Source organism: Bacillus sp. FSL R5-0397 (assembly GCF_038593395.1).
Classification (GTDB): domain Bacteria; phylum Bacillota; class Bacilli; order Bacillales; family Bacillaceae; genus Bacillus; species Bacillus altitudinis.
Map to the genome: position 1 here is coordinate 2174429 of NZ_CP151992.1, position 922746 is coordinate 3097174.

At 41.6% G+C, this 922746-nt stretch carries 954 protein-coding genes, 25 tRNA genes, 3 rRNA genes, 2 other RNA genes, 5 pseudogenes, 7 riboswitches and 9 other annotated features (2 of these 1005 only partly in view); of the genes and pseudogenes, 221 read left to right on the forward strand and 768 right to left on the reverse strand.

The features are described 5' to 3' along the window. From NSQ70_RS11040 to NSQ70_RS11180, 29 genes are all read right to left on the reverse strand, one after another. Nucleotides 1–259, reverse strand: the start of a protein-coding gene (locus NSQ70_RS11040) for a glycerophosphodiester phosphodiesterase (protein ID WP_024718886.1). The gene continues 479 nt to the left of window position 1, outside the view; 259 of the gene's 738 nt are visible here — the first part of the coding sequence; the start codon lies at nucleotides 257–259; its stop codon lies beyond the left edge, outside the window. Between the two features lie 226 nt (nucleotides 260–485). Then, on the reverse strand, nucleotides 486–1586 hold the full coding sequence (locus tag NSQ70_RS11045; protein ID WP_019743381.1) for a Rap family tetratricopeptide repeat protein: 1101 nt from the start codon (nucleotides 1584–1586) through the stop codon (nucleotides 486–488). A gap of 449 nt (nucleotides 1587–2035) precedes the next feature. Then, nucleotides 2036–2839, reverse strand: a complete 804-nt coding sequence (gene spo0A / locus NSQ70_RS11050) for a sporulation transcription factor Spo0A (RefSeq protein ID WP_008342226.1) — start codon at nucleotides 2837–2839, stop codon at nucleotides 2036–2038. Between the two features lie 282 nt (nucleotides 2840–3121). Beyond that, on the reverse strand, nucleotides 3122–4399 hold the full coding sequence (gene spoIVB / locus NSQ70_RS11055; RefSeq protein WP_342502159.1) for a SpoIVB peptidase: 1278 nt from the start codon (nucleotides 4397–4399) through the stop codon (nucleotides 3122–3124). 198 nt (nucleotides 4400–4597) lie between these two features. Beyond that, entirely contained in the window at nucleotides 4598–6331 is a 1734-nt protein-coding gene (recN, locus tag NSQ70_RS11060) for a DNA repair protein RecN (RefSeq protein ID WP_342473342.1), read from the reverse strand. Nucleotides 6332–6365: 34 nt separating this feature from the next. Then, entirely contained in the window at nucleotides 6366–6815 is a 450-nt protein-coding gene (gene argR / locus NSQ70_RS11065; RefSeq protein ID WP_007501163.1) for a transcriptional regulator ArgR, read from the reverse strand. Nucleotides 6816–7182: 367 nt separating this feature from the next. Further along, a complete protein-coding gene (locus tag NSQ70_RS11070; RefSeq protein ID WP_007501164.1) occupies nucleotides 7183–8037 on the reverse strand; it encodes a TlyA family RNA methyltransferase in 855 nt (284 codons plus the stop codon). Continuing rightward, nucleotides 8034–9935: a 1-deoxy-D-xylulose-5-phosphate synthase gene (gene dxs / locus NSQ70_RS11075; protein ID WP_007501165.1), complete on the reverse strand. Its 1902-nt coding sequence runs from the start codon at nucleotides 9933–9935 to the stop codon at nucleotides 8034–8036. The genes NSQ70_RS11070 and dxs overlap by 4 nt, the downstream gene beginning before the upstream one ends. A gap of 151 nt (nucleotides 9936–10086) precedes the next feature. Then, nucleotides 10087–10977 (reverse strand): polyprenyl synthetase family protein, encoded by an 891-nt coding sequence (locus NSQ70_RS11080; RefSeq protein WP_024718865.1) that lies wholly within the window; start codon nucleotides 10975–10977, stop codon nucleotides 10087–10089. Next, nucleotides 10967–11227, reverse strand: coding sequence for an exodeoxyribonuclease VII small subunit (locus tag NSQ70_RS11085; RefSeq protein ID WP_003215880.1), 261 nt, complete (start codon nucleotides 11225–11227; stop codon nucleotides 10967–10969). Before NSQ70_RS11085 ends, NSQ70_RS11080 begins: the two co-directional genes overlap by 11 nt. After that, nucleotides 11211–12569, reverse strand: a complete 1359-nt coding sequence (gene xseA, locus NSQ70_RS11090) for an exodeoxyribonuclease VII large subunit (RefSeq protein WP_024718864.1) — start codon at nucleotides 12567–12569, stop codon at nucleotides 11211–11213. The genes NSQ70_RS11085 and xseA overlap by 17 nt, the downstream gene beginning before the upstream one ends. Before the next feature lie 70 nt (nucleotides 12570–12639). Next, nucleotides 12640–13491 carry a bifunctional methylenetetrahydrofolate dehydrogenase/methenyltetrahydrofolate cyclohydrolase FolD gene (gene folD, locus NSQ70_RS11095; RefSeq protein WP_007501171.1) on the reverse strand — a complete coding sequence of 284 codons (852 nt, stop codon included), beginning with the start codon at nucleotides 13489–13491 and terminating at the stop codon, nucleotides 12640–12642. An 11-nt stretch (nucleotides 13492–13502) separates the two neighbouring features. After that, a complete protein-coding gene (gene nusB, locus NSQ70_RS11100; RefSeq protein WP_012010530.1) occupies nucleotides 13503–13898 on the reverse strand; it encodes a transcription antitermination factor NusB in 396 nt (131 codons plus the stop codon). A gap of 209 nt (nucleotides 13899–14107) precedes the next feature. Then, nucleotides 14108–14515: an Asp23/Gls24 family envelope stress response protein gene (locus NSQ70_RS11105; RefSeq protein WP_017357965.1), complete on the reverse strand. Its 408-nt coding sequence runs from the start codon at nucleotides 14513–14515 to the stop codon at nucleotides 14108–14110. 25 nt (nucleotides 14516–14540) lie between these two features. After that, entirely contained in the window at nucleotides 14541–15890 is a 1350-nt protein-coding gene (accC, locus tag NSQ70_RS11110) for an acetyl-CoA carboxylase biotin carboxylase subunit (RefSeq protein WP_024718863.1), read from the reverse strand. A gap of 11 nt (nucleotides 15891–15901) precedes the next feature. Next, complete coding sequence (gene accB, locus NSQ70_RS11115) at nucleotides 15902–16384, reverse strand: acetyl-CoA carboxylase biotin carboxyl carrier protein (RefSeq protein WP_024718862.1); 483 nt, start codon at nucleotides 16382–16384, stop codon at nucleotides 15902–15904. Nucleotides 16385–16578: 194 nt separating this feature from the next. Beyond that, nucleotides 16579–17211: a SpoIIIAH-like family protein gene (locus NSQ70_RS11120; RefSeq protein ID WP_024718861.1), complete on the reverse strand. Its 633-nt coding sequence runs from the start codon at nucleotides 17209–17211 to the stop codon at nucleotides 16579–16581. Next, entirely contained in the window at nucleotides 17211–17882 is a 672-nt protein-coding gene (spoIIIAG, locus tag NSQ70_RS11125; RefSeq protein ID WP_008342214.1) for a stage III sporulation protein AG, read from the reverse strand. Before spoIIIAG ends, NSQ70_RS11120 begins: the two co-directional genes overlap by 1 nt. Next, complete coding sequence (gene spoIIIAF, locus NSQ70_RS11130; protein WP_024718859.1) at nucleotides 17875–18507, reverse strand: stage III sporulation protein AF; 633 nt, start codon at nucleotides 18505–18507, stop codon at nucleotides 17875–17877. Before spoIIIAF ends, spoIIIAG begins: the two co-directional genes overlap by 8 nt. Nucleotides 18508–18521: 14 nt before the next feature. Continuing rightward, a complete protein-coding gene (spoIIIAE, locus tag NSQ70_RS11135; RefSeq protein WP_017357967.1) occupies nucleotides 18522–19715 on the reverse strand; it encodes a stage III sporulation protein AE in 1194 nt (397 codons plus the stop codon). Nucleotides 19716–19734: 19 nt separating this feature from the next. Next, the gene (spoIIIAD, locus tag NSQ70_RS11140) at nucleotides 19735–20148 is read right to left on the reverse strand and encodes a stage III sporulation protein AD (protein ID WP_087978339.1); all 414 of its coding nucleotides are present in this window, start codon (nucleotides 20146–20148) and stop codon (nucleotides 19735–19737) included. Further along, the gene (gene spoIIIAC, locus NSQ70_RS11145) at nucleotides 20145–20351 is read right to left on the reverse strand and encodes a stage III sporulation protein AC (protein WP_003153142.1); all 207 of its coding nucleotides are present in this window, start codon (nucleotides 20349–20351) and stop codon (nucleotides 20145–20147) included. Before spoIIIAC ends, spoIIIAD begins: the two co-directional genes overlap by 4 nt. A 19-nt stretch (nucleotides 20352–20370) precedes the next feature. Continuing rightward, complete coding sequence (spoIIIAB, locus tag NSQ70_RS11150; protein ID WP_007501189.1) at nucleotides 20371–20886, reverse strand: stage III sporulation protein SpoIIIAB; 516 nt, start codon at nucleotides 20884–20886, stop codon at nucleotides 20371–20373. Then, nucleotides 20880–21803, reverse strand: a complete 924-nt coding sequence (gene spoIIIAA, locus NSQ70_RS11155) for a stage III sporulation protein AA (protein WP_024718857.1) — start codon at nucleotides 21801–21803, stop codon at nucleotides 20880–20882. Before spoIIIAA ends, spoIIIAB begins: the two co-directional genes overlap by 7 nt. Nucleotides 21804–21869: 66 nt before the next feature. Continuing rightward, nucleotides 21870–22151 (reverse strand): YqhV family protein, encoded by a 282-nt coding sequence (locus tag NSQ70_RS11160; RefSeq protein ID WP_017367580.1) that lies wholly within the window; start codon nucleotides 22149–22151, stop codon nucleotides 21870–21872. A gap of 174 nt (nucleotides 22152–22325) precedes the next feature. Further along, the gene (efp, locus tag NSQ70_RS11165) at nucleotides 22326–22883 is read right to left on the reverse strand and encodes an elongation factor P (protein WP_007501192.1); all 558 of its coding nucleotides are present in this window, start codon (nucleotides 22881–22883) and stop codon (nucleotides 22326–22328) included. Between the two features lie 25 nt (nucleotides 22884–22908). Next, a complete protein-coding gene (locus tag NSQ70_RS11170) occupies nucleotides 22909–23970 on the reverse strand; it encodes a Xaa-Pro peptidase family protein (RefSeq protein WP_007501193.1) in 1062 nt (353 codons plus the stop codon). Next, nucleotides 23967–24410 carry a type II 3-dehydroquinate dehydratase gene (aroQ, locus tag NSQ70_RS11175; protein WP_007501195.1) on the reverse strand — a complete coding sequence of 148 codons (444 nt, stop codon included), beginning with the start codon at nucleotides 24408–24410 and terminating at the stop codon, nucleotides 23967–23969. The genes NSQ70_RS11170 and aroQ overlap by 4 nt, the downstream gene beginning before the upstream one ends. A gap of 109 nt (nucleotides 24411–24519) precedes the next feature. Then, nucleotides 24520–25047, reverse strand: coding sequence for a YqhR family membrane protein (locus tag NSQ70_RS11180; RefSeq protein WP_035390792.1), 528 nt, complete (start codon nucleotides 25045–25047; stop codon nucleotides 24520–24522). Nucleotides 25048–25268: 221 nt separating this feature from the next. Between NSQ70_RS11180 and NSQ70_RS11185 the strand changes: the two genes are divergently transcribed. Both NSQ70_RS11185 and NSQ70_RS11190 read left to right on the forward strand, forming a co-directional pair. Then, nucleotides 25269–26225 carry a DUF1385 domain-containing protein gene (locus NSQ70_RS11185; RefSeq protein WP_007501199.1) on the forward strand — a complete coding sequence of 319 codons (957 nt, stop codon included), beginning with the start codon at nucleotides 25269–25271 and terminating at the stop codon, nucleotides 26223–26225. Nucleotides 26226–26263: 38 nt separating this feature from the next. Next, nucleotides 26264–26659 carry an SA1362 family protein gene (locus tag NSQ70_RS11190; RefSeq protein WP_096881615.1) on the forward strand — a complete coding sequence of 132 codons (396 nt, stop codon included), beginning with the start codon at nucleotides 26264–26266 and terminating at the stop codon, nucleotides 26657–26659. Here the strand turns inward: NSQ70_RS11190 and NSQ70_RS11195 are convergent. The 3 genes from NSQ70_RS11195 to NSQ70_RS11205 all read right to left on the reverse strand — a co-directional run bounded on the left by NSQ70_RS11195 (nucleotide 26656) and on the right by NSQ70_RS11205 (nucleotide 29178). Next, a complete protein-coding gene (locus NSQ70_RS11195) occupies nucleotides 26656–27531 on the reverse strand; it encodes a patatin-like phospholipase family protein (RefSeq protein WP_041091753.1) in 876 nt (291 codons plus the stop codon). The two genes, NSQ70_RS11190 and NSQ70_RS11195, sit on opposite strands and share 4 nt — an antisense overlap. Before the next feature lie 290 nt (nucleotides 27532–27821). After that, nucleotides 27822–28256, reverse strand: a complete 435-nt coding sequence (gene mntR, locus NSQ70_RS11200) for a transcriptional regulator MntR (protein WP_003215946.1) — start codon at nucleotides 28254–28256, stop codon at nucleotides 27822–27824. Nucleotides 28257–28341: 85 nt separating this feature from the next. Beyond that, the gene (locus NSQ70_RS11205) at nucleotides 28342–29178 is read right to left on the reverse strand and encodes a biotin/lipoate A/B protein ligase family protein (RefSeq protein ID WP_017357972.1); all 837 of its coding nucleotides are present in this window, start codon (nucleotides 29176–29178) and stop codon (nucleotides 28342–28344) included. 219 nt (nucleotides 29179–29397) lie between these two features. Here NSQ70_RS11205 and NSQ70_RS11210 point away from each other — a divergent pair, with 219 nt between their 5' ends. After that, a complete protein-coding gene (locus NSQ70_RS11210; protein ID WP_024718853.1) occupies nucleotides 29398–29778 on the forward strand; it encodes a rhodanese-like domain-containing protein in 381 nt (126 codons plus the stop codon). A gap of 39 nt (nucleotides 29779–29817) precedes the next feature. Here the strand turns inward: NSQ70_RS11210 and gcvPB are convergent, their stop codons facing one another. Genes gcvPB through gcvT form a run of 3 tightly spaced genes read right to left on the reverse strand, consistent with a single transcriptional unit; the run spans nucleotide 29818 to nucleotide 33731 of the window. Next, nucleotides 29818–31278, reverse strand: coding sequence for an aminomethyl-transferring glycine dehydrogenase subunit GcvPB (gene gcvPB, locus NSQ70_RS11215; RefSeq protein ID WP_256688506.1), 1461 nt, complete (start codon nucleotides 31276–31278; stop codon nucleotides 29818–29820). Continuing rightward, nucleotides 31271–32617, reverse strand: a complete 1347-nt coding sequence (gene gcvPA / locus NSQ70_RS11220) for an aminomethyl-transferring glycine dehydrogenase subunit GcvPA (RefSeq protein ID WP_035702787.1) — start codon at nucleotides 32615–32617, stop codon at nucleotides 31271–31273. The genes gcvPB and gcvPA overlap by 8 nt, the downstream gene beginning before the upstream one ends. 16 nt (nucleotides 32618–32633) lie before the next feature. Further along, nucleotides 32634–33731: a glycine cleavage system aminomethyltransferase GcvT gene (gene gcvT, locus NSQ70_RS11225; protein ID WP_159159767.1), complete on the reverse strand. Its 1098-nt coding sequence runs from the start codon at nucleotides 33729–33731 to the stop codon at nucleotides 32634–32636. Between the two features lie 203 nt (nucleotides 33732–33934). Beyond that, nucleotides 33935–34042, reverse strand: a riboswitch (glycine riboswitch). Between the two features lie 250 nt (nucleotides 34043–34292). On the opposite strand from gcvT, the gene NSQ70_RS11230 reads away from it, so the two are divergent. From NSQ70_RS11230 to NSQ70_RS11245, 4 genes are all read left to right on the forward strand, one after another. Then, nucleotides 34293–35963: an SNF2-related protein gene (locus NSQ70_RS11230; RefSeq protein WP_326111036.1), complete on the forward strand. Its 1671-nt coding sequence runs from the start codon at nucleotides 34293–34295 to the stop codon at nucleotides 35961–35963. A gap of 14 nt (nucleotides 35964–35977) precedes the next feature. Next, nucleotides 35978–36775 (forward strand): YqhG family protein, encoded by a 798-nt coding sequence (locus NSQ70_RS11235; RefSeq protein WP_017367588.1) that lies wholly within the window; start codon nucleotides 35978–35980, stop codon nucleotides 36773–36775. 184 nt (nucleotides 36776–36959) lie between these two features. Further along, the gene (locus tag NSQ70_RS11240; protein ID WP_008342197.1) at nucleotides 36960–37124 is read left to right on the forward strand and encodes an anti-repressor SinI family protein; all 165 of its coding nucleotides are present in this window, start codon (nucleotides 36960–36962) and stop codon (nucleotides 37122–37124) included. Nucleotides 37125–37157: 33 nt separating this feature from the next. Then, nucleotides 37158–37493, forward strand: a complete 336-nt coding sequence (locus NSQ70_RS11245; protein ID WP_017357978.1) for a helix-turn-helix domain-containing protein — start codon at nucleotides 37158–37160, stop codon at nucleotides 37491–37493. A 67-nt stretch (nucleotides 37494–37560) separates the two neighbouring features. On the opposite strand, the gene NSQ70_RS11250 is transcribed toward NSQ70_RS11245, so the two are convergent. Genes NSQ70_RS11250 through tapA form a run of 3 tightly spaced genes read right to left on the reverse strand, consistent with a single transcriptional unit; the run spans nucleotide 37561 to nucleotide 39569 of the window. Beyond that, nucleotides 37561–38361, reverse strand: coding sequence for a TasA family protein (locus NSQ70_RS11250; protein WP_326111034.1), 801 nt, complete (start codon nucleotides 38359–38361; stop codon nucleotides 37561–37563). A 58-nt stretch (nucleotides 38362–38419) separates the two neighbouring features. Then, nucleotides 38420–38992: a signal peptidase I gene (locus NSQ70_RS11255; RefSeq protein WP_017357979.1), complete on the reverse strand. Its 573-nt coding sequence runs from the start codon at nucleotides 38990–38992 to the stop codon at nucleotides 38420–38422. A 49-nt stretch (nucleotides 38993–39041) separates the two neighbouring features. Beyond that, nucleotides 39042–39569 carry an amyloid fiber anchoring/assembly protein TapA gene (gene tapA, locus NSQ70_RS11260; protein ID WP_326111031.1) on the reverse strand — a complete coding sequence of 176 codons (528 nt, stop codon included), beginning with the start codon at nucleotides 39567–39569 and terminating at the stop codon, nucleotides 39042–39044. A gap of 252 nt (nucleotides 39570–39821) precedes the next feature. Between tapA and NSQ70_RS11265 the strand changes: the two genes are divergently transcribed. Next, on the forward strand, nucleotides 39822–40148 hold the full coding sequence (locus NSQ70_RS11265) for a DUF3889 domain-containing protein (RefSeq protein WP_039166025.1): 327 nt from the start codon (nucleotides 39822–39824) through the stop codon (nucleotides 40146–40148). 34 nt (nucleotides 40149–40182) lie between these two features. On the opposite strand, the gene NSQ70_RS11270 is transcribed toward NSQ70_RS11265, so the two are convergent. The 9 genes from NSQ70_RS11270 to NSQ70_RS11310 all read right to left on the reverse strand — a co-directional run bounded on the left by NSQ70_RS11270 (nucleotide 40183) and on the right by NSQ70_RS11310 (nucleotide 45726). Continuing rightward, a complete protein-coding gene (locus tag NSQ70_RS11270) occupies nucleotides 40183–40377 on the reverse strand; it encodes a YqzE family protein (protein ID WP_342502160.1) in 195 nt (64 codons plus the stop codon). A gap of 60 nt (nucleotides 40378–40437) precedes the next feature. Next, complete coding sequence (comGG, locus tag NSQ70_RS11275) at nucleotides 40438–40821, reverse strand: competence type IV pilus minor pilin ComGG (protein WP_024718845.1); 384 nt, start codon at nucleotides 40819–40821, stop codon at nucleotides 40438–40440. Continuing rightward, complete coding sequence (gene comGF, locus NSQ70_RS11280) at nucleotides 40818–41315, reverse strand: competence type IV pilus minor pilin ComGF (protein ID WP_039166031.1); 498 nt, start codon at nucleotides 41313–41315, stop codon at nucleotides 40818–40820. Before comGF ends, comGG begins: the two co-directional genes overlap by 4 nt. Continuing rightward, entirely contained in the window at nucleotides 41257–41571 is a 315-nt protein-coding gene (comGE, locus tag NSQ70_RS11285) for a competence type IV pilus minor pilin ComGE (protein WP_039166034.1), read from the reverse strand. The genes comGF and comGE overlap by 59 nt, the downstream gene beginning before the upstream one ends. Next, complete coding sequence (gene comGD, locus NSQ70_RS11290) at nucleotides 41555–42001, reverse strand: competence type IV pilus minor pilin ComGD (RefSeq protein WP_039166035.1); 447 nt, start codon at nucleotides 41999–42001, stop codon at nucleotides 41555–41557. The genes comGE and comGD overlap by 17 nt, the downstream gene beginning before the upstream one ends. After that, nucleotides 41994–42287, reverse strand: a complete 294-nt coding sequence (gene comGC / locus NSQ70_RS11295) for a competence type IV pilus major pilin ComGC (protein WP_024718841.1) — start codon at nucleotides 42285–42287, stop codon at nucleotides 41994–41996. The genes comGD and comGC overlap by 8 nt, the downstream gene beginning before the upstream one ends. 16 nt (nucleotides 42288–42303) lie before the next feature. Beyond that, nucleotides 42304–43344, reverse strand: a complete 1041-nt coding sequence (comGB, locus tag NSQ70_RS11300; RefSeq protein WP_041506954.1) for a competence type IV pilus assembly protein ComGB — start codon at nucleotides 43342–43344, stop codon at nucleotides 42304–42306. Further along, the gene (gene comGA / locus NSQ70_RS11305) at nucleotides 43325–44395 is read right to left on the reverse strand and encodes a competence type IV pilus ATPase ComGA (RefSeq protein ID WP_327871870.1); all 1071 of its coding nucleotides are present in this window, start codon (nucleotides 44393–44395) and stop codon (nucleotides 43325–43327) included. The genes comGB and comGA overlap by 20 nt, the downstream gene beginning before the upstream one ends. A gap of 458 nt (nucleotides 44396–44853) precedes the next feature. After that, nucleotides 44854–45726, reverse strand: a complete 873-nt coding sequence (locus NSQ70_RS11310) for an STAS domain-containing protein (protein ID WP_035390819.1) — start codon at nucleotides 45724–45726, stop codon at nucleotides 44854–44856. Between the two features lie 99 nt (nucleotides 45727–45825). On the opposite strand from NSQ70_RS11310, the gene NSQ70_RS11315 reads away from it, so the two are divergent. Further along, nucleotides 45826–45896: transfer RNA gene (locus NSQ70_RS11315), tRNA-Gln, on the forward strand. A 55-nt stretch (nucleotides 45897–45951) separates the two neighbouring features. Here NSQ70_RS11315 and NSQ70_RS11320 read toward each other — a convergent pair. Then, a complete protein-coding gene (locus NSQ70_RS11320) occupies nucleotides 45952–46332 on the reverse strand; it encodes a Spx/MgsR family RNA polymerase-binding regulatory protein (protein WP_007501232.1) in 381 nt (126 codons plus the stop codon). 212 nt (nucleotides 46333–46544) lie between these two features. Here NSQ70_RS11320 and NSQ70_RS11325 point away from each other — a divergent pair, with 212 nt between their 5' ends. Then, entirely contained in the window at nucleotides 46545–46787 is a 243-nt protein-coding gene (locus tag NSQ70_RS11325; RefSeq protein ID WP_003217440.1) for a DUF2626 domain-containing protein, read from the forward strand. A 48-nt stretch (nucleotides 46788–46835) separates the two neighbouring features. Here the strand turns inward: NSQ70_RS11325 and NSQ70_RS11330 are convergent, their stop codons facing one another. Then, complete coding sequence (locus NSQ70_RS11330; RefSeq protein WP_017357989.1) at nucleotides 46836–47474, reverse strand: MBL fold metallo-hydrolase; 639 nt, start codon at nucleotides 47472–47474, stop codon at nucleotides 46836–46838. A gap of 160 nt (nucleotides 47475–47634) precedes the next feature. On the opposite strand from NSQ70_RS11330, the gene NSQ70_RS11335 reads away from it, so the two are divergent. Continuing rightward, nucleotides 47635–47808, forward strand: a complete 174-nt coding sequence (locus NSQ70_RS11335; protein WP_003217333.1) for a DUF2759 domain-containing protein — start codon at nucleotides 47635–47637, stop codon at nucleotides 47806–47808. Nucleotides 47809–47832: 24 nt separating this feature from the next. On the opposite strand, the gene NSQ70_RS11340 is transcribed toward NSQ70_RS11335, so the two are convergent. The 11 genes and pseudogenes from NSQ70_RS11340 to rpmG form a co-directional block, all read right to left on the reverse strand. Further along, nucleotides 47833–48147, reverse strand: coding sequence for an MTH1187 family thiamine-binding protein (locus NSQ70_RS11340; protein ID WP_017367597.1), 315 nt, complete (start codon nucleotides 48145–48147; stop codon nucleotides 47833–47835). Nucleotides 48148–48224: 77 nt separating this feature from the next. Then, the gene (locus NSQ70_RS11345; RefSeq protein ID WP_048001385.1) at nucleotides 48225–49478 is read right to left on the reverse strand and encodes an MFS transporter; all 1254 of its coding nucleotides are present in this window, start codon (nucleotides 49476–49478) and stop codon (nucleotides 48225–48227) included. Nucleotides 49479–49808: 330 nt separating this feature from the next. After that, the gene (locus tag NSQ70_RS11350; RefSeq protein WP_327861778.1) at nucleotides 49809–50930 is read right to left on the reverse strand and encodes a M14 family metallocarboxypeptidase; all 1122 of its coding nucleotides are present in this window, start codon (nucleotides 50928–50930) and stop codon (nucleotides 49809–49811) included. 84 nt (nucleotides 50931–51014) lie between these two features. Next, on the reverse strand, nucleotides 51015–52934 hold the full coding sequence (locus NSQ70_RS11355; protein WP_268430308.1) for an LTA synthase family protein: 1920 nt from the start codon (nucleotides 52932–52934) through the stop codon (nucleotides 51015–51017). A gap of 212 nt (nucleotides 52935–53146) precedes the next feature. Continuing rightward, nucleotides 53147–54100: an ROK family glucokinase gene (locus NSQ70_RS11360; RefSeq protein ID WP_008342319.1), complete on the reverse strand. Its 954-nt coding sequence runs from the start codon at nucleotides 54098–54100 to the stop codon at nucleotides 53147–53149. Between the two features lie 13 nt (nucleotides 54101–54113). Then, nucleotides 54114–54317 (reverse strand): YqgQ family protein, encoded by a 204-nt coding sequence (locus tag NSQ70_RS11365; protein WP_008342322.1) that lies wholly within the window; start codon nucleotides 54315–54317, stop codon nucleotides 54114–54116. A gap of 69 nt (nucleotides 54318–54386) precedes the next feature. Continuing rightward, a complete protein-coding gene (locus NSQ70_RS11370) occupies nucleotides 54387–55925 on the reverse strand; it encodes a rhomboid family intramembrane serine protease (RefSeq protein WP_045034375.1) in 1539 nt (512 codons plus the stop codon). Nucleotides 55926–56011: 86 nt separating this feature from the next. Then, the gene (locus NSQ70_RS11375; protein ID WP_017367602.1) at nucleotides 56012–56185 is read right to left on the reverse strand and encodes a hypothetical protein; all 174 of its coding nucleotides are present in this window, start codon (nucleotides 56183–56185) and stop codon (nucleotides 56012–56014) included. Nucleotides 56186–56274: 89 nt separating this feature from the next. Further along, a pseudogene (locus NSQ70_RS11380) lies at nucleotides 56275–56539 on the reverse strand (hypothetical protein). A gap of 84 nt (nucleotides 56540–56623) precedes the next feature. Next, complete coding sequence (locus tag NSQ70_RS11385; RefSeq protein ID WP_327861776.1) at nucleotides 56624–57184, reverse strand: 5-formyltetrahydrofolate cyclo-ligase; 561 nt, start codon at nucleotides 57182–57184, stop codon at nucleotides 56624–56626. 49 nt (nucleotides 57185–57233) lie between these two features. Continuing rightward, nucleotides 57234–57383 carry a 50S ribosomal protein L33 gene (rpmG, locus tag NSQ70_RS11390; protein WP_008360061.1) on the reverse strand — a complete coding sequence of 50 codons (150 nt, stop codon included), beginning with the start codon at nucleotides 57381–57383 and terminating at the stop codon, nucleotides 57234–57236. A 451-nt stretch (nucleotides 57384–57834) separates the two neighbouring features. On the opposite strand from rpmG, the gene NSQ70_RS11395 reads away from it, so the two are divergent. Beyond that, nucleotides 57835–58182: a hypothetical protein gene (locus NSQ70_RS11395; RefSeq protein ID WP_144462707.1), complete on the forward strand. Its 348-nt coding sequence runs from the start codon at nucleotides 57835–57837 to the stop codon at nucleotides 58180–58182. Beyond that, nucleotides 58179–58679: an endolytic transglycosylase MltG gene (locus NSQ70_RS11400; RefSeq protein ID WP_008342335.1), complete on the forward strand. Its 501-nt coding sequence runs from the start codon at nucleotides 58179–58181 to the stop codon at nucleotides 58677–58679. The genes NSQ70_RS11395 and NSQ70_RS11400 overlap by 4 nt, the downstream gene beginning before the upstream one ends. 44 nt (nucleotides 58680–58723) lie before the next feature. On the opposite strand, the gene pstB (NSQ70_RS11405) is transcribed toward NSQ70_RS11400, so the two are convergent. The 9 genes from pstB (NSQ70_RS11405) to NSQ70_RS11445 form a co-directional block, all read right to left on the reverse strand. Beyond that, complete coding sequence (pstB, locus tag NSQ70_RS11405; protein WP_327861775.1) at nucleotides 58724–59506, reverse strand: phosphate ABC transporter ATP-binding protein PstB; 783 nt, start codon at nucleotides 59504–59506, stop codon at nucleotides 58724–58726. Nucleotides 59507–59521: 15 nt separating this feature from the next. Beyond that, nucleotides 59522–60325: a phosphate ABC transporter ATP-binding protein PstB gene (gene pstB / locus NSQ70_RS11410; RefSeq protein ID WP_008342339.1), complete on the reverse strand. Its 804-nt coding sequence runs from the start codon at nucleotides 60323–60325 to the stop codon at nucleotides 59522–59524. A gap of 32 nt (nucleotides 60326–60357) precedes the next feature. Next, entirely contained in the window at nucleotides 60358–61242 is an 885-nt protein-coding gene (gene pstA, locus NSQ70_RS11415; RefSeq protein WP_007501259.1) for a phosphate ABC transporter permease PstA, read from the reverse strand. Next, nucleotides 61242–62168, reverse strand: a complete 927-nt coding sequence (gene pstC / locus NSQ70_RS11420; RefSeq protein WP_017357999.1) for a phosphate ABC transporter permease subunit PstC — start codon at nucleotides 62166–62168, stop codon at nucleotides 61242–61244. The genes pstA and pstC overlap by 1 nt, the downstream gene beginning before the upstream one ends. A 79-nt stretch (nucleotides 62169–62247) precedes the next feature. After that, nucleotides 62248–63165, reverse strand: a complete 918-nt coding sequence (locus NSQ70_RS11425; protein ID WP_017367609.1) for a phosphate ABC transporter substrate-binding protein — start codon at nucleotides 63163–63165, stop codon at nucleotides 62248–62250. 214 nt (nucleotides 63166–63379) lie between these two features. Beyond that, complete coding sequence (locus tag NSQ70_RS11430) at nucleotides 63380–65515, reverse strand: penicillin-binding protein 2 (protein WP_035702956.1); 2136 nt, start codon at nucleotides 65513–65515, stop codon at nucleotides 63380–63382. A 122-nt stretch (nucleotides 65516–65637) separates the two neighbouring features. After that, on the reverse strand, nucleotides 65638–66924 hold the full coding sequence (locus NSQ70_RS11435; protein WP_008342348.1) for an MFS transporter: 1287 nt from the start codon (nucleotides 66922–66924) through the stop codon (nucleotides 65638–65640). Between the two features lie 123 nt (nucleotides 66925–67047). Further along, nucleotides 67048–67656 carry a superoxide dismutase SodA gene (gene sodA, locus NSQ70_RS11440; RefSeq protein WP_007501264.1) on the reverse strand — a complete coding sequence of 203 codons (609 nt, stop codon included), beginning with the start codon at nucleotides 67654–67656 and terminating at the stop codon, nucleotides 67048–67050. Between the two features lie 183 nt (nucleotides 67657–67839). After that, on the reverse strand, nucleotides 67840–68325 hold the full coding sequence (locus NSQ70_RS11445) for a DUF456 domain-containing protein (protein ID WP_007501265.1): 486 nt from the start codon (nucleotides 68323–68325) through the stop codon (nucleotides 67840–67842). A gap of 143 nt (nucleotides 68326–68468) precedes the next feature. Between NSQ70_RS11445 and NSQ70_RS11450 the strand changes: the two genes are divergently transcribed. Beyond that, complete coding sequence (locus NSQ70_RS11450) at nucleotides 68469–69221, forward strand: DUF1189 domain-containing protein (RefSeq protein ID WP_327861774.1); 753 nt, start codon at nucleotides 68469–68471, stop codon at nucleotides 69219–69221. A gap of 240 nt (nucleotides 69222–69461) precedes the next feature. Here NSQ70_RS11450 and NSQ70_RS11455 read toward each other — a convergent pair whose 3' ends face one another. After that, nucleotides 69462–70007: a GNAT family protein gene (locus NSQ70_RS11455; protein ID WP_045034379.1), complete on the reverse strand. Its 546-nt coding sequence runs from the start codon at nucleotides 70005–70007 to the stop codon at nucleotides 69462–69464. 190 nt (nucleotides 70008–70197) lie between these two features. Here NSQ70_RS11455 and NSQ70_RS11460 point away from each other — a divergent pair, with 190 nt between their 5' ends. Together NSQ70_RS11460 and ispG are read left to right on the forward strand one after the other, a co-directional pair. Next, nucleotides 70198–70500, forward strand: a complete 303-nt coding sequence (locus NSQ70_RS11460; RefSeq protein WP_327861773.1) for a hypothetical protein — start codon at nucleotides 70198–70200, stop codon at nucleotides 70498–70500. 106 nt (nucleotides 70501–70606) lie between these two features. Further along, nucleotides 70607–71722 carry a flavodoxin-dependent (E)-4-hydroxy-3-methylbut-2-enyl-diphosphate synthase gene (ispG, locus tag NSQ70_RS11465; RefSeq protein ID WP_008342357.1) on the forward strand — a complete coding sequence of 372 codons (1116 nt, stop codon included), beginning with the start codon at nucleotides 70607–70609 and terminating at the stop codon, nucleotides 71720–71722. 47 nt (nucleotides 71723–71769) lie between these two features. Here ispG and NSQ70_RS11470 read toward each other — a convergent pair whose 3' ends face one another. Next, nucleotides 71770–72132, reverse strand: coding sequence for a DUF308 domain-containing protein (locus NSQ70_RS11470; RefSeq protein ID WP_008342359.1), 363 nt, complete (start codon nucleotides 72130–72132; stop codon nucleotides 71770–71772). Nucleotides 72133–72271: 139 nt separating this feature from the next. Here NSQ70_RS11470 and NSQ70_RS11475 point away from each other — a divergent pair, with 139 nt between their 5' ends. Beyond that, nucleotides 72272–72850, forward strand: a complete 579-nt coding sequence (locus NSQ70_RS11475; RefSeq protein WP_008342361.1) for a nucleotidase — start codon at nucleotides 72272–72274, stop codon at nucleotides 72848–72850. 24 nt (nucleotides 72851–72874) lie between these two features. On the opposite strand, the gene NSQ70_RS11480 is transcribed toward NSQ70_RS11475, so the two are convergent. From NSQ70_RS11480 to NSQ70_RS11500, 5 genes are all read right to left on the reverse strand, one after another. Then, nucleotides 72875–73792: an ROK family protein gene (locus tag NSQ70_RS11480; protein WP_327861772.1), complete on the reverse strand. Its 918-nt coding sequence runs from the start codon at nucleotides 73790–73792 to the stop codon at nucleotides 72875–72877. A gap of 140 nt (nucleotides 73793–73932) precedes the next feature. Continuing rightward, on the reverse strand, nucleotides 73933–74361 hold the full coding sequence (locus tag NSQ70_RS11485; RefSeq protein WP_003217433.1) for a Fur family transcriptional regulator: 429 nt from the start codon (nucleotides 74359–74361) through the stop codon (nucleotides 73933–73935). Further along, on the reverse strand, nucleotides 74339–75199 hold the full coding sequence (locus tag NSQ70_RS11490; RefSeq protein WP_007501274.1) for a metal ABC transporter permease: 861 nt from the start codon (nucleotides 75197–75199) through the stop codon (nucleotides 74339–74341). The genes NSQ70_RS11485 and NSQ70_RS11490 overlap by 23 nt, the downstream gene beginning before the upstream one ends. After that, entirely contained in the window at nucleotides 75199–75975 is a 777-nt protein-coding gene (locus NSQ70_RS11495; RefSeq protein WP_327861771.1) for an ABC transporter ATP-binding protein, read from the reverse strand. The genes NSQ70_RS11490 and NSQ70_RS11495 overlap by 1 nt, the downstream gene beginning before the upstream one ends. A 136-nt stretch (nucleotides 75976–76111) precedes the next feature. Beyond that, nucleotides 76112–76993, reverse strand: coding sequence for a YitT family protein (locus NSQ70_RS11500; RefSeq protein ID WP_017367617.1), 882 nt, complete (start codon nucleotides 76991–76993; stop codon nucleotides 76112–76114). Between the two features lie 140 nt (nucleotides 76994–77133). Between NSQ70_RS11500 and NSQ70_RS11505 the strand changes: the two genes are divergently transcribed. Further along, complete coding sequence (locus NSQ70_RS11505; protein WP_008342377.1) at nucleotides 77134–77388, forward strand: DUF2624 domain-containing protein; 255 nt, start codon at nucleotides 77134–77136, stop codon at nucleotides 77386–77388. Between the two features lie 49 nt (nucleotides 77389–77437). On the opposite strand, the gene NSQ70_RS11510 is transcribed toward NSQ70_RS11505, so the two are convergent. Further along, nucleotides 77438–78331 carry a deoxyribonuclease IV gene (locus tag NSQ70_RS11510; RefSeq protein ID WP_017358005.1) on the reverse strand — a complete coding sequence of 298 codons (894 nt, stop codon included), beginning with the start codon at nucleotides 78329–78331 and terminating at the stop codon, nucleotides 77438–77440. A 9-nt stretch (nucleotides 78332–78340) separates the two neighbouring features. Continuing rightward, a complete protein-coding gene (locus NSQ70_RS11515; RefSeq protein ID WP_024718822.1) occupies nucleotides 78341–79660 on the reverse strand; it encodes a DEAD/DEAH box helicase in 1320 nt (439 codons plus the stop codon). 155 nt (nucleotides 79661–79815) lie between these two features. Between NSQ70_RS11515 and vrrA the strand changes: the two genes are divergently transcribed. Further along, the gene (gene vrrA / locus NSQ70_RS11520; RefSeq protein ID WP_268418703.1) at nucleotides 79816–80529 is read left to right on the forward strand and encodes a VrrA/YqfQ family protein; all 714 of its coding nucleotides are present in this window, start codon (nucleotides 79816–79818) and stop codon (nucleotides 80527–80529) included. Between the two features lie 156 nt (nucleotides 80530–80685). Further along, nucleotides 80686–81630 (forward strand): 4-hydroxy-3-methylbut-2-enyl diphosphate reductase, encoded by a 945-nt coding sequence (locus tag NSQ70_RS11525; RefSeq protein ID WP_338705561.1) that lies wholly within the window; start codon nucleotides 80686–80688, stop codon nucleotides 81628–81630. Between the two features lie 36 nt (nucleotides 81631–81666). Here NSQ70_RS11525 and NSQ70_RS11530 read toward each other — a convergent pair whose 3' ends face one another. The 25 genes from NSQ70_RS11530 to rpsU form a co-directional block, all read right to left on the reverse strand. Continuing rightward, nucleotides 81667–82788 (reverse strand): Nif3-like dinuclear metal center hexameric protein, encoded by a 1122-nt coding sequence (locus tag NSQ70_RS11530; RefSeq protein WP_017367619.1) that lies wholly within the window; start codon nucleotides 82786–82788, stop codon nucleotides 81667–81669. Next, complete coding sequence (locus NSQ70_RS11535; protein ID WP_024718820.1) at nucleotides 82781–83497, reverse strand: tRNA (adenine(22)-N(1))-methyltransferase TrmK; 717 nt, start codon at nucleotides 83495–83497, stop codon at nucleotides 82781–82783. Before NSQ70_RS11535 ends, NSQ70_RS11530 begins: the two co-directional genes overlap by 8 nt. Before the next feature lie 120 nt (nucleotides 83498–83617). Continuing rightward, a complete protein-coding gene (gene cccA, locus NSQ70_RS11540; RefSeq protein ID WP_008342390.1) occupies nucleotides 83618–83977 on the reverse strand; it encodes a cytochrome c550 in 360 nt (119 codons plus the stop codon). A gap of 301 nt (nucleotides 83978–84278) precedes the next feature. After that, the gene (gene rpoD, locus NSQ70_RS11545) at nucleotides 84279–85400 is read right to left on the reverse strand and encodes an RNA polymerase sigma factor RpoD (RefSeq protein WP_008342392.1); all 1122 of its coding nucleotides are present in this window, start codon (nucleotides 85398–85400) and stop codon (nucleotides 84279–84281) included. A gap of 203 nt (nucleotides 85401–85603) precedes the next feature. Beyond that, nucleotides 85604–87433, reverse strand: coding sequence for a DNA primase (gene dnaG / locus NSQ70_RS11550; RefSeq protein ID WP_008342393.1), 1830 nt, complete (start codon nucleotides 87431–87433; stop codon nucleotides 85604–85606). Between the two features lie 33 nt (nucleotides 87434–87466). Then, entirely contained in the window at nucleotides 87467–87967 is a 501-nt protein-coding gene (locus tag NSQ70_RS11555; RefSeq protein WP_268373600.1) for a YaiI/YqxD family protein, read from the reverse strand. 261 nt (nucleotides 87968–88228) lie between these two features. Next, nucleotides 88229–89050, reverse strand: coding sequence for a pyruvate, water dikinase regulatory protein (locus NSQ70_RS11560; protein ID WP_008342399.1), 822 nt, complete (start codon nucleotides 89048–89050; stop codon nucleotides 88229–88231). A 25-nt stretch (nucleotides 89051–89075) separates the two neighbouring features. Beyond that, nucleotides 89076–89714, reverse strand: coding sequence for a helix-turn-helix transcriptional regulator (locus tag NSQ70_RS11565; RefSeq protein ID WP_024423017.1), 639 nt, complete (start codon nucleotides 89712–89714; stop codon nucleotides 89076–89078). 166 nt (nucleotides 89715–89880) lie between these two features. Next, a complete protein-coding gene (glyS, locus tag NSQ70_RS11570) occupies nucleotides 89881–91926 on the reverse strand; it encodes a glycine--tRNA ligase subunit beta (protein ID WP_274660610.1) in 2046 nt (681 codons plus the stop codon). Then, a complete protein-coding gene (gene glyQ, locus NSQ70_RS11575; RefSeq protein ID WP_003217487.1) occupies nucleotides 91919–92806 on the reverse strand; it encodes a glycine--tRNA ligase subunit alpha in 888 nt (295 codons plus the stop codon). Before glyQ ends, glyS begins: the two co-directional genes overlap by 8 nt. 329 nt (nucleotides 92807–93135) lie before the next feature. Next, on the reverse strand, nucleotides 93136–93906 hold the full coding sequence (recO, locus tag NSQ70_RS11580) for a DNA repair protein RecO (protein ID WP_008342406.1): 771 nt from the start codon (nucleotides 93904–93906) through the stop codon (nucleotides 93136–93138). 35 nt (nucleotides 93907–93941) lie between these two features. After that, nucleotides 93942–94085, reverse strand: coding sequence for a YqzL family protein (locus tag NSQ70_RS11585; RefSeq protein ID WP_008342408.1), 144 nt, complete (start codon nucleotides 94083–94085; stop codon nucleotides 93942–93944). 147 nt (nucleotides 94086–94232) lie between these two features. Next, nucleotides 94233–95138: a GTPase Era gene (era, locus tag NSQ70_RS11590; RefSeq protein WP_007501305.1), complete on the reverse strand. Its 906-nt coding sequence runs from the start codon at nucleotides 95136–95138 to the stop codon at nucleotides 94233–94235. Next, entirely contained in the window at nucleotides 95131–95529 is a 399-nt protein-coding gene (locus NSQ70_RS11595; protein ID WP_008342410.1) for a cytidine deaminase, read from the reverse strand. Before NSQ70_RS11595 ends, era begins: the two co-directional genes overlap by 8 nt. Nucleotides 95530–95641: 112 nt before the next feature. Further along, entirely contained in the window at nucleotides 95642–96028 is a 387-nt protein-coding gene (locus NSQ70_RS11600) for a diacylglycerol kinase family protein (RefSeq protein WP_024718818.1), read from the reverse strand. Continuing rightward, entirely contained in the window at nucleotides 96006–96485 is a 480-nt protein-coding gene (gene ybeY, locus NSQ70_RS11605) for an rRNA maturation RNase YbeY (RefSeq protein ID WP_007501310.1), read from the reverse strand. The genes NSQ70_RS11600 and ybeY overlap by 23 nt, the downstream gene beginning before the upstream one ends. Then, entirely contained in the window at nucleotides 96486–98576 is a 2091-nt protein-coding gene (locus NSQ70_RS11610; RefSeq protein WP_173408463.1) for an HD family phosphohydrolase, read from the reverse strand. Nucleotides 98577–98714: 138 nt separating this feature from the next. Next, on the reverse strand, nucleotides 98715–99674 hold the full coding sequence (locus NSQ70_RS11615; protein ID WP_008342419.1) for a PhoH family protein: 960 nt from the start codon (nucleotides 99672–99674) through the stop codon (nucleotides 98715–98717). Nucleotides 99675–99677: 3 nt separating this feature from the next. Then, the gene (gene yqfD, locus NSQ70_RS11620) at nucleotides 99678–100868 is read right to left on the reverse strand and encodes a sporulation protein YqfD (RefSeq protein ID WP_041506935.1); all 1191 of its coding nucleotides are present in this window, start codon (nucleotides 100866–100868) and stop codon (nucleotides 99678–99680) included. 18 nt (nucleotides 100869–100886) lie between these two features. Further along, nucleotides 100887–101168 carry a sporulation protein YqfC gene (yqfC, locus tag NSQ70_RS11625; RefSeq protein WP_012010618.1) on the reverse strand — a complete coding sequence of 94 codons (282 nt, stop codon included), beginning with the start codon at nucleotides 101166–101168 and terminating at the stop codon, nucleotides 100887–100889. Between the two features lie 207 nt (nucleotides 101169–101375). Next, the gene (locus NSQ70_RS11630) at nucleotides 101376–101873 is read right to left on the reverse strand and encodes a hypothetical protein (RefSeq protein WP_058336633.1); all 498 of its coding nucleotides are present in this window, start codon (nucleotides 101871–101873) and stop codon (nucleotides 101376–101378) included. A 31-nt stretch (nucleotides 101874–101904) separates the two neighbouring features. Further along, on the reverse strand, nucleotides 101905–102897 hold the full coding sequence (floA, locus tag NSQ70_RS11635; protein ID WP_008356247.1) for a flotillin-like protein FloA: 993 nt from the start codon (nucleotides 102895–102897) through the stop codon (nucleotides 101905–101907). A gap of 27 nt (nucleotides 102898–102924) precedes the next feature. Then, nucleotides 102925–104238, reverse strand: coding sequence for a nodulation protein NfeD (locus NSQ70_RS11640; protein WP_342502161.1), 1314 nt, complete (start codon nucleotides 104236–104238; stop codon nucleotides 102925–102927). A 141-nt stretch (nucleotides 104239–104379) separates the two neighbouring features. After that, complete coding sequence (locus NSQ70_RS11645) at nucleotides 104380–104829, reverse strand: GatB/YqeY domain-containing protein (protein WP_007501319.1); 450 nt, start codon at nucleotides 104827–104829, stop codon at nucleotides 104380–104382. 14 nt (nucleotides 104830–104843) lie between these two features. Further along, complete coding sequence (gene rpsU, locus NSQ70_RS11650; protein ID WP_003152957.1) at nucleotides 104844–105017, reverse strand: 30S ribosomal protein S21; 174 nt, start codon at nucleotides 105015–105017, stop codon at nucleotides 104844–104846. Nucleotides 105018–105201: 184 nt separating this feature from the next. On the opposite strand from rpsU, the gene NSQ70_RS11655 reads away from it, so the two are divergent. Further along, complete coding sequence (locus tag NSQ70_RS11655; protein WP_217966987.1) at nucleotides 105202–106131, forward strand: Na/Pi symporter; 930 nt, start codon at nucleotides 105202–105204, stop codon at nucleotides 106129–106131. Nucleotides 106132–106171: 40 nt separating this feature from the next. Here NSQ70_RS11655 and mtaB read toward each other — a convergent pair whose 3' ends face one another. From mtaB to gpr, 12 genes are all read right to left on the reverse strand, one after another. Beyond that, a complete protein-coding gene (mtaB, locus tag NSQ70_RS11660) occupies nucleotides 106172–107530 on the reverse strand; it encodes a tRNA (N(6)-L-threonylcarbamoyladenosine(37)-C(2))-methylthiotransferase MtaB (RefSeq protein ID WP_100325288.1) in 1359 nt (452 codons plus the stop codon). Beyond that, nucleotides 107530–108300, reverse strand: a complete 771-nt coding sequence (locus NSQ70_RS11665; protein WP_035390848.1) for a 16S rRNA (uracil(1498)-N(3))-methyltransferase — start codon at nucleotides 108298–108300, stop codon at nucleotides 107530–107532. The genes mtaB and NSQ70_RS11665 overlap by 1 nt, the downstream gene beginning before the upstream one ends. A gap of 23 nt (nucleotides 108301–108323) precedes the next feature. Then, the gene (gene prmA, locus NSQ70_RS11670) at nucleotides 108324–109259 is read right to left on the reverse strand and encodes a 50S ribosomal protein L11 methyltransferase (RefSeq protein WP_017358022.1); all 936 of its coding nucleotides are present in this window, start codon (nucleotides 109257–109259) and stop codon (nucleotides 108324–108326) included. A 22-nt stretch (nucleotides 109260–109281) separates the two neighbouring features. Beyond that, nucleotides 109282–110415, reverse strand: a complete 1134-nt coding sequence (dnaJ, locus tag NSQ70_RS11675; RefSeq protein WP_017367628.1) for a molecular chaperone DnaJ — start codon at nucleotides 110413–110415, stop codon at nucleotides 109282–109284. Between the two features lie 165 nt (nucleotides 110416–110580). Further along, nucleotides 110581–112419: a molecular chaperone DnaK gene (gene dnaK, locus NSQ70_RS11680; protein ID WP_008342469.1), complete on the reverse strand. Its 1839-nt coding sequence runs from the start codon at nucleotides 112417–112419 to the stop codon at nucleotides 110581–110583. Nucleotides 112420–112443: 24 nt separating this feature from the next. Next, a complete protein-coding gene (gene grpE / locus NSQ70_RS11685) occupies nucleotides 112444–113001 on the reverse strand; it encodes a nucleotide exchange factor GrpE (RefSeq protein ID WP_096881636.1) in 558 nt (185 codons plus the stop codon). A 64-nt stretch (nucleotides 113002–113065) separates the two neighbouring features. Further along, nucleotides 113066–114097 (reverse strand): heat-inducible transcriptional repressor HrcA, encoded by a 1032-nt coding sequence (gene hrcA / locus NSQ70_RS11690; protein ID WP_008342473.1) that lies wholly within the window; start codon nucleotides 114095–114097, stop codon nucleotides 113066–113068. A gap of 81 nt (nucleotides 114098–114178) precedes the next feature. Continuing rightward, nucleotides 114179–115318 carry a radical SAM family heme chaperone HemW gene (gene hemW, locus NSQ70_RS11695; protein WP_341016913.1) on the reverse strand — a complete coding sequence of 380 codons (1140 nt, stop codon included), beginning with the start codon at nucleotides 115316–115318 and terminating at the stop codon, nucleotides 114179–114181. A 114-nt stretch (nucleotides 115319–115432) separates the two neighbouring features. Next, a complete protein-coding gene (gene lepA, locus NSQ70_RS11700; protein ID WP_008342476.1) occupies nucleotides 115433–117271 on the reverse strand; it encodes a translation elongation factor 4 in 1839 nt (612 codons plus the stop codon). Nucleotides 117272–117436: 165 nt separating this feature from the next. Next, nucleotides 117437–117769, reverse strand: a complete 333-nt coding sequence (locus NSQ70_RS11705) for a YqxA family protein (RefSeq protein ID WP_017358024.1) — start codon at nucleotides 117767–117769, stop codon at nucleotides 117437–117439. A gap of 13 nt (nucleotides 117770–117782) precedes the next feature. Next, entirely contained in the window at nucleotides 117783–118991 is a 1209-nt protein-coding gene (locus NSQ70_RS11710) for a stage II sporulation protein P (protein WP_251185231.1), read from the reverse strand. Nucleotides 118992–119057: 66 nt separating this feature from the next. Further along, complete coding sequence (gene gpr, locus NSQ70_RS11715; protein WP_008342483.1) at nucleotides 119058–120173, reverse strand: GPR endopeptidase; 1116 nt, start codon at nucleotides 120171–120173, stop codon at nucleotides 119058–119060. 198 nt (nucleotides 120174–120371) lie between these two features. Between gpr and rpsT the strand changes: the two genes are divergently transcribed. Further along, nucleotides 120372–120638, forward strand: coding sequence for a 30S ribosomal protein S20 (rpsT, locus tag NSQ70_RS11720; RefSeq protein WP_008342485.1), 267 nt, complete (start codon nucleotides 120372–120374; stop codon nucleotides 120636–120638). A 134-nt stretch (nucleotides 120639–120772) separates the two neighbouring features. Here the strand turns inward: rpsT and holA are convergent, their stop codons facing one another. Next, nucleotides 120773–121792, reverse strand: a complete 1020-nt coding sequence (gene holA, locus NSQ70_RS11725) for a DNA polymerase III subunit delta (protein WP_017358025.1) — start codon at nucleotides 121790–121792, stop codon at nucleotides 120773–120775. Between the two features lie 238 nt (nucleotides 121793–122030). On the opposite strand from holA, the gene NSQ70_RS11730 reads away from it, so the two are divergent. Beyond that, nucleotides 122031–122165, forward strand: a complete 135-nt coding sequence (locus NSQ70_RS11730; protein ID WP_008342491.1) for a YqzM family protein — start codon at nucleotides 122031–122033, stop codon at nucleotides 122163–122165. A 39-nt stretch (nucleotides 122166–122204) separates the two neighbouring features. On the opposite strand, the gene NSQ70_RS11735 is transcribed toward NSQ70_RS11730, so the two are convergent. The 3 genes from NSQ70_RS11735 to NSQ70_RS11745 form a co-directional block, all read right to left on the reverse strand. Further along, nucleotides 122205–124532, reverse strand: a complete 2328-nt coding sequence (locus NSQ70_RS11735; protein ID WP_342502593.1) for a DNA internalization-related competence protein ComEC/Rec2 — start codon at nucleotides 124530–124532, stop codon at nucleotides 122205–122207. Next, complete coding sequence (locus NSQ70_RS11740) at nucleotides 124525–125094, reverse strand: ComE operon protein 2 (RefSeq protein WP_008342495.1); 570 nt, start codon at nucleotides 125092–125094, stop codon at nucleotides 124525–124527. The genes NSQ70_RS11735 and NSQ70_RS11740 overlap by 8 nt, the downstream gene beginning before the upstream one ends. Before the next feature lie 65 nt (nucleotides 125095–125159). Next, on the reverse strand, nucleotides 125160–125789 hold the full coding sequence (locus tag NSQ70_RS11745; protein WP_251185228.1) for a ComEA family DNA-binding protein: 630 nt from the start codon (nucleotides 125787–125789) through the stop codon (nucleotides 125160–125162). Nucleotides 125790–125879: 90 nt separating this feature from the next. On the opposite strand from NSQ70_RS11745, the gene comER reads away from it, so the two are divergent. After that, nucleotides 125880–126728 (forward strand): late competence protein ComER, encoded by an 849-nt coding sequence (gene comER, locus NSQ70_RS11750; protein WP_251185227.1) that lies wholly within the window; start codon nucleotides 125880–125882, stop codon nucleotides 126726–126728. Between the two features lie 48 nt (nucleotides 126729–126776). Here the strand turns inward: comER and NSQ70_RS11755 are convergent, their stop codons facing one another. Genes NSQ70_RS11755 through NSQ70_RS11790 form a run of 8 tightly spaced genes read right to left on the reverse strand, consistent with a single transcriptional unit; the run spans nucleotide 126777 to nucleotide 131794 of the window. Next, nucleotides 126777–127520: a class I SAM-dependent methyltransferase gene (locus NSQ70_RS11755; protein WP_342502162.1), complete on the reverse strand. Its 744-nt coding sequence runs from the start codon at nucleotides 127518–127520 to the stop codon at nucleotides 126777–126779. Next, entirely contained in the window at nucleotides 127517–127873 is a 357-nt protein-coding gene (gene rsfS, locus NSQ70_RS11760) for a ribosome silencing factor (RefSeq protein WP_008342502.1), read from the reverse strand. Before rsfS ends, NSQ70_RS11755 begins: the two co-directional genes overlap by 4 nt. 12 nt (nucleotides 127874–127885) lie before the next feature. Further along, nucleotides 127886–128449 carry a bis(5'-nucleosyl)-tetraphosphatase (symmetrical) YqeK gene (gene yqeK / locus NSQ70_RS11765; protein WP_017358029.1) on the reverse strand — a complete coding sequence of 188 codons (564 nt, stop codon included), beginning with the start codon at nucleotides 128447–128449 and terminating at the stop codon, nucleotides 127886–127888. Next, nucleotides 128439–129008: a nicotinate-nucleotide adenylyltransferase gene (locus tag NSQ70_RS11770; protein ID WP_135009261.1), complete on the reverse strand. Its 570-nt coding sequence runs from the start codon at nucleotides 129006–129008 to the stop codon at nucleotides 128439–128441. Before NSQ70_RS11770 ends, yqeK begins: the two co-directional genes overlap by 11 nt. Nucleotides 129009–129021: 13 nt before the next feature. After that, nucleotides 129022–129312: a ribosome assembly RNA-binding protein YhbY gene (gene yhbY / locus NSQ70_RS11775; protein ID WP_008342507.1), complete on the reverse strand. Its 291-nt coding sequence runs from the start codon at nucleotides 129310–129312 to the stop codon at nucleotides 129022–129024. After that, nucleotides 129306–130148, reverse strand: a complete 843-nt coding sequence (gene aroE / locus NSQ70_RS11780) for a shikimate dehydrogenase (protein ID WP_342502163.1) — start codon at nucleotides 130146–130148, stop codon at nucleotides 129306–129308. Before aroE ends, yhbY begins: the two co-directional genes overlap by 7 nt. A gap of 21 nt (nucleotides 130149–130169) precedes the next feature. Beyond that, complete coding sequence (yqeH, locus tag NSQ70_RS11785) at nucleotides 130170–131270, reverse strand: ribosome biogenesis GTPase YqeH (protein ID WP_007501357.1); 1101 nt, start codon at nucleotides 131268–131270, stop codon at nucleotides 130170–130172. Between the two features lie 2 nt (nucleotides 131271–131272). Further along, nucleotides 131273–131794 (reverse strand): YqeG family HAD IIIA-type phosphatase, encoded by a 522-nt coding sequence (locus tag NSQ70_RS11790; protein WP_008356191.1) that lies wholly within the window; start codon nucleotides 131792–131794, stop codon nucleotides 131273–131275. A gap of 362 nt (nucleotides 131795–132156) precedes the next feature. Here NSQ70_RS11790 and NSQ70_RS11795 point away from each other — a divergent pair, with 362 nt between their 5' ends. Further along, complete coding sequence (locus NSQ70_RS11795) at nucleotides 132157–132297, forward strand: sporulation histidine kinase inhibitor Sda (protein WP_003217327.1); 141 nt, start codon at nucleotides 132157–132159, stop codon at nucleotides 132295–132297. A gap of 136 nt (nucleotides 132298–132433) precedes the next feature. Here NSQ70_RS11795 and NSQ70_RS11800 read toward each other — a convergent pair whose 3' ends face one another. From NSQ70_RS11800 to NSQ70_RS11815, 4 genes are all read right to left on the reverse strand, one after another. After that, on the reverse strand, nucleotides 132434–132583 hold the full coding sequence (locus NSQ70_RS11800; protein WP_003217499.1) for a hypothetical protein: 150 nt from the start codon (nucleotides 132581–132583) through the stop codon (nucleotides 132434–132436). A 78-nt stretch (nucleotides 132584–132661) separates the two neighbouring features. After that, complete coding sequence (locus NSQ70_RS11805; protein ID WP_169476094.1) at nucleotides 132662–133390, reverse strand: GDSL-type esterase/lipase family protein; 729 nt, start codon at nucleotides 133388–133390, stop codon at nucleotides 132662–132664. A 71-nt stretch (nucleotides 133391–133461) separates the two neighbouring features. Further along, the gene (locus NSQ70_RS11810) at nucleotides 133462–134202 is read right to left on the reverse strand and encodes a polysaccharide deacetylase family protein (RefSeq protein ID WP_017358034.1); all 741 of its coding nucleotides are present in this window, start codon (nucleotides 134200–134202) and stop codon (nucleotides 133462–133464) included. A gap of 166 nt (nucleotides 134203–134368) precedes the next feature. Beyond that, on the reverse strand, nucleotides 134369–135490 hold the full coding sequence (locus tag NSQ70_RS11815) for a tetratricopeptide repeat protein (RefSeq protein WP_007501361.1): 1122 nt from the start codon (nucleotides 135488–135490) through the stop codon (nucleotides 134369–134371). Between the two features lie 229 nt (nucleotides 135491–135719). On the opposite strand from NSQ70_RS11815, the gene sigK reads away from it, so the two are divergent. Further along, a complete protein-coding gene (gene sigK / locus NSQ70_RS11820) occupies nucleotides 135720–136448 on the forward strand; it encodes an RNA polymerase sporulation sigma factor SigK (RefSeq protein ID WP_058014952.1) in 729 nt (242 codons plus the stop codon). Nucleotides 136449–136593: 145 nt separating this feature from the next. Here sigK and NSQ70_RS11825 read toward each other — a convergent pair whose 3' ends face one another. From NSQ70_RS11825 to NSQ70_RS11835, 3 genes are all read right to left on the reverse strand, one after another. Beyond that, nucleotides 136594–137949 (reverse strand): IS1182 family transposase, encoded by a 1356-nt coding sequence (locus tag NSQ70_RS11825; RefSeq protein ID WP_342502164.1) that lies wholly within the window; start codon nucleotides 137947–137949, stop codon nucleotides 136594–136596. A 179-nt stretch (nucleotides 137950–138128) separates the two neighbouring features. Further along, on the reverse strand, nucleotides 138129–138410 hold the full coding sequence (locus NSQ70_RS11830) for a DUF3986 family protein (protein ID WP_178897028.1): 282 nt from the start codon (nucleotides 138408–138410) through the stop codon (nucleotides 138129–138131). A gap of 30 nt (nucleotides 138411–138440) precedes the next feature. Then, complete coding sequence (locus NSQ70_RS11835; RefSeq protein ID WP_144668553.1) at nucleotides 138441–138851, reverse strand: Imm1 family immunity protein; 411 nt, start codon at nucleotides 138849–138851, stop codon at nucleotides 138441–138443. Between the two features lie 345 nt (nucleotides 138852–139196). Between NSQ70_RS11835 and NSQ70_RS11840 the strand changes: the two genes are divergently transcribed. Beyond that, nucleotides 139197–139703, forward strand: coding sequence for a restriction endonuclease (locus NSQ70_RS11840; RefSeq protein ID WP_048003091.1), 507 nt, complete (start codon nucleotides 139197–139199; stop codon nucleotides 139701–139703). A 109-nt stretch (nucleotides 139704–139812) separates the two neighbouring features. Here NSQ70_RS11840 and NSQ70_RS11845 read toward each other — a convergent pair whose 3' ends face one another. The 3 genes from NSQ70_RS11845 to NSQ70_RS11855 form a co-directional block, all read right to left on the reverse strand. Further along, nucleotides 139813–141207, reverse strand: a complete 1395-nt coding sequence (locus NSQ70_RS11845; RefSeq protein WP_342502166.1) for a polysaccharide deacetylase family protein — start codon at nucleotides 141205–141207, stop codon at nucleotides 139813–139815. Between the two features lie 155 nt (nucleotides 141208–141362). Continuing rightward, nucleotides 141363–141917 (reverse strand): delta-aminolevulinic acid dehydratase, encoded by a 555-nt coding sequence (locus tag NSQ70_RS11850; protein WP_159144931.1) that lies wholly within the window; start codon nucleotides 141915–141917, stop codon nucleotides 141363–141365. Then, nucleotides 141871–142473 (reverse strand): GNAT family N-acetyltransferase, encoded by a 603-nt coding sequence (locus NSQ70_RS11855; protein WP_319078268.1) that lies wholly within the window; start codon nucleotides 142471–142473, stop codon nucleotides 141871–141873. Before NSQ70_RS11855 ends, NSQ70_RS11850 begins: the two co-directional genes overlap by 47 nt. Before the next feature lie 287 nt (nucleotides 142474–142760). On the opposite strand from NSQ70_RS11855, the gene NSQ70_RS11860 reads away from it, so the two are divergent. The 5 genes from NSQ70_RS11860 (at nucleotide 142761) to NSQ70_RS11880 (ending at nucleotide 146655) form a co-directional block, all read left to right on the forward strand. Beyond that, a complete protein-coding gene (locus NSQ70_RS11860; RefSeq protein ID WP_017358050.1) occupies nucleotides 142761–143087 on the forward strand; it encodes an uberolysin/carnocyclin family circular bacteriocin in 327 nt (108 codons plus the stop codon). A gap of 299 nt (nucleotides 143088–143386) precedes the next feature. Beyond that, nucleotides 143387–144925, forward strand: a complete 1539-nt coding sequence (locus tag NSQ70_RS11865) for a hypothetical protein (RefSeq protein WP_342502167.1) — start codon at nucleotides 143387–143389, stop codon at nucleotides 144923–144925. A 1-nt stretch (nucleotide 144926) separates the two neighbouring features. Then, nucleotides 144927–145427 (forward strand): stage II sporulation protein M, encoded by a 501-nt coding sequence (locus NSQ70_RS11870; protein WP_342502168.1) that lies wholly within the window; start codon nucleotides 144927–144929, stop codon nucleotides 145425–145427. 21 nt (nucleotides 145428–145448) lie between these two features. After that, nucleotides 145449–145994: a hypothetical protein gene (locus tag NSQ70_RS11875; protein ID WP_045034088.1), complete on the forward strand. Its 546-nt coding sequence runs from the start codon at nucleotides 145449–145451 to the stop codon at nucleotides 145992–145994. Beyond that, entirely contained in the window at nucleotides 145987–146655 is a 669-nt protein-coding gene (locus NSQ70_RS11880; RefSeq protein ID WP_144668578.1) for an ABC transporter ATP-binding protein, read from the forward strand. Before NSQ70_RS11875 ends, NSQ70_RS11880 begins: the two co-directional genes overlap by 8 nt. Nucleotides 146656–146707: 52 nt before the next feature. On the opposite strand, the gene NSQ70_RS11885 is transcribed toward NSQ70_RS11880, so the two are convergent. After that, entirely contained in the window at nucleotides 146708–147001 is a 294-nt protein-coding gene (locus NSQ70_RS11885) for a CotD family spore coat protein (RefSeq protein WP_256688534.1), read from the reverse strand. Between the two features lie 184 nt (nucleotides 147002–147185). On the opposite strand from NSQ70_RS11885, the gene NSQ70_RS11890 reads away from it, so the two are divergent. Then, nucleotides 147186–147503: a hypothetical protein gene (locus tag NSQ70_RS11890; RefSeq protein ID WP_024718781.1), complete on the forward strand. Its 318-nt coding sequence runs from the start codon at nucleotides 147186–147188 to the stop codon at nucleotides 147501–147503. A 27-nt stretch (nucleotides 147504–147530) separates the two neighbouring features. After that, nucleotides 147531–147752, forward strand: coding sequence for a hypothetical protein (locus tag NSQ70_RS11895; protein ID WP_224558471.1), 222 nt, complete (start codon nucleotides 147531–147533; stop codon nucleotides 147750–147752). Between the two features lie 36 nt (nucleotides 147753–147788). Here NSQ70_RS11895 and NSQ70_RS11900 read toward each other — a convergent pair whose 3' ends face one another. From NSQ70_RS11900 to NSQ70_RS11915, 4 genes are all read right to left on the reverse strand, one after another. After that, nucleotides 147789–149129 carry a sugar porter family MFS transporter gene (locus NSQ70_RS11900; protein WP_007501378.1) on the reverse strand — a complete coding sequence of 447 codons (1341 nt, stop codon included), beginning with the start codon at nucleotides 149127–149129 and terminating at the stop codon, nucleotides 147789–147791. Nucleotides 149130–149213: 84 nt separating this feature from the next. Beyond that, nucleotides 149214–150635 carry an L-arabinose isomerase gene (gene araA, locus NSQ70_RS11905; RefSeq protein WP_342502169.1) on the reverse strand — a complete coding sequence of 474 codons (1422 nt, stop codon included), beginning with the start codon at nucleotides 150633–150635 and terminating at the stop codon, nucleotides 149214–149216. A gap of 17 nt (nucleotides 150636–150652) precedes the next feature. Beyond that, a complete protein-coding gene (locus NSQ70_RS11910; protein WP_007501382.1) occupies nucleotides 150653–151357 on the reverse strand; it encodes an L-ribulose-5-phosphate 4-epimerase in 705 nt (234 codons plus the stop codon). Beyond that, the gene (locus tag NSQ70_RS11915) at nucleotides 151351–152976 is read right to left on the reverse strand and encodes an FGGY-family carbohydrate kinase (protein WP_342502170.1); all 1626 of its coding nucleotides are present in this window, start codon (nucleotides 152974–152976) and stop codon (nucleotides 151351–151353) included. The genes NSQ70_RS11910 and NSQ70_RS11915 overlap by 7 nt, the downstream gene beginning before the upstream one ends. Nucleotides 152977–153248: 272 nt before the next feature. On the opposite strand from NSQ70_RS11915, the gene NSQ70_RS11920 reads away from it, so the two are divergent. Beyond that, on the forward strand, nucleotides 153249–154361 hold the full coding sequence (locus NSQ70_RS11920) for a GntR family transcriptional regulator (protein WP_039167175.1): 1113 nt from the start codon (nucleotides 153249–153251) through the stop codon (nucleotides 154359–154361). Nucleotides 154362–154366: 5 nt separating this feature from the next. On the opposite strand, the gene NSQ70_RS11925 is transcribed toward NSQ70_RS11920, so the two are convergent. The 14 genes from NSQ70_RS11925 to NSQ70_RS11990 form a co-directional block, all read right to left on the reverse strand. Beyond that, complete coding sequence (locus NSQ70_RS11925) at nucleotides 154367–155380, reverse strand: serine hydrolase (RefSeq protein WP_342502171.1); 1014 nt, start codon at nucleotides 155378–155380, stop codon at nucleotides 154367–154369. 10 nt (nucleotides 155381–155390) lie between these two features. Continuing rightward, entirely contained in the window at nucleotides 155391–155846 is a 456-nt protein-coding gene (locus NSQ70_RS11930) for a MarR family transcriptional regulator (protein WP_231101392.1), read from the reverse strand. A 94-nt stretch (nucleotides 155847–155940) separates the two neighbouring features. Continuing rightward, nucleotides 155941–156666, reverse strand: a complete 726-nt coding sequence (locus tag NSQ70_RS11935) for a DsbA family oxidoreductase (protein ID WP_342502172.1) — start codon at nucleotides 156664–156666, stop codon at nucleotides 155941–155943. 148 nt (nucleotides 156667–156814) lie between these two features. Continuing rightward, complete coding sequence (gene hxlB / locus NSQ70_RS11940; RefSeq protein ID WP_041506847.1) at nucleotides 156815–157372, reverse strand: 6-phospho-3-hexuloisomerase; 558 nt, start codon at nucleotides 157370–157372, stop codon at nucleotides 156815–156817. After that, nucleotides 157369–158001 carry a 3-hexulose-6-phosphate synthase gene (hxlA, locus tag NSQ70_RS11945; protein WP_024718772.1) on the reverse strand — a complete coding sequence of 211 codons (633 nt, stop codon included), beginning with the start codon at nucleotides 157999–158001 and terminating at the stop codon, nucleotides 157369–157371. The genes hxlB and hxlA overlap by 4 nt, the downstream gene beginning before the upstream one ends. Nucleotides 158002–158392: 391 nt before the next feature. Further along, entirely contained in the window at nucleotides 158393–158749 is a 357-nt protein-coding gene (locus NSQ70_RS11950; protein WP_029708013.1) for a winged helix-turn-helix transcriptional regulator, read from the reverse strand. Between the two features lie 71 nt (nucleotides 158750–158820). After that, nucleotides 158821–159687 (reverse strand): alpha/beta hydrolase, encoded by an 867-nt coding sequence (locus tag NSQ70_RS11955; RefSeq protein ID WP_342502173.1) that lies wholly within the window; start codon nucleotides 159685–159687, stop codon nucleotides 158821–158823. Nucleotides 159688–159740: 53 nt separating this feature from the next. Further along, a complete protein-coding gene (locus tag NSQ70_RS11960; RefSeq protein ID WP_251210965.1) occupies nucleotides 159741–160100 on the reverse strand; it encodes a hypothetical protein in 360 nt (119 codons plus the stop codon). Nucleotides 160101–160135: 35 nt separating this feature from the next. Continuing rightward, complete coding sequence (locus tag NSQ70_RS11965; RefSeq protein WP_212361350.1) at nucleotides 160136–160483, reverse strand: YxiJ family protein; 348 nt, start codon at nucleotides 160481–160483, stop codon at nucleotides 160136–160138. Between the two features lie 58 nt (nucleotides 160484–160541). Further along, nucleotides 160542–160940, reverse strand: a complete 399-nt coding sequence (locus NSQ70_RS11970; protein WP_342502174.1) for a hypothetical protein — start codon at nucleotides 160938–160940, stop codon at nucleotides 160542–160544. Between the two features lie 209 nt (nucleotides 160941–161149). Continuing rightward, complete coding sequence (locus NSQ70_RS11975) at nucleotides 161150–161749, reverse strand: hypothetical protein (RefSeq protein ID WP_039167157.1); 600 nt, start codon at nucleotides 161747–161749, stop codon at nucleotides 161150–161152. After that, nucleotides 161746–162366 carry a hypothetical protein gene (locus NSQ70_RS11980; protein ID WP_342502175.1) on the reverse strand — a complete coding sequence of 207 codons (621 nt, stop codon included), beginning with the start codon at nucleotides 162364–162366 and terminating at the stop codon, nucleotides 161746–161748. The genes NSQ70_RS11975 and NSQ70_RS11980 overlap by 4 nt, the downstream gene beginning before the upstream one ends. 217 nt (nucleotides 162367–162583) lie before the next feature. Next, the gene (gene blaBPU / locus NSQ70_RS11985) at nucleotides 162584–163372 is read right to left on the reverse strand and encodes a BPU family class D beta-lactamase (RefSeq protein WP_342502176.1); all 789 of its coding nucleotides are present in this window, start codon (nucleotides 163370–163372) and stop codon (nucleotides 162584–162586) included. A gap of 115 nt (nucleotides 163373–163487) precedes the next feature. Continuing rightward, nucleotides 163488–164657 carry an acyl-CoA dehydrogenase family protein gene (locus NSQ70_RS11990; RefSeq protein ID WP_047946479.1) on the reverse strand — a complete coding sequence of 390 codons (1170 nt, stop codon included), beginning with the start codon at nucleotides 164655–164657 and terminating at the stop codon, nucleotides 163488–163490. 120 nt (nucleotides 164658–164777) lie between these two features. On the opposite strand from NSQ70_RS11990, the gene NSQ70_RS11995 reads away from it, so the two are divergent. The 4 genes from NSQ70_RS11995 to NSQ70_RS12010 are packed head-to-tail and all read left to right on the forward strand — an operon-like array spanning nucleotide 164778 to nucleotide 167844. Beyond that, nucleotides 164778–165566 (forward strand): amino acid ABC transporter ATP-binding protein, encoded by a 789-nt coding sequence (locus NSQ70_RS11995; protein WP_277687658.1) that lies wholly within the window; start codon nucleotides 164778–164780, stop codon nucleotides 165564–165566. After that, nucleotides 165563–166423 (forward strand): amino acid ABC transporter substrate-binding protein, encoded by an 861-nt coding sequence (locus NSQ70_RS12000; protein ID WP_342502177.1) that lies wholly within the window; start codon nucleotides 165563–165565, stop codon nucleotides 166421–166423. The genes NSQ70_RS11995 and NSQ70_RS12000 overlap by 4 nt, the downstream gene beginning before the upstream one ends. Next, complete coding sequence (locus NSQ70_RS12005; RefSeq protein ID WP_342502178.1) at nucleotides 166420–167118, forward strand: amino acid ABC transporter permease; 699 nt, start codon at nucleotides 166420–166422, stop codon at nucleotides 167116–167118. The genes NSQ70_RS12000 and NSQ70_RS12005 overlap by 4 nt, the downstream gene beginning before the upstream one ends. Before the next feature lie 12 nt (nucleotides 167119–167130). After that, entirely contained in the window at nucleotides 167131–167844 is a 714-nt protein-coding gene (locus NSQ70_RS12010; protein WP_008342619.1) for an amino acid ABC transporter permease, read from the forward strand. A 40-nt stretch (nucleotides 167845–167884) separates the two neighbouring features. Here NSQ70_RS12010 and NSQ70_RS12015 read toward each other — a convergent pair whose 3' ends face one another. From NSQ70_RS12015 to NSQ70_RS12035, 5 genes are all read right to left on the reverse strand, one after another. Then, complete coding sequence (locus tag NSQ70_RS12015; RefSeq protein ID WP_058336599.1) at nucleotides 167885–168925, reverse strand: 2,3-butanediol dehydrogenase; 1041 nt, start codon at nucleotides 168923–168925, stop codon at nucleotides 167885–167887. 70 nt (nucleotides 168926–168995) lie between these two features. Continuing rightward, the gene (locus tag NSQ70_RS12020; RefSeq protein WP_342502179.1) at nucleotides 168996–170216 is read right to left on the reverse strand and encodes an MFS transporter; all 1221 of its coding nucleotides are present in this window, start codon (nucleotides 170214–170216) and stop codon (nucleotides 168996–168998) included. A gap of 371 nt (nucleotides 170217–170587) precedes the next feature. After that, a complete protein-coding gene (locus NSQ70_RS12025) occupies nucleotides 170588–171337 on the reverse strand; it encodes a glucose 1-dehydrogenase (protein ID WP_025207689.1) in 750 nt (249 codons plus the stop codon). Between the two features lie 277 nt (nucleotides 171338–171614). After that, nucleotides 171615–172829 carry a formaldehyde dehydrogenase, glutathione-independent gene (gene fdhA / locus NSQ70_RS12030; RefSeq protein WP_017367682.1) on the reverse strand — a complete coding sequence of 405 codons (1215 nt, stop codon included), beginning with the start codon at nucleotides 172827–172829 and terminating at the stop codon, nucleotides 171615–171617. Between the two features lie 425 nt (nucleotides 172830–173254). Beyond that, entirely contained in the window at nucleotides 173255–173857 is a 603-nt protein-coding gene (locus NSQ70_RS12035) for a methyltransferase domain-containing protein (protein WP_081114971.1), read from the reverse strand. A 318-nt stretch (nucleotides 173858–174175) separates the two neighbouring features. Between NSQ70_RS12035 and NSQ70_RS12040 the strand changes: the two are divergent. Beyond that, a pseudogene (locus NSQ70_RS12040) lies at nucleotides 174176–174250 on the forward strand (YjcZ family sporulation protein); the annotation flags it as partial. A gap of 43 nt (nucleotides 174251–174293) precedes the next feature. Here NSQ70_RS12040 and NSQ70_RS12045 read toward each other — a convergent pair. The 7 genes from NSQ70_RS12045 to NSQ70_RS12075 form a co-directional block, all read right to left on the reverse strand. Further along, nucleotides 174294–174449 (reverse strand): hypothetical protein, encoded by a 156-nt coding sequence (locus NSQ70_RS12045; RefSeq protein WP_223255651.1) that lies wholly within the window; start codon nucleotides 174447–174449, stop codon nucleotides 174294–174296. 165 nt (nucleotides 174450–174614) lie between these two features. Further along, nucleotides 174615–174749 (reverse strand): YrzI family small protein, encoded by a 135-nt coding sequence (locus tag NSQ70_RS12050; protein WP_008342648.1) that lies wholly within the window; start codon nucleotides 174747–174749, stop codon nucleotides 174615–174617. Between the two features lie 647 nt (nucleotides 174750–175396). Continuing rightward, nucleotides 175397–175627 (reverse strand): YrhC family protein, encoded by a 231-nt coding sequence (locus tag NSQ70_RS12055; RefSeq protein ID WP_061420905.1) that lies wholly within the window; start codon nucleotides 175625–175627, stop codon nucleotides 175397–175399. Between the two features lie 72 nt (nucleotides 175628–175699). Next, nucleotides 175700–176848 (reverse strand): bifunctional cystathionine gamma-lyase/homocysteine desulfhydrase, encoded by a 1149-nt coding sequence (locus tag NSQ70_RS12060; protein ID WP_039167115.1) that lies wholly within the window; start codon nucleotides 176846–176848, stop codon nucleotides 175700–175702. A 1-nt stretch (nucleotide 176849) separates the two neighbouring features. Further along, entirely contained in the window at nucleotides 176850–177773 is a 924-nt protein-coding gene (locus NSQ70_RS12065) for a cysteine synthase family protein (protein ID WP_007501427.1), read from the reverse strand. Nucleotides 177774–177819: 46 nt separating this feature from the next. Continuing rightward, on the reverse strand, nucleotides 177820–178515 hold the full coding sequence (gene mtnN / locus NSQ70_RS12070) for a 5'-methylthioadenosine/S-adenosylhomocysteine nucleosidase (RefSeq protein WP_039167112.1): 696 nt from the start codon (nucleotides 178513–178515) through the stop codon (nucleotides 177820–177822). 15 nt (nucleotides 178516–178530) lie between these two features. Continuing rightward, nucleotides 178531–179172: a class I SAM-dependent methyltransferase gene (locus NSQ70_RS12075; protein WP_041506826.1), complete on the reverse strand. Its 642-nt coding sequence runs from the start codon at nucleotides 179170–179172 to the stop codon at nucleotides 178531–178533. A gap of 187 nt (nucleotides 179173–179359) precedes the next feature. On the opposite strand from NSQ70_RS12075, the gene NSQ70_RS12080 reads away from it, so the two are divergent. After that, entirely contained in the window at nucleotides 179360–179566 is a 207-nt protein-coding gene (locus NSQ70_RS12080; RefSeq protein ID WP_024718362.1) for a YrzA family protein, read from the forward strand. Nucleotides 179567–179707: 141 nt separating this feature from the next. On the opposite strand, the gene NSQ70_RS12085 is transcribed toward NSQ70_RS12080, so the two are convergent. The 16 genes from NSQ70_RS12085 to NSQ70_RS12160 form a co-directional block, all read right to left on the reverse strand. Then, nucleotides 179708–180373, reverse strand: coding sequence for a YrrS family protein (locus NSQ70_RS12085; protein WP_017367687.1), 666 nt, complete (start codon nucleotides 180371–180373; stop codon nucleotides 179708–179710). A 67-nt stretch (nucleotides 180374–180440) separates the two neighbouring features. After that, entirely contained in the window at nucleotides 180441–182183 is a 1743-nt protein-coding gene (locus NSQ70_RS12090) for a penicillin-binding protein 2 (RefSeq protein ID WP_342502180.1), read from the reverse strand. A 50-nt stretch (nucleotides 182184–182233) separates the two neighbouring features. Beyond that, on the reverse strand, nucleotides 182234–182707 hold the full coding sequence (gene greA / locus NSQ70_RS12095; protein WP_007501433.1) for a transcription elongation factor GreA: 474 nt from the start codon (nucleotides 182705–182707) through the stop codon (nucleotides 182234–182236). Between the two features lie 648 nt (nucleotides 182708–183355). Further along, nucleotides 183356–183988 (reverse strand): uridine kinase, encoded by a 633-nt coding sequence (udk, locus tag NSQ70_RS12100; protein WP_007501435.1) that lies wholly within the window; start codon nucleotides 183986–183988, stop codon nucleotides 183356–183358. A 7-nt stretch (nucleotides 183989–183995) separates the two neighbouring features. Next, a complete protein-coding gene (locus NSQ70_RS12105; protein ID WP_017358097.1) occupies nucleotides 183996–185264 on the reverse strand; it encodes a U32 family peptidase in 1269 nt (422 codons plus the stop codon). 20 nt (nucleotides 185265–185284) lie between these two features. Continuing rightward, entirely contained in the window at nucleotides 185285–186214 is a 930-nt protein-coding gene (locus NSQ70_RS12110; RefSeq protein WP_039167102.1) for a peptidase U32 family protein, read from the reverse strand. Further along, entirely contained in the window at nucleotides 186211–186876 is a 666-nt protein-coding gene (locus NSQ70_RS12115; protein WP_008342672.1) for an O-methyltransferase, read from the reverse strand. The genes NSQ70_RS12110 and NSQ70_RS12115 overlap by 4 nt, the downstream gene beginning before the upstream one ends. A gap of 212 nt (nucleotides 186877–187088) precedes the next feature. Continuing rightward, the gene (mltG, locus tag NSQ70_RS12120; protein WP_024718365.1) at nucleotides 187089–188171 is read right to left on the reverse strand and encodes an endolytic transglycosylase MltG; all 1083 of its coding nucleotides are present in this window, start codon (nucleotides 188169–188171) and stop codon (nucleotides 187089–187091) included. A gap of 73 nt (nucleotides 188172–188244) precedes the next feature. After that, nucleotides 188245–189333, reverse strand: coding sequence for an acetyl-CoA C-acyltransferase (locus NSQ70_RS12125; RefSeq protein ID WP_342502181.1), 1089 nt, complete (start codon nucleotides 189331–189333; stop codon nucleotides 188245–188247). Continuing rightward, nucleotides 189321–190778, reverse strand: a complete 1458-nt coding sequence (locus tag NSQ70_RS12130; RefSeq protein WP_342502182.1) for an acyl-CoA synthetase — start codon at nucleotides 190776–190778, stop codon at nucleotides 189321–189323. The genes NSQ70_RS12125 and NSQ70_RS12130 overlap by 13 nt, the downstream gene beginning before the upstream one ends. Continuing rightward, entirely contained in the window at nucleotides 190778–191344 is a 567-nt protein-coding gene (locus tag NSQ70_RS12135) for a biotin transporter BioY (RefSeq protein ID WP_342502183.1), read from the reverse strand. Before NSQ70_RS12135 ends, NSQ70_RS12130 begins: the two co-directional genes overlap by 1 nt. A gap of 156 nt (nucleotides 191345–191500) precedes the next feature. Beyond that, nucleotides 191501–191785, reverse strand: coding sequence for a DUF1292 domain-containing protein (locus tag NSQ70_RS12140; RefSeq protein WP_017358102.1), 285 nt, complete (start codon nucleotides 191783–191785; stop codon nucleotides 191501–191503). 15 nt (nucleotides 191786–191800) lie between these two features. Further along, nucleotides 191801–192217, reverse strand: a complete 417-nt coding sequence (gene ruvX / locus NSQ70_RS12145; RefSeq protein WP_024718369.1) for a Holliday junction resolvase RuvX — start codon at nucleotides 192215–192217, stop codon at nucleotides 191801–191803. A gap of 3 nt (nucleotides 192218–192220) precedes the next feature. Continuing rightward, nucleotides 192221–192487: an IreB family regulatory phosphoprotein gene (locus NSQ70_RS12150; protein ID WP_024718370.1), complete on the reverse strand. Its 267-nt coding sequence runs from the start codon at nucleotides 192485–192487 to the stop codon at nucleotides 192221–192223. Nucleotides 192488–192576: 89 nt separating this feature from the next. Then, nucleotides 192577–195213 carry an alanine--tRNA ligase gene (gene alaS / locus NSQ70_RS12155; RefSeq protein WP_342502184.1) on the reverse strand — a complete coding sequence of 879 codons (2637 nt, stop codon included), beginning with the start codon at nucleotides 195211–195213 and terminating at the stop codon, nucleotides 192577–192579. Between the two features lie 80 nt (nucleotides 195214–195293). Further along, nucleotides 195294–195501 (reverse strand) — a binding site (T-box leader). Between the two features lie 43 nt (nucleotides 195502–195544). Beyond that, nucleotides 195545–196609 carry an AI-2E family transporter gene (locus NSQ70_RS12160; RefSeq protein WP_058336594.1) on the reverse strand — a complete coding sequence of 355 codons (1065 nt, stop codon included), beginning with the start codon at nucleotides 196607–196609 and terminating at the stop codon, nucleotides 195545–195547. 224 nt (nucleotides 196610–196833) lie between these two features. Here NSQ70_RS12160 and NSQ70_RS12165 point away from each other — a divergent pair, with 224 nt between their 5' ends. The 4 genes from NSQ70_RS12165 (at nucleotide 196834) to NSQ70_RS12180 (ending at nucleotide 199786) form a co-directional block, all read left to right on the forward strand. Beyond that, nucleotides 196834–197562 carry an amino acid ABC transporter ATP-binding protein gene (locus NSQ70_RS12165; protein ID WP_007501456.1) on the forward strand — a complete coding sequence of 243 codons (729 nt, stop codon included), beginning with the start codon at nucleotides 196834–196836 and terminating at the stop codon, nucleotides 197560–197562. Between the two features lie 14 nt (nucleotides 197563–197576). Next, a complete protein-coding gene (locus NSQ70_RS12170; RefSeq protein ID WP_008342689.1) occupies nucleotides 197577–198386 on the forward strand; it encodes a transporter substrate-binding domain-containing protein in 810 nt (269 codons plus the stop codon). A gap of 80 nt (nucleotides 198387–198466) precedes the next feature. Next, entirely contained in the window at nucleotides 198467–199120 is a 654-nt protein-coding gene (locus NSQ70_RS12175; protein WP_007501460.1) for an amino acid ABC transporter permease, read from the forward strand. 15 nt (nucleotides 199121–199135) lie between these two features. Then, nucleotides 199136–199786 (forward strand): amino acid ABC transporter permease, encoded by a 651-nt coding sequence (locus NSQ70_RS12180; RefSeq protein ID WP_008342693.1) that lies wholly within the window; start codon nucleotides 199136–199138, stop codon nucleotides 199784–199786. Between the two features lie 38 nt (nucleotides 199787–199824). Here the strand turns inward: NSQ70_RS12180 and NSQ70_RS12185 are convergent, their stop codons facing one another. The 8 genes from NSQ70_RS12185 to NSQ70_RS12220 form a co-directional block, all read right to left on the reverse strand. Next, nucleotides 199825–199956: a YrzQ family protein gene (locus NSQ70_RS12185; protein ID WP_008342695.1), complete on the reverse strand. Its 132-nt coding sequence runs from the start codon at nucleotides 199954–199956 to the stop codon at nucleotides 199825–199827. A 20-nt stretch (nucleotides 199957–199976) separates the two neighbouring features. Further along, on the reverse strand, nucleotides 199977–200168 hold the full coding sequence (locus NSQ70_RS12190) for a hypothetical protein (RefSeq protein WP_003216308.1): 192 nt from the start codon (nucleotides 200166–200168) through the stop codon (nucleotides 199977–199979). A 13-nt stretch (nucleotides 200169–200181) separates the two neighbouring features. Beyond that, a complete protein-coding gene (locus tag NSQ70_RS12195) occupies nucleotides 200182–200640 on the reverse strand; it encodes a PRC-barrel domain-containing protein (RefSeq protein WP_039167084.1) in 459 nt (152 codons plus the stop codon). 90 nt (nucleotides 200641–200730) lie between these two features. Then, on the reverse strand, nucleotides 200731–203115 hold the full coding sequence (locus NSQ70_RS12200) for an ATP-dependent RecD-like DNA helicase (RefSeq protein WP_024718374.1): 2385 nt from the start codon (nucleotides 203113–203115) through the stop codon (nucleotides 200731–200733). A 19-nt stretch (nucleotides 203116–203134) separates the two neighbouring features. After that, nucleotides 203135–203788 carry a tetratricopeptide repeat protein gene (locus NSQ70_RS12205; protein WP_008342707.1) on the reverse strand — a complete coding sequence of 218 codons (654 nt, stop codon included), beginning with the start codon at nucleotides 203786–203788 and terminating at the stop codon, nucleotides 203135–203137. Nucleotides 203789–203849: 61 nt separating this feature from the next. Further along, a complete protein-coding gene (mnmA, locus tag NSQ70_RS12210) occupies nucleotides 203850–204968 on the reverse strand; it encodes a tRNA 2-thiouridine(34) synthase MnmA (protein WP_041506814.1) in 1119 nt (372 codons plus the stop codon). Between the two features lie 94 nt (nucleotides 204969–205062). Continuing rightward, the gene (locus NSQ70_RS12215; RefSeq protein ID WP_058336590.1) at nucleotides 205063–206205 is read right to left on the reverse strand and encodes a cysteine desulfurase family protein; all 1143 of its coding nucleotides are present in this window, start codon (nucleotides 206203–206205) and stop codon (nucleotides 205063–205065) included. An 18-nt stretch (nucleotides 206206–206223) separates the two neighbouring features. Next, on the reverse strand, nucleotides 206224–206643 hold the full coding sequence (locus NSQ70_RS12220; protein ID WP_008342713.1) for an Rrf2 family transcriptional regulator: 420 nt from the start codon (nucleotides 206641–206643) through the stop codon (nucleotides 206224–206226). A 207-nt stretch (nucleotides 206644–206850) separates the two neighbouring features. On the opposite strand from NSQ70_RS12220, the gene NSQ70_RS12225 reads away from it, so the two are divergent. Continuing rightward, nucleotides 206851–208116 (forward strand): replication-associated recombination protein A, encoded by a 1266-nt coding sequence (locus NSQ70_RS12225; RefSeq protein ID WP_008342715.1) that lies wholly within the window; start codon nucleotides 206851–206853, stop codon nucleotides 208114–208116. Between the two features lie 32 nt (nucleotides 208117–208148). Here NSQ70_RS12225 and NSQ70_RS12230 read toward each other — a convergent pair whose 3' ends face one another. The 5 genes from NSQ70_RS12230 to NSQ70_RS12250 form a co-directional block, all read right to left on the reverse strand. Beyond that, nucleotides 208149–208913: a tRNA threonylcarbamoyladenosine dehydratase gene (locus tag NSQ70_RS12230; protein WP_008342718.1), complete on the reverse strand. Its 765-nt coding sequence runs from the start codon at nucleotides 208911–208913 to the stop codon at nucleotides 208149–208151. 92 nt (nucleotides 208914–209005) lie between these two features. Further along, nucleotides 209006–209186: non-coding RNA, 6S RNA (gene ssrS, locus NSQ70_RS12235), on the reverse strand. 77 nt (nucleotides 209187–209263) lie between these two features. Continuing rightward, on the reverse strand, nucleotides 209264–211042 hold the full coding sequence (gene aspS, locus NSQ70_RS12240) for an aspartate--tRNA ligase (protein ID WP_026050119.1): 1779 nt from the start codon (nucleotides 211040–211042) through the stop codon (nucleotides 209264–209266). A gap of 18 nt (nucleotides 211043–211060) precedes the next feature. Then, nucleotides 211061–212335 carry a histidine--tRNA ligase gene (gene hisS, locus NSQ70_RS12245; RefSeq protein ID WP_024718378.1) on the reverse strand — a complete coding sequence of 425 codons (1275 nt, stop codon included), beginning with the start codon at nucleotides 212333–212335 and terminating at the stop codon, nucleotides 211061–211063. 73 nt (nucleotides 212336–212408) lie between these two features. Continuing rightward, nucleotides 212409–212648, reverse strand: a binding site (T-box leader). 58 nt (nucleotides 212649–212706) lie between these two features. After that, the gene (locus tag NSQ70_RS12250) at nucleotides 212707–212877 is read right to left on the reverse strand and encodes a YrzK family protein (protein ID WP_003216250.1); all 171 of its coding nucleotides are present in this window, start codon (nucleotides 212875–212877) and stop codon (nucleotides 212707–212709) included. A 137-nt stretch (nucleotides 212878–213014) separates the two neighbouring features. Here NSQ70_RS12250 and NSQ70_RS12255 point away from each other — a divergent pair, with 137 nt between their 5' ends. Further along, complete coding sequence (locus NSQ70_RS12255) at nucleotides 213015–214595, forward strand: SH3 domain-containing protein (protein ID WP_007501478.1); 1581 nt, start codon at nucleotides 213015–213017, stop codon at nucleotides 214593–214595. Between the two features lie 97 nt (nucleotides 214596–214692). Here the strand turns inward: NSQ70_RS12255 and dtd are convergent, their stop codons facing one another. From dtd to NSQ70_RS12295, 8 genes are all read right to left on the reverse strand, one after another. Further along, the gene (dtd, locus tag NSQ70_RS12260; RefSeq protein WP_017358114.1) at nucleotides 214693–215136 is read right to left on the reverse strand and encodes a D-aminoacyl-tRNA deacylase; all 444 of its coding nucleotides are present in this window, start codon (nucleotides 215134–215136) and stop codon (nucleotides 214693–214695) included. An 18-nt stretch (nucleotides 215137–215154) separates the two neighbouring features. Then, entirely contained in the window at nucleotides 215155–217365 is a 2211-nt protein-coding gene (locus NSQ70_RS12265; RefSeq protein WP_008342726.1) for a bifunctional (p)ppGpp synthetase/guanosine-3',5'-bis(diphosphate) 3'-pyrophosphohydrolase, read from the reverse strand. Nucleotides 217366–217507: 142 nt separating this feature from the next. Beyond that, a complete protein-coding gene (locus tag NSQ70_RS12270) occupies nucleotides 217508–218020 on the reverse strand; it encodes an adenine phosphoribosyltransferase (protein WP_008342729.1) in 513 nt (170 codons plus the stop codon). A gap of 23 nt (nucleotides 218021–218043) precedes the next feature. Beyond that, nucleotides 218044–220377: a single-stranded-DNA-specific exonuclease RecJ gene (gene recJ, locus NSQ70_RS12275; RefSeq protein WP_039167070.1), complete on the reverse strand. Its 2334-nt coding sequence runs from the start codon at nucleotides 220375–220377 to the stop codon at nucleotides 218044–218046. An 81-nt stretch (nucleotides 220378–220458) separates the two neighbouring features. Then, complete coding sequence (locus tag NSQ70_RS12280) at nucleotides 220459–220815, reverse strand: lipopolysaccharide assembly protein LapA domain-containing protein (RefSeq protein ID WP_025207709.1); 357 nt, start codon at nucleotides 220813–220815, stop codon at nucleotides 220459–220461. Between the two features lie 99 nt (nucleotides 220816–220914). Next, complete coding sequence (locus NSQ70_RS12285; protein WP_008342734.1) at nucleotides 220915–221403, reverse strand: cation:proton antiporter regulatory subunit; 489 nt, start codon at nucleotides 221401–221403, stop codon at nucleotides 220915–220917. A 200-nt stretch (nucleotides 221404–221603) separates the two neighbouring features. Continuing rightward, on the reverse strand, nucleotides 221604–223832 hold the full coding sequence (secDF, locus tag NSQ70_RS12290; protein WP_081114279.1) for a protein translocase subunit SecDF: 2229 nt from the start codon (nucleotides 223830–223832) through the stop codon (nucleotides 221604–221606). Nucleotides 223833–223873: 41 nt separating this feature from the next. Further along, entirely contained in the window at nucleotides 223874–224170 is a 297-nt protein-coding gene (locus tag NSQ70_RS12295; protein ID WP_003216788.1) for a post-transcriptional regulator, read from the reverse strand. 116 nt (nucleotides 224171–224286) lie between these two features. Between NSQ70_RS12295 and spoVB the strand changes: the two genes are divergently transcribed. Then, the gene (spoVB, locus tag NSQ70_RS12300) at nucleotides 224287–225837 is read left to right on the forward strand and encodes a stage V sporulation protein B (protein WP_019743030.1); all 1551 of its coding nucleotides are present in this window, start codon (nucleotides 224287–224289) and stop codon (nucleotides 225835–225837) included. A 1-nt stretch (nucleotide 225838) separates the two neighbouring features. On the opposite strand, the gene NSQ70_RS12305 is transcribed toward spoVB, so the two are convergent. After that, nucleotides 225839–226501, reverse strand: a complete 663-nt coding sequence (locus NSQ70_RS12305; RefSeq protein WP_024718383.1) for a DUF421 domain-containing protein — start codon at nucleotides 226499–226501, stop codon at nucleotides 225839–225841. A 165-nt stretch (nucleotides 226502–226666) separates the two neighbouring features. On the opposite strand from NSQ70_RS12305, the gene NSQ70_RS12310 reads away from it, so the two are divergent. Beyond that, nucleotides 226667–227044: a TIGR04086 family membrane protein gene (locus NSQ70_RS12310; RefSeq protein WP_007501492.1), complete on the forward strand. Its 378-nt coding sequence runs from the start codon at nucleotides 226667–226669 to the stop codon at nucleotides 227042–227044. A 49-nt stretch (nucleotides 227045–227093) separates the two neighbouring features. Here NSQ70_RS12310 and yajC read toward each other — a convergent pair whose 3' ends face one another. The 7 genes from yajC to NSQ70_RS12345 all read right to left on the reverse strand — a co-directional run bounded on the left by yajC (nucleotide 227094) and on the right by NSQ70_RS12345 (nucleotide 232122). After that, complete coding sequence (gene yajC, locus NSQ70_RS12315; protein WP_003216659.1) at nucleotides 227094–227360, reverse strand: preprotein translocase subunit YajC; 267 nt, start codon at nucleotides 227358–227360, stop codon at nucleotides 227094–227096. Nucleotides 227361–227407: 47 nt separating this feature from the next. Beyond that, nucleotides 227408–228553, reverse strand: a complete 1146-nt coding sequence (gene tgt / locus NSQ70_RS12320; protein ID WP_008342748.1) for a tRNA guanosine(34) transglycosylase Tgt — start codon at nucleotides 228551–228553, stop codon at nucleotides 227408–227410. A 31-nt stretch (nucleotides 228554–228584) separates the two neighbouring features. After that, nucleotides 228585–229613, reverse strand: a complete 1029-nt coding sequence (gene queA, locus NSQ70_RS12325) for a tRNA preQ1(34) S-adenosylmethionine ribosyltransferase-isomerase QueA (RefSeq protein WP_039167059.1) — start codon at nucleotides 229611–229613, stop codon at nucleotides 228585–228587. Nucleotides 229614–229647: 34 nt separating this feature from the next. Next, nucleotides 229648–229848, reverse strand: coding sequence for a DUF2905 domain-containing protein (locus NSQ70_RS12330; RefSeq protein WP_008342752.1), 201 nt, complete (start codon nucleotides 229846–229848; stop codon nucleotides 229648–229650). Beyond that, nucleotides 229841–230845 (reverse strand): Holliday junction branch migration DNA helicase RuvB, encoded by a 1005-nt coding sequence (gene ruvB, locus NSQ70_RS12335; protein WP_007501501.1) that lies wholly within the window; start codon nucleotides 230843–230845, stop codon nucleotides 229841–229843. Before ruvB ends, NSQ70_RS12330 begins: the two co-directional genes overlap by 8 nt. Nucleotides 230846–230856: 11 nt before the next feature. Beyond that, nucleotides 230857–231462, reverse strand: coding sequence for a Holliday junction branch migration protein RuvA (gene ruvA / locus NSQ70_RS12340; protein ID WP_047947106.1), 606 nt, complete (start codon nucleotides 231460–231462; stop codon nucleotides 230857–230859). Nucleotides 231463–231609: 147 nt separating this feature from the next. Beyond that, nucleotides 231610–232122, reverse strand: a complete 513-nt coding sequence (locus NSQ70_RS12345; RefSeq protein WP_008342756.1) for an intercompartmental signaling factor BofC — start codon at nucleotides 232120–232122, stop codon at nucleotides 231610–231612. Between the two features lie 226 nt (nucleotides 232123–232348). Between NSQ70_RS12345 and NSQ70_RS12350 the strand changes: the two genes are divergently transcribed. Continuing rightward, nucleotides 232349–232993 (forward strand): protein kinase family protein, encoded by a 645-nt coding sequence (locus NSQ70_RS12350; RefSeq protein WP_342502185.1) that lies wholly within the window; start codon nucleotides 232349–232351, stop codon nucleotides 232991–232993. Nucleotides 232994–233225: 232 nt separating this feature from the next. Here NSQ70_RS12350 and NSQ70_RS12355 read toward each other — a convergent pair whose 3' ends face one another. Continuing rightward, nucleotides 233226–233408, reverse strand: a complete 183-nt coding sequence (locus NSQ70_RS12355; RefSeq protein WP_008342761.1) for a hypothetical protein — start codon at nucleotides 233406–233408, stop codon at nucleotides 233226–233228. A gap of 192 nt (nucleotides 233409–233600) precedes the next feature. Between NSQ70_RS12355 and NSQ70_RS12360 the strand changes: the two genes are divergently transcribed. Next, nucleotides 233601–233750 carry a hypothetical protein gene (locus NSQ70_RS12360; RefSeq protein ID WP_017367715.1) on the forward strand — a complete coding sequence of 50 codons (150 nt, stop codon included), beginning with the start codon at nucleotides 233601–233603 and terminating at the stop codon, nucleotides 233748–233750. 31 nt (nucleotides 233751–233781) lie between these two features. Here NSQ70_RS12360 and thiC read toward each other — a convergent pair whose 3' ends face one another. After that, on the reverse strand, nucleotides 233782–235542 hold the full coding sequence (gene thiC, locus NSQ70_RS12365; protein ID WP_138278791.1) for a phosphomethylpyrimidine synthase ThiC: 1761 nt from the start codon (nucleotides 235540–235542) through the stop codon (nucleotides 233782–233784). Nucleotides 235543–235668: 126 nt separating this feature from the next. Next, a riboswitch (TPP riboswitch) is annotated at nucleotides 235669–235778 on the reverse strand. A gap of 238 nt (nucleotides 235779–236016) precedes the next feature. Here thiC and NSQ70_RS12370 point away from each other — a divergent pair. Further along, a complete protein-coding gene (locus NSQ70_RS12370; protein WP_024718389.1) occupies nucleotides 236017–236649 on the forward strand; it encodes a LysE family transporter in 633 nt (210 codons plus the stop codon). 46 nt (nucleotides 236650–236695) lie between these two features. Here the strand turns inward: NSQ70_RS12370 and NSQ70_RS12375 are convergent, their stop codons facing one another. The 5 genes from NSQ70_RS12375 to nadB all read right to left on the reverse strand — a co-directional run bounded on the left by NSQ70_RS12375 (nucleotide 236696) and on the right by nadB (nucleotide 242284). Next, entirely contained in the window at nucleotides 236696–237316 is a 621-nt protein-coding gene (locus NSQ70_RS12375; RefSeq protein WP_017367717.1) for a YhcN/YlaJ family sporulation lipoprotein, read from the reverse strand. A gap of 133 nt (nucleotides 237317–237449) precedes the next feature. Then, nucleotides 237450–238640, reverse strand: coding sequence for a SafA/ExsA family spore coat assembly protein (gene safA, locus NSQ70_RS12380; RefSeq protein WP_178897000.1), 1191 nt, complete (start codon nucleotides 238638–238640; stop codon nucleotides 237450–237452). 131 nt (nucleotides 238641–238771) lie between these two features. Then, complete coding sequence (gene nadA / locus NSQ70_RS12385) at nucleotides 238772–239881, reverse strand: quinolinate synthase NadA (RefSeq protein WP_047947110.1); 1110 nt, start codon at nucleotides 239879–239881, stop codon at nucleotides 238772–238774. After that, complete coding sequence (nadC, locus tag NSQ70_RS12390) at nucleotides 239868–240731, reverse strand: carboxylating nicotinate-nucleotide diphosphorylase (RefSeq protein ID WP_039167041.1); 864 nt, start codon at nucleotides 240729–240731, stop codon at nucleotides 239868–239870. The genes nadA and nadC overlap by 14 nt, the downstream gene beginning before the upstream one ends. After that, on the reverse strand, nucleotides 240713–242284 hold the full coding sequence (gene nadB / locus NSQ70_RS12395) for an L-aspartate oxidase (RefSeq protein ID WP_342502186.1): 1572 nt from the start codon (nucleotides 242282–242284) through the stop codon (nucleotides 240713–240715). Before nadB ends, nadC begins: the two co-directional genes overlap by 19 nt. A gap of 92 nt (nucleotides 242285–242376) precedes the next feature. Between nadB and NSQ70_RS12400 the strand changes: the two genes are divergently transcribed. Both NSQ70_RS12400 and NSQ70_RS12405 read left to right on the forward strand, forming a co-directional pair. After that, nucleotides 242377–243525 (forward strand): IscS subfamily cysteine desulfurase, encoded by a 1149-nt coding sequence (locus tag NSQ70_RS12400; RefSeq protein WP_342502187.1) that lies wholly within the window; start codon nucleotides 242377–242379, stop codon nucleotides 243523–243525. A 3-nt stretch (nucleotides 243526–243528) separates the two neighbouring features. Next, complete coding sequence (locus tag NSQ70_RS12405) at nucleotides 243529–244068, forward strand: transcription repressor NadR (RefSeq protein ID WP_024718395.1); 540 nt, start codon at nucleotides 243529–243531, stop codon at nucleotides 244066–244068. 24 nt (nucleotides 244069–244092) lie between these two features. Here the strand turns inward: NSQ70_RS12405 and pheA are convergent, their stop codons facing one another. From pheA to NSQ70_RS12505, 20 genes are all read right to left on the reverse strand, one after another. Next, complete coding sequence (gene pheA / locus NSQ70_RS12410; RefSeq protein WP_274660645.1) at nucleotides 244093–244971, reverse strand: prephenate dehydratase; 879 nt, start codon at nucleotides 244969–244971, stop codon at nucleotides 244093–244095. A gap of 18 nt (nucleotides 244972–244989) precedes the next feature. Beyond that, nucleotides 244990–245433, reverse strand: coding sequence for an ACT domain-containing protein (locus NSQ70_RS12415; RefSeq protein ID WP_008342790.1), 444 nt, complete (start codon nucleotides 245431–245433; stop codon nucleotides 244990–244992). A 55-nt stretch (nucleotides 245434–245488) separates the two neighbouring features. Then, nucleotides 245489–246775 carry a GTPase ObgE gene (gene obgE / locus NSQ70_RS12420; protein WP_007501521.1) on the reverse strand — a complete coding sequence of 429 codons (1287 nt, stop codon included), beginning with the start codon at nucleotides 246773–246775 and terminating at the stop codon, nucleotides 245489–245491. Between the two features lie 21 nt (nucleotides 246776–246796). Beyond that, on the reverse strand, nucleotides 246797–247390 hold the full coding sequence (locus NSQ70_RS12425) for a sporulation initiation phosphotransferase B (protein WP_007501522.1): 594 nt from the start codon (nucleotides 247388–247390) through the stop codon (nucleotides 246797–246799). A 277-nt stretch (nucleotides 247391–247667) separates the two neighbouring features. Further along, on the reverse strand, nucleotides 247668–247952 hold the full coding sequence (gene rpmA / locus NSQ70_RS12430) for a 50S ribosomal protein L27 (protein ID WP_003216586.1): 285 nt from the start codon (nucleotides 247950–247952) through the stop codon (nucleotides 247668–247670). A 12-nt stretch (nucleotides 247953–247964) separates the two neighbouring features. Continuing rightward, entirely contained in the window at nucleotides 247965–248303 is a 339-nt protein-coding gene (locus NSQ70_RS12435; protein ID WP_007501524.1) for a ribosomal-processing cysteine protease Prp, read from the reverse strand. A 14-nt stretch (nucleotides 248304–248317) separates the two neighbouring features. Beyond that, nucleotides 248318–248626, reverse strand: coding sequence for a 50S ribosomal protein L21 (rplU, locus tag NSQ70_RS12440; RefSeq protein ID WP_003216781.1), 309 nt, complete (start codon nucleotides 248624–248626; stop codon nucleotides 248318–248320). A 12-nt stretch (nucleotides 248627–248638) separates the two neighbouring features. Next, nucleotides 248639–248712, reverse strand: a sequence feature (ribosomal protein L21 leader region). A 66-nt stretch (nucleotides 248713–248778) separates the two neighbouring features. After that, entirely contained in the window at nucleotides 248779–249648 is an 870-nt protein-coding gene (locus tag NSQ70_RS12445; RefSeq protein WP_041506793.1) for a M50 family metallopeptidase, read from the reverse strand. Continuing rightward, the gene (locus tag NSQ70_RS12450) at nucleotides 249641–250432 is read right to left on the reverse strand and encodes a M23 family metallopeptidase (RefSeq protein ID WP_024718399.1); all 792 of its coding nucleotides are present in this window, start codon (nucleotides 250430–250432) and stop codon (nucleotides 249641–249643) included. The genes NSQ70_RS12445 and NSQ70_RS12450 overlap by 8 nt, the downstream gene beginning before the upstream one ends. A 109-nt stretch (nucleotides 250433–250541) precedes the next feature. Then, nucleotides 250542–251345 (reverse strand): septum site-determining protein MinD, encoded by an 804-nt coding sequence (gene minD / locus NSQ70_RS12455; RefSeq protein WP_017358134.1) that lies wholly within the window; start codon nucleotides 251343–251345, stop codon nucleotides 250542–250544. Nucleotides 251346–251347: 2 nt separating this feature from the next. Then, nucleotides 251348–252031 carry a septum site-determining protein MinC gene (gene minC / locus NSQ70_RS12460; protein WP_007501533.1) on the reverse strand — a complete coding sequence of 228 codons (684 nt, stop codon included), beginning with the start codon at nucleotides 252029–252031 and terminating at the stop codon, nucleotides 251348–251350. A gap of 54 nt (nucleotides 252032–252085) precedes the next feature. Beyond that, complete coding sequence (mreD, locus tag NSQ70_RS12465) at nucleotides 252086–252604, reverse strand: rod shape-determining protein MreD (RefSeq protein WP_008342803.1); 519 nt, start codon at nucleotides 252602–252604, stop codon at nucleotides 252086–252088. Next, nucleotides 252601–253500: a rod shape-determining protein MreC gene (gene mreC / locus NSQ70_RS12470; protein ID WP_007501536.1), complete on the reverse strand. Its 900-nt coding sequence runs from the start codon at nucleotides 253498–253500 to the stop codon at nucleotides 252601–252603. Before mreC ends, mreD begins: the two co-directional genes overlap by 4 nt. Nucleotides 253501–253527: 27 nt before the next feature. After that, nucleotides 253528–254547 (reverse strand): rod shape-determining protein, encoded by a 1020-nt coding sequence (locus tag NSQ70_RS12475; RefSeq protein WP_007501538.1) that lies wholly within the window; start codon nucleotides 254545–254547, stop codon nucleotides 253528–253530. A 90-nt stretch (nucleotides 254548–254637) separates the two neighbouring features. Beyond that, a complete protein-coding gene (gene radC, locus NSQ70_RS12480) occupies nucleotides 254638–255312 on the reverse strand; it encodes a DNA repair protein RadC (protein ID WP_026050121.1) in 675 nt (224 codons plus the stop codon). 48 nt (nucleotides 255313–255360) lie between these two features. Next, entirely contained in the window at nucleotides 255361–255930 is a 570-nt protein-coding gene (locus NSQ70_RS12485) for a Maf family protein (RefSeq protein ID WP_007501543.1), read from the reverse strand. 177 nt (nucleotides 255931–256107) lie between these two features. Next, nucleotides 256108–257301: an SPOR domain-containing protein gene (locus NSQ70_RS12490; RefSeq protein WP_341017061.1), complete on the reverse strand. Its 1194-nt coding sequence runs from the start codon at nucleotides 257299–257301 to the stop codon at nucleotides 256108–256110. After that, complete coding sequence (locus NSQ70_RS12495; RefSeq protein ID WP_024718403.1) at nucleotides 257282–258013, reverse strand: A24 family peptidase; 732 nt, start codon at nucleotides 258011–258013, stop codon at nucleotides 257282–257284. Before NSQ70_RS12495 ends, NSQ70_RS12490 begins: the two co-directional genes overlap by 20 nt. 149 nt (nucleotides 258014–258162) lie before the next feature. After that, nucleotides 258163–259467, reverse strand: coding sequence for a folylpolyglutamate synthase/dihydrofolate synthase family protein (locus NSQ70_RS12500; protein WP_285851006.1), 1305 nt, complete (start codon nucleotides 259465–259467; stop codon nucleotides 258163–258165). Nucleotides 259468–259532: 65 nt separating this feature from the next. Continuing rightward, entirely contained in the window at nucleotides 259533–262175 is a 2643-nt protein-coding gene (locus tag NSQ70_RS12505) for a valine--tRNA ligase (protein ID WP_047946288.1), read from the reverse strand. A 59-nt stretch (nucleotides 262176–262234) separates the two neighbouring features. Next, nucleotides 262235–262464, reverse strand: a binding site (T-box leader). 166 nt (nucleotides 262465–262630) lie between these two features. Here NSQ70_RS12505 and NSQ70_RS12510 point away from each other — a divergent pair. Next, nucleotides 262631–262822: a hypothetical protein gene (locus tag NSQ70_RS12510; protein WP_024718406.1), complete on the forward strand. Its 192-nt coding sequence runs from the start codon at nucleotides 262631–262633 to the stop codon at nucleotides 262820–262822. Between the two features lie 79 nt (nucleotides 262823–262901). Here the strand turns inward: NSQ70_RS12510 and ysxE are convergent, their stop codons facing one another. From ysxE to hemA, 8 genes are all read right to left on the reverse strand, one after another. Further along, the gene (gene ysxE / locus NSQ70_RS12515) at nucleotides 262902–263933 is read right to left on the reverse strand and encodes a spore coat protein YsxE (RefSeq protein WP_035391224.1); all 1032 of its coding nucleotides are present in this window, start codon (nucleotides 263931–263933) and stop codon (nucleotides 262902–262904) included. A gap of 37 nt (nucleotides 263934–263970) precedes the next feature. Next, on the reverse strand, nucleotides 263971–265221 hold the full coding sequence (locus NSQ70_RS12520; protein ID WP_024718407.1) for a LysM peptidoglycan-binding domain-containing protein: 1251 nt from the start codon (nucleotides 265219–265221) through the stop codon (nucleotides 263971–263973). Nucleotides 265222–265553: 332 nt separating this feature from the next. Continuing rightward, nucleotides 265554–266846, reverse strand: coding sequence for a glutamate-1-semialdehyde 2,1-aminomutase (gene hemL / locus NSQ70_RS12525; protein WP_249855670.1), 1293 nt, complete (start codon nucleotides 266844–266846; stop codon nucleotides 265554–265556). A gap of 27 nt (nucleotides 266847–266873) precedes the next feature. After that, complete coding sequence (gene hemB, locus NSQ70_RS12530; protein WP_007501555.1) at nucleotides 266874–267845, reverse strand: porphobilinogen synthase; 972 nt, start codon at nucleotides 267843–267845, stop codon at nucleotides 266874–266876. Continuing rightward, complete coding sequence (locus NSQ70_RS12535) at nucleotides 267842–268633, reverse strand: uroporphyrinogen-III synthase (RefSeq protein WP_342502188.1); 792 nt, start codon at nucleotides 268631–268633, stop codon at nucleotides 267842–267844. The genes hemB and NSQ70_RS12535 overlap by 4 nt, the downstream gene beginning before the upstream one ends. Then, nucleotides 268630–269565: a hydroxymethylbilane synthase gene (gene hemC / locus NSQ70_RS12540; protein ID WP_024718409.1), complete on the reverse strand. Its 936-nt coding sequence runs from the start codon at nucleotides 269563–269565 to the stop codon at nucleotides 268630–268632. The genes NSQ70_RS12535 and hemC overlap by 4 nt, the downstream gene beginning before the upstream one ends. A 37-nt stretch (nucleotides 269566–269602) precedes the next feature. Then, nucleotides 269603–270433, reverse strand: a complete 831-nt coding sequence (locus tag NSQ70_RS12545; protein ID WP_007501558.1) for a cytochrome c biogenesis protein — start codon at nucleotides 270431–270433, stop codon at nucleotides 269603–269605. Nucleotides 270434–270440: 7 nt separating this feature from the next. After that, nucleotides 270441–271808 carry a glutamyl-tRNA reductase gene (gene hemA / locus NSQ70_RS12550; RefSeq protein WP_342502594.1) on the reverse strand — a complete coding sequence of 456 codons (1368 nt, stop codon included), beginning with the start codon at nucleotides 271806–271808 and terminating at the stop codon, nucleotides 270441–270443. 240 nt (nucleotides 271809–272048) lie between these two features. On the opposite strand from hemA, the gene NSQ70_RS12555 reads away from it, so the two are divergent. After that, nucleotides 272049–272534: a hypothetical protein gene (locus NSQ70_RS12555; protein ID WP_024718411.1), complete on the forward strand. Its 486-nt coding sequence runs from the start codon at nucleotides 272049–272051 to the stop codon at nucleotides 272532–272534. A gap of 244 nt (nucleotides 272535–272778) precedes the next feature. Here NSQ70_RS12555 and yihA read toward each other — a convergent pair whose 3' ends face one another. From yihA to ilvE, 14 genes are all read right to left on the reverse strand, one after another. Then, nucleotides 272779–273366, reverse strand: a complete 588-nt coding sequence (yihA, locus tag NSQ70_RS12560; RefSeq protein WP_007501562.1) for a ribosome biogenesis GTP-binding protein YihA/YsxC — start codon at nucleotides 273364–273366, stop codon at nucleotides 272779–272781. Then, nucleotides 273363–275687 carry an endopeptidase La gene (lon, locus tag NSQ70_RS12565; RefSeq protein WP_096881697.1) on the reverse strand — a complete coding sequence of 775 codons (2325 nt, stop codon included), beginning with the start codon at nucleotides 275685–275687 and terminating at the stop codon, nucleotides 273363–273365. The genes yihA and lon overlap by 4 nt, the downstream gene beginning before the upstream one ends. A 171-nt stretch (nucleotides 275688–275858) precedes the next feature. Next, nucleotides 275859–277520, reverse strand: coding sequence for an ATP-dependent protease LonB (gene lonB / locus NSQ70_RS12570; protein ID WP_007501566.1), 1662 nt, complete (start codon nucleotides 277518–277520; stop codon nucleotides 275859–275861). Nucleotides 277521–277659: 139 nt separating this feature from the next. After that, nucleotides 277660–278925 (reverse strand): ATP-dependent protease ATP-binding subunit ClpX, encoded by a 1266-nt coding sequence (gene clpX, locus NSQ70_RS12575; protein WP_017358145.1) that lies wholly within the window; start codon nucleotides 278923–278925, stop codon nucleotides 277660–277662. A gap of 251 nt (nucleotides 278926–279176) precedes the next feature. Continuing rightward, nucleotides 279177–280451, reverse strand: a complete 1275-nt coding sequence (tig, locus tag NSQ70_RS12580) for a trigger factor (RefSeq protein ID WP_144679865.1) — start codon at nucleotides 280449–280451, stop codon at nucleotides 279177–279179. A 240-nt stretch (nucleotides 280452–280691) separates the two neighbouring features. Beyond that, nucleotides 280692–281699 carry a DNA damage checkpoint antagonist DdcA gene (gene ddcA, locus NSQ70_RS12585; RefSeq protein WP_008342841.1) on the reverse strand — a complete coding sequence of 336 codons (1008 nt, stop codon included), beginning with the start codon at nucleotides 281697–281699 and terminating at the stop codon, nucleotides 280692–280694. Between the two features lie 123 nt (nucleotides 281700–281822). After that, complete coding sequence (gene leuD, locus NSQ70_RS12590) at nucleotides 281823–282422, reverse strand: 3-isopropylmalate dehydratase small subunit (protein WP_008342843.1); 600 nt, start codon at nucleotides 282420–282422, stop codon at nucleotides 281823–281825. A gap of 15 nt (nucleotides 282423–282437) precedes the next feature. After that, on the reverse strand, nucleotides 282438–283853 hold the full coding sequence (gene leuC / locus NSQ70_RS12595; RefSeq protein WP_041090960.1) for a 3-isopropylmalate dehydratase large subunit: 1416 nt from the start codon (nucleotides 283851–283853) through the stop codon (nucleotides 282438–282440). A gap of 42 nt (nucleotides 283854–283895) precedes the next feature. Beyond that, nucleotides 283896–284993 carry a 3-isopropylmalate dehydrogenase gene (leuB, locus tag NSQ70_RS12600; protein ID WP_144667270.1) on the reverse strand — a complete coding sequence of 366 codons (1098 nt, stop codon included), beginning with the start codon at nucleotides 284991–284993 and terminating at the stop codon, nucleotides 283896–283898. Nucleotides 284994–285011: 18 nt separating this feature from the next. Next, a complete protein-coding gene (locus NSQ70_RS12605) occupies nucleotides 285012–286565 on the reverse strand; it encodes a 2-isopropylmalate synthase (protein WP_008342850.1) in 1554 nt (517 codons plus the stop codon). Then, nucleotides 286552–287580 (reverse strand): ketol-acid reductoisomerase, encoded by a 1029-nt coding sequence (ilvC, locus tag NSQ70_RS12610; protein ID WP_007501581.1) that lies wholly within the window; start codon nucleotides 287578–287580, stop codon nucleotides 286552–286554. Before ilvC ends, NSQ70_RS12605 begins: the two co-directional genes overlap by 14 nt. An 18-nt stretch (nucleotides 287581–287598) precedes the next feature. After that, nucleotides 287599–288117 (reverse strand): acetolactate synthase small subunit, encoded by a 519-nt coding sequence (gene ilvN / locus NSQ70_RS12615; RefSeq protein WP_007501584.1) that lies wholly within the window; start codon nucleotides 288115–288117, stop codon nucleotides 287599–287601. Continuing rightward, nucleotides 288114–289838, reverse strand: coding sequence for an acetolactate synthase large subunit (gene ilvB / locus NSQ70_RS12620; RefSeq protein ID WP_008342854.1), 1725 nt, complete (start codon nucleotides 289836–289838; stop codon nucleotides 288114–288116). Before ilvB ends, ilvN begins: the two co-directional genes overlap by 4 nt. A gap of 122 nt (nucleotides 289839–289960) precedes the next feature. Beyond that, nucleotides 289961–290208: a binding site (T-box leader), on the reverse strand. Between the two features lie 8 nt (nucleotides 290209–290216). Continuing rightward, complete coding sequence (ilvE, locus tag NSQ70_RS12625; protein ID WP_008342856.1) at nucleotides 290217–291131, reverse strand: branched-chain-amino-acid transaminase; 915 nt, start codon at nucleotides 291129–291131, stop codon at nucleotides 290217–290219. A gap of 432 nt (nucleotides 291132–291563) precedes the next feature. Here ilvE and NSQ70_RS12630 point away from each other — a divergent pair, with 432 nt between their 5' ends. Continuing rightward, on the forward strand, nucleotides 291564–292607 hold the full coding sequence (locus tag NSQ70_RS12630; RefSeq protein ID WP_342502189.1) for a lactonase family protein: 1044 nt from the start codon (nucleotides 291564–291566) through the stop codon (nucleotides 292605–292607). Nucleotides 292608–292802: 195 nt separating this feature from the next. Here the strand turns inward: NSQ70_RS12630 and NSQ70_RS12635 are convergent, their stop codons facing one another. The 7 genes and pseudogenes from NSQ70_RS12635 to NSQ70_RS12665 all read right to left on the reverse strand — a co-directional run. Further along, entirely contained in the window at nucleotides 292803–293222 is a 420-nt protein-coding gene (locus NSQ70_RS12635) for a YkvA family protein (protein WP_008342863.1), read from the reverse strand. A gap of 95 nt (nucleotides 293223–293317) precedes the next feature. Further along, the gene (gene dltD, locus NSQ70_RS12640; RefSeq protein WP_017358151.1) at nucleotides 293318–294484 is read right to left on the reverse strand and encodes a D-alanyl-lipoteichoic acid biosynthesis protein DltD; all 1167 of its coding nucleotides are present in this window, start codon (nucleotides 294482–294484) and stop codon (nucleotides 293318–293320) included. Continuing rightward, nucleotides 294484–294720 (reverse strand): D-alanine--poly(phosphoribitol) ligase subunit 2, encoded by a 237-nt coding sequence (dltC, locus tag NSQ70_RS12645; RefSeq protein WP_003216498.1) that lies wholly within the window; start codon nucleotides 294718–294720, stop codon nucleotides 294484–294486. Before dltC ends, dltD begins: the two co-directional genes overlap by 1 nt. A gap of 21 nt (nucleotides 294721–294741) precedes the next feature. Beyond that, nucleotides 294742–295926: a D-alanyl-lipoteichoic acid biosynthesis protein DltB gene (gene dltB, locus NSQ70_RS12650; RefSeq protein ID WP_041506773.1), complete on the reverse strand. Its 1185-nt coding sequence runs from the start codon at nucleotides 295924–295926 to the stop codon at nucleotides 294742–294744. After that, nucleotides 295923–297428 carry a D-alanine--poly(phosphoribitol) ligase subunit DltA gene (gene dltA, locus NSQ70_RS12655; protein ID WP_342502190.1) on the reverse strand — a complete coding sequence of 502 codons (1506 nt, stop codon included), beginning with the start codon at nucleotides 297426–297428 and terminating at the stop codon, nucleotides 295923–295925. Before dltA ends, dltB begins: the two co-directional genes overlap by 4 nt. Nucleotides 297429–297442: 14 nt before the next feature. Continuing rightward, a complete protein-coding gene (locus NSQ70_RS12660) occupies nucleotides 297443–297592 on the reverse strand; it encodes a teichoic acid D-Ala incorporation-associated protein DltX (protein WP_024427820.1) in 150 nt (49 codons plus the stop codon). 254 nt (nucleotides 297593–297846) lie between these two features. Next, nucleotides 297847–297987, reverse strand: a pseudogene (locus tag NSQ70_RS12665) (DUF1668 domain-containing protein); the annotation flags it as partial. 146 nt (nucleotides 297988–298133) lie between these two features. Between NSQ70_RS12665 and NSQ70_RS12670 the strand changes: the two are divergent. The 3 genes from NSQ70_RS12670 (at nucleotide 298134) to NSQ70_RS12680 (ending at nucleotide 300808) form a co-directional block, all read left to right on the forward strand. Further along, nucleotides 298134–299657, forward strand: coding sequence for a T7SS effector LXG polymorphic toxin (locus tag NSQ70_RS12670; RefSeq protein ID WP_342502595.1), 1524 nt, complete (start codon nucleotides 298134–298136; stop codon nucleotides 299655–299657). A gap of 16 nt (nucleotides 299658–299673) precedes the next feature. Then, nucleotides 299674–300111, forward strand: coding sequence for a hypothetical protein (locus NSQ70_RS12675; protein ID WP_270112083.1), 438 nt, complete (start codon nucleotides 299674–299676; stop codon nucleotides 300109–300111). 307 nt (nucleotides 300112–300418) lie between these two features. Beyond that, nucleotides 300419–300808 carry an immunity 50 family protein gene (locus tag NSQ70_RS12680; protein WP_342502191.1) on the forward strand — a complete coding sequence of 130 codons (390 nt, stop codon included), beginning with the start codon at nucleotides 300419–300421 and terminating at the stop codon, nucleotides 300806–300808. Nucleotides 300809–301125: 317 nt separating this feature from the next. Here NSQ70_RS12680 and NSQ70_RS12685 read toward each other — a convergent pair whose 3' ends face one another. The 3 genes from NSQ70_RS12685 to hsdR all read right to left on the reverse strand — a co-directional run bounded on the left by NSQ70_RS12685 (nucleotide 301126) and on the right by hsdR (nucleotide 307292). Next, nucleotides 301126–302544 carry a restriction endonuclease subunit S gene (locus NSQ70_RS12685; protein ID WP_342502192.1) on the reverse strand — a complete coding sequence of 473 codons (1419 nt, stop codon included), beginning with the start codon at nucleotides 302542–302544 and terminating at the stop codon, nucleotides 301126–301128. Then, a complete protein-coding gene (locus tag NSQ70_RS12690) occupies nucleotides 302541–303971 on the reverse strand; it encodes an N-6 DNA methylase (protein ID WP_342502193.1) in 1431 nt (476 codons plus the stop codon). The genes NSQ70_RS12685 and NSQ70_RS12690 overlap by 4 nt, the downstream gene beginning before the upstream one ends. A 114-nt stretch (nucleotides 303972–304085) precedes the next feature. After that, nucleotides 304086–307292 carry a type I restriction-modification system endonuclease gene (gene hsdR / locus NSQ70_RS12695; RefSeq protein WP_342502596.1) on the reverse strand — a complete coding sequence of 1069 codons (3207 nt, stop codon included), beginning with the start codon at nucleotides 307290–307292 and terminating at the stop codon, nucleotides 304086–304088. Nucleotides 307293–307855: 563 nt separating this feature from the next. Here hsdR and NSQ70_RS12700 point away from each other — a divergent pair. Together NSQ70_RS12700 and NSQ70_RS12705 are read left to right on the forward strand one after the other, a co-directional pair. Further along, nucleotides 307856–309412, forward strand: coding sequence for a T7SS effector LXG polymorphic toxin (locus tag NSQ70_RS12700; protein ID WP_342502194.1), 1557 nt, complete (start codon nucleotides 307856–307858; stop codon nucleotides 309410–309412). A gap of 16 nt (nucleotides 309413–309428) precedes the next feature. Next, the gene (locus NSQ70_RS12705) at nucleotides 309429–309767 is read left to right on the forward strand and encodes a hypothetical protein (protein WP_017367747.1); all 339 of its coding nucleotides are present in this window, start codon (nucleotides 309429–309431) and stop codon (nucleotides 309765–309767) included. Between the two features lie 336 nt (nucleotides 309768–310103). On the opposite strand, the gene NSQ70_RS12710 is transcribed toward NSQ70_RS12705, so the two are convergent. The 10 genes from NSQ70_RS12710 to NSQ70_RS12755 all read right to left on the reverse strand — a co-directional run bounded on the left by NSQ70_RS12710 (nucleotide 310104) and on the right by NSQ70_RS12755 (nucleotide 317672). Further along, nucleotides 310104–310177: transfer RNA gene (locus NSQ70_RS12710), tRNA-Arg, on the reverse strand. A 120-nt stretch (nucleotides 310178–310297) separates the two neighbouring features. Beyond that, on the reverse strand, nucleotides 310298–310822 hold the full coding sequence (locus NSQ70_RS12715; RefSeq protein ID WP_008345914.1) for a metallophosphoesterase: 525 nt from the start codon (nucleotides 310820–310822) through the stop codon (nucleotides 310298–310300). Between the two features lie 14 nt (nucleotides 310823–310836). Beyond that, entirely contained in the window at nucleotides 310837–311439 is a 603-nt protein-coding gene (locus NSQ70_RS12720; RefSeq protein WP_007501598.1) for an XTP/dITP diphosphatase, read from the reverse strand. A 10-nt stretch (nucleotides 311440–311449) separates the two neighbouring features. Further along, a complete protein-coding gene (rph, locus tag NSQ70_RS12725; protein ID WP_024718627.1) occupies nucleotides 311450–312178 on the reverse strand; it encodes a ribonuclease PH in 729 nt (242 codons plus the stop codon). 151 nt (nucleotides 312179–312329) lie between these two features. Continuing rightward, complete coding sequence (locus tag NSQ70_RS12730; protein ID WP_017358166.1) at nucleotides 312330–313391, reverse strand: GerMN domain-containing protein; 1062 nt, start codon at nucleotides 313389–313391, stop codon at nucleotides 312330–312332. A 101-nt stretch (nucleotides 313392–313492) separates the two neighbouring features. Further along, entirely contained in the window at nucleotides 313493–314311 is an 819-nt protein-coding gene (racE, locus tag NSQ70_RS12735) for a glutamate racemase (RefSeq protein ID WP_089374140.1), read from the reverse strand. A 7-nt stretch (nucleotides 314312–314318) separates the two neighbouring features. Continuing rightward, nucleotides 314319–314759: a MarR family transcriptional regulator gene (locus NSQ70_RS12740; RefSeq protein WP_007501606.1), complete on the reverse strand. Its 441-nt coding sequence runs from the start codon at nucleotides 314757–314759 to the stop codon at nucleotides 314319–314321. 149 nt (nucleotides 314760–314908) lie between these two features. Further along, nucleotides 314909–315133: a spore germination transcription factor GerE gene (gerE, locus tag NSQ70_RS12745; RefSeq protein ID WP_003184172.1), complete on the reverse strand. Its 225-nt coding sequence runs from the start codon at nucleotides 315131–315133 to the stop codon at nucleotides 314909–314911. Between the two features lie 206 nt (nucleotides 315134–315339). Beyond that, complete coding sequence (locus NSQ70_RS12750) at nucleotides 315340–316656, reverse strand: citrate:proton symporter (protein ID WP_017358236.1); 1317 nt, start codon at nucleotides 316654–316656, stop codon at nucleotides 315340–315342. Between the two features lie 155 nt (nucleotides 316657–316811). Next, on the reverse strand, nucleotides 316812–317672 hold the full coding sequence (locus NSQ70_RS12755; protein ID WP_007501609.1) for a LysR family transcriptional regulator: 861 nt from the start codon (nucleotides 317670–317672) through the stop codon (nucleotides 316812–316814). Nucleotides 317673–317807: 135 nt separating this feature from the next. Between NSQ70_RS12755 and NSQ70_RS12760 the strand changes: the two genes are divergently transcribed. After that, nucleotides 317808–318938: a PrpF domain-containing protein gene (locus NSQ70_RS12760; RefSeq protein ID WP_017367811.1), complete on the forward strand. Its 1131-nt coding sequence runs from the start codon at nucleotides 317808–317810 to the stop codon at nucleotides 318936–318938. A gap of 143 nt (nucleotides 318939–319081) precedes the next feature. Here NSQ70_RS12760 and NSQ70_RS12765 read toward each other — a convergent pair whose 3' ends face one another. The 5 genes from NSQ70_RS12765 to NSQ70_RS12785 all read right to left on the reverse strand — a co-directional run bounded on the left by NSQ70_RS12765 (nucleotide 319082) and on the right by NSQ70_RS12785 (nucleotide 323623). Further along, nucleotides 319082–319798 carry a biotin--[acetyl-CoA-carboxylase] ligase gene (locus tag NSQ70_RS12765; protein ID WP_039166900.1) on the reverse strand — a complete coding sequence of 239 codons (717 nt, stop codon included), beginning with the start codon at nucleotides 319796–319798 and terminating at the stop codon, nucleotides 319082–319084. 71 nt (nucleotides 319799–319869) lie between these two features. Beyond that, on the reverse strand, nucleotides 319870–320328 hold the full coding sequence (locus tag NSQ70_RS12770; RefSeq protein WP_007501614.1) for a thioesterase family protein: 459 nt from the start codon (nucleotides 320326–320328) through the stop codon (nucleotides 319870–319872). 122 nt (nucleotides 320329–320450) lie between these two features. Beyond that, nucleotides 320451–321215 carry a succinate dehydrogenase iron-sulfur subunit gene (gene sdhB / locus NSQ70_RS12775; protein ID WP_008345969.1) on the reverse strand — a complete coding sequence of 255 codons (765 nt, stop codon included), beginning with the start codon at nucleotides 321213–321215 and terminating at the stop codon, nucleotides 320451–320453. Between the two features lies 1 nt (nucleotide 321216). Continuing rightward, nucleotides 321217–322977, reverse strand: coding sequence for a succinate dehydrogenase flavoprotein subunit (sdhA, locus tag NSQ70_RS12780; protein WP_007501620.1), 1761 nt, complete (start codon nucleotides 322975–322977; stop codon nucleotides 321217–321219). A 37-nt stretch (nucleotides 322978–323014) separates the two neighbouring features. Further along, nucleotides 323015–323623, reverse strand: coding sequence for a succinate dehydrogenase cytochrome b558 subunit (locus NSQ70_RS12785; RefSeq protein WP_007501622.1), 609 nt, complete (start codon nucleotides 323621–323623; stop codon nucleotides 323015–323017). 283 nt (nucleotides 323624–323906) lie between these two features. On the opposite strand from NSQ70_RS12785, the gene NSQ70_RS12790 reads away from it, so the two are divergent. Then, on the forward strand, nucleotides 323907–324350 hold the full coding sequence (locus NSQ70_RS12790; protein ID WP_008345974.1) for a YslB family protein: 444 nt from the start codon (nucleotides 323907–323909) through the stop codon (nucleotides 324348–324350). A gap of 168 nt (nucleotides 324351–324518) precedes the next feature. Here the strand turns inward: NSQ70_RS12790 and NSQ70_RS12795 are convergent, their stop codons facing one another. The 15 genes from NSQ70_RS12795 to zapA all read right to left on the reverse strand — a co-directional run bounded on the left by NSQ70_RS12795 (nucleotide 324519) and on the right by zapA (nucleotide 341391). Next, nucleotides 324519–325754 carry an aspartate kinase gene (locus NSQ70_RS12795; protein ID WP_159144983.1) on the reverse strand — a complete coding sequence of 412 codons (1236 nt, stop codon included), beginning with the start codon at nucleotides 325752–325754 and terminating at the stop codon, nucleotides 324519–324521. A 131-nt stretch (nucleotides 325755–325885) separates the two neighbouring features. Continuing rightward, a riboswitch (Lysine riboswitch) is annotated at nucleotides 325886–326063 on the reverse strand. Nucleotides 326064–326124: 61 nt separating this feature from the next. Next, the gene (gene uvrC / locus NSQ70_RS12800; protein WP_041506756.1) at nucleotides 326125–327897 is read right to left on the reverse strand and encodes an excinuclease ABC subunit UvrC; all 1773 of its coding nucleotides are present in this window, start codon (nucleotides 327895–327897) and stop codon (nucleotides 326125–326127) included. Nucleotides 327898–328033: 136 nt separating this feature from the next. After that, nucleotides 328034–328348 (reverse strand): thioredoxin, encoded by a 315-nt coding sequence (gene trxA, locus NSQ70_RS12805; protein WP_007501629.1) that lies wholly within the window; start codon nucleotides 328346–328348, stop codon nucleotides 328034–328036. Nucleotides 328349–328594: 246 nt separating this feature from the next. Further along, nucleotides 328595–330073, reverse strand: coding sequence for an alpha-N-arabinofuranosidase (locus tag NSQ70_RS12810; RefSeq protein WP_342502195.1), 1479 nt, complete (start codon nucleotides 330071–330073; stop codon nucleotides 328595–328597). Nucleotides 330074–330148: 75 nt separating this feature from the next. After that, nucleotides 330149–331126, reverse strand: a complete 978-nt coding sequence (locus tag NSQ70_RS12815; protein ID WP_017358243.1) for an electron transfer flavoprotein subunit alpha/FixB family protein — start codon at nucleotides 331124–331126, stop codon at nucleotides 330149–330151. 44 nt (nucleotides 331127–331170) lie between these two features. Next, nucleotides 331171–331944, reverse strand: a complete 774-nt coding sequence (locus tag NSQ70_RS12820) for an electron transfer flavoprotein subunit beta/FixA family protein (protein WP_035391188.1) — start codon at nucleotides 331942–331944, stop codon at nucleotides 331171–331173. 31 nt (nucleotides 331945–331975) lie between these two features. Beyond that, nucleotides 331976–332755, reverse strand: a complete 780-nt coding sequence (locus NSQ70_RS12825) for an enoyl-CoA hydratase (protein WP_017358245.1) — start codon at nucleotides 332753–332755, stop codon at nucleotides 331976–331978. A 25-nt stretch (nucleotides 332756–332780) separates the two neighbouring features. Next, a complete protein-coding gene (locus tag NSQ70_RS12830) occupies nucleotides 332781–333365 on the reverse strand; it encodes a TetR/AcrR family transcriptional regulator (protein WP_024718637.1) in 585 nt (194 codons plus the stop codon). 174 nt (nucleotides 333366–333539) lie between these two features. Then, complete coding sequence (locus NSQ70_RS12835; protein ID WP_342502196.1) at nucleotides 333540–335249, reverse strand: AMP-binding protein; 1710 nt, start codon at nucleotides 335247–335249, stop codon at nucleotides 333540–333542. A gap of 100 nt (nucleotides 335250–335349) precedes the next feature. Further along, on the reverse strand, nucleotides 335350–335805 hold the full coding sequence (locus tag NSQ70_RS12840; protein ID WP_046344177.1) for an Imm63 family immunity protein: 456 nt from the start codon (nucleotides 335803–335805) through the stop codon (nucleotides 335350–335352). A 162-nt stretch (nucleotides 335806–335967) separates the two neighbouring features. Further along, entirely contained in the window at nucleotides 335968–336372 is a 405-nt protein-coding gene (locus NSQ70_RS12845) for a DUF350 domain-containing protein (protein ID WP_007501637.1), read from the reverse strand. Nucleotides 336373–336386: 14 nt separating this feature from the next. Continuing rightward, nucleotides 336387–338744 carry an endonuclease MutS2 gene (locus tag NSQ70_RS12850; protein ID WP_024718639.1) on the reverse strand — a complete coding sequence of 786 codons (2358 nt, stop codon included), beginning with the start codon at nucleotides 338742–338744 and terminating at the stop codon, nucleotides 336387–336389. A 21-nt stretch (nucleotides 338745–338765) separates the two neighbouring features. Next, nucleotides 338766–340478, reverse strand: coding sequence for a DNA polymerase/3'-5' exonuclease PolX (gene polX, locus NSQ70_RS12855; RefSeq protein WP_178930442.1), 1713 nt, complete (start codon nucleotides 340476–340478; stop codon nucleotides 338766–338768). 114 nt (nucleotides 340479–340592) lie between these two features. Beyond that, complete coding sequence (locus tag NSQ70_RS12860) at nucleotides 340593–341126, reverse strand: CvpA family protein (protein ID WP_008345997.1); 534 nt, start codon at nucleotides 341124–341126, stop codon at nucleotides 340593–340595. 7 nt (nucleotides 341127–341133) lie between these two features. Further along, on the reverse strand, nucleotides 341134–341391 hold the full coding sequence (gene zapA / locus NSQ70_RS12865; RefSeq protein ID WP_008345998.1) for a cell division protein ZapA: 258 nt from the start codon (nucleotides 341389–341391) through the stop codon (nucleotides 341134–341136). A gap of 134 nt (nucleotides 341392–341525) precedes the next feature. Here zapA and rnhC point away from each other — a divergent pair, with 134 nt between their 5' ends. After that, nucleotides 341526–342449 (forward strand): ribonuclease HIII, encoded by a 924-nt coding sequence (rnhC, locus tag NSQ70_RS12870; RefSeq protein WP_138278842.1) that lies wholly within the window; start codon nucleotides 341526–341528, stop codon nucleotides 342447–342449. Between the two features lie 41 nt (nucleotides 342450–342490). Here rnhC and pheT read toward each other — a convergent pair whose 3' ends face one another. The 3 genes from pheT to NSQ70_RS12885 form a co-directional block, all read right to left on the reverse strand. Beyond that, nucleotides 342491–344905: a phenylalanine--tRNA ligase subunit beta gene (gene pheT / locus NSQ70_RS12875; protein ID WP_039168856.1), complete on the reverse strand. Its 2415-nt coding sequence runs from the start codon at nucleotides 344903–344905 to the stop codon at nucleotides 342491–342493. A 15-nt stretch (nucleotides 344906–344920) separates the two neighbouring features. Then, nucleotides 344921–345955: a phenylalanine--tRNA ligase subunit alpha gene (gene pheS / locus NSQ70_RS12880; RefSeq protein ID WP_008346004.1), complete on the reverse strand. Its 1035-nt coding sequence runs from the start codon at nucleotides 345953–345955 to the stop codon at nucleotides 344921–344923. A 376-nt stretch (nucleotides 345956–346331) separates the two neighbouring features. Further along, complete coding sequence (locus NSQ70_RS12885; protein WP_041506747.1) at nucleotides 346332–347075, reverse strand: RNA methyltransferase; 744 nt, start codon at nucleotides 347073–347075, stop codon at nucleotides 346332–346334. A gap of 113 nt (nucleotides 347076–347188) precedes the next feature. Between NSQ70_RS12885 and sspI the strand changes: the two genes are divergently transcribed. Beyond that, nucleotides 347189–347410 (forward strand): small acid-soluble spore protein SspI, encoded by a 222-nt coding sequence (sspI, locus tag NSQ70_RS12890; protein WP_008346010.1) that lies wholly within the window; start codon nucleotides 347189–347191, stop codon nucleotides 347408–347410. Nucleotides 347411–347455: 45 nt separating this feature from the next. Here sspI and cstA read toward each other — a convergent pair whose 3' ends face one another. Further along, nucleotides 347456–349252 (reverse strand): carbon starvation protein CstA, encoded by a 1797-nt coding sequence (cstA, locus tag NSQ70_RS12895; RefSeq protein WP_041092520.1) that lies wholly within the window; start codon nucleotides 349250–349252, stop codon nucleotides 347456–347458. Nucleotides 349253–349601: 349 nt separating this feature from the next. Continuing rightward, the gene (locus NSQ70_RS12900; protein WP_326241333.1) at nucleotides 349602–350690 is read right to left on the reverse strand and encodes a M42 family metallopeptidase; all 1089 of its coding nucleotides are present in this window, start codon (nucleotides 350688–350690) and stop codon (nucleotides 349602–349604) included. A gap of 179 nt (nucleotides 350691–350869) precedes the next feature. On the opposite strand from NSQ70_RS12900, the gene NSQ70_RS12905 reads away from it, so the two are divergent. Continuing rightward, complete coding sequence (locus NSQ70_RS12905) at nucleotides 350870–351274, forward strand: hypothetical protein (protein WP_008346017.1); 405 nt, start codon at nucleotides 350870–350872, stop codon at nucleotides 351272–351274. Nucleotides 351275–351291: 17 nt separating this feature from the next. On the opposite strand, the gene NSQ70_RS12910 is transcribed toward NSQ70_RS12905, so the two are convergent. The 4 genes from NSQ70_RS12910 to infC all read right to left on the reverse strand — a co-directional run bounded on the left by NSQ70_RS12910 (nucleotide 351292) and on the right by infC (nucleotide 352754). After that, nucleotides 351292–351558: a DUF1294 domain-containing protein gene (locus NSQ70_RS12910; RefSeq protein WP_138278846.1), complete on the reverse strand. Its 267-nt coding sequence runs from the start codon at nucleotides 351556–351558 to the stop codon at nucleotides 351292–351294. Between the two features lie 63 nt (nucleotides 351559–351621). Continuing rightward, complete coding sequence (gene rplT, locus NSQ70_RS12915; RefSeq protein ID WP_007501659.1) at nucleotides 351622–351981, reverse strand: 50S ribosomal protein L20; 360 nt, start codon at nucleotides 351979–351981, stop codon at nucleotides 351622–351624. A gap of 31 nt (nucleotides 351982–352012) precedes the next feature. After that, nucleotides 352013–352213 (reverse strand): 50S ribosomal protein L35, encoded by a 201-nt coding sequence (rpmI, locus tag NSQ70_RS12920; protein ID WP_003216324.1) that lies wholly within the window; start codon nucleotides 352211–352213, stop codon nucleotides 352013–352015. A gap of 25 nt (nucleotides 352214–352238) precedes the next feature. Continuing rightward, nucleotides 352239–352754 carry a translation initiation factor IF-3 gene (gene infC, locus NSQ70_RS12925; RefSeq protein WP_024718649.1) on the reverse strand — a complete coding sequence of 172 codons (516 nt, stop codon included), beginning with the start codon at nucleotides 352752–352754 and terminating at the stop codon, nucleotides 352239–352241. A gap of 71 nt (nucleotides 352755–352825) precedes the next feature. Next, nucleotides 352826–352957, reverse strand: a sequence feature (ribosomal protein L20 leader region). Nucleotides 352958–353295: 338 nt separating this feature from the next. On the opposite strand from infC, the gene NSQ70_RS12930 reads away from it, so the two are divergent. Then, nucleotides 353296–353871 (forward strand): DUF4352 domain-containing protein, encoded by a 576-nt coding sequence (locus tag NSQ70_RS12930; RefSeq protein WP_039168866.1) that lies wholly within the window; start codon nucleotides 353296–353298, stop codon nucleotides 353869–353871. A 136-nt stretch (nucleotides 353872–354007) separates the two neighbouring features. Further along, complete coding sequence (locus NSQ70_RS12935; RefSeq protein ID WP_024718651.1) at nucleotides 354008–354787, forward strand: HAD family hydrolase; 780 nt, start codon at nucleotides 354008–354010, stop codon at nucleotides 354785–354787. A gap of 52 nt (nucleotides 354788–354839) precedes the next feature. On the opposite strand, the gene NSQ70_RS12940 is transcribed toward NSQ70_RS12935, so the two are convergent. From NSQ70_RS12940 to NSQ70_RS13035, 20 genes are all read right to left on the reverse strand, one after another. Continuing rightward, the gene (locus NSQ70_RS12940) at nucleotides 354840–355760 is read right to left on the reverse strand and encodes a methyl-accepting chemotaxis protein (protein WP_342502197.1); all 921 of its coding nucleotides are present in this window, start codon (nucleotides 355758–355760) and stop codon (nucleotides 354840–354842) included. A gap of 171 nt (nucleotides 355761–355931) precedes the next feature. Continuing rightward, nucleotides 355932–357872 carry a threonine--tRNA ligase gene (gene thrS, locus NSQ70_RS12945; RefSeq protein ID WP_007501674.1) on the reverse strand — a complete coding sequence of 647 codons (1941 nt, stop codon included), beginning with the start codon at nucleotides 357870–357872 and terminating at the stop codon, nucleotides 355932–355934. 45 nt (nucleotides 357873–357917) lie between these two features. Further along, nucleotides 357918–358165: a binding site (T-box leader), on the reverse strand. 43 nt (nucleotides 358166–358208) lie between these two features. Continuing rightward, nucleotides 358209–359078, reverse strand: a complete 870-nt coding sequence (gene ytxC / locus NSQ70_RS12950) for a putative sporulation protein YtxC (RefSeq protein WP_039168873.1) — start codon at nucleotides 359076–359078, stop codon at nucleotides 358209–358211. A gap of 60 nt (nucleotides 359079–359138) precedes the next feature. Next, complete coding sequence (locus NSQ70_RS12955; protein WP_342502198.1) at nucleotides 359139–359777, reverse strand: TVP38/TMEM64 family protein; 639 nt, start codon at nucleotides 359775–359777, stop codon at nucleotides 359139–359141. A 32-nt stretch (nucleotides 359778–359809) separates the two neighbouring features. Continuing rightward, nucleotides 359810–360739, reverse strand: coding sequence for a primosomal protein DnaI (gene dnaI / locus NSQ70_RS12960; protein ID WP_008346034.1), 930 nt, complete (start codon nucleotides 360737–360739; stop codon nucleotides 359810–359812). A gap of 17 nt (nucleotides 360740–360756) precedes the next feature. Further along, nucleotides 360757–362178, reverse strand: a complete 1422-nt coding sequence (locus NSQ70_RS12965; RefSeq protein ID WP_017367826.1) for a replication initiation and membrane attachment family protein — start codon at nucleotides 362176–362178, stop codon at nucleotides 360757–360759. A gap of 99 nt (nucleotides 362179–362277) precedes the next feature. Further along, a complete protein-coding gene (gene nrdR / locus NSQ70_RS12970; protein ID WP_003216720.1) occupies nucleotides 362278–362736 on the reverse strand; it encodes a transcriptional regulator NrdR in 459 nt (152 codons plus the stop codon). Between the two features lie 4 nt (nucleotides 362737–362740). Beyond that, the gene (locus NSQ70_RS12975; protein ID WP_096881727.1) at nucleotides 362741–363127 is read right to left on the reverse strand and encodes a cytosolic protein; all 387 of its coding nucleotides are present in this window, start codon (nucleotides 363125–363127) and stop codon (nucleotides 362741–362743) included. 184 nt (nucleotides 363128–363311) lie between these two features. After that, a complete protein-coding gene (speD, locus tag NSQ70_RS12980; RefSeq protein ID WP_003216492.1) occupies nucleotides 363312–363692 on the reverse strand; it encodes an adenosylmethionine decarboxylase in 381 nt (126 codons plus the stop codon). Nucleotides 363693–363927: 235 nt separating this feature from the next. Further along, nucleotides 363928–364950: a glyceraldehyde-3-phosphate dehydrogenase gene (locus NSQ70_RS12985; protein WP_342502199.1), complete on the reverse strand. Its 1023-nt coding sequence runs from the start codon at nucleotides 364948–364950 to the stop codon at nucleotides 363928–363930. 172 nt (nucleotides 364951–365122) lie between these two features. After that, nucleotides 365123–365728, reverse strand: a complete 606-nt coding sequence (coaE, locus tag NSQ70_RS12990; RefSeq protein WP_160757460.1) for a dephospho-CoA kinase — start codon at nucleotides 365726–365728, stop codon at nucleotides 365123–365125. Between the two features lie 13 nt (nucleotides 365729–365741). After that, the gene (gene ytaF, locus NSQ70_RS12995; RefSeq protein ID WP_007501684.1) at nucleotides 365742–366374 is read right to left on the reverse strand and encodes a sporulation membrane protein YtaF; all 633 of its coding nucleotides are present in this window, start codon (nucleotides 366372–366374) and stop codon (nucleotides 365742–365744) included. Between the two features lie 174 nt (nucleotides 366375–366548). Continuing rightward, the gene (gene mutM / locus NSQ70_RS13000; RefSeq protein ID WP_017358266.1) at nucleotides 366549–367382 is read right to left on the reverse strand and encodes a DNA-formamidopyrimidine glycosylase; all 834 of its coding nucleotides are present in this window, start codon (nucleotides 367380–367382) and stop codon (nucleotides 366549–366551) included. 25 nt (nucleotides 367383–367407) lie between these two features. Beyond that, nucleotides 367408–370047 (reverse strand): DNA polymerase I, encoded by a 2640-nt coding sequence (gene polA / locus NSQ70_RS13005; protein ID WP_342502200.1) that lies wholly within the window; start codon nucleotides 370045–370047, stop codon nucleotides 367408–367410. Between the two features lie 254 nt (nucleotides 370048–370301). Continuing rightward, on the reverse strand, nucleotides 370302–372044 hold the full coding sequence (locus tag NSQ70_RS13010; RefSeq protein WP_017358268.1) for an ATP-binding protein: 1743 nt from the start codon (nucleotides 372042–372044) through the stop codon (nucleotides 370302–370304). Then, complete coding sequence (locus NSQ70_RS13015) at nucleotides 372037–372765, reverse strand: response regulator transcription factor (protein WP_007501691.1); 729 nt, start codon at nucleotides 372763–372765, stop codon at nucleotides 372037–372039. Before NSQ70_RS13015 ends, NSQ70_RS13010 begins: the two co-directional genes overlap by 8 nt. A gap of 187 nt (nucleotides 372766–372952) precedes the next feature. Beyond that, nucleotides 372953–373891 carry a malate dehydrogenase gene (gene mdh, locus NSQ70_RS13020; RefSeq protein ID WP_007501693.1) on the reverse strand — a complete coding sequence of 313 codons (939 nt, stop codon included), beginning with the start codon at nucleotides 373889–373891 and terminating at the stop codon, nucleotides 372953–372955. A gap of 34 nt (nucleotides 373892–373925) precedes the next feature. Next, nucleotides 373926–375197 carry an NADP-dependent isocitrate dehydrogenase gene (gene icd, locus NSQ70_RS13025; RefSeq protein ID WP_024424789.1) on the reverse strand — a complete coding sequence of 424 codons (1272 nt, stop codon included), beginning with the start codon at nucleotides 375195–375197 and terminating at the stop codon, nucleotides 373926–373928. Nucleotides 375198–375343: 146 nt separating this feature from the next. Further along, nucleotides 375344–376462 carry a citrate synthase gene (gene citZ, locus NSQ70_RS13030; protein WP_160757459.1) on the reverse strand — a complete coding sequence of 373 codons (1119 nt, stop codon included), beginning with the start codon at nucleotides 376460–376462 and terminating at the stop codon, nucleotides 375344–375346. Between the two features lie 375 nt (nucleotides 376463–376837). Further along, nucleotides 376838–377302 (reverse strand): DUF441 domain-containing protein, encoded by a 465-nt coding sequence (locus tag NSQ70_RS13035; RefSeq protein ID WP_007501699.1) that lies wholly within the window; start codon nucleotides 377300–377302, stop codon nucleotides 376838–376840. A gap of 100 nt (nucleotides 377303–377402) precedes the next feature. On the opposite strand from NSQ70_RS13035, the gene ytvI reads away from it, so the two are divergent. Then, on the forward strand, nucleotides 377403–378521 hold the full coding sequence (ytvI, locus tag NSQ70_RS13040; RefSeq protein ID WP_342502201.1) for a sporulation integral membrane protein YtvI: 1119 nt from the start codon (nucleotides 377403–377405) through the stop codon (nucleotides 378519–378521). A gap of 24 nt (nucleotides 378522–378545) precedes the next feature. Here the strand turns inward: ytvI and NSQ70_RS13045 are convergent, their stop codons facing one another. The 7 genes from NSQ70_RS13045 to dnaE form a co-directional block, all read right to left on the reverse strand. Next, nucleotides 378546–378935 carry an FxsA family protein gene (locus NSQ70_RS13045; RefSeq protein WP_007501703.1) on the reverse strand — a complete coding sequence of 130 codons (390 nt, stop codon included), beginning with the start codon at nucleotides 378933–378935 and terminating at the stop codon, nucleotides 378546–378548. Between the two features lie 99 nt (nucleotides 378936–379034). Beyond that, a complete protein-coding gene (gene pyk / locus NSQ70_RS13050) occupies nucleotides 379035–380795 on the reverse strand; it encodes a pyruvate kinase (RefSeq protein WP_024718661.1) in 1761 nt (586 codons plus the stop codon). Nucleotides 380796–380822: 27 nt separating this feature from the next. Then, nucleotides 380823–381782, reverse strand: coding sequence for a 6-phosphofructokinase (gene pfkA, locus NSQ70_RS13055; protein ID WP_017358271.1), 960 nt, complete (start codon nucleotides 381780–381782; stop codon nucleotides 380823–380825). A gap of 339 nt (nucleotides 381783–382121) precedes the next feature. Continuing rightward, the gene (gene accA, locus NSQ70_RS13060) at nucleotides 382122–383099 is read right to left on the reverse strand and encodes an acetyl-CoA carboxylase carboxyl transferase subunit alpha (RefSeq protein ID WP_008346075.1); all 978 of its coding nucleotides are present in this window, start codon (nucleotides 383097–383099) and stop codon (nucleotides 382122–382124) included. Then, on the reverse strand, nucleotides 383084–383959 hold the full coding sequence (gene accD, locus NSQ70_RS13065; protein WP_342502202.1) for an acetyl-CoA carboxylase, carboxyltransferase subunit beta: 876 nt from the start codon (nucleotides 383957–383959) through the stop codon (nucleotides 383084–383086). The genes accA and accD overlap by 16 nt, the downstream gene beginning before the upstream one ends. Nucleotides 383960–384264: 305 nt before the next feature. Next, entirely contained in the window at nucleotides 384265–385497 is a 1233-nt protein-coding gene (locus NSQ70_RS13070; protein ID WP_007501712.1) for a malic enzyme-like NAD(P)-binding protein, read from the reverse strand. Between the two features lie 141 nt (nucleotides 385498–385638). Beyond that, a complete protein-coding gene (dnaE, locus tag NSQ70_RS13075; protein WP_144667183.1) occupies nucleotides 385639–388974 on the reverse strand; it encodes a DNA polymerase III subunit alpha in 3336 nt (1111 codons plus the stop codon). A gap of 137 nt (nucleotides 388975–389111) precedes the next feature. Between dnaE and NSQ70_RS13080 the strand changes: the two genes are divergently transcribed. The 3 genes from NSQ70_RS13080 to NSQ70_RS13090 all read left to right on the forward strand — a co-directional run bounded on the left by NSQ70_RS13080 (nucleotide 389112) and on the right by NSQ70_RS13090 (nucleotide 390248). After that, entirely contained in the window at nucleotides 389112–389453 is a 342-nt protein-coding gene (locus NSQ70_RS13080) for a YtrH family sporulation protein (protein WP_007501717.1), read from the forward strand. Then, nucleotides 389450–389953 carry a sporulation membrane protein YtrI gene (gene ytrI / locus NSQ70_RS13085; protein ID WP_007501718.1) on the forward strand — a complete coding sequence of 168 codons (504 nt, stop codon included), beginning with the start codon at nucleotides 389450–389452 and terminating at the stop codon, nucleotides 389951–389953. Before NSQ70_RS13080 ends, ytrI begins: the two co-directional genes overlap by 4 nt. Nucleotides 389954–390062: 109 nt before the next feature. After that, a complete protein-coding gene (locus NSQ70_RS13090; protein ID WP_008346082.1) occupies nucleotides 390063–390248 on the forward strand; it encodes a hypothetical protein in 186 nt (61 codons plus the stop codon). Nucleotides 390249–390297: 49 nt separating this feature from the next. Here NSQ70_RS13090 and NSQ70_RS13095 read toward each other — a convergent pair whose 3' ends face one another. After that, entirely contained in the window at nucleotides 390298–391239 is a 942-nt protein-coding gene (locus NSQ70_RS13095; RefSeq protein WP_025207776.1) for a bifunctional oligoribonuclease/PAP phosphatase NrnA, read from the reverse strand. 147 nt (nucleotides 391240–391386) lie between these two features. Between NSQ70_RS13095 and NSQ70_RS13100 the strand changes: the two genes are divergently transcribed. Beyond that, on the forward strand, nucleotides 391387–391689 hold the full coding sequence (locus tag NSQ70_RS13100; protein ID WP_003216665.1) for a YtpI family protein: 303 nt from the start codon (nucleotides 391387–391389) through the stop codon (nucleotides 391687–391689). A gap of 202 nt (nucleotides 391690–391891) precedes the next feature. Here the strand turns inward: NSQ70_RS13100 and NSQ70_RS13105 are convergent, their stop codons facing one another. From NSQ70_RS13105 to sppA, 14 genes are all read right to left on the reverse strand, one after another. Then, complete coding sequence (locus NSQ70_RS13105; protein WP_017358275.1) at nucleotides 391892–393214, reverse strand: CBS domain-containing protein; 1323 nt, start codon at nucleotides 393212–393214, stop codon at nucleotides 391892–391894. A 144-nt stretch (nucleotides 393215–393358) separates the two neighbouring features. Next, complete coding sequence (locus NSQ70_RS13110) at nucleotides 393359–394042, reverse strand: metal-dependent hydrolase (RefSeq protein WP_024718665.1); 684 nt, start codon at nucleotides 394040–394042, stop codon at nucleotides 393359–393361. A 66-nt stretch (nucleotides 394043–394108) separates the two neighbouring features. Then, on the reverse strand, nucleotides 394109–394864 hold the full coding sequence (locus tag NSQ70_RS13115; protein WP_008343153.1) for an SDR family oxidoreductase: 756 nt from the start codon (nucleotides 394862–394864) through the stop codon (nucleotides 394109–394111). A gap of 95 nt (nucleotides 394865–394959) precedes the next feature. Continuing rightward, nucleotides 394960–395865, reverse strand: a complete 906-nt coding sequence (locus NSQ70_RS13120; RefSeq protein WP_342502203.1) for a phosphotransferase — start codon at nucleotides 395863–395865, stop codon at nucleotides 394960–394962. A 118-nt stretch (nucleotides 395866–395983) separates the two neighbouring features. Further along, a complete protein-coding gene (argH, locus tag NSQ70_RS13125; RefSeq protein ID WP_008343150.1) occupies nucleotides 395984–397357 on the reverse strand; it encodes an argininosuccinate lyase in 1374 nt (457 codons plus the stop codon). Then, a complete protein-coding gene (locus tag NSQ70_RS13130) occupies nucleotides 397354–398565 on the reverse strand; it encodes an argininosuccinate synthase (RefSeq protein ID WP_017358278.1) in 1212 nt (403 codons plus the stop codon). Before NSQ70_RS13130 ends, argH begins: the two co-directional genes overlap by 4 nt. Before the next feature lie 173 nt (nucleotides 398566–398738). Then, complete coding sequence (locus NSQ70_RS13135) at nucleotides 398739–399254, reverse strand: molybdenum cofactor biosynthesis protein B (protein ID WP_024718668.1); 516 nt, start codon at nucleotides 399252–399254, stop codon at nucleotides 398739–398741. A gap of 99 nt (nucleotides 399255–399353) precedes the next feature. Beyond that, nucleotides 399354–400538, reverse strand: coding sequence for an acetate kinase (locus tag NSQ70_RS13140; RefSeq protein ID WP_024718669.1), 1185 nt, complete (start codon nucleotides 400536–400538; stop codon nucleotides 399354–399356). Nucleotides 400539–400767: 229 nt separating this feature from the next. Further along, nucleotides 400768–401742 carry a class I SAM-dependent methyltransferase gene (locus NSQ70_RS13145; protein WP_160757456.1) on the reverse strand — a complete coding sequence of 325 codons (975 nt, stop codon included), beginning with the start codon at nucleotides 401740–401742 and terminating at the stop codon, nucleotides 400768–400770. Between the two features lie 88 nt (nucleotides 401743–401830). Then, nucleotides 401831–402331 (reverse strand): thiol peroxidase, encoded by a 501-nt coding sequence (gene tpx, locus NSQ70_RS13150; protein ID WP_007501731.1) that lies wholly within the window; start codon nucleotides 402329–402331, stop codon nucleotides 401831–401833. Between the two features lie 112 nt (nucleotides 402332–402443). Then, entirely contained in the window at nucleotides 402444–402899 is a 456-nt protein-coding gene (ytfJ, locus tag NSQ70_RS13155; protein ID WP_047945295.1) for a GerW family sporulation protein, read from the reverse strand. Between the two features lie 14 nt (nucleotides 402900–402913). Next, nucleotides 402914–403621 carry a DUF2953 domain-containing protein gene (locus tag NSQ70_RS13160; RefSeq protein WP_034647385.1) on the reverse strand — a complete coding sequence of 236 codons (708 nt, stop codon included), beginning with the start codon at nucleotides 403619–403621 and terminating at the stop codon, nucleotides 402914–402916. Nucleotides 403622–403722: 101 nt separating this feature from the next. After that, entirely contained in the window at nucleotides 403723–404247 is a 525-nt protein-coding gene (locus tag NSQ70_RS13165) for an RDD family protein (RefSeq protein ID WP_268372984.1), read from the reverse strand. A 14-nt stretch (nucleotides 404248–404261) separates the two neighbouring features. Continuing rightward, nucleotides 404262–405263 (reverse strand): signal peptide peptidase SppA, encoded by a 1002-nt coding sequence (sppA, locus tag NSQ70_RS13170; RefSeq protein ID WP_024718673.1) that lies wholly within the window; start codon nucleotides 405261–405263, stop codon nucleotides 404262–404264. Between the two features lie 446 nt (nucleotides 405264–405709). On the opposite strand from sppA, the gene NSQ70_RS13175 reads away from it, so the two are divergent. The 8 genes from NSQ70_RS13175 to NSQ70_RS13210 all read left to right on the forward strand — a co-directional run bounded on the left by NSQ70_RS13175 (nucleotide 405710) and on the right by NSQ70_RS13210 (nucleotide 414229). Then, nucleotides 405710–406513 carry an NAD kinase gene (locus NSQ70_RS13175; RefSeq protein WP_008343132.1) on the forward strand — a complete coding sequence of 268 codons (804 nt, stop codon included), beginning with the start codon at nucleotides 405710–405712 and terminating at the stop codon, nucleotides 406511–406513. 264 nt (nucleotides 406514–406777) lie between these two features. Further along, nucleotides 406778–408220: a DEAD/DEAH box helicase gene (locus tag NSQ70_RS13180; protein ID WP_342502204.1), complete on the forward strand. Its 1443-nt coding sequence runs from the start codon at nucleotides 406778–406780 to the stop codon at nucleotides 408218–408220. A 189-nt stretch (nucleotides 408221–408409) separates the two neighbouring features. After that, nucleotides 408410–409465, forward strand: coding sequence for a fatty acid desaturase (locus NSQ70_RS13185; RefSeq protein ID WP_024718675.1), 1056 nt, complete (start codon nucleotides 408410–408412; stop codon nucleotides 409463–409465). A 114-nt stretch (nucleotides 409466–409579) separates the two neighbouring features. Continuing rightward, nucleotides 409580–410716: a sensor histidine kinase gene (locus tag NSQ70_RS13190; protein WP_039168897.1), complete on the forward strand. Its 1137-nt coding sequence runs from the start codon at nucleotides 409580–409582 to the stop codon at nucleotides 410714–410716. Further along, entirely contained in the window at nucleotides 410713–411312 is a 600-nt protein-coding gene (locus tag NSQ70_RS13195) for a response regulator transcription factor (RefSeq protein WP_007501749.1), read from the forward strand. The genes NSQ70_RS13190 and NSQ70_RS13195 overlap by 4 nt, the downstream gene beginning before the upstream one ends. 190 nt (nucleotides 411313–411502) lie before the next feature. Continuing rightward, entirely contained in the window at nucleotides 411503–412426 is a 924-nt protein-coding gene (locus NSQ70_RS13200; RefSeq protein WP_058337291.1) for an iron-hydroxamate ABC transporter substrate-binding protein, read from the forward strand. A 109-nt stretch (nucleotides 412427–412535) separates the two neighbouring features. Beyond that, on the forward strand, nucleotides 412536–413225 hold the full coding sequence (locus NSQ70_RS13205; RefSeq protein ID WP_047945292.1) for a response regulator transcription factor: 690 nt from the start codon (nucleotides 412536–412538) through the stop codon (nucleotides 413223–413225). Then, entirely contained in the window at nucleotides 413225–414229 is a 1005-nt protein-coding gene (locus tag NSQ70_RS13210; RefSeq protein ID WP_342502205.1) for a sensor histidine kinase, read from the forward strand. The genes NSQ70_RS13205 and NSQ70_RS13210 overlap by 1 nt, the downstream gene beginning before the upstream one ends. Before the next feature lie 74 nt (nucleotides 414230–414303). On the opposite strand, the gene NSQ70_RS13215 is transcribed toward NSQ70_RS13210, so the two are convergent. Beyond that, entirely contained in the window at nucleotides 414304–415548 is a 1245-nt protein-coding gene (locus NSQ70_RS13215) for an FtsW/RodA/SpoVE family cell cycle protein (protein ID WP_268431039.1), read from the reverse strand. Beyond that, nucleotides 415539–415883 carry a PadR family transcriptional regulator gene (locus tag NSQ70_RS13220; protein WP_045034159.1) on the reverse strand — a complete coding sequence of 115 codons (345 nt, stop codon included), beginning with the start codon at nucleotides 415881–415883 and terminating at the stop codon, nucleotides 415539–415541. The genes NSQ70_RS13215 and NSQ70_RS13220 overlap by 10 nt, the downstream gene beginning before the upstream one ends. Nucleotides 415884–416181: 298 nt before the next feature. Between NSQ70_RS13220 and NSQ70_RS13225 the strand changes: the two genes are divergently transcribed. Further along, nucleotides 416182–416943 (forward strand): ABC transporter ATP-binding protein, encoded by a 762-nt coding sequence (locus NSQ70_RS13225; protein ID WP_007501759.1) that lies wholly within the window; start codon nucleotides 416182–416184, stop codon nucleotides 416941–416943. After that, on the forward strand, nucleotides 416933–418870 hold the full coding sequence (locus NSQ70_RS13230) for an ABC transporter permease (RefSeq protein ID WP_342502206.1): 1938 nt from the start codon (nucleotides 416933–416935) through the stop codon (nucleotides 418868–418870). Before NSQ70_RS13225 ends, NSQ70_RS13230 begins: the two co-directional genes overlap by 11 nt. 40 nt (nucleotides 418871–418910) lie before the next feature. Here NSQ70_RS13230 and NSQ70_RS13235 read toward each other — a convergent pair whose 3' ends face one another. Together NSQ70_RS13235 and NSQ70_RS13240 are read right to left on the reverse strand one after the other, a co-directional pair. After that, on the reverse strand, nucleotides 418911–420260 hold the full coding sequence (locus tag NSQ70_RS13235) for an amidohydrolase family protein (RefSeq protein ID WP_342502207.1): 1350 nt from the start codon (nucleotides 420258–420260) through the stop codon (nucleotides 418911–418913). Between the two features lie 105 nt (nucleotides 420261–420365). Next, complete coding sequence (locus NSQ70_RS13240; protein WP_017358293.1) at nucleotides 420366–420953, reverse strand: NAD(P)H-dependent oxidoreductase; 588 nt, start codon at nucleotides 420951–420953, stop codon at nucleotides 420366–420368. Between the two features lie 118 nt (nucleotides 420954–421071). Here NSQ70_RS13240 and NSQ70_RS13245 point away from each other — a divergent pair, with 118 nt between their 5' ends. Further along, nucleotides 421072–421503, forward strand: coding sequence for a MarR family transcriptional regulator (locus NSQ70_RS13245; protein WP_144667388.1), 432 nt, complete (start codon nucleotides 421072–421074; stop codon nucleotides 421501–421503). A 52-nt stretch (nucleotides 421504–421555) separates the two neighbouring features. Here NSQ70_RS13245 and NSQ70_RS13250 read toward each other — a convergent pair whose 3' ends face one another. The 7 genes from NSQ70_RS13250 to NSQ70_RS13280 all read right to left on the reverse strand — a co-directional run bounded on the left by NSQ70_RS13250 (nucleotide 421556) and on the right by NSQ70_RS13280 (nucleotide 427993). Beyond that, nucleotides 421556–421732, reverse strand: a complete 177-nt coding sequence (locus NSQ70_RS13250) for a hypothetical protein (protein WP_008356320.1) — start codon at nucleotides 421730–421732, stop codon at nucleotides 421556–421558. 15 nt (nucleotides 421733–421747) lie between these two features. Then, a complete protein-coding gene (locus tag NSQ70_RS13255; RefSeq protein WP_024718683.1) occupies nucleotides 421748–422500 on the reverse strand; it encodes a hypothetical protein in 753 nt (250 codons plus the stop codon). A 286-nt stretch (nucleotides 422501–422786) separates the two neighbouring features. Continuing rightward, nucleotides 422787–423401: a LysE/ArgO family amino acid transporter gene (locus tag NSQ70_RS13260; protein WP_268431024.1), complete on the reverse strand. Its 615-nt coding sequence runs from the start codon at nucleotides 423399–423401 to the stop codon at nucleotides 422787–422789. Between the two features lie 135 nt (nucleotides 423402–423536). Then, nucleotides 423537–425117, reverse strand: coding sequence for an acyl--CoA ligase (locus NSQ70_RS13265; RefSeq protein WP_072367434.1), 1581 nt, complete (start codon nucleotides 425115–425117; stop codon nucleotides 423537–423539). 221 nt (nucleotides 425118–425338) lie between these two features. Further along, entirely contained in the window at nucleotides 425339–425551 is a 213-nt protein-coding gene (locus NSQ70_RS13270) for an alpha/beta-type small acid-soluble spore protein (protein WP_003216385.1), read from the reverse strand. 89 nt (nucleotides 425552–425640) lie between these two features. Further along, complete coding sequence (gene thiI / locus NSQ70_RS13275; protein WP_342502208.1) at nucleotides 425641–426846, reverse strand: tRNA uracil 4-sulfurtransferase ThiI; 1206 nt, start codon at nucleotides 426844–426846, stop codon at nucleotides 425641–425643. A 4-nt stretch (nucleotides 426847–426850) separates the two neighbouring features. Then, nucleotides 426851–427993, reverse strand: coding sequence for a cysteine desulfurase family protein (locus NSQ70_RS13280; protein WP_251210886.1), 1143 nt, complete (start codon nucleotides 427991–427993; stop codon nucleotides 426851–426853). A gap of 202 nt (nucleotides 427994–428195) precedes the next feature. On the opposite strand from NSQ70_RS13280, the gene brnQ (NSQ70_RS13285) reads away from it, so the two are divergent. Together brnQ (NSQ70_RS13285) and brnQ (NSQ70_RS13290) are read left to right on the forward strand one after the other, a co-directional pair. Then, complete coding sequence (gene brnQ / locus NSQ70_RS13285) at nucleotides 428196–429539, forward strand: branched-chain amino acid transport system II carrier protein (RefSeq protein WP_251210885.1); 1344 nt, start codon at nucleotides 428196–428198, stop codon at nucleotides 429537–429539. Between the two features lie 214 nt (nucleotides 429540–429753). Continuing rightward, complete coding sequence (gene brnQ / locus NSQ70_RS13290; protein WP_039170261.1) at nucleotides 429754–431097, forward strand: branched-chain amino acid transport system II carrier protein; 1344 nt, start codon at nucleotides 429754–429756, stop codon at nucleotides 431095–431097. Between the two features lie 40 nt (nucleotides 431098–431137). Here brnQ (NSQ70_RS13290) and ezrA read toward each other — a convergent pair whose 3' ends face one another. After that, nucleotides 431138–432841, reverse strand: coding sequence for a septation ring formation regulator EzrA (ezrA, locus tag NSQ70_RS13295; RefSeq protein ID WP_342502209.1), 1704 nt, complete (start codon nucleotides 432839–432841; stop codon nucleotides 431138–431140). A 338-nt stretch (nucleotides 432842–433179) separates the two neighbouring features. Between ezrA and hisJ the strand changes: the two genes are divergently transcribed. After that, entirely contained in the window at nucleotides 433180–433995 is an 816-nt protein-coding gene (hisJ, locus tag NSQ70_RS13300) for a histidinol-phosphatase HisJ (protein WP_047945281.1), read from the forward strand. Here the strand turns inward: hisJ and refZ are convergent. Further along, on the reverse strand, nucleotides 433965–434630 hold the full coding sequence (refZ, locus tag NSQ70_RS13305; protein ID WP_008343081.1) for a forespore capture DNA-binding protein RefZ: 666 nt from the start codon (nucleotides 434628–434630) through the stop codon (nucleotides 433965–433967). The genes hisJ and refZ overlap by 31 nt on opposite strands. 127 nt (nucleotides 434631–434757) lie before the next feature. Between refZ and NSQ70_RS13310 the strand changes: the two genes are divergently transcribed. From NSQ70_RS13310 to NSQ70_RS13320, 3 genes are all read left to right on the forward strand, one after another. After that, the gene (locus NSQ70_RS13310; protein WP_178930458.1) at nucleotides 434758–435258 is read left to right on the forward strand and encodes a GAF domain-containing protein; all 501 of its coding nucleotides are present in this window, start codon (nucleotides 434758–434760) and stop codon (nucleotides 435256–435258) included. Between the two features lie 310 nt (nucleotides 435259–435568). Beyond that, the gene (gene rpsD, locus NSQ70_RS13315) at nucleotides 435569–436171 is read left to right on the forward strand and encodes a 30S ribosomal protein S4 (protein ID WP_007501777.1); all 603 of its coding nucleotides are present in this window, start codon (nucleotides 435569–435571) and stop codon (nucleotides 436169–436171) included. Between the two features lie 243 nt (nucleotides 436172–436414). Beyond that, the gene (locus NSQ70_RS13320) at nucleotides 436415–436975 is read left to right on the forward strand and encodes a hypothetical protein (RefSeq protein WP_144667140.1); all 561 of its coding nucleotides are present in this window, start codon (nucleotides 436415–436417) and stop codon (nucleotides 436973–436975) included. 8 nt (nucleotides 436976–436983) lie between these two features. Here the strand turns inward: NSQ70_RS13320 and NSQ70_RS13325 are convergent, their stop codons facing one another. From NSQ70_RS13325 to NSQ70_RS13335, 3 genes are all read right to left on the reverse strand, one after another. Beyond that, nucleotides 436984–437583 carry a cysteine hydrolase family protein gene (locus NSQ70_RS13325; protein WP_144667137.1) on the reverse strand — a complete coding sequence of 200 codons (600 nt, stop codon included), beginning with the start codon at nucleotides 437581–437583 and terminating at the stop codon, nucleotides 436984–436986. A gap of 49 nt (nucleotides 437584–437632) precedes the next feature. Further along, the gene (locus NSQ70_RS13330; protein WP_039170275.1) at nucleotides 437633–437845 is read right to left on the reverse strand and encodes a hypothetical protein; all 213 of its coding nucleotides are present in this window, start codon (nucleotides 437843–437845) and stop codon (nucleotides 437633–437635) included. A gap of 95 nt (nucleotides 437846–437940) precedes the next feature. After that, the gene (locus NSQ70_RS13335; RefSeq protein WP_072367428.1) at nucleotides 437941–438588 is read right to left on the reverse strand and encodes a triacylglycerol lipase; all 648 of its coding nucleotides are present in this window, start codon (nucleotides 438586–438588) and stop codon (nucleotides 437941–437943) included. A 202-nt stretch (nucleotides 438589–438790) separates the two neighbouring features. Between NSQ70_RS13335 and NSQ70_RS13340 the strand changes: the two genes are divergently transcribed. Beyond that, complete coding sequence (locus NSQ70_RS13340; RefSeq protein WP_039170277.1) at nucleotides 438791–439132, forward strand: antibiotic biosynthesis monooxygenase; 342 nt, start codon at nucleotides 438791–438793, stop codon at nucleotides 439130–439132. A 126-nt stretch (nucleotides 439133–439258) separates the two neighbouring features. On the opposite strand, the gene tyrS is transcribed toward NSQ70_RS13340, so the two are convergent. After that, nucleotides 439259–440527, reverse strand: coding sequence for a tyrosine--tRNA ligase (gene tyrS, locus NSQ70_RS13345; RefSeq protein ID WP_008343066.1), 1269 nt, complete (start codon nucleotides 440525–440527; stop codon nucleotides 439259–439261). Between the two features lie 53 nt (nucleotides 440528–440580). After that, nucleotides 440581–440818: a binding site (T-box leader), on the reverse strand. A gap of 59 nt (nucleotides 440819–440877) precedes the next feature. After that, a complete protein-coding gene (gene acsA, locus NSQ70_RS13350) occupies nucleotides 440878–442602 on the reverse strand; it encodes an acetate--CoA ligase (protein WP_342502210.1) in 1725 nt (574 codons plus the stop codon). A gap of 155 nt (nucleotides 442603–442757) precedes the next feature. Between acsA and NSQ70_RS13355 the strand changes: the two genes are divergently transcribed. The 3 genes from NSQ70_RS13355 to NSQ70_RS13365 are packed head-to-tail and all read left to right on the forward strand — an operon-like array spanning nucleotide 442758 to nucleotide 445227. Then, nucleotides 442758–443390 carry a GNAT family N-acetyltransferase gene (locus tag NSQ70_RS13355; RefSeq protein ID WP_144667128.1) on the forward strand — a complete coding sequence of 211 codons (633 nt, stop codon included), beginning with the start codon at nucleotides 442758–442760 and terminating at the stop codon, nucleotides 443388–443390. A 38-nt stretch (nucleotides 443391–443428) separates the two neighbouring features. Further along, nucleotides 443429–444070: a CBS and ACT domain-containing protein gene (locus NSQ70_RS13360; protein ID WP_017358312.1), complete on the forward strand. Its 642-nt coding sequence runs from the start codon at nucleotides 443429–443431 to the stop codon at nucleotides 444068–444070. Next, nucleotides 444067–445227 (forward strand): acetoin utilization protein AcuC, encoded by a 1161-nt coding sequence (locus NSQ70_RS13365; RefSeq protein WP_342502211.1) that lies wholly within the window; start codon nucleotides 444067–444069, stop codon nucleotides 445225–445227. The genes NSQ70_RS13360 and NSQ70_RS13365 overlap by 4 nt, the downstream gene beginning before the upstream one ends. 43 nt (nucleotides 445228–445270) lie before the next feature. Here NSQ70_RS13365 and ccpA read toward each other — a convergent pair whose 3' ends face one another. From ccpA to NSQ70_RS13420, 11 genes are all read right to left on the reverse strand, one after another. After that, on the reverse strand, nucleotides 445271–446272 hold the full coding sequence (gene ccpA, locus NSQ70_RS13370; protein WP_342502212.1) for a catabolite control protein A: 1002 nt from the start codon (nucleotides 446270–446272) through the stop codon (nucleotides 445271–445273). A 450-nt stretch (nucleotides 446273–446722) separates the two neighbouring features. Next, nucleotides 446723–447799 (reverse strand): bifunctional 3-deoxy-7-phosphoheptulonate synthase/chorismate mutase, encoded by a 1077-nt coding sequence (locus NSQ70_RS13375; protein WP_017358315.1) that lies wholly within the window; start codon nucleotides 447797–447799, stop codon nucleotides 446723–446725. Nucleotides 447800–448013: 214 nt separating this feature from the next. Further along, on the reverse strand, nucleotides 448014–448337 hold the full coding sequence (gene ytxJ / locus NSQ70_RS13380; RefSeq protein WP_007501805.1) for a bacillithiol system redox-active protein YtxJ: 324 nt from the start codon (nucleotides 448335–448337) through the stop codon (nucleotides 448014–448016). A gap of 30 nt (nucleotides 448338–448367) precedes the next feature. Continuing rightward, the gene (locus NSQ70_RS13385) at nucleotides 448368–448838 is read right to left on the reverse strand and encodes a YtxH domain-containing protein (protein WP_007501807.1); all 471 of its coding nucleotides are present in this window, start codon (nucleotides 448836–448838) and stop codon (nucleotides 448368–448370) included. A gap of 29 nt (nucleotides 448839–448867) precedes the next feature. Beyond that, the gene (locus tag NSQ70_RS13390; RefSeq protein WP_017367864.1) at nucleotides 448868–449284 is read right to left on the reverse strand and encodes a DUF948 domain-containing protein; all 417 of its coding nucleotides are present in this window, start codon (nucleotides 449282–449284) and stop codon (nucleotides 448868–448870) included. Between the two features lie 223 nt (nucleotides 449285–449507). Then, nucleotides 449508–450806 (reverse strand): UDP-N-acetylmuramate--L-alanine ligase, encoded by a 1299-nt coding sequence (murC, locus tag NSQ70_RS13395; RefSeq protein WP_008343047.1) that lies wholly within the window; start codon nucleotides 450804–450806, stop codon nucleotides 449508–449510. A 302-nt stretch (nucleotides 450807–451108) separates the two neighbouring features. After that, nucleotides 451109–453862, reverse strand: a complete 2754-nt coding sequence (locus tag NSQ70_RS13400) for a DNA translocase FtsK (protein WP_342502213.1) — start codon at nucleotides 453860–453862, stop codon at nucleotides 451109–451111. 196 nt (nucleotides 453863–454058) lie between these two features. Next, nucleotides 454059–454664 carry a YtpR family tRNA-binding protein gene (ytpR, locus tag NSQ70_RS13405; RefSeq protein WP_007501813.1) on the reverse strand — a complete coding sequence of 202 codons (606 nt, stop codon included), beginning with the start codon at nucleotides 454662–454664 and terminating at the stop codon, nucleotides 454059–454061. A gap of 16 nt (nucleotides 454665–454680) precedes the next feature. Beyond that, nucleotides 454681–455493 (reverse strand): DUF1444 domain-containing protein, encoded by an 813-nt coding sequence (locus NSQ70_RS13410; protein WP_096881746.1) that lies wholly within the window; start codon nucleotides 455491–455493, stop codon nucleotides 454681–454683. A gap of 18 nt (nucleotides 455494–455511) precedes the next feature. Then, entirely contained in the window at nucleotides 455512–455832 is a 321-nt protein-coding gene (locus NSQ70_RS13415; RefSeq protein ID WP_003217665.1) for a thioredoxin family protein, read from the reverse strand. Then, a complete protein-coding gene (locus tag NSQ70_RS13420; protein ID WP_019743715.1) occupies nucleotides 455819–456847 on the reverse strand; it encodes a PTS sugar transporter subunit IIC in 1029 nt (342 codons plus the stop codon). The genes NSQ70_RS13415 and NSQ70_RS13420 overlap by 14 nt, the downstream gene beginning before the upstream one ends. Nucleotides 456848–457047: 200 nt before the next feature. Here NSQ70_RS13420 and NSQ70_RS13425 point away from each other — a divergent pair, with 200 nt between their 5' ends. Further along, nucleotides 457048–457494: a YtoQ family protein gene (locus NSQ70_RS13425; protein WP_007501817.1), complete on the forward strand. Its 447-nt coding sequence runs from the start codon at nucleotides 457048–457050 to the stop codon at nucleotides 457492–457494. Between the two features lie 207 nt (nucleotides 457495–457701). Here the strand turns inward: NSQ70_RS13425 and NSQ70_RS13430 are convergent, their stop codons facing one another. Continuing rightward, nucleotides 457702–458775: a M42 family metallopeptidase gene (locus tag NSQ70_RS13430; RefSeq protein WP_017358321.1), complete on the reverse strand. Its 1074-nt coding sequence runs from the start codon at nucleotides 458773–458775 to the stop codon at nucleotides 457702–457704. A gap of 200 nt (nucleotides 458776–458975) precedes the next feature. Between NSQ70_RS13430 and NSQ70_RS13435 the strand changes: the two genes are divergently transcribed. Continuing rightward, the gene (locus NSQ70_RS13435) at nucleotides 458976–459290 is read left to right on the forward strand and encodes a PepSY domain-containing protein (RefSeq protein ID WP_003217759.1); all 315 of its coding nucleotides are present in this window, start codon (nucleotides 458976–458978) and stop codon (nucleotides 459288–459290) included. A gap of 40 nt (nucleotides 459291–459330) precedes the next feature. Here NSQ70_RS13435 and NSQ70_RS13440 read toward each other — a convergent pair whose 3' ends face one another. From NSQ70_RS13440 to trmB, 3 genes are all read right to left on the reverse strand, one after another. Beyond that, on the reverse strand, nucleotides 459331–461028 hold the full coding sequence (locus tag NSQ70_RS13440; protein WP_342502214.1) for an NAD-dependent malic enzyme: 1698 nt from the start codon (nucleotides 461026–461028) through the stop codon (nucleotides 459331–459333). Between the two features lie 73 nt (nucleotides 461029–461101). After that, nucleotides 461102–461950: an MBL fold metallo-hydrolase gene (locus NSQ70_RS13445; protein ID WP_035391091.1), complete on the reverse strand. Its 849-nt coding sequence runs from the start codon at nucleotides 461948–461950 to the stop codon at nucleotides 461102–461104. Between the two features lie 116 nt (nucleotides 461951–462066). Next, complete coding sequence (gene trmB, locus NSQ70_RS13450) at nucleotides 462067–462708, reverse strand: tRNA (guanosine(46)-N7)-methyltransferase TrmB (protein ID WP_039168409.1); 642 nt, start codon at nucleotides 462706–462708, stop codon at nucleotides 462067–462069. A gap of 189 nt (nucleotides 462709–462897) precedes the next feature. Between trmB and NSQ70_RS13455 the strand changes: the two genes are divergently transcribed. Beyond that, nucleotides 462898–463173, forward strand: coding sequence for a YtzH-like family protein (locus NSQ70_RS13455; RefSeq protein WP_024719286.1), 276 nt, complete (start codon nucleotides 462898–462900; stop codon nucleotides 463171–463173). On the opposite strand, the gene NSQ70_RS13460 is transcribed toward NSQ70_RS13455, so the two are convergent. The 4 genes from NSQ70_RS13460 to thpR all read right to left on the reverse strand — a co-directional run bounded on the left by NSQ70_RS13460 (nucleotide 463170) and on the right by thpR (nucleotide 466744). After that, nucleotides 463170–463970 (reverse strand): phosphotransferase family protein, encoded by an 801-nt coding sequence (locus NSQ70_RS13460; protein WP_025207816.1) that lies wholly within the window; start codon nucleotides 463968–463970, stop codon nucleotides 463170–463172. The genes NSQ70_RS13455 and NSQ70_RS13460 overlap by 4 nt on opposite strands. A gap of 284 nt (nucleotides 463971–464254) precedes the next feature. Next, complete coding sequence (locus NSQ70_RS13465) at nucleotides 464255–465184, reverse strand: YegS/Rv2252/BmrU family lipid kinase (RefSeq protein ID WP_007501831.1); 930 nt, start codon at nucleotides 465182–465184, stop codon at nucleotides 464255–464257. 47 nt (nucleotides 465185–465231) lie between these two features. Beyond that, entirely contained in the window at nucleotides 465232–466167 is a 936-nt protein-coding gene (locus NSQ70_RS13470; protein ID WP_144680017.1) for a hypothetical protein, read from the reverse strand. Nucleotides 466168–466192: 25 nt separating this feature from the next. Beyond that, a complete protein-coding gene (thpR, locus tag NSQ70_RS13475) occupies nucleotides 466193–466744 on the reverse strand; it encodes an RNA 2',3'-cyclic phosphodiesterase (RefSeq protein ID WP_024719290.1) in 552 nt (183 codons plus the stop codon). A 90-nt stretch (nucleotides 466745–466834) separates the two neighbouring features. On the opposite strand from thpR, the gene cysK reads away from it, so the two are divergent. Beyond that, entirely contained in the window at nucleotides 466835–467767 is a 933-nt protein-coding gene (gene cysK, locus NSQ70_RS13480) for a cysteine synthase A (protein ID WP_161630746.1), read from the forward strand. A gap of 219 nt (nucleotides 467768–467986) precedes the next feature. Here the strand turns inward: cysK and NSQ70_RS13485 are convergent, their stop codons facing one another. Both NSQ70_RS13485 and pepV read right to left on the reverse strand, forming a co-directional pair. Further along, a complete protein-coding gene (locus tag NSQ70_RS13485; protein WP_024719292.1) occupies nucleotides 467987–468604 on the reverse strand; it encodes a Type 1 glutamine amidotransferase-like domain-containing protein in 618 nt (205 codons plus the stop codon). Nucleotides 468605–468632: 28 nt separating this feature from the next. Next, entirely contained in the window at nucleotides 468633–470033 is a 1401-nt protein-coding gene (gene pepV / locus NSQ70_RS13490; RefSeq protein ID WP_138278891.1) for a dipeptidase PepV, read from the reverse strand. A gap of 94 nt (nucleotides 470034–470127) precedes the next feature. Here pepV and NSQ70_RS13495 point away from each other — a divergent pair, with 94 nt between their 5' ends. Both NSQ70_RS13495 and NSQ70_RS13500 read left to right on the forward strand, forming a co-directional pair. Next, nucleotides 470128–471426, forward strand: coding sequence for an NCS2 family permease (locus NSQ70_RS13495; RefSeq protein ID WP_017358329.1), 1299 nt, complete (start codon nucleotides 470128–470130; stop codon nucleotides 471424–471426). 369 nt (nucleotides 471427–471795) lie between these two features. Next, nucleotides 471796–472017, forward strand: coding sequence for a DeoR family transcriptional regulator (locus NSQ70_RS13500; protein WP_008356419.1), 222 nt, complete (start codon nucleotides 471796–471798; stop codon nucleotides 472015–472017). 270 nt (nucleotides 472018–472287) lie between these two features. Here NSQ70_RS13500 and NSQ70_RS13505 read toward each other — a convergent pair whose 3' ends face one another. Continuing rightward, nucleotides 472288–473004: a pseudouridine synthase gene (locus tag NSQ70_RS13505; protein ID WP_138278893.1), complete on the reverse strand. Its 717-nt coding sequence runs from the start codon at nucleotides 473002–473004 to the stop codon at nucleotides 472288–472290. A 16-nt stretch (nucleotides 473005–473020) separates the two neighbouring features. Next, nucleotides 473021–474643 carry a polysaccharide biosynthesis protein gene (locus NSQ70_RS13510; RefSeq protein WP_017358331.1) on the reverse strand — a complete coding sequence of 541 codons (1623 nt, stop codon included), beginning with the start codon at nucleotides 474641–474643 and terminating at the stop codon, nucleotides 473021–473023. 175 nt (nucleotides 474644–474818) lie between these two features. Here NSQ70_RS13510 and NSQ70_RS13515 point away from each other — a divergent pair, with 175 nt between their 5' ends. The 4 genes from NSQ70_RS13515 to NSQ70_RS13530 all read left to right on the forward strand — a co-directional run bounded on the left by NSQ70_RS13515 (nucleotide 474819) and on the right by NSQ70_RS13530 (nucleotide 478615). Beyond that, nucleotides 474819–476090 carry an NAD(P)/FAD-dependent oxidoreductase gene (locus NSQ70_RS13515; RefSeq protein WP_073415770.1) on the forward strand — a complete coding sequence of 424 codons (1272 nt, stop codon included), beginning with the start codon at nucleotides 474819–474821 and terminating at the stop codon, nucleotides 476088–476090. After that, nucleotides 476087–476284, forward strand: a complete 198-nt coding sequence (locus NSQ70_RS13520; RefSeq protein ID WP_056705471.1) for a hypothetical protein — start codon at nucleotides 476087–476089, stop codon at nucleotides 476282–476284. The genes NSQ70_RS13515 and NSQ70_RS13520 overlap by 4 nt, the downstream gene beginning before the upstream one ends. A gap of 140 nt (nucleotides 476285–476424) precedes the next feature. Further along, nucleotides 476425–477957, forward strand: coding sequence for a BCCT family transporter (locus NSQ70_RS13525; protein ID WP_041093413.1), 1533 nt, complete (start codon nucleotides 476425–476427; stop codon nucleotides 477955–477957). A gap of 133 nt (nucleotides 477958–478090) precedes the next feature. Then, nucleotides 478091–478615, forward strand: a complete 525-nt coding sequence (locus tag NSQ70_RS13530; RefSeq protein ID WP_017358334.1) for a CbrC family protein — start codon at nucleotides 478091–478093, stop codon at nucleotides 478613–478615. Nucleotides 478616–478646: 31 nt separating this feature from the next. Here NSQ70_RS13530 and NSQ70_RS13535 read toward each other — a convergent pair whose 3' ends face one another. From NSQ70_RS13535 to NSQ70_RS13565, 7 genes are all read right to left on the reverse strand, one after another. Continuing rightward, a complete protein-coding gene (locus NSQ70_RS13535) occupies nucleotides 478647–478829 on the reverse strand; it encodes a sporulation protein Cse60 (protein WP_003217582.1) in 183 nt (60 codons plus the stop codon). Nucleotides 478830–478931: 102 nt separating this feature from the next. Next, complete coding sequence (locus NSQ70_RS13540; RefSeq protein WP_017358336.1) at nucleotides 478932–479243, reverse strand: rhodanese-like domain-containing protein; 312 nt, start codon at nucleotides 479241–479243, stop codon at nucleotides 478932–478934. A 54-nt stretch (nucleotides 479244–479297) separates the two neighbouring features. Next, a complete protein-coding gene (locus tag NSQ70_RS13545) occupies nucleotides 479298–479981 on the reverse strand; it encodes a YesL family protein (protein ID WP_035391076.1) in 684 nt (227 codons plus the stop codon). A 24-nt stretch (nucleotides 479982–480005) separates the two neighbouring features. After that, nucleotides 480006–481295: a Gfo/Idh/MocA family oxidoreductase gene (locus tag NSQ70_RS13550; RefSeq protein ID WP_268355858.1), complete on the reverse strand. Its 1290-nt coding sequence runs from the start codon at nucleotides 481293–481295 to the stop codon at nucleotides 480006–480008. Nucleotides 481296–481313: 18 nt separating this feature from the next. Further along, complete coding sequence (locus NSQ70_RS13555; RefSeq protein WP_047945265.1) at nucleotides 481314–481838, reverse strand: hypothetical protein; 525 nt, start codon at nucleotides 481836–481838, stop codon at nucleotides 481314–481316. Further along, nucleotides 481835–482947: a glycoside hydrolase family 105 protein gene (locus tag NSQ70_RS13560; RefSeq protein WP_039168377.1), complete on the reverse strand. Its 1113-nt coding sequence runs from the start codon at nucleotides 482945–482947 to the stop codon at nucleotides 481835–481837. The genes NSQ70_RS13555 and NSQ70_RS13560 overlap by 4 nt, the downstream gene beginning before the upstream one ends. Nucleotides 482948–482965: 18 nt before the next feature. Next, nucleotides 482966–483931: a sugar ABC transporter permease gene (locus NSQ70_RS13565; RefSeq protein WP_008343019.1), complete on the reverse strand. Its 966-nt coding sequence runs from the start codon at nucleotides 483929–483931 to the stop codon at nucleotides 482966–482968. Nucleotides 483932–484162: 231 nt separating this feature from the next. On the opposite strand from NSQ70_RS13565, the gene NSQ70_RS13570 reads away from it, so the two are divergent. Beyond that, on the forward strand, nucleotides 484163–486463 hold the full coding sequence (locus tag NSQ70_RS13570; RefSeq protein ID WP_335364553.1) for a helix-turn-helix domain-containing protein: 2301 nt from the start codon (nucleotides 484163–484165) through the stop codon (nucleotides 486461–486463). A 35-nt stretch (nucleotides 486464–486498) separates the two neighbouring features. Here the strand turns inward: NSQ70_RS13570 and NSQ70_RS13575 are convergent, their stop codons facing one another. Further along, on the reverse strand, nucleotides 486499–486870 hold the full coding sequence (locus NSQ70_RS13575; protein WP_008343017.1) for a helix-turn-helix domain-containing protein: 372 nt from the start codon (nucleotides 486868–486870) through the stop codon (nucleotides 486499–486501). Nucleotides 486871–487024: 154 nt separating this feature from the next. Between NSQ70_RS13575 and NSQ70_RS13580 the strand changes: the two genes are divergently transcribed. Both NSQ70_RS13580 and NSQ70_RS13585 read left to right on the forward strand, forming a co-directional pair. Next, complete coding sequence (locus NSQ70_RS13580) at nucleotides 487025–488212, forward strand: MFS transporter (protein WP_024719303.1); 1188 nt, start codon at nucleotides 487025–487027, stop codon at nucleotides 488210–488212. A gap of 13 nt (nucleotides 488213–488225) precedes the next feature. Next, nucleotides 488226–489065, forward strand: a complete 840-nt coding sequence (locus tag NSQ70_RS13585) for an aldo/keto reductase (protein ID WP_039168372.1) — start codon at nucleotides 488226–488228, stop codon at nucleotides 489063–489065. Nucleotides 489066–489109: 44 nt separating this feature from the next. Here the strand turns inward: NSQ70_RS13585 and NSQ70_RS13590 are convergent, their stop codons facing one another. The 6 genes from NSQ70_RS13590 to NSQ70_RS13615 form a co-directional block, all read right to left on the reverse strand. Continuing rightward, nucleotides 489110–490609, reverse strand: coding sequence for an extracellular solute-binding protein (locus NSQ70_RS13590; RefSeq protein ID WP_008343015.1), 1500 nt, complete (start codon nucleotides 490607–490609; stop codon nucleotides 489110–489112). 25 nt (nucleotides 490610–490634) lie between these two features. After that, complete coding sequence (locus NSQ70_RS13595; RefSeq protein ID WP_098680761.1) at nucleotides 490635–491495, reverse strand: carbohydrate ABC transporter permease; 861 nt, start codon at nucleotides 491493–491495, stop codon at nucleotides 490635–490637. 218 nt (nucleotides 491496–491713) lie between these two features. Next, nucleotides 491714–492466 carry an NAD(P)-dependent oxidoreductase gene (locus NSQ70_RS13600; RefSeq protein WP_342502215.1) on the reverse strand — a complete coding sequence of 251 codons (753 nt, stop codon included), beginning with the start codon at nucleotides 492464–492466 and terminating at the stop codon, nucleotides 491714–491716. Nucleotides 492467–492518: 52 nt separating this feature from the next. Then, the gene (locus NSQ70_RS13605) at nucleotides 492519–493421 is read right to left on the reverse strand and encodes an alpha/beta fold hydrolase (RefSeq protein WP_160757435.1); all 903 of its coding nucleotides are present in this window, start codon (nucleotides 493419–493421) and stop codon (nucleotides 492519–492521) included. A 130-nt stretch (nucleotides 493422–493551) separates the two neighbouring features. Continuing rightward, nucleotides 493552–495966 carry a leucine--tRNA ligase gene (leuS, locus tag NSQ70_RS13610; protein WP_342502216.1) on the reverse strand — a complete coding sequence of 805 codons (2415 nt, stop codon included), beginning with the start codon at nucleotides 495964–495966 and terminating at the stop codon, nucleotides 493552–493554. A gap of 97 nt (nucleotides 495967–496063) precedes the next feature. Continuing rightward, nucleotides 496064–496285 (reverse strand) — a binding site (T-box leader). Between the two features lie 102 nt (nucleotides 496286–496387). After that, the gene (locus NSQ70_RS13615; RefSeq protein WP_008343006.1) at nucleotides 496388–496717 is read right to left on the reverse strand and encodes a DUF4257 domain-containing protein; all 330 of its coding nucleotides are present in this window, start codon (nucleotides 496715–496717) and stop codon (nucleotides 496388–496390) included. A 425-nt stretch (nucleotides 496718–497142) separates the two neighbouring features. On the opposite strand from NSQ70_RS13615, the gene NSQ70_RS13620 reads away from it, so the two are divergent. Both NSQ70_RS13620 and NSQ70_RS13625 read left to right on the forward strand, forming a co-directional pair. Beyond that, nucleotides 497143–497946 carry an STAS domain-containing protein gene (locus NSQ70_RS13620; protein WP_007501884.1) on the forward strand — a complete coding sequence of 268 codons (804 nt, stop codon included), beginning with the start codon at nucleotides 497143–497145 and terminating at the stop codon, nucleotides 497944–497946. 84 nt (nucleotides 497947–498030) lie between these two features. Continuing rightward, on the forward strand, nucleotides 498031–498729 hold the full coding sequence (locus NSQ70_RS13625) for a hypothetical protein (protein WP_008343000.1): 699 nt from the start codon (nucleotides 498031–498033) through the stop codon (nucleotides 498727–498729). Between the two features lie 60 nt (nucleotides 498730–498789). Here NSQ70_RS13625 and NSQ70_RS13630 read toward each other — a convergent pair whose 3' ends face one another. From NSQ70_RS13630 to NSQ70_RS13665, 8 genes are all read right to left on the reverse strand, one after another. Continuing rightward, nucleotides 498790–500100: an ABC transporter permease gene (locus tag NSQ70_RS13630; RefSeq protein WP_047945256.1), complete on the reverse strand. Its 1311-nt coding sequence runs from the start codon at nucleotides 500098–500100 to the stop codon at nucleotides 498790–498792. Beyond that, on the reverse strand, nucleotides 500090–500788 hold the full coding sequence (locus tag NSQ70_RS13635; protein ID WP_007501890.1) for an ABC transporter ATP-binding protein: 699 nt from the start codon (nucleotides 500786–500788) through the stop codon (nucleotides 500090–500092). The genes NSQ70_RS13630 and NSQ70_RS13635 overlap by 11 nt, the downstream gene beginning before the upstream one ends. A gap of 21 nt (nucleotides 500789–500809) precedes the next feature. Next, entirely contained in the window at nucleotides 500810–501793 is a 984-nt protein-coding gene (locus NSQ70_RS13640) for an ABC transporter ATP-binding protein (RefSeq protein WP_041093384.1), read from the reverse strand. Next, nucleotides 501787–502665 (reverse strand): ABC transporter ATP-binding protein, encoded by an 879-nt coding sequence (locus tag NSQ70_RS13645; RefSeq protein ID WP_007501894.1) that lies wholly within the window; start codon nucleotides 502663–502665, stop codon nucleotides 501787–501789. The genes NSQ70_RS13640 and NSQ70_RS13645 overlap by 7 nt, the downstream gene beginning before the upstream one ends. After that, entirely contained in the window at nucleotides 502658–503050 is a 393-nt protein-coding gene (locus NSQ70_RS13650; protein WP_024719312.1) for a GntR family transcriptional regulator, read from the reverse strand. Before NSQ70_RS13650 ends, NSQ70_RS13645 begins: the two co-directional genes overlap by 8 nt. 17 nt (nucleotides 503051–503067) lie before the next feature. Then, nucleotides 503068–503247: a hypothetical protein gene (locus NSQ70_RS13655; RefSeq protein WP_008342991.1), complete on the reverse strand. Its 180-nt coding sequence runs from the start codon at nucleotides 503245–503247 to the stop codon at nucleotides 503068–503070. A 265-nt stretch (nucleotides 503248–503512) separates the two neighbouring features. After that, nucleotides 503513–503845, reverse strand: a complete 333-nt coding sequence (locus NSQ70_RS13660) for a hypothetical protein (RefSeq protein WP_061419967.1) — start codon at nucleotides 503843–503845, stop codon at nucleotides 503513–503515. 150 nt (nucleotides 503846–503995) lie between these two features. After that, entirely contained in the window at nucleotides 503996–504271 is a 276-nt protein-coding gene (locus NSQ70_RS13665) for a YtzC family protein (protein WP_017367895.1), read from the reverse strand. Nucleotides 504272–504423: 152 nt separating this feature from the next. Here NSQ70_RS13665 and NSQ70_RS13670 point away from each other — a divergent pair, with 152 nt between their 5' ends. Both NSQ70_RS13670 and NSQ70_RS13675 read left to right on the forward strand, forming a co-directional pair. Continuing rightward, the gene (locus NSQ70_RS13670; RefSeq protein ID WP_017358356.1) at nucleotides 504424–505389 is read left to right on the forward strand and encodes a TIGR01212 family radical SAM protein; all 966 of its coding nucleotides are present in this window, start codon (nucleotides 504424–504426) and stop codon (nucleotides 505387–505389) included. Continuing rightward, nucleotides 505386–505964, forward strand: coding sequence for a class I SAM-dependent methyltransferase (locus NSQ70_RS13675; protein WP_017367896.1), 579 nt, complete (start codon nucleotides 505386–505388; stop codon nucleotides 505962–505964). Before NSQ70_RS13670 ends, NSQ70_RS13675 begins: the two co-directional genes overlap by 4 nt. Nucleotides 505965–505983: 19 nt before the next feature. Here NSQ70_RS13675 and NSQ70_RS13680 read toward each other — a convergent pair whose 3' ends face one another. From NSQ70_RS13680 to NSQ70_RS13690, 3 genes are all read right to left on the reverse strand, one after another. Beyond that, nucleotides 505984–506760, reverse strand: a complete 777-nt coding sequence (locus tag NSQ70_RS13680; protein WP_025207838.1) for a sporulation protein — start codon at nucleotides 506758–506760, stop codon at nucleotides 505984–505986. Nucleotides 506761–506991: 231 nt separating this feature from the next. Further along, on the reverse strand, nucleotides 506992–508071 hold the full coding sequence (locus NSQ70_RS13685) for a tetraprenyl-beta-curcumene synthase family protein (protein ID WP_017358359.1): 1080 nt from the start codon (nucleotides 508069–508071) through the stop codon (nucleotides 506992–506994). Nucleotides 508072–508100: 29 nt separating this feature from the next. Next, a complete protein-coding gene (locus NSQ70_RS13690) occupies nucleotides 508101–508880 on the reverse strand; it encodes an alpha/beta hydrolase (protein ID WP_019743683.1) in 780 nt (259 codons plus the stop codon). A 45-nt stretch (nucleotides 508881–508925) separates the two neighbouring features. Between NSQ70_RS13690 and NSQ70_RS13695 the strand changes: the two genes are divergently transcribed. Then, a complete protein-coding gene (locus NSQ70_RS13695) occupies nucleotides 508926–509441 on the forward strand; it encodes a gamma carbonic anhydrase family protein (protein ID WP_008342977.1) in 516 nt (171 codons plus the stop codon). Nucleotides 509442–509582: 141 nt separating this feature from the next. Here NSQ70_RS13695 and asnB read toward each other — a convergent pair whose 3' ends face one another. Together asnB and metK are read right to left on the reverse strand one after the other, a co-directional pair. After that, nucleotides 509583–511481, reverse strand: a complete 1899-nt coding sequence (gene asnB, locus NSQ70_RS13700) for an asparagine synthase (glutamine-hydrolyzing) (protein ID WP_008342976.1) — start codon at nucleotides 511479–511481, stop codon at nucleotides 509583–509585. 148 nt (nucleotides 511482–511629) lie between these two features. Then, a complete protein-coding gene (gene metK, locus NSQ70_RS13705; RefSeq protein WP_008342973.1) occupies nucleotides 511630–512832 on the reverse strand; it encodes a methionine adenosyltransferase in 1203 nt (400 codons plus the stop codon). A 195-nt stretch (nucleotides 512833–513027) separates the two neighbouring features. Beyond that, nucleotides 513028–513162, reverse strand: a riboswitch (SAM riboswitch). Nucleotides 513163–513388: 226 nt separating this feature from the next. Here metK and pckA point away from each other — a divergent pair. Next, nucleotides 513389–514975, forward strand: coding sequence for a phosphoenolpyruvate carboxykinase (ATP) (pckA, locus tag NSQ70_RS13710; RefSeq protein ID WP_007501908.1), 1587 nt, complete (start codon nucleotides 513389–513391; stop codon nucleotides 514973–514975). 39 nt (nucleotides 514976–515014) lie between these two features. On the opposite strand, the gene NSQ70_RS13715 is transcribed toward pckA, so the two are convergent. The 6 genes from NSQ70_RS13715 to NSQ70_RS13740 are packed head-to-tail and all read right to left on the reverse strand — an operon-like array spanning nucleotide 515015 to nucleotide 520151. After that, a complete protein-coding gene (locus NSQ70_RS13715) occupies nucleotides 515015–515257 on the reverse strand; it encodes a DUF2584 domain-containing protein (protein WP_003217584.1) in 243 nt (80 codons plus the stop codon). 39 nt (nucleotides 515258–515296) lie between these two features. Beyond that, complete coding sequence (locus NSQ70_RS13720) at nucleotides 515297–516091, reverse strand: prolyl oligopeptidase family serine peptidase (RefSeq protein WP_017367901.1); 795 nt, start codon at nucleotides 516089–516091, stop codon at nucleotides 515297–515299. A 26-nt stretch (nucleotides 516092–516117) separates the two neighbouring features. Then, entirely contained in the window at nucleotides 516118–517599 is a 1482-nt protein-coding gene (gene crtI / locus NSQ70_RS13725; protein WP_138278909.1) for a phytoene desaturase family protein, read from the reverse strand. Beyond that, complete coding sequence (locus NSQ70_RS13730; RefSeq protein WP_056408576.1) at nucleotides 517596–518723, reverse strand: glycosyltransferase; 1128 nt, start codon at nucleotides 518721–518723, stop codon at nucleotides 517596–517598. Before NSQ70_RS13730 ends, crtI begins: the two co-directional genes overlap by 4 nt. Next, complete coding sequence (locus tag NSQ70_RS13735; protein WP_342502217.1) at nucleotides 518708–519454, reverse strand: lysophospholipid acyltransferase family protein; 747 nt, start codon at nucleotides 519452–519454, stop codon at nucleotides 518708–518710. Before NSQ70_RS13735 ends, NSQ70_RS13730 begins: the two co-directional genes overlap by 16 nt. Next, entirely contained in the window at nucleotides 519423–520151 is a 729-nt protein-coding gene (locus NSQ70_RS13740) for a carotenoid biosynthesis protein (RefSeq protein WP_017358367.1), read from the reverse strand. Before NSQ70_RS13740 ends, NSQ70_RS13735 begins: the two co-directional genes overlap by 32 nt. Nucleotides 520152–520324: 173 nt before the next feature. Here NSQ70_RS13740 and NSQ70_RS13745 point away from each other — a divergent pair, with 173 nt between their 5' ends. From NSQ70_RS13745 to NSQ70_RS13755, 3 genes are read left to right on the forward strand one after another with little or no spacing between them, the layout of a single operon-like run. Continuing rightward, the gene (locus tag NSQ70_RS13745) at nucleotides 520325–521326 is read left to right on the forward strand and encodes an ABC transporter substrate-binding protein (protein ID WP_024719321.1); all 1002 of its coding nucleotides are present in this window, start codon (nucleotides 520325–520327) and stop codon (nucleotides 521324–521326) included. Between the two features lie 15 nt (nucleotides 521327–521341). Next, on the forward strand, nucleotides 521342–522112 hold the full coding sequence (locus tag NSQ70_RS13750; RefSeq protein WP_008342956.1) for an ABC transporter ATP-binding protein: 771 nt from the start codon (nucleotides 521342–521344) through the stop codon (nucleotides 522110–522112). Beyond that, a complete protein-coding gene (locus tag NSQ70_RS13755) occupies nucleotides 522099–522893 on the forward strand; it encodes an ABC transporter permease (protein ID WP_007501924.1) in 795 nt (264 codons plus the stop codon). Before NSQ70_RS13750 ends, NSQ70_RS13755 begins: the two co-directional genes overlap by 14 nt. 30 nt (nucleotides 522894–522923) lie before the next feature. Here NSQ70_RS13755 and ytkD read toward each other — a convergent pair whose 3' ends face one another. Further along, nucleotides 522924–523400 (reverse strand): RNA deprotection pyrophosphohydrolase, encoded by a 477-nt coding sequence (ytkD, locus tag NSQ70_RS13760; protein WP_008342951.1) that lies wholly within the window; start codon nucleotides 523398–523400, stop codon nucleotides 522924–522926. A 246-nt stretch (nucleotides 523401–523646) separates the two neighbouring features. On the opposite strand from ytkD, the gene NSQ70_RS13765 reads away from it, so the two are divergent. Both NSQ70_RS13765 and NSQ70_RS13770 read left to right on the forward strand, forming a co-directional pair. Further along, nucleotides 523647–524300: a TerD family protein gene (locus NSQ70_RS13765; RefSeq protein WP_039168327.1), complete on the forward strand. Its 654-nt coding sequence runs from the start codon at nucleotides 523647–523649 to the stop codon at nucleotides 524298–524300. Nucleotides 524301–524322: 22 nt separating this feature from the next. Continuing rightward, complete coding sequence (locus NSQ70_RS13770) at nucleotides 524323–525105, forward strand: AIM24 family protein (RefSeq protein ID WP_008342947.1); 783 nt, start codon at nucleotides 524323–524325, stop codon at nucleotides 525103–525105. 193 nt (nucleotides 525106–525298) lie between these two features. Here NSQ70_RS13770 and NSQ70_RS13775 read toward each other — a convergent pair whose 3' ends face one another. The 4 genes from NSQ70_RS13775 to NSQ70_RS13790 all read right to left on the reverse strand — a co-directional run bounded on the left by NSQ70_RS13775 (nucleotide 525299) and on the right by NSQ70_RS13790 (nucleotide 526966). Next, nucleotides 525299–525607 (reverse strand): hypothetical protein, encoded by a 309-nt coding sequence (locus tag NSQ70_RS13775; RefSeq protein WP_017358369.1) that lies wholly within the window; start codon nucleotides 525605–525607, stop codon nucleotides 525299–525301. A gap of 43 nt (nucleotides 525608–525650) precedes the next feature. Further along, nucleotides 525651–526055, reverse strand: a complete 405-nt coding sequence (locus tag NSQ70_RS13780; RefSeq protein WP_008342944.1) for a phage holin family protein — start codon at nucleotides 526053–526055, stop codon at nucleotides 525651–525653. A 157-nt stretch (nucleotides 526056–526212) separates the two neighbouring features. After that, nucleotides 526213–526404 (reverse strand): hypothetical protein, encoded by a 192-nt coding sequence (locus NSQ70_RS13785; protein WP_008342942.1) that lies wholly within the window; start codon nucleotides 526402–526404, stop codon nucleotides 526213–526215. Nucleotides 526405–526528: 124 nt separating this feature from the next. Then, the gene (locus NSQ70_RS13790; protein ID WP_327861891.1) at nucleotides 526529–526966 is read right to left on the reverse strand and encodes a Dps family protein; all 438 of its coding nucleotides are present in this window, start codon (nucleotides 526964–526966) and stop codon (nucleotides 526529–526531) included. A gap of 131 nt (nucleotides 526967–527097) precedes the next feature. Here NSQ70_RS13790 and ytzI point away from each other — a divergent pair, with 131 nt between their 5' ends. After that, nucleotides 527098–527244, forward strand: coding sequence for a YtzI protein (gene ytzI, locus NSQ70_RS13795; protein ID WP_017358370.1), 147 nt, complete (start codon nucleotides 527098–527100; stop codon nucleotides 527242–527244). Nucleotides 527245–527252: 8 nt separating this feature from the next. Here the strand turns inward: ytzI and NSQ70_RS13800 are convergent, their stop codons facing one another. Together NSQ70_RS13800 and NSQ70_RS13805 are read right to left on the reverse strand one after the other, a co-directional pair. Then, nucleotides 527253–527690 carry a FixH family protein gene (locus NSQ70_RS13800; protein WP_008342936.1) on the reverse strand — a complete coding sequence of 146 codons (438 nt, stop codon included), beginning with the start codon at nucleotides 527688–527690 and terminating at the stop codon, nucleotides 527253–527255. A 123-nt stretch (nucleotides 527691–527813) separates the two neighbouring features. Next, complete coding sequence (locus tag NSQ70_RS13805) at nucleotides 527814–528287, reverse strand: S-ribosylhomocysteine lyase (protein WP_008342935.1); 474 nt, start codon at nucleotides 528285–528287, stop codon at nucleotides 527814–527816. A gap of 128 nt (nucleotides 528288–528415) precedes the next feature. Between NSQ70_RS13805 and yidD the strand changes: the two genes are divergently transcribed. Further along, nucleotides 528416–528640 carry a membrane protein insertion efficiency factor YidD gene (gene yidD / locus NSQ70_RS13810; protein WP_008342933.1) on the forward strand — a complete coding sequence of 75 codons (225 nt, stop codon included), beginning with the start codon at nucleotides 528416–528418 and terminating at the stop codon, nucleotides 528638–528640. A gap of 1 nt (nucleotide 528641) precedes the next feature. On the opposite strand, the gene NSQ70_RS13815 is transcribed toward yidD, so the two are convergent. Further along, nucleotides 528642–529208 carry a carbonic anhydrase gene (locus NSQ70_RS13815; RefSeq protein WP_017358372.1) on the reverse strand — a complete coding sequence of 189 codons (567 nt, stop codon included), beginning with the start codon at nucleotides 529206–529208 and terminating at the stop codon, nucleotides 528642–528644. A gap of 213 nt (nucleotides 529209–529421) precedes the next feature. Here NSQ70_RS13815 and NSQ70_RS13820 point away from each other — a divergent pair, with 213 nt between their 5' ends. After that, complete coding sequence (locus NSQ70_RS13820) at nucleotides 529422–530414, forward strand: zinc ABC transporter substrate-binding protein (protein WP_024719324.1); 993 nt, start codon at nucleotides 529422–529424, stop codon at nucleotides 530412–530414. Nucleotides 530415–530491: 77 nt separating this feature from the next. Here the strand turns inward: NSQ70_RS13820 and NSQ70_RS13825 are convergent, their stop codons facing one another. After that, the gene (locus NSQ70_RS13825) at nucleotides 530492–530734 is read right to left on the reverse strand and encodes a type B 50S ribosomal protein L31 (protein WP_017358374.1); all 243 of its coding nucleotides are present in this window, start codon (nucleotides 530732–530734) and stop codon (nucleotides 530492–530494) included. Between the two features lie 175 nt (nucleotides 530735–530909). Between NSQ70_RS13825 and NSQ70_RS13830 the strand changes: the two genes are divergently transcribed. The 4 genes from NSQ70_RS13830 (at nucleotide 530910) to NSQ70_RS13845 (ending at nucleotide 533754) form a co-directional block, all read left to right on the forward strand. Continuing rightward, nucleotides 530910–532241: a cytochrome ubiquinol oxidase subunit I gene (locus NSQ70_RS13830; RefSeq protein ID WP_035391038.1), complete on the forward strand. Its 1332-nt coding sequence runs from the start codon at nucleotides 530910–530912 to the stop codon at nucleotides 532239–532241. Between the two features lie 22 nt (nucleotides 532242–532263). Then, nucleotides 532264–533310 carry a cytochrome d ubiquinol oxidase subunit II gene (locus tag NSQ70_RS13835; RefSeq protein WP_169476099.1) on the forward strand — a complete coding sequence of 349 codons (1047 nt, stop codon included), beginning with the start codon at nucleotides 532264–532266 and terminating at the stop codon, nucleotides 533308–533310. 68 nt (nucleotides 533311–533378) lie between these two features. Then, nucleotides 533379–533537, forward strand: a complete 159-nt coding sequence (locus tag NSQ70_RS13840) for a DUF1540 domain-containing protein (protein WP_008360682.1) — start codon at nucleotides 533379–533381, stop codon at nucleotides 533535–533537. A gap of 25 nt (nucleotides 533538–533562) precedes the next feature. Further along, nucleotides 533563–533754 (forward strand): hypothetical protein, encoded by a 192-nt coding sequence (locus NSQ70_RS13845; protein ID WP_342502218.1) that lies wholly within the window; start codon nucleotides 533563–533565, stop codon nucleotides 533752–533754. 105 nt (nucleotides 533755–533859) lie between these two features. Here the strand turns inward: NSQ70_RS13845 and menC are convergent, their stop codons facing one another. The 6 genes from menC to NSQ70_RS13875 all read right to left on the reverse strand — a co-directional run bounded on the left by menC (nucleotide 533860) and on the right by NSQ70_RS13875 (nucleotide 541303). After that, nucleotides 533860–534984 carry an o-succinylbenzoate synthase gene (gene menC, locus NSQ70_RS13850; RefSeq protein ID WP_342502219.1) on the reverse strand — a complete coding sequence of 375 codons (1125 nt, stop codon included), beginning with the start codon at nucleotides 534982–534984 and terminating at the stop codon, nucleotides 533860–533862. Beyond that, the gene (locus NSQ70_RS13855) at nucleotides 534971–536431 is read right to left on the reverse strand and encodes an o-succinylbenzoate--CoA ligase (RefSeq protein ID WP_326110835.1); all 1461 of its coding nucleotides are present in this window, start codon (nucleotides 536429–536431) and stop codon (nucleotides 534971–534973) included. Before NSQ70_RS13855 ends, menC begins: the two co-directional genes overlap by 14 nt. Before the next feature lie 70 nt (nucleotides 536432–536501). Then, nucleotides 536502–537320 (reverse strand): 1,4-dihydroxy-2-naphthoyl-CoA synthase, encoded by an 819-nt coding sequence (gene menB / locus NSQ70_RS13860; protein WP_039168312.1) that lies wholly within the window; start codon nucleotides 537318–537320, stop codon nucleotides 536502–536504. Between the two features lie 14 nt (nucleotides 537321–537334). Further along, complete coding sequence (gene menH, locus NSQ70_RS13865) at nucleotides 537335–538165, reverse strand: 2-succinyl-6-hydroxy-2,4-cyclohexadiene-1-carboxylate synthase (RefSeq protein ID WP_047945221.1); 831 nt, start codon at nucleotides 538163–538165, stop codon at nucleotides 537335–537337. Beyond that, nucleotides 538150–539892 carry a 2-succinyl-5-enolpyruvyl-6-hydroxy-3-cyclohexene-1-carboxylic-acid synthase gene (menD, locus tag NSQ70_RS13870; protein WP_342502220.1) on the reverse strand — a complete coding sequence of 581 codons (1743 nt, stop codon included), beginning with the start codon at nucleotides 539890–539892 and terminating at the stop codon, nucleotides 538150–538152. Before menD ends, menH begins: the two co-directional genes overlap by 16 nt. Then, a complete protein-coding gene (locus NSQ70_RS13875; RefSeq protein WP_008342907.1) occupies nucleotides 539885–541303 on the reverse strand; it encodes an isochorismate synthase in 1419 nt (472 codons plus the stop codon). Before NSQ70_RS13875 ends, menD begins: the two co-directional genes overlap by 8 nt. 383 nt (nucleotides 541304–541686) lie before the next feature. Here NSQ70_RS13875 and NSQ70_RS13880 point away from each other — a divergent pair, with 383 nt between their 5' ends. The 3 genes from NSQ70_RS13880 (at nucleotide 541687) to NSQ70_RS13890 (ending at nucleotide 544041) form a co-directional block, all read left to right on the forward strand. Further along, on the forward strand, nucleotides 541687–542625 hold the full coding sequence (locus NSQ70_RS13880; RefSeq protein WP_017358382.1) for a 1,4-dihydroxy-2-naphthoate polyprenyltransferase: 939 nt from the start codon (nucleotides 541687–541689) through the stop codon (nucleotides 542623–542625). 117 nt (nucleotides 542626–542742) lie between these two features. Next, a complete protein-coding gene (locus NSQ70_RS13885) occupies nucleotides 542743–543477 on the forward strand; it encodes a TraR/DksA C4-type zinc finger protein (RefSeq protein WP_096881770.1) in 735 nt (244 codons plus the stop codon). An 87-nt stretch (nucleotides 543478–543564) separates the two neighbouring features. After that, nucleotides 543565–544041 carry a tryptophan-rich sensory protein gene (locus NSQ70_RS13890; RefSeq protein WP_041506519.1) on the forward strand — a complete coding sequence of 159 codons (477 nt, stop codon included), beginning with the start codon at nucleotides 543565–543567 and terminating at the stop codon, nucleotides 544039–544041. A 76-nt stretch (nucleotides 544042–544117) separates the two neighbouring features. Here the strand turns inward: NSQ70_RS13890 and NSQ70_RS13895 are convergent. The 24 genes from NSQ70_RS13895 to NSQ70_RS14010 form a co-directional block, all read right to left on the reverse strand. Then, nucleotides 544118–544189: transfer RNA gene (locus tag NSQ70_RS13895), tRNA-Glu, on the reverse strand. A 7-nt stretch (nucleotides 544190–544196) separates the two neighbouring features. Next, a tRNA-Ser gene (locus NSQ70_RS13900) sits at nucleotides 544197–544287 on the reverse strand. 3 nt (nucleotides 544288–544290) lie between these two features. Next, a tRNA-Asn gene (locus NSQ70_RS13905) sits at nucleotides 544291–544365 on the reverse strand. A 6-nt stretch (nucleotides 544366–544371) separates the two neighbouring features. Continuing rightward, nucleotides 544372–544448 (reverse strand) — tRNA-Ile (locus NSQ70_RS13910). A 16-nt stretch (nucleotides 544449–544464) separates the two neighbouring features. Further along, nucleotides 544465–544538, reverse strand: a tRNA-Gly gene (locus NSQ70_RS13915). Between the two features lie 11 nt (nucleotides 544539–544549). Next, a tRNA-His gene (locus NSQ70_RS13920) sits at nucleotides 544550–544625 on the reverse strand. Between the two features lie 24 nt (nucleotides 544626–544649). Further along, nucleotides 544650–544722 (reverse strand) — tRNA-Phe (locus tag NSQ70_RS13925). A 17-nt stretch (nucleotides 544723–544739) separates the two neighbouring features. Beyond that, nucleotides 544740–544816: transfer RNA gene (locus NSQ70_RS13930), tRNA-Asp, on the reverse strand. A 15-nt stretch (nucleotides 544817–544831) separates the two neighbouring features. Continuing rightward, a tRNA-Met gene (locus tag NSQ70_RS13935) sits at nucleotides 544832–544908 on the reverse strand. A gap of 22 nt (nucleotides 544909–544930) precedes the next feature. Next, nucleotides 544931–545023: transfer RNA gene (locus NSQ70_RS13940), tRNA-Ser, on the reverse strand. 7 nt (nucleotides 545024–545030) lie between these two features. Then, nucleotides 545031–545107: transfer RNA gene (locus NSQ70_RS13945), tRNA-Ile, on the reverse strand. Between the two features lie 4 nt (nucleotides 545108–545111). After that, a tRNA-Met gene (locus NSQ70_RS13950) sits at nucleotides 545112–545185 on the reverse strand. Between the two features lie 26 nt (nucleotides 545186–545211). Continuing rightward, nucleotides 545212–545284: transfer RNA gene (locus tag NSQ70_RS13955), tRNA-Ala, on the reverse strand. A gap of 8 nt (nucleotides 545285–545292) precedes the next feature. Continuing rightward, nucleotides 545293–545369, reverse strand: a tRNA-Pro gene (locus NSQ70_RS13960). A 7-nt stretch (nucleotides 545370–545376) separates the two neighbouring features. Further along, nucleotides 545377–545453 (reverse strand) — tRNA-Arg (locus tag NSQ70_RS13965). A gap of 11 nt (nucleotides 545454–545464) precedes the next feature. Then, a tRNA-Leu gene (locus NSQ70_RS13970) sits at nucleotides 545465–545550 on the reverse strand. 12 nt (nucleotides 545551–545562) lie between these two features. After that, a tRNA-Gly gene (locus NSQ70_RS13975) sits at nucleotides 545563–545634 on the reverse strand. A gap of 30 nt (nucleotides 545635–545664) precedes the next feature. Beyond that, nucleotides 545665–545747: transfer RNA gene (locus tag NSQ70_RS13980), tRNA-Leu, on the reverse strand. 7 nt (nucleotides 545748–545754) lie between these two features. Further along, nucleotides 545755–545830 (reverse strand) — tRNA-Lys (locus NSQ70_RS13985). A 37-nt stretch (nucleotides 545831–545867) separates the two neighbouring features. Next, nucleotides 545868–545943, reverse strand: a tRNA-Thr gene (locus NSQ70_RS13990). A 33-nt stretch (nucleotides 545944–545976) separates the two neighbouring features. Then, a tRNA-Val gene (locus NSQ70_RS13995) sits at nucleotides 545977–546052 on the reverse strand. 546 nt (nucleotides 546053–546598) lie between these two features. Continuing rightward, nucleotides 546599–546714, reverse strand: a 5S ribosomal RNA gene (rrf, locus tag NSQ70_RS14000). A 61-nt stretch (nucleotides 546715–546775) separates the two neighbouring features. Next, nucleotides 546776–549706: ribosomal RNA gene (locus tag NSQ70_RS14005) — 23S ribosomal RNA — on the reverse strand. Between the two features lie 182 nt (nucleotides 549707–549888). Continuing rightward, a 16S ribosomal RNA gene (locus tag NSQ70_RS14010) occupies nucleotides 549889–551437 on the reverse strand. Together the 16S, 23S and 5S rRNA genes form the textbook arrangement of a ribosomal RNA operon. 435 nt (nucleotides 551438–551872) lie before the next feature. After that, nucleotides 551873–551975, forward strand: a riboswitch (TPP riboswitch). A gap of 97 nt (nucleotides 551976–552072) precedes the next feature. Here NSQ70_RS14010 and thiT point away from each other — a divergent pair. Beyond that, a complete protein-coding gene (thiT, locus tag NSQ70_RS14015; protein ID WP_007500615.1) occupies nucleotides 552073–552648 on the forward strand; it encodes an energy-coupled thiamine transporter ThiT in 576 nt (191 codons plus the stop codon). A gap of 239 nt (nucleotides 552649–552887) precedes the next feature. On the opposite strand, the gene NSQ70_RS14020 is transcribed toward thiT, so the two are convergent. After that, on the reverse strand, nucleotides 552888–553442 hold the full coding sequence (locus tag NSQ70_RS14020; protein WP_138278929.1) for a GNAT family N-acetyltransferase: 555 nt from the start codon (nucleotides 553440–553442) through the stop codon (nucleotides 552888–552890). A gap of 149 nt (nucleotides 553443–553591) precedes the next feature. Between NSQ70_RS14020 and NSQ70_RS14025 the strand changes: the two genes are divergently transcribed. The 3 genes from NSQ70_RS14025 to ftsW are packed head-to-tail and all read left to right on the forward strand — an operon-like array spanning nucleotide 553592 to nucleotide 556559. Beyond that, entirely contained in the window at nucleotides 553592–554251 is a 660-nt protein-coding gene (locus tag NSQ70_RS14025; protein WP_056702377.1) for a DUF1232 domain-containing protein, read from the forward strand. 14 nt (nucleotides 554252–554265) lie between these two features. Then, on the forward strand, nucleotides 554266–555420 hold the full coding sequence (gene rodA / locus NSQ70_RS14030; protein WP_008344041.1) for a rod shape-determining protein RodA: 1155 nt from the start codon (nucleotides 554266–554268) through the stop codon (nucleotides 555418–555420). Next, a complete protein-coding gene (gene ftsW, locus NSQ70_RS14035; RefSeq protein WP_342502221.1) occupies nucleotides 555417–556559 on the forward strand; it encodes a putative lipid II flippase FtsW in 1143 nt (380 codons plus the stop codon). Before rodA ends, ftsW begins: the two co-directional genes overlap by 4 nt. 31 nt (nucleotides 556560–556590) lie before the next feature. Here the strand turns inward: ftsW and NSQ70_RS14040 are convergent, their stop codons facing one another. Together NSQ70_RS14040 and NSQ70_RS14045 are read right to left on the reverse strand one after the other, a co-directional pair. Further along, a complete protein-coding gene (locus NSQ70_RS14040) occupies nucleotides 556591–558138 on the reverse strand; it encodes a flotillin family protein (protein ID WP_008344044.1) in 1548 nt (515 codons plus the stop codon). 11 nt (nucleotides 558139–558149) lie between these two features. Next, complete coding sequence (locus NSQ70_RS14045; protein WP_017367919.1) at nucleotides 558150–558680, reverse strand: hypothetical protein; 531 nt, start codon at nucleotides 558678–558680, stop codon at nucleotides 558150–558152. Between the two features lie 205 nt (nucleotides 558681–558885). Between NSQ70_RS14045 and NSQ70_RS14050 the strand changes: the two genes are divergently transcribed. Continuing rightward, nucleotides 558886–559365 carry a DinB family protein gene (locus tag NSQ70_RS14050; RefSeq protein ID WP_186316908.1) on the forward strand — a complete coding sequence of 160 codons (480 nt, stop codon included), beginning with the start codon at nucleotides 558886–558888 and terminating at the stop codon, nucleotides 559363–559365. A gap of 40 nt (nucleotides 559366–559405) precedes the next feature. Here the strand turns inward: NSQ70_RS14050 and NSQ70_RS14055 are convergent, their stop codons facing one another. Continuing rightward, complete coding sequence (locus tag NSQ70_RS14055) at nucleotides 559406–560614, reverse strand: iron-containing alcohol dehydrogenase (protein ID WP_035701121.1); 1209 nt, start codon at nucleotides 560612–560614, stop codon at nucleotides 559406–559408. Nucleotides 560615–560641: 27 nt separating this feature from the next. Further along, nucleotides 560642–562111: a betaine-aldehyde dehydrogenase gene (gene betB / locus NSQ70_RS14060; protein ID WP_159145033.1), complete on the reverse strand. Its 1470-nt coding sequence runs from the start codon at nucleotides 562109–562111 to the stop codon at nucleotides 560642–560644. 207 nt (nucleotides 562112–562318) lie between these two features. Between betB and NSQ70_RS14065 the strand changes: the two genes are divergently transcribed. Then, nucleotides 562319–562876 carry a GbsR/MarR family transcriptional regulator gene (locus tag NSQ70_RS14065; protein ID WP_024719673.1) on the forward strand — a complete coding sequence of 186 codons (558 nt, stop codon included), beginning with the start codon at nucleotides 562319–562321 and terminating at the stop codon, nucleotides 562874–562876. Nucleotides 562877–562948: 72 nt separating this feature from the next. Continuing rightward, nucleotides 562949–563021 (forward strand) — tRNA-Ala (locus NSQ70_RS14070). Between the two features lie 285 nt (nucleotides 563022–563306). On the opposite strand, the gene NSQ70_RS14075 is transcribed toward NSQ70_RS14070, so the two are convergent. Beyond that, complete coding sequence (locus tag NSQ70_RS14075; RefSeq protein ID WP_024719674.1) at nucleotides 563307–563771, reverse strand: hypothetical protein; 465 nt, start codon at nucleotides 563769–563771, stop codon at nucleotides 563307–563309. 232 nt (nucleotides 563772–564003) lie between these two features. Next, nucleotides 564004–564825 (reverse strand): GyrI-like domain-containing protein, encoded by an 822-nt coding sequence (locus tag NSQ70_RS14080; protein WP_024719675.1) that lies wholly within the window; start codon nucleotides 564823–564825, stop codon nucleotides 564004–564006. Nucleotides 564826–564943: 118 nt separating this feature from the next. Here NSQ70_RS14080 and NSQ70_RS14085 point away from each other — a divergent pair, with 118 nt between their 5' ends. Next, complete coding sequence (locus NSQ70_RS14085; RefSeq protein WP_081124222.1) at nucleotides 564944–565402, forward strand: GNAT family N-acetyltransferase; 459 nt, start codon at nucleotides 564944–564946, stop codon at nucleotides 565400–565402. Between the two features lie 39 nt (nucleotides 565403–565441). Here NSQ70_RS14085 and NSQ70_RS14090 read toward each other — a convergent pair whose 3' ends face one another. The 20 genes from NSQ70_RS14090 to NSQ70_RS14185 are packed head-to-tail and all read right to left on the reverse strand — an operon-like array spanning nucleotide 565442 to nucleotide 580589. Then, nucleotides 565442–566257 carry an N-acetylmuramoyl-L-alanine amidase gene (locus tag NSQ70_RS14090; protein WP_251210402.1) on the reverse strand — a complete coding sequence of 272 codons (816 nt, stop codon included), beginning with the start codon at nucleotides 566255–566257 and terminating at the stop codon, nucleotides 565442–565444. Between the two features lie 19 nt (nucleotides 566258–566276). Beyond that, nucleotides 566277–566540 (reverse strand): phage holin, encoded by a 264-nt coding sequence (locus NSQ70_RS14095; protein ID WP_342502222.1) that lies wholly within the window; start codon nucleotides 566538–566540, stop codon nucleotides 566277–566279. Nucleotides 566541–566552: 12 nt separating this feature from the next. After that, nucleotides 566553–566765 carry a BhlA/UviB family holin-like peptide gene (locus NSQ70_RS14100; RefSeq protein WP_017367922.1) on the reverse strand — a complete coding sequence of 71 codons (213 nt, stop codon included), beginning with the start codon at nucleotides 566763–566765 and terminating at the stop codon, nucleotides 566553–566555. 36 nt (nucleotides 566766–566801) lie between these two features. Beyond that, on the reverse strand, nucleotides 566802–566945 hold the full coding sequence (locus tag NSQ70_RS14105; RefSeq protein WP_203143585.1) for an XkdX family protein: 144 nt from the start codon (nucleotides 566943–566945) through the stop codon (nucleotides 566802–566804). Then, nucleotides 566942–567262 carry a hypothetical protein gene (locus NSQ70_RS14110; protein ID WP_098680566.1) on the reverse strand — a complete coding sequence of 107 codons (321 nt, stop codon included), beginning with the start codon at nucleotides 567260–567262 and terminating at the stop codon, nucleotides 566942–566944. Before NSQ70_RS14110 ends, NSQ70_RS14105 begins: the two co-directional genes overlap by 4 nt. 13 nt (nucleotides 567263–567275) lie before the next feature. Next, a complete protein-coding gene (locus tag NSQ70_RS14115) occupies nucleotides 567276–568661 on the reverse strand; it encodes a hypothetical protein (RefSeq protein ID WP_144665806.1) in 1386 nt (461 codons plus the stop codon). 33 nt (nucleotides 568662–568694) lie between these two features. Beyond that, nucleotides 568695–569825: a pyocin knob domain-containing protein gene (locus NSQ70_RS14120; protein ID WP_096881777.1), complete on the reverse strand. Its 1131-nt coding sequence runs from the start codon at nucleotides 569823–569825 to the stop codon at nucleotides 568695–568697. Nucleotides 569826–569832: 7 nt separating this feature from the next. After that, nucleotides 569833–570006: an XkdX family protein gene (locus tag NSQ70_RS14125; RefSeq protein ID WP_096881778.1), complete on the reverse strand. Its 174-nt coding sequence runs from the start codon at nucleotides 570004–570006 to the stop codon at nucleotides 569833–569835. After that, nucleotides 570003–570332 carry an XkdW family protein gene (locus NSQ70_RS14130; protein ID WP_096881779.1) on the reverse strand — a complete coding sequence of 110 codons (330 nt, stop codon included), beginning with the start codon at nucleotides 570330–570332 and terminating at the stop codon, nucleotides 570003–570005. Before NSQ70_RS14130 ends, NSQ70_RS14125 begins: the two co-directional genes overlap by 4 nt. 10 nt (nucleotides 570333–570342) lie before the next feature. Next, complete coding sequence (locus NSQ70_RS14135; protein WP_060811935.1) at nucleotides 570343–571221, reverse strand: hypothetical protein; 879 nt, start codon at nucleotides 571219–571221, stop codon at nucleotides 570343–570345. A gap of 15 nt (nucleotides 571222–571236) precedes the next feature. After that, nucleotides 571237–571620 carry a phage tail protein gene (locus tag NSQ70_RS14140; RefSeq protein ID WP_017359000.1) on the reverse strand — a complete coding sequence of 128 codons (384 nt, stop codon included), beginning with the start codon at nucleotides 571618–571620 and terminating at the stop codon, nucleotides 571237–571239. An 11-nt stretch (nucleotides 571621–571631) separates the two neighbouring features. Continuing rightward, the gene (locus NSQ70_RS14145) at nucleotides 571632–572555 is read right to left on the reverse strand and encodes a YmfQ family protein (protein WP_039169970.1); all 924 of its coding nucleotides are present in this window, start codon (nucleotides 572553–572555) and stop codon (nucleotides 571632–571634) included. After that, nucleotides 572542–573588, reverse strand: coding sequence for a baseplate J/gp47 family protein (locus NSQ70_RS14150; protein ID WP_039169972.1), 1047 nt, complete (start codon nucleotides 573586–573588; stop codon nucleotides 572542–572544). The genes NSQ70_RS14145 and NSQ70_RS14150 overlap by 14 nt, the downstream gene beginning before the upstream one ends. After that, nucleotides 573581–574003: a DUF2634 domain-containing protein gene (locus NSQ70_RS14155; protein ID WP_024719684.1), complete on the reverse strand. Its 423-nt coding sequence runs from the start codon at nucleotides 574001–574003 to the stop codon at nucleotides 573581–573583. Before NSQ70_RS14155 ends, NSQ70_RS14150 begins: the two co-directional genes overlap by 8 nt. A gap of 14 nt (nucleotides 574004–574017) precedes the next feature. Further along, complete coding sequence (locus NSQ70_RS14160) at nucleotides 574018–574284, reverse strand: DUF2577 family protein (RefSeq protein ID WP_039169977.1); 267 nt, start codon at nucleotides 574282–574284, stop codon at nucleotides 574018–574020. Beyond that, entirely contained in the window at nucleotides 574281–575291 is a 1011-nt protein-coding gene (locus NSQ70_RS14165) for a phage portal protein (protein WP_342502223.1), read from the reverse strand. The genes NSQ70_RS14160 and NSQ70_RS14165 overlap by 4 nt, the downstream gene beginning before the upstream one ends. Nucleotides 575292–575302: 11 nt before the next feature. Beyond that, nucleotides 575303–575971: a LysM peptidoglycan-binding domain-containing protein gene (locus NSQ70_RS14170; RefSeq protein WP_007500584.1), complete on the reverse strand. Its 669-nt coding sequence runs from the start codon at nucleotides 575969–575971 to the stop codon at nucleotides 575303–575305. After that, nucleotides 575964–579914, reverse strand: a complete 3951-nt coding sequence (locus NSQ70_RS14175) for a transglycosylase SLT domain-containing protein (RefSeq protein WP_342502224.1) — start codon at nucleotides 579912–579914, stop codon at nucleotides 575964–575966. The genes NSQ70_RS14170 and NSQ70_RS14175 overlap by 8 nt, the downstream gene beginning before the upstream one ends. Before the next feature lie 55 nt (nucleotides 579915–579969). Continuing rightward, nucleotides 579970–580107, reverse strand: coding sequence for a hypothetical protein (locus NSQ70_RS14180; protein ID WP_008344097.1), 138 nt, complete (start codon nucleotides 580105–580107; stop codon nucleotides 579970–579972). A 41-nt stretch (nucleotides 580108–580148) separates the two neighbouring features. Then, nucleotides 580149–580589: a phage portal protein gene (locus NSQ70_RS14185; RefSeq protein ID WP_008344099.1), complete on the reverse strand. Its 441-nt coding sequence runs from the start codon at nucleotides 580587–580589 to the stop codon at nucleotides 580149–580151. Between the two features lie 185 nt (nucleotides 580590–580774). On the opposite strand from NSQ70_RS14185, the gene NSQ70_RS14190 reads away from it, so the two are divergent. Continuing rightward, complete coding sequence (locus tag NSQ70_RS14190; RefSeq protein ID WP_229200408.1) at nucleotides 580775–580831, forward strand: putative holin-like toxin; 57 nt, start codon at nucleotides 580775–580777, stop codon at nucleotides 580829–580831. A gap of 276 nt (nucleotides 580832–581107) precedes the next feature. Here NSQ70_RS14190 and NSQ70_RS14195 read toward each other — a convergent pair whose 3' ends face one another. From NSQ70_RS14195 to NSQ70_RS14280, 18 genes are all read right to left on the reverse strand, one after another. After that, complete coding sequence (locus NSQ70_RS14195) at nucleotides 581108–581551, reverse strand: phage tail tube protein (RefSeq protein ID WP_003213309.1); 444 nt, start codon at nucleotides 581549–581551, stop codon at nucleotides 581108–581110. 1 nt (nucleotide 581552) lies between these two features. Next, entirely contained in the window at nucleotides 581553–582899 is a 1347-nt protein-coding gene (locus NSQ70_RS14200) for a phage tail sheath family protein (protein ID WP_024719687.1), read from the reverse strand. A gap of 3 nt (nucleotides 582900–582902) precedes the next feature. Further along, nucleotides 582903–583115, reverse strand: a complete 213-nt coding sequence (locus NSQ70_RS14205) for a hypothetical protein (RefSeq protein WP_056702583.1) — start codon at nucleotides 583113–583115, stop codon at nucleotides 582903–582905. After that, entirely contained in the window at nucleotides 583102–583557 is a 456-nt protein-coding gene (locus NSQ70_RS14210; RefSeq protein WP_024719688.1) for a hypothetical protein, read from the reverse strand. Before NSQ70_RS14210 ends, NSQ70_RS14205 begins: the two co-directional genes overlap by 14 nt. A 4-nt stretch (nucleotides 583558–583561) precedes the next feature. Continuing rightward, nucleotides 583562–584059: an HK97 gp10 family phage protein gene (locus NSQ70_RS14215; RefSeq protein WP_342502225.1), complete on the reverse strand. Its 498-nt coding sequence runs from the start codon at nucleotides 584057–584059 to the stop codon at nucleotides 583562–583564. Next, entirely contained in the window at nucleotides 584056–584412 is a 357-nt protein-coding gene (locus NSQ70_RS14220) for a YqbH/XkdH family protein (RefSeq protein ID WP_057079151.1), read from the reverse strand. Before NSQ70_RS14220 ends, NSQ70_RS14215 begins: the two co-directional genes overlap by 4 nt. Further along, complete coding sequence (locus tag NSQ70_RS14225; protein WP_056702591.1) at nucleotides 584409–584792, reverse strand: DUF3199 family protein; 384 nt, start codon at nucleotides 584790–584792, stop codon at nucleotides 584409–584411. The genes NSQ70_RS14220 and NSQ70_RS14225 overlap by 4 nt, the downstream gene beginning before the upstream one ends. A gap of 13 nt (nucleotides 584793–584805) precedes the next feature. Beyond that, nucleotides 584806–585729, reverse strand: coding sequence for a phage major capsid protein (locus NSQ70_RS14230; RefSeq protein ID WP_144665816.1), 924 nt, complete (start codon nucleotides 585727–585729; stop codon nucleotides 584806–584808). 22 nt (nucleotides 585730–585751) lie between these two features. Further along, a complete protein-coding gene (locus NSQ70_RS14235; protein WP_144665819.1) occupies nucleotides 585752–586840 on the reverse strand; it encodes an XkdF-like putative serine protease domain-containing protein in 1089 nt (362 codons plus the stop codon). 34 nt (nucleotides 586841–586874) lie between these two features. After that, nucleotides 586875–588332: a phage portal protein gene (locus NSQ70_RS14240; protein ID WP_268372799.1), complete on the reverse strand. Its 1458-nt coding sequence runs from the start codon at nucleotides 588330–588332 to the stop codon at nucleotides 586875–586877. Further along, the gene (locus NSQ70_RS14245) at nucleotides 588329–589630 is read right to left on the reverse strand and encodes a PBSX family phage terminase large subunit (RefSeq protein WP_256689362.1); all 1302 of its coding nucleotides are present in this window, start codon (nucleotides 589628–589630) and stop codon (nucleotides 588329–588331) included. The genes NSQ70_RS14240 and NSQ70_RS14245 overlap by 4 nt, the downstream gene beginning before the upstream one ends. Nucleotides 589631–589638: 8 nt before the next feature. Next, complete coding sequence (terS, locus tag NSQ70_RS14250; protein WP_342502226.1) at nucleotides 589639–590286, reverse strand: phage terminase small subunit; 648 nt, start codon at nucleotides 590284–590286, stop codon at nucleotides 589639–589641. 152 nt (nucleotides 590287–590438) lie between these two features. Continuing rightward, complete coding sequence (locus tag NSQ70_RS14255) at nucleotides 590439–590957, reverse strand: sigma-70 family RNA polymerase sigma factor (RefSeq protein ID WP_096881788.1); 519 nt, start codon at nucleotides 590955–590957, stop codon at nucleotides 590439–590441. 124 nt (nucleotides 590958–591081) lie between these two features. Next, nucleotides 591082–591288, reverse strand: a complete 207-nt coding sequence (locus NSQ70_RS14260; protein WP_008344129.1) for an XtrA/YqaO family protein — start codon at nucleotides 591286–591288, stop codon at nucleotides 591082–591084. Further along, nucleotides 591285–591689, reverse strand: a complete 405-nt coding sequence (locus tag NSQ70_RS14265; protein ID WP_041507685.1) for a Holliday junction DNA helicase — start codon at nucleotides 591687–591689, stop codon at nucleotides 591285–591287. The genes NSQ70_RS14260 and NSQ70_RS14265 overlap by 4 nt, the downstream gene beginning before the upstream one ends. Nucleotides 591690–591791: 102 nt before the next feature. Then, a complete protein-coding gene (locus NSQ70_RS14270) occupies nucleotides 591792–591986 on the reverse strand; it encodes a hypothetical protein (RefSeq protein ID WP_226650593.1) in 195 nt (64 codons plus the stop codon). Further along, nucleotides 591964–592116: a hypothetical protein gene (locus NSQ70_RS14275; protein ID WP_162835675.1), complete on the reverse strand. Its 153-nt coding sequence runs from the start codon at nucleotides 592114–592116 to the stop codon at nucleotides 591964–591966. The genes NSQ70_RS14270 and NSQ70_RS14275 overlap by 23 nt, the downstream gene beginning before the upstream one ends. Nucleotides 592117–592134: 18 nt before the next feature. Continuing rightward, nucleotides 592135–592374, reverse strand: coding sequence for a helix-turn-helix transcriptional regulator (locus NSQ70_RS14280; RefSeq protein ID WP_017358976.1), 240 nt, complete (start codon nucleotides 592372–592374; stop codon nucleotides 592135–592137). Between the two features lie 159 nt (nucleotides 592375–592533). Here NSQ70_RS14280 and NSQ70_RS14285 point away from each other — a divergent pair, with 159 nt between their 5' ends. The 3 genes from NSQ70_RS14285 (at nucleotide 592534) to bioB (ending at nucleotide 594647) form a co-directional block, all read left to right on the forward strand. Further along, nucleotides 592534–592911 carry a helix-turn-helix transcriptional regulator gene (locus NSQ70_RS14285; RefSeq protein ID WP_256688675.1) on the forward strand — a complete coding sequence of 126 codons (378 nt, stop codon included), beginning with the start codon at nucleotides 592534–592536 and terminating at the stop codon, nucleotides 592909–592911. A 243-nt stretch (nucleotides 592912–593154) separates the two neighbouring features. Continuing rightward, complete coding sequence (locus NSQ70_RS14290; RefSeq protein ID WP_003213146.1) at nucleotides 593155–593505, forward strand: hypothetical protein; 351 nt, start codon at nucleotides 593155–593157, stop codon at nucleotides 593503–593505. A 146-nt stretch (nucleotides 593506–593651) separates the two neighbouring features. After that, nucleotides 593652–594647: a biotin synthase BioB gene (bioB, locus tag NSQ70_RS14295; protein ID WP_256689363.1), complete on the forward strand. Its 996-nt coding sequence runs from the start codon at nucleotides 593652–593654 to the stop codon at nucleotides 594645–594647. Nucleotides 594648–594687: 40 nt separating this feature from the next. Here the strand turns inward: bioB and NSQ70_RS14300 are convergent, their stop codons facing one another. The 5 genes from NSQ70_RS14300 to NSQ70_RS14320 all read right to left on the reverse strand — a co-directional run bounded on the left by NSQ70_RS14300 (nucleotide 594688) and on the right by NSQ70_RS14320 (nucleotide 599422). Then, nucleotides 594688–595161: a hypothetical protein gene (locus NSQ70_RS14300; RefSeq protein WP_007500557.1), complete on the reverse strand. Its 474-nt coding sequence runs from the start codon at nucleotides 595159–595161 to the stop codon at nucleotides 594688–594690. Between the two features lie 242 nt (nucleotides 595162–595403). Beyond that, entirely contained in the window at nucleotides 595404–596759 is a 1356-nt protein-coding gene (locus NSQ70_RS14305) for an IS1182 family transposase (RefSeq protein WP_342502164.1), read from the reverse strand. A 104-nt stretch (nucleotides 596760–596863) separates the two neighbouring features. Continuing rightward, entirely contained in the window at nucleotides 596864–597697 is an 834-nt protein-coding gene (locus NSQ70_RS14310; RefSeq protein WP_024719699.1) for an undecaprenyl-diphosphate phosphatase, read from the reverse strand. Nucleotides 597698–597821: 124 nt separating this feature from the next. Continuing rightward, a complete protein-coding gene (locus NSQ70_RS14315) occupies nucleotides 597822–598964 on the reverse strand; it encodes an AI-2E family transporter (RefSeq protein WP_024719700.1) in 1143 nt (380 codons plus the stop codon). Nucleotides 598965–599029: 65 nt separating this feature from the next. After that, nucleotides 599030–599422 (reverse strand): DoxX family protein, encoded by a 393-nt coding sequence (locus NSQ70_RS14320; RefSeq protein ID WP_256688676.1) that lies wholly within the window; start codon nucleotides 599420–599422, stop codon nucleotides 599030–599032. A 200-nt stretch (nucleotides 599423–599622) separates the two neighbouring features. On the opposite strand from NSQ70_RS14320, the gene NSQ70_RS14325 reads away from it, so the two are divergent. Further along, nucleotides 599623–600612 carry a Gfo/Idh/MocA family oxidoreductase gene (locus NSQ70_RS14325; RefSeq protein ID WP_047946724.1) on the forward strand — a complete coding sequence of 330 codons (990 nt, stop codon included), beginning with the start codon at nucleotides 599623–599625 and terminating at the stop codon, nucleotides 600610–600612. A gap of 55 nt (nucleotides 600613–600667) precedes the next feature. Here the strand turns inward: NSQ70_RS14325 and NSQ70_RS14330 are convergent, their stop codons facing one another. The 5 genes from NSQ70_RS14330 to NSQ70_RS14350 all read right to left on the reverse strand — a co-directional run bounded on the left by NSQ70_RS14330 (nucleotide 600668) and on the right by NSQ70_RS14350 (nucleotide 609698). Then, entirely contained in the window at nucleotides 600668–601192 is a 525-nt protein-coding gene (locus NSQ70_RS14330) for a type 1 glutamine amidotransferase domain-containing protein (RefSeq protein ID WP_008344162.1), read from the reverse strand. Nucleotides 601193–601282: 90 nt separating this feature from the next. Beyond that, complete coding sequence (locus NSQ70_RS14335; RefSeq protein ID WP_039169704.1) at nucleotides 601283–603271, reverse strand: methyl-accepting chemotaxis protein; 1989 nt, start codon at nucleotides 603269–603271, stop codon at nucleotides 601283–601285. 165 nt (nucleotides 603272–603436) lie between these two features. Continuing rightward, entirely contained in the window at nucleotides 603437–605413 is a 1977-nt protein-coding gene (locus NSQ70_RS14340) for a methyl-accepting chemotaxis protein (RefSeq protein ID WP_342502227.1), read from the reverse strand. Between the two features lie 178 nt (nucleotides 605414–605591). Next, nucleotides 605592–607580: a methyl-accepting chemotaxis protein gene (locus NSQ70_RS14345; protein WP_335350721.1), complete on the reverse strand. Its 1989-nt coding sequence runs from the start codon at nucleotides 607578–607580 to the stop codon at nucleotides 605592–605594. A 126-nt stretch (nucleotides 607581–607706) separates the two neighbouring features. Beyond that, nucleotides 607707–609698, reverse strand: coding sequence for a methyl-accepting chemotaxis protein (locus NSQ70_RS14350; protein WP_327872261.1), 1992 nt, complete (start codon nucleotides 609696–609698; stop codon nucleotides 607707–607709). Between the two features lie 156 nt (nucleotides 609699–609854). On the opposite strand from NSQ70_RS14350, the gene NSQ70_RS14355 reads away from it, so the two are divergent. Continuing rightward, on the forward strand, nucleotides 609855–610595 hold the full coding sequence (locus NSQ70_RS14355; protein WP_008345763.1) for a protein-glutamine gamma-glutamyltransferase: 741 nt from the start codon (nucleotides 609855–609857) through the stop codon (nucleotides 610593–610595). Between the two features lie 21 nt (nucleotides 610596–610616). Here the strand turns inward: NSQ70_RS14355 and NSQ70_RS14360 are convergent, their stop codons facing one another. The 6 genes from NSQ70_RS14360 to NSQ70_RS14385 all read right to left on the reverse strand — a co-directional run bounded on the left by NSQ70_RS14360 (nucleotide 610617) and on the right by NSQ70_RS14385 (nucleotide 614795). Further along, nucleotides 610617–610865 carry a hypothetical protein gene (locus NSQ70_RS14360; protein WP_041091815.1) on the reverse strand — a complete coding sequence of 83 codons (249 nt, stop codon included), beginning with the start codon at nucleotides 610863–610865 and terminating at the stop codon, nucleotides 610617–610619. Between the two features lie 24 nt (nucleotides 610866–610889). Then, complete coding sequence (locus tag NSQ70_RS14365; protein WP_256688680.1) at nucleotides 610890–611921, reverse strand: nitronate monooxygenase; 1032 nt, start codon at nucleotides 611919–611921, stop codon at nucleotides 610890–610892. 14 nt (nucleotides 611922–611935) lie between these two features. Then, nucleotides 611936–612337, reverse strand: a complete 402-nt coding sequence (locus NSQ70_RS14370) for a secondary thiamine-phosphate synthase enzyme YjbQ (protein WP_047945337.1) — start codon at nucleotides 612335–612337, stop codon at nucleotides 611936–611938. Nucleotides 612338–612473: 136 nt separating this feature from the next. Next, a complete protein-coding gene (locus NSQ70_RS14375; RefSeq protein WP_024719710.1) occupies nucleotides 612474–613766 on the reverse strand; it encodes a hemolysin family protein in 1293 nt (430 codons plus the stop codon). A gap of 48 nt (nucleotides 613767–613814) precedes the next feature. Continuing rightward, a complete protein-coding gene (locus tag NSQ70_RS14380) occupies nucleotides 613815–614489 on the reverse strand; it encodes a zinc metallopeptidase (protein ID WP_024719711.1) in 675 nt (224 codons plus the stop codon). Between the two features lie 81 nt (nucleotides 614490–614570). Then, nucleotides 614571–614795: a hypothetical protein gene (locus NSQ70_RS14385; RefSeq protein WP_008345775.1), complete on the reverse strand. Its 225-nt coding sequence runs from the start codon at nucleotides 614793–614795 to the stop codon at nucleotides 614571–614573. A gap of 126 nt (nucleotides 614796–614921) precedes the next feature. Here NSQ70_RS14385 and NSQ70_RS14390 point away from each other — a divergent pair, with 126 nt between their 5' ends. Further along, nucleotides 614922–615908, forward strand: a complete 987-nt coding sequence (locus tag NSQ70_RS14390; protein ID WP_041507696.1) for a potassium channel family protein — start codon at nucleotides 614922–614924, stop codon at nucleotides 615906–615908. Here the strand turns inward: NSQ70_RS14390 and NSQ70_RS14395 are convergent. From NSQ70_RS14395 to NSQ70_RS14415, 5 genes are all read right to left on the reverse strand, one after another. After that, nucleotides 615905–616306: a YugN-like family protein gene (locus tag NSQ70_RS14395; protein WP_024719713.1), complete on the reverse strand. Its 402-nt coding sequence runs from the start codon at nucleotides 616304–616306 to the stop codon at nucleotides 615905–615907. The two genes, NSQ70_RS14390 and NSQ70_RS14395, sit on opposite strands and share 4 nt — an antisense overlap. 29 nt (nucleotides 616307–616335) lie before the next feature. Then, a complete protein-coding gene (locus tag NSQ70_RS14400) occupies nucleotides 616336–616554 on the reverse strand; it encodes a spore germination protein (protein WP_327872260.1) in 219 nt (72 codons plus the stop codon). A 317-nt stretch (nucleotides 616555–616871) separates the two neighbouring features. Further along, the gene (locus NSQ70_RS14405) at nucleotides 616872–618227 is read right to left on the reverse strand and encodes a glucose-6-phosphate isomerase (RefSeq protein ID WP_024719715.1); all 1356 of its coding nucleotides are present in this window, start codon (nucleotides 618225–618227) and stop codon (nucleotides 616872–616874) included. Between the two features lie 126 nt (nucleotides 618228–618353). Continuing rightward, nucleotides 618354–619526, reverse strand: coding sequence for an iron-containing alcohol dehydrogenase (locus NSQ70_RS14410; protein ID WP_039169723.1), 1173 nt, complete (start codon nucleotides 619524–619526; stop codon nucleotides 618354–618356). 119 nt (nucleotides 619527–619645) lie between these two features. Further along, a complete protein-coding gene (locus NSQ70_RS14415; RefSeq protein WP_008345790.1) occupies nucleotides 619646–620809 on the reverse strand; it encodes an iron-containing alcohol dehydrogenase in 1164 nt (387 codons plus the stop codon). A 144-nt stretch (nucleotides 620810–620953) separates the two neighbouring features. On the opposite strand from NSQ70_RS14415, the gene NSQ70_RS14420 reads away from it, so the two are divergent. Then, entirely contained in the window at nucleotides 620954–621190 is a 237-nt protein-coding gene (locus tag NSQ70_RS14420; protein ID WP_008345792.1) for a DUF378 domain-containing protein, read from the forward strand. A gap of 67 nt (nucleotides 621191–621257) precedes the next feature. Here the strand turns inward: NSQ70_RS14420 and yugI are convergent, their stop codons facing one another. The 3 genes from yugI to NSQ70_RS14435 all read right to left on the reverse strand — a co-directional run bounded on the left by yugI (nucleotide 621258) and on the right by NSQ70_RS14435 (nucleotide 623543). Continuing rightward, nucleotides 621258–621650: a S1 domain-containing post-transcriptional regulator GSP13 gene (gene yugI / locus NSQ70_RS14425; protein ID WP_024719717.1), complete on the reverse strand. Its 393-nt coding sequence runs from the start codon at nucleotides 621648–621650 to the stop codon at nucleotides 621258–621260. 198 nt (nucleotides 621651–621848) lie between these two features. Further along, nucleotides 621849–623042 carry an aminotransferase gene (locus NSQ70_RS14430; RefSeq protein WP_039169726.1) on the reverse strand — a complete coding sequence of 398 codons (1194 nt, stop codon included), beginning with the start codon at nucleotides 623040–623042 and terminating at the stop codon, nucleotides 621849–621851. Then, a complete protein-coding gene (locus NSQ70_RS14435; RefSeq protein WP_007500517.1) occupies nucleotides 623043–623543 on the reverse strand; it encodes an Lrp/AsnC family transcriptional regulator in 501 nt (166 codons plus the stop codon). It abuts the gene before it with no gap. Between the two features lie 178 nt (nucleotides 623544–623721). Between NSQ70_RS14435 and NSQ70_RS14440 the strand changes: the two genes are divergently transcribed. Next, nucleotides 623722–624546, forward strand: coding sequence for an alpha/beta hydrolase (locus NSQ70_RS14440; RefSeq protein ID WP_017358960.1), 825 nt, complete (start codon nucleotides 623722–623724; stop codon nucleotides 624544–624546). Here the strand turns inward: NSQ70_RS14440 and NSQ70_RS14445 are convergent. After that, on the reverse strand, nucleotides 624543–624803 hold the full coding sequence (locus NSQ70_RS14445; RefSeq protein ID WP_045034535.1) for a YugE family protein: 261 nt from the start codon (nucleotides 624801–624803) through the stop codon (nucleotides 624543–624545). The genes NSQ70_RS14440 and NSQ70_RS14445 overlap by 4 nt on opposite strands. Before the next feature lie 83 nt (nucleotides 624804–624886). Here NSQ70_RS14445 and NSQ70_RS14450 point away from each other — a divergent pair, with 83 nt between their 5' ends. Both NSQ70_RS14450 and NSQ70_RS14455 read left to right on the forward strand, forming a co-directional pair. Continuing rightward, on the forward strand, nucleotides 624887–626062 hold the full coding sequence (locus NSQ70_RS14450; protein ID WP_327872259.1) for a MalY/PatB family protein: 1176 nt from the start codon (nucleotides 624887–624889) through the stop codon (nucleotides 626060–626062). 133 nt (nucleotides 626063–626195) lie between these two features. Further along, entirely contained in the window at nucleotides 626196–627488 is a 1293-nt protein-coding gene (locus NSQ70_RS14455) for a HAMP domain-containing sensor histidine kinase (protein WP_008345807.1), read from the forward strand. Here NSQ70_RS14455 and NSQ70_RS14460 read toward each other — a convergent pair whose 3' ends face one another. Further along, a complete protein-coding gene (locus tag NSQ70_RS14460) occupies nucleotides 627489–627665 on the reverse strand; it encodes a hypothetical protein (protein WP_008345810.1) in 177 nt (58 codons plus the stop codon). Nucleotides 627666–627758: 93 nt separating this feature from the next. Between NSQ70_RS14460 and NSQ70_RS14465 the strand changes: the two genes are divergently transcribed. Further along, complete coding sequence (locus tag NSQ70_RS14465) at nucleotides 627759–628151, forward strand: kinase-associated lipoprotein B (RefSeq protein WP_047945340.1); 393 nt, start codon at nucleotides 627759–627761, stop codon at nucleotides 628149–628151. On the opposite strand, the gene kapD is transcribed toward NSQ70_RS14465, so the two are convergent. Further along, nucleotides 628148–628765, reverse strand: coding sequence for a 3'-5' exonuclease KapD (gene kapD / locus NSQ70_RS14470; protein WP_025207898.1), 618 nt, complete (start codon nucleotides 628763–628765; stop codon nucleotides 628148–628150). The genes NSQ70_RS14465 and kapD overlap by 4 nt on opposite strands. Before the next feature lie 218 nt (nucleotides 628766–628983). On the opposite strand from kapD, the gene NSQ70_RS14475 reads away from it, so the two are divergent. From NSQ70_RS14475 to NSQ70_RS14485, 3 genes are all read left to right on the forward strand, one after another. After that, on the forward strand, nucleotides 628984–630162 hold the full coding sequence (locus NSQ70_RS14475) for an MFS transporter (protein ID WP_327872280.1): 1179 nt from the start codon (nucleotides 628984–628986) through the stop codon (nucleotides 630160–630162). A gap of 108 nt (nucleotides 630163–630270) precedes the next feature. Beyond that, nucleotides 630271–632172, forward strand: a complete 1902-nt coding sequence (locus NSQ70_RS14480) for a transglycosylase domain-containing protein (RefSeq protein WP_249855610.1) — start codon at nucleotides 630271–630273, stop codon at nucleotides 632170–632172. An 18-nt stretch (nucleotides 632173–632190) separates the two neighbouring features. After that, nucleotides 632191–632601, forward strand: coding sequence for a thiol-disulfide oxidoreductase DCC family protein (locus tag NSQ70_RS14485; protein WP_017358953.1), 411 nt, complete (start codon nucleotides 632191–632193; stop codon nucleotides 632599–632601). A gap of 43 nt (nucleotides 632602–632644) precedes the next feature. Here NSQ70_RS14485 and NSQ70_RS14490 read toward each other — a convergent pair whose 3' ends face one another. Continuing rightward, on the reverse strand, nucleotides 632645–633202 hold the full coding sequence (locus tag NSQ70_RS14490) for a YufK family protein (protein WP_017367952.1): 558 nt from the start codon (nucleotides 633200–633202) through the stop codon (nucleotides 632645–632647). A gap of 185 nt (nucleotides 633203–633387) precedes the next feature. On the opposite strand from NSQ70_RS14490, the gene malK reads away from it, so the two are divergent. The 7 genes from malK to NSQ70_RS14525 all read left to right on the forward strand — a co-directional run bounded on the left by malK (nucleotide 633388) and on the right by NSQ70_RS14525 (nucleotide 642378). Beyond that, nucleotides 633388–634989, forward strand: a complete 1602-nt coding sequence (gene malK / locus NSQ70_RS14495) for a malate sensor histidine kinase MalK (RefSeq protein ID WP_058336863.1) — start codon at nucleotides 633388–633390, stop codon at nucleotides 634987–634989. Continuing rightward, a complete protein-coding gene (locus NSQ70_RS14500; RefSeq protein WP_327872258.1) occupies nucleotides 634982–635689 on the forward strand; it encodes a response regulator in 708 nt (235 codons plus the stop codon). Before malK ends, NSQ70_RS14500 begins: the two co-directional genes overlap by 8 nt. 395 nt (nucleotides 635690–636084) lie before the next feature. Further along, nucleotides 636085–637167, forward strand: coding sequence for a BMP family protein (locus tag NSQ70_RS14505; RefSeq protein ID WP_035701194.1), 1083 nt, complete (start codon nucleotides 636085–636087; stop codon nucleotides 637165–637167). Between the two features lie 159 nt (nucleotides 637168–637326). Continuing rightward, complete coding sequence (locus NSQ70_RS14510; protein ID WP_024719725.1) at nucleotides 637327–638862, forward strand: ABC transporter ATP-binding protein; 1536 nt, start codon at nucleotides 637327–637329, stop codon at nucleotides 638860–638862. Beyond that, a complete protein-coding gene (locus NSQ70_RS14515) occupies nucleotides 638855–639901 on the forward strand; it encodes an ABC transporter permease (RefSeq protein WP_024719726.1) in 1047 nt (348 codons plus the stop codon). Before NSQ70_RS14510 ends, NSQ70_RS14515 begins: the two co-directional genes overlap by 8 nt. Then, nucleotides 639902–640861 carry an ABC transporter permease gene (locus NSQ70_RS14520; protein WP_008345835.1) on the forward strand — a complete coding sequence of 320 codons (960 nt, stop codon included), beginning with the start codon at nucleotides 639902–639904 and terminating at the stop codon, nucleotides 640859–640861. A gap of 179 nt (nucleotides 640862–641040) precedes the next feature. After that, the gene (locus tag NSQ70_RS14525; protein WP_017367956.1) at nucleotides 641041–642378 is read left to right on the forward strand and encodes a 2-hydroxycarboxylate transporter family protein; all 1338 of its coding nucleotides are present in this window, start codon (nucleotides 641041–641043) and stop codon (nucleotides 642376–642378) included. A 274-nt stretch (nucleotides 642379–642652) separates the two neighbouring features. Here NSQ70_RS14525 and NSQ70_RS14530 read toward each other — a convergent pair whose 3' ends face one another. Then, nucleotides 642653–642862 (reverse strand): hypothetical protein, encoded by a 210-nt coding sequence (locus NSQ70_RS14530; protein WP_019744044.1) that lies wholly within the window; start codon nucleotides 642860–642862, stop codon nucleotides 642653–642655. 219 nt (nucleotides 642863–643081) lie between these two features. Here NSQ70_RS14530 and NSQ70_RS14535 point away from each other — a divergent pair, with 219 nt between their 5' ends. From NSQ70_RS14535 to mnhG, 7 genes are read left to right on the forward strand one after another with little or no spacing between them, the layout of a single operon-like run. Beyond that, nucleotides 643082–645493, forward strand: coding sequence for a Na+/H+ antiporter subunit A (locus NSQ70_RS14535; protein ID WP_342502228.1), 2412 nt, complete (start codon nucleotides 643082–643084; stop codon nucleotides 645491–645493). After that, nucleotides 645490–645921: a Na(+)/H(+) antiporter subunit B gene (locus NSQ70_RS14540; RefSeq protein ID WP_008345843.1), complete on the forward strand. Its 432-nt coding sequence runs from the start codon at nucleotides 645490–645492 to the stop codon at nucleotides 645919–645921. The genes NSQ70_RS14535 and NSQ70_RS14540 overlap by 4 nt, the downstream gene beginning before the upstream one ends. Further along, the gene (locus tag NSQ70_RS14545) at nucleotides 645921–646262 is read left to right on the forward strand and encodes a Na(+)/H(+) antiporter subunit C (RefSeq protein WP_003213576.1); all 342 of its coding nucleotides are present in this window, start codon (nucleotides 645921–645923) and stop codon (nucleotides 646260–646262) included. The genes NSQ70_RS14540 and NSQ70_RS14545 overlap by 1 nt, the downstream gene beginning before the upstream one ends. Next, entirely contained in the window at nucleotides 646255–647733 is a 1479-nt protein-coding gene (locus NSQ70_RS14550; RefSeq protein WP_079920595.1) for a Na+/H+ antiporter subunit D, read from the forward strand. The genes NSQ70_RS14545 and NSQ70_RS14550 overlap by 8 nt, the downstream gene beginning before the upstream one ends. 6 nt (nucleotides 647734–647739) lie before the next feature. Next, nucleotides 647740–648219, forward strand: a complete 480-nt coding sequence (locus tag NSQ70_RS14555; protein WP_008345848.1) for a Na+/H+ antiporter subunit E — start codon at nucleotides 647740–647742, stop codon at nucleotides 648217–648219. After that, nucleotides 648219–648500, forward strand: coding sequence for a Na(+)/H(+) antiporter subunit F1 (locus NSQ70_RS14560; protein WP_008345849.1), 282 nt, complete (start codon nucleotides 648219–648221; stop codon nucleotides 648498–648500). Before NSQ70_RS14555 ends, NSQ70_RS14560 begins: the two co-directional genes overlap by 1 nt. Further along, the gene (gene mnhG / locus NSQ70_RS14565) at nucleotides 648484–648858 is read left to right on the forward strand and encodes a monovalent cation/H(+) antiporter subunit G (protein WP_003213369.1); all 375 of its coding nucleotides are present in this window, start codon (nucleotides 648484–648486) and stop codon (nucleotides 648856–648858) included. The genes NSQ70_RS14560 and mnhG overlap by 17 nt, the downstream gene beginning before the upstream one ends. A 90-nt stretch (nucleotides 648859–648948) precedes the next feature. Here mnhG and NSQ70_RS14570 read toward each other — a convergent pair whose 3' ends face one another. The 6 genes from NSQ70_RS14570 to degQ all read right to left on the reverse strand — a co-directional run bounded on the left by NSQ70_RS14570 (nucleotide 648949) and on the right by degQ (nucleotide 653767). Further along, nucleotides 648949–649338 (reverse strand): hotdog fold thioesterase, encoded by a 390-nt coding sequence (locus NSQ70_RS14570; RefSeq protein WP_017358943.1) that lies wholly within the window; start codon nucleotides 649336–649338, stop codon nucleotides 648949–648951. A 23-nt stretch (nucleotides 649339–649361) separates the two neighbouring features. Next, a complete protein-coding gene (locus tag NSQ70_RS14575; RefSeq protein WP_007500477.1) occupies nucleotides 649362–650003 on the reverse strand; it encodes a response regulator transcription factor in 642 nt (213 codons plus the stop codon). Between the two features lie 80 nt (nucleotides 650004–650083). Beyond that, nucleotides 650084–652390, reverse strand: a complete 2307-nt coding sequence (locus tag NSQ70_RS14580) for an ATP-binding protein (RefSeq protein ID WP_342502229.1) — start codon at nucleotides 652388–652390, stop codon at nucleotides 650084–650086. A gap of 13 nt (nucleotides 652391–652403) precedes the next feature. After that, a complete protein-coding gene (comX, locus tag NSQ70_RS14585; protein ID WP_017358941.1) occupies nucleotides 652404–652574 on the reverse strand; it encodes a competence pheromone ComX in 171 nt (56 codons plus the stop codon). Next, nucleotides 652552–653475: a polyprenyl synthetase family protein gene (locus NSQ70_RS14590; protein WP_008345863.1), complete on the reverse strand. Its 924-nt coding sequence runs from the start codon at nucleotides 653473–653475 to the stop codon at nucleotides 652552–652554. The genes comX and NSQ70_RS14590 overlap by 23 nt, the downstream gene beginning before the upstream one ends. A 151-nt stretch (nucleotides 653476–653626) precedes the next feature. After that, nucleotides 653627–653767: a degradation enzyme regulation protein DegQ gene (gene degQ, locus NSQ70_RS14595; RefSeq protein WP_003213123.1), complete on the reverse strand. Its 141-nt coding sequence runs from the start codon at nucleotides 653765–653767 to the stop codon at nucleotides 653627–653629. A 505-nt stretch (nucleotides 653768–654272) separates the two neighbouring features. Here degQ and NSQ70_RS14600 point away from each other — a divergent pair. Next, the gene (locus NSQ70_RS14600; protein WP_017367963.1) at nucleotides 654273–654626 is read left to right on the forward strand and encodes a hypothetical protein; all 354 of its coding nucleotides are present in this window, start codon (nucleotides 654273–654275) and stop codon (nucleotides 654624–654626) included. 36 nt (nucleotides 654627–654662) lie between these two features. Here the strand turns inward: NSQ70_RS14600 and NSQ70_RS14605 are convergent, their stop codons facing one another. The 9 genes from NSQ70_RS14605 to NSQ70_RS14645 all read right to left on the reverse strand — a co-directional run bounded on the left by NSQ70_RS14605 (nucleotide 654663) and on the right by NSQ70_RS14645 (nucleotide 661045). Beyond that, nucleotides 654663–655889, reverse strand: coding sequence for an HDOD domain-containing protein (locus tag NSQ70_RS14605; protein WP_035701209.1), 1227 nt, complete (start codon nucleotides 655887–655889; stop codon nucleotides 654663–654665). 140 nt (nucleotides 655890–656029) lie between these two features. Beyond that, the gene (locus NSQ70_RS14610; protein WP_007500472.1) at nucleotides 656030–657499 is read right to left on the reverse strand and encodes a nicotinate phosphoribosyltransferase; all 1470 of its coding nucleotides are present in this window, start codon (nucleotides 657497–657499) and stop codon (nucleotides 656030–656032) included. 17 nt (nucleotides 657500–657516) lie between these two features. After that, on the reverse strand, nucleotides 657517–658068 hold the full coding sequence (locus tag NSQ70_RS14615) for an isochorismatase family cysteine hydrolase (protein ID WP_046526549.1): 552 nt from the start codon (nucleotides 658066–658068) through the stop codon (nucleotides 657517–657519). A 60-nt stretch (nucleotides 658069–658128) separates the two neighbouring features. After that, nucleotides 658129–658536 (reverse strand): YueI family protein, encoded by a 408-nt coding sequence (locus NSQ70_RS14620; protein WP_342502230.1) that lies wholly within the window; start codon nucleotides 658534–658536, stop codon nucleotides 658129–658131. A gap of 27 nt (nucleotides 658537–658563) precedes the next feature. Continuing rightward, nucleotides 658564–658812 (reverse strand): YueH family protein, encoded by a 249-nt coding sequence (locus NSQ70_RS14625; protein WP_008345876.1) that lies wholly within the window; start codon nucleotides 658810–658812, stop codon nucleotides 658564–658566. A gap of 95 nt (nucleotides 658813–658907) precedes the next feature. Next, the gene (locus NSQ70_RS14630) at nucleotides 658908–659129 is read right to left on the reverse strand and encodes a spore germination protein (protein WP_008345878.1); all 222 of its coding nucleotides are present in this window, start codon (nucleotides 659127–659129) and stop codon (nucleotides 658908–658910) included. Between the two features lie 101 nt (nucleotides 659130–659230). Beyond that, on the reverse strand, nucleotides 659231–659452 hold the full coding sequence (locus tag NSQ70_RS14635) for a spore germination protein (protein WP_008345880.1): 222 nt from the start codon (nucleotides 659450–659452) through the stop codon (nucleotides 659231–659233). A 68-nt stretch (nucleotides 659453–659520) separates the two neighbouring features. Further along, entirely contained in the window at nucleotides 659521–660624 is a 1104-nt protein-coding gene (locus tag NSQ70_RS14640; protein ID WP_008345881.1) for an AI-2E family transporter, read from the reverse strand. Nucleotides 660625–660808: 184 nt separating this feature from the next. Then, nucleotides 660809–661045: a YuzF family protein gene (locus NSQ70_RS14645; RefSeq protein ID WP_003213721.1), complete on the reverse strand. Its 237-nt coding sequence runs from the start codon at nucleotides 661043–661045 to the stop codon at nucleotides 660809–660811. A gap of 180 nt (nucleotides 661046–661225) precedes the next feature. Here NSQ70_RS14645 and NSQ70_RS14650 point away from each other — a divergent pair, with 180 nt between their 5' ends. Continuing rightward, the gene (locus NSQ70_RS14650; RefSeq protein ID WP_144665886.1) at nucleotides 661226–662710 is read left to right on the forward strand and encodes an alpha/beta hydrolase; all 1485 of its coding nucleotides are present in this window, start codon (nucleotides 661226–661228) and stop codon (nucleotides 662708–662710) included. Here the strand turns inward: NSQ70_RS14650 and NSQ70_RS14655 are convergent. From NSQ70_RS14655 to NSQ70_RS14690, 8 genes are all read right to left on the reverse strand, one after another. After that, nucleotides 662707–663240 carry an HD domain-containing protein gene (locus tag NSQ70_RS14655; RefSeq protein ID WP_007500462.1) on the reverse strand — a complete coding sequence of 178 codons (534 nt, stop codon included), beginning with the start codon at nucleotides 663238–663240 and terminating at the stop codon, nucleotides 662707–662709. The genes NSQ70_RS14650 and NSQ70_RS14655 overlap by 4 nt on opposite strands. A gap of 144 nt (nucleotides 663241–663384) precedes the next feature. Then, nucleotides 663385–664128, reverse strand: a complete 744-nt coding sequence (locus NSQ70_RS14660; protein WP_039963912.1) for a (S)-benzoin forming benzil reductase — start codon at nucleotides 664126–664128, stop codon at nucleotides 663385–663387. Between the two features lie 103 nt (nucleotides 664129–664231). After that, entirely contained in the window at nucleotides 664232–664729 is a 498-nt protein-coding gene (gene essA, locus NSQ70_RS14665) for a type VII secretion protein EssA (protein WP_144665892.1), read from the reverse strand. Beyond that, nucleotides 664710–667607 carry a type VII secretion protein EsaA gene (gene esaA, locus NSQ70_RS14670; protein ID WP_342502231.1) on the reverse strand — a complete coding sequence of 966 codons (2898 nt, stop codon included), beginning with the start codon at nucleotides 667605–667607 and terminating at the stop codon, nucleotides 664710–664712. The genes essA and esaA overlap by 20 nt, the downstream gene beginning before the upstream one ends. Then, the gene (gene essC / locus NSQ70_RS14675) at nucleotides 667604–672079 is read right to left on the reverse strand and encodes a type VII secretion protein EssC (RefSeq protein WP_342502232.1); all 4476 of its coding nucleotides are present in this window, start codon (nucleotides 672077–672079) and stop codon (nucleotides 667604–667606) included. Before essC ends, esaA begins: the two co-directional genes overlap by 4 nt. Before the next feature lie 51 nt (nucleotides 672080–672130). Further along, the gene (gene essB, locus NSQ70_RS14680) at nucleotides 672131–673444 is read right to left on the reverse strand and encodes a type VII secretion protein EssB (protein WP_061420092.1); all 1314 of its coding nucleotides are present in this window, start codon (nucleotides 673442–673444) and stop codon (nucleotides 672131–672133) included. 14 nt (nucleotides 673445–673458) lie between these two features. Further along, nucleotides 673459–673698 (reverse strand): EsaB/YukD family protein, encoded by a 240-nt coding sequence (locus NSQ70_RS14685; RefSeq protein ID WP_008345897.1) that lies wholly within the window; start codon nucleotides 673696–673698, stop codon nucleotides 673459–673461. Nucleotides 673699–673793: 95 nt separating this feature from the next. Continuing rightward, the gene (locus NSQ70_RS14690) at nucleotides 673794–674087 is read right to left on the reverse strand and encodes a WXG100 family type VII secretion target (protein ID WP_003213769.1); all 294 of its coding nucleotides are present in this window, start codon (nucleotides 674085–674087) and stop codon (nucleotides 673794–673796) included. Between the two features lie 407 nt (nucleotides 674088–674494). Here NSQ70_RS14690 and NSQ70_RS14695 point away from each other — a divergent pair, with 407 nt between their 5' ends. The 3 genes from NSQ70_RS14695 (at nucleotide 674495) to NSQ70_RS14705 (ending at nucleotide 677684) form a co-directional block, all read left to right on the forward strand. Further along, nucleotides 674495–675724, forward strand: coding sequence for a PucR family transcriptional regulator (locus NSQ70_RS14695; protein WP_008345900.1), 1230 nt, complete (start codon nucleotides 674495–674497; stop codon nucleotides 675722–675724). A 110-nt stretch (nucleotides 675725–675834) separates the two neighbouring features. Then, complete coding sequence (gene ald, locus NSQ70_RS14700; protein WP_342467570.1) at nucleotides 675835–676971, forward strand: alanine dehydrogenase; 1137 nt, start codon at nucleotides 675835–675837, stop codon at nucleotides 676969–676971. 116 nt (nucleotides 676972–677087) lie between these two features. Continuing rightward, nucleotides 677088–677684, forward strand: a complete 597-nt coding sequence (locus NSQ70_RS14705; RefSeq protein ID WP_041091835.1) for a biotin transporter BioY — start codon at nucleotides 677088–677090, stop codon at nucleotides 677682–677684. Nucleotides 677685–677731: 47 nt separating this feature from the next. On the opposite strand, the gene NSQ70_RS14710 is transcribed toward NSQ70_RS14705, so the two are convergent. Both NSQ70_RS14710 and NSQ70_RS14715 read right to left on the reverse strand, forming a co-directional pair. Then, nucleotides 677732–679060 carry a Na+/H+ antiporter family protein gene (locus NSQ70_RS14710; RefSeq protein ID WP_024719743.1) on the reverse strand — a complete coding sequence of 443 codons (1329 nt, stop codon included), beginning with the start codon at nucleotides 679058–679060 and terminating at the stop codon, nucleotides 677732–677734. A 139-nt stretch (nucleotides 679061–679199) separates the two neighbouring features. Continuing rightward, nucleotides 679200–680690, reverse strand: coding sequence for a leucyl aminopeptidase (locus NSQ70_RS14715; RefSeq protein WP_008346787.1), 1491 nt, complete (start codon nucleotides 680688–680690; stop codon nucleotides 679200–679202). A gap of 326 nt (nucleotides 680691–681016) precedes the next feature. Here NSQ70_RS14715 and NSQ70_RS14720 point away from each other — a divergent pair, with 326 nt between their 5' ends. Then, the gene (locus NSQ70_RS14720; RefSeq protein WP_024719744.1) at nucleotides 681017–681493 is read left to right on the forward strand and encodes a divergent PAP2 family protein; all 477 of its coding nucleotides are present in this window, start codon (nucleotides 681017–681019) and stop codon (nucleotides 681491–681493) included. 40 nt (nucleotides 681494–681533) lie between these two features. On the opposite strand, the gene NSQ70_RS14725 is transcribed toward NSQ70_RS14720, so the two are convergent. From NSQ70_RS14725 to NSQ70_RS14740, 4 genes are all read right to left on the reverse strand, one after another. Continuing rightward, nucleotides 681534–682178, reverse strand: a complete 645-nt coding sequence (locus NSQ70_RS14725) for a 3D domain-containing protein (protein ID WP_024719745.1) — start codon at nucleotides 682176–682178, stop codon at nucleotides 681534–681536. Between the two features lie 99 nt (nucleotides 682179–682277). Continuing rightward, on the reverse strand, nucleotides 682278–682598 hold the full coding sequence (locus NSQ70_RS14730) for a YuiB family protein (RefSeq protein ID WP_003212933.1): 321 nt from the start codon (nucleotides 682596–682598) through the stop codon (nucleotides 682278–682280). Between the two features lie 81 nt (nucleotides 682599–682679). Next, nucleotides 682680–682805 (reverse strand): YuiA family protein, encoded by a 126-nt coding sequence (locus tag NSQ70_RS14735; protein ID WP_008346797.1) that lies wholly within the window; start codon nucleotides 682803–682805, stop codon nucleotides 682680–682682. A 135-nt stretch (nucleotides 682806–682940) separates the two neighbouring features. Continuing rightward, nucleotides 682941–684158, reverse strand: a complete 1218-nt coding sequence (locus NSQ70_RS14740; RefSeq protein ID WP_160758061.1) for an NAD(P)/FAD-dependent oxidoreductase — start codon at nucleotides 684156–684158, stop codon at nucleotides 682941–682943. Between the two features lie 390 nt (nucleotides 684159–684548). Between NSQ70_RS14740 and yumC the strand changes: the two genes are divergently transcribed. After that, entirely contained in the window at nucleotides 684549–685547 is a 999-nt protein-coding gene (gene yumC, locus NSQ70_RS14745) for a ferredoxin--NADP reductase 2 (protein ID WP_035389290.1), read from the forward strand. Nucleotides 685548–685593: 46 nt separating this feature from the next. Here the strand turns inward: yumC and NSQ70_RS14750 are convergent, their stop codons facing one another. Further along, nucleotides 685594–685800, reverse strand: a complete 207-nt coding sequence (locus tag NSQ70_RS14750) for a hypothetical protein (RefSeq protein WP_008346803.1) — start codon at nucleotides 685798–685800, stop codon at nucleotides 685594–685596. Between the two features lie 207 nt (nucleotides 685801–686007). Between NSQ70_RS14750 and NSQ70_RS14755 the strand changes: the two genes are divergently transcribed. Further along, a complete protein-coding gene (locus NSQ70_RS14755; protein WP_285528244.1) occupies nucleotides 686008–686424 on the forward strand; it encodes a hypothetical protein in 417 nt (138 codons plus the stop codon). A 122-nt stretch (nucleotides 686425–686546) separates the two neighbouring features. Here NSQ70_RS14755 and erpA read toward each other — a convergent pair whose 3' ends face one another. The 3 genes from erpA to NSQ70_RS14770 form a co-directional block, all read right to left on the reverse strand. After that, nucleotides 686547–686909: an iron-sulfur cluster insertion protein ErpA gene (gene erpA / locus NSQ70_RS14760; RefSeq protein ID WP_017358921.1), complete on the reverse strand. Its 363-nt coding sequence runs from the start codon at nucleotides 686907–686909 to the stop codon at nucleotides 686547–686549. Nucleotides 686910–686982: 73 nt separating this feature from the next. Further along, a complete protein-coding gene (dapF, locus tag NSQ70_RS14765) occupies nucleotides 686983–687837 on the reverse strand; it encodes a diaminopimelate epimerase (RefSeq protein ID WP_342502233.1) in 855 nt (284 codons plus the stop codon). A 270-nt stretch (nucleotides 687838–688107) separates the two neighbouring features. Beyond that, nucleotides 688108–688344 (reverse strand): YuzB family protein, encoded by a 237-nt coding sequence (locus tag NSQ70_RS14770; RefSeq protein WP_008346813.1) that lies wholly within the window; start codon nucleotides 688342–688344, stop codon nucleotides 688108–688110. 255 nt (nucleotides 688345–688599) lie between these two features. On the opposite strand from NSQ70_RS14770, the gene NSQ70_RS14775 reads away from it, so the two are divergent. Next, the gene (locus tag NSQ70_RS14775; RefSeq protein ID WP_047945358.1) at nucleotides 688600–689667 is read left to right on the forward strand and encodes an NAD(P)/FAD-dependent oxidoreductase; all 1068 of its coding nucleotides are present in this window, start codon (nucleotides 688600–688602) and stop codon (nucleotides 689665–689667) included. Nucleotides 689668–689715: 48 nt separating this feature from the next. Here NSQ70_RS14775 and NSQ70_RS14780 read toward each other — a convergent pair whose 3' ends face one another. Beyond that, nucleotides 689716–689946 carry a hypothetical protein gene (locus tag NSQ70_RS14780; RefSeq protein WP_008346816.1) on the reverse strand — a complete coding sequence of 77 codons (231 nt, stop codon included), beginning with the start codon at nucleotides 689944–689946 and terminating at the stop codon, nucleotides 689716–689718. A 100-nt stretch (nucleotides 689947–690046) separates the two neighbouring features. Continuing rightward, nucleotides 690047–690376: a YuzD family protein gene (locus NSQ70_RS14785; protein WP_008346819.1), complete on the reverse strand. Its 330-nt coding sequence runs from the start codon at nucleotides 690374–690376 to the stop codon at nucleotides 690047–690049. Between the two features lie 121 nt (nucleotides 690377–690497). Between NSQ70_RS14785 and NSQ70_RS14790 the strand changes: the two are divergent. Further along, nucleotides 690498–690797, forward strand: a pseudogene (locus NSQ70_RS14790) (NifU family protein). Nucleotides 690798–690841: 44 nt separating this feature from the next. On the opposite strand, the gene NSQ70_RS14795 reads toward NSQ70_RS14790, so the two are convergent. From NSQ70_RS14795 to yutH, 6 genes are all read right to left on the reverse strand, one after another. Next, nucleotides 690842–692812 (reverse strand): S9 family peptidase, encoded by a 1971-nt coding sequence (locus NSQ70_RS14795; protein ID WP_342467572.1) that lies wholly within the window; start codon nucleotides 692810–692812, stop codon nucleotides 690842–690844. A gap of 102 nt (nucleotides 692813–692914) precedes the next feature. After that, complete coding sequence (thrB, locus tag NSQ70_RS14800; RefSeq protein WP_041507720.1) at nucleotides 692915–693847, reverse strand: homoserine kinase; 933 nt, start codon at nucleotides 693845–693847, stop codon at nucleotides 692915–692917. Next, nucleotides 693844–694905, reverse strand: coding sequence for a threonine synthase (thrC, locus tag NSQ70_RS14805; protein WP_342502234.1), 1062 nt, complete (start codon nucleotides 694903–694905; stop codon nucleotides 693844–693846). Before thrC ends, thrB begins: the two co-directional genes overlap by 4 nt. Then, complete coding sequence (locus NSQ70_RS14810; protein WP_024719752.1) at nucleotides 694905–696206, reverse strand: homoserine dehydrogenase; 1302 nt, start codon at nucleotides 696204–696206, stop codon at nucleotides 694905–694907. The genes thrC and NSQ70_RS14810 overlap by 1 nt, the downstream gene beginning before the upstream one ends. Nucleotides 696207–696428: 222 nt before the next feature. After that, a complete protein-coding gene (locus NSQ70_RS14815) occupies nucleotides 696429–697397 on the reverse strand; it encodes a D-glycerate dehydrogenase (protein WP_058336882.1) in 969 nt (322 codons plus the stop codon). A gap of 74 nt (nucleotides 697398–697471) precedes the next feature. Beyond that, nucleotides 697472–698512: a spore coat putative kinase YutH gene (gene yutH / locus NSQ70_RS14820; protein WP_035389301.1), complete on the reverse strand. Its 1041-nt coding sequence runs from the start codon at nucleotides 698510–698512 to the stop codon at nucleotides 697472–697474. A gap of 113 nt (nucleotides 698513–698625) precedes the next feature. Here yutH and NSQ70_RS14825 point away from each other — a divergent pair, with 113 nt between their 5' ends. Next, nucleotides 698626–699126: a phosphatidylglycerophosphatase A gene (locus tag NSQ70_RS14825; RefSeq protein ID WP_024719755.1), complete on the forward strand. Its 501-nt coding sequence runs from the start codon at nucleotides 698626–698628 to the stop codon at nucleotides 699124–699126. A 42-nt stretch (nucleotides 699127–699168) separates the two neighbouring features. On the opposite strand, the gene NSQ70_RS14830 is transcribed toward NSQ70_RS14825, so the two are convergent. Genes NSQ70_RS14830 through NSQ70_RS14840 form a run of 3 tightly spaced genes read right to left on the reverse strand, consistent with a single transcriptional unit; the run spans nucleotide 699169 to nucleotide 700690 of the window. After that, entirely contained in the window at nucleotides 699169–699939 is a 771-nt protein-coding gene (locus NSQ70_RS14830; protein WP_050826574.1) for a TIGR01457 family HAD-type hydrolase, read from the reverse strand. Nucleotides 699940–699960: 21 nt separating this feature from the next. Next, entirely contained in the window at nucleotides 699961–700395 is a 435-nt protein-coding gene (locus NSQ70_RS14835; protein ID WP_024719757.1) for a DUF86 domain-containing protein, read from the reverse strand. Nucleotides 700396–700414: 19 nt separating this feature from the next. Continuing rightward, a complete protein-coding gene (locus NSQ70_RS14840; RefSeq protein WP_008346837.1) occupies nucleotides 700415–700690 on the reverse strand; it encodes a YutD-like domain-containing protein in 276 nt (91 codons plus the stop codon). Between the two features lie 120 nt (nucleotides 700691–700810). Between NSQ70_RS14840 and NSQ70_RS14845 the strand changes: the two genes are divergently transcribed. Then, entirely contained in the window at nucleotides 700811–701446 is a 636-nt protein-coding gene (locus NSQ70_RS14845; protein ID WP_007500413.1) for a YhcN/YlaJ family sporulation lipoprotein, read from the forward strand. A gap of 39 nt (nucleotides 701447–701485) precedes the next feature. Here the strand turns inward: NSQ70_RS14845 and lipA are convergent, their stop codons facing one another. Further along, nucleotides 701486–702382, reverse strand: coding sequence for a lipoyl synthase (gene lipA / locus NSQ70_RS14850; RefSeq protein ID WP_008360456.1), 897 nt, complete (start codon nucleotides 702380–702382; stop codon nucleotides 701486–701488). Between the two features lie 323 nt (nucleotides 702383–702705). Here lipA and NSQ70_RS14855 point away from each other — a divergent pair, with 323 nt between their 5' ends. Then, entirely contained in the window at nucleotides 702706–703650 is a 945-nt protein-coding gene (locus tag NSQ70_RS14855) for a M23 family metallopeptidase (protein ID WP_226650614.1), read from the forward strand. 81 nt (nucleotides 703651–703731) lie between these two features. On the opposite strand, the gene NSQ70_RS14860 is transcribed toward NSQ70_RS14855, so the two are convergent. Beyond that, entirely contained in the window at nucleotides 703732–703962 is a 231-nt protein-coding gene (locus tag NSQ70_RS14860; protein WP_008346846.1) for a hypothetical protein, read from the reverse strand. A 223-nt stretch (nucleotides 703963–704185) separates the two neighbouring features. On the opposite strand from NSQ70_RS14860, the gene NSQ70_RS14865 reads away from it, so the two are divergent. Next, nucleotides 704186–704650 (forward strand): DUF2691 family protein, encoded by a 465-nt coding sequence (locus tag NSQ70_RS14865; protein WP_342502235.1) that lies wholly within the window; start codon nucleotides 704186–704188, stop codon nucleotides 704648–704650. A gap of 77 nt (nucleotides 704651–704727) precedes the next feature. On the opposite strand, the gene yunB is transcribed toward NSQ70_RS14865, so the two are convergent. From yunB to NSQ70_RS14885, 4 genes are all read right to left on the reverse strand, one after another. Then, nucleotides 704728–705498 (reverse strand): sporulation protein YunB, encoded by a 771-nt coding sequence (yunB, locus tag NSQ70_RS14870; RefSeq protein ID WP_007500406.1) that lies wholly within the window; start codon nucleotides 705496–705498, stop codon nucleotides 704728–704730. A gap of 69 nt (nucleotides 705499–705567) precedes the next feature. After that, on the reverse strand, nucleotides 705568–705873 hold the full coding sequence (locus NSQ70_RS14875) for a DUF1805 domain-containing protein (protein ID WP_007500404.1): 306 nt from the start codon (nucleotides 705871–705873) through the stop codon (nucleotides 705568–705570). 67 nt (nucleotides 705874–705940) lie between these two features. Then, entirely contained in the window at nucleotides 705941–707314 is a 1374-nt protein-coding gene (locus NSQ70_RS14880; protein ID WP_096881814.1) for a bifunctional UDP-sugar hydrolase/5'-nucleotidase, read from the reverse strand. A 63-nt stretch (nucleotides 707315–707377) separates the two neighbouring features. After that, nucleotides 707378–708229: a DUF72 domain-containing protein gene (locus NSQ70_RS14885; RefSeq protein ID WP_212360870.1), complete on the reverse strand. Its 852-nt coding sequence runs from the start codon at nucleotides 708227–708229 to the stop codon at nucleotides 707378–707380. Between the two features lie 317 nt (nucleotides 708230–708546). On the opposite strand from NSQ70_RS14885, the gene NSQ70_RS14890 reads away from it, so the two are divergent. Then, the gene (locus tag NSQ70_RS14890) at nucleotides 708547–709719 is read left to right on the forward strand and encodes a helix-turn-helix domain-containing protein (protein WP_342502236.1); all 1173 of its coding nucleotides are present in this window, start codon (nucleotides 708547–708549) and stop codon (nucleotides 709717–709719) included. A gap of 64 nt (nucleotides 709720–709783) precedes the next feature. Further along, nucleotides 709784–710941: an oxalate decarboxylase family bicupin gene (locus tag NSQ70_RS14895; protein WP_342502237.1), complete on the forward strand. Its 1158-nt coding sequence runs from the start codon at nucleotides 709784–709786 to the stop codon at nucleotides 710939–710941. A 48-nt stretch (nucleotides 710942–710989) separates the two neighbouring features. On the opposite strand, the gene NSQ70_RS14900 is transcribed toward NSQ70_RS14895, so the two are convergent. Both NSQ70_RS14900 and NSQ70_RS14905 read right to left on the reverse strand, forming a co-directional pair. Beyond that, on the reverse strand, nucleotides 710990–712183 hold the full coding sequence (locus NSQ70_RS14900; RefSeq protein WP_008346860.1) for a tetracycline resistance MFS efflux pump: 1194 nt from the start codon (nucleotides 712181–712183) through the stop codon (nucleotides 710990–710992). Between the two features lie 163 nt (nucleotides 712184–712346). Beyond that, nucleotides 712347–713582: an alanine--glyoxylate aminotransferase family protein gene (locus NSQ70_RS14905; RefSeq protein ID WP_342502238.1), complete on the reverse strand. Its 1236-nt coding sequence runs from the start codon at nucleotides 713580–713582 to the stop codon at nucleotides 712347–712349. Between the two features lie 173 nt (nucleotides 713583–713755). Here NSQ70_RS14905 and NSQ70_RS14910 point away from each other — a divergent pair, with 173 nt between their 5' ends. Beyond that, nucleotides 713756–714634, forward strand: coding sequence for an endonuclease (locus NSQ70_RS14910; protein WP_017367997.1), 879 nt, complete (start codon nucleotides 713756–713758; stop codon nucleotides 714632–714634). Nucleotides 714635–714649: 15 nt separating this feature from the next. Here the strand turns inward: NSQ70_RS14910 and NSQ70_RS14915 are convergent, their stop codons facing one another. The 9 genes from NSQ70_RS14915 to NSQ70_RS14955 form a co-directional block, all read right to left on the reverse strand. Then, nucleotides 714650–715393, reverse strand: coding sequence for an IucA/IucC family C-terminal-domain containing protein (locus NSQ70_RS14915; RefSeq protein ID WP_024719765.1), 744 nt, complete (start codon nucleotides 715391–715393; stop codon nucleotides 714650–714652). A 21-nt stretch (nucleotides 715394–715414) separates the two neighbouring features. Continuing rightward, a complete protein-coding gene (locus tag NSQ70_RS14920; RefSeq protein ID WP_039168968.1) occupies nucleotides 715415–716452 on the reverse strand; it encodes an iron ABC transporter permease in 1038 nt (345 codons plus the stop codon). After that, entirely contained in the window at nucleotides 716445–717461 is a 1017-nt protein-coding gene (locus tag NSQ70_RS14925) for an iron ABC transporter permease (RefSeq protein WP_008346988.1), read from the reverse strand. Before NSQ70_RS14925 ends, NSQ70_RS14920 begins: the two co-directional genes overlap by 8 nt. Nucleotides 717462–717531: 70 nt before the next feature. After that, nucleotides 717532–718485: an iron-siderophore ABC transporter substrate-binding protein gene (locus tag NSQ70_RS14930; protein WP_268431641.1), complete on the reverse strand. Its 954-nt coding sequence runs from the start codon at nucleotides 718483–718485 to the stop codon at nucleotides 717532–717534. A gap of 139 nt (nucleotides 718486–718624) precedes the next feature. Continuing rightward, nucleotides 718625–719527, reverse strand: coding sequence for an alpha/beta fold hydrolase (locus NSQ70_RS14935; RefSeq protein WP_342502239.1), 903 nt, complete (start codon nucleotides 719525–719527; stop codon nucleotides 718625–718627). A gap of 71 nt (nucleotides 719528–719598) precedes the next feature. Continuing rightward, nucleotides 719599–720510 carry an alpha/beta hydrolase gene (locus tag NSQ70_RS14940; protein WP_017359300.1) on the reverse strand — a complete coding sequence of 304 codons (912 nt, stop codon included), beginning with the start codon at nucleotides 720508–720510 and terminating at the stop codon, nucleotides 719599–719601. A 291-nt stretch (nucleotides 720511–720801) separates the two neighbouring features. Further along, entirely contained in the window at nucleotides 720802–721230 is a 429-nt protein-coding gene (gene psiE, locus NSQ70_RS14945) for a phosphate-starvation-inducible protein PsiE (protein WP_274660938.1), read from the reverse strand. A 38-nt stretch (nucleotides 721231–721268) separates the two neighbouring features. Further along, nucleotides 721269–722576, reverse strand: a complete 1308-nt coding sequence (locus NSQ70_RS14950) for a HAMP domain-containing sensor histidine kinase (RefSeq protein ID WP_342502240.1) — start codon at nucleotides 722574–722576, stop codon at nucleotides 721269–721271. Beyond that, nucleotides 722563–723258, reverse strand: a complete 696-nt coding sequence (locus NSQ70_RS14955) for a response regulator transcription factor (protein ID WP_041507734.1) — start codon at nucleotides 723256–723258, stop codon at nucleotides 722563–722565. The genes NSQ70_RS14950 and NSQ70_RS14955 overlap by 14 nt, the downstream gene beginning before the upstream one ends. Nucleotides 723259–723495: 237 nt before the next feature. Here NSQ70_RS14955 and NSQ70_RS14960 point away from each other — a divergent pair, with 237 nt between their 5' ends. After that, nucleotides 723496–724701: a DUF418 domain-containing protein gene (locus NSQ70_RS14960; RefSeq protein WP_024719772.1), complete on the forward strand. Its 1206-nt coding sequence runs from the start codon at nucleotides 723496–723498 to the stop codon at nucleotides 724699–724701. Between the two features lie 78 nt (nucleotides 724702–724779). Here the strand turns inward: NSQ70_RS14960 and NSQ70_RS14965 are convergent, their stop codons facing one another. After that, on the reverse strand, nucleotides 724780–725718 hold the full coding sequence (locus tag NSQ70_RS14965) for a WYL domain-containing protein (RefSeq protein WP_342502241.1): 939 nt from the start codon (nucleotides 725716–725718) through the stop codon (nucleotides 724780–724782). An 83-nt stretch (nucleotides 725719–725801) separates the two neighbouring features. On the opposite strand from NSQ70_RS14965, the gene NSQ70_RS14970 reads away from it, so the two are divergent. Then, a complete protein-coding gene (locus NSQ70_RS14970; RefSeq protein ID WP_342502242.1) occupies nucleotides 725802–726446 on the forward strand; it encodes an NAD(P)H-dependent oxidoreductase in 645 nt (214 codons plus the stop codon). Nucleotides 726447–726524: 78 nt separating this feature from the next. Here the strand turns inward: NSQ70_RS14970 and NSQ70_RS14975 are convergent, their stop codons facing one another. The 23 genes from NSQ70_RS14975 to NSQ70_RS15085 form a co-directional block, all read right to left on the reverse strand. Then, nucleotides 726525–728381, reverse strand: coding sequence for an alpha/beta fold hydrolase (locus NSQ70_RS14975; protein ID WP_342502243.1), 1857 nt, complete (start codon nucleotides 728379–728381; stop codon nucleotides 726525–726527). A 57-nt stretch (nucleotides 728382–728438) separates the two neighbouring features. Further along, nucleotides 728439–729005, reverse strand: coding sequence for a TetR/AcrR family transcriptional regulator (locus tag NSQ70_RS14980; protein ID WP_338705726.1), 567 nt, complete (start codon nucleotides 729003–729005; stop codon nucleotides 728439–728441). Nucleotides 729006–729281: 276 nt separating this feature from the next. Beyond that, nucleotides 729282–729590, reverse strand: a complete 309-nt coding sequence (locus NSQ70_RS14985; RefSeq protein ID WP_073412669.1) for a hypothetical protein — start codon at nucleotides 729588–729590, stop codon at nucleotides 729282–729284. A gap of 165 nt (nucleotides 729591–729755) precedes the next feature. Beyond that, entirely contained in the window at nucleotides 729756–730358 is a 603-nt protein-coding gene (locus NSQ70_RS14990; protein WP_096881824.1) for a hypothetical protein, read from the reverse strand. Nucleotides 730359–730755: 397 nt separating this feature from the next. After that, nucleotides 730756–732153, reverse strand: coding sequence for a Fe-S cluster assembly protein SufB (gene sufB / locus NSQ70_RS14995; protein WP_007500362.1), 1398 nt, complete (start codon nucleotides 732151–732153; stop codon nucleotides 730756–730758). A 17-nt stretch (nucleotides 732154–732170) separates the two neighbouring features. After that, nucleotides 732171–732617, reverse strand: coding sequence for a Fe-S cluster assembly sulfur transfer protein SufU (gene sufU / locus NSQ70_RS15000; protein ID WP_003212941.1), 447 nt, complete (start codon nucleotides 732615–732617; stop codon nucleotides 732171–732173). Beyond that, a complete protein-coding gene (locus NSQ70_RS15005; RefSeq protein WP_058336897.1) occupies nucleotides 732607–733827 on the reverse strand; it encodes a cysteine desulfurase in 1221 nt (406 codons plus the stop codon). The genes sufU and NSQ70_RS15005 overlap by 11 nt, the downstream gene beginning before the upstream one ends. Continuing rightward, nucleotides 733827–735140, reverse strand: a complete 1314-nt coding sequence (gene sufD / locus NSQ70_RS15010; protein ID WP_058336898.1) for a Fe-S cluster assembly protein SufD — start codon at nucleotides 735138–735140, stop codon at nucleotides 733827–733829. Before sufD ends, NSQ70_RS15005 begins: the two co-directional genes overlap by 1 nt. Before the next feature lie 18 nt (nucleotides 735141–735158). Next, complete coding sequence (sufC, locus tag NSQ70_RS15015) at nucleotides 735159–735944, reverse strand: Fe-S cluster assembly ATPase SufC (RefSeq protein ID WP_007500355.1); 786 nt, start codon at nucleotides 735942–735944, stop codon at nucleotides 735159–735161. A 211-nt stretch (nucleotides 735945–736155) separates the two neighbouring features. After that, nucleotides 736156–736293: a hypothetical protein gene (locus NSQ70_RS15020; RefSeq protein ID WP_162835676.1), complete on the reverse strand. Its 138-nt coding sequence runs from the start codon at nucleotides 736291–736293 to the stop codon at nucleotides 736156–736158. 215 nt (nucleotides 736294–736508) lie between these two features. Beyond that, nucleotides 736509–736877, reverse strand: a complete 369-nt coding sequence (locus NSQ70_RS15025; RefSeq protein WP_024719777.1) for a carboxymuconolactone decarboxylase family protein — start codon at nucleotides 736875–736877, stop codon at nucleotides 736509–736511. A gap of 309 nt (nucleotides 736878–737186) precedes the next feature. Further along, entirely contained in the window at nucleotides 737187–738008 is an 822-nt protein-coding gene (gene metQ / locus NSQ70_RS15030; protein WP_007500351.1) for a methionine ABC transporter substrate-binding lipoprotein MetQ, read from the reverse strand. A gap of 14 nt (nucleotides 738009–738022) precedes the next feature. Beyond that, on the reverse strand, nucleotides 738023–738691 hold the full coding sequence (locus NSQ70_RS15035) for a methionine ABC transporter permease (protein WP_058336900.1): 669 nt from the start codon (nucleotides 738689–738691) through the stop codon (nucleotides 738023–738025). Next, nucleotides 738684–739709, reverse strand: coding sequence for a methionine ABC transporter ATP-binding protein (locus NSQ70_RS15040; protein ID WP_024719778.1), 1026 nt, complete (start codon nucleotides 739707–739709; stop codon nucleotides 738684–738686). Before NSQ70_RS15040 ends, NSQ70_RS15035 begins: the two co-directional genes overlap by 8 nt. 155 nt (nucleotides 739710–739864) lie before the next feature. After that, a riboswitch (SAM riboswitch) is annotated at nucleotides 739865–739973 on the reverse strand. 102 nt (nucleotides 739974–740075) lie between these two features. Continuing rightward, nucleotides 740076–740417: an SCP2 sterol-binding domain-containing protein gene (locus NSQ70_RS15045; RefSeq protein ID WP_008347033.1), complete on the reverse strand. Its 342-nt coding sequence runs from the start codon at nucleotides 740415–740417 to the stop codon at nucleotides 740076–740078. A 120-nt stretch (nucleotides 740418–740537) separates the two neighbouring features. Beyond that, nucleotides 740538–740840: a thioredoxin family protein gene (locus NSQ70_RS15050; protein ID WP_007500346.1), complete on the reverse strand. Its 303-nt coding sequence runs from the start codon at nucleotides 740838–740840 to the stop codon at nucleotides 740538–740540. An 11-nt stretch (nucleotides 740841–740851) separates the two neighbouring features. After that, a complete protein-coding gene (locus NSQ70_RS15055; RefSeq protein ID WP_008347035.1) occupies nucleotides 740852–741196 on the reverse strand; it encodes a toprim domain-containing protein in 345 nt (114 codons plus the stop codon). A gap of 127 nt (nucleotides 741197–741323) precedes the next feature. Beyond that, nucleotides 741324–741560, reverse strand: a complete 237-nt coding sequence (locus NSQ70_RS15060; protein WP_008347037.1) for a YusG family protein — start codon at nucleotides 741558–741560, stop codon at nucleotides 741324–741326. Between the two features lie 44 nt (nucleotides 741561–741604). Next, on the reverse strand, nucleotides 741605–741988 hold the full coding sequence (gene gcvH, locus NSQ70_RS15065) for a glycine cleavage system protein GcvH (RefSeq protein WP_008347039.1): 384 nt from the start codon (nucleotides 741986–741988) through the stop codon (nucleotides 741605–741607). Nucleotides 741989–742054: 66 nt separating this feature from the next. Further along, nucleotides 742055–742411, reverse strand: a complete 357-nt coding sequence (locus NSQ70_RS15070; protein WP_008356673.1) for an arsenate reductase family protein — start codon at nucleotides 742409–742411, stop codon at nucleotides 742055–742057. Between the two features lie 110 nt (nucleotides 742412–742521). Further along, nucleotides 742522–744303 carry an acyl-CoA dehydrogenase family protein gene (locus tag NSQ70_RS15075; RefSeq protein WP_251210442.1) on the reverse strand — a complete coding sequence of 594 codons (1782 nt, stop codon included), beginning with the start codon at nucleotides 744301–744303 and terminating at the stop codon, nucleotides 742522–742524. A gap of 14 nt (nucleotides 744304–744317) precedes the next feature. Then, nucleotides 744318–745493, reverse strand: a complete 1176-nt coding sequence (locus tag NSQ70_RS15080; RefSeq protein WP_007500336.1) for an acetyl-CoA C-acetyltransferase — start codon at nucleotides 745491–745493, stop codon at nucleotides 744318–744320. A gap of 12 nt (nucleotides 745494–745505) precedes the next feature. Continuing rightward, nucleotides 745506–747893: a 3-hydroxyacyl-CoA dehydrogenase/enoyl-CoA hydratase family protein gene (locus NSQ70_RS15085; RefSeq protein WP_268432153.1), complete on the reverse strand. Its 2388-nt coding sequence runs from the start codon at nucleotides 747891–747893 to the stop codon at nucleotides 745506–745508. Between the two features lie 199 nt (nucleotides 747894–748092). On the opposite strand from NSQ70_RS15085, the gene NSQ70_RS15090 reads away from it, so the two are divergent. The 3 genes from NSQ70_RS15090 to NSQ70_RS15100 are packed head-to-tail and all read left to right on the forward strand — an operon-like array spanning nucleotide 748093 to nucleotide 748840. After that, nucleotides 748093–748230 (forward strand): YuzL family protein, encoded by a 138-nt coding sequence (locus tag NSQ70_RS15090; protein ID WP_008347049.1) that lies wholly within the window; start codon nucleotides 748093–748095, stop codon nucleotides 748228–748230. Nucleotides 748231–748240: 10 nt separating this feature from the next. Beyond that, complete coding sequence (locus tag NSQ70_RS15095) at nucleotides 748241–748492, forward strand: hypothetical protein (RefSeq protein ID WP_060698253.1); 252 nt, start codon at nucleotides 748241–748243, stop codon at nucleotides 748490–748492. Between the two features lie 12 nt (nucleotides 748493–748504). After that, on the forward strand, nucleotides 748505–748840 hold the full coding sequence (locus tag NSQ70_RS15100) for a spore coat protein (RefSeq protein WP_047945381.1): 336 nt from the start codon (nucleotides 748505–748507) through the stop codon (nucleotides 748838–748840). 31 nt (nucleotides 748841–748871) lie between these two features. On the opposite strand, the gene NSQ70_RS15105 is transcribed toward NSQ70_RS15100, so the two are convergent. From NSQ70_RS15105 to NSQ70_RS15115, 3 genes are all read right to left on the reverse strand, one after another. After that, nucleotides 748872–749123 (reverse strand): YusU family protein, encoded by a 252-nt coding sequence (locus NSQ70_RS15105; protein WP_017359282.1) that lies wholly within the window; start codon nucleotides 749121–749123, stop codon nucleotides 748872–748874. A gap of 72 nt (nucleotides 749124–749195) precedes the next feature. Beyond that, entirely contained in the window at nucleotides 749196–750026 is an 831-nt protein-coding gene (locus NSQ70_RS15110) for an ABC transporter ATP-binding protein (RefSeq protein ID WP_008347057.1), read from the reverse strand. 145 nt (nucleotides 750027–750171) lie between these two features. Further along, a complete protein-coding gene (locus tag NSQ70_RS15115) occupies nucleotides 750172–750618 on the reverse strand; it encodes a YusW family protein (RefSeq protein ID WP_251210444.1) in 447 nt (148 codons plus the stop codon). Between the two features lie 113 nt (nucleotides 750619–750731). Here NSQ70_RS15115 and NSQ70_RS15120 point away from each other — a divergent pair, with 113 nt between their 5' ends. Beyond that, on the forward strand, nucleotides 750732–751574 hold the full coding sequence (locus NSQ70_RS15120) for an oxidoreductase (protein WP_342502244.1): 843 nt from the start codon (nucleotides 750732–750734) through the stop codon (nucleotides 751572–751574). A 244-nt stretch (nucleotides 751575–751818) separates the two neighbouring features. Here the strand turns inward: NSQ70_RS15120 and NSQ70_RS15125 are convergent, their stop codons facing one another. Further along, a complete protein-coding gene (locus tag NSQ70_RS15125) occupies nucleotides 751819–753189 on the reverse strand; it encodes a trypsin-like peptidase domain-containing protein (protein ID WP_342502245.1) in 1371 nt (456 codons plus the stop codon). A gap of 337 nt (nucleotides 753190–753526) precedes the next feature. On the opposite strand from NSQ70_RS15125, the gene NSQ70_RS15130 reads away from it, so the two are divergent. Then, on the forward strand, nucleotides 753527–754201 hold the full coding sequence (locus NSQ70_RS15130; RefSeq protein ID WP_017359278.1) for a response regulator transcription factor: 675 nt from the start codon (nucleotides 753527–753529) through the stop codon (nucleotides 754199–754201). Further along, nucleotides 754198–755529: a HAMP domain-containing sensor histidine kinase gene (locus tag NSQ70_RS15135; protein WP_135226258.1), complete on the forward strand. Its 1332-nt coding sequence runs from the start codon at nucleotides 754198–754200 to the stop codon at nucleotides 755527–755529. The genes NSQ70_RS15130 and NSQ70_RS15135 overlap by 4 nt, the downstream gene beginning before the upstream one ends. 20 nt (nucleotides 755530–755549) lie before the next feature. On the opposite strand, the gene spxO is transcribed toward NSQ70_RS15135, so the two are convergent. Continuing rightward, entirely contained in the window at nucleotides 755550–755714 is a 165-nt protein-coding gene (spxO, locus tag NSQ70_RS15140; protein ID WP_096881830.1) for an anti-adapter protein SpxO, read from the reverse strand. 192 nt (nucleotides 755715–755906) lie between these two features. Between spxO and NSQ70_RS15145 the strand changes: the two genes are divergently transcribed. Continuing rightward, entirely contained in the window at nucleotides 755907–756785 is an 879-nt protein-coding gene (locus tag NSQ70_RS15145; RefSeq protein ID WP_017359276.1) for a TetR/AcrR family transcriptional regulator, read from the forward strand. Between the two features lie 113 nt (nucleotides 756786–756898). On the opposite strand, the gene fumC is transcribed toward NSQ70_RS15145, so the two are convergent. After that, nucleotides 756899–758293 (reverse strand): class II fumarate hydratase, encoded by a 1395-nt coding sequence (fumC, locus tag NSQ70_RS15150; RefSeq protein ID WP_017359275.1) that lies wholly within the window; start codon nucleotides 758291–758293, stop codon nucleotides 756899–756901. An 87-nt stretch (nucleotides 758294–758380) separates the two neighbouring features. Further along, complete coding sequence (locus tag NSQ70_RS15155; protein WP_017359274.1) at nucleotides 758381–758548, reverse strand: YvzF family protein; 168 nt, start codon at nucleotides 758546–758548, stop codon at nucleotides 758381–758383. Nucleotides 758549–758661: 113 nt separating this feature from the next. Between NSQ70_RS15155 and NSQ70_RS15160 the strand changes: the two genes are divergently transcribed. The 4 genes from NSQ70_RS15160 to NSQ70_RS15175 are packed head-to-tail and all read left to right on the forward strand — an operon-like array spanning nucleotide 758662 to nucleotide 762691. Then, entirely contained in the window at nucleotides 758662–760086 is a 1425-nt protein-coding gene (locus NSQ70_RS15160; protein ID WP_072367964.1) for a spore germination protein, read from the forward strand. Continuing rightward, nucleotides 760073–761167: an endospore germination permease gene (locus NSQ70_RS15165; protein WP_286067711.1), complete on the forward strand. Its 1095-nt coding sequence runs from the start codon at nucleotides 760073–760075 to the stop codon at nucleotides 761165–761167. The genes NSQ70_RS15160 and NSQ70_RS15165 overlap by 14 nt, the downstream gene beginning before the upstream one ends. Next, nucleotides 761164–762285, forward strand: coding sequence for a Ger(x)C family spore germination protein (locus tag NSQ70_RS15170; RefSeq protein WP_342502246.1), 1122 nt, complete (start codon nucleotides 761164–761166; stop codon nucleotides 762283–762285). Before NSQ70_RS15165 ends, NSQ70_RS15170 begins: the two co-directional genes overlap by 4 nt. A gap of 37 nt (nucleotides 762286–762322) precedes the next feature. Then, a complete protein-coding gene (locus NSQ70_RS15175; protein WP_007500307.1) occupies nucleotides 762323–762691 on the forward strand; it encodes a hypothetical protein in 369 nt (122 codons plus the stop codon). 42 nt (nucleotides 762692–762733) lie between these two features. Here the strand turns inward: NSQ70_RS15175 and NSQ70_RS15180 are convergent, their stop codons facing one another. The 7 genes from NSQ70_RS15180 to NSQ70_RS15210 all read right to left on the reverse strand — a co-directional run bounded on the left by NSQ70_RS15180 (nucleotide 762734) and on the right by NSQ70_RS15210 (nucleotide 768106). Next, nucleotides 762734–763369, reverse strand: coding sequence for a response regulator transcription factor (locus tag NSQ70_RS15180; protein ID WP_007500305.1), 636 nt, complete (start codon nucleotides 763367–763369; stop codon nucleotides 762734–762736). Next, on the reverse strand, nucleotides 763366–764430 hold the full coding sequence (gene liaS, locus NSQ70_RS15185) for a two-component system sensor histidine kinase LiaS (protein WP_007500303.1): 1065 nt from the start codon (nucleotides 764428–764430) through the stop codon (nucleotides 763366–763368). The genes NSQ70_RS15180 and liaS overlap by 4 nt, the downstream gene beginning before the upstream one ends. Continuing rightward, a complete protein-coding gene (gene liaF, locus NSQ70_RS15190) occupies nucleotides 764427–765191 on the reverse strand; it encodes a cell wall-active antibiotics response protein LiaF (RefSeq protein ID WP_007500301.1) in 765 nt (254 codons plus the stop codon). Before liaF ends, liaS begins: the two co-directional genes overlap by 4 nt. A 30-nt stretch (nucleotides 765192–765221) precedes the next feature. After that, a complete protein-coding gene (locus NSQ70_RS15195; protein ID WP_342499203.1) occupies nucleotides 765222–766091 on the reverse strand; it encodes a DUF4097 domain-containing protein in 870 nt (289 codons plus the stop codon). A gap of 111 nt (nucleotides 766092–766202) precedes the next feature. Next, nucleotides 766203–766868 (reverse strand): PspA/IM30 family protein, encoded by a 666-nt coding sequence (locus NSQ70_RS15200; RefSeq protein ID WP_096881837.1) that lies wholly within the window; start codon nucleotides 766866–766868, stop codon nucleotides 766203–766205. Nucleotides 766869–766883: 15 nt separating this feature from the next. Then, nucleotides 766884–767279: a hypothetical protein gene (locus tag NSQ70_RS15205; protein ID WP_047945391.1), complete on the reverse strand. Its 396-nt coding sequence runs from the start codon at nucleotides 767277–767279 to the stop codon at nucleotides 766884–766886. Nucleotides 767280–767536: 257 nt separating this feature from the next. Further along, nucleotides 767537–768106, reverse strand: coding sequence for a cob(I)yrinic acid a,c-diamide adenosyltransferase (locus NSQ70_RS15210; RefSeq protein WP_160758012.1), 570 nt, complete (start codon nucleotides 768104–768106; stop codon nucleotides 767537–767539). Nucleotides 768107–768295: 189 nt separating this feature from the next. On the opposite strand from NSQ70_RS15210, the gene NSQ70_RS15215 reads away from it, so the two are divergent. Then, nucleotides 768296–769042 carry a 3-oxoacyl-ACP reductase family protein gene (locus NSQ70_RS15215; RefSeq protein WP_144679193.1) on the forward strand — a complete coding sequence of 249 codons (747 nt, stop codon included), beginning with the start codon at nucleotides 768296–768298 and terminating at the stop codon, nucleotides 769040–769042. 232 nt (nucleotides 769043–769274) lie between these two features. On the opposite strand, the gene pdxA is transcribed toward NSQ70_RS15215, so the two are convergent. The 20 genes from pdxA to NSQ70_RS15315 all read right to left on the reverse strand — a co-directional run bounded on the left by pdxA (nucleotide 769275) and on the right by NSQ70_RS15315 (nucleotide 794531). Next, the gene (gene pdxA, locus NSQ70_RS15220; protein WP_138826415.1) at nucleotides 769275–770279 is read right to left on the reverse strand and encodes a 4-hydroxythreonine-4-phosphate dehydrogenase PdxA; all 1005 of its coding nucleotides are present in this window, start codon (nucleotides 770277–770279) and stop codon (nucleotides 769275–769277) included. After that, entirely contained in the window at nucleotides 770255–771601 is a 1347-nt protein-coding gene (locus NSQ70_RS15225) for a four-carbon acid sugar kinase family protein (protein ID WP_138278990.1), read from the reverse strand. Before NSQ70_RS15225 ends, pdxA begins: the two co-directional genes overlap by 25 nt. Nucleotides 771602–771626: 25 nt before the next feature. Further along, nucleotides 771627–773411, reverse strand: coding sequence for a PrpR N-terminal domain-containing protein (locus NSQ70_RS15230; protein ID WP_342502247.1), 1785 nt, complete (start codon nucleotides 773409–773411; stop codon nucleotides 771627–771629). A 147-nt stretch (nucleotides 773412–773558) separates the two neighbouring features. Further along, nucleotides 773559–774734, reverse strand: coding sequence for an exo-alpha-sialidase (locus NSQ70_RS15235; protein WP_160758009.1), 1176 nt, complete (start codon nucleotides 774732–774734; stop codon nucleotides 773559–773561). Further along, nucleotides 774734–776137: a sodium:solute symporter family protein gene (locus NSQ70_RS15240; protein ID WP_025207958.1), complete on the reverse strand. Its 1404-nt coding sequence runs from the start codon at nucleotides 776135–776137 to the stop codon at nucleotides 774734–774736. The genes NSQ70_RS15235 and NSQ70_RS15240 overlap by 1 nt, the downstream gene beginning before the upstream one ends. A gap of 71 nt (nucleotides 776138–776208) precedes the next feature. Next, a complete protein-coding gene (locus tag NSQ70_RS15245) occupies nucleotides 776209–777381 on the reverse strand; it encodes an iron-containing alcohol dehydrogenase (protein ID WP_342502248.1) in 1173 nt (390 codons plus the stop codon). Nucleotides 777382–777385: 4 nt separating this feature from the next. Beyond that, nucleotides 777386–778288 carry a 4-hydroxy-tetrahydrodipicolinate synthase gene (gene dapA, locus NSQ70_RS15250; protein WP_082181658.1) on the reverse strand — a complete coding sequence of 301 codons (903 nt, stop codon included), beginning with the start codon at nucleotides 778286–778288 and terminating at the stop codon, nucleotides 777386–777388. A gap of 179 nt (nucleotides 778289–778467) precedes the next feature. Further along, on the reverse strand, nucleotides 778468–779754 hold the full coding sequence (locus NSQ70_RS15255; RefSeq protein ID WP_342502249.1) for a heme ABC transporter ATP-binding protein: 1287 nt from the start codon (nucleotides 779752–779754) through the stop codon (nucleotides 778468–778470). Then, nucleotides 779751–780809 (reverse strand): iron ABC transporter permease, encoded by a 1059-nt coding sequence (locus NSQ70_RS15260; RefSeq protein WP_342501600.1) that lies wholly within the window; start codon nucleotides 780807–780809, stop codon nucleotides 779751–779753. Before NSQ70_RS15260 ends, NSQ70_RS15255 begins: the two co-directional genes overlap by 4 nt. Next, nucleotides 780775–781725, reverse strand: a complete 951-nt coding sequence (locus tag NSQ70_RS15265) for an ABC transporter substrate-binding protein (RefSeq protein WP_342501601.1) — start codon at nucleotides 781723–781725, stop codon at nucleotides 780775–780777. Before NSQ70_RS15265 ends, NSQ70_RS15260 begins: the two co-directional genes overlap by 35 nt. Nucleotides 781726–781896: 171 nt before the next feature. After that, nucleotides 781897–783288: a glycoside hydrolase family 28 protein gene (locus NSQ70_RS15270; protein ID WP_039168216.1), complete on the reverse strand. Its 1392-nt coding sequence runs from the start codon at nucleotides 783286–783288 to the stop codon at nucleotides 781897–781899. 20 nt (nucleotides 783289–783308) lie between these two features. Then, nucleotides 783309–784802: an altronate dehydratase family protein gene (locus NSQ70_RS15275; RefSeq protein WP_017359255.1), complete on the reverse strand. Its 1494-nt coding sequence runs from the start codon at nucleotides 784800–784802 to the stop codon at nucleotides 783309–783311. Further along, entirely contained in the window at nucleotides 784799–786250 is a 1452-nt protein-coding gene (locus tag NSQ70_RS15280; RefSeq protein WP_342502250.1) for a tagaturonate reductase, read from the reverse strand. Before NSQ70_RS15280 ends, NSQ70_RS15275 begins: the two co-directional genes overlap by 4 nt. A 58-nt stretch (nucleotides 786251–786308) precedes the next feature. Continuing rightward, the gene (locus tag NSQ70_RS15285; protein ID WP_217967838.1) at nucleotides 786309–787319 is read right to left on the reverse strand and encodes a LacI family DNA-binding transcriptional regulator; all 1011 of its coding nucleotides are present in this window, start codon (nucleotides 787317–787319) and stop codon (nucleotides 786309–786311) included. A gap of 67 nt (nucleotides 787320–787386) precedes the next feature. Beyond that, complete coding sequence (gene uxaC, locus NSQ70_RS15290) at nucleotides 787387–788823, reverse strand: glucuronate isomerase (protein ID WP_342502251.1); 1437 nt, start codon at nucleotides 788821–788823, stop codon at nucleotides 787387–787389. Between the two features lie 136 nt (nucleotides 788824–788959). Continuing rightward, on the reverse strand, nucleotides 788960–790714 hold the full coding sequence (locus NSQ70_RS15295; protein ID WP_058336921.1) for a HAMP domain-containing sensor histidine kinase: 1755 nt from the start codon (nucleotides 790712–790714) through the stop codon (nucleotides 788960–788962). A gap of 3 nt (nucleotides 790715–790717) precedes the next feature. After that, nucleotides 790718–791440 (reverse strand): response regulator transcription factor, encoded by a 723-nt coding sequence (locus NSQ70_RS15300; RefSeq protein ID WP_024719803.1) that lies wholly within the window; start codon nucleotides 791438–791440, stop codon nucleotides 790718–790720. Between the two features lie 178 nt (nucleotides 791441–791618). Then, entirely contained in the window at nucleotides 791619–792434 is an 816-nt protein-coding gene (locus tag NSQ70_RS15305) for an ABC transporter ATP-binding protein (RefSeq protein WP_017368048.1), read from the reverse strand. A gap of 21 nt (nucleotides 792435–792455) precedes the next feature. Continuing rightward, complete coding sequence (locus NSQ70_RS15310) at nucleotides 792456–793478, reverse strand: iron ABC transporter permease (protein ID WP_048003212.1); 1023 nt, start codon at nucleotides 793476–793478, stop codon at nucleotides 792456–792458. After that, on the reverse strand, nucleotides 793479–794531 hold the full coding sequence (locus NSQ70_RS15315) for an iron ABC transporter permease (protein WP_008347113.1): 1053 nt from the start codon (nucleotides 794529–794531) through the stop codon (nucleotides 793479–793481). 259 nt (nucleotides 794532–794790) lie between these two features. Here NSQ70_RS15315 and NSQ70_RS15320 point away from each other — a divergent pair, with 259 nt between their 5' ends. Further along, on the forward strand, nucleotides 794791–795729 hold the full coding sequence (locus NSQ70_RS15320) for an iron-hydroxamate ABC transporter substrate-binding protein (RefSeq protein WP_047945408.1): 939 nt from the start codon (nucleotides 794791–794793) through the stop codon (nucleotides 795727–795729). Nucleotides 795730–795766: 37 nt separating this feature from the next. Here the strand turns inward: NSQ70_RS15320 and NSQ70_RS15325 are convergent, their stop codons facing one another. The 3 genes from NSQ70_RS15325 to NSQ70_RS15335 all read right to left on the reverse strand — a co-directional run bounded on the left by NSQ70_RS15325 (nucleotide 795767) and on the right by NSQ70_RS15335 (nucleotide 798324). Continuing rightward, the gene (locus tag NSQ70_RS15325; protein WP_035701368.1) at nucleotides 795767–797176 is read right to left on the reverse strand and encodes an amino acid permease; all 1410 of its coding nucleotides are present in this window, start codon (nucleotides 797174–797176) and stop codon (nucleotides 795767–795769) included. 192 nt (nucleotides 797177–797368) lie between these two features. Further along, a riboswitch (Lysine riboswitch) is annotated at nucleotides 797369–797547 on the reverse strand. A gap of 122 nt (nucleotides 797548–797669) precedes the next feature. Continuing rightward, nucleotides 797670–797813 carry a small acid-soluble spore protein SspJ gene (gene sspJ / locus NSQ70_RS15330; RefSeq protein WP_008347117.1) on the reverse strand — a complete coding sequence of 48 codons (144 nt, stop codon included), beginning with the start codon at nucleotides 797811–797813 and terminating at the stop codon, nucleotides 797670–797672. 82 nt (nucleotides 797814–797895) lie between these two features. Beyond that, nucleotides 797896–798324 carry a MarR family transcriptional regulator gene (locus tag NSQ70_RS15335; RefSeq protein WP_007500254.1) on the reverse strand — a complete coding sequence of 143 codons (429 nt, stop codon included), beginning with the start codon at nucleotides 798322–798324 and terminating at the stop codon, nucleotides 797896–797898. Between the two features lie 170 nt (nucleotides 798325–798494). On the opposite strand from NSQ70_RS15335, the gene NSQ70_RS15340 reads away from it, so the two are divergent. The 4 genes from NSQ70_RS15340 (at nucleotide 798495) to modB (ending at nucleotide 802517) form a co-directional block, all read left to right on the forward strand. Next, nucleotides 798495–798986 carry a metal-dependent hydrolase gene (locus tag NSQ70_RS15340; RefSeq protein ID WP_039168236.1) on the forward strand — a complete coding sequence of 164 codons (492 nt, stop codon included), beginning with the start codon at nucleotides 798495–798497 and terminating at the stop codon, nucleotides 798984–798986. A gap of 123 nt (nucleotides 798987–799109) precedes the next feature. Then, nucleotides 799110–800960 (forward strand): LTA synthase family protein, encoded by a 1851-nt coding sequence (locus NSQ70_RS15345; RefSeq protein ID WP_058336922.1) that lies wholly within the window; start codon nucleotides 799110–799112, stop codon nucleotides 800958–800960. A 115-nt stretch (nucleotides 800961–801075) separates the two neighbouring features. Continuing rightward, a complete protein-coding gene (modA, locus tag NSQ70_RS15350) occupies nucleotides 801076–801852 on the forward strand; it encodes a molybdate ABC transporter substrate-binding protein (RefSeq protein ID WP_342502252.1) in 777 nt (258 codons plus the stop codon). Further along, the gene (modB, locus tag NSQ70_RS15355; protein ID WP_342502253.1) at nucleotides 801852–802517 is read left to right on the forward strand and encodes a molybdate ABC transporter permease subunit; all 666 of its coding nucleotides are present in this window, start codon (nucleotides 801852–801854) and stop codon (nucleotides 802515–802517) included. The genes modA and modB overlap by 1 nt, the downstream gene beginning before the upstream one ends. Before the next feature lie 195 nt (nucleotides 802518–802712). Here the strand turns inward: modB and NSQ70_RS15360 are convergent, their stop codons facing one another. From NSQ70_RS15360 to NSQ70_RS15390, 7 genes are all read right to left on the reverse strand, one after another. Continuing rightward, nucleotides 802713–803558: an aldo/keto reductase gene (locus NSQ70_RS15360; RefSeq protein WP_041507765.1), complete on the reverse strand. Its 846-nt coding sequence runs from the start codon at nucleotides 803556–803558 to the stop codon at nucleotides 802713–802715. 68 nt (nucleotides 803559–803626) lie between these two features. Next, a complete protein-coding gene (locus NSQ70_RS15365) occupies nucleotides 803627–804496 on the reverse strand; it encodes an ROK family protein (RefSeq protein WP_342502254.1) in 870 nt (289 codons plus the stop codon). A gap of 63 nt (nucleotides 804497–804559) precedes the next feature. Then, the gene (locus NSQ70_RS15370; protein ID WP_047945413.1) at nucleotides 804560–806575 is read right to left on the reverse strand and encodes a Na+/H+ antiporter; all 2016 of its coding nucleotides are present in this window, start codon (nucleotides 806573–806575) and stop codon (nucleotides 804560–804562) included. Nucleotides 806576–806892: 317 nt separating this feature from the next. Next, a complete protein-coding gene (locus NSQ70_RS15375) occupies nucleotides 806893–807504 on the reverse strand; it encodes a trimeric intracellular cation channel family protein (RefSeq protein ID WP_007500242.1) in 612 nt (203 codons plus the stop codon). 344 nt (nucleotides 807505–807848) lie between these two features. Further along, on the reverse strand, nucleotides 807849–808262 hold the full coding sequence (locus tag NSQ70_RS15380; protein WP_007500241.1) for a disulfide oxidoreductase: 414 nt from the start codon (nucleotides 808260–808262) through the stop codon (nucleotides 807849–807851). Then, a complete protein-coding gene (locus tag NSQ70_RS15385) occupies nucleotides 808259–808975 on the reverse strand; it encodes a DsbA family protein (protein WP_342502255.1) in 717 nt (238 codons plus the stop codon). The genes NSQ70_RS15380 and NSQ70_RS15385 overlap by 4 nt, the downstream gene beginning before the upstream one ends. Nucleotides 808976–809091: 116 nt before the next feature. Beyond that, entirely contained in the window at nucleotides 809092–811191 is a 2100-nt protein-coding gene (locus NSQ70_RS15390) for a heavy metal translocating P-type ATPase (RefSeq protein WP_342502256.1), read from the reverse strand. Between the two features lie 422 nt (nucleotides 811192–811613). On the opposite strand from NSQ70_RS15390, the gene NSQ70_RS15395 reads away from it, so the two are divergent. The 3 genes from NSQ70_RS15395 to NSQ70_RS15405 are packed head-to-tail and all read left to right on the forward strand — an operon-like array spanning nucleotide 811614 to nucleotide 814181. Beyond that, the gene (locus NSQ70_RS15395; protein ID WP_019743627.1) at nucleotides 811614–812357 is read left to right on the forward strand and encodes a metal ABC transporter ATP-binding protein; all 744 of its coding nucleotides are present in this window, start codon (nucleotides 811614–811616) and stop codon (nucleotides 812355–812357) included. After that, nucleotides 812357–813229, forward strand: coding sequence for a metal ABC transporter permease (locus NSQ70_RS15400; RefSeq protein WP_007500236.1), 873 nt, complete (start codon nucleotides 812357–812359; stop codon nucleotides 813227–813229). The genes NSQ70_RS15395 and NSQ70_RS15400 overlap by 1 nt, the downstream gene beginning before the upstream one ends. A 13-nt stretch (nucleotides 813230–813242) precedes the next feature. After that, nucleotides 813243–814181 carry a metal ABC transporter substrate-binding protein gene (locus NSQ70_RS15405; RefSeq protein ID WP_024719816.1) on the forward strand — a complete coding sequence of 313 codons (939 nt, stop codon included), beginning with the start codon at nucleotides 813243–813245 and terminating at the stop codon, nucleotides 814179–814181. A 37-nt stretch (nucleotides 814182–814218) separates the two neighbouring features. Here NSQ70_RS15405 and NSQ70_RS15410 read toward each other — a convergent pair whose 3' ends face one another. Continuing rightward, on the reverse strand, nucleotides 814219–814767 hold the full coding sequence (locus tag NSQ70_RS15410; RefSeq protein WP_342502257.1) for a hypothetical protein: 549 nt from the start codon (nucleotides 814765–814767) through the stop codon (nucleotides 814219–814221). 89 nt (nucleotides 814768–814856) lie between these two features. Between NSQ70_RS15410 and NSQ70_RS15415 the strand changes: the two genes are divergently transcribed. Continuing rightward, nucleotides 814857–815465, forward strand: a complete 609-nt coding sequence (locus NSQ70_RS15415) for a TetR/AcrR family transcriptional regulator (RefSeq protein ID WP_024719818.1) — start codon at nucleotides 814857–814859, stop codon at nucleotides 815463–815465. A 13-nt stretch (nucleotides 815466–815478) separates the two neighbouring features. Here the strand turns inward: NSQ70_RS15415 and NSQ70_RS15420 are convergent, their stop codons facing one another. The 19 genes from NSQ70_RS15420 to NSQ70_RS15510 all read right to left on the reverse strand — a co-directional run bounded on the left by NSQ70_RS15420 (nucleotide 815479) and on the right by NSQ70_RS15510 (nucleotide 833735). Then, nucleotides 815479–816411, reverse strand: a complete 933-nt coding sequence (locus tag NSQ70_RS15420) for a response regulator (protein WP_045034051.1) — start codon at nucleotides 816409–816411, stop codon at nucleotides 815479–815481. Further along, nucleotides 816408–817724, reverse strand: coding sequence for a sensor histidine kinase (locus NSQ70_RS15425; protein WP_025207978.1), 1317 nt, complete (start codon nucleotides 817722–817724; stop codon nucleotides 816408–816410). Before NSQ70_RS15425 ends, NSQ70_RS15420 begins: the two co-directional genes overlap by 4 nt. A gap of 117 nt (nucleotides 817725–817841) precedes the next feature. Next, complete coding sequence (aspA, locus tag NSQ70_RS15430) at nucleotides 817842–819287, reverse strand: aspartate ammonia-lyase (RefSeq protein WP_035701391.1); 1446 nt, start codon at nucleotides 819285–819287, stop codon at nucleotides 817842–817844. A gap of 16 nt (nucleotides 819288–819303) precedes the next feature. Continuing rightward, nucleotides 819304–820581 (reverse strand): cation:dicarboxylase symporter family transporter, encoded by a 1278-nt coding sequence (locus NSQ70_RS15435; RefSeq protein ID WP_007500222.1) that lies wholly within the window; start codon nucleotides 820579–820581, stop codon nucleotides 819304–819306. 241 nt (nucleotides 820582–820822) lie between these two features. Then, nucleotides 820823–821020, reverse strand: a complete 198-nt coding sequence (locus tag NSQ70_RS15440; RefSeq protein ID WP_017359236.1) for a hypothetical protein — start codon at nucleotides 821018–821020, stop codon at nucleotides 820823–820825. Continuing rightward, nucleotides 821017–823452: a heavy metal translocating P-type ATPase gene (locus NSQ70_RS15445; protein ID WP_342502258.1), complete on the reverse strand. Its 2436-nt coding sequence runs from the start codon at nucleotides 823450–823452 to the stop codon at nucleotides 821017–821019. Before NSQ70_RS15445 ends, NSQ70_RS15440 begins: the two co-directional genes overlap by 4 nt. 84 nt (nucleotides 823453–823536) lie before the next feature. Then, nucleotides 823537–823743 carry a copper chaperone CopZ gene (copZ, locus tag NSQ70_RS15450; protein WP_096881859.1) on the reverse strand — a complete coding sequence of 69 codons (207 nt, stop codon included), beginning with the start codon at nucleotides 823741–823743 and terminating at the stop codon, nucleotides 823537–823539. A gap of 83 nt (nucleotides 823744–823826) precedes the next feature. Then, nucleotides 823827–824132, reverse strand: a complete 306-nt coding sequence (locus NSQ70_RS15455) for a metal-sensing transcriptional repressor (protein ID WP_017359234.1) — start codon at nucleotides 824130–824132, stop codon at nucleotides 823827–823829. A 97-nt stretch (nucleotides 824133–824229) separates the two neighbouring features. Then, nucleotides 824230–824685 (reverse strand): DUF6376 family protein, encoded by a 456-nt coding sequence (locus NSQ70_RS15460; RefSeq protein ID WP_342502259.1) that lies wholly within the window; start codon nucleotides 824683–824685, stop codon nucleotides 824230–824232. Nucleotides 824686–824939: 254 nt separating this feature from the next. Beyond that, nucleotides 824940–826538 (reverse strand): histidine kinase N-terminal 7TM domain-containing protein, encoded by a 1599-nt coding sequence (locus tag NSQ70_RS15465; protein WP_058336929.1) that lies wholly within the window; start codon nucleotides 826536–826538, stop codon nucleotides 824940–824942. Between the two features lie 377 nt (nucleotides 826539–826915). Further along, nucleotides 826916–827461 carry a hypothetical protein gene (locus NSQ70_RS15470; RefSeq protein ID WP_024719826.1) on the reverse strand — a complete coding sequence of 182 codons (546 nt, stop codon included), beginning with the start codon at nucleotides 827459–827461 and terminating at the stop codon, nucleotides 826916–826918. An 11-nt stretch (nucleotides 827462–827472) separates the two neighbouring features. Continuing rightward, a complete protein-coding gene (locus NSQ70_RS15475) occupies nucleotides 827473–827970 on the reverse strand; it encodes a hypothetical protein (RefSeq protein ID WP_256688717.1) in 498 nt (165 codons plus the stop codon). Between the two features lie 400 nt (nucleotides 827971–828370). After that, nucleotides 828371–828734, reverse strand: a transfer-messenger RNA (tmRNA) gene (gene ssrA, locus NSQ70_RS15480). Nucleotides 828735–828914: 180 nt separating this feature from the next. Next, nucleotides 828915–829385, reverse strand: a complete 471-nt coding sequence (smpB, locus tag NSQ70_RS15485) for an SsrA-binding protein SmpB (protein ID WP_008347658.1) — start codon at nucleotides 829383–829385, stop codon at nucleotides 828915–828917. 139 nt (nucleotides 829386–829524) lie between these two features. Continuing rightward, nucleotides 829525–831864, reverse strand: a complete 2340-nt coding sequence (gene rnr / locus NSQ70_RS15490) for a ribonuclease R (RefSeq protein WP_047945683.1) — start codon at nucleotides 831862–831864, stop codon at nucleotides 829525–829527. Between the two features lie 19 nt (nucleotides 831865–831883). Beyond that, the gene (locus NSQ70_RS15495; RefSeq protein ID WP_008347663.1) at nucleotides 831884–832630 is read right to left on the reverse strand and encodes a carboxylesterase; all 747 of its coding nucleotides are present in this window, start codon (nucleotides 832628–832630) and stop codon (nucleotides 831884–831886) included. 123 nt (nucleotides 832631–832753) lie between these two features. After that, nucleotides 832754–832987: a preprotein translocase subunit SecG gene (gene secG / locus NSQ70_RS15500; RefSeq protein ID WP_003212746.1), complete on the reverse strand. Its 234-nt coding sequence runs from the start codon at nucleotides 832985–832987 to the stop codon at nucleotides 832754–832756. A 186-nt stretch (nucleotides 832988–833173) separates the two neighbouring features. Continuing rightward, entirely contained in the window at nucleotides 833174–833464 is a 291-nt protein-coding gene (locus NSQ70_RS15505; protein WP_008347666.1) for an AbrB/MazE/SpoVT family DNA-binding domain-containing protein, read from the reverse strand. 37 nt (nucleotides 833465–833501) lie between these two features. Further along, nucleotides 833502–833735 carry a helix-turn-helix transcriptional regulator gene (locus NSQ70_RS15510; RefSeq protein ID WP_008347669.1) on the reverse strand — a complete coding sequence of 78 codons (234 nt, stop codon included), beginning with the start codon at nucleotides 833733–833735 and terminating at the stop codon, nucleotides 833502–833504. A gap of 154 nt (nucleotides 833736–833889) precedes the next feature. Here NSQ70_RS15510 and NSQ70_RS15515 point away from each other — a divergent pair, with 154 nt between their 5' ends. The 3 genes from NSQ70_RS15515 (at nucleotide 833890) to NSQ70_RS15525 (ending at nucleotide 835229) form a co-directional block, all read left to right on the forward strand. Then, complete coding sequence (locus tag NSQ70_RS15515; protein ID WP_007500204.1) at nucleotides 833890–834294, forward strand: helix-turn-helix transcriptional regulator; 405 nt, start codon at nucleotides 833890–833892, stop codon at nucleotides 834292–834294. 130 nt (nucleotides 834295–834424) lie between these two features. Further along, nucleotides 834425–834826, forward strand: coding sequence for a transcriptional regulator (locus NSQ70_RS15520; protein WP_024719831.1), 402 nt, complete (start codon nucleotides 834425–834427; stop codon nucleotides 834824–834826). Nucleotides 834827–834908: 82 nt separating this feature from the next. Next, nucleotides 834909–835229, forward strand: coding sequence for a helix-turn-helix domain-containing protein (locus NSQ70_RS15525; RefSeq protein WP_007500199.1), 321 nt, complete (start codon nucleotides 834909–834911; stop codon nucleotides 835227–835229). 81 nt (nucleotides 835230–835310) lie between these two features. Here the strand turns inward: NSQ70_RS15525 and NSQ70_RS15530 are convergent, their stop codons facing one another. Genes NSQ70_RS15530 through NSQ70_RS15545 form a run of 4 tightly spaced genes read right to left on the reverse strand, consistent with a single transcriptional unit; the run spans nucleotide 835311 to nucleotide 838768 of the window. Next, complete coding sequence (locus NSQ70_RS15530) at nucleotides 835311–836000, reverse strand: ABC transporter permease (RefSeq protein WP_008347676.1); 690 nt, start codon at nucleotides 835998–836000, stop codon at nucleotides 835311–835313. 21 nt (nucleotides 836001–836021) lie between these two features. Further along, a complete protein-coding gene (locus tag NSQ70_RS15535) occupies nucleotides 836022–836939 on the reverse strand; it encodes an osmoprotectant ABC transporter substrate-binding protein (RefSeq protein WP_058336933.1) in 918 nt (305 codons plus the stop codon). Nucleotides 836940–836952: 13 nt separating this feature from the next. Then, a complete protein-coding gene (locus tag NSQ70_RS15540; protein WP_024719832.1) occupies nucleotides 836953–837606 on the reverse strand; it encodes an ABC transporter permease in 654 nt (217 codons plus the stop codon). 13 nt (nucleotides 837607–837619) lie between these two features. Then, nucleotides 837620–838768: a betaine/proline/choline family ABC transporter ATP-binding protein gene (locus NSQ70_RS15545; RefSeq protein WP_056702777.1), complete on the reverse strand. Its 1149-nt coding sequence runs from the start codon at nucleotides 838766–838768 to the stop codon at nucleotides 837620–837622. A gap of 269 nt (nucleotides 838769–839037) precedes the next feature. On the opposite strand from NSQ70_RS15545, the gene NSQ70_RS15550 reads away from it, so the two are divergent. Further along, nucleotides 839038–839574, forward strand: a complete 537-nt coding sequence (locus tag NSQ70_RS15550) for a GbsR/MarR family transcriptional regulator (RefSeq protein WP_017359221.1) — start codon at nucleotides 839038–839040, stop codon at nucleotides 839572–839574. 54 nt (nucleotides 839575–839628) lie between these two features. On the opposite strand, the gene NSQ70_RS15555 is transcribed toward NSQ70_RS15550, so the two are convergent. Next, on the reverse strand, nucleotides 839629–840264 hold the full coding sequence (locus tag NSQ70_RS15555) for an NAAT family transporter (RefSeq protein WP_024719834.1): 636 nt from the start codon (nucleotides 840262–840264) through the stop codon (nucleotides 839629–839631). Between the two features lie 118 nt (nucleotides 840265–840382). Between NSQ70_RS15555 and NSQ70_RS15560 the strand changes: the two genes are divergently transcribed. Next, nucleotides 840383–840847: a hypothetical protein gene (locus NSQ70_RS15560; RefSeq protein ID WP_327854948.1), complete on the forward strand. Its 465-nt coding sequence runs from the start codon at nucleotides 840383–840385 to the stop codon at nucleotides 840845–840847. Nucleotides 840848–840862: 15 nt separating this feature from the next. Next, nucleotides 840863–841327 (forward strand): GNAT family N-acetyltransferase, encoded by a 465-nt coding sequence (locus NSQ70_RS15565; protein WP_327854949.1) that lies wholly within the window; start codon nucleotides 840863–840865, stop codon nucleotides 841325–841327. A 20-nt stretch (nucleotides 841328–841347) separates the two neighbouring features. On the opposite strand, the gene NSQ70_RS15570 is transcribed toward NSQ70_RS15565, so the two are convergent. The 13 genes from NSQ70_RS15570 to NSQ70_RS15630 all read right to left on the reverse strand — a co-directional run bounded on the left by NSQ70_RS15570 (nucleotide 841348) and on the right by NSQ70_RS15630 (nucleotide 854859). Continuing rightward, a complete protein-coding gene (locus NSQ70_RS15570; protein ID WP_008347692.1) occupies nucleotides 841348–841629 on the reverse strand; it encodes a hypothetical protein in 282 nt (93 codons plus the stop codon). Continuing rightward, nucleotides 841630–841995: a hypothetical protein gene (locus NSQ70_RS15575; RefSeq protein ID WP_342502260.1), complete on the reverse strand. Its 366-nt coding sequence runs from the start codon at nucleotides 841993–841995 to the stop codon at nucleotides 841630–841632. Continuing rightward, nucleotides 841992–843389, reverse strand: coding sequence for a hypothetical protein (locus NSQ70_RS15580; protein ID WP_342502261.1), 1398 nt, complete (start codon nucleotides 843387–843389; stop codon nucleotides 841992–841994). The genes NSQ70_RS15575 and NSQ70_RS15580 overlap by 4 nt, the downstream gene beginning before the upstream one ends. Beyond that, entirely contained in the window at nucleotides 843361–844128 is a 768-nt protein-coding gene (locus NSQ70_RS15585) for an ABC transporter ATP-binding protein (protein ID WP_024719839.1), read from the reverse strand. The genes NSQ70_RS15580 and NSQ70_RS15585 overlap by 29 nt, the downstream gene beginning before the upstream one ends. Before the next feature lie 59 nt (nucleotides 844129–844187). Further along, nucleotides 844188–844457: a hypothetical protein gene (locus NSQ70_RS15590; RefSeq protein WP_039169204.1), complete on the reverse strand. Its 270-nt coding sequence runs from the start codon at nucleotides 844455–844457 to the stop codon at nucleotides 844188–844190. 280 nt (nucleotides 844458–844737) lie between these two features. Next, nucleotides 844738–846030, reverse strand: a complete 1293-nt coding sequence (gene eno, locus NSQ70_RS15595) for a phosphopyruvate hydratase (protein WP_003212752.1) — start codon at nucleotides 846028–846030, stop codon at nucleotides 844738–844740. A 29-nt stretch (nucleotides 846031–846059) separates the two neighbouring features. Next, the gene (gpmI, locus tag NSQ70_RS15600; RefSeq protein ID WP_017359214.1) at nucleotides 846060–847595 is read right to left on the reverse strand and encodes a 2,3-bisphosphoglycerate-independent phosphoglycerate mutase; all 1536 of its coding nucleotides are present in this window, start codon (nucleotides 847593–847595) and stop codon (nucleotides 846060–846062) included. Then, nucleotides 847588–848349, reverse strand: coding sequence for a triose-phosphate isomerase (gene tpiA / locus NSQ70_RS15605; RefSeq protein ID WP_017359213.1), 762 nt, complete (start codon nucleotides 848347–848349; stop codon nucleotides 847588–847590). The genes gpmI and tpiA overlap by 8 nt, the downstream gene beginning before the upstream one ends. A 30-nt stretch (nucleotides 848350–848379) precedes the next feature. Beyond that, on the reverse strand, nucleotides 848380–849564 hold the full coding sequence (locus NSQ70_RS15610) for a phosphoglycerate kinase (protein WP_024719840.1): 1185 nt from the start codon (nucleotides 849562–849564) through the stop codon (nucleotides 848380–848382). A gap of 213 nt (nucleotides 849565–849777) precedes the next feature. Next, nucleotides 849778–850785 carry a type I glyceraldehyde-3-phosphate dehydrogenase gene (gene gap, locus NSQ70_RS15615; protein ID WP_007500174.1) on the reverse strand — a complete coding sequence of 336 codons (1008 nt, stop codon included), beginning with the start codon at nucleotides 850783–850785 and terminating at the stop codon, nucleotides 849778–849780. A 31-nt stretch (nucleotides 850786–850816) separates the two neighbouring features. After that, nucleotides 850817–851854: a sugar-binding transcriptional regulator gene (locus NSQ70_RS15620; protein WP_138279016.1), complete on the reverse strand. Its 1038-nt coding sequence runs from the start codon at nucleotides 851852–851854 to the stop codon at nucleotides 850817–850819. Between the two features lie 288 nt (nucleotides 851855–852142). Next, a complete protein-coding gene (locus tag NSQ70_RS15625; RefSeq protein WP_024719841.1) occupies nucleotides 852143–853564 on the reverse strand; it encodes an amino acid permease in 1422 nt (473 codons plus the stop codon). Nucleotides 853565–853665: 101 nt separating this feature from the next. Beyond that, nucleotides 853666–854859, reverse strand: coding sequence for an ornithine--oxo-acid transaminase (locus tag NSQ70_RS15630; protein WP_256688721.1), 1194 nt, complete (start codon nucleotides 854857–854859; stop codon nucleotides 853666–853668). Between the two features lie 209 nt (nucleotides 854860–855068). Here NSQ70_RS15630 and NSQ70_RS15635 point away from each other — a divergent pair, with 209 nt between their 5' ends. Next, nucleotides 855069–856511, forward strand: a complete 1443-nt coding sequence (locus NSQ70_RS15635) for a sigma 54-interacting transcriptional regulator (RefSeq protein WP_306161000.1) — start codon at nucleotides 855069–855071, stop codon at nucleotides 856509–856511. A gap of 27 nt (nucleotides 856512–856538) precedes the next feature. Here NSQ70_RS15635 and NSQ70_RS15640 read toward each other — a convergent pair whose 3' ends face one another. Together NSQ70_RS15640 and rpoN are read right to left on the reverse strand one after the other, a co-directional pair. Continuing rightward, nucleotides 856539–857276 (reverse strand): FadR/GntR family transcriptional regulator, encoded by a 738-nt coding sequence (locus NSQ70_RS15640; RefSeq protein WP_041507789.1) that lies wholly within the window; start codon nucleotides 857274–857276, stop codon nucleotides 856539–856541. A gap of 173 nt (nucleotides 857277–857449) precedes the next feature. After that, nucleotides 857450–858748 (reverse strand): RNA polymerase factor sigma-54, encoded by a 1299-nt coding sequence (rpoN, locus tag NSQ70_RS15645; RefSeq protein ID WP_039169194.1) that lies wholly within the window; start codon nucleotides 858746–858748, stop codon nucleotides 857450–857452. A gap of 70 nt (nucleotides 858749–858818) precedes the next feature. On the opposite strand from rpoN, the gene yvfG reads away from it, so the two are divergent. After that, nucleotides 858819–859034, forward strand: coding sequence for a protein YvfG (gene yvfG / locus NSQ70_RS15650; protein ID WP_017359206.1), 216 nt, complete (start codon nucleotides 858819–858821; stop codon nucleotides 859032–859034). 24 nt (nucleotides 859035–859058) lie between these two features. Here the strand turns inward: yvfG and NSQ70_RS15655 are convergent, their stop codons facing one another. The 19 genes from NSQ70_RS15655 to NSQ70_RS15745 form a co-directional block, all read right to left on the reverse strand. After that, on the reverse strand, nucleotides 859059–860384 hold the full coding sequence (locus tag NSQ70_RS15655; protein WP_039169192.1) for an MATE family efflux transporter: 1326 nt from the start codon (nucleotides 860382–860384) through the stop codon (nucleotides 859059–859061). A gap of 63 nt (nucleotides 860385–860447) precedes the next feature. Beyond that, nucleotides 860448–861263: a dipeptide/oligopeptide/nickel ABC transporter ATP-binding protein gene (locus NSQ70_RS15660; protein ID WP_159159993.1), complete on the reverse strand. Its 816-nt coding sequence runs from the start codon at nucleotides 861261–861263 to the stop codon at nucleotides 860448–860450. 13 nt (nucleotides 861264–861276) lie between these two features. After that, nucleotides 861277–862092, reverse strand: a complete 816-nt coding sequence (gene nikD, locus NSQ70_RS15665; RefSeq protein ID WP_342502262.1) for a nickel import ATP-binding protein NikD — start codon at nucleotides 862090–862092, stop codon at nucleotides 861277–861279. A gap of 4 nt (nucleotides 862093–862096) precedes the next feature. Further along, nucleotides 862097–862930 (reverse strand): nickel ABC transporter permease subunit NikC, encoded by an 834-nt coding sequence (nikC, locus tag NSQ70_RS15670; protein ID WP_039169186.1) that lies wholly within the window; start codon nucleotides 862928–862930, stop codon nucleotides 862097–862099. Further along, on the reverse strand, nucleotides 862927–863871 hold the full coding sequence (gene nikB / locus NSQ70_RS15675; RefSeq protein WP_041507793.1) for a nickel ABC transporter permease subunit NikB: 945 nt from the start codon (nucleotides 863869–863871) through the stop codon (nucleotides 862927–862929). The genes nikC and nikB overlap by 4 nt, the downstream gene beginning before the upstream one ends. An 18-nt stretch (nucleotides 863872–863889) precedes the next feature. Continuing rightward, complete coding sequence (gene nikA / locus NSQ70_RS15680) at nucleotides 863890–865509, reverse strand: nickel ABC transporter substrate-binding protein (protein WP_342502263.1); 1620 nt, start codon at nucleotides 865507–865509, stop codon at nucleotides 863890–863892. Between the two features lie 164 nt (nucleotides 865510–865673). Next, nucleotides 865674–866837 (reverse strand): DegT/DnrJ/EryC1/StrS family aminotransferase, encoded by a 1164-nt coding sequence (locus NSQ70_RS15685; RefSeq protein WP_342502264.1) that lies wholly within the window; start codon nucleotides 866835–866837, stop codon nucleotides 865674–865676. Further along, a complete protein-coding gene (locus NSQ70_RS15690) occupies nucleotides 866834–867523 on the reverse strand; it encodes an acetyltransferase (protein ID WP_096881875.1) in 690 nt (229 codons plus the stop codon). Before NSQ70_RS15690 ends, NSQ70_RS15685 begins: the two co-directional genes overlap by 4 nt. Next, complete coding sequence (locus NSQ70_RS15695) at nucleotides 867486–868079, reverse strand: sugar transferase (RefSeq protein WP_017359198.1); 594 nt, start codon at nucleotides 868077–868079, stop codon at nucleotides 867486–867488. The genes NSQ70_RS15690 and NSQ70_RS15695 overlap by 38 nt, the downstream gene beginning before the upstream one ends. A 20-nt stretch (nucleotides 868080–868099) precedes the next feature. Beyond that, on the reverse strand, nucleotides 868100–869629 hold the full coding sequence (locus tag NSQ70_RS15700) for an MATE family efflux transporter (RefSeq protein ID WP_096881876.1): 1530 nt from the start codon (nucleotides 869627–869629) through the stop codon (nucleotides 868100–868102). A 28-nt stretch (nucleotides 869630–869657) separates the two neighbouring features. Continuing rightward, on the reverse strand, nucleotides 869658–870686 hold the full coding sequence (locus tag NSQ70_RS15705; RefSeq protein WP_327871920.1) for a polysaccharide pyruvyl transferase family protein: 1029 nt from the start codon (nucleotides 870684–870686) through the stop codon (nucleotides 869658–869660). After that, the gene (locus NSQ70_RS15710; protein ID WP_045034024.1) at nucleotides 870686–871714 is read right to left on the reverse strand and encodes a glycosyltransferase; all 1029 of its coding nucleotides are present in this window, start codon (nucleotides 871712–871714) and stop codon (nucleotides 870686–870688) included. The genes NSQ70_RS15705 and NSQ70_RS15710 overlap by 1 nt, the downstream gene beginning before the upstream one ends. Nucleotides 871715–871741: 27 nt before the next feature. Beyond that, entirely contained in the window at nucleotides 871742–872845 is a 1104-nt protein-coding gene (locus tag NSQ70_RS15715; protein WP_100324763.1) for an EpsG family protein, read from the reverse strand. A 14-nt stretch (nucleotides 872846–872859) separates the two neighbouring features. After that, nucleotides 872860–873990 (reverse strand): glycosyltransferase family 1 protein, encoded by a 1131-nt coding sequence (locus tag NSQ70_RS15720; RefSeq protein WP_326377673.1) that lies wholly within the window; start codon nucleotides 873988–873990, stop codon nucleotides 872860–872862. Continuing rightward, the gene (locus NSQ70_RS15725) at nucleotides 873983–874822 is read right to left on the reverse strand and encodes a glycosyltransferase (protein ID WP_178897340.1); all 840 of its coding nucleotides are present in this window, start codon (nucleotides 874820–874822) and stop codon (nucleotides 873983–873985) included. Before NSQ70_RS15725 ends, NSQ70_RS15720 begins: the two co-directional genes overlap by 8 nt. 2 nt (nucleotides 874823–874824) lie before the next feature. Beyond that, nucleotides 874825–875964 carry a glycosyltransferase family 4 protein gene (locus tag NSQ70_RS15730; RefSeq protein ID WP_113766929.1) on the reverse strand — a complete coding sequence of 380 codons (1140 nt, stop codon included), beginning with the start codon at nucleotides 875962–875964 and terminating at the stop codon, nucleotides 874825–874827. Then, complete coding sequence (locus NSQ70_RS15735) at nucleotides 875930–877804, reverse strand: nucleoside-diphosphate sugar epimerase/dehydratase (protein ID WP_024719856.1); 1875 nt, start codon at nucleotides 877802–877804, stop codon at nucleotides 875930–875932. Before NSQ70_RS15735 ends, NSQ70_RS15730 begins: the two co-directional genes overlap by 35 nt. 165 nt (nucleotides 877805–877969) lie before the next feature. Then, nucleotides 877970–878653, reverse strand: coding sequence for a CpsD/CapB family tyrosine-protein kinase (locus NSQ70_RS15740; protein ID WP_008347761.1), 684 nt, complete (start codon nucleotides 878651–878653; stop codon nucleotides 877970–877972). Further along, complete coding sequence (locus NSQ70_RS15745) at nucleotides 878643–879374, reverse strand: Wzz/FepE/Etk N-terminal domain-containing protein (protein ID WP_342502265.1); 732 nt, start codon at nucleotides 879372–879374, stop codon at nucleotides 878643–878645. Before NSQ70_RS15745 ends, NSQ70_RS15740 begins: the two co-directional genes overlap by 11 nt. Nucleotides 879375–879631: 257 nt before the next feature. Between NSQ70_RS15745 and NSQ70_RS15750 the strand changes: the two genes are divergently transcribed. Then, a complete protein-coding gene (locus NSQ70_RS15750; protein WP_007500131.1) occupies nucleotides 879632–880102 on the forward strand; it encodes a helix-turn-helix domain-containing protein in 471 nt (156 codons plus the stop codon). 258 nt (nucleotides 880103–880360) lie between these two features. On the opposite strand, the gene NSQ70_RS15755 is transcribed toward NSQ70_RS15750, so the two are convergent. The 4 genes from NSQ70_RS15755 to NSQ70_RS15770 form a co-directional block, all read right to left on the reverse strand. Beyond that, nucleotides 880361–880585, reverse strand: coding sequence for a phage holin (locus NSQ70_RS15755; RefSeq protein WP_008347764.1), 225 nt, complete (start codon nucleotides 880583–880585; stop codon nucleotides 880361–880363). A gap of 145 nt (nucleotides 880586–880730) precedes the next feature. Continuing rightward, complete coding sequence (locus NSQ70_RS15760) at nucleotides 880731–881627, reverse strand: iron-hydroxamate ABC transporter substrate-binding protein (protein ID WP_007500130.1); 897 nt, start codon at nucleotides 881625–881627, stop codon at nucleotides 880731–880733. A 16-nt stretch (nucleotides 881628–881643) separates the two neighbouring features. After that, nucleotides 881644–882645: an iron ABC transporter permease gene (locus NSQ70_RS15765; protein WP_025208010.1), complete on the reverse strand. Its 1002-nt coding sequence runs from the start codon at nucleotides 882643–882645 to the stop codon at nucleotides 881644–881646. Then, nucleotides 882642–883670, reverse strand: coding sequence for an iron ABC transporter permease (locus NSQ70_RS15770; protein ID WP_025208011.1), 1029 nt, complete (start codon nucleotides 883668–883670; stop codon nucleotides 882642–882644). The genes NSQ70_RS15765 and NSQ70_RS15770 overlap by 4 nt, the downstream gene beginning before the upstream one ends. Nucleotides 883671–884004: 334 nt before the next feature. Between NSQ70_RS15770 and NSQ70_RS15775 the strand changes: the two genes are divergently transcribed. Beyond that, nucleotides 884005–885414 (forward strand): polysaccharide deacetylase family protein, encoded by a 1410-nt coding sequence (locus NSQ70_RS15775; RefSeq protein WP_041091297.1) that lies wholly within the window; start codon nucleotides 884005–884007, stop codon nucleotides 885412–885414. A 16-nt stretch (nucleotides 885415–885430) separates the two neighbouring features. On the opposite strand, the gene abc-f is transcribed toward NSQ70_RS15775, so the two are convergent. From abc-f to NSQ70_RS15825, 10 genes are all read right to left on the reverse strand, one after another. After that, nucleotides 885431–886990 carry an ABC-F type ribosomal protection protein gene (abc-f, locus tag NSQ70_RS15780; RefSeq protein ID WP_342502266.1) on the reverse strand — a complete coding sequence of 520 codons (1560 nt, stop codon included), beginning with the start codon at nucleotides 886988–886990 and terminating at the stop codon, nucleotides 885431–885433. A 334-nt stretch (nucleotides 886991–887324) separates the two neighbouring features. After that, nucleotides 887325–888095, reverse strand: coding sequence for a dipeptide/oligopeptide/nickel ABC transporter ATP-binding protein (locus NSQ70_RS15785; RefSeq protein WP_096881883.1), 771 nt, complete (start codon nucleotides 888093–888095; stop codon nucleotides 887325–887327). Then, a complete protein-coding gene (locus NSQ70_RS15790) occupies nucleotides 888089–888907 on the reverse strand; it encodes an ABC transporter ATP-binding protein (RefSeq protein ID WP_342502267.1) in 819 nt (272 codons plus the stop codon). Before NSQ70_RS15790 ends, NSQ70_RS15785 begins: the two co-directional genes overlap by 7 nt. Next, nucleotides 888870–889757 (reverse strand): nickel/cobalt ABC transporter permease, encoded by an 888-nt coding sequence (gene opp1C / locus NSQ70_RS15795; protein WP_024719866.1) that lies wholly within the window; start codon nucleotides 889755–889757, stop codon nucleotides 888870–888872. The genes NSQ70_RS15790 and opp1C overlap by 38 nt, the downstream gene beginning before the upstream one ends. 5 nt (nucleotides 889758–889762) lie before the next feature. After that, nucleotides 889763–890692, reverse strand: a complete 930-nt coding sequence (gene opp1B, locus NSQ70_RS15800) for a nickel/cobalt ABC transporter permease (protein WP_024719867.1) — start codon at nucleotides 890690–890692, stop codon at nucleotides 889763–889765. A gap of 14 nt (nucleotides 890693–890706) precedes the next feature. Continuing rightward, a complete protein-coding gene (gene nikA, locus NSQ70_RS15805) occupies nucleotides 890707–892350 on the reverse strand; it encodes a nickel ABC transporter substrate-binding protein (RefSeq protein ID WP_039169217.1) in 1644 nt (547 codons plus the stop codon). A gap of 124 nt (nucleotides 892351–892474) precedes the next feature. Beyond that, entirely contained in the window at nucleotides 892475–893644 is a 1170-nt protein-coding gene (locus NSQ70_RS15810) for a macrolide family glycosyltransferase (RefSeq protein ID WP_144666138.1), read from the reverse strand. A 167-nt stretch (nucleotides 893645–893811) separates the two neighbouring features. Continuing rightward, nucleotides 893812–894702 carry an ABC transporter substrate-binding protein gene (locus tag NSQ70_RS15815; RefSeq protein ID WP_342502597.1) on the reverse strand — a complete coding sequence of 297 codons (891 nt, stop codon included), beginning with the start codon at nucleotides 894700–894702 and terminating at the stop codon, nucleotides 893812–893814. Between the two features lie 251 nt (nucleotides 894703–894953). After that, nucleotides 894954–895418 carry a DinB family protein gene (locus tag NSQ70_RS15820; protein WP_249855578.1) on the reverse strand — a complete coding sequence of 155 codons (465 nt, stop codon included), beginning with the start codon at nucleotides 895416–895418 and terminating at the stop codon, nucleotides 894954–894956. A 293-nt stretch (nucleotides 895419–895711) separates the two neighbouring features. Then, nucleotides 895712–895787 (reverse strand) — tRNA-Arg (locus tag NSQ70_RS15825). 253 nt (nucleotides 895788–896040) lie between these two features. On the opposite strand from NSQ70_RS15825, the gene clpP reads away from it, so the two are divergent. Beyond that, nucleotides 896041–896637, forward strand: a complete 597-nt coding sequence (gene clpP, locus NSQ70_RS15830; protein WP_024719872.1) for an ATP-dependent Clp endopeptidase proteolytic subunit ClpP — start codon at nucleotides 896041–896043, stop codon at nucleotides 896635–896637. Nucleotides 896638–896692: 55 nt separating this feature from the next. Here the strand turns inward: clpP and NSQ70_RS15835 are convergent, their stop codons facing one another. Continuing rightward, nucleotides 896693–897271: a TIGR00730 family Rossman fold protein gene (locus tag NSQ70_RS15835; protein ID WP_024719873.1), complete on the reverse strand. Its 579-nt coding sequence runs from the start codon at nucleotides 897269–897271 to the stop codon at nucleotides 896693–896695. Nucleotides 897272–897407: 136 nt separating this feature from the next. Here NSQ70_RS15835 and NSQ70_RS15840 point away from each other — a divergent pair, with 136 nt between their 5' ends. Next, nucleotides 897408–897749 (forward strand): MazG-like family protein, encoded by a 342-nt coding sequence (locus NSQ70_RS15840; protein ID WP_039169100.1) that lies wholly within the window; start codon nucleotides 897408–897410, stop codon nucleotides 897747–897749. A gap of 29 nt (nucleotides 897750–897778) precedes the next feature. On the opposite strand, the gene NSQ70_RS15845 is transcribed toward NSQ70_RS15840, so the two are convergent. Then, complete coding sequence (locus NSQ70_RS15845; RefSeq protein ID WP_041507806.1) at nucleotides 897779–899401, reverse strand: SulP family inorganic anion transporter; 1623 nt, start codon at nucleotides 899399–899401, stop codon at nucleotides 897779–897781. A gap of 37 nt (nucleotides 899402–899438) precedes the next feature. Further along, a complete protein-coding gene (locus tag NSQ70_RS15850) occupies nucleotides 899439–900020 on the reverse strand; it encodes a carbonic anhydrase (protein ID WP_096881889.1) in 582 nt (193 codons plus the stop codon). 553 nt (nucleotides 900021–900573) lie between these two features. Here NSQ70_RS15850 and NSQ70_RS15855 point away from each other — a divergent pair. After that, on the forward strand, nucleotides 900574–901551 hold the full coding sequence (locus NSQ70_RS15855) for a D-glycerate dehydrogenase (RefSeq protein WP_041508114.1): 978 nt from the start codon (nucleotides 900574–900576) through the stop codon (nucleotides 901549–901551). A gap of 342 nt (nucleotides 901552–901893) precedes the next feature. Beyond that, nucleotides 901894–902220: pseudogene (locus NSQ70_RS15860) on the forward strand (ribonuclease); the annotation flags it as partial. Nucleotides 902221–902272: 52 nt separating this feature from the next. Here the strand turns inward: NSQ70_RS15860 and NSQ70_RS15865 are convergent. The 17 genes from NSQ70_RS15865 to NSQ70_RS15945 all read right to left on the reverse strand — a co-directional run bounded on the left by NSQ70_RS15865 (nucleotide 902273) and on the right by NSQ70_RS15945 (nucleotide 917967). Next, a complete protein-coding gene (locus NSQ70_RS15865; protein ID WP_342502268.1) occupies nucleotides 902273–903016 on the reverse strand; it encodes an arylamine N-acetyltransferase in 744 nt (247 codons plus the stop codon). Between the two features lie 39 nt (nucleotides 903017–903055). Beyond that, complete coding sequence (locus tag NSQ70_RS15870) at nucleotides 903056–903313, reverse strand: HPr family phosphocarrier protein (protein WP_008348124.1); 258 nt, start codon at nucleotides 903311–903313, stop codon at nucleotides 903056–903058. Between the two features lie 26 nt (nucleotides 903314–903339). Continuing rightward, nucleotides 903340–904290: a DNA-binding protein WhiA gene (gene whiA / locus NSQ70_RS15875; protein ID WP_008348125.1), complete on the reverse strand. Its 951-nt coding sequence runs from the start codon at nucleotides 904288–904290 to the stop codon at nucleotides 903340–903342. 17 nt (nucleotides 904291–904307) lie between these two features. Further along, complete coding sequence (locus NSQ70_RS15880) at nucleotides 904308–905267, reverse strand: YvcK family protein (RefSeq protein ID WP_008348128.1); 960 nt, start codon at nucleotides 905265–905267, stop codon at nucleotides 904308–904310. Further along, entirely contained in the window at nucleotides 905268–906155 is an 888-nt protein-coding gene (gene rapZ, locus NSQ70_RS15885; protein ID WP_024719879.1) for an RNase adapter RapZ, read from the reverse strand. A gap of 39 nt (nucleotides 906156–906194) precedes the next feature. After that, the gene (locus NSQ70_RS15890) at nucleotides 906195–906659 is read right to left on the reverse strand and encodes an 8-oxo-dGTP diphosphatase (protein ID WP_008348133.1); all 465 of its coding nucleotides are present in this window, start codon (nucleotides 906657–906659) and stop codon (nucleotides 906195–906197) included. 358 nt (nucleotides 906660–907017) lie between these two features. Then, entirely contained in the window at nucleotides 907018–907968 is a 951-nt protein-coding gene (gene trxB / locus NSQ70_RS15895) for a thioredoxin-disulfide reductase (RefSeq protein WP_024719880.1), read from the reverse strand. Between the two features lie 234 nt (nucleotides 907969–908202). After that, a complete protein-coding gene (locus NSQ70_RS15900) occupies nucleotides 908203–909576 on the reverse strand; it encodes a C40 family peptidase (RefSeq protein WP_024719881.1) in 1374 nt (457 codons plus the stop codon). Between the two features lie 364 nt (nucleotides 909577–909940). Beyond that, nucleotides 909941–911401 (reverse strand): tetratricopeptide repeat protein, encoded by a 1461-nt coding sequence (locus tag NSQ70_RS15905; RefSeq protein WP_342502269.1) that lies wholly within the window; start codon nucleotides 911399–911401, stop codon nucleotides 909941–909943. Nucleotides 911402–911531: 130 nt separating this feature from the next. After that, nucleotides 911532–912161 carry a bifunctional phosphoribosyl-AMP cyclohydrolase/phosphoribosyl-ATP diphosphatase HisIE gene (hisIE, locus tag NSQ70_RS15910; RefSeq protein ID WP_259253529.1) on the reverse strand — a complete coding sequence of 210 codons (630 nt, stop codon included), beginning with the start codon at nucleotides 912159–912161 and terminating at the stop codon, nucleotides 911532–911534. Then, a complete protein-coding gene (gene hisF, locus NSQ70_RS15915; protein ID WP_041507812.1) occupies nucleotides 912158–912916 on the reverse strand; it encodes an imidazole glycerol phosphate synthase subunit HisF in 759 nt (252 codons plus the stop codon). Before hisF ends, hisIE begins: the two co-directional genes overlap by 4 nt. Then, complete coding sequence (gene hisA / locus NSQ70_RS15920; RefSeq protein ID WP_039169085.1) at nucleotides 912913–913650, reverse strand: 1-(5-phosphoribosyl)-5-[(5-phosphoribosylamino)methylideneamino]imidazole-4-carboxamide isomerase; 738 nt, start codon at nucleotides 913648–913650, stop codon at nucleotides 912913–912915. The genes hisF and hisA overlap by 4 nt, the downstream gene beginning before the upstream one ends. Further along, nucleotides 913647–914285, reverse strand: coding sequence for an imidazole glycerol phosphate synthase subunit HisH (gene hisH, locus NSQ70_RS15925; RefSeq protein ID WP_100324745.1), 639 nt, complete (start codon nucleotides 914283–914285; stop codon nucleotides 913647–913649). The genes hisA and hisH overlap by 4 nt, the downstream gene beginning before the upstream one ends. Next, nucleotides 914285–914869, reverse strand: coding sequence for an imidazoleglycerol-phosphate dehydratase HisB (gene hisB / locus NSQ70_RS15930; protein WP_007500075.1), 585 nt, complete (start codon nucleotides 914867–914869; stop codon nucleotides 914285–914287). Before hisB ends, hisH begins: the two co-directional genes overlap by 1 nt. After that, entirely contained in the window at nucleotides 914866–916155 is a 1290-nt protein-coding gene (gene hisD / locus NSQ70_RS15935) for a histidinol dehydrogenase (protein WP_342502270.1), read from the reverse strand. The genes hisB and hisD overlap by 4 nt, the downstream gene beginning before the upstream one ends. After that, the gene (hisG, locus tag NSQ70_RS15940) at nucleotides 916152–916799 is read right to left on the reverse strand and encodes an ATP phosphoribosyltransferase (RefSeq protein ID WP_259253531.1); all 648 of its coding nucleotides are present in this window, start codon (nucleotides 916797–916799) and stop codon (nucleotides 916152–916154) included. The genes hisD and hisG overlap by 4 nt, the downstream gene beginning before the upstream one ends. Continuing rightward, nucleotides 916792–917967 (reverse strand): ATP phosphoribosyltransferase regulatory subunit, encoded by a 1176-nt coding sequence (locus NSQ70_RS15945; RefSeq protein WP_017368113.1) that lies wholly within the window; start codon nucleotides 917965–917967, stop codon nucleotides 916792–916794. The genes hisG and NSQ70_RS15945 overlap by 8 nt, the downstream gene beginning before the upstream one ends. A 230-nt stretch (nucleotides 917968–918197) precedes the next feature. On the opposite strand from NSQ70_RS15945, the gene NSQ70_RS15950 reads away from it, so the two are divergent. Then, entirely contained in the window at nucleotides 918198–918989 is a 792-nt protein-coding gene (locus tag NSQ70_RS15950) for a C39 family peptidase (protein WP_024719888.1), read from the forward strand. Nucleotides 918990–919066: 77 nt separating this feature from the next. Here the strand turns inward: NSQ70_RS15950 and NSQ70_RS15955 are convergent, their stop codons facing one another. The 6 genes from NSQ70_RS15955 to NSQ70_RS15980 form a co-directional block, all read right to left on the reverse strand. After that, nucleotides 919067–919699 (reverse strand): DsbA family protein, encoded by a 633-nt coding sequence (locus tag NSQ70_RS15955; RefSeq protein WP_326242374.1) that lies wholly within the window; start codon nucleotides 919697–919699, stop codon nucleotides 919067–919069. Nucleotides 919700–919755: 56 nt separating this feature from the next. Beyond that, nucleotides 919756–920397 carry an NAD(P)-dependent oxidoreductase gene (locus NSQ70_RS15960; RefSeq protein ID WP_327862214.1) on the reverse strand — a complete coding sequence of 214 codons (642 nt, stop codon included), beginning with the start codon at nucleotides 920395–920397 and terminating at the stop codon, nucleotides 919756–919758. 87 nt (nucleotides 920398–920484) lie between these two features. Then, nucleotides 920485–920913, reverse strand: coding sequence for an Rrf2 family transcriptional regulator (locus NSQ70_RS15965; RefSeq protein ID WP_024719891.1), 429 nt, complete (start codon nucleotides 920911–920913; stop codon nucleotides 920485–920487). A gap of 69 nt (nucleotides 920914–920982) precedes the next feature. Continuing rightward, nucleotides 920983–921501, reverse strand: a complete 519-nt coding sequence (locus NSQ70_RS15970; RefSeq protein ID WP_035701530.1) for an acyltransferase — start codon at nucleotides 921499–921501, stop codon at nucleotides 920983–920985. Nucleotide 921502: 1 nt separating this feature from the next. Then, complete coding sequence (gene ppaX / locus NSQ70_RS15975) at nucleotides 921503–922153, reverse strand: pyrophosphatase PpaX (protein WP_007500058.1); 651 nt, start codon at nucleotides 922151–922153, stop codon at nucleotides 921503–921505. After that, nucleotides 922150–922746 carry the 3' portion of a nucleoside recognition domain-containing protein gene (locus tag NSQ70_RS15980; protein WP_342502271.1) on the reverse strand. Its footprint extends 348 nt past the window's final position, so 597 of the gene's 945 nt are visible here — the last part of the coding sequence; the start codon falls outside the window, past its right edge — the gene reads right to left on this strand; the stop codon is at nucleotides 922150–922152. The genes ppaX and NSQ70_RS15980 overlap by 4 nt, the downstream gene beginning before the upstream one ends.

The following is a 922746-nucleotide window of genomic DNA, read 5'->3' on the forward strand; positions in this document are numbered from 1 at the left end:
CCGCACCCGTTTCTTCATAGAAAGAATGACTGGCATCTCCTCTTTTTAACTCTTCATATGTATAGTCTTTCACTAACCCTTTCATATTGGTCGTTCGGTTCAGCTTTTCATCGTGAATGACAGCTAGTCTGCCGTCTTTGGTGAGCTGAACATCAAGCTCAATCCCATCCGCTCCAGAATGGAGTGCGTGCTCAAAGGCAATCATGGTGTTCTCTGGATAGTTTCCTTTAAAGCCTCTATGTGCAAAAATTTTCGTCATATGCCACCTCTAAATATGATGATTACCTATATTATGACGTGTCTTTTTTCGTTTTTCCAGTTTGAGCACATAAAAAAACCTCTTCTAATAAGAGAGAAGAGGTTGACAGGTAAATTCGATCACGTAATCGCTCTGATGGCTTGCTCTGTCGTCTCTGCGTCAAGAGCAAAAAGGGAAGAAACAACTGCGACTGCTGTAACGATTGTTACACCTAACAACAACTTTTTCATAAGATAACCTCCACTTTCTTTTGAAGTATTTGTGCATCGAATTTCTTTTCAAGAAAACGAATGGCATTTTGATAATCATTTCGTTCCTTGAAGTATTTCGATATTTGTTCAGACAAATCCTCAAGCTCCACATATAATCTATTTTTTTCTATGTAGTCTAATTTTTCAGAGAATACGTCTGCTGCTCCACTATTTTCGCACATCAAATCCAAAATTTCAAATTTTACTATATATTCATTATTTTGGATATCACAGCTATATTGAATCCCCTCTTTAATATATTCTTTCGCCTCATGATCTCCTAAATGAACTAAGGCATTTGCGAGAACATATAAAGATTGGATGAAATAATGGCTATTGTCGCGATGAATTTGAATGCTCATCCCTTTTTTGGCGTATTGCGCACTTTTTTCATAATCAGGTTTTGCGTAATAAAGAACCGCTAAATTGTGATAGCACTTCCCAATCAGCACTTCATTGTTAATGCGCTTACTTTTCTCAAGTGCCTCTTGGTACTTTTCCTCAGCTTCATCAAACTGTAGTAAATCAATACAGTTGCTCGCATGTAAAATTAAGCTGTCAATCGCCTGTGCGGTATATTCCTCATGCGCTTTAAACGTATCAATGGCTTTTTTAATATGATTAATGGAAATGAAATTTTGCTTCAGTTCGTAATAAATGGAAGCGACTTTATGATGAAAAGTTCCTACTTCAAGATCTTCATTCACACGTTTTAGCCGCTGCTCAGCAATCTTATAAAAACTAATCGCCTCATCATATTTTTTGACATAGGCAGCATATTGGCCTTTATAAAAGTAAAAATAAAAATTAATAATGTCATCTGCTTTTTCATCCAGCGTTCCGACACTTTTCATAATCTGATTGGCTTTTTCAATATTTCCAAGTAACATTTCATGTCTGCCGTCGACTAGCTGATAATAAAGAAGAACTTCTCGATCCTCATCTGTATTTTTTAGCAAATTCTGAATTTTCTCTTTATAGACAGCAGATTTTTCTAGGTCATTCTGAGAAATGACCCTCGTCCACTTGCTAATTTCGTTCGCAACCTCAGCAGAGTGGATTTTCAGCTTTCCCATAACCTCACCCTCTTCTTTTCATTATTATAGCATAGTAAAAGAATGTGAAAATTATTAAATTCGACAATGGGAATATTCAGTTCAAATGGCACAATCTCTAAGAAGCCAGTGACTTTAAAACGCCAACCAATCAGGTCAATAGAAATAGAACTTTCGATCTCATTTACTTTATTTACTAATTACATAAGACCTTTTCCTCTCATCCTTTTTCTTACGAATGAGCGTTTTCTTCTTCTATAAGCCAATTGATTAGCGTAGCTGATTACCACTATTTTATGTCCTATTCATTTCTTTCATGCTTTATTTTTCATTTTATTCTGAAAATAAAGCGACCCGTTTGTCCAATTTAAACATTAAAGATGATTTTATCAACATAACCATTTTTTAGCAATATTTTACAAAAATAAAAAAACGCCTCATTGAAGAAACGTTTTTTTATGGAAGGTGACTTAGCTTGCTCTATGCTCTAAACGCAGACGATCAGCCACCATGGCAATAAATTCGGAATTGGTCGGTTTGGCTTTTGACATGCTGACTGTGTAACCAAAGAGTGACGAAATGGAGTCAATATTCCCTCTGCTCCAAGCCACTTCAATGGCATGACGAATCGCTCGTTCTACCCTGCTGGCTGTCGTGTTAAATTTCTTTGCAATGTCTGGGTACAACACTTTTGTAATACTGCCGAGTAGTTCAATATCATTGTACACCATCGAAATGGCTTCTCTTAAGTATAAATAGCCTTTAATATGAGCTGGCACGCCAATCTCATGAATAATCGTCGTAATGCTCGCATCTAAGTTCTTACGTTTCGGTTCAGGTTTGCTGCGAAGGACACTGTTTTGGATAGATGAAGATCGATGGCTGACTTGTGTGCCGTTTCCACTGACTTGACGAATATGACCTACGAGGTTTTCCATATCGAATGGTTTCAAAATGAAATAGGATGCGCCCAAATCGACTGCTTTTTTCGTTACGTCTTCTTGTCCGAAAGCCGTCAGCATAATGACACTTGGCTGTTTGGTCATTTCATTGTTTTCACGGAGGCGTTCCAGTACAGCAAGACCGTCTAAATGAGGCATGATAATATCTAAGAGGAGAACGTCGGGCTCTTTATCTTTAAATAATGTCAGACATTCCTGACCATTATACGCCACGCCAAGTACTTCCATATCTTCCTGTCCCTCAATATACTCTGTCAAAAGGCCAACAAGTTCTCGATTGTCATCAGCTACACACACTTTAATTTTCTCCACGTTCTTTCCTCCCCAATGTCGATTCCTTAGTCTTTTGCATTTCTCTTCTGAGTGTTCAATTCGACAAAACCATGCTATCCCCTTTAAAAAAGTTTAATTTTCCGAATAATAGAGCATTATCTAGCTTTTTCTACGTTTTTCTAAATGAATCGACGATTATTGCAATTTGACAACACACTGTTTTTTATTTTGTCGAAAAATCTCTTTTTCCTTATTTTATAACATGATGGAAGAGAAAGAAAGGGTAGAAAAAAACTGCCGGAAGATTCGCGGCAGTTTTCATCAGCTTGCTTTTTTGTTTTTTTGATAAAGATCAATTCCTGCTTCTGACAGCATCCATTCAATGTGTACGCCGTATCCGCTTGTCGGGTCATTGACGAACACGTGAGTGACCGCTCCAATGACTTTGCCATTTTGGATGATCGGACTTCCGCTCATTCCTTGAACGATCCCGCCCGTTTTGCTTAATAAGCGTTCATCTGTTACTTTAAGCACCATTCCTTTTGTTGCCGGGAATTTTTGCGGTGTTGTGCTGACGATTTTAATATCAAATTTCTCTACTTTATCATGGTCCACAACCGTTAATATTTCGGCTGGACCTTCTTTTACTTCATTTGATAATGCGACGGGAAGTGGTTTGTCTGCTACATGATTTTCAAGTTTTTCGGTTAACGTACCAAATATACCGAATGGACTGTTACGTGAAATATCACCTATCGTTTTTCTTTCGGAAGAAAACCTGGCCAATTTTTCTCCAGGGTTGCCTCCTGTCCCTTTTTCAATGGATGTGACAGTTGATCTGACAATTTCACCATTGTCGACCACGATTGGTTTTTTTGTATCCATGTCAGAAATCACATGCCCAAGGGCGCCATATTTTTTAGAAGATGGTTCAAAGAAGGTCATCGTCCCGATTCCTGCTGCGGAATCACGAATATAAAGACCGATTCGATAAGTACCTTCACTTGCATCTTTCGCGGGTGTTAATGTCGTTTGAAAGGTTTTATGGTCTCTTTTTATGAGTAAATGAAGGGTTTCCCCCGTTTTTCCGGCTTTCTGAATAAATGGGGTGAGGTCATTCATCTTCTCCATTTTCTGACCATTGATCTCAATGATCATATCCCCTGATTGAATGCCTGCAGCTTCACCTGGTGATTTTTTGCCGTCTGCTGTTGTGATTTGATGAAAACCGACAACGAGAACTCCGACAGAATGGAGTTTGACGCCAATGGATTGTCCTCCAGGAATGACTTTTAATTCGGGAAGAACATCGACTTTTGTTTTCTTAATAGGAAATCCTTTAAAATCATAAACAATTTCGGCTTTTCCCGCCTTTTGTCCCGTTACTTCAAGTTGATTCTTTTTCTCTGAAAGACTAAAGGCTGGTGAAGAAGCATTGGCTGACGCTTCAATGGACGTATCAATCGAATGCTTCTCGTGTTCAAATACTGCGACAGTTGTTGGAATGCTCATATATTCCTTCACTATGCTCATAAACCCTGTACTTATTAAAGAAACAAGGAGAATCACACCAATGGCTTTTCTCATCTTTTCGGGCATTCATTTTTCACTCTCCTCGCTCCTTACCCACACCAGAACATTAATGTTTTGGCTACATCTTTACTTTTGCCTTCTTAGCGAGGATTTATAACCGACACCTTTAGAAAATGATTGGATAAATTGATAAAAGAAAAAGACGATTTCATGCGTATATACGGCGAATATGAGACAATATAAAAAAGGCAGCTGTTGTTTCAGCTACCCTGTCGTTTTGACATCATTTGCTTGGTGCAGTAATTCTTTTGCATGCTGTTTTGTGAGCTCAGTGACTTCTACACCAGCAATCATTCGGCCAATTTCACTCACTTTTTCATCATCACTGAGTGGTTTGACGTTCGTCATTGTTCTACCAGCTTTAGCGCGTTTTGAAATAAAAAGATGTGTATCAGCCATTGCTGCAACTTGCGGCAGATGGGTAATACAGAGTACTTGTGAGCCTGCTGCTACTTTATAAATTTTTTCAGCAATGGCTTGTGCGACTCTGCCGCTAACACCCGTATCCACTTCATCAAATATAATGGACGTCACTTCTTGTTTCGCTGAGAAAATACTTTTCACTGCCAGCATGACACGTGAAATTTCTCCTCCAGATGCTACTTTTGACAAAGATTTCATCGGTTCACCCGGATTTGTAGAAATGACAAATTGCGCTTGATCTATGCCATTTTTCCCAAGCTGTACGGGTTTTCCATCTAAAAGCGGGTAGTCCGTACTGCCAAAAGGTGCATATCGAATCGTAAAAGCGGTATCAAAAGAAGACTTCTCCATATATAAATCCTTCAATTCAGTTTGAATGTGCTTCGCCAGTTTTTTCGCCCATTTTTTACGGAGCTCTGACACGTTAAGCGCTTCAAGCAATGCATCCCGGCTTATCGCATCAAGTTTGTTTTTAAGTGTCTGCAAATGGCTGTCCCGATTTTGGATTTGGTCTATCTCCTCTTCAATCTTAGCCGCATATTCTAAAATTTCCTCAACGGTTGTGCCGTACTTTCGCTTCAGCTGCTTCATCTCATTTAGCCTAGACTCAATAAAATCAAGACGGGCTGGGTCAAATTCTAATTGGTCAAGCATGCTGCGCATTTGAAAAGTAGAATCTTCTAATAAATAATAGGAGTTTGACACTTGCTCAGAGAGCTTTTTCAGATCGTCGTTGATCTCAGAAACTTGCTCAAGCTCGCTTGAAGCCATTCCAACCCAATCAAGTCCTCCCTGCTCATTACGCAGAGCATTATATGCGTTTTGAAGCGAGGAAAAGATTTTTTCAAAATTGCTGATTTGATGACGTTCCTCTTGAAGCTTCTCATCTTCCCCAGGCTCTAATTGTGCCGCTTCAATCTCTTCCAGCTGAAATTGCAATAAGTCTAACCGATGAACCATTTCCTGTTCATTTTCAGACAGCTGTTTGAGTTTTTGCGCCGTCTTCATATATTGATCATACGCTTCTTGATACTGCGAGAGAGCAGGTGCAATTTCTTCTGCTCCAAATTGATCAAGCAAATGCAAATGATTTTCATCCTCCATTAACAGCTGATTATCGTGCTGGCCATGTATATCAAGCAAAAGCCGGCCAACTTCTCTTAAAAGCGAGATGGTGACAAGCTTCCCATTAATGCGGCAAATGCTTTTCCCGCTTTGATTGATATCACGGCGAAGAATCATCATTTCATCAGATGCATCAATTCCTTGTTCCTCACAAAGGGCAAATACAGGATGATCTGCTGGTACAAGAAAAAGGCCTTCCAGCTCTGCTTTTTTTTCGCCATAACGGACAAATTCGGATGATCCTCTTCCCCCTACGAGAAGTGAGACAGCGTCAATCATGATTGATTTTCCGGCACCTGTTTCCCCTGTTAGAACTGTGAGTCCTTTTTCAAACGAAACCGTTAACTCCTCAATGATTGCAAAGTTTTTAATGGTTAGTTCTGCTAACACTCATTTGACACCTCTTTTTGTAAACCTGATCTCTTTATAGAAGCTCTAAAATTTTGGACGAAACGGTATCCGTATCGTCTGGCGTGCGGCAAATGATTAAGATGGTATCATCCCCACAAATGGTTCCCATAATTTCTTCCCAATCTAAATTATCCATTAAAGCACCGATGGCTTGAGCGTTCCCAGGCATTGTTTTTAGAACGATTAAATGACTGGCAGCATCCATTTTAATAAATGCGTCCATTAAGGAACGCTTTAATTTCGATAGCGGGTTAAACCGCTGATCTGCAGGAAGGCTGTATTTATATGTTCCATTATTTGTTGGCACTTTGACTAAATGTAGTTCTTTGATATCTCTTGATACGGTCGCCTGTGTGATGTTATATCCATCCGCTTTCAAAATATCGACTAATTCGTCTTGTGTTTCGATTTCTTGGCTTGCGATAATTTCTCTAATCTTAATATGTCTTTGACCTTTGTTCATTTTGACCCCCCTAGGCGTTAGAATCTCAGTTTGTCTTTACGTTCTATGTTATATGATGCACACTTCAAAAAACAAGCATTACGTGAGAAACGGTCAATTCTGATCTTTTGACCATGTAAAAAGGAATAATAGCGAGCGATTATTCCTTTCAGCATGTAGACAAACCCTCGCATTCTTTGTCAGTCCTGCGCTCTAGTGCTCACGAATGCCAAATTCGCTCCGCGCCAGTACTCGCCCTTCCTAGGGCTGCAAAGGTTTTCTATCACGCTGAAAAGAAGACAAAGGGCTAAAATCAAGTTCATTTTAGCCCTTTGTCAACAATCTAAAAGGAATAATAGCGAGCTATTATTCCTTTTGTTTCAATAATTCATGTGTCAGCCGGCTCAGGACTGTTTTTCTTTTCTTTCAATACGGCATGGGCTTCTTTGACGACTTTTTCAAGTTCAGATACTGGAAGTGCCGTATTCTCTTCTTGATCGGGATGCAGGACCAAGTGGAGGAGAAATTCGATATTTCCATCTCCGCCTGTAATCGGTGAAAACGAAACATCCTTTACATCATAGCCTTCTTTTGCAGCAAATTGATTCATTTCTTCTAGCACACCAAGATGTACAGAAGGTTCTCGCACAATGCCTTTTTTTCCAACAAGCTCTCTGCCCGCTTCAAACTGCGGCTTCACTAGCGCAATACAGTCGCCGCCTGGGATAAGAATATGCTTTAGTGCAGGAAGAATGAGTTTGAGCGAGATAAATGATACATCAATAGATGCAACCTCTGGTAATCCTTCGGTGAAATCTGCCGGAACAGAATGGCGGAAGTTGGTGCGTTCCATGACAATCACCCGATCATCCTGTCGTAATTTCCACGCAAGCTGATTGTAACCAACATCCACAGCATAGGATTTGACTGCTCCATTTTGGAGTGCGCAATCTGTAAATCCCCCTGTTGATGAGCCGATATCAATTAAAAGCTTTCCTTCAACGGTTAAATCAAATTCTTGAAGTGCCTTTTCGAGCTTTAGCCCACCTCGGCTGACATATTTCAGCGGATTCCCCTTCACAGTCAGCGGGGTATCACGAGCGATTTTTTCTCCTGGCTTATCCAAACGGTTTTCATTTGAGTAAACGATCCCTGCCATAATGGCGCGTTTTGCTTTCTCTCTCGTTTCCATTAGTCCTTGTTCGACTAATAAAACGTCAAGTCGTTCTTTCTTCGATGTCATGATCCAATTCCTTTTCTTGGTGCTGCGGGAAGCAGGTCACGTAATGTTTCAGCAACCTGTGTTTTCGTCAGTCCAATTTCCTCAAGTAGCGCATCGACACTTCCATGCTCAATAAATTCATCTGGAATGCCCATACGTTCTACTTTTATATGAGACGCTTTTTTGTCGTGAATATATTCTAATACGCTGCTGCCAAATCCACCCTGAAGCACCGCTTCTTCTATTGTTAAAATTGGCAAACCTTCAGACAGTATCTCATTTAACATGCCTTCATCAAGAGGCTTAATGAAACGTGCATTGACAACACGGATTGATTTTCCTTCTTTTTGCAGTTCTTCTGCTGCCTGCAGCGCCATTTTAATGGTTGTACCGAATGTTAAAATGACAGCATCTTTCCCGGGACGAAGAACTTCCCAAGAACCAATTGGGATGGTTTTCAGCTGTTCATCCATTTTGACGCCTAGTCCATTTCCACGCGGGAAGCGCATGGCGATTGGACCATCATCATATTGAATGGCTGTGTTGACCATATGCTGTCCTTCATTTTCATCCTTTGGCATCATGAGAACCATATTCGGCATATGACGCATAAAAGCAATGTCAAACACACCTTGATGTGTTTCTCCATCTGCACCGACAAGACCTGCACGGTCAATTCCAATGAACACATTGAGATTTTGACGGCAAATATCATGCAACACTTGGTCATAGGCTCTTTGGAGGAACGTTGAATAAATCGCTAAAAATGGCTTCATGTCCTGTGTAGCAAGTCCGGCTGCCATTGTTGCAGCGTGCTGCTCTGCAATTCCAACATCAAACATTCGCTCAGGGAATTCTTTTGCAAATCCTTCAAGCTTTGAGCCAACGGGCATTGCAGGTGTAATCGCGACAATCCGCTCATCTTCCCGTGCAAGCTTTCTGACGGTTTCACTGACGAGACCACTCCATGACGGTGCAGCTGCTGTCGGTTTTACAAAGTCACCTGTGTCGATTTTGTATGGGCCTGTTCCGTGCCATGTGCCGATCTTATCAGATTCGGCCGGCTTATAGCCTTTTCCTTTTTTCGTGATGACATGAAGGAGAACCGGGCCTTTTGTTTTCTTTGCGTATTCAAGATTCTCAAACAAATCTTCATAGGAATGTCCATCTACTGGTCCTAAGTAAGTAAAGCCCATTTCCTCAAAGAACATACCAGAGACAAGCAAATATTTCAGACTGTCCTTGATACGTTCTGCTGTTGCAGCAAGCTTCCCGCCTACTGCTGGGATACGCTTGAATAAATATTCAAGCTCGTCCTTTACCCATTGGTATTTACCAGCTGTACGTAGTCTGCCAAGCATTGTATGGATCGCACCAACGTTTGGCGCAATACTCATTTCATTGTCGTTTAAGATCACAATCATGTCTTTTTTTTCATCCCCGATATGGTTCAGTGCTTCTAACGCCATACCGCCGGTTAGTGCACCATCGCCGATAATCGGGAGAATGTATTCATCTGTTCCTTTAATGTCACGCGCTGCCGCCATTCCCATTGCACCAGATAATGAGGTTGAACTGTGTCCAGTCTCCCAAACATCATGTTCACTTTCATTTCGTTTGGGGAAACCGCAGAGCCCTTTATATTGACGAAGTGTATCAAACTCGGCGCCTCTTCCAGTTAACAGCTTGTGAACGTAAGACTGATGTCCAACATCCCAAAGAAATTTGTCTTTCGGGCTGTCAAATACTTTGTGAAGTGCAACAGTAAGTTCAACGACACCAAGGTTTGGACCAATGTGCCCACCAGAGTTCGCTAACGACTCAATTAAAAACGTGCGAATGTCCGCACTCAGCTCCTCTAATTCTGCATTTGACATTCCTTTTAAAAACGTTGGATTTTTTATTGATAAAAGATCCAATCAGGATCAACTCGCTTTCAACAAAATTTCTATCTACATATATAATGCCTTATTCCTATGAAAACCAATTCAGGAATAAGAGTTGTCTCATCATGATAAACTGTTTACAGTTTACCACAATTGCTCGAGGACCCTCAAATCTAGGCTGTTTTTAGTGATCTCGTGAGGCAATCAGATCGCATAAATCATGCAGCAAGTTTTGCTCCAACTCAAGATTTGAGACAATTTCTTTCGCACGAGTGATATGTTCATCCAACTTTTCTTTTGCTCCTGAAAGCGTTAATAAAGAAGGATATGTCGACTTTTCATTTGCTGTATCGGAGCCGATCCGCTTTCCTATTTTCTCTTCGCTGCCTTCAAGATCTAAAATATCATCACGGATTTGAAAAGCAATGCCAATATGATAGCTGAATTCTCTCAGCTTTTCGATCTCATCATCAGATGCACCTGCCAGTATCGCACCAGCAACCACACTAAAGGTGAGTAGCTTTCCTGTTTTGCGGGCATGAATCGATTCTAATTCAGAAAGAGAGATTTGTTTCTGTTCTGCTTCCATATCATCAAATTGCCCGCCAACCATTCCGAGTGCACCTGCTGATGTAACAAGTTCATCGATGATTCGAAGCTTTTGATCAGCAGGTACATCGTCAGATAATTGCGATGTAATGAGACGGAAGCTTTCAGTGAGCAGCGCATCACCTGCAAGAACAGCTGTTGCCTCGCCGTATACTTTATGGTTGGTCGGCTTTCCTCTGCGCAGATCATCATCGTCCATACAAGGAAGATCATCATGTATCAAGGAATACGTATGAATCATTTCCACTGCACAACCTACTGGTATACCCTCTTCTTCCCTTTTTCCATACGCATTTAAAAGAGCAAGAACAAGCACAGGACGCAGTCTTTTTCCGCCAGCTTTCAGAGAATAAAGCATAGAAGATTTCAGGTCTTCTGGAATAGACAATTCCTGCACATATGTAAATAAATAGTCTTCAATTGCTTGTTTTCGTGTTGTTAAAAATTCGTTTAAGTTACTTGTCACCAGCATCTGCCTCCTTCACAGAAAAAGGAGCCAGTTCACCGTCCTCTTTTAAAATGAAATCCATTTGCTTTTCAACATGCTGTAATTTTTCATGGCAAAGTTTTGAGAGCGTCATACCCTCTTGGAAATAGTGGATAGCTTGTTCTAGCGGTACATCGCCTTCTTCGAGCTTTCCCACAATCTCTTCAAGTCCTTTCATGGCCTCTTCAAATGTCATTTGTTCTTCTTTTTGTTTATTTGATTCTGTCATGATGATTGCCCTCCTTCTCAATAACCTCACAAATCAGACGTCCATCCTTCATTGTAATCGTCAGTTGATCCTTCGTTTCTACTTGATTCACACTTTTAATGAGCTCATCTTCTTTATAAGCTAAACTATAGCCTCTTTCCATGACTTGAAGCGGATTTAATGCATTTAGTTTACCAAGAACCGATTGGAACTGCGAATGAATTGTTTTCATTTGCACATTCATGCTCCGAACGAGCTGTTCGGTTTCATTGGCATGGCGTTTTTTCGCCTGAAGCAGCTGCTCTTTTGGATGAAGCGGCTTCAGTCTATATGTTTGGCGGTCAAGTTGACTGCGTTTTTGTTCCATTTGTCTTGTCAGCTGTTTTTGAAAACGATCAAATACCATATCGAATTGTTGCTCTTTTTGCTCTTGTAATCGTTTTGGAAATCGGAAAGCATAAGAGGATTGAAGTGCCACAAGACGGTCTTTTGCTTGTGACGTTCGATTTTTTACTGCTCTTGTTAACCGAATGTCGATTGATTTGATTCGTTCAATTAAATCAGCGGTGCTTGGAACAGCTAGTTCTGCTGCTCCTGTTGGTGTGGGTGCTCTCATGTCTGCAGTGAAATCACTAATGGTAAAGTCTGTTTCGTGCCCAACGGCAGAAATGATTGGAATGTCTGATGCGAAGATCGCTCTTGCGACTGCTTCTTCATTAAAGGCCCAAAGTTCTTCAATCGATCCTCCGCCTCTCCCGACAATCAAGACATCACAAAGCTGTTTTTCATTGGCTTCTTTAATCCGTTCCACAATCGAACGCGGAGCATTTTCTCCTTGGACTAATGCCGGAAGCACAATGATCTTGGCCTGCTGATAGCGCCGATTGATCGTGGTAATGACATCTCGAACAGCTGCTCCTGTTGGGGATGTAATGACACCAACAACCTCTGGATATTCAGGAATTGTTTTTTTATAGCGCTCATCAAATAAGCCTTCACTTGCTAGTTTCTTCTTCAGCTCTTCATAGGCAAGATGAAGAGCACCAACACCATCAGGCTGCATTTCTTTTGCATATAATTGATAGCTTCCGCTCGGTTCGTAGACTTGAATTCCGCCACGTACGAACACTTTCATTCCGCTCTTTGGTGAAAAAGGTAGCTTGGACGCGGAGCGCTGGAACATAACAGCTTGCATACGTGCATTTTCGTCCTTTAAGGTGAAATAAACATGACCTCTTGAATGAATCTTCACATTTGATAACTCACCTTTGATCCAAATATCTTCTAAATGAGGGTCAACATCAAATTTTCTTTTTATGTATTTTGTAAGGGCTGTGACCGTCACAAAGGCTTTTTCACTCATGACGTATTCCTCCTCTTCAAAAACGCACATTCATCCACCGGCAGCACGCAGGTGGATGAATGGATCAAGCTTATGATAATGTACGTTTTGCTGATTTAACCGTATTGTGTGCAAGCATCGTAATTGTCATTGGACCCACTCCGCCAGGGACTGGTGTGATGTAAGAAGCTTTTTCTTTTGCTGCTTCAAAGTCAACGTCCCCTACAAGTTTCCCTGTTTCTAGACGATTGACTCCTACATCAATGACAATAGCGCCTTCTTTAATTTGGTCAGCTTTAATAAAGTTTGCTCGACCGACGGCAACAACTAAAATGTCCGCTTTTAACGTATGTTCTGAAATGTTCGCCGTTCTTGAATGACAGTAGGTGACGGTTGCATTTTCGTTTAATAGCAATTGTCCAACTGGTTTGCCGACAATATTGCTTCGTCCTACAACGACCACTTCTTTGCCAGAGAGATCCACACCTGTTTTGTTCAATAATTCAACAATACCTGCTGGTGTGCAAGGGAGGAATGTGTCTTCCCCAAGTAGCATTTTCCCGATATTCAGCGGATGAAAACCATCTACGTCTTTCTCTGGTGAAATGCGTTCAATGACGGCTTTTTCAGAAATATGTTTTGGCAGTGGAAGCTGAACAAGAATTCCGTGGAATTGATCATTCGCATTGTACTGATCAATCATCTTTAGCAATTCCTCTTCTGTTAAAGAAGCATCTAAATGATCAAGCTGGAAATGCATGCCCATGGCTTCTGCTGCTTTTTTCTTCCCGCGTACGTAAGAAAGTGAAGCCGGATCATCACCGATTAGAATAACGGCAAGACCAGGTGTGACTCCTTTTTGTTTTAGCTCTTCTACTTCTTTTGCTAATTGTTCACGCTTTTCTTTTGCTGTTTCTTTCCCATCGATGATTGTTGCTGTCATGTCGAATCCTCCTATTGCTGCTTTAGGTCGTTTTTAATGTTTGAAAGTACACCATTTACAAATTTCGGCGCCTTATCGTCACCGAACAATTTAGCCAGTTCAATGGCTTCATTCATTGAAACACTCACCGGGATATCTTCTTGATATACCATTTCGTACACAGACAGCCTTAAAATGGCTCTGTCTACGTTCGCAATACGATCAAGTTTCCAATTCACAAGATGCTGTGAAATCATGTCATCGAGCTTGTCCTTTTGTTCGAGCACACCGAAAACCAGTTCCTCGAAAAAAGGATCTGATTCTTGTTCATCCAGCGCATGTGTAATGGCCTCTTTCGGATCAATATTGCTGACATCAATTTGAAATAATGTTTGTAGCGCCTTTTCTCTTGCAGTTCTTCTTTTCATTATTTACTCCTTTAACCACTTTATCCGCTTGTCGTTAAGCCATACAGAGATCATAACATATTTTGACCGCAGTCGCACCAAGATCCATGCGAGCTGTGACGAAAAACGAATCACTCCATGCGTGACGTAATCATCATGTGGAATTTTCCCAAAAATGGGCTTTAAAAAACCAAAGAGGCAATGCCTCCTTGGTTTCACTTCAACCCTTTTTACATTTCTTGATCAACTTCAGCTTCAGCTGTTTTTGTATCAAATTGAATGCCAACGACATGAATGTTAATTTCATTAATCGTTAAGGCCGTCATGTTTAAAAGGGTTTGACGGATATTTTCTTGAACAGCAGTGGATACCTTTGGAATGGATAGGCCAAATTCAACCACACAATACACATCAATTGTGATGCCTTCATCAGAGACATCTACTTTCACACCTTTACGGTGATTTTTCTTCCCAAAGCGTTCTGCCACATCAGCAGCGAAGTTGCCGCGCATTTCCGCAATTCCTTCGACCTCTGATGCAGCGATCCCAGCAATGACTTCAATCACTTCTGGCGCAATTTGCACTTTTCCCAATTGATCTTCATCAAGGTTCATTTCAAGCAAATTGTTTTCTGACACGATCATTCACCTCCGAAAGCTGTTATTATTTCATAATTTGATACGTTTCTAAAAACTTCGTATTAAAATTACCGCTCACAAATGTTTCGTGCTCTAGTAATCTGAGGTGGAATGGAATCGTTGTGTAGACTCCTTCAATGACGAATTCTTGAAGCGCACGTTTCATTCTTGCAATTGCTTCTTCTCTCGTTTTACCATATGTGATCACTTTCGCAATCATACTATCGTAATATGGCGGAATCACATAACCAGGGTAAGCGGCAGAATCAATACGTACTCCTAAACCGCCTGGCGGAAGGTACATTTTAATTTCACCAGCAGAAGGCATGAAATTTTTCTCAGGGTTCTCTGCGTTAATACGACATTCAATCGCCCAGCCTTCGTATACGACATCCTCTTGCGTAAGGGAAAGCTTTTCACCTGAAGCTACTTTGATCTGTTCTTTGATCAAATCAACACCAGTAACCATTTCCGTTACAGGATGCTCTACTTGGATACGTGTATTCATTTCCATGAAGTAAAACTTCTCTTCATTATAATCGTAAATGAATTCAACCGTTCCGGCACCTGTGTATTCAACAGCTTCGGCTGCTTTTACGGCAGCTTCACCCATTTGCTCACGAATATCTGCATTTAGTGCAGGTGATGGCGTTTCTTCCAGAAGCTTTTGCATTCTTCTTTGGATAGAACAATCACGTTCACCTAAGTGAATGGTATTCCCATGCTGATCAGCAAGGACTTGAATTTCAACGTGTCTAAAGTCTTCAATGAATTTCTCCAAATAGACACCTGGGTTCCCGAAGTTTTGTGCTGCTTCCTGCTGCGTAATGGTGACACCGTTAATGAGCTCTTCTTCTGTGCGAGCCACACGGATACCTTTACCACCACCGCCTGCAGTTGCTTTAATAATGACAGGATACCCAATACTAGCTGCTGTTGAAACAGCATCATCAAGATCTTTTACAATTCCTTGAGAACCAGGGACAATTGGAACTCCAGCTTGCTTCATTGTTTCTCTTGCCACATCTTTCGTTCCCATTTTGGAAATTGCTGACGCAGTTGGTCCAACAAAGATGACATTACATTCCTCGCAAAGCTCTGCAAAGTCTGCATTTTCAGCAAGGAAACCATATCCTGGATGGATGGCATCTGTACCTGTTAGTTTTGCGACACTGACAATATTTGTCACATTTAAATAACTATCTTTTGAAGCAGTCGGTCCGATGCAATATGCTTCATCAGCCATTTGAACATGCAGCGCATCACGATCCGCTTCAGAAAATACCGCAACTGTTTCAATTCCAAGCTCTTTACAAGCACGGATGATTCTAACTGCGATTTCTCCTCTGTTTGCAATTAATAGCTTTTTAATCATGATCGTACTCCTTACTCTGCTTTCACTAGAAAGAGGGGTTGTCCGAATTCTACAAGCTGACCGTTTTCAGCTAATACTTCGACGATTTCGCCTTTTACTTCTGCTTCTATTTCATTAAACAGTTTCATCGCTTCAACGATACATACAACTGAGTTTTCCTTCACTTTAGAACCTGTTGTCACATATGGATCTGCTTCTGGTGAAGAAGAAGCGTAAAATGTGCCAACCATTGGGGATGTGATTTTATGCAGGTTTTCAGACGCGGCTCCCTCTTGTGCAGGGGCTTCGGTCTGAGCTGGAGCTTGTGCTTTAGGAGCTTGTTGAGCTGGAGCTGCTTGGACAGGAGCCACTGGTGCTTGTGCCGCAACTTGCTGAACGACTTCTTTATTTTTCTTTAACTTGATTTTTGCACCTTCATTTTCGTACGTAAATTCATCAATTGTTGATTCGTCAATTAATTTAATCAGTTCATGAATCTCTTCAATTTTTAACATGGATTTGCACCCCTATGTATGGATTTATCTTTTTTTATAGGCTAGTACTAAAAGTACATACTATAACCATCTTACAGGAGGATTTCGTTGAATTCAACTATTAATGTGATGAGACACCTCGCGCAAGCACCTGAAAAAGGGCGTCAACCCGCATGAAAAAACGCCCTTTTCAGAAAAGGGCGCTTGTGCATTTTTTATTGATTCGATGGCTCAAAAGTGACGGCTACGTTATCAAGCCCTCTCATTTCTTTTGTGACCAAATCAATAATATCTGCTGCTTGGGACTTTGATTTTTTATCAGAACGAACCGTGATGTTCACTTTATCTCCTTCTGCACTGACGAGCGCATCTTTATACCCTTTTGTTTTGATTAATGTCTCCAGCTGACGCTCTGTTCCTTCGGCCTCACTAAGCGCTGTCATTTGATCATAAGCTTCACTTTTTTCTTGCGCTGTTGCATCATCGCTAGACACGATTTCGTTATACTCTTCACGCTGCTTGCTGCGCTTATCTTCAAGTTCAAGTCTGTAGGTTGTGAAAAGTTCATCGTCGGTCTGCTCTGAAACAGCCTTTCCTTCTTCTCCACTTGTTTCAACATCTTCTTGTTTCGCATTGGTTTCTTTGTCAGTTGATTTCTCTTCTGCGTTCTTTTCGGTTCCTTTATCAGTCCCTTTTTCTGGCTCAGCCTTTTTCTCTTCCATTCCTTTTGATTTTGTATCTTCTACTGTCACAGCATTCTCACCTTGTGGGGACATGATATAGTACACACTTAATACGACAACTAAACTTAGCATCGTTAATAGCCAAACCGTTTGTTTTTTTAACATCATTCCGAATCCTCCTTGATTTTTTTAGGGGCAACAGCCACTCTATGGCTCGGTACATCAAGCACTCGTGTAACCGCTTCAATGATGGTTTTCTTTATTTGAACGTTGTCTACTCCTTGAGCAACAACGAGGACACCTCGAATGTCTGGCTTTTTCGTTTGGACAACAACAGGTGTTTCTTCATTGCCATTTTTAATAATGACAACCTCTTCTTCTTTTGTTTGATCCGTGACACTTCGCACGCCGCCTTCTTTGTCTGTTTCCTCGGTCGTAGTGCTTTTATTGGATTTGTTTTTTTCAAACACTTTTAAAGAAGTTGCGTCTACATTTACCACGATGGAAACATCCTCAACACCAATGATCGTTTCTAAAATCTCTTTCAGCTGATTTTCGTATTCTTGTTCAACATCCTCTATCGAGTTGTTTGACTTACCTGAAGAGGATGGTTTGAACACCGCCTGCTCTTCTGAGGATGTTTTTTTAGACGCAGGAACAGCAGCCTCTTGTTTGCTTGATGGCGGTGACAGAATTTGACTGACTAACATGAATGACACGCCGATGATGAAGACAAGCAGTAAGTAATGGTGCTTCGTTAATTTTGGTTTCCCTTCACCTTTTTCAGGTGCTTGGAACATTGATTTCAGTTTTTGTCTCCAGTCCTTGTTATTCATGATCTGCTGCGTCACCTCCCTCAATGTTGAGCGCAATGTGTTCAGGCCGTGTATTCCATACATCTGCAAGCGTCTCTTTCACCCTCGCCATCTCTTTTGCTGACGTCTCGGCGCTTTCCTCCTTTTGCCTGGAGAGATCAATGTCGACCTTTGCCACCGTTTCTACAGCATCACCTGTGAGCGGGACAAGGACTGCTTTGATGCGAAATTGATCTGCCTCCATATTTTGATCAAGGTGCTCCTCATCTGCCAACACTTCTACGTGTTTCATTTCATAGCTCTCCTTCTCCAGTGGCTCCTTTGCGCTTTTTTCTAGTTGGACAGCCATTTGCTTTAAAATATATGCACGCTGTGAAGCTTGTATTTCTTTTTTTTCTAAATTCATCTGATTTTTTATTTCTTCTGATTGCGCTTGGTCCTTCCCTTTCATGATTTCTGAGAAAATTTGGTCCGGATCTGCCCGGAATAACGCAAAGATCGGATTGAGCATCACGACAATTAACAATAAGCTGACGACCATTTTTGCATACTTCTGCATGCTTGAATTGGGAAGCAAAAGATCAATCACAATCGCAAATAAAATAAATAGGATAATACTTGTGATCCATTCTGTGAGAAAACTCAAATGGTGTCCCCTCCTTACTTCATCATCATGGTGAGGTTGCCAGCTGTGATGATAACGGTAATGCTTAAAAAGAACATAAGCGATACAACAGCTAATGCAGCAAATATATAAAGAACACTTTTTGAAATGACATCAAGGCAGCTAATAATTGGCCCGCCCCCTAAAGGCTGAAGAATCGCAGCGGCCAGTTTATAAATCAGAGCAAGCGACAGCACTTTAATCGCTGGGAAAGCCGCAATTGAAATCAAAATGGCAACGCCTACAAGGCCAACCGTATTTTTCAGCAGCACAGAGGCGCTGATAACGGTATCTGTCGCATCAGTAAACATTCTGCCAAGGACAGGGATGAAATTTCCGGTAATAAACTTGGCTGTGCGAAGAGCGATTCCATCAGTGATAGCAGCAGATGCCCCCTGTACAGAAATGACGCCGAGGAATACAGTTAAAAAAACAGCGAGCCCGCCAATGGCGACATTTCTTAACAGCTGGGCAAGCTGGGTCACTTTGTATTGTTCGGTCAATGTACTGACTATGCTCAAGATCGCTGATAAAAAGATGAGCGGAAGAACGACATATTGAATAAAAACACCGCTCGTGTTCATTAAAAACAAAATCACAGGATGAAAGAATCCGGCTGAGACAAGCCCGCCTGATGAGGCAATAAGTGCTAATAAAAGAGGAATAAGAGCAAGAATAAAACTAGTCATCGTTTGAATGGCTTCTGTTGCATAAGAGATCGCAACATGAAAACTGTTTAATGCAATAATGATAAGCACCATATAAACAAGAGCGTATGCAACTTTACTAACAGTGCTTTGTTCAAACGCATTTTGCAAAAGCTGCAAAAGCGAACAAAAGATGGTAAGTAATATAAGTGTGCCTAAGAGCTTTCCATTGGCAATCAGCTCATGAAACAGATAATGAACAAAAGCCTTCAGCCACGTTTGGGGAGACAGCTCTTTATCGCCATCGATCATTTCCTTCACAGTACCTTTTTGGCTTTCAGGCAGAAAGCCGCCATACTCGTCCAATATCGTTTCCCAAAAGTCACTGATAGAATGAAGCTCTAAGGCATCAGCCTGTCCACCCGCAACTTCTTCTGCGACCGGTTCTTCACTTGATAAAGGCACACTTTCTTCTGCACCTGCATACGGAACGATCATCCAAAAGAACATCATAAACCCCAGCACAGCTGTCACCCGTTTCATCATCATCACCTCTTTTCCATCAAGTCATGGACGGGATCATACCTAGGATCGTCTCAATGATGACCGTTAAAATCGGTACCGCCATGACCAAAATAAGAATCTTGCCGCCAAGCTCTATTTTTGAAGCGATGGCGCCTTGCCCCGCATCCTTTGTGAGCTGGGCACCAAATTCTGCAATATAGGCAATGCCAATGATTTTCAAAATGGTTTCAACGTATTTCATATTGACGCCTGCACTTGCTGCAATTTTTTCAATCATGGAGATAATGGCATAGATTTGATCGATTAAATAAAGGAAAATGACACACCCAGTAAACACAACAAGCATAAAGGCGAAGGTTGGCTTTTGTTCTTTGACGATTAATGCTAGAAAAGTAGCGATTAAACCAAGTCCAACAATTTGAATAATTTCGATTTGTAAGCCCTCCCCTATCCTTGAAATAGAAATACGGCTTTAATCTTCTTAAACAAATCATCCACAATGGTAGCAACCATAAATAAAATGTAGATAAATCCAAGCAGTGTCACCCACTGTGCGTACTCTTTTTTCCCCATTTGATCTAAAATCGTATGGAGAAAAGCCACGACGATACCCACTCCCGCAATTTGGAAAATGACGTTTACATCAACGCCCATGCTCTCGACTCCCTTCCTCTCACATCAATAACAGAATCAGTAGTAACCCACTTAGAAAACCAAGACTTCTCACCATTTTTTCATTTTTCGCTTGGGCAACTTCAGCTTCTTTCTCCTCTGATTCCAAATGGCCTAAAGCTAGCTTGATATATTTTTGCTGAGCCGTCACATCATGCTGACCAAGGGTTTCTCCAAAGTGCTTCAGCGCCTCATATTCGCCTTTTTTTAATACGGTTTTTTTCCATACATCCTCTAGACTTTCATTCCATGCATGCCTCGCAGAAAAGGTTCCGACGTTGAGTTTTTCTGCAAATTGTTCAAATAGCCGATTCACAGGCGGTCCTACTTGGGACGCAATTTGGTCAGCAGCTCTAGCTAAAGGTGTTTGACCATACATAATTTCAGCTTCAAGAGATTGGAGTGCAAACCGGAGCTGGCGGATTTGCTTTGGCCGATCACTGTACCGCTTCGCAAACTCGAATCCTCCCCATGTCGTAGCCGCAACAATGAAAATAGCACCAATAAGCTTTAACATACGTCCACTCCCCGCCTCCGCTTCAGCTCTTGTCCCTCTTGGTCAAATATCCGTCCGATCGTGCCAGGCCCTTTTTCTCTATTTAATTCCACATATCGATCAAACACACGAAGCTGCCATAACGGTTCAAATGATGGCCGTTTAGATAAGTCTTCAAGAGAATACCCATGAGCTGAGACGATAATGGTGACTCCAGCATGGATTGCTTCTAACAGTGCCTGTACATCTTCACTTTTTCCGATTTCATCGACAATGATGACTTCTGGGCTCATGGATCTGATCATCATCATTAACCCTTCAGCCTTTGGGCACGCATCAAGTACATCAATCCGGTGCCCAAAAGAATGCTGCGGCACTCCTCTTATACAACCTGCGATTTCAGAGCGTTCATCTACAATCCCTGTTTTTCTAGGAGAAATGGCTGTTGTTCCTGTACTGACAAGACGTGCTAGATCACGCAGCAATGTCGTTTTCCCGGTTTGCGGCGGACCTATAATCAGTGTGTTACACCAATGTTTTTCATATAAATAAGGGAGAAACGGCAGAGCAATTCCGATCTTCTCTTTTGCGATGCGAATATTAAATGAAGAAATATCTCTTAAACCTTTGACGAATCCATTTTCGACGATGACCTTTCCAGCAAGCCCAACCCGATGTCCGCCAGATATGGTGATATAGCCCTGTTTTAACTCTTCCTCAAGTGTGTACATACTGTAATTACTGAGCCTGCCTAATAACTGAGCCGCATCTTCACCTGTTGTATAATAGGAAAGAAAGCGGGGTTTTCCTCCTTGCATCAGCTCAATTGGGCGATCGGTGCGAATGCGGATTTCTTCTATTTGCGCCCACTCTGCTTCTTTTAACATGCTGAGTTCTTGTCCAATTGAGTGCGGGAGAATATCCAACAAACTCCGCAACGAATTCCCCTCCTTTTTTTCTTCTCTAAAATGTATGATGCATGCCGTTAATTATGCCAAGCCATTTCACTTATAAATTCCAACAAGAATAAATACGACACCAATGAAAATAAACACAAGCTTCGCATAGGATAACTGCCCTGCAATTTGGTAGATTCCAATCGTCATCGTAATAATAAAAATGAGCGGCCCGATGATCGCTAATATACTATTGATGACAACCGCTTTACGCACATCATTTGTCACTAAAATGAGGATGGCGGCCGTCAGTTCAATCGCGGCAGATAAAAACCTCATCCCTGCCATGGCAGCGACTGATGGGTGTATACCCGGGAGAAATTGTTTCATATAGAACCTCCAGCTTTTTTTACACTATATGCTTCACTAGCTAGAAGTAGTCTTGTTTTTCAAAAGGAAGAGAGATGGATGAGAGAATAGAGTAAGGGGTGTCATAACGAGGCGTCCTATTTTTCCAAATAAAAAAAGACTGTAAACACGAGGTTTACAGTCTCTCTCCGTTCATTACGCTCTTGAAACGTATGAACCGTCAGATGTATTGATCACTAGTTTATCACCTTGGTTCACAAAGAAAGGAACGTTCACGATTAAACCAGTTTCTGTTTTTGCAGGTTTTGATCCACCTGATGTCGTATCACCTTTAATACCAGGCTCTGTTTCTACTACTTCTAGTTCTACAGTGTTTGGAAGTTCTACTCCAAGTGTTTCATCACCGTACATGACGATTTGAACCGACATATTTTCAAGCAAATATTTCAGCTCATCTTTGATTTGCGCTTCGCTTAGTTCAAGTTGTTCGTATGAACTTGTATCCATGAATACATGCTGATCGCCATTTGCATATAAATACTGCATTGTTTTTGTTTCAATTTGAGCTTTCGCTACTTTTTCACCTGCACGGAATGTTTTCTCTTGAATCGCACCTGTACGCAGGTTACGCAGTTTCGAACGGACAAACGCTGCGCCTTTTCCTGGTTTTACATGTTGGAAATCCACTACACGCCAAATACCGCCGTCCACTTCAATTGTCAGGCCTGTACGAAAATCGTTTACTGAAATCATTTTGTCATCCTCCTACATTTCACCATCATAATATGATAAGTTCTTTCGGTGAGTGGGTCAATCGTTTATTGCCGTCAGCTGTCAGGACAATATCATCCTCAATTCTCACGCCGCCGACATCCGGCAAGTAAATGCCTGGTTCAACTGTCACAACCATTCCCTCTTCTAACACGACATCTGAGCGTGAGGAAAGGCCAGGTGCTTCATGTACTTCCATACCAAGACCATGTCCAGTCGAATGCCCGAAGTATTGACCGTAGCCATACTTTTCAATGATGTCTCGTGTGATGCGATCAGCTTCTTTTCCTGTTAAGCCTGGCTTGATTTTATCCACACCAGCGTTTTCTGCTTCTAATACGATATGATAAATTTCCTTTAATTTGTCGCTTGGTGTTCCTACAGCAATGGTTCTTGTCATGTCTGAACAATAGCCTTTATAATAGGCACCGAAATCCAGTGTCACCAAGTCGCCAGATTCAATCACCTTTTCGCTCGCTCTCCCGTGTGGCAGGCTTGAACGAACGCCAGAGGCAACAATCATATCGAATGAAGATCCTTCTGCCCCTTCTTTTCTCATGAAAAATTCAAGCTCGTTCATGACCGCAATTTCTGTCAGGCCCGGCTTGATGTACGTGAGAATATGATCAAAGGCATGATCTGCAATCTTCGCAGCTTCCTCTAATATCTTAATCTCTTCATTAGACTTAATCAAGCGCAACTTTTCAACTGATTCCGAGACTGGAACAAGCTCGATACCGCTTGCTTTCCCCGAGTACTGCTGGTAGGTGGCAAATGTCATATGGTTTTGTTCAAAACCAAGACGTTTCACCCCAAATTCGTTTGCCGTTTGGACAGCAGTTTCCACAATGTTTCCTTTATGTTCAATGATGTCATAGCCCTTTACTTGATCCTTGGCTTGCTCCGTGTAACGGAAATCCGTAATAAAGGCGGCTCGATCCTTTGAAACGATGGCAAGACCGGCTGATCCAGTAAAACTCGTCATATAATGTAAATTAAAGCTGCTCGTAATCACTAAACCATCTATGTCTAATTCGGCTAAAAGTTTTCTTAGTTTTTCAAGTTTCATGATACTGCTCCCCCTTCACTGACTAAATAACGAATCGCCAATTTATATCCTTCTAAACCAAGTCCAACGATTTGACCTTGGCATACTGGAGCAAGAACCGAATGATGGCGGAATTCCTCTCTCTTATGAACATTTGTGATATGTACTTCGATGACAGGTAACGTAATACTTGCAATGGCATCTCTCAGTGCATAGCTATAGTGGGTAAAAGCACCCGGGTTAAACACGACGCCATCGTACTGATCTTCTGCTTCATGAAGCGCATCAACCAGATCTCCTTCGTGATTCGATTGAAAGAACGTTAATTGAATATTTGCTCTTTCTGCAAACTGAAACAAATCCGTTTCTAAATCTGTTAATGTTTTACTTCCATAAACTCCTGGCTCTCTCTTGCCGAGCCTATTTAAGTTGGGCCCATTCAGCACTAGAAAATGAGGCATATGACCACTCCTTCACCCTAATTCACTCTATATCGATGTCTGTTTCTTTTTCCTTAGAAACCTTTCGTTTCCAAAAATAATTTTATCATATGAATGGTGGATTTACACTTTATTCTGTCTTTTTCCCGAGTGCCCTTGCAAGCTTCTGACTCGTTAATTCATTGTATTCAAATGAAATACTGTATCCGACAAACATGCCATATAAAATATATAGGCAAAATGTCGTCACAATGGTGCTTTGCTGCAAATCTTGTACTTGCTTCACATCGGGGAATATAGGATTAAATACATAAAAAACAAGCAGCCACAAAATTGCGCCATAAATCAGTCCCATCCAAAAACCTTTGATCCGTTTGAGCAGTCCATAATAAATAAAGGCTGCTCCAATAGATAAAATCCCTAAAAGTACAATACTCATAAATGTACCAAGTCCGCCTTTTTTCCATTCACCAAGCACAAATGGCTGCAACAGCATATTTGGACTCACCTCTGAAAAATGAAACATATGGGTCAGAAATCCGATAAAGCCCCAAAAAACTCCGCCGACAAAACCTGTAGCTGCTGCCCTTGCCACCATTGAAGACGTTTGTACTGATTGATTTTTTTCTTCTTGGTTTTTCTTTTCATCACGTTTCATATGAACACCTCCAGCAAGTAGTATGTCCAAAATGTCATGAAAAAAAAGGATTTCCGTGTGAGAGTGTAAAATTTTTATAACAGGGTATACTGGCTAAAAAGAGGTAGATAGAATTCTAGTAGATAATCGACCTGTGAGCTAGTGATTTCCCCTCTTTTCCTGTACAATAAAGGTATAAGGAAATGCATGTAAATTACAGGAAACAGGCAGGTTGATGAAATATGTCCAATCAAACAAAACCTCCAGCATATGGAGGGCAGGCAGTTGTGGAAGGTGTGATGTTCGGAGGTAAAAAGAACTATGTGACAGCGATCCGGCGTAAGGATCAGTCCATTGAGTTTTTAAAGCTTCCCCGGACCTCCAATAAACGAACCGCCTTTCTTAAGAAAATCCCTTTTGTCAGAGGTGTTGCTGCACTTGTTGAAGCAAGCGCAAACGGCAGTAAGCACTTAAACTTCTCCAGCGAGCGCTATGACTTAGATCCTTCTGAAGATCATTCTCTTGAAAAAGAACAAAAAAGCTCGAAATTATCAATGATCTTTGGCATTGCTGTGATCGGAGTTCTCTCTCTTCTTTTTAGTAAATTTGTCTTTACTTTAGTGCCTGTCTTTTTAGCCGAACTTGTGCGTCCGGTGTTTTCTGGAAACTTCGCACAGATTGCAGTGGAAACATTCTTTAAATTGATCCTGTTATTAGGCTATATTTACTTTATTTCCATGACCCCTTTAATTAAAAGGGTATTTCAATATCATGGGGCAGAACATAAAGTCATAAACTGCTATGAACAGAATCTTGACATCACAGTGGAAAATGTCCAAAGCCAATCTCGCCTGCATTATCGATGCGGCAGCAGCTTTATTTTATTCACTGTCATTGTCGGCATGTTCGTCTATTTACTCGTACCGACAGATCCTTTATGGGTGAGAGTTCTGAATCGCTTGGCGCTTATTCCGGTTGTTCTGGGCATTTCATTTGAAGTGCTTCAGCTCACAAACAAACTCCGTGACGTGCCAGTGCTTAAAGTGCTTGGCTATCCTGGCCTTTGGCTGCAATTGCTCACAACAAAAGAACCCTCTGATGATCAAGTCGAGGTAGCCATTGCAAGTTTTAATGAACTTCTTCGTTTAGAGGAAGCATCTGCGAAACAAGCATCAGATTCTGCTCATCAAGTGATCTAGTTTATAAATCCGGTAAATTCTTTCGGAGGTGGACAGTTATGAATCGCCGAGTACATCCTGCTTTTACCATTATTTTCGCTTTAGGTGTTTTGGGATTTGTGTATTTACTCACAACGAATCCAAGCAGACTCTTTACAATGCTGCTATCAGTTGTGATCATTGGAGCGGTTCTATTTTTCTTATTTAGATGGCTGATGAATCGAAGAACTGGAACAGAAGGAAATCTTTATCGTAAAGCAGTCAAACAATCAAAACGTCGCTACCAGCAGCCTAAACCAAAAACGAAAAGCCAGATGAAAAACCGGGTCACTCATTTGCGAAGCGTGCCGACTGACCACAAGTCTAAGCCCGTCCTTCTCAAAAAGAAAAGCCAAACACATTTGACAGTCATTGAAGGCAAGAAAAACAAAAAGAAAAATCGCGCCTTATTTTAAAATGTCCAGCTCTTTAAAAATTGCTCGGCCTTCTGTCTGCCTAGATCGACGAGCGCCTTTTTCTTTTCTGTCATGAGATGAAAATCAGTGGCAATGACGTGTTCTACAGGGATAAAAATAATATGACGTTCGTGTTTTGTGGCAATATGTCTTTCGTCATGAGCACCACGCATCGTTTCAAATAGAGCGCCAAACAGTTCAAACGCATTGCGGATGGAATGTTGAGGGCGTTCTTTTTCGTTTGGCGTTAATGTGACACCGACAAACGGCCTTTTTTTCTCTTCAGCAAAAAGCCAAATCGGAAAGTTGCTGAGCACGCCGCCATCCACTATGGTACAAATTCCTTTTGAAGACCTCAGTTTGACAGGTTCGAAAAAATACGGCAGACTGCAGCTCATCCGAATGGCTCTGGCGACAGAAAACCGTTCTGGATTTAACCCATAGGAAGGAAGGTCATCTGGAAGGACAAGGATTTTGCCATTTGTTAAATCAGAAGCGACGATTTTGAGCGTATCTTTTTTCAGATCACCGAATACGGTGACGCCTTTTCGTTTTAACACGTCCGTCAGCCATTTTTCTAGACGATCACCTTTGTAAAGGCCAAGACGCCAATAAATAGACACCCATCTGAGCATTTTAAACGGGATGAATTGACACCTTCGGTCAAGCAATTGATGCTCATCCATTTCGTCTAACAGCTCCCGAATCTCCTGACTCGTAAAACCCGCTGCGATGAGTGAAGCAATGATCGCTCCCGCACTCGTTCCAGCGAGACGGACAAATTGAAATCCTCTTGCTTCAAGCGCTTCATAGGCGCCTGCAAGTGCTGCACCCTTAATGCCTCCACCTGAGAACACACCATCTATCTTCATCAAGGAGCCCCCTTTTCTGTCACACTATTAATAGTGTAGGAGCATTTGCCTTTCATTAGAACTATATTCAAAAAGGACACCCTTCGCCATGTAGACAAACCCTCGCATTCGGTGTCAGTCCTGCGCTCCGGTGCTCACGAATGTCAAATTCGCTCCGCTCCGATGCTCGTCCTTCCTAGACTGCAAAGGTTTTCTTTCACGCTGAAAAGAAGACAAAGAGCTAAAATAAAGTACATTTTACCCCTTTGTCAACAATTTAAAAGGACACCCTTCGCCAGGTGTCCTTTTTCTTAAGATTCTTGATTTGTTTGTTCGTTTTTCTTTTGAATCGCTTTCAGCTGAACGGATCGCTCATCGTTTTCTTCAAAGAATTGGACGAGGTCGCCGATGCGGTCAATGCTGTTCCAGCTGAGATGATGCTCAATACCTTCTACATCATCATAAATTTTCTCTTCATCTACACCAATGATTCTTAAAAATTGCTCTAGCAGTTCATGTCTGTATACGAGACGTTTTCCAATTTTTTTGCCTTTCGGGGTTAAAATTAGACCACGATATTTCTCATAAATGAGGTATTCATCTTTATCTAGCTTCTGAACCATTTTTGTTACAGAGGAGGGATGGACAGCGAGGGCTTCTGCAATATCAGATACTCTTGCATATCCTTTTTCTTCTATCAGCATATAAATTTGTTCAATATAATCTTCCATACTAGGTGTAGTCATAAAACCCCTCCAAAATGCACCTTTACTTAATAATCATAACAATTCTACACCATCGCCCATTAAAAAACAAGAAGAGTCCTTCGTCTTAACGCTTGTAATTCCAATCATCTGTGGCGTATTTCGTTTTGGCGAGGTGATGAACAAATGCCAACTCTTCATCTGTCAGCTCATAAGGCACAAGCTCGATATTTAATCCTTTTTCAAACCCTCGTTTAAATGCAACACGCGCATCGTCTATCGTACATGTTCGATCTGAAATTTCATTGATCGCCACCGCTTTGTTTTTAAAGCTGCGCTGCATCCGCTCTCTCACCCGGTCGTTTGGATACAGAAATAAATCAAACAATTTGTCCTCATCAAGATCAATTAAGATCGAGCCATGCTGGAGGATCACACCTTTTTGTCTTGTTTGCGCACTGCCTGCTACTTTTCTGCCTTCTACAACAAGCTCGTACCATGAAGGCGCATCAAAACATACAGACGATCTTGGATTTTTTAAGCTTTCTTTTTCTTTTTCTGTACGAGGAATGGCAAAATACGCATCGAGTCCCAGTTCTTTAAAGCCCTCTAAAATCCCTTCTGAAATGACGCGGTATGCCTCTGTCACCGTCGCTGGCATCTCTGGGTGCTCTTCTGACACGATCACACTGTAGGTCAATTCCTGATCATGAAGAACACCGCGACCTCCTGTAGGCCTGCGAACAAATCCAAGACCATAGCGCTCAACCGCTTCCATGTTGATTTCTTTTTCAACATGTTGAAAATATCCAACAGATAATGTCGCTGGATTCCAACCATAAAAACGGATCACAGGCGGGATCAGCTTCTCGCTATGCCAATAAAGCAAGGCTTCGTCCATGGCCATGTTAAAGGCTGGGTCTTGGTTTCCTGTATCAATGAAACACCATTTCTCTTTTTGCATATAAAATCCCTTCTCTTTTACGTAGTCAATGTTAGATAATGGTGGTGACCACCGATTTTCTCTCTTCATCAGTCTATCAAATAGGGAAGGAATTGAAAATAATTCTTACCATTTATGATGACAAGTTTCTTTTGCTTTACTATAATAGTATTTGTCTAAAACGTACCATCAGACAGGTGACTGTGCTGATGCTCAAGAAGGAGTCGAGTCGTATTGCCAATATTCAACTATATCGTCCTCTCACTTTGTGGACTTTTCGTTCTTTATTCCATCGGCAGTTACATTTATCAGCAGCGCATAATGAAAACGCTGACGGAAGCAGAATTTATCAAAGGTTACCGCAAAGCCCAACTCATTGATGTGAGAGAACCAAATGAGTTTGAAGGTGGACATATTTTAGGCGCAAGAAACATTCCCCTTTCACAATTAAAGCAGCGCAAAAATGAAATACGCCCTGACAAGCCTGTTTATCTCTATTGCCAAAATAATTTGAGAAGCGGAAAAGCTGCTCAAACGTTACGTAAAAATGGCTGTCGTGAGATTTATAATTTAAAGGGCGGCTTTAAAAAATGGGGCGGCCGCATTAAAACAAAGAACTAACAAAAAAGACTCTGGGAGCTAATGCCCCCATGAGTCTTTTTATTTTCTTTCAAAAACCAGCACTGGATTCCGTGCAGCCTTTGTTTCATCCATTCGTTTCACAACGGTTGTATGTGGTGCTTCCTGTACGATTTCTGGGTTCTCTTCCGCTTCTTTTGCAATTTGAATCATCGCTTCAATAAATGCATCAAGGGTTTCTTTTGATTCTGTTTCAGTTGGTTCAATCATGATACATTCCTCTACATTTAGCGGGAAGTAAATCGTTGGCGGATGATAGCCAAAATCAAGTAATCGTTTGGCAATATCAAGTGTCCGCACACCTAGTTTCTTTTGACGTTTACCTGAAAGGACAAATTCATGCTTACAGTGGCGGTCAAATGGCAAATCATAATGAGCACATAAGCGGCGCATCATATAGTTTGCATTCAACACCGCATGATCCGTTACAGCCTTTAAGCCGTCTGGTCCCATAGAGCGGATATACGCATACGCTCTGACATTGATACCAAAGTTCCCATAGAACGGTTTCACACGACCGATGGATTCTGGACGATCGTAATCAAAGAAATAACGACCTTCTTTCTTCACAAGCACTGGCTTTGGCAAATATGGAATCAAATCCTTTTTCACGCCAACTGGACCTGAACCAGGGCCTCCTCCTCCGTGTGGACCTGTAAAGGTTTTATGAAGATTTAAGTGAACCACATCAAATCCCATATCCCCCGGTCTTGCTCTGCTTAATACAGCATTTAAGTTCGCTCCATCATAATAAAGCTTCCCGCCTGCTCCGTGGACGATTTCAGCCATTTCTAAAATATTTTCTTCAAAAAGGCCGAGTGTATTTGGATTTGTGAGCATGAGAGCCGCCGTTTCTTCATTGACAACACGGCGCAGGTCGTCTAAATCGACAAGCCCATGTTCATTAGATGCCACCGTAATCGTTTCAAATCCAGCTACTGTTGCAGATGCGGGATTTGTTCCATGAGCAGAATCAGGCACGATGACTTTTGTTCGTTTAAGATCTCCTCTTGCTTCATGGTATGCACGAATCATCATGAGCCCCGTCCATTCGCCATGTGCTCCTGCCGCAGGCTGTAATGTCACGGCGTCCATTCCTGTAATTTCTTCTAAATGGTCACCTAAATCATAAAGTAACTCTAATGCACCTTGCACAGTGTCTGCCTCTTGAAGTGGATGCACGTTCGAGAAACCTGCAAGACGTGCCACCTTTTCGTTAATCTTTGGATTATATTTCATCGTACAAGAGCCTAGAGGATAAAAGCCAGAATCGACCCCGTGATTACGCCTAGATAATGCTGTGTAGTGACGCATAATATCCAGTTCAGAAACCTCTGGCAGCTCCGCATCTTCATGGCGGATATACGTTTCATCAAATAAATTTGGGAGCTTCTCCTCAGGTACGTCTAAATCAGGCAGGCTGTAACCAATTCTTCCTTCTTTGGATAATTCAAAAATAAGCGGCTGATCTTGTTTATTCATGACGATCCCCCAATTCCTTGATGAACGTATCAATTTCTTCTTTTGTTCTTAGTTCTGTCACAGCGACGAGCATATGCTGCTGAAGCTCTGGATAATCCCGTCCCAAGTCATATCCACCGATGATTCCTTTTTCAAGCAATCGCTCATTCGCTTCTTTCACAGGTTCATTCAGTTTCAGCACAAATTCATTAAAATGAGCGCCCTCTATTTCAGCCTGTAACCCATGTTTTTCTGCCTGCGTCTTGGCATAATGGGCCTTTTGTACGTTTTGATAGGCAATGTCTTTGATACCTGTTTTCCCAAGCGCCGTCATCGCAACAGAAGCGGCTAACGCATTTAATGCTTGGTTTGAACAAATATTTGAAGTCGCTTTGTCTCTTCGGATATGCTGCTCGCGCGCTTGAAGGGTCAGCACAAATCCTCGCACACCGTTCTCGTCTTCTGTTTGCCCGACTAAACGCCCCGGCACTTTCCGCATTAATTTTTTCGTCACAGCGAAATATCCACAATGAGGTCCGCCAAATGCAGCTGGAATGCCAAATGGCTGCGCATCACCAACGACAATATCTGCCCCAAGCTTTCCTGGTGGTGTCAGTAAACCAAGTGCAAGCGGGTTACTTGAGACGATGAATAAACTTTTCCCTTTATGCGCAATCGGTTCAATGTCCTTTAATGGTTCAACAACACCGAAGAAGTTTGGGTATTGTACAAGGACCGCTGCTGTTTCGTCGCAGACGGCTTCTTCTAATGCGGCTAGATCGGTCTGACCTTTTCGCGCAGGTACCTCGACGACTTCAATATGCTGTCCTTTCGCATATGTTTTCAGCACCGCTCTTGATTCAGGATGAACCGTTTCAGAGACCACAATCTTTTTCTTTTTTGTATGTCCTGCTGCCAGCATCGCCGCTTCAGCTAATGCCGTTCCGCCATCATACATCGAGGAATTGGCAAGATCCATACCGGTCAGCTCAGCAATCATTGTTTGAAATTCAAAGATTGCCTGCAATTCACCTTGAGAAATTTCAGGCTGATAAGGTGTGTACGCTGTATAAAATTCAGAACGTGAAATCACATGGTCGACAATCACAGGCTGGTAATGATCATACACACCAGCACCTAAAAACGAGGCATAGGCCACTGTATCTTTATTTTTTGCAGCAAGACGAGACAATTCCCGCACTAGCTCTGTTTCAGATGCGGCTTCTTTGATGTTGTACGCACCTTTGAATCTGACTTTCTCTGGGATATCTGAGAAAAGCTCATCAATTGACTGAACACCGATGACATCCAGCATTTCTTTTTGATCTTGCTCTGTTTGCGGCAAATACCTGTGCTTCATCCTCTATTCCTCCTCGTTATTTGGCTCTTTTATAAAATGGTGTAGCGACGATTTTGGCTTTTAGACGTTTTTTACGAACTTGCACTTCCACTTCTGTCCCAAGCTGCGCCTCTGATGTTTCAATCAAGGCAAGCCCAATATTTTTCTTTAATGTTGGAGATTGTGTACCGGTTGTGACTACACCAATCTGCTTATCTCCTGAGAAGACCGGATAGTCTGTCCGCGGTATCCCCTTATCTATCATTTCAATCCCGACAAGCTTTCGCTTCGGTCCTTCTTCTTTTTGTTTTTTAAGTGCATCTTTTCCGATAAAATCTGCTTCTTTATCCGTTTTAACAGCAAAACCAATGCCGACTTCTAAAGGAGAAATATCCTTCGTGAGCTCTTGGCCATAAAGCGGGAGTCTTGCTTCAAATCTTAAGGTGTCACGTGCACCGAGTCCACATGGGATCAGTCCTTTCGGCTGTCCAGCTTCTAATAAAGCGGTCCAAAGGTGAACAGCATCTTCTGACTGGCAGTAGATTTCAAAGCCATCTTCTCCTGTGTAGCCAGTTCTTGAGACAAGCACCTCTTTTTGCGCAATTATTGCTTTTGATAAAAACGTAAATGGCTTCAGTGATGTTACTTCTTCATCCGCAACATCTTTGATGATGTCAGCAGCAAGAGGTCCTTGAAGGGCTAACAAGGCGGTTTGATCAGAGACATTTTTAATGAAAACATCTTCCTCACCTTGATGTTTCAGCAGCCAATCCACATCTTTTTCAATATTTGAAGCATTGATCACAAGTAAATAGTTGTTCTTTTCTTTTTGGTAGACAAGCAGATCATCCACCGTTCCGCCATCTTCATAACACATGGCTGTATATAGTGCCTTACCGTCTGTCAGCTTTGACAGATCATTGGTTAATAACCTTTGTAAAAAAGGAAGAGCTCCCTGACCTGTGACTTCCACCTCACCCATGTGAGACACGTCAAACAGCCCTGCTTTTGTTCGAACAGCTTCATGTTCTTCTTTAATGGAAGAAAATTGGACAGGTAATTCCCAGCCCCCGAAGTCAATGGTTTTTGCGCCAAACGTTTCATACGCATGAAAAAGCGGTGTTCGTTTCAACATCAATCGTTTCCCCCTTTTTTCTTACAGTGCACATCACAAGCTGAATTTTCAGAAAAAAATCACAGCAAAAAAGGACAGAGCGCTCCCTTTTATCAAAAAGAAGTCTCTGTCCTTGCACCTGAAAGTTTACAGCACAACATCATTGTGCGTTTTCCCCTTTGGTGGTTTGCTAAAAATCGCTGCGCAAACACTCTCCAGAGTTGCGTCCGGTAAGAGTACTTTTGCCTGAGAGATTCACTGAACCAATTCAGCTTGCTCCTTCGGCGCCTGTCAGTGCAAAATAACCGCTAGGTCTCTCCCCATACCATCATCCGCTCATATTCTTCACCTTTATTGGACATACTATCAAAATGGGTGACTTATTCTCTAGATCACTTACCAACATCCTACCATTAGAAATGGATGAAGAGCAACAGAAAAATCATTAACATTTTTAAAATAATCATTCATTATCGTTCGCTTTTATTGATATATAACATCTTTTAAATCGCTATAAAAAAATGAAGCGTTTAAAAACAGAACGATTTTATCATCACTCTACCAGAAAGGCAGGCGGTCACATTGAATATTCAAACGATCTTTGATCAAAAATGGGCAAGTGAATTTCAAAAGCGTCTTACAGCAGACGGTCCCTGGGCGAATTGGGATATGTACCGTTTAGCAGCACAAGTACAAAAAGTGACAGCCATTGATTCATTTGAAGGACTGCAAGCACCTGCGCACCTGCCTGCATTTACTCCTTTAAAACACCAGCTCGAAGTCGCTAGAAGAGTCGTAGAAGAGATGAATGGGAAAGCCATTTTAGCAGATGAAGTGGGTCTTGGAAAAACCGTTGAAGCAGGACTGATTATCAAAGAATACATGATTCGCGGACTTGCCAAGAAGATTCTCATTCTCGTACCCGCCTCCCTTGTGTCCCAATGGGTACAAGAACTGCGGACGAAATTTTACATAGATGCTGTCGAGCAAAAGAAGAGCTATGTGTGGGAGCAGTGCGATGTTGTGGTTTCCTCAATTGATACAGCCAAAAGACAGCCACATCGAGACACGATCTTATCCATCTCCTACGATATGGTCATTATTGATGAAGCACACAAACTGAAAAACAATAAAACGAAAAACTATGAGTTTGTAAGAAATTTGAATAAAAAGTTCTGCCTTCTGCTCACAGCCACACCTATCCAAAATCGAATAGGAGAAATTTTTAATCTCGTTTCTCTGTTGAAGCCAGGCCATTTAGGTAATGAAACACAGTTTAAAGACCTATTTGCCAAAAAAGACCTTCAACTTGAGGACCATGACCGGCTAAAACAGTTAGTCAATAAAGTGATGATTCGGAATCGGCGACAAGACACTGGCATCGAATGGTCAAAGCGTCATGTAAAGACGATTTCTATTGATTTCTCCCCGACAGAACAAGCACTATATGATGAAATTTGCAAGTTAAAAGAAAACCCTTCCTATACGAAGCACATGTTTTCAATTATGACCTTAGAACGAGAATGCTGTTCGAGTCGTGAGGCCGTCTATATGACCATTAAAAAAATGCAAGAAGAGGAAAAACACATTCTAGGTGCTTCTGCGATGATGCACATCATGGAGAAAATCAACCAGGTAGAACAAAATTCTAAAGCACTTGAAGTCGTTAAACTCATTCAGCAATTAAATGAAAAAGTCATTATCTTCACTGAATACCGTGCGACACAAATTTATTTGCAATGGTTTCTCCAGCAAAACGGCATCAGTTCGGTTCCTTTTCGAGGCGGGTTTAAACGGAGTAAAAAAGACTGGATGAAAGATTTATTTAGAGAGCGGTCGCAAGTGCTCATTGCGACAGAAGCAGGCGGCGAAGGGATCAACCTTCAGTTTTGCAACCAAATCATCAACTACGACCTTCCGTGGAACCCAATGCGCTTGGAACAAAGAATTGGACGTATTCACCGGCTCGGTCAAGAGCGGGATGTCCACATTTACAATATGGCAACTAGCGGAACAGTTGAAGAACATATTTTAAAACTTTTATATGAAAAAATTCAGCTGTTTGAAAACGTCATTGGCGATCTAGATGATATTTTAACCCGAATTGATATCCAAGATGCTGAAACAGAATTGCATCAAATTCTCTTCCAGCACGAGTCTGACGTAGACATGAAAAAGAAATTAACCCAATTTGCTTCCTATTTAACAGAAGCACAAACACCGCTTTTAGAAGAAAGACAGCAAGGTTCATAAAGGAGAGTTGACCAATGGAGCAGCGCGAGATTCACACATTTCTTCTCCGTTTCTTTCAGGCAAATCAATGCGACATACTTGAAGAAAGTGCAGGACACATGACCGTACAGCTGACAATCGAAATGGATAAATTGATCATGAACCGTCCTTTTTATTGGCATTGGCTCGAAAAAACGGGAGGCGTACCTGAGCCGCGGCAATTGACTTTGATCACCGATCAAAAAAAAGCTGATGACTCGGTCGAAGGAGAATTTGTCCACTTCGGCTCCCCTCGTTTATTCCAAATATTCGAGGTTGTGAAACAGCAAGGCCGTTTTATTCGGCTGTACGAAAAAGTCAGACCGCTCACAAACAGCCAGATCGCACTGGAGCCGTGGCTTGGTCTCAATGTCAAAATATCCTATCTGGCAGACCGTAAAAAAGACAAACTGCTGTCTCTTGGACTTCATCTAATACGCGGAGAAGTCATCGAACAATTTCAAGAGAAGCTGGAAGCGCGTGAGCTATCGTCTCAAATTCCTGATTATTGCTTCACAATGAGTACGATGATTAAGCCAGAGAGCGGCGTCAAACGGCTGTACAGCCTGATGGAACGTTATGCCAATGAAGAGCCGGATGATTGGGCGGTAAGAGCTGTTCAAAAGTGGAAAGAAGACTCGGAACTTTTAAACCAATTTTATGAAGGGACTTCAGACACATCTGTAGAATATGAAATAGAAAGACAAGCACTTAAAACTTTATACGAACCAAAAATCAGTCTTACGATTGAAAATGGCGGACTTTTTTACTTACAGCAAAAAAGAGGAGGCTGACTTAGCGAGTCTCCCTCCCTTTCATGTGATATCAAATTTTCGATCAATCAAAAGCAACGTTTGTCTGTTTGTATTGGGCGGAAACATGACGCAAGCAATCTATGAGGTCTTATCACCTGTGTTTTTCCATTTCATGCGTTAAGTGCCTGAAATACACGATTCAGTATTTTAGGAGGGTATTTGTATGGAAAAGAAAACGAAGTTATTAGACAGTGAATGGGTTCAATTATTACGCGAAGCGCGCAAAGCAGGACTAACAGTTGAAGAAGTCCGTCATTTTCTCAAATCACGCGAAAAGTCCTCTGAGTCTCCCCCTATGGCAAGAAGTCATTCTATCAAACCTTTCTGAATGTGCTATAATATCGAAAGGAAGGTGATGACATTGATTGGCCAGCGTATTAAACAATACCGCAATGAAAAAGGCTACTCACTATCAGAACTGGCCGAAAAGGCTGGGGTAGCGAAGTCTTATTTAAGTTCAATAGAAAGAAACTTGCAAACAAACCCCTCCATTCAATTTCTTGAAAAAGTCTCCGCTGTTCTGGACGTCTCGGTTCATACACTGTTAAACGAAAATGATGAAACCGAATACGATGGTCAATTAGATAGTGAATGGGAAAAACTAGTTCGAGATGCAATGACATCAGGGGTTTCGAAAAAGCAATTTCGTGAATTTTTAGATTATCAAATCTGGAAAAAAAAGCAAGAAGAGGAGTAATGCGCATATTTTAGCGCATACTCCTCCAATTGCTATGCAGATCTTGTTATCAGTCTAAAGACTGACTTTATTTTTTATCTTCGCTGTGTGCTTTTTCGTTTTCTTTCACGTAGCCTTTTTCATCCGTATGCTTTTTTGGATTGATCGTTAAACCATTCCACTGAGTCGCTTCGAAGGAAAGATCAACTTGAATCGCATCGCCTTGGTATTTATTTTGGATATAGTTACCCGCTTTATCCTTCGTCTGGTCATTGACAAATTCAATGATCATTTCCATTTTATCGTAATCAAACGGATTCTTTGGAATGCCGTCATACTCTGGAGCTGTTGATCCATCAACGGTGGCAACATTAATTTTACCACTTTCATGTAAAAACTTCTCATCGACGGCATGATGAAGCTTTTCAAATGCGGTCTGATCCTGCTTTGACGTTAATAGATGCAGGTCAAGCAGGTTTGCATGGTCTAAAATAATATTTTTCGGGTATCCATTCCCACCTTCGGCTCCAACCGTTAGAACACTCACCTGAAATTGGCTGAGGAATTCTTCAGCTGTATTCTTCCCGCCATTTTTCGCTGATGTTCCATCTTGAAACTGGCTATAATCAAGACTCATCAGCACTTGATTAATTGCAAGAGACCCTTTATTTTCAAAATTAAATTCCTTCTTTATACGGTCACCAGGTTTTATGTTCGCAAGGTTGATGGCGCCGGAATTCTCTTTTGCAGATAGATTCAGTTCTCCTGTAGAGTAGACCGCGTTTGCCGTCTCAACATCATTAAATGCAGCCCACGTTCCCCCGCCAATTAAAGCAAGACCTAACGCTCCCGATAAAACACCTAAACGAATTGATTTTTTCATTGCCATGATTGAACCCCCTAATAAATTGTTTTATTGAAACCTGATTTAGGTTACAAACGAAAATTTATGCTTGTTCCTCTGACATGTGTAACTCAGCCGTATGTCTTCGATGTTTGGCAGCACCAACAAAATGAATGGTTGAATAAACAAGCAGCATCACCCCTGGAATAATGAGCAAAAGAGCGGTCCCAGCAGAAGTTCCTGCATACGAAAGAAGCTTTCCTGCATAAGGAATGTTCACGCCCGTATACTGCGCAGTCACTTGATTCGCTTTGACGAGCGTGCCATCTTGATACATATTGTGGTCTCCTTTTGTCTCAAAGGCTTTATTTACTCCTTTTCCTTTCACCCCAACAATGCGGTGAGTCACAAAGGATTGGTCTTGCTTCGTTTGAAACGTAATAATATCCCCTTTTTTGAGTGTTTCAGGTGAGGTGACATGTTTCACAACAATCAATGAACCAGTCGAAAATTCCGGTTCCATTGATCCAGATAATACTTGCTTGAACTCATAACCAAAAATCTGAGGATCTCCGCCTGTTGTCCTTGATGACAACACGACAATAATACACACAATCATCATCGTGAAGACCAGCGCGTAAAGAATACTCCCAGACATTTTCATCCACTTTTTCATACCTTTCTCCCCTTTGCATATCATGTTTCATTCAGCAGGCAAACCCTACTTAGGACGCCTTTTCTTGACAATTCGAAAGCTGCATATGTTGAGACGTAAAGAATGGCTTTTCAGAACCACCAAACCCTTTAGGATAATAGATTTTAAACAAATAAATTCCATTTACTTTTGCTTTAACTGCCGTGACAGTCGTCGTTTCTTCTGATGAGAGGGACTGTATAGCACCTTTTTCAATAACATGGCCATCTTGTAATGGCACCTGAACACTCTCTACTTTATGTAGTTCCCACTTCCATTCAGAGTGCGCGATGGGTTGTCCAATATTTTTTAGTGACATGCTCAGCTTTTGAGGCGCACAGACTGTCCCCTCAATGATCGTTTGATCGATCAGTTTCAAATGACTTCTATCCCATTTCTTTGGCTGGCAATGCTGATCTGTCTCTTCGAAATTTTCACATGTTTTCATGACAAAATTCGAATGCTCAACATCGTTAAAAGAAGCATTAGTAGACGTAATAAAAAAAGAAGTGAAAATCAAACAAATAGCACAAAATAGTACAAAGAGCAGCTGTTTCATTGAATCTTTCAACTCCTTGAACAATTGTTCTTTAAAAAGAACGATTACACTCAGTATAAGGAATTACCTATAAAATCCAAAACGTCAAATTAGTCCATTTTGTTCTTAAACAAGAACATTACCGAGAAAATTCTTCCATTTTCTCATTCTTTCGCCATATTCAATATTTTTTTCTGTGACATTTGTACTTCTTAAAAATTTACATAAAAGTGCAGGATTTGGTCAGGATAATAATTGGTGAGGTGATGTTAGTTGAAATATGGAAGAATCATGATCATGCTCAGTTTACTGTTAAGCCCTTTGATCCAAAGCGCCCATCTAGCTGAGGCAAAAGGAATCACTGCTGCCGCAGATCAATGGGAAACAAGGGCAGTCAAAGAAGCAAAAAAACGGTATCCGTTAGCACATGTTTTATTCAAACAAAAAGTGTGGGATCGGCACCGGGAGAAAGAATCCGTGAAGCAATATCATATTACGTTGAAAGATCAGGCCAAAGAATTTGGGGTATATGTCACCATTTCCTATAACCCTTACTCAAACAAGGTCAATAAAGTCATTGTTGTGGAAGAATACAGCTAAAATGGCATGAAAAAAACCGCCTGCTGGCGGCTTTTTACTTTTGTCGATGACGTTGACGTTTTTTTAGCATCATTGAGAAGCCAAAAGGCAGAACACCGAATAAACGCCGAGAAAATGGTGGTTTTGTCTCCATTTTTTCCTGTTTATGTTCTTTCCGCTCGTCACGTGGTGTATTCATATATTTAATGATTTCCTGCGTCATATATTTTACATAATCATTTGTCTTCATCGAACACTCACCTCTTCTTCCTTAAAGTGTTACCAAGAAGAGTATCGTTTTATACACTCGCTAATAAGTGCTGATCCATTGATTGATTTCTCCTGTCTCCTTATTCATCTCTAGTTCCCGCTCGTCAGTTACACCACCCTTTGTCTCGATGTTAACCAAGAGGCGGACTAGCTTTTTTCTGTCATCGCACCCAATTCGCTTCAACGTCACTCGACCTTCTTCTGTGACAATTGGGCTCAATGGCTGATCACAAATACGATTTAATTTGTTTGCAGCTTCATTTAGTCCCATTCGAAATAACTGCTGTTTTTGATAAAAAGAAATCGTGAGCTCTGCACTTTTCAACTCTTTTTGAAACCCAATGGTCATCGAGCCTAGAATCAATAAAAACAAAAGAATGACAGCAAGTACGTGAGGATAAATAAACCCGTCTTCTCTTTTCACGTTTTAGGAATCACTCCTTTGTAAGTGAAAAAAACAGCTTCATGTACTTGACCAAATACATCTGTGACTTGGAGAGTGGTGGTTTGCTCTTTTGTTCTTACATGGAATTGTTTCACCTTTTGTAATAAAGGGAGATGACCTGCCTGATCCGTTCGTTTACGAAGCATCTCTTGATACGGCTCAATCGTCACCACTCGCCCTTGATTTGAAATATACTCCAGTGCTGTTCCATTTTTCACCGCTCTTACAGCGACAGCACAATTTAGCTCCTCCTCTAATTGCAGGGCCGTTTGTTTCCACTCCATTTGCGAAAATTTGTTGATTTCTGCAAACGGATGAGCTTTTTCAGCAATTGATAAAAGCAGCATGCAGCCAAAAGAAAGCAGCAAAAATAGCTGCAATTGCCATATTGCTTGAGCGAGTGTAAAGCCTTGTTCATCGCTCCAAATGTCGAAAGCAAATCGTCTTCTTTTTTTGTACTTTGTATGAAACACATCCCTTCTCCTGACCCCAAATGAATTCATATGTGATCTCGCCTCGTTTCTTTGTACTTGATTCATTTTGACCTTCTATAAAAGCTGTATTCATATACTCATGTAAGATTTGATAAGCTTCCAGTTTAGCCCTTAATTCTTCTTTCCCAATTGTCAGTTTTTCAAAGGATGGCACGAGCACAAGAGCAGCAAATAGAAAGAGGTGGCAAGAAAAGAGCATCTCAAACGTACTAAATCCTTTATTGTTGCTGAACATGAATCCGCCCGCTCCCTAAGTAAATCGTGAGTTTATATATTTCACTGCCAAATTGAACAATGAGAGAACCGCCGCTATTTGGATGTCCGTTTTTATTAAAGTGAAGGCCTTTTTGAAATGTGGATTGCTTGATGGTGCCTTTTTTGTGTGGATTAGAAGCAATGATCTGCTCACTATTCTGTTCGATGACTTGATAAGATACATTGGGCGGGTGAAACTCAACAGTTACTCGTGTTTTTTTAATAAATGCAGTATAAGATGCCAATTGAAGATCTTGTTTTAGCAAGTTCACTTGCTTTTTTGCTTCAGCACTTTCTAATATATTGGGCACTTTTCCACCTATTATCGATAATAAGATAGAGAAAATCATGACGATCAAAAGCTGTTCAATGAGTGTAAATCCTTTCTCCTGGAAAAGCGATTTATTCATTTTTCACATCGCCGTTTTGAATGAAAATTGCCTTTCCATTTGGACAAGATAATCCTTTTTTGACATAGCCTTCTTTTTCTAATTCAGCTAAAGATGGCGTCTTGCCGTCATGCTCTAATTCATATGCCATTACCTGTGTACTCACCATTGATTTCAGCCCTTCACAGCCCTTTGCTTGAATGCTTTGATGATGCCGAGTGATATTTGGAATGGTGATCAATAAAAGAATGGAGATCACAAGCATGACAATTAACATTTCTAACAGTGTAAATCCTTTATCATTCATGCCTTAGTCCTCCTTTTCACACTTGTTCCATTAGTTGATACATTGGTAAAAGAATAGATAAATACACAATGAGTATAAGAAATGCTGTTAAGCCATAGATGACAGGCTGCAGCCATGAAACCCATTTTTCAATTTTCAATTCTGCATTCTCTAAAAGAAATTGACTATATGTGTACATCTCTCTTGCTAGCATCCCACTTGCTTCCCCATGCTTAATGACAGCCGCAAAATGCCTTTCGAAAAAAGGAGACCGGCTTATTTGATGTTCCATACTCTCACCTTTTCTTAACTCCCCTATCATTTGTTCAGACATTTCTTGAAGGAAGGGTAAATAGGTCTGCTGTTTAAAAGCTTGCAAACTTTCGTAAATCGATAACCCAGCTTGAAGAAGTCCGCTTAGCTGAAGGGAAAAAAGATACGTATGCATCAGCTGCACCCCTTTAAATACCACCGGCAGCCTGCTGATGACTTTCAGTTTCTCAAGGGTCGATTTTTTCTTAAAAAAGAGCTCATAATATCCAAAAAGACAGATACATATACAACCGATCATAAGCAACAAAGCGTGTAGGAATTGGAAGAGGCCAAACATCCCTTGAATCAGCCATGTCATGCTTGTATTCATAGATGAATATAATAAAGAAAATTGAGGGACGATCATTTGCTGAACAATGATGAGTACAACAAAAACCGTAAACATAAGAAAAATCGGATATCGCAACATACGCTTGAATGTGTCTACCTGCATGATTTTTTTCTCTAGAAAACGGGCGCTTTGTTCAAGAGCTCGCGCTAGGCTGCCATGTTTCTCTGAAAAACAAAGAATAGCGACGGCTTCCCGCTGAAAATGAAGTCGCTCAAGCACAACGTAAAAAGGCTCTCCTTCAAGCAGCCACTGAATGCCTGGCGTTAATCGCTGTTGCTGTTTTTTTGATAACTGAATATTCACCATTGTTAATGCCTCAACCAATGTATATCCAGCTTGAATCAATTGAGCCAGTTTCGATAAGAATTCAGCTTGTTCTTTTTTAGACCAGGCTTTAGAGGTTCGCTTCTTCATAAACCCAGCGATGATATGTGCTTTTTGATAAATAGCCGAGTGCCACTCCTTTCCGAATTAACCTTTGCAGTGTTTCGTATGACGAATGAGCGTATTCTCCTTTTGCCTCGTTGATACACTCACCAAGCTCCTTTCCGTAAAGCAATTCAAATACATTTGTTCGTCTGACTGGCCGATTTAGTTTGCAATAAAGCTCACACGTTTCGCCGCAAAATGGACATGCGAGTTCGATTAACCGCTGAGCAGCAATAGCAACCATTGTTTGTTCGAGTTCATTCATCGTCACACCAAATTCGAGCATTCGATAAAGAGCTCCTTTTGCATTCTTTGCGTGCAATGTGCTCATGACTAAATGACCTGTCAAAGCTGCTCTAATAGCTGTTCTGGCTGTTTCCGCATCTCTTATTTCTCCAAGCACAATCATATCTGGATCATGTCTTAAAATAGCGCGTAAACCTGCCGCATACGTGATACCAGCTTTTTCATTTACTTGAACCTGCAGCACTTCTTCATTTCTTGTTTCCACAGGATCTTCAAGGGTAATAATATTCCGATTAAAATGTTTTTTGGCAAACTGAATCAATGAATAAAGTGTTGTCGTTTTCCCTGAATTTGTTGGTCCTGTAAATAAAATGAGCCCATGCGAATGATTCAGAAACGATAATAATCTCGCTGAAGCCTTCGGGAACAGTGACAAATACTTTGTTTTCGGCACATGATCCTGCGGTAAAATCCGAATCACTAGACTTTCATCATTGACAGTTGGTAGTGTAGAGAGCCGAACAAACACTTGACCGCGTCTTAACATCACAGCCAATGATCCATTTTGTGGTCTCCTTCTTTCACCAATATCCATAGAAGATAAAAATTTGAAATGAGCAATGAGCCGCTCTCCGCTCTTTTTGTCAATGATCCGCTGCTGAATGAGGTCAGCGTCTACACGAAAAGAGACTGAAGCTTCCTTTTCTCTCGGAACAATATGCACATCAGATGCTCTCATGCGGCACGCCTCTTCTAGCAGCTCTTGCCCCAAATATTCAATACCATACAAGTGGTTCACTCCTTTCAGTGACCATATTGTATGATGGCGGAACGTGCCTGACAAAAACGCATTTCATGATTTTCATGACTGAAAAGGTGTGAAAATATTCAATTTGAGGTGTATGTCATCTATAAATAACAGAAGGACATATCAAAAAATTTGACTTTTACAACAACGGGTTCTGTTCAGAGGAGAAAATAAAAAAGAAGTGCTATTGGCACCTCTTTTTTGATGATCATTTCATTTGGTTCTTTCATTATGGATGATCGGTTACAAGGAGGTGTCTCCAAATTTAATCCTCCTTAATAGATTACTGATTTGAAGATAAAGAATATCCTTTCGTGTCTGATTTATGGATAAAAAAAGAGACCAAATCTGTATGCGAATTGGTCATCTCATTCATATGCTCATTATATTGTTTCTCCTTGTCAACGGACCCGTTACTTTTACTAGTAACATTTTTTGGTTCACGTTGCTTCTTGCTGCTGCTCTTCAAAGATACGAAAGCCTCTTTTTTCTAAAGCTTTTGCAAGGCTGTGTTCAGTATTTACTTTTGAGAAATCAATGCCGAGTTTCACTACAGTTTGAGCGATTTCTGGTCGAATGCCTGATATAATCGTCTCAATTCCTAGCAACTTCGCACTATCAACCACTTTAAACAGCTGATATGCAACCATCGTATCAACAACGGGAACGCCAGATATATCAATAAATAAATGGGTTAGACGCAGTCTAGATGCCTGTTCTAGTACTGATTCCAAAATGATTTTCGCCCTGTACGTATCAATTTCACCAATCAGCGGCAAAATACCGATCTCTTTTGAAACTGGAATAACAGGCGCACTAAGCTCTTGAATCATTTCTCTTTGTGCATTAAGCTGATTGATTGTCACGCGGTCATACTCTTCTGATAAACGCGCAATCATGTCATCAAATGTGGCGTGAAAATGCTGATTCCAATCGCACACATCTTTGAGTGTCACTTCAAGCTCCGTTTGTTGTGTAAAGGTCTCAATTCTGGAACAAAAAATGTGGCGGAACACCTTAAATTGTCCGATGATTTCATATAAAGGTACTTCATGAACAGCTCGATCGCGGGCAATATCAACTGACCACTTTTTTAGATGATCTTCTACTTTATCTGATAGCGTGACTAACGTTGCTGCAATGGTTTGGATAAATGCTGTGTTTTGTTCTTTCAGCTTCTTTTCTGTCTCCTCTGAAGCATGTTTGGAATATAATGAGCCTTCTTCTGTTCTTGTTTTCAGCCATTCTTCGGTCATGACAGGGGCTTCTTTAAGAATAAATTCATATAATTGCTCAGATTTTTCATTTTTCATTTCTGTCGTTCGCTCCTTTTTCACTTACAACTAGTGACAACCAACTTTTTATGTATAAATGACCGCAGATGGTGAACAATAGCATTACACGTTTCATATTGGGCTATAGCCAAGTGGTAAGGCAATGGACTTTGACTCCGTGATCGTTGGTTCGAACCCAGCTAGCCCAGTTCAGCACAAAAACGAAGACGGCTGAAACATCATTCAGCTGATCTTCGTTTTTGATTAGGAAACCGATTGATGAATCGCTTTCTTTTTTGAAATTTTCATGAGTTCCCCTGGATTATAGCCGACCACTAATTTATTTCCATCAATGATAATAGGTCTCCGGAGCAGCTTTGGTTTTTCAATGAGAAGCTGAAGTACCTCATTTACTTTTAGATCATTAATATTTAAATTTAAGCTTTTAAAAGCTTGGCTTCGAGTAGCTAAAATTTCATCCATTCCTTCTGTTGTTAAGGAAAGGATTTTTTTCAATTCGTCTAGTGTTGGCGTTTCTCTGAAAAGGTGACGCTCTTTAAAATCAATTTGATTCGCCTTTAACCAATGTTTTGTTTTGCGGCAAGACGTGCAGCTTGGGTATGAATAAAAAGTAATGTCACTCATTAGTCTTCCTCCTTAGGTCGTTAACCTTTTCTCTTATGGACTAAGTACCCTCATGCATTTAGGCATAAACACTTTTTCATCACTTTTTCAAAAAAATTTTTTCTAACGAAAGAACGAATGTTCACACGTTGTCAAAAATGTAAATGTTTACATAACAAGTGATCATCAGCTATAATATGAACCAAAGGGGTTTTTTAAGGGGAGGGAAAGAAATGAATCGCATGTTCCGCGTTCTTGGGTTTTGGACGGGTATTTTTGCTGTCATGTTCTATTTAGGACATATGAAAGATGCATCCTTGCTGTTCTTCGGTCAAACCGTTCTTTTTGTATTTTTATCCTACTTGAATTTATCCGAAAGAATGTATATTTACATTTTCGGAGCGTACTTGACGATTTTCTTTGCCGGATTTACATATTATTCGATTTTCATCATGGTTCCCGGTACCGGACATTAATAGAAAAAAGCATCTCCTTTGAAAGAGATGCTTTTTTCGTGCGTGCTATTATAAAGAAAACCCATTGATAAACGGATTTTGCTCCTGTTCTGTAAGCACAGTTGTTTCCTCGCCATGTCCACTTAACACAAGAGTTGATTCGGGCAATGACAACAATTTGTCATGTATCGATTGAAGCAGCACGTCTTGATTACCGCCCGTTAAATCAGTTCTCCCGATACCGCCTTGGAATAAAGTATCACCAGAAATGACAAATCCCTCTTCCGCTGAATAGTAAGACACACTGCCAGGTGAATGACCTGGTGTGTGGAACATTTCTAATGTAAACGATCCAATTTGAAGAGGTCCTTCTGACGTAATCAATTGTTCAGCTTCTTTGACCGTAATTCCGTTACCAATTAGTCGAGCTGAACCGTTTAACTGAGCATTTGTCAGCCATTCTTTTTCCTTTTCATGGACATAAAGCGGAATTCCCCATTCTTGACGCACCTCATCTGCTGCACCAATATGATCAAAATGGGCATGTGTCAATAAGACAGCAAGTGGTTTCAGCTGTTTTTCTTTCACATAAGAAATTAGCTTTTGCGCTTCGCCGCCTGGATCAAAAATTAAACATTCTCCCTGTTCATTTTTCCAAATATATGCGTTCGCTTGCACATAGCCTAGCGGCATTCTTCTCCAATTCATTTTCATCACCTACTACTTTTTTCATTCTTTTTTATTATGAAGGCTATTCAATAAAAATTCAAACAATCGTCAACTTGAATGTACTCGACAAGCTTTATGAAAACGGTTAAAATGAAAAGAAAGGAAATCAAGGGGATTGATGACAAAGGGGGACTTTCATATGATGCTCGTCATTATTTTTGGTCTAGTCACGATTTTAGCCGCTCTCGGCATCTATCGCTCACTCAAAAAAGTGAACGTACTGGCCATTGCTTTCGCTGGCGCCACATTTTTGGTTTTTGGATGGTTTACCGTCATGACCATCATCTATAGCGGTTATCCAACTGCACATTAAAAGCCTGCAATTAGCAGGCTTTTTCTATTGATTCAAATGTTTATTCACGCTTTCTAATTTGCTTGAAAGGGTGGTCGTTTGATCTCTTCTGTCATCTATGCGGATATTGGTTGCTACTCGGTGTAAACCCTTTTCAAACGGAGCTTCATGAATACGCTGAATGACCTCAAATAAAACGGATAGCTCCCCTTCAATTAATGTATTCATTGGTGTGAGCTGATATTTGATTTTCCCTTCTTGTTGAAAGCCCTCTAACAATCTTTGTACGTCTGCTACATATGCACTCACGCTTGGTGTCTCAGTGCCTATTGGAATGATGGTGACATCTGCTATTGCCATGGTTCTTGCTCCTTTCAATGACATCCTATTTCTTTCTCGTTCTCATTGTAACCCATCGTGATTCAAAAATGCCATGATCATGTGGCGTTTAAGCTTGGTTTGTCCCGTTCTATCGTCAAATCTGCTCTCTCTACCTTCCCTATCTTTGTGAAAAGGAGTAAGCATATACCTGAAATAGCCTCTATCAGTCCTCCTGCTGCAATGACATAACCTGAACCGAATAACGTCGCCATATAACCACCAATGAGAGCGCCTAACGGTATCATTAAATACGAGATCATGTTAATAATCGCATACACTTGTGGCTGATCCTCCGCTTTTACTGACAATTGAATCATCGTATGTTCAGGCACATTGACTGCACTGATGGCTGCACCTAAGGCAAATGCAGATATAAACACAAGTGGTAATAAAGCATTCATCCCTGTAATGAAAAATGCAATTCCATCAACGATCCCTGCCCCGATAAACAACAGACCGTATCGATTCACTTTCACCTTTGTTAAAACGAATCCCATCAAAAATGCACCTAATGCCGTGGTCACTTTGATGAATGAATATACTACTGGTCCACTATGTAAATCTTCTGTTAAATAAATAACCGACAATGCCTCCCACGGTGCCGCAGCAAAATTGGAGCAGACACAAAAAATGGCTAATGGAAACAAAATATGATGACTTTTCACAAGTGAAAATCCTCTTATTAATCGTTTTCCGTATGATAATCCTTTTTTTCCTTTATCCATGATCGCTTCCGTTTTATATGTAATCAGCAAAACCAGCAAAGCGGACATGAGGTAAAGAGGAATAATCACAAGCATTGTATATCCTACCCCTACAAATGCAATCATGACACCACAAATCGTCACAGTCACAAGCCTGACCACATGACTGGCTGATTGAATGGTTGCATTCGCCTTTTGTATCACATCTTCATGCACAAGCTTTGGAATAATGGACACCGAAGCTGGTTCATAGGAACCACCAGTCGCTGAATGCAGCAACATACCGCCAATGATGAGTGCCAAAGGAGAAAAATCATAAAAGTAACTGACCACAATCACAAGTATAATCGCCGCCCGAGTTAAATCAGCAAAGCACATCCAAAATTTCAATTGATGCGGCTTCATCATTGGGGTAATAAACGGCCCAATAATGGCTTGAGGGACAAAACTAACGGCAATAAAAAATGCTGTTCCAATTGCTCCTTTTCCCCCTAGCACTAAAAGCCACAAAATGGTGTTAAAAGATAAACTATCAGCAGTAATTTTACACATTTTAGAAACAAATAGATAAGTAAAATTCCGTTTCCACAGGCTTTGAGCATTCAATCATCGACATCTCCCTAATTCATATCCTTTTTTTTACATCCACTCTTTCACAATAGCTTACAGGAATGCTCTCGTCAATCACATCAGCACGGTTTTTATTGACCATAAGAAATTGATTGGTTTGAACGTATTAAATGATTGTTGACAAAGGGCGAAAATGAACTTGATTTTAGCCCTTTGTCTTCTTTTCAGCGTGATAGAAAACCTTTGCAGCCCTAGGAAGGACGAGTACTGACGCGGAGTGAATTTCACATTCGTGAGCACCGGCACGCAGGACTAACAAAGAATGCGAGGGTTTGTCTACACGCTGAAAGCACCGATTAGGTGCTTTTAATACTTACATGCTTCCCACAATAACCGCTTTGTTTTTTCATAGATCGAATCAAATTGACTCATAGAAAGCGGGTTCTTTCCTCGCCCAAGTTCCACCGTATATCCCTCACTTTTACATTGATAAATAAACCAATCACGATAACCTGCATAGCTATCAAGATATTGAATCGCTTTGTAACCGCTCACCCGTTCTAACCGTCCGACCGTCTCTTTTGAAATGGCCGGTTCGTGGCCAAGAAAACCCCAGTATATCTCTTCTCCTTGTGTATGAAGGGCAATCAGCCGGTCAAAGCGTTTTCGTAAGGCGAGATGTGCCATTGCTTTCGCTTCTGGTTCTGTTAACGGCTGATGCCCTGGGAAATCCCTATAAGACGGTGCCTTCGGCTTATTACGATAATATTCGATTTCCCAATAAGCAGGAAATTGATTGTTTAAATCAATTCCTCGAATATTCGCCTTCCATTCTCGATAATCGGAAAATCCACCATTTAGCGGCGCGAACTCCTCACGGCACAACCCTAAAGATTCTGGACCATTGCGAACCAAATCAACACCGTCTGGATTTACCATCGGGACAATAGACAAAGCAGTGGTCTGCAATATACGAACCGCTTCATGATGTCTTGCTTGCACTGGGTCTGAGGCCGCTAAACAAAGTGATTTAAGCCATTTTAATAAAACAGAGGTCGTGATCCATTCATTTGCATGAAAAGAGGCATTAACATGTATGGAATGTAAATGTTGTACAGGCTCCGTACGGATTTCATAAATGGGCGTATCAAGCACTGATTGACCAATCACACTCATCTGAAGAAAAGGAAAAACAGCTTTCAAATATTGAAGCTCTCGTTCTAAGTGAGCGCTATCATATTCAAATGTGCCGCTGATCCAATCATCTGATTGCTGGAGCCGGTAAGGCGCAATGAAGCTTTGCACATCACCTACCGATTGAAAAGAATGGGTCCCTTCTGGAAGTCTATACCCCGGTAAAAGGAGGTGCTCCGTATTTGACTGATTGGACAAACGGAAAGCTTCTTTCCCTATACCAAGCTGCTTTGCCACATCCTCCTTCCTTGCCTCATCCAGATGCCATTCAATTGTGCCAAACGACTTTTTCATTTACATCCCTCCTCTTACACTATATGAATCAGTAAGTAAAAAAAGAAAACCTCTGCATGTAAATAGCAGAGGTTTTCTTTTAAATTAAGACGCCTTTTTTAGCTCAGTGTCATCTTCTTTTTTAGATGGTGAATGGTCCGAGTTGTTTCGGTCATAAAATCTAAGGAGATCTCCATAGATAATTTGATCAGAGAATTGAAGCTCTTGTTTTGCCTTTTCTTCATAAGACTGACAAACAGACTCATCTTCTCTCGGCTCACCCGTTTTTTTGTTGTAGCACACACCAGCTGTAAAAACACTGTCCTTCGTAATAAAACTTCCATCTCGAAGCACTGTGAAGTCATTTGTATCTTTTGATAATAGGTCATGACCAAATTGAATTTGCTTGCTTGTATCGATTCCTAGAAGGTTCATGACTGTTGGACGGATATCTACTTGCCCGCCAACTGTATCAATCTCTTTTGGATGTTTATCCGTGATACCAGGAATGTGTACAACAAATGGTACTTTTTGAAGCTGAACTTCTTCAAAAGGTGTAATGTCTTTGTTTAAGAATTGTCCCATTGCTTCGTTATGGTTTTCAGAAATCCCGTAGTGATCCCCATATAACACAAAAATGGAGTTATCGTATAACCCTGCTTCTTTCATTTTTTTAAAGAAAAGCTTTAGTGCCTCATCTTGATAACGCACTGTAGGGAAGTATTTGTTCAACGTTTTGCTCTTTGAGTCATATTCATCAATGAGCTTATCTTCTTCATCTAAGTCAAATGGAAAATGGTTCGTTAATGTAATCAATCTCGTATAGAACGGCTGCGGGATCGTTTTCATTAAATCTACTGACTGCTCAAAAAACGGACCATCTTTTAGTCCCCAGCCAACTGAATTTTCTTCATTTACATCGAATGATTTAATATCAAAAAATTTGTCGTAGCCAAAGCTGTCATAGATCAGGTCACGGTTCCAGAAACTTTTGTTATTCGCATGAATAACAGAAGAATGATAACCTTCCTCTTTTAACAACTCAGGTGCGGCTTTGAACTCGTTGCTTGGATTTGTGAAAAATACAGCTCCTCTTCCAAGCGGATAGAGTGAATTATCAACAATAAACTCGGAGTCGGATGTTTTCCCTTGACCCGTTTGATGATAGAAATTACTGAAATTGTAGCTTTTCTTGATCAATTTGTTTAAGAACGGCGTGATCTCTTTCCCATTCAATTTTTCATTGATCACAAAGCTCTGAGTAGACTCAAGCGATACTAAAATGACATTTCGTCCTTTTGCTTGACCAAACGTCTTTTCATTACGGTCTGTTTGATTTGCGCTTACATAGTTTTCAATTTCAGTTAAGCTATTGCTGTCGGCAAGTGCTCGCTGAGCGGATTGCTTCGATTGCAGAACCCCATCATAAATATGGAAGTTATATAAGCTGATGTTTTTCACTAGCATCTCACGGTCAAATGAACGAGTTAACAGCTCTGGTCTTTCTGTTTCAGCCAAACCAAGGTTAAAAAAGAAAGTGGCTGCCACAAATAAATAATAAGCTGCACGTCCCTTACGTGAAATCGTTACATCTGTTCTAAAGGAAGGCTGTTTTTTATAGAGCCAAATTAAAATGATGATATCAACAAACATCAGAAAATCAACTGGTTCAATTAAAGAGGTAATACTTGACCCGAGGTCACCCATATTGTTTGTTTGAAATAGGACGGGGATGGTTAGAAAATCACTGTAGAATCGATAAAATACAATGTTAGCTAACAAAATAAATGTCAGAACAAAACTCGTCACGATGATATATCGATTGCGATTTTTTTCTTTAAAGAATAAACCGATACCGAAGATAAACAAGAGAAAGCTAAGCGGATTAATAAACAGGATAAATTCCTGCATGAAATTTTCAATTTTGATATTAAAACTAGATTTATAGATAACATAGGTTTTCACCCACATTAACAAAGTCGCAATCAGTAAAAATGAAATCGCCTTTAATCTTTTCTTTCGCATTGTAACCTCCTTATGCTAAAAACGCACTCAGGTTAGGGACATCCCCAATTATTGGTGCTTCTTCAAAAATAACTAAAGTATATCTTATCCTGTCTATGATGGAAAATCAATGTCTTTTTCCCCATGACAAACTTATGAATATGCTAAACATTCAATTTCATGCCTATCTATCGCTGATTTTAATAAAAATGACATCATTATGACATTTTTGTTCAAGACAGCCACTTGTTTTTTGCCATCCATGCACCGCCGATCACGCCTGCATCGTTTCCTAGTGAGGCAATCACCACTTCAACATCCTCAGCACATGGAGGAAAGGCATGATGCTTGACGACACGCTCTACTTTACTGCGAAGAAGCTCGCCCGCTTTAGATACACCGCCGCCAATGACGATTTTTGTTGGGTTTAAGGCACTGGCTAGATTCGCAAGGACAAGACCAAGATGGGTTGTTACTTCATCTACGACATGCATCCCAAGTTCGTCTCCGTTTTCTGCTGCCTCAAATACATCCTTTGCAGACAGCGAAGTAAGTGAGCCAAGTGATGATGTATGGCTCTTTGTTTGTAATGTATCTTTTGCGATTCGGACGATACCTGTGGCAGACGCAATGGTTTCAATACAGCCTGTTCTCCCGCAGTTACATGGTGCTCCTTGAAATGGAACGGCACAAATATGACCAATTTCTCCACCAGCACCTGTTTCGCCTTGAACCACTTCTCCATTGACAATAATACCGCCGCCAACCCCTGTGCCCAGTGTAACCATCAGGATGTTTTTGGCGCCATCACCTGCACCCTTCCACATTTCACCGAGTGCAGCAATGTTCGCATCATTTTCGATGACAGATGGAAGTCCTGTCTCTGCCTCTAAATGGTCTTTCAAGGGATAGTTTGTCCAGCCCAGATTCGTTGTTTTATAGACAATTCCGGATACTTTATCCACTGGTCCAGGTGCCCCCATACCGATCCCAATTAGGGCTGATTTCGGCATGCTGATCTCAACTAGTTTATGGTCAATTGACTTGGCAATGTCGACTGTAATTGTCTGCCCAGATTTATCCGTAGGAATCTCCCACTTATGCTGAATTTCACCATAAAGATTAATAAACGCAAGCTTAATTGTCGTACCGCCAAGATCAACTCCTACAAACCAATCCCCTGTCATATGTCCTCCACCTTCACATTGTTTTTCGATTTAATTTGGCTAGTTCCATTTGAAGGATGGTCATTGCGTTTGACCATTCAGTTCGATCGATAATGCCCGATGTGTACATTTCCTTCAATTCATCTGCCATAAATTCTAATTCCACTTCACGATCTCCGAAATACACGTAATTTCCAAATCTCATGAGCAGCTGCTGTACATCATATAACGTTTTCATTATTTTCACCATTTCTCTAAATCACAGATAGGATAAGCGTATTCATAAATACGCTTTCAGTCAAGTCATTCAACGTGTTTGAGTGTTTTCAATATATTGTTTCAACTTTAAAAATTGGTCATTTTGCGGATCTTGTTTTAATGCTTTTTCGATGAAGTCGTCTGCTTCCGCTGTCTCGCCTTTTTCTACATACAACAACGATAAGTGATACAATTTATTCGGCTCATTTGGATCTTTTTCAAGCGACTTTTGCAAATACTCAATGGCCTTGTCAAGATGTCCAAGCTGCGCTTCGGAAAGCGCATATATATGAAGTGCTTCAGCTGAGGCATCCTTTTGCTTTACATATTCCTCTAGACGCTGACTTGCTTCGCTATAGTTCTTTTCATCAAATAAACTCGCTGCCTCGCTAGTTGCCGCCGCTTCTTTTTGATCGTCTGAATGAAACCCTGTATACAATCCAAAGCCGCCAATAAGGAGGAGAAGAAGACTAGCAAGAAGCATTTTGACAGGCTGAAACTGTTTAGGAAGACGGACCGCTAAAGCGGCTAAAAATCCCCCAGCGAGCCCCCCAAGATGCCCTGCATTATCAATCCCTGATACAGTGAAACCTATCCCTAAGTTGATGAGGATAATCACGATAATATTTGTCCCCATCGTACGAAAGAAGAGCTTCCGGTTAGAGATCGCTAAATATAACAATGCGCCTAAACAGCCAAAGATCGCACCTGATGCTCCTGCTGCGATGGCTGTATTAAACACAAAGCTCGCTATGGAGCCAAAGATGCCGGAAACTAAATAAATCAGCAAAAATCTTCCTGAACCATAAATTCTCTCAACAGCTGCTCCAACGGACCAAAGAGCAAATGTATTAAAGAGTAAATGCGTCAAACCAATGTGTAAAAACATAGGTGTCACAAAACGCCACCATTCACCCTCTAGTATCAGCACATTATTCTTCGCACCAAATGCTGTTAAAGTGGCTGTATTGGTACTTCCACCAGATAATTCGAGTAAAAGAAACATCACCACTTGAACTGCGATTAACAAGTAGGTAAAAATCGGTCTGCCATTTTGAAAAACGGCCCGTTCTCGTTCACGTTGCTTTTCCTGATCTTGAAATGCCTGAAGCACGTTCATTTTAAGCTGCATTACATCTTCGGCTGTATCTGCCTTCGCCTCTTCTACATCAATCGAGAGTGATGTATTCAGCCATTTTTGCAGCTCGTGTCCATCGTTTTGAAGGGTTTCTTCATTCAGTAAAACAGGTGTCACCGTCACCTTTTGTTGTTTTTGCGGTTGACCGTTTATGTCTTCCCAATCATCTACTGGATGATCAGCTGTAAATTGTAGCTGCAGGAGATGGAGAGAACGTTTACGCATGGCTTCTCTCAACTGATTCATCCGAAAGGCCTGCTCTTCCATATCTCGAACGATCTCCTGTCTAAAATTCACATCTCTTCTATAGAGACGGATGAGATCATATCCTGAGTTTCGTGGTGCTTCAAAAAAGATTTCATCTTCTGGGTACGGACTTTGAATCATCTCGTATCCTTTTTGTCTGAGTTCATCAATCACTCGCCAAAATAGACTATCTATGACATTCATTCATTCGCGCTCCATTTTTTACATTATTATAGCAAGAATTACTCTTATACGCATTTCTCAACAAAAAAATCCCGGCTTTTGCGGGATTAGAATGCTTGGCGAATAAATTTCGTCCGAAAATATGGGATTTTCATCAGCCATTTAATAAAAAAGTGACGCACTTGGTTTTGACCTAAGATCAAATTCATGAGCCGATAACGATTTTGCACAAGAACGAATGCAAACAGTGTGAACACAATGCTCCAAATCATTTTATTCATCATATTCCCTCCTATGTTCGTATCGTGGCTTAAATAGGATTTGTTTATGCATGAACCGTCATTTTTATCGCTTAACATGCGATCTGCTTTCACACTCTAATCCCTTGTTCTTTTGATTGAATATAATAGAACTCTTCACACTCTGATTGATCATAAGAAACGTCAAATTGATGCAGGGCGATTAAATCTTTGAACGCTTTGATATGCTCTCTTCTTATTTTTCCGACTCCAAAAAAATCAAGGTGTGTATGCCAAAAATAAACCCATGAATCATGTTCGAGTTGTAAGTCAAAAGTATTCACTTCCTCCCACAAAATTTCGGAAGTATCTTTTCTTTCCTCGAAATTTTTTCATATATGACTCCTACTAGCTAAAATGCCATGAGCTAATGAAACGATCTCAACACAAAAAGCCCGTTTTTGGACAATGAGCGGGCTTTCACTTTTGATATAACGTACCTTTTTCACTGACAATCATAGACACCGGTATGTCGTGCGCTTCAGCCGGAATATGCCTCGTCTGCTGTAAAGACAAACAAAGGGCAATGGTTACGCCGTGGTAGTCCGCTAAGTAGCGATCATAATAGCCCCCACCAAACCCAATCCGGTAACCACGTTGATCGAAGCACACCCCAGGGACAATGATCAAATCAATGGCTTCTTTATGTACAGCTGTAGACTCAAGAGGGTCTGGCTCCAATAGCCCAAAGTAGCTGGATGTCATCTTTGTTTCAGGTGTATATTCATAAAACATCATCTCTTTTGTTTTCGGAAAACAGGTGGGAATACAAACTGTTTTTCCTTCTTCCCACGCTTTTTCAATCAGAGGCATTGTCGGTATTTCTTTTCCCCTAGACATAGTCAAAGCAATCGTTTTCGCCTGTTTCCATTCTGACAGCTGTAGCACGTGTTCATGAATTAGAGCGGCGTAGCGATTGAACTCTTCAGCGCTTATCTGATCAAGCATGGCCAATGTTTGAAGGCGGAGCTCCTTTTTCATACAGGTTCATCTCCCATCATAAAAAAACAGCAGGAAAATTCCCTGCTGCTTACTTTGTTTCACGATGTAAAGTTTGTTTTTTATCACGTGAGCAATACTTTTTGAATTCAACGCGATCTGGATTGTTTCGCTTATTCTTTTTAGTAATATAGTTACGCTCACCGCATTCAGTGCAAGCTAGAGTAATATTTACGCGCATGTTTTTCCCTCCAAACTAAAATCAATTCACATTCAGACCTAACTATAATACCACTTCTAGCTGAGTAATGCTAGAATGTTTTTTCACCAATTTCATTTTTCAATGCATTCCACCTGCATCCTGATCCATATTGTCTGGTCATGTGATGAAAAATCGCCTTCTCCCCTATAAAAACACGTTCTTTGTCGTACTGTATACATGAGAACCCCCTCTTTGTTCCACAGCTTTTTTTCATCTGATCCGTCTTCTTTTATTTTAACAGCGGGCAAGGTTTTCATACTTGGTTTCCCTATAAAAAGAAAAATGATGAAAAAAAGGTGATTTTTTCAGCAATTCCTTTTGAAACTAGCTTTTTTATGGTATAAAAAAGAAGGGTCGAAAACTGTCTGAAACAATCATGAGAGCCTTTTTTGGCTTTCAGCATTAAAATATGAATAAAAGGTGATGAAACATGGAAATTGCAATTATCGGATTGCTTGTTGTCAGTATTGTACTGATCGCATTCTCATATTTTCAAAGAGAGCCGATTAAAGAAGTCGAACAGGAACTTGAAACACTTCAACTATCTGCAATGCAAGAAATCTATAAACTGAAAAAGAAAATGAAGGTTCTTGAAGAAGAATTGCTTGAAACAAACATCGTTGTCCGCAGGCATTCAGAAATTGATCCATCTATTGCAAGACAAATCATTTCAAAGCATCAAAATGGCATGTCTCCTGAGGCGATTGCGCGCGCTGAGCATGTATCTGTAGAAGATGTGAACATGATCATTAAAGACAACGAGAGGGTGCTTGTATGACGAAAAAAAGCATCCAAACGTTTGCAGCAGGTATGATTCTTGCAACTGGTGTTCTGGCGATCGTCTTTTTCCTTACTGGAAAAGATGAAGCGGCGGCTGATTCTACAACAAAAGAAACCCTCGCAGCGAAAGTGACAGACACTGACGTGAAAAATTACTTAGACTCTAAAAAAGAAGTCTCCGTCAGCCGTGAAACATATCAACAACTTCTTGATTATAAAGAAAAAGCGCTGAAAGCAAATGAAGACGGCGATTCTCAGAACGATAAACAAACAACGGACAAGCCAAAAGGCAAAACGGTTAAATTCGTGATTAAAAATGGTATGAGCACAAGTGATGTTTCAGACATGCTTGAAAAGGACGGAATCATCAACTCGTCTAAAGATTTTAATGATTACGTGATAGACGCAGGCTACCATAAAGAAATTCGTGCCGGCAAATTCAATTTAAAAACAGGTATGACATTCAAACAAATCGTCAAAGCCTTAACAAAATAACATCAAAAACCCCCTGGCGGCATTGACCTCCAGGGGGTTTTTGATTATCCAAATCGTCCTGATATATAATCATTTGTTCTTTGATCATTTGGCTCTGAGAACATCACATTCGTATCATTGACCTCAACAAGCTCGCCCATCAAAAAGAACGCTGTTCGGTCTGATACCCTTGCCGCTTGCTGCATATTATGCGTCACAATGGCAATCGTATATTTCTCTTTCAGTTTCATGATTAATTCTTCAATCTTTAATGTTGAAACAGGATCAAGCGCAGATGTTGGTTCATCCATTAATAGAATATCCGGGCTTGTGGCAATGGCTCTTGCGATACAAAGACGCTGCTGCTGACCGCCGGAAAGACCTAATGCAGGCGCATTTAATCGATCTTTCACTTCATCCCAAAGGGCAACATCACGAAGCGCTTTTTCAGCGATTTCTTTCAATTGCTGCTTGCTCTTCACCCCGTGAATTCTTGGCCCGTAGACGACATTATCAAAGATAGATTGAGGGAATGGGTTTCCTTTTTGAAAGACCATCCCGACGTTTTTACGCAGTTCCACTAGATCGACACGGCCTTTTAACATATTGTCACCGTTATACATCATATCCCCGGTGATTTTCACACCTGGCACTGTTTTGACCATGAGATTTAAGGTCTTTATAAATGTTGACTTTCCGCAGCCGGACGGACCGATAATCGCTGTGACCTCATGCTCTTTAATGTCTAAATCAATATGCTTCAGTGCGTGATGCTGTCCGTACCAAAGGTTCATATCATTCACACGAAACACTTCTTTTTTGGCTGTTTCAGTTGCTACTGCATTCATCAAAATCCACCCGCCTTATCCGAATCGACCATTAATATAGTCTTCTGTTTTTTGCTGCGCAGGACGTGTAAAGATACGTTCAGTCGCATCGTATTCCACTAGATCACCGTTCAGGAAAAAGGCTGTATGATCAGATACACGTAACGCTTGCTGCATATTGTGTGTGACAATGACAATCGAATAATCATGTTTTAATTCCGATAATAGTTCTTCAATTTTTGCATTTGAGATCGGGTCTAAGGCAGAAGCCGGTTCATCTAATAAAAGCACGCTAGGTTTCATCGCAAGGGTACGTGCAATACAGAGGCGCTGCTGCTGGCCTCCTGATAATGATAAGGCAGAGCGGTGCAAGCGATCTTTGACCTCATCCCATAGCGCTGCCTTTGTTAAGCTTTCTTCTACCGCATCATCAAGCACTGATTTCCTTTTTTCACCCGCATATTTTAGCGCATGCGTAATGTTGTTGTAGATGGATTTAGGAAATGGATTTGGCTTTTGGAAGACCATCCCGATTTCTCTTCTTAAATTCACCACATTAATACGGTCATCCAAAATATTTAACCCTTCGTACATGATCGCCCCTTCACTTCGTGCACCTGGAATTAGGTCGTTCATGCGGTTAATGCTGCGTAAAAAAGTCGATTTTCCGCACCCTGATGGGCCGATTAATGCCGTAATTGCATTTTTTTCAATTTCAAATGAAATTTGATTGACTGCTCTTTTTTCACCATAATAAATACTTAAATCCTGCACCTGTAGAATCTGTTCCGCTTGAAGTGGAGCCTTTTTTGCTGCAATCTCTTTTTTTTCTGCTAGCATTTGAACCATATCCCCTTCACACCTCTCACTATTTATTTTGACGTAAGCTTCTTATGAATAAATGAACCAAGCCATCTAGCTGCTAAGTTGAATACTAATACAGAGAGCACAAGTACGGCTGATGCACCATTTGCAATGGCCTCTGCATCTGGAATAATCCCCTGTGTATTGACGTTCCATATATGAACGGCTAATGTTTCTGCCGGTCTAAAAATATTTAGTGGTGACGTATCGGAGAAAGGACTCCAGTTTGTAAAATCAAGACGCGGTGTTGAAAGACCTGCTGTGAAAAGAAGAGCAGCCGCCTCACCGAAAACTCTTCCCGATGCTAAAATCGCTCCGGTAATAATGGATGGAATCGCACCTGGGATCAGAACCGTCTTTACTGTATGCCACTTTGTCACACCGAGCGCAAGCGATGCTTCCTTTTGATCCTTCGGTACAGATCGAAGTGCATCTTCTGTCACCCTGACCATCACTGGCAGATTAAAGACAGTCAGCGCAAGGGCTCCTCCGATGATCGTATAGCCCCATCCTGTTAAATTAACAAACATCAGCAAACCAAACATACCGATGACGATCGATGGCAGAGAAGATAACACTTCAATACATGTACGAATAAAATCAGTCACTTTGTTTTGAGGTGCATATTCTGCCATGTACACCCCGCCGCCCACGCCAAGAGGCACGGTAAACAGCATCGTAATAAATAGAATGTAAAACGAGTTAAACAGCTGATCCCTAATACCGCCACCAGAGCCAATCGCACTTGAGCGGGTAGTCAAAAAGTCAAAATTTAATTCTTTGGCACCGTTGAAGATGATATAAGAAAACAAGCCAACAAGTATCGCCGTAATAATGGCGGCACATAATCCAAAAACGATTGTGGCAAAACGATCGGTCATTTTGCTATTCATTAAATCTTCCTCCTAGATGACAAGTATCTAATAATGAGTATGAACATAAATGATACAACTAGAAGGACAAGTCCCATTGACCAAAGTGTATTGTTTTCAACACTTCCATACGTTGTATGTCCCATGTTTAACGTAATAATGGTTGTTAATGTACCAGCTGTGTCCATAATACTCTCTGGTAGATTACGCGTGTTTCCAATGACCATCTGAACGGCAAGGGCTTCTCCAAATGCTCTTGCCATTCCAAGCACGACCGCTGTCATTAATGTCGGCAGCGCTGCCGGTACAAGAACACGTCTGATCGTTTGCCATCTTGTTGCGCCTAATGCATACGATCCCTCACGTAAACTTTTTGGAAGTGAAGCCATTGCATCAGTTGCAATGGATGTAACAGTTGGCAGAATCATAATAGACAGGACAATCGTTCCTGCTAAAACACTGTGCCCTGAACCGCTTGACTTAAAGTGTCCAATAAACGGCACCAATACTGTAAGACCTATGAATCCGTAAACAACGGATGGAATCCCTACAAGCAGTTCAATCACTGGCTGGAGAATTTTCCGTCCCCATGCAGGTGCAATTTCTGTCATGAAGATTGCTCCTGCGATGCCTAGCGGTGCTGCTATGAGTGCTGATAGAAGCGTGACAGCAATTGATCCAAAGATAAATGGAAATGCGCCGTATTGCGGATTTTCCGCTGTAGGGTTCCAATTGATACTGGTTAAGAACTCAATTGGGCTTACACCATTTACGATGAAAGATTGTAAACCCTTAATGCCAAGGAAGATTGTGATGGCAATTGATACAGCAATCATTAAGAATGCGCAAAATTTCACCAAAATACTTCCTCTTACTTCATCCATTTGCCTATTTTTTTTCGAGCTGATCAGTCGATCGCTCGCTTCTGTATGTTCTATCTGTTTCATCTTTTTCTACACTCCTATGAATGTCATAAAAGGAAAAGTGAAAAGCTCCACTTTTCCTTCATCATCAATTCAAGACCTTTTACTTATCTGTTTGTTTGCCTGTTGCGTCTCTTTCTACTTTCATATTAGAGACTGAGATGTAGCCTTGGTCTTTAACGATTTCTTTTTGTACTTCGTCACTCATCAAGTAATCTAAAAATTGTTTTGCTAAACCTTCTGGCTCACCTTTTGTATAAGAGTGCTCGTATGCCCAAATTGTATATTTACCGCTTTCTACATTGCTTTCTTCTGGTTTCACACCATCAATGCTAAGCGGTGTAATTTTGTCATCTGTTAAATAAGAGAATGCTAGGTACCCAATCGCACCTGGTGTTTCTGCAATCAACTTTTTCACTGTGTTTGAAGAATCCTCTGTGATTCCTTCTGCAGGAGTCGCGCCGTCAAGTGCATATTTCACAAATGTTGCACGAGTTCCTGATGAGTCAGGTCTGTTCACAAGTGTGATTTTTTGGTCTTTCCCGCCAAGCTCTTTCCAGTTTTTGATTTTACCAGTGAAGATTTTTTTCAATTCGTCCTTTGTGATGTCTTTGACACCAACTTCAGGGTTAACAGCTGCCGCCATTCCAACAACTGCTACTTTGTGGTCTTTTAAAGCTTTTGCGTCGATTCCGTCTTTCTCTTCTGCGAATACATCTGAGTTCCCAATTTGTACAGATCCTTCTGATACTTGAGAAAGTCCTGTTCCTGAACCGCCGGCTTGTACTTGAATATCGGCTTTTGGATGTTTATCCATGAATTTTTCTGCTGCCGCAAGAACTAAAGGCTGCATCGCAGATGATCCTGAGATGGTAATGGAACCTGATGCCTCATCTTTGTTTGAAGCATTTCCTTTACTGTCTTTTGAATCTCCGCTTGAGCTGCTGTTTCCGCATGCTGTGACGAATGCTAACAATGCGATAGTAAGGAAAGTAAGCAGCCATAATTTGTTCTTTTTCATTTCAAGAATACCCCCTGAATAATTTGTCCTACGAGTAATACATTAAAGGTTCTTTATTAATTTCGTTTAAATGGAATGTTAAGGTTTTGTAAATGTCGAAGATTTGTAGAGAAATTGCGGGGTTTTTTATGATTTTTGTCAATTTATATCGAAAAGTTTGAAGAAAATATAAAAAAACGCCCACAAAAAGTGAGCGTTTTTACCTAGAAAAGGTCTAGTTATTTGTTTCTGCTTCATTTTCAATTTTGTTTTTGTTCTTCGCTTGTGTATCATTGCTTTCCTGTTTTGATTTCAGTTCAAAGTACTTGTCTAATACTTGTTCACCAATATCATTTGTAATCGGATAGCGCTGGTTGTAATCTTGATACACCCAAGGCACGACAACTGAAATCGCTACTTCTGGATTATCAGCAGGCGCATACGCAACAAGTGTTGTGTTATACGTTGGTGTGCCGCGTTTGCTTTTAATCGGGCCGTCATAGAATGATTGAGCGGTCCCTGTTTTGCCAGCTGGATTGTATTTTTTGTTGCCAAAGTTCGAATATGCTGTCCCTCTTGGGTTCTGCATCACAAGCTTGAATCCTTGCTGTACGCGTTTGATCTCATCACTTGTCATATCGAGCTTATTCAGTACATCCGGCTTGACGGACTCCGTTACAGCCCCAATGCCTCTTTGCGGATCTGGCTCTCTCACTTCTTTTACGAGCTGAGGACGTAACCGATAGCCGCCATTGGCAATCGTAGAAACGTATTGCGCCATTTGCAGCGGTGTAAACGTGTCATATTGTCCAATCGCATAGTCAAGTAAAAGACCGGATTGTGTAGACGTTCCACGATAGCCAGTTGCTTCGTTTGGCAGGTCAATACCTGTCTCCACTCCAAGACCAAATTTACTAAAATTGTAACGGAACGTATCAAACGCCTTTGTATCAATTGGGAGCGGCTGATTCTTACGATATTCCCCTTTCCCAATTGCAATCGCTGTTTTAAACATATACACGTTTGATGAACGTTCTAGTGCGGTTAAATCATTAATGAGTCCCATATTTTGATAGGATTTTTTCGGCGGTGACTGAGCGATATAGAGCGGTTCATCGTATTGGGTGCTTCCAATATGAAGGACGCCTGTTTTATAACCTGTCAGCACAGTTGCTCCTTTTACTGCTGATCCCATCGCATATGATGATGTCATCGTTCCTAGTGCATAGTCATCAAATTTGTATGTCCCATTCTTATTGGTAATCTGTTTACCCGCAATCGAGAGCACTTCCCCATTTCTCGGGTCCATCATGACAACAAACGCACGATCAAGAAGTTCTGTGCCGCCTCTTTGCTTCGCACTTTTCAAGTTCTTTTCGATGATTTTTTCCACCGCTTTTTGCAGCTGAATATCAATCGTCAGCACAAGGTCTTTCCCGCTCTTTCCTTCTGTTAACACTTTAGAGCTTGTGACATTGCCTTCTTTATCTGTTGTACTTTGTTCTTTTTCTTTTTGACCTTGCAGGACATCTTCATATTGATATTCAAGATAGCTTTTTCCTACACGATCATTTCGGCTGTAGCCGAGTGATAGATAATGTTCAAGCAGTGACGACGGAAGACCTTCATCACTTGAAGACACACTGCCGAGCATACTGCGGAGCAGTCCTTTATAAGGATAGCTGCGTGACCAGTCTGTTGTGACATCTACACCTGGCAGCTCGTCCAAATGCTCAGAGACGTAAGCAATTTCACTTGGTTTTACATCTTCATTTTTAATAAATTGAGGCGTAAGTGCATAGCCTGCATCCATTTGTCTTTTAATCGCAAGCACTTGCAAATCTTTTTTCGTCAGTTGATTTAATTCCTTGTCTGTGATGCGTTTCAGCTGGAGCTCGTATAGTTTATCATCAGAGACCTTTTCGTCACCCTTTAAATCGGCTTCTTTTTGAACAAGCTTTTTCGCTTCATTCGGATGGGTTAAGATCCAGAAATCTTTTTTATCACGATCTGTGATTTTCTTTGTACTTACGTGAATCATATCTGCTAATTTTGTTGCCACTTTGAGCCGCTCTTCTTGTGAAGTCGTCGAGGTTCTCGTATATGTAATGGCATTTAGCGCTTTATTGCTGACAATCGTGTTATAGTTTCGATCATAAATTTTTCCGCGCGGAGCAGATGAGCTGACATTCACGTCTTCTTGTTTTTCTGCCTGCTTTTTATAATCTTCTCCATTCACAATCTGCACAAAACCGAGTCTGACCACAACACCGGTAAAAATAATGAACGCAGCTAAAAATAATAAATTCAGCCGAATCGGAAGTGTTTTGCGCCCTTCCTTCGCGTCTTTTTTGTTTTTCTTGTTTCTCATCACATCACCTTTTCTATCAAGAAAGAAATGGCACCCCTTTTTGTGTATAAAAGGTGCCATCATCATTTTAGCGGTTTTTCTATCATTTATCTAGAAATTTGATGTTCCATTGGTAAGAAATTTTACCTTTCTCCCTTCATAAGGTTCGTTTGAGAAACAGGCTTTTGACCGTCAGCCTCTTCTATATCAGCTGTTTTCTCTTTTAAATGAATGTCCTTTACAAAATAATAAATAAGGGTGTGCCCCGCTCCAAGTACGACAAGTGAAGCAGGAATCCCAAGCCGATCGCCCAGTAAGGTGACAGATAAAAGAAAAAAGACAATCGAACAAATACGCCCTGCATTTAAAAATAGTTCTCTGACGACAATATATTCAATTCGGGCTTTTCTTGCATATCTGGCATGACCGATGACATCGTAAGTTAAAGAGACATACGGAACAAGCAGAAGCGGGTAGCCGATCGCAATGGCTACAGCGTACATAAGCAGTGATACATAGGACAAGTGAAAGACGATTAAAAATAAAGCGCCGTATAAAATAAGCCCGCCAAACATAATCGCTTTTTTGCGCCATTTTTTCTTAATCAAACGGGTAGCAAAAAAATAGGCGAAAAAGGCAACACCTGAATTGACTAGACCAAATGTGCCTAAAGCAAGCTCACTGTTTGTTGCAATAAACACAAAGACACTGATTAAAAAGACAAACACGCCTTCACGGAGCCCCTGAAAAAAGTGAGCAGTTGTGATTTTACGCCAATTCTCGTCCGCATGGCGCTCTTTCCAAATTTGCTTAATGATAAATTTTCCTTTTGATTGTCTCCTCTTGAGGAAAAAACTCATCACAACCGCTAATGAAAACAAAAAAAGCGATAAAGTGAAAATCACTGTATAGCCTGTATCATCCGTTAATTGAGAAATCACAATTCCTGCAATGAGCGGCCCAATCATACCAGCTGTAGAGGTAAGCACTCCTAAAAATCCATTAAAGAAATCCCTTGTTTCAGGTTCAGTAATTTCAAAAGTAAGCACGTTAAAGGCAAGCCAGTAAAAACCATAGCCGATTCCAAGCACACTGCCTAATAACACGAGCCGAGCTGCCGCTTGCTCTCCTGCCATGAGAACAATTAAGTAAAAAGCGGCTAAGAAGATGACACCGAAACGAAGGACAAATGCACGATCTATTTTTTTAGCGAGCCGACCAGCAAATAAAAAGGTAATGGGCTGAAGGACAACTATCGCCAAGTTATAAATCGCAAGGTCTGTAAATCGCCCAGACTGTTTCCATAAATACACGTTCACAAACGTATTCGAAAGCGCAATCGCAAGTGCGTATAATCCGCCAATCGTGAGGAGGAGCAATAAATCTCTTGTGACATCCATATCCCCGAACATTTTCTTTAATCTGCTCATATCATTCATTCTCCTTTTCTACACAATAGTCTGTCTCATCAAAAGGCAGATATGTAAAAAAAGGAGGGAAAATATAAAAAGACCCGCTCTCAGAGAGAAGCAGGTCTTTTCAAATCAAATCATTTATTTAGCTTCGCTGTAAAGGCGAGCCACTTCATCCCAGTTCACAACATTCCAGAATGCTGAAATGTAATCAGGACGACGGTTTTGGTAGTTTAGGTAGTAAGCATGCTCCCAAACGTCTAGTCCTAGGATTGGTGTTTTTCCTTCAGTTAAAGGAGAATCTTGGTTTGGTGTGCTTGTGATTTCAAGTTTGCCATTGTTCACAACAAGCCATGCCCAACCAGAACCAAAGCGTCCTGCAGCTGCTGCAGCGAAATCAGATTTGAATTTTTCAAATCCGCCTAATTCTTTTTCGATCGCATCTGCAAGTTCACCAGTTGGTGCGCCGCCACCGTTTGGTGAAAGAAGCGTCCAGAATAATGAGTGGTTCGCATGTCCTCCGCCATTGTTACGTACAGCTGTACGAATGTTTTCAGGCACAGAGTTCAAGTTAGCCACTAGCTCTTCAATTGATTGATCTTCAAGAGCTGATACACCTTCGATTGCTTTGTTTAAGTTTGTTACATAAGTGTTATGGTGTTTTGTGTGGTGAATCGTCATTGTTTCCTTGTCAATATGTGGTTCTAATGCATCGTAAGCATATGGTAATTCTGGAAGTTTAAAAGCCATGGTTAAATTCCTCCTTAGAAATGTATGTACTGAAATGCTTCCTTAGTAAGCAAGCAATTCACCCTAATCAAAGAGTATCAAAAGAAACGGCTTGTTTCAACGTTATTGCTCATGATCTGAAACATTTCAGTGTTTATTTTGTATTTAACCCTTCAGAAAGAGTGTTAAACACCGATTTTCCATTTAGCGAAGCACATAAAACAAAAAGATTCCCAGCATCAGTGCTTGAATCAACCCTTTTGCAAATACGCCTGACACAAAACCAATTAATGAGCCAAGCCCAACTTTCACACTTGTCTTCAGATCTTTTTGATGAACGAGCAGCTCTGCGATGACACTGCCGATAAATGGACCAATGATAATTCCAGCAATCGGAATCACAAAAGGACCGGCTAAAAGCCCAATGGTACTTCCCCAAATGGCCGCCCGGCTGCCGCCAAAGCGTTTCACCCCAATCAGATTGGAGACATAATCCGCGGCAAATAACACAGCTGTAAACATGGCTTGAATGAGCCAAAAGGTGAGCGTCAATTTCTCAAAGCTAAAAAAGAGCCCATATAAAATAAACCCAAGAACCATGAAAACCACACTAGGAATGATTGGATAGACAAGTCCCACAAACGCAATGATAAATGCACAGCCGATCAAAATCCAATACAGCACGTCCAATCCGCTGCCGCCTCCTTTTTATATGCTGTATACATTATGCCTCATTCCTTCTATCTTAACCAGTAATGAAGGCCGTACTTGTACTGGATGGATAGACATTGATACAATGTGAGAAATAGAAAAGAATGTAGGAAGTGAATCGGTTGAACGTATTTAGTTTATTGTTAAAAGGAATTTATTCACCAAAAGATATTGCCAGAGCACGTTTTACTGGGATTGGAAAGGCCATTTTATTCATCTTTATCCTTTCGATCATCGCAGCTGTCCCCCAGGGCTATCATATGAGCCAAGAGATTTCAAATGCGATGTCAGGATTTCAACATGTGATTAAAAAAGATTTACCCGACTTTTCCATTGAAAAAGGAACGCTTCAAGCGGATCAAAGCACACCGATCGAAAAAGAAGAAAATGGCATCACGATTATCTTTGATCCCAATGAAAAAATAAAATCAAGTGAGCTTGAATCAAAACAAACAGCCATTGCGTTATTGAAAGAAAAAGCAGTGATTGCCATTGACGGACAAATGACAGATATTCCATACCAGCTGCTTGGCGGAACACTCACAAAAGATGAACTTGCCAGCGTCACAAACCAGAATCAAGCGATCATTATCCCTGTCATTTGTGTCTTCCTGTACCTATCTACTGCTGCTCTCATGTTCATCAGCGCAACATTCCTAGCCATGCTTGGCACATTTATTAAACGAATGCAGCAAAAAGAGCTGTCCTTTCAAATGCTTTGGAAGCTCTCTGCCTATTCACTCACATTAACAACCGTCTTTTTCGCCATCATGAGTGCATTAAACACGCCGGTTGCAAACTCATTTTTATTAAATTGGGTGATTAACTTTATTTTCTTATATCTTGTCGTTAAAGAAATACCTGCAAAAAAATAAGCTCCCTCATTTTGAGGAGCTTTCAGATTGTTGACAAAGGGCTAAAATGTTGTTGATTTTAGCCCTTTGTCTTCTTTTCAGCGTGATAGAAAACCTTTGCAGTCTAGGAAGGACAGCTACTTTTACGGAGCGAATTTGTCATTCGTGAGTACCAGCGCGCAGGACTGACAAAGAATGCGAGGGTTTGTCTACACGCTGTAAGCTCCCTCATTTTGGGGAGCTTTTTTATTTGTTTTGACCCTATGACTCATCTGGATGGATGATCGCAAACAAATAGTGATCCTCCCACTTATCATTGATCTTTACTTTTTTACGATGAAGTCCCTCATTTTCAAACCCTGTCTTCTCAAGCACACGAATGGAACCAATGTTAGATGGTTTTACGCCAGCCTCAATGCGGTGAAGGTACAGTTCATAAAAGGCATAATCGATAATCAAACGAATCGCCTCTGTCATATACCCCTTCCCGCCTTGCTTTTCATCAAGTACATATCCAAGCAAAGCCCCTTGAATTGGTCCTCTTTCAACAGAATTGAGTGAGATCGTTCCAATTAATGCATCTGTTTCATTTAAGAAAATACCGTGCATATAGGCTTCATCTTTTGCACGCCTTTGCATACTGCGGTTAATCCGTTCCTTTTGACGAGGTACAGTAAAAAAATCATCCTGAACCAAAGGTGTAAATTGCTGAAAATAGGTGCGGTTTTCTCGTTCAAGTGTTAATAGTGCTTCTGCATCACTTTCTGTTAGTGTTCTTACATATATATGCTGACTGATTTTCTTCATATACTCTCCCCCTGTTTTGATTTTATCATAATAAAGAAAGGGCTTAGGATTGCTTTTTCCAAACTTTTTTCACTTACAAGTCATACTAGAACTCACTAGAACCACCCTTCCTAGCTTTTTCACTCTTTTTTGTTCTATCAACTCAGGGACATGCATAATCTGAAGTAAACTCTTAAAAGCGGTGAGTAAAATGCGGCGAATTATTTTTTTACTAGTCAGTTTGTTTGTCCTCTTTATTATCTTTTTTGATTTAAAAAATGGAACGATCCCCGTTCAGGAAGGCCCTGCTGTTCCCGCCAGCGCCTTTCAAACAGCTGAAAAACAGGCATATAAAACTGTCACTGTTAAACAAGGACAAACCGTCGTCTCTATCGTGCATACAAGTAAGCCATTAGAGGAAGTGATCGAAGACTTTGAAGCACTGAATCAAGGCGTCAAAGCGAACGAAATTCGGGCAGGCAGCACATACAAGTTTCCGGTCTATAAGAGATAAAACGTTAATTCCTTGTCATTCATACAAAGAGACTGTTACAATATGAGATGTAAAACACGTCGTACACTGCAAACGAATTGCATGTACACTAAGGAGCGATTGACAAGTGAGTGAAGTCACACATCGTACAAAAACGCGTCCCGTCAAAGTGGGACCTTTAACTATAGGTGGAAACAATGAAGTCGTCATTCAAAGTATGGCGACAACCAAAACACATGATGTCGAAGCGACAGTAGCTGAAATTAAACGTTTAGAAGAAGCTGGCTGTCAAATTGTGCGTGTCGCATGCCCAGATGAGCGTGCAGCAAATGCGATTGCGGACATTAAAAAACAAATCAACATCCCCCTTGTTGTCGACATTCATTTTGACTACAAGCTTGCACTGAAAGCGATTGAAGCAGGTGCAGACAAAATTCGTATCAACCCAGGAAACATCGGAAGACGAGAAAAAGTCGAAGCTGTTGTGAAAGCTGCAAAAGAAAAAGGCATTCCAATTCGTATTGGGGTAAACGCTGGTTCGCTCGAGAAAAAGATTCTTGATAAATACGGCTATCCAACAGCAGATGGTATGGTTGAAAGTGCACTGCATCACATTAAAATTTTAGAAGACCTAGACTTTCATGACATCATTGTCAGTATGAAAGCATCTGATGTAAACCTTGCGATTGAGGCATACGAAAAAGCAGCAAAGGCCTTTGATTATCCTCTTCATCTTGGGATTACAGAATCAGGTACGTTATTTGCAGGTACGGTCAAAAGTGCAGCTGGTCTTGGCGCAATCTTGAATATGGGGATTGGTAACACACTCCGTATTTCATTAAGTGCTGACCCGGTCGAAGAGGTCAAAGTGGCACGTGAATTATTAAAATCATTTGGCCTTGCATCAAATGCAGCAACACTCATCTCATGTCCAACTTGTGGACGAATTGAAATTGACCTCATTAGCATTGCAAATGAAGTCGAAGAATATATTTCTAAAATTAAAGCACCGATCAAAGTAGCTGTTCTCGGATGTGCTGTAAACGGTCCAGGTGAAGCGCGTGAAGCTGATATCGGCATCGCTGGCGCTAGAGGTGAAGGCCTCTTATTCCGCAAAGGTGAAATCGTTCGGAAAGTGCCAGAAGAAACAATGGTCGAAGAACTGAAAAAAGAAATCGATAAAATCGCTGAAGAACATTATGCAAAAATGGAAGCTGAAAAAGCAAAACAAGCGAACGCATAAAAAAGAACGCCTGACATCACTGTCAGGCGTTTTCTGTTCCTGTCCTGTTAAAAGAACGGGGTGATAAAGATGCCGAGGATGACGGAAACGATTCCGATCCCGATTGACCACGCGCCAAGCGCATGTGCTCCTTTTCTTCTTGCAATATAACCAACGACGATTGCCGCTACCCCTAATAGCACCGGCAAGACAAATAATGAGATAATCGCAATTGCGAGTGCTGTATAGCCTATCCCCTTACTGCCTGAATCGTCACCTACATGGTCACGTTCTCTTCTGTCTTCACGATCTCTTGATGCTTGATATGGCTCTGCAATTTCAGCAGCTGTTTCCTCTAAATAGCCATCATCATTACTAAAGTGTGTGTCGATTTCACGATCATTTCTTCTGAAATCTTCGTCTCTTTCCATGATCAATTCCCCCTTTTGGTTAATAGAAAGGAGCTTTTTTAGTATGAGCAAAAATGTCTGTTTCATGTTTGCTAAAACTTGCTGGAATTGTGAATTGATTATGTTACACTTTAAGAGGATAAATATGAGGAGTGTGGGCATGTTACGTTTAGGAATTGATATCGATGGCACAGTCACGGCGCAGGACACCTTTGTCCCCTACTTAAATGAGTCGTTTCAATGTGACATCACACTAGATGATATGACGGAATATGATTTGACGAAGCTTTTAAAGATTTCAAATGAAGAATTTTGGGGCTGGATGAATGAGTATGAGCCTCTTATTTATAAACAGGCAAAGCCTGCCGAGGGTGCAAAAGAAATCCTCAATCAAATGAAACATCATCATCAATTGATTTATATCACAGCCAGAAGGCAGCATCACTCAGACATCACCTACAAATGGTTTGAGGAGAATCATGTCCATTACGACGATATCGAGCTTGTTGGCGGACATCATAAGGTGGAAGCTGTTCAAAAACATAAGATCGATGTGTTTTTTGAAGATCACCATGGCAATGCCACAATGATTGCAAAAGAAGCTGACATTCCAGTGATTCTGTTTAACTCACCGTATAATCAAATGCCAATTGATGAACGGATCATTCGCGTTAATAACTGGCAAGAAGCATCCCAATGGATCAAACAATATGAAAAGCGTCTGCAAACTGCTTACTAAAACAGATCAAAAGCCGATACGTTTTTAATGTATCGGCTTTTTGATTGTACGATAATGTCCTTCTTTTATTAAAAAATGATAAAGTGCACCCATCATACCTGCCTGATTGAAGTAATAGCACGTTTCCAGTGTCACCTGTATGTTTTTCCATGCATGCAAAGTATGTAAATGTTTCTCAATGTTTGGAATCAAATCGGGCCTTGCACTCACGCCCCCGCCAATGAGGATTTTCTCTGGATTGAGAACTGTTGCCACATTGTAAATACCAATTGCGATTCGTTTGTACCACTGATCGATCATCTTCTCAATGGCCGGATCATGCTTGGCTTTTTCAAAGATTTCTTGACCGTCGATTTGCTGACTTTGTGGAATGCCCTGCTGCTCTTTGTAGCTTCGTATCAATCCAGCTGTCGAAGCACTGCTGTTGAGTGTGGTAAACTGACCATTTTCTGTTTCTGTCAGCATCATACCAAATTCACCGCCGCGAAAAGAGGCACCGCGCACAAGCTCGCCACCAGCAAAAATACCACCGCCGACACCAGTCCCAAGCGTCATACATATAAAGCTGTCACACTCTTTCGCATGACCACTAAATTTTTCAGCCAGAGCTGCACAGTTCGCATCATTTTCTACTTCTACACGAAGTGATGTTTTTTCTTCCAAAAGCGTTTTGACATTTTGGCCATTTAAAGCAATAATCGCTCCTGCAAATTCCGTATAACCCGTTTGACTGTCAACAAAACCCGGAAGACTCATCGCAATCCCTTTGATATCCCAAGTCCTTTGATACTCTTTCACCACGTTCTCCATGTCCTCTAAAAATGGCTCAAGCTGTCGGCAGTTTGTTTCGTAGTCGCCGCTCGTGATCAGCTCACCATTTCGATCCATGACCCCATGCTTTGTTTTTGTTCCGCCTACATCGAAAACAACATAATATGCCACCTTTGACCACTCCCCCTATTTCTAAAGACTCAAATCTGCTTCTATAGATGATCTGTTGTTCTCATTTTAATGAAACAGTTATCCTTTGTAAAACGATTCAACATGACAAAACAAAAAGCCAGCCCATCGGCTGGCTTCTTTCATGAATGAACTTCTTTCGGTTCGCAAGAAGGACACGTTCCGTAAATTTCAAATTTATGTCCGCTAATGTGATAATCCTCTAGATCAGCATCAAGCTTGTCCATAGGGCAAGCGTCAATTTCCTTTGTTTTACCACACGTCAAACAAATAAAGTGATGATGATGGTGGGAAAACGAACATTTAAAACGGAACAGTTTCTCCCCTGATAATTCCGTTGTCTCTAATATCCCAAGATCTTCATATAAAGACAGGTTTCGATAAATCGTATCAAAACTAAGCCCTGGGTAATCTTCACTTAAAGCTGTTAATACATTTTTAGCGGTCAAGTATTTATCAGAATCAGAAAACAATTGAAGCATATCTTCACGTTTGCTTGTATATTTATAGCCTTTTTCCTTTAATAAATCAAGCGCTTCTTGTACGTTCATGATGATTCCCCCTTCTGAATTTCCCAATACTAATACAGCCGATTAAAATCAAGATAGACAGCATCACAATGGTTCCACCCGGCGCTAAATCAAGATAATAACTTAAAATCAAGCCGACCATAACAGACAATTCCCCAAATAAGATGGAAAGGAAAATTGCCTGTTTAAACCCTTTGGCAATCCGAATACTTGCCGCAACAGGCAGTGTCATGAGTGCGGACACTAGGAGTGTACCGACAATACGCATCGATGCTGCGATGACAAGTGCAACGACTAAAATAAAAATAAAATGAATCCACTTAGCTGAAATACCAGAAGCCTTCGCATGTTCTTCATCAAAAGAAAGCAAAAACAATTCTTTATACAAGAGCACAACGACTAATACAACGACAAGTGAGATCCCAACAATAATCCAAAGATCGAGTCTTGAAACCGCACTGACACTTCCGAACAAATAACTGAACAAATCTGTATTAAAACCATTTGCAAGTGAAATGAAAATAACAGAGATCCCAATACCACCTGATAAAATAATGGGAATCGCCAGCTCCTGATAATGTTTATACACAGAGCGTAGACGTTCAATAAACAACGAGCCAGCCACAGAAAAAGCCATTCCTAAGTAAAGCGGGCTAACCCCTGTCAAAAGTCCAAACTTTTTATCAAGGAATAAACTTGCCGCTATCCCAGCAAGTGACACGTGACTAAGCGCATCTGCGATGAGAGAGAGCCTTCTCACGACAATAAATACACCAAGTAAGGGCGCAATAAAGCCTATCAGCATACCTGCGATAAACGCATTTTGTAAAAATTCATAATGAAAAAATGGAAATAGCATTATTCATGTCCCCCATGATGGTGATGATCGTGATGAATCACTTGAATGTCATGCCCGTAAAACTGAGAAAGCGCCTGCTCATCCATCGAATCAAACGTTTCCGCATCTCCATGAAAATGAAGTGTCTGATTTAAACAAGCCACATGCGTGACTTTGTCAGAAACGGTTCCTACATCATGTGTAACGAGAATTAAAGACATTCCTTTTTCTTTGTTCAATGTTTCTAACAGCTGATAAAAGCCCTCTACTGTTCTTTGGTCTACACCCACAGTCGGTTCATCTAAAATAAGCAGCTTTGGCTGACTGACGAGTGCACGGGCAATAAATGTACGCTGCTGCTGACCGCCTGAAAGCTCACCAATGTTTTGATGTTTTAAGTCTTGTATACCAACTGAGCGTATGGCCTCATCTACTTGAAGCTTATCCTGCTTACTCATGCGTTTGAATAAACCAATCTTCGCCGTTAAACCACTTGCCACGACCTCGTATACAGAAGCAGGAAACCCTGTATTAAAGCTATTCGCCTTTTGAGAAACAAATCCAATTTGATCCCAGTCTTTAAATTTTTGAGCTGGTGTGCCAAAGAGCTTCAATTCTCCCTGCTGGGGTTTAATCAAGCCAAGCAGGCATTTTAATAAGGTTGTTTTACCAGATCCATTCGGTCCAACAAGTGCTAGAAAGTTTCCTTCCTCTACTGTTAAATGAATGTGATCGATGACATTTCGCTGTCCATATGAATACGAAATGTCCTTCATTTCAATAATTGGCTTTGCCATAAATCTTTCCACCTTTAATCCAATATAAAAAGAATGATTACGATTTATACAACAAAAAGAAAATGGCAAAAGCCATTTTCTTTGTCCATACATACATTTCATTATATAAAAGAAAGATAAAAAAGTAAAATAAAAGCTAATGAATGGCTGTTTTGAATTTACCGCCTTTTGTTTCATGCGTATCCATAATCGTAATAAAGGCTTGACCATCAATTTCAAACACGATAGATTTCAGCTTCGTAATTTCAAGTCTTGTCACGACGGCGTAAATGACATCTTTTTCTTCATCGGTATAGCCGCCTTTTCCTCTAAGCTTGGTGGTTCCCCTGCCGAGACGATGAAGGATCGCATCTGAAATTTCATCATAATAATCCGAAACGATAATGACCGCTTTTGTTTCATCTAGTCCTTGAATGACAGCATCAATTGTTTTCATTGCCAAATAATATGTCATGACAGAATACATAGCTTGCTCCGGTCCGAAGACAAAGCCCGCCCAAATAAAAATGAACACATTGACGATCATGACAAACTCACCGACGGAGAAAGGAATTTTTTTCGTCAGAAGAATTCCTAAGATTTCCGTTCCGTCCATTGAGCCTCCATTCCGTATCACAAGCCCAACGCCAAACCCGAGTAACAGCCCTCCAAATACAGTAGCTAAAATCGGCTGCGTCGTAAATGCTTCTACATGATGAAGTGAAGATTCAATCACGGCCAAGCTGACAATCCCAATCACAGTGGAAACCAAAAAGGTTTTCCCAATATGTTTGTATCCTGATATCATAAATGGAATATTTAAAATGACAACAATCGTCGCGAAATTAATGAATGGGTTATCCGTAAAAAGATAATCCAAAATAAGCGAAATACCGATGATGCCTCCATCAATAATATTGTTTGGCACTAAAAATAATTCAATGCTGACTGCTGCACATGCAGCTCCTACTAGAATCAGAAAAATTCTCAAAATAAAATGAGGCACTGATTCCTTTTTATGCTGTTTACTATTTGCCATACGTTCTCCCTTCTACACATGTTTAGTTTTCAATGAACATTTTATTCACTTTACTATTTTATCATTTCACAGAGTAAAATAAAATTTTTTGCACATTTTCCGTTTTCGCCCATACATTGTTACAGAGGGGAGGAATGGAATTGATTTTAATTCAAAAAATTGTGTTGCAGCGTCTGAATCAGATCACAGCAAATGACTTGTTAAGGTATGCAAAACAGTATGGGGTCAGCTTAACATCCAATCAGGCTGCAGAGGTCGCCAAACTTATGAATGGGAAAAACGTCAATATTTTTAACGATGCAGAGCGCAACCGGCTGCTTAAGCAAGTGGAAGCGATTACGTCTAAACAGACAGCACAGACCGTCAATGATCTGTTTAATCAATTCACAAATTAGGCAAAAAAGGGCCGCATTTAGCGGCACCTCATCACATTGCATGCACTTTTTATTGACCCGTAATCTTATCTAGTAAACCTTCATCAAATTGCTTTTCTTTCAGCATCGCAATTTCAAATTTGTAAGGTGGTTTCTTGTTCTTTTTATCTTCACCTACATAAGGCGTTTCTAGAATCTTCGGCACATCTTGAAGCTGTGGATGATGAACGATATAGCTCAGGGCATCAAAACCAATTTCTCCAAAACCGATATTTTCATGTCGGTCTTTTCTTGCGCCTTGTACATTTTTACTATCATTAATATGAAGAACTTTGATTCGGTCGATCCCGACAATTCGATCAAATTCTTCTAATACTCCATCAAAATCACTCACAATGGGATAACCTGCATCGTGCGTGTGACACGTATCAAAGCAAACAGAAAGTGCTTCGTTATGTGTCACACCGTCAATAATTTGGGCAAGCTCTTCAAAGCTTCTTCCGCACTCTGATCCTTTTCCTGCCATTGTTTCCAGCGCAATTTGAACCTCCTGCCCCTTCACAATGACTTCATTGAGACCTTCAATGATTTTTTGAATTCCAGCATCTGCACCTGCTCCAACATGCGCACCCGGATGAAGAACAATTTGTCTTGCACCTAGCGCTTCTGTACGCTCTATCTCAGAGCGAAGGAAGTCCACTCCAAGCTCAAATGTCGCTGGATTCACTGTGTTCCCAATATTGATAATATACGGTGCATGAACGACGATATCTGTCATACCATGCTCTTTCATATGCGCTTGTCCAGCTTCAATATTGAGATCTTCAATTTTTTTACGGCGCGTATTTTGCGGTGCACCTGTATAAATCATAAAAGTATTTGAACCATAAGAGGCAGCTTCCTCACTCGCTGCAAGTAGCATATGTTTTCCGCTCATGGATACATGTGATCCAATCTTCAACAATGTGTCCCCCTACTTTCCGTTACGCTTTGACTTTCTACGTTCTTGTCTTTTGATCTTATCCATCTCACGTGTCATTTTCTTTTTATATCCAGGTTTGACGGCTTTCGGTTTTCTGACAAGACGTTTTGCTTTTTCTTCAATTTCATTTGGTGCTTTTTTACGTCTTTGACGCTTCAAACGATCATCTGCATCTCGCCATTCGCCATGAACAATCGTTTTGTTTTCAAACACAACACCCATTTTTTCAATTTGAACGAGTGCATCCTCATCAGCAAGATCATAAATGGTCATCGCAATGCCAGATGAACCAGCGCGAGCCGTTCTTCCCACACGGTGAACATAAAAATCAAGATCGGATGGGAGCTCATAGTTAATCACGTGGCTGACACCCTTAATATCAATCCCACGGGCAGCAAGATCAGATGCCACAATATATGTGAACTCCAAATCTTCAATTTGTTTCATCACTTTTTTACGTTCACGAGGCGTTAAACCACCATGAAGTACCCCAATTTTCATTCCTTTTTCCTGTAGGAATGAGGCAATTTCATCAACAGTTGATTTTGTATTGGCAAAGATGATCCCTAAATAAGGCTGTACATTCGTCACCATTTCATGAAGTAATTTTAATTTATCACGTTGTTTAGATGGAACTAAAATATGCTGAATGTTTTCAGCCGTAATGCGTTTCGGTTCAACATGTGCATATTTCGGATTATCCATATATTTTTTGAGGAAAGGTTTTAATTTTTCTGGAATAGTTGCTGAGAACACGAGCATTTGCAACTGTTCTGGCATTTGTGAGCCAATACGATCCACATCTTCTAAAAAGCCCATATCCAGCATAAGGTCTGCTTCATCAATGACAAGAGATGTTGCTTTGTACACATTCAGCGCTTGCTCATGAATAAGATCAGCAATACGTCCAGGAGTGCCGACCACTAAGTGCGGCTGATTCTTTAGCTTTTGAATGGATTTCTGCTTGTCCGTTCCGCCAATGTAAAGCTTTGCCTTGATTTCTTCTTCTGGAGGCGTATTTTTTAAGATCGTTTGTGCTTCTTTAAAAATTTGATTCGCTAATTCTCGTGTTGGTGCAGTAATGACCACTTGTACTTGCTCTTTGCTTGGATCAATTGAATGAATAAGCGGCAATAAATACGCATGGGTTTTCCCTGTCCCTGTTTGAGACTGTCCAATCACGCTTTCACCTTTTAAAACAGCAGGGATGATTCTTTTTTGAATATCAGTCGGCTCATAAAAGCCCAGTTCATGAATAGCATCTATAATAAAAGACTTTAATTCATATGTCGTAAATTTCGTTTCTTTCATGTTTTCACTCCTTAAGGCAATGCCTTTTTGCTCATCTCCTCATTATAGCTGATTTTCCGCAAAAAAACCATGTCCGCTTTTCTCACAGGAAACCAAATGATACTTCCCTGCATAACCTATGAAGAGAAAGAGAATGCAGTAAGGGAGGTACAAGTATGTTAGGGCAAAGGCCTATGGGCGATTTTCAGCCGCATCGCCCCTCACGCCGGCACCTTGGAAATGGCGGACAGCCCGGAATTTTTCAACGGAGACAGCAGGCTCCGATCGAACAGCCTTTTCAAGGGCAAGGCAACCAATTTCAACAAATGATGCCTCGCTCTCCGTCTGTACAAGGCGGCGGTCTACGCGGGATGGGTGGCATTCCTGGAGGCGAAAGCCGTGCACTAGGCGGCGGAGCCGGAATTAAGGGCATGCTGGCAAAATTTCTTCCTGGAGCTGGAGGAGCAGGGATCTCCGGCGCTGGAGGTGGTGCGGGATTACAAGGAATCCAGAGCTTCGCAAACCCTGCGAACCTTTCAAGCATGTTAGGAAATGTTCAAAAAGTACTCGGAATGGCGCAGCAATTCACGCCTATGATTCAGCAATACGGTCCTTTAGTCAGAAATTTGCCTGCCATGATTAAACTCTATAGCCAGCTTGGCAGTGCGGATGACGATGAAACAAATACGAATGATGCAGACGAAGAACCAAAAGAAATCACTGCAGAAACAGACGTTCCGCACGAACCAGTTGATGATGAAATAGAAGAAGGAAATGAAGAAGAACCAGAGGACATCCTTGTCAAAAAAACCACTGTACACACATCAGCTGCTCCTGAAGCAAAACCGAAAAAAAGATCGGGCAGTTCCATTCCGAAACTATATGTCTAGTGATCTTTTAAAGGCGAAGTGTTTCCCATGTATAACAATCTTTGATATATGCGCTTACTTTGGCTATAATGAAGGAAGAGAATGATCAAAAGCCGTTTTTCACGGCTTTTTATATTGTTCTTCTCTAGCAGCACTTCCCTACAGGAGGACGAATAAATGAATGTAATTAAAATTTCGCCGCGTGGCTATTGCTATGGCGTTGTAGATGCAATGGTCATTGCTAAAAATGCCGCACTTGATAAAAACTTGCCACGCCCAATTTATATATTAGGTATGATTGTGCACAACAAACATGTCACAGATGCCTTCGAAGAAGATGGAATATACACACTGGACGGACCAAACCGTCTGGATATTTTAAAACAGGTTGAAAGTGGCACAGTGATTTTCACCGCTCACGGCGTATCTCCTGAAGTCCGTCAAATTGCAGAAGAAAAAGGCCTTGTCGCCATTGATGCGACCTGTCCAGATGTCATGAAAACACATGAACTCATTTCAGAAAAAACAGCTGATGGATATGACATTATTTATATCGGGAAAAAGGGTCACCCTGAGCCAGAAGGAGCCGTCGGTGTTGCACCTGACAAAGTGCACCTTGTCGAAACAGAAGCTGATATTAAAGCGCTCGATTTAACGTCAGATAAACTGCTCATCACCAATCAGACGACAATGTCTCAGTGGGATGTTCATGATCTGATGGAGCTCATTAAAGAAAAATATCCTCACGTCGAGTACCATCAAGAGATCTGCCTTGCGACACAGGTACGTCAGGAAGCTGTGTCACAGCAAGCAGGCCAAGCCGATCTGACCATTGTGGTCGGCGATCCAAAAAGCAATAACTCAAATCGTCTGGCGCAAGTGTCAATGGAGATTGCAGGAACGCAGGCTTACCGAATTGGTGATCTCAGTGAGTTAAAGCTTGAATGGCTCCAAGGGGTAAAAACAGTTGCGGTTACTGCAGGTGCTTCCACACCAACACCTATTACAAAAGAAGTCATTCGTTTCTTAGAAAACTACGAACCTGATGATGAATCGACATGGAAAATTGAACGGACGGTTCCTCTTTCTAAGATATTACCTCGTGTGAAAACAAAGAAATAAAAAAACGTCAGAGCTGCTATGCTCTGACGTTTTTGCTTACACAAATTGAAACGGGTTTGTGTTTGATTCTGATACAAAGAATTGCACATCATATTTTTTATCTGTACATAGCGATTCTAGCTTTGTCTTCACGCCCTCTTTCATGATCTTTTCTGCGTAATGACCTGGGTCCACTACATTCAGTCCGAGCATCATAGCATCGTGAGCGACATGGAAATAAAGGTCGCCAGTCACGTACACATCTGCACCCATTCTTTTCGCTTGATGGATATATTTATTTCCGTCTCCTCCAAGCACAGCTACTTTTTTCACGACCGCTTCCTGATCTCCTACAAAACGCGCTCCATTCACATCTAACTTCGTTTTCACAAATTGAGTGAAGTCTTTAAGTGTCATAGGTTCTTTTAATTCTCCAATACGGCCAAGGCCTTTTTGAATAGGAGGAAGATCTGTCGTGTGTACACTGTAAGCCACTTCTTCATAAGGGTGTGCTTTGATCATTTCACGAATCACTTGTTTTTCAATACTTGCTGGGAAAATGGTTTCGATTCGTACTTCTTTCACAAATTCCAATTTACCCGTCTCACCAATAAATGGCACAGCTTCTTCTGATGGCAGAAAACTGCCTGTCCCTTCATTTGAAAAAGCGCAATGACTGTAGTTGCCAATATGGCCAGCTCCCGCATTTCCTAAAGCCGTCCTGATGGCCTCTTCAAATTCCACTGGGACATACAAGGCTAGCTGCTTAATTGGATCTTCGTATGTTGGAACTAGCACTTTTGTTTCCCCGAGCTCTAAAGCGTCTGCAAGCAAGTCATTGACTCCTCCATCAGCCACATCCAGGTTTGTATGTGCTACATACACCGCAATATCATGTTTGATGCATTTCTCAATGATCCGTCCTGCCGGCTGATCTGTCGCCACATGTTTTAATGGACGGAAAATTGGCGGATGGTGGGCAATAATGAGATCCACCTTCCGCTCAATTGCCTCATCTACCACATTTTCTAATACATCTAAGGTGATCATGACATTGGTCACTTTTTTATTCAGCGTTCCAATCTGGAGCCCGATTTTATCACCTTCCACCGCATATGCCTTTGGTGAAAATTGCTCAAATAATTGGATGATTTCATGCCCGTTCACTGTTTTAGCCAACAGTCAAAACCTCCTTTAGAATTTTTATTTTCGCATTCAGCTCTTTCAGACGTTCTTTGTTCTCTTCCGTCGGCGCTGCTTGTTGAATCTGGCCTTCTATATGCTCCATGTGCTGAAGCTCATTCATCCATTTGCGCCGGAAGACATCATTTTGCTCTTTGGCAAGAAACGGACCAACGAGCATACCTTTTTCAATCGACATGCCTTCATAGGCTTTATCTTTGTCGCCAGTTTCGGCAATGATGATTTCGTATATTTTGCCATCCTCTTCTAAAATCACTTCATCCATCAGTTCATACCCCTCTTGATAGAGCCATAAACGAATATGGTGAGCATGAATATTAGGCTGAAGAATAAGCCGCTCCTGCCCTGTGAGCTTGTGTTTACCTTCATTTAGAATGCTTGCAATGAGTGCTCCGCCCATCCCTGCAATCGTGACAGCATTTACCTCGCCTTTTTCAATCACTTCAAGGCCATTGCCTTTTCTGACTGAAATCTGCTCATCTAATTCGAGCCTATGTACTTGCTGCTTCGCAGATTGAAGCGGTCCATCAGTAATTTCACCAGCAATGGCTTTCAATGCTTTATGATGTAATATCGCATAACATGGCAAATAGGCATGATCTGAGCCAATATCAGCAAAGACCGCCTCTTTTGGTAAAAAGTCTGCGACTCTTTTTAATCGTTTTGACAAATTCATTTCATTCATCCATATCACTACTTTTCTTTAATGTTCATACTTGTCTATCTTATATAAATTATGGACTTTTTAAAAGTCGTTTTCAAATGAAAAAAGCTCTTCTGATGAAAAAGAGCTTTTTGCGCTTTATTATTTAATTTTGGATACCCATTCTGACATTTCATCGAGCTTTTCATTCGGAATTAGCCCGCCCGGCATCCCATTTCCGCCTTCTTGAATTTTCTTCTTGATGTCTGCTACTTCAAGCTTGTCGCCAACACCTTTTAATGCAGGACCAGCGCCACCTTCGTAGTTTTCCCCATGACAGCTAATACAGTTCTGCTTATACAATTCTTCCGGCGTCGCATTTGCGGTCTCTTCTTGCTTTTGCTCTTTGCCCCCAGAGGCAATTTTGTCTTCATCTTTCAGCCCCTTCATTGATAAGAAAAAAGTGAGTCCAATACCTAAAATGGCAATCAATAAGAATGGTATAAGTGGATTCCGTTTCATTTCTTTCATCCTCCCCTTTGTGAAAAACCCCTTTGAGACTATGCAAACAATTCTAATTCTACTTTAATTTTACAAAAAGTAAACGAATTATGATACAAAACTTTGGTCAAGTTCACAGATTAGACAAAAATGATTCAAAATGAGAAAAGAAGCCTTCAGCACATTTAGATGTATTTTTTATACATCTTTTCTCTAAGAACGTTGCAAATTCATTTGTTATTCAGTAAAATATAATCAGATCAAAAAAGCGTTTTCATTTTGATGAAGAAAGAACGGATCTCTCTCAAGATCCGTCCGGTTTCTATTCTAAGAAGTCTTTTAATCGTTTACTTCTGCTTGGGTGTCTTAATTTACGAAGAGCTTTCGCTTCAATTTGGCGAATACGCTCTCTTGTTACGCCAAACACCTTTCCTACCTCTTCTAATGTGCGTGTTCTTCCGTCATCTAGTCCGAAACGCAGTCTCAGCACATTTTCTTCACGGTCCGTTAGCGTATCTAATACATCTTCAAGCTGCTCTTTTAAGAGCTCATAGGCAGCATGGTCTGATGGAGAAGTCGCCTCTTGGTCTTCGATAAAATCACCAAGATGCGAGTCATCTTCCTCACCAATAGGTGTTTCTAAAGATACTGGCTCTTGCGCAATTTTAAGAATTTCTCTTACTTTCTCTGGTGTTAAATCCATGTCTTCCGCAATTTCTTCTGGCGTTGGTTCTCTACCTAGATCTTGTAGAAGCTGTCTTTGAACACGGATTAATTTATTAATGGTTTCCACCATATGAACCGGGATCCGGATTGTTCTTGCCTGATCGGCAATCGCACGTGTGATCGCCTGTCTAATCCACCAAGTCGCATATGTTGAGAATTTGTATCCTTTGCGGTAATCAAACTTCTCAACCGCCTTCATGAGCCCCATGTTTCCTTCTTGAATCAAGTCAAGGAACAGCATACCACGACCAACATAACGTTTCGCAATGCTGACAACGAGACGAAGGTTCGCTTCCGCTAATCTTCTTTTTGATTCCTCATCGCCTTCTTCAATCTTTTGAGCATACGTAATCTCTTCTTTAGCAGATAGCAAATTGACGCGCCCGATCTCTTTTAAGTACATACGAACAGGATCATTAATTTTGACACCTGGTGGTACGCTTAAATCATTCAGGTCAAATTCCTCTTCTGCCTTAGCCAGCTGCTGAACATTTGGGTCTTCAGTCTCTTCATTTTCACTGATGAGTTCTACACCCTGTTCGCCTAAGTATTCATAGTATTCATCCATCTGGTCTGATTCAATTTCAAAGCTAGACATACGCTCTGCAATTTCTTCGTATGTTAAAACGCCCCGTTTTTTACCCGTTTCAGTGAGCTTATCTCTCACCTGTTCAAAGGTTAATTCAGTTTCAGTTTCGTGGGCTTGTTTATCAGCCATTATGGATCCCTCCTTCCAAAGCTTGCAACGAATTCTAAAGTAACTTGCGATTTGCTTCTGCTCTGCCTTTCTCTCTCTATCAAACAGAATGAGCAAATAGGAATAAAATAAATAATGATGAAGGCAAGATGCTTGCGGTCTTATGCTCCTCCCATTAAAGGATTCATTGCCAGCCGTAAGTCTTGTCATAAATAGTAGACGTATTACTTCAGCGAACGGTTCAACTGAATAATTTCTTTTGCAAGTGTTGCCGCTTTGAAGAAATCTTTTTGCCTCTCCGCCTCTGCACGTTCTAGTTCTTTTTCCTTTATCATTGACAAATTCCGATGATTCAACACTTTTTTTACATAATCACTTAATTCAGCTTCACTTAGTTCGTCTCCAACTTGAATCATGAATATATCCGTCAGGAGCTGATTAATCACATCATCTTCTATACGGTTCATCAGATGCTGCGGGGTCGGCTCCTTGCCTTCTTCATACAATGCATAAATGTATGTTGCCAGCGCTCTGTGCGAATCTATATTAAATTCAAACCCTATCCTATCAAGCACTTTTCGGATCACGTCATCATTTTTCAACATATGTGCAAGGAGCATTCGCTCTGCGTTTTCATATGCCGGCCTTAGACGTTTTCGTCTTACCTGTGTTGACAGATGTGCACGCCGCTTTTCAAGTCCATTTTCTTCTTGCGAGCTCTTGGCCTCTTGTCTCTGCTGCTTTTCAAAAAGCTCCAATTGCTCCTTTAATGAGTCAAGTGAAATGGAGAACTCCCCAGCCAGCTGCTTCATGTAAATCTCTTGTTCCAAGGAACCGTTTAATCGGCTAATTTCTCGGAGAACCTGCTTCATGTAAGTCAGGCGGTCTCCTTCGTCAGACAAATTCTTTCCTCTTCGGAAAAAATTCATCTTAAATGTCATTAATGTCACACTTGCATCTATGATGTCATTCCTAAATTTCTCGCCGCCATATTTACGAATGTAATCATCTGGATCAAGTCCATCTGGTATCATGGCAACGCGAACTTTACATCCTCTTTTTCCAAGCAAATCTGATGCTTTCATGGTCGCTTCATACCCGGCCGTGTCAGAGTCATAACATAAAATGATCTCTTCAACGTTCCGCCTAAGAAGCTTTACGTGCTCTTCTGTTAAAGACGTACCCATTGTTGCAACACTTTCGCCAACACCACTTGTGACAGCCGAGATGACGTCAGCAAATCCTTCGAAAAGGACTGCACGTTCGCGTTTTCTAATATGCATACGCGCGTCATGAAAGTGATAAAGCAGCTTACTTTTATGAAAAAGTGGCGTTTCAGGACTATTCATATACTTTGGCTGCTGATCACCAAGTGATCTTCCAGAAAAAGCGACGACCGTCCCGTGATGATCATGAATTGGAAACATGACACGATCTCTAAAGCGGTCAAAAAAACCTGTGCCGTTTTCTCGTTGAATCAAAAGACCAGCCTTCTCCATCATCGCAGGATCAAACCCTCGTTTTTCTAAAAACTTGGTCACGAAATCCCACGAGTCGAGAGCATACCCGATCTCAAACTTGGCAATTGTTTCATCCGTAAAGCCCCTGGACCTTAAATAATCGAGTGCGTTTTGACCTTCCTTTGTATTTACCAGCAAATGGTGGTAAAATTTCTTAAGAAGCTCATGCGCCTCAATCATTTTATGATCTGCTGTATCCTCTTGCTGTGAGGAACTGATCTGCGCATTCGCTACATGATCCGGCAAATCAATATGGTACTTATCAGCAACATGTGAAACGGCTTCAATAAATGAGTAGCCTTCCATTTGTCTGAGGAACGAAAATACATTGCCTCCTGCACCACAGCCAAAACAATGGAAGATTTGCTTATCTGCTGAAACAGAGAATGAAGGAGTATTTTCACCATGGAATGGACAAAGACCGAAGTAATTCCGACCTTGTTTTCTAAGCTGTACGTATTCTCCAATCACTTCGACAATGTCTGCGTTTTTTTGGATTTGCTCCAAAAGTTCATCTGGTATACGTTTGCTCATCCTAATAACACTCCGTCGTACATTATTCGCCTTTTAATTCAAAAATCCTTCATGATTCGACAGGATTTTTTGTAGTTGGGCAATAAATCGCTTTTTATCCTCTTCTAAAAGCTTTTTGGGACCTTTTCCGTATACACCTTTTCTTCGCTGTTTACTGGAAACATGCCTGCGTTCCAAATCAAAATCAATTGTTTCGTTTGTGTACATTCGTCCTCTTTCAGACAGAACAATGACTTGTCTTGGAAGCAGTAAGGAGGCCAGACCAATATCCTGGGTGACAACAATATCGTGCTTGACAGCTAAGTTCGCAATGACTAAATCTGCTGCTTCCTTATGTGTATCAACAAACCGCCAATCTTCAAGTGGTGATCGTTTGGTTTGAAAATGCTCATATGAAGCAATGAAAGTCACAGGTACTTGAATTTGAGATGCGACAGAAAGGATTTCATCTTTTACAGGACAAGCATCTGCATCGACATAAATCGTCCTTTCTTTTTTACGTTCATTCAGGTGACTAATTCTCCATCCCTCCACCTTATTCCTGCTTTAGAGAAGCAAAAAGACCATACTTTTCCCCCATAAAGCAATCAACAGTAAAACTCATTTTGTCGAAAAGTTATGTTCAGAATCACTTGACTTCTGCCAATATTAGTTTATTCGTTCTTGACTTAACTTAAACCTAAAATCAATCATTTTATCACAATTTTTTATTATAATACAAATGCAGCAAATATGCTATTGTTTTTGTTTACCCGTTTCCCACCATAGGAAAAACCCAGGAGGAGCATCCTGAGTTTATTCGGAACCTCTTTTGGTCAGCATTTGATGAATGACATTTGCTGTCTCCTCAACTGCTTTATTCGATACATCAACAACTTGACAGTTAATGCGGTCAACCACTTTTTCAAAATATTCTAGTTCCTCTTTAATCCGCTCGATATTCGCATAAATGGCACGGTCATTTAAACCGAGTGATTTTAAACGTTCTTTACGGATATGATTTAGTTTGTCTGGACTAATTTTCAGGCCGATGCATTTTTTTGGATCAACTGAGAATAACTCCTCTGGCGGATCAACTTCAGGAACAATCGGAACGTTTGCTACCTTCAAGCGTTTATGTGCTAAGTATTGAGAAAGTGGTGTCTTAGACGTACGTGATACACCAATCAGCACAATATCAGCCTTTAGAATACCTCTTGGGTCCCGGCCATCATCATATTTCACAGCGAACTCAATGGCTTCTACCTTTTTAAAATAGTCCTCATCTAATTGACGTACACGACCTGGCTCATGTTTCGCTTCATTTCCATATGCCGTCTCCATTTTATCAATAAGTGGACCGATAATGTCATAGTACACGACGCCATTCGCTTCTGCTTCTTCTATTAAGAATTGGCGCATTTCTGGCACAACAAGAGTAAAGCAAACGATCCCATTATCTGCTTTCGCCAATGAAATCACTTCTTTAATCGTACCGACATCCTCTACATATGGGATTCTTCTAATATTTGAATGGTCGGATGAGCCGCCATCAAATTGGCTAAGTGCCGCTTTGACCACGAGCTCTGCCGTTTCTCCTACTGAATCTGATACAACAAAAATTACGCGATTACTCATAACATCCCCTCGCAGTCTTCTGTAATTAGATAATTTCGTTCTCTGATAAGCTAACAAGTATTTTCGTCATGTTTGTTTTCGTAATTCTGCCGACCACTTCAAAGCCTTTATCCGTATCTTTTATAACAGGAAGTGCATCTATTTGCTTTTCAATCAAGTGCTTGGCCACATCCATAATAAAATCTTCTTTGCGGCAAACGGTAATGTTCGGCATTCTTGTCATAATAATATGGACAGGTATAGATGGAAGCTCTTGTTTCCCAATACTTGCTCGAAGGAGGTCTTTTCTTGATAACACGCCTGTTAAAATAGAGTGATCGTCCACAACGAATAATGTGCCCACATCCTCTAAAAACATCGTACAAATCGCATCATAAACCGAAACATTCTCGTGTATCACGACCGGAATGGACTGAAAATCTTTCACTTGAAGTTTTTTCAGCTTATCTGCCAGAAGCTGCGTGCCTGTTTTGCCTGTAAAAAAGTAGCCGACCCTTGGTCTTGCTTCTAAAAAGCCAGACATCGTTAAAATGGCTAAATCCGGTCTGAGGGTAGCCCTTGTTAAGTTCAGCCGATCGGCGATATGCTCTCCAGTGATCGGACCATTCTCTTTGACAATCTGTAAAATCTGCTCTTGCCGTTTATTTAACTCGATTGTACTCACCACCTTTAAATAGAGAGAGCGAATCCTTACTTTATGTATATCAATTTCATAACTCATCATATTATAGCGCATCTTCGTCCGAATGAAACAAAAATCCACTCAAAAACCGTGAATTAAATGAGTAAAAAACGATTGCCCTTCGAAAAAGGCAACCGTTCTTAGGTATTTATTTTACAATTAAATTGTTCATATTCGCAAATGATTGAATGACTTTTGCAAGTTTGACCATTTGTGCCAAACGATTTTGTTTCAGTTTTTCATCATCCGCATGAACCATGGTATGGTCGAAATAATGAACAATTGGTGCTTTTAATGTATCTAGCGCTTCAAGTGCTGATTGGTACTGACCTTTTGCCATATACTCGTTGACGGCTTTTTCCGCTTGCTGATACGCTTCAAATAGCTTTTGTTCGTGTTCATTTTCAAACAGTTCAGGCTGAATCTGTGCGTCTTCCCCTTTTTTACTGATTGAAATGACGCGGCCTAGTGCCTCAGCCGTTTCTTTGAAACTCTCCTGTTTCACGCTCTCTTCAAGAACAGCCGCTTTTTTCACAACCGCATATGGTTCAATATTTTCAACATCAAGGACTGCTTCCACCACGTCATGACGGATATGTTCTGCTTGGAGGACATATTTCAAACGGTGTGTTAAAAATTCAATGAGAGCCGCTTCATGTTTTGCATCTACTTGAGCTAGTGCTAAAAGCTCTTTAAATGAAAGATTCCATTGGCGGTCGAGCAGGATTTGAACGATACCGCTCGCTTGTCTTCTTAATCCATAAGGATCTTGAGAGCCCGTTGGAATGACATCAATTGAGAAGAATGAACAAATAGAATCTAGCTTATCCGCCACTGCAACAATCGCCCCAATAAGTGTTGACGGCGCATCGTCACCGGCAAAACGCGGCATATAGTGCTCGTTGATACTCTTTGCGACTTCTTCATGCTCGCCAAGTGCTCTAGCATATTTTTCACCCATGATTCCTTGCAGTTCTGGGAATTCATAGACCATCTGAGTCACAAGGTCAAATTTAGAAATACTGGCTGCTCTTGCAGCGCGTTTAGACGTTTCTTCATCTGCACCCACATGACTAGCAAGGCGGACAGCAATGTCTGTTACTCTTTTCAGCTTGTCGCCAATCGTGCCAAGTTTCTCATGGAATACGACTTTATCAAGCTTTTGAATGTTGTCTTCAATGACGAGTTTTTCGTCTTCTTTATAGAAAAATGCCGCATCTGATAAACGTGCACGAAGGACCTTTTCGTTCCCTCTTGCCACATTTTCAAGTGCCTCACTGTTCCCGTTTCTGACCGTAATAAAGTGCGGCAGTAATTCCCCTTGTTCATTTTTCACTGGGAAATAACGCTGATGCTCTTTCATTGTCGTGACAAGCACTTCTTCTGGCAGCGCAAGAAATTCTTCTTCAAAAGAACCAAATAGAACGGTTGGATATTCAACGAGATCGTTCACTTCTTCTAGAAGCTCAGGATCAACTGGAATGACCCAGCCTTTTTCGGAAGAAAGGGCATGTAATTGCTCAGTAATTAATTGTTTTCTTTTATCTGAATCTACAATGACAAATTGATCTCTTAATGTTTGCTCATAAGAAGCTGGTGTGTCAATGCTGGCTGTCGTCCCTAGGAAACGATGTCCTCTAGTCTCCCGTCCGCTTTTCACTCCTGCAATTTCGACAGGAATGATCTCTTGACCAAATAAACAAACAATCCATTTAATTGGACGGATATAGCGTAAATCCTCGCTTCCCCATCTCATGTTCTTTGGAAAACTCAATGAAGCGGCAATGTCTCCCAATGCTGGAAGAAGGTCTTTGACTTGCTTACCTTCTTGAAACTTTTGGACATGGACATAATCTACACCTTTGATGTCTTTGAAATACAGATCATCAGTTGATGCGCCTTGTCCGCGGGCAAAACCTTCGGCAGCTTTTGTCCAATTGCCTTCAGCATCTTGAGCAATCTTTTTAGCCGGTCCTTTTGCTTCTTCTTTGATGTCCTCTTGTTTTTCTGCAACACCTTTGACAAGTACAGCCAGACGTCTTGGTGAATTAAATAAAGCAACGTCTTCGAATGAAATATTTTGCGCTACGAACCAAGCTTTTACTTTGTCACCTAGCTGCTTTGTGCTTTCTGGCATGAAACGAGCCGGCATCTCTTCTAAGCCGATTTCAAGTAATACATCTTGTTTATTCATGAGAAGCCGCCTCCTCTTTTAGCATAGGGAATCCTAGTTTTTCTCGTTCTTCGTAATATGTTTTGGCTACTTTTCTCGCTAACTGACGTACTCTTCCGATATAACCTGTTCGCTCAGTCACAGAAATCGCGCCTTTGGCATCAAGCAGGTTAAATGTGTGAGAACATTTGAGTACATAATCATATGCCGGGTGAACAAGCCCTTTGTCCATTTGGCTATGTGCTTCTTTTTCATATGTTGTAAATAAATCGAACAGCATATCCGTATTAGATGTTTCAAACGTATACACAGAATGCTCGTATTCAGCCATTAAGAATAAATCTCTTACAGTAAAGCCATCTGTCCATTCAAGGTCAAATACATTTTCTTTGTCCTGGATGTAAGAAGCAAGACGCTCAATTCCGTATGTGATTTCAACAGAAACTGGCTTACATTCTAAACCGCCGACTTGCTGGAAATACGTAAATTGCGTAATTTCCATTCCATCAAGCCAAACTTCCCAGCCAAGTCCTGCGCAGCCAAGAGATGGGTTTTCCCAGTTGTCTTCAACAAAACGAATATCATGTTTCAGCGGGTCAATGCCAAGCGCCTTCAATGATTCTAGATACAGTTCTTGAATATTGTCAGGTGATGGCTTAATGATCACTTGAAATTGATGATGTTGATACAATCTGTTTGGGTTTTCTCCATATCTGCCGTCAGCCGGGCGTCTTGAAGGTTCTACATAGGCTACCTTCCATGGCTCTGGCCCAATGCTTCTGAGGAACGTGTATGGACTCATCGTTCCAGCACCTTTTTCTGTGTCATATGCCTGCATTAATACGCAGCCTTCATTTGACCAATGCTTTTGCAGTGTCAAAATCATGTCTTGAATATTCAATGATCGCACCTCCATCTTTTTTACACCATCCGCTATGTATGGCGGTGGGGCCTAGAACCTTTTTGCAAAACACAAAAACTCCCGTCTCTATGCTCACAAGGTTCCTTGCAAACATAGGGACGAGAGTTTTTCCCGCGGTTCCACCCTATTTGCTGGTGTCGTAGCACCCAGCCGCTTTGTTTTACGTTGCTCAAGAATGCCTTTCGTTACGTGTCCATCCTTAGCTCACACCGCCCTAAGGTCGCTTTTATGGCTGATACGTAAGTACTTCTTTCTGTCAATGCAACATATTTGATCTTAGATGATCTTACAAAAAGTCACGAGAGATGTCAACTTTTGTTTTCACCGTCCATTAGCTTTTTCATGGATTCCATTTGATTCATGAATTTTTTTGATTTTAAATAAAGACCTGAATACTCTTCATAATAATGATCGAGCACTTGACGAATTTCTTGTTTCGTTTGTGGTTTCACGTCAACCTGACCAAGCCTTGATAAATCAAAATAATGAAACAAACGGAGCAGTCTTGCTGCTGCTGGGGATAAGGGCAGTTTATATGGATCTTTAGAAAAGCATTGCTTACAGATGAATCCGTTATCTCTAATTGAGAAGTGGAACTGCCCTTCTTTTTGACCGCAGTGTACACATTGGTCCAGTTCAGGCTTCAACCCCATCACTGACAGCATTTTAACCTCTACGATAAATAAAATAATATCAGCATCTGTGCCTTCATTGAGATGGCGTAAAGATTGAAGAAGAAGTTCAAACAAGTAAGGGTTTGGCTTCTTTTCTTCTGTTCCTTTATCAAGTAATTCTGTCATATATGCGGCATATGCGGTCAGAAATAAATCTTCCCGAATGGTTCGCATGCTTTCCATCATTTCACCTTGCTGGAGCGTTCCAAGTCCTGTTGATGATTGGATCAGGAAGGTTCCGTATAAAAACGGCTGGCTTATGGCTGACAGGCGGCTGTTTGATTTCTTAGCGCCCCTTGCCATCACACCAATTTTCCCATGTTCTCTAGTGAGCAGCGTGACAATTTTGTTTGTTTCGCCATAATCTGTTGTTCTAAGGACGATTCCTTCACTTTTAATGAGCATTTGTCTACACTCCGAGCGTTGGAGGGGGTCAAGAATTATAAGATTGGAAAATCAAGTCGTGCTATTTCTTCTTCAAGTACATCGGGTCTTTCCAGGTTCTCCTTTTCTAACTCTTTGAAAAGCAGATACGTGTCAACGCTTCCTGTTTGTGAAAATACGTTCCATGTAAAATTCAACATAAAAACCCCACCTTTCTTTATTAGAAGCAGCAACGCTACATCCAACATATTAACTTTATCTTGACCAGGCTACCTCCATTTCATGATAAACAATTTTTACTAATCGAACCGCACCATTGTCAGATCTACTAACAACTGTATCGGTTTTTAATATTCGTCTTCTCTAAATCCGAAATCACGAAGATGTGTGGATTTATTACGCCAATCCTTCTGCACTTTTACCCAAAGCTCTAAATACACCTTTGAGCCTAAAAGTGCTTCAATGTCTCTGCGCGCTTTTTGTCCCACTTCTTTTAATAAGCTGCCGCGCTTACCAATCACAATCCCTTTTTGTGAATCACGTTCTACGACGATGGTCGCTGCAACATGAATCTTGCCGTTTTCATCTGGCTTGATCGATTCAATCGCAACCGCAATACTGTGAGGGATCTCTTCTCTCGTTAAATGCAGCACTTTTTCACGAATTAACTCAGAAATAATAAATCGCTCTGGGTGATCTGTTACTTGATCTGCCGGATAAAATTGAGGGCCTTCTGGAAGATAACCTTCAATTTGCTGAAGAAGCGTATCAATGTTGTTGCCTTCAAGTGCTGAAATTGGCACAATTTCCTTAAATGGGTAACGTGTGCGGTATTCATCAATTAAAAGGAACAGTTCATCCGGATGAATTTGGTCAATTTTATTGACGACAAGGAACACCGGTGTCGATGTTTGCTTTAGTCGTTCAATGATGAATTCATCACCTTTTCCATAGCCTTCCTGTGCGTTGATCATAAACAAGATCAGGTCGACTTCCTTGAGTGTATTTTGAGCCACCCTCATCATAAAATCGCCAAGTTTGTGCTTCGGTTTATGAATTCCTGGTGTATCGATAAAAATCGTTTGTGACGTGTTCGTTGTCAGAACACCTTGCACTTTGTTTCGAGTCGTTTGGGGCTTATCACTCATAATCGCAATCTTTTGCCCAATCACACGATTAAGAAAGGTCGATTTCCCTACATTTGGTCTTCCAATAATTGATACAAATCCTGATTTGAAGCTTTCGTTAGTCATTTAAATCCTCCGGTGAAAATGCGCCTGGCAATAGTTCGTTTACTGTCGTTTCGTATATATGTCCTTTTAAGTTCGTTAGAATCACTGGCATATCAGGTGCACATAGCTCTGAAATGACCTGTCTGCATGCGCCGCATGGTGAAACAGGTCGATCTGTATCAGCCACTACTGCAAGCATTTGAAAAGATGTGATGCCCTCTGAGTAAGCTTTAAAAAGTGCTGTTCTTTCCGCACAATTACACATACCGTATGCTGCATTTTCAATATTGCAGCCGCCATACACTTTTCCGTCATGCGATAATAATGCTGCACCGACTTTGAATTTAGAATAGGGTACATATGCAAAATCTCTTGCTTTGACTGCTTCTGAAATCAACTCTTGTTTGTTCATTCTAGTTCCCACTTTCAGAAGAAATGGTACCACTGTCACATTTATATTTTACATAATTCACGTGACATTTTCACGCCCATTTCTAAAAATGTTAATAAATAGTAATATTGTTCTATTGCATGATCTTCGGTAAGAAGATCATCAACCCAATCATAACCGAAATGGCGGCGTAAACGCAAACAGCGCCTGCTGCCGCGTCCTTCGCTCTCTCAGCAAGAGGATGCTTCTCTTCTGTGAAAAGATCTACTGTATGTTCAATCGCTGTATTCACAAGTTCTAACGCAAACATCCCGCCGCATAAAAGCAGAATGATCATCCATTCAACCGGATGAATGTGAAACCAAAAGCCGCAAATCACCACGATGATGGCTGCGACTGTGTGAAACCGAAAATTCCGTTCATTCAAGAATGTTCGCCATATTCCTCTAAATGCATAATAAAAACTCCGAAAAAAACGGACAAGCGGCGTTCGCTTCTTACGATGATCTCGAAAGGCCATAATCATCCAAGATTTTTGTCTGTTTGGCGAACATTTCTTTTTCATCTTCTTCTGTCATATGATCATAACCAAGCAAATGAAGAAAACCATGAATCGTTAAAAATCCTAGCTCTCTCATAAAGGAATGTCCATATTCCTCTGCTTGCTCTTTCGTACGATCAACACTAATGATAATGTCACCAAGTACAGGCGGAATGTCATCAGCTCCAATGATTTCAATTTCCCCTTCGCCTTCTTCCTCAAGGGCAAATGAAATTACATCTGTTGGTGCATCTTTTCCTCGGTATTCTTTATTAATTTGATGAATTTCTTCATTTGAAACGATCGATACTGATACTTCTGCTTGATCTTTTACTTCAAGAGCATCCGCAGCAAATTGAAGAAGTTTTTCCACTTCTTCAAGCTGCTCTTTCGATACTTGTCCTGTTTCATCTATTAAATCGATTAACAATGTCATTTACTTCACCTTCTGCTTCGGGGCATCTGGATATTCAATCCGAGAATGGAAAATCCCCTTTAATGTTGTACAAATTGTTTGGCTAATAATATTTAATTCTTTAAATGTCAGATCACATTCACTAAATTGTCCATCCTGCATCTTATCTGAAATAATGCCCTTCACAAGCTTTTCAATCCGCTCAGGGTTTGGATTATGCATCGAACGAACCGCCGCTTCCACGCTGTCAGCTACAGAAATAATGGCCGCTTCTTTCGATTGCGGTTTTGGACCAGGATAACGAAATTCTTCTTCTGTCACCTGATCATCCCGTTCTTTTGCCTTATAGTAAAAGAACTTCAGCAGGGACTTTCCGTGATGCTGTTCTGCAATGTCCACAAGTTCCTCTGGAAACTTCTTTTCTCTCAGCATTTCAGCACCATCTGTCGTATGGGCAATAATAATATTCTTGCTCAGCTGAGGAGAAAGCTTGTCGTGCGGATTATCAATGTTCATTTGGTTTTCAATAAAGTATTGGGGTCTTTTCGTTTTTCCAATGTCATGATAATAAGCCCCAACCCTTGCTAACAATCCATTTGCACCGACTGCTTCACATGCAGCATCCGCTAAATTCGCCACCATGACACTATGATGATATGTACCTGGCGTCTCTGTTAAAATCTTTTTCAGCAGCGGATGATTCGGGTTCGATAATTCAATAAGCTTCATGGTCGAAAGAATGCCAAACATGCTCTCAAAGACTGGCATTAACCCAATAACCAAAATAGCCGATGCAAACCCTGACACAATCGCCATGATGAGGTTCACACCTATTTCAAGCCCTGATGGAGAAGAATTTTGAATCAGCGTAATGGACAGCACGACAAGTACATTCACCAAAGCTACCCAAAGCCCCGCCTGCAAAATTTTCGATCTCGCATTATGTTTTCTCAAAAATAAAATTCCTGCCATCCCGCTTATTAGATAATAAGCACAGATGACATAGTTAAAGACACCTGTTACTCCTTGATTAAACATCATACTGCCGCAAAGGGCAAATACAAGACCGGAGAAGATCGCCAGCCGCTCATTGATCAGCAGCTTAATCAGCATCGTACCAAGTGCAACAGGCACGACGTAGCCGATGGTTGTATATTTGGTTTCCTGGAAGAGACTGAATACTTCCATGATGATTAAAATAATGGTGAAAATGAGCGAGTACAGCAGTAACGATTTATTCTTATGGACGAGCGACTTTTTCCTCGATTCCAGTGAGTGGACAATCGCCGCTAAGAAGAGACCGATTAAGATGATAAGACCGCTTACAGGCTTAAACAAATTGGAACTGTTTAAAAGACCCGTCAGTTCTAATTTACGATACACTTCACGGTCAATGAGCTCGCCTTCTTCTACTAAAATTTGCCCTTGCTTGATTTGAACCGGCTGGATATTATCAGCTGCTTCTTGTCTTTTCTTCTCTGTTGCGACCGGGTCAAATACATAGTTTGGAATAATCGCAAATTCACCAATTTCTTTCGCTGCATTTAAATATTTTGATGGAATCGAATTGTTTTCAAGCTCTGCTTTCACTTGTTTCTTTTCATCTTGCAGCTTAGAAGCTGTGATTTCTTTACCCATGAGAGAATTGACCACTGTGATGATGGAATCCTTTGTAAAAGAAAGGTTTTCGTCACTTGCTTGGAGCAGTGCTTTAATCGATTGATCCGAAACAGCTTCCTGCATATCCGTTGTGAGTTTTTCTTTTACACGCTTCACCATCTCTTGATCTGTTGGCGGGTTCTCTTTATCATCAGCTGCTGCTTTCTTCTCTTCTTTAATGGCTTCAAAGAGGGATGAAATGAGGTCAACACGATTATCAGAATACGCTTTTTTGAGTGTATATTGGTCTTCTACTTGATCCGTTGCTTCTTGTTTCTTTTCTTCTGTTGCTTCTTGATCATCAACGGTAGACGGAGAATAGATGGTCTGCTCGCTCACTGAAAACAAATCTAGGTCGAGCGATTCAGGCTTTACATGGAAGAAGAGCACCACAAACAGAATGGCTGCTAAACCAGCGTATAGCAGTACGTTTAAATAGCGTGAGCGCTCCATTTTTTGAGGTTCTTTTTTAGACAGCAGTCTTTTTCGCTTACTGCCTTTCTGATTCTTTCTCAAGGAAAGTACCTCCTTTTTTACTTTAAACCACGATCGAAACAAAATGACCCGATTAAGACGATCGGGTCACTCAGTTCATTTTTGCTTTTCGTATGCTCCAATGATCTTCGCCACAAGCGGGTGTCTGACCACATCTGTCTGATCTAATTCAATGAATGAGATACCCTTGATCTCAGCAAGCATGTCCTTTGCAGCTGCAAGGCCTGACTGCATACCTTTAGGCAGATCAATTTGTGTAATATCTCCTGTAATGACCATTTTAGAACCAAAGCCCAGTCTCGTCAAAAACATTTTCATTTGAGCTGGCGTTGTATTCTGCGCTTCATCTAAAATCACAAATGCATCATCAAGCGTCCGCCCTCTCATATAGGCAAGAGGGGCAATTTCAATCACTCCGCGCTCAATTAAACGTTCCGTATGATCACTACCAAGCACATCGTGCAAAGCATCATATAGCGGTCTTAAATAAGGATCGACTTTTTCTTTTAAATCTCCTGGCAAAAAGCCAAGACTTTCTCCTGCTTCAACAGCTGGCCTTGTCAGGATAATCCGTTTGACATGTCCATTTTTCAGGGCATGTACGGCGTTGACCACTGCCAAATACGTTTTACCTGTACCAGCAGGTCCAATCCCAAAGACCAGATCATCTTTTTTCATTGCCGCAGCATATTCACGCTGGCCGATCGTTTTGACTCTGATCGACTTTCCTTTGGCATTTTTCGTAATTTCATCTTCATACATATTTTCAAAATAATTGAGCTTGTCTTTTTGCGCCATTTTAATGGCATAGACGACATCCCGTTCAGAAATCTCAATTCCTTTACGAATGAGATGTAAGAGAGATGTAATTAAACGGCTCACAGTATCTCTTGATGCTTCCTGACCAGAAACATACACTTTCTCTCCACGTGTGATAATGGAGACATTCAGCTCGTTTTCCATCAGTTTCAGATAAGCATCTTGATTGCCAAATAAAGCAATGGCTTCGTTTGGGCTATCCAATTTTTGTTGAATCTCAAGTAAATGTTCTGTCATTCTCTAGTCTCCCTGAACAATAGGTGTTGGTTGAACAATATCTTCTATTACTTGGTAAAGGATGATTAACTTAACTTTACCATTCCCTGTTGTCTCGTGCAAAACTTTTTCACTTTTCACCTCACCTGTTTGACCTAGCTTTTCTTCTAATTCTTTTTTACCCATTTTAATCCCTGCTTGAACCGCTTCTTTATTTGTGTATTCTCGATTTATTTTTTCACTTTCTCGTGTGATTTCCTTTTCATAGGAGAACGGTAGTTGCATATTCAAAAAATGAAGCGGGTGAACTTCTTTTTCTGTTTTCGGCTGCTGAAAATCATCTTTTTTAAAGGAAAATCCCCAAAATGGGATGGAGCCTCCAAACAAGGATAGCTTGTGCTTTGTCTTCATTTTACCCGTAAAGACATCAAAAGATGTTCGGAGAGGGACAGAAACTTCAGATCGGTACCATGTTTCACCATATATTTTCGCTTTGGCTCCGACCGTTTTTTTCTGATCTTCACTCCCAATTAAACCTGAGACGAGCATCTGCCCTTTTTTCACATGTTCATCGACCTGGGCAAGCGGTTCCCCCTTTTCTACATACATTCTCGTGATGACCGCCTTTTTCTTGGCAACGATGTGCTGAGGACTCGTATATTTCTCCTTTTCAGGTTCATTTTTTTCGACCACTTTCATTTGAAACGTCGTTCCGTTCAGTTCAACTCCGACCCATGTAATGCTCTGAATATTGGTCGTCAATGACTTTTGTATTTTTTCAGGGGTCCCCATGAGAAACTGAAAACGCCCTTTTTGTACCCCAATTTCATCTAAATGCTTTCTCATTTGGTGTTCTGTTTCTGGATTCGCACCTTTAATCTCAATTTTCCACACCATATTTGAAAGAGCCAATATCGTCACTAGGAAAAAAGCCATCCCGAGGGTGAATCCAATATTTCTTCTCGACCATAGAAGAAGAAACGGGAACCCTTTCTTTTGATGAAATGAACATTTCACCTCATGATGTCTGCGCACTTTTCTAAAGGCATGTACATCTGAGAGGCGAATAAATAAGCGCACGCTGTCTTGACGGCGGCTCACTTGAAAAATTGTGATCCCCTGTCTCGTGCACTCATTGATCAGCCGCTCAATACCGCTTCCTCTTATCTCCACTTCCACTCTGCCAATAAAATAGGCAAACCATTTGTTCTTCACGTTTCTCCCCTCCGTCAGTTAAGAATCAATATAACGGACCTCATCGATTTTCCCCTCTAATAAGATCTCTTCTGGCAAAATCGTTTTAATCACAAAGTCTTTTCCTGAAATAATGCACTGTCCTTGCTTGAGCATCAGCCTTACCTCTTGATCACTGAAAAGTAAAAGCCCTTTATGGTTCTCTATGTAAATATGGAGTCTGCCAACCATCGTAATACGGGGAAGATCCATCATCACGTCCGGAGGGATTTCAAGTGTTCTTGTCAGCCATGCTTTAAGTCGATTTTTTCTTTTTCCCATTCAATAAGAACCCCTTCCCACCTCATGTGTATGAGATCAAACTGAAAGATGGTGAGACTGATGAGAAAGCCTCTATATCATCCTATTCCTCAGCGGTTCATATCATGCTAATGAATCCCGTAAAACAGCCGTTTCATCATTTTGACTAAGAAAAGTCTCCATTACACAACAAAAAAGCCCCCCTTAAGGATGAGGGGGCTTACTTCTTTATCTTTTATATGGTCGTTTCATCGTTCGATGCGGCTTTTTCGCACGGGGCTCTCCAAATACTTCACCAAGGATCATCCCTTGAACGACCGTATCTTGGTTGAGTTTCTCAATCATTTTCGGCTTCATTCCAGCAGATGCTGCTTTTGGCCTTGTAAGTTCTCTTTCAAGCGATTGAAACTCTTTATTCAGCTCGCTTTTTCTTTCTTCCATTTCGGCAAGTGTAGCTGTATAACGATCCTGTAAGGATTGTGAACCTTGTTTCTTCATCCCGCCATGATCATGTACATCGCCAAAATCGTCAAGCTGGTCCGTTACGACCGGATCTGGACTTGTTTGTTTTGTTTGCTTTTGCGGCACTGGTTTACGCTGAGGAGCCGGTTTGTTTTGCTGGTTCTTTTGTTCGTTCTCCTCTTGTTTACCGATTTTCCCAAAGATTGCAGAGATAATACCGATGATAATCGCTATTAGTAACGGATTTTCAAATAGAATGTCCAATGGGCTCCCTCCTTAAAGCGTGAGAGGATGCTTATTTGTTTTCATTATCAGATGGACCTTTTGTCATTTTGCCAAATGAATCTCTCATATCCGTATCAGCATCGATATTCTTAATGTTCATGTAGTCCATAACTCCAATATTACCTTCACGTAGTGCTTCGGCCATTGCAAGTGGTACTTCCGCCTCAGCTTCTACTACTTTCGCGCGCATTTCTTCAACTCTCGCACGCATTTCTTGTTCTTGTGCAACAGCCATCGCACGGCGTTCTTCTGCTTTCGCCTGTGCAATGTTTTTGTCGGCTTCTGCTTGGTCTGTCTGCAGAATTGCCCCGATGTTCTTACCGATATCAACATCTGCGATATCAATCGAGAGAATTTCAAATGCTGTACCTGAATCTAATCCTTTACCAAGAACCGTTTGAGAAATCATATCAGGATTTTCAAGAACCTTTTTATGATTATCTGATGAACCGATTGTCGAGACAATCCCTTCACCTACACGAGCAATGATGGTTTCTTCTCCTGCACCACCGACAAGTCGGTCAATGTTTGCACGAACTGTAATACGTGCTTTTGCTTTGACTTCAATCCCGTCCATCGCAACACCTGAGATAAATGGTGTTTCAATGACTTTAGGGTTTACACTCATTTGGACAGCTTCAAGTACGTCACGGCCTGCTAGGTCGATTGCCGCACAGCGAGCAAAGTTCAATTCGATATTCGCACGCTGAGCTGCGATCAATGCGTTGATCACGCGGTCAACGTTACCACCTGCAAGATAGTGGCTTTCTAATTGGTTAATCGTCGCATCAAGACCTGCTTTATGCGCTTTGATGAGCGGGTTGACCACTCGGTTTGGAATCACTCGGCGAAGTCTCATTCCTACAAGTGTAAAAATGCTCACTCTTACGCCAGCCGCTAGGGCAGAAATCCACAGCATCACCGGTACAAAGGTGAAGAAGATCGATAGAACGATCAAACCTGCTGCGATAATCACGAATAATAGTAAAGTAGATGGATCCATTTTATTCCTCCTATAAAATCAGTATATCTATACTTTCCTCACGACAATGCGTGAGCCTTCCGCTTTCACAATTTTTACTTGTTCATCCTTATCGATAAAAGCACCTTCTGACAAAACATCAATGCGCTCGTCTCCGAATACAATCGTACCAGATGGACGAAGTGCTGTTGCTGTCACTGCGATTTGTCCTACAAGATCATCTCTTGTTTCATTTGACACATAACCACTTTCTTTATTGGTTGAATCGGTTAAAATGAACTTTTTAAAAAATTTCATACGTTTCCCCAACACCTTTGTCAATAAAATAACTGCTATGATTGAAACAGCAGTGGCAATCAAGATGGAAATCGCCATTTCTGTAAAGCTCCCAGCTGCTAAAAATAAGCTGACAACGACACAGATTAGTCCAATGACACCCACGATTCCCCCTGGCAAAAATAATTCCAGAATGATCAACACAATCCCTGCCAAAAACAGGAACAATGTCTCATATCCTGCAAAACCTGCCACGAGATGACCATAAAAGAATAGAAGAAGCGCTGTGACTCCCATGGTGCCTGGAACCCCAAAGCCGGGAGAATATAATTCAACAATTAATCCTAAGCTCGCAATGGATAAAAGGATAGGAATGACGATCGGATGCGTGAGAAAACGCGCAACCTTTTCAGCAAAGCTCACTTCATCGTATTGAACAGAGGCATCTGCTAAGTTCAGCTTCTGAACCAAGTCATCCATATTTTTCGCTTCTCCTTCTGCATAACCGAACTGAAGCGCCCGATCTGTGTTAAAGGTCAACAATTCTCCTTTTGGTGCACCAGCTTCTTTTGCGTCTATATCTACATCTGCCATCGCAAGAGCATATTTTGGATCACGCCCCTGCTTTTCAGCAGCGTCACTCATTTCAGCAAGCCATACAGATTCAGATTTTTGATCGGCAGCGTTGCCTTCACCGTCAATGATCGCAGCAGCCCCCATCTTTCCGTTTGGGGTCATATAAATTTGATCGGCATTTAGGGCAATGAATGCCCCGGCTGAAAGCGCTCTATGATTCACAAACGCTGTCACTGGGATGTCGGATGCACGAATGGTATCGGCTATTTCAAGTGCCGCATCGACTGCACCACCTGGTGTATTGATGTCGAGAATGATGTGCTTCGCCCGTTCCGACTTTGCCTGCTCAAATGATCGTTCAATGAATTTAGAAAGTCCTTTTTCTACTGTATCTTCAATTGGGATTACATGAACTTTCTGGTCTGCTGATTTCGCGGTCAATTGAACCCCTAATAACAAGCATATTATAAAACAACTGAAGAGAGCAATAGAAATTTTCATTTTTTTCATCTATTTGGTGATCCCCCCTCTCTTTCTTTCATTTTACCGTTCCTTTACATACGTTACAAATGTATCATAGGTTTCATTTTTATATGACAGGTTTATGGAGGCATAAAAAAAGTACCCTTCTAACATGAGAAGGATACTTTTTTATTGAGACAGTTGCTCGCTGACAAGTCTGTTAATCACAGCACCATCAGCTTTACCTTTTACTTTTGGCATAATAGCGCTCATCACTTTACCCATATCAGCTTTCGATGAAGCACCGGTTTCGGCGATTGTTTCTTTCACAACCGCCTGCAGTTCTTCTTCAGAAAGCTGTTCAGGTAAATAAACGTCTAAAATGTCAATCTCTTTTTGAACTTTATCTACTAAATCTAAGCGATTAGCTTTCGAAAATTCATGGAGGGAGTCTTTACGTTGCTTAATCTCGCGGGAAAGGACGGTTAGTTCCTCATCTCCGGTCAAACTGTCTTTCTTAAGCTTTATTGCTTCATTTTGCAGTGAAGCCTTTACCATACGAATGACAATAAGCTTGTCTTTCTCTCGGTTTTTCATAAAAAGCTTCATATCAGAATTTAATTGCTCAAGAAGACTCATAAAATCCACCCTCTTTAGAATTTACGTTTTCTAGCAGCTTCAGACTTTTTCTTACGCTTTACGCTAGGCTTTTCATAAAATTCACGCTTTCTTGCTTCTTGCAATGTTCCAGTTTTGGATACACTGCGTTTAAAGCGACGAAGAGCATCTTCAAGCGATTCGTTTTTTCTAACGACCGTTTTTGACATTCTCTTTCCCTCCCTCCGAATACACCAATCGACTGCATTAAAAAAAGATATACATATGCAAAACATGTACCTAGACATTATAATATAAGCCTAGGTTGAGGTCAACTAAGTGATTTGGAAATATATTTTCGTCATGAGCAGGTAGACAAGTCCATATATTCATTGGTAAGAGGAGGACTTTTCTATGATGGCGATCATTTATTTTTGTGCACTTATTTTCATTTTTTTATGGGCAATGGGTTTGCTTAGGAAAGGATTAATGGCACTCACGTCGTCTCGTATTGAGAAATCACTTCTTCTCTTTACAGATCATCCAGTCAAAGCATTCTTGGTCAGTATTGTGTTTACAGGGGTTCTTCAAAGCAGTTCGGCGTTTATGGTCATCGTTATCGGCTTTGTGAGTACAGGCATTCTCACGTTTAAAAAATCCATACCCATGATTCTTGGAACGAATATCGGCTCAACATTTACGACAGAATTTATTGCCATTAAGATGGACGTGTTTATGTGGGTTCTGATTGCAGCTGGTCTTTTATGTATCATTTTGGGCAGGAAGTCTTTTCGATATGCAGGAAAAAGTTTATTTGGGCTTGGCATGATCTTTTTTTGTATTCAAGGTTTTTCAAAAATTGCAGGTATGATGACCAGTCAGCCAGAGACACTGCGTTTCCTTGAAATGATGCAGCATTCCGATTGGACAGCTCTTCTCTCTGGTACAGTGTTCACGGCCATTGTTCATTCAAGTTCTGTATGTATCGGTATTTTGATGGGATTTATGAATGAAGGGACTGTCGCTCTAAAAGAAGGCATCAGCTTTGTTTTAGGGTCCAATATCGGAACATGTATTACTGCCGTGATGGCTGCTATCTCTGGCGGTTATGCAGCCCGCCAAACCGCGTATGCACACGTCGTGTTTAATGTTCTAGGTGTACTTTTATGTCTTCCTTTTCTCACCTTTATTACAGATTTTGTTGCGCTTTTAGCAAGCTCTCCTGCCCAGCAGATTGCGCACTTTAGTCTGCTGTTTAATGTTGCAAGTTCTCTCCTCTTTTTCCCGTTCATCCGCCCTTTTCACGCCTTGATTTTGTTCCTTCTTCCAAATCGGTCAACATAAAAGAAACCGGCTTGCCTAATGGCTGCCGGTTTTTCATTCATTATGAGGTCATTTTCACTTGATCCGTCTGCACGTCATCACTTATACGGACGAATTGTCCTTCGTTATAAGGATAGCCTGCTTTCGTAATCTTCACTTTTACCAAACGGCCAATCATGTCCTCTGTTCCTTCAAATACGACCTTCATGTAGTTATCAGTATAACCTACATACAGATTGTGCGTTCCGTCTTGTTCTTTGAAGGATTCTTCTGGAATAATCTCTAAGACGTCGCCTTCATATGCCGATGCATATTCTTTTGCAAGCTGATCAGAAAGAGCAATGAGGCGGTGAACGCGTTCGTTTTTCACATTCTCATCTACTTGATCTTCCATTCTTGCAGCAGGCGTACCTGTCCGTTTGCTGTAAGGGAACACATGGAGCTCAGAGAATTGATGGTCTTTGACAAAATTGTATGTTTCCATAAATTCTTCTTCTGTTTCTCCTGGGAATCCAACGATCACATCTGAAGTGACAGCAAGACCTGGCAATGCTTTTTTGAGCTTCGTTAAACGCTCTGCAAAGAATTCCATTGTGTATTTACGGCGCATTCTTTTCAGTACAGTATTAGAGCCAGATTGAAGCGGAATATGCAAGTGTCTCACAATTTTATCTGACTGATCGAGCACTTCAATCACTTCGTCTGTAATTTGACTTGCTTCAATGGATGAAATGCGGATTCGTTTTAATCCCGCCACACGTTCATCTAATTCTTTCAGAAGCTTAGCAAAGTTATAATCCTTTAAATCTTCACCGTATCCACCTGTATGAATACCTGTTAATACAATTTCTTTGTAGCCAGCATCGACAAGCTGCTGCGCTTGATTGATGACTTCTTCTGGATCGCGAGAACGCAGTAATCCGCGAGCCCAAGGGATAATGCAGAATGTACAGAAATTGTTACAGCCTTCTTGGATTTTTAATGAAGCACGTGTTCTGTCAGTAAACGCAGGAACATCTAGTTCTTCAAAGACCCGTGCTTTCATGATATTGCCAACTCCGTTGATCGGCTGTCTTTCTCTTCTGTATTCTTCAATATAACCAAGCAGTTTATGTCTGTCTTGTGTGCCAACCACAATATCAACACCAGGAATCGCCATGATTTCTGCCGGAGACGTTTGTGCGTAACAGCCTGTTACACAAATGACACCATCCGGATTATGACGAATGGCTCTTCTAATGACTTGGCGGCTTTTTTTATCGCCTGTATTGGTGACGGTACATGTATTAATGACATATACGTCTGCTTTTGATTCATAATCTTTTCTTTCATAGCCAGCTTCTTTAAACAGCTGCCAGATGGCTTCTGTTTCGTAGTGATTGACCTTACAGCCAAGTGTATGGAACGCTACTGTTCCCATCATGATTCACCTCTTAATAACTCTGTTTGATAAGATATAGCAGAAAGCGCGTAAAGAGGAGCTGTTTCTGTTCTTAAAATGCGTGGTCCAAGCCCGCAAATGACTGCACCATGCGCTTCAAGTTCTTCAATCTCCTTTTCTGCTAAACCGCCTTCTGGACCAAAAACCACTAATAAGGTTTGTCCGCCCTTCATCTGTTGGAGCACCGTTTGAAACCGGCTTTGCTCGCCTTCTTTCGATGATTCTTCGTATGCAACGACACATTTATCGAATTCACCGGCCAGTTGAATCAGCTCTTTAAATGTTGATACTGGATGAACGCGCGGAATGATATTCCGGTAAGACTGCTCGGCAGCTTCTTTCGCAATTTTTTCCCAGCGATCTCGTTTTTTTAATGACTTTTTTTGGTCAAGTTTTGTAATCGAACGAGTCGCTTGAAACGGAATAAAAGCACTTGCGCCAAGCTCGGTGCCTTTTTGGATAATCCATTCAAGCTTATCCCCTTTTGGCAGACCGCTTGCAATCGTCACCTTGATCGGAAGTTCTCGATTCTGATTCGTCCAGCCTTCCAAGTGACAAATCACTTCTTCCTTTGTTATTGTATCAATTTTACTGAGCGCTTCAAAGCCGTCTGTCGTTAAGCAAAGGATGTCCTCCCCTGCTTTCATCCGCATGACGTTTGCAAGGTGATGAACATCTTCACCCTTTATGACGATGTTTCCCTTTTCCGTCACTTCTTCTTTTGTGAGGTCGATAAAATATCGTTGCATACGTGTCCTGACACCTACTCGCTTTATTTTTTCGCTATGATGCTGACCCAATCTTCCATTGACAGCACTTCAACAATCTCAAAACCGGCTTCTTCTAAAGCAGTTTTGACTTGTAATTTCTTTTGTCCGATAATGCCTGATGTAATAAAGTAACCGTCTTTCTTCAATAGATCATACGCTTGATCTGTAAAGCGCATGATGACCTCTGCAAGGATGTTGGCCACAATCACATCGCGTTCACCTGAAATCCCATCAAGTAAATTATTTTGTTTTACCGTTACTTGCTCGCTCACACCATTTAATTCGATGTTCTGCTTTGCACTTTCCACTGCAACGGTGTCGAGATCAAATGCATGAATGTCTTTTGCACCGAGCATTGCAGCGGCAACACTTAAAATGCCAGATCCTGTTCCAACGTCAATCACCGTGTCGTTTTCCTTCACATAGCGCTCAAGCGCCTGAATGCAAAGAACCGTTGTTGGATGTGTACCGGTTCCAAATGCCATTCCAGGGTCCATTTCGATGATCAATTCATCAGAATGAACGGGTGTGTACTCTTCCCATGTTGGGACGATGGTAAATTTCTCAGAGATTTTCACAGGATGATAGTATTTCTTCCATGCAGTCGCCCATTCTTCTTCGTTTACTTCACAAATTGACAGTGTATTTCGTCCAAGGTCAATATCGTATAGAAGAAGATTGTTGATGGCTTCTTTGATCTCATCTACCGTTTCCATCAAAAAGCTATTCATCGGAAGGTAGGCTTTGACGATAACCCCTTCCTCAGGATAATCATTCGGATCGAGCTGGTAGATCTCACCGTATACATTTTCACGTTCCTTGACTAAATCAAGCGGGTCCTCAATCACGACACCACTTGCACCTGCTTCATGCAAAATATTGGTGATCGGTTCCACCGCTTCATTTGTTGTATGGACGCTAATTTCTGACCACTTCAATACTACCAACTCCTTATCCGTCTTACTCGCCTTTAAATGCGCGTTTCACCTTATCGAAAAAGCTCATTTCTTGTTCGTCCGGTTTATTTCCGCTCACTTCAGCAAATTTTCTAATGATATCTTTTTGATTTTCGGTTAAATTCGTCGGTGTTACGACGCGTACAACGATATGCTGATCGCCTTGACCATAACCGCGTACATTTTTTACACCTTTTCCTTTGAGTCTAAACTTCGTACCCGTTTGTGTGCCCGCAGGAACTTTTAATTTGACTTTCCCATGTAATGTCGGCACTTCAATTTCATCACCTAGTGCAGCCTGCGCAAAGGTAAGCGGCATTTCGCAGTAGATGTCATCTCCATCTCGTTCGAAGAATTCATGCGCCCTCACATGGAAAACAACAAATAGATCGCCTGGAGGTCCTCCATTTACACCTGGTTCACCTTGACCAGATACTCTAAGCTGCTGACCATCGTCCACACCTGCTGGGATCGTCACATTGATTTTCTTACGCTTACGCACTTTACCAGATCCACCACATGTTGAACACTTATGTTCAATTTGTTTACCAGTTCCGCTACAGTAGTTACATACTCTGCGGTTGACTACTTTACCAAATGGCGTGGATTGCTCGACATTTAGTTGACCTGATCCGCCGCAATGTGAGCATGTCTTCGCCTGTGTTCCAGGTTTTGCACCTGATCCATGACACGTTTCACATGATTCCTCGCGGGGAATCTCGATCGTTGCTTCTTTCCCAAATGCCGCTTCTTCAAATGAAAGGGTCATTGTATATTGAAGGTCCGCTCCTTGACGCGGTGCATTTGGATCTCTTCTTCTGGCTCCGCCGCCAAAAATACTAGAGAAGATGTCATCAAAGCCGCCGAAGCCGCCAAAGTCTCCTCCACCGCCAAAGCCGCCGCCACCAAATCCTTGGTTTGGATCGGTGTGACCGAACTGGTCATAATGTGAACGTTTTTGATCGTCAGAAAGGGTTTCATAGGCTTCTTTTACTTCTTTGAATTTCTCATCTGAGCCAGCTTCTTTATTAATATCAGGGTGATACTTTTTTGAAAGCTTGCGGTATGCCTTTTTGATTTCGTCCTTTGAGGCGCTCTTACTCACGCCAAGCACTTCATAGTAATCACGCTTACTCATCTCTTCACACTCCCGATTTTCTCACATAAATACGATTGTATCATTTTAAATTGATCTTTTTCAATTCCTTTTCATCGTTGAAAAGAAAAAAGTCAAAGCCAAGAGATCCTGACTTTGACTTTCTGACGAGTACGTTTCAGCAGTCTTTTTCAAAAGTAAAGGTGATTATTTTTTCTCTTGATCGTCGTTTACTTCTTCGTATTCTGCATCCACTACATTGTCATCTGCTTTTTGAGCACCTTCAGCGCCTTCTTGCTGAGCTTGTGCTTGTTTTGCAGCTTCTTCATAGAGCTTTGTCGTTAGTTCTTGAACGATTGTTTGCAGCTCATCTTTTTTCGCTTTGATGTCTTCAAGCTCGCCTTTTTCGATCGCAGCTTTTAGTGCATCTTTCGCGTCGTTTGCTTTTTTCACTTGCTCTTCATCGATTTTGCCTTCAAGATCTTTTAATGTTTTTTCTGTTGTAAACACTAATTGATCTGCTTCATTGCGCACTTCGATTTCTTCTTTTTTCTTTGCATCTGCTTCAGCATTTTCTTCTGCTTCTTTGACCATTTTTTCGATCTCATCATCAGAAAGACCTGAAGAAGATTTGATTGTGATGTTTTGTTCTTTTCCAGTACCCATATCTTTCGCACGTACGTTGACGATACCGTTTTTATCGATATCAAAAGATACTTCGATTTGTGGTACGCCGCGTGGTGCTGGTGGAATGTCAGTCAATTGGAAACGACCTAATGTCTTGTTGTCTGCTGCCATTGGACGCTCACCTTGTAAGACGTGAATGTCTACAGCAGTTTGGTTGTCAGCAGCCGTTGAGAATACTTGAGATTTACTTGTTGGAATGGTTGTATTACGTTCAATCAGCTTTGTGAATACGCCGCCCATTGTTTCAATTCCTAAAGAAAGTGGTGTGACGTCAAGAAGAACAACGTCTTTGACATCTCCTGTGATAACTCCACCTTGAATTGCCGCACCAAGTGCAACCACTTCATCAGGGTTTACGCCTTTATGAGGCTCTTTACCTGTTTCTTTTTTGATTGCTTCTTGTACTGCAGGAATACGAGTTGATCCACCAACAAGGATAACTTTATCAATCTCGCTAGCAGATAGACCAGCATCTTTCAGTGATTGACGTACAGGTGTCATTGTACGCTCTACAAGGTCCGCAGAAAGCTCTTCGAATTTAGCACGCGTTAGCGTTAATTCTAGGTGAAGAGGACCTGCATCTCCAGCTGTGATAAATGGCAGTGAGATTTGTGTAGAAGATACACCAGAAAGATCTTTTTTCGCTTTTTCAGCAGCATCTTTTAAACGCTGAAGCGCCATTTTATCTTTAGAAAGATCAATGCCGTTTTCTTTTTTGAACTCAGCCACTAGATGATCGATGATGACTTGGTCAAAATCGTCTCCACCTAGACGGTTGTCCCCAGCAGTTGAGCGTACTTCAAAAACGCCGTCTCCAAGCTCAAGGACTGATACGTCAAATGTACCGCCACCAAGGTCATATACAAGGATCGTTTGATCTTCATCTGTTTTATCTAAACCATAAGCAAGTGCAGCTGCTGTTGGTTCGTTGATGATACGTTCTACTTCAAGACCAGCAATTTTACCAGCATCTTTTGTTGCTTGGCGCTCTGCATCGTTGAAGTAAGCAGGAACTGTAATAACCGCTTTTGTTACTTCTTCGCCAAGATAAGCTTCAGCGTAAGATTTAAGGTGTTGAAGGATGATTGCAGAGATTTCCTGCGGCGTGTAGTTCTTGCCCTCAACTTCTACTTTATAATCTGTACCCATATGTCTTTTAACAGACATGATGGTGTTTGGGTTTGTAATTGATTGACGTTTCGCTACTTCACCTACTTGGCGCTCTCCATTTTTAAAAGCGACAACAGATGGTGTTGTACGTGCTCCTTCAGCGTTTGCAATAACTTTTGGCTCGCCGCCTTCGAGTACTGCAACACATGAGTTTGTTGTTCCTAAGTCAATACCAATGATTTTACTCATATTCGATGACCTCCCATTATGTAGTTATTGATTTACTTTTACCATTGATGGACGAATAACTCGGTCTTTGAGTTTATAGCCCTTTTGCAATTCTTCTACAACGATGTTTGAATCGTAGCTTTCATCTTCAACTTGCATGACGGCTTGATGAAGGTTTGGATCGAACTCTTTGCCGACAGCTTCAATTGGTTCAACGCCTTCATTTTTCAACGCTTCTACCAGCTGGCGGTAAACCATTTGCATCCCTTCTAACAAACTTTTCGTCTGCTCATTGTCTGGATCGATTCCAAGCGCTCTTTCAAAGTTGTCGAGAGCTGGGAGAAGGTCGCTGACAACATGTTGAGAACGATATTTTTGCACGGTCTCCACTTCAGTTCGAGCACGGCGTTTATAGTTTTCAAAATCTGCTTGAACACGCAGAATTTTGTTTTCTTTTTCATCTAGAAGCTGCTGCAATTCATCAATCTTCTCTTGGAAGGCAGACTGTTCATCGTGCTTTACTTCCTCAGTTTCTGCTTGAACTGCTTCTTCTTGTGCTTCAACCTCTGCTGCTTGCTCAGGTGTCTGTTTTTCTTCTGACATTGTGTTCACCTCCCTCAAAAAGATTCAATTATACGAAGGGGCTGTGCCCCCACCTTTTATCACCCTACTCATCATACAAATTGGAAAGTGCGTTTGACAAGTCTTTTGATACATGATGCAAAAGACTAACGACTCGCCCGTAATCCATACGGGTTGGACCAATGACAGCGATGGAGCCGAGTGATTTTTGATCAATCGCATAAGTTGCTGTGATTAAACTGCAGTTCTCCATTGCTTCCAAATTGTTTTCTGAACCGATTTTAATGGTGATTCCTTGCTGATTTGGATGAAACAGCTGCATGACATCGTTCTTTTGTTCAATCAGCATCATGAGTGAACGAATGCGGTCAATGTCATGAAACTCTGGCTGGTTCAACATATTAATCTTCCCGCCAAAGAAAAGTTTTGATTCATTTTGTGTTGAAGTGAATGTGTTACCAAGCGCATCTAAAATATGATCATAGTCTTTTAAATGCGTGCGAAGGAGCATCACTACTTCTTTATACATCCTGTCCTTCAGCTGATCCATCGGGACTCCAGCTAAGCGGCTGTTTAAAATATTCATCAGCTTCTCAATATCGGAGACATCAAGATGCTCAGAGAAGGTAATGGTTTTGTTTTCAACATGCCCGCTGTCTGTAATCATAATCGCTACTGCTTTATTAGGCTGGACAGGGACAAGCTGAATTTGCTTCAATCGATTTTCACTTAGCTTTGGACCAAGGACAATCGATGTGTAGTTTGTGAGATCTGATAAAATTTCCGCCGATTTTTGAACTGTTTTTTCCAGCTCAAAAATTTTCTCCTGAAATACTGACTGGATGAGCACAAGCTCTTTAGATGACAGTTTTCGCGGAGAGAGCAAATGATCTACATAATAACGATATCCTTTTTCGGAAGGAATTCTTCCTGATGAAGAATGGGTCTTTTCAATAAAACCGAGTTCCTCCAAATCAGCCATTTCGTTTCTAATCGTCGCAGAGCTGAATGTAATGTCTTCTTTTTTGGAAAGAGTCCTTGATCCAACTGGCTGCGCCGAACGAATAAAGTCATTAATAATGACTTGTAGAATCAAAAGCTGACGATTTGTTAACATCATCATCACCCCTGTTAGCACTCTCTTTCAACGAGTGCTAATTGTATAAACAAAATTACCAAACTCAAATTAAAATGTCAATTATAACTCACCGAGAAACGCTTGAAATACTTCATTCCCTAACAATTTTCCTTTTCTTGTTAAACGAATGCCAATCTCATCCTGTTCAATGAGACCTTTTTCTGCTAATTCTTCAAGAACGGCGGGAAAGAGTGCTTCTGGTGATGCTCCAAATTTCGTTTGAAAGTGAGCACTTTTCACGCCTTCAATTTTCCGCAAACCTAAGAACATTTCTTCTTCGATCTGTTCTGCTTTTGTCACCTGATGCGTTTCCTTATATGGAAACCCTGTTTGTTCAATGAGCTCTAAGTAATGCCTCACTGGTCCAGCGTTCACATTGCGGACGCCATCTACATACCCGTGCGCTCCTGCGCCAAAACCAAAGTAATCTTCGTTGCTCCAATAGGTGAGGTTATGCTGGCTTTCAAAACCTGGTTTGGCGTAATTGCTAATCTCATATTGTTTGAGTCCGTGCCGCTTCATTTCATCCATGACGAGCTCATACATTTCAGCCTCACGTTCTTGCGGTGGTAAATGCAGTTTCCCTTTTTGCATCAAATTGTAAAAGACCGTCTTTGGCTCGACAATCAGCGAATAAACCGAATAATGTTCTGCACCTAATGAAAAAGCGGTCTCTAGTGAATGCATGACATGATGCTTCTCTTGATGAGGCAAACCAAACATAAGATCAAGACTAATGTTGTCAAACCCAACTGCTCTTGCTCGCTCGAAAGATGTGAGAACATCTTTCTTTTGATGAACCCGTCCGATTTTTTTGAGCAGGTCATCTTCAAATGTTTGAACACCAAAGCTCAGCCGATTAACGCCTGCTGATTTTAAGACATTCAATTTCTCAAGCGATAGTTCGTCTGGGTTTGCTTCTACTGCAAACTCGATTAAGTTTTTGGTTGGTTTTAATACGCGGTGAATGCTGTCCATAAGCTGATCTAACTGGCTGGTTGTCAGTGATGTCGGGGTTCCTCCGCCAATAAAGATCGTCTTTAGTTCTTGCTCCCCTTTTTGATCGATCGTGTGCTGCATTTCTTTTTCAAGAGCGACTAAGTATTCATCGACCGGCTGGGTTTTAATGAAAAATTTATTAAAATCACAATAGTGACAAATGTGCTCACAAAATGGAATGTGAATGTATGCTGCTTTCATTTGTTGACACCTTCTTTACAGGTAAAGAGCCGCAGTTTATCGCTGCGGCCTCTTCGTTTGTTTTCGACTATAAACGTCAAGGCGAGCATTGTAAAGCAGGTTGCCTTGAGGATGTTATTTTTTCGGTGTGCTGTCGTCCATTTTCAGCACGGCCATAAATGCTTCTTGTGGGACTTCTACAGAACCCACTTGCTTCATGCGCTTTTTCCCTTCTTTTTGCTTCTCAAGAAGCTTTCTTTTCCGGGAAATATCTCCACCATAACACTTCGCTAGTACGTTCTTGCGCATTGCTTTAATGGTAGACCGAGCAACAATTTTTTGACCGATCGCTGCCTGAACTGGTACTTCAAAGTGCTGGCGCGGAATCAGTTCTTTCAGCTTTTCTACAATGATCTTTCCGCGTTCATATGCATAGTCGCGGTGAACAATAAAGGATAGCGCATCGATTTTTTCGCCATTAAGCATGATATCCATTTTCACTAGAGTGGATGGGCGATAGCCGATCAGCTCGTAATCAAAGGATGCATACCCTTTTGTATTGGACTTTAATTGATCAAAGAATTCGTATACGATCTCTGCCAGAGGAATTTCGTACACAATGCTCACGCGGTTTGCATCAAGATATTGCATATCAATGAAATTGCCGCGCTTTCCTTGGCAAAGCTCCATCACAGAACCAACATAATCATTTGGCACCATCATTGTTGCCTTCACGTATGGCTCTTCAATTCGCTCAATCTTTTGCGGATCAGGCAAATTGGACGGGTTATCTACGACGATTTTTTCTCCGTCTGTCATATACACATCGTAAATAACACTTGGCGCTGTCGTAATAAGGTCGATTTTAAATTCACGTTCAATCCGTTCTTGGATGATTTCCATATGAAGCATGCCAAGGAAGCCGCAGCGGAAACCGAAGCCCAGTGCTTGGGATGTCTCTGCCTCATATTGAAGTGAAGAATCGTTTAATTCAAGCTTTTCTAACGCTTCACGCAAGTCGTTATATTTCGCTGTGTCAATTGGATAAAGGCCGCAGTACACCATTGGGTTCAGCTTTCTATATCCAGGTAGAGCTTCTTTCGCAGGGTTTACCGCACTTGTGATCGTATCCCCTACACGTGTATCGCCAACATTTTTAATAGCAGCTGTTAAATAGCCAACATCTCCAACAGTGAGTTCGTCTGTTGGCATTGCTTTCGGTGTAAATACGCCGACTTCAAGCACTTCAAATTCTTTGCCTGTCGCCATCATCTTGATTTTTTGACCCGGTTTGACGGTTCCTTCGACAATTCGTATGTAAGCAATGACGCCACGATACGCATCGTAGAGAGAATCAAAAATGAGGGCTTGAAGTGGTGCTTCTGGATCTCCAGCTGGTGCCGGCACCTTTTCGACGATTTGTTCTAAAATATCCTCGATCCCGATGCCCGCCTTAGCAGAGGTAAGAACAGCTTCAGATGCATCCAACCCGATGACATCTTCAATTTCTTGTCTTACACGTTCAGGTTCTGCACTCGGCAGATCAATTTTGTTAATGATCGGCAGGATTTCTAAGTTGTTATCAAGAGCTAAATAAACGTTCGCTAGTGTCTGTGCTTCAATGCCTTGTGCTGCATCCACCACAAGAATTGCACCTTCACAGGCAGCTAGGCTTCGAGATACCTCATAGGTGAAGTCGACATGCCCTGGTGTATCAATCAGGTGCATAATATATTCTTCTCCATCCTTCGCCTGATATTTCAGCTGGACAGAGTTTAATTTGATCGTAATGCCGCGTTCACGCTCTAAGTCCATGGAATCAAGTAATTGTTCTTTCATTTCTCGTTGCGTAATCGCCGCTGTTTTTTCCAAAATACGGTCAGCCAATGTGGATTTCCCATGGTCAATATGGGCGATAATGGAGAAATTTCGAATTCTTGATTGCCGTTCTAATCGTTTTTCTTTATCTGTCACAATCTATCACTCCTACTATAAAACGCGGGTTGCGCTAGGTTAGATTATATCAATAGGGCTGTAAAGATTCAATCGAAATCAAGAAAAGCCGCTCATCGGTTAGCGGCTTTTGCGAAAAGGTGTGATATCTTATGAAATAACATCCAACATGATGCTTACAACAGTTTATTTACCATTCACCCAATCATAAAGTGTACGGGCTGCATGCGTCATACCATCTGATAATGCTTTTCCGGCCTTAGAGAAGGCGTTAAAGCTCTCCATTTCTTCTAGCTGCTTTTGTTTTTCTGCTAAGTCTTTTTGTGTCACAGCTGTTCCGAGGATAGAAGCTTCTTTTTCTTGATCATCATTCGTTTGCACAGTGAAGGCCCCTTTTAATTGCGGATCATGATACCCTTTCATTTGCAGCATGCCATTATTGGCTTGCTGCATTCCTAAAAAGACACCGAATAGCAATACGAGCGATAAAATAATGGTTTTTCCGATAAATGAGCCCATGTCCTCCACCACCTTAAGACCGTTTTTTCTCATCCTTTGTTTTGCCGTCTACCTTTTCTGCGTCCCAGAAAATTTCACTGAACACATCAGCTGCTGCATTGGATGCGTTTTTCAGTTCTTCCATATTATTATCCACACCGCCAAATTCTAATAGGAGGGCTTTGTCAGATAAATCTTGATTATAGATTCCATTATCACCAATTTCTCCTTTGGCAAACACACCGACACTAAGGCCTTTATATTTTTTCTCCATCAAATGGTGGAACTCTGTCGCCAGCTTTAAGTTTTTCTCATAGCTTTGATTCTTCTTCCCAACAACAAACGCGATTCTCGCATATTTCTTGCCTTTGATTTCTACTGTCGTATCTTTCTTTCTTCTTGAATCCCGGTGAATATCGATTAAGTAATCTAAGTCATCATTTTTAGCGAGAGCTTCTTTTACAACCAATCTGGATTCATTATACGATTGTGGGTACTTCAACCCTTTTTTCAGCAGTCTTTTTTCAATTTCTGTTTTATCCACTGTGTTGCCGATTCCTTGCTGATCGAGCGCTTTACCAAACATCTCCCCGACAAGGGTGACGTTCACTTTTGAGTGGCGCGCATTGTTTGGGTTTGTTTCTCCTTTTAAAAATGGTAAATATGATTCCGTATTATGTGTGTGATAAATGTACACAGCTTTTCGTTTTCCTGTCGACTGGTCCGGCTCTTTTGCAGGCGTTTTCGGTTCATCTTCATCAAGCTTGTCCAGCTCAGCTAGATTTGCTTCTTTTTCATCTTTGATGACTTCACTTGGAGGCGGCGATTCCATTGGCATATTCGTATAGTCTGTACCTTCACCTGCTAGGATGATTTTTGTATCAAAATGTTCAAAGCCTGGCAGCTCTCTTCCTAGAAAACTGCGGGGGTCTTCTAAATTGATACTTGTGGCAAGTTTGAGTGACAGCCCAGAGAAATGAAATCCTTTTTGATCTTCAGGGACTGCTGAGGCAAAATATTGATTTTCCATCCCCATTAGAGTTGCAAAGAATGCCCCTGACAGCTCATCTGCTACACCATATAATGATGCTTGAGGCCTAAGCTCAGGCTTTAAAGACGTCAAAGCCCCTGACATGACAAACACAACCACCAGAGAGACAATAAACAAAAAAATACTCTTCACTACCTTTGTTCCATTAATCGCAACGACCAACTGTCGAGGACGGCGAGGTCTTTTTTTCATGATTTACTCCCTCCAGCACGCTTTCTAGTAATTACACTATGAGCGAGCTAGAGAAAGTAGAACTGATTAATGATTATAGGAACCCATGTTGTCTTGAGAGATTTTTTGATGAAGTGCTGTATTTAACCCATTGGCGAGTACGTTCGCCATGTCATCAATGAATGTATCCACTTCCTTCGGTGTGACCATTAGATTTTGTCCAAGCGGCGCAAGCACTTCATGGATCAACTGTCTTTTTTCTTCTTCAGGAAGCGTTCCGACGATTCCTAAAAAGGATTGACGCGTTTCATCATCTGGCAAATCTTCTTCATTCAGCACTTTTTTCTTCCCAAATGTCAGACCCGCTGGTACTAAAGATCGGGAAGGTCTATCATCTTTCAGTTCTCTACCAAAATGCTTTAACACGTAATCAATCGTGTCACTTGCGATCGTCACTGCATCGACCACTGTCGGTACACCAATGGCAATGACTGGAATCCCCAAGGTCTCTTTGCTTAATTCTTTTCGTTTATTTCCGACACCCGATCCTGGATGTATACCTGTATCAGAAATTTGAATCGTTGTATTCACCCGTTCTACTGCACGTGCAGCCAGTGCATCGATGGCGATCACAAAATCTGGTTTAGATCGTTCAATGACACCTTGTATAATGTCACTTGTTTCTATACCAGTCAGTCCCATGACTCCAGGCGATAGTGAAGACACCGGGCGATAGCCTTCCTGCACATTCTCAGGCTGTAATTCAAATAAATGGCGTGTCACCAGCAAATTTTCAACTGTGAGCGGCCCTAAAGCATCCGGCGTGACATTCCAGTTTCCGAGTCCTACGACAAGACAGCTCGCATCTGCCTGAATGCCGTGATCTTTTAAAAACTGAGCAAAATGATGAGCAAAAACTTCAACCACTTTTTCTTGCATCTCAGAGTCTTTCTCCCGAATTCCTTGCGCCTCAAGCGTCAAGTATGTCCCTGCCTTTTTTCCGGTCAACTCTTCTCCTTCTGTCGTAATCTCCACAGTGCGGATGCGGATGCCGTGCTCTTCCTTCTCCTTCTCAACAATTCCTTGAATACCGTCCTTTTTGACCACATTCGGATCGTTCTCTTGTTCTAGTATCTCTTTTGTTTCAACGGCCAAATCGGTCCGGATTTGATAAGCGCTTAAATCGAGTTTCTGTTTCTTCATGAAAAGGCTCCTTCCATCAAGTAATTAACAGTAGTCTTTCCATCTCTTTCAAGAAACATTCGAGCGCTTCATCAATGAAAAATACTTTACATTTATATTGCATTCTAAAGGTGTGTTTGATAGAATACAATTTGTTCTATTGTGAAGATTTAACCTTAAGACAATTGTGTTTAGGTTGTATCTTAGGAGGTGAAACACATGCCAAATATTAAATCAGCGATCAAACGTACAAAAACGAATAACGAACGCCGTGCACACAACGCAACAATCAAGTCTGCGATGCGTACTGCGATTAAACAAGTTGAAGTTTCTGTAGCTAACAACGATGCTGAGCAAGCAAAAGCTGCTCTTTCTTCTGCTGCAAAACGCATTGACAAAGCCGTTAAAACTGGTCTTGTACACAAAAACGCAGCTGCGCGTTACAAATCAAGACTTGCGAAACAAGTAAACGGACTTTCTGCATAATGTTTGCAACGCCTCAGTGATGAGGCACCTGTTTAACTGTACGTCCGTCCTGAACGGCTCAGCCATAAGGACAGACTGGCAATTATACATCTAAACAAAAACGACCCTCTTTTGAGAAGGTCGTTTTTTTATGTTCAAGCCCCTAATAACCGAAGCAGGAACAATTCTAATAATAGCTGCTTGTCCTTTTTACCCGTTTTCATTTCATAATCAATCGTGGAGAGCTCTTTGACGATGTACTTTAGCTCTTCTTCTGAAAACAGTCTTGCCTGATCCATCGCGAGTTTGACCCGAAATGGGTGGACTTTCAAGTTTGACGCAATTTGTTTTTGCCCGTATCCCTGTTGAGCAAAGTACTTTGTCTGCAATATCAACCGAAATTGATTTGAAATGAGTGCCAATATTTTAATGGGCTCCTCATTTTGCTTTAGGAGATCATAAAACATTTGCATCGCTTCAGACCGGCGCCTGTTCACAATTTGGTTAATCAGTTCGAAAATATTCTGCTCCAAACTTCGTGCAACGAGCTGATTCACATCCGCCAGCTCAATTTCCTCTCGCTGCCCAATATATGTACTTAGCTTTCGAACCTCTTGAAAAAGTGAGGACAGGCTCCCGCCACATAACATGACAAGCTGTTCTGCCGCTTCAGCCGAGATTGTTTTTCCTTCTGTTTTCACCAGCGTGATGGTGAAATCTGTTGTTTCTTTCGGATTTAACTCTTTCGCCTCAACCACAGCCGCTTTCTTTTTTAACAATTTGGTGATTTTCTTACGTTCGTCCAGTTTTTCATATGGTGCTAATAACACGAGAATCGTGTAGGGTGCTGGCTTTTCTAAATAAGCTTCTAACACAGAAAGCTGATGCTCGATCTTTTCTTTTTTCTTTTCTGCAGTGAGGAAATAAGGGTTCTTGATCACAACGAGACGCCGCTCTCCCATAAACGGAAATGTTTCTGCGTCCGTCACAGCCTGCTCAAGCGGCACCTCTTCCATATCGAAGACAGAGTAATTAAAATCCTTTGTTTCTTCGTCGACGACAGCTTGTCTCAATTTTGCAGCTGTCTCTTGAAGTAAATACGTTTCTTTTCCATATAAGCAATAAACGGGATGGATATCCCCTTTTTTTAAATTGTTCCATACTTCAAAGACCATTCGCTTAAATCCCTCTCTTTCACTTCCTCCTCTATCCTAAAGTGTGTAGAGACATTAGTAAAGAGGAAGCTGAAAGTGCCGCCTCCTCATTTATAGTAAACGTCTCACGTAAGCTCCCGGGTCAGCTTACAGTCAGACGATATTCACAAAATGATCATGAAAATGGAAAACGGTTACTTTACCTTCTAGCAATTCCAAATGAGTTCAAGTATACTAAAAATAGCCAGGAGGGATGAAAATGAATGAATTTGAAAAGAATGTTCAAAGCAAGCGGAATGATGTGACCGACTCAGCTGTTGGTTTTATCGTCACATTCGGATTTTTCGCCTCAATGTTTATTTTGGCAACAGTGATACACCTCGTTGGATCTTAACTACATGAATGCAAGATGACTGCCGTTTTGGCAGTTTTTTTATTGATTTTGTAAGATATCATATGGAGGATGAGCGTAAAATGTTCCATCCTCTTCAAGAAATTCATAGGTCACACTTCCATCGATATCTGTACGATACACCTTTGTTTGATGATCATTTAATTTTTTCAAAACTTCTTGATGAGGATGGTGATACCGATTTCGTTCACCTGCTGAAATCAGTGCATATGACGGGTTCAAATGCTGAAGCCATTCTTCGCTTGTTGATCCTTTACTCCCATGATGCCCAACCTTCAAGACATCCGCTCGTAGCTTGGGGTAAGCTTGAATGATGTCTCGCTCCCCTTCTTGTTCAAGATCCCCAGTCAGCATAAAACGCTTGCCGCCAAGCGTAAAGGTGAGGACCAGTGAATCGTTATTTTTACTCGTCACATGGTCACGTGCGGGATGCAGAACGTCAAATTTTTGTCCTCCAATTCTCAGCTGATCCCCTCTTTCCAACTCATCTACAGGAATCCTTTGATCAACCGCTTCCTTTAAAAGCTGCGCATCCTCTGGATTTCGAGCAAAGCCTTTTGGGATTGCAAGGCGCTTGACTTTATTTCGCTTTATTAACCGCATCGCTTCTCCCATATGATCTTGATCTGCATGGGTAAGGATGAGGACATCAAGTTTTGCTATGCCTTTAGAATGTAGAAATGGAATAAGCGTTTGATCCCCAATTGTAGATACTTTACGTCTTTTTTTCCATGGCTCTTCTTCAAAAGAAAGTCTGCCTCCTGTATCGACTAATATATGCCCGGTTCGATAAGGTAGCTGAATAAACAAACTATCCCCTTGTCCTACATCTAACATCGTGACCTCTCCTTTTTGAAGAAAATTCGGCGTGAAATAGTGTATAGCCAGCACACAAACGAGAATCAAAATCGGCACAAGATAAGATTTGATAGAAGTTTTACATTCCATCACAACGAATAGAAAAACAATGGAGGAAACCTCTAGGAGCACATGCCACCATGTCGATTTCATAAAAATGAGAGTAAGACCATCGTAAGCAGCCATATGTGCTGACAATTGATGACTAAACTGGATCACCCAATCAAGCAGCTGAAACAGTGTTTGTCCAAGCGGAAGATAAATGATAGATAAAAGAAAAGAGAATAAGGACAGAGGCATGACAACCATTGTATAAAAAGGAACAAACATCATATTTAAAGGAACACTCAGCAAGGAAAATTGTTGAAAATAATATAAAAGAATAGGAAGCGAAGCAAGCTGTGCAATCAAGGAAATGAGCAATAACTGCATCACCGAACTTTTGGCTTTTGATAAAATACTAGTGGATAGCAAAATAAATAAGGTCACCACAAATGACAGTTGAAAACCGACATCAAATATATAAAGTGGTTGAATGGCTAATAAAAGCAAGAACGCTGCACTTAACACGACCGCAGAAGGCTGTTTCATTTCTTTTGGCAGGCTTGTGATGACTAAATAAATTCCAGCCATGAGACAGGCTCTTAACACAGACGGTGCAGCACCTGTTAAACAAGCATAAACCGGCAAAAAGGATAATAAAAGAATACGCGCTGTCTCTCTTGTCACGCCAGCGCGGAGTAGACACCAAAATAGACAAGCGAGCAATGTTTGAACATGAAGTCCTGAAATGGCTAATAAATGAATGATGCCAAGCATTTGATAATCTCTTAATGTATCAGGGTCTATTAAATCACGATCGCCAAAAATAAGTGCCTGCACAATCCCAACAGAACTCTTCGGAACGTGATCTTCTAGAAATTTCAACCCCTTCTGCCTAATAGATGAAAGGTAATGTGAAGGGCTGTCATGTTTCGTGCAGCTTTTCATAGACTGCGTTAAGAAAATAGCATGGATGCCTTTTGTTTTAAGAAATTGATCATATTGAAAGCCATTCGGTATGGTTGCATGTTTAGGCAACCGCATCTCACCTGTCATATGACAGCTCATACCTGGTCCAACATCTTTTAGCGCTTCTTTTTCACGCTCCGTTTGAATCGTATAAAACGCCGCTAGTCGATGATTCTCTGATGAAACAGTCGCTGAAAAGCGATTGCCATCTATTTTCGGAATCGTTTCAATCACAACCGAATGAGAAAATGATTTTTCTTGTACGGGATGATCCGTTTCAAAAGATTGATGCACCATAAAAATGAGCATATAGATCGTTCCACACAAACTGACCATTAGAAAGAGCTGAGGTGTTTTTTTCAGCAGACTGAAAAGAAGACATACAAGAAGAAAAAGGAGAAAATACAGATGAAGATGATATGCGGCCAGAGCAATTCCAACAGCTGCTGAAATCGCCCCGAACGGCAAATACTTAAACATAGGAAGTAAATAATTGATTCGCCTTTTCATGCATTTGACGAATTTCTGTTTCGCTACGTCCTGATTCACTTAGTTTGCCTATTAAATCCGCAACAAAGGCTAATTTTTCTTGGTTTTTTAAGTCAATAATCATCTCATCTAGTTCAACCTGTTCTGTTTGAACTCCGGCCTGTTCAAATAAATCAACAGCATATGGATGATTTTTATAATCCTTCGCATAATACACTGTTCGAATACCTGCTTGAATAATCGCTTTACAGCACTGCAAGCAAGGAAAGTGCGTCACATATATTTCAGCATCAGCCGTTGGTGCACCAAATTTGGCACATTGTAAAATAGCGTTCATCTCCGCATGGATTGTACGAACGCAGTGATGATCTATCACATAGCATCCTACATCTGCACAATGTACGTCGCCGGCAATGGATCCATTATATCCACCTGCAATGATGCGCTTGTCTCTTACGATCGTTGCCCCAACAGCTAGCCGCTCACAGGTGCTTCGCAAAGCAAGCAAATGGCTTTGAGCCATAAAATATTGATTCCATGAAATTCTCTCCACGAGCTGATCCCTCCAGAATGATGTATGGTATTAAGTGTACATGCCTTTCTTCTATACCGTCAATTCTACTTAACCGTCAGTTGATTTTTTAGCCGTTCAATGGTCTTCTCTCCAAAACCCGAAATATTCCGCAAATCTTCAATTAGCTGAAATTCTCCATGTTCTTCTCTATACGCAATGATGGCTTCCGCTTTGGCTGGGCCTATTCCGTTAATGGTCTGCAATTCCGCTGCATCAGCTTGATTGACATTCACCCCTTGACTCTGTTCATTTCCCGGCGGCGTATTAGCCGCTGCTGTTTGTCCCTGCTTGTCACCTTCCCCCTTCTTTCGTACATAAATCATCATACTGTCCTCTAATTTTGCTGCTTGATTGATGTCAACTGTATCTGCCTTGCTCGTAAAACCACCTGCTCTTTTAATGGCTTCTTCAACTCTATCCTCAGCCATAAATGCATAAACGCCCGGCTTCCGTACAGCTCCTTTGACCTCTACTACGATGGATGTTGGCTCTTTTTCTGCACTCTCTTGTTTTTCTTCTAATGTAACCCGCGTTTCATGTTGTTCTTTCAATACACTTGGCTCGGCGCTGCCTTTCTCTTTTCCTACTAAAAAGAAGAAACAGATGATGATGAGGATGATGATTCCCGCTATCAGATAAAGTCTGTATTTTTTCAACGAAATGAGCTGCTTCACTTGTTCACGCTTCTTTCAATCATATTTTCACGCTGCTTCACATACTGTTTAGAAGATAACAGATCCTATGCGTCTAAGGAGGGAGAACGTTTGAATATAGGGTTAATCGGTACAGGAAACATGGGTACCATACTTACTGAGGCATTTATTGAATCAAAAGCAGTCAATCCCTCATCCATCACCATTACAAATCGGACCATCGAAAAAGCGTTCAATATAAAAAAGAATCACCCAGAGGTCGAAGTGACGAAACAGCTTTCAGGAGCTGTAACAGATAAAGATTTCATCTTTGTTTGTGTCAAACCACTTGATATTTATCCGCTTTTAAAAGAGCTGAGCCCACTTTTAAAAGAACAGCAAACCATTGTCATCATTACAAGTCCGGTTCATCCTGAACAGCTTCAAGACATTGTTCCTTGTCAAACAGCCAGACTGATCCCAAGCATCACCAACCGCGCATTATCAGGCGCATCACTTTTAACATTTGGTTCATCATGCAATGTCACGACAAAAGCAACGCTCAGACAACTCGCTTCCCGCATTTCAACACCAATAGAAATTCATCATTCAATCACACGGGCAGCCTCAGATATTGTCAGCTGCGGTCCTGCCTTTATTAGCTTTCTTGTTCAGAAAATGATTGAAGCCGCTGTTGAAGAAACGGATATTTCAAAAGAAGAAGCCACCACCTTATCAGAAGATATGCTTGTAGGACTTGGCCGTTTGATTGAAAAAAGGGTATATACCCTGCCTACACTGCAAGAGAAGGTGTGTGTAAAAGGCGGCGTCACCGGCGAGGGCATTAAAGCACTTGAAGCAGGTGTTCAAGATATGTTCCATCAGCTTTTCCAGAACACTCATGACAAGTTCGATGAGGATGTAGAAGCGGTTGCGCATCAATACCCACCGAGTGTGTTTACTGATGATCTCAGAAATTAAACATGTTCGCAACAAGCGAAAAAAGGGTTTTAAAAAAACCATCGTCCTTTAAACGATGGTTTTTGGTTTCTTCGCTGAAATAAAATATCTTTCTGCACATTCTTGAGGTGCTTCATTTGTAAAATCAGCGGTCACTTCAATCTGTTCAAAGCCAGCGGACTCAAGGAACGCTGCATATGTCTCAAAAGGAAATGTACGTTGTTCGTGCGTTTCATCATAACGCTCATACACGTCTCCGTCTTTTACAAAAAAGCTTAAATCATGAATGACTGAAAATGGATGATCTCCTTTATCACTCTGCCAAATGTAGCTGATCTCTTCATCTTGATCGGCATAAGTAGAGCCAGGAAATACCTCTTCCATTTTATAAGGGGTATGAACATCAAACAATAAAACCCCACCTGCCTCTAAAAGCTGAAACATGTTTTTAAAGGTTTTTTTGACGTCATTTTCGTTTTTTAGATAATTCAAAGAATCACAGCAAATAACCGCTGCTTGAAAAGTTTGTTCAAACCCCTCAAGCTCTCTCATATCTTGATGTAAAAATTGAATAGACTGCTTATGAGCCTGTGCTTTTTGCTGCGCAAATGCCAGCATCTCTTCACTTAGGTCAATTCCTGTGACCATGTGACCTTTTGCAGCTAACCGAAGAGAGATTTCTCCAGTTCCACAACCTACATCGATAATCGCACTATTCGGCTTGATATATCGCTGTATCCACTGAACCCATTCATCATAAGGGGCATGTGTCATGAGCTCATCATACACACCTGCAAACCCTTGATAAATCATGAGTTAATGCCAAGCGAAAGCGTTTCTCTCGGCGCATCTCCCCAAAGCTTCTCTAAGTTATAATATCCTCTTTCCTCTTTGTGGAACACATGAGCAATGACATCTCCTAAATCAATCAAGACCCATCTTGCTTCGTCAAAGCCCTCCATCTTTTTAACTTCGATGCCGCCTTCTTCTGCAAGGTGTTTCACTTCTCTTGCAATGGCCTGTACTTGTTTGTCAGAATTCCCGTGACAAATGAGAAAATAATCTGCAACAAGTGAGATCCCTTGCATATTCAGGGCGATAATGTCCTCTGCCCGTTTATCATCGCACGCTCCTGCTGCGATGTTTAAAATTGATGATGCATCCATCAAAATTCCTCCTTAGTTGTTCTTTTGCACAAGTGAGTTATAAGTAGCAAGTGTATCTGGGAAAACTGGCTGATTCTTTTTCATTAAAAAGCTGACGGTGTTTTTTAAAGATTGAATCAAGGCAAGGTCCAAATCCTGCTCTGCTAACTCTCTTACTTCCTCTACACCAGGAAAATGGCGTCCTGGCTCTATATAGTCGGCGACATAAATCACTTTTTCAAGCAATGTCATGTTCGGTCTGCCGGATGTATGGAATTCAATGGCTGTTAAAATATCTTGGTCGTCAATTCCAACTTCTTTTTTGACCAAATAGGCACCAACTGGGGCATGCCAAAGCTCAGGTGAATATTTAAGCAATAGAGGGTTCATCTGTTCTTGCTGGATGATGCCCTTCATTTCTTCTTTCGGTCTAAATTTAGCATAATCGTGGAAAATAGCCGCGACCTCTGCTTTTTTCACATCTGCACCAAAACGTTCAGCTAATGAAATGGCCGTCTCCATTACCCCAATTGTATGTGTATATCTATGCTCTGTTAACTGCTGTTTGACACAGTTTAAAGCTTCTTCACGATTCATATAAATGATGCTCCTTTATATAACACTCAACCGCTTTCGGAATCAAATAATCAACAGGTTGCCCCTGCTTCATTCGCTGCCTAATCAATGTCGATGATACATCAAAAGCCGGAACATCTGCAAACAAAAGAGGATACGCCGTATTTCCTTCATAACCTGGTCTTTTCATCCCAATAAAGGTGATCATCTGAAGCAAATCATCGATTCTGTGCCATTTCGGCAAATACTCGACCATGTCCGCTCCAATCATAAAAAAGAACTCATCTTCAGGATGGCGCTTCTTTAACAGCTCAACCGTATCTACTGTATAAGATGGGCCCTCCCGCTCCATTTCAATAAGCTCAACTCGAAAATGAGGATTTGTCTGAATCGCTTTTTCCACCATTTTTACGCGGTGATGACTCTCTGCTCGTTTTCGGCCCGTTTTATGAGGGGGCTGGTGATTTGGGATAAACCAAATTTCATCAAGCCCTACTTGGAAACGCACCTCACTTGCCATCAGCAAATGCCCATTATGCGGGGGATCAAACGTACCGCCGAACAATCCTATTTTTTTCATATCATATCCACCTTTACGGCAGCTTAATTTGTTTATTTTCCTTTGATTCCTTATAAAGGACAATCACATTTCCGATCGTTTGAACGAGTTCAGCTTTTGCACCTTTTACAAGTGCTTTTGCAACCTCTGTTTTGTCCTCGTCGCAGTTTTGCAATACGCTGACTTTCAAAAGTTCTCTTGCTTCAAGCGCCTCGGAAATTTGCTTGACCATATTGTCATTTACCCCGCCTTTTCCAACTTGAAAAATAGGTGATAAATGATGTGCTTGCGCACGTAAAAAACGTTTTTGCTTACCTTTTAACATGGTGTTCCTCCTAATTTCTCTATGACAATTGACTTCATTTTTCGGGCGTCAGGTGTAATGCCCGTCCACAGTTCAAAGGCTCTTACCGCCTGACCAACAAACATGCCGACGCCATCGACTGTTTTCAAACCTAACCCGGCTGCTTCGCTTAGCAGCTTTGTTTCTATTGGATTATACACAATATCACAAACGACCGCTGTTTTTTTTGCATTCGCTAAAGAAATGGGGGTTTCTTCAACATTCGGATACATACCAATCGAGGTCGTATGGATGATGACATCATATTCCCCAAGCCGCTCTTCTGCTGTATTTAATGCAATGGCATGAGATGTGATTTTCCCATCGGCACTTTCAATTAAAGCCTCAGCTTTTTCAATGGTGCGGTTGGCGATATCAAATTGTTTCGGTGCATACTCAGCAATTGTCGTGTAAATCGCTCTTGCTGCTCCACCAGCACCAAGCAGGAGAAATGACAGCTCTGATAACGGCTGATCCAACGCTTCAAGCAATGAATGAAGAAAGCCTTCTCCATCTGTATTGTACCCAACGAGCTGATCTCCTTCGAGCCGCACCGTATTGACGGCACCAAGGCGTTCAGCTGTCACATCAATTTTGTCGAGGTACTTCATGATGTCTACCTTGTGCGGAACAGTGACGTTAATGCCGCTGATTCCTAACGCTTTCATGCCGCTAATCGCATCTTTCAGGTCATCATTTTCTACTTGAAAGCCATGATAATGTCCATCAATTCCAGCATCCTTTAGTGCTGCATTATGAATATCCGGAGACATTGAGTGGCCAACAGGGTTACCGATTACTCCGTATAAAGGTTTCAAGGTCTCTCCCCCTCTGAACATTTAAATTAACGAACGTCTCATAAACACGTGCACACCTTTTGGCGCATACACTTTGATTTGTTTCCCAGCATCATTTGCCGTCACCCAGCCTAATCCTGAAAAGACAATGTCCATTTTTGGCTGATCGATGGTGAAAGTGTGCGGAACGAGCGGCGGGAAATCTTCCATTCCCTCTTTTGATGGCGGTGAAAGCAGTTCACCTGCATGCTTTTCATATAAGTCATCTGCATTCTCCATCTTCGTTCTATGAATGTTGAGTTCATTTGGCATGTAGCAAACAAAGGATGTTCTGCCGCCTTTTACATAATCAAATCGAGCCAGTCCGCCAAAGTAAAGCGTTTGAGCTTCATTTAACTGGAACGTTCTCGGTTTCAATTCTTTTTTCGGCGTTAAAATCTTTAAGTCATTTTTGCCGACATAGTGCGCCATTTGATGGCGGTTGATGATCCCCGGTGTATCGAATAAAGCAGACCCGTCATCAAGCGGGATTTCAATCGCATCAAGTGTTGTCCCTGGGTATTGGGATGTGGTGATCACATTCTCTTCTCCAGACACCTCTTTGATAATGCGGTTAATAAATGTTGATTTCCCAACATTTGTACAGCCGACAACATAGACATTTCTGCCCTCACGGTAATGATCAATGGCCTCCATAACCTCAGGCACACCTTGTCCTCTGCTCGCACTGATTAAAAACACATCAATCGGATTGAGCCCATTTTCTTTTGCTTCCCGCTTCATCCATTGAACAAGACGGTCTTTTTTCACGGATTTCGGTAAAATATCTACCTTGTTGCCGACCAGTAAAATGGGATTACCACCAACAATACGGCTCAGTCCATTAATCCAGCTTCCGTTAAAGTCAAAAATATCAACGACCTTGACGATCAAAGAATCAGTCTCGCCAATACTGTGTAAAATATTTAAAAAGTCGTCTTCTGTTAAAGATACATCCTGAATTTCATTGTAGTTCTTTAACCTAAAACAGCGCTGACAGATCACATCTTCTTTCAATAGAGATGCTGCCGGCGCATATCCTAATTGATCTTTATCTTCCGTCTGAATGGCTACACCGCAGCCAATACAAACAACCTTTTCCATTATTACTCTTCCTCCCACTGAATGTGGCCCTTACGCTTTAAGGCTCCTAAAATTCTGCGTTCAATCTGCCTGTTAAACTTCGTGAAAAATCCGTCCGATGCCGCAACAGGTACAACCAAAATGGTATGGAAGCCATGCCTGTTTCCGCCAAGCACATCTGTCATAAGCTGATCGCCAATGACAACCACATCTTCTTTCTTCAATTGCATATCAGCGACGGCCTTATTAAAGGCTCTTCCCATCGGTTTTCTCGCTTTATAAATAAACGGGATATGAACAGGCTCAGAAAAAAGCTTGACCCTTTTTTCATTATTGTTCGATACAATCGTCACCTGTATCCCGTGATCTTTCATCTCTTGAAACCATTCAATTAAACGCGGGGTCGCACTAGGACGATCCCATTCTACTAGTGTGTTATCTAAATCCGTAATAATTCCTTTTACATTTCGTTCTTTTAGTTTTTGCGGCGAAATGTGGAAAATACTTTTCACAAATTCATCCGGTAAGAAATACTTCTTTAGCACAATTTGCACCCTTTCTTCCATTGGTTTTTCAGCGATTGTGTCGAATCAAATCACAATTTGTCTGTCTATCGAATACAATGAAAAAGTTTTCGACATATGATGAGGACCTTCAACAGGTGTGGATAATTTTACACACATTATCCACCTATATTTCATCACGCTTTCATTCAATTATAAACACTCTACCCACAAGTTATCCACTTAACCATGTGGATAACAGAACGATTGTTCTTGTTTCCCATTCATGGTAGATTAAAGGTACTTCAAAGACATTCGATCAACCTATGATGATATGTCTTTTCCTCAAGTTTTATGCCAACTTTTTCAGGGGAGGTGTTTTTCCCATCATATGGGTTTCTAGTATGAAAAAGCTGTCAGATGATTTACTTATAGAATCGTATTATAAAGCAAATGAAATGAACTTAAATCGCGACTTCATTGAATTAATTGAGACAGAAATGAAAAGACGTTCGCTCGGGCATATGCTCTCTGTTTCCTCTTAATTCCATATATCCAGGAACCATGCCTCCCGAGCACTCTCCTTTTTTAAACTCAGGTGACTGATATTATATCACTTGCGCTATAGGCTTACTACTATTTTCCGTAAAAAACACCCCTTCTGATCAAAGAAGAGGTGTCTTATTTGCAAGGCTGTTCATTCCAAAACCATAACCCTCCACCTACGACCAAAATGACGACAAGGAACACAACAAGAAAAGCGTAACCGATTCCTGCTCCTTGAGCTGGATAAGGCGAACACGCAGGGTAAGGATAAGGACATCCCCACATATCAGTTACCTCCTTCTAAGAAGATATACTGTTAGACTATGCTGGATGGATCGTCTTGTTTAGGCAGATGGCCTGCATTTAAAAATGTTTAATGACATCACGCTCTTTGATTTCGTTATAAATGATTCTTGCCCCTTTTGGTGTCATATGATTGCCAGAAGGGTCAATGAGGCCAGACTGAATCAAGGCGTTGTCACTATCTTCACCCGCTTCTCGGATGAACGCTTTCCAATTGTCGACAAGCGGCACTTGCTGTTTTTCAGCTACTTGTCTTGTGATGTCATTGTATGAGTTTTGCCAAGCTCTCGCCCCGCCTCTCTCAGCAAAATAAGATGACTTATATCTAGAATAATAATACAAGCCCTTTTTGCCTCCTTCCACCACAGGCACGCACGTCATGAGGATCGGGGTAATTCCCTCTTTCCTACTTTCAGAAATGAAGTAGGATAAGTTTTCTTTAAATCGTTTTTTGGTCACACGGGGATGTTTCCCGTCTAGAATCGCCGCATCATTTGTACCGAACATGATGAGGACGTAAGTTGGTTTTTGTTTTAAAATATCCTGCTCAAAGCGCAGCTTCGCATCTTCTGTTGTCTGCCCGCCAATCCCGGCATTCTGTACCTTGATTTGGCCGCGCTCGACGTTTTTCATGAGATTCACCCATTTTTCAGATGTGGGATAATCTCGAAAATCCCAGTTCGATCCTCTTGTGTTACTGTCACCAAATGCAATCACGCTTTCCTGCACTGGTTTTGAGCACCCAGCAGCAACACATAACAGGATGAAAAGGAAAACAAATTTCTTCACAACATTCACCTCCAAAAGCCCTCTTCATATAGTAAACGACAAGACTTTTGGTTTCAATGAATGACTGTTTCTTATTGTAATTGAACCGGCAGATAATCTCTGTCATGGTGCAGTAGTTCGCTTACTTTCACAAACTCATAGCCCCTTTTCTTTAGTTCAGGTACGACTTGCTTCAGCGCTTCTACTGTCTGCTTACGATTTCCTCCGCCATCATGTAGAAGGATGATATCACCGCCCTGAATATTCTCAATAATACGGCTGGCAATTTTGTGTGCACCTGGCCTAGACCAGTCCTTCGGATCTTGCGTAAAGGACCACATCACGACATCGTATCCTTGCTTTGAAAGAATGCGGAATGACTTCATCGTCAAGCGCCCGCCCGGGGGACGAAATAATAAGGGTCCGCCAGGCTGGAGAGAAGCGATATGAGCCGCTGATTCTTTTAATTCTTGCTTGATTTCTTTCGATGACAAAAGGTCAAAATACGTATGGTTCATCGTGTGATTGCCAAGCTCATTTCCTTCGCTCACAATCCGCTCTGCGAGCAGGGGATATGCATGAATACGGCTTCCGATGACAAAAAAGCTGGCATTCACTTCATGCTCTCTCAGTACATCTAGTATTTGATTTGTGTATACCGGATGAGGCCCATCATCAAAGGTTAACGCAATCTTTTTCCGTTCCTCTCTCATGTCCCAAAAGGCTCGTCCCGTTTTTTCTAGGTCGATTCTTTTTAATGTACGCGCCTCTATGTTACCAGGAACAAAAGCGCATATTACCAATATACATAACAAGATATGCAACCCTTTCATCAGACCGCCTCCACAGAACATCATTACACATTAAATTGCCCGCTTTCTGATGAATTCATTCAAGTTTCGTGATCGTCTACGCTTCTTTTTCACATAAAAAAAGCCGGCCCATCAGGCCCGCTTTTTGTCTCACGTTTGGTTTCTCTCTTCAACTGTCGAACGTTGCTTAGAATTCATACAGACACTCTCCTTCTTGGATTTGATTTTGAGCCCATAACAATTTTTGATAATACTGGTTGGACTTCTGGTATTGTTGAGAGGTTTCTAAGGCTGTCGCAATTTCTAGTGAGATATCCTCTATATAAGAGTATAGGCTAAGTTTTTCCAAATAATCAATGGTTTTTTGCAGTTGTTCTTCATTGATTTCCTGAACATATAAAGCATCCAGATACTCAAACATATGACAGAACAGCTGGTCTTCATGCTTCTTTGCGGCCAATTTCCCATCCTCTAATATGCGCCTTGCTTCAGTCTGCTCATTTTGTCTAAAAAGTAGCTTGGCCAGTGTATAAAGTGTATGAGGCAGCGTGGGAAGCAGCTCTTTTTTGGCGAGGTCAGCCGATTCGGTTAAATATCGTTCTGCTTCTTCTCGATAACCTAACTCCCCATAACATTTCCCTAAATTATAGAGTGCTGAGCTATAAATGCGCGGGTGATCAATTTCGGATGCGAGTTGTTTCGCCTTTTTCAAGTGAGGTAGTGCTCGATCTTTACGTTTTAAATCTTGATAATTTCCCGAGATGACAAAGAGGCACTGAATAATGCGAATGGAATATGCATCATGCTGATCGTATATTTCAAGCGCTTTTAAAATATGGTGCATGGAGACATGCGTTTGTTTCATTATATAGTAGGCTTCTGCTACTTTAAAATGAAACTCGGCCTGCTCAATATCATCAAATACCATAGACAGCTGTTTTTCTGCCATGCGATAATATTTGACGGCCTCCAAATATTCTTTTTGACTAAACTCATGCATGCCACGAAAAAATGCATGGTAATAATGCAGCATATCAGATAACTCATGATTGGAATTTTCGATTTTATCGACAAGGTTAGATACTGAGAAAGGTTGATATTTTGAAGGGTGTATATAGTCGAGCATAATTTGGTGCCGAAAACACATGAGCTGATAATAAATCAGTAAATGCTGGTCCTCTTCCATACGTTCAATTTCCGCTTCTACTTCCGCTTTCAAGATTTCCGCATCTGGAACACTGAACTGCCGTATCATTCGATACCATTCATTAATTTTCATACCGACATGTGAAGAAAGAACCTTCCCCATGTTCCGAAAAAACCCCTTCCTTTTCGGTCTAATATTACATATTTTAGCACGCTTCTAGACCGCCAAGCACCGCAAAGAAACCGCAAACATATGAGAGGTGCAGCAAAAACATACGCATAAGCACGTTTCTTTCGAAAAAGATGATTTTTTCATCGTACAGACACAGACAATCCTTCCTTCACATACATTTGAGGATATAGGCAGTGGCCTAAACATGGTGGAGGTGAAAATCGTGGCAGGAGTATTTACAGCGATGGGATTGATGGTCAAAGAATTGGTGTTTTTAGTGTCCTATGTCAAAAACAATGCCTTTCCACAGCCCCTTTCGGGAGATGATGAGAAAAAATACTTAGCCCTTATGGCAGAGGGCGATGAACACGCAAGAAACATGCTGATTGAACATAACCTTCGGCTCGTCGCCCATATTGTCAAGAAATTTGAAAATACCGGGGAAGACGCTGAAGACCTCATCTCCATCGGGACGATCGGACTCATTAAAGCCATCGAAAGCTATTCCTCTGGAAAAGGAACAAAGCTGGCAACATATGCGGCGCGGTGTATTGAGAACGAAATCCTCATGCATTTACGCGCACTCAAAAAAACAAAAAAGGACGTCTCTCTGCATGACCCCATCGGTCAGGATAAAGAAGGCAACGAAATTTCATTAATTGACGTCTTAAAATCAGAAAATGAGGACGTGATTGATACCATTCAGCTCAACATGGAGCTTGAAAAAGTAAAAGAATATATCGACATTCTCGACGGCCGGGAAAAAGAAGTCATCGTCGGCCGGTTCGGTTTGGACTTAAAGAAAGAGAAAACGCAGCGGGAAATAGCCAAAGAGCTCGGCATATCAAGGAGTTATGTGTCCCGGATTGAGAAACGTGCGCTGATGAAGATGTTTCATGAGTTTTACCGGGCAGAGAAGGAGAAACGGAAACGGGAGAAGGGGAAATGATTTGAAAGATGTAAAAAAATCCATTCATTTTGGGTTGATAAAAAAACAGACCACATTAGGTCTGTTTCAGACCGTAGACAAACCCCACCTTTACTTCAAGTAAAAGTGGGGTTTTCACTTATTTTGATAAAATTGATCAGTTGCTTTACGCTGGACATGGCTCTTTCCATGTCCAGTTTGCTAATTTCTTAAGATTCATGGCAGCAAAAGTAAGCATCGCCTGCATCGAAACTTTTTTCAATCCTCGAAGTTTCGTCCATCGCATTCCATGCTTTTCTTTTGCATCCGCAAAAACGCGTTCAATCGTTTCTTTCCGTTTTGCATAGATGTTCTTATTCATTTCAGTGAGTCTCAGATGGTCTGCTTCGTCTAGGTAGTCCTGCCAAATATGTCGGTGAATCTGTTTGGTGTGATTTTGACTTTGTGTACAGTTATCTAGAAACGAGCAGGATTTACATACCTCTGAATCGGACGCATATTGCTTATATCCCTCTCTAGTCGTTGTACGATAAGAAAGAATTTGCCCGTTTGGGCAAATGTAACAATCAAAATGTGCGTCATATACGTATTCATTCTTTTTCAAGTAACCAGCTTTTGTTCTCGGGCGGGTGTAAGGCATGACAGGTCTTATCTCTTGATCCATTAAAAACTTGGCGATATATGGTGTTTTATATCCAGCATCTACTGCGACTACATTGGGTTTTCCGACTTTCTTTGTCACCTTTGATACGAGTGAATCTAACATACGACTATCATGAACATTTCCACCAGTGACCAGTGATCCTAAAATAAATCCTTTTGAATCACAAGCCGTATGAAATGAATAAGCAAATAACTTTTCACGTTCATCCTTTACATAGTAGCCACTCTCTGGGTCAGTTGTACTGACCTTGATTTCTTTTTTCTCTTCTTTATTCTGTAGGGGTAACGGCTTTTTTCCATGTTCCTCACGATCAACATTGATCTCCTCATGAAGCTGATTTTGATAACTTCTCGTTTCTACTCGAACAATTTTCTTTTCAAGTTTTTTCTTATTGGCGTTCGCTTTTACATGAGTTGAGTCAATGAAAGCGATAGATGGATCAACGAGACCTTTTTTCATCGCTTCTCTTAAGATTCGATAAAAAATTTGTTCGAATAAATCTGTATCATGAAAGCGTCTCACGTAGTTCTTACCGAAGGTAGAAAAGTGCGGAATTTTCTCCGAAAATCCATATCCAATAAACCAACGATAAGCCACATTAGTTTCAATTTCTTTAATGGTTTGACGCATAGAGCGAATGCCAAATAGGTATTGGATCAAAACCATTTTAATAAGAACAACGGGATCCACACTTGGTCTGCCGTTATCAGAACTATAATGATCTTTGACAAGATCATAAATGAAATCAAAATCGATCGCTTGATCAATTTTCCGTACAAGATGATCTTCAGGCACTAATTCATCTAAGGCCACTACTTCTAATTGATTTCTTCTTTCTTCTTCACGTTTCGATAACATGTTCATCCCCCACAGAAATGTGTTATTGCCCTTATTATACAAAAAAGCGTGTAGACTTTGTCTACACGCTGAAACAGACCACATTAGGTCTGTTTTTTTATTTTGACCATTCTTTGTTTCTTATATAAGACTGACCCTTATTAGATTTAAAAATACTCTAAAGGCTAAGAGATATCTGTTCACTCCATTGACTTCAATATCCCGTTTTCTTTTAAAAAACGCTCAAACAGCTGATTTCCTTCACCTTCAATTTTGTCATCTTCAATAGAATACTCGCCAATCAACAGCCCTAAATCTTCATATTTTTCATAATGCTTTAAAAGCGTGATCCCATACCATGTATGGTCAAAGAATAATTGCCACTTTCCTGTTTCTAAACTCTTAAAAAACACCCCTTCAACATCAAGACCATGTTCGTAATAGCCAACATGTACATGCATGGTATCATCTAAACGACACATTTTATTCTCCTTCTTGTTCCCCGTAAAACTTTATAGATCTTGCTGAAAATCAATCGTCCTCAACTCCACCCATTCAACACTATCAGGTACCGATTTTGTTTTTAGAAAATGTTGAACGATTTCATAAGCTTGATGTCGATCGACGTAGCTGCATGAAGGTACATACAATGGTGCGCCTGCAACGACATGCTTGATCGTTTCTATCTTCTCTACTTTTTTAAAAGGAACCAAAAAATCTGGATATCTCATAAGAAAAAAGCCATAAGGTTCATGATAAAAGAAAACAAGACTTTCCGTTTCCCAATCTTCATCCACTTCAATAGAAGATTCTCCATTCCCTTGTTTCCAATAGTCTTCACCCTTATGGAAGAAGATTTCTTTCATCCATTCTTCTCCCGGATTTTCCACTGGAGCACCGGTTGGTCCATAATACAAAAACATTCCATTCTCTCCTTCGACAACTATTGATTTCTCGTTCTCTTTCCTTCAAATTTGTAAAATGGATAAGTAAATGATGATTTATTCTGAAAGAATGCTTCTTAAATTCAATATTTTTTAATAGACCATTCATATTCAATTACTAAACTCCATTAATTTAAATTCTCCTTATTATGTTTCAACTCTTTATAAATAAATTAAATAAGTTTAAAGTTTTCATTTAACCAACTATAAAAATCTTAAACTACTATGAAATAACTTTAAATCTTTACTTTCAGACCGATTATAAAATTAAAGATACATTATCAATATTAAACAATATTTTTATTCTGAACAAAGGGGAATGACATGTACGATTTTTTCTTATTTATATTTTTTGTTAGCCTTATTTCCATAATAATTATTATTATATTGACTCTCATTGAAAGGACCAAAGAAAAAAATGAATTTGAAAAATTAAGCAAATCAGGAATCGATCAAATAGATGCTATGACAGGAAGAGAATTTGAAATCTATTTAAGCGTTCTATTTAGGAACCTAGGTTATAAAGTAAAATTAACTAAAGCTTCTGGTGACTACGGTGCTGATCTAATCTTGAAAAAATCTGGTTTGAGTATTGTAGTTCAAGCTAAAAGGTATAAAAAAAAAGTGGGGGTGAAATCTGTACAAGAAATCACTTCAGCAAGGTTTTATTATTCATCTGAATCATCATGGGTAGTTACTAATAATTATTTTACATCTCCAGCAATCGAATTAGCTGAAAAAACAGATGTTAAATTATTTGATAGAGATGATCTTGTTAACTTAATTTTAAAGTCAAAAGAATCAAACGAAAAAATAATTATTACCTATTGAATATTAACTAGATTAACTCTAAGAGGTATATATAATGGATCTAATTACTTCTTAAACAGAAAACAATTTCTATGTTCCGAAATTGTTTTCTCAATTAATTATCAATAAATTATTTTTTCTGTTCTTCCTTCCACTGCTCAAGCTCAGACACCGTCAATAATTGATATCCTTGTTTGGTGAGTTCTTTGATAATCGTGACGGCTGCGTTGGCTGAGGTGTCATAGATGTCGTGCATTAAGACCGTTTCACCGCTAGATGCATGAGTTAGAATGTAGTTCGCGACGTATTGGCTGTTTCGATATTTCCAGTCTTCAGGATCCACATCCCAAAGGGTCACTTTCATGTGAAGAGCTTCGTTGATTTGCCCGTTTGTCCCGCCATATGGTGGTCTAAAATGAGTCGGTGTGAACCCGCTCGCTTTTTCAATGATTTGCTGCGTGTCTTCTACTTGTTTGATGGCTTGTTTTAAAGGGAGTCTTGTGAGCAAAGGGTGGTTATAAGTATGATTTCCGATTTCATTTCCACCTTTTCTAATTTCACCTAGCATATCGGGATAATATTGAACCCTGCTTCCTAATACGAAAAATGTTGCATGTCCTTTGTTTTCTTTTAAAGCTGTTAAGATCTTTGAGGTCGTTGATGGATTTGGTCCATCATCAAATGTAAGGGCAATGGCTTTTTGATTTGGGTTGAATACTCCCTGTTTTGGAGGTTTTACGATCTTTCTTTTGGCGATCGGTTCTTTTTTCTCGTTTTTGTTCTTTTCTTTATTGATGTATTCTGGCTTTAACATTCCTTTAAGCAGTGTTTTCTTAATCGCCAGCACTTGAGGGCCTTTATTGTCTGGTGCAATTTGCCCTGCTAGAAAGTAGAATTCAATAAAACGATCTTTGATGGCAAAATACTGATAGTTCTTCGCCTCAGGAGACGTTCCCTGTTTGAGCAGCGACTGATTTTCAGCTAGCGTTCGATCTTTTTTTAATTCCTCAAAAGTCATATGAGATAATTTTTGAAGATTGTCCTTCTTTGATAGAAAGATATCGTTGATTGATAAAAATGTCTGTTTCTTGAAATCAAAGTTCATCACCTTCGTTTGATTGACGCCTTGCTTTCCGCCCTTCACTTCATATGTATTGAATTTGATTGCGACTGTTTGCTTGGCATAATGAATGATCTCATAATCGATGTTTAGTTCGTATCGTTTCTCTTCATTGACATCACTCGCTTGACTAAACGATGTTTTAAACTTTTCTAACGCTGTCTCTGCAAATCTTTTGATCTCCTGATCTAGTTTTTCTTGATGAAACAGCGGATAGTTGACAGCATATCTCATGAATTTCCCGTCATTCACAAGTGTGACAATTTCAACTTGTTTGTAGCTCGCATCTTGTTCTACTTTTTTTCTCTCTGTCCCGCTTGCTTGCTGATTATGATAAAATCCAGCGATTCCGATGACAATCGCAAGTCCGCATAGAACAAGAATGACTTTCCCTTTGATTGACACAATGATTCTCCTCTCGTGATGCCGTCCTGTCTGGATGACGTGTGTTTGTAGGATAGACTTTTCGCAGCCCCTTTTTAGTTTGCAAAAAAACACATTTGTCACATTTTCGACATATTTTACGAGAGACATATAAAAAGGGCTTGATCGCTCAGCCCTTATTTTTGCATATACAGTTGGAATAACTTTGTTTCTTCATCAATAGAGCGTGCCTGGTCAAAAGCTGCTCTGACTGTTTTTGAGTTGTTCACCAGCTCATACAGCATGGTGAGAACAAAAATAAATGACGCATTTCCATCAATGTAGTCATCGGGCGCTGTATAGGATATCGCCCCTGTTTCTAAAAAAGCTTCTGCCACCTTTTTTTCACCTAGTGTACAGCCTGTACATATAATGTGGACTCCATTTAACGAAGCATACCGCTTTATGTCATCCGCACCAAAAGCAGCACCTCTCGGCTCACCCTCTTCGTATACATCTTCTCCTAACTCCGGCATGAGAAACGCTCCTTCTTCTCCGTGAAAGGATAAAATAATGAAATCCGTCTCGCCTCTATTCCTCCCGGATAATACATCAATCAGGTCATTCGGTCTGCCTATCCAATGCATATCGACTTTTGCGCCAAAGTTTTCAAGTGCTGCACGAAGCGCAAAGGATTCCAGCTCACTATTTGGTCCGGCTGCCAATGTGATGCGCATGACTGGCTGGCTCATTTATATCCCCTCCAAACGATGATAAACATAGCACCATTTTTTCCTCATCTACATAAGCACCATTTATTTTTAGTGCTTTTTCTTCTACCGCATACGACTTAAATCCAACAGACCTGTAAAGATGTTTGGCTGGGTCATTTGTTGTGACCACTGTTAAATATATTTGTTCGATGTCTTTTTTTTCGCGTGCAAAAGAAAGAACTTTTGTCAGGAGTGCCTTCCCCATTCCTTTTCCGCGTCCATTAGCCGTTACATACATCGCTGCCACATTGGCACGGTGCTTTAATTTCTGCAAGGTTTCTTGTATGAGTGTAACCGAGCCGAGCAGCTGACCTTGATGAAAGGCACCGAATGTCCACATAGATTGTGTAGAGGCAAAACGAGCCTTATATTTATTCTTCGTATCTAGCTTCTCTTCCTCGTAACTCATAGCAAAACTCTCTGGATTTAATCGGAGTGCTTCTAATCTCAAGTTCGCATATTCTTGAGCATCTTCTGGTGTTAACAATCGAATATTCAGAAAATCGCCTCCATCAGAATGAATTGATACTTCCAATTTTATCTTGAAAAGAGATTTTGATCAAAGAATATTGGTTCATTTACATATAGCACATTTCTTATAGACTTTTAGGCTCTCTTTCGTTTTTGTGAAAACAAGGTCATTTTGATCATGTTCACTCGATATTTCCTATCCAAAACGATTCTTTTCTCACTTATCTTTTCACTTTTTTTATATTAACCTATAACTAATTCATAAAAAAAAGAAAAAAAAGGATTGATATGAACAAAAACATATCATAAGATAGAATAGTAATAAAAAGACAAAAAAGGGAGGAATTTGATATGACAGAAACAAGAAATGAAATCAAACTACATGTTCTTTTTGGTGCTTTAGCAGTAGGATTCCTTATGCTAGCTCTTTTTTCCTTCTCGCTACAAGTACTGCCAGTTGCTGATCTAGCAAAAGAATTTGGTATTCCAGGCAGTGTTGCCGCTGTAGTTCTTAATGTGGTTGAAGCGGGTGGAGCTGTCACTACAATTGTCTCCATTTTAACTGCTGTAGGTTCAGGCGGTCTTTCTCTTATTGCTGCGGCTGGTAAAGAGACAATTCGTCAATACCTTAAAAACGAAATTAAGAAAAAAGGCCGTAAAGCCGTTATCGCTTGGTAATTTATTTAACGACTCAATAGAAGGAGACTCTGTTCTCCTTCTATTTAAATTTTAGTGCAGGTGAGAAGATGTTATATCCATTATTATCACTACTTCTATCCATTAGACTGGAGCAACAGTATTCTAATATCGCTCAGTTCGTTATACGAAAAATTCCATTTCTCAAGTCGTTTTCTTCAAAACAGTACATATTTTTTTCTTGTATTCTTGATATCATATTCGGATGCATGATTGTATTCGTGATTTCTTCATTTCTTTACTCCCCCGTCTATCAAATAGAATGGGAAAGTGCTTTTGTGATGTTTTTATTTTTATTTTCTATCGTCAAAGGAATTGAATCTTATAGAAGAACTCATCTTCTTCCTTTTAAAGAATTGATACAGCTAGCACCTGTTTCCTCCAGACAACTTTTTCAAACGCTTCTGTTTTCAGAATTGATTTGGCTTGTGTTTACGAGTTTGAGCACTTATTTGATCTATTTTTTATTCCAATATGATATTGTTCAAACACACGATCTGGCATTCTGGTTAAAACATGTCAATGTGATGCTGACAAGTATCTTCCTATTTATCATCAGCAATAAGATATTCGGTGCTTATATCTATAACATCGTCGTGAAAAAAATCGGGGCTATTCGTGTCCTCTTTTTTGCAAGCATCGCTTTGCTTTTTTTCTTATTCGGAAGGGTTCTCATATTAAACATCATTTTCCCTTTTTATCACACCTTCCAAAAACTATTTCAATCGATCTCATCGCTTGCAGAGGATTCGTTTTGGATCACTCTTTCCAACAAGCTGATCTCTTTATATCAACATGATCTTCAGCAAATGCATCATACTTTATTTTCAGATGGCTCGATTTTTCTACAATTTCAAGCTCTGTTCCATTCACCTATTACATTGATTGTTGTGCTATTAGGTAGTGCGCTTGTCATGAGAAGTCCTGTTCGATGGATTCCAACGGAAAAAGATCAAGACCAAAGCTCAAAGCATTTTCGGGATTTATTTTATTGGTACTTTCAAGTACTGCATAAAATTCAGGGTTCGCTGTTTAGACAAAATGTGTTGATTCAAAAAGACATCAAGCTGCTGAAAGAAAAAAGGTGGCTCTTATCTAAAGAATTTTTTAATTATATGTTCATGTCATATGAAGCCTTCTTTTATATTGGTGTTTTTACCGGATTGATCTCGATCATCGATCATCAAGCCTTGCAAATTCAGCTGCTATTCACACTCAATATTATGATACTAGCGAATCAATCTTATGAGATGAGAATGCTGACACCTTCTATTTTTGCTTTAAGTGCTGAAAAAAAGAACATTTGGCTTTACGAGCTTTCTCAAATATCTCTTTTGCAATTTTTCTTATCAAAAATCCAGTTATTTTATTGTTTATTTTCCATACCAGCGCTCTTTTTACTATTCATTAATCTATCTATTATGACTGTGTATCAACTGTTTCATGTTCAGATGCTCATTCAACTGGTGGTATTAGGGGTTGGCTTTTTCATTTTTCCTTTGATTCAGCTTTACTTGTTTCCATTCACAACGAAATTCAATTTTATTCATGAGCATGAAATAGGGACAACAAATGAGGAACTAGAGATCATCGATAAAGGTCAGGCATTTGCAAGAAACTTTCTTGTTCTGCCTTTTATGTACTATTTGATTTTGACCTCTTTTCTCCCTATATTGCAGCAATCCTCAGGGCTCGTAAACGTGCTGTTCGCTATATATTTTATGATCGTTTCAGTGATTTGCTGGATATTATGCCGCAAGACCATCTATAAAGGAATTGAGTATGTTGAAAAAAATAAGATATTTTCTATCGGAGAATAGATTGATTCTACGCCTCGGCTATCTTTACGCCGGTGTATTTATTGTAGCTTTGCTCATTGGAAGTCTCCTTCCTTATGATCAGATTCCTTATTTAAAAAAGGATGAAGACATGTTTTTTCTCTCTATTTTTTCAAACAATTTACAGGTTGGGCTTGCCATTCTAGGTATCGGGGCTTTTACTGGCGGCATTATGTCTGCTGGCATTCTTTTTTATAATGGCTATATCATTGGAAAACTCATTCAGTTTTTGATAGCTCAGCATGAAGTGCAGCAGTTATTCACTGGCCTCGTGCCACATGCTTTTGTTGAGGTTCTTGGTTTGATCCTCTTTTCAATCGTCAGTGCTTTTCCATTTATTTATCTTTACCGGTTTATGAAAGGTAAGGCCATTGATGTAAGAAAGCTGACTCGGACTGTGATTCAGTTAATCTTTGCCGCTGTAGTGCTCTTGTTGATTGCCTCTCTTTTAGAGGAATATGTCAGCCATGTACATCTATCTTAGAAGAAAGGAGAATGTGGTTCTATGGAGCTACTTCTACGCCCTAAGCAATTTTTCAACCAACATCAATCGACCAAAACTGTTATAGGCTTAGTCTTACTATCTTTATTTGTTTCAACTGTTTTTTTAACATTTTTCATTATTGATTTGTTAGTAGAGGAACCATTATCTGCGGGAAAACAATTAGCCAGCATTGTGTTTATCTTTTTACTGACAATCCCACTTTATTTCATATTGAATTTTCTCGGTACTGTCGTGACTTCAATTTATATGTACTTTTTTCATAAAACGTTTATTTTGCGCAAAATGTATTTTGTCATCTTGCTTTATAATGCGTTTCTTCTATTAGTGAATAGCGCAGCAATCTATTGTGTGATGGTACTCGATTTAGATCATTATTTTATCTTCATCCAAGCGGTTTCGTTTTTGATCAACTTGTACCTTTTACGCATCCTTTATGATGGGATCATTTATTATGCTAAAGGATCAAAAAAAGCCGCCCTTGCGACCGTCATCTTGTATATGCTGGTGACCACCGTTTTTGTTATTGGAGGATTTATCAATGGCTAGTTTGCAAGTGTCTCAGCTATCTTTTCGTTATGAAACAACTGAAGAAAGCTCTCCCCTCCTTGATCAAGTATCCTTTCATCTGAAAGAAGGTGATCGTGCTTGTATTATCGGAAAAAACGGCAGCGGTAAATCGACACTTTTAAAGATCATCGCAGGTCTGCTTCCTTCAGTATCCGAAACGGTATTACTCAACGAACAGCATCATCCTGGGTCAGCTCTTTATAAAGGGTTGGTCGCGTACATCCCAGATAAGCCTTTGGTTTATGATGCGCTGACTGGTATGGAGCATATGACTCTTATACAGTCGCTATGGAAAATGAATCAGTCAGAAAAAGAGGTATACAAAAAGACCTTTCTCTCGCTTTGTGATGCATTTGATTTAACTCATGCACTTAAGATGCCTGTCAAACAATATTCACTAGGTATGAGATATAAGCTTTTCTTTAATTGTATGGCGGCCAGATCACCAGAGCTAATCATTCTTGATGAACCTTTTACATCTCTTGATGAGGCATCTCAAATGCAGTCTATTTCTTTATTAAAAGAAGAATTCTCTGATCAATGTGTTTTATTTACAAGCCATCAGCGCTACCTTTATTCAGAATTAGGAAATCGTTTTTTCGAGCTTGATCACGGACAACTAAATGAAATAGAGCGTTAAACATACAAAAGACATCCCATCACAGGATGCCTCACTTCTTTTCACCATTAAACTACCACTTACAGCGTTTGACCGGGCGGCAGCAAGGATTCTTGATATCACTACCACAGTCATATTCTTCCACAATATACTCATTTCGAGTAGATTGCGTCACAGGGTAGTAGTTTTCAATTCTTTTGATGTTTTTATTGACGTTTGTGATATGAGTTGGATGAATTTTTCTAATCGTTTGTTCATTTGTTGTCGTGTTGACAATTTGACGTGTAGGGGATACAACCGTTTCAACTTCTCCATGATTCCCTCTGCGAGACCCAAAGAAAAAATTGTCTAATCGATTCCGGCTCATTCTCAACACCCCTTCAAGTTGTCTTTCACTTACACTCTATCGTATGTCAGAGGCACGATTAGTGATTAGATGCTTGTCTATTTTTGAAAAAATCCGCTTGTGATCTAGTAGTCTCTTTCTTTACAATAGGACAATTTTAACATATTATACAAATGATCTCTTGTGAAGGAAAGGACATTCATTGATGAAGACAAGACATAAACTTTTTTCATTTTTCATCCTGCTCGTCGTAGTTATCACCCTTCCCTTGCTGTCGCCTATGGTTTTTACAAATGCGACTGAAAGAGGAGCGATACGGCATGCCATTTATCAAGAAGGCTACCCTTACCAAAGCTATTTTGCTATTTTGCAAAAAAAGGACGATGTAGACCCTCAATATGGTCAGCTGTATGATGTGTATTGGCAGGCTTGGAAAAGCGAGACAGGAATGACACCTTCCGTCTGTTATTCAAAAAAGATAGAAGACCATGAATATAAGGTCAGCTGCGGAACTGCACCATAACATTTTTCAATAACTTTAAAATTAGAGGTGAACGATTTGATCAACACAACACAAACCATCGAACGAAACAAACTGGACATTGCACTTGAACTGACGCAATTGCATTTGAATCGATATGAAGCAAATCATCCTGATCAGCTGAGTGAAATTTATGCGAAATATTATGCGCTTCTTGAAGTGCTGGACGTATCCTCATCTGATCAATTAATGGATTTACTGCCAGATGAACTGAAACAAATACTTGATTAAAAAAGCCATCTATCCACACAGGATAGATGGTTTCCTTTAGACACGTGCAGCCATATCGGTTTCGATTTGCTCTAAGCTTCTTCCTTTTGTTTCGACTAATACAAAGCGCGTGAACAACAGGCCAATTAAGCAGATGACCCCAAATGAAGAGAAAATGACGCCAAAGCTGAATTGGTCAGCCAAGATAGGAAACACAAGGCCAACTGCTAATGATCCCGTCCAGTTAAAGGCAGAGGAAATGCCCGCTCCAATACCCCTGACAGAAAGTGGGAAAATTTCACCGATGATAATCCATGTGATCGGTGCCCATGAGAAGGCATAGCACAAAATAAAGCAGCAAAGTGAAATCAATGTGACCCAGTTTAATATGCCTTCACTCACTCCGAGCGCACCTAATGCCGCTGGTGCAAAGAAAGACAGGGCCATCCCCGTTCCCCCAACTGTGAGAATCGTTCGGCGGTCAAACCGGTCGACGAATTGTAAAAAAATCACGGTCGTCACAACAAATATGACACCAACAATGACGGTAAAACCTGCGGCAACTTGCGGAGCAAGACCTACATTTCTTGCGATACTCGTTGCATAATACACAATGGAGTTCGCCCCCTGTATTTGCTGGAGTGTCGCCATTCCGACCCCAATAAAGAGAGCCATTCGGAATTTCTTTTGAAATAATTCACGAATGCCTGAGCGTTCTTCTTTTGCCACTTCTAAAATTTCTTGCATTTCTGCTTCAATCTCTTCACGTGATGAACGAAGTGATCCTAATACTTCACGTGCCTTATGAGCCATTCCGTGTTTAATTAAATATCTTGGAGATTCAGGAAGTTTCAGCATGCCAATATAAAGCACGATCGCAAATAAAGCAGCACTTCCCAGCATCCAGCGCCAGCTGTCTGGAATTGGTTCAAACACAAATGCGACGATATAGCTAAGCAATAATCCACTCACAATCATCAGCTGATTCAGGCCGGACAATTTCCCGCGAATTTTGGCCGGAGCGATTTCAGACATGTAAGCAGGCACTAGCGATGAGGCTGTCCCTACAGCTGTTCCTAAGAAAATCCGGGCAATGGTTAATGAGATTTCTTCTGGTGCAATGGCTGAGCCAAGCGCACCGACAAAAAAGATAATCGATGACACCAAAATGAGCTTTCTGCGGCCAAACTTATCCCCCATCAGACCGCTTAAAATGGAACCAATGATCGCCCCGCCCATTAATGAAGAAACGACGATGCCAAGCCATAACGGGCTGAGCTGAAATTCTTCCTGAATGTGCCCTTCTGCCCCTGCGATAATACCAATATCATATCCAAATAAGATACCTGCAAAGGACCCGAAAAAGAAGATAAATTTACTTGATACTTTTTTCTCCAAGTGGATGACCCCCCTCACTTAATAAACCGCTTTCATTTTTCCCTGCCATTCTACCATTCACAGTAGAATGCATTTCACCCTTCTTTATAAAACCACATATTCTGCATTCACAAGCTTTGCAAAATGAACAATTTGATCAACCGTTAAATTGAGAGATACGACTGTATGATGACCTCCGCCGTGCTTAATCCATGCTTTGATGCCATCTTGAAAGTTCGGTTTGATTTTCCAGAGGACTCGTGCCACCGGTAAATGAGGTGCTGCTTCCTGCGGCTCAAAGGCTTCCACTTCTTGAATCAACCATTTGAAATGTGTTCCAAAATCAGCAATGGAGACAACAACGCCCTCGCCTGCTTTTCCATCAAACACAAGACGTGCTGGGTCTTCCCGGTTTCCAATGCCTAGCGGAGACACGACAATGACAGGTTTTGTATGTGCAAGCGCTGGATCTACTTCTAGCATATGAGATTGCAGCACTGCTTCCTGACCAGCAGTCATTTCATATGTGTAATCTTCCATAAAACCAGTCGATTGATGATGGCTCATCACCTTTAATAAACGATCCAGTGCGGCGGTTTTCCAATCCCCTTCACCTGCAAAGCCATACCCCTTTGCCATGAGGCGCTGAACGGCTAAACCCGGAAGCTGCTTCATGCCATGTAAATCTTCAAAGTTTGTCGTAAAGGCATTGTAGCCGCCTTCATCTAAAAAACGTTTGATGGCAATTTCATATCGTGCCTGCACTTTCACACTTTGTTCCCATTCTTCTGCCGAATAGCTCCCATAATCCACGTCATATAACGTTAAGTACTCAGCAAACAGAGCATCAACTTCTGCTTCTTCCACAGCATTTACATAGTTCACAAGATCGCCAATTCCAAAGTAATCAACGGTCCATCCCAGCTGGATCTGCGCTTCAATTTTATCTCCTTCTGTCACCGCAACGTGGCGCATATTGTCACCAAACCGAGCCACTTTAATGTGGAAGCTCTCATGATAGGCAGCCGCAACGTCCATCCAATCAGCGATTTGCTGCTTCACCTCCCGCTTCGACCAATGACCTGCAACGATTTGGTTTTGCTTATTTAAACGTGCATTGATATAACCGTACTCTCTGTCTCCATGTGCCGATTGATGGAGATTCATATAGTTCATATCAATCGTGTCCCACGGAATGTTTTCATAGTATTGCGTGACGAGATGCAAAAGAGGCTTTTGCAAAAGAGACGTACCACGTATCCACATTTTTGCTGGAGAAAACGTATGCATCCAAGTCATCACACCGATGACCTCATCACGATAGTTGACCTCTTTCATCAGCTGTGTGATTTGATCCGCATTGACCGCCAGTTCCTGCAGAATAATTGGATAAGGCAGCAAACCGCTCTCATTTAAGGCATCTGTTATCTTTTGCGCATCTGCCTTCACTTGCTTCAGTGCCTCGTCCCCATATAAGTGCTGTGACCCGACGACAAACCAACATTCTTTCTTCTGACTTGTTAACATAGAAATCCCTCTTTTCTTTATCTTGAAGGTTTTTGTCCGTAATACGCATGTGTTCCATGTTTTCTTAAATAATGTTTATCTAAAATCACCTGCGGAAGAGGCTCCGCATATTCGTTCAATTGCTTTGCAAACAGGTTCATTTTCGCTACTTCATCTAAAATGACACTGTTCGTTACCGCACTTTTTGCATCTTTTCCCCACGTAAAGGGACCATGACCTTGTAGCAAAATACCAGGAACCGCCATGACATCTATTTGTCTTTTCTCAAACGTTTCAATGATCAGGTGTCCTGTTTCCACCTCATACCCGCGATTCACCTCTTCTTCTGTGAGAAATCGAGCGCACGGAACAGGTCCGTAAAATGTATCTGCATGTGTTGTGCCCATTGCTGGTAAATCAAGTCCAGCTTGCGCCCATACCGTTGCCCACATTGAATGGCTATGTGAAATGCCGCCAATTTCCTCAAAGTGTTTGTAAAGAACAGCATGTGTGGCAGTATCGGAAGAAGGATTGAATTCTCCCTCGACCACTTGACCGTCAAAATCGACCACGACCATGTCTTTTGCTGATAATTTGTCATACGCTATGCCGCTTGGCTTAATGACAAACAGTCCACTGTCACGATCGCACGCACTGACATTGCCCCATGTAAATTTCACAAGTCCGTACTTTGGTAGATCTAGATTTGCTTGAAACACTTCTTCTTTTAACCGCTCTAACATACAGGTGCCGCTCCTTTCTGTGGCGTCAAATGTTCTACTGCCGCTTTTTCTATCGGGAGTCCTTCTTGATAGCGCTTTATAAATTCCTCAAAACCTTTAACATCCAGTGGATCAGGATCAATAAGCTCTTCTAATGTATGGGCAAATACTTGATGCTTGAGAAAATGGCTCAGTGTTTGCTGCTGGTGATTGATCATATATGAAGCAAGGACCGCCATCCCAAACGCACCGCCTTCTCCCGCCGTTGATACGACGGATACAGGTGTCCCGAGTGCAGCAGCGACCATTTTTTGCCCAACTATCGGTGTTTTAAATAAACCGCCATGTCCTAGTAAGCGATCAATCTTGACTTGTTCATGTGCTTTTAACCGATCCATCCCGATTTTCATTGCGCCAAATGCAGAGAAGAGATGCGTCCGAATGAAATTAGCAAGGGTAAACCGGCTTTGAGGAGATCTAACAAAAAGGGGTCTTCCTTCTTTTAGTCTCGTAATATTTTCACCAGAATAATAGCCATAGCTTAAAAGCCCGCCCCCATCACGATCTGCTTCTAAAGCCTGATTCAATAGGGTTTCGTACAATCTTTCTGTTTCAACTGGCTGACCCATTGCTTCAAACGCTTCTCTGAATAGATTCATCCAAGCGTTGAGGTCACTTGTACAATTGTTGGCATGAACCATCGCGACTGGCAGGCCATCTGGTGTCGTGACAAGGTCCACTTCTGGGTACACACCTTTTAGATGTTGCTCTAACACAATCATGGCAAATACAGATGTCCCAACTGAAATATTCCCAGTTCTCTTTTCCACACTGTTTGTTGCGACCATCCCTGTTCCTGCATCACCCTCTGGCGGGCAAAAAGGGATACCTGGCTGCAACTGTTTGCCTTGGTCTAAAATCGCTGCTCCAGCTGCTGTTAACACACCAGCTTCTTCGCCTGCTAAATAGATGCGCGGCAAAAGATGACGAAGCTTCCACGGGTAGCCTTTTTCTGCAATCAATGCTTCAAATTGATGAAGCATCACTTCGTTGTAATCCTTCGTTTTTTCATCAATGGGGAACATTCCCGACGCATCGCCAATTCCGATGGCCTGCTTCCCTGTTAACAGCCAGTGAATGTAGCCGGACAAAGTGGTCACATACTCTAACCGAAACAGATGTTTTTCCTCTCCTAGTATCGCTTGGTATAAGTGAGCGATACTCCATCTTTCTGGAATATGAAATTGGAATACATCTGTTAGCTTTTGACTCGCCTCGGTCGTTGTTCCATTCCGCCACGTTCGAAACGGGACGAGGAGCTCTCCTGTATGATGACAGGCGACGTAGCCATGCATCATCGCAGATATCCCGATGGAGCCAATGGTTTGAATCGTCACCCCATACAATTGTGTAGCCTGTTCTTTCATCTGACGGTACGCCACTTGAAGACCTGTAATGATCTCAATTAAGTTGTACGTCCATATTCCTTCTTGAAGAGAACTTTCCCATTCAAATGCACCTTGCGCAATTGGCTGAAACTCTTCATCTATTAAAATGGCTTTAATTCGTGTCGAACCAAATTCAATGCCCAAAGATGTCCTGCCTTCTCTAATGGCTTTGGCCGTCTCTTCACGATTCATTTTGTTCACCCCCATGATGACAACGGTTTCAAATATCTATTTCGTTTGATCCATCTTTACCTGTGCACAAAAACAATATAATATTTGTCCGTACATATGTCAATAATAAATATAGTTGTACATACATAATCAGACAAAATCTTTTATATTCTCTAAGGATTAGACGGTAGACACTGCAAGCGCCTGTTTTTGATTAAGCAACCATGTTAAAATATGTCCATACAAGTTCTTCTCAATCCGAGTAGAGGATCAACTGTGAAAGAAGTGAAACGATGAAAAAGAAGTACCAGATCATTATGGATGATATAAAAAGCAAAATACTGACAGGGGATTACCGGATCGGGGAGCGTATTCCAACCGAATCAAGCTTACAAGAGATGTATCAAGTAAGCCGGCATACGGTGCGAAAAGCCATCTTGGAATTATCAAGTGAAGGTTTTTTACGAAGCGAAAAAGGCTCGGGCACATTTGTCACCAATCAATATCAAACAAAACCTGCTGGACATGCTCATATGAAAACGATTGGCGTCATCACCACATACATATCCGATTACATTTTTCCGTCGATCATTCGGGGCATCGAAAGCCGATTAAATGAAGAGAACTATTCTTTGTTACTGGCGAGTACAAATAACGATGTGGAGCAGGAGAAAAAAGCGCTTGAAATGATGCTGTCCTTTGGTGTGGACGGATTAATTGTCGAACCGACAAAAAGCAATTTATATAATCCAAACATTTCGTACTACCTATCCTTTAAAGAGCAGGATGTCCCGCTTATTATGATCAATGCCTACTATGAGCAGTTAGAGGTTCCCTTCCTTTGTTTGGATGATGTGAAGTCCAGCTATTTAGCGACAAAGGAGCTGATCACCTCTGGACATCAGCACATTGGACTGATTTCAAAAACAGATGATTTACAAGGAAAATATCGAATGAAAGGCTATATTCAGGCACTCGGTGAAGCAAAGCTCAATTTCCTACCAGAGCATGTCCTTTTTTTCGATACAGAATCGAAGCAGTATTTAGGGGATCATATCAAAACCTTTTTACAAGCACACCAGCATGAGCTGACCGCCCTTGTTTGCTATAACGATGAAGTCGGGTTAGAAGTAGCAAATGTATGTAGTGAAATGGGTTTATCTATTCCAGATGATCTTTCCATTATTGGACAGGATAACTCGTATATTGCCCAAAAAAATGCCCATGTGAAACTGACAACGCTGACACACCCTCAAGAGCAAATGGGACGAGATGCGGCAGACTGGATGATTAAAAAAGTACAAGGGAAAAAGAATCTTCCTGATCAAACATTTTATGAGCCTGAACTCGTTCCTGGTGAAACGATTAAAGCGCTGAACGCAAGAAAAAATGAGCCCTCTTCATAGGAGGCTCATTTGGCTTTAGGCTCTTGTTCTAGCATATTCATCACGTCATAAGCAATTCGGTCGGGAGAATCTTGCGTGATACGATTGCGATAGTTAGACAAGACGACCACTCCTGTTTTTTGCGGGCGGAAGCCCATGAAGCTGGAGAAACCAGAAGTTGCACCATTATGGCAAATCAATCCCGTATCATCTATGACCCACCCGAGTCCCATTGACATGTTTTTCCCTATCTTTACCTTTGGCTCGTGGGTCATTTTCCATGGAGAAGCGACGTCTGCACTCATATGTGCAGAGAGAAATGAAAGCAAATCAGTGATCGTCGAACGAATCGCACCAGCCCCTTGATAGTCATGCATCTGAAGCGGAGGAACCTCTTTTCCATTCTCTTGATGACCGAGGATCATCTTCTCTTGGACATCCTCCTTGATCGTAATCAAGGTGTTCGATAGTTTCAGCTCATCCACGATATATTCAGTCAGCAGCTCTTCATATGTTTTGTGAAGAGACCATCCCATGATCAACCCGAGGAGTCCCATCCCTACATTGGAGTAACGAGATGGGTATTCCTTTCGCTCATTCCATTTTTTCAAGTGTAACAGTTTCATTAATTCATCAAGAGAGTATTGACAGTACATATCTCTTCTCACTTTTGGAAGGAACCTTAGTTGTAAATCTCTGAGAAAACGATGTGAAGGAAGTCCAGACGTATGGGTTGCCAGCTGTTCCAATTGGATGGGGTGATTCTTTCTTATTTCGGGACAATACAGTGAAATGGAATCGTCTAGCTTCATCTGCCCTTTTTGAATCATGCTTGCCAATATACTTGTCGTAAAGACTTTTGAAATAGAGCCGATTTCAAAAATGACCTCCTCAGGCTGCATGCGCTGCTGTATGGGGTGATCTCCGAAATGAAAAACGTGTCTTTCTCCTTGATGAATCAGGCCGATCACGAGCAGTGCCTGTTTCTTTTTTTCCGTATAAGAAGAGGCAATTCGCTGTACTTCTTGTTTGAGCATCATCAATGGATCATCATCCTTCCCCTTCATTTTGATCTACAATCAATTGATCAAGCTTTGTATAAATGGATGTCAATGTGTTGATCTCTTCGAGGCTTAATTTTGAATAGTATTTTTCAATGATCGCAAGTTCTATCTTTCTCATATTCTCCAAGTACGTCTTTGCCTTTTCAGAAAGTTCAACGTGCAATTCCCGACGATTTTGCGGGTTGATGGTGCGGCGAACCCATTCTTTTTTTTCAAGCGTGTTTAACAACTGGCTCACAGCACTTTGGGTGATGCCTAGTTGCTGAGCAATTTGAATAGGTGAGCTTCCCCCTTTTCGCTCTACGAAATCAAGGACAATATGCTGCTTATCAGTTAACTCATCTACAAATAACTCTTCAAACTCTAATCGGAGCTTTTGATGGATGCGCGCTTCGATTTGGTTTAATTCTTGGATCATCGTTGTTTTGGATGTCACTGTCATCACCTTCATAATTAAGATTACTTAAGTATAAAGGTATATTAATTATTAATCAACAAAAATCCCTATCTTTTATCAAAGATAGGGAAAATGCCGATTATACTTCTTCTTTAGGTGAAGGTACTGCACATACGCCATCTGCACATGCTTCTTCAAATGAAGCATCAGCCGCTTTCTCTGTTTGTGCTGCCTCTTCTGTCCAAGCCGTTTCAAGTGCACGAAGGAACGTATCTGCTGGCTGTGCACCAGCAACCGAATATTGATCATTGATCAAGAAAAAAGGCACAGCAGAAATCCCGAGCTGTCTTGCTTCTTTTTCGTCTTCTCGTACATCGTCTGCAAATTCTTGCCCGTCTAGAGCCTTTTGTACTTCGTTCTGATCAAGACCTGCTTTTTCTGCAATATCTAAAAGGGTTTGACGATCACCTACATGCTTTCCATCTGTAAAATACGCTTGAAACAGCTCACCCATGACGAGATCGCCTTTTCCCATTTTTCCAGCATATTGTGCGAGCTGGTGGGCATCAAAGGTGTTTGTCAAAACGAGTGGATCGAATTGAAAATCGATTCCTTTCTCCTTGCCCGCCTGTTTCACCTGTTCATTCATTGCGATGGCCCGGCTACGGCTCATGCCATATTTTTTGACAAGCATATCATGCACATCATAATCCACTGCAACAGGTGCATTCGGATCAAGTTCAAAGCTTTTAAACTCTACTTCTACCTGTTCTTTATGAGGGAATTGCTCAAGCGCTGTTTGCAACTGTTTTTTTCCTATATAACAAAAAGGACAGGCGATATCTGACCATATTTGCACTTTCATCTTCATCTTCCTTCCGTTGCTTACGTTTTTTCTTTCAAGATGTAACTATTATAGTTACATCTTATCCTTTATGTCAAGTGATCCTTCTTTTTAAGTACCATGTATTAAAAAAACCTTTCCTTCAAAAAAGGAAAGGTTTTCATCACGGCTATTCTAAGTTCGCATGGTGACCGTACATTTTATGGGTGTCAAGCTCTTTCATTTCCATCAATCTCAAGATGACCGCATCGTACATAAGAAGCAAAGTTTGCTCAAATAATGAGCCCATCGGCTGAATCGTATGATGGTTTCCTTCATGTTGATCCTTTGGCGCACCTGACAGTAAGATGACTTCATCCGATAGATCAGCTATAGGTGACTCAGCTGAAAGTGTGAACGACGCCACGCTTCCGCCAATCGCCCTTGCCTTTTTGGCGAGCACAAGCAGCGTCTCTGTTCGGCCAGAACCGCTCCCTACAATCAATAAATCCTCAGATGTAAAAGCAGGCGTATTCGTTTCACCGATCACATAAGCTTCGACACCAATATGCGTGAGTCTCATCGCAAACGATTTCCCCATCAAACCAGACCTGCCAGCCCCTGCGACGAAGACCTTTCGAGCCGCTAAAATGCTTTTGACAAGCTGCTCTGCTTGTTCGTCTTGAATCGCGGGCGAGTGCTCAGAAAGCTCGCTTAGAATCGCTCTCACATAGTCACTTGTTTTCATGATTGTGCAATCAACTGCTTCATTTGCGCAGCCACTTCTGCTTTATTGTCTTGGCTCGCAATACCGCCGCCGACAATAATCAAATCAGGGTTTAATTTGACGACTTCAGGCAATGTATCAAGCTTAATACCGCCTGCAATCGCTGTTTTCGCCTGTTTGACCACTTGTTTAATGGTCATGAGATCAGCAAATGAGTTTTGACCAACCGCTTGCAAGTCATAGCCTGTGTGCACACAAATATAATCTACCCCAAGCTCATCCAGCTCTTTCGCACGGCCGGCGATATCTTTGATACCAATCATATCGACTAAAATTTGTTTCCCTCTTGCTTTTGCTTCTTTCACCGCTCCTTGGATAGACATATCTTCCGCTGCCGCAAGAATGGTGACGATATCCGCTCCAGCTTCAGATGCCTGCTGCACTTCATAACCGGCAGCATCCATAATTTTGAGATCCGCCAGCACACGTAAATTCGGAAACGCCTGTTTAACTTCTTTTACAGCACGAAGTCCTTCGTTGATCACAACAGGTGTCCCAATTTCCACCACATCAATAGACGCTTCTACTTCTTTGATCAGCTCGATCGCTTCTGGTATATTCACTAAATCTAACGCTAATTGTAATTTCATCTACATTCACTCCTGTTCATTTATTTCACCTTCAAGAGCTCCGCGGATGGTGCATCTTGAATGCATGAAACGAGTATAACAACAGGAATGGCACAATCCTAGTACGCACTTTTTTTTTACATACTATACTTTTTCGCATATGGGCACAAAAAAGTTACTGTCTTTCGACCAGTATCTCAGCGTGTAGACAAACCCTCGCATTCGGTATCAGTCCTGCGTGCTGGTGCTCACGAATGTGACATTCGCTCCGCGCCAGTACTCGTCCTTCCTAGGGCTGCAAAGGTTTTCTATCACGCTGAAAGGAAGACAAAGGGCTAAAATCAATTCATTTTAGCCCTTTGTCAACAATCTGAGATACTGTCTCTCGTTCAGTATCTATTTGTAGGTATTTCTATTTATCGTCCTTTAAAAAATTGCTGTCGAGATATTGTTTGCCCCAATCATACATCGCCTCTAAAATTGGCATTAAGCTTTCTCCGAGTTCTGTGAGAGAATACTCAACCTTTGGCGGAACGACAGGATAAACCTCCCGGTGCACAATGTGATCTTCCTCTAATTCTCTTAGCTGATTGACAAGCATTCTTTGCGTAATCCCAGGCATTAACGACTTTAACTCACCAAACCGTTTTGTCCCTTCTCTGCCAAGGTGCCATAAGATCAACATTTTCCACTTACCGCCGATAATATTCAGCGTCAGCTCTTTTTCGCAATTGAACACTTTATTTTCCATACGTGATGACAACAACATACACTCCTTTAATTTCAAACCACTTTATCATATACTTCGGCAAAATGGATTGCCCTAGCATACAGTCTTTGTTATTGATTTTGTTTTTTGACGAAAGCCATCACAGCCTTTGTCATCTCTTGCGCTTCTTTTGGCGCTCTGTCAGATCCAAACCATTTATTTAAATCACTGTGGCTCAGCGAATGAACCCGAAAAACAAACCGTGAACCTTGATCATGGTTCAGTTTTTCTGCAAATCGGTACACGTCAGGATTATCCCAGCCTGTGACCAAATAAACAGGCGTTACATTCGTTTGATTCATATAAGTGACCGGTGATGCCTTTGTCCAGTTCTTCTCCTGTTTGCCAAACACTTTTTTATACGAGGGAATGGCTTGTATAAATTGATTGATGTTTAACGGCCCATCTAAAATCACGATAGAATTGATCGTTTTTGGCGACAGCCCCACACGTTTTAAGTAAGTCGAATCTGTAGCAACCAATGCTGTCAAATGACCACCCGCTGAGTGACCCATGACATTGATTTTTGACGAATCGATTTGATATTCATCTGCATGATCCTTGACCCATTTAATAGCGCTTGCCGTATCATCTGCCATCTGCTCATAATTGGCATAAGGGTGAAGCCTGTAATTCATTGAAACAAACACATACCCTTGACCCGTAAAATAATCAGCCTTTGAAGCGACTCTATTCTTATCGCCGCCTGTCCAGCCGCCGCCATGGAGATAGATCATGACTGGATGCTTCTTCTTGTCTTCATCTTTTCCCTTTGGCATATACATATCGAGTGTTTGCTGTTTATTTTGTGTGTCTGCATAATGGATGTTCGTCGTCGGCTTAGGCTGGTTGAAACGGAACACAAAGAATGCGCATACCAATAAGCCAGCGATGACCGCCGCAAATAAGAGCCATTTCATGATTCGATTCAATGTCATTGCACCTTTCTGTGTTGGGATGGGGAAGGATGATTCGCACATATGTAGAGCGACTAGCCCGATTCATTTGATACGACTTGTATGACTTGAACCGTTTGACAGTAAAAAGAAAAATACTGTTCTTCATAATCTTCGACAAAGTAATTCAAATATTCCCAGAATCTATCCAAAAGTTGAATGTTCAAAAAAAGATAGGAATCGTTTGTTAACTCCAAATCTTTGATTTGAACAGAAGAGACGTTGGTAAATTTCAGATGAATGTCTGCTTGCAGATTCGGGGAATCATATGGGATGTGTATTACAATACAGTTGATCAAGTCGTAATGTTCATTATACTCTTTAAAGTAGTGAAATTCATTGATTTGCTTTAGATGCTTGATATTGAAATCGGGATTTGTTTCTGGATTTTTCATCTAAAAAACCATTTCATCGTTTGTCCTCCAGAAGGTTATTGTATCAGTGCAATGATTCGTTTTCTTGTTTCTTCATGATATTGAACATAGGAATGCAATAAAGGATACGATTCAAGGATCTGTTGATATGTTTTGATTTGAGGATATTGCTCTTCAAATGACTGACGCAGCACGTTTAACTGTTTTTTCGGTATTCGTTTATGATCGATCACAAGACTTAAACTGCCTGCAACAAGTGAAAAAAACATATAAAAATCATCTGAGGATATCCCAGTTTCTTCTTCAAAAGAGATGATATCATCTGGATAAGCAGAATCTAATAAGTATTGATAACGTTGTTTTACATCATCGAATAAACCTTGTTTATCACGGCTGATTCTCATGGATTTTCCCCAATCTCTCATTGTTTTTAATTCTTATTTAGACGCTAATGAGATCTTCCTATACACTGCAAATAAATTCTTGTGAATCGAAACATACGTTTTTCGATTCTATTGCGAGTAACATCCCATTGATGTTAAATAGAAAATTTGCATTTGAATCAAATTCTTCAAGAAGTACATTTTTAAGGTTCCCTATCCCATTAGGATGGTAACTACATTCAAAAATTTGCCAATTCATCTCTTCTTGTATCAATTCTTCAAATCTATCATTACCTTCACCCCCATTATAATAAAGACTCGCCACATTCATAAATCGCAATTCATGTTGAGTAACTTTATTTAATTCTGATACTTTTAAGCTCAGTACTAATTCTTTATGAAACAAATCAAATGTGACTCCGAGTACATTACAACCCCCATCTAGATAATCGATCCATTTTTCTACACTACTAAACAACTCATTCACTCTCTAACGTATTCTCTTGTTTTTTGATAATGAATCCTATTCTGTCACAGGGTTTGTAAATATTCTTCAAATGAAATAAAGTCCACCTTTTTACAGATTCATTTAAAATTTTCTACTTTCCTGTAATAGTAACCTCTGTTTAAATGAAAGGAACCTAATATTTGAATACACAGAACAATGTAGATCGTGAAATTTACCATCTAATTTTTATAGTTTCTAAAGAGTTTATTTTTAAAATCATCAGGAAGTTTTTGATTCGGAAATACAACTGAAACCCAACCTAATACAACCTCATCTAAAGGTCTCCACGTTTTCAACATATGATTGTCCTTGATTTCAATTTTATGAGTTGCTAATACTCCGATTTCATAATCTCTTTCTCCATAAATCATCCATTTCGCAGAAGGAGACACCCATAAGATGCGAGATGCAGTATTCATGATGCTGTCATTCAAACTCTGCTGCGGGTAATCCGCTAAAATATCAAGGTAATCACTAGATGAGATATGTAACGGTATTTTCACCCAAGGATAATAACCAAAATCCTGATAAAAATGATCCATACTTTTCTGATCTTCTAATACAGCCATAAATATATTGTCGTCACCATGAATCAAAGCCACATGCTTTAACATATCCCAGCTGTCATCAGATAATAACCAATGAAATTCTTCAAATAAATAATCATGCTGTCCTGTTTTAAACACTTGTTCAGGGAATGTTTTTTTACAATGAACTAGCGAATGAATAAATGATAAATAATGTTCAAATTCTTTCGGATTAGTGATAAACAATTTTATGCCCCTTTTGAAGAATAATGAGTTGCAAATTGAGTGACATAATCATTGACTTTCTTTTTGTCATTTAATAATAGCTCTAACCAATCTGTTAAGCTAGGATGATCTAATGGTTTCCATCCTTCTTCTAAGAATGTCTTTGGTGCTTTTTTAGATGCCAAACCTAATATACAAATTTCCAGTTCTCTATCTCCCCAAATTGCCCACTCCAAAGAATGAGATAACCAAACAACGATATTTGAGTTAGTGATAATAGCATCAGCTATGGAGCTTTCTGGACTGGTCCATAAGGCATTTACATAGTCATCACCAGAAATGTCAACACTCGTCCTCAGCCAATTATAATAACCAAATTCCTTCATATAGTATTCTACTGGATCTGGCTTAAGGACCGCCGTTAAAAAGTCCTTATCTTGTGTTAAAACTGATAGCTTTTTTATTGTTGTTAAAACCTCATCACTCAATGCCCAATCAAACTCTTGAAACAAAAAACAATCAAAATTCTTTTGGAATACTTGTTGTGGCAGATGTTCATTTTGATAAAACACATTCTCGACTAAAGACTGATAGGATCTGAATTCATTTTCTGAATGCATAAATAAGTGTTCAAGCCGCTTCAAATCTTTGCTCCTCTCTTTTCACCTTTTAAGACGATCTAGTAGTTTATTTAATTCTTTCTCTGTTTCTTACAGTTTTTAAATAATAGAAACTTCTTTTCTCGTCATTATCCCATTTAAGATATTTAGACAATTATGTCGTTTATATGACATATCCAAACGAATCCATATATCATCATTTTATCAAATAGTCTCCATTTCTACTCATAAAAAAAGCATCCTAAACGGATGCTTCTACCAAATGATATTTTTTCAAAATACGATAGGTGATTTCTTTTGCTTCTAGTCCGGTGCCTTCTATATTTGTGGTGAAGATGTAGGTTTTGTTTTCATGTTTGATGAAGCCTGCGTACCAGCCGATGCCTGATCCGGAGCCTGTTTTTCCGTATAGCGTGGCGTGTTTCTCTTCTTCTTGTATCATCATTCGTTTGACGGTTCTCATAACAGATAGGTCAAATGGGAGACTTTCTTCATATAGCTGTTTAAGGAAATGGACTTGTTCTACTGGAGAAATGCGCAACGTACTGCTTAGCCAAAACTGATCAATTCCGCCAGATATGTCTTGATTCCCATAATGAATGGCTTTTATCCAATGGCCCATGCGTTCTTCCCCGATGTCACGTGCCATGGCTTGATAATACCAGACGACTGAATCTCTCATACCAGAGCCCAGTGTATGGTCCTTATTCCAGTTATCAATCTCTCTTTTTACTCCGTCCCAATATTTGATGTCGTATTCATCTTTAACTGCGCCAGTTTGAAGTCCGATTAAGGCATTTGCAATTTTAAACGTTGATTGTGGTGCAAAGCGCTTGTTCGCTCTTTTTTTGTTATACACCCATGGTGATTTTTCTTTTACTTCTTGAATCACAAATGTGCCTTCCCGCTCTTTCATGAATTCATCGACGGACCATTTTGGAGATGTTCCTTCACTTGATGCAGGCTTGCTCATACAAAGTGCTGCAAGCATCACGCCAGCAATCAGCCATTTCATCTTCTTTTTTTGCAAACAATCACCCTCTTTGCTCATGATTGCAATCGATTGTAGCATGCTGACTGATCAGAAATAAGAGCCGCTCGTCCTCTTTTTCAATAAAAAAAGCCGGTTTTATCCGGCTTTCTGTTTATTGTACGTTCAATTTTTTCTCTTCAATCGCTTGCTTTGCAATTTTCGAAATCGTCATATCGTCCATTGGCGGGTTATGAAGGCCAGCACGAATGTCTCGATAGTAACGTTGAAGCGGGCAGCTAAGGCTTAAGCTTTTTGCACCGACTAAACGCATGGCTTTATCGACCACTTGCAGACTATCATTGACGACTGTATGCTTCACAGCACCGAATTCATTGATTAACAGCTCTCTTTTCTCTGGCTGCTCATACAATGTTGTCGTTGAATAGATGACATGGCGTGCTTGCTTTAGTAGTAAATCAATTTCGCCAATCAGTGTTTGGACATTTGGCAGTTCGCTAATCGTTCCGCTAATACTGTTCGGTGAATGGGTGATGGCATACTGAACAGCATAGTCTCTTGCCGCTTGTGCAATCCCTAAATAGCAGGAAGGAATATGTGCGATCCAAGGGTTTAACGTACCGCCCCGAGGTCCTTTTTGCACTTCAACCAACATGTCATCTGGAACTTCCACATGATCTAGAATTAAATCATGGCTCTCTGTTCCTCTCATGCCAACAACATCCCACGTTTCTTCTATAGAAACACCTTTTGTATCACGGTGAATTAAGAAGAAGCCCATCGCTTCTTTTTCTTCGATCCATACACCGACGAGAAAATATGTGAGTGCTGGTGACATCGTTGTGAATGTTTTCCTGCCGCTGATCACCCATTGATCTCCTGATCTCGTTGCAGTTGTTCCAGGTTTGCCTCCTCTTGTTGGACTACCTGTCTGCGCTTCACTGACAGCCCGGTTCACAAGAGCCCCATTTTTGATTTCTTCAGCAAAAAATTGCAGCTGCTTCTCATTCCATAGTTTCTTTTCATAAATTTCACCAACAACTCCTTGGTGCCAGCCGATCGATAAGGCAGTTGCTCCATCCATACTTCCTAGTGTTTCTTGAAAAAGGACCATATCCTTTACAGATTGACCCCCGCCCCCGTACTCAACAGGCAGAGACAACGTTGTATAGCCCAGTTCTACTAATGATTTGATATTCTGTTTAGGAAAATAGGCACCCTCATCATGTTCTTTTGCAGATTGTTCGATCGTTTCACGAAGGGATTCTAGTTGATCTAGCCAATTTTTTTGAAAATCTGTATCGACAAATAATGCTTTAGACAAAACGTATCCAACTCCTCTGTTTCTCGCAATCTATCATATCCGATTTATCCAATAGGTATTATTAAAACACACTTTACTTATAGGATTTAATGTGTTAAATTTTATCAATATTAAGTACATATGTCAAAGGAACGTGATGCTTTTATGATTTCTGCTACTAATCTACATAAATCCTATGGGTCAACTCATGTGTTAAAAGGAATTGATTTCACCGTACAAGAAGGTGAAGTGGTCGCCATTATTGGACCGAGCGGATCAGGAAAAACAACCCTTCTCCGCAGTTTAAACAGCCTTGATATCCCAGACAAAGGAACGCTGACAGTTGGAGAAGCCACGATTCAATTTGAACAATTTCGAAAAAAAGATCTTCTAAAACTCAGACAGCAATCGTCTATGGTGTTTCAGCATTATCACTTGTTTCAAAATAAACGAGCACTTGAAAACATCACAGAAGGATTGATTGTGTCTCAAAACATGTCTAAAAAAGAGGCGGAAAAAATCGGAGAGCAATTGTTAACGCGAATTGGGCTGCTTCATAAAAAAGATGCGTTTCCAAGTGAATTATCCGGCGGTCAACAGCAGCGGATTGGGATTGCCCGTGCTCTTGCCATGAATCCTGCGGTGCTTTTGTTTGATGAACCAACGTCTGCACTAGACCCAGAGATGGTCGGAGAAATCCTTGAAATGATGAAAGATATTGCGAGCCAAGGAATGACGATGGTCATTGTGACGCATGAAATCTCGTTTGCAAAGGATGTAGCGGATACAGTGATCTTTATGGCAGATGGGGAAATCGTTGAAAAAGGCTCACCAGAAGACGTCCTGATGAAGCCTCAGCATGAACGGACGAAACAATTTTTATCAAGAATTCATCGCGGGATGTGGCAAGGATTGGAGGAAGACAGATGAAGCGCAAGACTTTATTCACTGCCGCTAGTATCCTTCTGTTTCTCCCCTCTCTCATTGGCTGCAGCAGTGTGAAAACGACAACAGATGATGGCAGACAAATTGTCAAAGTCGCACTAAGCGCAGAAGTCAATCCGCCTTTTTTAGCCACAAATGACCGCAACGAGCCGATTGGCTATAACATCGATTATTTAAATGAAGTCGAGAAACGTTTGCCACACATTCATTTTGATTATATCTTTGGCGAGGAAGAATCCAATTTAATTGGGATCGGCGCTGGGAAATTTGAAATGGCGGCTAATTGGTTTTTTAGTAATCCTGAACGTGAAAAACGCTTTCTTTATCCTAAGGTTCCATACGGCTATTCGATGACAGGTTTAATTGTAAATGAATCAGAGCAAGATATTGAATCTCTAGACGATATGACATCAAAAAAGCTCGCTCCCGTCAGTCCTAGCGGCGGCCTTCGTTCCATATTAAATCAATATAATGAAGAAAATGATCGGAAAATTCCGCTCACGACCATTGAAAGCCCTTCAAACGAACTCAATTTAAAACGAGTCGAAAGTGGACGGTCCGATGCGGCTTTTATGAATATTTCGACCTTTGATACGATTCAAAAACATCTTCACCTGAAAGTCAAAGTGGGCGGCATTGTCTCAAAGGAACCTATTTATCTTGTCTTACAGCCTAGTCAAAAGAAACTAGCATCACAATTGGACCGAGTGACACAAGAGATGATAGAAGACGGAACATTACCTGACCTTGCGAAGAAATGGTTTGGCGTTGATTTCTTTCAAGATATTGACTATATATCAGAGCAAGGCTATCAATATGAAGAAAGGAAAGAAGTGCCATGATGTTTACAGCTGGAGATTGGTTAAGAATCTTTTTACAGGTGGTTGATCGCCTGCCACTCACATTTCTGATGATTGTGGTGTCATTGTTTTTTGCCATCATCATCGGATTGCTGTTTGCTTGCATTCGAATCAAACAAATTCAAGTGCTGAAACAATTGGCGGTCATTTATTTGTCATTTACACGAAGTACACCGCTCATTGTTCAGTTATTTCTGATTTATTTTGGCCTGCCTCAGCTTTTACTCATGGCCGGAATTCAAATCAATCATTGGGATCGTGTGTTATTTGTGATGATCACATTCTCGTTACATACGGGCGCTTATTTATCTGAAGTCTTTCGCAGTGCATATTCCTCTGTTGGGAAAGATCAGCTTGAAGCAGCTTACATTGTTGGGATGACAGATACGCAGGCATTAATGAGGATCATTATTCCGCAAGCCTTTCTCATTGCACTTCCGAACCTCGGAAATTACACCATTGATCTCGTGAAAGATACCGCCATTGCATTTACAATCGGACTCATTGATATGATGGGACAGGTCAAAATCATCCTAGGTAATAACTACGGGATAGGGATGTTTGAAGTGTACGTCATCATTGCAATTGTGTATTGGCTGATTTGCATCAGTATTGAACTGATCACGATGCTACTGGAAAGAAAATTTGTGAAAGGCCGCACCAGCCTGTCACGCTAAGGAGGCGATTTGATGCAAACCATTGATATATCATTTGCGATTGACCAAATACCACATATTCTAAAAGGCGTTCCCTTTACCTTATTGATTGCACTTGTTTCTATGGCTGTGAGCCTTTTGATTGGATCTGTTTTTGCTTTCATTCGCCTCTTTCGTATCCCTGTGCTCCGCCAGCTGGTCACGCTCTATGTCTCATTTTTTAGAGGAACACCTCTCATTGTTCAGTTGTTTGCTTTCTTTTATGGCATTCCATTTGTTCTGACCAAAATGAATAGCACTTTTGGGTTGACCTTTCACCCGGATATGGTCTCCCCGCTTACCGTTGCCCTTATCACCTTCAGCCTGCATTCAGCCGCACATTTAACAGAAGTGGTCCGCAGCGCACTCCTTGCGGTAGACAGAGGGCAGCTTGAAGCGGCGAAAATCGTTGGCATGACCACCAGACAGGCGATGATTCGCATTATTTTACCGCAAGCGTTTGTGGTTGCCCTGCCAAACCTTGGGAATCAGCTCATTCAGCTGTTAAAAGCCACATCCCTTTCGTTTACAATTGGTGTACTGGAAATCATGGGGATTTCTCGCATCATTGCAAATGACGGCTACAAATTTTTAGAAACGTATCTTGTCTCTGCTTTGATCTATTGGATGCTTAGTATTTTCTTTGAACTCGCTTTTGCTTTGTTAGAGAAACGAGTCAGCGTGTACGGAAAATCTCTTGGACGTTAAAAAAAGAGAACGGCATCTGCCATTCTCTTTATCGTCCTACTTATTCAGCACTGACTAAAATTTTCACTTGATCTTTTTCATTGATTAATGCATGGAAGCCATCTTCGATCACATCGTCCAGCTTGATTTTCTTCGTGACGAGTGTATCTGCAGAGAAATAGCCTTTTCTCATTAAGTTTAATACAGATGGGAAAACATCTCTGTAGCCGATGATTCCTTTGACTGTACGTTCTTTAATGACAATGTCATTCGGCATAATTTCTGCGCCTTTTTCCCAAATGCTTACAATGACTGTTTCACCTGAAATTCTAGTTGATTGGATTGCTTGCTTCAATACAACAGGTACACCTGTCACTTCAAAAGAAACATCGACTCCACCATTTGTACGGCGTGAGATTTCTTGAACAACATCTTCATACTGAGAAGGATCTACAATGATCGCTCCAAGTTCTTTTGCTTTTTCTTGGCGCTCTTTTGATAATTCCACTGCATAAATGTCAGTAGCACCAGCTGCTTTTAATGCTTCAATGACAAGTAAACCGATTGGTCCACAGCCAAACACAGCTGCTGTATCCCCAGCTTGCACTTTACTAGAACGAACCGCATATAAAGCAACTGCAGAAGGTTCAACAAGTGCACCTTGCTCATATGAAATTTCGTCTGGTAACAAATGAAGTAATTCTTCATCGACAGATACATATTCAGAGAATCCTCCACCGCCACCAGCAAGTCCTAAGAAGCCCATGTTTTCATCTAAGTTGTAAGCACCTTGGTGCCCGTGAGTTGCAAAAATAGGTTCAACAACCACTCGATCGCCTACTTTGTAATTACTCACGCCTTCTCCAACTTCTACAATTTCACCAGAGAACTCGTGTCCCAGTGTAATGGGTGCTTTTTCTTTTGTAAGTGGATGAGGTTCGTTCACAGGAATGAAGATCGGTCCGCCTAAATATTCATGTAAATCACTACCACAAATGCCGCACCATTTTACTTTCAGTTTCACTTTTCCTGGAGCAACTGTTGGTTCGTCAATTTCCTCTAGTCGAATGTCCTTTTGATCGTGCCAGCGTAGTGCTTTCATTTGTAAGACTCCTTTTCTCATCAATTTAATTAACTTACTTAAATAATGATAACATAATTTTTTTAATTTTCTAAGTAAGATGCACTATTTTTTTGACAGTCAATGGACGAAAAATGACAAAACATAGCAACAGACAAATAAGAAACATACATAGGCTGCCAATCATGACAGAAGTACGTATCGATAAAACATGCGCCAATGCGCCGCATATTCCTGTCATCATCATCGTCAGAACAGCTTCACATAACGCATAAAAACTTGCCACTCTCCCCATAACCTCTACCGGGATATTCGTTTGATAAAAAGTCATAAAACCGGTGTTTGCAAATGCTAAAAAGAAAGCGAGAACAAAAAAGCCAGCTGCTGCGACAGTCAATGTGCTTGAAAAAGCATAGATCAAGTATCCAAAAGCCACAAACAAACTTCCCGCACCAAGCATCACTGAGATAGGCAGCCTTTCGACAATGACCGTATTAAGACATGCCCCTGCGATAATCCCTGCTCCAGCTACACTGACAAGAAACCCATATTCGGTATTGGTCAACATCAGCACTTCCTTTGCAAAAGCTGCTTCAAGTGAGTCAATCGCAGTCGGTAGCACCGTGATGGCGGCACTAAATAATAAATACACGGCCATCACTTGCCGGGATGTGAGACTGAAATGAAGTACAAGTTTTGCATCTTCCTTTAATACTGAGAGAGAAAAGCCTTTTTGTGCCCCGGCTGCTTTTGACAAAGTCGGTAAACACATCGTCAAAACAGCAGATATCAAAAGGCAGATTGCATTTACATAAATTGAAAGGACTGGTGTACCAATGAGAAAAAGCAACCCTGCTACGGCGGGTCCGAGTAAAAATCCACCAGACTGAAGCAAAGATCGAATGGCATTAAACCGTTTTCGTTTATCCGCCGGGATTAGTGCTGTCATATACACCATCGAAGCTGGATGAAACATGGCTTGTGCCATATGAATGAGAAATAGCATCACATATACGATCAATAAGTGGCCTGAAAATAAGGCAAAGGGTAAACAAGCAATCAGAATGGCCCGGCATAAATCTAGACTGATCATGACATTCCGCTGATTCAGTCTATCTATTAAACTACCAGACCAGCTATTTGTTAAAAGAGCCGAGACAGGTCTTAACATATAGACGGCTGTTACAGCAAGAACGGAGCCCGTTTCCTGAAAAATCAGCAGATGGAGAGCAATCATATAAATCCATTCTCCTATGTTCGCAATACCAATCGCTCCAAGTAACATGCTCATATCCCGCCAATGTTTTTTCATCGTGGTGCCCTCCTTTTTGTCATAAAAAAATCCCGCCCCCAAGACATTTCTGTCTTGAGGACGGGATTGACTCCGCGTTGCCACCTCAGTTCATTCACCTGTTACCAGATGAACCTTAGCAGGTTATCGCTAACCCTTCTCTATAACGGGAGAATGCCGCTGCATCACCATCACAATGAATCCGGTGCAGAGCTAAGAGGCTTGGTTCTGTAACGCTTCCCAGCTCCTTCTCAGCTTCACGGAGTTCTCTGTGTGAGGCAGCCATTACATACTCTTCTCTATTTGCGCTTTATCTTTTTTTCATCACGATCTTCAGCTGAATTGTTCTATATTGTACTGCGCCTCCGTCAAGGCGTCAATATTTTTTCATGTTAATCCGCATAAATCATTTTTCTAGTCATGCCGCCATCAACAACCAAATCGGTTCCTGTCACAAATTGATTGTCTTCATCTGTTAAATAAAAACAAGCTTTGACAATATCCTTTGGCGTTCCTACTCGATTAGAAAGGTGCTGCTGATGGTCAATTTCTCGCAGGCTTTTCTCATCCTTCGTTTCAATCCATCCAGGGGAAATGCTGTTTACTGTTATGTGATCCTGACTAAAAGAAGCAGCCAGCGCATGAGTAAGTGCTGATATCCCGCCTTTTGATGCAGCATACGCTTCTGTATGAGGCTCTGACATGGTCGCACGGGTAGATGAAATATTCACAATGGAACCGCCGTTTGGATTCTCTTTGATATAACGTGCCGCTTCCCTTGCACATAAAAAAGCACCTCGTAGGTTTGTATGCAGCACATGATCAAACTCATCAACCGTTAGCTCATAAGGCGATTTTGTACACATAACCCCTGCATTATTGATGAGAATATCGATCGTTTGATAACGAGCCACAGCAGCCGACATGATGTCTTGAATATCCTTCTCTTGTTTCACATCCGTCTTTTTAAAAAAAGCCTCAAAGGACTCCTTTTTCAGCTGATCTTCCAAGCGCTTGCCCTTCTCTTCGTCAATATCCGCAAGCACAACACGCGCCCCTTCTTTCGCATAGCCATACGCGATCGACTCACCAATTCCATTGGCTGCGCCAGTGATGACAACTGTTTTATTGTGAAAGTTCATCGTTTATCCTATCCTTTCTCTCATGAGATGTTGTCGTCTATCATACCACTCATGTATACACGATACCTAGTCAACTTATTGAACCATGCCAATCAATTACTTCACCATTAGGCCCTAATAAAGCAAGTGAGGCACTTTTTAATACTTGTTATCTTCATAATCTTTTATGATGATTGTGCTTTTAGCATGAAATGCATCAGAAATAGCAACACCTTTTTATATTTAAAAACACAAAAAACTTACAGGAAAAATCCTGTAAGTTTTTTTCGATGGATCATTATTTAGAAATCATGCCATGCGGGTCAATCACAAATTTCTTCGCCACACCCGAATCAAAATCGCTATATCCTTTAGGGGCTTGATCAAGGGAAATGACGGTTGCATTAACGGCTTTGGCGATTTGTGCCCTTCCGCTTAAAATAGATTTCATCAAGCTGCGGTGATATTGCATGACAGGGGTTTGGCCTGTCACAAAAGTATGGGCTTTGGCCCAGCCAAGTCCAATTCGCACTTTCAGAGATCCAACTTTTGCATCTTCATCCACAGCACCTGGATCTTCTGTGACGTAAAGTCCTGGAATTCCAAGCTTACCGCCAACTTTGGTAATATCCATAATTGTATTTAAAACGGTGGCTGGTGCTTCTCCTTGATCTCCATGACCTGAAGCTTCAAAACCGACACAATCGACCGCACAGTCGACTTCTGGCTCCCCAAGGATGTTTGTCATTTGTTCACCGATTCGATCATGTTTTCGTAAATTAATCGTTTCGCAGCCAAAGCTTCTCGCCTGTTCGAGCCTTTGTTCATTGAGATCGCCGACGATGACAGCAGAAGCGCCAAGGAGCTGAGCGGAATGCGCTGCTGCAAGACCTACTGGCCCTGCACCAGCAATATAGACAGTAGAGCCTGGTTTTACGCCAGCCGAATACGCACCATGAAAACCTGTCGGGAAAATATCGGAAAGCATCGTCAAATCAAGTATTTTCTCCATCGCCTGATCTTTGTCCGGAAATTTAAGCAGCTGGAAATCAGCATATGGCACCATGACGTACTCTGATTGGCCGCCAACCCATCCGCCCATATCTACATAACCATAAGCTGAGCCAGGTCGATCCGGGTTCACATTTAAACACACATGGGTTTTTTGTTCCTTACACATGACGCAACGGCCACAGGCAATATTAAACGGAACTGATACGAGATCACCCTTTTGGATAAACTCTACATCTCGTCCAACTTCAACGACTTCACCAGTAATTTCATGACCAAGGACAAGTCCTTCAGGCGCAGTTGTGCGCCCTCTTACCATATGCTGGTCGCTCCCGCAAATGTTTGTTGTCACCACTTTTAAAATGACGCCATGCTCACACTTACGTCCAACATTGGCTTTAGGTACACCAGGGCCATCCCTTAAAACCAAATCAGGGTATCCAATATCCTCAACTGCTACATTTCCTGCTCCTTTGTAAACGACACCTTTGTTTCCCGACATGTTTTCATTCCTCCCTTTTTGTTTAAAAATGAAGTCTCTCCAAAATTCTCTCTTTCTCGGGCTTTTTCCTTCTTTTAACCGCACATTGACTCAAAAAATAAGTGACAAATGTCTATCTAGGAGAGAAAAATGTATTTTCCAGTCAAATAAAAAAGAAAATATTGAAAAAAAAGCTAAACATTTGCAGAACATTGTCGATATAAGGAATAAGCCAGACAGGTATCCTTAATCGACAAACAAATTCCTTATATATACTATCATTCCTTACACACCTGGCTGGCCCCTACATATGAAATGAATGCAAAAGACTCTTCTTGTGAAGAGTCTTTTTTATTGATGAATGATCAATTCCCACATGCAAAAAAGGCCCTTCTGGCGAAGAGCCTTTTTTTGAGTGCTTGTTCATTACCTGGGAAATATTTTCATCATTTTAAGGCTTTGATACAGATGTATGTATCATAATGGTAAACAGAGACGTCTCTAAAGTGATACGCTGAAAAAAGACAGCTGATGTCTTCTTCACTGTACGTTGAAAGAGACTGCGAGCGTTTTTGTTCCTTCATTAGTTCCTGCTTTTGAAAAGATAAGAATACTTCTCCATCCACTTGAAGAACACGATATACCTCTTTCATGACTTGTTCGATATCTGGCAAGTAATAGATGGTCTGCACTGTGAACAATTTATTGAATGATCTGTCTTCAAAAGGTAATTTCTCAGCTTTTCCAAGTGTGATAACGGCTTTTTCCTGCTCGACAAGCCTCTTATGTTTTCTTTTCGCGTATTTTACCATATGACGCGAAGCATCGATTCCATATACTTTTCCTCGATCAAGTTTTTCCGCTACTTTAGATAATGTCATACCTCTTCCAGTACCAATTTCTAAAATCCGGTCGTTTTCTTGTATATTTAAGAGTTGAATCGTCCATTGATTGATATTATGATGATTTTTTTCCATATAGCGGGCAACCCATTTTGAGAACAAGCCCTTTGGTTCCCTCATTTGTTTTCCAATCCAGCTTTGAATCAATGTCAACACCTGCTTTGCACCAGTAAATAAAACTATTTACGAATTTTCTTACTTTTCATATCGGCTCTCGCCTAACAAAAGTTAAGACCTAGTCCTAATTTCTTTGTCTTTTATTAGACGGCACCTTTTCTGAAAATGTTTCGCACGTAATGAAAAATATTTAAACAAATAGGCATTTTCATTAATTGTGCTCAGATTGATTTCGTTTTCTGCATGAGCTGCATATTTTATGAATGTATCTTGATTAGATAAAGGTGGTGCTAGATTATGGGCTTTGGCGGTTATTCTGGAGGCTACTGCGGTGGCTACGGTGGCGGTTTTGCAGGCGGATTCGCATTGCTTGTTGTACTGTTCATTTTGTTAATCATCATCGGTGCAAGCTGGATTTGCTAATGTAAAAGGAGCAGGAAACGATAACGTTTCCTGCTCCTTTTCTTTAATACCAATAAGTTGGATAATTGTACATATAGCGTCTGAGCATTTCTTCTTGCTCTCTTTGCATTCTGTATGGATTGCCGTATCCGTGCTTTAAAGAATGCGGAATAGACGCATACCCGTGCCCCACTGACGGAAACCTCATATATGGTGACATCGACATTCATTGATCACCTCACAATCTCCTTTTACGGTTATCATATGTGCAGGTGATCAATGTGGAGCGTGTCTAAACCTGGTCCTTCTCCCTTGTATAACAATCAAGCATTGCAAGCATCATAAACATGTCAATCTCCTCCTTTTCATGTTTTTATTGTCCTTTTTAGTTCATGTACTTTAGTTGTTTCTGCTTCATTTCTTCATAAAACGTTTCGACTTGTTGTTCATAAAGAACGGTTTCAATGTCCTTGTATTTACGTTGGATCGTCAAAGTAATAAAAAATAAATGGATTGTCATATACGCTCACCTCCCTTCAGTTCGCAGCACGCGAAATAGCCCGCAGATCTTCTTTATCAGTTGACCTGCGGGCACACAAAAATGCAGATCAAAAGACAGTGTCTTCTAACCTGCGATGGATGATACGTGAAATCCTCGTTTACTTAAACAGTTTTGTAGCGTGAACCGTAAAAGGTAAAGGAAGGACACGAGCTCTTCCACAGGCTGATGACATGATGAAATTGGTTGTTGAATTGATCACAAGTAGATACGAATAACATATTCTTCAGCCTCCTTTACGTTTTTAATTACTTTGTAAGTATATCCAGCAAGCACCATTTTGTAAACCTGTTTTTAGTAAATTAGATGATTTTTGTGTGTTTGACTAAATTTCTACAGTGATTCTTGTCCGATTATCCAGTGCAATTAAAAAAAGTTTCCTCATCACATGAGGAAACTTCAGACTGTTGACAAAGGGCTAAAATGAACTTGATTTTAGCCCTTTGTCTTCTTTTCAGCGTGATAGAAAACCTTTGAATTCTAGGAAGGACGAGTACCGGCGCGGAGCGAATTTGACATTCGTGAGCACCGGCACACAGGACTGACAAAGAATGCGAGGGTTTGTCTACACGCTGAAAGTCTCCTCATCATATGAGGAGACTTTTTGCTTAATCTTCATCTAGTTCTTGTAGCTTTTTTTGAAAAAAGATCGCACGTTTCACGCAAAGGAAAGCAGCCAATAGGAAAACACAATCAACTGCCATCATCAGCATTTTTGGTGATGCTTCTATGTGCTGATTCGGTAAAATCGTACCAATATATAAAAAGGTGCTGACAGCAAGCAAAATAAAAGCGTATTGCTTGTAATCTGTCACTAAACCATCCCACTTTTTCTTCACTTGATTCACCTTCCCGTTATCAATGTCTATTGATAGCTTACCATAGTGAGAGAAAGTGAGGGGCATGTAAATCTATCCATTCGTTACTGCGTCGAGCCCTTGTTCAATATCATGTAATAAGTCATCAATATCCTCAATACCGACAGAAATACGGATTAATCCATCTGTGATGCCAAGCTCTTCTCTGCGCTCTTTTGGAATAGATGCATGGGTCATGCGAGCAGGAACAGAGATTAAACTTTCAACCGCCCCTAGGCTTTCTGCGATTGTAAACAATTTCAATTGGCTTAAAAACACGTCGACATTTTCTTCTTTTCCAATATCAAAAGAAATCATACCGCCAAAGCCTGTTGCTTGAGTTTTTGCAAGCTCATGACCTGGGTGAGCGCTTAAACCTGGGTAATAGACACGTGTAATCGCAGGATGCTGTTCTAAAAACTCAGCGATTTTCTGCGCGTTTTGTTGATGTGCTTCCATTCTTAGTCCGAGCGTTTTCATTCCTCGCATTAGAAGCCACGCATCTTGCGGTCCAAGAATACCGCCTGTAGAGTTTTGAACAAAGTGCAATTCTTCACCAAGCTCTTCAGTAGCTGTCACGACAAGTCCGCCCACCACATCACTATGGCCGCCTAAATATTTTGTGGCACTGTGCAAGACAATGTCAGCCCCATTTGAAATCGGCTTTTGAAAATATGGGGTAAAAAACGTATTATCGACAATCATCAAGATGCCAGCTTCTTTTGTGATCCGGCTTATGGCTTGTAGATCGGTCATTTTCAGCAATGGATTGGTTGGTGATTCAATATAGACGGCTTTTGTTTCTGGTAAAATTGCTTTTTTCACCGCTTCAGGATCACTTGTGTCTACAAATGTGGCTTTAATGCCAATCCGGTTGAGCACCTTTGTCATCACACGATAGGTTCCGCCGTACACGTCGTCAGTCAGTACGATATGATCTCCGCTGTTAAACAGCATCATCACAGCTGTAATTGCAGCCATCCCTGAACCGAATGCATAGCCGTTTGCCCCGCCTTCAAGATCACGAATGACTGTTTCCAGTGCTGTTCTTGTTGGATTCGCAGTTCTGGAATATTCATATCCAGTGTGCTCGCCTGCTTTAGGCTGCTTATAGGTGCTGACTTGGTAAATAGGAACCGACACCGCTCCTGTTTTTTCATCACCAGTGATTCCACTATGAATCATCATTGTTTTTGGCTTCATTTTATTTTCCTCCCTCATAAATACCTTTACTTAGATAACGTTCACTGCTATCAGGAAAAATAGTGACGATCACCGTCCCAGGTGATGCCTTTTTCGCTTCCTCTAAAGCGGCAAATAGAGCGGCTCCAGACGAGCTTCCGATCAGAACACCTTCCTTTTCAGCTGCTTCTTTCACCATTCGGAAAGCATCATCGTCACTGACGGTATAAATCTCGTCAAATAAAGTCGATTCCATATAATCTGGAATAAATTCAAGGCCAATTCCTTCCGTTCTATGCGGTCCCGGCTTTCCGCCATTTAAAATAGATCCTTCTGGTTCCACGATCACTGTTTTTAGCGCTTCTTTTTGCTCTTTTAAATAGGCAGCACAGCCTTGAAACGTTCCGCCAGAGCCCGCTCCTGCTACAAACACGTCTATGTTTCCCTGGAGGTCAGACCATATTTCTGGCCCAAGCGTTTTATAGTAAGTCAATGGATTTACTTGGTTTTTAAATTGTAAGACACAATAAGCATTGTCAAGGCTTGCCTCTAGTTCAAGGGCTCGATCAATCGCACCCTTCATCCCATCTTTTCTTGGTGTATGAATAATCTCTGCACCAAGCGCCTTCATGAGCTGTTGTTTCTCTTGACTAAAATGTTCTGGTACACAGAAGATCGGATGCAATTGATGTTTTCTTGCACTTAGCGCAAGCCCGATGCCTGTGTTTCCTGCAGTTGCTTCAATAATGGTTCCGCCTGGGCGCAGTTTGCCCGATGCCAGCGCTTCTTTAATCAGCATATCACCTAAGCGATCCTTAATACTTCCGCCTGGGTTCATCATTTCAAGTTTTGCATAAACGTCAACACCTGCCGGCACACCCATCCCTGACAGTTTTAAAAGCGGTGTGTGGCCGATTAATTCCGTAATATCATGTATGACAGCCATATAAATCCCTTCCTTTGTATGGAAAAGAAGGGGGAAACCCCTTCTTTTATTGTGTTTGCTTTATCATACGCAGGACAAGGTCTGTTGAGTGAATCGCTGCTTGCTCTAGAAATTGATCAAAAGAGATATTGGATTCTTTCCCAGCAATATCTGACAACGCTCGAACGACCACAAATGGCGTTTCAAATAGATGACAAACTTGCGCAACTGCTGCTGCCTCCATTTCCACTGCATACAGCTCTGGAAATTTCTCTCTCACAAACGCGACACGACTAGGATCATCCATAAATGAATCTCCTGTTGCAATCGTTCCTTTTGCCACTTGAATATGATCGATTTCTGAAGCAGATTCCTCTGCCAGCTTCACAAGCTGATCATCTGCGATGAAAGCAGCTGGTAATCCTGGCACTTGTCCATATTCGTAATTAAAGATCGTCACGTCCACATCATGATGTCTAACATCTGTAGAGATGACAATATCACCTACATTTAATGAGTGATGGAAACCGCCAGCTGATCCCGTATTGATCACATAATCTGGCTGAAAGCGGTCAAGCAGAAGTGTTGTGCTGACCGCTGCATTTACTTTTCCAATCCCTGATTTTAATAAAATCACTTCTTTATCTTCATAAACACCTGTTGTAAATTCACACCCAGCGATGTTTTCTTGTGTGGCATTCTTTAGTTGGTCTCTTAAAATCGTCACTTCTTCTTCCATTGCACCTATCACTGCGATTTTCAAATCAAAAACATCCTTTCATTCCCTTTTCTTCGCTTCTACGATCCACACAAAATCATTCATTTGATGAAAAGATGTGCTAAAACCTTCTTCTTCAAAGATTTGCTTTAACACACCTATGGATGGATAATATTCCGTTTCTAAATCCTCTGCAAGCTGATCGAACCCAGCGGCTTTCGCTTTGTTCGTTGCAGCTTGATGTGCTGCTTGATTTTGAAACATTGTATCAGCAAAGACTATTTTACCACCTGAGGGAAGGATGTTGCCATAGGTGTGGATGGCTTGTTTTTTTTCTTCGTCCGTTAAATGATGGAAAGCATATGAACTGACGATCGTATCAGGCTCAAAAGGTGGGGCTGGAAACGATAAAAAATCTCCGTCATGAAATACATTTGGTATTCCTTTTTGAAGAGCCGCTTTCTTCATGGCCTCTGAAGGTTCAACACCAAACACTTTCTTATCTGCTTGAAGCAGTGCCGCCGTTAGGTTTCCTGTGCCGCTTCCAAACTCAATGACATGTTGACCTGCACGGCGAGTAATCTCTTTTAGAATGGCCGGATACCGGCGAAACACTTCTTTATACTGCTCGTCATGACCACTTACAGTGTCATCATAAGATTCAGCCCAATGATCAAATAAAGAAAGAAACTCACGTCCCATTTTTCTTTCCCTCCACTTTATCTATTTATTCCTATCTGTATAGTATGTTTTATTCCGTCGAACAGTTCCTATCCTACCACATCTTCTGATTCTTTCCTACTAAAAAATACTGAGTGGGGTAGAAAAATATTTGCCCTTTTGAATGGGAGAGATTATGATGAATCTAGAGCATGGAGGGATGAATGAAATGGATTTTCAACTGGATTTTTTAAAGGACAAAATTGAATTTTTTGAAGCAACGTCTTTAAAAGAACTTGAACAAAAGATCCAAAAACAAATTGAACATAATCAGGCGATCTTGCTGACTGTTCATTCTGTGAGTCATCAAACGACTGTCATTGATGATAAGATTTTGTATACAGCAGTTGTTCATTTTAAAGCGAATGTCTCATAAAAAAAGATCAGCGTGTAGGCAGTCAGGTCTGTGCGCCGGTGCTAGTCCTTCCTAGACTGCAAAGGTTTTCTATCACGCTGAAAAGAAGAAAAAGGCTAAAATGAAGTTCATTTTAGCCTTTTTGCATGCATCTTTTTTATTTTATTTTAATTTTTCAACCTTCACAGGTTTCCAGCCTTTTTCGTCCACCCACGTAATTTCTACACGGTAGCGTTCACCTGTTGATTTATCACGGATGGTTCCTTTTGCATCTTGAGGTCCTCCGTTATTTCCTAACCAAATAACAGTCATTTGATCTTCTGAGATCCCTGTCGCATAGGACATGGCTTTGATCATTTCTTTCCAGTCTTTTGAGTTAGCATCATAGGTTGCTGTATGTGATCCCGATTGCTCTGTTCCTACAGGCTCCCAGTTATCGTTTTCATATGTTTTGTCTACGTCACTTGTTTTACCACCATCTGTTTCTGTGGCATCTTTTAACGCATCTTTGTTTGGCTCTTCTTCATCATCTGTTTTCTTTGTATCGTCTTTTTTGTCAGATGAATCGTCTTTTTTCGCATCCGCATCATCGGATGTATCTTTCTTTTGATCTTTCACATCTTCTTCTGAGTTTTGTTTATTTTCACTCGATGCCGGTGCTGTTTTGGATGGTTCGTCTGCTACATTTGTATCTTTCGGTTTATTAAAAATTAACAAACTCGATGCGACAACCAAAATAAGCACCACAACGATACCAATTAATATGTTAAGCACCATATTCGCCTTTCTGCGCTTATCACGATGTTCAAATCGAGAATTTCTACTCAAAATCTCTGCACTCCTTTGCCTCTGTTCCCTAAGTCGTTACTATTCTAACATGACATGAAGGGATGTTCTATGTCTGTTTCTTTTCAATTTCATTGACCTTTTTTACAATATCATAAAACGCTTCATTTGTCTTAGCCCGGCCACTTGCCTCATCAAGGTGAACAACGACGAGAGCGTATGTTGGTTTTTCTGCCGGAAAGTATCCGGCAAACCACTTGTGATAAAGTGGATTCCCCTGTTTATCTTTGCTGCCGGTTTGGGCAGTGCCTGATTTCCCTGCTATATGGAACGGCAGGTCTTGAAATCTTCTTCCTGTTCCTTTGTCAGACGTCACCACCTGCCTTAAGTACTTTTGCAAGGTTTGAGCTGTATAGCGGTCAATACTGTCACCATCAGGTCGTTTGTTTTGAAAGGATAGCATCGTTGTTCCGTTTTGATACATCACTTTATCTGCAATCCTCACTTCTTTTCGTTCTCCACCCCTTGCAATCGTTGCCATCATATTGGCAATTTGTAAGGGGGTTGTTTTGACATTTTTTTGACCAATCGCCGTTTGCGCAATGGCTTTTTTGACATGCTTGTCTCTTTTATCTCCCCACACACTACCTGTTTCTTCACGATCAAACTGTTTGAATTGTTGCTTATGGTATACATCCCCTTCCCAGCCGGCTCGATCCACAAGCCCAAGCTTTGAAGCTGTCTTTTCAAGAATTTGATCATCTGTTTGGATGAGCTGCTCAGCGAGTGTCGCAAATGTATAATTACAGCTTTGCGCAAAGCTTTCAGACAGATTCAGTACTTCCTGCTTTCCTTCTGGCTCTCCATATAAATTCTTTCGACAATCATACATCGTTTGTGGCTGGTTCAAGTTTTTTTCAATCGCTGCGGCAAGTACGACTGTTTTAAATACAGAACCGGGAGCCATTGCGGTCAGCATGTAGTTTCTTGCCTCATGCCGGTTTTTGCTGGTCACATTTGGAACACTCGCCATCGCCAGCACACTGCTATTTTGAATGTCGAGCAGAACCGCTCCGCCTTTTTCAACACCTTGTGCTTTGAGAACATTCTCCATTTCCCTTTGCATGTCTTCGTCTATGGTTGTCTGCACTTGCAGCGGATAAAACGAATGAGCTTCTGCTGTATATTTGACGTCCATCCCAAACAAAGGGTTTCCCCTTCCGTCCACATGATATAACAATTTTGTGTCTTGCTCTGGTAATAGAAATTCGTCAAATGTACTTTCCAAACCGAATGTACCGATCTCAGTGCGGATTGAAAGCTCTTTTTTGTCCGGATAACGTTTTCTCAAGAGTTCTGGATTCTCGCTTGTGAAACCTAATGTGTGGAGGGCAAGTCTTTTTTTGTCCTTCTCTTTCATATATACGCCGTAAACACCTGAATATTTCATATCATTGATGTCTTTTAGCTTTTTTTTCGTGATATCATCTTTTAAAATGAGTGGTTTCTTCGTTTCTGTCAGCTGGCTCTTCAATTCATCTTCTTCCATCTCAAGTATAGAAGCGGTTTGCTTTAAGTGAGGGAGGTCATATTGCAGGAAAGGAAATATGATGACCGCAGGCTCTTCTTTTGTGAGAAGTGCCTCGCCGTTTCGATCTAAAAATTCACCGCGTCCGTCTGAAATGACTACTTCTTCTGTCCGCTGCCTGACACTTTCTTGGATCAAATTAATATCCAGCTTTGAAAAAGATTCTGTGAAAAACAACTGAATTTCCGCTAGTCTAAATAGGAGACCGAGCAATAAGATAAAAATAATGACACCTGTCCATTGGATTCTTCTTGTTTTCAGCATAAAAACACCTCGTCCCTATTGTGGACGAGGTGTTTATCGTATAAACGTAATTATGAAATTTTTACAATTTGGACGAACATTTCTCCGCCAGGTGTTTGAACCGTGACTTTGTCGTCTACTTGTTTGCCTAAAAGGCTTTTTGCAATTGGTGAATCGTTTGAAATTTTGCCTTCAAACGGATCAGCTTCTGCACTTCCTACAATCGTATAAGACTCTTCTTCACCGTCCGGTAATTCAACGAATGTCACCGTTTTACCGAGTGAAACAATATTTGAGTTACCTTCATCTTCAATAATTTTGGCATTACGAATCATATTATCAAGCGTTGTAATACGACCTTCTACAAACGCTTGCTCTTCTTTAGCAGAATCATATTCCGAGTTTTCAGAGAGGTCTCCAAAACTTCTAGCGATTTTAATACGCTCTACAACCTCTTTACGTTTAACCGTTTTCAAATATTCAAGCTCTTCTTCTAATTTGCGCTTTCCTTCTTCTGTCATTGGAAATACTTTCTCTTGTGCCATGAATCATTCACTCCTTCTATTAATCCTCATCATACAAGCTTTCTGCATGTGAGTGACGACTGAAATATACAAGAATGAGGACATATTCCGGCCCTCATTCCTTCTGTCCCATATTCGTAAAAGTCCATCTTACATGGCGTCCCTTTTAGATGCAACTATTATGCCTTTTTATTAGGCAGGAACAGCAGCGGTCTCATGATGATATATTATCTTCATCGCACAAACTGTGGAAAGGCACAGGAAGCTCCTGTACCTCGTTCGGCCATTTCGATCATATGTAGAAGAATAGCTTATCCATTCTCCATCTTCCAATACATAATATGGTCAGTGTACGATATGTCTATGCTATATTATTACAAAATTGCATTTTGATCAAGAATTGTTTGAAAATTTGTGATGATTTGTTTGTCGTTTTTTTAATATACTTTTACAAATCAGGAATAACTGAAACTTTCAGCATCCCATCGTGATTTTCCTGTCTCCATTTCGCAGCATTGTTTTCCTATCATATCAAATCTTTTATTCAGAGGACTGCTTCTTACAATGCTCACCGATGATTTCGGACTAGCCATTACTAAAGTATTGACTACAAGAGCAGGATGTTGAAAAGACCTTTACGTCGTAAAGGTCTTTGTTCTTCTCCACCATTTACTCTCCGCGGTTTTGAAGAATCGTTTGAATTTTTGTGACCATGAGGTCAATGGCCACATGGTTTTGTCCACCTTCTGGAATGATGATATCCGCGTATCGTTTTGACGGTTCAATGAATTGATTGTGCATCGGTCTGACGACAGATACATATTGTTCAATCACGGAATCAATCGATCTGCCTCTTTCTTTCGTATCACGTAAAATACGGCGAATGATCCGAAGATCTGCATCTGTATCCACATACAGTTTAATATCCATTAAGTTTCTTAGACGTTCGTTTTCAAGGGCGAAGATTCCTTCAACGATGATGACATCCTTTGGTTCAACATGTACCGTCTCTTCTGAACGTGTGTTTAGTTTAAAATCATAAATTGGTTTTTCAATGGACTCGTACTTTAGCAGCGCTTCTACATGCTCAATCATCAGGTCATTGTCAAATGCAAGCGGATGATCATAGTTTGTCAGCAGGCGCTCTTCAAAGGGCATATGACTTTGATTTTTATAATATAAATCTTGCTGAAGCATGAGGATTGAATGTCCTTTAAATTTTTCGTAAATGGAATTGGTGACGCTCGTTTTACCTGAACCCGAGCCGCCAGCGATTCCAATCACCACTGGTTTTTTCCCCATGTGCCGGTTATTTCCCCTTTCTCATCATGTTGCTAGGGTATACTTTTTGATCAAGCTTAAATTTCACAATTTGCAGTGGATGACGAGCGGCATCGAGTTCGTTCCCTTTTTCGTCCCAAATCGTCTCAATCTTGCATGTGAAATTTTCAATTTCTGGACCGAAAAATTCAACTTCGTCGCCAGCTTTAAAGAAATTACGCTGCTGTAATGTGACAATTTGTTCTTGTTCATCATAATGAAGTACAAGACCGACGAAATCAAAGGTCGTTTTCTTTCCGTGAATGCCAAACATTTGTTCATCCGTTCCTGGTACACCTTCAAAAAAGGCAGGAGCCGTGTCACGGTTGGCACATTTGTCTAATTCATCGAGCCATTCTTGTTGAATGACGAAATTGTCTGGATCCGCACAGTAAGCATCAATGACTTTACGATAGACACTGACAACTGTTGCTACATAATGAATGGACTTCATTCGTCCTTCGATCTTTAAGCTATCAATTCCCATTTCGATCATTTGCGGTATGGATTCGATGAGTTTTAAATCTTTTGGACTCATCGCAAATGGTGCGTCTTCTTCACCGAATAAAGGCGCTTCCTCAGAGCCTTCTAGTTTATAAAGATCATAATCCCAGCGGCAAGATTGGCAGCAGCCTCCGCGGTTTGAATCTCTCGCTGTCATATGGTTACTGAGCACGCAGCGGCCAGAATAAGCAATACACATCGCCCCGTGAATGAACGTTTCAATTTCAATATCCACTTTTTCTTTCATTTCTTTAATCTCTAGGGCGCTTGTTTCACGTGCAAGGACCACACGCTCAAGCCCCTCTTCCTTCCAAAACTGCACCGCTTTCCAATTCGAAAGAGACTGCTGTGTGCTCAAGTGAACTTCAAGCTTTGGAGCTACTCGTTTGCATGTTTCAATGATGAGTGGATCAGCGACAATAATTCCCGCTACACCGGCTCCTTCAATCCCTTGAAGATATTCTTCCAGCCCGTCCATGTTTTCGTTGTGGGCGAAAATATTCGTTGTCACATAAATGCGAGCACCGTATTTGTTCGCAAATGCGACACCTTCTGCCATTTCTTCGATTGAAAAGTTATCTGCATTTGAACGAAGTCCAAATTCTTTCCCACCAATAAAAACAGCGTCTGCTCCATAATGCACAGCAATTTTTAGTTTTTCTAAGTTACCTGCTGGCGCTAGCAGTTCTGGTTTTTTTGTAATGACACGTTTTCCATCGATCACTTCAGAAATTCCATCTTTTAAAAGTGCCATTTCCTCTGCCTCCTTTTATCTTAATAAACCGTTTCTTTAAAGAAGAACCCTGTATCGATTGAACGATTGACAGGCTGGATCTCTTCAATACGCTCCACCCATTCATCTTTCTGATCTTCATAGGCTTCCTTATCAGTCACTAGTAAATCAATGGCTTTTCGATAGAGGGATGTCACCTCTGTCATATAAGAAAGTGACTTTAAAATTCCGTCAATTTTAAATGAGTCAATGCCTGCGTCAACAAATTCTTCTAATTCATCAATCATACATACATCATTTGGACTCATAATGTGTGTGCCATTTTCATCCTCAAAAATAGGATATTTGTTTTGACGCTCCTGGTCGTGAAGGAATAGACCTTCTTCCATATTTCTGCCTTCCACGTCCATTTGTTTGCCTTGATATTCAAAATAGTTGCCAACAAGTGTCCGTTTGGATTGGAACATACAGGTCATGCCGTGGACTTGAATTTCAATCTCCACTTCGGCGTTTTCTTTGATATCAATCACGCTATCCATATTGAGTTCTTTGGCAAGAACAGCACGTGTTGCGCCTTTTCTGCCCCAGTAGTTACAAGTGTAATAGTTTGTCCCAGTTGTTTCTGTACTCCAGTGCAGATTCAAGTTGACACCTGTTTCTTTTGCGGCCATGATCACGGCCGGATCTCCAAAAACGACACCATCCACGTTTAACCCATCGAGAAAGGTTAAATAATCTCCAAGCAGTGCCACACGGTCATTATGAAAAATCGCATTCATGGCGACATATACTTTTTTGTGATGTGCATGTGCAAGTCGAACCGTTTGTTTCACATCTTCTCTTGAAAACTCACCTGCAAGACGGATTCCATATGTTTGTTCACCTATTAAAAATGCGTCAGCACCCGCTTCAATGAGCGGCAGTACATCCGACACCTTGCTTGGCGTCACAAGCAATTCTGGTTTTTTCATGATTGGTCACCTCTTTTTGTACTAATAGCGATCCCATCTCCAACCGGAATGATACACGTTTGGTAGTCAGGATTTGACATCAGCCATTGATTGTATCGATCAATTTTGCCTATTAATTGTTTTTTTCGTTTATCTTCAATTTCTTCTTCATAATTTGTCGCAACTAAGCCTTTAAATAATACGTTGTCTGTAATAATCATTCCGTCATCGGACAGCATCGGTTCAAACAGCTCAAAAAAGCGTTGATACTGACCTTTTGCCGCATCAATGAAGATCACATCATAGGGCGCCATCGTCTGAACCGTTTTAGCTGATTCGATCGCATCGCCAAAAAACACGTGAATTCTATCTTTGAAATGCAATTCTTCAATATTCCGTGTCGCTTCCTCATAACGTTTCGCATTTCGCTCAATCGTATAGATTTCAGCATCTGGCAGAGCTTCTGCCATTCGAATCGCTGAATAGCCAATCGCTGTCCCAACCTCAAGAATCTTCTTCGGTTTTTTCAAAGAAAGCAGCTGCAATAACAGTTCAATGCTCACCTTTTCCATGATTGGCACATGATGCTCTTTCGCATACTCCTCTAATTGAGCGATGGCATCAGGACTCGGCTCAATTAAATCTTCAATATAATCATTTATTTGATCATCTTCGATTGTCATTATATGTCTAGCTCCTTCATGACCTGAAAAAGAAGAGTCCTGCCTGCTGCAGCTCTCTTTCTCGTCAATCTTTCGTTCATCTAAGTAAAAACAACCCGATATATTTTACCACAAAGATGTGGTAATTGCGAACCTATAAAATGGATATAACAACGAAAAAAACTGCAGGCAATTTCACCATTGTCTACAGTCTTTTTCCTTTCACATGAGCGCTAGTTGCTGCCTGTGATGTATTTCGCTTTCGCTTTGTTGTGCTCATTTAACGTTTTCGTAAAGACGACTTCCCCATTTTTCTTTGCTAGGAAGTAAACAAAATCTGTTTTCTCTGGATGGAGTGCTGCTTTCCAAGAAGATTCTCCAGCATTGGCAATAGGTCCAGGCGGCAGTCCTTTGTTGGTATACGTATTATAAGGTGATTTCACTTTTAAATCTTTGTAATAAACACGGGACTTATGCTCGCCAAGCGCATAAAGAACGGTTGGATCTGTTTGAAGCGGCATGTCCTTTTTCAACCGGTTATAAAACACACTTGAGATTTTTGACCGGTCTGTTTTTTCGGTTGCTTCCATTTCTATCAGGGATGCCATCGTTAGGACATCATGGATGGACATCTTTCTCTTTTTCATGTCCTTTTCATACGTTTTCACATATTGATCTGTTTGTTTAATCATCGTGTCAATGATGGTTTCAAGTGATTCATCCTCACGATAAAACGGATACGTCGCCGGGAATAAATATCCCTCTAACGGATGCTTGACCTGTTTCCCGTTCACTTGTGATGTCACCGTTTTCGGGTATTTTTTCATCAATTTTTTAATAAAGGCTGGATCATCCAGCTTCGCTTCAACTTCCTTCGCTGAAAAATTCGTCTGGTTTGCGATAATAGTTGCAATATCAGACAACTGTTTCCCTTCAGGTATCACAAGCTGAAATGCGTAATCTGTCCCGCCAGATGTCAGCTTTTGAATTAGCTGATCCGCATCCATTGTTTGTTTGAGATGAAAATAGCCCGCTTTAAAGCCTGACGCTTTTTTGTACTTTGCATAGTAAGTGAAAATCGTGTCATTTGAAATCAGCTCATTTTCTTTTAAAATGCTCGCAATTCCGCTGACAGATGTCCCATTTGGAATATGAATATTAATGGTTTGTTTGCTTTTTTGATCGACCGGCCCGAGTGCTGATTTTACATATAAAAAACCTGATAATGCTGCAATGATGATCACAGCAAGTACAGATAACAGGACGATCCCCATTTTTCGTTTAAAAAATGGTCGTTTCTTTTGTTCTGAAAACATGCATGGCCCTCCTCACATCTAGCTTTTATAGTACATGATTCGACGGAGTTCGGCAATTACTTGCTCATGCATGTCATGACAGAACTTGCCATAGTGTGGCTAAACCGACACCGCCTCCACTGCCAATTGCAGCCATGACATAACTTCCATTCGGTAAGGCGCGGGCTTCGTAAAACAGTCTCACCATCATAGCAGCTCCCGAGGCGCTATATGGATGCCCAAGACAATGCGCACCGCCTCTTTTATTGATACGGTCATAAGGAATACCTAGTGTCCGGGCAATGAGCACTACTTTGAGCGCAAACGCTTCATTGATTTCAAAAAGTGCAACATCTTCTATCTTCACTTGTTCTTTATGTAAAAGTTTCTTGATTGCATCAATTGGTGAAGCAGCAGGATAATGCGGGTCCATAGCGGTCACGGCACTCCCGATATACCGCAGCATAGGGCTGAAGCCTTTTGCCTCCGCTTCCGCTCTTTCCATCACAACGACGGCAGCTGCACCATCTGCTTCTTTACAGCTATTGGTCACAGTCACAGTACCTTTGCCTGGTAAAAAGACAGGTTTTGCCCGCTTTATCAAGCTTGCAATCGGTCTTATTTTAGCTGCCGCTTCATCTGTACTCATCCCGCCAATCGGAACAATTTCTTCTGAATACGTTCCTTGCTTGAATGCGGTTATACTTCGTTCCCAGCTTAAAAGTGCATAGTCATCTTGCTCTTGTCTCGCAACTGAAAATCTCGACGCCGTCAGCTCTGCCGCTTCCCCCATATGAGGGTCCCCTATCCACTCTGGAGAAAAGCGGGCCCTTTCTTTCATTGGTGACCGAGAAATGCTTTCCGTTCCACCAGCGATATACATTGATCCCTCCCCCGACTGAATCATGATACACGCCGTTCTAATGGCTTCAAGACCGGAAGCACACTGCCTATCAATGGTCATACCCGGAATATGTAATGAAAGCCCTGCTTCTAACGAGGACAGACGGGCAATGTTGCCACCACCCCCGACGACATTGCCTAAAATGATGTCATCTGGCTTGGTCACGTTTGAAAAATGCTGGATCAAGGGCGCAGCTAGATGCTCTGGCCGGTAATCCTTCAACATTCCATTTTTCTCACCGAAGGGCGTCCGCTTCGCTTGTACGATCACGGCTTGCATGATAATTGTTCCTCCGCCCACTTTTTCATACTGGCACGAGCGATTTTCCCTCCTGATGTTTCGATCATTTTGTCCGTGACGAGCCATTTTTTTGGTACTTTGTATGCCGCTAATGTTTCTTTTACAGCTTGCCGAATGAGTTTTGTTTGCTGTACATTCTCAATAATGGCAACAGGGATTTCGCCCCAATATGGATCAGGAAGTCCAATCACGATTGACCGATTCACCTCTGGCTGTTCATTCAGCACACGCTCAATTTCCTCTGGAAAAATATTCAGTCCCCCATAGACAATCATGCCATTCTCGCGGCCGCTCATATACAAGTAACCATCTTCGTCGAGCCACCCCATGTCATATACGGTCAGCCACTCTTCGGGCGGCTTTTCATCTTGTAAATAGCCTGAAAAAGACATTGGGCTTTTCACATAAATTCTCCCTATTTCATTTGGCTGGCAAACGGTTTGATCTGCCCTCCTGACTTCAACCTGAATAGAAGGAAAAGGCTTTCCGACAGAAGTAGGCTTTTGCAAAAAGTCATCTGAAGATAAATAGGAGACAAAACTCAATTCTGATGTTCCATAAAAATCAAAAAATGTGATGTGGGGATTGCGATTGACGAGCTGTTTTTTTGAAGAGTTTCCCCAATCTGCACCAGACGACAGGACAAGAAGCGGATTCTTTCCGAAAGCATCCATTTGCAGTAACGATTCTGTCATGGTCGGAACCGTATAAATAGCCGTGATGTCTCCTTTCTCTAAGGTTTTCTTTGCTTTCTCTGGCACAAATTTTTCTAACAATGTCACAGTGCCACCGAAATAAAGTGTGCTGATCGCACCGTATAAAAAATGAGAGGATAAAAGTGTGCCCAAAATCAGCACATGATCTTTATGTGTGATCCCAAAGATGGAAGCTGTCATGCGAAAGCTCTCAATCCATGACTGCTGGCGTCTTATAAAGGCTTTGGGTGATCCCGTTGATCCTGAAGTAAATCCCATATAAAAAGCAGGATCTTCCTCCGGTTCACTTTTGTTCGATTGAACGTTTATGCTGATGCTGATTCTTTCTTTCCATTCAGATAAAGAGAGCACTGGCATATCCAGCTTGTACTTTTCAACCCTTTTGATATATCGATCTTCCACAATGACAAGGTCCGCTTCGCTTAATAAGAGCCTTTCCGCGCATTCCTTGTCACTCCACCGCGGATCAAGAGGCACCGCTGTCCATCCTGCAGAAGCTGCGCCAGCAAATAGTTGGAGAAACGGAACACCATTTGATACTAAAAAAGCGACTCTTTTTTGCTGATGAGGCGTTTCTTTTAACCATTGTGCAGATGACTTCACACGCTCATGCCATTCTTCATAAGTGATCTGCTCTTTTTCATCTATGATCGCCATCTGATCTGGCTTCACTTTTGCATGAGCTACATAGCTTTCCGTTATTCTCATCAAACTGCTCGCCTCCCTCTATGTAAGTCCCTTTTTCGATATGACATCGCTTGAATGAATTTCACCGTGAAGACGGCACATATCCCTGCTTTGATCAGATCACCCGGTAAATAAATGACGCTGAACAGAGCTGCTTGCGTGATCTTTATATGCATCATCATGGCTTGAAAGGGAATTCCGCCTATATATAATATCCCGATACTGCATACCGCATAGATTAAAAATAGGCGTAAGGCCGTCACTTTCTTCAGCCGGTTCAGCCACAGGCTGATCATAAAGGCAGCCACTGGATAAGCAAGTAAAAAACCACCGCTTGGCCCAAAAAAGACCCCTATTCCGCCTCTCCCTCCAGATAAAAGAGGTGCGCCTGCTGCCACTATTAGAAGAAACAGAAGTAAACTAATCAGCGCTTGCTTTGGTTTTAACAGCCCTCCAGCAAGCAAAAGACCTGCGGTTTGTAAGGTGATTGGTACAGGTGTAAACGCAAGAAAAATAGGCGGAATCAATCCTAACATCCCAATAACTGCTGTCATGAATGCCATTTGCATCATATCGTGAATTTTCAATTTTCATACCCCTCACTCGATGTTTTTGATAAAAATAGCGTAAAAGGTCGAGTAATATATGTCAACTAAATTTCGATAATAGTTTACATATAGAATGTAAAAAAAGACCTGTGAAGAAAGATCACAGAGATCATGTTCACAGGCCTTTTATTCGTTCTATTCTTCTTCGTCTTCTTGATCTAAGAACGTATTTAACGTTTCTTCAATCATGTCCCACTCTTCATCCGTTTCAATTGGCTCTAATTCGCCATCTTCACCGTCTTCGTTTGGTGTGAAGCTTGATGCATGAATTTCAATTTCTTCGTTATCTTGTTCAGAAATTGGGTAGTAAAGAACATATGATTTGTTAAAATGGTCGCTTTCAAAAGTAAATAGTACTTCGCAAAGCTGCTCATTTCCATTATCATCAACGATTGTAATTTGCTTTTCTCCGTGTTCCATTTGATTCACCTCATTTTAATTTAAGCTGTCTAAGTATCCTTGAAGGATCATAACAGCCGCCATTTTATCAATGACTTTTTTACGCTTTTGTCTGCTCACATCTGCAGAGATGAGCATTTTTTCTGCTGCCATCGTTGACAGACGCTCGTCCCAAAGCACAACAGGAACATTGTACGTGTTTTCTAACACTTTCGCAAATGATTGGCTGGCCTCGCCTCTTGGACCGACCGTACCGTTCATATTTTTTGGAAAACCAAGTACAATTTTATCCGTTCCATATTGCGTGACGATCTCAGACAGGCGGCTGAGACCAAAGTCTCCGCCTGCTTCATCAATTTTAATGGTTTCAATCCCTTGAGCTGTCCATCCCATTTCATCACTGATTGCCACACCAAGGGTTTTCGTGCCTAAATCTAAGCCTAAAATTCTCATGTTTTACGCCTCTTTATGTGTCTCTAAGTACGATTTAACCAATTCCTCAATTAATTCGTCTCGTTCTAGTTTACGAATTAGGTTGCGTGCATCCTGATGTCTTGGAATATAAGCAGGGTCGCCTGACAGCAAGTATCCGACAATTTGATTGATCGGGTTGTATCCTTTTTCTTGGAGTGCGTCATAAACTGTTATGAGCACTTCATTCACATTGGTTTCAGCTGAATCATCAGAGAAGTTAAACTTCATTGTCTTATCAAATGAACTCACTGCTTCTTGCACCTCTCTTCCAACATTCTACTAGCAAGCTTTTTTCTAACCGCTCATCTAATACCATTATTCTACACTACATTGACTGATTATAAAACGGATTTGACAGATTCTTCGACAGTTGCCAGTGCTTCTTCAAGCTTTTCTGGCTGTTTACCGCCTGCTTGTGCCATATCTGGGCGTCCGCCTCCGCCTCCGCCGCAAATTTCAGCTGCCTGCTTCACAAGTTTTCCTGCATGAAGACCTTTTTCAATGACGTCTTTCGTCACACCGGCTGAAATGTTGACTTTTCCATTTTGAACGGCACCAAGTACGATGACAGCTGAACCTAATTTCGCTTTTAAGTCATCAACCATCGTTCTTAAATGGTTCATATCTTTGGCGTTTACTTTTTCAGTTAACACGTTCACTCCGCCAACTTCGATGACTTTTTCTAAAATAGAGCCAGCTTCTGCTTGACTTAATTTCGCAAGAAGTGATTCATTTTCTCTTTGAACTTCTTTTAAATCAGCCTGCAAGGAAGCAATGCGTTTTGGTACATCTTTTGTATTTGATTTCAGTTCATTAGCTGCCTTTTCTAAAATCGCAAGCTGATCATTTAATTCTTCATAAGCACCTTTACCTGTTACAGCCTCAATACGGCGTGTTCCAGCACCAATACCCGATTCAGATGCAATTTTAAACAATCCGATCTCCGCAGTGTTTTGAACGTGACAGCCTCCGCATAACTCGATGCTGTAATCACCCACTTGCACCACACGGACAATATCGCCATACTTCTCGCCAAACAGCGCCATTGCGCCCATTTCTTTTGCTTCAGCAATTGGTTTCAGGTCAATGGCAACCGAAATGCCTTCCCAAATCTTTTCGTTGACGATTTTTTCAATTTGTGACAATTCTTCTTTTGTTACTTGTCCAAAGTGAGAAAAGTCAAAGCGAAGTCTGTTTTCATTCACAAGTGAACCCGCTTGGTTAACGTGGCTGCCCAATACATCTTTTAGCGCTTGGTGCAAAAGATGTGTCGCTGTGTGATTTTTCACAATGCCTTTTCGAAGTGCTGATTCGACTTCTGCAGTGACTTCAATGTCTTTTTGAACTGTACCACTTACGACGACTCCTTCGTGGACATGCTGGCCGTTTGGCGCCTTTTTCACATCTTTGATATCAATAATCGCTTTGGCACTTTTTAACGTTCCTTTATCCGCCACTTGTCCGCCGCTTTCCGCATAGAAAGGTGTTTCATCTAATAAAATTTGCACCGTTTCCCCTTCGTGAGCTTCTGTGACAATTTCACCGTTTTGAAGCAATTCGATAATACGAGCATCTGCAGTTAAATTTTCATAGCCCACAAACGTACTTTCTGCTTTAATATCGCCTAAAGCCCCGCCTTGAACCTGCATACTGCCTACATCTTGTCTGGCATTTCTTGCACGTTCACGCTGCTTCTCCATTTCTAGCTGGAAGCCTTCACGATCAACTGTCATGTTCTCATCTTCTGCATATTCTTCTGTAAGTTCGACCGGGAATCCATATGTGTCATAAAGCTTAAATACATCTTGACCGGAAATTTGTGAGCTGCCATTGTCTCGTTCTTTTTTGATCACTTCTGATAAAATGGCTAACCCTTCATTCAGTGTCTCATGGAAACGCTCTTCTTCATTTTTGATCACTTTTGCAATAAATTCTTCTTTTGCTTGAACATCTGGATAGAAATCCTTCATGATCTCCGCAACAACTGGAACTAGGTCATACATAAATGGACGGTGGATATGGATCGTTTTTGCATAACGCACAGCACGGCGCAGCAAACGTCTTAACACATAACCTCGGCCTTCATTAGAAGGAAGTGCTCCGTCACTGACGGCAAAGGCAACAGTACGAATATGGTCAGCAATGACTTTAAATGCTGTGTCTTTTTCTTTTGACTCCCCATAGCTTTCTCCAGAAATCGTTTCTACTGCACGAATAATCGGCATGAACAGGTCTGTATCAAAGTTCGTCGGTACGTTTTGAATAACAGAGACCATACGCTCAAGACCCATTCCTGTATCAATGTTTTTCTTCGGAAGCGGTGTGTATGTACCATCTGGATTATGGTTAAATTCAGAAAAAACAAGATTCCATACTTCTAGATAACGTTCATTTTCTCCGCCTGGATATAATTCAGGGTCGTTCATGTCGTTGCCATATGCTTCGCCGCGATCATAGAAAATTTCTGTATTCGGACCACTTGGCCCCTCGCCAATATCCCAGAAGTTGCCCTCTAGACGAATAATTCGTTCTTCAGGGACACCAATTTTATCTCTCCAAAGAACATACGCTTCTTCATCCTCTGGATGTACCGTTACAGATAACAGATTCGGATCAAAGCCAATCCACTCGTCACTTGTGAGGAATTCCCAAGCCCATTCGATTGCCTCTTCTTTGAAATAGTCTCCAATAGAGAAGTTGCCCAGCATTTCAAAAAACGTATGATGGCGTGCTGTTTTCCCTACATTTTCAATGTCATTTGTACGAATTGATTTTTGTGCGTTGCAAATACGCGGATTCTCAGGCACGACGCGGCCATCGAAGTATTTCTTTAATGTTGCCACCCCGCTGTTAATCCATAAAAGTGTTGGATCGTCATGCGGTACGAGGGACGCACTCGGTTCGACAGCATGTCCTTTTTCTTTAAAAAAATCTAAAAACATTTGACGTACTTGAGCTGAAGTTAAAGTTTTCATCATAAATCCTCCCTTTTTTATTCCTCAATCTTCACACAAACGAAAAAACATCCCGCCCTATGCAAGCAAAAAACTACTTACACAGGGACGAGATGCTCTCGCGGTACCACCCTGATTATAGACATATGCGTCTATCACCTTCACATCCGATAACGCCGGAAGAGAGCGGCAGTGTTTATCTGCACTCGGGACTAGCTTCCGTTAAAGGTCTGATAAGGCTTTTCTCAGCAAACAAAGCCTCTCTCTGCAACAGCTTTTTAACGTACTCGGGTCCGTCATTGAATTCAATATGTATGAATCGAAATTATTATAGACAACTCGGCTCGTCTTGTCAATGAACGCTTCGTCTCATGTGAATATATTGCACAATGATGACCCTCATAATGGCTGCGGACGGCACGGCTAAAATCATTCCAATCAAGCCAAACAGCTCACCTCCAGCGAGTAACACCAGCATGATTACGACAGGATGCATATGCAGGCTTCTCCCGACAATGATCGGACTCAGTACATTGCTTTCTAAAAATTGAAGCACAGCTACTGTAATTAGCACAATGATCACTGACTTCACTGAGATGGTAAAAGCGATAAAGACAGCTGGAATCGCTCCAATAATCGGGCCAAAATACGGAATGACATTCGTTGCACCGATTAACATACCTAGTACAAGCGGATATGGAATATGAAACAGCCAAAGGACAATGGCAGCAGCTCCCCCAATTAAAGAACAGACAAGCAATTGCCCTCTAATATAATCCCCAAGTGAGTCATCCACTGCTTTCACAAAGGCATGTCCCCTTTTTCGGAAGCTTGGCGGGGTTAAATACCATGCTGCCCGCTTCATCGTGTTCATATCTTTCACCATATAAAAGACAAGAAAAGGAATAAGTGCAGCAACTAAGGCGTAATCAAGCAGTACTTTACAGCTAAGAATCATCCGCTCTGCCCCATTTGCGGCATACGTCTCAGATTGGACAATAAAACGATCCAGTCGTTCATGTAGTCCATCAGGCCAGTGGCTTGTATGACGATGAACATGCGATAAAGCACCATTATACGTTTCGGCAAGCATGGGAATTTGCTCCGACAATTCATTTAACTGAGCGATTAAAACCGGTGCCCCTTTATACACAGCCAAACCAATGCCGCCAAAAAACAGCACATATATCAATAAGAGACTGACCGTCCTTGGCAAACCTCGCTTATGTAGTCTTTCAACAATGGGATAAAGAAGATAAGAAATAAAAATAGCGATAAGAAGCGGGATCAAAACCGCTTTGAGCAATAAAAAAATAGGCATCCATAACTCGTCGAGCTGAACCAAAATGAGTAAAGACGCAAGGACAAGCAGTACACCTGCAGCATACATTAGAAACTCGATCGGACGTTTCTTCACCTTTTTCACCTCTCTTCTTATTGTTTAACCAACTTCTGCAATTATCCATGTAAATAAAATTTGTCCTAACTTTGTTAAAAATGAATACACATGAAACATACGGCTCCATCCAAAGTCACTGTTTGCTGTAAAATCTCGTTAGAAAATATTCCATTATTTTCTTATTTCCGCCTCATTTATGCTAGAATCCACTTTAGCTCAATCATTAGAAGAGGAGGTTCTTCATGATCACATTCGAAGAAGTCAACAAGCATTACGGCCAGTTCCATGTACTTAAGGACATTAACCTACATATTCAAAAAGGTGAGGTTGTTGTGATCATCGGTCCTTCAGGGTCTGGAAAAAGCACGATGCTCAGATGTATCAATCGTCTTGAAAGCATTGATGAAGGAAAAGTCCTTGTCAATCAAGTGTCTGTTCAGCATCCGAAAACCAACATCAATCTCATCAGGCAAAATATCGGGATGGTGTTTCAGCACTTCCATCTTTATCCGCATAAGACGGTGCTAGAAAACATTATGCTTGCGCCGATGAAGGTTAAAAAAGTGAGCAAAGAAGAAGCAAAGGAAACAGCTGAATTTTATTTAAATAAAGTTGGCATTCCTGAAAAAGCAGACACCTACCCTTCTAGACTCTCAGGAGGACAGCAACAGCGTGTGGCAATCGCAAGGGGACTTGCAATGAAACCTGAGGTCATGCTTTTCGATGAACCAACATCAGCTCTTGATCCAGAGATGATCGGTGAGGTGCTAGATGTGATGAAACAGCTGGCAAGGGAAGGAATGACAATGGTCGTTGTCACGCACGAGATGGGGTTTGCCCGTGAAGTCGCGGACCGTATTGTGTTTATTGATGAAGGAAGAATTCTTGAAGAATCTACACCAGCTGCCTTTTATGAAAAACCGCGCGAGAAACGCGCTCAGCTCTTTTTAAGCCGTATTTTAAATCACTAGGGGGAATGAATTTGATGAAAAAAATGAAACGTTTTGGCCTATTACTGTTGATGACTTGCTGTATGATCGCTCTCGCTGCTTGCGGATCTGCCGAGAAAGGCTCAACCGATGCAAAACAAGGTAGCTCATTAGAAGCCATTAAGAAAGACAAAAAAATCGTTTTCGGTGTGAAAAACGATACTCGTTTATTCGGTCTAAAAAATCCTAGTAGCGGGGATATTGAAGGGTTTGATATTGATATCGCAAAAGCGATCACTAAAGAAATGCTCGGTGATGAAGGAAAAGCAGAATTTAAAGAAGTAACATCTAAAACAAGGATTCCTTTACTGCAAAAAGGAGATATTCATGCCATTGTTGCCACAATGACGATTACAGAAGAGCGTAAAAAAGAGGTCAATTTCTCAGATGTTTACTTTGAAGCAGGACAATCACTGCTTGTGAAAAAAGGCAGCGACATTCAATCGATTGATGATCTTAAAAAAGGTACGAAGGTGCTTGCAGTGAAAGGGTCCACTTCTTCTCAAAACATTCGCGAAAAAGCACCAGAAGCATCCGTTTTAGAATTTGAAAATTACCAAGAAGCCTTTACAGCCTTAAAATCAAATCAAGGGCAAGTTCTGACAACTGATAATGCAATTTTATTTGGCATGGCAGACGAAGATTCAAATTATGAAGTCGTTGGCGGAACATTTACCGATGAGCCTTATGGTATCGCTGTGAAAAAAGGCGATGAAGAATTGACAGAAGCCATTAATAAAGCGTTAAAGGCCTTAAAAGATAATGGAGAGTATGACAAAATTCATAAAAAATGGATCAAAGAATAATCAATTGACTCGATCAATCTCAACACCCTCAGGAGAGCCGCTTGCCGGCTCCTCTGTTGATTAGGAAGGAAGTGAACTGATTGCTGCGGTTTTCCATTTTAACTGAGAACTTCCATCTTTATTTAGAAGGGTTTAAATATACGATTGGTGCAAGTGTCATTGCGTTGATTGGAAGCTTTTTCATCGGTACACTCATTGCCATTATGAGAATTGCGCCACTAAGACCGCTCAACTGGTTAGGGACGGCTTACGTGGAATTTATTCGCAATATTCCGTTATTATTGATCACCTTTGTGTTCTTTTTTGGTTTACCGGTACTTGGCATTGTGGCAGATGGCTTTACAGCAGGAACTATTGCCCTCTCCATTTATACGTCTGCTTTTATCGCTGAAGCCATTCGTGCAGGTATACAAGCTGTACCACTTGGCCAAATGGAAGCAGCTAGAGCTTCTGGTCTGTCATATGGCGGAACGATGCGATATATTATTCTGCCGCAGGCAATCAAAATTGTCATTCCACCACTTGGGAATCAATTTATCAACCTTGTGAAAAACTCGTCTATTTTAGGTGTCATTGCAGGGTTTGATCTGATGTACCAAGGAGACCTTATCGCTTCGAGAACGTTTGTGACATTTGATGTATACATCTTTGTTGCCATGTTCTATCTTCTATTGACCATTCCGCTTAGTCTAGGCGTTGGTTATTTAGAAAAAAGATTAGCCCGAAGCCACTAGAAAGGAGGAAACACAATGGATTTTATAGGTGCCTACCAGCCCGATCATCTCGCCTTTTTACTTGAAGGATTTGCTGTCACCTTAAAAGTGGCTTTTATCTCCATCATTTTAAGCTTTATCATCGGATTAGTCGTTGGCACATTGAGGTTCGCACAAATCCCTATTTTATCAAAGGTGCTTGCGGTCATTGTGGAAACCGTTCGGAATCTGCCGCTTTTGCTGATCATCTTTTTTACGTATTTCGCCCTGCCTGAAATCGGCATTAAGCTGAGCATTACAGCCTCTGCCATTGCGGCTTTAACCGTGTTTGAATCTGCCATGCTGTCAGAAATTATTCGCAGTGGATTAAAATCAATTGATAAAGGACAAATCGAAGCGGCCAGATCCTCTGGTTTAACCTATATTCAAACGTTAAAAATGATTATCATGCCACAGGCGTTACGCCGAATGGTCCCGCCGATTGTCAGTCAATTTATTTCTCTTTTAAAAGATACATCGCTTGCCGTTGTGATTGCCCTTCCAGAGTTATTGCATCACGCGCAGATTTTAAATGGTCAAAGCCAATCTTATTTACTTCCTATTTTCCTCTTGGCCGCCATGATGTATTTTGTTGTGAACTTCAGCTTGTCTATACTTGCACGGAGATTAGAGTACAGGCAGGCATAAAAAAAGGACATCCGCTCATAGTGGATGTCCCTTTTTGTTTAAAGCATTCGCATAACTCGTTTTCTCATCTTTTTCATATCCCGCTTAGATGGCATATCATATCGACTTGCAAAGTGATATGCGAGTGCACCTGCACCAAGCGTTAATAGTGAAGAAGTCATTTTGCCCATTCGAAATTCCCCCTTAACACTTATAGTTGAATTGAACGTTCATCGTCACTAAACAGGTCGTCTAAACTGCTTAGTGTACCGTCTTCCTCCACTTGGTGAGTAGATATTTTGCCTTTTGACAGTGTCAATTCAATAAAACAGCCCCAGCAATAATATTGATTGACCCCAATTTTTCCGATGTCTTTACATTTGCAATTTGGGCAAATGAGCATACTCAGCACCTCTTTACGTTCGGTTTAGAACAAGTGCTTCCTTTTGAACATCCATCAAGGTTCCGGCAGCATGCAGCTGCTTTCGAATCCCTGATAGCTCTGTAAAGAAGCCGTCCGAGAGTTCATATGCTACGATTGTGCCCGAATTTGTACAAAAGTATACATCTTCCAAAACACCTAATGTTTCACCATCTGGCGTATGGATCATTTTCTTTTTTAATTTCGAAAAGAAGAAGGATGGAGCGGAGGTATCTATCTCGATGCCCTTCTGGCAGCTCACATATAGACCTTTGTCTGTCAGTTTGTCGCCAGCTGAGAATGGAATGAAAGCACAGTCTTTCTTTTTCCCATCTAAAACATATCCCCCGCAGCTGCCGCCGGCTAAAAAGCAAATATCTTTGATCGCCCCAAGTGAATGAGACAGCTCGTCTGTATAGATCGTCAGTCCTTCAAGCTCTCGACATGTTCTCAAAATGTGATCAACCACCTTTTCGGAACAGTCTTATCGTGTGCGTTTCCTCTATGACTCATACGAAGAAATGGCTTCCATGAAGGAAGCCATTTACTCTTGCATAAAATCAAACGGGGTGATTCCCTCCATGCCAATATTGGCATCGTGTACGCTAAAAGGAAGTTCTTTTTGGAGGGCTGCTAGCTCAGCGTCCATGATTTCTTCCGTTTCAGTAAGACGCATGGTTAAAGACGTTTGTCTGAGGGAGTCTTCATTATTTTTCACGCCCCACTCTAATGCTGATTCCTCGCCGCACAAAATTAAAAACTTTTTACTTCGTGTAATGGCCGTGTAAAGCAAATTTCTTCGAAGCATTCGATAATAACTTCTCACGACTGGCAGCACCACGATTGGGAATTCACTGCCCTGAGATTTATGAATCGAGCAACAATAAGCGTGTGTAAATTGATGAAAATCTTTTTTCGTAAACGTGATTTCGTTTCCATCAAAGGAGATGACCGCCATATCTTCTTTTTCCGTGTTTTCTTTCGCATAAAAGATCGAGACAATTTCGCCAATATCTCCATTAAAAATGTTATTCTCCGGCTGATTGACAAGCTGAAGTACCTTATCACCTGTCCGGTAGACGACATCACCAAATGGAATCTCTCTTCCTTTTGGCTTTTTAGGATTCAAAATTTGCTGGAGCATTTTATTCAGTTCATTAATGCCTGCTTTTCCTTTATACATCGGGGCAAGCACTTGAATGTCCTTTGCTGAATAACCCTTTTGCGCAGCATTGCTGACCACTTTCTCGATGACTTCTTTCATTTGGTCACTAGAGCATTGAATAAAGGATCGATCCTTCGAGCGTGCAGTAATATCCTTTGGCAAAACACCATTTTTCATATCATGCGCAAGCTCAACAATTGTTGAACCGTCTGCCTGCCGGTAAATATCAGTTAGTGTCACTGCCGGTATAGCTTGTGACGCAAGCAGGTCTCTTAACACTTGACCAGGTCCGACAGATGGAAGTTGATGTTCGTCTCCAACCATAATGACTTGAATATGATCTGGGATCGCCTTAAACAAATGGTTCGCCAGCCAAATATCCAGCATACTCGATTCATCAATGATGACAAGCTTCCCTTCAATCGGCTGGTCTTCATCATGTGAGAAGCCTTCTGATCCATTCCAGCCTAGCAACCGGTGAATGGTCACAGCAGGAAGTCCAGTGGATTCTGTCATTCGTTTCGCAGCACGTCCAGTTGGTGCGGCAAGCACGAACGGAAATGCTTCATCTTTTTTATAATCACCCGGGTCAAGAGATACGCCGTGAAGATCGCTGTAAAGCTCGACAATCCCTTTAATGACCGTCGTTTTCCCTGTACCCGGTCCGCCTGTTAAAAGCAGCATTGGAGACATGAGTGCCTTTTGAATGGCTTCTTTTTGGGTTGGTGCATACTGGACACCAAGCCGTTCCTCCAGTTCACCGAGTGCAAGCAGAAATTCTGATTCAGGAAATTGATCTGCATATTCCGTTTGAGCGACAATTTTTTGAATGCGTTTTGCCACACTTTGCTCCGCATAAAAGAGCGACGGATGATAACAGCGCTCATCTTCAATAATCATGTCTTTCCCTTCACCAAGTGCAATGATCTGATTGGCAACGTCCATTTCAGTCACTTTGTAGTCATTGCCTGTTTGATTCAGTAGTTTACGGGTCTCGACGATCAGATCTTTCGTTTGTATGTACGTATGACCGTCCTGCAGGCTTGCTGTCTCAACGGTATACAAAAGGGCTGCACGAATGCGGTCTGGATCATTTCCAGATATCCCTGTTCTAGCGCCGAGTTCATCTGCTTTAATAAAGCCAATCCCCTCGACGTCTTTGACGAGCTGATAAGGGTTTTCTTCAATTTTCTGCAAGGTTTCACTCTCGTATACTTGGTAAATCTTCATGCTAAGCTGAGGACCAAAACCATATTGATTCAGGCTAATCATGATTTGCTCAAGCCCTTGATGCTCTTGAAGTGCGGCAGCCAGCTTATCTGCCTTCTTTTTTGACAGGCGAGGGACGTCATACAACACAGACGGATCACGCATAATTTGATGAAGCGTCTGATTGCCAAGCTTGCCGACGATTTCTTCCGCCGTCTTTTTTCCAATCCCTTCAAACAAGTCACTAGAGAGATAATGAATGATGCCTTGCTTTGTTGTAGGGACTTCCTTTTGAAAATGAGTGGCTTGAAACTGCTCGCCAAACTTCGGATGACTTGTGACCTTGCCATAGAAGGTGTAGGTTTCATCCTCATGAAGTGCTGGGAAGTACCCTGTGACAGATGCTGTCTTTTCCTCTAAATTCTCTGATGTTTCAATGACTTTTACTTTTAACACCGAGTATAAATTACTTTCGTTATGGAAAATAACGGCTTGAACCGTCCCTTTTAAAAACGGTTCATCTTCAAGCTTCATTTGATCTGGATGTTCCTGCACAGGTCTTCCCTCCTTCCGGTTATTCTGCCTCTTGAATCAGCTTTTGCGCATGCAATGCAAGCATATGATCAGGCTGCACGTCAATGGCTTTTCCTAGCATTTCAAGCGCTTCGTCCTTTTTCTCTAAATACGCATACGCAACGCCTGCATTATAAAAGGCGTCTGCATGCTGCGGATCTCGCGTAATCACTTCAGTAAAGACTGCGACCGCTTCCTCCAGCAGATGTTCATTCGCTAAGCACATGCCAAATTGAAATCTTGCTTCGTTGTCTTCTTCGTTTAGCTCAACTGCACGCTGAAGATAAGGCATCGCAAGCTTTGGCTGCTCTAATTTCATCAGTGTCTGCCCTAACATATAAAACAAATCACTGTTTTCCATTCCAGCTTGTAGCGCTTGCTCAAAATAGTCTTTCGCTTTCATAAAGTCTTCTTTCATCGTGTAAACATTTCCTGCTCCGTAATAGGCTGCAGCTGCTGTATGATCAAGTTCAATGGCTTTTTGAAAGAAGTTCAAAGCACGTTCAAATTCATGAACACTTGAAAGTAAATTCGCAAAGTTGATATATGGAACCGGGTCCTTTGGGCTTTCTTCAATGGCTTTCGTAAAAGCTTCAGCTGCCTGTTCGATGTTCCCTTGATTTAAAGCTTCAATACCGATTTCGTTATGATTCATTCGCTCTCTTCATCCTTTCATTAAAAAACCTCAACAGCGACGTTGAGGTTTTTAACACATGTTACACATACGACAGCTTTTGGCCATCTTTAAAGACATCGTCAATGGTCCCGCCGCCAAGACATTCTTCGCCATCATAAAAAACAACAGCTTGTCCTGGAGTGACAGCACGAACGGGTTCATCAAAGATCACCATTGCTTCCTGCTCACCTGTCATTTTGACTTTTACATGATGGTCTTCTTGACGGTATCGGAATTTCGCTGTGCATGTGAGTTCACCGTTTTCGCCGACAATATGAGGACGAGTCCAGCTGATGTTAACAGCTGAAATACTTTCAGAGTATAAAAGCGGATTGTGGAAGCCTTGTTCAACAAATAAGATATTTTTCTCTAAGTCCTTCCCAACAACGAACCACGGATCACCGCTTCCGCCAATGCCAAGTCCTTGGCGTTGACCGATCGTGTAATACATGAGTCCATCATGTTCACCTTTTACTTCTCCGTCCATTGTCTGCATCACACCGGGCTGTGCAGGCAAATATTGGCTAAGGAACGTTTTAAAGTTTCTTTCCCCAATAAAGCAGATGCCCGTAGAATCTTTTTTCGTTGCTGTTGCGAGCTCTGCTTCTTTTGCTAATTCACGCACTCTTTTTTTCTCTAAATCGCCGATTGGGAACAATACTTTTTCAAGCTGTTCTTGAGTCAGCTGATTCAAGAAATAAGTTTGGTCTTTGTTTGTATCAAGACCTCTTAGCATTTTCACTTCATCGCCGGTTCTGTCGACACGGGCATAGTGCCCTGTTGCCAAATAATCCGCTCCAAGCGACAATGCATGCTCAAGAAATGCTTTGAACTTAATTTCTTTATTACACATGACATCTGGATTCGGCGTTCTGCCTGCTTTATATTCATCAAGAAAATATTGAAACACTTTGTCCCAATACTGTTTCTCGAAATTCACTGCATAATATGGGATTCCAATCTGGTTACAAACACGAATGACATCCTCATAGTCCTCCGTTGCTGTACATACACCATTTTCATCTGTGTCATCCCAGTTTTTCATAAATATGCCGATCACATCATAGCCTTGCTCCTTTAGCATGAGCGCAGCAACTGATGAATCGACGCCTCCGGACATACCGACCACAACTCTTGTGTCTTCAGGTCTTTTTGTCATCTTCATCAACTCCAATTTCAATGAAACAACGTGCGCGTTTCGTTCTTCAGGTGCCTAGCTGTTTCATTTTTCACACACGAACAAAAGGGAGCATTTATTTGGCTAGGCGTTTCACGACAGCCGCTATCTTATGCGCCGCCTGCTTCACATGTTCCTCTTCATTTCCAAGACCGAAGCTTATTCTGACTGAGGATGTCAGCTCTTTTGCTTCTTCACCATACATGGCGCTTAATACGTGCGAAGGAAGGACAGATCCAGCCGTACATGCTGACCCGCTTGAAACAGCAATCCCTTCCATATCTAAGTTCACAAGTAACGATTCAATAGAAACGCCCGGGAAGTGAACATTTAAAATGTGCGGCAATGTCTCTTTCGGATGTCCATTGATAGAGAAATTGAGTGATTCCTCTTCGAATACTTGCAGCATCGCTTCTTTGAGCTTACCATAATGCACTGCTTTTTCTCTTCTATTTTGCTTTGTTAATTGAACTGCTTCTGCAAGTCCAATGATTCCCGCCACATTTTCAGTACCAGCACGGCGTTTTCTTTCTTGTTCTCCTCCGAATAACTGCGGTGAAAGTTTTACACGCTCATTGACGTATAAAAAGCCTGTTCCCATCGGGCCATTTAGTTTATGACCGGACGCAGATAAGAGGTCGATATGAAGTTCTGTGACATCAATTGATATTGTCCCAAATGCCTGTACAGCGTCTGTATGAAAATAAGCAGTGTGTTCGTGTAAAAGTTGACCAATTTCTTTAATTGGCTGGATCACACCCGTTTCATTATTGCCGTACATGATGGTCACAAGAATTGTATCGTCTCTTAGTGCTTGTTTTAATTGATCAAGATGAATCAATCCAGTGTGATCCACATCTAAATACGTCACATCAAAACCAAGCTTCTCTAAGCGTTCGCATGTATGCAGCACTGCATGATGCTCAGTTTTTGTTGTGATGATATGTTTTCCTTCATGCTGCCTTGCCATTGCCACACCTGTAATGGCCAAGTTGTCTGCCTCTGTTCCCCCGCTTGTGAGGATGATCTCCTGCGGCTTACAGTGTAATTCTCCTGCAATGACTTCCCTTGCTTCATCGAGCCACTTTCTTGCCTCGCGCCCATATGAATGAATACTAGAGGGATTGCCAAATATCTCTGTAAAGTAAGGCATCATCTTGTCCACAATCCGTTGATCCATCGGCGTTGTGGCTGCATGATCTAAATAGATACGTTCCATTTCCGGTACACCTCTGATCTAAATATAGAACATATACGCCTCTTGATCCTCGTCATCTTTATAGCTTGCCAAGTCTTCAAGAGTTGTATTGTCCAGTACGTCTTTTACTGCATCACGAATACGAATCCAAAGTGCACGCTTTGCTGGTTCTTCGTTTTCGATCACTTCAACAGGACTAATAGGTCCTTCTAATACACGAATAATATCACCGGCTGTAATCTCGTTTGGCTCATGGGCAAGCACATAGCCGCCATACGCTCCGCGGATACTTTTCACAAGACGTGCATTGCGAAGTGGTGATACAAGCTGCTCTAAATAATGCTCAGACAAATCATTGTTTTGAGCGATTGATTTTAATGATGTAGGGCCTTCGCCATGTTTTTTGGCTAATTCGATCATGATCGTCAGACCATATCTGCCTTTAGTAGAAATTTTCAAGTTAAACACCTCTGCGTTTTCTATTTCTATGTCATCAATTATTTTTCTGATTTCATATACGCTTATATAGACCAAAAGCAATTATATCATACTTTTAGCCAACTTTCATTTGCGGGTTCTGAGCTCAAAACGAGGACGCATCCCTTTTCTATTTGAAGAAATTTCGGTACTCTATACAAACAAGACATTGCTTTAGGAGAGATAATCATGAAACCTTTAGCGTATCGGATGCGCCCAAGTCATATTGGAGACATTATTGGGCAGGAGCATCTCGTTGGGGAAGGTCAAATTATTAGACGAATGGTCGAGGCGAAACATTTGTCCTCGATGATTTTATACGGACCGCCGGGAATCGGCAAAACATCCATTGCAACTGCAATCGCTGGCAGTACAAGCATTGCCTTCCGTACATTGAATGCGGTGATTCATAACAAAAAAGATATGGAAGCTGTCGCCGCTGAAGCGAAAATGAGTGGTCAGGTCATCTTGATTTTAGACGAAGTCCACAGACTCGATAAAGGGAAGCAGGATTTCCTTCTTCCGTATTTAGAAAATGGCATGATCATTTTAATTGGCGCGACAACAGCTAATCCGTATCATGCGATTAACCCAGCCATCCGCAGCCGGACACAAATATTTGAGCTGAAGCCGCTGGAAACAGAGCAAATTAAAGCTGCATTATCTCGAGCTTTACAGGATGAACATCGCGGGCTTGGCGGTTATTCGGTCAAAGTTGATGAGGAGGCAATGAATCATTTTGCAAATGGATGCGGAGGAGATGTGCGTTCCGCTTTAAATGCGCTTGAACTAGCCGTCTTATCGACAAAAGCGGATGAATCTGGACAGATCACGATCACTCTAGCTGCAGCAGAAGAATGTTTACAAAAAAAGAGCTTCTCGCATGATAAAAACGGTGATGCCCATTATGATGTCCTCTCGGCTTTTCAAAAATCCATTAGAGGATCTGACGCAGATGCTGCGCTTCATTACCTTGCAAGACTGATTGAAGCGGGAGATCTCGAAAGCATTTCGAGACGATTACTTGTGATGGCTTATGAAGATATTGGCCTAGCCAGTCCGCAGGCAGGGCCACGTGTGTTAAGCGCTGTTCAAACAGCTGAGAGAGTTGGTTTTCCAGAAGCACGAATTCCACTCGCTAATGCCGTGATTGAACTGTGTCTTTCTCCAAAGTCAAACTCCGCTTACCAAGCGATTGATGCGGCACTGCATGATATTCGCACGGGGAAAATTGGTGAAGTTCCCGTTCATTTAAAAGATGCCCACTATAAAGGAGCAGCAGCACTTGGAAGGGGCGCCGATTACTTATATCCGCACGATTATGAAAATGGCTGGGTGAAGCAGCAATATTTACCTGATCCGCTGAAAAACAAGCAATATTATGAACCAAAGCAAACTGGAAAATTTGAAGGTGCACTAAAGCAAGTGTATGAAAATTTAAGACGGCAAAAATAAAAAAAGCCCCCTGCTCTAAGCAGGCGGGCTGTTTATTTATCTTTCACACGTGTAATCGGAATGTCTTTTAACAGTTTCATAATGACATGACCACCCATGATCAGTCCAGCTACAGATGGAACAAACGCATTGGATGATGGCGGCATTTGTGCCTTACGAATTTTCGCTTCATCATTTCCAACTTCTTTCCTCACATCTTCACGAATGACAATCGGACTTTCATCAGAGAAAATAACTTCAATTCCCTTACGAATGCCTTCCTTCCGCAGGCGTGTTCTGACGACTTTCGCAATTGGGTCTGTATGTGTTTTCGAGATGTCATCAATTTTAAAACGTGTCGGATCTGTTTTATTTGCAGCACCCATACTCGAAATAATGTTCACATCGCGTTTCAGGCACTCTTTCATTAAATGAATTTTATAATGAATTGTATCTGATGCATCAATGACATAATCAAGTGGATACTCAAAGAATTGTTCATATGTTTCTTCTGTATAGAACATTTTGAGCGCAACAACTTCACATTCTGGGTTAATGTCAGCAATTCTTGCCTGCATTAAGTCAACTTTAGGCTGCCCAACCGTTGATAGCAAAGCTGGCAGCTGCCTATTTACATTTGTAATATCAATATCATCTTTATCAACAAGAACAATACGGCCAACACCTGAACGAGCAAGGGCTTCTACTGCAAAAGAACCTACGCCGCCTACTCCAAGCACTGCAACTGTACTGTTTTTTAATATATTTAAGCCTTCCTTGCCAATGGCAAGCTCGTTTCTTGAAAACTGATGTAACAAGTGCCTCACTCCACCTTTATTTAAAATGAATCGAAAGAATCATATCATATTCAGCGTTCTCCGTCATCCTTCTCAAATAGAAAAAAACACAAAAAAGTCCCGATCACGCCGCCAGCTTTTCCTTCGTTTTGAACCCCGCACCATGCAGGTGGGTGCTTTCTTCCTCACTTTATAAGTCCTCAGAAGAGGCATTTATGCAGAAAGGAAAGGCAAGCTCCCGTAGAAAAAAATGTTCGGTCAAAACTAGGTAACCACCGTACGTATCAGGACTTTATTTATTGGTTGATAAAAGCATATCATAGGCATGTCCCTTTTTCAAGCGTTTACATGCCTATAAACATGCGCCTATTTTACTGTTTTACTTTTGTTTTAATAGCCAAACTCAGTTCATCTAGCTGCGCTGCGCTTACAGTGCCAGGAGCATCTGTGAGAACACAGCTTGCACTTGCCGTTTTCGGGAACGCAATGGTATCTCTTAGGTTAGATCGGCCGGCAAGCAGCATCACTAAGCGGTCAAGTCCAAGCGCAATTCCGCCGTGCGGAGGCACACCATGCTCAAATGCATCAAGAAGGAAGCCGAACTGATCGTACGCTTCTTCTTTAGAAAAGCCAAGTAAACCAAACATTTTCTCTTGAATGTCCTTTTCAAAAATACGAATAGAACCTCCGCCAAGCTCATAGCCGTTCAGCACAAGATCATACGCTTGAGCTTTCATATCTTCTGGACTTGTTTCAATTAATTCAAGATCATCCCGAACTGGCATTGTGAAAGGATGGTGGGCAGCATAGAAGCGGCCTTCTTCTTCATCTTTTTCAAGGAGCGGCCAGTCGACTACCCATAAGAAATTGAAGACAGACTCATCGATGAGTTTAAGCTCTTTGCCAAGTTTTAAACGAAGTGCGCCAAGCGCATCATGGACAACAGACGTCTTATCTGCAACAAAAAGTAAAAGGTCGCCTTCTTCAACTTGAAGCTGTTCTTTTAATTCTGCTTGTTTTGACTCATCAAAGAATTTAGCGATTGGTCCTTTTAACTCTGTCCCTTCAGCTTTTAGCCAAGCAAGACCTTTTGCACCATAGTTCGCTGCAAATGCACCAAGTGCATCGATGTCTTTTCTTGAGTAGTTTGCTGCAGCCCCTTTGACATTAATCGCTTTGACAGCTCCGCCATTGTTTACAGCACCGCTGAAGACTTTGAAATCTGAGTCTTTTACCGTGTCTGAAATGTTGACTAGCTTCATGTCAAATCGGGTATCTGGCTTGTCAGAACCATAGGAATTCATCGCTTCATCGTACGTCATACGAGGTAATGGCAATGTCAGGTCAACGCCTTTGACATCTTTCATCACCTTTGCCATCATCTCTTCAGCAAGCGTCATGATGTCTTCTTGGCTCATAAAGGACATTTCAATATCGACTTGTGTAAATTCCGGCTGACGGTCAGCACGCAAGTCTTCATCTCTAAAGCAGCGAGCGATTTGATAGTAGCGGTCCATCCCAGACACCATGAGCAATTGCTTAAATAATTGCGGAGACTGCGGCAGCGCATAGAATTCTCCTTCGTGTACACGGCTTGGCACAAGATAGTCACGCGCACCTTCTGGCGTACTTTTTGTTAAAATTGGCGTTTCAATGTCTAGAAAGCCGTGATCATCTAAGAAATGGCGGAATGCTTTTGTGACTTCATGTCGCATTTTCATCGTTTCAAACATCGCAGGACGGCGAAGATCTAGGTAGCGGTATTTTAAGCGCACATCTTCTGATACCTCATCTGCTTGATCAGAAATTACAAATGGAGGCGTCTTGGCTTCATTTAAAACAGTGACTGTGTCGACTTGAATTTCAATTTTGCCTGTTTTTAAATTTGGGTTGATCGTGGCTTCTTCTCTTGCGACCACTGTCCCTTTAATATCAAGGACATATTCATTCCGAATCGATTCTGCTGTCTCAAGAGCCTCTTTTGATTGGTCTGGATGAAAGACAACTTGCACAATGCCTGTACGATCACGCAGGTCAATAAAGATTAATCCGCCAAGGTCACGACGTTTTTGTACCCATCCTTTTAATACAACTGTTTGACCGATTTGGTCTTCTGTTACTTCTCCACAATAAAAAGTTCTACCAAACACAAACATTCCACTCCTTCTTTACGCTTTCTGGTGGGCTTTCATCATTTGAATCAGCTCATCAAGCTTCACTTCAATTTGTTCACCCGTTGTCGTATCTTTTACGTTTACAATTTGCTGCGCCAGCTCATCTTCACCAAGAACTGCAATAAACTTGGCTTTCAAGCGGTCTGCCGCTTTAAATTGTGCTTTTAGCTTTTTCGCTGTATAGTCCATTTCACTTGAAATGCCTTCTTTTCTTAGGCGATTCAATAAGCCAACAGCATAATCTTTTGCTTGATCTCCTAATGCCGCAATATATAAATCAATGCCGTCTTGAACAGGAAGCTCAATCTTCTCTGCATCAATCGCTGATAGGAAACGTTCAATACTCATCGCAAAGCCGATACCTGGTGATTCAGGACCGCCAATTCCTTCAACAAGTCCATCATAACGGCCGCCACCGGCTAATGTTGTGATCGCGCCAAAGCCTTCTGCATTACTCATAATCTCAAAGGCAGTGTGATTGTAATAATCAAGACCGCGCACTAAGTTCGGATCGACGACATATTCAATGCCTAGATCGGTTAAGTATTGTTTTACTTTTTCAAAATAAGTCCGTGATTCTTCATTTAAGTAATCTTGAATGGATGGTGCCGTTGCCATCAGTTCGTGATCGCGGTCCTTTTTACAATCAAGAATACGTAATGGATTTTGATGTAAACGAATTTGGCAGTCGTGACAGAATTCATCAATTCTTGGTTCAAAATGCTCGACAAGTGCTTGACGGTAATCTGCACGGCTTTCTTTGTCACCAAGGCTGTTAATGACGAGTTTTAAGTTGGAAAGACCTGCTTTCTCATACACACTCATCGCTAATGAAATGACCTCTGCATCAATGGCAGGATCTTTTGAACCGATCGCTTCAATTCCGAATTGATAAAATTGACGATATCTTCCCGTTTGTGGACGCTCATAGCGGAACATTGGTCCAATGTAGTACAGCTTTGTAGGCTGTGCAGGCTGTGCAAACAGTTTATTTTCAACATAAGAACGGACAGTCGAAGCTGTTCCTTCTGGGCGAAGTGTGATGCTACGTCCTTTTTTGTCTTCAAATGTGTACATCTCTTTTTGAACGATATCTGTTGACTCGCCTACTCCTCGTGCAAATAGTTCCGTATGCTCAAAAATCGGTGTGCGGATTTCTTTGTATTGAAAGGCTGCACATGTATCTCTCGCAATTTGTTCAACATACTGCCAGCGTTCTGATTCTCCCGGTAAAATATCCTGTGTGCCTCTTGGAATATTAAAACTCATTTTTCGTCCTCCTACGACCATCATTCATTTTTTATGTGGACATATAAAAAACCCCCGCCTCTACTATGTGTATAGTAGGGACGAGAGTTATACCCGTGGTGCCACCCTAGTTGGAACATGATCTAGCCATGTTCCCGCTCAAATCCTTAACGCAGATTCACGTTCTCCGCCTAATGACTCATTTTTTGAGTGTTCAGCAGGAAACCTACAGAGTGTTCTTTCGTGATAAATGCCATGCGGATTCGCTTTCAGCCTAAGGCGATTCCTCTCTGCTCACGCAATTTACCCTACTATTCTCTATCATCAGTTCCACATTTTAAATTTTCAAGTGTGTTGATTTATATTATAATAAGGTCGGTGCTGCCACTCTGTCAACCCTTGCCGTGTCTCTTTTTCTTTTCCAGCTCTTCTTTTGACGTGCATCCGTATTCAGATGCCGTTTCTTCAAGGAAGCCTGGTTGATCCATTTCGTCGTGCTGCCAGCGGTCGATATCACGATGTCCATTATATTGCACTCGTCCTAATTTTCTGCTTAATCTCATGTTTGTACATCCTTTTATCACATTTCTATCTAGTATAAACAGATTGATTCAATTTTATTAGGGAAACTGCAAGGAATTCATCCATTACATAACGAATTAACATTCATCGGTTTTACAAGGGAGGGGAAAACACCGTTTTGAATCTGAAAACACACCATCACATGATGTTGCTGCTCACCTGTTTTGTCCTCATTGCCAGCACTTGGCCAATGACACATGCGACGGCTCAAACAGATCAAGCTGTCGTTGCAACAGATGAAATCAATGTGCGAACCGGACCTGGTTTAAGCTACGGGATCGCAGCAGTTGTGAAACGAGGAGAAAGCTACCCGATTCTCACTGAACAAGGAGAATGGGTACAGATCGGGCTATCGAACGGACAAAAAGGCTGGGTCGTCTCATGGCTGATTACCAAGTCATCTGATGCACAAAAGCCTGCTAAGCAAAAGACGCAAGGTCAAAGTACGCAAGGAAGCAGTTCAATTACGTCAACAGCCTCTGACCTTCGCATTCGGACAGGCCCAGGGACTTCCTATCAAGTCATTGGCACTTTCCCGCAGGGCGCTTCCGCTAAAAAGCTGGACACAAGCGGCGAATGGACAAAAATATCGTACAAACAAGCGGAAGGCTGGGTCCACTCTGATTATATTTCTGGCGGACAAAACGCTTCTTCATCCAGTTCAGCTGAGCCCGCTCGTTCTAAACAGTCCGGCACAGTTGGCGTATCAAGCTTGAATGTTCGAAAATCGGCGGCACCAAACGCACAAGTGGCCGCTTCACTTTCCCGCAACACTCAAGTCACCATTTTACGGGAGCAAAATGGCTGGTATGAAATCGAAGCAAAAGGCGTTAAAGGCTGGGTTGCAAGTTATTATATTGTCTCAAACCAAGGAACAAGTGCAGCACCTGAAAAGAATTCATCCTCTTCGTCATCTCATCAGAAAGCGTACATCGTTTATGATGGAACGAATATTAGAAAAAGCGCTTCTACCTCTGCTGGAATTGCAGAAAGAGCAACAAAAGGAGCTGCTTATCAAATTGTTCGTACGCAAGGTGACTGGTACGAGGTGACATTATCAAACGGCGGAACAGGCTACGTGGCGAGCTGGGTCGTTCAAACAAAGAAAAATAGCAGCGAAGCACCAAGACCTCAGCAGGATTCATCGTCTGGCACTGGATCTTTAAAAGGCAAAACAATTGTTCTTGATCCTGGGCATGGCGGAAAAGACAGCGGCACGATCGGCGCAGACGGTGCATTTGAAAAAAATATCACGATCAAAACCGCTCATTTGCTGGCGGGTAAGTTAAGAGCTTCTGGAGCAAATGTCTATTTAACAAGAAGTGATGATACATTCATCAGCCTTCAATCGAGGGTTGCCACTTCACATTACCGAAATGCAGATGCATTTATTAGTCTTCATTATGATAGTTTTATGGACCCAAGTATCAGAGGGAGCACCGCATATTATTATCAGGCATCCAAAGATCAACGTCTGGCGACAAGCGTTCATACGGAAGTCGCAAAACGATCACAGATCCCTGATAAAGGAGTCAAATTTGGAGATTATTTTGTTTTAAGAGAAAACAAGCGCCCTTCCCTTTTATATGAACTCGGCTATTTAAGCAATCCTCAAGAAGAAGCGATCATTTATAGCGCCTCTTACCAAGAACGAGTGACAGAAGGAATGACAGAAGGATTAAAACAATATTTCCGATAGAAAAAAGAGGCCGCTGCGCCTCTTTTTTGTTTGATCGCAAAAGAAAAAGACTCTAAACAAACTCTCAGCAAGAGTTTATCTACAGTCTAATGTCTTTCTATTCTTTGCTGTCCATCAACATGGTGACAGGCCCCGAATTGGTCAATGAGACGTCCATCATCGCCCCAAAACGTCCAGTTTCAACATGGATGCCTTTTTCTCTAAGCGTTTCATTGAAGCATTCGTAAAGTGAATTCGCCATATCCGGTTTGGCAGCTTTCATAAAGTTCGGCCGTCTGCCTTTTCTCGTATCACCATAAAGGGTAAATTGAGACACAGACAGTACACTTCCTTTTACATCTAACAAAGAATGATTCATTTTCCCGTTTTCATCTTCAAAAATACGCAAGTGTGCGAGCTTTTCAGCTAAGTAATGCACATCTTCTTCTGTGTCTTCATGTGTAACCCCAACGAGCACCATATAGCCTTCATTGATGGCACCTGTGATCTCTTCTTCTACTTTCACAGATGCACTCGTCACACGCTGAACAACAAGCCTCATAGACGATATACTTCCTTTCTAATTCATAAATCGGCGAACTGAGTAAATGTCTTTAATTTGTTTGATGCGTTCGACCACTTTGTGCAAATGGTTAATATTTTGGATAAAGATCGCCATATGGATCGTCGCCACTTTGTTACGATCAGACTTACCAGAAACGGACGAGATGTTCGTTTTGGTTTCGTTGACTGCTTGAAGCACCTCATTAAGTAAGCCGCGTCTGTCATATCCTAATATTTCAATTTCCACATTGTATTCTTTACGGTTTCGAGCAGGCTGTTCATGCTCCCACTCAACCGGGATTAACCGTTCCTGCGCTTCTCCTGTCTTCACGTTCGGACAGTCATCACGGTGAACAGATACGCCACGGCCTTTTGTAATAAAGCCAACAATGCTATCACCAGGAACAGGATTACAACACTTAGATAAACGGACAAGCAAGTTATCAATGCCTTTCACTCGCACGCCAGCTTCCCGTTTTTTCCCGTGATATGGTTTTGACTCTACAGACACTTCTTGAACGGTTTTCTCTTGTTCTTCCTGATCTCTTTGTTTTCTTTCTTTTTCCGTTAAACGATTCGCCACTTGGAGTGCCGTAATTCCGTTATAACCAACGGCTGCATACATGTCCTCTTCATTTGAGAAATTAAATTTATCGGCCACTTTTTGCAGATTTTCAGCGGTCAAAATGTCTTTGACATCGAACTCAAGGTTTTTGATTTCTTTCTCCACAAGTTCTCGGCCTTTTTCGACATTTTCTTCACGGCGCTGTTTCTTGAAAAACTGTCTGATCTTGTGCTTCGCTTGGGAGGTTTGGGCAAGTTTGACCCAATCCTGGCTTGGTCCATAGCTATGCTTAGATGTCAGAATTTCAATAATGTCACCTGTTTTTAGCTTATGATCAAGTGTGACCATTTTACCGTTGACCTTAGCTCCGATTGTTTTATTCCCAATTTCCGAATGAATCCGGTATGAGAAATCAATTGGTACGGAACCAGACGGTAGCTCAATGACGTCACCTTTTGGTGTAAATACAAACACCATATCAGAGAAGAGATCGATTTTTAACGATTCCATAAATTCTTCCGCATCTGTGGATTCATTTTGGAATTCAAGGATTTCTCTAAACCAAGACAGCTTCTTCTGGAAAACGGCTTCTTCCGTCGATTCTGCTGACTCTTTGCCTTCTTTATACGCCCAGTGAGCCGCAATTCCGTATTCCGCAATTTCGTGCATTTCCACTGTACGAATCTGAACTTCAAGCGGGTCCCCTTTTGGACCAATCACCGTTGTATGAAGAGACTGATACATGTTCGGCTTTGGCATCGCAATATAATCCTTAAATCTGCCTGGCATCGGCTTCCAGCATGTATGAATAATACCAAGTACCGCATAGCAGTCTTTAATGCTGTCAACCAAAATACGTACAGCCAGCAAATCATATATTTCATTAAATTGCTTATTTTGCATGACCATTTTTCGATAAATACTATAAATATGTTTCGGTCTGCCGGAGAATTCAGCCTTAATGTTCACCTCAGACACGCGGTCTTTTACTTCATTGACAACCTCGTCCAAGTATTCCTCTCGTTCCGCTCGTTTGCGCTTCATGAGATTCACAATCCGGTAGTATTGCTGCGGATTTAAATAACGGAGGGCTGTATCTTCAAGCTCCCACTTAATCTTTGAAATCCCTAATCTGTGCGCAAGCGGTGCAAAGATCTCAAGGGTTTCATTTGAAATTCTTCGCTGCTTTTCCTGCGGAAGATGTTTGAGTGTTCTCATATTGTGAAGACGGTCTGCCAGCTTAATTAAGATGACGCGAATATCCTGCGCCATTGCAACAAACATTTTACGATGGTTTTCAGCCTGTTGTTCTTCTTGTGATTTATATTTAATCTTTCCGAGCTTTGTCACACCATCAACAAGCATGGCCACTTCTTCGTTAAAATGCTCTTTTAAATCTTCTAATGTCACATCCGTGTCTTCGACAACATCATGCAAGAAGCCGCCAGCAATGGTCGAAGGGTCCATTTCAAGATCAACAAGAATTCCCGCCACTTGAATAGGATGGATAATATAGGGCTCACCGGATTTCCGGTATTGCTCCTTGTGAGCATTTTCAGCATATTCGTATGCACGCTCTATAAATTGAATATGTTCAGCGGACAGGTATTCTCTTGCCTTATCAATGACCTGCTGCGCCGTTAAAACTTGTTCGTTCGCCATGGAATCACCTTTTTAAATGAAAACTGTATTGTAGTTTATTATCAAGAAAAATTCGATAGATGTAAAGAGAAGAAGTCCGCTAAAAGATTTTTGATAGGAAAAAAGCACCCTTCTTACTGAGTGCTTTTTGCGTAAAACTCCATTAGTATTGCATTAACGTCAAGATGTCGTAACCGTCAAGCTTCTTTCTGCCATCAAGATACGTCAGCTCAATTAAAAATGCAATCCCTGCCACAACGCCGCCTAATTCCTCAACCAGCTTGATGGATGCTTCAATCGTTCCACCTGTCGCAAGCAAATCATCTGTGATCAGTACACGCTGACCAGGACGAATTGCATCTTTATGAATCGTTAATACATCTTTACCGTATTCCAAACCGTAATCGACTTTGATGACTTCACGAGGAAGCTTTCCTTCTTTACGAACTGGGGCAAAACCTACACCAAGTGCGTATGCTACAGGGCAGCCAATAATGAATCCACGCGCTTCAGGTCCAACAATGAGATCAATGTCTCTTTCCTTCGCGTATTCAACGATTTGATCCGTTGCATAACGGTACACTTCGCCTTTATCCATTAACGTTGTAATATCTTTAAATTGTACACCTTCCTTTGGGTAGTCAGGTACAACTGTCACATATTGTTTTAAATCCATCTTTTCCTTTTCCTCCTCGTACGTCAAAGCACAGGTGAGACTTCGCTCATCATGCTATTCAGCCATTCCTTCAGCTCTTTGGCTGAGGAATATGTTAGTGTTTGATCGAGTTCCATCAATCGTTGTTTTGCTGTATAAGACGATGATGCGGTTAAATCTTTTTTAGGGGCATCACGCACTATTGACAGCACACCATTCTCTATTTTAACAAAACCGAGTTCAAAAAACACCTTTGTCATAAAAATGATTGTATCTTTTGTCCAACCTCTATGTTTGGCAAGCTCCATGCCTTGTTCTTTAATAGGAAAACTTCCCCGTTTGAACAAGAACCCATAAAACCATTTGAATTGATCACGGCTCGGGAATGAGGACATAAAGTGATCTTCTTTCCGCTGAAACACCGTATAAATTCTTGCTGGTTGTTGATTTTCTAAAAGCAGCTTGAGCAAGTGTTCATCGGCAGGAACATCGGCAAAGATCACATACTTTTCCTGCACATCAAACGTGGATACATTTTCTGCATCAATAAGGTGAATCGGAATATCCACCAGCTCCGATTGCTTTTTTGTTTCTTCGTCAAAACAGAAGACCATCGTTTTTGCTGGATCAAGTGTTGATACTTTCTTTTCCCAATCTTTTTTCCCGCGTAAATCAAACAGCTGCCATTCATCGACTCTAGCGTCTTTTAGCATGAGCTGAGGTTTCTTTCGGTTATTCCATTCATTAATCGAGACCTCACCAACGACAGAAATTTGACTCCCTGGGACAAGTTCTTCTTTTAGCTTGCCTTGGTGAAAACCGACACAGTCGAGCAGCTTGTCTTCGTCTTTTAGTGACATTTTAATGTGATTTTGATTGGCCCCGATCGTTCGGATGTCTTCAAGCTGGGCGTCTTCAATCATAATGAACGGCTTAGGATTCTGCATGCCAAACGGGGACAGCAGTCCCACTTCTTCAATGGCTTGCACCGTCATTTCGTCCACTTTACATACTGCATCGACCCGTTGAATTGGAATAAAATCTTCTTCTGTCAACGTTTCATTTGCATATTGATTCAATCTTTCCCTAAGTAAAGGAACATCATCCGCTTGAAGTGTCATTCCTGCTGCCATCGGGTGTCCACCGAAATGCGGCAGGATGTCACGGCACTTGCTCAAATGAAAAAACAAATCAAAGCCAGGAATACTTCGTGCTGACCCTTTCGCCATCTGCGTTTCTTCATCTATTCCAAGCACAATCGCCGGACGAGAAAATGTATCCGTCAATTTTGAGGCAACAATGCCGACAACGCCTGGATTCCAGCCAGCTTTTGCTACGACGATAGCAGACTGGTCAGCGCCTGTCTCTTCGACCATTTGAATGGCTTCTTCCGTGATCGTACTCACAATTTTCTGCCGTTCTTTGTTCAATTCTTGTACAAAACGAGCGAGTTCTTCTGCTTCATCCATATCCTCAGTCATGAGAAGATGAACAGCCGGATCTGCCTGCTCAATTCGTCCAACAGCATTCAGCCTTGGCGCAATTTGAAAGCCGACCGTTTCCTCATTTGCTTCTTCAAGAGTGGCGCCTGCTTCTTTTAATAACGCTTTTAACCCAGGCCGTCTAGATTGACGAAGCTGCATTAGGCCTTTTTTTGCAAGCCATCTATTTTCATCATGCAGCGGGACAAGATCCGCAATTGTACCGATTGCAGCAAGATCTAATAATTCTACTGGGAGTTTACCGAGGAGTGCATGTGCCACTTTAAACGCCACACCGACACCCGCCAGCTCTTTAAACGGATACTCACACCCAGGCTGCTTAGGATGTACAATCGCAAGTGCCTCAGGCAGTTCCTCGCTTGGTTCATGGTGATCTGTGATGATCAGGTCTAATCCTATTTCTTTTGCAATACGTGCTTCATTTACAGCAGCGATCCCTGTATCCACGGTGATGACAAGCGATGCTCCTTGCTCTTTGATATATCGGAAAGCCTGTTCGTTTGGCCCATATCCTTCTTTAAATCGATCTGGAATATAAAAGTCTACCTTCGCAGATCGTTCTTTAAGTGTATGTAAAAGTACAGAAGTACTTGTCACACCATCTGCATCATAATCTCCGAAGATCACAATCGATTCCTGCTCTTCGATCGCTTTGTTGATGCGCTCTACTGCTTCTTTCATTCCTTTTAATAAGAATGGATCATGAAATTCGGCTTTTTGATCAAATAAAAAAGACCTCGCTTCTTCTACTTCTTCGAGTCCTCTTTGTACAAGAAGTGATGCAGTCAGCGCTGAAATATTCAGATTTTCAGAGAGTGATTTCACTTTTTCTTCGCTAGGATGTTCATATTCCCAACGCATTTTGGATAATAACATAAATTCACCCCTCAACCACACTATTATACTAGAGTGGACTGAGGGGTTTCAATTTTTATTTTATGAAATTGTACTGGAAGATTATTTTTCCTTCCGGTCAAAAGACGCTGGCTGTTCTTTTAAAGGTGTGACATTCGTTTTCTTTTGAACGTCCTTGTCTACCTTTTTTGGAGAAGCAGTAGGGGCAGTCACAGTGGCCGCACGTTCAGCTTTTAATGCTTTTAATTCACGTTTCAGTTTCACAATTTGGAAAATCCCCGCAAAAGCCACAATGAGTCCGCCCATCAGAACAGAACCGATAATGACAAGGATCAGCGGCCATTCAGCCGTTCCAAATAAGTAGTCTACCTGTACAGGCCGCACGTTAATAACAGCAAATACTGAGACAATTAATACGAAAATAAATGCGAGTATGATGGTCCATTGTTGTTTATTCATCTACAAATCCCCCAAGCTTTTTCTTTTATTCTTCCCTCTTTCTTGTCCTTTTTAAACACCGAAAGAACATGGCGGAAGGTTTTCTATCAGCATGGGCGCTTAGCTGCTGAGTTTTTCTTTAATAAGGCTCTTTAATTCTTTTCTTTCTCCAGAGATGACAAGGGTGTCTCCTTCTTCAATCACCGTATCTGGTCCTGGATTTAAAATTTTCTCATGTGATTTTCTCACAATGGCAATGACTGTTACTTGATAGTTTTGGCGAACACTCAGGTCTCCGATCGTCTGGTTAACAGCCGGTGCGTTCTTTTCAATCTTAAACCATTCAATGATGAGTTCATCAATGGCCACCTCCACTGTCTCAAGCGCTTTTGGTTTATAGACCATGCCGCCTAAAATAGCCGAGATTTGTCTTGCTTCTTCATCGCTAAGCAAGATACCAGAAATACATTCTTCGTGATCATCTTCTTGAAAATGATACATCTCTCTTCTGCCGTCATCATGTGTGATAATGGCAAGCTTCTCATTATTTCTTGTGATCATTTCGGCTTTGTGACCGATACCTGGCAGTTCAGTTTCCCGAACCTTCATAACAGCCCCTCCAATGAATAAAAGCGAAATGCCCCAAACAGACACTTGCTTTCTATACTGATCTAAACGTATGTCATTATAGCAAAAGACCATTTCAAGATCAATGAAACCCGAAATGTTTTTACATATCATCTTATTGTTGTGACGATGACAAGTATGATGCATGAAAAAAAGACTGCCAAGCTGGCAGTCTTTCTTGTTTAAATATCTTGTTCTGTGTCGATTTTCGCCGGCTTTTTCAGCTCACGACCTTTCCAAATCAGCCAAATTTGTGCCGCAATGTAAAGGGATGAATACACCCCTGTTAATAGGCCGACAAGTAAGGCAATGGAGAAGTTTGTAATAGATGCTGAACCGAAAATGAGAAGTGCAATCACCACTACAAGTACGGTAAGCACGGTGTTCACAGAACGCGTAAAGGTTTGCTGTAAACTTAAATTCACAATGTACGATAAATCTTCGATCGTTTTCGGTTTGCGCTTCTTCATTTGCTCACGCACCCTGTCGAAGGTGACAATCGTGTCATTGATTGAGTACCCAATGACTGTGAGTATCGCTGCAATGAAGGTGACATCCACCTCTAAACGCGTAATGCTAAAGAAGGCAACGATAAAGAATGCGTCGTATAGCAGAGAGACAATCGCTGCAATCGCCATTTTATACTCAAATCGGATAGATACATATAAGATAATCCCGATCGAAGCAATGATGACAGCGTATAATGCGTTACGCGCAAGCTCTTTTCCGACCGTCGGAGACACTGTACTTACGTTAGGCTCCGTTCCGTATTTATCTTTGAAATAATCTTTCACTTCAGCAATTTTTTCTTTATTCGGAACACCGACAAATCGAGCTGCTGCTTGATTTTCTTTTTGCCCCGATAACACAACACTGTCTGTCTCAAGGTCTAGCTTTTTAAAGTCTTGCTCCACCTGTTCTGTTGACAGTTTATGGTCACTTTGAATATCAACTCTAGTACCACTTGCAAAGTCAATACCTGCATTGAGCTTGAAGATCGACAGCACAATGATTCCAGCAATGGTAATGGCTGCTGAGAAAATCATAAAGCCTTTACGTTTGCTGACGAAATCCCATTTATCAAATGGTGTTTTCGGTTCAGTATTTTCAGTTGTTTCATGAATATCAATGATGTCTTTCTGACGAACACCAAACCAGCCTTTTCTGCGATCGAGATAACGGCTTTCTACAAGTAAGCCAAGAAGGAATCTTGATAGGAAGACAGCCGTGATAAAGCTTGTCAAAATCGATAGGATAAGCATGGTTGCAAACCCTTTGACAGAGCTTGTTCCAAAGAAGAATAGAACCCCGCCGGCAATAATACTTGTTAAGTTTGCATCAAAGATCGTGGCAAACGATCTGCGGTTACCCGATCTGAAAGCAGAACGGACAGATTTACCGAGCTTGAGCTCTTCTTTAATCCGCTCATACGTAATAATGTTGGCATCGACAGCCATCCCTACACCAAGAATCAATGCAGCGATTCCAGGCAGTGTCATGACGGCGCCCATCCAGTCAAAGACTTGCAATGTGATATAGATATAAGCTGACAGTGTAATGACAGCAACAAGACCTGGTAATCGGTAATAAAACAGCATGAATAAGAAGATAAATGCTATTCCTACAATTCCTGCGAAGACTGTTTCGTTTAGTGCTTGCTCACCAAACTGTGCACTCACAGATGTTGAATATTTTTCGGTTAATTTTACTGGCAAAGCGCCGGCATTTAAAATGCTCGCAAGGTCTTTTGCCTCTTGAACCGTAAAGTTTCCTTCGATTTGTACGTCACTGCTGTTAATTTCTTGGTTTACATTCGGCGCAGATACATACTTATGATTTGATTTAGAGACTTCTTTTTTGAAAGAATCTCCCTTATGATAATCAAGCCAAATGACAAGCTGATTGTTTGGTGCCATCGCCGCTACTTTTTTTGTCACGTCACCAAACTTTTTCGCATCCTTTAGTTTGACCGTCACGATCGGCTCATTCGTTTGATTGAATGTTTGTTTTGCACCATTTTCAACAAGATCAGATCCGTTTAGGAGTTCTTTGTCATTCGTATCTCTGAAGGAAAGCTGTGCTTCAGTCGATAGAATCTCCCGTGCTCTGTTTTGATCTTTTACACCCGCAAGCTGTACGCGGATACGGTTGTTTCCTTCAATCGAAATGTTCGGCTCACTGACCCCAAGCACGTTGGCTCTTCGGTTTAAAGCCTCTACTGTACTGACGAGAACACCATTTGTGATCTTGTCTTCTTTTTTCACTGGGTGTACATCATACAGAACCTCAAATCCACCCTGTAAGTCCAGCCCTAGCGTCATATCTTTCGCAACGGGCTTCGTTAATAAGCCCACACCAGTTCCGATTAACAGAACCACTAAGAAAAACGCAAGTATGCGCCCTTTTTTCATTATGTATTTCCTCCTTAAACACCTGAATCCATTTAGATGGCTTATTTCAACAGTTCGTCCAGCATATTCTTGCCATCTTCACTGTCCAAAAAAGCAGACGTTTTGAACGACTGAACGGTTGCATAGTTCATAAATTCGCCAATTTTCACAGATAAAATATCTGCAACCATTTCATGAATCGGATACTCTTGTTTTTTCTTCCACTTCTTATTCTCTAAGTATGACCATAATTCCTCTAAATCTACATCTTTATAGCCCAAAACGATGAATTCTTCAAGCTTACTGAACAGAAAAGGCTTTAGATGGTCTTTGTATATAGCAGCCGGATGTTGTGTCATTGTGAGGCTCCCCCTTTTCAGTTTTTTATCGAGAGACTTGTCATGCTTGGACGATATACACGCATATCTTATTGTATATGATTCTATGTCGTTTGAGAAGGCAGGTGATCTGTGATTTGACGAAGCAAACGTTTTTAAAAGGGACGATTATTTTAATTTTAGCAGGTTTTATTACAAGAATATTGGGTTTTGTCAATCGAATTGTGATTGCAAGGTTCATTGGTGAAGAAGGCGTAGGGCTTTATATGATGGCAGCGCCTACCTTTTTTCTCGCCGTGACGCTGACACAATTCGGACTTCCTGTTGCTATTAGTAAGCTAGTCGCAGAAGCAGAAGCCCGTGGTGACAAACAGAAAACAAAACGCATTCTAGTGATGTCCCTTGCGATAACAGGAACACTCAGCCTGATTTTCACGCCGCTCTTTTTATGGTTTGCCCCTATTATGGCGGAAAATATGCTGACAGATCCTAGAACGGTCTATCCTCTGCTTGCCATTACACCCGTCGTACCCGTTATTGCGATCTCTAGTGTGTTAAGGGGCTATTTCCAAGGAAGACAGCAAATGAGCCCGCTTGCGATGTCGCAAGTACTAGAACAGGTCGCAAGAATTTCACTCGTGGCAGTATGTACAACAGCGTTCCTGCCTTATGGAATTGAATACGCAGCAGCAGGCGCCATGATTTCATCTGTCATCGGCGAAATGATTTCACTTGCTTACTTACTGATTGCCTTTCGTTATAAAAAGACCATCCGTATCCGAAAACGTTTTTTCAAGGCAATTCATGATGGGAAGGATACGTTTAAGCAGCTCATGAGTATTGCCCTGCCAACGACAGGCAGCCGTTTCATCGGCAATATCTCTTGGTTTTTAGAACCGATTGTAGTCGCGCAAAGCCTTGCGATTGCCGGTTATGCAGCTGTGGAAGCAACAAGGCAGTATGGAGAATTGACGGGACTTGCGCTCACCCTTTTGACACTTCCTAGTTTTATCACGTATTCTCTCTCCACCGCACTAGTTCCAGCGATTAGTGAGGGGATGGAACAGAACAAACGCAAAACGGTCGAATACCGGCTCAAGCAGGCGATGCGCCTTTGTTTATTAAGCGGGGGCATTTCATGTATTATCCTTTTCGTGTATGCAGAAAATTTAACCCTCTTCATGTATGGTTCATCTCATGCCGCTGTCTATGTAAAATTCATGGCGCCCTTCTTTTTGCTCTATTACTTTCAAGGGCCGCTGCAGGCTGTCCTTCAAGCATTAAATTTAGCGGGGGCAGCGATGACCAACAGTTTGATAGGAGCTGTTGTGAAAACGGGCATGATCTTTGTTCTTGCTTCACAGCCAAGCTTTGGCATTATGGGCGCAGCGCTTGCGATACTCATCGGCATCGTCCTTGTCACGTTGCTCCATGCGGCAACTGTCGGTAAAGTGCTGCCTATTCATTTACCATTAAAAGAATATGGACTTTGCGTCCTTGTAATCATCGGCACTGGGGCAGTCAGCTTATGGATGAAACATCAAGCGAGCGGACTCTTTTCCGCACCTTTAGAGCTTGTCATGATGATCTTTTTGACGTGCGTGCTGTATGTCATTCTATTAATCTGTCTTGGGCTAGTGAAACGAGAAGAGCTGCGCCGCATCCCGTTTATTGGGAAGCTGCTGTAGCTCATCTTTTCTTTATAATTTCATCTTTCAAATCAATATAAAAATTCTTCTGATTAAAGCTGCAGTAAGAGATTTGCTCGATATCATGATAGCCTCTTTTGGCAAGCTCCTTTATCAGCCACTGTTCATCATGGTTGATCTGCTTGAGATGATCATGTTGAACCACACCGTCTGCAATAAGCGGGAGCTCAAGCGCTGCATGTTTGCGCTTGTTTTCTTTTTCAACAACGGCGAGCTTTCCTGAAGGCTCTAAGATGGCATATGAGACATCCTGGATACTATCGATGTTATTTTCTCTTAATTGAATCAGCAAATCATCAAAATTGTATCGCTGTTTTCTCATCGCACCCTCGTCTATTTTTCCGTTGATGATGAGCAGGGCCGGCTTACCGTCGAGAAAACGACGGACACCTTGGAATTTTAATGACAAATAGGCAAGGGTGATTTGAATGAAGGTTAACAGCAGGATCGGCCATACTGTATGTAACATGTGATCCTCTACTTCTTCTATGGCGAGCACCGCAATTTCAGCGATCATCATAAAAATAACAAGATCTAAAATACTCAGTTCCCCAATCTCCCTTTTGCCCATTAAACGAAAGATAAACCAAATGAGAAAATATAAAATGATCGTTCTCATGGAGATAATTAAGATGTCCTGCATATGATGTAAACCCTCCTTCTCCACCATAGCTTGTGTCAAAACACTTTATTTATGTAGAAAAGAAAGCCTGGGTTTTTATCACGAGAAACATGTCTATTTTTTCTTCTCCGTGAATACATTTTAGTAAAAGACAAGCTTCGGTCAATTGGAGAGGAGACGAATCACATGCAGGAAACGAAACAAATAGGAAAAGGCATTTTATCTGGCTTAATTGCTATTTTTGTCGTGATGATTGTCACAAGCTTACTTGTATCACTGATGCTTACCTTCACAAGTATGCAGGAATCATCGTTTAAATGGATGATCATGATCTTGTCCTTTGCGGCACTTTTTCTAGGAGGAATGATTTCTGGAGGGAAAGCAAAGGAACGGGGCTGGCTCATTGGCGCCATGACCTCTTTTATCTTTTCACTCACTGTTTTTTTATTTCAATATTTAGGGTTTGGAGAAACCTTTTCACCAGAACAATTCATCTATCATGCAGCCTTTTTGGGAATTTGTATGCTAGGGGGAATGATTGGCGTTAATCTTCGGGGCAAATAAAAAAAGAGCGAATGATATCGCTCTTTTTTTATCGCTATGTATTGGAGGATTAACCTTTGTCAGCTAATTCTCTAATAGCACGTCGGTCGAAAGTTAAACGGTTGTTTTCGCTTGTTTTGATGACCACTTTTGATTCATCAATGTAGTCGATTTCACCGTGTAAACCACCGATTGTGACGATTTTATCGCCTTTTGATAAAGATTGCTGCATCTGACGCACAGCTTTTTGTTGCTTTTGCTGTGGACGGATTAACAAGAAGTAAAGCACAGCAAACATGACAACAATCATAATGATTGAACCCATACCACCATCCATTCTATCTCACCCCTTTCTAAAGCATTGTAAAGCTTTTCGTTTATGCGTTAAAAGTTTTTCGCATTCGGCTTGTTAAAGCCATAACGCTCAAAAAACTCTTCTCTAAAATCACCTAAACGATCCTCACGGATAGCTTCTCTCACTTGCTCCATTAATTTTAACAGAAAATGAAGATTATGATAAGTTGTTAATCGAATTCCGAACGTCTCATTTGTACGGATCAAATGTCTAATATAAGCGCGTGTGTAATTTTTACATGTGTAGCAGTCACAGTTTTCATCGATTGGTCTGAAATCACGCTCATATTTAGCATTTTTCACAACAAGGCGTCCTTCACTTGTCATGAGCGTACCATTTCTTGCAATTCGCGTTGGCAGTACACAGTCAAACATATCGACACCGCGAATCGCGCCGTCAATTAATGAATCTGGTGAGCCGACACCCATTAAGTACCTCGGCTTGTCATCCGGTAAAAATGGCGTTGTAAACTCCAGCACTCGGTTCATCACGTCTTTTGGTTCACCAACAGATAAACCTCCAATGGCATAGCCTGGGAAATCAAGTGAAACAAGATCTTTTGCACTTTGTTTACGAAGCTCTTCGTACTCTCCGCCCTGTACAATGCCAAACAGTCCTTGATCCTCTGGACGCTGGTGCGCTGTTAAGCAGCGCTCTGCCCATCTGCTTGTCCGCTCTACAGAACGTTTCATATAATCGTACTCTGCTGGGTACGGAGGACATTCGTCAAATGCCATCATAATATCTGAGCCGAGCGCATTTTGAATCTCCATCGCTTTTTCAGGAGAAAGGAACAACTTATCTCCATTTAAGTGATTACGGAAGTGAACGCCTTCCTCTTCAATTTTTCTAAATTCACTTAAAGAAAACACCTGGAATCCGCCTGAATCAGTGAGAATCGCTCGATCCCAGTTCATAAATTTGTGCAGACCGCCTGCTTCTTTGACAATGTCATGCCCCGGGCGCAGCCATAGATGATACGTATTGCTTAAAATGATGCCTGCTTCCATCGCTTTTAACTCTTCAGGCGCCATTGTTTTCACTGTAGCCAGTGTACCAACTGGCATAAATACAGGTGTTTCAAAGGAGCCGTGCGGTGTATGAACGCGTCCAAGACGTGCACCTGTTTGTTTGCATGATTTAATGAACTCATAACGTATCGGTAATTGCGACAAAAATGAGCCCTCCTGTCTTTGTTGTATGATGTTATTGAATCAGCATGGCATCGCCAAAACTGAAAAATCGGTATTCCTCTTTTACAGCCTCATTGTACGCTTTTAGGACGTGTTCTCGTCCAGCTAATGCACTGACAAGCATAATTAAAGACGATTTTGGCAAGTGGAAATTCGTGATCATGCCATCAATTGCCTTAAATGTATAGCCTGGATAAATAAAAATCGACGTCCAGCCGCTTGACGCTTTGAATTCACCATCATAAGCACTTGCAATGGTTTCAAGCGTTCTTGTCGAAGTTGTTCCGACTGAAATAATCCGCCCGCCTTCCTTGCGCACGCGATTAAGCTCTTCTGCCGTTTCTTCATTCATTTCGTAAAACTCTGCGTGCATTTCATGTTCTTCAATGCGTTCAGCACTGACCGGTCGAAATGTGCCAAGCCCTACATGGAGCGTAATAAACGCAATATGCACTCCTTTTGCTTTCAGTGCATCCAGCAGTTCATTTGTAAAGTGAAGACCGGCAGTAGGCGCAGCAGCCGAACCAACCTCTTTGGAATAAACGGTTTGATAACGCTCACGATCGTCAAGCTGCTCTTTAATGTACGGAGGCAGCGGCATTTCACCTAAAGATTCAAGTACTTCATAAAAAATGCCTGTATACTGAAACTCAACTTTTCTTCCGCCATGTTCCAGTTCTTCTGTACATACCGCTTTTAATCGTCCATCACCAAATGTAATGACTGTTCCGTTTTTCACACGTTTTGCTGGTTTCACGAGTGTTTCCCATTTGTCTCCTTCTTCTTGTTTCAAAAGAAGCAGCTCCACTTTAGCACCCGTATCCTCTTTCGTTCCAAACAGACGTGCAGGCAATACACGTGTATTGTTTAAAACGAGACAATCACCCTTTTGAAAGTAATCTGTGATTTGCGAGAATGTATCATGTGTGATGTCACCTGTTTGTTTATGTAAGACCATCAGTCTTGATGCATCTCGTTTTTCAAGCGGCACTTGTGCAATCAATCTTTCTGGTAAATCAAAATCAAATAGTTCTAACTTCATTTCCTTCACCTATTCTGTAGTTAACTAGTTAACGTTATTTCATCCGTCCGAAGACATTGAGTAAAATGGTTAGGACGATGCTAATGACAATGCATGTAATCACAGGAAAAAAGAACGTTACGTTCCCTTTTTTCACGAAAATATCGCCTGGAAGTTTCCCAACCAATTGAAACACTAAACCTGCGGCAAAAAGGACACCACCTAAAATCATCAACATTTTAGGGAATTCAGTCACGAATCGGAACCTCCATATGAAAATGTTCATACGCTTCTCTTGTGACGACCCGCCCTCTTGGTGTTCTTTGCAGAAAACCAATTTGCAGTAAATACGGTTCGTACACATCTTCAATCGTATGTGATTCTTCTCCAATTGTCGCTGAGATCGTATCAAGTCCAACAGGACCGCCTCTAAATTTTTCAATCATACTTAAAAGCAGCTTATGATCGATATGATCAAGTCCGAGTCTGTCAACTTGCAGACGCTCAAGAGCATCTTCTGCAATGTCTTGTGTGATCGCATGATTTCCAAGCACCTGCGCAAAATCTCTTACTCTTCTGAGCAAACGATTGGCGACCCTCGGTGTGCCTCTAGATCTTCTTGCAATCTCTTCAGCTGAACGAATGTCGATCCCAATCTCAAACAGCTCGGCTGTTCTTGCTACAATGTGAGCCAAATCTCTTTGCTCATAGTATTCCAATCTTGCATGAACTCCAAACCTATCACGAAGCGGCGCTGTTAAAAGCCCAACACGGGTTGTAGCACCTACAAGCGTAAATGGCGGTAAATCAAGCCGCACAGAACGTGCTGTATCTCCTTTTCCAATCACGATATCTAGACAAAAGTCCTCCATCGCTGGATATAGCACTTCCTCTATTGAACGCTGCAAGCGATGAATTTCATCAATAAACAGAACATCGCCAGGTTCAAGAGATGTTAAGATCGCCGCCAAATCGCCAGGGCGTTCAATCGCCGGTCCAGACGTTGTACGCAGCTGAACATTCATTTCATTGGCAATGATCGACGCAAGCGTTGTTTTCCCAAGTCCCGGCGGTCCATATAAAAGGACGTGATCCAGCGTTTCCTGCCTCATTCGGGCAGCTTCAATAAATACGCTGAGATTATCCTTTACTTTCTGCTGGCCAATATATTGACTAAGCGTCTGTGGACGCAGACTTTGCTCAATGGCTGATTCATGGTTGTCTGCTTCAGTTGAGACGAGCCGTTCATCCATGAGACATCACCCTATTTCAACATTTTTTGTAAAGCTTTTTTCACATATTGATCGGTTGTCAGATTCTTCTCTTCTTTTAATAAAGGAAGAACCTTTTTGATTTCACGATCACCATACCCAAGGACACTTAAGGCTTCAACCGCTTCATCTAAAGCGCTTTGCTGTGTTTCAACCTGAATATGATCCTCGTGGTTAAATAAGTTTCCTATCATTTCAGGCACCACATCTGCGAGCTTCCCTTTCAGATCTAGAATGATCTGACGTGCTGTTTTTTTGCCAACACCCGGGAATTTAATGAGGAAAGCTTCATCCTCTCGTTCGATCGCTGAAATGACAGCGCCAGGGTCACCGGAAGCAAGAATCGCAAGCGCACCCTTCGGTCCAATGCCTGTGACATTTAACAGTTTTGTGAACAACGCTTTTTCTTCTCGTGTTTGGAATCCATATAACGAAAAAGCGTCTTCCTTTATGTAATGATACGTATAAATCGTTTCTTGTTTTGTTACTCGATAGATAAACGGATTTGGGGTATAGACTTGATATCCCACTCCGCCGTTTTCAATGACAACATATTGCGGGCACACATAATCAATGGTCCCTTTTACAAACTCTATCACCGTTTTCACCTCTTTGACTGTTCTCCATTGTAACATAAATCGAAGAGAAAACCGTAATAAAAGTTAACATACGTTCGCTCAGCCTTTTTTCATAGTCAACCCATGAAAAAGAGCTTGCGGTCTTCACACCAGCAAGCTGTCATACGATTAAAACGATTGTTCATTTCGGTAAGGTTTCATGACTTCAAGCACATGCTCAAATTCATCTTTTGTTCGAAACGGAATGCCTTGTGCAAGCTGCTGCTCTACATGACTTTCCAAGCGGGACGTATCAATTTGAAAAAAGAGATGAATAGGCTCCGCCCACCCGTCAGGCCTTCCATGAAACGTAGAAATCACGCCGTCTTCTGATAATCCGATATATCCATTTGCTTTACTCAAAGGCGATATATCGTCAATTTGCTTTCTAAAAAGGGCAAAATCCTCTCGCTGTTCTACCAATGTCCAGCCCTTATACTGGGCCCAAAATGTGTCTTTGTCTTCTAATGATGCCCGCTGTCTTTCAATACTTACATCGCCGTCTAGATAGACCTTTTCAAGCTGAACGTTGATGGTTTTTGACTCTTTTTGCAAGTGTTCTGCTGCTTCCATATCAACAGCGAAAAAGAGTACACTTGTCATGATAAGTCCTGTAACGAAATACTTTATTTTCACTTTCACTATTTACACCTCTTTAGAACATAAGATCGATGCATGACATATGTAGTTTGACCCATTTTGCTACACATTAACCAAATCGATGTCTTGACACATATTGAGAGTCTTTCGTTGTATCCTTCGTGCGTAAATGTTATGTTTTATACAATCCATTGCTCTACCGAATTACATGGTTTTTTCATCATTCGTTTTTCAGCCGCATAAACTGAAACCAAAGAAGGTGAAGTCAATGTCAGATGTCAAAAGATTAGCCGAATCGATTCAGTATCAAGAAGAAAAGCGTTTTAATAAGCTCGTCTTTAAACCGGCTGAGCTTGAGCTGTGCGGCAAAGGAAGAAGTGCCTATGTATTTTCATACAAAAAAGACGGCAAGAAAATGGCGTTAAAAGTCTTTTTTCCTTCTTATCGAAACATCGCCCGCAAAGAGGCTACAATTTATGAAAAACTTTCCGGCTCCTCCTATTATCCTGAGATTTATGAGTCTGGGGATCAGTATATTTTAATGGAATATATTAAAGGTTATACTTTCTATGAATGCCTGACAAAAGGAATTCCGATCAAAAAACAAATGATTGAACAAGTAGATAATGCATTGGAAGAAGCACGCGCGAAAGGTTTAAATCCTTCTGATATTCATCTGCGAAATTTAATTTTAACAAAGGATGGCCGCGTCAGGGTCATTGACGTCGCCCGCTTCACGCAAACGAAAACATGTCATCAATGGGATGATTTAAAAGCTGCATACGCCTATTATCAAAAACCTTTTTTCCCTAAAAAAGCGCCGCGTCTGTGGCTTGAAGTGATTGCCTATTTGTATAAGAAAAACTGGCTGTCTCGAGGTCAGCTGAACAACCGAAATGATTTTACTGCATAATGAAAGCCGCTCGAAAAGAGCGGCTTTCAGATTGTTGACAAAGGGCTAAAATGAACTTTATTTTAGCCCTTTGTCTTCTTTTCAGCGTGATCGAAAACCTTTGAATTCTAGGAAGGACGAGTACCGGCGCGGAGCGAATTTGACATTCGTGAGCACCGGCACGCAGGACTGACAAAGAATGCGAGGGTTTGTCTACACGCTGAAAGCCGCTCTCTTTGAGCGGCTTTCTGTTTTATTCTGTTTCTACATGGATACTATTCACATTTAATAGGTTAATGATTTCATTATTCAGCTTAAACCAATGATTGGCTTCCTCAATTTTTTTATACACATCATAGGTAGCTGGACGTTTCAGCTCGAAATCGAGCACTTCCCCATTGTTCATATGAAATGTTACCTTAAATACTTTCATCATAAGATCACCTTCCACTCTGTCTTGTTCACTAACCGAATCGGTCAGCTCTTTTCATTCATTCTCTATTCAATCCGTTTCCCCTGCTTCTTTCCTTCTAAACACAAGAAGTTTAAATTTTGTTTAAATTCGCACAACATATCTATCTATGTACTCTTCAAAAGAAGTATATTGAATGAAAAGGAGGCTACCTTTATGAAACAAAAGAAAAAACGAACATCTCCAGAGAGACAAACAGTCCTGTTTCATTTAACAGATGCCCTCATCCCAAGTGTTGAAACGATGGCGATTGCAGTAAGAGCATTTTTGCACCTCGTAAGAAAAGCCATTTCAGCCGTTTTATAAAACCCCGCACTAGAGGAGTGCGAGGTTTTTTTTAGGATTGATAGATTTGGCTGCCTTGATTGATAAACTCTTTTGCCTTCTTCTCCATCTCTCTTTTCACTTCTTCTGATTGGTTGCGGATGTCATGGGAAATTTTCATACTGCAAAACTTTGGTCCACACATGGAACAGAAATGAGCGGTTTTAGCACCTTCAGCAGGCAATGTTTCATCATGGAATGCCAGCGCTCGTTCTGGGTCAAGTGACAGGTGAAATTGATCCCGCCATCTGAATTCAAATCTCGCTTTCGATAAGGCATCATCACGCTTTTGAGCAGCAGGATGTCCTTTTGCTACATCAGCTGCATGTGCGGCAATTTTATAGGCGATGACGCCTTCTCTTACATCTTCTTTGTTCGGCAGACCTAAATGCTCTTTTGGTGTCACATAGCACAGCATGGCGGTTCCGTACCAGCCGATCATCGCCGCACCGATCGCGGATGTAATATGATCATATCCCGGTGCAATATCTGTTGTTAGAGGACCTAACGTATAAAAAGGTGCCTCTTTGCATATCTCCATCTGCTTATCGACATTCTCTTTGATTTTATCCATTGGAACATGACCAGGTCCTTCAATCATGACCTGTACATCATGTTTCCAAGCGATCTCTGTCAATTCCCCTAACGTTTCCAGCTCTGCAAACTGCGCTTCGTCATTTGCGTCCGCAATGGATCCCGGTCTGAGCCCGTCCCCAAGCGAAAAGGCAATGTCATACGTTTTCATGATTTCACAAATTTCTTCAAAATGGGTATACAGAAAGTTCTCTTGATGATGAGCGAGACACCATCTTGCCATAATGGCTCCGCCTCTTGAAACAATTCCTGTGACCCGGTCGACTGTGAGCGGAATATACCTTAACAGGACGCCCGCATGAATGGTGAAGTAGTCAACCCCTTGCTCTGCCTGTTCAATTAATGTGTCTCGGTATACTTCCCACGTCAAATTTTCTGCGATTCCATTCACTTTTTCAAGTGCCTGATAAATCGGGACAGTTCCTACTGGGACTGGGCAATTGCGGATAATCCATTCTCTCGTTGTATGAATATCCTTTCCTGTAGACAGGTCCATCATCGTATCTGCCCCCCATCTAATTGCCCATGTCATCTTCTCCACCTCTTCTTCAATGGACGACGTCACAGCTGAATTGCCAATATTCGCATTAATTTTCACGTGAAAATTCTTCCCGATGATCATCGGCTCACTTTCAGGATGGTTGATATTCGCTGGAATGACCGCTCTTCCACTAGCCACTTCCTCTCTAACAAACTCAGGACTTAGCTGTTCTCTCAAAGCGATAAACTCCATTTCAGGCGTAATGATCCCCTTTTTTGCATAATGCATTTGTGTCACACAAGCACCTTGTTTCCCGCGGAGCGGCACATGATGAAAATCTGTATGGGCAGCTTGAAAGGATTCTTTCCCATTCAAGCGATATCCATTATCTTCTGGCTTTACTTGACGCCCTTCATAGCTTTCAGTATCTTCTCTTTCTTTAATCCATTTTGATCTCAGGCGCTTTAATCCCTTTGTGACATCAATATGAGCCTCCTCATCTGTATACGGTCCACTTGTATCGTACACACGAATCGGTTCATTTTGGATATCACCTGCTTGTGTCACTGTATTTGTGAGCACGATTTCTCTTTTTGGCACCAAAATGTCAGGTCTTGAACCTTGTTCATATACCTTTCGACTGCCTTCAAAATTTGATAATAAAGATTGCGATGATGGAACATTTGTCTTTTCATTCATTTGCTGTTCTCTCCTTCTTTTCGTGTGACCGGTCAGGATGGAATCAGCACCAGCAAAAAACCAGATTCTATGTAAAGAACCTGGTTTCGTCGTCAGAAAAAAACATGTATGCCATTCATATGGCACATGTATCATCTTCAACTTCCCCACGCTGGTACGAGCCAGATCAGGTCCAAAGGGTTAAGAAGCTTGTCTTCTCTCTCAGCCCGCATTTCCGGGCACCCCTAGTCACTTATATTGATTTCCACAACAGTGTAGCATAGCTGAGAAATGAAAAAAAGAAGTTTCAGGAAAATAGTTCCTTTCCCCTACAATGAATACATGATCTTCACGATATACATCTTTCTATACACGATCTATCTCTCTCATTTCGATTAAATCAGAAATAATCATTGATCCTTTTCTCCTATTATGTATAATTAATCTAAACGGAGAATTTTTATACAAACATGATTCAAAGGAAGTTCTAGTCGATTGCAAACATTTCTTACATTTATCGTCGTTGGATTCTCAATTGCTCTACCTGTTGGAGCGATCACGGTTGAAATGACAAAGCAGGGATTAAAAAACGGATTCTTTCATGGATTAACTGTAGGCGCTGGTGGTATGACCATTGATATATTGCTCATCTTGGCTTTATATGCTGGATTTGCTCAATTTTTATCTTTGCCCTTTATCCAAATTCCGCTCTGGCTGATCGGTGCCATCTTTTTAATGATTCTTGCCTACGATTCAATTAAAAATGCGGATCAAGACATCCATTTAGCAGGAGAAAAAGTGAATAAATCATTCGCTAAAACATACCGAAATGGGCTGCTCGTCGCGGTATCCCCTGGAAACCTTGTGTTCTGGGTATCTGTGTTTGGTGCTGTACTGGCAGATGCTTATAAAAATACAAATTCATCTGAATTTATATTGGCTGCTGCGGGTATTTTGGCAGGGATTCTTCTTCATGACATCGGTCTTCTCACGATTGTTTCCCTAACAAGAAAAGTGATGAACCGAACCATGATTAAGTGGACATCCATTATTGCCGGTATTTTATTACTTGGATTTGGCTGTTATTTCTTTTATGAATTTTATATCGGGATCAAAGTTTATTTTTAAAGAAAGGCTAAAGTTCGTCATGAACTTTAGCCTTTTTTATTCCAGCTTATCGGGTCATGCCTGTCTGACCTGTTTCAAATTGCGTTTTTCTCATATCTCTGAAGCGTGTAAATGCGCCTTCGTCTTTAATGACTTGGACAGCTCTACCATCTGCATAACGAGTCGCTGCTTCTTCTACTTGTGATACACCCTCTGATGTCAAGCGCCCATCTGTTTTAAGAGCAATATACACATTTTCATCCGTCACCATAACTTGTGAGTCTGTAACATGGTTCATTTTGTTCACTCGGTTGGCGATTTTTCTTGAACGCTGGATATTCTCTTGTTTATCGTAGCCAGAGAACGACATTTGGTTATGATAGTTCATATCTCCATGACTGTAGCGTCCATCTCCACCAGTAAGCGGCATTCTCACTTGATCCTGTGTAGGGCGTGAACGATAATCAACATTCGTTGTATTTCTTCCGTTCATTCCCTCCATAAGCTCAGAAACCGGTCCTTGATGATCTTGATTGTTGTCTGTTGCCTGTTGATTGGAGTGGTATCCAACTGGCTGACCTGATTGATTATGACGTGTATCTACACCCGCATTGTTATTTGTACCACATGCCGTTAATCCAATAGGTAGAAGCACTAAGGCGATTGTTTTTTGCCATTTTTGTCTCAAACGAAAAACCCCCTGTACAAATTGAATCTCATGAGCGCAAAACAGGCTCTGTTTTAGCATGTACAGTTGAGGACAAAAACAAGCTGTCAGTTATAAACAAAAAAAGGAACGATTGAGATCGTCCCTTGTGTCATTAATCTTCTTCGTCTTCTTCTGGTCTTGCAAAGACAGATGGGTTTTGATAAGGCTGCTGCATATAAGGCTGTGCTGGATAAGCACCCATTTGACCATATGGAACAGGGTTTGGATAATGCCCAGGCCATGGTTGATGATGCTTCATCCCATCATCGCATCCGCAGTCTTCCTTGCCATATGCTTCATTTGGAGCGTTTGGATAAAAGCCTTGATTGGCATTGGCATTGGCATTTGCATTTGGATGCATATGGTGGTGCCAGTGATGCCCATCGTTTGCATGATGCTCATGATGTTCACCGTAATAAGCCGGTGCTTGATACGCAGGATAATACGGCTGAGCCGCCGGGTAAGGGTACGGCATCATGTGATGGTGATAATACGGCTGTACCGGATAACAAAGGCCTGATCCCGGTAAAATAGGAGAAGCGGGTACCATTTGCTGCGGATATGGATACATTGCTGGCATGTAATGACCATAACCATAATAAGGATCATATGACTCTTGATGATGGTGGTGATGCTCTTTATTTTCAGCCATACCCCCTACTGCTGCCCCTCCAACATTCGGCATTTGCGGGAAATTAGGAAGGTTTGGGTAATTACTATGTTCCATATCTTTTCCCTCCTCTTTTTGATGTGGGATATGAATGAATGGATCATATCCCTTTGCCACTTCATCTTTGAAATGATCCTTATTTTCATGATGAAAATGGTCCTTGTGATCTTTATGATCCTTTTTCTCATGAACATGATCTTTCTTTTCATGAACGTGATCTTTTTTCTCATGATGTTCTTTTTTGGGAGGAGGCGTGAATGGCTGGTAGAGATTCGTCTGATAATAGTTTACATCAACTTGTGGAAAAACTGGCTGTTCAATCTTTGGTACTGGTGGCACATAAGGTACCGGTTCATTCGGCTTTTCCTTCGGCTTCGTATCTTGAACTTGCACGACATCCTTTGGCTTTTCTTTTACATACGGGTGTTCTTTTGCTTTTGGCATTTCTTTTGCTTTGTGATGATCGGTTTTCACAGGAACACCACTAGATGGAATTTTGATTTTCATTCCTGGCATGATCAAATCTGGATTACTGAGCTGTGAATTTAATTTTTTCAATTCTTGAAAGTCGACTCCGTACTTCTTTGAAATTTTCCAAAGGGAGTCTCCTTTTTGCACAATATGAATTTTCAACGTTTTCCCCTCCTATGCAAAACGTGAACGTAGCGGTTATGTCAGAAGTACAATATGTTTCAACATAAATTTATGCCTATTTACAAGCCGATATGATAAAAACTTGTTTTCTGATAGGAGGGGACACTTCATTATTTAATGGTGAGCATCTTATTTAAAGCGAGCAATGCCTCTTTTGTCGTCTCTTCATTCACTTGAATCAAACCGACCGGCTCCCCTTTTTCAATGCTTTCAAGTGACCATAGTAGATGAGGCAGATCAATACGGTTCATTGTCAAACATGGACACATATCTGGATTAAGGGATTCGATTTGTTTGTCAGGGTGCTGGTCAATGATGCGTTTCACTAAATTCATTTCTGTTCCAATGGCCCACTTGCTTCCTGCTGGTGCCTGCTTGATCGTATCAATAATAAATTTCGTTGAACCAGCTAGATCAGATGCCTTTACGACTTCATGCGTACACTCTGGATGAACAAGAATCTGTATGTCACGGTCTCGTTTTCTCGTTTGTTCAATATTCTCAATGGTAAATTTCTCATGAACAGAGCAATGACCTTTCCATAAAATCATTTTGATTCGATGAAGCGGTTGGTCGGTGATGAGCTTTTCTTCTATTTGATCCCAGACAGCCATTTCCTCTAGCGGAATCCCTAAATCATAGGCCGTGTTACGCCCTAAATGCTGATCAGGAAGAAAAAGAATCCGCTCTTTTTGGGTCAGCGCCCACTCCAATACTTTTTTAGCGTTTGAAGATGTGACAGTCGATCCGCCATGTTTGCCGACAAATGCTTTAATATCAGCCGTTGAGTTTACATAAGTCAGCGGAAGGATCGTATCTCCAAACAGCTCAGTGAGCTTATCCCACGCCCTGTCTGTTTGTTTCATATTCGCCATATCTGCCATTGAACAGCCAGCTCTCATATCTGGCAAAAAGACGTGCTGATTCTTTTTTGATAGCATATCGGCCGTTTCTGCCATAAAATGAACCCCGCAAAATACAATGTATTCTGCTTCGTGATTGTCAGCAGCAATTTGTGCAAGCTGCAATGAATCACCTGTCACATCAGCAAATTGGATGACTTCATCTTTTTGATAATGATGACCCGGTATAAAAAGCTTTGATCCAAAGGCGCGTTTAATCTCTAATACTCTCTCTTTCATTTCATCATAAGAGCGCTGTTTATATTCATCTGGCATCATGGCTGTATGCTGCGCTGCTAACACATCAAGCATGGACATGAGTCGTTCCCCCTTTATGGCTGAATTCCATATTCATACTAAAATCGAATGATGGAGCAGAATGTGTGAGGAATCCAAGTGAAATAAGGTCTACACCTGTCCCCCGGTAGTTAGCCACATTCTCCAACGTGATACCGCCTGATGCCTCTGTCAATATGGTTTCAGGGGTCATTTGTTTAAAGCGCTTCACTTCGTCTGGAGAGCAGTTGTCAAACATGATGACATCTGCTTTGGCATCAATGGCTTCCATCAGCTGTGCTTCTGATTCAATTTCCACTTCAATTTTCACCATATGACCGGCGTATGCTCTTGCTTTCTCCACAGCTTCCCTGATAGAACCACAAGCCGCAATATGATTATCTTTAATCATCACCCCATCGGATAAGCCGAAACGATGATTCTTTCCGCCTCCGACTTTTACTGCGTACTTCTCCAGCATGCGCAAACCGGGTGTCGTCTTTCTCGTATCACAAATCGTAATAGATGGATCAGCTAATCGCTCTACTACTTCATGCGTTAGTGTAGCAATCCCTGTCATTCTTTGCAGGATATTCAACACCACCCGCTCCCCTTTCAGCAAGTCGTTGACGGGGCCTGTTATTTGTGCCAGTACAGCCCCTTCATGAATCCAATCACCTTCTTGGAAAAACAGCTCAGTTTGAACTTGTTCATTCAGCAGTTTGTATCCCATATCAATGACTTGCGTCCCGGCCAATACGCCTGATTGTTTCGCCATGATGTAAGCTGTTCCTTTCTTGTCTCCAAAGATGGCATCAGCGGATACATCTCCAAACCCAATATCTTCTTTTAAAAAATGAGTGAGCATTTGCTTTAACTGTAAACGTTCCATTTGGCACCAATCCTTTCATTTTTTACGATATAAATATGGCCCTGTTCATGTACAATCTGTTTTGCTCGCCACGAAGCATCATGCCGATTAGGATAATCTGTGCGATAATGACCGCCCCTGCTTTCTGTTCGGAGTAATGCAGATTTGACAAGGCATATGGCTAAAGCCCATTGATTAGTTATTTCGATCTGTTCATTTGTGATATTCTTCACATTGATTTGCTGAAAAGAGACTTGTTCTAAATGATCGAGCAAAGTCTGTAAGCCTTTCTCATCTCTCACAATTGCGGCATATGCCGTCATCCATTTTCTGAGCTGAGCCAGTGACACCGTTGGGACAGACCATACTTCTTGAATGGAAAGAGCAAGGTTTTTATCTTGCCAGGTTTGCAACCGCTCAATATACCGTGCTGCGTTGTTTCCTAAAACGAGACCTTCTAAGAGCGAATTACTTGCCAGTCGATTGGCGCCGTGTAAACCTGTACAAGCTGCTTCACCAATGGCGAAAAGTGATGGAACTGTTGTTTCTCCATGTTCATTCACCTTAATTCCACCCATTAAAAAGTGCATACCGGGTGAAACTGGCAGCCTTCCGCTTGCCATATCAACTCCCGCACGCTGACACATCGAAGCAATCGCAGGAAAACGTGCAGAAAAATGCGGAATATCACGGATGTTCAGATAAATGGAATGACCGAGTTGCTGCTCATGGAAAATGGTCCTTGCCACCACATCTCTAGGCGCTAAATCGCTCTGCGGGTGGATTCCTTTCATGATCCGCCTGCCTGATTCATCTTCTAAATAGGCGCCCTCTCCCCTGACTGCCTCTGATACGAGCCCGATCGCTTTACCTGAAGTGGTCAAAAGGGTCGGATGGAATTGCACAAATTCGAGATCTACTAGCTGCGCCCCTGCGCGATAGGCCATCATCAGACCATCTCCTGTCACAGACGGATCATTTGTGTTTGTCTCATATAAGGATCCACAGCCGCCAGTGGATAATACAACTGCATCTGCGGTCATTGTATGTACATGACCTTTTTCGTCTTTCCACACAACACCGGTACATACCCCATCATGAACTAACAGATCCATGACATGATGATTTTCGTATACATGAATGTGTGAGCCGAGCTTCCCTTTCAAAAACTGCACGAGGGTTTTTCCCGTTTGATCTCCCCCTGCATGCAGAATACGATGGGTCGTATGGGCTCCCTCTTTACCTAACTGCGGGATTCCCGTTTCATCTCGATCAAATGGGCAGCCCTCTTCTACGAGCTTCTTTACAAGATCTTTTCCATGACGGACGATCTCCTGTACAGTTTTGTCATCATTGTGACCACACCCCGCAGCTAAAGTGTCTTGCACATGCTGATCGACAGAATCATGTGCGGAAAAGGCTGCAGCGATTCCCCCTTGTGCAAGCATGGAATTACTAGAGGAAAATTGTTTTTTTGTCATCATGATGACTTGGCAGTTCTCTGAGATCGTATTCACAAAGGAAAGAGCCGCAATGCCCGACCCCACCACAATGACTTTTTTGATAGATGACACAATTGCCCCTCCTGTCATTTACACCTGTCTTGACACATATCATTACACAACACTACAATAAATACAAGAAAAAATTTTCACACAGGAGATGGATGGATTTGATTTATTTAGATTATGCAGCTTCTACACCTGTTTCTGAGGAATCACTGCATGTATTTCAGCAGTTGAGCAAAGAATGTTACGGAAATGCGAGCAGCCTGCATGATGCAGGAGGAAGAGCAAATGAAATCTTGTCTTACAGCAGACAATCACTTGCAGCGATTCTAGAGGGCGAACCTGATGGCATTTACTTTACAAGTGGCGGAACTGAATCCAATATCCTTGCGATTCAATCGATCATAAATGGGCTGCCTCCACATAAACAGCATGTCATTACCACATCAGTAGAGCACCCTTCCGTTCATCATGCGGTCAATGCCTTGGAGCGTCTCGGTGTGAAGGTGACGGTCATAGAACCGAATCAAGAAGGAATTATCACAAAAGAGATTCTCAAACAGGCTCTATTTCCTGAAACCGGACTAGTATCCATCCAGCATGCCAACTCAGAAACTGGGATTATTCAACCATTAGCTGAATTAGCAACGCTCTTAAAAGAAAGAGATATTCTTTTTCATACAGATGCAGTGCAGACATTCGGAAAAATGCATGTGTCGATTAAAGAACTTGGGGTTGATGCCCTCTCCATTTCGAGTCATAAAGTGTATGCACCTAAGGGCGCCGGTGCTGTCTATATGGGAGCACATGTCCCTTGGAAGCCTATATATCAACATACTGTACAGGAAAATGGTCTACGCCCAGGGACAGTGAACGTACCTTGCATTGGTGCTTTTGTGGCCGCGAGCGAGCAAATCATGCTGAAAATAGAGCATCAGCAGCAGCTGGATATTCAGCTTCGTGATTATTTTCTTCAGCAGCTAAAAAAAAGGCAGCTGCCTGTCCGCATGCTGCAAGAAAATGACCAGCGCCGCACGCTGCCTCATATTATTGGTTGTTTTTTTGAAGGGTTTGAAGGACAATATGTAATGTTAGCTTGTAACCGGCAGGGAATTTGTATATCTACTGGAAGTGCATGCGCTTCTGGTTATCATCACCCTTCCCCTGCTGTAAAGGCATTACATGTATCAGATCGTGATGCCTTTCAATTCATTCGACTATCATTTGGACGAGGATCATCAAAGGATGACATCGATCAGCTTTTGCATACATTTGAGCGCTTGCAAAAGGAGAAGAAAGGAGCATAAAACGTGGAACAAGAGAGAAAACTCATTGGCGAAGAAAGAAGAAACGCCATTTTAAAGTGGCTGAAAGAGACAGATACACCACTCACTGGAAGTTTTTTAGCCAAAAAAGCCGCTGTCTCACGACAAGTCATTGTACAAGATATTTCATTACTCAAAGCAAAAAACGAACCCATTATTGCCACAAGCCAAGGCTATGTGTATATGGCGCAGCATACACCGGAAACTGAAATTGAACAAATTATCGCTTGCAAGCACGATCCTCATCGTACAGAAGAGGAGCTCACACTGATTGTAGACTACGGTGTAACGGTGAAAGACGTGATGATTGAGCACCCTGTCTACGGGGAGCTAACGGCCTCTATTCGAGTGAGTACGCGCAAACAAGTGGCTGACTTCGTTCATCATATTTCTAATACAGGCGCCTCCTACTTATCAGAGCTGACAGACGGCGTACACTTACATACCCTTACTTCCTACAGCCAAAAGCAGCTTGACCAAGCCATTCAAGCGCTTGATGACGCTGGATTTCTCATTAAAGACTAAAAAAATAGTGTCCCCTGCAGGACACTATTTTCCATTCGTTAATTCATATGTTTGATAGCTGCCGAGTAGTTTCACTTCACAGCCAATCGCTTCTAATTCTTGAATGGCGCCAGGGACAAGTACATCATCCATCTCTTTTTCGATATCAATGATAAATAAATAGTGTCCAAGACCTGTTTTTGTCGGACGCGATTCAATTTTGGACAAATTGAGATTCCGCCATGAAAAAGCTGATAACACGCGGTGCAATGCACCTGACTGATCATCCTTTGGCAGGCTGACAACAATGGTCGTTTTTGGCTTTGAAGAAAAACCAGAATTCATTGGGAACGATGCCTTCGCCTCTTTATGTAAAATAACAAAACGTGTATGATTGTGCGGATAATCATGAATGTCTTTTTTCGCAATCGTCAATCCGTACGTTTTTGCGGCGATTTCATTCGCAATCGCACCAACAGCTTCATCTGGATGCTCACTGATGTATTTTGCTGCATAGCCTGTTGATTCCACTGGCCGATGCGGAATATCAGGGAACTGCCTCTTCAAAAATTGATGACACTGCGCAATGGCGTGCGGATGTGACTGAATCACATCTAATGTCTCCCAGCTCTCCGCTCTCGATGGATGGACAAGCAGGTGCTGACGAATCGGTGCTGTCATTTCGCCCACAATGGACAAAGCGTCCTCATGAATTAAATAATCAATCGTTAAGTTCACAGATCCTTCGAGTGCATTTTCAAGTGGAACGACCGCCAAATCTACTTCTCCCTTTGACACGGCATCCATACATTGCGGAATGGTTGCATAAGCCCGTTGCTCTGCTTCTTTTGGAAAACAAGAACAGACAGCCAAATGAGTAAATGTGGCCTCTGGTCCAAAGTAACCTACCGTTAATTGCTTCATCTGCTATGATCTCTCCTTTTACGCCCCAGAACCTAGAATTTCAACTTTTTCGACAAATTCAAGTTTTCTTAATTGATTCATGACTGTATTGATATCATCTGCCATGCCGGCCGTACTGATCGACAGGGTAACATTCGCTCTTCCTTGCAGTGGAATCGTTTGGTGAATGGATAACACATTACAGCCAGAGTCAGCCACAATTTGCAGCAGCCTAGACAGAGCCCCAGACCGATCCTCCAGGTGGAAAAACAATGTGATGATCTGCTCTTTGACCATCGTATAAAATGGAAAAACAGCATCTCGATATTTATAAAAAGCACTGCGGCTTAAATCCGCTTTTTGAACAGCATCGGCAACTGAATCCGCTTTTTTGCGATCGAGAAGCTTTTTGACTTCAAGCGTTTTTCGCATCGCATCCGGAAGTACATCCTCTCTTACTAAATAGAACGTTTCTTCTTTCACCTGTTTTCTCCCCTTTTAAAAACGGGAGAGCCCATGAACTGGACCCTCCTTTTGATCAATCGATAAATTCAAATTCAAATTCAAGCAGACGAATGATGTCTCCATCTTTAGCACCACGTTCACGCAGGGCATCATCAACGCCCATTCCGCGCAGCTGTCTAGAGAATCGTTTCACTGACTCATCTCTTGAGAAATCTGTCATCTTAAACAGTCGCTCAAGTGCTTTACCAGTTAAGACAAACGTACCATCAGGATCTCTTGAGATCTCAAATGCTGCTTCTCCTTCATCAAACTTGTACATCACACGGTTATCAGAGAGCTCTTCTTCATTGTAGAGCGGGAATTCCGGTGTTGTTTCAAGCTGATTGGCGATTTCAAATAAGAGCTCACGAAGCCCTTCTCTTGTGATCGCACTAATTGGGAACACTTTATAGTCATCTGTTAATTTTTCTTTAAATGCCGCTAGATTGTCAGCTGCATCCGGCATGTCCATTTTGTTCGCTACAATGATTTGCGGACGCTCTGTCAATCTCATATTGTATTGCTCAAGCTCTTCATTGATCGTCACGTAATCTTCGTATGGGTCACGCCCTTCAAGTCCAGACATATCAATGACATGGACAATGACACGTGTACGTTCAATGTGGCGTAAAAATTGATGACCTAAGCCAACACCTTCGTGCGCTCCTTCGATCAGTCCTGGCAGATCCGCCATGACAAAGCTTCGGTTATCGTCTGTTTCAACAACTCCAAGGTTTGGCACAAGCGTTGTAAAATGATAATCCGCAATTTTTGGTTTCGCAGAAGAGACAATCGAAAGCAGTGTTGACTTCCCGACACTTGGGAAACCAACAAGTCCAACATCTGCAAGTACTTTTAATTCTAAGATGACGTCACGTTCTTTACCTGGCTCACCGTTTTCAGAAAGCTGTGGTGCAGGGTTTGCTGGTGTTGCGAAGCGTGAATTTCCACGTCCACCACGTCCACCTTTGGCAATCACAGCCCGCTGTCCATGCTCTGTCAAGTCAGCTAGTACTTGTTCCGTCTCAGCATCTGTCACAACTGTACCCGGCGGAACTTTAACAATCATTTCTTCCGCATTTCGGCCATGCTGGTTTTTACTCATACCATGCTCACCGCGGTCCGCCTTGAAATGACGCTTATAACGAAAGTCCATTAACGTTCTAAGCCCTTCGTCTACTTCAAATACTACATCTGCACCATTTCCGCCGTCGCCGCCTGCTGGCCCGCCTTTTGGCACATATTTTTCACGACGGAACGCCACCATACCGTTTCCGCCGTCACCGCCTTTAACATACACTTTAACCTGATCTACAAACATAACTTCCTCCGTTTCTCTGCATCACATATCTCGTTCTTGCCTCAAACAAAGCTCAATCATGGACTCGTGATTCGTCACATGAAATTGCGTTATACTCATACATGGATAGTTTGCGTCATGAAACGCATTTAACGCATCCAAACTTGTTAATTTTCCTTTGAAATCAAAATATAAGATCACATCATTCTCTTCATGATCCGTTTGGAAAGTGACCGTTAAATGATTTTCAGTTTTTTGGCAAACTGATTGATCGAATATTGAAAACAACTCCCGTGATACCGTTAGCAGCTGCGATTCATATGCTGATAAGTCTCGGGTTTCACCAAGCACTTCATATTCTAGGGTGATAAAATGCGACTCCCAATTAAAGGTTAGAAAGTAATAGGCCAATTGGGGAATTTTTAAATTTGAGAGTTTGGATTCATGCTGTGCTTCAATGACCATTTCTTCTATTATTTCGAACACTCGGTCATATTTTTCTAATGTCAAGTTGCCTTTGATTAACTGCAATTTATTCATCCAGTCGTGTCTTGAACGACTAAGTAGATGGATCAATTCATTCGTTAATGCAACGTGAGTTAATTTTTCGTTTTGTTTACTTGGTATCTCTTCCATTATCGCACTCCCAATCGTTTGGTCTCTCTTTTAGGAGTCTTATCATCAATATGTCTCCCTGAATTATAACAGAGAAGACAGCATAGAAAAACACTAGTTATGTGAGGAAAGGTTGTTTTTTCTGATCGTATAGGAGAAAATGAGGCAAAGTCAGCAAACATTCTTTGATATTTATGGAGTGCATCTTCTTTTATCATCTTCGGTACTACTTGTAAAAAGCGCAAAAGCTCCCTGAATAGTGAAAAAAACTCCAGTCAATGACCGGAGTTTTTAGCAATTATTGTGCCGCAGGATATACGCTCACTTTTTTACGGTCACGACCGAAACGTTCGAATTTAACTGTTCCGTCGATTTTAGCGAAAAGAGTGTCGTCGCCTCCGCGTCCAACGTTTTCACCTGGATAGATTTTCGTTCCACGTTGACGATAAAGGATAGAACCACCAGTTACGAATTGACCATCAGCACGTTTAGCGCCTAAACGTTTAGACTCAGAGTCACGTCCGTTCTTTGTAGAACCTACCCCTTTTTTAGATGCGAAAAATTGAAGATCTAATCTAAGCATGAAGTTCACCTCCTATTTTTTTGTAGATATTCTCACATAATCGTGATAATCTCGTTCAATTGTTTCTAAGGAAACGACCATGCCTTCTAAAAGCAACTGGGCTTTTTCAAAGGTGACTGGATCTGTATCAGCTGGCAGTTCAAAAGAGAAATACCCGCCTTCATCTCCAATATCAAGCAGTGGGTCCATTCCTGTCAGTGCAATAATTGAATTGACTGACCCGAAAACAACAGCAGATACACCTGCACAAACGAGATCCTGACCTTTTTCAGCAAACTCGGCATGTCCAGTCATCTGAAAAGACGTAATGCTTTCATCTGCTGGCGACCGAGTAATGGTTGCTTTGATCATATCACTCACACGCCTTAAGCGTTGATTTTTTCGATAACAACTTTAGTGTAAGGTTGACGATGACCTTGTTTTTTGTGGTTGTTTTTCTTCGGTTTGTACTTGAACACAGTAATTTTCTTACCGCGACCTTGTTTTTCAACTTTAGCCGTTACTGTTGCTCCAGCAACTGAAGGGTTACCCACTTTGACAGTGTCTCCGCCGACAAACAATACGTTTTCGAAAGTAACTGTTTCACCTGCTTCAGCAGCTAGTTTTTCAACATAAACAGTTTGACCTTCTTCAACTTTTACTTGTTTACCACCAGTTTCGATAATTGCGTACATCTCTGCACCTCCTAATAAACTCAGACTCGCCGAATACAGGGGGCCAATAGGCACTTTACACCTGCTCCGCGCGGTTGTAGCACGGGTGCTACATATCCATAACATTAAAAAATATATCAAATTAGACGCTGAATGTCAATGTATTTTCACCATTAGTACGGCAAAAGAAGATCTTCCATGGAAGAGGTGGTTCTTCGATCTGAAAAATAAGCATGGAGCAATTCATTTTCATCGAGCTGGCTCATTTTCACACCATTCCGTTCGATAATAATGGGATGCTTACAGCCCCTTTGGAATCGCGCCATCACTTCATATATTTTCTCCTCAGCACCGGCTCTCAGCGGAATGAGTTTCTCTACCTTTTGCTCTTTTTTACCGTAATAACGTTCTAGTAAAAAACGTACCCTGATATAATGCCGCTGCCGGTGCTCCATCACAAGCGAGTAGGCTAAAAAAGTGAGCAGAATCCAGCCGTTGAATTGCAGCGGAGCAAAACAGAGTAACCCTGCTGTCAAAAGACCGAAGAAAATGAGAGAGCCTTTTATTGCAAGGGCATGTGCCTGTTGGAAAGGGTAAAAAACAGATAAGAGCAAAAAGAATAATTTCCCGCCATCAAGTGGCCAAATGGGCAAAAGGTTCACTAAAAAAATCGCTACATTATAAAAAGTAAACATCGTAAAGACGTCATATGAGATAAGTGAGGCTTCCATGAGAAGCCAGGCGACGAGCTGGAGCGGGACATGCTGAAGCGGTCCGCATAAAATGACCGCCAGCTCTTCTTTTAGCGGACGGTTCCCATGCTCTTCTACTTCTACCGCCCCGCCAAATGGCAGTAAAAAAATCCGCCGAATCCGCCAGTGATAATAACAAGCAGCCGCTGCATGTCCAAGCTCATGGACACAGACGATGATGAGCAGACAAAGCAGCGGCTTAATTTGACCTGATAGCATGGCAAATGCCATGACTATCCAAAGGAGCGGGTGAACATGGACCTTTGTCAGCATGAGCAGCCATCTATTCAAAGGTCATCACCTGAATGGGATCAATAAACTGTTCATTTTGCTTAATGGCGAAGTAATATGTCCCCTTGCCTTGTTTATCAAGCGCAATTTGACCAATTTTTTCCCCTTTATCGACAAAATCGTATAAAGCCACATCAGCTTCTTTTAGTTGCCCGTACCAGCTGTAGCTGTTATCTGCATGCTGCACCACGACTGTGAGCCCCGTATCACTTTTCTTTTTCACTTCTACGACATAGCCTTCTTTCATACTATCGATGGCTTCAGCAGATGTTTCAACTTTCACTCCGGCACCATTTTGCGTAAAGGATTCCTGCACTTTTCCAGAGGCAGGGACAGCCAGCTCTTGATTGGCTTGTACGTCCTTTTGTCCTTCTTTTTTATCGGTTAAAAAGGCAAGTGGGTTTCCGACAGTCTTCTCAAACCACCGGTTGGCGGCGGCAAATTGAAAATCTTGTTCAAAGGTTTGACTGATCATCGGCTTCAGCTGCTGAAAAGGCCCCGCCTGTCCTTTAAATGAAATAGCGGCAATCAGTACTAGAGAGGCAGAAAGTAAACATTTAAGCACAAATGTATTTGAATGAAATAACGGATGGCGAAATTTTTTCGGCTGATGAGAAGTTGACTCGTAGGAAGCCGAGCCAGAATGCTTTTCTTCTTCTGTTAACATGACCCATGGTGGAATATCATCTTTCTTCTTGAAAGCTGCCTTCTTAGGGGCAGCAGCTGGCTGCTTCATTTTGCGGCGCTGCGCTATTTTCTTTCGATACTCGTCCACTCTTTTCATAAGATCACCCTTTACATACAAACAGTTTGTACATTTTATGTGGCGACCTCCTATGATATGCAACAAAAAGACCGATTCTCATCGAATCGGTCTCATCTCACGTGAATCATTATGCTCTTACACCGAAAAATGCTTTCAGCTTTGCAAACATCCCTTTGTTTTCTTCTTCAAAGGATTGAAGAGGAACAGATTCACCTAGTACGCGGCGAGCAATATTGCGATACGCAATGGAAACTTTATTTTTAGCATCCATGACAATCGGTTCACCATTGTTTGAAGCCTTAATGACATCATCATCATCGGCTACAATGCCGAGAAGATCAATTGATAAATGATGGACAACTTCATCCACATCCATCGAATCGCCATTTTTCGCCATGTGTGTACGAATGCGGTTCACAATCAAACGAGGCGGTTCAATATCCTCTTGTTCCAGCAAGCCGATAATTCGGTCTGCATCTCTCACAGCTGAGATTTCAGGTGTCGTGACCACAATCGCTTTGTCAGCACCTGATACAGCATTTTTAAAGCCTTGCTCAATTCCAGCAGGGCAATCAATGACAACATAATCAAAGTCTTGTTTCAATGATTGAATTAATTCTTTAATCTGCTCCGGCTCTACCGCCGTTTTATCGCTTGTTTGAGCAGCAGGTAAAAGATACAACAGATCCTCGAACCGCTTATCCTTCACAAGCGCTTGGTGAATCTTGCATCTTCCTTCTACTACATCGACTAGATCATAAATAATGCGGTTTTCAAGCCCCATCACGACATCTAAATTCCGAAGGCCGATGTCGGTATCAACTAGACACACTTTTTTTCCTTGAATTGCTAGTGCTGTGCCTAAGTTTGCAGATGTTGTTGTTTTGCCAACGCCGCCTTTTCCTGAGGTAATCACAATAGCCTCGCCCAATTTCACATTCCTCCCTCAAGCCTTGTCAGATTAGGTCTTATATGAGCCAATTGCTGCAGGCGTTCAATGATCATATTGCCATCTATATCTAAATAAGCACATTCCATTTCATTTCCATCTTCTTTTTGATCCGGTGCACGGTTAAACACCTGTGCGATACGAAGCTGGGTTGGAATCATATGAGATGCCGCAATCACAGCTTGTTTGTTTCCATTACATCCAGCATGCGCTACACCTTTTAATGCACCGAGCACAAAAATATTCCCCCCTGCACGAATGGTTCCGCCAGGGTTGACATCTCCTATTAATAAAAGATCCCCTTCGACATAAAGCACCTGTCCAGAGCGTACAATTTTTGCTACAGAAGTAATCTCAGCCTCTGCTTTTAAACGTCTCGCCTCTTCAGTTGACATGACGTCACTTTCAATAGAGTGAATGACGAGATGTTCATTTTCAGACACCGCTTCAGTTAAACGCGCCTCTTGATCCTCTGTTAAATATCGAAAACCAAGTTTAATATGCACATTGACTTTATGTCCTTCTCTTCCATCTGTATATTGCTCAAGTAAAAGAACCTCTCGCAAGCCAGAAAGAAGGTCTTCAAACGAACAGTCATCATTTAACTGTAATGTTAATCCGTTTTTTGTACCTTTTATTGTCACATACTGCTGTTTTTGAGTTTTCAAGATGCTCACCTCAACAACATACTCATTTCGCCGTAATTGGACAAACTCCTGCTTTTATTCGTCGATCAGTCCTTGTTTCACATTGATGAAAAAGAGCCTAAGCGGCACAACAAGTATGAGAGACGCAGCAGTATTTAAAAGAATCGTTGGAATAAAGCGTTCGATGACATACGTATTAAAAGGCATAATACCTGGTTGAATCGTCGCTTGAACGCCGTACACATAAAACTCCATCACTGCAACAGCAATCATCGATAGAAAGACAACGACTAACATATTCGTTTGGAGAACTTTGAAGGCTTTTGCTAACAAATAGCAGAGCGCACCAAAGCCAAACATATGAACACCAAGAATACCTGTATACGAAATATCATATAAAAGTCCAAAGATAAATCCATAAATCACACCATATTTTTGATTCACAAAAGCTGTCATAAATACAAGTGCGAGTAAGATGAAATGAGGTGCTAAAATTTGATTATCTGAAACAAATGGGAGCTTCACTAAATCGACAAAAATACTGTCAAATACGAAAATAAACAACATGACGAAAGCAAGAAGGACACGTTTCACGAGCCTTCCTCCTTCGTTAATTGAGATGCATCTGCCGTACTTGTGCTGCGATTCACAACAATCACGCGGTCTAAATTATTGAGTTCAGCAGCTGGTTCTACATAAATAATTTTTGTCAGTCCATAATGGTCCGGCTCAATTTCGCTTACCTTTCCAATCGTCAAGCCCTGCGGGAATACGCCCCCTGCTCCAGATGTTTCAACAAGATCTCCTTTTTTGACATCCCCATCAGCATCGGATTTTAAAATGTTCATTGTCAGCATTTTTTTCTTGCTGTCATAACCGTTAATAATTCCATTGAGTTCTTCTTTGCCCTTTTTCGCAAAAATTTTCGTTGAAATTCTATTATTTTGATCTGTAGAGCTTAGCAACCTTACAGTCGACGTAAAATTGTTGAGCTTATCACTTTCAATTTTCCCAATTAACGCACCACTCTCATTGGTGACCGCCATATCTTTTTCAACGCCTTGTTTTTTCCCTTTATCAATCATGACAAAACTATCCCAAAGGGACGGGTTTCTCGCAATGACTGTTGAAAGAATGGGCGTGTAGTCACGAATAGAGTTCACATATCCGAGCTGCTTGCGAAGCTTTTTGTTCTCATCTTCTAGTTCTTGAAGTTTCGCCTCATATTGGGTTTGTCCATCAAGTTTTTTTCGAAGACGCTCGTTTTCATCATATGTGTTCTTTAAATCTTGTACGTTCCCATAAATACCGGCAATAAATTGTGATGGTTTATGAAAGACACCTTGAAAAAAGCCTGTCGTATCCCCCACTAATTTTTCCGGCCATGAAGCACCTCTGCCGCTTTTCACTGAAAAACCAATCATGGCCACCAGTACGATGACACAGACAAGGAGCAACATTAATCTTTTATTCATAAAAAACTGCGGCATGTCTTACACCTCTTTATTTACGCCCAATTATCGATTATCTTTAGATTTTCCTTTGAACAAGTGAATATGTTCTAGTGCTTTCCCTGTTCCGATCGCCACACAGTCAAGCGGATCTTCAGCAATAATGACCGGCATTTTTGTTTCATCACTAATGACTTTGTCAAGATTACGTAGCAATGCACCACCGCCTGTTAAAACGATTCCACGGTCCATAATATCTGCTGCCAGCTCAGGTGGCGTTTTTTCAAGTGTCATTTTGACCGCATCGACAATTGTTTCCACCGTATCGCGAAGCGCTTTTGCAATTTCTTCTGCCGTAATAGAGATCGTTTTTGGCAGACCTGTTAAAAGGTCACGGCCGCGAATGTCCATCTCATCATGTACGTCAGGCTGCGCAGAACCGATTTCCATTTTAATCGCTTCTGAGGTGCGATCACCAATCATAAGATTATACGTTTTACGAATGTAGCTGCTGATCGCATCATCCATCTCGTCTCCTGCAACACGAATCGATTGAGATGTCACAATACCGCCAAGTGAAATAATGGCTACTTCTGTTGTACCTCCGCCAATATCTACAACCATGCTTCCAGTTGGCTCCCATACAGGAAGGTTAGCACCGATTGCCGCAGCAAATGGCTCTTCAATAGGGTATGCGTCACGAGCACCAGCTTGTCTTGTTGCATCAATGACAGCACGCTCTTCTACTGCTGTAATACCAGATGGTACACACACCATCACGTACGGTTTACGAGCAAAAAGCCCTTTACCTTTTAATGCTTGATTAATGTAATATTTCATCATTGTTGCTGTCGTCTCGTAGTCTGCAATGACTCCGTCTTTCATTGGGCGCAGTGCCACAACATTACCAGGTGTACGACCGATCATGTTTCTAGCATCATTTCCAACCGCCACTATAGACTTCGTATCAGTTTCCAAAGCTACGACCGAAGGTTCTCTCACAACAATGCCTTTTCCTTTAATAAAAACAAGCGTATTCGCTGTTCCAAGATCTATTCCAAGGTCTTTTGTACCAATTCCAAACATATGTATGTATCTTCCTTTCTTAAACCAAAATTCCCTTTAGGGAAAAACTCATAAACTCTATTATATCGTAAAACATTGAAAAAAAAAGTGTTACAAATACCCTTTTTCCTTCAAACTCACAAATTTTTGATCACCGATCACTAGATGATCAAGCAGCTGTATTCCAATCAGCTTCCCACATTCAAAAAGTCGCTGTGTGACTTCAATATCTTCCCTGCTGGGCGTCGGATCTCCAGATGGATGGTTGTGCACACATATAAATGAAGCGGCCGAACGTTTAAAGGCCTCTTTAAAAATTTCACGCGGGTGAACAATCGACGAATTTAGACTTCCGATAAACACAGTATGTTTATGAAGAACTTGATTTTTGGTATTGAGATAAAGACAAACGAAATTCTCCTGCGTCAAAAATCTCATATCTTCCATCACAAAATTCGCACCATCTTCCGGCGTGCGGATCACATAACGATTGTCCGTCGTTTGATGGTGTAATCTAGTGCCGAGTTCTAAAGCAGCTAAAAGAGAGATCGCCTTCGCTTTTCCAACTCCTCGAATCTTTGACAGTTCTTCAATCGAAGCTTCCTTCACAGAACGAAGACCACCAAATGTTTGCAAAAGTCTTGCGGACACTTGAAGAACTGATTCCTTTTTTGTGCCTGTTCTCAAAAGAATCGCGACAAGTTCATGGTTTGATAAGCTGCTTGGGCCATATTTGACAAATCGTTCGCGCGGCTTTTCATCATGAGGAAAATGCTTCAGCAGCATAGGGAAATGATTCAAGATCTACACTCCTTTTTTGATTCCTTCCCGTCATCAAAAAGGGGTGATACCAAATGTTTCAAGCACTCTGACTGTTTTAGCAATAGGGAGTCCTACAACGGAAAAATAATCACCGTCTATTTTTTGTACAAACAGGGCACCTTTTCCTTGAATGCCGTAGCTTCCAGCTTTATCAAGAGGCTCACCGGTTTCAATATAGCGGTCTATTTCATCTTGTGTAAGCGGCCAAAATGTCACGTCTGTCTGTTCATAAAATGTTTCTTTTCTATTCTCTGATTGAATCGTGACACCAGTCAAGACTTGATGTGTCTTACCTGACAATAATTGAAGCATTGAGGCTGCATCTTCCTTGTCTTTTGGCTTTCCAAGACATTTGCCATCAATTGCAACAATTGTATCTGCACCAATGATCACAGCTTTGGGATGTATTTTTTGAATATCATTTGCTTTTTGTTCTGCCAACCATTGGACGTTCTCAGCAGGAGAAAGGTTTCGATTTATTTCTTCTTTTAAATCACTTGCTTGAATGTCATAAGAAAACCCTGCTAAATCAAGCAATTCTTTTCTTCTAGGTGATTGAGATGCGAGTATTAACTGGTTCATGTTTGTTCATCCTTTCAGGGTTTAGCCTAAGAAGTAAGATACCCATTCATCCTATCAAATGAACATCTTACCGACAATTAACGAAAATGCCATTTTCATGTTCCTACATCATTATGTTGGAAGCAAAAGAAAAAAACTAGTCATTTTTTGACTAGTTTGGCTGTTAAAAACATGATTTTACGTATTTAGTTGATCCAATAGCGCTTGCTGAGATTTCCAGCCATTTTCAGCAGATGGGTCATTTAAAAGCTGTACAGCTTTCAGCAAACTGCTTTTAGCTGGTGCGTCGGTTGTTTTGGCATTTTCAAGCTCAGAAATCAACTGAGTGACTTCTTTTTGATCCACATCTTCTCCTGCAATCACCTTAGAGGATAGGACAGATGCCTTCTCTATTAAACCTGTCAGCTCATCCGGCACTTGAAATGAGAGCTCTTTTCCTCCCCATGCTTCAAAGTGCTGATCGATCAATTTTTTCCCAACGGCACTTGTCATACCTTGTTCTGTGGCAAGTCCGGCAATAACATAATATCCATCATCCATTGATACCTTTTTACCTGCATATCCTGCCTCTTTTAAACTGTCAACTAAGTCATCTGCTCCTTTTTCAGAAGAAAACTTTCCAGCCTGCACCACAAAGGTTGAAAAATGACCTGCTGCACTTTTTTCACCTTCATTGTCCTTTGACGTATCTGCAAGATCAGCCGGTGGTGCATCTCCCCCAGCTTTCGCCGACGGCCCGCTTCCAGATGCTGAGACGCTGATATGATCGCCTCCTGATGGATTGGCAGATCCATCTTTACTTAAACTTAATGCAAATACACCGAGGCCTGTCCCTAGAACGACTGCAAACACAATCGTTGTCATCACTCGTTTGAAGGGACCGCGGTTTTTACTGAACTTCTGTTCAAAAGAACCTTTTTTCTTTTGATAAGGTGTGACGACCTTTGGATCCGAATGGTAAATGTGATCAGCCGCATCGTCCCATTGAAAATCTTCTTCTTTCGGTTTAGACGGTTCTTCCCCGGATGCGGCTGTCTCCTGTTCCGACTGCCTCTTTTCCTCCCAGTTCGAAAACGTCACTTGATCCTCTTGCTGTTTTTGAGGCTGATGCTCTTCTCCATGCAGCATTTCTTCCTTGCCATTAATATTGACCTTTAACCCTTGTTTTTTTGCCTGCCTTTTTTTCACTGTCATTCCCCGCTTTCTGACATTGTTTGTAAGAAAGACCTTTCTGTCCAATGAAATAGCGCGAATGTAACCCGTCCTTCTTTCTGTTTCACACTTTAACATAGCCAATAAAAAAAAGAACAAGACTTTTGTCGGCAGGTTCAAAAAGTGTTCGCCAATTTTCTCATCCAAAAAAATCACCAATTGGGTTTAACAGATCACCACAAAAAAGATAAAACCAGAAAGAACAAGCGATGGCAGGAACAAAAGGAAAGGGTTCATTTGCCTTGTAAGAAAACACCTTTGCGTAAACCATTCCCGTGACAGACGAAAGAAAAAGAATGATCAGAAACGGCTTAAATCCGAAGCAAAATGCAAACACACCAAATAGTTTGACATCCGCTCCCCCCATACTATTTGGCTTGAAATGTTCTAAACTATAAAACAAAAGAAGACAAATAAGAAGAGATGCCGCTCCTTCCCACCAAATAAAAAGCGGTTCTAGCGTGCGGTATATGACGAAAAGAGGAAAAAAGAAGAGAAAGAGCTCGTTGGGTACTCTCATATAAAAAAGATCGCTCACGACAGCAATCACGAATAAACTACATAGACTCACAAGAAAAAGGCCCTCAAAAGAGAAACCAGCATGTCTATAAACGAGTAAAAAAAGGCCGCCTGTCAACAGCTCAACCATTGGATAAAGCAAAGAGAGCCGGGTTCTACAATGCTTACATGACCCTTTCAATACAATATAAGAAAAAAGCGGGAGCATGTCGTGAAAAGAAAGCGGCTCTTTACAAGCTCCGCAATGTGAACGAGGAAAAAGAATAGACCGCTTCATTGGAAGCCTCTCACCAACTAGATGAAAAAATGACCCCATGACCATGCCTGTGAAAAACATAAAAAAATCAATCAAATTGAGTGACTCCTTCCGGAAATAGAATAGACCGGATTGTACCATAGCGATTCACCTTTGATCACCTTGCGAAAAAGTGATTTCCCCCCTCTTCTACATATCAAAAGAAAAAAGACGCACATTGCATAGAAGCAATTTGCGTCTTTTCCTTACTGTAAAATACGACTTCGTACATCTGAGATAAAATAAAGGGAACCTGTCACCAGAATCATTGCTGAAGGGTCATCTCTTTTCTTCTGAATGAAGTCAAGCACTGCACGAGGGTCTTCATCAAACGATTTTGCTTCTAAATGACTGCAAGCATAAAGCTTTTCAGCTGACTCAGCTCTTGGAAAGTCAAAGGAAACAAAATGAATCGATGAACTAATCCTTTCAAGCTTTTCGATCATTTGTTTGTAAGGTTTATCTTTTAACGCACTAAAACATACATGAACCTGTTTACTAGAAAAATGAGCTTGTACAGTTTCAATTAAACGGTCCATTCCTTCTTCGTTATGAGCACCATCTAAATAAACAAGAGGCTGATCTTGGATCTTTTCAAATCTTCCAGCCCACACCGCCTGCCGAATTCCTTCATACACTTGCTCATTTAGCACATGGATATATCCTTCTTGCTCCAGCCATTCGATCAGTAGAACGGCAAGGGAGGCGTTCTGCATTTGATGCGTTCCGATTAACCCTGTCTCTAGCTGCGAGTACTCCCTTTTTGGGGTAGTGAATGTGAAGCGTTCACCTGTTTCAGTCGGCTGCTGGTCCTTAAAGGTACAAGTATCATGTAAAGAGATAAACGGCGCATTCTTTTCTTCGGCTTTGTGTTGAATCACAGTAAGAGCTTCCGCTTGATGAACGGCCGTGATCATCGGAATCCCAGCTTTAATAATGCCAGCTTTTTCTGCTGCAATCTGATCAAGTGTGTCGCCTAAAATGGCCATATGATCGTGACCAATCGACGTAATTGCTGTTAAGATGGGTGCTGCCACATTTGTAGAATCAAGTCTTCCGCCAAGTCCTGTTTCCAAGAGGACAAAGTCTACTTGGTGCACATAGGCAAAATAAGCAAACGCACATGCTGTAATAATCTCAAACTCTGTTGCTGCACCAAGCTCAGTGTCATCTAATTCATCAACTAAAGGCTTGATTTCGTTCACCAAACTCAGCCACTCTTCGTCCAAAATCGGCTCCCCATTAACACTAATTCGTTCATTGAACGTTAAAATAAATGGCGAGGTGAAGGTTCCAACTGAATAGCCCGCTGACTGTAAAATGGATCGAGTAAATGCAATCGTTGATCCTTTTCCATTTGTTCCAGCTACATGCACCGCTTTTATTTTTTGTTCAGGATGGTCTAGTCTGTCCATCAGCCATTTCATTCGTTCAAGTCCCGGTTTGACACCGAAAGCGAGTCTGCTATGAATCCATTCAATGGCTTCATGATAGGTTGTAAACAATGTCATCTCTCATTTCATACGAAATTTTCAAAAAAGACGACTCCAATTCATTAGGAGCCGTCTTTTCACTCTTATGCTTTCAGCTCTTCAATACGCTTTTGAACAGCTTCGCGTTTTGCAACATAATCACGTTCTTTCGCACGCTCTTCTTCTACGACACTTTCAGGCGCTTTTTTCATAAAGCCTTCATTGCCAAGCTTTTTCTGAACTCGTTCCACTTCTTTTGTCAGTTTATCAAGCTCTTTTTGAAGACGGGCAATTTCTTCATCTAAGTTGATTAAGCCTTCAAGCGGCAGAATGAGTTCTGCTCCAGAAATAACAGCCGTCATCGCTTTATCACTAGCTGGGACATCTGTGCCAATTTCAAGTACACTTGGGTTCGTGAAGCGCTCAATATATGAACGATTTTTCTCTAAACGTTCCTGAACATCAGACGTAGATGCTTTAATGTAAAGCTCAACTTGTTTGCTCATTGGCGTGTTCACTTCACTGCGAATGTTACGAACAGAACGAATCAGCTCAACAAGCAGCTTCATATCAGCAGAAGCTTGTTCGTTGGAAAGCTCCGGCTTCACTTCAGGCCATGCCGCTACAGTAATGGACTCACCTTCATGAGGTAGATGCTGCCAGATTTCTTCTGTTAAGAACGGCATAAACGGATGTAGAAGTCTCATCGTTTGATCTAATACATACGCAAGGATCGAACGAGTCGTTTTCTTCGCTGCTTCATCTTCTCCATAAAGCGGAAGTTTCGCCATTTCAATATACCAATCACAGAAATCATCCCAAATGAAGTTGTATAAATGTCTGCCCACTTCACCGAATTCATACTTGTCAGCAAGCTGTGTGACACTTTCAATTGTTTCATTTAAGCGTGTTAAAATCCATTGATCAGCAACTGATTTTTCTCCTGTCAAATCAAGCTCATCGTACGTTAAACCATCCATATTCATGAGAGCAAAACGGGATGCGTTCCAAATTTTGTTCGCAAAGTTCCAAGTGGATTCAACCTTTTCAAAGCTAAAACGTAAATCTTGACCTGGAGAGCTTCCAGTCGCTAAGAAATATCTCAATGAATCCGCACCGTACTTGTCGATGACCTCCATTGGATCAATTCCGTTGCCAAGTGACTTACTCATTTTACGCCCTTGTTCATCGCGGATAAGACCGTGAATGAGGACATCTTTGAACGGTTTTTCTCCTGTGAATTCAAGACCTTGGAAGATCATACGAGATACCCAGAAGAAGATGATGTCATAGCCTGTTACAAGCAGATTGGTTGGGTAGTAGCGCTTGAAGTCTTCACTTTCTGCATCTGGCCAGCCCATTGTAGAGAAAGGCCAAAGCGCTGAACTAAACCATGTATCAAGTACATCGTTATCTTGCTCCCAGTTTTCAATATCTTCTGGCGCATCAAGTCCCACGTATACTTCCTTCGTTTCTTTATGATACCAAGCCGGGATGCGGTGTCCCCACCATAGTTGACGAGAAATACACCAATCACGAATGTTTTCCATCCAGTGTAAATATGTCTTTTCAAATCGGTCTGGAACAAATTGAACTTGCTCATCACCTTTTTGCAGATTGATGGCTTCATCTGCGAGCGGCTGCATTTTCACAAACCATTGTGTTGATAAATACGGCTCCACTACAGCTCCACTTCGCTCACTGTGACCAACTGAATGCATGTGGTCCTCAATTTTGAACAAAATGCCTTCTTCTTGAAGATCTTTCACAAGCTGTTTACGACATTCGAAGCGGTCCATTCCTTTGTATTGAAGTGCGTTTCCATTCATTGTGCCATCTTCATTCATCACAAGAATGCGCTCTAGGTTATGACGGTTTCCAAGCTCGAAGTCATTCGGGTCATGAGCCGGCGTAATTTTTACAGCTCCTGATCCAAATTCCATATCGACATAGTCATCCCCAACGATTGGAATCTCTCGGCCTGTAATTGGTAAAACAACTGTTTTCCCAATCAAATGCTGATAGCGTTCATCTTCAGGATGTACAGCGACTGCCGTATCTCCCAGCATCGTTTCAGGTCTTGTTGTCGCAATTTCAATCGAACCTGATCCATCTGCAAGCGGATATCTCAAGTGATAAAACGCACCTTGCACATCCTTGTAGATGACTTCAATATCAGAAAGGGCCGTTTTTGTTGCTGGGTCCCAGTTAATGATGTATTCTCCGCGATAGATCAATCCTTTTTCATACAATTGAACAAACACTTGGCGGACTGCTTTATTCAAGCCTTCATCTAATGTGAAACGCTCACGCGAATAGTCTAGACCTAGACCCATTTTCGCCCACTGGCTACGAATAAAATCGGCATACTCTTCTTTCCACTTCCACGTTTCTTCTACAAATTTTTCACGTCCGAGATCATAGCGGCTCACACCTTCTTCGCGAAGCTTCGCCTCTACCTTTGCTTGTGTTGCAATACCCGCATGGTCCATTCCTGGCAGCCATAAAACATCATAGCCCTGCATCCGTTTCATACGAGTCACGATGTCTTGAAGAGTTGAATCCCAAGCATGCCCTAAGTGTAATTTTCCTGTCACGTTTGGTGGAGGAATGACGACTGTATATGGATCTTTCGTTTTGTCATTTTGTGCTTCGAAGAATTTCCCTTCAAGCCAGTACGTATAGCGGTCTTTTTCAATCGCATTTGGATCGTACTTTGTTGGCATTTCTTGATTATTTGTTCCCATTTGTGTTACCTCCACATTTTTTCGGCTGATGAAACATAAAAAAAGCCTTTTCATCCTTATAAAAGGACGAAAAAGCTTTTTCGCGGTACCACCTTTTTTCACGAAACACTTAGACGTGTCCCGTACTCTCTAAAGGATAACGGGGATCTCCCGAATTTCTCTACTACATGTTTCAAGAAATTAAGCTCACAGGCGACCTTCCAAACAAGTGCATCCTAGAAAACCTTTCAGCTATTGGTTTCCCTCTCTTTAGGGTCTTGCTCGTACTCTTCCTGATCCACGCTTACGATATATCACGTTCATCAGCTTATACTCATCTTTTATTAATATTACTAAATGCCTTTTGTTTTCGTCAATCATCTTTTCCGCTTTTCTTCTTCTTTATACAAATTGGGCAGGCACCCTTTGCCTCTTTGCCCATATGATAATAACAAAATAAAGAAGGAGGGCGTTTTATTTTGAAAAAGATCAATCCTTACACACTCCCCCCATGGCTTAGACAAATTCGGGCAGTTGCCTCCCAAGTCGTTCTCCCGATTGCCATATTTCAAGGCTTTCGCACGATCATTTTTCCCACAACATTTGACGTCCTCATCTTAGGAATTCTTATATTTCTCGCCTGTGCCTTTCACCTTGATTGGTTTTAAGAGAGCTGAAAGCTGCAGGCTCACTCTTATGTATAGGTCCCTCGTTAGACATTTCATAGCGCAACAGCAAACAACCTCGTCACTCTTCTGATGACGAGGCGTTTTGTTCTTCTTCAAGGCGTCTAGCCTGCTCAATTTCGTGTATTTTCATGACGGTCGGCTCAGAATTTTTCATTTGCCAATACGCCCTTAACAGCTCCTGACAACTTTCCATCTCATCCTGTCCGCCTGCTTCATAGGCTTTCACCGTATCAAACAAACTCTGCGGATAAGCGAGGTAGCTCAAGAACAAATGAATCTCTTCCTCACGAAGTTTATTTCCCTTTTGATACGTATAAAACAAAGATGTGCATTCAGGACAAGGAGTAGGGTAGGTTTTGAATGTGCGATAGTAAAAGGTCAAAAGGTCATAAATGGGGGCAGCCTTTTTGGACCGCTCAAAATTGGTGAAATGTCCTGTACCTACATCATTGTACAAAAAGTGATGGATCGACAATTGCCCATGGTTTAACACAATACGTGTCGTCTCTTGGTCTTTCATTTCCTCATGCCAATCCTCTAAACGTTCAAGTGCAAATTCACTTGCAGACATCGCTTCTGAAAAATACATAGCAGCAGCCAGCTCAAATGGCGACATATACCATGTTTGTTCTGCCCGCTCGATAAATCGTTCATACATGTCTTTCTCTGTTTCCCATTTGCTTTTCATTTGGGTGTAGTGAGCCTCTATTTCCTGCTCAGTAATGTCCATCATGACTTCTGTTCGTTTATGAAGTCTTGCAATCTCTTGAAATAAATATTCATGTTTATCGTCCTGCTCTTCTCTCTTTTCATTTGTCAGCCATGGCATGAGATAATACGTGTACTGGCTTTCTCGATGATTAGAGAAAAAGGAACCGCTCTTCGTGCGATAAATCGGCACAAACGAGCGATAGCCTTTTGATTCTAGTTCAAGCATTTGCTCTGTAAACTGCATGTGTCGATGGGGTTTTACTCGCTTTAGTGCAAATACGCCCTGCTTTGTATACACTCTAACGACAGCTGGACTGACAGGTTCGATATATTCAGCCTCAAGCCCGTATTCGTATAGGACAGATTGGATTTCATCCACGTTCTCTCACCACATTTTCTCGGTCCATCATCTCATACTATGCGTTGCTTTTTTGATATTCAGGAATATAAAGAATCTGCCCTTCTTCAAGCTCTGCATCCACCGACAATGAATTCGTTCGAAGGAGCTGCTGCACATTCAACTGATATCGCTCACAAATACGATCGACCGTATCTTCTTGCTGAACTATACATATTTTCATGCGAGAAAAATCTTCCTCCTCCTGCTTAGCGAACAGCTTCGTTAAATAAAGAGAATTCTCACTGCCAGACGCTTCTCTCTGGTCATGTTCAAACTCCTCAGCTTCTTGAGCTGATTCATACACCTTTGGTGCTTCACGTTCATATAATCGTTCGAACTGATAGCTGTCATCCCGCTCTTCCTGCGTCTGTTCCATCTGATAAGTAGGTGATTCAAAGGCTGGATAAGCTGGCGGCGCTTCTTTTTCCTCCTTGCTCTCTGCTTCAGGGTCTTTCCTCACTTCCACCTCAAAGAACGTATCATCCCGCTCCTCTTCTTCTAGCAGCTTAGGCGAGTCAAAGAATGGCGGCTCTTGTACTTGAGCTTCTGGGAAGGAACGATACCCAAGCGCCACGGCTTCTTCTTCCTCGTATTCCTCCTCTTCTTCTTCTGCTTCTTCCACCATCACCGTCTCGATGTCTATTTCATCCTCTTCTTGTTCAGTTCGCGCTTCATGTTGCAAAGCGGCCTGCTGTTCTGCATTTTCTTCATGCTCTTCACGTGGGAGCATTTCTTGCTCTTCATATTCAGGCTGCGCCTGATATTCATAGGTGACATCGCCATATTCCTCTTCAGCACGATGGACAAATTCATATGGCCCTTCTACAAGCGGTTCAGGCGTTCCTTCATCTAACAGACCTTCAATGGCCAAATCAGCCTGAATCGTGAGCAAACGACTTTCTGTCAGCTGGTAATCAAATGCATCAATAAACACAAATACATCATTTAAATGACTAATTTTGTTCTTTGGGATCGTGATATCCACCGGAAATTGATGCAGCAGCTCCGCCGTTCCGTCCTCTCTTACCTTCACCTCATCAGCCTGCCTGTATGATGCATAGGAACTGGATTCACCCATTAGCTCCTCTTGATTTATGTTGTATTCTCCTGTTAGCTCGAGTGAACCTCTAATGGAAACATAATCATTCACTTCTTGAACGAGAATGTCAGGATCGAGAGAAATTGACAGTAGCTCACTGACTTCCTGTCCGTTTTTGAAATAAATGGACTCTTCTACCGAAAACTGTAATCGATTGTTTTGAGACAAGTCGGTGTCCTCCTTTCATCTAATCCTTCAAAATAAAATTAGATGTCAATACAGGTGTATGAAGAAGGCGGTGAAAATATGATTGGTTTTATGCAAAGCAAAAAGCCGATATGTCTCCATATCGGCTCAGCGTGTAGACAAACCCTCGCATTCGGTGTCAGTCCTGCGCGCTGGTGCTCACGAATGTCAAATTCGCTCCGCTCCAGTACTCGTCCTTCCTAGGACTGCAAAGGTTTTCTTTCACGCTGAAAAGAAGACAAAGGGCTAAAATAAAGTTCATTTTAACCCTTTGTCAACGATCTAAGCCGATATGTCTCCATATCGGCTTTTGGTTACTGAGCTAATTTTTGAAATACCTTTTCAACTGTCTCAATTGTATACTCGATGTCTTCATCCGTATGAGCAGTTGAGAGGAACAGCCCTTCGAATTGTGAAGGTGGAAGGAAGATGCCGTGATCAGCCATTTCCTTGTAGAATTCAGCGAATAAAGCGAGGTCAGCTGTTTTCGCTGTATCGTAATTGACGACTTGTTCGTTTGTAAAGAAGAATCCGATCATGGAACCGGCACGGTTAAATGTTAATGGAATCCCATGTGCTTTCGCCGCTTTTGAAATGCCTTCTTCCAAACGATCTCCTTTGCGTCTAAACTCTTCATAAGACTCAGGTGTCAGCTGTTTTAATGTTTCAAGACCTGCTGTCATCGCAAGCGGGTTACCGGATAACGTTCCTGCTTGATAAATCGGGCCGCTTGGCGCAATTTGTCTCATAATGTCCGCTCTACCGCCATAAGCGCCCACTGGCAGGCCGCCTCCGATGACTTTACCAAGACATGTCAGATCAGGCGTAATGCCAAAATAGCCTTGTGCACAATGATAATCCACACGGAAGCCTGTCATGACCTCATCAAAAATGAGTAAAGAGCCATATTCCTCTGTGATGTCTCTCAATCCTTGCAAGAAACCTTCTTGCGGAGGGACAACCCCCATATTTCCTGCAACTGGTTCTACAATGACACCTGCAATGTCGTCTCCAAATTCTTGAAAAGCGACTTTGATGCTTTCTAAATCATTGTATGGAACGGTGATCGTATTGCTTGCTGTACCTTCAGGGACACCAGGGCTATCCGGAAGTCCAAGCGTTGCCACACCCGAACCAGCTTTAATGAGCAAAGAATCACCGTGGCCATGATAACAGCCTTCAAATTTCACAATTTTGTTTCTGCCTGTAAAACCACGTGCTAGACGAAGCGCACTCATCGTCGCCTCTGTTCCAGAGCTGACCATACGAATGACCTCAATAGAAGGAACTCGTTCTGATACAAGCTTAGCTAATTCATTTTCAACTAAAGTAGAAGCACCGAAGCTTGTACCATGTTCAGCTACTCGCTGAATACTTTCAACCACACGGTCATTCGTATGACCTAAAATAAGCGGTCCCCACGATAAGACGTAATCAATATATTCATTTCCGTCAATATCGTATATTTTTGCGCCTTTGCCTCGTTCCATAAAAATCGGGTCTGTATTGACTGATTTAAATGCGCGCACAGGGCTGTTCACACCACCCGGCATTAACTGCTGCGCTTCTTTAAATGCTTGCTTTGACTTTTCATAGCTACGTCCCATTTCAATGTCCTCCTGTCTATCCGTTCTTTATTCTGAGAGCCATTTCGCTGCATCTTTTGCATGATACGTAATGATTAATTCTGCGCCTGCACGTTTCATGCTAGTCAGCATTTCAAGAACAAGCTCTTTTTCAGAAATCCAGCCATTTTGAGCTGCTGCTTTCACCATTGCATACTCTCCGCTCACATTGTACGCAACAACAGGAAGTGTAAATTCATTTTTCACATCACGCATGATATCTAAGTATGAAAGTGACGGCTTCACGATCAGGAAGTCAGCGCCTTCTTCTACATCAGACTGCGCTTCTCTCAGTGCTTCTAAGCGGTTTGCAGGGTCCATTTGATACGTTTTACGATCTCCAAACTGCGGTGTGCTATGCGCCGCATCACGAAACGGACCGTAAAAAGCACTTGCATATTTCACAGCATATGACATCACAGGCACATGAACAAAGCCGGCCTCATCAAGCGCCTCACGAATTGCGATAACAAAGCCATCCATCATGTTTGATGGAGCAATGATATCTGCACCTGCACGAGCCTGACTGACAGCGGTTTTCGCTAAGAGCTGAAGAGATTCATCATTTAAAATTTCTCCATCTTCAACGATTCCGCAATGTCCGTGATCTGTATATTGGCATAAGCAAGTATCAGCAATGACCACAAGCTCTGGGAAATGCTTTTTGATTTCAAGCGTTGCTCTTTGAACAATCCCATGATCGTGATAAGCTTCACTGCCAACATGGTCTTTATGGTCTGGTACCCCAAAAACAATGATAGATTTAATCCCAAGGTCAACAAGCTCTTGGACTTCTTCTTTCACAAGATCAACTGAAATGTGATAGACCCCCGGCATTGAAGGGACTTCTTTCCGGACATTCTCTCCCTCTACAAAAAAGATGGGATAAATGAAATCAGAGGGTCTTAAAAATGTTTCTCTCACCAATTCTCTCATTCCTGCGCTTGTACGCAATCTGCGGTGTCTGTTAAATTTCATCATTGGTACAACTTCCTTTCAGATAAACGGCACATCAAATCAAGCATCCCGTCTATCGTATAAGTATCTGGGGTTTCAGAAGAAATCCCGTATTGAAGCAGTGCCTCTTGTGTAAGAGGACCGATGCTCACAAAACATGTGTCTGATGCAGCTAATCTATCGATATCAGCCTTCATGGCGTGCATAAAAGAATGAACAGTGGAGGAGCTTGTAAATGTAATAAAATCAAATGATTGCTCCATCATTGCCGACTTGAGTGCGATAATTCCGTCCTCATCCTTCACTGTTTCATATATAATCCACTCTTTTACGTCAATGCCAAGCGGAACGAGGGTATTCTTCACCACATCTCGTGACAGGTGACCTTTTGCTACAAAGACACTTTCTTCTGGGTGTACATGTTCAATTAAAGCATCTGCCAGTTCTTCTGCTATAAAACGTTCTGGAACCACATCCACTTTTAAGCCGTGCTGCATCAGATAGGCAGATGTTTTTTCACCTACGGCCGCCACTTTCAAGTGGGATAAGCTTTGATGTAATTGATGCTTCTCTATATAACTGAGAAAAAAAGACGCACCATTTACACTCGTAAACACAAGCCAATGGCTTGCTTCTAAATCTTCTAAAAATGCCTTCGCTTTTTCTTTTGTCAGCGTTGGCTCAAACCTGATAAGAGAGGTTAAAACAGCATGGCCGTTCAGCGCTTCAATTTTCTGCTGAAACGCACCCGCTTGACGTTCATTTCGAGTGACAAGCACCGTCTGTCCGTAAAGCGATTTGGCTATCGTCATTGGGAAGACAGATCCTTTTTCACCTTGTCGATCAAATCCTTTGCTCCCTTATCAGCCATCTGCTTCGCACATGCTGTTCCAATTGCCTCAGGGTCAGTACCTGTTACGGTTTCTCGAATAATCGTATGCCCATCCGCAGATGCCACAAGACCTGTCAATTCAATTTCATCACGCTCATTCATCGTTGCGTAACCAGCGATCGGCACTTGACAGCTTCCATCCATTTGTTGAAGGAAAGCTCTTTCAGCAAGGACCGTTTTCTTTGTATACTCATTTGTGAATTGAGCTAACAGCTGCAAGAGCTCTTCGTCATCTCCCCGGCATTCTATCGACAATGCGCCCTGCCCTACAGCAGGAAGGCAAGTATCAGGAGATAAAAATTCCGACACGACTTCTTGACTCCAGCCCATTCTAGACAATCCGGCAGCCGCTAGAATAATCGCATCATATTCTTCATTTTTCAGTTTTTCAAGTCTCGTATCAATGTTTCCACGGATCCATTTAATCTCAAGATCTGGTCTCTCCTGAAGAAGCTGGGCACTGCGCCGTAAGCTGCTCGTTCCCACAACCGCTCCCTTTGGCAGTTCATGAAGACGGAGATGATCCTTTGAAATCAATGCATCCCGCACATCTTCACGCTCAGGAATACAGCCGATGACTAAACCTTCCGGAAGAGAGGCCGGCATATCTTTCATGCTGTGTACCGCCATGTCAATGTCATGGTTCAGCATTGCCTGTTCAATCTCTTTAACAAACAGACCTTTTCCGCCAACCTTTGATAAGGTCACATCTAAAATTTGATCACCCTTTGTCACAATCTCTTTAATTTCAAAAGAATAAGAAGGGTTTAGTTCAGACAACTTTTGAATGACCCATTTTGTTTGTGTAATCGCAAGTTTGCTTCGTCTAGAACCTACTTTAATTGTACGCATTACGTCTTCCTCCCGACAATGCCCTTAAGACTCATCATTATTGAAACCAATGAAAGGTTGATAAGCTACCAAGCAGAAAATAATTGATCATCAGCACAAGAAATGAAGCGACATTCCATCGCGCCACGATTTTGCCCTGCATATTTCTCACCAGTCTAATGTATAAGTAAAAGCCGTATAAAAACAACATAATAAACGAACCGAGCACCTTTGCATCTGTCCAGTACAACGTATCATACGAAATATATGCCCATATAATGCCAAGAATTAAACTAAGCAAGAGCATCGGCACGCCAATAATATTTAAGACATACGCCATATGATCAAGCTTTGATAAGTCTTCAATTCTCAAAAGCCATTTTCCCCATTTTTTCTTTTTCAGCAAACGATATTGAAATAGGTAGAGTAGTGAAAAAGCAAATGAAAGTGAAAAAGCGCCGTATGATAAAATGGCCATCGTAATATGAATGACGAGCAGCTCACTCGTCAGTTTTCCAGTCAGTTCGGCAGAATGAAGATCAGATGGTGTAAAGGTGTGAATCGCCATCATGGAAAAACCAATCACATTTGTAAAAAAGACAATAAATTCAACGCGTAATACTTTTGTCAAAACAAGTGACAATGTCACAAGCACCCACGTATAAAAATATAACCCCTCTGCTACATTCAACACAGGGAATCGGTCTGTTTCCATCATAATATAAAACATGTAGACTGTTTGCAGCAGCCAGACAATAGAAAGCAACCAGAAAGCCATTTTTCCAGCCTTCCGGTTGTGTTGAAGAAAATCTATGAAATAGAACAAGACACTGAGTGCATAGATCAAGGTCGTCGCTTCACCTAGTCTCGCTACAATGGATTCCATCATCGCCTAATCACTCACTGGCAACTGTAGCAAGGCCTTGTGCCATATTTGTTTTAAACAGCTGAAACGCCCCTTGCTCCACCTGCATCGGCTCTGCCTTTTGCTCTTCATCTTCAACCTGTAAATCAAAGATTTCTTTAAAGAGTAAAAGTTTTTCCTCTGCATTCGGCTCCCCGGCAATTTCTTTGGCCTTTAAGATAGGATCTTTCAGCATTTGATTGATGATGCTTTTCGTATGTTTATTTAACAGCTTCATTTCACGATTTGTGAGGTTTGGAAGCTTTCGTTCGATGCTTTGCATCGTATCCGCTTGAATCGAGAGTGCTTTTTCTCTTAAAGCAGAAATCACAGGAACCACTCCGAGCGTATTAAGCCATTGCTTAAATTCCACAATTTCAGCTTCGATGAGAAGCTCCACCTCTTCAGCTACTGCACGTCGCTCTTTCAGGTTAGCTGCCACAATGCCCTCAAGGTCATCAATGTCATACAAAAAAGCACCTTCTACTTCAGAAATAGCTGGATCTAAATCACGTGGTACTGCAATATCCACCATGAATAGAGGTCTGCCTTTTCTCTGTTTGTTCGCTTTTTCGACCATTTCCTTTGTGATCACAAATTGTTTAGCCCCAGTAGAGCTAATTAAAATATCCGCTTCAGATAAAGTTTTTTCTAATTGATTCAAGCTCTTAGGCTCTCCTGAAAAGCGGCCGGCCAGTTCTTTGGCCTTTTCAAACGTTCGATTGATGACTGTTACCTGGCCAATCCCTTGACCTTGAAGGTTTTGAGCCGCCAGCTCGCCCATTTTACCCGCACCAAGAATAAGGACATGTTTATCAGAAAGACGTCCAAAGATTTTTTTGGCAAGTTCCACTGCCGCATAGCTGACAGATACAGCATTAGACGCAATATCTGTTTCCGCATGAGAGCGCTTCGCAACTGTTACCGCCTGCTTAAACAAATAATTGAAAACGGTACCAATGGTCTGCTCCTCTTGAGCGACTTTAAAGCTTGAGCGCACTTGACCGAGTATTTGTGTTTCACCAATGACCATAGAATCAAGTCCACAGGCAACCCGGAATAAATGCTCAACCGCTCCATCATTTTCATAAAACTTCAAATATGGAGAGACATCTTCTTTTTCTAAACCGAACCAATCTGCTAAAAATCTTTTTATATAAAACCGACCAGTATGAAGCTGATCTACAACTGCGTAGATCTCTGTTCGATTACATGTTGAGATGACGATATTCTCTAGAATGCTTTTTTCTTCTTTAAGCTTGGACATCGCTGTTCCGAGCTCGCTCGGTTCAAAGCTCAGCTGTTCCCGTATCTCAACAGGGGCTGTTTTATAATCTAAACCCACAACAAGAATATGCATAACTTCAGCTTGCACCCCCAACGCCCTGTCTAATTTATAATAATTACAATATAGAATTTATTATTTATAATGATTATAACATATATTCATTTTTAACTGGATAAAAATTGTGAACAGATTTCAAAAATGTTGTGATATAGTAGAAAAATGTTCGACATCGAATGCCATATCATCACTTCAAGCAATTTACCAGATTTGGCGCGTGCGGACAAATGATCTGCTTATAAGAAGGTGACATCTTTGAAGAAGAAATCTATTTTGCTGCCGCTCACTTTGCTGGCTGTAGCGCTATATGCCATTCTCTCAGGAGATCAATTTGACATTTGGAAAGATCAGGAGAAATGGTATACACTTGTACTGCTTTTTGGCCTTGCTTTCTTATATCAAGGAAAGAAGGAGCAGGAAACCTCTCATGTGTTTATCGGTATGCTCATGACAGGCCTTGCGCTACACTTTATCCTTCAGCCGAAATTAGAACACTGGCCAGATACATTTACGATGATTGTGTTCATCGTCGGCCTCGCACTTTTGATGAAATCATCACAGAAAAAGGAATATCGAATAGAAAGTGTTGTTCTCATTGCACTCGGTCTATTCCTTTATTTCTTTCAACAAATTACAAAGCAACTTAGCACACTTTCGATCCCTACTTCCGGTTTTGAATTGTACTGGCCATATGTATTGATTGCCGTCAGTCTCCTCTTATTATTTTTAAAAAGGAAATAACTTATACAATAAAAAGGCATCTGCTATGTGCAGATGCCTTAGAATGTTGACAAATGGCTAAAATGAACTTGATTTTAGCCATTTGTCTTCTTTTCAGCGTGATAGAAAACCTTTGCAGTCTAGGAAGGACGAGTACTGGCGCGGAGCGAATTTGACATTCGTGAGCACCAGCGCGCAGGACTGACAACGAATGCGAGGGTTTGTCTTCACGCTGAGGCATCTGCTATGTGCAGATGCCTTTCTTTTAACTGTTAATCTTCGCAAGGATCGCATTCCAGGCTTCATCTTTTCCCTTTTTTGTTTCAGAAGAGAAAAGGATTAATTCATCTGATGGGTCGATGTCGAGTGTCTGTTTGACGACTTTCGCATGCTTTTCCCATTTGCCTTTTGGAATTTTATCGGCCTTTGTCGCAATAATGATCACAGGAACTCCATAGTATTTAAGGAATTCATACATGTTCACATCATCTGCGGATGGCTTATGACGCAGATCCACAATTTGGACGACTGCTTTTAACTCTTCACGCATTGTAATATACGTTTCGATCATTCTCCCCCATGCTTCGCGCTCTGTTTTTGATACTTTTGCAAAGCCATAACCTGGGACGTCCACAAAGTGGAGCATATCATTAATAATGTAAAAATTAAGCGTCTGGGTCTTTCCTGGTTTAGAAGACGTACGCGCTAAATTTTTCCGATTAATCAATGAGTTAATGAACGAGGACTTTCCAACATTTGACCGTCCAGCAAGTGCGATCTCAGGCAGTCCCCCGCTCGGGTACTGCTCTGGTTTCACCGCACTAATGACGATATCTGATTTTGTTACTTTCATCTTCCCTCTCCTACTAACGCTTTCTCAAGCACCTCATCTAAATGTGAAACCGGAATAAAAGTTAATCCTTCTCTCACACTTTCAGGAATATCATCAATATCCTTCTCATTGTCCTTTGGAAGAATAATCGTTTTCAGTCCTGCACGATGTGCGCCTAATGCTTTTTCTTTTAATCCGCCAATCGGAAGCACTCTTCCTCTTAACGTAATTTCTCCTGTCATGCCAACCTCTTTTGAAACAGGACGTCCTGTGAGTGCTGATACAAGAGCCGTCGCAATGGTAATACCAGCTGATGGCCCGTCCTTTGGAACCGCACCCTCTGGAACATGGATATGAATATCGTGCTTTTCATTAAATTGAGGATCAATGTTCAGTTCATCTGCTTTTGAACGAACATAACTGAATGCCGCCTGCGCAGATTCTCTCATGACATCACCGAGCTTACCTGTTAGCAAAAGCTTACCTTTACCCGGTGAGAGTGAGACCTCGATGGACAAGGTGTCTCCGCCAACTGTGGTATATGCAAGCCCTGTGACAACGCCGACCTGATCTGTCGTTTCCGCCTGACCATAACGGTAAAGTCTTTTTCCGAGGAATTCAGATAAGTTCTTTTCCGTCACTGTGATGCGTTTGCGGTCTTCAGCCACAATTGCTCTTGCCGCTTTTCGGCAAATCGCCGCAAGCTGACGCTCTAATCCGCGGACTCCTGCTTCTCTTGTGTAATAGCGAATCATATCGTAAATCGCTGCTTCACGAAGCTGCAAGTTCCCTTTCTTTAATCCGTGCTCCTTTAGCTGCTTCGGCAGAAGGTGATCTTTCACAATTTCTGCTTTTTCAACTTCCGTATACCCTGCAATCGTGATAATCTCCATTCTATCACGAAGTGGACCTGGAATGGTTGCTAAATTGTTGGCAGTTGCGATAAATAAGACTTGAGACAAATCAAATGTCTCTTCAATATAATGATCGCTAAAATTATGATTTTGCTCTGGATCTAACACTTCAAGCATCGCAGAAGACGGATCTCCCCTAAAGTCAGAAGACATTTTATCAATTTCATCTAAAAGAAAGACCGGATTCATTGTGCCCGCCTTGCTCATCCCGCGAATGATACGGCCAGGCATCGCACCTACATAGGTTCTTCGATGACCACGGATCTCAGATTCATCACGTACACCGCCAAGAGAGATACGGATAAACTTTCGATCGAGTGATTTGGCAATGGATTTAGCAAGTGACGTCTTCCCTACCCCAGGAGGTCCTGCTAAGCAAAGAATCGGTCCCTTTAATGAATTTGTCAGTTTCTGAACAGCAAGATATTCGAGTACCCGCTCTTTTACTTTTTCAAGCCCGTGGTGCTCGTCATCTAAAATTTCGCTTGCAAGCTTTAAATCTAGACGATCTTCTGTATAAGTGCCCCACGGCAGATTGATCAGCCAATCAATATAATTGCGAATGACAGAACTCTCAGCAGAGCTTGAAGGGATTTTTTCATAACGGTTCAGTTCTTTTAAAGCCGTTTCACGAACGGAATCTGGCATGCCGGACTCTTCAATTTTAGCCATAAGCGTACTGACTTCGCCTGTTTTCCCCTCTTTGTCTCCAAGCTCTTTTTGAATAGCTTTCATTTGTTCGCGCAAATAATATTCTTTTTGCGTTCGCTCCATTGAACGTTTGACACGCTGGCCAATTTTCTTTTCAATCTCTAGCACTTCTTTTTCATTGTGAATGAGACTGATGACCCGATTCAATCGTTTTTTGACATCGACTGTTTCCAGCACTTCTTGCTTGTCTTTTAATTTCAAAGGAAGGTGGGAAGCGACGATATCTGCCATTCTTCCAGGTTCTTCAATATCCGTCACCGTTGCATATGTTTCAGCTGAGATTTTTTTTGAAATTTTTATGTACTGATCAAAGTGATCTAACAAAGTGCGCATGAGTGCTTCTGCTTCTGCGTCCTTTAATTCTTCTTCTGTCAACTCTTTAATATCGACTGACGTATAGTCTTCTAGCTCCATGTAGGATTCGATCTGCGCTCGATTTAAGCCTTCGACGAGCACACGGATCGTTCCATTTGGCAGCTTCAGCATTTGTTTAATTTTTGTGTAGGTGCCGACTTTGAAAATTTCCTCTTCACCTGGTTCATCTATTGAAATTTCCCGCTGTGTTGCTAGAAAAATCATATGATCGTTCATCATCGCCTGTTCTAATGCTTGAACAGACTTTTCGCGCCCAACGTCCAAATGCAAGACCATTGTTGGATAAACAAGCAAGCCTCGCAGCGGAAGGAGCGGAACATTCTTTTTGATTTCATCTGCCATGTTGATAGACACCTCCGTCACTAGTATGAATCATTATAATATACCTGTTTCAGTCTTGTACAATGTAAAAGACTTGAGAAATGATGATCTTACCGTAGTATACCCTTTCTTTTTATCTTGAAAAAGAAAAAAAGATCTATTTCACTAAAAAATCCCCATATGAGATGGGGATTAAACAGATTTCCTTTTCATTTCTTCTTCTAGTCCATCTTTCTTCTCATCTGGCGGATTGACCAAACACTGATCCAGCACTTCTTGGAAGTGCTTCACAGGCACAATCGTAACCCCTTCAATCTCTTTTAAGATCGACTGCTGATTGTCATAAGGGATGATCACTGTTTTGACACCCGCTTGTTTGGCTGCCTTGATTTTTGGTATGACACCGCCGATCGGCTTCACCTGACCTTGTAATCCAATCTCACCGGTCATCGCCGTTAAATGATCAATCGGAATTTGATGAATGGCTGAGAAAATGGCTGTGGCCATCGCAATTCCAGCAGATGGCCCATCAATCGGGGCACCAGCCGGAAAATTAATGTGGATATCATATTCATTTGTTCGTATGCCCAAGTTTCGAAGCACGGTTAAGACATTTTCAACTGAGCCCTTCGCCATACTTTTCCGTCTGATTGATTTCGACTGATTGCCGATGCTTTCTTCTTCCGCAATACCAGTAATATTGATACTGCCTTTTTCAAGCGCTTTACAAATGTTCACTTCAATTTCAAGCAGAGCCCCGCTATTCGGTCCATACACGGCAAGACCATTTACTACTCCTACCTTTGGCTTTTCAGGTACTTTTTGTTCATATCTTGGTGTCAGCTGGCTTGAATGAATGACCCATTCTACATCGGCGATCGTAATATCTTTTCGGTTTTCAGTGACAGCCATACCTGCGGCGATCTGTACCATGTTGACCGCTTCACGTCCATTTTTCACATAGGATGTTAACAGGTTCAGTCCTTCGTCACTTAATTCCTTCTGAATTTTCTCGACTGCTTTAGCTGCAACAATTTTCAGCTCATGCTGATCCAAATCCTTGAAGAAAATCTCCAAACATCTTGATCGAATAGCCGGCGGAATTTCGTCCGGTGTTCTTGTCGTGGCGCCAATCAGTCGAAAATCAGCGGGCAACCCATTTTGAAAAATATCATGGATGTGATTCGGGATTTGCGTATTTTCTTCACTGTAATAAGCACTATCTAAAAACACTTTTCGATCTTCTAGCACTTTGAGCATTTTGTTCATTTGAATCGGATGTAGTTCTCCAATTTCATCTATAAAGAGAACGCCGCCATGAGCATGTGTGACGGCTCCTTGTTTCGGCTGCGGAATGCCTGCCTGTCCCATGGCCCCTGCTCCTTGATAAATGGGATCATGTACGGAACCAATCAAGGGGTCTGCGATGCCTCGTTCATCAAATCTTGCCGTTGTGGCATCAAGCTCAACAAATACTGCATCTTTTTTAAATGGTGAATCAGCGTGACGCTTCGCCTCTTCCATCACTAGACGGGCAGCAGCTGTTTTTCCAACACCAGGCGGCCCGTAGACGATGACATGTTGCGGGTTCGGTCCACAAAGGGCAGCTTTAAGTGCACGTATACCGTCTTCCTGCCCTACAATATCTTGAAACCCCTTTGGCCGGACTCTCTCTGATAAAGGTTCACTCAGTTTAATGGATCGCATCTTTCTGAGTGCTTCCATTTCTTTCTTTGATTCTTTATCGATCGTCACCTTTTGTGTGCGCTGATTTTTCAGTAAGTTCCAAAAGTACAACCCGATGACGATACCAAAGAACAGTTGTATGAATAATACGATTCCTGTCCAGCTCAATCGGTGCTCCCTCCTTCATCTATCGTTATGTATTGGTTTCTGTCTGCTAGTATTTCCTAGAGCTGGACGGAATAAACACAACTTCCACGATAAATAAAAAACTCCTGAATCAAAAGATTCAGGAGTCATTCAAATGGGCTTATGCTGATGTTTTTGTATCTTTATTCACGACTGTACCGTCTTTTAAGACAAGACGTGGCGGCTCACCATCAGCAACCGTTTCACCAGTAATGACACATTTCTCAATATCATCACGAGATGGAAGATCAAACATCACATCAAGCATGATGCCTTCAATGATGGAGCGAAGACCACGAGCTCCTGTTTTACGCTCAATTGCTTTTTTCGCAATTTCGCTAAGAGCATCTTCTTCAAACTCAAGCTCAACATCATCAAGCTCAAGCATTTTTGTATATTGCTTAACGAGCGCATTTTTAGGCTTCGTCAAGATTTCTACAAGTGCTTTTTCATCTAACGGCTCTAGGCTTGCAATAACCGGAAGACGACCGATGAATTCTGGGATTAAACCGAAGCGAAGTAAGTCTTCTGGCAGAACTTTTGATAGAAGGACTTCTTTTTCAAGATCTTCAATTTTATTTTCCGCACCGAATCCAATCACTTTTTGACCTAGGCGGCGTTTGATGATTTGCTCAATGCCGTCAAAGGCTCCACCACAAATGAAGAGGATATTTGTTGTATCAATTTGAATGAATTCTTGATGAGGATGCTTACGTCCACCTTGAGGCGGTACACTAGCGACTGTTCCTTCAAGAATTTTCAAAAGGGCTTGCTGTACACCTTCCCCAGATACATCACGAGTGATAGAAGGGTTTTCTGATTTTCTTGCTACTTTATCGATCTCATCGATGTAGATAATGCCTTTTTCAGCTTTTTCTACATCATAATCTGCTGCTTGGATCAGTTTTAGTAAAATATTCTCTACGTCTTCCCCAACGTAACCTGCTTCCGTTAAAGACGTCGCATCTGCAATCGCAAATGGAACATTTAAAATACGTGCAAGTGTTTGAGCAAGTAATGTTTTACCGCTTCCTGTAGGTCCAATCATAGAAATGTTACTTTTCGAAAGCTCAACATCATCAATCTTACTGTTGGAATTAATCCGCTTGTAATGGTTATAAACCGCTACAGCTAAGGATTTCTTCGCATTCTCTTGTCCGATGACATATTCATCAAGAATCTCCCGGATTTCATGAGGTTTCGGAACATCCTTGAATTCAACTTCTTCCTCAGTACCGAGCTCTTCTTCAACTATTTCCGTGCAAAGCTCGATACATTCATCACATATATATACGCCAGGTCCTGCGACCAGTTTACGCACTTGATCTTGCGTTTTTCCGCAAAACGAGCATTTTAATTGACCTTTTTCCTCGTTGAATTTAAACATTCTTTCACCCCTTATTCTTCTTCACTTGCCTGTAGCTAACAGTCAGCTACCCTTCTGGGTCCAGTATGTATGCATTTTACCATACTTTCCTAAAAGACGGTAATGATGTGTTTGTAACACTGCACATTGAGATATGTATGACAGAAAGATGCGACTTACACTATCGTTTCCAAAAGAAGCGATGATAAGTCAAAAATTGTACAAAACAAGGCACGAGTCACTCGCGCCCTGTTTTATTATTATGCACCATATTAACGGTTTTCTACAAGAAAATCAATTGCTTTACGAACTTTTAAATCTTCTTTCATTGCTTCAGTAGAACCGATCGCTTGTTTGATATTTTCAACTGGCATGTTGTATGCTTCAGCCATTTTTGAAAGTTCTTCTTCCACTTCTTCATCAGACACTTGTAGGTCTTCTGCAGCAGCAATTGCTTCAAGAGTAAGATTAGATTTTACGCGTTTAGCAGCATCTTCTTTCATTTGCTCTTTTAGCGCATCTTCATCTTGTCCAGAGAACTGGAAGTAAAGCTCAAGGTTCATCCCTTGCATTTGAAGACGTTGTTCGAATTCTTTCATCATGCGGTCTAGCTCAGTGTCAACCATCGCTTGAGGAACGTCAACTTCCGCATTTTCAGAAGCTTTTGCTACTAGCTCTTCACGAAGTTTGCCTTCTGCTTCGTTTTCTTTTGCTTCTTCAAGACGTTTCTTCGTTTTTTCAGTTAATTCAGCAATCGTTTCTACTTCTTCATCAACATCTTTAGCGAACTCATCGTCAAGTGCTGGAAGTTCTTTTGCTTTAATTTCATGAATTTTCACTTTGAATACAGCTGGTTTACCTGCAAGGTCTTCAGCATGATATTCTTCTGGGAATGTCACTTCAACGTCTTTTTCTGCACCTGCTTCAAGACCAACCAATTGCTCTTCGAAACCAGGGATGAATGAACCAGAACCTACTTCAAGAGAGTAGTTCTCAGCTTTTCCACCTTCGAATGCTTCTCCATCAACGAATCCTTCGAAATCAAGAACAACTGTATCGCCGTTTTCAATTGCGCCTTCTTCTTTGACAACAAGCTCAGCTTGACGGTTTTGCATAGCTTTTAACTCTTCTTGGACATCTTCATCAGATACAGACGTGTCGTCTTTTTCTACTTTAAGACCTTTGTAGTCACCAAGTTTTACTTCTGGCTTCACTGTTACTTTTGCAGTGAAGATTAAGCTTTCGCCTTTTTCGATTTTCTCAACATCGATTTCAGGGCGGTCAACCGGCTCGATACCAGCTTCGTCGATTGCTTTCGGATATTCAACTGGAAGAAGAATATCTAGTGCATCTTGATAAAGAGATTCTACTCCAAAACGCTGCTCGAAAAGACCACGTGGTACTTTCCCTTTACGGAATCCAGGGATTGATACTTGCTTAACTACTTTCTTAAATGCATCATCAAGTGCTTTGTTAAATGTTTCAGCGTCAACTTCTACTGTTAAGACACCTTCGTTACCTTCTTGTTTTTCCCATTTTACTGACATGTGTGTTTCCCTCCAAAAATCTATTCAGATTGTGCGTTGTTACATTCTAAAGCATCATAAAGACTTCGTCCAATCAAAAACCACGCACTCCGCTAAAGAAGCGGTCTTATGTATACAACATTTGACTTGATTATACATAACGTCTTTCAACCGTTGGAATCTTACAACCGCACGATATATGCACAAATACAACCATTATATTATAACATAACAAGTCCGTCTTTCAACTAAATCGACAAATTACAAATAAGAAATTTCTTCAATATCTTTCAGCATTGTACAAGCTTCTCTCAGCTCTCGTTCGTTAAAATCATACAATAAATGCAATTCTTCGAGGTCAATCTCGATTCCATGCATTTCATAGCCGACTTTATGAAGTGCCGCAGCCCAAAGATTCGGATCCGTATATTTAGGAAGAAATGGATATAGCACAAATAAGTGCCGGCGCCATAACTCTTCAACTCCTTGATAAAGGGTTGGGTTCTCATTGCCGAGTGTGTCATCGAGCTTTCGAAGGACTTGCTGAAGCAGTGGCATTTGCTCTGGCTTGACAGCCTCAGAAGGAACAAGCGTTAAAGAATCACCGAACTTCGTCACATGAACCGGCTTTGCCACATCATGATCTGACAGAAGTTGCAGGATCAATGATTTGACCAAAGGGTTTCCATCAGGCTTTTGTAGGATCGTATTTAATAGACCCATATGCGGCGTGATGTTTCGGTCTTTCAGCGAATGGATGAACTGCACCTGCTCTTCTGGCCGCTCGAGCATTTCATCTATATTGATTTCTCCGCTGCCTTCCTCGTCTTCGTCTAAAATCTCTTCTGGTGATTCAATCATCTTTCTGCTAAATTCAAGCAGCTTATAAAAATGCTCCGCGCTTTCTGCTGGAAGGTGATTTTCTTCAAGGACTGCCTCAATTGTTTGTTTGACTTCCTCGTACTCTTTCAGCTGAATTAAGATGGTCATATATACTTGAAGCACAGTGAAATAGTGGCCATATCCTTCATGTAGCATCTTTTCACAGACTCGCTTTGCATCCTGCAGCTCACCAAGCTCTAGAAAACAAATCGCCATACCGAGATGAATATCGGATTCTTCATCGTCATCATACGATTTCGCTTCTGAAAATAAGTGAAGCGCCTCTTGATACTGTTTATCTTTTAATGCTGCCATTCCTTTTTCAATCAGTCTTTCTTTCAGACCAGGAAACAAAATGACATTATCTTTCTTCTTGTCATGTTTCATGCTTACGTTCCTTTCGGGCGCATATTTTTTATCAGTTTACCAACGAAGGTTAGTAAACACAAGTAACGAGAGGTTTTCATGCAAAAAAGAAGCCGTCACACCACGGGGACGGCTTCTCGTTGTTTATGCACGCAGCCAGCTGCTACGTTTTTCTTCAAATGCTTGAATCTCATCTTCTAGTAACAATGTTAATGAAATCTCATCATAGCCATTCAGGAGCATTTCTCTCCAGTGTGGATCTACATCGAAAGGAGTAACATTCCCTTCATGGTCTTGAATCTGTTGTTTTTCCAGATCAACTGTCATTTCATATCCTTTGTTTTCATATGATGCAGCAAACGTTTTCCACACATCATAATCAAGGCGGATTGGAAGCATCCCGTTTTTAAAACAGTTTTGATGAAAAATATCGGCGAAAGATGGGGCAATGACAATTTTGAAACCATAATCATCAAGTGCCCAAGGCGCATGTTCCCTTGATGATCCGCAGCCAAAGTTTTCGCCTGCGATCAAAATAGAGGCTCCTTCATAAATCGGCTGATTGAGTTCAAAATCTGGATTCGGACTACCATCTGCTAAATATCGCCAGTCAAAAAAGGCAAATCGGCCATATCCTGTTCGTTCGATTCTTTTCAAAAATTGTTTCGGAATGATTTGATCTGTATCTACATTTATACGGTTAAGCACAGCGGCTTTTCCTTTATGAGTGACTAAAGGCTCCATCTATGACACAACTCCTTACACGACTGTTTTCTCTTGATTAAACTTCCTGACATCGACAAATCGGCCATGTATGGCAGCCATTGCAGCCATTGCCGGGCTGACAAGATGCGTTCTTGCACCCTTCCCTTGACGTCCCTCAAAGTTACGGTTTGATGTAGATGCACAGCGTTCACCTTCTGGCACCACATCGTTATTCATGCTGAGGCACATACTACAGCCAGATTCTCTCCATTCAAATCCTGCTTCTAGGAAAATTTTATGAAGACCTTCTTCTTCTGCTTGCAGTTTGACACTTTGTGAGCCGGGAACCACAATCGCTCTGACATGATCAGCTACTTTTTGTCCTTCAATCATAGAAGCGGCTTGGCGTAAATCAGTCATTCTTGAGTTCGTACATGAGCCAATAAACACATGCTCAATCGTAATATCTTCAATACGCTGATGCGGGTGAACCCCCATGTATTCATAAGCACGTTTTGCTTCTTTTTGGTCATCTTCTTGTGCAAAATCTTCAGGTCCTGGAATTGCTGCATCCACAGGGAGCACCATTCCTGGGTTAATTCCCCACGTGACCATTGGTGAAATATGATTTCCATCTAAAACAATGGTTTTATCATAGGTCGCACCCGGATCTGTTCTTAGTTCTTTCCATTCTTTTATCGCTGCTTCGAAATCTTCACCCTGCGGTGCGTATTTGCGTCCGCGGCAATATTCAAAGGTCACTTCATCAGGTGCGATCAATCCTGCTCTTGCGCCTGCTTCAATTGACATATTACAAACGGTCATCCGCTCATCCATTGACATGTTTCTGAATACTTCCCCAGTGTATTCAATGACATAACCTGAACCGAACTTCACGCCATGTGCGCCAATGACTGCTAAAATGACATCTTTGGCTGTTACCCCTTTTTGAAGCGTTCCGTCTACTCTAATTTCTAGTGTCTTCGGACGCTGCTGCCAAAGTGTTTGTGTGGAAAGCACATGCTCAACCTCACTTGTGCCAATCCCAAAGGCAAGTGCACCAAATGCGCCATGAGTAGATGTATGACTATCTCCACACACGATTGTTTTCCCCGGAAGTGTTAAACCAAGCTCTGGTCCAACGACATGAACGATTCCTTGGTCTACACTGTGAAGGTCAGCTAGACGGACCCCGAATTCAGCACAGTTGCGCTCTAGAGCACTGACTTGCTTCTTCGCAATCTCATCTTTGATCACAAATCGATTCACAGTCGGAATGTTATGATCCATCGTCGCAAATGTGTTTTGTGGTCTTCGCACCTTGCGCCCTTTTTGTCTTAATCCTTCAAATGCTTGAGGTGACGTCACCTCATGCACCAAGTGCAGATCAATATATAAAAGGTCTGGTTTTCCCTCGCCATTTTTGACAACATGCTGATCCCATATTTTTTCGATGATTGTTCGAGGCATAACCCTTTTTCCTCCCTCTACCTAATTCAACAAGATTTCTATTTATACAATGGTTTTCGTACGTTGTTTGAGTGCATCTACAACGGCTTGCGTGATATCATCAGTCGTTTCATACGTTCCCTCTTTTGCTGCTAGGTCCTTTGTTCGTTTGCCAGAGGCAAGAACGGCTTCCACAGCTGCTTCAATTGCAGCCGCTTCTTCTTCTAGAGCAAAGGATGTTCTAAGCAAGCTGGCTGCTGACAATATAGTGGCCAGAGGGTTTGCGACATTTTGCCCCGCAATATCGGGTGCTGAACCATGAATCGGCTCATATAAATGAAGGCCGGTGCTTGATAAACTAGCAGATGGCAGCATGCCGAGTGAGCCAGTAATCATAGATGCTTCGTCACTTAAAATGTCACCAAACATATTCTCTGTCACGATGACATCAAATTGAGCGGGCTTATAAATCAGCTGCATCGCGGCATTATCGACGAGCATGTGCTCATATGCGACATCTGGATACTGGGATGCAACTTCTTCTACCGCATCCCGCCATAGTTTACTCGAAGCGAGAACATTTGCTTTATCCACAGACGTTACTTTTTTCCGTCTCGTTAACGCCATGTCGAACGCTTCTTTTAATACACGAACAATCTCTTCCTTTGTATAAAGAAGTGTATCAACCGCAGCTTCTTTTCCTTCATCATCCGTGTAGCGCTCACTTGGTTCGCCAAAGTAGAGGCCTCCAGTTAATTCACGAACGATGACGAAATCTACTCCGCTAATGTGATCTTGTTTTAACGGTGAAGCCTCACTCAAGCTATCAAATACTTTGACAGGGCGGATGTTCGCAAATAAGTCCAGCTGCTTGCGAATGGAGAGCAAGCCTTTTTCTGGGCGAAGCTCTGGCGGGTTTTGATCCCACTTTGGTCCGCCAACGGCTCCTAATAAAATCGCATCTGCGCTTTTGCACACTTCTACTGTTTCTTTAGGGAGCGGATTGTTTTTTTCATCTATCGCTATACCGCCAATGAGAGCTGTTTCGAATTCAAATTCGTGTTGAAATTGAGCCGCTGTCTCTTTCAGGACAGCGACGGCTGATGTGACGACTTCCGGTCCGATTCCATCGCCGGGCAAAAGTGCAATTTTCTTTTTCATGAGTCCCTTCCTCCTTTCTTATGAGATGGCGTGATGTTTCTCAATTTCTATTAGGTTTGATTTAAAGATTAAATGTCTATTCACTGCATTGACGTAAGCTTTAGCCGATGCTTCCAGCACATCTTGCGCTACACCGCGTCCTGCTGTTTCTTTTCCTTCTATTGAAACAGTGACATATACTTCCGCTAGTGCGTCTCTGCCTTTTCCATTGGATTGAATACGATAATCTAGCAAATGAATTCTTTCCTCCATACAGCGCTCAAGCGTGTTGTACACAGCTTCTACACTGCCTGCACCTGTAGCTGCTTCTTGAATGACTTCCTGCGTTTCTTGATTTTTAAGAGAGACTGTTGCTGTCGGCATTTGCTCTGTCCCATAGTGAACTTGAAGACTTTCAAATTCATAGCCAATTTTACGATCTGCTACTTTTTCTTCTAATATAATAGAGATCAAATCATCATCTGTGATTTCTTTCTTCTTCTCTGTTAAGTTCTTAAACGTTTCGAAGAACTTATTGATTTCTTCTTCAGTCAATTTAAAGCCGAGTGTTTTTAAGCGGTCTTTAAACGCGTGTCTTCCGGAGTGTTTACCAAGGACAAGCACATCTGTTGTGACGCCTACAAGCTCTGGAGAGATAATTTCATAGGTTGTTTTTTCTTTGAGGAATCCATCTTGGTGAATACCTGATTCATGGGCAAATGCATTGTTTCCAACGACTGCTTTATTACGCGGTACAATCATACCTGAGTATTTGCTCACTACATCACTTGTGCGCTTAATTTCATTCAATTGAATCGTTGATTCGACTTGGTAAAAGTCTTTGCGAATATGAAGGGCAACTGCAATTTCTTCTAAAGCAGCATTTCCTGCGCGCTCTCCAATACCGTTGACAGCTGTTTCAATTTGATCTGCTCCATTTTCAATGGCAGCAAGTGAGTTCGCTACAGCCATTCCTAAATCATCATGACAGTGTGCTGACAAGATGACTTGATCGATATTTGGAACGTGTTCCTTCATATATTTAAAGATATTTCCGTACTCTTTTGGTGCTAGGTATCCAACAGTGTCAGGCAAGTTAATAACACTTGCGCCTGCGTCGATCACTTTTTCTACAATTTCTGCTAGGAAAGAAAGATCTGTCCGGCATGCATCTTCTGCTGACCACTGAACAACTGGGAAGCGCTCTTTCGCGTATTTCACCATTGAAACAGCTTGTTCAACCACTTCTTCACGTGTTTTCTTTAGTTTATGCTTGAGGTGAATGTCAGAAGTCGCAATAAAGACGTGTATTCTTGGTTGAGCTCCATCTTTTAATGCGTCCCATGCAGCATCAATGTCACCTTTCACACATCGTGCAAGTCCTGCAACTGAACAGTTCTTAATCGTTCTTGCAATTTCTTGTACGCCTAAGAAATCCCCTCGGGATGAAGCGGGAAAACCCGCTTCAATGATATTAACCCCAAGGCGCTCAAGCTGCTTAGCAATGATTAGCTTTTCTTGTGCATTTAAGTTCACTCCTGGTGATTGCTCTCCATCTCGAAGTGTTGTGTCAAAAAAATTAATTTTTCGCACCGACGCTCACCGCTTCCTTTTTCTTTCCTTGTTTAACGAAAGGCATCATTTCACGAAGCTTTCTTCCGACGATTTCAATTTGGTGCTCATTTTCATTTGCATTGATCGCATTGAAACGTGGACGATTCACTTGGTTTTCAACAATCCATTCTTTCGCGAATGTTCCGTTTTGGATGTCAGTCAAGACTGCTTTCATTGATTCTTTTACTTTTGCATCCACAACGCGTGGTCCTGATACGAAGTCACCCCACTGCGCTGTATCAGAGATTGAATATCTCATACCTTCTAATCCTTCTTCATACATAAGGTCAACGATCAATTTCAGTTCATGCAGACACTCGAAGTATGCAAGCTCTGGCTGATAACCAGCTTCTGTTAATGTTTCAAAACCTGCTTTTACTAATGAAGTAAGACCTCCACAAAGAACTGCCTGCTCACCGAATAGATCCGTTTCTGTTTCTTCTTTAAATGTTGTTTCAAGAACGCCCGCTCTTGCTCCACCGATTGCTTTTGCATAAGCAAGTGCTTTGTCTTTCGCTTGACCTGATACATCTTGATAGATAGCAAATAGTGCAGGTACACCAGCGCCTTGCTCATATGTTCTTCTTACAAGATGTCCTGGACCTTTTGGAGCCACAAGATACACATCTACATCACTTGGAGGAACAATTTGATGGAAGTGAACGTTGAATCCGTGTGCGAATACAAGTGAATTCCCTGCTTCTAATTGATCTTTGATTTCTTCATCATATACTTTCTTTTGCTGCTCATCTGGAAGTAATACCATGACGACATCTGCTTGTGCTGCTGCTTCTTTTACTGTGAATACTTGATGACCGTCTTCTTGTGCTTTTGTATAAGATCCGCCTTTTCTTACGCCGACAATGACATCTACGCCGCTCTCTTTTAAGTTCAATGCATGTGCATGACCTTGTGATCCGTAACCAATGATAGCTACCTTTTGACCGTTTAATACGTTTTCTTGAATATCACCGTTATAATATACTTTTACCATTTGACTCTCTCCTTTTGTTTAGACAATTGAAATTGTTTTATTTGTTTGCGGCTTTTGCTGATTATCTCTCGCAAAGGCCGTGGTGCCAGTTCTGGCGACTTCTTTAATGCCGTATGGCTTAAGTAATTCAATGAGTGCTTCAATTTTTGAAGACTCACCTGTCACCTGAATGACGACACTTTCTCTGCTCACATCTACAATAGAAGCTCTAAAAGGTTCAATGACCCCCGTGATCTCCATTCTAGATGCTGGTGCAGATACGACTTTTATCAAAGCCAGCTCTCGCTGAACGATTGATTGGTTTGTAATATCCGTTACTTTGAGGACATCGATTTGTTTGTTCAGCTGTTTTGTCAGCTGTTCGATGTCTTTCTCCTGGTCTACATGGACGACGAACGTGATGCGTGATACATCTTGAATCTCAGAATGGCCGACCGTAATGCTTTCAATGTTGTAGTGTCTTTTGGTAAAAAGGCCTGTGATTCTGTTCAGTACGCCTGATCGATTTAATACAGTCAACACAATAATTCTTTTCAAGGTTTCACCCCCACCATCTCATGAAGTCCTTTCCCCGGTGCTACCATCGGGAATACTTTCTCATCTCTCGCTACATTGACATCGATGAAAACAGGCTCTCTAGACGTTAATGCTTCTTCTAGCTTTTCTTGCGCCTCTTCGTCTGATGAGATTCTGATCCCTTTAATGCCATAAGCTTCAGATAATTTCACGAAGTCTGGCTGCTCTGAAAATTTAGAATGTGAGTAGCGTTCTTCGTAAAAAATTTCTTGCCATTGTCTTACCATTCCAAGACTGTGATTATTGAGAACAATCACTTTCACTGGAAGGTTCAGCTCACGGATAACGGCAAGTTCTTGCAGGGTCATTTGGAAACCTCCGTCTCCTAAAATCGCTACAACCGTTGCCTCTTGATCAGCTAGCTGCGCGCCAATCGCTGCCGGTAAACCAAATCCCATTGTGCCAAGCCCACCAGATGTCACCCATTTATCGGCATTTTCGAATGGATAGAACTGCGCAGCCCACATTTGGTGCTGTCCGACATCAGTTGCCACAATGGCTTCACCTTTTGTAAATTGATGAATGTATTCGATCAGCTTTTGAGGTTTAAAGCCTTCAGCTTCGTTTTCGACATACCAGAGTGGATATTCTTCCTTCCACTGATTTAGCTGGCTCTTCCACTCGTCTGATTCACCTTGTTTCCCGTCCTGCTTGATCAGTTCTTGAAGCACTAGCTTACTGTCACCAACAACTGGGATATGGGTGTGAATGTTTTTACCAATTTCCGCTGGGTCGATGTCAATGTGAGCAACCTTCGCATGCTTTGCAAAATGATTGAGGTTGCCGGTTACCCTGTCATCAAATCTCGCTCCGATTGAAATGAGTAAGTCACATTGATGTAGTGCCATGTTCGCTGCATATGTGCCGTGCATACCCGCCATTCCTAGGAAAAGAGGATGCTTTGCTGGGAATCCACCAAGCCCAAGCAATGTATGAGCGACAGGGATTTGCTGCTGCTCTACATATTGCCTTAATTCTTCCGACGCTTTGCCGTGAAGAACGCCAGCTCCTGCTAGAATAACTGGTTTCTTTGCTCTGCTTACAGCTTCTACTAACTTGCGAATTTGCAAATAATTCGGCTCAATTTTCGGCTGATAACCAGGCAAGTCGATTGGCTGATCGTATTCAAATGTCCCTTCAATGCCAGCGACATCTTTTGGAATATCAATCAAGACTGGACCAGGTCTGCCGGTTGTTGCGATGTGAAATGCCTCTTTAATGACACCCGGTAACTCTTCTGGACGTCTCACTTGATAGCTGTGTTTTGTGATTGGCATTGTGATACCAAGTACATCTGCTTCTTGGAAAGCATCTGATCCAATGACTGAGGTTGCCACCTGTCCAGTGAAGATAACCATAGGTAGTGAATCAATCATCGCATCCGCAATTCCTGTGACTAGGTTGGTTGCCCCCGGTCCTGATGTGGCAATAACAACGCCTGGTTTACCAGATACTCTTGCGTATCCCTCCGCTGCGTGAATCGCTCCTTGCTCATGTCTTGGCAGGACATGAAATAAACCAGAATCGTAAATTTTATCGTAGATCGGTAAAACAGCTCCGCCAGGATAACCAAAAATGACTTCTACTTTTTCTCTTTTGAGTGCTTCAATTAACATGAGTGCACCGTTCATCGTTTGTGGTGCATTTGATTTTTCCGTCTCCATTTGTACATTTGTCCCCATTTGATTTCCTCCTCTTTGTCTTGCTTCAGTCAAGTCCTTTCACCCTTTTCCATTCAAGATAGAGATATGAGACCATATAAAAAAGCCTTCTCACCCCACAATGACACTACTTTTCACTAGGTCAAAGGGGCGAAAAAGCTTTGTTTTTCGCGGTACCACCCTTGTTCACGGCAAATCATGCTGCCGTCTCATGGACATCTTTCATCCATTTTGGTAACGAGTGATGCAATGTCACTCGGTCTGCCCTACTATCATTTCAGGCAGACACTCAGAGGTGAGTTCACTTTAGAAAGTAACACCGGTTTCCAGCTAGCACCGGCTCTCTGTAGATACTGACTCTAAAGCTACTAGTCCTCTTCAACGTTTATCGATATCTATTTAGCTTGCGTGAATGTTCTCATCGGTAAAGACTACTTTTTCTCCTTCTTCAACGACTCGCTTGCGGAATTGTTCAAGAAGTTTGTTTGTGTGGAACCCTGGTTTTCCTTCGCCAATGATACGGCCGTCAACTTTTACAACAGCGATGACTTCGGCAGCGGTTCCTGTCAGGAAGACTTCTTCAGCTGTATACACATCATGTCTTGTGAAAGGTTCTTCTTTCACTTCGTAGCCTAAGTCTTCTGCAATCTCCATGATGGCATTTCTTGTGATGCCTTCAAGAGCGCCGATATAACCTGGCGGTGTATAGAGCTTACCTTTTTTATAAATAAACACATTGTCTGCAGAACCTTCTGCCACGTACCCTTGATCGTTCAGCATGAGCGCTTCACTCACACCGGCCATATGGGCTTCGATTCGGACAAGGATGTTATTCAAATAGTTTAATGATTTCACTTTTGGACTTAGTACGTCAGGACGATTTCGCCTTGTCGGTACTGTCACAATATCAATACCTGTTTCATATAGGTGCTTTGGAAAGATGGCCAGCGGCTCTACAATGATCACTGTGTTGGCTCTCCCACAGTTGTTTGGATCTAAGCCAAGATCACCGGCTCCTCTTGAGACAACAAGGCGGATATAGGCATCTTTTAGGCCGTTCCTTTCAACTGTATGAATCATTTTTTCAGTGAGCTCCTCAAGTGAATATGGAATGTTCAGCATAATGGATCTAGCGGAATCATACAGGCGGTCTAAATGTTCTTTCATTCGAAAGATATTTCCATTATATACACGTATTCCTTCGAACACACCGTCACCATATAAGAAGCCATGATCATAAACTGAAATTTTCGCATCCTCTTTTTTCACGAGTTCATCGTTTAAAAAGATCCACTGTTCCTTTTGGTCTTCCATCTTCAGTGAGCACCCTCTCTTTCAAACAAAAAGTAGTTGAATTTTCAGACACTTTATATTGAAGTGTCTCACGCTTACTCTGCGTGTCTGTTTGCTTTTGTTGAACCCATCTTACGCCGCTTTCCATACAGTGTCAACAGCATTTTTAAAATTATTAGACAATTTAGACTAATCAAAATAAAATGTATACGCTTACACCTTTGCTAGACAAGGAATGAAAAAACTTAAAATTTTTTGTATTTTTTCTTCAATTTATTTACTCTACATGAACGGTTTTCTTTTGAACAAGCTTTTGTAATATTTTTTCACACGGTTTTCGAAGAATATTGTGAGATTTCATTGCGTTTGTTTTTTTCTTCAGCATGCCTTTCTAAAGCGTTTTCCTATAAATTTATGATAGAATGAGAGCATCTAATAGAAGGAGGGCAATACATGGCTAACATCAGAGGTTATATCGGAACGTATACAAAAGGTGACAGCAAAGGAATCTATTCTTTTACTTTAAATACGGACAAGCAGCAGATTGAACAAGTAGAAGTGGCTGCAGAACTTGAAAATCCTACATATTTAACTGTCTCAGATTCTCAAAAGTTTGTGTATGCTGTTGTGAAAGAAGGAGCACAGGGCGGTCTTGCTGCGTATCAAATTGATGCCGACACCGGCGCACTTCGTTTCATCAACCAAGAGCTTGCCGATGGGGCTTCTCCTTGTCACGTCAGCGTGGACAGCCAAACGAAAACAGCGTTTACAGCAAACTATCATAAAGGAACAGCAGAGATGTACGAAATTGATGCTGAAAACGGCTCAGTGATCCGCACGCTGTCACAGGCGCAGCATGAAGGCACTGGACCAAACGAAGACCGTCAAGAAAAACCGCACACTCACTTTATGGGTTTGACACCTGATGAACAATTTGCAGTGGCTGTTGACCTTGGCACAGACGGAATTTATACGTATAAGAAAGAAAACGGCAAACTTGAGCTTGCCCATACATTTGAAACAAAACCAGGCAGCGGCCCTCGTCATATCACATTCCACCCAACGAAACCTGTGGCCTATGTCATGACAGAGCTCAGCTCAGAGGTCATTGTACTTCGTTACTTTGAAGATGGTCATTTCGAAGAGATCCAAACGATCGCAACCATTCCTAATGACTTCACAGAGAATAATCAAGGCAGCGCCATTCATGTGTCTTCTGACGGTCACTTTGTGTATGCAGGAAATCGTGGACATGACAGCATTGCCATTTTCAAAGCATATCATGATGGCAAACTAAGCCTTGTCGACATTGCTTCATCTGAAGGAAATTGGCCTAGAGACTTTGTCCTTGATCCAACAGAAGAATTTCTCGTCGGCTCAAACCAAGAATCTAGTAATCTTGTGTTATACAAACGTGACAAAGAAACCGGTCGACTCACTGTCTTACAATCAGACATCACCGTTCCGCATCCGGTTTGCGTGAAATTTTTAGGATAATGAAAAAAACCTCCGTTTAGGAGGCTATAGATTGTTGACAAAGGGCTAAAATGAACTTTATTTTAGCCCTTTGTCTTTTTTTCAGCGTAGTTGAAAACCCTTGAAGTCTAGGAAGAACGAGCACCGGAGCGCAGGACTGACAAAGAATGCGAGAGTTTGTCTACACGCTGAAGCCTCCGTTTAGGAGGCTTTTCTTTAAGCAGACGGCATACCGCCATCTTCAAGCTTTTGATCAATGAAAGACGTATCGCTTTTTTCACCGAACCATTTTCCAAGCCTGTCTTTCGCTTTCCCTTTGACATCGTCATCAATGTACATCGCGACTTGAAGCAGAGCAAATGTGATGGCGCCTAGATCATCTGTGTAGCCGATCCCCACCAATGTATCAGGGATCAGGTCAATCGGAAGGATAAAGTACCCTAGCGCCCCAATGATGAGGGTTTTCGCTTTAACCGGTACTTCGGGTTTTTGCAATGTATAATAAAGTAATAACACAGCATAGACAAGAGAAACTCCAGCTTTTTGTGCCGTCTTTTTTAACTTTTCCCAAAAGGCATGATCATTAAAATGCTTCTTTGAACGCTTTAATAGTTCTTTTTTCTCAGAACGATTCATCGTATCGCCTCCATATTCTGCATAGCCCTTCCACCTTATTTATACAAGAAATCCACTCATTCGACAAACAAAAAGCAGCAGAAAGCTGCTGCAATCTACTGCTCTTTGTAAAATTTTTCGATCGCCTTATCGATGTATACCCATCCTTTATACGACACATGAATCGTGTCCTTAAAGAAATATGGGTCATACTCATGCGAAGTCAAATCTGCGACTTCATACCCATTATCCCGAATTTGACGATTGATTTTTTGATAATAATCTGTACGTCCCTCTTTCGGAAAACCAGTGTAATCATACCATTTTCCGTTGACGGGAATCGTCACGAATAAAGGCTTCGCCCCTGCCTGTTTTAAAATATCCAGCATGATCTGGAAATCTTTATATTCAGGTGATTCTGCATAAGAATTGTCACGACGAGAATCCTTCATCTTTTTCATGATCGGCTTCAGCTTACGATCAAACAGTCTCTGATCAATATAAAACGGGTTGTCCCCTGCTTTTTCAGATCCTAAGACGCTCGCTTCTTTTTCAAGCTCAGTCCATGTTTTCCCTTTCACTGAAGGAGACGGACGAAGCTTGCGCTCATGCCCAGATCCGATCGTATAGTACATGTCTTTCTTTTGAAGCATGCCATAATACATTTTTGCAATAGGAGAAATCGCGCCATAAGCGAATTTGTTCCCAGAAAGCTCTGCTTTAAAAAGCTCTGTGATGACCATGTCGTTCTTTACTGCCTTAAACTTCATGATTCTTTTGATGAGCTCTTTTTTAACAGCTGGATCAATTTCTTTATTATAAGCAAGATCAAGCGCCTGAAGCGCTGAATAGTTAGGAGCAAAGTGATTTTCGTCTGATCCCCATTTGACAAACCACTGCGGGGACACGATAAACACAAGCTTTTTCCCTTTTAATTCATCCATATGCGCTGCAAAGTTCATGGCATGAATTAATGATTGCGATCCACCTTTTCCAACAAGATAAGGTGTAAACCCTTGAGGATTCTCATGAAAGAAATTCGAAGGGTGATATGGATCAAAACGTGATAGTTCAGAAGATCCATAGATCGGCAAATAAGTTGGATCTTTTAGCATTTCATCTTGTAAATAAAGCCCTTGGAACATCCCTGGATCTAATTCTGTGGCTGACTTTTGTAATTTGTCTTTTGGGATCAGATGTGAGAGCCATGCATTTGGTACAAGAAGAACACCAATGAATAGAACAGCCGCTAAAATAAGCGGCCCAAAAAAACGCTTTTTCATTACTTCATCTCTGCCAGCTGCTCAGCAATGTGATTCGGTGTATCCCACACATCACGATCAAACTCTGTAATCGGAACAGTAATTCCAAGTTGACTTTCAATTGCCATAAGTAGTTCTACTGTACCAAATGAATCTAGAAGACCTTCGTCAAAAATTGCAATCTCTGGATTTTCTTTCACAACGTCGTCCTGACAAACCTCTGCAATAATACCGTATACTTGATTTTTAAATTCCATAATTTTCTACTCCCTTAATCATTAATGATGAAATGGTTTTCCTGAAAAAATATAAAATCCGAAACAAATCACATGGAATGTAATAATGATCGACACAACCATTGTGACCTTATTATCCGGCCACCACTTGTGCTTTTTATTCCACTTCTCAAATAAATTGTAACCGGACATCACAACTGCATGGTATAGTCCGTAAATAATGTATTGAAGGGCGAGACCATGCCAAGCACCCATCAATAGAAAGAGGACAAAGTACCCAATATTTGATACAGCCATTCGGTTCTTGATCCACTTCTTCTTTGTCATAAAGAACACAAATCTCATAAACACATAATCTCTGAACCAGAAGGATAGCGACATGTGCCAGCGATTCCAGAAGTCTTTAATATTACGGCTGATAAACGGTTTATTAAAGTTTTCTGGTGATTTAATACCCATGATATAACTCACACCTACAGCAAATGCTGTATATCCAGCAAAGTCAAAGAACAAATACATACTGTACGCATACATATACGTTAACTGTTGAACAAAGTGACTGCTACTAATGTGATGAATATTCATGAGAATATATGTGTGAATGAGATAACCAATAATGAACTTATATAAGAACCCAATAAAAATTTTATGAATCCCTGCATATAGAAGGTCACTGTAAGCTTCTTTTTCAGGCGGTGTATCCATATCCTTTTCAAACCGGCGATAACGATCGATCGGACCTGATGAAATCGTCGGGAAAAAGACGATGAAATAGACCAAACGGTGAATCGGGATTTTCTTTTTAATCAAGCCGTCTCTTGTCTCGATAATTAACTGAACACCTTTAAATGTTAAGTACGAGATCCCCAAAAAGCTCAGCCAGTTCATTGGCGGCGGTTGATGCGGATGATGAGTTAAAAAGAACGGTAAAATCTTTGATAGTACAAGCGGCAAAATCGATGCCACCACTGCCATATAGAAGACAGACGCCCGGTTCGCCTTCAGCCGGTACGCAAGGTATAGGCGGATGATCAAGACTTGCCACACTGTAAACAAGAACAGCAACAAAGCGCCATGTGCATCCTTTGAGAAAATAAGTGCGAGTGCCACAACCGTTGCAAACATGTTGTAGCCCTGCATTCTTTTGCCGCGTAGACCAAGAATCATCGTCGGCAAAAGAAGAATACCAATTAGAATGAAGAAAAAGAATGAACTAAACGGGATCATAGAAGAACCTCTTTCGCGATTCTTTTACGGTCAACCTTCCCGTTTGGCGTCATGTACAGCTGCTCAAGATAGACAAACTTTCTTGGAATCATGTACGCAGGAAGTGAATCCGCCATTTCTTTCTTAATCGCACTTGTCAGCTGATATTCTTTTTCAAAGGAATGATCAGTTGGGACAATTGCTGCAATTAAGTACTCCACATGCCCGTTTGGCTGGAATGGCACAATCACACAAGCATTGACATACGTTGTCTCGCTCACATGATATTCAATTTCTTCAAGCTCCATCCGGTATCCATGTAGCTTAATTTGATAGTCCAGACGACCGTGACACGTAATCAAACCATCCTGCGCCACACCTGCGTCACCTGTGCGGTAAGCAGGGCGTCCTTCGTATTCAAAGAACACTTTATCCGTTAAAGCTTGTTCACCTAAGTAGCCTCTCGTGACGCTTGGCCCCACGATGACAATTTCCCCTTTTTCCCCATCAGGGAGTGTCTTGCCTTCTTCATCTAAAATGACGATATCTGTATCCGGTTTGGCATAACCCACTGGTAAAGAATCGTGCTGATCAAGAATCTCCTGCGTGACTTCAATCGATGTAATCGCAACAGTTGCTTCAGTCGGACCATACGTATTAAAGACCTGCGCCTTAGGAAAACGCTCAAGAAGCGCACTTGCTACAGAGACAGGAAGTGCCTCTCCGCAGAACAAGAAAACTTTCAACTCTGGTAAAAGCTCCCCTGTAAAGGAAGGATCCATTAAGCACATTTGCACAAAAGAAGGTGTTGATGTCCACACTTCAACGTCAGATTGACCAAGCGCTGCAAACATATCCTTCGGCTTATTCACAAGATCTTTCACTAAACAGTACAGCGTGCCGCCTGATTGAAGCGCTGGATACAAATCCATCACTGATAAGTCAAAAGAAAATGGTGCTTGATTTAAGAACGTGCGCCCCTCACCAATTGGGAAATCGTGGCACATCCATCCTGTAAAGCTTTCTAAATTGCTGGCTGTTACCTGAACGCCTTTCGGTTTTCCGGTACTACCAGACGTATAAATAATGTAGAAAACATCATCTTGTTGAACCCACTGCGTGGATGGCGGTGCTTCTTTTTCAAGTGCTAAAAGCGATGCCGCACTCTTCACTTCAATGTGTTCTTCTACATCTAATACATTCTGCTCATTTGCACAGATCAATAGACTGGCTTTTGAGCTTTCAATGATTGAGACGATGCGCTCGACAGGTATTGAGATGTCGACCGGAATATAAGGTCTGCCTGATTTCACAGTACCTAAGAAAGAAATCAGCATCTCTGGCTCCATATGACCGTAGACAATGACAGGTTCACTGCCAGCTGCGACTGCATCGATCGCACCAGCCATTTGGTCTGATAGACGCCAAAGCTCATCATATGTGATCGAAGCATGTTGAGAAACAAATGCTGGCTGTGTCGGTTTCGTTTGTTGGTATTCATGAATCGTGTGTAATAGTTTCATAGTTTAATCTCCAATTAAAAATCGTTGTAAATGAATGATCCCGTATTTGCTGTATGGAATCCGTAAATAAAGAACAATAATAGCAAAATAAGTAAGTAAAAGCTTGTATATCCTATCCATTTTACAGACTTATTTTCTGATAGCTTTTTGAATAGCATATTAATAACCTCTTTTCTTTTGACACTTATAAAGACGCATGGATCATCAAAAGAGTTTCATATCAAAACATAAAAATTTTAAGAATTGATGAAAAAAAGATGTCCAAAGTATGAACGTGTCTTCGGGCAAAGCTGTCTTATTGTAACAAAGATTTAATGTAATTGAAATGAAATGGAAGCTTAAATTTGCCTTAAAATTGGTGAAAACTGTCGAACAAACGCAAAAGCCACCTAGTTTGACTAGATGGCTTTGATATCAATTACTTCTTATATTTATTGACCTCGAACATGAGAATGTTGTTGAATATCACATAGTCCTTTTTACTTTCAAAAGGACCTTTGTTGTTGTCATGCTCGTCAATTTCATAAAACCCAGGACCTTCGCCGGCATCTCGCTTTTTGCCAGGATGGAAAGGTCAAATTACTTCAGCAGTGTGTTGACCAATCTAGTATTTAGAGCTTTAGCACTCACTACTTTTTTCCTATTCATTACATTTTTTTATATTGTTAAAATAAACATACTTATTTGAGAAGGGAGTGAACCTTTCTGGGCAAGATACTTGATGCAAAAGCACTAACCAGTGCCATGGATACAAGGGCAAAACACTATCAGGAACTCCGCGAACAAATGATAGATTTAAAAAAGGCATTACAAGGTGTTGCCAACCTCGGTGACGACTTCACTGGAAAAGGTGCCGATAACATTAAAAGCTTCTACAAAGAACTCGCCGGAAATGTGGACATGTTTATTAGCTTCATTGATAAACAAAAAGCCTTTCATGAAGGTGTTTCTGGGACACTTGATGATACAAATTTTGGCGGCGACACCTTTGTAGAAGAACACTTTTTAGACAACGCTGTACATATGGGAATCAAGAATGCCAAAAGCATCGTGAAGGATCAAAAAAAGGCACTCAAAACGATTTTTCAAGATATTGATGACCTCATTTCTCTGGAGGTATTTGATAGTAAAACCTTTGACGAAAAGATTGCAGATGCGGAAGATGAACGGAAGAAAACGGTTAAAGATTTAATAGAACTTGATCAAAATCTAAAAGATGAATATGCTTTGTCAGAGACTGAGGAGAAGGCTACAATGGCATTGTACGCAGAAATGATGAATGCCACAAATGACGGAAAATCCATTTCGCCTATGAATTTTGACAAGAAAGCGTATCAAAATAGCGAAATCTACAAGGCAAAAAGCGATATTGAGAAGCAAACTTCTGAATATCTAAAAATCAAAAAAGATCAAGAAGAAGCCCGCAAGATTGCAAAGGAACAAGAAGCGCTAGCCAACCGTCCGTGGTATGAAAAAACTCTTGATTACGGAGGAAATATTGTCAATGAACTGACAGGCGTGAACGATGCAAAACGTGCCGCAACAGGTGTCGATCCGATCACAGGTGAAGAACTCACCGCAGGCCAGCGAGTCGCCGCAGGCGGCATGGCAGCAGCAGGATACATCCCGATCGTCGGATGGGCGGGCCGTATTTTCAAAGGCGGAAAAGCCGTCTATAAAACGACTCAAGCCACGTCCGCCGCAGTCAGAGCAGTCGACATTTACAAGACATCACAAAAGTCTTTTGATGCGTTGAAAACATCACAAAAAGGCTTATACGGTCTTACTGCGACCAACGGCTTCAGTGAAGCGATTACGGGCCGAGATATGTTTGGAAATAAGGTCTCAAAAGAACAGCAGGAAGCGAGTATGAATGCGGCGTTGGGGATGCTTTTGCCGTTTGGGGTAAAAGGGTTTCATGGGAAGATAGGAATTAAAAATACTGGTAAATCTACAAAGAATACCACAACATTATGGGATATTAAAACTACAGCAGATAAAACAATAAAATACAAATTTAACGGTGATACAGTTACTGCTTACCGAGATCCAAAAACAGGTTTGTGGTGGGCTAAAGATACAACTGGTCATGGAAATTCCGCTTTTAAAGTATTCAAGGAAGCAAAAGGTGGAAAAGAACTTCATTGGGTTGCTGATAGTGATAAATATGGAAATTACATGATCAATAAACATAAAAGTTCAACCGGAACTGTCATCAAAATAAAATAACAAAAGGTGATTATACATGTCTTTAACAAAAACTGAAGCTGAAAAACTATTTAAGTTAGGATTTAAAAGGCCTGAGTATGCTGATGAAGTGTACCCACAAGATATTTACGAATACAAAGATGCCACTTGGGCGATTGGCGGAAGAATTGTTCCATCAACAACTCTATTATGTAAGGAAGAAGTATTTAAAGAAGGAATATGGATTCCGTCAATGACGGATTTATTTACTTGGTTAGAAGAGATGGATTGTGAATTTCACCTATCATATGATGGGTTAAGCTATAAGGTTGAGGTTTCTACTAGCGATGAGCAGAGATTCAAAGGAAAAGGCACCTCCGTTGAAATGAGTTTGTTTAAAGTTATTTACAAAATACTTCAAACATTTGGAGGTGCACCGGTACAAAAAAATTATGAAATTATTGAAGTAGATGTTATAGAGAAAGATGAACTTTAGGCTCTCATTAAGAAATATAAAAAACTTTTACAAAATCAGTGTGAGGAAATGTAGCCCCATATAGATAATATAGAAATAAAAGGATAAGATGAGCTTTCAGTAAATATTAGCTCATCTTTTTTCTATACAAATTTATTTTAAATATAAGATTTTACGAGTTGTGAACGTAAAAATAACGTTTACATTTAAAATTTGACTAAAAACAATACCCATATTGGTAAAATTGAAGGTGTAGAAGACCGTTATTATTTTGAAAGATGAAAGATGAAAGATGAAACAATAAATAACCCAAACGAGGAGTATCCAAATGATTAGAGAAGAAAAGTTTATGAACCCACAAGCGATGACTCAAATTTTCGGGGGGATCCCTCATTTTAAAAATGCAGAAATCATGAACGTTGATTTAAACAGAGATGGTCCTACCCTATTTATAAGACTAATGACAAAAGACTCCGTGAAGAATAAACCTAAACGTTGGGGGAATTTTAATGTTGTCTACGTTGAATTATCATTCATTGGTGTAACGGATTTAAAAATTAACCACTTAGGAAATAATAATATAATTGATCATTTTGAGATTAGCATAACAGAGAATGAAGGGTTATTAAAAATAAACTGTAAGAATCAAATGCAAATCGAAACCATATTTGATTGGGCAAGAGTTGAACAAATTTCTCCCGGGCTAATTGGTTCTTAAGATAACTTGCGTTTTCATAAACACCAAATATTTAATTCACTCTAAGATGGCCTCTCTGTACTCAGAGAGACCATTCTTAAATAAATTTTCATTAATTAATAATACTCTAATAACGTTCATAAGATGATTTTTGATTCTTAACATCACTTTTTATCATTTTTCAGCACTAAGTCATACCTTATTTGAGTAGAATCGGATACTTTACCAAAGAGGGATGGACTGACCTTGCTTTATATCCAAAGAGCTTAAACAAAAAGTAAAGCCAATTATTAAGTTAACCAGGAATCACCCAATTTAATTTAGATGCCTTCTCTTACTTATTTTACTTGATCTTGTAGAACTTCTTTTAATAATTCAATTGCGCTTTCTTCACTTGGGTCATTTGTTCCTAGTTCACCACGAAAAGCTTTAGAAAGGATAGATTGTTTTAAGTTGTTTATATTGTCTTCAAGATTAGTAACATAATCTAATTGTTCATCAACTGAATTTACTTTTTCTAAAATTGAAACTATAATCTCCTGTTCATCAAATGGTGGTAATGGTATTATGCCTTGTTTAATCTTTTTTAAAGTTAAACGGGTAATTGCATTACCAGATATCATTCCCAACATCCTGCTCTTTGTAGAAGGTGAATTAAGGCAGTACATCAAATACTTAGCTGCCAAAACATTCCTTTTAGGTCTTAATAACGCCACGGAGGATAAAAGCGAAAACTCTTCGGTTATTTGATTTACTGTTGCTATTCCTGTAGTCGCCCCATCTTTAATATAAAGAACATCACCTTTCTTTACATCACAGCGATTATATATTTCTTGATGAACTTCTTTCGATACATAAGTAACATTATCTAAAAGAATACCTTGTTTTTTAATATTCTTTGCTGTTATATACATATAATCTCCAGAAGGATAAGATTTTGGGCTGTGATGTGTACCATCCGTTATTTTCTCACACACTGTATCCAAATCAATCCATTCCCAGTTAAAAGGTAGATTATATAAAGTTTTATCGGTTTGAACCACTTCAGTATCTGATGATTCCTTAAGGTTCTCACCTCTCCACTTCTTCGTCAGCTCTCCACGAAATGCCTTTTCCAAAATAGCCGCTCGACGAAGTTCAAATGTTTCCTTCGCTTCCTCAATCAACTGCTTCGCTTCTTCAATTTTACTTAAAAGATGCTCTACTTTGTCAGCAATTCGTTTTTGTTCTTCCAAAGGAGGAAGAGCAATATTTAATTGTTCAATTAAAGAACCACTAATATTAGGCTGTGCTCCACCATACGCCCTTTTCAAAATCTGTTTAGAGTTATAAAAAACAAAGTATTTCATGAATAAAGAATACAAAACTTTATGACTAATCTCTTTAATTTTTCCAACACGTTGATTTTGTAAAGCCAGTTCTTCAGAGTTATACACACCCGTTTTACCAGTTGTGGCACCAGACATCGCTATTAACAAATCACCCTTTTTAATTAAAAACTTTTCATTGTAAAGGTGGGGTGGAACTCGTACAGCATTCTTACTAGAAGTATTTTCTCCTGAAATGTCCGATATCCTAATTATAGGAATCCCCTCTTCTTGATAATCCGAACTTTTAAATGCGTATCCATTAAATAATTTTGCTACTGTTCCAAATGTAATCCATAACCAATTTTGCGGCACTTCATAAGGTTGTTCTTCTTCTGATAATTTAGCTTCTTCCAACAATTCATTAACAGTCTTCTTTCTCTTACTCACTGTTTGACCACCTCATCCTCTTCAACAGCACGCAACTCTTCAACTACCTCATTTAATAACCCCATAGCCTGCTGAAGTTTCGCAATCGCCTCTTCTGCCGATTCAATTGGATCTGGTAAGTTGTCATAGGAAGATAATGATTCATCTGCAATCAATCCAATATCTAAACTATCATCTTTTTTTGCAATTTCTTCTCGTGTAAACTTGTTCCATCGTTCATCTTCCACTTTTGAACGGTCTTCTGCTACATATGCTTTCATGAAGTTTTCAAAATGTGCCATTGTTAGCTGATTCCGTTTTCCGAATGACGTCATATTGGTGCGGAGATCATATACCCAAACATCCTTTGTATTATCTTGGTCTGTTGTTCCTCTTGTGAAAAATAAGACGTTTGTTTTCACACCTTGGGCATAGAAAATCCCCGTTGGTAAGCGTAAGATTGTATGCAGATTGCATTTATTCATTAAATCACGTCGAATCTGTGCACCAACCCCGCTTTCAAACAAGACATTATCAGGTAATACAACTGCTGCCCGTGCATGACCATCGTCTTTTAAAGCGTTATAAATTAACTGTAGAAAATTCAGCTGTTTATTGGAAGTTGCAAACGTCAGGTCATCACGGGAGACACTCTCTCCACCTTTTTTCGTCCCAAATGGTGGATTGGTTAAAATGACATCAAAGTTTTTCATCCATTTTCCATTACTAGATAACGAATCCCCTTGTTCCAGTCGCCCTTCGATATCATGAAGTAATGCATTCATTAAAGCAAGACGATGAGTCCCTGTGACGAGTTCCATTCCAGTAAACGCTTCTTTCTTTTGGAAAACGCCCAGTTGTGGATCTAAATCATAATAGTTATCTGTCTTATTTTTCAAATGCTGGTCTGCTGCAATCATAAAACCAAATGTACCAGCTGCAGGGTCATTGCATCTTTCTCCAGGTTTAGGGTCAATCAGCTGCACCATTACATCAATTAATACACGCGGTGTAAAGTATTGACCAGCACCTGATTTTGTTTCGCTTGCGTTTTTTTCTAACAAGCCTTCATATAAATTACCTAAACCTTCTTCTTTTGCGTTGTACCAATCAAGGCCATCAATGGTCTTCAGAATTTTCTCTAGGTTCTTGGGTTCTGTAATACTAGTAGCAGCATCACTGTAGATTAGACGCAGCCGCTCATTTTCACTGCTTCCTAATTCAAGTAACAATCGCTGATAAAATGTTTTGAGTTCTACCCCTTCTTTTTCTAGCAAATCATCCCATCTATATCCTTCGGGTATTACATTTTCTGTTTGCTGTTCTTTCATCATTTTTAAAAATAAAATATAGGTTAACTCCGTGACATATTGTTGATATGTAATACCATCATCACGAAGTACATTGCATAAATTCCATAATTTTTGAACGATTTCTTGGTTATTCATCTTTTTTCCTCCTGAAAAGCTTCTAATCTATTAAATCACATTTGATGATTTTTAGTTGAAAGCGAACCTTTTCATTATAACCCAAAAAAGTGCCTCAATGAAGAGGCACAGTCGTTAGCTGATATAAAGGTTCTCATTGATCGTATTCACAATTTGATCAATTTCATCACCGAACTCACGTTTCAGTAATTTGTAGCCACCAGACGTTCTAAAAGGTTCTTCCGAGAATGCCTCTTCTGCGGTAGGCGCAAGAACAGGCACTTGAAGTAATTGCTTTTCTATTCTCTCTAACCACTTCTTTTGCCTTGGCGTCCAATCATGCAGTGAATACACTTTGTGCATTGCCTGTTTAATACGTGCTTCATGGTCAATGAGTGCTTCACCTAATGCAGCTTGGCGAATAAAACTAATAATATTTGCTGCAATGTCTTCATTTTTTGTCTGTTTCCAGGCTGTTTGTAAATGTGATTGTTTAAAACCTTTTGTTTCTAAAATCGTCATTAGTTCTCGTAAATCTTGTCTTGTTAGATCTTTTGGTCGTGTACAAATCAGATGTAAAGCGGGAATTTCATTGATATTTTCTTGGATAAATCGAACAAAACCATCCAGATAATCTTCTGGTCGCTTGTTTCCTTCACCATACCCACGAATGACGTCTGTTACTTCATCTTCCTTATCAGATATATAGCGTTTTTCACGTGTCACTTGGTACGTTTCCATGTATTCAAATAGGATACTATGCTGTGTGGCTTCTTGCGGTGAGTATGTTTGAATTTCTTTCACCCATTCATCCACATGTTTTCCATTTGATAATTCTTCAAACTTTCCCACGCCTTCTTCATCAAATCTTTGTTTGCGACGCTGAATTTTCGCTACTAATTGATCACGATAAAATGAAGCTTCCTCATTAGTCGTCGCATTTATAAGAGAATCATACAACTCACCAATACTATAGTTTTGTTTCTTCACGACTGGTTTCATTTCTGTATAATGTTGCAACTTGTCATATATTCCAACGGCATCGTAGATGTTAAAGTGTGTTTTCCCAATCTCTGGGCAGAGACGAGTCGCACGGCCAAGCATTTGATCATAGAGAATACGAGATTGTATTCTTCTTAAAAACACCAAATTTGTGATCGGCGGCACGTCAATACCTGTTGTGAGTAGATCAACTGTAACAACGACATTAGGTAGTCGCTCATTTTTAAACCGTGTAATGGCTTCTAATGGCTTGTAGATATATCCAGTAATTTTCATAATGGCATCATCTTCAATTTCATCGCCACGTTCTTTAAAGGCTTCTTTTAACAAGCGAACAACAAGATCTGCGTGTTGATCAGTAGCTGCAAAGATGAGCGTTTTTTCTTTACCTGCAGGGTCAATATAATCAACTAATTTATTTAAAACTGCACGGTTAAACGGTTCTGTAATGACTTTTTTATTAAACTGCTCCACTTCAAAGTGCACAGTATCTTCTAACTTTTCTAGTTGAATCTCCCCTTTATCAACATCATACACTTCTACTTCCTCATCTTTTTCAAAGGTGATGCCCACTTGTGAAAGTTCTGTTTTAAACAAATATGGGGGCTCATGGTCCACTAGATATCCGTCCAACACTGCTTCGCTATATGAATATTTAAAAATTGGCATACCGAAAATGTCTGTTGTATGTAGTGCAGGTGTTGCGGTAAGCCCTAAACATGCCGCATCAAAATAATCGATAACGCGCCGATATTGACTAATATAATCATTCTGATCACGGAACTCTAATTCTTCCTCTGTCATTTCTCTATCACTTGTATAGCCTCGGTGCGCCTCATCTACAATGATGAAATCATATTGCCCGACGCTTGGAAGCTTTTCGCTATCGCTATAAAAAAGTCTGCGAACCATTCCCTGCACCGTTGCAATCTGCACCTTCGTTTCAACTTCCGGTGTGAGATCGCCTAATGACTTCACATCATATATATCAGCAAACGAGTAACCTTCAATTTTCGTATCTTTCAGTGAATCCTCTGTTTGTTTACCGAGTGAATTACGGTCGACAAGAAAAAGAATGCGGCGACACTTTTTAGACTTAATTAAGCGATACATAAGCGCAATCGCGGTACGAGTTTTCCCAGTTCCTGTAGCCATTGCAATAAGCATTCTTCTGTTTCCTTCTTTTAGCGACTTTTCTGCAGCCAGAACCGCATTCTGCTGATAGTGACGCAATCCAAACTTCGTTATATCCTCTTCTTCTAGACGCTTATCCGCATCCTTATCATCTTGGCTAAGAAGAAGCTGTAAATCTTCAGGTGAATGCCACCATTCAAGCGGACGTGCATGTTCAAATGGTTTGCGTGAATCCCAGAACCAAATACCCGATTCCTCTTGAAGCTGTCTTAAATAAGGGCGACCATTTGTTGCATATAAGAATGGGACTTGATAATCACCAGTTGTTGGTGTAATCTGTTCATCTTCTACTTGCATGACATTTTTCGCGTACACTTTTGTTTGACTATCTAATGCCCCAGGAATCGTTTTCTTTTCTGCTTTTGCTTCAATGAAACCAACAAGCTTGAGTCCAATAAACAATGCATAGTCAACCCAGCCACCATCGACCTTCCACTCAGCAATGGCCATATGTTTGTTTTTCTCTGGTAACGTCCTGTTTTTTTTATAGTTTAGCAAATTCGTGTCTACTTCCCATCCAGCAGCACGTAACTTCTGATCAATGATGATACGTGTTTCATCTTCAGTCAGCTGCTGCCTACGCATGAAGTTTTTGGACGCTTTTCTACGTTTCATTTTCTCATCTGCTTGCTCTAATTCAGCTTGATGGCGAATTGTCTCTAATTCCTCTTCAAGCTGTCTCACTTTCACTTCATACTCTTGTTGGAGTTGTCGTGTATCTATTCCTGTTTGTTTATTTGGCTCTATGTACTCTGGAGCTTGAAAATTCCAATCACCGTATACCTCCATAAACCAAGTCGACAAACGAAAAGCCAAATGCAATAAAGATTTCGCTTCTTCTGTTTTTTGATAACCTGCTTCATGCATGGCCACATTCCCTTTGCGGCGAAGCGTTTCAACGATATCTATTAACTCTGGTTCAAGTATTCCTTCTCGGCGTAATATATTGACGCGCTCTACTTGTTTCGTGCCATATGCTTCCTTAATATTTTCAGCGGCTAGAATAAATTTTGTTAATGTTTCGGCAAATAACCGTAGTTTCATTACTGTTGTATGTGGGTCATGATATACATTTTTCTCAGCTGCTTCTCCTAAATTGGAAAGTACTGCCCACTTTCCTTGAAAAAATGAAAAATTGCTATTCATCATTATCACCGTTTCCCAAAAGGTTTTATATGTTTATTATACTATATTTATACAAAAATTAGGTAGTCTTAATCCACAACTGACAAAGTTAAGTTAATTGACGTTTGTTCAACAAATTTCATATCTTCTTTTTGTGCTTTAATCTTTTTATCGGCAAGAACAATATTGTTTCGAATAGCCAGCTCACTGATAAAGTATCTTCTTTAAAATAACCTTTCTACTTGAAGGGTTATTTAAGCTTATCTTTGAACGTACATTCCTTCCAGAAAAATTTCTTGTGACTAATCTCGAAAGAAAACTATATAAGATCATCAATAATATGATTAGATTCAGAAAGAATACAACAGTGGTAAAATCCTAATGATACGGGTGGTTGTTCTTCTGTCTTTATTATTTGAACACACACATTCTCAAACTGTTCCACACTCGTTCTTCAACATCTAGTCATTATCACCTATGTAAATCGTTTCATTTTCACGGAATTTCAGTATTTATTCCCCAATACCCCTCCTAATAATGGTAAACTCTCTATTGATTGAGACCAAGCTTTAAAGGAGAATGCCATGAAAACGTTAGATGTTCAGGCTTTGCATCATGCAATTGATCAAACACTGACACATTTAAAACAACAATCACTACATATCAAAGCCCTTGAAAGTCAAATCAATCGAATCATTTCATTGGATGGCTCACTAAAGGGGGAAGCTGGAGAAGCGATTCGAGCGTTTTACGCAGAGTGCCATATCCCTTTCTTGCAATTCTTTCAAGTCACAATTAGAGAATACAGCACCGCACTCCAAAAGGTTCAGAAAGCACTTCATTCATTTGAATCAAATGAAAATGGCTTTATCTCTCAATCATTTCTTGAGCATGAGCTTGATCAAGGTTTAAAAAATGCCGAACGAGTCGTATCTGATATCGTGTCAGATGTGAGCAGCGCCATCGGCAAAGTCAGCCATATCATTCATTTACCAAGTGTTGACGAGTCTGCTTTTCAAGCCAGTTACCAAAAAGCCTGGATGAACATCTCAAAAACCATCGGTACGCTCCATGCCTTTGACAGGGAACAAGCCAGTGCTTTGAATGAAACCAAGAACTCCATACAAAAAATGAAGGAATACATAGATACTCTAGGCACAATGTTCACTGGTGCGAAAATCGGGATCACCACCTATCAAAAAGGATCCATTCTCAAAGATAAGGAAGACAAAAAGATCAGCAGTAACCTAAACGAATTGAATAAAAAAATAGACAATCCCGATGGAAATCCAATGGCGATCATGCTTAATAAGCTGAATGATAAAGAGCGATCGAATGTGGTTGTAAATAGGAAACCCTCTAATAAAATTAATCAAGACGCCGTGTTCGTAAATGGAAAAGTATATAATACAAATGAAAAGATTGACTTCGCAAATGCCAAAACAGTTGACGTTATTCGAGATGGAATGCTCTATCGGCTACGAATAACGGACCAAAACAAAGTGAATATTGAAAGCATTACAAAGATTTCTGATGTGAAAGCGGAAGAACAACCCTCAAATATCTTAAATACGGCGGTTGAATTTACAGGAATAAATGATGCAATTCGAGTCATCACAGGGAGAGACCCTGTAACAGGTGAAAAAGTTACTGACATGGATCGTCTAGTGTCAAGCTTGCACATGATACCCGTAGCTAAAATCGCTAAAGTTGGAAAATACGCATTCAAAATCATGAAAGGAGAGAAAGTAGCCAAGAAGATTGTCAAAACACCTTCCTTCGGCAAACATTCCGTACCAAAAGGTCCGTATCGTGAAGTAAATGGTTTCCCTGCAAAAGTAAAACCAGGCGCTCAAGAGAAACATATTCCTGATGCACCTAACTATAAGCAAGAAGTTGCGAATGGCCGTCCAAATAAAAGCATTTTCAATGGAGATAATAAAATAGCACAAGAATTGCTAGATAAGTTCGCTGGGAAAGGTACAAAAATAGGTGAGCACAAAGAAAGAGTAGACTTTGGCCAAGTGATTGGAAAATACTATGATAAAGATACCGGTAAGTATGTAGAGACTACTAGAGGCTTAATACATTACAGCAAAAACGGCGCTCATATAGTACCATCAGAGCCTTTAAAACCATAAATTAAGGAGAATTCGAATGGGATATGATCCATTAATTTCAGCATTACGAAAATATAAACATAACGATTTGATAATAGAATGGAAAAACGGTTTAAAAGTTATTGGGGAATCTGACACGCTTTATGAAACAGATAACGGATTGGAAGATGACGATGTCAATTATACAGAATATGACGCAGTCGCATTTCAAGTTAATAACATCTTATCGCCCCCCGCTAATAACGACTGTGATATATACGATTGGTTAAAGCAAGAAAAAAGTCCCTTAATTGAAATTTCACTTTATAAAGATACACCAAATGCAGTGTATTTAGCAGACGGTCAAAAATTATGGGAATTGGACAGTGATGATTAACAAAGGAAAGCCCTCTCTAAATTAGAGAGGCTTTTCATTTGTGTCTGTTTTAAATATATTTAGTTGCTACCTTCAAAAATAACTCTATTTTTCAATTTATACATTTTTGATTTTGATCCATTTACGTTCATAGTCATTGAAGCAACTGAACAAAAATCAGCCACCCATTTGATAGGTTCTTTGATACAAAGACAGGGAACGGAAACACTTGAAAATAAATCAGCTACCAATCCGCTCCCAAAACCTTAATTTGAAGCGATAAACAACCTTATGTTCCAAGAAACAAAAAATCCTGAAATCCTTTCATATCAAGGATTTCAGGCTTTTAATTTAGTACGTCCCAGGAGAGATTCGAACTCCCGACCGACGGCTTAGAAGGCCGTTGCTCTATCCTGCTGAGCTACTGGGACATGTTGTTATGTAGTGTGCTTTGGCGTATTACCTCAGCGACAAGATTTATTATATTACTATTGTTCTTTAAAGTCAACGGTTTTTCGAAAGTTTTTTCATAAGGGGCAAATGCTGCACCCTTATGAAATACCTTCCAATGTGACGGTGTTTTCGAGGTCTTGGATGACGTGACCTTCGTCCGTGAAAAACTGTACGTTTGCTTCGCTTCCATCTAGTGTCAGTATAGCATAGCTGCGCTCTTTGCGCACTCTTGGCAGGTGCACACTACCTGGGTTAATGAGCAGTTTTCCTCTTAGCAGTTCACTGCCAGGGATGTGCGAGTGGCCAAAGCAGATAATGTCTGCGCCTAGCTCTTCTGCACGGTAGTAGACTTGAAGCAAGGATTGTTTGATGCCATGCAGATGTCCGTGAGTAAGAAATAGTTTTCCGCCTCCATCCAGTGGGAGCAGGAGCTCTTCTTCAAAATCGCCCATAAAGTCACAATTTCCTTTGACGACTTTGTATCCTTCGAGTGCTGGGTGGTTCGTTTCGAGTTCTGAATCTCCGCAGTGAATCATCATGTCCACTTCAGCCGCATGCCGTTTGGCAATGGTTTGAAGTTCGTCTGTGAGTCCATGACTGTCACTAATGATGAGTATCTTCATGGCTTCATTCCCCCTTATTCATTTGCGTCTAGCAGTGATGAAAGCTTTTGAAGCGCGACCGCTCGATGGCTGATCTTGTTTTTTTCCTCTGGTGATAACTCGGCCATCGTCTGGTCTTTGTCTTTGACGATGAAAATCGGGTCGTATCCGAAGCCGTTTTCGCCGATCGGTTCTTCTGCGATGAAGCCTTCTACTGATCCTTCTACCGTTTTTGTTTCTTTCCCCGGTATACTGACAGCCAGGGCACATCTGAATCTAGCAGTGCGGTCTTCTTTTTCGATGCCTTGCAGCTCATTCAGCACCTTTTCCACGTTCTCGGCATCGTCTTTATGCTCGCCCGCGTACCTCGCTGAATAGACGCCAGGCTTTCCGCCAAGGTAATCAATCGACAGACCCGAGTCGTCTGCAATCACCATTTCACCTGCTTTGGCTTGAATGGCCTCGGCTTTGATGATCGCATTTTCTTCAAAGGTATGTCCTGTTTCTTCGATCTCTTCCGTAAATCCGATGTCCGCTAGTGTTTTGACCGTGAATCCTTTTGGCTCAAGAATGGCTTTGAATTCTTTCGCTTTGCCCGCATTGTGCGTTGCGATGATGGCAGTTTTCATCCTGATCAAACCCTTCTCTTTATTCGATAACTTCTCCTGTCACTGCTTTTTGCTTTTCAATTAATTCTTTGATGCCTTTTTCGGCTAAATCAAGCAGTCCGTTTAGTTGTTCTCTTGAGAATGTCGCTTCTTCGCCAGTGCCTTGAAGTTCAACAAAGCGTCCAGCGCCTGTCATGATGACATTCATATCCACTTCAGCTGAAGAATCTTCTTCATAATTTAAATCTAACAGAAGTCCCTGTTTAGAATCAATTCCGACGGATATTGCGGCTAAATAATCAGTGATCGGATTTTCTTTCAAAACGCCTGCTGATTGAAGCTTTTGAATCGCTAGTGTCATGGCCACAAATGCACCTGTGATAGAAGCTGTGCGTGTTCCACCGTCTGCTTGAATAACATCACAATCAATCCAAATGGTGCGTTCACCAAGCTTTTCTAAATCAACGACTGCGCGCAGAGCTCGTCCAATTAAACGCTGGATCTCCATTGTACGTCCTGTGACTTTTCCTTTAGATGATTCTCTTATCGTTCTTTGAGCCGTTGCTCTAGGAAGCATGCTATATTCTGCTGTAATCCAGCCTTTTCCTTCTCCTCTTAAAAAAGGAGGTACGCGGTCCTCGATAGATGCGTTACAAATCACCTTCGTATTTCCCGCTGAGATTAAGACAGAGCCTTCTGGATGCGTGATGTAGCCTGCCTGTATTTCAATTTTTCTTAATTCGTCGTATTGTCTTTCATCTAATCTCATGTTTTACCTCCGTTACAATATACATTCCGCGCGGGTGTCAGCGGGGTTCTCCTATTAACTTTGACAACCTCGATCCGTTCTAATCGCTTGGAATAAAAAAGAGGCAGCGAATGTGCATGCCTCTTTTTCTCCATTATATCAATGTGTGACGTTAAAAACTACCTGTATTCACTTGTTCTGGTCTTGAAACTGGCTTTGTGAGTTCTGTTCCTTTTTCGTTCACAAGCTCTGCCTTTCCGTTTACCTTCACAGACACGCTTTTCACATCTGGCAGCTCTGTTAATGTCAGCACAATGCTATCAAGAACTTTTTGTGAAATGACTTTTTTCTTTTCATCTGCACTGCCAAAAATGGATTCATTGAAATCAAGTGTCACATGACCGTCTTTTACTTTCGGGACATCATTCAGCTTCACATCTTGATCAAAGTCTGTCAGCAATTGGCTTGTTTTGCTTGGCCCAGAGACGAGCTCATCAATGGCTGCTGTGATTGGATCATCCTCATCTTTTGGCGCTCTTTTAGTCACCGGGACATAGTACGTCTGTTTGTCAGATTCAGCTAAATAGTAGACGGTCACAGGCTTTGTCGATGTCATATCAGCCGCAGCCTCGTGCTGAATATTAATGCCGTCCTCTCTGCTTAAATCATCTGAAATCGGCGTCCCATTCACAGGCATCTCTTTTAATTCATGACCATTCATCTTTAATTTGACTTTCGCTACTGAGTCAAACTGCGTTAATGTCCAAGTGACTGATTGCAAAATGCGCTGTTCGTCTTCTTTTTTATAGTTTTTGAATTCATTTGAGAAATCCACAACCGCAGTGCCATCTTTAATATCGACAGATACGCTCGTGTCCGCCGGCAGCACGGCTCTGAACCCATTTGGCATCAGGTTAGAAATCGGTCCCCCGTCTACGAGGTATTCAAGTGTTTGTTTCGCACTTCCTTCGTTTTTCGGCAGTGGAATGGATTGAGACACAACATACCCATTTTTATCAATTAAATATAATTCTCTCATGACGGTATCTGCTTGCTTCTCTTCTTTTCCTTCTTTCGCTGTTTGTTTCTCTTCTTTATTTTCTTTCACAAACGTGACATTTTGTGGTGGATCAATCTCTGTTTTCGCTTGGTCTGTTTGAAACAATCCGCATCCTGATAAAAGCATGGCTGACGCAATACACGTAACAGCTGCTGTAGTTCCTTTTTTCAGCATACTTCACCCTCCTCTAGTGGTTTGTACTAGTATGTATACGAGCTCCCTGAGAGGATTAGACCCTTTTCATAAAAAAATAACCCACTTCCATGAGAAGTAGGTTATTGCTGATATACGTGTTCAAGCGAAACCGTTTCGACCTTTCCTGGCAGGTAACCGAACCAGTCTTGAGCGATGTTTTGAAAGTTTTGCTGCTGCCCTGTTGTATAAAAAGTATGAACAGGCTCTTCCTTCGAATCATTTAACAGCCCTTTATATGAAAGAATGGTGCTCGCTTCTCTCGCAGTCTCGTCTCCTGAAGAAATGATGTTGACGCCACTGCCCATAAAGCGCTGAATCGGTTCTTTTAAAATCGGGTAGTGTGTGCAGCCAAGAATAAGCGTATCAATGCCTGTTTCTTTCATCGGTTCAAGAGAAGCTTTTACGACTTCATCTGCTGTATGATCTAAAAACGTACCGCTTTCCACAAACGGCACAAGCATTGGACATGCCAGACTTTGAACAGTTAGTCCTGCTTTTAAAGAAAGCAGTGCTTCTTTATAGGCTTCACTTTTGATCGTATTGGCAGTGCCGATGACGCCAATATGCTGATTGTTTGTGACCTTGATCGCTGTGCGGGCTCCAGGCTGGATCACGCCAATGACCGGGATATCAAGTGTTGCTTTAATTTCATCAAGTGCTATCGCCGTCGCAGTGTTACACGCAATGACTAGCATTTTAATATGGTGATGTCTTAATAGGTAGTGCGCCATTTCCCATGTATATTGAAGAACCTCTTCTTCTGCTCGAGGGCCGTATGGACATCGTTTTGTGTCGCCTACATAAATAATTTTTTCTTTTGGCAGTTGTCTCATGATTTCCTTCGCAACGGTTAAACCGCCTACGCCGGAATCAATCACGCCGATGGGTTGATCCAACAAAATCGCCTCATTTTCTTTTCATTTGCTGCTGTAGTTTCGTTAAAGATTGGTTGAAAACGATGGCTTCTTCTTCTGAGAAAGCCCCTAGAAGTTCACTGACGTATTCTTGACGTTTGACAATCACTTCTTGAATGATCCGCTCACCTTCAGGCAATAAATGAATGCGAACCACGCGGCGGTCAGACGGATCTTTCACCCGTTCAACAAGTTCACTTTTTTCCATTCGATCAATTAAATCGGTTGTCGTGCTGCAAGCCAAATACATCTTTTGTGATAGCTCACCTATTGTCATATCTCCGAATTCATAAAGCCACTGGAGCCCTACAAATTGAGGAGGAGTAATCGTATATTGATTCAGAATTTCTCTACCTTTTTGCTTAATGATTGCAGCAATATGGCGCAATGATTTTTCAATTTCTGCAACATGGCCTGACTCATTCGTTTCCATTTCATTGATACCTCACTATAGCATCTCACTTTGATTAAAACGTACATTCCTATTTTCCTCGTTTTTCAAAGAAATTGCAAGAAGAGACTCATGGAAACGATATAGAAATAACCGGCTCCTCCCTGATGCGGAAGGAAAACCGGCTGACGTTAGAGCTCTAGCTCACCCATACGCAGAAGCTCGACTACGGCCTGTGAACGACCTTTGACTCCTAGCTTTTGCATGGCATTCGAAATATGATTTCGAACAGTCTTTTCGCTAATAAAAAGCTCGCTTGCAATTTCTTTTGTTGTTTTATCTTGGACGAGCAATTCGAATACTTCTCTTTCTCTTTTGGTTAATAGCGGCTTGGATTGAAACTCTTTCTCCTTCAAGTATTGTAACCCTCCTTGCTAAGGTGAGAGCTCTAGTCTCTATAGAATGGGATTCTGTATAGTCGAGATATCATATGCCGGGTACTTGAGGTAGGTGACGTTAAAATCGAGAATTCCCGCAGATCAGCGTCCAATTTCCTCGCCTTCAAACCGCACAAAAAAGGACGAGTCCCCTATAGAGACATCGTCCTTTATCAAACAAGCTTTTAAAATATCGAAATGGCTCCTGTTAAAAGAGCAATAAGTGTTGTAAACAGGGCTGTGAGTACAGTCCATAGCAGTGCGTACTTTTGCAAATCACCAATATCTTTATTCAACATACTCACAAGCAGTAATGTGGAAGCGACAAGCGGACTCAGCAAATGGACAGGCTGTCCGATAATAGAGGCGCGCGCAATTTCTACTGGATCAATTCCGTAAGCTGCGCCGGCTTCAGCTAAGATTGGCAGCACCCCGAAATAATAAGCATCATTTGAAAGAACAAATGTAAATGGCATACTCGTCAAAGCGACAATGAGTGGAAAAAATGAGCTGTATGAATCCGGAATCATGTAAATGACCAAGTTAGCAATGGATTCCACCATTTTTGTTCCCGAAAAAATGCCTGTGAAAATTCCTGCTGCAAACACAAGGGTAATGACCGTTAAGGCATTTCCTGCATGCGATAAAATCCGCTCGCGCTGATCTTCAACTTTTGGATAGTTGATCATAAGCGCAATGACAAAGCCAATGAGAAAGAGTACAGGAATCGGTACGATATCCAATACAAGTGTGACCATGACAGCAATCGTTAGGAAGAAGTTGACCCAAATCAAGTTTGGTCTCTTCATATCAGCTACGCCATCTTCAATTGATGCCGCCAATTCAGGAGAGATCGAGACCTCTTCTTTATACTGAATCTCGGCAACCCCAATGCGCTTCCGTTCTTTTTTTCCAAGAACATACGCTGTAAAAAGGATAAAAAGACCGCCCCCTATCATCGTCGGGAGTAATGGAATGAAGAATTCCGCTGCATCTAAACCAAGTGCAGCAATCGCACGAGTAGCTGGACCGCCCCAAGGCGTCATTCCACTCATAATGCCTAGTGATAATAATGAAATCGTCCCTAAAATCAGTGGATTCATCCCAATTCTTAAGAAAAGTGGCAACATAGCTGATACGGTAATCATGTACGTTGTGGTCCCATCACCATCTAATGCAACAAGCATAGACAAAATCGCTACCCCAAAAGCAATTTTGACCGGATCGCCTTTCACAAGACGTAAAATCAGTTTGATCAATGGGTCAAACAATCCAGCATCCAGCATGACACCGAAAAATAAGATGGCAAATAACAATAAAGCAGCAGATGGTGCAACGGTCTTGAGTCCATCAAGCATCATGTCCCCTAATCCGCTGTAAAATCCACCGATTAATGCAAAGATGATTGGCACAACGGTGAGAGCCACCACCGGATGCATACGTTTTGTCATAATAAGAAATGTAAAAGTCACGACCATCAAGATCCCTAAAATAGCTAGCACTTCATATCCCTCCATCCTCTTCTTTACACGATCCACAAGCGCCCCTTTTGCACTTGCGGCCCGAAATGTTAGCGCTTTCTATTTCAAGGATATAATAGCTTTTTTTATAATGAAAATATCGATTTTTTCGTCTATTCGATAAATTTTTTTTATAATTAGCCTTGCTGACTTCTTAAAAACTCAATAAATGCTTTCACAACAGACAAATGAAGGGAATCTGGCTGGTACATGAGCCATGTATCTCTTAAAACAGGCTGTCCATCTTTATACGAAAGACCTTTTACAAATAGCTCATCACTTGGTCTGAGACAAATTTCCGGGACAATGGCATAACCTAAACCATGCTTCACCATCTCTTTTGATGTATCTTGCCTGTCTGTCTCCATTGTCACAAGCGGAGGCATCGTGAACGTCTCCTGCCACCATCTGTTAATCAATCGTTTTAATGAACTATCCGTGTGATAGTCAATGAGCGGCAGCTTAGGAAGATCCTTTAGCTGTATTTCTGATTTTGAAATGATACAAAGCCGTTCTTTATCAAGCAAAAATCGCTCTCCATTCCAGTCGTAATCTCCTCTTAAAATCCCTAAATGTACACTTGATGTACCTAATAAATCCATGACTTTTGTACTCCATCCTGTGTTCACCATAAATTGAACATGTGGATATTGCTTAGAAAACTCTCTTAAAATTTCCGGCAGTTTATATTGAGCAAAGTTACTCGACACCCCTAGTCGGATCGTTCCTTTGACCTTTTTTTGCATATTGAGCATGCCATCTTTCGTTTGCTGGAGCTGCTTGAGCATGTCATTTGCGTATTTAGCCAAGTATTCGCCCTCTGATGTAAATTCAATGCCACGTTTTCTTTTAAAGAAAAGCTTCATGTCAAATTCCTCTTCAAGCTGTTTCAATCGATAACTTAAGGCAGGCTGCGAGACAAATAATTTTTCTGCCGCTTTTGTGATGTTCTTCTCTTCATATAGCACCTTTAAAAACCGCCAATCTTTCTCATCCATTGTGTGCCCTCCTTTTGACCTTGTTATAAAAATAATTTATCGATTTCTCTTAAAATAATGTATTTAACTTATTTCTTATTATACTTTACCATTTTGATTAGATAAATAGTAACTAAACAATTGAGGGTGAGATCAATGAGAAAAGTTCCAATCACAATCATGCGAGGCGGTACAAGCAAAGGGGTCTTCATTCAAGCCAATGATGCACCTTACGAACACGATGAGCTCGAAGCATTTTTATTAGACATTATGGGCAGCCCTGACCGGCTGCAAGTTGATGGAATCGGGGGCGGTAATTCTTTAACAAGTAAGGTGGCCATTATCGACAAAGCCACTCGTCCAGATGTGGATGTGAACTATACGTTTGCACAAGTCAGCATCAATGAAAGATTTGTCGACTTTAAAGGGAACTGTGGGAATATCTCATCAGCAGTGGGGCCGTATGCCATCATTAAAGGACTTGTCCAAGCAGTCGAGCCTGTCACAACGGTACGTATTTTGAATACCAACACGAATAAAATCATTGTGGCAGAGGTAGAAGTCGAGAACGGAGAAGTAAAATTTGAAGGACAGGCAGAAATTCCAGGAGTGAAAGGAACAGGTTCTCCCATTTATTTATCCTTTGAGAAACCTGAAGGCGCTGTCACAGGTAAAACCTTTCCGACTGGAAACAAAATGGATACGATCCAGACAAAGTTTGGAGAGATTCCGATCTCAATCGTTGACATTGCAAATCCAATCGCCTTTGTCCGTGCCAAAGATATTCAATTAAAAGGAACTGAATTGCCTGAGGAGTTTACAGACGAATTGCTGGATGATTTAGAAGAGATTCGTTCCATCGCTGCTGAAATGTGCCACTTTGCACCAAAAGAACTGGCCACATTACAGTCTCCAGCTGTTCCAAAGCTTGCGATCATCAGCGAGCCTGCTGATTATGTAGATACAAATGGAATATTGAGAAGAGCAGCAGATATGGACATCATCGTTCGGATGCTATCGATGCAAAGACCGCACCAAGCACTTGCCATTACCGGATCTGTCTGTGTGTCAGCCAGCTGTTTCATGGATCAAACGCTTCCGGCACAGCTTTTTCAAGGTCAAGATGATACACTTCGAATTGGTCATCCTGCTGGTATTATGCAAACTGAAATTGATATCTCACAAAACAGAGTGAAAGTCATTCGAACCGCAAGAGAAATCCTAGATGGAGTGGTCTTTACAAAAAAAGACTACATGGTTCAACCTCAAATAAAAAGAGAAGCATAAATGAGACGTCATCATGTCGACAAAGAGCTAAAATGAACTGATTTTAGCTCTTTGTCTTTTTTTCAGTGTGAAGATCTTAAAGCAACTCCGTTCTAACACCGAATGCAACGGTTTGTCTACACACTAATCGAACGAGAAATTGTCTACTTGGGTGGTGCATCAATATCTCCTGCTGAATGGGCTTTTATATGTCCTTGATCATCTTTTAACTGAATATGACCATAACGGTTCACACCACAGCAAATCCCTTCCTGCCATGTTTGCTTTTCACGATCTAATGAAATACGAAGCGGTTGATTCAGCCGATATAATCGTTTGTTATAGAGGGCTGTGAGGGCTTCAAATCCTTCCATTTGCCAGCGTGCATGGTATTTTTCAAAGGCCGCTGCCAAATCTTTCACTAGCTGGTCCGCTTTCACCTCAGTCAGTTCTGATAGGCAAACGGTTTTATACGGAACGTGCTCCGGCTTTGTCTCTACATTGATGCCCACACCGATGTAAATGGCGCTGCGGTCTGCTTCAATTAATGTGCCAGATACTTTCGCTTCATTAATCAATAGATCATTTGGCCATTTGATCGCCAGCTGATCATCTTTTCTCATGAGTGGTTTGAGTACATCATAAATGGCGAGTGCCGTCAGCGGGGCAATCGTTGATTGGGTGGAGATATCTACTGGCGGTTTTACTGTCATCGTGACAGCTACATTCCCTGTAGGCGTTTCCCACGGTCTGCCAAGCCTGCCTCTCCCTGCTGTCTGCTGCCGGGCATATACGGCAAATGAAGGGGCTTCTCCTTGCTGAATAAGCCTTTTCGCTTCATTATTTGTACTATCAATGGTGTCGTATTGAAAAATCTTCATGTGCTCTCCTTTGTTTCTTCTTCATTATGATTCTTTTATTATAACAAAATGAAGCATTCACCCGTGATTCTTTAATGTCGCTGGGCCTGAAAAGTCTCTTTTTCCTCTTCTGTAAACGGTACAGGGGCACCGGTGTCTTTACTTATTTGCACCATGGTGACTGAGCCTGTAAAACACGGTTCTTGCTGTTCATTTTCTCCTAAATAATGAAGGATGAGAGAGCTTGATCCAACCTTTTCTGGCTTTACATACACACGCAGCCTCTCACCGATTTCCACTTGCTTGATGTAATCACATTGAAGGTTTGCCACGACCGTAATCGTCTCTCTCGCTCGCTTCATTCGTTTATCTACAATTCCCGTTTTTTGAAAGAAGGCAATCCGTGCCTCTTCAAAATACACAAACGGGGTGACATTGTTCATGTGACCAAACATATCCGTTTCTGAAAAACGGACGGTTGTTTCCACATAAAAACGAAACGATGCCCTCCACTCTTCAAACGGCTCTTCAATATATGACGGCAGCCTCATTTGATCCACTCCTTATTCGCAAACAAAACGCCTCTCCCGTATTGGAAGAGGCGTTTGTTATGTTTTGCATCCAGCCTCTTGTAAACACTCATCATGATTGGCAAGGAGGACTGAATGTGATGTTATTCTGCGTGATCGCTTCCGAAGAAGTTACGGAAAGCTTGTAAAGTTGTATCTCGGTTAAGTGCTGCAATTGATGTTGTGAGCGGGATTCCTTTCGGACAAGCCTGCACACAGTTTTGAGAGTTCCCGCAGTTTGCAAGACCACCGTCACCCATAATTTCTTCTAAACGGTCAGACTTATTCATTGCACCTGTCGGATGTGCGTTAAATAGACGAACTTGTGAAAGCGGTGCAGGGCCCATAAAGGAAGACTTATCATTTACGTTTGGACAAGCTTCAAGGCAGACACCACATGTCATACACTTTGAAAGCTCATACGCCCATTGACGCTTTTTCTCAGGCATTCTTGGTCCAGGCCCAAGATCATATGTGCCATCGATTGGCACCCATGCTTTGACTTTTTTCAATGAATTGAACATACGGCTTCGATCAACCTGCAAGTCTCTCACAACCGGGAAAGTTTTCATCGGCTGAAGACGAATCGGTTGCTCTAGCTTGTCAATTAGTGCTGTACATGACTGGCGAGGCGTTCCATTAATGACCATGGAACAAGCGCCACATACTTCTTCAAGACAGTTCATGTCCCAGTTAATAGCCGTTGTTTTTTCACCTTTTTTATTGACCGGGTTACGTCTGATTTCCATGAGTGCGGAAATGACGTTCATATTCGGACGGTAAGGGATTTCGAATTCCTCATCATAAGGCTTGCCATCTGCTGTATCTTGACGTGTGATAATAAATTGAATCGTGTTTTTTTCACTCATCTTATTTCTCCACCTTTTTCTTCGAGTAATCTCGTTTACGAGGTGCAATTAACGATACATCGACGTCCTCATAGTGGAATGCAGGTTTTTGGTTTTTCCCTTTGAACGTAGCCATCGTTGTTTTTAGGAATTCTTCATCGTTTCTTTCTGGGAATTCCGGTTTATAGTGTGCGCCTCGGCTTTCATTCCGGTTGTAAGCCCCAATCGTAATGACGCGTGCCAGCTGAAGCATGTTGTCAAGCTGACGCGTGAAGGCAGCGCCTTGGTTGCTCCATGAAGCTGTATCGTTGATGTTAATATGCTTATAGCGCTCCATTAGTTCTTCGATCTTCTCATCTGTTTTTAAGAGCTTCTCGTTGTAACGAACCACTGTAACGTTGTCCGTCATCCATTCTCCAAGCTCTTTATGAAGCACATATGCATTTTCTGTGCCATCCATGCTAAGGATGTTGTCCCATTTCTCCTGCTCTTTCTTCACGGCACTGTCGAATGTTGCAGATGATAAATCTTCTGCAGACTTTTCAAGACCGCTAATGTATTTCACAGCATTTGGTCCAGCAACCATTCCGCCGTAAATCGCAGAAAGCAATGAGTTTGCACCAAGTCTGTTTCCGCCGTGCATAGAGTAATCACATTCTCCTGCAGCAAACAAGCCCTTGATATTCGTCATTTGATCATAATCAACCCATAATCCGCCCATTGAATAATGAACAGCCGGGAAAATTTTCATCGGAAGCTTACGCGGGTCATCACCCATGAATTTCTCATAGATTTCAATGATTCCGCCAAGCTTAATATCTAGCTCTTTCGGATCTTTGTGAGAAAGATCAAGGTATACCATGTTCTCTCCGTTGATCCCAAGCTTTTGCTCAACACATACGTCGAAAATTTCACGCGTTGCAATGTCACGCGGTACAAGGTTCCCGTATGCTGGGTACTTTTCTTCAAGGAAGTACCAAGGTTTTCCGTCTTTATATGTCCAAACACGTCCACCTTCACCACGAGCTGATTCACTCATGAGACGCAGCTTGTCATCTCCTGGGATCGCTGTTGGGTGAATTTGAATAAATTCTCCATTAGCATAATGAGCACCTTGCTGATAAACGATCGATGCAGCTGATCCGGTATTAATCATGGAGTTCGTTGATTTACCGAATACGATACCAGGGCCGCCTGTTGCCATGATGACAGCATCTGAACGGAAGGATTCGATTTCCATTGTCGTCAAGTTCTGTGCGACAATGCCTCGGCATACTTCCTCGTCATCTAAGACAGCGCCAAGGAATTCCCAGCCTTCATATTTCGTCACAAGACCCGCTACTTCATAGCGGCGAACCTGCTCATCTAGTGCGTATAATAACTGCTGACCTGTTGTCGCACCAGCAAATGCTGTACGGTGGTGCTGTGTTCCCCCGAAACGGCGGAAGTCCAGTAATCCTTCTGGTGTTCTGTTAAACATTACACCCATACGATCAAGTAAGTGGATAATGGACGGCGCTGCTTCACACATTGCCTTTACTGGCGGCTGGTTAGCTAAAAAGTCTCCGCCATATACCGTGTCATCAAAATGCTCATAAGGTGAATCTCCTTCACCTTTTGTATTGACCGCTCCGTTAATTCCGCCCTGTGCACAAACAGAATGCGAACGTTTCACAGGTACGATTGAAAATAGTTTAACAGCTGTTCCCGCTTCTGCTGCTTTGATAGTTGCCATGAGACCAGCTAAGCCGCCTCCGACAACGATGATGCTAGAATTACTCATTGTAGCCCCTCTCCCTCTTCTACTAATCTATTTCCTCTTAAACAAAAGCGAAAATTGCTCTTAGCCCTACATATGAAAGCGCTATAAATATACCTAATGTCACATATGTGGAGATTCTTTGTGAGCGTGGTGAAACTGTAATTCCCCAGCTGACAGCAAATGACCACAAGCCATTAGCAAAGTGGAAAATAGTAGATAAAACGCCGACAATATAGAAACCTAGCATAAATGGAGAGCTTAAAATATTCGCCATCATGTCATAGTTTACTTCAGCTCCAAGCTGCGCTTGTATGCGTGTTTCCCATACGTGCCAAGTGACAAAAATCAATGTGATGATACCTGTAATCCGTTGCAGTCTGAACAACCAGTTTCTTAAGTAACTGAAGCGAGACGTGTTGTTTTGTGCCGTAAAGGCTATGTACACCCCATAAACAGCATGATAGATCAGTGGTAAGAAAATCACGAACAGCTCAAGTGCATATCTGAATGGAAGCTGTTCCATAAAGTGTGCAGCTTTGTTAAACGCCTCTGGTCCATTCGTCGCAAAGTGGTTAATCACTAAGTGCTGTACTAAAAATAGACCGACCGGAATGACGCCAAGCAAAGAATGCAATCTCCGATAAAAAAATTCTTTGTTCCCCGACATTACTTTACCCCCTAGTAAAAAAAGTGCAATTGCTTGAAAATTGTCTTACCCCCGCTTCTTTCAATTGTAAGCACTTTATTCAAATTTATTGACAATTTCATTTTACTCCTATGTCAAAAAAGCGTCAAGAAACCGCGTACATAAATTAAAATTTTCCGAAATTTAAAAGTTTTAAATCAAAATTCGTTTTACTACAATAAGAATTTCTTAGACTTCAGGGAAAACTCTGTCATCATATGCCCACATAAGCTATAATAAATTGTTGAAAGAGGGGAGCCATACAATGAATAAATTCGAATCTAACTTAGAACAGCTAAAAGAAATTGAAGTCAATGGATTTGCCTACGAGCTGATACGCGAAGTTCTGCTGCCTGACATTCTTGGTCAGGATCATTCATCTATGATGTATTTTGCGGGTAAACTGCTTGCTCGTAAATTTCCTCAAGAGTCATGGGAAAAGATCCCCGAATTTTTCCATGATGCCGGATGGGGAACTCTCACGATGGTCCATTCTAAAAAACAGGAAATTGAGTTTGAGCTCGAAGGTCCACTTGTATCGAATCGACTCAGCTATCAAAAGGAGCCATGCTTTCAAATGGAAGCAGGTTTTATCGCTGAACAGATTCAGCTTCTCAATGAGCACGTGGCTGAATCCTATGAACAAGTAAAAAAGCGTGCTGATAAAGTCATTTTAACCGTTAAATGGGATTTAAGAGACCCTAGCTAACACTGCTTATGAAAGGCGAGGACTTCGTGTCACGCCTTTTTTATATCCCCTTCTATCATAGCACAGTTGGCGTACCGGTTTACGCATGTTTTTCTTTCTTCATATGCTGATGATTTCCAATATAAAAAAGAGGTGTATCTTTTTATGGAATACACCTCTTTTGAAGATTTAAGAATGAGCAGCGGCGCTCACCTTTGATAATTCAAACGCATCATGAAGGGCTTCTACAGCTTTCACCATATCTTCACGATCAACGACTGTTGAGACTTTAATCTCAGACGTACTGACCATTTTCACTTGAATGTCTTTTTGAGCTAACACAGCGAACATTTCAGCCGCAACGCCTGGGTTTGAAACCATACCAGAACCCACGATGGATACTTTGGCTAATTTGCTTTCTGTCTCAATCTGCTCATAACCAAGCGCACCTTTGTATTCTTCTAATACTTCAACTGTTTTAGACAAATCATCCGTTTTCACAGAGAAAGAGATGGAGGTCTGATTGGTGCTTGTGACAGACTGAATGATGATATCGACATTGATATTTTGCTTTGCAAGTGTCGTAAAAATAGTTGACAGCGTTGTTAAACCACTTGAAAGGCCGCATACCGTCACGCGTGTCATCTGATCTTCAAATGCAATGCCTCTTACAATTAAATTTTGTTCCATGGATGATTCCTCCTCAATTAACGTACCCGATTCATTTTCAATACTAGAACGGACTTCTAGTGGGATTTGATAATTTTTCGCAAATTCGACCGCTCTCGGATGCAGCACACCTGCTCCTAAATTGGCTAACTCAAGCATTTCATCGTATGAAATTCCTGCAAGTTTTCGCGCAGACGGTACATAACGAGGATCTGTTGTAAACACACCTGGTACGTCCGTATAAATATCACATTTGTCCGCTTTGAGTGCCGCAGCTAGTGCCACTGCTGTCGTATCTGATCCACCACGCCCAAGTGTTGTAATATGTAGATCATCCGCAATTCCTTGGAAACCTGCTACAACGACGACTTTTCCCGTACTCAGTTCTTCTTTGATTCTTGCTTCATCGATGTCCACGATTCTTGCATTTCCGTGCACCTTCTCTGTTTTCATCCCAGCTTGCCAGCCTGTAAAGGAAATGGCATCATAACCTTTTGCTTGCAGTGCCATCGCTAATAATGAAATGGTCACCTGCTCACCAGTTGTCAGTAGCATATCCATTTCTCTTTTGCTTGGATCATCTGTGAGTTCTTTCGCTAGGTCTACTAGAACATCCGTTGATTTGCCCATCGCAGACACAACCACGACCACATCATTTCCTGCCTCGCGTTCAGCGATGACTCTCTCTGCGACATTGCGAATTTTTTCTGTCGATCCAACAGAAGTTCCACCAAATTTTTGTACAATTAGTCCCATGTCTACCACCCTTTTTCAAAAGATCACGTGTGAGAGAAGAGGCTGCGGAGACTGCTCTGTTCACTGCAAATAAAAAAGCAATGAGAGAACAAATCTCCCATTGCTTTAAAATCATCATCAAACGATGCAAACAATGAGATAGCCCTCCAAGAAATACATTCTTGACAGCCCTACATTTCTTCAATGTACAGCCAGCGAATAAAATGAGTGGATTTTATTCACTTCGGCGACGCTCCCCTTTCAGCCCTCTTCCTAGATCCCCTCGATCTCTGAAGGCTTACTCTTGAAGTTCGCACCTCTATCTTCAACAAACAACACGTTCATTTATTAAATTAGTCACATCTTAACAGACTTTTGGAAAAAGTACAATCTATTTTTTTAATGCCTCCATTAAAAGTTCAGCCGTTTGTTTCGGAATACCAGCGTCCTGAAAATCCTGGATAGAGGCTTCTTTCATCTTTTTCACAGAGCCAAAATGTTTAAGTAACTGCTTTTTGCGCTTTTCCCCGATACCTGGGACATCGTCTAGAATAGACTGGAATGCATTCTTCCCGCGCAACTGCCGATGAAAACTAATCGCAAATCGGTGCACTTCATCTTGAATACGCTGCAATAAATAAAAGGCCTGACTATTTCGTTCGAGCGCAACAATTTCAAGCGTATCACCCATCATAAGATTCGATGTCCTGTGTTTTTCATCTTTCACAAGACCTGCCACAGGAACAGACAGATTTAATTCATTTTCGAGCACATCTATGGCTGCGTTGATTTGTCCTTTTCCTCCGTCAATTAAAATCAAATCAGGAAGCGGCAGTTCATCCTTTAACACACGGGTATACCGCCTTCTAATGACTTCACGCATGGAGGCATAATCATCGGGGCCCTCAACGGTTTTAATTTTGTATTTTCGGTATTCCTTTTTATACGGCTTCCCGTCTTGGAAGACAACCATAGCGGATACGGGGTCTGCTCCTTGTATATTGGAGTTATCAAACGCCTCAATCCGGTATGGCATATAAATATTGAGTGCATCGCCAAGCTGCTCCACTGCACCAATTGTCCGTTCTTCATCACGCTCTATAAGCGAGAACTTTTCTTTGAGAGCGATTTTGGCGTTTTGGTGGGCGAGTAAAAGCAAATCCTTCTTCTTTCCTTTTTTCGGCTGATGAACATTCGTTTCAAGCAATTGCTCAATCATCTCTTGATCGACGCTGTCCGGCACCAAAATTTCTTTCGGCAGAAAATGGTTGTTCTTCTCATAAAACTGCCCCATAAACGTGAGAAATTCTTCCTCAGGGTCTTGATACATCGGAAATAGGCTGACATCACGTTCGATTAATTTCCCCTGTCTGATGAAGAAGACTTGGACACACATCCAGCCCTTATCATAAGCATAGGCAAACACATCACGATCGGATAAGTCACTCATCGTCATCTTTTGCTTTTCCATCGTTGAGTCAATGTATGCGATTTGATCTCTCAGCTCTTTTGCCCGCTCAAATTCTAATTGTTCGGCCGCTTCTTGCATCTTTTCTGTTAATTCTTTCTTGATTTGCTGATGCCCTCCATTTAGAAACCTTGTGATTTCGTCGACGAGCTGTTTATTCGTTTCTTCAGAAATGTCATACACACACGGAGCAAGACATTGCCCAAGATGATAATAAAGACAGACTCGGTCAGGGAGTGTCGCACATTTTCTAAGTGGATATAAACGGTCGAGCAGCTTTTTCGTTTCTCTTGCTGCTTGTACGTTCGGATATGGACCGAAGTATTTCCCTTTATCCTTTTTCACATTGCGAGTGACAATCAACTTAGGATGACGTTCATTCGTAATTTTAATAAAAGGGTACGTTTTGTCATCCTTGAGCATGACATTGTATTTCGGGTCATATTTTTTGATTAAATTCAGCTCTAAAATAAGTGCCTCAATATTTGAAGAGGTGACAATGTATTCAAAGTCTTCGATTTCACTGACAAGCCGCTGCGTTTTGGCATCATGAGATCCTGTAAAATAAGAGCGGACCCTATTTTTTAATACCTTTGCCTTTCCCACATAAATGATCGTATTTTGTCTATCTTTCATTAAGTAACAGCCTGGTTGATCAGGTAAGACTGACAGCTTTTCTTTGATCAATTTGTTCATTTTTTCATCCGTCCTTGTTTTCCTCTTTCACTCCTTCTAGTGTATCACGAACATTTGTTTTATACCACGATGAAAGAAAAGCGGCTCTCTATACGAGAACCGCTTTTGAGATCATGCCACGTGGGCATAGATCGGTTTATAGATGTTTGTTTACAAGCTCAGCTAGTGCTTCTTTTGGTTTGAAACCAACAGACGTTTCGACGACTTCACCGTCTTTTAAAACAAGAAGTGTTGGGATACTCATAACGCCGTATTTACCAGCAGTTTCTTGGTTATCATCCACATCAATTTTTACAATTTTCATTTTATCGCCCATTTCTTGATCAAGTTCTTCAAGAACTGGAGCAATCATTTTACAAGGTCCGCACCAAGGTGCCCAAAAGTCTGCAAGAACAACACCTTCTGCAGTTTCTTGTGAAAATGTTGCGTCAGTAGCTTTTACGATTGCCATTATTCATTCCTCCAATGTAAATTATGCTTTTTAGTATAGCATCTACCAATGTGACTTGCGAATGAAATGCTTACGAATCATTTTTTATGAAATGAATTAAAAAACAAACCGTATGATCGCACCAATAACAACAATCGCACCAATGATCATCAGAATGGTTCTAAGCATATGACATGACTCCCTTTCCGCTTCATTTACAATGTATGATGCCCCAACATTCTTCTCATCAAACATTGAAATATGCGATCAAGCCAGATCGACGGTCAACATTACAACCGACATAGGCGGCAGATCAATAGTCAGCTCGCCGTGCTTAACAGCAAATTGCCGAAAGTCCGCAGGCTGAACGGAATGAGGATCATCGAACGTGTTGTGCGCATTCATCCGATCTGCAGTCAGCACACGGCCAGTGACCTTCGTTTTTGCATCGATTCCCTCTATCGCAAGAGATACGTCTGCTTTTTCATGGGGATTCACATGACAGAAACTAATATGCATCTTGTCAGATGACCGCGAGGCTGACACACTGACTTGAGGGATTTTTTCACCCCGGCGTTCATATGAAGGGGCATTCAATTCTACTTCAAGCGCTTCTTCTTCTTGATGCACTTGAAACATGTGAAATACATGATAGGTAGGTGTCAGGAGCATCTTTTCGTCCTGCGTTAACACCATCGCTTGCAGCACATTGACGGTCTGGGCAATATTCGCCATATGAATCCGCTGGCAATGGCGATGAAAAATATGAAAATGCAAGGCACAGACTAGAGCATCTCTTAATGTGTTTTGCTGATACAAAAACCCTGGATTTGTCCCCGGTTCTGGATCATACCATGTCCCCCATTCATCAATAATCATCCCGATTCGCTTGTCTGGGTCATAACGATCCATGATCTCTCCGTGTTCCACGACAAGCCGCTCCATTTCAGACGCCTTTTTCAGCGTTGTAAACCACTCATCCTCATCAAAATCGGTCGCTGACCCTTTCTTCTCCCATGTTCCTGGGACCGTATAGTAATGCAAACTGAGCCCATCCATCCAAGGCGCTGCACGCTCCATTAATACTTTTGTCCAATTCACATCATTTGAATTCGCACCGCATGCGATTTTGTAAATGCGCTGACCAGCAAATTCTCTCACATACGTTTGGTAGCGTTTATATAAGTCTGCATAATACTCTGGCGTCATATTTCCACCACATCCCCAGCTTTCATTGCCTACACCAACATACGTCAGCTCCCACGGTTCTTGTTTTCCATTTTGAATCCGCCAATCCGACATAGGTGTCCCTTTAGGAAATGTGATATATTCAATCCATTCTGCTAATTCTTGAACAGAACCGCTTCCAACGTTTCCACAAATATAAGGCTCACATTCAAGTAATTCACACAGTCTCATAAATTCATGTGTACCAAACGCATTTGATTCAACGGTGCCACCCCAATGAGTATTCACCATCGGCTTTCGTTCACTCAGATCACCGACGCCGTTTGCCCAATGATACTCGTCTGCAAAACAGCCGCCCGGCCACCTCAGCACCGGGATATGTAAAGCTTGAAGTGCCTTTAGTACATCGGTACGTATCCCCTCAATATGGTCAATCGATGAGTCTTTCCCTACCCAAATGCCGTCATAAATTCCTCTTCCTAAATGCTCTTGAAAGTGTCCATAGATGTGTTTAGAAATGCGTCCAATCACTTCATTCACTTTTACTGTCCCATTCACTTGTAAACCGCTCCTTTGTTTCGTGATGACATACAAAAAAACCCAGAATACCTAGGCATTCTGAGTGTATGAGCGTTAAGAATGGATATTCATCTTTTTTAACTCTTCATTTAAAAGCGGAACGACTTCGAATAAGTCACCGACAATTCCGTAATCGGCAATTTTGAAGATTTCAGCTTCTGGGTCTTTATTGATCGCAACAATGACTTTACTGTTGGACATACCGGCTAAATGCTGAATAGCCCCTGAAATCCCGCAGGCAATGTAAAGGTCAGGTGTGACGACTTTACCGGTTTGACCAATTTGCAGGGCATAATCGCAGTAGTCAGCGTCACATGCACCACGCGAGGCACCGACTGCTGCGCCAAGCGTTTGGGCAAGTTCTTTCAGCGGTTCAAAGCCTTCTTTGCTCTTGACTCCCCTGCCTCCTGCGACAATGACCTTCGCTTCAGATAAATCTACACCTTCTGATGTTTTTTTAATGACTTCCTTCACGATCGTTCTTAGGTTTTGAATATCGACAGAAACTGGCGTCACTTCTCCGCTGCGTGACGCATCACGCTCCAGCGGTGCCACGTTGTTTGGACGGATAGTAGCCAAAAGCAGACGATCTGTTGAAATGACTTTTTCAAAAGCTTTTCCTGAATAAATCGGTCTCGTGAAAACAAGATGTTCACCGGTAACGCTTACATCTATTGCATCTGAAATTAAGCCTGTTTGCAGGCGTGCAGCTATTTTAGGTGACAAGTCTTTTCCGATCGATGTATGACCGAAGAGCACTGCATCAGGATTGACTTGATCTAATATTGCCTGAAGCGCCTGCGCAAAACCATCAGACGTATAATAAGAAAGATGCGGGTGCTCGACGATCATCACATGATCCGCTCCATAATAAAGCAGTTCATCCGCTTGGTCTTTGACGTGATCCCCTATTAAAACGCCAATCACTTCACCGCCATCAGCCACCTCGTGAGCGGCAGCAATCGCTTCAAACGTCACATTTCTTAATTTACCGTCACGACTTTCTCCAAGTACAACAACTTTTTTACTCATCCTTTAAGCTCCCCCTTGTTCTCGTGATATCGTAAAGTGGATGTTTAGATGACTTTTGCTTCATTTCTTAGCAGGTCTGTCAGTTCCTTGACCTGATCCTGAAGCTCGCCGCTCAGCACCTTGCCACCCTCTTTTTTCTCCGGTAAGAAACGTTCGATTGTTTTGATTTTATATGGCACATCGTCTTCATCTAAATCTAGATCGTCTAATTCTAATTCTTCTAAAGGCTTTTTCTTTGCCTTCATGATTCCTGGTAACGATGGATAACGAGGCTCATTGAGACCTTGCTGCGCGGTGACCACTAGCGGGAGCTCGGCAGAAATCACTTCCACATCACCCTCTGCATCTCGCTCAATTGAAGCTGAGCCGCCGTCGATTTGAATACTTGTAATGGTTGTGACATATGGAAAGCCGAGTAATTCAGCAAGACGCGGGGCCACCTGTCCAGACCCGCCGTCAATCGCTACATTCCCTGCTAAGATCAAGGAAGCTTCTTTATCTTTGAAATAGTGATATAGAATCGTAGAAGCGGAAAATTGATCCCACTCCTCCAAATCATCTTCAACATTTAATAAAACGGCTTGATCGCAGCCCATTGCAAGTGCTGTTCTAAGCTGTTTCTCCGCATCTTCATTGCCAACTGTCACGACCGTTACTTCTCCCCCGTGCTCATCCCGAAGCTGAATCGCTTCTTCAATTGCGTACTCATCATAAGGATTAATAATGAACTCTGCCCCATCTTCTTGAATAGCACCAGACTGAATAGAGATTTTCTCTTCCGTGTCAAACGTACGCTTCATTAAAACAAAAATATTCATTCATTTCTCCCCCTTGTGTCGTACTAATCCCTTATTCCCCTTTAAAATTCGGTTTACGCTTTTCGATAAAAGCTTGGATGCCTTCTTTGGCATCATTCGACTGAAACACCTCAGCAAACTTTTTGGCTTCCAGCTTCATTCCGCCATCATATGAGTACACTTTTGTCGCATTCAATAACTCAAGCACATACTCAAGTGTTTTAGGGCTTTTCGCTGCAAATTTCGCCGCCAATGTTTTGGCTGTTTCCAGCGCTTCTTCTTCTGTTTCCGCAAGTTTTGAAACAAGTCCGCAGGCAAATGCTTCTTCTCCTGTAATCGGCTCAGCTGTTCCCATCATTTCAAGTGCTTTAGCTGATCCAACGTAGCGAGGCAGGCGCTGCGTTCCGCCGAATCCTGGGATAATACCGAGATTTAATTCCGGCAGTCCCAGCTTTGCATCTTTTGTTGCGATTCGAATATCACACGACATCGCCAACTCAAGCCCGCCGCCTAATGCTGCCCCGTGAATGGAAGCAATCACCGGTTTTGGACATTGTTCAATTCGTTCAAACACTTGCTGTCCTCTGTCTGCAAGGCTGGCATAATCAGACTCTTCCTGCAAGGTCGTAAATTCTTTAATATCAGCACCTGCTGAGAAAAATCTACCTTCTCCATGAATGACAATAGCTCTCACTTCACTGTTTTGTTCAAGCTGATCAAACATGTCGTTTAGTTCAGTGAGAAGCTGAGAGGATAAGGCATTTGCAGGTGGGTGTTGAATCGTGATGAGTGCTGTCTGTTCGTCTTGGTGTAAGCTAAGTATTTTTTCCATGTCAATCATCCTTTTTCAATTGTCTTTAAGATTGATGTATTCCGTTTAAGAGAAGATCATGTACACTTTCTGCGAGTGCAGGCAGGTCATACTTTTGATCATTCATGACCCATGTTGTAGCGGTTTCGTCAATCGTCCCAAATACCATTTGTCTCGCTAAGCGGACATCTAGATTTTGTCTAAATTCTCCTGTCTTCTTTCCTTCGGCTAAAATGGAGTCTAGCATATTTAAATACCCTTTCAGCACCTCATTGATTTTTTGGCGCAGTTCAAGGTTTGACTGCCTGAGTTCAAGCTGTGTCACAAGGGCCAAATGATGGTCTTGAGATAGCAAGCGAAAGTGTTCTCGAATGAGGAGAAGAAGCTTTTCTTTGGCAGACGGTTTCTTTTGAATATCTGTTTCCATCCGTTCGATGAATTGTCCCATTTTTTCTTTGAACAACGAGATCAAAATGTCCTCTTTGTTTTTGAAATAGAGATAAATGGTTCCGTCTGCTACCCCTGCTTGTTTGGCAATCTTTGAAACTTGTGATTGATGGTAGCCGTTCTCTGCAATCACCACAACGGCTGCATCAATAATTTGCATGTACTTCGGTCTTTTCTGCTTCAATGTGCTTCGTCCCTTTCTAAATTGAATGAGCATTCATTCATAACTTTATGTTAAAAAGAAACGAGTGATTTGTCAAGTGATGTTCTTCTTTCTTTTCAACCTTTAGCATACCAGAGCAGACACGTACAATTCAAATCATCCGGCCGCTTGACCGGATGATGCTGGTTCATTCTCTCATCGATCGACTGGTTCTTCTGTTGAAGATGATTGCTTTCTTTTTTCTTCTTCAATTAACACTCTGCGCAAGATTTTCCCTACAGCCGTTTTAGGCAGTGATTCCTTAAATTCGTAGACACGCGGCACTTTAAATGAGGCAATTCTTGTTCTAACAAAACGATCCAGTTCATCCTCTGTTACATAGGCATCCTTTTTCGGGACAACAAAGGCTTTTACTGTTTCCCCTCTATACGGATCTGGAATACCCGCCACAACCACTTCTTGTACAAGCTCATGCTCATAAAGGGCTTCTTCAACCTCTCTTGGGTAAATATTATAGCCGCTCGCGATGATGACATCCTTTTTCCGGTCTACGATATAGAAAAAACCATCCTCATCCATATACCCAATGTCTCCTGTGAAAAACCAGCCGTCTCTTAACACTGCCACTGTCTCCTCCGGCTGATTCCAGTATCCTTTCATGATTTGAGGACCTTTGACGATAATCTCTCCGTGCTCATATGGCGCTTTGAGTCCACCCGTTTCTTCACAATAAATACCGGCATCTGTATTCGGCCAAGGGCACCCGATACTTCCTATTTTGTTCGCTCCCCATAAGAAATTGGCATGAGTGACAGGAGAAGTTTCTGAAAGTCCATACCCTTCCACCAGCCTTCCTCCTGTTAGTTTTTCAAAACTCTGTTTGACTTCAACAGGAAGAGCAGCCGATCCGCTTAAGCATGCGGTGATGGATGATAGGTCATACTTTTCAATATTCGGATGATGAAGCAGGGCAATATACATCGTTGGCGCTCCTGGGAACAGCGTCGGTTTCTGTTTTTCAATGGTCTTCAAGGCATCCGCTGCATCAAAACGCGGAAGAAGAATCATTTGATGACCTTCTTTGACTGCAAGGTTTAGCACGGTCGTCATGCCGTATACATGAAAGAACGGAATGATCCCAAGAATCCGCTCTTTTCCACGGTTCGTTTTATACATCCATGATGTACACATTTCTGTATTGGCTACTATATTTTCATGTGTGAGCATGACCCCTTTTGGTAAACCGGTCGTTCCGCCTGTATATTGCAAAACTGCGACATCCTCTTTCGGTTGAAAGGATATTTGCGGAATCCGTTCTCCTGACGATTCTTTCATGATCTGTGAGAAATGATGAATGGTCTCACTCTTCTCCACTTGGATGACCATGTTGTTTTTCCTTCGCTGGACAATCGGAAACAATATGTTTTTCGGAAATGGCAAGTAATCTTGTAATTTTGTGATGATCAAATGTTCCATACTTGTCAGCGCTTTCATTTTATAGGCCTTTGGATACAGTAGATCGAGAGTGATCAGCACCTTAGAGCCGCTGTCCTCCATTTGATATTCCAGTTCTTTCTCCGTATAAAGCGGATTGGTTTGAACGACAATGCCGCCTGCAATTAAAACCGCATAATAAGAAATCACCGATTGCGGGCAGTTTGGCAGCATAATCGCTACTCTGTCGCCTTTTTTGACACCGATGTCAATCAAGTGACTGGCTAATTTCAGTGCATCTTCTTGTAACTGCTGGTAGGTGATGTTTTTTCCTAAAAAATGAATGGCTGTATGCTCAGGTGCTGCCTCTGCGGAGCTGAATAAGTAAGATTGCAACGTTTCATTTGGGATGGTGAGTTCGTGGGGAATTTGATTCGGGTAATGCAGAAGCCAACGTTTATCTGACTGCATAAAAACCCTCCTTCCTGAACTTTCGTACTATTTTATTATAGCAAACTTTTCCTTATGGCTGTTTGCTTTTTTCAAATCGAGCTCGTTCCATGACACATCTTCATTTTTTCGCCGGTGTTTCTATAGAGGCTCTTTTCCCTTCATGATGCCACTTTTCGTATAATCCACCGATCGCACGAAATGACTCATGGACTCTCTCCACAATCTGTTTATGGATACTAGGATCATTAGGTAAATGTGTGTGGATGTTGTCCACTTGATATTGTCTCATCATGTCTAGATACACAGTTAGAAAGATGGTGTCTTCTAAAATCCAATAAATGACTTCATCCGCCTCTTTTGTTCTTTTATGAAGCACTTTAATCCCTCGTTCATATTGAATAAGAATATAGCCGGCTGGATCAATTTCAATATAGGGGCTCAAATCATCAAAAAAACCAGTCGTTTGAAAAGGACGTGCAATATACGGTTCATATATGTCTTGGGGAAGAGATGTCTTTTTGAGACAACTGTCAATGCGCTTTATGAGTTCGTCTTTTTGCAAGATTTGATTCATTCTGATTCGCCGCCTTTGATGAGTGAAAAGCTGTCAAGGTTTTCCCTGACAGCTTTCTAGAATGTATTCTTCATTTTACAGGAACATGTAAACAGCACCAATAACCGCAAAAGTGCAGGCAACTACAATTAATACTTTGGCTAGTTTTTCCATGTCGTCTCCTTAAATGCCGGCTGCTACTACATAAGACAGCCCAACAGAAATAATGAGTGAAATAAACCCGACCGCTCTATTATCATTCTCAATCTCTTTGTCTACTTTAAATCGTGGTGTTAAAAATTCAAAAATGAAATAGCTGACGAGCAGCATCACAAAGCCGTATACGCCCCATCCGACCATTTGAAGAAGCGAGTTGTGCTGGGCGATGGAATGCTGAAAGACATTGGCAATCCCAAAAATCTTCCCGCCGGTTGCCATAGCAACAGCTAAGTTCCCCCGCTGAATCTCTTCCCAGTTTTTATAGGAGGTCACGAGTTCAAATATGGTAAGAAATAAGACAAGACATAGGACGGCCACGCTGTAATAGGCGGCAATTTCCACAAGTTCATTTTCCCAAAAGGCTTTCATGCGTTTTCTCCTTTTTACTTTAATTCGACGATGGTGACGCCTGATCCTCCCTCGCCTTGTTCTCCAAAACGAGCATTTTTTACACTACGGTGCTGTTTTAATAATTCCTGGACCCCTTTTCTCAAGGCGCCAGTGCCTTTACCGTGAATGATCGACACGCGCGGATAGCCAGCTAAGACGGCATCATCTAAGTATTTCTCGACTCTGCTTAAGGCATTCTCATAACGCTCTCCTCTTAAATCAAGCTCAAGTGATACATGATAGTCTTTTCCTTTGACCGCCGTGATGGCTTTCTCTTGTTTAAATTCCGGTGCTGATTTGATAAATTCCATATCTTTTTCTTTTACTTTCATTTTTAGAATGCCCATTTGGACACTCCATTCTTTGTTACCCGTTTGTTCGATGAGCGTTCCTTTTTGGCCAAACGTCAGCACTTTGACTTCATCGCCTGGCTTTAGCTGTCTTGCTGCTTTTTTCACTGGCTCTGGTTTTTTCTTACGGTCAAACTCAGGGACAGCTTCTTCAAGACGCTTTCTCGCATCAATGAGTTCATGTTCTTTGAATGAACGATGCTCACTTTTAATGGACCGAAGCTCTTGAATAATCTCTTCTGCTTCTTTTGTTGCTTGTTCAATTTTTTCTGCCGCTTTTTGTTCAGCTTCTTCCAGCAGTTTGTCCTTTTGTTCATTCCATTCAAGGATTTGTTTTTGCAGTTCTTTATGGAGCTTCTCTGCTTCTTTTCTATAGAATTCCGTCTCATGCAGTTCTTCTTCTGCTTGTTTTTTGCTGTCTTCTAATGAAGCAATCATCTGATCGACTTCATTATGTTCTGCGTGCATATCTGCTTTTGCACGGTCAATTAAATGATGAGGCAGTCCTAGACGCTTGGAAATTTCAAATGCATTACTTCGTCCCGGCACCCCGATGAGCAAGCGATATGTAGGGGATAAGGTTTCAATATCAAACTCTACACTCGCATTTGTGACGCCTTCTCGGTTATACCCGTATGCCTTCAGCTCAGGATAGTGAGTCGTTGCGATGACGCGCGCATTTGTTTGATGAACTTCATCTAAGATGCTCATCGCAAGTGCTGCACCTTCAGCAGGATCTGTTCCTGCACCTAATTCATCAAATAACACGAGTGAATTAGACGTCAAATGCTTTAAGATATCCACAATATTGACCATATGAGATGAGAAAGTACTCAAGCTCTGTTCAATAGACTGCTCGTCTCCAATATCAGCAAAGACTTGATCGAATACAGCCACTTCTGATCCTTCTTCGACTGGAATATGAAGACCTGCCTGCGTCATCAGCGTAAGAAGTCCGAGTGTTTTTAAAGTGACGGTCTTACCGCCTGTATTTGGACCTGTGATGACGATCGTAGAAAAATCTTTCCCTAGCTCAATATCATTTGCCACAACCTGATCTCGGGGCAATAGGGGATGTCTTGCCCGTTTTAAATAAATCTCCCCTTGGTTATTCACAGTAGGTTTTGTGGCTTTTTCTGCTTTTGCATATTTGGCTTTGGCGAAAATAAAATCTAATGTCTGAAGTTCATTCACATTATGAAGCAATTCATCAATGTGCTCTGACACACTCGCTGTCAGCATTTGCAAAATCTTTTCAATCTCTTGCTTTTCTTTTAGGCGAGTTTGCTGCAAGGTGTTATTTAAATCTACGACCACCTGCGGCTCAATAAAAAGAGTTGCGCCTGAAGAAGATTGATCGTGAACAATCCCTCCATAATTCGAGCGGTACTCTTGTTTTACGGGAATGACAAACCGATCATTACGAATGGTCACAATGGTGTCTGACAGCATTTTCGAGGCAGATTGTGAACGAATCATTGATTCTAATTTATCTCGTACTTTTGATTCTAGTGATCGTAACTGCGTTCGTATGGTGCGGAGGGCTGGCGTTGCATGATCAAGCACTTCTCCATTATCACCAATACAGCTTTCGATTTCTTTTCTCACGTCTGGCAGTAAAATCAGCGATTCTGCATATGTATGAAGACGGGGTATCTCTACTCCGTCCTCATACATAGAGGCGAGAAAGTGCTTCATGTTTTTTGTGGTATATAACAGCGCCGCAATTTCCATCAGCTCAGAAGGGCTTAATATACTGCCTATTTCTGCTCGTTTGACTCCTCGTCTAATATCCGTTAACCCGCCAAATGGCGCAGATCCTTTTAAACGAATCACATCTTGCGCTTCTGCTACCTCTTCTAGCAGATGCTGAATGCTCTCGATATCTGTGAGTGGTATTAAGTCCTGCGCTTTTTCTTTCCCTAAAGTCGAAGCAGTGTAGGACATGACTTTTTCTTTTACTTTATGAAATTCTAATGATGCTAACACTTTTTGTTGCAGCATGGTCCAGCCTCCTAACGACTACCTGTCACGCGTTAAAAACTTTTTCATCTCATTGAGTGAAAATGTATTCACGACATTTGCTTTTGGTGTCCATCCTTTTCTTGCAGCTGTGACACCGACGTCCATATGATCGAGCATAGCGATGTTGTGTGCATCTGTATTGATCATGATGTTCACACCCGCTTCGTTTGCTTTCATTAAATGCTCTGTTTTTAAATCAAGTCTTGACGGGTTGCTGTTGAGTTCCAGTGCAGTGCCCGTTTTTTTCGCAAGCTCTATGAGCTGATCAATATTTAAGGCATAGCCGTCTCGTCTACCGATCAAACGGCCAGTTGGATGGGCAATTAAATCCACATGCTGATTATTCAAGGCATTTTCTAGGCGCTCCATAATGACTTCCTCCGGCTGAGAGAAGCTAGAATGAATAGACGCAATGACAAAATCCATGTCTGCTAGAAAGTCATCATCATAATCTAACGATCCATCCGGCAGAATATCCATTTCGACCCCTTTGAAAATGTGAAAATGCTCGAATTCTTGATTCAGCTTGTCAATTTCTTTTGCTTGCAAACGCAAACGTTCTTTTGTTAAACCGTTTGCTACTTTTAAATATTGTGAGTGGTCTGTGATCGCCATGTATTCATAGCCTTTTGCGATACATGCCTCTGCCATTTCGCGAATAGAAAAAGCGCCATCACTCCATGTCGAGTGCATATGAAGGTCGCCTTTGATATCTTTTCGGTCTACAAATTGCATACTTTCTTTATACGAATCAATCTCTGCTCCGGTTTCACGAATTTCTGGCGGAATGAGCGGTAGTTGGAAATGTGCATAAAAAGCGCTTTCGTCTTCAAATGTTTTCACATCCCCAGTTTCGATCGTTTCAACCCCATATTCACTAATACGCTCACCGCGCTCCTTCGCAAGCTGTCGCATACGAATGTTATGATCTTTTGAGCCAGTGAAATGGTGCAGCGTTGTTGCAAATTGGTCTGTTGTCACAAGCCGGAAATCTACACTGATTTCAAAATCAAGTGCAAGCATGACCGATACCTTCGTATCACCGCTCGCAATGACATCTTTGACATCATCAAGAGCAACAAGTTGTTCTCTCACTTGTTCAGGATTATCAGTCGCAATGATGTAATCTAAATCTTTGACTGTTTCACGCGCACGTCTTAAACTGCCCGCTCTTGAAAAACGGATGATTCCCTCCATCTGTTCCAGCGCATGATCAATTCGTTCTGCCACATCTAATGCAAAACCAATTGGCAGTCGTTCTGGCTGCTTTCCCGCCTCCTCAAGAGCGGCAAGAATCTTTTCTTCTGTTTTTTTGCCAAACCCAGCAAGCGTTTGTACTTTTTCCGCTTCACATGCTTCTTTTAAAGACTGTGCATCGTGAACACCAAGCTCTTGGTAGAGCTTAGCAATCTTCTTCCCGCCGAGTCCTTGCAATTTTAAGAGCGGGACAAGTCCTTCAGGCACTTCTTTTTTTAATTGTTCGAGTGTTTCAGACTGTCCTTTTTCGATATACTCTGTGATCACAGCAAAGGTTCCTTTTCCAATGCCGGGTAATGCTAATAGGTCATCTATTTGAGAAAGACTGCGGTCATCTTGTTCCAGTGCCGCAGCTGCTTTACGAAAGGCAGAAATTTTAAAAGGATTATCTCCTTTTAGCTCCATATAGACTGCAATTGTTTCAAGAAGTTTGATAATATCTTTTTTATTCATCTCTCATCCTCCAGCCGCTTTGGCATCTTCCTATATAAATATACAAACTTTCCCTTCATCCTACAACTTTCTGTCATGGAATGAGAAAAAACTTCTCCAAGAAAGGAGAAGTTCTTAAACTCCATACGTCGACCAGAGGTCTTTGACAAGACCGGACAGGTAAGGGGTGCTATTTACGATCACATCTGCTAACATTGATTTGCTCATCATGGTTTGAAGCGCATCGACTGGAAGTAATGCAGCCACAAACAATAGAATAAACACAAATAGATAGGTTTCAAGAAATCCTAAAACAGCGCCAAGCAGTTTGTTGACCTGTTTAATCACAGGGATACTTGCAATGGTTGTGAGCAATCCGCCGATGATAGCGAGCAGGATTTTGGTCAAGATAAACAGAATGATAAACGCAATGGTATTATAATAAGCTGTTTCTAGATTCCCACTAAAGAAAGCGAGCTGCGCTTGACCGCCGCTAAAATTAGGTGCTGGAATCCACGTAAGCTGTGGTGCAAGTGACTGATAAAACATAGAAGCCACTAAAATAGAAACAACAAAGCTAATCAATTTAATAAATTGAAGAATAAACCCGCGTTTTAGACCGACAAGCGTTCCCATAAGAAGCAAAAACAAAATGATGATATCGATCACGGTAATTTCATTCCTTTTCTTTTAGATGAAGCTCTAGTTTTTCGTATTGCTCTTTTAATTTCAAGTAGTCGTGGACGACATTGACTGCTGTCAGTACAGCTAATTTGTTTATATCAAGGTATGGATTTTTTTCATTGATTTCTCTCATTTTATCATCAACAATTGAAGCAACATGTCGCATATGCATCTTCGTTTCTTGGCCGATGATCGTATAGGACTGTCCGTAAATCTCAACTGTTGTTTTCGTTTTACCGCCGTCAGACAACGTTTCTCCTCCATTCCACGAGAATCCTAGTCTCTATCATAACATGTTTAGACATTGAATGGAAAGACGAGCCCTTCCCTGTTATGGTACACTTTAGAAATCAATGATATCAAGGTAAAAAGGAGTTATCCACTGTGCCCCAATCCGTCTTAAAAGCAACATCAGAAGACATGAAAAAAATGAAGAGCGTGTACGCTCAGCATTTAACTGACATTTTGCCGCCAGGCGCTCTTTTTCAAGCAAAGGTTCCCGGCTGTACGATTACAGCCTACAAATCTGGAAAAGTACTGTTCCAAGGACAAAAGGCAGAAGCTGAAGCGAGTCAGTTCAACCATTTACAAGCAGCTGAAACAAAAAGCAAAAAAACACCATCCATCACACAGTACAGCCCACCACCCGGCATTGCTTCCATGTCGGTTATTGGCTCAGATGAGGTCGGTACTGGCGATTATTTTGGACCCATTACGGTCTGTGCGGCTTATGTTGATTCCAGTCAGCTTGCTCTCATGAAAGAGCTCGGGGTGAAAGACTCAAAAGGACTAAAAGATCCGCAGATTATCAACATTGCCAAAGACTTGATCAAAACCATCCCCTTCAGCCTTCTCGTGCTTCGGAATGAAAAATACAATGCGATGCAAGAAAAGGGCATGAGCCAAGGGAAAATGAAGGCACTGCTTCATAACCAAGTCATCACCTCCGTGCTAGAAAAACTGGATGGCAAGAAACCAGAAGCCATTCTCATTGACCAATTTGCCGAACCAGGCATTTATTTCAGGCACCTTGCGGGGAAAAAGATCATTCGGGAGCGTACATATTTTAGTACGAAAGCAGAAGGCATCCACTTATCGGTTGCTGCAGCTTCTATTATTGCAAGGTATGCTTTTTTAATTGAAATGGATAAATTATCAAAAGCAGCGGGCTTTGACATTCCAAAAGGGGCCGGTCCGCATGTTGACAAAGCGGCAGCAAAGCTGATGAAACAGCACGGCGAAGAGGCTTTACGCCAATTTACAAAACTTCATTTTGCCAACACCCAAAAAGCGAAAAAATGGTTATAATCAAAAAAGAGCTATCGCGCATAAAGCGATAGCTCTTTTTATTATCCGCGCAAGACGGCTTGATACGTATCTTCTAATGCTTTCAATACGTTTGTATGAACAGCCGTGACTTCTTCCTCGGTCAACGTTTGTTCTGGGTTTAAATATTGCAGAGAGAATGCAACAGATTTCTTGCCTTCTTCCATATGCTCACCCTCATACACATCAAAGACGGAAAGGTCTGTGAGCAATTGGCCGCCAGCTTCATAAATGACTTGCTCAAGCTGTCCGCTTGAAATATGCTGATCTACGACAAGTGCGATGTCTCTTGTCACTGCTGGGAATCTCGGAATAGCCGTATATTTCATATCCTCTGTTTCAGACGTCATTACATCTGTTAAATCAAATTCAAATACATACGTTTCTTTTAAATCTAATTCCTTTTCCACTACTGGATGAAGTGCAGCTACAAAGCCAATCACTTTTCCATTTAAATGAACATCGGCTGTACGTCCTGGGTGAAGGCCCTCACGCTCTGCTTGAACATACGTGATCTCTTCTGATACACCAAGCTTTTCAAACAGCCCTTCTGCAATACCCTTCGCTACATAAAAATCGACAGCTTTTTTCTCGCCCTGCCAAAGATTTTTATGCCAAAGACCTGTTAACGCACCTGCCACATGCTCTTTCTCTACTGGTTTTGCGCCTTCCGTTTCCGCTAAGAAAACAGAACCTGTTTCGTAAAAGGCAAAAGAATCAGCTTGTCTTGCTAAGTTATATGCGACAGAATCAAGTAAGTTTGGCAGAAGGCTTTGTCTCAGCACACTGCGTTCCTCACTCATTGGCAGGGAAAGTCTTGTTTGATAAGCTGAATTTAAAGCAAAGGCTGTGGACTTATGCTGATTCGTTAATGAATACGTAATCGCTTGAGAAAGCCCTGCGCCCTCTAAGAAACGTCTCACCTTTCTGCGCTTCACTTGGTATGGCGTGAGACCGCCAACGGTACCAGCTGTCGCAGGCAGTGTAGATGGAATATTGTCGTATCCGTATAATCTCGCGACTTCTTCAATGAGGTCCTCTTCAATCGTAATATCCATTCTGCGGGAAGGAACCGTTACGACAAGCACATCATTTGATTCACCCACAGTAAAGCCTAGTTTGTTGAAAATCTGAATCATATCTTCTTTTGAAATGCTCATGCCAAGCACCTTGTTCACACGCTCAGTTGATACGTGGATGACATTCATACTTGTTTCAAGGTGGTTTTCCTCAACTGTACCACTTAGCACTTCGCCACCTGCATACATACTGATCAATTGCGCTGCTCTTTCGGCTGCTGATTTCGTCCGCTGCGGATCGAGCCCTTTTTCAAATCGTGTGCTTGATTCACTGCGAAGCCCTAAGTCTCTAGATGCTTGACGGACGGTTTGACCGTTGAAATATGCCGCTTCTAAAAGAATCGTTGTCGTCTCATCACGCACCTCTGATTCAAAACCGCCCATGACACCTGCAACAGCATGCGCTTTTGTGCCATTTGTAATGACAAGATGCTTCGAAGACAATGTACGTTCTTGTTCATCCAGAGTTTGAATCATTTCATTTTCAGCCGCTTTACGAACGACCACCTGCTTTGAACCAAACCGGTCATAATCAAAGGCATGTAGAGGTTGACCGTATTCAAGTAAGACAAAATTCGTAATATCCACGACGTTGTTAATTGGGCGGATACCTGCATTCATCAATCTTGTTTGCATCCAAAGTGGTGCTGGTCCAATCTTTACATTTTTAATGATCTTCGCTGCATAAAGTGGATTCGCTTCTTGATCCTCAATTTTAACAGAAATATAGTCTGCTGCTTTTTCAGAAGAAGTGTCATGCGCTGTATCAGGAAGCTTGATGTCTCTCCCTAAAATGGCAGCAACCTCATAAGCCACTCCTAGCATATTAAGGGCATCGGCACGGTTTGGTGTTAAGCCAAGTTCAAGTACCGCGTCATCTAATTGAAGCGCTTGAAGGGCATCATCTCCTGGTTTCACGTCATTCGGGAAAACAAAGATACCTTCTGCATATTCTTTTGGTACGAGCTTGCTCTCTACGCCTAATTCTTGCAGAGAACAAATCATGCCATGAGACTCTTCACCGCGCAGTTTTGCTTTTTTAATTTTAAAGTTTCCAGGAAGGACTGCACCAACCGTTGCGACGGCCACATGCTGTCCTTTATCCACATTTGGAGCCCCACATATAATTTGCACCGGTGCGTCTTCGCCGATATCAACAAGACATTTGTTTAATTTATCCGCATTCGGATGCTGTTCACGTTCAATGACGTGTCCAACGACAACACCTTTGATGCCTTCGCCTTTATACTCAACGGCTTCCACTTCAATTCCGCTTCTTGTGATTTTCTCTGCTAATTCATCCGGCTGAATGCCTTCTAAATCGACATAGTCCTCTAACCATTTATATGAAACAAACATGTTGATTTCCTCCTCTTAGTCCTGCTTAAATTGCTTCGTGAATCTAATATCATTTGTGTAGAAATGACGAATGTCATCTATGCCGTATTTCAGCATGGCAATACGTTCAACACCCATTCCAAAAGCAAAGCCTTGGTAAGTATCTGGATCAAATCCGCTCATTTTCAATACATTCGGGTGAACCATTCCTGCACCTAAAATTTCAATCCAGCCTGTTCCTTTACATACAGAACAGCCTTTCCCGCCGCATTTAAAGCATGACACATCAACTTCAACGGAAGGTTCTGTGAATGGGAAAAAGCTTGGGCGCAGTCTAATTTCACGATCTTCACCAAACATTTTTCTTGCGACTGTCTCAAGCGTCCCTTTGAGGTCACTCATGCTAATATTGTGATCGACCACAAGTCCTTCAATTTGCATGAATTGATGGGAGTGAGTGGCATCATCGCTGTCACGTCTATATACCTTACCAGGGCAGATGATTTTCACAGGGCCTTGGCCTTTATATTTCTCAAGTGTACGTGCTTGAACGGGTGATGTTTGCGTTCTCATGAGTGTGTCTTCAGTAATATAGAAGCTGTCCTGCATATCACGTGCCGGATGTTCTTTTGGAAGATTGAGCGCTTCAAAGTTATAGTAATCTGTTTCTACCTCTGGGCCCTCTTCAACGGTATAGCCCATGCCGATAAATAAATCTTCAATATCTTCTACGACAATCGTTAATGGATGTCTTGCCCCGATTTTGATCGGACTTGCTGGTAATGTGACATCAATGGTTTGAGAAGCCAGTTTCTTTTTCACTTCTTCTGCTTCTAGCTGCTCATTTTTTTCAGCAATGGCACCAGCAATCTGCTCTCTCACTTCATTTGCAAGTGCGCCCATTTTTGGTCTTTCTTCAGCGGAAAGCTTGCCCATTCCGCGCAGCACTTCTGTAATCGGACCTTTTTTCCCTAAATATTGAACACGAATATCATTGACTTCTTTGAGCGAGCTGGCTGCTTCTACCTTCGCTATCGCTTCTGTTTCAAGCTGTTTTAACGTTTCTTGCATGAGTGTTATCCTCCTTTTAATATACAAAACCGTCTGAATAAACGGGTGTTTGATTGTTTGAAGACAATAAAAAAACCCGCCCCTCCAAAAAAGAAGGGACGAGTTGTGGTCGCGGTACCACCCTTGTTAAGCACAAATATATGTGCGAATAAGCTTCATTGACATAACGGAATCAAACGAATCCGGTTCACCTTTACGCAAAACCTGCGGTCCCGGTGACAACTCCAGAGGTGAATTCCTGTTTCAGCATTCCTTAAATGCACTTTCAGTCTACGATGCATTCTCCCTATTAGGACGCTCCGTGAAACAATCTTCCTCTATCATGGTTTTTAAAATATTAGTTTCATTATAGTGAAAAATAGGACGTGATGCAACACTATCCGCGCAAATGATAGACAAGAACCGCTGCTGCCACAGCCACATTTAATGATTCCGCTTGTCCGTACATTGGAACATATAAATTTTGATCTGTCATTTGAAGAATCTCTGGATCAATACCTGCTCCCTCGTTGCCTACAATTAACGCAAATGGACCTTCTGATGCTATGTGTCTATACTCTTTCGCATCTTTCAAAGCACTGCCATATACAGGTATGCCTTGCGCCTTTAATGCTGGAATTGTCTGTTGTAGCGTTTGTTTTAAGATAGGCAGGTGAAAATGAGACCCTTGTGCTGAACGGAGCGTTTTTCCGTTAAACGCATCAACGGTTCCATCCCCTAGAATCACAGCATCAAGCCCCGCTGCATCTGCTGTCCGAATGAGTGTGCCTAAATTCCCCGGATCCTGCACTGCATCTAACAGAAGCATTCGTTCATACTTTTTCTCCTCAAATACAGGAATTGTACAAACCGCTGCGATTTGCTGAGGTGTTTCCGTTTCCGTCATCGCAGTAAAAGCCTCTTCACTTAATTCATACAGCTCAATGTCAGGCTCGATGTCAGCAGGGAGCATGTCAGGCGTTGCGACCATTAACTCTTTTACAACCCCGCTTTTCAATGCTTCTTCTACTAAGTGTTTTCCTTCAACAAGGAACAGCCCTGTTTTCGTTCGTTCTTTTTTTGTATGGAGCTTTTTCCATTGTTTAATGTGTGCGTTTTTAGCTGATTCTATATATTTCAAGCGACTTTAACTCCTTTAAATATCATGAATTTATTATATCTCAAGCACACTACATAATAAACCTGTCTTTGAGACAGAATAGGGCTATCACCATCAAAAAAGGAGTGTGGGCAATGGATTTTAATTTAAGAGGCGCAGTGATTCAAAACATTACTGGCCATAATCAAGAGCAGCTTGAGCATACGATTTTAGATGCGATTCAAAGTGGCGAGGAAAAAATGCTGCCAGGGCTTGGCGTTTTGTTTGAGGTGTTATGGCAAGAGGCATCAGAAGATGAAAAAAATGAAATTCTTGAAACATTAGAGCAGGGCTTAAAGCCTGAGCATCAGCAATAACAAGAAGCCGGTTTGCTTATCTCTGAGCAAGCCGGCTTTGTTCATTTAGCCAGTGATTGGCGTCTCCATTCGAAGAGCAGGATCGCGCCAAATCTCGATCCACTTTTTAATAGCGAACACGATAATGACAAAACCTAAAATCAGCATAATAATCGAAAGCACGGCATTCAGTACACTGTAGCCAGATGCTTCAGGATTGAGATAGACATTCGCAACCATCCAATAACCCGCATAATTCACCGTCACATATAAGTAAGCAAGTGGAATTAAACAAGTCAACATATACCGTCTTTTATCCGCAATTTTTAATACAACCGTCGCCCCAATGATTAATCCGACCGAGGCCATTAATTGGTTTGACACGCCAAAGAGTGCCCAAATGGACCCAATGTCTCCAGAGTAAAGCAAGTATCCCCACATAAAACAAGCAAGTGCACTTGCAAAGACTGAACCTGGTAACCAGTCATTTCGTTTCAGCGGTTTATATGCTTCTCCAAAGAAGTCTTGGATCAAATATCGCGCGACACGGGTTCCTGCGTCAATCGCCGTTAAAATAAAGACGGCTTCAAACATAATCACGAATTGGAAGAAATAAGAGGCCAAATGACTAAAGAACGGAATACCCGTAAAGATGTACGCCATCCCTACAGCTAATGTAACAGCTCCACCTGTTCTTCCTTCTAAGTCAAGACCGATTTCTTTGCTTAGTTGAGGAAGATTCTCGACACTCATACCAAGCGTACGGAACACTTCAGGTGTACTATTAATTGCAAAATAATCTCCCGGATGAAGCGCAGTAGCGGCAATTAACGCCATGATTCCCACTAAACATTCTACGAGCATCGCGCCAAACGCCACCGGCTTCATATCACTCCAACGATCTAGCATTTTTGGCGTTGTGCCTGAGCCAACAAATGCATGAAAACCAGAAATCGCGCCACAAGCAATGGTAATTGAAATAAAAGGCCATACAGGTCCAGCTAAGACAGGCCCTCCTCCATTTACAAACTCCGTAAACGCCGGAAATTGGATGGTTGGATTAACCACAAAGATTCCCGCAATCAGCGCGATGAAAACACCAATTTTCATAAAACTGCTTAAATAGTCTCTTGGTGCCAAAAGCAACCAAACCGGCAGGGCCGCAGCAAAAAAAGCATAGATTGGCAGAGCAAGAGCAAGCGTTTTTGTATCAAGTGTTAACAAATCTCCAAGTGCTGTTCCTTGAATATTCGGCCCAAGGAATACCCCCAACATCAGTAATATGAATCCCGCAGATGTCGCCAGCTTTAAATTGCCAGTCTTTTTATAATAAAGGCCGACTCCCATCGCTATTGGAATGGTAATACCAACTGCAAAGGTTCCCCAAGGATTTCGTTCTAAAGCATGAAGCACAACCATGGACAGTCCTGCCATTGTAATTGTAATAATAAATAACATGGCGAGCCCTGTGCAAAATCCTGCCACAGGACCAAGCTCCTCTTTCGCTACCTCGGATAGTGATTTCCCCTTTTTTCGCATCGAAGCAAACAAGACCACAAGATCATGAACAGCTCCGCCAATCACCGCTCCAATTAAGAGCCAAAGGAGACCAGGTAAATACCCAAATTGTGCGGCTAAAATCGGACCAACTAATGGACCAGCAGCGGCAATTGCAGCAAAGTGATGCCCAAATGTGACCCATTTGTTTGTTGGCACATAATCTTTCCCATCCTCGAGTGCATGAGCCGGTGTAGGATGATCATCTGTGACCTTTAATACCTTCACCATCATAAACGTGCCATAGAGGCGATAGGCAATCGCTAAAATACACATCGATCCTATCACAATTGAAACCGCATTCATTTAACCATCCCCTTTGTATAAACAATTTGTTACAAATATAACATAAATTGATTGATTTTTCTTTCTTTTAAAACCTAGTTGACAAATAGGAATAATTGATTTAATCTAAAATAAGCTTCACCTACTTCCATAAACTCTCTTTTGACAGAGCCTCAATTGGCTCTGTCCTTTTTATTGATTTCATCTTACATAAATACAAGATAGATCACATGTGCCTTCCTCACTAGAAAAATATCACTTCATTTACTGAAAATAGTTCTTTTGACACAACTTACATTCCAAAGTTCATTTCCTGGGAAATTCAACGCAATTAAAAAACCTTTCCCCATACTGAGGAAAGGTTTCATCATTAAGAACCGTACGTAATTTGTTCGACCGTTTTTTGATCAAGTCTTTTGATGACTTCTGTTAAAAGCTTCACCGCATTTTCATAATCATCTCGATGAATCATGGCTGCATGGGTATGAATATATCTGCTTGGAATCCCGATGGATAGTGATGGAACGCCATGACCTGTTAAGTGAATACCTCCAGCATCTGTTCCTCCACCTGGCATGGAATCATATTGATAAGGAATGTTTAATTCATCTGCAGTTTGGACAACAAAATCGCGAAGCCCTTTATGAGAAACCATGGAAGCGTCGAATACAACAATCGTTGGTCCTTTGCCAAGTTTGCTTGTTGCTTCTTTTTCAGTAATACCTGGTGTATCACCTGCTACTCCAACATCAATAGCAAATCCAATATCAGGCTGGATTGTAGCTGCAGCTGTTTTAGCTCCGCGTAAGCCAACTTCCTCTTGGACAGTTGCTACACTGTATGCAATATTTTCATGCTGAGTATCCTTTAAATTCTTCATGACATCAATCGCTACTGCACAGCCGATACGGTTGTCCCAGGCTTTTGCAAGAAGCATTTTTTCGTCATTCATTACCGTAAACTCAAAGTAAGGTACGATTTGATCTCCAGGGAGGACGCCCCATTCCATTGCCTGTTCTTTGCTCGAAGCCCCAATATCAATGAACATATCTGTGATTTCGATTGATTTCTTTCGTGCTTCTGGTGATAAGACATGTGGCGGTTTAGAACCAATCACACCTATAATGTCTCCTTTTTTCGTCACAATGGTGACACGCTGCGCCAACATAACTTGTGACCACCAGCCACCGACCGTTTGAAAACGAATATAGCCTTTGTCATCGATTTTTGTCACCATGAATCCTACTTCATCTAAGTGACCAGCAAGCATCACTTTAGGCCCATTTGCATTTCCTTCCTTCTTAGCAATTAAGCTGCCAAGGCGGTCTGTAGAGACTTCATCCGCATATGTTTCTATGTATGACTGCATGACTTTTTTTACATCACGTTCATTTCCTGGAATCCCTTTTGCATCCGTTAGGTCTTTCAGCATAGTTAATGTTTGATCTAGTTTTGTCATTCTGTGTATCCTCCTTTTTCTTCATGGTGCATTCTTATTATACAAAACCTCTTTCGTTCAATACGATCTTTTTATGAATATTTTTTCGTTAATCGAAATATTTTTTTAAAAAAAGTTGAAACCTTTTGTCTTTCTCATTCGTAGTACATCAGATAACGGTATTGGAGGTGCATCCTGTCATGTTTGTCATCCTCATTAGACTTGCTCTTGTTGCATTGCTTGTCTATATTTTCTACATGGCGGTAAAATTCTTCTCAAACCCGAGAAGAAAGCTGAAACAAGCACAATTAAAAGAAGGCTTTTATTTTATGGACGAACAGCAAAATGCCCGTAAAAATTTTAATTTCGTCTATAAAGGTGTCTTGTTTGAAGGGGAGAAGCATGTTCCTTCTAAGGATCATCCTCTGTTTGTCCACTCCATTTACGTTTGGACGGAGTCACCTGAGAAGCTAAATGAATTCACATTAGAAGACTTTGAAAAACTTGAGGAAAACATCATTGAACGGTATCCTCAAACAAAAATTGATTGGGATCAGCCCATCAAAAAAATCAAACAAAAAAAGGGAGCAGATACGCCGACTTAACGGCGTCTGCTCCCTTTTCAGATGAGATTGAGATAGACCAATATCACCAATTGGACAATAATTAAAGCAGGCATACCCATTTGAAAGGCAGGATGCTTCGTTTTATGACGGAAATACTGCATGCCAAGAAATGACCCAGCAGCACCAAAAAGTACTGCGGCACTCCATAAGTGCGCTTCTGATATTCTCCATTTGTGTGCTTTCGCTCGGCGTTTATCCTCTCCCATGAGACAAAACCCATAGACATTGACCAAGATGAGCAGCACGATCAGAGCGATATTCATTGATTTCACCTCACATGATGAGAAAAAAAGATCACTCCTTGGCGGAATGATCTTTTATATGACTTACTTGTCTAGTTGTGCTTTTGCAGCATCAGCAAGCTGGTTGAATGCGTTTAGGTCATTCACAGCAAGATCAGCAAGCATTTTGCGGTTTACTTCGATACCAGAAAGCTTTAAGCCATGCATTAAACGGCTGTAAGAAAGACCGTTCATACGAGCTGCAGCATTGATACGAGTAATCCATAGTTTACGGAAGTCACGTTTTTTCTGACGACGGTCACGGAAAGCGTAGTTTCCAGATTTCATCACCTGTTGGTTTGCTACTTTATATAATCTATGTTTTGAACCGAAATAACCTTTTGCTAATTTAAGAACCTTTTTACGACGCTGACGCGACACAGTTCCGCCTTTTACTCTTGGCATTGTAATTCCCTCCTATGTTTCCTATTCCAGATTACTTGATGTTTGCAAGTTGTTGTTTGATACGTTTGAAATCTCCAGCACTTACGATTGCGCTCTTACGCAATTTACGTTTTTGCTTTGTAGATTTGTTAGCGAACAAGTGACTTGTGTACGCATGAGAACGTTTAAGTTTACCAGAACCTGTTTTTTTGAAACGTTTAGCAGATCCGCGGTGAGTTTTCATTTTTGGCATTGGATGTTTCCTCCCTCTGTTACTTTTACTTTTCGACTTTTGGTGCAAGCATGAGGAACATGCTGCGTCCGTCCATCTTAGGTTTTGTTTCTACTGTTGCTACTTCAGCGCAAGCTTCAGAGAAACGGTCTAACACGCGCTGTCCGATTTCTTTATGCGTAATCGCACGGCCTTTAAAACGGATAGAAGCTTTCACTTTATCTCCCTTTTCAAGGAATTTGATTGCATTACGGAGCTTCGTGTTAAAATCATGTTCATCGATTGTCGGGCTCAACCGAACTTCTTTTAAGCTAATGATTTTTTGATTCTTACGTGCCTCTTTTTCCTTCTTCTGTTGTTCGAATCGGAACTTACCGTAGTCCATGATTCGGCAAACAGGTGGTTTTGCATTTGCAGCAACTAACACAAGGTCAAGATTGGCTTTCGTAGCAATTTCCAGAGCTTCCTGGCGGGTTTTAATCCCCAGCTGATCGCCATTTTGTCCGATCAAACGAACTTCACGCGCACGAATACCTTCATTAACTAATTGATCTTTGCTAATAGTGAGCCACCTCCATGAGATTTTGAATTGAGTTCACAATTCATTTTGACCATTTCGTTGTATGTTTTACAGGCAAACAAAAAGTGTGGGCATATAAAACACCCACACTGCGAACATTTGCATGAAAAAATAAATGTACGGTCAACCTGTCAACTACAAACATGTGTCAATCAGGTGAGAAGCGGGTGCTTCTGCTTGTGATATCTATTCAATTCGTTAACTATTCTACACAATTTTCATTTGTCCGTCAAGTAACCGAACTCTTGAAACAACTTTTTCATTTTAGCATGACGAAACGTTTTGGGCAAGACTTATTTAAAAAGAAAATAAAGTCTCTTCAATTCCTTCAATATTTCATTAATACACCGATATAAATCAAGTTGTATACACAAAATAAACAAAAATATAAATCATATTACATATAAAAAAGGATATTATATCTATTTTTTCAAAAAAATGATTGATTTTATAATCCTTTAGACTTATCATTGGAGAAGTATTCAAATTCATTTAATAAAATAAGGAAAAGTAGGGGATTTATTTGAAAAAGTTTTTTAAGATTGGGTGTCTTAGTATCATTATTCTCATTTTGATCATTATCTTTGTATCTTGTATGGCTGGGGGCGGCAACAAAAAAGATAATACATCAAACACTGGTTCTAAAAATGCAGTAACGAGTAGCGAAAAGAAAAATAATAAAGAAAAAACGCATAAAATTGGAGATAAAGTAGCAGTCGAAGACTTTACTTATCAAGTAAACAGCGTAACAGAAGCGAAATCTTTACAAAAACAGTATATGAGTGATGTAACGACAGACGGCAAATTTGTGATTGTTGAAATAACGGTCAAAAATACAGGTAAAAAAGGTAGAATGGTAGATACTGAGATGTTCAGGTTAATTGGCAAAGACGGCACAGAATACAAATCACTTGCAACAAATAATATGTATGTAAATGATACCGATTCAAGTTTCTTCTTAAAACAAATAAATCCTAAATTATCTAAAAAAGGTAAAATTGCTTTTGAAGTTCCAAACGAAAAGAAATTCTCGCTTCAAGTCTCATCAGGACTAGGATGGACTGGCGGTAAGTATAAGACCATTGATTTATCAAAATAATGTAAGAGTGCACATTTTTGTGCACTTTTTTTATTACTAAATAATCTATTTAAACTCTAAAACTTCTATTGTAAAATGAACATGAGCCTGTCACATGCAATTGAGGGTAACTACATACATAACAAGGGAGAAGATCATGAAAGCCGTATTTTTCGATTTAGATGATACTTTGCTTTGGGATGAAAAAAGCATTCATACCACTTTTCAGGAAACATGCAGGGAAGCGGAAAAGAAATATGGACTTGATCCAGAATCGTTTGAACAGATCGTGCGTGAAGAAGCAAGAAAGCTGTACTCTTCTTATGAAACATATGATTATACTGTTATGATTGGCATTAATCCTTTTGAAGGACTGTGGTCTAATTTTAGTGAGCCGATTAGCGAAGGCTTTCAAAAGCTGAACGCCCTTGCACCAGAGTATCGCAAAAATGCTTGGACGAACGGCTTAAAAGAGGCAGGCATTGATGATGAAGCATTTGGTCAATACTTAGCAGATTTCTTTGCAGCAGAGCGCAGAAAACGCCCGTATGTCTATGAAGAAACGTATCCTGTTTTAGAGCGCCTGAAGGGCACCTATGAATTACTCCTTTTAACAAATGGAGATCCTAGTCTGCAAAAAGAAAAACTTGCAGGTGTTCCGGAACTTGCCCCTTACTTTAATGAAATTGTGATTTCAGGAGATTACGGAAAAGGAAAGCCTGATCCTGGCATCTTTGAGCACTGCCTTCAGCTGTTAAATCTCACAAAAGATGACGTCATCATGGTAGGAGATAATCCAAAAACAGATATTCTCGGCGCTTCTCGCGCTGGCATCCAAACCGTTTGGATCAATCGTCATGGCAAGAAAAATGAAACAGATGTGACACCAGATTATGAAATTAAAGACTTACACGAATTGTTTGATATTTTAAAATAAACCATAGGAAAAACACCCTTCTGATCGAGATTGGGTGTTTTTTCGTTTTCGGCTATACAATTGCTGCTAAACTTTGTGCTTGACGATCTAAGCCTCGTGCTGCTTCTCCTACATTCATGAATTCCTCGCTTGCTTGCTTGACAAGATCCCGGTTTGTAAACACGCTTGTCTTTGCACGGCTTGTTCCGCTGCTGACCTTTTCAACTTCTAAATGGATCGCCTTCACATAACGATCTACCTTTACGATCGCTTCCTTTGAATCTGTCGCAAGCTTACGGATTTCTGCCGCGACGACACTAAAGCCATTTCCATAGGAACCCGCATGCGCAGCTTCTATGGCCGCATTCAATGCCAGCAGCTGCGTTTGGGAAGCGATACTGTTAATCGTTGTAGCAATTGAGCTGATCGACTCCACCTGCTCTGTTAACCCTTCTAGCAAACTCATGTTTTGATCAGTTTCATTCGCGATATGTTCAAAAGAAGCATTTACACTTTGACTATGCTGGATGCCGATTTCCGCTCGCTCCATTAATTTTGCAGACATATCCTTTAGGTCTTCTACTACCTGCTTCATTGTGTCTTCTCTCTCCGTAATATCTGTTGCCACTTTCACGACAGCCACTACATTCCCCTCTTCATCGAGCACTGGTGTATACGTCGCTTCAAGCCATAAGGTGTCACCGTACTTCGTGATCCGCTGCACCTTTTCCTGAAACACTTGACCATTCTTCAAACGCTTCCAAAACATTTGATAACTTGCGTCTTCTGCAATATGCGGAGGACAAAACTGTCTATGCTTTAAACCAATCATTTCTTCCTTTGAATATTTCATGGCTTTTGCAAAAATATCATTGACCCATAGGACCTTACCTGTGACATCAAATTCAATCATCGCCAGTGAGTGTTCTAACGCTCGAAGAACGGCTGATTGCTCTAATACTTGTGTTGATAAACTGTTTGTTGTTTGAATCATCGCTTTCATTCCCCCAATTTGCCTCTCTCTAATAGTACATACTTACCCATACTTTCGTACTATCTAAACGTATCATTTGCGTACTTGGATCACTAGTGGAGAATTTTTTTCCATAAGAAAAAAGCCAGCAACCTCAATAGATGAGATCACTGACTGTTTCGTTCGCCTTCATTATTTTTTTGCTTCTGCGACTGCATGTTTCACAAAAGCTTCGAGGTCCATTGTTTCTGAATCTTGTTCCCCATATTTTCTTACATTGACCGCGCCATTTTCTGCTTCTTGATCACCGACAACCAGCATGTACGGAATCTTTTGCATTTGCGCTTCTCTAATTTTGTATCCTATTTTTTCATCACGACTGTCTAATTCTACACGCAGTCCTTCAAGCTGCAAACGTTCTTGCACTTTTTTCGCGTAATCTAGATGGACAGATGGTGAAACCGGGATGACTTGGAATTGTACAGGTGCCAGCCATGTTGGAAGAGCTCCTTTGTATTCTTCAATTAAGAAAGCAACGAAGCGTTCCATTGTGGACACAACTCCTCTATGAATGACAACTGGACGATGGTGTTTTCCATCTTCTCCGATATATGTGAGATCGAAACGCTCTGGAAGTAAGAAGTCTAGCTGTACAGTAGACAAAGTCTCTTCTTTTCCAAGAGCTGTCTTTACTTGGACGTCAAGCTTAGGACCATAAAATGCCGCTTCGCCTTCTGCTTCATAGTAGTCATGTCCAAGCTCGTCCATTGCATCTTTCAGCATAGACTGCGCTTTATTCCACATCGCATCATCGTCGAAGTACTTCTCAGTATCTTCTGGATCACGGTAAGATAAGCGGAATGTGTAGTCATTCAAGCCAAAGTCTTGATACACTTCTTCAATTAGGCGAACTGTACGAATGAATTCGTCTTTGATTTGATCTGGACGAACAAAGATATGGGCATCGTTTAATGTCATCCCGCGAACACGTTGAAGGCCAGATAAAGCACCTGACATTTCATAACGGTGCATTGTACCAAGCTCTGCAATCCGAATTGGCAATTCGCGATAGCTATGCGGCTCGTTTTTGTAAATCATCATATGGTGCGGACAGTTCATTGGACGGAGAACAAGATCTTCATTGTCCATTTCCATCACAGGGAACATGTCTTCTTGATAATGCGCCCAGTGGCCTGATGTTTTATACAATTCTACACTCGCAAGAACGGGTGTATACACATGCTCATAACCAAGGCGTACTTCTTTATCAACAATATAACGCTCAATGACGCGGCGAATTGTGGCCCCTTTTGGCAGCCAGAGCGGAAGACCTTGGCCCACCTTTTGAGAGTTCGCAAACAGTTTCAATTCTTTGCCTAGTTTACGGTGATCACGCTCTTTTGCTTCTTCAAGCAGACGTAAATGCTCGTTTAATTCTTCTTTACTGAAGAAAGCTGTTCCGTAAATACGCTGAAGCATTTGGTTGTTACTGTCGCCTCTCCAGTAAGCACCTGCAAGGCTTAACAACTTGAATTCTTTGATTTTCCCTGTAGACGGCAAGTGAATACCGCGGCATAGATCGAAGAATTCACCTTGCTCATAAATTGTGACGGCTTCGCCTTCTGGGATTGCTTCTAACAGCTCTAGCTTCAATTCATCGCCAATTGCTTCAAAGCGTGCTTTCGCTTCTTCTCTAGAAACTTCAATGCGCTCAATCGGCAAATTGCTGTTAATGATTTTTTTCATTTCTTTTTCAATCTTTGGTAAATCTTCAGGTGTAATCGCTACATCGATGTCGACATCATAGTAAAAGCCATTTTCGATGACAGGGCCTACGCCAAACTGGACGTGATGCTCTTTTCCATAAATGCGTTTGATTGCCTGTGCTAGTAAATGCGCTGTGCTGTGGCGCATAATATCGAGCGCTTCTTCACTCTTATCTGTGATGATCTCGATTGTTCCACTTTCTAACAGCGGCGTACGCAGATCTATTTCTTTGCCGTTCAATTTACCGGCAAGCGCTTTTTTCTTTAGGCCTGGGCTAATTGATGCCGCGATGTCTTCTGTTGTAGCTGTTTTGTCAAACTCCTTGACTGCTCCATCTGGAAATGTAAGTTGAATTTGTTCTGACATCTCTAGTCACTCCTTTTTTTGGCAATATAAAAACCCCGCCCCCTGGAAAGGGACGAGGTTGAATAAACGGAATCGTGGTTCCACCCTTTTTCCCGTATTTGCAGCTTGCTTTGTCAAAAGCAAATACGGCTTGTGGTTCAATAACGGGAATTCCCGTCAGCTATTACTAAACAGTTCACAGCTGATGTTCAAAGGTGGTAAAGCAAATGGTCCTCTGCTAGGAAGCTTTCAGCCACGGCTTCCCTCTCTTTAAGCGGGTGTTCATTTGTTCATGTCCTTATCAATACGGTCTCTGTATGAAGTTACACCGTATTATAAAACGTTTTTTCGTGAAAATCAAGAAAGCTTTTCACTTTTCTTTTCCAAATGACTAGGAACAAATTGAACATGCTGTTCCTGAAACGAATGAGAAGGGAATACCTCAACTCTTTCTTGAAAAATATTTTGAATGGTTTGCACCATCGAGTGACCTGTATCATCTGTAAATAGGTCAATCTTTTGTGGCGCAATGGATACAAGCGGTGCAATCAACTGCGAATCAATATACATTGGATGCTCTCTTACAAACTGTCTGTCTATGTATTGTTTTTGATCACGCTCAGAAGCGTACCGAAATTCCCAAATCATCAGGCGGTCCTGATGTACAACATGTACTTTTTCAAGCTTAGGTTCTCTTGACATCACATAGTCTCGAAGGGATTGAATAAAGTTTTGATATTCTTGTTCCATTTTATATTCTTCGATGGATACTTCAACATAGTTCTTCAGCCTTCTGTCATACGCTGAGAGCCTAAATGTCATAAATGAACCAATGGAAAAAACACCTTTCTGTAAAGAAATCGTCTCAAGCTCTTTTTTTAACAGATCCTCCCTCGGTGGGTCTTGATGAATTCCAGGAATATCATCTAGATCCCCTTTCATGATGCTATGGGCGATTGAAAGAATTTGGTGCTGCTCTTCTGGATCTTTAAATAAGTATGTGTTTTCAAGGATGCTGCGCATGCGTTCATTTTCTTTGCATTCCAAAAAAAAGTGAATCAGTAATGTCCGCACAATGTGCTCTATGGCTTCTCCTGATTTCTTCGCTTCTATGAGAAGCCGGTCTTTCCCTTGTTGAATCGAAATGTGATGCCGACTGTCCAAGTGTTCAGCAAGATGTAAAAAAGCGGCGGTATCATATTCATCTTCAAAGATTATTTCAAGCATGTTTGTCCCCCCTAACGACATCTGTTACATATATATGGGGGGAACATAAAAAATAGACGCCTAAAATAAATCAGGCATCTTTCTTTTTAAAATCAGTGACACTGAGATAAAGATCAAATAAATCAAACAAACAATCGCTAAGGCGGCATAATTTCCGCTCACAAAGCTTGATCCAAGGACATTTAACGCCACAGTACCAGGTATTAACCCTAAAAAAGTCGCCGCCGCAAATGCACGATAATTCGCACGTGAAGCTGCTGCGGCATAACTGACAAAATCAAAGTGAATGGGCGCAATGCGTAATAAGAGGATATAAAGAAATCCATGCTCTTGAATACGGGACGTCACCGCTTTTAGCTTCCGATTGCTTGATTCGGTTTCCTGCTTGTTTGAACGGAAGGTTGAGGCAAGCAGGAAAGATCCTGTTGCACCTGCTGTCGCACCGGCTAAGGCATAAATGGTCCCAAGGACACTGCCGAATGCCAAACCTGCTGCTAGCGAAAAGACGGTGAGAGGGACAAGCACAAATGGACGAAAAAGTGATAAGAAAAGAAAGACAAAGGGAGCTAGCATCCCAAATTGAAGAATCCAATTCTTCACATCTTTCGGCGACAGTTGAAGATGCTGTTTGTTGAGCCACCATAGCACAGCAGCTAGAACCCCAATCACGAGGAAAAGCAGCCATTTTCTTTTATTCATTTCATCCGCTCCCCTTCACGTGACCTATCTTTTTATAAATGACGGCGATTTTCTCCTTCAAGCAGAACTGGTTCAGCTAGGTAGAGAATACGTTCCATTAATCGAGCTGCCTTCACCTCTTCTTTTTCCCCGCGCTGTGAGTACGTAAAGTGATGCTTTAACTCATTCGGTGAGAAATTAGAAGAGAAAAAAGTCGGCAGCTGCTCTGCCATGCGGTATTGCAAGATTGTTCCTAAAAGTTCATCTCGTACCCAGCTTGTCATCGACTCTGCTCCAATATCATCAAGCATTAAAATTGGTGTTGATTTGACCATATTCAGCTTCTCTTCGAGTGTATGATCAGCTAACGAATTTTTTAACTCTCTCACAAATTCAGGCACGTATACAAGGAGAGATGGATACTCTTTTACCGCTAGCTGCTGCGCAATCGCTGCCAGAATAAATGTTTTTCCGACCCCAAACTTTCCATGTAAATAGAGGCCTTTTCCCTTACCTGTTTCATCATAACTTTGCAGGAATTGACCTACTTTTTGAATGACTTCTTGTCTTCCAACCACATTTAAATCAGCAAACGTCGCTTGAAGAACATTCTGCGGAATGTACATGCTTTTCATGAGTTCTTGCTGTTTTTTCTGTCTATCAAGTCGCAGTTTGACAGGACAAGGGGAATATTCAATATCAATGCTCTGACCTTTGATCACAAGCTTCGGGTGATACCCGTCTAAAATGACATTTACATTCTCTTCCTCTAAGCAGTAAGAACAGCCCTTTGATTGTTGTACATATTCAAAGAGCCTGTTCAAGCTGCGATTGATCATGTCTTCTTGGATGTCCTCTTGATGCTCCTTTAAAAAAGCTTTTACATCTTCATCAGCTAGGACACTTTCTTTAATCTGATTGTATCTCACGCGAAAATCTACCCGCCCTTTTAGCTGATCAAATGAACGACCGATCGGTTTCATCTCCATCTCACCTCACATTAATGTGCATTGTACTTTTTCATATTATTAAACTGATCTAACAATTTTTCTTTTTCTCGTTCGAGGTCCTCTGTAGACAAGTTATCTGTCTGTTCTTTTGGCTGTTCTTTCGTTTCAGCTTCCTTCATCCAGTCAGGCAGTTTCTCCTCGCGGATCACTTTTCCTGATCCATATGATTGACGCTTATTTTTTTGCTGCGCCCATTCTGTCATTTGCCTATTCTCTTCTTTGGCAATTTTCATAGCAGCTGCCACGGTTTTGATTTTCTTTCGCACCCAGTGGGCGGCGATTTTCTGCATATATGTTTTAGACAGTTTCATATCGGTTTTTAGCAGTGTATAGTAGATCAGGACATTCATGACCCCAGGCTCCAGCTGCTGCTCAAGCATAATATCTTCAACAATTCTTAAGTCTGCATACGTCGGCTCAATGCCATCTGCCATATCTTTTAGAAGCTCTCTAGGCGAAATATGATCAAGCTTTTCAATCAATTTCGCATCAGGTGCATCTGCACCTGAATTCTGCGTGACATTGTGACGTAAATGTCTTGGCTGTTTTTGATCAATCAGCTTCGGCTGTTCGCCTCTGTATTCAATTTGATACCAATCTCTCGCTGCTTTTCGCAGATCCTCAGTTGATATCATCTGATCTGAACCACAGGCACCTGCGACAATATTTTGCATTTGCAGCGGGGTGATGCCATAGACGACCGCTAACTTCTTAATTGTCTCTTTCACTTGCTTTGTCAAAGCTTTTCTTGGAATCATCATGTCCGACATGCCTGCTAACAATAGATCAAAATCAAAAGATTCATCTGAAAGCGGTGCAGGCTGACTTGAGCCAACTGTCACATATTCGTAGCCCTCGTCAAGCGATGACGCCTGATTGATTTCCTCTGTCATCTTGCGCTCTCCTGGCTGCAAGACGTGAAACACTTCTTCAAACGATCGGGAGATGTTCTTTGCATCAGCAGGAACTCCTGGATAAGAAAAATAATCACGAAGCTGCATATATTTTGCTTTCTCTACCCGATGATACAAAAGGACATTCAGCATACCGTCTTGGAAAAATTCATCCGGTCTCAGCGGCGGCACGAGCTCATATGTAAACAGTCTGCCTTCTTCCGTTTCCTGTTCATATGTGCGGAGTAATCCGATCGCTTCAAGCTTTAAGCGCTCCTCAAAAATATCATTTAAATTCGTTTGCAGCATCACCATCAGCTGACGGTGAGGTGCGGGTTTCCCCCACATTCGATTTTGTTCCAGCTCTCCCCACAGCGTCATGTATAAACTGAAAGCGGACATGCCAATAAGCGGCTGATATAAAAGAGTAATAAGCTGTCTATCGATGTCACCGAGCAATGAAGCGCTTTTGACGACATACGGATCGACGGCTAGCACTTCCTTCCAATGCTCTGTCATATGCTGATCCTCCCTTAATACGGTTGTCTTCATTGTACACTCTTTTTGCGTTTTACGCTTTACGCAGGAAAAAGAGCATGAAGAATCTTCAGCTCTTTTTTAGCGTTCTTTCTTTAATAAATCTTTTAATTCATCAATAAATACATTGATATCTTTAAATTGACGGTATACCGAGGCAAACCTGACGTAAGACACTTCATCAATTTTCGCCAGCTCGTCCATCACCATTTCCCCTACAAGCTCGCTTTTCACCTCTGACATGCCTTGGTTACGCAATTCCTTCTCGATGTTAAAGCAGACATCCTCGAGCTGTTTTAAAGCGACAGGACGTTTTTCACATGCTTTGATGAGGCCTCTCAGCATCTTTTCCCGGCTGAATTCTTCTCGAATTCCTTCTTTTTTCACCACAATCAATGGCAATTCTTCTAATTTTTCAAACGTCGTAAAGCGATATTGACAGCTTTCACACTCTCTTCTCCGACGGATGGACTTCCCTTCATCTACTGGTCTTGAATCAAGCACCCTTGTGCCAAGGTGCTGACATGTGGGACATTTCATTTCATCAGCTCCGATCTCTTCTTGGAAGTTGTTTGTCTAGTTCTTTATAAAGGGACAAAACAGCCTTTTGACTGTAGCCAAAGTCTGTTGGCAGTGCTGTTTCTGTTGTCACATTAAAATCGACAGCTGTTTCAAAAGGACGAATTGAAATGACAGTCGCCACGAGAAAAGCTTTTTTCGGCGTTCGTATGTTTGCGCTGATTTCACCTCGTTCTGCTGAAACAGATGTCACTTGATAGGAATCGTTTCTTAAAAGAACGGCTTCTACCGCTTGGAAAACTTGAGTTTGTGTCGATTTGTAGTAATGGCTTTTCAGCTCTGACACTGGATGATGGTCAGATGTTTCTGTATGATTTGAAATGAATCGTTTGAGCTTTTGTCCTAAAGTCATACACATATCCCCTTTGTCATAAACCCTCTTCTTTATTTTATAAAAAAAACCTTTGTTTTCCTAGAACAAAAGTATAGACAGGTTGGATCATGCTGGATGTCGTGTATGGAACAAATATAAAAAGGAGCATAACACAAAGGCATTTAATGCTTTTGGCCAGCTCCCATTGCAATCTTTTTTATGTTTACAGTGCTTTGGCTTGCGCCTGTTTCACTTGTACAGGTCCCATGCCTCGAGGAATTTCGATGTTTTCTCTTGTTTCAGCACCTAGTTCATCTCCGATATGATCTGCTGCAATATTCGGATCTAGATCGCCACAAGTATAAACATCTATGCTCGCATAACCATGTTCAGGAAAGCTGTGAATTGTCAGATGAGATTCAGAAATAATGACAACTCCACTTACTCCTTGAGGTGCAAATTTGTGAAAAGCAACCTCTCTTACTTCAGCTCCTGATTTCAAAGCTGCATTTACAAACGTTTTTTCAATAAAATCCATGTCGTTCAGTTTATCACAGTCGCATCCCCATAACTCGGAGATAACGTGACGTCCGATTGTTTCCATCATGGACCCCCCTTAAACAAGAATGAAAGAGTGAAGTTCTAAGCAGCCGGACCGGACATATACCACGGGGGAAAGTTAGTCCAAAGAGGTCCTAACCCTTTAAGTATACCCGAATGAGTCTGCGAACAAGAAGTTCACGAAAAATAGTATACTTTGTTTAGACCCATTTTGCAAGCTGTGTTTTTAGTGGGATTTTCTCTCATTTCTTGAAAAGGGACGTTCATTCTTCTTCATTTCAAACAGCTGAAAGCTCTTTCATCTGGGAACCAACAAACTTTACAAGATCAACCACTCTGCAAGAATAGCCCCATTCATTGTCATACCATGCAAGAACTTTTACTTTTCTGCCTTCCATCACCATCGTTGTAAGTCCATCAACGACAGCAGAATAAGGGTTTGTGTTAAAGTCTGTGGAGACAAGTGGTTCATCTGTGTAATCTAATATGCCAGCAAGAGATGTTTTTGAAGCCGTTGCAAAGGCAGCATTTACCTCTTCTGCTGTGACATCTTTTTTCAAGTCGACCACAAGATCAACCATCGACACATTTGAAACCGGTACGCGAAGTGCAAGTCCATGTAATTTCCCTTTCATGTGCGGCAGCACTAAAGAAAGCGCTTTAGCGGCACCCGTCGTCGTTGGAATGATGGACTGGGCACATGCTCTTGCCCGGCGCAAATCCTTGTGGGGGTTGTCGATATTTTTTTGATCATTTGTATAAGCATGAACCGTTGTCATTAAGCCGTTGTCGATGCCAAATTCATCATCTAACAGCTTGACAACTGGTGCTAAGCAGTTTGTTGTACAAGATGCGTTTGAAATAACGACGTGCTTTTCAGGATCAAGATCATCCTCATTGACACCCATTACAATTGTAACGTCTTCATTTTTACCTGGAGCTGTAAGTACGACTTTTTTCGCTCCGGCATCTATATGGCCCATCGCTTGATATTTTGAATTAAATTTCCCTGTTGCTTCGATCACGATATCAATCCCAAGCTCTCCCCATGGAAGCTGCTTTGGGTCTCTATTATTGAGCAAAAGCACTCTTTTGCCATTGACAATCAACGCGTCATCTTCTGCTGTCACATCGCATTCGTAACGTCCATGATTTGTGTCATATTTAATTAAATGTGCTAGCGTTTCGGCAGGATAGCTTGCGTTCACCGCTACAATTTGAATTTGATCATCAAGCATTGCTTTTCTGAAGACCATGCGTCCAATTCTGCCAAACCCATTGATCGCTGCTTTTACCTTCATGAACAGGTCACTCCTCTATTATGTGTTATACTCAATAAATTTATTTATGAAATTAGTATATCACATTAGAATGTAATTGCCAGTATATAAACGTATATTTTCAAAAAAGGGCTGTTCTTTGCAATGAAATTGACGAAAAAAGCATAAAAAAAGAAGAGTACTGTATGTACTCTTACTTATCTGTATGTTCCCATTCGTTTAATATGTTCTCTAATTGCTTTCTAATAAAAGCAAGATCTTTTGTGTTTTCTATCACGCGGTCTGCTTTTTGGCATTTTTCCTTCAGAGGCTGCTGGGAGTGAATGCGATTCAGTGCTTCTTCCTCGCTCAGGTCGTTTCGATTCATGAGCCGCGACAGCTGCAATTCAGGCGTCGTGTACACAACGATGATGCGGTCGACTAGCCCTTCCAGCTTGCTCTCGAATAGGAGCGGGATATCAAGCACAACAAATGTTTCATTGTTGCTCACCCCTTCATCACGCTGCTCGAGCATTTCCTTTCTGACTTCAGGATGAACGATGGCATTGAGCTTTTTTCTTTTCTCTTCATCAGAAAAAATGATCGCTCCAAGCTGCTGCCGGTTCAGTTCACCATTTGGCAGAAGAACCTCTTCACCAAAAGTTTGAACGATTTGATGAAGGGCAGCCGATCCTTTAGAAACCGCTTCTTTTGCAATGATATCAGCATCCACCACCCGAATGCCTTTCTCTTTTATCATCTGCGAGACTGTGCTTTTTCCGCTAGCAATCCCGCCTGTTAATCCAATGACGAGCGTCAATTCGTTTCCTCCTTTACAGCTTCCACACCCCAATTAAAATGAGCAACAGCCCTGGTAAGCATGCGAGTTTATCGATCCAGCGCCAATTGGCCAAATAATGACCTGCACGCAGTCCGATGCATACAAAAAGAGAACTCATCACAGCGACCGTGATGCTCATGACAATTGGAGAAAAACCAAGAATCGCTGCACCAATCCCTGCACCAAATGCATCGATGGATAAAGCAATTCCAAGAAGCACCGCTTCCATTCCATTAATGGTGCCAGAGCGGTCAATATCTGCACTTGTAGGCTTTCGTAAAATATGAATGACAAGCCCAAGAGACTGCACTTCTACATTGAGAAGTGTTTTTTCATGAAGGAGCAAATCACGCTCTTTCGCTGGTTTATAAAATTGATACAGAACCCAAAGTCCGATGGCAATTAAAATGCCTCCACCCAGTTTATCTGTCACTGAGACAGGGAGGAATGTCGTGAGCAGGCTACCAATCAGCATGGAAATGAGCAACACAATTCCTGAACAGCAAGCAATAATAACGATGGCTTTAAATGGAATCCTCATCTTGCGAAGACCATACGTAAAACCTACAGAAAAGCTGTCAATGCTGACGGCAATAGCTAAAAACAGAAGCGAAAACGAAATCATACCTGTACTCTTCCTTTCTGTTCATGCAACGATGATCAAGAGTCTCTAGGCGTCCTTAGACTCTTCTTCACTATATGAAGAGCAGGTGGGCTGTGTGTCAGTCTACACCTTGCTGAAAAAAGAATGTTTTTTATCGTATGCATGGCAAAAAGGAAGCATGCTGACGGCTTACCTTTATGAAGGGCGTTTTTGGCAGGTCACACAAAAATGGGTGCCGCGCCCTCCCACCACTGTTTTCTCTATGATACTGCCGCACGTCTGGCAAGGTTCTCCCCGCCGGTCATATACAAGAAGCTGTAATTGAAAAGTCCCAATATCACCTTGTGAATTGATGTAGGAGCGAATGGTGCTACCTCCTGCATCAACAGCCACTTGAAGCGTGTCAATAATATGTTTGTGGAGCACCTTGCAAGATGCAAGACTTAGCTGATTCGCTTTTGTTTCTGGATGAATACCTGATTTAAACAGCACTTCATCTACATAAATATTACCGAGACCAACCACGATTTTTTGATCAAGTAAAGCCGTTTTGACCACGCGGGAGGTTTTCTTTAATTGCTCCCATAAATATTCTGGAGTAAATGAGTCTGAAAAAGGTTCATATCCCAGCTGTGATAGCGGAAGTTCTTTTTCTTCTTCGCCTGGCTGAAATAGATGCATCGTCCCAAATTTACGGACATCATGGTACCGAAGTTCGGTACCATCTGTGAACGTAAAGACGACGTGTACATGTTTATCATAAGGCTCACCAGTTTCATGTACACGGTATTTCCCTTCCATTCTTAAATGGGAGACCATCACATAGTGGTCTAAATGAAAGAGTAGAAACTTCCCTCTTCTTTCAATGGTTTGAATGGTTTCTCCTACCATCCTTCTAGCGAACTCTTCCGGTTCCCCAGGACGTTTGATGATATTTGGCCATTTGATATCGACCGTTTCAATCGTTTTTCCTTTGACTAACCGCTGAAGAGTGCGCCGGACGGTCTCAACCTCTGGTAATTCCGGCATGCTCCTCGCTCCTTTTTCTCTCTCTTTATTTTGCGTCGTACCAAGATGGACCTGAAGCGAAATCGACTTTTAGCGGCACATCGAGCTGAAGTGCGCTTTCCATGACTTCAGGGACGATTTTTTCTAATATGGCGATTTCTTCTTTTGGCGCTTCAAAGATCAGTTCATCGTGCACTTGCAATAACAGATTTGCCTGCAGATTCTCTTCTTTTAACTTTCGTGCCATATCAATCATCGCTTTTTTGATGATATCGGCAGCACTGCCTTGGATCGGTGTGTTCATTGCCGTTCTTTCCGCAAAGCTTTTCACATTAAAATTACGGCTTGTGATATCTGGGATATATCGTCTGCGTTTAAGAAGCGTGGTCACATATCCTTTTTGTTTTGCTTCCTGCACGATGTCCTCCATATAGGTTTTCACGCCTTTAAAGCTTGTTAAATAACGTTCAATGAAGGCCGCTGCTTCTTTTCTTGTAATCCCAAGGTTTTGAGACAGTCCATAATCACTAATTCCATATACGATTCCGAAGTTGACAGCTTTTGCCTGTCTTCTCATAGAGGAAGTCACTTCTTCTTCTGAGACATGGAACACATCCATGGCTGTTTTCGTGTGAATATCCATATCTTGCGTAAAGGCTTCAATCAAGTTCTCATCTTGAGAAATGTGCGCGAGTACACGCAGCTCAATTTGAGAATAGTCAGCTGCAAACATGAGCCAGCCTTCTTTTGACGGAACGAACGCTTGACGAATTTTCCGGCCTTCTTCTAAACGAATCGGGATGTTTTGAAGGTTTGGGTCTGTTGAGCTTAGTCTTCCTGTTTGTGTAAGTGCCTGATTAAATCTTGTGTGCACTTTATGCGTATCTTTGCGCGTCACTTTCATTAAGCCTTCCACATAAGTAGATTGCAGCTTTCCTATTTGACGGTAATGCAGAATGGACCGAATAATTTCGTGCTTGTCTTCAAGCTTTTCAAGGACATCCGCAGACGTAGAGTAGCCTGTTTTGGTCTTTTTGATAACCGGCAGTCCTAATTTTTCAAATAAAATCACACCAAGTTGCTTCGGTGAATTAATGTTAAATGTTTCTCCTGCTAACCGATGAATGGTTTCTTCATATTCCTTCAGCTTCTTCGTGAGTTCTTCACCCATTTTCTGAAGACGTTCAACATCCACTTTTACCCCAAGAGATTCCATTTCACCTAAGATGAGGGCAAGTGGCAACTCTAAATCTTCATACAGCTCATGCTGATCATTCTTTTCTAACGCTTCAAGGGTCAAATCATGCAGCGCAGAGATCGCTGCTGCTTTTCTTCCAAGATGGTCTTTTAGCTCTTCTTCAGGTGGAATCGCCTGTTTCGCTCCTTTTCCGTAAATTTTTTCATCGGAAAGGGCTATGTTCAGGCCATATTCCTTCGCCACACTTGCAACGTCCTCATAGGATTTCTGCGGATTGACCACATAGGAAGCGAGCAGGACATCGTTATCGACACCTTTTAGATCAACATCATGCCATCTGAGCGCAACAACCGCTCTTTTGGAATCAAAGACCCATTTCTTCTTCGTTTCATCCTGTACCCATTGTTTAAACGTTTCAGATTGCAGAGCATCTTCTTTTGTCATAAAAAATGCACCGTTCTCATTATGGATCGCAAACCCTATCAAATCGGCTTCGTGATAATTGTCTCCTAGCTGTTCTACCACAAGTGCAGCGTGATCTGTCAGCATGTCCTCCGTGACATCTGTCATTTTCTTCACGTCTAGTTCGTCTATTTCTACTGGTTCATCTGATTCTGGCGCTTCTCCTAAACGCTCTAGCAGCGTTTGAAAGCCCAGTTCTTTATAAAGAGAGATGACCTGCTCCATGTGAGGACCTTCATAGGCGAGCTCTTTGCTTGACACATCTATTGGTGCTTCTACGAGAATCGTCGCCAGCTTTTTACTCATCACCGCTTGTTCTTTATATTCTTCAAGCTTTTCTTTTAGCTTTTTCCCGCTGACTTCGTCAATATGATCAAGCAGATTTTCAAGGCTTTCAAACTGCTTTAGTAATTTGATCGCTGTTTTTTCACCGACACCAGGCACACCAGGGATATTGTCTGATGAGTCTCCCATCAGCCCTTTCATGTCGATGATTTGATCTGGTCTGAGGCCGTATTTCTCTTCAATATGGGCCGGTGTGTAATATTCTACTTCTGTGATGCCTTTTTTCGTAATGGCTACTGTTGTATGGTCTGTTGAAAGCTGCGTTAAGTCTTTATCTCCTGAGAAGATTTTGACCTCAAAGCCGTCCTTTTCTGCCTCTACAGCCAGTGTACCGATAATGTCATCCGCCTCGTATTGCGGAAGCTCGTACCTTTTCACTTGATAAGCATCTAATAGCTCACGGATGAACGGCATTTGTTCTGATAGTTCTGGCGGAGTTTTTTGTCTTCCGCCTTTATATTCCTTAAAGGTCTCGTGACGGAAGGTGGTTTTACCCGCATCAAATGCTACGAGCATATGAGTCGGCTTCTCGTCTTCCAGCATCTTCATTAAGATCATCGCAAAGCCATAAATGGCATTTGTATGTACGCCTTTATCATTGGATAATAGCGGCAAAGCAAAAAAGGCTCGATAAGCGAGACTGTTTCCATCCACAAGTACTAATTTCTTTTGATCTGTCATCTTTTAATCCTCCATCGACTGAGCCGGCTCAGCCGTCTCTTTCGCACATTGTATGTTCATTTTATCAAAGTTTATTTTGAAAAGAAAATAGACGAGCCTGCATAAAAAAGGGACGAAAACAACAAGTGTTTTCGTCCTTCCAAAATTGGCTCCTTGGATGAAGGGGTTCCTATTCATCCTACCAATGATTGATTAACAAAACATGAATTCATTGTAAAGATCATGTAAATTTTAACGCCACTTTCCATTCTTCTCTATTTTGACTTTAAACTCACGGTAAACGTCGTCCCTTTGCCTTGTTTGCTATGAACAGAAATCGTTCCTTCATGTGCTTCGACAAGGTGTTTGACAATGGCCAGACCAAGCCCTGTACCGCCTGAGTTTCTACTTCTATCTTTATCAATTCGATAAAACCTCTCGAATATTCTTGGAATCTCACTCTTTTTCATACCGATCCCTGTATCTGCTACATCAAATTCATAGCTGTCTTTCCTCTGTCTTGCTGTGATCGTGACACTTCCTCCCTCTGGTGTATAGGTGAGGGCATTATTGATCAGGTTGAGGAAAATTTGTTTTAATCTCAGCGGATCTGCCATGACATAGACCGGCTCTTTCGGGACACGCACTTGTAGGTCAATGCCTTTTTCAGCAGCCTTTTGTTTTAGCAGTACTTCAATCTCTTGAATGATTTCTGTCGCATTGGCTTCTTGAATATTCAGCTTAAAATGCTGCTGTTCAATTTTCGAGAGATCAAGTAAGTCTTGGATGAGCGTTTCTAAACGAATACTCTCTTTTAGGATGATGGACAAAAATTGTGTCAGCGCTTCTTTATCGTCAATGGCACCATCCAGAAGTGTTTCAGAAAAGCCTTTAATTGACGTGATCGGTGTCTTTAATTCATGTGACACGTTAGCGACAAAGTCTTTTCGCATCTGTTCTAGCTGCTTTGTTTCTGTCACATCATGAAAGACAAGAACAATCCCTTTCCATTCATCGTCTGTACTTAAGATCGGGACACCATCGACTTGGAAATAACGGCGCTCGATGTCAACAGCGAGACGTAAAAACTTTCGGACCTTGGTTTCTGTCATGAAAATTTCGTCTATTAACTCAATAATCTCTTCATGGGTAAAGGCTTCATGATACAGCTTGTGCATGTAAATATGTTTTTGCACTTTGAATTGCTTGCGGAATGTTCGATTGACTAAGTGGATATAGCCCATTTTATCAATCAAAATAATCCCCGCTCCAATGTTTTCAATGACTGTTTGCAGACGATCTCGCTGCATTTCGCCAGCGCTTGTCATGTCTTGAAGACTTTCTGCCAGACGCTTCATTGATGTATTGAGTTCACTTGTTTCAATGATCAGCTCTTCATAGTTATTTGTATCATAGTTCCCTCGTTCAAGCTGTTTGGCCACCTTTGTGGCATAATCAATCGGCTTTACATACTTCATCGACATGCGATAGCCAAAGAAGACGATGATAATGATGGCCGAACCAAGACAAAAGGCTAATGCAAGCCAGAGCTGGCCGTCAATCTCATTCAAAGGCTGGAATGAAGCATGAAGAAATAAATATCCCGCCGGTTCGTTTTGTTTCATCATTGGAACTGCATAATGAAACAGCGCATCCTTCTCATCCTCAATGAACGTTCCTTTTGTTTGGAGCTGCTCACTTTTCAGTGTGTTTAAAATGACAGCCCTTTGTTCTGCTTGACCCGTTGTATGTATGATATTCCCCTTCACGTCCACAATCGACGCATTCATATCGAGATGCTGCTTTGCTTGATTAAGAATCTTCTTGTTTTGCTCCGCATTCAAATCTTCAACATTCATAGAAGAAAGGAGAAAACTCGATTCCTTTTCCATTCGTTCGGTTAATTTTGTTTCATAGAAAATATGAAACATATGATCCAAGAAAAGACCAAGCGCAACAAACACAATAAACAAGAGAAAAATGAGCCCAGAAAAAAGGCGGGTTCTCACTTTACTCATTTGGCTTTGGCTCCTCCAATTTGTAGCCTAAGCCTCGAATGGTTTTAATATATGTTGGTTTTTTCGTGTTCTTTTCAATTTTGTCCCGCAAGTGGCTGATATGCACATCCACAATACGAGTATCACCTGCAAAGTCATAATTCCAAACCGCACTTAACAATAGATCACGCGTAAGGACACGGCCTTTATGCTTAGCCAAATAAAGAAGCAGTTCAAATTCCTTTGGCGTAAGCTCTAGACGTTCTTCTTGGAAATAGACTTCGTAATGTTCAGGTAAAATGCGCAGGTCTCCAATTTTGATTTGGTCTGCAATGATCTCTTCCTTCTCTTCTTGCACGGGAGCCGGCTGAGATTGCTGTGCTCTTCTCAAAATGGCTTTTACCCGAGCACCCACTTCTCTAGGACTGAAAGGTTTTGTCATGTAATCATCGGCTCCAAGTTCAAGACCGAGCACCTTATCAAATTCATCGTCCTTTGCTGTCAGCATTAAAATAGGGAACATCATTTTTTGAATTCTCAGTTGTTTGCACACTTCAATGCCGTCCATTTTCGGAAGCATTAAATCAAGCACAATCAGATCAGGCTGTTCACTTGCTGCTTTTTCAAGCGCTTCTTCTCCGTCTCTTGCTGTGACGACATCGTAGCCCGCCCTTTCAAGGTTATAGCTTAGAAGTGTTACAATTGATTCTTCATCATCCACAACTAATATTTTTTTATTCATGTTGTGCCTCCAATTAGTGATTTCCCCTGCATCCGGTTTTTTGTATCTTATGTGAAAAGCGAGAAGTCATGCTTTCTCTTTCATTTTAACGAAAGCTTAACAAGAGAACAATTTAAAATTTCGACAAGATTGGCTTTGTAAACAAAAAGAAGACTCCTCATACGAGAAGCCTTCTTTTTTATTCTTATTAAGACAATACTTTCATGACGTTCTTTACAGATTCAACAGAACGGTCAAGCTGACTTCTTTCTTCTTCTGTCAGCTCAAGCTCGATGATCTGCTCAAGGCCGTTTCCACCTACGATTGTTGGAACTCCAAGGTAAATGCCTTCGTAGCCATATTCACCTTCAAGGTATGCAATCGTCGGCATGACGCGGCGTTGATCTTTTAAGATCGCCTCAACCATTTCAACGAGTGAAGCAGCAGGTGCATAATACGCACTACCGTTACCTAATAGGTTGACGATTTCACCGCCGCCTTTTCTTGTTCTTTCAACAATTGCATCAATTCGCTCTTTAGGAATTAATGTTTCCAGCGGGATACCGCCTGCGTAAGAGTAACGTACAAGAGGAACCATGTCGTCCCCATGTCCGCCAAGAACAAAGCCTGTCACATCTTTCACAGATAGGTTTAATTCTTGAGCAACGAACGTACGGAAACGTGCTGTATCAAGAATTCCTGATTGTCCGATGACTTTTTCTTTTGGTAATCCTGATTCTTTATAAACTGCATATGTCATTGCATCAACAGGGTTTGTTAACACAACAATGATCGCTTCTGGAGAATATTTAACGATTTCACGTGTCACACTGCGCATGATTTTTTCATTTGTTGACACGAGGTCGTCACGGCTCATTCCCGGCTTTCTTGCAATTCCTGCCGTAATGACCACGACATCAGAACCGGCTGTATCTTCGTAGTTAGAAGTTCCTGTAATATTCGCATCGAAGCCTTGAACAGGGCTTGCTTCCAGCATGTCAAGTGCTTTCCCTTTTGTCGGGTTCTCAAGCTGAGGGATATCCACTAATACGACATCCGCTAATTCTTTTTGAGCTGTTAGAAATGCTGTAGTTGCTCCAGTAAAGCCTGCTCCGATGACAGATACTTTTTTACGCTTGTTTGCCATTTCCTTTTTCCCCTTTAACTTTAAAGTTTAAGAATCAAGACAAGTTTTTGATGAGCTCGTCAGCAAACTCAGAACATTTCACTTCTGTTGCACCGTCCATTAATCTAGCAAAATCGTACGTGACGACTTTAGATGCAATTGTTTTTTCAACAGATTGAATCACTAGATCAGCAGCTTCTTGCCATCCAAGGTGCTCAAGTAAAAGCACGCCTGATAGAAGAACAGAAGATGGATTCACTTTATCAAGACCAGCATATTTCGGTGCTGTTCCGTGAGTCGCTTCAAAAATAGCGTGTCCTGTTTCGTAGTTGATATTTGCACCAGGTGCGATACCAATTCCACCAACTTGTGCTGCAAGTGCATCAGAGATGTAGTCTCCGTTTAAGTTCATTGTTGCGACAACATCGAACTCAGCTGGACGAGTTAAAATTTGTTGAAGGAAAATATCTGCAATGCTGTCTTTGACAATGATTTTGCCAGCAGCTTCTGCTTCACTTTGCGCTTTGTTTGCCGCATCTTTTCCATCTTGTTCTACAATACGATCATATTGTGCCCATGTAAAGACTTTGTCGCCAAACTCTTTTTCAGCCACTTCGTAGCCCCAGTTTTTGAAGGCTCCTTCTGTAAATTTCATGATGTTTCCTTTGTGAACAAGCGTCACAGATTTACGGCCTTGGTCAATCGCATATTGGATCGCTGCTCTGACAAGACGAGATGTTCCTTCTTCAGAAACTGGTTTGATTCCGATACCTGATGTTTCTGGGAAACGGATTTTATTCACACCTAATTCGTTTTTCAAGAAGTCGATTAACTTCTTCACTTCGTCTGATCCTTTTGCATACTCGATTCCTGCATAGATATCTTCAGTGTTTTCACGGAAGATGACCATGTCTGTGTCTTCTGGACGTTTCACAGGAGATGGTACACCTTTGAACCAGCGAACTGGACGTAAGCATGTGAATAAATCAAGCTCTTGTCTTAGTGCCACGTTCAATGAACGGATTCCTCCGCCAATTGGTGTTGTCAGTGGTCCTTTGATCGCGATTAAATATTCACGAATGTCTTCAAGTGTTTGCTCTGGAAGCCACTCGCCAGTTTTATTGTAAGCTTTTTCACCTGCATATACTTCTTTCCAAGTGATTTGCTTTTCACCTTTATATGCTTTTTCTACAGCTGCTTCAAGAACTCTTGATGCTGCTTTCCAAATGTCAGGACCGATTCCGTCCCCTTCGATAAACGGGATAATTGGATTATTTGGTACATTCAATACGCCGCCAGTAACTGTAATTTTTTCGCCTTGTGACAATGATATTACCTCCCAGGTTATGTAGTGAATATTTGAAACTTCCAAGCTTGATGTCTGCAAGCCAAGAAGTTTTTCACGTGATTCGTTTTTTGTTGATATGGAGACTGATTGGTTTAGATGGATCAGCCTCCGCTATTCTATAAACATTAGTCTCTTTCACTGATCGGAACAAACGTTTGAAGATCAGGTCCAATATAGTCAGCTCTTGGACGGATCAGACGGTTGTTGTCATATTGCTCTAAAATGTGAGCAATCCATCCAGAGAATCGGCTGATCACGAAAATTGGTGTAAATAAGTCATGATCAATCCCAAGACTGTGATAGACAGAAGCAGAATAAAAATCAACATTTGGTGGAAGATTTTTCTCTGATGTCACGATTTCTTCTGCGCGTACAGACATTTCATACCATTTTGGCTCGCCTGTGAGATTTGTTAAGCGCTGGCTCATTTCTTTTAAATGTTTTGCACGCGGGTCACCTTGGCGATAAACGCGGTGGCCAAAGCCCATAATTTTCTCTTTCTTCTCTAGCTTACCATGAATATAGGAATCTACGTTTTCAACTTCGCCAATTTCTGACAGCATCTTCATTACGCCTTCATTCGCGCCGCCATGAAGAGGTCCTTTCAATGCGCCGATAGCAGCTGTTACACCAGAGTAGATATCTGATAGTGTAGCAACACATACGCGTGCTGTAAATGTCGATGCGTTTAATTCGTGATCCGCATGTAGAATGAGCGCTTTATCAATCGCTTCAATTTCTACTGGTGAAGGCTCTTCGCCGTTTAGCATATATAAGAAGTTTGCAGCATAGCTGTATTCTTCTTTTGGCTGTACAGGCTCAAGTCCCTTTCGAATACGTGAGAATGCAGCGACAAGTCCAGAAATTTTCGCTTGTAAGCGAATGGCTTTTCTGTAATTCGCTTCTTTGTCCATAATCTCTGATTCGTCATCAAGTAAACCTAATAAGGATACCGCTGTACGAATCGCAGACATTGGATGAACCCCATCCAGCGAATAAGATTTAAAGTGCTCAATGATCTCTTGCGGAATATGAGCATTTTCATTGAGCTGCTGCTTTAACTCGCTTAGCTCATGCTCATTCGGCAGCTTTAAGTGCCATAACAGGTAGACAATTTCTTCGAAAGTCGCTTTTTCAGTTAAATCATCGATATTGTACCCTACATAAGTAAGAGTATCATCAATAATTGAGCTTACGGATGAAGTTGTTGCCACGATACCTTCAAGACCTCTTGTTGCTGTCATGTTCAATCTCCCCTTTTTAAAAAGATTCCCCTTCGTTGCAAAATTCTCGCTTTTTGAAAGCGCTATCCAACCAAAATAGGCTGGCAGGTTTAGAAAAGAAAATGCTTACATTTACCTATACGGTTAGAGCGCTTTTAGCCTCATATCTCGTGTTTGATCAATGAGTTCAAAATTAAGCCTATTCCCATTATAAACAATAATCAGACATTTGTTAAATGTTTAACTATAATTTTTTTTGATATTTTTTTTTCCAGCCTTCCGGTTCGGGCATGGAATAAAGGGATTTTGCTTCTTTTAATATATTTAATTATGTTTTTTTGCAAAAGCTCACGCCAGAAAAAAAATCAAAAGAAAGTGGCATGAACCACTCTCTTTTTAACCGCTGAAAAATTTCACTGCTTGCATCGCTAAATAGGCAATTCCAGCACCAATCAGCGGGCCAACAGCCACACCTTTGAATAAGCTGACTGCCAAAATCGTACCGAATACAAGTGCTGCTGTGATATGCGGATCGTTTTCGAGTAGCACAATGCCGTTTTTTGCAATTAATGCTACTAATATACCCGCTCCAAGAGCTATCCAAGCATAGGAAGATTTCATCGCTTCTCCAAGTTGTTTAAATCCAATGTCCCCTGTTGCGATCGGAACAAGCACAGCGATCGTGATGACCGTCACACCCCAATTGATACCTTTTGATTGCAGAACCGGGAATATTTTTTGATCCAGGCCAATCAGCTTAATGGCAATCAGCACAGAGACCGCTAAAATTAAGGAATTGTTTTTTGCAATAAGTGCAATAACGAGTAAAAGAACCAAAAACAAATTTGCTTGAGTAAACATACGCCGCTCCTTTCTTTCTTTTTATTGCGACCTTTTCATATTACTAATCTTTTTGAATAAAATGAAGTATCGGACATGCTTGTTTTTTGGAGGGGATTGTGTGAATCACACTTATGTGGGCATTTTTTTGCGAAGTTTGATGATTTTCAGCATCGCCGTTTGTGCGGTTGTTTTTTTATATCAGTCTTTTCCGTTTTTATATCCATTTTGGATTGCATTTGCCGTGTCGTGTTTGATTCATCCAGCCGTATGCAAAATCGAAAACATGACCGGGATGCCAAGAGGTTTTGTTGTCATCATTGTGTTATTACTCTTTTTAGTGGCAGCAGCTGGATTCATGACACTTTTAGTAGCGGAAATCATTTCAGGAAGTGCTTATTTAGCAAAGGTCCTGCCAGGTCATCTTGATCAAATGATTGGGATTGTGGAACGTTTTTTCACAGATCAGATTTTGCCTTTATATCATGATTTGACTGCTCAATTTAATACACTTCAAGCAGGTCAAAAGGAATCGATTTTAGGACAAATCCAAGCACTTGGTGACGAAGCAGCGGCAAAAATCGGGACTTTCCTTTCAAAAACTCTTGAATTCATTCCAGCTTTTTTAGGTCTTTTGCCTGATGCAGCAGCGACGCTTTTATTTTCCGCACTAGCGACTTTTTTTATCACAAAAGATTGGTTTACGTTAAAAAAATATGGTTCTCGTATCTTTCCCGCCAAATGGATGCTTCATACACGTGCCATTTTATCTGAAATCAAAAAAGCCATTTCTGGCTTTATGAAGGCCCAGCTTCTCCTTGTTGCCATGACCATTGGGATCGTGCTGATTGGACTTTTCATCTTAAAGGTCGAACATGCGATTGTGATTGCTCTATGTATTGGTCTAGTTGATTTACTTCCTTACATCGGGAGTGGCACCGTTTTTCTTCCGTGGATCATTTACTCCGCCATGACAGGAAATCTTTCACTCGCCATTGGACTGGGCATTTTGTATATTGTGGTGCTCATTCAAAGACAAGTATCAGAGCCAAAAGTCTTAAGTAAATCAATCGGTCTTAATCCTTTAGCAACACTTGTGGCATTGTTTGTCGGGTTAAAATGCTTTGGTTTTCTTGGACTTGCACTCGGTCCCGCTTCTCTTGTCGTTTGGCAGGCGTTTCGTAATGCAGGGGTTTTCAGAGACCTTTATCAGTACATTCGGTATGGTGCGCAAAAGTAAAAGAGACCTGATGCGAAGGTCTCTTTAGCGTATAATCGTATAGCGTTTGCGATTGGACATATTTCTAAGCCAGCGCTCAAAGAGCGGTTTGATCCGTTTTCTTGTCATGGGAATGAGCAGCACAGCCCCAATCAGATCAGAAAGGAATCCAGGTATGAGCAGCAGCAAACCACCGATCAGAATGCAGAAGCCATCGACAATGGTGGCCCCTGGCATTTTGCCATACTGTAAATCTCGCTGCACTTTCTGAAATGCTTCTATTCCTTGTTTCCTTGCAAAGTAAGCACCTAGTGCACTTGTCAGCACAATGACTAGCATCGTTGGTAAAATACCAATGATGTTACTTGAGATTAAAAATAAACTAATTTCCACTGCTGGGAACAGAATCAATAATAGTAGAAAATATTTTTTCAACCATATCACCTCATGGGGTCTCTTTCATCGAAAGCTGTTTACTTTTTTTAGTGTAACATAAAAAAAGAGAGGAGTCAGACAACTCCCCTCGTGTGTGATTTAAAGGACGCTTGCACGGCCTTTGTAGATCGCTCCGCGTGCTGGATCTACTGTAATCTCTTCGCCTTCTTTTAGAAGTGTTGTGGCACTGTCGAGGCCAACAATCACTGGAATGCCAAGGCTAAGCCCAACGACTGCTGCATGGCTTGTTAGACCGCCTTCTTCCGTGATAAGGGCAGACGCTTTTTCTAAAGCCCCCATCATATCACGATCTGTGCAGTTTGCGACAAGAATCGCACCATCGTACATTTTTTCCTCTGCTTCTTTTCCGCTTTGTGCAATAACAACCGGTCCAAATGCAGATTTGCGGCCAATTCCTTGACCCTTCGCAATGATGTCACCGACAACATACACTTTCATTAAGTTCGTTGTACCAGCTTCTCCAACCGGCACACCAGCTGTAATGACAATCAAGTCGCCATGTCTTACATAGCCAGATTCAATAGATTTTTCTACTGCATTCTCTAGCATTTCATCAGTAGATGACGTATTTGATCCACTCTTCGCAAATACACCGAATACGAGAGATAGCTTTCTTGCTACTGATTCGTTTGCTGTGACTGCAACGATTGGTGCTTTAGGTCTATATTTTGAAATCATTCTTGCTGTATGACCACTCTCAGTAGGTGTCACAATCGCTGCCACATCAAGCTTCATAGCTGTGTGCGCAACAGATTGACCGATCGCATCTGTAATGCTGACCTCTACTTCTTCGCTTCTGCGAGAAAGGATTGCTTTATAGTTAAGTGCTTCCTCTGAACGTGAGGCAATGTTGTGCATCGTTTGCACAGCTTCAACTGGATATGTTCCTGCTGCTGTTTCACCAGATAGCATGATCGCATCTGTACCGTCAAAAATAGCATTTGCCACGTCACTTGCTTCCGCACGTGTTGGACGCGGGTTACGCTGCATGCTATCCAGCATTTGAGTTGCTGTGATGACAGGCTTGCCTAAACGGTTGCATTTTTTGATCAGCATTTTTTGAACAAGTGGTACTTCTTCTGCCGGAATCTCTACACCAAGATCTCCACGCGCGACCATCAGTCCATCTGATACCTCAAGGATTTCATCGATGTTATCAACGCCCTCTTGGTTTTCAATCTTCGGAATGATTTGAATGTCAGCTGCGTTGTTCTTTTCAAGTAGCTCACGAATTTCAAGAACATCAGAAGCTCGTCTCACAAAAGAAGCTGCGATGAAATCGACACCTTGTTCAATTCCAAACAGAATATCATTGGCATCCTTTTCTGTAATACCTGGCAAGTTCACACTCACACCTGGTACGTTGACACCTTTTTTGTTTTTCAGTGTGCCTGTATTCATTACTTTTGTGACGATTTCTTTTCGGTCCTTATTTAATTCTTTTACTTCTAGACCAATCAGACCATCATCTAATAAAATGGTTGAGCCCACTTCTACATCATGAATTAAATCTTCGTACGTCACACTGATTTTTTCAGTGTTTCCCACAATGTCTTCCATACTCACGATAAGATCAGCACCAGCAACTAACTCAATTGAGCCGTTTTCAACTGTGCGTGTACGGATCTCTGGACCTTTTGTATCAAGAAGGATCGCAATGTCCTTGCCTAAAGTTTTACCTGCTTTGCGAATGTTTTCAATACGTGCACCATGCTCTTCAAAATCTCCATGAGAGAAGTTTAGTCTGGCTACATTCATTCCTGCTTCAATCAATTCAGTCAGCTTTTCAATGCTTTCACTTGCTGGACCGATTGTACAAACGATTTTTGTCTTTCTCATTACTGTTCCTCCTAAGGTCTTCTCGTTTTATATAGAGAGCTCTTGTGAAAGTCGGTACATATTTTGATCGACTGTATGCTTTTTATCTAAGATGTCTAAAATATCGTGATGAACAAGTTCGTTGCTTTGAATACCTACACAGCGTCCGCCTCTTCCTTCAAGAAGAAGTTCTACTGCATACGCTCCTAGGCGACTTGCGAGCACTCGGTCAAACGCACTTGGAGAACCTCCACGTTGAATATGTCCTAAGACAGATACACGCGTTTCAAGGCTTGTCTCCTCTTCAATTCTCTTACCAAATTCGACACCGCTGCCTACGCCTTCTGCGACGATGATGATACTGTGCTTCTTGCCGCGCTCATGTCCTCTTCTCAATCTGGCAATAATTTCGTCCATGTCATAGTCTGCTTCAGGAATCAAAATCGATTCAGCTCCGCCTGCAAGACCTGACCAAAGGGCAATATCCCCAGCATGTCTTCCCATTACTTCCACTACGTATGTACGTTCATGAGATGTGGCTGTATCACGAATTTTATCAATGGCATCAATGACTGTATTTAGTGCTGTATCAAAGCCAATAGTGAAATCAGTACCAGGAATGTCATTGTCAATCGTGCCAGGGACACCTACACATGGAAAACCGAGCTCTGTTAATTTCTTCGCTCCCATGAATGAGCCATCTCCACCGATGACAACAAGTCCTTCAATACCGAATTTTTTTAAGTTCTCAATCCCTTTTTCACGACCTTCAACTGTCTTGAATTCAGGACATCTTGCCGTGTAAAGTTTTGTTCCTCCACGATGAATGATATCGCCTACTGAACCTATTTCGAGTTTCTCAATTTTACCGTTAATTAGACCTGAATATCCATTATAAATACCGTAAACTTCTACATTATGGTAAATTGCTTTCCTTACAACTGCGCGCACAGCTGCATTCATTCCTGGGGAATCCCCACCGCTCGTTAAAACTCCTATACGCTTCATCTTTTTCACCTCAGAGACCATATATGAATTAAACATACCATTTCCACTGCTTGAAAACAATCATGAGCAAAACCGGATGTTTTCAATACGAATTTCTAAAACCGTACTTATTATACAATTAAATAAAATGTTTTTAAACAAAAGTTAAGAAAGTCATGAAAGCACTTTGTTCAAAAAACAGTTGATTCAAGTGCTATAAACCTTGTCAAATCAACGTTTTCAGACGTTTCAAATTTTATGAAAACAAAAGAAAATTATTTTCAAATAGCGCTTACATCAGATCGTTTTGATGAAAAAAGACGAAAAAAATAAACGCCAGCCAAAAGGCTGTACGTTTATTTAGTTTACCCCAATATATTGATTTTCAATCGATACTTTACCGATTGCTTTGTATTTTTGATATCTTTGTTCGACTAATTCTTCAGGCGATTGTTTGAGCAAAGATGTAAGTGACTGTTTTAATGTTTTTTCAATGTAGGCTGCTTGTTGTTTCACGTCTCGGTGTGCTCCACCTTGCACTTCTTTAATAACATCATCTATAATATCTAATTCTTTTAGGTCTGGAGCGGTAATTTTCATTGATTCTGCAGCTTTTTTCGCAAGTGATGAGTCCTTCCAGAGCAGTGCTGCTGCACCTTCAGGTGAAATCACTGAATATGTTGAGTTCTCTAGCATAAATAGGTGGTTTCCTACGCCTAAGCCTAGTGCTCCGCCACTTCCGCCTTCTCCAATGACAATACAGACAACCGGTACACGAAGTCCTGCCATTTCGAAAAGGTTTTTCGCAATTGCTTCACTTTGCCCACGTTCTTCAGCTGCTTTACCAGGATAAGCTCCTTTTGTATCAATAAAGCAAATGATTGGACGATTAAATTTATCTGCTTGTTTCATCAAGCGCAATGCTTTACGGTAACCTTCTGGATGCGGCATCCCGAAATTACGGCGCAAGTTTTCTTTTGTGTCTTTTCCGCGCTGATGACCAATGACTGTGACAGGAAGTCCTTTAAACGTAGCAATTCCTCCAACGATGGCTTCATCGTCGCCATAAAAACGGTCACCGTGACATTCGAAAAAGTTATCAAACAGCTCTTGAATGTAATCGAGAGTTGTTGGGCGCATCGCATGACGAGCAATTTGTACTCTGTCCCACGGCTTTAAATTTGTATAAATGTCTGTTTCAAGCTTACTCAGACGCGTTTCAAGGCGCTCAATTTCCGCACTTAAATCCATCTCTGAGTTTTGTGTGAACTTTTTCAATTCATCAATTTTCGCTCGAAGTTCAATGACAGGTTTTTCAAATTCTAGTTCTCCAGCCACTCTCGTTCACCTCCTGTGCTGTGTAGTGCTAAGATTTGGCCTAATGTTTCTTTCATTTCTGCACGGTGAATCACAGCATCTAGCTGACCATGCTTCATTAAAAATTCAGCCGTTTGGAAGTCCTCAGGTAGGTCTTCACGAATGGTTTGTTCAATGATTCTGCGACCAGCAAAACCAATTAATGCACCAGGCTCTGCAAAGTTGTAATCACCGAGAGATGCGAAACTAGCTGATACACCGCCAGTTGTCGGATTGGTCATCACAGAGATAATCAGACCTTGATCCTCGCTGAACAGCTTTAATGCTGAACTTGTTTTTGCCATCTGCATCAGACTAAGAATTCCCTCTTGCATTCTTGCTCCTCCAGATGCAGTGAAGATGATAAATGGCACCTTGTCCGCTTTTGCTTTCTCAATAGCTAATGTAATCTTTTCACCAACGACTGAGCCCATGCTGCCCATACGGAACGTGGCATCCATGACAGCAATGACAGCACTTTGACCTTTAATTTCACCTTTTCCTGTTACGATGGCTTCATTCAAAGATGTTTTTTCTCTGTCTTTCTGAAGCTTTTCTTCGTAGCCTGGGAAACCGAGCGGGTTCTCAGAAATGAGGTGACCGTTAAATTCTTCAAATGTGCCTTCGTCTACAAGGCTTTCAATACGTTGTTTTGCATTCATTTGCAAATGTTTGCCGCAATTCATGCAAACACGTAAATTTTTATCTAGTTCTTTGGTGAGCATTATTTTTTTACATTGCGGACATTTGGTCATGATGCCTTCAGGCACATCTTGACTTGCCTGTTCAGAGGGTACAGATGCATATTTTTTCTTTTTACTGAAAATATTCTTGATTGACAAATGACTACCTCCCTTTTTGAAGGGTTTTTTCTTTACACGCACATCCACTATTATAGGACATGTCATAACTGTACCGAAACTATTGTACTTTTTTTGTCAAACGCTGTCATCCTTCATTCAATTTTTTCAGTGGGGAATTGATGAGAAATGAGTATAGGTTTGGGGCGCTGAGTAGTTGGTATATGTGAATTGTGAACGTCTACAAAAAAATCTCATTTAGGATGAAAAAAATTTCGTGTAAGAGAGGAAATGGTGCACGTTTTTCCTCCAAATTCAGAAAGAACGTGCACACTTTTCCAATTCGATTACTCGCCGATAATCGTTAATTTTCTTGTTTTTTCTGCAACAGCTTCTGGGTCTACTTTGATTCTTGAAACGCCCGTTTCCATTGCTGCTTTTGCCACTGCTTTGGCTACCGCTGGCGCTACTCGTGCATCAAATGGTGCAGGGATAACGTATTCCGCTGACAATTCTTCATCTGATACAAGGGAAGCAATCGCTTCAACAGCTGCAATTTTCATTTCTTCGTTAATGTGTGTCGCACGTACATCAAGCGCTCCACGGAAAATACCAGGGAATGCAAGGACGTTGTTCACTTGGTTCGGGAAGTCAGAACGGCCAGTTCCTACAACACTTGCACCTGCTGCATGTGCGTCTTCTGGCATGATCTCTGGGTTTGGATTAGCCATTGCGAAGATGACAGGATCTTTTGCCATTTTTCCAACCATTTCTTTAGTTAAAGCACCTGCTACTGAAACGCCGATAAAGACATCTGCGCCTTCAATCACTTCTTCTAAAGAACCTTCTTTACGATCTTGGTTCGTGAATTTAGCTACTTCATTTTTCACTGCATTCATACCATTCGGACGGCCTTCATAAATAGCGCCTTTTGTATCACACATGATGATATCACGTACACCGAAATGATAAAGAAGTTTGATAATCGCAATTCCTGCTGCTCCAGCGCCGTTTGCAACCACTTTAATTGAAGACATTGATTTTCCAGACAGCTTCAGTGCATTCACAAGTCCTGCCACTGTTACAATCGCTGTCCCGTGCTGATCATCGTGGAAAACAGGAATGTTTGTCTCTTTTTTCAAACGCTCTTCAATGATAAAGCAGTTTGGTGCTGCAATATCTTCAAGGTTCACGCCGCCAAACGTCGGCTCAAGAAGCTTCACTGTTTCAACGATTTTGTCTACATCGTTTGTTGCAAGTGCGATTGGGAATGCATCAACACCTGCAAAGCTTTTGAATAAGACAGCTTTTCCTTCCATTACTGGAAGAGATGCTTCTGCCCCAATGTTTCCAAGCCCTAACACAGCACTTCCGTCTGTGACAACAGCGACCATATTGCCTTTCATTGTATAATCATACACTTTGCTTGTGTCGTCATAAATATCTTTACATGGCTCTGCCACACCTGGTGAGTAAGCCAAGCTCAAGTCTTTCGCATTTTTCACTTGTACCTTTGATTTTGATTCGAGTTTGCCTTGATTCTCTTTGTGCATATGTAATGCTTCTTCTCTTAATGACATGTGATGAACACTCCTTCAAGTGGAAAATGATTTAATGAATTGCTAAGTTGATAAGCACATACTTGGCAGTTTAAATACACAGAATCTTTAAAATGATAACACAATAGGTGAAATTGTAAAACATATTCAGACGATTTGTCATCATTTAATCACAACGTTTTGTTCACCTAGCAGTTCTTTTAACTGGAAAATGACCGCATGATCTGCATGAACTTTGTATGCATCTGGAAGTCTCATCGTCTTTTTTTGCTTTTCATAATACAAATAGACATCTGCTTCTCCCCTGTGCATGGAGATTACTCGCTTCACTTGTTCTAGCAACTCCTGCGTATGGTTCTCTTCTTTGACTCGAATGTAGACAGATTCTTTTCTTTTAGAGCCCATCTCTTCCAGTAGAACAGCTTCTTGTACGATGATTTGACTGCTCTCATTTCTGACATCTATTCTGCCTTCAACATAAAGCATTGCGCCCTCCTCAAGTAAGGGGGACAGCTTTCTAAATTGCTCTGGAAAGACGACACCTTCCATTTCTCCCGTTTCATCCCCGAATGTGACAAATGCCATCGATTGTCCATTTTTTGTCCGAATCGATTTCACCTTTGTCAAAAGACCACCCATTGAGATCTTTCGCTTTATATAGGAAGAAAGTCTGATGATTTCCACCGCACCATTCTCTCTTAAGCGATCTCGATACGCTTGTACAGGGTGATTTGATAAATATAACCCAAGTGCCTCTTTTTCAAATTGCAGGAGATCAACAAGCGGCAGTTCGTCTATCTCCGCATATTTTGGCTTAATGGAGAACGTTGTATCCCCAAGAAAGTCCAGTTGATCCTCAGGTGTTAAAAATGACACATGGTCTAACGCAATATCTATCGATGCTAATAACGAAGCACGATTTGGATGAAGCTCATCCATTGCCCCTGAGAAAATGAGGGCTTCAATCGTTTTTCGGTTGACACTCTTTGTTGATACCCTTGCGCAAAAATCAAATAAATCTTCAAATGGCCTTTCCTGTCTTGCTCTGTATATATCCTTTACAGCTGACACTCCGACATTTTTAATCGCTCTTAAGCTGTAGCGGATCTCCCCTTTTTCAACCGTGAATGGAAATTCGCTCTTATTAATAGAAGGCTTCAACACCGATATCCCTTTTTCCTTTGCCTCATAGAAATATTGAGCCACTTTGTCTTCATTTCCAATCACACTCGTTAAAAGACCGCACATAAAATATAACGGATAATGCGCTTTTAAATAAGCAAGCTGAAAGCCGATCATGCTATATGCAACAGCATGGCTTCTATTAAAACCATAGTTTGCAAATTTGACGATTAGGTCATAAACGTCATTTGCAATGTTAACAGGATACTCCTTTTTTAGGCATCCTTCAACAAAATGGCTTCGCTCTTCATCAAGCACCTTTTTATCCTTCTTTGAAACGGCTCTTCTTAGTAGATCGGCCTCGCCCAGCTTAAAGCCTGCCATCTTTGCTGCAATCAGCATGATTTGCTCCTGATAGACGATGACCCCATATGTATCCTTTAAGATGTCATACAAATCTGGATGCGGGTAGGAGACTTTCACTCTGCCATGCTTTCGGTCGATAAAGAGCGGGATATTCTCCATCGGTCCCGGGCGGTATAAGGCATTGACAGCCACGATATCTTCTAGACTAGAAGGTTTCAGTCGTCTCAGCACCTGACGCATACCTTGTGATTCGAGCTGGAAAATCCCCGTTGTATCTCCCGCTGATAACAAATCAAACGTTTTCTGATCTTCATATGAAATGTCACTAAAGTTAATGTGGACGTTTTCCTGTCTTTCAATCTGGTTTTTAATGGATTCAATTAATGTTAAGTTTCTCAAACCTAAAAAATCCATTTTTAAAAGACCGAGATCTTCTAAATAATTCATCGCATATTGCGTCAAATACACTCCATCATGCCCTTCTTGAATAGGCACGACTTGTGTGAGCGGCTCCTCACTTAGGACAACGCCGGCTGCATGTGTTGACGTATGTCTTGGTAATCCTTCTACCTTTAAAGCGGTTTGAAACACTCTTTGCAGCTCTTCAGATTGCTGGAGCAGTGTTTTTAATTCTGAGGAGACTGTCACCGCTTCTTTCAGTGTCGTCCCTGGCTTTGATGGGATGAGCTTTGCAAGGCGGTCTGCTGCTTTTGAATCAATTCCCATCACACGTCCGACATCTCTTAAAGCTGCCTTTGCGGCAAGTGTTCCAAACGTGACAATTTGCGCCACATGCATATCCCCATATTTGTCTTTTACATATGAAATGATTTCATCTCTTCTCGTGTCAGGAAAATCGATATCTATATCTGGCATGCTGATTCGTTCAGGATTTAAAAAACGCTCAAATAAAAGCCCGTGACGGATCGGATCGACATCTGTAATAAACAGAACATACGCAACTAAAGAGCCTGCTGCTGATCCCCTGCCAGGACCTGTGACAATGCCATGATCATGAGCATACTTCATAAAATCCCACACAATGAGGAAATAATCACTGAAATTCATTTTTTGAATGATGCTCAGCTCATACTCAAGCCTTTTGATATATGTGTCATTTGAAGCAATCTGTCTTCGTTTCATGCCTTCTTGGCACACTCTTCGTAAAAATTGATCAGCTGTTGATTGATCAGGCGTCGGATAGGTTGGCAGTTTCGTCTGGCCAAGATTTAAATCGACCTCGCAGCGGTTTGCAATCTCAACCGTTCTTGCCAGCAATTCTGGATCATCACCATACCACTTCATCATTTCTTCGATCGATCTGAAATGCTTGTCTGCTTGGTCTTCCTCAATTTCTGATAGCTGCTGGCCTGCTTTAATGGCTTTTAAACATGTATATGCGGTTTTGTCCTCTTGATGGATATAGTGGACATCACCTGTTGCCACAAGCGGGATGTTCGCTCTTTTTGAGAGTTCCCTTAGCTTACGAGAAAGCTCTTCGCCCTGCTGAAACGGCTGAACGGCTAAATACACATGTTCCTCACCAAAAAGATCTTTTAAATGGCTGGCTGCATCCCTTGCTTCATCTAGCTGATCATGTTGCAGCAGCGTTTCAATATAGCCGGATACGCCTGGTGTGATGGCAATAAGGCCATGATGATAGGCTTTCAGCCATTTCTCTTTCAGGCCGGTTTTTGACTTTGATTTCAAGACACTGCTAATTTTGATCAAGTTTTGATAGCCTTCATTGTTTTTGGCAAGGAGGATCAAAGGATAAGCCTCTGTCTCTTGTTCATCTATGAAGACAGAAGCTGTTAAACCAATAATCGGTTTGATGCCATGTGTTTTACATTCCTTATAAAATTCAACCGTTCCATACATCACATGGTCATCGGTAAGAGCGAGCGCTTGATAGCCAAGTTCTTTCGCCTTTAATACGAGCTCCTTGACCTTCGCTGCACTGCTCAACAAGCTGTATCCACTGTGGACCTGAAGATGAACATAGGACATGCTTAATCCACTCCTTTCGTCTAAATTCATTCTTTCATTATAAATCGCGATGCGGTGAGAAACAAATGTTCTTTCTTTTCCGCTCGTTCATACTTGTCCAGCATTCGCCATATATTGAATAGAGTGAGGTGGGAAAAATGGATGTGAAGGAAGCCTTTATTCCAAACTTTATTAGCTGTTATTTTATCGCACTAGGGGTTATTTTGGGCGGTGCCATTATAGGCGGGGTAGGTGCATATTTATCTGGTCAGCCGCCGCTATCAATTATTTCAAGTCTTGCCAACCGCTTAAAAATTTGGGCACTTGTTGCGGCAATCGGTGGAACTTTTGATGCGGTCTATAGTTTTGAAAGAGGGATTTTCGAAGGGAACACACGTGATATTTTCAAGCAGATCTTGCTCATTATCTCTGCTATGGGCGGTGCGCAAACGGGGTATCTCCTGATTACGTGGCTCACTCAGGAGCATGTATCATCATGAGGGTGCCTGAGCTGTATAAACGTCCAGGCTGGCAGCGTTTTTTTGCTGGGATGATGTTCGGCGCAATTATCAGCTGGCTGATTTTTCTCTTTACGTATGGCACCTTTCAGGAGAAGCAGGTGACACTGCTCAGAAGCCAGCAGCACCATATGGACAGTCTGAAAGAACAAATCACACTCTATCGGGAAGATTTGCATAAATTAAATGAAGACAATAAGCAGCGTCTGCTTATTCAGAGCGTAGACGTTCACCTCGTCAACCGTGAGCAGTACAAAATCCCGGAACCAGATACCTTGAAATTCGAAGATCAGGTGAAAGAGGATATCTCAGAGGTGATCACAAAGGATATTGAAAGTGTGTATAAAACAAAAGAGCTATTAAAACGGACCGTGGAAAATAAAGAATATACGATTAGAGAAAAGGCATACCGGGCCAAAGTCACCGAACTGACCATCTATACAAAGCTTTCGCTTGAAGTGCGTATTTCCTTTGCTGAATAATAGATGATGTGGAATTTTTATGAATTTCTGCACTCAATGATCGCTTTTCACTTGTTATTTTTATACACTAAAAGAAGAACGAGATGATCATAAGAAAGAGGTGAGAACAATGGAGGTTTACAGCTATCGTCAAATGGCACGAGACAAAGCAAGCCGGATTAAAGACGGCATGTGTGCTTATGCTGAGACAGAAATGATGGCCCATTTAATTAAAAAAGAATTAAAGCATCAAAATCTCCAAGCCTATGAAGATTCAACTGACATCGGCTGCTGGTTTATCCCTGTATCCAAGTAACCCTTTTCTCAAAGCTCAAAAAAAGAGAGGGGGACTTGAAGCCCCTCTCTCACGATGATGATTTACATACTTCTTCTAAATCACGCAAAATCTCATCTGCAACTGCCCAATCATATATGGACGCACCGGCTGCAAGCGGGTGACCTCCGCCATGATATTTTTTAGCAATGGTGTTAATGACGACGCCTTTTGAGCGGAATCTCACACGAATCTGATCGTTCTCTTCCACAAAAAAGACCCATGCCTTAATCCCTGCAATATTTCCAAGTGTCCCAACAAGCTGTGAGGCTTGCTGCGCTGTTGTTTGGAACGACTCCAAAATGTCACGTTTAATAAAAACAGAAGCTACGCCATTCTCTGATAAAGAGATATGTTGAAAAATATAGCCATTTAATTTCACGACATTCAAATCTGTCTCATACAATTGATTGAAAAGGTCTGATGATGAAAACGGATATTCGATGAGTTCACCCGCATATTTGAGTGTCTTTTTCGTTGTGTTTGGGAAAAGGAAACGGCCTGTGTCTCCTACAATGCCGGCATAAATGAGTTCTGCCGCCTTTGTATTCAGCTGATATCCTTCTTCTTTCCCCTCTAAATACAGCTCATAAATCATTTCACTGACAGAGCTTGCTTCTGTATCAACCCAAAGCAAATCACCATACGGATCTTCATTCGGATGATGATCAATTTTCATCAGTTTATCGCCCATTGAATAGCGCTGATCATCAATTCTAGCTTGATTCGCAGTGTCACAGACAATGACAAGGGCACCTTTGTACACTTCATCCGGCACGTCATCTAATTCATATAAAAATGAAAGGGATGGCTCAGGGGTTCCTGTTGCATAAATATTTTTTTCTGGATAGGTGGCACGCAAGATTTCCGTAAGGCCGCACTGTGATCCATATGCGTCTGGATCAGGTCTTACATGTCTATGAATGATGATGGTGTCATATAATGATATGGTTCTAATCAGTTCTTTTTTCATAAATACTCCTTCTTATGCGATACTCTTTTTATTATTAAATCATAATCTACCCAGACAGAAAAGTGAGGAATAGACAATTTATTCTAGTAAGCAAGCCTATTTACGTTTAAAATAGGGTTGTAACCACTTACAATGGAGGCTTGGCACATGCTTGTTTTGATTGTGTTTATTATTTGTTCTGCCATGTTTTATTTATACTACAAAGCAAAGAATGTCCGTACGAACCGGCCGGTCGAAAAGAAATTCTGGTCTGCCAAATCAAGTATGGCACTTGGCTGCTTTGTCCTGCTCTTCGGTGTGAATCAATTATTTTTAAACCGCTCGTCACTCGCATTTGTCATTGGGTTTATTTTTGTTGCAGTTGGTATCGGCAGTACATGGGCCGGATATAAAGCCTATAAGCACTATCTTCCGCTCTTTTTAAAGGAAGGCGAAAAAGACCACGCATAATAGAGAAAGGGCTAAAATGAACTTGATTTTAGCCCTTTCTCTTCTTTTCAGCGTGTTAGAAAACCTTTGCAGTCTAGGAAGGACAGCTACTTTTACGGAGCGAATTTGTCATTCGTGAGCACCAGCACGCAGGACTGACAAAGAATTCGAGGGGTTTGTTTACACGCTGAAAGGGCGCATTCATGCCGCCCTTTTTTGCCATTTATCCTCTCTCCATCAGCTGCACCATTAACATCGCTTTGCCTACAATATTTGACTGATGGTAAACTTCCACTTCCAGCTTCCCAAACTTGCGCCCAACTTCTAAAATATTCGGTTTGATCTGTATCGTGGATTCCATTTGAACTGGTTTTAAGAAATAGACAGAAAGACTTTCTACAATTAGTTCGCCTTTTTTATGAGACTTTAAGAAGCGGTTGGCTGATTCGATTAAAATTTGTGTAAACACACCATACGAAATATTACCGAGTTGATTTGTCATTTGTGGTGAGACTTCATATTGGTACACCGCATCTGTTTTTGGTTTTTCTGTCTCAGTCTCCTTAAATCCTCGTGACACGACATCATCCAACTTTTCACCGACCTGCGGCTGCTTTTGAATCATTTGCAGCGCCTTCAGCACGTCCTGACGACTAATCATCCCAATCAGCTTCGCATGATCATTTACAACTGGCAGCACCTCAATACCTTCCCACACCATCATTTGTGCAGCTGAAGCGACAGATGTTTTGCCAATAACGGTCAGCGGATTTTTTGTCATCACCTTTTCAATCGGTGTAGAACGGTCATGGCCGGCAATATCCTTTGAGGTCAAAATGCCGTGAATTTTCATTTGATCGTCTGCTACCGGGAACCGGCCGTGTCCAGTTTCATAATTCTTTTCATACCATTTCTCAAGTTTGTCTTCTGGCGATAAATAGACGGTCCGTTCTATCGGCGTTAAAATATCCTCCACAAGCACAATTTCTTTTTTAATCAACTGGTCATAAATGGCCCGGTTAATGAGAGCCGCTACGGTAAATGTATCGTAGCTTGTTGATAAAATGGGCAGCTCAAGCTCATCTGCGAGCTGAATAATTTCATCATCTGTTGAGAATCCGCCCGTGACCAGCACAGCCGCTCCCGCCTCTAATGCTTGCCGGTGAGCATTGATTCGGTTTCCGACGATTAACAGGTTGCCTGCTGCTGTGTATCGCATCATCGCATCCAGTTCCATTGCACCGATGACAAATTTATTTAACGTTTTATGTAAGCCGGCTCGTCCACCAAGTACCTGACCATCAATGACATTGACGACTTCCGCATATGTCAGCTTTTCAATATTTTCTTTTTTCTTCTGTTCAATTCGAATGGTACCGACTCGTTCAATGGTGCTCACGAACCCTTTATTTTCAGCATCCTTAATAGCCCGGTAAGCCGTGCCTTCACTGACTTTCATTTCTTTCGCTATACGCCGGACAGAAATTTTCTCTCCGACATCCAATGAATCAATATACGATAAAATTTGCTCATGCTTTGTCGCCAATCCCGTTCACCCTTTTTGTTTTCAGCGTTTTCATCTATATTTCATTATAAAGGCAGGAGGCTTTTAATAGCAATTTGTCTTTTACACGAGCACGATACAGGCAAATAAAAAAGCCGGTAGAGTGCCGGCTTTTCTTTCTATTGATTATATCTCGATGGATTCTCCACTGTTTAATACGTGACCCACGCCACCATGCAAGCTGTCTGCAAACGCATGAGGATCTTGCTCAATCGGCGGGAATGTACTGTAATGAATCGGTACGACTTGTTTCGCACGAAGCCACTCTGCTGCGATTCTTGCATCGTCTGGTCCCATTGTGAAGTTATCACCTATTGGCAGGAAGGCGAGCTCAATATGATTCAGCTCCCCAATGAGTTTCATATCCGAGAAGAGAGCCGTGTCTCCAGCATGATAAATTGTTTTGCCTTCAGCAGTAAATAAAATACCGGATGGCATCCCTGTATACGTAATCGTTTTGGATTCTTCATCAATGACCGCTGAGCCATGGAACGCTTGCGTCAGCTTGACTTTACCAAATTCAAATTCACGTCCGCCACCAATAGAAAGCGGGTGTGTTTTCACCCCTTGCCAGCCTAAATAAGTGGCAAGTTCGAATGGCGCAATCACGAGTGCGTCATTGTTTTTAGCGATTTCAATCGTGTCTCCGACGTGATCTCCATGCCCGTGCGTGAGCAAAATCACATCTGCTTTCACATCTTGTGGTTTGATATCCGTGTGCTTATTTCCATTTAAAAATGGATCAATCCAAATATGGTATCCGTTTGTTTCAATGTGTACGACTGAATGTCCATGATATGTAGCTTTCATGTAAATATATCCACCTTTCGAATTTGATCTCATTTTGTCTATTCCCTCTATAAAAAGCTGAAAAACTTAGTGCCTGTGAATTACATTAAGACCACCTGTTGCTTCAATGACGGTTCCTGTAATGAGGTCTGAACGGTCATCACATAGAAATGAAATGATACGACCGATATCCTCACCTGTCCCAGACCGACCAATCGGTGTTTCATCGTCTTTTATCTGACGTGCTTCCTCTATCGTTGATTCTTTCATGTCTCCAACGATTTTGCCTGGACACACCATATTAGCGGTGATGCCGTTTTCGGCTTCTTCAATCGCAATGGTTTTCGTCAATGACGCAAGGCCCACTTTTGCCGCTCCGAAGGCTGATCTGTGCATCCAGCCTGGCGCATGGTCTGCTCCTTGGAAGCCATATGTGATAATCCGGCCAAAGCCTTGTTTTCTCATCATAGGGATCACCATTCGGAACAAATGGAACACTGCGGATAGGTTGCCTTCCATCATTTGATACCATTCGTCTTCAGAGTAATCCGCGAGTTTTTTTCGTTCAAAAATATAAGGTCCAGCATTATTGATCAAGGCGTCAATCCGCCCAAATCGCTCTGCTGCCAGCTCGACCATGTTTTTTAAATCTTCTTTGTTTGTCACATCACCTTGGACAAATTGAAGCTTTTCTTCGTATTCTTGCAGTTCTTCTTTCATCTGCCGGACAGCTTCATCATCACTTCGATAATTCACTGTCACAGAATACCCCATATTCAGTAAAGACTCGGTGACTTTCCTGCCAAGTCCTTTAGAACCCGCTGTTATTAATGCGTGTCGCACACAATCTCCTCCTAAAGCAAAGGTTGCAAGTTCATGTGTTTCTTTTGTTATCTTTACTTTACTATAAACCGGCTTCCTTCGCACTTTTGAACCCTTTAACAGTGAGGGGAAAAACGTATAGGGTGATTCATCCACTTTTTCATATCCCATGAACCATGGATATCGAGAAGTAGCGAAACAAACCGATAGCATTCTCTCACCTCATGAAGCTGGCGAGGAAGCGGGCAAATCTCTTCATAGCCCAATTGAACAGCTTGTGTAGCTTCTTTTGTCAAAAGATATTCTAGTGCAATCAAATCAAACGTAGCTGGTCCAAATACAACATATTCCGTATCAACTAGACTCGTCACTTGATCATCGTCTTCAATATATTGCGATGGGTCTAAATCAATTAAAATGAGACTGGCTGCATCAGGAGGACTTAGCTTTTCAAGCTTTTGCTGCACCTTTTCTGCATAATTCTGATATTCAGGCTGATCAGCGTAATAGTGGCTGATGAGTTTGGAAACTGCCTTTTTTAACAGCGCATGGAATTCTCTCAAATGTCTCTTTTCTCCCCCGTATACTGCACCGAAAAAGTTTGTTTGATATGAATGAAGATGCGCTAGTTTCCTCCCGTAATCCCTATAGAATTGTGCTGAACGGCCCTCAAAAGATGTTAAAGGGATTCCTTCTACTTTTTCCATGACATAAAAGTGTTTCCCCGCCTTCTTCACTTTACGAACAACTTTCGGAATATGAAAGGAATTCGTATGAGCCAGCTTTTCATTGATTTCATCAAGATGCTCCTGTACAGTACGGGCATCTACTCCATAAATCATGTTGATCCCATACACAAATTCACTTTCTTCTCTTGCAGTTTTTGGAGATTTCACTACATATTCCGTCTGATCTTGCAAGGAAATCAGCCACACATCATTAGCCCGGCCGTCGTATGGTTCTCCTAACGTTTTCACTGATACGATAGGCTGATCAAACAAAGCCTGAAGCGTTTTCTTCATGAACTGTTGTCACTCCTTATTCAGCTTGACACTGGTATGCTTTCATTTTCTCCAGTGAAGATCAATCTCCTTTTTCCCATGAAAAAAACCATCCGTATAAACGAATGGTTTTGGCGAATTACGCTAGGCAGGCTTTTGCTTTTTCTAAAGCGAGCTGAATTTGTTTAAATCCAGTTCCACCTGCACTTGTTCTTTTTTCAACAGCAACATACGGATCAAGAACAGTGTAAATATCTTGTTCAAAGAGGCCGCTTGCTTCTGTAAATGTTTCAAATGGAAGGTCACTTAAATAGATGCCTTTTTGAATGCACGTATACACAAGCTTCCCAACGATTTCGTGTGCTTCACGGAATGGCATACCTTTTTTCGCAAGGTAGTCTGCCACTTCGGTCGCATTTGAGAAATCTTCTTTTGTTGCTTTTTTCATGACATCTTCGTTCACTGTCATCGTTTGAATCATGCCTGTGAAGATTTGCAGGCTACCAGCGATCGTTTTCACCGTATCAAACATGCCTTCTTTATCTTCTTGCAAGTCTTTGTTATACGTAAGCGGCAAGCCTTTCATAATCGTGAGCAGTCCCATCAGGTTGCCATATACCCTGCCTGTTTTTCCGCGGATCAATTCAGCCATATCCGGGTTTTTCTTTTGCGGCATCATGCTGCTGCCTGTTGCGTACGTGTCATCAAGCTCAATGAATTTGAATTCTTGAGAGCACCATAAAATGATTTCTTCACAAAGACGTGAGAGGTGCATCATCACAAGACTGCTATTAGACAAGAACTCTAAAATGAAATCACGATCACTCACACCATCAAGGCTGTTCTCGTAAATATGGTCAAAGCCCAGAAGCTCTGCTGTATATTCACGATCAATCGGGAATGTCGTTCCTGCTAACGCCCCGCATCCAAGTGGTGACACATTAATCCGCTTCAATGAATCTTGAAAACGCGCTTTGTCCCGCTCAAGCATCCAAAAGTAGGCGAGCATATGATGAGCAAAGGAGATAGGCTGTGCACGCTGTAAGTGCGTATATCCTGGAAAAATCGTTTCAACGTGCTGTTCAGCTTTTTCTACAAGCACTGTTTGAAAAGAAGAGATCAGCTCAATGATATGCTCTACTTGGTTATTCAAATATAAATGCATATCGGTTGCGACCTGATCATTCCGGCTTCTCGCTGTGTGCAATTTGCCGCCAAGCGGACCAATCTCATCAATGAGCATTTTTTCAAGGTTTAAATGAATGTCCTCATAATCTACTGAGAAATCGAGTTCATCCGCCTCTGCCTTTTTCATGAGCGTATTCAGTCCGTCTTTGATTGCAGCGGCCTCCTCATCGCCGATGATACCGCATTTATTCAGCATACTTGCATGGGCAAGGGAGCCGGTCAGATCTTCTTTGACTAATTGTTTGTCGAAATGAATGGATGCACCAAACTCATCGACCCATTTTTCTGGTGTTTTTTGAAATCGGCCTCCCCAAAGCTTTTTCATGCTTTAACCTGCTCCTTTTTGTTCACGATGCTGTTTACTTTTGTTGGTAAACCCCAAAGGTTAATAAATCCTACAGCTGCATCATGATCGAATTCATCTGCTTTTGTGTAAGTTGCTAGATTTTCATCATAAAGTGAATATGGTGATTTACGTCCTTCTACAATGGCATGGCCTTTAAATAGTTTCACACGTACAACACCTGTTACGTTCTTTTGCGTTTCTTGTAAGAATGCATCTAGTGCTCCTTTAAGTGGTGAGAACCATAAGCCGTTGTATATTAATTCAGCCATTTTTTGTTCCACGATTGGCTTAAAGTGTGCTACTTCTTTGACAAGCGTTAAGTCTTCAAGTTCTTTGTGTGCTTTTAACAATGTAACTGCACCTGGGCACTCATACACTTCACGAGATTTGATTCCAACAAGACGGTTTTCCACATGATCGATTCTGCCTACACCATGCTGACCAGCAACTTCATTTAAATGAAGGATCAGATCAGATAATGAATACTGGATTCCGTCAATGGCTGTTGGTTTTCCTTTTTCAAACGTGATTTCAATGATTTCAGGTGTGTCAGGTGTTTTTTCAAGTGGATTTGTCAGATCATAAGCACCTTCTGGCGGCGCTGCCCAAGGATCTTCTAAAATACCACATTCGTTACTTCTGCCCCAAAGGTTTTGGTCAATTGAATATGGGCTGTCTAAGTTAATCGGAATTGGAATACCGTGCTTTTGTGCATAGTCGATTTCTTCATCACGAGACCATTTCCATTCACGCACTGGTGCAAGAACTTCTAGGTCTGGATTCAATGCTTTGATTGATACTTCAAAACGAACTTGGTCGTTTCCTTTACCTGTACATCCGTGTGCAACGGCTACGGCATTTTCTTTCTCTGCGACTTCCACTAACTTTTTGGCAATGAGCGGACGAGATAGTGCAGACACGAGTGGATATTTCCCTTCGTACATCGTGTGTGCTTGCAGTGCAGCAAGTGCAAATTCTTCAGCAAACTCTTCTTTTGCGTCGATCATGTAAGATTGAACAGCTCCGACTTGAAGTGCTTTTTGTTGAACGAATGCTAAATCTTTTCCTTCACCTACGTCCAGGCAGCAAGCAACAACTTCGTATCCTTGCTCCTGTAACCATTTAACTGCAACAGAGGTATCAAGACCTCCGGAATATGCTAATACGACTTTTTTATTTTGTGACATGTTTGAAAAGCTCCTCTCGCTTGTTTTGATTCTGTGAATGTTTTTTGCATAAAAATAAGTTTTAATTTATAAACATGCATTTAGTATGTATACACTGTAACAAGGAAAAATTGTTTTTTCAACCCCTTTATGAAAAAAACTCTGCCAAATTTTCTTGGCAGAGTCATTTTGAGCTATTTTTGATCTTTTTCAAGCTCTCGCAAGACATGAGGAAGCTCTGGAATAATGAGTTTGGTCATGGCTAACCGAACTGCTCCGGTAGAGCCTGGTGTGGCAAAAACGGCTTTTTGGTTAATCACCCCTGCCGTCGCTCTAGATAAGATAGCGGCTGATCCAATATCTTCTGTATAGCTCAGCATGCGAAAAATTTCTCCAAAGCCCGGCAGCTCTTTTGAGAAAAGAGGTGTAATGGATTCAATCGTGACGTCCCTTGCTGCAATACCAGTTCCCCCGTTTAACAAGACGGCATCAATCTTCGCTTCACTTGTTCCTTCTAAAACGGCGTCTTGAATCGCTCCAATGTGATCTTTCACAATATCGTATGCAAGAATAAGGTGCCCTTGTTCTTTGAGCAAATCAATCATCAGACGGCCGCTTTTATCTGTTTCTTTTGTCCTTGTATCACTGACGGTAATGACTTTTACATGAAGCCTCGTTTTCGCTTCGCGTTTATGTTCTTCGACGCTCATATCTTCACACCGCTCCTTTCATATTGCCTCACATTATAGCATGGTGATTTCAATAGAAAAAAGCCCTTTTCCGCTGAGGAAAAGAGCTTCAAAAGGATATTACGCTAAACGCATAACGTCTCTTGCAATCATAACTTCTTCGTTCGTTGGAATCACGATGACTTTTACAGGAGAGTGAGGGTAGCTGATGAATGCTTCTTCGCCTCTCATGTTGTTAAGAGATGGATCCCAATATACGCCCATGAATTCTAGACCACGAAGTACACGTGCTCTCACTTCTGAGCTGTTTTCACCGATTCCAGCTGTGAAGATGATGGCATCTACACCATTCATTCTCGCTGCATAAGAACCGATGTATTTATGAATACGGCTTGCAAAAATATCTAGTGCTACTTCAGCACGGTCGTTTCCTTCTTCTGTCGCTTCTTCGATATCACGAAGATCACTTGAAAGACCAGACACACCTAAAAGACCACTCTTCTTATTCAAAGTAGAAAGTACTTCTTCAGCTGTATGTCCTGTTTTCTCCATAATAAATGGAATAAGGGCAGGGTCAATGTTACCTGAACGTGTTCCCATTGCAACACCCGCAAGTGGTGTGAAGCCCATTGACGTATCGATTGATTTTCCGCCTTCAACTGCTGCGATACTTGCACCATTTCCAAGGTGGCAAGAAATCAAACGAAGCTCTTCAAGAGGACGGCCTAATAGCTCTGCTGCACGCTCTGTTACGAACTTATGGCTTGTCCCGTGGAATCCGTATTTACGAATACCAAAGTTTTTGTAGTAGTCATACGGAAGGCTGTATAGGTAAGACTGCTCTGGCATTGTTTGGTGGAACGCTGTATCGAACACAGCAATCGCTGGTACGTCAGGCAGAATTTGTTTGAATGCTTTGATTCCTACAACGTTTGCAGGGTTGTGAAGTGGTGCAAGCTCTGAAAGCTGATCAATGTCTTTGATGACTTCATCTGTTAAAACAACAGAATCGCTGAATTTTTCTCCGCCGTGAACGACGCGGTGTCCTACGCCATCAATTTCATTAAAGTCTTTGATGATGTTAAATTCAATTAGTTTTTCAAGCAGCATTTTAACCGCTACTGCATGATCTGGAATATCTGTGACTTCTGTTTTCTTTTCTCCATCTACAGAAATCGTGAAGATACTGTTGTCCATTCCGATTCTTTCAACAAGACCTTTTGTTAAAACGGTTTCTTCTGGCATGTCGAACAATTGGAATTTAAGAGATGAGCTTCCTGCGTTGATTGCAATAATTTTGGACATTACTGTCGCTCCTTTTACTCAGTTGTTATATAAGGTTTCACGTTTTTTCGGTGCTATATTCAACCTGTTTGAACGGGTCTTTTATAGTTTAACGATAAGTCCGAAAAATATCTGACTTTTTCATTTAAACATTGAAAACTTTGCATTTCAAGTACACCTTCGAACTGTTACCGCTTACATCAATAAGTCGTTATTTTCTGAATAATAAAATAGCCAGACATCACTCTGGCTATTCTTTCGTTTCTTTTTCTTCTAAAAACCATTGGTCTAATTTTCTCATGACGCCAACCATTGCTTCTTTCTGTGAGAAAGATGGCAGATTGGCAAATAGCATACGTTTCGGTGCTTCGAGCCCCTCTTTTTTCTTTTGCATCACAAATAAGCTTTTGGCATGCTTTTTGTCTTTGAACATAGAGACTGGCAGCTGAATTAACGCATTCATATATGCATGTTCTTTGATGAAATCCTTTAATTGTACGCTTTCTTTTCCTTCAAACAAATCATTTGGAATGATGAAGAATAAAAAGCCGCCTTCTTTCGTGTAACGAAGACTTTGTTCAATGAATAAATAATGCGCAAAGGAATGACCTTCTTTTGCCTTTAATTCATAGTCTTTAGCGCGCTCATCGTTTGGATAAAACCCGACAGGAAGACTACATACAGCAACATCTGCTGGTGAGATAAGAAGCGGCTCTAAGCTGTCCTGGTGGAAAAGCTCTACTTCTTTTTCTTCTAAGTTCGCTTGTGCCCACGCAATTTTAATGAGCACGTCATCAATTTCAGAGGCAAAACCGCGTGTTGTTTCTGCTGTTACATTGTTGAGGACCGCAAGCAGTAAATTCCCTGTTCCCGCTGCTGGATCAAAGACAACCAGCTCTTTTTGTCCTTCTAAAAATTTATTGACCAAATAGCTGACAAACAGACCAATTGTATCAGGTGTCATCTGCCGGTTTGGATGTGAAATATCCTTTTGTCCTTTTAATACGGCGAGCTGAAACGCTTTACGAATCTGCTCATGATCATAAGAGGCGAAATCTGCTTTCTCTATTAAATCTTTTAGTAAACCGTTTCGATCATTTGCCTGGAAAAAGGCTTCTCCTGCTTCTGCCAATGCTTCAATATAGGAAATGTTCTGTTCCTTTTTTAAACGAATTGAAGCTGTATCGAGCAGCTCAAAAATCGTACTCACTTGATCTTTCTGCAATGCTTTTCTCTCCTCGCTTTGTTAAAAGCTATATGTTCTCATTGAAAAGAGCCCCAGTATGAAGCCGGAGCTCTTGTCGATGGTGCTTTTATAACAGTGATTTCGCAGCCTCAATGGCTTTTTCATAATTTGGATGATTGGTTGCTTCGCTTACGTACTCAGTGTAAACCACTTTTCCGCTTGGGTCTAATACGAAGACCGCACGCGCCAATAAACGCAATTCTTTCATATATAAACCAAACGCTTCACCAAATGACATATCTCTATGATCAGATAATGTTTCAACATTTTCAATTCCGTTTGCTCCGCACCAGCGTGCTTGTGCAAATGGTAGGTCTGCACTAATGGTATAGATATTGACCGGACCTAAACCGGCTGCCTCTTCATTGAAACGTCTTGTTTGTGCGTCACACACACCTGTATCAATAGAAGGAATCACTGAGATAATCGTCACTTTTCCTGTTAAATCAGAAAGTGAAACTTCCCCTAGTGAGTTCGTTAATACCGTGAAATCTGGAGCCTGCTCGCCTACTTTCACTTCATTTCCTACAAGCGTTACTGGGCTCCCTTTAAATGTGATCGATGCCAAAACAATTCCTCCCTTATCAAATGTATGGTTCTATCATAGTAGAGAAAGCAAAAAACTGCAAAGCCTAATCGTCCATTTTGAAAAAAAAGTTAACTGCAGGGCAGCTAACTTTTTAAAGGTCTATGTCATCTAGTTTTCGTTCTTTGTGACGATGATGCTCCCGTTCATCCTTCTTAAACATGTGCTGAAGACGTTCAATTGCTTGAGGAGCAGAATCCAATATTTTATCGAGCAGATGTGTGTGTTCATCCAAATGAAGCATTCTTACGCCATTTGTTCCCACAATTAAAAAGGCGATTGGTGTAATCGATACTCCCCCACCACTTCCGCCTCCAAATGGGAGTCTCGGTTCTTTTCGTTCTTGTTCATCAGACCGTTTTTCTTTCTTTTGGTTACCGTTGAATTCACTGCCGCCGGCTGCAAATCCAAAACCAACCTTTGACACAGTGAGAATGACACTGCCGTCAGGGGTTTCGACTGGATCGCCGATGATCGTGTTCACATCAATCATTTCTTTTAAGTTTTCCATCGCTGTCTTCATCAGACCTTGGATTGGATGATCTGCCATTTTCGGGTTCCTCCTTAAACAGATGATTCATTCTTCGTTGCTTGAAGAGAGGCATTTTTTCTCGCCTTTCTCCCTTTTAACCAATGGACAAGTAATCGAATGGCTGCAAGCATAGCATGTCCAATCCGAAAATAAGCTATACATGCAAAGTGTGTCTGTGATACTTTGTGCTGAAAAGCGGGAATCACTTCATAGACGGGTTTGTGCTTAAAGGTGAGGTGCTCCTGCATAAAGGCAAGAAGTGCTCCTTTGACTGACCACACACCACCGGCTGCTACACCTGTTAAAGCTGCGTCATGAAAACCAATCCATGTGGACCAGTGAAATGAGACGATTTTTATATGAATGAAAAACGTTCGCATGATCCGGTTTAGATCGACAATTTCTTTTGTAATACGCTCCATTTGATGAAGGATTTCCTTCACATCACGTTTTCCCACTTTTTTATGCATGGTTTCTTTTTCTTGATTAGGCGTTTTGGTGCTGGCCATTTTCTTTTCACGAATATCAATCGTTTGATCTTCCGTATTCACTTTCACCATCGGAATGTCTTTCTTCAGTCTGACGATTCCATATAAGGTGATGATCTTCACCGCAATATGGTCATTGTCATTTGCATGTGAATAGTCCAGTGAAATGGTCACTTTCATAAAGATCAATAAGATCACAAGGAACAAAAAAGCTGCGATCCAAACGTACAGCACTGTGCTCACTTCCTCCATAACAAATGATGCTTCCTCTACGATTATGGCTCTCCTTCTGGATTTTATACCCAATCACCAAAAAAAAGAGTTTGACCGGTACCCGGCCAAACTCTCTTTGATTATGCGTTTGATTCTGTTTTTTCATATAAATGTTCATGAACAACCACTGTATCTGCAAAGTAGTCATGAACCCCTTGCTTTTTCGGCGTGAACCCAACCACAGCATAGAGAACAAAAAGCGTATTAATATATCGCCCCACAATTTCTCTAAAGAAAATGACATCCCATGACAGCTTCTTCTCCGGCTGAAGTGAGACGACTTTGATTCCAAACACCATCTTTCCAAGTGTTTGTTGGAAAACCTTCGTCATGATCGCAAAATAAAGCAGAAAGACAATTGTGGTTGTGACGGAAAATGGGGAAAACCAGCCTCCCCCTTTTGACCAGCCAAAGAGACTAAAGATTGGAGAAACCGTCAAATGGTTAACACCCCATACGACGAGCCAATCTAGGATAAATGCCCAAAATCTAATCCAGAAACCTGCAAAAGCCTGCGCTTCAATTGAAGTGCGCTTCGCAAGAGTCGGCCTTGATTCTCCCTCTTGGCTGCGACTTTCCGTTACTTCATCGAATGTAGAATCCATCTATGATCCCTCCTTTATTTTGAATAGAGATACATCGGTTTAGACCCATTTGAGCCAGCCAGTGTTTCTTTTAAGTTCAGAAAATCAATTTCGCTTTTAAAGAGCTTGCTTGCACTCATATTGAAGAGAGAGTTCCAGCCGAAGCTTTGAGAATAGCTGATCACTGTCGCTCCTTTTAACCCTTTTTCATTTTTCTTCATTGCTTTTAGAGCATCTTCATAGTACCCAAGCTCATCCACTAATCCGTTCGATTTCGCCTGTGTTCCGTCATAGATTCGGCCGTCAGCAATTTTCTTGACGTCCTGCTTAGACATGCCACGTCCTTCTGAGATGACTTTCACAAAGCCTTCATAAGAGTTGTCAACCATGCTTTGCATGATATCTCGCTCATCTTTTGTCATATCACGATTTGGGGACATGATGTCTTTGAATTTTCCACTTTTAATGGTTTCATATTTGATGCCTAAATTATCTGCCAGCTTTGCATAATTCAAACTTTGCATGATGACCCCGAGAGACCCTGTTAACGTTTCAGGTGAAGCAAAGATTTTTTTCGCTGGAGTGGATACATAATAGCCACCAGAAGCCGCCATTGAACCCATAGAAACATAAATTGGCTTCTTCGCTTTCTTTACTTCTTCTAATTTTTTATGTATTTCAGCACTTTCATAGACACCGCCGCCAGGAGAGTTGACGCGCAGCAAGACACCTTTCACAGACGCATCGTCTTTTGCTTTATCTAATTCCTTTAAGAACGCACGATGATCATATGCTTCCCCGCCTAGAAGGCTGGATGCACCGCCGTTATCTTGAATCGTGCCATTAATCTCAAGTACAGCAATTTTACTCGCACCGCTGCCATCTTCTAGTACCTTTTCTTCGATTTCGTCCCCGAATTGATAGCTCATCTTATTATCATTGAAGCTTTCATACAAGGCCGTCGTGATACTAATCACAATCGAAAAGCCGAAAACACCAAGTGCAATGATTAAGGCTACCCATCTTTTCGCATTCATTTCTTTCTCCTCCTTTTTGTCTCACTTCGTTCATACGAATACACACATGAAATGTTTCACAGGAACTGTGGTTTTTTTACATTTCATTTCAACATATGATAGCACCGATGTGAAATGACGATCAACTTTACATCTTCTATCATTTGCTCATCATGACGAAAAATTGGTTATTTTATCCTCTTCCTATATCTAATAGCTCAGACCATCTTCACAACGAAACGCCCAGACCTCTCTTTCTGCCAAAATGAGCTATTAAATTATGCTCAAAGTCAGCGTTGTCTAATCACTTACAATGACTCATTTCTTAAATGGAAGCCTCTATCGATGAAGCGTCTTTCTAATATTTTTACTTTCATATGAAAAAAGTGTAAAATGTGAGCAAGGGTTTTCTATGTAAGCCCTTTACTACTCGAAATCTATTTTTGACAACAAAGGGGAGAACGTCAATGACAGACAATCGTCGCAATGTATTTTTCTTTTACAAAAAAGATCATGAATTGGATGGACACATTTCTTCTCTGGAGAAGCTCGCTACCGATCAAGGCTTTCACGTCGTAAAGCGTGCAGAAGATGCCCATATCATTGCTTCAATTGGTGGAGATGGTACATTTCTTCAAGCGGTTCGCAAAACGAACTTCCGGGATGACTGCTTGTATGTAGGGGTATCAAAAACAGAGAATTCGCACCTATACTGCGATTTTTCGTTAGAACATTTTGATAAAATGATTGATGCCATGAACACTGAACAGATTGAAGTGAGAAAATATCCGATCATCGATGTAAGCGTTGACAGTACAAACCAGTTCCATTGCTTAAACGAACTGTCGATCCGCTCTAGCATCATTAAAACATTTGTCATCGATGTGTATATAGATGATTTCCATTTTGAAACCTTTAGAGGCGACGGGATGATTATTTCCACTCCAACCGGTTCAACGGCCTACAATAAATCTGTCAACGGCGCCGTGGTGGATCCGATGCTTCCGTGTATGCAAGTAACCGAGCTGGCATCGCTGAATAACAACTCATACCGTACACTTGGAGCTCCTTTCATTTTAAGCAGTGACCGCAAGCTGACACTAAAGGTTGTTCAGGACGGTAACGACCATCCGATTATCGGTCTTGATAACGAAGCGCTAGGTACAAAACATGTCAAACAAATTGATATTGGCCTTTCTGGTAAAGTGATCAAAACGGTCAAATTAAAAGATAACTCCTATTGGGAAAAAGTAAAACGCAGATTCCTTTAATCAAAAAGCTCCTTTAAGGGGCTTTTGTTTTCTTTTCAGCGTGATAGAAAACCTTTGAAGTCTAGGAAGAGTGAGCACCGGAACGGAGCGAATTTGACATTCGTGAGTACCGGAGCGCAAATCTGACACCGAATGCGAGGGTTTGTCTACACGCTGAAAGCTCCTTTACGGGGCTTTTTTCATGCCTTTTCATTCAAGGTCATGGTGTCTTTGAAAAGATATGGTATGATGTCACAAGTATACATGTACGAAAAGGAGAACACGATGCCATTACAACATTTTGATCAATATCCATTAAGCGATGAATTGAAACAAGCGCTAGAAGCGCTTCATTTCAATACACCTACACCCGTCCAGCACGAGACATTATCCGTTGCTTTTTCAAAGCAGGACCTCATTGTCAAATCTCAGACAGGCAGTGGCAAAACAGCAGCCTACGGTCTGCCAATTTGTGAAATGGTGGATTGGGCTGAGAATAAACCTCAAGCCCTCATCCTCGTCCCAACAAGAGAACTTGCCATGCAGGTCAAACAGGATCTGACCAGCCTCGGACGATTTAAACGAATCAAAGCGGCCGCCATTTATGGAAAAGCTCCATTTCAAGCACAAAAAATAGAGCTTGCACAAAAGAACCACATTGTGTGCGGAACGCCAGGACGAATATTGGATCACCTTGAAAAAGGGACACTTTCTTTAGACAATCTGTCATTTTTCGTGTTAGATGAAGCAGACGAAATGCTGAACATGGGATTTATTGATCAAGTCTCTTCTATTATTCAGCATCTGCCGCCAAAGCGGATGTCGATGTTATTTTCAGCGACGATGTCTGATGAAATGAAGGATTTGAGTGAGCAGTTTTTACAATCGCCAAAAGTGATAGAGGTTGCTGGGGAGGAAACGACGAAGCAGCATATCACCCACACCTTGATTGAAACCGAGGAAGAAGGCAAGTTTTCATTACTTCAACGAACGATTGTCATTGAAAATCCAGATAGCTGTATCATTTTTTGCAATACGCAGGAGCGAGTGAATGAGCTGACGATGAAGCTGGATGAGTGGGATGTTCCTTGTGATAAGATTCATGGCGGGATGAGGCAGGAAGACCGCTTTGCTGTCATGGATGAATTCAAAAACGGGGAATTCCGTTATTTGATCGCAACCGATATAGCAGCCCGAGGAATTGATGTCAGTGATATGACACATGTCATTCATTACGACCTACCTTATGAAAAAGAACGCTATATTCATCGGACCGGAAGAACTGGCAGAGCGGGTAAAAGCGGGAAAACGATTGCGTTTATGACAAGGCACGGACAGCAGCTCATTGAAGAATTAAAGCAGGAAGCTGGCATTCATTTTCAGACTCAGCCTTATCCTACAAAAGAAGACGCAGAACAGCATGTAGAAAGCTTTGAAGAAAAGATTGAAACGCCGATTCAAAAGGAAAATAAACAAGCTGGCGTTGAAAAGGATATTATGAAGCTTTATTTTAACGGCGGGAAGAAAAAGAAGCTGCGGGCTGTTGATTTCGTTGGGACCATTGCCAAAATAGAAGGCGTTGCCTTTGATGACATTGGGATTATTACCATTCAAGATACGAAAACATACGTCGATATTTTAAACGGCAAAGGCCCTCTTGTGCTAAATGCCATGCGCCACACAACGATTAAAGGCAAGCAGTTAAAAGTACATGAAGCACGTGCATAAAAAGTGAAGGCTAAGCGCCTTTACTTTTTTTATTTAAAATAAAATAAGCTTACAACCCTTGAACCATCAGCCTTCCCCGCATCCAACATGACAAATGTCATATTGAATACATGATGGGTGCTACTATGAGCATGACACCTTTCCTTCTATACTTTGAAGTAGAAAGAAACGGAAAGGACTTGAACGTTCATGACGACTTCAACAAACACACAGCAGCAAGCCACTTTAAGAAAACAAGTTGGCCAATTCTCTGGTGCTAATTCGAAAAAAAGTATCATTCAACTCTTTAATACATTCATTCCATTTTTGGGGCTTTGGTTTCTTGCCTATTATAGCCTGAACATCTCCTACCTTTTAACCCTCTTCTTTGCGGTGATTGCAGCTGGTTTTTTAGTACGTGTCTTTATTATTTTTCACGACTGCTGCCATCAATCCTTTTTTAAACAGAAGCCGCTGAATCACCTGTTCGGTTTTGTAACGGGCGTGCTCACCCTTTTCCCTTATCTTCAATGGCAAAGAGATCATTCAATTCACCATGCCACAAGCAGTAATCTAGACAAACGAGGTACTGGCGACATTTGGCTCCTGACAGTCAAAGAATATCAAGAAGCATCAGCTTGGACGAAGTTTCGCTACAGATTTTACCGTAATCCTTTTGTGATGTTTATTTTAGGACCGATCTTTGTTTTTCTCTTAAAAAACCGTTTCAACGTCAAAAATGCTCGTAAAAAAGAGCGCTGGAACACGTATTTCACAAACGTGAGCATCATTGCACTAGCAGCTGCAACGTGTCTTCTTTTTGGCTGGCAGGAGTTCCTGCTTGTCCAAGGTCCAATCTTCCTGATCTCAGGATCAATCGGCGTATGGCTGTTTTATGTGCAGCATACATTTGAAGATTCTTACTTTGAAGCAGATGAACATTGGAATTATGTGCAGGCAGCTGTAGAAGGCAGTTCTTTTTACAAATTGCCAAAGCTGCTTCAATGGTTAACAGGCAATATCGGCTATCACCATGTTCATCATTTAAGTCCGAGGGTACCGAATTATCACTTGGAGCATGCACATGATCATAGTGAGCCGCTTCAAAATGTTCCAACCATCACTTTAAAAACAAGTATCGAATCAATGAAATTTAGACTTTGGGATGAAGAAACGAAAGCATTCGTTACCTTTAAAGAAGCACGGCAATCTAAGAAGATGCCCGCACCTGTCATTAAAGGAGACATTCTGAAGAAGAATGCATAATTGGCGCAAGCTCTTTCTTACTCTAGAAGGAGCTTGTTGCCATTTACAGGATGCAACCGTAAGTTGAATTTGATAAAGTAAGGAAAGAACGAAAACGGAAAAGGTGGCACACGGATGAAAAAACAGTTTAAAATTCAAAAATTGCATGGGATTTCCCCCTATATATGGGCCATTTTTTTCATCCTGCCCTTCTATTTTATTTTAAAGACGCCTACGACTTTAGGTATTGTCATTGGCATTATTTTGAACGTGGTTTTTTTCGGAGTGTATCGTTTTGCCTTTGTCGCAAAAGGCTGGTCTTTATATGTCTTCGGTCTTTTATTGATTGCGATTTCTACAGGCTATGTGATGCTCTACAGCTACATTTATTTTGCTTTTTGTATCGCCTATTTCAATGGGCACATTAAAAGAAAAGTCCCTTTTTATATCTTATACTATATTCATCTAGGGAGCGCCGCCGTAGCAGTGAACTTTAGCTTGATTTTAAAAAAGGGATGGTTTCTCACACAAATTCCTTTTGTTGTGATCACACTTATTAGTGCCATTTTGCTCCCTCTCAGCATTCGAAGCCGAAAAGAACGTGAACGCCTTGAAGAGAAATTAGAATATGCCAATGAACGGATCGCCGATCTTGTCAAACTTGAAGAAAGACAGCGCATTGCTCGTGATCTGCATGATACACTTGGACAAAAACTCTCTCTTATCGGTTTAAAAAGTGACCTTGCCCGTAAACTCGTGTATAAAGACCCTGAACAGGCACGCGCCGAACTAAAAAGCGTCCAACAGACAGCTAGAACGTCTCTAAATGAAGTGCGAAAAATTGTTTCTTCCATGAAAGGCATTCGGATCAAAGATGAGATATTGAACATCAAGCAAATCCTTGAAGCCGCCGATATTGACATGATTTATGATGAAAAGGAAGCGCCGAAACACATCTCTCTTCTGAACGAAAACATTGTGAGCATGTGCATCAAAGAAGCCGTAACGAATGTCGTCAAACATAGCGATGCCACTGTCTGTCAAATCACCATTCATCAAAAGTCAAAGGAAGTTGTCATTACAGTTGAGGATAACGGCACATTTAAAGGCGGTGATCCATCCTCTCAAACAAAGGGACATGGCCTTTTAGGGATTAGAGAAAGATTGGAATTTGCAAATGGACGCCTGCACATTGAAACAAAAGACGGGACGAAGCTGATCATGAGTATTCCAAATGATTCAGCAGCGAAAGATAAGGAGGAAATAAAATGATTAACATCTTTATCGCAGAGGATCAGCAAATGCTGCTTGGTGCTCTTGGGTCGCTTCTCGATTTAGAAGACGATATGACGGTTGTTGGAAAAGGGACAAACGGCCAGGACGCCATTGATTTTGCTCAAAAACATCCGGTCGATATTTGTTTAATGGATATTGAAATGCCCGGGAAATCTGGGCTCGACGCCGCTGAAGAACTCAAAAAATCTGATGTGAAGATCATCATCTTAACAACCTTTGCCCGTTCTGGCTATTTTCAAAGAGCACTGAAAGCTGGCGTTAGCGGCTACATGCTGAAAGACAGCCCAAGCGAGGATTTGGCAAGTGCCATCCGCAGCGTGATGAAAGGGAAAAAGGTGTACGCCCCTGAATTAATGGAAGACTTGTATAGCGACGAAAATCCTTTAACTGAACGAGAAAAGTCGGTTCTAGAACTCGTCGCAGACGGAAAAAACACAAAAGAAATCGCAAAGGAACTCAGCATTAAAAGCGGCACTGTCCGAAACTACATATCCGTTATTTTAGATAAACTAGAAGTCAAAAACCGAATTGAAGCCATCACTCGTTCCAAAGAAAAAGGCTGGTTTAAATAAGAAAAAAGATCAGGTCATACACTGCCTTGATCTTTTTTTCTTTTTATTAGAATTCCTCTATCCACTGCTAAAATATCATTGACAACAAACCTCACTTCTATGGTATGATATCTGAGTGATAATAATTATCATTATCACTCATACAACCAAATACACGGCTGATGTGCCGATTTCAAAGGAGTTTACATTCATGAAGAAAATATTGTTCCCTCTGATGCTCATCTTCGTACTTGCGTTGAGCGCATGTGGCAATAGCAGCAACTCTTCCTCAAATAAAGGAAAAAATCAATCAACGTCATCAGACACGATTACATATCAATCTGAAAATGGACCTGTGAAGCTGCCAGCAAATCCAAAACGTGTTGTTGTTCTCGCCTCTTATACAGGAAATGTCTTGTCACTTGGTGTGAACCTTGTGGGCGTTGACTCTTGGTCAAAAAAGAATCCACGTTTCAAAAAGAAATTAAAAAATGTGGAAGAAGTATCCGATGAAAATGTAGAAAAAATCATGAAGCTAAAGCCTGATGTCATCATCGGTTTAAGCGGTGCAAAAAATGTAGAAAAACTGAAAAAAATCGCCCCTACCGTTTTATTCACGTATAACAAAGTCGATTACCTTCAGCAGCATATTGAAATTGGAAAAGTCTTAAACAAAGAAAAAGAAGCAAAAGCATGGGTCAAGGATTTCAAACAGCGTGCAGCTGAAGCTGGCAAAGAAATCAAAGCAAAAATCGGTGAAGATGCAACCGTATCTGTCTTTGAAAGCGGCACAAAAGATCTTTACGTCTTTGGAGATGCGTGGGGACGCGGAACAGAAATCCTCTACCAAGCAATGAAACTAAAAATGCCGGAAAAAGTAAAAGAAAAAGCATTAAAAGCTGGCTATTATGCGGTATCACAAGAGGTCATCCCTGAATTTGCCGGAGACTATATGATCATTAGCAAAAACAGCGAGATGGACAATTCCTATCAAAACAGTGAAATCTATAAGTCCATTCCTGCTGTGAAAAAACATCGTGTGTATGAAGCAAATGCGGAAGAGTTTTACTTTAATGACCCACTCACACTTGAATATCAATTATCATTCTTTAAAAAGCACTTTTTAGGTAAATAAACCGAAGCAAGGGATCTCTTCCCTTGCTTTTTTGCTGTCTGCTTCTAGCGGGAGTGCCTGTTTTCCGCTACAATGATGTACAAGTAATTCAAAAAGTGTGGTGCTCGTTTTGTTTAAAATTTTGCTGATTGAGGATGATACAACCCTCTTCCAAGAAATCAAAGAACGTTTAGTCAACTGGTCTTATGATGTGTATGGGATCAACAATTTTCAACAGGTCATGCAGGAGTTCACTTCCATCCAGCCTGATTTAGTCATTATTGATATTCAGCTGCCAAAGTACGATGGCTTTCATTGGTGCCGGATGATTCGGCATCATTCTAATGTGCCCATCATCTTTCTTTCCTCTCGTGATCATCCTGCTGATATGGTCATGTCGATGCAGCTTGGAGCTGATGATTTTGTACAAAAGCCCTTTCACTTTGACGTTCTCATCGCCAAAGTAAGTGCTGTTCTTCGCCGAGTCCATGATTATAATGCGGAACCAGCCAACTTAAAAGTTTGGTGCGGCGCTACCCTTGATCTCGAAAATAATACAGTGACAAATGAAAACGGTGAGGTTGAATTAACAAAAAATGAGTTTTTTATTCTCAAAGAATTGATTCAACATAAAAACCATATCGTCAAAAGGGAATCTCTCATCCAAGCTTTATGGGACGATGAACGATTCGTGAGTGACAATACACTCACTGTAAACGTCAACCGCCTTAGAAAAAAACTAGACGAAATCTCCCTTGGCGCCTTCATTGAAACAAAGGTGGGTCAAGGTTATCTTGCAAAGGAAAAGGATGATCAATGATGCTGCAAGCATTTCTAAAAGAACGACGAAGCTGGATCTTGTTCTTTCTTAGTTTGCAGCTTCTCATTCTCTTTGTTGCATATTTGGATACAACGATTCCACTCGCTTCTCTTTTTTATATCGTGCTTTTGTCTACATTACTCTTCATTGTTTTTCTTTTTTTTCGTTACCGGAAAGAAACTGCTTATTACATGCAACTGAAAGAATGGGATGAAAACATAGACCATCAAATACGTCTCAAACCCTCTTCCCCCTTTGAACAAATTGTACAGGAGGCAACGTCAGAGCAAATTGACCGATACCGCCAGATGACGGCTAAGCAAAAGACTGCGCTGGAAGAAGAAAAAGATGAACTGCTCTCATGGATACACGAGGTGAAAACGCCGCTCACGGCGATGCACTTAATGATTGACCGCATAACAGAACAGCCGCTCAAATCAAATATGACATATGAATGGCTTAGAATACATTTACTCCTTGATGCACAGCTACATCAAAGCAGGGTCCAACATATTGAAAATGATTTATTTATTGAAAAACTGGATCTCCAAAACATGCTAACGAAAGAAATCAAAGCGCTCCAATCGTGGTGTATGCAAAAAGGAATTGGCTTTGACCTTTTATTAGAAGAGCGAGATGTATTAAGTGATACAAAATGGTTATCCTTTATGATCAGACAAGTGCTGACAAACGCCGTCAAGTACAGCCAATCATCTGACATTATCATCGAAAGCAAACAAATGAACGAACAAGTGGTGCTCACCATCACAGATCAAGGCAGAGGAATTGACCCAAGAGACGTGTCCCGTATTTTTGAAAAAGGCTTTACCTCCACAAGACATCACAATGACACGGCCTCCACAGGCATGGGGCTCTATTTAACAAAAAAGGGAGCTGATGCTCTTCATATCACGATCGAGGTCAACTCCACATTAGATCAAGGGACAACTTTCACCTTTATCTTTCCGAAAAAGAATGATTTTGTTCATATTGCGAGCATGTGAACATGCAGTTCAAGAAACCCAATTTCTTCATCCAACGATGCATTGAAGAGATTGGGTTATTTTATACAGCCATATCACGCTACTTCACGGCACATTTCTCCTAGCTGTTTCCTTCTATAAATACTCATTAGCAGCCCGACTGACATCATTTCTAGAAGAATATGAGATCCCCCATAGCTCATAAAAGGCATGGAAACTCCTGATATAGGCAATAATCCAAAGTTTGTGAAAATACTTAAGATAAATTTTGCTGCAAATGTGGTTGCCAAACCAATCATTAACATCTTGCCATAAGCAGATTGAACTCGTTTCGCTGTATGAACTACTCTATAAATCAAAGTCACAAACAAAATAAAAACGGCCAATCCTGCGAACCATCCGAATGAATAAATGATATACGTCAACATCCAATCAGTGTGAACATCATACAATGCGTACGGGTTTATCTGAAAACCATTTGAGCTAAATTCATGAAGTGAGTATTGGTAAAAGTGGGACATACCAGCTTGATAAAGAGAAAATAATTGAACAATGAGATAGACAATACCTGCTGCTGTAAACGGAATAAGCTGTCTCATTCTTGCATGAGATACATACATCATCGTTATGCATATGACCATAAAGGTGATGGTTGCAGAAAGAGATCCGACTATATGTAATAAAATAATAGGTAAAGTGACAATCGCTAATCCTAACCAAGACTTGAAACCATTCTTCCAGTTCCAAGATTGGTAAATGCCCGCTAACGAAATAATCATCAGAAATGGAAAAATTTCAGTCAGATTGATCGATCCATTATTTAAGCTTAAAAAAAGAATACCGTTCACTCTTGTTCCAATCATCATTGTAAGAATCAGCATTCCAATCGTTCCTATGTATAAATGCCATGAATAGGGTAAAAAGCGCCGATAATCAAAAGCAAACAGCCCAAGCATCAACGCAAGACCAAATACATAGTAAATGAGACTTTTATAAAAGATATTCGTGTCTTGAAAATGAAGTAAATGAGAATGAAACTGAAAATAATACATCACAAACAGCCCAAATGAACAAGTAGCTAATACAAGAAGTATCGTTTTAAAGTCCACTTGAGTTTTGTGTGTTTCATGGAGCTGCATTCCGAGTATGGCTGCATCTCCAATTTGATTGAGCGCTTGATCTATCGCCTCTTCTTCTGACATGCCCGCACTGACCGCTTCCTCTTTCAGTGTGTATAAATGATCACGAAGCTCAAGCTTTATACTTGCATGTACGTCTTTATTTTTGATTCGTTTACACACATTTTTGATATATTGTTCAAATTTTTTCTCTAGTCCCATACGACTTTCTCCCCATTCAAAACGCCATCTACTGCATCTTTGAAGACATTCCATTCTTCCTTCTTTTCTTTCATAAACGCTTTGCCCTGTTCATTAATCTTGTAATACTTTCTTTTTCGATTGCCATTCCCTTCGCCCCAGTAAGACACAATGAATCCTTTCCCCTCCAAAGTGTGCAAAATAGGATATATCGTCCCCTCTTTAAAGCTAAAAATTCCTTCGGATTTCGACTCCAATTGCTTAATCATTTCATATCCATACATTGGTTTTTCACTTAACAAGCTTAAAATAAGGGTAGCAGTACTCCCCTTTAGAAGCTCTTTACTCACTTTCATCCATCGTCACCTCTAATACATAGATTTACTATGCATATATTTGATATGCATATCTTACATGAAATCACATACTCTGTAAAGGTTCATCAGAAAAAAACAAGAAATTTGATACATCATAGCGAAAAACAGATAAAATAATTGAATATCCATCTGAATTCTACATAAGGCTTTGACATATAAAACAAGCATGTGACAACAATGTCACATGCACGTCTGTTTTGTTCGCCAAATCGCAGGAAGTCTGATCGGCTTCTTTTTATACTAGAGATATCAATTAAATAAAAAAGGGGTTCGACAGATGAACATTTTAGAAGCTCGTAAATTATATAAAAGCTATGGAAATAAATTCAATAAACAAGAGGTGCTGAAAGGCATTGATTTGACGATAGAAGCTGGAGAATTTGTCAGCATCATGGGGCCATCAGGCTCGGGGAAAACGACCCTTTTGAACGTATTGTCATCGATTGATCATGTGTCCAGCGGATCGATTCGGATCGCAGATGCAGAAATGACGCAAATGAAAGATCAGCAGCTCGCTGAATTTAGAAAGAAACAGCTTGGCTTTGTTTTTCAGGATTATAACTTACTTGATACACTCACGGTTAAAGAGAACATCCTCTTGCCATTATCCATCTCCAAAACGCCTAAAAAAGAAGCTTTTGAACGCTTTCAACAGCTTGCAGAAGATATGGGGATTTATGAACTAAGAGACAAATATCCAAATGAACTATCTGGTGGACAAAAGCAACGGACATCTGCGGTACGTGCCTTTATTCATGAACCAAGCCTTATTTTTGCTGATGAACCAACCGGAGCACTTGATTCCAAATCTGCGTCTGACTTACTGAACAAGCTGCAAGAATTCAATCACAAGCGCAAAGCAACCATTGTCATGGTGACGCATGACCCTGTTGCAGCCAGTTATTCAAGACGAGTGATTTTTATCAAAGATGGACAGATCTATACACAATTGAATAAAGGCGCACTAGAGAGAAAGATGTTTTTCGAGGATATTATGAAAACGCAAGGTGTTTTAGGCGGTGTGAAGCATGAACATTAAACAGCTCGTCTTCCGCAATCTGAAGAAAAACTTAAAAAATTACTATTTATACGTGTTTGCACTTGTATTTAGTGTGGCGCTCTACTTTTCTTTTGTCACCTTGCAGTATTCACCAGCACTTGATGATGTGAAAGGGTCTATTAAAGGCGGTGCATCCATTAAAGCCGCTTCTATTCTGCTGATCGCCATCGTCGGCATCTTCCTTTTATATGCAAATAGCATTTTCATCAAACGTAGAGGAAAAGAAATCGGTCTCTTGCAGCTCATTGGAATGACGAAACAAAAAATTTCCAAGCTGCTCCATGCAGAAAATTTTATCCTCTATATGATTTCGATGGCTATTGGAATATTGGCCGGATTTATCGGTTCAAAGCTGATGCTGATGGTTCTATTTAAAGTGACAGGTGTTCATGCAATTGCCAATCTTCATTTTTCTGGCACGGCTCTTTTGCAAACAATCATCGTGTTTCTCTTGATTTATGTTGTCATCATGCTAAGAAATAGACGTTTTATTCAAAAGCAAACGATCTTAGCTTTGTTTAGAACAACCTCTTCTACAGAGCAGCGTATAAAAAAAATCTCTGCCTTTGAAATCATCATCGGGGTTCTAGGCATTGCCTTTATCAGCTCAGGCTATTACATTTCTTCTCAACTTTTTAGTGGCTCATACACATCGATGTTTTCGTTATCTTTAGCCATGATCTATATTTTAGCTTCTGTCATTATTGGTACTTTCCTGTTCTATAAAGGCTCTGTTTCATTCATTGCCAATATCGTACGAAAAAGAAAAAATGGCTACCTTGCCATTCATGAAGTCTTGTCTTTATCGTCGATCATGTTCCGTTTAAAATCAAATGCATTGCTGTTAACGATTATTACTACCGTATCTGCACTTGCCATCGGTTTGTTATCACTCAGCTATATTTCCTACTACTCAGCAGAAAAAACAGCTGAACAGCAAATTCCAGCCCATTTTGTCATGGGATCAGAGAAAGATGCTGGCACATTCACTCGTGCACTTTCTGATCAGCATATTGCCTATGAGAAAAAGCAGTTCGAGGTCATTCAAGCCGATTTTGATGCAAATCAAATCATCGATACGAAGTTAAGCAGTGTGAATAAAGCTCCAGGAGTCTTAACACTACCTGTGATCAGCGAGAAAAACGTACCAAATATTCATGTGGAGAACAACGAAGTCATGTTAAGTGGCTACAATGATTTATTGAAAAAATTCATGCCGATTAAAAGCTCTGGTGATGTGAAACTTTTAATAAAAAAACCAATTGATTTAAAAGTAATTGATATGAAAAAGGATCATTTAATCTCTTACCTGTTTACTTCTGGCGGCCTGCCTGTTGCTGTCGTCAGTCAAAACGTCTTTGAGCAGCTCGATCAAAACAAAGACCCTAAACTGCAGCTTGAGAATAACCAATATATTGCGATCAATATAAAAGATGAGGGAAAAGTTGAACAAGCCAATGACGTCTTTATGTCTGCGAAATTGAGTGATGAAAGCATGTCTAGATTTGCTACCACTCAGCAGCAAAAACAAACCATCGGACTGATGATGTTTGTAGTTGGATTTTTAGGCCTCAGCTTCCTTGTGACATCAGGCTGTATTTTATACTTCAAACAGATGAATGAGAGCGAAGAGGAACAAAGCTCATACACGATTCTGCGTAAGCTTGGTTTTACGGAGACAGATCTCTTAAAAGGCATTCGGCTCAAACAGCTTTTCAACTTTGGCATTCCGCTTCTCGTCGGGCTCTTGCACAGCTACTTTGCTGTACAATCTGGCTGGTTTTTATTTGGCAGCGAACTGTGGACACCTATGCTGATTGTCATGGCGATTTATACCGTTTTATACTCCGTCTTCGGATTCCTATCTGTCCAATATTATAAAAAAGTCATTAAAGAATCGTTGTAAAGTATTCCCCATAGGCAGTGGCCTATGGGGATATTGCACGTCATGTTGTTGATTCAAACTGATGCGATAAAATATGATCTCTTGCCGCATAAGCTTTTTGTTTGATCTCTTCTACGTTCACTCCAACTAGCTTCCCATTTTGTTTCACTGCTTTTCCAGCCACATAGACAGAATCAACATTTGAAGGGTGTGCCGTTTGCACAACTGCCCCAGCTGGATCTGTCATCGGAAGAAGATTCATGCTTGTCCGATCGATCAAGATAAAATCAGCTTCTTTTCCAGGTGTGAGTGAGCCGATTTTGTCATCAAGCTTCAAGGCACGAGCCCCGTTTATAGTGGCTGCTTCAAGCATTTGCTGTGCAGACAATCCAAGTTCAGGTCCTGGCATCGTCCCTTCCATCAATAAAGATTGATTTTGAATCGCCCGCTCCGCCTGTAGTCCGAATTTCATTTGGGTAAATAAATCTCCGCCTGTCGCTGTCACCACATCTACACCAAGCGTTGGCAGAACGCCATTTTCAATGGCGAGCCCTGTGACAGGATATCCGTGTCCCATCATCATTTCAATCTCAGGTGTAATTGAGATAGAGCTTCCGCTGTCAGCTAACATCTTCATTTGATCTGCATCAATTGCATTGATATGCACCATATTCAAATCAGGCCCGAGCAGCCCTGCTTGATGAAGCCGCTCAATCGATCGATCCGCCGCTCCCCAATTTCCAAAGCCAATGTGCATACTGCATAATGCATCTAGTGATCTCGCTGTTTCAATTTCAAAGACGGTCGTCTCCCATGAAGAAAATTCAGGTCCACGAATGGCAAGTCCCATCGTCAACAGCTGATCCGATGATTGAAAATGTTTTTGTTTCACGCGGGCTGCGTCTTCCATATTCGTGAGCGTACTCTCTCTGCCCCAATACGCTGCATCTCCAGAGGTACCAAAACCAAAGACCGCTCGAATACCCGCATCTTTTAAACCTCCAATGAGTTCTTCTGTATGATCCATAGAATTGATCATCGTCCAGTCGAAAAACGTGGTCACTCCTGCATCTAATGCCTCTAATGCGCCTAAATAATTAGCAATTCGATCATCTGATGGACGTTTCATCGCCCCATAGTTGCCATAATAAATTTTGCTCAAATACGTTTGCAAAGACCAATCTGTTCCGATTCCCCGTATGACAGACTGCCACACATGACGATGGGTATCCACAAGCCCTGGCATGATGACCATGTCAGACGCATCAACAACATCAGCACCGCTTACTTCAATCGAAGGTCCGACTTCTAAAATATGTGCCCCTTCAATTAATAGATCTCCCTTCTCCAGAAAACCTAAAGATGGATCAAGTGTGATAAGAGCCGCATCTTTAAACAATGTTTTCTTCATCCATATCCCCCTTTTCAAATAAAGAGAATGAGTCACTCACTCTCTCTGTCATTTTAAGACATAACAGGTTCAAATTAGAAGAAAAGTGACTCAAGGAATGTGGTTTTATGAGCTGATATTCCGAAAATAGTTGTAAATCCGTTTTAATTTCACGTCATGCTTCCCTTTCGGACTTTCCATCATGCCAAATTCAAAGAACTTCACCGGTTTAATCCCGACATATTGTAAAAGAGCTCGTTTCATTAACACCTTGTGGGCATTCTGTAAAAAGAAGAAAGGATAGTGGGTCGGTCCTTGCATTGTCGATACACATACAGCCCTCTTTCCTTTTAACAAGCCTTCTGGAAGCAGCCCGCCTGTTTGACGGTAAGCAAAATTCGCTGCAAACATGCGATCAATAAAACCAAGTAGCATGGCTGGCGGCCGCCCCCACCAAATCGGATAAACAAACACGATGTTGTCTGCCCATTTGATTTTCTCTTGATATTCTTGAATCTCAGGGTCCTTATGCATATCACGTCTTTTTTTCTCTTCATTAAAAATAAGTACAGGATCAAATTTGTCTTGGTATAAATCTATGATTCTCACTTCTTGAACGTTTGGATTTTCTTCACTGCCCTTTAGGATTTCTTTAAAAAAAGCACCATTTAAACTATTGTGATGGGGGTGAGTATAAATAATGAGTACATTCATGGCTTATCTCCTTTAGTTATCATTTGATAACAAAAAGCATACACCCCTCTTTTTTAGTTGTCAAATGATAATTGTTTTTTGATAATAAATTTGGTATGGTACGTAGGAGGTGAAAATGATGAAAAACCCCCATTTTTTCAAAGAGTTTGTCACATTTGCTTCTACTTTTTCTGAGCTGAAACACGCCATGATGAGCAAGGTCAAACCATCTGATCTAACCACTCTACAATATTTGATTCTGGAGCAGTTAGCCGTCAGTGAGCCGCTAACACCTAGTGAAATCGCCGATTGTCAGCACATGTCTCTTCCGAATGTCAGCAGAGAATTGAAAAAGCTTCACGAAAAACAATTCATTGATAGACAAGAAGATAAAGATGACAAGCGAAAACATGTCATTATGCTGTCTAAAAAAGGCCGTGCGTGTATGGACAAAGCATTTCAACAAATTGAATCCATGCTCATGGACAGCCTTTCTTCCTCTGACCAAAATCAAATGGATGATATCGTACAAGCTCTCCGTCTATTAAATCAAACCATCTTCAAAAAATGATCGAATGAAAAAAGCATGAGCGTATCGCTCATGCAAATGATTTTTGAACACATTAGTAAAGAGATGCTAAAAGATACGTGATGAAACCTACTATTGGAATAATCGGGATCATCAGCTTCAATGTTTTATTCGTATTCTTATATAAATTCCACAACAAGACTGGTACACCAAACGTCAATGTATCAAAGACAGCAAGCACTGCCCCTTTACGCTGTTCTTTATGAGCCATTTGAAAACCTCCAATTCACCAAACTTTTTTCACACAATAACCTGCTATCCCAGCCGATATTCCTGCATTAATGACTGTACATGCTATACAACCAACAGGTCCTGTTAAACAAACATAATAACAAGCCCCAAGAACCATTGAACGAAGCGGAAGAGATTCATTCGGGCCACTTTTCTTTTTTAAACAACTCCAAAATTTGTTCCAATTAAAGCTCGTTTGAATTTCCGAATCTTCAGCATTCATAATTTTTCTATTTAATTCCATCATATCTTTTTTCGCACCGTTTTCACCATAGGTAAAAGATCCTTTTAAAAACTCCCCATTTGGATTGATATGAAACTCATTCTTCAACTTTCCATTTTGAATGAAATATGAGTGTAAATTACCTTGCTCATCGTATTCCGCAAGTTGAATATAATGGGACTTTATCTGACTTAGTGAAATTGAAATAAATGATGCTGTGCTTACTAGCTGATTATCTGCTTTCTTCTTTGTTAGATAAAAATAAACAACATTCGCTTTAGCATCATTCAAATGAACTGCTACACTTTCTCCATTTAATTGATACCCTTTTTTGTAGGCTATTTCTTTTGCCTGTAAAAATTGAAAGCTCTTTTTTGTTTTTTTTATGAGCTTTTCAGCCACTTTATTGTTTTGTATCTTTTCAAAAGGCATATCCTCTTCTATGCTAACAGCTTTCCCCACAGGATATTGTCCGCATAGAAGTGAAATGAATAATAAAACAACAAGCATCTTCCTTACTTTCATTATGTAGCCTCCTTTAATAAATCCCATAAAAATTATACCTTTTTATGGAAAATGGCATAAGAGGCTTATTTACCAAAAAAAACCACTATAAATAATGTAGCATATCTCCTACTTGATATCATTTCCTTCAGGTAATTGAATCGTCAGTATGTCTGAGATAAATGAACGGGGTGTAACTGATGCTTGCCCCGAGACAGTAGACAACAAAAAAGCGCCGGATGCTTTCCATCCAACGCTTCTTCAAATGACATGTTCAACATCACGTCTCTTTTGCTCTATGTATCCTTTATCCAATAAGCTGATAGGCGATATATAATGCAACTAGCCAGATCATGACCGCAGAGGCTTTATTGATCCGGTTCATCCACTTGCCGTTTGTATCTAGCTTTCCTAACATTTTCCCGAGAAGGGCAAGACCCATAAACCATAACCACGAGACAATGATACAGGCTGTGGTAAATGCCACCTTTTCCGCCCCATGATATTGAAGAGAGTTCGTTCCTATCACTCCTATTGTATCGAGAATCGCGTGAGGATTTAAAAGTGAAACGGAACAGGCAAATATGATTTGTTTTCTCACAGGCATCAAGTCCATCTTTTCTTGATTACCTGTTGCGGAGCTCGTGTTCCAAACTGACCATCCCATATAAAGTAAAAAGAAAAATCCAATGATAAAAAGACCCATTTGCAAGATAGGAATGGTGAGTACAACAACCGAAACCCCAATGACAGCTAAAGTAATTAAAAGTGTGTCGCAGAGAGCAGCTGTAATGACCACAGGCAGTACGCGATATAATCGAGGCTGAAGGGCTCCTTGCTGAAATACAAATACATTTTGTGCGCCCAAAGGTAAAATAAGACCAAAGGCAAGCACAATCCCATGAATTATCGCAATCGACATTTTCAGAACATTCTCCTTTTCAAGTCATCCTTACACATTTTAACATAAAACATCATGAACGAATTTTACATATTTGATTTGTCCAATAAAAAAGCGCTGGATGATTTTCCATCCAGACGCTTATTGTTTCTATTGTCATGATGATTTTCGTGCAAGCTCTCTTTCTCTCAGCTCAACACGTCGAATTTTCGCTGACGGAGTTTTTGGTAGCTCGTCAATGAATTCGATTTCTCTTGGATATTTGTACGGTGCTGTTGTATTTTTCACGTGTGTTTGCAGTTCTTTAATCAGCTCATCGCTTTGTGCAGATGCATCACGCAGGACGACGTATGCTTTCACGATTGATCCTCTGATTTCATCTGGACTTGCCACAACCGCACATTCTTTCACTGCTGGGTGTTTAATCAGTGCATCTTCGACTTCAAATGGACCAATTGTATAACCTGAGCTGACAATGATGTCATCCCTGCGGCTTTCAAACCAAAAATACCCGTCTTCATCTTTTTTCGCACGGTCACCGGTAATAAAGTAATCCCCGCGGCGCTGCGCCTTTGTACGCTCTGCATCTTTGTAGTATTCCTTGAATAAAGCCGGCGTTTCAAGATGAACGGCAATGTCACCTATTTCTCCTGGAGCACAGATCTGGCCATTCTCATCAATGATCTCTACTTCATTGCCTGGTGTTGGTTTGCCCATGCTGCCTGGCTTGATGTCCATTCCTTTCAGCACCCCGACTAGCAGCGTGCTTTCTGTTTGCCCGTAACCATCTCGCACTTCGATATCGAAATGTTTTTTGAACGTATCGATGACTTCACGGTTGAGCGGCTCTCCCGCAGAAACAGCACTATGCAATTTGGGTAGCTCGTACTGACTGAGGTCATCCACTTTTGCCATAAATCGATATTCTGTTGGTGTACAGCATAGAACATTGATTTCATTTTTTTGAAGCAGCTCTAAGTACGTATTCGGATTAAATTTCCCTCCATAAACAAAACCTTCTGCTCCGCTTCCTAAAACAGATAAGAGAGGACTCCACACCCATTTTTGCCAGCCTGGTCCTGCTGTTGCCCATACTTTATCCCCCTCATTAATGGAGAGCCATGCTTTGGCCGCAGTACGTAAATGTGCATACGCCCAGCCATGTGTATGAACAACCCCTTTTGGGTTACCTGTTGTGCCTGATGTATAAGAGAGAAACGCCATGTCCGTACTTGTTGTGTCTGCCAATTTCAACTCGCTTGACTGCTCTTCCTTTTGCGCAACAATGTTTGTCCAGCCATGATCATTCTCACCAATCGAGAATGTTTTGAAATCTTTTGGCTGGTTGGTTCCTTCAAACGATTGAATGAATGATGCGTAAACAATCGCTCCTTTTGCTTCTGCATGTTCAATTCGGTAATCTATATCTTTAGCGCGAAGCATTTCTGAACAAGGAATCACAACCATTCCTGTTTTTAAAATGGCTAAATAAATGCTGTATGCCTCTAGCATACGCGGCACCATCACAATGATTTTATCGCCTTTTTTAAAGCCTGCATTTAATAGAACATGACCAATTTTATTCGCCTCTTCCACTAATGCTGCATATGTCACATGCGCTTCATGGCCATTTCCGTCCTGCCAGTGCAGGGCGATTTTCTCCTGGTCATGACTGAACGCTTCAATCTCACTGACTAAGTTATATTGTTCTGGTGCAATTAAGTCTTCTCTTTTCATGGTACAGCTCCTTTTAGCCTCTTTCTATGAAACGAATCATGTTTCAATTTACCTATTCTAACACTCATAACTGAAAAATGCTTGAATTAGGACCTACTCCTAGTATTATGCCATAATTTTTTCATTTCGTCTCCTTTTTTAAAAATATTCTAACAATTTATGCACAAAAAAAAGAGCGGGAATGAACCCGCTCATAAGCCATAGCTTTTTAATTGTGTGTCTTAGAAAGATCCGCCACCCATATGTTGTTGAGCGTAAGATACAAGACGCTTAGTGATTTCTCCACCAACTGATCCGTTAGCGCGAGCTGTTGTTTCTGGTCCAAGGTTTACGCCAAATTCTGAAGCGATTTCGTACTTCATTTGGTCGATCGCTTGTGCAGCGCCTGGAACGACTAATTGATTAGAACTGCTTTGTCTGTTTTGTTGAGCCATGTGTTCTCACCTCCTTGTGAATATAGAATGTGTAGAAACACATGACTTCATGCGATTGATTTTATGGTAATTATTATGAAATTTTTTATTTAGAATAAATCAGCGAATTTGTCAGCTGCTTTCTTTTCATTTGTGACAACGATTGTTTCGATCTGCTCCACTGCCTCATCAAGCATTGGCTCGAATTCAGCAAAGCTTTCGTAGCGTTCTACTTTTTCAAGCTTTGGTTTTGTTTTTGGAGATGGCGGCGTAAAGATCGTGCAGCAATCCTCAAATGGCTGAATGCTCGTCTCATATGTGCCAATTCGTCTCGCTTCTTCGATAATGTCATTCTTATCCACGGCAATCAGCGGGCGAATGATCGGTGTGTTTGTGACATGATTAATGGCATACATGCTTTCAAGTGTCTGACTTGCCACTTGCCCAAGGCTTTCCCCTGTAATAATGGCAAGCGCATCACGCTTGGCTCTTATTTTATCTGCAATTTTGAGCATCATTCTTCTCGTTGAAGTCATCGTATAGTTTTCTGGTACTTGTTTGTGAATGAGCTCTTGAATTTTCGTAAAAGGAACGATGTGAAGCTTGACTTCGCCTCCATAGGCAGCTAAGCATTCCGCTAGATCAATGACCTTTTGCTTAGCACGTTCACTTGTATAAGGCGGGCTAAAGAAATGAACCGCTTCAATTTGAATGCCTCGTTTCATTGCCTGATAGCCGGCCACTGGGCTGTCAAAGCCGCCAGAGAGCATCAACATCGCTCTTCCGCTTGAACCAACTGGCAGTCCGCCTGCACCTTTTACATCTTTAAATGTAATGTACGTCGCGTGTTCTCTTATTTCAATTCGCAAGTGAACATCTGGCTGTTTCACATTAACGGTTAAGTTGTCTGTATTCCTTAGAACATGTCCACCAATTTCTCGGTTCATTTCATTTGAATCAAGCTCAAATTGTTTATAAGAGCGTTTCGTTGAGACCTTAAATGTATTTCCTTGTTCATACACTTCCTGAACCGCTGAGAGTGCCTCTTCTTTGATGGCATCAAGATTTGTCTCACATTTCACAGCCAGGCTAAAGCTTTGAATGCCAAATACACCTTTAAGCTGTTCTGAAATCGGTTCAGGGTCTTCTCCGTTTAGCATGATCGTAATGCGGTCTCTATCAGATGCATACTTTAATGCTTCAAAGTCTTTCAATACAAACCGGATATGCTGTCTTAGTTTTTCGATAAATTTCTTTCTATTTTTCCCTTTTGTTGAAATCTCACCAAAACGGACTAAAATATGGTCATACTTCATGTTGTTATCTCATTCCTTTTAATTTTTTCACACTTTGTGCGATCGATGTGATGATTTGCGGCGCTAGCTCTGGTCCTTGTCCATACGTCAAACTGATTCTCATGCTGCTTTTGGCTGCTTCTTCTGATTTTCCCATCGCCAGCAGGACACGGCTTGGTTCCTTTTTCTTAGCAGAACAAGCAGACGTTGTCGAAACGTAAATGCCTTCTTTTTCGAGCATATGCAGAAGGACTTCGATTTGAATACCTGGCACTGAAAAATTCACAATGTGCGGTGCGCTATGCGTCAGCGGTGTGTTTATGACGACGCCTTCTATCTTTCCAAGCTGCTGCTCTAGCTCCGTTTTTAAGTCGATCATCTCATCATGATGCTTGTTTAAATATTCAAATGATTGCTTTATGGCTTTTGCTAAGCTGACAGCTCCAGCAGGGTTCTCAGTCCCTGAGCGAAGGCCAAGTTCTTGCTCTCCTCCTGTGATAAAAGGGGCAAGCACGATCTCTTTCTTTAAAAAGAGGGCACCTGTTCCCTTCAGGCCGTGAATCTTGTGGCCTGACATCGTTAAAAGATCAATATCCATCTCTTTAGGCAGCGGAACCTTGCCAATTCCTTGTACGCCGTCGACATGAAAAATCGCCTCTTTGGCATACTTCCGAATGATGCTGGCCGCTTCCTCTATCGGCTGAATCGCGCCTGTTTCATTGTTTACATGCATGAGACTGACAAGCACTGTATCAGGGCGAAGCACTTCTTTTAAATGCGTCATATCTGCACGGCCATGCTCATTTACTTGAATATAGGAAATATCAAAGCCAAATAATGTTTTCAGCTGTTCAAATGATTCGATGACAGATGGATGCTCAATCGCTGTTGTGACAATATGTCTGCCTCGGTTCATCTTGGCAAGAGCAGCCCCTTTGATGGCAATGTTATTTGCTTCTGTTGCACCTGAAGTAAAAATAATCTCATATTGTGTAAAACCTGTATAGTGAAGGATTTGTTTTCGCGTTTCACTTAATAGACGGCTCGCATCAATTCCAAGTTGATGCAGCGAAGACGGATTCCCAAAAAAACGCTCACTCACTTGCTGATGTACTTGTAAAACCTCTGGATAAGGCTTTGTTGTAGCACTATTATCAAGATAAATCATATCTTAAACTCCTTACAAAAAAACTTAAAAAATAAATGCATTTATATGTTACCATAATGAAGTCAGACAGAGAATTTTCTGAAAATGGCAGTTGACAACTTTTTATTTTCACTATATCATCCATAGTGCAATTGTCATATAAACACCTAAATTGTCAGAATATTTAAATTTGACACAATACACTGATTGAGGAGGGACTATTTTGAATAATAGTTTAAGTATAAAAGAAACATTTGCTATTGGACTAATGCTTTTTGCATTATTCTTTGGTGCAGGAAATATGATTTTCCCGCCTGTTCTTGGACAATATGCTGGTGAAAACGTATGGCTTGCCATCGGGGGATTCCTACTTACAGGCGTAGGTCTTCCACTATTAGGGGTTATTGCTGTCGCCCTTACAGGTACCGGAGCCAAAGGTCTTGCCGATAAAGCACACCCTAAATTCGGGACTATCTTTACCGTTATTCTGTATTTATCCATTGGACCATTTTTCGCCATTCCGCGAACTGGTACGGTTTCGTATGAGATAGGATTAGCTCCATTTCTCTCAGGTGCCCAAGCCACTTCATGGGTACCACTATTCATCTTTACCGTAGTGTTTTTCACTATTTCATACTTGCTTGCGTTAAACCCTTCAAAGCTGGTTGATCGTATTGGTAAAATTTTGACACCGATCTTATTAACTGTTATTGCTATTATTGTCATTAAAGCCATTGCTACGCCAATGGGAATGATCGGTGCTCCAGATAAAACATATGAGGCAAATCCGCTTTTCACTGGATTTTTAGAAGGCTATAAAACAATGGATGCACTTGCTTCTATCGTATTTGGAATCGTCGTGGTGACAGCTGTTAAGGACAGAGGCATCACAGAGCGAAAATCTCTTGCAGCAGCTTGTATTAAGGCAGGACTCGTAGCAGCTGTTGGACTGGCACTCGTGTACATTTCACTTGCTTATGTGGGTGCTTCAAGCCCCGATGCCACGGGAATGGTTGGAGCAAATGATGGCGGCAAACTGCTTTCACTTTCTGCCAACTTTTTATTCGGTTCTGCTGGTAACATTGTTCTTGGCGCAGCCATTTTATTCGCTTGTTTAACGACTAGTGTTGGACTTATTTCATCTTGTGGAGAATACTTTTCAAAGCTCTTCCCAGCACTTTCTTATCGTACCGTCGTTCTAATTGTTTCTTTATTTAGCACATTCGTTGCAAACCTCGGACTGGCACAAATCATTTCTCTGTCGGTGCCTGTACTCGTAGCGATCTATCCATTGGCCATTGTCATTATTTTATTATCGTTCCTTGACCGCTGGATTAACGGCAGAAGAATCATTTATATCACTCCTCTCATCTTTACTGGTTTCTTTGCCATCATTGATGGATTATTAGCTGCCGAAGTGAATCTAGGCGGATTGCCTGGCATCTTGAAATCAATTGTTCCGTTTTACGATTTAGGTATTGGCTGGATCATACCAGCTATTATTGGTGCTCTGATTGGTGTACTTATTTCCATGTTTACCAGTCCGCCAAAGCAACTTGCCTCATAATCATCACAAGCCAAAACATCCCCTTCCAAAGAAGAAGGGGATGTTTTTTTATTGTTCTTCATATACTAAAATAGAAAAATTCATGACTTTTGTACGAAAACACATGTTGACATCAGGCGTACATCCTTTATAATTAGTGATTGTTAATGATGAACGGTTACCTAGCAACTAATTAACAGAATATTTCAACATAATAATGGAGGCTTTAAATGCAATGAAGGCAACTTTGTCGACGAAAGATACGGTTATCATAGGTTTTATGCTGTTTGCTCTATTCTTCGGCGCCGGTAATATGATTTATCCACCAGAGCTTGGGCAATATGCTGGGCAAAATGTGTGGAAAGCAATGGGCGGATTTTTATTAACAGGTGTCGGTTTACCTCTTCTAGGGATTATTGCAATCGCTTTGACAGGTCGAGATGCGAAAGGATTAGCTGATAAAGCTCACCCAGCTTTTGGAACAGCGTTTACCGTCATTTTATATTTATCTATCGGGCCACTTTTCGCTATTCCTCGTACAGGAACGGTTTCATATGAAATTGGTGCACTACCCTTTTTAGCTGGTGTACCAGCTTGGCTCTCACTTCTTTTATTTACACTGGCCTTTTTTGGTATTACGTATTATCTTGCACTAAATCCAACGAAAATTGTGGATCGTGTAGGGAAAGTGTTAACACCGATTAAATTTACGATCATTTTGATTATTATCGTCAAAGCCATTTTGACACCGATGGGCGTCATTGGCACACCTGATGTGTCCTATAGCAATGGCTCATTTTTCAAAGGGTTTTTAGAAGGCTATAAAACCATGGACGCTCTTGCATCTATTGTGTTTGGGGTTGTTGTCATCAACGCCATTAAAGGACGCGGCGTGACAAGTAAAAAGGCCCTGACATCTGCTTGTATCAAAGCAGGCCTAATTGCAGCTTGCGGATTAACATTTGTTTATCTATCACTTGCTTATTTAGGTGCTTCAAGTACACACGCCATTGGTTTTGTTGGAGATGGGAGTAAGATCTTGGCTCAGTCTTCACAATTTCTTTTTGGCAGTTTAGGTAATATTGTGTTAGGCGCAGCGATTACGGTTGCCTGTTTAACCACAAGTATCGGTCTCGTGACATCGTGCGGAGAGTATTTCTCAAAGTTATTACCTAAGCTTTCTTATAAAACAGTTGTGACGCTTGTGACATTATTCAGTTTTATCATTTCAAATTTTGGACTTGCTCATATTATCGCTTTTTCAGTACCTGTTTTAACTGCGATTTATCCGTTAGCGATTGTGATTATCGTCTTATCACTTGCTGACAAATGGCTTGGTCATAGAAGACCTGTGTATGTCCTTACTTTGATTTTAACTGGCTGCGTCAGTCTGTTTGACGGCTTAGCAGCGGCGAAACTGCCGATTGGTCCTGTGAAAGATCTCTTTCAAACGATCTTGCCGCTATATGACCTTGGCATTGGCTGGATTGTACCTGCCATACTCGGAATCGTGATTGGATTTGTTATCTCTCTATTCACTTCTTCTGCTTCAGAAGAACGCCAAAAGCAAGCTTCATAACATGGAAAAAGCTGAAGTCCCAAAATGGACTTCAGCTTTTTTATTGATGCTGATATTCTTTTTCTTGCTGAGTTAAAAGCTTCTGAACGGCTCCAGGTGATGCTTTTTCGACAGCAGCTGCTGCCACATCAAATGAATCGTTATAATCATAGGCATAAAATCTTCGTTCTGCCTCTTTTAATTGCTCTGAAAGAATGTGGTTTTGACTTCTAAACCGGTTGCCGTATTGTATAATCCGTTCAATTTGATCCACTTTACGAAGCATGTCATGTGTTTCATCAACCACTTGTCTGACTGTTTCAGAGGCTTCTTTTAATTGCTGGTTCACTGCTGGCATATTCAGCGGCAAATTCTCTAGCTGCTCCTGCACTTGCTGAATCATCTCCTGCGCTTTTTCAGCACGGTCTTTGATGTCAGCAGGTACACCTGGAATGTTGCTTTTGTGCAGCTGGCGCACTGTATCTGTCAGCATGGTTTTAAGTTCAGCCAATGTTTCTCTTGCCTGTAATTCTTCTTTTCGTAACGATTGAAGGTGATCTTTAAACGCTTCATGAAGCGTTTTGGCTTCCTCAATAAAGGTCTCAAGCTGATTGATTTCATCCATTAATAATGTGTATGCGACATGGTCACGATCAAGCTTCTCTCGTATTTGCTTCATGAGCTTTTCAATTTCTTCTAATCGTTTTTCGAAGGCTTTCTGCTGATCCAACTCTCCCGCTGTCAGCTTGTAGCTTTCTTTCACAAGAGCCGTTTCTGCCTTTGTCTGCGTGTGGTCTTGTTCAAGTTTTTCAAATGCTTTGGTCAGCTCAGGCATTTTGCTCTTGATTTCCTGACCTGCTTCTACTTCTGCTTCTAGCTGATCATACAGCGTCTGAATCGCATCATCAATCATTTGCAGAATGCTTGATGCTTCATCTAAGTTGAGTTCATCAATCAGCAGCTTCTCCGCCCGGGTCAGCTGTTTATTCAAGTTCTCCAGCTCTTTTGTGATCTGGATGTGCTCTAGCTTGTAGCCTTTGTCTGTCATTTCTTTATAACCGTCTTTCAGCTTCGTCAGCTGACCTGGCACCGTTTGTTTGCAGTCTGCGATGAGCTTCGGTACATCATTGATATATAATTGCAGCTGATCGAGTCTACGGTCTTGCTCAAGCAAAATTTTCCTTGCTGTCATGTAGTTTCCGTTTTCTGTCTCTTCTTCATACTGCTTGATCCCTTCCCAGGCCTCATCTAAGTCCTGCTCCATTTTGTCATAAAGGGTGCCGTATAAATGGCTGTAAGCAAGTAGATTTTTTCGTACCGTTTGATATTGCTCTTTGACCTTCTCGATGTCTTTTCGGTTTTGCTCTTCACTTGTGACAAGGTCTGCAATCTCTTTTAAAATGTCTTCGATGTTTGAATCAGCAGCGGTGAGCAGATCTCCTATATGTGCAAGAACTTGCTTCGCTTTGGAGAATCGATATTTATCAGAATACTCCTCTGCATCATATAATAGCTCCTCTACCTTTGGAAGATGGGCTGTAACGATATCGTCCCACTCTGCACGCCATCTTTCAAAAAACTGCTCTGTTTCTCCGGTCATTTTTAAATGTTTGATTTTTGAAATTTCTTCTACAATTGATCTGTTTAAAATTTCAATTTTCCATGCTTCCAATCGGTCAATCTCTTTATATATATTTTTTCTGAGGAAATAACCGACTGAAAACAAAGCAAGCAAAATGACAATTAAACCGATGATAAACTCCATAATGAGCCCCCTTGTTGTGATCTAAGTGATGTCAGGGTAGTGTCCCGAGTAGACCTGAGAACCCTTTCGTGTCCGCTTTGCATTTGTTTTTTATAAGCAGGATTGTATTTTTCCCAATACGATCCATTCACACGGTTTTATGTATGTTTTTTCAAGAAAGTCATTCAGGCTTTCTATCATTTGATCACATGTATTGATGTGACCTGTTTTTATGTATGCGGAAGCTGTCGTTTTCATTGTTATTATGATACCATGTAACCAGCATTTTTGGTCATGATTTTTCATTATTTTCGCTGATAAACATGACGTTTTTCAAAATATCGACAAGAGGTGACGACATGTTGAAACAAGATGCACATTTACATACGCCATTTTGCCCGCACGGTACGCTTGATCCTTTTCATTCTTATATTGAAAAAGCAATGAAAAAGGGATTTGATTCCATCACCTTTACCGAGCATGCCCCGCTGCCTCCTTCGTTTCGAGATCCAACGCCTGAGCAGGATAGCGCCATGAAGCTTCGAGACCTGGAAGCCTATTTGACGAAGCTGGATCAGCTGAAACAGGAATACAAAGGACAGTTAATAGTAAAAACTGGGCTTGAGGTCGACTATATCAAAGAGTATGAAGAGGAAACAAGTGCCTTTTTAGACTGCTACGGTCCTGAACTAGACGATAGCATTTTATCTGTTCACTTTCTTCCTGCTGGCAATGATTATATTTGTCTTGATTTTGATGAGCACGCCTTCAAGCAGCTGATCAGCATCTATGGCAGCACCGAACACGTCTATCAAAGCTACTATGACCAAATTCATTCTTCTATTCTATCATCTTTAGGTCCATATAAGCCAAAGAGAATCGGTCATATCACCCTTGTCCAGAAATTCAAACAACTTTTCCCATACGAAATGTCGCCAGAACTATGTCAAAGGGTCACCCTTTGTCTTGAAGAAACGGCAAAAAAAGGCATGTCCTTAGATTTTAATACATCAGGTCTTCGTAAAACATATGCCAGAAGTATCTATTTAGATCAATGGATGATTGATTTAGCAAAACAGAAAAAAATTCCGCTCATATTCGGGTCTGATGCCCATCAAGCGGAAGATCTCGGGTATGCGTATGATCAATTTGAAGACATCATGAGTTTCAGGTGAGGATCAAGTGCGGGTTCGTTTGGTTCTAACAGATGATGAAGCGACCGGCTCAGTTCCTTATAGTACGTTTGATAAAAGTAAGGCTCGTTAGGGTTGATATAAAGCACCTCTGTTAAATATTGCGGCTGTAAATATGGCATCATCAGAAGTGATTTTAGCTGGATCATAAATGATGAGAGTGACAGCTGCTTACAAATCACATGGGTGCTTTTTCCTTTTTCAATGATGAGCTGAAACAAGTATTTTTCCTTTGTTAAATAGGTGGACATGATTTCCCTGATCAGCGTTGAATCAATGGTCACCTCTCGATAAACGAAACGGGTTAATTGACGATTTTCATGCTGATAAGATAAAATATCAAAAACCACATGAAGTAAACATTCTTTTGCATGACGGGTTTCCATGTGCTGGATGTGCGATTCAATCATCTGAATATAGCCTTCATAAAAATCGGATACGAGCTGCTCGAGCAGCCCTCCTTTTCCTTGAAAGTAATAAGATATATGGGCAACGTTGACGTTTGCTTCCTTCGCAATCTCACGGACAGAGGTTCCAGAAAATCCTTTTTGGTTAAAAAGTCTGATGGCAGCTTCAATAATACGGTCTTTTGTTTGCACGGTTGTTGATGTTTTCATCCGCTCCCCCCCTCTTCATGTGTACATACTTCAAGGTGAAGGCGGAAGTTCCTTTAATCATTGCTCGACAAATCCCACATGCGAAGCGCAAGTTATGTATTTTTGAGATAGAAAGTAGGAGATTTTCATGTTTCATGTCGAAAAACAGTCTGGTGATCCATCGAAAGACTATCAATTACTCATCAAGCAAGTAGAAGCGATTACGGATGGTGAACCTGATCTCATTGCCAACCTAGCCAATGCTGCGGCGCTGCTTTATCACTCGCTTCCTGAAGTCAATTGGGCAGGATTTTATTTAGCAAAAGGCGGCGAACTTGTGCTTGGTCCATTCAACGGACTGCCCGCATGTGTACGCATTCCTTCTGGAAAAGGGGTTTGCGGTACAGCATTTGCGACAGGTGATGTACAGCGTATCGCTGATGTCCATGCATTCCCTGGTCATATTGCATGTGATGCAGCATCGCAATCTGAAATTGTGATCCCACTTAAAGTAGATGGACAAATCATTGGGGTACTCGATATTGACAGTCCAGTGAAAGATCGTTTCAATGAAGTGGATGAAACGTACTTAGTTCAATTTACAGAGGTTCTCCAAAATGCGTTATCAGCCTCTACTGATGCGTCATGATGCGTGAAAAGCAGACAATGTGTCTGCTTTTTTATTTTGTTTTCTTTCTCGGTAAAAGCCGGCCGTGTTTGACATTCTCCTCTTTAAATAGGTTGACTTCTCCTATCTGGCGTCATATAATAGAGTTTGTGTGAAATATGGCAGCCTTTTTGTTCGGCTTTTTTGTATCATTTTGTTCCTTCTATATGGAGGTGCATCTTGTAACTCCCTGCTGCTGGAGCGAGGATGCATGAAAACATAATGACGGAAAAGACAAAGAACAGACGGTTTTTATTTTTCACAAATAAAAACAATAAGGAGGAGTCACATTATGGCTCGCTATACAGGTCCAAGTTGGAAGATTTCCCGCCGTTTAGGCATTTCATTAAGCGGAACAGGTAAGGAACTTGAAAAACGCCCTTACGCTCCAGGCCCACATGGTCCAGGACAACGCAAAAAACTATCTGAATACGGTTTACAATTACAAGAGAAGCAAAAGCTTCGTCACATGTACGGTGTCAACGAACGTCAATTCCGTACACTATTTGACAGAGCTGCTAAACTTCCTGGTAAACAAGGTGAAAACTTCATGATCCTTCTTGAAACTCGCCTTGACAACCTAGTATACCGTCTTGGCCTTGCTCGTACGCGCCGCCAAGCTCGTCAGCTAGTAAACCATGGTCACATCCTTGTTGATGGAAGCCGTGTAGACATCCCATCTTTCTCTGTGAAACCAGGTCAAACGATTGCTCTTCGTGAGAAATCTCAAAACCTTGCAGTTGTGAAAGAATCAGTTGAAGTGAACAACTTCGTACCTGAATACCTTACTTTCGATGCTGAAAAGCTTGAAGGAACTTTCACTCGTCTTCCAGAGCGTTCTGAATTAGCGCCTGAAATCAGCGAACAACTAATCGTTGAGTTCTACTCTCGTTAATTTCATGACTCTCTCAGAGAGTGATCAAACAAACCCTAGAGACCTTGATTGTTCAAGGATTTCTAGGGTTTTTTGTTTGGTCTTTTGTATGATACTCTCTAGCTACAAATAACTTATTTGCACACAAGAAAATTAGAACACCGATTACTCTTTACTCTTTTTCGTTTTCCTCTTACAATTACATTTACTGGATAACTCACAACTTAAAACAATAATGTAAGGAGCGTTAAGGAGGAAAACAATTTGTCGATCATTTCATTTATGTTAGCACTTATGCTCATTTCAATTGTTATCTATGCGGTTTTGAGAAAGACAAAAGTTGTCGATGAAGCGCCTGGAGCTATCGCTGAAATTCTCCTCATTTTACTCATCTTTTTTTCGATTAGTTTTGTCATCATCATTCCAAGTTCTGTACTTTATGTTGTTTCATTAGGAGTGAATTTTCTTTTTGGAGAATATATTACCTATGCATCATTTCTTTCATTATTGACCTTCTGTCTATTCGTCAGTGGGATTGTTCTTTTTTGGTCGATCTTTTTAGTATTCATTGGTAAAGGAATTTTCTCTTTGCTAAGATTTCCTCAATGGTTCACGTTTATCTTTGAATTTTTACTCTCATGGATCGTTGTGCATTTCTCAATTAAGTTTGTACTTAATATGAACATAGTCAATGTCTCCATTTGGGAGCACGGCACACTCATTTTATCTTTCTTTGTCAGCTTCTTATTTATTGGAATTGATCTCATCTACTCAAGTATTGAACAACGAAAACAGCCGCTGGATGAACAAGCAAAAAGCTCCTAGAGATGATTCTAGGAGCTTTTGCTTGCCCAATTTGTGATCAGCTGCTCTGTTGTCAAGACAGTCGCAAATTCGTCATGCAGTGTTGCAAGTGAAAGGCGATGGATCGTTTCTGGGTCATAGTATGTACCGGTTTGATCTGTTAAACCAAAAGCGGCTGTTGCATCTGACATGAGGTATGTATCAAAGCCTAGGTTTCCACTCATTCTTGTTGTGGTAGATACGCAGTGCGGTGTTGTGAGTCCAGCAATCACAACAGTGTTGATCTCGTTTGATCTTAGTTGTTCCTCTAAGTTTGTACCTATAAAGCTGCTGTTGACTTTCTTTTGTATGACCATTTCTTCATCTAGCGGTTTAGCGATCTCTTTGAAGGAGTGCCCTTCATTTGCTGGATGAAATAAGGAGTGCGGCTGATCCGATGTATGCTGAATATGAATGACTGTCCATCCTTTTTCTCTCCAAAACGTCAATAGACGACTGATGTTCTTCTCTGCATCTAGGTTATTCCGTTCTCCCCATTTTTCGTGCTCGAATGCTTTCTGTACATCGACCATAATCAAAGCCTTTTGATGATGTTGCACAAATCCCCACCTCCGAAGATTCTCGTTCATTATATGTAGTGTAAGGAATGGCGGTTGATTTGTACATGTTTTTATTTGGCTATGTACGATGTTTTGTCTGTTTTTGCAGTAAAAAGACAAACCACACACTGGCTATTAAGTAATAGATACCAATGATGGATGTACAATTAGATATGACTTCTGCCCATTGCACTGATTTGACGATTGCCATCCAGATCATATAGATGATCAGAAATGAACATGGGAAATAGAGAAAGTAGCCCAAGAAAGCATATTTGAGTTTTTGCGTCATCTTTTATCCTCCTAAAAATCTTCTTCAACACCTAGCAGCACCCATATAACCATGACATCAAAAAAGACAGCACAAATCGCTGTCTTTTTGATTTTTTAATTCGTATTCTGTCCTCCGCCATTCAATCCTTCTTTCACATAGCCTTTGACTTGGCTTGAGGTTAATAGACCGATATGTCCAACGCCGTGGATGAGGACGTTTCTTGCGCCAATTAAGCGAGAGAGGCTGTTGACGACGATGAGATCGGCTGAGCTATAGACGGATGTGTAAAGAATTTTTTGATTTGGATCGGTGCCTGGTAATGCTCTGAGTGAAACGAGTCCGTTCGCTCCACCAAGTGTGACGACGTTTTCAATTTTATCTCCGCCGTCTAGGTTTTTAATATAGTATAACGTGTTCGCACCGCCCATACTATGAGCCACAATATCTACTTTTTTGGCACCCGTTTTGGCTAGTACATCTTTGACGAATCTAGAGAGCCTCGGGCCATTGTTCAGGTTATTGCCTGTTTTGTCTATGAAATCGATTGCAAAAAGTTGGTTTTGATCCCATCCCTGTGACACTAAGTATCGTTTGATCGAAGCAAAGTTATAAGACGCACCACCCATGCCGTGTACCATTACAACCGGATTATGCTCGGCCGCTTTGGCTTCTTTCGGCTGGATGATGGCTATTGAACCTAGCACTAAGGCAAGGGCAACAAGAATTTGCAAACTCTTTTTCTTAAATCGAATCACTTTCATTCCCCCTTATTCATCTTATTCGACTCTATTTTATACAAGAAAAATATGTCAGAAAAGTGAACAAGGTAATGTTTATAAGATGATTTTACAGAAATATAAATAATCATAAAGCACCTTGGACTTTTTTAAATTAAAACAAAAAGACTACGAGCCCCTCTATCTTTCATATATAATGTGAATAGACAAAAGGAGGTTCTGCTAGATGCTGTTTACTCAAACACCTGCACTACCCTATTATGCCGTGATTTTCACATCAAAACGAACAAATGTCGAGCAGAAAGAATACGCCGTGGCTGCTCAAAAAATGGAAGAATTAGCGAAAGAACTAGATGGGTTTCTTGGAATAGAAAGTGTACGAGATGAACATGGTGTTGGAATCACTGTCTCTTACTGGGATTCATTAGCAGCCATCAAAGAATGGAAAGCACATACAGCACATCAGCGTGTTCAAAAAAAAGGAAAAAAAGATTGGTATGAATCCTATACAACCCGAATTTGTAAGGTAGAACATGCTTATACAAACGAAGATTCACTCCTTGAATAAGAAACAGACAAATGAGAGAAAACCGCTCTGTAAAAGCTTAATTCCTACTTCTGAATAAAAAAAAAGCACCTCAATGTATATGAACATTTGAGGTGCTTTTCATGATACTTACTGTTTCATAAGGATTTATTTATACGTCACAAGGAAATATTTCTTTTTCCCTCTTCTTAAGACGGTAAATTGGTTTTCAATTCGGTCATCTGCTGAAAGGACATAGTCTTTGTCGGTTTGCCTCTCTCCGTTGATGTAGACGGCACCGTTTGTGATATCTTCACGTGCTTGGCGTTTTGATGGAGACAGTTTTGATTCGACAAGAACATCAACAAGTGTTAATTCTTCTGCACTGTCTTTCTCCATTGATGGCACATCTTTAAAGCCTACTTTCACTTCTTCTGCTGTAAGAGATTTGATCTCGCCTTTAAATAGCGCATTTGAGATGTTGACAGCCTGTTCTAGTGATTCACGGCCATGCACAAGTGTTGTGACTTCTTCTGCCAAACGGCGCTGTGCTTCACGCTTTTCAGGGGCTGTTTGCACTTTTTCTTCGTACGATGCGATCTCTTCTTTTGATAGGAACGTAAAGTATTTTAAGTATTTCACGACATCACGGTCATCTGTGTTAATCCAGAATTGGTAGAATTCATATGGTGATGTTTTTTCTTTATCTAACCAGATGGCGCCGCCTTCCGTTTTCCCAAATTTCGTGCCGTCTGCTTTTGTCACAAGCGGCATTGTGAGACCAAATGCTTTTGCGCCTTCTGCTTCAGACTTACGGATCAACTCAAGTCCAGATGTGATATTTCCCCACTGGTCACTTCCGCCGATTTGCAGCTTACAGTTTTCATTTCTGTAAAGGTTCAAGAAGTCTAACGATTGCAGAATCACGTAGCTGAATTCTGTGTACGAAATCCCTGTTTCAATACGGGAGCTGACGATATCTTTTGCGAGCATGAAGTTGACACCGAAGTTCTTTCCAATATCACGAAGGAACGTGATGACATTCATTTGACTGATCCAGTCATAGTTATTGACGATGACAGCTGGGTTGTCACCTGCTTCAAAATCAAGGAATTGAGAGAGCTGGCCTTTGATTTTCTCTGACCACTGTTCGACGATTTCTGCTGGGTTTAATGAACGTTCTGCTTTTTTGAAACTTGGGTCACCAATCAGTCCAGTTGCGCCGCCAACAAGTGCAATCGGATGATGGCCTGCTTCTTGGAATCTGCGCAATGTTAAAATTGGCAGTAAGTGACCAATGTGCAAGCTGTCAGCTGTTGGATCAAAGCCGGAGTATAGCTTGATTTTTTCTTCTGCTAATAATTTTGTTAAACCTTCTTCATCTGTTTGTTGCTGAATTAATCCTCTGAACGATAATTCTTCCATCAATTGACTCATATCCAAATCTCCTTTTTTTACAATTCAACATAAAAAACGCCCCTTCGAATGAACGAAGGGACGATATATATCGCGGTACCACCCTGCTTAAAAGACAAAACAACACGTCTTTTCACTTACACTGATAACGGACAGATCCGTTCTTTCACTAATCAGGCAACATGCATGCTCCTTTTCGTAAAAGCGGTTCGTGAGGGTAATTCGAATATCTCTTTGTACTGACTCGCACCAGCCGTCAGCTCTCTTGGACAGGGAAAGATGATTCTACTGAATCTCAGTCAAAACCTTTTCATATTCAACTAAAGTCATTTTTAACATACTTTTGATATCAAGTCAACTGACGGAAGCGATTAATCTTCCATTGTCGAGAGATCGCCAGCAGGTAAATTCAGTTCCCACGCTTTTAGCACACGTCTCATAATTTTACCGCTGCGTGTTTTTGGCAGTTTGTCTTTAAACTCAATTTCTCTCGGTGCTGCATGTGCAGCGAGTCCTTTTTTCACAAACGTGCGAATCTCTTCTTTCAGCTCATCTGTCGGTTCGTATCCGCTTCTAAGCGCTATAAATGCTTTAATAATTTCACCGCGCACAGGATCTGGTTTTCCGATGACACCAGCCTCTGCAATGGCCGGATGTTCCACAAGTTTACTTTCTACCTCAAATGGACCGACCCGCTCTCCTGACGTCATGATGACATCGTCGACACGTCCCTGGAACCAGAAGTATCCATCTTCATCCATATAAGCTGAATCTCCTGAAACATACCAATCTCCCGGCATAAAGTAAGATTCATATTTTTCAGGATTGTTCCAGATCGTATGCATCATAGATGGCCAGCCCTTTTTGATGGCAAGGTTCCCCATCCGGTATGGCGGAAGTTCATTTCCGGCATTATCTACAATCGCAGCTTCAACGCCTGGAATTGGTTTCCCCATCGAACCTGGTTTGATATCCATGCATGGATAGTTACAAATCAGTTGTGCACCTGTTTCTGTCATCCACCAAGTGTCATGAATTCGTTTACCAAATACAGCGTCTCCCCAGCGGATCACTTCTGGATTAAGTGGCTCTCCTACACTTAACACATGACGGAGTGAGCTGAGATCATATTTTTGAATGAGATCGTCTCCGGCTCCCATCAGCATTCTGAAGGCTGTCGGTGCACTGTACCAAACGGTCACACCAAGCGATTCGATGGTTTCGTACCACGTATCAGGATTGAACCTGCCGCCTAAAATGACATTCGTCGCTCCATTCAACCACGGAGAAAAAATACCGTACACCGTCCCTGTTACCCAGCCTGGATCAGCTGTACACCAGTAGACATCTTCTTCTTTCAAATCAAGTACCCATTTACCCGTCTGGTCTTGCTGCACCATTGCGCCATGAACATGGAGCACACCTTTTGGCGTACCAGTGGACCCTGACGTGTAATGAAGCAGGTATCCATCTTTTTCATCCATCCACTCGATTTCAAGTTCCTTCGCTGCCTGTTCAAATGCTTCTTCAAAGTGAATCGTCCGCACACCACCTGCATCCTCTTTTTCACCACCGACAATGATGACGGATTCAAGCTTTGGAAGTTCTGCAAACGGAATCCGCTCAAGCAGATCAGGCGTTGTCACAATCACTTTTGCCTCACTATTTTCTAAACGATCTTTGACGGCACCTTCCATAAATGCCTCAAATAACGGACCGACGATCGCACCAATTTTGACAGCACCAAGCAGTAGAAAATAGAGCTCAGGTGATCTTGGCATAAAGATAAACACGCGATCCCCTTTTTGCACATGTGCCTGTTCTCTTAATAGATTTCCTGCTTTGTTTGTCTTGATTTTCATATCCCTGAACGTATACTTTTCATCCCGCTCTGAATCTTTGTAGTGAAGCGCCACCTTGTTTTTACGAAACGAGTCCGCATGTCTGTCAATCGCTTCATAAGCTGCATTTACTTTTCCTGTTTCATACCAAGAGAAATTTTTTCTCGCTTCCTCCCATGAAAATTCTTTGTATGCTTGCTCATAATCATTTAAATGATAGTCCCCTTTTACTGATGGTAGCGTTTCCACTTTCATCAAACAGTCCCCCTTTGCATACGTTTACAATGACCATTATAGTATAGATGACTTTTTTTCTCAATTTTTAAAAAACTTCTGATGAAACCGTTTTAATTATTGCAAGATTTAAGATAGAATAGAGACGACTCACTAGAATTTGAGGCGGTGGATACGTGGAGCATCCTAAAACTTATTATTCAAAAACCATTGAGCGAGAAACAGGTTCCATCCTGATTGAAGGACCGGTACCTGCATCAGAGCTTGCGAACTATATGTTTCATGAAGGACTAACGGCATTTCGCACGCCTGAGGAACAGAAACAAGCACTTGTTGAAATAGCAGATCTTCCTGAAGGACGTATTATCATTGCTAGGGTGGATGAGCTTGTCGTAGGCTATGTCACGTATTTGTACCCTGATCCGCTTGAACGCTGGTCAGAAGGCAACATGGACAATTTAATTGAGCTCGGTGCCATTGAAGTCGCTCCCCCATTCAGAGGCTGCTCACTTGGCAAGCATTTACTGGATGTGAGCATGATGGATGAGCAAATGGAGAATTACATTATCATTACAACTGAATATTACTGGCATTGGGATTTAAAGGGGACAAAGAAAAACGTGTGGGAGTACCGCAAAATGATGGAGAAAATGATGAACGCAGGCGGTCTTGTCTGGTTTGCAACAGACGAGCCAGAGATTAGCTCACATCCAGCCAATTGTTTAATGGCACGGATAGGAAAAAATGTGAGTCCTGATTCGATCGAGCGTTTCGATCGTCTTCGCTTCCATCAGCGCTTTATGTATTAACGTTCAATTCGTTTTTTTGGCAAAGGGGATTGGTAAACATGATGATTGAACAAATTATGGAGCGTGATGTGATCACGCTGCGCAAAACCGATACGATTGAAGAAGCCATTCAAAAAATGAGTGCACATCACATTCGGCATATTCCCATCGTATCTGAGCAGGGATCTGTCATTGGGATGGTGACAGATCGGGATATTAAAAATGCCAGTCCAAGTATTTTTGAAACAGAGAAAAGGCAGCTTTTTATTCAGCGGCCGGTTGAAGACATCATGGTGCTAGAGACGATTACCGCTCATCCGCTTGATTTCGTTGAGGAGATTTCAAGTGTCTTTTTTGAACACGGAATTGGCTGTCTTCCCGTTGTGAGACGCGGCAAGCTTGTAGGGATCATCACAAAAACAGATTTACTTCGTACGTTTGTAAGACTAACAGGTGCAGATCAGCCTGGATCACATTTAGAGGTTGAAGTAGCGCAAGTGACAGAGGGTCTTGCAGACATTACGTCCATTTTAAAAGAGCAGCATATTCAAATGCTGAGTGTACTCGTGTACCCACATGCCAATGAAGCCTCTAAAGTGCTCGTCTTCCGCCTTCAAACGATGCATGCAGATCATGTGATGAAGCTGATTCGTGCAAAAGGCTATAAAGTGCTCTGGCCTATGGAGCAGACGATCAAATGAAGGAAGCGACCTTTGTTTTTTCACCATCTTTTCAAACGTACCAGTTTCACCAAGATCATCCCTTCAATCAGCTTCGTGTCTACTTAACTTATGATCTTCTTCAAAAAATGAAGGCATTAACGGATGATGAGATTGTCGCACCTCGTATGGCGACGCTGGAGGAATTAAAGCTTGTCCATACAGCAGACTACATTCAAGCAGTACAGCGGGCAAGTGAAGGAAAACTGTCCACCGCAGAGGGGGAACGTTATGGTCTTGGCACTGAGGATACCCCGATGTTTGCAGGGATGCATGAGGCAGCTTCTCTCCTAGTTGGTGGGACATTAACAGCGGTTGATCAAGTGATGCTTGGGCATTCGCAGCATGCGCTCAATCTTGGCGGCGGGCTTCACCATGGATTTAAAGGGCGTGCTTCTGGCTTTTGTATTTATAATGACAGCTCTGTGGCCATTCAGTATATTCAAAAGACATATGGCGCTAGAATTTTATATATTGATACAGATGCTCATCATGGCGATGGTGTACAGTTTAGCTTCTATGATGATCCAGAGGTATGTACTGTTTCCATTCATGAAACAGGGCGCTATTTGTTCCCTGGAACTGGACAAGTACAGGAAAGGGGTCATGATAAAGGCTATGGCTATGCATATAATATCCCGCTTGACGCATTTACAGAAGACGAATCATTTTTAGAAGCCTATCGAACAGCAGTGACAGAGATTGCTGCTTTTTTTAAACCAGATGTCATTTTGACGCAAAATGGAGCAGATGCCCACTATTATGACCCTTTGACGCATTTATCTGCTACCATGAAAATATATGAGGAAATCCCTAGAATTGCCCATGAGCTGGCGCATCAATATTGTGATGGAAAATGGATCGCTGTGGGCGGAGGCGGCTATGATATTTGGCGTGTCGTCCCAAGAGCATGGAGCCGCATTTGGCTTGAGATGAAAGGCATTACACCACCAGATGCACTTCCTCAAGAATGGATTCGGGCATGGGAAAAACAATCGCCTGTTCCGCTTCCACCCACATGGCTAGATCCTGACGATTTATATCCACCGATTCCAAGAAGAGCAGAAATTACAGAAAAAAATGCACAAACGGTAGAAAAAGCACTCATGCCTGTGCGACGAGAAAAGAAAAAGGCATAAAAAAAAGCAGGCGTACACTGATCAAGTGAGCCTGCTTTCTTTTTTATTTCGTCGATTGTCTTTCTTCGATTCTATGTGGCAATTCAACAATTTGATCTTCTACTTGTTCTTTGTTCATGAGCTTTGTCAAAAGTCTCATCGCAACAGCGCCAATATCGTAAGTCGGCTGAACAACTGTTGTCAATTGAGGGCGCACCATGAGGGATAGTCTTGTGTTATCAAAACCAATCACTTCTAAATCTTCAGGAATTGATACGCCTCTGTCCTGCGCTCCATGAATGACACCTAGCGCCATTTCGTCAGTAGCTGCAATCACAGCCGTCGGCTTGTCAGATTGATCAAGCAGATTAGCGAGCGCTTCAATACCAGAGTCATATGAGTAGTCTCCTTCAGCAACAAGCGCTTCGTCAAATGCGATACCAGCTTCTTCAAGCGCACGCTTATAACCAGCAAGCTTTCTCATAGAATTAATTGGTTCTGACATTGGTCCAGATACAAACGCAATTCGTTTATGTCCTTTTTCAACCAATAGCTGAACTGAATCATAAATGGCTTGTTCATAGTTAATGTTGACTGATGGTGTTTGTGCCTGCTCTTCAACAGATGCTGCAAGTACAATGGGTACAGGAGAGCGCTTAAATTCTTCCACAAGCACATCTGTAATGTTTCCGCCCATAAAAACGATTCCATCTACTTGTTTGCCAAGCATTGTGTTTAACAAATGCAGTTCTTTATCAGTATTTTGGTCTGAGTTGCTCAAAATAATGTTGTACTTGTACATCGTCGCAATATCTTCAATTCCTCGTGCAAGCTCTGAATAGAAGATACTTGAAATATCAGGGATGATGACCCCAACTGTTGTGGTCTTTTTACTTGCAAGGCCTCGTGCGACTGCGTTTGGACGGTAGCCGAGACGATCAATTGCTTCAAGCACCTTTTTTCTTGTTGTTGGTTTTACGTTTGGATTACCATTAACAACGCGTGATACCGTTGCCATACTTACGTTTGCTTCTCTTGCTACATCATATATTGTAACATTATTCACATAAATCACTCCTTCAAATACACTTCATATCTATAGCATTCACCAATTGGATAGAGACATGTCAGATACGAGGAAAATAATATCCTATTTGTCATTAAAACGATGAAAAGAGACACATAATTTTTCAATCTACATCAAAATGACATTCTTTTATGAAATTATACACGTTTTTTCTTCATATGAAAACGTTCCCTTTCTTTTTATAACTAAATTAAACAAACTTTAATGAGCTTGTTACCTGTAAATTGAATCATATTTCACCAAAAATCGTCGTGAACGTCAGCTATGACAATGATCTTAGCAGATTCTATCGAATTTTAAAAATGAAAACATTGTGAACAAGCGTATTTTTAGCTTGCAATGTGCTCTTTTCCTTTCATTGCCAATCTTGATCGTATTTTTTCATGAAAAAACCGCCGGGCTGTCATCCGGCGGCTTTTCTATTTATGGTTACGCGTGAATGTTGACAAGTGGTCTTAACGCATCTAACCATTTTTCGAATTGTGGAATGTCCATTTGCTGCGCTGAATCAGATAGGGCAACAGATGGATCTGGATGCACTTCTGCCATCACACCGTCTGCTCCAATCGCAAGAGCTGCTTTAGCTGTTGGAAGAAGTAGATCTCTGCGTCCTGTTGAGTGTGTCACGTCAACAAAGACTGGTAAATGTGTCTCTTGTTTCAAGATTGGCACAGCCGAGATATCTAGTGTATTTCTTGTGGCTGTTTCGTATGTGCGGATGCCTCGCTCGCAAAGGATGATTTGGTCATTTCCTTGTGCGATGATGTATTCAGCTGCATTGATGAATTCTGAAATTGTTGCTGCTAAACCGCGTTTTAAAAGAACTGGTTTGTTCACTGATCCAGCTTCTTTTAAAAGCTCGAAGTTCTGCATGTTACGTGCTCCAATTTGGATGACATCGATATGCTCAATCGCTTCTTCAATATGAGCAGGATTCACGATTTCACTAATAACTGCAAGACCGTATTCATCTGCTACACGTTTTAGAATTTTTAGACCGTCTACGCCAAGTCCTTGGAAGTCGTATGGACTTGTGCGAGGCTTAAATGCGCCACCACGAAGAAGTTTTAGTCCCTGCTGTTTCGCTGCTGCCGCTACTTCTGCAACTTGCTCGTAGCTTTCAACGGCACATGGCCCAACGATGAAACGTTGTTTTCCGTCACCGATCGCTTCTCCATTGATATTTACAATTGTATTTTCAGGTTTTTTCTTACGAGAAACAAGAAGTGCTTTGCTGTGGTCATCTTCTTGAAGCTCTAAACCTGCTTTGAAAATTTCTTTGAAAATATGTTGAATCGTTGAATTTTCAAATGGGCCATCATTTTCTTCAAGAATTTGATTAAGCATTGTGCGCTCTCTGACAGGGTCATAACGGTTGACACCTTGCGCTTCTTTTGCCTTTCCAATTTCTTTTACAATGTTTCCTCTTTCATTGATCAGTTTTAAGATTTGAAGATTTAGTTCATCTGCTTGCTGTCTCAATTGTTCCAATTCATTGTTGCTCATTTTTGTCATCCTTTCCTCTGCCCGCTCTCGCTTTTTATTTTTGATCTCTTATAATAGGGTTTATTATAAACAAAGATTTCGGAATTGTCACGAAAAAATTCTTTATTACCCAAACGCTTTTAAGCGATAAAGTATTATGTGTAAGATTATAGCATACTTTTGATGCAAGTAAACCTTTTTTATAAAAAAAACGTCAGCAATCGCTGACGTTTTTCTACATGTTATGTTCAAGCGCTTCTTTTGTAATGCTTGAGTGAGAAGCATGCCACTTTACTTTGCCACCGCTAAAGATGAGTGCCTGTGGGCTTTCGTGCTTGATCCCTGACTTTTCAGTCACATAGGATGAAAGCTCTCTTGTGTTTTGAATTTGCAAGAAATAAGCAGGAACATCCTCATGTTCTGACGCAAACGCTTCAAACTCTTGAAAAGCAGCTTGGCTGATTGGACATGTCAAACTGTGCTTAAAAAAGACAAAGGTTCCGTCTTGATTCGTTAGTTGATCAAACTGTTCTTCTGTTTCTATGAGTTGTTTAGACATGATGTGCTCCTTCCTAACTTAAGCAGCGAGTTAGCCTTTCGTAGATTGTTCTACTTTTTCTTTGACATCTTTGATGCCGTCTTCAATGTCTGCTTTTGCTTCTTGTGCTCTTACTTTTGCTTCATCTGCTACATCTGAAGCTTCATTTGCAATATTTGCTGCAGCATCTTCTGCTTCGCTTTTTACTTGTTTAGCTTTTCCAGCTGTACGATCTTTTATGTCTTTTACTTTGTCTAAAATCTGGTTTGACTGCTCTGCTACGAGCTGAGACAATTCAGATGTTTTGTCTTTCGCAATCGTCACATATTCAGTGCCTTTTTCCTTTGCATCTGTTGTAAGACGATCTGTTTTTTCTTTTAGGGCATTCGCTTGGGTGTTCAAATCATCGCGAAGCTCTTTCCCTGACTTTGGTGCTAAAAATAATGCCGTTGTTGCACCGATAATGCCACCGATAAGTGTTCCGATCAAAAAGTCTTTGCTATTGATTCCGTCTTTGCTCATGATTATTCCTCCTATGCGAAAATGGTTGTTTATTGTTGTTTACGCTGTTTCCATTTTTTATAGATTTCAAGTGCTGCGTTACTCCAGCTTACCACATCCGTGACTTTCTCTTGATTTCGTTCAACGGATGAAGAAACCGCACCAGCTGCCTGCTTTATGCTTGTATTAAATTGGTTGATCGAGCCACCAATTCCCTGCACCGCATCCACAACTGTGTTAAGTTTTGCCGATTTGTCTTGAATATCTTCAGCAAGCTGATTGGTCTTATGTAGCAACTGTGCTGTCTCTGTGGTGATGCCTTGCATCTGTCCTTCAAGACCTTCTAAAGTTGATGCGACATTCTTTAATGTCAGCTGTAAGGATTTCAATGTTTTGGACAAGTAGATGACAAGAATGAGGAAAGCGATTGCGATGAGTGCAACGCTTAAATAGAGAATAATAATCATCTGATACCTCCTTTGCTGCGGGCATATTCAATTCAATACCCTCTCGTTGTATCATTCAAACATCGCCTAGAATGACCGATTGAATAATAATTCTACACTTATTCGCCAATTCCTGTCCACAGCGAACGAAAAAAAGCGGCACATCTTGTCACATTTAGCCCCTTTGTCACATTTTATTCAAAATAAAAAAGCGCCGATTGAATCGGCACTTTTTGACAGGCAATTATACTGCGACTTTCTCATAAGCGCGAAGATACTTTTGAATATCTCCTGCTCCCATAAAGACCAAGATCGCATTTTCATGTGCTTTCAGCACAGATGTCTCTTCTTCTTCAATCAATTGGGCTTGCGGAATTTTTTCCCGCAAATCTTCAATGCTTAGTTTCCCAATGTTTTCACGAGCTGAGCCGAAAATATCACAGAGGTATACATAGTCTGCTTTTTTCAGACTGTCCGCAAATTCACTTAAAAATTGCTGTGTACGAGTGAAAGTGTGCGGCTGGAAGACTGCCACAATATCACGGTCTGGATACTTTTGGCGAGCTGCTTCGATCGTGACTTCAATTTCAGTCGGATGGTGCGCATAATCGTCAATTAAGACTTGTTCACCGACTACTTTTTCATTAAAGCGTCGTTTCACACCACCAAATGTCGTTAAAGCACCTTTGATGAGCTCTACATCAATGGCCTCATAGTGGCATAATGCAATGACCGCTAATGAGTTAAGGACATTGTGGTTTCCGTAAGCAGGGATGTAGAAGGTATCATAAAACGTATTACGTACAAATACATCAAATGTCGTGCCTTCTGTGTTTTTCACAACATTTCGTGCTTGGAAATCATTTTCTTCATTGAATCCGTAGTACACAACAGGTACTTTTGCCTGGATCTTGAGAAGATGCTCGTCATCACCGCAGGCGATGATGGCTTTTTTCACTTGAAGTGCCATGTTTTGAAACGCATCAAACACGTCATCAATATCCGTGAAATAATCAGGGTGATCAAAATCAATATTGGTCATGATCGCATAGTCTGGATGGTAGCTGAGGAAATGTCTGCGGTATTCGCACGCTTCAAATACAAAATACTCGCTGTTTTCTTTCCCCATTCCAGATCCATCACCGATTAAGTAGGAAGTTGGTTTTGCCGCTTGCATCACATGTGCAAGCAGACCTGTTGTCGATGTTTTACCATGAGCACCCGTAATTGCAACGTTTGTGAATGAATCCATGTATTCTCCAAGAAATTTATGATAACGAATGACAGGAATTCCTTCAGAAAGAGCACGCTCAATCTCAGGGTGTGTATCTGGGAATGCATTTCCTGCAATCACCGTCATCCCTGGCTGAATATTATCTGGGTCAAATGGAAGAATTTTAATATTTCGTTCTTCTAATGCTTTTTGTGTAAAGATATGTTTTTCGATATCCGATCCTTGGACAGTATACCCAGTATCATGAAGAATTTGGGCCAGTGGACTCATACCTGTCCCTTTTATTCCAACAAAATGATAAACAGTCATAATTGTACCTCCAACAAACGTCTATCTGACTTACAGTATATGACGCTCATTTCAATTTGCAACTTGTGATTTTTGTCTCTAGCTGATCACAAATCGCAGCTCCAAATAAAGATTTTTTTCCGATCTTCCTATTCTAATCAATATTAACTATGATTAGTATCCGACAACTTTCCCATTTCTAACACCTGCTTTCGCTCATTTTCGTTAAAAAGCGTTCAGACAGGCATGCGAAAAGCGTCCAATTCAAAAATTGCACCTATGTGCTATCATACCATGTTTATCAAAAAAATGAAGTGGTTTGTTTAGATCAATTGTTCTAAATCACTCAGTGTCATGAGGACCTCTCTTGGCTTACTGCCTTTTGCACCAGAGATCATTCCTTCACGTTCCATCATATCAATCAATCTCGCTGCTCGATTGTAGCCAATTCTAAATCTTCTTTGCAAACTGGATGTACTTGCACTATTTTGCTCGATGGCGAATCGGCATGCGTCCATAAACAATTCATCTTCGTCTGTAATGGCAGAGCCTTGGAGCATCAATTCTTCCTGTTCAAAAAGGAACACAGGTTTGCGCTGTTTTCTCACATGCGCTACCACTTCATCAATCTCTCGATCTGATACAAAGTTCCCTTGCAGCCTTGTCGGTTTGCCAGAGCCATTTTCTAAGAACAGCATGTCTCCTTTTCCGAGAAGCTTTTCAGCACCTGCCATATCAATAATGGTTCTTGAATCCACTTGGCTTGAAACAGAGAAAGCAATTCTTGTTGGGATGTTTGCTTTAATGAGGCCTGTAATGACATCAACAGAAGGTCTTTGCGTCGCAATGAGTAAGTGAATCCCGCATGCTCTTGCTTTTTGGGCAATTCGGCAAATGCTTTCTTCGACTTCATTTGGTGCGACCATCATTAAATCAGCCAACTCATCAATGACAACGACGAGATATGGTAGTTTTTCACCCATTTGTTTTTCTTTCACCAGTTCGTTAAATCGTTTGATTTCTCTCACACCAGAGTGTGCAAACAGTTCGTAGCGTCTTTCCATTTCATCTACTACCCATTTCAGGGCAGCTGTTGCTGTCTTGGCATCAGTAATAACTGGGCTCACAAGATGCGGAATGTGATTATACGGCGCCAGTTCGACCATTTTAGGGTCGATTAACAGCATTTTCACTTCATCAGGTGAAGCTTTAAACATCAGGCTTACGAGAATGGTATTAATACAGACACTTTTCCCTGAACCTGTTGCTCCGGCAATTAAGCCGTGCGGCATTTTTTGCAAATCAACCACAACGGGCTGACCGGAAATATCCAATCCGAGCGCTGCCGTTAATGGAGATGGATTGTCTCTAAAGGCACTGCTTCTGATCATTTCTCTCAAGAAAACCATTTTACTGTGAAGGTTCGGCACTTCGATTCCAATCGTGTTCTTCCCAGGAATCGGCGCTTCGATGCGAATATCTTTTGCAGACAAACTGAGTTTGATATCATCTGACAGGTTTGTAATTTTGTTCACTTTCACGCCTGGTTCAGGATGCACTTCAAATCTTGTAACAGAAGGACCTTGTGTCACATGAACAACACTTGCTCTGACATTGAAATTTTTCAGTGTGGCATTGAGCAGTTCTGCCCGTTCTTTCACCCATGTTCCGTCCTCTTCTTTTTGTGCTGGCGGAACGTCTAGAAGGGCTAAACTCGGAAATACATATCCTTGTGCATCTGCCGTTTTCTTCTGTCCTTGCACGCGCTGATCACTTTTTAACATCATGACGTTAAAAGGAACGGTGGCGGTTTGACCGCTTGAGCGCTTTGGCTGTGGAGAAGACGGTTTTGGTTCTTCACGTTTTATTTCAGGCGTTTCTTCAGGTGTTCCCTCAAGCTCTTCTGCCATATCCCCGGCGATCTCTGCTTGTCCAGAGTCAGCAAATTCATCTGATGCTTCTTCAACTGGCATGACTTCATCATCTGTTAATTTTTCTTCCGGCAGAGAATCATCATCTTGCGAATCTTGTATGATCACCGGTTCTTCTTGTTCAAATGCTGCCACTGACACGTCTGCTTGACTTTCTTCTATCCATGCAGCCTCTGTTATTTCCTCCGCAGCCTCTACTTCATTCTCTTCCAGCATCGCAGTTTCTTCTACCGGGCTTTCTATCTCCATGTCGAGTGCTGGTGATGCGCTTAAAGCTGTTTCAAATGTAAAGCTCTCTTTTTTCTCAGTATCATCTTCAAGCGGAATCATCGGCTCTTCTTGTTCAACGGTGACTGCCTGTTCTTGCTCCATCTCTAGAGGCTCGTTAGATGCTTCAGCTTGCTCCATATGTAAGGATGCTTCTCGATCGTCTTTGGTCTGTGACAAAGCTTGATCTTGATCCTCTGTCTCACTGAAAGGCTCGTCATATAAACGTTCCATCGTTGATTGAACGTGATCTTGATAAGCGAGTTCCTCTTGCAAAGTAAGCGGCGTCGTGACAGGTTGCTTCTCTGCTTGTTCTGCTGTTTGGGCTGACATCATGTCTTCCATACGTTGTTCTTTTCGTATAGACGGGATGTTCATTTGCTGTCTTACATTCCGTTCACGCTCTGCTTCTTCTGATAACAGTGTGACACGCTGTGACGTTTCTTCTGACGATTTCATTTTGACAGAAGATGTGTCTTCTTTGGCTGCTGCATGTTTTGGACGCATATCCTGGTGGTAGCCATAGATGGGTGAAGGAATTTGCTCTGGTTTAAAAGGCTTTTTATTGAGATCAGGCTGCACTGTTTGTTTTGGCTGATAGGTCGTCTGCTTTGCCTTTGGCTGACTTGGCCGCGTGCGCCTTCTTTCTTGTTGCTTTGCTGCCTCACGTGCAGGTTCATCTGGAACGAGAGGAAAGCGGAAATTGCCTTTTGGATATTCATAATACACTTTCGTATCTTCAACTTTTTTATATTCTTTATGTTGTTCAACAGCTGGCTGCTTTGGTGCAATCGGACCTGTTTCAGGCCTCTCAGCTTTTTCTTCTTTTTTTTCTTCTCCTAAAAATACACTAAAAAATTTATCTAACCAACTCATCATTTATCACTCACTTTAACTCCCCTTACGTTTTCTTGGGCGATTTTTAGTATACCATTGCTTTTTCATGCAGAAAAGCGAGAAAAGTGCTACGCTTTGCTGTTCATGCTGTCTGTAGATGAAAAAAAGTCACTAAGTACGTACTTAGTGACTTTTGGTATAACACATTCTTCGCTCATTTGTACCCGTTTATGGGAGGTTACGCTTCAAATGGTTCGCCAGCTTGGCGGCTTCCTTCTAGAACAAGGATTCCTTTTTCAGCAGGCGCATTCGGAAGATCTAATTCTTTTGCAGAACAAATCATTCCGCTTGAAGGAACACCTCTTAGTTCAGCATCTTTGATCACCAAACCGCTCGGCATCACAGCACCGACCTTTGCAACCACAACATATTGACCTTGATCAACGTTTGGTGCACCGCACACGATTTGTAAGGTTTCATCGCCAACATCTACTTGGCAAATGTTCAGTTTATCTGCATTCGGATGTTTTTCTTTTTCCTTCACATAACCGACCACAAACTTAGGTGATAGATCCACTGTTAATGTTTCACTGACACCGTTGCGGTTTAAAATTTCATTGATATCTTGAACAAGCGTTTCAGAAAGCGGTACAGATCCGTTTTCTTCAATTTTCATGTAAGTAGATGCATTGAAAATATTAAAACCTGTTGTTTCTTTTGTGTCTTGATTGAAGATTCTTACGACATCTCCAAACGTTTCATGACCTACTTCTTCTCTTGTTACATCTTTCAATGAAATAAGGAGTGTGTCGCCGACACCTTCTGCATTATAAAAAACGTTCATTCTTCAAAATTCCCTTCTACTGCTGTTTTGGTCTGCTTTTTGCAAGAATAAAGATCGGTTCAAGCTTGCCTTCGTCATATAAAAATGACAAGGCCGTAATCGGAACCGTGCCGCTAGCGAAGAAGCTCATCGACATTTGCCCTAAAATATCATAGCCTGATTCATTGCGTACATCTGCAATGATGAACACATCTTGATGGGGAACGGAAATGGCCATTTGCCCCTCTACTTTTTGCGCATATTCTTGTAAAATCGATTCATTTAAAATTCTGCTTGCATCGTACCCGTCGTTTGCACGGAAGAAATAAAAACGGTTGCCCGCCACTTCATCCATTTTCACCACAGTCTTTAGTGAACGGACGTTAAAACTTGCGGTTTCTCTGATTCGTTCTTTTGTCCAGTTTTCCTTTTGCAGCATCTTCTCGTCAATTAATCTGTAGGTGCTTCCAAGGTCAAGTGCATAGTAGATTCTTGTCTCTGCTGTATGCTCATCAAAAACGAGCGGAATCTCATCACTTGATGTTTCTGGAAAGGACGTTGAACGAATGACCGGATAAATGTGCTTTTCTTTGCCTGAGATGTGCTGCGCTTCACCTTTCATTGCGCTGAGCGCCTCTTTCACATAATAAACGATCTCATCCAGTGTTTCATCAGGCTTTACTTCCCACTTTGCAATAATCGGCGGGAGCTCAAGCGTGATGCCCTTTCCTGTATGTTTATCTTCCACACGAAGCGTATCTTTTTCCCTGTCGAACTGGTGTATCCAGTTGTCGTTCGTCAGACGGCTTTTCAATTGATTGGCAAGCTGTCTTGATGTCATTTTCGCCATGATAAGACTCTCCTTTCGTTATTTAGAAAGAGAATCTGTTAAAAATGCTTCAATCTCTTCCTTTGTCTTACGATCTTTGCTGACAAAACGGTTGATCTCTTGTCCGTTTTTAAAGACTAAAAAGCTTGGAATTCCGTAAATTTCCCACTCTGCACAAGTGTCGATGAACTGATCTCTATCCACATAGAAGTATTCAAATTCTGGATAGTTTGCTTCAAGCTCTGGCAAAAACGGCTCAATAAATGTGCAGTCCGGGCACCAGTCAGCTGAAAATAGTAATACGGTTAAGTCTTCTTGAATTACTTTTTGTAATTCTTCGTTTGATTCAATTTTTTTCATGTTTGATTCCTCCAGTTTGTATACTTAAATCTCCGAATTGTATATAGCCTTTCTTTCTCATCCATTCTGATACTACCAAACTAATCACTGCCGGGCCAACGATATGCAAGAGAGCAATAGCGAGGAAAACGGAAGGATGAAATCCCATGACTGTGAGTGTCATGAGCTGTCCGACAAGTCCGCTCGTTCCCATACCCGCTCCTGCCGCATTATTGACCATCCCAAAGCCAATGATACCAATTGGTGCAAGAATCAGTCCTGCAATCGTCGGCGGAATGAGAATGAGCGGATTTTTCACAATGTTCGGCAGCTGTAGTTTTGATGTTCCAATGCCTACCGCAGCAAGACCGCCAAAACGATTTTCCCTAAATCCTGCAGCAGCAAAGCCGACCATCTGCGCGCAGCAGCCAATCGTTGCCGCACCAGCAGCAAGACCGCTTAAATCAAGCATCAGCGCAAGCGCAGCGCTTGAAATCGGTGAGCTAAGAGCAAGTCCAACAATGGTTGCAACCAGCATGCCCATGATGAGTGGACTTTGGTCAGTCCCCCATACGATCAGCCTGCCGAGCCCTGTCATCACCGCCTGAATCCCAGGGCCGATGAAAGCAGCAGTGAGAAAACCTGTGATAATGGTCACAAGCGGCGTTAAAATAATATCAATTCTTGTCTCACCACTGATCAGTTTGCCTAATTCCACACCAATGAGAGCAGCCACGAAGCTTCCAGCAGGTCCCCCAAGCTCTGCTCCAGCGGCACCTGAAACAACACTTGCGAAAATAATTAATGGAGATGCGTTTAAGCGATAAGCAACCGCTACGCCAATTGCTGGTCCCATCAGCCCCATTGCGAGCGTTCCCATTTCCACGATGAGAGGAAATGATAACAGGCCGCCTGCTGTTTTTAAAATCAGCCCTACCACTAATGTAGCAAATAGACCTAAAGCCATATAAGAGAGTGCATCAATAAAATACACCTTTGGCGAAAGGGAAATACCCTTTCTTTTTAAATAAGTCATCAACGTCGTCTTCCTGCTTTCTCATAGGAAAGACGAAGAGGCCTGTCCTTCCCATTATATGTAGTCTTCTTACGATGAAAAATAGTCTCTACCATGAATATCATAATCATATTTTTTTTGCTTTATCAAGCACTTCTTGTGTAACATGAAAAGAAACAGGGCAAACCTTTACTAAGTTTGTGCACAAGGAGGAGATTGTTATGCAATTAACGGTTTATTTAGCTGGAGAAATTCATAGCCAGTGGCGCGATGAAATTAAGGAAAAAAGCCAGTCTTTGAAGCTGCCAGTGACGTTTGTTGGTCCAATGGAGAATCATGACCGATCAGATAACATCGGAGAAGATATTTTAGGCGGGCAGCCAAATGCCATCTTGAAAGACGATGCGGCTTCTGATTTGAACAATTTCCGCACCGAACTATTATTAAATAAGGCAGACGTTGTCATCGCCCGCTTTGGTGAGAAATATAAACAGTGGAACACGGCAATGGATGCTTCTTCTGCCATCGCCAAAGGAAAACCCCTTATTTTGATTCGTCCTAAAGAATTACATCATCCACTAAAGGAACTATCAAACAAAGCAAATATCACTGTCGAAACAGTGAATCAAGCAATTAAGGCGTTGTCATACGTGTTTGAACAAGAATAAGAAAAAGGGCTAAAATGAACTTGATTTTAGCCCTTCTTCTTCTTTTCAGCGTGATAGAAAACCTTTGCAGCCCTAGGAAGGACGAGTACTGGCGCGGAGCGAATTTGACATTCGTGAGCACCGAAGCGCAGGACTGACAAAGAATGCGAGGGTTTGTCTACACGCTGAAGGCTGTGCTCTTAAAAGAGGCAGCCTTTTTCTTATCGTTTACACTTGTTGATAAATCGAATCCACCGTGCTTTGATCACAATTTTTCACAAGACGAACAATTAATTCTTTTGCCGCTGCATAATCATCCACATGCAAGACAGAGTGACTTGTATGAATGTAACGCGCACATACACCAATAACAGCAGACGGTACACCTTGATTTGAGATATGGACACGTCCAGCATCCGTACCGCCTGGCGATACGAAATATTGATATGGAATATTGTTTGTTTCGGCTGTATCGAGGACAAATTCTCTCATGCCTCGGTGCGTAATCATCGTGCGATCATAAATACGAAGAAGTGCACCTTTTCCAAGCTGGCCAAATTGTGATTTGTCTCCCGTCACATCATTTGCGGGACTCGCATCTAGAGCAAAGAACAGATCAGGCTGAATCATATTCGCAGCTACCTCAGCCCCTCTGAGCCCTACTTCCTCTTGGACGGTTGCGCCTGAATATAGCTGACATGAAAGAGCTTCGTCTTTTAATTCTTTCAATAATTCAATGGCAAGTCCGCACCCATAGCGGTTATCCCAAGCTTTGGCTAAAATCTTTTTCGGATTGGCCATTGGGGTAAAGACCGTTGCAGGAACGATTTGCTGCCCTGGGCGAACACCAAGCTCTTTCGCTTCTTCTTCACTGTCTGCACCAATATCAATCAGCATATCTGACGGTTTTACTGGTTTGCTTTTTTGTTCTGGTGTCAGAAGGTGAGGAGGTGTGCTCGATACAACGCCCGGAATTGGCCCGTGATCCGTATGAACATCCACACGCTGCGCAAGCATCACTTGACTCCACCAGCCGCCAAGTGTTTGAAAACGAATCATTCCGTTTTTCGTAATGGATGACACCATAAAGCCGACTTCATCCATATGACCAGCCACCATAATCTTCGGCGCGTTCTCTGGGCCTTTACGGACACCAAACACTCCGCCAAGACGATCCTGTATGAGTTCATCGGAATATTTCTCAAGTTCCTTTTTCATAAAAGCACGCACATGGTGCTCATTACCTGGAGTTCCTTGTAGTTCTGTTAAATTTCGGAAAAGCGACATTGTTTCTTCGTTCATTTGACAGTTACCCTCATTTCTATGTAATTGACCATATAAATTCCTATAAAAATAACACTCACTTTATACTATAAGAATTCTTTCGGTTTTCCAAGTATCTCTCCAGAAATTTTGAATATGCTTTCAAGTATTCGGATTTCTTAACATCGCTGGACAAGTTTTGTATAATGGAAAAAACAGCAATACGGAGGTGCAGCACGTTGAAGTTAAAACATGTTCTGATTGGTGCGAGTATTGGCGTAGCCGCTGCAATTGTTGCAAAGAAAGTCTTTTTCCCGACGTATATCTCGTCTGAAAAAGCGTTAAAAATTGTGAAATCCGCTTTTAAACAGCGCGGTCCGATTGATGGCTCTTGGATTTATACTGTACCAGAACCGTATACCGTAAATGGTGAAACGATTGATGTGTACAAATCTGGCATTACACGCTCCGCCTTTGGCGAGCTGGAACAGTATGAAGTCATGATTGATGCAAAAACAGGCATGATCGTTGATGTCATTGATTCTGTTGCTTAATAAGAAAGCTTCGCAAAGACAAGTCCTTGCGAAGCTTTTTTTAGATGGCTTTGATTTTTTTGTATACAGGGTGCCACATGGCGTCTTGCACAGCCTGAATGAGGTCATCAGGGGTTTCTTCCGCAATTCCTTCGTCAATCGCTGCTTGTGCCACACGGACAGCCACTGTCGCTGAAACCGTTCTGAGCTGATCAACACTTGGAAGCATCGCAGCACCCGGTTTTCCGACATTGACCATGCTCGCAATCGCTTCAGCACTCGCAACAAACATGCTGTCTGTCATGAGACGGGCTTTACACACAATCGTTCCAAGACCAAGCCCTGGAAACACAAGAGCATTATTTGCCTGCCCAATTTCATATGTCACACCGCCATATTCAACTGGATCAAACGGGCTTCCCGTTGTGACAAGCGCACGTCCTTCTGTCCACTCAATGAGATCTTCCGGCTTTGCCTCTGAAAGAGGTGTCGGGTTTGACATCGGTAAAATCGCTGGCCGCTCTACATGTGACGCCATTTCTTTCACTATTTCCTCTGTAAATGCCCCACCTACAGTTGAGGTACCAATTAAGATCGTAGGTTTCGCCTGCTTCACGACCTCTAACAAATCAATTGAATGCTTTGGACCATTACGTGCATAATCCTTCACTTCATCAGAACGTCTTGCATACGGCTTTTGGAATGGCTGAATGTCGGGTGAATCATCTGTGAGCAATCCCGTTTTATCAATACACCAGAAATGATCATATGATTCCTCTTCTTTGACACCATCTCTCACGATGGCATCACGAATTTGCTCGGCTATACCAATCCCTGCTGTACCTGCTCCAAAGATCACGATTCGGTGATCTTTCAGCGGAACCTTCGATGCTTTTGCACAAGCCAGAACCGCAGCAAGTGAAACGGCTCCAGTTCCTTGAATATCATCATTAAACGAACAAATACGGTCCTTATATTTTTCCAAAATGGCGCGCGCATTTTTTGTACCGAAGTCTTCCCAGTGAAGAAGTGCATTTGGAAAAGTCGCACGGGCAAGCTCAACATATTGATCAATAAACTGATCATAGCGCTCTCCTCGAACGCGGGAGTGCTGATTTCCCACATAAAGCGGATCATTTAAAAGGCTTTCCTGGTTGGTCCCAGCATCAAGTACCACTGCCAGCACACGACTAGGATCAATACCTGCTGCGGCTGTATAAACAGCCAGCTTCCCGACTGAAATGGCGATTCCGCCTACACCCCAGTCACCGATGCCTAAAATTCCTTCTGCATCTGTTGCGACAATGAGATCAATTGATTCATCCACTCCGTAAGATGCAAAAATTTCTTCCATTCCTTCTAGGTCATCAATGGATAAATAAATTCCTCTTGGCTTTCTATACTCGTGGCTGTAACGCTGAATCGCTGTTCCTACGGTCGGTGTGTAAACAATCGGCAGCATTTCTGCCAAATGCTCATTTAATAATTTATAAAAGAGCACTTCATTTCTGTCATGAAGCGCAGTTAAATAGACATTTTTCCCAAGTGCGTCTGGCTGTGCTTTGAACTGTTCATATGCACGCTTTGCTTGATCTTCTAGTGTTAACACCTTCGGCGGCAGAAATCCCTTTAGCCCAAGCTCTTCCCGCTCTTCCTTTGTAAATGCGACCCCTTTGTTTAAATAAGGGACAGACATGACTTCGATCCCTCTTAACGGTGTCTCGATGACATCACCATGTACACGATAAAATTGATTCACCTGCACTCTTCCTTTCACAAGTTCATTTTGTCGTTATTTTGTGTGAAAGGTGAAAAAACATACAGATGATCTTTTATCTTCCGGTTTCTCTTTTGACCTCATGGGTCATTGCCCCGTCTTCATCCCACTTTACAGCACGGTAGATGGCATCATGATAAAACAAGTACCATGCATTGTTTTCTTCGGCAAATGCCTGCCATTTTTGCTTCGCCGGGATCGAGGTCATTGGATAATCATCGTATGCCAAGACCCAAAGCGGATTTTTATGAGCGTGTGTCGGCATGATATCCGCTAAATGAATAGCTGTTTCTCCCTGACTTGTGAGCGTTAAGATGCTATGCCCATTGCTATGTCCACCTGTATGATGCAGGCGAATGCCTTCTGTTACTTCGATGCTATCTTCAAATGTCATGACTTGATCGGCAACAGGCTCCCAGTTTTCTTTCCAATATGTATTTCTTGAGCGGATGTTCGGCGCTCTCATTTCGTCCCATTCAATTTTGGACGTGATGATTTTTGCCTGCTGAAAAACAGACACGAGCTCATCGCCTTCACGTTTTGTCAGCCCGCTTGCATGATCAAAATGCAAATGAGTCATTAAGACGTAATCTATATCAGATGGGCGCAAACCGAGAGCCGCAAGTGATTCTTCTATTTTCGTTTCCTCTGTGACGCCATAATTGCGTTTTTGTTTCTCTGTCAGCTTCCCTGACCCGATGCCGGAATCTACTAACAGATGAAGACCGTTCCACCGTATGAGCATTGGATCACACCGTAATTCAATTTGATTTCGATCATTCACAGGGTATTTTTTTGACCATAATGGCTTTGGCACCACGCCAAACATGGCACCGCCATCCATGTGTGTATCTCCCCCATTTAACCAGAACAGTTCCATTTCACCTATTTTCATTGTCTCCATTGCTGTCATCCCTCCTTTTTCTATCGTAGCAAATACAAAGGAAAATCGCATGTGCTAATCTTTTTATCAAAAAAAGCTGACCGCAATCGTTCGTTGCAGCCAGCTTTGTTCGCTTGTTATTCAGGGAATTTCACTTCTGATCGATAGATCGGTTGTCCCATGGAAGAGAATTTCTCTTCATATTCTGTCATGACATTTCCTTCGAGACCATCCTCATGTAAATCAAGGCTCACATATGTTAAAAGGAGTCCGTAAGACGAAAAGCTTTTCAAGGAATATTCAAATAGTCCGCGGTTATCGGTTTTGAAATGTAATTCACCGCCTGGACGGAGGATCTGTTCATATCGCTTTAAAAAGGCTTTAAACGTCAACCTACGTTTTTCATGCCTTGATTTTGGCCACGGATCAGAGAAGTTCAAATACACCCGGTCAATCTCATTTTCCGCAAAGACATCTGTCAGTGTCTCTGCGTTGATGTTTAGAAGCTTTACGTTTTCTACATCTGTTTCTTTGATTTTATCGACTGCCGTCACAATGACACTTTTAAATAATTCAATGCCGATATAGTTCAACTCAGGATGAAGCTTGCCCATTCCGGCAATAAAACTCCCTTTTCCTGTACCGACTTCGATATGGATTGGATGATCATTTCCAAACAGCTCATGCCATTTCCCTTTGTATTGTTCAGGGTTGGCTAAAGCAATATGAGCATTTTCAGCTAAGTAATCATCCGCCCATGGTTTATGTCGCATTCTCAATTTGATACACCTCTATTTTCTTTACATTTTATCAAGATACCATGAAACATAAAGAGCCGCAAGACAGCATCTTATCCGCACATATGAAAAAGACCAGCTGCTAATTGGGCTGGTCTGCTTCATGTATAAAATCAAAGCTGAATGCACAGTTTAACCACATAAATGACACGCCCTGAAAGGAGCATACGTATGGGATTAAACCGCCAACATCAGCTTCAATTAATCAAAGATATTTTAACTGATCACCAGCTGGATTGCTGCGGGACTGTTGCAGAATATGAACAGGTGGGACGCGTGATTCAATTAATGCTGGCAAAAGAAGATTTGGATGCTGACGTTCGTCAGCTGCTAACAGATATTTATGATTACAGCCAAAAAGGTACCTCTGTCAGTTCAATTGATGCACATATCGAAGCGCATCAATCGCATCTATCTGACTGGGTCGAGAACATTCCACTGTCTTAATGGATGTTTAACCGTTTTAAGAGTGCATGTAGCTCGGCTTGCACTTCTTTTTGCGCCTTTTCATTTCCTTTTCTTTTATGCCAAACGACAAACGAGACGGTTTCAGCCAGCACATACCATGCCATGCGTTTTCGCAAGTTGTCGGTCAGCGGAGCACCATACATAGAGAGCCAGCTTTCCCAGTTCTCTTCTTCAACATAATGGTATAAGAGCGGTCCAAGATCAATCGCTGGATCCGCAATCATTGCCCCGTCCCAATCAATTAAATAGAGCTGGTTTTCATCTGTCAGCAGCCAATTATTATGGTTGAGGTCACAATGGCATACGACCTTATCCTCGAAATGAACTGCCTCCACATGTTTCTCTAAATACTGGATGGCGCGCGTGATATCATGTGAGTCAATCTGCTCTTTTAAGATCGATGCCTTGAGATGCATCAAGATCGATGCCGGGTCAAGCGAGTGCTTTTCTAATCGTTTCAGCATATCGAGCAGCTCTTTTGATGTATGAATTTTTCTTAGCTGCTCCGCTACAGGACGGTCATTCATGTCCTTTGGCTTCAGCTCTCTGCCGCTCAGCCAATGCTGCGCAGTAATGACATCCCCATTTTCCATCCGTTTTGTCCAGACAAGCTTCGGCACAATGCCTTCAGCTGACAAAACCGCAAGAAACGGTGACGTATTGCGTTTTAAAAATAGCTTTTGGTCATTGTGTGTTGCGAAGTACGCATCTCCCGTAGCGCCTCCAGCAGGAGAGATGTGCCATTCGCTACCTAATATTTGTCCCAACCAGTTCATATCAATTTTCAACCCATCATTTCTTAAAATATTTTAAATCATGCTTTTTTAGTCGACAAAATTCAGCCGATTGAGATCAATTGGCTGTTTATTTTTTATTTATATGATCATAAAAACAAAAAGGACAGCTATTGAGAATGAGATGCTAAACAATAGCCGTCCTATAGATTTTATCGCTACCTTCTTATACTCGTCAAGCAAAACTAGAAAAACAGGACAAGAACCTTATGAAAAGGGAAGTCTTTTTTCATGTTTCTTTTGCTCGTGCGCACACTGGCTGCTTCTTAGCCACGTAATTTTAACGATCGCTCACTAGCCTTAACAAACACTGGAGTGGCGCCAATCACTTCTCCATCAGCGTGAAATAGGATTTTTTCATCTGCCTCCAAGTAGGCTTCTTCATGCTGAAAAAGGGTGACTCCCTCCATTACAAGGTGCTTTTTAAAAACCATTGCACTTAAAAATAAGAGGACTTTCAATGGATTCAAATCCGTGACAACGATTGTTTGAAATCCTGATTGCCTCGCACTTGCTTCCGGCGCTGCTTCCAGCCCACCTCCATAATATGGGTGATTACATACGATCACAAACCACACTTGGCGAAAAACTTTTCTCTCATTTTCAATAAAAAGAGCAAGGTCAAACGGTTTGAAAGACCATAACGAATGTAGAAAGGACAGCGGATAGATGATAAATCCGAGTTTGAGTCGGTTGAGCCACTTTTTCCCTCTAAAATGGACCGTTCTCTTCAAGACATGCGCATCAAAACCAACACCAATATGATTGAGAAAAAGAACAGATTGCGGACTTTCTGCATGATCTTGAAAGGAACCGAGAGAAAATGTTTTCGTCAGCATCCTCTTTTGTTTTCTCACTTCTTTGATCACATCATGACGCTGGATGCCCAGCCCCTTCGCAGCATCATTCCAATGACCTGCTGGGACAAAGCTTAGCTGCACATGATCAATTTCTTTTAAACCATTCAGTACTTCATGAAATGTGCCGTCACCGCCAATGACGATCAGCCGTTTCAATCTGTCGTCTTGCATAGCGCTAATTTGTCTCGCCAAAACTTCGGCATGTCCTTCATGCTGGGTAAGAAACGATCTGTATGAGATCTCTACCTTTTGTAATTCTTTCTCTATGCTTCTCCAAGTGCGGAGTCCTTTTCCTTGTCCTGCTGCTGGATTGACAATAAAGTACCATTCATTCATATATTAGCTCCACTCAGGTCTCATTTTTTGGTGACCTTGATATGCCTTTAATCGAGCCATTCCTGCCTTCTTTTGCTGTCTGATTCACCATAAGCAAGCAATGCCTTTGTCGCTTTGAATTGCTGGTGCTTTGTCGGCGCCGTGTTTTTCCGCTGCTTGTCAAACCAATCCTCCGCTTTCTTCTTATCGACAACCTCCATCCCGAATGGAACTTCGGGCAAATCAATATACGAGGTGCGGCTGATGAGGATTTTTTTCACAGGAAGCTCTACACCACTTTGCTGTAAAATTTTTGACACAACAGTTCCAGAGCGAAGAAGGCTTGCACAAGGGTTTAAAACGGATTGAACAGATTTTCCCGTCGCCCGCTTTTCCCAAAAACGTTCCTTCGATCCAATATATACGCTGTCTGGCTCTGCTTCTAAGAAAGATAAACAGATGACTTCAAGCGGTGTAATGAGCACTGGACACAATTCCATCTCAGCTTTTTGAATGAGCAGCACCGGCTTGTACATCACAAAATAAGAATCTGGCAGCTGCCTTGCAAGCATCCGCAGCTTTTCATCATAGCGAATGTGATGGGAGACAGTTGAAATATGAGAGATCGTCGAGCTGGCCCATTTTAACTGAACATCGTAAAGATGATCTTTAAAAAAGTGAATCAGCTTCGTTTCATCGGTAGGAACGTTTGTAAAGACACCTTGTTCTATATCTGTTGGCTCGTTAAAAAGACTCAGGTCCCGTTCCTTTTTCATATCGGCTTCTTTTTGCTTTCTTTTTAAGGAGAATTTCTTTCTCTTTTCTTCCTCTTGTTCAGGTGCTTGCTCGATGGCTTGGTCAGCCTGCTTTTGCACCTGCTCTTTGGAAGCCTTTTTTAACTCGTCCCATCTTTGTTTTTTCAACCGAATAAACTGATTGATGTAATGATGCGGGTCTTGTTCATATCGTGATATATAATCTTGGATTTTAATAATTTGCGCCATCTGCTGCTCACTCCAACCTCTAGAATCATTTATGTAGTGTAAATTGTTTGATCGCGTGATAACGCGGGGTTTCTTTTAGACGGATTTCAAATAAAGCGATACTAGAAACCTCCATCGAATATGGTTCTTTCCGTAAGGGTGCTTGTTCTATATAGGACTGTTCCCTATTCCATTTGCGCGCAATCGTCATATGTGGATGAAAGGGTCTCTTTTCGACAGGATGACCTGCTGTCAAAACGGCTGCTTTCACCTTTTCTCTTAGATCCATCAAAGGCTTACTTTCACTAGGCTTTGCAAAAAAGACTCTCGGCCGCTCCTTTTGGCCAAATATCCCTACTTCATTCAGCTTCAGCGGGAAAGCAGACACCTCAGGAGACAGCTGTGCAAGTAGCTCAGATATCTTATTTAAACGGTCCTCTGGAATCGCACCTAAAAACACAAGGGTGACATGATAATCAATGGGTGCTGTCCATTTTTGAAAGGAAAGTCCGCTCCTCTTGTCTATATCCGCTTTCATTTGATACGCGAGTTGTTCAGGGATTGGAATCCCGATAAAATAATGACGGCTTTCGGCCATATTTTCACCTGTCCTTTTTAACAAACTTTACGAATCCCCATTGATGATAGTATAACTAAAGTAATGCGGAATGAGAAGAAAGGGTGTCACATGATGAAGGTTGCACAAAATATAGCTGAATTAATAGGTCATACACCACTTGTAAAATTACAGCGCCTTCAGCCAGAACATGGCGCTGCTATTTATTTAAAACTGGAATCATTTAATCCTAGCGGAAGTGTAAAAGATCGGGCTGCTTACAATATGATCCTTGAGGCAGAAAAACAAGGAAAGCTCACAAAAGGCGCGACGATTATTGAGCCAACAAGCGGGAATACAGGAATTGGCTTAGCGATGAACGCTGCTGCAAGAGGCTACAAAGCCATTCTGATCATGCCTGATACGATGACCCAAGAAAGAATCAATATTTTAAAGGCATACGGCGCACAGGTCGTCTTAACCCCGGGGGAGGAAAAAATGCCAGGCTGTATTCGCAAGGCAGAAGAATTAGCTGCTCAAATTCCTAACAGCTTTATTCCCATGCAATTTGACAATGGTGCGAACCCCGATGCTCATAGAGGGACAACGGCTGTAGAAATTATTGATGCAGTGCAACAGATTGGGCAGCCGCTTGCCGCTTTTGTCGCAACTGCTGGAACTGGCGGAACCATTACAGGCACTGGAGAGGAACTCAAAAAAGCATTCCCGGAATTGACGATACATGTGGCAGAGCCAAAGGGGTCACCTGTTTTATCAGGCGGGAAACCTGGCAAACATAAGCTTGTTGGCACAAGTCCAGGATTTATCCCACATATTTTAAACGAACAGGTGTATGATGAGATTGTGCAAGTGAGTGATGAAGATGCTTACGACATCACACGAAAGCTCGCCCGTCTTGAAGGTATTTTAGTCGGTCCATCATCTGGCGCAGCATGCTATGCAGCCATTGAAGCAGCCAAGCAAATGCCAAAGGATCACATTGTCATTTGTATGACAGCAGACACGGGTGAACGCTATTTATCAAGTGATGTGTTTCAAGATTAAAAAAGGAACAGGGCATATGCTCCTGTTCCTTTCAGATTGTTGACAAAGGGCTAAAATGAACTTTATTTTAGCCCTTTGTCTTCTTTTCAGCGTGATAGAAAACCTTTGCAGCCCTAGGAAGGACGAGTACTGGCGCGGAGCGAATTTGACATTCGTGAGCACCAGAGCGCAGGACTGACAAAGAATGCGAGGGTTTGTCTACACGCTGAAAGGAACAACTCAGACCGTCTTGACCTCAGTCTGTTCGCCTGTCACAAGTAAAACTTGTTCATCAGTGAGCGGGCATAAAGAGAGCGTATTTTGATCTTTCTCTATGATATGCTGCGCGGCTTCACCTAAATAAGGATTGTTTATATGCGGTACCGGATAGCTGCTGATCTCATTGAATCCTTCAAAGGAAGATAACTCTAGCGCTTTCTCCTGATCATCCATCAGTGAGATGTATTCAATGCTTGGCGCCATGATAATACTCCCCGCGGATTCTCCGATATACAGCTTGCCTTTGCCGATCTCTTCTTTCAATACACGATCGAGCCCGTGCTTTCTTAATTCTTGCAGCAAATAAAAGGTATTGCCGCCAGATACATACATGACATCATTCTTTCCAATGATCTGTGTGATCTCCTGAACCGTTTGCCCGGTCAGCTGAACAGTCTCTACACGCATTTCTAATTGATGAAAGGCTTCTTTTGCTGCATCGACATAGTGCGTGACTTCTTCCACTTCACTGGCTGCCGGAATGAATGTCACACTTTTTCCTTTTAAGGTGTCGCCTGCAAAGTCAGACAAGAGAGAATAGCTGTCTTTGAATGAAGAGCATAAGAACATTTTTTTCACGGTGAATCCCCTCTTCTCTTTTTCTTTCTTACTTCGCCAATTCATACATGGCTTGTGCATATAGCGCAGTTGCTCGTAGTAAATCATCGATTTCGATATATTCATCCTTTTGGTGTGCGCAATCAGGTCTTCCAGGGAATAGAGGGCCAAAGGCAACGCCTGCTTCTAATGACCTTGCATACGTTCCTCCCCCAATCGCAATAAGATGGGCAGGATCTCCTGTTTGTTCTTCGTAGACACGCTGTAATGTTTTCACAAGTGGATGGTCTTTTGAGACGTGATGAGGAGGACTGTCATCAAATTTCTCAATCGCTGCCCCTTTTATTCGTTCAATTCCTTTTTTGACTTCCTCACCGTCCGCTGTTACGGGATAGCGGACATTCAGCCCAAGCTTCGCTTCTTCGTTTTGCGAATAGCGGATTGTGCCAACATTCAAGGTCAAGTCACCACTAATATCATCTTTACAAGCGATGCCGAGTTTTTGTCCTCTTGTGTCTTGATCAAATAAAGCATTTATTTGTGATGTAAAAGCGAGCCCTCTTTCATCTAATTCATGCGCACATAAGAAATTAGCCATATGAATGCCCGCATTTGTGCCATTCGCCGGCTCCATTGCATGAACTGATACACCTTTTAATGTGAATGTCAGTCCATCTGCTGTATGGTTTGTCTCACCGGTTAACTGATTTTCCGCAAGATAGGCTGCAAAAGCCGTTTTTAATGCTTCAGCATCGTGATCATTTGCTGCTGCCACAATCGCGCGAGCCTCATCTGGGACCATATTAAGACGCATGCCTGATGTGAATTGCTTGAGGATGTAACGCTTGTTTTCTTCTGATTGTTCGTATGTAAAGGATACGATGGCATCTATGATCCCTTTTTCAGCATGAATAATTGGAAAATCAGCATCTGGCGCAAATCCAATTTGCGGCATCGCCTCATGCTTGAAATAGTGATCGACGCATCGCCAATCGCTTTCTTCATCTGTGCCAATGATGATTCGAATCTTTTTCGACAGCGGTAGACCGGCATCTTTTAACATTTTCAATGCGTAAAACGCCGCCATGGTCGGCCCTTTATCATCAATGGCTCCTCTTGCAAAGATTTTATTTTCTCTTATGTCCGCTGAAAATGGTGGGGTTGTCCAGTCGTCACCCGTAGGCACGACATCCACATGGCATAGCACACCGACGATGTCTTCGCCTTCTCCATATTCAATATGACCAGCATAACCATCAACATTTTTCACTTTGAAGCCCTCGTCCTGCCCTTTTTTGAGCATATACTGAAGAGCCTCATCCACTTTTTCACCGAACGGTTTTCCTGCTGTGCCGCCTTCTTCATCCAAGACACTTTCAATTTGTAAAAAAGATTGTGTATCCTGAATCAAACTGTCTTTTTTTCGTATGACTTCTGCTTCCCAATTCATTTTTCCATTCCTCCTTGAAAAAAGGTTGCAATCCACCCTTAAAACGAATATTATATTAATTGTTTTGTAATAATGTTCGTAAATGGAGGATTTTATGTTTCAGTTAAAAGAGAACCAAACCAACATAAAGAAAGAATTACTCGCTGGTATGACGACATTCTTTACGATGGTATATATTGTAGCCGTCAATCCAGGAATCCTTTCAGATGCAGGCATTCCTTTTGACCAAGTCTTTACTGCAACCATTATCGCTGCTGTTGTCGGTACCCTCTGGATGGCACTCTTTGCAAACTATCCGATTGCCATTGCACCAGGTATGGGGCTGAATGTCTATTTCACCGTCACTGTTGTCGGTGGTGGAGGTCTCAGCTATCAAACAGCATTTAGTGCGGTATTTGTTGCTGGAATACTCTTTATTATTTTATCGTTAACATCCCTTAGAAAACAACTCATTGAGGCGATTCCAGATAATTTAAAGTACGGAATTACAGCAGGTATCGGATTATTTATTGCATTCATTGGGCTAAGACAGTCTGGAATCATCACTGCTGATCCACAAAATCTTGTGAAGCTTGGCAATTTAAGCTCACCTGTTGTCATTTTGACACTCGTTGGTTTAATGATTTCTGTAATATTAATGGTTCTTCAAGTGAATGGAGCGCTGTTTATCGGCATGTTAGCAACCACATTAATTGCACTTGCAACAGGCCAGCTGCATTTTCCTAAAGTGCTAGTGGATACCCCAGCACTGCCTGAAGGAATGCTGATTACAAATCCATTCGCTGCGTTTGGCGATGTATTTTCCCATCACTTGTATGCTGTTGTCTTCTCCTTTTTACTTGTGACGATTTTTGACACAACAGGAACAATGATCGGGGTTGCGGAACAAGCAGGTTTAATGAAAAATGGTCAGCTCCCAAAAGTACGCAGAGCCTTACTTGCTGACTCTGCTGCGACGACAATTGGCTCAATGTTTGGAACAAGCCCAACCACAGCTTACATTGAATCTTCATCAGGAGTGGCTGCTGGCGGAAGAACTGGACTGACCTCTTTAACCGTTGCTGCATTGTTTATTGTGGCTTTGTTTTTTGGTCCGCTCGTTCAAGCCATTTCGTCTTTGCCGTCCATCACTTCACCTGTCTTAATCATTGTCGGCTGTTTGATGATGAATTCAGTGTCACGTATTCGCTGGAATGAGCTTGACGAAGCATTTCCTGCTTTTCTTGTGATTCTTTCCATGCCGCTGACATCAAGCATCTCTACAGGAATTTCACTAGGATTTATTTCATATCCACTTGTGAAGCTGGCAAAAGGAAAATGGAAAGAAGTGCATATTCTTGTGCTCATTTTTGCCGTCTTATTTTTCGTGCAGCTCTTTTTCTTAGAAGGATAACCAAAATAAAAAGACACATTTCTCATTTGAATGTGTCTTTTTTGTATGAATGATTTTTTATTTTGTAAATTTTCTGTGTTTATTTTTTACTCTTTCTTAAGTGGCAATTTTCTTTATACACCTTGTGTTTATTGGGTTGTAACCGGATTCAAATCATGATATATACCATAATTTCATTCATGAAGACAAGTTTAAAAACACGTAAAGTTGACTTTTTGGTGGAACTAGATGCATAATAACGTGTATAATAGAATAAAACATTAAGAAACACGAACATTTACCATTGTTGCATGTCCTTATGTCGCAGTTTTAGTGTAGTAAGTTGTGGTTAGTCAAGTCCATCCGATCTTATTGATAGGGAGTGGTTTTTTGAAACCTTCAACAAACCGTATGATGACTCGAATAAAATCAGTTTATATGTTCATTCAAGAGAAAGGTCTTGTGACGACACAAGAGCTGGTTGATGAATTCGGGATCACACCTAGAACCATCCAAAGAGACTTAAACGTGCTTGCCTATAACGATCTTGTTCATAGTCCAAGCAGAGGCAAATGGGAAACAACGAGAAAAAAAGTAAAAATATCATCATAAGCGAATAATGAACTTCCATATAACAAAAAGAACCGGCGATATGCCGGTTCTTTTCATTTTGCTGACAAAGGGCTAAAATGAACTTGATTTTAGCCCTTTGTCTTCTTTTCAGCGTGATAGAAAACCTTTGCAGTCTAGGAAGGACGAGTACTGGCGCGGAGCGAATGTGACATTCGTGAGCACCAGCACGCAGGACTGACAACGAATGCGAGGGTTTGTCTACACGCTGAAAGAACCGGCAAAATGCCGGTTCTTTTCATTTGCTCTATATTAATCACGATTGATTAAACTGTCTAACTCTTCCTCCGTCAATTCACGATATTCTCCTGGCGCCAAATCTTCGTCTAATGAAACAGCTCCCATCGAGAGTCGTTTTAAAAAGATCACTTCATTGCCCACTGCTTGTGCCATCAGCTTCACTTGATGGTACTTCCCTTCAGTAATCGTTAAACGGATTCGTGTATCTGCCTCTTGGTTGGCATCTACTTCAACCTTCGCTGGCTTCGTTCGGTAGTCGTCTAAAATCACAACTCCCTCTTCAAGACGAGTGATGTCTTGATCTCCAAGCGGGTATTTTAGATGAACTTCATACGTTTTCGGGACATGCTTTTTCGGAGATAACAATTGATGAGCAAGCTGGCCGTCATTTGTAAGGAGGAGGAGACCGACTGTATCCTTATCCAGTCTCCCCACAGGGAATGGCTCCCTTGCAATATCCTCTGGCTCTAGTAAATCAACAACCGTCTCATCTCGCAGATCCTCCGTTGCTGAAATGACACCGTCTGGCTTGTTCATCATGAGATAAATGAATTCTTTATACTCTACACGCTCTCCATGCACGAGCACTTCATCATTTTTTGGATCGACATGATCTTTCACCTGCTTCGCCACTTCTCCATTCACTGTGACAGCCCGGGCCTTGACCAGCTTCTTTACATCTTTCCTTGAACCAAAGCCGGTATTGGCTAGCAATTTATCAAGCCTCATGCTTCTCCACCTCTTCTTAACTCTTTTTTCTTAAAAATGATGGCATCCGGCTGCCAAGTACACGCTCTAACAATCCAACTTTATAAGATAAGAACATATACACACCGCCGCCAGTGATCATTGAAATCAAAATAACAATACCCGCTTGTATGATTCCGCCTTCATATGAAATGACTTGACTCACAAGCTGACATGTCACATAAGCCACTACAGCCATGATTGCCGTTAAAATACCAATTAAAATAAACCGTTTGAAAATCCTGCGGAACGAATAGCCTGCATGGCGCTTGATCATGATGAACATATACAAAATCGAGGCACTGTAGCCTAATGCCGTTGCAAGCACAGAACCGTTTCCTTGCAACCAGCTAATCAGCGGGATATTGAGAACCGTTTTAATGATAATCCCTAACAAAAGACTGACGATCGCAAATTTTTGTTTGTTAATCCCTTGTAAAATCGCTGCGTTAATGGTGAATAAAGAAAACAGTAACGCAACAGGTGCATACCAAAACAAAATAGAAGTCCCAATCTCAGGATGCACAGACGGATAGAAAAACCAATAAACTGGTCCAGCCAATGCCGAAATACCAAATGAAGCAGGCAGAACGAAGAATAAAATGACCTGCATCGTTTGATCAATTTGTCGATTCAGCAGCTTGTAATTTCGCGCTGTAAAGGATTCCGTTATGGTAGGAATCAATGTTAAACCAAATGCAGTTGCAAGTGACACAGGAATCATGACAAGCTTCGGTAAATATAACGTCACAATAGACAGAACCGCTGTACTAATATCCTGATGTCCTGATGCAATCATCGCTCTGTTAATTGTATTTGTATCAATATAAGAATAAATCGGAATGGCAAGCCCAACAAACACATAGGGTGCTGCATAACTGAACAGCTCTGTAAACATTTGCTTATAAGATAATCCAGAATAGTCCCCTGTATTCGGCTGCATTGCCAAAAGCCGATCTTTCCGCTTCAGCCAATATAAATAAAGCGTAAATAGACCGCCAAACGCACCAATGAGTGCGGCAAATGTGGCATAACCAACCGCAATAACAAGACCGCCGTCAAGCACTTTTAAAATGATAAACGTCGCTGTTAATAGGAAGATGATTCTGACAAGTTGTTCGATGACTTGGGAAACAGCTGTCGGGCCCATCATCGAGTGTCCTTGGAAAAACCCTCGCACAAGACTCATAATGGGTACAACCAATAGACCCAAACTGACCATCCGAATCACATAAACCACTTGATCGACCGTCAAACCGCCCGTTTCATTCGATCCTCCAAGCTGAATCTTGGCAAAGATCGGTGCGGTCAAATATAAAATAGAAAAGGCGATAATACCGGTGACAAGCATGACCGACATACCCGCCCTGAACATTTTTCTTGTTGTCTCATAATCGCCAATTGCATTATATTTAGAGACGAATTTCGATACCGCTGTTGGAAAACCGAGCGTAGCAATACTTAAAAAGATCGTATACTGATTGTATCCATATTGGAATAGCGCACCACCAGTCGCTCCGACCATTGCGCTAAATGGAATTAAGTAAATCATACCAAGAATACGAGAGAGATAAGTCCCTATCGTTAAAACCAACGTACCACGAAGCAGTTTATTAGACATGCGCTTAACCACCATTTTTCTAATGAATATTCAACTTAACTATTTTAACACATCATTTCATCGCACAGGTAACAAATCCAATACAGAAGTCACAAAACCAATCAATTCATATTTCAGCCTTCCCCAATCTTCGTTATAATAGAGAAATGACTGAAAGTAGAAAGAGGAATGTAACATGAAACATTATGATGTCATTGTCATTGGCGGTGGACCTTCTGGACTGATGGCCGCGATTGCATCGGCAGAACACGGTGCATCGGTTCTGTTAATTGACAAAGGAAACAAACTTGGCAGAAAGCTCGCCATTTCTGGCGGTGGACGCTGCAATGTGACCAATCGCCTTCCAGTAGAAGAAATCATCAAGCATATTCCCGGAAACGGCCGTTTTCTATATAGTGCATTTTCTGAGTTCAATAACGAGGATATTATTTCGTTCTTTGAAAATCTAGGTATTGAACTAAAAGAAGAAGACCATGGACGTATGTTCCCTGTCTCAAACAAAGCACAATCTGTTGTGGATGCCCTATTAGATAGGCTCCGCGTGCTCAATGTGACCATTCGAACGAATGAAAAGATTAAAACCGTTCTGTATCAAGACGGACAAGCAGCTGGAATTGTTACAAATAATGATGAAAAAATTTCAAGTCATGCCGTTGTCATTGCTGTTGGCGGGAAAAGTGTGCCGCATACAGGCTCTACTGGCGATGGCTATGCATGGGCAGAAGCCGCTGGTCATACCATTACAGAGCTCTTCCCAACCGAAGTACCCGTCACGTCAGACGAGCGTTTTATTAAGGACAAAGTGCTTCAAGGTCTTTCATTAAGAAGTGTGGCCGTGAGTGTTTTAAATAAAAAAGGAAAACCCGTCGTCACTCATGTCATGGATATGATCTTTACACACTTTGGCTTATCAGGTCCTGCCGTTCTGAGATGCAGCGGATTTGTTGTGAAGGAACTGAAAAAGCAACAGGCCGTCCGTCTTCAAATTGACTTATACCCAAAGCTCAATGACGAGGAGCTTTTCCAAAAACTTCATCGTGATTTAAAAGATGAACCAAAAAAAGCCATTAAAAATGTCCTGAAATCTTGGATGCAAGAGCGCTATTTATTGTTCCTTTTAGAACGAAATGGCATTGATCCGCAGGAGACATTTTCTGGTCTCGCTAAAGATAAACTGCGCGCTTTTGCTCATGATTGTAAGCATTTCATCGTCCATGCAAATGGGACGCTTTCTTTAGATAAAGCCTTTGTTACAGGTGGCGGCGTTTCTGTCAAAGAAATTGAACCGAAGAAAATGGCATCCAAAAAAATGGCCGGTCTTTATTTCTGCGGAGAAATTTTAGATATTCACGGTTACACAGGCGGTTACAATATTACGTCAGCACTTGTGACAGGCAGGTTAGCTGGCATGAATGCCGCACTAGAAGTAAAGGAGAGATTTCAATGATTAGACGCGCACTTCCGATTGTCCTTGCAGTTGTCATTAGTTTGACAGCCGCTTTCTTTATGAAGCTGTCCATTACCCCGTTAAAAGTCGCCATTATTTTAGCGTTTACGATTTTCGCAGTTTGTTTAAAAGAATATGTCTACCGTCTGCGCAAACGAATTGAAGAAAAGTCATCTTCACATATCGATGGTTGATAAATGGAAGCAAAACATGTTACGGTAAAATAGAGGTCGAGTGAGAAACTCGCCTCTTTTTGTTTGAAAATAGTTGAGACAGGGGATATTAAACAAAATCCTCTGCTTAAACGTGTAGAACAACAGGAGAGTGAGATGGTGTGAAAAACGTATCAAGTGTATTTTGGATTGTGATTGCTATCACATTTATTGCCGTTCTATGGGGAGCCTTTTCTCCAGAATCACTGCAAAATGTGACAGATCAAATTCAAACATACATTACAAATGACTTTGGCTGGTATTATTTATTAGTCGTATCACTGCTTGTCGGCTTTTGCCTATTCTTTATCTTTAGCCCTATCGGAAAAATTACATTAGGTAAGCCAGGTGAAGAGCCTGAATTTGGTCTTTTTTCTTGGTTTGCGATGCTATTTAGTGCTGGAATGGGCATTGGACTTGTTTTTTACGGAGCAGCTGAACCGATCAGTCATTATGCGATTCAATCACCAACGGGTGACACTGAAACTGCACAAGCCTTCCGTGATTCCCTTCGTTATACTTTTTTCCACTGGGGACTTCATGCATGGGCGATCTATGCCATTGTTGCGCTTTGCATTGCATACTTTAAATTTAGAAAAGATGCGCCTGGCTTAATCAGTGCAACACTGCAGCCAGTTTTAGGAGATAAAACGCACGGATGGATCGGAAAAACCATCGATTGTATTGCTGTGTTTGCGACAGTTGTTGGTGTTGCAACGAGCTTAGGATTAGGCGCAGCACAAATCAATGGCGGATTGGATTATCTATTTAACATTCCAAATGCCTTTAGCACACAATTGATTATTATCATCATTGTGACGGTGCTCTTCCTTGCATCTGCTCTTAGCGGTATTGGTAAAGGGATTAAATATTTAAGTAATATCAACATGGTATTAGCAGCTGTTCTGATGTTTTTCTTACTTTTGGTAGGTCCAACAGTTTATATTTTAAATTCATTTACTGACTCTATTGGACAATACTTATCCAACATCGTTCAAATGAGCTTTCGCTTATCTCCAAATGACCCTGAAAAGAGAGAATGGATTAACGGATGGACGATCTTTTATTGGGCATGGTGGATCTCTTGGGCACCATTTGTCGGGATCTTTATTGCACGTGTATCACGTGGACGAACCATTCGAGAGTTTTTAGTTGGTGTATTAGTTGCTCCATCTATCCTTGTATTTCTTTGGTTCTCTATTTTCGGTGTTTCTGCGATGGACTTACAGCAAAAGAATATTGTCGATGTTGCAGGCCTTTCTACGGAAACCATGCTTTTTGGTGTACTAAATGAATATCCGCTGGCAATGATCACATCGATTCTAGCTCTTATTTTAATTGCGGTATTCTTTATCACATCAGCAGACTCAGCTACATTCGTTCTCGGAATGCAGACAACCTATGGATCATTAAATCCATCCAATAGTGTAAAGATCAGCTGGGGTATTATCCAGTCAGCAGTTGCGGCAGTGCTCTTATTTTCAGGCGGTCTTGAAGCCTTGCAAAACACAGCCAAACTTGCTGCTTTACCGTTCTCTGTTGTCATCATTTTAATGATTGTATCTCTGTACAAATCATTAAATGAAGAACGAAGAGCGATTAAACAAGCAAATAAGTACAATAAACCAAGAAGTCCAAGAGTAAAAAAAGCATAATCATCACAAGAGAAAAGTCGTTCCTCATCCGAACGGCTTTTTTTCTCGTTGAAATAATTGAAGATTGTCATGACATCGCGTATTCCGATAAAATAGTGTTGAATCATCACTTTTCTACATAATGGAGGTTTATATGACGTTACCTACGTTCAAGTACAACCCAGACCCAGTTTCATTACATGTAATTAAAAAAGAGCAGACGATATGCCCCGTTTGTGAGAAAGAACGAGATTATGTATATCATGGTCCTTTTTATTCTGTTGAAGACGTTTCTGGCATTTGTCCTTGGTGCATTAAAGATGGATCAGCAGCTCAAACATATAATGGAATGTTTCAAGACGATGTGAGTTGTGATGACGTCGATCATGAAGAATATATAGATGAACTGATCTACAGAACGCCGGGTTACCGCGGATGGCAGCAGGAATATTGGTTAAGCCATTGCGGGGATTTTTGCGCGATTGTGCAGTATGTTGGATGGAAAGAAATTGAGCATTTAGAGGAAGAACTCTCAGAGGATATTGAAGAGATTTGCAGTGGTGGACATTTCACAAAAGAGAACCTGAAACAATGGCTCGTGAACGGAGGAGACTTGCAAGGCTACCTCTTTCAATGCGTTCACTGCAAAAAGCATCGTTTACATATTGACGCTAGTTGATCATGGCAAAAGGACCCTTCAGCAGGTCCTTTTATTTTTTATATAAAATGAGCGCTGAAAAACAGTAGAGCTGCTCTCCTCCTTGCTCACAGATCACCGCCACATTGTATTTGATATCAATAATTTGGTCGTCGTCCATTCCTTTTAAAAAAAGATTGATTTCGCTTTGCAAATCTTTCTCGTGTTCTTCATCAAATACAGCTACCTTCAGCACATATGCCACTCTCCCTTCTCTTGCTACTCTATTTTTATGCAAATAGAGACGGACATATGAACAAAAAAAAGCCTTCCATCTTGTCGATGAAAGGACTTCTTTTTACAGCTTCGGTTTTGTTTCTCCTGTCCATGCAAGCATGCCGCCAACGACATTGGTTGCTTGATAGCCTTGGTCTTCTAAGAAATAGCAGACATTCTCACTGCGTTTACCAGAACGGCAAATAATATAATACTCTTGCGTCTTATCAAACGCATCTAGCTTCTCAGGAATATCGCCCATTCGAATATGGACTGCCTCTGGAATCATGCCTTCTGCTACCTCTTCATCCTCACGCACATCGACGAGTTGAATGGCTTCTTCTTGCTCTAGCTTTTGCTTTAATTCTTCTATTGAAATTTCTTTTACTGACACGACTCTCATCTCTCCTTTTATTCACGGTGACACCATTATAGCAAATCATACACATCACTGCGTATTCACCCGCTTGGATTGAAGGAAAGACGGGAATCGTTTCTTCACATCAACTGCCGGCTGCTCACTTTCAAACTCTATCTTTTTAAACACTTGATAGGCTAGCCACATGTGGCCATATGCGAGAATGCTGATGCTAAAAAACGGCACGATCCCTGGCAAATAAGCAAATAGGATAAAGAGAACAGCCGAGAAAACGAGCATAGAGAGCGTATATTGCAAATACGAGATGCCAAGCAGAAGGGAAAATTTCAAATAAAGACGCTTTTTCCACTCATAATGAGCCAGCAGCGGAAAGATATAAAACAAGCTGACAATAAACAGAAAACCAAAGATATAGATCGCAAAGCGAAGCACGTGTAAAAACCAACTCGTTGGATAAATATAAGCAAGGTCTACATAAATAATTGTCCCGATGATGACCAGCACCACTCCAATGACATTAGAGCGTACAAATTCTTCGCGGTATACTTTCCAAAAGGTTTGAAAGACGCTGACTTGCTCATGCCCTTGTATCCACTTTCTCATCACAGAAAATAACGCTGTTGTTGCAGGCATGAAGCCAAAAATTCCAAGCCCAAGTAAAGTGAACAAAAGCCATAACAAATTCGTATAGGCAAGTCTCATCACCCACTCACACATGCGCAACATTCTGCTCATTGATCCATCATGATCCATCTCTCTTCCCTCCTCTCTTTCTCGTTACACCGTCTCTTTTTGAAACAATTCTTCTATTTCAATCGGACGTTTTTCTGCAACTGAGCGCCACATGCCTTCGCCAAGTGCAATGGAATAAGCCCCCGCCTCTGCTCCTGCCGAAATGTCATAAGGAATGAGCGGATCTTTTCCTAAAAATAAATCTGCTAATAATAGCGGATCTCCGCCTCCATGACCACCTGATTGTTTCACAACTTCAATCGTTTCTTTTCCACCAAACATCGGGTAGTATGCAATTGTCTGTTCAGGGAATTGAAAAGGGATTCTCGATGGCACATGAAACTCATTTGTTTCAATCCGTCCCTTCGTCCCGTTAATCGCAAGCCGGTAGCCTTCATATGGCGCTGAAAATTGAATCGAATAACTTAACAAAGCCCCCTGATCATAAGCCACTGACGCCACATATGTATCCTCAATATCAATTTCCCGATCAAAAATACAAGCATCCGGGCGATAATTTGAGTATTGCTTTGACTGCTGCTCACCTGATTCAATATGGTCATCCTCCACCTTTGTGCGCTCTACCCGCGGATTCCACCTTGCTTCATAATGACAGGTATCTCTTACATGACAGGTTCCACAATATCGATTCTCTTCACCCTGCAAAGGATTCCAAGGACTTTCATCCCCATAATAATTCAGTGCGCCATAGGCAAATACTTGCTTCGGCTTTTGATCAATCCACCAGTTGACCAAGTCAAAGTGATGGGTCGATTTATGAATAGACAGACCGCCTGAATATTGACGCGAGCGGTTCCACCTTTTAAAATAACTGGCTCCGTGATACGTATCAATGAGCCAGCTTAACTCAACAGACGTGACCCTTCCAATCTTTCCATCTAAAATGAGCTCTTTTATCTTTCGATGGAATGGATTGTAGCGATAATTAAAGGTGACGGTGACCTTCCCTTTGCTTTCTGCCTCTTTTTCCATCACCTGTTTGGCGTCTTTTGCTGTTGTGACCATCGGCTTTTCCGTTATGACATCCAGATCATGATCCAGTGCCTGCAGGATATATGTGACATGTGTATCATCACGCCCCGCCACAATGACGATATCTGGTCTTGCTTCCTTCACCATCTGACCAAATGCATCCTCATGAAAAAATGAGACGCCCCTTAGTGATGGAAAACGCTCCTGACAAAGTGTATATCGCTTCTCATCTACATCTAAGAGTCCTGTAATCCTGTAATGCTCGTTGAAATCCTCGGTGAGCGGTTTGATAAACATATTGAAAGCACGGTGACTGAGCCCGCAAACAGCGACCCTTTTCACATTCCCCCACCCCTTTTTCTATTGGTTTTCACGAAGCTGCTTCATGAGAGACAGTGCCTCTTTAGATTTCTCCGCATACACAGGAATGAAGGCGACCATATCTCGGTGTAATCGAAAGGTATAGCCATTTAGCTGCTTTGTTCCTTTCTTGATTTGGACCGCATAATCGACTGTATTTCCCGTCTTTGCATCTTCCACCGTATATGGTCCTGCCCCTTCGCCATCTATCCGCATCTCTTCAAGCAGCTGAAAGCTTTCAGGATCATCATACGTTCTAAACATTTCTTCTGGGACAAACATTACGTCCCCCTCTTTTGCAGTAATTTCAACAAGAAGTTTTTCAGGAATTGCAGGGAAGATGTGAACGTCGTATGTCTCTTGATTTGGTTGAAAAGCTTTCTCCACTAATTGGTCTTTCATTGCTTTTGACATGTCAGAAAAAATAAGGACATCAATCCCCTCTGTTTTCCCCTGACAGGCGGACAAATAAAAGGCAGCGATGAAGCTGAGGAGCCATGCCGCAGCCCTTTGATGCCGCCTCATACCTTTTGAAACACAGACAGCTTTTCTAGTTCAGTTAACGCCATAATAAAAGCGCCTGCTCCATGCAAATCATTCGTGCTCCGCTCTCTACCAACGTAATAATCATAAAATCCCGCAGATGTTCCAATACAAATATCGTTCACCGTAAAATCGCCGTTGTCTTTTTCCTCCGTTTTATACTGAATCAACCCTTGATACGCTTTGACCACGTGATCAACATATCGAAGACTGACATATCCTTCATTCATGGCTTTTGCCATCGCATATATGAATAGACATGACCCTGAGCTTTCAAGCCAATTGTCGCTATGACTTCCTTTATCAATGATTTGATGCCATAGACCCGTTTCGTCGTCCTGATATTTTGCCACACTTTCCAGCATATCTGTCAGTGTGTCCTTCCACACTTTTCGTCCTTCATGTCCTTCTGGTAAATCTTCGATCATATCGGCTAACGCAAGGACATACCAGCCAAAGGATCTTGCCCAAAATTCTGGGGAACAGCCCGTCTGTTGATCAGCCCATGGCATCACTTTCCGTTCATCCCATGCGTGATAGTAAAGGCCCGTTTTTTCATCTTTGGTATGCTTTCTCATGAGATGCTCTTGATGGATGACCATGTCCACCAGCTCCGATTCTCCTGTCAACTGGGCATACTTTAAAGCAAAAGGCCCACCCATATAAAGACCATCTAGCCACATTTGATAGGCATAATTGTCTTTATGCCAAAAACCGCCCTCAGACGTGCGATTCAGCGTCCGGTAAAGCCCCCGAAGCTTTTCTGCTGCCTTCACATACCGCTTCTCTCCCGTTCTTTCAATCAGCGGGAATAAAATGAGCCCTGCTTGAATGGCATCAAGCTCGTCTCTGCGGAATAATAGATTCCCATGGTCATCAATGAGTGAGTCAGCATAATTTTTCACATAATCAAAGTACGCCTCGTTTTCTGTTGCTTCGTAAAGCTTCATCACTCCGCAAAGGAAAACTCCTTGATGATAGTGCCACCTTCCAGCTGGCGGAAGTTCAATCGGTGTATACGCTTTCATTATTGTTTGTGCTAATTTCTCTGCATGCTCAAGCGGTGATCCCTTTTCAATCGATAATGTCATTGGTCTTCATCTCCCCTTTTAATAAATCCCTTCTTCTCCAAACTTCTTCGCTAAACGGTTCGCCATCATAACCAAAATAAGTCCAACGGCTGCTTTAAATAAACCAACAGCGGTACTATAGCTGAATTGTCCTTGCTTCAGACCAGCTGTATACACATACGTATCAAAAATCTCTGCGACTTCCCTGTTGGTCGCATTGAGTAATAAATAGACATGTTCAAATCCAAGCTCTAATGTATCACCGATTTTTAAAATGAGTAGTACAACAATGACACTTTTAATCGCAGGAAGGGTGATGTGCCACATTTGTCTGAGTCTGCCGGCTCCATCCATTTTTGCTGCTTCATATAGCTGCGGATCTACTGCTGTAATCGCCGCAAGATAAATAATGGTTGACCAACCCGCTTCTCTCCAGATTACCTGCAAAATGTACATGGGTCTAAACCATTCTTGACTAAGAAGGAAGTTAATCTTTTCTCCTCCGAAGAAAGCAATCAATTCATTGATTAACCCGCCATCTACCGTTAACAAAACAAAAGATAAGGACACGACAATCACCCATGACATGAAGTGAGGAATATAAATCATTGTCTGAACAAATTTCTTAAACAGTGCCAATCTGACCTCGTTTAAAAGAAGGGCTAATAAGATTGGAATCGGAAAGAAAATCACGACATTCATGGCAAATAAAATGAGCGTATTTTTTAATAAGATGAAAAATGTTGGTTCTGTAAATAAGCGAATAAAGTGTTTGAAGCCAACCCACTCACTGCCAAGAATTCCGAGAAACGGCTGGTAATCTTGAAAGGCAATGATCAGCCCCCACATAGGGACATATTTAAAGACAAGAAAATAAAGGAGCCCTGGCAAAATCATTAAATACAGAAATTTTTGACTAAGTAATTGGTTAAGTAAGCGCTTTCTCTTTTCTTTTTTCAAAGCTGCCGCAGGCACACCCTTGGCAGTGACATCCTGTGTTTTCACAGATAAAGCCTCCCCTCATGCTGATGCATGTGTTAACTGTATCTTAAGGATGAAAAATCCGTCTACAATCATATCATCAGATCATATTTACTCAGGGGAAGCTACTCAAAACGTTACATAAAACATAAGAAAATGATCCTAATCTCAGAAAATGATTATTGACAAACCTACCAGATTTTTGGATTAATAAACTAAGGGGAAAAGATTGTTTCGTTTGAAATGGGGGGTTTTATGAAAAGAAAGCAGTATAAATTTTATTACAAGCTGGTGACGTTTTTTTTCGTGCTTAGTACAATTCCTGTTATTATTGTCGGTATTTTTTCTTATCAGCATTCGCAAAAAACTGCACTCGAAAATATTTCAAATGAAAAGCTGGACAGCGTCAAACAAACGCAATCCAATATTGAGCATATTCTAAAGACAGTAGATCATTCTCTCACTCACTATGTCAGTTCGCCGCCTCTCCTTCAAACACTGGCAGAACCTTTAAATCCAGACCAATTCCAACTTTATAATCAAGTCCAGCAAGAACTGAATTACCTGCAAACCTTCGACACCGATCTCTCCAATATTACACTTGTTAGTAAAATGGAAGATTGGTATATGAACAATTCTGGTCTTTATCATGTCTCAAACGGAGATCAAGAGAAAGCGTTAACCTCTTACCTCAATATTCCGAGTCATTCCAGCTGGGCACTTGAAGAAAATAATCCACTTGTCTCAACAAAAGAAGGAAAGACATCCTTTTGCAAATACAATGTGAATTTAATCAAGCAGCTTCCGATGAACAGTGTCCAAAAGAAGGGGATCGCCGTCGCCAGCATTCCAAGCTGCGTGATTGCTGACAACATGCCTGACTTCTCTCAATCTGATAGTATGTTTGTCATTGATACAAACGGAAAAGTGCTGCTACATAATCGAAAAGAACAAATTGGTGACTCGTTAAAAAATCAAGATTTCGTCAAACATGTCCTGTCACTTGAAGAACGATCCGGACAATTTGATATGAAAATCGATGAACTAAACTATCAAATTACGTTTCAAAAATCAGATTATAACGAATGGACATACTTATCCTTTGTCTCCATTCCAGAACTAAAGCAGCAAACGAAATCAATCGGGTGGATCACCTTTATTATTTGCTTTATTTTGTTAGCGCTTTCATTATTATTTTCATGGTTTGGCTCTAGACACTTTTATAAACCGATTCGCTTATTATACGAATCCTTTGCACGTAATGAGTCGTTTTTGCATATACAGCCTTTCCAAAATGAATTTGAGCTCATCGAATCGAGCATTAAACAAATGAAAGATCAAAACAATGATCTAGAGGAACGGATTGAGCAGCAAGTGACACACTTACAGCAATACTTTATGGTGCGTCTGCTGCTTGGCAAGCTGACGGAAGAAGAGATTCACAACCGATTTCAAAGTCTAGGCTTTCCTCGTGACTGGTCCCATTTGTCCATGCTTGTGACCCAAATCGATACACTAAAAGGAACGCCGTATGAAAAAAAGGATGCAGACTTGCTTTTATTTGCGATAAATGGACTGATCGAGCAGATTATTCCGCTAGATGAGCATCTTCAGCCGACCGTTGTCAATCAGCATCAAACGACGATTGTTCTCAATCAATCGAAGTCAGAAGAGGAATTTACTGAATATTTAAATCAATTAGCCGAAACAATTCAGCAGCGGATTGAGGAAGAGCTGGGCTTATCGATCAGCATTGGGATCAGTCGCTCATTTAAAGAGCTCTCTATGGCCAAACATGCTTATATTGAGGGAAAAGAAGCCTTAAAATATAGGCTCAAGGCAGAGAAAAAATCCATTCTTTTATACGAGCACATTCAGCAAGGAAAGACGTTTAAGACTCATTTCCCAAAACAGCTGCAGCATGATTTATTTGATGCCATTAAAGCAGGCGATCAAGGCAAGGCAGATCACTATTTACATGTGCTTCTGCAATCCATTTTTTCTAAAAATGCTGGACCACATGAGTACCAGATTGCTCTCGCTCGTTTTTTAAACAATCTCATCGAGCTGATGCATTTGCTAGGCATTGAATTGTTTGAAGTCGAAGATAATAAAATGCTCTATGATACGATCTTTGAGTTTAAAACGTTTGAAGATACAGAAGCGTGGCTGAAACATGAGATCATTCGACCCATCATTGATCAGCTCGGCGCGCGTGAAGACTCTCAATATAAAAATATCTCAGAGAAAATCATTCATATCATTCATCAAGAATTTGACTCAGATCTGACATTGGACGAAATCGCTACACGCCTGCACTATAACCCAAATTATTTAAGCAGTATTTTTAGAAAAGAAATGGATATCTCCTTTAGTGAATATCTCTCGTCTTACAGACATCATGTCGCCAAAAACTGGTTGGTGGAAACGGATATGTCGGTGAAAGAAATTTCGGAAAAGCTAAAATATAAAAATCCGCAAAATTTCATCCGCTCCTTTAAAAAGCTGGAAGGCACGACACCTGGGAAATACCGTGATCAGAAAAAAGGCACATAAAGCAAAGTCCCGCTCTCACAAAAAGCGGGACTTTTTTATTTAAACTGTTCATTTAGAATACTGTCTTCTAGCACTGAAAGCGGCTCGCCATACACTCGTTCAATATGGGCTGCCCCCCAATCACATAACGCATTCAAAATTCGCTCAAGTGACTGTCCGTATTCACTTAATTCATACTCCACTTTAGGCGGCACTTGTTCATATACAATGCGGTTAATCACACCGTCATTTTCAAGCTCTCTCAGCTGCTGTGTGAGCATTTTTTGCGTGATATTTGGCATGAGGCGCTTCAGTTCACTCGTCCGCTTTTTCCCATGTGTTAAATGACATAAAATGACACACTTCCATTTCCCGCCGATCACTTCAAGCGTTGCCTCCACAGAGATATTATATTTCTTCTTTTCCAACGTCTCTTCACTCCTTTTGATGCTGTACAGGCACTTTTTAGTACCTATATTACAAAAAAGTACGTACTTTTTTTTCTGTCATCTATGTTAGATAATAACTCTTGCCGATCGGCTTCGTCTATTAAAATGTCATGAAAGAAGGATGTGAATCACTATGCAAAACAAACAAAATCACTTTGCCCTTCTCGCACTAGCGATTAGTGCATTTGCTATAGGTACAACTGAATTTATCTCTGTAGGTCTCCTACCGATGATCTCAGAGGACTTTGGCGTGAGTGTCAGTCAGGCCGGCTGGACCGTTTCTTTATATGCGCTCGGTGTTACCTTTGGCGCACCAATTCTAACCTCCCTGACTTCCGCTATGAACAAAAAGACATTGCTTTTGCTCATTATGCTCGTCTTTTTGATCGGAAATACACTCGCCACGATTGCCCCAACTTTTTCTGTGCTCTTAATCGGACGAGTGATTTCAGCCCTATCACATGGCGTATTTATGTCGATTGGCTCGACCATTGCCGCAAGCCTTGTGGTGAAAGAAAAGCGGGCAAGCGCCATTGCCTTTATGTTCACTGGTTTAACAGTCGCTACTGTGACCGGTGTGCCATTCGGTACGTTTCTTGGTCATGAGCTCGGCTGGCGGACGTCATTTGGTGTGATTGTCATGATTGGCCTAATCGCACTGATTTCTAACTATTTCCTTGTTCCGTCTCAATTGAAACAGGGCGTGAAAACAACGTTTAAGGATCAAGCAGCCTTATTAAAGACGAAAAGAATTTTGCTTTTATTTGTCATTACTGCTACAGGGTATGGAGGAACTTTTGTCGTCTTCACCTATTTATCCCCTCTCTTGCAGCATGTGACAGGTCTTGCGCCTGGAACAGTTGCCTTGATCCTGCTGTTATACGGGATGACCATCGCCGCTGGGAATGTCATTGGCGGAAAAGCAGCGAATAAACAGCCAATGAAAGCACTGATTTATATGTTTATCATTCAAAGTCTCATCTTGTTTATCCTTAGCTTTACTGCTGGATTTATGACACTCGGGATTGGAACTGTGATGCTGATGGGACTGTTTGCTTTCATGAATGTACCTGGCCTTCAAGTTGCCGTCGTTGATTTTGCAGAAAGGTATACACCTGGAGCTGTCGATGTTGCTTCCGCTCTGAATATCGCTGCCTTTAATGCAGGTATCGCCATTGGTTCATTTTTAGGTGGCATCGTGACAGATACCCTTGGGCTTGTGCATACCGGCTGGGTTGGCGGCATCATGGTGCTCATGGCGGCCATACTCACGATGGTGAGTCATCAAATCGAACAAAAAGAATACAAACAAACCATTTAAAGGAGTCTTTCATATGAACGATTTACAAAGTACAAAAACATTAAACAACGGCGTCCGCATGCCAGGATTTGGTCTTGGGGTCTTTCAGGTTGAAGAGGGAACGGAATTAATTGAAGCTGTTAAAACAGCCATTCAATTAGGATATCGCAGTATTGATACAGCTTCTATTTACGGCAATGAAGAAGGTGTTGGACGAGGCATACAACTTGGTCTAGCAGAAACAGGCCTTCGCCGCGAAGACATCTTTGTGACATCCAAAGTGTGGAATGCCGATTTAGGATATGAAGCGACACTTAAAGCATACGAAGACAGCCTGAAAAAACTTCAGCTTGATTACCTTGATCTGTATTTAATTCACTGGCCAGTTGAAGGGAAATACAAGGAAGCATGGCGCGCGCTTGAAACGCTGTACCGTGAAGGAAAAGTTAGAGCCATCGGTGTGAGTAACTTCCAGCCGCATCATCTAGATGAATTATTGAAAGATGCGGACATCATTCCAGCGATTAATCAAGTCGAGTTTCATCCAAAACTCACGCAGGAAACGCTGTTTACGTATTTGAAAACACATGGCATCCAAATGGAAGCCTGGTCACCACTTATGCAGGGAGAGCTGCTGCATCACCCGCTGATCACGGAGCTTGCGGGCACATACAGCAAAACACCTGCTCAAATTATTTTGCGCTGGGATGTGCAAAAAGGCGTCATTACGATTCCTAAATCAACGAAAGCCCATCGTTTAAAAGAAAATGCCGATATTTTCGATTTTGTCCTATCTGATGAGGATATGAAACGCCTGTCTGCCTTAAATGAAAATAAACGAATTGGTCCTGATCCAGACAACTTCGACTTTTAATGAAAACACCCCCGCTTTTTACTAAGCGGGGGTCTTCATGTTCATTATTTTGATTTTTTAAAGGAAGCTTCATATTCTTCTATGATTTTATTTCCACCATTTGATTTCCACTTCTCTACATCTTTCTTAAATTGTTCTTCGTTGATATCACCAAGAATGAACTTATAGGTTGCATCATCGATGATTTTCTTCAATTCATTTCCTCGCTCTGATGCCGTTTCTGAATACAGGCTTTCAGCAGGGTTAGCGACAATGATGTTTTTATTGTCTTCTTCTAGCTCTTCATATTTTGTACGAACTGCATCGCCTTTATTTTTCAAGTAACGTTTATCAATCCCTACGAGGCTGACAAGCGGCTGTACATCTGTCTGCCAGCTTTTCACTTGGCTTTCTTCCCTCACAAATGTATTTCCATCTTGTTTGTTATAATGCTTTCCATCAATCCCATACGTCATGAGACCATATACGTCTTCTTCTGCAATGCGGTCAAAGAAAGCCAAAATTCTCTTTAACTCTGCTTCTGATTTGACGCTTGTTTTTGGGAAGGCGAAGATGCCATTATGGCCGCCTGATGCCCATACACGTTCTTTGCCATCTGGGCCTTTGATTCGGTTGATAATATCCACTTCCATGTTCTTATCTGTTGCATCATCTCTTAAGTTCACTGCATCTACCATATTTCCAACATAGATACCCGCTTTTCCTTGTGAGAACAATTCTTGCTGCTGCGTTTTGCTTGTGACTGGGAAGTCTTTGTTTATATAGCCATTGTCACGCAACTTTTTCATATATTTCATTGTATTCATATACTCATCCGTCATAAAGTCTGGCGTAAATTTGCCGTTTTCTTCTTTCCAATCTGTTGGCATTCCTTCATAAGAACCTAGCGTTTTAAATGCACCGTAAATCAAATCGTTACGGTCTGTAAAACCAATTGTATCGTCCTTGCCATTTTTGTTCGGATCTTTTTCAGTAAATGCCTTGGCTACTTCATAAAGGTCATCCAGCGTTTTTGGTGTATCCAAATTTAAATTTTCAAGCCAATCCTTTCGAATGACAATCCCTTGTCTTGAAAGTGGTCTCTCTCTATAAATGCCATAAAGCTTCCCATCGATAGAGGCATTTTTATTAATCAGTTCGTTCATCTTACTTAAATTTGGATAATCCTTTAAGTATGGACCGATTTCCCAGAACATGCCTGATCTGAACGCATTGATAGCAGATGAATTCTTAATGTCTTGAATCGTCACAATTTGCGGGAGGTTCCCTGCGGCAAGTGCTGAATTTAAACGGTCTTCTTTCACCGCATCAGGCACCCACGTTATATCAAGCTCTGTATTTGTGAGCTTCTCAATCTCTTCTAACACTGAATCTTTCGGCGGCTGCTGATGATATAAAATCGCCATCCATGTCAGCTTCACCTTTTTGTCTAAATCAACCTTTTCATCTGATGAGCTTGCCCCTTTACTTGAACAAGCTGACAGAATACCACTTGCGGCAAATAACAAAACAAAAGCAATCAGCCATAATTTCTTTCTCCCCATAAGATCCCTCCGTTATTCCATCTTTTTAACCCTTTACAGAACCTAGTAATGCCCCTTTGTTGAAATGCTTTTGAATAAATGGATAGACAAGCAGAACGGGAATGGTCGCCACGACGATGACCGCCATTTTAATGGTTTGGTCTGGCGGCGGTGTTGATGAGCCCATATCTGACATATCTCCCTGCATACCGCTTGATACAATGACGATTTGTCTTAACAGGACCTGAATTGGCCATTTCACCGAATCGTTTAAATATAAAATGGCTGTCATGTACGTATTCCAATACGTCACGGCATAAAAAAGTGAAATCGTCGCAATAGCTGGCAAAGAAAGTGGCAGGACGATTTTAAAGAAGATCCCTAAATCGTTACAGCCGTCCATCTTCGCTGATTCTTCAAGGCTAGCCGGTATGTTTTGAAAGAAGTTTTTCAAAATGATCAAATTGAATGCATTGATGGCCACAGGTAGAATGAGTGACCAGTAAGTATCAAGCAGCCCAAGTGTTTTCACGACGATAAACGTTGGAATCATCCCTCCGCTAAACAGCATCGTGAAGACAACGAGAAACATGAGAGTTCTTCGGCCCTTTAGCTCCTGACGAGACAGCCCATACGCCATGAGTGAGGATAAAAACATGCTGACCGCTGTTCCAACGAGTGTCACAAGAATGGATACAATCAGGCTGCGATACACAATATCTGTAGAAAAGATATAGCGATAGGCCTCTAGAGAAAACGTCGTTGGAAACAAAATAAACTTCTTTGAGATGACCTCTTCTACTGTCGCAAAAGAGGCGGCAATGACATGGATGAACGGGAGCACACATATTAATGCGAACATGAGTAGAAAAGAGTAATTAAATACATTGAACAATCGGCCTTTAATAGAACGATCTATGTTCATCACGCCCTTTCTTTGTAAGCGTTATCATTTCGTCTGAACATAAGCTGCAGCCTTTGACGATATCGTGATTAAAATGTAACAAACGGGGGAAGAAAGCGTCTATAATCATCATGACAGACCACAGAGACGATCATGCCATTCGTGCTTTTAGCCTCATCAATGAAAAGAAAAAGATCATGAGCTAATGTCATGATTATGCCCTATGCCTGATCGTTTTCTTTCAAAATTTCTGCCGTATTGACATCTGGCCTGTAGCCTAACTCCTGCTTCGTTTTCTCAGTAGACCAAGGTTTTCCTTCGTTTTCTGATACAGCATAATAAGTCCCGAATGGAACGTCCGTTTCGATGGCAGCCTTGATCATGCCGAAAAGGTCTTCATGTGAAAGAAGCGTTCGTTTCGTTCTTTTTTTGGTGTGCAATCCTTCCACCTCATCTGCCACGACAGTTCCAATTCTCAAATTGATGACAGACATACCTGTTTGATCGTGAAACAAACGCCCAAGCTGTTCGGAAGCAAATTTTAAAATGCCATACACATTTTTCGTTGCTGGTATATCATCAGTCGTAATTTCTCGCCCTAGTAAGGAGTGACCATCTTTTTCATAGCGATCTGTCACATGGTTACTGCTTGCAAAAATGACTTTTGGAATGCTTAACCTGGCCGCTGAACGAAACATATTATACGTGCTTATCCAAAACACCTCATTCATTTTTGCAAACTCCTTTTCATTCATCACATCATGCGTCATGTCTATGTTTAAAAGATGAATGATCACATCTGTATCTCTTGGAATGGCTTGAAACAATTCCTCATCATTTGCCGCATTTGCAAAAATGACTTTTTCTACACATCTTGTTTGATCAATGATGGTCAGGTCATACTCCGAAGAGAGCTCGTTAGTTAATAAACGTCCGATGACACCACATCCGCCAATCATGGTGATTTTTTTCATCTGTTTCCTCCTTCATCTTCTATCGGAGTAGTATGTCCATGCCATCTATTGATTACAGCCACTTTTTCAAAAAACGTGTAGCCTCGTGGCGCATAGCAGCCGTTTCAAAATGACCTGCATGTAAACCTACAAGCTGATAACGTTCCTTTAAGGAAGCAGCTTGGTAGGCTTGACTTAATGTCTGTTGAATTCGTCCAACACCTTCAGCAGGTGTAAGCTGATCATGCTTTCCAACTAAGCTTAAATGCGGTCTTGGGAAAATCATTTCTTGGATGTCAGCTGCTGTAAAGTGCTTAGCTAAGCTCGGTACATAATAGTAAAAACCGTGTCTATCTAAATGATTTGTTTCAATCAATGTGTGATGATCAACCTGTGCGCAAAGATCCACACACACACTGACCCTCTCATCAAGTGCTGCCGTCCACCATGAAAGAAGGCCGCCCATTGACATCCCAAAAACAGCTAAACGCTCTGGAAGCACATCAGAGCGGGACAGCAAATAATCAATTGCACACATGCTCTCATACAGCATCATGCCCCACATCACTTTTCCTGTTAACAGCATTTCTTTGAAAATTTCACTTTCTGTTCTTCCCCTTCTTTCACCAAATCCCGCATGATCAATCGCCAACACACTATAGCCCTTTGAAGTGAATTCTTTTGCGTATGAAGGCGTTTGCAAATAATGAGCCCCCTTCAATAACTCTTCTTTCCCATCCACATAATTCCCACCATGAGAATGCTGAAACAAGACAACAGGCCTTTTTTTCACTGTATCTTTCGGCTTCACAAAATAAGCCGGAACTTCCTCCACCCCATGAATAGAGAGAATGAGTGTTTCTACTAAGTACGATTCACGTTCCTCAATCTTTAACGTATACGCCTCCACACGATGGCGCTCCGGCATTTCCCCTAATAAACTGAGCAGTTGTTCACGTTTGCTTTCCTTTTCCATTGACGTCACTCCTCATTTTCTTGATCAACTTGTTAAATACGAGATTGATGGAGGAATTACCTTGTTTTCGACAAAATTATGTCCCGGGAAATAAATAACACCCATCGGCTGATACCGATGGGTGCGTTCATTAGTTCGCGACAATATTGACAAGTTTTCCAGGAACCGCAATCACTTTACGGATTGTTTTCCCTTCAAGCTGTTCTTTGATCCGTGCATCATTTTTCGCAAGCTCTTCTAGTTGCTCTTTTGTTGCATCAGCAGGAACCGTTAATTTTGCTTTCACTTTTCCATTTAACTGTACGACAATTTCCACTTCATCATCGACAAGTTTTGACTCATCATATTGCGGCCATGCTTCATAAGAAATAGACCCTTCATGACCAAGTTTATTCCAAAGCTCTTCCGCTACATGCGGTGCAATCGGAGAAAGAAGTTTCACAAATCCTTCTGCATATTCTTTCGGCAGTGTGTCAGCCTTGTATGCATCGTTGATGAACACCATTAATTGTGAAATCCCAGTATTGAAACGTAAGCCTTCATAATGATCCGTTACCTTCATGACGGTTTCATGGTAGCTGCGCTCTAATGCGCCGCCAGATTGCTCTGTCACTTTATCACTGATGGTGCCATCTTCATTTGTAAACAGACGCCATACACGATCTAGGAAACGACGAGCACCATCAAGACCTGTTTCAGACCAAGCAATCGATGCATCTAAAGGTCCCATGAACATTTCATACAGTCTTAATGTATCTGCACCATGAGATTCTACGATATCATCTGGGTTGACAACATTCCCTTTTGATTTACTCATTTTTTCATTATTTTCACCAAGAATCATTCCTTGGTTGAACAATTTCATGAACGGTTCTTTTGTTGGAACAACACCAATATCATACAAGAATTTATGCCAGAATCGTGCATATAGCAGATGAAGCACAGCATGTTCTGCTCCACCAATATACACATCAACCGGAAGCCATTTCTTCAGCTTTTCAGGAGATGCAAGTTCTTCTGTGTTATGTGGATCAATATAACGTAAGAAGTACCAGCAGCTACCTGCCCATTGTGGCATCGTATTGGTTTCACGGCGCCCTTTTTTACCTGTCACTGGATCGACGACCTCTACCCAATCTTTAATATTCGCTAAAGGTGATTCACCTGTTCCGCTTGGCTTAATCTCAGTCGTCTTAGGCAAAATCAGTGGAAGCTCTTCCTCTGAAACAGCTGAAGATGTTCCGTCCTCCCAATGAATAATTGGAATTGGCTCTCCCCAGTAACGCTGACGGCTGAACAGCCAGTCTCTTAAACGATAAGTGACTTTCTTTTCACCTTTTTGATGTTCTTCCAGCCATGCAATCGCTTTTTCAATTGCTTCTTCTTTCCCTAAGCCGTTTAAGAAATCAGAGTTGATGTGCTTTCCATCACCTGTGTAGGCTTCTTTGTCAATGTCTCCACCTTCGACAACCTCTTTGATTGGAAGATCGAATGTTTTGGCGAATTCATAATCACGCTCATCATGAGCAGGAACTGCCATAATCGCTCCAGTGCCATATGTGGCTAACACATAATCTGCAATCCAGATCGGCATCTTTTCCCCATTCAATGGATTGATGGCATAAGCACCTGTGAAAATGCCCGTTTTCGTTTTAGCAAGATCTGTTCGCTCTAAGTCACTCTTAGATTGAATCTCTTTGATATATGCTTCAACTGCTTCTTTTTGAGCAGCTGTTGTAATTTTTTCAACTAGTGCATGCTCTGGTGCAAGAACGGCATATGTGGCACCAAATAGTGTATCAGGACGTGTTGTAAACACCGTAAACTGTTCGTCATGTCCTTCTACTTCGAAGTGAACATGTGCACCTTCAGAACGTCCAATCCAGTTGCGCTGCATGTCTTTGATGCTTTCAGGCCAATCAATGTCTTCTAAATCTTCTAACAGCCTGTCCGCATATGCTGTAATTTTTAGCATCCATTGCTTCATTGGACGTCTTTCAACAGGATGCCCTCCGCGCTCACTTTTCCCATCAATGACTTCTTCATTTGCAAGGACTGTACCGAGTGCTGGGCACCAGTTTACAGGTACTTCATCAATATACGCCAATCCTTTTTCGTACAATTTCAAGAAAATCCACTGGGTCCATTTATAATAATTCGGATCTGTCGTGTTAATTTCTCGATCCCAATCATACGAGAAACCTAATGATTGAATTTGACGGCGGAAATTATTAATGTTCTCTTCTGTAAATTCAGCTGGATCATTTCCTGTATCCAGCGCATATTGTTCCGCTGGAAGACCAAATGCGTCCCATCCCATTGGATGAAGAACATCGTATCCCTGCATACGTTTCATACGTGATAAAATATCCGTTGCTGTGTATCCTTCAGGATGCCCTACATGAAGCCCTGCTCCTGATGGATAAGGAAACATATCTAGCGCATAAAACTTTGGTTTATCTTCCGAGTCAGATGTGGCGAATGTTTTATGTGTCAGCCAATAATCCTGCCACTTTTTTTCAATTTCCCGATGCTGAAAACTCAATGTGAAAACCTCCTTTAATATGTACGGCTTTATCTGCTCAGATGACCACTGCAAGAATTCAGATTTTTCTAAAATCAACAAAAAACCCTCATCCCTGGAAAGGGACGAGAGATTTTTTGGTTCCCGCGGTACCACCCTTGTTAGCGTCATGAACTGTTCATACGCTCACTTAATATCTTTAACGCAGACATGCGACAGAAGCTTTAACGCAACTGCAACTCTGAGGCGAGTTCAGAAGCAGATTTGATTGACTTTCACCAGCCGTCAATTCTCTAAAGACAAATACTGCTTTCCTACTACTCCTCTTCACTGTTCTTATCGTAACCGTCATCTAAGTAGTATTTTATAGAATTATGATCATAAGTGCAAGCAGGTTTGTATACAATGGGAATGTACCCTAGACTAGGGTAAAGTGAGGATATTATTCGTGTGGAGATCGGTTATGACGGTTGGAGCCTGCATCCTGTGAACGTTCTTCTCTCACAAAATCGAAGCTTCGCAGAACTGCTTCTCCTCCGTAACCTGAAATAATGGATAAGATGATCAAGTGCAGACTAGATTCGGGATTTGAGGATAAGACAAGCAGTGTAGCAGCAATCATCCCAACGAGCCAATCTTCAATAAACCCTAGATAAATAAACTTCTTTGTCATTCTGGGCTTCTCTAGCCTGCCTTTTTTCTTTACGTGACCGAGAATGCCCATGACCCCTCCAATGGCGCAAGCAATAATGACTTGTTGCAGCATTTTCATCACCTTCCTAAAGCCCTTAGAATAGTAAAGCGACTTCAGGCTGTCCAGCCCCCTGTAATGCCATTCTGCTGTTCCGTCATAATCCATGTAAAAGGTCTATTCTCTCTAACGAAGAAAAAAAGCTTGTTTCTTCCATTATATGTGAATGACCCAAAAACAATCTTGATGCATTGGAATCATTTTTACCTAATCCATATTAACTATTTTTGTCATTTTATGAATTATCCTCAAATGATCCCTTCTTTTTCTAATGAAAAGTCTCCTTACTTACTCTATTCTAATGGAGGACAAACTATGATGACAAATTTAACAAAGCGATTGCAATCATTGAAACAGAACATATGTTATGTTACGTTTAAAAAGAATTCATTTGGTTTTAAAAAAACCATCTTAAATGTCTGATAGCAGCAGCAAAGGAGGGTAATATGGTCAGCTCGAACATCTTCGGCTTGCAAAAACAGCTTGAACTCATAAAAAAAGCGCTGGATCATGCGCGGATTGGTGTTGTCATTACAGACCCTTCTTTAGAGGATAACCCTATCGTTTATGTGAATCATGGCTTTACACAAATGACTGGATATAAACCAGATGAGATTCTTGGACGCAATTGTCGATTCCTCCAAGGAAAAGACACAAATCAAGAGCAACTTGCCTTAATACGTCACGGAATTCAAAACAAAACACCTATTACCACACAGCTCAAAAATTATAAAAAAGACGGTACTTTTTTTTGGAATGAACTCAATATAGACCCTCTATACATTGAACAAGATGACAAAACATTTTTTATTGGCTTTCAAAAGGATATTACAAAGCAGAAAGAATATGAACAACTCCTAGAAGATTCCTTACAGGAAGTCACCTCTCTGTCGACGCCAATTGTCCCAATCAAAAATGGTGTTTCCGCTCTTCCACTCATCGGAAAATTATCAGAAGAACGCTTTGATGCTATCGTCGCGAAGTTAACTTGTATATTAGAAGATTCAAAGGATGATTATTTAATTGTCGATCTTTCTGGTTTAATCGATGTCGATGATTCCGTTGCAGCGCGAATTTTCAAACTGCATCACCTGCTGAACTTAACTGGAACTGAACTCATCATCACTGGGATCAAACCACAGCTTGCGATGAAAATGAAAGACTTAGATACAGACTTCCAGAATACGATCACTTATTTAACGGTAAAAGAAGCAATCAAAGGATTGCCATTAGCTGAAAACCCTGTTTAAACAGGGTTTTTTTAATTGAACCGCTCCCCAAAATGGAAAAATGAGGTATGATAGGTGTAAATAGCGATATAGGGGGGCTGCCAGATGATGATGTTACTCATCATAGGTCTTTTATGTATTTGTTTCGCCATAGGATATGCCGTCAATTATTTATTACTTAAACACCAAAATCAACAAATCTTTTCAAAAAAACTCTTCTATCCTTTTTTGACCATTGGTCTTGTTTTTTCTATTATGTCATTACCGTTTGCCGGCACAGGTGCTCCGAAAGCACAAGCAGATCCATCTTCTGAACAGCTGCTGAAAGAGCAAAAACAATTAGCATCTGACATTTCTCGTCTAAAGGAAGACAAAGAAACGCTGACGGCCTCTTTAGAAGACGTGACCAAAGAAAAAGAAAAGCTATCCAAGAAATTAGAAACCATCACCTCCGAAAAGAAGACAGTCAAACAGCAAGAAAAAACCATCCATGAGCTTGAAGAGAAAATAGACAAGCTCACCTCTACAAACGAAACACTCAAAAAAGAACACCAGAAAGTAAACAAAGACACCACGTCATCGGCCCAGCGATCTGCTCCTAAAGATGATGGGTCGAATACTGGCGGTCATGAGTCACAAAAAGAAACAAAAAAAGAATCTGCCGCCTGTAATATTAAAGGAAGTGTCAACGGCATATATCACACACCGAGCAGCAGATACTACTCACGGACAAAAAACGTGACCAAAATGTTCTGCTCCGTAGAAGAAGCTGAGCGTGCAGGGTACCGGGCACCAAAGCAATAAACATCTTTTGACGATAAAAAAACCTCCTGTCAGCCCAATATAGGTACAGGAGGTTCTTCTTTAAATTTCTCTTCTTAATGCTGTTAATACATTCGTTTTTGTCGCTTTACGTGCTGGATTGAGTCCAGAAATAATGGCGACTCCTGCACTAATCACTGTTGCTGTGACCACAAGGCTTAGCGGAATATAGGAGAAGGTGATCGAGAATTGATCACTTGATCCCCCTTCAGACATGGAAGACAAAATCGCTGGAATGATTAAATTCACTGCAAAACTAACGATGTACGAGATGATAATCCCGATGATCGATCCAATCACCCCAATATAAGCACTTTCCATGAGGAACATTCGCTTAATAATGGAAGGATTCGCACCGATGGCTTTCATGATCCCAATCTCTTGTGTCCGCTCTGTTACGGCCATTGTCATCGTATTGAAAATGCCGATCGCCGAAATAATCACCGCAATACATCCAACAAAGATGAGTCCAATTTTAAAGACTGTAAAGAACATATCCATTCCTTCAAGCTGATTCGTCACAGAGATGACTTGATAGCCGTCATCTGTCAGCTTATCTGTGAGCGCACCGACATTGTCGAACTTATCAGCATAGACAGACGTCATTTTTTCGACATTTCCTGCATCAGGAGACAGATCGAGCACTTGACTAAATTCTTTTTGATAAGCATTCGGAATAAGAATTTTATGATCCTGCTGCCACTCCAAATTCGGTTTCTTCAATACACCGACGACACGGAAATCGAACGTCTTTTCTTTCACCACTTCATTTTCTTCATTCAGTTTCGGCACCTTGATTTGAATGACTTTGTTTAAAATTTCCTTCGTATAGCCTTTTGGCTCTTCCGGTGTATCTTCACCATTTGATGTCTGATTCATTTCTTTTTCATAGTCTTTTCGTTCTTTTTCCGTCCAAAGTTGTTCTGCCATTTGATACCCAACTACAATTTCATTCGCCGATGTTGGGACTTTTCCACGGTCTAGTTCAAGGCCTGCCTCTTTTTCTTCTTTCATATCTGTCAGTACAGCCTGCGTATCACTTGAGCGATTATCGAGCTCGACGTGAACCGATGGAATGATTGACGTTCTTGCAACGACAGATTTCGCATGATCATATTTCTTTAAATCGTCAACCTTGACGTCACCTTTTTCTTTGCCTAACACTTTAATTTCTGTGATAATTTGTTGTTTCATGATTTCATCTTGAGCCGATTTTTGCAGACCAAAACCAACTGACGCTAGAACGATTAAGAAAGAGCATGCCATTGTCGTTGCAAGTATGGTCATAAACACACGCAATCTATTTTTCTTCATATTTCTTCTGATGAATTTGACCTGATCTCTAAATTTCAATGGACTGATCCCCTTTCTTTAATACACCATCATGAAGCTGGAACGTTGTGTCTGCGATTGAAGCGACTTCATCGTCATGTGTAATGATGACAAATGTAATTCCTTTTTCACGATTGAGCTGCTGGATAAAGGCTAGAATTTCGCCTTCAGTTTCTGAATCCAGACTGCCTGTTGGTTCATCTGCTAAAATAATAGACGGATTAAGGATCAAGGCTCTTGCAATACTCACACGCTGCTGCTGTCCACCTGATAGTTCATTAGGATAATGTCCTGCGTGATGTTCCAGTCCAACTCGTTTCAGCATTTCCTTTACTTTCACTTTTCGCTCAGACGGCTTCACACCTTTTAAAGTGAGCGGAAGTTCAACGTTCTCATATGTTGTTAAACTCCCGATCAATTGAAAGCTTTGAAAGATAAAGCCAAAATGATCTAACCGAAAGTCTGCCCATTCTTTCTCATTAAAGCCGGTCACATTGGTGCCATCAACCATAATTTGTCCGCTTGTTGGCGTAATATACCCCGATATTAAATTCAGTAAAGTGGATTTCCCCGAACCGCTTCGTCCGACGATACATGCAATTTCGCCTCTTTTAATAGACAAGTCAATGTCTTTGAGCACAGGAATCTCGTTCTCCCTGCCCTTTTTCCCAATTTTAAACACATGATCTAACGATTGAATTTGAATCATCTCTACTCCCCTGCTCTCTGTTTATCTTTTTCGATAGATTAAGAAATAACTCGTCAGTGCGCCTACAGCTCCACCGATGCACATCCCAACAAAATATCCAATTAATGAATCTGAGGAGAAACCAACCCAGCCAAACCCTAAGACGCCAAACACGATCACCATAATTTGAATTGGGCGATCCATTATTGAATAAAGGAAGAATCGGCCATTTCGTTCAATTGGATGTTTAATAAAGCTAAACAAGCCAATAAGGTAAAATAGCAACATCATGACAATTGGAACGATGTATTCTTCACCATTGAACCAAAGCCGATATTCCTGATAAAAACTGTTAGCTGTAATATAAGTAATGGGGGAAATGGGCGTGATCAAAAAATTAAAGATTTTATCCAGCCACATCCCGCTTGTTTTAAAGATAAAATCTAAGTGAAGGATTGGTAAACCAATCACTAAGTAAGGTAAAATAGCTGTACTAAATCCAACGATTGCTTGAGAAATAGCACTCCCTGTTAAAGCACCTGCTGCAAAAAACAAACTATAGATCATCAAGGCTGACAACAACGCAGAGAAATAATGACTGTTAAATCCAGGTGTCTCTATTGGCCCAAGACCTAATTTTAATAAATAAATGAGAAGGTATGAAACAGCATGAACACTTGCAATAATTCCAGCACCTAAGAAAAACTTTGTGTGAAAGATGGAACTTCTACTAAACGGCAAGGATACGGTAAAGTCCATCTGCCCTTTATTTCTTTCAAATCCTAGCTGAATCACAGCAAAAAATATTCCCATGACCCATGAAAGTGAGAGAAATGCGTCCGTCTTAAAAATATAAGTGAATGTTGTTGTATCCATTAGACATTCTCGGTTTTCTAAACAATCTTGAAAGGATGAGTATTCCATTAAAAAGGATAATGGCGTCGCAAATACCGCAACAAGCATCACTAAAATGAATGTCAGCTCAGACTGCTTCCATTCCTTATATAACAATTGCCGCTTTACCATCTGCGTTTCCCTCCAAACTTCGCAATGAATACTTCTTCTAAATTTACAGGCAGTTCATGCCACACTTTTGGTTCAAGCGATTTCAAATACTCTTTTGCTTCTTCATCTGTTTTGAGTACAAGTGCTGTATAGAACACACCCGCTTGATCTAAAATGGCAACGCCTTTTTTTCTAATACTTAAGTTCATATCCTCTTCAAATGCCATCTGGATTTTAACGTAGTCATTCTTTAATTCGTCTAAATCCATAACACTTGTGAGCTGATTTCCTTCCAAAAACCCGATTCGGTTACACATACGCTCAATATCCTCTAAACGGTGAGATGTAATTAAAATCGTTGTTTGTCGTTCTGCCACCTCGTCAATCATCAGCTGAAGAACGTCATTTCTTGTGACTGCATCAATCCCGTCTGTCGGCTCATCTAACAAAATGACTGCTGGTTTGATGGCAAAACTTAAAATGAGGGATAGCTGCTTCTTTAAACCTGTCGACAATTCACGGTATTTCACTTTTTCCGGAATCTCATACCGGTTCACCAGCTCATTGGCATATGTCACGTCAAACTTTGGATACAGTTGTTTTAACAGCTTCACAAGCTGTCCATAATTGTACCGGTCAAAGTAGGGATTTACGACTGGCATATACACAATATTTTGCTTCACTAACGGGTGGTCTTTTACGAGTACATCTTTAAAATAAATCTCTCCTTCATCTGGAAGAAGGATTTGCTGAATCAAGCGAAGAAGTGTTGTTTTACCAGAGCCATTCCGGCCAAGCAGACCAAAGATCTCTCCTTCGCCTATCTTGAAGGAAACGTTGCTGAGTACTTCGCGTCCATTTAATTTCTTTGATACATTTCTGACCTCAATCAACTTGTTTTCCTCCTTTTAGACTTGAGCTGATCTCCTCCAGCCACTCTTTGAGTTGATGAATATCAATACCGGCATAATGAGCTTCAATAATGAGTTGCCTTAATTGCTCCTTCATCTCTAACACCTTCCCTTCATTCAGCTTTAACTGTGCACCTTCTGTCACATACGTTCCACGGCCTCTTAATGTTTCAATAATTCCTTCCCGTTCAAGCTCTTTATACGCTTTGCTGACGGTGTTTGGATTCGCAATAATAATGGTGGCAAGCTCTCTCACAGAGGGCAGTTTGTCACCTGGTTTCATCACGCCTTTTAAGCACAAAATTTTTAACTGCTCAATGATTTGTTCATATATTGGTGCAGCGCTTCTTGGATCTATTTGAATCATGATGGCTCCCTCTTTTCTCATTCATGCTTTTGCAGTCCTATCGCTTGATCATGTCCTTGCATTAAAGGGACCGAATTTGGAATAAAATCTTTTTGAACTTCAAAACCAATGAAAACGAGAACGAAAAAAAATGTACATGCTAACGCAACAGCCAGCACCATCCACTTTAAATTGATTGGTTTTTTTTCTTTTTTCATGGTTAAACACCTTTCTTCACGTTTAAGTGTCTGTAGTGTATTAGTTGATGTAGTACACTTAATACAATATAGACACTTAATTGAAAAGTCAAGAGACTCTAGAAAAAAATAGGCAGACGAACCAGATAAAATGACGAAGCTACTTAAAAGCTTTCGGAAGCCAGGTTTGCTTCTGGTTTAGGGTGTTCAACACGTTCATAACTTTCATAATTGCCTGAAAAAGTGCATAATAAAAGACCCCGAATATTGAGGTCTCTACAATGTTTTAATTAGATACTATTACTTTGTTTTTGGACTTGCTTTTGAACAGGATTAGCACCCACCATACTAATAAAAATATATAGCCTATAACTGTAAAGATAGACCAAACTGCACCCTGTCGCAATTGACTAAATAAGTGTTCAAATTCATTCATGCCTTCTACTCTACCAATGCTATTTATCAGGCTAATAATCGGAATTGTAACAGTAAATACAATGGTTAGAATGGACAATCCCCTATGTTTATTTTTCACAACACTGAATATTGCGGTTCCTAATGTTGCTAAGAAAAACAAGTAATATAATGCCCAAAACCAATCAGGAAGAGTCTCCAACATTTCTTCTACCCCCTTGAAGATATTTGCAATTTCTATATATAACATACTTTAACAGAACAAAAACCTATTACAAATATATATCCAAAAACAACAATCTTTGCGAAAACAGCCAAAAAATAAAAACAGACCCTTAAAAGAAGGATCTGTTCATCATTCGTTCTCGTATGAAATACCTAAAATCATTTGGTTTTGCAGACTTTGAATTTGTACACGCGTTCTGTCTAAACGTTCTCTTTGCTGATCATTGGCGACATCTTTTAACTTTTCTAATTCATTCACCGCATCCTCAAGCATGAGCTGCGCTTTTGAAAATTCTTCTACGTTATAATGTTCTTGGCGAGAGCTCAAATCAAACTGTTCGCTTGCAAACTCAAGAGTCTCAGTGCTTTTTTGGACAAATTCATCGATTGATTTTCTAGTTGCCATCTAGCCATCCCTCCATTTCATCATTGCTCTCGCCTATTTTGCCCACGTAAAGCTTTTTCACTAAAGAAAATGTTGGACAGATTCAATTGTCCTCTTTCGTGATTTTTGTTAAACTTTAAGGATGCCTATTATTATGCAAGGAGGTTACTGACTTGGATCAGCATAACCCTTTTTTATATTCAAACAGCGAAAAACGTTATCACACATGGAATTATCATTTGCGTGAGCACTTTGGTCATAAAGTATTTAAAGTCGCATTAGACGGCGGCTTTGATTGTCCAAACCGTGATGGTACTGTCGCACATGGAGGCTGCACATTTTGCAGCGCAGCAGGATCTGGTGATTTTGCAGGGAACCGGGCGGATGATCTCATCACTCAATTTAATGAAATCAAGGATCGGATGCATACAAAATGGAAAGACGGAAAATACATGGCGTATTTCCAAGCTTACACAAACACACATGCGCCGCTTCCTGTTTTAAAAGAAAAATACGAAACCGTCATGAATCTGGATGGAGTGGTTGGTTTATCGATTGCCACAAGACCTGATTGCCTGCCAGATGACGTGGTGGAATATTTAGCTGAATTAAACGAACGGACGTATTTATGGGTTGAACTTGGCCTACAAACTGTGCATGAGCGGACAGCGATGCTCATCAACCGTGCTCATGATTATGAATGCTACGTAGAAGGTGTAGAAAAACTGCGAAAACATGGCATTCGAGTCTGTTCACATATCATCAACGGTCTTCCTCTTGAAAACCGAGATATGATGATGGAGACAGCAAAAGCTGTCGCTGATTTAGATGTGCAAGGAATTAAAATTCATCTACTTCACCTGTTAAAAGGAACACCGATGGTAAAGCAATATGAGAAAGGCAAACTAGAATTTCTCAGCCAAGAGGAATATGTCCAGCTTGTCTGTGATCAGCTGGAGATCCTGCCCCCAGAAATGATTATTCATCGTATTACAGGCGATGGTCCCATTGAATTAATGGTAGGTCCAATGTGGAGTGTGAATAAATGGGAAGTGCTTAATGCCATTAATGCTGAGCTTGAAAGACGTAACAGCTACCAGGGCAAACGCTTCGTCAGATTGGAAGAAGCGGCAAAATGATTTTAAAACGGATGCTCCCTTTTAGTAAAGAGCTGTTAGAACGTGCTTGTCAAAAAGGCGATATTGTCATTGATGCAACGATGGGAAATGGCCATGATACACGCTATTTAGCTGACCTTGTCGGGAGAGATGGACAAGTTTTCGCATTCGATGTACAGAAGGAAGCCATTGAGCAAACAAGCAAAAGACTTGGTGAGCACTATCCAAACGTTCACCTGATCCATGACGGACATGAACAACTTGCTGAGCATCTGCCAGCGGATGCTTATGGCCATATATCTGGTGCAGTGTTCAATCTTGGGTACTTACCAGGAGGCGATAAAACCGTCACGACTCAGGCACATACGACCATTGAAGCGATCAAACAGCTCATGGATTGGCTTAAGCCTGGTGGTCTGATCGTTCTTGTGATTTACCACGGGCACCCCGAAGGAAAAAAAGAGAAGGACATCCTCCTTGATTATTGCAAAACACTCCATCACGAAGAAGTACAGGTGATATCTTATCAATACATGAATATTCAAAACGATCCGCCCTTCGTGGTAGCCATCGAAAAAAAACTCAAATCCTCTTAATGGATTTGAGTTTTATTATTTAATAAGCGTATTGGTCAATGATTTCTTCAAGCACTACTTCCAGCTCTTCTGCATCTGCAAGCTCTGATTGAGTAAAGCGGACACGTACAAGCTGTTCTCCGTCATTATACATTTCTTCCAGCCAGCCACGCAGCCCCCTTGCTCTACGGTCGACTTCAAAAATGAGATCTAGCCCCTCTTCATCAATGAAGAAAATCACCTCTAACTCATCAAGCATTTGACGATAATAGTCGGAAGTCGGTATGAACTCAAATTCTTGAACAAAGGGAAGGCGGCGCCTAAAATAAGGTGCTTCTTCGCAGTCTGCTTCATGAAGGTGAAAGCCTAAGTTTCCAACAGCTTCAAGCACACGATTCACCCAAGGGTGTGCGTTTACAAAAATGCGGTCATGATCAAATTTATCAATACCACCTTGAATATCAAGGTCTGTCACAACAGCCACCTCTACTTTACCTACAGTCATTGGTGTATCAAGAGGAAGGTGAAACGAGAATGTAAACTGCTGAGCTTCCGCAGGCTGAATCGTGAATGATTCAGTCACTCGGACAGAATGGATGGTTGTGTGTTTTCGTTGCTCTTCATCATCTTTTACAATGGTGTACCATGTTTTCAACTTTAAATCAATATAGCGAATATCTTGAGGCACTTTTCCGCCCTTCACATGGACTGTTCCCTTTACTTCTTCTCCCGGTTCATACGCATCTTTCTCCAAAATTGTATCCACTTTTGCTGCACCGATTCCTACACTTGCTGCAAACTTTTTAAAAAATGACATATTCGACCTTCCCCTTTTTTAAGTTTTTCAACAAATATACGTCATAAGGAGTAGATTCGATTCATTATATCCATACTTTTCTCCTATTTTTCGTACACTAAGAATAATATCGGCAGCAAATAAGAGGATTGTAATCATAAAAGAACTGTACATGGTCCAAAGCGAAACAGTTCAAAACAAAAAAGCTTGTAGAAAAACATTTTCTACAAGCTGATGAGCTTATTTTATACGTTAAGAAGATTTCATCCAAGGCATTTTCTGATAGGTTCGATAGGCTCTGCCATTGATATAGAAAAAGAACGATGTTTTCCCGCTTGATTTGATCAACCGCTTTGCCAGCTTGTTCATCTCTTTTTGGGCTGTCACTTTTTCATCAGACAAATAGACCGCAAGTAACCCTCTATTGATTAGTTTGTGAAAATTCTCGTGTGGAATGCCTTTCAACTGTTCATCCGCTTTTTCAATAAAATGCTGTAGTCTATCCATCATCTCATGATGAGAGTTGTAGTACGAGCAAAAATTCAAATCGCCTTCCAGCCTGTCCTCTTCTTGGTCGATTAAATAGTCCAGTAAGATGTGCAGACCTTGAATATAAGGGAAATAGCTTTCGTAAATTTGCTTCGCCTGCTTCTCTGTAAAATCAGGCTGCAGTGCATAAGCCACAAGACAGAAAATGCCCAGCGTTGATCCTGCACATGCGGAAAACTCATACCACTCCATCTTCGGTAAATCCTTTTCATACTGGCGGAACCATGACTCTAATCGAGGTTCACGCTCATGAGGAACCACATGCTTATGTACTTGTAAATCACTATAATAATCACACAGCGTATGTAAATAGGGCTGAATGATCGGATAATGTGCTAGACGTGACAGCACATCTTGGCACGTCCTGACTAGCGCATGCAGGTACCCATGATCCTCTTGATCATCACGGAATTGATAATACGGCTTAAGCTCCGCATGAATATCGAGTGCATCTCTCATTGCCTGATGCAGCATATGAAAATCCTTTGGATCAAGTGATGTACTGCGGTCACACAAATTATCTAAGTAATCGCTAATCGTTTGGTACGCCACAATGAATTCAATACACGTTTCCTTCGCTTCCCCCGCAAGCAGAGATAAAATTCCCCCGCCTTCACAGTGAAAGGTTTTACTGGATATGCTCGCTAGTGCCTGCGTTCTCAGTTCTTCGTTTTCAATCATTTCTGCATGAGCCCGCCACTTTTTTAGCTCCTGATGAACTAGCGGAAAAATATCTTTATACACCTTCGTCATCAGTGCAAAAGGACGTTCTGGTACTGACAAATCAATCCACCCCCAACTTAAGCTCACAATCAAATATATTGATCAGTAAAGGCTCTTGCCGCCTTAAACACATCTTCTCGCTCGGGCTCATTAAAAATTTCATGATAAAGCCCTTCCCATTCACGGTATGATTTATTGGTTGATTCAATGCCATTGAACCATTTCATCACTCTTGTTTTATCTACAATCTTGTCATCGCCTGCCTGCATGAGCAGGAGTGGAATCGACCGAAAAACATTCGTAGGCTGCATCGCCGCATCGATATTTTTCACCAGTTCTCGATACCAGCGAACCGACACCTTCGTCACATAAAGCGAATCATTGGAATCTGCCTCTATCACATCTTGATTCCGTGTGGCAAGTTCGATCGACAGCCCGGATTCGACTTTAAAAGACGGCGCCAGCACATTTAGCCCTTTTGACGCAAAATCCATCAGCTTCTTTGGTTTAAATTGCAGACCTAAACAAGGTGATGATAAAATAAGGCCATCAATCTTCGTATGGGTATACTGCTTGAACCATTCAATCGAAATCAGTCCCCCCATACTATGTCCAAGTAAAAATGTCGGAAGTCTGAACGACTTCGCATGTTCAATCCATTCATCCACTGTATCAATGTATTCTTGAAAAGAACGAATGTGGCCTCTCGCACGTGTCGATGTCCCTTGCCCAGGCAGGTCACCCATGACGACGTGATAGCCTGCATTTCGCCACATTTCGATCAGCCATTTATATCGGCCATGATATTCACTAGCACCATGTACAATGACAATTGTACCAACCGGTCTTTCAGCATGCCAAGTCCACAAAGTAAACACCTCACAAATGTTGTATTAAGAAAGGAAGTCGAAAAAGTGATTTATCCATATCATCAGTTTACACCTGAGATTCATGAATCGGTCTTTGTTGCAGAAAACGCCACCATTACAGGTGATGTCACAATTGGAGAATATTCAAGCGTTTGGTTCCAAACGGTCATTAGAGGCGATGTAGCTCCTGTGAGAATTGGAAAAAACGTCAACATTCAAGACTTATCCTGTCTGCATCAAAGTCCTGGAAAAACACTTCTTATTGAAGATGGTGCTACCATTGGACACCAAGTCACATTACATAGCTCTATCATTCGAAAAAATGCCCTCATTGGCATGGGATCCATCATTCTCGATGGTGCGGAAATTGGCGAAGGAGCCTTTATTGGTGCAGGTAGCCTTGTCCCGCAAGGAAAAGTCATCCCAAAAGGTTCACTCGCTTTTGGCCGTCCAGCCAAAGTCGTTCGCCAGTTAACAGATGAAGATATCCAAGACATGGATCGTATCCGCAGAGAATATGTAGAAAAAGGACAATACTATCGTTCCCTTTTATCGCGTTAACATCATACATGTATCTTCACTTTATCATGTTTTTTTCAGGATATTAAGCAATAACTGTGTACCGCTTGTTATTTTACCCTTTTCCACTACTTTCTATCATGACAAAAAAGGTTTTCAGCACAAAGCTGAAAACCTTTTTCATTAGCTAAAAATAACTTCTTTCGGCTGGTGATTCAACTGCTCTGGATCAATGCTGCGCTCTACATAGATGCTATGCCAGATCATAAAGATCAGGACAGTCCAAATCTTACGGCTATGATCTGCTTTTCCAGCACAATGATCATTTAATAAATCAAGAACATATGCCTTGTTAATGTATTCATCTGTCTGACTGTTTTTAATGATATCTTTCGCCCAAGCGTTCATCTCATTTTTCAGCCAATGACGAATTGGCACAGGGAAACCTAGTTTTTTACGGTTTAACACATGGTCCGGTACAATGCCTTCTGCTGCTTTACGCAATAAATATTTCGTTGTACCGTCTTTCGTTTTCAACTCTTCTGGAATTTTAGAAGCTGCTTCAAATACGACCTTATCAAGGAATGGAACACGAAGCTCAAGAGAATTCGCCATTGTCATCTTATCTGCTTTCAGCAAGATATCCCCGCGCATCCACGTATGGATATCAACATATTGCATTTTGTTAATATCGCTGTAGCCTGCACTTTCCTCGAAGTATGTTTTCGTCACGTCTCGATACGTGATGTTCGGATCATACTGCTTTAAGAGGTTTTTCTTTACTGGCTCTTCAAAGATTTTCGCATTGCCGATATAACGTTCCTCTAATGGCGTACAGCCGCGAACGATAAAGCTTTTCCCTTTCATTCCTTCTGGCATTAAACGAGCCAGACGAAGAAGAAGCTTTTTCAGCATGGATGGTACAGATTCGAAAGGCTTTAGAGACAGCGGCTCACGGTAAATATTATATCCACCGAATAGCTCGTCTGCTCCCTCACCTGAAAGAACAACTGTGACTTGTTTTTTCGCTTCTTTTGCCACGAAATACAATGGAATCGCCGCTGGATCAGCCAAAGGATCATCTAAATGCCAGACGATCTTTGGAAGCTCATTCATATATTCCTCAGGAGAAATCACAGCACTAAAGTTTTGCAATCCCAGCTTATCAGCTGTTTCTTTTGCTACATCTACCTCACTGAATCCATCCTGCTGGAAACCAACAGAGAATGTCTTCAGTTCAGGGTGAAATTCCTTTGCGACCGACACGATGAAAGAAGAATCGATCCCACCTGATAGGAATGAACCAACAGGCACATCACTTCTCATGTGGACTTTTACAGAATCATAGATAGCATCACGTACTTCTTCTACTAATTTCTGCTCTTGTGTTTGTTCAGGTTTGAATTGAACTTTCCAGTAAGTCTTAAATGCAATGTCTTGGCCTGGACGCAGTGTAAACTGATGACCTGGCTCGACTTTGTGCACTTTTTGATCAAGTGTATTTGGCTCAGGAACGAACTGAAAAGACATGTACTGCTGCAAAGCAGTCTCATCAAATAAAATGTTCTCATTCACAGCCATTAAGCTTTTGCGTTCAGAAGCAAAGTACACTTGGTCATCCATTTGTGTAAAATAGAGCGGTTTAATGCCGAAAGGATCTCTTGCGCCATATAATAACTGCGCTTCTTTATCCCAAATTAAAAATGCAAACATCCCGCGAAGCTTCGATGCCGCTTCTTCTTTATAGTGGCGATATGTGGCAAGAAGGACTTCCGTATCAGAATCTGTGCTGAACGTATAGCCTTTTTTCACAAGCTCTTCTTTCAGCTCCACATAGTTATAAATTTCTCCGTTGAAAATAATCCAATATTTTTCATCTTCATAAGAAAGCGGCTGCTTTCCGTGTTCAACATCTATAATACTTAAACGTCTAAATCCAAATCCTACATGCTCATCATGAAAGTACCCCTCATCATCCGGACCTCGATGAACGATGAGACGATTCATTTGCTTAATTAACTCTTCCTGCTCAGTAGTTTCGGACAATGGACGGTGATTAAATACACCAACAAACCCACACATATTATTGCCTCCACGTTATGTTATTTCTTAAAAGTAGACCTATAATTAGACAGTATTTTGTCCAATTTTGTTTCACATTTTTACGCTTTTTGTAGAATTTTTTTTAATCAAAAGGAAAACCGCTTAAAATAAGCGGTTTTGTATGTTGTTATTCTCCTAATGCTTCCTTGCGAAGCGTGTCGGCTTTATCCGTTTTTTCCCATGGAAGATCCAAGTCATGACGGCCAAAGTGACCGTATGCAGCGGTTTGTTTATAGATCGGTCGACGTAAGTCAAGCATTTTAATAATGCCAGCTGGACGAAGATCAAAGTTTGCACGTACCACTTCAATTAATTTCTCTTCAGAGGCTTTGCCTGTTCCAAATGTATCAATTGAAATGGAGACAGGCTGTGCAACACCAATTGCATAAGCAAGCTGCACTTCACATGAATCTGCAAGACCAGCTGCTACGATGTTTTTCGCTACATAGCGAGCCGCATATGCTGCCGAACGGTCAACCTTCGTTGCATCCTTACCAGAGAAAGCACCGCCACCGTGACGAGCATACCCGCCATAAGTATCAACGATGATTTTACGTCCAGTTAAACCAGCATCCCCTTGAGGTCCACCGATGACAAAGCGGCCTGTTGGGTTGATGAAGTATTTTGTTTCTTCATCGATCAGTTCACTTGGAACGACAGGGCGGATGACATGCTCTTTTAAGTCGCTTTGAATTTGTTCAAGCGTCACTTCTGGTGCATGCTGTGTAGAAATAACCACCGTATCAATACGAACTGGTTTGTTTTGTTCATCATATTCAACTGTTACTTGAGTTTTTCCGTCTGGACGAAGGTATGCAAGTGTTTCATTCTTGCGTACTTCTGTTAAACGGCGAGATAATTTATGTGCAAGAGAAATCGGCAGTGGCATAAGCTCTTCAGTTTCGTTGTTTGCAAAACCAAACATCAGACCTTGGTCACCTGCACCGATCGCATCAATTTCTTCTTCAGTCATTGTTCCTTCACGTGCTTCAAGCGCTTTGTCTACACCTTGCGCAATATCAGCAGACTGTTCATCAATTGATGTAAGAACCGCACATGTTTCCGCATCAAAACCATATTTCGCACGTGTGTAGCCAATTTCCTTAATCGTGTCACGCACCGTCTTTGGAATGTCGACATAAGTAGACGTTGTAATCTCACCGCTTACTAATACGAGACCGGTTGTTACAGAAGTTTCACAGGCAACACGTGCATTTGGATCTTTCTTTAAAATTTCATCCAAAATGCTGTCTGAAATTTGATCACAGATTTTATCTGGATGTCCTTCGGTCACTGATTCTGAAGTAAATAAACGACGATTTTGACTCATAATGGCTATTTCCTCCTGTACAAGACCACATCATCCCAAGATGAGGCCTCCAATATGATACGGAACTCGTTCCCTCTTATATTTCAACATGTTTATATTAGAGATGTTATTGGCAATTTGTTCATATGATATCCCAAAAATAAAAAAACCATTTCCTTCATTGCGAGGAAAGGGTCTGAGATCGCATGCCTTTCACTCTTATCGCTCAAGGTGTTCTTGTACCTTGCATCAGGTTAGCACCTTGGTTTCTCAGCATGTTCATGCCTTTTTCATAAGAAACCGGTTGCTGGGCTTCATCGGGCCTGTCCCTCCACCAACTCGGGATAAGAGTATCCGTTCAATAAGATATCTTATCTTAAACCCTTGCGTCATGTCAATGGTTCATAGGAATTATCTCCCCTTTTTTTCACCTCATCATTAGCATCACCAAAAAGCATATTTTCATAGCAGAAATGAAAAAACACACACAAAAATGTTTAAATAGTATAGACTATTATTATCAATGTGTTATACTAATCAAAACAAACAAATTCAACGGTAAAGGAAGGGTTTTTTTATGAACTCAGTGGATTTAAAAGAAGATTTGCAGTCATTGCTCTCATTAGAAAATACGCACCAAAATTTATCTGTTCCGAAACTTGTTGAAAAGATTTTGGCACGTAATGAAGGCGTTTTAACTTCAACTGGTGCTGTGCGCGCCACAACGGGTGCCTACACTGGACGTTCGCCTAAAGATAAATTCATCGTAAAAGAAGAAAACTCTGAACATAAAATTGATTGGGGTCAAGTGAATCAACCGATCTCGAAAGAGGCATTTGATCGTTTATATACAAAGGTTGTGTCATACTTAAAAGAACGTGATGAACTATTTGTCTTTGATGGTTTTGCCGGTGCTGACGAAAAATACCGTATGCCAATTACAGTTGTAAATGAATTCGCTTGGCACAATCTTTTTGCAAAGCAGCTATTCATCAGACCTGATGGATCAACACCATCATCAAACGAAAAACCTTTCACCATCTTATCTGCACCTCACTTTAAAGCAGATCCTGAAACAGATGGCACAAACTCTGAAACGTTTATTATCGTTTCTTTTGAAAAACGGACGATTCTGATCGGTGGAACAGAATATGCAGGTGAGATGAAAAAATCCATTTTCTCTGTTATGAACTACCTGCTTCCTGAACAAGATATTTTATCAATGCACTGCTCTGCTAACGTCGGTCAAGAAGGCGATGTTGCTTTATTTTTCGGCCTTTCAGGTACTGGAAAAACGACGCTTTCTGCAAGTGCAAGCCGCAAGCTGATTGGAGACGATGAGCACGGCTGGTCTAACACAGGTGTCTTCAATATTGAAGGCGGATGCTATGCAAAATGTGTGAACTTAAGTGAAGAAAAAGAACCACAAATTTACAAAGCCATCAGCTTCGGATCAGTGCTTGAAAATGTAGTACTTGATGAAGAAACACGTGAAGCAGATTATGATGACACATTCTTTACTGAAAATACACGTGCGGCTTACCCAATCGAAATGATTGATAACATCGTGAAACCAAGTATTGCAGGTCACCCATCTGCCATCGTCTTTTTAACAGCTGATGCATTCGGCGTTTTACCTCCAATCAGCCGTTTAACGAAAGAACAAGCCATGTACCACTTCTTGAGCGGTTACACAAGTAAATTAGCGGGAACTGAGCGTGGCGTGACGTCACCAGAAACAACGTTCTCTACTTGCTTTGGTTCACCATTCTTGCCACTTCCTGCTCATGTCTATGCTGAAATGCTTGGTAAAAAAATCGATGAGCACGGCGCAAAAGTATTCCTTGTGAATACAGGCTGGACTGGCGGCGGCTACGGTACGGGCAAACGAATGAATCTTGCTCATACAAGAGCAATGGTGCAGGCAGCGATCGAAGGAGATCTTGACAACGCTGAAATGATCACTGACGACATCTTCGGATTACACATCCCGCTTCATATTCCAGGAGTGCCAGATGAAGTGCTTCAGCCTGCTAAAACATGGGACGATCAAGAGGCTTACAAAGAAAAAGCAAACTTCCTTGCAAATGAATTTAAAAAGAACTTCAAAAAATTCAGCCATGCAGCAAGTGATATTGAAGCAAAAGGCGGACCACTCGTCTAATCAAAAGGAAAAAGCTGAGGGAATGATCCCTCAGCTTTTTTAGTTCGTTGAATGTAATGACACAAGACGGTACGTCACCTTCGTGACATTGTCTGTGAGCTCCAGCTTTTCAACATGTGCTGTTCCCGTTTTTTCTCCGTCTTTCGTTTTACGCACCTCAAGCGGAATATTTAATGGATAAATGCGGTACCCTTCCTTCATGAGCTCAAACACATTTTCTTCAATTCTTGTCTCTTTTCCTTTTGTGACAATCATTGTATTAAATTCAACAGGCATTCCCATAATGAAAATCCCCCTACTTTCTATATTTCTTTCTACCGTTTATTTTACCACATTTCCGCCTTTTCGGCTGTGCATCCATGTCGTCAGCCGTCTGACAATCTCCCGGTTATGCTGTGGCGGGAAATAATGATGATATCCGTGAAAATACCATGTTTCCACAGATTTGCCATGCTGACGCAGTGCATCTTCTAATAAATAGGCATGCTCAATGGATACATTCTCATCCAGCTCCCCATGAATGATTAGGACAGGTGCTTCAATTTGGTGCACATGATTCAAAGGCGTTCTAGCCTCATATGCTTCTGGTACCTTATGCGGAGGACCTCCTATCACACGCTTCATCATTCTTCTCATATCCACACGTTCTTCATAGGTGAGCTTCATATCACTTACGCCTCCCCATGTCACAAAGGAAGCGGCCTCATGCTTCATTTCAACAGCGGTCCATATGCCCATAATTCCGCCGCGGGAAAAACCAAAGATATGAATGCGCTCCTGCTTCACCTTTTGATGATGTTTCAACAGCTGAAATGCAGCAAATGCATCTTTCCGGTCTTCTCCGGCAAAATCCTCGTTCCCTTCGCCTCCTTGATTCCCTCGGTAGAAGGGCGCAAAGACGACAAACCCTTGCGCAGCAAATTGCACAATTCGGCCAGGTCTAACCATTCCCACATTTTTAATGCCGCCCCGTAAATATAAAAAACCGTCATAGAGACCTTCTCCGGCCGGTTCAGCGAGCAGCCCCTTCATCCGAAGTCCATCGGCCTCATATGTCACTGTATATAAGTGAATATGCGGATGTGGCGACGGGAACCTTCTCTTTTCCACAATCACTTGAATTCTCTCCTTTTCATTCGGTGTTACGTCAAATGCTTGATAATGGCCTCTGCGACGAGCTGTCCTGATTTTGTCACCATCGGAGTGCCGCCGCCTGGATGACTTGTGCCCCCAACAAACCAAAGTCCTTCAATATCCTTTGATTGATTATTGATGCGAAAAAATGCCTGCTTGAACGAGTTTGACGACATGCCATAAATGGCCCCATGATACGCTCCCGTTTTTTGCTGCAAATCAAGCGGGGTTTGTACCGCTTCAAATTCTACAAGCTGGTCAAGATCAAAGAGGCCCTTTTCCTTTAGTTTTGTTTTCATATGCTGGCCATATGTCTCCTTTAGCATGTCCCAATTTTGCTCTTTTGTCACATATGGCGCATTGGCTAATACAAACAAGTTACTTCTTCCTGGCCCTCCGCTTAAAGCTGGCTCTGAATGACCTGAATAACAGATGTAAAGCGTCGGATCATGAGGAAGCTGTTTTTTCTGAAAAATATCCTTGAATTCTTGTTCATAATTCTCTGGAAAAAACACGTTGTGATGAGACAGTTGTTCATAGACTTTAGGGACGCCCAACAAAAGAACAAAACCTGATAACGATGGCTCAATGTTTGCCAGTTTTTGATTTCCAAAGCTCGGGCGGTCTTCTTCATCAATTAATTGGCGATAAACAGTCAGTGCATCTGCCCCCGCAATGACTTGATCTGCCTCATATAACTGCTGATCTGTTTCAACTCCTTGGATTCGCTTATTCTTTACATGAATCTTTTTGACTGGTTCATTGAGATGAATTTTGACACCCAATTCCTTTGCCAGTGTCTCAAATGCCTCAACTAAACGATACGTACCGCCCTTAATACCATAAATGCCTTTTTCTCCTTCTAAATAAGCCATCATATTAAAAATAGCAGGTGCCTCGTATGGAGAAGAGCCAATGTAAGTCGCATACCGGCCAAACATCGCCAATGTATGAGGATGACGAAAATATTGACGCAGCAAGCGCTGAACAGATGTAAAAGGTTTGACAGCAAGAAGGGCTTTCATTAGCTTGACATCCGCTTTATCCTTCCAGGTCAATAATAAACGATTTAAAAACTGATCCTCTGCCATTTGAAAAAGCTTCTTCGATTCCTGTAAAAATGCCCGGTATTGCTGTGCATCCTCTGGACTAAAAACTGCAATTTGTGATTCCATTTGCTCAATATCTGGCGTAAACTCGACCGTATGTCCATCTGAAAAAACATTTTTAGTAAGGGGGAAAATCGGATAAAACGTCACATAATCCTCCATTCGTCTATGACAGGAGGTAAATACTTCCTCAAAATACGCCTTCATTGTAATGGTACTCGGTCCTAAATCAAAAGAGTAGCCAGACGCTTGATGGCGTTGTAATTTCCCGCCTAAAGAAGCTTCTTTTTCTAAAATGGTGACCTGGAAACCGCGTGACTGTAAGCGAATCGCAGCCGATAACCCGCCAAGTCCGCCGCCAATAATGATCACTTTTTTCATTCGTACCTTCTTCCTTTCCATTCATAGCCTTCTTTTTTCAGCCCAATTTTCATAGAAGCAAAACCAATGGCAATCAGGCTCATGATACTGACAGGCAATAAAAAGGCCATCGTAGACGTTCTTCCATTTTCGATATCAATGACCGCTTTAATGGATACACCCAGCCCGTAGCAAAGAAGGGCTAAACAGAGATCGACCACATCAAAATGAATCAGTGCGATCATAAAGCAAATAACAGGAACTACATAAAGGACGGAGTATAAACAAAAGACACTGCTTAACAAAGCAATGTTTCGATTCACTCCCGGGAACAAATTTTTCCGATATCCTTCCCATACTTCCTGTCCACTCTCATACATTCTCATGTAGACAAAAGAATGAATACTTGCCAGTGTGAACGGAAAGCCCTTCTCTTTCACTCGTTTAGCCAAAGCCATATCATCCACAAGAGAATCCTTGATCGCTTCATGACCACCTATTTCGTGATAACAATTCTTTTCAATGGCAATAAAGCCGCCATGTGCTGCTGCAAAAGCAGGATGTTGAGATGTTCTGACCCACTTCACTGGCAGATGACAGCCAATCGTAAACATCATCATAGGAACGACAAGATGCTCAAAAGGCGTTCCCGTTTTTTGCTCTGGGAAACCTGAAAGCATGCCCGTTTTTTGTATGCATAACTGCTTGTACACCGCTTCAATAGCTCCTTGTTTTAAGCGGACATCTGCATCTAAAAATAACAGCCAATCAGAAGATGCTGCCTCAGCAAGCTGGGAACAAGCATATGATTTTCCAAGCCAGCCGCGCTTCAATACTTGACCTGACTGAACGCGAATCCATGGATATGTCTCTGCGAAGCCCTCTGCAATCATTCTCGTCTGATCTGTCGAGTGATCATCCAGCACGATCAACTCTTTCGGATGGAGACGCTGATCAACAATCGACTGAAGGCAGGCTTCCAGCCGTTTTTCTTCATTTCTCGCTGGAATGAGGATCGATAATGAAATGCGTTCATCAGGTGAAAGAGATGCCGGCTTGAGTACAGGAAATTGCTTCATATTCCAAATCGTAAACATCAATTGGCAGAGCAGCAAAACACTGATGACAATTAAGAAGATCGCCATGTTTTCACCCACTTTTTAAAGGAATCAAACGCATCACTAGTTGACCGGCTTGTCCTTGTCACCTGCCTAAAATGTTCGTTTGTTGAAAAATCTGGATCAGCAATAACCTGTGCTTGATGTGCGTTTAACTGTGTTTCAAGCAGGTCTCCGAGTAAACTTGTTACTTCCTTACTCCGAAGTGATCCGCCAGCTACCAGGACATCTTCTCCAAATTCAACCGATACCGTCGGTTTTTGAAATTGATTAAATGTATAATGCAGCGTCACACGTTTGATGACGACCTGCTCAAATTGCCTGACTAAAAAAGAAGCTCCGCCTTCCAGTTCAAGCGGCCTTATGTCTTGGTGCATAATTTTCCCCTGCGGGAAGAGCCACACAGCCCCGCCAGCCTCCATCTTCTCCTTTGCGGTCATTAATGCCTGCTTGACACTTTTCAGCTTCTCTTTATGAACTGGAAATGCACCAAGTTTTTGAAAAAAAGCATATTGCTTCAACTGCTTCTCTTCCATCATCATGGCATGATCCAGCTCAGACATTTGTTCTATTAAAAGAAAAATGATCAGTCCATCCCACCATGAACTGTGATTAGCAAGATAAAGAACAGGATGCTTCTCCTTTGGGTCAACCGTACCTTTCATCATGACACAGCGAAAATGTTTGTTCAGTAAATATCGTTCAAGATAAAAATAAAAGAGTCGTCTAAACGATCGGTTTTTGTCGCTTTCTTTCAAATCGAACCCTTCCTTCACACAAGATGACAATGATCAGTGCTAAATAAAAAATGACATCCAGCCCGCCCTTTAATGCTAAAAGACCAAAGAAGAACACCATGGCCTGATAAATACGCCCATTCCAGCGCAATGCCTGCTGATCAATTGATACGAGCGGGAACAGAAATGAAAGTCCTGCTCCAATGATACCCCAGCTGACAAAATTCTCAAAAGGGATACCAAAGAAACCTCCGCCGTCATACCACACCCAAAACTTTCGTTCAGCCGCTACCGGATCTAATATGAGATCAAGCAGTACAATCCATATACCCGTTTCGACGGCTCGTTTCCACTTCGATTGTTGTCTTGATAAAAAAAGACTATTTAAAAACACACCAACCCATGCAAAAGCGATCGTCAAAGGCACTCCCGCCACAAGAAAGCCAAGCGTCGGATAATAATCATAGGCCCCAAATGGAAAATCAGTTGTGATCCCCACCCATTCAACTGTAAACGTCAACACACCCACAATGGCTGCTCTTACGATTACAAAGCTCCATGCCCCGTAAATATTTCGGCCAATCTCAATGACGCAGCAGGCGTAAAGCACAAGAAAGATACCATTCGCAAACTGAAGCCATGCCGGCACTTCAAAAAAGACCATTAAAATAAGACCTACTACATACCAACCAACAAATACCCAACTCAATCTATACACGAAACCGCTCCTTTATTTCTGCCAAATTCAAGAAAGCATTCATGCTTCTAGTATAGAAAAAAAGACACGTTCTATAAATAAACAATGCGCTTCTTATTTCATCTAGGCACTCACCAAAAATCCCTTTTGACATACTTTAATTAGTGATCTAGAACAAAGGAGGCGAATTACTCTTGAATCGTTCCATTAAAGTCAGACTGGCATTCATATTCGTTGTCCTGCTCTTTATTCCATTTGTCGCCTGTAAAAAAGACCAAGAGCAGACCGTACAAGTAGCCGAGGTGACCCATTCGGTCTTTTATGCACCGCTTTATGTCGCCCTATCCGAAGGATTTTTCAAAGATGAAGGCTTAGAGGTTGAATTAAAAACCACTTGGGGCGGCGATAAAACAATGACAGCTCTCTTATCTGGCGGCGCTGATATCGCTCTGACCGGATCTGAATCTTCTATTTATGTGGAAGCACAAGACACGAAAGACTCTGTCATGAACTTTGCACAGCTGACACAAACAGACGGTACATTTCTTGTTTCAAGGGAAAAAATCAATCAATTTTCTTGGGATCAATTGAAAGGAAAAGACTTTCTCGGACAACGGAAAGGCGGCATGCCGCAAATGGTCGGTGAATATGTCCTGAAAAAAGAAGGCATTGATTTGAAACAAGATCTTCGCATGATTCAAAATATTGATTTTGCCAACATTTCAGGTGCTTTTTCCTCTGGAACTGGCGATTTTGTGCAGTTATTCGAACCGACAGCTTCCTTAATTGAAAAAGAAGGCAAAGGGTACATTACCGCCTCCTTTGGTGAGGCTTCCGGCAAGGTGCCTTATACCACCTTTATGGCAAAGAAGAGTTACTTAGAAGAAAACAAAGAGACAGCTGAAGCCTTTACTCGTGCCATTTACAAAGCGCAAAAATGGGTCAAAGCAAAGAGTCCAGAGGAGATTGCCAAGACAATCCAATCTCAATTTCCTGATACAGACCTTGATGTCTTATCAACAGCTATCAAACGTTACAAACAGCAGAACTCCTATGCAACAGATCCCCTTCTAAATGAAGAGGAATGGAACAAATTACAGGAAATCATGAAGGCAAGTGGTGAACTGCCGGAATTTATCCCGTACAAACAACTTGTCGATTCATCCATTGCCAAGAAGGTCACAGATCACAAATAGAACAGGAGGTAGCACATGTCTTTCCTTCAAATTGACCATGTGACCCACACATACTTCTCTTTAAAAGAAAAAACAACGGCCATACAGCACATCAATATGGAGATCACTCAAGGTGAATTCATCTCATTTATTGGTCCTAGCGGCTGCGGGAAAACAACCTTGCTTTCCATCATCGCAGGCATTACACCACCCTCCGAAGGTCGAATTTTAATCGAAGGAAAAGAACCGAATCAACAGGAGCATCAAATCGGTTATATGCTCCAGCAAGATTATTTGTTCCCATGGAAAACGATCAAGGAAAATGTCATTCTCGGGTTAAAAATTGCAAAACAAGATTCACATGAAGCCACCTCAGCTGCCCTGAGCTTACTGCCAAAGCTTGGACTCAATGATGTCGAAGAAAAATACCCGAAGGAACTGTCAGGCGGGATGAGGCAGCGTGCGGCTCTCGCCCGAACGCTTGCAGTTGATCCCGGCCTGCTTCTGCTAGATGAGCCATTTTCAGCACTAGATTACCAGACGAAACTGACATTAGAAGACCTCGTCTTTCACACATTAAAAAACTACCAAAAAACGGCTGTTCTTGTCACGCATGACATCGGCGAAGCCATTGCGATGAGTGATCGTATTTTCTTATTCTCAAAGCATCCCGGCTCTATCCAGCGAATGTTTACCGTTCCCGATGATCTGAGGACGCTCTCTCCTTTTGAAGCGAGACAGACAGCCAGTTTCCAAGAGCTCTTTCAAACGATTTGGAAGGAGCTGAAGACAGTTGAAACACAGTGATCTTTTACATGAAGCCTATCGAAAAAAAGTTCGAATGGAAAAACGCATGACGCGAGTCTACCAGTTGATCATTTTCGCCAGTTTCTTTTCGCTTTGGGAGCTTGCGAGCCATTTCAGACTGATTGACCCGCTCATTTTCAGTTCACCATCTGCCGTCTGCCAATTGTTTGTACAAAAATTATCAGATGGTTCATTAATTAATCATATGAGCATTACGCTATTTGAAACAGTGCTCGGCTTTCTACTTGGTACTTTTTGCGGTATTTTATTAGCCGCCGCCTTATGGTGGTCCACCCGTCTTGCAAATGTACTTGATCCTTATTTGGTTATTTTAAATGCGATGCCGAAAGTCGCTCTCGCCCCCATTTTAATTGTTGCCCTTGGACCAGGCATGATCAGCATTGTCGCGATGGGTGCCATTATCAGTGTGATAATTACCACCATCGTCATTTATACAGCCTTTCAAGAAGTCGATGAGAATTATTTAAAAGTCATGAAAACCTTTGGCGCGAAAAAAAGAACGGTCTTCCGTGAGGTCATTTTACCAGCAAGTATTCCAACGATGATCTCTGCCATTAAGGTCAATGTTGGTCTTTCTTGGGTTGGGGTCATTGTGGGAGAATTCCTTGTTTCCTCAAAAGGACTCGGCTATATGATCATCTATGGCTTTCAAGTCTTCAACTTTACACTCGTGTTCTTAAGTCTTTTCATTATCGCCGTCTTCGCCACCATCATGTATCAGCTTGTTGAATGGCTGGAACGCCGTTTTCTACAAAAATAAAAAGCGCAGGGTCATTTCCCTACGCTTTTTTTAACGAATCAAACCGTTCTTTTCTAAATAAGCAAGACTTTGTCTTAACACATCATCTTTCATAATAAAACTGAAATTTTTATTTTTTGCGATGGATCTTGGTAAGTCTGCGAAAAGAACGGGTCCTTTCGTTTCAAAATACGTGTCCTGCTTGACGAGCCTTTCAATATCGGCGAAATAAATATTTTTGACAATGACTTTCTCTCTGCCCAGCACCTGATATTGACCAATATACGTTAATTCACGAACAACAGCACCCGTCTCTTCGTGAATCTCTCGTATAGCGGCTTGATCTGCTTCTTCATTTGGCTCTACTTTCCCTCCTGGAAACTCGTAGCCTCGATCCTCATGTTCTGTAAGTAGCCATTTTCCTTGATAGCGGCAAATAGCCCAAACATGCTTAGGATGACTTGAAAAAGGCTGCTCTTCAAAAGAGAGCTTGACCGTATTATGATAATAGTCTTTAAATACATGCATGTGAAATCCCTCATATCCTGTCCTTGCTTCTTGTAAAACATCATACCACAGATCACATTTCTCTGAAGAATTTTTATGAAAAGTGAAACAAACGAGTACTTCTATCTCGTCTGTATGTAAAATAAGTATTCTTGCTAAAACCTTTTTATCATCTCCATCCTCATCCCATTTTAATCATGAAACCTTTTGCCCATGACGACGTAAATCAATAAGTGTTTGTCCTACACAGACGAGGAGGAAACCAGCATGAGCATCACAAATGGATCAAAACAAGAAAATAACAAAGCATGGCCAATGAGGCAACATGAGAAAGAAGACGCTTCTCTTGAGGCAGTGAAGAAACACCTCATGAAAGGACAAAAGTTAGATTTAACAAAAGACAATCCAAATGTAGATCAAATTCATATCGGACTTGGCTGGGACTTATCTGGTCAGCCAATTGATTTAGATACGCAAGTGTTTCTCTTAAATGAAGAGGACAAGCTTCTGTCTCCAAAACACCTGATCTATTATCATCAGCAGCAAAGCTTAGATGGAGCTGTTCGCCATCTAGGTGATCATCAGGTCGGCGGAGGCCATCGGGACAATGAGATCATTATTATGCAGCTGAGCAGAGTCTCACCCGATATTCAGAAAATCGTCGTAACAGCCACGATACATGATGCACACGAGCGGGCACATCATTTTGGACAGGTGACCAATGCCTACTTGCGCCTTTCAGATCAAATCACACAACAGGAGATTTGTACCTTTCAGTTAACAGAGGATTATTCATTTTGTACATCCATCATTTGTGCTGAACTAACGAGAGTTGAGAACGAATGGAAAATCACCGCTACCGGACAAGGTACGACCCTTGATTTAAACGACCTATGCCGCATCTACGGATTCACATCTTGACAAAGAAAAGGAGCTGGCACAAATGGGATTTCATTTCAACACGATCGAAGAATTGACCTTACAAGCAGAAGGCAACGGGATCTTTTTTGCCAAAAAAGGCGCTATGATTGCCGATCAAGGTACATTTCAATACCGTAAACGATTACTTGGGACGAATAAAGGGAATATGGTCAGCCAAGTATTTAATCATATTAGCAGAAAATTAACAGGTGAAAACCTTGAGATGATGGAAGTGAGTGGACAAGGCACTTGCTACTTGGCTGATTCTAGCGAGCATGTGACCGTCATCAATCTTGAGCCGAACGGTCCTTGGCAACATGTTAGCGTGGAAAGTGAAGATTTACTTGCCTTTACTGAAGAATGTCACTATGGCGTGACACCAGTAGGCGTTGGGATTTTATCACAGAAAGGGCTGTTTACTTCAAAGCTCTCGTATCAAGGTCACGGGGCGCAGGTTGCCATCAAAACAAATGGAAACCCGCTGATTTTAAAAGCACCTTGCCGTGTAGATCCTGACGCCATTGTCGCTTGGACGGGCAAAGCACCGAAAGTCAAATTAGATGTGAACTGGAAAACGTTCATTGGACAAACATCAGGCGAATCCTACTTGTTTGAATTTCATGAACAGGACCAAATTGTGATTATCCAGCCATCTGAACGAACATCTGGAATGCGGGTCGGGATAGATGATAACCGGTACAAACCCCAGAGTCAGAGTACCTCACACGAAATCACCAACTCACAGCAGGAAAATAGAGGCGGAATCAGTGATCTAATCGGCGGTATCTTACAGCCTCGAAAATAAAAGCATGTAGAATGTCTCTACATACTTTCAGATCGTTGACAAAAGGCTAAAATGAACTTTCTTTTAGCCTTTTGTCTTCTTTTCAGCGTGATAGAAAACCTTTGCAGTCTAGGAAAAACGAGTACTGGCGCGGAGCGAATTTGACATTCATGAGCACCTGACAAAGAATGCGAGGGTTTGTCTACATGCTTTTTCAATTCATCAGTCCATTGGTCTCAATAAAGTTCTTTGTCTCTTCGTTACCGAGATCATGAATCATCGAGTAAATCTCTTTTCTTTTCCTGTCCATTTCGTCGTTTGGACTATCATAATGATATTCAAGAAATGGAACATGCGCCCGAAAGAAACCTTTCCAATCTGTCATATACTGTTCATCAAAATACTCTCTTAACTGCAAGATTTGGTCATCATCTGCTTCTATCTGAAATTGCCAAGCAGCCGCGTCTCTGTGCTGTGAGATTGATCCGTCTTGAACGGATACATAGTATGTGTGTGTCGCCATCTGATTCATCCTTTTTCCTTTAGTATGACCAGATATGAAGAAATTACGGCTTTTTGCGCAATTTATTTTTAATCATGTCTAACACATCAATAAACAACTGTGGAATGGGAATTCCGAGAGCTCTGGCTGTTGAGACAATCTGGTACGATTCATAAATAATATAAAAGATGAGCGCTAAATCCTTAATTGTCCCCCCAGTCTTCAGCATGACATCGAAGAAATGTGCCATGGATATTAAAGAGATCGTCACAACCTTTCGAACAAGCCTGGTCAAAAAACGCTTCATCGTAAGTTGTCCAGTCACAGATTCTCTTAGGCTTGAACAAATTAATTCTATAGCCATGAGTGTCACTAATATCATGAGTAAATATCCTGCTCCACCAAACAGAAAGCCCATTGCCGACAAACTGACTGTAAACAACGAAAAGATGCCTAAATCCTTGCTCACTTGGCATCAACATCCTTTCATAGTGGAACTTCTTACCTCAATAGTATATGCCGCATTTGATGAATAGCTTGGACGACAAAAAATAAAGGCATGGTTAGCTGTTCAAAAAATTCGTGAAGCGCATAAAAAGAGCCGCCTGTGACGGCGGCTTTCTTGGTTAAACTCTGACATCAATAAACGTAGCGTCTGAATCTTTGGGCTGAACAGCTTGAGGCTGCTGCTGCACTTGATCGAGCATCACCATGGCTTGGGCTGTGTTCGTGGCAAGCTGTGAATTCAATAAACTGATATTAAGTGTTTTTTGAATACTCGCCACTTGCTGGCTCATCATTCCTGCAATTGAGGACATCTTCTCCCCTCCCTTCCCTTTTCTCTTCGGCTGAAAGCCCCATCAATTCAATGGGCTGTCTGTCACAAATCCACAAAAAAAGAATGCCGATCTGTTTGATGATCGACATTCCTTTCACATTCGCTTATCCTAAGTATGCTTTTAGCATCCAGTTGTGTTTTTCAATGGATTGATGAATCGCAAGCAGCATATCACCTGTTGTTTCATCGCCAACTTCTGCAGCCAGCTCCATGCCTCGCTTAAGTTCTTCTGCAATATTAGAGAAATCATCATACAGATTTTTCACCATTTGCTCGGCTGATTCATTGCCTTCCGCTTCTTGAATGCTAGAAATTTCTAAGCACTCTTTCATTGTCGCAACAGGTTGTCCATTTAAAGCAAGCATACGCTCAGCCAAATCATCAATGTATGTCGCTGTTTCTGTATAAAGTTCCTCGAATTTTTCATGGAGTGTAAAGAAGTCTTTTCCCTTTACATACCAGTGATAGTTATGTAATTTTACGTAAAGCACAGTCCAATCTGCTACTTGTTTATTGACGACGTCTAATAATTTTTCAGACATGTTGATTCCTCCTTATGTAGTTGCGTTTAGTATGGGATTACCCTTTTTTTATTATACTGAAACCTGCCATCATTTTCTTCTATTTTGACCGCATGAAATATATGTTAATATGGAAATAAGGAGGGAGTTAGATGCTGTTACTTGGGATTATCAGCTTTATCATTATCTCAATCGTTGTCTTTTTATCACTGTGGACGACATCAAAGGCTTATGATTACAAGCATAAAGTCGATTCACCACAGGATGCTGAACCAAACCAACGTCCTAACCCAAAATAAAACCGCTTTCAATGATGTGAGGTATCTTCTTCTTCAGTAGATGAACTCTCTTTTTTCACATCACCTACATGGATGTTTGTCTTCGGCATATTATGCTGCTGTTTAGCTGTCACATGGACTTGTATGATATAAAGGCCATCTTGTTTGAAAGCTGTATGCAATTCATATACACCTTTCTCCTTTTTCTTTGGCTGAATCATCTTGCTGTTATCCTTGTCGCCATCTTTCCACACTTCAAATTCAACATCATCTGCATCATCAACAGGCGTATCACCATATGTGACAGCTGCTTTTACGATAACGTTTTCATTTTTCTCCACTTGCTCCGGCCCTGTTAGTTTGACTTCTAATAGTTCAGGCACTTCTCCCTTGTCATTGCTCGCTGCCGAGTTTCCACATGCACTAAGTAATGCGAGCATCAAAATGATTCCTACCATTTTCCGCATTCGTGTATCCCCCTTTTTTTACTGACATGTCCATTTTAACAAATATCCCCTATTTTAACAGCTCTCGTTTCATTTCATATAAAAAACCGGACATTCAATATGTCCGGTTCATCATCTTACTGATTATCCAAATACTTTTAATAGCTCTTCTTGATCCTGAGACAGCCAGAAACGCATTAAACGTTTTGCTCCTTCAAGATCATGAAGCTTCGCTTGACCGCACTGCTCTTCATTTGCAGCAGGAATTTCTGTTACTTCCACTGCATCTTTGAATGTTGCATCAAGCAGTTCAACGATCTCTCTTGGTGTCGGTGCACCGCTGACAACTAAATAGTAGCCAGTCTGGCAGCCCATTGGAGAAATATCAATGATATCAAAATGATCGTATTTCTCTGAGTGTGTTCTAATATTAAACGCAAGTAAATGCTCTAATGTATGAATCGTATCAGGTTTCATTGCCTGCTTGTTTGGCTGACAAAAACGGATATCAAATTTGTTCACTTCCCCATCTGATCCCACTTTATGAACGCCGCAATGACGAACGTAAGGTGCTTTTACAGCATTATGGTCAAGTTCAAAGCTTTCGACTGAAGGCATTAATCACCACTCCTATAATTGCAATTTCCTATATTATAACATATTGTTCCGACCAGTTTAGTTTATAAAACTTCCCTTCCTTGTCCTTTTTTCTTATACTGTGAAAAGACAGACAAGGAGGAACCTCTATGAAACAAATTTTTATCGGCATCATTCGCTTTTATCAAAAATGCATTTCCCCTCTAACACCGCCGAGCTGCAGGTTTTACCCCACTTGCTCAAACTACGGGCTAGAGGCGATCAAAACGCATGGCGCTTTAAAAGGCGGCTGGCTCACGATTAAGCGAATTTTAAAATGTCACCCGCTGCATCCTGGAGGCATGGATCCGGTCCCGCCTAAAAAGGAAAAATAACTTACTTTTCTTCATAACCATTGACAACTAAGTCAAGCTTACCTGTTCCAGGATCAATGACAAGACCATGTACAGGCACATCAGATGGAAGAAGCGGATGATTTTTAACGACAGATACACTGTCTTTCACACTTTCTTCAACTGAGCTAAAGCTTTTGAGCCACTGTTGAAAATCGATTCCTGAGTATTCCAGTACTTCAATCCGTTTTTCTGGAATACCACGCTCAATGGCTTTATTTAAGAGTGTTTCGCTGTCTATTTTACTCATACCACAATCGTGATGCCCAATGACGTACACCTCGTCAGCATTCAATTCATAAACAGCCACTAAAATGCTTCGCATAATACTTCCAAATGGGTGAGAAACAAGAGCGCCAGCACTTTTGACAATTTTAATATCGCCATTTTTCATGTTCATGGCGCGTGGAAGCAGTTCAACAAGTCTTGTATCCATACATGATAGAATGACAGCTTTTTTCTGTGGAAACTTCGTTGTTGTAAACTCTTCATATCGCTTCTCTTCAATAAATTGTTGGTTATATTCGATGATTTCGTCTAAAAGTTTCATAAGTTTGTCCATTCCTTTTTCTTTTTTTAAAAATAAATATAGCACAATGTTTTAAATTTCGTCACGTTTTGACGTCTATTTTTTTAGAGGAAACATCTTCTGATGAAAATTTTTTATTTTCCTCTTTTCAAATCGTAATTATTACGATACAATAACTCAGGACATTAAATCGTAATCATTTCTATCTAATAGGTTGAGAGGAGACATTCTTAGATGAAAAAAATCTTTTTTATTTTAACAGCTGCTTTATTAGCGGTCGGTCTTGCCGCTTGCTCAAGCAGTGCGGGGACAAATGCTTCAAAAGGAAAAGCAGATGGGAAATTAACCATTTACACGACGATCTTCCCTATTCAAGATTTCACTGAAAAAATTGGCGGCTCTCACGTGAACGCTCAAAGTGTGTACCCTGCCAATGCAGATGCACACAGCTTTGAACCAAGTTCAAAAACGATGGTTGAAATGGCTGAAGGAGATGCCTTTATTTACAGCGGAACAGGTGCTGAAGCATTTGCTGATAAAACGGCTTCTACGTTAAAAGACCAAGGCGTGAAAACAGTGAAAGCAGCTGAAGGCATCAAGCTATTATCAACACAAGAAGAACATGCTCATGAAGAAGGGGAGGACCATGATCACGATCATGAAGGTGAAGATCATGACCATGATGGACACGACCACGGAGATAAAGATCCCCATGCATGGCTAGACCCTGTTTATGCACAGCAAATGGCAAAAAATATTAAAGACACACTCGTTTCACTAGATCCAGATCATAAAGACGAATACACAAAAAACTATGAATCACTAAAAAAAGAATTACAATCGTTAGATCAGGAATTCAAAACAACGTTATCTAAAGCAGAACATAAAGAAATTCTTGTTTCTCACGCTGCATACGGCTACTGGGAAAAACGCTATGGCATTGAGCAAATCAGTGTACTAGGACTCTCTGCTTCTGAAGAGCCTTCCCAAAAACAGCTTGAAAATATCGTACAACAGGCAGAAAAGCATCACATCAAGTATGTCATTTTTGAAAATAACGTCAGCAGTAAAGTATCAGATACGATTCGCAGTGAAATTGGGGCAAAAAGCCTTACACTGAAAAATCTAGAATCCATTACAGAAGATGATGCTAAAAATGGCGAAAGCTATGTCAGCTTAATGAAACAAAATTTAAACACATTAAAAACAGCTTTAAATGTTGAATGAATTCATGAACCCCGTGCGATCAGCCGGGGTTTTTTACTGCACAAAAAAACACACCATGATCAGGTGTGTTTCTTTGTTTACATTTGATATTTTTTCTTAAACTGCTCCGCTCTGCCGCCTTTTTCTCCGAATTTCTGGCGTCCTGTATAAAATGGATGCGTATCAGAGCTTGTCTCTACTTTAATGACAGGATAAGTCTTCCCATCTTCCCACTCTACGGTCTCATGTGATGTCTTTGTTGATCTACTTAAGAAGCGGTAACCGCTGTTTACGTCCATAAATACAACTTCATGTGAGGTTGGATGAATATCTCTTTTCAATGTCAAAACTCCCTTCATCATTAAAACGTAATGATTACGTTTTATAGTTATATTCTACTCCCTCTTTTACAACTTGTCAAAAAACAAGCTTTCTTAGTCAGGAAGAATAATCTAAAAATGGTGGAGAATAATAAACACCATCAAAAGAGATGCGATAAGAAAGGCGGAGAAAAAATTGACTGATCTCGTTTTAGCTAGAAGTCTGTTCGGCACAACAATGGGCTTCCATATTATTTATGCCTCGCTTGGCGTAGGCATCCCGCTAATGATTTTGTTAGCTGAACTCATCTTTCAAAAAACGAAGGACCCGCATTATGCCATCATGGCCAAACGATGGACAAAAGCGCAGGCTGTTCTGTTAGGTGTTGCCATTCCAACCGGTACCATTGCTGGTACGCAGCTTGCCCTTCTATGGCCTGGTTTTATGGAGGTCATCGGAAAAGTCATGTCACTGCCATTTCAAATAGAAATTTATGCTTTCTTTATTGAAGCATTATTTATGTCTATTTATGTATACGCAGCAGATCGTCTATCACCAGCCATGCGCATCATTACCGTTATTTTCGTTGTCATTGGTGCAGCAGCTTCAGCGATTCTCATTACAAACGTACATGCTTTTGAAGGAACACCCGCTGGCTTTCAAATGGTCAATGGAGAAATAACGAATATCGAACCTTGGAAGGCATTTTTCAATCCTAGTTTTGTTGTAACTGCTACTCACGTAGTACTGTCTGCTTTTACAACAGGCGCTTTTGTCATTGCTTCTGTCGCTGCATTTAAAATGTTGAAAACAAGAAAAAACGAAAAGCTCTATACCTTTCATCGAAAAGCCCTTTTTCTTGGACTGATTGTAGGCGGACTTTTCTCTTTTCTCACAGCCTTAAACGGTCACGAATCAGCTCAGCTTCTATATGAATATCAGCCTGAAAAATTAGCGGGTGCTGAAGGGTTATTTGAAACGCAATCACATGCGCCTCTGGCCATTGGCGGTTTTACTGATGCCAATACGCAAGAAATCAAAGGAGCTATCGAAATCCCTTGGGCACTTAGTTTTCTTGCAGGAAATAGCTTTGATACTGTGGTTAAAGGGTTAAATGATTTTCCTAGGGACGAGTGGCCGCCTTTATTTATTCACACATTATTTAACGGAATGGTCATTATCGGCTCATTGCTCATTTTCTTTGCTGTGTTAGCTCTGTTTTACCGCAAAATTTTAAAACGCGAACATTATCCAAAATGGCTGCTTGTCCTTTATTTATTTGGCGGGCCTCTTAGTCTTTTGGCGATTGAATTTGGCTGGATCTTTGCCTGTACTGGCCGTCAGCCATGGGTGATTTATCGAATGCTCAAAACCTCTGAAGTCGTCACATCATCAGGATCTATCGGTACACTTTTCATCCTTTTTGCCATTGTCTATCTCATTTTAGGCATCGCAACTGTGATTGTACTGACGTACTACTTTAGAAAACATTCAATTGAAGAAGACTTACGGTTAACAGAATCTTAAAAAGGGAGCGATCTTGATGCAAATGGATGTAACAACTGATGCACTCATTGCAATCACCATCTTATGGGGATTCGTGTTTATCTATGCAGTGATGGCATCAATGGATTTCGGTGCAGGATTTTGGTCAATGATTTACATGAACAAAGAGCAGACAAAGGCCGCAAATATCGCAAATAAGTATCTTTCTCCAACTTGGGAAGTAACAAACGTCTTCATTGTGGCCATCGTCGTTGCCTTGTTTAGCCTGTTTCCAGGTGCAACATTTGTGCTAGGCACTGTTCTATTAATACCCGGCAGCATTATTTTGTTGCTCCTTGCACTGCGAAGCGGATTTCTTGTCTTCTCTCATTCACTGCCTAAAAAATATAGAAAAGCCGTGACATATATTTCAGGAATTAGCGGCTTTATTATTCCGTCCATCCTCATCATGGTTCTCCCCATTACACATGGTGGATTCATTTTTCAGGAGAATAATGTCTACTCATTAGATTTAGGATTGGTCTTTACAAGCGCAAATGTCTATTCTTTCGTAGGTTTTGCGATTTTCAGTACCCTTTTCCTCTCATCTTTGCTTTTAGCTGATTTTTCTAATGTTGCAAACGAAGATGAGGCTTATAACATTTATAGAAGAGGAGCACTGATTACAGGTCCACTTTCTCTCATGATGGCTTTCTTTATCATGCTCACACTGAGAAGTGAGGCCAATTGGCTGTTCACAAAAATGATGCAGAACATCCCGATCCTGCTTGTTTCTCTACTCATGTTTTTGCTTGCAGGTTTGGCTCTATTTTTACCAAACAGCCGCTTTAAACATCGGAAAGGGAGACCACGTTTAGCGGTTATCGCCATTACAATTCAATATTTCTTAGCAAGCTATGTGTATGGACATGCGCATTTGCCCTATATGGCCTATCCTGATATTACCATCATGTCTGGGTTTACAGATCCCGTCACATTTAGGGCATTATTTATTACGTATATTGTAGGGTTTATCATCCTATTCCCTGGGTTCTACTTCTTCTGGAAATTGTTTATGAAAGATAAGCGTTATATTCGTCAGGAAGATTAACATGAATGAACGACCCTTACTTCGGTTACATTATAGATGAAAGACATACTCAAAAGGAGGTCATCTGTATGAGTCAAAAAATCCTTTGTGAAGTAAACAACTGTTCCTACTGGAATGCTGGAAATCGTTGTGGTGCAGATGCAATTTATGTCGTCAGCCATACAGGAAATACGGCTGAGAAAAGTGAAGAAACTGACTGTAAAACGTTTAAACCTCAAGACCTTTAAGTCTCATTAAAGGAGGCGCTTCGCTTTGAAAAACGATCGGCTTGCTCAAGCGTTTCTTGAAGAAATTCAGGACGCGGACGAGGCTGCATTTTATCAAGCAGCTCACTCCTTTTTAAATCTTTGGGATTATGAATACGGACATGTTTCCGACATGCCCAATGACATGCATCAGTATATTGGACAGCTTGCTTACGACAGCGGGCTTGTAGAAGAGTAAGAAAGAGCGGATAACCGCTCTTTCTTTTTGTTCAGACAGGAAGGAAAAACTTTCCTCAACTATACAGTGGTTCTATTGATGGTGCAAATGGCGATTCATTCGTTTTCATTTCACAAAATCATGTTTTGTAAACACATCAATTTTATCTGAGAAAGAACGAAGCGCTTGATAATCAACTTCTACACCCATACCTGGAGAACGCGGTACTTCAATAAACCCATTTTCAACTTTAATTTTAGGAAAAATGATATCCTGCTCCCAATATTTCGACGATGCTGAAATATCCCCAGGAATCGTAAATTGCGGAAGTGATGCAAGTGCCACGTTTTGCGCGCGAGAAATGCCTGTTTCAATCATTCCACCGCACCATAACGGAATCTGCTGCTCCTTGCAGAACGCATGAATCTTAAGAGCTTCAGTCAGCCCTCCAACTCGTGAAGGCTTCACATTAATAATTTGACAGCTTCCAAGTTCTACAGCTTTTCTCGCATCATCTAAAGAACAAATACTTTCATCCAAACAGATTGGTGTTTTTAAATGCTTTTGCAAATGCCGATGATCGACAATGTCATCTGCGGCTAAAGGCTGTTCAATCATTAATAAACGAATATCGTCGAGCTGCTTCAGTTTGCTAATATCTTTTAATTCATAAGCAGAGTTTGCATCCGCCATTAACGGAAGGTGAGGGAAAGACTCCCTTATCTTTTGTAGAAGTCCAATATCTTGTCCCGGCTTAATCTTCACTTTCACACGCTGATAGCCTTGATCAACAAATTGCTCGATTTGCTGAATCATATCATCTATTGGCCCTAACCCCGCAACGACACCAGATGGAATTCTATCTCTAGTACCGCCTAAGACGTCACGTAAGGACTTATTTTCTCGCTTCGCATAAATATCCCACACAGCTGCCTCAATTCCCGCTTTGGCCATTCTATTGCCCTTAAAATGGTACAAGCTGTCTGGTATGTCCGAAGGATGTGTAAAAGATCGGGTCAGCACGTTCGGGATAAAAAAAGCCCTGAGCATGTGATAGCAGGTCTCGATGGTTTCTTCTGTATACCACGGAGAAGAGAAGGCAGATACCTCTCCCCATCCAGTTAATCCTGTTTGATCTTTGACCTCGACAATAATAAACTCACGCTCTGAAATGGTCCCAAGGCTCGTTGTAAATGGCTGTTTGAGTTTCATCGTGACATGATATAAGATCACACGTTCAATTTGAATCATCTAAAAACCCCTTTGATTTGAGTCTGTGCCTCTGCAATTTATTCGACGCATTCCTTGGCAGCTCATCCACAAAGTGAAAAGCGGCGGGCCATTTATACTTGGCTAATTGCGACTGACATAAAGCATAGAGCTCATTCTCCGGAATCTGCTCATCTGTCACAAGGAAGGCAGCAGGTACCTCTCCCCATTTTTTATCATACATACCCGTCACTCCCGCTTCCTTTACATTTGGATGTGTTAAAAGAACTGCTTCAATTTCTGCTGGATAAATATTTTCTCCGCCAGAAATAATTAAGTCTGACCGCCGATCAAGCACAAATAAGAATCCGTCCTCATCTACATAGCCAATATCACCCGTTTTCAGCCAGCCCTGCTCAAATGCAGCAGCTGTTGCCTCTTGACGATAAAGGTAGCCTTTCATGACATTTGCACCTTTTACCATGATTTCACCATGCTCAAAAGGACGACACGGACGGTCCTCATCTTGAATCTTTAATTCACACCCAAAAAGGGGTTTTCCCGCTGATCCAAGCTTTTCCACACTAAATTCTGGCGCAAGTGTCACAATTTGCGAGCAGGTCTCCGTCATACCGTACGATTGAAACACAGGAAATCCTTTCTCCTTACTCTCTTGAAGCATCGCATAAGGCGCAGGGCCTCCGCCTAACAGCAGGCAGCGCAAAGAAGACGGACATTCTTCAAGTCCACTTAATAAACGGGACAGCATGGTTTGAACAACTGACAACATCGTCACTCGATGCTGTTCAATAGCATTCTTGACTTCATCGATATCAAACTTTTGATGAAGCACGACAGTCATACCGTATATGACAGATTTAAATATAGCGGATAAACCGCTTATATGAAAAAGAGGCAAGGCAATGAGCCAGCGGTCGTCCTCCCTGATTCCTAAATTCAATGCCGAGGAAACAGCACTATGAAAATGATTGCCAAACGTTTGCTCCACCCCTTTAGGGCGTCCTGTCGTTCCAGATGTATACATAATCGTCGCCGTCTCATTTAAATCAATATCATGTACGACCTTCTTTTCCATATCATGATCTGCATCAGGTAAAGTCTCTATTGTATAAACAGGTAAATCACCATGATGCTCATTTGCATATGCAGGCTCTGTTAATAAAGCCATGACTTTCGCATCTTCCAGCTGAAAACGTCTCTCTGCTTTTGTTAACTTATTGTTCAATAACACAATCTTGAAGCCTAATAAAAAACAAGCGTGAACAAGCATGACCATATGAGGATGGTTGTTCATTAAAATCGCAACCGTATCCCCTTTTTTAAAAGAGACACGTGTCAGTCGATTCGCAAGTTGGTCTACATCATTCGCTAAATCACGAAATGTCCACTCTTTGTCTCGATAAATGAGTGCGACCCGGTCTGGCGTTAAATACGCACGGTGCAGCAGCCAATTGGGTTGCTTCATCATGACACCTCCTTTTCATAAAAGAAAACAGCTCAGTCTGATGCACTAAGCTGTTTTCATCCATATCATTGAATCAAGGGAAACGAGGGAACTGACCGAAGTCTGGCTTCCGTTTTTCCTTAAAGGAATCGCGTCCTTCTTTTGCTTCATCTGTTGTGTAATAAAGAAGAGTCGCATCTCCTGCAAATTGCTGAATACCAGCTAATCCATCTGTGTCCGCATTAAATGCAGCTTTCAAGAATCGTAAAGCAGTCGGGCTCTTTTCTAGCATGTCCTCACACCACTTCACTGTTTCTTCTTCCAGCTGCTCTAATGGTACAACTGTGTTGACAAGTCCCATATCAAGCGCTTCTTGTGCATTGTATTGACGACATAAGTACCAGATCTCTCTTGCTTTCTTATGACCCACAATACGTGCAAGATAGCCAGATCCATAACCAGCATCAAAGCTGCCCACTTTTGGTCCTGTTTGTCCAAAAATCGCATTGTCTGCTGCAATCGTGAGGTCACACACGACATGAAGCACATGCCCGCCGCCAATCGCATAGCCCGCAACCATCGCAATAACTGGTTTTGGAATGACACGAATTAAACGCTGTAAGTCTAGGACGTTTAGACGTGGAATTTGATCGTCTCCTACATAGCCGCCATGCCCGCGTACTTTTTGGTCTCCACCAGAACAGAATGCTTTACCTCCAGCACCTGCAAGGACAATGACACCAACTTCTGAATTGTCACGAGCACGTGAGAATGCATCAATTAATTCACTTACGGTCTTTGGTGTAAAAGCATTATGTACGTGCGGACGGTTAATGGTGATTTTTGCAATCCCATTATATGTTTCATATAAAATTTCGTCATACTGACGCTCAGTTTGCCATTCAATAGCCATCAATATTTCCTCCTCTAATCTTGCGATAAAATAAACTCACTTACTATTTTACCAAAAAAATGTGGTTGTTCCACATGAACTGTATGCCCGGCATGCTCTGCTACTGTGAATTGACTGTATTCAAGCGCCTGCTGCATACGTTTGGCGATGTGACAAAACTTTTTATCAAGTGTTCCGCAAATGAGTAAAACAGGCTGTTTTATCTGCTTTAATGCTTGCCACATAGACGGCTGTGAACCGGTTCCTATACCTTCTAAGCTGCGAGCCAGCCCGTTAGGATCGGCTTTTAGCCTTCCCTCTCTCAGTTGCGTTAGCCTGTCCGCTGGCAAGGATTTCTGCGAAGCAAACAGCGGAATGTTCTCCCAAAAATCCACAAACTGCGCTAATCCTTCATGTCTGATCTTTTGAGCTAGCTGATGATCATGATTCAGCCTCTCCATCCGCTCTTTAAAAGAGTTCAGCCCTGGAGATGTACTCTCAAGAATCAGTTTGTTTACACGTTCTGGATAACGGGAGGCAAATGATAAAGCAATACGCCCTCCCATAGAATATCCGAGAATGTTCACTTTGTGAAGCTTTAATTGATCTAAAATCTCAGCAAGATCTGCCAGCTGTTGGGACATTGCATATCTTCTTATACTCTTTGGTGAGTCTGTGCGACCATGTCCAAGCAAGCTGACCTGAATCAATCTCGTATGTTTTTCTGTATAAGTATTCAAAAAAGCCCAAGAAGCTGCACTCCCTGTAAAGCCATGTAAACATAACGTGGCATTTTCAGCAGATGGATTATGGTCTATCACCTCATACGCCACTCCATCGTGCATTCGTATTATGAGTGAAGGCATTTTTTTTTCACTTCCCTCAATATCTCGTCCATCATTTGGCGATGTTTGCCCACGCGAGAATGCCGGTCAGTTTCAATCTCAATTAAATGAAGCCCTGGTTCTTGGATATGCGCCAAGTACACATCTTTTAACTCTTCTTTCGTTGTTGGCTTCGAATAGGTTCCCCCATATAGCTTTGATGCATACTCAAAATTCAACCCAGTCGGCGTACCAAAGAGCTTTTCATAATACGGTTCATCGGATGCCTGCGGAAGGAAAGAAAAGATTCCTCCACCATCATTGTTTAACAATACAACCGTGAGCGGAATGTCCATTAGCTTAGCTGCAAGAAGACCGTTCATATCATGGTAAAAAGATAAATCGCCGATGACTAAAGTGATGGGTTGTTTCAAGGCTGCATATGTTCCAAGAGCTGTGGACACAACACCATCAATGCCATTTGTTCCGCGATTCGCCATCATCCGAAACGGTTTTGACTGCGTTTCAAAAAAGGTATCGACATCTCGAATAGGCATACTATTTCCGATAAAGAGCACACTCTCTTTTGGCAAAAGGTGCTGCAGCTGACGATACACATTTCCCTCAAATGTCAGGTCCTCATCATTGTATTGATTTACATGCATTCTAAAAGAAGAATTGACACTCTGCCAGCGTCGTAAATAAGATGTATCCTGACGCTTTTCCGCTCTCATCAAGACTTCTTCTACAAAAGAGGCTGCATGACTTTCAATCATGTATGATGCGCTTAAACCAGGATCTCGATAACCACCCGCAGCATCGACGACAATCTGCTTCACTTCCGCATGCTTTTCTAGCCACTTAAATAATGGCTTAGACACAGGCATCGGTCCAAAACGAATGACCATTTCAGGCAAGAGATGCTGCTGCAATGCCTCATCTTTTAACAAAGAATCGTATGCATCTATGATGTATTCTTCACTTTCATGTCCATTTCGCAAAAGAGAAAGCGGGTCAGCTAAAATAGGCAGATGCAAAGCTTTTGCAAGACGTAACACTGACGCCTGCTCTTCCGGCGAGTGAAGTTCACCAGCAACAATGATTCCTTTTGCCGCTTTGTTCATGATAGACACTAATTCTGACATAACCCGATCATCCGGACGAGCTTGACCTGCTGCTAAAACTTTGTTCGCAACTCCTTCTTCTCTATTAAAAGGATCAATAGACAAGTCAGGTAGCAATGGTTCTCTCAGCGGCACATTCACCTGAACTGGTCCCTTTGGCTCCTGCATAGACACATGACTTGCCCTAGCAGCAGTAGTTTGGACATACCGCAGCATCGTTTGGCTTTCTTCTGGCAAGGCTAAGTCTGTGAACCATTTAACAAACTTACCGAATAAGAATTGCTGATCAATCGCTTGAGGTGCCCCAACCTCCCTCAATTCGTGCGGCCGATCAGCAGTTAAAACAATCAATGGTACCCGAGAATAATGTGCCTCGACAACAGCTGGGTAAAAGTTAGCTGCTGCCGTACCTGATGTACAAATGAGTAGCACTGGTGTTTGGCTCGCTTTCGCAAGACCCAGTGCATAAAAAGCAGCAGACCGTTCATCCACTAACACATGGACATTGATTTCTTGATGAGCAAGAGCGAGCATCGCAAGCGGTGTTGAACGGGAGCCAGGACAAACAACTGCCTCATTCACACCACTTTGCACAAATTCATCCATTAATCTGCCAATATATCTTGTCATGATTTGATTATTCAATAGGACGACCTCCAAGAGCAGACAGCATTGGTCTTAATTTCACTTGCGTTTCTTCATACTCTTGTTTTGCAAGGGAATCCTCTACAATTCCACATCCAGCAAACAAACGAACTTGGTCTTCCTCAATAAGACCTGATCGAATGGCGACAGCAAATTCTCCATTGTCCTTAGAATCAATCCATCCCACTGGCGCCGCATACCAACCGCGTTTCAACGGTTCGATTTCACGAATCACCTCTACCGCTTTTTCCTTAGGATATCCTCCAAGCGCTGGTGTTGGATGAAGCTGTTCAATTAATGAAAAGAGTGAACAGCTGCTTTTAATTTCTCCCACAATGGGTGTAAATAAATGCTGAATGTTTTTCGTTTTATAAAGACTTGGTTGATTTGGCTTATGCACATGATGGCAGTTTGCTTCAAATGCCTGTTCAATCATATTCACGACAATTTGATGTTCAATCAAATTTTTCTCATCACAAAGCAGTTCCTCACCTAGTGCCTGATCTTCTACTTCATCTTGACCACGTACAATGGAACCTGCCAAACACGATGAAAACACTTCACCACCGCTTTTTTTTACTAAACGTTCAGGCGTCGCCCCGACAAACGCTTGTCTTCCCTGCTCTATAGCAAATACATAACTCGTTGTTTGATGTTTTAGTAATTCTGCTAATAGTGGAGCGAGTTCAATTTGATTTTTATAGTGAAGCAAGACTTCTCTTGCTAAAACAACCTTTTCATATTCGTTCACACGAATGTGTTCTGTCGCTTCATGGATTGCTTTCATCCATTCCTGGACATCTAACTCTTCCATATGAACAAGCTCAGCTTGTCCATGATTTCTGACAGGCAATGCATCAAAATTAGAAGCTTTCTGTTCTAACTCTTGAATGAGCTGATGAACATTCCCGTCCACCTCGTTCCATTCATTGATCGTTAGAAACGTGCCTTCTTTTGAAACAGTCAGCATCATCGATGGCACAAAAAAATGAGCCTCGCCAAATGCTTCCCAGTGACGCGCCTTTTCTTCGTATGGATCAAATGAAAATCCTCCAAATAAAAGCGGACCAACTGCCGCTTGCTTTAACTCCTTCTCATCATGAAAATGGAACATATGCTGTTTCAGCTGCTCCCATTCTTGATGGACGATATTGAATCGTTCTTTGCCTTGCTCTGATGATTTAATCACGGCCGCTCTGCCAAGTCCAGAAAATATCATTTGGCTTTCTGGATCAGACCAAAAAAACCGCTCGCCTAAAAAATCCGCTTCGCCGCTTTGGAAAAAGGCAAGAGGATCCAGATCGTCAACTCTTCTGGAGTAGCTTATCAAAACAGCATGGTTGACGTTATTCGCTTCTTCTAATGTCGCAAGCGCTTCCTGCCGGAAAGTACTTTGCACTGTTGTCACCATGATACATTCCTCCAAAATCCATGAAATAACATATAAAAATAAAACCATCATGTAAAAAAATACATGAACATTCGAGTATGTCGAATGACCTGCTTTTCTATTATAAACCTTAACAGATGAACTTAGTAAAGAAAACAGCTTTTAAAACCTCGAATCCTTATTATATCACGCTTTCAAGATTTTTTCGCTCCCGCATATTGAAATGAGAACATCCCTTAAAAAATGGTAAGACCTGTTCGAAGATCAAGCTTTCTCTCTAGATGGGAACGATTAGCAAACATCTTTTTCTTGTTTCATCGCATCAATATATTGACACCTTTTTGAACTTTGCTAAACTGGAATTTGGACGTGTACGTATTTTTTTATTTAAAGGAGTATATTTTATGCAGCATCAATCGATATCAGATCAGCTTTCACCAATTAAGCCTGATAAGAACTGGCGGATTTGGTGGAATTTACTACGACCGCATACATTAACAGCGGCATTTATTCCCGTTACTTTAGGAACTGTCCTAGCACTTCCGAGTGGTCAAATACATGTTGGGCTATTTTTAGCTATGCTATTTGCATCGATGTTTATCCAAATTGCAACGAACATGTTTAATGAGTACTTTGATTATGTCCGCGGATTGGACAATGAGAAATCTGTCGGTATCGGCGGAGCGATCGTGAGAAACGGTGTAAAACCAAAAACAGTTTTAGGCCTCGCTTATGCCTTATTCGCGCTTTCTTTATTACTTGGGATCTATATTTGCATGATGTCTAGCTGGTGGATTGCACTCATAGGACTAATTTGTATGGCAGCAGGCTATTTTTATACCGGTGGCCCTGTACCAATTGCTTATACACCATTTGGAGAACTTGTATCAGGTGCTTTTATGGGACTAGGCATCATTTTAATTAGTTTCTATATCCAAACAGGAACATTGACATCAAAAGCTGTGCTCATTTCATTACCTATCTCTATTTTAGTTGGTGCCATCTTACTGTCGAACAATATCCGTGATTTAGACGGTGATAAAGAGAATGGACGAAAGACACTTGCTATCCTAGCTGGACGTAAAGCGGCAGTCAACATCCTACTTTCCATGTTTGTGATCTCATATGTACTCATTTTTGTTTATATCTTTATGGATATCGTGGGTCTTTGGAGTCTTCTTGTCTTACTCAGTGTGCCAAAAGCTTATACAGCCATTAAAGAATTTAAGCAAAAAGAAAAACCAATTGAATTAATGAATGCCATGAAGTCGACAGCACAAACCAATACGTTTTTTGGTTTCCTGTTAACGATCGCATTGATCTTACAATATTATCTCGCATAACACAAAACGCCTGCAGCCGCAGGCGTTTTTTATTGAAGAATTGCTTCAAATTGGCACAAGTCTTACATAAAAATTTGCTCATACTAACAATATGTTTGATATGAAAGGGTGATCGCTTTGTTGTCTAAAAACGAATTACATCAGTTGAAGCAGCGACTTCTCGATGAAAAACAAGAAATTGAAGCCAAAAGCCATGACGATGAACAGAAAGTATCATTTCCTTATGATTCAGTGGGCGAACTGTCGGCCTATGATAACCACCCTGGCGACCAAGGGACAGAACTATTCGAACGCGGAAAAGACATTGCCTTAAACAGTTTGGAACATGAGCATCTGTCCGATATCAATGAAGCACTCCAAGCAATGGCAGACGGCTCTTATGGTTTGTGTAAAGTGTGTAAAGCCCCTATTCCTAAAGAACGCTTAGAAGCCCTTCCCACCGCCGTCACATGCACAGAGCATTCAAAAGAACAGACCGTTTCACAAAACCGTCCCATTGAAGAGGACTTATTAAGTCCGCCCTCAGGGCAATTTGAAAATGAAGAAAGTGCTGCATATGATGGAGAAGATGCCTACCAAGACGTAGAACGCTATGGGAACTCTGATACCCCATCCGATATGGAATTTCCTCCATTGACATACGATGATGTGTATACACAATCAGAAGATGAAGATGATGTGGAAGACTACGAAGGGTTCGCAGCTGCTGATATTGAAGGTAAAGCAAGCAAGGTCTATCCAAATAAAGCACACGAAGCTTATGAAGAAGCATTAGATGAAGAAGGCGTCATGACAGTGTTTGGTGACTTGAAGCCGTATGAAGAAGAACCTTATACTAAAAAAAATGATTAGTCCCCACATATTGGGGGCTTGATGTTTATATCATGTAATAATTGGGAAATAAGTTGAAGAGTGAATTGATTGGGAGGAGATTTCTGGATGGCTAAAAAAAGTATCATTTGGGCGGTTATCGTCTTCTTTATTACATACGCATTATTTTCTATTGCAGGGTTCCTGTTCCCTATCGACAGAGAATGGTATGACGCACTAAATAAACCTGAATGGACACCTAGTGGTGGTGTCATCGGTGCGGTCTGGGCTGTCTTATTCGCCCTCATTTCGTTATCTGCCGCCATCATTTATGCAAAGTATGGTTTTCAAAAAATCACATTACCATTTTGGATTCTGTTTCTTTTAAATTATGTATTCAATCAAGCCTTTAGCTTTTTTCAATTTACACAAAAAGATTTATTTGCAGCTACGATCGACTGCCTGCTTGTAGCACTGACAGCACTCGCACTTGTCATCGTCTCACGTAAACTAAGCAAAGTTGTCCCAATTTTATTGATTCCTTATGTTTTATGGGGATTCTTTGCGACATACTTGTCTTATACGATCTATTCCATGAATATGTAAGAAAAGACCGCTATGATGGCGGTCTTTCGTTTTGGGGAAAATAAAAAAGAGGTCTTTATTAGACCTCTTTAAAAAATGACCCGTACGGGATTCGAACCCGTGTTACCGCCGTGAAAGGGCGGTGTCTTAACCGCTTGACCAACGGGCCAGAAAAATGGCGGAGAAGGAGGGATTTGAACCCTCGCGCCGCTTGCGCGACCTACACCCTTAGCAGGGGCGCCTCTTCAGCCACTTGAGTACTTCTCCATTTGGCTCCGCAGGTAGGATTCGAACCTACGACCGATCGGTTAACAGCCGATAGCTCTACCACTGAGCTACTGCGGAAAGTCATGGTGGGCCTGAGTGGACTCGAACCACCGACCTCACGCTTATCAGGCGTGCGCTCTAACCAGCTGAGCTACAGGCCCATGAACGATATGCAAATGGAGCGGGTGATGGGAATCGAACCCACGACATCAGCTTGGAAGGCTGAGGTTTTACCACTAAACTACACCCGCAAAAATATGTATGGGGCGATTGATGGGAATCGAACCCACGAGTGCCAGAGCCACAATCTGGTGCGTTAACCACTTCGCCACAACCGCCATACTGATATTTATTTGTAAAAGTGGCTCGGGACGGAATCGAACCGCCGACACACGGATTTTCAGTCCGTTGCTCTACCAACTGAGCTACCGAGCCATGTATTCATTTGAAAATGGCGGTCCGGACGGGACTCGAACCCGCGACCTCCTGCGTGACAGGCAGGCATTCTAACCAACTGAACTACCGGACCATTAGAGAAAAAATTTGGTTGCGGGGGCAGGATTTGAACCTGCGACCTTCGGGTTATGAGCCCGACGAGCTACCGAACTGCTCCACCCCGCGATGATATCATTTTTTAAAAATATGGCGGAGGAAGAGGGATTCGAACCCCCGCGGGCTTTGACACCCCTGTCGGTTTTCAAGACCGATCCCTTCAGCCGGACTTGGGTATTCCTCCGTATAGATGGTGGACCTTGTAGGACTCGAACCTACGACCGGACGGTTATGAGCCGTCTGCTCTAACCAACTGAGCTAAAGGTCCTTTATAGCGGCGGAGGGGATCGAACCCCCGACCTCACGGGTATGAACCGTACGCTCTAGCCAGCTGAGCTACACCGCCATGATATAAAATAATCTTTTAAAAAGTGGAGCCTAGCGGGATCGAACCGCTGACCTCCTGCGTGCAAGGCAGGCGCTCTCCCAGCTGAGCTAAGGCCCCATAAAAGATGGTCGGGAAGACAGGATTCGAACCTGCGACCCCTTGGTCCCAAACCAAGTGCTCTACCAAGCTGAGCTACTTCCCGATCTTAATGGCGCGCCCGAGAGGAGTCGAACCCCTAACCTTTTGATCCGTAGTCAAACGCTCTATCCAATTGAGCTACGGGCGCTTATTTTATAATGCCGAGGGCCGGACTTGAACCGGCACGGTAGTCACCTACCGCAGGATTTTAAGTCCTGTGTGTCTGCCAATTCCACCACCCCGGCGTGGATGGTATAAGCGGAAGACGGGATTCGAACCCGCGACCCCCACCTTGGCAAGGTGGTGTTCTACCACTGAACTACTTCCGCATTACAGGATTTCTTTATGTTGTTTGGCAATGCGGGTGAAGGGACTTGAACCCCCACGTCATAAAGACACTAGATCCTAAGTCTAGCGCGTCTGCCAATTCCGCCACACCCGCATGAAAATGGTGAGCCATGAAGGACTCGAACCTTCGACCCTCTGATTAAAAGTCAGATGCTCTACCAACTGAGCTAATGGCTCGCTTTTAAAGCGACTTGTCTATCTTACCATATGAAAGTGGTGCCGGCAAGAGGACTTGAACCCCCAACCTACTGATTACAAGTCAGTTGCTCTACCAGTTGAGCTACACCGGCTTTATCTATCCTAACATTATGTAAGAATAAATATGGTGGAGGATGACGGGCTCGAACCGCCGACCCTCTGCTTGTAAGGCAGATGCTCTCCCAGCTGAGCTAATCCTCCACTATGTAGGAATCTCTCGATCCGACAAAGATTATTATATACAGGTTTCACTCATTTGTAAAGGCTATATTAAAAAAATTTTATTTCATTTTTCATGACGTATTTCTTTTAACAGATGATGTTTATGTTACCAGTCAAAACGGCTTCAATTCAACGATTAACAGCTGTATTTCTCTTCTCTATATTCTCTTTAAAAACGAGTAAATCCTTTAAAAATATCAGCAGCCTTTCAATTTTTATACTTTAATGATATAGATATTTCTTTATTTCAACTGTTAAACGCAATGAATGTTTTGATTTCAATTACAACTCCATTTAAATGAATGAATTTGTATCAGGCATCTATACACCTGCTATTCTTTCTCTCTATTACTTTTCTCCATACTTAAAAGTGAACATGCTTCACAGACTTTCACATTGATTTAGAGCATCTCCACGCTTATAGTGAATTAAAACAACCTGATTTATACCACATATGTATCAAGGTGATCTTCTTTCAAACAGCACAAAAAAGACCAGTTCCGACTGGAACTGATCCTTTGAAAAGCTTGGCGGCGTCCTACTCTCACAGGGGGAAACCCCCAACTACCATCGGCGCTGAAGAGCTTAACTTCCGTGTTCGGTATGGGAACGGGTGTGACCTCTTCGCTATCGCCACCAAACCTGATGGAGAGAATGTTCTCTCAAAACTAGATAACAATGTTCATTTTTCACATTAGAATATAGGTTAAGTCCTCGATCTATTAGTATCTGTCAGCTCCACGTGTCACCACGCTTCCACCTCAGACCTATCAACCTGATCATCTTTCAGGGATCTTACTTCCTTGCGGAATGGGAAATCTCATCTTGAGGGGGGCTTCATGCTTAGATGCTTTCAGCACTTATCCCGTCCGCACATAGCTACCCAGCGATGCCCTTGGCAGAACAACTGGTACACCAGCGGTGCGTCCATCCCGGTCCTCTCGTACTAAGGACAGCTCCTCTCAAATTTCCTGCGCCCGCGACGGATAGGGACCGAACTGTCTCACGACGTTCTGAACCCAGCTCGCGTACCGCTTTAATGGGCGAACAGCCCAACCCTTGGGACCGACTACAGCCCCAGGATGCGATGAGCCGACATCGAGGTGCCAAACCTCCCCGTCGATGTGGACTCTTGGGGGAGATAAGCCTGTTATCCCCGGGGTAGCTTTTATCCGTTGAGCGATGGCCCTTCCATGCGGAACCACCGGATCACTAAGCCCGACTTTCGTCCCTGCTCGACTTGTAGGTCTCGCAGTCAAGCTCCCTTGTGCCTTTACACTCTGCGAATGATTTCCAACCATTCTGAGGGAACCTTTGGGCGCCTCCGTTACATTTTAGGAGGCGACCGCCCCAGTCAAACTGCCCACCTGACACTGTCTCCCTGCCCGATAAGGGCAGCGGGTTAGAAGGTCAATACAGCCAGGGTAGTATCCCACCGATGCCTCCACCGAAGCTAGCGCTCCGGTTTCCAAGGCTCCTACCTATCCTGTACAAGCTGTACCAACATTCAATATCAGGCTGCAGTAAAGCTCCACGGGGTCTTTCCGTCCTGTCGCGGGTAACCTGCATCTTCACAGGTACTATAATTTCACCGAGTCTCTCGTTGAGACAGTGCCCAGATCGTTGCGCCTTTCGTGCGGGTCGGAACTTACCCGACAAGGAATTTCGCTACCTTAGGACCGTTATAGTTACGGCCGCCGTTTACTGGGGCTTCAATTCGCACCTTCGCTTACGCTAAGCGCTCCTCTTAACCTTCCAGCACCGGGCAGGCGTCAGCCCCTATACTTCGCCTTACGGCTTCGCAGAGACCTGTGTTTTTGCTAAACAGTCGCCTGGGCCTATTCACTGCGGCTTCTCGGGGCTTTAACACCCTAAGAAGCACCCCTTCTCCCGAAGTTACGGGGTCATTTTGCCGAGTTCCTTAACGAGAGTTCTCTCGATCACCTTAGGATTCTCTCCTCGCCTACCTGTGTCGGTTTGCGGTACGGGCACCTCTCACCTCGCTAGAGGCTTTTCTTGGCAGTGTGGAATCAGGAACTTCGCTACTAAATTTCGCTCGCCATCACAGCTCAGCCTTCACGGGAAACGGATTTGCCTATTTCCCAGCCTAACTGCTTGGACGCGGATATCCAATACCGCGCTTACCCTATCCTCCTGCGTCCCCCCATTGCTCAAATGGTGAGGAGGTGGTACAGGAATATCAACCTGTTGTCCATCGCCTACGCCTTTCGGCCTCGGCTTAGGTCCCGACTAACCCTGAGCGGACGAGCCTTCCTCAGGAAACCTTAGGCATTCGGTGGACGGGATTCTCACCCGTCTTTCGCTACTCATACCGGCATTCTCACTTCTAAGCGCTCCACCAGTCCTTCCGGTCTGACTTCACTGCACTTAGAACGCTCTCCTACCACTGTTCGTAAGAACAGTCCGCAGCTTCGGTGATACGTTTAGCCCCGGTACATTTTCGGCGCAGAGTCACTCGACCAGTGAGCTATTACGCACTCTTTAAATGGTGGCTGCTTCTAAGCCAACATCCTGGTTGTCTAAGCAACTCCACATCCTTTTCCACTTAACGTATACTTTGGGACCTTAGCTGGCGGTCTGGGCTGTTTCCCTTTCGACTACGGATCTTATCACTCGCAGTCTGACTCCCAAGGATAAGTCATCGGCATTCGGAGTTTGACTGAATTCGGTAACCCGGTAGGGGCCCCTAGTCCAATCAGTGCTCTACCTCCGAGACTCTTACCTTGAGGCTAGCCCTAAAGCTATTTCGGAGAGAACCAGCTATCTCCAGGTTCGATTGGCATTTCACCCCTACCCACACCTCATCCCCGCACTTTTCAACGTGCGTGGGTTCGGGCCTCCATTCAGTGTTACCTGAACTTCACCCTGGACATGGGTAGATCACCTGGTTTCGGGTCTACGACCACGTACTCATGCGCCCTATTCAGACTCGCTTTCGCTGCGGCTCCGCATCTTCTGCTTAACCTTGCACGGGATCGTAACTCGCCGGTTCATTCTACAAAAGGCACGCCATCACCCGTTAACGGGCTCTGACTACTTGTAGGCACACGGTTTCAGGATCTATTTCACTCCCCTTCCGGGGTGCTTTTCACCTTTCCCTCACGGTACTGGTTCACTATCGGTCACTAGGGAGTATTTAGCCTTGGGAGATGGTCCTCCCGGATTCCGACGGAATTTCACGTGTTCCGCCGTACTCAGGATCCACTCTGGAGAGAACAACATTTCAGTTACAGGGCTGTTACCTTCTTTGGCGGGCCTTTCCAGACCTCTTCGCTTATATCGTTCCTTTGTAACTCCGTATAGAGTGTCCTACAACCCCAAGAGGCAAGCCTCTTGGTTTGGGCTGTTCCCGTTTCGCTCGCCGCTACTCAGGGAATCGCATTTGCTTTCTCTTCCTCCGGGTACTTAGATGTTTCAGTTCCCCGGGTATGCCTTCTCATACTCTATGTATTCAAGTATGGATACTACTCCATTACGAGCAGTGGGTTTCCCCATTCGGAAATCTCCGGATCAAAGCTTGCTTACAGCTCCCCGAAGCATATCGGTGTTCGTCCCGTCCTTCATCGGCTCCTAGTGCCAAGGCATCCACCGTGCGCCCTTTCTAACTTAACCATTTCTTACTTTAGAAAGAATCACTATGTGTGATGAACTTTGCATTGCATTCAATGTGAATGTATTACTTATTGTTATCTAGTTTTCAAAGAACAATCCTGTCTCGCTAGAGACATGTTTGAAGGAATGATCCTTCAAAACTAAACAAGACGAAAAACGTACGCTGCTCCATATATCCTTAGAAAGGAGGTGATCCAGCCGCACCTTCCGATACGGCTACCTTGTTACGACTTCACCCCAATCATCTGCCCCACCTTCGGCGGCTGGCTCCATAAAGGTTACCTCACCGACTTCGGGTGTTGCAAACTCTCGTGGTGTGACGGGCGGTGTGTACAAGGCCCGGGAACGTATTCACCGCGGCATGCTGATCCGCGATTACTAGCGATTCCAGCTTCACGCAGTCGAGTTGCAGACTGCGATCCGAACTGAGAACAGATTTGTGGGATTGGCTAAACCTTGCGGTCTCGCAGCCCTTTGTTCTGTCCATTGTAGCACGTGTGTAGCCCAGGTCATAAGGGGCATGATGATTTGACGTCATCCCCACCTTCCTCCGGTTTGTCACCGGCAGTCACCTTAGAGTGCCCAACTAAATGCTGGCAACTAAGATCAAGGGTTGCGCTCGTTGCGGGACTTAACCCAACATCTCACGACACGAGCTGACGACAACCATGCACCACCTGTCACTCTGTCCCCGAAGGGAAAGCCCTATCTCTAGGGTTGTCAGAGGATGTCAAGACCTGGTAAGGTTCTTCGCGTTGCTTCGAATTAAACCACATGCTCCACCGCTTGTGCGGGCCCCCGTCAATTCCTTTGAGTTTCAGTCTTGCGACCGTACTCCCCAGGCGGAGTGCTTAATGCGTTAGCTGCAGCACTAAGGGGCGGAAACCCCCTAACACTTAGCACTCATCGTTTACGGCGTGGACTACCAGGGTATCTAATCCTGTTCGCTCCCCACGCTTTCGCTCCTCAGCGTCAGTTACAGACCAGAGAGTCGCCTTCGCCACTGGTGTTCCTCCACATCTCTACGCATTTCACCGCTACACGTGGAATTCCACTCTCCTCTTCTGCACTCAAGTTTCCCAGTTTCCAATGACCCTCCCCGGTTGAGCCGGGGGCTTTCACATCAGACTTAAGAAACCGCCTGCGAGCCCTTTACGCCCAATAATTCCGGACAACGCTTGCCACCTACGTATTACCGCGGCTGCTGGCACGTAGTTAGCCGTGGCTTTCTGGTTAGGTACCGTCAAGGTGCAAGCAGTTACTCTTGCACTTGTTCTTCCCTAACAACAGAGCTTTACGATCCGAAAACCTTCATCACTCACGCGGCGTTGCTCCGTCAGACTTTCGTCCATTGCGGAAGATTCCCTACTGCTGCCTCCCGTAGGAGTCTGGGCCGTGTCTCAGTCCCAGTGTGGCCGATCACCCTCTCAGGTCGGCTACGCATCGTCGCCTTGGTGAGCCGTTACCTCACCAACTAGCTAATGCGCCGCGGGTCCATCTGTAAGTGACAGCCGAAACCGTCTTTCATCCTTGAACCATGCGGTTCAAGGAACTATCCGGTATTAGCTCCGGTTTCCCGGAGTTATCCCAGTCTTACAGGCAGGTTACCCACGTGTTACTCACCCGTCCGCCGCTAACATCCGGGAGCAAGCTCCCTTCTGTCCGCTCGACTTGCATGTATTAGGCACGCCGCCAGCGTTCGTCCTGAGCCAGGATCAAACTCTCCGAGGTATGCAGGATGCATATCACACATGCGTTGCTACACGATGTAGCGAACTTAGCATGTGATCATTTCCTGCCTCGCCAGTTTGACTGACTACCTATGATATATCATAGGATTTTTTATAAAAACTCGAATTAACAGGTACGTTTTGTCTTGTTTAGTTTTCAAAGATCATCATCGTTATCGCTCAGAAGCGACTTTATTAATATAACATTCTATCAAAATGAAGTCAACAACTTTTTTCTCGAATGTTATTTCTCAACCGCGCTGTTTCAGCGGCGAATACAAATATAACACCTTTTAAAAGAAGAAACAAGTATTTTTCCTAAATAATTTATTTTTCCTGATCTCTTCCTATATATTCGTACAAAAAGGGCTTAACTCCGTAATTCACTATTGTTGATCCTGTAGGTCTTTAGTATATTTATAATAGATTGAAATTTAATAACCGCAGGGGGAGCCTCGTGCTGAGAGTGAACAATTCGTTGTTCTGACCCTTTGAACCTGTCAGTTAATACTGAAGTAGGAATGTGGAATCACTTGCATACATGCATTGTATTCAAGCCGATATGTTTTTCTATGAATCACATACTCATCCTGACATGGTCTCTCCTTGCACAATTCGTGAAAAGGGGATTTTTTTATGCAACAATCAAATCAATTAGTACGACTGATGGAGATCGCCATCATGACTTCTCTTGCACTTGTTTTAGATTATTTATCAGGTCTCTTTTTAAGAATGCCAAACGGCGGGTCAATTGCACTGATCATGATTCCTGTCATTCTCATGTCCATTAGATGGGGCGTGTCTGCTGGATTTATTATCGGTGTGTTAATCGCAGGACTGCAGCTGATGAACAATCCTATTATTGCTACACCTGTACAAGGGTTTCTCGATTACTTTGTCGCATCTGTTGTGATTTGTTTAAGCGGGCTATTCTCAGGATCAATTAAAAAAGCCATTCAGGATAAAAAGCGAAAGAAACAATTCTTCTATATTATCCTAGCTGTATTTGTCGCCAGTTTCTTCAGACTGCTGACGTTCTTTATTTCAGGTGTAGTTTTCTTTTCTCATTATGCACCAAAAGGAACACCAGGATGGGTGTATTCATTAGTTTATAACAGCACATATATGATTCCTTCATTTATCATTTGTAGTATTGTTCTTTGTTTACTCATCCCTAGTGCGTCTCGTTTGGTTTTTCCTCGACAAAAATAACCCAGCTGTTTCAGCGGGTTATTTTTTGTGCATAATTTGCTGCTCTATTGAATCTATTAATAGTAGAAGATTTCATGCTGGAGGTACGAAAATGAATCCTTACTCCATTATGCTGTGCTGTTACATCCTCAGTCTCGCCTACTTTTTGGCCAGTTTCTATGAGGCATTAAAAATAGCAGGTGTGAAAGGAAAAGTAGAGGCTTCTCCTTTTATATCTTATATTTTACTCGCCACCCTTTTTACTTTTTTCTCTCATTATTACTGGAAGCTGACGATATAATCTGTTGAATCTGAGCACTTAGTACAGACAGTTCCCATCCATACCCTATTTCTTCATGGTTCTCACCAGCCAGCTCGAACTGGCTGGTGACGGCAAAACTAGGTTGAAGTTTTTGATAAAATTGCTTCGCTGAATTTTGCTCAAATACCCAGAGCAGCATATTCTGATAGCCTTTCTCTATTAAATAATCCACACCTTTTGCAATCAAAGCCATACCCGCTCCTGATTTCTGTTTTCTCTGCAACAAATAGATGGCATAAAGCTCACCATCATATATTGAATATCTCTCATCACGCTGTTTTCCGAAGGAAGCAAAACCAAATACTCCGTCAGCATCCTCTGCGACAAACGTGCCTTCAAGCGACCTGCTTCTCCAGCTCTCTTCCCGCTCCTCTACATTTAAAGCATCTAAATACTCTTGTGAAATAATGCCGTGATAAGTCGTTTGCCAGCTCTTCACATGAATTTCGGCAATTTTAGGAATATCATTATGTACTGCATGTCTAACCTTCATCTGCACACCCCTTTTAGCCATTTCTTACTCTATGTTTCATATGATAAGTTGCTATTTTATAAAATTCAATCCTTAATGGATATTCGTTGACATTTTGTCAACACCCCTATATATTGGGTACGACTTCTTCTATTGAAGAGTTGAACTTTATGAAAAGGGTGAAGAAAGAGATGGAATTTAAAACAACTGAGCTTCGGCAGTTTTTAAAAGAACAACTGCAAATACGTTCTCTTTCATTAAGAGAACTCAGTACACAAACAGAAATTGATAAAGCCACACTGTCTAGAATCATGAACGGAAAAAGAACACCGACTTTGAACCATTTACAGCGGCTTTCAGATGCTCTACACATTTCTTTAGATCATCTATTGGCCACGGCTGGATTTTCAATTAAAAACGAAAGAGTTCACGGTAATACGTTCATTCAAGCCGTAGAAGAGATTGAGCGAACGCTGAAAGATCATGATGTCTATGACGGGACGTTCAGCGAGAATGAATTGAAACAGAAGTTAAATGAATATGAGACCTATAGTCAATCAGAAGAGGGAAAAGAAACGATCTCAGCAAAGTTTGAAAAAAAGATAGATACGATAAGTGGTGTTGGGCCATTTCTTGATCAATTGAAAAGCATGTACTGCTCGTTCATGAGCGGACGGGGGACTTCTCGAGAATTGATGTTGATGGGAGGCGCATTACTTTACTTCATTATGCCCGTTGATTTAATACCAGATTATATTTTTCCGATCGGCTATATTGATGACGCTGCAGCGGTGCAGGTCGTATTAAACCAGCTGACAAATAGGTCATAGCAGGTGACAGAGACATGAAAAAACAGAACAGCATTGACTTCGCATTATTATTCACTGTCATTTGCTTCTTTGTGATCAGCCTACTGGCTGTGTATAGCGGATCGGGACAGTATGAAACGCAAGATATGTTTTATTTCGTCAAAAGACAAGTTTTCTGGTATATCGTCGGCTTTGGCCTTATGGCGGCAGTTGCTTACTTTGATTATGAACTGCTTGAGCGGTTATCTTTTCGATTATTTGCAGGTGGTCTCTTCCTCATCATTCTCGTTCATTTTTTTGGCACGAATCAAAATGGCTCCCAAAGATGGATCAGCTTGGGGCCCATGAAAGTGCAACCATCAGAATTTATGAAAATTTTTGTCATTCTTCTGTTAGCGGCTATTTTAAATCGATACAAACATCAGCGCTTTTCGTTTAAAGAAAGCATGATTCCTACAATGAACATCATATGCTGGACCGCTGTTCCTTTTTTCCTGATTTTAATTCAGCCAGATTTGGGGACGGCACTTGTGATCTTGTCTATTGCTTTTACACTGATGCTTGTGTCAGGCATTTCAAGTAAGATGATCGCTGCATTAATCGCTTCTTTTCTCGCGCTTCTTGCATTTTTGACCTACTTGCACAATGAACATTTTGAGCACTTTACAAAAGTGATTAAACCTCATCAGCTTGATCGCATTTATGGGTGGCTCTCCCCAGATGAATTTGATTCGACATATGGGTATCAACTGAAACAAGCAATGCTTGGCATTGGGTCAGGGCAATTATCAGGAAGCGGGTATACAAAAGGAAATCAAGTACAAGGGGGAAATATCCCTGAAGCCCATACAGATTTTATATTTGCAGTCATTGGCGAGGAGTTTGGTTTTATCGGCGCCTCCCTATTGATCTGTTTATATCTTATGATGGTCTATCGAATGATTCATGTGGCAATGCATGCGAATACCCTTTATGGGCTTTATATATGTGCTGGAGTGGTTGGGCTGATCGTTTTTCAAGTCTTCCAAAACGTTGGGATGACAGTAGGGCTAATGCCTGTGACTGGTCTTGCCCTTCCTTTTATCAGCTATGGAGGCAGTGCGCTTTTAACCAATATGATTGCCATTGGCCTTGTGTTTAGTGTCAATTTGAGGTCCTCATCCTACATGTTTGGACGTAACTGGGATTGAAGGTGATGTCATTGATTCTTTCTCACCTAAAAAAAATCGACCACATTCTTGCTGGGACGATTGTTTGTCTTTGTTTCTTTGGATTACTAATGGTGTACAGTGCGAGTTATCCTTTAGGCGAAATAAAATATGGACAGGGTAGCTACTTCTTCATGAAACAGTGGCAATGGCTTTTGATTGGGTTCTTCTTTTTCATCGCTGCGGCCCTGGTTCCATATCAAGTTTACCGTAAATGGATTCGGTGGCTTGTGATGCTGTCATTGTTATGTCTTATCCTTGTACTGCTTCCTGGAATCGGTGTTGTCAAAAACAATTCACAGCGATGGATTCAATTGGGCTCTCTGATCATCCAGCCGTCTGTGGCTGTGAAATTAGTGATGATCATCTATTTTGCCTATGTATATGCAAGGAAACAAGCGTACATTACATCCTTTAAAAAAGGAGTCCTGCCTCCACTTCTTCTTTTAAGTCTAGCTTTTTTATTGATTTTAAAACAGCCAGATTTAGGTACAGCAGTTTCTATTTTATTGAGCTGCGGTATCGTCTTATTATGTGTTGGACTTAAAACACGCCACCTCATTCTACTAGGTTCGACGGCTGCGGCAGGGATCACTTTTTTTGCTGTGACCGCTCCTTATCGTTTGAAACGGATCACTTCTTTTCGTGATCCTTTCATGTATGAAGATGGAGATGGTTATCAGCTGATCCATTCTTATCTCGCCATGGATTCAGGAGGACTGACCGGGAATGGTTTAGGCGGAAGTATTCAAAAACTAGGATTTCTTCCTGAAGCCCATACAGATTTTATTATGGCCATCATCAGTGAAGAGCTGGGAATCATGGGGCTGTTGTTTGTGATGGGTGCCTACCTACTCATCATGTATCGCGCCGTTCGAATCGTTCAAGGTTTACAAGATCCATTTGGAAAGCTATTAACGATCGGGCTTACTTTTCAAATTATGATTCAAGCAGCCTTTAATCTAGGAGCTGTCTTTGGGCTTCTCCCCATTACAGGCATTCCTCTTCCCTTTATTAGCTACGGCGGATCTTCATTGGTGTTCATGATGATATCTGCAGGCATTCTTGTGAATCTCTCTTCATCTATCAAAAGACACCGGCATATGCCCCAAGTAAAATAGACACCCTCTATCAGAAGGTGTCTTTTGATTTTTATTCTTCTATTTGACGATCAGCGATTTCTTTTTTTCTTGGCTGTTTGATTTCATTCGTCAGTTCTTGGATGCTTTGTTTCACATTGCCTTTGCCAGAGAAATTCTCAATAATTTCTTTAACATCAATTCCAGAGGAAGCTTTCAGACTTTCTTGAAGACTGGACATAAGGTTTGTCGCATAGCCGGTCACTTTGTTGGCGCCGCTACCTTCCCCGTTACCACCTGTATCAACAACTGTAATTTTATCAATGTTAGAAAGTGGAGCAGATACTTGTTTCGCATATTCAGGTAGCATTTTCACAATCATATCAAGAATCGCCGCTTGGCCATACTGTTCGAATGCTTCTGCAATTTTCTCTTTCGCTTCTGCTTCCGCAAGTCCTTTCAACCTAATGACTTCTGCTTCTGTTTCCCCTTTTGCACGATCGGCTTCTGCTTTGGCAAGCCCGTCAATCCGAACTTTCTCTGCTTCTGCTTTTGCCATTGCTTCAATGCTGTATTTCTTCGCATCTGCTTCTGCAAGACGCTTCGCTTTTTCCGCCGCAGCCGACTGCTCAACAGCATAACGGTCCGCATCTGCTTTCTTTTTCACTTCAGAATCGTATTGACGCTCACGACGCTGGATCTCTTTTTCTTCTAATTCAATTTGCTTCTGACGTTCAATGATTTTGACTTGCATTTCTTGTTCAGTTACGTGCTGACGATTACGAGCTGTTTCAAGATCGTACGCTTGGTCAGCGCTTGCTTTTGCTGTATCTTGTTCACGTCTGAATTCTGCTCTTTTCAGCTCATTGATTTTTTCTGCTTCAGCGATTTCAGTGGCACGCTCAAGCTCAGATTTCTTCGCATCTTTATCTGCTTCTGCACGTTTGATACGTGTTTCTTTATCTGCTTCTGCTGTCGCAATATCTGCATCGCGTTTCACTTGAGCAATTCTAGGTTTACCTAGTGATTCTAAATAGCCATTTTTATCACGGACATCTTTGATTGTAAACGATACAATGACAAGACCCATTTTCGCTAGATCTTGAGAAGCGACACGCTGTACTTCTTGAGAAAATTTCTCTCTGTTTTTATAAATCTCTTCAACTGTCATTGACCCTAAAATGGAGCGAAGGTGTCCTTCTAGTACTTCTCTTGCTTCATTTTCACGATCTTCTTTTGTTTTCCCTAAAAACTGCTCTGCCGCAGTGGCGATTTCTTCAATTGATCCGCCAATTTTAATGATGGCCGTTCCATCCGCCATGACCGGTACACCTTGTTCAGTATAGACTTCAGGCGTTGAAACATCTAGCTTGCTAGACAGTAAGCTGAGCGGCTCTGCTTGTTGAAAAACAGGGAGTACAAAGGTACCTCCACCTCTTACAATCTTAATCTTGTTTCCACCTTCATCCACGTGGACATTTTTACTTCCGAGGTAACTTCCTGTGACGATTAATGCTTCATCTGGACCAGCTGTCCGGTATTTCGAAACAAATACACCAATAAGTGCAATGAGAATCACAAGCACAATTCCAATAATAATTAATATGGTTGTTCCTGGCATAGCATTCCCTCCTAGATTTCTTCATTTGGTATAACAGATAACACGCCTTTGTTCACTTCGACGACCAGCACCCGGGTTCCATATGGAATCTCCTCTTCGTCGAAACTGACGGCAGGCTTTGAGATTTTTCCGCTGTTACTAATTAACAGCACTTCTCCAAACCCATCTTTTGGTACAGATACAATGATCTCCCCAGTTCTTCCTTTTAGGTCGGCCTCCGTATATGAAAGAGATTCTTCAGCAGAGGAAAGCGGGACTAAGACAAATACATGTAAACAAGTAACGAGAACCACTGCGAGGATGGCAGATAATACGGCGCCAAGTCCACTTCCTACAATTGCTGTTTTTTCAGAGATAAATCCTCCAGCCGAGAAAAAGGTAAGAAATGCGAGGATCAATGTTGGTTGAAGGAACGGGACAGGAATCGCTTCAAACAATCCATCAAATACATCGCCAAAAAAGACGAAAACAAGCGTCAGGATTCCTGATACCATCAATATGTATAAGTACAGCGTCTGAAGAGGCAGCCCAAACACATCCATCTTCCTCACCCTTTCTTTATGAAATGAGCAGCCTTTCATTCATTTAGACTATGCTCACATCCAAGTGTATTCCTTCTAACAGGTAATACGAACCACTTTTGTAAAGGTTTCATTTTTCATCACAATTCATTAAAGGATTTCTCGGATAGCTAAAGAATGATTGTCTTGTACCAGTATGATAAAATTTGATCTTGAGGTGAGAGAAATGAGTTTATTACATGAAGCAAGACAAGAATTGTGGCAGGAGCTGCAAGGATTGAGCGAAGAACAATTAAATCAAAAATTATCTGATGATACTTGGAGTATTCAAGAAGTTGCAGATCATTTAAAGAAGATGGACCTAGTTGCAGCAAAACATCTAGCTGCCGAGGGGAAAAAAGCACCGATTAAAGAATATGAGCCAAAGCCGGTGGAAATGGCAGAGGTTCGTTCAAAAAAAGCCACTGCGCCTAGTATCGTTGTGCCTGATCGCAAGCATGTAACACCTACACATTTAAAGGATGAGCTCGATACAGCACGTGAGAAGCTCAATCAAATTTTATCAACGTTTACAGAGGAAGATTTCAAACGCGTGATTGCACATCCTGTGTTTGAAGAACTTTCATTAAAGCAATACCTTGATTTTATCGGCGCACATGAAAAGCGCCATATTCATCAAATTAAAGAAATTAAAGAACAGCTATAAGATGTAAAAAAGACTCCCTTTTGGGAGCCTTTTTTCATTGTTACACTGTTTTAGGTGTTAAATCAAAGCAGCGAGCGTAAATCCAGTTGTATGCTTTTTCGTTCAGGTCTCTTGGGTTTCCAACTGTTTGCGGATCTTTCATTGCTTCTTTAGATAAACGGTCGATCATATCTTTTGGTACACCTTGTTCTTCTAATGAAGGAACTTCTAGGTCTTCCACTAAATCATACATCCAATTCACTGCTGCTTTTGCAGCTTCCTCTGTTGTCATTCTGCTTGTATCAATACCGAATGCTTGCGCAATTCGAGCGAATTTCTCTGGGTACCCTTTCCAGTTATATTCCATGACAGGTCCCATCATTGCCGCTACACATTGGCCATGTGCGACTGGAATAATCCCTCCAAGCGTTTGGCTCATCGCATGGGCTGCGCCAGCTGATTCACTGCCATAGGAAAGTCCGGCAAGCATCGCAGCTTGTGCCATGCCATATCTTGCTTCCAAATCCTCTCCATCGGCAAAGGCACGGCGAATATAATGAGCAGCATATTCAATGGCCATGAGTGCTACCGCATCTGTAATTGGCTGAGCAAACTTCATCGTATAGCATTCGATCGCGTGCGCAAGCGCATCGATACCCGTCATTGCCGTCACATGCGGCGGCATAGATACATGAAGCTCAGGATCAATCACTGTTAGGTGAGCTGCAATGAGCGGTCCACCTGTGTTGAATTTGAATTCCCTTTCTTCGTCAGTGATCACTGCCCACTGCGTGACCTCTGAACCTGTACCAGCCGTTGTCGGAATTGTGGTTAACGGAGGGATTCTATTTTCAAGCGGTTTTTTCCCCTCAGCCGCTTCGTAATCAAGGACTGAGCCTTCATGAGTTGCCTCTACTCCGATTGCCTTTGCTGTATCCATTGAACTGCCGCCGCCTACTGCGACTAATCCATTACAGCCTTCTTTTTCATATAAAGCAGATCCTTCGTTCACTAGACGGACTGGCGGATTTGGCTCTACTTTATCAAATAGAACGACATCGATTTGCGCTTCTTTTAATGAAGCAATCACTGGATCTACAACACCTGCTTGATAAATACCAGGATCTGTGACAAGCAATACCTTTGAAACGCCGTATGCTTTCACTTCTTCCCCAACATGTTTCACTGCACCAATGCCGTGCTTGATGACAGTCGGAATTTCAAACGTATGGAATTTTTGCATGCTTTCAATTTTCATATTTAAAGTCATATAGAATCTCCTCCAGATAAGTGATGTTTATTTAAACCAATGAACCGCTTCTGGTTTTGTATTTCGATATAAATGTTTTAGTTCCGTATATTCTTCAAGGCCCGTACGTCCTAATTCACGTCCAAGACCTGATTGTTTATATCCGCCCCACGGTGCTTGGGCAAAATAAGGATGGAAGTCGTTGATCCATACCGTGCCTAATCTTAATTGAAGAGCCACTCGTTCGGCTTTGCCGATATCAGAAGACCAAACTGCTCCTGCTAAACCATAAATCGTGTCATTTGCCAGCTCGATGACTTCTTCCTCTGATCGGAAGGATTCGACAGTGAGGACTGGTCCAAACACTTCTTCCTGAACAATTCGCATGTCTGATGTACAGCCTGAGAAAATCGTCGGCAAGTAGAAGAATCCTTTTTGAAGCTCCTCTGCATCAGGTCGTTTCCCACCTGTTTCTAATGTTGCGCCTTCGTCTAAACCGATGCTGACGTATTTTTCTACTTTTTCTCGATGCTCAGCTGAGATAAGCGGTCCGCTCTGGGTTCCTTCATCAAAGCCGTTGCCTAGCTTGATTTTTTTCGTACGCTTCACCAGTTCTTCTAAAAATTCATCGTGAATGGATTCTTCCACTAACAAGCGTGAACCTGCTGAACACACTTGCCCTGCATGGAAAAACACAGCATTCATTGCCTGGTCAACCGCTACGTCTAAATCAGCATCTTGAAAGACGATATTCGGGTTTTTCCCGCCGAGCTCAAGGGCGATTTTCTTCACATTCCCGCTGGCTCCCTGCATGATTTTCTTACCTGTTTCAATACCGCCTGTGAATGAAATTAAATCGACTTGGTCATTGACAGCCAGCTCATCTCCAACAGTTGCTCCAGGTCCAAGCACTAAGTTGGCAACGCCTGCTGGAACACCCGCTTCTTCCATAAGTTTGAAAACTTTGATCGTGGTTAATGGTGTAATTTCACTTGGCTTTAGTACGATTGTATTTCCAGCTGCAAGGGCAGGAGCGATTTTCCAGCTCGCTTGAAGCAATGGATAGTTCCAAGGAGTGATTTGACCGCATACACCGACAGGTTCTCGGACTAATTCGCTTTTTGAGTTTGGAATAGGCGATGCAATGATTTCCCCGCCATCCTTATCAGCAAGCCCCGCATAATATTGGAACACGTTCGCAATATCGTCCATATCTGCTTTGCTTTCCTCTAACGTTTTGCCCGTATCAAGTGATTCTAATTTGGCTAATTCATCTAGGTCTCGCCTAATCAATTCCGCAATTTTGAACACAATATTTCCTCTTTCAAGTCCAGGCATGTTTGCCCAATCACCTTGATCGAAGGTTTTTCTTGCTGCCTTAATGGCTAACTGCGCGTCATTTCTTGATCCTTCACTGACTGTCGCGATCACTTCTTGATTAAATGGATTGATGATATCTCTTGTGTCGCCACTCTTAGCGCCAACCCATTGTCCATCGATAAATAGTGTTTGACTCATAGAAGGAACCTCCTCTGATTCTCTTTGGTAAGTTTGTTAAATAAAAATTTAACGTTTTGAACATAATTAACTTAACATGTTCAAATTTTTCTGTCAAAGGGTGGATATGCTTCTTTTATTTTGACATTTTGCATTCTTTCGTTAACATATAGTCCATAAAGATTTTTTTGAACGTATTGAATTCACTTAATAGAAAGCAGGGACAAGATGAAAAAGCAGGAACAGCCACAAGCAGAGGAACGCATTTTAGCTGCTAAAGATCTCGTCATTGATTCCATCGCTGAAACAATGGATCTCTATGGCATTACTAGAAGTGCGGGTATTCTATATGGGACGATGTATTTAAACGAGGAAATGACGCTGGATGAAATGCGTGAAGAGCTGCAAATGAGTAAGCCTAGTATGAGTACAGGTGTGAAAAAACTCCAAGACATGAATATTGTCAAAAAGACCTTTCACCGTGGCCGAAGAAAACACAGCTTTGTTGCTGAGAAAGACTTTTTTAAGTTTTTCATGAACTTCTTCCCGCAAAAATGGGAACGAGAGGTTGAGGTCAATCTAGCAGCGATTGAAGAAGCGCAAGAACGCCTTCAAGATGTAGCTCGTGATGAGCAGGCGGCGGAACATGAAAGAGAGGAAGCGAAACAGCTCATTGAACAGCTTGAAAGCTCAAAAGCCTATTATGATTGGCTTAGACGATTAGCCCACTCGGTTCATTCGGGAGAAATCTTTGACTATATTCCGATTGATCAGAAAGAAAAATAGCCGGGGTGTTTGTGTTTTACAGCTTGAATTTTACAGGAGGATTGATTATAATAAGTTATGTCGTAATACTTCGGGGCATTAGCTCAGCTGGGAGAGCGCTACGCTGGCAGCGTAGAGGTCAGCGGTTCGATCCCGCTATGCTCCATACACAAAACCCTTACTGCTGTAAGGGTTTTTCTTATTTTCAACATTTTTATTTTGCGTCTTTTTTTCAAGTTGGGGCCATCTTGGGGCCATTTGATTAAAAACACTCAAATAAAATAAAAAGGCCGTCCTTCTAGGCGGCCAATAATTTCATTTTTTAATGTTTTTCTTTAAATCCTCAATTTCATTTTTGAGGATTTTATTTTCTCGTTTGATCTTTGAAACCTCTACGACGGTTAGTAACAAAGTTGCAACTATAAGTAAAATCAAAATATACTCAAACATGTTAAATATCCATATAGTAGTCATCAAAGCCAAATGTCGCAGCAATACCTATTACCGGTACTAATGCAGCTCTGAAACCCCATCTGTGTTTTTTGTAAGTTGATTTCGTTAACTGCTTGCGCTTATAAAGTTGATTGGCGATATAGCGACCGGCAGCATATCCACTCCCCACAATTGCGGTCATCCCAGTAATTATACCGATCACAACAAGTATAGGATTATGTACTGTGGCTTTATCTTCTTTGTCGAAAAGACTGTCGATTTTGAAGATGTCATTGTCAGTTAGACCAAGATCTAACGCGCCTTGATATAATTCAGCATCGTTTTTTGTAAATGATTCAGACGGTGTTTTTTGTTCATATTGTGGCTGATTAGCTTTTGCATCTGCAAACTCTCCAAGCGTACAGGAGATACCCAACGCAGCTACAATGGATAATGAAACTCTTGTTATCCATTTTTTATTCAAATCAAACCCTCCCCTTTTTAATCCCATCAAGCATAACTTAAAATATACAGTAATATCCATAGTTACAAATGACCGAATGTCAAATGGTGTATTAGTAGTAAAGTATGTAATTTAAGACAAATAAAAAAGCCCCAATCCACTAAGGAAAGGGGTTTAATATTTTCATGCACTTCACATTGCATAATTCTTATTTATTAATCTGTTTGACGTATTGAGTTTGAATTGCATTTGTTTATCTCTCTTCAATTTGAAGAAGAATTTTAACATAAGTATTTTCGTAACCATCTACTGTCATCTCATCTAACATATATTCTTCATATGCATTCTTACCGATCTTTAATCCCTTATTTTCAACGAATTCCATTATTCTACGGTACGCATCTTCAATTTCACCACCAATCTCATAACCTACAGCATACATACCTTTTGGGCGTATAAAATAATTTATTTTCTCTGAATAACCCTTTATTTTCATATAGAAATGGCTGTAATTATAAAAGTCTTGTCCTAGAATTTGATCTTGCGAAAGGATACCTCCTATCGGATATCCTTCATCTAGCTCATAGTGTTGAGCAAGATGGATGAGCTCTGAAATTGCTGCCACGTATTTTCGTTCAGATAAATTTAATGTTTTTCTACTTAACATAAATTCTTCTTCGGGTAAAAATTTTAAAGAAATCGATGAAAAATCAGTTTCAAGTGCCTGTTCAATTAATTGCATTTTAGTTTTTAGAATTTTTTGCAACTGATTAAATTTATGAATTTTCTTTTCAATATCAATAGACTTTTCTTTAAGAACTTCCAATATCTTTGCTGGTGTTCTTTGCTTTATTAATCGTTTTATTTCTTTTAATGGAACACCAAGTTCTTTGAATAGACTAATGACTTGAAAAATTTCAAATTGATGATATGAATAATATCTGTAACCGTTTTCCCTTTTAATTTCTGGTGAGAATAAGCCTATCTCATCATAATGAAAAAGAGTTTGCTTTTTTATGCCGCAAAGCTTTGAAAACTCTCCTGTTGTGAAATACTTCTTTAAATCTTTATTCAAAAATAACATCCTCCTTGACTATATGGTAACAGTATACTTTATGATTTATGTACTTGGATAAGAAAATTTTAAGAGTCGCTAGTCGATACTAAACACAACAACATTGGAGGAATATGTAATGAATATAGAAATAAAGCCGGTAACTGATCATAATCGTGCGGCAGTATTGGATTTAAAAGTAAGTGGACAACAAAAATCTTATGTCGAGTCATCAAAAGTTTGTTTAGAAGATGCTGTAAAATGTGAATATTATCAACCAGCAGCACTTTACTATCAAGGTGATCTAATCGGTTTTGCGATGTATGGTTTATTTCCAGGGGATTCAAAAACAAACGAAGATGGGAGAGTTTGGCTTGATCGGTTCTTTATTGATGAACGTTTTCAAGGAAGAGGTTTGGGTAAGAAAATGCTTGATGCCCTGATTCGACACCTTACTAAAATTTATAAATGCAATAAAATTTACTTAAGTATATATGAAGAAAATAAACCTGCTAAAAATCTATATTTAAAATTCGGATTTCAATTTAATGGTGAACTGGACTTTAACGGCGAGAAAGTAATGGTAAAAAAGATATAAAACTTTTTGGAAATGAGCAGGCATAACCGCCTGCCCTTTTTATTTTAATAACTTTTCGAGCTTCGCTTTAGTCTTTGGACCATAGATGCCATCGGCAGCAAGTCCATGCATCAATTGGAACCGTTTGACCGCATCCGCTGTTTTCGGTCCGTAATAGCCATCAACACCGTTGTTTTTCGCTCCTTTGTCCGGGTAGTAGTAAACCGCCGCTAGGGCTTGCTGTACGGCTTTTACTGCTGACCCTTTTGTAAGAGGCTTCGTCACTTTTAAAATACCTGCAGGCAAACTGTATGTTTTTTTGACCTTGTTGGTTTTAGATGTTGATCTCGTTGATATGGTTTTGATAGATGTTTCTTTCACCGGTTTAGCTGTTGTCATTTGACTTGATGCTGATGCAATACCAGCCTTGAAGCCATCCCAACGATTTAACAGCTTACGCGGACACTCTTTCCCGCTCCAATGCTTATGCGGCACCACGTTTGATAAAGGAATTCCTAAATCCCCCATCAGTTTTCGAATGAGCCATTGGGCGTTTTTAACGGCTTGTTCAAAGTCACCGCCTGCATTTTCACAAATTTCAATTCCAATTGATTTCATATTGCCGGTTCCCCTGCCATCTCCTGCATGCCAGCCATTTTCGTTTAAAGGTAAATGCTGATAAATGACCTGATCATCGACCGTGTAGTGCCAGCTAACCCCGGTACTTGCCCGAGCAACAAATGCTGCATGATTTGCCGCATCAGCCCCCCGTCCAGTGTTCGATGTATTATGCACCGTAATATAGAGCGGCTTCATCCTGTTTCCTGGTCTGTTGCGATTTTGTTTTGGGATGAGTGCTTGAATGATCTTCACCATATTGTTTCTCCTTCAAAAATTATTTTGTTAACCCTCTTTGTTTCAGGGCATCTTTTTGCAATTGACCTTTATAGGTCACATAATTATTTTTAAACCAAGCGATCACGGCAGTGACCATTGTGAAAATTGTGGAACCTGCCACATATAGTGCATCTCCTGCGGTTTGCACTTGCTCCTCGCTAATCGGCAGCACTGTTTGTCCAAACATGACAAGCGTTTGGTTGATAAGCGCAATAAAAAGAAGCACTGTGCGAATCACAGTGCCTTTGTCGAATGTTTTCATGATGTTTTCCTCCTATTTTAAATTCCGTTCAATTTTATCGAGCTTGTCGATCACGACGTCATACTTCTCACTAAACTTTGCTAACACATCATTTTGCGCCTCGATTTGCTCATTGAGTTTGTTTTCTCGTTCTTTTGTAGTGTTGAGAACATAAAACAGAATCCAGCAAAAAAGAACGGCGAATGGGCCTTGTGTCATTAAGTTTTGAACGACATCTACTTCCATTTGAATCACCTTCTTTCCGGCAAAAAAATAAAGCCATTAGGCTTTGTATATTTCTCCAGTTATATTTTGAAAGTCTTCTGCCGAGATCCAGCCAATGCTTACATAAAATGCAATGTCCTCTGGGCCGTAACACTGCCAGTCCCAGAATTGTTTGATATCCGCTACAGTTGGAAACATCATTCTGAAGCACCTACTTTTTGCATAGCTAATAGCTGCGTTAATTGTTTTGATAACAAAGCATTTTGTTTCTTTAAAAGTTCTATATCACTTGGCGGGAGAGGGGCCGGTTTTAAGCTATCTATATACTCTTGGGTCGCTGATTCATACCATTGTTGTTTTTTCACATCAAATGCAGCCTTATAAAAAGAAGGATTATTGGGTGGTGCAATTGTTGTGCATTGCTCTGGAATAATATAATTTCCTTCATCATCCCTTTCGAACACTTCGATAGGTCTGATCAATTCATTTTGCTGATTGTATTCATAAGCTTGTATCATTTGTATCACTTCCTTAATTTAATGGAACAACCATGTCTAAATAGTAGCCAGTTACTGCACTGTTATTCACTGCATGTAAACCAGTTAGTTTTAGCTCTCCTGTATTATAGATATATAATTTACTATGACCCGTTGTACCTGATACCGGAACTGATACTACTATTCCTTTATCTGGTAAACGATCAGCTGGAATCCATCCAAAAATAACTTCTCTATTTGCTTTTAGGTGGCCTCTCAGCAATAATAAATTTCCCCATTTCACATATTCAACTGGTCTATCCCCTATAGAAGAGCTTTTGTCTAAGGTAACACTAAGCCACGAGACTTTTTCAAACTCAGTATTGGTCATTAGCTGTTTCCAGCCTCTGAAAATACCATCTGTATGAGTAGTTCCGTACCAATGGCTATTATCGTAACTTCGACTCACATGAAATGTTTTGCGATTATTTCCCGTTTCTAAAATATCTACATTAAACCACGAGGCATCGGTCGTCGTTGGCATATTCACTGCATTCGTTCCAGAGACATAATAAAAACCAGAGGGCAAGGTGAGTATATCTGTGCCAGTTGGAATCAGCATTCTAGTTCCATTTGCATTTAATAATGGATGATCGTTCAGCCTCTTCCAACCGCTCCATTCTTGCTGAGTGCCCGTGACATCAGTCGTTGATCGATTGATGTACATATCACCTGTATTATTTGCCCCTATAATCCAGCCATAGGTATTTTCACTAAAAACAGATAAGGCTCTCATAGAACTTCTTGTTGGCAGATCAGGGTGTGCTTCATGGATATACCACGAATGGACGCCTGGTAATTTTATGAGCTTATCTAAAATACTAGGATCATTTGCATTAATTCTTTCGTAAGCCCTTCCGTCATCAGCAGTAATTTTAGATAATTGTCCTGCATCCCATTTATTTCTTTCATTTTGAGTAGGTAATTGAAGCCAGTTGATTCCGACATCATTCACATGATAGGAAAAACAAAATGCGTTGCCCGATGTATCAATTGCAATTCCTACACCGATGTTATTTTGACCTACTAACTGAAAGCCTCTTAAAGCCGCATTCCCGATTGCGGGAGAATCGACTACTCCAGAACCTCCTGGCGCATAAAATGAACAGGCACCTAAAGATTTAATTCCATTATAAATACTCCCGCCAGCAGGGATATTAACCAACTGGGCCCCGTTATCATTCGTCATTTTATAGAGCTGGGATTGATTCCATTTCTGCTTTTCTGTTTCGGATGCATGAGATGTCGTGTCATTTTTGTGTTGATTGATTTGATCCAATAGTCTAGTATCATTTTCAAGAATTACTTTAACCATGTCATTAAACAGTTCCGCATGGGCTTTGTCACTGGTTTTGAAAGTACGAGGCGTCTTTATCTCCATCTGATTCTCCTTCCAGATTTCAGTTTTATTACATTATCTTGTACTGAACTTAAAACCAAATGTAATAAACTCAGTAGGATTGGCATTATTTGAAGACGACTGCACACATACATTTCCATTCTTATCTATTAATGTACGATGAAATTGAGGTACTCCTGGTGTTCCTATACTTGAAGCAACTCCTATAAAATGCATCGCTTGTTGCGGCCGATATGGTGCAGGCAAGTTAAACACTGGATTATTTCCTAAAATCCCACCTTTTATCGCACCTACGATCTCGACTTCCCCTAAGAGATTCTTTCGATATTTTACCGGCAGATTAATAGGATCATATTCCTGCCATTCACTTTTAATCTCTTTAGGTCTTTCCCAAGAACCTTCCAATAAATCTGAAAGCGTAATTTGCTTCTCCCAAGGCGTCCATGATTCTGCATTGTGTCTAAGAACTCTAAAGTAGGTGTTCTTCCCATAAACAGATTCATAAGCTATCTGAACTAATGTATTGCCATAACTCATGACCAATAAAAACACTCGACTCAAGGAAGAAGAGGGACCGTTTACTCCTGTATTATAGATGAGATACATCCCTGTCTCAGTAAGGGTATTGTAGTCTGTTTCGCTAGAAAATCCATGATAAAAGGGCTTTCCATTATCTTGAGTGATTTTTACTAATTGACCGTTATCCCATCTGTTTCTATCGCTTTCTGTAGGCAGCTTTGTCCAAGTAATCGATGTATGACCGGTCTGATAATAGAAGAAATAAGCAATCCCAGAACTATCCACAGCAAAGCCAGAGCCGATGTTTTCTTGACCTACTGTCTGTAGCCCTCTGATTGAGACATTCGATGAGGTAGGAGAATCCTCTGCGCCAGCAGCTGCATAAAATGTACATGTTCCTTTATCTTTTATCGCATCAAATATTCTTCCGCCAGCTGGGACATTCATAAGCTGTCTTCCATTATCCGCTGTGATTTTATAGCTCTGAGATTCATTCCATTTCTTCTTTTCTATTTCAGATGCGTGTACTTTCACATCATTTGTATGTTTTAAGAACTGCTCTATTAATCCATGATCATTTTCAAGAAGGACTTTGACCATATCATTAAACAAATCAGCATGTGCTTTATCATTTACTTCAAAAGGTTTTGGTTCTTTTACTTCCATTCAGTTTTCACTCCCTTTCTTTGATGCTTGCTTCCATTTCTTTCAGCTGCTCTAGAGTAAGAATTCTTTGCTCATATCCTTTATTTAAATCTTCCATTGAACAATCACCTAGCTCGATTGCTTGTTTGACCAATTCCGGGGACACCCATTTAAAATATAATGCCGTTACCCAATAATTCATGATTCACTATCTCCTTTATATAAAAGGATCTCACTTTTTAGCACCTTTAGTTCGTTTGTTAGAAGATCACATTGATGTTCAAGCTGTTTTCTCATTAGCTTTTCTTTGGCTACTTCCTGCGCTAGAAATTCAAGCGGCAGAGGTGGTTGATATCGAGGATTGATTTGAGATGCCTCCCACCATTCCTTCAATTCTTCTGCCGTTGGCTTTGGCACATCTAGATGCCACTCATTTATATACGAACCGTCGCCATCATTTCTTAGTTCAAAATCTTTTTGTGGGTCTGCATCGGGGTATTTATACTTAATGGCTTCATATAAAATCATCTGACTCCTCCTACACTCTTGGGAAATTTCGTCCACCTATTTCCGAAATATCGAAATAGTTGTACCAACCTGAATTATCAGATACATAACGACTAACGTCTCCGTCATACCCTACATATAGGTACATTTCTAAATAGTCCCCCTTATTAGCCGGTACATTGGCAGCACCATAAAGTCCCATACTAAAGCTCAACGTATCAGATGGGCTTACCGGACTTTGCCTTTGATGTGCAATATTTTTATATCTTTTTCCATTCAAATAGATCGATAATTCAAAGTTCGCGTATCGTTGAAAGCTTTCAATATAAACACCTGCATTCACTGAATACATTCCGTTTTCAGGACAGATGAACCGATTATTTTTGATATCAAAATTGTTATGACTGTCTTTAATTTTTCGATTAAAAAGGACTTTTTGATACTCTCCTTTGGTTAATAACTGCTTTCCAGTTGTACCTATATTGGCATGACAAAACCCTGAGATTTTGTGCCATTCAGTCCAGCCAGACCCCGTCCACCAGTGACGACACCACGTACCTGTACTATCAAAATAGCTGCCTGCTTCGTTTCCAGTTCCATAGTAATATTGGATAAATCGAAAGTTACTATATTTTTCATTTTTTACAAAGCCAAATCTCGTAGGATAACCGGTATCATTCGCTTGTCCAATATCCATAAACGTAATACCTATTGGATATTCCTCGCCGCTGACTGATGCATCTTGAATGGCTTGATCGCCTGTTAATTTGAATAAACTTTCATTCGTGATCTCTTCTATTTGTTTACTGAGCGCATTGTCATTCTCCACAAGCGTGTTGACCATCCGGTTAAATAAATTGGCATGGGCTTTGTCAGAGGTTTCAAACGGTAAAGGTGATTTTATGTCCACTTCTTTTCCCCTCCCTTAATAAATATCATCAATCTCAAAAACAAATTCGATGTCGCCGTCTTTTTGTTTGTCTGTCATGGTGCGGATGGCGGTGAATTTGCCGGCTTCGTCGACAAGGGCTAGTTCATTGATGACTTCGCCTGCTAGTTCTCCTTCAGCGATGGTGCAGGTGTAGCGGATTTTTGCCGGTTCCATGAAGGTAAACGAGTCAATATTTTTTTGAATCAGTTCTTTTTTGAGTGCTTGTTCTGTTCCGTCAAGAGAGATCGGTTTTCCATCCTTTGTTCCTCCATTTCCGAATGCCATTTTGACGACTTTTGTGAGTTTTGTTCCTTCTGCTCGTGCCTTTGCCATTTGTTGACGTGCATATAGTGTGGTTACGGTTAATTGATCAGCCATTGTGATCCTCCTTATAGGTCTATTTTTTTAGAAGTTGCTGCCAGCATTTTTGATCCATCAAGTGGAACGGATCCATCGAGAATCCAGTAATGCTCCTTGATCAGTAAACTGCCGCCTTGTTCATTTTGAACATGTACCGGTAAGCGGAACGTCATCCTCTTTTTCGTTTGATGTGAAAGCTGGTTCTTTGCGCGCAAAGTCAGTGTAGCTGCTTGCTTCGTTTCATGCGATGCTCCAGTCATGACATAATTCAGACGATATGCTGTCTCTTTCTCTTGTTGAAGCGGCATTCTCATCTTTAATGAATGCCGAAAGCGAGCAGGGACCTCCGTAGTACCTCGTATCCCGCTGAGATAGAACGTTCCATTTAATACGAATTCACCATTGAGTAAAATTGGAATATGATCGAAAAAGCCCACTCTGCTTCGCAGTGTGAGCCGCTGGTGATGATCATTTGTTTCATGAACATCGGTATGATGAATGGCGGTGAACGTATACGCCAAATGTGCTGGCTTTAACGTTTCGAGTATTTCGACGATATATCTTGTGTTTTGCAGGTCATCCAGGTTGACACGCAATGCAAAATGATAACGATTGGTTGTAAGTCGGATGATCGCACTCGGATTTTTAAGAAATCGATTCACAGATTTCTCTAATGACAGATACGTAATTGGTGGAATGTTCGACATCATATTAAGTAATCGTGCCCTGCGCAGCTCAATCGAATCATCTGACTCTCGCTGCACCTTGAGCATTCTTTCCCAACGATTCAATCCCCACGTCGCTGTTAAAGGGAAGAACTGATCCGTTACATCAAAAATGGATTCGTCCAATTGTTCAAACTCTGGCGCCTCCGTTTTTAGTAAATGATCCACATCATAAATCTCTGTGAAATAAGGCGGCAAGTAGTTTTTCATTTCATCAAGTTTGCTCAATAACCTTCACCTGCCTCAGACGTGGTATCTCAATGTCCTGTAATACTAAGTTTTTTGACTCCCCATTCAATAAGACGTTTGCATAATCGGACACACTCTCTGAATGGTACAAAATATCATTTAAGGCGGACATTCGAATCGTACTTTTTTCAAATGCGATTGATTTTAACAGTGCTTTGACCTTTTCTTCTATTTCTTTTTGCGCACCTTCAAGTGTCCAATCCATCTGAAGTTCGACGGACACTTCTACGTCAATATCCAGCCACTTGGCGCTTTCCACAGTTGCTTTTGAGCCAATAGGAGCTTGCCCTTCTCCTTCTCCCGGTACAGGGTCAATATACTCCTGGACCCTTTTGACAAGAAGCTCAGATGCTACATCTAGATTGCCGTCTGTGATGACAATTTTGACCGTTCCCTCTCCATTCCATAGCGGGAACACTTTCGCTCTGCCGACACCAACCACTTCCTCGGCCCACTTTTTGTAATGTGCTCTGTTGGCACTGACAGCCTCTCGCCTTGCGCGTATTAAATACCGATCGTATAATGACGCATCATCTTCTTCCTCTTGCCCTGGTATCACCAATTCCTTCATGATCATCGACTCTAGACCCGGAATGGTATCAAGCGATAGCAGCGGCTGACCTGTTAATTGCCCATTGCCGACTGTACCTGTTGTCTCGCATTCTAGTGTACCGTCCTTTGAAAATTGAAAATAAACATCTTCAATAAAGAATCTTGATCCTGCTGGAATATTTACGTTCTCTGGTTGAATGGTTACGGACCAGACCGCTTTGGTGGCTGGCTTTCGTTCAATCCCCACTTCTGCTGCTCGTCGATCTAAAAATTCCCCCTGTGCTGTATCAGCAAAGACAAGCTCAAATACTTGATCAAGCCAAATATACGACTGAGCCAGTTCAGCAGCAGCAGGTGCCAAGGCATTCCAAATGACGCTGTTTTCTCTTTTATCTATGTCATCTGGCAGCCTGTCCAGCATTCTTTCCATCAACGCCTCATACGTTTGCTCCTCAAACATCTCCCTCCATCACCTCCTCTATTTCTAATGTGCCTTCATCTGTGACAATGGCTAGTTTGACTTGAAAGGCATCATTTTGCTTCGTGACCTCTATCTCTTCAATATGATCAATCCGCTCATCAACGACCAATGCTTCTTCTAGCAATCTTGGAATCTCCATTTCTTTGTATTCATCTGTTGCTTCTGTATCGGTCAATAGCTCCTGAATTTCAGTACCAATGTCGTGACTGTAAATGGGGTGTGCATAGCGCTCTGTTCTCAATGTCATATAAATAAATTGACGGATCGCTTCAATGCCTGTAATGGCTTCATTTGTCAGCCTACCATTTTCAAAATCTATGCGATACGTCGTCGAGGTTTCTACCTCTTCGTCTTCTTCTGTTTCCTCGATTTCTTCCTCTGGTGAAAGTGCCACATTCATCACCTCCCTTACAATTTGTCGATGATGTAAAAGGACTGCCCTCCTGCCATTGCAAGTACCATAATGCTGTCTCCCTTTTTCAACTCATCATCCTCACCCTTATTTAAGCGTTTAGGCCAAATAAGCAGTTCTTCTGGAATGATCAGCTTACTATTTTCATTTAATCGGATGTGAAGAGGCGAAGCCATTGTGACCTCTCCAATCACCAGATCAATTGGAGAAGCTGCATCTACTGCATTGACAGCGAGTCGTTTAATCGCTTCACTTAATCTCATGCTTGATCACCCTTTGGCATGGAATTTTTCTCAACGACGTCAATTGTCATGGTGTGCTTCACTCCATTGAATTCATGCTTGTCTTGATCGATCCAGTAGGTTTTTTTGATGTTGATTTCAGGGATTTTCAAATAGATTGGCAGACCGCTTTGCAGTTCAGGGATTCCTAGTGCTTGTATGCTTTTCACTTCTTGTTTGACGCCTTTTTTTTCAGCTAGGCGTACTTTCGCTCTTTTTTGAAGCTGCGGCTGGTTGATTTGACCTGTGACCGTCTCCACATGCTGTAAAATGCCGTACTGACTCTGACCCGCTTTATCCTGTTCGATCACCACAATATCTGATTTGCTACCTTTTTTCTTATTCTTCCCCTGTTCGTCTACAGACGTGCGCATCTTCACACGTGTTGCTGTCTCTTCAATGGAGGTGCTGTACTGATAACCGATGAGGTTGACGCCTGATTCAATGACCCACACGTCCTCTGGATCGGGCCAAGCTCTCAGCCCCATCTTGCCTTTAGCAGAATAAATTTGATAATTTCTACCGGTTTGCCGTTTCGTTTCTTTCAATGCTTTTAAAATGATGTCATATAAACTCGTGTCATTTTTAAAAACGAGAGACTTCATGACATGTCCTGTATTTGCGATGGATGTCATAGGAATTTGAAAGTCTGCCCCGATCCGCCTCAAAATTTGATCTGCCCGTTGATTTGAAAAAACATATACATCTTGGTTTTTCACTAAATATTGGAGCATATCGTATGCGGTAAAGGTCAGCTTTCCTTCAACAGGCGTCCTAGAAAACACGATGCCTCTGAACAGCTCTTTTCCTTTCCATTTAAAAAGAACCGTGTCTCCTTCTGAGACACGGTAATATGTTTGACTGCCTTGCTTTGTGATAATATTCGCCTGAATAGAGCGAGGGGCCTGATACCTTTGCCCCTGAAGTGTCACACTCTCTGTGACAAGCTCATACATCGTGCCGTTTCTGATGGCAAAAAGCTCAATCAATGTCAGCCCCCCTATTGTGGTATTTTCAATTTTTGCCCTGGAAAAATCCAATGTCCCGGCTGTTTAATATTCCGTTTACTTCGTTTGATCATCGCTGCTTTATTGGCATTCCAAATACGCCGCCATTTTGTACTATCGCCATAAAAACGGCCTGAAATGGCCCACAGAGTATCTCCCTTTTTGACAGTGTACAATTTTGGTGGTGTTTTTGAGGGTCTTTTCTTTTTGGTTTGTTTCGCTTTTTTCTTTCGTTTGATTTTCCTAGGCGATGCGGTTTTATATTCCTTTAACTCGATCGTAAATTCACGATCCCCTATGTCATAAGACCCTTCCTTGTGTGTGAAGCTCTCAATGCTGCACGTCATGTTGATTTTAGTCCCTGTCACAATCAGTCGCACAGACTTCTTTGAACGCATCATTCGTTCAATTTTCGCTATTGCATTCTCTGGTGATGGAATGCTTTTATATTCAGCAATTGGCGAATATTTCTTAGGAAATAATGAGGTGAATGATACTTGTTTAGCCGATGGTACATCAATAAAAGTCAGTTCTCCAAAGGAGGAGACCTTCACTGTTTCATTTTGTACGTTATTTGTAATCTCAAGTTCGGATGGAAGCACAGGGAATCGCAACTTCTCCTTGCCTTGGGAAATCCACAATTGATACACTGATTTACCCATCGATCACGACCCCTTTCGTTCCTGTCTGAAGCTCTACTTCCAGTTCGTCTACAAGCATTTGTCTAATTTTTTCGACAAGCGATTGCTGATCCTGTCCATTATGGAAATGCTGATCACCATTGAACTGGATGGTGATTTGTTTATTGCCTGACGTTGTTGCAGTCCCAGCTGGCTGTGCTGAGGTGACTTGCTGCATCTGTGATTCTGGTAAAGGAGCAGATGCATTTGATGGATCATAGACTTGCATCCCAAGTGCCTTTGCTGCCTGCGTCAATAAATATCTCCCGCGAATGCCTCTTTCTTCTGGAATAATCCATTCGCGTTTGTTTCCTTCACCGACTCTAGCTACCTGCTCCTGAGTAATCAGACCGCCATTGGCGTAGCCTTTATAAGGACCGCCTCTTCTCATACTCCGTAATCCCGGTGTATTGAAGACTGTTCCATATCTGCCCTTAATGTAGTTAATGGCTGCTACGGCATTATGAATTGGGTTCCAAATATCATTCATGCCCTTGCCTTTATTGGAATGGAAGGTCGGCCCAATGGTTTGCATTAACCCTTTAGAAGGCGTTCCCTTCTTGGCGTTGGAATCCCACAAGTTGATGGCTTTCGGGTTACCATTTGATTCGTGCTGAGCAATTGTCATAAGACCTGGAAGCCAACTCATCGATGTGCCAGTCGCCATCAGAGCTGCCATGAGCCATTGCTGAACACTAAGACCTGAAGCACCCATACCGCTGAACGCTCCGATTAATGAACCCGCTTGATTTTCAGCAAACTTTTTCACATCAACTGAATCGAGCCCTTTGACGACACCAATCGATGCGAATTTCCCTAAATTCATCATGACACGTGAAGGAGAATGAATGTCTAGTTCTTCTCTAAACGCCTGTTCCACTTTCTTCGCCATTTCTTTGGCAGCTTGTGTGACTTCACTTGCTTTTGAACGCATGCCGCTATTGAAGGCGTCGATCATTCCTGAACCCCATCCTGGTGATTCTTGTTTGGCTTGCAGGAATGGTTGTTTGACGTGTTGGTCTACGTATTGGTTTGTGCCAATTGATGTGGCATTTTGACCTGATGCAAAGCCACTAACAGTTCCAGAACCCCAAGTTGGTGATGCTGTCATCACTTGTTGGTATGGTGCTTTTACACGACTTTGCAAAAAGCTGTCAGTTCCTGTTGGTGTCATTTGCTGGCCAGTAGCAAATGCCGATACCGTTTGTTGTCCGTACTTTCCTGAATCTGATGTCATTTGATTAAATGGCTGCTGAATGTTTTTTTGCTTCCATTGATCAAGTGAAACCACCTTTTGATTCAGCCCTTGTTCAAAATCTTGATTAAATTGCTCGCCTATGCTGGCAGATTGGATGTTTCCATTCATTGAAACCGTTCCACCAATCGAACCGGCAGAAGTATTTGGAGCTGCTGGAGCATTAGGCGTTATTGGAGCTGAAGAGCTAGAAACTGGACTTGCTGCTCCGCTGTTGCTTGGCACAACAGACATTCCAAGATGAGAAGCAGCCTGTGCAAGCAGCATCTTCCCGCGTCCCCGGTTATTTTGAGTTGGAATGACAAATTCGTTACCTGCTTCACCAATCCATGATAAGGTAGGTTGGGTGATATAGCCGCCTGTGGCTTTTTTATCAGGATCTCCAAATAAATGTTTTACTACAAAATTAATGCCATCGCCCGCTTTGTCAAAAATCTTTTTAACCCAGTTAAATGCTTTAGAAAAACCATCACTTATGGCACCAGCCACTTTTACGATCGGTGTCTGAATATTATCTTTAAACCATTTGGATAATCCATTCCATATATCTGTCACCACTTTATACGCTTCTTCAAACTTCTTACCAATGCTATCTTTGATGGTTCCAACCGTTTCTACAAGCGGATTCCATACATTGTTCATAAACCAAGAGGATACTGTTCCAAAAATTGATTGAATGGTTTTCCACGCATTTGATAATGCTGTCCAAATCCCAGTAGCGACTGTAACAACTGTGCTGCTTAGCGGTGTCCACACATTCTCAATAAACCAGCCTGCTACTGCACTGAATGTTTCTTGTATCCACGTCCAGGCATTGACTAGACTTGTCCAGATCGTGGTTGCTACTGTAACGACTGTGTCGCTTAGCGGTGTCCAGACGTTTTCGATAAACCAGCCCGCAACTGCACTGAATGTTTCTTGTATCCATGTCCAGGCATTGACTAGACTTGTCCAAATCGTGGTTGCTACTGTAACGACTGTACCACTTAGTGGTGTCCAGACGTTTTCGATAAACCAGCCTGCTACTGCACTGAATGTTTCTTGTATCCATGTCCAAGCATTGACTAGACTTGTCCAGATCGTGGTTGCTACCGTGCCAACCGTGCTGCTTAATGGTGTCCACACATTTTGGATAAACCAGTCTGCGACTGTAGACCACACTTCAACAATTTGATCTTTGATTTCAATGGCTTTTTGGCCAATCTTCTCAAATCCGCCGCCATCAAACCATTTTCCAATTGTTTCACCGATAGATTCTCCGCCCATACTGCCAGCGATGCCGCCTACTAGGCCGCCGATGGCTGTGCCTACTCCTGGTACTACACTTCCAATAGCTGCACCTGCTGCTGCACCTGCCATCCCTCCGGCGATGCCGCCTCCAGTCGCACCGATCTTTTCACCAGCATTCTCTTTTTTCATACCGATTAGATTTGTTGCACTAAGTACACTGCCTAGAATAGGTACTTTCTTTAATAATTTGCCGCTCCCTTTACCGATATTTTTCAACGCATCCCCTAATTTACTTGGAGGTCTTCTATTCATTTCGGTTCTTGTTGTGGCATTTGGATTTCTAGGTTGTCTTGGTGATTGACCATTTCTATTTTTGGTTTTAGTAGATCCTCCCCTGCTTAAACCTCTTGCACAACAGGGACAACAACTATTGCGAAACAAACCTTTACCACCTCGCGGCTGAGGTTTATTGTTGGGAGCTGCATTTGTTGGTGCTGTTGTTGGCGCCGTTGTTGGCGCTGTTGTTGGCGCTGTTGTTGGCGCCGGAGTGGTACTGTTATTTTCACTTGATTGATCACTTGCACCTAAGAGTCTATCTAATCCAGTTTTCACCAATTCATCTAGTTTTTTTTCAGGATTAAATTTAATCTTCTCTTTTATTCTTCCGATTACATCTTGCTTATACTCTTCCATTTTATTTTCAACCCAAGGAAGTGCCTTTTCGTCCCAAAACTTTCTAGGACTTAATTTTTCTTTCACCTTGTCTGCAACATCACCTGCATATTTTTCAATTTCACTTAATCCTTTATTAGCAAGGCTCTGGAGCCAACCCTGTTTAGGTTCATCCGTTTTAACCGACGGACTAACAGCCTCAGGTTCTTTTTTTATGTTTTGTTCTTTCACAACTGACTCTGCCTGATCTCGTTTTTTCAACTTACTCTTTGCATTGTCTTGAACAGACACTCTGATCTCATGTTTAGCCATTGTCAAGCTTTTGAGTGTCTTTTTGATTCGTTGAATGGCAGCGGTGGCTTGGTCAACCATGTTTAATCTCATATAGTACGTTCTGTTCATGAGCTGAAGGATTGATTTTTTGATTGATGACATTTTTCCTGACAACTGATCATTCAGTTTGAACGTCAGCAGGATTGGACTTGCTTGTGATTGTTTCAAGCGATCTATACTGGATTTAATGACATCTAGTCCTTTTGCTTGAATGGTTATGACCATCTGTTTCGGTATCATGTTCAGCTGGTTTGTTAATGATTTGAGATCACGATAGATTCCTTGATCTAGCTTCATGGATAATACAGATAACCTTCTAATCGATAAATTGAGGTTCCTTAGCTTCTTTTCATCCATTTCCAGGCTTATTTTCACCGGTTTTCTAAATGGTTTGAGCTGCTTCTCAAACGTTTGAAATCGTTTTTGAATGCGCAACAGCTTCTTTGATACTTTGTCTTCTAATTCAAATCGTGCAGTGAGCTTCGCCAGTTTATTTCCCTCCTTTCTTTGCTTCTTTTTCTAGCATGTCGAGTTTGTAGCTGATGAGTCCGAATAAGAATGCCTTAAATTGTCTTGGTGCTTCGTATAAATCGAGGAGTTCTGATGGAGAATAGTGAAGCTCATGCATGGCGTAATATAAAAACACCGCTTCCTTATCCCCATCTTTTATTAGTTTTTTGCTGCGTCTTCTAAATCTTCAATTTCGTCTTCAAATCCATTGATTTCAATCGCTTTGTTTAACCAGTTTGCGTATTCACCGCCGACAGATAAAACACGTTTTGCAACTTCAACTGGATCTTGTGTGCTGTAGGCTTCTCTTAATTCCTTTGAGCGGAAATCTGGATAAATCGTCGATTCAATGGCAATTCGTGCGTAGAAGCGCTGGCTGTCTAAGTCTTTCACACGGCCTCTTCCTTTGACATTTTTGAACGTGGTGTTTTCTTTTTCCAGTTCATCAATACGTTCCGTGGTAATCGCTTTGAAGACAAAAGGAATGACATTCCCTTTTTTATCAACAAAACGCTTAGAAATTGGCACTTTAACCTCTTCCGCTTCTACTGTTTGTCCTGGCATAAAAAATGAAAGATCAAATGTTTGTTTTTCGCTCATGTTTAAAAACTCCCTTTTGTTTGTTTTTTTGAATACAAAAAAGCACATCCATTTTTTGAATGTGCTTTCCAATCTTTTCATGTATAATATAACTCGTACAATTGAACGGCTTGCTCAAGGGTGTCTGGCTCATCCCCGATAGGAAGGGGGTGATGCTCATGTCAACGTTCCAAGCGATTTCCCTAATGCTTTTATTCGGGATGTTTATCCTTGCTTTGTTGACGTATATAAACAAAAAATAGACTCCCCTTGAGCTTTGGTAGGTGAAAGGGAAAGTCTATCCTTAAAACTATCTAATTGATAAGCCAGCCCCTTGAAGGGCCTCATTGTACATTGCCGGGATGTTAGCGCATCCTGGCTTCTTTTTATTGTATGCAAATCGCTTTGCATGTAAACATAATTTTGCGTGTTATTGAATGCAATGTGCATTACAAATGCATTCATTTTTCATTACATTTGCATTATAGCATATTTGGTTTTTATTTAGCTAATTAATTAGCTAATTTCCTCCACATTTCTTAGAAAGAATTCTTCAGCTTTTCAGGCAGATCAAAGTCTTCAAATGTAAATGGAACTTCTTCTTCAAGTGCCTCTGAATCGACATCTAGTCCAGCAATTTTAGCTGAATCAAAGTTGACATCGAATAATGTCACACGCTCTGTGCCTCGGCCTGATGATTTATCATCAATTACCGCTTGAAGAGTGAAATAAGGATCTTCCCCTTTTTTCACATAGTTGAGCATGAGTTGAACGAAACGTGACGTAACTTTATAGAATGTTGCTGTTCCTGTTCCGTTTGCCCCAGTTGTTTTATGGCCAGTCATTCGGCGGCCCATTACGTTCACTTCTGATTTATTTTTCTCCACGTTTGCTTCAAACGTTTTGATAAAGGCAAGCTCCTCACCTTCTAAGAAAAGACGACCTTCTTTACCTGAGATTGTATTTTGCGCTTTAAAAGCCATCTTACTTCACCTCCACATTGAAATAGAATTTTTCTGCTGCGTCTACTGGCTGTACTGCTAAATCGATGATAAATCCATCACGATCTTCATTGAGGCCAATGACGATATCTGTTTCTGAGTTAAAGCCTGTAATACCGCTGCCATCTTGAAGTTGTGTGAGATACTGTGTAATCAGTGTTTTCACAAGCTGCACTCCATCATCAGATGCTGGAATGTCATTGCCATTGGCTTTGCGTAATTTAATCAAATTTTTCAGTTCAAATGTTAAATCATTGTTGATTGCATCTAGCACACGGATGATTTTGTTTTTTGCCATTTGCTGGTTCTTTTCAACCGTGAAGCTTGTCAAAGAGTTAATATCTTTTTCAACGCTCACCGTGCGGTCTCTTGCATCGAAAGTGAAAAGAAACTCTCCTTGTGATAAACGGTATTCTACTTGATCATTATCAAGACGCTCTAATGTATCGACTGCGCCTTCGTATTCAACAAAGGTCAGTGACTGATTAAAAGTCGCTCCTGCACTTGCTCCTGCGACCCAAGCTGTTGTTTGAGCAGGCGCGAGTTCTGTTCCGTCTTCTAAAACAACACCGCTTGTGACATTGATGATACCTTCTTGATCAGCTGCATAGTTAGCCACAACGCCTTGCACCTTACGTCCTTGCTTATTACGTAAACGCTCAATAAATGACGCGAATGTTGCTTTTAATTGCTCACTATTATCGACTGGGAGTGCAATAACATCAAAGTATTCCGTTTCAGCTGCTTCTAGGAAAGCTGTATAATCTGCGACACTTGCCACACCGTTTTTCCCGCCGCTTAAAGCCGCTCCAGCAGTAATGACCGCTTCGCCTTCACCAGAAAATTGAACGTATTTGTTTTTCACAAGATCTTTGACATCTGTGACCACCTGCTTATCGACAATATCTGTTCCAAGATAGGTGATAACGTCACGTTTTGTGCTGTCGAGTACATTTTCTGCCACTTGAATGGTAATCTCATTTCCTTTTTGACCACCATAATTGGCTGTGACCACAAAGTTTTCTGCGATTTCCGCTTTGGCTGGCTCTCCTTCGTTTAGGCGGTAAAGCAAGACCGTTTGCGCTTTTTTCTTCGCTTCACGGAAAAGAAGAAGTGACTTATCATCAATGTTGAGCCCGACCTTTTTATTTAAGTCTTCCATATCGGAAACGGAAATAAAGGTTTTTGGTTCTCCCCAGCTCATGACAAGAGGAAGTGCAACTGTTCCTCGCTCGCCTAAAGTAATTCGCTGCTCTGCTGTTGTTTTAAAATTAAAGTAAATGCCAGGACGCTTTTTCTCTGTACCTGGTGTAAAAGTGCCTCCGTTCATCCTTTAAACCTCCTTGGACAAAAAAGCATCGATGTGCTTCTTTGCTTCTGTTTTTGTAATTGGTTGATGTTTGATATAAAAAAGAGCACCTTCAAGGATTTCTGGTTTTACCCCAAAAAGATCCTTACTGTACTCTTTTAAGGCTTCAAATGAAAAGCCAAATTCTTTTTCTTCGCCCGCTGTTTGATCGAGCTGTGTTTTTTTAGTCTTGCTCACGTTTGATCACCCCATCTGAAAAATTGATATCTTCTAGGCTTGGCTGTTTATCTCGGTTGTACCAATAGCTGCTATCCCACGTCAGGACAATCGCTGCTACACCTTGATCTATGATTCTAGTTTCCACTCTTTTTATGCGGACATAATCATCAAGCACCTCTCCATCTTCACTGATCATCTGAATGATTTGACGATCAGCAAGCAATGCATCGACGACTGTTTCCGCCGCATCATGCGCTTTTTCTGTATTCATATGAAACACTTTCACTTGCAGCGAATAAGATTTCATAAAAGTAGACACTGTATCTGGACCACTAATGACAGTCACTGGCGGCACATAAACAGATGGCACTTGAAAACGCTCTGGCAGAAGACGATCATACATTTTCACTGGATAGCGTGTGTATATATAATGCATGATTGCCCCGACTTCTTGATTCATTCCATCACCTCCCAAAATGTCGATCGATCCAGCTTTGAAGCTTTCGATCCAGCGAGTGTTCAAACATTTGTTCATACAGCATGACGGCATGATCCCAGTACCCATTTCCTTCAACCCATTGAGATGAAAGCATCATGCCAGTACTGGCATTCGGATCATATTCAAAGCGGTTGCCGGCCCATCTGCCAGGCACCCATCTTCGTTCTCCATTTGAAGAAACGGCATGTCCATCATTCACGTAAGAGGCATAATCAAGCTGTGTCCCTACTTCTAGCGTGAGCCCGCCTCGGGAAGTAAGAAAGTAATTCTCCTTGTCACCTTTTTGAAAGGAATTGAGGAGGCGGCCTGTATCAACAGCCTTTTCTTTGATGATTTCATCTTGAATGATGTCTAAAAACTGTAAGCCCATTACCTGTAACCACTCTTGATATTGCGCCGTTAAGCCGCCACTATTTGCCTGTTGGAGCTGGGATAGCAGCCGGTCAAGTCCATCAATTTTCATAGGTTTTCCTTTCTGACGGCCATCACTTCCATGTGATGATTTTTCACTCTTTTTGGCTGCTGCAATTTGAGTGAGATGCCGTTCCACACCATTTTGTCATGCAAGCGAATGTCGCTTGCTAAAGGGAAATGGACGAGATAGGACTGATAGATGACTGTATTCGGTTCTTCTTGCACGAGTGACTGGCTTTTTTCTACAACATAGCAAGCCACATCTCTCATACTTGGTGTATCAGGATAAGTGAGATCCGTCTGCAGATCTCCTGCTGGTATACCAAATTTGCCGCGGATTGCCTCTTCATTCTCTAAGTGAAAAAGATCACAGCGATCCGTTAATAGAGAATCATAACTCATAATGATCTCACCTTTAAATTGGCGCTGCCGCCAGTTAGTGAAGGTTCAATATAATCAACAAGAAGGGCATACACATAAGGTCTGCCTTTCACTTTGTCCGCTGCCTTTGCATATGAATAATCACCCATTTTTTCTGAAGTCAAGCCTTTTATCATGGATTCATCATCATTCAGCATGGCAAAATACTGGGCCATTTTTAATAAGGCGATCCTTGCTTTTTCAGGAATGGGCTGATATTTTTCATGTGTAAAATCGTGCCCGACAATTTGAAATACCGCTGCTTCTGCTTCAATAATATCTGCCGCTAGTCGCTCTACAGAACGATTTTTCACGCGATCAAATACAGAATAGGCTTGTAGTTCCTCAGCAGAAATGATCATAGCCTGCTGTCACCTACTCTTTCACTTTCATTACTTTGGCTACAGCATCCTCTTCCTCAAATTTGCTGTCGAGCTTCGCTGTCAGAACAATGATAAACTTACGGCTGCGAATATCTTTTTCTACTTCAATACGAATATTGCGAGAAAACCCTACGATAATGTTTTTCGGATGTGTCAGTAAAATATCTGATACGTCTGTTCCTTCTTCATCATATGGCTGCATATTGGCAAGACCTTTGACCGGAACACCGAATGCAGAAGAAAGTCCGCCTTGAATCGCCGCATCTCCGAGACCTGTCTGACGGTTTGCTACTTGGTCTTTCCACTCGACCTCTAAACTTGGGGATGTATAAAAACGGAAATCCTGAGGTACACGTAAATATTTTGACGGCATCGCTTTATAGGCTTGTTTGAACATTTGACGGCTAATTTCCACTCCATTCGCATCGACAATATGAGAAACTGCCTGTTTTCGTACGCCATCCATTTGAGCTAAAAATGGATCTTGTGATGTTGTATCACCGTTGACGATCAGTTCTTCAATATCGACTGCCGCTCGTTCCGCCAGCATTTGCATAATGGTCTGCTGAATCCCGTCTTTTTCAATGTTGTTTTCAATGCTGTCGTACGTCATATGGATCTCAGCAATGACTTCTTTTGCATTGAGCTGGACAGTGCTTGTCGCAGGGACAACACGGTCTTTTGCATCAAGCGCTTTGCCTTCTTCTGCTGGGCGTAAAATGCGCTGACCGAAGCCGATTTTTTCGATTTTTTGTGAATCACTTTCCATTGGAATGATACGTGCATCATTTAAAACGGTTGGTGTATTTTGCATCATTCTAATGAATGTGTTGGATTGGGCTGCGTTCATGAGACCGCCTGTTTTTAAGCTGGCAAGTGTCATTTCAGCCTTGCGAATCAACTCTTGATTTCTCACACTTTTTCCTCCTTATTTAGGCTTATAGTAAGCCATCCCATATGGGCTTTGTCATATCATTTTGTGTATCGTGATTTGTTTGTTTAGAAATGCCCCGCGCTTTTTCAAGCATGTGTATCCGCTCTGAAATAGGCAGTAGCTGTTGCTGAAGCACTTCCTGAATCGCTGCTTTTTCTCTGCCTGCTGATTTCTCTAAGGAAGAGAGCTGATGACGAATTGGCGCAACCACTTGCTCCAGCACTTTTTGCACAGGTTCTTCTTCACCTGTTTGATCTGTCCCTTGTTTATCCGCTTGTAAAACGTTGTCGATGGCCATTTTTGCTTTTTCTAGTTCGCGTACTTGATCAGTCGTTAATCCGGCATCTTGCTTTTGAACGGATGCTGGTCTTTCACCAATCGTTTGGAGGACATCATTTGTTTTCAACACATCCTGCACGATTGGAATCAATTGTTCAAGTGCCGCTCTTACGCTAGACTCATCACCATCACTTGACTGCAACGTTTCCAGCAGATGATCTAAAACGCTCCAAAATTGTTGTGGCATATTTGCACCTTCCTCTTTCAAAAAGAAATTTTTCAGCAAAGAAAAAAGCCCTCTCTCGTTCGTTTCTTGAGATAGGAGCTGATCGTGTTCCTCTATTGCGATGATGTCTGCTGTTCCAGCCATTGAGTAGCCTGTAATATGGCCTTGCTGAATTTGGTCCCAAATATCTTGTGATGCCTTTGTCACAAGTACCCAAGATCCTTTTTGAATCAGCTCCCCGCCTACTTCAAAATCCGCTGGGGCAATGTATGATTCGACGACTTCGCCAACACCGTCTTGAAAATCATGCTGTTTATCAATGTGACGGGCATCTTTCATAAAACCGTGTGCTGCTCTTTCAATTTCTTTGGCCGACATAAAGTCTTGATGTGCATCAGGTGTATTCGGTTCATACACGACGCCATATACGAGGCGATGCGCATCATCTGCCTTCGTCAGGACACTGACTTCTTTTTGAAAGTCAGGCTGCTTTTTCTTTGCTTTCATCAAGAAAAATTTCTTTTGATTGGCGGCCTTGTCCACATAGGAAACATGTGTAATTTTTGCGTTTTTTAATTCCCTTGGCATATGTTCACCCCCTTTCAAAAAAGCTCACGTCCTTCTATTTCTCCATCTGGTTTGACTCGGATGGAGACAGCCCATCAGCTGTTTTTATGCGGCTTTCTAAAGGTCGGTGGTAGAATTCTTCCGGCCATTCCTCTAACGTCTTACCAAGAATACGCCCCGCAAGATCTCGCAAATCATTTGGCGATACTGCCCCAGCCTGAATAAATGGTGTCAGAACCTTCGCTATCTCTAATGGATCTCTAAAGTCAGGACCATTTAATAGAAAGCGGACATGCCATATATCTAAATCTGGGAGAAAAAGAGTATTGAGTTTCCCTGTAATAAGATGCCGCTCTGGCTGAAACACTTGCTCCTCCGTTGTTTTTCGCGCAGTATCTGCCGTGGCCTTGTTATAATCTTGTGACTCTCCTGTGTAAATAGGCGGCAGACGAAAAGCGGAGCGGATTTTGTTTCTCGTCTTTTCATCGTATTCTAAAAAGAGCGCATCTTCTTGCAGGATTTCCGCCAAGGATTTAAAGTTCACTTTGACATTTGATACATCTTCTTCACCTGTTAATCCTTTTTCTGTCGGAAGCCCTTCTACTTCAAGCAATAAAAACTTATGCGCATGATCAGACCCTTCAATATCATCCATATAATCTTGTAGCTGCTGATAAGAAGTCTCTGACAGCATGCCGTTTTCAACAATGATGGCACCAGGTACATGCCTTCCTTGCTTAAAATAAAGATAATTCAGCTCTTCTGCTTTTCGTGCGCCATACATATTGACGATGTTGCCAATCCAGCGGGGAATCCCATACGTCCCACTGCCAATTTTAAAATGAATGACTTCTGTTGCTTGAAGTGGTTCTGGTGTAGCATCATCGTACTTGCCTGTTTCATAATTTAATATGCGCGGGTCACCATACTCCTTGAAAAAGACTTTCTTCTCATTGATGACCTGCACATATTTTCGGAATCGTTTCTTGCGATTCATCGTCTTTAATTCGCCGTTTTCTGTGTAGCGGAATTCGACGTCGACTGGCTCACTCAGCTTGCAAATGCGAATATGGAGTGCATCCAAATACTCGATTCCTGCCGGCTTTCCTTGTCCATCCCGCAGCACCTCTAAAAAGCCATTTCCTGTTTTCTCCCGGTCTTCTAGGACATAACCAAGAATCACGTCAGCAGACTCATCATAGTTCATGTATTTCGTAAACTCTTCGAGTCTTGTCCATTCCTTCTCGGCTGTCTTCTTTTTGACTGGTTTCACATCTTCCGCATTAAAATCAAAGGCGTATTCCACCCCAAAGCCAAAGCCTAAAATGTTTGTTCGATACGCATCTATACATTGCTGAAGAATCGTTGAGTATTCTGCCATGCTTTTTAATTCATTGATATGGTAGGGCGGCGGGACAATGTCATCTTTTTCGTATGAAAATTCATCCTCATACATTTGTTTTGTATGATCAGACATGTTGGCCTTCATAATCGTTGCTTTTAATTGTTTCATTGTATGGACCTCCTCTCCCGGTTTGGACGGACACGCTCTGAAGCAGTCTGTTTCAAATCGGTCACCTCATAATCATCTAGCGCATACCAAATGGCGGATAATGTGTGTGGGTCGATTTGAAATTCATCTTCCTCTAAGCGGCCGTTCTTATCTGCCTTATAGGTTAGTGATTGAAGTTCATAGATGGTATAAGGGCAAGCATCAGAACAAATGATTTTCTTAAATCGTTTAATTTTCTTTGTATATTGCAAACGTGACCCTTGGAACTTATGCGCAGCGACCATTTGAAATCCGCGCTGCCGAAAATAGTGAATCGTTTTAGGCTCTGCTGCGTCTGCCTTAATGAGTTCCTTTGATTCAACAAATTCTTTCAAATCAACAGCTGTTTCATCATCTGTTTTCCCGCGGTCGTAATATTCCCAATAAATATATAAGTACTTTTTTTCATGATCGACAGCTAACCGAATGAGCGCATTGTAGGATTCGACAAATCCAAAATCCATTCCCGCTCGTTTCAGCGGTCTTTCAATCTGCCCGATCGCATCTAATACGTCAGCATGCTGTCTGACCTCAAATTGCGGAAACACTTTTGTGCCATTGATACCGAAGTATCCTTTCCTTGCAATTCGATAAAGGTCTGGATCGTATTCTTTCAGCTCATCCAGCTGCTTGACATAGCTTCTAGGAAGAAATAGATTGTCTTCTGCTGTTGAGTGGTGATAGTACGTATCTTTTATCACGATGGTTCGCTGTTTGTATAAGGTTTCGTCATCAAGGACAAATCGTTTCAGCTGTTCATCTCGAAAGAAATGTCTGTACGTCCAATTATCCTGACCAACGGGATTCGTCGATAACATCATATAAAGAGGTAAAACCGGATGTCTCAGCCTTCCAAGCAGTTCTTTAAATCCTTCATAAGAAACCTCGGAACACTCCTCAATCCAAATAATTGAGATGTTGTTGATCGACTTCAATTTCTCAGGCTTGTCCAGTCCTTTAAATAAAATGCTGCTCCCATTGCGAAAAGTGAGAGCAAGCGGTGAACTGCGGCACTTTACTAGATGATCGATGCCAAGATCGCTGACGATTTCTTGTAAAAGAGAGTAGGTCGACTCCCGGTGCGTATCATACACTTCTCGAATGACAAGTGCTGTTCGTTTTTCCTCAAGCAGTTTTAAAATCAGCTTTAAAGCAATGTGATAGCTTTTGGAGGAGCCATAACCGCCTACTAAAAACTGAAACTTTTGATTCCAATCGAACAAAAAGTGTTCAAAGTGAGGATTGACTTCTTTTTCAATCAACGGCGTCATGAATCGTCCTCTTTTCTTTTGATCATGATATGAAGATCTTCTTCTTTTTCCTCACGAACTGCTTTTTTTGTTTTTTCGATTGTCAGCTCAATTTGCTTCAGCCTTAATCTTCGTTCATCTTTTGCGTGAGCGAGCTCTTCAAACTGTTTAATCAGCCGTCTTAGTTCTCCCATTGCACGAGATTGGGCATTTAAAAAAGTAGCATGCCGATCCCATGAAAATTGAAACGAAAATTCCTCTGCCGTGATCTCTGGCTCTGGATGAATGCCTTCGCCTGTTTCTTCCTCTAATGAAGAAGGCAAGTACGTCGCCTTTTTCAGTTCTTTGATCATGTCATCTTGATCTGCTACATGCATGATGCGCTGCGCTCGAATAATGGCTGCGTATTGAATTTGAATTTGATCCCAGATGATATCAAGAGATGTGCGCCCATCCATTTTTTCCATGATTTCAATCGTTTCATCTGAAAGAAATTGATGAAAGATCGAGTGCGCCTGCTTTGACGGTGTTTTTTGTCTTTGCCAGCCGTATCGTCTTTTCCATGATTTAACGCTATGGATGGAGACGTTGTAATGATCGGCTAGTTGCTGGTACGTCATCCCTTTCATATAATCCTGCTTAGCCTCTATCCGTTTATCTTTCATTTACATTCACCTGCCGCCTCCTTTTAGTTCGAATGATTCCCTGAAGAGAAATCATTTGTGCCGGGCTAGCAAACATTCGTTTGGTCTTTCTAACTATAGGTGGCAACTGTAAGACAAGCTTTTGAAGATTGATGTGATGAAAGAAAAAACGCCTATTCAGCAGCTCTGAATAGGCGTTCTTGTACTTTTTTGGACATTTTGGTCCGAGCTCTTTCCATATGTTTTTGGACTGTTCCTTTTTTTACATCTAGCATGATCGCAATCTCGCTAAATGACAGACCCTGCGTTGTGTGCATAAAAAACACGTCTTTCTCTCGATCTGTTAAAACAGACAAAGCTTCATCGATTCGCTTTTTATCCCGCTCACTTACCTCTCTTTCTTTCTCTTGAATGAGGGTGTATTCATGTGATAAAGCCTCTAATACCTCTTGATTAGCAAGAATGGTGCGCTGATACACAGACCGTCTATCTAATCCTCTGCGTGCGCCTGGCTCTCTACCGATTTGAAGCCATTCCACCACGTATTCTAAATCACTGACCATACTGGCGATCATTTTTTGATCATGTTTGTCCTGATCTGACATCTGTTTCTCTTCTTTGTCTTTCAATTGTTCATATCGTTTTCTGGCATCTTTTAAACTTCTTTTATATTCAATCAGTAAATCTTGCATCTATGCTCTCTCCCTTTTTTAAGAAAATAAAAAACGGACACCAATCAGCCCCTTTCTATAGGGTCTTGATCGGTGTCCGCAGGCTTTCCGTCTTGGACTTATTCAGTTGTTCTTGTTCATCAGACTAGCTGATTTTAAAACCAATCTCATGATCGACTCTTGCAAAATGCCCTTTTGCTGTTTGAATAATCGTTTTTCCATGCTCAGGTACATCCATCATATAAGCCGTTCCTACGTTTCCATCTAACACAATGACTTGAATCTTTCCTTTTTCCATTTCACCGACAAATGTCTGGTTTTCTTGAATCATGAGTTGTTTTGGCTCGTTCATATGCTTGTCTCCTTATTTGGTGGTGAGGATCTCATATCATCACCCATCGTATTTAAAATGATTTCCATTCGAGGACGCATGCTATAAAACTGTGAAACTCTTAATTCTACAATCTGTAAAGAGGCGTCATCGGTAACGGCATGAAGTGCTTCTTGTATATACTGCAAATTTGGTTGAAGAATGCTGATGTGTACCGGGCGTATCAAGCCTTTTTCAGCAGATGTACGCGTGTCTTGGCTGTTCGCTAGATCAATGGGCATATTGTAAAATGAGCGAATGTCGAGTGATAATGCGCCTTTTATTTTGCTTGTGCATTGCGCTTTAGCGGCTGTTTGAATTCTGTTTATCAATGTCTCTTTTGTGCATAAATGTTCTTTTTCAATGATAAAATGAAGGACCATGCTACGATCTCCCGTCATCCTTCGCCCACTGCCGAATGTCTTGTTCGTTTTGACCCGCATTGAGCAAACATTTCAGGAATGTCATGATTTGCTTCAATCGATTCATGTCGCATTCATCCTTTCCTTCTTCTTGTCATCAACGGCTTTTTCTGCCATGAGGGTCATGTATGTGCGTTTTTCTTCTGCCGTGGGGAAAGCAAAAATAGGCTCTTTTTGATGAAAAGTGATCCAGCCGCCAGCTTGTACTAGGCAATGCTGTGCTTCTTTTCGGGCATCAAATGTCATCTGATGTCTCATCATCATCAAATCCTTTCTCACGGTCCTCGTCCTCTAATCGATAACCATTTCGGGACATTTCATATGGCCAGTAACGTTTTGGATAGCCGAAATCATTCATTTGTGTCACCATCGGATGTTCGATATTCATTCTGTTTGTCTCCCCTTTTTAAGAACGGTCTTCCTCAAGACTATTACTCTTTTTGTGTAACTTTTGACCAAAAAAAAGCTCTTGAACACCGATATTTAGCAAATCTGCAATATGCTTGGCTATTTCTAAGCTGGGCTTTGTTCGGCCCATTTCTATATTTGCATAGCCACTCGTGTACTTATATCCAAGTTTTTTCGCCATATACGTTTGTGTTTTTCCTTGTAATATTCGTTCTTCTCGTAAATTTTCAAGTTTCATGTTTCCACCTCTTACTCATTATGTGTAAGTTATATTCATTATGATAATATACACAAAACGGGTAAGTCAATCATATTTTTATTCTTTTTGTGTATTTATTTATCTTTTCCGTGTAATTCATGATAAAATTTACACATAATATGAAAAAAGGTGTTTCCGATGGATAATTTGACTGGAAAGATTCTAACTGAATTAAGAGAGAAACATGGATGGAGTAAGTCTACCGTTGCCAAAAAACTCGGGTTAAAGGCGATGTCGACCTATGCTAACTGGGAGTATGGATTGAGAAAGCCAGATGGTGAAATGATTGTGAAAATCGCCGAGTTATACGGGGTCTCAACAGATTATCTTCTCACAGGTAAAGACAAAAACGCCTCTGATGACGATCTTACAGATGATCCTGATTTGCAAATTGCGTTTAAAGCTGCCTCCGATTTTTCTGAAGAAGCACGAAGACAAACCATCGACTTTATTAACTACATTAGAGAGAAAGAGAAACAAAAAGGCCGTCAGCCAAAACAGACAGACGACAAATAAAAGATCTCTTTTCATAAAGCATCACATAGCTGGGTAGATACCCAGCTTTTTTTATGTCTCTTTTTCCCCCTAAAAAAGAATGACATATGAATAAAAAATCATGTGTTTTTTGGGCAAAATCGTCTTCCCCTACATAATATGTGACAATTTTCACCAAAAATACTCATTTTTCCACTTATTTTGATTGACATATAATTCTATTATTATTAATATATGTATATACCAAAAAAAGGAGTGTTACCGATGAAAAAATTAATGAAAGCTTGTACATTGTCTTTAGCTGCTTTAGGTGCTCTTACGTTCTTCCAAACAGAAGGTGCTCATGCAGCTGCACAGCCTAAAGAACCAGTTATAGCAAAAGCTCCTATTATGAATAAAGTGATTACGGTGAACCGCACACTTACTGTAGGTTCTTCAATCGCTGTTTCACTTCCAGCAAGTCAAATTTCTGTCTCAGGCGCAACGTATGCCATTCAATTAGACCAAACTGCTCCAAACTTCACTTGGATCCGTGCTGTACAACGCGGTTCTGTTACAGTGTCTTACTATAATTCACTAGGTGAGCTTGTTATTAACTATATTACTGTTCGTTAAGCGATTTTTTTCATATGAAAAGGCGATGACTATATGTTCATCGCCTTTCTGTGTTTTTACTTAGGATGCTTACCAGTGCTTGCCAATCTCTATCTATTATGTTAACTTTTAATAAAAATAAGTTTACATATTGAGAGGGGCTTATGATGGGAAAAATAACGTCTTTGTCTTGGGAAACGCTCGTGAAGAAAGCCATCAATCATGAACCGATTACTATGGAAGAAGGTCTAAAAATTCTTGGAGCAGACGACGCAGAGTTGCTGCCTATTATGCATGCAGCTTATCAGGTGAGATTTCATTTTTTTCAAAAAAAGGTGAAGTTAAATATGATCTTTAACGCCAAAAGCGGATATTGTCCTGAAAACTGCGGGTATTGTTCACAATCGGTGATTTCAACAGCTCCTGTTGAGAGGTATACAATGCTTGACCAAAAAAACATTGTGGCCGGTGCGCGTGAGGCGTTAAAAAGAAAAGCAGGGACTTATTGTATTGTAGCAAGCGGGAGAGCACCTTCGCACCGTGAATTAGATGAAGTCACCGCAGCAGTAAAGGAAATTACTGAGACGATGCCTTTGAAGGTGTGTGCATGCCTTGGGTTATTAAATGAAGAAAAAGCGAAGCGGCTGAAGGAAGCGGGTGTTCATCGGTATAATCATAATCTCAATACACATCAAGATCATCATGCTCAAATTACAACGACCCATACGTATGATGACCGCGTATCGACCATTGATAAGGTCAAACAGTCAGGGATGTCACCATGTTCAGGGGTTATTATTGGAATGGGCGAAACCAATCAACAAATTGTCGAAATGGCTTTTGCGCTGAGAGCCCTTGATGCGGATTCGATTCCCGTCAACTTTCTCCACGCAATTGAAGGAACGCCTCTTGAACATCAAGAACGCACACATCCGATCAAAGCGTTGAAGGTTTTGGCACTGATGCGATTTATCAACCCGGCTAAGGAAATTCGAGTATCTGGGGGAAGAGAGTTTAATTTGCGAACGCTTCAGCCTCTCGCATTATATGCAGCGAACTCTATTTTCGTAGGCGATTATTTAACGACAAAAGGACAGCAAGTTCAAACCGATCATCACATCATTGAAGATTTAGGTTTTGAAATAGAAGAATGTGCGCTTTAAAAAAGTCTGCCGATGGATCGGCAGACTTTTGACGTTAAGATTAGAATCTTTTATGGAAATCGACAGTACCGCTTCCTTCTTCTCGGTCAAAGCTACCAACAAAAGTCCAGTTAATATAGCCGCCGTCACCATTGTTGACAAACGTACCATCTTCAAATACCCAAATACCAAACGTAATGCCGTCATATTCAACACTATCATAATAAACAACATTGTTCAGTCCGCTAAAGTCATGATCTTGGCTTAAGTTTTGAACAACTACGTTGTAATTTTGACCTGCTTCATAGAATGCACTGTATGCCGCATTTTTTACAAATCCATCACGATTTTGAGATGATTTGACTGCTTGTTCAATTTTATCGGCAATGGCTACTGGATCAATCGAGACACTTCCATCGACACCTGTTGTCGTAGCAGCTTCAGCCTTTTGACCAAAAGTCGTAAGAGATAAAGGGACAGCAACCATTGACGTAGCAATCATAGAGCTAACAAAAAATTTACTTGTTTTCCTCATTATTTCTAACTCCTCCTTTAATTGGTATGTTTATGTACTACCCTTTTCTTTGTCACTTAAACACTAATTTAAGAAAAAACTTCTTTTTCTACCAATTAAGAGGCTGTTTTTACTGTTTAAAAGGGCAAAACAACAAAAAAACTACTCTTTTAAAAGAGTAGTTTCAGACCGTAGACAAACCCCACCTTTACTTCAAGTAAAAGTGGGGTTTTCACTTATTTTGATAAAATTGATCAGTTGCTTTACGCTGGACATGGCTCTTTCCATGTCCAGTTTGCTAATTTCTTAAGATTCATGGCAGCAAAAGTAAGCATCGCCTGCATCGAAACTTTTTTCAATCCTCGAAGTTTCGTCCATCGCATTCCATGCTTTTCTTTTGCATCCGCAAAAACGCGTTCAATCGTTTCTTTCCGTTTTGCATAGATGTTCTTATTCATTTCAGTGAGTCTCAGATGGTCTGCTTCGTCTAGGTAGTCCTGCCAAATATGTCGGTGAATCTGTTTGGTGTGATTTTGACTTTGTGTACAGTTATCTAGAAACGAGCAGGATTTACATACCTCTGAATCGGACGCATATTGCTTATATCCCTCTCTAGTCGTTGTACGATAAGAAAGAATTTGCCCGTTTGGGCAAATGTAACAATCAAAATGTGCGTCATATACGTATTCATTCTTTTTCAAGTAACCAGCTTTTGTTCTCGGGCGGGTGTAAGGCATGACAGGTCTTATCTCTTGATCCATTAAAAACTTGGCGATATATGGTGTTTTATATCCAGCATCTACTGCGACTACATTGGGTTTTCCGACTTTCTTTGTCACCTTTGATACGAGTGAATCTAACATACGACTATCATGAACATTTCCACCAGTGACCAGTGATCCTAAAATAAATCCTTTTGAATCACAAGCCGTATGAAATGAATAAGCAAATAACTTTTCACGTTCATCCTTTACATAGTAGCCACTCTCTGGGTCAGTTGTACTGACCTTGATTTCTTTTTTCTCTTCTTTATTCTGTAGGGGTAACGGCTTTTTTCCATGTTCCTCACGATCAACATTGATCTCCTCATGAAGCTGATTTTGATAACTTCTCGTTTCTACTCGAACAATTTTCTTTTCAAGTTTTTTCTTATTGGCGTTCGCTTTTACATGAGTTGAGTCAATGAAAGCGATAGATGGATCAACGAGACCTTTTTTCATCGCTTCTCTTAAGATTCGATAAAAAATTTGTTCGAATAAATCTGTATCATGAAAGCGTCTCACGTAGTTCTTACCGAAGGTAGAAAAGTGCGGAATTTTCTCCGAAAATCCATATCCAATAAACCAACGATAAGCCACATTAGTTTCAATTTCTTTAATGGTTTGACGCATAGAGCGAATGCCAAATAGGTATTGGATCAAAACCATTTTAATAAGAACAACGGGATCCACACTTGGTCTGCCGTTATCAGAACTATAATGATCTTTGACAAGATCATAAATGAAATCAAAATCGATCGCTTGATCAATTTTCCGTACAAGATGATCTTCAGGCACTAATTCATCTAAGGCCACTACTTCTAATTGATTTCTTCTTTCTTCTTCACGTTTCGATAACATGTTCATCCCCCACAGAAATGTGTTATTGCCCTTATTATACAAAAAAGCGTGTAGACTTTGTCTACACGCTGAAACTACTCTTTTAAAAGAGTAGTTTTTCATCATTACATAAACAGGATAAATAAAATCAGACCTAGGATGATTCGGTAGATCGCAAAAGGCACAAGTTTGATTTTATTAATCAGTTTTAGGAAGAATCGAACAACAAAGAGAGCCACAATAAACGCACTCACAAAGCCCACAATAAAGAATGGAAGCATGTCTGTTGTTAAATATTCGGCATTTTTAACAAGTGTTAAGAGGCTTGCTCCCGCCATAATCGGCATGGCCATAATAAACGTAAAGTCAGCCGCCGCGCGGTGATTCAGACCAAGAATAACACCACCTGCTATTGTAGAACCCGAACGCGAGAAGCCTGGCCATAGTGCTAAACATTGAAATAACCCGATATACAGCGCTTGTCTGTACGTCATATTATCCACAGAGCTTGTTTCTGTTTTACGTTTATTGATCCAATCAGCGACAAGCATCAGCACAGCCCCTAAAATCAAACCGACAGCGACCGTTCTCACATCAAACAAATATTTATCAATATAATCTTCAAATAAGAATCCTAAAATGACGGCTGGGACGAGTCCAACAGCAATTTGAGCAATGGTCAACTTATGTCCGCTGCGTTTTTGTTCTTCTGTGATATTTTTCTTTAAGCCTAACAAGTTCAAAATACGATCTTTAAACACGATCATGACAGCTAAAATAGAACCTAACTGAATCACGACTTTAAATGTGTTTGCAGCCTCTGGCGTAATGATGTCTTTTGATTTTAGCCAAAGATCATCAACAATGATCATATGCCCTGTAGACGAGACAGGTGCATACTCTGTTAATCCTTCGACAATTCCTAAAACCAGTGCCACGAATAAATCCCATAGATTCATGATTTTCTTTCCTTTCAATTCTGATCTTTTGAAGGCAAACATCTATGTCCACATAAAGACAAGCTTTCTTTTTCGAAAGCTCGTCTTTATGATACTATATTTTTTTCTAAAAAAGATTATGACATCAAACCTTTTCTTCTTTATACAAATTGGATCGCATTTTGAACCAATCAAACAGGTGGGTCGTGATCACTTTCAGAACGGCATACGTCGGAATCGCGACAATGATGCCGACTACGCTGAACAATTTACCTGCTGTTAATAGAACAAAGATAATCGTGATCGGATGGATATGAAGGTTTTTCCCCATGACCTGAGGAGAAATGAATTTCCCTTCAATAAGTTGAACCACTGTCCAGACAATGATCAGTTTCAGTAGCATAATAGGTGATGTGACAAGTGCAATCACAATCGCTGGTGTAATGGCAATTGTTGGCCCAAGGTAAGGCACTACACTTGTACATGCCGCAATAATCGCCAGAAGCAGCGCATAGTCAAGTCCAATAATCAGATAACCAATTAAAAGAAGAACACCGATACAGAAGCTGACAATGATCTGTCCAAGAATATAAGAGCTTAAGCGATGGTTCATTTCGTGAAGCACGATATGTGTATGCTCTCTAAACTTATTCGGAATAAATTTCAAGAAATAGTCAGGCAGTTTTTTGCCGTCTTTTAATAGATAAAACAGAATGAACGGAACTGTCACGATCGAGATGATAATTTCAGTAAGCGCCCCTAAGAAAGTGCCGACTCCGGTAAAAGTACTTTCCAAAATCTTCGTTGCTTGACTTGACGCTTTACTCACCAATTCAGAGACGTTAAAATTCATCGTTTTCTGCGCCTGATTAATGAAGTTGCTTCCTGTTAGTTGTCGAATCTGTTCTTCTACTGTATCAACGTATTTTGGCAGATTATGAAACAGACTCATCGTTTGTGCTTGTAAAAAAGGAATAATAGATACAATGGTCACTGTAATAATCCCAATAATGACAATATATAAAAGCAAAATCGAAAAGATCCGTTTGACCTTAAATCTCTCTAATAAATTCACAATTGGATTTAATAAATAATACACAACCCCCGTTAAAATAATCGGTAAGGCAATGGTTTTGATGAGTACAATGAGCGGTGTGAAAATAAAAGATGCTTTCATGAAAACAAGGATATTCAACCCTATTAATAGCAGGATGAGTAAAAAGAGAACAAACTTGTTATCAAGAAAAAATTTTCTAAATCGACTGCTCCACATTTGCATAGAATTCATATCTTTCCTCCAAACACGGGCTATTTTATTAGTAAATTGTACACTACTTGATCATCATTTTGTGATCATTGTTTCAGCTTTTCTTCCAGTTTCGCAATGGACAGGGCCCATCCAATCAAAACCGGTTGTCCGATTAATCTCATCCATAACAAGGCTTGTTCTGTGCTCTCTTGCCCTGGAAATGGAATCCCTTCTCTCGCAGCAAATAGGTTCGCAGGGAAAATGAGCACCAGATAGACAGCGATCATTTTTGCTGCCACAATCCTTACGTTTGGAAGAAGCAGTAATACGGCCAGCAGCCATTCCAAGCATGCGGTGGCATAAATGATGCCATAGGGAAATGGCCATCCAGACATCATGCGGGCAAAGCCGCTTGGCTCTATCACATGAAAAACACCGGCTGCTATAAATAAAAGCGCGAATGCGTATGTACTTCCTATATGTAGGATGCGCTTCATGTTCGTTTCCTCCTCCCTCCTTCTCAAGTATTACCCGAATGAAGGAGGAAACTATCCACTTTTCGTACATTTATATTCTTTATGTAAGACGCATCAGCTAAGGTAAAGGTTTCATCCGCTTTTCAATAAAAAAGAAGATTCTTTCATACAAACGCTTTCAAAGCATGTATAATCAGAGAAAAGCAGAAGGAGGGAATGTGATGATTCGATTTGCTGTCATCGGAACGAATTGGATTACAGATCGATTCTTACAGGCTGGTGAAGGAGTGGCGGATTTTACATGTACGGCCGTCTATTCTCGGTCTGCTGAAAAAGGACAGGCATTTGCAGACAAGTATGGCATTGATACCGTCTTTACTAATTTACAGCAAATGGCGGCAAGTGATGCGTTTGATGCTGTGTATATCGCAAGTCCAAACGCCCTTCACAAAGAGCAAGCGATGCTGATGATGGCGCATCAAAAACATGTATTATGTGAAAAACCATTGGCCTCTCACCGGAAAGAGGTTGAAGAAATGATTGCTGCTGCGAAAAAATATCAGGTGTGCTTAATGGAAGCGATGAAGACCACATTTCTGCCGAATTTTCTTCAAATCAAACAGCATCTTGATCAACTAGGCCCCATTCGGCAAGTGATCGCTCATTACTGTAAATATTCATCAAGATACGATGCCTACCGAAACGGTGAGATTCCAAATGCTTTTAAGCCGGAATTATCCAATGGCTCCTTAATGGACATCGGCGTGTATCTTGTCTTTCCCATCATTTATTTATTCGGGCTGCCACATCAAATCACCGCGAGAGGCTATACACTTTCTTCTGGAGTAGATGGGAGCGGTTCATTACTTTTACAATATGAAGGGCATCAAGCACTGCTTTTTCATTCAAAAATCTCAACATCTCATGTATCTGCTGAAATTCAAGGGGAGGATGCCACAATGGTGATTGATCAATTTCACCGTCCTTCTCGTATCACCATCCATGATCGAAATGGACAGCAAACCGATATTTCTCTCAAAGATGATCAACCTGCTATGTATTATGAAATCGATCACTTCATTCAATGCATCAAGCAAAAAAAGGGACAGTCGCCAGTCAATACATTTGCCTTATCCGTTCAAACCATGTCCGTCATGGACGAGGCGAGAAGACAAATGGGCATTATCTATCCAGCCGACAGACAAATGTAATGAGGCATTGAATGAACAAAGGGCGTTTTACAGCCCTTTGTTTGTTCGTGTGAATCTAGTTTGCCGCTAATACATCGGCAAATGCTTTCACATATGGCGGAAGGTCCGGCGGGCGTCTGCTTGATACAATATGACCATCTGTCACAACGGCTTCATCAAACCATTCCGCTCCAGCATTCGTCATATCATCTTTAATACCAGGTGTACTCGTTACTTTTTTACCTTTCAGGATACCAGCTGAAATGAGCACCCATCCGGCATGACAGATTTGTCCGATCGGTTTGCCCTTTGCATCAAACGTACGAACGATGTCTAATACTTCTGGATATCGGCGCAGTTTATCCGGTGCCCATCCCCCAGGAACGAGAACCGCATCATAATCATCTGCTTGAATGGAATAGAAGTCTGCATCTGATACAGCTGGCACTCCGTACTTCCCGATATATTCATGATCTGCTTTTTCGCCTACGAGATGGACAGTTGCCCCCTCTTCTCTTAATCGCAAAACGGGATACCATAGCTCTAAATCTTCAAAATCATCACTGACTAACGCAATGACCTTCTTATTTGATAAACGCATAACATCTCTCCTTTTCTTCGGATTTCCTCTATTGTACGAGATCATCTCTTAAAAAGAAAAGTGGTTCCCCTTGAGGAGAACCACTTTCCATTATTCACTGATCTTGAATTTTTTAATTAAGTCACGCAATTCTTCCGCCATTTGGGAAAGCGTCGTCGAAGAAGAACTAATCTCTTCCATTGATGCCAGCTGTTCTTCTGCTGATGCCGCGATATCTTGAATACTTGCTGAACTCTCTCTCGATACATCTGCAATTTCATTCACTGCTTTAGAAATTTGCTCAGATCCTTTTGAAAGCTCACGAACTGTCGTATTCATTTCATTGATTCTTGTCGCAATTTCCGCTGTTTGCTGATTGATTTGTGAGAAGCTTTCTTTTGTTTGGTCTGTAATTGATAGGCCATTTTTTACTTCTTCATTCACAGATTTGAACATATTTTGAGACGTTTCTATTTCAGAGACAATTTCTTTGACGAGTTTTTCAATCTCTTTTGCAGAATCTGATGATTGAACCGCCAGCTTACGGACTTCTTCTGCTACAACCGAGAAGCCTCTGCCTGACTCGCCCGCACGTGCTGCTTCAATGGCTGCATTCAGAGCCAGTAAATTCGTTTGATCTGCTATACCGTTAATGACACCTAAAATGTTGGTGATATCTTTTGATTTATGCTCTAATCCGTTGATCACACTTTCAGCTTCTTTCACTGAATGATCAATCGTTTTCATTTGGCCAACTGTCTGTTCAACAAGCTGTCCGCCTGTTTCTGCGACTGTTTTTGATTGAACCGATGATTCTGTAATGACATCAGATGTTTGTGCAACTTCATTTAGCCCTTCGTTCATTTGTTTCAAGTGGGCTGCACTTTGTTCCACCATTTCACTTTGATTTTCGTTTCCGTTCGAGAATGTTTCAATGGATGATGTAATATGTTCGGTTGCTTTTGTCGTTTGACCTGCACTTGCCGTCAATTCTTCCGACGATGACGCCACGTTTTCAACAGATGTCTGTACAGCTTGGATGACGTCTCTGAGTGACTCACTCATTTCATTAAAACTTGTACCGAGCTGACCAATTTCATCCTTTGATTTAACATCAATTTTTTCTGTTAAATCTCCTTCGCTAATCTTCTTAGAAGAGGAGACAAGCATGGAAAGTGGTTTTGTAATAGAACGGATGATAAAGAAGATGAGAATACCGCCAATGATGAGCGCACCAGCTAATATAATAGCCGCCATGTTGAAGACTGGCTGCGCCGCTTCTTCTACTTCATTGACAAACATTGTACCGGCAATTTTCCAACCAGTCGCTTTGTTTGTTGTGAACTCCATTTGCTTTTCTTTTCCTTCAAACATATAACTCATTGAACCTTTGTCTTGTGTATAAAGCTTGTCTACCCAATCACCTGTTAATTTTGTTCCTGCTTTTTTCGTTGGATGTGCCACGTATGTTCGATCTGGGCTGCCGATAAAAGCATGACCTTCTTTACCAATATTGATACTATTAGACTCTTTTACTAGATTCGCAATGTCCAGGTTCATGGCAATAACACCAGAACCATCCTCTAGTTTTTTAGAAATCGTCACAACAAGCGTACCAGTTGATGCGGTTGGATATGGAGCGGAAACAGACAGCTCACCGTTTTTCGCCCAGCCATCTTTGTACCAATCCCGCTCAGTTGCGACATAATCAGCAGGCATTTTTTGATTAGGATATCTTGAGAACACTTTTCCATCACTTGAAGCAACAAAGATGCCTTCTGTGTCATCATTCATGCTCATGAACTGCTCAAAGCGTCCTTGAATATCAGTCGTTCCTTTTTGCCCCAGCTTTTTCTCCGTAATCCATTTGCTAAAGAAATCGGCTGCGTCTGTTTTTACTTTTACAACCTTCGTAATGTTTTTGTCCAGCTGTTCTACATTTTCCTTTGCACTTTGCATGATTTGATCATTTAAAGAGGTGCTCGCCGTATGATATGAAGAGAATGCCAATACGATAATTGGGCATAAAAGAATAAATAAGAAAGAGAAAACGAGCTTTTTTGATATAGATGGTTTTTTGAAATACTGTATGAAATTCATAAAAAAGAAAACTCCTTTTAGTAAGATAGTATATATATCGGAAGTACTACTAGGTTCTTTACTTTTTTAACTTATTAAAGTCTAGATAAGTCCAAAATACCCAAATTATGTGCAAACAACGGAAAAACCCCTGACGTCAAAACGTCAGGGGTTCTACTATGACTCTTATATTTTAAATTGTTTGATGAGCTCTCTCAGTTCTTCTGCCATTTGAGATAAAGTGGCGGAAGATGAGCTGATCTCTTCCATTGATGCCAGCTGTTCTTCTGCTGAAGCCGCAATATCTTGGAAGCCTGCGGAACTTTCACGTGAAAGCTCTTTGATTTGATTGACTGCTTGTGAAATATCGTTTGAGCCATGAGAAAGTTCTTGGGCTGATCCGTTCATTTGTTTCATTTGTTCTGTCATTTCTGATGTCTTATGGGTGATTTTCTCAAAACTCACTTTCGTTTCATCTGTAATGTTTAATCCAGATTGAACTTCACCTGCTACTTGTCTAAACATCTTCTGCGACTTTTCAATTTCATCTACAATTTCGTTCGTTAGGCTTTCAATTTCTTTTGAAGAGCTGCCTGATTGCTCTGCCAGCTTGCGGACTTCTTCTGCGACCACAGAGAAGCCTCTTCCTGCCTCACCTGCACGCGCGGCTTCTATCGCTGCATTTAAAGCGAGGAGGTTCGTCTGATCTGCAATGCCGTTGATGACTCCAAGAATGCTTGTAATGTCCTTAGATTTCTGTTCTAGCCCTGCAATCACAAGCTCTGCTTCTTTCACTGCTTGTTCAATCGTTTGCATTTGACCTGCTGTTTTTTGAACGAGCTCTCCACCAGCCTGAGCGGTTTTGCTAGACTCGATAGATGATTCCATCATGTGAGAAGTCGTGTTGACCATATGTGATAAACTGCGATCCATGTCGTTTAGCTGGACAGAGCTTTTTTCAATCATCTCATTTTGATGTTCATTGCTGTTTGAGAACTGTTCAATAGATGAGGTAATATGCTCAGTTGCTTGGGCTGTCTGTCCTGCGCTAGCCGTTAATTCTTCAGATGAGGCAGCAACATTTTCAATTGAATTCTGGACGGCTTGAATGACTTGTTTCAGCTTTGCCGACATATCGTTAAAGCTCTGTGCAAGTTTGCCGATTTCATCATGTGTGCGCACCTCAATATGCTGGGTAAGATCCCCCTGACTGATTTTCTCAGCCGATTCAGAGAGCTCTATGAGTGGTTTTCGGATCGATTTAATAATAAAATAAATCGCGATTCCACCGATGACAATCGCAGCAGCTAGGATGATCATGGTTAAGTCAAGCACTGGCTGTGCGGCTTCTTTCACTTCGTTAACATACATGGTGCCTGCGAGCTTCCAGCCTGTCGCTTCATTTGTGTCATAAAACATTTGCTTCGGCTGTCCATTGAATTCATATTCGAAACTGCCTTTTTTATTGTTATACATTTTTTCGATGAAATCGCCTGTCAGTTTCGTCCCGGCCTTTTCCGTTTTATGAGCAATATAACGTTTGTCTGAGGTAGCAACAAACGCATAACCTTCTTGACCAATTTTGATGCTGTTTGTGTCTTTCACAATTGTGTTCAATCGTACATTTATGCCGATAACACCAGAACCATCTGCTAACTGTTCTGATATTGTGATGAGCAGGTCATCTGATGACTTGTCTGTAAAAGGATCTGAAATGATGAGTTTGTCATCTCCTATTGATTGTTGAAACCATGGTTCATTTTTTGCGCTTTTGGCACTGCCTTTATGAATCTCGGAATATTCAGTTAGTTTACCATTCTGATCTGCAACAAATACTTCTACGACATCGTCGTCTGTTTCCGATAGTTGCTCTAATTTCACCTTAAGTAAATCCTTATTTTTAGAGGCCAGTTCCTTTTTTTTCACCGATTTAGATAAATATGAAACAATATCAATTTTAGGCTGTACATCTTTATTGATCAGTTCATTTAATTGATTCACACCATTTGCAGCGCTAGACATAATCTCATCATTGAGAGACTTAGACGCCACTTCATAGGAAAATGCGGCCAACACAAGAATGGGCACTAGGAGAATCGCTAAGAATGCAGTAATTAATTTCTTTGACATCGTAAAGTGCTTAAAAAAGTTGATTTTTTTCATGACTCTACTCCTTTTGGTTTATGATTTGGGATCATCCCCCTCTATTCTTAGGTAATACGGATTATTTTTCAAGGTGTAATGTTCAAAAAACCACCAAAATAAGCATATTTACCTATTTCTTTCGATTTATTCACTTCAAAAAAGAACCCCAAAAAGCTGGAGGTTCTTTTCATTTGGTTTATTCGACTTTAAATTTGCTAATCAAATCACGTAATTCTTCTGCCATTGAAGAAAGGGTGGCAGAGGATGAGCTGATCTCTTCCATTGATGCCAGCTGTTCTTCAGCTGAAGCGGCAATGTCTTGAATATTGGCGGAGCTTTCACGTGATACGTCTGCAATCTCACGGACAGCCTCAGAAACATGTGCAGATCCTTTTGACAACTGGACAACTGTTCGATTCATTGTTTGGAGCTGATCTGAGATTTCTTTGGTCATGTCGAAAATATTGTGGAAGCTGACTTTCGTTTGTTCAGTAAAGCTTAAGCCTGATTGAACTTCTTGATTTACTGCTGTGAATACTTCTTGTGATACATCAATATCTTGAACGATTTCTTTGATTAAGTTTTCAATTTCTTTCGCTGAGTTGGCAGATTGAACAGCAAGTTTTCTTACTTCTTCTGCTACAACGGAGAAACCTCGACCAGATTCTCCAGCTCTTGCTGCCTCAATCGCTGCATTCAGCGCAAGTAAATTCGTTTGATCTGCGATGCCATTAATGACACCAAGAATCTGGGTAATATCTTTTGATTTGCTTTCTAGCGCACTGATGACATTCTCTGCTTTTTTCACTGATTGATCAATCACGTTCATTTGAGAGGCTGTTTTTTCTACTAGCTGTCCGCCTTCTCCTGCAATCTCTGTTGATTTGATGGATGAAGCGGTAATCGATTCAGCCGATTCATTCATGTGCTGAAGGCCTCTGTTCATTTCTTCTAACTCTTCTGAGCTTGATTCCACTTTATCATTCTGGCTTTCGTTACCAGTAGAGAATTGTTCAATGGCTAATGTAATATGCTCTGTTGCTTTACTTGTTTGTCCTGCGCTTGCGGTCAGTTCTTCTGATGAAGAAGCGACATTTTCAACGGAGGTTTGGACGGCACCAATGAGGGATCTTAATGAGTCAATCATCGTATTAAAGCCTTTACCAACTTGTCCTATTTCATCATCTGATTGAATCTGAAGTTTATCACGTAAATCACCTTCGCTGACCTTTTTCGAGAAACGGGCCAGATTGGATAATCTACTTGAAATAGAGCGGACAATAAAGAAGATGAGGGTTCCTGCTACGATCAGTGTCACACTGAACACAATAATGGCTGTATTGAAAACGGGTTTAGCTGCATCCTCTACTTCTGATACGAGCATCGTGCCGCCGATTTTCCAGCCGGTTAGTTCATTGGTGACATAAGCTACCTTTTTATCTGTTCCATTGAGTGTATAGCTGCCGTTTCCTTGTTTGTTTTTAAAAATAATGTTCGCCAAATTCTCATTGACTTTGCTTCCTGGCTTTTGGGTTGGATCTGCTAACACGGTTTTATCCTTCTCCATGATGAAAGCATATCCTTTTTGACCTATTTTGATTTCTTTTAGCTTTTGAATGAGGCTGTCAATTTCCATATCAAGACCAATCACCCCTGAGCCATCTTTCGTTTTTTGGGCAATGGTGATGACCATTTTACCTGTAGATGCTGCGACATATGGCTTCGTGATGACTTGTTTACCATCAGCACTCATGGCCTCTTGATACCATGGACGCTCTCGCGGGTCATAGCCATCAGGCATTTTTTGAACTGGGTATTGCATGAACAAACCCTTTTCTGAACCTGCATAAATGGCTGAGACATCTTTTTCATTAATTTTTCCATATTGCTGCAATTCTTTAATGGTAGCTTTTCTATTTTTTTCTTGAAGATTAGCCGCTTTGAGATCATCTGTAAACAGAGTCACAGCCTCTGCCTTGTTCCCAATATTCTCATCGATTAAGGTATCAAATGCATTGACCTGACTCATTGCACTGCCCATAATCTGCTTGTCTAACTCTGTTTTTGATGTAAAAAATGCACTGATTGTGAGTGCGACGGTTGGCAGTATGAGGACTACCAAAAAGGCAATAACTAATTTTTTAGAAATGGATGGTTTTTTGAACCATTGGATCATTTTTCCCATTTTCTCTTTCCCCCTTTACTTCTCTAAAGTTATTATCGGATGAAAGGTTTATTTTTAGAGGGCTGGAAATGACGTTTAAAAATAAAAAAAATACCCAGACAATTCTGGATATTTTTTCATCGTTTTTTAATCAATTTTAAATTGACTTGTCAGCTCTTTTAATTCCTCAGCCATATTGGCAAGTGTGACAGAAGAGGACGAAATTTCTTCCATAGATGCCAATTGTTCTTCAGCAGATGCCGCAATATCTTGAATGTTCGCCGCACTTTCTCTTGAAACTTGACGCATCTCTTGCATGGCTTGTGACACAAGTTTTGATCCGCTTGATAGGTCAACCGCTGTATCATTTAATTGAGTGAGCTTTTTCGACATACCTTCTGCCGCCTCATAGATGTTTTGGAAGCTTTCTTTTGCTTCTTCTGTCATCCCAAGTCCTGCATTTACTTCTCGGTTAACAGCTTTGAACATCTCTTGAGATTTGGAAATTTCCAACACAATTTCTTGGATCAGCTTTTCAATTTCTTTCGCTGAATCTGCAGATTGGACTGCTAGTTTTCTGACTTCCTCTGCTACGACAGAGAAACCGCGCCCTGATTCACCTGCTCTTGCTGCTTCTATGGCTGCATTGAGTGCAAGTAAATTCGTTTGATCTGCGATGCCATTAATGACATTTAAAATGCTCGTAATATCTTTAGATTTGTATTCTAATTCTTTCATGACTTGTTCGGCTTCTTGTACAGATGTATCGATATGTTTCATTTGATTCGCTGTGCTTTCAACGATACGTCCGCCTTGTCCAGCCGCTTCTGTCGATTGAATGGAGACAGCAGTCACTTCTGATGAAGTTTGTGACATACCTTGTAATCCTTCATTCATTGCGACAAGCTGATTCGTGCTAGATTCGACTTTCTCATTTTGTGCTTCATTCCCATTTGAGAATTGTTCAATCGACATGGTGATATGCTCTGTCGCCTGACTTGTTTGGCTGGCACTAGCAGTCAGCTCTTCTGAAGCTGAAGCTACATTGTCGACAGATTGCTGGACCGCTCGGATAACTTCACGCAAAGATTCACTCATCTTACTAAAGCTTCTTGTGAGGTCTCCTATTTCATCCTTCGATTTGGTTTCGAGGGTTTCCGTTAGATCCCCTTCACTCACCTTTTCTGAGAAATCAACAAGCCTTCTAAGTCCAATTGTGATGGAGCGAACGATAAAGAAGATCGCAATACCGCCAAGGATAAAAGAAGAAATTAAAAGAATAATGGCAGAATTCCAAACTGGCTGTGCTGCTTCTTCTGTTTCTGATACAAACATCGTTCCAGCAATTTTCCAACCTGTTAAATCATTTGTTACAAAAACGAGACGTTTTTGCTCTCCTTTATTCTCATAAGTTGATGTTCCTTCTTTGCTGCTGTAAAGGATTGATGAAATATTTCCAGTCACTGCAGATCCTGATTTTTCTTCTGGATGAGCGACAATCTGTTTATTTTTATTTGCAATAATTGGATATCCTTCTCGTCCAATTTTAATATCTTTCATTTTATCGACGATATCCTGAACATCAATATCAATCCCAATGGCTCCCGACCCGTCCTTCAGACGCTGAGCGATTGTGACAACCATGCCATTTGTTGTGGCAGAGATGTATGGATTGGTGACCACAGGTTCACCTTTTTCGTCCTGCATCGCCGCTTTATACCAATCACGAGTTGTTGGATCATAGCCTTTTGGCATGTCTACTTTAGGGAACTGAATAAAGTCACGATTTTTACTTGCTGCATAAAACCCAACCACATCGTCTTCATTGATTTTACTGTATATCTCAAAATGCTCATACAGTTCGTCCTGGTTTTTCTTTTTAAAGTCTGCAGCACTGGATGTTTCGGTAAACAGTTTGACTGCGTTCTCCTTATTCAAAAGCTTTTGCTCGATCATGTCATTCAGCTCATTGACTCTTGCGTTGGCTCCGTACATGATTTCATGATCTAATTCTTCTTTGGCAATCTGATAAGAAATCGTACTGAGTGTAATGATAGGCAAGACGAGAACAAGTGTGAATGAAATAATCAGCCTTTTAGAAATCGATGGTTTTTTCAACCATTTTATGATACTTTTCATGTTTTTCCTCCTTTTAAACGTTATGTTTTATATCGGACAGCTTCATATTATTTTCATGTTTTTCAAATAAAAAGGATGTCTTTTTGTTTATTTCCACAAATTGATACCTTGCCCAAGCATCCCGCATACGCTAATACAAAAGGGGGCGCTTTTCATATGATTATCCTTTCAGGACAGCCAGTGACAAATGAGCAGCTGGCATCGTTTCAGCTAGAAGGACAAAAGCGGATCATTTTGATGCAGTTACAAGCCTCAAATGATACGTTCCGTTATAGGCAGGCATCTGATTTGTTATTTGAAGTGACTTTAAGATCGAATATCATGAATGCGGCAAGAGATTTGAATAAGAGCGGTGCCTCATTTGCTATCTTTCAAAGGTCCCGTGCGAATGACGCCTATTGGCGTGTATCAGAGGCCGGAGCGTTAGAACTGCGCTATCAAGTCGAGCCATCTACAGGGATTAAAGACATCTTTGAAAATGGCTCAAAATATGCCTTTGAATGTGCCACAGCGATTGTCATTGTGTTTTATATGGGAGTCTTGCAAACGGTAGGAGACGAGAAGTTCAATCGAAGACTTAGAAGTTTAACACTGTATGACTGGCACTATGATACATTGTCCATTTATACAGAGCGCGGAAATGATTTTATTTATGGGGATTGCCTATATTTCGAGAATCCAGAGTTTAGCTATCAACAGTCTCAATGGCGCGGAGAAAATGTGATTTACTTAGGGGAAGATCAATATTATGGGCATGGGCTTGGGATCTTAACAGCTGCAGAGATTATCGATAAATTAAATGCCAGAAGACGGCCAGGGGCGGTTCAGTCCGCTTATTTACTGCCGCAGACTACTAGGATGGATGTTATTTATCTCAGGCAAATGTTTGGCAGCTAAAAAAGGCCTCTTGTCTATAGGTTATGACAAGGGGCCTTTGTATGCCTTGCGTTTGCGGTAATCATGGAGCGTGCCAAGCATTGCGTTTGCTAGGATTTCCATTTCTTCTAGGTCGTTTCTTGTGACTGGAGGGTCGTGCTGATTCCATTTCACATAACGAACGAAATAGTAATGACGAATGGGGGTAAGGACGGCAGGGGAGTGCGGAAAATCATCAAATAGAAATTCAATTTGTCCTTTTTTCCGATATGAATGTTTTAAGATTTCCATCCTGTCACACCACCCATTATCAAATTATATCTGCGTGAGTTCATGCATGATCTCTTCAACGGTTAAAATGGAATGAATACGGCCAACCCCCTGACCTGCCCAAAGAGCCATTTGTTCTGGGTTTCCTGCAGCAGCTGCCGCTTTTCGCATCGGTGTTGTCCATACGTGCTGTATAGGATAGGGAAGAACCCGGTCTTCATTTCGTCTTTCTTCCTCCATCCACTGATTGACAATACCTCTGGCTTTTTTTCCAGAGAAAAGCCGTGTCATCGCTGTTTCACTGCCTTCTGCCTGTAACAGCGCCTTTTTGTACACATCTGCCGCAGCACTTTCTTGACTCGCTAAAAATCGTGTCCCTATTTGAACCGAATCTGCTCCAAGTGCTAGTGCTGCTTTCATAGTGGTCCTGTCTGTGATACCTCCAGCGGCAATCAATGGGATATGACAGACAGACTTGACATCACTGATCAGGCAGAAAAGTCCCTGCAGAGCATCTCCCTTTGAAGGTAAAAAGGTGCCTCGGTGCCCTCCTGCTTCGCTTCCTTGCAGAACAATGGCATCCATTCCTTTTTCTTCTAACAGCAGTGCTTCTTTTTTTGTTGTAGCTGTTCCGATGAGAAAGATCCCCTTTTGTTTCAGGTGATGAATTGTTTGTTCGTTTGGACAGGCAAATGTAAACGACACAGCTGGGACTTCTTCTTCTTGAAGAATGTTGATTTTTTGTTCATAGTCCTTCCATAATTCTTCTTCGCTAGGGATTATCTGTGCTTCTGGTATGACAGGCAGCCGATCTGTCCAAAATGATACATCTTCTGTTTTCGTTTCTGAAATGGGTTCAGGGACAAACACATTCACTTGAAATGGACGAGATGTCAGCTGTTTGACCTGTCTGATTTGCTGCCTCATCTTTTCAGGCTGTACATAACCACTTGCTAAGCTGCCGAGACCCCCATATTGTGAAACAGCGGCGACAAGCTGCGGCGTCACCGCTCCTCCTGCCATTGGTGCTTGAATGATGCCATGTTCAATTTGAAGTAACGCTGTGAATTCTCCCATCTTCTCCCCCGCCCTTACTCGTTAGATGACACCTGTACATAAAAGTGACGATGTCTCGGTCCGTCAAACTCACAAAAATAGATTCCCTGCCACGTTCCAAGCACAAGATCACCATGATGGACAAGAACGTGCTGAGATGCTCCCATATAACTAGCTTTCATATGCGCTGCTGTATTGCCTTCCATATGACGATCTTTTGAATGTTCCCACGGAAAGACTTCGTCAAGCCGGCGCAGCATATCACGTTTGACGTCTGGGTCGGCATTTTCATTAATGGTGATTCCAGCCGTCGTATGTGGACAATAGACCATAACCGTTCCGTTTTGAATCCCAGTTTCCCGGACATATTGCTGAACTTCATGGGTAATGTCTATCATGTCAGCGTGTTTGTCTGTTTGTACGTTGATTTTTTTCATTTCACTGGCTCCTTTTGATCATGTCTATAAAACCATACCCTTTTTATGTGAAATCAATCACTGCCGGTTGGCAGAAACAAATCCTCTTACCTAAAGTTTACCAAGCAAAAAAACCTCGTCAATAGCTCCGAGGTTTTTAGGAAAAGTGAACCTTTTTTACTTCTATGGTTCGAATATGATGATCTTCTGCATCGACAATTTTAAATTCACAGCCTTCTGCTTCAATGATATCACCAATGTCAAAATCAATTTTATGCGTCATCATCCAGCCGGCAATTGTATCAACATCATCATTTTCAATCGCTAAATCCAATAAATCATTTACTTCATCGATCAAGGCTTTTCCATCCATGACATAGTGGAAGTCACCTTTTTTCACAATATGCGGGGTTTCATCTTGATCATATTCATCTCGAATCTCGCCCACAATTTCTTCTAATATGTCTTCAACTGTGACGAGACCTGCTGTTCCACCGTATTCATCTACAAGCACCGACATATGAATCCGTTCCTTTTGCATCAAAATCAGCAGTTCTTGAATCGGTGTACTTTCAATGACACGAATGACAGGGCGCATTAAGTCTTCAATGGACACCTCTTGATTGAGAAAACTTGCTTTAAATACGTCTTTGCTATTGATCACACCAATGACATGATCTTTGTCTTCTTTAATGACAGGATAACGTGTATACCTTTCGTTCAGCATATAATGCGTCACGTCTTCCAGGCTCTGTTCAATTTCAATGGCAGAGATTTCTGTGCGCGGGATCATAATCTCTCTCGCCACTCGGTTATCAAATTCAAATATTTTATTGACATATTTGTATTCAGATTGGTTGATCTCGCCCTTTTCGTAGCTTTCAGACAGGATGAGACGCAATTCTTCCTCACTGATCGCCACTTCATGTTCTTTGACAGAATGAAAACCAAATAATTTCACAATGCCTCGTGCAGCCCCATTTAATGCTTTAATAAACGGGTACATGACTTTATAGAAAAAAATAAGAGGTTTTGCCGTCACAAGACTGACGGCTTCTGCCTTTTGAATGGCGATCGTTTTGGGAGCAAGTTCCCCAACGACAACATGCAAAAACGTAATGATCACAAAGGCAATGATAAACGATATGATGTCTGTCAAAGCGGAATGAAGCCCTGCCTTTTCAAAAAGCGGATGCAGGAAATGTTCCACTGTTGGCTCCCCTAACCACCCTAAGCCTAATGCCGTGATGGTAATGCCAAGCTGACAGGCAGATAAATATTCATCAAGGTTGGTTGTCAGTTTCTGAACATGAATGGCTCTCTTATCACCGCTTTCAATCAGCTGATTGATTTTTGAGCCTCTAATTTTCACAATCGCAAATTCAGTGACAACAAAAAATGCTGTCGCAGCAATGAGTAATAGGACTAAAAATACGTTTAAAATATACAAAAAAACCCTTACCTAACACGGGTAAGGGCTCACCTCCTCTGGCGTCAATTAATCATTACGGCCATTTAGGAAGATCATTACAAAACGGAGCAATTCAAACAGGGAGACAAGGGCCGCTGCTACGTACGTAAGAGCTGCGGCATTTAACACCTTGTTCACGCCTCTTTCTTCACTGCTTCTAATGATTCCTTCTGAAACAATGATATTCTTTGCACGAGAACTTGCGTTAAACTCAACAGGCAATGTCACTAGCTGAAAGAACACAGCAGCTGAGAACAGAACGATCCCAAGCCCGATTAAGTTAAGGCTGCCGAGCAATAATCCACCTAGGAAAAGAAGCGGGGCAACACCAGATGCAAAGTTCACGACAGGGAAGATCTTATGTCTCAAGACAAGCGCACCATAGGATTCCTGATGCTGCAAGGCATGTCCAACCTCGTGTGATGCGACTGAAATGGCCGAAATGGAATGGCCATAATACACTGGTTCAGATAAACGAACCACACGCTGCGTCGGGTCGTAATGATCAGTCAAAGTTCCTCTTACCGGTTCAACGGGTACGTCGTATAACCCGTTGCGATCTAAAATATATCGAGCGGTTTCAGCACCTGTTTTCATACTGGCAGCTTCAACCTTTGAATACTTTTCAAAATTATTCTTTACTTTAAATTGTGCCCAAAAAGACAATCCCAATGCGGCAAATGTTAAAAAATAAAAAAACAGCATGCTCATCAGCTTCCTTTTTATTTTATATATTTATTTACAATTTTAATGACTTTTATGTAACGTGTACAGCAAAAAGCACTAGGTCTTTTTAAGGGGAATCACTACACCAATGAAAAAGAAGAACATTCCGATGCATGCTGTATAAAATGTCACCGTTCCATATAGGTCTTGAAAAAAACGAAGCCACGAGAAATCATTCATAAAATGGTTCACCGCATTTAAATCAAACACGAGTAAAATCACCGCAGATGATAAAAAGTGTGCGCCGATAAAAAGAAGTACGGTCTTTTGAACAAACGACATTCGCATTCCCTCCTTCTTCTCTCTTATTTTAAGATATGGGTTCTGTTTCAATACATGACGATGATGAAAAATTGTTTCCTAATCGGGCATACTGACATTAGCAGTCTCCCTGAAAGGACGAGTTCGATGAAATCAAACCGTATCTTCATTGCCTGGCTAAGATGGCCTCTTTATGTTCGCATTGCGATCATCATCTGTTTCTTGCTTCTCTTTTTTGGACAATTAATCGTCATACTTGAACCAAAGCAGTATCATACGATCTTTGATGGGATCTGGTGGGCTCTCATTACAGTCGCGACGGTCGGCTATGGTGATTTTGTGCCGCAAACCATGCCCGGACAAATCGCAGGTATGGCGCTGATTCTGATCGGGGCAAGCTTTGTCACGGCTTATTTTGCCACACTCGCTGCCGCTGTGTTCAGTAAGCAGCACCATTATGTAGAAGGAAAGGTCGCTTTTAAGGGGAAAGGACATGTCATTATCGTTGGCTGGAATGAGAAAACGAACAAACTGCTTCAATCGTTTCAAACCATTGATCCCGCCATGCCGATTGTACTCATTGATGATTCCTTAAAGGAAGGACCTCTTTTAGAGAATGTCCATTTTATTAAAGGCCATGGTACAGAGGATGCCACACTTCGCAGAGCAAATATTATGAGTGCTGATACATTGATGATTACCGCAGACCAGCATGAAAATGAAGTGACGGCTGATATGCAGAGTGTCTTAACCTTGCTTGCGGCAAAAGGATTAAATCCTTCGTTATATTGTTTAATTGAAATTTTAACCGATCGCTATGTGAAAAATGCTGAGCGGGCTGGAGCCAATCAAGTCATCCATACTTCTGATGCCGTGAATCATTTAATGGTGGAGCATTTTCTTTTAAAAGAACAGCTCATGGCGTTAAAAATCAAAAGAAACATGACCCTCCATAAACAGATCACTATCATTCCAGTACCAGCTTCATTAGCTGGAGAGACATTCTTAACGGCACTTCATCACTTTTTAGAGCATCATGTGATCATTGTAGGCGTACAAAAAAAAGAAGGACCCATGATGAATCCTCCTTTTGGATATGAGCTTCATCCAGAGGATGAGCTGATCAGCTTTTAAAGCAGTACATCTTCTAATTCTTTGACGAGTGAAAAGCCAATTTCGGCATAAGCCTTTGACACATCTCCGTCTTTCTCTTTCGGTTCTTGGAATTGGTTAAAAGATGCCCCTACATTTCCAACCATCGCATGGTCATCTAATTTATCTTGATAGACATGCTTTAAGAGAAATGGATGTCCCATTTTCACCACAACGCCTGGCTGATCCAGCTGTCCTTTCTCGGCTGTAAACGGAACTCTGAGAAAGGTATAGCCGTCACGGTTGTCAATTTTATAATCAAAATATCCATGATCATAATCCCAATTCCCATTAATGACATATCCGAGCGGCTTCATGTTTTCTTCTAAATGGTACAGTGAAAAGCTTTCACCAGTCAGCCTAGATGGTACATGAATCATACAGAACCCTCCTTTTTGTATAGGGTTCGTTAAAGAGAGGAATTCATACATTTGCCTTTCGTGATTTGCACATTGTTTGTAAAAGCAGCATCAAATAAGCTTTGGCTGGATGATGCATTTGTCTCGTTCGCACTGCCCGCTCCTGATGTTTCTTTCGTAGCACTCATTGGACAAATTTGTCCAACATTCCCAAAGTTAACGATGGCCTGCCCGGAAATGTCATGGATATAAATATGATTTGTTCTCATCGCTTCATCAACCTCCTCCATTGATTATTCTATGTACAGAGCTTAGGGAGGCTTGCACTGACACCATGAGAACATAAAAAAAGGCACACCTTATGAAAAGATGTGCCTTAGCGTGTAGACAAACCCTCGCATTCGTTGTCAGTCCTGCGCACTGGTGCTCACGAATGTCCAATTCGCTCCGCTCCAGTACTCGTCCTTCCTAGACTTCAAAGGTTTTCTATCACGCTAAAAAGAAGACAAAGGGCTAAAATACAGTTCATTTTAGCCCTTTGTCAACAATCTGGGGCACACCTTATGAAAAGATGTGCCTTTTATTCTTATGATTGTTTGAGACGGCTCTCAAGTTCTGCCTTTTTCTCTTCGAAGCCCGGTTTTCCTAATAAAGCAAACATGTTCACTTTATACGCTTCTACTCCAGGCTGGTCGAATGGATTGACGCCTAGTAAATACCCAGACATCGCACATGCTTTTTCAAAGAAGTACACGAGATATCCGAATGTATAAGCATCCATTTCAGGAATTGTCACAATCAGGTTCGGTACTTTTCCATCCGTATGAGCAAGCATTGTGCCTTCAAATGCTTTTTTATTGACGAAATCAACCGTTTTTCCTGCAAGATAGTTTAACCCATCAAGGTCTTGTTCTTCTGCTTCGATGACAAGTTCATGTCGTGGCTTGTCTACATTCACGATGGTTTCAAACAAGTCTCTTCTTCCTTCTTGTACATATTGACCAAGTGAATGAAGATCCGTTGAGAAGTTCGCAGATGAAGGATAGATTCCTTTTTCATCTTTCCCTTCACTTTCGCCGAATAACTGCTTCCACCACTCCGCAAAGTACTGTAAGCCTGGCTCATAGTTAATCAGCATTTCAATTGTCCGTCCTTTATTGTAAAGAACATTACGGACAACCGCATATTGATAAGCCGCATTTTCTGAGAGCTCAGATGATGCGAAGTCTTCACTTGCTTTCGCAGCACCTTCCATCATTTGATCAATGTCTGCACCGCTTACAGCGATTGGCAATAGACCAACTGCTGTTAAAACGGAATAGCGTCCGCCGACGTCATCAGGGATGATAAATGATTCATAGCCTTCTTCAGTTGCTAATGTTTTGAGTGCCCCGCGTGCCTTGTCAGTTGTCGCATAGATGCGTTTTTTCGCTTCTTCAGCACCATATTTTTCGATAAGGAGCTTTTTAAAGATACGGAACGCAATGGCTGGCTCTGTAGTTGTACCAGATTTTGAAATCACGTTAATGGAGAAATCGGCATCTTCTAGCAGATCCATTACATCTGTTAAATAAGAAGAACTGATGTTGTTTCCAATAAAGATGATTTGCGGTGTTTTGCGTTTGCCTTTTGGCAAACTATTATAGAAAGAATGGTTTAAAAACTCAATGGCCGCACGTGCACCAAGATAAGAACCACCAATTCCAACAACGAGTAATACATCAGAATCAGATTTAATCTTTTCTGCACTTTTTTTAATGCGGGCAAATTCTTCGCGATCATATTGCTTCGGTAAGTCAACCCAGCCTAAATAATCACTGCCAGTACCCGTTTGTTCATGAATATTATGATGGGCCACCTTCACAAAATCTTTTAAATATGTAAGCTCATGTTCTTGAAAGAAAGGTAACGCTTTCGAGTAGTCAAATTGAATATGTGTCATCGCTTGTAAGCCCTCCATTACGTTAGTTCTGTCCCTTTCACTTTAGCGGAACTAGCTATTGAAATCAAGTGATCGTCATTGGTGCAGCAAAAAGCCGCTCCTCATGAAGAGAAGCGGCCATCCAAATTATAGAGAAGCTTTCAAAATCGCTAAAATGTCATCACGGCCAAGTTTCATAAAGTTACCAAAACCACCATATTCCATTTCTTTTGCTGCGATGTCAGCAATTTTGTCCAGTTGATCTTCACCAATATCATAATCCGCTAAACGGCTCGGTGCACCTAGGCTTGTCCAGAAGGCTGACAGCTTGTCGATTCCTTCTAATGCGATGTCACGATCCGATTTTCCTTCTGTCTCAATGTCAAACATGTTCAACATGAGGTTTTTAAAACGTTCGACATTATGATCAAGTGTATGACGCATCCAGTTTGGGAAGAGGATCGCAAGTCCACCTGCATGCGGAATGTCATAGACTGCTGATACTGCATGCTCAATCGTATGTGATGCCCAGTCGCCAAAATAGCCCATTTGCAGCGTGCCATTTAAAGCAATTGTTCCTGCATAAAGGATGGTTTCACGGTGCTCATAGTTTTGTAAGTCTTCAAGTAGCTTTGGTGCTGTCTCAATGACTGTTTGAAGAACAGCAAAACACATCCGATCTTGTAGAGGCGTGTTTTTGACATTATGGAAGTATTGTTCAAATACATGGCTCATCATATCAACCATGCCATACACCGTTTGATTCTCTGGCACAGAATATGTGTGCTCAGGATCTAATATTGAAAAAGCAGGGTGCGTGACTGAACTGCCCCACACGTACTTTTCATTTGTTTCCCAGTTCGTGATCACAGAATCCGGGTTCATTTCTGAGCCTGTCGCTGCAAGTGTCAATACTGTGCCAAATGGCAGTGCTTTTTGAGCGGTCGTTTTCTTTGAAATAATATCCCATACATCCCCGTCATATTCTGCTCCAGCTGCAATGGCTTTTGTACAGTCGATGACACTTCCCCCACCAACTGCTAATAAGAAATCAATGTTCTCATTTTGGCAAATGTCGATCCCTTTTTGCACTGTAGTGAGACGAGGGTTCGGTTCAACTCCTGACAGTTCAAATACGTCAGCCTCTGCTTCATTTAAAGCGCTGATAACCTTATCATAAAGACCATTTTTCTTAATACTGCCTCCACCATATACAAGAAGCACTCGCTTTCCATAACGAGCGAGTTCGCTTTTTAGTCCGTCTAGTTGTCCTTTTCCAAACATCAACTTCGTTGGATTATAGTAAATAAAGTTTTCCATCTGTTCTACATCTCCTTAAAACATTTATATCCAAAAACATGAAAGACTACTGTAACATATGTACATGCAGAACTCAAAAAAGATAACTGCTTAAAAGCAGCTATCTTTTCCATGTTCGATTATAAAGAAGCGTTTAAAATAGCTAGCACATCTTCTTTGTTCAGCTTTTTAAATTGGCCAAATTCACCACGTGCCATTGCACGGTCTGCAATCAGATCAATTTTCTCATCGTTGATGTCATAGTCAGCTAAACGGTTTGGTGCGCCTAGACTTGTCCAGAAAGCAGAAAGTTTTTCGATTCCTTCTAAGCCAACTTCTTCGTCTGTTTTGCCTGCAGGATCTACATCGAATACACGCACTGCTAATTGCTTGAAGCGACCTGGGTTTTCTTGAATGACATGCTTCATCCAGTTCGGGAACAAGATCGCAAGTCCGCCTGCATGAGGGATGTCATACACCGCGGATACCGCATGCTCAATATTGTGAGATGCCCAGTCTCCGCGTGCGCCCATTGAAAGCATTCCATTCAGTGCAATGGTGCCTGTGAATAAAATCGTTTCACGAAGCTCATAGTTTTCCAAATCATTGATCAGCTTCGGTGCTGTTTCAATGACCGTACGAAGAAGTCCTTCACACATACGATCTTGGTAAGGTGTATTCTCCGTGTGATGGAAATATTGTTCAAATACGTGAGACATCATGTCGACCATGCCATAAATCGTATGGTTTTTTGGCACAGTAAATGTATTGACTGGGTCAAGAATAGAGAATTTAGGGAAGACAGCTGGACTGCCCCATCCGTATTTCTCATTTGTTTCCCAGTTTGTGATGACGGAGCCAGAGTTCATTTCAGAACCTGTCGCGGCAAGTGTTAATACTGTACCAAATGGGATGGCTTCCATTGGGACATGCTTACGAGTGACGATATCCCAAGCATCTCCATCGTATTTCGCACCAGCTGCGATCGCTTTTGTTGCGTCAATGACACTACCGCCGCCGACTGCCAATATAAAGTCAATTTGGTTCTCTTTGCAAAGCTCAACCCCTTTTCTAACCGTTGTTAAGCGCGGGTTGGGCTCAACACCAGCAAGCTCAGTAATTGTAGCTCCTGATTCTTTTAAGATGCTGACAACTTGGTCATAAAGGCCATTTCGTTTAATGCTGCCTCCACCATATACAAGCAATACGTTTTTTCCGTAGTGTTTTAGTTCATCTGAAAGGGCTGATACTTCTCCCTTTCCAAAAATTAATTTCGTTGGGTTCCAATAAGTAAATCGATCCATGTGATCTCCTCCTCGCGCTACATTATGCGCTTCTTTCATTCCAAAAGTAAAGTAATTTGCTTTCATCCATTTTCTTACGCATAGTTTGGCTAAAAATCTGCAAAATATAAATGTATTGATACTGTAGCGAAAGGAGGAATCACGATGAGTGCTATTCAGCGTATTGCCCTCGTGCTCACGATTATCGGTGCTATTAACTGGGGACTAATCGGCTTTTTTCAATTTGACTTAGTAGCAGCGATCTTTGGCGGTCAAGGTGCTGCATTATCACGTATTATTTATGGTCTTGTTGGAATTGCAGGTCTTGTCAATCTTGGTCTGTTGTTCAAACCTAGTGAAGAAGCTGTCCGCCGTGACGAGCCAAATCCAGAGGTCCGCTAATGAAAAAGACATAAAAAAAAGACTGCCTATGAGGCAGCCTAAGGCACCGTTTGAAGCGGTGCTTTTTTTATTTCTTGATAAGGTCTTTACGGTTAGATTGCTCAATCCACTCTTCAAGTTTATCTTTCAGTGTATTGAAACCTTGTGGTGCAGCAGCTTCTTCTTTCGCTTGCTGTGGTCTTTGTTTCTTTGGTTTGCTTTCTTTTCTTTCTGGTGCATCTTGTGTCGCACGGATAGAAAGGCTGATTTTACCTGCATTTTCATCAACAGAAAGAACTTTTACTTGTACTTCGTCACCAATTGAAAGGTGCTCGTTGATGTCTTTTACAAAGCCATGTGTTACTTCAGAAATATGCACAAGTCCTTGAGTTTCTTCATCTAATGCAACAAACGCACCATACGCTTGTAATCCTGTTACTTTACCAGTGTAAACACTGCCTACTTCAAACTTTGTCGCCATGATAACAACTCCTAAATAAATGTTTTAATATTCGTTTATACGCAATTAAAAACTATATCACAGAACGCTCTTTTACGCAAAATATTTTTTAATTGGGTTTAGATCAGTTTAAAAGGGGGAATACCTGAAAACAAGAATGCTTTCTAGTATTCCCCCCTAATTTGAGAGGCATGAGTCCAGATGGATTGATGCCTTTTTTTATTTTAAGATAGCAGGTGCTTCTTCTTTCACTTGTCTATTCTGTAAAAAACGCTGGATTCTTGAAAGTGATTCCTGCAAGTGATCGAGTGACGACGCATATGAACAACGAATATGTCCTTCACCACTTGGACCGAATACATTTCCAGGGACAACCGCTACTTTCTCGCTAAGCAGCAGCTCCTCAGCAAATTGTTCTGAAGTCATGCCTGTGCTTTTAATGGACGGGAAAGCGTAAAACGCTCCGTTTGGCTGATGGCAAGTGAGTCCAAGTTCATTGAGAGAGCCGACAAACAAATTACGGCGCCTTCTGTAGCTTTTCTTCATTTTCTCCACATCTTCAAGTCCATTTTTTAATGCTTCTTCTGCGGCATATTGTGCCATAGCTGGTGCACACATCATAGAATATTGATGTATTTTCAGCATGGCATCACGGAGGACTGGCGGTGCTGCCACATAGCCTAAGCGCCAGCCCGTCATAGCGAATCCTTTTGAAAAACCTGAAATCAAAATCGTTCTTTCCTTCATATCTTGAATCGCCGCCACACTCGTAAAAGCTTCATCGTACGTCAGCTCTGCATAAATCTCATCTGTGATGATTAAAAGATCATGCTCCTTTGCAAACTGAGCAATATCTTCAAGCTCTTCTTTCGAGTAAACAGACCCTGTTGGGTTTGATGGAGAGCATAGCAAGATAGCTTTTGTTTTCGGCGTCAGCTTCGTACGAAGATCAGCAGAATCGGCTTTAAAATCTTTTTCAGCCGATGTACTTAAATAAACCGGTACACCGCCCGCAAGTGTCGTCAGAGCCCCATATGCGACGAAACAAGGCTCTGGGATGATTACTTCGTCCCCGTTGTTTAAAATGGCGCGAAAGGCCAAATCAAGCGCCTGGCTTCCGCCAACGGTAATAATGAGTTCTTCTTCAGGACTGTACTCAATGTGAAACCGCTTATATAAATAATGACTCAATTCTTTTCGCAAAGAGAGCAGCCCAGCATTTGCTGTATAAGAGGTCAGTCCTTGCTCTAAAGACATAATACTGGCTTCTCTCACATTCCAAGCTGTCACGAAATCCGGTTCGCCGACCCCGAGGGAGATAACCCCTTCCATTGTGGCTGCCAAATCAAAGAATTTCCGAATACCTGACGGCTGAATGCTTTGTACCGTTTCAGATAAATAAGACTTTTTCATTTAAGGAGACACCACGATTCTTTTGTCATCGTCCCCTGTTTCAAAGACTTTCCCATCATGCTTATATCTTTTCAAAATAAAGTGGGTAGTGGTTGAAACAACAGAATCAAGTGTCGATAATTTTTCAGATACGAAGCGGGCGATATCAGACATGGATCTTCCTCTGATCACAACAGATAAATCATACACGCCTGACATTAAATACACGGACTCCACTTCTTGGAACCTGTAAATGCGTTCAGCAATTTCATCAAAACCGACGCCTCTTTTTGGGGTCACTTTCACATCAATCATCGCTGTAACGCCTTCGTGTCCGTCTACTTTTCGCCAGTCAATCATGGTCGAATAATCAATAATGACTTTTTGATCTTCGAGCTTTTGAATAATGGCTTCTGCTTCTTCTGATGTCACACCTGCCATTTTTGCAATTGTATTTAAATCGGCGCGGCTGTTTTCATCTAAAATCTCTAATATTTCAGTTTCTTTTTCGGTTAGTTTCATTGATTTCACACCTCTGATTGTAAAAAGCTAGTTTTAAAAAATCTTCTGAACATTATAGCACGTTTTTCCCATTATGCTAAGCAGGGAAAAGATTCTAATCGTAGCTTAAAATCCACTTTTTAGGGTACAATACAGTCACCTAACAGAGAGTGAGTATCAAATATCGGAGTTGATGAGTGTGGACATTGTACAGCCATCCTATATGAAAAGTAAATTCGGTTTAGATATCTATTACGAACACTATCCAAATGAAGGTAAGAAGACATTGATTTTGATTCACGGCCTTTTCTCATCTACCTTCAGCTATCGAAAGCTCATCCCGCTTCTGAAACAAGACTTCAATTTAATTGCGATTGATCTGCCTCCATTCGGGCAGTCCGAAAAATCAAATACGTTCATTTACAGCTATCGCAACATGGCAAAAATCATCATTGAACTAGCTGGTTATTTGCAGATTCAGCATGCGATCCTCGTGGGGCATTCCATGGGGGGACAAATTGCTTTATATGCTGCCTCTGAGCGTCCCGACCTATTTGAAAAAGCCGTTCTTTTATGCAGTTCAGGGTATATGAATAAGTCCAAAAAGTCGCTTGTTTACAGCACATATATTCCTTATTTTTATCTCTATTTAAAAAGAAAGTTGTTCAAGCAAGGTATTATGAAAAATTTAACCGCTGTTGTGCATGATCATTCGATTATTGATCAAGAGATGGTGGACGGATATTTAAAGCCTTTTTCAGATGACCAAATTTTCAGAGGTATTTTTCGTTTGATTCGGCACAGGGAAGGCGATTTAGCGTCAGATGTCTTAAAGAAAATGGAGACACCTGTCCTGCTGATTTGGGGGGAGGAAGACCGGATCGTTCCTATTCAAATTGGCGAAAGACTGCACAAGGATCTGCCGCATTCAACCTTTCACGCATTAAAAAAAACCGGGCACCTCATCCCTGAGGAAAATCCGGTCTTTGTGTCTGATCAAATTGGTCATTTCAGCCTGTCTTAAAACGAGCAGGAGCTACCTTCTCTTATGACAAAAAGCTGATTTGCGATATGCTGACAGCTTTCCATCGGAAGAAGCTGATCAAATGAGTGATGGTAAATGGCTTGAATGTCTTTCGCGAAAGATAACGGGTCTTCTGCGTCGTATAAGGCACTGATGACGTCAGCAGGCTCCGTTTCGTAAAAGTCCTCTCCATACTGAAAAGGGTCCCATGCCTTAATGATTTGAATCATCTCTTCTACAGCTTGACTATCTTTCATGGGGATCACCGCTTATAATAAATTTTATGATGTTTATTTTAGCACAACCAAGAGTGGTTGAAAAACGGCTAGAGGTGGGTTTCATGAATTTCGACGAACAGATCATACGTAAAGGTTCAAAATCAGTCAAATGGGATCAAGCAGAGTCTTTGTTCCTGACAACAGATGCGCTGCCAATGTGGGTAGCAGATATGGATTTTAAAGCGCCCCAAGTCGTGCTTGATGCTTTAAAAGAACGATTAGATCACGGTGTATTCGGCTATGCATTTCAGGATCAGGAAACACAGCAAGCAGTAGCTGACTGGCTCAAAAGAAGACACGGTTGGACGATACAAACAGATGCCGTCACCTTCACACCAGGTATCGTGACAGCACTTAGTTTTGCGGTACAAGCCTTTACAGCTCCGAATGATGAAGTGGTCATTCAGTCACCGGTGTATACGCCCTTCTATCAAATGATTGAAAGAAATGGACGTATCGTCTCAACCAATCCTTTAAAAATAGAAAACAACCGTTACATGATGGATTTTGATGATTTAGAGAAAAAATTAAGCAGACCAGAAGCAAAGCTGATGTTTCTTTGTCATCCGCATAATCCTTCAGGGAGAGCTTGGTCAAAAGAGGAATTAAAGCGTGTAGGAGACCTATGTGTACAGTACGGTGTCACCGTCGTGTCAGATGAAATTCATTCGGATCTGATGCTTTACGGACAGCCGCATGTGCCTTTTGCCAGCCTTTCTGATGAGATAGCTAACATCACGGTAACGTGTATTGCACCGAGTAAAACATTTAATTTAGCTGGTCTTCAGGCATCTGCCATTATCATTTCTGATGAAGAAAAAAGAACCCTTTTCACCAATGAATTGCAAAGAAATGGATTGTCCAAACTGAATGCCTTTGCGATTCCTGCCATGGAGGCGGCCTATCGCCACGGAGATGAGTGGCTTGATTCACTTGTTCTTTATCTCGAAAATAATATGAAGATCGCAATGGATTATATTGATGAATACCTGCCGAGCATGCGTTATATGAAACCAGATGCTTCTTATCTATTATGGCTGGATATTCGTGATTATGAGCTCACTCAAGCAGAATTGAAACGTAATCTGCTGAAAAAGGGCAAGGTCATACTAGAGCTCGGAAACGTATATGGGCACGAAGGAGACGGCTTTATTCGAATGAATCTAGGCTGTCCTGCCGGAGCAGTAAAAGAAGGTATGAAGCGCCTTCATCAAGCATTCACTCTATCATCCGAATAAAACCATTTCTATCAAAAGAACATCCTAACGGGTGTTCTTTTTAAAGAAAAAAACCCTCCTATTATCATATCTACTTTGTACATGAAATGATATAATGAGAGGAATTACAATTATTTACGAGGAGAGCATTTAAATGGAAATGTTCAAGGATTTTCTGCTCCATGTATCTTTTATTCTATTTCCAATCTTTTTATATCATGCACTATGGCTAAGCCGGACCCCTGCTCATTTCCCTAAAACGAATAAACTGCTCATCACCATATTTGCATCCATTTCATCAGCACTATGTATTATGTATCCAGTTGGTTCGATTTTAGATTTGCAGACTGGGCTTCAATCGATTCCCCTTGTACTGGCTATTTTATACGGGGGATATACCGCCGGAATCGTTGCTATCTTAGTTAGTTCAACCGTAAAGTTCGTGATGTATGGCTCTTTTTTATGGGTTGGATTGATTGTTGTACCGATTTACTTTTTCATTCCTTTCCTGCTTTACCGGAAATGGCGCCAATATTCTAAGCAGAGAAAGCTGTTATACGGAGTCCTAATTGCGTTATCAAAAGGGATGTTTATTTACATTGGACTGCTTGTGGTCAGCTTAATTGAGTACAGCCCTGCATTCATTATGCAACAAAAGCTGCTCGAATTATTTTTCTCAACTCTTTACTACATATTCTTTCTTGTGCTGAGTATTTATTCCATTGAGTTTGTGAAAGAGAATGCGCAAATGAGAACACAGCTTGTCCAATCAGAGAAACTGACGATTGTGAGTGAACTTGCAGCAAGTGTCGCCCATGAAGTCCGCAATCCACTGACGGTGGTGAGAGGATTTATCCAACTGCTCTTTTCAAGTGACAATACGAAAGAGCCGTCAACCAATAAAGATTATAAAAATCTCGTTTTATCTGAACTTGACCGTGCGCAGGATATTATTACGAGCTATCTTGATATTGCGAAACAAAATTATTATCAAATTGAGTCTCTCAATTTATCTAAATTACTTGAAGAGTGTGCATCGCTGATGACATCCTATGCGAATTTTAAGTCGGTCACGATTCATCAATCGATTGAACCAGACTTATACATCCAAGGTGATGAAACGAAAATCAAACAAGTCATGATTAATTTAATCAAAAATGCAATCGAAGCAGCGCCCGAACACGAAGGTAAAATCGAACTATTTGCTTCAAAAGAAAATCATCGAATCTGCCTTTATTTCGTTGATAACGGTGTAGGCATGTCAGAAAGTCAAATGAAAAAGCTTGGTGAACCCTATTACACATTGAAAAATAAAGGAACAGGGCTTGGGTTGACAGTGACATTTTCCATCATTGAAAATCATCATGGAACCATTCGTTTCAAAAGCTCATTGCAGTCTGGTACAACAGTCACCGTGAAGTTTCCTGAAGATACAAGAAGAAAATGATCAATCCATTTTTTTTGTCCTTTTTTCATCGATCTGCTCCTGCTTCTTAGAAGCACGAACGATCAGACGAAAGCAAATAAATGCAGCAGCAAAGAAAAGCACCGTCGTGATTGCCGCAGGGATATACTCCCTTTTATCTTCAGGAAAATACAGTAGAAAGAATATGATGAACGACATGTTCCGCTCTTCCCCCTTTTGCTCGTTTACTTCACTATATTGGCTAAAAGAAAGGAAATACCTTCTTATGCGAAGGAAATGGAGGAATTTCATATGACAGACATTCAGATTGGACAAATCGTGAAAGGTTTTTACAAAACAGGTGTTTACATTGGGGAAGTGACAGCCGTTAAACCATCTACTTATCTCGTTCAAGTAAAAGCGGTTTTCACACACCCCACTCAAGGTGACCTGCATCATCCAAAAGAAGCGGACGTACCTTTTTTTCAGGAAAGACGGGCTTTGGCCTTTAGGGAACAGACGAACATCCCTCATCATATGGTCAAGCCTTATGATGGCGACATCCCTGATTATCAAGTATCACTGAAAGACGCCGTAGACAAATTGAAAAAAGGGCTCAGTGCGGATGATTCCAAGTGGGCTGAAAAATCAAGAGCGTGCCTCTCTTCTCTTGAAAAAGATTATTTTCCAGAAGACGCCCGCTAATCTGCCGAATCAAAAAAGTGAGAGAAGTCAATGAGTTCACCAATTTTGGTTGTTTGCGGATTTTCCACATAGGATCGATCTTTTTCAAAAAGGGTGAACAGCTGATAAGTGGTCATGGCATCATCGAGTGCTTTATGATGCTTACCAGCTCCTTCACTGCCGTACTCCTTAGCTGCTTTCCGAAGTCCTGTGAGTGTTCTATCCCCAAAAAAGGTTTTATATTCAAAAGCCAGATCCCTTTGATTCCCCTTAAAAGGAAAACCAATATGATTGAGCATACAGTTTTGCTTCAGTACCTTCATGTCCATATTTCCCCATGTGATAATCTCACAGTCTTCTCCCCCATCGAGTGACACGAGCTTCTCGATAAACGTCTCAAAAGAAATCCCGCTTTCTACATCCTGCTGCGTAATGCCAAGGAACGATTTACAGCGCTTTGTCAGCTTCGGGAACTTTTTCGGTTTGACATAGCTTGAGAATGTGTCTATGATCGTTTCATTTGATGCTTTGACGACACCGGCTTCAATGATTTCCGGGAAAAAATTTTGCGGATGATATTTCCCATCAGGCATCGTAAATTCAAAATCGACCACAAGCAGCGTCTTCTGTTCCATCAGTCTCACCCCACTTTCTCGTCTGTTTTCCATCCTGCTACTATTATATTAAGACGGACTTTGAAATCACTTCATTTTCGTGAAAATAATGCAGATTCACTATGCCCAACCTATTCATCAGATGAAAGATCGTTTATTTTCCTTTATAATTATTAAGGAACACGAAATAAATAAAGAAGGTGGTCTTTATCACAAACAGGAAGAAAAACTTGTACATCATGTGGTTTGTGAACTTTTTTGTATCTGCCAGCATTACAATGATCGTCCCTTTTTTATCACTTTACATAGAGTCTCTTGATAGCAGTTATTCGAATGAATTTGTTCAAAGATGGAGCGGCTATGTCTTTGGGGTTACGTTTTTAACAGCCTTTCTCATTTCTCCAATTTGGGGACGGATTGGTGACCGGCATGGCTATAAAAAGATTTTGCTCATTAACGGCATTGGGATTGCAACAAGCATTTTATTAATGGGGCTTGTTCAAACCGTTTATCAACTATTTGCGTTACGGCTTTTCATGGGGCTTGTGACAGGCTTTATTTCGACTTCGATGGCACTGATTTCTGCACAGACCGAAAAGGCAACAGCCGGTAAGACCCTTGGTACAATGCAGATGAGTAATGTCGCCGGAGGGTTATTCGGTCCATTAATGGGTGGATTTATGGCAGACAGTGTCGGATTCATTTATACATTTTTCTTAACAGCTGCTGTCATATATGTGTCAGCGATTGTCATTATCTTCGGTGTGAAAGAACAGCCGATCCGTTCAAAAGAAGCAAAACGGGTTTCTTACTCACGGAAGGACGTCCTTGTCCATATTTTCAAACAGCCTTTACTTGTCGTCACCATGCTTCTCACATTTATTACGCAAGTCGGGAACTTTAGTATTCAGCCGCTTTTAGCCTTGTACATTCATGATTTACACGGCCCAGTCAATCTTGCCTTTTATGCAGGTCTGGCGTTTTCTGCAACCGGGCTTGGCAATTTGCTGTTTACACGGAAATGGGGAGATCTTGGAGATCGTATTGGTCACGATAAAGTGCTGCTTGCCCTTCTCATCCTCTCCTCCATTTTATTCATCCCGCAAGCGATGGCAGATTCCTACGGGATGTTAGTCATCTTCCGTTTCTTATACGGGATGGCACTAGGCGGCATCATTCCTTGTACGACGGCCTATATTCGCATCAAAGCGCCTGCCTCTATGCAAGGGGAAGTGCTTGGTTACAATGTCAGCTTCCGCTTTCTTGGAAATGTCGTCGGACCCGTCATAGGCGGTATTGTGGCGAGTCATTACGGAATTCCAGCTGTCTTTTATGTTACCGCCGGCATTTTCCTTTTCGGGGCATTATTTTTATGGGTGGTCCGCTCACAATCAAAGTCAAAAGAGAGGAGTGTCTGATCCATCATCAGCTACTCTTTTCTTCTGTCTAAATGCCTTGTTTACTAGACTTCACGTCTATTCTTTTCTAAAAATAACCTTCTCGTAATCGCAAAAGAATGGTACGATATGGCTAGAAATCCGAAGAAAGTGAGTGACCTCATGTTTCGTGCAATCATTGGATGGTTATTACTTGTTGCCCTCATTCCATTATTTGTTCTGACTTTTTATCTATCAAAGGAAGAAGCCGCAAGTGTAAAACCTGTTAACGAAGTGCTTGATCAAAAAATCAAGCTGGAAAAGGTAGACTTTTCCCAAAACAGTTATATGTATGATCGAGATGGTTCTCTTATCTCTGAGATCGTATCAAACGATGAGAACCGTGTTTTCGTGAAGTACGATAAAATTCCTGATTCCGTCAAGGAGCTGTTCCTCCGATCAGAGGACCGCAACTTTTATGACCATAAAGGCATTGACTTTATGGGCGTGATTCGTGCCCTTGCCGCAAATGTGAAAAACCATGGCATTAGCCAAGGCGCTAGCACCATCACACAACAGTTATCCCGTAATTTATATTTAAGTCATGAACGTTCATTCAGCCGAAAGTTTACAGAACTGCTCTATTCCTATGAGCTCGAGCGAAAATTTACAAAAGAGGAAATTCTCGAAAGCTATTTAAATACGATTTATTTCAGTAACGGGGTTTACGGTGTCGGTTCTGCGGCTAATTACTATTTTGATAAGCCGCTTAGTTCTTTGACGCTTGCACAGATGGCATTTATTTCTGCGATTCCTAACAACCCTACGCTGTATGACCCATTGAAACAATTCAAACATACAAAGAAACGCCAGGAACGGCTGCTTGGTATTTTAGAAAAAGATGGTGTCATTACTAAGAAGCAATACAAAAAAGCAGTGAAAGAAAAAATCAGCTTGTCCTTAAGTGAAAAGAAAAACCTTTACCCTGACTATGTGACATACGCCAATGAAGAATTTACCGATCTGGTGTCTGATCAGGAAGGCTTTACAAAACGATTGAAAAAAGCCAAAACAACTGGCGCAAAAAAGGCGATTCAAAAAGAATTATCAGAAAAGGTTAGTGCATTGCTTCAAGATGGTGTGAAGATTTATACAGCACTAGACCCTTCCTTACAGCAAAGAGCGGTCTATCAGCTCAATGCACAATTGCCTTATCAAGGTGTGGAAGGCGGTTCAGCAGTCATTAACCACCAAACCCATCAAATCGTCGCACTTGCTGGCGGGAAGAATTATAAAAAGTTTGATTTCAACTACGCCTATCAAGCGCAAAGACAACCAGGTTCCGCCATTAAGCCGCTGTTAGATTATGGCCCTTATATTGATCAAACCGGTGCCACGGCATCAAGCAAAATCAGTGCCGGCAAGTTTTGCAGTAGCGGATACTGCCCGCAAAACTATAATCATAAGACGTATGGAACTGTAACACTTGAAACAGCCTTTAAGAACTCTTACAATACACCAGCGATTCGTATGCTTGATACAGTCGGTGTCAAAAAAGGCTTCAGCTATTTAGAAAAGTTTTCATTCGAACATATTGTCGCAGATGATTACCGCCTCCCTTCTGCACTTGGAGGATTTACAAAAGGCTTCTCGCCGCTAGAAATAACCGATGCATATACCGTGTTTGGCAATCAAGGTGCCTATACGCGAAATCACTCCATTACAAAGGTCACAGACTTAAACGGCAAAACCCTTTACAAGTGGAAAGAGTCGCCGAAGCAAATCTATTCTCAGCGTACAAATGAAACAATGCGCAAGCTGCTTGCCTCTGTTGTGAAAAGTGGAACAGGGAAAAAGGCGAATTTCAATTCTCCTTACATTGGGGGAAAAACAGGCACATCCAATGACTACAAAGACATTTGGTTTGTTGGCCTGACAGATCAATACACAATGGGTGTATGGGTAGGAAGAGATAGAGGAACCGTTGAATCTATTTATAGTTCAAGTCCGCACTTACGTATTTGGAAACAAACTATGCAATACGCTAGATAAACAGGAGGTTTGATTGCGATGCATTCAACACAACCCTCTCACTTCATTTTATTTGACGGTGTCTGCAACGTGTGCAGTGGTGCTGTTCAGTTTATCATCAAGCGCGACCCGAATGAGCGGATGATGTTTGCTTCTTTACAATCAGATACAGGGCAGCGTATTTTAAAAGAAAACGGCTTGCCTTTAGATGAGTTCAATTCATTCATTTATATTGAAAATGGGACCCTTTATATGAAGTCAACAGGCATCTTAAAAGCCGCGCGGCATTTAAAAGGGATATACAGATGGAGCTATTTACTCCTCGCGATCCCTCGTCCAATTCGTGACTGGTTTTATCAGCTCATTGCAAAGAATCGCTACAAATGGTTTGGTCAAAAAACATCCTGTATGATGCCTACACCTGATATTCAGAAGCGGTTTCTTCCATAAAAAAAGCATCCTCCATCATCGGAGGATGCTTTCTTTCGTCTGATTAAGCTGGCAGACTCGCCATCACACTGTTATAAAGCTTAATAAATAAGTACAAAATGCCGATCAAAAACGTGGCCCAAAACAGCAGATTAAACATCATAAACCCAATTAAATTCAGCATGGAAAGTGATTGATAAATGCGTACCACAACCCAGATAAAATAGACGAGACTTGCTAAAACAAAAAGCCCAACAAGCAAAATGAGCTGCTGCGTCAATAGAAATGCAAGTAAGCTGGCAAACAAATAGACAACCGATGCAATCCGAATTTTCTTTAAGTTCTCCCCTTCAGGGTCCTTTGCAAAAAAGAGCAGTGCCAACTCTAACACCGTATCTGCAATGAGTTTTAAAGCAGATAAAATCATAAAATAAACAAGTGCAAATGCGGCAAATAAAGCAAGACGAATGCCCTGTTCAGAGAAAAATTCCAGCATTCCTTTTAAAATCCCTGCTTGGGTCAAGAAGTCAGTCGTGATACCTACTGTAAAAATAGAAAAGGCAGAGCTGAATAGCAAAATTGAAATCAGCGGAAAATATCCAGTCAAATATGTATTTTTCATAAATAGATCCTTTCTCATAAGCTCATTTTTATTATGGCTCACTTAAAACGGATTGACAAGATGCTTTCCAAGTAAACTGGAATCTAAATCAAATTTGTGATTTTGCACGTACATTCCTTCACAAACTTACATTTTCCCGTTAAAGTATTACTATTACGAAAAAATTGCGCGTTAGGGGTATACTCGTGAAAAAAACTTTAAGACTGCAAACACGGCTGACGATCTTTGTCTGTATTGTTGTCCTGATCTCCCTCTGTATCACATTCTTTACGATCTGGTCAGAAACAGCCAAAAATATTCATCAGCAGGAACGTGATATCGCCCTCTCCACTGCCAAAATGGTGGCAGAGGCTCCGATCACAGCAAAATCATTGGAAAAAGATCAATCATATACAGCACTGCGAAAATATACAACAAGTGTTCAGCGTATTACCAAAACCGAATTCGTTGTCGTCATGGATATGAACGGTATCCGCAAAACACATCCGAATCCACAAAAGATTGGGAAGCGGTTTGCTGGCGGTGATGAAAAACCGGCATTACAGGGTAAAGAACATATTAGTACCGCATCTGGAACACTTGGCAAGTCCATGCGTGCCTTTGTTCCTGTTTATAACCAAGATGGCAAGCAGCTCGGGGCTGTGGCAGTTGGTATTACATTAAAGGAAATTGATTTAATTATTCATCAAAGCCTGCTCCCGCTCTACTTTGTCACATCGCTAAGCCTTTTATCTGGCATTATCGGTGCACTCATTGTGGCACGTAAAGTAAAGAAGATTATGTTTGGACTAGAGCCAGATGAAATTGCCACATTATTAAAAGAACGAAGCGCTATGCTAGAATCAACAAAAGAAGGCATTCTTGCCGTCGATCAGCACGGTAAAATCAAGCTGGCAAATGCAGAAGCTAAACGTCTTTTTCATAATATGGGCATTATGGTTGACCCTAGAGAACAAGATGTACAGGCCCTTCTTCCTTCAAGCGGCTTAAAGCAAGTAATCGAAACACGGAAACCGCTGCTTGATCGTGATGTCAGAATGAACGGACTGGAGCTGGTCTTTAATGAGGTGCCGATTACGGTAAAAGGGGAAATTGTCGGAGCGATCGCAACCTTCCGTGACAAAACAGAAGTCAAACACCTGGCTGAGCAGCTGAGCGGGGTGAAGATGTATGCCAATGCACTTCGTGCCCAGTCACACGAATTTATGAACAAGCTTCATGTCATTTTAGGATTGGTCCAGCTAAAGAACTATGATGACCTTGGCACCTATATTAAAGATATTGCGATTTATCAGCAGACAGAAACAAATGAAATCATCAACCATGTGAAAAACTCAGTCTTAGCCGGGTTTTTACTAGGAAAACAAAGCTACATCAGAGAACAAGGCGCATCTTTAGAAGTCAATTGCAGTACACAGGTACCAAACTCGGAGGACCCAGCCGTCACACATGACCTTATTACGGTCATCGGTAATCTGTTAAATAACGCACTCGATGCCGTTTCCCATACAGAGAACAAAAATATCTCCATCTCATTCAGATATGTCCAAGAGCAGCTTCATATTGAAATTACAGACACAGGGGTCGGTCTGACAAAAGAAGAACAGGACATTATGTTTGATCAAGGCTTTTCAACAAAAGGAGAAGACAGAGGATTTGGCCTTTATTTTGTTGACCAAAGCATCAAAAAACTGAACGGACATATGATCGTCACAAGCGAAAAAGGAGAAGGAACGACCTTTAGTCTCCGTATTCCATATAAACAAAAGGAGGATTCACATGATTAATGTGTTGATCGTAGAAGATGACCCAATGGTCGGGGAGCTGAATAAACGCTACTTGACCCAAATAGAAGGATTTGAATTAAAAGGGATTGCCACCTCATTTCAGAAGGCACTAGACATCTTAAAATCAGAAATCATTCACCTTGTATTGCTTGATATTTATATGCCTGGACAAAATGGGCTCGCCCTATTATCAGAAATTCGTGAGAAAAATCATTCCGTTGACGTCATCGTCATTTCAGCTGCAAATGAAGTGGATGTCGTACAGCAAACGATGCGAAACGGAGCTGTCGACTATTTAATCAAACCTTTTGAGTTTGAACGCTTCCAATCAGCACTGACAGAATATAAAAGAAAACATGCCCTATACCAAACGATGAATAGCATCTCTCAAAATGATTTAGACGCGAAGCTTTTTCATAAAAAAGCAGAGGCGGAAAAAGTCCTGCTGCCAAAAGGCCTGACGAAGAGCACACTCAAACTCATCTGGACAAGCATTCAATCATTCGGTCAGCAGGCTTTCACGACCGAAGACCTAGCCAATCATACTGAAATCTCCCAAGTTTCAATTAGAAAATACTTGAAATTTCTTGAGGATATCGAAGTGGTTGATGTGGAGATGGCATACGGGACAATCGGCCGCCCTGTTTTCCAATATAAACTGAATACAAGCAACATGAATTTGATTCAGCAATATCTTTAATTTGACACATCTGACCTTTCACAAAGGCCAGATGTTTTTTTATGGCATACGATGTCACAAACCCCTTGATATCAGTGGTTCCACTGTAGTAGAGCACATCATAAAAGCGGCATTATATCATATTTCAGCACATAAAAAGACATCGAATTTAGCCTTTTAACATTTTTTTAAAAATAAAACAAATTTCTATTTATTTATTCGATGGGAAATGATAAATTATGATTGATTAGTTCAACGAGATATAAGTCTGATGTCTTACATCTTCTCTCCTGTTTCCATCAATTTTAAAAGAATGCAGGATAAAATACCCTTTTCACAAGGATAGGAGAAGGCAAGAGTCGGTCTTTTTTCGCGAGACTTTTCTGAAACTTTTAAATTTTATAGGGGGTTATGTTTTGAAGAAGCGCAAAATTGGACTTGCATTGTCCTTAGTCGTAGCAGCAGGAACCATCCTTGGAGCATGCGGCAACTCTGGCTCAAACAGCGGTGAAAACAAAAAAGATAAAGATCAATTCACTGTTGCAATGGTAACTGATGTCGGTGGTGTCGATGACAAATCGTTTAACCAATCTGCTTGGGAAGGTTTACAAGCTTTTGGGAAAGACAACAATTTAACAAAAGGTAAAAACGGCTTTGATTACTTACAATCTAAATCAGACGCTGACTATACAACAAACTTAAACACACTTGCTCGTGAGAAATTTGATTTGATTTACGGAATTGGTTTCTTAATGCAAGATTCTATTACTGAAATTGCTGATCAACGTAAGAAAAACCACTTTGCCATCGTTGATGCAGTTGTAAAAAAAGACAACGTAGCAAGCATTACATTTAACGAAAATGAAGGTTCATTCCTTGTAGGTGTTGCAGCGGCTCTTTCTACAAAATCAAACAAAATTGGTTTTGTTGGCGGCGTTGATTCTGAATTAATCAGAAAATTCGAAGTTGGTTTCCGTGCAGGCGTTGAAGCAGCTAATCCAAAAGCAAAAGTTGAAGTGAAATATGCTGGTGCATTCGATAAAGCAGACATCGGTAAAGCAACAGCTGAAAGTATGTACAAATCTGGCGTTGACGTCATTTACCACGCAGCAGGCGGAACTGGAACTGGTGTCTTCACAGAAGCGAAAAACCTGAAAAAAGCTGATCCTGACCGCAAAGTGTGGGTCATTGGTGTTGATAAAGACCAGTATGACGAAGGTAAAGTACCTGGAACAAAACAAAGTGTCACTCTTACTTCTATGATTAAGAAAGTAGACACAGCGGTACAAGACTTAACAACAAAAGCAAAAGAAGGTAAATTCCCTGGTGGCGAAGTCATCACGTACGGTCTGAAAGAAGGCGGCGTTGACATCTCTCCATCTCAAGAGAATCTTGATAAAGATGTATTGAAGAAAGTCGAAGAATGGAAACAAAAAATCATCAAGGGTGAAGTGAAAATCCCTGCAACACGTGATGAACTAAAAGATTTTAAAGCTTAATTTGTGCATCGGGATAAGCGCGTCTTATCCCCTTGCCTCTCCTTTACCTCCTCTTTATTCGTAAAAGGTGGTAAAAGAAAAGCTGCAGCCTTGTTTTGCAGCTTTTCTTTTGCTAGTTTTTATCTTCATCAGCACCCTAAAAAAGGAGCGGTTAAACCTGTGGATTATGTCATTGAAATGTTGAATATACGCAAAGAATTCCCTGGCATTGTAGCAAATGATAACATTACGCTACAGCTAAAAAAGGGCGAAATTCATGCGCTGCTTGGTGAAAACGGCGCTGGAAAATCAACGCTTATGAACGTGCTTTTCGGACTGTATCAGCCTGAAAAAGGTGAAATCAAGGTACACGGAAAACCGGTTACAATCTCAAGTCCAAATGATGCAAGTGATTTAGGCATTGGAATGGTCCATCAGCATTTTATGCTAGTTGATACATTTACTGTGGCTGAAAACATCATTTTAGGAAAAGAGCCAAAGAAATTTGGAAAGATTGACAAAGAACAAGCCATTCAGCAAGTGCAGGAACTTTCTGACCGTTATGGACTGAAAATAGACCCTGCCGCTAAAGTATCTGACATCTCAGTCGGTATGCAGCAGCGAGCAGAAATCTTAAAAACACTATACCGCGGCGCTGACATCTTGATCTTCGACGAACCAACAGCCGTCTTAACACCTCAAGAAATAAAAGAACTCATACAAATTATGAAAAACTTAATCAATGAAGGCAAATCCATTATTTTAATTACCCACAAGCTAAAAGAAATTATGGATGCCTGTCATCGCGTGACCATTATCCGAAAAGGGCAAGGTATTCGTACACTTGATGTGGAACACACAAACAAAGACGAGCTTGCCAGCTTAATGGTCGGCCGCGAAGTCTCATTTAAAACAGACAAAAAAGCAGCCTCCCCTGCTGAAGAAGTCTTGCAAATTCAAGATCTCACTGTCAAAGATGCGCGAGGAATTGAAGCTGTGAAACAACTCAATTTATCAGTGAAAGCTGGTGAGATTGTCGGAATTGCGGGTGTAGATGGAAATGGTCAATCTGAATTAATTGAAGCCATTACAGGTCTGAAAAAATCCGAATCTGGCACGATCATGCTAAACGGGAAAGCCATTCAAAATCTCCCGCCTCGTAAGGTCACAGAATCTGGTATCGGACACATTCCTCAAGACCGTCATAAGCACGGACTTGTCCTTGATTTTTCAATTGGAGAAAATATTTCCTTACAAACGTATTATCAGCGTCCATATTCGAAGTTTGGCTTGATGAATATGAAAAATATTTATCAAAAAGCAAAACAAATCATTGCTGAATACGACGTACGGACGCCTAGTGAATATACAGAAGCACGTGCGCTCTCAGGCGGTAACCAGCAAAAAGCCATTATTGGCCGTGAAGTGGACCGAAATCCTGATTTATTAATTGCCGCACAGCCGACACGTGGACTTGATGTCGGAGCCATTGAGTTTGTTCATAAACGTCTGATTGAACAAAGGGATTCAGGCAAAGCTGTTCTGCTCATCTCCTTTGAGCTTGATGAAATTATCAATGTCAGTGATAAGATTGCTGTTATTTTCGAAGGCAGCATTATTGCCATTGTTGATCCAAAAGAAACAACAGAGCAAGAACTTGGTCTGTTAATGGCTGGAAGTACGCAACAGGAAGTGGGGAAAGAAGCAAATGTCTAATCGCTTAACAAATCTGCTGATTCCGCTTATAGCCATTGTACTTGGTCTTTTCGTTGGGGCCATCATTATGCTGGCAAGCGGTTATAGTGTCATCGAAGGTTATAGCGCCCTTTGGAATGGCGTCTTCGGTGAAACCTATTATATGGGAGAAACCATCCGACAAGTCACGCCTTATATTTTATCAGGACTTGCTGTTGCCTTTGCATTTCGGACAGGCCTCTTTAATATCGGGGTAGAAGGTCAAATGCTGATTGGCTGGGTAGCTGCTGTATGGATCGGCACAACTGTCCATGCACCTATGTATATTCATCTGCCTCTTGCACTGATCACAGCAGCAGTTGCTGGTGCATTATGGGGCTTTATTCCCGGATTTTTAAAAGCTCGTTTTTACGTACATGAAGTCATTGTCACCATCATGATGAACTACATTGCCCTTCATGTCACAAATTATTTGATTTCAAATGTCTTAACAAACAATAAAGATAAAACAGAAAAAATTGATGCAACAGCTTCCCTTCGATCTGGTTTTTTTGAGCAGATCACTGATTTCTCAAGAATGCATAATGGGATTTTTGTTGCCATTATTGCGGCTGTTGTCATGTGGGTTATTATCCAGAAAACCTCTAAAGGGTTTGAATTACGCGCAGTTGGGATGAACCAGCAGGCCTCTCATTATGCTGGAATGAACGTTCGACGCAACATCATTTATGCGATGCTCATTTCTGGTGCCTTTGCAGGTCTTGCAGGTGCGATGGAAGGACTCGGAACATTTGAATATGCTTCGATTAAAGGATCATTCACTGGCGTTGGTTTTGATGGAATCGCTGTTGCCTTATTAGGCGGAAATACAGCTATTGGTGTCGTCTTAGCGGCATTATTGCTTGGTGGATTGAAAGTCGGTGCTTTAAACATGCCGCTTGAATCTGGCGTACCGACTGAGGTCGTTGATATTGTGATTGCGATCATTATTCTTTTCGTTGCCTCAAGCTATATCATCCGTCTTGTTATTCAACAATTGAAGAAAAAGGGGGGAAAATAAGTGGGATTTCTGCAAATTCTTGAAATCATCGTCCCGGCTACACTTGTATATGCTGCACCACTTATTTTAACCGCTCTTGGAGGCGTCTTTTCAGAAAGATCAGGTGTCGTCAATATTGGTCTTGAAGGTTTGATGGTCGTCGGAGCATTTTCTAGTATTATCTTTAACTTAATGTTTGCTGATACGTTTGGTGCCTTGACCCCGTGGCTCGGTCTTCTTGTTGGTATGGCCATTGGCGGCGTGTTCTCACTCATTCACGCTGTTGCCACTATTACGTTCAGAGCAGATCAAACGGTCAGTGGTGTTGCGATTAACATGCTTGCCCTTGGTGCTACGCTGTTTGTTGTCAAACTGATTTATGGAAAAGCACAAACGGATAAAATTACAGAACCTTTCTATAAAGGAGATATTCCCCTTTTAAGTGACATTCCAATCATTGGTGATATTTTCTTTAAAGATGTGTATTATACGTCCATTCTCGCATTAGTTCTTGCGGTTGTCGCTTGGTTTGTTTTATTTAAAATGCCGTTTGGCTTACGACTTCGTGCAGTCGGAGAGCATCCAATGGCAGCTGATACAATGGGAATCAAGGTATACCGGATGCGCTATATCGGCGTCTTCATTAGTGGTCTATTTGGCGGTCTTGGCGGTGCTGTGTATGCATCGACCATCGCTCTTGACTTCTCACACGCCACCATTACAGGACAAGGCTTCATTGCACTAGCCGCCCTTGTTTTCGGGAAATGGCACCCATTTGGCGCTATGGGCGCTGCTTTATTCTTTGGATTTGCACAAAGCTTAAGCATCATTGGCTCTCTGCTTCCGCTGTTTCAAGATATCCCGAACGTGTACATGCTCATTGCACCATATGTGCTGACGATCCTAGCTCTTACTGGCTTCATTGGACGAGCAGACGCACCAAAAGCACTTGGTACCCCTTATTTAAAAGGAAAACGATAAATAAATACCATGTATGATCAATCCCCTGAAGGACAAACTATCTTCAGGGGATTTTTGTATGATAAAAACGACAAAACCCCCGTTTATTTTACTTTTATTACACTTAATTTAGTTTAATAAATAGATGAGTGTCACAGAATCTTCTACAATTGAGACAAATAGCATTTGGGGGTGTTTATGTGGCTAATACACAACAATTGAAATCGATTACAAACGATTCTGACAATAATAAAAGCGTTTTCCGAAAAATTCTTTCTTGGAAAATTGGTGTTATTGATCTACCTGTGTATATAGTACTTGCAGCGATTATTTTAACTGCCGCTTATTTTAATAAAATTCCAGCAAATATGCTTGGTGGTTTCGCTGTTATTATGATTTTGGGGATTTTCCTAGGAGATGTAGGACAACGTATTCCAATCTTAAAAGATATTGGTGGACCGGCGATTCTTTCTTTATTCGTACCATCGTTCCTGGTCTTTTTTCATGTTCTGAATCCAAACTCGTTGGAAGCGGTTACGTCTCTGATGAAAACGTCGAACTTCCTATACTTCTATATATCTGCTCTTGTAGTAGGTAGTATTCTTGGGATGCAACGAACTGTTTTAGTACAAGGCCTTATTCGTATGTTTGTTCCTCTTGTTGCAGGTACAATTACAGCTGTAGCTGCTGGAATTCTAGTGGGTCTTCTAGTTGGTTACACACCGCATCATTCGTTCTTCTTTATCATTGTACCGATTATTGCCGGTGGTGTCGGTGAAGGGATATTGCCATTATCAATTGCTTATTCACAAATTCTTGGTGTATCAGCAGAGTCATTAATTTCTCAATTGATTCCGGCTGCTGTCATTGGGAACGTCATTGCCATCATTTGTGCTGGCGCAATGAAAAAGCTTGGTGAAAAACGTCCTGAACTAAACGGGAATGGACGACTTGTTAAATCAAAAGAAGCAAATGAAATCTTTGAACAGCCTGACATGGATACTAAAGTTGACTTCAGCTTAATGGGTGCAGGTGTACTTGTTGCTTGTACAACCTTTATCTTTGGCGGCTTATTAGAAAGTTTTGTTCATATTCCAGGTCCAATCTTAATGATTGTTCTTGCTGCATTAATCAAATACTTAAACGTGATGCCTCAGCATTTGCAAAACGGCTCACAGCAGTTCTACAAGTTTGTATCGAAAAGCTTTACATGGCCTCTAATGGTTGGTTTAGGAATTCTATACATTCCACTTGATGATGTGGCTACTGTCATTTCGATTCCTTTCGTATGTGTATGTATTGCTGTTGTTCTAGGCATGGTTGGTTCTGGTTACTTTGTTGGTAAATTCATGAACATGTATCCAGTTGAATCTGCCATTGTGACTGGCTGTCACAGTGGATTAGGCGGTACTGGTGATGTTGCGATTCTTTCAGCTTCTGGAAGAATGGGCCTTATGCCTTTCGCTCAAGTCTCTACACGTCTTGGCGGAGCAGCAACCGTTATTTGCGCAACAATCTTACTTAGAATGTTTACTTAAAAAAGAAACAAAAAGCATGTCCTTTTCATAAGGGACATGCTCAGATAATTGACAAAGGGCTAAAATGTACTTTATTTTAGCCCTTTGTCTTCTTTTCAGCGTGATAGAAAACCTTTGCAGTCTAGGAAGAACGAGCACCGGAGCAGAGCGAATCTGACATTCGTGAGCACCGGAGCGCAGGACTGACAAAGAATGCGAGGGTTTGTCTACACGCTGAGCATGTCCTTTTCGTAAGGGACATGCTTTTTTTATATTTCTTTTCTCCCATACATCCTCATTCATCAGCTAATACAATTCGTATATACTCCCGAGGCTGAAAAGGATACTGTTTCGCCTGCGGATAGGTCATATGGAGGAGTTGTTCAGAAAATAGCGGCCATTCACTCCCGGCCTGCCACCTTTTTTGATCATTTCGTTCAATCAAGAATGCTCCTCCTAAAATCGTGCAGAATATGCTTAAGCTGATGGCGATCTTTCGTTTCATTTGATCAGCTCCTTTAAGAAAAGCATGTACGAAATACAAAACAATATACAACGAGTTTCATTTTTGATAAAATATTTTTTGTGGTCAAAAGAACTCAAAATAAATTCAATTTGTCGTAAATCAGTTCAAACCAATGCACTATGTCTGTATTTACGCTATAATTTTAATTACCAGTTCTTTAGAACGTGAATTTATATTGATCAAAGGAGGTTCATTTTCTTGCAGCTTATTCACTTCGCCATCCTATCACCTTTTTTACTTGCCTTTGTCGTCCCTTTTCTCTTTAAATACGTAAGGCGTATACATACAGGATGGTTTGTTCTCATCTTGCCTATTCTTTTATTTACCTATTTCATCCAATTGCTCCAGATCACCTCGAATGGACGAACGTTGTTCTCACAAGCTGAATGGATTCCCTCTCTAGGGATGAATTTCACTGTATATGTAGATGGTCTCAGCCTGTTATTTGCTTTACTCATCACAGGTATTGGTGCACTTGTGGTACTGTACAGTATTTTCTACTTATCAAAGGAAAAAGAACAGCTTGGCTCTTTCTATACGTATTTATTAATGTTTATGACCGCTATGCTCGGTGTTGTCCTCTCTGATAACATGGTCGTACTTTATTTGTTCTGGGAGCTAACAAGTATCTCTTCCTTCCTCTTAATTGGGTATTGGTATAAGCGTGAGCGTTCTCGTTACGGAGCAACCAAATCACTGCTTATTACTGTGTTTGGCGGATTAGCTATGCTTGGCGGCTTCATCCTCATTTACCTGATCACTGATTCATTCAGTATTCGCGAAGCAGTCAATCAGCTTCAGCTCATTATGGCATCACCTTATTTCATCCCTGCGATGGTTCTCATTTTACTAGGGGCCTTCACGAAATCAGCGCAGTTCCCATTTTATATTTGGCTGCCTGATGCTATGGAAGCACCAACCCCTGTAAGCAGTTATCTGCATTCTGCTACTATGGTCAAAGCCGGTATTTATCTGGTTGCCCGCTTTAGTCCGATTTTTGCTATATCAGAGGTGTGGTTTTGGACCATTTCGATTGTCGGACTTATCACACTATTCTGGGGATCTTTCCACGCCGTTCGGCAAAATGATTTGAAAGCCATTCTGGCCTTCTCGACAGTGAGTCAACTCGGTATGATTATGCTCATGCTAGGAGTAGGCGCAGCTGCCATTCATGAAAACAACCCTGCCTTTTTTGGCGCAGCCGTTCTTGCTGCTATTTTTCATCTCATTAACCACGCGACTTTTAAAGGAAGTCTCTTTATGGCAGCAGGGATTATCGATCACGAAACAGGTACACGTGATATTCGCAAATTAGGTGGATTAATGACCATCATGCCAATTACCTTTACAATTACGTTAATTGGTACATTCTCGATGGCTGGACTCCCGCCTTTTAATGGATTTTTAAGTAAAGAGCTATTTTTCACAAGTATGATTCGGATTTCTGACATCAGCTTTACGGATGTTTCAACATGGGGGGCTGTCTTCCCTGCTATCGCTTGGCTCGCTAGTGTGTTTACGTTCATCTACAGTATGATGATCGTCTTCAAAACATTTAGAGGCCGTCTGAATGTCGATCAATTGGAGAAAAAACCGCATGAAGCACCGATTGGTATGCTGATCCCGCCAATTATTTTAGCTGCACTTGTGGTCACGTTTTTCTTTTTCCCTAATATTCTTGCCTATTCTGTCATTGAACCTGCCATTCAAGCGATCATTCCAGAAGCCATTCAAACAGGAAGCCGCTTTGCCGTAAAAATTGAAGCGTGGCATGGATTCCAGCCAGAGCTTTACATGACAATTGGTGTAGTTGCGCTCGGTACCATTGGCTATTTAACGCTGTCAAAATGGCGCCCAATGTACAACATATTTAAAGAAAAATGGTCATTTAACGCTTTGTATGATCGTTCACTTATAGGTGTAGAAAAAGGGTCATACCGCCTAACAAACAGCTATATGACAGGATTCCTTCGTGACTATCTTGTCTATGTATTTGGTTTTATGATTATCGTGCTGGGCAGCGTGATGTTCTACAAGCAAGCCTTCTCATTTCAAACTGAGCACGCTGCATCAATCGGCACGTACGAAGCCATCCTTTCACTTGTGATGGTCGCAGCGACAGTCACGACTGTATTTGCTCGTTCACGCTTAACAGCTATTATTGCGCTAGGTGTTATGGGCTACACGCTGTCACTATTCTTCGTGATTTTCAGAGCACCTGACCTTGCGCTGACACAGCTCATTATTGAAACCATTTCTGTCGCGCTGTTTTTACTTTGCTTCTATCATTTGCCAAAGCTGAGTCTGAAGCAAAAAACACGAAGATTTAAATTAACAAATTTGATGATCTCATTAGGTGTTGGAGTTGTTGTCACCTGTCTTGCTTTTGCTTCAACAAGCCAGCAGTCTCTTGACACGATTTCAACGTACTTCATTGAAAACAGCTACAAACTGGCTGGCGGAGACAATATTGTCAATGTCATTCTTGTCGATTTCAGGGGCTTTGATACACTCTTTGAGATTACAGTGCTGGCCATTGCGGCACTCGGTATTTATGGATTATTGAAGGTAAAAGCACAAGGAAAACGGAAGAGAGGCGTACGGCGATGAGAAAGATTGATACGAATGATATGCTCTTACAAGTCACTACTAAAATTACAGCATTCATCATCTTGCTTTTCTCACTTCACCTATTTCTTGCAGGACATAACAATCCTGGCGGAGGATTCATTGGCGGTTTGATGAGTGCTGGTGCTGTCGTCCTTCTGCTTTTAGCCTATGACCTTAAAACAGTCAGACGCATTTTACCATTTGACTTTATTTATGTGGCTGGTGTCGGTTTGCTCGTTGCCATCCTAACAGGCATGGGATCTTTTCTGTTCGGAGCACCTTTCCTATCCCATGCATTTGATTATTTCCAACTGCCGTTTCTAGGGAAAACAGAACTGGCGACAGCGGTCCTGTTTGATATCGGTGTGTATTTAGTTGTTGTTGGTGTCACCATGACCATTATTCAAACGATTGGAGAGAAGGAATAATGGAATTTCTAATGTCTATTATCGTCGGAATCATTTTTATGGCAGCGACCTATTTAATGCTTTCAAAAAGCCTTCTGCGGGTCATCGTCGGTACTGCCGTTTTAAGTCACGGCGTCCATTTGCTTCTATTAACAATGGGCGGCTTAAAAAAGGGAGCACCTCCTATTTTGAAAGAGGGGCTCACATCCTATGTAGATCCATTGCCACAAGCATTAATTTTAACAGCTATTGTCATTGCTTTTGGTGTAACATCCTTTTTGCTCGTGATGGCCTTCCGTGCCTTCCAAGAGCTGAGAACAGATGACATGGATCAAATGAGAGGAAATGATCAGCATGAATAATCTCGTGATCCTGCCTATATTAATACCATTACTAGCTGCTACATTATTGATTTTTATGAATAAAAACACCATGCTGTCGAGAGGCTTTAGTGTATTTGCATCTCTTTTAGCCATTATCTGTAATGTCTATTTGGTCCAAACGATTTTCACAAACGGCATACAAACCCTTTATTTGGGTGGCTGGAAAGCACCGTTTGGCATTGCCCTTGTGGCCGATCAGTTTGCTGCACTTCTTGTGCTGACCGCTTCCATTGTTGGACTTGTCACAGTTCTTTTTTCCTTTCAAACGATTGGGAAAGAAAGAGAGCGGCTGTTCTATTATTCTGGTGTCCAATTCTTGTTAGCTGGCGTCAGTGGTGCCTTTTTAACGGGAGATATTTTCAACCTGTTTGTCTTCTTTGAATTGTTGCTGATGGCGTCTTATATGCTCATTGTTCTGGGTGGTTCAAAGCCTCAGCTTCGTGAATCACTGAAATACATTGTGTTTAATATTATCTCATCGGCATTATTTATTGTTGGCGTAGCGTGTTTATATGCAGTCACAGGCACACTGAACATGGCTGATTTAAGTGTGAAAATAGCTGAATCTGGGCAAACAGGGTTAATCACCGTGATTGCCATTCTGTTCCTGATTGTATTTGGCTTAAAAGCTGGGGTCTTCCCGCTTTATTTCTGGTTGCCAGGGTCTTATCATGCACCGCCGGCAGCGATTTCAGCTTTGTTTGGCGCACTGCTGACAAAGGTCGGGCTATATGCGATTGCCAGGGTCTTTACGCTCATCTTTATACATGATACAGGTTTTACACATACACTTATGGCTTGGCTAGCCGCTCTAACGGTTATATTCGGTGTCATTGGCTCTATCGCCTATTCTGATGTGCAAAAAATTGTGATTTATAACATTGTCACAGCTGTTGGTGTCATTTTGTTTGGGATTGCGGCCAATACACCGGCATCACTTCAAGGCGCCATTTATTACCTCATTCACGATATGGTGATCAAAGGAGCTCTATTTATGCTCGCAGGGGCACTGTTTGTGTATGCTGGAACCAATCATCTGAAAAAAATGGGTGGGTTGATTCAATCCCAGCCTCTACTCGGCTGGATGTTCTTCATATCGGCTTTATCACTTGCGGGTATTCCTCCGCTAAGTGGATTTGTTGGCAAGCTGAAAATTGTTGAAGGTGGGTTTTCTGCTGGGTACATGACGTTCTCTATCCTTGTTTTACTGTCCAGTCTTCTTGTCCTTTATTCTGTTATGAGGATTTTCATGCTCGCGTTTTGGGGAGAGGATCAGGATATGCGAAGAAGAAAGCCATCCATTAGAGGAATGGTGTATCCTGGGGTACTGCTTGTTATCTTATCGCTTGCGATTGGATTAGGCACAGAATTCATTGCACCTTATATCAATCAAGCTGCGGAAATGCTTTCAACACCAGAAAAATATATTCAAGCTGTGCTGAAGGAGTAGATGAACATGGCCTTTCAAATATTATTAAACGCTCTCCTCGCCTTTACATGGATGTTTATGAATGATACATACAGAGCTGCAGACTTTGTATCAGGCTTTGCACTAGGGATGATCGCCATTTTTATGCTACGGCGATTCTTCCCGCAACGTTTTTACGGTTATGCCCTTTATGCGATTTTCAAGCTCGTCATCATTTTTATCAGAGAGCTGCTTCTTGCCAATTTGAGTGTACTCAAGACGGTGTTATCTCCAAAGCTGAAAATCAAGCCTGGTATTTTCGCCTTTCGTACAGATTTAAAAACAGATTGGGAAATCACCATACTGGCCAATATGATTACATTAACACCTGGTACACTGGTCATCGATATTTCGGATGATCGTTCGATTTTATATATTCATGCGATGGATATTGAAGATGCTGAAAAAGCCATCCACGATATTCGGGTATCATTTGAAAAAGCGATTCAGGAGGTGAGCGGTAAGTAATGGAACTGATCTTGCAAATGTCACTTGGAATTCTTGCGCTGTCTACTTTGCTTTTTGTCATACGGGTCATCAAAGGACCTTCTATCCCTGATCGCGTTAGTGCGCTTGATGCGATAGGAATCAATTTAATTGGGATGACAGCCATCGTGTCTATCTTACTGAAAACCACTACGTTCTTTGAAATTATTTTACTGCTCGGTATTCTTGCCTTTATCGGCACTGTCGCTTTTTCCAAATTCCTTGAGAAAGGGGAAGTGATTGAAAATGATCGTCATCGCTAAAGCGATCGTGATTTTCTTTATTCTGCTTGGCGCCATCCTCTGTTTGATTTCAGCCATTGGTGTCCTTCGCCTGCCGGATGTTTACACACGTATGCATGCTGCATCAAAAGCATCGACACTTGGTGTTGTTCTCATTTTAGTTGGTGTATTCTTTCATGAATGGTTTCTTGCAGGGATCATCTCTGCGAAAATCCTGCTTGGGATTGTCTTTATCTTTCTGACCGCACCAGTCGGCGCTCATTTGATCGGAAGAGCCGCTTATAACACTGGTGTGAAAATGGACAAACGAAGTGTCCAAGATGATTATGGCGGTTTCCGTAACTTCGTCATTAAACGAAAAGAAGACTCTTATTTATAAATGAAGAACCTGATATTCAGGTCCTATTCACTTTACCTGCATGTTCATAAAAGGGTATTAAAAAAAGCTTCCGCTGCACCGGGAGCTTTTTTATATGCGATCAATGACAGCGAGTGTACATCTTGACGTACAGATATGACGGTCTCGATCATCTTTTATATCGATTTGGAATACCATTGTACGCCGTCCAACATGTACAGGAACAGCTGTAGCTGTCACCACTCCATCACGTACAGATTTTAAATGATTGGCATTGATTTCAATACCTGAACAAACCTGCTTCGTTAAATCCAAATGAGCAGCGGCACCCATGCTTGCCACTGTTTCTGCTAGAGCAGCTGATGCTCCTCCGTGCAGTAATCCAAATGGCTGTTTTGTTCGGTGATCGACTGGCATTGTCGCCACGCATCGTGACGTATTGCATTCCACAATCTCAATCCCCAGTGCCTCAAGCAGTGTATTTGAACCACTCACATCCATCAAGGCCCTCTCCCTTCACACGTTTACAGCACACTTTCCGATTTTGCAATTAACACCGCTTCTGTTCGAGATCCAACATTCAGCTTATTAAAGATGGAGGTCAAACTGTATTCAATCGAGCGTTTGCTCAAATGAAGCACATCGGCGATCTCTTGGTTTGTGTACCCTTTTTCCACTTCTCTTAAGATTAAACATTCACGCTCTGTTAGCAGCTCATGATCCGTCTGCTGCGCCTGTTCTGGCTTCTCTTGCTGCTGTGAAATTAATTTCTTTAAATAGGATAGCTGAATGACAACTTCTCCTTGCAATGTGCGGTGTATGTATTCAATGATTTTGTCTTTTGTCTCTGTTTTACTTATTGCACCATGCAATCCAGCTCGAATGGCCTCTTCGAAATAATCATCTACTTCATATCCTGTATAAATGATAATTTTCACTTGTTGATTCGTTTCTAGAATTTGTTTGGCAATGTCCATTCCATTGATATCCCCGAGATTTAAATCCATCAAGATCACATCATAGATGGAAAAGTCATGCGTCTTTAAAAAGGCGCCTTCTGCATCAGGACTTAAACAATCGACTGATAGCTGCTGATCTGATTCTAATATGCTTTTTGTCCCTTCCATGACAGCCGGATGATCATCAATGACCAATATCTTCTTCATGTCTTCCTCCCTTTAAATCACTCACTTCCATTTTATATAAAAGACTTGGCAGATGCCAAGTCTTATTCCTTAAGAAATCGTTACAATTCCATTTCAATTTTCACCTTGAGCCCTTTTTCAGGTGCTGTGTGAATTTGAAGCTTTCCATTTAGAGCTTTGACTCGTTCCCTTATGCCAGAAAGACCCATGCTCATCGTGTGCTGATCAAGCTGGCTTGCATCAAATCCGACTCCATCGTCCTCATAATGGAGAACAACTTGATCTTTAATACAAATGAGCATCACTAAGACTTGGCTGGCCTTAGAATGCTTCAACGCATTGGATAGCAGCTCCTGCACTATCCGGTAAATATTCAGCTGTGAGTCAATATCAATGTCCAATTCTTTATCAAAGCGGGTTGTATTCAGCCTAATATGAAATGGCGCTTTCTCTTGAATTTGCGAAGTCAGCTTCGAAATTGCCTTCACTAACCCCAAATCATAGAGGAGCTGCGGCCGAAGTTCATGACATGTTTCTCTCGTAGTTTGAATCACCTTAGACATTTGTTCATTCCATGAGATCAATGAATTTTCAATAGATGTTGGGCATTGGTTGTTTTGGAAATTGGTTAAGAACATCTCGGACTGTCTCTTCAGTGAAATCAAATCCTGTAGCACAGAATCATGAAGATCCCTTGCTAAATCTGAGCGCTGCTTCTCTTCCATGGCGAACATGACTTTCTTCAGCCAGGCGGGATTGGCTTCCCGCTGTTTCAAATCCTCAAGATGCTCCATCAGTTCTTCGATCTTGACGACATTTTCTAAACTGACACTTGTGTAAAATGCCAATGTTTTCAGCCATGAAATTTCATCGCGGGTTAGCTTAGGTGTCCGTAAATTAGATAAACAGCAAATCACAAACGAGTGACCGCCCCGCTCACCAATTTTCATCATGAATCCTTTATCCAACCCGATGATTTTACCAACTTCACCTAAAATATCTTGAAATTGATCTACATACTCTTTCCATAGCTGGCTTTCTTCTATTGATTCATCAATTTCAACAATTTGTCCATCTGCCTTCACTTCAAGCACAAAGGCTTTGTTCACAACAAGTACTTCTAAGATGGTGTATTTTAAATGATACAATACTTGATGAAGTGATGACGCCTCACGAATAAGCTGTGTAAATTTAAAAACGCTGTCCTGATAATTATGCTTTTCCGAAAAACGCTTCAGGCGAAAACGGAAATCGATGATTTCTTTGAAGTAGAAGACGGTGAGCATAAGAATGTACGTGATAATCGTAAATTTCACTGTATAGAAATTTGCATTTGGCTTTTGAATAAAATCAAAAATAACAACCACTAGTATTGTTGGTGTAATCGCTAAAAAACCGTAGTATTTAATCCTCCCCATAAAGAAATCAACATTATACAGTTTATTTGACATAAATTGGTATACTAAGAAAAAAGGAATTAAAAGAACAAACGATGCAACAACATAAGGTGAAATAAAATATATACCAAAAAAATAAGGAATGATAAAAAATAGCATGAATGGACTGAATGCTGAGATTAAAATGAGTGCAAATGCTCGAAGTACATTGCTGACTTCATTGTCTTTCAATTTTTTAGCAGCCCTTATAGTGATAATAATCGAAAGGAAAGCCAGAACAAAAAATGAAAGTAAATTGACATATGCTAATAGATCTACTGGTCCTGCTTTATTTTTATAGAATAAAACTAATAAAACGTTAGTAACTGGAACTAGATACAAATAAAAAAGAACTCGACGACGAATAATCTCTGTTCCTAATTCTTTTAAATATTGATACATAAAGTGCATATATAGTGGAGGTACAATATTCATTGTAACGATTACAAGAATACGACTGATAGCCTCTCCTTTTCCAGAACCACCAGAACTTACATAACCTATAGACACCGCCAAAAGAAATAAAGCTAAAATATAAGCTGACTCTTTTTGGTTTGCTTTATTCATTTTTAAAATCATAAATATACAAAATAGACAGATGGAATAAAGAATGACTGGTATTAGATAAATAAACAGATTCGCTTGACTCAATAACCTTACATTCTCTAAATCAATTTTATCACCATGTCTATCAACGACTAAACTTTTAACATTAGCTAAAAAACCTCTTTTAACTTCTTCAACTGGTTTGTTATTCCCATTCACTTCAAGTATGATATCGCCTTTCCTAACTCCAGCTAGATAGCTATCTGTAAAATTATCGACATCCACTACCTCAAGTTGACCGTGACTATTTTCCTTAACAGCTGCTCCAACAAAAATATTAAATACGTTGATATAAGAGATGTAAATCACATAGATGAAGCTAAGGATAACTAATATAACTGTTAACTTAGAGTAAAACTTTCTCATAATATTTATCTACTCAAGCAGTTGCCCATATGATTGCTTTAATAACGTCTTCTTTCTGGAATCCGTCAACAATAATACTTGCAGTTTCTTGATCAACGTGAAGCAATGATGCGTTCCCATTAGCGATTTGATTTAATGTTGAAGGATTCTCCACTAAATAACTAACCAATTCCTGAATTTTCATCTTCTCCATCTCCATTTAAAAAAAGTATCAGTTTTTTCTTTTTTGAAGCCTCTAAATGTAGTTTCTTGAATGCTTCTTTAAACTTATTTCTGAGAAGGTTTCTCATAATAAATACATATTGTTGAGCACCAGATTTTTTTAATTTATCCTTTAATTCTTCAGAGCCGGCACTCTTATCCTTTGATTGAAAATAACTGAGCAAGTCTGAACTAGATGGATTAAACTCATTTTTCAAGTAAACTAGCGGTAATGTTTGCATTCTTTTAAAGTCAATATTATCTTTATTAAAAAGACCTAGATAGTCATTTTCAAGCTGTTCCGCCATTCCTAGGTAATAAGCATATTCTTCTACCTTCTTTTCAAAAGAACCTGTTGCCAAAACAACACCTAACACACAAGGTAATACAAACAGTGACCCTGCTTTTAACTTCATGATATTTAAACAATCCTGCTCATTCTCTGGCTCCAGTGTCATATCTATATGCTGCCCTTGCATTGACTGAATGGAATAAGAATATACATTGTTTAAAAGCTTCGCTCCATGATCAAGCTTTGAAAACACATCAAAACTCAATGCAAAGAGAACATTCGCCGCATTAATCGCAATTCCGCTCTGACATTTCATCCAAGGATACGAATCATTATCCTGATCTTCAATATCATCTAATATATCGGCAGATAAGATGAGAAGTTCAATCCCTGCTGCCAGTTTTGTAATCGCTTGCTTGTCTTGTCCGCCAAATGCCTCATAATGTTGGTAAGCCAATTGCCCAAAAGGAAATTCATTCTTTATATCTGTAAATTCGAGAAGCAGCTTTTGTAAATCATTTTGCCTGACTGCATGTTGAATAAAATCAGACATTTTCTGCTTGATTTTTGTATTCTCTAGATAGTTTAGCATACTCGATCTTGATCCTCACCCTCTCGCCTCTTATTTTACTAAAAAGAAATAAGCAAATGTCCACTGACATCACTATTTAACAATTATATAATAATATATCCTTTTTTTGTATGTATTTGGATAAAAAAAAGACTTGATGGTTATCAAGTCTTTAAGAAATTTTCACATATTCATATTTGTCGTATTGATCAATGCTTTTGTTAATGTTATGAAGAGAAGCCGTTGTTTCTCTAATTTCGTTTTCAAGTTTCCATAATAGTTGTTTAAGTTCTTCGATTTCATACTTTTCCATCGATTCCACTCTCCTTTTTTGGAAGATCAATGTATTTGTGTATGTTGATTGGGTCATAAGTATTTGATCTGTTACTAACAGTGTAAATGCTATTGAGTATTTTTTCACCGAAAAGTATGCACAAAATGTGTGCGTGATACCGCAAAATTCAATAGGTCTTTTTTCATCATTTTCAGACTTTTCAAATGATACTTTTATCTCAATTTCAAAGGAAATACGTCATTTTTGCGACATGAACAGGCATCATTCGTCACAATTCTCATGATACAGAACGTACGATCCCCTCTGTTTCCTCGGTTTTTCATGTTATAGGTCAGACGACAGGCTCTACTGTAGACACCGCAATTTTTTGGCGACATTCACCGAAATTGACCGCAAAAGTACCTATTTTTATGATGAATATGCAAAGGTAGAAAGATCATTTTGATTCTTTATTCGGATTTTCTTCATACATTTAGAACAGATATCCGTCCAAATTCACTTCAATGAGAGAAGAGGTGACCATGTGTTTTACTATGTTCCTTATCCGCCTTTGCAGGTTCCCGCAATAGGGAACGCATACCCGCGAACACCCATGACTTTTCCTCCAGTAGATGCTCATGCGTTTCAAAAGGCTGCAAAGGAATCAACCCGTCTCGTGGCTGATGCATCCCTCATTACACAGCAGATTTCCGGTTCGCTTTCGTTTGGACAGCGAATCATGGAAGCTGCTGAACGTGCTGACACCGCAAGTGTGATTCGAATGCTGAAGCAGATTGGGGTGAAAAGCAATATCGATATCCGCTTTAGTCCAGAAGGCATCCGTATCTACTTATCCCTCTCTTCCAGCAGGCTTTTTCTACTTTTACAGTGGGGATAACAAAGAAAGAAGCCGCTCTAGTGTGAGCGGCTTTTCTTAAGATTCAAACATTTTATGACACCATTCAATGGCTTCTATATAACAGCCGTAGGCTTCCTGCTTAGGGAGACTTCCACCTAACATTTCATCATCCCATTCATTTCGTTCAATACGTTTGGCAACGTCTAACACAAGGAAATAGTCATTTTCATAGCCAAGCAGTGCCTCACCTACTTCATCCGAAAGAGGCAGTTCTTTCACAAGTTCAGTAATGTCCGCCCTGACAAGCGTATCAATGAGTGAAAACATACCTGTTAGCATATAAGAAGCGGGATGCTCTCGTTCAGTCCGACTAGCAATGAGTTCACACGTTTTGGCACGAATGAACGACATTTTGATGATTTCCTTTTGGCTTGAGTTGGCTTGGACATTCAGTTCTTTAAATGAAAGGATAAAGATCCATCGCCGTATTTCATTAAACCCAAGCAGGATAATCGCCTGACGAATGCTCTTGATTTGATAAAGACGTCTCATGCCGCCAGAATTCAGCATTTTTAATAATTGATATGAAAGGGAAAGATCACTTTCTATAAAGTGCGTCACGGTCTGAATATTCGGCTGCTCCTTGCTCAGCTCATTCAATAGCTGATGGTATGCGTGGAAGCTAGTCGATAAGGCTCGTCCCGAAATGACGTGCGGCTCACTAAAGAAATATCCTTGAAACAAATGGAAGCCAGCTTCTAACGCTTCTTCATATTCTTTTCGCGTTTCTACCTTTTCAGCAAGGAATCGAAGTCGATACTTTTTATATGTATGTAAAATGTCTCTTCGTTCTTCACATGTTGTTTTCAGAAAATCAATTTTTAAAATATCAATGCAATAGAGGAGTTCATCGAGTAACTTGTCATGAAAATGTGTTCCGCTCAGAAAGAAATCATCGAGCGCAATCGTGTATCCCCACTTTTTTAATTGCTTACATCTCATAATAAGTGCCGGGGTAATCGGTACATTTTCTAATATTTCGATCACAAGCTGATGTGGATCAAAATAAGTGAGCAGATCAGACGAAAGCAAGCTTTCGGTGAAATTGATGTAGCATCGTTTTCCTTCTGTCAGTGTTTCGATGCCAATGTTTAAAAAACTATTGATAATGAGGTCCGTTGTCGCTTGATCACCATCTTCAGCGCTATATGTATTGGTTTCACTATCTCTATAAAGCAGCTCGTATGATACGACTTGTTCTTTTCTGTTAAAAATAGGCTGCCTTGCAACAAACACCCTCAACTGCTCCATTCCTCCTTTATGCAATGACAAACAAGATGTGCTTTCAGTATACCAAATGATTGCCCATAAGGTTCATTTTGAATCGTCCAACATGAAAAAAAAGAGACCATCTGGCTTGATGATCTCCTTTCCCGGGGTAATCAGCTTTCATAAAGCTCTTTTTTGATTTTATTTTTCACATCATGGATAAACTGCATCTTATTATCCCAGCATTTTTGACTCAAATCGACTGGGTATTCTTCTGGTTTGCTGATTCGTTTGTATTCCTCCCAGAAGAGTCCGAGACTGTCCTGCACATATGCTTGAATCGTTTGGATATCTGGATTATCATACACCAGCTTCCCTTGTTCAAAAATTGGGACATGAAGGTCCTTTGCCACAAAATTTGTCACAAATTTGCTGATAAATGTATGAACTGGATGGAACATTTTCAGCTTATCTTCACTTTGAACATCTTCTTCTTCAAGGGCAATGTAGTCTCCCTCAGAGTGATGATTCAATTGATTGATAATGCGATACACTCGTTTACGGCCTGGTGTTGTCACTTTCTCTGGGTTAGAAGAAATTTTGATCGTGTCATTCATCTGACCGTTTTCTTCAATCGATACAAGCTTATATACAGCACCAAGAGCTGGCTGATCGAATGCGGTAATCAGTTTCGTTCCAACACCCCATACATCAATTTTTGCACCTTGTGCTTTTAAGTTCATAATGGTGTGTTCATCAAGATCGCTTGATGCAATGACTTTGGCGTCATGGAATCCAGCTTCATCCAGCATCGTTCTCGCCTTTTTAGACAAGTAGGCAAGGTCTCCGCTATCAAGTCTGACCCCAATAAAGTTGATTTTATCACCGAATTCTTTCGCTACCTTAATCGCATTTGGAATGCCTGATCTGACCGTATCATATGTATCCACTAAAAAGACACAGTCTGTATGTGTTTCGGCATATTTTCTAAATGCAGTATATTCGTCACGATATGCTTGTACAAGGGCATGGGCATGTGTGCCTGATACGGGAATATTGAAGCGTTTCCCTGCACGGACATTACTTGTTGCCTGAAATCCGCCGATCAGTGCTGCTCTTGCTCCCCACATGGCTGCATCCATTTCATGCGCACGTCTTGTTCCGAATTCTAATGCTGTCTCATCTTCAATGATTCCTTTAATACGAGCCGCCTTTGTTGCAATTAGCGTCTGGAAGTTCACGATGTTGAGCAGTGCCGTTTCAATTAGCTGCGCTTCAACAAGTGTTGCCTCGATGCGCATAATAGGTTCATTCGCAAAGACAATTTCTCCTTCTCGCATTGAATGAAGTGTCCCTGTAAAAGACAATCCGCTTAAGTATTCAATGAAATCGCTTTTATAACCGAGTTCATCTTTTAAATATGCAAGGTCGCTCTCGGTGAAGGAGAAGTCCGATAAATATTCAATCGCTTTCTCTAAACCAGCAAATACAGCGAAGCCGTTGTCAAATGGAAGCTTTCTAAAGAAGAGTTCAAAGACTGCCTTCTTCTCATGGATGCCGTCTCTCCAATACGTTTCTGCCATGTTAATTTGATAAAGATCTGTATGTAGTGATAAACTGTCGTCAATAAACCGATGCTCCAACTTCCATTCTCCTTCCCTTACTTAACCACTTTCGCACCAAGCGTATGCTCAAAGTGAGAAAGTGCCCACTCGTGCCCCGCTTCATTAAAACTCGCTACGGCATTCGCATGAATCACAAGTTCAAAGCCTTTATTGTACGCATCAACAGCTGTATGAAGTACACAAATATCGGTACACACTCCGGCTAGGTGAAGTTCAGTGATGCCACGCTCGCGCAGTTTCATTTCTAATTGAGTGCCTGCAAAAGCAGAGTATCTTGTTTTTTCCATATAATAGACATGATTTAAATGTGTTGACGTGTGAAATAGTGAACTTAGTTTTCCGTAAAGTTCAATTCCTTCTGTCCCGCGAATATTATGGGGCGGAAATAACTTTGTCTCTGGATGATATGGATCTTGCTCTTCATGATGATCGACGGCAAAAACAACAAAGTGTCCTTCATCAATAAATGAAGAAGTGATCTCTGTGATCTTCGACTCAATCGCCTGTCCAGGCTTTCCGCACGTCAGTTTTCCATCGTCTGCAACAAAATCAACTGTATAATCAATACAAATCAATGCTTTGCCCATCCGCATCTCTCCCATATGCTCTTTTGAATCATTATAGCTTATTCATTTCACTAGGGAAACCTATTCAACAGATTCACGAGAAAAAGCTTTTTGAAAAAGCTCATCTTCTATATAGATATGCTCTTGATTGATCGCATGCGGCACCTCTATCACAAGCCCAAAAGGTGAATGTGACTCGTGATGGTTGACCACTTTAAAAGAACAACCAGCGGCATTTGCCATTTTGACATATGGAGAATAAGAAGCATATGACAATTCACCATTTAAAAGAACAGTGGCCTCTCGGTTTGCCTTCAATACTTGCTCTACCTCTTGATACGATTTATGTCTCGATACTTGCACTTTTGTCAGAGCGAGAAGAGCACGTTCTCTTAATGAGCCGAGATACATTCTTCGTTCATCGGGTTTTGTTTCAGCATGTCCAAATATCCCTTGCTGCAAATAAAAGTCTACGGATTCTTCTTTCATTGCTGTGTTCACTCCTGGTTTCTGAATTTACATTTCTGTGACCCAGTGCACAATTTTTTGTGCAAGTTCACGGGCTTCGTCTATTTCTACTCTTTTGTTTAAAGATTGTTCTAGTGCTTGCTCAAGCTGCGTTTTTTCGTCTTCATACGCGATAGAAATACTCCATTCCATATCAGGTACAGCGACAAGCGTTTTATATTCTTTTTTATTTTCATGTAAATATACATTGTAGGTTGTTGGTTGCCCGCTTGTCAGATGCGCTTTTCTTATTTTCATTTGATGTGTTTTACCCCCCTTTTTCTTCTTCCTTCTTCTATCCATTGTACCATAAAAAAAGACAGCTTCTGAAAAGGAGACCCTTTCAAAGCTGGCTATGCGTTAAAGCTCTTTTGCTGGCTGATCAGGTTTGAATCCCAAACAAATGTGACGTTCGGATTGTTGAAGAATTGAACAAAATCTCCTGCATTATAGGTGCCTGAACCACCAGCGGAATGATCCACACTTTTTGGCGAAATGGCAAACACATCACCGAAATGTGCAGAACCGTTTCCTATGACACGGTCAATATGAATGGGTCCAACAATTGCTGGCATCTTTCCACCACCTTTACTACCCTCATCATATGCCTAGCGGAACAATACGTGTCTATCCAACATAAAAAAGACAGCTGATATGTCCTATGATCAGCTGTCTTTTATGCATTAAATGATTGAGGCTGGCCAAACAGTGTAAAGTCCCAAAGCATGGTGGCATTCGGATCGCTTGTCAGGGACATATAATCACCTGAATTAAAAGCTCCCGCTCCACCGGTCGAGTGATCTACAGCCAAAGGGGCAATGGCGAGAACGTCACCAAAAGTAGCCGAGCCGTTTCCGCCTAAAGACTCAATATGAATGGGTCCAACAATCGCAGGCATCTTCCTTCTCCTCCCTATTCGCTTATGTGAGTTATGTTATGCAAAAAGGGAAAAGTTGTGCATCTGCCCTAAACGTTTAAATGCTGTTCTTTTCGAGAGCGCTGACGTAGCTGAACCAATCTGACAATATTGAGTGTGATGGCTTTCAGCAGCGCATAGACAGGGACGGCAAAAATCATGCCCAGGATTCCGCCAAAACTTCCTGCCCCAATTAATAGCAAGATAATTGTTAACGGATGTGTGTTGAGACGTTTTCCAATGATCAATGGAGAAATGACGTTTCCATCGATCTGCTGAACAACAAGAATGACAATAACAGTCACAACCGCTTTTCCAGGCGAATCAAGAAAAGCAATGAGCACAGCTGGTGCCGCACCAAGATATGGCCCAAGATATGGAATGACGTTTGTCACCGCAATAATGATGCCGAGAATGAGCGCATATTTCACACCAATTAATAAGTATCCGATAAAACAAGCAACTCCGACAAATAAACAAACAACGATTTGCCCTTGTATGTAAGCAGCAAGCGTATCGTTTAATTCTTTAAAAATCTTCAATCCTTCCTTACGGTAAGGCATTGGCAAAAATTGAACGAGCTTGTCCGGAAACTTATGCCCGTCTTTTAGCATGTAAAATAAAATGAATGGAACGGTAATGACAGCGAGGGCAATATTCGCAATCACGCCAAACACCGCCGACATACTTGAAGCAATATTTTCCGGTAAATCTTTTAATGTCGAAACGATCGACTGTTCAAACTTTGAAACAGACACATAATCTTGGTTCATCATCCACGTAAATGTTTTAGAATGCGAGAAATCGTTGATAAATTTCTGCATGTCCGTGACATACCCCGGGAAGCTTTTGACAAGTCCACCCACCTGCGTGACAATGACAGGTCCAGCAGCATTGACAACAAACGTGATAAGCCCGATGAATAGAAGATAAATAATCAGAATGGCGAGCGTCCTAGGTATCTTCTTCGACAAAAATCGAACAATCGGATTAAAGATGAAAAAGAGAATACCTGCCAGTAAAATAGGAACAAACAACGTTGAAGCAAATAAAATGATCGGCTGAAATAAAAACGAAACTTTTGTTGATACGTACACAATCAGTAAAACCAGTAATATTTGGAATGTCCAAAAATGAACTTTAGATTTTAACAAAGATGCTCCTCCTGTTACGTATTGACCTTATTAAAAAACTACTATTCAACCCACCTTCTGTCAACTGCTTCTTGTTTTAGAACCATATTTTTTGAAAAAAAAAGAACAATTGGTATATCATGCACTTTTTCCAGATATACATTCTGTAAGCATTGAAAAAAGCAGACACCTGTGCGTCTGCTTGTTACACTCTTTCACTGTGATCAGGCATCACCGACACGATTTGCTGGATCCGCACATAAAACACTGATTTTGCCCCCGCCTCAATCACAATATGATCCGGCATCACTTCCTTCAACTTTCCACGTACTGTATCTTTCACTGTTTGAACAATTAATCTCATACCGACTACTTTCTGCAATGTTTGATAAACATATGGATCAACTAATGAAACAAGCTGTGGACTTCCTTGTTGTGCCATGCTACCTGCCCCTTTACTTGTGTATTTACCCACAGCGTATGCAATGACCCATGTGAGTGTCACTCAGCAAACCTACAACATTATTACCGTATTTTTACATTTCATATTTTTTTACAATTTTTAGAAGTATAATAGATTGGTGCTGCCAACATCTTAAATTATTTGAAGAGGTGAATGATCTTGAAAAAATTAATCTGTATCGTTGCTGTCATGCTCTTACTATCCTCTGCAAGTTATGCGCACGCAGGCACAATTGGAGATGCACCTGGTACACCAGGGAAGTGGTTTAAAGGAGAAGAACCGGTACAAAAAGACCTGTCAAAACCCCCACTTGTTTTTGTTCATGGCATAAACAGTTCTTCCTCCACATGGTCTGATCGAAACGATATGGCAAAACAAGCTGTTCTGAACGGATACGAAAGCGCGTTCATAGATTTATATCCAGATCAGGACATGAAAAAGAATGGGAAACTATTAGCAGATAAGTTAAAAGAAATCTATGAATTTTTCGGCAGAAAACTGATCATAATCGGTCATAGTAAAGGCGGAGTGGATACGCAGGCTGCACTCGTGTATTACAACGCTCATCCATATGTAGAGAAAGTCATCACACTTGGCTCTCCACATTATGGGACGCCGCTTGCTGATTTAGCCTATAGCAAAGGCGGAAGCTGGCTTGCGCAAATCCTTGGACAAAAGAGCGACGCGCTCTATTCTCTGCAAACCGGGATGATGGCAGCTTTTCGAAATGAAACCGACCGGCTAGAGACGTTTCCTCATAAATATGTGACCTATTCTGGTTCAGAATGGGGAACCTTTGGCGGAGTGCTTTATTTAGGCGGCATGTATTTAAAAAGCTTTGGTGCAAACGATGGCGCTGTGACGGTCAGCAGCACAAAGCTAGCATATGCAAACAATATTTTAACAGGAAAGTGGGATCACTTTTCGATCAAAAACGGCACAAGCATGTTCCCCGTATTTCAGGCACAGCTACGTGCAAGTACCGCAAGCGCTGAAAGTGAAGACGAACAAGAGCAAGAACCAGTCTCTTCGGAGCTAAATACAAACGTTTATGTGAAAGGTGGAGAAAGTGAAAAGGATAAAACAGAAGCGTTCTATGTAGAGGAAGGAACGAATGGCCTATCGATTCAGTGGTTAAATGAAAGACAGGAAGCCAATCCGGAAATCGTTGCGCCAAATGGCGATGTCTTAACCAATTTGACGACATCCGAAGCATCATTCCCATATGAAGGCGCCTATTCACACCATGTGCAAATCAATAAACCCGTTCCAGGAAAATGGACGATTCGATCAAATTCAGGAAAAAAGGATCCTTATTTGCTACTTGTATCCTTTGATTCACCATTAAATGAAGAAATCAAAATCGCTGCAGCGAAATCAGGAGATGCATCGACACATTCGAGCAAGCTGATTAAACGATTAAGCAAAACTGTAGAGACCATTTATTTTAAAGATGCCGAGAAGGATCATCCACTGAAAACGAGCTCTTCATCAGCCGTTCAATTGAAAAAAGAAGGTGCTTATTCCGTCACGGTTCATTATACAGGTCTCACTGCGTCAGGGACATCGGCATTTAACCGTACTGTGATTCGCACATTGTATGTGGATCAGCACGGAACGATTCATGGAGATATTCCATATTAAACAGAGCGTTTCATGGGCTGAAGCGCCTGCTGCACCTTCTCATCCAAATCAGCAATTTTTTTGAGCGCAAGTGATTCATCTATTTGTCTGTAATGATGGTGTCCACCAGGCTCTTCGTCCATTTCATCTGCTTTCTTCACAATTTGCTGGAGTGTGTCCTTATGCAGGTCGCCCTCTGGCAAATATGAATCTGTGTGAAGCAAAATCGCAAGGGCAATCTCTTTGGCTGCTTTTGGTTCCTCGCCGAGCCGTATGAGCAGTTTATGTGCCCGCTCTGCCCCTTTAATGGCATGAATATCATTTCGTCTATATGTCTCGTAATCCCATTCTCCGCCTGCTGTATACCATTCATAGTGGCCGATGTCATGCAAGAGTGCTGCTTTCACAGCAAGATCCGGGTTAATCCCTGCCTGCATCGCCAGTTTGAATGCGTGATAAGCACAAGCAATGGCGTGGGCTTTTCCTGAACGATTTAAATATTTTTGAGCGACTGGATGGGTGTAAACATCCATTAATGTAACCTTTCTCATGGAAACCCCTCCTTATCTATATTTTTAGCATCCTAACATATTCTGAAAAGAAACTCAAATGTTCTGTCATATTTCCGATGAGTCTCAAGATTAGCTTATGCTCGATAAGCTGTCTTTGCTTGTACAATACGAAAAAAGCAGCCGTTATGACTGCTTTTTTCCATACTCACGGGCATCGTATACACAACCGCCAGCTGGGTCATCTGCCAGAAGGTCGAGTAAAATACCGGCCACTTCATCTGGACTCTTTAGCGTACCTGTTTCATGTAATTGCTGAAACCGCTCAATTTGTTCAAAATCCTGTTTGGAGGATTTCCGAATCTCTCCCTGCATATCCGTATCAATCGTACCGGGCGAAAAGGAAAACGTGGTGACAGGATATGCTTCGTCCTGCTGTTCCTCATGTAAAGTTCTCATAAACATATCAAGCCCTGCTTTTGAACTGCAATAGGCACTCCATCCTTTGTACGGATTTTTAGCTGCTCCAGAAGAAAGATGCACGATGGTTTTCTTCCCTTCAAGAGATTGTGTCTCCCTCACAAACACATGACTGAGCAAAACAGGGATGACAAGGTTCAGCGTATAATGCTGATGAAGCGTATCTTCTCCGCCTTGCCCTGCACGTTTGATAGGAGTGACCATTCCTGCATTATTGACAAGCAAGACGTCATCAGCGTCTGCGAGAGTTTGCGAGGACAAGATGCCCTGAAGCCACTTTGCAGCCGATTCCTCATCAGTGAGATCGACCTGTGAATGCGTGAGGTGTGGATGGGATAGTGGCGACTCACTTCTTGCAGCAGTATACACGTTATCTCCGCGTGAAAGTAGCTGTTTGACAAGTGCTAAACCAAATCCTTTTGATCCGCCTGTGACGATTGAAATTCGAATGACAATCTCCTCCCTTGATAACACTATTTTAAATAGTGAATCGGTCTCACATCAAGCAATCTGCATCTGCATAAAGAAAAGCCTGCCCTTTTCAAAAGGCAGGCTATTTCTTTTCCGTCTTCACATTCACCTTTGGAATCAGAATGATCATGACAATGATGCCAAAGGCGATCAAGATGCCAAAAATGATTGGTAGAAGCGCCGATCTCTGCTTTTCATGATCATCGCCAGAAGGCGTTGATACAGCCGAATCGCTGAAAGAGATATTCATCTCTTTCATCATACGAGCTGGCGTTTTAGGCGGATTGTCTTTCAGATCACTAAAAAGCTGCGGCGCAAGTTGACCACCAGAGGTCTTAGGCGGGTCAGCAAAGTGAATGTCCGTTTTGACTTTAGATGTTGTTTTGCTTTGTTCGTATTTCGTTTGATCCCTCAATATACTCGAATTAATATTGAGGTTCTTTTCTTGATATTCATTCGGCTTGACATTCGTATCCGTATCTTCACCTGTAGCAGCAAAAGCAGCAGGACTGAGGAGAAAAAGGGATATGACACCAAGTGCCATCCCTTTGACGAATAGATTAAGCCTCATGAGTGACATCACGTTCCTCTGTTTTGTCTTTCCATAGCTTCTTCACTAGTGGAATGACCATGAACAATATCGTTAAAATCAGTAGCCCTGTGATGCCCATACCGAAGTTGTCTCCATTTCCATATTGGATGGATAAATACACATCTGTCACTGGATTTGTAAAATGGAAGTTTGGCATGACCAAATCAATTAACGGTGCAACAAAGAAGAATATAAGCGCCGTTGCTGCCATCCATCCGGCAATTGAACCGAAAAGGAAAGCTGTGCGAATAAAGGCAGAGCATGCCACTAGCAGCAAAATCGTAAAGATCGACCATTGAATGGCTTGGTCATCAGCTAGTTTGTAAATGTTGAGTCCAAACAGACTGATCATGAGCCCGACTAGCAGATTTAAAATACCAAAGAGTGCACCTTTGACCAGCATTGGCGCTGACGCATAGTACGAGCTAAAAAAGCCAATCAACAAACTGCTGATCATCACAATAACCAAAATGACTACTGGCGGTACAGTCTGCGTTTTTTCTTCTGGCACATCGCCGCTAATTTTCAGCGGATTAGCTAAATGGTTATACACATAGTTGCTGTTGCCTTGATCGTCTAAAGTGTTGCCTAAAATACCCTTTAAATCTTGTTGAACAAGCTTCGTAGAATTGACATTCTTGCTCCAGTTTTCATTCAGCGTATCTGCTTTTTCTTGAACGGTTGTGACACTTTCTTCAATATTATTCGTATAATCGGCCACCCCTTTTTGGCGGTCGGTTAACGAGCTCATATTTTCAGAAAGACGAAGCACTTCCTGACCAATTGAATCCTGTGCACTCACAACAATCGAACTGCCCGCAAGGTCTGCCGTATACACCGCATCTCCTTGATCAGCCATTTGTTCAGCTACTGTGTCCGCACTTTCAGAAATGGCATTTAACTCCTGTTCCATACTTGCCTGCTGAGTCGAAATGTATTCTGCGTAGCCATCTGAGAATTTTTGCATCTCATCAATAAAGGTAGACACATCATCATTTGACGTCAGCATCTGATTTTTGAGTGTATCCCAGTTTTCCGTTTCTTCTTTTTTGATGGAAAGGATGGACTGGATTTCATCTCCTTTTGTGTCTAGTAGAGATGAGTTGTTTGTTGGTTGATATAGATTCCCAAGCATCATCTCTAGCTGAGACAGTTGATTGGAGTATTCCATTAACTTTTTGGTGCTTGTTGAATTTGTTTTAAACTCTTGATCAAATATTTTCGTATTCAAAGTGTTGCCAATCGGCGAGTTTACGCGTTTCAGCTCTTGCACTTTGTTTAAAATAGAGGATTCCTGATTTTTGATTTCATTCGGAATGACGTTATATCGATCTTGTAACCTTAGAATCATCTTTTCAAGCTTCTCTACTTTTTTCGTGAGGCTTTCAAGCTCCTTACTCATTTGACTTACTTTGTCTTTCAATTGGTCGTTATGAGCGGTCGCTTTTTCTTGAATCTTCTTTTTCACTTCTTCTAAACGATTAGACAGTGCTTTTAGGTCATCTTTTGATTGATTCGTGCCGCTGTTATCTGGCTGAACAGCATCCTGACCGTTTTCACCCTCTTTATCATCTTCATTAGTAGGAGGTGCAGTCTGATCTTCTAATTGATCAGCTAGATCGTTCATTTCCGATGAAATTTGCGAGAGTTCATTTGTTTCATCATCTAAGTTAATGCCAATCTCTTCTGGGTTCTCATTATCTTGATCTGATTGCCCGTCATCATCAGGATCAGCTGGCTGCTCGGGTGCGTTGATTAGCTCTTGCCTTTTTGCTTCTAGCTTATTCTGCAAGGCGATGATCTTACTTTTATAGGCCTCTAAATATTGACCTTCATAATTCTTCAACAGCTCTTCTTGAGACGCCTTCACAAGGTCCGTTAATCCCGACGATTGCTTAGGGATTGCGTCTTCTCTTGCCTTTTGAACAGATTGAATTGCGCTGTCCGTTGTTTTAAGCTGACTTTGGACCCCATTGATATCGGTTTTGAGTCCACCCATTTGATCGCTAAAGCTGCGGGCATTTTGGTTTTGAATCTCCGCAAGCTGTTTGAGTCCTTGCTGGATTTGTTTTTTGCTTGTCGATTGCGCTTTGATCAAGAGATCCTTTTGTTTGTCTTGATACTGCTGATATTGATCGACTACTTTTACGAAATCCTTCAGCTGACTTTTCGCTTCTTCTGTTGTACTTAAACCGTCTTTATACTGTTTTTGTGAATCGGCCATCGCATTTTTTAGTTCTTCTATTTGTTTCTTCTGCTGCTGGACGGCATCAGATAGTTTGTTTGAATTTGGCTTATAGAAGTTGTACATCGTGTTTTGGAATTCGACCTCTTTGCCAACAATATGCTCAAACTCTTCTCTGACATTGCCGATTTCCTGTGATACAAAACTCCAATATAAAGTCGACATTTGTTCATTCATTTTCTTTTGAGCATTTTCTAGCTCTCTTTGTACTTTTTCTTTATTCACTGCATTCAGCTGATCTTGGATCGAGAATTGGATAGATGCCTTCTCAGGATGATCCTTATCATAGCTCAGCACATTTTTAGAGAAGTCAGATGGAATATAGAGAACTGCATCGTACTTTCTATTTTTCAGGCCATTTTCTGCCGCACTTCGATTGACGACTGTCCATGTGTAATCTGGACGCTCTGATAATGCCGCCACCACATCCTGTCCGAAACGAGCGGTATTTTCACTTTCGCTCGCCCCCATATCCTCATTGACCACGGCAATGTTACGTGTGGCATTCTTTTTCTGTTTTGCCGGATCATCCCCAATGAGATGGAAAAATAGAACCGGCAAGACGAGAATCAGTATCATGGTCGACACGATTTTGATGGAGCTTTTTTGCTGCTCTGTCATTGAACACTCTTCCTTTCTACCGCACATAAAGGAACCTGGATTTTCTTCTCTTTCCCGTTTTCAACCAAATATCCGAATCCTGGCTGAATCTCTGGTTCTTGTCTTGCATACGGAAGCGGTATGATGTTTTGCTCTGATTTTTTCATCAGTAACATGGCATGACGAACCTGTTTGATTTCGTTTGTGAGTGCATCATAGCCTTTACTGAATTCGGTATGATTTCCTGATGCGATCAGGCTGAAGCCTAAGTGTGCATATGACTTCATGAAATCAGCCAATTGATCTTGATGACGCGGGTCGATTGTCTGCTGAAAACGCGTAATGCCATCAATCACAAGCACAATTTGAGAGAACGACAACTGATCAGTCTCTCCCCGGCGCACAGCTTCGACGTACATCTCTTCACGCACCTTGAATAAACGATCTATTTCCTCTGCCCATTCTGTGATATCATCCTTTGTTTCAAGGTAATCAATGTTCTCTTCTTTTGCATAATGAGAGAGCCCCCGATCAATCGAATCAAAGACGGCCAGCTTCTCAGGTTTTGCTACTAATAGCTGATCAAGCATCAGTTTGGTCACATTTGTTTTCCCTCGCTGCGTTTGACCAATGATGAGGCAGTGTTTATTCTTCTTCAAGTCAAAGTAAACAGGTGCAACAGATTCCTCATCTAGTCCGACTGGAATGTCATACGGCTGTTTTTGTTCTTCTAAGCGACTCTCTAGCTCCCAAATGGTCAGTTTATCAGGAAGCATCGGCACAGGTTTTGGTTTTTTAGCTGATTCAAAGCGAGCATCTAGAAGCTGAATCTCTTGTTTTAAATGCTCAAACAATTCGAGATCATTCTCTCCTTCAACTGGCAGGAACATTTGGGCAAAGTAAAGCTCTTCTTTGTTGATAATGACTCGTCCTGGAATCGGCTCTAAGCTGAATTTCGGTCTGCCAATAATGGAGTATGCCTCTCCTTGATCCATTAAGTAATGGACAATCTTTGTTTTCAAGTTGTTCATAAGAGATTGACGGACTGCGTTGACACGAGTCGCTGTGATTAAGAAATAAATGCCTAACGATTGTCCATCACGGCTTAACTGAATAAATTCAGATTCGAGTTCATGCATTTCGTCTTTCACAATGTCAAAGTTGTCAATCACGATAAATATGAATGGAAGCTTTTTCTCATTCAGCGCATTGTACATTTTGATATGACTCATTTCCTGCTGTCTAAATAAACGCTTGCGATATTCAACCTCTTCACGAAGACGCTTCATCGACTTTTGAATCTTTCTCATTTGATCCATTAAGAAATAATCAGCCGTATGCGGAAGTTTGGCAAGCGGTAGCAAGGTGCCGTTACCGAAGTCATAAATATATGCATGCCATTCTTCAGGTGAATATCTTTCTGCGAAGCTCATAAGCAGTGTTGTTGCAGCAAGTGATTTGCCGTAGCCGGATGAACCGAAGATGCCAATATTTCCATCCTCCATCATTTGATAAGAAAGTGGATGCTGGCTTTGCTGATCTGGCTCATCAACAAGAGCGAAATGGAAGACGTGCTCTTCACTTGATGCATAACGTGTTTTTGGAATCCGTTCTTCAAGCGGTGGAAGCCATGGACTCGGAAGCTTTTCAATTCCAAGCTCCTGCTGCATACGTTCAATTTCATCCACAACAGCGGAAATTTCCGTCACTGTCTCTTTTTTCACAGTCGGCTCTGTACTTACCCCTGATAATGGGATCAGTCCAGTGTCTGTTACAATGGCGATGTCATCTTCTGATCCGTAGCCATCTTCCATATACGGTGCACCGCTCCAAGCCGACTGGAATAATTCATAGATTTCATTGTTCCCCACTTGTAAATATCCACGACCTGTCACGGTAATCGACGCTGCATCACTATTTTTCAAAATTTCCTTACTGTCTGATGCATCTTGTACCTTTAATGCGACTTTAAAGCGGGAGTTACTCCAAATTTGATCATCAATGACCCCGCCGGGCTTTTGTGTCGCCAAAATGAGATGGACACCGAGACTTCGTCCAATCCGCGCGGCACTGACAAGCTCTCTAATAAAATCTGGCTCTTCACTTTTTAATTCAGCAAACTCATCAGAGATTAAGAACAAATGAGGCATCGCCTGTTCCGCCTTTTTCTCCTTATAGAGTTTCGTATAGTCATTGATATGATTCACATGATACTGATCAAACAAGCGCTGTCTTTTCTTCAGTTCACTTTTAATAGAGGCAAGCGCTCTTTCACTAAAGTTTTTGCTGCCTTCAATGTTTGTGATCGTACCAAGTAAGTGCGGAATATTTCGGAACGGCTGCGCCATTCCGCCTCCTTTGTAATCAATGAGCAGGAACGCCACTTCATGCGGGTGAAAGTGTACAGCCAAGGATAAAATATACGTCTGTAAAAACTCACTTTTTCCTGATCCCGTTGTTCCCGCTAATAGACCATGTGGGCCATGTGCTTTTTCATGCAGATTCAGATCGACAATATCGTTTTTTCCTTTATAACCGATAGGCACAGATAATGACTTTGCTGTTTCAGATGTCAGCCATTTTTCACGAATGCCAATGTCATCTACCTGTTTGGCATGAAACAGATCAAGGAAGGAAACCGTTTCTGGAATCGAGTTGGTCATCCCGACTTGATGATCTAATGTTCTTAAGGTTCTGGCAAACAACTCATTGTCCGCTCGCTCATGTGCATCCAGCTGAAATGGAATTCGTACGGCCTTCTTATGCTGAATGAGAATATCTCCTTCTTCTTCGTTAATGTAACGAACAAGCGTTGAAATATTTTCAGCCAAGCTTTCCTTTGTTTCTGCCGCAAAGATAATTGAGATGCCTAAATCCGTCCGGCTGCCTTCTAGGTATTCTAAAATCACATGTTCCGCAATGAGTTCATGGTTTGTCACGATAAACACAAAGTGAGGCGTAAAGATTTTTTTCTCTTTTTCCTCTTCCAGATCACGCTCTCGCAAAATTTCATAAATAGAAGACAAGAGCTGATCACGTGTTTGTTCGTTATATATAAACCCTTTCCCGTATGTATGAGGAAGTTGGAAGTGCGGCAGCCATTTCATCCATTCCCAGTTCTCATACTCCTGTTCATTAAAGATAAAAACAAATCTCAAATCATGATAGCTGTGCGAGAAAGCAAGCTGGCCGACAAGCTGGTGAAGCTCATTTTTGACAATTGCCGGTTTTCCTATTAATCCGGTTGGACCGTCCGCAAGACCGAACGTAATCGGTACATCTTTTACCTCGCGATAGACGTTTTGCATATGCTGGGTTTGTTCCATTAAGTCATCGATGTCACGATTGGCCATATCGCCGCCGCTCGTCGATAATTCATAACTTGAAGGAACTGCACCTGTCCCTAGACGCAGCTGTAAAAAATCATCACTGACAAGCGTCTTTTCCCAAATACGCCCGCTGATTTCTGACGTCAAATATTTCATTTGTTCAAAAGACGGATAATGATACGTTAAAATAAATTGTTGACGGTCATACAGCTCTTGCAGCTCTTTCCGCTTATTTTCTAAGTAAAGAGAGTAAACGCGTTGCCGCTTCTCTTCTCGTCTTTTGCGCTGTGATTTCTCTTTAAAATATTGAACGGACGAAGTAATTAACGTCATAATAAACATCGCCATTGACACGACAATAAAGATGCCTCGCGGCTGTACAAGGGCCACGATCCCCATGACAATCAGCATGACAAGCGGCGGAAGAACTACGAGCCAAAGTCCTCTGCCATTATTTTCACTCTCCTGTGAAGGAAAGCTGAAAGACACCCGGTCATCTGGCAGATCGTAAATCAAACGTGGTGTTCGTCTATATAAAGGATATTTTTGTTTCGTTTCGGTACTCGGCGGCCTTGTTTTTTCTAAACGTGTTTGAAATGGTTCAAATGCTGTTACTTGCAATAAATCATCATCTTTCAATGACAGCGTCAAAAAGTTCCAAAACAGCTCATCCCCAGCAAGAAGCTGCTGTGGACCGTGCAGCTGTTTCCCGTTCACATAGATCGTCTCATCTTGGGGAATGACATACCAAGTGCCTTCTATTTTTTCCAACGTGAAGGATTTGGCATCTTGAAACATTGAATAGGCTTGTTCTTTCCACACATCCGCTTCATCTATTTCTTCACTTGAAATAGTCACTTCGACTCTATTTCCTAGGTAATAAATGATTTGATCATGATGTGAATCCATCAACATGAGTGTGAGTGAACCAACCTGACATGGTTCATGTGGAAGTAAGTGACCTCTCTTTTTTTCGCCCTGATAAAGAGAAAAGCCGTCATTCGTTTCATCTGGAGATAAACGAATCAATCCTTCATCAAACGAAAGGGAAGGAATCGTTACTGTATGCTCTATTTCAGGTCCAATCACAGCTTCTCGGTTGAACTGCTCATCTAAACGGACGGTTTGATAATCTTCCTCATAAAAAACCCATAGAAGACTCAAACGCTCCACCTCCTCATCGGACAGCACCAACTGTCAGTTGTATCGAAAGAATTATTTTTTCTCATCTTTTTTCGTCTGAGAGGTTTTCTTTTTTGCATCAGATTCTTTCTCTTTTTTCTCCTGATCGGCTTTTGACTGCTCTTTTTGTTCAGCTGTTTCATCTGTTTGGCTTGCATCTGAGGAGTCATTGGTGCTCGTCTCCGTTGTTTCTTTTTCTTCATACTTCGCCATTTCCTTAATGATTGGATCTAGCTGTTTTTGTTTTTCTTCAGCAGATAGGCTGTCGTCATTTTGAATTTCATTGCGGTAGGCGACGAGTGCTGTGAATATGTATCGGTCGTCCCCGAGCACCCTTGCAATATCCAGAGCTTCCTTGCTATTGCCTTGTCCAATATGAATCCAGAACAGGAAGTATTGCGGGTCTGTCTGCAATGTGTACGTATCCGTGATTTCTTTTTTGTGCTGGTCAAGCAATAGATTCCCTTGATTCGTTTGCACATACGAAATGGCCAGTTCATATTGAAGAGAGACTGGCATTTGATCGGCTTTGTATTTTTCGAGCGTATCCACCACTTGGCTGTACTGTTTGTTGAGATAATACTTGTTCGCTTCCACATACGCTTCTTGTTTCGGCATGGCGAAAAAGAACGTGTAAACGGTATACACCAATGCAGGAATCAAAAGAACAAGGAGACCAAGTCCAATGTATCGTTCGATCTTCCATTTCTTTTTTGGAATGGTTAAGAGCGTCTTTTCTTTTGCTTCGATGGCTTCTATTTTTTGTTGAATCAAAGCAGACAATTCTTCCAGTGACTGTGTATCACTTATTTCCTTTGCCAGCTCAGATAATTTCAACGTATCATGATAAGCCAAATATTCTTGAAACTGATATTCATGGTCCACCACTCGAAGAATGACGGCTTTGACCTCTTTTAACAGACGATGTTGGTCGGTTTCATATGGCGGGATGCTTTCTTTGACCCCGTAATGCAAAAATGCAGGCGCTAAGCCTTGATGAAAAACAATGTTTTCAGGAGAAACAATAGGATGCAGCCGCTTCACGTCGTGTTTGCACACTGCATCGACAAGCTGGTATGAAAAAATCCATTTGCTTTTTTCATCCTTTGCATGGATGAAACGAAATTCCTGATAGGCAGGAGGCGGTTGAATCGAAATGATGACCTCACCTTCGGTTAATTGGATCTCTTTTTTAAATGAAGGATTGATGTCTTTAATCGGTGCCGCTTCTAAACCGTCTAAGAGTTTAATTGTCTCTCTTTGAAAAATGAAGGTGTACGTGCCTTCCTCTTTTTTCATGACTGCTTCTAATTGTTCTTCTAAATAGGAACTCTTTTTATCTGCCATTTACAAAAGTCCTTTCATAGTATTTCCAGCCTGTCTCCTGTGGTGATTCCACAGTCTGACAGCTTATATTCGCCTGAAAACACAGCTTTCTTATTGACTACACGCACCCATCCGCCATCTCGTTTAGGTAGTGAGATTTGTTTTGCCTGCCAGGCGATATGGATGACTTGTTTAATATGTAAATAATTTGATAGTCTCAAATCAAACACACTGCCATCATAGTTTTTTAAGTCGATGGTAATATCGATATACACAAATTTCCACCTCACAAAATAGAAAGAGCGCCGGCATCAACTGACAGACTCGGCGCTTTTTCTGCTTTTCACACTTAGAAAGGAAATCCCTTTGATTAGCCGCGGATTTGGCTAGCGATGTCTTGGTCAGTGCTTTCAAGTGTATTTGCAGTTTGATCAAGCTGATTGCTGACATCTGTTAATAGATCAGACATTTTGATGAATGAAGGTTTAAGCTGTTCGTATTGATCAGCGAATGCTTCACTAGAAGCACCTTCCCACATTCCTTTTAGGTCAGAGATCATTCTATTTAGACGATCAACTTGGTTTAACACTTCTTGACTTTCAACACCATATTGCTTAGCGGTCGCTCTTAGTTCTTCTGGGGTTACGCGAATAATTCCTGACATATTCCTCATTACCTCCCGTGCATAGCCGCCATATAATGGGCTAATCCACTTATTTTTTGACGTTATTATTATAAAAACAGAAATGATACACAGTCAAACAAATCTGTTTTTATTTTACAAAATGAGTCTATGGAATTACTGTTTTTTCGCTCTTTATCTAGTATTTAACAGTTTTTTGGTCATATATTCTTAATAAAAGGGCGTGCACTTCCATGAATCTTTCCGCCTATTGATTTTTTACTACATTATTATTGTACTATTTCTTTTTGTGATCAACGCATGACCAATGTGCTCATTTTTCAAGCTTTTTGTTTTTTTAATGATTATGGCATTTTTTTGTTGATTTACGTACCTGATTCTCTTCATAATGTAAGTACGTGAAATATTCGAAAAAGCAGGGGTTTTTTATGACAAAAAAGACAGATCCATTTAAGTATAGCCTTGATCGTTTAGAGGATGTGGCAGACCAAATTAGTGATGTGCTCAATTGCCCTATTACTATAGAAGATACTCATCATCGATTATTAGCCTATAGCACACATAATGATTTCACTGATCCCGCCAGAACTTCAACCATTATCTCCCGCCGTGTACCGGAAAAAGTCATTAATCGGCTTTGGAAAGACGGTATCATTCCTACACTCCTTAAAACAGATGAACCGCTTCGCGTACCTCAAATTGCAGAAGTCGGTCTATCCAGCAGGGTTGCCATTTCCATATGGAAAGACAAAGAGGTGCTCGGCTTTATCTGGGCAATTGAATCCACGCAGCCTTTTTCAGATGAAGAAATGGACCTTCTCAAGATGGCAGCACATGCCGTGAAAAACAAATTACTCAATTTACAAATTCGAAAAACGAAAACAGAAGAACGCAATCAGGAGCTATTTTGGAAGATGCTCACAGGACATATTCATGAAAAGGATGAGATGCTTGATCTCTTCTTGAGGCTTGGGATGAGGTGTCCAGACACGTATGCCATTATTATTTTTCGCCTTCGTGATGAACTCACAGAAGATACGGAAAAGAAGCTCTCCTATCTGCTTGAAACAACGCAGCAAGTGCAGGTGCTGTTAACGACTGTTGATTTTAACGAATTCATTATTCTTGTCTCGCCAAAAACAGAACATCCGCTTCAAGATATTAAACAATTCACAAGCGGCATGCTAAAGCAGTTGTCTGATCGGTATCAGCTCCATGACGTTCAAGCGGCCATTGGTGGAATTTACGATCACATTACTCATATTCAGCCATCCTATAAAGAAGCACTGGCCGTCTTAAAAACAAAAGAACGCTTTCCTGTGGAAACAGAACAATTAAACAGCTTTTCTGAACTGGGTATTTATCAATACTTAGATGTGCTTGCTGAAAAACGAAAGGGATCGTCTTATTCCAGTTACTCTTTATCAAAGCTTGAGGATTACGATCTCAGGCATCATTCCAACCTCGTCGAGACCCTTGAACGGTTTATTGATTGTGACAGCAACGCCAATATCGCCGCAAAGCAGTTAAATATTCATATCAACACATTGAATTACAGACTGAAGCGGATTACGGACATTGCAGAAATTGATTTAAAAAACATGAATGAGAAAATGACCATTTATCTTGATATGAAGCTAAAAAACGTCCCTTTGTGAAATTTCACAAAGAGGCGTTTTTTAATTTTTTCATTCAACCGAAGAATTTTCTAAACTTTCAGGATACACTAGACATACAATATCAATAGATAAGCATAGGAGGAATTGATATGATCATCGGCATTCCGAAAGAGATTAAGAACAATGAAAACCGGGTCGCATTAACACCAGGAGCAGCATCTCAATTGCTTTCAGCTGGACACCAGATTTCAATTGAAACGAACGCTGGTTTTGGAAGCGGTTTCACTGATGACGATTATGTATCTGTTGGTGCAGAGATTCTTGATCAAGCGAAAGATGTGTGGGCATCTTCTGATATGATTATGAAGGTAAAAGAACCATTACCTGAAGAATATGCTTATTTCAGAGAAGGTCTGATCTTATTTACGTACTTGCACCTTGCAGCAGAGCCCTCCTTGGCTGAAGCATTAAAACAAAAAGGTGTAACAGCCATTGCTTATGAAACGGTAACGGACGGAAAATCACTCCCTCTATTAACGCCAATGTCTGAAGTAGCAGGTAGAATGGCTGCTCAGATTGGTGCTCAATTTTTAGAAAAGCCAAAAGGCGGAAAAGGCATTTTGCTCGCCGGCGTGCCAGGAGTATCGAGAGGGAAAGTCACCATTATTGGCGGCGGTGTCGTTGGAACAAATGCAGCGAAAATGGCGATCGGACTTGGTGCAGATGTCACCCTTATTGATGTAAATGCGGAACGATTACGTCAGCTGGACGATCAGTTTGGTCATCAAATGAAAACGTTAATGTCTAATCCTGTTAACATTGCAGATTCAGTGAGCGAGGCAGACCTGCTCATTTGTGCAGTTCTCATCCCAGGTGCTAAAGCTCCAACCCTTGTCACAGAAGAAATGGTGAAACAAATGAAGCCTGGTTCTGTCATTGTCGATGTAGCCATTGACCAAGGCGGGATTGTGGAAACAATCGATCATATCACAACACATGATCAGCCTACTTATGAAAAGCACGGCATTTTACATTATGCTGTTGCCAATATGCCAGGAGCGGTTCCGAGAACATCGACAGTTGCTTTAACAAATGTCACGGTCCCATACGCACTGCAGATTGCAAATAAAGGCGCTGCAAAAGCGATCAAAGAAAACAAGGCGATTGCTGAAGGCGTCAATGTGATGAACGGACATATCACCTATGAAGCTGTCGCTCGTGATCTCGGCTATGATTATGTGCCTGTTAGTAAAGCCCTTGAAACCTCTTCCATGACCGAAGCTTAATATCTAGCCCGCCCTTTTCAGGGGCGGGTTTTATTGTTAACCTAAAATAAAAATGAGTTGACAAAAGAACCTCTTCCCCTTAATCTATTTGTACAGATAAGACAGGGGGAAATATCATGCAAAAGAAGACAAGAACAGCTGACTTTGTGCTCGTCGGGATGTTTGCTGCGCTCATGGCTATCGGAGCCAATATCACATCCATTGTGCCATTTTTACAGGTCGGTGGAATCCCACTTACGATGCAGCCGTTTTTTTGTGTGCTTGCTGGTCTTTTGCTGGGCAGACGACTTGGCGCATTGGCCATGATTGTCTATGCTCTTGTTGGGATCGCTGGTGCACCTGTATTCGCACAGTTCTCGGCGGGTCTCGGCGTTATTTTAGGAAAAAGCGGTGGCTTTGTGTTATCATACATTCCTGCTGCATGGCTTGCCGGATTCATTCTTGAAAAAAGACAAAACCCTGGTTTTGGCCGCTTTTTATTTGCAGCCATTGCAGGAACGACTGTGATGTATGTGATCGGGACAACTTATACATACATCGCATTAAATGTATGGCTGAACGCACCAATCTCTTATCAAACCACATGGTTCTTCATGATGTGGTTTATGGTAAAAGACTACGCGCTGACCATCCTCCTTGCGATGCTGGCACCTAAAATTTATCGATCAGTTTCAAAAGCCACATCCTTTCGAAAAGAACAAACAGCTTCCTAATATCAAAAAAGGTTCCTCTACTCTATGAGTAAGGAACCTTTTTACATTTATAGCATGATTGCCGCAAGCCAGCCGAACAAGACGAGCGGGATATTATAAAAGGCGAATGTTGGGACACATGTACCCCAAATGTGGTGATGCTGTCCATCCATATTCAGTCCAGATGTTGGTCCAAGTGTACTGTCGCTTGCAGGTGAACCTGCATCTCCTACCGCCGCAGCTGAACCAATAATCGCAATAGTCGCCATCGGGCTGAATCCTAAGTGTAAACAAAGCGGGACAAAGATCGTCGTAATAATCGGAATCGTTGCAAATGATGAGCCAATGCCCATTGTCACTAGCAGACCCACCAGTAGCATTAAAATAGCCGCTAAGCTTTGGCTATTTCCGATAAATTGAGAAGACGCCTTGACGAGAGATTCAATATCTCCTGTTTTCGTTAAAACATTGGCAAATCCAGCTGCAACAAGCATGACAAATCCGATAAATGCCATCATGTTCATGCCAGATGTAATCAGCGCATCTGCTTCATCACGTTTCATCATTCCAGTTACAAACAAGACAAGCAAGCCTGCAAGCGCACCGAAGATCATCCCTTCGACTCCAAGGCTTTGAGAGAGATATAACTGAACAATAAGTGATACAAGGATCGCAAGTCCAGCAAAGAATAAGCTCTTTTTTGTATATGCTGATTTTTCTACATCCGTAATGTCACGATTCTCATATGTTTTTGGCTTACGATAGACAAAGAGTGAAACGATCAAGCCAACAACCATGCCGCCTACAGGAATCAGCATCGCATACGGAATGTCTGCTAAATTCACTGTTAAACCTGCATCTTTCATGTTGTCACGAAGCATTCCGTGAAAAATCTGTCCAAAACCGACCGGAAGTAAAATATATGGTGCAGTAAGTCCGAAAGTCATCACACATGCTAGCAGTCTGCGGTCAATTTGAAGTTCGTTAAACACCTTTAATAATGGCGGGATTAAGACCGGAATAAAGGCAATATGAACAGGAACAACGTTTTGAGAAAAACAAGATACAATCAAAATGACCAGAATAATGAGCACTTTTGATAATGTTTTTCTTCTTGAATCGCCTTCTTTTCCAAGAAGCTTCACAGCTCCTTCGACCATGGCATCAGGCAGACCCGTTTTCGTCAGTGCGGCTGCGAATGCACCTAATAGTGCGTAACTAATCGCCACTGTCGCATTTCCGCCAAGACCGTCAGTGAACGCTTGAACTGTTCCCCCTAGACCTAATCCACCTGCAAGTCCGCCCGCTAAAGCGCCAAGTGCCAACGCAATCACGACATTGACCCGCAGCAAGCTTAATATCAACATTAAAACAACCGCTAAAACAACTGCATTCATGGTGAAACCTCCGAAATCCTTTAGTTTACTAATGTAGTAGATAATTAAAGTACCAACGTATGTTACCATAGAAAATTTACTTCGTCAAATGGCGTATGTCCTACATAAAAAGCTCTGCCAATTGGCAGAGCTTCTGTCTTTATTTCTTCGGTTCAAATCGTTCCACAAATGTTGCTAATGATCTGACCATCACGCCTGTTGCTCCTGTTGGCCCAAAGCATGAAGGCTTTTCTGTCGTGGCTGTTCCTGCAATATCTAAGTGCACCCAAGGGGTGTCTTCAGCGAATTCTCCGATAAATGCACCTGCCATGATCGCATGGCCATCACGGCCGGGTGAGTTATTCAGATCAGCCATTTTGCTGTTTCTTACTCGTTTTTTATCTTTTTCGGTGATTGGCAGCTGCCAAATCATTTCCCCGCATTCTTCTGATGCCTCTTTAAACTGGGCATACAGTTCATCGTTATTTGTCATCACGCCTGTTGTCTCATTCCCAAGTGCCACAATGACACCGCCTGTTAATGTCGCAACATCCACAAGCACAGAGGCTCCATGCTGCTTCGCATAGGTCACACCATCTGCTAAAACAAGCCGACCTTCTGCATCCGTGTTAAGCACTTCGATTGTTTTGCCGCTTAGTGAGACAATGACGTCATCTGGCTTCATCGCATCTGCTGAGACCATATTATCTGTTGAGGCGATGACTGCAATGACATTCTGCTCTGGACGAAGTTCACCAATGATTTCCATTGCGCCTAAAACAGAGGCTGAGCCACCCATATCTGTTTTCATCCCTACCATACTTGCTCTTGGCTTTAAGGAATACCCACCTGTATCATACGTAATGCCTTTACCGACAAGACCGATGACGTCTGTCCATTCTTCCTTGCCTTGATATTTCAATACAATCAGCTTCGGTGGTTCTGTTGAGCCTCTATTAACGGCTAGAATACCGCCCATTCCGAGCTCTTCCATTTGTTCTTTATCTAAAATTTCAATCTCGAATTCATATTTATAAGCAAGCTCTGCCGCATAGGATGCAAGATCAGAGGACGTGAGCATGTTCGGCGGCATATTCACAAGTGTACGAGCCGAATTGACCGATTGTCCGTAGACTTCGCCCACTTTCAAACTTGCCTGAATTTCGGCAGCATCATGATCCGTCGTTGCATAAACAAATTCGATAAAGCGATCCGGTTCATTCGTTTTATGTTTAAAATCTTGTAATTCATATGTAGCTAAAAGGCAGCTTTCAGAAAGGGCATGGGCTGCATCTTGAACAGGCAGATCCTTTCCTGTGAATGTATCAAGCAAAACCGAAACTGCTTGCTTTTTATCTTGATGAAGCTTTTTAAATAAATGCGCAAACACTTCCTTTGCCTCTTCAAACGTGTAATCTGACTCCTTCCCAAGCCCGACAAAATAAATGCGTTTAATGCCGGTTTCAGGGGATGGGAAAAATTTCGAAAGCTGATTTCGCTTGGACGAAATATCGCCTTCTTTTAATAATTCAGTGATTCTTCCTCCATGTAACTCATCCATTTCTTTTGCTTTTCCTGATAATTGGCTCTTTTGAAAAAGTCCGATGGCCAGTGTATCTTTATGTTGCAACTCATTTGTCGAGAAAAACATATTTATCACACGCTCCTTCAATGAACTCCATATTTCACATTGGAACTTCTATTATATCAAAATTTATGTGCTGATACGATCATTGCCAGCCTGTCTTCCCTTGAAGAACATTTATATTTTGGCACGCGGAAGGGCATCATGAAAAAGCGGCAGCGATCAATAGCAACCTGTCCATGGTCTCCTCGTTCCACATCTACTTTCTTTAATGTTATAATGAACATGGACTTGGCAACAGTTCTTACTGCCATCATTTTTTTATCTTACTAGGGTAAATACTTTATCATTTCGCACGTTATTTTTTCTTAAAGAGAGGATGTTTCTTGTTCATGAGCGTACTGACGAATTTTCCGCTGCTTGCCAGCCTTGCAGCCATCTTTTTTGCACAATTTGTAAAAGTACCGATTCAATTTATCATTTCTAGACGACTAGATTGGTCGCTCATTACAAGCACAGGCGGAATGCCAAGTTCACACTCCGCAGCAGTAACAGCACTCTCAACAGCAGTTGCTTTAGAGCACGGGCTAGGAACATCTATTTTTGCCATTTCCGCCATCTTTGCCATTATTACGATGTTTGATGCGACAGGTGTTCGCAGACAGGCGGGAGAACAGGCAACTGTCCTAAACAAACTGGTCACAGATTTTAACCGGTTTGTTGCCGAGGCAAAGAACTTCCCAAGTGCGGAAGAAAAAGAGAAGCAAAAGAAATTGAAAGAGCTTCTTGGGCATAAGCCGATTGAAGTCTTCTTCGGCGGCTTAACAGGAATTTTGCTCACACTCATCTTAGATTATTACTTCATGTAGAAACGAAAAAGCTTTGGACCTTTTGAGATCCAAAGCTTTTTTATTCTTTATTGGCTTGAAACTGCTGCCGGAACACTTGCATCGATTCCGCTTCATTCAACTGATTTAAGTCTTTTTCTGTCAGCGTCCCTTCACCCTTTTTAATCACATAAACGTCCAGCACTTTTTTACCCCATTCTCTATACACATCATCAACCGTTTCATAATATAAATCAAGCTTATGACCTTTAATCGCTTTCCCAGTATCTGCGACTACACCATAACCATAATTGGGGATAAACAGGACAGTTCCTATCGGAAAGACAGATGGGTCCGCTGCCACGGTTGAATATAAATCACGTTTTACTTTGACGCCTGAATATGTAATGCCATATGCATGATGTTCTTTCGTCTTACCTGTTGATTCTACACCTGCTGTATAACCTGTGGCGACAACCTTTTGCTTCGGATAATCGTTCCAATTAAATGCTTCTTCGAGAGAAACAGCACGCAAATCGTCACTTTTCACCGCCATCGTCTGCCTTTTTGGATGCTTTAAAAAAGAAGATACGTGCTTACCGGCATCGGTCTCTTTCACCCATGCAGCTAAATCACTTGGTTCTACGCCAGATATGCCCGTAAAGCTTGTCATCAAGGCAAGCATAAACAGAACTGTCATGAACAATCGTTTCATCCATGTTTTCATTTCTATTTGTCACTCCTCTACCCATCTATTTGTTTCCAAACAAAATGGAAACTATGCAAAGGAGAAACAAAAAAACCCACTTGCGTGTAGACAAGTGAGTTAAAACATTTGATAGCCTCTTTTACGAAGAGCATTGATGACAAAACCTGAGGCAATGGCACCAATTAAACCACTTAATAAAATAATGATATCTGCCGCAGCAAGAGAAACGATGCGGTCTCCTATCCCGGAAAAAGCAATGCCTGGTTCTCTTACATAAGCAATCATCTTTTGATTATTGATAATGAAAAGGCATACAATTGGATATAAAATTGCCATAATCCATGACATTCTCAGCAGCATATTCAGCAAAAAGCCAATGCCGAAGAATAACACGAAAAATAAAATAACTGAAATGATAACGACTGGTAAACTGATCACTTCATCTCCACCCCCAAATATCCCATCATTAGTTTAACTTGGAAATAGAGATGAAGTCAATCAATGGAAAAAGCCGTAAGATTAATGCTTCTTTCCTGTCCCTTTACATTCCTCACATGTTTCTGATCCGCCGAGCAATAACTGAAAGTATCCTTTTCCTGAACAATACTGACAAGTTGACTTTTTTTCTTTCGTTTGTGCATTCATATTGCTCACTCCTTAATCTAAATTTTCTGATAATTCATCATAACATATTTTTCTGTCCAGTACCAAGTGAGAAAATATTCCGTCAAACATTAAAAAACGTGTACCACAAGGATACACGTTTTTGTCTATATCGGTTTAGAAGAACTTGAATTTTCCTTTTTTCAGAACAAGTCCTGGTCCGCCAACCATGAATAATGAACGGTTGTCGATGATTTTTTTCATTGCAGAAGCTTTTGTTCCTTGAAGTTTTTTACCAAACGCAACACCTACAGCGTCGTGTTCACCAAGAGAAGCAACTGTTCCTTTGATGTCTGGCTTAAAGCTTTCAAGCGTGCCACCTTTTACTAGTGCTGCAAGGTTTTTCGCTACTGTTTCACCTTGCTGCATCGCAATTTGTGCAGTAGGTGGGTATGGACGATTAATTTCTTCATTGATGATTAATGAGCAGTCACCGATGATGAATACATCTTCATTTTCTGGTACACGAAGATCTGGAGACACTTTTACGCGGCCGCGCATGTTTTCAAATCCAGCTTCTTCAACGATTGGGTTACCACGTACACCAGCAGCCCAAACAACTGTTTCTGCTTTGATTTCTTCTGTATCATCGTCTTTTCCAACAATGATGCCTTCAGGCGTACATTCTTTGATCGCTGTACCGATTTTGAACTCAACACCTTTACCTTGAAGGTAGTTCATCGCATAGTCGATCAATTCAGGATCAAATCCTGGAAGAGCTGTTGGTGCAGCTTCTACACAGATAATACGCACGTCTTTTTGATCAATATCATACTCTTTGCAAAGCTCAGGTACACGGTTTCCAAGCTCACCAAGGAACTCAATACCTGTGAAGCCTGCACCGCCGACAACGATTGTCAGACGCTCTGGACGCTTTTCAGCTTCCGTATTATATGTCGCAAATTGAAGTTCAATGTGCTCACGAAGCTGACGAGCAGAGTTGATGTTAGAGATTGAGAATGCATATTCTTTCAGTCCTGCAATACCAAATGTTTCAGGAACAGCACCAAGCGCAACAACAAGGTAGTCATAAGAAAGTTCGCCATCTGATGTCACAACTTTCTTCTCTTCCTTATTAATGCTTTCAACTGTTGCTTGTACAAAGTTGACACGGGAACTGTTAATCACATCTTTGATTTGATAACGACAACGGTCATGATGAAGAGTACCTGCACTCGCTTCATGTAACCATGTTGTTTCGTAATGATAATTATGCTTGTTCACAAGAGTAATGTCCGCATCATTTGTGCCAAGCTGTTTTGTTAATCTTGTTACAGTCATTAATCCGCCATAACCTGCACCTAATACAACGATTTTCGGTTTATTCACTGGAATCACATCCACCTTTTTTAAATTTGCTGTAAAACGGATAAAGAATTACATATCGTTATTCTCAACCGCTTTGCGGCATTTTATGAAATTTAAACAAAAAAATAAGTATGTGAAAATCTGAACTTTCACCTACAAAAAACGAAAGCATTTGACCGTATCCGACAAAAATTCATAAAAAATTAATATTTAGTTCCCTTAACAATAATAGCGAGTTCTGTTCCTTTTTTCAAGGCTTTAAACTGAAAATCCTTAGGATAAACGGTCTTTCTCTCTTTTTTCCCCTTTTCACAGCATCGGCATCAAAAAACGACAAGTTTTTCAAAACAAGTCAAACGACGATATGTGGTATGATATGATATAGTGATAACAATTTTCATTTGGGAGGATTAAGGAATGCAAGAAGATTCTAAGGTATATGACATTACCGTTATCGGGGGCGGCCCAGTCGGATTGTTTACTGCGTTTTACGGGGGCATGAGACAGGCAAGTGTGAAAATCATTGAAAGCCTTCCTCAGCTCGGCGGTCAACTATCCGCTCTTTACCCTGAAAAATACATTTATGATGTGGCTGGTTTCCCAAAAATCCGCGCACAAGAATTAATTGATAATCTAAAGGAACAAATGGATAAATTTGATCAAACCATTTGCTTAGAGCAAGCTGTGGAAACGGTTGAAAAACAAGCAGACGGTATCTTCAAACTCGTTACGAATCAAGAGGTTCATTATTCAAAAACGATCATCATTACAGCTGGTAACGGTGCATTCCAACCGAGAAAGCTTGAGCTAGATACAGCAGAATCATTTGAAGGAAGCAACCTGCATTACTTCATCAATGACTTGAACCAATTCGCTGGCAGACGTGTTGCTGTTCTTGGCGGTGGAGACTCTGCGGTTGACTGGGCACTGATGCTTGAGCCAATCGCAAAAGAAGTATCGATTATTCACCGTCGTGATAAATTTCGTGCACATGAGCACAGTGTAGAAAACTTGCACAACTCGAAAGTCAATGTGCTGACACCATTTGTGCCAACTGAGCTCATTGGGGAAGACCGCATTGAACAAATTGTGCTTGAAGAAGTCAAAGGCGATAAAAAGCAAGTACTAGATGTGGACGACGTGATCGTCAACTTCGGTTTTGTTTCATCCCTTGGACCAATCAAACAATGGGGCCTTGAAATCGAAAAGAACTCTATCGTGGTCAAATCCACAATGGAAACCAATATCGAAGGCTTCTATGCGGCAGGAGACATCTGTACGTATGAAGGAAAAGTCAAATTAATCGCAAGCGGATTTGGTGAAGCACCAACTGCTGTGAACAACGCCAAAGCTTACATGGACCCGAAAGCTCGTGTACAGCCGCTTCATTCCACAAGCTTATTTGAAAATAAATAAGAACGGATCAAAAAAAGGAGTTCCATCTGCGGAACTCCTTTTTTGTTTATTTAAAAATCCCAATATAGGCATTCGCCATTCCAAGTACCATTGCAGCAAGTAACACCACAACAATTCCTGCCACAACCAAAATCACCCGATCCTTCACACGTTCCTTTTTCGGAAGCGGCTTGTCTATCCCGCAAGATGGACATGTTTTTGAACGATACGGAATCAGTTCATGACAGTTCCTGCAATTGATTTGTTCACTCAAACCTCAGCAACCTCTTTTCTGATGACAGTTTATGTTTGGTTCTCATGATACTCTTTTCGAGTGGAAATAGCCAGTTGTGAGGACAAGCTGTAACAAAATTGAGCGATTTACAAATTGTTTAAGAAGGAATGGAATCAATGAAGGTTTGATTGGTTCAGCCGATATAGGAAGTAGAAGATCGTCATGAAGGAAAGGATAGGTGGAAAGATGATAAAGCGTTTCATGATTAGTTTGAGCTTGTTACTGATAATTGGCGGTTCAGTTGAAGTGTTTGCAAAAGACTATAACAAACACTATGCTCAATTCGCTGCCGGATTGAATATGGATGTTGATCAGCTAGAACCTTTTTTAACACATGTGTCTACTTCGATTTTAGATGCTGGTTTGAGTGATCAAGAAATCAAACAGATACTCACCAACGTTCAAAAAATGAATAAAAACAATGAAACAAAAAGAATGGGCATCTTTGAAGTGGTGTACCATGAAAAACCAGCAAAGATTAAAATTGAAATTGAAGTCCATGTGAAAGATGGCAATAAAGAAGTGGTGATCTATATGTTTAGCACCCAAGAGTTGGTGGATGTCTTGGATAAAGAACTATTGAAAATAGAAGAAGCTATATAAAAAGAGATGCGGAATGAGTGTCTTTTTTGGTCACCTTTCCTCTTCAAACAAAAAGCCTCCTCATTCGTGTTGTTTACAAGAACAAACGAACAAGGAGGCTTATTATTATCCATGATCAGTTGTTAACACTCTTCCGGCGTACCGGTATTCGTAGCTGTTCTAAACGAAGAACCGCATCCGCATGACGCAATCGCGTTCGGATTGTCAATCGTGAAACCGCCGCCCATTAGTGATTGTTTGAAATCAATGATGGTGCCGTTCATGATGTCAAGGCTTTCGGAGTCGACAAGGACCTTGATGCCCTGCTGTTCGAACTGCGTGTCTTTCTCTGAGACTTCATGGTCAAAGCCCATCCCGTATGAAAGACCGCTGCAGCCGCCGCCTTTTACGCCCACTCGCAGGAACGCATTTTCTTCTTCATGTTCTTTCATCATATCTTTAATCTGCAATGCAGCAGCTTCTGTAATCGTTACTGGTGTACTCACGATCATCCCTCCTTTTGACTGGATGTTTCTTTTCAATTATAAACGTGATGTTGCCTTTTCTCAAATAAATGGTTTAGAGATAGAATGTGCCGTCACAAATTGTTTCAGCAGGTCCTGTCATCTGCACATGGTCATTGTCTTTCCAGCGAATGATGAGGTCTCCGCCAGCTAGATGAACGGTCATATCCGTTTCTTTTTTCGCATGTCCATTGACAATCGTTGATACAGCCGCAGCACATGCTCCTGTTCCGCACGCTTGCGTAATCCCTGATCCTCTTTCCCACACGCGGAAATGCAGTTCCGTTTCACTGACACGTTCCACAAATTCTACATTGACGCCTTCTGGAAACATGTCATGCTTTTCAATGATTGGCCCAAGCGAATCGAGGGGCGCCTGTTCAATGTCTTCTAAATAGAAAACAATATGGGGATTCCCCATTGAAACAGCTGTTCCATTTAAGGTCGTCGTGCCAAAATCAAGCGGTTCATTAATCGTTGTACTGGCCGGTTCACCAAGCATCGGCATCGCTTCTTTTTCAAAACGAGGTTTCCCCATATCTACTGTCACTAACTGAACGTGACCATCCTGCACATGAACGGTCGCCTCAACGAGTCCTGACAATGTCTCAATCTTAAACGTTGTGTCTGTTACGATTTGATGCTCATACACATATTTTGCAACGCAACGCAGACCGTTACCGCAGTTTTTCCCCTCTGATCCATCATTGTTGAAAATGCGCATCTTCACAGGCGCAACATCTGATGGGCAAATGAGGATCATTCCGTCTGAACCGATACCTGTATAAACAGAAGAAACGCGGATCGCTATCTCTGACAGCTGCTCTTCTGGAAGCTGTTCCTTCATCTGATTGACGTATATATAATTATTTCCTAGTCCGTGCATTTTCGTGAATTGAAATGATGTCATGAGCGTCCTCCAAAAATGTTGTTTCTTTATAGTATAAAAGGAGTCGATTCAGGAGACAATCTTATCATCCCCCGTTTTTCATACATAGAAGCTCTTTGCTGCCATGGCAAAGGGCTTTTATTATGCATATGTCTCTTTTTCTCTCGTGTGATGCTTCATTTTGATGATATTTTATTAGCATAACATATTGGATGCGCTTTCTACATTTTCCCCTAAAAAACGGAAACTGAATATATGAAAAAAATGCACCTCATGACCCATGTGGTGCATTTAAAACATGTCGTTTTCCTCTATAAAAGCATAAATACGCTCGACTAGCTGCTCTGCATTTTCTCCAGAAACAAATTCTCCATTCACAAGGGCAAATGGGGAGTCCATACATTTGCCGCAGTAGCTTAAACAACCGTATTCCATTACATCTAAGTTTGGGTCTTTTTCAAGTTTCTCTTTTGCTTCTTGAGACCCTTGTGCAAGATTACTTACACAAAATTCGATCAGTGGAAACACTGTGCTTCACCTCACATTTGCCTTACTATCCTACCGAAATTCCTTCTATTAGTCAAAACATGAGCTTCAATAAATCGTTACGCCTATTCCCCGTAAAATGTTTTACTATTTAGGACTAAGTAATGAATATGTAGGTTATTTTGAAACAATTATTGTGGTTTCACAGTAAATTCGATATAATTTTATTTGGTATTTTAACTTAAAGTTTTTTAGTATAAGTGTTTTTCAATGTCTAGGGGGAAAAGGAGAATCGTCATGAAAAATTTAGTCTTGATCGGCGGAGGTTACGGGAATATGCGGGTTCTCCACCGCTTATTGCCAAATCAATTACCTGATGATGTTACTATCACATTAATTGATCGAAATCCTTACCACTGTTTAAAAACAGAATATTATGCACTTGCTGCTGGAACGATCTCTGATCATCACATTCGAGTATCTTTTCCAGAGCATCCAAAGCTGGATATTCAATACGGGGAAGTAGAAAAAATTGATATTGAAAACAAACAGATCTTATTTAGCGACCGTGAACCGATTCCATATGATGATACGGTAATCGGACTCGGCTGTGAGGACAAGTATCACAATGTCCCTGGTGCGAAAGAACATACATACAGCATTCAAACCATTGATCAGTCAAGACATACGTATAACAAATTAAACAATTTGAGTGCAGGTGCAACGGTTGGTATCGTCGGTGCTGGACTTAGCGGGGTAGAGCTGGCCAGTGAACTGCGTGAAAGCCGTTCTGATTTAAACATCATTCTTTTTGACCGCGGAGAACTGATTCTTTCCAGTTTCCCAAAAAGATTAAGTTTATATGTACAAAAATGGTTTGAAGAAAATGATGTAAAGATCATTAATTGCGCCAATATTACGAAGGTTGAAGAAGGAGTTGTGTACAACCATGACGATGCCATTGAAGCAGATGTCATCGTGTGGACAGCAGGAATTCAGCCAAGTAAAGTCGTGCGAGATATGGATGTTGAAAAAGACGCCCAAGGCCGTGTCGTCTTAACTCCTCATCACAATCTCCCTGGAGATGAGCATGTCTATGTCGTAGGTGACTGCGCAAGCTTGCCGCACGCACCAAGTGCACAGCTTGCCGAGGCACAGGCAGAGCAAATTGTGCAATCTCTACAGAAACGCTGGAAGAACGAGCCGCTTCCTGAGACTTACCCGCAGTTTAAGTTAAAAGGCGTACTCGGCTCTTTAGGGAAAAAAGCCGGCTTTGGCTTAGTAGCGGATCGCCCGCTTGTTGGTCGTGTTCCAAGACTCTTAAAATCTGGACTTCTTTGGATGTACAAGCATCACAATGGATAAAATGATGTGAATTTTTTCTCAAAGCTCCTTCTAATGAAGGAGCTTTTATTATGAAACGGCATGTGCCGATGGATGGTTCACTTTGATAGGAGCAAGCGCAAGGATGCAGTCTTTACGAAACGTTCTGATCGTCTTCTTCGATAAACAATACGCTTGTATGAACTGTTCAGTTTGACGATGTACAATGATTTTTCGTTTCGAGCACTCTCCATTTTTCTTCATATAAATCATATCAATCGGTATTTGTTGATGAAGAGATTGTTTTAGTAAATAATTCATGATGCTCACGCTCCTTTCATCTCATTATATACGAACAAACGTTCTAAATCAACCTGAAAAGGAACGTTTGTTCGATTTATTTTTCTAAAAAAAGAACAGCTCATTCACTGCTCTCTTCGTACCCGTATTTCTCCATTTCTTGATAAATATCTTTTAATTTCGGATTGCCCTCTCCTACAATTTGATCCTCAACAAGGACAAGCGGATAAAAGAATTCATCATCAAGAATTCGTTCAGATAATTCTTTTTGGCGTTCGTTTTCAGGCGGGTGCTCAATATCGATATATGTGATGCGAAACGGCTGATTTGGATATTTTCGTTTTAATGCTGCATCTAGCCACTCAAATGTATCTTTTGAAGAAGGCAGATTCACGCAACTAGCGCACAGGACATCTCTTCCATATACATAAAGGTCAACGGTTTTGTTCATTTGACAAGCCCCCCATTCTTTCTTTATTTTAGCTGAATTTTCTGTATGAAAAAAGTCAAAATCACTTTTTGTTTCAAGATGAGATTGTGCTATAATGAGAAGGAAACTTTGAAACCAATCAATAGATTTTTATCGTCCAGATGAATATAATGGTGATATGTTGTGAAAGGAGCGATTATATCTAATGACTGAAGTCGAAATGAAAGACCAAGTACAGGAAGTACTGGACAAACTTCGTCCATTTCTATTACGTGATGGTGGAGACTGTGAGCTTGTAGACATTGAAGATGGCATTGTGAAATTACGCCTTCTTGGTGCATGCGGCAGCTGCCCAAGTTCAACCATTACATTGAAAGCCGGTATTGAGCGCGCATTATTAGAAGAAGTACCTGGCGTTGTAGAAGTTGAACAGGTTTTCTAATTCATATATGACATGAAAACGACCCTTACTGGGTCGTTTTTTAATTAGGATAACTTCTCTCTAAACCATTCTTGAATAAAGGTCAGTCTTTGAATACGCTGCCCAGGGTGGCCGCTTCTCGATAAATCATGAGAAGCCTTCGGGAATTTGACTAATCTCGTGTCTTTTCCAAGCTCCTTTAATGCCACAAAAAGCTGTTCTCCTTGATCGACTGGACAGCGGTAGTCTTCATCACTGTGCAGGATGAGAAGCGGTGTCTTCACCTGTTTTACATACTTTAGCGGCGAACGATCCCATAGCTTATCAACAGAGTCATAAATATCCCCATCAATCTGCCATTTTGTAAAGAAATAACCGATATCACTGATGCCATAAAAGCTAATCCAGTTCGAAATGGAACGCTGTGTAACAGCTGCACGGAAACGGTCTGTCTGTCCGACAATCCAGTTGGTCATAAAACCGCCATAGCTGCCGCCTGTTACGCCAAGCCTTGTTTCATCAAGGAAGTCATAAGCTTCGAGCACATGATCAACAGCCAGCATGACATCCTCATAATCAACGTCACCATAGCTGCCTCTTACACGGTCCGTAAACATCTGTCCGTACCCATGACTGCCATGAGGATTGATGTACACAATCGCATACCCTTCAGCGGCGAGCATTTGAAATTCATGAAAATACGTATGACCGTACATCGCATGCGGCCCGCCATGAATTTCTAAGATTAGTGGATATGTCTTCCCCTCTTCCATCTGAGCAGGCTTCATCAACCAGCCATGTACAACGTCTCCTTCTTTTGACTGGAAAGAAATTGGTTCAGGTTCGGATATGACATGTTCCTTTAGAAAGTCATCATGCTCAAACGTGATTTGCTTGAGCGAGGATTCCCCTAAAGTCAGCTCATACAGCTCACTAGGCGAGACAGGTGAAAGACGGCTGATCAGCATTTTTGATTCGTCTGGATGAAGACTGAAATTCGTCACATGTTCTGCCTCTAAACGAACGGGATAGGCTAAGCCTTCAATAGAGAAATAATAAATTCCGGTACTCCCTTGATCAGAAACAAGCGCATAAAACCCCTGACTATCCTTTGTCCATTGTGGAAGCTGATTGGCCTCACCCATAGCACTATCCCCTGCCATACAGTTTCCTACATACATATCGAGCATTTCTGACAATTGAACGGTCTTTTTCTCCTTCAGGTCATGCAGCCACAATGACAGGAAGGTCGCATTTTCAAATTCACGTTCGTGTCCAATGTACAAAAGGCTTTCTCCATTTGGAGAAAATGATACAGTCGTGTAAGCGCCTGTTGATTGGGTGATTTTCTTGGATGTACCGTCCTCTAAGGAAAGGAGACAGATATCACTTATGTAAAACGTCTGAGGATTTGACTGAATATACGCAAGCCACTTCCCGCAAGGAGAGATGACATGATTCACATGATGATGCGGCTCACTCGTAAGCATCTCTACCTCGCCGGAACGGACATCGATTTTTACAATTTGCGTCAGACGCCCGTCTAAAAAGCCTCTGCCATCTGCTTTATAAGTCAAATCATCATATACGGCCGGAGCAAAGTCATCACGCTCTTCTTTTTTTTCATCATGAACAGATTCTTCTTGTTTTAATGAGACCGCTGCATAAATGAACGCTCCATCCGGTGAAAATACAGGTTGAGAGACGCCGTAAGGAATATTCGTTAAGGTACGAATTCCGCCGCCATCGCTCTGAATGAGTGCGAGCTGAGGGACTTCCTTTGGCTTCTGCAAAATAAACGCAAGCTGCTTTCCGTCTTTTGACCATGCTGGTTGATGATGCTTTCCATCATCAAATGTCCATTGAGACAGCTCCCCTGTCTCTTCATCTCGAACCCATAAATGAATATTGTAATCATCCTTTTTTTCATTCACCGATACTTTTGTAAAAACAGCCTTTTTTCCATCTGGTGAATAAACTGGATGAGAAACAGACACGATTTGTGTTAAATCCTCTGCTGCTATCAATTTCTTCATCAATTGATCTCCTCCTTTTATGTATCAAAAATAGTTCGCTTCTCTAAATAATAATCCCTGCTTTTGTTATGAAAAACAAGGATAAAAAAAGAACGTGCGTCTTCACAGCACGTTCTTCATTTGATTCACAGAATGATGCTCGACGACGACACCTTCTACCGGCACCGTCAGTACATCCACTTCACAATGCGGGAAATTTTGGGCAAGCTGCTTTTTCAGCGCTTCTCCCTTCCCTTTTTCCACTAAGGTCAAAATAGTCGGCCCAGCACCGCTTAATGCCGTTCCATACGCGCCTTTTAATGAAGCAACGTGCTCTACCTTGGACAGCTCTGGGACAAGCATCGTGCGGTATGGCTGATGAAATAAATCTTTATTCATCATTTCCCCTACAAGCGGCCAGTTCTGCGTCATTAAGGCGGCGACAAGGACGTTACTCACTGCACTCGCACTCACTGCCTGTTTATAGGAAAAATCCTCTGGCAGGACATCACGGGCATCCTTTGTGAGCACTTCATAAAAAGGAATCACGACGACGACATCTACATCCACATGCTGCAATTTAACGGCATGTGTCTTGTCTTCTTCATGAAGACCGATGAGTAAACCACCGAATAAAGAGGCACCCGCATTATCTGGATGACCTTCTACCTCACTTGCAAAAAAGAGCTTCTGATCATCGGTCATCTTTAATTCAAGCAACTGATTGGCGAGCTCAATAGCGGCGACAATAGCAGCAGCGCTGCTGCCCAGCCCCCTTGCTAATGGAATATCACTCCACACTTTGACATGAACAGGCGGGAGTGTTTTTCCAAAGTCATCTGCGACCTTTTTAGCTGTTTGATAGATCAGGTTATCGGTGCCTGATGGAATACCAGACACGACATCTGTTTCTGCTTCAAACAGCCAGCTATCATGGTCATAGACCGATAGCTTTAAATAGCGGCTGAGCGCCATTCCGACTGAGTCAAAGCCTGGTCCTAAGTTGGCAGTGCTTCCCGGTACTGTGATTGAAAAAAGCATGGAGGCGTTACTCATACGCGTGCGGCCTTTTCTAAATGTTCCAGAATTTGATCTTCATCTGCATCCAGTGTGACCGGTTTGATATGTGAAATATCAATCGCCGTATTCGGATCTTTTAATCCGTTTCCTGTTAGTACAGCGACGACTTTACTGCCTGGCTTAATTTCTCCAGATTTCACTTGTTTGAGTACACCTGCAATTGATGCACAAGAGCCTGGCTCTGCAAACACACCTTCTTCACGTGCGATCAATTGATAGGCAAGAAGAATTTCTTCATCTGTCACTTCATCAATTTTCCCGTTTGATTCATCTGCCGCTGCTACAGCTTGCTTCCAGCTTGCAGGGTTTCCGATGCGAATGGCTGTTGCGACTGTTTCTGGCTGCTCAATGACTTCATTTCTAACGATGGCTGCAGCTCCTTCTGCTTCAAAACCACGCATGACTGGCAGTCCCGTGCCTTTTTTCTCATGATATTCTTTGAAGCCTTTCCAGTACGCTGTAATATTCCCCGCATTTCCAACAGGAATCGCCAGTACGTCCGGTGCGGAGCCTAGCTGCTCACAGATTTCAAATGCCGCTGTTTTTTGTCCTTCAATTCGGTATGGATTGACGGAGTTAACAAGTGCAATCGGAGCTTTTTCACAGATGCTGCGGACAATTTTCAGCGCATCATCAAAGTTGCCGTCAATGGCAATAATCTCTGCTCCGTACATGACAGCCTGCGCCAGCTTACCGAAGGCGATTTTTCCATCTGGAATGATGACAATACATTTCATATCAGCGCGCGCCGCATAAGCTGCTGCTGCCGCAGACGTATTCCCTGTCGATGCACACATGATCGTATCATTGCCTTCTTCTTTTGCCTTTGCGACGGCCATGACCATCCCGCGATCCTTAAAAGAACCTGTAGGGTTGACGCCTTCTGTTTTCACATGAAGTTCAATCCCAAGCTTTTCAGATAGCTTTGCGAGATGAATCAGCGGTGTGTTTCCTTCATTTAATGTTAGTTTAGGTGTGTGTTCGTTTACTGGTAAGAATTCTTGAAATTCTTCAATGAGTCCATTCCACTTCATCAGCTTAAACCGTTCCCTTCTACTCGGTACGTGCTCTTCACTTGAACCACCACGTCGAGATCGTTTAATGTTTGCAGGATATTTGAGAAATCTTCTTCTGATGTTTGATGTGTAATAATCACAATTTCAGCAAGCTCATCATGCCCTTTGACAGGAAGCTGAAGGATCTTTTCAAAGCTGATGCCTCTTTCAGAAAAAATCGATGTAATGCGGGAGAAAGCTCCGACTTGATCTCTCACATGTATTCTTAAAAATTGCTGAGCAAATACTTCGGATGATGATTTGATTTTCTTCTCAAATTGCGGTGCAATAAATCCACTGCCATTCACACCAAGACGCATGTTTTTCATAACAGCGACTAAATCTGAGACAACAGCTGTTGCCGTTGGCAGGCTGCCTGCTCCAGGCCCGTAAAACATCGTTTCTCCGACAGCACTTCCGTAAACATAGACAGCATTAAATTCATTGTTGACGGAAGATAACGGGTGATGATCAGGAAGTAAAGTTGGCTGTACGCTGACCTCCACTTTCTCTCCGTCTCTTTGGGCAATTCCAATCAGCTTCATTGTATAGCCAAAACGTTTACTGAAATTAATGTCCTCGTCCGAGATGTCAGAGATGCCTTTCACTTTCACATCCTCTAAGTCTACATTCATGGAAAAGCCGAGTCTTGCCAGGATGGCCATCTTTCTTGCCGCATCTAGCCCTTCTACGTCCGCCGTCGGATCTGCTTCTGCAAAGCCAAGATCCTGTGCTTCTTTTAATACATCTTCATACGCACTTTTATCGACATTCATTTTTGTTAAAATAAAGTTCGTTGTCCCGTTCACGATTCCCATCATTTTTGTGATGCGGTCAGAGGCTAAACCTTCCTCTAGTGTACGCAAAATCGGAATCCCACCTGCGACACTCGCTTCATAGTAAAGGTCACAGCCGTTTTCTTTTGCTACATGTAAAAGCTCTGTGCCGTATAGCGCCATTAAATCCTTATTGGCTGTAATGACATGCTTCTTCTCATTTAGTGCATCTATTAAATATTGTTTTGTCTCTTCAATGCCGCCCATCACTTCAATAATGACGTCGATCTCTGGATCTCGAATCACATCGTATACTTCAGTTGTGAAGACCTCTCTTGCCACATCCACATCTCTTTTTTTATCGGGATTGCTCACAAGCACTTTTTGTATTAATACCGGACAGCCGATCTGGTGCATTAATTTATCCTGATGATCTTGAATAATCTTAACGACACCGCTCCCCACTGTTCCTAATCCTAGTAGTCCAACTCGAATTGCCTTCACCTGAAATTCCACCTTTCTCCGCAAATGTCCTCTCTAAAAAGACATTTGTTAACCTAACACAGACATTCAATGTACACACATTATAAAGGGGTATCCTCATTTTGACAAGGTAATAAAATAAGAGAATATGAGAATGAAACCGCTTAACAGCTATTTATATCAAGATTCTATATTTTCAAAATATTTTTGTGAGAAAAGCTCCCGAAGCCGGGAAGCTTGAGATTACGCCTGAACTGGCGTTTTGGCTTGCTGATCTTGCAGGACAAGCGCAATATTTTCAGCACATAAATGCATCATGTTTTTTCTCGTTTCAACACTTGCACTTCCGATATGAGGAAGCACTGTCACATTTGGTAATGTCGTTAACGGGTGATCTGGGCTGACTGGCTCCTTGCTAAATACATCCAGACCTGCTCCTGCAATTTTTCCTGTCGTGACAGCATCATATAAAGCATCTTCATCTACCGTCTGCCCTCTGGAAACGTTGATGAAGTAAGCCGTGTTCTTCATCTGCTCAAATGCTTTCTTATTAAACATTTCTTTCGTTTCAGGCGTTAAAGGCGTCAAACAAACGATGAAATCAGACTGCGTAAGCAGCTCATCAAATGCGGTATAGGTCACACCTAGTTGCGCTTCTGCTTCTGGCTTTCTTGAACGATTATGATAAAGAACATTCATATCAAAACCTTTTGCCCGCTTGGCCAGTGCGGTTCCAATACTGCCCATTCCGACAATCCCTAACGTTTTATGATGAACATCAGCACCAGCTAGAAGAAGCGGCCCCCAGCCTGTCCAGTTCCCATCCTTAATCCAATCACTCGCTTCGACAATTCGTCTTGCTGACGCCATCAAAAGCGCAAAGGCTAAATCAGCCGTCGATTCTGTTAAGACGTCCGGTGTATGACATACCGTGATCCCGTGCTTTTTAGCTGCCTTTAGATCAATATTGTCATAGCCGACCGCGAGATTCGCGACCACTTTTAGATTTGGAGCATTTGATAAAAGTGCCTCATCTACTTGATCTGACAGCATCGTGAGCAGCCCATCTGCTTGAGCCGCTTGTTTTTCTAACTCTTCTCTTGGACACGGCTCATCCTCGCTCGTCCACATATCAATATGAGCGACTTCTTTTAATGGTGTAAGTGTTGTTTCATCAAGCTTTCTTGTGATATAAACATAAGGTTTCGTCAAGAAGAACACTCCTTTGGTTGATTTCTTTAAGCATAACGAAAAACGCCTCAAGAGAAAAGAGACGTTTCGTCTGTTCACTGAAACTTCAAATCAGCGGATTGATGAATCCATCCAACAGGAGGAATGAGATGCCCACCGCTGCGCATGGCACTCAATTCTTGAAACACCTTGAGAAAATATTCGTAGCGGTTCGCATCATTTAAAACGTAATCTAATCGTTCTTCATAATAAGATTTTTCATTTTCTCCTGACATATAATAACCTTCGACAATTTCAAAATAATGAAGCGGAAACAGAAGACGGCTGTACAGCAGTCGCTTTGAAAATGATGAAAGAGGCGTAACCTGCTCATATTGCTGCAAAAAGGAAAATCCCTCTTCAATTAAATCCTCCTTATGCTGGACAAAGGTTTCTCTTAAATATTCTGCGATATCTCTTGTTGGATGGTCAAATACCCAGTCAACAGGTAAACGAAGCGGCTGCTCATGTGGCCAGGTCATCCGCGAAAAGCGCTGATGACAAACAGTACCTGAATCACATTCTTTTGGTTCATCATCAAGCTCTGTATCCACTAAATATTGAATGGCATTTTCCGTTAATCCGAGATAATACGGAAAGGATTCAATAAATTTCTTTTCAAATCGTTCAAGTGGTTTTTGATGCATTTGCTGCATCCAAAATCCTTCAAGCTGGTCTAACCGTTTTGCCCATAATTCCTTCCAAGCTCCGACACGTTTTGTTTCAGACACCTCATAAGGAAACCCTCTTCCCCTGACATGAAAGGCCGCCAGCTCTGATGCGTGCTGAAATGAGCGGCTTGTAACCCGCGGTGCTGCCTTCAATAGAGCGTACAGTTCTTTTCCATGGGTAAAAGTCGGTTTCTCTTCGTTTGTTAATTCAAACACGGCAACGTATGGGTCACCGTCATTCAGTAAATACTGACTGATATGATAAAGCTCTGTGAGTTCTTCTTCTCGCAAATGAGACACGGGAACAATGATGAAGAGAGCTTTCGCCGTTTGAAAGCTCTGATAACTGCCATATGGCATAAATTGACGCACATCAATACCAAATGTGTGATAAATGGTTTCTTTCATGATTTCACCTGCGTTCATAAAATCAGTCTCTTATCATATCGTAGTCGCAGGTTGAGGGATTTATGAATACTATTTACTATCCGAAGCTTTTTCACACGTTGTGGACAAATTACGAGGATTGGGTGAGGAACATGCCGCATCATCATGAGATGAACGAAGTAGAAAAAACAGCAAGACGCCGTTTACAAGAACGAGGCGTAACCATTCAAGATATAGCAGACCTTGTCTTCTTTTTACAGGAAAAATATCATCCTGGCTTAGACATGACAGAGTGCATCCACAATGTGGAACGTGTCATCGCAAAACGTGAAGTCCAAAATGCCATCTTAACAGGCGTTGAACTAGATGTTCTCGCTGAGCAAAAAAAGCTGACAGAACCGCTGCAATCCATTCTTGAAACAGATGAAAGTCTATATGGTGTGGATGAAATTTTATCCTTTGCCATCGTTAATATTTATGGCTCCATCGGCTTTACGAATTACGGATATATCGATAAAGAAAAACCAGGGATTCTTGGGAAACTCAACGATAAATCCTCAGGCGAATGCCACACCTTTTTAGATGACATTGTCGGTGCTATTGCTGCGGCAGCATCAAGTAGACTGGCACATAGTGCGAGAAATGCAGAATAAAACACAAAAGAGGACGTGCGTCTGACGCTTGTCCTCTTTTCATTAAGATAATCGTTCAATCCACTCAGATAATGAATCAATGACATAGGTTGGCTGTTTGTCATATTTCTGAAGCAGCTCTTTTGTCGTGACGCCTGTATGGACAAGCAGTGTATCCATCCCTGCATTCATCCCTGCCATAATATCGGTATCATAGTTATCGCCCACCATGAGCGTCTCTGACACATCTGTCCCGAGCACCCGCATGGCCTGTTCCATAATGATAGACTCTGGCTTCCCGATAAATGTTGGCTGCACTGTTGTCGTAACCGTCAGCACAGATGTTAACGATCCATTTCCAGGTAACAGCCCTCTTTCTGTCGGAATGGCAATATCTCCATTTGTTGAAACAAATTGTGCACCTTGACGGATCGCAATGGCTCCTACCGCTAGTTTTTCATATGTAATACTGCGGTCTATTCCAACGACAACGAAATCAGCGTCTTCTTGACCAAACGACAAGCCTTTTTCTTCGATGGCCTGCTGAATGCCTTCTTCTCCGATCACATACACCGAGGCATCTTTCTTTTGTTCTGCGATATAGTTCGCCGTCGCCATACTTGTTGTAAAGACTTGTTCTTCCGTTGCTGGAATATCGAATGAAACCAGTTTCTCTGCTACTTGCTTCGGCGTGCGTGAAGAGTTATTCGTGACAAACAAATAAGGGATGTTCAACTCATTTAACTTGTGAACAAATTGCCCCGCCTCTTCAATCTTTTCTGTTCCTTTATACATCGTCCCGTCTAAATCAATTAAATAGCCTTTGTATTTCATGCTGCATACAACTCCAATGGTTTATTTAAACGCTGATACTGGTCCAAGCTCCTGCTCCAAGTAAGTGCGAATTCGATTCGGGAAGACTTGCAGCGCCTGTTCTACCTCACTGATGACCTGCAACAAATCGTGATGAACCACTTCTTGGTATTGCTGAACAAGTGTTTTACGGCACGAGACCAGTTTTTTCAGGTGAGTGCCTTCTTCTGTTGGTACAACCTTTTCGTCCACAAGAATATCCATGATGTCGTCATAGCTTCCTGGGTCCCGCATGATAAAGCCGTCAATCATATCATTTCCTGTATCAAGAATACATTCGACGAGCAAATGAACAATTCGTTCCAGCGCTTTTTTTTCTAAAGGGCTTGACCATGTTTGATGACTGCGCATCAAATCATATTGCTCCTCAAAAAAACGTAATGTCTCTTCAATCTTCTTTCTGTCTACGAAATACATCATGACGCTCCCCTTTGCGTTATTTTCTAATCCGCTTTAAGACAAAATAGGCACAGCCAAAATTACAGTATTCATAAATGTATTCATCGAGTGTACTGATTTTTGTATCGAATGTGGCCTTTTGGTTTTGGTCATCAAAGAACCCCTTCAGCCTAAGCTGGTTATAGCCCCAATCCCCCACAATATAATCATACTTATTTAAAATATCTGAGTACCTTGCTTTAAACGCTTCCTCATCAAAGCCGTCTTTGATTTCTCTGACAAGATCAAAGGTAGCATTCTGAATGACGATCATCTTCTCACCTCTTTTTAAACGATCCACCTTTAATGATAATTCATTGGAACAACTCCATCAATTGCTAAAGCATGTTTTTTCCGATTTAGCCGAAGCTAAAGAAAAAAGGAGGTCACATTTATGATGAAACAACTGACAGCCACTATTCTCCTATGCATGCTTTTAGGCGGGTGCGGCTTTCAATCAGGCATGAACCGGCAAGTGGATGAAGATTCTTCCAGCAAGACAATCCGCCTGTCTGATCGTCATGAAGGAAATAATTCCAACATGCCAGAAGCAGATACGAATCGAGCAGGCTATGTTCGTTATCAGCGCCAGCAAGTAACCGATCAGAAGGAAAGAACCCCTGCTTTAAATCGTGAGCATCTTGCCCACGTGATTACAAGTTTAGCCATTCAGCTGCCAAATATAAAGGATGCAGCAACACTTGTCACAGACGAGGATGCCCTCATTGTGTATCGAACAGGCAACAAAAACCGAGATGAATCAGCCGATCAAGTGAAAAAAACAGCGGTTTCTGTTCTCCCTCGTTATTATCATGTGTACGTCTCTGATAACCCAGAGCACTTTCAATCCATTGCCAATTTTTCACGTCTTCAAACCAATTCACGTGATTTTGATCAAATTTTAACGAAAACGATTCAACAAATGAAATACTCTCCTCAAGGCGGAGATATTTCAACGAAAGAAGATGCCAATGGCATGACGAATTCCGATCGGACCATGAGACGAAACGCACCTTACGGCCAAAATTAATACGAGAAAAAACGCCAGAGAGCTCTGGCGTTTTCTTTGTTATGCTTGCGCCTGACGCTTCTTAGACGCTTCGTTTACTTGTTCGTCTGCATGATAAGAAGAACGGACAAGCGGTCCAGCTTCACAGTGGCTAAAGCCTTTTGACATGGCAATTTCCTTCAGCTCTGCAAACTCATCTGGATGGTAGTATTTTTGCACTTTCAAATGCTTTTTCGAAGGTTGTAAATACTGACCAATTGCCATGATGTCAACGTTATTGGCAAGAAGATCATCCATAACTTCGATGATTTCTTCCTTCGTTTCACCGAGTCCAATCATAATGCTTGATTTCGTTGGAATGTCAGGCTGCATTTCTTTTGCACGACGCAAGAATTCCAATGAACGATCGTATGTAGCCCGTGCACGAACTCTTGGTGTTAACCTGCGTACTGTTTCAATATTGTGATTTAAAATATCAGGGCGTGTATCCATTAACGTTTTCAAATTATCATAATTGCCACCCATGTCTGAAGGGAGAACTTCAATTGTTGTGAATGGACTTTTTCTTCTAATGGCACGAACAGTTTCAGCAAATACGCCTGCTCCGCCATCTTTTTGGTCATCCCTTGCAACCGCTGTTATAACAGCATGCTTTAAATTCATCAAAGCCACTGAATCTGCCACGCGTTCTGGCTCTTGCAAGTCTAACTCAGTAGGAAGTCCGGTTTTCACCGCACAGAAACGGCATGCGCGCGTACAAACAGATCCGAGGATCATAAATGTAGCAGTTCTTCTCACTGCCCAGCATTCGTGAATATTCGGACATTTCGCTTCCTCACAAACGGTATGCAGGTTGTTTTCCCGCATCATTTTTTTCAAACCGGTATAGTTTTCATTCGTATTCAGCTTAATTTTAAGCCAGTCCGGTTTTCTTACGTGCTCTTCCTTCTTTGCCAATTCCATCATCTCCATATGAATTCGTTAAAGGTGCATATACAATCATCTTCCTGCTATATACGATGGATGCAGCTGTTGCCGCAAAAAAATGAATCTTCGGCCTAAGGCCTTTTCTTTAGACACTTTAACATAGTACAGATTGAACAACAAGGGAATGAGCTGCAAAAATACCCAAAAGACTCCTAAAATAACAGAAGAAAATTACTAACATTTTCTTCTTATGAAATACCGTGATCAAACCACACTAAACGGTAGAAGAGATGTTCGAAGAAAGGAGATGGACGTTTGTGAAAGTGGTTTTAGCGATCATCATCGCTCTTTCAATGATTCCCGCATCAGTCCATGCACAAGGGGCAAACAAACAGCCCGATGAATTAAAACAGCGAATGGCACTGTATGAAAAGATCGCCATCACCACACAGGTCCCGTGGTATGTACTTGCTGCGGTTGATCAGTATGAACACAATATACGCAAAAGCAGAAGAGATTTACCAAAACAAACAGGTGTGATTGGTATCTACATTCCCCGGGAAATGTGGATGGGACCAGAAAATCCCAATAAGCAGGATACCTCTCCATTAAGCATTAAAGTGTTCGACGGTATTGGACTTGATGGCAATGGGGATGGAAAAGCGGAAATCGATAACGATGAAGATGTCCTGTTCACGTTTGCTCAATACTTGCTCCATTACGGCAGCAGCATCGATCAATTAAAAATCGCGCTGTGGGATTATTACGGACGTGATCAAACCGTTGGAATCATTTCATCTTTTATGAAGCTCTATAAGCATTACGGCCATCTTGACCTCGGAAAGCATGCATTTCCTCTTCCGGTTGGCGCTGACTACAGCTACAGGAGTACATGGGGTGATGCGAGAGGCTTTGGAGGCAGAAGAATTCATGAGGGCACTGATCTTTTTGCTCATTACGGTCTTCCTGTTCGTGCGACATCGTACGGCGTAATTGAAATGAAAGGCTGGAACCGCTTTGGCGGCTGGCGGATCGGCATTCGAGATATTCATAATCATTATCATTATTTTGCCCACTTAAATGGCTTTGCAAAAGGACTCAAAGCTGGGCAGATTGTAGAACCTGGTCAAGTCATCGGATCAGTCGGAAGCTCCGGTTACGGTCCACCTGGCACAGCAGGAAAATTCCCGCCACACCTTCATTATGGCATGTATAAAGACAATGGACGAACTGAATGGTCGTTTGATCCTTACCCTCATTTAAGGGCATGGGAAAGAGCCGAGCGGAAACGTCGATAAATAAAAGGAGAAGTTTAGCGATACCGCTTGCTTCTCCTTTTGATATGTATCAACATTTCCCCGGTCATCACTTGTCTACTGTTACTGCTTATGCTTTTCTTTCAATCCTAAAACTAAAAAAAGAATACCCATGATGAAAAAAAGGAGATACACAACTGTTACTTCGAGTGGAATCATGTCAAACATCCCTCTAAATAAGTCGACACTCAAACTGTCACTCCCAGCTAATAATATCGATGCTGACATATACTTAGCACTAAATACAATGGCAAATACTAAAAAACAAAACCCGCTTACATGAATTTTCTTCATATCAATCAAATCCTCCTCTCACCTTCATAACAGACGATCGTGAAAAACAGCCTTCAGGATAGCTACACTATTCAGAAAAGGAAAACAATGAACATTTATCATGGCACGTGATCCGTATGGAATCAAGTGGTTAATTAGGATAAGATGAACAGATCACATAAAAAAAAGTCTAAGCATCACAGCCAATGAAAGATTACTTCACAAAGAGTTAGGAGGTTGTTTTTTGAAAAGAGGAATGACTTTTACCATTCCAAATGAATACGGAGTCTTCCTTGGAGAAGTGCTAAAACCGATCGACATCACCAAATTCAGCTGGCGAATCGATACCGAAGACTCGAATATACTAGTTGATGGCCAAAAAGATGAAGAACTTTTTCCTGAAGGTAAAACAGAAATGGACGGTATAGAACTCAAACACCTCATTGAAAACAAGACGTATTATATGATTTTCGCCGATTTACAAGCATATCCAAAAGGGACATTGTCTCATATTAAGACCTATGAAGAACTTATTGAAAGCCAATGCGAGCTTGTTCTTTTAGTGGCCGATTGCTCCTATGTCACGATCTATTGCAAAAATAAGGGAACACTCGAATGGCTATACAAGAATGCAGTTGAATGTGGATTTGAAGACGTGACCTATATCACCGATGAAAATGATGCAAGGACAAGACTGTCTGTTTCGTAACAACAAAACGTTCATCACAAAAACACTATATGCAATCACAGTGTATGAAAAAACAGCCCAATCCGTCCATTGGGCTGTTATTCTTTCTTCTCCTTTTTTTCTGGCAGAACAATCGATGGAGCGCCTGAATTTGTTCCGCTGCCATTATAATAATCTGGGACATCTCCTTGAACGGCTTGAATGGAGACAGGCACGGAGTTTTTGACGACGATGGTTTCTGAGGCGAATGGGATGATGACTCTCACCTTCACCTCAATGAGTACACTAATATCAATCAAGGCATTGTTGATGCCATAAGGCTTAATGTTTTTTTCAACGTCCGTATGCGGGTCACCAATGACACTGAATCGTACAGGCACTTTTGGTCCTAGGTTGGCGATAAGTGCATTTCCGGACGCTTGCCCAAGCGGAATGTTATATATAATGCCGTCATGTCCATCTGTTTGATCCTTTAATGCTTCTTTTGCCTCTTTTTGAAAATTCCCCTTTTCAATGTCCTCTAGATTTTTTTGAAGGTGACGTGACAGGTCAGCCATTGCTTTCGATGTTGCTTGCGCATTGAAGTCGATAGTTGTCACTTTTCCGTTCTCACTTGTATTCATCACAACCATATCCTTCATATTCTCCTGATCATCTGCAAAATCCTGAACAGAATATTGGATGAGATGATTGGCGATTCGTTCTGTTTCTAGTTCAGCAATGTGAATCAACGTTGGTTTAATGGAACGATTGATGAAGAATAGGCTAATGACAGTTGAGAGCACAAAAAATAATATGGCAAGCAGCATGACATAACGAAATGGCAGAGGGCCCTTTTTATAGGGGCGATAACGGCGGTTCAATCTCAATAAAAAATCCCCCCTTCTCCATTACAAGTGTATGCAGACAGGCGGGGGGATAGGAATCATCTGTTCATTTTATTTCACCATTTTTAATAATGCATCTCTTCCAATTGTGCCAGCATGAATGCCGAGCGACTCAGCGGCATATGTCACAGATTCTAAAGGTGCATCCAGCAATTGCTCGATGGTTCTTACACCGACTGCTCTTCCTGCGATGATTCCTCTATCTGCAAGCTTTTCATTTAGGAGCCCGACATCAAGTGCACCGCACATAATATAACCATGCTCATTTGTCACTGCCATGAAATTGGTCTTTGGCAGTTTGACGGTGACGGCTGTAAAGGAATGGCCATCAATTGTAATAGGTGTTAAATTCACCATATCCCTTCACTCCCTTCAACACAATCTATGTGAAGGGAGGGCAAGTGTTGTTAGGCTGGAGCGGATTTCACTTTGCGTCCTTCAATCGCCAGCTCAGGACATCACGTAAAAATTCCGGCATGAAATATTCAATGTGTTCATGGTCACGTATATGGGGAAAAAGAGAGCCAAGTGTATACATATCCACTGTGCCAACCGTATAGGAATCATCTTCTTTGACGAGTTGATCGTTTACATAGACCTCTTTTACTCGTTTGGCTTCGCCCTCTTCTAATGAATAAGTCAAACCGCTGTATAGCATTTTCCCCATCAGTTCGCCTCTAAATCCAAAGCCTTTGATGCGTAGCTGTTCCATTTTTTCTTCACAGCCACGAGACACTGTTTCGATCAATTGCTTCCCAGTAAGCTTCACCCGAATTGGATTAATGGGATGCGGGCATATCCGGTGAATGTCTTCTCTTGTGACGATGCCAGCCTCTAATGAATCAAGCACCATCCCAGCATTCATCATGCCGATATCTGCCTCGCACCATTCTTTAATGGCATCTGTTAAAAGTTGCGGAAGCTGAGAGTCATCAAACCACTTTGTTTCGAGCTTTGATTTAATGGATGTCACTTTTTCCTGCATGAGTGACTTCGCTCGTCTTTCTGCTTTCTGTAAAGTCGTGATCGCTTCATCGGATTCACTGATCAGCTGGTCCACTGATTGCACCGTCGCTTTTTTCTCGATGAGCTCGCTACTCGCTGTGTCAATGGTCAGCTCGACACAGCCAATATAATGCCCATACTTTTCAGCACATGCAAGAAGAACGCCATTATCCATCTCGCCCTGTTCTAAAAGATGATGCGTATGTGAGCCTAAGATGATGTCGATTTCCGGGAAGTCATGGGCTACCTCTCGATCATGGATGATGCCCAGATGGGAAAGAAGAACAATGACATCGGCTTGTCCTTTCACTTCTTGTAGCATCTCCCGTATGCTCTCAAATGGGTCTGTAATGTCCCAGCCCAGCTTTTCATAGACAGGTGTATACGCAATGGTCACCCCTAAGACGGCGATCTTCAGTCCATTTTTCAACGTGATCACTTCATAAGGCTTTGCCCACGATGGTCTTTTGCCTTTTTCAAATAAATTAGATAAAATCACCGGGAATTGCGCGTCTTTGTACAATTGGTCGAGCTGCTCATGAGGCAACGTAATGCCTTCATTATTACCAATTGTGACTCCATCATAGCCAAGCTGATTGAGAAGTTTGACATTCACTTTTCCATAATCCGCTTCTGATACAAGGTTTACTCGATCCATATGATCGCCAATATCAAATAAGAGCATCTGATCGTGAACTTGACGCTTTTCTTCAATATAAGCTGCGATTTTTGGCCAGTTTTCAAAGTGGCTGTGCAAGTCGTTTGTATGATATAACCATAGCTTCTGCAGCATGTTGATCTCTCCCTCAAGTTGTCACTGAACCGTCTCGTTCAAATTGAAAGCCACAGCTCTCGTTTAACTAAATAAATCTAACTGCTTCGGGGATAAGCTTGAATACGTCAAATCCAGCAAATCAATCATTTGCTGGCCATTCGCTGCCGCATCTCCGCCTGAGTTATTATTAAATACGACATATACATCTTTCGATTGTTGATGCAGGATGTCGAGGTTCTTTTTCCATTCCTTTAGTTCAGCTTCATTATATAAATATAAGTAACGAACTTCACGCCAGTTCTCATGATCTGCCGGGTGAAGCCAGCCTTGTTTATTTCTTCCGTGGAAACGGACCAATGTTTTGTCACGGTGTGTGGCTTTTATGACTGGCGGTATAGACCCTTCTCCGACTTGCGGTTCATCACAGATGGAATGAATCCACCCTTCTTTCTCCATAAAGGATAAGGTTTGTTCATAAAACTCGTCTGAAAACCAAGTTCGGTTTCGGAATTCGAGTGCACAAGGAATGTCCCCCATCTTCTCCTTACACCATCTTAAATAGTGGACGTGCTCCTTTTTGCAATCAAACCATGGTGGAAATTGAAACAGAACCATCGCCAGTTTCCCTGCTCGAATGAGAGGAGTCAGTGAAAGAATAAAGGCGTCAAACATTTCTTCCTTTGAAGCAAACGGGATCTCGCCTCTTTGATGCCCGGTCATTCCTTGATATGCTTTCACAACAAATTGAAAGGCGTCTGGCGTATCTTTTATCCATTTTTCATGGTTCCGCTCAGGCTGAACAGCATAAAAGCTTGCATCCAGTTCCACAATGGGAAACGTTGATGCGTAGTGAAACAGCTTTTGAGAGCTGCCGATTCTCGGCGGGTACAGACTGTCATGATCTCCCCAGCCAGTTAATCCGATATAAATCATCTATCTCACCTCTTGCCACTTGCTTGTCTAAACGGATTTTCCCATTGAAAGTCTTTGTTTCTTGGGATACCCATCTTTCTGAAAGAAATTCTTCTGTCTACAACATATCATATTTACCCATTTTTCTGAATGAAGATGACTGATGTGACGTGATTTTGCCCTGCCATCTTTTTTGTGATATTACATCACAACTTTCTATCTAAATTGAATGGAGCTGATAACATAAAATTGATATCAGAGACTTTGACAGCGATTGTCCATTTTTTTATTCATCTTCACCAAAGGCTTCAGCTCTAAAAAAAGGAGAATGAGTGGATATGAACATTGTCGATCATCATGTTGAAGCATTGCAAAAAGTGGCCCAAAGAATTCATCAGCCTGTCTATTTGATCAATCAGTATGGACGTATTCTTTTCACCTCACCCCAAGGTATGACAAATCCAGATTGGATACAAATGCTCCGCTTGTTTCACAGTACGCAGCAGCATTATTTTTCTATGGTTCATTCAAAAGAAAGCGTTTCTGTTTTCCCTATCTATATAAACGAACAAGCTTATGATTATTTAGTCGTTCCCGCCTTCATTCATCCTCAAGACGACATGGGGCTGCATTTGATAATTGAACAAGCTGTACATGCCATGTCCATTTCACGCATCAAACAACATGCCATCAAGCAATCGACAGAGCGAGGCAAAAATGAATGGTTTCGCAAATGGATGGAGGGCACGATTTCCTCAGAGCAAGATGTCACCCGCCTAGCACGCATGTTTGGATTAAACACAACGATTCCCTATTTATGTATCGTCTGTCAGCTTGATCAGAACAGTCATTTCACTTGTTTCCTTAAGCAGCAAACCCTTGTAGATGATGTGTTTGCTTTACTTGAAAGCACCCTTTCGCACTGTCCATTTCCCGCCTTTCTTTTTGTCAAAGGAGATATCGGCATCTTCCTTATAGAAGAGACTGGCGGCTGGCAGGCAATGAACAAATCGATCTGCTCTTTTTTAAAACAAATGCAGATCCTTATTAAACAGCATGTGAATGCCACCATTTCCTTTGGTGTAAGCTTAAGCGGTTATCTCATCACCGATCTGCCAAAAGGATTCAGTGAAGCTGCCCATGCTCTGCAATCAGGCCAGCTCTCATTACGAGCTGAATATATTCAGTTCTATCAAGCAAAAGATGTGTCAGATTTACTGAAGCTCATCCCATCAAAAGATTTAACAACATTCTATGAGCGGTACCTACACCCTTTATATGAAGAATCACAAGTCGATCTGAACCTTCTCCACACCTTATCTGTTTATGTCGAAACACATTGCCATATTTCAGAAACAGCCAAACGTTTATCTGTTCATCGCAACACCGTGATATATCGACTGGAGAAATGTGAAGAACTGCTCCAGATCAGCCTAAAAGATCCTGATGCAACATTGCGCTTGCGATTAGCTTTGCGGATTCAAAAGCACCTTTCATCCGATTCCAATTGAATCTTTTTTTCTTACGCCTCATATATTTTGGAGGAGAAATGTGAATGACAAGGAGTGGTGTCAAATGGATGAGGAGATTCGTCACATCCCGCAACCGATTCGAGACGATGGGGCCGGCGCAACCGATTTAGGCCCGCGAGACGTTCTGCGCGATATGGAAAACCCAGATATGTTCGTTCCCCCTAAAACGGATGCAGGGACGATTCCTAATTTAAAATTTTCATATTCTGATACACATATGCACTTGAATCATGGCGGCTGGTCGAGGGAAATTACCGAGCGAGAGCTGCCTGTTTCAACAACGATTGCTGGTGTGAACATGCACCTTACGCGCGGAGGTGTTCGTGAGCTTCATTGGCATAAGCAGGCGGAATGGGCATATATGATTTTAGGCAAAGCCCGGATCACATCTGTAGATGCAGAAGGACGGAATATGATCGCTGATGTAGAAGAAGGAGACTTGTGGTATTTCCCGCCCGGTATTCCGCACTCCATTCAAGGTCTTGAGGATGGCTGTGAGTTTCTCCTTGTGTTTGATGATGGTGCTTTTTCTGAATTTGATACGTTCACCATCACAGACTGGTTTGCTCATACACCAAAAGACATTCTTTCTGCTAATTTCGGCGTGCCAATCAAGCTGTTTGACCGCATTCCACATAAACAGCGCTATATGTTTCAAGGCTCTTCACCGGCATCCATTGAAAGCCAAACAGTCTCTGATCCATACGGCGGCATCAAACCGCCATTTACCCACCAGCTCCTTCGTCAAAAACCAATCGTGACCTCTGGTGGAACCGTGCGAATCGTCGACTCACGCAATTTTCCAGTATCTAAAACCATTGCTGCTGCACTTGTGGAGGTAAAACCTGGCGGGATGAGAGAAATGCACTGGCACCCGAATAATGATGAGTGGCAATACTATTTAACCGGTACAGCCAAAATGACGGTTTTTGGAGCAGGCGGGACAGCTCGCACCTTTAATTACAGAGCAGGTGATGTTGGTTATGTTCCTTTCGGGATGGGGCATTACATACAAAATATTGGGCAAACGAGCCTTTGGTTTCTAGAAATGTTTAAAAGCGATCGATTTGCTGATATTTCATTGAACCAATGGATGGCCTTAACCCCTCCTCAATTAGTGAAGGAGCATTTGCATGTAGACGATGCATTGATTCATGCGTTGCATAAAGAAAAATCACCAGTCGTGAAGTATGAGCGATGACGAAAAAAACCGATCCATTTGTGCTGATCGGTTTTTTCTATGCTGCCTTTACGATACGGCATGGGAATGTTGCTGCGCTTTTTTCGCCCATAAAATAGAAGCAATGAAACTCATACAAAGCACCAGCGTTCCAAACATAAATGGCAGCTCAATATTCACATCAAATAAAATACCCGCAAGACTTGGCCCGACAATATTCGCAAGGCTCATAAAGGAGGTATTGAGACCGCCTGCTACCCCCTGCTGATTCCCTGCCATTTTAGATAGTAATGTATTGAGAGCTGGACGAACAAACGAGGTGGCCGATAAAAATAAAATGGAGCCCGTAAAAATTAGCCAAAAGGAAGGAGCAAAGCGGCAGGCGATCAGCATAAACGCCGCAGCTAAAAGGGCATAACGGACGACACGCATTTCGCCAAATCGTTTCACAAAGGTATTTACTAAAGCACCTTGAACGATGACACCCGCAAGTCCAGCTACCGTAATGACAAATGCAATATCCTTCGGTGTAAAGCCATGTTTTTGGTCCACATATAAGCCAAAGATCGATTCAAAATGAATGATTCCGAAATTCAAAACAAAGGCCAAGATAAACAAAAAACCGTATGGTGTTTTTAAAGCCTGAATCATCTGCGTAAAAGGATTGAAATGAAGCTCTTTATTCAATCGTGCTTCTTCCTGCTTTTCCTTTGTTAAAGTTTCAGGTAAGAACAAGAAAGACAACAGCGTTGACAGGGCTGCAAAGGAACCAGCGATGAGGAAAGGAAAAGCAATCCCAAACTCAACCAAATAGCCGCCTACGCCTGGTCCAATGACAAAGCCTAACGTCATTGCTGCACTAAATAGCCCCATTCCTTTCCCTCGATCCTTCTCACTTGTGATATCAGCGATGTATGCAAACATGGCGGGCATGAGTAAAGCTCCGGCAGCACCACCAAAAAACCGAGACACAAACAGCATCCAAAGCTGATCCGCAAATGCAAAAATAAACTGGGCAATCGTAAAGCCAGCAATCCCGGCAATAATCAATTTTCTGCGTCCAAATCGATCAGTCAGCGCTCCAGCGACGGGTGATAAAGCAAATTGTGTGAGGCCAGTTGCAGCAACGAGGAAACCAAGTGTTTTCCCAGTTGCGCCAAAGGCTTCAATATAACTTGGCATGACAGGAACGATCAGACCAAATCCAAGCATGGCAATAAAAATATTGAGCATCAAAATGTACAATCTGCCCATTTTTTTCATATTAAAACCTCTTTCTTCAAAATAAATGAAAATGATGACAAAAATGATAAGAACTTCTTCAGTATAGCGATATCGTTCTCTATAAGTCTAGTTTTTCAAAAAACAGCGTTTTTTCCCAAATAAAAAATACCCGCTGGTGGCGAGTATTTTGAGAATCCCTTTTTTATTCAGCTTGTTCATAGATGGAAAGAGCCGCCTGTAACCCAGCGCCACAATTGATAGCTGCTCCGTACTTCATCAAGATGGCTTCAAGGCCTGCTAAAACAAATAGAATATTTTCCTTTCGGCAGCTATAGCCCATTGAGCCAATTCTCCATATCCGTCCTGCAAGAGGCCCAAATGAACTCGCAATTTCAATTCCAAAATGATGAAGAAGATCAGCCCGGACCGCTTCTCCGTCGATATCACTTGGAATGACGATACACGTCACGACCGGCATTTTGCAGTCTGGATCACCAAATAATTCAAGCCCCATCGCTTCAAGTCCTGCCATTAAAGCCTTTTCATGAAACAAGTGGCGCTGAAAACGTTCCTCCAGACCTTCCTCTAGCACAAGTCGAACCCCTTCTCTCAGTGCATAAAGCATCGTTGTCGCTTCTGTATGATGATTTAACCGCCTCGGGCTCCAATAATCTTGCAGCTGGCTTAGATCAAAGTAATTGCTTTTGATTGGAGAAATGTCTATCTGTTTTTGCAGTTCGTCCTGTGTTGCGATCCCTTTTTCTACTTTCTTTCTCGATTGTACGACGTCTGCCACTCGTTCATTATATGTGATCGGTGACATCCCTGATGGAACAGACAAGCATTTCTGCGAGCCCCCAATTGCCGCATCGATTTTCCATTCGTCTACCTTGACCTCGACACCACCAATTGTCGCCACAGCGTCTACAATAAAAAGCGCATCAAGCGCTCGGCATGCTTCACCAATTTTCTCAAGCGGCTGTAATCTTCCGGTAGATGTTTCACCATGAACCATCGCAACAATTTTCGGCTTGACTTGATGCATCTCTGCGATGATGTCGTCTTGCTTAAAAACCGTTCCCCATTCACATTCCATTGTATGTACCTCAGCACCATAGCGCTGTCCAATTTCGATCAGCAAATGACCGAAGCGTCCAAAGACCGGAACAAGCATCACATCTCCGGGCTCGATCACACTGGCAAGCACAGCTTCAAGCCCTGAGCGGGACGTCCCATCAATTGGATAAGCCCATTCATTTTCTGTTTGAAAAAGTGATCGTAATAAGGTCATCGTTTCATTCATGATCTCTGTAAATGCAGGATCAAATTGACCAAGAATTGGTGTACTCATCACCCGAAGGACTCTCGGATCTACTTCGACAGGTCCTGGTGTCATAATGGTTCTAGTAGGTGTGTGTAGTTCTTTCACGTTATCCATCCTCTCCCTTGCTGTGTCCATCCTTATATGCCAACTTATACAGCAATGCTGATAAAATAGCAATCTCTTTTCTTACGAATTGGTTACATAAAATTTACGATAAATCCATTTATTTCTTTATGGCAATATGATAGAACTAAAGAGTATACATTCCCTATGAAGGAGGAAATAGAATGAAAAGATCTTTATTTGGAACTGTGGCCGCCGGAATCATGATTTTCGGTACATTTGCCGCTCCGCTGCCTCCCGCTGCAAATGCTCAAGGCTTTACACTGAATGAACCGAGTCAAACCATCACCTTTTCCCCGTTACAGCTACAAACCGAAACATCTGCTCAACATGCGAAAACAACCGCTTCAAGTCAAATTGATTCCTATTACCAATCTGCTGCTGGCAAATCTGGGCCTGCTCTTAAGAAAGCATTACACGATATTATTGATGATCATACGCAGCTATCCTACAGCCAGGTTTGGGATGCATTAAAGAAAACGGATGAAGATCCAAAAAATCCAAGCAATGTGCTCTTGCTCTATAGCGGTATCTCCAGGTCAAAGCAAGCAAATGGAGGAAACGTGGGACAGTGGAACCGGGAGCATGTGTGGGCTAAATCTCACGGCAATTTTGGGACGAGCCAGGGACCTGGTACAGATCTCCATCACCTTCGGGCAACAGACGTACAAACGAATAGCACACGAGGAAATTTAGATTTTGATATAGGCGGAAATGAATACAAGGGAGCGCCGGGCAACTTCTACGACAGCGACTCATTTGAACCTCATAGCCGGGTGAAAGGAGATGTAGCAAGAATGCTCTTTTATATGGCCGTCCGATATGAAGGCGATGACCGTTTCCCAGATTTAGAATTGAACAACAAAGTGAATAATGGAAGCGCCCCTCTTCACGGCAAAATGTCTGTCCTATTGAAATGGCACAAGCAAGATCCAGTCGATCAAATCGAACGGAATCGTAACGAAATCATCTATCAAACGTACCAGCACAATCGCAATCCTTTTATTGATCACCCTGAATGGGTAAGCGATATTTGGGAATAAAAAAGAGAGGCACTGCTATGAACAAGCAGTGCCTTTCTTTTTTTCAAGCGGACAGACGAGACAATAATCAAGGCTCTCTGATTTTTTCTCAAGCTTATAATACATACAGCAAGTCTTTCGATTTGATGTGTCTAGCAAACTTTCATCTAAATTTAAGCTGTGCTGAAAAGGATTTTGATTCACTCCGAAAAGATCACCCGACGCCTTCTTCAGAAACAAATAATCCTCCCGTACGCGCTCTTTCATTTTAGGCTCTTCCGTTTCTCGCATCATGCTACGGTAAAGAGAATTGATACGTACCGCTACATTTTCCCATAAAATCGAATACGGAAGTCTTGAAGTACGTTTCAATACATCTAAAAGAGGTGTGACACACTGCGTAAATAGCATGCGGACGACCTGCTCTCTCCACTCATGACGATCTCCTTCTAACTGAACAAATGAACAGAGCGTTTCATCTAGCTCAATTTTACGATCTTCTCTAAAGACACACGCCTCTGGTGAAAACCGGTAGACAGCATCATACATCGTCATCAAGTACAAAGTAGAACTAACAGCTAAATAGGCATAGCGTTTTGAAAACATGGACGCCGCCACTGCTATATTCGGTGCATGCATCGCTTCCTTTTCAGCTTCTAATAAACGTCTGATAGATGCTTCTGAAAAAAGCGCAGCCAGTGTGCGATCAGATGTCATTGGTCCATTTGTGATGTGTACCCCGAAATCAAGTAATTCTCTCTCAACCCACTCTGGCTTCATATCAAAACCCCCATCTTTCGTTTAACGATTTCGCTGTTGATATAACAAATAAATAAAGAACGGTGCACCAATTGCCGCCGTAAAAACACCTGCCGGGACATCTAACGGGAGAAAAGCCGTTCTCGCAACTAAGTCTGCCAGCATCACGAGAATACTTCCAACAAGCGCAGATGCTGGAACAAGCGCAATAAAGGAACGACCGATGATCATCCTTGCCACATGTGGCGCCATCAGTCCGACAAATTCAATACCACCTGCGAATGCAACGGCAATACCGGCTAATGTCACACTCATCAGTAGAAAGAATAACCGCTTCGCCTGAACCTTGACCCCGAGACCTGTTGCAAGATCATCTCCAAGCTCCTTCACATTCATCGTTCTTGCCAGCACCATGACAATCGGTAAAATAATCAATACCCAAGGAAGCATTGCGATGACGTCCTTCATTGTAGAACCATATAAACTGCCCGTCAGCCAGATGTATGACTTGGTCGTGGTCATCGTATCGCTGAGCACAAGAGTAAACGTCACACACGCCTTCATAATGGCGGAAATCCCAATCCCCATCAAGACGAGCGTGATCGGCTTGACGCCTTTTTTCCATGAAAGCAAATAAATGAGGCATGATACCGCAAAAGCGCCTGCAATGGCCCACAACGACTGATAAGCAATAGGCACAGTGCCCATCCAAAAGACGATGAACATAATGGCGCCAAACGACGCACCGCTCGTAATTCCTATGATGTCAGGCGATGCAAGCGGATTTCGAATGAGACCTTGTAAAATAAGCCCCGATACCGCAAGTGCCGCTCCCACTAAAACCGCAAGCAGGGTCCTTGGAATCCTCAACGTATTTAATACAAACGTATTTCCCTCGCCTTGTCCGAAGATATGCAGCAGCACATCAGTAGGCGGAATAAAGCGGCTGCCCATACAAAGGCTCAGAATAAATAAACCAAAGGCAACGCCTGTCAATAATAGTAAAATCAAAAACGTCCGCTTTGAAAATTGAAATGAAATGCGCCCGCCCTTTGAACGCACTGTATATGTTTTAGCCACCTGTCTTCAACCCCTTGCGCACGAGATAAACAAATAGAGGCGCTCCTGCAATTGCCGTCATGACACCAATCGGTACTTCCTGCGGCATGATCAGAAAACGAGCGGCAAGATCTGCGACAAGTAAAAGCGACGCCCCTACAACGGCACAATACGGCAGTACCCAGCGGTGGTCAGGTCCAACAAGCTTTTTCACAATATGCGGCACAAGAAAACCAACAAATCCAATGGATCCTGCGACAGCGACGGAACCTCCTGCTAAAAAGACGACAAGTACCCCCATCGTCATCTTCAAAAGCAACGTACGCTGGCCAAGCCCTTTCGCAATATCATCACCCGATAAAAGGACATTGATCGAGCGGCCAAGAAGCAGCGCCACCACAGTCGCCCCAAGAATATAAGGCAGCACAGGCAGCAGCATATCTATACTTCTTCCTGACACTGAACCAGCCATCCAGAACAGGATGCTTTGAATGGACTGTTCATTCACGATTAAAAGTCCTTGAGTAAAGGACGCAAACAGAGCAGATATCGCAGCACCTGCGAGTACAATTTTGACCGGTGTCAGTCCGTCTCTTCCAATGGAGCCTAGAAGAAAGACGAGCATACCTGCAATGGCAGCGCCTAAAAAGGCCGTCCACATATAACCTGTTAACGACTCGGTAGAAAAGAAAACAATCGAAATCACAATAAAAAAGAGTCCACCTGCATTAATACCTAAAAGATCTGGTGCAGCCAGCGGATTTCTCGTCAATGCCTGCATGAGTGCACCTGAAATCGCTAGACTTGATCCAACAACCGTCGCAATTAAAGCTCTTGATAATCTGGATGTCATGACAATCACACTGTTTGGATCTGACTCATCAAACTGAAGAAACGCATGGATGGTGGCTTTGAGGGAAATTGAGGTTTGCCCAAGAGAAATACTGAGCATAAAAAAGACCAACATCAATACGATGAATCCAGCAAATAGCAGTGCCTTGCTCGAATCCTTTTTTAATAAACTTCTCATCTGATTCCCGCTTTCAATCTGTTATGGAAAAAGGAGAAAATGGTTTTTCACATTTTCTCCTCTGCTACACTTATTTATCAAGCCCTAGACGATCATAAATATCATCAAGCATCATGTTTGCAGCGGTGATACCGCCAGCCATGTTCCAAGTGATTTCATCGACTTTATGCACTTGTTTCGCTTTCACTGCGTCAAGCTGCTTCCATAAAGGATGACTTGTCCACTCTTTATATGCTTTTTCAACTGCTTTATCCTGATCATCCATGAAGTAATAGATCACATCTGCATCCATTTGTGGAATGCTCTCTTTGTCTGTAAGTGTAATGATATCTTGCTTTTTATCTTTGACATTTTTAGGACCTTCAAAGCCTAGCTCTGTTAAAATTGAACCTGCAAACCCAGTTTGATAGATTCTTGCATGATCTGCACGGAAGTTCACCACAGACACACTCATTGGCCAGTTTTTAATGTCATTCTTTGCTTTTTCTTTGAAGTCAGCGACACGGTCATCCCACTTCGTCAGCAATTCTTTTGATTTGTCTTGCTTGTTTAACGCTTCACCCATTAAATTCACTGTGTCTTTAAAAGTGAACACTGTTTCTGTTGCAACAGTTGGAGCGATTTCTTTCAGCTGATCAAAAATTTGCTCGTGACGGATTTTTGATGCAATGATCAAATCTGGCTTCAGCTTTTCAATTTCTTCTAAGTTTGGTTGTGTTTCCTGCCCAACAATTTTGACACCCTTTAAATCATCTCTTAAATATTTATACGTAGGTGCTTCAAGCCAAGATTCTACAACACCCACTGGTTTAATGCCCATAGCGACGGCTGCATCAGTTGCTCCTTGATACAACGTCACCACACGTTTAGGCGATCCTTTAATTTCAGTTGAACCGATAGCGCTTTCAACGGTTCTTGTTTTCTCATTACTATCTGACTTGCCTTCGCTGCTATTACTGCCACAAGCCGCAAGTAATACGATGGAGAGCACAACTAGTAGCGACCAAAAAGATTTTTTGAACATGTACCTCACCTATCCATTCTATATGTAGTCATATCGTTTGATAACGATTCTCATTATCACACTATGATTTTATCATAGAAAAGGATGGTGTCAATGTAAATTTTTAAGAAAAAGGTAGAGTGTTGACTAGTTGTTCAGGTTAATTGGAACTTTTCCACATTTGGATGGTACGCCCAATCTTTTTTCCTGATTCTAGTAAAATGGACAAATGAGTATGGTTTTCTATCACTTGGTAAACAGATTGATTTTTCACCTGCTGATTTGGAAGCGCCAGATATGGATGAAATTTGTCTACGTCGTATAACTCATCCTCGCTTCCAACAAACATGCCATAAGGCTGGTCCAGCCTTGCAAATTGTTTTTGAGGTGCAGATGGCGTTAAGGCAAGAGACATATTGATGGTAATGCCTGTTAAAAGAAGTGGATCTTGTGCAATCACCCATGCTGGGTAGCGAAATCGTACAGCTTCTGAATGCCCCATCAGCCTTCCTTTTGTCATCGCAGATAGCACGAATTTCCAAACTTGAACTGTGGCAAAAGGGACTTGATTAGACTTTGCTGTGTCAGATTTGTAGCCAAATTCAGGAGCAATAAAAAAGTAACCGTCTACTTTTCTTTTTTCATCCCAAGATAGATATTGAAGCAGCAATCCAGCTCCAGAGGAATGACCACAAAGATAAAGTGCTCCTTCGTGCTGCTGTTTGATGACATCCACAACTTGCGAAATATCTTGCCACACGTCAGTGACTTTGGGTGTATCCCCCTTCTTTCCTTCAGAATATCCGTGGCCTCTCAAATCCAGCAAAAACACATTCACGTGAAAATCATGTTGCAATGTATAGGCGATATGCTCATAACCAGCCAAGCTGTGAGCGCCTCCACCATGAATGATGATCACATTGGTCTGCGTGTTTGTTTCTGATAAAAACGGATAATAAGCAAGACGTATGCCGTCATGTGATTGAATGAACTGTCTTTCTGGAATAGCTACAGGAGCTACTTCCTGCATACTTGTAAATGAGAACGGTTCTGTTTCGTTCATAATTAACTTTTGATCCTCCAATTAGACACGAGAATGGCTAGAGCATTGCTGGCCATCCTCATGTTCGCATCCTATTTTGTCATATCCCTCAAAGGGAACGTCTTACTCTCAATAATGGCGACAATTTGTTTTAACGCTTGGTTCGCTTCGGGAATAGGGAAGACAGGAAAGACGTGATTCATTTTTGGGTATTCGATATAGTTGATGGGAACACCCTGCTTGTCTGCCATCTCTTTGAATTTCCGGGCATCTGGGAGAAAGAATTCATGAGTGCCAATAAAAACAGAAATTCGTCCTAACGATTTGATTTCTCCATAGATTGGACTGATCAAATGATGTGTTTCATCTGTATCACCTGCATAGGCTTTGCCCGATTCGATTAGTAAATCTAGGTTGAGCATTGGCTCTTTTGGAACCATTTTAGCGATATCAGGATTACTTAATGTCACATCAAGCCATGGTGATAATAGAATCAAGTTTCCAGGCTGCGGAAGACCTTTTTTTGCCAAGTATTGAGCAAAGGCGAGCGATAAACCGCCGCCAGCAGAATCACCCATGATGACGATTTTTTCTGGTGTTCCTTTTTCTAAAAGAGCTTGGTAAACTGGGAGAACACTCTCGATTGCATCCATATATTGATGATTCGGTGCTTTTGGATAAACTGGCACATACACCGTACTATTTAATTGCTTCGTCAATCGATCCAAGAAACGCCAATGCCATACGAGCGGCTGCTCAATATAGCCTCCTCCATGTAAAAATAGCACCTGATGATCATCTGGCTGCACATCTGATTTCAACATGTACGTATCGACTGAAAACGTGCTGCTTTTGGTGATGTGATATTTCTTTTTCAACTTCTCAGGCAGCACATAAGGTAATTGATTCGCCATTCTTCGTTCCTCTAAATACCCCTCAACATTCAGTTTCTTCTTTGTAAGTACAAGTAACCATTCAACAAACAAACTTTGAATACTTCGCATACGATCGACCCCTATAGATAGAATGATGACAATCAATGTCTAGGAAAAGAATGGTTTCTCTTTTTCTAAAGCATAACATAAGAACTTGTGAATCCGTTAACTGCTTTGGACAGAATACTTTTTCTATACATCTATTCATTTATGAACACCTGTCTATTTACATTATATTTTCTAGATCCATCATCATCAATTGTCAATCTTTCAATCATTGTTCATTAATCAACACATATTCAAAAACTGTTCATTTAAACACAAAAAAGACGGGTGTTGACCACTCGTCCTTCTTCTTCCTCACTTCACTTCCTCATGCTCCTGAGCAGTATCTCTTTTGCTCGCGATAAAGAGTGCACATGTCATCGCAAGAATGGCCAGTGCCCACCAGAATGTCGATACGGCCTGTTCATGATCAATGATAATCAAACGGATGACAGCTGTGATGCCAATATAAATAAAATAGCGCAGCGGAAAATGAAAATTGGATTTAAAGTATTTAATAATTAAGGCAATAAACTCAAAATACATAAAGAAGATCAGCAGCTCGCCAAGCATTCCATAATAGCTTTCTCCTTTGTTAAACAATGTTTTATAGACGAATTGTACGATGTACCATGTTTCACTAATTAAGAGTACGCTTAGCGCAATCGCTAGAAAGAACAGGCAGATATTCAGAAGGGCTTGCAGAAGATCAGGTACCTTTTGGAAATTGTTGAATCGTTTCATCAGATTGTTTCCCCATTCCATGATGTTGTTTTTGCTCTCTACATTTTGGTATTCCAAAATCGCAGCACGATGTAGTAGGTATCGTTCTTTTCTCCACTTTCAAACTGTCCATGCATTCGGGACATCATCCGCTTGATGCTTCGTTCTCCGAGTCCATTGCTTTCCGGTATGATGTCTGTCTTTTTTATCGCATTGCTCACATGGATTTCAAAGACATCTAGGTCGGATAAAAAAGTGATCTGAATGTCCTTTTCAGGATCTGCGTATTTACGTAAATTTGACATCACATTATCAAACACTCTGCCAAGTTCCTCGACGTTTACGTTCATATAGCTATCCGGCATTTCGCCTACAATATGGACCGTGAAATTCTCCTGATGCAGCAGGGCGACCTGATCTGATAGAAGATCATAAATCACTTCTTTCACTGCAACGGTTTCAAGCTCTGACTCGTGCTCTTTATCTAGCAGGAAATAGGCAAATAGATTGTCAGACAGATTCTTTAATTGCAGGGCTTTTCCATACGCACTCGTTATATATTGCTCCTTGCGGGTATCCGCTAGAGCCTCCTCTTTTTTCGCAAATTCCAGATTCATGATGAGTGATGTCAGCGGGGTCCTCATATCATGCGACATTTCGGTCACTAAACTGCGGCTCTCTTCCTGCAGATCATCAATGGCCTGAAGCTTGTCCAAAAAGGCTGTTCTTAAATCCTCAATGCTCTTTGCAATCATGGCCAACTCATCATGCCCCTTCACTGTCATCTCATAATCGAGCTCACCACCTTCAAGAATATGAATCTCTTCACGGATCGTTTGCAAGTAACGTAGGCTTCGGCGAATGCCAACAAGCACAATCAGGAGAAAAATGAGTGTTGCACCAAGCAGTTCTAGTGTAAAGGCGAGATCGTGATATCGAGAGGAGTAAAACCCGTCTACCATAACCCTACCTTCTCCGTCGCTAAATTGAACCGGGTAAGAATGACGCTTTGCGTAGTCGGTCACCTTTTCTCTCCCATAGGCCGATTCGTCAGCGGCAGAGTAAATCGAGTCATATTGAAGCACTTCATCCTTGTAAACAGTGAGATTAATATAATCTTCTTTTTTCACCCACTCACCGAATGCTTTTCGATCCGTTGAAGTCAGCTCATGTTCTGAAACGTAGCGGCTGAATGTTTGAATGTATCTGGCTGACTCTGCCTGATCATACTCATCCGAACTTAAATATCCTTCAATCAGGTGATCGGTGATCTTTTGCAGTGTCAAAAAGACAACACCACTTACGATAGCAGCGACCAAAATGAGCAGTGACAGCTTTTTGGTCAGCGTATATTTACGATGTGCCAAACCGGTATCCTCTCCCCCATTCTGTTTTGATATACACGGGACGAGCCGGGTCATCTTCAATTTTCGCACGCAGCTTTCGGATATGCACCATAACCGTATTGTTTGAACAATAAAAATAAGGCTGGCCCCACACGCTTTCATAAATATTTTGAGCAGAAAATATTTTGTTTCGTTTGTTCATGAGCAGTTTTAATATCCGATATTCTAAATCAGATAACTTGATTTGCTGCCCATTTTTCCACACTTCATTAAATTCCTCACTCACCTTCAGGCTACCGCCAACTAAATAGGTTTCTTCCTGTTCCTTTTTTTCCTGATAGATGGTATATCTGCGCAATTGCGCCATGACCCTAGCGTGAAGCTCCTCTTCTGAAAAAGGTTTTGTCATATAATCATCTCCGCCAGCGAGTAATCCTTCGGTTTTATCCCATGTACTAGATCTGGCGGTCAAAAATAAAATTGGCACATTTGAGGTGGCTCTTATTTGCTGGCACGTTTCGATCCCAGAGATACCTGGCATCATAACATCCAAAATCACCAAATCAAGCGAATCATCTACAACATACAATGCCTGCTTGCCATTCATGGCTCTCAGCACCTCATACCCTGCACGTGTCAGAGATTCCTGCAAAAGATCACCGATATCCTGATCATCCTCTACAACTAATATTCGATGGGTCATGTCTCAATCACCTCATCCTTCATGATGTTCATTCTTATATGTTATTACTATATATCATCTAGCTATGTGAAAAGATACACCATAAATCTTAAGTGTTTATGAATATGATCAATTGCCATCAAGTTGTCACATTTATTTTCAAAAAATTGGATCTTCATAAATGATTAAGAATTGACCTGTATATTGATTCATTGAAGGATTTATCTTTAGATCCAATACACGAAAAGGAGCATAGATATGAATGTAAACAAGGTAGAACACGGACAACCAATGAGTCTCAAAGAACGGGTGCATTTCTTGGACATCGTACGAGGATTCGCCTTAATGGGGATTATTTTGGTCAACTATTTTTTGATTGTGGATTCGGTCAAGGGATTTGAGATGGAGTCTAATGATGGTTTTCACCACATTGTGAATTGGTTTGCCTCGGGGAAATTCATTACGTTATTTTCTTTTCTATTCGGGGTTGGTTTTATGATATTTATGGATCGAGCCGCTCAAAAGGTGGACAGCCCGAACAAGTTGTTTGCTCGCAGATTAACCATTCTCTTAGGGATCGGTCTTCTGCATGTCACGTTTGTATGGATTGGAGATATTTTAACCTATTATGCTGTCGCGGGCTTTTTACTGCTTTTCTTTTACAAACGCACAGCCAAAACCATCCAGTACTGGCTCATCACACTCTTTGTGATTCAATTGCTCACGCCTCTTTTCACCATGCTGCTCAATACCATCAGTACAGGATCATCAGGCAAGCCGGATTTTGCCGATTTTGAATTGACCAGTCACAACAGTCTGACTTATTTAGCATCGATAGGTGACCGGTGGACGGATATGTTCACGATGGCTTCGAGCTCATTTTCCACCGTCTATTCCATGTTCTTCATGTTTTTACTTGGTGTGTATTTTGTGAAAATGTCGTTTTTCAAAAACATGGAGACGAAAAAAGCGATTTGGAATCGTATTTGGATGATTTGTACAATTGCTTTTCTTATCACACTAGCCAGTACGATTATGACAGCGGTCACCCCTTTTGAACATACGCCATGGATGAACATTGTCTCTGCACTTGAGCAAAATGGGGGATTGACTGGCAGTATGTTTTATATGAGTTCACTTGCGATGCTGTTTCTGCACATTCCTCAGCTGCGAGGTGCTTTAATGGTGTTCACCAAAGTCGGCCGAATGTCCCTGACCTGTTATTTGCTTCACTCCATTATTGGAACAATGCTATTTCTCAAGTACGGAGCTGGACTTGCCGATCATCTTTCACCGGCTGGCACGTTCTTCATGGCAATTGGCGTGTATGCCTTCCTTGTCCTTTTCAGTACATTATGGTTAAAGCGATTTAAGTCTGGACCGATGGAATTTATCTGGCGTCAGCTGACGTATGGAAAGGTCAATGACCAATCGAAAACAAATACATTTCAGGCGGCGAAGTAGAAGTAATAGAAAAAAGGCGAATTACGACAGTTCGCCTTTTTTCATGTGTTGAGTTTTTGTGATTCAGATACAATCCGTTCATTTTATATATTGATCCATCATTTCTTGCAATTGAGTCAAATAACTCTCTTTTAATTCATCGGGGTATTCAATTTTCACATGTTTCCCAAATGAGATCAAATAGTGAGTCATATACGATAATTCTTCTTGGTTGTACCCACCCAATATATAAGGCGTATCATCAATGGTCTCCAATCTCATATTCGGATAATGATTCTTCAAAAACTTCTCTTTCCCTTGTTCCGTTAATCGACATTTAAAAGAGATATCATGATAAGTTTTTTCGTACTCGAGCTGCAGTGCTTTTAATTCTTCCTTCGTAAAAGTGTCTTTCGTTTCTTCTTCGATCATCATGTCCGTCATACAATCACATCTGTAGATGCCCCACTTTTTATTCTGAACATCATATGCTTCGGTAAACCAAATCCCATTTCGATAAAACAACTCAAGAAATTGTAGCCTGATCCTTTTATGTTCATATTGAGTGTATGTCATCTTCACGTTTTGATCTTCCATCATTGCCTGCAATATCAAATCCAAATGATTTTGTTCACTTACTGGCGCAACATGATAGTAATGAATCACATCCAAAATCTCCGTGATCCGCTGTTTTCTCTCATCAGACATTGTAGCAAACAGTTTTTGGCGAATCTGTGAGTAAGACTTTTTAAACGGTGTTGCTGACAACAGATCTAAGGCTTTAAGAGCGAAAAAAATGGCTTGAACTTCATCTATTCGAAAATAGATCGGAACCAATGGGGATTGATTCACGAGCCGATATCCTCCATGTCTGCCATTTTCAACATAAAAAGCTAAGCCCATGGACTCTAGCTCTTCCATATCTCTTAAAGCCGTACGTTTAGAAATGCCAAATTCAGTTTCTAAATCTTTTAATTGAAATGAATATTTATCACTTAAAAAAATAAGCTCTTGGTTTAAGCGTTCTGATTTTTTCATTTGATTTTCCTTCTGAAAAAGGTGACATGTTTTGTCACCTTTATATTTTATACTCAGTTTATCAAAAGAAAAGGAGCATGTATATGCAAACACTAATCATTAACGCGCACCCAGATTTCACTCATCGAGAAAGTTATTCAAACAAACTGCAAACACTATTTTTAGAACACTTTAAAAAAAGATTCCCTCATGAGGAGCCAACAATTTTACATTTATATGGAACTGAAATTCCTCGTATCGAAAAAGAACAGCTACTAGGTATTTGGGAAAAGCAAGCATCTGAACAATCATTAACAGCTGAGGAGGAAAAAATTTCCGCTTCTTCTGCTGCTTTATTGGCTCAATTCAAAGCACACCATCGAATCGTGATTGTATCACCTGTTCATAATTTCAATGTGACATCACGTATGAAAGATTATATAGATAATATCTTCATTGCTAGAGAAACGTTCAAATATACAGAAAATGGTTCAGTTGGTCTGATGACTGACGATTATCGTGTACTTTTGCTTCAAGCAAGTGGCTCAATTTTCACAAATAACGATCGGTACACACCACTGGAATTTTCATATTATTATCTAAAGGAAATATTCCAAAACTTGATGGGTTTTCATCAATTTCATATTGTCCGGGCACAAGGAACAGCGATTTTAGATCAAAAAACTATCTTACAATCTGCATCTGATGATATGACGAAAACCTTAGATGCGTTTTATGCACCTCGTTAACCTCTATATTTTCAAGACCCAGAACGAAAAATTTTGCTCACTTGTCATCATTCTCATTTTTTCGTTTTGGGGTGACTCCTATCTGCTAGTACAAATATTATTGATGACTAATACTGCCGTTTCACTCGGATGGCTAAGAGGGAAATGGTGGCCATACGGAACAAAATCAACCTTCCCAAGATGCGATGGCGCAGAATAGCCTCTGTCATACTCCCCCCAAATCATGTGAAGATGATCCTTTGTGACTTCTTTAAAGTCACCTCGATCGGTTTTCAGTAATAAATGGTTAAGCTGAACCGTCGTATTTAAAATTCTAGGAGAAGTAAAGCTGTTTCTGATTTTTTCAATATAATGTTTAGGGATGCTCTCCGTGCTTTCAAACAAACCATTTCTTAATACATAACGCTCTATCAAATGAGTCGTTGCCAATCTTAATGTCCATTTGTTCAGAAATTGAGGAACATGTAGTGTTTTTGCCTTTTGTTTAGCAACAGGCGGCTGAAGTAAAGTGATGGAATACTTCTTATCTATGTACTTTTGTGCCAAAGCTTCTAGAAGAATATACGCACCGAATGAATGACCGATTAGATGTGCACCATTCGTCGCTTTCTCTATTACTTTTTTCACTACATTTAAATAGATATCTAGAAGATGTTTCTCTCGTTTAAATGGAGAACGCCCCAAACCAGGAAGGTCCAAGATCCATACAGGTTGACCTGTTTTCTCATGAAGCTCCTGTGCTAAAGGAAATAAATCTTCTCCATCACTCAATAAACCATGTAATAAAATAAACGGCTTCCCTTCTCCTTGTAATTGGTAAAGGGTGTTATTATCGCATAATGTTCGTTTAAATAAATGTTGGTGCTCACCATTTTGAGCCATCATTCGATAATCTAGATCAGCTACTACAGCAGGGAAAAATGTCATGACACTCGTCTTCTTATACCAATCTTCTCCCATTATTTTTTTCACTGAAGCATTTGAAAACGTTCGTTTTGTCATAAAATTCAATCCGTCAGAAGGAATGTTTGTGAGTTTACTGACACCACTCTTCATGATAGCTTTCATCAGTGGCATTGGGACAGAGATGCTAGGGGCCTTCATATTCATACTTTCTGACATAATACTTAATAGTCCAGCAACGTTCTGATCGTGCTCTTTGTCTTCAACAAGTGTATATGTTTGAATAGCCGGCTGCTCCAACTTGAAAACCTGTACAATAAACTTCGCAAACTCATCGTTTGAAATAAGTGGTAACCGATAGTCCTTACCTCCAGGAATCACCGGCATGAGCCCTCTTCGCATACTCTTTACAAGCAAACCCAATCCTGCAATTTGCTCTGTACTCCCTGTTTGACTACTACCAACGACAGTTGGCGGATTAATGACAGAAAGAGGATAACCTACTGAAGATGCCTGTTGACGAATATAAAGATCTGCTAAAAACTTTGTTCTCTCATAAGGATTTTTTATTTTCAAGTAATCGTTTCCTTCTTCAAACACGTCGATGGCAATCTTGCTATTTTGATCATCAAAGGGACTCATATAACCGACAACATGAATAAATTGTTGCAAACCCTTCGATTGATGAATACTTTTAGCTAAATCACTAATGTGTTTGGCGCCATTCAAAAAGACAGAAGCTGCCTCTTTACTGGTTGCTTGAATATCCATCGGGCCTCCTGCGTGAATGATCACATCCGTCTTCAATACCCTCTCTTTATCTTCAGGACTTAGACCTAAATCTATTTTCGTCAAATCACCTTCAACAAAGTGCATCACTGACTCTTTTAAAATACCTCTTTCTTGAAAAATGCGTGTTGCTTTACTTTTTGACCTTACTAAAAGAAGAATGTTCACATCCTCTTTCGCTAATTCCTCGACTAATTGCTTCCCAATAAAGCCCGTTCCACCCGTTAAAAATACTGTTTTCATGTGAAATCTCCTTTTTAGTACTAATCAGTACTAATTTGATGTAAAAAAAATGCTTCTTTATCGAAGCAAGTTAAATAAATGATCTGCTGTTTTTGTGATGACAGTGGCATCTTTCAATGTTTCTGAAATAAATAACGCTCCTTCAAGATTTGTCATAAAAAGTGATGCCACCTCATCAATCTGTATCGAATCTCTGAATTCCCCGTTCTCTACACCTTGTTTCAGTAATAGAGAAACTTTCTTTTGTAATCCTGTAAAAAAAAGACCTATTTTTTCTTTTATTTGTGTGGCCTTTGCAGGACTTTGAATATAAAGAGTAATAAATGGACAGCCACCCTTATACTCTCTCGACTGAACGCCTTGTGATAATTTCTTTAAAAACAGTTGAATACGATCTTCAACTGAAAATTGGGTCTGAGACAGTACGTCATCCATTGCAGATTGATACATATCAATCCAATAATCAACGACCCCTTCTAATAATTCCTCCTTATTAGAAAAGTGATAATACACATTAGACTTTGATACTTTGCTTACACGTACCAATTCATCCATACTTGTATAAGCAAACCCTTTTTCCAAAAATAATGTTGCAGCTACTTCAAGTACACGTTTTTGATTCATTAATTTTGCCTTTGTCATGATTAGAACTATACAGTACTAAATTATATGTTGCAAGTATTTATGATCATTTAGAAAAGAGTTTGATGAAAAAGTTTTCTCGATACAGTCAAACGCAAATGAGGAAACAAACCCTATATCCCATTCCATGGCTTTAATGATAATCATGATGTGGTTTATTTAAATAATGGCTCTGTTAAACTTTAGTGTTGGTAATGAATGAAATTAAGAGGGAACCTTTATTGTCAAGGTTCCCTCTACTTTTGAATCAGCACATATTTAGTAAAACTCGGATACATTTTTACAATGTTCCTCCAATTCAACTATTGTAAGCAACTGTGTTTTTGGATATGGGTTTGAGTTTTCTACGGAATACGTTAGATGAACCAATGCGAATTTTTTTAGTTCACTTATCCAATAAACGACATCATCGGTATCTTCCCTTTTCGCAACTGCGATAGCCTTTTTTCCGTAGAGAATGTGATGTGGATGAACTTCTTTCTTTAATTCATCATTTAAAAACTCCGACATACTTTCATTGATTATCCACCAAGGTTCATCCATAAATGTTTCAAGAACACTTATCATATCATTAATCACTTCCCTAAATTAAGAGACTATCTATGAGCCTCCGAAAATTAAACATTAAATTTCGAAAGACGTAAGCTATCATAAGAGTTGTTTTCGTCAGCAAAATATCTAACAAGATGAATTATTAATAGTGAGAGGAAACTAATAATAAGAGAGTTTCTTTTAATTATAATCTTCTCCTACCATTAAAGTACTATACTTTGTTTTAAATTTTTCATACTTTCTCTCATCCTTAAATAATAAAAATGCCCCTCTGTCATCATAAATATGATAAATAAAATCTTTATTTATAAAGAATATTTCAGGATAACTACAATATTTGTCATTGAACCTCGGAGCCATACTTTTAAAATCTTGATTACATATAGCCTTGATTATTTTCTTGTACTCTATATGCTGTTTTTTTGTTTCTAAAGAATACTGAATGACTTTTCCATTCTCATCTTTAGAATTTTTTACATTGAGTCTATATTTATTAATTTTTTTTGAATATTTACTATATACTCCTATCGGCCTCTGTAATGAATGCTCGCTTCGAACAATTGTGACGACGAACAATAAATCGTTCTCCCCAAAAAGTTCATCAAATATACTTATTGCAACATTATAAACCTTATTAAAATATTGAGGATTTAAATGGCCTTGATCATTAAACTGATACATGTCTTTTTCGAGTTGAATATGAAGGCTTAGAGGTAACTCGTTAAAGGAATCATTAATTAAATCAATATTGAATTCACTTTGTAAATAATCTAGGTGAACCATATCTCATTCTCCATTCATTCTTTTATGTACAATTCTTATTTTATTAATACTCGACCACTTTTATTTAGTGTAGCTATACGCTCTCCGGATTTATTCATTAATTTGTAGTAACTTCCTCCATGAGAATTCCCTTTCCCAAAATCTCTTGAAATGGACCAACCAGATGTAGGATCTTTCCACTTTTGTCTACCTTTAACCTTCTTAGTGAAAAGAGAAATCTTAATCCAGTATCATTCAATAAAGATTTTTACATTTTTTAGTCAACTTAGATGTAACCAATGAAATAGAAAAAGACGAACTTAAAAAGTTCGTCTCCTACACTAAAAGGTCATCTTGATGGGCACAAATTCAGCACGCTTCATCGACCTCTTATATCAATCATTTTCAATCCTCTGTATTAACCAATAGAACCTTCCATCTCAAACTTAATCAAACGGTTCATTTCAACGGCGTATTCCATTGGTAGTTCTTTTGTGAATGGTTCGATGAAGCCCATGACGATCATTTCTGTTGCTTCTTCTTCAGAAATTCCGCGGCTCATCAAGTAGAATAGCTGTTCTTCTGATACTTTTGATACCTTCGCTTCGTGCTCTAATGAAATGTTGTCGTTTAAGATTTCATTGTAAGGGATCGTATCAGATGTTGATTTGTTATCCATGATGAGTGTATCACACTCGATGTTTGAGCGTGCCCCCTCTGCTTTGCGTCCGAAGTGTACGATTCCACGGTATGTGACTTTACCGCCTTGTTTGGAAATCGATTTCGATACGATCGTTGAAGATGTGTTTGGTGCAAGGTGAATCATTTTTGCACCTGCATCTTGGTGCTGACCTTTACCTGCTAGGGCAATACTTAATGTCATACCACGAGCGCCTTCACCTTTTAGGATAACCGCTGGGTATTTCATTGTCAGCTTAGAACCGATGTTTCCATCAATCCATTCCATTGTTGCATTCTCTTCACATACTGTACGTTTTGTCACAAGGTTGAAGACGTTGTTTGCCCAGTTTTGAATCGTCGTATAACGGCAGTAGCCGCCTTTTTTCACGATGATTTCAACAACCGCACTATGAAGTGAGTTTGTTGTGTAAACTGGAGCTGTACAACCTTCTACGTAATGCACATGTGCGCCTTCATCAACGATGATCAGTGTACGTTCGAACTGACCCATGTTCTCAGAGTTGATTCGGAAGTATGCTTGAAGTGGTGTATCTACTTTTACGCCTTTTGGTACGTAGATGAATGAACCACCAGACCATACAGCCGAGTTAAGCGCAGCAAATTTGTTGTCAGTCGGAGGAATGACTTTTGCCCAGTGCTCACGGAAGATGTCTTCGTTCTCTTTTAATGCACTGTCTGTATCTTTAAACACAATGCCTAGATCTTCAAGATCTTGCTTCATGTTGTGATACACAACTTCAGATTCATACTGAGCAGATACACCTGCTAAGTACTTTTGCTCTGCTTCAGGGATTCCAAGCTTATCAAAGGTTTGTTTGATTTCTTCTGGTACTTCATCCCAAGAACGCTCAGAGCGTTCTGATGGTTTTACGTAGTACGTAATTTCATCAAAGTTTAATGCATTTAAATCTCCGCCCCATTGTGGCATCGGCATGTTGTAAAAGTGCTCAAGAGATTTCAAACGGAAGTCGAGCATCCACTGAGGCTCTTCTTTCATACGAGAAATTTCTTCAACGATCTCTTTTGTCAGTCCGCGCTCTGAACGGAAAATGGAAACGTCTTTATCAGAAAAGCCGTATTTATATTCACCAACATCTGGCATTTTTTTAGCCATCCATTTTCACTCCAATCTTATGATTTGCCGTTATCTTCGGCAGATGCGCCTTTTTCAAGCGCCTTCCAGGATAATGTTGCACATTTGATGCGCGCTGGGAATTTTGCGACTCCCTGCAGCGCCTCAATGTCACCAAGATCAATGGAATCGTCGTATTCTTTTCCTAGCATCATATCGGAGAAAATCTGAGACATTTTCAAAGCTGTTTCAATATCTTTCCCTTTAATCGCCTGCGTCATCATAGAGGCAGATGCCATCGAAATCGAGCATCCTTCTCCTTCAAATTTCGCATCCATGACCTTTTCGTCTTCGATTTTCATCGTGAGACGAATGCGGTCACCACACGTAGGGTTGTTCATATCGACGACAATGCTGTCGTTTAACACACCTTTGTTTCTCGGATTTTTATAATGATCCATAATCACTTGTCTGTACAGTGTGTCTAAGTTTACATTAAAAGACATTCGTAAAATACTCCTTTGTCTTACGGAGCGCTGCCATGAGCTCGTCAATCTCCTCTTCTGTATTGTACAGATAGAAGCTTGCTCTTGCAGTCGCTGATACACCAAGCCATTTCATGAGCGGCTGTGCACAGTGATGTCCAGCACGAATGGCGACACCTTCCGTATCTAGAACAGTTGAGGCATCATGAGGATGGACGTCGTCCAAGTTAAACGTCACAAGTCCAGCTCGGTGCTGCGGTCCGTAAACCGTGGCACCTTCAAGCTCCTTAAAGCGCTCAAGTGCATAAGTCGCAAGCTGATGCTCGTAACGGCTGACTTCCTCCATTCCGATGTCATTTAAGAAATCAATCGCTTTTCCGAGCCCAATTGCTCCTGCAATAATCGGTGTTCCCGCTTCAAATTTCCACGGCAGCTCTTTCCATGTAGAATCATATAGATCCACAAAGTCGATCATTTCACCGCCAAACTCAGCAGGCTCCATATTATTCAAAAGGTCCTTCTTCCCGTAAAGAACACCAATGCCAGTCGGTCCACACATTTTATGCCCAGAGAAGGCGAAAAAGTCGCAATCCAAGTCCTGAACATCAATTTGCATGTGAGGGGTGCTCTGGGCACCATCGACGACGATAATTGCACCGTGATCGTGAGCAATCTTTGCGATGTCTTTAATTGGGTTGATGGTTCCTAATACGTTTGAAACATGTGTGACAGCAACGATTTTCGTTTGATGTGTGATGGTTTGCTTCACATCTTCAAGCGACAGCGTGCCGTCTTCCTGTAACGGAATATATTTCAATGTGGCGCCAGTTGCTTTTGCTGCCTGCTGCCAAGGGATGATATTCGCATGATGTTCCATATGCGTAATGACGATCTCATCGCCTTCTTTAAGGTTTGCTCTAGCATAGCTGATTGCCACTGTGTTCAGTGCTGTTGTTGTACCTCTAGTAAAAATAATCTCCTGGACAGAAGAAGCGCCAATGAATGCTCGAACTTTCTCTCTTGCACCCTCGTATGCGTCCGTTGCTCTTGTGCCAAGGGTATGAACACCCCGGTGGACGTTCGAGTTGTAAGACCGGTAATACTCATTCATTGCTTCAATGACAACTCGTGGTTTTTGAGATGTCGCTGCACTGTCCAAATACACCAAATCATGTCCGTTCACTTGCTGATGAAGGATTGGAAACTGCTCACGAACGTCTTTGATATTCATTATTTTACTTTCCTTTCAATCACAGAAACGAGCTGCTTTTTAACTCCTTCAATCGGCAGTTCTTTGACGACTGGATTTAAGAAGCCATAAATGACAAGTCTTTCTGCATCTTCTTTGGAAATCCCACGGCTCATGAGGTAATAGAGTTGAATTGGATCAACACGCCCAACAGAAGCAGCGTGCCCTGCTGTTACATCATCTTCATCGATTAAAAGAATTGGGTTAGCGTCACCGCGTGCTTTCTCACTCAGCATGAGAACACGAGATTCTTGCTCTGCATTTGACTTCGTTGCGCCATGCTCGATTTTACCAATCCCGTTAAAGATAGAAGATGCTTGATCCTTCATGACACCATGCTTCAAGATATACCCTTCAGAGTTTTTACCGAAGTGGATGATGCTTGTTGTGAAGTTTTCCGTTTGATTCCCGCGGCCAACAACAACTGATTTTGTATCACCGAATGTACCGTCGCCCATAAGCTTCGTGATGTTTTCAGACACGACATCTCCATCATTCATCAGGCCAAGTGCCCATTCGATTTTACTGTCACGACCATTTGCCATACCACGTCTATTCACATAGACTGTCACACCTTCTGCAAGGTTATCCACTGCACCGTAAGTGACGCGGGCATTTGCACCCGTGAAGACTTCAGACACGATATTGAAGATCGCTTCTTCTGGTGTTGCCGTACTGATGTAGTTTTCGACATATGTCACAGCACTATGATCGTCTGCTACAACGATGACATGGTTGAACAACGTTGTTTTGTCATTTTCATGAAGATAAACGGCTTGAATGGGTGCTTCAAGCTCTACGTTTTTCGGTACATAGAGGAAAGCTCCGCCATTCACTAAAGCAGCATGTAGAGCTGTTAATTTGTGCTCATCCACTTTCACTGCATCTGTCATGAAATATTTCTTCACTAGGTCTCCATGTTCGCGAATCGCTGTATGGATATCAGTGAAGATCACGCCTTTGTCTTTTGCTTCCGTAGAAAGAGACAAGTATGCTGGCGTTTGATCACGCTGTATATAGACTGTCTTATCCGTGTCCTCTAAATCAATAAGAGACTTCACTTCTTCAGGAAGCTCTTCTAAAGATCCAAATGGCGCACTTTCGACTGTATGCTGTTTGAAATTGGTTAAATTCCATTTAGAAATATTCGTTTTGTCAGGCTTTGGCATTGGAAGGTCTTCTGCTTTTTCAAGAGCCTGTAAGCGAAGGGAACTCATCCATGCCGGTTCCTGATGCTTCTCGGAGAAGCTTTTGACATAATCTTGATCTACTGATAATTTCGTTTCTAATGTCATCAATAATCCTCCTAACGCTTACGCTTCTTGACCAACAGTTTCGTCTTCAATTCCTAACTCTTTTTTAATCCAGTCATAACCTTCTGCTTCTAGACGCTGCGCGAGTTCTGGTCCGCCAGATTTCACAATACGTCCTTGCATCATGACATGAACGTGATCTGGTGTGATGTAGTTCAATAAACGCTGATAGTGAGTGATCATTAAGCAGCCGAAGCTTTCGCCGCGCATTTTATTAATTCCTTTAGAAACAACTTTCAGCGCATCGATATCAAGACCAGAATCGATTTCGTCAAGAATGGCGATTTTTGGTTCAATCATCATTAATTGAAGAATTTCGTTGCGTTTTTTCTCCCCGCCTGAGAAACCTTCGTTTAGGTAGCGCTGTGCCATATCTGGGTCCATTTCAAGGAATTCCATGTTTTCGTCCATTTTGCGGATGAATTTCATGAGAGAGATTTCATCGCCTTCTTCTCTGCGTGCGTTAATAGCCGAACGAAGGAAGTCTGCATTTGTCACACCACTAATTTCAGATGGATATTGCATTGCAAGGAAAAGACCCGCTTGAGCGCGCTCATCTACTTCCATTTCAAGAACATCTTCGCCATCAAGCAAGATGCTGCCTTTTGTCACTTCATACTTAGGGTGGCCCATGATAGCAGCAGATAAAGTAGATTTACCTGTTCCGTTTGGTCCCATTACTGCGTGGAATTCTCCACCTTTTATTTCTAGGTTTACACCTTTTAAGATTTCTTTCCCTTCAATCTCAACGTGCAAGTCCTTAATTGTTAATGTCGAAGCAGTCATATATCGATACCTCCAAAATAATCATTATTCTCAATTTATTCTCATTCTAATTTTATAACAAATTAAAAGTGAATACAACACATTCACGACAAGCGTGAGAGGATGCTCTCAAAATTCTAACAAAAAATACAGGTAGATAAAAGGATTTATGTCGAAAAGACAGTTTTCATAAAGAAAGGACGGGAAACTATTCTCCCCGTCCCTTAGCTATTTAATAGCCTTGTATATTCATTTTTGCGAGCTGCCTTTTCTCATCTCGATAGGACTGCTCTCGTTTATATTCCACTTTCATCCTTAAGTCATGGTCTCTTTCGTACTCTGCATAGCTCATGCCATGAGCTTTATGCATGGCCTTTTCCATCTCGGCGGTATAATCCAATCCCAGTGTACTATGGTCCGAACAAATAATAAACCAATCCCTTCTTTGAGTGTAGCTTCATTGTATCAAAGGCACGCTGCTTCACTCAAAAGGGATATAGCGCGCTATGCTGGCATATTTTCTCACACAACCGGCTGAGAACGACTCAACTCCCTGAGATGGATAAATACCATCTTATCCTTCCCTTAATGCGTCTGTCCTCCAAATTCATCGATACATTGCTGAACAACTGTGATGCCTTGACTTAGCGCAGCACCGCCGCCAAACGCTGTCGCCACACTGACGACCTCCAGCAAATTCTCTTCTGTTGCGCCTTGATCGAGTGCTCCCTTTGTATGATAGATCATGCAATATTCATCCTGTGCATGAATGCTGATGCCGAGGGCAATCATTTGTTTTTCTTTTTGTGTTAATGAATCGCTCTGAAAGCACTGCTCCGTAAATTCATTGAATTTCTTGCCAAACACCGGCATTTTCTTCTGAAATTCACCCATTGCCGTTTTATAATCCGTCAGTGATTGCTGCATCGATCCGCTCATATGTTGTTCATTCATCTTCATTCCATCCCTTCAGGTCATTTGTTCGTTTTTATTATGAGCGAGATTTGAAAAAATACACAAAAAAACCTCGCTTTCATGAAAGCGAGGTTGCAGATGATTGACAAAGGGCTAAAATGATCTTTATTTTAGCCCTTTGACTTCTTTTTTCAGCGTGATAGAAAACCTTTGCAGTCTAGGAAGGGCGAGTACCGGAGCAGAGCGAATTTGACATTCGTGAGCACCGGAGCGCAGACCTGACAACGAATGCGAGGGTTTGTCTACACGTTGAAACCTCGCTTTGATGAAAGCGAGGTTTACAAGTTGTTATTCAGATACAGGCAATACTGCACCATCATACTTTTTGTCGATGAATTCTTTGATTTTATCAGAGTGAAGAACTTCCATTAATACCTTGATCTTCTCTGATTTTTCGTCACCTTTGCGAACAGCGACGATGTTTGCATACGGGTTGTTTTTCGTTTGCTCAAGTTCGATTGAATCTTTTTTCGGATTCAATTTATTTTGGATGGCATAGTTAACGTTGATAAATACTGCATCGCCTTCACTGTTTTCATAAGCTTTCGCTGTTAGTTCAGGAGCGATTTTTTTGAATTTTAGGTTCTTCGGGTTTTCTTTGATGTTTTTGACTGTTGCGTTGATTGTATCTACTTTTGGATCAAGCTTGATCACACCAGCATTTTGTAATAGGGCAAGCATACGTCCTTGCTCAGCTACGTTGTTTGTCATGATGATCGTGCCGCCGTTTGGAATATCTTTTACTGATTTGTATTTCTTAGAGTAGATACCGAAAGGCTCAAGGTGAACGGCACCAGCACTCACTAAGTTGTAATCTTTGTTTGATTTATTTTCTTCGTTTAAGTAAGGGATATGTTGGAAAAAGTTCGCATCCACTTCTTTTTCAGCTAATGCTTTGTTGTACATTTTATAATCGCTCAGTACTTTCACTTTTAGATCGTAGCCTTTTTCTTTTAGAAGTGGTTTTGCTTCTTCAAGAATCTCGGCATGTGGTGTTTTTGAAGCGGCAACCGTGATGGTTTTGTTATCGCTTGCGTTATTTGATGAACCGCACGCAGCTAAAATGCCTGCAAATGCTAGAAATAGTGCACTTAAAATCAATTTCTTCATGAATAATTCCTCCCTTAACGTTTATCAATTTTATTTGTAATCAAATCACCGATTATTTGAATGATAAAGACGATGATCAGAATAAACACAGTGGCTACAAGTGTGACATCTGTATTACCAGATTGGTATCCTTCCACATAAGCAAGGTCACCAAGTCCGCCTGCTCCAATTGCTCCTGCAATCGCAGTAGAGCCAATCAGAGCAATCGCTGTTACGGTAATACCTGAAATAAGGGCTGGCAATGATTCTGGCAGCAATACTTTGAAAATGATTGTTGACGTTTTCGCTCCCATAGATCGTGCTGCTTCAATGACTCCTTTGTCTACTTCACGCAGTGCAATTTCAACAAGACGTGCGTAGAAAGGAGCTGAGCCAATGACAAGGGCTGGTAATGCTGCATTTGGGCCTAATATCGTGCCCATAATTAGTTTAGTAAATCCTAATAATAGAATGATTAATATGATAAAGGGAATCGATCTGAAAATGTTGACGACTGCGCCGATGACAGCATTAATTGGTTTGTTTTCCCACAAACCGCCTCTACTTGTCAAAAAGAGCAACAGCCCAAGAATGATGCCGATAGCAAAAGCAAACGCTAATGCAATGAGTGTCATATAGACCGTTTCACCCGTCGCGTTCCAAATAACCTCTAGATCAACGTTCGGAAACCATTTCTCAAACATGTGTCATCACCTCGATTTCAACCTGTTTGCTTTGGATATAGGCGATGGCTTTTTCAACTTCGTTCTCGTCTCCATTTATATGGATAAAGAGTGTTCCAAACGCGCCTTCCTGCGTTTGAGAAATCTTTCCTTGCAGGATGTTCACATCGACCTTGAAGGATCGAATGATTTCCGTGATCAGCGGCTGTTCGGCAGAATCTCCGATAAAGGACAACCGGACGACCTGACCTTCTTTTACTCTCTCTAGGACGTGCTCGATCGTTTCTTTTGCTTCTTCTGGTTCAGCAAGCTGTTTCACGAATCGTTTCGTCATTTCTTCTTTCGGCTGTCTGAAGACACGTAATACTTCGCCTTCTTCGACAATACGGCCATTCTCCATCACCGCCACACGGTGACAAATTTTGCGAATGACATGCATTTCATGTGTGATCAATACAATGGTGAGTCCTAGTCGTTTATTAATATCGGCTAAAAGCTCAAGGATGGAATCTGTTGTTTGTGGATCAAGAGCAGATGTCGCTTCGTCACATAGCAGAACTTTTGGGTCATTCGCTAATGCTCTCGCAATCCCTACACGCTGCTTTTGCCCGCCGCTGAGCTGAGAAGGATATGCATTTTCTTTTCCTTCTAAACCGACCAATTTAATCAGTTCGTTTGCACGAGCTCTCCGTTTTGATGTTGGTACACCTGCGATCTCGAGCGGGAACATAATATTTTGTCTCACTGTTCTTGACCAGAGCAAGTTAAAGTGCTGGAAAATCATGCTGATTTCTTGTCTTGCTTTCCGAAGTTTCGCATTCGATACTTCATTGATTCGGTTGCCTGCCACTTCAACGATTCCTTCTGTTGGCAGCTCCAGACCGTTTAATAGGCGAATCAGGGAGCTTTTCCCTGCGCCGCTATACCCGATAATTCCGAATATTTCACCTTTATCGATATCCAAGTTGACGTCTTTTACGGCATCAACATTTCCGCTTTTTGAATGATACGTTTTTGATACATTCTGTAAATGGATCACAGTCTGTTCACCTGCTTTCTTGCTGAATCTATAGGTTGCCATCACATACGTTCAATTATTCTTCCGACTGTTATGACGCTAGCCTGACGTAAGGTCAGTAAAAAAGACCTAACTGCAACGCAAGCAGAAAGGCCTTTTATATCAAATACGCCTTTCTCTCATCTTTCAAAGCATTGCGGCTTTGAGTGAATTGGCACCAATTTCAGCTATGCTGACGGTTGCCGGGTTTCATAGGGCACGTCCCTCCACCTCTCTTAATAAGAGAAAATATGTTGTTTTATGTGATGTTCATGTTTTTACTAACGTAGAATATCATGCTATCTGAGATATGTCAACGCTGTAAATCGCTAATTTCCAAGTAAACGACTACGTTATCATTTTTCGAAAAAAACCGTTCGTCAGCCAAAGTACTGCTTCTAGTCGAAGAAGTGCTCGAAATGAGCCTTTCACTTTCACTTGTCCTCTGCTGATCAGCTGCTGTAAGGACATGTCTCCATCTAATAATTGCAAAATCTCTTTTCGCTCACCATAAAAGATGAGATCCGATAACTCAATTGCAGGTAGTTTCTTCACTTCACCACGTTCATCCACAATCAATGTACAAGAGTCCGTTTCCGCCTCAAATGTAATCTTCAAGGATGATGATGAGAGCAACGGCTTTAACAATAATCGCTGCCCTGCACTTCCATGGGCTTTCACATTTTCCACATGTATAACCTCCCTGTCATTTGGTTATACATAACATTTCTCTACAAACATCGGCTTGTCCTTTATAAATAGCTCGACAAATTTTCAAATGAATTGCTTGAAATATGACAAAAAACCGCTTTATTTAGCGGTTTCAATCATTTCGTGAAGATATGGAACGGAGTGAAAGGCATAGCCTTTTTGCACGATTTCACCCTTTTTAAACAGGAGAAAGCAAGGGACACTTTCGATCTCAAATGCTTTCGCAAAACTTGGCGAGTAATTTAAGTTATTCTCATAAAAAGGAACTTCCGGCTGCATGGCATCAACCACTGCCAGCATCTTCTTTGCCAGCTGGCATGTTCCGCAAAATGGTGTATATAAGTACAAAAGAAATAAATCGTCCTCTATCTCCTTGAATTCATGCTCTTCAATCTCTTTCATATACGTCACCCTTATAAATATTTCGAATGAACATCAATGTTTGCAGCTAATAGAATAGATGCAATATGGGCTGACGGTGAAGCGGCCACTTCGCGGTACGTTCTGTCGACAAAAAGATGCAGTGCTTCAGGGAATTCTTTTCGAAATTGCTTCCGCAGTTTGTCGCCAGCATCGTCACTGTCTGCTAATATGTAAACGTCTTTCCCGAATAAATCGTCCACAAGCTGATCCAGCTTCGATGTACTGATCGTGCCATTGGTGCAAATGATGGTAACAGGTTCACTTATGACTTCTTTTAGCTTCTGTTTATCTGATTTACCTTCTACAATGATGACCTTTTCTATCTCGACATTCATCACGATCACCCGGCCCTTTTGACGTTGATTCACTTCTTCCTTAGATTACAATCTTTCATTCAGGTTGTAAAGATTGGGCAATTGATCAACAAAAAGACTGCAGCACTTACTGCAGCCTTATCTGTGATCAGCACCAGCCATTTTCATCGTCACAGTCTACATATTTTTCAGTCCCATGGGTCAATGTATCTGACAGACGATAAAAACGGTTTTGATCATAGGAATAACCTGATTTTAATTCATATTGATTTTCACTAATCATCGTGCCAATCTCTTCGTTTTGATGGTAAAGCACCATGCCACTCTCTTTGAATCGTCCAGTGACATGCTCTGTTATATCCACCTGTTCTTTTTGAAAAGACAAATTGGACACCCCCCATATAGGTAGAGTGTCCAATTTCACATGAATTAGTCTTCTTTTGTCATTTCTTCATATTGCTCAGCTGTCATTAGGTTCTCGATTTCAGATGCATCCGCTGGCTCTACTACGATCATCCAAGCTTTTTCGTATGGAGAGTCGTTGACGAACTCTGGGCTGTCATCAAGTTCATCGTTTACTTCAACGATTGTGCCGTTAATCGGTGCGTATAGTTCAGAAACTGTTTTGACTGATTCTACACTTCCGAAAGGCTCGTCCGCTGTAATTTTGTCTCCTACTTCAGGAAGCTCAACGAACACGATATCGCCTAGCTCAGATTGAGCAAAATGCGTAATACCGATACGCACCTTATCTCCTTCTACTTTGACCCATTCGTGTTCTTCTGAATAACGTAAATCTTTTGGTGTGCTCATTTCATACCCCTCCAGTCTTTTCTTACAATCTATATTGAAGATACCACAATCTGAATGAAAGTTACATCATTTCCAGACGCTTTTAAATGTATCTTCATTAAATCCAACTGTCACTCGTTTGCCGTCTGTTGTAATTGGACGCTTGATCAGCATTCCGTTAGACGCTAGTAATTCAAGCTGCTCGTCCTCTGACATTGCAGGAAGTTTATCTTTCAGCTGCAGCTCTCTGTATTTCTGACCGCTCGTATTAAAAAATTTCTTCAGCTCTAAACCGCTTTTTTCGTAAAGGGCTTTTAATGTTTCTTTATCAGGCGTCTCTTCGACGATATGTATGCTGTTGATGTCTTTATTGTGTTCTTCCAGCCATTTCTTTGCTTTTCGGCATGTACCGCAAGATGGGTATTCGTAAAAATCTAAAGCCACCATTTTCACCTCCTGCAAATAGTGACAACATTTTATCACAAAACATATGAAAAACCTAAATGTATGCTTACAAAAAGGTGCGGCATGATATCCGCACCTTTTCAGCCGTCTTATACGATATATTTCTCTGCTTCAAAGATTCGTTTCGCCACCTCACGCTTTTTCGCAATGACATTCATTGGCGTGAATCTTGTCAGCTTGCGAAGGGCTGACAGACTCATACGGAGTGAATCTCCTTCTTCCATGGCAATCAATGATTCTTTCGCATGAGCTTCAATTTTTAAAAAGGCTTCCTGCGTGAAAATTTGTGTATACGCAAGCTTTTGTGCATTTTTTTCTGTGCCTGATGCTGCGATTGCTTTTTCCGTACGCAAGACCGCCGACTCAGCAGCAAAGAGTTCATTGACGATATCTGCTATATTCACAAGGATTTCTTGCTCTTTGTCTAATGCTTTCCCATATTTCATCGCCGCCATTCCAGATACCATCAAGGCGATCTTTTTCGCATGGGCAAGTAAGTATTTCTCTTGATCAAGCGGCTGATCACCCGGCTCTTCCGGCATCATCATCATCAGCTCTTCCTGTAGGGTTTGCGCTTTTTGAAGAAGCGGAAGCTCTCCTTTCATCGCTTTCTTCAAGAAGGTGCCTGGCACAAGCAATCGGTTAATTTCGTTCGTTCCTTCAAAAATACGGTTAATTCGTGAGTCGCGATAGGCTCTTTCGACTTCGTATTCTTGCATGAAACCATATCCGCCGTGAATCTGCACACCTTCATCCACAATATAATCGAGCGTTTCAGAGCCAAGCACTTTACAAAGAGAGCATTCAATCGCATATTCTGCAATGGATTGCGCAATTTGTTTCCCATCCTTTTGCTCCTCGTCACTTAACAGACCCATTCTTTGTTCAAATAACCCGACTGTGCGGTATACAGCACTTTCCATGGCATAAAGCTTTGCCGACATGTTGGCTGCTTTTTCGCCAATTAAGCTAAATTGAGAAATTGGTGTTTTAAACTGCTTGCGCTGATTGGCATACTCTGCCGATAATTGAATGACTCGTTTTGATGCTCCGATTGTCCCTACAGCCAGCTTATAGCGTCCAATGTTCAAAATGTTAAAGGCAATGACATGACCTCTGCCTGCTTCACCAAGCAAATTCTCCTTTGGCACTTCGGCATCTTCAAGGATTAACGTTCTCGTCGAGGACCCTTTAATGCCCATCTTTTTCTCTTCAGGTCCTGTTTTGACTCCAGGAAAATCCTTTTCTACGATGAAAGCAGAGAAGTGTTCACCATCAATCTTCGCATACACGACAAACACATCGGCAAATGCGGAGTTTGTGATCCATTGTTTTTCCCCATTGAGGACATAATGTGTTCCAGCTTCATTCAGGACTGCCGTTGTTTTCGCACCTAGCGCATCAGAACCTGACCCTGGCTCTGTTAGGGCATAGGCCGCAATTGTTTCTCCAGAGGCGAGTCCTGGCAGGTACTTTTCCTTTTGCGCTTGATTGCCGAACAGCACGATCGGCAAAGAACCGATCCCGACATGGGCGCCGTAAGAAAGAGAGAAGCTGCCTGCTCTTGCAAATTTTTCAGTAATAATGGCTGAGCTGATTTTATCTAGCCCAAGCCCGCCAAATTCCTCAGGAACATCAGCACCAAGCAGGCCAAGCTCTCCAGCCTTTTTCAAGAGACGAACAGAATGCTCGAATTCATGATTTTCAATTTGATCGATGTGCGGAACGACATCTTGTAAAATGTAATCTTCTGTTGTTTTCCCGATCATTTGATGTTCATCAGAGAAATCCTCTGGTGTAAAGATATGCTCATAATTCGTCTCATCAATTAAGAAACTGCCACCCTTTTTTACTTCTTCCATTGCTTTCATCCTGTTTTCCCCCTTTAGATCAATTCAAAAATGCCTGCTGCTCCCATGCCCCCGCCGATACACATCGTCACAATACCAAATTGTTCATTTCGCCGTTTCATTTCATGAATGAGGGACAGCGTGAGTTTCGTTCCTGTACAGCCTAGCGGATGTCCTAATGCAATGGCGCCGCCGTTGACATTTACCTTCTCTTCATCGATCCCTAAATGACGAATGACTTGAATCGCCTGAGAAGCAAATGCTTCATTTAATTCAAACAGCCCGATGTCCTTCAGCTCTAGACCAGCGATTTTCAGCGCACGCGGAATGGCTTCAACCGGCCCAATTCCCATGACTTCAGGTGGTACACCACCAACAGCAAACGCTCTGAACTTGGCGAGCGGCTGAAGAGAAAGAGAAGATGCTTTTTCGCGATCCATCATCATGACACATGCCGCTCCATCACTCGTCTGCGAAGAGTTTCCTGCAGTCACTGTGCCTTTTGTTGAGAAGGCAGGTCGTAACGTTGAGAGAACCTCCTCTGTTGTGCCCGCTCTGACACCTTCATCTTGTGAGAACGTAAATTGGCGTTCTTCTAGTTGATTCTGCTCTCCTACCCGTCTTTCTGTCACATCAACGGGAACAATTTCATCTGAAAATTTCCCTTCTTGAAGTGCCTTTGCTGCCTTTTGATGGCTCCTCACCGCAAAAGCATCTTGATCTTGCCTTGTGACCTGATACTTTTGCGCCACTTGCTCCGCTGTGTGGCCCATGCTCATATAGTATTCAGGCGCTTGCTCTGCCAAAAGAGCGTTTGGACGAATGGAGTGACCCATCATTGGGACTTGCGACATCGATTCGACGCCTCCGGCCAAAATGGTTTCTGCCTGCCCAAGCATAATTCGTTCACCTGCATAAGCAATTGACTGCAGACCAGAAGAGCAATAGCGGTTAATGGTGATAGCAGGTACTGTATATGGCAAACCTGCTAATGCCCCAATATTCCGGGCCACATTTAGTCCTTGCTCTGCTTCTGGTGTCGCACATCCGATGATTAAATCATCGATTGTTCCATCATAATCACCGGCACGCTTTAGCGTTTCTTTTACACACAATGCGCCCATATCATCAGGTCTGACATGTTTTAATGATCCCTTTTTGGCTTTCCCTACTGGTGTTCTTGCGCCAGCTACAATCACTGCTTCTCTCATTTTGACTCCCCCCTAGTTACGTAAAGGTTTTCCTTTAACGAGCATGTGCTGCATGCGTGCCTGAGATTTGACTTCCCCTACAAGACTTAAAAAGGCTTCTCTTTCAAGCTCTAATAAGTATTGTTCATCCACCTCTGTACCAAATGGCAATTTGCCGCCAGAAATGACATGCGCTAGTTTTTTCGCAATGGTCATGTCATGGTCTGAAATGTATCCAGACAATCTCATGTTTTCAGCAGCCAGCACCATTGCTGCGTAGCCTGTTTCCCCCATCACGGGCACCTTTCGCTTCAGAGGTGCACGATAACCCGCTTCATCAAGAGAAAGAACGAGTTGTTTCGCATCATGGATTAAATGATCACCATTCATGCTGATCCGGTCATTCACTCGGAGCATCTTCATATCACGCGCTTCCTCTGCTGATGTAGATACCTTTGCCATCGCAATGGCTTCAAAGGTTTGTAGCGTAGCATCTTGGATCGCAGTTGCTGATGGCTTTTCCGCTCCTTGCAGATGGCGAATATAGAGTTCCTTGTTTCCGCCTCCGCCCGGTATGAGCCCGACCCCCGCTTCGACAAGCCCCATATACGTTTCACTGGACGCTTGGATAGCGGCTGCTGGTAGACAAAGCTCCGTCCCTCCGCCAAGTGTCATACCAAATGGTGCAGCCACAACTGGACGGTCACTATACTTCACCTTCATCATCGCCTGCTGGAACCTGCGAATGACAAAATCAATTTCAAAGAAGTTGTCGTCCTGTGCTTCCATTAAAATTAAGGCGAGATTCGCACCAACACAGAAGTTCTTTCCTTGGTTACCGATGACCAGCCCTTTATAATTCTTTTCCGTTTCATCTACAGCACGATTGATCATATCAATGACATCAAGCCCAATGGCATTACTTTTCGAATGAAATTCAAGCAAGACAACATCATCCCCGATATCGATCAAGCTTGCACCTGTATTTTTAAAAATGACATCGTGTTTCTTTTTCAATCTAGCTAACGAAATATTCTTGTCGTTTCCCTTTTCCTGTTCATAAGCACCATTCTGATAAAATGCACGGTCTCCTTCGGCATTTTCTTGATAGAATGTGTCATGTCCTTCTGAAAGCATATCTTGCACCCACGACGGGATGCTGTGCCCTTCCGCTTCCATTCGACTGACGGCTTTTTTCACGCCAATCGCATCCCACAGCTCGAACGGGCCATGCTGCCAGCCAAATCCCCATTTCATGGCGTTATCGATGGACTGAATATCATCCGCAATGTCGCCTTTTAGATGAGCTGAATAAAGAAGAACAGGTGCGGTCATATTCCAAAGCAATTGCCCAGCACGGCCATCTTGATAAATAAGCGCTTTCAATTTCGCTTTTGTCCCCTTTTGCTGCTTGGCAATGTCAATGCCCGGATCCTTCAGCTTTGTCCGTTCTCCGTATGTGAGTGTGACAGGATCAAGCTCTAAAATGGTCTTTCCGTTTTTTTGATAAAATCCTTGCCCTGCTTTGCTGCCGATCCACCCTTTTTCGAGCATTCTTTCCATAAACTCAGGCAGCTGAAAAATATCTTTTTCCTTTCCTTCTACCTGTTCATACACATTGCGGGCTACATGAGAAAATGTGTCGAGTCCCACCACATCAAGTGTGCGGAAGGTCGCACTTTTCGGTCTGCCAATGAGTGGACCTGTGACAGAATCGACCTCTCCGATCGTATATTTGTTCTCAAGCATTTCACGCACTGTGACAAGAAGCCCATAAGTGCCAATTCGGTTGGCAATAAAGTTCGGTGTATCTTTTGCTTCGACCACACCCTTGCCAAGTACATCTTCACCAAATGTTTTCATATATGAGAGTACTTCTGGATCTGTTTCTTGAATAGGAATTACTTCTAACAGCTTTAAATAACGAGCTGGGTTAAAAAAGTGAGTGCCTAAAAAGTGGCGTTTAAAATCAGCTGATCGGCCTTCTGCCATTTTTTCAACAGAAATACCGGATGTATTGCTGGATACGATGCTGCCTTCTTTGCGGTGTTCGTCGATGAGAGAGAATACGTGTTGTTTAATGCTGAGCTTTTCAGTGACGACTTCAATGATCCAGTCAGCATCGTGTAATAAGGAAAGGTGATCTGTGAGATTTCCAGGTGTGATGTATGATAGGTTTTTGGCTGAAGTAAGAGGTGCTGGCTTTTGCTTTAACAATTTTTTCATTGCGTCTTGGCTTAATCTATTCCGAACACTAGGGTGATCAAGCGTTAGCTTTTTTGCCGTTTCTTCCTTTGTCAGTTCATGTGGCACAATATCTAGCAATGTTACTGGTATCCCGATATTGGCTAGATGTGCAGCAATGCCTGAGCCCATGACACCTGAACCAATGACAGCCGCCTTGCGAATATGTTTGCCCATAAATATCCCCCTAAACATTTTGAATGAACAGTCATTCATTTTTTGTCCAAAAAAAAGCAATGCCTCTTTCTTTATCTTAAAAGATTTTCCGAAACAGTTCAATAGCAGATTTCAAAAATTTACACATTCTCATGCGTCTTTCTTTACAGCGTATGAATTAAAGACGAGGGGGAATTGTAAGAATGGAGGTGATGTCCACATGTCTCGTTTGCAAAAGAATCCATCAAAAGCAGGCGTAAGTGCTGCCAGTGTGAAAGGAAACGCAGGTCCATCACAAGAAGCAGACCTAGGCGGTAAAAAGACCAGTCAAAATCAGCAATATAAAAAGAAATCGTAAGGAGGAACACATCTTGAACAACCAGCAAATGAATATGCCCCCACAGGTAATTTCAGTAAAGGATTCCTTGTACCTAGAGGATATGCTGAACTGGAATTTGATCGCGATGAAAAAAGCCCACTTTATGGCCGAGCATTGTCAGGATCAAACATTGAAACAAGAACTCAATCAAGTGGGTCAAATGCACCATCAGCATTACACACAAATACTTCAACATTTAGGCAGCTCAGGGCAAGGCCAGTCTTCTGGCTTTATGCAATAGGAGGTAACAGACATGGAACAGCAAAACCAACAAAAAATCGGGAATCCACAAACGCCGGTTCCAACAACGACAAACATGAACGATCGCGACTTTGTCACAGACCTTTTGTCGACTGAAAAATATATGACAAGCGGATATAACACAGCGCTCAATGAATTCAGCCATGAATCTCTTTACCAAGATATTCAGCGAATTGCGCTAGAAACACAAAAAACGCAAAGACATTTATATGATGTCATGTTCAAATATGGTTGGTACTCTGTCGAAGCCGCTGACCAGCAAAAGCTCCAGCAGGCACATCAGAAGTTCCAGCAAACACTGACAGATCAATCACCGTACGGATCATAAAGAAAAACTGCCAGCTCGTACTGGCAGTTTTTTAACGGTCTTTATTGGCACGATGAGCTTCATTTAATTGCTTGATCCGCTGAATCGTTTCTTTGATGTCTTCTTTTGCCTCTGGATACGTGTCATTAAAATGCTTGGCTAAAGGCGGCATGCTTTTGGCAATATGAGAATAGATGATCCACTGCGAGACATCTCTTTTCAGTTCCTCATTCGTTTCACCAAGCAGCAGCTCTGTATATTTATCAAGCAGGCCTTCGAGCTTTTCATCTAATTCATTTCCCATTTGTATTCCGCTCCTTTTTTCAGAAAAAAGCCTGACTCTGCGTGTAACAGATGTCAGGCTTTTCACATACGATTATCTTGCAGCAAGAAATGTCTCAGCTTGTGCCTGTTGGACAATACAGCGTCCTCTGCCGTGCGGAATACATAACGGTGTTCCGAATAAAGGATCTGTTGTTACTTGGCAGTTCATATCAAAGACATTTTTCACAAGATCACAGTTAATGACAGTTTCCGGTCTTCCTTCTGCATAAATTGACTTGTCTTTAATGGCCACAAGGTGATGAGCATATCTGCAAGCGAGATTGAGGTCATGCAGAACCATGACAATCGTGCGCTGCTCTTTTTCATTTAAATCAAAAAGAAGATCCAGGATTTCAATTTGGTGCGTCATGTCTAAATACGTTGTTGGCTCATCTAATAGAATAATATCCGTCTCCTGTGCCAATGTCATCGCAATCCATGCACGCTGCCTTTGTCCACCTGATAATGAATCAACCGTTCGATCAGCAAGGTCTTCCATCTTCGTTGACTTCAGTGCACGATTTACCGCTTCTTCATCTTGCTTTGACCATTGCTTCAGCCAATTTTGATAAGGATATCGCCCTTGCTTGACGAGTTGATGTACCGTTAATCCTTCTGGCGCTTCTGGCCCTTGCGGAAGAATGGCGAGCTGTTTCGCCACTTCCTTTGTTGGTAATTTGGCAATGGAATGACCTTCAAGCAGGACAGAACCACCCATTGGCTTCATGAGACGGGCCAAAGAGCGAAGTAGCGTGGATTTACCGCATCCATTGCTGCCAATAAATACTGTGATTTCACCCTTAGGGATTGACACATTTAGTTCGTCTATGATCATTGTTTCTCCGTAGCCTAAGCTTAAACCTTCAGTAGAAATGGCACTCATTCCGCTCAAACGCTCCTTTTCTCATCCAAATTTTTTATATTGAATATCGTCTATGTAGACGTCAAAGATCACTTATCTCAATTTAGTGTATCAGATTTAAGTGATCTTGAAAATCATTTTCAATTAAAAAATGAGAAAGTCTCGTTTACTTTTTCTTTTCGAATGCACGTTTTGTCCCATCTTCGAGCTTGATATCGACTCGTATCTGCTGATAATCATCATCTAAATTAAAAGCAGATAATAATTCATTGACATATGTTTCATTCAGCTTTGCACTAGGAATCGACATATCATTGAGCTTCATCTTCATTTCACGTAAAGCTTCTTCCCCTTCATAGCGGACACCATTCATATGATCTCGAATTAGTGCTTCTTCTCTTCCACCAGCTTGACGATAGGTAGCTTCATATAATTCGCTTTTTTGTCCATATTGTACGTGCAATTGCAAATGCTGAAATGGCAGTTCCTTCATTTGAACAGCTGACAGACTTTCAGCTTCTGCTTCATGTGGATGTTGTATTGGTTCGATTGAACGACAGCCAGACAGCATAAAGAACAGCACTCCTAGCAGTCCCGCCTTCTTCCAGCACATCATGTGTTTCCTCCTATTTCATAGCATCGTTTTTTATTCTTCTCCAAGCCCCTTTTCGTTATTCAATAAAACAGCAGACTATGGTAGATTAAAACAAAAAGGAGAACCGGATGATGAATAAAACAGCCATTGTGACTGGTGCCAACAGCGGTTTTGGAAAGCTCATCACACTGCGTCTTGCTCAGCAAGGGTACACTGTGATTGCTGGCGTAAGACAGGAGACCAATGCGAAAAAGCTTGCCGAAGAAGTAAAGAACGCCACTTTATCCGAATCGATACATATTGAAGCATTAGATGTGACAGATACACAGTCCATTCAAGCATTTCAGAAAAGGCTTAATGCCTATGCTCCCATTCACCTGCTTGTGAACAATGCGGGAACGGCCTATGCTGGTTTTGCTGAAGAGGTGCCTGTTGATCAGTACCGAGAGCAATTTGAAGTGAATGTCTTTGGTGTGATGGAAATGACACAAGCAGTCCTTCCGTTGATGACGAGCGGTGCAAAAATATTGAATATGAGCAGTATCAGCGGACTCATGGGAATGCCCGCACTCTCTCCATATGTATCGTCAAAGTTTGCGCTAGAGGGCTATACAGAGAGTTTGCGAATTGAGCTGGCTGCGTTTGGCATTCAAGCCGCTTTGATTGAGCCGGGTTCTTTCCAAACGAACATTTGGAACACCTCCATGAATGAGCAAATGACACCACCCGCAGCAGGTTCTAAATACACAGCTATTTATCAAAACATGATGTCCTATATAGAGGCGCAAAAAAACAACTATGGAGATCCCGGCGAAGTTGCAGAGCTTGTGGTTTCGCTTGCAGAGAAGAAGCGGCTAAAGAAGCTAAGGTATCTTGTCGGGAAAGGTGTTCGGCTTTCATTCATAGCAAAGCAGCTCCTGCCTTGGAATGTATGGGAAAACATTATTTTACGGACACTATCCTCAAAAAAATAGGCACAAAAAAACAGGTGGATCGATTATCCACCTGTCAGCGTGTAGACAAACCCTCGCATTCGTTGTCAGTCCTGCGCGCTGGTGCTCACGAATGTCAAATTCGCTCCGCGTCAGTACTCGTCCTTCCTAGACTGCAAAGGCTTTCTATCACGCTGAAAAAAAGAAGACAAAGGGCTAAAATCAAGTTCATTTTAGCCCTTTGTCAACAATCTAACAGGTGGATCGATTATCCACCTGTTTTCTTTTATTCGTTATCAGACTGCCCAAGGGTAATATCAAGATTTTTGTTCTTTCCATCACGAATGACAGTCATTGTCGTTTTATCGCCAATTTTTGTTTCTTTATAAAGGATTTCTTTCAGCTGTGAGCTGTTCGCTACATCTTTTCCTTTGAACTTGATGATGACATCTCCAGACTTCAAGCCTGCTTTTTGTGCAGGAGATCCTTTTGAAACATCTTTTACATAAATGCCTTTACCGATTTGTTTATCAAATAGGCCAAGTGTATTTTCCTGATACGTTTCAGGCACTTGCTCAAGGTCAATCATTTGTACGCCAAGGTAAGGACGTTCGACTTTTCCATTTTTCAACAGCTGATCTACGATCGGTTTTACATCATTACTTGGGATCGCAAATCCGAGTGATTCTACTCCGCTTTCGCTAATTTTCAAACTGTTGATGCCGATGACTTGACCGTCTGTATTGATCAGCGGACCGCCACTGTTTCCAGGGTTAATGGCTGCATCTGTTTGAAGCACATTCATCTCAACAGTTCCAGATGATGTATTGGCTTCAACGGTACGATCGAGACCACTAATAATCCCTTCTGTTACTGTACCAGAGAACTGCGCACCGAGCGGGTTCCCGATTGCGATGACTTTGTCTCCAGCCCGAAGCTTAGAAGAATCTCCAAAGCTTGCAACTTTATCAATGCCGTCAGCATTTATTTCCACGACAGCTAAATCTGTCATTACGTCACTGCCGACAAGCTTCGCATCTTTTGTTTTTCCATCGTATAGTGTGACCTTTAATTTATTGGCACCCTCGACTACATGGTTATTTGTGATAATGTATGCTTTTTTGCCATCTTTTTTGAAGATGACACCAGAACCCGTTCCAGCTTCTGCTTCAGTTGAATCACCGCTAAGACCGAACGAGTTTTGTGTAGATTGATAGTTTGAAACCCCTACAATCGTCGGCTCTAAATCTTCTACCATATCAGCAACATTCGTCGCATTGGTGATTTGTTTTGTTGAGAAATTTTCAGATGAAGTCGGTTCGCTTGATGCTGTTTGGGTTTGAGTGTTTGCCGCTGTATCTTGTGACTGCGGTAAAATCGGTGTAATGCCAAGCACAAGACCGCCTCCAATAATCCCTCCAAGAATAGGACTCAGCCATGCAGCCTTCCGTTTTTTCTCCTTTTTAGACGAACGGTCATCAATCACTTGAGGAGATTCGTTTGTCACCCTCTCCTGAGAGGCAGATGCTTCGTTTTCATGATGGTGAAAAACGAGTTCTTTCTCTTTTTCTGGTTCTTCTATTTGTTTCTCATTCTCTTGATGTGTGTGTTCTTGATCATTCATCTTTTTCTCTTCATCTTCTCTTCGGAAATCCATCGCTTGCACTCCTTTGCATCATTTTCATGAAATGCTTCATTCATATGTCTAGACAGGACTCATGTCCTCTTAATGGCAATATCATTGAAAAATTCTTTATGACAATATGTCAAATTATATAATACTTATTCATAGAAAAAAAGCAAGGTGTGCACATTGGTGAAAAGCACCTATTCATTAGCCTTTTGTCTATGCCCTTTTTTCCCTTGAGCTTATCATAAACAAACATTATGGGATAATGATGAGAAGAATATGTGAAATTGTGAAAAAAGCGTGTGATTGTTGACATGCCGCCTTTGTATCCCGTTATAATGACGTTGAGAGGATGTGGAAGACTTTGTCGTACACCATTTATTTAGTTGAAGATGAGCAGAATTTAAATGAACTGTTAACCAAATATTTAGAGAGTGAAAATTGGAATGTGTCCTCTTTTTTAACCGGAGAAGCGGCACGCGAAGCAATGAACAAGCCCCCGCATCTATGGATTTTAGATATTATGCTGCCTGATACAGACGGCTACACACTCATTAAAGAAATCAAAGCAGCCTCGCCTGACGTACCGGTCATTTTTATTTCGGCACGTGATGCAGATATTGATCGTGTGCTTGGCTTAGAACTCGGGAGCAGTGATTATATTGCGAAACCCTTTCTTCCGCGCGAGCTGATCATCCGCGTGCAAAAGCTGCTGGAGCTTGTATATAAAAACAGTGACACACCGCAGCAAAGCGTCACACCCGTTTCTTCCTATATCATTCATGAGGACGTAAGAGAGGTGTATGAAGGAGATCAGCTGATTAACTTAACGTCTAAGGAATTTGATTTGCTGCTCTTATTTACCCATCATCAAGGACATGCCTTTTCCCGGGAAGATATCCTCGTCAAGATCTGGGGGCACGATTACTTCGGGACAGATCGTGTGGTCGATGATCTTGTCAGACGGCTGCGCAAAAAAATGCCTGACTTAAAAGTCGAGACCATTTATGGATTTGGCTATAGGATGCTAAAAGGATGAAGAACAAACCACTCGCTTTTCAAATTTGGGTTGTCATCTCTGGCATTTTACTCACCATCTCGATTGTCCTGATCATTTTATTTTCAAATACATTACGCAGCTTCTTTACGAATGAAATTTATAAAAACATCGAAAACGAGCAGCAAGTGTTAACAGAATACCCTCTGAATCGAGACGGCTCACCAAAGTCGACACCAGAAAACCGCTCGGTTCAGCACATTCTGATTCCGTCAGATGAATTAAATCAAATGGCTCAGTTTTTCCCGCATGCCTTTATTGAAAAAGTGCAGTCCTTTGTTAAAAAACAAAAAAGCGCAACAAAACGCTATTCTGAAGAAGTGAATGGCCAGCATATCTTTTTTGTGATCAAAAAAGTCTCAACAGGCAATACACAATATATTCTCTTGTCATATGCACCCGATTCTTATCGAGATGACTTGTCCTTTACACTGTTTAAACAGCTGATTTTCATCTTAGGAACGGTTATTTTACTAAGCTGGATTCCATCGATTTGGCTCGCCCGCTACTTATCACGTCCAATCGTCGCGTTTGAAAAGCACGTCAAGCGCATTGCACAAGAAGACTGGGACGATCCTGTGATTGTTGATCGGCAAGATGAAATTGGCAAACTGGGGCATACGATTGAAGAAATGAGACAAAAGCTCATTCAAAAGGATGAAACAGAACGAACGCTTTTGCAAAATATATCACACGACTTAAAAACACCTGTGATGGTCATCCGCGGTTATACGCAGTCTATTAAAGATGGAATTTTCCCTAAAGGAGATCTTGAACAAACGGTGGAAGTGATTGAAGGCGAAGCGGAAAAGCTTGAGAAGAAAATCAAAGATTTGCTGTATTTAACAAAGCTTGATTATTTATCAAAACAACATCCGGCGCATTCTCCCTTCCTTGTGAGTAATACAATGCTGGAAGTGGTTGACCGTTTACGCTGGTCGAAAAATGAATTGCAGTGGAACGTGGACTTAGATGATGAGGCTGCACTTGAAGGCGATCCAGAACAATGGAGCAAATTATTTGAAAATGTATTAGAAAATCAACTTCGCTACGCAAAAAATAAAATTGATATTCATATGAAGCAGGAAGAGGATCAAATTCGCATCATCATTCGTAATGATGGCCCTCCAATTGAAGAACACATGCTATCCAGCCTATACGAACCTTTTAGTAAGGGAAAAAAGGGCGAATTCGGCATTGGATTAAGCATTGTCAAACGAATTCTTTCAATGCATCAAGCGTCCATATCAATTGAAAATGATGAACTAGGTGTACGCTATACGATCACTGTTCCAAAGAAGAGGCTGTAGGTTTTACACCGCAGTCTTTTTTAGATGAATGAATACCCATTGAAATCACGGTATGTGGCTTTGATTTTCTTGCCAGCTTGATACATCCATTTCTTTTCAATGGTTGTCTCTTTCGGCATTTTGACTTTTTCTACTTGAATTCCTTTTGTTTTCAAGCGTCTAATCATATCATCAATTTCTCTCATGGAATATCATCCTTTCACATTTTTTGACCGGTTGGTCACCTTACTTTATAATATAAAGAATTACACTGTAAAAAACAAGTTACAATCTGATTAATTTTTGAAAAGTTTTGTCGTTTATGACCGATAAGTCACATCTCTTTGCGCACGTTTCCTAAGACATTTGTCTCTCGGTAAGAAAGGATGACATTCATATTGAAAAAGAAAGAAAAAATGATTATTGAGGCTGGTATGAAGTTATTTGCCAGCAAAGGCTATAATACAACGTCTGTTCAGGAAATTGCAGATGAATGCCACATGTCAAAGGGTGCGTTTTACCTTTATTTCAAATCGAAAGAAGCACTGCTTATTTCGATCTTGCATTACTATTACGATAAGGTATTTACCCGGATTCACGAGGTTCAAACAGAGGGCGGCACACCAAAAGAGGCCTACCGGAAACAGCTCACTGTCTATTACGATAATATTTTACAGCAAAAAGATTTTATTAAAATGCAGCTAAGCGACAGGGCGCTCCCATTGAACGAAGAAACGCAGCAGCTCGCAAAGCAAATTCGACTTGCGACGATTCAGTTGCACATTGATAACATTAAGCAAGTGTATGGAGATGCAGCCATTCCTTATATGGCTGATCTATGTTTAACGATTGAGGGCATGAGTCACGTTTACTTTGAGCTTGCCATTTTATATGATTTTCAGCTCGAAGCAGAGGAGCTTGCCGCAACAATGATTCACCGTATCGATGATCTAATGGGCGGTATGATGAAGCGAAATGACCATCCGCTCATTTCTGTGGACCAAGCAAGCGACTGGTTCGGCCCGATTTATGAACGATCATTTGACCCGCTCACAGAATCTCTATTAAAAGAATTAAGAGAGCTGGCAGAAGCACATTATGAAGTGAAAGACGAGCCAGATTTATTTGAAGCGCTTGGCATTTTAGAAAACGAGTTAAACAAACAAAAACCAAGACAAGTCATCGTCAAAGGCATGCTTTACCAATTGAAATTATACACACCACTTCAGCCGGTCTCAGGCTCCTTATTACGCATTCTAAAAGAAGATCATTTATAAAACCCAGGGCTTGGTTGCCCTGGGTTTATGATTGTGACAAACAATCAAACTTCTTTTCTGTGATTTCAGGGAGTTTCCATTAAAAAACCAGAGGCACAGAGGCCTCTGGTGTCTTATTTTGCTTTCGGTGTCACCATTTCTTCTGGTTTCACAAACTCTTCAAACTGCTCTTCTGTTAATAGTTCTAATTGAAGGGCAGCTTCTTTTAGTGTTAATCCTTCTTTGTGCGCAAGCTTCGCAATTTTTGCTGCATTTTCATATCCGATGTGCGGGTTGAGTGCCGTCACAAGCATCAATGAATTGTTTAGGTTTTTCTCGATCGTTTCTAGGTTTGGTTCAATTCCAACGGCACACTTGTCATGGAATGAGTTCATACCGTCAGCAAGCAATTCAACTGACTGCAGGAAGTTATAGATGATGACCGGCTTAAATACGTTCAGCTCGAAGTTTCCTTGGCTTGCGGCAAAACCGATTGTTGCATCATTCCCCATGATTTGTGCGGCAATCATTGTTAAAGCTTCACTTTGAGTTGGGTTGACCTTTCCTGGCATAATGGAGCTGCCTGGCTCATTTTCAGGAATGATCAATTCACCAATTCCGCAGCGAGGACCACTTGCAAGCCATCTCACATCATTGGCAATTTTCATTAAGTCAGCTGCAAGTGCTTTAAGCGCACCGTGTGCATATGTGATTTCATCATGGCTTGTCAGCGCATGGAATTTGTTTGGTGAAGAATTGAACGTTTGACCAGTTAACTGGCTGATTTCTTCTGCCACGTATTTACCAAACTCAGGATGTGCGTTAATTCCCGTACCAACAGCTGTTCCGCCAATGGCAAGTTCTCTCATTTTTTCAGTAGATTCTAAAATCATTTCTTTTGAACGATCAAGCATGTACACCCAGCCGCTAATCTCTTGGCCCACTGTAAGAGGTGTTGCATCTTGCAAATGCGTACGGCCAATTTTCACGATCTCTTGGTATGCTTTTGCTTTCTCATCAAGCGTCGCTCTTAACTGGTCAATCGCAGGCAATAGCTTTTTGTACACAGCTAAAACAGCTGCCACGTGCATAGCCGTTGGGAATGTATCATTTGAGCTTTGGCTGCGGTTGACATCGTCATTCGGGTGAATGCTGAATTCACTATTTTTATCTTTCAAGTAAGCAGTTGCTCTATTTGCAACGACTTCGTTCATGTTCATGTTACTTTGTGTTCCACTTCCTGTTTGCCATACAACAAGCGGGAAATGCTCGTCATATTTTCCACTGATAATGTCATCACATACAGCAGCAATCGCTTCTGCTTTTTCACTTTCTAAGTTGCCTAGACGTTCGTTCGCAATCGCTGTGCTACGTTTCAAAATTGCAAACGCATTCACAACTTCCTTTGGCATTTTCTCAGAACCGATTTTGAAATTTTCTTTGCTTCGTTGTGTTTGTGCACCCCAGAACTTGTCCTGTGGCACCTTGATTTCGCCCATTGTATCTTTTTCGATTCTAAATTCTGTCATTATGTATCCCTCCATAGCTTCATCACTCAACTCTATTCTATACAAAAAACGAAAATCCTTTAAGCGTTTTCAATTAAAATTTTATCTTTATTTTAATTTTAGTTCAATATAAACACGAACATCTTTGGAATATTTGTATTTTGGATTTGTTTTTCCGTAATCTTTTGACGTATAAGTCACCTCATAATGCTTGTCAAACGACTGTAGAATAAGGTCGATCTCCTCTTTTGTTCCTGCTAAACGAATTTGCGCCATCTTCTTTCCTCCAACACCGTGATTCTTTCATATACCACAAAATAATGTAACACAGAATATTGTTTTTTCAAGCAGGTAATGCTAAGAAAAAGAAATTGAGGTGGGTGATCCATTTGAATCAAACTCCATTGAAAGAGCACTTATACGATAATCTCTCTGTCATTCTCCCTCAGTTAAAGGACATGGATGATTTGATCCATGAGAAAAAAACATTGCCTCATGGACAGGTTGTCTACTATTTATACATTAAAGAAATGAACGAAGCGATGCAGATTCAAACCTTCTTAAAGCTGCTATTGCAAGATCATGCCTCTCTAACAAAAGAGAAGCTAGAATCCAATTTATCGATGATGACTACCCGTACGGTAAAAACCTCTGAAGAACTAGTAGATGCTATTTTTCAAGGACATTGTGTCGTACTGATTAATGGATTTCAGCACGCTTATATTTTAGAAACGCACGGAACGAAGAAACGCAGTTTAGGAGATGCTACGTCTGAAACCGTCGCAAGGGGGCCAAAAATTGGCTTCATTGAAGATATCAACACGAACTTAGCTCTCGTCAGACAGCGTTTGAAAAACCCTGATCTCAAAACAGTAGACATGAAGATCGGCGAAAAGAAATACACCCAAGTATCGATCATGTACATTGACGGGATCGTTGAGCCCTCTGTTTTAAAAGAGGTAAAAAAGCGTCTCAAACAAGTCACCATTGATGATATTCAAGACTCAGGCGTTCTTGAGGAGCTCATTGAAGACAATGTGTATTCTCCTTTTCCGCAAATTCAAAACACAGAACGGCCTGATAAAGTCGCATCTGCTTTAAACAATGGGCGCGTCGCCATCTTTGTCGATCATTCGCCTTTTATCTTAATTGTGCCTGCTTCCCTCGCGACGATTATGCAGTCACCTGATGATTATTATGAAAGATGGATCGCCGCTTCTCTTATTCGTTTGCTACGTTTTACGTCCATCTTTCTCACATTGTTTTTATCAGCCATTTATATTGCCCTTGTGTCCTTCCATCAAGGTCTTTTGCCCACAACTTTAGCTATTTCCATCTCAAGCACACGAGAGAATGTCCCATTTCCTCCTATTGTGGAAGCACTCATCATGGAAATGACCATTGAGCTGCTGCGAGAGGCTGGGTTAAGGCTGCCTAATCCACTTGGACAAACAATCGGACTTGTGGGCGGAGTTGTCATTGGACAGGCAGCCGTACAAGCACATATTGTCAGCTCCATTATGGTCATTATTGTCAGCGTCATTGCACTTGCATCCTTTACCTTTCCTCAATATGGGATGGGGATGTCATTTCGTGTCCTTCGCTTTGTGTCCATGTTTACTGCAGCTACATTCGGTTTATATGGACTTGTCCTGTTTATGCTCGTCTTACTCACTCATTTGACAAGACAAAAAAGCTTTGGCACCCCATATTTTTCACCAGATTTTGTGTTCAGTTATAAAAATGAGGACAATTCCATCATCAGATTGCCTTTGAAAAATCAAAAGAAAGGGGAACGACATGGTCAATCATAAAGAGTCGATCACAAGCTATCAGGCAAGTGCCATTATCGCCAATACCACGCTAGGCGCAAGTATGATGATTCTGCCAAGATCAATGGCTCAAGCTGCGCCTACACCTGACGGCTGGATTGCACTCTTACTCATGAGTGTGATATACATTGTGTTCATTTTTGTCAATGTGCTCATGATGAAAAAGGTCTCCTTTTCTTCCTACTATGACTATACAAAAGAAGGACTTGGGAAATGGATTGGCTCACTTGCCAACCTGTTGATTATTATTTACTTTCTCGGCGTTGCCAGCTATGAAGTGCGAGCCATGTCTGAGATGGTGAAATTCTTTCTACTTCAAAACACACCTGTAGCCGTGACGATGATCAGCTTTATTTTGGTTGGTTTTTACCTTGTGATTGGGGGGATTGGTGATTTTGCCCGGCTGTGCCCTTTTTTTCTGATTGTCACACTCATCATCTTATTTGTAGCCTACGGACTTAGTGTACAAGAGTTTAAGCTCGATAACCTCCGTCCAGTTTTAGGAGAGGGCTTCTCCCCTGTCTTCAATTCCTTTAATGCTTCGGCCATTTCGTTTGTCGGCATTGAAATGATGCTCTTTATGCCTGCCTATATGAAGACGCAAAAACACACCTTTGCGTATGGCACCATTGGCTTTTTGATTCCTGCGATCATCTATATTTCCACCTATATTCTTGTGGTTGGTGCGCTTACAGTGAAAGAAACGGCGACTCTGACTTGGCCGACCATTGCATTATTTCAATCATTTGATATTCAGGGCATTTTTATTGAACGGATTGAATCCTTTTTGCTGATCGTGTGGCTTGTCCAGCTTTATACGAGCTTTGTAGGATATACCTTTTTTGCTACGATAGGGGTCATCAAATTGACTAAAGTCCCTAAGAAAATCGCACTTGCCTTGATGGGCATTGTGATCTTCTTTGCCGCACTTTTCCCAAAAGATGTGGATACAGTCCGAGATTATTTAACCTACGTAAACAACTTGTTTTTTCTCCTATTTGGTATACTCCCGTTTCTCTTATTTATCATCGTGTTTTTCAAAAGGAGGCGGAAAACAGCATGAAAAAGAAAGCAGCTCTTGCGCTCTTCACGCTGATTCTATTATGCGGATGCTGGGATAGTACCAATATTGAGGAGCTCAACATGGCAATTGGATTTGCTGTAGATAAAGGAGATGGCGGACATAAATTGAAGCTGTCTATGCAGGTGCTCGTTCCTCAAAAAATTGAGCAAGAATCGAGCGTGAAAGATCCGACGAAGATTATTGAAACAAGCGGTGATTCTATACATCAAATTTTTCGTACGACGGCCCTAAAAACACACCGCATTTTTGCTCAGCAGCTGAGGGTTTATTTGTTTTCTCAAGACCTTATCAATGAAAATAATTTCGATTTGGTCATCAATCAATTCATTCGGGACAATGAAACACGAAGAGGAAGCCTTGTTTTTATGACTTCTGAGAAGCCTGGGGATATGCTGAAAATCAATGACGACGGGCAGCCTGCCTCTTCTACCTTATACGATATTTCTTCGAATACAAAAACGACCATTCGTATGTTCAAGCCCGTTTCCTTAGGAGATATTTCTTCTGCCATGCAAAACAACGTATCTTTTGCCATTCCTAAAGTCAGTGTCAGTCAGGGAAAATTAATGCTGGATGGTGCCTCGATTATTCAGAACAAACGATTTCTCACCAACATCTCTCCTTTAGCGGTGCAGTCCTACAACCTGCTGACTGGAGACGCTAAAGGCGGAGTGATTGAATTCCAATATGAACATAGCATTTATTCTTTTGAGATCTTTAAAATCAAACACAACATCGACACCCATAAAACAGCCAGTGGCAAATATGAATTTGATGTGTCAGTTGAACTCGATGGAAGATTGTCTGAGGATTGGAATGAACGAGAAAACGCATTTAATGAAAAATACCTCCAAGAAATTGAGAAAGTTGTGGCACGTCGACTGAAGGAAAATGTGAATGATTTTATCGGGGAATTACAGCATGAGATCAAAGCAGATATTTGTGGATTTTATCAAAAAGCGAGTATTGCCTATCCGAAGGAATTCCGAAAAGAAGCAAAACATTGGGATGACATTTTCAGTGAATCGGATATTCGTTACAAGGCAAATGTGAAAATCCGTGACTTCGGGACTAAGGGCGCAACACAATCCTTATAGAGTATGTTAAAATGGTAAGAAAAAAAGGGTGTCAATCATGAAACGAGCTTTACTTTCGGCCGGCATTCTATTTTTGATTCTAGGAATACTTCTGTTAGTCGTGGTATTCATGCAATCAAAAGAAGATTTCTTCATTGAAGCCGACAGCTTTTCAAGCACATTTTTGATCGTGATTTATTATGGACAAACCCCTGCGCTCCTTCTGATTGGAGGCGGTTTATTTGTTGGACTTTCACAGATCATTGATTTGCAAGAGAAAAAAGCGGCAGTGGCAAAGGAAAGCGTCAAACTGCTTTCCGAGATGAAGAAAACCCTAGAAGACAAATCGGCCGAGGAGCAGGAGGCTTTTCCAGTTCCTGAGCTCCATCAACTATCCGAACGTCCAATCACAGGACAGAAGGACTAATTTTGCGCATGTTCCAGCAGCTTTCATTTGAAAGCTGTTTTTTTATTGAATCAGCTTATGGCGATGTGCATACACGGCTGCTTGTGTGCGGTCTTCTACATCAAGCTTGGAAAGAATGTTGGTAATATGCGTCTTGACTGTTTTGATGGTAATAAACAATTCCTCAGCAATGACCTTATTCGATTTTCCATCGGCAATCAGCTTTAATATTTCCATTTCTCTTGCGGTTAACGAATCGTGCAGAATGGACCCATTTGATGAATGGCGGAGTTTGTTCATAACCTTTCCAGCTACTTTTGATTCAAGTCTTGGTTCGCCGATACTCGCAGATCTGATGGCATCAGCAATTTCTCCTGCTTTCGATGTTTTTAAAAGATAGCTTAATGCACCAGCCTCAATAACTGGATACACTTTATCATCATCAATAAAGCTCGTCAGTACAATAATCCGAGCATCCTCTATTTCTTGACAAATTCTTTTCGTTGCTTCGATGCCATCCATGCCTTCCATAACAAGGTCCATTAAAATCACGTCTGGCTTTAATTCAACCGCTAGTTCTACACCTTTTTGTCCATCTGACGCTTCACCGATGACTTCAATATCCGCCTGTGCCTCTAAAAAAGCAGCAAGACCCATTCTCACCATTTCGTGATCGTCAATTAAAAGCACTCGAATCATCGAACGTTCTCTCCTTTTCCTTCATCAAAAATGGGAACCTTCACATCAATTTGTGTGCCTTTTCCCTCAAATGACATAATCTCTGCGACACCGCCTACTTCACTTGTTCTTTCTCGTATCGATTCAAGTCCGTAGGAAGCAGTCTTCACATGATCTGTTTGAAAACCAATCCCGTTGTCGATAATTTTCAACTGAACTTGACGGTTCCGAATAAGCAGACGTACTGTCACCTTTGTCGCCTTTGCATGCCTAAACACATTGGAAAGGGCTTCTTGCACAATTCGGAACAGATGGTCCTCCACCCCTTTAGACAGCGGAGCATCATCTTCTATTTCCCAATCAATATCAATTGGCTGCTTTGCCTGAAATTCATTGAGTAGCTCAATCAAGCCTTTTTTCAAGTCTTTTCCTTCAAGGGTGATCGGTCTTAAATGCAGAAGGAGTGCACGCATCTCATTTTGTGCATCGCCAGCCATTCGTTCCACAAGACGCATTTGCTTTAAAATCTTTTCATCCTTTTCCTTCATCCCCTCAAGAATCGCAGACGTCATCATCGAAATGGCGAATAGCTGCTGGCTGACTGCATCATGCAGCTCACGCGCTAGACGCTGACGCTCTTCTGAGACAACCGATTTTTTCATTTGAACCTGCCATTCAGCTCGCTCATTTGAAAGCTTTTGTAAGGAGGCTACTTGCCCTTCCACTCGTTTCGCCATTTCATTTAATTGATCTGCCGCCAAACCAATTTCATCATCACCTAGAGAAGGCAGTCTATAGGCAAAATTCCCATTTTCAAACTTCAAAATCGACTCTACAAGCTGATCCAGCCGCTTCTTATGCTGATAGCCAAACACATGCCCCGCTGATACACCAATGGCGAGACTAATAATGAGTAAAATACAAAAAAACGGGATGCCGAACCACCGCGTAGACAGCAAAATCATAGGATCAAGCTGGTAATAAAAAAACATCGGGAGTGTCGTCATGATGACAACACCAAGCGAGATACCGACTGCAAGACGAACAGATTGCCACTGGATGCCTAAATGCAGTTTCCTCATAAGTACCTCACATCCACATCCCCAATCAGGAGAGAAATGGAGATTTTCACTTTTCGCTTGCTCTCATCATAATCATTTGTCATGACATACACTTTACTGCCGAACCCGCTTCTTTTTTCATCAATGATTTTCATATCACCAATTGCAGCCGAAGCACTCACACATACTTCAATATCCTGAGGTACATAAATATCGACATCTCCGATGAGCCCACTAATGACAATCGTGCTCTCTTCCTCAGCAATAATCGCCTTTGATAAGTCGATTTTGACATCGCCAATAAAACCTGAAATGGTCAAATCGCTTAATTGAAATGGTTTTTTCATCAGCCTGACTTCACCGATGAAGAAATCATGTTCTTTGCGCGGCTTTGTCTGGCTTTTTGTTTTCTTCTGATCGCCCTCTTTTTCAAGATTGACTTTCAGTGAAGGCTTCCCATCGTCTGATGATTCCTTTTTATCGACATCAAAAACAGGTTTGTTTTTCAATAAACGATAGCCCGCATAGATCAAAAAGGCAGCAAATAAATACCCAGTCAAACTAAACGTGATATTTAGTAGAAACTTCAAGAAGAGAAAGCCTGCAAAAATATAGGAAACCGAACCGAGCCAACGTTTAGATCGAGAGTGCAGCCAATAACCAGCTAGAGCAAAAAACACTGGCCAAAATAAGTCTGCCCCAATCCCAATAATTTTGAGAAAAAGATTTATACCGAAAATCACCACAATGATGCCTAAAATTTGATTTCTAGAAAAACGCAGTTGACTCGCCTCCTTCCTTTTTACGTTTGTTTACCGCAATTTTAAGCTTCCGCTTGTCATCTCAATATCGACTAAGTGTGTCCCTTTCCCATGCGTGCCTGTAAAACCTCGGCCTTCACTGTCCGCTTGGTCAAAATCATACGAATGATCAATACGTCCACTCGTTTTTTTCACTTGGACTTTGAAATCTCCCTCATCTGGCAAGTTAAATTTCGCACTGCCTGATGTCATGTGAAAGTCGACTGGTGAATCAATTGTATCAAAGCTTGCTGTCAGCCTGCCGCTTGTCATGCCTAATTGCAGCTTTCCTTTTACATCTTGAATATCAGCACGACCAGAAGTGGCACCAATATCACTTTCCTTCGCATCAATATGAGACACTGAAAGTCTGCCAGAAGTCGCTTTGATTTCCACACGATTTGCTGAGAAGTTCTCAGCTGTGAGGTTTCCGCTCGTTGATTTGAGCGTCACATCTTGAAGAGACAGCTTTCCTTCGCCATTTACTCCGCTCACGCCGATTCCACCTGTTATTTTCACATCTTTATGATAATCTGTTGGAATTTTGACTAAGAGTTCTCCTTTTTCAAATGCAGAGAAAAACAAAAATCCTTTATTTTCAGCACGGACTTTGAATGTTCCGCCTGTTTGTTCCGCATACATTTTCCCTTTTCCATTCACAACCATCACAGAAATATCCGAACGATCTTCCGGCTTCACCTTGATGCGAAATCCAGAAAGAGAGATATCTAATTGTTCAACCTCATCCTTTTTCGCTGAAGCTGTTGTGACCGCTTTATCACGAGAAAAGCTCAAATGAAAGAGATCTCCATTTTTGAAAAGCATCCCAATCATCAAAAAAACACCAACAAGTATACAAATTAGACCAATGAACCGTTTCATTTATATCATCCCTTTATCCTTTGACCTTTTTATTATAAGGAAAAGCGAAACAGAAAGAAATCAAATAACGGAAGAAAAATCCTGTTTTTCTTCCGTTTTGACACATTTCCATTAGTTTGCCGGCTGTTTCTCAAGCTGCTTTGATCGCTTAAGCTTTTGCCATTCCTTTTCAACCTCATCAGCGTAATCAAGATGAGCATATGCACCCTGATCGCCAAATTGTGCATAACTGCCCGCTTTTGTCTCCATTTCCTCTATACGGTTCTCCATGCGTAGAAATTCTTTATAAGCACTTTCACTATCAACCTTATTCATAGATTCATTCATATGCTGCTTTGCCTGTGCGGCATTGGCTCTTGCAATCAGCGCTTGCTTCTTGTCTTTAACATCACGCAGCTTTGTTTCTAGATGCTGCAACTGTTCTTTCAGCTCTTTCAGCTGTTTAACAGATTGCTGATAGGCTTCTTGATATTCGTTGTGCTTTTCTTCAAAATACTTCATTTCAGTCAGTGCTTTCCGTGCAAGTTCTTCTTCTCCTGCATGAAACGCCAGCTCCGCCTGTTTCTTTCGCTTATCAGCAAATTCTTCTGTTTCTTCTGCTTTTCTCAAGAAACCTTGCTGAATGGTTTGCTGTTTAATGATCGCATGCTTTGCTTTGGCAATATCGTCCTCCATATCACGAACATATTGATTCAGCATGACACGCGGATTCTCCAATTTATCTAAGCCTTCATTGACTGTTGCAACAAACATATCACGTACTCTTCTTAATACCATTTCATATTCCTCCCTTTATTTTTTCTTTAAAAAGTCTTCCCATTCTTGATCAAATGACGTGTGCATAGTTTCTTCCATGTTCGGTGCCGTGTTTGGCTCCATATATGTTGTTCTGCCGGATGATTCCTTTGCAGATTCACCATTGATCATCTTCCAGCCAAAGTAGAGAAGTACTCCAGCAAATGCGATTCCGAGTAAAAATGGCAGCGACTGTGCGACGAGCAATACACCGATAATAGAGAGTATGACCCCTGTTGTTTTACTGCCTTTATCATATTTTTTGACACCTACATAAATGAGCCACGCCCCAATCAAAGTCGGGATCAGCCCGCCCAATGAACCACCAAAGAAGATGGATAAACCGATAAACATCAGGATTGAACCGATGATGGTTTTACTTGTGATTTTCATCTTCATGCCTCCTTTCTTGCTCCTTGCTTTAACTATAGTCAAAAAAGGAAGCCGACAAAACGTGTCGTAGATTGATCTTTGATTGCGACCAGAGTCGTAACATGGCTCAGACTGAACGGTTGAATCCATAGAAAAAGCACTCTTCGACTAGAAGAGTGCTCAGATTATTGACAAAGGGCTAAAATGAACTTGATTTTAGCCTTCGTCTTCTTTTCAGCGTGTAGGTAAACCCTCTTCGACTAGAAGAGTGCTTTTCCTCATTTAGAACGAAACACATCTGCACTTCGTTCATATTCAACATCCGCTTCACCAAGCCGATGATTCACAATACGGGCGGCAGCAAATAAATAGTCGGATAGACGGTTCACATATGTGAGCGTAACTGCTGGAATTTCCTCCTGCTTTGCGAGTGTCACAATATGCCGCTCGGCTCTCCTGACGACTGTTCGCGCTACATGTAAGAGGGCAGCACCTTCCTGGCCGCCAGGTAAAATAAATTTAGTCAGCGGTGCGGCTTCTTCTACATACACGTCCATTCGCTCTTCAAGGACTGTGACAGAATCTTCTTTTAACTTGCCTTCTTTCGGTGGTTTCACCGCTGCTAAATCACCGCCGCAGTCAAACAGTTCATGCTGAATGACCATCAGCTCAGATAGAATATCTTGAAACAATTCGCCATGCTGCCTTAAGTTTGCATGGGCTAGTCCAATCAAACTATTCGCCTCATCTAATGTACCGTACGCTTCTACCCTTGCGTCATCTTTATCAGCCCGCCCGCCAATCAAGCCTGTTTGACCTTGATCTCCTGTTTTTGTATAAAGTTTCATTGAGGTTCCCCCTTATCCATTGCTTGTTCCTTTTAGTATACCCTGAAGTGGAAAAGATGTATTTGTTTTATTATGAAACACTTTTATTCAAAACCTCTTCATTTCCACTTTATATGTTGAATGATGAAACATCACATTTTATAATAAATGAAAGCGCTTTTTAATTATGACAGATGGGTGGGATGATAGATGATTTTACAAAACAAAGTAGCAATCATTACAGGTGCAAGCAGAGGGATTGGCCGCGCCATTGCGGAGGCATTTGTCTCTGAAGGAGCTAAAGTGGTGCTGAACGGAACGAATGAAGTGCTATTGCAAGACGTTTGCTCCTCTCTGAATAAAGAAGAGACACGCGCTGTTTCTGTCGCTGGTGATGCTAGTTTACCAGCGACAGCTGCCTCCCTCGTTGAGAAGGCAAAAAACCATTTCGGACAGATTGATATATTGGTCAACAATGCTGGGATCAATTTGCGGAAATCAACAGTCGATACATCTGTTGATGAATGGAAAAGACTAATTGATATTAATTTGACGGGTACGTTTCTCATGTGTCAAGCAGTCATTCCTGACATGATCAAACAGCAAGGCGGGAAGATTGTCAACATGAGTTCAACTACTGGCAAAACCCCTCATCACAATGCATCACCCGCTTACGGCGTTTCAAAGGCAGGTATCAATTACTTAACGATGCATCTTGCCAAAGAATTAGCAGCACATCACATTCATGTAAATGCTGTCTGTCCTGGGCCAATTGAGACAGACATGAGCAAACAGTGGAGTGATGAATACCGTAGATCTGTTTTAGAAAGAATTCCTCTGAAAACAATTGGAACACCGCAGCAAGTCGCAAACGCCGTTACCTTTTTAGCCTCTGATCAGTCAGATTTCATCACAGGGGAAACCATCAATATGAATGGCGGAACGTATATGAACTAAAGAAAGAGCCCCATTGGAAGGCTCTCAGATTGTTGACAAAGGGTTAAAATGAACTTTATTTTAACCCTTTGTCTTCTTTTCAGCGTGATAGAAAACCTTTGCAGTCTAGGAAGGACGAGCATCGGCGCGGAGCGAATTTGACATTCGTGAGCACCGAAGCGCAGGACTGACACCGAATGCGAGGGTTTGTCTACACGCTGAGAGCCTCCATTTGAAGGCTCTTTCTCTTTTACTATCGGTTCTCTCTCGTACCAGAAAGCATGATTGCCTGCCGAATGGCTTCTTCCATACTCGCAGAATCAGCCTTTCCTGTTCCTGCAATATCAAATGCCGTCCCATGATCGACACTTGTACGGATTATAGGCAATCCAACTGTAATGTTCACGCCTGATTCTAAGCCAAGCACCTTGATTGGTCCATGCCCTTGATCATGATACATCGCCACAACGATATCAAAGTCGCCTCTTGTCGCCCTAAAGAACAGTGTATCAGCTGGTAGCGGGCCAAATACTTGAACCCCTTCATCCTGCGCTCGTTCTACCGCTGGAATGATCTTCTCCTCTTCTTCTCCATTTCCAAACAGACCATTCTCCCCGGCATGCGGATTAATCCCGCACACAGCAATTCTAGGTGCAGGGATACCAGATCGAACGAGGGTATCATGAGCCAGTTTAATCGTTGTGTATACACGCTCAGGATTGATTTTTAAGATGGCATCCATTAATCCGATATGTGTCGTCACATGCACCACTTTTAAATTAGGAGCTGCCAGCATCATGGCATAATCGTCCGTACCTGTCAGGTCAGCTAAAATTTCTGTATGCCCTGGATACATATGACCAGCCTTATGAAGTGCTTCCTTGTTTAACGGCGCTGTACAAATGCCGTCAATTCTACGGTCATTCGCAAGTGTAATGGCTTTTTCAAGATATCGAAAAGCGGCATTCCCTGCTTCTTTTGAAATCTCTCCTACTGGAATATCGCTTGTTAATAGATGAAGATCAAGACAAGGAACGGCACCAGATTTTACTTGTTCCGCTTCCTCTGGTTCTTTAATACTGACAATCTCCACATCTGTATTCACAAAATCTTTCGCCCTATTTAATATATGGGTGTCTCCAATGACAAATAGAACGGCTTCTTCATGTAAACGACTTTGCTGGAAGGCTTTTAAAATAATTTCAGGACCAACCCCAGAAGCATCTCCCATCGTTACAGCAATGATTGGTTTTGCCATTCGTCTACCCCCTCTATGTTTTTCAACACTTCAACCGCATGGAGCACAGAATCTTTTTGACCATATGCCCCTGCTTTTGTGACCGCATATACACTCGTATCAACGAGCCGCCCAAGCGGGATGCCGGGTTCAATTTCTTTCAACAGCTGAATCCCGCCTGCTCCAAGCTCATGGCATATCGCACGCGCCGTATCTCCACCAGTTAAAAAAAGGCGTTTCATCCCTGTTAATTCAACAATGTCTTTTGTGATCTTACCAAGACAGACAGATAAGGTACTTCCTACTTCTTGTCTTGTCATGCCATTCGCTTCACCGTATGCCAACATCTGTTCAACCATTTCTGGCCTTGCGTCTGTATAAAGGAGAATATCTTCATCCTGACGCATGAGCAGCTGATCCATGACTGATTTCCTTTCCCATGCTTCACGGCCGTTTAATACATTCAACGGGTTCACTTTCACCTCGAGACAATCGTGTTTTTCTCTTAAAAAAGCAAACTGCTCATTTGTTTTTTGAGAAGCACTTCCTGAAACGATGAGAACAGATTCATGCTTTTTTGCATGAGAAAGATTGCAGTGTTTCGCGACATAGGATGATAATGCGCCAGCGAGTCCGGCTGACCCGACCCAAAGCACTCTTTGATTGATCTTCATAAACAAATCAACGATCTGTGTTAAATCATTGTTCGTTTCTGCATCACACACAAACCATTGATGACCATGTTTTAATAAAGATGAAATGTCATGACTCGTTTCGTTTAGCTCTGAATAGACCGCTTGCTGCGAAAGATGTTTTGGCTTGATGTTTGTCTGCTCGTCAATTAAGTCTGAAATACTGGATGTCAGGACAGGCGTTTTTGGGTCCTTCGCTGCTTCTGATAGATGAACAGGCACACCCTCCACATAATGAATCCCATAGGCCGTAGATCTATTCGCATCGGGGTAAGCGGGGGCAATGACTGCCGCATCAAACCGGCCAAGATCCATTAGTGCCTGAAGCTCTACTCCTATATTTCCTCTTAACGTTGAATCTATTTTTTTAAAGAAAAGGTGCGAATCCCCTTGTAGAAACGGCTGAATCACTTGACTGACCTCATTATACGCTCTTTCAGAAGACATACTTCGTGAGTCTGTATCGACAATCAGTACATCTTCCTCCTTGTACCGGCTCATATCCTCAAGTGACGGCTGGAACAGCACAGAGGCTTTTAAACCGGCCTTCACAAATTGAACACCTGTATCACTTGCGCCTGTTAAATCATCAGCCACAATGATCACCTTTTGCTCTAAGTTCGCTCCTTTTTTTAATAGATCGTTTGTCATTTAGACACCTCGGTCTCATTGCATATTATTCCTTTAGCTTTCTCCACAGCGTCGTGCGGTTAATATTTAGCCGCTTTGCTGCTTTTGATTGATTCATATTTTCTTCTTCCAGCACCGTCCGAATGATTCGTCTTTCAATCTCGTCAAGCGTGCCATGTAAATAGCTGGACAGCTGTTTTTCTTCATTCTCAGAAGCAAGTTGCTCAATTGCCGGCTTTGCTTTACTCAACGTGATATATCCACTTTTTGTTGTCAGCACCAGTTCTTCCATAATCCGCTTGAACTGCCGGACATTTTCTCTAAATCGCTCGTTTTGAAAGGCGGCAATCACTTCTGCTGACAGCCCAACAACCTGCGTCCCATAAAGAGAATTTAATTCAGCTATAAATAACCGGCTCATATCCTCAATATCTTCTGCCCGTTCAGATAACGGCGGGACATGAATGACGAGCTCCTGCAAACACGTATATAGGTCTTCATGAAACGCCCCAGATTGCATCAATTTGAACAAATCAACTGTAGATGCAGCCATCCAGCGAATGTTCTGCTGATGATGAATAAGCTGCTCGGCCATGATGGACTGCATAGCCATTGGGACACGATCAATATCCTTCAGAAAGATCGTCCCTTTTTGATGCACCGGAATTATGTTTACATCATCTAATTCAGTCAAACGGCTGCAATGCACCGTCATAAAGCTCTCATTTTTCCTCTCGCTCATTTGGTGAATAGCAAAAGCAAGGCTTGATTTACCAGTTCCTTGTTCACCATAGAGACAAATCGATCGATCTGTTTGGCTGAACGCCTTTGCCCTTTTAATCACATCTTTCATATTTGAACTCTGCTCAGTAAAAAGAGCAAATGGATGTGCTGAATGAACAGGTGCAGCCAGCGTCCATATACGCTGCCCCTCCCTATTAATCACAGCAGAAGGCTTCTCAATCGTCAAAAGCAGCTCACCTTTAGATAATAAGCTTCCTTTGACATGCCACACTTGCTGCTGAAAGGAGATTTGAGAATATCCATTTTGTTTTCCTTCTCGAACCGCTTTTACTGCTGGTTCAAGCGCCGGGCACCAAGCCATCACATCAACATGAGACGTAAACGGTGCAAATAACCCTTTTTCTGTCCATTCTTTCATTTGTTGATTGATAAAATAAAGCTGATTGTGCTGATCAATGATCAGCATCCCTTTTGACTCCTGATCAATCATTTCACGAAAGAGGCGCTGCTCAGCTGTCGCCTCTTTATATAAACGGTACATTTGTTTTGCTTGATGAAACGCTTCTTTGACAGATTCACGTCCTGAGGTAATGAGCATGCTTTGCATCCCCAACTCCTTGGCCGCTTTATCTGTAATCACATCCCCCAGCACAACCTGTGTCCCTTGTTCCTGTAACTGCTGTAAAAGATCCCACACTTCTTCCTCTTGCTGTATCGTATAAATATCAATTTTGATCCCGTATAACTCTCCGATGGTGCGTACACCTTGTGTAATATTTTCAAATCCAACAACTGCTTTTTTCCCTTGGTAATCTTTAATCAGCGTGAGGGCACGAAGCAAGTCGTAGCCTGACACAGGGATATCCACCACTGGAATGTTGACGTGTTTTTGAATAAGCGCAGCTGTCCCCCCGCGGCTCATAATAATATCCATTCCTTGAGCCTCGGCCTGTTCTGCCAGTGCAACACCAGACCTAAGATCTCCGACTTCAAGCTGGAATGTGATGCTTTTTTCGTCTTTGGCAAGGTCGATTAATACATCGCCTAATCCTTTATACGGCGCAATACCTAATACTTTTATATTCATGAAAAGGACCCCCCATTTTTTTTCTCTTCATCGTGAGACATGCGTTGAGGGAGTCCAAATGTTAGCAAATTGAGACAACCCTCCAAACATCAATTATAAATGAAGAAAATGAGGGTTACAATTCACGGAAACACTGATCCCTTGCGGTTAAGACGTGTGATGAGTCCATTCTTCTTTCACACACACATACTTGATGGCCTGCCGGTAAAAAGTAAACGCAATGTGCAGACTACCATCTTTTCCTTCTGTGATGGATGGATAGGAATACTCTCGATTCAATTTGTCCTTTGAGTTGTTTGTCATGGCATATCCATCGCCAATTTCAAGGTTACGTCTGACGGGCCATGTCGCACCATCATCCGTCGAGATGGCAAGTGTCATTGGCGCACGCGGTGTTCCCCAAAAGGCTGGACGCGCCTCTGTATCAACAGCCGTTCGTGTATCGCCTTCATCCTCAATCTCATCATACAAGGACGCTCTTCTTTCTGTTTGATCATCCGCATTGATATGGTTATAAACGAGGGCAAGATGACCATTATGGAGCACCGTAAATTGAATGGATGAGTTATTGTTTGGCAGCTCTGTTGCTCTTGGCTCAGACCATGTCCGTCCATGATCTACTGAACGGCTCATATAAATCGAATCAGCAAACCGGCTTCTAAAGAGGGCAAGCAGGGAACCATCCGCACATTTTCCGATATTCATATGAACACAGCCAGTACTGTTTGGCACAGTGACCTCTTCCCAGGTCTTCCCTTGATCTGAGGAAATCTTCACAGCACTGACATCACGGTTTCCTGTCCATTTTACGCCAGGAATCGTTTTACAATAGAACACCGGAAGGAGCCAATCATCATTATCCAATACAACAATAGGCTGTCGTATAAACGTCCCCGGCTGATCAAATAAAGTACCAATCTCTCCCCAAGTCTCTCCTCTATCCTCCGATAAACGATATCTCACAAGAGCTGTATCTTGATTGCCAGAAAGTTGTGCTGTATAAAGCAGCCACAGCCTGCCATCTTTCTCTTGAAAAAGAACTGGATTTTGTTCAGATCGTGTAGAATCATCAGACAGCTTCACAGCCTTCGTCCATTGATTACTTCCTTGCTTGAGCCTTGACATATAGATAGAGATATCAGGAATTCCTTCTTGCGTACCGCCAAACCATACACACAGCAAATCTCCATTATCCAGCTCGATGAGATTAGCCGCATGGTTTTGCACGCAATCTGTTGGTAGAAAGGCTTCTTTTCTTGCTGCGTCTTGTTCATTTTGTCGCAATTTTCCATCTACTTTGATCATGATGTCTTCATTTGTCATCATAATTCTCCTTTCAGTGATTGATCCTTTTTAGCTGGCGGGCTGATCCATCGATCCATCACCAGAACTAGGAAAGGAATGATAATGGCCACATACATATTATCGATTCCAAATGGATTATCGAGTAAATACCACACCGTCGTGGCGATGCCTGAAGCGGCAAGACCAATGGTTGCTCCTCTATTTGAATTAAAGTATGGCAAGTAAAAGCCCATTGCTGCTACAACTGCAATCGATGTTCGAAGTGCTCGTGTAAAAAAGGAAAGTGACAGCAACTCTGGTGCAAGTGCGACCCCCACAAGCGGCACAATCCCAACCATGACAGCTACATACCGAGTCACCTTCATACGCTGCTCTGGTGATGGTTTCTTTTTCGGTACATAAAAGTCATCAATAATCAACGTGGTTGTAGCAAGTGCAACCGTCGAGACACCAACAAAAATGGATGCGACAAGCGATGTTGCCACAATAGCGCTCAAAATCGGATTCATATGCTGTAAAAAGACAGGGAAAGCATAAATAGGGTCAATGTCTGGATACAAATAACGGGCTGCGACACCGATGATCCCGATCGCAATGGCAAGCGGCAAACAAAGGAGTGCTGCATACAGGGTCGATTTTTTCGCTTCTCGCTCACTTTTCGACGAGGTGATCGCTTGAATGATAAACTGCGTCGCAAAAATGGCCCCCATGTTTCCTATAAACCAAGCTCCAATCGTTCCCCAACCGATGGTCCCATCCCATGTAAAGAAATGGTCGGGTAATGTTTGTTTCATTGGCTCAAAGCCTTTTGTTAAATAAAGGGCTACCCCTAGTGTAATTAAAATCCCCGCATACTTCACAATTGAATGAAGGATCGTGACCCATGCAACCCCCTTCATTCCTCCGAAAGTAAAATAAAATGTACTCACAACCGCCGTGATGATGGCACAGGTCATTAAAGGAAGGCCAAGAATGGATGCAATGGCAGCTGAACCACTTAAATAGTTTCCTAGATTCACTAAGAGCAGGGCTGCAATCATAATGACAGAGACAACAAGCTTTGTTGATTTTCCAAATTTTTGATCAATAATACCTGAAATCGTGTATTGTCCTGTTCGATAAAACTTTCCCACTAAGAAAAAGGAAAAAATAAAAAAGGCAATAGCAACTGTGATAACAGACCATGAAGCGGAAAGCCCGTGTGTAAAAGCAGATTCAGCTGTTCCGACAGTTGACTTCGTCCCAATGAATTCACTCATTAACAAAATACCGACCACAATAGCTGGAAGTGACTTAGCGGCATTGTTAAATTCTGAGTTAGACTTACTACGGAAACGCATCGTCAGCCAGGTCGTAAACAGAATATAGAGAATAATGACGATTAAAATAAATGTGATGACAGAACTGCTTAAGACATTCACTTAAAATCCCCCTTTGTGTGCAAGCCGTATGAAGCAACTTCTCATGTCCCATCCCAGTGACGTATGAAGTGTTAAACGTGGAGCAGTTTCATGTAGACCTGTTCAATATCAGAGACAGACATCGGCTTCGGGTTGTTATCCATTAATCTCTTCACCTCTGAAGCAGCTTCAGCAAGTGCCGGCACATCTTCTTTTGACACACCGAAGGCTTTGAGTTGTTGAGGAATGTGTAAATCCGCTGTCCACTCTTCAATTTGACGAATCACTTGCTCTGCAAGCGTATGCTTTGATCCTTTCTCTTCGATCCCTATCACTCTAGCAATATCTTCAAGACGATCTTTGATATGGTCTGCATTAAACGCCGTAACATGAGGAAGCAGCATGGAATTAGCGACACCGTGTGAAATCTTGTATTTCCCCCCTAACGGATAAGCCATTGCATGAACAGCAGCGGTTCCGGCACTTGTGAGCGCCATCCCGCCATACATGGCACCAACCAGCATATCCTCCCTTGCTGTCATGTTATCCCCGTGATGATAGGCCTCCTGAATACTTCCTGAAATGAGCCTCATCGATTCGAGTGCAAACATATCACTAAATGGATTGGCTTTATTTGAAATATACGATTCAAGCGCATGCGTAAACGCATCCATCCCTGTAGCTGCGGTAATGGCTTTTGGCAATTTGAGTGTCAGTGCGGGATCTAAGATCACAAGATCAGGCAAAAGGTATGGGCTGACCATGCCAATTTTTAATTCTTTTTCCGGAAAGGTAACAATCGCGTTTGGTGTCACTTCTGATCCCGTACCTGAGGTTGTTGGAATGAGAATCGTTGGAACTCCTCTTTTTTTAACAAGGTTCGTGCCAACGAGATCAGAAATTGGCTGATCATTCGTCTTTAGAACAGCTAATATTTTGGCCGCATCCAGCACACTCCCGCCACCAATCCCAGTAATGGCTTCATGCTCCCCTTTTAAAAATGTCTGGAATACGTCCTCGATATTTTCTTCCGTTGGTTCAGGCTTAATCTCTGTGCTGATCTCACTCGCAATCCCTTTTTTCGCAAGTTCTGTTTTGATTTGATCTGCGTAACCAAGAGACACGATGGATGGCTGCGTTAAAATAAAAATCGATCTCAACTTACTAAGTCCTAATAGCTCTAGTTTCTCCCCAAGGAGCTCTAGAGAGTGGGCGCCAGAAACAATGTGTGATGCCGTTTGAAAGTGATAATGTGATATTGTCATCTCTTCACGACTCCTTTGCTGCTTTTGCTTGTATCCGATAATTCTCCATCATGTTCATCACAGCTTCTAAAGCCTCGCCGGATAATGCTTTGACCGGGCTTTTTGGCGGACCTACAGGAATCCCTGAAAGTTCAGCTGCTTTTTTCAAAGGTGCTGGTAACGTTCCTAATGTGAATGTCGCTCTTAACGGCTGGAGCTGCTGCTGACATTGCTCACTTTGGTCAAGATTTCCTTGCTGAAACGATTCATAAATGCCAACGACGGTTTTGGGAAGCACATTTGCCGTTGCCGCCACTGCACCTGTTCCGCCTAACTTCAATGTCTCTAAAATGAGGGAATCCGTTCCTGCAAGCACGACAAACTCTTCATCCTTTGTGACATCGAGATACGCTTTGATATTGGCAATATCTCCACTACTGTCTTTAATACCTAACACATTCGGTAGGACGCTGAGCCTTGCAACCGTCTCTGGCGCAAGTGACACACCTGTTCTTGATGGAATGTTATAAAGTAAGATGGGGATGGTCACATTTTCTGAAATATGACGAAAATGCTCATACAGCTCCTCTTGTGATGGCGCAACAAAATAAGGGGTGATAACCGACAAGACATCTACGCCTAATTCTGCGAACTTGTTTGACAGCTTAATGGTTGCATCAGTGCTATTCTCACCTGCTCCCATGTATACAGGCACCCTGCCGCCCGCAGCCTTTACAACAGTTTCAGCAATTTGAAGCTTTTCTTCCTCTGAAAACAAATGAAATTCGCCGTTTGTCCCTAAAGCAAAGATTCCGTGCACACCTGAGTCGATTAAATGATCAATGAGTTGCTTTGTCACTTCTGGATGAAAATGCTCTTCTTCTGTAAGCGGTGTCAAAATGGCTGGAATGATTCCCTGAATGTTCAAATGATCCTCCCCTTCCGATTGTTGCATTTTTAAACAACTAATTATTAAAACGCTTTCATGATTCTTATTATAAAAGCAATATGATTTATTTAGCAACATATTTTTCGTTTTTTTCAAATATTCAGTGGATGACATAAGTAGATGTTGATGTTTTCAACAAAAAAAGTGAACCAACCGGTTCACTTTTTCATTGCATTTAACGTATGAAGAAGATGCTTCACTTTCTGTCTGACTCTTTCATGTAAATGAGCAGTATGCTCCTTTTCTTCTGCATTGGCAGCAGCGATACAAAGATGATGTACCTGGACACTTGTCTCTTGTTTAATGAAGTGCATCAGCTCGCCCATTAGCTGGACAGACGCACCATCTGATATCGTTCCTTTCAGCACAAGCCAAACGGACAGCTCTCCTTCTTGATGCATCCCATAAAGAAGGACATCTTCATCATCATCTTCAGCGGCGTATTGCTTTGGCCCATCAGATTGACCAAGAAATAAATTCCCTTCCTCATCATCCAGCATGTCATGGAGTGCTTCAGTTCCCGTTCCAAGGGACCGTGTCCAAAAGAAACCCCCGCTTTTCTCATGTGATGAAAGGATGCGCAATGGCTGATGAGTAGAAAATGTCATTCCGTTTGCGCCATATGTTTTCCACCCATCCGCTAAGTTCAGCCTTGAATGTTTAGAGATGGACGCAGGTTCAATTACCAGCTGAGGGTTTGCCCGCAGTGGATGTTGGAGAGGTGTTACATCTGTTTCATACACCCGGTTCACCCGTTCGGTGGTCAACACATGATGCGGTTCTCCCAGCATGTCCAACTTTCCTTCATTCAGCAAAAGCAGACGGTCACAATACAAACTGGCAATGTTCACATCATGAAACACACCGATCACCGTTAAGTTAGAGGAAACCGTCTCTTGTTTAATCAAATCGAGTAACTCTTTTTGATAAGCTAAATCAAGAAAACTGGTTGGTTCATCCAGCAATAAATAGTCAGGGCACTGAGCCAGCGCTTGAGCTAAGTAAACCCGCTGCTGTTCTCCACCGCTTAACTCATGGATGGATTGATCCTTAAATTGAGCAATATCTGTTTGGTCCATCACCTTGCCGACAATCTCGATATCTTCTTTCGTAACAGATTGTAGCCACCCTTTCTGATAAGGATAACGCCCAAACTGGACCGTTTCTTCCACTGTAAATGAAAAGGCTTGATCGGTCTTCTGGGGAAGAACCGCCAATTTTTGCGCAAGTGCCTTTGGCCGGTAGGATTGAACTGGATGGCCACTTAGTGTTACTTGGCCGCTCTCAGGTGCTAAAATACCTGCGATCATTTTAAGTAGCGTCGTCTTACCGCTCCCATTCGGACCAAGGATGCCGAGGAATTCCCCTCGCTCCACTTCAAAACTCACGCCATGAATGACCTCTTTTTCACCATATCCTCCTCTAACTTCCTTCACTTGAATCATAGATGCGTCCCTCCTCTATATCTGCGGATGAGGATGATACCAAAGACAGGAGCACCAATTAACGCCGTAATGATGCCAATAGGCAATTCAGTCGGTTCAATGATCGTACGGGAGAGCACATCTGCTAAAACGAGAAAGGAAGCACCATTCAGCATCGACAAAGGCAGCAAATGACGATGATCCGTAATGGATAAAAGACGGATAAAATGTGGAATCACCAGTCCTACAAATCCGATCGTTCCTGACACAGCCACCGCACTTCCAGTCAGAATCGAACCAGCAAGCAGCACCACATATTTGCTCCGTTTCACATGCACCCCTAACAGTTTTGCCTTTTCTTCGCCATATGTCATCACATTTAAATCTCTTCCTATCAAGATCAGTGCAAATGTACCAATGAGGAAAAAAGGAAGGAAAAGAGCAATATATCGCCAGCCTCTCATAGACACACTGCCTAGAAGCCAATGAATAATCTCTTTTAAATCATCACCTGTTAACGCAATCATTAATGAAATGAGGGCTCCTAAAAAAGAGCTAAAGATGACCCCCGTCAAAATTAAAGAAGAAATGCTCATTCCTCGGTGAACCATACGGGCAAAAAAGAGGACGAGACATAGTGTGACAAGCGCTGTTGTCATACTCAAAAAAGGCAGTGTAAAACTGCCAAGCAAAGGAAACTGCAAACTGAAAAACAATGTGGCTACAGCCCCCACAGATGCCCCTTGAGATACCCCAAGTGTATAAGGGTCAGCGAGAGGATTTTTTAATAAACCTTGAAAGGCTGCACCAGATAACGCCAGAGCTGCTCCGACTAACGCCGCTAATATCACTCTCGGCAGCCGGATATTCATCATAATATTGCGGTCAATTGTATCAATGGTTCCGGCCTGAATTCCAAATACTTCATGAACAAAGATCCGAAGTATAGAAGGAATGGGAATCCCTAAACTGCCAAATGAGATTCCCATTCCAATGCTCACGACAAGAAGTAAAGCACTTGCTGTGTATGCGATGATGATTTTATTTGAACGTGTCAGGATAGATGCTTTTCGCAAGAGCCTCCACTCCTTCAACCAATCGCGGTCCCGGTCGTGATGCCAGATCCGTATTCAATTGAAAGACTTGTTTTTCTTTGACTGCTTTGATCGCCTTCCAGCCGTCTCTTTTTTTCAGATCAGCTAAACTTGCGCCATCAATCGTAACGATGGCATCAGGATTTCGTTTAATAATTGATTCTTCCGTCATTTGCACCCAGCCTGTTTGGTCGCCAGCAGCATTTTTTGCATGAATGACAGACAACATTTCGTCCATAAACGTTTGTTTACCTGTTGTATAAATTTCAGGCGCACCTGATACTTCGACAAAAACTGTTTTTTGTTTGTCTTTGGAGATGGATTCTGCTTGTTTTTTGATGTCATTCAGTTTTGATTTCATCTCATCTACAAGCTTCGTTGATGCCTCTTTTACGCCAGCTGCTTCACCAATCATATTAATAGACTTATACACATCTTTGAAGGAAGCTGCATCATTAACAGTCAGCACTTGAATACCTGCATCTTCAAGCTGTTTAAAGCCGTCTTTTGAACTCATTTGTGATGCATGTGCTAAGACAAGATCAGGCTTTAAGGAAATAACCTTCTCTACATTGAAATCAAGACCGCCAATCTTCTCCACCTTTTCTACTTCCTTTGGATAGTTGTCAAAGTCTGATCTACCAACGATTTTATTTCCAAGGCCAAGGGCATAGGCAACCTCTGTATTACTTGGAATTAACGAAACAATTCGTTTAGGCTGTTCTTTGATTTCAACGGTTTTACCAGCTGCATCTTTGATGGATACAGGAAATGCCGCAGCCTCTGTCTCTTTAGGCTTTGAACTGTTTGTTTTTTGGTCCGTTTCCGCACCTGCACACCCTGCTAAAACACCGATCACAAGTAACAATGATAGCCAAATACCAGTTAACTTCTTCATCAATAAACCCCCTGCTTTATGTACTGCTTGACGTCATCTCTTTCGTCAATTCTTTTCTAATTTCGGGAATATTATACTACAGTGCAGATAGGTTGTATATGTGATTCCGAATACGTCTTGTCTGTCCTTATAAAAGAAAAACAGCCTTTGACCTGGCTGTTTTCACTTCCGCTATTGGTTGATATGTTCACCATTAATGACAACTTTCTGAAATGAAGGAGATACTGCATGTTCCAATGAAAGAGGGTACGTGACATCGTCAATGACACAGTCTTTCATTTTAAAGTGTGTGACCGGGGAATGTGAGTATGCGGCGATCTTCACGCCATATCGCCCTCCGCTGCTTTTTAACCCTTCTACTTCAATATGACGGACTACAGGCCTATGCGGACCGGCATCCCCTTCCTCATACATCATGTCGATACAGACCACCTCATGCTTTAAGCTTTTCACTAGATTGTTTTTAAAATAGATGTGTTCAATGGTACCGCCCCTGACAGAGTTGGTCTTAATGCGCAATGCCCTGTCGAGGTTCGGACTGTCCATGACATTATCCTCTGCATATACATACTTGACGCCTCCAGAGATTTCACTCCCGATCGTTACTCCGCCATGACCATCACGCATCGTATTTCTACGAATGACGATGTTTTCAGATGGAACACCGATTCTCCGGCCGTCCTCATTTCTGCCCGATTTAATGGCAATACAATCATCGCCATTATCAAAATAACAATCTTCAATGAGCACATGTCGGCACGACTCTGGATTCACACCATCTGTATTTGGGCCATGACCGATGATATTCACCCCACGGACGATAACGTTTTCACTTAACACCGGATGGACTTGCCACATCGGTGAATCCTTTACTGTTACTCCTTCAATGAGAATGTTTTGGCAATTGTATGGCTGGATAAAGCTTGATCTTAAATAATGTCCTTCGCCAAACACCCTTTCTTCCACTGGTATTCTTTTTTCAGCCATTTCAAAAAGAAGCTGACGATCCCGATCTTGAGAGGGTTGACCATTTGTTCCATACTTCCAAGGCCACCAGTGGTGTTCATCCCCTCTCCCGTCCAGCGTGCCTGCTCCTGTAATCGCGATGTTTTCTGCATGATGGGCATAAATAAGTGGTGAATAATTATAAAGCTCAATTCCTTCATATCTTGTTAGAACAAGCGGGAGATAATCACGTGTATCTTGGCTGAAGCTCACATAGGCGTTTTCATGAAGATGAAGCTCTACATTGCTTTTCAATTCTAGAGCGCCTGTCAAAAATGTCCCTTCAGGAATTAGCACACGCCCTCCTTTCAAACGATGTGCATCATCGATGGCAGACTGAATAGCATTTGTCGAAAGCTCTATCCCTTTGTTATCTGCACCATAATGAATGACATTGAATTCACGATCTGGGAACTTTGGCGCTTTTATCTGCTTTAACACCTGATCTATGCCATTTGTTTCTTTGTCTTTTTTCCCTTGCTTTGCTAAACGTGCGAGTCCAATTCCTGTTAGTACTGTTCCTGCTGTCACATACATCAAATTCCGTTTTTTAGACATTTCCTTATCCCCCAGACGTCTTAAAGTGTCACACCTGTTTTAAAAATGGCCAGCTCTCTAAAATTGTTTTTTTCATGATTTAACAGCTTTCCACTCGCCACATCAATCACCGTGGCAATGAATTTCTCTAGCACCACATCTTCTGGTACATCTTCAAGCAATTCCCCCGCATTAAAGTCGATCCAATGTTTTTTTGTTTCATATAAAGCGGTATTGGTCGATACCTTCATCGTTGGAACAAATGTGCCAAACGGTGTGCCTCTGCCTGTTGTAAAGAGGACGAGCTGACAGCCAGACGCTGCGAGAGCAGATGAAGCAACCAAATCATTCCCGGGCGCACTTAATAAATTCAATCCTTTTCGTTTTAGCAGCTCCCCGTATGTTAAAACATCCTTTATAACGGAAGTACCCGCTTTTTGTGTGCAACCGAGAGATTTATCTTCTAATGTCGAAATTCCTCCTGCTTTATTTCCCGGGGAAGGATTTTCATATACTGGCTGTCGATGATCCATAAAGTATTGTTTAAAATCATTGATCATCTGCACAATATTGTCGAATGTCGCTTTTGATTCCGCTCTCTCCATTAAGATCTCTTCAGCCCCGAACATTTCCGGCACTTCTGTTAAGACGGTGGTCCCTCCTTGAGCCACAATGAAATCGGACAGTCTACCTAAAAGTGGATTTGCGGTAATGCCTGAAAACCCATCTGATCCTCCGCATTTCAAGCCAATTTTCAGCTCAGATAACGGAATGTCTTCACGCTGATCTTCTTTCGCTGCGTCATAAATTTCCTTGAGCAAAGCGACACCCGTCTCAATCTCATCCCCTACTTCTTGGCTTCTTAAAAATTTCACCCTCGTCTGGTCATACTCCCCTAATGTAGCTTTAAAATCCTCAATATCATTGTTTTCACAGCCAAGCCCTAGAACGAGAACCCCTCCAGCATTTGGGTGTTTTACGGCATTTTGAAGTATTGTTTTTGTGTTTTCATGATCATCCCCAAGTTGTGAGCATCCATAATTGTGTTTTAATACTAACGCCGTTTCAAAAGGATGGATGCTTCCCCCCATTTCAGCGGTAAATATTTGAATGATTTGATCGGCAATGCCATTGACACACCCAACTGTTGGGACAATCCAAAGCTCATTTCGTATACCACTTGCGCCATTTTTTCTTTTATACCCTTTGAATGTCAGATTCGTTTTTTCATAGGGGTTTTCTGTTAAAGAAGGGCGGTATTCGTAATCGAGCTTACCTGATAGATTCGTTTTGATATTGTGCGTATGCACCCATTCTCCAGTCGAAATCGCAGTGGATGCATGACCAATGGGGTAGCCATATTTGATGATATTCTCTTTTTCTTTGATCTCAGCCAATGCAAATTTATGACCTTTAGCAACGGTTTCTTTTAAAATGATTGTATGACCTTGGTGCTGAAGCTCTTCGCCTTGCTCAAGCACTTTTAAAGCGATGCCAACATTATCTGAAGGATGAATCACAACAAAGTCTCTCATGCCTTCTCCCCCTGACTTTCATATTGAAGTATTTGGTGAACAGCAGCTCTCATGCCATTTTCATGTATGCAGGTGAGCTGCTCGGCTACTTCATCCTTCAGCCCTGCGATCCTCGTCAAATCCATCCCCCATAAAACTTCGTTTGAAAGAAGTTGATCGACCATTAATTCATAGGAATGGTCCACTTCCTCCCATGCTCCCTTCATGAATGTCATCACAGACTCATCATCCTTTATTTGATCTGCATGGACTTGATAAAAATAAATCAAACTGCTCAGTGAGAACATAAGCTTCGTAGGCAGCTGTTTTTTTAGCTCTATATAATCTAGAAGAGACGGGAGAATACGCGCCCGAAATTTAGATACACCATTTAAGGCTATATCGAGTAATTGATGTTTGACAAAAGGGTTGCAGAATCGATCCCAAACGGATTGTGTATAAAGAAGCAGCTCTTCTTCAGGAAGTGGCAAACTTGGCAGCACCTCCTCCTCAAGCATGCGGCGAATGAACACACCAACATGCTCATCATCCACCGCTTTTTTGACAGTGTCCAAGCCACACGAATATGCAATCGGCACCATCGCTGTATGTGCACCGTTTAAAATGCGAACCTTGCTCATTCGATAAGGAGCGATATCTTCCACAAAAAGTACGTTTAACCCTGCATCTTGAAAAGGAAGCTCTTTTTGAACAAACGGAGGTGCTTCAATGACAAACAGGTGGTAATATTCTGCCGTGACAAGCAATTCATCGATATACCCCTCTTCTTTTTGAACAGTCTCCGCTGCTTTCTGAGAAAAGCCTGGGACAATCCGATCAACTAACGTATTACAGAACGTGTTGGCTTCCTTGACCCAAGCCACAAAATCAGGCGGAAGATTCCACTCAGCTGCCATTGTGATCACATATTCTCTTAATCGATCACCGTTTTGTTCAATCAATTCACAAGGTAAAATGATCAAGCCCTTTTTCTCATCCCCAGAAAAAGCTTTGAAGCGGTGATACAAGAAGGCTGTCAGCTTTCCTGGAAAACTTACTTGCGGCCGATCTTCTAATCGGTCCTCTTTTCTTAACACAAGTCCTGCCTCTGTTGTATTAGAAAAGACAAAGCGCACATCAGGACTTTCCGCTACATGTAAAAAGGCTTCATAATCTGTATATGTGCTGATTCCCCTGCTGATGGATTGAATGACGATCCGTTCGTTCATTTCTTTTTGGTCATGAAATCCTTGAATACATAAAGTGTACAAACCATCTTGTTCATTTAGAGCGGTCACTGATCCTTTTCGAGGAGGAACAACCACTGCTCTTCCTTTAAAATCTGTACAGTCATTTAGCTTCTGAATCTGCCAATTCATAAATCCCCGCATAAAGTTCCCTTCGCCAATTTGTAGAATGGTTTCAGGATATTCAGCCACTGGGTACACATCTTTGGATAATCGTCTCAAACGCTTTTCCTCCCCGCATTTTTTGCACACGTGAACATTTTTATTTAAAAGATGCTGATTACTGCACCTTTTTTACTGAATCTCTAATCATCAGCTCTGTGTGGACATACACTTTTTCCAGATGATCGTCTTCTTGCTTTTCACCGTTGATGACTGAAAGGATGGCTTCTGCTCCAAGCGCACACATTTTTTCAATTGGCTTTTTGACTGTTGTGAGGGCAGGCGTTGTATAAGATGAAAATGAAATATCATCAAAACCGATAATAGAGAGATCATCAGGACACCTTTTACCTTTTGCAAACAATGCATTCATCGCACCAATCGCCATGTCATCGTTTGAGCAAAAAAGGGCAGTTGGCGGATCATCAAGAGTGAGTAAGGCTTCCATTGATTCATAGCCGCTCTTCATATGATAGTCGCCTATGATCATGTATTCCTTCTTCATGGGTACATGATGGTCAATGAGTGCTTGCAAAAAACCAGCTTTTCTTTCCTGTGTGGATTTAAACCCTTCTTTCCCTTCAATAATGGCAATTTGTTTATGCCCCTGCTGAATGAAATAGTGTGCAGCTTGGTATGCCCCTTCACCATCATCCGCTAATATATTCATCACTTGATTACTTTCTACACGGCGATTCAGTACAATAATGGGAATGCCCTGCTTTTTCACATGATGGATAAACGCTTCATCATGCTCGCTTTGGCTCATGAGCAAAATACCATCATACCGCTGTTTATGAATGGTTGTGTAATCGTGAAAATCGTCAATTCCTCTTACAACCAAATGATAGTTTTCTGTTATCACACTGTTGACGCCTTTTAATGCATCAACAAAGAAACTTGAGGATGTGCCTTCTGTTAAACTCGTAAAAAACAGACCAATTGTATATGATTTTTGCGAGACAAGGCCTCTGGCATGGACATTCGGTGAGTAATTCAGCTGTTTTGCAATCGACAAGATGTTTTGTTTTGTTTTCTCTTTAATAAAAGGACTATTATTCAAAGCCCTTGATACTGTGGTATGAGAAACGTTTGCCAATTTTGCTATATCTTTGATTGTGACTGTCATGCTATTCCGCCTTTTATGATTTTTTATCATCTTATCATAAAAACGCTTTCATATTCTTGCTTTTTGTTCATATCATCTTGCTTTTATGCGGAAGTTCATTTGCCCGTTCAAATTGAAAATACTGCTTTGCATTTTCATAGCTGATTCCTTTTACCATTCCCCCTAGCAAATTGAGATCATTAGGCGCTTCACCTTTTTCCACCCAATCTCCAATGATGTCACATAACAGTCTACGGAAATATTCATGTCTTGTGTAAGACAGGAAGCTTCGTGAATCTGTCAGCATCCCTATAAATCGGCTGATCAGTCCGATACTGGAAAGTGCCATCATCTGCTCTGTCATTCCCTGCTTTGTATCATTAAACCACCAAGCTGTTCCATGCTGCATTTTCCCAGGGGTCTTTCCATCTTGAAAACTTCCAGCTATCGTTGAAATCACCACATTGTCCCTTGGATTCAAGGAATAGAGGATGGTTTTTGGTAATGCATGTGCTTGTTCTAACCGATCTAATACGCGGCAAAGAGGTTTTGCAATGTCTTCATCATTCATTGCATCATATCCGGTATCTGGTCCAAGTCGCTTAAACATTTTCGAGTTGTTGTTTCTGAGCGCATTGATATGAAGCTGCATCGCCCATCCCCGCTGAGCATATGCCTGACCTAGTTCAATGAATGTGTGCGTTTTAAATTGAACCTTCTCCTTTTCCGTCAATGGATGTCCAGACATTCTTTTATGAAAAATGATCGTAGCTTCTTCTTCCGTCGTGTCTTCGTACGTCATTTCATTGATGGCATGATCTGAAATCAAACAGCCCTGTTCATGAAAGAAATCGATTCGCATATGAAGTGCTTTTATGAAGTCTTGATAGGATTCGATCTGGATAGATGAAACCTCCGCCAGCTGCTGAACATACTCGATAAACAAGTCATTTGTGATATCTAATGCCTTATCTGGCCGAAACCCTGGCAGTACTTGCACAGAAAAGCCTTCTTCCCGCAGTTGTTGGTGATAAATCAACGAATCTACCGGATCGTCTGTCGTCACAACCGTTTCAACATTTGATTTCACAATGAAATCTCTCGCACCAAATCCGTCTCCTTGCAACTTTTTATTTACTTTTTTCCAGATGATGTCTGCGCTTTCTTCATTCAAAAGTTCTTCGACATCAAAATACCGTCTTAGCTCTAGGTGGGTCCAGTGATAGAGAGGATTTCCAATCGTCATCGGAACGGTTTTCGCCCATGCTAAAAATTTCTCATAATCTGAGGCATCTCCTGTGATATGTGTTTCAGGTATCCCATTTGCTCTCATGGCACGCCATTTGTAATGATCTCCGTAAAGCCATGCTTCGGTTATATTTTGGAACGTTTTATTTTCATAGATTTCTTTTGGACTTAAATGACAATGGTAATCAATAATCGGAAGGTTCTTTGCAAACTCATGGTATAGCTTTTCCGCCGTTTGACTGTTTAATAAAAACTGCTCATCTAAAAAGGCTTTCATCAAACTCCCCCATTTCTTATAATGATGAAAATCAATTTGTTCACGTTAACAATTTTATTGTAATCGTTTACAAAATCGATTTCAATCCTAAAACAAGAAAAAACGATCTCCTTTAGAAAAGAAAATCGTTTTTTGGCTATTTTACAGATGGTGTTTTCTTTAGGATAATCGCAATAGTTGTTCCTTGACCTAATTCACTTTCTACTTGAATATCGCCATCGTGTAGCAAGACAAGCTCTTTTGCAATCGCCAATCCTAATCCTGTTCCATTTGTTGGATCATTCGTATTTGTCCCTCTATAGTAACGATTAAATAAATGATCCACCGTTTCTTGCGCCATTCCGCGTCCGTTATCTTTCATTTCGATCCGAACTTCATCATTTGTTTCAGATAGAACAGCTTGAATAAGAGTGCCTTTCTGGTTATGCTTCACTGCGTTCGCCAGCAGGTTCTCAATGACTCGTCTAAACCAGGCTTTATCGATCTCAAACATGACACCCTCTGTTTGATCTTCAAAGGATGACATATAATCTTCAGAAAGCGTGCTTCTTGAAAACTCGTCCATAATGGAGGCTAAAAATTCACCAAGCTCAACAGGTTTTCGATTAATAGGCAATGCACCATTTTTCAATCGATACGTGAGGTTTAAATCCTCAATCAAGGTCGACATGTATTCTGATTTCTCACGAATGACTTGTCCCATTTCCATGACTTCTTCCTTGGACCATTGGTATTGATCTGATTCTAGCATTAATCCATAACCGTAAATCGTGCTAAGAGGCGTTTTTAGATCATGAGACAGCCCTGCGATCCATTCTTCCCTTGTGGTTTGAATTTTTCTTCGGTTTGCTTCATTCTCTTTTAACGTATTGGTGAGCTGATCCATTGTTTTAAGGATATCCTCAAACAGCCGATACTCTCGCTTAATACGGCCCTTTTTATTTTTACTTACTGGAATACCTTTTCTATTTGTTGGCTCTTGCAATTTATTTCTTGATAAGAAAATCAGCCAGCGGATAATGTGATAGATCGGTAGCCCATAGCGATACGAGTACCATAATGTCATAACGATAATAATCGTGAGCGCAAGACCTGCAATCAAGAGCGTTGTATATTGGTTTAAAGCCTCTGTCTCTTTATCATAAAGCTCGTCTGGGCTGTATACTTTGTTTGGCACCGAAACAATCATATACAGATCTTTATTCACTCTGATATAAGACAAGTCACTTCTAAACTCCCAAGGCTTTGATTGATACTTGAGCAGTTCAACATCCGTTACGTTATTTTTCAAATTATTTTTGGCTCGGATACCTTTTAAGTATTTTCCTTCTTCATTAAACAGATGCACCGATCCATTCATTCTTTTCAAAAATTCTTTTGTTTCAACTGAATATTGAGACAATGCAGCCAGGTTTTTTTCATGCTGCTTGAGATAATTGGCTACCTTTGTGCTGTTCGTTTTAAATCCATATAAGACGATAAAGCTTTCTTGATCAATCTCAATTGGCCAGAAGTACATCTTGTAATCTTTAAATTGTCTTTTTTCAAAGATCTTGATCATTTCATCCTTTTGATAGAATGTTGGAATGTTTTTAGGGAGTTGATAGCTATAGACATTGCGTTTTTTGGAATCAATCACTTGCAGCCAGCCATCACGTTTTTCCACTGCTTGTTTGAGCTGATCATCGGCTTCCATTTTTCCATCCTCGTTAAAATAAAGCCAGCTCATGAGTGTATCTCCATCTGCCTTCGTTAAACCAGTTTCAGTCATATTCTCATAGCGCTTTTGAAAATAAAGATTTTCAGAGAATGTTTGCCCGATCGTTAGAATGACGATGACAATAAACATTTGTCCGACAAAGTGAAAGAAAAGTTTTGTTCGTAAATTCATAAACTATTGAAGAACCTTCACAGGTTGCGGAATGAACTTATAGCCCATACCACGGATCGTCACAATATATTCAGGCTGACTTGGATCTAACTCTATCTTTTCTCTCAGCTTTCGGATATGAACCATGACGGTGTTGTTGTCACCATATGACGGAACACCCCATACTTTCTCATAGATTTGATCTTTTGAAAGTACCACATTCGGATGGTCACAAAAATACTTCAGCAAGGACAAAAGCTGAGCTGAGCAAGCCGTCACCTTTCCCCTTACTTTTAACTCGGCTGCATGAGGATGGTACGAGAAATGAGCATATTCATATTGACTGTGCGCTTCTTCCTGCTCCTCCTGTAAGGAGATATAAGTTCGGTTTAAGTGCGCCTTAATTCTAGCTACTAGCTCTAACGGATTAAATGGCTTTGTGATGTAATCGTCTGCACCTTGTGCAAATCCAGTCAATTTGTCAACATCAGACGTTCTTGCTGTTAAATAGAAAATCGGTGCCTTCGTCATTTTCCTGATTTCAGGCAGAACATCAAAGCCTGACTTACCGGGCATCATCACATCTAGAAGTAAGAGGTGGATGTCCTCGTTTTTGACAATATCTAATGCTTCATCTGCATGATAGGCTTTATAAATATGTTGAAACCCTTCTTTTTTTAATACGCGTTCAACCATTTTTACAATTGCTTCTTCGTCATCTGCAATCAATATTTTTGCTGTTTCCACGCATCTCTTTCCTTTCTAGCTATGATCTCTAACCGTATATTACCATTGTCCAAAGTAAAAAAGTACCTCTTTTCTGCATAAAAGCGAAAAAAGATCAACTGGAGAAAATGGCATAACAAGGTAATATCAAAAAATGCAAAAAAACCCGGTCATACATACCGAGTTTTTTGTCCATCTATTATCCGTTCACAGCTTCAAGCTTTCTTTCATGATTCATTAAGTCATATGTTAAACAGATCGGCTTATTCGTTCTCGGATCAAGAACAATTTCTGCATCGATGTGGAACACCTGACTGAGCACCTCTTTTGTCATGACCTCATGAGGCGTACCATCTTTAATGACTTTCCCTTGATTGAGGGCAATCATGTAATGTGAAAAGCGTGCAGCATGATTCAGGTCATGAATCACCATCAGCACCGTTCTGCCCTGCTCTCTGTTTAAGCGTTCTAATAGCTGAAGGATCTCCAGCTGATGAGCAAGATCTAAATACGTCGTTGGTTCGTCTAATAAAAGCAGCTCTGTTTCCTGAGCGAGTGCCATCGCAATCCATACCCGCTGACGCTGTCCACCGGAGAGTGCTTCAATTGGCCGGTCATGAAATGCAATCATTCCCGTCTCCTCAAGTGCCCATCTGATGATTCGTTTGTCCTCATTTGATAAACGGCCAAATCCATTTTGATGTGGGAAACGTCCGTATGACACAAGCTCATAAACTGTCAGACCACTTGGTGCTTCAGGCGTCTGCGGTAAGATGGCCATTTGTTTTGAAATTTCTTTTGTTGGTGTTTGATGGATAGCCTGGCCATTTAAATAAACAGCACCTTGATGGGATTTCATAATACGAGACATTGTTTTTAAAATCGTTGACTTCCCGCACCCATTCGGCCCAATTAATGTCGTCACCTTGCCTTTTGGGATGCTGATATTTAAATCGTCTACAATCAAACGGTCATGATAGCCAATACAAAGCTTTTCTGTTTCAAGTGATTTCATCTGTTGTACTCTCCTTCCTCATTAGTTCGTTTTCATCAATAAGTAAATGAAGTAAGGTGCGCCTAAGGCAGAAACGACAAGTCCAACGGGCACCTCTGATGGAGCAAGTATGACACGCCCAAGTGTATCTGCAAGTAATAACAGCAGTGCACCAATCATAGCGGACGCCGGTATCATTCCTTGATGTTTCGGTCCAACTAGCTTTCTTGCGAGGTGTGGTGCCGCTAACCCTAGGAACGATATACTCCCTGCAACAGCGACACTCGCACCGGCTAATGCAACTGCAATCAGCATGAGAAAACTTCTTTCTTTATGAACTGAAATCCCTAAGCCATAAGATATCTGATCACCCAAATTCATGATATTTAAGTAGCGTGCCCTCACCATCGCTAATACAAGAAAAATCAGCATCCACGGCACGACTGATAAGACATATGTCCAACTTGAGCCCCAAATACTTCCTGACAGCCACACAATGGCTTGGTTAAAATCATTTGGGCTCATCTTTAATTGAATAACCACAATCGCTGCCGAAAATGCAGCATTGATCCCAATACCAGTTAAAATCAATCGAACAGGCGTAATGCCCTTTTTCCACGCTAGCACATAAATGAGGAATGCAGCAAAGGCGGCACCTACGAAAGCGAAAAGCGGCAGTACAAATATTGAAAAATCACCTAAGTTCGACATCGAACCCTGAAAGGCAAAGATAAACAAAACCACCGCAAAACCTGCACCCGCATTTACACCTAGAATGCCGGGATCAGCTAAACCATTTTGAGAAACACCTTGCCAAATGGCTCCTGATACAGCGATAGAAGCGCCAACAAGTAAAGCGATGACCATCCTCGGAAGTCTGAACTCGAATAATACAAGCTCATCCATTTCACTTCCGAGTCCAAAAAATGTTTTGAATGTATCCATCGGAGAAATCCTTATCTCTCCGGTATTTAAACTTATTAGGAACACAGCCACGATCGCTAAAAAGATCATGACCATCGTTCGTTTGTATTTCTTTTTCTTTGCCTGCTGCACCATTTCCATTTAAATTCCGCTCCTTTCACGTCTCGCTAAATATAAGAAGAAAGGAACGCCTATAATGGCTGTAATGGCACCCACTGGCGTTTCAAACGGCGCATTGACAAGCCTTGCCGCAATGTCTGCATAAATGAGCAAAATAGCCCCTAAAATAGCTGAGCAAGGGATAATCCAGCGATAGTCAACGCCGACCAAGAAACGCGTAACATGAGGAATCACAAGCCCGATAAAGCCAATAGAACCTGCAACTGACACGGCTGCACCTGTTAAAAGGATCACGACCAATATGCCAAGTACCTTGACTGTTCGTGTATATTGTCCAAGCCCTTTTGCTAATTCATCACCTAAGCTTAAAACCGTGATGGAGCGGGCAAGAATCATTGCGATGATCAGTCCTACAGCCGCAACTGGAATGATGATCTTAATATTGCTCCAATTCACACCAGCCACACCGCCTGCGTACCAAAAACTCATATCTTGCGCGACGTCAAATCGAATGGCAATCGCTGAGGAAATTGAGCTTAAAAGTGCGCCAACAGCCGTACCGGCTAATGCGAGCTTCACAGGAGTAAGTCCCCCTTTTGAAAGGGTTCCAACCCCAAATACAATAGAGGCGCCAAGTGCTGCCCCCAAAAATGACCAAAGAATTAATGTAAAAGAAGATTGGCCTGGGAAAAAAGCAAACGCAATGGCAATCGCAAATGCAGAGCCATTTGTCACACCCATGATTTCAGGAGACGCAAGCGCATTTCTTGTCATGCCTTGCATGATGGCACCCGATACTGCTAAAAAGGCACCGACAAGTGCGGCACCAACTGTACGCGGCAGCCTTAGTTCCCTAATGATTTGATGTGAGGTTTGTTGTGAGTCAAAATGAAAGACGGCTTCCCATACCGTGTGTAAATGAATGTTTGCCGCTCCTAGCGATACTGATAAAAAAAGACCAAATGCTAAAGCAATGATTCCTATGATGACAACAGCTGCTGTACCAAAAGGCTTTGTCACAATATCTATCGCATCATCTTTAGCTGACAGCTGTTTATTCGATTGTGAGCCCAAAACCAGTCTCTTCCTTTCCGTTCATATCTATTCGTTATTAGTGATAATGATTATCAATCTCGGAGTCTAGTATATCACTTTCTTCACGTTTTGAAATCCTTGTTCTAATAAATTTCTTTATTTTCATCAAAAAACCGGGAGAATTTCACCATTTTCATTTTGGTCATAAAATAGCCGATGCATTTTTTCTTCTATCATGTTAAGATATAATCGCGAATGAGAATCATTATCATAAACAATTGAATAGGAGCGAACTTTAGTGAAAAAACGAACTGGACTTCTTTTGATTTCCTTCATGACCCTTATGATTTTTACTGCTGCTTGCGGCAGCACTTCCAATAAAGAATCGGGAGCCAAAAAAAATGACACGATCACCTATCAAGATGTAAAGGGTGAAGTGAAACTGCCTCAAAACCCAAAACGTATTGTGCTTCTGGCGGAAAGCTATTACGGAGATCTCGTCACACTCGGCAAAACCCCCATTGCTGCCACTGCGCCCATCTTTAAAAACCCTTTCTATAAAGGAAAAACAGATGGAGTGAAAAATATTGGAAAATCTCCCTCTGTTGAGAAAGTAGCCTCTTTGAAGCCGGATATGATCATTGCTTGGGGAGAAGATGAGAAATTTGATCAATACAAAAAAATTGCACCTACAGTTGCCATTCAATACAATCAATATTCGTTTAAAGACCAGCTAAAAGAATTCGGTAAAATGACAGGCACATCAAAAAAAGCAACGGATTGGATCACAAAATGGGATGCCAAAATTGCTGAAGTGAAACCAAAAGTAACAAAAGCTGTAGGAAACAAAACCGTTTCGATCGTATCACCATTCGATAAGGGCATTTACATTTTCGGTAACACTTTTGCACGCGGTGGTGAAATCATTTATGACGAGCTGAAATTAAAAGCTCCGAAGGCCGTCCAAAAAGAAGCCATCGACAGTGGTGTCGGTTATGCAAACATTTCTCTTGAAAAGCTTCCAGAATTTGCAGGTGATTATATTTTCACAAGCCCATGGAGCGGTTCAAAAAGTAATGGCGATCAAGTGTATAAAAGCAGCATCTGGGCATCACTTCCTGCTGTCCAAAACAAACGTGTATTTGAAACAGATACAGTCGGTTACTTCTTTAATGACCCTGTGTCACTAGAAGGTCAGCTCGAATTTATTGTGGATCGATTAACATCTGCCTCATAAAAAAATACGTTTCTCCAATGCTGGAGAAACGTATTTTTTAAACTGTACCTTTGGCAAATTTTTTGGACATGAATGGGTAGAGTAAAATGCCAACTAAGAACAATCCAATACCAAGACCAAATGTTTTTAAATCAGCTGTGCCTGAAATAATGACCCAAGCGGAATACCCCATGGCCACAAGCGCAATGATCCCGTCTCTTGTCCGGTTTCCTTTTTGGAGTTCATATGTGTCACCTTGCATGATGACCTTAAAGCTGTAGATCGACGACACGATATACGGAATGAGATACGCAAGTGTCGCTGATGTTGTTAAGAAAGTAAAGGCTTCATTAATCGTACGTGACATGACTGAGAAAATAAACAGCTGTGACATGATATTTGTGACAGTCAAAGCAAAAACAGGACTGCCTTTTTTGTTTGTTTTTGCAAACACTGCTGGGAAATCGCCAGCTTTTGCTGCTTGATAAGGGACTTCAGAACCAAGCAAAATCCAGCCAAGCATCGAACCAAATAAACAAATGATCGCAAGAAGTGCCATGACAATGCCGCCAGCCGGTCCGATAATGAGCTGAAGCACGTCTACGAATGGTTTATCAGAACCTTGCAATTGATCATGCGGCAGAACGCCCATTGTTATCAAGGTAATAATCATATAAATAGACAGTGCAATTAAAAGTCCTGTAATCGTCGCACGTTTGACATCACGCTGCGAGGAAGCTCTTCCTGATAAAATGACAGCAGATTCGATGCCGATAAATGCCCATAGTGTGGAAATGGCCGCATGATGAATTTGGCCTCCAAGTCCGAGCACTCCTTCACCACTTGCTGCTTCAACAGGGAAGTAATAATGTTCAAATAATGCGGTTTGGAATGCAAATAAGCCTGCGACAATAAAAAGGACGAATCCAAGCACCTTTGAAAAGGTCGTAATAAAGTTCAGCTTACTTGCTGCGCTTAAGCTTGTAATTAAAATCGTATGAGTCCCCCATAGAAGGATTGTACATACGATAAACGTTGTGAGCTGACCAAGTGTGATCGCTTCTTTTCCAAAAGTAAAGATCTCCGTTTTCACGGTTAAAATTGGGAAAAAGGTTGTTAAATAACCAGCTAGGCTTGTAATAATGGCGACATTACTAATCCAGCTTGCCACCCAATATCCCCAAACCATTGTAAAACCGGCTGCTTTTCCTTTTTTCGGATCTTTAAAAAGCGCTCTTGCATAGCTTTGTGGTCCAGCTGTCAGCTGCGGTTTATGAATGGACAAATGTCCAAACACAAAGGCAATCATCAGTACGCCGCCACCTGTGACAAGCCATGCCATCGTCACACCTAAAGGACTTGCATGCTGGGCAAGTGTACTAGGCAGCATAAAGATGCCTGAACCTACCATATTTCCGACGACAAAAGCCGTCAATAACCAAAAACCCCATTTTTTTGTCTGTTCCATTTTCGTACCTCCGTTATATTCACTTTGGACCAGACCCGGCAGTATCTTCATTGATATATTTGTGAAGCAATGACTTGCATTCTTTATGTTCATGTTGGGTCACTTTCTTACCAGCATACCCTTTTCTTAGGCAATCAGAACATAAAAAAAAGCCTGAACAAAAGTCCATGCTTTTCAAAACATACACCTTGATCTCCGGATAGCCCTCCACGCTTCAAAGACGTGGCAGTCCTGCATTTGTTCAATGCAGACCCAGCATAAAGAAAGTTGGAGCTCTCTCTACACTTCGGCGCTGATGCCTTTTTTCTCATGATCAACGATTCCATCTCTCCCATGAGTGACTCATCATCCGCGCAACCTCTACCTCACTGAGACATAGCGTGAGGATTTCTATTCATTTTTACTACACGAAGGTTATCAAACATTCTCATATCTGTCAAAGGGAAAAACATAGAAAAAAGGCAGAGAAATGATTCTCCGCCTTTTTGTCAGCTTATTGATGGTTGTTTTTCTTCTTTTGGACAGCTTCCTGAAGCGGATCGCCTGCTAGTTCTTTACTTGCTTCTTCTAACAGCTGATCAACCTGCTGATGGTCTTTCTCGCTTTTCGCCTTTTTATCCTTTTGGAAAAATGACATCGCTATTTCCCCCCTTTTCATAAAATGCCTTTGCCTGTTTAATTTGTGCTACAGCGCTCAGCATTATACAAAGAGGAGCAGTTCATTCATCGTGAAAGGTCTGTCTCATTTTTTGCAAATACGTTAGAAAGGTCTTTAAGTCTTCCTCTGTGAAGTCTGACATCATATGCTGAATCACCTTTCCAAAAAGACGTGTATGCTTTTCGTAAATAGCCAGCCCTTTTTCCGTGGCTTCTAGCCGGACAAGGGAATGATCGTCCTTGTCCCGTTCTCTCTGAATGTAGCCTTGCTCACATAATTTATTGAGGGCAATGGAAGCGGCACCTGGGTTGAGAGAGAGTCTTTGTTTGAGCTCTTCAGCATGTGATACTTTTCCTTGTATCAATATAGAAAGAGCATATATCTGTGGAGGCGTGATGTCTTTTTCTAACTCAAGTAACTTGCGGTTTAATTTACGGCTGACTTCATAATGTACAAGAACAATTTCTTTTAAAATGTCTGCATTACTCATCCGAATCGCATCCTTATCGTTAGTGTCAACATGACTTCCTTCTTATTATAGAATGTTTTTCCAAACAGCCAACTATTTTATCCCATTTTCTTTAGAAATAAGCCTTGCTGAATGGATTCACCCTTGATATAGTGAGTACTTGAACAAAAAACAGAACAGGAGTACGCATCATGACAGGAAAAACACATATTATGGGCGGAATTGCCGCCTCCACAGCCGTCGCCTATTATTACGGATTCGAACCAGTGACGATGGCTGCTGCTGGATCAGTAGGTGCCCTCATCCCAGATCTATGTCATACGAAAAGCAAAATCGGCAGGAAATTCCCGCTCCTTTCCACACTGATCAGTAGTGTGTTCGGTCACCGCACCTTTACACATAGTTTATTATTTCTGCTGATCATTTATTTTATTGCGACAACATACATTCCAAATGACAGCCTCAGTACCGGGTTACTAGTTGGGATGGCAAGCCACCTCATCCTTGATGCAGGCACAGTGAACGGTATTAAATTTTTGTTCCCTGCATCCATGAAAGTACGTCTCCCCTTTTATGTCAAAACAGGCAGCACAGGAGAACAAGTCGTACTAGCTGCTCTGACCATTGTCACCTGCTATTACATGGCTGTCATTTGCGGAATATCCATCCCATTGCCGTTTTAGAAAAAGAAAAAAGAGTTTTGCAAAAAAGCAGGATATGAATTGATCATTCCTCATTTTTTTAGTAGTTTTAAGATAAGTGTTTTTGCCTTGCAGCTGAATACAGAATGGTGAGGAGTTACATAAATGAAAGCGTTTTTCAAAAATCACTGGTTTTTAGTGTACTCCATCCTCTTTATGTGGATGAAAACATACATCATTTATCAATTCGGATTTCATATACGAACGGCCAATCTGTTTCACGAATGGCTGCTTTTGATCAATCCACTTAGCTTTTTGCTCCCTTTGTTTGGGATTGCTCTTTTCTTAAATGAAACGAAACAAAAGGTCTTTTTATTGACCACAAATTTTATTTTGACAGCCATTTTGATATCGAATACGATCTTTTACGGTTTTTATATTGATTTCATTACCATTCCTGTCTTATTTCAAGCAAAGAACATGGGAGATATGGGCAGCAGTATGACTGAATTGTTTCATCCGCTATTTATACTCATGCTGATTGATTTTGTGGTGCTGGCATGGCTCTTAAAACGGAAACCGCTATCACCAAAAGCGTCTTTTAAGACGATCAAAACATACTATGTGGTTTGCTGCAGCTTGCTATTGTTCCATGTCAGCTCAGCTTTGATGGACCACCCTCGATTTTTGACAAGCTCATATGATCGAGAAGTCATTGTACGAAACCTTGGGCTGTTTCAATTCCATTTGTATGACGGTGCCGCTCAAACAGCACGAATTGGACAAAAAGCCTTTGCTGACGAAGATACACTTTCAACAGTGGCAAACTACACAAAAGCTGATTACAGTGCACCGAATGAAGACTACTTTGGACTTGCTAAAGGCAAAAATGTCGTGTTCATTTCACTTGAATCAACGCAGCAATTTGTCATGAATCAAAAGGTGAATGGACAATACATCACACCATTTTTAAATGAACTTGCCAAAAAAAGCTTCTATTTTGATGAATTTTATCAGCAGACAGAGCAAGGCAAAACGTCGGACTCAGAGTTTATCGTCGCAAACTCCCTCTATCCATCTAGCAGTGGCGCTGTCTTTTTCACAGCGAGTGACAACGAATATGACACACTGTACAAGCAATTGAAAAAAGAGAATTATCAATCCGTCCAATTTCATGCGAATAATAAAACGTTCTGGAATCGTGATGTGATGTATGAATCTCTTGGGATTGACCGCTTTTATGATGTCGATTCATTTGATGTCAATGAACAGAATTCGACTGGCTGGGGCTTAAAGGATATCGACTTTTTTGACCAATCTATCGATTATTTAAAAAAGCTGAAGACGCCTTATTACAGCACGTTTATTACCTTAACCAATCACTTCCCATTTGAAATTGATCCAAAGGATCAGTTCATTGATGAATACGATTCGACTAGCACCATTTTAAACCGCTATGTGACCACCGTCCGCTATCAAGATGAAGCCATCAAAAGGTTCTTTGAACGAATGAAAGAAGAAGGACTATATGAAAATACAATGTTTGTCCTGATGGGAGACCACTATGGCATTTCAGAAGCACATCATGAGGCAATGGCAGAGCTGCTGAAGCAGGATGAAATCACACCGTTTGATGCGGTTAAACTGCAGCGGGTCCCTTTTTTGATTTACATTCCTGGGGTGACAGACGAGGCCCCTCAAACCATTTCTGAAACAGCCGGTCAAATGGATGTCAAACCGACACTTCTTCATTTACTCGGCATTGAATCAAAAGATTCTATTCAATTTGGGAATGATCTTTTCTCCAATGAACGGACACCGTTCGCTGTGCTGAGAAATGGAAACTTTATTACGGATGATTATCTTTATACAAAGAACACGTGCTATGATCAAAAAACAAAACAACCTGTTGAAGAAGATGAAGTATGCCAGCCTTATATAGAAAAAGCCAATAAAGAGCTGTCTCTATCAGATAAAGTGATCAACGGGAACTTACTACGTTTTTATCAGCATTAAAAGCTGCCCTCTGGCGGCTTTTTCTTTTCTCTTTTCCTGAAAGGCTATGAATGGTCAAATAAGTTTGATTATAATAAAGGATACACATGATGTTGAATGATAAAGAGGTGTGATCATGAAATATTTATTCTTAACCTACGTCACCATCTGTTTGCTCCTGACTGGGTGTCAAACGGAGTCGACGTCATCAGATCAAAGCAAAAAAACAGAACTTGTGTTTTCAGCGGCGGCAAGCCTGCAGGATGCTTTGAAAGAGATTGAATCTGCCTATGAAGATGATCATCCAAACGTGACACTCACGAATAATTTCGGATCATCCGGCGCATTGAAACAGCAAATCGCTCAAGGAGCAAAAGCGGATCTCTTCTTCTCAGCAGCTGAAGAGCCTTTTGATGACCTTGTTCAATCTGGCGACATTGATCAGGATCATACAAAGGATGTCATACAAAATGAGCTTGTCCTCATCGTGCCAAAAGAAGGTTCCTCTTCTATCAAAACCTTTCGCGATGTTGATCACATAAAAGGAAAGATAGCGCTTGGCACACCTGAATCTGTTCCTGCTGGTACATATGCAAAAGAGATTTTCACAAAACTGAATATATGGGACCAAGTAAAACAGAACGCTGTCTATGGCAAGGATGTTCGTCAAGTATTAAACTATGTCGAAACAGGGAATGTGGAAGCTGGTGTCGTGTATAAGACGGACGCGCTCGTTTCTCGCAAAGTAAAGATAGTAGATGAGGCAAATCAAGACATGCATTCCCCCATCATTTATCCTGTTGGCATTGTAAAACAGACCGATGACATGAAAGAGGCGAAAGCATTTTTTCAATATCTCCAATCAGATCCAGCCGCAGCGATTTTTAAAAAGTACGGCTTTCAAGTGAAATAATGCCGATGCTGACCGAAGATTTTCTTTCACCTATCTGGCTGTCCGTACAAGTGGCTGCTTTCAGCGGATTATTGGCTGTCGTTTTAGGAACGTCCATTGGTTTTTGGATGGCGCGTACATCTTTCAAAGGGAAAATGATCGTGGAAACGCTCCTCATGATGCCGCTTGTCCTTCCGCCAACGGTCGTAGGATTTCTGCTGCTCGTTGCGTTCGGGAAGAACAGCGTGATTGGACAAGCGATTGAATGGATCTTCCATCAGCCTGTCATCTTCACTTATTGGGCAGCGGTCATTGCATCGACAGTTGTCGCATTCCCGCTCATGTATCAATCAGCGAAAGCTGGTTTTTCTACGATTGATTCAGACATTGAAGGTGCTGCAAAAGTTGATGGTGCGCGTTCTTTCCAGGTCTTTGCCTATATTACCGTCCCACTCGCACTGCCATCTCTTCTCTCTGGTGCGGTTCTAAGTTTTGCAAGGGCGTTAGGAGAATTTGGAGCGACTTTAATGTTCGCTGGCAACATTCCTGGGAAAACGCAAACCCTCCCAACAGCCATCTATGTGGCGATTGATTCTGGACGAATGGAACTTGCGTGGGCTTGGACCATTTGTATTGTGATCCTGTCTTTCCTCATGCTGTTGGCTGTTCGCCGAAGCAGGAATTAAAAAATCCCCTTCTCAAAAAGAGAAAGGGATTCAGATTGTTGACAAAGGGCTAAAATGAACTTGATTTTAGCCCTTTGTCTTCTTTTCAGCGTGATAGAAAACCTTTGCTGTACTGGTGTGACATTTGTGAGCACCTGCACGCAGGACTGACAAAGAATGCGAGGGTTTGTCTACACGCTGAGGGAATAATTTTATTTATTCAAACCCAACCGTCATCGTTTCTGGATTAGACCCGACACGTTCGTTATTATTAAGTGCATTGATTTTTTCCATGTCTTCTTGTGAAAGCTCGAAGTCAAAAATGTCGGCATTTTGTTTAATGCGATCTTCATTGATTGATTTTGGAATGGTGACAACGCCGCTTTGCAGATCCCAACGCAAGATCACTTGAGCCACAGATTTGTTGTATTGTGCTGCAATTTCCTTTAATACGTCATGATCCAAAAGCTTTCCTTGCATCAGCGGAGACCATGCTTCAATTTGAATGCCTTTTTCTTTCGCATATTGTCGTAATTCTACAAGTGTCAGTTTTGGATGAAACTCCACTTGGTTCACCGCTGGAACAACCTCCGCATCTTTTAACAGCTCTTCTAAATGCTGCACGTAGAAGTTGCTGACACCAATCGCTCTTACTTTTCCATCTTTATAAAGCTTCTCAAGCGCACGCCATGTCTCTTTAAATGTATCTGCATTTGGTCCAGGCCAATGAATCAAATAGAGGTCTAAGTAATCAAGACCGAGCCGGTTTAAGCTCGCGTCGCATGCAGCGAGTGCTTTGTCATATCCTTGATCTGTGTTCCATACTTTTGACGTAATGAACAATTCTTCTCTTTTCACGCCAGATTCTTTAATGGCTTTCCCTACGCCTGTCTCGTTTTTATAAACGGCAGCCGTATCAATGCTGCGATAACCGTTTCGTATGGCTGCTTTTACGGCATCAACCACTTGGTTGCCGTCCTCCACTTTGAATACACCTAAACCAAACCATGGCATTTCTACTCCGTTATTTAGTGTTACGGTATCATTCAAGCTTTTGACCATGTTAACAACCACCTTTTCATAGATTCCATCTTTTTCATTATCTCATGTTGCGTTTGAAAACTCTATTATCAGGCGTTTCTCTTCGCTTCAATCGCTAGCAGCAAAGCACCTGTCATACCTGCCTTGTCCTCAAGTCCAGGAGAGACAATGTATGTATCAAGCGGCGGCATGTCGACATAATCATTGACATACGCAGCCAGCTTCTCTCGAATGAGCGGAAATAGCTGTTTTTGCTTCATGACGCCTCCACCCATGATGATGCGTTCTGGGCTTAATATCAGCGTGTATTGCATTAATGCCTGTGCTAAATAATCTGCTTCAAGAGACCAAACTTCTTCTTCTTCGGTAAGCTCTTTAGCTGGCTTTCCCCACCTTGCCTCAATAGCTGGTCCTGCCGCCAGTCCTTCTAAGCAAGTACCATGCGCCGGGCAGACACCTGCAAACTGATCTGATTCATGCTGCCTGACCAGGATGTGTCCCATTTCTGGATGTGAGTGACCGTGGAGAAGCTCATTTTTCACAACAGCCCCGGCACCAATCCCCGTACCGACCGTGATATACAGACAGCTGCTTAGCCCTTTGGCGGCCCCTTTTGTCAGTTCACCTAATGCTGCGGCATTGACATCTGTCGTAAAGGACACCGGTACGTCTAATTGTTTCTCCAGCTCAGGTATCAACGGATAATGCTTCCATTCAACTTTCGGCGTATTCATGATGTAACCGTAAGAAGGATCGTCTTTCTGGACACAAATCGGTCCAAAGGAACCGACCCCTAATGCTGCAATTTCATGTTGCTGAAAAAATGGAATAAGTGATTGGATGGTTTTTTCCGGGTGCTCTGTTGGAATGGTTAATTCCTCTATGATATCCCCATGCTCATTGCCAATGGCACAGCAGAACTTTGTCCCCCCAGCTTCAATCGCTCCGTAATATGTCATCCTGCCTCTCCCCCTGCTCGTCTCTTTTTTTCATCATAAAACAAAGGGGAGAAGATGACAACATCATGTATTGGTCAGTAAGACTGCTTCCATGTCATTGATATATTCCCTTAAATGATGGGCAATATCACGATTGATTTCGCCATTTTCATATAAAGTTTGGATTTCATTACGAATCGTCTGTACGGCTTGGAAGTTAAGCTCTTTCTTCTTCCGGTCAAACGTACGATCCTTTTGCTGGAAGAAAGAAGGACCATGTTCACAGCGGAAAATCACTTGATTGTAAAACCCAATGACTTGATGACACGTTTGTTGATTGTCTTCGGTCATATGGTGCTTAATAGAATCCACCGCAGCTTCAGCCGTTTTCTTGCGGATTTGTTTATACGATTCCTCGTTTTCTAATATGCCGCTCGAAATACGCTGATGCGGGCGCCACAATTGAAGCCATTGTAGTAAGCGCAGAAACTTCACTTTTGAGAAACGAATTTTAAAAGAGTTGGAATAGAGCATTTCCAGCTCATGAAATCTCTCTTGCAGCTCATATGCTTCTTCTTTGTCGATTTTCTCTTCCTCAATCAACTGCTGAAGTTTCATCTGTTCTGCTTTAATACCATGCAGTCTGATTTTTCTCTCTTGTTTTCTCATACCAAACTGGTACGGTTCCCGCTGAATATTTCGTAGCTTCATTCGGAAATCATTGATGAGTGCAAGGGAGACTTCTCGATTGTCCTCATTCATTCCTTCTTTTAACGTTTTAATGGCACTTCTCAGCAGCTTCCGTTTTGCGTGCTGAATCTTTGTATCTAAGTCCACATCCACTTGCTTATCTTTTTTCTCCGATAAAATAGGCAGTAGCACACTCGCTAAAATGAGTGTACATAAAATGACGCCTGCTGCGAGGAAAATAATTAAATGACGCTCAGGGAATGGTGAGCCGTCTGCAAGCGTAAACGGGATGGAGAAAGCACCCGCTAATGTAACAGCACCACGAACACCAGAGAATGTCATCAGCATGGAAGCACGCAGCTTCGGTTTTTTCGTGTTCTTCTTTTTCGATACACTCCAGTTCCCTGCCCAGAACAGCCATACCCATAGGAATCTGAGAATCATTAGACAGAATGTAATGATTAAAATGTAACTGATGACTTGCATATTATTAAAGGCTTCATCTTGGAAAATGACGGTCGATACATCAGGAATTTGTAATCCAAGTAAAACGAAAACAAGGCCATTTAAAATAAATAAAATAATATTCCACGTGTTTGAAGAAGCAATTTGCAGTTTTGCTAAATTCGCTTCCATTCGGTCTTGCTCGATGGCATGTGTCACACCACCGGCAACAACGGCTAAAATGCCCGATACGCCAATTTCTTCCGCTGCTAAATAAATCACAAACGGCGTGAGGATTTGCAGGATGATGTGCATTGTGACATCGTCCATGCCTAAACGGCGGAGAAAATAGCGGAAACGAATGATAAAAAACGACAGAATAAATCCGGTCAATAATCCGCCAGCAGCAATCAGAACAAAGCTAAAGGATGCCTCTGCAATGGAAAATGCCCCTGTAACCGTTGCTGCAATAGCAAATTTAAAAGCAACAAGTCCTGACGCATCGTTCATCAGCCCTTCGCCTTCCAGCAGTCTCATGATCCCCTTCGGCATATTCACACGGCTGGAAAGGGCACTTACAGCCACTACATCTGTCGGTGATAAAATCGCTGCAAGCGCAAATGCAGCTGGAAGTGGTATGCTTGGAATCATCCAATGGATGGTATATCCTGCGACAATGACCGTCGCAAATACGAGCCCTAAAGCTAATAGAAGAATGGGTGCTCTTAATTTCCACAGCTCGTCCCTTGGGGTACGCTTCCCATCATTAAATAACAGCGGTGCAATGAATAAAACGAAGAATAGCTCAGGATTTAAAGAAATATGTAAACCTGAAGGAAAAGCTGCGACCAATATCCCTAAACCCACTTGGATTAATGGAACTGGAATAAAGGGCAGAAAACGATTGATAATATTAGATGATGCAATGAGTGCTAGTAGTACGAGCACTGCCAAAAAAATCTCCACTAGTACATGTCCCTCCCATTTCATTTTTTCCGTCATGTTTTGCTTACATGCAAAGATGTGTTCATTTCTTTCTGATCCATCCGTTCGGTCATGAGCGTTTCTTTAGTATCCCGCAAAAAGCGAAACCAACACATAACAATCCATCTAGGCAAAAAAAGACTGAATCTACATATTCAGTCAAATGACAACATTTTCATCTCATGTATTGTTCCAATGATGAATAAAGAACCTACTTTTATTTTACACGAAAACAGCTTGACCTGCTGACATCAAGCTCGAATAACACATAAAAAAAAAGAGCGACATCGCCCTTTTCTTTACCCTTTATTTAAAAAATAAGACCTAGCGGGAAGCCGCCATTTGAATAAGTAGGAACAAACCCTGCATATGACGAGGATGACAAACAGCAGATATAAAGCAAGCTCTCCTTGCGCTAAGCCGAGTCCGACAAGTAAACCGCCAAGGGCTGCCCATACTGCGTAAATCTCTGCTTTTAGCACAAGTGGCTTTCGTCCTGCTAATAAATCACGCACAATGCCGCCGCCACTTCCAGTCAAAATGGCTGCCACAATGACCGCACTGAGCGGGAGCTCTCTTTGTACAGCAAATAATGCACCTTGAATCGCAAACGCTGCTAAACCGATCGCATCCGAGAAATTCCCCCATGTGCTCCAGTGCTTGAGCAAAAGCTTTGGAAATAGAAACACGATCGTAATGGATACAAGGGCAATGGTAAACATTTTGCCCTGTGACCATAAAGCAGACACCGGAAGACCAATTAATAGATTCCGAATCGCTCCACCGCCAAATGCTGTGACAATCCCTAAAATGTACACACCAAGAATATCGTACTCTTCTTCCATTGCGACAATCGCACCACTAATGGCGAATGCCACAATGCCAATAATACTTAACACTTCCCATGCCATTTTCCGCTTATCTCCTTACCATTGTCTGATCATCTAACACTCTCCCCTTAATGTATATCTGACACAAATGAAAAGCAATACAAATTTTCTTTAAATTTTATCTTTTTGCAAAAATAAAAAATAGCCTGCTTTTAAGCAGGCTCAGATTGTTGACAAAGGGATAAAATGATCTTGATTTTAGCCCTTTGTCTACTTTCAGCGTGATAGAAAACCTTTGCAGTCTAGGAAAGACGAGCACTGGAGCGGAGCGAATTTGACATTCGTGAGCACCAGCGCACAGGAATGACACCGAATGCGAGGGTTTGTCTACACGCTGATAGCCTGCTTTTAAGCAGGCTATCTCCTCAATCTTCTTTTGCATTTAAAAGCAGCATACTAATGATGATCAGAATAAATGCAATGAGAGCTAAGAGTGGAATGGTGATAAAACCAAACCAGTTCAGATAATCAACGGAACAAGGAATACCGCTTAGACAAGGACGAATCGATGCAAAGCCTGGAATCTTTTGTTCCATATAATGATAGATGGAAAAGCAAGCACCAATCCCGGCCAAAGGGAGAACGTAGTACTTCACTTTGACATCGCCACGGAATGTAGCAATTCCAAGTAAAAGCACAAGCGGATACATGAAAATGCGCTGAAACCAGCACATATCACATGGAATAAACTTCTTTACTTCGCTTAAATACAGGCTGCTCATCGTCGCCACAATTGAGACGATCCAAGCGCTGTATAAGTAAATCAGTTTATTTTTCATGATTTTTTCCCTTTCAGCTCTTGATCAATTAATTCTTTGATTTCATCATAGTCATAAAAGTTTTGGACTTGTTTATTGTTAATGAAAATAGTTGGTGTTGCATTTACTTTGTATTGATTCACCAGCTGATCATCTGTGTTCAGCTGTGGCTGATATGTTTTCTTTGATAGGTTATCTTTCAGCTTGTCCGTATCAATTTTCGTTGTCTTCTTCGCCAATTCGGTGAGCTTTGCTGGCGTTACCCATTCTGCTTCACTATCTGGTTGTGCGTTGTAGACCGCTTCATGAAATGCCCAGAAGTTTTTCGGATCTTCTTTCCACACTTCTTCAGAAGCCAGTGCTGCTAATACCGCACCGTCCCCATGAACAGGCAGTGGTAAGTTAATAAATGAGAAGGATACATCGCCATTATCTATGTAGTCTGCTTTCAATTTTGGGAAAATGTCTGTCTCAAATGATTTACATGATGGACATTTGTAATCCCCAAACTCGACAACTTGCACTTTTGCCTTTTGATCTCCCATGACAGGCTGTCCTTTAATAGACGGCTTACTGTCGACTGTTTGTGCTTCTTGGCTGTTGTTGTTACCGATCACAACGAAAATACCGATGAGAAGAGCTGCAATGATGGTTAATATAACTGCAAACTTGATGGATAAAGATTGATTATTTTTTTTACTCACAAAAGCACCTACCTTATCTTTTTCATTCATTCCTTCACAAAGAAAAAGGATAACAGCTCAGGAAAATGCCATTATCCAACTTCTTCTATTTTAACAAGAGGGGGTCTATTATGAAAGACGCTATTCATGAATTTTTCCTTACAATTTTATTTCATGACCCTCATCGCATTTAAAACAGCCAGTACAGTGACACCAACATCCGAGAAGACGGCTTCCCACATCGTTGCAATACCGAATGCACCAAGTATGAGAAAGACGGCTTTCACCCCAAGAGCAAACGCAATATTCTGCCATACGATGGCTCTCGTTCTTTTAGCGACAGCAATAGCTTCCGCTACCTTCGATGGCTGATCTGTCATAATCACAATATCAGCCGCTTCAACTGCTGCATCTGAACCAAGTCCACCCATGGCAATACCTATATCCGCTCTTGCCAAAACCGGCGTATCGTTTATGCCATCACCAACAAACAATAATTTGTCTTGAGATGCTTTTTTCTCATACATGTCTTCGATTTTGGCGACTTTATCCTGTGGCAATAATTCAGTGTGAACTTCGTCAATGCCGATCTGCTGTGCGACTGCATTTCCTACTTGCGAAGCATCCCCTGTAAGCATCACGGTTTGAATGCCCGCAGCTTTTAGAGAAAATATCGCTTCAACTGCATCGTCTTTTACTTCATCTGCAATCAAGATCGATCCCGCAAACTCACCGTCTATTGCTAAATACACAACCGTTCCGCTTCGTTTTTCTTTTTCAAAAGCAATGCCCTCTCGTTCCATAAGGCGATGATTACCTGCCAATACATGAGCTCCGCGAATTGTCGCTTTGATCCCATGACCGGCAATATCCTCGTAAGATTCGATCTGGCTCTCATCAAGAGACGCTCCGTAAGCCGCCTTAATCGATTCTGCAATCGGATGCGAAGAATGCGCTTCTGCCAGCGCTGCAAAAGAAAGCAATTCCTCTTCTGACCATTTCTCATTCGCTGCTTCGATATGAGTGACTGTAAAGTTCCCTTTTGTCAAAGTACCTGTTTTATCAAACACCGCATAGCGGACAGAGTTTAAGGCTTCTAAGTAATTACTGCCTTTCACTAAAATACCTCGTTTTGATGCGGCACCAATTCCGCCAAAGAAACCTAATGGAATGGATACAACGAGTGCACATGGACACGAAATGACAAGAAAGACAAGTGCCCGGTACACCCAATCAGACAATTGAGCTGATGGGATGAGAAGCGGTGGTACAAAGGCAAGCAATAAAGCTAGCACGACCACAGCAGGTGTATAATATTTAGCGAACTTTGTGATAAAGTTTTCTGTCTGCGCTTTACGGCTGCTTGCATTTTCGACTAAATCCAAAATCTTCGTAACCGCTGACTCACTGAGCTCTTTTTGCACTTCAATTTCAAGAATGCCGTTTTGGTTCACAAATCCAGCAAGCACATCTTTTCCTGCTTCCACATCTCTTGGAACAGACTCCCCAGTTAGTGCAGAGGTATCCACAAGAGAATAACCGTCTATCACGCGTCCATCTAAAGGAATTTTTTCACCTGGTTTGACGACAATACGGTCACCAGCTTTGACTTCTTCCGGCTTTACCTTTTTTGTTTGTTGCCCCACTTTGAGGTTTGCGTATTCTGGACGGATATTCATTAATTCGCTAATTGATTTTCTAGAGCGATTCACAGCTGCCCCTTGGAACAGTTCTCCAATTTGGTAAAACAGCATGACTGCCAGTGCCTCAGGATACTGCTGAATCACAAAAGCACCAACTGTAGCTATGGTCATTAAGAAGTTCTCATCAAATACTTGACCGCGCACAATATTTTTCAGTGCTTTCAAGACAACATCTCCGCCAACTAGTAAATACGCGGCGAAAAACATGATGAACTTCAGTAAGCCATTGTCAGGTATAAAATAAGCCGCTGTTCCAATGACTGCACCACCAATTAATTTCAGTACAATCGTTTTTAAATTCTTTGTTCCATGATCGTGATCGTGGTGATGTCCTTCTTCTTTTGGTGATACACTCACATGAGGTTCAATGGACTGAACGGTTTTTTCAATACGCTTTGACATCGTTTCTTGTGCATCAGCATGTGTCACAGTTAATGTACCCGTCGCAAAATTAATTGAGCAGGCTTCAACCCCTTCGAGTTTGCTGACACCTGTTTCAATTTTACGTGCACAGTTTCCACAATCGAGACCGCTTAATACGTATTCATCCTTCATCTTTTTCATGTTCTCACCTTTTTCTATATAAGTAGCCTTCCCTGATTCAATCAAACCTATCAGCTGCTGTAGATATTATATATGAGCACATATTCATATATTGAATTACCCTTATTATATGAGGAGTTCTTACAAACTGTCAATCATTTATAAGCAAATGTTTGAGATTTTTCGTATTCAAGGATGTCACGTGAATTTTCAATAATCCATGCTCATGTCCCCTCTTCGTTGCATAACATAAAAACGATCGCTTGATGGGAATATTCAGCATTTCTCTTTACAAAAGAAGGACATACGATTAGAATAAGATAAAAGTTTCCTTAAGGAAACAAATTAGCGTCAGAGAATCATTTCATCCTTTAGTCAAAATTATTAAATGTATGCATATATTTTTAGGAAACGCAATTGATGATCGAAAGGGGCCGCAAGAGATGTCATATGCTTTAACAATCGACCGCCTGTATGTCTCATACCACGGACAGGATGCACTAGAAAACGTCTCTCTTTCCATACAGGAAGGAACGATGACTGGAATCATTGGTCCAAATGGTGCTGGTAAATCTACTTTATTGAAAGCATGTTTGGATTTAATTGAAAAGGATCAAGGCGACATTCGTTTTTTTGAACAACCCTTTAAACAAGTGAGAAAACAGATCGCCTATGTACCGCAAAGAAATGATCTAGACTGGACGTTTCCTATCCATGTACTGGATACCGTACTGCTTGGCACATACCCAAAGCTCGGACTAATCAAACGACCGAAAAAAGAAGACCGTGCCTATGCGTACCATTGCTTAGAAAAGGTCGGGATGCAGGACTTTGCCAAAAGACAGATTGGGGAATTATCCGGCGGTCAGCAGCAGCGTGTCTTCCTTGCGCGAGCACTCGCTCAAAACGCACAGCTCTTTTGTTTAGATGAACCATTTGTCGGAATTGATATGGCAAGTGAAGAAACAATGATCCGCATTTTGAAGGAATTACGAGATGAAGGAAAAACCATTCTGGTCGTCCACCATGACTTAAGTAAAGCCGACGATTACTTCAGCCATCTCGTTCTTCTAAATAAGAAGCTGGTCAAAGCAGGGCCTGTCCATGATATTCTTCGTCCTGAGGTCATGCTCCAAGCATATGAAACACAGCTGCCATTTTTAAAATCAGCAGGAGGAGACGCGTAATGGAATTCTTAACCGGACTTTTTGAATATGCGTTTTTACAAAAAGCGTTATTTACATCCGTTATGGTAGGGATCATCTGCGGCGTCATTGGCTGCTTTATCATATTACGGGGAATGGCTTTGATGGGAGATGCGATTTCACACGCTGTACTTCCAGGTGTCGCCATCTCTTATATGCTCGGCATTAACTTTTTCTTTGGTGCGGTTCTAACTGGTGTACTGACAGCCATCGGCATCGGATATGTCAGTCAAAACAGCCGTATTAAAAATGATTCTGCCATCGGGATCGTATTCACTGCTTTTTTTTCCATTGGGATCATTTTGATTACATTTTTAAAAAGTTCCAGCGATTTATATCATATCTTGTTTGGAAACGTACTAGCCGTTCGTTCATCTGATATGTGGATCACGCTTGGCATCGGCATTTTCATTTTGCTGGCTGTCATTGTTTTCTACAAAGAACTGCTCATTAGTTCATTTGATCCAGTGATTTCTTCCGTTTACGGTTTACCGAATCGCATGATCCATTATTTCCTCATGACCTTATTGACCTTAGTGACCGTGGCATCCCTGCAAACTGTAGGTATTATTCTTGTTGTTGCAATGCTTATTACACCAGCTGCCACCGCTTATTTATTGACAGACCGGCTATGGATCATGATTTATTTATCTGCTTTTTTTGGAGCAGTTTCAGCCGTCGTAGGACTTGGGCTCAGCTTTACGTATAACTTGTCGTCTGGTGCTTCCATTGTGCTGGTCGCGACCATATTATTCGGCAGTGCCTTTATCTTTTCACCGAAACAAGGGATATTGTGGAGATCCTTAAAATCGAAGCGAAAACGAACACAGTTAAAAAAGGAAGCGTCTATGTAAAAGGAGGACATATATGAAGAAGGTATTAGCAATCCGTTTGACCGCAGTATGTATTGCCCTTTTGGTCATCGCAGGCTGTTCTACTCAGCAAAAAAGTTCCGGAAAAGATGACGGTAAATTAAAAGTTGTCACGACCTACTCCATTCTTTATGACATTGTGAAGGAAGTAGGAGGACAGCATGTCTCTATTCACAGCATTGTTCCCATTGGTACAGACCCACATGAATTTGACCCACTGCCAAAGGATGTTCAGTATACGACGGATGCAGACCTTGTTCTATCTAATGGCTTGAACCTTGAAACAGGGAATGGCTGGTTTCAAAAACTGCTTGAATCGAGCGGCAAGGACGGGGATGATGCACCTGTAGCCGAGCTGAGTAAAGGCGTCAAAGTGAAGCATTTGTCTTCAAAAGGGCTTGAAAGCCAGCAGGACCCACACGCATGGCTGAATGTCGAGAATGGGATTCTTTATGCGCAAAATGCCAGAGATGCGCTCATTCAAGCAGATCCTGAGCATAAAGAGGATTACGAGAAAAATGCTGAAACCTATATCAAAAAGCTTCAAACGCTTCACGATGAAGCAAAAGACAAGTTTGATCAACTCCCAAAAGACAAAAAACTCCTTGTCACAAGCGAAGGGGCATTCAAATATTTTGCGGATGCGTATGGACTGAAAGCCGGCTACATTTGGGAGATCAACACAGAAAGTGAAGGAACACCTGGACAAATGAAGCGCATCATTCATTTTGTCAAAGACCATCAAGTTCCTGCCCTTTTTCTTGAAACAAGTGTAGATAAGCGCAGCCTTGAAAGCCTATCTGAGGAAACCGGAGTTCCGATTAAGGGGAAAGTATTTACGGATTCTATTGGCAAAGAAGGTGAAGATGGGGACAGCTACTATAAGATGATGAAATGGAATATTGACACCATTTATAAAGGACTGTCATCATAAGAAAAGACAGGTGGAGTAAATCCGCCTGTCTTTTTTGTCATCCTGCTATATTTTCCGGGTGTTTTTTCGGCCAAATGACGTAGCTGATACTAATGATGAAATCAATGGTTAAGACCATCCCCCACACACTGACAAGCTGCATCAGAGATTCCGTTCGTTCTGGTGCTTGGATGAGATAGGTCAATCCATATAATAGCCCCGCTCCGATGACATAAGAGATGAAATGACGCGTCCAGCCCACCATTTCATACAAAGACCGCTCCTTCCCGTACTTTGGTTTCCCCTTTGGCTTAGGGCCTCCTGCAAAACGATAAGCAAACTTAGCATCCGCCCATTTCACCATTTGATGTCCAAAGGCCAGACTCACACCAATATAAACAGCCGCAAGCCCGTGAATGACGCTCGCCACAGCCCCATGCTTTAAATCTATATAAGTAGCCGCAAGAAGGATGAGATCTAAAACCGGCGTACAGACAAGAAAGAAAGCACCCCATTTTTTCTGTTTAAACACATAACGCAGTGTTAAGCCCATAAGAATAAACAGCCAAAAACCAATTTCACATGCCACAATCAATAAACCGACCAATTTCCCCCACATCCTTTTTAACACGATTGTATTAAATAAAAAATAACACAACTGTGTTAAAAAAACAATAGCTGTGCTAAAATCAAGGTATGCCAAAAATCGTCGATCACCATAAACAAAAACAAAAGGTCGCTCAAGCTGCTATGAGAGTGATTAAACAAGAGGGATTGGAAAGCGCTTCTGTACGAAAAATAGCCGTAGAAGCTGGCATTTCAGCCGGCTCTATGCGTCATTATTTTTCCACACAGCAAGAATTATTTCTATTCTCCATGAATTTAATTCAGGAAAGAGTGAAGGAGCGAATTGCTAAGCTTCCATTAAACGGTTCAACAGAGGAAAATGTATTCACTTTATTGGAGCAGGTTCTTCCACTAGACGAAGAACGAATATTTGAAATGGAGGTGTGGCAGGCTTTTACAGTCAAAGCACTGACTGAACCAGATTTACAGCCGCTCAATGCAAAGATGTATGACGAGCTTTTTCAAACCGTTCAATTTTGCATAATGAAATTGAAAGAGGATGAGCTACTGCTAGATCATATCGATCTTTTATTAGAAACTGAGCGGCTTTATGCGGTCATCAATGGGCTTGCATTGAATGGAATCGTACAGCCCCATCGTTTACCGCCTCAGCTTATGCGCTCCGTGCTGCAGAAGCATCTTCAATCCATCACAAAAAAAGACATGCCCTCCTTATAGAGAGCATGTCTTTTTAATCTTCCATAAAAATTCGTTTTGCCTCGTAATAAAGCACCTGTACAAATTTCTTCACATTGATACGTGTGTGCTCTTCTCTTCCAGTTGTCTCTTTTGTGAGTTCACTCATTTTCTTACGCACAATGGTAAAATCGAAAAATTTTGATGCATAGTTTTCAAAGGTTGGGTGTGAAAAATCGGTTAACCCGAGCGAGGCGATGTGTTTCAATGATTGGTTGATCGCACGTCTTACCCGCTGTTCCGCTGCTTTTGCTTCTCTTGCGATGTCTGCTGATGTAAAAGGTTCGTTTAATTTATCCTCTGTGATGCCAGTAAAAATCACTTTTAATGAAGGAAAAGAGTCGTGCTGATCGGCATGTAACGCTAAATACTGATCTGTGAAAAGAATCATATCTAGTAAATCCTTAGACCCCTTTTCACCGACAATCCCAAGCTCCGCAAGCAAAAACTGACCTGCCTCTGCAAGACTTTTCCCGCGTTGCTTTGTTTTTGTCTGTCCGCGCTGCTGGAACTGCATGACCGATTTGAGCGAATGCTGAATATTTTCAATCGAGTGCTCTAAATGCAGCCGCTCAATCATGAGATGGAGCACACTTAAGACCTCTACTCGATTGATCGGCTTTGTCACATAATACTCGACACCGAGTGTATATGCCTGGCCGATGAGTTCCTTTGTTTCTACCTGTGACAGCATTAAATATTTCCCATGAAATTCATCTTTGATCGCTCGAATCGTCTCAAGACCGTCCCTTTCCGGCATCAGAAGATCAATACACAAGATATCAATATGCAAATCATTTAAGTAGCTCGCTGTTACTTCAGCACCATCCTCTGCTTCCCCTGCCACAATGCCAAGCTCTTCATCTTCAATGAGCTGTGCCAGTGAAGAACGAACAGCTTCATCATCATCAACAATAAAAAATCTCATCTCCCATTCCCCTCTTTTCTGCTGACTTGATCAATTGGTATCGTTAAAGTGAACATCGTTTGTTGATTTGGGATACTCTTCATTTCAACACTTCCGCCAAGCTTCTCGGCTGTGTCTTTCACATAGGAAAGACCGATGCCGCTTGATGGGTTCCCGGCTTGGTCGTATTTTAAAGTGAAGCCCGGTTTAAAGATCACATGATGGTTACGCTCTTTAATGCCTGGCCCGTTGTCACTGATTTGAAAAATCACATCATTCTCTTTCCGTGAAATGGATAGTGATACCTCTCCATTCACCGGAATGGCTTCAACGGCATTGGATACAATGTTATTTAATAAAGATAGAATGGTATACACGTGATAAGCGGGATGCTGCCCATCTTCATCATAATGAAAAACGATGTGTTTTTTAAGAGATTCCGCGTAATTTTCATGGATACGAATCACAAGTCCAGCGATATGAGCAGGACTTGCATACTCCTGGAAGTTTTCCTCATGAATCAGTTTTGATAAGGCAGAAAAAATCCGCTGATTATCCTTTTTGATTTCGTGTACCTCACCTGCAATTTGTAGGGCTGTTTTTCCGAGTTTTTTCAAATCTAATGATTCCGTATCCTTTGCATGATGCAGAGATTGATACAATTGATATGAAGTAGCTGTAATGTGCTCAGCATGTGCAAGGGTTTTATAAAAATATGTAGATTCCGTATAAAGATTCGACAGTAGCATCAACAGGTGTTCCTTTTCCTTCTTCATTTGGCGCTCTCTCGCCTGTTCTTCGTATAATCGAATCATCGTATAACAAGCCAATACGAAAAAGCTTCTGAAAATCGCCAATACAAATAGTTGAAACAGCGTTCTCACTGTTAAAATTTCATCAATGGCTCCCCTGAGTGCAATCATTTCGACTACACTTGCACATAGTTCCATGATGATCCCTGTTGCCCCAATGAGCCAAGGCTTATCACGGAAACGTCTGACCTGTAATACATAAAAAAGCGTACCATAGACGACGTAATACAGCAGGGAAGGAAATCTTAAAGAAACGGCCTCTTCCAGCGCTAAGTGGCCTGACACAGCAGTATCAAGAAGCACCCGGAATGCAAACACTGATCCCCCCGCAATGATGCCGCTTGCCCATGCCGGGAATTTTTTCATTTGAAGCAGGATAAAGAAAAAGACAACGGTTCCAAAGCTCACCCGAAAGCTATCCTCAAATGGATAAAATTTCAGCTCTCCACCAATCGGAGTCAAAACAATGAGCATGATAATTAAATAAGGCTCTGTATTCAACCATTTTTTCAGTAGATTCAAACGCAGTCACATCCCTAATAATTGACGATAGTATACTATGTGAGCTTCAGAAAAACAAACAGTCCATGAAAAAACGCACACCGGACATTTGTCGGTGTGCGCTTCTCATGATGCCGCTTAATCTTCTAAACGATCCTTTTCTAAAAGTGATGCACCAGCAATACCTGGTTTCGTCATTTCAAAAGGATTTAAGATGACATCAAGCTCTTCCTCTGATAACACATCATTTTGCAGACAAAGCTCACGTACAGATACGCCTGTAAGAATCGCTTCTCTCGCAATTCGTGCAGCAGCTTCATAACCAATATGCGGATTGACCGCCGTCATGACACCAGCACTCTTTTCTACATATTCTTTTAATCTAGATTCATCTGCTTTTAGGTCACGCAAGCAGTTATCGACAAAGGATTCAAATACATTTTTCATCATGCTGAGAGACTGTAGTAAGTTGAATATTAAAACTGGCTCCATGACGTTCAGTTCAAGCTGACCAGCCTCTGATGCAAGGCAGATCGTGTGGTCATTTCCAATGACTTGGAATGCCACTTGGTTCATGACCTCAGGCATCACTGGGTTGACTTTCCCTGGCATGATAGATGAACCTGGCTGTCTCGGCGGCAAGTGCAGCTCACCAAAGCCTGCTCTAGGACCTGAAGCCATCAAACGAATATCGTTTGCCATTTTGGACATATTCATCATACATACTTTCAGTGCAGCTGATACTTCTGTATAAGCATCTGTATTTTGCGTAGCATCGACCAAATCTTCTGCTCCAACTAACGGCAATCCGCTAATGTCAGCTAGATAACCAACTACCTGGCGAATATATTTAGGATCAGCATTCAGTCCTGTTCCAACTGCTGTTGCGCCCATATTGACTTCATATAAATGCTGTCTAGACTGCTTGATTCGTTTAATATCACGAGCAAGAACCTTTGCATATGCACTAAACTCTTGACCAAGTCTGATTGGAACAGCGTCCTGAAGATGCGTACGTCCCATTTTGATGACATGATCGAATTCTTGCGCTTTTTCTGTCATGACTTGATGCATGTTTTCCATCGTATAAAGTAGTTTTTCAATCATATTCAATGTTGAAATATGAATCGCTGTTGGGAAAACGTCGTTTGTTGACTGCGACATGTTCACATGCGTGTTTGGACTTAGCTCAGTATAAGCGCCTTTTTCCTTTCCTAGTAGTTCAAGCGCTCTGTTTGCAATGACTTCATTGGCATTCATGTTCATTGAAGTGCCAGCCCCGCCTTGAATTGGATCGACAATAAATTGATTGTTCCATTTTCCTTCAATAACCTCATCTGCGGCTTGAACAATTTTTTCTCCAAGACCAGCATATAGTCGCTTTGTATCCATATTTGCAAGTGCGGCTGCCTTTTTGACAATCCCTAATGCTTTGATGAGTTCCTCATGAACATGGTAGCCAGTAATTGGAAAGTTCTCTACTGCACGTAATGTTTGAATTCCATAATACGCTTGAGTGTCTACTTCCTTTTCACCTAGAAAGTCTCGTTCGATACGAACTTGCTTGTCCTGTAGCTTCGTCATTTGAAAAGATCTCCTTTTACGCTGCTTTTGTTTGTTGTTTTAATTCCTCAATATACTTCTTCGATTTCTCTTGATCAAACACTTTTTCCCACTTAGACATGACAATGGCTGCAAGTGAGTTACCAAATACGTTAACAGTTGTACGAACCATGTCAAGGATACGGTCGATCCCAACGATGAAGGCAAGTCCTTCAAGTGGAAGTCCCATTGCTCCAAGTGTTGTGATGACAACAACGATCGATGCACCTGGTACACCAGCCATTCCTTTTGATGTGAGCATTAAGATTAATAGTAACGTAATTTGCTCATAGATGGAAAGAGGCATGCCGTACATTTGTGCAACAAATATGGCGGCAATGGATTGATAGATGGCACTTCCATCTAAGTTAAAGGTATAGCCTGTTGGGATAACGAACGACGTGATCGCTTTCGGGCATCCGAACTTCTCCATTTTGTCCATTAATCTAGGCAATACAGCTTCTGAACTTGCTGTTGAGAATGCAAGAATGATTTCTTCTTTTAACACTCTAAATAGTGTAAAGACGCTTGTTCCAGCTAATTTTGCGATAATGCCAAGTACGACAATAACGAAGAATGCCATTGTGCCGTAAACGACAAGTACCAGTTTACCTAGCGGGAGAAGCGCTCCGACCCCGAATTTGATCACCGTCACACTGATGAGCGCGAATACACCAAATGGTGCAAACTTCATCACTTTATTGGTCACCCAGAACATCGCTTCGAGGATGCCCTCAAAAAATCCTAACACTGGTTTTCCTTTGTCTCCAACTGCTGCAATTCCTAATCCGAATAACACTGTAAAGAAGATTGTTGGTAATAGATCACCTTCTGCAATGGATTGGAACACGTTTGTTGGCACAAGATGCACAATCGTTTCAGAGAAACTAGCTTTTTCGGCAGAAGACTTAGATGTCTCTTCATATTTAGAGATATCGCCTTTCTCCATGTTACTCATATCAATTCCTGTACCAGGATGGAAAACGTTTGCTGCAAGCAGTCCAACTGCTAATGCAATCGTTGTCACAATTTCGAAGTAAAGAATCGTTTTCCCACCGAGTCTTCCGATGGTTTTCATATCGCCTACACCTGCAACGGCTACAATCAATGCAGCAATAACAATTGGAAGAACGATCATTTTAATTAAGTGGATGAATATATCGCCAATCGGCGTTAACACATTAATAACGGTTTCATTTTGATAAAATAGTGCTCCTACGACAACACCCAAAACAAGTGCGATGAGTATTTGAGAAGCTAACCCTAACTTTTTCATACGTGGACCCCCTTTTTTTGATAACGCTTTCTTTGTAGCCTAATCGCATCTTAACGATGAACCTACAAAAAACGACAAAAAGGAACAAAAAGAAGTGAATTTTTTATGAAAAATCTTTTAAAAGGTGGGTTTTTCCACAAAATTGTTAAAAAAAGACTTCGCTTTTGGCGAAGTCTCAGGTTGTTGAGAAGAGCTAAAATGAACTTTATGTTAGCTCTTTGTGATAGAAATCCATTGAAGTCTAGAAAGGGCGAGCACCAAAGTGCAGGACTGACACCGAATGCGAGGACTTCGCTTCTGATGAAGTCTCATGTTGCATATGATCAGCTGGCGGCTCTTGAAGAGGAGAAAGTTCGACATAAATCGCATAGCCTATCAGTACAAAGGCTACATAAATCACAGCACTCAACGTCCACACCCATTTGACATTCAGCTTCATTTTGCCACACCCTCTCTGACAGGTTTCAATCGCTGTAATCTTAGTGCGTTCAGCACAACCGATACAGAACTAAAGGCCATTGCCGCTCCTGCAAGCCATGGTGCCAGGAACCCAAATGCGGCGACTGGTATGCCAATACAATTGTAAGCAAGTGCCCAAAATAGATTCTGTTTAATGTTTCTCATCGTTTTTCTGCTAAATTCAAGTGCATCTGCAATGGCATGGAGATCTCCAGTCATGAGCGTAATATCTGCCGCTTCCATGGCAACATCTGTACCTGTTCCGACAGCCATCCCGATATTTGCTGTTGCAAGGGCAGGGGCATCATTGATGCCGTCTCCAACCATCGCCACTTTTTTTCCTTGTTTCTGAAGCGCTACAATATGAGCCGCTTTTTCCTCTGGAAGAACTTCAGCGATGACATGATCTATGCCTGCCTCACTCGCAATCGCTTCTGCTGTGCGTTTGTTATCTCCTGTCATCATCACGACGTGAATCCCTTGCTCTTTGAGACGAGCGACCGCTTGAGAAGAAGACGATTTGATTGTATCAGCAACGGCGACAATACCTGCTGGCTCGCCGTCAATGGCGATGAGCATCGCCGTTTTTCCTTGTTCTTCAAGCTCAGTCACAACTGCTTCTAGTGCTTCGCAGCTGATATGATGTTTCTTTAGGAGTTTCCGTGTGCCAATCAAAAGCTCATGTCCTGCAGCTCTTGCTTCAATTCCATGACCAGGATCTGCTTGAAAGGCTTCTACCTCGACCGCTTGGAGACCCCGGTTCTTCATGCCTTCTGTGATTGCTCTGGCAAGTGGATGCTCTGACTGCTGTTCTGCCGATCCTGCTAACTGAAGCAGCGTATCTTCTGTCCAATTGGCAGACGCAATCACATCTGTAAGACTCGGCTCCCCTTTTGTCACAGTCCCTGTTTTATCTAGCACTACTGTATCTAGTGATTGCGTTATCTCTAAATGCTCTCCGCCTTTAAACAGAATCCCTGATTCAGCTGCCCGGCCGCTGCCTGCCATAATAGAGGTCGGTGTAGCAAGGCCAAGAGCACAAGGACATGCGATGACGATGACCGCTATAAAGGTTTCAAGTGCAGATGTCACATTTCCTGGATCAACAAAGATATACCAAATCAGAAAAGTGAGCACAGCCAATCCTACAACAATGGGGACAAATATCCCTGAAATTTGATCTGCCATTCTTTGAATTGGTGCTTTTGAGCCTTGCGCTTGTTCGACGACTCGAATAATTTGTGAAAGAGCCGTTTCTTTTCCTACTTTTGTTGCTTTCACTTTCACAAATCCATTTTTATTGATGGTTGCCCCGATGACTGTATCTCCTGTGGTTTTATCAACCGGCAGACTTTCTCCTGTAATCATCGATTCGTCGATCGCTGTTGTTCCTTCGATGATTTCTCCGTCTACCGGGACTTTTTCACCTGGCTTGACGAACACAAGATCATTCACTTTCACTTCAGAAATAGGAACGGTCATTTCTTTCCCATCTCGCTCTATCACAGCTTCTTTCGCTTGTAAGCCCATCAGTTTTTGAATCGCTTCTGATGATCTCCCTTTCGCTCTTGCTTCCATTAACTTTCCGAGCACAATCAACGTAATCAGCACAGCACTCGTTTCATAATAGAGGGCCGCTTCATGTGTGCCTTGAACCGCTGACTGAATACTTTCATATAAACTATAGAAAAAAGCAGCCGATGTCCCTAGTGCCACAAGGACATCCATATTGGCACTTTTATTTTTCAACGCTTTATAAGCACCTACATAAAAAGGCCAGCCGACAATGAACTGGACGGGCGCTGCTAATGCGAGCTGAACCCATGGATTCATAAACGCTTCTGGCAGCCAAATAAACGATGTGAAAGAAAAATGACTAACCATTGCCCAAAGAAGAGGCAATGACAAAATCATCGAGAACAAAAAGCGTGCCGTTTGTTTCTCAATCGCTACTTGGCGATGGTCTTTTTTCCCTTCCTCTGCATGCTCTTCGACTGGTTCAATTAATGAATACCCAATGGATTTCACAGCCTCTTTTATGTCACTTGGAGATATTTTCCCTGGATGATATGTCACCTGAAGTGACTCAAGCGCAAAGTTCACTGATCCTTGATCAATACCATCCATCCGGTTGACTTTTTTCTCAATTCGGTTTGCACAAGCCGCACATGTCATTCCCTCTATATCAAATTCGGCTTGCTCCATCACCACATCATAGCCAAGAGATTGAATTTTTTGTTTTAGATCCTCTGCTGTGAGTTGTTCTGTTTCATACACAATGTGGGATGTTTCAAGCGCAAAATTCACACTGGCGTCGTCCACACCTTCCAACCTGTTCAAGCCCTTTTCAATGCGGCCTGCACAGGCGGCGCAAGTCATTCCCGTCATTTGAAAATCAATTTCTTTTTTCATTTATCTCACCTCTCCACATACTCCATGGGGGTATTGTTATTTTTAAAAAAATACGTGCTGTCTTATGCAGCACGTATGCTCATTTTATACGACATCATATCCCTGTTCTTCAATGACATCAGAGATCTGGTGTAACGTGATTTGATCTTGGTGAAAGGAAACCTCCACCTGACCCTTATCTAAATGGACTTTCACAGATTCAACACCTGCTAATTCTCCTACATTTCCTTCGACTGCTTTCACACAATGTCCGCAAGACATGCCTTGCACTTGTAGTGTTGCTTGTTCCACTTCTCATCGCCTCCATCAATCATTTTCTAATTTTACTATACCCTAGTAGGGTATCATTGTAAACATAAATGATCCGCTTTTTGCTACGATTTTGTCAGCTTCGTGAAGACATTCATTAACTCCTCAATGGCTTCATCCCCATTACCGCTCTTAATGGCATCCGCTACGCAGTGATGTGTATGCTTTTCCATTAATTGAAGACTCACTTTTTTTAAAGCTGCATTGACAGCAGAAATTTGATTCACGACATCTATGCAGTAACGATCGTTTTCAATCATTTGCTGAATCCCTCGCACTTGACCTTCCACTCGTTTTAAGCGATTGATTAATTGCTCTTTTTCCTTCTCAGCTCTAGGCGAAGCGATATGTCTTTCTTCATGTTCTGTCATCTGATCACCTTTTTTCTATCATACTTGTGTTACATTCAATTAAAGCATATCTTCACCTGAAAAGGCAAAGATATGCTGTGATCACCGTTTGCTTATCCTAGTTTGTTAGTTGTTCAATATCTTGAAAAAGGCTGACCGATTGCTGAAGCTGCTTCATGAGGCCTTGCTGATCCTCTAAAATAGCTACAGCATCGAAGTTGTCCATTTTCAATTGCTGTAAATAGGTTTGAATCTCCTCTGACAGCACTTTATTTTTCTCTATGATTTGTGCATGCAGGTCTTCTGCTATTGATGGGGCTGTGAGTTCATTAAATTCTTGAATGTCTGCTTTCAATGATTCCAGTTGCTGCGTCAAATCTGCTCTTTTGGCAGCATCTTGTACAGCTTCTTCCGCAAGCTGTGGAAAATCCTCTGTGAATTGCTGAATATCCGTCACATACTCATTTGCCTCTGTGACATATGTCGTTGTATCGTTCACTTGGTCTAACAGTCCTGAACATCCACTTAACAAAAACGTACCGGTAAATAGAAACGCCATCACATATTGTTTCAAGATCCATCATCCTTTCATCTGTATGTTGAAACCCCTCATTTGTCCAGCTCCCAACCACACAGATGCAAAAAGATCTTAAAAAAAGCCAGACCTTTGCCTCATGTGTGATAGGCAAAGGTCTGGCTAACATGTTCATGCCGGAATGGCCGAGAAACAACGGATGTTTCTGTAATGACGACCAAACCGTAAAAGCTACTCCCCTTTAGGAAACCGTTCAAATGTTATGTTTATCATATCTAAATGAAGGACAACAGTCAATGAGAAGCAGGCGGAAGATCCTGCTTTTGGTATAGCATATAGTCCGAACCAGTTGATGCATAAATCCGATTACGTCCTTGGCGTTTTGACATATACAAGGCTTGATCTGCCTCAAATAGAAGCGTTTCTAATATAGAGGGATCATTCGCTGTATGGGCGACGCCAAAGCTTGCTGTCACTCTTACTTTTTTCTCATCTGTCTGAAAGAAACTCACTTCAAATGAATGTCTCATCTGTTCCGCAATATGACATGCCTCTTCAAATGAATGATGTGGTAGACAAATGGCGAACTCTTCTCCACCATATCGGCCAAATAAATCATCCATCTTCAAATGCTGCTGACAAATGGACACAACATGACGCAACGCCTCGTCTCCAATATGATGTCCATGCGTATCATTGATTTGTTTAAAGAAATCAATATCAAATAGCAATATCGCAGTATCCTGCGCATCCTCTTCCAATAACATCTGCGTTCGTTCAATAAAGGAAGACCGATTGAAGATATTCGTCAAACCATCAATATATGCTCGGCGCTCCAGCTCTTCCTGCAATAGTCGCTGCTCCGTAACATCGCTGATCACAATTTGCCTGCCCTCGACTTCGCCTCTTCTATTAAAAAGAGAAGAAGCAGTGAGATGATAATAGAAGGGCTGCTCTTTTTCCCACATTAAATCATACTGTGAATGATCCTGCGGAGAACGCAGCCACTGTATAAACGCTGGCTCTTTGATGATCCCTGAGAATATATCATCGATTTTATAGCCGATTCCCTTTTTAGCGAGCACAGGAATGATCAATGCAGCCGCAGGGTTATAATCAATCAGTGTTCGGTATCGATCCAATAGAAGAACACCTTCTGACATATGTTCAAACACACGCTCCATCGCAATGGGAGAGAGCTTAAAGAGATGAAAAGACATAATCGCCCATAAGTAGAGTGCGTTGGTTAAAAACATCACCACTGGTACTGGGTCAATGTGAAAAGGCGTGACACCTAATAAATAGATAAAAGAGGTCGTGATCGGCAATAATATTCCAACGAGCAAGATCAGAACCTGTTTCAAATATTCTTTCTTCACACGTAAAAACCAAAGCAGCATAAAAATAGCGAGCATGGAACAGCCAAATGTATAGACCCCATGAATGATATACCAATAACCAATGGTAAAATCAGCTAATAAAAACCCGTCTACTGTATTCATCGTGATGCTTCGGTAAAAGAGTGAATGAAAAGAGTTGGTGAACACCAGAATGGTGGTTAAAATTGGAATCAACAAGAAGAGAAGCACGCGGCGCTTTGTTACATATTGATGGAAACCAGTAAACTGCAGCACAATCATCAGGCTGAACGGTGCAATAAACGGAAGACCTATGTATTGAAAACTAACCCAGAATGTAATTTCTTGAGGGGTGCGCGCCAATAATTCAAATGTATGTCCAAAAATATAAATCGCAGTTGCTCCAGACATATACATAAACAATTGACAGCCAATATACCGATGGCGATTTGCATGAGCAATGATTGATAATATTACGGACAGAATGCCAGAAACACTCATGATCACAATAAAATGTAAAACAATCGAATCCATGTAAACGCCCCAATTTCAGTTATTTAGAACTAGTCTAATCTTACTATATATGAGGACGTCTCAAATGGGAAGATGTGATTTTGATTTGGTTGGCGGTTTTTTGGAAAGTTTCGAATGTTTTCTGTTCATGAGGCCTTATCCTTTTCACTATTTTTTATGCTTCACTTGGAGAAGCATATTGTGATAGGAGAAATATCAATGTCTAATCGTTTTCATAAGTTTCATCTATTAGGACAAATCGATTTACAGCGCTTTCTCAATAGATTCTAGATTAAAGGTATCTTCACTAAAAAACTATAAAAAAACACAGCAGCATAACCGCTGTGTTCTGCATCAATAGCTATTGGGTTGATTGCATTCATGCTAGCAACTCATTTTTATTGTTTTAGTTGTTTTTCATCTACAAGACGATCGACTTCGTTGTCTGCATTTTCAATTTCAGCATGTACTTCATCAATCGTGTTCACTACCTCTTGCATGAGTTTGAGTTCGGGATCATATTCAGACAGCATTTCATCTGTATTATCAACAATGAATTGATATTCCTTTCCGGCACGGAGTGTGTGCTTATGAGCCGTCTTAAATGTTGCTGGAACGGCTTCTTTTTTCTGTGCTTTATTGATTATTTTTTGCGCTCTTGCAATAGATTTATCAACTTTTGACATCCATACTTTATCCCCCGCCACGGAATTTCTTAAAAGGTCTTCATAAACGATGATTTCATCTTCAAGGGCATCCATATGTGCGTCATACCAATCAACATAGGCTTCTTGCTCGGCTTTTGTTTCTTTTGGTTTTGACGCAGCATTCGCTTCTTTACGACTTAATTCTGATGTTGTTTCTGTTTTACCACACGCTGCTGTTAGCGCTAATACGAATACTAAAAGGATTGTTGCAATGATCGACTTTTTGTTTGTTTTCAAGGTCTGTTTCCTCATTTCTTATCGTTTTTTGAATCGCTTGCTACTTTTTCAACTTCGTCGTCTGCTTTCTTCGTTTCTTCAAGGGCTTTATCAAGTCTGTGCTCAATCACATTGAGTCCATCTACCGTATTTTCATCGATTGTCTTAATCGTTTTAGGTGTTTCATCAATTAAGTATTGATACCCTTCGCTTGCTTTGACCAAATGCTCATGTGCTTTTTTGTAAGCAGCAGGTGCGTTCTTTTTCGCTTTTACGTCATCGACAACTTTTTGCAGAACATCTAGTGATTTTTTAACGTTTTTAGCCCATTGGTCGTCGGTAGGGTCAGCCTCCATCATACGCTTTGCGTATGTAAGCATAGCATCTTCAAGATCGCTTCGATTTGATTCGTACCAATCAGCGTATTCTTTTTCTGAGGCTTTTGTGTCACCGCATGCTGCACCAAATGCTAAAAGCATGACTGACATCATAATTACTGCCAATATCGATTTTTTATTTCCTGATTTCATAAGTACTTATCCTCCTAGTTTACTTTCAACATTTTTGTTGAGATTTTTCCAAATACCGAGTTTGTTCGCAATTTTCTGCTTTTACATTGAACAATTTGTTCTATCTTCTTCATTTAATTAAATAAATTTTCGTAAGAATATAGTAATGGTTAAATATCCCTACATTTCATCATCGGCTAAATGAAGATGTTTGTTTAGAAATTAATTCAATTTTTATAACATAAAAATACTATATTGGAAGATATCCTATGTTTTTTAAACAAACAACTATTATTAAATAAAAACATAAAAAAAGACGCTATTCATAGCGTCTTTTTTTTTTGAGTAATTAGATTTTCATGATACCAGACCCGCACCAAGAGCTTTTAAAACCCTTGATACGACTGCATTCTAAAAGTTTTGATGGAGACGGTGGGAGTCGAACCCACGTCCAGAGACATCGATTACTTAAGCGTCTACGAGCGTAGTCAACATATTTACGTGTTCACTCATCCTCATGCCTGCTGACGGGCGCTTGGAGAGCTAGTCTGATGGATCTCTTCTTACGTCCTCAGACGAAAACGTAAGCGTAGCCTACTTCATTGGGCTCCTCACAGACACATAGGCGATGTCAGGAAGAGCTCGCTGCGCTTATTAGGCAGCTAGTGCTAAGTTTTGGTTAAAACTTTTAGTTTTGCCAGTTACATTTAGGTGCGTGTTAACGAGATCGCCTCTCGGCTCGCAGCCTAAGCTCGAACCATCCCTGTCGAATCCGTAACGTCCCCTTGTAAAAGGGATATACGGGATGGAAACGTTCTTTAGCTTAACTGCTTCCGTATATGACTATTATAACAATCTCATCGCTCGAAACAACTGGTGGTTTCTGTAAAAAACGACGATGATTGTTTACTGCATAACATATTGTAGCATAATGCTTCCGCTCTCAGCAAGCCATCTGCATGCGTCTAGAATTGCTTTTGCCGGTCACGGAAAGCACGCTCGATTTCACGTTTCGCATCTTTTTTCTTCAGATCTTCACGTTTATCGTATTTCTTCTTCCCTTTACCGACTCCAATGAGCACTTTGGCAAAGCCATTTTTCAAATAGAGTTTAATGGGAACAAGTGAGTAGCCTTCTTCCTTTGTCGCACCAATCAATTTACTGATTTGTTTGCGGTGGAGCAGCAGCTTTCTCGTTCTGAGCGGATCATGGTTATAACGGTTCCCCTGCTCGTATGGGCTCACGTGCATATTGTGAAGAAACACTTCTCCTCGTTCGATTTTGGCAAAGGAATCTTTTAAATTCACTTTCCCTGCTCGAATGGATTTGATTTCAGTTCCTTGTAATACAAGGCCGGCTTCGTATGTTTCTTCTATAAAATAATCATGATTGGCTTTTTTGTTTTGGGAAACAACCTTTCCCTCTCCCTTTGGCATTGGCGTACACCCTCCTTTTGACACAGACACGGTCCAAATCGTACGGATTATTTTATCAAACAATCCAGCTTTCGACAATGCTGCTGCCACGTGGTCAAAAAGCAAATAGAGCGTGATGCCCTATTTGCTTTTTGTCACGTTACTTTTTCTTTTTGCGCTTTTGTTTCGGTGCGTTATCAAAAACGCGTTTTTTCTTTTTCTTCTTTTTACGACCTGTAAACCAGTCGCCGCCTTTATCCTCTTTGCCTTTTTCCCCAGAGGCCTTTTGACCTCCGCGTCCTTTTTTGGCTGGTGGATCTGTCCGTTTTTTGAACTTGAAGTCTTTTGGTGATTTACGGCGAGTGCCTTTCATCCCGACGATTTCAAAATCAATGGAATGCTCATCTTTATTCACACTCACCACTTTGACAGTGATTTCGTCACCGATACGGTAGACATTCCCTGTACGTTCACCGATCATGGCAAAGTGCTGTTCATCAAAACGATAGTAATCGTCTGTCATGTAGCTCACATGGACAAGACCTTCTATCGTATTCGGCAGTTCAACGAATAGTCCGAAATTCGTGACGGAACTAATCATACCATCAAACTCTTCACCGATTTTATCAAGCATATACTCTGCCTTTTTCAGGTCATCTGTTTCGCGCTCAGCATCAACAGAGCGGCGCTCCATTGTAGATGCATGATCAGCGATTTCTGGCAGCAATTGACCCCATTTTTCAAGGGTCGCTTCGTCTGTCTTTTTCTCTATTAAATAGGTTCTGATCAGCCTATGCACGATTAAATCCGGGTAACGGCGGATCGGTGATGTGAAGTGTGTATAGAATTCCGTTGATAATCCAAAATGGCCAATGCTTTCTGGATCATACTTCGCCTGTTTCATTGAGCGAAGCATCACAGTTTGAATCACGACTTCTTCCGGCTGATCACGGACGGCATCAAGTACACTTTGAAGAGCACGCGGGTGAATATTCGTTGACGTCCCTTTCACAATGTAACCAAACGTCGTCACGAACTCTAAAAAGCGCTGAAGCTTCTCAGGATTTGGTTCTTCGTGAATTCGGTAAATGAACGGAACATTCATCCAGTGGAAATGCTCGGCAACTGTTTCGTTTGCCACAAGCATGAATTCTTCAATTAATTTCTCGGCGACGGAACGCTCGCGAACGACAACGTCTTTTGCTGCGCCTTCATCATCTACAAGTACTTTTGCTTCCTTGAAGTCAAAGTCTACTGCTCCGCGCTCCATTCGCTTGTCACGCAGAATTTCTGCAAGCTTCTCCATCTCTTGGAACATTGGCACTAACGGCTCGTATTTGTCTAAAAGCTCTTCATCTTGGTCAACTAAAATCTTATTCACATCGGAATAGGTCATTCTTTCCGTCGTTTTGATCACACTTTGGAAAATTTCGTGTTTGACGACTTTCCCACTTCGATCAATGATCATTTCACAAGAGAGTGTGAGACGATCAACCTTCGGATTCAATGAGCAAATGCCATTTGACAAGCGATGAGGAATCATTGGAATAACGCGGTCGACAAGATACACACTCGTTCCGCGCTCATAGGCTTCCTGATCAATCGGCGAATTCTCTGTAACATAATGAGAAACGTCTGCAATGTGCACGCCGAGCTTATATTTGCCATCATCGAGCTTTTGCACGGTTACGGCATCATCTAAGTCCTTTGCATCTGCACCGTCAATCGTCACGATCGTTTCATTGCGCAGATCACGTCTGCCTTCTAAGTCTTTTTCATCAATCGTTTCAGGTGTGTCTACTGCCTGCTGGAGCGCTTCTTCCGGAAACTCACCTGGTAGACCGTGTTTATGAATAATCGATAAAATATCGATGCCAGGGTCATTTTTGTGACCGAGAATTTCCGTCACTTCACCCTCTGCGCTCATTCTTCCTTCTGGATAGCTTGTCAGCGTGACAACGACTTTATGACCTTCAACCGCTCCGTTTTTAGCGGATTTCGGAATGAAGATATCGTTTGTGATTTTTTTATCATCAGGAATGACAAAACCAAAGCTTTTCGTTTCTGTATAGGTACCGACAACCGTCTGAGTATTACGTTCCAGAATACGGATGACCGTTCCTTCTTTTTTGGTGCCATTTGATTTGTGGCTGACACGAACCATGACGGTGTCGCCATTCATTGCTGTGCCTAGCTCATTTGGCGGAATGAAAATATCATCCTGTCCAAACTCTTCTGGTGTCACAAATGCAAATCCTTTTGCATGCGCAGACAGCTTCCCTTTGACCAAGTTCATTTTTTCCGGTACACCATAGCGGTCGCTGCGGGTACGGACGATCAGTCCCTGATCCTCTAATATCACAAGTGCTTTGACGAGCTCTTTATAATCATCTGGATTGGTAATTTCCATCATGACTTCTAATTCCTGTACCGTTAATGGTTTGTACGCCTCTTCTTGCATAAACGCAAGTAATTCATCCATAAATTCTTCTTTTTGCACACTCTAACCCCCTATATATTTAAATCGACCAATCGAGTGATTCTAAGAATGCATATACATCCTGATGAACCTTCTCCCGCTCTTTATCAAGCGTGATAACATGGCCCGATTCTTCATACCACTTTAAATGTTTTTCATCAGTCTCTACTTCGTTATAAATAATGTTTGCACTGTCTGTATTAATCATATGATCATGACGTGCCTGAACAACAAAAGTAGGTGAATAAATCATGTCAACATTGTTTCTGACATCTGCAATGAGTTCTTGAAGAGCCTTGAGTGTACCCATTGGTGTTTTCTTGAACTCTTCCATCTCTTGCTCAATTTGATCCTCTGACTTACCCTCGAATTTTTTATAGTTACGGGCATAATCTAGTACACCCTGGTACATGACTTCTTCACTTTTTATGTACATAGGTGCACACATAGGTACAATTCCCTTTACAGGTACAGTGTAACCTAATTTCAATGAAAAAACTCCTCCGAGGGATAGTCCGCAGACTGCAATTTCCTCATAACCTTCGTCTTTTAAAAATTGATAGCCTTCTTCTACATCTTTCCACCAATCTGTAGGACCTGTATGAACAAGCTCCTCTGGAGGTACACCGTGTCCTTTGTATTGAGGTGCATGGCATGTATAGCCTCTTTCATTTAAATAGCGTCCAAGCATACGAACATCGGCTGTATTCCCAGTAAAACCGTGAAGAAGAAGCACCGCCTTTTCTCCACCTTTAAACGTAAATGGTTTTGGTGTAACAACTTTCATGATGTGACTTCCTTTCCTTCTGATATGGTTTATATTTTCCACTTGTATGTATGAAACAAACACAAAAGAGTGCTGATAATAAAAAAAGGTCTGAAAAAAGATCAGACCTTCTGTTACTCGCGCCTACACGCCTAAATATGCCAATGCAAGTGTTAAGATGAAGAAAAGCACTGACAAAATGACAGTTAATCGGTGAAGAATCAAGTCAAGACCTCTCGCTTTTTGCTTACCGAAAAGCTGCTCGGCTCCACCTGAAATAGCGCCTGACAGTCCTGCACTTTTACTTGATTGTAATAATACAACGATGATAAGTGCGATACTGACAATTACGAGTAATGTGATAACAAATGCGTGCATGAAAACACCTCCAGACAAACTGGTACACATAACTTTATTTTACATGAAAACAAGGTGCATGTCACGAAACATCAAAATAAAGATTTCCTATATATTGTCGACTTTATTTGTCATTTTGATTCAATTTCGCTCCAATGGATTGTATGCAGCATTTTTATATGCAATTTTTGAGGTTAAAAAGCGTTTTTAGCGAGTTGCTTCTTCTTTTAAGAGCTGTTTTAATTCTACTAACAACCGTTCAGCTCCTTCAGGACTCAGCACGACGTTACCATTTCCATAGCTTTTGTTGTATTTCGTTATTTGGCCAGTTAATAAGCAGCTCTTATCTGCATCATATTTTTTCAGCATAATGGTTTGATCTTCGATGAAAATTTCTAACAGCTGCTCTTCTTTTATATTGAGTACCTTTCGCATTTCTGAAGGCAGAACAATTCTGCCAAGCGAATCGATGTGTCTTACCATTCCAGTTCTTTTCAATGAAGCCGCCTCCTTAATGATCATACAATGATTTCATTTATTGACTTTTGTCAACATCTTCATAGTAAAATAAATCTTCAAATTTTTTATCAAAGTAATGAATCATTTTGCCAATGACAAGCTGTCCTGGCTTCCGGTGACCATTCAATACCCTGCTGAGTGTGGCAGGAGAGATGCCAATTTCATCTGCGAGCTGATTTAAAGACATATCGTTTTCGATCATATACTGCATCACAAAAGCCCGCCTGATCTGAATCTTTTCGACCATCATTACAACCTCCTATAGGATCAATATGTACAACATGTAGGACTCTCACATCTCCTGGATTCATTAACTTATGTCAACACTTTTACGCCCTTTCTATTTCCTTTGGTCAATGATCATACTAAAATAAGTCATATACTGAAATGTGAGGTTCGATGACATGAATCACTTTGGTGAACAATTACGCATTTTAAGAGAGAATAGAAAGATGTCTGTCAATCAACTCGCCATGTATTCAGGCGTAAGCGCTGCCGGTATTTCTCGGATTGAGAATGGAAAGCGTGGTGTGCCAAAGCCTTTAACCATAAAAAAATTAGCACGCGCTTTGAAGGTGCCTTATGAGGATTTAATGCTGCTTGCCGGTTATATTGAACAGGAAAAAGTGCATGAAATGAAACCGAAATATGAATCCATATTAAAAATCTATCAAACGGCGCTTCAAAAGGATGTAGAACATCTCCCTATTTTCGATGGAGACCAATGGGAAACACTCACCGCACAAGACATCAGCCAGCTGAATCAATACTTTCTCACACTCATTAACCAAAAAAAGGCGAACAAATAGCGGGGCATAAACATAAGATACATCCACCATTAACTAATGTCAATATTTTCATGGTACACTTATTGCCAATAGTCAACAAATCGAGTACACTAGAGATAACTAATCTTTAACCATGTGAGGTTTTGAGTTGATGAACTTCGGTGCATATTTAAGAGCATTACGTGAGAAAAGGAAACTATCGGTGAACCAATTAGCGATGTATTCAGAGGTCAGCGCTGCTGGTATTTCTCGGATTGAAAACGGGAAACGTGGCATTCCGAAACCTCCTACAATTAAAAAACTAGCAGGTGCATTAAAAGTACCTTATGAGGACATGATGCAGGCTGCAGGATATATTGAAGAAGCTTCTTCTGCCTATGTCATAAAGGAAGAAGAAACGGCTTTTACCCAAATAAAAGAAGCAGCAGAGCACTATGAACTTGATGATCTTGAAATATTTAATGGGGACATATGGTCCACCCTTTCTAAACATGAAATAGAGGATTTAAACCGCTATTTGTTATTTCTACTAAACAGCCGTTCGTCATCGTAAAATGTTTTGATCATTGACAAGCTTTTTGCGCCGATTTTTGACAGAATTACGGTATAATGGGTTCAGATTGGAGTGAAGAAAGATGAATCAATCTGATATGTGCCCACGGTTTGAAAAAGCAGTTGAGTTATTAAGTAAACGCTGGGTGGCACTGATTGTTTTTCAGCTTCTCTCAGGTTCGCAGCGCTTTAGTGAAATCGAAGCAGCTCTGACCAATTTAAGCGGAAGGGTTTTATCTGAGAGATTAAAAGAGCTGGAAGCAGCAGGCATTGTAAAACGGGAGGTTTTTGCTGAAACACCCGTGCGTATTGAGTATTCATTAACTGATATGGGGCGCTCACTTGCACCCGTTTTTGAGGAAATTGCGAAGTGGTCCTCTGAATGGATCACACTTGAATCATAAATATCTCCTGATGTGAGCCGCCTAATCATGATAAAAAAACCTCCCCTACAGATGTAGAGGAGGTTTTGTCTTTTCAAGCATTTATGCGGACGTCATGTTTTTTTCAGCTAATGCCTTGCTTTCTTTTTTCTTGTTGGTTGGGCTTAAATAGCGTTCAAGCCAGCCCATGACAAGGTCGGCAATAATGGCCATGAGCGCAGTTGGAATAGCACCTGCTAAAATAATGGCTGTTCCGTTTGTCGCGTTTGATCCTCTGATGATAATATCACCAAGTCCTCCAGCACCAACAAATGTCCCAATCGCTGTAATACCGATTGCGATCACAAGTGCGGTTCTTAAACCAGCCATAATGACAGATAAAGCAAGCGGTAATTCAACCATTCTCAGCACTTGCCATTTCGTCATTCCCATCGCTTTCCCCGATTCTAAATAGGCATGCTCAATGCTGACAATACCTGTGTATGTGTTACGGATAATCGGCAGAAGCGAATATAAAAAGAGTGATAAGATGACTGTATTTGCACCAAGTCCTAATACAAGCATCAGCACAGAAAGCATCGCTAACGCTGGAATGGTTTGAATGACATTGGTTATCGCGAACACCCAATTGCTCAGTTTGCGGTAATGCGCCACAAAGATGCCGACTGGTATTCCGACAATTGCCGCAAACAATACCCCATACGCTGACATGAGGAAATGCCGGTAAAATTCTTCTAACACATATGAACCGTTCTGTTGATAATACGCCCATAATTGCTGCAGTGTGTCCATCAGCTCTGACACCTCCCAATCTTACTCAAAGTAATTGTGTTTCTTTAGAAAATCTCTCGCAACAGTCGCTGGTTCTTTTAGTTCTCCATCGACTTGATAATTGAGCTCTTGCATTTGTTCGGTATCGATTTTTCCAATCAACCTGTTGATCACCTTGTCCAGTCCTGGATTTTCTTTTAATACTTTCTCAGGGACAACTGGTGATGCATCGTATGGTGGGAAGAATCGTTTATCATCTTTTAAGATTTTGAGATTATACGCTTTGATCCGGCCATCTGTTGAATAGGCAAGCACAATATCCATTTTTTCATTTTTCAATGCGTCATAGACTAGACCGATCTGCATCGGAAAAGTGCTTCCAAATTCAATTCCGTATGTTTTCACAAACCCTTCGTAACCGTCACCTTTCTTTTTCAGCCAAATATTATCCACACCGAAGCGATAATTTTTGGCATTCGTTTTTAAATCAGAGACTGTTTCTAGGTTGTTTTCCTTCGCCATCTTCTGCGTCACAGCAAAGGCATACGTATTATCAAACCCATAGGAATCAAACCATTTGTAATCATAGCGTTTTTTGAATTCTTTCTGGACGATTTCCATTGCACGCTTTGGATCTTTTTCTGCATCCATTCCTAGCGTACTTGTTAAATCCGTGCCTGTATATCGTGTTGCTGAAATGTCGACATCACCGTTTTCCATTGCTTTTTGCTGCACCGTATTTGAGCCTAAATTCTTCACAATGGTTGTCTTTTTATCTGTGTAATGCTCAATGATGTCTCCCACCATATAGGCCATAATTTCTGATTCTGTAAAGTTTTGTGCACCGATTCGCAGCGTGCTCCCTGAAGAGCCGGCTAGTCCAGGAAGTGAACAGCCACTTATGAATAGCAAGCATCCGGCAAGCAGTGCACTGATCCATTTTGTTTTTCGATTCTTCACATGAGCCAACTCCTTATGAAACTTCCTTCAATCCTTTTAAGCCTTCTGGTGTTACTTTTTTCTCAAGCTTCATCAATGTAAGGTCAATGATGACCGCTAAAATAGTGACAGGGATTGCACCCGCAATAATGTATTCCGGCTGGTAAAGCTGAAGCCCAATTAAAATGTAGTCACCAAGACCGCCTCCACCGATAAAAGCAGCAAGTGTTGTCCACCCAATTAAATAAATCGTTGAGGTTCTGACACCTGCCATAATGACCGGAACAGCAAGCGGCAGTTCAACAAGACGAATTTGTTCCCATGTCGTCATGCCAATTCCTTTTCCAGATTCAAGCAAGTTTTTGTTCACACCTTGAACACCGGCATACGTATTTCTTAAAATAGGCAAAACGGAATAGAAAAATAGCGCAACGATCGCAGGTATTTTTCCAACTCCCAAAATAGGAATAAAAAATGCAAGAATCGCTAAACTAGGGAGTGTTTGAAAGATATTCACGATGCCGATGACAAAACCGGCGCCTCTTTTCATTCGTGTAAGAATGACGCCTAAAGGAACGGCCACGATAATGCCTAACACAACGGCAATTAAAGAAATGTATAAATGCTCCCACATTTTTGTGAGGAGTTCCCCACCATTTTTCTCAAGAAAATCGATGATTTGATCCATGTGTACACCTCCCTTAGTTCATTTCAGTGACAGCCTCCGGGGTATCTTCTCCCCAAATAGAGTCATATACGACATCTACAAGACTTGCACGTGTGACGATGCCTTTTAAGTGCCCTGTTGCGTCGACAACCGGTACATATTTAATGCCGCGTATTAAGATCTTTCGGACAGTATCTCTAAGAAGTGCACCTTCTTGTACTGTATAAAATTCTGTATTTAAAATATCACCAACGAAGGCTGCTTTTCTGCGGTTTGCATCGATGGTTTCAATGTCGATATAGCCTTTCAGCACATGATTTTCATCAACGACAAGCAGGGAATCAACCCGCTTTTCTCTCATAATAAAGATGGCATCTGTCAATGTTTTTTCGACGGTAATTGTGACTGGGGACGTGTTCATCATTTGTTCCACACGTTCCATATTCGGGTTTGACTGAAGTAGACGTTCTTTCCCGATGAATTCTTCTACGAATTCGTTCACAGGGTTACGTAAAATATCATCTGGCGTGCCCACTTGGACAATCTCTCCATCTTTTAAAATGACAATGCGGTCTGCAAGTTTAATCGCTTCATCCATGTCATGTGTGACGAAAACGATTGTTTTATTTAACGTTTTTTGCAGTTTCTTAAATTCTTCCTGCAATGAATCTCTTGTAATTGGGTCAAGTGCTCCAAATGGTTCATCCATCAGGATTAAAGGGGGTTCTGCTGCGAGTGCGCGAAGAACGCCGATACGCTGCTGCTGTCCTCCACTGAGTTCATGAGGGTAACGCTCTAAGTATTCCGGCCCCATGTCGACGAGTTTGAGCAATTCACGCGCTCGTTCTTTTCGTTTTTCTTCCGGCCACTTCAGCAGCTTCGGCACAAGGGAAATGTTTTGTGCGATGGTCATATGAGGGAAAAGTCCAATTTGCTGAATCACATAACCAATTTCTCTTCTTAATTGGACTGGATCTTTTTTCATAATGTTTTCTCCCTCGATGAATATGTTTCCTGAGGAAGGTTCAATCAGTCGGTTAATCATCTTCATGGTTGTCGTTTTACCACAGCCACTCGGTCCAATAAAACAAATAAATTCTCCTTTTGCTATTTCTAAATCAATATTTTTGACAGCTTTTTTTCCGCCTTTATACGTCTTAGATACATTCTCTAGTTTCAGCAAATGAGACACCTCCAATTAGTCGGATATATATTTTCAGAAAATTTACACCTTATTTATTATAGTGCAAACTTTATAAAATAAAAAGTTTACAATGTGTTTGTATTGCATAAGATTTATTTAAAATTTTCAGTTAACGGCCTGATATGTACCGATCCCTCCTTTTTCCTCCAACTTACGAGCAAATACTCAATATTTATTGTTTTCATCAACAAACAGGTATATGATATATTGTGTTACAAATTGTCAGTCGTGAAGGGGTGAAGCGGGGAATGGACAAGCAAGCGTTAGGCGCCATTCAAAAAGCACAGGATCATTATATTGAAAAAGCTGCCGAGAACATGAATGCCTTTGGTCTTTCTGCCACAGTGGGTAGAGTGCTTGGTATCATTCATATGAACCGTAAACCAATGACGCTCGGTGAGCTCTCAGAGGCGACCGGCATGAGCAAAACAAGAATGAGTCAAGTCGTTCGAGAAATGCTTGATTTGAATATTGCTGAAAAGGTTTATGAAAAAGGAATACGCAAAGATTTATATGACGTTGAGCAAGATCAATATCAAACCTTTATTTCACTGTTTGCAGCCAATTGGTCACGTGTTGTCAGCAAAAATCGCAAGGCACATAAGAAGACATGCAAGGAATTGCTGGAGCTGCTTGAACAAGATGACCTGCCAGAAGAAACAGTAGATAAAATCAATCTTCTTCTTTCAGAAATCAAGGAAAGTCTCGATTATTATGACTGGATTAGCCGTTTAATTGAGTTCTTTGAAAGTGAAGAAGTATTTCAACATGTGCCAAAACCTTAAAAAAGCTGTTTTATTTTACAATTTTGTAGAAAAAAACAGCTTTTTTATATACACTTATGACATCAGCATTGGGAACATCCCTTTGATCCCTGCGCCAATCATCTCTACTGCCACAACAGCTAAAATCAATCCCATTAATCGTGTCACGACATTCATCTCTGTTTTCCCCATTTTTCGCATAATGAAACTCGAATAATGAAATGCATAATAGGTCATGGCAAGTACGACCACAATGCCAATAAGAATCGCAAGCAGATGAAGCGTTACTTGGTGGCTTCCTGGGGTTAAGCTCATGACGGTCGCAATTGTACCAGGTCCGGCAATGATCGGAATGGCGAGTGGGGTCACCGAAACATCAGCCTTCTCTTTGCTCTCTGCCTTTTCATCCGAATGAGGGTTTTGAACATGTGACTCTTTTGCATTCAGCAAATTGTAAGCGATACCAAAAATAAAAATACCTCCGGCGATACGGAGTGCATGGATATCAATGCCAAACAATTTGAAAATGAGCCTGCCTGCCAAAAGAAAGGCAATCAAAATCATAAAAGACACAACAATCGCTTTTTTGGCCGTCTGGGATCGTTCTTTTTCTGAGTAGCCTTCTGTTAAAGTGATGAAAAGAGGCACGTTTCCAATGGGGTTTGATACAGCAAATAGTGACACAATGACATGAATCATAAAGGAAATCAACAGACACCCTCCTTTTTTCATAGTGTCTGCTAATCTGATGCGAATATTCCCTTGTTCTGTTAAAACCTGGTTTGTTTTAACCGATGATAATAGAGGTTTAATGAAAGGGGAATAGAACATGAAAAAAAACATCACGATCATTGTCTTGTCTGTGATCATCCTAGGTGCAACTGGCTGGATTGTGTGGCAGCAGCAGTCGCTCACCGCAGCAGAGAATAAACACCAGCAAGAAATGAGAAAGAATCATGAGCAGCTGACACAATTAAAGTCAGAAGGAACGGATATGAAAGATGAAATGGATGGTCAAAAAAAGGAATTGTCCACCGTCACAAACAAGCTGAAGAAAGAAAAGAAGGCGCATCAAAAAGAAATCAAACAACGTAAAGCGCTTGAATTGAAAATAGACCAGCTTCAAAAAGAACTGGCAGCAGCGAAAGCAACGGCTCAAGCGAATAAGCAGGCAGCACAAACGACTAGGAAAGCAACTGTCAAAAAAGACCCAAATGTCACCCATCATCCTCCTTCTCAATGGGTGCAGGATCAATATGATTGGGGTGTTAAACAAGGGTATATCAAAGAATAGAGAGGATGAAATGATTTGATACAGATTCGGCCATTGTCTCATGATCAATCTGTTCCTATGGATCTTTTACTATTAGCTGACCCTTCAACTGAAAAAGTCCTTGCCTATGTACAATCTGGTTCTTGTTATGTTGCTTTTCATAAACAGGACATGATTGGTGTGTATGTTCTGACGCCTCTGTCTCAGCAGACAGTGGAAATCATGAATGTTGCCGTGAAGGAGTCATGGCAAGGTAGAGGAATTGGGAAACAGCTGATCCGCCATGCTATTTCAGAAGCCAAGGCAGCTGGCTTTCATACAATTGAAATTGGCACAGGCAACTCTAGTATTCAGCAGCTCGCCCTTTATCAAAAATGCGGTTTTCGTATGGCGTATATCGATCACGATTTCTTTCTGAAGCACTATGATGAACCGATTTATGAGAACGGTATTCAGTGTATGGATATGGTGCGGTTGTCACTCGTTCTTCAAGCAGACTGACTTCATTCAGCCTGCTTTTTTTATGTTCTGCTCTTTTTCACTGCATGAATCACATATTGAATCAAGAAGTAGAGAGCGGCACCCGCTAAAAAACAGACCACGCACCCAAAGAGCGTTGCCTCTGAGCTGAATTGATACTGTTCAATTTTCATGATATAAAATGGCATACCAAATAGAGTTGGACTTGATTCAACATGATGAACCTCTAGCAGCATTAAAAATACTGGCGTCATAAACACAGCAAACACATAAAGCATCGCAAGCGTTAAGCCGCTAGAAAACGAATGAAATACTTTAACCATTTAGTTCTCTCCTTTCATCTCTTTTAAACTGGTGATGATATTTTTCCCGTCTGGGCAAGCTGGATGCAGCATCACTGTATTTAATAAAGAAAAAAGCAGCAATGGATGCGTCAATGGACGCCCCCACATGAAGAAAAGCACACCCGAGCAGATCACTGGAAACACAGGACCTGCAAGTGCCACCATCACATTAAAACCCGGCCGTGAAAATTTCTCATGGACAATCGACACGTGCTTCCAATCGATCATCACCACATAATCAAAAATGGGTTTTTTTTCAATTTTGTTGCACACCATCACCATCAGGATATGACCGAGTTCATGAATGAGCACAACTGCTATTAAGCAAAATAAAAGCGTCATCATCGCACAATCGGCCTCTTTAGCATGGCAGCATATATGAAAATGAAGAATGCGGCTGAACAAGCCATATAGGCAGTTGAGAGCAGCTGGATATTTGCTGAAAGCCACTGGACTAAAAGCATATCCAACATACTGAACACAGCAATCATCATCACGATCACAAACAGTTTATTAAATTCACTAATCTTCACGACAAACCCGACACATGCCGCCATGACAGTGATCAATAAAATGGACAAACTCGCCAAACCGTGCCCTTCACTTTCGACTTCTATCATGAAATAAGCAAGCCCGATATAGACAAAATAAATCAATACATTCATTGTGTAATAAAATAAAATTCTTGATAATAAATAGGCACCCTTTGATGTATTTAACATAAAAATGGCTCGCTGATGGAGATGATATTCCCTGCCAATCATCAGAGGAAGCATAATAAGGATCTCCTTTAAGGCAAACTGCACAATAAAAGCAAACAGCCAGCCAGTCTCTGCCGGAGTAAAGATCAATGGGAGACCTATCGTGAAACAGACAAGAAACAGGAACAAAATACCTTGTTCTTTAAACACAGCTGATCGGCTAAAATAAACAAGCTCCTGCCGCAGATGTGTGAAAAATGAAGAATCCGATCTGATTTTTTGGTAAGAAAACGACTTCACCTCTACCTTTAGCTGCAAAAACATCCGATTGACATAACAAGCCGCCAAGCCCTTCAGCCAAAACCACCCTGCACATAGAAAGATCATCATAAATACAAGATAGATAGACGGCCATACGTGAATCATCTCAACCGCTTTTTGAAAAAGGAGAAACACGAAAGCACCAAGCGTCACAAATCCGAGCGTTTGCAGCAGTAAATGCTCTTTTGTTTTTGATATAAAATGGCTCACACCAATGCGTATCAGCATCCAAGAAGCAAGCGTGTAGAGCGCCAATCCACAGCAAGTGATCCCTACCACAATGATCCAATACAAAGATAGTGTAACGCCGCTAATGATCAGTCCTAATAGGATGGGTAAAAAAAGCAGACCAAGCATGATGAAACAAAACAGCACCGGAAAGAAATACACACAAAGGACAAATGAGACACTTTGCATCGCACTATTCAAAAAGAAGAACTGATACTCTTGACGCTTCATTTTATGACGGGAAAAGACAATACCTGCTCCCAAAAGCAGCAGGGTCATTTTTACAAATTGAAGGTATAAAGCAACTGGTTGGCTCTCCCCTACTTGCATAAAAAAACGCAGGCTCATGACAACGTATATGGAGTAAATCAGCAACATAAAAACGGCTGCGGCGAGAAGCTGCAAAGGATATTTTTTGCCGAGCTGCTTGATTTTCGTTGTGAGCATGCCCCATTCTATTTTATGAAGAACGTGTCGTGTCCAAGTCATTGAGCAACCTCTCCACCTGCATATAGTAATCTTGATTCACTTCTTTATAAATATCCTCAAGTGCTTGATGAGGGAATGTCTTGTTTGTTTCTTGACGTGACATATCCAGCTTGATATCACCGTTTCTTAAGATCATGAGGTGATCATACAATGTCTCACCAAAGCCCAAATGATGGGTAGAAATGAGAATGCCTGCGCCTTGATCTCTCAGCTTCATGAGCACCTTTTTTAAGATGATCATCATATCTGGATCAAGTCCATTTGTAGGCTCGTCGAATACATAATAATCACAAGGCCTAAGGAGCTGTGAAATGATTTGGGTTTTCTTTTGATTGCCATGAGACAACTGGGCAATTGGCTGATCCATATAAGGTTTCAGCTCAAAAAGATCGACGAAAGCCTCTTCTCGAGGTCCATTTCGTTTGTCTGGAAGCTGGAGTAAATGAAAATATTCTCTCGGCGTTAAATAATCAAACAAAGCATGATCATCAGGAATATAGGAAACATGTTCTTTCAAAAAGGAGATATGTGCTGAGGATTGAAAATTCAGCTGTTTACCATGCAAAGAGACAAAACCCGTAAATGGTGTCAGGCCAAACATAGACTGAATCATCGTGGTCTTTCCTGCACCATTATGCCCCAAAAGCAGAAGCATACGTCCTTTCTCCACATTTAACTGAATATCGCGGAGAGAAAAGGTGCGGCTATACGTTTTTTCTGTTAAGTGTAATGTCAGCATCATGACCCTCCATTTATTTCAGATAGAACAGATGACCCCGCATCTGTTCTCACCATTTGTTAGAAGCCGCATTTGATTTTAATATACAGGCCTAAAAACTTGAACTCTCCTAAAAATTTCGAGCCTTTTCCAAATGTTTTGCATGCCCAAATCAAAGCGGCAACTGTCACAATGCCTAAGATAGCGGCAAGGACATAAATCCAAAATGCATTTTTCTGTACGTTCTTAGAAGTTAGAATTCGTTGCTTCCTTTCATCATATGCCGCCAGTAGGTGAAGGACATACATGTACACGCCTACTGGAAAACGAAGGCTAAAAGGATTCAGCATCTCATCACCCCCTAATATATGTAAAATGATACCACCCCCATGCAAATAGCATAAGTTCAATTCAGATCATATTTTTAGTAGAGTTTTCATGATTTATTGCTTATAAATCGTCAAGCTCATCGTTTCTCCTCTGACTGAAGGATGATTTTTTACAAAAATAGGATATGACAAAGGAAGCAGAGCTAATTCTCTTGAGCTAGCTTTGCGTCTTTATTTCAACATAAAAAAAGCGCTGCGATACGCTCTTTTCAAAAGAGCGCACGCAGCGCGTTGCTTTACATTACTTATTCAAGTTGTAGAATGTAGCAATGCCGTGGTATTGAGCTGTTTCAGCCAATTGATCTTCGATGCGAAGTAATTGGTTGTATTTCGCCACACGGTCCGTACGAGACGGAGCACCTGTTTTGATTTGTCCAGCGTTTGTTGCAACTGCAATGTCTGCAATTGTGCTGTCTTCTGTTTCACCAGAACGGTGAGAGATAACAGCTGTATAGCCTGCACGTTTCGCCATTTCGATTGCATCAAATGTTTCAGTTAATGTACCGATTTGGTTTACTTTGATGAGGATTGAGTTACCAACGCCGTTTTTGATTCCTTCAGAAAGCTTCTTCGTATTTGTTACGAACAAGTCGTCTCCTACTAGCTGAACCTTGCTGCCAAGACGCTCAGTTAATAGTTTGTGACCTTCCCAGTCGTTTTCATCAAGGCCGTCTTCGATCGAGATGATTGGGTATTTCGATACCATATCTTCATACCAGTCAACCATTTCAGCAGATGTTTTCACAACACCTTCGCCTGATAAATGATATTTACCGTCTTCTTTGTTATAGAACTCAGAAGATGCAGCATCCATCGCAAGTTTGACTTCTTCACCTGGTTTGAAACCAGCTTTTTCAATCGCTTCTACGATTGTTTGAAGTGCTTCTTCGTTAGAACCAAGGTTTGGAGCGAATCCACCTTCGTCACCTACAGCTGTGTTTAAGCCTTTTGCGCTTAATACAGATTTCAGGCTATGGAAGATTTGAGCGCCCATGCGAAGTGCTTCACGGAAGTTCGGTGCACCTACAGGCATAATCATGAATTCTTGAATGTCTACGTTGTTATCCGCATGCTCTCCGCCGTTGACGATGTTCATCATCGGTACTGGAAGCGTTTTGGAGTTGAATCCACCAAGGTATTGGTAAAGTGGAATTTGTAAGAAATCAGCAGCCGCACGTGCTACAGCGATAGATACACCAAGGATTGCGTTTGCGCCTAATTTCCCTTTGTTTTCAGTTCCGTCAAGCTCGATTAACATTTTGTCAATTGCTACTTGTTCAGTGACATCAAAGCCTAAAAGCTCTGGTGCAATGATTTCGTTTACGTTGTTTACAGCTGTCAGAACACCTTTTCCAAGGTAACGGTCTTTGTCTCCGTCACGTAGTTCTACTGCTTCATATTCACCAGTAGACGCACCACTTGGTACTAGTGCACGGCCAAAGCCGCCAGATTCTGTGTAAACTTCTACTTCAACTGTTGGGTTACCGCGAGAGTCTAATACTTCGCGTGCATATACGTCAACAATGTATGGCATCGTTATTTCTCTCCTTTTGAATCAATTTGTTATTTTTGAATCAATGATGTTCCTGTCATCTCTTTTGGTTTTTCAAGACCAAGTAAGTCTAAAAGCGTTGGAGATAGATCGGCTAAAATGCCGCCTTCTCTAAGCGTCGCCCCTTTTTTCGTTACGATGACTGGAACAGGGTTTGTCGTATGTGCAGTATGCGGCTTTCCTTCTTCGGTAATGAGCACGTCTGCGTTACCGTGGTCTGCCGTGATGATGGCATGTCCGCCTTTTGCTAGGATTGCGTCGACTACAGCTCCTAAGCACTCATCTACTGCTTCAATGGCTTTGATTGTTGGCTCAAGCATACCTGAATGACCCACCATATCTGGGTTAGCAAAGTTCAGAATGATCGCGTCATGCTTGTCCGCATTGATGTCTGCAACAAGTGCATCCTTTACCTCATAAGCGCTCATTTCTGGCTTGAGGTCATAGGTTGCGACATCTGGTGAATTGATTAAGATACGGTCTTCTCCAGGAAATTCTTCTTCACGCCCACCGCTCATAAAGAACGTCACGTGAGGATATTTCTCTGTTTCAGCAATCCGCAGCTGCTTCAATCCATTTTGAGAAAGTACTTCTCCTACTGTGTTATCCAAATTCACTGGTTTGAAAGCCACATAGCCATCTACCGTTTCACTGAAGTGTGTGAAGCAGACGAAGTGTAAATCCTTCGGATGTGCTTCCCCGCGGTCAAACGAGCGGAAATCTTCATTTGTGAATGTGTTTGAAATTTGAATCGCACGGTCTGGACGGAAGTTATAGAAAATCACAGAGTCGCCGTCATTTACTTTTGCAACCGGCTCACCATTTTCTCTCGTAATGACAGATGGAATAACGAACTCATCGTAGATTCCATTTTCATAGGAGTCATCAACGACATCATAGATGTTTTGATAACTTGGGCCTTCACCATACGCCATCGCGCGATATGCTTTCTCCACACGATCCCAGCGCTTGTCACGGTCCATTGAGTAATAGCGTCCAGAAAGTGTTGCGACTTCTCCGACACCAATTTCTTTGATTTGTTCTTCAAGCTGTTTTAAGTACACTTTCGCTGTCTTCTGACCAACATCACGTCCGTCTAAGAAGCCGTGAATGTATACTTTTGTTAAGCCTTCTTTTTTCGCTAGTTTCAGCAAGGCAAAAAGATGCTGGATGTGGCTATGCACACCGCCGTCTGACAAGAGACCGAATAGATGAAGGGCCTTGTCATTTTCTTTTGCATAAGTCATTGCATCTAGGAACGTTTCGTTTTTCTCAAATTCCCCATCACGAATGGCCACATTCACTCTTGTTAAGCTTTGGTACACGATGCGTCCTGCACCGATGTTCAAATGCCCAACTTCAGAGTTCCCCATTTGACCTTCTGGGAGACCCACTGCCTCACCTGAAGCCGTTAAGGTTTGATGCGGGAATTCGTTCCAGTAGCGGTCGAAGTTCGGTTTCTTTGCTTGGGCAACAGCGTTACCGACTGTTTCGCCTCTTAAACCGAATCCATCTAAGATGATTAATGCAGCTGGTTTCTTACTCATATTGACCTTCCTCCAATAATTGAACGAAAGACTGAGGTTCTAAGCTTGCGCCGCCTACCAAAGCACCGTCAATATCGGATTCTGCCATATATTCTTTAATATTCGCAGGTTTCACGCTTCCGCCATATTGAATGCGAAGGCTGTCTGCCGCTTCTTGACCAAATTCGCTTGCAACAGTTTGGCGAATGTGCGCACAAACATCGTTTGCATCTTTTGCTGTAGAAGATTTACCTGTACCGATCGCCCAGATTGGCTCATAAGCAATCACAGATTCAGCGACTTGCTGCTTCGTTAAACCAGCTAGTGCTTTCTTCACTTGATCAGCGACAAGTTCGTTTGTTTTGCCTGCTTCACGCTCTTCAAGCGTTTCACCTACACAGATGATTGGAACGATGCCATGCTTGAATGCAGCATGTGCTTTTTTGTTCACTGTTTCATCTGTTTCAGCGAAGAATTCGCGGCGCTCTGAATGACCGATCACTGAGTAGCCGATGCCAAGATCTTTAAGCGCAGCAGGGCTGATTTCACCAGTGAATGCACCATTTTCTTCAAAGTGCATGTTTTGCGCACCAATTTTAAGGTCTGTTCCGTTAGAAAGGCTGTTCAGCTTTTCAAGGAAAAGGGCTGGTGCACAGACAATAGATTCCACTTTGTCAGGAGATGGAATAGATGACTTGACTTCTTCAACGAAGCTTACAGCTTCACCAAGAGTTTTGTTCATCTTCCAGTTCCCAGCTATAATTGGTTTTCTCATGATTGACACTTCCTTATAGCAGTTTTGGTCTTATTTATCGTTTAATGCAGTCACACCTGGAAGTTCTTTGCCTTCCATAAATTCAAGTGAGGCGCCGCCGCCTGTAGAAATATGGCTCATCTGATCGGCAAGACCAAATTTCTCAACAGCAGCTGCTGAATCTCCACCACCAATGACAGAATATGTATCTTTTGCTTCTGCCAGTGCTTCTGCGATTGCTTTTGTTCCTTTAGCGAATGCATCGATTTCAAATACACCCATTGGTCCGTTCCAGACAACAAGTTTGCTGTTTTTAATAACATCAGCATACTTCTCTCTTGTCTCTATTCCAATATCAAGTGCTTCTAGATCACTTGGAATTTCAGAGATTGGCACAATGCTTGTATTCGCATCATTTGAAAAGTCGTCGGCTACCAGAACATCTGTTGGAATCAGGAAGTTCACGCCTTTTTCTTTTGCACGGTCCATAAAGGATTTCGCTAAATCTACTTTGTCTTCTTCTAATAGAGATTTCCCTACTTCGTGGCCAAGTGCTTTGACAAATGTATAAGCAAGCCCGCCGCCGATGATCAGGTTGTCCACTTTATCAAGAAGACTTTCAATCACACCGATTTTATCCTTTACTTTTGCGCCACCGATAATCGCTGTAAATGGGCGATCAGGGTTTGAAATGGCTTTTCCTAGAACCTCAAGCTCTTTTTGCATGAGGAAGCCTGAAACAGCCGGAAGATACGCTGCAATACCAGCTGTGGATGCATGTGCACGGTGTGCAGCACCGAACGCATCATTGACATACACATCGGCTAAATCAGCAAACGCTTTTGATAATTCAGGATCGTTCTTTTCTTCACCAGGATAGAAACGAACGTTTTCAAGCACTAGCACATCTCCTTCTTTTAAGTCAGAGATTTGCTTTTTCACGTTGTCGCCGTAAGCTTCATCTGCTTTTTTCACTTCTTGTCCAAGAAGCTCTTGCAGACGTTTTGCTACAGGTGTCAGACGCAGTTCTTCAGTAACTTGACCTTTCGGACGACCCAAATGACTAGCTAGTAGTACCTTTGCGCCTTGTCCTGTTAAATACTCAATCGTTGGTAATGCTGCGCGAATACGAGTATCATCCGTCACTTTTCCGTCCTTCATTGGAACGTTAAAATCTACGCGGCAGAACACAACTTTACCTTTTACGTCAATGTCTTTTACTGATTTCTTATTCATGCTCGTCAGGAGATCCTCCTTTATTCTGGTTTCCTTACGCATTGGACAAGTCTCTCTTTATCCTTTTCCCATTTTGCCCTCATCAAAACGAGAAATCGTGCAGAACGGATAAATACAGAGAAAAAGGGAAAGGGATGCTTCCCCTTCCCTTGTCCGTCTTCATTATATCGTGTCTCTAGGAAAGAACCAAGTGAGTTCCTTCAGTGTGAGAAATTAAAGACCTTGTTTTGCAATGTAAGCTGCAAGGTCAACAACGCGGTGAGAATATCCACTCTCGTTATCGTACCAAGAAATGACTTTCACCATGCTGCCTTCCATTACCATTGTAGAAAGAGCATCGATTGTTGAAGAGTTTGCATTACCATTGTAGTCACCAGATACTAATGGCTCTTCGCTGTAGCCAAGGATTCCTTTAAGTTCTCCTTCAGCCGCTTCTTTAAGTGCTGCATTTACGTCTTCAGCTGTCACATCTTGATTTAATTCAGCAACAAGATCAACTAAAGAAACGTTAGGTGTTGGAACACGCATAGCGCCACCGTTTAATTTACCTTTAAGTTCAGGCAATACAAGTGAAACAGCTTTCGCAGCACCTGTAGAAGTTGGAATGATGTTTTCCGCAGCTGCACGAGCACGACGGTAGTCTTTGTGCGGAAGATCAAGAATTTGTTGGTCATTTGTGTATGAGTGAACAGTTGTCATCATACCGCGTTTGATACCAAATTTATCGTTAAGTACTTTTGCAAATGGAGCTAAGCAGTTTGTTGTACAAGATGCATTAGAGATGACATCGTGGCTAGCTGCATCGTATTTGTCTTCGTTTACACCCATAACGATTGTGATATCTTCTTCGTTAGCAGGAGCAGAGATGATGACTTTTTTAGCGCCAGCTTCTAAGTGTTTAGCAGCGTCTGCACGTTTTGTGAAGAATCCAGTAGATTCAACAACGATTTCTACGCCTTGTTTACCCCAGCTTAATTTCGCAGGGTCACGCTCAGCTGATACTTCGATTGTTTTACCGTTCACTACTAAGTTCGTACCGTCTACAGAAACCTCTGCATCTAGTTTTCCGTGAACAGAGTCATATTGTAAAAGGTGTGCAAGCATGTTAGCGTCTGTTAGATCGTTAACCGCTACTACCTCAACTTCAGGATTGTTTAATGCTGCACGAAATACGTTACGTCCAATACGTCCAAATCCGTTAATACCGACTTTTACTGCCATGATGTTTCCTCCTTTTATAGGTCACAATGTTTTATATTGAGGGATCTATTGACTCCCTTAATAACTCTTTTGCGGCTCCTTCGTCTGTGACGAGAACCGTTCGGCGGGGTTTTTTGAAATAGGCTTCAATAGCCCCTGCCTTTGATGATCCACCTGCAACAGCAATGATGTGTGGAATGCTTTCTAAATCATCTAGCTGCATGCCGACGGAGTGCACTTTGTGGACGACCTCGCCATCACGATTAAAGTAATAGCCAAAGGCCTCTGTCACTGCGTCATGCTCATCAATCTTTTTTAAATCTTCAGCGGGTGTGTTTCGTCTCATCGCCATTGTTTTTGCTTCACCGATTCCATGAATGAGCATCGTGGATGATTTAATTGTTTGAAGCACTTCTTTGACGGACGGCTCTTCAATAATGGAAGAGTAAGCACCTTCTGACAGCTGTCCTGGAACAAACAGCAGTTTGTAAGTACCGGAAGCTTTTTCAGCCATGTGGGCACAAATGGTGTTTGCCTGATTTTTTACATTCTCCCCAAGACCGCCTCTCGCAGGGACAAACATCATGTCTCTGTTTTTGGCATCAGGGGTCATCATTTCGGCAACAGCTTCCATCGTCGTTCCGCCAGTGACGGCGACGATATTATTTCCAGTAAACCTTTTTTTCATACATTGGACAGCAGCTCTTCCCATTTCTTGCTTCACCCACGGGGATTCATCGCTGTTACCAGAAACAATGATGACTTCTTCCAGGCCTAATTTCCTCTTTAATGTATTTTCCAAAAAGGTTAAACCTAAAACGTCCTTCATCATTCCTTCAAGCATTTCAAGCAAAGCATGACCTTCAGTCGTCAGCATCATACCGCTCGTTTTGACATCCAGCAGATTTTGTTCCTTTAAGAACTGAACTTCAGCTCTTAAGATACGTTCACTCAGACCAAGACTTGTCGCAAGACTTCTGCGACCAATTGGTTCAGCTAATCTGATGTACTGCAAAATGTCGTAGCGCTTTTGCATAACTGTGAGAAGATCTGGTAATAATTTTTTTTGAGCTTCCAATAAACGATTCATGGCTAACGACCCTTTCTTTTCACGTTGGACTAAAAACGTCCCACTGTGACAAAAAACGTCCCGCCACAGCCAAAAAAAATCAATCCCTGCTTTCTTTAATTATTTTAACAGGATAATCTTGCATTTTCAACTCTTACAAACACATTTAGACAAAAAATAGACACATTTTGACCGATAACCTGCTTGTCATCTAGCTTTCCGCTATTTTATTTTTTTCAAACTATTTATTTTCTTCTATATTGAATGCATTTGTCTTTGAAAAGGTGCAGGCGGTCAAAAGCCGCCTGCTTATGTTTTCGGTATCGTTTCTTTCTCTTCATTAAATCGTTTCGCATCTTCCTTCGGTTTAATCTTGAGGTAATAAATGATATAACAGGCGGCCATAAATGGAACTCCGCAATAAAGACCAATCCGCTGATCCTCAATAAAGAATAAACTGATAAGAACAATGCCAAATGCGATAAAGCCTGCTAATGGCACAAATGGATAAAAAGGCGTTCGGAAGACAAGATCCTTTACATCTCCGCCCTCTTTTATGAATTGTCTCCTAAAGAAGTATTGGGATAAACAAATCGACATCCAAACCACGACAAGCACCATACCCGAAATGGATATGAGCCAGACATATACCGTTTTTGGTGCTACAACACTCGTGAGCAGTGATAGAGCGGATACACCCATTGTCACCAATAAGGCATTGATCGGGATTTTACGTTTGGATAATTTTTTCGTGAAAACAGGTCCTTTCCCGTCTTTTGAAAGCGCCCAAAGCATACGTGATGATGCATATAATCCAGAGTTCGCTACAGATAACACGGCTGTAATGATAATAAAATTCATGATATCTGCAGCGTATGGTATGCCAACCTTGTCCAACACCACAACAAACGGACTATCCACTGCGCCGGCGGTCTGCCATGGCAGAAGCGCTGCAAGAACCGCAATCGATAAAACAAAAAAGACCATCGTCCGCCAAATAATATTCCGAATAGAGCGTGGGAGTGTTTTTTCTGGATTTTCACTCTCCCCTGCTGCAATCCCTACAAGCTCTGTTCCTTGAAAGGAGAAATTGACTGTGACCATGGTTAATAAAATCGCAAAAACACCATTAGGAAAAAGTCCGCCATGATCCGTCAAATGGCGAAATAGGGGGGCAGGTTCCCCACCTTTCAAATGAATCATTCCGAAAATTGCGCCAATTCCAATGATAATAAACAATAAGATCGCAGCAACCTTGATGGCTGAAAACCAAAACTCTGTTTCAGCAAAGCTGCGAGCTGAGATGGCATTGATGGCAAATAAGATGACGCTAAAGGCAAGACACCAAAGCCAAACTGGGATATCAGGAAACCACCTTTGGAGCAAAATGCCTGCTGACGTAAACTCCAGTCCAATTGTACATGCCCAGCTAAACCAATAAAGCCAGCCGATCATAAAGCCTGTGGACGGACCAATATATTTGGTTGCATACTCCTGAAAGGAACCAGCTGTCGGCATCGCCACTGCTAATTCACCAAGACAGAGCATCACCAAATACATGAGCAACCCGCCAATGATAAACGAAAGAATGGCTCCCCCTGGGCCTGCTTGATGAATAATGAGTCCTGACCCAAGGAAAAGGCCTGTTCCGATAACCCCGCCTAAGGCAATCATAAAAAGATGTCTGCTTTTCATGGAACGCTCTAGTTCATTATGCTGTTCTGGCTTCAAATCCGCTTCCCCACTTTCACTCTTCTATTCATCAACCTTTGACAAAATTCGCCGTTCATTGAAAGAGAAAGGGAGAATTTGAAGGCTTCTCCCTTGATCATTTATGCTTGAAATAACGCTTGGATATGAGCAATTGCCCAATCCAAGTCTTCTTTTGAAATGGTAAGCGGCGGTGCAAATCGAATCACTGTCTCATGGGTTTCTTTGCATAACAGCCCTGCTTGCTTGAGCTTCTCACAATAAGGTCTAGCTGCCTCAGTCAGTTCCATCCCAATAAATAGTCCACGCCCGCGTACTTCCTTAATCACAGGACTTTGAATGCGTGATAGTTTGTCTTTGAAATATTGCCCAAGCTCCAGTGAGCGCTCGGCAAGCTTCTCGTCGATTAAAACATCTAGTGCAGCAAGTGATACTGCGCACGCAAGAGGATTCCCGCCGAAGGTAGACCCGTGAGACCCTGGATTAAATACACCTAAAATATCACGGTTTGCGACAACACATGAGATCGGGAATACCCCACCGCCAAGTGCTTTACCAAGAATCAGCATATCCGGCTCAATGTCTTCCCAGTCGCATGCAAACATCTTGCCGGTCCGCGCTAATCCCACTTGAATTTCATCTGCGATCAATAACACATGTTCTTTCTCACAGATCGCTTTTGCCTCTTTTATAAAGCCCTCAGGCGGCATGACAATGCCCGCTTCTCCTTGAATCGGTTCAAAGAGAAAAGCCGCTGTTTGCGGAGTGATCGCTTCGCGTAACGCCTCAATATCTCCATAAGGGATGAGCTTTATGCCTGGAAGCATCGGACCGAAACCTCTTTGATATTCTGCTTCCGAAGACAGTGACACAGCCGTCATTGTGCGACCATGAAAATTCCCGGTACATGCAATGATTTCTGCGCGATTCTCTTCGATCCCCTTGACATCATAGCCCCATCGTCTCGCTGCCTTTATCGCCGTTTCCACAGCCTCAGCACCCGTATTCATCGGCAATGCCATCTCTTTATTCGTTAATTTGCAAATCTTCTCATACCATGGGCCAAGCTGATCATTATGGAAGGCCCTTGATGTAAGTGTCACGCGGTCAGCTTGTGTTTTAAGCGCTTCAATAATGCGGGGATGGCGATGTCCTTGGTTCACTGCAGAATATGCACTGAGCATATCCATGTAGCGGTTGCCCTCAGGATCAGTCACCCACACTCCCTCAGCCTCTGAAATCACAATTGGCAACGGATGATAATTCGCCGCACCGTATTGTTCTGTTTGATGAATCAATGTTTTTGTCTGTGTCATCGTGTATTCCTCCTTCTATAAGCTTGCCTCTTTTGATTGGGTTCATCTTCACTCTTATATTATGCAAGGATCATGCCAACTTAGTGATCGCTCTGTGCCTAGGATTGTCCTCATCTTTAACGCAAAATAATTTTGCATATGCAAATTTTTTTAGAGGAAACCGCAAAATTTTTCATGTAAAATAGAGGTAATGTCTGGAGGTGGCGCAAGTGAAAAAAGATCAGCATACCGCAAAGTTCGAAAATGAGATTGATCTATATAAACAAATGCTCGATTTAATTGATGTTGGGGTTCACGCCATTGATGAAAATGGTAATACCATTGTTTATAACAAAAAAATGATGGAGATCGAATCTTTAAAACGTTCTGATGTCCTTTATAAAAATGTCTTAGACCTCTTTGTGTTTCAGGATGAGATGCACAGTACACTTGTCCAAGCGCTGCGAACCGGAAAACAGACGGTTCATGCAAAGCAGACGTATCACAACTACAATGGAAAAGAAATCACAACGATTAACCATACATACCCGCTCGTTCGAGACGGTTTGATTCAAGGAGCGGTTGAAATTTCGAATGATGTCACGAAACTGGAACGGCTCATTCATCACAATATGAAGAAAAAAGGAAACACACGCTTTACATTTGATTCAATCATTGGGGAGAGTCCTGCCTTTTTAGAAGTGATTGAACATGCGAAACGAGCCACACGTACCTCTTCTTATGTGCTGATTGTTGGTGAGACAGGGACGGGGAAAGAGCTATTTGCACAAAGCATTCATAATGGCAGCAGCCGTTCATCTGGACCATTTATTACGCAGAATTGCGCAGCACTGCCTGATAACCTCATTGAAAGTCTGCTTTTTGGAACACAAAAAGGGGCTTTTACAGGGGCAACAGATCAGCCCGGTCTATTCGAACAAGCACAAGGAGGTACAGTGCTTTTAGATGAGATCAACTCATTACACCCAGCTCTTCAAGCAAAACTATTGCGCGTCTTGCAAGAGAAACGTGTAAGAAGGTTAGGCAGTACAAAGGAAATCGCCATTGATGTGAGAGTGATTGCTAATATGAATGAGGACCCTGTGGATGCGATCGCAGGTGGACGGATGCGAAAGGATTTATTTTACCGGCTTGGCATTGTCACCTTGTTTATCCCGCCACTCTCTGAGCGAAAAGAAGACATACCCACATTTGTCATGCATTTTATTCAAAAATATAATGAACTGTTTCAAATGAATGTGAAGGCGGCTGATGAAGAGGTACTTTCCCTGTTCCAAGCGTATCATTGGCCGGGCAATGTAAGAGAACTGGAGCATGTGATTGAGGCTGGAATGAATATGATGATGGACGAAACATACTTAAGCATGCATCACCTTCCTTACCATTTCCGTTTCAAGCAAGGAGAAGGACGTCCTAGTGAACACATGCAGAAGAGTCCGCTTAATCTAGCAGCTGCAGCTGATACGTTTGTCTACACGAGCTCAGATCATACAACTGATTTCCAAACCCAAATGGAACGATTTGAAAAACAATACATCGTCCATTACTTAAATAAAATGGACGACAATATTTCACAGACTGCAAAGATATTGGGCATGAGCAGGCAAAGTCTGCAATATCGAATGAAAAAGCTGCATATTTCTCTTCAATAATAGAGCTGTGCCCTTATGTGGCACAGCTTATTGAATATCTGGCTTTCCTTCCTGTTCTTGCAGCACATCACCAAGAAGTTGTTCTACTGTTTCCAAATGTGTAAGCATCGCCCTCTCCGCTTCTTCTGGCTGCTTGTCCATGACAGCTTGATAAATACGTTCATGGTCTTTGTAAAGCTGACGTATGGACGCTTTTCTTGAAAATAACACGATTTTTCTCGTTTCCCGCATCGTTTCAATTAATAAGGATGAGACCTGATTCATTAACGCCGCCAGTAAATGATTCTTTGAGGCTTTAGCGATGGCAAGATGAAATGTAAGGTCTGCCTCTTCACCAATTTCTTTATGCGCTTCTGCACGCTTCATTTGTTCTAGTGCCTCATGCAGTCGATGGAGGTCCTCGTCTGTCCGCAGCAATGCTGCCTTTTTGACAGCACCTGATTCAATGATTGATCTCACTTCAAGAAGCTGCACGATATCCTGCTGCTTCATCAAAAAAGCAGGAGATAAACAAAATGTGAGCTGCTCAGGATCGAACTGCTTCACATATGTGCCTTCTCCTTGCTTCATCTCTATTAATCCGATCGCTTTCAAAGCGGACAGCGCCTCTCTCACAGCGGAACGGCTGACTTGAAAGTTTTCAGAAAGTGCTTGAACCGAGTCTAATTTTTCGCCCGGAAGAAGCTCCCCCGTTCGAATGGATTCGACTAATGCGTCCGCAATTTCTTCATATATTTTTTTCGTTTTGATTTGTTTATATTTCAATTGGTCTCACCTCATCACTGTTGTCTACCCTATCGGCTCATGCCCTATCTTATACTTTACCCCAAAATTCAGATCACACGTCTTCCCTTTTTTCAATTCTCAAGAAATCTTCTATCACTCTTCCACTCATCAAAAAAGAAGCACGTGCCATTGTTTCTGGCATGTGCTTCTTTTTAATCATATCGCTTCCGCAGCGTGGAAGACGGAAGGTTCATTTGTTCACGATATTTGGCAATGGTTCTGCGAGAGACGCGGATACCAAAGGTTTGCTGAAGCTGCGTCATGATTTGCTGATCCGAATACGGTTTTTTCTTATTCTCTGATTGAATCAGCTCTGCAATGTGGGTCTTCACTGTGTAGCTGGATGCTTCTTCGAGCGAATGCCCTTCTAGTTTCGCTTGGAAAAACTGTTTCATTTCCATTAACCCATAAGGGGTCTGCACCATTTTCCCTTTGACTGTTCGACTCACTGTCGACTCATGCACTTGTAATATATCTGCAACCCGCTTCATCGTAAGCGGTTTCATTTTATGCTTCCCGGTCAGGAAAAAATCAGTCTGTTGTAAGATAATCTCACGAACGACATTTGTCATCGTTTGTTTTCTCTGCTTCAGCGCTTGAACAAGCCAATTGTACTGCTGATGCTTTTCCTTTAAATATGCATATGCTTCATGCCGCTTTTGATCTTGAATCATGGCGAAATACCCTTCATTCATTTCAATGTCCGGAAAAGCACGCTGGTTCAGCTCGAATGTGATGTGACCTCCCGCAGCTGTAATCAACACATCTGGTTCTATATACACATCCTGATCTTCATAAGAGAAATGAAGGCCTGGTCTTGGTTCGAGAAGCGACACCTCATCTTGTATGGCTTGCAGGGTTTTCAACGGCATACCTGTTTTAGCTGCGATTTCCTTCCAAGCCTTCCTTGCGAAAAGAAAGAAATGCCCTTCGATGATCAGCTCTGCTTCATACCAGCGATCCTTTTTTCGTCTAAGCTGGAGCAGGATGCATTCTTGCAATGATCTAGCGCCAATACCGGCAGGCTCTAATGATTGAAGCTGATGAAGAACGGCCTCTACTTCTTCTGCCGAAGCCTTTAAAACAGCGGCCATTTGGTCAACCGATTCATTTAAATAGCCATTGGAATCAATGGACTCAATCATGAATTGAAAAATCCTTTGATTCTTTTCACTTAAATTCAAATCAATGGCCTGTCTCTTTAAATACATTTGCAGGCTTTCTTTTTGATGCGTACGATACGGCTCTGTCATTCGATCTTGCGTTCTTTTATGATAAACTGGTTGATAGCTGTCCGTGTCTTTCCGCTCAATCAGAGGGTTCTCAAGCGCTAACTGATCAAGATACTCACCCAGCTCTGCACAATTCAATTGCAGCAGCGTAATCGCCTGCCTGAGTTCTTGCGTGAGTACCTGCTTTAATACTAGTTCTTGTTGCAGTTTAAGGCTCATTGTCTCCCCTCCCTCTCATCATTTTACATGAAGATTGACGGACCGTATATACGAAATAGGAGTGATTTCCATGTCTGAACTTTTTTCCGTTCCATACTTTATTGATAACTTAAAACAGCACATTGCCATGAATCAACATGAAGACAAGATTCATGCCATGAACGCTTATTATCGGTCGGTGGTTTCTACACTTGTGCAGGACCAATTGACGAAAAATGCTGTTGTCTTGAAGCGAATTCAGCATCTCGATGAAGCGTACCAAAAGGTGAAAAAAGAAAGCGAATAAATGGACGAAAAACAACACCCTTTCTCATGATTGCAAAGGGTGTTTTTCATGCAGGAAAAGCTTTTGATCCAGCTTCGATTTGTACATCATCAAAAAGCCGGACCGCCCTACAGTATAAATGATAAAGGCAAACCATAGTCCGTGATTGTGCCATATCGGAATGACTGCCGCCTGAACAGCCACAAACAAAATCATCGCAAACAGCATTGAATTCCTAACAGGAGCAATTTCTGTCGCACCTGTGAATACACCGTAAATCACCAAGCCAAAGCAAGCAGCAAACGGATAAAGAACGAGCCAATCGGCATATTGCAGTGTCACATCAAGAAGCTGAGGCAAATTTGTAAACAGGCTCAAAATCGGTACTTTAAAGAAAAAGTAACCTGCCGCAATGACACATGCCATCACAACTGCCCATTGTCTCGAAAGGGTTAATGTTTTATCATAAAGCGCTCGGTCGTTCGCACCTACTGATCTACCGACAAGGATGCTGGACGCATTGGCAAATCCATCGAACAAATAGGCCATGATGTAGTGAATTTGAAATAAAATGGCATTCGCCGCCAATTGCTCTGTTCCGAAAGAAGCTCCCTTTGCTGTAAACATGTTGATCACAACAAGCAGACAGATCGTTCGGATAAATAAGTCTTTATTCACATGAAACATTTTCTTTACTGCACGTGTGTCCATCACCTGCTGGATAGACGGCATCCGAAAACCGTTTGACGTATGCTTCAAGATGATCCAGGCCCCTAACACAAAAGCAGTGAGTTCAGAGATCAAAGTCGCCGCTGCCACACCTTTGACGGCAAAAGAAAACGCATGAACTAAGATCAATGCCAAGATCATATTCATGACATTGATCAAAATTTGTAAAGAAAGGGCTTCTTTCATTTTTGCCATCCCCATCAGCCAGCCGAGTATGACGTAATTCATCAAGGTAAATGGCGCTCCCCAGATCCGAATATGAAAATAGTCCGCTGCATATTCGCGCACATCAGCAGCAGGAGAGATGATCCATAATGCGGATTGAATAATGGGCCATTGAAGAGCAATAAAACAAAGCCCGACGATAGTAGCTAGCAAAAAAGGCCTTAGAAAAGCAAGAACACCCTGCTCCTCGTTCTGCGCTCCGTTTGCTTGGGCGGCAAAAGCAGATGTACTTACCCGTAAAAAGCCAAACAGCCAGTACAATGTACTAAAAATGAGACTGCCGACTGCGACGCCCCCTATATAAGCGGGGTTGGCAAGCTGACCAACAACTGCTGTATCGACAGCTCCAAGTAATGGCGTGGTCATCGTTGAAATGGTTAAAGGGATCGCCAAAGCTAAATATGCTCGATGGTTCACGATGCCACCTGCCTTTCATGAAAAATAGCCTCTCTTAAAAGAGGCATTGAGGGAATGAAAAAGTTAACGAACCGGCCTGCCAATCGTTCGAGACAAAGGGTGGCTGGCGAGCGTTGCCTCCTTCATTTTCAGCACAGCTTCGTGCTCTGATAGAAAGAAATCATCCTTCGATTGAAACTGAGCCACAAGTTCACCCTGATCAAGAATCGCTAATTGATCACTTAAATGATAGGCCGCTGTCAAATCATGTGTGATAAATAAGTATGCAAGCTTCAGCTCTTTCTTTAATTCGACTAACAAATCTAAAATGACTGCCTGCGTAACCATATCTAAGCTACTGACTGATTCATCCAGCACAATGAGCTTTGGCTGAAGCACCAGTGCTCTGGCGATGTTGATCCGCTGTAGCTGGCCGCCGCTAAATTGGTATGGGTACTTGGACAAATCCTGCTCACTGAGCCCTACTCTTTCTAACCAGTGAATGAGTATATGCTGACGTTTTTTACGGGTCATTGGTTCATAGTTTTCAAGCGGCTCAGATAGAATTTGTTCCACTGTCCACCTTGGATTCACCGCTGAATATGAATCTTGAAATACCGCTTGTACATGTCGGCGGAAATGCTGATGTGTCCGCTGATCTGCACGAATGATATCCTGACCTTCAAACAGAACTTGTCCGGCCCTCGGCTGCTCTAGTCCAAGGATGATGCGGCCGAGTGTACTTTTCCCTGCACCACTTTGACCTAATAACCCTAGACAAGTGCCTTCTTCAATGGTCAAATGAACGTTTTTCAGGACAGGGGCTCTCCCTTTTGTCCTCATCAGAAACGATCGGTTGCCATATGAATGACTAACTGCTTTCACTTCTATTAAATGCAACGGTCTTCTCACCTCAAATCGTGCAAACAGCTGGCATGGATGGACGAGCTGCTAAAAGTTTCTTTGTATAATCATGCTTCGGGTGTTCAAAAAGCTCAAGAACTTCAGCCTTTTCAACGATTTTTCCTTGTTTCATCACCACGACCTCGTCTGCCATTTCTGCAATCACACTAAGATCGTGGGTAATGAGCAAAATCGCCGTTCCGTATTCATGACGAATTTGATTCAAGTGCTCAAGCACCAGCTTTTGATTGTGTACATCTAATGCGGTTGTCGGTTCATCTGCGATGATCAGAGACGGATGCATACAGGCAGCCATCGCAATCATGACACGCTGGAGCATCCCCCCGCTTAATTCAAAAGGGTACTTACTCAGTAATTGATCTGGATGCGGCAGATTCATTTTCTCTAAGGCTTTTATTGCCTGGACCCGTGCCTGCCTTTTACTGACAGCTGTATGCCGGCGGATTGTTTCAATCAATTGATGTCCAATCGTCCATACAGGCGTAAAGCTATTCATTGGATTTTGCATAATATATGAGAGATCTTTGCCACGAATAGACCGCATATGCTGTTCACTCAAACCGATCAATTCTCGACCTTGTAGAGTGATACTGCCAGTCACTTCCGTTGTTTTTCGATCAAGCATGTTTAAGATCGACATACTTGTCACCGTTTTTCCGCATCCGCTCTCACCAATTAATCCAACAATTTGACCGCGCTTTACCTCAAATGCTACTTCCTGAACGAGAGAAATGGTTCCTTGCGGTGTTTTCGTATGCACATGCAGGTTCTCTATGTTTAAAATAGACTCTTCCAACTGACTCATTCCTTTACACACGACGTTTGATGCCATATTTCTCTGAAAGAGCTTCTCCCAGTAAGTTGAATAGAATGACCACAGCCATAATCACAAGGCCCGGATAAAGCATCAGCTGAGGATTTGTTTGAATATAAGATTTTCCTTCATGGATCATCGCTCCCCATTCAGGCGTAGGTGGCTGAACCCCTAAGCCTAGAAAAGACATGGCGGAAATGTCCATAATCGCCCAGCCCATTTCAAGTGTGCCCACAACTGCGAGTGGCGGCAGTACATTCGGAATCATATGCTTTCTCATGATATTCCAATGAGAAGTACCGCTAATCTTCGCAGCTGCAATAAAGTTTTGTTCTTTTAAACTAAGCACCATCCCTCGAAAGACGCGAGCATAATACACCCACTGCACAAGCATCAAAGCCAGCACCACTTGAGAAAGCCCCGGTCCAAAAATACCGACTAATCCAAGGATCAGTACCAAATTCGGAAATGCCATGACCCCGTCGCACAATCTCATCAAGACGTGATCGATCCAGCCGCCTTTATATCCAGATATCAGCCCTACGATTAAACCGATAGATAGAGAGGAAACAAAGATTAACAACGCACAGCCTAGTGAAATACGAGCACCATATAGAATACGAGATAAATTGCATCTTCCCAATTGGTCGGTGCCTAGAGGATACTCCCATGAAGATCCCTTTAGTTTCATTGCAAGATTAACAGTCGCCGGGTCATGCGGAGCGATCCATGGTGCACATACCGTCACAATGAGCAGGAGACCGAGCAGCACCACACAGATCGAGATCATCTTTTGATGATAGAAGAGGTGTTTTACTTTTGTCATCATGGCTGGCGGCCTTCCTTTCTAGAAATACGGGGGTCAATGAGCAGCTGAAGGAGATCAACCATCAAGCTACTTAAGATAAAGATACACGCCGCCATCAACACATAAAATTGAATGACCGGCAGATCACGGTTAAAGATCGCCTCTATAAAAAATCGTCCAAATCCAGGCCATGAAAAAACAGCCTCTACAATAATAGTCCCTGTGAGCAGCTTGCCAAGATTCACGCCAAGTCCTGTCAGCATCGGTGATATCGCCATTCTGAAGACATGTTTGAACATAATCGATTGTTCCTTTAACCCTCTCATTCTCGCATATTGAACAAAAGGCTCGTGAAGCGTCTCACTCACACTCGCTCGCAATAATCTCGTATACATCGCAATTAACGGCACAGCCAGTGTAATGGATGGCAGTACAAGATGTTCCCATGTACCAACACCTTCAACAGGTAAAAGATCGAGTTTCACTGAAAAAAAGAAGATGAGCAAATACCCCAAAACAAAGGTCGGGATAGATGCTCCTAGGAAGGAAATCATCCGGCTCACATGATCTACAACGCCATTTTTTCTCAACCCGCTGAAAAAGCCCAGTGGAATACTGACACAAATTGCGATCAGCAGACTAGTGAACGCCAATTGAATCGTCGCAGGTATTCGATAGATCACCTCATCAAGCACAGGCTGATTGGTCATATACGACCGCCCAAAATCAAGACGGACGACTTTTTCAATCGTATGAAGGTACTGCATGTAAAAAGGTTCATCTAAACCAAATTCACTTCGTTTTTGAGCTAATACCTCATCAGTAGGCTGAATATGAGCCGCTGCTAAATATGCCTCCGCTGGATCAACTGGTGACAGATGAATCATGCCAGTTGTGAACAGTGTGGCTAGTAGAAATACAGGAATGATGGATAACATTCGTTTGATGATATAGCGGCTCATTTGCTTACCTTCCTTCTGTTACTTCAGCTTGATGCCTGTGAAAGGATGTTCATCTCGATTCGCAGGGAAATCAAAGTCCTTCACATCTTTTTGATAAACAGCCGTCTTTTTAAAATAAGAGATTGGCACAATCGCCCCTTGATCTTGCAAGGAAGATAAGACGGACGAATAAAGTGCTTTGCGTTTGTTTTCATTAGTTGTTGATGGAATCTCTGTCATTTCTTTGATCAGCTTATCTTTATTCGGATACGCTGAGATCGCCTCTTTGAATCCAAAACCATCTGATGAGACAACGTTCATAAATGTATGCGGATCATACGGCGCTCCGTAATTGCTAAAGAAGTTCATATCAAATTTGTTCGCTTTAAACCGCTGAACCTGCGTCGCCAGCTCGACACCTTCAAGTTTGACGCCGACCCCAATGGCTGCCCATTCTGCCTGCAGTGTTTCAGCCATTGTTTTTTGAATCGATTCTGCTGAGTCATACATCATACTAAACTCAAGCGTTTTTCCGTCTTTTTCCCGTATGGTTTTTCCTTTTGGAAGCGTCCAGCCCGCTTCATCCAGTAAAGCCTTCGCTTTGTCCACATCATATTGGAAAGATTTCACCCGGATGCCTGACGTATATGGCATGTTTGTCGGCAAGATGTGATCTGCTACATCCTCTAAGCCAGAGGTTACACCTTCCACCAATGATGTTTTATTGATCGCATACTGAAGGGCGTGACGCACTTTCTCATCTGACAGCTGATCGACTTTTGTGTTCATGACAAGCTGTCTAGTGGCTATGGGCTCTGACATCTTCGTTTCATACTTGCCGCTCGCCTCTAGTTGTTTAAAAGCATCAAGGCTAATCGTTCCTTCTCCATAAAGTAAATCTACATCGCCTTTTTCAAATGCCATCACTCTTGTTTCGGCATCTGGAATGACCTTCACTTTGATTTCTTTGACCTTTGGTTTCTCTCCCCAGTAGTGGTCATTTCGTTGAAAAATCGCATAATCATCTTTTTTGTACGTCTTTAATATCCAAGGACCTGTCCCCACTGGTTTTTCGATTCCTTTTGATGTATCTCCGTTTTTCGGAAAACCTGCTTCGCCTAGGAAACGAACAGGGCGCACAACAGCTAACTCTTGAACAGTTGGATAATAAGGCTCAGTTAATGTGAGTTTAAACGTTTGCTTGTCCACTGCTTCTGTCTTTTTGATTTTCTTTATGACACCTAACCAGCTATGTACTTCTTTGTTTTTTAAAATCGCATCAAAATTCTTTTTCACAATGTTCGCATTAAATTTAGATCCATCTGAGAACGTGACATTGTCTCTAAGATGGAACGTATACACCTTGCCATCCTTGGAAACATCCCATGATTTTGCTAATTCAGGTTTAAGCTTTCCATTTTTTTGATAGCTCACCAATGGTTCGTAAATCATGGATTGGGCAAACAATTGTGATGGATTGTATATGTGCGGATTCATTTCGCCAATATCTCTTGGCCATGCCATGGTGATCATATCGGGATGATCCTTGTCTCCACCTGCTCCATTATTTGCTTGAGAACAGCCTACTAGTAAGAAGATCAGTAGGATAGGTAATATTGTATTTATTTTAATTTTCAGAAATTTATTCCAAATAAACATAAGTTGCTCCCCCTAATTGATGCTGATAATCATTTTCATTTTAAGGAGGAAGGACTCTGTTGTCAATATCATATTTGATACGAAATGACAATATACATTCCTTATTATTCCACAAATTAAGGGATTTGTTAAAAAGAGAGGCAGGCTGCTGATGAACGAGCAGCCTATGAGGAGGGTAATGCTTTCTTTTGCAGGGCGTTGTACAGTGTATCAATGACAAGCTCCTGTTCTGCGTCTGTCATGCTTGTACCAGATGGCAGGCAAAGACCTGTCTCAAATAACAACTCAGATGCAGGGACTTCATCGGCTGTTGTATAAAAAGGACAACCATGAAAGAGCGGTTGCTGATGCAGTGGCTTCCATACACGCCTTGCTTCGATCTGCTTTTGTTCTAAAGCATCTATCATCTCTACTGGAGACATCTGTACATGATGATCAATGGTGAATGTGGTCAGCCAGCGGTTTGATGTGGTTTCTTGATATTCTGGCATAAATTGAAGGCCCTCAATATCGGCTAAAGCATCTTGATAACGCTCGAAAATGCGGCGTTTTTGCTGAACACGCTCCTCTAACACTTCCATTTGTGCAATTCCTACACCTGCGAGTAGGTTGCTCATCCGATAGTTATATCCCTCCTCTTGATGTTCATAGTGTAGGGCATGTTCTCTTGCCTGTGACGCGAGAAATCGGCAGCGGTCGATGGCTGCTTCATCATCACTGACAAGCATTCCGCCTCCTGATGTTGTAATGATTTTATTTCCGTTAAAAGAGTACACACCGAACTTGCCCATTGAACCGCTTTTTCTTCCTTTATATATACTGCCTAACGATTCAGCCGCATCTTCAATGATTGGCACATCATATGCCTCACACACCGCTATGATTTCATCCATTTTCGCACTTTGTCCGTATAAATGAACGACAATAACCGCACGGGGTCTTTTCCCAAGTCGTTTTGTTTCAGCGAAGGCTTTCTCTAACGCCAGCGGACACATATTCCATGTCTCTTTTTCTGAATCAATAAAAACAGGCGTCGCTTGTTCATATAAAATAGGATTTGCACTGGCAACAAATGTGAGAGTGGAACAAAAGACCATATCTCCCTTTTGAACGCCAATGAGTTTTAAGGCAAGGTGAATGGCTGCTGTACCTGAAGACAATGCCGCTCCACTCTTCACGCCTGCATAATCCGCGACCACTTGCTCAAATTCATTTACAAGCGGTCCTAATGGTGCAATCCAATTGCTCTTAAATGCCTCCTCTATTTTCATCTGTTCTTTTCCACTCATATGAGGAGGAGATAAGTAGATTCGTTTCCTGTCTCTCATGATTTCCCACCTTCTCTTCGATCTTTGATCTCAATTGCAGGAACGCCTACGGCGACTTTCTGATCATGTATATCTCGGGTCACTGCCGCTCCTGCGCCGATCACTGCCCAGCTTCCAATGGTTCTGCCAGGTATGACAGCAGCCCCAGCTCCAATATGAGCACCCTCTCGCACAGAGACACAGCCGGTGAGCACGGCTCCCGGGGATAGGTGCGTAAAGGATTCGAGAAAGCAGTCATGCTCCACGATAGAACCGGTGTTGATAATGGCATGCTCACCAATCACTGCATCTGCTTGCACAACAGCCCTTGCCATCACAACCGTTCCTCGGCCAATCTTCGTTGACGAGCTCACAACTGCCTCTGGATGAATCAGTGTGGCAAATGCCCTCTCTTCAAATGCGAGACGTTCTTTGATCCTCTGTCTGATTTCGTTTTGCCCAATGGCAATCAGCCATTGCATATCAGGTTTTTCCTCTCTTACCTTTTGACTCATAGAAATTGGACCATAAAGAGTACCGGTTTGAGTGTCAGCCTCCTCAAATCGATCGTCTAATACAGCGCACAATGAGTAATCAGGATGCAAAAAAATCAACTCCTGAATGACCTTGCTGTGTCCGCCAGCCCCTATTAAGCCAATGGGCTGCTCTTTACGTATCGGTTCCTTTGAATTTTTCAGCTGTTGCATGATTTGGCTGCTGCACCCCTTCTGTTTTGATGACTTTCAGCAAGGTCATCCATAAGATTTTCATATCGAGCCAAAACGATTGGTGCTCTACATACCAGAGGTCATAGGTGAATTTCTCCTCCCAAGAGAGAGTATTCCTCCCATTCACCTGGGCCCATCCAGTGATACCAGGCTTCACAAGATGACGCTTCGCTTGCTCCTCTGTGTACATTTGTAAATACTCCATTAAAAGCGGTCTTGGTCCAACGAGACTGATTTCCCCTTTGAGTACATTGACAAGCTGCGGCAATTCATCAAGACTGAGCTTACGAATAAAGGCGCCGGTTTTTGTTAATCGAAGATGGTCTGGAAGCAGTACGCCATGTTCATCGCGTTCCTCGGTCATCGTCCGAAATTTATAAAGCATAAACGGCTGTCCGTACAAACCAGGCCGTTCTTGTCGAAACACCACAGGCGCTCCGATTTTCCACCGAATGAGTCCATAGATGAGAAGGAAAAGGGGGCTGCCTGCGATGAGCAGGGTCAAAGCCACGACCACATCTATTATTCTTTTCATCATTGCTTCTCCTTTCCACACTAGCGAGAGACAGATCGTTCAATAGCAGCTTGTTTCACCTTACGCATGAGCTGTATCCGCTCTTGTTTTGTTCCTGCAAATTGATACAAATAGCCTAAGTAGAGAACGAAACATATTCCGCCAATACAAAATAGCTCCCACCATCTCGTCACATCATACACAGCCTGAATACCGGCACAGATCCCCCATATAAATAGAGCCCCAAACAACGGAACGACTGTATGTTTGTAAAAGATGGTACTTTTCTGTTTCGTGATCTTGGCTGTATACAATGGGAGAAAGACGATATTTTTCATCAATAAAACAACGGCCCCTGCTGATGCAATGCCATATAACCCAAGCTGAAGTAGGTGAGTCAGTCCATAGGCTAACAGGACATTGGAACCGCCTAATATGAGTGTCACAACCGCCGGCACTTTAAATCGGTTAAAGGCAGTCGGTACATAGGTCAGCGGTAAAAACATCAACGTGAAACACAAATAAGCCGCATGAATCATCAGCAGCCATTTTAGCTCCTCAAAGGCTGGTCCAAGCCATAACAGCATGAGCGGACCGGCAAGACCTCCTAACAGAGCCGCGGGGAATGCCACAAATAAACCACTCCATTTCATGGCATTGGTGGCGTATTGAATGAGCCCCTGCTCGTCTTGATTTGAATATAATTTTGTGATCGTTGGCGCAAACACAACCGCAAGTGTCCCTGCAAGGGTGCGCAATAATAATGGAAATTGTAAAATGGCGGCATACTGTCCAGTCGCTTCTGCCCCAATCAGTAAGTTGGTCATCAATAAATCGATTTGTAAAAACAACAAAATGCCCATTTGCTCAAATGAATGCCACACCCCTGATCGAACCAGCGTGAGACTTGAAGATAAAGAAACGTACCGCCACTTAAACGAAAACCAAGGAATGAGTTTCTTAAAATAATAGAGACCCATTCCCAAAGCGGCGAAACTCCCCATAACGGCTGCAAGCGGAATATGCCAAATGGCTGGTGTCGTCACGGTAAATAACAGCACAATCACAAGTGCCCTGCCAAACATCTGAATGGCCTGTCCAACACTCGATACATATAATTTGTTCGCATAAAACGGTGCCGCCCCAATACCAGACATGACGAAATTGAGCATAAATAAAAGACCCCCTAACACAAAGGCGATCTGTGTATCTTTTGCAAGATGAGCAGGCACATGGAGCCAGTCAACCAGCTGCTGAGACATGAATAGACAAAGTAAAAAAAGACAGATGGATAAAAAAAGAGAACTGACAAAATAGGAAGCGAGATAGCGCTGCGCTTGTTCCATCTCTCCTTTATGAGCCGCAACAGAAAAAAAACGCACCACCACAGCACTTAATGAAGCCGTAATGACCGATAAATAATTGATCATATTTTGCGTCAGATGAATCAGACCAAACGCTTCCACTCCAAGTGTATGAACAATGTAAGGCGTTAAACAAACAGACATCAGCATCATCAAGAAAAACGTCATCACATTTGCACTGACATTGTAAAGAAACGCACGGTTCATGGTGATTTCACGCAGTGTTTAAGGGCCTTCATCCAACTTCCTCTCCCTTTTGTCTGCTTGTTTTCATATGCTGATGAATGGCCTTTTTCACCGCTTCCTCCGTTGGTTCCTTCAAAAGGGTCATAAACGGCAAGTGCGCTACCCATTCATATCCTTCCATGACTTTATGATCAAACGACCTGATAACAACACACGGTGTATGTGTGATCGCACAAAAGATCATGCCATGCAGTCGATCCGTCACGACGACTTGTGCCTGTCTCAACTGCGTCCATAGCGTGGATAATTCCTCTAAACGAGTCGTTCGATTCACTCGCTTACCAATGGTCGTTGTGATAAAACCAACTTGATCATACGTTTCTTTGATATGCTCCTGCAGTTGTTCTCGTTTCTCTTTCGTGAGATACGCCTCCTTATCCTCACGCAGACAAAACAGCACTCCTTTACGGGTTTGACTCTTTGATGTTTCGTCTAATGTCAGGACCATATCAGGCTGTTTCCACACCTCTTTATTAGGAAAATGCTTCTTCATCCATTGATAGGTGGTTTGATCTCTTGCCATCAAGAGAAGCCTCGGGTGTTGCTGATATGCTTGAATAGCGCGGCGTTCTTCTCTTTTCCCTCTCTTTGTTTCTGTAAAATGAGCAGTAGCGGGCAGCTGAATGACGGGATAAGACTTAAAGGCGTTCATGATAAATTGTCTTGTCCATTCTTCATATCGATATAAATCGCCCATGTTGCCCCCGCCGATAATACAGACAATGTCCTCTGGGTGCCGTGCGTGCTTCAGCGGACGTGCTAGACGATACATCTCCTGCATGTCTACTTCTATGATTTGATAGTCTGGAAAGTGCTTTTGTAGAAAACAGCAGCTGGCATAGGCAATCGCGTGATCACCTAAGTTGTCATGTGCCGGCAGCAGCGTGAGAATGATTTTCTTCTGATGACGCAGCTCTGGAAATCTTTGGCGGCTCAACCTATATTGAAGTGGATACTTGACCTTTAAGAGCAGCCACTCTGCGGCATGTGCTTTTAATTGCTGCAATGTCACACTCATCACCCCGATTTTCTCGTTTGATATTCAATCCATTTTTGATAGCTTGATGCTGCGGCAGAGAGCGGATACACCCACTGCATCCTAGCAAGGAATAAGATCATTCGCTTTCGCACAGTCAGCTTCGATGGTTCAACTTGTTTCACAGCCTTCTGAAAAGCTTCATGTGTCACCATTTCACGCATATGACCAAGCTTTTTTTGAAAGGAAAGGGAATTTTGGCTCTTCCATTCATTGAGCATACAATGCAGCGTATGATTCACGATAAAAAAATAAAAAGCCTTCTCATATGGTGTCAGCTCATCATGCTCTTTTAAAAACAAACGCTGCGCGTCATAAAACGCCAGTCCATGCTGAAAATACTGCTTTTGATATCGCTGGACAATGGATGACAAATGAACCCGGTAATAATAAAGCGGCTCATGAACAAAGGCAATGACACGTGATAAAGAAAAACAGCGCAGCGTGACATATTGATCTTCAATATTCTCAAGCTCACCTCTCAACGGAAAACGGATATGATGCTTTTCGATAAACGCCCGCCGATAGAGCTTATTCCATGAGAATCCCGTGATCTCACCATGTAATAACGATTCTATTAAACTTGTCTTATCGGCTTCCTGTTGAGCTAACAGCGTCGTCGGTATGATCCGTTTTGACTGTTCAAACTGAATCCAATATTCACTGACAACAAGATCAGCACCGGTGTTTTCGGCTTTTTGATATAAAGCCTCACAGTATTGAGGAGCGAGAACATCGTCTGAATCAACAAAGGCAAGATACGTTCCTGTTGCTTCTTCTATGCCCCTGTTCCTCACCGCTCCCAGCCCTTGATTGGTTTGGTGAATCACCCGAAATCGCTCATCACGCGCAGCAAACGCTTCAAGGATGTCTCCACTGTGATCGGTAGATCCATCGTTAATGAGGATGACCTCTATATCTGAAAAGCTTTGGTCTGCAATCGATTGAAGACACTGCTCCACATATTGACTAGTGTTATAGACTGCGACCAATAGACTGATAGCTGGCATGACAGCAAGCCCCACCTTTCTTCAAATCTACTTTGTAAAAATCGTTCGGTACGGTAAAACAGAAGAATCAAACGGCATCAGCATGATGCTGTACAAAATATAGCAAACCGCAATTCCGATATACATAAAGAAATTGGTTCGCTGGTCAAAAATCCGTGTGAAATAAGGTAGTAAAATGAGCTGATACAGACCAAAGTAAATATGAAATCTTGCATAAATGACATCCTTCGTTGCAAGGATGCCAAACAAAAATCCAAGCAAGCAAAAATTCACAATATAATCACTCTCTGGCGTCAGCTCACGAAGTCGTTTTCGACAAAAGAACGCAAGCAATAACGGTAAAATCAAGACACCAATTTTCGTCACATTCATTCCATTCGTATTCGTTGTCAGCCACTCCTCGTAATGACCATAAGAACTCCCTTGCAGCATCACCACAAACACGGAGACAAAGCGGTCATACAGAGCGGTTAAACCTAGAAAAATCATGCATAACACAAGCATCATCCAAGACCATGCCTTTGTTCTGACGATGAAATAGACTGGAATCATAATGAGTGCCGAGGAATGAAATAGCGCGCATACAAGCACGAGCGGAAAATACCATTTCCACTGACCTTTGATGACAAACTGGATGGCATAAAAAAGAATCGCTGCCACCATATACTGCCGCATGCCATTAAACGAAGCGTAATAATGAAATGTGCCGAGAAATAGCAGCATACTAAGCTCAAATGGCCGTCCATATCGCACAAGTGTTTTGATAATAAAAAAATAGGTGATGATCCCAACTGTGATATACATGATTTGCGGCTCATGTGACAGTTGATTGAGCATCCATAAGATCAATGTAAAGCCCGGATCAGTGGCGGCCTTGTCTACACCGAATCCGAAAATATGCCAAGGCTTGTCATAGTTGACGGAGAACTCATACATTTGTCCATAGGTTACAAAATCAGTTCCTACTTTGTAGCGTATGCCCGCCACAATACAAAGAAATAAAAATGGAAAAAACACCAGAAGCTTGTTCGGCCGCCAGCCGCTTTGTATGGTATCATCAGGTCTGCCATAAAATGCAGCAAAGCTCGACCATAAATAGACCATGATCATGTTCACCAAATAAACCGCCATCTGCCAATCCTTCCTTACAATCCATACACATTCATCACACGGGTGATGTTCTGTTTCACATCAAATCCTCTAAGGCCAAGCTGAGAAATAATCGTCTCCTGAAGAGGAGGGTCTGCATGGTAGGCTTCTAGTATGGCTTTCATCCACTCATGTGCTGAATCTTGCAAGGATTTCCGTTTCACAAGCCCACAACCTAAATCGACTTCCTTTGTGATATGATCTGAAATCACACATGGGAGTCCAGATGCCTGCGCTTCCACTAATACGAGAGGAAGACCTTCAAACAAAGACGGCATCACAAACACATCAAATGCTTTCATATACTGCGGAACCTCTGAGACAACGCCCGTAAACACAATGTCTTCCATTAATCCTGCTTTCACTGCATACGATTCAACCACCGGCCGGAGCGGCCCATCTCCTATGAGAACTAGCTGAAAGGAGACCCCTTGTTTTTTCAGTGTCTGCGCTAATTCGATGAAAAAAACATGGTTTTTCTGCTCATGAAATCGGCCAATATGTCCAATGATCAGTTTTCTCTCGTGAAGATGGAGGTCTTTTTTCATCTTCACCTTCGCTTCTGGCTCCAACTGAAAAAAAAGGTCCAAATCAATCCCATTTGGCAAAATGTCCACTCGTCCATCGTACATTCTTTTTTGTCCAAATAAAAAGGCACCGGCATCTTCACCGCATGCAACGAGCTGCGTAGAAAAGGCAAAGATCAATTGACGGAATCCTTTGAGCATCAAATGATCAACCCGGCTAGGAGACTGTTTCCAAGCCGTATTATGTGAATGGCAAATGCGTATCTTCACACCTGCCAGTTTCGCAGCAAGGGCAGAAAAGCCCGTTTGAAAATCTGTATGTGCATGCACCGCCTGATAAGGTCCCGTTTGCTTGATCGTCTTCGTCAACGTTTTGACAAACGTCCATGGAGAGGACGCTCCAATACTCGGGACATAAAAAATCCGCCCGCCAAGCTGACGAATTTCCTCATCGTAATCACAGACATCCTCCCGGTGGGTAATGAAATCAAATTGAAGAACATTCCGGTCGATTGCACGATAGATATTCATGATCATCGTTTCTGCTCCGCCTCTGTTCATTCCGCCCACAACATGAAGTACACGCTTTGGCTCACTCATCCCGAATCGTCCTCCTTTTCACCATAGATCCTCCAAGTTTCCGCTGATGATAAAACCTCATGATCTTTGGTGACATACAGGCACGGATGACCGGCTTAAGCGCAAAAAGATAATCAAATGGCGACAATTTTAATTGCTTGCATGCTTGTAACACAAGCCAGGCATTGTCCATTGAATATCGGAATTTCCGGCGCTGAAAGGCCGCTTCATCCTCCCTTACAAGGTATAAGGGCTCTTGCAAATTAAAGCCTTTTCTCCCCGCAGCAAAAAAACGAATCCAAAGATCGATATCTTCCATCCGTCTAGTTGTTTTTACAGAACGATAGCCATTTAAAGCCTTGTAGGCAGACGCTCTCATCATAATCGTCCCATGACAAAAAGGCGTTCCTCTTGCTAGCACCCTTCGATCAGGCTCTGAGACAAGGGCTCGAACGCCCTTCGCCCCTGACTCATCAAACACCGTCATCGCCGTACCAACCACATCATATTCTGGATGTGCTTCAAGGAAATGAACCTGTTTTTCTAATCGTGTAGACACTGATATATCGTCGCCATCCTGTCTTGCAATCAGTTCTCCATTCGCTTCAGTGAGACAACGATTTAAACTGGCGGCAAGTCTTTGATTGTGTTCGTTTTGAATGAGGCGAATTCTATCGGGATCACGCATGGTATAGTTCAGCACTTTTTCATAGGTGCCATCTGTTGATGCATCATCACATATGATGAGCTCCCAGTTTTCATAGGTTTGACGGAGAATCGATTCAATGCTTTCTTCTACTGTCTCTTGGCAATTGTAAACACCCATGATAATCGATACTTTCGGCTGACGCATGCTCACATCACCTTCTCTTTTTGGTCCATATACGTTGTGTAAATTTCCTCCATTGCACTTACCGTCTGCTCCTGTGCAAATGCGTGAGCCATAGAACGTCCCGCTTTCCCCATTAGGTGAAGCTGGTCCTTTTTATGGTAGAGCTGTTGTAAATAAACGGCTAAACCATTCACATCATGCGGTTTGACTAAAAAGCCGTTCACTCCATGTTTGACGAGCTCACAATGCCCTCTATTTTCTGTTGCAATCACCGGCTTTTCAGCAGACATCGCTTCAAGAAGATTCATCCCAAGTCCTTCTCTCAAGCTGGTTGATACACATACATCGCTCATATGCATCCAATCTTCGATGTGTTTGCAAAATCCCGCAAACTGTACATGTTCCTCAAGATTCAGCTGACAGACCAGCTTTTCATAGGACGACCGACTTGTCCCTTCTCCAGCAAATACAATTTTCACATGTGGTATATTCCGATACACCTGCGCGCAAGCTTTGATGAGCATTCCTTGATTTTTATTGTCATTTAATTCACCAGCACACAGCACGATAAAATCTTGCGTGGTAAAACCATATGCTTTACGAAGGCGGTCTTTTTCTTTGTCATCAACTGGTGCAAATCGCTTCATATCGACACCCATACCGGGAACATAATGCACAGCCGCCTTCTCTTTTGACAGACGATCGGCTCTTTCATAGTCTTCTCCATTAATGGTGATGAGTGCATCCGTATATTGAACGAGCCATCTCTCAACTGGATAATAAAGCAGCCAATTTTGAAGCGGTGCCCCCTTCCAAAAGTGAAACCCATGCGCTGTGTAAAGAACTTTCGTCCCTTTTTTGCGCGTCCCTTTGGCCGCTAGCCTGCCAATGACACTCCCCATCGGTGTGTGACAATGGATGAACTGATAATGCTCTTTTTCTAACAGCTTTTTCAGCTCCACATAAGCAAGTCGGTTGTGCAAATGAAAAGGGGAACGCTGAATCGGAATGGAATGCGCTTGATCTACATACGGCAGCTCCAGCTGGCCATTTGCCGCTGTATGCACTTCCCATCCTTGTTCCTGAAACCATCTGAAATACGGGAGATGGAATGCCTTAAAATGATAATCAACCGTTGCGCAAAACAAGACTTTTTTCTTCATTAGCAAGTGGCTCCTCCTCTCGTTGCATCGGTTCAGGCAATACATCATGCGACTCAATGGCGGCAAACAAGGCCTGTCTTAATTGATCGTCACTCATCATATTAAATTCGTGAATAAAGCGGTTCAGCACATACGGATCTCCATCCAAGGCATGGCCGATATGGATTTTCGGGAAAATTTGCTCCTGTGCTTTTTCATGCTGGTTGAGTAACTCCTCGTACATTTTCTCTCCGGGACGAATCCCCGTAAATGTGATTGGAATCTGGTCTGTGGTGTAGCCTGAGAGGTGAATGAGGTTTTCTGCGAGGTCGACAATTTTGACTGGCTCCCCCATATCTAAAACAAAAATCTGTCTTCCTTCTGCTAGTGCACCAGCTTGAATAACAAGCCTTGATGCTTCTGGTATCGTCATAAAATATCTTGTCATGGCTGGGTGCGTGACAGTCACTGGCCCGCCTTTTTCAATTTGTTTTTTAAAGATCGGAATGACGCTCCCCCTGCTTCCGAGTACATTCCCAAACCGGACGGCGACAAATTTCGTTTCACTGCTTGCCCCCATTTGCATAATCACCATTTCAGCAAACCGCTTTGTCGCTCCCATCACATTGGCAGGGTTGACCGCTTTGTCAGATGAGATGAGGACAAATGTTTCAACTCCGTGCTCATGTGCAGCTTCTGCCACATTTTTTGTCCCGATAATATTGTTTTTCACCGCTTCTTTCGGGCTGATTTCCATGAGCGGGACATGTTTATGCGCAGCGGCATGATAAATCATATCCGGCTGAAAATGACCAACGATTTCACTCATTTTTTGTTTATCTTGAATATCCGCAATTTGTGGATATAGGCTAATGCTGTCTCCATACAATTCTTTCAGCTCTAGTAAAATAGAATGAATGCTAAATTCTCCATGTCCCACAAGCACAATCGCCCGAGGGGAAAATACACAAATTTGACGACAGATTTCTGACCCGATAGACCCGCCAGCTCCTGTCACCATAATCGTTTTTCCTTTTAGGTGAACGGATAGACGGCTTGTATCTAATTGAATCGGCTCTCTTCCAAGCAAATCCTCTGGCTGTACATCCCGCAATTGATTCAGCGCATGGGTTCCTTTTAAAATCTGTTCCATTTCCGGCATAATCTGTGTTTTGATTCCAGTCGCTACACATTCCTTATACAGTCCTTTTAATGTGTGACTGCTTTTGGATGGAATAGCGATAATGATTTTTTGAATATCCATCATCGCAACAGCCGTTTGAATATGTTCTTTTCCCCCAAGAACAGGCAGCCCCATAATTTCAAGCTTATGCTTTGTTTTGTCATCATCAATGAAAGCGACCGGCTCAATATGTACATCACTCGACTGCTGAAGCTGACGAACGATAATGGTCCCGGCTGATCCAGCGCCAATGATTAGTGCCCGCTCCTTTTCAACTTGAAACCGCTTGGCACCATCATGAAACAGCCTGGATGCCATTCGTGATGCACCGATGAATAACACATGGAAAAGCCAGACAATAAATAAAAAGCGAAATGGCCATGTCTGCACAAAAATGTACAGCATCGTCATAGAAAATAAAAATGAACACGCAAAAGTCTTCATTAAAGAAAATAGCTCTCTAACCCCTGTATAAGCCCATACTTGCTTGTACACGTGAAAAATATACGAAAACAAATGGTGCCCGATCAGTAGACTGAGCGAAGAAATGACGAGCATTTCAAATGTATATACGGTTAACGCTGCCTCTTGGACAAATTGAAAGCCAAAAAAGACGGCAACTAAAATGAGATATGAATCTAGTGCCACGATGATTGATAATCTTTGGGCGTAAGTCAACGCTCCTCCCCCTTTTTAAAACATCACTATTCTTACGTAAAATGGGCATCAAACCCGTCCTCACATCCCACTACCGATGACGAGCATCTAAGGCATATGTCATGCCCACAGCAGGATCGAGTGCCTCCGTTGTTAAAGATTAGGAGACATCACCTATCAATCTCTTTAATACATATAGTGCCTTCCCTTTTTCACTTTCTTGCCATTTAGCATCGCCCCAAGCAGTTTCCCTGTCGTACCCTCTAATACTTCTTTTGATTTCTTCACAGCGGCAATCTTCGTTTTACCGCTTAAAACCACAAGAATGCTTCCATCCGTCCGGTTTGCTAATATTTTGGCATCGGCTACAGGTAGAAGCGGTGTGGAATCAACAATCACCATGTCATACTGCTGCTCAATCTCGTAAAATAGCTGCTTCATCACAGAGGAGGAAAGCAGTTCAGCGGGATTTGGCGGAATGGTCCCACTCGGAAGCAGCTCTAAATGCTCAATCGGTGTAGGCAAAATGGCTTCTTCCAAACTGCAATTATTTAATAGCACATTGGTCAATCCGGTGTGCGGACTCAGATCAAAATATTCATGAATGGCTGGTTTACGTAAATCAGCATCCATGAGCAAGACCCGTTTTTTCTGCTGTGCAAAAACAGCTGCCAAGTTTGCAGCCGTAAATGATTTTCCTTCCTTCGGCAAGGAGGATGTGACCAATATCGACTTCAACCTCGTTTGAATCGACGTGAATTCGATGTTCGTTCGGATCGTTCGGAATTGTTCCGCAATGACAGAGTGAGGATTTAATACAGAAATACAGGATAAATCTCTTTTTTCTCGTTTTTTCCTCTTAAAAATCAATGTTCTGTCCTCCCGTTATGACGGACTGCTTGTCTTTTTTTGCCCTCCTGTCTGCCTGCATCTGATAGACACTGCCGAGCGATGGCAATCCGATCTCTTCTCTTATTTGATGTGTTCGTTTCACCGTATCATCGAGTAAATTCATTAAGAAAATGAGTGTCATTCCCCCTAATACAGAGGCGCCTAGTGCCAGAACGATGTGAACGAATTTACGTGAGTTCATCAGTATCGTGTTGGACAGCTTGGCTTCAGACAAAACATTAATGCGATCCATATTCATGGTTTTTTTGATTTCTTCTTGCAGCACCTCTGTGGCTGTATTCGCAATGGCTACTGCCTTCGCGCGGTCCTCGTCTTGTACAGAAATATTTATGACCTCTGACTCATTTTCTGTACTTGTGGCAATTTTGTGTTTTAATCCTTCCGCCGATTCTGTAAGATTGAGTGTTTCTTTTACTTTTTCAATAACGATTGGACTTTTTAATAGGACTTGAAAGGTACGTGTATATTGAAGGTTCATCTGAATATCGTTTAAATTCGTTTGTGCATCACTGCTTCGTTTATGAACAAGAATTTGAGTGGTTGCCTGATATACAGGAGTCGAGACATAGAACTGATAGTAGGCTGAAATGCCCGTTACGATCAGGACAATCAGGATCAGAAGGGCCATTTTCTCTTTTATGACAGAAAACAGCTGCTTAAAACCTATATTCTCATTCATAGATACCTCCCGATTTCATCATAAAAAGGTTATATATGGTTTCTTTTTGTTAATGATTGGATTATAAAAGATAATACCCGCAAAGAAAAATGTCATAATAGGTCTTATAGTTCTTTTTAAAGAACGAAATCGTTCGTTTTCTTTTGTTTACTTCCTGTTTCTTACGTTTTTGAATTTTATAAAGAACAATTTATTTCTTATAATGAACGAAAAGGTCGCAGAACGATTCGCCGGGGAGAAGGGAGATCATATATCGAATGATAGGAAAGGTGATACGCATTTACCGAAAGAGGAAAGGATACTCAATCCAGCAGCTGGCTGAAGATGCCCATGTCTCTAAATCGTATTTGAGTAAAATTGAGCGTGGTGTCCATCGTAATCCATCTGTCCAGTTTTTAAAAAAGGTATCCTCATCACTAGACATTGATTTACAAGAGCTGTTTGATGCAGAAACGATGATGTTTCATTACGCTGAGGGCGGTGAACAAGAGTGGCGGGATCATATCGTTCATGCCGTCCAATCCGGCATGCCTAAAGAAGAACTGTATCAGCTGCTCCAAACCTACAGAAAGGAGCAGGAAGGAAAGACGTTACATGTCCATCATAGAAAGCTGACCGACTCAAATATGTCAGAATGGAAGCGTCTCATGAGTGAAGCAAAGGCCATTGGCTTAACCATCGAGGAAGTGAAAGCGTTTCTTACCAATATGGGAGAACACCGGGCGTAAGCCACTGAGATCAAACCAATTTGCGGGGAGAGGCGCTTGTCGCTTCGATGAAATAGAGCCTTTTTATATGAAAAGGCTCTTTTCAGTTTATGGACAAAGGGCTAAAATGAACTTATTTTAGCCCTTTGTCTTCTTTTCAGCGTGATAGAAAACCTTTGCAGTCTAGGAAGGGCGAGCACCAGCGCGCAGGACTGACACCGAATGCGAGGGTTTGTCTACATCTGAGAGCCTTTTTGCATGAAAAGGCTCTGTTTTCTGCTATTCTTCTTTTTTGGTTCGAGCTTTTTTCGTAATATCATTGTTCTTCCAATAGGCCCATAGTGATGTGATGCCAAGAAAGGCTAACGTAATGAATTGCTGCACACCTTCTTCATCAATTGGAATTGGGCTTTTTCCTGCAGCAGTGAGAGCGCTGTTCACAAGTGCCAATAAAAGCAGCACAAGCCTCGCAATAGTGCCTGCACTAATTTTTTGAACCTTCAACTGTAACCCCTCCCCTTATCCTTTCATACGGGCGATACTGCTCGTTCCCTCTCATATGTATGCAAAAAGCGAATGAATAGAAGAACGAATCAAAAAAAGAGACATCATTCCTAGATGCGGAATGATGCCTTGATTTATGTGCTGTTTATTTAGAGAACATCTTTTTTGCTTCATCCATTGCCATTTTGTTGCCTAGAGCTGAATAATCTAACCATGGCTGATCGGCAATCGGATACACTTGGTTTTTCTTCACGGCTTTTAGGCCTTTCCAAATTGGCGTCTGTTCTAACTGTTTGAATGCCTGTTGCGCCTTATCATCACGGTTCACGACGACAAAAATAGCATCTGCATCAAAGTCAGGAAGCACTTCTTGAGAAATGACTTCAAATGGACGTTTGCTGTCCAGTTTTTTCACACCATCTACAGGTGTCAGTCCTAAATCATCGTATAAAATTGGACCCATCGGACGTTTCATACTAAATACTCGAAGCTCTTTTGCTGTTACACGAATCGCCATCACTTTTCCATTTCCAATCTTTTTCTGGATGAGTGATTTGACTTCTTTAGCTTCTTGATTGTAGTCCTTAATATATTGATCGGCTTCTTTTTCTTTATTGACGAGCTTGCCGATTTTTTTCAAATGATCACGCCATGTGCCATCATTTAAATTAAACACTTCGGTTTTGGCGATTTTCTTGTATTTTGATAAGTCTTGTCCAGCCAGTTCTTCATCGACGTAAATGACATCTGGTTTTAAAGCAAGCAATGACTCCATATCAGGATCTGCTGCGATGCCCAGCTTTTTCGTTTGGCTAAGCTGCTTTTTCGCATGTGGAAGGAAATCTTTTAAGTCTCCCCCTACAACAGAGCCAGCAGGTTTTATCCCGAGTGCTAATAAGTCATTTGTTAAATGAATCGACAAGGACGCAATCTTAGGTGTTCCGTTTTCATCTTGATTTGTTGTCTTCTTTGTTTCCTGTTGACCACAAGCGGCCAGAATCAAGAAACAGAGCGTTAAACCAAACACAAGTACTTTTTTCATGATGAGTTCCTCTTTCTTATTTTGTTTTTGTTAGTAAATAGAGAAAATAAGGTGCTCCGATAAAAGCCACAACCACACCCGCTGGGATGGCATTTGGGGCAAATATGGAACGTCCGAGTGTATCAGCACTGACCAAAATCAACAATCCAAGCAAAGCGCTCACTGGTAAAAAATATTGGTGCAGTGAGCCGACAAGACGCCTTGCCAAATGAGGTGCAACAAGGCCAATAAAACCAATTCCGCCTGTCATCGATACACTTGCACTCGCTAGACCAACAGCTAAGGTGAGAAGAAAAAGTCGTTTGCGCTCTACACGTACTCCGACACTTGAGGCGACGGCATCACCTAATGTTAACGCATTGAGTGTGCTGGACTGCATGAGCGTAAGCGGGACAAGACATACGATCCAAGGTAGGAGCGCAAGCACATGAATCCAGTCTCTTCCCCATACATTTCCCACAAGCCACCTTGAAGCGAAGGTGTATGTATCTTCATCCAGTTTCAATGACAAATATAACGTCAATGCACTAAACCCCGCAGCTACGGCAATTCCAACAAGGATCAGCCGGATAGGCACAAGCCCTTCATGCCTGTCGTACGCAAGAAGAACGATGACTGCCGCCGCAAGCAGACCTCCACCAAACGTAAAGAGCGGAATGAGTAAAGATGGATTTCCTTCTAGTACGTGAAAATACGTCACAAAGATGATTAAGCCGAATGCGGCTCCTGCATTCAGACCAATAATCCCAGGGTCAGCCAGTGGATTGCGGGATAAACTCTGCAAAATGCCACCTGCAATACCTAGACCTATTCCAGCTAGTATCGTCACGACGATTCGAGGCAGACGATAATCAAACAGCACCGTCTCACTTTGGAAATCTCCAAAGCCAAATAACGTTTTGACGACAACGAGAGGACTGAGTTTCAGCGTGCCGGTATTTAAACTATACAGCACGACAGCTGCACTCAGACAAAGCAAAACGGCTGTCACGACAAGAGCACGCCGTTTCTCTTTCATGACAGGTTCCTCCCTTCTTTTCTGGCAATATATAAGAAGAAAGGAACACCAACAAGTGCCACCATGACGCCAATGGCAAGCTCTCTTGGCGGATTTACTGTCCGGCTGGCAAGATCAGCGAAGACGAGAAGCATTGCGCCTAAAATCGCTGACATCGGAATGACGAAACGATAATTGACCCCAACCAGCTTTCGTGCAATATGCGGAATGACAAGCCCGACAAACCCAATAGACCCAACCGCCGATACAGAAACGCCTGCCAGCAGAACCGCAGCTGCCATACCTAGTATTCGCACTTGCCGGGTTTTCACCCCTAAATTCGCAGCTACATCTTCACCAAGTGATAATAACGAGAGGGATCGTCCTAATAACATCGCCCAAACGATGACAATGAGAATGACTGGAGCAAGGATCATCAGCTGCGGCCATTTGACACCTGCCACACCCCCTGCATACCAAAAAGCCAGATCCTGACTGAGATCAAAGTAAATGGCGATACCCGAGCTTAGCGCATGCAGCAATGCGGCAACAACAGCTCCAGCTACAGTGAGCCGAAGTGGGGTCAGCACGCCGCCAGCCGCCCCAATGGCAAAGATCAGCAGTGTACTGAGAACGGCACCAAAAAAAGAAAATAACATCAATGCCGAATAAGGCATTCCTGGAAAAAAAGCAAAACAGAGAGCGACTACAAACATCGCACCGCCGTTAATGCCTAATATCCCCGCATCTGCCAGCGGATTTCTTGTAATGCCTTGCATCAGCGCACCTGCCACAGCAAACGCCGCTCCAACAAGCGCCGCTCCTAGCACACGAGGAAGCCTTAATTCATGAATGATCTGCTGCTCTGTCACATGAGACTGATAGTCAAACACAGCTGTCCAGACCGTTTGCAAAGACAATGACTTTGCACCGTAGGAAACAGCCAAAAACATAGCCGCCAATAAACCAATGACAGCGAGAAAAAACAATAAAAAGAACAAAATAGGTGATGATCGTTTTTGTTGAGATGTTCGCTTATCCGGCAAAATCGGTGTCATCCTTTTCTTCATTAAAAGTCAGTTTGAAAATGAGAATCATAATCATCAAAATTATAGCTGTCAGCCTCTGAAAAATCAATGTACGGCTCATTTTTTTAATTATTGAAGGTATGTGTAGACGGCAAATAAGAGAATTCTTTCCTTCTGCTTTTTCTCGTTCTGAAAAACCTATCAATTTTTACAGTATTTTAATAGGAAAATAGTTGACATTCCGCATGAAAATCCCCTAAAATTACAAAAGTAAGTCAAATGTTATAAAAATATTACAAACAGATGTCAAAGGAATAAAGAATGACCCGTCATGAGAGGAGAATTGAAAGTTGTGTCAGTAAAGGGAAAATGGAGTATCATCCTATTTGCGCTTGCCATCGTCATTGGAGCAGTTGCATTCTTTCAAAATCAGCAAGCAAGCGGTACAGAGAAGAAAAATGTGAAGCAGGATACGAATTATAAAAATGTTGAAATTGTCACTCTTGTAAATGACGGGAAGTTTATGAGATATGCGGTGAACTATCCACTTTTTCATCAAAAAAAGCTAGATGACAAGATTCAAAGCTATGCGAATTCAGCATTAGAGCATTTCAAAAAGACATTTAGTGAAGCAAAGGACATTGATGAAAACAAACGGTTTGAACTGAATATTGACTATGACATGGTGCACTATGCAAAACAATCTGCGGCCATTTATTTTACGACCTACACGTATACAGGTCAGCAAAATGGGACCACTCATCACGTCACAATCAATTTCGATTTTCAGAAAAAAGACTTTCTTGACACAAAAGATTTATTTCAACCAAAAAAGGACTATTTGAAAAAATTATCCTATATTACATACACGGAGCTTAAAAAAGATAAAACCTTGTCTAAGGATCTATCACTCCTTCAAAAAGGAACAGCCCCTACTGATCAAAACTTCAGTCAATTCGCCTTAAAAGAGAAATATATAGAGTTCTATTTCCCAGCTTCTCAAGTAGCCGCAAAGGACTTAGGTCCGCAAACGCTGGCGATCAAAAAGACGTTGCTAAAAGATATCTTGAAGCCGGAATATATGAATAAGACCAAAAATCAGAATGAAATCAAAGAACCGAATCCAAAAAGAAAAGCCGTCAAGCTGCCGCAAAAGCCAAAGCTTGATCCGAATAAAAAAGCCATCGCACTCACATTTGATGATGGTCCAAACCCAGCCACAACGTCAACCATTTTAGCAGCGCTGAAGGAAAATAAAGGACACGCCACCTTTTTTGTATTAGGAAGCAGGGTTCAGTATTATCCTGGAATGCTTGCCGACATTTTAAAGAGCGGAAATGAGATCGGAAACCATTCATATAACCATCCTTTATTAACGAGACTCCCTCTAAAAGAAGCGGTCAAACAAGTAAAAGACACGCAGAAGCTGATTGAAAAGGCCAGCGGTTATACTCCTACGCACTTTAGACCGCCATATGGAGGAACAAATCCCGACATCAATCAAGCGGTGGGCATGAACGTTTCATTGTGGGATGTCGATCCTGAGGACTGGAAAATTCGTAACAGCCAGCAGATCACAAACCATGTTCTCTCACATGCAGCAGATGGCAAAACCGTACTCATGCACGATATTTATGACAGCTCTGCTCGAGCAGCAGTGAAGATCATACATGAACTCACCAAACAAGGCTACCAGCTTGTCACAGTCAGCGAACTTGAACAATTGAAAAAAGAACGAAACGAACAGACCCCTGTGCAGTAAACACAGGGGCTTTTTTTTATGACTCTAACAACTTCTTTCTTTTTAACAATGCTTGAAACGTCTCTTCAAGCTCACGAGAAGGCTCGATGCTTAAACGACTGAGCACTTCAGACAGCTGCATATCAATCAGCAGGAGCTCTTCTTCTTTCTTTGTAGCAGCTGGCTTTTCTTCCTTTTGTTTATATTCTTCATAGGTGCCATCAAAGCGTTCAATGGTACCCTCGTGCACATGAAGAATACGAGTAGCCACCTGCTCGATGAGCCTCCTGTCGTGGGAGACAAACACAACTGTGCCCGGGTAATCTTTTAAAAGTCCTTCAAGCGCTTCTACTGCCGCAAGGTCTAAAAAGTTCGTCGGTTCATCAAGCATCAGAACATTGGCATCACTGACGAGCAACTTTGCAAGCATCGTCTTCACCCGTTCCCCGCCGCTTAATACGTTCGTCAGCTTATACACATCGTCTCCCCGAAACCCAAGTCTCGCTAAAACGGTGCGAACGATCGTCTCATCTTGAATCGCCTGTTCCAGTTCATTTTGTAAGATCGATTCATCTAGATTCAGTCCTGAAAGATCTTGGCTGAAATAACCAATCTTCACGGCTTCTGAACGAAAAATCCCGGGATGTCCGTTTACAAGCATTCGAAGAAATGTCGTTTTACCGCTCCCATTCTTCCCAATGATCGCGACTTTGTCTCCGCCTCTCACTTCAACATTCGCCTTTTTCCAAAGGACTTTATCTCCTGCCATGCCATCTACATGTTCGACACGAAAAATGGAGCGGCTTGCCACTTCCTTCATGGTGTGCTGCGTCATTTGAAGAGGCTGGACTTCCTTTACCTTCTCCACCTTTTCTAATTTCTCCATTCTTGTTTCAATAGATTTGGCTGTTTTTTGAAGCTTTTTTTGCTTGTTTGCATAATAAGGCTTTGCAATTTTAGGCCCCGAGGATTTCAGCTTTGGAGATGGCTTTGTCGCTTTGTCGGCTTTTTTCATTTTCTTTTGCAGTGCATGTTCTAACTGTTTTTTCTTTTGGGTATACACCTCGTACGCCTCCACGTGCTGGCGATGTTCGAGTTCTTTTTGCCGGGCAAAATCGCTGTAGTTGCCTTTGTATAGTTTGAGCTTCCCATCTTTCAATTCCCAAATGTCTGTACATAACGCATCTAAAAAAGCACGGTCATGCGAGACGACAATCAGAGCACCTTGATGATGACGAAGCTTTTCTTCTAGCCACTCAATATGCTCCGTATCTAAATGAGTCGTGGGTTCATCGGCTAATAAAAGGGCAGAAGGCCGGCTTAAAGCTCTTTCAATATAAGCTTGTGTCATCTCTCCACCACTTTGTCTGCCATCTCCTGTCTTTAGTTGAGGAAGCAGCGTACAAGTTGTAGTATGTGCAAATGTGCCGCTGTCTGGTTTTTCCCTCCCCGCTAGTACATGGAGCAATGTCGTTTTCCCACTGCCATTTGTCCCTACAAGGCCGATTCGGTCCCCTTGATGAATGGCAAGCTCCTCTATATCAAATAACAAACGATCCTTTCGAAATACTTTTAATTGGTGGGCTCTCAGTAACATCCAACCCTCTCCTTTCGTATCAGGAGACATGAAAAAGCCTCCCATTCTCAGAATAGGAGGCAAAATGGTGTACAAAAATAAGCGTATCGATACAGAATGACATGCGGTTCATCAAATGAGCACACATATCCCCCGTATCCATCACTTCAATCTTTGATTCCCAAGCTGTACCATCCTATTCCGAAGCTAAAAAATGAAAACGCAGCAAACATAGCAACACATATCGTTTGCTCACTGCCTTCGTTCTTTCATTTTGCTTACAGGTCATAGGATTAGTACTTCATTGCATTGGGTCACCCTTCCGTCGTTTATTACGTATACGATAAAAGATTGGTTATTTTTTGTCAAGCTGAAAAGGCATGAGTGAATCTATTAGCTTGAGCGTAAATGGATGAGTCGATTCTAACAGCTGGTCACTTTTACATTCTTCCACAAGTCTTCCCTCATGTAAAAATAGAAGTCGATCACATAAAAAAACGGCTGCCTCTAGATCATGGGTAATCATAAGAATGGTCATATCTAACTCTTGCTTTAATGTTTCAAGAAGCTCCAATATTTGAACTTGGACAGAAACGTCAAGTGAGCTAAGGACTTCATCTAAGATGAGAATGGCTGGATTCGTCGATATGGCTCTTGCTATGCATACACGCTGGAGCTGACCGCCGCTTAGTTGGTGAGCATATTGATTTAGCAAAGACGATGGAAGTCTTACTTGTTCAAGCAGGGACAACACTTTTTGGTTCACATCCATGTTTCGCTTTATTATTTGCATGGGTTCTGCTATGATCTCTTTCACTGTAAAGGAAGGATGGACAGAAGATAGATAATCCTGAAAAACAACACTCATTTTCCCCCGGTTCATCTTACGCCATGTATGAGCTGGCCATCCATCTATCTTTATCTCTCCGCCGTCTAATGTTTCTAAACCAAGCAGCGTACGTACTATTGTACTTTTACCACTGCCGCTCTCACCGACTAACCCGACACATTCACCCTCTCCAATCTGAAATGAAACCTGAGCTATGCGTGCTATGGATTCCTCTTTATGAAAAAAGCGCCCTTTATCTTCTCCATGTTTAAGTAGTTGATTTGCTGTGATCAGCATGGGAATGCCCTCACTCTCTTCTGCTGCCTGAGTGCTTCAAGGGGGGCCGATAACCGAAGCCTCGTTTCTAGTAAATGCCTCGTTTGAGGATGCTCAGGTGATGTGAATATCTCTTTTGCATGACGATGCTCAAGCAGCTTCCCTTGGTGCATCACCAACATTTCATCAGCGATTGCCTGAACGACACCTAAATCATGCGAAATGATGATCAAGGCAGCTCCTGTTTCTTCTTTCAGCGTCTGTAATTGCGTGATGACTTCACGCCGGTTATATGCATCTAATGATGCTGTAGGCTCATCGGCAATGATCACGTCAGGAGAAAGCATGATCGTAATGGCAATCATGACACGTTGAAGCATCCCTCCCGACAGCTCATGAGGATATTTTTTCATTAACATATGCGGATTGTTTAAATGGACACGTTCTAGCCCAGTGATCGCATGTGCTGTTCCTTCTTTGCCACGTAAGCCCAAATGCCGCTGGAATGTTTCAAGTATTTGATGACCAATTGTTTCAATTGGATTGAACGCATTCATGACATCTTGTGAAATGAAGCCAATTCGCTTTCCTCTCCAACGCTGTGCAGCCTGACTTGTCAATTTTTCACCGTCAAACAAAATGGTCCCAATCATCTCTAGCGAAGGAGGGATGAGGCCAATTAATGCTTTTGCCACGGTTGATTTTCCGCTTCCACTTTCTCCAATAACGCCTAAACAACGTTGTCTATGTAATGCAAACGTGATATTTGCCGCCAAATCCTTTTGTTGAATCGGATCATGTACGGACAGGTTTTTTATCTCGATGAAAGGCAAACCGTCTCCCCCTTTTTTTGTTGCTAAGATGCATGGCAGGGTTCATGACCTGCTGAAGACTGTCTCCCAAAAAATTCAGTGCCATGACCACAAATAAGATCGCAAGTCCAGGCGGAAGCATATGAACCGGGTGCGTCACCATGACATTCTTCGCCTCGTTGAGCATCATGCCCCATTCCGGTGTAGGTGCACTCACACCTAATCCAAGAAAAGACAAAGCAGAAATATTTAAAATAACCCAGCCTGCGTCAAGTGTAGCAAAGACAGCTATCTCTCCTGAGATGCGAGGAAATAGATGTTTTCGAAGGATATAAAAAGGTGAACCCCCAGATACTTTCACAAACTGAACAGATGGTTCATTCGTATATTGCAGGACTGACGAACGAATCATCCTTGTATACCAAGCCCATTTTGCAAGGACATTGGCTAAAATAATATTGAAAAGCCCAGGTCCCATAATGCCCACAACGGCCAAAATCATCACCTCTGCTGGAAATGACAGCATGACATCACATATTCTCATTAGAGCTCCATCAACTTTCCCTCTAAAAAAGCCAGCCATGAGTCCAAGTATCGTGCCAATGAGCATCGTGATACACATTGTCAGCACGGCAGCAAGCATCGTTGTCCGAATACCATATAAGAGCCGCGACAATACGCATCTCCCCAGCTGATCGGTTCCAAGGGGATATGTTAGACTCACACCAGCATATTTTTGAAGAATGTTCGTGTCAGTTGGGTCATGCGGCGCTAGAAACGGTGCAAACAGCCCAGCTAATGTGACAAGTACCAAAAGCCAGATAGACAGAATAGCCATTCGATCTTTTCTTAATTGATTCCATACGATCAAATTTTTTAGACCTCCTTTCTTAACTGCGGGTTCATGATCATTTGTATGACATCAGCAACGAGGTTGCACACAACGAACAGGCATCCCATCACAAACAAATAGGCTTGAATAATAGGGAAATCGGCGTGAAAAATAGCTGTTACACACAAACGGCCAACCCCTGGCCAAGCAAAGAGATTTTCAATAATGACGGTTCCTGCAATGAGCTTTGGTATTGACATACCGAGTGCTGTTACCGCTAGTTGAAGGGCATGTCTCATCACCTTCAATTGAATGGTTCGTTCCTTTAAACCACGAGCTCTTGCATAAAAAACAAAGGGCTCGTGCTGAAACTTTAGAATTTGATTTCGAATGAGTCTCACATAGGTCGATAAGTAGCCAAGTGATAAAGTCATCGCTGGCAAAAGAATCGATTTAAATCCTTCCATTCCACTCGTGTTGACCCAGTTAAATTTGACTGAAAAAAGCCAGATAAACAAAATGCCCAACCAAAAACTAGGCATGGAAGCTGCAATAAACACAAATGCTCTCACGATTCGATCCAACCATGTATGTGCCGCATATGCACACACCATTCCGAACAACAAACTCAGCACAATAATAAACAAAAGGGACATCCCTGCAAGCTGTAAAGTCGCAGGAAGTGCCTCCAAGATCAGATCAAGAACTGGCTCCCGCGTGACATAGCTGCTGCCAAAATCACCTGTTAATCCATCTTTAAGCCATGTGGCATATCGTAAGAAAAATGGTTGATCTAAGCCTAGCTCTTGACGCATGGATTCAACCATTTCTTCAGTTGGGGTTACTTGGTTCACACGTAAAGCGACCTCAGCTGGATCACTTGAACGCATCGCAAGCAGCACAAACGCAAAGAAGGTAATGAATACAATGAGTGGTAAAAGAAACAATAATCTTTTTATGATATAGCGTGTCATGTCTCCGCCTCCGGTTATGACGAAAAATACATTCGGTCAAAAGGAATTTCATACTGAGATACATGAAAACCTACACCTTTGAGGCGCTTATTATAAACAGCCTTTGTCACAGAATACGAGATAGGAATATAGACATTTTCATCATGAATATAAGTCAAAATATCTTGGTACATTTGTTTTCGTTTTTGCTCATCCGGCTCCACCAATACTTTCGTAATGGTCTCATCCAGCCACTTTTTCTTTTTCAATCCTAATTGAGCTTGGTAATCAGCATGGGATGCAACACGGAATGAAGAGACGTATGTTTGAGGGTCATAAGGAAGTCCCCACGATAGAGAGTACATAAGATCAAACTTTCCTGTTTTTTGACGATCTAAAAATGCCTGTTTTTCTTCACCTCTAATATCCAGCTTGATTCCAACCTGCTTGAAATCCTGTTGTATCGATTCACTAATCGTTCTTTCACCTGCATTATCCGAATTGTAATAAATGGTCACGCTAAGCGGCTTGTCTTTTTGATAGCGATAGCCGTCTTCTTTTAACTTCCAGCCTGCCTCATCTAATAATGCCTCTGCTTTCTTTTTTTGATAGGTTTTCTGTTTAAGCGGAATGTCCGCGTAAGGGACAGACGGAGCAAGCAGTGTATGTGCCACCTGTTCAGTTCCATTTAAAATCCCTTCTGTAATCATCTCTTTTTGAATGGCATATTGAAATGCTTCTCTTACTTTTGGATCTTGTGTTATTGGTTGATTGGAGTTGATTACAATAGATCTTGAACCAACAGGAGGACTCACAGTCACACCATATTGACCAGCTTCTTTTAAAGCCTGAAATGAATCTCCATCAATCATGTCACCATCTGCTCCAAATAAGAGATCAACCTCCCCTTTTTGAAGAGCGAGTAAAATGGTTTGATGATCCGGCATGACCTTCCATTTCACCGTTGAAATCTTTGGTTTCTTTCCCCAATAATGATTATTCACTTCAAAAATGGCATATTGATTTTTCTTATGTTCCTTTAACACATAAGGACCTGTACCTGCATAACCTTTGACGCCTTTTGATGTGGTGCCATCAATAAAGCTTTTGGGAGAAATAAAACGGAATGGACGTGTTAAACCAAGTTCTTCTAATGTTGGATAATAGGGCTCCTTCAATGTGAGAACAAAAGTATGTTCATCTACAGCCTTTGTGGATTTAATTTCTGACACGAGATTAAGCCAAGCATTTTTTTCAAGATTTTTGACAACTGCATCCATATTCATTTTGACAGCCTTCGCATTAAATGGCTCACCATCTGAAAAAGTCACGTTTTCTCGAAGATGAAATGTATAGGTTTTTCCATCTTTAGAAATATCCCAGCTTTGGGCCAGGGCTGGTTGAATGCCTTTTTCCGTATTCACAACAAGCGATTCAAACACCATATTTTGAGCGGCCATCTCCCCGCCATATAGATGGGGATTAATGTCTCTTATATCTTTTGTACTTGCATACACCAGTTCATCATCTTCTCTTCCACTTAAACTGGAAGAGGTCTTATTTTCAGAACATGATGCCAATAGAAAGCAAGCCATGACTGAAAACAACATCAAGGTATATGTCACAAAGGACTGCTTTTTCTCATCCTTTTTCTTTATGTAAACTGGTTGATCATTCATATGTACTTCCCCCAAACAATTCATTTTATCGTAATCATTACGATTATCAATCGAAATGATTACGAATTGAATATTAGCATACAGATCTGGGAAATACAATGTCTTTTTCACAGAAAAAACAGACTCATGATTGAGTCTGTTTCGCTTGCATAAACTGATCAATGACACGTAATGCTTTTTCTGTTCCACCTGCTGTTTGGAAACTTTCTTCAATCTTTTCAATCCCAGCACGGTATGTGTCACTTCCGAGTACACTCTCTACAGTATCTCTCAACTGCCTTGCTGTCAGCTGGTCTTTATCGAGTGCACGAGCAGCAGAGAGATCCGTCAGTCTTTTTGCCACCATCGGCTGATCTTTGTCAACCGGGATGACGACCATTGGAACATGATAATGAATACCTTCATTGACACTGTTCATCCCGCCGTGAGTCACAAACACATCTGTCAGTTCAAGGACTTCAAGCTGCGGCACATAAGGCTCGATCAGAAAATGAGATGGCGCTTCTTTTAGGAGAGACATGTCGATTTTTTCACCAGTTGCGAGAATCACTTTTCCATCAAAGTCGGCAAAGGCATCAATACACATATTAAAGAATGCTTCAGTATCTCCAAGAACCGTTCCCATTGAAATAAAGACGACCTTCTCCCGCTCAAGCGCTTCTAATGGAAAATCGTGTTGGTCAGCACGTTTTAGAAAACTCGGTCCAATGAAAACAAACGAATCATCCAATGCATCAACAGACGGCTGAAAATATTCACTTGTATACACCATATTCAGTTCTCCGCGGTTTTTCATGAATTGCATCAAATGCTTTGGCTGAACGCCAAAACGTTCATGTATTTCTTCTAACAGATGAGCCGCCTTCTCATCTTTTCTGTATAGAGGTGTATCAAAATGCGCCTCCTGCAGCACAAAAGAAGGATTCGAACCGATGCCTGGAATCTGTAAGTAATCCCGCACAAGCTCACCTGCTCCAAACATATCAAAATAGACCAAATCAAATGAATGCTGTTGAGAAAGAGTTTCCACCACTTCTAAAATGTCTAATGACGTTTGTAGCATGGCATGAAAAAATGGCTGCATGGACTCCAAATCGTCTTCCTCCACACTTAATGTCCGAATATAATCTGGATGTATATGTATGTGAGCGCCTAAGCGTTTGATCCGTTTTTGATAATGTTCAGTTGTGACCACATGCACTTCATCACCTCGATCAACAAATGCTCTAATCATCCCTAACATTGGGTTCACATGTCCTTCAGCTGGGAACGTAATCATTAAAACCTTCGCCACAAGAATCATCTCCTTATTGTCAATTCCCTTCCATGTTAATCTTATACAGTGATCAGGCTCAACAAATACGCCTGAAAAGGGCAGAAATGAGTCTTATGGCTAGTATTTTAAGAGGATAGCAGAAAAAAAGACAAAGCCTCCTTTTTAAGTGCTTTGTCTTTTTTCTATTAATTTTTGAGCAGCATTTTTTTAAACGCAGCAGACTGTTTTTCAATTGAGATTGGATCAGCATAGATAAATTCATTGATTGAATAGGTTAGAACATGTCCTTGTTTTACTGCTTTATTTTTCTTCCATACACCGCTGCCTGTGATATCAGGATTCGGTGCTTTTCCATCCTTTGTTGGTACAAGTAAATAGTCACCTGTATACTCATTCATCTCTTCTAATGAAATACCGAGATACCCTTCTTTCGGAAGAGCTTTCTCCGCTTTTTCAGGCAGGCTAAATCCATACCCTTGATAGATGACCTCCCCACCGCGGCCAAAGTCTGTACCAAATAAATACACTTGCTTAGGCTGCACATCCATGATAGAGAACGTCTTGTCTTCACCAATTTTTGCTTTGACCTCTTTGCCGTCTTTTTTCAGCTGCTCGTCCATTTCTTGTATTTGTTTTTTGGCTAACGATTCTTTTCCAAGAATCTTTCCGATTTCAATATGCATCTCTTTAAAGCTATGTTCACTTGTTGTGAAAGTAATTGTTTTTGCGATCTTTTTATATTTCTCAACTTGATCATTTTGTGAATACGCAATGATGAGATCAGGCTTCAGTTTGGCGATTGCCTCCACATTTTCTATCGGCACCCTCTTCACACCTGTTTCATCTAAAAAGGATGATTTAGGATAAACATCTGTCATGCCAACAGGTGTCACACCTAACTTTTTAAAATTTCCAAGCTGTGCTGTTAACACAACAATTCGTTTCGGCTTGTCAGGGATGGTGATCTTTTCACCCGTTTCAGTTGTATATGTACGAGTATTTGATTCTTGTTCTTTATTGTCTTTCTGCCCGCAAGCCACCAACAATACTGCCAGCAGACTCATAAGGCAAATCATTTTTTTCACTTACGAAAACCACCTTTAATTGAGAATGATTATTAATTATAACATAAGCAGTGTGGTTTAGATGTAAAGTTTTAGCAGTGAACGCCACATACAAAAAACCCTCTTCTGATGGAGAGGGTTCGAGAAACCTTTTTCAATTGTGAACTAGGTTGAATGCACACGCTGAGAATCTATAAAACCCCGACACGATAGATGTTATTACAGGATATTATGAAAGCAAAACACCCTTTAGTCGAAAAACATCATTCAAACATTAAAATTTTGGGGTCTTGATTGTAACAGTGAACAAGCATAGCGTGTACTTGCCCCCTATGATGATAAACATGTGCTAAAATCTCTAACAACCATTCATACCTTGTATATGTCACACCCCAATAGGAAGTGGTACGAGACAGTAGTTCTGTGTCCGATAATTTCATATAATTATTTTTTAATGAATGGAAATTAGTCATTAAACCATTTTCTATCGATTTTATAGTTTTATATGATACATTAGCATAAAATATTTCCATCTCTTCTTGGGTCGCCTCATTAGAAATACGCCAGTCAGCTTCACAAATGATCGCAATGTGTTCCAACAACTCTCCGATAGACTGCTTATGAGGTGTTGGTCTTTTTCGTAAATCAGCTTCTTCTAATTGACTTACTATTTTTATCAAAGTTTTAACAGCTACTTCAATTTGATGTAAAACACTTTCACAATTCATTAGTGCCTCCTTATGAATGAATTCTGCCCTTTTCGTTGAACAAGCTTTTAGAATATTGATGAACTGACTTTATACTCCAATAATAGATTAAGTTTACTTGATTGCCTATCATCAAGAAAATTTGTCTTTTTAACAATATTAATCTGTGTTTTTCGATACAAAATGAACTCGCTAATAAATAGTGAAGTTCCTCTCAATTTACTCACACAATACCACTCATAAAAAAACAAAAAAACCCTTTATTTCAAAGGGTTTTCAAGTTCTTTCATAAATAATCCATCGGATACTCAAGACGCGCTCGGAGGGATTCGAACCCCCGGCAGACGTGGTACCGGAAACCACCGCTCTATCCAACTGAGCTACGAGCGCACGATATGTTTTTTGAACGTCAGCATATCAAATTATAAGGGAAATGCTGCAAGAAAGCAATGATTAATCGCTATCCCTGTCGATGCATTTTCTTCATTCCCATACATATACTCATATGATGGTTTGAAGTGGAAGAGTTTTGGGGAAAATGGATAGGGGTATTTGATTTTAGGTCAGCATTTTGTTTGACCTTTATTGACCAAAAATGTATCATTGAATTACATACTTACCTAAAAGGTGAAGGAGGAACATTATGAATTTAATACCTACAGTCATTGAGCAAACAAATCGTGGGGAAAGAGCTTACGACATTTATTCTCGTCTTTTAAAAGACCGTATTATCATGCTTGGTTCTGCGATCGATGACAATGTTGCCAACTCCATCGTATCACAGCTTCTCTTCTTAGAAGCCGAGGATCCAGAAAAAGATATTTCTATCTACATTAACAGCCCTGGCGGTTCGATCACAGCTGGTATGGCCATTTACGATACGATGCAATTTATTAAACCAAAGGTATCAACTATTTGTATTGGTATGGCTGCATCTATGGGTGCGTTCCTGCTTGCTGCTGGTGAAAAAGGTAAGCGTTATGCCCTTCCAAATAGTGAAGTGATGATTCACCAACCACTAGGTGGTGCGCAAGGTCAAGCAACAGAAATTGAAATTGCGGCAAAACGAATCCTTTCTTTACGCGATAAACTGAACCAAGTACTTGCTGAACGTACTGGTCAGCCAATTGAAGTCATTGAGCGCGATACAGATCGTGACAACTTCAAAACAGCGGAAGAAGCACTTCAATACGGACTCATTGACAAAGTCTTGACCCGTAATTCAGAAGAACAAAAATAATCACAAAACAAACCGTCTGCTCTTTGAACAGGCGGTTTTTTGTTATGCATCTGTTTTAAGACAGCTCCGTCCATTTCTGCTGAAGAGACGGTGTTTGATAGGAAGCCATCTGTGAAATCAATTCTTCCGGTTCTCCAGAGGCATGCAGCAATTGAAGGTGTGATTCATTCGAAAAACCTTCCTGTACACTGAACGTCACCATGTCGAGGAGCGGTTTGAAATACTGATTCACTTGATACAATCCGATTGGCTTTTGATGGATGCCAATTTGCGCCCAGCATAGCACCTCAAATAATTCTTCATATGTACCAAAACCACCTGGCATGGCAATAAACCCATCGGCCAGCTCGCTCATTTTCGCTTTTCGTTCATGCATTCCTTTGACTTCAATGAGTTCAGTGAGCTCTTGATGCACAACCTCTCCTCTAAAAAGCCCTTTTGGCATGACTCCGATCACTTGCCCGCCGTTTTTTAATACCTCATCCGCTATAGCGCCCATTAAGCCAATTCGTGAGCCACCGTATACAAGACGGATTCCTTGCTCTGCCATATAAGCCCCTAGCTCGACAGCTTTTTGTTTGTAGATGTCATTCACACCTGGATTCGAACCAGCAAACACACAAATCGTTTTCATCAAAACAGCTCCATCTCTCTCTATGATTTCTTCACCCACTCATTCTACTATAATTCATTGTAAAGAAACAGCCGCTCCATCTATATATAGTGTAAAATCAGAAGGTGAACACCATATAAGGAGCTGTATAAAGAGAATGCAAACAACTGAAATGGAAAAATGGATCAAAGATTTCTACAAAATGAGAAATTGGACAGAATACGGGCCGTTTATCAGGTTAGGTTTCCTGATGGAAGAAACAGGAGAACTCGCTCGTGCAGTCAGGGCGGTCGAAATTGGACGCGATCGACCTGATGAGAAAACACAGGAGGTCGCCGCGTTAAGAAAGGACCTTATTGAAGAAATGGGGGATGTCTTAGGAAATCTACTAGTTCTAGCTGATCTCTATGATGTAACAGTAGAAGAGGTCTTCTCTTCCCATCAACAGAAACTTACACAACGGTTTTCTAGTGAAAAAGAGCAGGTAAAAAGCACGTGACCGACATGTCACGTGCTTTTTTTAGCCTTTTATAGCTGCTGTGGTGAAATATCATCCGTTCGTTCAAAGAAATGCTGCTTTCCAATGTGATGGAAAAGACCGGTACGATGCAAAAGCTCTTTTGGCTGTGATTGAAGCCCTACAATCATCAATTTTCCATTGTGATGCTTTAATCGATTGGAAATGTTCATCAGAACCGCTTCTGCTGAGGTGTCCATATAATTCACTTTGTTCATAAGCAAAATGAGTGTTTTCGGCTTTGTCTGAACATGATCCAAAATCGAATTTTCCAATGAATCGGTTGTACCGAAAAAGAGTGGCCCTTCAATCGAATACATACTAATCCCTTTCTGATCGGTCTCCCTTTCTAAGGCAGCCGCCGTTTCGATTTGAGGAACAGCGACATTTGTGTGGATATTTGTTGTCTGGCTCATTTTTTTGATAAAGGCGATAAACGCTAAAATGAGACCTGCAGTCACGCCAATAATCAAATCACCGATGACCGTCAGCAGGAAGGTCACGACGAGCACAAGGGAATCCGCATTTTTGACTTTGACAATATTGATAAACTCTTTTTTCTCACTCATATTCCACGCCACAAACATCAAAATCGGTGCCATGGCAGCAAGCGGAATCATCGATGCATATGGTGCAAATAACATTAAGATGAGCAAGACGACGACACCATGCACGACTCCTGAAATGGGGCTTGCTCCGCCATTTTTAATGTTTGTTGCCGTACGAGCAATCGCTCCAGTCGCTGGAATCCCTCCGAAAAGCGGTGCCGCCATATTGGCAATTCCTTGCCCGACGAGTTCTTTATTGCTGTCATGCTTTGAGCCTTTCATATTATCAGCAACCATAGCTGACAAGATGGACTCCACGCCGCCCAAAAGCGCAATGACAATAGCCGGCGGCAGCAGATAAATTATTTTTTCAATCGTTAATTCAGGGAAAGCGAAAGTTGGCAGCTGACGAGGGATTTCGCCATATGCAGAGCCGATGGTTTCAACTTGTCCTTGAAAAAAGAGAACAGCTATAAATGTTGAAACGAGTAGACCTAATAGAGCACCAGGTATTTTGGGAATGTATTTTTGTGCCGCCAAAATCACGATGAGCCCAACAATCGCTGTGAGAATGGCGAGACTGTTTGCGGTACCGAGATGGACCACGATTTCTCTCATATTGAGGAAAAAGCTTTCATGCTTTTCAACACCCTTTAATCCGAGGAAGTTGGCAATCTGTCCTGAAAAAATAATGACAGCAATGCCAGCAGTAAAGCCGATGATAACCGGACGAGGAATAAATTTCATGAGCTTTCCTAGTTTGAATATTCCGAATAATACAAGCATGCAGCCTGCCATAAAACCAGCAATCAGTAAGTTTTCGATACCGTACTGGCTGACGATCCCGAATAAAATTGGAACAAATGCCCCGGTCGGTCCGCCGATCTGATACTTTGAACCACCAAACAATGAAATCAAAATGCCGGCAACGATGACTGTGTATAATCCGTATTCTGGTCCGACACCAGATGCAATGGCAAAAGCCATGCCTAAAGGAATTGCCACAACGCCCACGACAAGCCCAGCGATTAAATCGCGTCTAAATTTTGATGAATCATAACCTTCAAATCTTCCATAAAAACGCATGGTATGTGTTGGCCTCCTTCAAGTATGTGTAGATGATTTAGGTATATTGCGGGTCGATCTGTTTATCTTTTATAACGACATCCAGCTTTCCTGTTGCCGGATGAATCACTAGTCCATGAACAGCTACATCACTTGGCATGAGCGGGTGCTCTTTAACTAATTTCACACTTTGAGATACGCTCTCTTCCACTGAATCAAAGCCTGTCAGCCAGCCCTTTAAATCGACACCTGCGCTTTTCACAATGCTCAAACACTTTTCCTCAATTCCCCTTGCTTTTGCCTTTTCAAGTAAAGGGTCTGCCGCAAGGCCTGCCATTCCGCATTCATGATGTCCGACAATGCATACTTCCTCTGCTTTCAGCTCATAAATGGCTAGTAAAATACTCCGCATGACACTGCCAAATGGATGTGTGACGATGGCTCCTGCATTTTTAATGATCTTCGCATCACCGTTACGAAGCCCCATGGATTGGGGTAATAATTCCAACAGGCGTGTGTCCATACAAGTTAATATAACCAATTTCTTCTCAGGAAATTTTCCCGTCTTGAAAGGCTCATACTGTCTCTCTTTCACAAAGTCTTCATTGTGCTGAAGAATCTGTTCTAATGTTGATCCCATCCTGTCATCTCCTATCTTTTTTAAGTGATTGTAACGCCTTACCTGGCCTCCTTTTCCCTTGTGTGTTCTCAAGCATAGAGAAGAAAAATGATAGAAAAAAAAGAAAAAAATGAGAAAACGATGAGAGAATATGTAATCATTTTCTCTATTTTGCTCTTTGTTCCGCTTCAGCACAGGGGAGAGGCGGCTTTTGCTTACAAACGATGGCTTTCATTTCACCAAAAGACGATGAAATGGTTTAGTAGAAAATGACCATCCCGTTTAATACACTGCAAATATAATAAATTTTCTATCAAAAAGTCTCGATCTATTTTCCAGTTTGTCAGATTATCTCTCGAAACATCTAACATTTTTCTATGACTCATCTACTAATCACTCGTTTTTCTACATCATAAAAAGACATCAGCATTTACTCTTTCACTATAAAAATCTCTCCTTTTCCGTTATTTCAGTATATTAAATATTGAGCAGCTCATATTCAAACGTGTACTGCCAAAATGGTTGCTTTATAATAAAAAGAGAAAGATGACCATGTGAAAGGAGCGAGTTGATGATGAAACCACATATTTTTGTCGCCAAACCCTTACCTGCCGCTTTTGAAGACATGTTAAAAGAACATTGTACATATGAGGTATGGCAGTCAAAGGATCCGATCCCAAGAGATCTGTTATTTGAGAAGCTGCAGAAGGCTGATGGCCTTTTAACATCTGGTACGAAAATTGATCAAGATTTATTAGATCATGCACCCCAACTCAAGGTGGTGAGCAATAATTCAGTCGGTTATGACAATTTTGATCTAGAAGCCATGAGACAAAGAGGCGTGATTGGTACGCACACGCCTTATACACTCGATCATACCGTTGCTGATCTTGCCTTTTCGCTCATTCTCTCTTCTGCAAGGAGAATTGCCGAGCTTGATCGTTTTATCCGCGAGGGAAAATGGACAAAATTTGTTCAAGAGGAAGATATATTCGGCATTGACGTCCATCATCAAACGCTTGGGATCATTGGAATGGGACGAATCGGTGAGCAAGTAGCCAAACGAGCCGCTCATGGTTTTGATATGAACGTCCTCTATCACAACCGGAGCCGGAATGAGAAAGCCGAATCAGCATATGGCGCTGTATATTGTGCACTGGATGACTTGCTGAAGCAAGCTGATATCATTGTGTTAATCACACCACTGACGGATGAGACGTACCATATGATAGGAGAGCGGGAATTGAAATTAATGAAGCCGACAGCTTTATTCGTGAACATCTCCCGAGGAAAAACCGTCGATGAGAAAAGCCTCATTCAAGCACTGCAGGAAGGGTGGATTAAAGGAGCTGGTCTGGATGTGTATGAGCAAGAACCGCTTCAGGAAGATCATCCTTTCAAAGAGATGGACAATGTCACGCTTGCCCCGCATATCGGTTCCGCTACTGAAACGACAAGAGATCTTATGCTGAAACGAGCCATTCATAATGTACTTCATGGAATTGATGGCAAAGCCCCTGTTGATATTGTGAAGGAGCTTGCCTCATCTTAATTGAAAAAAGGCGCAGGGAACTGCGTCTTTTTGTTTACGTCATCTAGAGACAGTAGGTCAAAAAGCCTCATTTTTTCCAATCTCCTGATTCTTTACATTCTCTTCATATGCCGGTGCTATAATATGAGGTAGACAAGCATCAAGAGGACGGCATCCCATTTCCTTTTGAGGAGGATCAAGATGAAAAAAATAAGTTCGATTTTTACTCTGTTCGCTCTGATTGCTGCCATTCTGTTTTCTGGATTTATCCCGCAGCAAGTCCATGCAGAAACACCACTTACACCAACAGCCACAAATGAGACTGCTTCCGTACAGCTTGCACCAGACCTTCGTACCCTTGCCGTCATTAATACCTTTGATGGTGTAGCAGATTACTTAATCCGCAATAAACGACTACCTGATAATTACATCACCAAATCACAAGCGAGCGCCCTCGGATGGGTGGCATCAAAAGGAAATTTAGCTGAAGTCGCGCCGGGCAAAAGCATCGGTGGAGACGTATTCTCTAATCGGGAGGGACGCCTTCCATCCGCTAGTGGCCGTACATGGCGTGAAGCCGACATCAACTACGTCTCCGGTTTCCGTAATGCTGACCGCCTAGTATACTCAAGTGACTGGCTCATTTATAAAACAACCGATCACTATGCGACATTTACGCGGATTCGTTAATCATTGTAAAAAGACAGCCCTAAGTCAAAAGGGCTGTCTTTTTTCATACTGTTTACGGAAGCAGTTTTTGTACGTACTCTTCAAACGGTTGTGAGAGTGGTTTCTTCGATACTTCTTCCTGTTCATGTATCGTGACATGATCCTCTGTCACGATCACACGACCTGTTGGTGTCAGTTTGGATGCAAGCAGCCTTTTGTTAAAAGGAGAGGCTTCATTTTCATAAATCTCATGCCGCAATTGCACAAGTGTATCTTCACCGACTTCTTTTAATGTGAAAGCATAACCTGTTTCAGCACCTGCTCCCCTATCCAATTGGAGTAGATGGGTTCCTTTTTCTGTTTCCTCTGCGTTCACGCGAAAACGAAGGGACGGTGCTTCCACCCATTCACCTGTAAAAGGGACGGGCTTAAGGGGTAAATTCACACCAAATCCTGCATCAATGAGGTAGCGCTCATGGTGATGTTGAAGGACGATGGCTACATGCGTCCCATCCAGTGCCCACTTCTCTGCTTCTTTGTTATATACGGTCCCTTGAACGAGCTTTACGGCGAGACCTGCCTCTTTTAAGACATAATATAAGAGCGGATTGAGGTCATAGCAAAGCCCACCTCTGCTGCCTTCCAGAAGATGATGCTTCAAACCTTCTTGATCCAAAGCATAGGCGTGTTTACCCACCACAGATCTATTTTCAAAAGGAAAGGTATAAGCCATCTTCCTTAGTAAATCCGGTAATTGATCAAACGTAATGGACGCGGCTTCGTATCCAATTTTCTGTAAAAAAGCTGATTGAATCACAACTTTCCCTCCTAAAAAAACTGAGCCCTTGAAAGAGACTCAGTTTTCTTGATTGATAAAATCCGTTAACGCATCGATGGCTTCTTGTTCATCTGCTCCATCAGCTATTAGTTTGACGGTGACCCCAGAGCTGATCGCAAGACTCATCAGTCCCATAATACTCTTCGCATTGACCTTTTTCCCATCTTTCTCTAGAAAAATATCAGCACCAAAACGATTGGCTTCTTGAACGAACAAAGCAGCCGGACGTGCCTGCAAACCCGTTTTCAGCTGAATTGTGACCGTTTTTTCCACCATATGATCTGCCTCCCTTTTTTATTTCCCTATTTGAGTGTAACAGCTTGTCCGTTTCTTAATTGTTCTGCAATTTGATCTAGCTTTCTTAAACGGTGATTAATGCCTGATTTGCTGATCTTGCCGCTTTCCACCATTTCGCCAAGTTCCTTTAATGTGACTTCTTGGTAGTCAATACGCAGTTGCGCAATTTCACGCAGCTTATCTGGCAGGGCGTCTAGTCCAATCTTTTCGTCAATGAATTGAATATTTTCAACCTGGCGCAGTGAGGCACCGATCGTTTTATTCAAGTTTGCTGTTTCACAATTGACGAGCCGGTTCACTGAATTCCTCATATCTCGGACGATGCGCACATCTTCAAAACGAAGCAATGAGTTATGAGCACCCACAACACTTAAGAATTCCGTAATTTTCTCCGCTTCCTTCATGTATGTGATAAAGCCTTTTTTGCGTTCAAGTGTTTTACTGTTAAGATGGAATTGATTCATGAGCTCACAAAGGGCATCATTATGTTCTTTGTATAGTGAAAAAATCTCAAGGTGATACGAAGAGGTTTCTGGATTATTCACAGAACCTCCTGCTAAAAAAGCACCTCTCATATAGGAACGCTTGCAGCATCTTTTCTTCACAAGTTCTTCTGAAATGTTGCGTTCAAATACAAATTGTTCACCTAATATCTTTAGGTCCTCTAAAATGGTTTTCGCTCGTTCTACCAGTCTGACAATATACACATTATTCTTTTTTAATCTCATTTTTTTACGAACGAGCAGCTCGACAGTCACATCGTATTTCTTTTTCAAAAGGGTATAAATACGTCTTGCAATGGCTGCGTTCTCTGTCTGTATATCTAAAATCAATTTTCGATTAGAAAAAGATAATGAACCGTTCATACGGATGAGGGCAGAAAGCTCTGCTTTTGTGCAGCAGTCCTTCACTTCCAGATTAGTCAGCTCTTTTTTTGTTTCGGATGCAAATGACATCCTTGCCACCCCCATTCCTATTTTTTCTGATGCAGCAGATCGACAAGCAGCGCGGCTACTTTCAGCGTATCATGACGAATCACATGCTGGTCATATGTAATGATTTCCCCAGGGATGACTTCTAGTCCCATGGCTTTGAGTACATCTGTGTCGAATTGTACAGGCTGCGCCTGTTCTTCTGCATATTTTGCTTTGATTTCTTCTGGAATTTCTTTATTGTTCACAAATATCGTATCGATAAATGGTCGGTCCATATGATCGTTTAGTGCCTGCACATGATCAGCTGCACTGTAGGAAAGCGTTTCCCCCGGCTGTGTCATGACATTGCAAATATAGACTTTTTTCGCCTTAGAACGAATCACTTCTTCGCCAATATGCGGTACAAGCAGATTGGGCAAAATACTGGTATACAAGCTGCCAGGTCCAAGGACGATCAAGTCGGCTTCACGAATGACTTGAATCGATTCTGGGAGCGGCTCAATCGTATCGGGTGTGAGGAACACTCGTTTAATTCGCTCACCATAGGTTGGGATTTTTGATTCTCCCGTTACCACTTGCCCGTTTTCTAATTCCGCATGAAGAACAACACTTGAATTCGCTGCTGGCAATACTTTTCCTCTCACATTTAAGACCTTGCTCATTTCTGTGACGGCATGAAAAAAATCACCGGTTATATTCGTCATAGCCGCAAGAATGAGGTTGCCGAGAGAGTGGCCTGTTAAGTCATTCCCTTTATTAAAACGGTGCTGAAATAAATCTTCTACAAGCGGTTCGACATCAGAGAGTGCCGCAAGTACATTTCGAATATCGCCTGGAGGCGGAATATTCAAATCATGTCGCAGTCTGCCTGAGCTGCCTCCATCATCAGCTACCGTCACAATGGCGGTAATGTCCACTGGCTTTGTCTTTAATCCTCTAAGTAAAACAGATAAGCCAGTGCCTCCGCCAAGAATGACAACCTTTGGTAGTGTCGTCATCTATTTTCTGCTTCTCTTTTCAATGTCCCGGTGAGTGACATGTGTATAGTAGTCATTTTTAAAATACTCCGATAAGTAGTTCGCTAGCGTCACTGATCGATGCTGTCCGCCTGTACAGCCAATGGCAATAACAAGTTGGCTTTTTCCTTCTCGTTTATAGGACGGTAGCATAAAGCTGAGAAGGTCAATTAATTTCTCTGTGAACTTTTGCGTTTCACTCCACTTCATGACATAGGAGCGTACTTCTTCATCGTTTCCAGTCTGTGGACGCATGCTCTCAATATAGTAAGGATTCGGCAGAAATCTCACATCAAATACAAGATCAGCATCAATCGGCAGACCGTATTTAAAACCGAAGGACATCACATTCACTGTAAACACCTGCCCTTGGCTCGTGGCAAAGTGTGCAACAATTTTTTCTCGAAGCTGTTTCGGTTTTAAATCCGATGTATCAAAAATCATTTGAGCCCGGCCTTTTAACTCTTCTAACAGATCGCGTTCCATCTCAATTCCTTCGAGCGGCAAACCTGTTGTCGCAAGGGGATGAGAACGTCTCGTTTCTTTATATCTTGAGACAAGCACCTTATCGTTTGCATCTAAAAATAGAATCCTTGGTGTGATCCAGCCGATATCACTCATCTCATCTAAGGCAGCAATTAAGCTATCAAAGAATTCGCGTCCGCGCAAATCCATCACAAGGGCCACCTTGCTCATCTTTGAATTGGATTCCTTCATGAGCTCTAGAAACTTCGGTAAAAGTGATGGCGGTAAGTTATCCACACAAAAGTAACCTAAGTCTTCAAAGCTTTGGATGGCAACGGTTTTCCCCGCACCTGACATTCCTGTAATAATCACAAGCTGAATATCATCTTGTTTGTGCGTATTCATGCCTGTTCCCTCTCCTTCTTTATGAAAACGGTTTATTTATTAGTCTCCTTGAGGATCTAATCGATAAGCAATCAGCTCAAAATCTGGTGTATACGTAAAAGTGCCGTGGAGTAGTCCTTTCCCTTTCAACATGAAGTCAAGAATATGGGAATCTCCTGGAGCCATCGGCAAGCTAGGCACATCTTTTACATCATGCCATTTTAAAATGCCTTCCTCCGACTCTGATACGTTTTTTCCTGTAAAGGAATCTGCCATAAAGGTGAACATCATCCACTCTTGAACGATTTGATCGCCTTCTTTTATGATAAAGGTAAACACGCCTTTTAGCTGCGGATTTAAAATATAAATGCCTGTTTCTTCTCTAAATTCTCGAACGACTGAATCCTTGACCGATTCTCCGCTCTCCATTTTGCCGCCAGGTGCTACCCACCAGCCTCGTCTTGGCTTTTGCAGCAAGAGAACTTGATCTTCGTGATGCAGCACACAATTGGTTACTCGTTGCATCAGCTGTCACCTACTCTTTTATGTCTTTTTCTTATTATACAGGTTCATCATGACTCCCACAATGAACATGCCCGTTCTTCACTGAAAACAGACAGGTTTTCGTATGAATATGGTGACGGGCACTTTATCTATTCTTTATTTTACAACATCTAACGGTTCTCCATGCGTCATTTGTGAACATCTCGTGAATTTCTGATTTTAAGCAAAAAAAAAGGACACGGATTCACATCCGTGCCAAACATGTATTCCTTATAAAAGGGGGTCAATTACTAGTTTTATCATAACGGATAATTGTTTCACCCGTGTTACATTCCAGTTAAAAGCCCGTGACGCAATATTAAGGATTTACGACAGCTGTTTATTTCATTGCTTTTAGCTTTTCAGCAAGCTCTTCTACATAATGCTGTGCACTCTGTGCTGCAATACTTCCATCACCTGTTGCTGTGACGATTTGACGAAGTGTTTTCTCACGAATGTCACCAGCTGCGAAGATTCCTTCAACTTTTGTTTCCATTCTTTCGTTCGTCTCAATGTAGCCCTCTGCATTTGTAATCCCTAGATTTTCAAATGGTTTAGACAGCGGCAGCATACCGATGTAGATAAAGACGCCATCTGTTTTGAAGTCTTCTTCCTCACCTGTCACGGTATCAATTAATGTCACACTGCCGACTTTCCCGTTTTCTTCATTGATTTCTTTAACGGTTTTGTTCCACATAAAGTCGATTTTTTCATTATCAAATGCACGTGCTTGTAAGATGCTTTGGGCACGTAGTTTGTCGCGTCTATGGACAATAGTGACTTTAGATGCAAAGCGAGTGAGGTAAACACCCTCTTCTACTGCTGAGTCTCCTCCGCCAATCACGACAAGCTCTTTGTTTTTAAAGAAGGCTCCATCACATACCGCGCAGTATGATACGCCGCGGCCGCCAAGTTCTTTTTCGCCTGGTGCACCGATTTTTTTGTATTCAGCACCTGCCGCAATAATGACAGAGCGTCCTTTGTATTCTTTTGAACCAGCTTTGACGATTTTGTACTCTTCACCATCTACAATTTCTTTAATATCGCCATACGCATATTCGGCACCGAATTTCTTTGCATGCTCAAACATTTTATTTGAAAGTTCCGGTCCTAAGATGCTTTCAAAGCCCGGATAGTTCTCGACATCTTCCGTATTCGCCATTTGGCCGCCTGGAATTCCTCTTTCAATCATCAGTGTTGAAAGATTTCCCCGTGATGTATAAACAGCGGCTGTCATTCCGGCAGGACCCGCTCCAATGATGATCGTATCGTAGATTTTTTCTTCTGACACAACTGTCACTCCCTCTTCAATTGCTGCTAGCATTTCTTATTAGAATGCCCTTGGGTGATGCTTCCATTCATGACAGAGAGCATCATTTCCACTCTTAGCTTTTATTCCTTACCCATATCCTATTAAATCTGCGGGTAATAAGCGAATCATTTGCTCATATCTTCAAAAAAAGAAAAAGCTTCCTTAAACTGCTGTTTAAGGAAGCCTGTTTACGGTTATATAGTAAGTAATGATTTATTCAACGACTCTTCTTACAACGCCATTGAATGCTTTTTTCCAGTAAACGTTGCTCATAGAGTCAACTGAAACACCGCGAGAGCTATTATCGTTCAAGAATGTACCGTTTCCTAAGTAAATACCAACGTGTCCATTTACTTTATACGTATCAAAGAACACAAGGTCTCCGCGTTTCATGTCAGATGCACTTACAGCTCTTCCTTTACCTACAAGCGTATCTGTTGTTGTACCGCCAACTGGTCCAAGGTTGATGCCTGCTGATGCAAATGCCCAGCGAACGAATGAAGAACAGTCAAAACGACGTGCGTCAATATCGGCTTGTGATCTGCCGCCGCCCCATTTATATGGAGATTGTCCTACAATCGTAGAACCTGTGCTGATTGCACCTTCGATTCCGCCTACGTTATTGCTGACAGGTGATCCACCGCCAGAAGATGGCTTTTTGCTTGGTGAACTGCTGCTATTGTTATTTGAAGATCCACTGTTATTTGAAGAAGAACCGCTGTCGTTATTAGAGCTGTTGTCTTCAGCTTGAACACTAGCTTGACGCTGCTGTTGTCTTTGTGCTTTTTCTTCTTTTGCTTTTTGAGCAGCTTCTCTTGCTTCTTTTTCAGCTTGTTTTTGAGCAGCGATTGTTGCGTCTTTTTCAGATGCAATGCTGTTTGCCTCAGTGTTTAACTCGCTGATTTGAGAAGAGGCACTTCCTTTTTGCTTTTTCACTTGCTTGAATAGCTTGTCTTTCTCATCAAGCTGTTTATTTAAGTCTGTTTGAAGTGTTTCAAGCTTTGCAAGCGTTTTTTGAACATCTTCAAGCTTTGTGTTTAATTCGTTTTCAGACTTTTGTAATTCCGCTTTGTCTCTTTCTTGTTCTTTAATGATTTCGCTGTCTGCGTTGATTAATGTAGATACAGCACCTGCACGGCTGATGAAATCGCTAAAGCTTTTTGCTCCTAGTAATACATCTATGTATTTCGTAGAACCACCGCTTTCTTGAAGCGCACGTACACGCTTTTTCAAGAATTCGTTTCTTTCTTCGATACGTTTTTCTGTATCAGCAATTTCTTTTTTCAGTGCTTTGATTTCTTTTTTTGTTTTTTCGTTTTCTTTTTGTTTTTCTTCGATTTGATCACTTGTTTTTAAAGCTTTTTCGTCAATTTCTTTTAGCTTTAGCGCAAGTGCCTCTTGTTTTGCCTCAAGCTTTGATAGCTCTTCTTTTTTCTTTTGAAGATTCTTGTTTACCTCTGACTGCTTGCTGTCTAGTTCTTGTTTCTTTTGTTCAAAGTTCTGTGCATTTGCTTCATGAGTAAATGGAATAAATAAACCGCTCGCTCCAATCACCGAAGCTAAACCGAAAGTAATAAACTTTTTCACGTATAGTTCCTCCTTTGACAATTTCCCAAGCGACATGAGAAAGCAGCAAATTCTCTGCGACCAATCTGTGCTTCCTGTGTCTTTCTTCCTGATGATTCAGTCAGATGTTGACCAGATTGTTTCTATCACTAGGTGTTGCATTATGTATAGTAAAATATTTAAATATATGTCTTTGTTTTAATCCACGAGTTTCATTATACATGACACATCGACAAAATGAGCTAATATTTTTATTACATTTATGTTTCAAATAGATGTCGAGATTGTCATACTTCGCCAAATCCTAGCAAATCCCACCTTTTTATCCAAGAAAAAAGCATGACCTTTTCGGCCATGCTGCTGTTATCTGAATCTATTTACCTATTCAAACCATGAACGCACAAATAATATTCTCATATTTTGACAGCGTTTGAACGCTGATCTGAAAAGAAGCTGCGATCTCTTTTTTGCTGACAGCTGATTCTTCTTGTTCATTCATCCATAGATAATAAGAAGCTGCTGCCCATGCAATGGCATTTTTCTTCTCTACGCCTGAAGCGCGTGCTTGCTGAATAATATGGAATAACCAAAAATATGGCATGTGGCTATCAGGCTGCAACGCTTCTTCCAAAGCAGATGCCGCCTGTTTTGCGAAGACCGCATCTTCTGAAAACGATCGTTCTTCCATTTGATCTTCAAATAAAAGTAACTCAATAAACTGCTGTTCAAAGGCCGTTTTCGCAGCGCGGGAATCAAGAACAGATTGCAAGACGTCACGTTCACCTTTTTGTTTGCTAACATAGTAGGCAGTGAGTCGTTCCTCAATTGAAACCATTGGCTCAGACTCCTCTGGTTTATCTTGCCACGGCTTGATTTCATCTGCATCAATATCTTCTTCCACCATCTTATCCCAGACGGTTTGCGCCAGCGTTTTGTGCCCCGTATAATAGGCTGCACTTGCCAGCCAGTATAAAAACGTACTATCACCTTGGAAACCTGTTTTATACAAAGAATAAAGCCATTTAAATGCCCATTCAAATTCTCCAACAAGGGCAAATGTTGCGCCAAGCTTATAACGCTGTTCACTTAATATTGGATACACGTGCGTTAATTGCTTCGCTAACAGATTGACCTTTTCTTCTTCTTTTTCATAATGATAGAAAACAAGCTGATTACAAAGGGCATGCAGATTACCGGGATTTTCATGAAGGACCCGGTTCAACATTTCTTTTGCCTGATCGATTTGGCCAGAATAAAAATAGGCCAAAGCGAGATTATTATACGCTGACCAAAACTCTGGATACTCAACAATCATCTGTTCCAGCATCTCGATTGCTTCATCCAGCCTGCCGCTTTCTAGCAAATGGTTGGCTTGATCCTGCTTTACAATCAGATCATCCTGATCATAAGGAAAATCTTCATCAACATCGTCACTCATATCAAGCAGATCGAGGAGATCGTCATTTTCATCTGCAAATTCCCCGTCTTCTTCCAGCGCAGCATAAGCAGTAGCGGACTTATATGCTTCTTGAAACAGTCCAAGATTCGCATAATTATTGGCTTTAAAGTAGTGACACTCTGACATATTCTCATCCAAGTGTTCAAGGATAAAATCAAGCAGTTCATTTGATTGTTGGTAATGACCCATTTCAGTATAAATAATGGCAAGCTGCGACAGCATTTCTACATTTTCAGGCTCAAGTACGATGGCCCGCTGTATCAGCTTACTTGCCCTAGACAGATTTCTTTCTCTATATGCTTTTAGACCTTTATGAAAAAAGTAATGCCCATCTTGGAATAGCTGGACGACTTGTGTGTGATTATTTTGAGAAGTGTATTTACTCACCGATACCCTCCATTTCGAACAGTGTACCGTGTGTAGTATAACATACTTCATGAGTCGTCACATAGAACAAAAGGAAAGGAAGGATTTGTTTTTCATTTAAAAGCAAAAAGCCGGGGGTACCCCCAGCTTTTCATTCCCCTTGATGGCGCTTTTTCAATACCTTTAATACATCATCAAGAGGCAGCTGCTGTTCACGTAATAACACAAGAAGGTGATACAGGAGATCTGCTGTTTCCCATTTCAATTCTTCTTGATCACGGTTCTTCGCCGCAATGATAACTTCAGAAGCTTCTTCCCCTACCTTTTTCAGGATTTTGTCGACTCCTTTTTCAAAAAGATAGGTCGTATAAGCTCCTTCTGGCATTTCCATCTGCCGTTTCGCAATGACCTGTTCCAGTTCATTTAAAATGGCAAAGCGGTCTTGTTCTCCCCTTTGCTGTTTCACGCCATCTTCTGAAAAACAGCTATAGCTGCCTGTATGGCAGGCTGGGCCGCTTGGTGTCACTAGAACAAGCAGGGCATCTTGATCACAGTCATAGCGAATAGATGTAACACGCTGGGTGTGTCCAGATGTAGCTCCTTTGTGCCAAAGCTCATTTCTCGATCTGCTAAAAAACCATGTTTCCCCTGTCTCTAATGTTTTTTCATAGGATTCTTGATTCATATACGCCAAAGTAAGAACTTCCTTGCTTTGAGCATCCTGTACAATGGCAGGAATGAGACCTGCATCATTAAAGATTAATTCGTTTGCCTGTTTCATCTTACCTTCACCCCGTGTTCTCTCAAATATGTCTTCACCTCTTGAATAGAGGTTTCTTTATAATGGAAAATAGAGGCTGCGAGTGCGGCATCAGCTTCACCTTTTGTAAAAGCCTCCAGCATATGCTGCGCATTGCCAGCACCTCCTGAAGCAATAACTGGCACTGTGACTGCTTCTGATACAAGCCTCGTCAAACGATGCTCAAAGCCCGTTTTCTCACCATCGGCATCCATGCTAGTCAGCAAGATCTCGCCTGCTCCTCTTCGCACGGCTTCTTTCGCCCAGTCACTCACTTCTATATCCGTTTGACGGCGTCCTCCGTGCGTATAGACCATGTATGCTTGTTTCTCTTCATCGTATTTCGCGTCAATCGCAACAACTATGCACTGTGAACCAAAAAAGTCGGCTCCTTCTGTTATTAGCTCCGGTCTTAAAACAGCCGCTGTGTTCACAGACACCTTGTCTGCCCCCGCTCTTAATATACGCTTCATATCATCAAGATGGTTAATCCCGCCGCCCACCGTGAACGGGATAGCGAGAGTGGATGCCACTTGTTTGACCACATCCACCATTGTTTTTCGGCCTTCATGAGAGGCAGATATATCAAGAAAGACGAGTTCATCCGCACCTTCCTCGTCATAGATCTGCGCTAATTCGACCGGATCACCAGCATCCTTCAACCCTAGAAATTGGATCCCTTTGACCACACGCCCTTCCTTTACATCAAGACATGGAATGATTCGTTTTGTCATCATATGCTGTCAAGCCCTTCAAACGCTTCTGCTAAAGTAAATTGCTTTGTGTACAGCGCCTTGCCAATGATTGCACCAGACACACCTGTCTGCTTTTGTGCTGATAGCTTTTGCAGATCACCTACTGCACTGACACCACCTGAGGCAATGACTTGTTTGCCAGTTGCTTCTGCTAATCGAACCGTACTTTCCACATTTGGACCAGACAGCATGCCATCCATTTGAATATCCGTGAAAATGAAGACCTCTGCGCCTTCCTTTGCCAGTTCCTTACCGAGTTCCTCCGCCTTCACTTCCGACGTTTCAAGCCAGCCTTCAGTCGATACAAAACCGTTTCGTGCATCAATGCCAATGGCAATTTTCTCTCCATATTGCGCCAGCATTTTTTTCACAAAAATCGGGTTTGACACCGCTGAACTGCCAAGAATGACTCTCGATACGCCATTGTTTAAATAAAATGCAACATCTTCTTCTGTCCGAATGCCGCCGCCAATTTGGACATTCACATCTAATGAGGAAGCAATCGCCAGCACATGCTCGTGATTCACGCGTTTTCCTGCTTTTGCGCCATCTAAATCAACGAGATGTATCCATTTCGCTCCTTCATTTGCAAACCGTCTCGCCATGTCTAACGGTGAATCTCCATAAATGGTTTCTTGGTCATAGTCTCCTTGCACAAGTCGTACACATTTGCCATTTCTCATATCAATTGCTGGATATAATGTAAAATCACTCATTTGCTCACCCTCTGTTCGTTTGCTAATTGAATAAACTGTTTCAGCAGTGCCATTCCTGTTGTACTGCTTTTTTCAGGGTGAAACTGCGTGCCAAACACATTCCCCTTCCCAACAACGGCAGGTACTTGAACGCCATAGGGCGCACTTGCCAATAGATCTTCTGGATTCATGCCGCTCACATAATAAGAGTGAACAAAGTATGCAAATCCTTCCGGCACACCGTCAAATAATGGTGACGGCTGATGAAATGTGAGTTCATTCCAGCCCATATGAGGCACCTTCAGCCTTTGTCCATCCTGATCACGATCCTTCAAAAGAACGACACGTCCTTTTAAAAGGCCTAACCCTTTTGTTTTTCCTGCTTCTTCACTTTCTTCAAACAACAACTGCATGCCAAGGCAAATGCCAAATAACAGCTTTCCTTCCTGCACGACTTGGTGGATAAACGCCTCAAGTCCTGTCTGTCTTAACAGCTGCATCGCATCACGAAACGAACCGACGCCTGGCAAAATGTACGCATCTGCCTTTTTCAGCTCCTCTACTTCAGAAGACACGATATAAGACGCTCCTGCTCGTTCCAGTGCTTTTGATACGCTAAACAAATTTCCCATTCCATAGTCAATGACGCCAATCATTAGAGCATCCCCTTTGTCGACGGAATCCCTTTCACACGCGGATCAATGGTTGTTGCTTCATCTAAGGCGCGTGCCATCGCTTTAAAAATGGCTTCAATCATATGGTGGGTATTGGTTCCATAGTGAACGATCACATGAAGATTGATTCGTGCTTCAAGGGCAAATTTCCAAAGAAACTCATGAACCAGCTCCGTATCAAAGGTGCCGACCTTCTGACTAGGGAAATCGGCTCTCATTTCCAAATGAGGACGATTGCTTAAATCAACGACGACTTGGGCAAGTGTTTCATCCATTGGAACAAAACTAGAGCCGTAGCGCTTAATTCCTTTTTTATCACCGAGCGCTTCTTTAAACATCTGTCCAAGCACGATGCCAATATCTTCTGTTGTGTGGTGATCATCGACATCTGTATCTCCTTTTGCATCTACAGATAAGTTAAAGTGCCCATGCTTTGTGAATAAGTCGAGCATATGCGTCATAAAAGGGACATCTGTTTGAATATCTGCTTTTCCTTCACCATCAATCTCTAGCGCTAACGAAATGTTCGTTTCATTTGTCTGTCTCGCTGTTTCCGCCTGTCTCATTCTGATTCCTCCCGCTTTCTCGCTTCAATCGATCTTGCATGTGCTTCAAGCCCTTCTAATCTTGCAAAAGCCGCAATGCTTTCCCTATGTGTTTCAAAGGCTTCTTTGCTATATGAAATGATGCTCGTTTTCTTTTGGAAATCCGTGACGCCAAGCGGACTGGAGAATCTTGCTGTCCCGTTTGTTGGCAGCACATGGTTCGGTCCTGCGAAGTAATCCCCTACCGGCTCTGGGCTGTAACGCCCTAAGAAAATTGCTCCAGCATGCTTGATTTGACCAAGTAGTGATTCTGGATACGCCGTCAGCACTTCTAAATGCTCTGGGGCTAACTGGTTCACGATATCAACTGCACGATCCAAGGATTCTGTCACGTAAATATGGCCATGGTCTTGAATAGATTGTGCTGCGATTGATTTTCTTGGCAAAGTGTCCAGCTGCGCTTGCACCTCTGCTTGCACTGCTTCAGCCAATCCTTTAGATGTTGTCACCAAAATACTAGATGCCAATGCATCATGCTCTGCCTGTGAAAGCAAATCCGCTGCCACCTCATGTGCGGTTGCCGTTTCATCTGCTAAGACAGCAATTTCACTTGGGCCAGCAATCATATCAATGTCTACTTGACCAAATACTTCCCGTTTGGCAAGTGCTACATAAATGTTTCCTGGACCGGTGATTTTATCAACAGGCTGGATACTGTCCGTTCCATATGCAAGAGCAGCTATCGCCTGAGCACCACCCATTTTGTACATTTCTGAAATGCCCAGCTCCTTCGCTGCTACTAGTACAGCGTCAGACAGACGACCGTCTTTTCCTGGCGGTGTCACAAGGACAATTCGCTCAACGCCGGCAACAAGTGCCGGGATCACATTCATTAAAACAGATGATGGATAGGCGGCTGTTCCGCCTGGGACATATACACCGACCGCATCGAGCGGCGTTACCTTCTGACCTAGCATTGAGCCGTCCTTTTGGTGATAAAACCAAGAGGAGGTTAGCTGACGCTCGTGGTATGTTCGAATATTCCGGATCGCCGTTTGGATGATTTGGATCATCTCCGGGTCCAAACGTTCGTAGGCTTTTGTCTTTTCATCCTCCGTCACAAGTGGCTGTTCAATAGAGACACCGTCAAATTGCTTCGTGAAAGACCGTACGGCTTCGTCACCATTTTTTCTCACTTCTTCGATTATTCGCTGAACAGCCAATCGCTGCTCTTCCGTTCCTGTATCTAGAGAACGCTTGAGTGAGAGAGTGTCTGTCTCACCTTCTTGTATGTAGGTGATGTTCATGATGTTTCCTCCCCTTCTCCTTCGATGATTCTTGCCAGACGCTGCGCCATTTCATCGATTACCGCATCCTTCATTCGATAACTCACAGGATTGACAATAAAACGTGACGTAATGTCACAAATATGTTCCGTTTCGACAAGCCCATTTTCCTTAAGTGTTTGACCGGTGGAGACAATGTCAACAATTCGATCGGCAAGTCCGATGAGCGGTGCTAATTCAATGGAACCATTTAGCTTAATGATCTCCACCTGCTCACCTTGTTCTCTAAAATAAGAAGAAGCGACATTTGGGTACTTTGTGGCCACACGCGGCGCGACACCGCCCCAGCTGGCTCCCGGCAAGCCCGCTACAGCTAAATGACATTTGCTAATGTTTAAATCGAGCACTTCGTACACATCCCTTGCTTCTTCAAGCATGACGTCTTTCCCTGCAATGCCCACATCTGCTACACCGTGCTCTACATATGTCGTCACATCCATTGGCTTCGCTAAAATAAAGCGGAGACTTTCTTCCGGTACATCAATGATTAATTTTCTTGAATCTTCGAATTCCTCCGGCAGCTGATATCCAGCCTGTCTTAATAGCCCTGCTGCTTCTTCAAATATCCGCCCCTTTGGCATTGCCATTGTCAACACTTTACCCATTTTGCTCTTCCTTTCTAGCGCCGATAAAATAAGTCACTTGCTCAAATGCCTTGGTCATGGCATCGATATTTTCAATACCTGCTAAGTCTTGGAGAACAATCCTTTTGCCCTTTGTCCGCTCTTTTTCTGCAAAATCAAATGCTTCAAGCCGCTGTTCTTTACTAAAAATCACAGCCTCTTGGGGCTCATTTATTTCTTTTGCGTCGAGCGCCTCAAGAAGACGGTCTAATCGAAGTCCAAAGCCTGTAGCGGGTGCGGGTGCATCAAAGTGAGCAAGCAATTGATCATACCTTCCTCCACTTCCGATCACAGACCCAACATGATCTGCAAATACTTCAAACAAAATCCCCGTATAGTAGCTCATATGACTGACCATGCTTAAATCCAAACGGATATATTCTGTACAGCCGTAATCTTCAAGTGTCTCCCACAGCGCCTTTAACTCCGCAAGCACTTCTTTGCCCTCTTGTGACACCACAATTTCTTCAGCCTGCTGGGTCACTTCTTGACCGCCGCGCAGCTCTAAAAGCTGGAGCAGCCTTGTTTTATCGATGGATGAGAGCGGCAATTGTTTAACATGCTGCCTGTATCCCACATAATTCTTTTCATATAAAAATCGGCGCAATACGTTCGCCCGCTCTGTATTCCCTAGTACATCTAAAAACAAGGTCTCAGCCAAAGCCACATGCCCGATCGCAATTTTGAAGGATTGAAGTCCAGCATTTTTTAATGCAAACACGACAAGCGCTATGACTTCAGCATCTGCACTAATCGAACCATCACCGATCAATTCAATACCAACCTGCTCAAATTCAGAAGGTCTTCCGCCTTCTCTTTCCTGTGCCCGAAACACGTTTGCTGCATAACCGACTCGAAGCGGATACGCCTGTTCGTGAAGCTTTGAAGCCGCCACTCTCGCAATTGGTCCCGTCATATCAGGTCTAAGCACAAGGGTTTGACCATTTTGATCAAGAAGCTTAAACAGCTGCGTATCTGTAATCGCCGATTGAACACCGACTGTATCGTAAAATTCAAGCGTTGGCGTTTCCATTAAACGATAACCCCAACCATTCATGACCTCTGTTAAAGAATGCCTAACTCTTTTCTTCGTCTCATACAATCCTGGTAATGAATCTCGCATACCATATGGTTTTTCAAACATGAACATGTTCCGCACCTCCAACACATTAAAACAAAAAATTCCGAATCCTTTAGTTCGCTAATATGATAATATGCTAACAAAATAAAGTGATTAAATCAATCATTTTTATTTTCCCCTTTTTTTCCTTAATCATTTGTTCATATATTACATTCAAATGACACCTAATCCTTTTTGATCTCTTTGCTTTAGGAACATGCTATAATACTTAAAAATATTGAATAACACAGGAGATTACAGTGAAATTCATCCAGACATTAATCTTAACTTTGTTGTGCGCATGTCTTGTTTATTTCGGCTTTATTTACATTTCACAATTCGACCAAGTCAAGAAAACAACGTCACCGCAAGAAGCCAAAGAAAAAGAAAATGATACCGCACTAGCAGCAGAAGAAACACGTTCTACGAAAAAAACAGAAACGACACACTCTAGTTTAAAAGGAAATAAAAAAGCCATGGACGTCATCCTCTTTAATCAAATGGATGCACCAAAGCTTTATAACGGATGCGAAGTCACGAGCTTAGCCATGCTTCTTCATTACAGCGGCTATGAGCATATAACGAAAAACGCATTGGCAAACGAGATTAAGCGTGTCCCGCTCAATTATGAGAATGGCTTAAAAGGAGACCCTCATGACGGGTTTGTAGGCGATATGGAGAATGGGCCAGGTCTTGGTGTGTACCACGAACCCATTTATCAGCTTGCGAAAAAATATGTAGGTAATCAAGCCGTTGACTTAACCGGCAAGCCAGTCAAAAAGGCTATCTATCAATCACTTGAAAAAGGTTATCCTGTCTGGGTCATTACCACTTCGACCTTTGCCAAAACAGATAACATTGAAACATGGAATACACCAAATGGGAAAATAGATATCAGCTTTAATATGCACAGCGTCGTCATCACAGGCTATGACAAAGATCATGTCTACTTAAATAACCCATACGGAGAGAAGAATCAAAAAGTCGATCGTGAACAGTTTGAGGATTCTTGGAAACAGATGGGCAGCCAGGCGATTATCATTAAAGCATAAACCACTTCTCCCATTGAGAGAATTTACACATGCATCAAAAACATCCTCCATACGAATGGAGGATGTTTTTGAATGATTTATTTTTTTAGTATTTCCTTCAGACGGTCTTCAAGCTTTTCAGCCGTCATCGCACCCCCACCAAGGCTGATGTATTCATCCCCTTTTTTTAGTAAAAGTGTAGGATAGCCATTCACGTTCAATTGCTGAACCTTTGCAAAATCGGCATACGCATCATTGATCGTTTCTGTCTCCTTCATTCGTTCAACTAATACATCAGGGTCAAGTTGGTGTTTCATAGCGATATCTCTATAAGTTTCTTCATCACTTAGGCTTTTTCCGTCTTGATAAAAGGCCTTTTGCATAGATGAAGCCAAGTACAATGCACGCTCTGGTGCGATGGATCTTAATGCAGAAAATCCAATTGCAGCAGCTTCAGAGTCTAAAATGAATGTTCCGTTTTCTAGCAACTCTTCGTAACGGTCTCCAAATTCGACACCTGTCAGCTGACTGATACGCTCATTTGCTTCTGAAATGTGTGGATAATTCTTTATCGGTAGACGACGCTCTCCTACAAATAAACCGCCCGATACAAGTGTCAGTGGTATCTCAGGGTGATTTTCGTGTAAAGTACGGATGCTGTTGGAAAATCCATAACACCAGCCACAATACGCATCCCATACATAGATGAAAGATTTTTCTTGATCATTCATAAGACAGACTCCTCACTCATCGTTTTTTAGCGACAATGAAACGCATGTTATTCTACTTATTCTGCTTCAGAAACCACAGTAAAACGTTCTCCAACATGAGCAGCTTGTTCTATCTCATCGACAAGTGCAACGGCGTAGTCAGCATAACTCACATAGCTGTCACCCTTTGAATTGACGATAAGATGGTCTTTGCCTTTCACATAAGCACCTGTCCGTTTGCCTGCTGGATCAAAGAATGCAGCTGGACTTAAAAATGTCCATTTTAATCCTTCGGTCTTTTGAAGATCTATTAAATTTTCTCCTTGGTGTGAAGCAGTAGCAAGGTATTCCTTTGGAAACTCCGGTGTGTCCATCAGTCTAGTTGTTTTGGCCTCATCTACAAATAAACTTCCAGCACCTCCCACAACGATTAAACGCGTTTCTGGTGTCTCTTTCAAGAGATGAATGAGTTTTTTCCCTGCTTCTACATGAAGGTGCTCTTGTCCTGCTGGCGCACCAAATGCGTTTACGATCACATCAAAACCTTTGACGTCTCCTGCCTCTAAGTGAAAAACATCCTTTTCTAAAACAGCTGCTGATGAATTGGTCACTTTTTGTGCATCTCGAACGATTGCCGTTACTTCGTGCCCTCTCGATTGAGCTTCTTTTAAAATGTGTTGTCCTGCTTTACCTGTTGCGCCAATGATTCCAATGTTCATGTAAATTCCTCCTACAATATATTGTTATTTTGATCACTTAAGATGTAACCACGATAGTTACAACAGAGGTAAAAAAAATTGAATAGATCATCCAATTTTTTTGATTAAAACCTGCGTTAGTTCACTTAATTTGATCTCAGCAAGCACTTGCTCCATCGCACTTTGAGCACGGCACAAAATTAATTCTAGTACAGCTTGAATATTTGCACCGATCGGACAGTCAGGGTTTGGGCTTTCATGAATTTGAAACAACTCTCCCTCATCCACAACTTCAACCGCTTTATACACATCTAGCAGTGTCATGTCATCTTCACTGCGATTCAATTGAGAACCGCCTTTGCCAAGACTCGTTGAGATTAGGCCTGCTTTTTTGAGCTTACTCATGATACGGCGAATCACCACTGGATTTGTATTGACACTTCCTGCGATATCCTCCGATGTCTGTAAAGAACCTTTTTCAAGTGATAGCAAGGCCAGAATATGGACAGCGACAGTAAATCTGCTGCTGATTTTCATGTTTTCTCACCTCTGTTGTAATCATTATAGTTACACCAAGTTAGAATGTCAACAAAAAAGTCTGCCGAGCTACTCAGCAGACGAAGATTGACGTGCTTCCATTTCCTCTTTCGTATAAATCATCCGCATTGGATTTCCTCCAACAAAGGAGCCTGCCGGAACATCTTTGTTCACAAGAGTTCCTGCCGATACAATCGCACCATCACCAATTGTCACTCCAGGTAGAATCGTTGAATTTGCCCCAATTAACACTTCATCACCAATATAGACTTCCCCAAGCCTATACTCTTTAATCAAATACTCATGGGACAGAATGGTTGTGTTATAACCAATCACACTATTTCGGCCGACAGTGATTTTCTCAGGAAACATGAGATCGACCATCACCATTAAAGCAAACGCCGTATCCTCCCCGACTTTCATCCGAAGGAAGGTGCGATAAATCCAATTTTTCATTCCCATAAAAGGCGTATAACGCGCCAGTTGAATAAAGATAAAGTTTTTCACAACCTTGAGAAAGGGGACCGTCCGATAGACTTGTCTAAGCGAATTGACCCCTTTGACAGGATAACGATCTGTTTTTCTCAACTTAATCAGCTCCAACAATCGCCAAGAGATCACTCATTTTCTGCAGCATATAATCTGGGCGATGCTTTAACAGGGCTTCTTCTCCCTTAATAGACCAAGCAACACCTGCTGTTTTCGTCCCTGCCGCTTGACCAGATAAAATGTCGTGATAGTTATCGCCAACCATGATCGCCTCATGCGGATCACTGCCGAGTTTGGATAATGCCAGCTGGACTGGTTCTGGATGCGGCTTTTCATTTTGTACATCATCAAGTGTGACAATGACCTCAAAAAATGGCTCCAATCCAGTCAGCTTTAATCCCATTAAGACCGTATCACGGATTTTTGTTGTCACAATTCCGAGCTTAAATCCCTGATCCTGAAGAATTTTCAACGTGTCTAACACCGTCTCATACTCCGTCACAAGCAGGTCATGCTGTTCATGATTAAACGTTCGATACATCTGGATCATGTCATCTGTCAGATTCGGATCCATTGCAGAGAATGTATCAAATAATGATGGACCAATGAAATGAAGGATATCCTCACGGCTGTATTGACCAGGGTAATAATGATCAAGCGTATGCTGAAATGAAGCAATAATTAATTCATTTGTATTGATTAATGTGCCATCTAAATCAAATAGCACTGTGTTAATAGTTGATTGGTTCATATAGCTTCCTTTCTAACAGCTGCATGTTCCCGCCTCCGCCAAATATAGCTGATGGCAGCTGTCAATAAAATAGCAGAAATAAGGCGAATAAGAAGAAGCGGCCAGACTGGAATACCTAAAGGAATGAAAATGAGTGTATCTTCGACCACCGCATGACACGCCACAAGGAAAATGAAAGCAAGCGTTAAATCCTTTTTGCTGACACCGTCCTCTTCCACTGCCTTCATCATGACGCCTGCCCCGTAGGCAAGACCAATGGTCAAACCAGCCACCATCGTCATAGACGTATTTTCTTTCATTCCAAGCATTCTCGTAAAAGGAGACAGCCACTTAGACAGCGTATGGAGCCACCCTAAGTCTCTCATGAATTGAATGATGATCATGAGAGGAATGACAATACAAGCCAGCTGCAGCACACCAAGAACAGCTTTCTGTAAAGCAAGAAGTACGATCATATACCAGCTAGAAGGCACATCAGCCGACTGAGCAGCTGTCAGCAAACCATATTGCGCCGGCTCCTCGCCTCCCTGCCAAACGAGGTGAATGACAATTGCTGACACGACGGCAAGACTGATTCTCACCAGCAAAATGAC

Bases quoted from the DNA above. Each gene is read 5' to 3' on its own strand.
- NSQ70_RS11045 (WP_019743381.1), bottom strand. From the start codon at position 1,586: ATGGGAAAGCTGAAAATCCACTCTGCTGAGGTTGCGAACGAAATTAGC.
- spoIVB (WP_342502159.1), bottom strand. From the start codon at position 4,399: ATGCCCGAAAAGATGAGAAAAGCCATTGGTGTGATTCTCCTTGTTTCT.
- argR (WP_007501163.1), bottom strand. From the start codon at position 6,815: ATGAACAAAGGTCAAAGACATATTAAGATTAGAGAAATTATCGCAAGC.
- NSQ70_RS11070 (WP_007501164.1), bottom strand. From the start codon at position 8,037: ATGACATCGAAGAAAGAACGACTTGACGTTTTATTAGTCGAACAAGGA.
- NSQ70_RS11085 (WP_003215880.1), bottom strand. From the start codon at position 11,227: ATGACAGAATCAAATAAACAAAAAGAAGAACAAATGACATTTGAAGAG.
- xseA (WP_024718864.1), bottom strand. From the start codon at position 12,569: ATGAGTGAAAAAGCCTTTGTGACGGTCACAGCCCTTACAAAATACATA.
- folD (WP_007501171.1), bottom strand. From the start codon at position 13,491: ATGACAGCAACAATCATCGATGGGAAAGAAACAGCAAAAGAAAAGCGT.
- nusB (WP_012010530.1), bottom strand. From the start codon at position 13,898: ATGAAAAGAAGAACTGCAAGAGAAAAGGCGCTACAAACATTATTTCAA.
- accC (WP_024718863.1), bottom strand. From the start codon at position 15,890: ATGATTAAAAAGCTATTAATTGCAAACAGAGGAGAAATCGCAGTTAGA.
- accB (WP_024718862.1), bottom strand. From the start codon at position 16,384: ATGTTAAAAATTGAAGAGATTCATGAACTGATTAAATTAATTGACGAA.
- NSQ70_RS11120 (WP_024718861.1), bottom strand. From the start codon at position 17,211: ATGTTAAAAAAACAAACGGTTTGGCTATTAACGATGCTAAGTTTAGTT.
- spoIIIAG (WP_008342214.1), bottom strand. From the start codon at position 17,882: ATGAATAACAAGGACTGGAGACAAAAACTGAAATCAATGTTCCAAGCA.
- spoIIIAE (WP_017357967.1), bottom strand. From the start codon at position 19,715: ATGAAACGGGTGACAGCTGTGCTGGGGTTTATGATGTTCTTTTGGATG.
- spoIIIAC (WP_003153142.1), bottom strand. From the start codon at position 20,351: ATGGGCGTTGATGTAAACGTCATTTTCCAAATTGCGGGAGTGGGTATC.
- spoIIIAB (WP_007501189.1), bottom strand. From the start codon at position 20,886: ATGTTAAAGCTTATTGGTGCTATTTTCATTGTTGCGGCTACGACATGG.
- NSQ70_RS11160 (WP_017367580.1), bottom strand. From the start codon at position 22,151: ATGAAACAATTTCTCCCGGGTATACACCCATCAGTCGCTGCCATGGCA.
- efp (WP_007501192.1), bottom strand. From the start codon at position 22,883: ATGATTTCAGTAAACGATTTTCGTACAGGCCTGACAATTGAAGTGGAC.
- NSQ70_RS11170 (WP_007501193.1), bottom strand. From the start codon at position 23,970: ATGAAACTTGAAAAACTAAGAAAACTTTTAGCCGAATTAGACATAGAT.
- aroQ (WP_007501195.1), bottom strand. From the start codon at position 24,410: ATGCCTCATTTTCTAGTGCTGAATGGGCCCAACTTAAATAGGCTCGGC.
- NSQ70_RS11180 (WP_035390792.1), bottom strand. From the start codon at position 25,047: ATGAAACGTGATGAAAAGAAAAACCAAGAAGAAAAAAATCAATCAGTA.
- NSQ70_RS11185 (WP_007501199.1), top strand. From the start codon at position 25,269: ATGTCCAATCAAACAAAACCTCCAGCATATGGAGGGCAGGCAGTTGTG.
- NSQ70_RS11190 (WP_096881615.1), top strand. From the start codon at position 26,264: ATGAATCGCCGAGTACATCCTGCTTTTACCATTATTTTCGCTTTAGGT.
- NSQ70_RS11195 (WP_041091753.1), bottom strand. From the start codon at position 27,531: ATGAAGATAGATGGTGTGTTCTCAGGTGGAGGCATTAAGGGTGCAGCA.
- mntR (WP_003215946.1), bottom strand. From the start codon at position 28,256: ATGACTACACCTAGTATGGAAGATTATATTGAACAAATTTATATGCTG.
- NSQ70_RS11205 (WP_017357972.1), bottom strand. From the start codon at position 29,178: ATGCAAAAAGAGAAATGGTGTTTCATTGATACAGGAAACCAAGACCCA.
- gcvPB (WP_256688506.1), bottom strand. From the start codon at position 31,278: ATGAATAAACAAGATCAGCCGCTTATTTTTGAATTATCCAAAGAAGGA.
- gcvPA (WP_035702787.1), bottom strand. From the start codon at position 32,617: ATGAAGCACAGGTATTTGCCGCAAACAGAGCAAGATCAAAAAGAAATG.
- gcvT (WP_159159767.1), bottom strand. From the start codon at position 33,731: ATGTTGAAACGAACACCGCTTTTTCATGCGTATGAAACGTTTGGCGCA.
- NSQ70_RS11235 (WP_017367588.1), top strand. From the start codon at position 35,978: ATGGAGCAGCGCGAGATTCACACATTTCTTCTCCGTTTCTTTCAGGCA.
- NSQ70_RS11240 (WP_008342197.1), top strand. From the start codon at position 36,960: ATGGAAAAGAAAACGAAGTTATTAGACAGTGAATGGGTTCAATTATTA.
- NSQ70_RS11250 (WP_326111034.1), bottom strand. From the start codon at position 38,361: ATGGCAATGAAAAAATCAATTCGTTTAGGTGTTTTATCGGGAGCGTTA.
- NSQ70_RS11255 (WP_017357979.1), bottom strand. From the start codon at position 38,992: ATGAAAAAGTGGATGAAAATGTCTGGGAGTATTCTTTACGCGCTGGTC.
- tapA (WP_326111031.1), bottom strand. From the start codon at position 39,569: ATGAAACAGCTGCTCTTTGTACTATTTTGTGCTATTTGTTTGATTTTC.
- NSQ70_RS11270 (WP_342502160.1), bottom strand. From the start codon at position 40,377: ATGAAGACAAATGATTATGTAAAATATATGACGCAGGAAATCATTAAA.
- comGE (WP_039166034.1), bottom strand. From the start codon at position 41,571: ATGTTCAGCAACAATAAAGGATTTAGTACGTTTGAGATGCTCTTTTCT.
- comGD (WP_039166035.1), bottom strand. From the start codon at position 42,001: ATGAATAAATCGCTTTTCCAGGAGAAAGGATTTACACTCATTGAACAG.
- comGC (WP_024718841.1), bottom strand. From the start codon at position 42,287: ATGAATGATAAAGGATTTACACTGTTAGAAATGTTAATTGTCATGCTT.
- comGB (WP_041506954.1), bottom strand. From the start codon at position 43,344: ATGAAGAAGCGAACCTCTAAAGCCTGGTCTAAAAAAGAACAAGCTGAA.
- NSQ70_RS11310 (WP_035390819.1), bottom strand. From the start codon at position 45,726: ATGAAAAATGAAAAATCTGAGCAATTATATGAATTTATTCTTAAAGAA.
- NSQ70_RS11320 (WP_007501232.1), bottom strand. From the start codon at position 46,332: ATGAGTGACATTACTTTTTATTCATACCCAAGCTGCACGTCTTGCCGC.
- NSQ70_RS11325 (WP_003217440.1), top strand. From the start codon at position 46,545: ATGAATCGCATGTTCCGCGTTCTTGGGTTTTGGACGGGTATTTTTGCT.
- NSQ70_RS11330 (WP_017357989.1), bottom strand. From the start codon at position 47,474: ATGAATTGGAGAAGAATGCCGCTAGGCTATGTGCAAGCGAACGCATAT.
- NSQ70_RS11335 (WP_003217333.1), top strand. From the start codon at position 47,635: ATGATGCTCGTCATTATTTTTGGTCTAGTCACGATTTTAGCCGCTCTC.
- NSQ70_RS11340 (WP_017367597.1), bottom strand. From the start codon at position 48,147: ATGGCAATAGCAGATGTCACCATCATTCCAATAGGCACTGAGACACCA.
- NSQ70_RS11350 (WP_327861778.1), bottom strand. From the start codon at position 50,930: ATGAAAAAGTCGTTTGGCACAATTGAATGGCATCTGGATGAGGCAAGG.
- NSQ70_RS11355 (WP_268430308.1), bottom strand. From the start codon at position 52,934: ATGCGAAAGAAAAGATTAAAGGCGATTTCATTTTTACTGATTGCGACT.
- NSQ70_RS11360 (WP_008342319.1), bottom strand. From the start codon at position 54,100: ATGACAGGGGATTGGTTTGTAGGAGTTGATCTTGGCGGTACGACAATT.
- NSQ70_RS11365 (WP_008342322.1), bottom strand. From the start codon at position 54,317: ATGAAAACGTTATATGATGTACAGCAGCTGCTCATGAGATTTGGAAAT.
- NSQ70_RS11370 (WP_045034375.1), bottom strand. From the start codon at position 55,925: ATGAATGTCATAGATAGTCTATTTTGGCGAGTGATTGATGAACTCAGA.
- NSQ70_RS11375 (WP_017367602.1), bottom strand. From the start codon at position 56,185: ATGAATAAAATGATTTGGAGCATTGTGTTCACACTGTTTGCATTCGTT.
- NSQ70_RS11385 (WP_327861776.1), bottom strand. From the start codon at position 57,184: ATGAAAAAGGAGCTCCGCCTTCAAACATTGGCCATGCTTGATCAGATA.
- rpmG (WP_008360061.1), bottom strand. From the start codon at position 57,383: ATGCGCGTAAATATTACTCTAGCTTGCACTGAATGCGGTGAGCGTAAC.
- NSQ70_RS11395 (WP_144462707.1), top strand. From the start codon at position 57,835: ATGGAAATTGCAATTATCGGATTGCTTGTTGTCAGTATTGTACTGATC.
- NSQ70_RS11400 (WP_008342335.1), top strand. From the start codon at position 58,179: ATGACGAAAAAAAGCATCCAAACGTTTGCAGCAGGTATGATTCTTGCA.
- pstB (WP_327861775.1), bottom strand. From the start codon at position 59,506: ATGAATGCAGTAGCAACTGAAACAGCCAAAAAAGAAGTGTTTCGTGTG.
- pstB (WP_008342339.1), bottom strand. From the start codon at position 60,325: ATGCTAGCAGAAAAAAAAGAGATTGCAGCAAAAAAGGCTCCACTTCAA.
- pstA (WP_007501259.1), bottom strand. From the start codon at position 61,242: ATGAATAGCAAAATGACCGATCGTTTTGCCACAATCGTTTTTGGATTA.
- pstC (WP_017357999.1), bottom strand. From the start codon at position 62,168: ATGAAACAGATAGAACATACAGAAGCGAGCGATCGACTGATCAGCTCG.
- NSQ70_RS11425 (WP_017367609.1), bottom strand. From the start codon at position 63,165: ATGAAAAAGAACAAATTATGGCTGCTTACTTTCCTTACTATCGCATTG.
- NSQ70_RS11430 (WP_035702956.1), bottom strand. From the start codon at position 65,515: ATGAGAAACAAGAAAAACAAAAAAGACGCGAAGGAAGGGCGCAAAACA.
- NSQ70_RS11435 (WP_008342348.1), bottom strand. From the start codon at position 66,924: ATGAGCAGATTAAAGAAAATGTTCGGGGATATGGATGTCACAAGAGAT.
- sodA (WP_007501264.1), bottom strand. From the start codon at position 67,656: ATGGCTTTTAAACTTCCAGAATTACCATATGCTTACGATGCATTAGAA.
- NSQ70_RS11455 (WP_045034379.1), bottom strand. From the start codon at position 70,007: ATGAAGAAAATCAGTCAGCATATATATGTAAGAACACTAACAGAAAGT.
- NSQ70_RS11460 (WP_327861773.1), top strand. From the start codon at position 70,198: ATGCGGCGAATTATTTTTTTACTAGTCAGTTTGTTTGTCCTCTTTATT.
- NSQ70_RS11470 (WP_008342359.1), bottom strand. From the start codon at position 72,132: ATGGAAAGAGACGAAGATTTCAGAAGAAATGATCGTGAAATCGACACA.
- NSQ70_RS11475 (WP_008342361.1), top strand. From the start codon at position 72,272: ATGTTACGTTTAGGAATTGATATCGATGGCACAGTCACGGCGCAGGAC.
- NSQ70_RS11485 (WP_003217433.1), bottom strand. From the start codon at position 74,361: ATGAACGTACAAGAAGCGCTTGATTTATTAAAGGAAAAAGGCTATAAA.
- NSQ70_RS11490 (WP_007501274.1), bottom strand. From the start codon at position 75,199: ATGCTATTTCCATTTTTTCATTATGAATTTTTACAAAATGCGTTTATC.
- NSQ70_RS11495 (WP_327861771.1), bottom strand. From the start codon at position 75,975: ATGGCAAAGCCAATTATTGAAATGAAGGACATTTCGTATTCATATGGA.
- NSQ70_RS11500 (WP_017367617.1), bottom strand. From the start codon at position 76,993: ATGGCAAATAGTAAACAGCATAAAAAGGAATCAGTGCCTCATTTTATT.
- NSQ70_RS11515 (WP_024718822.1), bottom strand. From the start codon at position 79,660: ATGAAAGAAACGAAATTTACGACATATGAATTAAAGTCTTTTATTATA.
- vrrA (WP_268418703.1), top strand. From the start codon at position 79,816: ATGTTAGGGCAAAGGCCTATGGGCGATTTTCAGCCGCATCGCCCCTCA.
- NSQ70_RS11525 (WP_338705561.1), top strand. From the start codon at position 80,686: ATGAATGTAATTAAAATTTCGCCGCGTGGCTATTGCTATGGCGTTGTA.
- NSQ70_RS11535 (WP_024718820.1), bottom strand. From the start codon at position 83,497: ATGAATGAAATGAATTTGTCAAAACGATTAAAAAGAGTCGCAGACTTT.
- cccA (WP_008342390.1), bottom strand. From the start codon at position 83,977: ATGAAACGGAATCCACTTATACCATTCTTATTGATTGCCATTTTAGGT.
- rpoD (WP_008342392.1), bottom strand. From the start codon at position 85,400: ATGGCTGATAAACAAGCCCACGAAACTGAAACTGAATTAACCTTTGAA.
- dnaG (WP_008342393.1), bottom strand. From the start codon at position 87,433: ATGAGCAAACGTATACCAGATGAACTTTTGGAGCAAATCCAAAAAAAC.
- NSQ70_RS11560 (WP_008342399.1), bottom strand. From the start codon at position 89,050: ATGAGTAATCGCGTAATTTTTGTTGTATCAGATTCAGTAGGAGAAACG.
- glyS (WP_274660610.1), bottom strand. From the start codon at position 91,926: ATGAATAAACAAGATGTATTACTTGAAATCGGCTTAGAAGAGATGCCG.
- recO (WP_008342406.1), bottom strand. From the start codon at position 93,906: ATGCTCATTAAAAGTGAAGGAATCGTCCTTAGAACAACAGATTATGGC.
- NSQ70_RS11585 (WP_008342408.1), bottom strand. From the start codon at position 94,085: ATGTTGAATTTTACATGGAACGTATTTTCACAAACAGGAAGCGTTGAC.
- era (WP_007501305.1), bottom strand. From the start codon at position 95,138: ATGACTAACGAAAGCTTCAAATCAGGATTTGTATCAATTATTGGAAGA.
- NSQ70_RS11595 (WP_008342410.1), bottom strand. From the start codon at position 95,529: ATGAACAAACAAGAGTTGATTTCAGAAGCAGTCAAAGCAAGAGATTTT.
- NSQ70_RS11600 (WP_024718818.1), bottom strand. From the start codon at position 96,028: ATGGCCTTTCGAGATCATCGTAAGAAGCGAACGCCGCTTGTCCGTTTT.
- ybeY (WP_007501310.1), bottom strand. From the start codon at position 96,485: ATGACATTGTTAATCGATTTAATAGATGAAACAGGACAAGTATCGAAA.
- NSQ70_RS11610 (WP_173408463.1), bottom strand. From the start codon at position 98,576: ATGGAGCGCTCACGCTATTTAAACGTACTGCTATACGCTGGTTTAGCA.
- NSQ70_RS11615 (WP_008342419.1), bottom strand. From the start codon at position 99,674: ATGACAGAACATTTACTTGAGATTCAACAAAAATTGGATAGCCCAAAC.
- yqfC (WP_012010618.1), bottom strand. From the start codon at position 101,168: ATGGGAAAAAGAAAAAATCGACTTAAAGCATGGCTGACAAGAACACTT.
- floA (WP_008356247.1), bottom strand. From the start codon at position 102,897: ATGGATCCATCTACTTTACTATTATTCGTGATTATCGCAGCAGGTTTG.
- NSQ70_RS11640 (WP_342502161.1), bottom strand. From the start codon at position 104,238: ATGAAAAAAATGAAAATTTCTATTGCTCTCTTCAGTTGTTTTATAATA.
- NSQ70_RS11645 (WP_007501319.1), bottom strand. From the start codon at position 104,829: ATGAGTCTTCTTGAGCAATTAAATTCTGATATGAAGCTTTTTATGAAA.
- rpsU (WP_003152957.1), bottom strand. From the start codon at position 105,017: ATGTCAAAAACGGTCGTTAGAAAAAACGAATCGCTTGAAGATGCTCTT.
- NSQ70_RS11655 (WP_217966987.1), top strand. From the start codon at position 105,202: ATGATGGCGATCATTTATTTTTGTGCACTTATTTTCATTTTTTTATGG.
- mtaB (WP_100325288.1), bottom strand. From the start codon at position 107,530: ATGGGAACAGTAGCGTTCCATACACTTGGCTGTAAGGTCAATCACTAC.
- NSQ70_RS11665 (WP_035390848.1), bottom strand. From the start codon at position 108,300: ATGCAACGATATTTTATCGACCTCACAAAAGAAGAAGTGACGGAAAAG.
- dnaJ (WP_017367628.1), bottom strand. From the start codon at position 110,415: ATGAGTAAGCGTGATTACTATGAAGTGCTTGGCGTGAGTAAGAGCGCC.
- dnaK (WP_008342469.1), bottom strand. From the start codon at position 112,419: ATGAGTAAAATCATTGGTATTGACTTAGGAACAACAAACTCATGTGTT.
- grpE (WP_096881636.1), bottom strand. From the start codon at position 113,001: ATGTCAGAAGAAAAACAGACACCTGAGCAAGCAGCAGAGGTTGAAGCA.
- hrcA (WP_008342473.1), bottom strand. From the start codon at position 114,097: ATGTTAACAAATCGTCAGCTTTTGATTCTACAAGTCATTATTAATGAC.
- hemW (WP_341016913.1), bottom strand. From the start codon at position 115,318: ATGAAAGCAGCATACATTCACATTCCATTTTGTGAGCACATTTGTCAC.
- NSQ70_RS11705 (WP_017358024.1), bottom strand. From the start codon at position 117,769: ATGGGCTCATTTATCGGAAAAACCATTATTTTATCGCTCGTATTGCTA.
- NSQ70_RS11710 (WP_251185231.1), bottom strand. From the start codon at position 118,991: ATGAAAAAAAGACCTCGCCGTCCTCGACAGTTGGTCGTTGCGATTAAT.
- gpr (WP_008342483.1), bottom strand. From the start codon at position 120,173: ATGAAGAAACAGAAACTCGATTTAAGCGCTTATCAAATCCGGACCGAT.
- rpsT (WP_008342485.1), top strand. From the start codon at position 120,372: ATGCCAAATATTAAATCAGCGATCAAACGTACAAAAACGAATAACGAA.
- holA (WP_017358025.1), bottom strand. From the start codon at position 121,792: ATGGTCTTTGAAGTATGGAACAATTTAAAAAAAGGGGATATCCATCCC.
- NSQ70_RS11730 (WP_008342491.1), top strand. From the start codon at position 122,031: ATGAATGAATTTGAAAAGAATGTTCAAAGCAAGCGGAATGATGTGACC.
- NSQ70_RS11735 (WP_342502593.1), bottom strand. From the start codon at position 124,532: ATGTTTAAGTATTTGCCGTTCGGGGCGATTTCAGCAGCTGTTGGAATT.
- NSQ70_RS11755 (WP_342502162.1), bottom strand. From the start codon at position 127,520: ATGATTTATCAAGGGTTTGCAGGTGTGTATGATGAGCTCATGACACAT.
- rsfS (WP_008342502.1), bottom strand. From the start codon at position 127,873: ATGGATGCATCATCAATTTTAAACATCGCAGCAGGAGCGTGCGATGAT.
- yqeK (WP_017358029.1), bottom strand. From the start codon at position 128,449: ATGAATCGTGAAGAAGCTTTAAACTGTGTCAAACAGCAGTTAACAGAG.
- NSQ70_RS11770 (WP_135009261.1), bottom strand. From the start codon at position 129,008: ATGAAAAAAATAGGATTGTTCGGCGGTACGTTTGATCCCCCGCATAAT.
- yhbY (WP_008342507.1), bottom strand. From the start codon at position 129,312: ATGTTAAAAGGTAAGCAAAAACGTTTTTTACGTGCGCAAGCACATCAT.
- yqeH (WP_007501357.1), bottom strand. From the start codon at position 131,270: ATGGAAAAGGTTGTTTGTATTGGCTGCGGTGTAGCCATTCAGACGGAA.
- NSQ70_RS11795 (WP_003217327.1), top strand. From the start codon at position 132,157: ATGAAAAAGCTGTCAGATGATTTACTTATAGAATCGTATTATAAAGCA.
- NSQ70_RS11800 (WP_003217499.1), bottom strand. From the start codon at position 132,583: ATGTGGGGATGTCCTTATCCTTACCCTGCGTGTTCGCCTTATCCAGCT.
- NSQ70_RS11810 (WP_017358034.1), bottom strand. From the start codon at position 134,202: ATGAAAGGGTTGCATATCTTGTTATGTATATTGGTAATATGCGCTTTT.
- NSQ70_RS11815 (WP_007501361.1), bottom strand. From the start codon at position 135,490: ATGGGGAAGGTTCTTTCTTCACATGTCGGTATGAAAATTAATGAATGG.
- NSQ70_RS11825 (WP_342502164.1), bottom strand. From the start codon at position 137,949: ATGTTATCGAAACGTGAAGAAGAAAGAAGAAATCAATTAGAAGTAGTG.
- NSQ70_RS11830 (WP_178897028.1), bottom strand. From the start codon at position 138,410: ATGTGTCGTTTAGATGATACCATGCATGTACATGTTGGCTATTACGAA.
- NSQ70_RS11835 (WP_144668553.1), bottom strand. From the start codon at position 138,851: ATGTTTTTGTATTATGGACCAACCGGTGCTCCAGTGGAAAATCCGGGA.
- NSQ70_RS11840 (WP_048003091.1), top strand. From the start codon at position 139,197: ATGTACGATTTTTTCTTATTTATATTTTTTGTTAGCCTTATTTCCATA.
- NSQ70_RS11850 (WP_159144931.1), bottom strand. From the start codon at position 141,917: ATGAGCCAGCCAGTCATGCGCATCACATTGGCAGCCGGACCAAATAGT.
- NSQ70_RS11860 (WP_017358050.1), top strand. From the start codon at position 142,761: ATGACAGAAACAAGAAATGAAATCAAACTACATGTTCTTTTTGGTGCT.
- NSQ70_RS11865 (WP_342502167.1), top strand. From the start codon at position 143,387: ATGTTTTTATTTTTATTTTCTATCGTCAAAGGAATTGAATCTTATAGA.
- NSQ70_RS11875 (WP_045034088.1), top strand. From the start codon at position 145,449: ATGGAGCTACTTCTACGCCCTAAGCAATTTTTCAACCAACATCAATCG.
- NSQ70_RS11880 (WP_144668578.1), top strand. From the start codon at position 145,987: ATGGCTAGTTTGCAAGTGTCTCAGCTATCTTTTCGTTATGAAACAACT.
- NSQ70_RS11885 (WP_256688534.1), bottom strand. From the start codon at position 147,001: ATGAGCCGGAATCGATTAGACAATTTTTTCTTTGGGTCTCGCAGAGGG.
- NSQ70_RS11890 (WP_024718781.1), top strand. From the start codon at position 147,186: ATGAAGACAAGACATAAACTTTTTTCATTTTTCATCCTGCTCGTCGTA.
- araA (WP_342502169.1), bottom strand. From the start codon at position 150,635: ATGTTAACAAGTCAGAAGAAAGAATGTTGGTTTGTCGTCGGGTCACAG.
- NSQ70_RS11910 (WP_007501382.1), bottom strand. From the start codon at position 151,357: ATGTTAGAGCGGTTAAAAGAAGAAGTGTTTCAAGCAAATCTAGATCTA.
- NSQ70_RS11915 (WP_342502170.1), bottom strand. From the start codon at position 152,976: ATGAATCGTGAAGAGACGGCCAAAGCCATTAGAGAAGGCAGGACATCT.
- NSQ70_RS11920 (WP_039167175.1), top strand. From the start codon at position 153,249: ATGAAAAAGAAGTACCAGATCATTATGGATGATATAAAAAGCAAAATA.
- NSQ70_RS11925 (WP_342502171.1), bottom strand. From the start codon at position 155,380: ATGATGCTCAAACAAGAAGTACAGCGAATTGCCTCTTCTTATACGGAA.
- NSQ70_RS11930 (WP_231101392.1), bottom strand. From the start codon at position 155,846: ATGACAGTGACATCCAAAACAACGATGATCCAAGAATTAAACCAAATC.
- NSQ70_RS11935 (WP_342502172.1), bottom strand. From the start codon at position 156,666: ATGAAAGTGCAAATATGGTCAGATATCGCCTGTCCTTTTTGTTATATA.
- hxlB (WP_041506847.1), bottom strand. From the start codon at position 157,372: ATGAAAACAAGTGACTATGTGAGAGCGATTCTAAGCGAGCTTTCTGAG.
- hxlA (WP_024718772.1), bottom strand. From the start codon at position 158,001: ATGAAATTACAATTAGCGTTAGATTTAGTGAATATACCAGAAGCGATC.
- NSQ70_RS11950 (WP_029708013.1), bottom strand. From the start codon at position 158,749: ATGTTGTTGTCATCACGTATGGAAAATAAAGTGTTCAATTGCGAAAAA.
- NSQ70_RS11955 (WP_342502173.1), bottom strand. From the start codon at position 159,687: ATGACATTGAATCGAATCATGAAATGGCTCTTATTTGCGGCGGTCATC.
- NSQ70_RS11960 (WP_251210965.1), bottom strand. From the start codon at position 160,100: ATGAAAAATCCAGAAACAAATCCCGATTTCAATATCAAGCATCTAAAG.
- NSQ70_RS11965 (WP_212361350.1), bottom strand. From the start codon at position 160,483: ATGAGAATCAGCCGTGATAAACAAGGTTTATTCGATGATGTAAAACAA.
- NSQ70_RS11995 (WP_277687658.1), top strand. From the start codon at position 164,778: ATGTCAAAGGAACGTGATGCTTTTATGATTTCTGCTACTAATCTACAT.
- NSQ70_RS12000 (WP_342502177.1), top strand. From the start codon at position 165,563: ATGAAGCGCAAGACTTTATTCACTGCCGCTAGTATCCTTCTGTTTCTC.
- NSQ70_RS12005 (WP_342502178.1), top strand. From the start codon at position 166,420: ATGATGTTTACAGCTGGAGATTGGTTAAGAATCTTTTTACAGGTGGTT.
- NSQ70_RS12010 (WP_008342619.1), top strand. From the start codon at position 167,131: ATGCAAACCATTGATATATCATTTGCGATTGACCAAATACCACATATT.
- NSQ70_RS12015 (WP_058336599.1), bottom strand. From the start codon at position 168,925: ATGAAAGCACTACGCTGGCACGATCAAAAGGACATTCGACTAGAGGAA.
- NSQ70_RS12020 (WP_342502179.1), bottom strand. From the start codon at position 170,216: ATGAAAAAACATTGGCGGGATATGAGCATGTTACTTGGAGCGATTGGT.
- NSQ70_RS12025 (WP_025207689.1), bottom strand. From the start codon at position 171,337: ATGAACTTTCACAATAAAACAGTTGTCATCACTGGCGCAGCCAATGGA.
- fdhA (WP_017367682.1), bottom strand. From the start codon at position 172,829: ATGTCGGGAAACAAAGGTGTCGTTTACAAAGGAGCAGGAAATGTAGCA.
- NSQ70_RS12045 (WP_223255651.1), bottom strand. From the start codon at position 174,449: ATGTCACCATATATGAGGTTTCCGTCAGTGGGGCACGGGTATGCGTCT.
- NSQ70_RS12050 (WP_008342648.1), bottom strand. From the start codon at position 174,749: ATGACAATCCATTTATTTTTTATTACTTTGACGATCCAACGTAAATAC.
- NSQ70_RS12060 (WP_039167115.1), bottom strand. From the start codon at position 176,848: ATGAAGCCAAAAACAATGATGATTCATAGTGGAATCACTGGTGATGAA.
- NSQ70_RS12065 (WP_007501427.1), bottom strand. From the start codon at position 177,773: ATGGCTGTCATACATGATATTACGGAATTAATCGGCCACACACCGCTT.
- NSQ70_RS12075 (WP_041506826.1), bottom strand. From the start codon at position 179,172: ATGGGACGTGAGTTTCTTTCTTTATTTGATCATTGGGCTGAATCTTAT.
- NSQ70_RS12080 (WP_024718362.1), top strand. From the start codon at position 179,360: ATGGATTTTCAACTGGATTTTTTAAAGGACAAAATTGAATTTTTTGAA.
- NSQ70_RS12090 (WP_342502180.1), bottom strand. From the start codon at position 182,183: ATGCTGAAAACAAGAAGAATCCAATGGACAGGTGTCATTATTTTTATC.
- greA (WP_007501433.1), bottom strand. From the start codon at position 182,707: ATGGCACAAGAGAAAGTATTTCCAATGACAGAAGAAGGAAAGCGCAAA.
- udk (WP_007501435.1), bottom strand. From the start codon at position 183,988: ATGGGGAAAAAACCAGTGGTGATTGGAATCGCTGGCGGCTCGGGTTCA.
- NSQ70_RS12105 (WP_017358097.1), bottom strand. From the start codon at position 185,264: ATGGCACTTTTAAAAGATGGAATTTCTGAAGTGATCGATGGAAAACGT.
- NSQ70_RS12110 (WP_039167102.1), bottom strand. From the start codon at position 186,214: ATGAAAAAACCAGAATTGCTTGTGACGCCAAGCAAGGTGTCGGATGTA.
- NSQ70_RS12115 (WP_008342672.1), bottom strand. From the start codon at position 186,876: ATGACAATCGAAGATGATCAAATAAATGATTATATTGAAGATTTAATT.
- mltG (WP_024718365.1), bottom strand. From the start codon at position 188,171: ATGTTTTCAGAACAAAAGAAACGACCATTTTTTAAACGAAAAATGGGG.
- NSQ70_RS12125 (WP_342502181.1), bottom strand. From the start codon at position 189,333: ATGCAAGCCGTGATCGTACAAGCGAAGCGGACGCCCTTCGGTGAGAAA.
- NSQ70_RS12130 (WP_342502182.1), bottom strand. From the start codon at position 190,778: ATGAGAATAACGGAAAGCTATGTAGCTCATGCAAAAGTGAAGCCAGAT.
- NSQ70_RS12140 (WP_017358102.1), bottom strand. From the start codon at position 191,785: ATGGAACACGGAGAAAAGCAAATTACAATCGTTGATGATAATGGAAAT.
- ruvX (WP_024718369.1), bottom strand. From the start codon at position 192,217: ATGAGAATTTTAGGCTTAGATTTAGGCACGAAAACCCTTGGTGTGGCA.
- alaS (WP_342502184.1), bottom strand. From the start codon at position 195,213: ATGAAAACTTTAACTTCAGCTCAAGTACGTCAAATGTTTTTAGATTTT.
- NSQ70_RS12165 (WP_007501456.1), top strand. From the start codon at position 196,834: ATGATCACATTCGAAGAAGTCAACAAGCATTACGGCCAGTTCCATGTA.
- NSQ70_RS12170 (WP_008342689.1), top strand. From the start codon at position 197,577: ATGAAAAAAATGAAACGTTTTGGCCTATTACTGTTGATGACTTGCTGT.
- NSQ70_RS12180 (WP_008342693.1), top strand. From the start codon at position 199,136: ATGGATTTTATAGGTGCCTACCAGCCCGATCATCTCGCCTTTTTACTT.
- NSQ70_RS12185 (WP_008342695.1), bottom strand. From the start codon at position 199,956: ATGGGCAAAATGACTTCTTCACTATTAACGCTTGGTGCAGGTGCACTC.
- NSQ70_RS12190 (WP_003216308.1), bottom strand. From the start codon at position 200,168: ATGCTCATTTGCCCAAATTGCAAATGTAAAGACATCGGAAAAATTGGG.
- NSQ70_RS12205 (WP_008342707.1), bottom strand. From the start codon at position 203,788: ATGAATCATAACGAAATCGGTATTGAAGCTTTAAATCAAGGGAACATC.
- mnmA (WP_041506814.1), bottom strand. From the start codon at position 204,968: ATGACAAAAAGACCTGAAGACACAAGAGTTGTGGTCGGTATGTCCGGA.
- NSQ70_RS12215 (WP_058336590.1), bottom strand. From the start codon at position 206,205: ATGGAACGTATCTATTTAGATCATGCAGCCACAACGCCGATGGATCAA.
- NSQ70_RS12225 (WP_008342715.1), top strand. From the start codon at position 206,851: ATGAAACCTTTAGCGTATCGGATGCGCCCAAGTCATATTGGAGACATT.
- hisS (WP_024718378.1), bottom strand. From the start codon at position 212,335: ATGAGTTTTAATATTCCAAGAGGCACACAGGATATTTTACCGGGAGAA.
- NSQ70_RS12250 (WP_003216250.1), bottom strand. From the start codon at position 212,877: ATGAGATTAAGCAGAAAATTAGGACGAGTGCAATATAATGGACATCGT.
- dtd (WP_017358114.1), bottom strand. From the start codon at position 215,136: ATGAGGCTTGTTGTTCAGCGTGTGACGAGTGCATCTGTGAAAGTAGAA.
- NSQ70_RS12265 (WP_008342726.1), bottom strand. From the start codon at position 217,365: ATGGCGAACGAACAAGTTTTAACGGCGCAGCAGGTCATTGATAAGGCA.
- NSQ70_RS12270 (WP_008342729.1), bottom strand. From the start codon at position 218,020: ATGGATTTAAAACAATATGTGACAGTTGTACCTGACTACCCAAAGGAA.
- recJ (WP_039167070.1), bottom strand. From the start codon at position 220,377: ATGTTATTATCCAAAATGCGTTGGGAATATGAACATCCTAGCGAAGAA.
- NSQ70_RS12280 (WP_025207709.1), bottom strand. From the start codon at position 220,815: ATGAATAAACAACAATGGACCATCATACTCGCATTTATTTTCGTATTA.
- NSQ70_RS12285 (WP_008342734.1), bottom strand. From the start codon at position 221,403: ATGAAGGTTCGGGAAACTGAACTGCCAGGTATCGGTCACAAAGCCGAA.
- secDF (WP_081114279.1), bottom strand. From the start codon at position 223,832: ATGAAAAAAGGGCGCATACTTGCGTTTTTCTTAGTGGTTCTGTTAATC.
- NSQ70_RS12295 (WP_003216788.1), bottom strand. From the start codon at position 224,170: ATGACACAACATCCGGCTGCTATATACAAAGACCATCTAAAGCCTTTT.
- NSQ70_RS12305 (WP_024718383.1), bottom strand. From the start codon at position 226,501: ATGCAGGACATCTTAATTATCTCCATGAGAACGATCATTTTATATTTT.
- NSQ70_RS12310 (WP_007501492.1), top strand. From the start codon at position 226,667: ATGCAGGAAACGAAACAAATAGGAAAAGGCATTTTATCTGGCTTAATT.
- yajC (WP_003216659.1), bottom strand. From the start codon at position 227,360: ATGGATGGTGGTATGGGTTCAATCATTATGATTGTTGTCATGTTTGCT.
- queA (WP_039167059.1), bottom strand. From the start codon at position 229,613: ATGAAGTTAGAACTATTTGATTTTGATTTACCAGAAAGATTGATTGCA.
- ruvB (WP_007501501.1), bottom strand. From the start codon at position 230,845: ATGGATGAACGGCTCGTCTCAACTGAAGCAGACAACCATGAATCAGCC.
- NSQ70_RS12350 (WP_342502185.1), top strand. From the start codon at position 232,349: ATGTCAGATGTCAAAAGATTAGCCGAATCGATTCAGTATCAAGAAGAA.
- NSQ70_RS12355 (WP_008342761.1), bottom strand. From the start codon at position 233,408: ATGATGAAAGTATTTAAGGTAACATTTCATATGAACAATGGGGAAGTG.
- NSQ70_RS12360 (WP_017367715.1), top strand. From the start codon at position 233,601: ATGAAACAAAAGAAAAAACGAACATCTCCAGAGAGACAAACAGTCCTG.
- thiC (WP_138278791.1), bottom strand. From the start codon at position 235,542: ATGAATGAAAAGACAAATGTTCCATCATCGCAATCTTTATTATCAAAT.
- nadA (WP_047947110.1), bottom strand. From the start codon at position 239,881: ATGTCCATGCTTGATGTGTTAGCAGCGCAGCATACAGCCATGATGCCA.
- nadC (WP_039167041.1), bottom strand. From the start codon at position 240,731: ATGGAACGTTTACAGTTAAAGCAAATGCTCACTCATTTTTTAAAAGAA.
- NSQ70_RS12400 (WP_342502187.1), top strand. From the start codon at position 242,377: ATGGATTTGATTTATTTAGATTATGCAGCTTCTACACCTGTTTCTGAG.
- pheA (WP_274660645.1), bottom strand. From the start codon at position 244,971: ATGAAGCAATTAACGGTAGGTTACTTTGGACCAGAGGCCACATTTACT.
- obgE (WP_007501521.1), bottom strand. From the start codon at position 246,775: ATGTTTGTAGATCAGGTTAAAGTGTATGTTAAAGGCGGTGACGGCGGA.
- NSQ70_RS12425 (WP_007501522.1), bottom strand. From the start codon at position 247,390: ATGGAAGAGATACCAAGTAAACAAAACGAAAAATTAACTCACGTTGCA.
- rpmA (WP_003216586.1), bottom strand. From the start codon at position 247,952: ATGCTTAGATTAGATCTTCAATTTTTCGCATCTAAAAAAGGGGTAGGT.
- NSQ70_RS12435 (WP_007501524.1), bottom strand. From the start codon at position 248,303: ATGATCAAAGCAACCATTACTCGGTCGCCAGCAGATGAAAGCATTACG.
- rplU (WP_003216781.1), bottom strand. From the start codon at position 248,626: ATGTACGCAATTATCGAAACTGGTGGTAAACAAGTAAAAGTTGAAGAA.
- NSQ70_RS12450 (WP_024718399.1), bottom strand. From the start codon at position 250,432: ATGAAAAGAGTGGACGAGTATCGAAAGAAAATAGCGCAGCGCCGCAAA.
- mreC (WP_007501536.1), bottom strand. From the start codon at position 253,500: ATGCCGCAGTTTTTTATGAATAAAAGATTAATGTTGCTCCTTGTCTGT.
- NSQ70_RS12475 (WP_007501538.1), bottom strand. From the start codon at position 254,547: ATGTTTGGAATTGGTACAAAAGACCTTGGAATAGATCTTGGAACAGCG.
- radC (WP_026050121.1), bottom strand. From the start codon at position 255,312: ATGCTGCTGAAGCATTTTCCTCATGATGAAAAGCCGCGCGAACGATTT.
- NSQ70_RS12485 (WP_007501543.1), bottom strand. From the start codon at position 255,930: ATGAACCAGTTAATACTCGCATCTCAATCACCTAGAAGAAAAGAATTG.
- NSQ70_RS12500 (WP_285851006.1), bottom strand. From the start codon at position 259,467: ATGACATTGTTTACAACCTATCATGAAGCCATTGAATGGATTCATAGC.
- NSQ70_RS12505 (WP_047946288.1), bottom strand. From the start codon at position 262,175: ATGGGAACAAATAATCAAGAAATGCCAACAAAGTACGATCCAAATGCG.
- hemL (WP_249855670.1), bottom strand. From the start codon at position 266,846: ATGGGACGTAGCTATGAAAAGTCAAAGCAAGCATTTAAAGAAGCGCAG.
- hemB (WP_007501555.1), bottom strand. From the start codon at position 267,845: ATGATGAAATTTAACAGACACCGCAGATTGCGTACAAGCGCAGGAATG.
- NSQ70_RS12535 (WP_342502188.1), bottom strand. From the start codon at position 268,633: ATGACGATAGCCAAATCGCTTTACGGACAGACGGTGCTTGTCACTCGA.
- hemC (WP_024718409.1), bottom strand. From the start codon at position 269,565: ATGCGTACAATTAAAGTAGGTTCTAGACGAAGCAAACTTGCGATTACA.
- NSQ70_RS12545 (WP_007501558.1), bottom strand. From the start codon at position 270,433: ATGATGGAATCCATTGTAGCGAGACTAGGTGAAGCGACGACCTTGATC.
- hemA (WP_342502594.1), bottom strand. From the start codon at position 271,808: ATGCATATTCTTGTTGTGGGTTTAGATTATAAAACAGCCCCTGTTGAG.
- yihA (WP_007501562.1), bottom strand. From the start codon at position 273,366: ATGAAAGTAACAAAATCAGATATCGTCATTAGTGCGGTGAAACCAGAG.
- lon (WP_096881697.1), bottom strand. From the start codon at position 275,687: ATGGCAGATGAAATCAAAAAGAATGTTCCGCTCCTTCCGCTGCGAGGC.
- clpX (WP_017358145.1), bottom strand. From the start codon at position 278,925: ATGTTTAAATTCAACGAGGAAAAAGGTCAATTAAAATGCTCGTTTTGC.
- tig (WP_144679865.1), bottom strand. From the start codon at position 280,451: ATGTCAGTAAAATGGGAAAAACAAGAAGGTAACGAAGGTGTCTTAACA.
- ddcA (WP_008342841.1), bottom strand. From the start codon at position 281,699: ATGAAACATGACAAGAAGAAAGATAATGTCATTTTGTTTCCTGGTCTG.
- leuD (WP_008342843.1), bottom strand. From the start codon at position 282,422: ATGGAGCCTTTAGTCACTCATAAAGGAAAAGCCGCTGTGCTTAACCGT.
- leuC (WP_041090960.1), bottom strand. From the start codon at position 283,853: ATGCCTCGAACAATCATCGAAAAAATATGGGATCAGCATGTTGTCAAA.
- leuB (WP_144667270.1), bottom strand. From the start codon at position 284,993: ATGAAAAAGAAAATTGCACTTTTGCCCGGCGATGGAATCGGACCGGAA.
- ilvC (WP_007501581.1), bottom strand. From the start codon at position 287,580: ATGGTAAAAGTATATTATAACGGTGATATTCAAGAAAACGTATTAAAC.
- ilvB (WP_008342854.1), bottom strand. From the start codon at position 289,838: ATGGGGACAAATGTACAAATGGAGACGGAAAAATCAAATGCACCACAA.
- ilvE (WP_008342856.1), bottom strand. From the start codon at position 291,131: ATGGAAGACCAAAAGGAACAGTGGATCTTTTTAAACGATGAACTCGTG.
- NSQ70_RS12630 (WP_342502189.1), top strand. From the start codon at position 291,564: ATGGCTAACATCAGAGGTTATATCGGAACGTATACAAAAGGTGACAGC.
- NSQ70_RS12635 (WP_008342863.1), bottom strand. From the start codon at position 293,222: ATGAATCGTTCTGAGAAAAAAGAACTATTAAAGCGTTCAAAGAAGCAT.
- dltD (WP_017358151.1), bottom strand. From the start codon at position 294,484: ATGAAAAAGCGTTTTTTTGGGCCGCTTATTTTAGCGGCTGTTCTATTC.
- dltC (WP_003216498.1), bottom strand. From the start codon at position 294,720: ATGGAATTTAAAAATCAAGTATACGGTATTATTGCAGAGGTTTGTCAG.
- dltB (WP_041506773.1), bottom strand. From the start codon at position 295,926: ATGATCCCGTTTAGTTCATTCTTTTTCTTCATTCTAATTGGTATTCTT.
- dltA (WP_342502190.1), bottom strand. From the start codon at position 297,428: ATGAAACTATTACACACGATTCATGAATACCAACAAACGAAACCGACA.
- NSQ70_RS12675 (WP_270112083.1), top strand. From the start codon at position 299,674: ATGTCTTTAACAAAAACTGAAGCTGAAAAACTATTTAAGTTAGGATTT.
- NSQ70_RS12680 (WP_342502191.1), top strand. From the start codon at position 300,419: ATGATTAGAGAAGAAAAGTTTATGAACCCACAAGCGATGACTCAAATT.
- NSQ70_RS12690 (WP_342502193.1), bottom strand. From the start codon at position 303,971: ATGAATAACCAAGAAATCGTTCAAAAATTATGGAATTTATGCAATGTA.
- hsdR (WP_342502596.1), bottom strand. From the start codon at position 307,292: ATGAATAGCAATTTTTCATTTTTTCAAGGAAAGTGGGCAGTACTTTCC.
- NSQ70_RS12700 (WP_342502194.1), top strand. From the start codon at position 307,856: ATGAAAACGTTAGATGTTCAGGCTTTGCATCATGCAATTGATCAAACA.
- NSQ70_RS12705 (WP_017367747.1), top strand. From the start codon at position 309,429: ATGGGATATGATCCATTAATTTCAGCATTACGAAAATATAAACATAAC.
- NSQ70_RS12715 (WP_008345914.1), bottom strand. From the start codon at position 310,822: ATGAAGATACTCATCATTAGTGACAGTCATGGACTCACAGACGAACTT.
- rph (WP_024718627.1), bottom strand. From the start codon at position 312,178: ATGAGATTAGATGAAAGACAATACGACGAATTAAGAAAAATTGAAATA.
- NSQ70_RS12730 (WP_017358166.1), bottom strand. From the start codon at position 313,391: ATGCTGAAAAAAGGAACTACAGCAGCTGTTACGTGTATTGCGTCAGCC.
- NSQ70_RS12740 (WP_007501606.1), bottom strand. From the start codon at position 314,759: ATGGAAACGAATGAGTCAGGCCATGTTGCAGAAATTGAAAAATCATTG.
- NSQ70_RS12755 (WP_007501609.1), bottom strand. From the start codon at position 317,672: ATGGATGAGAAAGATTGGCGGTTTTTAAAGGTGCTATATGAAGAGAAG.
- NSQ70_RS12760 (WP_017367811.1), top strand. From the start codon at position 317,808: ATGAGAAAAGTTCCAATCACAATCATGCGAGGCGGTACAAGCAAAGGG.
- NSQ70_RS12765 (WP_039166900.1), bottom strand. From the start codon at position 319,798: ATGAAGATTTTTCAATACGACACCATTGATAGTACAAATAATGAAGCG.
- NSQ70_RS12770 (WP_007501614.1), bottom strand. From the start codon at position 320,328: ATGAGGCTGCCGTCATATATTGAAGAGCCGTTTGAAGAGTGGAGGGCA.
- sdhB (WP_008345969.1), bottom strand. From the start codon at position 321,215: ATGAGTGAAAAAAACACGATTCAATTTATTATCACACGTCAAGATACA.
- sdhA (WP_007501620.1), bottom strand. From the start codon at position 322,977: ATGAGTAATTCTAGCATCATCGTTGTCGGAGGCGGCTTAGCTGGTCTC.
- NSQ70_RS12785 (WP_007501622.1), bottom strand. From the start codon at position 323,623: ATGTCGGGGAACAAAGAATTTTTTTATCGGAGATTGCATTCTTTGCTT.
- NSQ70_RS12790 (WP_008345974.1), top strand. From the start codon at position 323,907: ATGAATAAATTCGAATCTAACTTAGAACAGCTAAAAGAAATTGAAGTC.
- NSQ70_RS12795 (WP_159144983.1), bottom strand. From the start codon at position 325,754: ATGGGACTAATTGTACAAAAATTTGGTGGAACTTCTGTTGGATCGACA.
- uvrC (WP_041506756.1), bottom strand. From the start codon at position 327,897: ATGAACAAATTGATCAAAGAAAAGCTGTCAGTCTTACCTGATCAACCA.
- trxA (WP_007501629.1), bottom strand. From the start codon at position 328,348: ATGGCAATCGTAAAAGCTACTGACGCAACATTTTCACAAGAAACTGCA.
- NSQ70_RS12815 (WP_017358243.1), bottom strand. From the start codon at position 331,126: ATGAGTAAAAAAGTTGTTGTACTTGGAGAAAGTCGTGACGGTAAATTA.
- NSQ70_RS12820 (WP_035391188.1), bottom strand. From the start codon at position 331,944: ATGAATATTTTTGTTTTAATGAAGCGTACGTTTGACACGGAAGAGAAA.
- NSQ70_RS12825 (WP_017358245.1), bottom strand. From the start codon at position 332,755: ATGGAAAAAATACTTAGCTTACACCAAGACGAACAGACAGCACTCATC.
- NSQ70_RS12835 (WP_342502196.1), bottom strand. From the start codon at position 335,249: ATGCAGTCAGATAAACGTTGGCTTCTGCATTACCCGAATCAAATTCCC.
- NSQ70_RS12840 (WP_046344177.1), bottom strand. From the start codon at position 335,805: ATGAATCAAATCTTGCAAAAAGACGAACTCATAAAGCGCATTGACAGT.
- NSQ70_RS12845 (WP_007501637.1), bottom strand. From the start codon at position 336,372: ATGAAAGCCTTTTGGGAAAATGAACTTGTGGAAATTGCCGCCTATTAC.
- polX (WP_178930442.1), bottom strand. From the start codon at position 340,478: ATGAATAAAAAAGATATTATCAAACTTCTTGAAACAATTGCAGTCTAT.
- pheT (WP_039168856.1), bottom strand. From the start codon at position 344,905: ATGTTTGTTTCATATAAATGGTTAGAGGACTATGTCGATTTAGAAGGC.
- pheS (WP_008346004.1), bottom strand. From the start codon at position 345,955: ATGCAAGAAACGTTAAAACAGCTTGAAACAGAAGCGATAGCGAAGGTA.
- sspI (WP_008346010.1), top strand. From the start codon at position 347,189: ATGGATTTTAATTTAAGAGGCGCAGTGATTCAAAACATTACTGGCCAT.
- cstA (WP_041092520.1), bottom strand. From the start codon at position 349,252: ATGAATGCGGTTTCAATTGTGATAGGATCGATGTGTATTTTAGCGATT.
- NSQ70_RS12900 (WP_326241333.1), bottom strand. From the start codon at position 350,690: ATGACAAAACTAGATCAAACATTAACTATGCTGAAAGACCTAACGGAT.
- NSQ70_RS12905 (WP_008346017.1), top strand. From the start codon at position 350,870: ATGTTTGTCATCCTCATTAGACTTGCTCTTGTTGCATTGCTTGTCTAT.
- NSQ70_RS12910 (WP_138278846.1), bottom strand. From the start codon at position 351,558: ATGAATATCGCTCTGATCGTGCTGCTCATCTTGGTCAATGTCTATGGG.
- rplT (WP_007501659.1), bottom strand. From the start codon at position 351,981: ATGCCAAGAGTAAAAGGCGGAACTGTGTCGCGTCAGCGTCGTAAAAAG.
- rpmI (WP_003216324.1), bottom strand. From the start codon at position 352,213: ATGCCAAAAATGAAAACTCACCGCGGATCTGCTAAACGTTTCAAAAAA.
- NSQ70_RS12935 (WP_024718651.1), top strand. From the start codon at position 354,008: ATGAAAGCCGTATTTTTCGATTTAGATGATACTTTGCTTTGGGATGAA.
- NSQ70_RS12940 (WP_342502197.1), bottom strand. From the start codon at position 355,760: ATGATTCAAACAACAAACAGTTTATCAACACAAGTATTAGAGCAATCA.
- thrS (WP_007501674.1), bottom strand. From the start codon at position 357,872: ATGTCAGAACAAATTCAACTTACATTTCCAGATGGAGCAGTCAAGGAG.
- ytxC (WP_039168873.1), bottom strand. From the start codon at position 359,078: ATGCTTGAAATAATCTTTGAAGATGAATATGATACCGCCGCTTTTTTA.
- NSQ70_RS12955 (WP_342502198.1), bottom strand. From the start codon at position 359,777: ATGAATAAAAGAAAATGGCTGCTTTTCCTCGTGATTGGGGTTCTAGCT.
- dnaI (WP_008346034.1), bottom strand. From the start codon at position 360,739: ATGAAACCGATCGGTCGTTCATTTGATCAGCTAAAAGGGCGGGTAGAT.
- NSQ70_RS12965 (WP_017367826.1), bottom strand. From the start codon at position 362,178: ATGACAGAGCATTGGAAGGAAGTGCTAGCCGTCGATCCGTATGTCGTC.
- nrdR (WP_003216720.1), bottom strand. From the start codon at position 362,736: ATGAAATGTCCCACATGTCAGCACCTTGGCACAAGGGTGCTTGATTCA.
- NSQ70_RS12975 (WP_096881727.1), bottom strand. From the start codon at position 363,127: ATGACTTTAGGACAAAAGCTCAAACGATTCATTTCAAATCATACAGAA.
- speD (WP_003216492.1), bottom strand. From the start codon at position 363,692: ATGGAAACAATCGGACGTCACGTTATCTCCGAGTTATGGGGATGCGAC.
- NSQ70_RS12985 (WP_342502199.1), bottom strand. From the start codon at position 364,950: ATGAAGGTAAAAGCAGCGATCAATGGGTTTGGCAGAATTGGACGCATG.
- ytaF (WP_007501684.1), bottom strand. From the start codon at position 366,374: ATGATTTCGTTTTCGCTTCTGTTTTTAGCTATTGCCGTCAGCATTGAC.
- mutM (WP_017358266.1), bottom strand. From the start codon at position 367,382: ATGCCGGAATTACCAGAGGTTGAGACCGTCCGGCGCACTCTTCAGCGG.
- polA (WP_342502200.1), bottom strand. From the start codon at position 370,047: ATGACAGATCAAAAGAAATTAGTACTTGTGGATGGAAACAGTCTCGCT.
- NSQ70_RS13010 (WP_017358268.1), bottom strand. From the start codon at position 372,044: ATGAGTAAAGTGAGAACCCGCCTTTTTTCTGGGCTCATTTTTCTCTTG.
- NSQ70_RS13015 (WP_007501691.1), bottom strand. From the start codon at position 372,765: ATGAATAAAAAAATATTAGTTGTGGATGATGAAGAATCAATTGTAACA.
- mdh (WP_007501693.1), bottom strand. From the start codon at position 373,891: ATGGCAAACAAGCGTAAAAAAGTATCTGTCATCGGAGCAGGCTTTACT.
- citZ (WP_160757459.1), bottom strand. From the start codon at position 376,462: ATGACAGCAACAAGAGGTCTTGAAGGTATCGTGGCAACAACTTCATCC.
- NSQ70_RS13035 (WP_007501699.1), bottom strand. From the start codon at position 377,302: ATGTTTACTCAAGCAAATTTGTTTTTGGTTCTTTTACTCGTTATTGCA.
- pyk (WP_024718661.1), bottom strand. From the start codon at position 380,795: ATGAGAAAGACAAAAATCGTTTGTACAATCGGTCCAGCAAGTGAAAGC.
- pfkA (WP_017358271.1), bottom strand. From the start codon at position 381,782: ATGAAGCGTATAGGAGTTTTAACGAGCGGTGGGGATTCCCCAGGAATG.
- NSQ70_RS13070 (WP_007501712.1), bottom strand. From the start codon at position 385,497: ATGTCATTAAGAGAAGAAGCATTACATATGCACAAAGAGAATCAAGGC.
- dnaE (WP_144667183.1), bottom strand. From the start codon at position 388,974: ATGTCCTATGTTCATCTTCAGGTCCACAGTGGATACAGCTTGTTGAGC.
- NSQ70_RS13080 (WP_007501717.1), top strand. From the start codon at position 389,112: ATGGATGTGAAGGAAGCCTTTATTCCAAACTTTATTAGCTGTTATTTT.
- ytrI (WP_007501718.1), top strand. From the start codon at position 389,450: ATGAGGGTGCCTGAGCTGTATAAACGTCCAGGCTGGCAGCGTTTTTTT.
- NSQ70_RS13090 (WP_008346082.1), top strand. From the start codon at position 390,063: ATGGAGGTTTACAGCTATCGTCAAATGGCACGAGACAAAGCAAGCCGG.
- NSQ70_RS13095 (WP_025207776.1), bottom strand. From the start codon at position 391,239: ATGAAAAAAGAACTGATTAGAACCATATCATTATATGACACCATCATC.
- NSQ70_RS13100 (WP_003216665.1), top strand. From the start codon at position 391,387: ATGCTTGTTTTGATTGTGTTTATTATTTGTTCTGCCATGTTTTATTTA.
- NSQ70_RS13110 (WP_024718665.1), bottom strand. From the start codon at position 394,042: ATGAAAGCTACATATCATGGACATTCAGTCGTACACATTGAAACAAAC.
- NSQ70_RS13120 (WP_342502203.1), bottom strand. From the start codon at position 395,865: ATGAAGAAAACGCTTCAGGCTTTGTTTGATCAGCCTATCGTATCAGTG.
- argH (WP_008343150.1), bottom strand. From the start codon at position 397,357: ATGAAAAAGCTTTGGGGAGGCCGATTTCAAAAAACACCAGAAAAATGG.
- NSQ70_RS13130 (WP_017358278.1), bottom strand. From the start codon at position 398,565: ATGTCACAAAATAAAAAAGTCGTATTAGCATATTCCGGAGGTCTTGAT.
- NSQ70_RS13135 (WP_024718668.1), bottom strand. From the start codon at position 399,254: ATGAGCGTCGAAGAACATAAACGCGAAGCGAAAACGAGGCTTCATGTA.
- NSQ70_RS13140 (WP_024718669.1), bottom strand. From the start codon at position 400,538: ATGTCCAAAATTATTGCAATCAACGCAGGAAGCTCATCTCTTAAATTC.
- ytfJ (WP_047945295.1), bottom strand. From the start codon at position 402,899: ATGGCAGATCATCCAATCCAAGGTCTGATGAAGACAGCGATGGAAAAC.
- NSQ70_RS13160 (WP_034647385.1), bottom strand. From the start codon at position 403,621: ATGGAGGAAGTGAGCACAGTGCTGTACGTTTGGATCGCAGCTTTTTTG.
- NSQ70_RS13165 (WP_268372984.1), bottom strand. From the start codon at position 404,247: ATGGATTCTACATTCGATGAAGTAACGGAAAGTCGCAGCCAAGAGGGA.
- sppA (WP_024718673.1), bottom strand. From the start codon at position 405,263: ATGAATGCGAAAAGATGGGTAGCCTTAATCATTGCACTTGGTGTTTTC.
- NSQ70_RS13175 (WP_008343132.1), top strand. From the start codon at position 405,710: ATGACAGACAATCGTCGCAATGTATTTTTCTTTTACAAAAAAGATCAT.
- NSQ70_RS13180 (WP_342502204.1), top strand. From the start codon at position 406,778: ATGCCATTACAACATTTTGATCAATATCCATTAAGCGATGAATTGAAA.
- NSQ70_RS13185 (WP_024718675.1), top strand. From the start codon at position 408,410: ATGACGACTTCAACAAACACACAGCAGCAAGCCACTTTAAGAAAACAA.
- NSQ70_RS13190 (WP_039168897.1), top strand. From the start codon at position 409,580: ATGAAAAAACAGTTTAAAATTCAAAAATTGCATGGGATTTCCCCCTAT.
- NSQ70_RS13195 (WP_007501749.1), top strand. From the start codon at position 410,713: ATGATTAACATCTTTATCGCAGAGGATCAGCAAATGCTGCTTGGTGCT.
- NSQ70_RS13200 (WP_058337291.1), top strand. From the start codon at position 411,503: ATGAAGAAAATATTGTTCCCTCTGATGCTCATCTTCGTACTTGCGTTG.
- NSQ70_RS13210 (WP_342502205.1), top strand. From the start codon at position 413,225: ATGCTGCAAGCATTTCTAAAAGAACGACGAAGCTGGATCTTGTTCTTT.
- NSQ70_RS13215 (WP_268431039.1), bottom strand. From the start codon at position 415,548: ATGGGACTAGAGAAAAAATTTGAACAATATATCAAAAATGTGTGTAAA.
- NSQ70_RS13220 (WP_045034159.1), bottom strand. From the start codon at position 415,883: ATGAAAGTGAGTAAAGAGCTTCTAAAGGGGAGTACTGCTACCCTTATT.
- NSQ70_RS13225 (WP_007501759.1), top strand. From the start codon at position 416,182: ATGAACATTTTAGAAGCTCGTAAATTATATAAAAGCTATGGAAATAAA.
- NSQ70_RS13230 (WP_342502206.1), top strand. From the start codon at position 416,933: ATGAACATTAAACAGCTCGTCTTCCGCAATCTGAAGAAAAACTTAAAA.
- NSQ70_RS13235 (WP_342502207.1), bottom strand. From the start codon at position 420,260: ATGAAGAAAACATTGTTTAAAGATGCGGCTCTTATCACACTTGATCCA.
- NSQ70_RS13240 (WP_017358293.1), bottom strand. From the start codon at position 420,953: ATGAATGTACTCATTATTTATACTCACCCCCATCACAATAGTTTAAAT.
- NSQ70_RS13245 (WP_144667388.1), top strand. From the start codon at position 421,072: ATGAAAAACCCCCATTTTTTCAAAGAGTTTGTCACATTTGCTTCTACT.
- NSQ70_RS13250 (WP_008356320.1), bottom strand. From the start codon at position 421,732: ATGGCTCATAAAGAACAGCGTAAAGGGGCAGTGCTTGCTGTCTTTGAT.
- NSQ70_RS13255 (WP_024718683.1), bottom strand. From the start codon at position 422,500: ATGAAAGTAAGGAAGATGCTTGTTGTTTTATTATTCATTTCACTTCTA.
- NSQ70_RS13260 (WP_268431024.1), bottom strand. From the start codon at position 423,401: ATGTCGATTGCGATAATTCATGGGATTGTGCTTGCCTTTGGTCTTATT.
- NSQ70_RS13265 (WP_072367434.1), bottom strand. From the start codon at position 425,117: ATGAAAAGAGAAGACTTAATTGCACCAGAACAATATAACTTAGTCAGT.
- NSQ70_RS13270 (WP_003216385.1), bottom strand. From the start codon at position 425,551: ATGGCTCAACAAAACAGACAAAGCAGTTCTAATCAATTAGTCGTTCCA.
- thiI (WP_342502208.1), bottom strand. From the start codon at position 426,846: ATGAAGTATGACCATATTTTAGTCCGTTTTGGTGAGATTTCAACAAAA.
- NSQ70_RS13280 (WP_251210886.1), bottom strand. From the start codon at position 427,993: ATGATTTATCTTGATAATAGTGCTACAACAAAGCCTTATCCAGAGGTT.
- brnQ (WP_039170261.1), top strand. From the start codon at position 429,754: ATGAAGGCAACTTTGTCGACGAAAGATACGGTTATCATAGGTTTTATG.
- ezrA (WP_342502209.1), bottom strand. From the start codon at position 432,841: ATGGAGTTTATCATCGGTTTAATTGTCATTTTGCTTGCTTTGTTTTCA.
- hisJ (WP_047945281.1), top strand. From the start codon at position 433,180: ATGTTGAAACAAGATGCACATTTACATACGCCATTTTGCCCGCACGGT.
- refZ (WP_008343081.1), bottom strand. From the start codon at position 434,630: ATGAAAACATCAACAACCGTGCAAACAAAAGACCGTATTATTGAAGCT.
- NSQ70_RS13310 (WP_178930458.1), top strand. From the start codon at position 434,758: ATGTTTCATGTCGAAAAACAGTCTGGTGATCCATCGAAAGACTATCAA.
- rpsD (WP_007501777.1), top strand. From the start codon at position 435,569: ATGGCTCGCTATACAGGTCCAAGTTGGAAGATTTCCCGCCGTTTAGGC.
- NSQ70_RS13325 (WP_144667137.1), bottom strand. From the start codon at position 437,583: ATGAACGAGAATCTTCGGAGGTGGGGATTTGTGCAACATCATCAAAAG.
- NSQ70_RS13330 (WP_039170275.1), bottom strand. From the start codon at position 437,845: ATGACGCAAAAACTCAAATATGCTTTCTTGGGCTACTTTCTCTATTTC.
- NSQ70_RS13335 (WP_072367428.1), bottom strand. From the start codon at position 438,588: ATGAAAGTGATTCGATTTAAGAAAAAGAGTTTGCAAATTCTTGTTGCC.
- NSQ70_RS13340 (WP_039170277.1), top strand. From the start codon at position 438,791: ATGCTGTTTACTCAAACACCTGCACTACCCTATTATGCCGTGATTTTC.
- tyrS (WP_008343066.1), bottom strand. From the start codon at position 440,527: ATGAGTCAATTGATGGAAGAATTATCGTTCAGAGGATTAATTCAGCAA.
- acsA (WP_342502210.1), bottom strand. From the start codon at position 442,602: ATGAAAGTGGAAACGCTACCATCAGTAAAAGGGGACTATCATTTAAAT.
- NSQ70_RS13360 (WP_017358312.1), top strand. From the start codon at position 443,429: ATGATGATTGAACAAATTATGGAGCGTGATGTGATCACGCTGCGCAAA.
- NSQ70_RS13365 (WP_342502211.1), top strand. From the start codon at position 444,067: ATGAAGGAAGCGACCTTTGTTTTTTCACCATCTTTTCAAACGTACCAG.
- NSQ70_RS13375 (WP_017358315.1), bottom strand. From the start codon at position 447,799: ATGAGCAACAATGAATTGGAACAATTGAGACAGCAAGCAGATGAACTA.
- ytxJ (WP_007501805.1), bottom strand. From the start codon at position 448,337: ATGTCTAAACAACTCATAGAAACAGAAGAACAGTTTGATCAACTAACG.
- NSQ70_RS13385 (WP_007501807.1), bottom strand. From the start codon at position 448,838: ATGAGCAAAGACGGAATCAATAGCAAAGACTTTTTGATCGGAACACTT.
- NSQ70_RS13390 (WP_017367864.1), bottom strand. From the start codon at position 449,284: ATGATTATTATTCTCTATTTAAGCGTTGCACTCATCGCAATCGCTTTC.
- murC (WP_008343047.1), bottom strand. From the start codon at position 450,806: ATGACTGTTTATCATTTTGTTGGAATAAAAGGGACAGGTATGAGTCCA.
- NSQ70_RS13400 (WP_342502213.1), bottom strand. From the start codon at position 453,862: ATGATGAGTTGGTTAGATAAATTTTTTAGTGTATTTTTAGGAGAAGAA.
- ytpR (WP_007501813.1), bottom strand. From the start codon at position 454,664: ATGAACGTTTTTTATAATGCAGAAGGTGTCGGCGACACACTCCTTATT.
- NSQ70_RS13410 (WP_096881746.1), bottom strand. From the start codon at position 455,493: ATGGCGAAAATGACATCAAGACAGCTTGCCAATCAATTGAAAAGCCGT.
- NSQ70_RS13415 (WP_003217665.1), bottom strand. From the start codon at position 455,832: ATGAAAAAAATTGAATCAAACGAAGAATTACAAAAAGTAATTCAAGAA.
- NSQ70_RS13420 (WP_019743715.1), bottom strand. From the start codon at position 456,847: ATGACTTATTTAAAAAGAAAGGGTATTTCCCTTTCGCCAAAGGTGTAT.
- NSQ70_RS13425 (WP_007501817.1), top strand. From the start codon at position 457,048: ATGCAATTAACGGTTTATTTAGCTGGAGAAATTCATAGCCAGTGGCGC.
- NSQ70_RS13430 (WP_017358321.1), bottom strand. From the start codon at position 458,775: ATGAACGAAGAAACAATGTCGCTTTTCCGAAATTTAACAGAACTACAA.
- NSQ70_RS13445 (WP_035391091.1), bottom strand. From the start codon at position 461,950: ATGGAGACAATGAAAATAGGTGAAATGGAACTGTTCTGGTTAAATGGG.
- NSQ70_RS13455 (WP_024719286.1), top strand. From the start codon at position 462,898: ATGGGATTAAACCGCCAACATCAGCTTCAATTAATCAAAGATATTTTA.
- NSQ70_RS13460 (WP_025207816.1), bottom strand. From the start codon at position 463,970: ATGAACTGGTTGGGACAAATATTAGGTAGCGAATGGCACATCTCTCCT.
- NSQ70_RS13465 (WP_007501831.1), bottom strand. From the start codon at position 465,184: ATGAATGAATGGTACTTTATTGTCAATCCAGCAGCAGGACAAGGAAAA.
- NSQ70_RS13470 (WP_144680017.1), bottom strand. From the start codon at position 466,167: ATGGCGCAAATTATTAAAATCCAAGATTATATATCACGATATGAACAA.
- thpR (WP_024719290.1), bottom strand. From the start codon at position 466,744: ATGGCCGAAAGCCGTCATTATTTTATCGGGATTCCAATCCCTGAACAA.
- cysK (WP_161630746.1), top strand. From the start codon at position 466,835: ATGATGAAGGTTGCACAAAATATAGCTGAATTAATAGGTCATACACCA.
- pepV (WP_138278891.1), bottom strand. From the start codon at position 470,033: ATGAATTGGGAAGCAGAAGTCATACGAAAAAAAGACAGTTTGATTCAG.
- NSQ70_RS13495 (WP_017358329.1), top strand. From the start codon at position 470,128: ATGTTTCAGTTAAAAGAGAACCAAACCAACATAAAGAAAGAATTACTC.
- NSQ70_RS13505 (WP_138278893.1), bottom strand. From the start codon at position 473,004: ATGAGGCTTGATAAATTGCTAGCCAATACCGGCTTTGGTTCAAGGAAA.
- NSQ70_RS13510 (WP_017358331.1), bottom strand. From the start codon at position 474,643: ATGTCTAATAAACTGCTTCGTGGTACGTTGGTTTTAACGATAGGGACT.
- NSQ70_RS13515 (WP_073415770.1), top strand. From the start codon at position 474,819: ATGAAACATTATGATGTCATTGTCATTGGCGGTGGACCTTCTGGACTG.
- NSQ70_RS13520 (WP_056705471.1), top strand. From the start codon at position 476,087: ATGATTAGACGCGCACTTCCGATTGTCCTTGCAGTTGTCATTAGTTTG.
- NSQ70_RS13530 (WP_017358334.1), top strand. From the start codon at position 478,091: ATGACGTTACCTACGTTCAAGTACAACCCAGACCCAGTTTCATTACAT.
- NSQ70_RS13545 (WP_035391076.1), bottom strand. From the start codon at position 479,981: ATGGATCATGATGGATCAATGAGCAGAATGTTGCGCATGTGTGAGTGG.
- NSQ70_RS13555 (WP_047945265.1), bottom strand. From the start codon at position 481,838: ATGAGGCGGCATCAAAGGGCTGCGGCATGGCTCCTCAGCTTCATCGCT.
- NSQ70_RS13560 (WP_039168377.1), bottom strand. From the start codon at position 482,947: ATGACATTATCGATTGAAAAGGGATCACCGCTTGAGCATGCAGAGAAA.
- NSQ70_RS13570 (WP_335364553.1), top strand. From the start codon at position 484,163: ATGAAAAGAAAGCAGTATAAATTTTATTACAAGCTGGTGACGTTTTTT.
- NSQ70_RS13580 (WP_024719303.1), top strand. From the start codon at position 487,025: ATGCAAAACAAACAAAATCACTTTGCCCTTCTCGCACTAGCGATTAGT.
- NSQ70_RS13585 (WP_039168372.1), top strand. From the start codon at position 488,226: ATGAACGATTTACAAAGTACAAAAACATTAAACAACGGCGTCCGCATG.
- NSQ70_RS13590 (WP_008343015.1), bottom strand. From the start codon at position 490,609: ATGGGGAGAAAGAAATTATGGCTGATTGCTTTTGTTTTGTTATTTGCC.
- NSQ70_RS13600 (WP_342502215.1), bottom strand. From the start codon at position 492,466: ATGAAAAAAATCACCATGATTGGCGGATGTGGTGTCATCGGACGTTTA.
- NSQ70_RS13605 (WP_160757435.1), bottom strand. From the start codon at position 493,421: ATGGAAAAGGAAAGCAAACGTGAACAACTGCTCAGTTTATTAGGGGAA.
- NSQ70_RS13615 (WP_008343006.1), bottom strand. From the start codon at position 496,717: ATGAAAATGCTGCAACAAGTCATTATTGCTTGCGCCATTGGAGGGGTC.
- NSQ70_RS13620 (WP_007501884.1), top strand. From the start codon at position 497,143: ATGGTCAGCTCGAACATCTTCGGCTTGCAAAAACAGCTTGAACTCATA.
- NSQ70_RS13625 (WP_008343000.1), top strand. From the start codon at position 498,031: ATGATGATGTTACTCATCATAGGTCTTTTATGTATTTGTTTCGCCATA.
- NSQ70_RS13635 (WP_007501890.1), bottom strand. From the start codon at position 500,788: ATGATTCAAATTCAATCGTTAGATCATGTGTTTAAAATTGGGAAAAAG.
- NSQ70_RS13640 (WP_041093384.1), bottom strand. From the start codon at position 501,793: ATGGTAAAGCGGCAATTGTTATATAAGGAATGGAAGCAGTCTGAGCTG.
- NSQ70_RS13650 (WP_024719312.1), bottom strand. From the start codon at position 503,050: ATGATTCAAATAGATCCAAGAAGCGCTGCACCAATATATGAACAAATC.
- NSQ70_RS13655 (WP_008342991.1), bottom strand. From the start codon at position 503,247: ATGAAAAAAGAAAAAAAACCAATCAATTTAAAGTGGATGGTGCTGGCT.
- NSQ70_RS13660 (WP_061419967.1), bottom strand. From the start codon at position 503,845: ATGTTGGAGACTCTTCCTGATTGGTTTTGGGCATTATATTACTTGTTT.
- NSQ70_RS13665 (WP_017367895.1), bottom strand. From the start codon at position 504,271: ATGGCAACTAGAAAATCAATCGATGAATTTGTCCAAAAAAGCACTGAG.
- NSQ70_RS13675 (WP_017367896.1), top strand. From the start codon at position 505,386: ATGATTTTAAAACGGATGCTCCCTTTTAGTAAAGAGCTGTTAGAACGT.
- NSQ70_RS13680 (WP_025207838.1), bottom strand. From the start codon at position 506,760: ATGTCATTTTTTAAAAAGTTTGCAGCAAGTGTAGGAATCGGTGCAGCA.
- asnB (WP_008342976.1), bottom strand. From the start codon at position 511,481: ATGTGTGGGTTTGTTGGTGTATTTAATCACCGTCCATTGTCCGAAACT.
- metK (WP_008342973.1), bottom strand. From the start codon at position 512,832: ATGAGTCAAAATCGTCGTTTATTTACTTCAGAATCAGTGACCGAAGGA.
- pckA (WP_007501908.1), top strand. From the start codon at position 513,389: ATGAACTCAGTGGATTTAAAAGAAGATTTGCAGTCATTGCTCTCATTA.
- NSQ70_RS13715 (WP_003217584.1), bottom strand. From the start codon at position 515,257: ATGGGAATGCCTGTTGAATTTAATACAATGATTGTCACAAAAGGAAAA.
- crtI (WP_138278909.1), bottom strand. From the start codon at position 517,599: ATGAAAAAAGTGATCATTATTGGCGGCGGACTTGGCGGGTTATCGGCT.
- NSQ70_RS13730 (WP_056408576.1), bottom strand. From the start codon at position 518,723: ATGGCGATCTTCTTAATTGTCATCAGTGTTTTGCTGCTCTGCCAATTG.
- NSQ70_RS13750 (WP_008342956.1), top strand. From the start codon at position 521,342: ATGTCTTTCCTTCAAATTGACCATGTGACCCACACATACTTCTCTTTA.
- ytkD (WP_008342951.1), bottom strand. From the start codon at position 523,400: ATGCATGTATTTAAAGACTATTATCATAATACGGTCAAGCTCTCTTTT.
- NSQ70_RS13765 (WP_039168327.1), top strand. From the start codon at position 523,647: ATGAGCATCACAAATGGATCAAAACAAGAAAATAACAAAGCATGGCCA.
- NSQ70_RS13770 (WP_008342947.1), top strand. From the start codon at position 524,323: ATGGGATTTCATTTCAACACGATCGAAGAATTGACCTTACAAGCAGAA.
- NSQ70_RS13775 (WP_017358369.1), bottom strand. From the start codon at position 525,607: ATGGCGACACACACATACTATGTATCCGTTCAAGACGGATCAATCTCA.
- NSQ70_RS13785 (WP_008342942.1), bottom strand. From the start codon at position 526,404: ATGTCCTCAATTGCAGGAATGATGAGCCAGCAAGTGGCGAGTATTCAA.
- NSQ70_RS13790 (WP_327861891.1), bottom strand. From the start codon at position 526,966: ATGTCTGAAAAATTATTAGACGTCGTCAATAAACAAGTAGCAGATTGG.
- ytzI (WP_017358370.1), top strand. From the start codon at position 527,098: ATGCTGTTACTTGGGATTATCAGCTTTATCATTATCTCAATCGTTGTC.
- NSQ70_RS13800 (WP_008342936.1), bottom strand. From the start codon at position 527,690: ATGCGGAAAATGGTAGGAATCATTTTGATGCTCGCATTACTTAGTGCA.
- NSQ70_RS13805 (WP_008342935.1), bottom strand. From the start codon at position 528,287: ATGCCTTCAGTCGAAAGCTTTGAACTTGACCATAATGCTGTAAAAGCA.
- yidD (WP_008342933.1), top strand. From the start codon at position 528,416: ATGAAACAAATTTTTATCGGCATCATTCGCTTTTATCAAAAATGCATT.
- NSQ70_RS13815 (WP_017358372.1), bottom strand. From the start codon at position 529,208: ATGAAACTTTTAGACGAAATCATCGAATATAACCAACAATTTATTGAA.
- NSQ70_RS13820 (WP_024719324.1), top strand. From the start codon at position 529,422: ATGAAAAAAATCTTTTTTATTTTAACAGCTGCTTTATTAGCGGTCGGT.
- NSQ70_RS13835 (WP_169476099.1), top strand. From the start codon at position 532,264: ATGGATGTAACAACTGATGCACTCATTGCAATCACCATCTTATGGGGA.
- NSQ70_RS13840 (WP_008360682.1), top strand. From the start codon at position 533,379: ATGAGTCAAAAAATCCTTTGTGAAGTAAACAACTGTTCCTACTGGAAT.
- menC (WP_342502219.1), bottom strand. From the start codon at position 534,984: ATGATTCAAATTGAACGTGTGATCTTATATCATGTCACGATGAAACTC.
- NSQ70_RS13855 (WP_326110835.1), bottom strand. From the start codon at position 536,431: ATGATGAAGCAACCCAATTGGCTGCTGCACCGTGCGTATTTAACGCCA.
- menB (WP_039168312.1), bottom strand. From the start codon at position 537,320: ATGGCTATTGAATGGCAAACTGAGCGTCAGTATGACGAAATTTTATAT.
- menH (WP_047945221.1), bottom strand. From the start codon at position 538,165: ATGCCTTCACTCATAATACGAATGCACGATGGAGTGGCGTATGAGGTG.
- NSQ70_RS13875 (WP_008342907.1), bottom strand. From the start codon at position 541,303: ATGGTGACAACAGTGCAAAGTACTTTCCGGCAGGAAGCGCTTGCGACA.
- NSQ70_RS13880 (WP_017358382.1), top strand. From the start codon at position 541,687: ATGCAGCATCAATCGATATCAGATCAGCTTTCACCAATTAAGCCTGAT.
- NSQ70_RS13890 (WP_041506519.1), top strand. From the start codon at position 543,565: ATGGCTAAAAAAAGTATCATTTGGGCGGTTATCGTCTTCTTTATTACA.
- thiT (WP_007500615.1), top strand. From the start codon at position 552,073: ATGCAACAATCAAATCAATTAGTACGACTGATGGAGATCGCCATCATG.
- NSQ70_RS14020 (WP_138278929.1), bottom strand. From the start codon at position 553,442: ATGAAGGTTAGACATGCAGTACATAATGATATTCCTAAAATTGCCGAA.
- NSQ70_RS14025 (WP_056702377.1), top strand. From the start codon at position 553,592: ATGAAAAGGGTGAAGAAAGAGATGGAATTTAAAACAACTGAGCTTCGG.
- rodA (WP_008344041.1), top strand. From the start codon at position 554,266: ATGAAAAAACAGAACAGCATTGACTTCGCATTATTATTCACTGTCATT.
- NSQ70_RS14040 (WP_008344044.1), bottom strand. From the start codon at position 558,138: ATGCCAGGAACAACCATATTAATTATTATTGGAATTGTGCTTGTGATT.
- NSQ70_RS14045 (WP_017367919.1), bottom strand. From the start codon at position 558,680: ATGGATGTGTTTGGGCTGCCTCTTCAGACGCTGTACTTATACATATTG.
- NSQ70_RS14050 (WP_186316908.1), top strand. From the start codon at position 558,886: ATGAGTTTATTACATGAAGCAAGACAAGAATTGTGGCAGGAGCTGCAA.
- NSQ70_RS14055 (WP_035701121.1), bottom strand. From the start codon at position 560,614: ATGACTTTAAATATGAAAATTGAAAGCATGCAAAAATTCCATACGTTT.
- betB (WP_159145033.1), bottom strand. From the start codon at position 562,111: ATGAGTCAAACACTATTTATCGATGGACAATGGGTTGGCGCTAAGAGT.
- NSQ70_RS14065 (WP_024719673.1), top strand. From the start codon at position 562,319: ATGAAAAAGCAGGAACAGCCACAAGCAGAGGAACGCATTTTAGCTGCT.
- NSQ70_RS14085 (WP_081124222.1), top strand. From the start codon at position 564,944: ATGAATATAGAAATAAAGCCGGTAACTGATCATAATCGTGCGGCAGTA.
- NSQ70_RS14090 (WP_251210402.1), bottom strand. From the start codon at position 566,257: ATGGTGAAGATCATTCAAGCACTCATCCCAAAACAAAATCGCAACAGA.
- NSQ70_RS14095 (WP_342502222.1), bottom strand. From the start codon at position 566,540: ATGAAAACATTCGACAAAGGCACTGTGATTCGCACAGTGCTTCTTTTT.
- NSQ70_RS14100 (WP_017367922.1), bottom strand. From the start codon at position 566,765: ATGGAAGTAGATGTCGTTCAAAACTTAATGACACAAGGCCCATTCGCC.
- NSQ70_RS14105 (WP_203143585.1), bottom strand. From the start codon at position 566,945: ATGATGTTTCCAACTGTAGCGGATATCAAACAATTCTGGGACTGGCAG.
- NSQ70_RS14110 (WP_098680566.1), bottom strand. From the start codon at position 567,262: ATGATACAAGCTTATGAATACAATCAGCAAAATGAATTGATCAGACCT.
- NSQ70_RS14115 (WP_144665806.1), bottom strand. From the start codon at position 568,661: ATGGAGATAAAGACGCCTCGTACTTTCAAAACCAGTGACAAAGCCCAT.
- NSQ70_RS14120 (WP_096881777.1), bottom strand. From the start codon at position 569,825: ATGGAAGTAAAAGAACCAAAACCTTTTGAAGTAAATGATAAAGCACAT.
- NSQ70_RS14125 (WP_096881778.1), bottom strand. From the start codon at position 570,006: ATGAATTATTGGGTAACGGCATTATATTTTAAATGGGTGTCCCCGGAA.
- NSQ70_RS14130 (WP_096881779.1), bottom strand. From the start codon at position 570,332: ATGATTTTATATGAAGCCATTAAGTATAAATACCCCGATGCAGACCCA.
- NSQ70_RS14140 (WP_017359000.1), bottom strand. From the start codon at position 571,620: ATGGCTGATCAATTAACCGTAACCACACTATATGCACGTCAACAAATG.
- NSQ70_RS14150 (WP_039169972.1), bottom strand. From the start codon at position 573,588: ATGTTTGAGGAGCAAACGTATGAGGCGTTGATGGAAAGAATGCTGGAC.
- NSQ70_RS14160 (WP_039169977.1), bottom strand. From the start codon at position 574,284: ATGAGATTAAGTGAAGCGATTAAACGACTCGCTGTCAATGCAGTAGAT.
- NSQ70_RS14170 (WP_007500584.1), bottom strand. From the start codon at position 575,971: ATGGGTAAATCAGTGTATCAATTGTGGATTTCCCAAGGCAAGGAGAAG.
- NSQ70_RS14180 (WP_008344097.1), bottom strand. From the start codon at position 580,107: ATGCATGAGCTTCACTATTCTCCATCAGAACTCCTCGATTTATACGAA.
- NSQ70_RS14185 (WP_008344099.1), bottom strand. From the start codon at position 580,589: ATGAGCGAAAAACAAACATTTGATCTTTCATTTTTTATGCCAGGACAA.
- NSQ70_RS14195 (WP_003213309.1), bottom strand. From the start codon at position 581,551: ATGGCTTTTAAAGCGCAAAATACAATCTCAGGTAAAGAAGGTCGTCTT.
- NSQ70_RS14200 (WP_024719687.1), bottom strand. From the start codon at position 582,899: ATGAACGGAGGCACTTTTACACCAGGTACAGAGAAAAAGCGTCCTGGC.
- NSQ70_RS14210 (WP_024719688.1), bottom strand. From the start codon at position 583,557: ATGAATCAAGAAGTCGGGGCAATCATGCATTATATATACACACGCTAT.
- NSQ70_RS14215 (WP_342502225.1), bottom strand. From the start codon at position 584,059: ATGAAAATTGATGGACTTGACCGGCTGCTATCCCAGCTCCAACAGGCA.
- NSQ70_RS14220 (WP_057079151.1), bottom strand. From the start codon at position 584,412: ATGAGTTATGATTCTCTATTAACGGATCGCTGTGATCTTTTTCACTTA.
- NSQ70_RS14225 (WP_056702591.1), bottom strand. From the start codon at position 584,792: ATGATCATTTCTGCTGAGGAACTACAAGCCTATTCTGTATTTGATCGC.
- NSQ70_RS14235 (WP_144665819.1), bottom strand. From the start codon at position 586,840: ATGCCAAGGGAATTAAAAAACGCAAAAATTACACATGTTTCCTATGTG.
- NSQ70_RS14240 (WP_268372799.1), bottom strand. From the start codon at position 588,332: ATGAAACAATTAAAAGCAACGATTATGAAGGCCAACATGTCTGATCAT.
- terS (WP_342502226.1), bottom strand. From the start codon at position 590,286: ATGAAAGATAAACGGATAGAGGCTAAGCAGGATTATATGAAAGGGATG.
- NSQ70_RS14255 (WP_096881788.1), bottom strand. From the start codon at position 590,957: ATGCAAGATTTACTGATTGAATATAAAAGAAGTTTAAAAGATGCCAGA.
- NSQ70_RS14260 (WP_008344129.1), bottom strand. From the start codon at position 591,288: ATGAACGAGCCAAAACAACTCATGATTCAAGAAAACCAGACATTTGTC.
- NSQ70_RS14265 (WP_041507685.1), bottom strand. From the start codon at position 591,689: ATGGTCCTTCATTTTATCATTGAAAAAGAACATTTATGCACAAAAGAG.
- NSQ70_RS14270 (WP_226650593.1), bottom strand. From the start codon at position 591,986: ATGAGACATCAGATGACATTTGATGCCCGAAAAGAAGCACAGCATTGC.
- NSQ70_RS14275 (WP_162835675.1), bottom strand. From the start codon at position 592,116: ATGAATATCGAACATCCGATGGTGACACAAATGAATGATTTCGGCTAT.
- NSQ70_RS14280 (WP_017358976.1), bottom strand. From the start codon at position 592,374: ATGAAACTTGAAAATTTACGAGAAGAACGAATATTACAAGGAAAAACA.
- NSQ70_RS14285 (WP_256688675.1), top strand. From the start codon at position 592,534: ATGGATAATTTGACTGGAAAGATTCTAACTGAATTAAGAGAGAAACAT.
- NSQ70_RS14290 (WP_003213146.1), top strand. From the start codon at position 593,155: ATGAAAAAATTAATGAAAGCTTGTACATTGTCTTTAGCTGCTTTAGGT.
- bioB (WP_256689363.1), top strand. From the start codon at position 593,652: ATGGGAAAAATAACGTCTTTGTCTTGGGAAACGCTCGTGAAGAAAGCC.
- NSQ70_RS14300 (WP_007500557.1), bottom strand. From the start codon at position 595,161: ATGAGGAAAACAAGTAAATTTTTTGTTAGCTCTATGATTGCTACGTCA.
- NSQ70_RS14305 (WP_342502164.1), bottom strand. From the start codon at position 596,759: ATGTTATCGAAACGTGAAGAAGAAAGAAGAAATCAATTAGAAGTAGTG.
- NSQ70_RS14310 (WP_024719699.1), bottom strand. From the start codon at position 597,697: ATGAATCTATGGGATTTATTCGTGGCACTGGTTTTAGGAATTGTCGAA.
- NSQ70_RS14315 (WP_024719700.1), bottom strand. From the start codon at position 598,964: ATGAATTCTATGCAAATGTGGAGCAGTCGATTTAGAAAATTTTTTCTT.
- NSQ70_RS14320 (WP_256688676.1), bottom strand. From the start codon at position 599,422: ATGAAGCGCATCCTACATATAGGAAGTACATACGCATTCGCGCTTTTA.
- NSQ70_RS14325 (WP_047946724.1), top strand. From the start codon at position 599,623: ATGATTCGATTTGCTGTCATCGGAACGAATTGGATTACAGATCGATTC.
- NSQ70_RS14330 (WP_008344162.1), bottom strand. From the start codon at position 601,192: ATGCGTTTATCAAATAAGAAGGTCATTGCGTTAGTCAGTGATGATTTT.
- NSQ70_RS14335 (WP_039169704.1), bottom strand. From the start codon at position 603,271: ATGAATTTCATACAGTATTTCAAAAAACCATCTATATCAAAAAAGCTC.
- NSQ70_RS14340 (WP_342502227.1), bottom strand. From the start codon at position 605,413: ATGAAAAAAATCAACTTTTTTAAGCACTTTACGATGTCAAAGAAATTA.
- NSQ70_RS14345 (WP_335350721.1), bottom strand. From the start codon at position 607,580: ATGGGAAAAATGATCCAATGGTTCAAAAAACCATCCATTTCTAAAAAA.
- NSQ70_RS14350 (WP_327872261.1), bottom strand. From the start codon at position 609,698: ATGAAAAGTATCATAAAATGGTTGAAAAAACCATCGATTTCTAAAAGG.
- NSQ70_RS14355 (WP_008345763.1), top strand. From the start codon at position 609,855: ATGATTATCCTTTCAGGACAGCCAGTGACAAATGAGCAGCTGGCATCG.
- NSQ70_RS14360 (WP_041091815.1), bottom strand. From the start codon at position 610,865: ATGGAAATCTTAAAACATTCATATCGGAAAAAAGGACAAATTGAATTT.
- NSQ70_RS14365 (WP_256688680.1), bottom strand. From the start codon at position 611,921: ATGGGAGAATTCACAGCGTTACTTCAAATTGAACATGGCATCATTCAA.
- NSQ70_RS14370 (WP_047945337.1), bottom strand. From the start codon at position 612,337: ATGAAAAAAATCAACGTACAAACAGACAAACACGCTGACATGATAGAC.
- NSQ70_RS14385 (WP_008345775.1), bottom strand. From the start codon at position 614,795: ATGTCGTTTGTTCAAAAGACCGTACTTCTTTTTATCGGCGCACACTTT.
- NSQ70_RS14390 (WP_041507696.1), top strand. From the start codon at position 614,922: ATGAAATCAAACCGTATCTTCATTGCCTGGCTAAGATGGCCTCTTTAT.
- NSQ70_RS14395 (WP_024719713.1), bottom strand. From the start codon at position 616,306: ATGATTCATGTACCATCTAGGCTGACTGGTGAAAGCTTTTCACTGTAC.
- NSQ70_RS14400 (WP_327872260.1), bottom strand. From the start codon at position 616,554: ATGAGAACAAATCATATTTATATCCATGACATTTCCGGGCAGGCCATC.
- NSQ70_RS14405 (WP_024719715.1), bottom strand. From the start codon at position 618,227: ATGACACATATTCAATTTGACTACTCGAAAGCGTTACCTTTCTTTCAA.
- NSQ70_RS14410 (WP_039169723.1), bottom strand. From the start codon at position 619,526: ATGGAAAACTTTATTTACTATAATCCAACGAAGTTGATGTTTGGAAAA.
- NSQ70_RS14415 (WP_008345790.1), bottom strand. From the start codon at position 620,809: ATGGATCGATTTACTTATTGGAACCCAACGAAATTAATTTTTGGAAAG.
- NSQ70_RS14420 (WP_008345792.1), top strand. From the start codon at position 620,954: ATGAGTGCTATTCAGCGTATTGCCCTCGTGCTCACGATTATCGGTGCT.
- yugI (WP_024719717.1), bottom strand. From the start codon at position 621,650: ATGGCGACAAAGTTTGAAGTAGGCAGTGTTTACACTGGTAAAGTAACA.
- NSQ70_RS14430 (WP_039169726.1), bottom strand. From the start codon at position 623,042: ATGAAAAAGTCTTATTTATCTGAAACGGTACAAAGCATTCAGCCGTCA.
- NSQ70_RS14435 (WP_007500517.1), bottom strand. From the start codon at position 623,543: ATGAAACTAACCGAAAAAGAAACTGAAATATTAGAGATTTTAGATGAA.
- NSQ70_RS14445 (WP_045034535.1), bottom strand. From the start codon at position 624,803: ATGAAAGATAGTCAAGCTGTAGAAGAGATGATTCAAATCATTAAGGCA.
- NSQ70_RS14450 (WP_327872259.1), top strand. From the start codon at position 624,887: ATGAATTTCGACGAACAGATCATACGTAAAGGTTCAAAATCAGTCAAA.
- NSQ70_RS14455 (WP_008345807.1), top strand. From the start codon at position 626,196: ATGGAAATGTTCAAGGATTTTCTGCTCCATGTATCTTTTATTCTATTT.
- NSQ70_RS14460 (WP_008345810.1), bottom strand. From the start codon at position 627,665: ATGTCGTTCATCATATTCTTTCTACTGTATTTTCCTGAAGATAAAAGG.
- NSQ70_RS14465 (WP_047945340.1), top strand. From the start codon at position 627,759: ATGACAGACATTCAGATTGGACAAATCGTGAAAGGTTTTTACAAAACA.
- kapD (WP_025207898.1), bottom strand. From the start codon at position 628,765: ATGGAACAGAAGACGCTGCTTGTGGTCGATTTTGAATTTACGATGCCT.
- NSQ70_RS14475 (WP_327872280.1), top strand. From the start codon at position 628,984: ATGTGGTTTGTGAACTTTTTTGTATCTGCCAGCATTACAATGATCGTC.
- NSQ70_RS14480 (WP_249855610.1), top strand. From the start codon at position 630,271: ATGGCTAGAAATCCGAAGAAAGTGAGTGACCTCATGTTTCGTGCAATC.
- NSQ70_RS14485 (WP_017358953.1), top strand. From the start codon at position 632,191: ATGCATTCAACACAACCCTCTCACTTCATTTTATTTGACGGTGTCTGC.
- NSQ70_RS14490 (WP_017367952.1), bottom strand. From the start codon at position 633,202: ATGAAAAATACATATTTGACTGGATATTTTCCGCTGATTTCAATTTTG.
- NSQ70_RS14500 (WP_327872258.1), top strand. From the start codon at position 634,982: ATGATTAATGTGTTGATCGTAGAAGATGACCCAATGGTCGGGGAGCTG.
- NSQ70_RS14515 (WP_024719726.1), top strand. From the start codon at position 638,855: ATGTCTAATCGCTTAACAAATCTGCTGATTCCGCTTATAGCCATTGTA.
- NSQ70_RS14530 (WP_019744044.1), bottom strand. From the start codon at position 642,862: ATGAAACGAAAGATCGCCATCAGCTTAAGCATATTCTGCACGATTTTA.
- NSQ70_RS14540 (WP_008345843.1), top strand. From the start codon at position 645,490: ATGAGAAAGATTGATACGAATGATATGCTCTTACAAGTCACTACTAAA.
- NSQ70_RS14545 (WP_003213576.1), top strand. From the start codon at position 645,921: ATGGAATTTCTAATGTCTATTATCGTCGGAATCATTTTTATGGCAGCG.
- NSQ70_RS14550 (WP_079920595.1), top strand. From the start codon at position 646,255: ATGAATAATCTCGTGATCCTGCCTATATTAATACCATTACTAGCTGCT.
- NSQ70_RS14555 (WP_008345848.1), top strand. From the start codon at position 647,740: ATGGCCTTTCAAATATTATTAAACGCTCTCCTCGCCTTTACATGGATG.
- NSQ70_RS14560 (WP_008345849.1), top strand. From the start codon at position 648,219: ATGGAACTGATCTTGCAAATGTCACTTGGAATTCTTGCGCTGTCTACT.
- mnhG (WP_003213369.1), top strand. From the start codon at position 648,484: ATGATCGTCATCGCTAAAGCGATCGTGATTTTCTTTATTCTGCTTGGC.
- NSQ70_RS14570 (WP_017358943.1), bottom strand. From the start codon at position 649,338: ATGGATGTGAGTGGTTCAAATACACTGCTTGAGGCACTGGGGATTGAG.
- NSQ70_RS14575 (WP_007500477.1), bottom strand. From the start codon at position 650,003: ATGAAGAAGATATTGGTCATTGATGATCATCCGGCTGTCATGGAAGGG.
- NSQ70_RS14580 (WP_342502229.1), bottom strand. From the start codon at position 652,390: ATGAGAAAGTTTTACTCTAAGTTAACAGTTATATTAGTTATCCTTAGC.
- comX (WP_017358941.1), bottom strand. From the start codon at position 652,574: ATGAAAATTCAGGAATTGGTTAGTTATTTAGTGGAGAATCCTTCAACA.
- NSQ70_RS14590 (WP_008345863.1), bottom strand. From the start codon at position 653,475: ATGCTAAACTATCTAGAGAATACAAAAATCAAGCAGAAAATGTCTGAT.
- degQ (WP_003213123.1), bottom strand. From the start codon at position 653,767: ATGGAAAAGTATGAAATCGAAGAACTTAAACAACTATTATGGAAACTT.
- NSQ70_RS14615 (WP_046526549.1), bottom strand. From the start codon at position 658,068: ATGGGCAAAGCATTGATTTGTATTGATTATACAGTTGATTTTGTTGCA.
- NSQ70_RS14620 (WP_342502230.1), bottom strand. From the start codon at position 658,536: ATGAAAGAAGAATCCGTAGACTTTTATTTGCAGCAAGGGATATTTGGA.
- NSQ70_RS14625 (WP_008345876.1), bottom strand. From the start codon at position 658,812: ATGAAAATAAGAAAAGCGCATCTGACAAGCGGGCAACCAACAACCTAC.
- NSQ70_RS14630 (WP_008345878.1), bottom strand. From the start codon at position 659,129: ATGCCAGCAATTGTTGGACCCATTCATATTGACCGTGTCATAGGAAAC.
- NSQ70_RS14635 (WP_008345880.1), bottom strand. From the start codon at position 659,452: ATGCCTGCGATTGTTGGACCCATTCATATTGAGTCTTTAGGCGGAAAC.
- NSQ70_RS14645 (WP_003213721.1), bottom strand. From the start codon at position 661,045: ATGGCACAACAAGGAAGTCCACAGCTTGTTTCATTAGTTGATCCATAT.
- NSQ70_RS14655 (WP_007500462.1), bottom strand. From the start codon at position 663,240: ATGAGAAAGGTTACATTAATGGATGTTTACACCCATCCAGTCGCTCAA.
- essA (WP_144665892.1), bottom strand. From the start codon at position 664,729: ATGTCACTCATGAGGCTTAATCTATTCGTCAAAGGGATGGCACTTGGT.
- esaA (WP_342502231.1), bottom strand. From the start codon at position 667,607: ATGACAGAGCAGCAAAAAAGCTCCATCAAAATCGTGTCGACCATGATA.
- essB (WP_061420092.1), bottom strand. From the start codon at position 673,444: ATGGCAGATAAAAAGAGTTCCTATTTAGAAGAACAATTAGAAGCAGTC.
- NSQ70_RS14690 (WP_003213769.1), bottom strand. From the start codon at position 674,087: ATGTCAGGAATTATTCGCGTAACCCCAGAAGAACTAAGAGCGACCGCT.
- NSQ70_RS14695 (WP_008345900.1), top strand. From the start codon at position 674,495: ATGACAAAAAAGACAGATCCATTTAAGTATAGCCTTGATCGTTTAGAG.
- ald (WP_342467570.1), top strand. From the start codon at position 675,835: ATGATCATCGGCATTCCGAAAGAGATTAAGAACAATGAAAACCGGGTC.
- NSQ70_RS14705 (WP_041091835.1), top strand. From the start codon at position 677,088: ATGCAAAAGAAGACAAGAACAGCTGACTTTGTGCTCGTCGGGATGTTT.
- NSQ70_RS14710 (WP_024719743.1), bottom strand. From the start codon at position 679,060: ATGAATGCAGTTGTTTTAGCGGTTGTTTTAATGTTGATATTAAGCTTG.
- NSQ70_RS14715 (WP_008346787.1), bottom strand. From the start codon at position 680,690: ATGTTTTTCTCGACAAATGAGTTGCAACATAAAGATACACTGGCCATC.
- NSQ70_RS14720 (WP_024719744.1), top strand. From the start codon at position 681,017: ATGAGCGTACTGACGAATTTTCCGCTGCTTGCCAGCCTTGCAGCCATC.
- NSQ70_RS14725 (WP_024719745.1), bottom strand. From the start codon at position 682,178: ATGAAAACATGGATGAAACGATTGTTCATGACAGTTCTGTTTATGCTT.
- NSQ70_RS14735 (WP_008346797.1), bottom strand. From the start codon at position 682,805: ATGAATGCACAAACGAAAGAAAAAAAGTCAACTTGTCAGTATTGTTCA.
- yumC (WP_035389290.1), top strand. From the start codon at position 684,549: ATGCAAGAAGATTCTAAGGTATATGACATTACCGTTATCGGGGGCGGC.
- NSQ70_RS14755 (WP_285528244.1), top strand. From the start codon at position 686,008: ATGATAAAGCGTTTCATGATTAGTTTGAGCTTGTTACTGATAATTGGC.
- dapF (WP_342502233.1), bottom strand. From the start codon at position 687,837: ATGACATCATTTCAATTCACGAAAATGCACGGACTAGGAAATAATTAT.
- NSQ70_RS14775 (WP_047945358.1), top strand. From the start codon at position 688,600: ATGAAAAATTTAGTCTTGATCGGCGGAGGTTACGGGAATATGCGGGTT.
- NSQ70_RS14780 (WP_008346816.1), bottom strand. From the start codon at position 689,946: ATGAATTATTTACTAAAACAATCTCTTCATCAACAAATACCGATTGAT.
- NSQ70_RS14785 (WP_008346819.1), bottom strand. From the start codon at position 690,376: ATGAACAAAACCGTTGACCTTTATGTATATGGAAGAGATGTCCTGTGC.
- NSQ70_RS14795 (WP_342467572.1), bottom strand. From the start codon at position 692,812: ATGAAGAAATTGATAGCAGCAGAGGATTTAACACAAATCGTGTCTGTT.
- thrB (WP_041507720.1), bottom strand. From the start codon at position 693,847: ATGAGTAACGCCTCCATGCTTTTTTCAATCACAGTACCGGGAAGCACT.
- thrC (WP_342502234.1), bottom strand. From the start codon at position 694,905: ATGAAGTGGAATGGACTCATTGAAGAATTTCAAGAATTCTTACCAGTA.
- yutH (WP_035389301.1), bottom strand. From the start codon at position 698,512: ATGAACGCAGGTGAAATCATGAAAGAAACCATTTATCACACATTTGGT.
- NSQ70_RS14825 (WP_024719755.1), top strand. From the start codon at position 698,626: ATGCCGCATCATCATGAGATGAACGAAGTAGAAAAAACAGCAAGACGC.
- NSQ70_RS14830 (WP_050826574.1), bottom strand. From the start codon at position 699,939: ATGAAATACAAAGGCTATTTAATTGATTTAGACGGGACGATGTATAAA.
- NSQ70_RS14835 (WP_024719757.1), bottom strand. From the start codon at position 700,395: ATGTATTTCGTAGACAGAAAGAAGATTGAAGAGACATTACGTTTTTTT.
- NSQ70_RS14840 (WP_008346837.1), bottom strand. From the start codon at position 700,690: ATGATCGTCATTCAGAATGCTACCTTTGATCTTGTCAGAGAAATCAAA.
- NSQ70_RS14845 (WP_007500413.1), top strand. From the start codon at position 700,811: ATGATGAAACAACTGACAGCCACTATTCTCCTATGCATGCTTTTAGGC.
- NSQ70_RS14855 (WP_226650614.1), top strand. From the start codon at position 702,706: ATGATTCCCGCATCAGTCCATGCACAAGGGGCAAACAAACAGCCCGAT.
- NSQ70_RS14860 (WP_008346846.1), bottom strand. From the start codon at position 703,962: ATGAAGAAAATTCATGTAAGCGGGTTTTGTTTTTTAGTATTTGCCATT.
- NSQ70_RS14875 (WP_007500404.1), bottom strand. From the start codon at position 705,873: ATGGTGAATTTAACACCTATTACAATTGATGGCCATTCCTTTACAGCC.
- NSQ70_RS14880 (WP_096881814.1), bottom strand. From the start codon at position 707,314: ATGCTGCAGAAGCTATGGTTATATCATACAAACGACTTGCACAGCCAC.
- NSQ70_RS14885 (WP_212360870.1), bottom strand. From the start codon at position 708,229: ATGATTTATATCGGATTAACTGGCTGGGGAGATCATGACAGTCTGTAC.
- NSQ70_RS14890 (WP_342502236.1), top strand. From the start codon at position 708,547: ATGAACATTGTCGATCATCATGTTGAAGCATTGCAAAAAGTGGCCCAA.
- NSQ70_RS14895 (WP_342502237.1), top strand. From the start codon at position 709,784: ATGGATGAGGAGATTCGTCACATCCCGCAACCGATTCGAGACGATGGG.
- NSQ70_RS14900 (WP_008346860.1), bottom strand. From the start codon at position 712,183: ATGAAAAAAATGGGCAGATTGTACATTTTGATGCTCAATATTTTTATT.
- NSQ70_RS14905 (WP_342502238.1), bottom strand. From the start codon at position 713,582: ATGGATAACGTGAAAGAACTACACACACCTACTAGAACCATTATGACA.
- NSQ70_RS14910 (WP_017367997.1), top strand. From the start codon at position 713,756: ATGAAAAGATCTTTATTTGGAACTGTGGCCGCCGGAATCATGATTTTC.
- NSQ70_RS14915 (WP_024719765.1), bottom strand. From the start codon at position 715,393: ATGAAGCCAGAGTGGGTTGAGAGAGAATTACTTGATTTCGGGGTACAC.
- NSQ70_RS14925 (WP_008346988.1), bottom strand. From the start codon at position 717,461: ATGAGAAGTTTATTAAAAAAGGATTCGAGCAAGGCACTGCTATTTGCT.
- NSQ70_RS14930 (WP_268431641.1), bottom strand. From the start codon at position 718,485: ATGTTCAAAAAATCTTTTTGGTCGCTACTAGTTGTGCTCTCCATCGTA.
- NSQ70_RS14935 (WP_342502239.1), bottom strand. From the start codon at position 719,527: ATGAACGAAACAGAACCGTTCTCATTTACAAGTATGCAGGAAGTAGCT.
- NSQ70_RS14940 (WP_017359300.1), bottom strand. From the start codon at position 720,510: ATGCGAAGTATTCAAAGTTTGTTTGTTGAATGGTTACTTGTACTTACA.
- psiE (WP_274660938.1), bottom strand. From the start codon at position 721,230: ATGAAACGATTCAACAATTTCCAAAAGGTACCTGATCTTCTGCAAGCC.
- NSQ70_RS14955 (WP_041507734.1), bottom strand. From the start codon at position 723,258: ATGACCCATCGAATATTAGTTGTAGAGGATGATCAGGATATCGGTGAT.
- NSQ70_RS14960 (WP_024719772.1), top strand. From the start codon at position 723,496: ATGAATGTAAACAAGGTAGAACACGGACAACCAATGAGTCTCAAAGAA.
- NSQ70_RS14965 (WP_342502241.1), bottom strand. From the start codon at position 725,718: ATGAAAAAATCAGAACGCTTAAACCAAGAGCTTATTTTTTTAAGTGAT.
- NSQ70_RS14970 (WP_342502242.1), top strand. From the start codon at position 725,802: ATGCAAACACTAATCATTAACGCGCACCCAGATTTCACTCATCGAGAA.
- NSQ70_RS14975 (WP_342502243.1), bottom strand. From the start codon at position 728,381: ATGAAAACAGTATTTTTAACGGGTGGAACGGGCTTTATTGGGAAGCAA.
- NSQ70_RS14980 (WP_338705726.1), bottom strand. From the start codon at position 729,005: ATGAATCAAAAACGTGTACTTGAAGTAGCTGCAACATTATTTTTGGAA.
- NSQ70_RS14985 (WP_073412669.1), bottom strand. From the start codon at position 729,590: ATGATAAGTGTTCTTGAAACATTTATGGATGAACCTTGGTGGATAATC.
- NSQ70_RS14990 (WP_096881824.1), bottom strand. From the start codon at position 730,358: ATGGTTCACCTAGATTATTTACAAAGTGAATTCAATATTGATTTAATT.
- sufB (WP_007500362.1), bottom strand. From the start codon at position 732,153: ATGGCTAAAAAAATGCCAGATGTTGGTGAATATAAATACGGCTTTTCT.
- sufU (WP_003212941.1), bottom strand. From the start codon at position 732,617: ATGTCTTTTAATGTAAACTTAGACACACTGTACAGACAAGTGATTATG.
- NSQ70_RS15005 (WP_058336897.1), bottom strand. From the start codon at position 733,827: ATGAATATCAAAGACGTTCGTGAGCAGTTTCCAATCCTTCATCAGCAA.
- sufD (WP_058336898.1), bottom strand. From the start codon at position 735,140: ATGACATTAGAAACGAAATTATCAGTAGATCAAGATTATGTCAAAAGC.
- sufC (WP_007500355.1), bottom strand. From the start codon at position 735,944: ATGACTGCTTCGACATTAACAATTAAGGACTTGCACGTTGAGATTGAA.
- NSQ70_RS15020 (WP_162835676.1), bottom strand. From the start codon at position 736,293: ATGCATAAAGCTCATGGCATGAGCTATGCAGAGTACGAAAGAGACCAT.
- NSQ70_RS15025 (WP_024719777.1), bottom strand. From the start codon at position 736,877: ATGAATGAACAACATATGAGCGGATCGATGCAGCAATCACTGACGGAT.
- metQ (WP_007500351.1), bottom strand. From the start codon at position 738,008: ATGAAGAAATTGATTTTAAGTGCACTATTTCTAGCATTTGCAGGCATT.
- NSQ70_RS15035 (WP_058336900.1), bottom strand. From the start codon at position 738,691: ATGTTTGAGAAATGGTTTCCGAACGTTGATCTAGAGGTTATTTGGAAC.
- NSQ70_RS15050 (WP_007500346.1), bottom strand. From the start codon at position 740,840: ATGAAAGAGATTGAAGAGCATGAATTCAAGGAGATAGAGGACGATTTA.
- NSQ70_RS15055 (WP_008347035.1), bottom strand. From the start codon at position 741,196: ATGAATGTCGAGATAGAAAAGGTCATCATTGTAGAAGGTAAATCAGAT.
- gcvH (WP_008347039.1), bottom strand. From the start codon at position 741,988: ATGAGCACACCAAAAGATTTACGTTATTCAGAAGAACACGAATGGGTC.
- NSQ70_RS15075 (WP_251210442.1), bottom strand. From the start codon at position 744,303: ATGAAAGCAATGGAAGAAGTAAAAAAGGGTGGCAGTTTCTTAATTGAT.
- NSQ70_RS15080 (WP_007500336.1), bottom strand. From the start codon at position 745,493: ATGAGAGAAGCAGTGATTGTAGCTGGCGCAAGAACACCAGTAGGGAAA.
- NSQ70_RS15085 (WP_268432153.1), bottom strand. From the start codon at position 747,893: ATGGGCAAACATATTCGCAAGGCGGCTGTCATTGGTTCAGGTGTCATG.
- NSQ70_RS15090 (WP_008347049.1), top strand. From the start codon at position 748,093: ATGTCTCGTTTGCAAAAGAATCCATCAAAAGCAGGCGTAAGTGCTGCC.
- NSQ70_RS15100 (WP_047945381.1), top strand. From the start codon at position 748,505: ATGGAACAGCAAAACCAACAAAAAATCGGGAATCCACAAACGCCGGTT.
- NSQ70_RS15105 (WP_017359282.1), bottom strand. From the start codon at position 749,123: ATGGGAAATGAATTAGATGAAAAGCTCGAAGGCCTGCTTGATAAATAT.
- NSQ70_RS15110 (WP_008347057.1), bottom strand. From the start codon at position 750,026: ATGAGTGCCATTTCTACTGAAGGTTTAAGCTTAGGCTACGGAGAAACA.
- NSQ70_RS15115 (WP_251210444.1), bottom strand. From the start codon at position 750,618: ATGTGCTGGAAGAAGGCGGGACTGCTAGGAGTGCTGTTCTTTATGCTG.
- NSQ70_RS15120 (WP_342502244.1), top strand. From the start codon at position 750,732: ATGAATAAAACAGCCATTGTGACTGGTGCCAACAGCGGTTTTGGAAAG.
- NSQ70_RS15125 (WP_342502245.1), bottom strand. From the start codon at position 753,189: ATGGATTTCCGAAGAGAAGATGAAGAGAAAAAGATGAATGATCAAGAA.
- NSQ70_RS15135 (WP_135226258.1), top strand. From the start codon at position 754,198: ATGAAGAACAAACCACTCGCTTTTCAAATTTGGGTTGTCATCTCTGGC.
- spxO (WP_096881830.1), bottom strand. From the start codon at position 755,714: ATGAGAGAAATTGATGATATGATTAGACGCTTGAAAACAAAAGGAATT.
- fumC (WP_017359275.1), bottom strand. From the start codon at position 758,293: ATGACAGAATTTAGAATCGAAAAAGATACAATGGGCGAAATCAAGGTG.
- NSQ70_RS15155 (WP_017359274.1), bottom strand. From the start codon at position 758,548: ATGGCGCAAATTCGTTTAGCAGGAACAAAAGAGGAGATCGACCTTATT.
- NSQ70_RS15165 (WP_286067711.1), top strand. From the start codon at position 760,073: ATGGTCAATCATAAAGAGTCGATCACAAGCTATCAGGCAAGTGCCATT.
- NSQ70_RS15170 (WP_342502246.1), top strand. From the start codon at position 761,164: ATGAAAAAGAAAGCAGCTCTTGCGCTCTTCACGCTGATTCTATTATGC.
- NSQ70_RS15175 (WP_007500307.1), top strand. From the start codon at position 762,323: ATGAAACGAGCTTTACTTTCGGCCGGCATTCTATTTTTGATTCTAGGA.
- NSQ70_RS15180 (WP_007500305.1), bottom strand. From the start codon at position 763,369: ATGATTCGAGTGCTTTTAATTGACGATCACGAAATGGTGAGAATGGGT.
- liaS (WP_007500303.1), bottom strand. From the start codon at position 764,430: ATGAGGAAACTGCATTTAGGCATCCAGTGGCAATCTGTTCGTCTTGCA.
- NSQ70_RS15195 (WP_342499203.1), bottom strand. From the start codon at position 766,091: ATGAAACGGTTCATTGGTCTAATTTGTATACTTGTTGGTGTTTTTTTG.
- NSQ70_RS15200 (WP_096881837.1), bottom strand. From the start codon at position 766,868: ATGGTATTAAGAAGAGTACGTGATATGTTTGTTGCAACAGTCAATGAA.
- NSQ70_RS15205 (WP_047945391.1), bottom strand. From the start codon at position 767,279: ATGAAAATCACAAGTAAAACCATCATCGGTTCAATCCTGATGTTTATC.
- NSQ70_RS15210 (WP_160758012.1), bottom strand. From the start codon at position 768,106: ATGAAACTTTATACAAAAACAGGAGATCAAGGTCAAACAGGCTTGATT.
- NSQ70_RS15215 (WP_144679193.1), top strand. From the start codon at position 768,296: ATGATTTTACAAAACAAAGTAGCAATCATTACAGGTGCAAGCAGAGGG.
- pdxA (WP_138826415.1), bottom strand. From the start codon at position 770,279: ATGGCAAAACCAATCATTGCTGTAACGATGGGAGATGCTTCTGGGGTT.
- NSQ70_RS15225 (WP_138278990.1), bottom strand. From the start codon at position 771,601: ATGACAAACGATCTATTAAAAAAAGGAGCGAACTTAGAGCAAAAGGTG.
- NSQ70_RS15230 (WP_342502247.1), bottom strand. From the start codon at position 773,411: ATGAATATAAAAGTATTAGGTATTGCGCCGTATAAAGGATTAGGCGAT.
- NSQ70_RS15235 (WP_160758009.1), bottom strand. From the start codon at position 774,734: ATGACAAATGAAGACATCATGATCAAAGTAGATGGAAAATTGCGACAA.
- NSQ70_RS15245 (WP_342502248.1), bottom strand. From the start codon at position 777,381: ATGACAATATCACATTATCACTTTCAAACGGCATCACACATTGTTTCT.
- NSQ70_RS15255 (WP_342502249.1), bottom strand. From the start codon at position 779,754: ATGATTCAAGTGAAGGAAGTTAGAGGAGGATATGGTGAAAAAGAGGTC.
- NSQ70_RS15265 (WP_342501601.1), bottom strand. From the start codon at position 781,725: ATGAAGAAGTTAACTGGTATTTGGCTATCATTGTTACTTGTGATCGGT.
- NSQ70_RS15270 (WP_039168216.1), bottom strand. From the start codon at position 783,288: ATGTCTAAAAAACGGAATTTGATGTATGTGACAGCAGGAACAGTACTA.
- NSQ70_RS15275 (WP_017359255.1), bottom strand. From the start codon at position 784,802: ATGAGAGACTTTGTTGTGATTCATCCTTCAGATAATGTTGGCATCGCT.
- NSQ70_RS15285 (WP_217967838.1), bottom strand. From the start codon at position 787,319: ATGACAGTCACAATCAAAGATATAGCAAAATTGGCAAACGTTTCTCAT.
- uxaC (WP_342502251.1), bottom strand. From the start codon at position 788,823: ATGAAAGCCTTTTTAGATGAGCAGTTTTTATTAAACAGTCAAACGGCG.
- NSQ70_RS15295 (WP_058336921.1), bottom strand. From the start codon at position 790,714: ATGAATTTACGAACAAAACTTTTCTTTCACTTTGTCGGACAAATGTTT.
- NSQ70_RS15305 (WP_017368048.1), bottom strand. From the start codon at position 792,434: ATGAAATCACTTGAAACAGAAAAGCTTTGTATTGGCTATCATGACCGT.
- NSQ70_RS15310 (WP_048003212.1), bottom strand. From the start codon at position 793,478: ATGGAAATGGTGCAGCAGGCAAAGAAAAAGAAATACAAACGAACGATG.
- NSQ70_RS15325 (WP_035701368.1), bottom strand. From the start codon at position 797,176: ATGGAACAGACAAAAAAATGGGGTTTTTGGTTATTGACGGCTTTTGTC.
- sspJ (WP_008347117.1), bottom strand. From the start codon at position 797,813: ATGTCATTTTTCCAAAAGGATAAAAAGGCGAAAAGCGAGAAAGACCAT.
- NSQ70_RS15335 (WP_007500254.1), bottom strand. From the start codon at position 798,324: ATGAGTAATGCAGACATTTTAAAAGAAATTGTTCTTGTACATTATGAA.
- NSQ70_RS15340 (WP_039168236.1), top strand. From the start codon at position 798,495: ATGACAGGAAAAACACATATTATGGGCGGAATTGCCGCCTCCACAGCC.
- NSQ70_RS15345 (WP_058336922.1), top strand. From the start codon at position 799,110: ATGAAAGCGTTTTTCAAAAATCACTGGTTTTTAGTGTACTCCATCCTC.
- modA (WP_342502252.1), top strand. From the start codon at position 801,076: ATGAAATATTTATTCTTAACCTACGTCACCATCTGTTTGCTCCTGACT.
- modB (WP_342502253.1), top strand. From the start codon at position 801,852: ATGCCGATGCTGACCGAAGATTTTCTTTCACCTATCTGGCTGTCCGTA.
- NSQ70_RS15360 (WP_041507765.1), bottom strand. From the start codon at position 803,558: ATGGTCAAAAGCTTGAATGATACCGTAACACTAAATAACGGAGTAGAA.
- NSQ70_RS15365 (WP_342502254.1), bottom strand. From the start codon at position 804,496: ATGACATATTACGGAGCGATTGAAGCTGGGGGGACAAAGTTCTGCTGT.
- NSQ70_RS15375 (WP_007500242.1), bottom strand. From the start codon at position 807,504: ATGGCATGGGAAGTGTTAAGTATTATTGGCATTGTGGCATTCGCCATT.
- NSQ70_RS15380 (WP_007500241.1), bottom strand. From the start codon at position 808,262: ATGAAAAATAAACTGATTTACTTATACAGCGCTTGGATCGTCTCAATT.
- NSQ70_RS15385 (WP_342502255.1), bottom strand. From the start codon at position 808,975: ATGAATGAAAAAGATAAGGTAGGTGCTTTTGTGAGTAAAAAAAATAAT.
- NSQ70_RS15390 (WP_342502256.1), bottom strand. From the start codon at position 811,191: ATGAAAAAGATGAAGGATGAATACGTATTAAGCGGTCTCGATTGTGGA.
- NSQ70_RS15395 (WP_019743627.1), top strand. From the start codon at position 811,614: ATGTCATATGCTTTAACAATCGACCGCCTGTATGTCTCATACCACGGA.
- NSQ70_RS15400 (WP_007500236.1), top strand. From the start codon at position 812,357: ATGGAATTCTTAACCGGACTTTTTGAATATGCGTTTTTACAAAAAGCG.
- NSQ70_RS15405 (WP_024719816.1), top strand. From the start codon at position 813,243: ATGAAGAAGGTATTAGCAATCCGTTTGACCGCAGTATGTATTGCCCTT.
- NSQ70_RS15415 (WP_024719818.1), top strand. From the start codon at position 814,857: ATGCCAAAAATCGTCGATCACCATAAACAAAAACAAAAGGTCGCTCAA.
- NSQ70_RS15420 (WP_045034051.1), bottom strand. From the start codon at position 816,411: ATGAGATTTTTTATTGTTGATGATGATGAAGCTGTTCGTTCTTCACTG.
- aspA (WP_035701391.1), bottom strand. From the start codon at position 819,287: ATGACGAAGCTACAGGACAAGCAAGTTCGTATCGAACGAGACTTTCTA.
- NSQ70_RS15435 (WP_007500222.1), bottom strand. From the start codon at position 820,581: ATGAAAAAGTTAGGGTTAGCTTCTCAAATACTCATCGCACTTGTTTTG.
- NSQ70_RS15440 (WP_017359236.1), bottom strand. From the start codon at position 821,020: ATGAAGCTGAATGTCAAATGGGTGTGGACGTTGAGTGCTGTGATTTAT.
- NSQ70_RS15445 (WP_342502258.1), bottom strand. From the start codon at position 823,452: ATGAAAAAAGAAATTGATTTTCAAATGACGGGAATGACTTGCGCCGCC.
- NSQ70_RS15455 (WP_017359234.1), bottom strand. From the start codon at position 824,132: ATGACAGAACATGAAGAAAGACATATCGCTTCGCCTAGAGCTGAGAAG.
- NSQ70_RS15465 (WP_058336929.1), bottom strand. From the start codon at position 826,538: ATGGATTCGATTGTTTTACATTTTATTGTGATCATGAGTGTTTCTGGC.
- NSQ70_RS15475 (WP_256688717.1), bottom strand. From the start codon at position 827,970: ATGAAATCAGGAAATAAAAAATCGATATTGGCAGTAATTATGATGTCA.
- smpB (WP_008347658.1), bottom strand. From the start codon at position 829,385: ATGCCAAAGGGAGAGGGAAAGGTTGTTTCCCAAAACAAAAAAGCCAAT.
- NSQ70_RS15495 (WP_008347663.1), bottom strand. From the start codon at position 832,630: ATGAAAGTTGTTACACCAAAACCATTTACGTTTAAAGGTGGAGAAAAG.
- secG (WP_003212746.1), bottom strand. From the start codon at position 832,987: ATGCACGCATTTGTTATCACATTACTCGTAATTGTCAGTATCGCACTT.
- NSQ70_RS15510 (WP_008347669.1), bottom strand. From the start codon at position 833,735: ATGATGGTCGAAAAGATTCAGATCAGGCGGGCTTTTGTGATGCAGTAT.
- NSQ70_RS15515 (WP_007500204.1), top strand. From the start codon at position 833,890: ATGAATCACTTTGGTGAACAATTACGCATTTTAAGAGAGAATAGAAAG.
- NSQ70_RS15520 (WP_024719831.1), top strand. From the start codon at position 834,425: ATGAACTTCGGTGCATATTTAAGAGCATTACGTGAGAAAAGGAAACTA.
- NSQ70_RS15525 (WP_007500199.1), top strand. From the start codon at position 834,909: ATGAATCAATCTGATATGTGCCCACGGTTTGAAAAAGCAGTTGAGTTA.
- NSQ70_RS15530 (WP_008347676.1), bottom strand. From the start codon at position 836,000: ATGGACACACTGCAGCAATTATGGGCGTATTATCAACAGAACGGTTCA.
- NSQ70_RS15540 (WP_024719832.1), bottom strand. From the start codon at position 837,606: ATGGATCAAATCATCGATTTTCTTGAGAAAAATGGTGGGGAACTCCTC.
- NSQ70_RS15550 (WP_017359221.1), top strand. From the start codon at position 839,038: ATGGACAAGCAAGCGTTAGGCGCCATTCAAAAAGCACAGGATCATTAT.
- NSQ70_RS15560 (WP_327854948.1), top strand. From the start codon at position 840,383: ATGAAAAAAAACATCACGATCATTGTCTTGTCTGTGATCATCCTAGGT.
- NSQ70_RS15570 (WP_008347692.1), bottom strand. From the start codon at position 841,629: ATGGTTAAAGTATTTCATTCGTTTTCTAGCGGCTTAACGCTTGCGATG.
- NSQ70_RS15575 (WP_342502260.1), bottom strand. From the start codon at position 841,995: ATGATGACGCTTTTATTTTGCTTAATAGCAGTTGTGCTCATTCATGAA.
- NSQ70_RS15580 (WP_342502261.1), bottom strand. From the start codon at position 843,389: ATGACTTGGACACGACACGTTCTTCATAAAATAGAATGGGGCATGCTC.
- NSQ70_RS15585 (WP_024719839.1), bottom strand. From the start codon at position 844,128: ATGCTGACATTACACTTAACAGAAAAAACGTATAGCCGCACCTTTTCT.
- NSQ70_RS15590 (WP_039169204.1), bottom strand. From the start codon at position 844,457: ATGCTGAATCCTTTTAGCCTTCGTTTTCCAGTAGGCGTGTACATGTAT.
- eno (WP_003212752.1), bottom strand. From the start codon at position 846,030: ATGCCATACATTGTTGACGTATATGCACGCGAAGTATTAGACTCTCGC.
- gpmI (WP_017359214.1), bottom strand. From the start codon at position 847,595: ATGAGTAAGAAACCAGCTGCATTAATCATCTTAGATGGATTCGGTTTA.
- tpiA (WP_017359213.1), bottom strand. From the start codon at position 848,349: ATGAGAAAACCAATTATAGCTGGGAACTGGAAGATGAACAAAACTCTT.
- NSQ70_RS15610 (WP_024719840.1), bottom strand. From the start codon at position 849,564: ATGAATAAGAAATCAGTAAAAGACATTGACGTAAAAGGTAAAGTTGTG.
- gap (WP_007500174.1), bottom strand. From the start codon at position 850,785: ATGGCAGTAAAAGTCGGTATTAACGGATTTGGACGTATTGGACGTAAC.
- NSQ70_RS15620 (WP_138279016.1), bottom strand. From the start codon at position 851,854: ATGAATCGTTTATTGGAAGCTCAAAAAAAATTATTACCAGATCTTCTC.
- NSQ70_RS15630 (WP_256688721.1), bottom strand. From the start codon at position 854,859: ATGACACAGACAAAAACATTGATTCATCAAACAGAACAATACGGTGCG.
- rpoN (WP_039169194.1), bottom strand. From the start codon at position 858,748: ATGAGCCTTAAACTGCAACAAGAACTAGTATTAAAGCAGGTACTCACG.
- yvfG (WP_017359206.1), top strand. From the start codon at position 858,819: ATGTCTGAACTTTTTTCCGTTCCATACTTTATTGATAACTTAAAACAG.
- nikD (WP_342502262.1), bottom strand. From the start codon at position 862,092: ATGAGTCAGTTGGAAGAGTCTATTTTAAACATAGAGAACCTGCATGTG.
- nikC (WP_039169186.1), bottom strand. From the start codon at position 862,930: ATGATGACAAAAGTAAAACACCTCTTCTATCATCAAAAGATGATCTCG.
- nikB (WP_041507793.1), bottom strand. From the start codon at position 863,871: ATGAGCCGCTATATCATCAAACGAATGTTATCCATCATTCCTGTATTT.
- nikA (WP_342502263.1), bottom strand. From the start codon at position 865,509: ATGTTTATTTGGAATAAATTTCTGAAAATTAAAATAAATACAATATTA.
- NSQ70_RS15685 (WP_342502264.1), bottom strand. From the start codon at position 866,837: ATGAGAGACAGGAAACGAATCTACTTATCTCCTCCTCATATGAGTGGA.
- NSQ70_RS15690 (WP_096881875.1), bottom strand. From the start codon at position 867,523: ATGCAACAGCTGAAAAATTCAAAGGAACCGATACGTAAAGAGCAGCCC.
- NSQ70_RS15695 (WP_017359198.1), bottom strand. From the start codon at position 868,079: ATGAAAAGAATAATAGATGTGGTCGTGGCTTTGACCCTGCTCATCGCA.
- NSQ70_RS15700 (WP_096881876.1), bottom strand. From the start codon at position 869,629: ATGAACCGTGCGTTTCTTTACAATGTCAGTGCAAATGTGATGACGTTT.
- NSQ70_RS15705 (WP_327871920.1), bottom strand. From the start codon at position 870,686: ATGAGTGTGACATTGCAGCAATTAAAAGCACATGCCGCAGAGTGGCTG.
- NSQ70_RS15710 (WP_045034024.1), bottom strand. From the start codon at position 871,714: ATGCCAGCTATCAGTCTATTGGTCGCAGTCTATAACACTAGTCAATAT.
- NSQ70_RS15715 (WP_100324763.1), bottom strand. From the start codon at position 872,845: ATGGCGGTTTATTTGGTGAACATGATCATGGTCTATTTATGGTCGAGC.
- NSQ70_RS15720 (WP_326377673.1), bottom strand. From the start codon at position 873,990: ATGAGTGAGCCAAAGCGTGTACTTCATGTTGTGGGCGGAATGAACAGA.
- NSQ70_RS15725 (WP_178897340.1), bottom strand. From the start codon at position 874,822: ATGCGTCAGCCGAAAGTATCGATTATCATGGGTGTTTACAATTGCCAA.
- NSQ70_RS15730 (WP_113766929.1), bottom strand. From the start codon at position 875,964: ATGAAGAAAAAAGTCTTGTTTTGCGCAACGGTTGATTATCATTTTAAG.
- NSQ70_RS15745 (WP_342502265.1), bottom strand. From the start codon at position 879,374: ATGAATGAGAATATAGGTTTTAAGCAGCTGTTTTCTGTCATAAAAGAG.
- NSQ70_RS15750 (WP_007500131.1), top strand. From the start codon at position 879,632: ATGATAGGAAAGGTGATACGCATTTACCGAAAGAGGAAAGGATACTCA.
- NSQ70_RS15760 (WP_007500130.1), bottom strand. From the start codon at position 881,627: ATGAAAAAAGTACTTGTGTTTGGTTTAACGCTCTGTTTCTTGATTCTG.
- NSQ70_RS15765 (WP_025208010.1), bottom strand. From the start codon at position 882,645: ATGAAAGAGAAACGGCGTGCTCTTGTCGTGACAGCCGTTTTGCTTTGT.
- abc-f (WP_342502266.1), bottom strand. From the start codon at position 886,990: ATGTTACTGAGAGCCCACCAATTAAAAGTATTTCGAAAGGATCGTTTG.
- NSQ70_RS15785 (WP_096881883.1), bottom strand. From the start codon at position 888,095: ATGCTGATCACAGCAAATCAACTACTTAAACATGGAGAAGATAAAGGG.
- opp1B (WP_024719867.1), bottom strand. From the start codon at position 890,692: ATGACACGCTATATCATAAAAAGATTATTGTTTCTTTTACCACTCATT.
- nikA (WP_039169217.1), bottom strand. From the start codon at position 892,350: ATGAATGATCAACCAGTTTACATAAAGAAAAAGGATGAGAAAAAGCAG.
- NSQ70_RS15815 (WP_342502597.1), bottom strand. From the start codon at position 894,702: ATGATTTGCCTTATGAGTCTGCTGGCAGTATTGTTGGTGGCTTGCGGG.
- NSQ70_RS15820 (WP_249855578.1), bottom strand. From the start codon at position 895,418: ATGAATTGTGAAAGTGTTTTACATCAAATTGAAGTAGCTGTTAAAACT.
- clpP (WP_024719872.1), top strand. From the start codon at position 896,041: ATGAATTTAATACCTACAGTCATTGAGCAAACAAATCGTGGGGAAAGA.
- NSQ70_RS15835 (WP_024719873.1), bottom strand. From the start codon at position 897,271: ATGAAAACGATTTGTGTGTTTGCTGGTTCGAATCCAGGTGTGAATGAC.
- NSQ70_RS15840 (WP_039169100.1), top strand. From the start codon at position 897,408: ATGCAAACAACTGAAATGGAAAAATGGATCAAAGATTTCTACAAAATG.
- NSQ70_RS15845 (WP_041507806.1), bottom strand. From the start codon at position 899,401: ATGCGTTTTTATGGAAGATTTGAAGGTTATGATTCATCAAAATTTAGA.
- NSQ70_RS15850 (WP_096881889.1), bottom strand. From the start codon at position 900,020: ATGGGATCAACATTAGAACAGATTCTTCAGCACAATGAAGACTTTGTG.
- NSQ70_RS15855 (WP_041508114.1), top strand. From the start codon at position 900,574: ATGAAACCACATATTTTTGTCGCCAAACCCTTACCTGCCGCTTTTGAA.
- NSQ70_RS15870 (WP_008348124.1), bottom strand. From the start codon at position 903,313: ATGGTGGAAAAAACGGTCACAATTCAGCTGAAAACGGGTTTGCAGGCA.
- whiA (WP_008348125.1), bottom strand. From the start codon at position 904,290: ATGTCATTTGCATCCGAAACAAAAAAAGAGCTGACTAATCTGGAAGTG.
- NSQ70_RS15880 (WP_008348128.1), bottom strand. From the start codon at position 905,267: ATGACGACACTACCAAAGGTTGTCATTCTTGGCGGAGGCACTGGCTTA.
- rapZ (WP_024719879.1), bottom strand. From the start codon at position 906,155: ATGAATACGCACAAACAAGATGATATTCAGCTTGTGATTATTACAGGA.
- NSQ70_RS15890 (WP_008348133.1), bottom strand. From the start codon at position 906,659: ATGCAACGAGTAACCAATTGTGTGCTGCATCACGAAGATCAAGTTCTC.
- hisIE (WP_259253529.1), bottom strand. From the start codon at position 912,161: ATGAAACAGGCAAACGAATTAATCTTTAATGATGCAGGTCTCATTCCT.
- hisF (WP_041507812.1), bottom strand. From the start codon at position 912,916: ATGATGACAAAACGAATCATTCCATGTCTTGATGTAAAGGAAGGGCGT.
- hisA (WP_039169085.1), bottom strand. From the start codon at position 913,650: ATGAGTGATTTTACATTATATCCAGCAATTGATATGAGAAATGGCAAA.
- hisH (WP_100324745.1), bottom strand. From the start codon at position 914,285: ATGATTGGCGTCATTGACTATGGAATGGGAAATTTGTTTAGCGTATCA.
- hisB (WP_007500075.1), bottom strand. From the start codon at position 914,869: ATGAGACAGGCGGAAACAGCGAGACAGACAAATGAAACGAACATTTCG.
- hisD (WP_342502270.1), bottom strand. From the start codon at position 916,155: ATGAACATCACCTACATACAAGAAGGTGAGACAGACACTCTCTCACTC.
- hisG (WP_259253531.1), bottom strand. From the start codon at position 916,799: ATGGGTAAAGTGTTGACAATGGCAATGCCAAAGGGGCGGATATTTGAA.
- NSQ70_RS15945 (WP_017368113.1), bottom strand. From the start codon at position 917,967: ATGTTCATGTTTGAAAAACCATATGGTATGCGAGATTCATTACCAGGA.
- NSQ70_RS15955 (WP_326242374.1), bottom strand. From the start codon at position 919,699: ATGAATGATCAAGAAAAATCTTTCATCTATGTATGGGATGCGTATTGT.
- NSQ70_RS15960 (WP_327862214.1), bottom strand. From the start codon at position 920,397: ATGAACATTGGAATCATTGGCGCAACAGGTAAAGCAGGACAACACATT.
- NSQ70_RS15965 (WP_024719891.1), bottom strand. From the start codon at position 920,913: ATGAAAATCAGCAGCAGATTTACTGTCGCTGTCCATATTCTGGCCTTG.
- ppaX (WP_007500058.1), bottom strand. From the start codon at position 922,153: ATGAACCAATCAACTATTAACACAGTGCTATTTGATTTAGATGGCACA.